Genomic DNA, 922,746 nt, shown 5'->3' with positions numbered 1-922,746 from the left:
ACAGTCGTTTCAGCACTAACAGTTATGCAGCTTTTTAAAAAGACCAGAAATATTGCTCAAAATTAATGATAACATTTGTAAATTAATTAATTAGCAGTATATTTGCACCCGCCTTCCAGTAGGCAGGCTCATTTTGAACAAATTAATTAATAAAAACGTTACGCTATGTACGCAGTTGTAGAGATAGCAGGGCATCAATTTAAAGTTGAAAAAGACCAAAAAGTTTTTGTTAACCGTTTACAAACAGAAGAAGGTAAGAAAGTGTCTTTCGACAACGTACTTCTTTTAGGTGATGGTGACAAAGTAACTGTAGGCGCCCCGGCTATAGACGGAGCACAAGTAAGTGCCAAAGTCTTAAAACACCTTAAAGGTGATAAAGTTATAGTTTTCAAGAAAAAAAGAAGAAAAGGTTACCGTGTAAAAAACGGACACAGACAATCTTTATCTGAAATTGTAATCGAAAGCATTGTAGCTTCGGGAGCTAAGCCAGCTAAAAAAGTTGAGCCTAATGCTGAAAAAGCTGCACCGAAAAAAGAAGCTACTCAAGATTTAAGCAAATTAACGGTTGCTGAATTAAAAGAGGTGGCTAAAGCTAAAGGTATTGAGGGTATTTCTTCAATGAAGAAAGCCGATTTAATAGCTGCTTTAAGTTAATATTAAAATATAAAATCGAAATAAAATGGCACATAAAAAAGGAGTCGGAAGTTCGAAAAACGGTAGAGAATCAGAATCGAAACGTTTAGGTGTTAAGATATTTGGTGGTCAAGCTGCTTTAGCTGGAAACATTATCGTAAGACAAAGAGGAAATACACATCACCCAGGTGAAAATGTATACTCTTCTAAAGATCATACATTACATGCCTACGTTGATGGTGTTGTGAAATTTACAAAGAAAAAAGATAATAAATCTTATGTTTCTATTGAGCCTTTTGAGGTTTAGGAAATAAGTTTTTCTTTTAAAACTATTAAAAACCCTTTCTGTTTACAGAAGGGGTTTTTTAATGCTTCAAAATATCATTCACAATTTTTAAATGATGTTTGGTGTGTATTTCTAAAAAACGAAGTGTTTGTTGTTTTGTTAACATACCAAAAACATGATGCTTAAAATGTGATTTTTGTGGTAGTGGTTTCACTTTTGTAATATGGTTACGTGCTTTTTGTAACTGGTTTAATAAGTCTTCTTCTAAAATAATATCTGGCGGCAACACCATTTTTGGAGCTCTAGCTTTCCCTCTAGGAATATAGCATAAAGGGAATAATACCGTTCGTATCATGTTAAAATCTTTTTTGTATTTATTAGGGTTGGTTTTTATCATGATGCCACAAACTCCATTTATAACTTTTAAAGTGTGGTCTAGCTGCCAACCTACATTGGTTTTAGAAATAGAAGGCTTTTTTTGCTCTTTATGAGGAATGTTTTCTTCAATTTGAGATAATAGATTATTTAAAATAGGGATGCGTTTATTGTCCATAAATAAAAATTTATTTTAAAAAGATATTAAATAAATGCTTAACTTTAGAGTATTGCATTCGCAATATATATTGTCTAACTTGAAATTTGTTGATTATGCTGCCGTTTAGATCCGAAATTAGAAACTCCCCAACGCAACCTACCATTAAGATTTTTTTGAGTGATGAATCTTTAGATGGAAGAATTAAAAAGCATTTAGAGCATTTTAATGAGATTGAAATGATTGAAATAAGAGAAAGTATTGGTCAAAATCGAGTGGGTGAAAATATTACAGTATTCTTAAAAGAAAATATAGATATTAATAAAATGAAGCAATCCATTGACTCTAGCCTTTGGTGGTATTTTGAGGAGGATATGGTGGATTAGTTTTTTATTTAAGGATTTTCTCCAGTAAAAAATATACATCACATCATTAATACATGTCTTGAGTTCTTTTTTTCCAATTACAAACATGCCAGAATTTACCATCAATAAAAATAGATAACTTGTATTTTTGAATAGAAATATCGGGTTTGCCAGGAAGTTTTTTGTTATTAACACGGTAGCGCGCACCCTTAGCCCATAACGCTTTTTTGTGGTATAAGACCACTTTCAGTTTAAAACAAAAAAAATCCCAAACATTACTGCTTGGGACTTGAAATTTATTTTTTTGAATTTTCTGCTATCTCTAAAACTCTTAGTATCTGTAATGTTCTGGTTTATATGGACCATCAACAGTCACACCAATATAACTAGCTTGCTCTTCACGAAGTTCAGTAAGTTCAACGCCAATTTTTTCTAAATGTAATTTTGCTACTTTTTCATCTAATGCTTTTGGTAACATGTATACATCGTTTTTATAAGCATCGGCATTATTCCAAAGTTCAATTTGCGCTAAAGTTTGGTTTGTAAACGAGTTACTCATTACAAAACTAGGGTGTCCTGTAGCACAACCTAAGTTTACTAAACGTCCTTCGGCAAGTATGATAATATCTTTTCCGTTAACAGTATATTTATCCACTTGAGGCTTGATCGTGTTTTTGGTATGACCATGGTTTTCGTTTAACCAAGCCATATCAATTTCGTTATCAAAATGTCCAATATTACAAACAATAGCTTTGTCTTTTAAAGCTTCAAAATGACGTGCTTGAACAATATCTTTATTTCCTGTAGTCGTAATAACAATATCGGTATTGCCTATAACAGTTTCTAATTTTTTAACTTCAAAACCGTCCATAGCAGCTTGTAATGCGCAAATAGGATCAATTTCAGTAACCGTTACAATACTTCCAGCACCTTTAAAAGAGGCAGCAGTACCTTTACCAACATCACCATAACCACAAACAGTTACACGCTTTCCGGCCAACATAATATCAGTTGCACGACGAATGGCATCAACAGCAGATTCTTTACAACCGTATTTATTATCGAATTTCGATTTAGTAACAGAATCGTTTACGTTAATAGCAGGCATTGGTAAGGTTCCGTTTTTTACGCGCTCGTAAAGTCTGTGAACTCCAGTGGTCGTTTCTTCAGATAAGCCATTAATTCCAGCGGCTAATTCAGGGTATTTATCTAAAACCATATTGGTTAAATCGCCACCATCATCAAGAATCATGTTTAGTGGTTGTCTGTCTTTACCAAAAAATAAGGTTTGCTCAATACACCAATCAAATTCTTCTTCAGTCATGTCTTTCCATGCGTAAACAGCAGTTCCAACGGCTGCAATAGCAGCTGCAGCTTGGTCTTGCGTTGAGAAAATGTTACAAGAACTCCAAGTTACTTCAGCACCTAAAGCTTGTAAAGTTTCAATTAAAACCGCCGTTTGAATGGTCATGTGTAAGCAGCCAGCAATACGTGCGCCTTTTAGAGGTTGTTCATTTTTGTATTCTTCACGAAGACTCATTAAACCAGGCATTTCAGCTTCGGCTAAGTCTATTTCTTTTCGTCCCCAATCTGCAAGAGCGATATCTTTTACTTTGTTAGCTACGTAAGGAATTGTTTTTGTACTCATAGTCTTTTTTTCTTTTGTTTAAAAACCTAAAACTTGATTGCGAATGGTCCTTAATTTGGTTAAATTCGCTAACCAAATAATTTAATCCGCCTTAGGCGGTGCAAAGATAACCATTAACTTTTAGAATATTAAATGCCTTTATATAAAACCATTACTCCAAATTCACAAACTACTGTTAAAATCTGGAAGATTACCGAGTCTTATGAACATTTAATGATGAAAGTGGACTTGAAACCAGCAGCTTTAAATCGTGTTTTAGGCATGAAAAGTGAATTGCACCAGCGTGGTTTTTTAAGTGTTCGCCACTTATTGCAAGAATTTGGGTATGTTGATGCTGATTTGTTTTATGATGATAACGGAAAACCACATTTAAAAGATGGAAAACATATATCGATAACACATTCTTTTAATTTTTCAGCCGTTATAGTTAGCGATTTAACAGTAGGTATAGATATTGAAAAACAGCGAGATAAAATAACTATTATAGCTCATAAATTTATTGATTATGAACAGGATTATTTAAATAAAGATGGAGCGGATTATATAAAAGAGTTAACAGCCATTTGGTGTGTAAAAGAGTCTTTGTATAAGCTGTTCAGTATGCCAGGATTGAGTTTTAAACAACATTGTTTGGTCATCCCGTTTACAATTAACGATACTGAAACAGTAGCTTGGATTGATTATAAAAGCAAAAAATATCGATATAACATTCACTTTTTAGAGTTTGAAGGTTTTACATGTGCCTATGCCATAGTTTAAATGAAAACCATTTATAAAAACATACAAAGTTCTATTTTAAAAGGTAAAAAACTATTAGCGGTTTTAATAGATCCCGATAAATTTTCAGTTAAAAATACTAAGCGTTTTATTGAAAAAGTTAACCAATCCATAGCAACATACGTTTTTGTTGGCGGAAGCACTGTTGATGACGATGCTACAGATAGATTGGTTTTAGAAATTAAAAAGCACACTGCTTTACCCGTTGTTCTATTTCCTGGTGATGTAACACAAATTACTGAGCATGCAGACGCCTTGTTGTTTTTATCACTAATTTCTGGAAGAAATCCAACGTATTTAATTGGTAAGCATGTTGAAGCAGTTTCAAAACTAAAAAACACAAATTTAGAAATCATACCTACAGGGTATATTTTAATTGAAAGCGGAAAAATTACAGCAGTAGAAAACGTAACAGAAACCAAACCTATATCTAGAAACGATATTGAAAATATAGTAGATACTTCAATTGCAGGCCAACTGTTAGGTATGAAACTAATATATTTGGAAGCAGGAAGCGGTGCTAAAGCACCCTTAACAAACACACTCATAAGTCAAGTTAAAAAAGAATTACAAATACCATTAATCGTAGGAGGTGGGATTAGAAATAAAAACCAATTAGAAAACGCATTCAATTCAGGAGCTGATTTAGTAGTTATTGGAACGGCTTTTGAAGATGATGAATCGTTTTTTGACAATTTAAAATAAAAATAAAAATAGAATAAGGATAAGTCATCTCTCTTTTCTTCGTTCTTTTTCTACTATCTAAAAAACATGAAAATATCCGTAGAATTAACGTTAACACCTTTGCATGATGATTTTGAACCAGCCATCATTCATTTTATTAAAAAGTTAAGAGCATCAAATTTAAAGGTCTTGGAAAACCCATTAAGCACCCAGGTTTATGGCGACTATGACAATGTTATGCATGTGCTTACTACCGAAATAAAAGAGGCTTTTGAACTGATAGAAAGAGGCTTATTATATATAAAAATTGTAAAATCCGATAGACACGATTATGAGCCCCATTTTTGATTTTTTTTTCGGGCAATATTCAGAATATGAAACTGTCGATATTGTTCTTGAAATTGTAGCAGTTGTTTTTGGGTTTCTTTCCGTATGGTATTCAAAACAAAATAAAATATGGGTGTTCCCAACAGGAATGATCAGCACCGTAATTTTTGTGTATTTGTTATTAAAATGGGAATTGTTGGGAGATATGATGATAAATGCTTATTATTTTATAATGAGCGTTTATGGCTGGTATATTTGGACTAGGAAAGTGGACGAAACACATGTCACGCCTATTTCTAAAACAACATTAAACGAAAAAAAAGTAAGCGTAGCTATATTTTTAGTAACCCTATTGTTTGTTTATATAGTTTATAAAACCTTTGGTAAATGGACAAACTGGGTAGCGTATATTGATACGGTTACAACAGCCATATTTTTTGTAGGCATGTGGTTAATGGCTCGACGAAAATTAGAAAATTGGATTTTTTGGATAGTTGGAGATATCATTTCAGTGCCTTTATATTTTTATAAGGGCTTTACATTTACAAGTTTACAATATCTAGGATTTACATTTATTGCCATTTTTGGTTATTTAGCATGGAAGAAAAATATAAGCAAAAACCATCAAACTGTGTAAAAGTAGTTTTATTTGGTCCAGAGTCAACAGGAAAAACAACCTTATCACGTCAATTAGCACGTCATTATAATTCGGTTTGGGTGCCAGAATATGCACGAGAGTATCTACAAAAGAAATGGAATAACGAACGAAAAACATGCGAACCCGACGATTTATTGCCTATTGCAAAAGGGCAAATAAAATTAGAAAATAAGTTGGCTAAAAAAACAGATTCAGTTTTAATATGCGATACCGATTTACTAGAAACTAAAGTGTATTCAGAAGCCTATTATTTAGGAAGCTGTGATCCTCTTCTTGAAAAATATGCATTAGAGAACACTTACAATTTATATTTTTTAACTTATATTGACACACCTTGGGAAGCGGATGATTTACGGGATAAGCCAGAGGATAGAGAAGCCATGTTTGAAGCTTTTCAAAATGAATTAATAAAAAACAAAAGACCTTACGTATTGCTTAAAGGCAATAAAAAAGAGCGACTTGAAACTGCAATTAAACATATAGATAGATTATTAAAAGAGAAAGAGTAATGTTTTCAGATAATGATATTCAGCACATAGAAAGTAAAGACATAACCATTGAGCAGGTTAATGCTCAGGTTTTACGTTTAAAAAATGGGATGTCTTATTCACATTTGGTTTCTGCTGCAACAGTAGGAAGAGGGATTGAATCTTATGAAGAACAGGAAATTCAAGATTTTATTGAATTATATGAAGAAAATCAAGAAGCCTTATCTATTGTAAAATTTGTGCCAGCTTCTGGTGCAGCTACAAGAATGTTTAAATTTTTATTTCAGTTTTTACAACACTTTAAACCTTCAAAAGAAAGCATTGAAGATTATGCTGAAAAACATAATGATAGATTAATAACACTTTTTTTTGGTAGCCTAAAAGTATTTCCGTTTTACAATGCTGTTATATCAAAAGCCAAGCTAGTAAATCCAGACTATGAGAACTTGTCAGAAGGCGAAAAGAATCTTGAATTTGTAAAAACAATGCTAGATGAAAAAGGACTTAACTATAGTTTTCTGCCAAAAGGTTTATTGCCATTTCATAAATATGAAGACACAGCAATCACTGCTTTTCAGGAACATTTGTTTGAATCGACGTTGTATGCATCATCAAATAATAATGCCAAGCTTCATTTTACGGTTTCAGAAAAACATCACAATTATTTTAATGAAGAACTTGCTAAAATAAAAGAAGAGTTAGAGCAGCAAACCAAAACAAAATTTGATATTACGTTTTCATATCAAAAAGAAGCTACAGAAACGATAGCCTTAACCCCAAAAGGGGATATATACAGAAATGAAGATGATTCTATTCTGTTTAGACCAGCTGGCCATGGAGCGCTTTTAGAAAATTTAAACGAATTAAATAACGATATAATCTTTATCAAAAACATAGACAATATCGTTGTTTTGGATAAAAATATTGAGGTTTCTAATTACAAGAAGTTATTGGCAGGCGTATTACTAGAGATTCAACAAAAAACATTTTCTTATTTACATAAATTGGATGAGGCTAATTTAACTGAAACAGATTTCAAAGTCATGGCTTTATTTTTGCGTTATAGATTAAATGTGTCTGTCAATGGTGATTTCGATGGATTTACACCTCAAGAAAAAACAACGTATTTAAGAGAAAAGTTAAATAAACCTATCCGTGTATGCGGCATGGTTAAAAATCAAGGTGAACCAGGAGGTGGCCCGTTTTGGGTTAAAGATAAAAACGGTAATATATCATTACAAATAGTAGAATTTGCTCAAATTGATTTTAGAAGAAAAAATCAACAAGGTATAGTATACAAAGCCACTCATTTTAATCCAACAGATTTAGTTTGCGGAGTTAGAAATTATAAAGGCCAAAAATTCGATCTTAAGGATTTTGTAGACCCAGAAGCGGCTTTTATAACCATGAAGACACAAAACGGTGTTGATATAAAAGCCTTAGAACTTCCTGGATTATGGAATGGTAGCATGGCTTATTGGAACTCTATTTTTGTTGAAGTCCCGCTAAAGACTTTTAATCCCGTTAAAAACGTAAACGATCTGTTAAAACCTGAGCATCAAGCTTAATTATGTTTAATGAAGAAGCACTAATAAAGGAGTTAAATTTTAAAGCCATAAGGAGTTCTGGTAGTGGTGGTCAACATGTAAATAAAGTATCATCAAAAATTGAGCTGAATTTTAATCTATCAGAATCATTTGCACTTAATGAAGAGCAAAAAGAACGGCTTAAAAGTAAACTTCAACATCGGTTAACCAAAGACAATCTTCTCATACTACAATGTGATGAGAGTCGCAGTCAGCATAAAAACAAAGAGCTTGTTATAAAACGGTTTTTAGTATTAATAACCACATCCTTAATTATTCCTAAAAGAAGAATTCCGACTAAAATTCCAAAAGCAGTTATTAGAAAACGATTGAAGAACAAACGGAATATATCTGATAAAAAGGCAAATAGAAGAAGGCCAGACATCGACTAAAAATAAGATGTTATTAAAAAGTTCCAGATTAAGCTTTTCGACTTTATAAAAGAAGAATTAAGCAGTGCAAAAAAATCGTAAATCGTAAATCAAAATTCATAAATCTAGTATATATTTGTAGCGTTCTCAAAAAAGGGGTGCTAACGGATTGACGATTCAGGATGTTTGATTGACGATTAATGATAAAAAAGCATAAATCTAAAATCATAAATCTAAAATCTAAAATTTCTACAGCTGAGATCATACCCATTGAACCTGAGCGGGTAATGCTGCTAAGGAATTTATAATGTTTTACTGAACGTGTTTCAGTGTAATCATTAATTAAAACCAATTAATAACAATAAAGAATAATTACCTCTTTTTATTCGATTATAAACATAATCGTAATGAAAAACATTTTTCTTTTTTTAACACTCTTGGTGTTATCAGTCAGTGCCAGTGCACAACAAAATCAAGTCCAACAAGATTCAACTAAAACAGAAAATCTAGATGAAGTTTTAGTAAAAGCAGTACGTGTAGACGGAGACTCTCCAATTACACACTCTAACGTTTCCAAGGAAGAATTGGCTAAGCGTAATTTAGGACAGGATATTCCTGTGCTTTTAAATTTTTTGCCCTCGGTAGTTACTACAAGTGATGCCGGTGCGGGTATTGGTTATACAGGGATTAGAGTTCGTGGAACGGATGCCACACGTGTAAATGTAACCATTAACGGAATTCCCTATAACGATCCAGAAAGTCAAGGTACATTTTGGGTGAATTTAGGGGATTTTGCATCATCAACAGAAAGCTTGCAATTACAACGCGGTGTAGGAACGTCTACTAATGGTTCGGGTGCATTTGGTGCTAGCTTAAACTTACTAACTGATGCCTTTTCTGAAGATGCTTCAGGTGAAATATCTAATAGTTTTGGAAGTTTTGGAACTAGAAAACACACTGTAAAATTAAGTACAGGATTGCTTAATGACCATTTTGAAATTTCTGGACGGTTTTCAAAAATAAATTCTGATGGTTATGTTGATCGTGCTTTTACAGATTTACGCTCGTATTTTATACAAGGTGTCTATAAAGATGATAATACCTTAATTAAAGCTTTGACTTTTGGAAACACAGAACAAACCTATCAATCTTGGTTTGGTTTAACAGCGGATCAATTACAAGAAAACCGTCGCCAAAACCCATACACTTATGAAAACGAAACCGATAATTATTGGCAAGACCACTATCAATTACATTGGAATGAGCGTTTTGATAATAATTGGTCTATGAATCTTGGATTAAACTATACCAAAGGAAAGGGGTATTTTGAGCAATTTGAAGATGATATTGATGATATAAGTCTATATAACGGTATCGTATTACCTACAGATATTAGAGTAGATGAAGATGAAGATGGAAACCCTGTTGATGTGCCAATTACTGATGTAATTAGAAGGCGATGGTTAGACAATAATTTTTATGTTTTGAATGCCAACCTAACTTATAAAAAGAATACTTTGGAAATTATTTCAGGTTTATCCTATAGCTCTTATGATGGTGATCATTTTGGAGAAGTGATTTGGGCAAAACAGTTTTCTGAGAATGGCAATATTAGAGATCGTTATTATGAAGGCGATGCCACTAAAAACGATTTCAGTATTTTTTCTAAAGCTACATTTAAACTATCTGAAAAGTTTACAGGATATATAGATTTACAAGGACGATTTGTAAGTTATAAAACAAATGGGTTAAATTCAGATAGAGATGTGTTTGTTACAGATGCAGATTTTAGCTTTTTCAACCCAAAAGTAGGATTAACGTTTAAAAATAATGACTTTAACAGTTTTTATGGCTCTTATGGAAGAGCAAATAGAGAGCCAAATCGTGATGATTTTGAAGCAGGAGTAACTGAAAACGAAACACTTAATGATATTGAATTAGGTTGGCGCTACAATAGAGAAAAAGTGAGTGTAAACACAAATTTATACTATATGTTTTACGAAAATCAGTTGGTGCTAACAGGGGAGTTAGATGATGTTGGGAGCCCTATAAGAGCAACAAGTGGTAAAAGTTTTAGGTTAGGTTTGGAAGTTGATGCTAACATTCAGTTCTGCAAAGCATTTAGTACATCTACTAATGTGGCTTTAAGTACTAATAAAAATAAAAACTTCAATACGACCATTAATGGTGAATTGGTAGATTTAGGCAATACTAATATATCATTTTCACCAGAATTAGTTATTGGTAATGCTCTTAATTTCTTTCCTGTAGAAAACATTCAGCTATCAATTTTAAGTAAATATGTTGGAGAGCAGTATATGGGAAATATTGATAACGAAAGTTCTAAATTAAGTAGTTATTTTGTGAATGATTTTAATATTAATTATGAAATCAAAACTAATAAACTGTTTAAAGCTATAGTTTTGTCTGGTTTAGTAAATAATATATTTAATAAAAAATATGTTTCTAATGGGTATTTTGGGTCTTTTGATTTTGATGATACAACAAGTCCAACAGGAACTACAACAGGTTATTTTTCAGGGTTTTATCCCCAAGCTACAACAAACTTTTTATTAGGAGCTACATTAAAGTTTTAAGCAATAAATTAGGGATTGCGAAGTGTAAGCGTGGTTGGTATTATATCGGTCACGCTTTTTTAGTTAAAAATAGAAAGGTCATCTCCATTTCTTTGAGCAATATAGCCTCTTAAGGCACATGTTGTACCCGTATTTCCTACAGGTATCCCATCCAATAAACTGTATTCATTTCCATCTTCACAATTGCATTTAGCAATAATACCATTGATACTTAAAAAAGAACAGTCAGTAGGTATATGGTTTGGGTCAGTAGCATCAAAGGCAACATAGCGCGATCCTGTGTTGTTTACAATAATACCATCCTTGCCACCTATGAGAGGTATGTGAACAGGAACATTTATAGATTTTAGCTGACTGAACTCTGGAAAATTGAGATTTATAGTTTCATTAACACTAATATCAAGTAAGAATCTACAATTTCTATCATCAACAGAATTACTGCTACAAGACATTAAAAAAAAGAAGCATATAATGGAAAAAATAGATTTCATAAATTTTATAAAAATTAAAATGCAATGTACAACAAAAAGTAAATTGACTTAAATATTTTGTATATTTGTTATACAATCTCGTGTAAGCGGGATTTTTTTATTTGCTGAACTCTAACACCAACTTTGTTGAGGTGAGTTTTCAGCATCTTTTATTTAAGTAAAACGATGAAGTTATGAGTAAAGTATCATACTATACACCTGAAGGGCTAAAAAAATTAAGAGACGAACTGAAGCAACTAAAAGATGTAGAGCGTGTAAAAGCATCTAAAGCTATTGCCGAAGCAAGAGATAAAGGCGATTTAAGTGAAAATGCAGAATATGATGCCGCAAAAGAAGCGCAAGGGATGTTAGAAATGCGAATTTCTAAATTAGAAGATGCCTTAGCTGGTGCTCGTGTTATTGATGAATCGCAATTAGATAATTCTAAAGTGTTGGTTTTATCTAAAGTGAAGATAAAAAACCAAACTAATGGTATAGAAATGAATTATACATTAGTTGCCGATGGCGAAGCAGATTTAGCTTCAGGAAAAATATCGGTAAACTCTCCAATTGGTAAAGGGTTATTAGGTAAGTCCGTTGGTGATGTGGCAGAAATTCAAGTGCCAAATGGTATTATGAAATTTGATATTATTGAAATTTCTAGATAAAAACAGGTTTTTTCATTTCCGTAAAAATGGAAATCTTTTAAATATAAAATTATGGCTTCAATTTTTACTAAAATAGTAAACGGAGAGCTTCCCTGCTATAAAATAGCAGAAACGGAAGATTTTTTAGCGTTTCTTGATGTTAATCCAAATGCTAAAGGGCATACACTTTGTATACCTAAAAAAGAAATTGATAAAATTTTTGATTTAGATGAAGTCACTTATAATGGATTAATGTCCTTTTCAAGAGAAGTAGCATTGGCCTTGAAAAAAGCAGTGCCCTGTAAGCGCATTGGTGTAAGTGTTATTGGATTGGAAGTGCCACATGCACATGTTCATTTAATTCCATTGCAATCTATGGAAGATGCCAGATTTATCCAAAAAGTAAAATTATCTTCAGAAGCTTTTCAAGAATTAGCAGAAGCTATTAAGTCTAAGTTATAATTTTATATAAAATACTGCAAACAGAAGTGTTGCAATTAAAAGTAAAAATCCTATAATAACAACCCAAGATGCTTTTTTTAGAAAAGTTGATGATTTTTTAGGTACAAAAGCCCTTTTCTGATATTCAAAAACGCGATCAATATCATCTGTCCATTGTACAGGGTAAATAATAGAGTTACAGGTTTTGCATGTAATTTCATGATTAATTTCAGAAGTAATCGATTTGTAAAATTTAGTTTCTACTATTTTTTGTTTAAACATCAATCGCAAACCATTAGTGTTATAGCATTCAGGACAGTTATTTTTAAGAGTGACTTCTTTTATGTCAATTAGTTTTTCAGACATGACTAATGTGCGCGTTTTAAATTTATCTGTATCGTGCTACCTTTTTCTTTTTCAGATTCTAAAACCTTTATTTTACCATTATGAAAATCTTCAATAATCCGTTTGGTGAGCGATAACCCTAAGCCCCAACCTCGTTTTTTTGTTGTAAAACCAGGCTCAAAAATTTTATTAAAATTCTTTTTGGAAATGCCTTTTCCAGTATCGCTAATACTCACTTTTACATTATTTTCAAGTTGGGATATTTCAACACTGAGTTTACCCCTGCCTTTCATAGCATCAATAGCATTTTTTACTAAATTTTCAATAACCCAACTATAAAGCTGCTTATTAAGGTTTACGGGAATTTCACCTTCAGGGATTATAAGCTCAAAATCTATAAGTTTAGATGATCTGGCTTTTAAATAATCATAAGACTCAATGGTTTCTTTAATAATATCAGTTTCCTTTAAAGTTGGCAATGATCCTATTTTACTAAAACGTTCAGTAATGGTTTTTAAACGCTCAACATCCTTTTCAATTTCAACAATATAATCTGGATTTACGTTTTCGGTTTTTAATAGTTCAGTCCAACCAATTAAAGAGGATAAAGGTGTACCAATTTGGTGTGCAGTTTCCTTAGCCATGCCAGACCATAGTTTATTTTGAGTTGCATTTTTGTTACTACTATAAAAAAAGAAGATAACGGCACCAAAGAGGAAAACAATGAGCAATAATGCCAAAGGATAATACTTTAATTTGTTTAATAATGGTGAGTTACCATAGTAAATAGTGCTTACAATGATATTCCCTAGTTTTACAGGTATGGGTTTGTTTTCTTCTTTAAACTTTAAAATTAATTTTTTAACATAAAGTGAATCTTTAATTTTTGTGTCATCAACATTATTATGACTACCCAAGCTTCCATCTTCATTAATAACAAGCATGGGCGTTGTTTTGTTACTATTTAATATTTGTAAAGTAAGCCCTAGATTAGCGGTATTATCAGAATTAATAAATTCATTTTGAGCCAACGACCAATTTTCCATTTTGGTGCGTTCCTCGTCTTTAAAATGCTGGAAGAATTCGTAGGTTTTCCATAAAATAAGTGAAACAATAGCGAAAGATGCTATAATAATTATCCAACGGAATGCATTGCTATGTTTAGTGAAAATCATTAACAATTAAATTTGATTTGTAATATAATGCAAATCTGTTAATATTATTGCGCAAGTTGTTAGTAAATCGGTTTTTAGATGAGTTATAGTTTAGTTACATTTGTTGAAATTAAAAAAATTAATGCCGTCAATAGATCCAAAAACATTATCAACCAGTAAATTACATGGTTATTTATTGAGTGCTGTTGCACCAAGGCCAATTGCTTTTGCTAGTACGATTGATGCTCATGGAAATTCTAATTTATCGCCATTTAGTTTTTTTAATGTGTTTAGTGCCAATCCGCCCATTATGATTTTTTCGCCTGCAAGACGTGTTAGGGATAATACAGTTAAGCATACGTTAAAAAATGCTGAAGCAACAAAGGAGGTGGTTATTAATGTAGTGAATTATGATATGGTACATCAAATGTCATTAAGCAGTACGGAATATCCTGAAAACGTTAATGAGTTTGAAAAATCGGGATTAACCATGTTAAAATCAGATGTTGTAAAACCATTTCGCGTGGCCGAAGCACCAGTACAGTTTGAGTGCAAAGTGAATGATATTATTAAACTGGGGACCGAAGGTGGCGCAGGGAATTTAATTATTTGCGAAGTTGTTAGACTGCATATAGATGACGAAGTTCTTGATGAAAACGAAGCTATAGATCAAAAGAAATTAGATTTGGTTGCTCGAGCAGGAGGAAGTTATTATAGCCGTGCTAAAAAGGGTTTTTTTGAAATACCAAAACCATTAACAACCTTAGGTATTGGAGTTGATAGTTTTCCAGACCATATAAAAAACAGTATGGTGCTAACAGGAAACGATTTAGGAATGTTGGGAAATATAGAACATTTACCATCTGAAGAAAGTATTAAAAATTTTGTTGAGGAGGTTGGAGAACGTTACCCTAATATAAAAACAGCTACACATAGAGAAAAGCATAAACTAGCTCGAAATTATTTAAGTTTTGGAGATGTAGAAAGTGCTTGGAAAATATTATTAAGTTGAAAAACAGTTCTCTATGCTTTGCAGAGAGAAGTCAATAAAAGTAGTATAAATTAATATAGATTAAATAAGTAAAATAAATGGAAGTTCAAGGAAGAATTAAAATGGTTGGAGAAACTCAAACTTTTGGAAGTAATGGGTTTAGAAAAAGAGAAATTGTAGTAACAACAGAAGAGCAATACCCACAACATATTATGGTGGAATTTGTTCAAGATAAAACAGATTTATTGAATAGCTACCAAGTAGGGCAGCAAGTAAAAATCAACATTAATTTACGTGGTAGAGAATGGGTTAATCCACAAGGAGAAACCAAATATTTCAACTCTATTCAAGGTTGGAGAATTGAGGCATTACAAGCTGAAACCCCAGAAGCAAACATGCCACCAGTACCACCAGCAGATGCTTTTGAGCCAGCTGGCGATTTAAAAGAAGAAGATCACGACGATTTACCTTTTTAAATTCTCAAAAGGAAATAATCGTTACCCTGAACTTGTTTCAAGGTTTAATAAAATTAACCTCAGTGTTTATTCAAACGTTGAGGTTTTTTATATTTACCTATATGCAATACCTAAACGAAAATATTTGGTTCCCTAACGTAAATGAAGCCTCATTAGAAGGGGTATTAGCTATTGGTGGCGATTTATCAGTTAAGCGTTTGTTACTTGCCTATAAGTCGGGTATTTTCCCTTGGTTTGAATCCGATGCCCCTATTATATGGTGGTCGCCAGATCCGCGTTTTGTCTTATTTCCAGAAAAGTTAAAAGTTTCAAAGAGTATGAAACAGGTTATGAGAAATAAAGATTATACCGTAACCATTAACAAAGACTTTAAATCAGTTATTACAGAATGTTCAAAAATAAAACGAAACGGACAGACCGATACATGGATTACAAATAGTATGATAGCGGCTTATGTAAAACTATACGAGATGGGCTATGCTAAATCTGTTGAGGTATGGTGTGGTGATGTTTTAGTAGGTGGTCTTTATGGTATTGATTTAGGCAATAATGTGTTTTGTGGCGAAAGTATGTTTACTAAGGAAAGTAATGCTAGTAAAGTTGGATTTATAACATTTATTCAGAATACTAATTATAAGCTTATAGATTGTCAGGTCTATACTAACCATTTAGAAAGTTTGGGTGCTGAAGACATTTCTAGGAACACTTTTATGGAGTATTTATAATACTAAACTTCCGAACCTAAATTTTCAAAACAGCAGTAGTTAAAATAAATAAATTATTTTTCGTTTTTAAGTTAAAGGCTTCAAAACGATGCTCAAGACCTGTTTGAAGTTTTAAAACTTCTGTAACTTGCCATCCTATTTGGGATGAGATTCTTATATCGGCTTCAGGTCTATCCTTTTTGCTTACACTTAATAAACCTTCAACGGTATTTACTAAATAGGATTCTCCTATATTGAGTTTTTCTCCATTTAAAGGAAAATCTATAGCAAATCTATAACGCTGTCTAAAAATAGTCTTGGTATTTAAAATCCGTTGTTCAGCTCTAAAACGATGGCCGTACCTAATCCCAATTTTTTGTTTTTTATAGTTGAATTGTTCGGTTATTCTTAGCTCATTTGAACTATTATTGAAAAGATCTCTATTACGATATTGTAATCCAACACTTAAATCATGATTATAATTTAGTTTAAAAGTCGAAAAGTGCACAATATCTATTTGGCGTTGCTCAAAAGTAAAATCAACAGTTTTATATAAGCAATAACGGTTTTTTAACGCAAAATTTAAGCTGTAATTTTTTGACACCTTGTGGTTTACTGCAAAAGCAGATTCGCCTAAAGTTTCAAAATTGTTTTGAGCACCGTTTTTAAAACAAACAAAGAGCAGAACAGCACATATTAGGTTTTTAGTATAATGCATGTTCGTAAGAAGAAAAGGTTACTAATCTGGAATTTATAAATTCCCCATTTCGGTTAAACGTAAATTCCCTTAGTTCATGTTTTTTTTTGGTTTTTATTTCTGCTATAATTTCAAAATGGGTGTTTTTTTCATCTGGATTATCAACAATATATTTAATAAATTCCTCATCTGTTTTATGAGTCTTATTTATAAACTGCTTTTGGATTTTTATGATTCTAGTTTTTTTGAAATTAGAATTGAAATACTCAAAAATTTGTTTAGGCCCATTTTTAGAAATGTATTTCTTCTTGATAAGAATTTCAATATCCTCCAGTTTTCCTTGAGTATCAAATTCTACACTATAATGTAGCTTTTTAAACTTAAATTTAGCTTCGAAACTTTGTTTTCTCCCGTCAGTTTCTTTGAAAAACTTTAAAGACTGAAGTTTATGGGAAATAGAATTAAAATAATTTTGTGTAACTTCAGGAAACTCAGAAAGCGATATGCGTTCTTCCTTTTCGTTTTTGGTTTGAGAAAAACAGCACGAACAACACCATATAAAAAGTAGAAAACTAAACGGCTTCATATCTAAAGCAATGTTTTACATGATCATTTACCATGCCCGTAGCTTGCATATGCGCATAAACTACAGTGGTGCCTACAAACTTAAACCCTCGTTTTTTTAGATCTTTACTAATAACATCACTTAAAGGCGTGTTAGCAGGAATATCGCTTAAACTTTCAAACCTGTTTTTAATTGGCTTATTGTCAACAAATCCCCAAATGTACTTACTGAAACTACCAAATTCCTCTTGAATTTTCATAAAAGCTTGTGCATTGTTAACGGTAGCATTCACTTTAAGTTTATTTCTAATAATACCAGCATCTAAGAGTAAGGCATCAATTTTATCTTGATTATAACGCGCTATTTTTTTATAGTCAAAATTATCAAAAGCAGTTCTGAAATTCTCACGTTTTCGTAATACGGTTATCCAACTTAAACCCGCTTGAAAGGTTTCTAAAATTAAAAATTCAAAAAGGGTAGCATCATCATAAACAGGAACACCCCATTCGTTATCGTGATAGGCTTCATATAGCACATCGCCTTTACACCAAGCACACCTATGTTTTTCCATCTATATATTTTTTTGAAACTAAAATTAATAATTAATAACCAATTGTGGATTGTAAGGTATAGGATTAAAATATGACAAAAGTCATTATTAATAGCACAGCAAGATACTAATTTTGCTTTTATCAATTTTTAAAACAGTTTTATGAACCCCATTATACAATCTAGTTTAGAGAACAGCATGTCTTATGATGCTTATCGTAATTTAGTGAAACAATTAGCAGAAGAAAATTCTAATTCAGGATTGGAAAAAACAGAAGCTTTAGCCAATTACACTAAACTCAATGACAGACGGATGAAACGTTGGGATAAAACCATAATAATACCCGAAATTGCCCAACAAAAAATATCAGAATTTAACCAAAAAGCAACCTGGTTAATTATTACTGAAAGTTGGTGTGGCGATGCGGCACATGTTATACCTGTTCTTAATAAAATAGCAGAATTAAATCCAAACATTGATATTAAAATTGTGCTTCGTGATGATAACCTTGAGCTTATGGATATGTTTTTAACTAATGGAGGCAGAGCTATAGCTAAAGTTATTATGATTGATAATGAAACTAAATCAGTTATAGATACTTACGGACCTAGACCAAGTGAAGCAACAAGCTATGTAAATAGATTTAAAGGAAAACATGGTAAGCTTACTCCTGAGTTTAAAGAAGATTTACAGCATTGGTATAATAAAGATAAAGGACAAAATGTGATTGAAGATATTACTGAAAAACTTTGCCAATTACAGCCTATTCTTTGCCAATAAAATAGAACGTAATAGAGCCCAATTGATTTTCTTTTGCGGCATCAGAACTAAACTGTGCCTGTTTAGCATACTCAATAGCATGTTCAATTAAACATTCGTTGCTTGATGTTGAAGAGGTGTTTATATATGTGTCAACAACATTGCCATTAGAATTGACTGTTATGTTTACTACTATTTTACCATTAACTTCACAAAGGTAAACAGGAATAGGAATGTAAATTTTTGTTCTGTTAGCTAATGAAAATCTGATGGAACTTTTAGAATTATTTCCCTCAGATTGCTGCTGTTTAAGTAAATGGTTTACTTTACTAAATTTTGAAAGTGCATCTTCATCTAACTTAGAGTTTTCAGGAACCTCATAAACTTTATGGGCTGTGTTTATGTTTTGGGGGGTATTGCTTAATTTTGGCACATAATCTTCAGGAGGCGCTATAGTTTTAAAAGCTTGAGCAAAGTGTTTGTTTTCTTGAGCTTCGTTAAAAGCTTTATTAGTTTCCGCTTTAGAACTATTAAGCTTATCTAAGGCATCAAGAATTTTGATTTCTTCTTCGGTAAGCACTTTTTCCGGTTCAATTTCATAGTAACTTTCAGATATAAGTTCGCTCTGTTTTTTCAAGCTTAAATTAAAAATAGACAGGATTACCGTTCCAGAAATTAGAAGTGTTATCAGTAGGGCTTTATGTTGATTTGTTAGGTTCAAATCGCTATAACTAAGAGTTAAGGTTTAATAAAGATACGTAAAAAGAACATAAAAGGTTTAAACAACATACATTCTATAAAACAGAAATGCTGCATAAGTTTTAATAAACTAAAGATTTTTTTGCTTATTTTGAATCTAAGCTTTTAATAAAGTCTTCAATGGAAGAGGCCTTTTTAACATCAAAATCTCCAATTTTAGTTCTTCGTAAAGCAGACAAATATGCGCCAGATTTTAAGGCTTTTCCAAAATCGTTAGCCAAAGAACGAATGTAAGTGCCTTTGCTGCAAACGACTCTGAAATCTATATATATTGAGCCCGTACTCAGCTTAGACGAGGTATTAATCTTAGTGATTTTAAATTCTTGAATACTAACAGTTCTTGATTTAATTTTCACATTTTCACCAGCTCTAGCATATTCGTATAAGCGTTTTCCATCTTTTTTTAAAGCTGAAAAAATAGGTGGAAATTGCTGAATTTCACCAATAAATTGTTCGGTAGTTTTATATATTAAATCTTCAGTGATATGCCCGATAGGAAAAGTTTCATTGATTTCAGTTTCTAAATCAAAGGACGGTGTTGTACTTCCTAAAACTATTGTACCAGTGTATTCTTTTATCTGACCCTGAAAAGTGTCAATTTGCTTGGTCATTTTTCCTGTGCAAATAACTAATAGTCCAGTAGCAAGAGGGTCTAAGGTGCCCGCATGCCCCACTTTTATTTTTTTAATATTGAAAGCTTGACGGATTTCCCAACGCAATTTATTAACGACCTGAAAAGAGGTCCAATTAAGCGGTTTATCAATTAATAGTACTTGACCAGAAAGAAAATCGTCTTTAGTGCACATATTAATTGTTGAAAAAAGCAAATCCAATAGCAATCAAGCCAACAATAACACAGTAAATAGCAAAGTAGGTCAGTTTACTTTTCTTTACTAAGGCGATCATCCATGTGCAAGCAAATAATCCAGCTATAAAAGCTGCTACAAAGCCAATGGATAATGCTGTGAAATTGCCACTATCATAAGTTAAATCACCACTTAAAATATCTTTAGCAATCTTTCCAAAGATTAATGGTACAACCATTAAAAATGAAAAACGAGCTGCTTTGGTTTTATCATTCCCTAATAACACAGACGTTGAAATTGTTGCGCCAGAACGTGAAATTCCAGGAAGCATAGCTATGGCTTGAGCAAAACCTATTACTATAGCATTAGTAAATGACACCTTTTTTTCAGTACTTTTTGCCTTATCAGCTAGAAAAAGTAATAGTGCTGTGATAATAAGCATAAAACCAACAAGTTTTATATTGTTTCCAAATAATTCTGCAAATTCAGATTCAAAAGTATAACCAATAAAAGCTGCAGGAATCATGGAAATAGCAATTTTAGAAATGAATTGTAAATCATCATTCCATTTAAATTTTAAGGCCCCTTTAATAAGGTCAAAAATATCTTTTCTAAAAACAACAATGGTACTTAAAGCTGTAGCGAAATGAAGTACTACAGTAAACAATAAGCTTTCTTCAGGTATAGAGTTATCGCCAAGAATGGCTTTTCCTAGTTCTAAATGACCACTTGATGATACAGGTAAAAATTCGGTAAGTCCTTGGATAATACCTAAAATAATTGCGTCTATAATTTCCATGGCGCAAAAGTATTAAAATTGAGTAATTTAAAAATAAAACGAAGTTTTAATTTAGAATTATTTTTTATCAGGATTTAAAAGAATAGCATAAATCTCAAAACCAAAACCAATAAGTACTAGCATTGGTGCCAAGCGAATACGACGGAAACTAAAAATTTCAGGGTTAAAAACATTTGGGTCATCACTACCACCACCAGACATTAAAATAAAACCTAATGCAATACATGCTAAACCGATAAACATAAATTTATAGTTTTTCTTTCCAAATATAAAAACTGGTTTTAATGCTTCTTTTCGCTTTTTTTCTCCCATAATCAAATGTTGCAGTATAATTAAGTGCAAATTAAGTGATTTATTTAAAACTATTGTGTTAATGGTTTTTTAATTCAAGTTTCTAACAACTAATAATATAAATCGTCAGTCTTTAAATTCAAGAAACGTTGTGTAGCAAAATGTGTGCTTATCCAAGTAATAATAATACCTAAAGTAAAAACAAAAACAAATAATAGTACCATTAAAATAGGGTTGCTTAGTAATTCTAATTCCGTAAAAGTTTTATTAAGATAATACAATACAATGGCCATACCAATAAGTGCCAAAAAAGCACCAACCATACCTAAACGAACACTTTTCCAAACAAAAGGGCGTCTAATAAACTGTTTTGTAGCACCAACCATTTGCATAGTTTTTATGGTAAATCGTTTAGAATAAACAGCTAATCGTATAGAACTATTAATAAGTAAAACCGCAATTAAAGTAAAAATGGCACTAATGACCAATACCCAAAAACTGATTTTCTTAACATTATCATTCATCAAATTAACCAAATCATTATCATAAGTTACTTCTTCAACAAAGTTTTTATTTAAGGCTTCGGCAGAAATTTTTTCAAGATGCTCTGAAGTCACAAAATCAGCTTTTAAATGGACATCAATCGAGTTTTGCAGTGGATTATAGCCCACAAAATCCATGAAATCCTCGCCATTTTCAACTTTCATAAATTCAGCGGCCTGTTCTTTCGAAACATATTCGGTAGATTTTACATAATCAGCCATAGCTAAACTTTTTTCAAGTTGTTTGGTCTCAACGTCTTTAGCATTGTCTTTTAAGTAAATAGTTACAACCACTTGTTCCTTAAAATGGTCAGAAACTTTTTTTGCGTTTAAAATCAACATGCCCAATAACCCTAATAAAAACAGCACTAAAGCAATACTTAAAACTACCGAGAAGTAGGATGAAATAAGTCTGCGTTTCTGGTGTTTTTCAAATGATGAACTCATGAAATTATGGATTAATGCTGTAAAAATAATAAAGTAAAAGCAATCTGTATTTATTTAAACTAAAACATATCAACATTGTTGTGTTTAAGATAATTTCTTTGATGGCTTACTAATAATATATACGCCAATAACAACCATTAAACAACTTAATATCTTTATAAGATTAATGTCTTGAGCATATTCATCTTTCATTAAAACATAAGCATAGATACTTACCATTAAAAAACTAATTACAGGTTGTAAATAAATATAGCTGCTCGTTACCGATGGCGATACATAATTAAGTGCATAAATATTAAATAAATAAGCAAAAAAGGTTGTAAACAGAACAACGTAGCCAATAACCAGATAAGTGTTTATTGTAAAGGTTTCGAAATTTGTACTAGCAAAATCATTTAGGGTAAAAGGAGAAATAAATAATAACCCAAATAAAAACATCCAACTAATAACAGTTATGGCATTGTATTTTTTCATTAAGGTTTTTACAATAACAAGGTAAAACCCATAACAAGTAGCGTTTAAAAACACAAACAAATTACCAAGAAGCGAACTGGTTCCAGCTGCTTTATTTCCATACAGAATAAGGAATATGGCGCCAATTCCGGCAATGGTTATACCAATTAGCTTCTTTTTGGTAATACGTTCTTTTAAGATGAAAAAACTAAAAACAAGGACCAGAACTGGTGTGACGGTCATAATTATTGAAGCATCAACGGGCGATGTTAAATTAATACCATGGAAAAAAAACAGCATATTAGCGGCAGCCCCAAGCAAACCACAAAGTGCTAATCTTAATATATCTTTTCGTTCAACACTTTCTTTAACAAATAAAAATTTAATACCCCAAAAAAGCAGGACACAGCAAGCTAAACGAATAAAAACAAAAGCATTCGGATTAATTTTTTCGGGCATAATACCTTTTGCAATAATGTAGTTTGCACCATAAATAAGATTAGCTCCTAATAATGCTAAATGTGCTTTGTAAATGTGTTTAATCAAATCGTTGTTTTCAAAATAAAACCAAAAGTAAATCTATTATATCATTTTAATTCAAAATAGCACGAGTATTTAATAAAAGTAAAGGCTTTTAAGTTGATTTTTAAAAACGTAAATTTGCCGCTTGAAATTCGTCATTCCAAACGAGGTATGTGGATTTATTCAATTTTTAGTTTCAATTATTAAAAATTGCCATACTTTAATTATACTTAGTAAACGCACGTAATGACGTTAACAGTTTAGAAATAGAAATGAAATACAATTTCAACGACATAGAAGCCAAATGGCAAAAGTATTGGGCAGAAAACCAAACCTTTAAAGCGATAAATAACAGCGAAAAACCAAAATATTATGTTTTGGATATGTTTCCTTATCCAAGCGGTGCGGGTTTACATGTGGGTCATCCCTTAGGTTACATTGCATCGGATATTTATGCACGTTATAAACGTCATCAAGGATTTAATGTATTGCATCCGCAAGGTTATGATAGTTTTGGATTACCAGCAGAACAGTATGCTATTCAAACTGGTCAGCACCCAGCCATTACCACTGCAGAAAATATAAAAACCTACCGTCGTCAATTAGATCAGATTGGGTTTTCATTTGATTGGTCTCGAGAAGTTCGTACGTCAGATCCCAATTATTATAAATGGACGCAGTGGATTTTTATTCAATTGTTTAATTCGTGGTATTGTAAAAACCATGAAAAGGCATATGATATTAAAGATTTGGTGGAGTTGTTTAAAGAAGAAGGCAATATTAATATTAATGCCGAATGTCAGAATGTTGGTGATATTTTTACAGCAGAAGAATGGAATGCCATGTCTTCAGAAGCACAACAAAGCATATTGTTGCAATATAGATTAACCTATTTGGCTGAAACCGAAGTAAACTGGTGTCCAGCTTTAGGAACAGTTTTAGCAAATGATGAAATTGTTAATGGCGTGTCTGAACGCGGAGGACATCCCGTAATTAGAAAGAAGATGACGCAATGGAGTATGCGTATTTCAGCATATGCAGAGCGCTTGCTTCAGGGATTAGAAACTATTGATTGGACAGATTCATTAAAAGAAAGTCAACGTAACTGGATTGGAAAATCTGTTGGTGCACAGGTGAAATTTAAAGTAGTTTCAAATGAGGTGAAAGAAGCGCCAGAATTTGAGGTTTTTACCACCAGACCAGATACTATTTTTGGTGTCAGTTTTATGACATTAGCACCAGAACACGAATTGGTTTCTCAGATTACAACCCCAGAACAGAAAGAAGATGTAGACGCCTATGTACTGGCAACCGCTAAGCGTAGCGAACGCGATAGAATGGCCGATGTAAAAACCATATCCGGTGTATTTACAGGAGCTTATGCTATACACCCATTTACTAAAAAATTAATCCCAATTTGGATTGGCGATTATGTTCTGGCAGGTTACGGAACAGGAGCCGTTATGTCGGTACCATGTGGCGATGAACGTGATTATGCATTTGCTAAGCATTTTGATATACCAATTCCTAATATTTTTGAAGGTGTTGATATTTCAGAAGAAGCCTTTTCAGATAAAGAAAAAACCGTTATAGCTAATAGTGATTTCCTTAACGGTATGACTTATAAAAAAGCCACCAAACGCGCCATTTACGCGTTGGAACAAATGGGACAAGGCGAAGGTAAAACCAATTATAGATTACGAGATGCCGTATTTTCACGTCAGCGTTATTGGGGAGAGCCTTTTCCTGTTTATTATGTAAATGGCATGCCACAAATGATAGATGCCAAACATTTACCAATAAAGCTTCCAGAAGTAGAAAAATATTTACCAACCGAAACTGGCGAACCACCATTAGGAAATGCTACAGTTTGGGCTTGGGATACTGAAAAGAATGACTTGGTTTCAAACGACTTGATCGATAATGAAACGATTCATCCTTTAGAATTGAATACCATGCCAGGTTGGGCAGGAAGTTCCTTCTATTTTAACCGTTATATGGATCCAGAAAACCAAAACGAGATAGCTTCAAAAGAAGCTATGGACTATTGGCAAGATGTCGATTTATACATAGGCGGTAGCGAACATGCCACTGGACATTTATTATATTCGCGTTTTTGGCAAAAATTTTTGTTTGATAAAGGTGTTGTCCCCGTTGATGAATATGCTAAAAAACTGATTAACCAAGGCATGATTTTGGGTACTAGTGCTTTTGTTTATAGAGTTGAAGGAGAGAATAAATTTTTATCTAAAGGATTAGTTCTAGATAAAAAAGTACAAGAAATTCACGCAGATGTTTCGTTTGTTAATTCATCAGATGAATTAGATATAGAGGCTTTTAAAAATTGGAGACCTGAATTTAAAGATGCCGAATTCATTTTAGAAGATGGTGCTTACAAAGTAGGTCGCGATGTCGAAAAAATGTCTAAATCCAAATACAATGTCGTTAATCCAGATGATATTGTTTCAGATTATGGAGCAGACAGTCTACGTTTATACGAAATGTTTTTAGGGCCATTAGAGCAATACAAACCATGGAATACGGCTGGTATTACAGGTGTACATTCGTTCCTTAAAAAACTTTGGAAGTTGTATGTAGATAATAACGGACTAAAAGTTACCGATGCTACGCCAACAAAAGACAATTTAAAAACACTACATAAAACTATTAAAAAGGTTCAAGACGATATTGAAAATTTTTCGTTTAATACATCAGTATCTACGTTTATGATTTCGGTTAATGAGTTAACGGCACAAAAATGTACAAGCAAAGATATTTTAGAACCTTTATTGGTTTTAATTTCGCCATATGCTCCACATATTGCTGAGGAATTATGGAGTCAGTTAGGACATAACGCGTCTATTTCAACAGCGCCATTTCCAGAATTTGATGCCAGTCATTTGGTAGAAAGCAGCAAGAATTATCCAATCTCATTTAATGGTAAAATGCGATTTACGATGGAATTGCCATTGGATATGAGCAAAGATGCTATTGAAAAGGCTGTTTTAGAAAACGAAAAAACACAAGAACAATTAGCGGGTAGAACGCCTAAAAAGGTGATTGTTGTTCCTGGTAAAATTGTAAATATTGTAGGCTAAAGTATCTGACTGTTAAATCTTGTTGTCATGTCCAAATAAGGAACGATTGAGACATTGCATAATGGATAACAATATAAAACGTAAGGTAAGGTACTAGCTAAAAGATTGCAAGTCTAGATAATAGCATTTTTTCAATAGTAAACATATGGATTATATAGAACTTATAGGTTTTACAGCAGCATTTTTAACAACAGCTGCATTTCTACCTCAAGTTTATAAAACTTGGAAAACAAAGGATGTTACTGCTTTGTCTTTACCCATGTTACTTCTTTTTTTTATAGGTATTGTAGGGTGGTTGGTTTATGGATTTCTTAAAAATAGCCCATCCATGATTTTTGCTAATAGTATTACGGTAGTGTCTTCATTTTTCTTAGTATATTTTAAAATAAAATACACTAAGAAATAATTAAATTGATAATTTCAAGGGGTGTTTTTTGGTCCAGATTTTCAATTTGGTAAAATATCATTTTCATTTTTTTTAAATTCATAAAAATATCTTGGTCTTACCTATATGAAGTAATTTTTGCGTTTTTCGTTGTAATTTGTACAAACAAATTAACCTAAAATTTAATCTATGAAAATTGGTGTTCCAAAAGAAATTAAGAATAACGAAAACAGAGTAGGAATGACTCCTGCTGGAGTTTTTGAGCTCACAAAAAGAAATCATACCGTTTATATACAATCAAGTGCTGGTTTTGGCAGTGGCTTTTTTGATGAAGACTATCAGGAAGTAGGTGCTATTATTTTAAATTCCATTGAAGACGTTTACGCATCTAGCGATATGATTGTAAAGGTGAAAGAACCGATACAAGAGGAATATCAATTAATCAAACCAAATCAAGTTATTTTCACCTATTTTCACTTTGCCTCTAGCGAAGAATTAACTAAAGCTATGATAAAAAGTAATGCTATTTGTATTGCTTATGAAACGGTTGAAGATGCTGATGGATCGCTACCATTGTTAATCCCTATGTCTGAGGTTGCTGGTAGAATGTCTATACAACAAGGTGCTAAATATTTAGAAAAACCGATTAAAGGACGTGGTGTTTTATTAGGTGGAGTTCCTGGAGTCCCACCCGGAAAAGTTTTGGTCTTAGGAGCTGGGGTTGTAGGAATTCAAGCGGCTAAAATGGCTGCAGGATTAGGAGCGCACGTTACTATAATGGATATAAACATGAAACAGTTGCGCTATGTAAATGATGTCATGCCAAATCATGTGGTAACAGAGTTTTCGAGCGAATACAATATTAGAAAACGAATTAAAGAATCTGATTTAATTATTGGAGGTGTTTTAATAAAAGGCGCAAAAGCCCCTAAGCTAATTACTAAAGATATGCTTAAAGAAATGACACCAGGAACTGTAATTGTAGATGTGGCAGTCGATCAAGGTGGATGTTTTGAAACTACAAAAGCAACCACGCACGAAACCCCAACTTATATAATAGATGATGTGGTACACTATTGTGTAGCGAATATGCCAGGAGCAGTACCTTATACATCTACAGTAGCGTTGACTAACGTAACTTTACCTTATGTTATTAAATTAGCAAATGAAGGTTGGGAAAAAGCATGCGAAAGTAATAAGACATTGGAAAAAGGCTTAAATGTTGTAAAAGGTAAGATTGTTTATAAAGAAATTGCTGAGGCTTTTAATTTTGAGCTAGAAACGGTTTAACGGTATTTTAACTGACAAAGTTTCATACTTAAAGATTGGTGCAATTATTGTTATCTTTATTACATAAATAAAAAATGAAACCATGTTAGGATATTATATATTAATAGGAGCCATAGCGCTTGTAAGTTGGTTAGTCAGCAGTACACTTAAACGTAAGTTCGAAAAATACTCTAAAGTACAATTGCGTAATGGTATGAGTGGTGCGGAAATTGCCGAAAAAATGTTGGCAGACCATGGCATTAGGGATGTTGAAGTTATTTCAACACCAGGTCGATTAACAGATCATTATAACCCAAAAAACAAAACGGTTAATTTAAGTGAAGCTGTGTATAATCAACGTAACGCTGCAGCGGCAGCAGTTGCAGCACATGAATGTGGTCATGCCGTACAGCATGCTCAAGCATACGAATGGCTAAAAATGCGCTCTGCTTTAGTACCAGTAGTTAGTGTAACCTCAGGGATGTCTCAATGGGTAGTCATTGGCGGATTAATGTTAGGTGCTGCAGCAGGTCTTGGGTTTGGTTATTGGGTAGCCGTTGCAGGTTTAGTTATGATGGGTTTTGCAACCTTGTTTAGCTTTATCACTTTACCAGTAGAATATGATGCCAGTAATCGGGCACTAGTTTGGTTAAAAAATAAAAATATGGTCTCTCAAGAAGAATATGGAGGTTCAGAAGATGCCCTTAAATGGGCAGCTAGAACATATTTAGTTGCAGCTATAGGAGCTTTAGCCTCTTTGGTATATTGGGGGCTTCAAGTATTTGGAGGTAGAGACTAAGAAGAAACTCTATAAAAGACTAAAACCGAAATTCGTTTTTTAAGCGTTTTTTCGGTTTTTTTATGATTTTTATATAATTAAGTGTACGATTATCTGTAAAAAAATCGGATTAAATTTCTTTGTAAAATTAATTTTTAAAGGAAAATTTACGTTAAACGAACATACTGTTCAATATAACGAAAAATGACCAAGAGCTAAGTTATTATTGATAACTTAACTTTAGCTTGAAAGCATTAAAAACAACAAATCAATTAAACTTTGCAGCATGAAAAAAAATTACACTTCTTTAAAAAAAGCCCAATTTAACACTATGGTGTTTTGTGTTTTTCAATATTATTAGATTTCAGTACAACTACTTAAAATGTTAATTTTATTATTAATAAAGGTATTATGACTATAGAAACATAGCCCTTTTGATAATCGCTTTAAATTAAAATTGTATGTCCCGTAAATTCAGATAAATATCAGAAAGGGACCTAATTAAAAGTTAAAATGAAACATCCACTAGAATACTATAAAAATCATTTAATTAAATATAAATCTGAAACTAAAAAGCTATATAAACAAATGACTGTGCTTAGCACATTACGTTTATTAATCTTTTTAGCAACAGGTTTTGGCATTTATTTCTTTTTTCAACAATGGCAAACAGCTTTGTCCGTAGGTGTTTTTGGCGTTATAATATTCATTTATTTGCTATCAAAACATACCGATGTTAAAAGACAACGAGATTTCAATAAAGCCCTGGTTGATATTAATGAAGACGAAATTAAAATAGCATCCGGTTATTTTCATAAAAGAGATGAAGGACTCGAATTTCAGGATTCAAACCATTTTTACAGTTTGGATATTGATTTATTCGGGCGCGGATCATTTTTTCAATTCATCAATAGAACCACTATAAAAGAAGGGACTCAAGAATTAGCCAATGCTTTAAAAGCAAATCATATAGATCATATTGAATCTAGGCAACAAGCTATAAAAGAATTAAGCTCTAAGCCACAATGGCGACAGTATTATTCAGCTACATCTACTTTAGTTGATGTTGAAACACCTGCAAAACAAATTATAGAGTGGTTACAAAACCACAAATCGTTTTTGCCAAAAGCCATGTCATGGCTGCCTCATGTCATTAGTTTAGTGTCCGTTGCCTTATTTGTACTTATAGTTTTAGGTGTTGTAACACATCAAGTTTTGATAGGCTATTGGTTATTTTTAGGTTTAGTTATTACAGGACGATATCTCAAAAAAGTAAATATACTGGCATCAAACGCAGATAAAGTTAGAAGCACCTTTCGGCAATACTCGTCATTATTGGATTTGATTGAAAATGAATCTTTTTCTTCTGAATTATTACAGAAAAAACAAAAACAGATTCAATTAGGAGATAAAAAAGCTTCTGAAATTTTTAAAGTATTTTCAAAGCCTTTAGACGCTTTAGATAATCGGAATAATATTATAGGAGCCATTTTTGGTAACGGCTATTTTCTAACAGATATAAAAAACAGTTATCAAATACAGCAATGGATTGAACAATATACAAACAAAGTATCCGATTGGTTTGAAGTAGTGTCCTTTTTTGATGCCTATAATTCATTAGGGAACTATGCGTATAATCATCCTGAGTTTGTTTTTCCAGAAATAGTAAATAATGGTCCGGTTATAAAAGCAGCAGATTTAGGCCATCCGTTACTAAATAAAGAAAAGCGAGTTGATAGTCATTTAACTATTGAAAATGAGCAGTTTTTTATAGTAACCGGAGCCAATATGGCTGGAAAAAGTACCTTTTTAAGAACAGTGTCTTTGCATATCGTTATGGCAAATGTGGGCTTGCCCGTTTGTGCAAAATCTAGTCAGTATTCGCCCGTAAAACTAATTACCAGTATGCGAACATCGGATTCTTTAGCCGATGATAGTTCCTATTTCTTTTCAGAATTAACAAGACTAAAATACATTGTTGAGGCCATTCAAAAAGAACCTTATTTTATTGTTTTAGATGAAATTTTAAAAGGTACTAACAGTACCGATAAAGCCATTGGATCTAGAAAGTTTGTTGAAAAACTAGTGGCTTCAAATGCCACAGGGATTATTGCAACGCACGATTTAAGTTTATGTGAAATTGAGAACGAATTAGAGGATGTGAAAAATTATTATTTTGATGCCGAAATTATAAATGACGAACTTCATTTTGATTATACTTTAAAAGTAGGTATTTGCCAAAATATGAATGCCTCTTTTTTATTGAAAAAAATGGAAATCGTATAGAGTAGATTTACTTTTTTATAGATGCCTTATCTTATTCTGAAACTTGGATATGTTAAATGCGCCATTGCCTATTTCTACAGTATGTTTAGCAATTTAGTAAAATTTGTAATATGGCCACAAAGTACTTTGATTTTTGATTTCTTAATTGATACGTTGGTAACTAGAAACCTGACTTTCATACATATTCTTTGATGGTTTTAGCTTTTCTAAGTATTTTTAAAATTGAAATGACCATTATCAATAAACATATTTCGCAAGTTTTAGTACATATCCTTTTTTGGATGCTGTTTACGTTTGTATCCCTGTTCTTATTTTCAGATTTTTATTGGACAGAAAATCCATTTTTACAGTATGTATCGCTTCTAGTTGCTATCGTATATTTAAATAATTTTTTTTTGCTGCCCTTTTTTGTAAAAAAGAAGTTATATGTGCTATATGTTTTTGTGTTTGCTGCCATTTCGTTTTTGGCAACCCAATTGTACTGTTACGCCTTTGCACAATGCGGATGTACCATAATTAAGTGTTTAAGCGATTATTTATGGCAAAGTTTGGTGCCACTTATTTTCTTTTCATTTATCTGGATATTATATCGGTTTATTGATAAGCAAGAAGAAGTAGAAACCATAAAAAAAGAGCATATAGAAATGGAACTGAAGTTTTTAAAATCGCAAATAAACCCACATGTTCTGTTCAATAATTTAAACACGATTTATTCCTATTCACTAGAAAAACCTAATGAAACCCCAGAGCTTATTTTAATGCTTTCAGATAATTTAAAACACGTGTTATATGAAAGTAATGAGAAAACCATTTCTTTAGAAAAGGAAATTCATTTTATAGATAATTATATAAAATTCCAAACTATAAGAACGGAAGGCGCAAAGCAAATTATTTATAAGAAAAGTGTGGATTCATTAGTGTATCAAATAGCACCTTTATTGTTAATAACCATTATAGAAAATGCCTTTAAACATAGCACGTTAAATAGCGACATTGTTGTAAACATTAAAGTTGAAAATGGTATTTTGAATTTTACATGTGAAAATGATTTTGATACTCAAAAAGTTACCACAACCGAATTAAAAATTGGATTGCAAAACCTTGAAAAAAGACTGGAACTTATTTATAAAGATGATTACGATTTTAATATAAGCAATACAAATACCTTTACGGTGTCTCTAAAACTAAATTTACAATGACCTGTGTTATCATAGAAGATGAAATTCCAGCGCAAAAAATTCTGAAAAGTTTTATTGCAAAAATCCCTGGTTTAAAATTGCTTGGAACATTTAAAGCGGCTATTGAAGCAAATTCATTTTTAAATACAACATCAGCCAATATTGTTTTTTTAGATATAAATTTACCGGATATGTCCGGATTAGATTTTATAAAAACCATTAAAAACCCACCAGAAATAATCATGACAACCGCTTATCCTGATTATGCAGTAAGCAGTTTTGAACTCGATACCATTGTGGATTATCTGGTTAAACCATTTTCATTTGATAGATTTTTGAAGGCTGTAAATAAGGCAAAAGAAAGGCTGAGCGTTCCAGAGATAACTTCTGAAGATAATGAAGAAACACTTTTTTTAAACGTGGATAAAACACTGCATAAAATTGTTTTAAATAGCATCCTTTACATTGAATCGGACAGAAATTATATAACCGTAGTTACAGAAACCCAAAAACTATCATACATAGATGCTTTAAAAAATTGGAATGCAAAGCTTCCCGAAAGTCAGTTTATTCAAGTGCATAAATCTTTTATTATAAACAGTAAGTTTGTAGATAAAATTTCAGGGAATACACTTTTTGTAAAGGCTAATAAAATTCCTATCGGTAGAACGTTTAAACAGGAATTATTAAGTAGATTAGGCGTTTAGACTTTTAAAAAAGAAGTCAGTATCTTTACTTTTATGCAGCACATCTCTAAACTTCCAAATGTAGGAACCACTATTTTTTCTATTATGAGTGGATTGGCTAAAAAATACAATGCCATTAATTTGTCCCAGGGTTTTCCAGATTTTGGTAGTGACCAGAAATTGATTGACTTGGTTAGTAGCGCCATGAATTCTGGCTATAATCAGTATGCACCTATGGCTGGCAATTTAGAATTAAGAACAGCCATTGCCAAAAAGATGAATGCCTTGTATAACGCTGTTTATAACCCAGAACATGAAATTACAATTACTGCTGGAGCAACTCAAGCCATATCAACAATAATTTCAACATTTATAAAAGAAAATGATGAGGTTATTATATTTAAACCCGCTTATGATAGTTACGAACCAAGCATAAGGCTCAATGGAGGTAAAGTCATTCCCGTTCAGCTTCAAGCTCCGAATTTTAGTGTAGACTGGCATGCGGTAAAGCAAAAGATTAATAGTCAAACTAAAATGATTATTATCAATACGCCCCATAATCCATCAGGCACTATATTTTCAAAAGAAGATATGTTGCAATTACAAGAAATAACTAGAAATACAGATATCATTGTTTTAAGTGATGAGGTATATGAACATATGGTTTATGATGGCGAAAAACACCAAAGTGCCTGCTTGTTTTTAGACTTAAAATTAAGAAGTTTTGTTGTGGCGTCCTTTTGTAAAACCTTTCATAATACCGGATGGCGGATAGGGTACTGCTGTGCGCCCAAAGCTCTTATGGACTTATTTAGGCAAGTGCATCAGTTTAGTGTGTTTTGTGTGCACCATCCAACCCAAAAAGGCATTGCAGATTATATGCAAGAGCCGAAGCATTATTTGGAATTGCCTGCATTTTATCAAAGAAAACGCGACTTGTTTTTAAACCTTATAAAAGATTCTAGATTTACTTTTAAACCATCAAAAGGGACGTATTTTCAAGTGCTGGACTATTCAAAAATCACTGAAGAATATGATGTTGATTTTGCAAAACGATTAACCAAAAAATTAGGGATTGCATCCATTCCATTATCAGTTTTTAATGAAAACAATTTAGATAATCATGTCTTGCGCTTTTGTTTTGCAAAAACTGACGATACCTTAAAAAGAGCAGCAGATATTTTAAACCGAATTTAATTATGGATAGTAAACTAAACATAGCATTGATTCAATCCGATTTAGTTTGGGAAGACCCAAAACAGAATCGCGCTAATTTCACTAAAAAAATTGAAAATATTAATGACGATGTAGACCTTGTTATCCTTCCTGAAATGTTTACTACAGGTTTTACTATGAATGCCAGTTTGGTTGCTGAAACCATGCAAGGAGAAACCGTTACTTGGATGCAAGATTTAGCCTCGAAAAAGAATAGTGCTATTGTAGGTAGTCTTGTTGTTTTAGAAGATAAAAGCTTTTATAATAGACTCTTGTTTGTTGAACCATCAGGGCATATCATGTTTTATGACAAACGACACACATTTACTTTGGTTGGAGAAGATAAAATCTATACAGCAGGAACAGAAAAAATTATTCTGGAATATAAAGGTTGGAAAATATGTCCATTAATTTGCTATGATTTACGCTTTCCTGTTTGGGCTAGAAATACAGAAGATTATGATATTTTAATATATGTTGCCAACTGGCCAAAACCTAGGGTTTCTGCCTGGGATTTGTTGTTAAAAGCACGTGCTATTGAAAACATGTGCTATTGTATTGGTGTAAATCGAGTGGGTGTCGATGGTGTAAATAGTGTGTATTCTGGTCATTCAGCTGTGTATGATGTGTTAGGAAATACCATTACTTCTTTTGAATCTGAAAAAGAACAAATCCAAACCGTTACTTTAGAAAAAAGACATATTGAAGCTTACAGAAATAAACTTAAATTTTTGAACGATAGAGATTCGTTTACTATTACTTAAACTGAAGTGTTTCTTGAATGCCCCAATCTGCTCTAATTTCAATATTTTGAAAATGGCTTACTTTTTCTGGCTGTATCTTTTTTAAGTAATTACCCGTATCGTATTTTTTGTTACCATTAGCATCATGAATAATTCTAATAGAATAGATAGCAGGAATTAAGTTTAAAAAATCCAGAAAGCCTTCTTCAGAAATGGATTCTTCGGCTTTTACCTCACCCTTATTGTCGGTTAATTGAACAATAAGTGGATATTTTGCATTAACTAAAGTAAACCTTGCATAACCAAAATCAGACGCCTTTCTGGTGTTAATTGAATAATTCAATGTGTCATTTGTGTCATCAAAAAAATCAACAAAAGCTTCAGGCAGTATTTGGATATTATATTTATTCTCTTCTGTTTTTTTAAAGTTTAAAGCATACGTATTTGTAATGGTATCAAAACTTGAAGTAAAATCGACTACAGTAGAATCTTTATCCATTAAAGAAATTTTTGAATCATCAAAACGCACCAAAGGCGTATTGCTGGAAATATTAAAAGTTTCGTCGTAATCTATAGTGCCAGATGGCGATGTTTCGATTAAAATCGAATCTCTTTTTTGTTCACTAATTCTAACAGTAAAATCTTTTTCAAAGTCATTTTTTGAAACTTTAAAAATCAAAGAATCAACTTCTAATCTTGGTTTGTACCAGTAATTAAGACTATCGGTTTTTGAATCTTTAGTAATACGATATTCAAATTCAGAAGGTATTTCAGATAGCATTTTAATAGCCATATTTTCATAACTTCCTTCATAACCAAAGGCTATTTTTTCACCAGATAATAATCGAGGTCTAGTGGCTTTAAAATTAAGATTTTCAGAAAATAATCTAAGCGTATAGCTTGAATCTGTAGGCACTTCAATAAAGCTTTTATAAAATGCAATTTGGTCTGTTTTCTGTTGAAATTTATTATCGCCATTACCGTCCTTTAATGCCATTAACATATAAGTTCCAGCCTTAAGATTTTCAATGGAAAAAGTTGTTAAACTATCCAAAGTATTGGTAATGTATTTAGGAGTTTCTTTATAAATAATAGAATCAGTAAATGTTGAGTCAACTTCATAAAGTGCAACATTCACAAAGGTTTCAGGTTGTTTTTTAAGGGCATCAACAATATTACCATTAACGCTGAGCGAATCTATATAATCTCCTGTAGAAAGGACATATCGGTAATAAGGATAAGGATTAGATTCATTATTATCAGTAATACTATTCCCAAAATTAAAGGCGTAGGTTGTATTAGGTTGGAGCGTGTCGTTAATTTTAATGGTAATATACTTACTAGCGCCCCCAAGTGGTTTAATGTCTGGTTGCGTTTTCATAGGTGGTGAAATGATAAGCTGCTTCTGTATGTCCCTAATCTTTATATACTCATCAAAATAAACCTTGATTTCGCTTCCAGTAAAATTTGTGGAATAATTCTCGGGCTCAGACTTAATAATACTAGGAGGGGTAACGTCTTTTGGTCCACCATCTGGGGTGCCTCGGTTAGCACAATTAATAAAAATTAGACCTATAACAGCTGATAAAATAAAATTTGAAAGGGTCTTGTTCATTGACTAATTTTAAATTTTTATCAAAAGTACATGATTTTAGAGATATAACGATAATCTATTTAAGCTATTGCCATAGTTGCAATACTAATTTTTATATGTTTGGCTTCATTTAAAACAGAAATACAAGCTTCTAAAGTAGCGCCAGTTGTAATAATATCGTCTACCAAAAGAATGTGTTTGTTTTCAATGGATGATGTGTTTTGAATGGTAAATAATTCTTCGCTGTTAACCCATCGTGCTATACGACCTTTTTTGGATTGCGATTTCGTGTTTGTTACCTTTAAAAGTACATCGTCTATATAATCGGCATGTATGGCTTTGGCTATTTGTTGCCCAAACAGAGCAACTTGGTTATAACCTCTAGTTTTTAGTTTCTTTTTATGAAGCGGAACAGGAATAACTATATCAATGGTGTTGTATTTTTCAACAGACTTTAACTCACCACCTAGCCAATTTCCTAAAAGAAACCCTATATTTTCATGACCTCTATATTTAAGATTATGAATAAGTTGTTGTACGTTCCCTTTTTTTTCAAACCTAAAAAGTGCGGTACCGTTTTCAATTTTAGCACGTCCATAAAGTGCTTTTGCTATAGAATCCGTATCATCAAAATGAAAATTGGTTACCGGTAAATCATGTCTACAGTCCATACAAATAGTATCCTCATTGTCATTTAGTAAATTATGGCAGGCATGACATACTTTTGGGAAGAATAGGTTTTTGATTGATTTAAGCATAAATCATTATATGAAGTTCTTGTACATTTAGTAAAAATAAATAATCTGAGGGTTTAAGTTAAAATATGCATATAATATTACTTATTTTAATTCATTGCAATCCAAAATTTGTACGAAATTTTAAAAAACTAATCCTCTACGTAAAATGGTATGTTGGCATGAGCAGTATGAAGATAATCATCTTCTACATATATAAATAAGCGGTAAGCACCTGGTTTAGAGGGGGCCAAGAACGAAGTCGAACTGTCTGTTTGCTCGGGGAATAAACCACTAATAGTTTCTGGAATATATTCCGCATCTCCTCCTGTTTTCTGTGACTCGCTTTCTCTCATAATTTCCCAACGAAAAATCAATTTATCGTTGTCGGGGTCGGTTGCTTCAACTTGGGCATTGTAAGTATCGCCCGCTTTTAGTTTAATATTGTTGATAGCTCTCTGTCCTTCCAAAGTAAAATCATGTAATCTAGGAGTACGGTTTTTAGGCCATTCTCCATTCCAGGCATAATGCATGACATCAACCGATTCAGTCTCATTTCCATCTGGCATATACATCCCAAACCATGTTGGTGTCCGTTCTTGCTTTTGACCCCAAAGGAATGCAAAAGAACCCATCACTTGTTGGGATTGGGATACAATTGAGTTTTGATATCGACTGAGATATAAATCTGCTTTAACAGAGCTATTGTTCTCCAATGGTGCTCCCCATTCCGTTTTATCCACTTCCCAATAACCGGTAGCTCCCCATTCCGTAACCAATAAGGGTCCCTTGTAATTAGACTTTGTGATAAGCTCTGGAAGTATATCAATTGGTGCGTATAACTGAACACTCAAGAAATCTAAATCAGGAGCTCTATTGCCAATCAAATCAACATACTTTTTGTTGATTCCTGCTAAAGATGTGGTAGTTAAATGATGTGGATCTAATTCATGAATCATTTCAGATATATCATTTACTGCATCCCAAACTTTTGGGTTTTCCGAATGGTGGTTCAGTTCATTTCCAATCCCCCATATCATCAATGCTGGATGATTCTTCAATTCTATTACGCGTTTGCGAATATTTTCTAATTGCTCTCGTACAGCCTCTTCATCATTATAATCGAATCCGTTACGTTCTAAACCAACCCAAATTCCTATCATCACCTTCAAACCAAGTTCTTGAGCTTGGTCTAAGAACTCCATACCATAATAAGTACTCCAAGTTCTCAAGGCATTGGCGCCATGCTTGGCTAAAGTTCCAATCTTACTTTTATCTATAGCACCAGCGCCTTTAATGTAAAAAGGCTCTTCATTCACAAAAATACGATAACCTTCACTAGTAAGACGGATTTCAGAATTGGTTATCTTAGTGTTGGATATCTTTTTACTCTGTGCATTACAGATATAAAATAAGGTAAAAAGAAAAAAAAACAAAAAAGAACGTTTTTGGTAAATTAAATATTTCATTATTCTGATTTTAGCTGGTTGCAAATCTATTGTGTCGTTTGTGTTTGAAATTTAGTTTTTAAATACGGATTAAAAGTTTCTATAAATATACTATTAAATAGTCCAAATTGTATATTGCTTTTTTTCGAAAAACAGTAGTCTCTAAATAAAAAATAATGATTTTATATGAATACAATTTTAGTGCTTAGAAAATAAATACTTACTCAGTGTTTTTTTTAAGAAACAACAGCCATTGTTTCTCGCGGTTTTTTATTTTTGCACCTATGGCAAATCAAGACGATAAATTTAAGAAGGTAATATCGCATGCAAAGGAATACGGATATGTATTCCAGAGCAGCGAAATATATGATGGTTTAAGCGCAGTTTATGACTACGCGCAAAACGGTGCAGAATTAAAGAAAAACATACGCGACTATTGGTGGAAAGCCATGGTGCAAATGAATGAAAATATTGTAGGGATTGATGCTGCAATTTTTATGCACCCAACCACATGGAAAGCCTCAGGGCACGTAGATGCGTTTAACGATCCTTTAATTGATAATAAAGACTCAAAAAAGCGCTATAGAGCCGATGTTTTAATTGAAGATTATTGTGCTAAAATTGAAACCAAAATTGAAAAAGAAGTAAAAAAAGCGGCAAAACGTTTTGGTGATGCCTTTAATAAAGAAGAATTTTTATCTACAAACGGACGTGTTGTTGGCTATCAAGAAAAGATAAATACCATTCTTGCCAGAATGGGAAAATCTCTTGAAAATGAAGATTTAGCCGATGTAAAAGCGCTTATTGAAGAATTAGAAATTGCTGACCCACTAACAGGAAGTAAAAACTGGACCGATGTTAAGCAGTTTAACCTTATGTTTGGTACTAAGTTGGGGGCTTCTGCCGAATCTGCAATGGATTTATATTTACGCCCAGAAACAGCCCAAGGTATTTTTGTTAATTTTTTGAATGTACAAAAAACGGGACGTATGAAGATTCCGTTTGGTATTGCTCAAACAGGAAAAGCCTTTAGAAATGAAATTGTTGCTAGACAGTTTATTTTTAGAATGCGAGAGTTTGAGCAAATGGAAATGCAATTTTTTATAAAGCCAGGAACACAAGGCAAATGGTATAAACATTGGAAGGAAACTAGAATGAAATGGCATTTATCCTTAGGAATGGGTGCAGAAAATTATCGTTTTCATGACCACGAAAAATTAGCTCATTATGCTGATGCAGCTGCTGATATTGAATTTAAATTTCCATTTGGCTTTAAGGAATTAGAAGGTATACATTCAAGAACCGATTTTGATTTAAAAGCACATGAAGAATTTTCTGGAAAGAAATTACAATATTTTGACCACGAAGAAAATAAAAGTTATGTGCCGTATGTTTTAGAAACATCTATTGGTTTAGATCGCATGTTTTTAGCTGTATTCTCTAATGCTTTACAAGAAGAAGCTCTTGAAAATGGAACAACAAGAACAGTTTTAAAATTACCAAGTGTTTTAGCACCAGTAAAAGCAGCTATTTTACCATTGGTTAAAAAAGATGGATTGCCAGAAATAGCAAAACAAATTGTGGAGGAATTGAAATGGGATTTTAATGTGATTTATGACGAAAAGGATGCTGTTGGTAGACGTTATAGAAGACAAGATGCTAATGGGACACCATTTTGTATTACCGTAGATCATGACACTAAAGAAGATAATACCGTTACTATACGCCATAGAGATTCTATGGAACAACAACGTGTTAAAATAGAAGACTTGCGTAATATGATTAAGCAAGAAGTAGATGTGCGTTCTTGGTTGATGAAGATGTAACCAATTCCTGTAGAAGCAGGAATTTCATAAAGAAAAACCCAAGCAACTATATCTTTGCTTGGGTTTTGTATTTCAACTAAATTTTAATTTGTCTATTAATTTGTTGTTCTAAAGAAATAAGAGATTCAGTTCTTAAAACTCCTGAAATAGTTTGAATATTATGACTTAGTAAATGCATTAAATGTACATTATCTTTACTAAGAAGTTTAATAAAAACACTATAAACTCCCGTAGTGTAATGGCATTCTAAAACTTCAGGGAGTTTTTTTAAGGCTCGAATAACATCATCAGTGTTTGCTGCTTTATCAAGGTATATGCCAACAAAAGCCATTGTAGAATACCCTAAAACTTTAGGGTTTATAATAAATTGAGAGCCAGAAATGAGTTTAGATTTTTCAAGTTTACGTAAACGTTGATGTATGGCTGCTCCAGAAATACCAACATTACGAGCAATTTCTAAAATGGGTGTTCTGGCATCGGTTGTTAAGGCCCGTAGTATTTTTTTATCGATGCCGTCTATGGTTATGGTTTTCTGGTTTAGTTTCATTATCTATGTTTTAATCTAAAACATAAAAATAATCATTTGCTTTTAAATTGAAACTAAACTTACCCGCCAACTGGCGCCCAAAAACTAATTATTTAAAGGATTATAGCCTAAATAAGGCACTTCTTTTTCGTTGAAAATAATACCAAAGGTTTCGAGTTCTTGTAAAATAGGTTGATACACTTCTTTCGTAATAGGAATTTGTACACCAGGAGTTTTTATTTTTCCATTTAATATGGCAAGTGTAGCTATAGCAACTGGTAATCCTACTGTTTTTGCCATAGCTGTATAGGTGTGGTCATCGCCAAGCACAACCATATTCGCATCTATCTGGTACTGTTTTCCATCTTTTTCGTAACCAAATTTGTGGTACATGACAATCATGTCTTTGTCATCTTTAGTAAGTGTCCAGCTGTCCATCAATATTTTTTGAAGAATTTGTGCAGGTGTTGCTTTTTTGAGTTCAACACGTTTTTTTCCATTAAAAATATCGAGTTCAACAAGCTTGTCCCAAACAATGTCATCTTGATCAATTTTTAGAGCATGTCTTAACTTCAATTCTACAGAATCTGAAGGACTGTAAGGTAAAAAAGCATTAACAAAATCGCGATAACTCATGTTTTCGCTATCATCTATGGTATAGCTGTCGTCGGTCATGCCCAAGATTACAAATATATTCCAAGCTCTACTGAAACCTACACGACGCATGGTACCTCGGTATAGTGTTTTAATATTATCTAAACCATAAACACTTTGATACTTTAAAGAATCTCGATTGGCATAGGCTTCAAAATGTCCAAAACCATCAATGTCCAAAAACTCAGTGCGCCTAAATAAACGGTTATAAGGGATGTATTTATAGGCCCCTTCTTGTAAAAATTTGGCAGCACTACCTTGACCAGCAACAACAACATTTCTGGGGTTCCAAGTAAACTTATAGTTCCATAAGTTATTGTCGCTTTCGGGAGCAACCAAACCTCCTGTAAAGGATTCAAATAAAATAATAGTGCCACCTTGATCTCTTATGCGATCTAAAACTTGCATAGCACTCATGTGGTCTATGCCTGGATCTACCCCAATTTCATTCATGAGTATGAGTCCATTTGCTTTAGCGTCTTCATCTAAGGCTTGCATTTCTGGACTGACGTACGATGCAGTAACCATGTGCTTTTTTAATGAAATACAATTTTTTGCGACTTCTATGTGAAAACGGGCAGGAAGCATCGACACGACTATATCTGCACTTTTAATGGCTTCAACACGAGAATGGTCATCAAAAACATCCAAAGTCATGGCTTTTGCGTTCTGATGGTTACCAATTAATCTTTGTGCATTTTCAATATTTAAATCGGCAACAGTAATAAATAGACTTTCTGTTATAGATTTATCTAACAAGTATTTAAGAAGGTAAGATGCTGATTTTCCAGAACCAATGATTAAAATCTTTCGCATATTGGGTTTTGTTGAGTAATTTTGTTTTATACTTTCAAAGTGCTAAATAGCATTTGATTTTACGAAATTAATAAATATTAAAAGTATTTGTTACGAATAATTTAAAAAATATGACTAAAAAGATTTTAATTACAGCATCGATCTTAGGGATAGTAAGTATCATTTTAGGTGCTTTTGGGGCACATGGCTTAAAACAACTGATTACGCTAGAGAACCAACAGGCTTTTGAAACCGGTGTTCGTTACCAAATGTACCATGCTATTTTATTGCTGTTTCTTGGCACAACATCTTTAATTCAACCAAAAACAAAAAAAGTGATGTATTACTTAGTGATATTAGGTGTATTGTTTTTTTCCGGCTCTATTTACGGATTGGCAACAAATACCTTAACAACTTTCGATTTCAAGTCGATTGGTTTTGTAACACCAATTGGCGGTTTATCGTTTATATTGGCATGGAGTTTTATGTTTGTCGATTTTTTGAATATTTCATCTAAAAAAGGAAATTAAATTAAGGATACTTGAAATAATTGTCTTTATTTTGCATTATAAATAATTTTATATCAAATTATGGAAAACTATAGTCAGGTTACGAAAACGATTTCGTTAGAGCGGTATGGCATAAAAAATGCCAAAGTTAATTATCAATTATCACCAGAGGCATTACATGATATTTCCATTGAAAAAGGATTGGGCATTGAAGCTTCTTCTGGTGCTCTGGCTGTTAATACAGGTGAGTTTACAGGCCGTTCTCCTAAGGATAGATTTATAGTTAAAGATGCCATTACCAAAGATAAAATATGGTGGGGTAATATCAATATTCCTTTTGAAGTTGATCAATTTGATAAACTCTATAACAAGGTTGTCGATTATTTATCAGACAAAGAAATTTTTGTTAGAGATAGTTATGCCTGCGCAGATGATGATTACAAACTGAGTATTCGCGTTATTAATGAATATCCTTGGAGTAATCAGTTTGCCTATAATATGTTTTTACGTCCTACAGATGAAGAACTGGAAAGTTTTTCTCCAGAATGGACCGTTGTTAATGCGCCAGGTTTTATGGCTATTCCAGATGCAGATGGTACGCGTCAGCATAATTTTGCCATTTTAAATTTCACAAAAAAAATAGCGTTGATTGGAGGTACTGGTTATACAGGTGAAATTAAAAAAGGGATTTTTTCCGCTTTAAACTTCATCCTTCCAGTATTTAAGGACACTTTACCCATGCACTGTAGTGCCAATGTTGGAAAAGAAGGTGATACCGCTGTGTTTTTTGGTCTTTCAGGTACTGGCAAAACAACACTTTCTACAGATCCAAACAGAAGTTTAATTGGTGATGATGAACATGGTTGGACCAAAGAAAATACCATTTTTAATTTTGAAGGAGGTTGTTATGCCAAAGTGATAAATTTATCAAGAGACAATGAACCTGAAATATTTGATGCCATTAAAAAAGGCGCTATTCTTGAAAATGTGATTTTAGATGCATCTGGTCATGTAGATTTTGAAGATATATCTATTACCCAAAATACACGTGTTAGTTATCCAATTCATCATATTGAAAATATACAAGTCCCATCTATGGGGAAAAACCCAAAAAACATATTCTTTTTAACAGCCGATGCTTTTGGAGTAATACCTCCAATATCTAAGTTAACTCCAAGTCAAGCAGCCTACCATTTTATTTCTGGTTATACCGCTAAAGTGGCAGGGACTGAAGCAGGAGTAAAAGAACCACAACCATCGTTTTCGGCATGTTTTGGAGCGCCGTTTATGCCATTACACCCTTCTAAATATGCTGAAATGCTAAGTAAAAAGATGACTGAGGCTGGTGTTAATGTTTGGTTGATAAATACGGGTTGGACAGGCGGTCCTTACGGTGTTGGTACTAGAATGAAATTAAAATATACTCGCGCCATGATTAATGCAGTTTTAGATGGTCATTTAGGATTGTATAATTATGATGACTACCATATACATTCGGTTTTTGGAGTGGCACAACCTAGAACATGCCCTGGCGTCCCAACTAGCGTTTTAAGTCCTAGAGCAACATGGAATGATGATGAAGCTTATTATACCATGGCCTTTAAATTAACCAATGCATTTCGTGAAAACTTTAAAAAGTTTGAAGACCATTGTAGTGAAGAAATTAGACGTGGCGGTCCTCAGCGTTATGCGTTTTAAAAACAAAAAAAGGGATGATTTTAAAATCATCCCTTTTTAATTTTATTTCAAAAAACTTATTTTCCTTTATTGGCCTTTTCAATATATTTTTGCAACGCCATAGTCATTGATGGTGTTTCAGGAGTTGGAGCAGCAATATCTACACGTAAGCCTTTTTCCTCAACAGCTTTAATAGTTGTATTTCCAAAAACAGCAATGCGTGTTTCGTTTTGCTTAAAATCTGGAAAGTTTTTAAATAATGATTCTATCCCAGAAGGGCTAAAAAACACTAATACATCATAGTATACATTAGCTAAATCCGATAAATCGCTAACTACAGTTTTATAAAATGTAGCCTGTTTCCAATCTACACCTAAAGCGTTTAAAGTATTAGGAACTGCAGACTTTACTTTATCTGTATTGGGTAACAGGAATTTTTCGTCCTTATATTTCTTTATTAATGGCGAAAGTTCCGCAAACGTACGTTTTCCAACATAGATTTTACGCTTTCTATACACCACATATTTTTGAAGATAGTAGGCAACAGCTTCAGACTGACAAAAATATTTCATAGAGTCTGGAACTTTAAAACGCATTTCTTCTGCAATTCTAAAAAAATGGTCTACCGCATTTCTACTGGTTAAAATAATAGCTGTATAATTATTTAAATCAATTTTTTGATGTCTAATCTCTTTAGCAGATACACCTTCTACATGAATAAAAGGTCTAAAATCTATTTTTACGCGTTGTTTCTCCTGTAAATCGAAGTAAGGCGAGTTCTCTATTTTAGGTTCTGGCTGAGATACTAAAATGGTTTTCACTTTCATAAGCGCAAGTAGTATTTTTCGTTATTTGGTAACAAACACCTTATACAAAATGACATAGGGTGCGATTTCAAGAGCGCAAAGATACAAAATAAAATAAAACAAGTTGGTTTTTATTAAACTTTGATGTGTTTTAAATGAACTAATTAGGCCAATTATATTTACAATTAACAATAAAATAATCATGAGGTAGATTATAGGCAATGTTGGCTGAAAACTAAACAGTAATAAAGCGTTTATTGGCAGTAGTAAAATTCCTAAAAAGTTTTTGTAGCTTATTTTCTGAAAGAGGTATTGGTCTATGAGACTATCAATTTCAAAAAGACTTCCAATTAAACGTTCAATAAGTACTTTTATAAGTATGAAAACACCAATTCCAAAGGCTAACTTAAACATGGTGTTAATTGAAACTTGATTAGATTCCGTTAAGTATTGATAAATAATAAAACAGAATACAGATAAAGAAAGGATTAAATTACTAAATAGCAAACCATCAAACTTATCGAAAAATTTTTGGTCTTTAGAATAAATCTTAAGGTATTTAGTGTTTCCTAAAACAATTATAAAATCATCAAAACGCTTAGGGTCTGTTAATTTGGCAATAGCTACAATGACTAAGCCTATGACAATTAAAACAGTAAATAATTCGTTTGAAATAATATTACGAAGCATGGGATAAAATTATTATAATTTTTAATATAGTGGTGTATTATTAAGAAATATTTAAAATAAATAAACACTTATTAATGTACATTTGCTAAAAACTAATTGAAGGTTTATTTAAAGGCAATATGCAGGAAACGGTTGTAATTATTCCAACATATAACGAAATAGAAAACATTGAAGCTATTATTAGAGCCGTGTTTTCTGAATCTGATACCATTCATATTCTTGTTGTAGATGATAACTCACCAGATTTAACGGCATTAAAAGTAAAAGAACTTCAAGACGATTTCCCAAATCGATTATTTTTAGAAATCCGAAAAGAAAAATCGGGTTTAGGAACAGCATATATTCATGGATTTAAATGGAGCATAGAAAAAAAATACAGTTATATTTTTGAAATGGACGCCGATTTTTCGCATAACCCAAAAGATTTGATTAAACTTTACAATGCATGTCATATTGATGGGGCAGATATGGCCATAGGCTCTAGATATAAAACAGGGGTTAATGTGGTTAATTGGCCAATGGCTCGGGTGCTCATGTCTTATGGCGCATCAAAATACGTGCGTTTAATTACAGGGATGAAAATTCATGATACCACTGCCGGATTTGTATGTTATAAAAAGAAAGTGCTAGAATCCATAGATTTAAATGCTGTTAAATTTATAGGTTATGCCTTTCAAATAGAAATGAAGTTTAAGGCCTATTTAAAAAAGTTTAAAATTATAGAAGTTCCAGTTATATTTACGGATAGAACACGAGGAGAATCTAAATTAAATACAGGAATTATTTCTGAAGCTATTTTTGGAGTTATTTCAATGAAGCTGAAGAGTTTATTTAAAAAGTAGAACGGTAAATGAAGAAGACAACACTTATAAAAAATGCAAAAATAGTAAATGAAGGAACTGTTTTTAGCAGCGATATATTAATTGAAGGCGAATATATAAAACAAATAGGAGCGTCCATAAGTGCAAAATCTGCTGATGTGTTGGTTTTTGATGCCGAAGGCAAATACATTTTGCCAGGAGCTATAGACGATCAAGTACATTTTAGAGAACCTGGATTAACACATAAGGCAAATATTGAAACCGAATCTAAAGCGGCTATTGCTGGTGGAATAACATCGTTTATTGAAATGCCAAATACCAATCCGCAAACCACCACAATAGAAAAGCTAGAAGAAAAATTTGAAATTGCAGCTAAAACATCTTCAGCTAATTATTCTTTTATGTTTGGTGGAACAAATGATAATTTAGAAGAAATTTTAAAACTGGATGTTAACCAAGTTGCAGGCTTAAAATTGTTTTTAGGCTCATCAACAGGTAATATGTTGGTAGACGACCCAAAGGTTTTAGAAAATATTTTTAAAAGCACCAATATGCTTATTTCGGTGCATTGTGAAGATGAAGGCACTATAAAAAAGAACTATAAAAAACATTTTGATAAATTTGGAGATGATATCCCTATTAAATATCATCCAATTATAAGAAGTGAAGAAGCGTGTTATTTGTCGTCTTCAAAAGCCATTGAATTAGCAAAAAAAACAGGAGCAAGATTACATGTCTTCCATTTGTCAACAGGAAAGGAAACAAATTTGTTTACCAATAAAATACCTTTAAAAGATAAAAAAATTACTGCTGAAGTTTGCATCCATCATTTGTGGTTTTCCGATGAAGACTATGATAAAAAAGGAACCTTTATAAAATGGAACCCAGCAGTGAAAACCAAAGCCGATAGAGACCAGTTGTGGAAAGCCCTTTTAGATGATAGAATAGATGTTATTGCAACAGACCATGCACCGCATACTAAAGAAGAAAAAGAAAATGTTTATACCAGTGCGCCTTCTGGAGGGCCGTTGGTGCAACACGCTTTGCCGGCTATGTTGGAAATGTACCATAAAGGAAAAATATCTTTAGAGAAAGTGGTAGAAAAAATGTGCCATAATCCCGCTATTTTATTTCAAGTGTCAAGACGAGGGTTTATCAAAGAAGGCTATTTTGCCGATTTGGTTTTAGTAGATTTAAATAACCCTTGGACCGTAACAAAAGATAATATTTTATATAAATGTGGATGGTCACCTTTTGAAGGTGCTACTTTTAAATCCAGAGTTACCCATACATTTTTAAATGGTGACTTGGTGTATCAAAATGCTAAGTTTAGCAATGTAAAATCTGCCAAGCGATTAACTTTTAACAGATGATTATAAAACACCTCATAATTTGTTTAGGTTTTATGGTAATGCTTTCAGCCTGTAATGGAGCGAAAGGACCAAAAAAACCTAAAAATTTAATTTCAAAGGAAAAAATGGTAGATATATTAATTGACTCTAAACTAATAGCGTCTGCAAGTTCTGCCAATAAAAAAATAATGAGGGATAGTGGTGTTGATTTAAATACTTATGTATTTACAAAGCACAATATTGATAGTTTGCAGTTTGCTTTAAGTAATAATTATTATGCGTTCCATATAAAAAAATATCAAGAAATCTATGAAAAGGTTGGAGATAGTTTAGAAGCACTTAAAGTTAAGTTTAAGGATTTAGAAGCTAAAGAATGGAAAGAACAAACAAAACGAGAAGAAGACTCACTAAAATTACTTTCAACAGAAACCAAGAAAGATTCCATAGTTTTAATTGAAATTGAAGATTCTTTAAAAGGGGTTTTAAAAAAGAAATCAAAACAAAAAAATAGTCTGATTAAACCTGTTTCAGATAAAGACTTCCAATAGAAAAAATAGCTTTATCAATAGCTTTAAATTTATAGTTTAAAGCTGTTTTTATTTTATTACTATCATAATCTGTCTCAGAATCTAACGACTTTGCTATATGTTTAGTCAATTGGCGTCTTTTACCAGTTAGTTTGTGTTTTAACCAATCTAGTTTCCAAGCTATATTCAAAAGCCTAGCAGTTGCTAAGCGTTTAGGAACCTTGGTATTAACAGATTTTGCTAAAGTCTGTAAAAAATCTTTATACTTCCAATTTTCTGCTACCAATACAAACCTTTCATTGGTAATAGGACTATTCATAAGTGCTATCATAATGGAAACAACATCATTAACAGTTACAAGAGCAACTGTTCCAGAGGTATAATGCTTTAATCCTTTATGTGCTTTTGTAAATAAACTTCCTGAGCCATAGCGCCAAATACCAGCACCCAAAATCACACCAGGATTTACAATTACAGCATCTAGACCTTCTTGGGTTGCACGCCAAACTTCCATTTCGGCGCCATACTTTGTTATAGCATAAACATTATTGTCATCTTCAGGGTTCCAAATGGTGTGCTCAGTAATAGGTTTATTGTTTGATTCATGACCTAATGTAGCAATGGAGCTTACATAACAAATTTTTTCAATAGCATTAGATATACATAAGTTTACAATATTAGCGGTGCCCTCTATATTTGTTTGTCTTAAAAGTTGATACTTGTCAGGTTCAAATGATACAAAAGCCGCACAATGGTAAACATGACTAACACCTTTAAAAGCTTCAGAAAGTCCTGGGATATCTAAAATATCGACCTGAACCCATTCTACAGTATTAAAAAGAGATTCATAATCATCAGTATAGCAAGAAAACACACTCTTAACGTTGCTAAGTTTATGTTCGCTTCTGTAAATAGCCCTTACTTTTTCATCACTATTAATAAGTTTGTAAAGCAAATGTGCTCCTACTAAACCTGTTCCTCCTGTTACTAAAATCATGTAACGAAAGTAATGATTATTTAAAATAACTAAAGAGAAAAAATTAGTTTTCAGCCCCAAGCGCAGTATTTGGTTAAAACTTTACGTACTCACGACTTTGTGCTAAAAGATTAGTTTGTTTCTGCATTTTTATCCATTATTAGTCATCGGTCTTTTGTCTTTTTAACCCAAAGAATTACATATAATACATGCCTAATTATACACGTATTTTTATATTTGCCATAGTTTTGTAAAATATAAGAAGAATGATAAAGAATTTTGTTGAAGAATTAACATGGCGGGGAATGATACATACCGTGATGCCAGGAGCAGAAGAACATTTAATGGAAAGCATGCGCAGTGCTTATGTAGGGTTTGATCCTACGGCAGATTCTTTACATATTGGTAATTTGGTGCCAATTATGCTATTGGCCCATTACCAACGTTGTGGGCATAAACCAGTGGCTTTAGTTGGTGGAGCAACAGGTATGATTGGGGATCCTTCAGGAAAATCTAATGAGCGTAATTTATTAGATGAAAAAACATTACGCCATAATCAAGATGCCATAAAAGGACAATTAGCACATTTTTTAGATTTTGAAAGTGATGCTGAAAATGCAGCGGTTTTAGTGAATAATTATGATTGGATGAAAGACTTTTCGTTTCTTGAGTTTATTCGCGATGTTGGTAAACATATTACCGTAAACTATATGATGGCAAAAGATTCTGTTAAAAATAGAATTTCATCAGATGCTTCTGAAGGGATGAGTTTTACAGAATTTACCTATCAACTTGTACAAGGTTATGATTTTCTTCATTTATATAAAGCAAGCCATTGTTCTATACAAATGGGAGGGAGCGACCAATGGGGTAATATTACTACAGGAACAGAATTAATCAGAAGAATAGCTGGAGGTAAAGGGTATGCCATAACCTGTCCGTTAATCACAAAATCTGATGGTTCAAAATTCGGAAAATCCGAAGGGGGTAACGTGTGGTTAGATGCTAACAGGACATCCCCTTACAAATTCTATCAATATTGGTTGAATTCTAGCGATGCTGATGCTGAAAAATATATTAAGATTTTTACTTTTTTAAAGGAAAGCGACATAAATGCCTTAATTAAGGAACACCAAGAAGCACCACATTTAAGATTGTTGCAAAAACGTTTAGCCGAGGAAATTACAGCTATGGTACACTCTAAAGAAGATTTAGATAATGCCATAAAAGCAAGTCATATTCTTTTTGGAAAATCTACCAGTGATGATTTAAAGCAACTTAATGAGCAAACCTTTTTAGATGTTTTTGATGGTGTACCACAAACCCAAATAGCAAAATCTGAAATTGAAAACGGATTGGATATCATTGGAGCATTAGCAGAAAAAGGTGGCTTTTTGAAATCTAACGGCGAGGCTAGACGTGCTTTAAAAGAAAATTCAATTTCTGTAAATAAGGAGAAAGTAAAAGATGATTATAAGATTACTTCTAAAGACTTAATTAATAATAAATTTGTCTTGTTACAACGTGGTAAAAAGAATTACTTTGTATTGCAAATAGTATAGAAAATAATAAAGCCTGAGTGAGAGCTCAGGCTTTATACATTTAACCAACCAACTAAAAACTAAACTTTTCTTTTTCTTAGTTTTACATTTTGTCGTTAGTCTTTAAAATATCTTACATAAAGAATACATTATTTTTTAAATTTAATCGCTTCCCAGTTATTATCTGCTTTTTTTTGAAGACTAAGTGCGTCTTGCTCATTCCATAATTCTAATGTATTAGTTCCCCAAGCATTATAAAACAAATAAAGTTTACCATCTTTAATTTGAAACGTTTTTGGATTAACAGATACTTTAGTATTTTTTATGGCTAACGCATACGCACAATAACCGCCATACTGAGGGATGTATTTTTTAGGGTTTTTGTTAAATAGACTAAGGTTTTCTTCAGAAGAAAATTTATAATTTATACTATCAAATTTGGCAATAAATGCTTTGTCTCCTTCAATAGCTTCACCATTAAAATAAGCAACAAGATCATACCCATTTATAGCAAACCCTTTTTTTGTATTATAATCCAAGGTTTGAGCATAAGTTGATGAAACGATAAGCGTAAATAATAATATAAGACTTTTCATGTGCTAATTTTTGTTTAACAATAAGTCTAAAATGTATCAAGACCTTACAGTTTAAAACACCATAAGGTTACACCCGCGAATATCAGAATTATCAAAACGCCCAATCACTTCAAATGACCCATCCTTATTTACACGTCCCAAATCTTGAGTAGCTATAAATGCACAAGAATTAATATTGGCTAAATCAATAACATTAATTCCTCCAGTTTTATTATAATTTTGAATACTAAGAGCATCTTCAGTATTGCGGGTTAAAACTTTCATCCATGGCGGGCAGTTAAAAACACCTTGTCCTTTGGAATATCCTTGACTTAAAAGTTCGGTCATGCCATATTCACTATGAATATTTTCAACGCCAAACCCGTCTTTCAATATGTTGTGAAGTTGGGTTCTAATCAATTCTTTCCTTCTACCTTTCATACCACCAGTTTCCATGATTATGGTATGTTTTAGGTTAAATGTATACGTTTCAATTAAATCCAATAAGGCAAAAGAGACCCCAATTAACAATACTTTTTTTTCTTCAGCATCAGCTTTAATTAAAGTGTCCTTCAATTCAGAAATATTATTTAAATAAAAACCACTTTCAGCATGTTTAGATGCTTTAATCATAGTGTCTACCATATAAATTAAGGATGAACCTTCGCGTTCTAAATAAGAAGGAAGCAACCCTAAAACTACATAATCTTCAATATTGCCATAAAACTGTTCAAACCCTTTTGTAAAGCTTTGAATATAAACGCCTAAATCTGTGACATGATGTTTGCTAGTTGTGCTTCCAGTAGTTCCAGAACTGGTAAAAGTTGTTTCAACAGACGATTTAGAACTTAAAATAGTTCGTGTTTTAAAGAACTGAATGGGTAAAAAAGGGATGTCCTGTATGGTTTTTACATCGCTGGGATGTTTGTATAGTAAATCGCAAAAAGACCGATACACACTGTTGTTTTCAAATTGAAACTTGAAAACTTGTAGTGCTAAATCTTCAAATTCAGTTTGATTTTTAATATTGAAAATGGCGTTGGTATCAATCATGCTTTTATAAAAAAACAAAAGTATAGAAAATAAAAAAGCGTTGCTACTAGCAACGCTTTAAATATAATAGTATAAGTAATTTATTGAATAACTAATTTTTTAGTTACAAATGCATTGTCTTGTTCTACTTTCATAATATAAACACCAGTATTTAAATTAGAAACATCCAGTTTATTATTAGTTATGGTTTTGCCAATAATACGTTTTCCTAAAATACTATAAACAGAGACATCCATTTTAGAATTGCTTCTGCTTGAAATGTTTATATACCCTAAATTTGTTGGGTTAGGGTACATCTCAAAACCATCAATAAGGTTATCTTCTACAGAAAGAGGTGGACAGTTAGAAGTTGGTCTAGAACCTAATATAGCACAATTTCCTACTGCTTCTAAGGCTACGTTTGATAAATCCCAATCTGAATAACCATCAACACCATCATCTAGATATTGAATACCTATAAAAACATTAGATATTGCACCTGTTTCAGCAAATATATCTACTTCGTATGAACCAGCATTAACAATTATATCAATCGAGTTCCAAGTAGCTAATGAAGGACATGTCGTGTAATCTGTTGCGTATTGAATATCTAAATCAGTAGTTCCAAAACTTTCAGTAGCATCAAAAGCTAATATTAAATCAGAAGCAGAGCTTAAGTCAAGAGGGCCAAAAACTAACCAAGTATTAACTGTTTCTTCACAACCACCACCGCAAAAACCATTCATAGAATAAGTTCCAGAGGATTCCGTCCACTCATCTAAATCAGTATTAGTTTGTACTGTTACCATTTCAAATAGTTCTGAACCTCCACCACTTAAATCAAAACAAGTAGAAGTTGTCAATATTGAAAAGAATACACCATTACTATCTAATTCATCAGTTCCGTTCATTAGACGAACTTGACAATCAAAATCGCCACCACCAGAAGTATCAACTGTAAATGGACTAGTTACATCCGAATTAACATTTCCGTTTACAACAACATCTATTCTATCCCCAGCTTGCTGGTTTTCAGTCGTCCATGTAATGTCAACACTGTTTGTTCCAACTGGGAATTCGGAAAAATCTGCAGGAGAAGTTACATTTATTTCTGGAAATAAGTCTAAGTCTTCAGCTATACCAATAAAATCTAGTGCAATATCTTCGTCACCATCATTTAAATTATTGAATGTAATTCTTATATCAGCCACGGTTCCTGTCCCTATGGGTAAATCAAATTCGGTCCAATCTGAAGTAATTTCGGTTCCATCACCAAAACCATCAGCGTTGGTATCTACTGCTGGAGCTTTATTAAAATCATTTGAAGAGCCATCAGGCCTTAATGCTTTTGCTTCTATGCGCAGTAATTCAATAAAACTACCGGAATTATCATAATCAATTTCAACTACAAAACTTGAGTCATTATCCCAGTCTTCATTAGTCCCATCGTCATCTTCAGCGATGTCTAGAACAAGTGTCATGTTGGTAAAACCTGCAATATCAATATCATCAAATTCTAAAGTACAAACATCAGCATTTGGAGGTTCAGCATCAGTATCCATAGCGGCAAAATAAAACCCTCCAGCTTCACTACTAGTAATAGTATATGACGATGCTATATCTGAACCATCTGTTCTAGTAAAAAAATCTGTAGCCCCATCATTAAATTCTGCAGGTGTTGTTGTGTACCTTGTGCCATTTCCATCAGATTCAAATTCTTCTATCCAAACTATTTCTTGCCCAAAAGAGAGGCATGAAATTAAAAAAGTAAAAAGTAAAATGTAAAGTTTTTTCATAAAAAAGTTGATTAATTAATTAAGAAACTAATTTATGAATTTTTTTGAAAAAAATTTAACTAAATAGATTATTTGTAGAATTATTTACTAAAAAATAACAATTTATTTACTTTATTACTAATTTTCGTGTTTCGCTAACGTTATTTTCTGTAATCTTTAAAATATACACCCCTTTGTCCAAGTTTGAAATATTTAATTCTTTACCAGTTAAACGAGTTGTGAATATTTGTTTTCCCAATACATTATAAAATTCAACGTACTTGTTTGAGTTAAGTTTTGAAGTAATGTATATATAGGTTTTTAAACTATTAACAGGGTTTGGATATATAGATAGCCCTTCTATAGTTTGTTGTATAGACTTACTGTTAGCAACATTTTGAGCTATACCATATTGGGTTGTAAAAAATGCTAAAGTTATAAATAAAGATAAAAAGTAGTTTCTTTTCATACGCTACATTCAGTTAAGTAAAGGTAATAAATTGCTACAAAAGTGATGCCAAAAAAGTGTTAAGGATTATAGTAATTGGTCGAAATATTAAATTCCCGTTTGCCAATTGTTACCTTAACGTTATTAATCTTAGAATTTCAATAAAATTATGTTATAAGTTTTATCTTTACTTCAATAAACAAGTACATCAAGAATGAAAAAGAAGGATATCAAAATATTATTAGTTGATGATGAGCCAGATATTTTAGAAATAGTTGGATATAATCTATCAAGTGAAGGCTATCAGGTAATTACTGCTGAAAATGGACAAGAAGGTGTTAATAAAGCAAAAAAGGAACTACCGCATTTAATTATTTTGGATGTTATGATGCCCGAAATGGATGGTATTGAGGCTTGTGAAATTATTAGAAAAAACCCAGATTTAAAAAACACAATAGTTACTTTTTTAACAGCAAGAGGCGAAGACTATTCCCAAGTTGCAGGTTTTGATGCTGGAGCGGATGATTATATAACGAAACCCATAAAGCCAAAAGTATTAGTAAGCAAAGTAAAAGCTTTGTTAAGACGTTTTAAAGAGGAAGATATTGCCGATACTCTAAAAGTTGGAAGTTTGGTAATAAATAGGGACGAATACAAGATTATTTCAAAAGGTAAAGAACTTGTTTTGCCTAGAAAAGAATTTGAATTGTTATCTTTACTAGCGTCTAAACCAGGAAAAGTTTTTAAAAGAGATGAAATTCTTGATACGGTTTGGGGTAACGAAGTCGTTGTGGGCGGTAGAACAATAGATGTTCATATTCGTAAATTACGCGAAAAATTAGGAGATAAAAGCTTTAAAACCATAAAAGGAGTTGGCTACAAGTTTGTAGATTAATGCAAGCAAAATTTAAAAAATCATATCGATTTGCGATTAAAACATCGCTATATGTTACTGTATATATAACGCTCTTAATGAGTGTTTTTTTATATTATTTCTATGTGCCTAAATGGTTTCTCATATTAGGTTTTTCGGTTAGTGTATTTGTATTTTCATTTCTTATTGTTCAATTTAGTGTAGAACGTTTTATATACAAACGTGTTAAAAAGATTTATGATGATTTAACACTTTTAGAATCGGCAAGTATAAGAAAAGGATCGATTACTACAGATATGCGCACATTGACTCAGGAAATAGATAAATTTGCGCGAGATAAAAAAATTGAAATTGAAACCCTTAAAGTTAGAGAGGAATATAGAAAAGAGTTTTTGGGTAATGTGTCACATGAACTAAAAACACCATTGTTTACCGTTCAAGGTTATATATTAACCCTGTTAGACGGTGCTATGGATGATAAAAATATTAGGGAAAAGTATTTGCAAAGAGCGAGTAAAGGTATAGAAAGACTCGGCTATATCATTAAAGATTTGGATATGATAACCAAGTTGGAAGTTGGAGATCTAAGATTGAACATAGACGTATTTGACATCGTAGAATTGGTGGAAAATGTATTTGATATGTTAGAAATGAAAGCGGCTAAAAAAAGAATAACACTAACATTTGATACGGACTATAATAGCCCAATATTGGTTAGAGCCGATAAAGAGCGGATACAACAAGTGCTAGCAAATTTAATAGTAAATTCTATAAAATACGGAAACGAAAAAGGTACGACCGAAGTTAGTGTGGAAAACTTAATAAAGAATAAAGTTATTGTACGCGTAACCGATAATGGCGAAGGTATTATGAAAAGGCACTTACCGCGTTTATTTGAGCGTTTTTATAGAGTAGATAAAAGTGGCTCAAGAAAAGAAGGTGGTTCAGGTTTGGGCTTATCTATAGTGAAGCATATTATTGAAGCACATGATGAAAGAATATATGTGGAAAGTGAATATAATGTAGGTAGTGAGTTTTCATTTACCTTAGAAAAGGCTGAATAAATCGGTATAGTCTACTTTAAAATCAAACGATTTTAACCCTTTATAAGCTGGAATTTCATCTAATTTTTTTATTCTGAAATTATTTTGGGCACAACTTGGAACTAAACTCATTTCAGACAATTGTTTAGCTAAATATTCTTGTTCAAATTGTCCAGGAGTAGGTATAAAAAATGCTTTTTTGTTAAGTTTAGCTAAGTCCATAATAGTCGTATAACCCGATCGAGATATTACTACAGCACTTTCGTTTATTGTTTTTTCTAATAAACCAGATGTCATAAAATTATAAATAGTTATATGCCCATGAACTTCTATAGTTTGCTCTTTTTCCATGATACCTTTTACAAAAACCACTTTTCCTGTATAGTCTTTTAATTCTCGTAAAAGGGTGTCTTCTAAGAAGGTGCGTTGCGGTTCAGGGCCCGAAATTAAAATCATTAAATTATTTTTAATCTCAGAATCAGTTTTAGTAAATCGGCTTAACGGACCAATATACTTGGTAGGAATTTCAAAAGATTCAACATGACCTAATTTTCCGCTTAGATTGACATCACTTTCAACATCAGGAATCCAACATGCATTAAATTTTTTAATGATTTTTTGATGTATCTTAGTACTTAACCAAGTAGTATTGCCACTTAAAACATTTAACTGGTGCGTAATGAAAACGGAAGGCACTTTTTTATTACGTACTCCCAATCGGTTATCCGAAATAATACCCGCAATATCATTATGCTTTAGAATAGAAGAAATAGCTTTTTTTTCAGCTTTAAGCGCCTTTAAAAATTTAGGCGAATCTTTTAGAAGCTTTAATTTAAAAAGCTTTCCGTTTTTAGCATAAGTTATATTATAAGAAGGTAATTCAATAGTTGAAAGATTAGGAAATTCTTTTCGCAGCAATGTTAAAGCTGCGCCGTCGCTAGCAATAATAGGAACAAAGCCTTCGTCTATTAAGGCATTGATAATAGGTATGCATCTAGTAGCATGTCCAAGACCCCAATTTAGTGGTGCGACTAAAATTCTTTTTTTCATTTAAGTAATTATCTATGTGCTAAGGATCGAGCTTTGGCTATGGATTTGTCATGATCGCAGTCGAAGAGCCTCAATTCCGTTGATGGGTTTTTATTAAAATTCAAAGATAAGGATATTAAGTCTCGAGTATATTTCCTTAATTTTACCAAAATTAAAGTAATAACAAGAAATAGTTAATAAACTTTGGGAAGCAAAAACAAACTCAGAAGATTCAAAGAAAACGAAACCTTTGCAAATGTATTTCAACCCACTAGGGATGAATTGGTTAATTCAAATTTCAATTTAAAGGGGCATTGGAGAACACAAGTTTTTAAAAATGAGAACCCGTTGGTGTTAGAATTAGGTTGTGGCAAAGGTGAGTATTCCGTTGCTTTAGCAGAAAAATACCCCAATAAAAATTTTATAGGAATAGATATAAAAGGTGCCCGTTTTTGGCGAGGGGCAAAAACAGCTGTTGAGGAAGGTATTCCAAATGTGGCATTTCTTCGTACCCAAATAGAGTTAATAGATCATGCCTTTGCCGAAAATGAGGTAGATGAAATCTGGATAACTTTTCCAGACCCACAAATAAAATATAAACGTACCAAGCATCGTATGACCAATGCAGAGTTTTTAAAACGCTACAAGCTCATTTTAAAACCAGAAGGTGTTGTAAACTTAAAAACCGATAGTGAATTTATGCATGGGTACACCCTTGGCTTACTTCATGGTGCAGGACATGAAGTCCTTTACGCTAACCATAATGTTTATAAACAAGAAGGTAGCCCCGATGAAGTTACCAGTATTCAAACTTTTTATGAGTCCCAATATCTAGAACAAAACAAACCAATTACGTATATTAGGTTCAAAATTAAATAATAGTGGATATTACCATAGTCTTTATTTTAGGATTGTTTTTAGCACTTATTGGGGTTGTTCCGCCAGGATTATTAAATATGACAGCTGCTAAAATAAGTTTAAAAGAAGGCCACGTAAGAGGTATTATGTTTTCAATAGGCGTTTGCGTTGTTGTTTTAGTACAAACATATGCAGCAGCTATTTTTGCGCGTTATTTAAGTATGCACCCAGAGGTTATTGATGTGCTTCGTCGTGTAGCTTTAGTTATTTTTATTTTAATTACAATCTATTTTTTATTCATTGCTAAATCAAAACCAAAACAGCAAATAGAGCCAAAAATAAAGAGTAAGCATAGTCGGTTTTTTCAAGGCGTACTTATGTCTGCAATTAATGTATTTCCTATTCCTTACCAAGCATATATGACAATTACTTTGGCATCGTACGGTTGGATGTCGTTTGAACAAATAAGTATTATGTCCTATATATTTGGAGCAGCAACAGGAACCTTTGTCATGCTCTACATGTATATTTTCTTTTTTGATAAAATAAAAAGTAAAGCATTTACCTCCCAAAAAAACATGAATCGCATTATTGGTGGAATAACTGGTATTATATCTATTGTAACTTTAATTAATATAATTCGCGAGTTTTAATAATGAAACAGCCATAAGGTAAAGTAGTATTTTATTGATTCAAATAATATGTATGTTACATGTGTCATTTAAGAAATAATAAACACTATCACATGAAACCAGAAACTCTTAATTTTTTTGATAAAGTTTACAAAGTCGCAAAACTCATTCCTTACGGCCGAGTTACAAGTTATGGTGCCATAGCAAAATATTTAGGAGCCGCTAGAAGTTCACGTATGGTGGGTTATGCTATGAATGGGTCAGGAGGTAAAGATGTGCCAGCGCACCGAGTGGTTAACAGAAAAGGGTTGCTTACAGGAAAACATCATTTTGATGGTACTAACCTTATGCAGCAACTTTTAGAAAATGAAGGTGTTAAGGTTGTTGAAAATCAAATTCAGGATTTTGAATCTGTATTTTGGGACCCATCAAAAGCATTGTAAATATGTCCTAATTATTCAAAAATTCACAAATAATCACATATTACTTAACCACTAAAAAACAACACCAACACCCAAACTAAAGGTTGAAAACCCAATATCACCAATTTTTAAATGCTCATAGCCCCCAGAAAACTTATACTGTTTTCTATGATAATTTAAAAGTGCATTAAACTTGTTAATAGAATTACTATTAATGAGCGTTTGATTGAAGTTAGATTCCAAACTAAAAGGTTTAACAAAAAACAGTTCAACCCCTAACCCATAAGTAAAACCCAGCTCATCAACATTTCCGTCAATGTAAGAAGCGCCTAATCCCCACCACGCATTAAAACGTTCGGTTCTTACACGATGATATTTAACTAAAGCCGTATAAATGGCTAATGCGTTATTCCCAAAATTCGGGTTTACTTCCCATAACTGTAAATAATCTATTTCGAGACCAACTCTTTGAAGAAACCTCGTGTTTATATTTAAATGATTGCCGTATAATCTATTAGTTTCAAATATAAGTCGATTAGAAATCGATGTTGTAAACACTTCGCTATCCGCATTCCATTCATAAGTATAATTACCCGTATTGCCACTTTTATAAGGGTGTTTAGTTAAAACAGCATGACTCCCTCTGTGTTTCATTTCAAATGGACTTTCTATAGCTACAGAATACGCTGAATATAGAAAAGCTTTAACAAAAAACTCTCCAATAACTTCAGTTAAAAAATTATTTTTAGAATCATCATTACTACCACTATTATTATATCTAGATTTATAAGAACGGCTTTTGCTTTTTTTGCTTTCTTTTAAACTATCTTCGGCCTTATCGATTTTACTTTGACTATAGCTTTCCGAGTTAAATATAATTACGACTAAGAAAAAAAGAAAGAAGTGCTTCATGGTTTCGTGAATGAAAATTGAAAGACTAACATATCACACAAACTATGCCGTTTTTAGATTTAATTACTAATCCAAAATTCAATAACAAATCATAATAACTATATAAACAAAACTTCTAACAACGCGCTTCTGTCTTCAATCTTTATTGTCTATATTTGCCTTTAGAATGATTCTTAATTAGTGAAAACTATGGTTTAAAAACGCACTGAGTTAAATCATGATAATTGAACTAATCTCGATTTTATATCGAGGTCTTTTGAAACAGATATCAAATAGAATATGAAATTAAATAAACAAGATATATTAAAAGCACTCGAAAATATAACCGTTCCTGGTGAAGGGCAAAATATGGTAGAAAGCGGTGCTATAAAAAACGTCATGACTTTTGGTGATGAGGTTATAGTCGATATCACAATTAAAAACCCAAGCTTACAAGCCAAAAAGCGTACAGAAGTTGATATTCTAAAAACCATTCATGAGCAGGTTTACGAAAAAGCTAAAATTACGGTTAATGTTAAAGTAGAAGCACCAGCTAAACCCAAAGCAAATGTTATAAAAGGGAATCCAATTCCGGGTATTAAAAATATAGTAGCAGTAGCATCAGGTAAAGGCGGCGTAGGTAAATCTACAGTTACGGCAAACTTAGCAGTAACTTTAGCTAAAATGGGCTTTAAAGTGGGTGTTTTAGATGCTGATATTTACGGGCCATCAATTCCCATTATGTTTGATGTTGAAGCTGAAAAACCTTTAGCGGTTAACATTGACGGGAAATCTAAAATGAAACCGATAGAAAATTATGGAGTTAAAATATTATCCATTGGGTTTTTTACACAACCCAATCAAGCTGTGGTTTGGCGAGGACCTATGGCAGCCAAAGCATTAAATCAAATGATTTTTGATGCACATTGGGGAGAGATAGATTTTTTACTTATAGATTTACCTCCAGGAACTGGCGATATTCATCTAAGTATTATGCAATCTTTGCCTATTACTGGGGCTGTTGTGGTAAGCACACCTCAAAATATAGCTTTGGCAGATGCTAAAAAGGGCGTTGCTATGTTTCAGCAAGAAAGTATAAATGTTCCCGTTTTAGGAATTATAGAAAATATGGCGTATTTTACTCCTGCTGAGCTACCTGATAATAAATATTTTATCTTTGGAAAAGGAGGTGCAAAAAATCTAGCTGAAGATTTAGAAGTGCCATTTTTAGGTGAAATTCCATTAGTGCAAAGTATAAGAGAGGCTGGCGATGTTGGGCGGCCAGCTGCATTACAAACAGCAACACCTTTAGAACAGGCTTTTGAGAAATTAACCCAAAATGTAGTTCAAGAAGTGGTAAGACGAAATGATGATTTGCCGCCAACCGAAGCGATTAAAATTACAACGATGGCAGGTTGCGCAGCAGTAAAAAAATAATAGATGACTTCAGAAGAAATTAAATTAAATGTTGAAAAAGCGCTAGATGAAATCCGTCCGTTTCTGCAAAGTGATGGTGGTGATATTTCATTATTGTCTATTGAAAACGATAATCTTGTAAAAGTTCAATTGCAAGGGGCTTGCGTAGGTTGCAGTGTTAATCAAATGACACTAAAATCTGGTGTGGAAATGACTATAAAAAAGTATGCACCTCAAATAGAACAAGTTATTAATATTGATGCGTAGTTAAAAGTCAACTATAAAAGTGTCAATTAAAATATCATAACAATGAAAAAGGGAATCTAAAAATTGTAAAATTTTGAAGATTCCTTATTTTTTTCCTATCCTTTCAAATTAGCTAATAAATTGTATTAAAATAAAGACACAAACCTTAAATTTGTGGCACGAATTATGACATGCTTTTAATAAAAGTATAAAAATCAAGTAATGGAAGACATCAATATAAAAATAACAGATAGAGATGGTGTAACGCATGAAATTGTAGCACCAACAGATATGGCTATGAACCTTATGGAAGTTGTAAGGTCTTATGAGCTTGCTCCAGAAGGTACTATAGGTGTTTGTGGTGGTATGGCTATGTGTGCCTCTTGCCAGTGTTATGTTAATAGTGAAACAGAATTGCCAGAAATGAGTGATGATGAAGAAGCTATGTTGTCAGAAGCTTTTGATGTAAAGGATAATAGCCGTTTAGGTTGTCAAATACAAATAACGCCAGAAATGGAAGGTCTTGAAGTCGAGTTAGCGCCAGAGAGTTAATGCATTTACCACCAAACCAAAAACATTTTCTTTAGTTCACCGTTATTAAACTTTATCCAACATAAAGCAGAAAATTGCTGTTCAAAATAATTTTCCGTAAGCACTTTAAATGCCTTAAAGTTTAACCAACTTACATTAGTGTGTGGAAGGATTAACCAGTCTTTTTTATTTGGAATGTAAAATTTACAATCTTTGAATTGGTCTAGCTCATTTAGATTGATGTAAAACCCAACAATACAATCTGTGTTTAAAGTTTTAAGTTGGATATCTCGATGATGATAAGGCACAAACAATTGTGCTTTAAAATATACGTGTTGCGAAATATCTTCAGAATTTAAATGGAACTCATTTAAATAGGATTTACAAGCATCAGTGTAGAGCAGAGGCAACTGTTTTTCTGTTAGTTTAGTAAGTTTTTCTTTTAAAGAATCCTTTCTGTTTGGACCAATAAAATGATCGATTTCAGTTTTACCAACAGAGGCGTCATATAGGTAAAATTTATAAATAACCTCTAAATGAATCGGTTTGTTGTTCCTCAGAAGCAGACAATCCAATTCGCCTAAAGTAATCTTGTCATTTTGAATTTGAATATTTTCAGATAAAATAGAAATATCTTTTTGTTGTTGTAGTTCAAAAGACACCAAACGTTCAACATATTTACCTAAACGTAGTTTTTCATCTAAAACAATCTCTATTGTATTAGATTTTGAAGTGATTTTAAATTGAGGCAGATTAAAAATAACATTACTTTTCCATAAACATGGCGTATTTAAAAAGCCTTCATATCTTTTTTGAATCATTCAGTTTTGTAATTTACTAACTTTTTGGGACCTTCAAGTAAAACCCTTACAATTTGTAAAGTCCCATCTTCTTTGGTGGCAATTTGCCATTTAATTAATGATATTTGACCGTTTTCAATTTCAATCCCCGTAATACTTCTAGGGTGGACACAACTACCGTCATTAAAAAAAGCAATATCTCCAGGTTCAGGAAAACGTGGTCTGTGGGTATGTCCAACAACGGTTATTAAATTCTTATTTTCGGTAATCCATTTTTTGGTTCTGCGTTCAACTTTAATGAGTTCTTTATAATTTTTTGCAGGGCTTGTAGGATCAGCAATGCCCATAACATTTAGAGGCTTCCATAGAACGCGAACCATAAATCGACTCCATTTCCAAAATAAAAAATTCCACCAATCAGCTTGATGCCCATGCGTTAAAAACACCTCTTGTCCTGTTGCGCAGTGTTTTAAAACAATACCTTCATGGTAAGTAATATTACTAAAAAGTTCAACATTTGCACCTGTTTTAGCATCAAAGTACGTAGATAAATGCTTTTTTACATAATCAGGATTTCGGTAAACCATATCGTGGTTTCCCCAAATCATGTGTAGTCTATTAGCATTATGAAATTGTTTCATAAGCATATACACATTTTTATGTGCATTCAATAAAGATTTAAAAGACAAGTTTTCCCAAAGTTCGTCGCCATCCCCTAATTCGCAATACTGAAAACCTTCAATGTAATAATGCTTTAAGGCATGAAAATAAATATTTCGGTTATTGGCAAAATCATCAGCAAAACTATTATCGCCTCGGTGGCAATCGCTAAAGAGTATAAACTTGCTATCATCATCAAAATCGATGATTTTTGCAGTTGCATAGGCGTTATCTAACCTTTTCTTGGATGAAAACATATAGTAAATGTAAACAAAAAGAGACGGTCTAAAAAGTGTCATTCTGAATGAAATGAAGAATCTCTTAATAATTTAACACATTGATTATTAATTTGACAAGATTCTTTGCTTTGCTATGAATGACAAAGCTAATCACTTTTTAGATCGTCTCTTTTAAGTTTTAGAACAAAAGAGCTGTTAATGAAAAGCGTACTGCAATCCAAAAGTTAAATTATAATTCTGTTTTAATTGAATACCGTTTAAATCTTGATAAAGCGGTGTTGTGATTTCAGTTGCAAAACGCAACCCCTTTAATCCGCCATTTAAAATTAAATAGTTTAAACCAAAACCAGAATTAAGATATGTACCACCTGAGTTTGCTGTATCGGCAGTAGTCACCATCATAGGGTTTAACAAAGTACTTGCTCCATCGATTTTATCAATAAGCACACCTTCTAATCTTACGGAAACACTTAAATTATTTCCCGCTTTAGCGGCAATCCAGTTATTAAATTTATAGCGGTTTCCAAATTTATAATCTTGATCGTTATCATTTATATTTAGCATTCCCGTTAATTGATGACCCCAAGAAAATTTGTTGCACTGCCCTAGATAAGTCAGCCCTAAATTAGCACCAAAAGACCCCGTTCCTAATTGCATAGGGTAAGGTAATTGTACTTCATTGCCCATAGAGACAGGGAGTACATTTTTTTCTTCAATGCTACCTGTTGGAATAGAAACACCAACTTGAGCATGCAATGCTTTTCTATTTTTATTAAAAATGCTGTATAATGCATTAACAGAAACATCGCCTAAGCCATTTGTATTGGTAGAAAATACATTGCCATTGCGCATTTGTAAATTCATGTCGTTTTCCAAATAATTAGCCATAACCATTACTGTTATTTTGCTGGATGGTGCATACATAATACCTAGCATATGCATATTCATGGTCATATCAAGAGGAGCGACCATGTAGTTAGCGTGTCCATTAACTGTTGTAGCATCATCGGTGCCTTGTCTAAGTGTTCTCATATCCATAGTCATGTATCGGTAAGAGAACATAAATTCACCTTTATGGTGTACATGGTCTGCCATTACAGAAATAGGCGCATGACCGTCTGGCCTACCAGAGGTCCAAAAATTTGTTTTTTCTTTATCTTGAGCAAAAGTTATTGTAGATGCAACACATAGTATTGCAATGAGTAAATATTTCATTGTATAATTTTAAAATAATGTAAAATAAATTGTGTTTCTAAACGGAAATGTTCCGAAGAAATTAAAAAAATAAATAGAAGTATTACACGAAATCTGGTGGTTGAAAGGCACTATAATTATAATCGAAATGATATAATTTTTGATATGAAAAGACAGCCCCTTTTTTAAAGGCTATAAACGATTGAAATGGATTTATTTTGAAAATATTCACAAATCCAATAGGATAGTTTTCTAGTGAAACCCGTAAAGAATTAGGTTCGTTTTCTTGTTGCTTTTTTAATTCCTTAACTAAATAACATTTACCATTACATTGCAGCTTAGGTTTGTCTTTATTGACACATAAAAACTCAGCAATATAATCTTGATTAAGGACATATTCAACATAAGGTTGTACGGGTCTTAGCATGGCTACCATGTACAAGAAAACAAAAAATATTGTTATAAGTTTATGCAAAAGCTAAGTTTTTGGCAAATATATAATTAGATGCGAAATTATACTAAAGCTTGTATCATTTTAGTTAAATTTTTAGTCCTTTAGTTTTTCAATAGCAAATGCAAGTAAGCGTTCAACAAATTTGGTATAGGCCAATTCGGAAGGGTGTAAACCATCCGAAGCTACTAAATCTGGATTGTCTAATCCCATTCTGGTAATGTCTGTTATATTTACAAATACAATATCATTATTAGCGCAATAGTTTTCGGCAAAGGCGTTGTATTTGGCTATATCCATAGAGATATTTGAATTTCCATTTCCAAAGGGGGTAAAAGCATAATCTGGTATAGAAATAACGATTAGGTTATTTTTATCTCCTTTTGCTTTAGTGATAGCTGTATTTACAAGGTTCGGAAATTCAGTTTGATAAACTGAAAAAGAGATATTTTGAAACTGATTATTTACACCAACTAAAAGCGTTGCTAAATCATAGGTATTCGACAAATTTTCTGCTATAATAGCATCGATTAAGTTTGTTGTCGTCCAACCTGTTCTGGCAATTACTTTTAAATCGATACTTATATCAGATTCAAAATTGTTAATGATACTATCTTTTAATTGTTCAGGAAATCTGCATGTTTCACAAACATTTTGTCCAATAGTGTAACTGTCGCCAAGAGATAATAAATTAAAAGTTGTGCTATTGGCTTCTTCTTCTTCTTCTTCTTCTTCTTCTTCTTCTTCTTCTTCTTGGTTCTCCGCTTCTAAATCTTCATTTTGAATAGTGATTGTTTCATCATTGTTAGAACAAGACATCAGAACAAAAGAAAATATAAGACATATAAAAATATTCTTTTTCATTTTTTAAATAAAGATACAAATACTTTATTTAAATGCATTTAACCCAGTAATATCCAGACCAGTTATTAGTAAATGAATATCATGAGTCCCTTCATAAGTAATAACACTCTCTAAGTTCATGGAATGTCGCATAATGCTATACTCTCCAGTTATACCCATGCCGCCTAACATTTGTCGAGCTTCTCGGGCAATATTAATGGCTATATCCACATTGTTACGTTTAGCCATTGATATTTGTGCTGAGGTGGCTTTGCCATCATTACGTAAAACACCTAAACGCCATGTTAGAAGCTGTGCTTTGGTAATTTCGGTAATCATTTCAGCAAGTTTTTTCTGTTGTAATTGAAATTGGCCAATAGGTTTCCCAAACTGAATACGTTCTTTGCTATAACGTAAAGCGGTATCATAACAATCCATAGCAGCGCCAATAGCGCCCCAAGCAATACCATAACGAGCAGAATCTAAGCAACCTAATGGAGCGCCTAAGCCAGATTTGTTAGGTAAGAGGTTTTCTTTGGGTACTTTTACATTGTCAAAAATAAGTTCGCCAGTTGCTGAGGCTCGTAGCGACCATTTATTGTGTGTTTCTGGTGTAGAAAACCCTTCCATGCCACGCTCAACAATAAGGCCATGTATACGTCCACTTTCATCTTTAGCCCACACGACAGCTACTTGTGCAAAAGGAGCATTAGATATCCACATTTTAGCGCCATTTAGTAAATAGTGATCACCTTTATCTTTAAAGTGAGTGACCATACCCCCTGGATTGCTACCATGATCAGGCTCGGTTAAACCAAAACATCCAATCCACTCACCACTTGCTAATTTAGGCAAGTATTTTTGACGTTGTTCTTCATTGCCATATTTCCAAATAGGGTACATGACTAATGACGATTGTACAGATGCTGTAGAGCGCACACCAGAATCACCACGTTCAATTTCTTGCATAATTAGACCATAGCTAATTTGATCTAATCCAGCACCGCCATATTCCATAGGAATGTAAGGTCCAAAAGCGCCAATTTCTGCTAAACCACTAATAATTTGTTTTGGAAATTCTGCTTTTTGAGCATACTCCTCAATAATAGGAGAGACATCGCGTTTTACCCATTCGCGGGCTGCATCTCTTACTAATTTATGTTCGTCGGTAAGTAGCTCATCTAAGTTGTAATAATCTGGAGCTTCAAATAGGTCTGGTTTCATAAAGACTAGTTTTTGATGTTTTTTAGAATAGAATTATTAATAAAAACAGTGTTTTTTTAACAATTCAATACTTTGGTGGGTCAAATTTAACTAAAGCAACTGAATCATTCAGCATTTTAAAGGAGAAATTTATAGATTTAGAAACTGAGCAAGCAAACTATGAAAGTGATGAACACCTTGTTCTCTTGTTGGAGAATATCGACCAGATTTATAGAATGACGAATTAACCCCTTTTTGAACATTTTCTACAATGGCCTCATCTTCTTTTTCTACCTTTTCCAAACCACTGCCTGCACCTTGTTCTAACTTAGATGCATCAAGAACATACGATATAAATGAGACTTTAGTTTTATTAAGTGTTATTGGCTGAATAATATTAAGAGATAATCCCCACGGATAAAAATTAAACATCATGTTGGGAAATACCCAGTAATAGTAGGCTGCAACATGTTTGCCATAATCTATATGATCTTTTGGTAAATCAAAAGTATTGGTAGATTCATCTGAATATCCAATTTGAAGGTTACAATATTGGTAGGTTTCTGTTTTGTAGCTACCATAATCCAAAACAGCATCTAAATCGTTATGTACAAAAGGGACATGGAATCCTTCTAAATAATTATCGCAATATAAAGCCCAATGCGCATTAACAATAAAATCTTTATTTAAAGTTTCTGATGGTATAAATTTATCAATAGGAAGGAACCCAATACGCTCATTCATTTTATCAATGACTTGTTGAAAATTAAACAATGGTTTTAATCCAACAAATAATAAACTTCCCCATTTTACTAAAGGGAATTCATGTAAGTTGTCACATGGTTTAGGAAAGTTAGTAACTTCCTTAAACTCTGGCATAAATTCGAATTCGCCCTTAAGGTTAAATTTTCTACCATGATAACCACAAGTTAGTTTTTTTAGTTTCCCAGGTTTTAAGACTACTAAGTTTCCACGATGCGTACAAACATTAGATAAACAATTTATTTTTTGATTATCATCTTTGGATAATAATAAAGGTTCTGAAATGTAGTTGTCTAATAATGTAAAAGGATACACGGATTGAGTTTTACTTAATAGGTTTTCATCACCTATAAATTGCCAGGATTTAAGAAATACATGGTCTTTTAAAGCTTCAAAAGTACTTGGATCTTTATAAAAAAAAGCTGGAAGTGTTTCTGCTTTTCTAATATCTGAATCAATAATGTATGTCTTTGTCATAACTAATTTAATTGTACATTCGCTTTTCGTCCCTAATTTACTCATTTTAAAATTTACTGCTTTTTAAACCAACCAAATGAATCAAAAGAATGAAAAGTCACAAAAAATTGGATTACTAACAACAACGTCATTAGTTGTTGGAAATATGATAGGTGTCGGTATTTTTGTGCTTCCAGCTGCTTTAGCTAAGTATGGAACTATTAGTCTTTTAGGATGGGTGTTTACAGCCATTGGAGCTATAATACTTGCTAAAATATTTAGTAATTTTAGTAAAATAATTGTTAGTAAAAGTGGTGGGCCATATACCTATTCTAGAGCAGGATTTGGTGATTTTATTGGATTTTTAATGGCCTGGGGATATTGGGTGTCATGTTGGGTTGGTAATGGAGGAATTGCCATAGCCATTGTTGGCGCTTTAAGTTTCTTTTATCCAGTCTTAGAAACCCATTCGCTCTACCAAGTTAGTATTGGGTTGTTGTTAATATGGCTTTTTACTTGGATAAATTCAAGAGGCGTAAAGGAATCTGGTAGAGTTCAAGTTGTAACAACAGTACTAAAACTATTGCCTTTAGCATTTGTAATTATAGTAGGGTTGTTTTTCTTTAGATTTGAAAATTTTCCAGCTTTCAACTTAACCGGTGAAAGTAATTTTGCTACAATTCCAGTAGTGGCGGCTTTAACTTTATATGCTTTTTTAGGAATTGAATGCGCTACTATTCCAGCAAGTAATGTAGAGAACCCAGAGGTAACAGTTCCTAGGGCAACTATGATAGGCACAATCTTAACGACTATAGTTTATATATTAAGTACCGTAGTTTTGTTTGGTATATTACCCATGGATGTATTGCAAAACTCTGCAGCTCCATTTGCTGAAGCTGCTCAGTTAATAGCTGGTGATTTTGGAGGGTATTTTGTTGCTGTTGGTGTTATAATTTCTGGTTTAGGTGTTTTAAACGGGTGGGTTTTAGTCACTGGGCAGTTACCAATGGCAACAGCTAAAGATAATTTGTTCCCAAGGATTTTTAAAAAGGAAAATAAAAAGGGAGCACCTGTAATAAGTTTAGTTATTGGAAGTGTGTTATCTTCTTTAGTTATGCTTATGAATTTTACTGAAGGATTGGTGGATCAGTTTCAAATTATTGTAGAGATTGTTGTATTTGTGGCTCTAATGCCGTATTTGTTTACATCTGCTGCTTATATTTTAGTCATTATAGAGAAAAAGCTTCATGCAAATAACTGGGTAAAAACATTAGTTTTAGGCGGGTTAGGTATAGCGTTTTCTATTTGGGCTATTTATGGTACAGGTTCAGAAACTGTATTTTACGGGTTTCTATTATTAATGTCCGGAATGCCATTTTATATTTTAATGCAATGGAATAAAAGAGAATAACTACATTTTTAAATAAAACTCTTTGGTTAAATTTATATAATCCTGAGTGTATTGATGCCTTTTGGTTTCAATAATTAAGGTGTTTGTTCTTATAGCCCTTGGAAATTTCGAATGGTTAGGTTTTCCGAAAGAAAATTCAATCAAGCTTCTTTTTATTTCAGATGTTGGGTTGCCTTTTACATGCAAAATTTCATTAGGGTAAAGATTGAATTTAGCAGCTAATGTTATAAAGTTGATTTCCTCTTTAAAAGGAATAACCACTGAAAATGTACCACGTTCAGAAAGTAATATGGAGACACTTTTAAGTAAATGTTCAAATGGCATAGCGTCTTGAAAACGTGCTAAATCGCGTTGCGTATTATCCGTTTTATAGTCTTCAGCATAGAAAGGTGGATTACAAATAATTAAATCATATTGATCCTCAATTTCATCGGCAAACGTTTCTAAAGAAGTGTGGTAACAAAATAATCTATCGCCCCAAAGTGATTGTTCAAAGTTGTCTACACATTGTTCGTAGGCGGTATCATCAATTTCAATAGCATCAATCACCTCAATCTCTATAGGTATTAAAGAGCTTCGTTGTGCCATCATCAATGATAAAATACCAGTTCCTGCCCCGATATCTAGAATAGAATATGGATTGCTTTTTAATGAAACCCAAGCACCTAGTAATACACTATCTGTTCCAATTTTCATAGCGCATTGATCTTGGTTAATCTTGAAATTTTTAAATATAAAGGGCTTTTTGGACATATTACGAATATGGATTTTAAAGTAGGCAAATATAGTTCTAAATTATAGTTTGAATCTTAAACGTTTAATAAAAAATATTAAAATAATTCAGACAAAATGCATATTATATCGATAAAATACATATATTAGCAACCTTAGCCTACAAAATAATTAAATATGTGCTATTATTTAAACCCCAAAAACGATGAAAAAACCAAATCAAATTATCCTAAAGTTAAACGAACTTTTAGCTATTAATAGTGATGCTGAAAAAATTTATTTAGATGCCTTAAATCAAGTTGAAGATGAGGCTTTAAAAAATTTCTTTAGAGCAATGGCTTTTGAACGCAATGAATTCTGTAGGTTTTTAGGTGCAGAAATCCTTCAAGAAGGAGGCGAGCCTAAATATCCAGAACATAAAAAACATATATCTGTTGATCTTTGGTCGAACAATCTAACCTATATAGCAACTATTAAGGATGAATATGCACTTTTAGATGAAGTTTGTAATATTAAGTCTTGGAGTATTAAAAAATACCATGAGATTATTGATAAAATGAAATTTCCAGAAAACACCCTTCAATTACTAATAAAACAGCGTAACACTATTGAAAATAGTTTAAACAATCTTAAGATTAGCGAAAGCCTAAATTTAGCTTAAGTAGTATGGGGTAGAATTGTAATTAATTTGGTTAAAGATATAAATCAATTAAACCTTCAGGCGTTTCAACAAGAATGGTTTTGTTGGTTCTGTCTACTTTAACAATAAACTCATCATTCATTGGGATAAGAATTTCAATGCCATTTCTGTCTATTTCAAAAAGGGATTGAGCAGTTGAGTCATTTATAGCTTTAATAGTACCGACATTTCCAAAATTTTTGTCTGTTATCGTAAAGCCAATTACTTCATGAAAGTAAAATTTGTTACCTTCTAATTTTGGTAATACATCTAGAGGTAAGTATAAACCACTTTTCATAATAGCATCAGCATCGGCTTCAGCATCAACATCTTCAAATTTTATACGGAGTAATTCAGATTTGTGTAATTGCGAACGTTCAACAAAAAACGGCACAAGGTTATTTCTAAGCTCTAAAAAAATAGCATCTAAATGTTCGTAAAGTTCAGGTTGGTCGGTATCCAATTTAGCTAAAACCTCGCCTTTAAAACTGTATTTTTTAACAATTTTTCCTAAGTAAAAACAATCTTCTTTTTTCATAGAAAGCTAATTTTTTTCATTTCCGCGAAGGCGGAAATCTTTATAATCTAATTTTCGTTATTACCATTTTTTGACTATCACTCAACATCAATTTTAGCAAGAATCTATTTAAAAATTCATGAGATTCCTATCTTCATGGGAATTATTTAATCAAACTCCTAAAAGTTTGATTAAATAAAAAACTCCGATATTTCTATCGGAGTTTAAAAGTATAAAAAAAATAATTTTTATTCTTCTTCGTTTGAAGCTTCTGCGTCAGGAGCAGTTTCTTCAACTACTTCTTCTTCAACAGGAGCAGGAGCTGCCGCAGCAATTCTTGCTTCGTTAACAGCTTTTTCAGCTGCTAATGCATCTGCTTTAGCTTTAGCTTCAGCTTCTGATAAACCATCTGCTTTAGCCTGAACTTTACTTTCTTTTTCTTCTAACCAAGCTGCAAATTTAGCTTCTGCTTGCTCTTCAGTTAAAGCCCCTTTTCTAACACCACCTACAAGATGATTTTTTAGTAAAGCGCCTTTGTAAGATAATAAGTTTTTAGCAGTATCAGTTGGTTGCGCACCATTCTGTAACCATGTTACTGTACCATCAACGTTTAACTCTACTGTTGCTGGGTTTGTGTTTGGGTTGTAGATACCTAATTTTTCTAAGTATTTACCGTCTCTTTTTGAACGTGCATCTGCTGCAACGATCCAATAGAAAGGTTTTCCTTTTTTACCGTGTCTTTGTAATCTAATCTTTACTGGCATAATAATTAATTATTTGAGGTTCTCGACCTCGGTTATTAATGAGGGCGCAAAGATATTATTATTTTTTAATATTACAGCACTTTATTTGTGTAGATTTTTTTAGCTATAAAATTGATTTTTAGAACAATAAGCAAACGGGCTCAGAAATTTTAGTGTCATGCATAAATTTTAATAGTCCTGTGGAAGCATTAACACTAAAAACAGAAATATTATGACTCCATCTATTGGCTACAAGTAAAAATTGTCCAGTTGGGTCTAAAGTGAAATTTCTGGGCCAATTACCATGAACAGATATAGTTTGTATTTTGTTTATGGTACCACTATTAGTTTCTCTTTTAAAAACAGCTATCGTATTTTCCCCCCGGTTTGAGGCGTATAAAAAACGCTCATCTTTGGATAAGTGAATGTCGGCACATGAGTTTTTTCCATTGTAGTCGGCTTCTAAAGTGGAGTCTTCGTCAATTTTAGTAAACCCTTTTTCAGTTTTCTGTCCTACAGTAATAGAACTGCTATATTCATTAATAATATAAATAAATTTGCCGTTATTAGTTAAAGCAAAATGCCTTGGGCCTGCATGATTTGCTAAGTCAACAATTGATGAATCTATGAGTTTAAATTTGTCATTTTCTAATTGGTAGTTATAAACAGCGTTCTTCCCTAAATCAGAAACGTATAATTGATTTTTATAAAATTCTGCTGAATGTACATGGGACACTATGCTATCAACATTATGTTCTAAAACCTGAAAAGCTTCTGTTAAAGTCCCGTCATTTGCTATCGTATGTATTGAGGCATTTCCGCCTGTATAATTTGAAACAATAGCTTTGTTTCCTGATTTGTTTATAGCCACATGACAAGGGTGTGCCCCATGGGTACTGACTTTACTTAATAAAGTCAGGTGCTTATTATCGGTAATCTTAAATGAAGAAACCATCCCTTTTTCATGTTCAACTACAGCATAAATATGTTTTTTGTCTGGAGAATAGCTAAGATAAGAAGGGTTTTCTGCCTTAGCAACCAATTCCTTGTTTGTTAACGCTCCTGTTTCTGTATTAAATGTTAGCTTATATATACCTTCACTATCCCCACCAGTATAGGTTCCAACATAAAGTGTGGTGTCTTGAGCAGTGCAATTTAAAATACTTAATGTTAATAATAGAGTATATAGTTTAAGTTTCATAAAGGTGAATGTTTTTCAGTTCTTAAAAATAGAATAATTTCAAAGAACTTCGATAGAAAATGTTTTTGTTTTTGTTTACAACTGTTTATAACTTCACTTTAAAAATCTATCAATTCTATGTATTTTTATAAGCTCGTTATTTCCGACTGAACAAATACACAAATCAACGAATAAACAGAAAAATGTACTTAATTTTCGATACCGAAACTACAGGATTGCCAAAACGTTGGGATGCACCTATTACCGATACGGATAACTGGCCAAGATGTATTCAAATTGCATGGCAGTTGCATGACGATATGGGAAACTGTATCGAGCATCAAGATTATTTGGTACAGCCAGAGGGTTTTAATATTCCGTATGATGCTGAAAAAATTCATGGTATTTCAACTGAATTAGCGCAAGAACAAGGCGTTCCATTAGCAGAGGTTTTAGAAAAATTTAATGTAGCACTAGGTAAAACTAAATTTGTAGTCGGGCAAAACGTAAAGTTTGATTTAAACATTATGGGAGCCGAATTTGTACGTGGCCATGTTGAAAATCCACTACAAGAACTTCCTGTTTTAGATACCTGTACCGAGCACACAGCCAATTTATGTCAAATTCCAGGTGGACGTTACGGAAAGTTTAAATTACCAACACTGTCCGAGTTGCACGAACATTTATTTAACGTAGGTTTTGCAGAGGCACATAATGCGACTGCCGATGTTGAGGCAACCACACGCTGCTTTTTTGAATTATTACGTTTAGGTGAATACACGAAGGAACAATTAGATGTACAGGCTGAGTATTTTCAGAATTTTAAAGAGGAAAATCCGAGTGCAATTCAGCTTATAGGTTTAAAGCACATTAACCTTAAACGGGAAAGTGCAAAAATTCTTGAGCGGATCAAAAAAAGCGAATCTAGTGATTTATCATCTGAAGACATTGAACAAAATGTTTCAGATTTAGCCGGTGTCGATTTTGTGCATTTACATAACCATTCGCAATTTTCAGTATTACAATCAACTATGGGCGTTGCTGATATTGTATCTGCTGCAGCCGAAAATCACATGCCAGCTGTTGCCATTACGGACCATGCCAATATGATGGGGGCATTCCATTTTGTAAATGCCGTAAATAAACACAATAGTGTCGTAAACGCTAAGATAAAAGCTGCTGAAGAAACAGGTGAAACCGTTACCGTAAAAGAAATAAAACCTATTATAGGTTGTGAGTTTTTTGTTTGCGAAAATCACTTGGATAAATCTAGAAAAGATAATGGTTACCAAATCGTATTGCTGGCTAAGAATAAAAATGGTTATCATAATCTGGCTAAACTATCATCACATGCCTTTGTAAATGGGTTTTATTACTTACCGCGAATTGATAAAAAGCTTATTCAAGACTATAAAGAAGATTTAATTGTACTTACGGGGAATTTATATGGCGAAGTGCCCAGTAAAATCCTGAATGTTGGTGAGAATCAAGCGGAAGAAGCATTACTTTGGTGGAAAGCGGAGTTTGGCGATGATTTGTATGTCGAGTTGATGCGCCATAACCAAGAAGATGAAAATCGTGTTAACCCAACTTTAATTTCGCTGGCAAGAAAACATAATGTTAAGTTAGTCGCTTCCAATAATACCTATTACAAAGCCAAAGATGATGCTAATGCACATGATATTCTATTGTGTGTAAAAGATGGTGAAAAACAAGCCACACCCATTGGTCGTGGTCGTGGTTATCGATACGGATTACCAAATCAGGAGTACTATTTTAAGTCATCAGAGGCGATGAAGCAACTGTTTAAAGATGTGCCCGAAGCTATTTCAAATGTGCAAGAGGTGGTTGATAAAGTGGAAGGGTATCAATTAGCGCGAGATGTATTATTACCTGCGTTTGATATTCCAGATAAATTTAAACATGATGAAGATTTAGTAGATGGCGGTAAGCGTGGAGAAAATGCCTATTTAAAACATTTGGTGTATGAAGGGGCTAAAAAACGTTATGGCGAAACACTATCTGAAGACGTTATAGAGCGCCTCGATTTTGAGTTAAGCGTTATTGAAAATACAGGCTACCCAGGATATTTTTTAATTGTAGAAGATTTTATTCGCGAAGCCCGAAATATGGATGTTTCGGTAGGTCCAGGGCGAGGCTCTGCAGCGGGTTCCGTAGCAGCATATTGTTTGTGGATTACCAATATAGACCCGCTTAAGTATGATTTGCTTTTTGAGCGTTTTTTAAATCCGGACCGTATTAGTATGCCAGATATTGATATTGATTTTGATGATGAAGGTCGAAGTCGCGTTATGGACTACGTTATCGAAAAGTACGGAAGCAATCAAGTCGCACAAATTATTACTTACGGCACCATGGCCGCCAAGTCGTCTATACGAGATACGGCTCGTGTATTAGATTTACCGTTATTTGATGCCGATAGAATTGCAAAATTGATTCCGACCATGTCTAAACTCGGAAAGATTTTTGGCTTGGATGAGAAGGCATTAGGTAAAAAGTTTAGAGCAGAAGATTTAGAAAAGGTCAACGAGCTTTTAAATATAGCAGATGGAAGTGATTTACAAGCCGAAACGGTTAATCTAGCCAGAACGCTAGAAGGATCGGTTAGAAATACCGGAATTCATGCCTGTGGTGTGATTATTACACCAGATGATATTACCAAATTCGTCCCCGTATCGGTAGCCAAAGATTCCGATTTGTATGTCACTCAGTTTGATAACTCGGTGGTGGAAGATGCGGGGTTGCTTAAAATGGATTTTTTAGGGTTAAAAACGCTGACTTTAATTAAAGACACCGTTAAAATTGTAAAAGCAAAACATGGTATTTTGCTTGACCCTGAGAATTTCCCTTTAGATGATGAAGAGACCTATGCGTTATTTCAACGTGGTGAAACGGTTGGTGTATTCCAATACGAATCTCCCGGAATGCAAAAACACCTTCGCGATTTAAAACCCACCGTTTTTGAAGATTTAATTGCCATGAATGCTTTGTATCGTCCAGGACCTATGGAATACATTCCAAGTTTTGTGCGTAGAAAGCATGGCGATGAAGATATAGAGTACGATTTACCCGCCATGGAAGAATACCTTAAGGAAACTTATGGTATTACGGTCTATCAAGAACAGGTTATGTTATTGTCTCAAAGCCTTGCCGGGTTTACCAAAGGTGAAGCCGATGTATTACGTAAAGCCATGGGAAAAAAGCAAATTGCGGTTCTCGATAAAATGAAACCTAAATTTATTGAACAAGCCAGTGAAAAAGGACACGATGCTAAAATTCTAGAAAAAGTTTGGAAAGACTGGGAAGCCTTTGCAAGTTACGCCTTTAACAAATCGCACTCAACCTGTTATGCCTGGATTGCTTACCAAACAGCGTATCTGAAAGCACATTATCCTGCGGAATATATGGCGGCGGTACTGTCCAATAATATGAACGATATTAAGCAAGTAACCTTCTTCATGGAAGAATGTAAACGCATGAAATTAGACGTTCTTGGTCCCGATGTCAATGAATCGTTTTATAAGTTTTCAGTAAATAAAGACTACGCAGTACGTTTTGGTATGGGTGCTATAAAAGGTGTTGGGCACGGTGCTGTAATGACCATTGTTGAAAATAGAAAAAAAGACGGTCATTATAAATCTATTTTCGATTTTGCGAAGCGTATCGATTTACGTGCAGCAAACAAAAAAGCCTTTGAAAATTTAGCTTTAGCTGGAGGTTTTGATGGTTTGGGCCATACCCATCGCGCACAGTATTTTCATGATGATGGTGATGGTATTACCTTTTTGGAAAAAGCCATTAAATATGCACATAAACACCAAGAAAATGAAAACTCCGCACAAGTTAGTTTGTTTGGAGAATCAAGCGATGTTCAAATAGCCGAACCTGAAGTGCCACCATGTGAAGAGTGGGGCACCATGGAAAAACTGAGTAAAGAGCGTGAAGTTGTTGGGGTTTATATTTCTGGGCATCCGTTGGATGATTTTAAAACCGAAATGAAAACCTTTTGTAATGCAACAGTTGGGATGTTTAATAATTTAGAACCTTATGTAAATCGCGAATTAGTGTTTGGAGGTGTGGTTACCGATGTGCAACATCGCGTAAGCAAACAAGGTAAAGGCTGGGCCTTATTTACCATTGAAGATTATACCGATAGTTTTGAGTTTAGAATTTTTGGCGAAGAGTATTTAAAGTTCAGACATTTTTTGATGAAAAACAATTTTGTATTTGTGAAAAGCTTTGTACGCGAAGGTTGGATAAATAAAGATACAGGAAAACGTAGTGACCCTAGGTTACAGTTTAATAGTTTTCAGTTGCTACATGATGTCATGGAGAATTATGCTAAAAAGTTATCCATTCAAGTAGATATTAAAGACTTGGACGAACAGAAAATTATTAATTTAAAAGATTTACTGCATATGCATCCTGGAAATCAAGCATTGAATTTTTTAGTTTATGATATGAAGGAAAAGATAAAACTGAACATGTCTAGTAGAAGACAAAAGGTTAAAGTTTGTCAAGAGTTGTTGAATGAGTTAGAAGCACAGGATATTAAGTTTAAGTTGAATTAAAAGGAATAAAAAAATAAAATGAATAAAATTAGAATTAATTATTGCAGTGCTAGAATAAATTCTCAAGTATTTGGAAGCAACAATGAACATATGATTTCAATTGTATATTTTACAATAGATGGCGTTAGTTATGAGTCGGTTTTAAGGCAACCATTTGGAGGTAAAGATTTTTCATTTGAAAAAGACCCAATTGAAGTTGAAGTGCCTGAAGAGTTGAAAAAGAATCTGAATTATGAACAATTTCGCGAAGTAACGGAACAATATTTTAGAAAATTAGTTGGTGCCAATGCTCTCCTTTTTAGAATAAGTGGTGGAAGCAATATTCAAGTAACTAATAGTTTTTTAGAATTAAATCATTCTACAGAAATTGATAAATCTGGGTTGCCTGGTGCATGGTAATAAATTTTAAGTTAATATTATTCTTAACTTTTTCATTAGAAAAAAGCGCAAGAATCTGCCAGATAAATAAATCAAATGCAAGATATTATCTGAAAATTAGCAAAACTCATAACAATAAGAGTTTTGCTAATTTTTTGGAATTTTAATACATCGTAAGCTTACCTCGGTGTAATTTATTAAACTTTACCATCCAAGTAATCCCCTAAACGATCCAATTTATCATTCCAAAATTGCGCATAGAATTGAACCCATTTATTAACGTCTTTAAGTTGTTTTGGATTGGCATTACAATAACGCTCACGACCTTGCGATTCGATATGGACTAAACCAGCATCTTCTAGCGTTTTAATATGTTTGGTGACCCCCTGTCTGGTCATTTCAAACTGGTTTGATATTTGTGTGATCGATAAGGCTGAGGTTGCAATAACCAAAGCGTGAAAAATGTCACGCCTTGTTGGGTCTGCAATAGCTTTAAAAAGTTTGGTTATTTTATCCTGCATTAACTAAATTTTTTAAATAATTTGTTAAACCAGAAATACAATTATCCCATCCACCATTAAAGCTTTCAAACATGGCTATGGCGGTTTCACCTTTATAATTTGAAATGCCTGAATGTTCCAAGTTTAGTTTCGTGCCATTTTCGGTAGATGTTAACTCCCATTTTACAGTAGTTTCTGTTTTTGTATCTGCAACTATCCAGGTGTATATTAATACGTATGGATTAGCATGTTGCACTTCACCACAAATAACAGTACAACCTTTATCGTTTGGAGGCGAAGTAAAGGTGTATTTATATCCTTTTTCTGCTTTAAAATTGGCTGGAATAAACCAAGTTGAGATTTCTTCGGCTTTTGATATGGCATTCCATACTTTGTCTATGCCGTGATTAAATAGCACTTCTTTTTTAATTGAATCTGTCATAATTATTCTGTTATTTGATTATTATGCAACTATGTGGTTGCTAATATAAAACAAATGATTTTAATATGCAACTTTTTAGTTGCTTAGTTGGAATTTTCTTGAAAGTTTTACACTTGCGCAAGGGATAGAAGCGGAAAGCCCACAGCCCGATCCCGATAGCTATCGGGAGAGGTGCGAGGACTTGTAACGGATAGCCCGACCCTTGTGGTTGCGCCCAAAAGATTAAAATAAAACGAACTGATGCCATTATAGGGAAAACAAATTGTTGCTATGTAAGCTTTCGAGTTTTTTTTGACTAAATTTGTGTTATTAAAACGAATTAAGAACATATTAAAATATAAATATTATGGCATTAGAGATAACAGATGCAACGTTTGAAGAAACGGTTTTAAAAAGTGAGAAGCCTGTATTGGTGGATTTTTGGGCAGCTTGGTGTGGACCATGTAGAATGGTTGGACCAATTATAGAGCAAATTAGTGATGAATATGATGGTAAAGCCGTTGTAGGTAAGGTTGATGTTGATGCTAACCAAGAGTTTGCTGCCAAATATGGTGTGCGTAACATCCCTACGGTTTTGGTTTTTCAGAACGGTGAGGTTGTTGGACGTCAAGTTGGTGTAGCACCTAAAAATGCTTACACAGATGCTATTGATGGGCTTTTGTAATAGATAAGAAAAAAAGAAAGTAGAAAAGGTTTGCCGGAATGGTGAACCTTTTTTTATTTTAGACTAAAATTAAAACTTATGAGTGATACAATAAAAGTGCAGGATATTATTGATAGTAAATTGATAGAACAACGCAAAGTGTTTTTGTGGGGACAAGTAGATGATGATTCTGCAAAGCATGTTATTGATAGGTTAATGTATTTAGATGCTTTGGAAACCAAGGATATTCATTTATATATTAATAGTCCTGGCGGTTATGTAACGTCTGGTTTTGCAATTTATGATTGCATGAAATCTTTAAAAAGCAATGTGTCTACTATTTGTACTGGTTTTGCAGCATCAATGGGCTCAATTATATTATCTGCAGGAACTAAAGGTAAACGTTTTATTCAGCCACATGCCCGTGTTATGATTCATCAGCCAAGTGGCGGAGCTCGTGGTCAGGCTAGTGATATTGAAATTACGGCTAAAGAAATCTTGCTAACAAAAGAGTTAAGCGCAAAAATTTTAGCTAAAAACTGTGGGCAAAAGTTTGATAAAGTCATGAAAGATTTTAATCGTGACCATTGGATGGGCGCAGAGGAGTCTGTGGCTTATGGGATTGTTGATAAAATGATATAATTGAATTTACGAAGCGAATTAAATAAAGCAGAAGGGTTTAAAAATCTAGAACTACTTGCCAAACAAGTGGTAGAGGGTTTTATTGCTGGAATGCATAAGAGCCCGTTTCATGGATTTTCTGCTGAATTTGCGGAACATAAAATTTATAATCAAGGCGAAAGTACACGTCATATAGATTGGAAATTGTTTGCTAAAACAGATAAACTCTACACCAAGCGTTATGATGATGAAACGAATTTGCGCTGTCATATTATTTTAGACAACAGTAGTTCAATGCATTACCCGAAGTTAGATTCGTTTTCTATTGACAGTTTAAATAAAATAGGGTTTTCGGCACTAGCAGCAGCCTCTTTAATGCATATTTTAAAAAAGCAGCGTGATGCTGTTGGTTTAAGTATTTACAGTGATGCGTATGATTATTATGCGCCTGAAAAAGGGAGTGAGCGCCATCATCAAATGTTATTGAATCATTTAAGTAGTGCGGTCGTATCGAAGTCCTTAAATAAACAAACAGAAACGTATAAGTATTTGCATGAAATAGCTGAAAAAGTTCATAAACGCTCTATGATTTTTTTGTTTACGGACATGTTTCAAACCTCAGAAGATGACGTAAAATTATTTGAAGCATTAAGGCACCTAAAATATAATAAACACGAAGTGATTTTATTTCATGTATTCGATAAAGAAAAGGAATTGCAGTTTGATTTTGATAACAAACCAAAACGTTTTATTGATGTTGAAACGGGTGAATATATAAATCTGTATGCAGATTCCATAAAAGACAATTATAGTAAAGCTGTAGATGATTATTTTACAGCATTACGTCTAAAATGCGCCCAGTACAAAATAAAATATGTGGAGGCTGATATTAATAAAAATTTTAATAACATCCTCACTACCTATATGATAGAACGCCAAAAGTTTGCTTGAGATTCCTGCGTCTACGAGGATGACTATTTAATGGCAAATCTTTTTTAAAAATTTCTATAAAAAAGAGGAGAAAACATTTGAGATATAAAAAAAGGCGTGTATATTTGCAACCGCAATAATGCAACGGTCTGGTAGTTCAGTTGGTTAGAATGTCGCCCTGTCACGGCGAAGGTCGCGGGTTCGAGTCCCGTCCAGACCGCAAAAAATTGCAAAAAGAAAGCTCTGAGAAATTAGGGCTTTTTTTAGTAATTGTAAAATGTTGTGTTGTTCATGCCTTGTGCATGACGTAGTTATGTTGAATTTTATTCAGCATTTCCAATGAGAAGCTTTCCTTTTTTCTTTACCGAAAATCGGGATGCTTTTTTGTTTTAAACATTGTCTAAAACATAGCAAAATTAAAAAAATGTGACTTTTCAATAACCCCTGTGTCCTATAAGTGCTATTAATCAATAAAAGGGGCTTACGAGAAATTGTGGCTCTTTTTTGTTTTGTAAAACTATTGGATTAGAAATGCCATACATTTAATTCCAATGTAACAGGCTACGTTCCTTCCAATACGCTTCAGTTTTAACATTCACAGCCTTGAGCGCTTCGAGTTCTTGTTCTGTAAATACAAAATGTAACGCTTTTAAATTTTCTTGAAGTTGTTTTGTGTTTGAGGCACCACTTAATACATACGTTGGATTTAAACTATCTATTACAAAACGCAGAGCAATAGCATCTATTCCTACTTGATATTTTTCAGATAAGTGTTGCATTTTTTTGTAAGAGGCCTGATAATGCTGAAATTTTTCATTTGGAAAAACACGTCCGTTGGCTAATGCCTCTTTAATGATGACATTTTTACCTTGTTGAAGGGTGTTTTTTAATATTGAAAAAGTAGATTGCTCAAATATATTATAGGTTACTTGAAAACTATCAAAAAGGGCTTCTCCATTAATTTGAAGGTTTAAAGCCGCTTCAATAACCGCTTTTTGATTGGCCCCACTTGTTGTAATTCCAATGTTAAGCCCAGTTTCTTTTTTTATATCGGAAAGCTGATTGAGTACAGGGTTATTTTCTAAAATGCCACTTTCAAAAGTGGCAGAATGAACCTGGTAGTATTTTAATTTTGGAAGCATGCGTTTAGAAACCTGCCATTGCTCTTGCAATTTGCCTAGAGCATGTTCTTTAATTTCATGTTTACCACTAAAACCCAGTTTCCAATTGGCCACATAAGTATAGCCCCATTTTGTGCCTAAAACAACATCTGGATAATTATTTTTAACATGCCATGCCTCCAGAAATGCTTCGCCTTTGCCATAGGATGGTGCTGTATCAAAGTACCGAACTCCTAAAGTATATGCTTCATCCAAAACCAAAAACGCATTGTTTTTAAAAGCGTCTACAGATTTATCTATAGACTTGTTATCTCTTATATTTATGTATTCTGGTCTGCCTAGAGCTGCTAAACCTAAACCTATTTTTGTTGATGCCATATTAATGCTTGTTGTTGTATTTTGCTTGACAGGTTTCGCAAGTATATGTACTATTATGTATGCTTATCTTATCTAATTTTCTAGCAACATCTTGTATAAAGGTATTGTAGGTTGCTGTACTTGGATTTCCATTTTCACCTTTCATAAATGTATAGTGTTCCCCCTCCCATTCTTGTCTTCCCCAACAATTTGGACATATGCCTTCAGGTGCGTTTCCAGTTTCTTTGTGTTCTGATTTTCTTTTAAAATAGGTCTTTAAATTATCTATTATAGTCATGGTGTTTATTTTATGAGTTCGGTTTCAATAATAACATCACTTTGCAATGTTTTATGCACAGGACATTTGGATGCAATGTCTTTTAAACGTTGTTTTTGTTTTTCATCTAAATCACCAATAAACTTCAATCGTTTTTGCAAATGATCAATTCGTTTAGATTGTTCTATATCCAACATTAAATCATCACTGTGTTTTTTGGAATAGGTAATATAGACAAAGACATCTTGTAAATCCCATTTTTTTCGTTCGGCATAAAGTTTTAATGTCATAACGGTACAAGCTGCTAACCCCGCACTTAAATAATCGTAGGGCGAAGGCCCAAAATCATCGCCACCTACAGATATTGGCTCATCGGCAATCATAGTGTGTTTTTTTGTCTGGATATTTGTTGTAAAGTTGTCTTCTATGAGATTAAGATGACCAACTAATTGTTCGCCTTTAGTGTCCAGCATACTATTTGTCATTTCTGGGAAATAACGCAGTGCCCAAGTGCCAATCATATGACCAACATAAACGCTGTCTTTTGAGTTTGACAATAAATGGTCAGCATCATCCAAACTCACAAAACTTTTAGGGTGATGGGCGTCATGATACAATTTATGGGCATTTTCAATACCAACCACATTATCAAAAGGGGCATGCATAATCAACAAGGGTTTACGTAAATTTTTAGTGATTTCTGGTAAATCAATTTTACCAAAATCATCCACAAAGGCTTCATTGATTTTAAAAGGTCTTCCGCCAATATTGACCTCTACCTCTCCTTTTTCTTTTATCTCATCTATACCATGCGAAAACAAGTGCTTAACATGTGTTACTGTGGCTGGAGCACCAACAGTTGCAACGGCTTTTATGTTTTCTAATTTTGAAGCGGCAACAATTACAGCGGCACCGCCCAATGAGTGTCCTACCAATAAGCTAGGTGCTTTGTAATGGGTTTTTAAATAATCGCTAACTGCCAACAAATCATCAACATTTGCAGAAAAGTAGCTTTCTGAAAATTCGCCTTCACTTCTTCCTAAGCCTGTAAAATCAAAACGTACAACACCAAACCCATGATTGGTAAGTGACCTACTGATGTTTTTAACAGCAGACAGGGAACTATTGCATGTAAAGCAATGTGCAAATATGGCGTAGTGGTTTGGTTTCTGGTTTGCAGGCAACTCTAAATACGCTTGTAATTTGTGTCCCTTATTATTTTGAATATTCAGTTTGGTACTTGGCATGTTGTATATGTTTTAATTTATTTTGATCGGTGTATATTGAGAATTGGTCTAATAGTATTTTAAGCTTTGGATTTATAAAGCTTTCACAAAAGGGTTTCTTCGGGTTTTTATAATAGTAATTCGTGATGTCTTGTCTGGATGCTCTAAAAGTTTTAAAAGGCAATACACTAGTAATCAATTTATGATTAAACACTTTTTGAAATGTTTCTATAAGCTCTTCGGCTTCCCTTTTTTGGATGTCTGAAAAGGTGTAAATTGCAGAACGGTACTTGTCTCGCATGCTATGCTTACTCATACTTTTATGGGTGTGCAAATGAACTTCAATCAACGTTTTAAGCGATATATCTTTGGAATTATAATGAACAATTACAGCTTCAGAAAATGTGCTATTCTCATTGGTTGAAGCCACATAACCTTGTTCTACTTTGGTAACACCCATTAAAGATTGAAACACGGCTTCTGTACACCAATGGCATCCACCTCCCAATGCTATTTTTTGTAACCCATTCATTTATGAACTGCATGATAACATGGAACATCCTACTTTATGTCGTGCCCAATCCGGACGTTTAGCAAACCACTTTTGATGCTCGGGCTGCTCGCTATACGGCTGTTTTAATAATTGAAACAATTCATCTATTAGCTTATAATTACTATCATTAGCCGCATCAATAGCCAATTGTGCCATATAATTGCGCAATACGTATTTGGGATTGACGGCATTCATTTTTTCTTTTCTTTCTTCATCTGAAATAGACTCTTGTTTTAAGCGTACAGAATAGCGTTCAAACCATGTTTCCCATTTTTGTATGATTACACCCGAAACTTCAGCTGCCTTATAAAATGCATCATTTACCACTTTTAATCCATTTGAAGGGGTGTCTTTTTTGAAATCACTTAAATTTCTAAAGAATATGGTCATATCGGTTTCTGTAAGATGCAAATTTTCCTCTAAATCTTGAATGAGCACTTTATCTTCAGCAATTTCTGTTTGCATACCTAATTTTGAACGCATCATCTGTAATGACGCGATATCAAAATTGGTTTTATAAGCTTCTAAAACACCTTCTAAAGCCGGAATATCTTTAATTAATGGGTATAAGGCATTGGCCAATTGCATTAAATTCCATAAGCCTATATTGGGCTGGTTGCCATAACGGTAACGCTTGTGTTGGCTGTCGGTCGTGTTTGGAGTCCAGCCAAAATCAAAATCTTCTAGCCAGCCATAAGGCCCATAATCTATGGTTAAACCCAGGATAGACATGTTATCAGTGTTCATCACACCGTGCACAAAACCAACACGTTGCCAATGTATAATCATATCTAAGGTGCGTTGAGATACCATCTTAAAAAATTCGAGGTAGGTGTCTGGAGTTCTCGCTGGTCCTAAATCGGGAAAATGTTCTTTTATGGTATAATCAACTAGGGTTTTTAACGTTGTATCATCTTGTTTGGCTGCGAAAATCTGGTAACTCCCAAATCTTAAAAAACTTGGAGATACACGTGTTACTACAGCCCCTTTTTCATAAGCCGCATTGCCATTATACATAACATCCCGTAATACTTGATCGCCAGTTAAGGCTAAGGATAAAGCGCGTGTTGTTGGCACACCTAAATGATACATGGCTTCGCTACATAAATACTCACGGATTGACGAACGCAATACCGCCAAGCCATCGGCTGTTCGCGAATATGGTGTTTCTCCAGCACCTTTTAACTGTAAGGTCCAACGTTTTGAATGGTGCTCAACTTCAAATAAATTAATCGCTCGACCATCGCCTAATTGTCCGGCCCAATTTCCAAACTGATGACCACCATAACACATGGCATAGGGTTTTGTGTTTGGTAATATACGGTTTCCTGTAAAGGTCTTTAAAAACGTTTCACTTTTGCTATCGGCTTCATTTAAGGCTAAATTGTTAAGCATTTCAGGAGATACATGTAATAGCTCTGGATTTGATGTGCTTTTAGGGCTAACAAAAGAAAAGCATGCTTTAGAAACTTGTCTTCTTCTATTTTCTAAAATGGGATCTGCTGGTAATTCGTTATTGAATTTGTCTTTTATATTTAGTTTCATGTGTTCATGTTTATTTTTTTCAATAGTCACATGTAGCTTCCATTTAACCATTCTTATTTTTATTAACTATACAGGTATGGAAGTTTCATACTAATTTTTCAATCCATTTTTTTAAATCGTTATCCGACGGATTCCTTAATTTCTTTTCTCCGATGGTAATCGTTGGGAAATTAAGTTTACTGTTTTCGTAAAGGTGTCTTAATGCTTTAGCATGCTCATGATCCAATTCAACATCAAGAAACACATACTCCAAATTCAAATCGTCTAAATACGTTTTGTAGTATTGTGTTTTATGGCATCTTTTGGCACCGTAAAGTTTTATGTCTATTTTCAAAACTCACATGGTTTTTAACAGTTCAATAGCCGCATCTGGATTTAAATGAAAATCTGAAAACACCACATTATCATGTTTATCAATAAACAAAAACCAAGGTGTACCACCTGTTTGGTAGTTAGTCATGATATTAGAAATGGATTGTCCGTCATGACCAGCATCATGCCCAAAAGGTATTTTTAAATCGTATTCCTTTTGGGTTTCAACCATCTTTTCATAAGTATTTGAGTCATGACCTTCAAAAACGGTTTGCACAGCCAAAAACACTATATTATTATTGCTTTTTAAAGCCTCAGCCATTTTTTTTAAATCCGGTAAACCTTTACTGTGGCAACCTGAACACCAACTTTGGAAACAATACACCACTTTAAACTGTCCTTTAAAATGGGATAGTTTTATAGGCTCAATTTTGTATCCATTGGCATCAATCCAATGATGAACCTCAAATTCTGGAGCCTTAAATATATTGGGGTGCTCTAATGCATTAGACATATAATTATCCCTTTCTTTAAATTTAATTTTCATTAATTCTAATTCAATTTATCCGCATGAAGTTTTCTGAGTTTGGCTAACTTTGGTGTTATTACAAAACTACAATAGCCCTGGGTTTGATTATTTCTATAATAATCTTGATGTTCCTTTTCGGCTTCGTAAAAAACATCTAAAGGGCTTATTTCGGTCACTATAGTGTTTTCATAATATGGGGCCACTTCTTTAACCACAAGTTCAGCAATCTCTTTTTGAGCATCATCATGATAATAAATAACCGAACGGTATTGGGTGCCTTTATCGGCACCTTGTCTATTCAAGGTTGTTGGGTCATGGGTTGTCATAAAAATGACTAAAATATCTTCATAAGAAATCACATTCGTATCAAAAGTTATTTGCACCACTTCGGCGTGCCCGGTTAAACCAGAGCATATTTCCCTATAGGTTGGATGTCCTGGAACATGCCCTCCAGAATATCCAGAAACTACGTTTGCTACACCTTTTACTTCTTGAAATACTGCTTCTGTACACCAAAAACAGCCACCACCAAATGTGGCTACTTGTATGTTTTTATCGTTCATGTATTTGCCCTTCTGCCTTTAATTCTCATAAGAATTAAACTCACCTTCCCTTTAAAAAATAGGGAAGGTGTTTATAAATTAATAATTGTTTACTTTGTTTCTAATTGCATGGATTCTGAATTAATGCAATACCGTAATCCGCTAGGTTCTGGGCCATCCGGAAAAACATGACCTAAATGGGCATCGCAGGTATTACACATGACCTCTACACGGACCATACCAAAGGCTGTGTCTCTTTCGTACTTAATAGCGTTATCTTTAATAGGTTGTGTAAAACTTGGCCAACCTGTACCGGAACTGAATTTAATAGTAGAATCAAATAAAGGCGTATTGCAGCATATGCAATTGTATTGGCCTTCATCATAAATACTACAAAGTGCTCCGCTATGTGGGCGTTCTGTACCTTTTTGTCTTGTAATTCTAAATTGCTCTGGAGTTAATTGTGCCTGCCATTCCGTTTCAGTTTTGTCGACACGTTTGTCTGGAGTTGGGTTTCCTTTTACGGAAAAGTTGATAACTTCTTTCCAAGTTAGCATAATATGGGTTCCTTTCTTTTTTTAATTAATTTATAATATGCTTTCAACTCAAAATTGGTCGAAACGTTTATTAAAAACTTACAGGTCTTGATGTCTTAATAAACAATTGAAAGTATTCATGTAATTTACGACAAATATTTACGTTTTAATGCCTATAGTTTTATGTTAAATAAAGTTTAGTATTTTTACTAAATAAATGACACTGTTTTATGGACAAGCTTATTGTTGAAGTCGAAAAGTTTACCACGACCTTATTAAACGAAAAGTTAGATACTTCTTTTTTATATCATAATTTAACGCACACACAGCGTGTTGTTGAAAAAGCAAATTGGTTGGGAGAAGAAGCTGGCTTGAACGATTCTGAAAAACATATCCTTACACTAGCATCGTGGTTACATGATACGGGATATACGGTAAGCATTAAAAACCATGAAGACGAGAGTGTGTCTATTGCCAAGGATTTTCTTAACTCACAGAATTGTCCAGAGGAAGCTATTGCTGCTGTTTGCGATTTGATTTTGGCTACTAAAATGGATTATGTTCCTAAAAACTATTTAGAAAAAATAATACGGGATGCCGATTGTGCCCATATTGGTAGTAAAAGTTATCTTGAAACCTCTGAATTACTCAGAAAAGAATGGGAACTAAACTTCAATAAAACCTTAACGGAATCCGAATGGCTGGATGAAAACATAAATTTTTTATCAACGAAGCATCGCTTTTATACGAATGAAGCCTCTGCAAATTGGGATAAAAGAAAAGGTAAAAACATTTCGGAATTATTGAAAGCCAAAAAAAAGCTAGATGCCGAAAACAAAAAGATTAAGCAGAGAAAAGAGGCCTTAAGCTTTAAAAAAGAAAAGGTGGAGTTACCAGAACGTGGTATTGAAACCATGTTTAGGGTGACTTTAAAAAACCACATGCACCTTAGTAATATTGCAGATACTAAAGCCAATATATTACTGTCGGTTAATGCTATTATTGTGTCTTTGGTTTTATCTAATCTAGTTTCTAAACTGGATAATGCTTCTAATGCGTATCTTATTGTCCCAACTATTATTTTCGTTTTGTTTACCGTGGTTTCCATCATACTTTCAATATTGGCAACTAGGCCAAATATTACCAGTGGGAAGTTTACAAAAGATGATGTGGCCAATAAAAAAGTGAACCTATTGTTCTTTGGAAATTTTCATAAAATGAGTCTTAACGATTTTGAATGGGCTATGGGCGAAATGATGCAAGACCGAGATTACTTGTATTCTTCTATGAAAAAGGATTTATATTTTTTAGGATTGGTTTTAGATAAAAAATATAAAATCCTTCGTCTTACTTATAGCGTTTTTATGGTAGGTATTATTATCAGTGTTGCTGCTTTTGCAATTGCCTTTAAATACTTTGGAGGAATTAATTAAGCTTTAATTTCCTTCATTAAATCATTGTAGGTGTAAAATGCTTTATCTTCTTCGTTTTTATGATATAACACACTTACCCGTATGGCTTTTAAGCCTGTTACAGCTTGTAAATCTTGTAATTCAACAATCTCTACATCTGTGTCCAGATAATTTTTAGACTGTAAAAACTTAATATATCTTAAATATTCGCGCTCGTCTTGTTTTTGAGAATAGACAATTGTTATTTTCCCTTTATCAGTAACTCGGGTGTTTGTCCCTTTTATAAAGGCTTTATCAACTCGCTTTTTTACAATTTCATATCTGGCATTGTAAGTGCCGTCTACATCAAATTGTTTTTCATCCATTCTGAAACTTATGGATAATGGTTGATTGAACACTAAAATCATTGATGCCACATCTAAAGCTACAGGGAATCCAGATTGCATTTGGTAGTAAGTGTTTTCCATTTCGCACATCACCTGCAATTGCCATAATCTTAAATTATAAAGATATATAGGGTTGAACGAATCTTCTTTGGTAATGGATTCACCTATATACATATTATGCTCAACACCATCAGTTTTAAAACGTTCAAAATAATGCGGGTACATCTGTTGGGCTTCTACTTGTTTTTTATCTAAAAGTGCTGCCATTTCTTTATTGATCAGGGCAATGGTGTTGTCGTAATCTTTTCTATGGTTATAAAGTACATCCACCTTTTCATCAATACTATCAAAATAAGCATCAATATCACCTTTTACATTATCTATAGTATAAATATGCTTTAAAACGGGTTCAACCTCGTCTTTAAAAAATTCTGAAATTTGCTGTTCGCTATCTACTTGAAAGTGTGTATTTAACCCTTCTAGATAATCGTTAATTTGATAAATAAACTGCTCGTATATGGGTAAATATTCAATTTTTGAAACTTTTTCAAAAATACTTTTAACAGCATTTAACTGAAGTGTTAAATCCAATCGGGTTGCATTATTTCTAGCTTCGGAAGAACCTTTGATATCTATTTGTCCATAAAGTGGATAAATATTTTCAAACGCTATTTTACTAAACGTAGCCCGCTCACCATTTAGTTCCGATTTAATAAAGTTTTTAGCTTCTTTTTCAAATCGCCAATGGACACTTGGATGGATAGAGGTGCATTCTTTTTGTATAATAGCTTCTATTAAATTTTCTTCATCATTTTTGGATTGCTCTACTGCTGATACTATAAACGGCATAACATCTATGAGTTTATTGGCGTTTATACTGTTTAATACTTGAGGTTTATTTGAAACGATTTCTAGTATGCCCATTAACCCCTTATCATTAGCAATAGGCGCAAAAATGGCGCTTTTTATACCTTGTTTATGTAGGTTTGTTATATGTGGTGCACGTCCTTTAGCTTTGTCAAGCATACTGTCTACATCTGAAACCGTAAAGTATTTGTTGTTTTTTAACAATCTATTATAGGACCATTTGCATAAGGAATCGCCACATTTGGCGCTTTCAGAATTGTTTATAAGAAAGCTATTCATCCCGACGCCATATACACGTTCAAAAGTATCTTCTTCTTTATTATAAATTGAAAAGCCAACTTTAATATCGTTTATTCCCAGAAGTGATCTGAAAATTTCATAAAAACCTTCCATGAAATTTTCATCTTTACGCTTATCTTCTCCAATTAAACTCGATTTAATATTAGAGATGGATTGATCATCTGTAACATCAAAAATATTAGATATTACAAAGCCTTTAAAGATGTAACTGTTTGGAGGGAATTTTTCTTTCCACAAGTCTATATTTTCAAAATTATCTAATAATTGATCATAATCTTCTTTAGTGATCTTTGGTGCGTTATCTGTTGGGATTATTTCTGTAAAATCTGCATTATATAAGATCTTATAAAAATGCAATATGCCATTAGCATCTGGTATTTCGTAATAAAAAGGTCTTTTAAAGTTTAAATTATAACCATAGCAGAAATTTAAAATGATCGTACATGCAATAATGTACTTATCATCTTTTGGCATATTTTTTATGTTAAGCTCAAAATCATTACCTGCAGTTTTGATGATATTTTTAAAACGTTCTGACGAATTAAAAATTAAATCATGAAAAGGAACGGAAGCTGTTTTAATTTCATTCTTGGTCAGTACTGGACTGAATGAATCTTGAAGAATAACACTAATTTCTTTTTTTCTTTCTTCTAATATCGACATATCACTAAACCCTTCTCGTAATTCCGGAAAAGCTTTAGCCGTTTTTAGAATTCTATTGGCTTTGGCAGCAACAAACTCATCATCACTAGTAGCCAAAGTCTCATAAAGATTCAGTAGCTTATTAAAACTAACTTTTAGTTCTAAAGGTGATTCTATATTATCATTAATATCCATGATATTAGATTTTATATGATGCAAAGTTACAAATTATTGTGTTAGTCGTTATTAAATAGACTTCATAACACTAAAAATGTTACAAGTTTTTATGTTAAATTTTGTATTTTTTCACCTTTCAAAATCCTTATAAAACGTGTTGTTTTAAGAGTTATTAACGTATTTGTAATTAAATTGTTCGTAATTTTTTAACCATAAATTTATGAATTTCATAATTTTAAATACCTTTAAAGAAATATTCATTAACTAAAACGTATTATTATGTTTTCAAAAACAAATTTAATTTCTGCTTTTGTTACGGCTTTATGGGGATTTTTTGGCGGTTGGATACTTTGGGGAATGATAGGAGATCCTATTTTAAAAGATCATGCTATTACAGATGGTCTTATGAAAGATATGCCTGATATGGCTATTCTTGCCTTGGGTTGTTTGATTGTTGGGTTTGCTTTTTCAACCATGTATTCCAAATGGGCTAGAGGCACTCATGGGGTTTCTCATGGGGCTCAATTTGGTATTTGGCTTGGTGTACTAATAGGCTTAGGTAGTGGTTTGATAGACCATTCTACAGCCAATTTATTGGACCTTCCTGGAACAATTATAAATGCTGTTATTTACATTGTGCATTTTGTAATCATGGGTATTTTAGCAAGTTTAATTTATGGGAAATTTGCATCAGAAAATTAGTATAAATTGAAGAGTGACTAATTCATAATAATTAAAAGCTTCCTAATTCCAAAATTAATAATAGAAAACAGGAAGCTTTTTTCTTTTCCTCGCCCAAGTTGCTAAGGCGCAAAGCTGTATATGTCGCTAATACTGAATATTAGCTATTCCCTTTTTTGTAATCAGCTAAAAACTTAGCTAAACCAATATCGGTTAATGGGTGCTTTAATAAGCCTTTTATTGCAGATAATGGCCCTGTCATGACGTCACTTCCTAGTTTGGCGCAATCGATAATGTGCATGGTGTGACGTACGGATGCTGCTAAAATTTGAGTTTTAAAACCGTAGTTGTCATAAATCTGTCTAATTTCAGCTATTAAGTTTAAACCATCTGTAGAGATATCGTCCAAACGTCCAATAAATGGCGATACATAGGTGGCTCCTGCTTTAGCTGCTAAAAGGGCTTGTCCGGCAGAAAATACTAATGTAACATTGGTTTTTATACCTTTATCTGAAAAATATTTACAGGCTTTTATACCATCGGCAATAAGTGGTAATTTTACAACGATTTGGGGGTTTAAAGCAGCCAATGCTTCCCCTTCTTTAACCATGCCTTCAAAATCTGTTGAGATGACCTCGGCACTAACGTCGCCTTCAACTAAATCGCAAATACTCTTGTAGTGACCAATAATATTAGCTTCGCCAGTAATGCCTTCTTTGGCCATTAATGAGGGATTTGTCGTTACACCATCTAAAACGCCTAAAGCTTGAGCTTCTGCTATATCATCAAGATTTGCTGTATCTATAAAAAATTTCATATTCTATTTTATTAAAACGTTAGCATTTAAATATTCCATTATATTCTGACTGACTTGCTCTCCGGTGAAACCAAATTTTTCATCTAGTACACTCGCTGGTGCAGAGTAACCAAAATGATCTACGCCAAAAACGTTTCCGTTCTCGCCAACAAGACCTTCTAAATTAACGGGCAATCCTGCTGTTAAACCATATAATGGTTTGTTTTTTGGAATGATACTCTCTTGGTACTCTTTAGACTGTAATCTGAATACGCCTTCTGATATTATGGATGCGATATTGACTTTTAAGCCTTCTTTTTGTTCAAGAATTTGAGCGGCTTCTATTAAGGTTGAAACTTCAGAACCATTTGCAATTAAAACCACATCTGGATTTTCTATTTCTTTTACTAAATAACCTCCTTTTTCTGCTGCTAATGCCTCCTGATATCTTGAGTTGCCTTGAGCTGGAACATCTTTAATACCTTGTCTGGATAGGATTAATCCTGATGGTGTATTGGTATTCTCTAAAGCCATTTTCCATGCGACACTTGTTTCGGCTGAATCTGCAGGACGCATGGCTAAGAAACTATTCTTGCCACTGTGGTTTTTAAGCTTTTCCAATAAACGAATTTGGGCTTCTTGTTCAATAGGTTGGTGTGTTGGTCCATCTTCACCGACTCTAAAGGCATCATGTGTCCAAACATATTTTACACCTAACTCTTGAATGCCACTTAATCGAATAGCGGGTTTCATATAATCTGAAAACACAAAGAATGTGGCTACAACAGGAATACATCCACCATGTAAAGCAATACCGTTTGCAATACATGCCATGGTTAATTCTGCAACACCGGCTTGTAAAAACGATCCGCTAAAGTCCCCTTTTTGTAAGGCAGATGATTTCTTTAAGAAACCATCTGTTTTATCACTATTAGATAAATCGGCTGAAGACACAATCATGTTCTCAACATGTTCCGCTAAATACCCTAATACATTTGATGATGCTACACGTGTTGCTAACCCCGCTTTATGTTCTACGGATTCAAAATCCAGTTCTGGAAGTTGTCCGGATAAGAAGAAATCCAATTTATTAGCTAAGGCTTCATTGGCTTTTCTCCAAGTATTGATTACGGCTTTCTTTTCAGCTGCTTTTACTGTCTTTTCTGCAATTAGGCTTTTATAAAAAGCACTTACGTCGTCATAAATATCAAATGGGTGTTCTATGCTAGCCCCCAGGTTCAATAAGGTCTTTTCGTAATCTGCTCCTGTTGCGCCTATGGGCTGACCGTGCAATTCGCAATAGCCTTCAAACATGCTGCCGTCTGCCGTTACACAACCTTTACCCATGATTGTTTTTCCAATAATTAGCGTTGGTTTTTCTGTTTCGTTATTGGCATCGGTTAATGCTTGTCTGATTTCATCATGATTGTGACCATCTATAGTCACGACCTTCCATCCCCAGGCTTCATATTTTGCTGCGGTATCTTCACTAGTTACTTCATCAGTAGAGGTTGATAATTGAATATCGTTAGAATCAAAGAACATGATAAAATTACTTAAGCCTAAATGCCCTGCAATACGACCGGCGCCTTGTGAGATTTCTTCTTGTATACCACCATCGGAAATAAATCCATAAACTTTATGGTTCATCCAATCGCCAAATCGCGCTTGTAAAAATTTAGCAGCAATGGCTGCTCCAACACCCATAGTATGTCCTTGCCCTAATGGTCCTGATGTGTTTTCTATACCTCTAGCAACATCGACTTCCGGGTGGCCTGGTGTAATAGATCCCCATTGTCTGAAATTGGCAATATCGTCTTTAGCATAGTTTCCTAAAAGATAATATTGCGCGTACATTAAGGTCGATAAATGACCAGCATCCATAAAGAAACGGTCTCTAAATGCCCAGGTCATATCTGACGGGTCATAATTAAAAAATTCTGAATATAGAATGTGCATAAAGTCTGCACCTCCCATTGGGCCACCGGGATGACCTGATTTTGCTTTTTCTACCATAGCCACAGCTAATGCTCTGATATTATCTGCTGCTTGTAAATTAATGTCTTTGTTCATTTTTTTAATTATGATTTTAATATTTAATGGCTTAAAACACATGGTTTGAAAGGCAAAATTTCTTTCAAAAACACATATTTTGCAAATATATAATCTTTAAGTTGTTAGGGGTTACTAAATGATAAAATAATTTAATAACAGGTGTTAACATCTTCTTTATCGAAATGTTATCAAAATAAAAAAGCCAACTTATTTCTAAGTCAGCTTTTCCTTTACAGTGCGGGCGGGGAGACTCGAACTCCCACACCTCGCGGCACTAGATCCTAAGTCTAGCGTGTCTACCAATTCCACCACGCCCGCTGAAGGACTGCAAATATAAACAAGATTTTTAAATTGCAAAGTTTATAGTATCAAAAAACATTCTTTTTTATACTTTTGAATACATCCTTAAAAAACGTTTATGAATAATATTCAATCCTATATTTTAGAACATAAAAACCGATTTTTAAATGAGTTAATAGAACTCCTTAAAATCCCATCTATAAGTGCCGATTCGGCATATAGCCCTGATGTTTTAAAAACAGCAAAAGCTATAAAAACGAGCTTGGAAAAAGCAGGTTGTGATGCTGTAGAAATTTGCAAAACGGATGGCTACCCTATAGTTTATGGTGAAAAAATAATTGACAAAACCCTACCTACGGTTTTAGTTTACGGACATTATGATGTGCAACCGCCAGACCCTATAGATTTATGGGATTCACCACCATTTGAGCCTGTAATTAAGAAAACAGATAAACACCCAGAAGGCGCTATTTATGCACGAGGCGCTTGCGATGATAAAGGGCAAATGTATATGCACGTTAAGGCTATGGAATTTATGACGTCTACAAACCAGTTGCCCTGTAATGTCAAATTTATGATTGAGGGTGAAGAAGAAGTAGGAAGTGCAAATTTGGCAACCTTTGTGAAAAATAATCAAGAGAAGTTAAAGAATGATGTTATTCTTATTTCCGATACGGGTATGATTGCAAATGATGTACCATCAATAACCACAGGATTACGCGGATTAAGTTATGTAGAAGTTGAGGTTACCGGGCCAAACCGCGATTTGCACTCGGGTTTGTACGGTGGGGCTGTGGCTAACCCTATTAATATTTTAACAAAAATGATTGCCTCACTTCATGATGAAAACAATCATATAACTATTCCTGGGTTTTATGATAACGTTGAAGAACTATCAAAAGAAGAACGTGCAGAAATGGCAAAAGCACCTTTCAGTTTAGAACACTACAAAAAAGCTTTAGATATCGGAGCTGTTTACGGAGAAAAGGGGTATTTAACCAATGAGAGAAATTCTATAAGACCAACCTTAGATGTTAATGGTATTTGGGGAGGTTACACAGGCGAAGGTGCAAAAACCGTTATAGCTAGTAAAGCTTATGCTAAAATATCCATGCGGTTAGTGCCAAACCAAGATTGGGAAAATATTACCAAACTTTTTAAAGATCATTTTGAGAGTATAGCTCCCGAGGCTGTTAAAGTTAAAGTTTTGCCACATCATGGTGGACAAGGTTATGTAACACCTATAGATAGTTTGGGTTACAAAGCCGCAAGTAAAGCCTATCAAGATACTTTTGGAAAAACACCAATACCACAACGAAGCGGTGGTAGTATTCCAATCGTATCGCTTTTTGAACAAGAATTAAAAAGTAAAACCATTTTAATGGGTTTTGGATTGGATAGTGATGCCATTCATTCACCAAACGAGCATTTCGGAATATGGAACTACTTGAAAGGTATTGAAACCATTCCGTTGTTTTATAAATATTTCACAGCCTTGTCTCAATAGATTTTAGTGTTAAAAATAAATCAAATTCAATTTTAGAATTTGATTTATTTTTTAATATTGTATTTTTATCACATTATTTAACCCCCTATGAATCCTCTTTAGCAAGAGACTCTCTTTTGTATTTCTCTAATGATTAATAAAAGCAAAGCTGAACTATTGCATTTTACAAACTTCAAAAAGGGTAATGAAAAAGCTTTTGAATATTTTTTTAATAAATACCACGACAATATTTTAGGGTTTTGTATACAATTCATTTATGATAAACCAGAAGCAAAAGGAATAACACAAGAAGCTTTTTTAAACCTATGGATTAAAAAAGAAACCATAAATAAAGTTGAGGGTATAGAATCTTTTCTTTACACATTTGCAAAATCAAAATGTTTAAATGTCATACGGCACAAAAAAGTAAAAGATCGATATAAAAGCAAAACACTAAATGAAAAGGAGCGTGAATTAGATTATCAAATATTAAAATCTATAAAATTTGATTCCTTAGCATTAATAGAATTAGAAGAACTTATATCAAAATCTATCGAAAACCTTCCAGAGAAAACAAGAGCTATTTTTATAAAAAAACGCTTTGAGAACAAAAGAAATTATGAAATAGCCGAAGAATTAAACATAAGTTTAAAAACCGTAGAAGCACACATGACCAAAGCTCTAAAGATTTTAAAAACGAATTTATCTCCTTATTTACCTCTGGTTTTAATACATATGTTTCTACAATAATTATTTTTTTTATAGGGTATTCTTGTTTTTAGGTGTACTTATTTAAAAGCAACAAAAAAAAACACCTTTAAGTCAAGAATACACCAAATATGACAAACCCTAAAGTTTCAGTATTTAAAAATTTAAAATTCAGTAACTTAACAGCTATTTGTATAGGTATTGTATATCTTTGGTTTGGTCTATTAAAGTTTTTCCCCGATTTAAGCCCAGCCGAAGATATAGCTAAACGTACTATTAATGTATTATCATTTGGTTTTATTCCATCTTATATAGCTATAATTCTACTCGCAATTTGGGAAACGGGTCTTGGAATACTGCTTATCATTAATAAGTATAGCCGACTAGCAATACGATTAGCTTTAATTCATATGCTATTCACATTTACGCCATTAATTCTTTTCCCAGAACTAACGTTTAGCGATTCCCCTTTTTCATTTACGCTACTTGGGCAATACATTGTTAAGAATATTATAATAATAAGTGTTTTATTAACTTTATTGAACAAAAACTATAATACGCAAACCTTAAAAGTTAAGTAAACCCAACTGATACTATGATTTTTGAATTGATATATAAATACTTAGATAACCAAGCATCAGAAGAAGAAATTGCTACAATTTTTGAATGGATTGAAGCTTCTGAAACTAATAAAACAACCTTTTTTGATCTAAAAAAATCTTGGGCTTTTACATCAAAAGATGACGAATCTAAACGTGCCGCTTGGAAAAAGATTAGTAAAGAAATATCGCAAAATAAAAAGCGCTATAAATATTGGCGATACGCTGCCGTTATACTCGTTTTAATTGGGTTAGGAAGCGTTTTAAACATAAGTAAATCTTCTAAAAATACAATTACTACGGATCATATAGTTTTAGAATCAGACAATGGAACTGTTAGTTATATTGATTTGGATGAAGAAAAGAAACTTTTAAATATAGAAGGTGCTATTATAGTAGAACAGGAAAGCAATGAAATTGTTTACAAGCCCAATAGAACAAAAACACCTACAGAATACCATACACTGAAAATTCCTAATGGGAAAAATTTAAAAGTTACACTCTCTGATGGCAGTATAGTTCATCTAAATTCTGGAACCATTTTTAAATACCCAAATCAGTTTGCGAATGATAGTAATAGGGAAGTGTATTTAACAGGAGAAGCTTTTTTTGAAGTCGCTAAAGATAAAACACGTCCTTTTTTAGTATATTCTAACCAAGTAGCTGTAGAGGTTTTAGGAACCAAGTTTAACATAAATGCCTATCCAGATAATAAATTTACGGAAACTGTACTTGTTGAAGGTTTGGTTAGTATTTATGAAAGATCAAATAAAGAAGCAAATACCTTACTAGCCCCAAACTATAAAGCAACCTGGAATCAAGTAACCAAAATATTTGATATTGAGAACGTTGATGTTAACATGTATACAGCTTGGACAAAAGGTGAAATTGTCTTTAGGGATGCATCATTTGCTAAAATAACAAAAACGTTAGAACGATCATACAATGTTAAAATTATTAATAATGACGGGTTCTTAGCAGATCAAAAATTCACAGGAACTATTAATATAAGAGAATTTGATATAGATAATATATTGGAATTATTACAAATTGATACACCTTTTGAATATACAAGGCAGGAAAATATGGTTAGAATAAATGCGTCTAGCAAATAGCTTAAGCAAATGGTAAAAAATAGTAATAACTATTATGGATGAATTATTTACAGATTTTTCTTATAAGCTTTTTGTTTGGCAATTATTAATACTTGTGTCAATAGGGCTTTATATGTATTGCTTGGTCGATATCATAAAAAGTGCATTTAGCCAAAAAACTAAAGTTTTTTGGTTTTTTGTAGTGTTACTAGTCCCTTTTTTAGGATCAGTATTGTATTTATTAAAAGGAACAAAACAAAAGAAATTAAACAAAAAAAGCCTCAGTTAGAATAACATTTTCATTATATGAAGTTAAATATTCAATTAAAAATTAAAACAACTGTACTAACACTAAGTGTTATTTTATTTAGTTTATTGAGCTATGCACAAACCGAAACCATTAGCTTAAATTTTAATAACCAATCCTTAGCTACAATTATAAAGTCTATAGAGCAACAATCTTCATATAGAGTTATATTTAATACCGCAAAAATTGATGCCAACAAAAAGTACAGTATCAATATTAAAGATAGTTCATTAGAAAAAGTATTAGGAGACCTTCTTAATGACACTGATGTTTCTTATATAATAAAGGACAACCAAATTCTACTAACACCAAGAGGTATTAGTAGCAATACATCCCTTCAAATACAAGAACGGGTCATTACAGGCACCGTTTTAAGCAAAGTCGATAATTTTCCGCTTCCAGGAGCCACCGTTTTGGTAAAAGGTACGGCCAAAGGCGTTATTACTAACTTAGATGGTAAGTTTGTATACGCATTAAAAGGGCAAACGTTACAAGATAAAATTTTGGTAATATCCTATTTAGGGCATAAAACAATAGAAATTCCTGTAGGTTCTAAATCTAATTTTAATATCTTTTTAGAAGAAGACGTATCCAGTTTAGAAGAAGTCGTTATAACCTCATCCTATGGAACCAAAAAACTTAAAGAAGAAGTTGTTGGTAGTATAACAACAGTAAACCCAAAAGATATTGCAATAGAGCAAGCCGTATCAACCTTTGATGAATTGTTAGAAGGGCAAATAGCAGGTGTTTTAATAGAAACCAATCCACAATTAGGAGAACCTGCGTCAATAAACATTAGAGGTCAAGGCTCGTTAACTCCTTTAACAGGGATAGGCACTTCTACACAACCTTTAATTATTGTTGATGGTATTATTTTATCAGAAGAAACAGGATTGGACGGTAACGCTTTCTTTGATGGTGGTGAAGGTAATTTAGAAGAAAACTTGTTGAATCCGCTAGCACGTGTAGGTGTAGAAGATATTGAAAGTTTCAATGTTTTAAAAGATGCCGCAGCAGTTGGTTTATATGGTGCCGATGCGGCAAATGGAGTCATTATAATAACTACAAAATCGGGAAAAAAAGGGAGCTTACGCTATACCGCTTCAATTACATCTGGTGTAACAACATCTTTTAATGGTCTTAAATACTTAAACGGAGAACAATATCAAGCAGTGATAAATGAATATAGAATTAATAATGGGGAGTTAAGCAGTGTACAACCTTGGAATGGTGTTAATACCGATTGGTTTGATTTATTAAATGAAACGGGACGCTTTAATAGGTATAATTTTGGTGCCTCTGGTGGTGCTGGTAATTGGGGGTATCGCTTTAATATTGGATATCAATCTACAGACGAAGCTCAAAAAGAAAATACCTATGAAAGATTAAATTCATCCCTTTCTTTAGATTTTAGAAACGATAAGTTCAAAGCCAGTTTACGTGTTTCGCCTTCTCTGGCAGAAAAAAATGATCCCAATAAATTGTATTCCTTTGCGTTACCTCCAAATATTGCGCCTTATGATGAAAATGGAGGTTTCACACCGTTTAATACTTTTGGGAACCCATTGGCAGTTGCATCTCAAAATATATCGGAATCTAAAACTTTTGCTGTTTTAGGAAGCCTTAATTTAGAATACCATATTTTAGAAAACCTAAGATTCTCAACACTTTTTGGAATGGATTTTTCCAAAAAGGATGAAGACAAATTCTTTTCGGGTTTAAATGGTTCTGGACAATTTAATGATGGAACTTTTGGCAGACGCTTTTTAAGAGATAGAGACACACAACGTTGGAATTGGAATGCCTCATTATATTATGATACCGTATTTAATAAAAATCATTCATTTGATGCCCTTATTGGTTTAGAAACACGCCAAGAAAAAGTAGAGTTCGCTTATGCTCGTGGAAATGGATTTGATGATTTTACTACGCCTCAACCAGTTGAAATAGCTGAAAAACAAGATTATGAAAGCGACAGTTCTGAAACCACAGGACGATCATTTTTTTCGCAATTGAATTACAATTTCGATAAAAAGTATTTTTTATTGGTAAACTTTAGAATTGACCAAAGTTCGGCTTTTGGAACTGATAACGATACCGCGTTTAATGGAGGTATAGGAGCAAGCTGGAATATTAGTAATGAGTCTTTTTTAGAAACTAGCGAATTTGTAGACTTTTTAAGTCTTAGAGCAAGTTATGGTACTACCGGAAATTCTAGAATTGGTTCTTATCGTGCTTTAGGGTTGTATACTGTTAGAGAAAATGGGTATAATGGTTCAGAAAATTATGCTAACCTAACTTCTGCCCCAAACCCAAACTTAGGCTGGGAAACCAATAAGAAATTTAATGTCGGTATTGATTTTAACTTTCTAAACAAATTTAAATTCACAACAGATTTCTTTAAAGATGTTATAATCGATCAAATTGTATCAAGAAATGTTATCGTAGAAACAGGGTTTAGTTCTGCACAAATTAATGGAGCAGAAATGTATAATCAAGGAATTGAGTTTAGTTTAAGCTCACAATGGTTTAAAAATGATGATTTTTCCTGGAGTACTAATTTTAATTTCACTAAAATAAAGAACAAAGTAACCTCGCTTACTGGTTTAGGTTCAGACTTTTCTGCTGCAGAAAGAGGAAGATCTCAAACTATAGGTTTTCCTACTTCCGCCATTTGGGGTTATGAGTTTGTTGGAATAGACCCAGCAACAGGACGTGAATTAATTAATGTTGATGGCCAAATATATGATAGTGCTACTGTAGATAGTGAATTTGATTCTTCAAATTGGAAGCCAATTGGAGACTCACAACCCGAATTTTTTGGAGGTCTTAGAAATAGCATTACTTATAAAGACTTTAATTTAAACATTATTATGTCTTACACCTATGGTGCTGATTTTTTAGTAGACCGAGAACTCTTTGATCAGTATAGGGTTATTACAAATAGAAATATTAGTGTAAACGTTATTGAAGATGCTTGGTTTAATCCAGGTGATGATGCCATCCACCCAGTAATTGTAAACAACAATAGACTTATTTCTAATACTACAAAATCTATTTTTGATAGTTCGCATATAAAACTTAAGTCAGTTAGTCTGAGTTACAATATGCCAGTTAAAAAATATAATCTGCCGTTAAGATCTTTAAGTTTTATCCTAAATGGATCAAACCTACATTATTGGTTTAAAGACAAAAGCCCAAAAGGAAAAAATGGAGTGGCCGAATTTAGAAATAGTTATCCTGAAATGCGAACATTTACTTTAGGTATTAAAACTACATTTTAAGCTATGAAAAAAGAACAATTATACATCATCATATTTACAAGTATCTGTTTGTTTTCTTGTAGCGATTTTTTAGTTCAAGAACCCGATGTACAAATTTCAATTAATGAACAATTAAGCACAAAAGAAGGTGTTTTTCAAGCTCTTAATGGGGTTTACAGAGACATCGAAGCTTTATTGTCTTCAAGAGAAATTGTTTATGCAGACGTACAAGGGGGGAATATCACATTTACACCAGGATCAAACGATAATCTAATAGATATTCCTGATGTTATTGAAAACAGTTATGAGTTTTCAGATCAAGAAGCAGAATCGGATTATGCTGGATATTATCAAGATTTATATGATATTATAAACCAAGCAAATATTATTTTAGAACGGTTTGAAGACTATACGTTTCTAAATTCAGATGAAAAAAACCAACTGCAAGCAGAACTCTTAACCATTAGAGCTTTTGCACACTACCAAGTCGCAATTCATTATGCGCAACAGTATGGCTTTACAACAGATGGTGCTCATTTGGGAGTGGTTTATAATACAGTCCCTTTAATTGCTGGAGTAGATTTTCCATCAAGGACTAATTTAAATGAAACTTATAACCTTATAAAAACAGATTTAGATGCTGCCTTAAGCTTATATACAAATTCTCAAGTGCTTTCTGGACCAAATTATTCTTATTTCAATAGCATTACTACACAAGCCTTATATGCTAGAATTGCTTTGCAAATGAATGATTGGGAACAAGCCTTCGATTTTTCTAATGCGGTAATAATGACCTCTGGAATTTCTTTAACATCAAAAGACAACTATATTTTAGAATGGGAATTTGATGAAGAACCCATTAATGAAATTATTTTAGAGTTTTCCGCTCCAAGAACATCGGAAGGTGATGTGTCTTCAAGTATTTCATCGCATTTTATATATAATTCGAGTGATAATTATGCAGACTATGTGGCATCAAACGATTTATTAAATCTTTATAGTGATGACGACATTAGATCCAATATGTTTTTAGAAATAAACTTACCGACCATTATAAATGGATTTGAATCAGATTTACCATATTATTTCACCAAAAAATTTCAAGGTGATGCGGGTACAACTTTAATACGACTTTCAGAAATATATTTAATTAGATCTGAAGCTAATTTTATGCTAACAAGGCCTGCTGATGCATTAACCGATTTAAACACTATAAGGGAACGCTCTAATTTATTGCCATTGGATAATACGTCAGATATTTTAGAAAATATCTTTTTAGAACGTAGAAGAGAGCTTGCCTTTGAAGGGCATCTGTTATTTGATATTGCACGCTATAAAAAAGATGTCACTAGAAATTTAGATTGTATAGCAAATACTTGTAACCTTAGTTATCCGTCAAACTTTTTTGTTCTGCCAATACCAGCAAGCAGTACAGATTTAAACGAAAAAATAGAACAAAATGAAGGCTATTAAATTATTTACCCTTTTAGGTTTGCTAATAATATTGTCTTGTAGCAATAATGATGATAACAAACTATTTAGTGCAAATGGCGAGCCATTTATTCGCTTTTTTCTTGTCGTAGACTCCAATAATAATGTTTTAGAATTCCCCGAAGTAGATGGTCGTTTTGTAGCCATTTCAAATTATGAAAAAAGTAATTTAAGGACATTAAAAATTCCTGTGGTAATGTCATCTTCAAAATTGGTTAAAAATACAACAGCTACTTTTGAAACCAATATAACTGGAGACATAGGTTTAGAGATATCGCCTCAAGAAACACTCAATTTTACACCAGAAAAATTAGTGGATACTATTTATGTTAATGTTAACAGTGACTATGATATTACACAAACCCAGAAACTTAAATTAAAGCTTACTAATGTTAGCGATCCATCAATAAACATTGGCATTCAAAATAGTTTAGAGCCAAATAACGAATTGACTGTTGATTTTGTTGAACTTGATTTTCTAGAATATACATTTGAAGAAAATAGGATTGAGGTTTCAGGAGAGCAGGGTGAGGTTGTTGAATTTAATGTTAATTTTCCTTTTGGAGTCATTCCAGAAGAAATTGATGACAATGCTATTTTTGAATTCCTCAATGGGTTTGATTATACAATTACAAGAATAGGCGTTAATGACAATCGTACTTCGATAGCATATGCCTTAACTTTAAATGAAAACATTCAAAATGATGAAATTCTTTACCAATCCATTATTACTTTAATAGATACCGAGAATTACAGTGCGACTGGCAATAACATATTACAAATCGTAAAACCCATTAAAATAGAAAGAGACATTAATGCCAATCCTGCTACCAATTTTTATAACCTTGCCGATTCATTCCATAGAACTTATGGAGAACATTGGAATGATTTCAATAATGATGGTATTTGTGTTTGGCAATTCTTTTTTGCCTTTTCGTATCCAGTTGTAGTAGATGCCGATAATCCAAATGCCATACTTTATGATGACTTGGGAACGGAGGATACAACAGATGATATTTATCATCATGCCTTTCAAGTAGGGTTTAGGAGTACACGATCTACCACCACAACAAATTCATTTAATTTAAAACGCTATTTTACCAACGAATCTACATCCTTTGCAAATTCCCCAGGATTTGATGTCTTTCCAGCAATAGAATTTTTTCCTGAAAACGGAACGAGTACAACCAATGGCACTGTGCTTATAATACCACAGTTCCTGAAAATTACTGGCTCCAATGATAACAGTTATAATATTGCCATTGCCGGCGCAGGAACCTATCAAGAAATAAGCCCTGGTTTATTTGAAATTACCATGGAATTAAAACTAACAAACGATGCTCTTTTTGGGGGAACCATTACTTCTGAATATAGGTTGTATAACAACAATTCTTACACCGAGCCAGATCCATTAACTACAAACACGTGCGTTACTGAAACCGACTTATAAGCTTATGAAGATTAAATACAACATATTCATATTAGTAGTACTTCTCTTTTTGTCATGTAAAGAAAGTAAAGAAGAAACCTATACAAACATTGAAAATCTCAGAGTACTTTATTCTAGCGGTGATGCCACAGCATGGCCCAAACCAACTTTAGATTCTTTAATAGACAAAAGAACATTTATAGATATAGGTGTATTGCCAGAAATAACCTTTCCAAAAGACAATACATACTCCAAGGAAAAAGTAGCATTAGGGAAAACCTTGTTCTTCGATCCTAGACTTTCGGTAAGCGGACAAATAGCTTGTGCCTCCTGCCATAATCCAGAACTTGCTTGGACAGATAATACCACACGTAGTTTTGGGCATGATAGGCAAACAGGAGGCCGTAATTCTATGACCATACTAAACTCAGGCTATGCACACACATTATTTTGGGATGGTCGTGCTTCAAGTTTAGAAGATCAAGCTAGGTTTCCTATTGGAGATCCATTAGAAATGAATGAGCAGTTAAATATAGCTGTGGATAAAATTTCTGAAATAGAAGGGTATAAACCGCTATTTGAAGGTGCATTTGGAAATGATTCCGTATCTTTAAAACGCATACAATATGCCATAGCTACTTTTGAGCGTACCATAAAAAGTCCAAAAAGTAAATTTGATAAATTTATTAGTGGCAAATCCGATAAATTCACTGATGAAGAAGTGTTAGGGTTGCATTTATTTAGAACCAAAGCGCAATGTATTAATTGCCATAACACACCCTATTTTAGCGACAATAAATTTCATAATGATGGTCAAACGTTGTTTGGAACTAAAAATGAGGATTTTGGCAGATATAATGTCACAAAAAATATAGATGATATTGGCAAGTTTAGAACGCCTACCATTCGAGAAGTATCAAGAACAGGGCCATGGATGCATAATGGACATTTTCCTAGCCTACTGGATATTGTAGAGTTTTATAATCTAGGAAACCCAGCAGTAATACAAAAAAAATATCTTGGTACAGCAAGAGATTCTTTAATACCAAAACCATCACCCTTTTCTAGAAAATTACATCTAGATAAAACAGAATTAAATGCTTTAATAGCATTTATGGAAACATTAAGTACACCTACCAGACGGATATTATTACCAGAATTACCAAAATAAATTAATAACATTTTAAAACCAAAATTATGAAAACACGATTACTTACATGCTTAGCGATGACATTAGCCTTAACAATGAATGCTCAAGTTACTATTGTTAAAGAAATTAATGATAGCGGATCATCTAGTTCATCACCAAATAATTTGACCGTTTATAACGGTAAAATATATTTCGGCGCAGATGATTCTAGTGGATCAAACACTCCAGGGGGTATGGATTTAGGAAGAGAGCTATGGGTTACTGACGGAACTGAAGTAGGTACTGCCTTTGTAAAAGATTTAAGAACAGGATCAGGTTCTTCTTCACCTGGCAACTTTTTTGAGTTGGGTGGCACCTTATATTTCTCTGCTAATTCCGGGTCTGGTAATGTATTATTTAGCTCAGATGGAACAGAACCTAATACAAGTGCTACCGGAGGAGATTTTATATTTAATGCATTAGATGTAAGTGGCCTAATTTATTATATAAATACAGTAGATAGTAATGCCTTATATACGTTTGATGGTACTACACAAACTAAAGTAGCTAATGTAGGAGCAGAAGATGTTCAGTTTGCCGGTGGAGCATTTACATTTTTTAACAATAAAATACTAGGATATGGGTTTACTGCTACCGATGACCCAACTATTGGTAGAGAGCTTTATGAGTATGACCCAGCTACTGATACATATACCTTAGTTAAAGATATAACTGGAGATGATGCAAACTCTGGAATTAGTAATTTTACAATTGTTGGAAGTGAATTATATTTTGAGGCAACAGGTCAATTATGGAAAACTGACGGAACTGGTGTAGGTACAATTGCAGTTTCTATGGCTTCTGGGGCTAGTGGTGTCAATAATTTATTTGCATGGAATGGCGATGTATACTTTGAAGGAGACACAGGTAGTGGTGATCAATTGTGGAAATATGATCCAACTGGAGACACACTAACAAATTTAAGTAACTTAACAGGAACTAACACAAATCATGACCCTTCAGATTATGCAGTATATGATGGGTTTTTATATTACAGAGGTGAAGATGCTAATGATACAGACGGGCATTTATTTAGAACAGACGGGACTACTATTGCGCAATTAGATTCTTCTATAAAGGATGTTGATGAAATTACTGTTTTAAATGATGTACTTTATTTTGAAGGAGATAATGGTACAACAGGTAATGAACTATATAGTTTTAATCCAGCAACGCTTTCAATCAACGACAATAAGGCAGAACTAGTAAAAGTTTTTCCTAATCCAGCAAATGACCATATTATGGTATCTAAGCAACTAATAAATGCAAAATATAGTATTCATGATGTTACTGGAAAAACTATAAAAGAAGGTGTAATTAACTCTGAAAAAGTAAATTTAAACCTAGGAAGTGGCTTATACTTATTTAAAGTTAAAACTGAGTTAAGTACCATAACAAAAAAGATTATTATTAAATAATGTTTTTTGCAATAACCTAATAGAAAAGCCCCGATTTTCGGGGCTTAATTTCTCGAATTTAGTTAACTTGTTCTATTGTATAATTTTTTAAGCTAACCATTATGAAAAATCGATTACTACTTTTATTGACTTTAATCCCTTTTTTAGCCATGGGCCAAATTACCGAACTTGTCGATATTAATTCAGGAGTTGAGGATTCCTCTCCGAGTGATTTCTTCGTAGATGCTTCCAGTAGGTTGTTTTTTCAAGCCGATAATGGTACCGATGGTAATGAGTTATATGTTTATGATGGTTCTAATGCAACTCTTATTGATATAAATACAGCTGGGTCTTCAAATTCAAACCCAAGATATTTTATAGAATTCAACAACAAAATCTATTTCAGAGCTTCTGATGATGCTAATAAAACAGAATTATGGGTAACAGACGGAACAAGTGGAAATACTTATCTAATAGCAGATATAAATACCAGTGGGCCGAGTAGTCCAAATCATTTATTTGTTTTTAATGGTGAACTGTATTTTACGGTATTAGATGGTCCTAGTCTTCAAATATGGGCTTTAAATGGCGAAACACCTGTTAAATTTACAACTAATAATTCTGGAGGGTTTGCATCACACTCCTATCCGCATGTTACAGCTACGGGTGTTTACATGAGAGTAAATGATGGTAACGGAAATGAGCTGTCCTTTTTTAATGGTACTGGAAATTCTACTGAAATTTTAGATATTAGACCTGGGGGCGATGCTGGAATGTTAGTTTCCTCAGACCGAGAAAATATAGAATTATTGGGTAATAAGTTATTTTTTGAAGCAGACTCTTCAGGAAGTGATGATGAATTGTGGGTTTCTGATGGCACAGCTATTGGAACGTTCCAAGTTGGTTTTACCAATCCTTCTGGATCTGGAGATCCTGATTATTTTGAAGTTCATCAAGGTGACATGTTTTTTGCAAGTGAAGATGCCAATGGTTATCAATTATGGAAATCTGATGGAACTGTTATTGGAACCGTATTAGTTTCTGATATGAATTCTGGAGGAAATGGTGCTGTTAAAAATTTATTTTCAGACGGTACAAATTTATATTTTAGTGCAACCAATGGAACAGATGGAGAAGAGTTATGGAAATATGACGGTACAACAACATCAATGTTAAAAGATATCAATGTATCAGGAGACTCATCACCTAGCAATTTCATGTCGTTAAATGGACTGGTCTATTTTTCGGCTAACGACGGAACAGGTGTAAAATTATGGATGACTGATGGAACAAATGGAGGAACAGTGTCAGTAGCGTCCCTATTTGGTTCCGGAGAAGACCCAACAGATGTTGATGAACTTATAATCCGTGATAGTAAATTGATATTTTCTGGAACTGGAGCTAATGGTAATGAGCTTTTTAGTTTTAATCCAGCAACACTATCCACTAAAGCTAATGTAGCGAGTATTGTATCTGTATTTCCAAATCCAACTTCAGACTATATTCAAGTATCAAAAGAGGTGCTAAATTTTCCATATACAATTTATAATATGACTGGTAAAACAGTAAAAGAAGGCACTATTACTTCAGAAAGAATAGATTTAAAACTAACTAGTGGGTTGTACGTATTTAAAGTTAAAACTGAATTAAGTACCGTAACAAAAAAGATTATAATTAAATAACCAACCCCTTTTTTACAATTTAAAAGTCTCGTCATTCGAGGCTTTTTTTATGCTTTTTTGTAACAAATTACCAACTTTGACGTTCTAATATACAATCTGTCCTCAGTACAGATAAAGAATCAATCAAAATCAATCATATTATGTTAAAGCGTTTTTTTATAATCTGCTCAGGCGCAGATACAGATATTCTAGAAAACTGTTCAATTGGAGAACAAAATAAATATGCAGGTATAGGAGCCACTGTTTTCTTTACCGCTGTTATGGCTTTTATTGCCGCCAGTTATGCCCTTTATAAAGTTTTTGATAATCTTTATACAGCCATTTTATTTGGCCTTATATGGGGATTGCTCATCTTTAATTTAGACCGTTATATTGTATCCACCATTAAAAAAACGGGCCATGTTATAGATGAATTGATTCAAGCTTCACCACGAATTATGTTAGCTATAATTATTGCTGTTGTTATTTCAAAACCTCTGGAACTGAAGATTTTTGAAAAAGAAATCAACCAAGTCTTATTAGAACAAAAAAATGAATTAACACTAGCTAATAAAAATCAAATTGCAGAACAATTTACGCCAGATATAGAAGGTTTAAATAATGATATTATAGCTTTCCAACAACAAATAGATACTAAAGAAGCTGAGGTTAACCAACTTTATGACACATACATTGCTGAAGCCGAGGGCACTGCGGGAACTAAGCTTTTAGGAAAAGGACCAGTTTATAAAGAAAAACGAGAAAAACATGATGCTTTATTAGCAGAATTGCAGCAGTTAAAAGCCGAAAACAAAGCTAAAATAGCAATTCATGAAACCCAGATAGCACAACTTAAAGGCGATTATGAAACTCAAATAGTAAATACCCAACCCATTATTAATAATTTTGATGGTTTAATGGCTCGTATTAATGCTTTGGGCAAATTACCTTGGTTACCTTCGTTTTTTATATTCCTTTTATTTCTAGCTATTGAAACTTCGCCAATTTTTGCAAAGTTGTTATCACCAAAAGGGGCTTATGATTTTAAGTTAGATGACCAAGAAACGGCCGTAAAAACAAATGTGCTTCAAAATAAAAATCAGCAAGAAGCCCTATTAAAAACAGATTATGCTATTAATGACCGGATATATGCTGATATAGAAAATGAGAGTGAATTATACACCTACAAACGCAAAAAAGCGAGGGAACTTATGCAATTGCAGGCAGATGCCTTTTATGAAAAACAAAAAAAGGTTTTGTGATAATAGAATTATTTAAAAATTAAGCCGCTGTACTGGTTTTAAAATGGTCGTATAAATCTTTACAACCAAATCCAATAATAGATAATTTTTTATTTTTATTTAAAGCTTCTTGATGAAGTTTAGCAATGGCATCAACACCATGTCTATCCATACTTTGAATATCTTGAATGCTTATAGTAAGATTATTAACTCTTTCAAAAATGTTGTTAAATTCATTTTGAAATACATTTAGGCTATTTTTATTCAGAATACCTACAATTTTAAAAAAGTTATTACAATTAGTGATTTTTAAATCCATGATAAGTGTTTTTAATTGGTTAAATGATAAACTTGAGGGAGAGCAATCAATTGATTACTAGATAAAAGTAAAAAAGTAAAATGGTTATCATATCATTTTTTCGACCAACAGATTTTAACTTTAGATGAAAAAATAGTTGATGTCAATTTCATCGATGAGCGACCTTTTTTAATACAAGATTTTGTTACTTTTACGTTTACTAAACTAAAAAATGGTATAGGTTTTGCTTTTTGATTACTATATAGTAGAACTATAATTATAAAACTATAAATACTAACACATGAAAAAACTAATTGTATTACTTTGTATGGTATGCTTTTTTAATAGCTATTCTCAAACCAATGTAGAAGCAGATGTTAAAGCCATCAATAAAGTTTTAAAAAAACAACGAATGGCTTGGTCTAATAATAACTTAGAAGAATTCATGGAAGGTTACTGGAAAAGCGATTCGCTTAAATTTTATGGTAGCAATGGTGTAACCTATGGTTGGGATAATACTTTAGAACGTTATCAAAAAGCATATCCTACTGAAAATCATACGGGAAAGCTAAGTTTTAAAATAAATGATATTTCTAATATATGTGAAGGTTCATATTTTGTTTTAGGTGAGTATCATATAAAACGTGAGGTTGGTAATGCCGATGGGTTTTTTATGCTTGTTTTCAAGAAGATTAATGATAAGTGGAAGATTATTGCTGATACGTCTTCGTAAACTATGACTACTATTATAAGGAAAGCAAACTTAAACGATATTGATATTTTGTTAGAATTTGAACAAGGTGTTATTGCTTCAGAACGTCCTTTTGATATTACAATACAAGATGGAGCTATTAATTATTACGATATTTCTGATTTAATTGAAAACAAAAACTCTGAAGTTTATGTTGCCGAAATTAATGGTACTATTGTAGCCTCTGGATATGCAAAGATAAAGGGAGATAGACATTACTTAAAACATAAGCAACAAGGCTATTTGGGTTTTATGTTTGTTGACAAACACCACAGAGGAAAGCAATTAAATAAAGATATTGTTAATGCGTTACTTAAATGGTGCAAAGCAAGGCAAGTATATGAAATACGATTAGATGTTTATGAAGATAACTTATCCGCTATTAAAGCATATGAAAAAGTAGGTTTTAAAAAACATATGGTTAATATGCGCTTAGATATTAAAAATTTTGATTGATGTTTAAGGCTCCTATTGTGGATTTACAGGCTTATAAACAACCTTTTTTGAAACGGAATATTTAGCTAACAAATGCTCTGGGCGTATGGGGCGTTTTTCAAAACCACCACCGCAGTTAGGACAAATATGTTTTAAAACAGTTTACACACAATCTTTACAAAAAGTACACTCAAAAGTACAAATCATAGCGTCCTGAGAATTAAAAGGGAGTGTTTTGTTACAGTTTCCCATGTTGGTCTTATTATCTAGCATAAGGTTTACGTTTAGTTTTGGTTAAACACTAAAACTTAAGATGAGTTCATTATAATTTCTTTACATATTCTGTAATGATTACAATTTGTGTCGGGCCAACTTTACCTTCAATATATTGTTCGTTTTCATGATCTAAACGAATATTCCGAACAGCAGTACCTTGCTTGGCAACCATACTAGAACCTTTTACTTTTAAGTCTTTAATTAGTACTACAGAATCACCTGCTTGCAGAACAACACCATTTACATCTCTGTGAATTAATTTTTCAGGATCTGCTTCTCCTTCGTCTGTCGCTTTGGCAAACTCTAAAGCAGTATCTTCTATATACATCATATCCAGTAAATCTTGTGGCCAGCCTTCGTTTCTTAAACGCGAAAGCATTCTCCAAGCGGCTACTTTTACAGCATCATGTTCACTCCACATACTGTCATTTAAACAGCGCCAATGATTTGCATCCGTAATTTCTGGATCTTCTATTTGGTCAACACAGGTTTTACAGGTGACTAAAGACGTTTTTAAAGAGACCTCTTTTTGTGGCGCCAAAGTATGTATTTGTAAAAACTCATCGTTTGTACACAGTTCGCATATGTTATTAGCGCGCTTAAATAATACACTTTCTAAACTCATTTTCTAGATTTTATTATTACAATAATACAGTTAAATAATAGGCGTTCCAAGTTTTGATTTATACACTATCTTTTTTAAATAAAAAAAGGACACTAAAAGTGCCCTTTTTAAACTAAATACTAATATTTTTATTTGGAAAGATCGTGAATAAATGTGTACAGATAATCGCCATGAACACCAGTAAAATAACTTCTCCAAGCTTTTCCTTCTGCTCTGCTTTCTTCAGTGTCAGGGAATGCTTCTGCCATTAATTCATCACTTCTATCAAACATTTTGTCTAGATCAGCCACGGAATCAATAAAAAAGGCTTCTACATACTCTGTTTTATCTGAGCCCCAAGCATGAACATTAGGATAGTATGCTTTTATGTGCTCATTTTTTTGAATAATAGCGGCATTGCCTTTCATTCTTAATTTATCAAACTCCTCATTTGATCCATTTTCAGGAAAAGCAAAATGGCTTCTTCTAATATAGCATATCATATCTTTTGTTGGTTTTTCAGGCATAAATTTCATGCCAGATAGAGGTGCATAAATTTCATCGGAATGCTCGTTAGAGAAATATGAATTTAGATTATTTAAGAATGCTTTTCTTTCAGCTTCATCTGGCCAAGCTTCTTTTTCTAATTCTGAACTTCTTTTTGCAAACTTGTTTATATCTTCCCAATTAGCAAAAGCTTGCACTGCAAGAAACTCTGAGTTATCAGCTGTCATATTATGCATGTACATGGAAGATGCCATGATATATTCATTCTTCATGGTTACTTTTTCATGGTACTCTTTTTGAGCGGCTTTCCACTCGCTCATTTTAAAATCCTCCTTGTCCATATTCCAATGATTGGTGGTTACGGTAATAAATTGTGCTGGTTTAGGAGCGTCATCTTGAGCTGAAATGATTGTGGGAGTAAATAACAATAGAGCTAAAACTATTGCAGTAAAAAATTGGTTGATTGTTTTCATAATCTGTAAAAAATTAAAGTTAATATATTGGTTAAATTGAATACTACTTTAAGATTTCGGGCTATTTGATTATGCTATTAATACAATTAGGAAATAAGGAGAAGATAAATGTACAATAAAAAAATCTGATTATTAGATTATTTAGCCATCTTAATTACAATAAAGTTTCTTTTAGCTTTTTAGGCATGCCTTTAACAACCATATCATATGAATGGTCTATTAAAGCTTTTATGTACTGCGGTTGTAATTCGCCTTCATGAATATAGAGGGTATTCCAATGTTTTTTACTCATATGATATCCAGGACGGATACTATGGTATTCAGCACGAAGCTCTTCAGAATATTCTGGGTCTGCTTTTAGATTTATTGCGGCTTCTCCGCGTTCCCACCATTTTAATGAAGCTAGTACAAACATTTTTCCAAGAACTTTAAATACTAAAGTATCTTGATCAAAAGGAAAATCTTCAGTAGTGCCCTTTTTACTTAAACAGTATGCGCGAATTTGTTCTATGTTCATTTTAAAAGTTCCACCGTTTTATCTTCAATTTTTAAAGCTGAATAATCGAGTGACCAGCCAATAGTTTCAACAATGGTTTCAATAAGTAAAATGGTTTCTAAAGCTTCTTTTTGAGCAATTTGAATCAATCCGCTTTCTGGAATTTTATCCTGAATATGTAATTTAGCTTCGTTATGCAAACCGGTTAAATCTGCCGCTTCAAATTTATTGAACAGGCCCTCAGATTTATCATAATAATTCAAATTGGTTTCAATAGATAGTATTTCGGGTTGCGGAAAATGTTCCAGTAAAATCTTCTTTTTATGAGTATCAGCTTTCAATAGGATCTTAGATAAATCATACCCAATATGCGCCTTTGCATTTATTACAACAAGGGCTTTCTTTTTACTGGAAACGAGCTTTAAAAAGCGTTCTTTAACATCTTCATAGTGATATATTTCTGCAAAATCACCTTCAACAGTAATAAATTTACATACTTTTTTAATCTTGTCTAGAAGTATACTAGATTGGGTGTTTACCAATTGCTTTTTTCTTAAAGATTTAATATAAGTAACGATGCCTAGGGTCGCTAAAACGCCGATTATGATTCCTAAAAAGGCTTCCATGCTATGTTATTATTTTATATAAAATGGGTTTGCTTGGTGTGGCATCATTTTCAAAAGGAGCGATTTGCAAATTTAAAAAATACATACCATCTTCTATTTTGTTCGATACATAAATAAACTCCGTAATGGTCGCATCTAAACGTAATTTTTCTTTAGTATTCCAGAAGGCATGGTGAGCCAAAAGCTGACATTCATCTTTTTCTTTATCTACGCTTGGTAAATCTATCAATAAATGTTTTACACCTTTTTCTCTTAAATAAACTGCAGCATCTTCTAGTAAATATGGTGGATTGGTGTGCGAATATTGTTTAGACCATTTTTCTTTTCTGGTATTAGGAAGTGTTCTTATAACTACGGCATCACGCTTTTTATTTCCTAATATAAATTGTATTTGTTTTTTAGAAATTACAGAATCCCCATTTAACCGTTCTGGAGCTACTGTTATAACCTCGGCAAGAAAGAAAAACTGTTTTAAGTTTTGATTTATAGAGTGTACTTTTTCGGTAATATGTCCTGCACATTCTGTATGTGTACCATGAGCATGTGGATTAAAGTGTATATTATTGAAATTCACACAGGCTCCATTTTTTACACTGGCTGTCCATTCGCCATCCTTTACAGGTTCTATTTTGGGTTCATCTATATACCATGCATTTACGTTATTTTTTGACGCACGAATTGGTATAGAGATATCTATGGGTTTTGTTAAATCTATTTGAAGTTTTCTGGAGTTGTATTGAACTGTTGTTATCAAGATAAATCAATTTTAAATAGGTCTGAAGCGATACCATCGCATAGAAATTTTCCTTTTTTTGTGGTTAAAAGTTTGTCTTCATCAATATACAATAAATGTTCGTTAATGTATTTTTCTGATTGCTTTAAAAGGTATTTTTTATACGTTTTTCCAAAATCATCTTCTATTCTTTTAAGGGAAATACCCCAAATGGTTCGTAAACCTGTCATTAAATATTCGTTGAATTTATCAGTTCTTGAGAGTATTTCTGATTCTGAAGGCAATTCATTTTTTTGAATGGTTTTAATGTACTTTATATTATTAGACACATTCCAACTTCGTAAGTCACCATTAAAGGAATGTGCCGAAGGCCCAATACCTATATAAGGTTTTCCATACCAATAACTCGTGTTATGCTTTGAAAAATAATTTGGCTTACCAAAATTTGAAATTTCATAATGCACAAAACCTTGTTGTTGTGTTTTTTCAATTAAATGATTGAAATGTTGCAAGGCTAAATGTTCATCTATTGGAGGATATGTTCCCTTTTTAATAAAGGTGTCTAAAGCTGTTTTAGGTTCAACGGTTAAGGCATAACTAGATATATGATTAACGCCAAAACTAAAAGCCATATTTAAATTTTCATTCCATTTTTCTAGACTCATATTAGGAATGCCATAAATGAGGTCGATTGTAATATTGCTGAAATGCTTGCTCGCCACTGACAAACACGTTTTAGCTTCAGTAGCATTATGGGCTCGATTCATACGTTTTAAATCGTCTTCAAAAAAGGATTGAATGCCTATGCTCAAGCGGTTTATTCCAGTTTTAAGATAATTTTCAAAAATAGTTCTCGATTGTGCTCGAACGGACAGTAAGTCGTCTGGATTGGCTTCTAGCGTGATTTCTGGGCTTTTGGCAACACTATAATTTTTATAAACGGTATCAATCAACAATCGTAATTCATCAATCGTCAATAGACTAGGCGTTCCTCCTCCAAAATAAATGGTTTCAATGGTTTGATTTTTGAGTTCTACTTTTCGTAATTCTAGTTCTTTAACTAAAGCTACAATCAATTCTTCTTTCTTTTTTAATGAAGTTGAAAAATGAAAGTCGCAGTAAAAACAGGCTTGTTTACAGAATGGTATGTGGATATAGATGCCTGCCATTAGTATTCAGTATTTAGTAATAGTTTACAGTCAATTAGAAATTCGATAGATATTTTACAACATAAACTTTTCATGCAAAATGTAAGCTTTGCTCTTTTTTAAAATTAGGATTGAATTTTATTTTTACAACTAATCGCCTTCTAAACGCTAGATAAAGTGCGTAACCAAAATAGCTAAAAACTAACACTATAAAAAACCAAATATATGTATTCTTCCTAATGTATAAACTTGGTTTGATATAGTTTAAAACAAAAGAGCGTCAAAAAAATGATTATCATATAAATCAACCTATTTTATCTTGATTCTGTTTGACAAACGCATCCCATCCCGAATAGCTTTTACCTACATTAATTTTTCCGGAGTTGTAAAAATGACAAACTGCAGCTGCTAAACCATCGGTAGCATCTAAATTTTTTGGAAGTGATTTTAATTCTAATAAACTTTGCAGCATTTTAGCCACTTGTTCTTTACTGGCATTACCATTACCAGTAATCGCCATTTTTATTTTTTTAGGCAAATATTCTGTAATAGGGATTTCTCTACTTAATCCAGCGGCCATAGCCACACCTTGGGCTCTACCCAACTTAAGCATACTTTGTACGTTTTTACCAAAAAAAGGCGCTTCAATAGCAATTTCATCTGGGTTGTGGGTGTCAATCAATTCTATGGTGCGTTCAAAAATGAGTTTTAGTTTTAAGTAATGGTCGCTGTACTTTTTTAAATCCAACTCATTAAGTTGCATAAATTGCATGTTCTTTCCAACGATTTTTATGAGTCCAAAACCCATAATAGTTGTTCCAGGGTCAATCCCTAATATAATTCTTTCTTTAGTCATTTTGCTCACAATAATAACAACCACTAAGCGATATAGATGCGCCAATAGTTATGGTTAATAGGTTTCCATTAAACGACCCAAAACCGTCTGATATGGGATTAAAGTCTTTTGCAAAACCTAAAATATAAGAGGTGTCCATATATATGGAAAGCTTATCCGAAATACCATAATGAATTTCGATACCTGCCATAGCATTTAAAAACGCCGTTTTATTTTGGCTATAATTCCCTAAAGGTTTTATCATTGAAAACCCCGGTCCGGCATGGACAAATGTTCCTATTTTATTTGAAAAACTAATAATCTGAGAGGCGTTGTAAACCAATTGTGCATTTATACGCGAATAATTCACTTTAAACTCTGGTGTATTGTTCACGTTTGAAAACCTGTTAAATCCAAAATCCAGTTTCCCTCCCAACTGAGGTTTAAACATGTATTGTACGCCTAAATTAATACTAGGAAAATTAATAGAATTGGCTTCAAATCCAGTTATAAATCCACCCGAAGACGGACTGTTTATACCTAATGCAAACTGTGCTTTTATGGAACTCGTGTCACCTTGTGAAATTCCTGAAAAGCAATAAAAAACCAATACTAAAGTCAGCCATGATATCTTATTCAATTTAAAATTTGAGCTCATTCAGTAATATTGATTTAATTTGCAGGGATTATGTACAACCTACCATACAAAACTAAACAATTCTTTTTTGTGCTTATTAAATTAAGTATAGTAGGGGGTGCATTTTATTTTATATACCATAAAATAGCAAGTAATAGTGTGTTAAGTTTTTCTGATTTTATTGATTTTTTGACAAAAAAGCACATTTTTTCATTAAAAAACGTCTCTTTTTTAGTGTTTTTAAGCATTTTTAATTGGTTTTTTGAAATTTTAAAATGGAAAAACTTAGTGAGTTTTGTTAAAACAATCCGTTTTAAAAATGCACTCGAACAAAGTTTAGGAGCATTAACTGCTTCTTTATTTACACCTAACAGAATTGGAGAATATGGAGCAAAAGCAATTTATTATACTATAAACCTGAGAAAACGCATTATGCTTATTAATTTACTAAGCAATGTGTTGCAAATGAGTGTTACGACTATTTTGGGTGGTCTTGGTTTTTACTTTTTTATATTGGAATATAACCCTGATGTTAATTATTATAAGCTTGCCAGATTTTTGGTTATACTACTAATGGCCTTTATTTTAATAGGTTTTGGAATGATAAAAAATACATTTTCCATTAAAGGGTTTTCTTTGGTTAAAATAAAATATTTTATTGCTGACTACCCCAAAAACCAACTAGTTTTAGGGTTCCTGTTTTCTTTGGTGCGCTACGCTGTTTTTTCTTTTCAGTTTTATTTTTTATTGCATCTTTTTGAAGTAAATATAACTTATTTTAATGCCATGGTAATTATTGCATCTATGTATTTAATAGTATCTGTAGTGCCTTCTGTTTTTATTTTTGATGTTGTTATTAAAGGAAGTGTTGCTGTTTATTTGTTTTCATTTATTCAGGTTAGTGAACTTACCGTTCTGAGCATCATTACCCTTATGTGGCTATTTAATTTTGTATTGCCGAGTGTATTTGGAAGTTATTATGTGCTTAACTTTAACTTCCCCCAAAATGACGACCAAATATGATTTTGATTAGCATTCTCTTAACCAGTACATATCTACTTTTAATAGGTAGTTTTGTTTATGGCTTCGATAAAATAAAGCGTTTTAAACGCCATGATATTCCTGCTAAAACTAAGTTTTCAATCGTTATTCCTTTTAGAAATGAAGCTAAAAATTTACCTAAACTATTAACGTCCATTGCAGCATTAAAATACCCAAAACAGCTTTTTGAAATTATTTTTGTTGACGATGCCTCGGAAGATACTTCTGTTGAATTGATTATGGAATTTATGAACGCGGGTCGAAACGACATCCAGTTTCAGTTAATTTCAAATAAAAGGAAAACAAACGCTCCTAAAAAAGATGCAATTACTACCGCAATAAGTATTGCAAAATATGAATGGATAATAACGACTGATGCAGATTGTATTTTACCAAAATATTGGCTTGATAGTTTTGATACATACATTCAAAACAGTAACACCGTTTCCATTGCTGCACCGGTTACTTACTTTTATGAAAATACATTTTTAAACCAGTTTCAATTACTGGATATGCTTAGTTTGCAGGGTGCTACTATTGGCGGTTTTGGTATTAAAACCCCATTTTTATGTAATGGTGCTAATTTTGCTTACAATAAGCAGGTGTTTATTGAATTAAATGGGTTTGAAGGGAATACGGATATGGCGAGTGGGGATGATGTTTTTCTACTAGAAAAAATAGTAAAGGCATATCCAAAACAAATTCATTATTTAAAATGCAAGGAGGCTATTGTAGTAACACGCTCTCAGCCTTTTTGGCATGAGTTGATATCGCAGCGTGTTCGTTGGGCGGCAAAAACAAGTGCCTATAATAATATGTTTGGCAAATTTACAGGACTTGTTGTTTTAATGATGAATGGGTTAATCATTGCAACGTTAGTGTTAGCGCTTTTTGGCGTTTTTAATTTTAAGATTTGGTTTTATATTTTGATTATCAAGTTTAATATCGATTTTTATTTGATTTATAAAACAGCAGTATTTTTTAATCAAGCAAATGTTCTTAGAACATTTGCTTTCGGGTTTATTATCTATCCTTTTTTTAGTATTTATGTCGCTTTTATTTCTGTTTTCAGCAGTTATAAATGGAAAGGGCGGAATTTTGAAAAATAACATCCAACTATTTTTATTAGATTTACGTTCCATGAACATATTAAAAAAGACATCAAACCCAGCCTTTACCAATTATTTTTTTGGTGGCGGAAACACCAATATTAAAACCATGACGGTTTCAGGTGTTTTTATAAAATCGATGTTATCTATTGCCATTATCATAATTATTTCAATTGGTATTTGGAAATTACATAGTAATGGCGCAAATATTAAATGGTACTCCATAGGTGGTATGCTATCGGCTATTGTTATTAGTGTTGTTATTTCTGTTCGCAAGCATTGGGCTCATATTTTAGTGCCGCTTTACGCTATAGCTAAAGGGTTCTTCTTAGGAAGTATTTCTGCTTATGCACATGATAGGTTTCCGAATTTCCCATATCAAGCCATAGGCATTACATGTGTAACATTTGTAGTGATGCTTTTGTTATATCAAACGCGAGTTATTGTTGTTACAAAAAAAATACGAAGTGTTATTATAACTGCAGCAGCTAGTATTTTTATGATTTATATAATATCATGGATTTTAGGCTTTTTTGGCATTAAAGTTTTTATTTGGGGTACATCATGGCCAGCTATCATATTTAATGTTCTAGCAACTATTTTTGCTTCGCTATCCTTGCTTCTTGACTTTGACTATATTGAACGCTATAAAAACAAAGCGCCAAAATATAAGGAATGGCTTGCGACTTGGGGGCTTTTAGTAACGCTTGTTTGGTTGTATGTTGAAGTTTTACGATTAATGAGAAAGCTGGCTATCCGCTTTTAATCCACATGAATTATTATTGGTAAATTAAATGCTGTAGTGACTTGTTGTCCGCGTTTTAAAGCTGGATATATTTTAGGCAATGAGTCTAAGCTTTTATTAAGTAAGTTCTGAATATTTGGAATTTCATTTATGGTAAGCGAATCGATTTTTGATTTTAATAAAGATAGTGTGCCAGTTTTAGAAACTTTAAATTCTAGCATTAGGGTGTCATTAATATCCTGAGAAACAACAATAATTTCCTTTTGCAAATAATCATTAATATGAGTTGTTAAGGTGTGCTGAAAACAAACTTGTCTTTCTTGTTTAGTAATGGAATAATCACATAATGAAAAACTGGGATACACATCTACGTCATTCCAATTAAAAGTTTGTAACTCTTCTTTTAATATAGCTTCAGAAGATGTTTTTTTTACATTAAAATACTCGCATGATGTGAGCATTAAAAAAAACAGAAAAAAAGAAAAATATCTCATGGATTAAAACTGAAACCGAAAAGTACAATTTTATTCTAAAATTTTAATTGTAACGGTCTATCTATTTGTAACATTTGGCATGATTTTTAGTCTAAACTAGTATATAACTCAAATGCATTTATGGATATTATTTTAATCATCATAGCCGTTCTAATGATGCTTTTAGGCATTATTGGTAGCTTTTTACCTATTTTGCCCGGACCGCTTACAAGTTGGGTTGGGCTTTTAATTGTTCATTTTACAGATGCTATACCTATGGACAAATCATTTCTAATTATAACATTACTCATTGCTCTATTTATATGGGTGCTAGATTATATTATTCCAGCTATAGGCACAAAACGCTTTGGAGGGACTAAATATGGGATGATAGGCACCACAATTGGTCTTATAGTCGGATTAGTTGCACCTATTCCTGGAGGTATCATTATTGGTCCTTTTGTTGGAGCATTAATTGGAGAGCTTTTAAATAAAAACGATACTAAAGCGGCTACTAAAGCGGCATTTGGGTCGTTTATAGGTTTCTTGGCTTCAACGTTTATAAAGTTTGTGGTTGCAGTAATTTATTTAGGGCTTTTTATTGGAACACTATGGGATTATAGAGTTGCATTATTTTAAACTTCTGCTTTGCTCAGTAGTTACGTGAGCATGACTATCTAAACAGAAATTCCTTAGGATATTGAGAAAATTTTTCAGTTTAAAAAGAAGAAACCCTGTGGGTCTCTCACCTCCACAGGGTTTTGTAAATTGCTATTATCAACAAAAAAATTGAGGGATTAATTAATTTTTTGAAGTGTTGATGTTCAAATATAGTTATAATGTTCGTCTTTAAACTGCGGGAAACCCGTAACTATTTTATGGGTTAATGGTACTATTGAGCTATAGTAGTAGTTTTCACGATAAAAAAAGTGAACTTTCTTTAAAAAAAATCAATTTGTCATGGAAGCTATTATTTTTTGTATGCTAGACAAAGCCTTCTTTTCTGGCTTTATTTAGTAGTGTTTCATCCTGGCCGTCATCGACTTCAAAGATTTCTCTAAGCTGTTTTTTTCGTTTTTCTATAGCACTTAAAGAGATATCTAAATGTGATGCTAGATTTTTAGTTTTTACACCTTGAGATAACAGATGGAGTATTTTCCTGTTCTTATCATCAATAACAATATCGCTTGTTATGGCTTTTCTTATATGGTTGTTAACGGTGCCGCTATAAAATGGGGGACTATTAAGTACTTTTTGAAATGCACTGGCTAATTCACTAGATGTTAAATCACTTTTAATTAAAAAGCCTTCAGGGTTTATGGTTTTAATAATATTATGAATTCTAAAGGATTCATTAAACATGGTTAAAATAATAATCTTGGCACCTGGTAAATTTTTACGAGCATATTCTGCTAAATCTTCACCAGAACTCATTAGGCCATCTGTTGATGGTGGTAAACTAATATCTACAAACAAGACATCGTAGGGCCTAGCTATTTGAATAGACTTATTCATATATACTAAGGCTTCATCGCAATTGTTTGCAATATCTATTTCTAATTCTTGAGTGTCTTTTTTTGTAAAAAGCAATGTGTTTTGATAACCCTCAATAATCATTGGGTGGTCATCAATCATGAGTATTTTTATTTTTTCATTCATATGGCGTTAGGGTATTGGCGCTTCTATGGTTACTGTTGTTCCTACATCTTTTTTAGACTTTATATCTATAGTTCCGTTTATTTCTTTAATTCTTGAATACATGTTTTTTAAACCAATACCGGACTTGGCTTTGTTAACATCAAATCCAGAGCCATCATCGGTCATGGTTAAGCAAATTACGCTATTTTTCAGTTTAAAACTAATATTTACTTGGGTTGCGTTAGCATGCTTATATATATTATGAAGCGATTCTTGAATCATTCTATAAATATGGATTTTCTTTTTATTAGATACACTGTCCCAGTTTATAGCATCATCATGTTTAAAATCATATTTTAGACTGTAGGCTAATGTTTGTGTTTCAACCAGTGTTTTTATAATATCTATAAATCCAGAGCCTGAAACAAAATCGGTATTTAATTCATGCGATACTTTTCTAATATCATCTTCAATGGTTTTTAATTCAACTAGATACTCACCTCTGCTTTTTACAGCATCTGCGGAAGTTGACATATTAAGGCTGTCCAAGCTTAATCGGGTTCCAAACAAACGTCCTAAAACGCCATCATGTAACTCTTCAGAAATACGTTTTTTCTCTTGGGTTCTGGCTTCTTCAATACTTTCATTTTGAGATAACATGAGGTTGTAAATCTCCTCGTTAGTTTCTTGTTGTTGTTGTATAAATCGTAATTCTTTGTTTTTATTACGTTGCATTATAATCAAATAGATTAAAAAAGAAGCTATAACCACCACGACTGAAATAATAAAAAGCCACATACGCTCTTTAGATATTTTTATATTTTCTTGTTCTATTTGTTTGGTTTCAAAACGGATTCTGGCAAATTTATTCCGTATAGCTCGTTCATTTTTTTGTAAGCTGTCATTAAGTTTTACATAACCTTTTAAATGCTTTGCAGCCATATGACCTTCTTCAATTTCTGAAAGCAACAATAAGGATTTTAATAAATCATCATTATGATAATTCATTGAAATTTCTTTGGCTTTATAGGCATAATATTTGGCTGAATCTTTATCGCCTTTGTCATTATAATATTCAGCTAAATGTTGATTTATTATAATTGAATTATATCCTTTAGGATTGACGCTGTCAGTAATCTTTAAAGCTTTAAAGTATAGGTTCGGTAATTGGTCAAATTCATTAGACAAATACAAGGTGTGCGCATAATTATCAAGTACCAAGGCATAAAAATCAGGACGTTCATTAATTAGGTTTTCGTTAAGTAAGATTTCATTATAATAATTAAGTGCTAATTCATATTCTTTTAAATTTTTATAAACAAACCCTATATTATTTATAGAGTTATCTATTTTAGACTTATCTATCCCTTTTAAGTTTCTTTTTAATTCTAGAGATTTCTTATGATATTTTATAGATTCATCAAACTGTTCTAATTCATTAAATACTATCCCAAGAGTATTATATATAAATGATTTTCTTTCTTTAACTTTATAAGTTTGCTCTAATAATTCAAGTAATTGAATTGCTTCAATTGAATTAACTTCACTTGCTGTATAATCTTTTTCATTTCTTTGTATTTCAGCAATTCCATAAAGAGTAGATGCAACCCCATAGTTGTTTTTTAAAGATTTATAAATTCTTTCTGCTTGATAGTAATAATAGTATGCACTATCGGTTAAGGAGGTTGTCTTTCTATATAGTTCTCCAATATTATAATTAGCATTAGCCTTTGAAAGCGAATCAGGAGTTTTTAAATTCAAAACATTTCTTCGAATTGAATCTATTTTATACATACTTGAATTTTCTTGAGTATAAGAATAGCTAAAACACAAAAAACAAATTATATAAGTGAATATGTACTTCAAAAAAAACGATTTTTTCAAATGTATTTATAATTTTTCATTTAAGTAAATTAAAAAGCCCTTTGTATTAATACAAAGGGCTCTTATAATCATTTTTTAGACAAAATTAATCTCCAACTTGTCCTCCAGTAATAGGAGCCACAATATCAGGATTAAGTAATACATCATCCTCATTTAAATCTTGTTTAGTACAAGATGTTAATGATCCAAGAAATAAGACTAAGATTAAGGTAATTTTTAGGGCTTTCATAATATTCGATTTTAAGGTTATACTATTTTCTCTGTTTTTTTTAAATAAAACTGTTAACTAAGACTTTGAAAACAAAATCTCGGTTGAGGGAAAATGGATAATTAACTTTAAACCGAATACATACAATTATGTAGAGCGATTTTATAAAAATATTTTTTTGAGGGAATATGACTTGATAAAGTCAAAATGGATTAAGGTTCTTAAATGAACTTAGGGAAATACTTGTTCGCTCGTTTAAGGACTGCTAATGTATGTTAAACGGCAATAGGTTTTATAATATATTCGATGAAGTGTTCATTTTTATCGATTAAGTGCAAAATAGTCACAAAATAGGAGTTGAAAAAATCAAAGGGTTGATTTGTTTTTCACCAAGCTGGTTTTAACTATTTTAGTCTTTACGTCTTCATCTTCTAAAGTATTCTGCATTCTATTTATCAGCAGTTGGGCAGCATGGGCGCCAATAACTTTAGCATGTTGGCGTATGGTGGTAAGCTTAGGCATGGTATGGTTTGACTCTGATTTACTGGAAAAACCTATTACAGATATATCTTTTGGAACCTTTAAACCAAAACCAACAGCTACATTAATGGCTATGATTCCAGAGGAACTATCGGCAGCAATTACACCATCGATACCTTTAGTTTTCTTAAAAAAAGATTTAATCCTTTTAGGATGGTCATCCTTTTTCTTAACCTTTAAGACTAAAGGTTCTAGGTTAGTTGTTTCTAAAATAGCTTTATTATAACCACGCTCTCTTAATTTACCAACACTAATATCATTTATATTACTAATAAAAGCAATTTGTTTTCGGCCTTCTTCTATTAAGCTTTTGGTTGCATTATAGGTGGCATCAAAATCGTCAACAATGACTTTATCGCATAACACATCATGAGCAACCCTATCAAACATAACTATTGGTAAGCCTTGGCTTATTGTTTTTTTAAAATGTTCAATTTCGTTATTCATCTGTGTTTCTTCAGCAACCGATAAAATAAATCCATCCACACTGCCATTTGCTAGTAGCTGTAAACCCTCTTTTTCTTTTTCTAAAGATTCGTTGGATATACAAGTAATAATATTATAACCATGTTTAGTTGCTTCCCTTTCAATACCAAAAAGGACTTTTGCTAAAAAGCGATTAAGAATATTAGGAATTATAACGCCTATGGTTTTTGTTTTGTTGTTTTTTAAGCTTAAAGCGACCTTGTTAGGCTTGTAGTTATACAATTCTGCAAGTTCCTTAACACGCCTAACGGTTTCTTCTCCAATTTCCTCACTATTGTTTAAAGCTTTAGAAACTGTTGATATCGAGACGTTTAATTCTTTTGCTAATTGTTTTAAAGTAACCATGTATTAAATACCTAAATTTTATATGCTACGCAATTTACAAAATTACTATTAGCATTTCAGAATTATTTAGTCCATGCATTCTATTTATTTTTTCTTAAAACCAGCTAAACTTTATTGAAAGAATTATGGATGACCTACTTTTTGTAAATAATCGCTTTTATATTAGAACATCTTAAAAAAGGAATTTTGAAAATTGCTTTATCCAATGAATGCTCTATAAATGTAGTAAATTCATATCTTTAGCCTTATTATAATTTAAGACTTTTGTTAGAGGCATAATTAAGAATAATCAAAACTGTAATGATTACTTTAAAAAAAAGACAGATTTAAATAAAATACTTATAAATGCAAAGAATGTTGTATAGATTAGTATAGTTAATAATAGAATGCTGCAAAGCATGGAAAATCATTGCATATTAATTAATTTAGGCCGTAAAAAAACTATAGAATGAAGAAATCGACCAAGATACTATATTCAGTAATCACCCTTTTAATATTTAACGCTTGTGCAACATATAAGACTCAGTATAAAGAAGAAAATGCAAACAGCACGTTTCCGGATAAGGATATTGCGCATTCATTTTATTTAATTGGCGATGGGGGGAATTCTCCAATGGGTTCGACTTCAGAAGCATTACAGGCTTTTAAATTAGAATTAAACAAAGCACCAAAACATAGTACGGCTGTTTTTTTGGGCGATAATATTTACCCAAAAGGGATGCCCCAAAAAAATGATGAAAGTCGAGCTTTGGCCGAACACCAATTAAAGGTTCAAACCGATGCCGTAAAAGATTTTAAAGGCGACGCTATTTTTATTCCAGGAAACCATGATTGGTATAGCGATGGGTTGAAAGGGTTAAAACGCCAAGAAAAATATATAGAAGATAAACTTGGGAAAAATACATTCCTACCAGAAAATGGATGCCCTATTGAAAAGGTGGAGATCTCTGATGATATTGTTATGATCGTTATTGATTCAGAATGGTATATCACAAATTGGGATAAACACCCAACCATAAATGATGATTGCGAAATTAAAACACGATCTAAGTTTTTTGAAGAACTGGAAGGCTTAATAAAAAAAGCACGCGGTAAAACCACTATTATTGCTATGCATCATCCTATGTTTACCAATGGGCCACATGGCGGGCAATATGATCTTAGTTCACACTTAAAACCCATTCCAGTTTTGGGAACCTTAAAAAATATTTTAAGAAAAACGAGTGGCGTATCGCCAGCCGATTTGCAAAACCAAAAGTATAATACCTTTAAAAAACGAGTTGTAACCATAGCTCAAGAAAATGATAAAGCTCTTTTTGTTTCAGGACACGAACATAGCTTACAGTATTTAGTTCAAGATAATTTACCGCAAATTGTTAGTGGGTCTGGGTCAAAGTCAACAGCAACACGTAATGTTAGCGGTATATTTTCATCAAGCAATTCTGGTTTTGCTAGATTGGATGTGTTCACAGATGGGGCATCCGCTGTCCGGTTTTATTCAGCAAAAGACCATAAGGTTATTTTTCAAACCAAAGTGTTTTCAGAAGACAAAAAAGAAAATACATCCCATGATAAGGATGTGTTTCCAGATCAAAAAACAGCAGCAGTGTATTCTGAAGAAGAAATCACAAAAAGCGGCTTTTATAAATATGTTTGGGGCGAACGTTACCGGTCATATTATGGAACAAAAGTAAACGCTCCCACAGTTAGTTTAGATACCTTGTTTGGTGGATTAACACCAACAAGAAAAGGAGGTGGACACCAATCAAAATCACTTCAATTGATGGATAAAAGCGGAAAGCGTTATGTAATGCGCGCCATTAGAAAAAGTGCAACCGTGTATTTACAAGCAATGGCTTTTAAAGACCAATATATAGAAGGGCAATTTGACGGTACAACTACTGAAAAATTATTACAGGATTTCTATACAGGATCACATCCATATGCACCATTTGTAACAGGAGGTTTATCCGATGCCGTTAATTTATACCACACCAACCCAGTATTGTATTTTGTGCCAAAGCAAAAAACTTTAGCAGCTTTTAATACAGATTTTGGTGATGAATTATATATGATAGAAGAGCATGTATCCGATGGTCATGGAAATCTTAAAAGCTTTGGAAATTCAAACAAAATTGAAAGTACCGATGATTTAATGAAAAAGCTTCGTAAAGACGAAAAATATGTAGTTGATGATGAGATGTTTTTGAGAGCACGATTATTCGATATGGCCATTGGCGATTGGGATAGGCATGTAGACCAATGGCGTTGGGCTGAGTTTAAAGAATCTGATAAGGTTGTTTATAGACCAATTCCGAGAGATAGAGATCAAGCCTTTTCAAATATGGGCGATGGTGCTTTAATGAATTTAGCAACCCGAATTATACCACCGTTAAAATTAATGGAAGGTTTTAATGACGATATTAGAAATGTAAAAGGGTTTAATTTTAGTCCATTTTCATTAGATATGATGTTGCTAAACGAAACCACAAAAAAACAGTGGGAAGCACAGGTGGCGTTTATTCAAAAAAACCTCACGGATACAGTTATAGATAATGCATTTAAAGCCTTTCCAAAAGAAGTTCAAGGCGAAACGATTGCAGAGATAAAACGTGTGCTTAAAGCACGACTTAAAAACCTTCCGGACATAGCAAACAGGTATTACAAAGCGTTAAACAGAACGCCATTGGTTAAAGGTACCGATAAAGACGATTTGTTTGAAATTGAACGTATGCCCAATGGAAATACAAAACTAACCGTATACCGAATAAAAAACGGAAAAAAAGGGACACTTATCCATCAAAAAACATACAATAGCCATGATACTAAAGAAATTTGGATGTATGGATTAGATGACGAAGATGTGTTTAAAGTTACAGGAGAAGGCGATAACCTTATTAAATTAAGATTAGTAGGAGGGCAAAATAATGATACCTATACCATTGAAAATGGCAAGAAAGTAAAGATCTATGATTACAAGTCTAAGAAAAATGAATTTACTACCAAAAAAGGTCGCAAAAACTTAACGGATAATTATGAAACCAATATTTATGATTATGCCAAACCTAAAAATAGTGCCAACCAATTTATACCTTTATTAGGCGCAAATCCAGACGATGGGTTTAAACTAGGGTTTTTAAATACCCTAACCAATTATGGATTTGAACGTAATCCGTTTAGCTCCCAACACACTATTTCAGGCGCCTATTATTTTGCTACAAGCGGATTCGATTTTGAATATAACGGCGAGTTTGCTAACGTGGTAGGAACATGGAATTTGGCCTTAAATGCTAAGTATACAAGTCCAAACTATGCCGTTAATTTCTTTGGATTTGGAAATAGCACACCTAATGAAGAAGCTGATGAAGATGATGGCATAGATAGAGATTTAGACTATAACCGTGTAAAATTGAGCACATTAAAATTTGCACCATCTATAAACTGGAGAGGTGAGTTAGGCGCGCATTTTAAATTAGGTTTAAGCTATGAGTCTATTGAGGTTGAAGAAACCAATAATCGCTTTATAAATACATTTTATGTAGCAAATGGCTTAGAAAACCAAAAAGAATTTGTTGGAGCAGAAGCGATGTATAGTTATAAGAATAAAGATAATGAAGCATTTCCTACTCTAGGTATGCAAACAAGGTTGCAATTAGGATATAAGTCTAATGTAAACGAATCAAAAGGCTTTACCTATTTTATTCCAGAGCTAGGGTTTGATTACAAGTTGGTATCTAGCGGACAATTGGTTTTTGCCACAAATGCCAAAGCACATTTTATATTTGGTGATGATTTTGAGTTTTACCAAGCAGCAAACCTAGGTGCTAATAATGGCCTGCGTGGTTATAGGAATGAACGCTTTTCAGGTAAAAATTCATTTTATCAAAGTACCGATTTACGTTTAAATCTTCGTAAAGTTAAAACCGGACTACTGCCTTTACACATAGGTGTTTATGCAGGGTTTGATTACGGACGTATTTGGATTGATGATGAATTGGTTTTAAATAATAATTTAGCCTACAACTCAAACGCTTGGAATACATCAGTAGGAGGAGGTGTTTTTGCAAATGCGGCCGATATATTAACCTTAAATGTATCAGCATTTAATAGTGATGATGGTTTACGTTTTGCTTTCAAAGTAGGTTTTGGGTTTTAACCTCCAAAACCCTAAACTTTTTTTAGGGTCTTAATTATGATATTATTCTAATGTAAAAGCATACAAATTGCCGCCATTACCATGTGCTTTTTCATCAGTAATATATAAGGTTTGGGCGTCTTTAAAACACACCCCTTCTTTTTGTGATTCAAAAGAAAAATCATATTGCTCAACTGTACCATTAAAAAAATCATCAGAAGTAAAATTTGAAAAAACCATAACAGATTTTTGGGAAAGGAGTGCTACTTGCTTTCCATCAGAACTAATGTCTGCGGAAGTTATCCAACACAATAAATCATTGCAAGCGCTAAACGAACTAATAAATTCAGCAACAAAATGGCCTTGCTTAGCAGGTATCTTATACAAATTTGTTTTTCCAAAATCATTTTTAACACGACTTTTAGTAAATAAGTATAAACTATCGTTGAAGTGGAAAAAAGCTTCGCAATCAAAATACATGCTTTTCTTTTTTGGAGGAAATTTGTTTTGGTCTGGATAATGAAATGAAATACGTTCAATATCAATTTTGTCGGAACTATTCAGGGCATCATGATTTACTTTTAAAATGGCTAAGTTTTTTCTTTTATTCAGGTTGTTTCCAAAGTCGCCAATGTATAAATTGCCATTTTCATCGGATGCTAAATCTTCCCAATCCTTATTTTTTGCATTAATTTTGATTTCTTTTTTGATTTCACCTTTTTTGTTTAAACCATAAATTCTGGCTTTATTACCACTATCATTCAACATCCAAATTAAATTGGAGTTATTTATGGTTTCGGTTCCAGAAACCTCATTTAAAGTTTTAGGAAGATCAATTATAACAGTCAGGTTCCCAGTATCACAGCTCGAAACCATTAAAAAAAAAGAAATAAGTAATTTATTCATTTAGGCAATCAAGATTTATAATGTTAAATTTACAAGATATTTTTGGTATAAGAGCGTATTAATGAATAAAGCACATTTAAAATATCTATGACTACAGCTAATGACTTATTAGACCTTTTAGTTTTAACGCAAATAGACGATACTGAATTTAATGGTGTTAGTGAAACTGTTGGTAGCCCAGTTGTTTTTGGAGGCCAAGTTTTGGCTCAAGCTATAAATGCAGCAAGCAGAACCATTACCAATAAAAGGGTATTGCATTCTATGCACTCCTATTTTTTAGAGGCAGGAGATTTGAAATGGCCAATTACATATAATGTGAATTTGGTTAGAGATGGTGGTAGTTTTTCCGTACGAAGAGTTACGGCGCATCAAAAGAATAAAACCATATTTATATTATCGGCATCATTTCATAAACCAGAAATAGGATATAATCATCAAATAGTCATGAAATCTGGTTTAAACCAACCAGAAACATTATTAAGTTGGACAGACATACTTAAACAATATGGCGATTTTTTACCAAAAAGCCTTAAAGCCTTTTTTGAAATAGAACGCCCCATTGAGTTTAAACCAACTACGTTTGTAAGCCCTGCTGAAAAGAAAGACTTACCACCTTTTTATGATGTGTGGTTTAAATTAAAAGGTGATGTAGGCGATTTAGATTTAGCAACAAAACAACAAATCTTAACCTATGTTTCAGATTATAATATTTTAGTTTCAGCACTTAATCCACATGCAAGTGTAGCCCATTGGGGAAATACACAAACAGCAAGTTTGGACCATTCTATGTGGTATTTTAGAGATTTTGATTTTAGCGATTGGTTATTGTTTTCTATAGAATCACCTAATACGTCTGGTGCCAGAGGATTTGCAAGAGGAAACATTTTTACAAGAGATGGGAAATTAATAGCATCAGTCGCCCAAGAAGGCTTAATGCGACCAAAAAATATAAAAAATGAGTAATAATATTTTAAAAATAGGACACAGAGGAGCTAAAGGGCATTTAGCAGAAAACACCTTAGAATCTATAAGAAAGGCATTAGATTTAGGTGTGGACGGTATTGAGATTGATGTACATCGGTGTGCTTCTGGGCAGTTGGTAGTCTTTCATGACTTTACTTTAGATAGAATGACAAATGGTTCTGGCGAGGTTTCAAAACACACGCTTAAACAATTAAAACAAGTTGTAGTTAAAGGCTATTGCCAAATCCCTACCTTAGCGGAAGTTTTGGCATTTGTAAATAACAAGTGCCTTTTAAATATTGAGTTAAAAGGACAAGATACCGCAAAAGAGGCCAGTAGATTAATAGCCTTTTATGTAGAAAAAAAAGGTTGGGAATATAACAACATTCTTGTTTCAAGTTTTCAAAAGGATTTGTTGGAAACAGTTTATAAAATTAACGATAAAATCCCTTTAGCTGTACTTACCGATACAAATATACATGAGGCTGTTAATTTCGCTAAAACCATAAAAGCGGTGGCAATACATCCAAATTACACCATGTTAACCCAAGAAATAGTTGATACTTTAAAAGAAGACTATAAAGTATTTACATATACGGTAAACAATTTAAATCCCATAGAGCGCATAAAATCTTATGGTGTAGATGGTATAATTTCTGATTTCCCCGATAGGCTATAATGCAAAAAGATGTTATTATAATTGGTGGTGGGGCGGCAGGCTTTTTTGCAGCCATAAATATAGCTGAACAAAATCCAGAACTAAAAGTAACCATTTTAGAACGTGCTAAAGAAGGATTGGCTAAAGTTAAAGTGTCTGGCGGTGGACGTTGTAATGTAACCCATGCCGAGTTTGTACCACAGGAATTAGTACAAAATTATCCACGTGGCGAAAAAGAATTATTAGGGCCTTTTCATCAATTTATGACGGGCGATACTATAGAATGGTTTGAAAAACGAGGCGTAGCGTTAAAGATTGAGGAAGATGGTAGAATGTTTCCAGTTTCTAATTCATCACAAACTATTATTGATTGTTTTTTGAATGAAGCAGAAAAACATCATGTAGAAGTATTGTATAATCATCCAGTAAAATCAATTAAAAAAGCGTCGGAGTTATTTCATATTGAAACACCGGATGGCGAGTTTGTATCTAAAAAAATAGTAGTTGCAACAGGAAGCAATCCTAAAATTTGGAATCTTTTACAAGATTTAGGGCATACCATTTTACAACCAGTTCCATCACTTTTTACATTTAATATAAAAGATGAGCGTATACAGGATATTCCTGGTGTTGTAGCTTTAGATGTTGAAGTAAACGTTTTGGGTACAGATTTGTGGAGCGAAGGGCCATTGCTTATAACCCATTGGGGCATGAGCGCTCCATCCATATTAAAGCTCTCTGCTTTTGGAGCGTTAGAGTTAGCCAAACGCCATTATAAATTTCAAATAGAAGTTAATTTTATAAAGCAAACAGTTAAAGATTGTTTAGATGTTTTAAAGACATTAAAGCAAGATTTAGCAAAAAAAACAATATATAAATCTACGCAATTTGATTTGCCAAAGCGTTTATGGCACAAATTGGTATTGGCATCAAATATGAATGTTGAAACACGTTGGGCCGATTTAAATAAATTACAATTAGAAGATTTGGCAAATCAACTGACAAGAGCCGTTTTTAATGTAGATGGAAAAAGTACATTTAAAGAAGAATTTGTAACCGCAGGAGGGGTTAATCTTAAAGAAATTAATTTTAAAACATTTGAAAGCAAACGCTGTGAAAACTTATATTTTGCTGGAGAAGTTTTAAATATTGATGCCGTTACAGGAGGTTTTAATTTTCAAAATGCTTGGACTGGGGCTTATATAGTGGCAAAATCAATTTCAAAATAAATGAAAACATACATCGCACTTTTAAGAGGTGTAAACGTAAGCGGGCAAAAGAAAATACCAATGGTTGAATTACGTGAATTGCTCTCTAAATCAGGATTGGAACATGTGTTGACATACATTCAAAGTGGTAATGTTGTTTTTCAATCTTTAGAGAAAGATATTCAAAAGCTAGAATTAAAGATTCATGAAGCCATTAAAAACTATTTTGGTTTTGAAGTTCCCATACTAGTTAAAACACCAAAAGAATTACAGCAAATTTTTGATGATTGTCCATTTCCGGAAGAGGAAAAAATGAATAGTTATTTCACGTTCCCATATACAATTCCTGATAAAAGCCTAGTTGAAGAAGCTTCAAAAATGTTATATCCAAATGAGCAGTTTGTTATAACAAATAATTGTATATACTCTTACTGTTTAACAGGTTATGGAAAAGCCAAATACAATAATAATTTTTTTGAACGAAAATTGAAAACAACAGCAACGGCAAGGAACTATAAAACTATGCTAAAGTTGTTATCTTTGTCAACTGAAATATGATATATGACAGCAGAAGATTTTATTCCTAGTTCCGATAGTTATCTCAATAATTCAAAAACGATACAAAGCGGTAGCTTTACATGGTCCTCACCAAGTAATATTGCATTAGTTAAATACTGGGGCAAAAGGCAAAATCAAATTCCAGAAAACCCATCAATTAGTTTTACCCTTGATCATTGTAAAACAACGACGACATTAAGTTTTTTCAAAAAAGAAGATTCAAACGATTTTTCTTTTGAAGTGTTTTTGGATGGTGAAAAGAAAGCCGATTTTAAACCAAAAATAGAGACGTTCTTTAATCGAGTTGAAAACTATTTACCTTTTTTAAAAGACTATCATTTTAAAATAGAAACCTCAAATACCTTTCCGCATAGTTCAGGAATTGCATCTTCAGCATCAGGAATGAGTGCGTTAGCCTTGTGTTTAATGAGTTTAGAAAAGACTTTAAGTCAAGCCGTTTCTGAAGTATATTTTACCAAAAAAGCTTCGTTTTTAGCACGATTAGGTTCAGGAAGTGCATGCCGAAGCCTTGAAGGCGATTTGGTAGTTTGGGGAAAACATGAAGATATTGAAGGAAGCTCAGATTTATATGGCGTAAAATACCCCTATGAGGTTCACGATAATTTCAAAAATTATTATGATACCATTTTGTTGGTTGATAAGGGTGAAAAGCAAGTGAGTAGTACCATAGGCCATAATTTAATGTATGGACACCCATTTGCACAAGAGCGTTTTAAGCAAGCCCATAAAAACCTCTCAGATATAACTAGTATTTTAAAAGAAGGTGATTTAGACAAGTTTATTGCACTAGTAGAAAGTGAAGCATTAACACTTCATGCCATGATGATGACAAGCCTGCCATATTTCATTTTAATGAAACCCAATACACTAGAAATTATAAATAAAATTTGGGAGTTTAGAAAAACAACAGGCTCAAAAGTGTGTTTTACTTTAGATGCTGGAGCCAATGTACATGTTTTATATCCTGAAAATGAAGTAGATTTCATTACGAAATTCATTAATACTGAATTAGTTGCGTTTTGCCAAAAAGGTGAGTATATTAACGATAAAATTGGTTTTGGCGCTAAACTGTTGTAATTTTGCTAAACCAAATCAAAAATTGTTTATGAAAGGACCGCTCTTTTATTCAAAAATTCTACTCTTTGGAGAGTATGGAATCATTAAAGATTCTAAAGGCTTGTCTATTCCATATAACTTCTATAATGGAGCATTAAAGACAGATGAAAACCCTTCGGATGATGCTATAGCGTCTAATCAAAGCTTGAAGCGTTTTGCAGAATATCTACAAAATATTGATGATACATTAGTCACTTTTGATATAACATCTTTAAAGAATCATATACAATCAGGAATGTATTTTGATTCGTCTATCCCTCAAGGTTATGGTGTTGGTAGTAGCGGAGCACTAGTAGCCGCTATATATGATAAGTATGCAAAAGATAAAATAACCGTTTTAGAGAATTTAACACGCGATAAACTTTTAAGATTAAAGGCTGTCTTTTCTGAAATGGAATCTTTTTTTCATGGGAAGTCTTCTGGTTTAGATCCCTTAAATAGTTATTTAAGCATTCCAATACTCATAAACTCTAAAGATAATATTGAAGCTACAGGTATCCCATCTCAAAAAAGCGAAGGGAAAAATGCAGTATTTTTATTAGATAGTGGTATTATTGGCGAAACAGCACCAATGGTAAGCTTGTTTATGGAAAACATGAAACAAGAAGGTTTTCGAAGCATGCTTAAAAATCAATTTATCAAGCATACAGATGCCTGTGTAGACGATTTTTTAAAGGGCGATGTTAAGTCTTTATTTAGAAACACAAAACGCCTTTCAAAAGTGGTTTTAAACCATTTTAAACCTATGATTCCTCAACAATTTCATGAGCTTTGGAAAAAAGGTATTGAAACCAATGAATATTACTTGAAATTATGTGGCTCAGGTGGCGGTGGTTATATTCTTGGATTTACTGAAGATATTGATAAAGCAAAACAATCCCTTGCAGATTATAAGTTAGAAGTCGTTTACAACTTCTAAATTTCTATTATTGCCATACAACCCTGATAGCTGCAGGAGTGGTTTCATCAAAATTTATATGTCATGCTATCTAGAAAACAAAAGCACATTCTACTTAAGTTTTTCAGCATGTTTTCTGTGGTTAGAGGCTACAACATCCTCATTATAGTTATTGCACAATACTTAGCGTCAATTTATATTATGGCGCACAATAAACCTTTAAAACAAGTTGTATTAGACCTTAATTTGTTTATGTTGGTTCTGGCATCGGCAGCCACTATTGCAGGCGGGTATATCATTAATAATTTTTATGATTCCGAAAAAGATTTAATAAACAGACCTATAAAATCCAGATTAGATAAATTGGTGAGTCAAAATACAAAGCTATCATTCTATTTTGTACTGAATTTCATGGCCGTTGTTATGGCAAGTTACGTGTCTTTTAAAGCGGTGATTTTCTTTTCAGTTTACATTTTCGGGATATGGTTTTATTCGCATAAACTAAAAAAATTGCCTTTTATTGGCAATTTAGTATCGGCTGTGTTAACCATTACACCATTTTTTGCCATTTTTATGTATTATAAAAATTTTGAAACAGTCATTTTTGTACATGCAGTTTTCTTGTTTTTAATGATAGCTATGAGAGAGTTGACAAAAGATTTAGAGAACATAAAAGGTGATTTGACTCAAGGTTATAAAACCATTCCAATTATTTATGGTGAAAAAGCATCTAAAATCATGCTTACCGTATTATCTTTTCTAACACTGATTCCAACCTATTTACTTTTATATCGTTTTGAAATAGGTTACATGTATTTATATTTTTACCTCAGTATCATTTTATTACTTATGTTCTTATTAATACTTTGGAAATCCAAAACAAAAACCCACTATTTGATACTTCATAATATTTTGAAATTCATGATTGTTGCTGGTGTTTCTTGTATTGTTTTAATTAATGTTGGTGTTGTTTTAAATCGTATTTAAATAATTAGGATTCATTACAAGGGTTGGTTTGTTTATTAGTTCAAAAATGAATATCCACAAGTAATACTTGATACAGAAGCAACAAAACAACAATCTTAAATCAAGAATCATAATTTTAAGTATATCTTTGCACAAAATTACAAGTCATGAACAGACATCAAGGGAGTAAAGGAAAAGGAAAGCCGTCAGGACGAGGAAGTGGAAACATACGTCCTAAGAGTTATGCAAGAGTAAATACACCTGTAAAAAAGAATAACCCAACACCTAAAAAACCTGGGAATCCTGATGAAATCAGATTAAATAAATATGTGGCCAACTCAGGGATGTGTTCCCGTCGTGAAGCCGATGTATATATCGCTACAGGATTGGTTTCTGTAAACGGAAAAGTAATTACAGAAATGGGCTTTAAAGTTAAATTGGGCGATGAAGTTCGTTATGATGGCGCACGTATAAACCCAGAGAAAAAGGCTTATGTGTTGCTTAACAAGCCTAAAGGGTTTGCTACAACAACTAGCGAAGGAAAAGGCAGAACGGTTATGGATTTAGTAGCCAATGCAACACCGTCTCGTGTAAAACCCATTGGGCGCTTAGGTAGAAACTCAAAAGGCTTATTATTGTTTACAAATGATGATGCCATTACAGCTAAATTTACGAACTCTAAAAATGGTGTAGCACGTCTATTTCATATCGAGTTAGATAAAAATTTAAAGCTTGAAGATTTAAAAAAGGTTCAAGCTGGTTTTAAGGTACACGACAAACTTATAAGTGTTGAAGAAATTAGTTATATAGACGGCGCTTCAAAAAGAGAAATAGGACTTAAAATTAAGAATACAGGAAATACCTTAATCCGAACTATTTTTGATTATTTAAAGTATGATATTGTCAGTTTAGATTGCGTAGCTATTGGTCACCTTACCAAAAAGGATATACCACGTGGCAGTTGGAAACATTTAACAGAACAAGAGTTAAATACTTTAAAGATGCTTTAGGGATTAATAATTCAATCAAGAAAACCATTATATTCCAGAATAAGTTTACAATAAGAAAAAGGTTAATTAATTCATAGATCAACTAGTTTAATATTTAAACTCTAATAGATTGCTGAGCACTTTTCAGCATCTAAGAAACATGCTTTTCTAAATAAATAAAGTTTATTTTTTACACGCTTAACACATAGTTAATCTACAAATTATATCTTTAAGGCTTCAAGATATAATTTGAATATTAAGTATATTGTTTTTACATTTTTTATTTTTTTACGTACCTTTTGGGTGCTAAATCCTGCTCAAGTCACCAAATTTTAAAAAGAAAACCTAAGCATGAGAAACAAGAAGGATAATTTAAAACGTGTTATTGTAGACTTTAAAAAGTTAACCCCAGAAATATTAGCTTTATTAGTTGAAAGGTATCCAGATGGCTATGGAGAAAGCCAAATAATATCTTTCAAAAATCAACATAATGAAATTATTGAAGCTATAGAGGTAACCACTCATGATACTAAATATTTAGTAAAAGTGAGTACAAAACTTGTTACGACTATGGCAAATTATGATGAAGATGATTATGAGGATTTTGCTGAAGATGATCCCGAAGCCATACAGGATCCAGATTTAATTGATAATAATTAATAATATATTTGTAATTATGAGAATAGCTGTTTTTAAGTCTTACAAAGAGGGGTATTATACCTTTTGGTTTGAAAATGGAGAAGAATTAGTGTTTGAAGATGTACATCCACGTGTTTTAAAACAATACGATTTAAAAAACAATGAAGATCTAATCGATCAAGAATTTAGATTAACATTTGTTGAAGATGCAGATGGTGACGATGTTTATTATAGAATAGAAAGTTTAAAACCTATAGAGGCTTAAACGGCATCATTTTTGTTTTTATAAATGTCCGTGTTCAATAAGCTATCGGATAAGGACATATATCAAAACGTACTCTATAATTAATTTGGAATTTTGTTAGCTGAATTTCCAAAATGGTTTTTAATTAAATTTAAAATATTGTAAAAATGAAAGTAAAAAATTTAATTGTGTTAAGTACTTTAATGGTCTCATTATTAACATTCACAAGTTTTAAAACACCAACAATTTCAAATGCGCCTATTAGCGAGTCATTAATCCAAGACGGATTAATAGTTTACGCTACATATTCTGGACATTCAGATTCAGGGTATAATTTTGTAGTTAAAGATAGAAAAGGAAATGAGCAGACATTAACGTTTCAAAAAGTAGATGACGGGGTGTTAAAAACCTTCGATTTAAATTCTGAAGCTTTGGTAGGAACTAAATTTAAAGTCATCTTTAATAGGAATGCCAGCTCGACTGATGATAATTTAGTTGATACCATTACTAGTTTAGAAAAAATGGAAACCGCCTATTAGTAAAGATTCCTATGCGTATATGATGCAGGCTTCCTCTTTGGAAGCCTTTTTTATATAACTTCTCAAAGCATTAAAAATATATTTTAATCTACTTTTATATTAAACGCTTTGAAAGGTTAAGTGAATTTTGAAAAATCAATTTATAATAGTTTTATTTTTTTTAAAAATTTCGAACAAAAATACGCTATAAACAATAACATACTCTAAAGCAATCACCCATAGTTTTTCAGATTTATCGGCATTGTCAATATGCATATAAGCTAAATAACTAAGTATAATAACAAAGCTCCACACTAATGGGAATTTATATCTTGTAAACACCGATAATATTAAAAGCGTAGCCACATACCAAGGATGTACGGTAGTGGTGGTAAAATAGTAAAAAGATAATGCCAATAACATAGCAGTAATAAGTTCTACCGTAGTTTTGTTTTTCCTAAAAAAGGTAATAATAAGAATAAACAAAACAACAATAATAGGTGTTGTTTTTCCAATAATGGCAATTTCATTGTAGCCTCTAAAAGTATAGCCTATTTCTCTGGCTATGTAATAAATACTACCATTAAACTCGAAATTTTGAAACCATAGTGCTACCGTTTGAGAATAGTTATTTATAAATTCAGCGGAATAAAAAGGCGCAAAAAGTAGGAGTGTGGTTATGCCTACAAGAATATAGAATCCAATCAATCTCGTCAGGTTGAGCGCAGTCGAAACCTCTTTTTTTTTGTCATTACGTTTCATAAACCATTGAAAAAACAACGGCAAAAATATTAAAGGAATCAATTTAACCGAAATAGATAAGGCTAAAACCACTGCAGCAAATTGCCATTTACCAACATGTAGTAAATACAAACTCCAAACCAAAAAGAAAATCATGACACCTTCAAAATGGAGGTTACCAGTCAATTCAATAATAATAAATGGATTTAAAATATACCAGAATATATGATGAACAGGGATATTAAGCTTTTCTAACAGTTTTTTGCCAAAATACAAAGTTCCAAAATCGGCAGCAATAATGAGTAAGCGCATTACAATTGCAGACCCCAAAATACTTTTACCAGCAAAAAGGGCAGCAATTGTAAAACAGAGTTGATTTATGGGCGGATAATTAGTAAAATGACTGGCGTTTAAGTCACCCATACCAGTTCGTAATTCTTGAGCTTGAGCTACAGGAAACTCCCCTTGGCTTATAAAAGACTCCACAGTAAACAAATAAGGGTTTATACCTTCTAAAATCATGCGTCCATCCCAAATAAAACGATAGAAATCTTGTGATAAGTTGGGTATGGCCAATATGAAAATGACTCTAAATCCAAACGCCAAATAGGTTAAGACTTTGATATTATGCTTTAAAACCTGTAATAGTTTATAAAATAAAAAGAATAGCACCACATATAACCCTATTAATTTCACATAATCTGTACGCATTAAATCGTAAGCAAATGATGCGTAAAACAACACACTGCTTAATACTAAAATCAGAGGTATTCTATTTAGTCTTAAAAAAGTGGGGTTTAAAAGCATATGGTAAATATAATATTATTTGTTTGTCTTGATAAATGGGAGTTATTTACTTCTAAAAGAAAAATAACATATTCATTTTGCTATTGATATAAAACATTAAAACGATATCATATCATCATAGAAAATTGCTTTCCGAGTTAGAGATTGAATGGATGTTTGAACTTGTAAACACAGAAGGAAACTTATGTTTCTAATCTAAACCTTTGACGCCAAAGACTTAAAAAACACATAACCAAAACCTACAAATAACATAAGATGAAATGGAAAGAGCCCAAAATCACCACCTTGGTTACCTACAATAAAGGCGCTGTACATACCAAAACCGAAATAGAGCATAAGTAACCCTTCAAAAATAACGTGTACTGACACAGTCTTTTTCATGTACTTGTTATTTTTCCAATTGTCTTTATACTTTTTGATATTGAATTTTGGTGTCCGTACAAATTCAGATTTTTTGCCCAAATGTCCTTCTAGAACGGCAATGGAATTATGTAATGAAAAGCCCATGGCTATTGAGAAAAACACAAAAAACATACCTATGTAATTTATAAAGTTTTTAAAGCCACCACCATAAATATTTTTGTACATAAACCAATAACACACAAAAAAGATAACGGTGCTTAACACAAAGAAACTCATCACATAAAAGTATGGTCTTAAATGTGCGTATTCATTTTTTATATATAGCATAGGAATGCTTAAAACACCTACAATTAGGACGTTTAAAAACATGGTACTGTTTAATAAATGCAGTAAACCGTGTACTTTAGTTTTTGCTGAAATATTTTTGCTTTTAAAAACACGCCCAAGCATTTTTTGGAAGTTTTCTGCACCACCTTTATTCCATCTAAATTGTTGCGAACGGGCCGCACTGATAACGATTGGGAGTTCAGCAGGGGTTTCTACATGTTCTAAATATTTAAACTTCCAGTTTTTTAACTGAGCACGGTAACTTAGGTCAAGGTCTTCGGTTAGGGTATCGCCTTCCCAATTCCCTGCGTCTATAATACAAGCCTTGCGCCAAAGTCCAGCAGTACCATTAAAGTTTATAAAATGTCCTTTACTGTTTCTGCCAACTTGTTCTAAAGTAAAGTGAGCATCGAGTGCAAAAGCCTGAATTTTTGTGAGTATAGAAAAATTTCTGTTAATATGTCCCCAACGAGTTTGAACTACACCAATGTTTTCATCTTTAAAATAGGGTACGGTACGCTTTAACCAGTCTTTTTTAGGTAGAAAATCAGAATCGAAAATAGCAATAATATCGCCTTTGGCAACCTTAAGGCCTTCCTTAAGCGCGCCAGCTTTAAACCCAGAACGGTCAGTTCTGGTAATGTGTTTAATGTCTAACCCAGTGGTTTTTAAGCGTTCTATTTGTTTGAATGTTGTTGCTATAGTTTCATCAGTAGAATCATCTAATACCTGAATTTCTAATTTGTCTTTAGGGTAATCTATAAGTGCAATATTATCTAACAGACGCTCCATAACATACATTTCATTGTAAACAGGAAGTTGTATGGTAATATATGGGATTTCGTCTGGGTTTGTTAAATCGAATTTAGAACAATCGTCTTTTATACGTTTGGAAGATAAGTAATTGAATAATAAATTAAGTTGCGCTAATGCATATAGGAATATAAGCAATAGTGCTATGGTATAGATTACAATAACTGTAGTTTCTAAAATCATTTTTTGAGACTGTATTTAAAAATCCAACCTAATATTTTTACGCCTGCAAATATAGCACCTTTTATTGTACCAGACACTTTTGAAACTCCAATTCTATTTCTGTAATTTACTGGTATTTCGATATATGTCAATTTTTGTTTTAGTACTTTTAACTGCATTTCTACGGTCCAACCATAGGTTTTGTCTTCCATATTAAGGGCTAATAGCTTTTGGTATTTAATGGCTCTAAAAGGGCCAAGGTCAGTAAACTTAGCTCTAAAAAAAAGTTTCATTAAGTTCGTTGCCAGCCAATTACCAAAAACTTGTGGAAATGTCATAGACCCCTGTTCTCTAAGTCGTTTAACACGAGCACCAATTACAAAATCTATGTTATCATTAAGTATTGGGGTTACTATTTTTGTCAATTCTTCTGGGTAATCGCTGTAATCGCCATCAAGAAATACAACTATATCTGGTTTTTCCGTTTGGCTTGCAATGTGTTGCATACCTTTTAAACAGGCATAACCATAACCTTTATTTATTTCTGTTAGAACGGTGGCTCCAGCTTTTTTAGCGTTGATTTCCGTATCATCAGTGGAATTATTGCTTACTACAATAATCTCGTCAACAGTTTTTGGAATATCACTTATAACATGTGTTATAGAATCTGCTTCGTTAAAAGCTGGAATGATGACTTTTATTTTGGTCATTTAAGGTCGCTGAGTTTATTTTCTCTTTTAAAGGATGCAAAGGTACTCCATTCTTTTAATTTTTTACCTGCTTTATATTTTGAAGCTGAAACTAGTTTTTCATTGTTGTATATAAGACAATACCCGTTTTTTATATTGTTTTTTAGTTGGCATTTATGATTTACTTTTTCCATATCGTCATAAAATAACCACCAATTATTTTTTTTGCCATTTTGAAAATGCCCTTCTTTTTCTAGATGCCCATTAATCGTGTAAAACTTCCAGTATTTAGTTTCCTTATTGGCTAAAAAATGCCCTTCTTTTTTAAGTGTTCCGTTGTTGTAATAGAATTTCCAAAATTTAATTTTTTGATTATTTTCGATCCAACCCTGGGATATGATGTTTTGATTTCCATCATAATTTCTTTGATAGGTTTTTTGAGCAAAAACTGCTGTTGAAAATAGTAGTAGCACGATGAGTTTGTTCATTTAATATAGTGTCGAAGACTATTTTTTGTTCACCAAATCCATTAAGTCAACATCGTTTCCTAATAAAATTTCTGTTGGGTTGATACGTCCTTGCATACTGTCGTTTTCTAACTTTAAAACACCTCTTGGGCAAACTGCAGAGCAAATGCCACAGCCAACACAACTGGAACGCACAATATTTTCGCCTTTTTGAGCATAGTGTCGAACATCAATCCCCATTTCGCAACTGTTGGAGCAATTCCCACAAGAAATACATTGCCCGCCATTGGTCGTAATCCTAAATTTTGAAAACAAACGTTGTTGAAACCCTAGAATAGCCGCCATAGGGCATCCAAACCTACACCAAGAACGACTTCCTAGAATAGGATAAAACCCAGTGCCGATAACCCCTGAAAAAATAGAACCAATATAAATACCATAAGCAGATCTTAACGCACCACCTTTAACATAAAAAACATGTTGTGTAGTTCCTGTAAAATGCATGATTAATAATAGGGCGATAACCACAAAGAAACCAATAGCGCCAAATTTGGCATCTTTACCAAGTTCTTTACCTTTAAAGAACATAACGCCTGCAAAAATTAAAGTTAAGAAACCGATAACTAAAGCTATAAAAACACCTCTGGTTAGCCAAAAATCATTTTTATCATAACCTAAATACGTGTATATCATGGCTGTTGTCATAACTACAGAGAATACTAAAACGGTATGGATTAGCCAACGCTCTAATTTCCAAGCAGACATTTTTTTAGATGATAATTGTCTAAAAGAATCTCCTGCAGTTTCTGCTAATCCACCACAACCACATACCCAAGAACAATACCAACGTTTTCCATACTTATAGGTTAGAATTGGAGAAATCACGAAAATTGTGATAATCCCAAAAAGAATTAAGCCTAAGCCAATATTTCCGTTAGAAAGAAAGGCCTTTACGGACCATTCATCAAAAATATAATAGTTGAGTGGCCACATAGATTTTAAATCGTAGTAAGGCAAGTCACTATTCATAACATACATAAATTCAGGAATCAAAAAGGCAAAACCCAATTGAAAAAACATGACTGAAACGGTACGTACTTGTTGGTAGCGGTTGTGTCTGTATTTGAGTATGAATTTATATCCAAAAGCTAAAATAGCAACGGTGTAAAGCGTTCCGTAAACAAACCATTGGCTAGCATTTCTACCACTTAATAACTGACTTAAAGGGTCAAATAAACGAATTAAACCTGTGTTTTCTGCGCCATTGCTTCCTAAGCCTAAATACTTTGGATAAAAATAAAGCACAATATAAAATGTGGTTAGTATAACGCCAACTATCCAACCCCAAACACCTCGTGATGAAATGGATTTAAACCAAACACCATCATTTTTTATACCTTCTAGTTTTGTTAAGTAAGCATCTCTAGAGTAGACAATTATTCCAACAGATATTAATCCTAAGGCAAGTGTAAGGAACAATCCTTTATTTGGAAAATTGGTATTGAAAAGGGCCAATGTTAGGATGAATAATCCAATAACACCAATTGCTAATGCTATTTTTTGTTTGTTTGAAATGTCTACGGCATCTGGTTTTGCCAATGACATACTATGGCTTATTTTATTGCTCATGGATTATGCGATTTTTAGTTGTTTGTTATAAGCTGAAAGTATTTCGGCTTCATAATGGCTATAGAATTCTGGGTCAAAATTTGCTTCAGATAAATGATTCATTACAAAATCAACATCCTGTTTTTTAGTAAGCCAAGTGTCGAATGTTTCATGGCGCATTCTAATTCCAAAAGTATTAATACCTAAAAATTCATTTGTGTTTTTATCATAGCATACTGTAATGCATTTCGTGTCGTCTTCATGTTTCCAATGGAAATGTGTTTCGTTTTCTTTTGGTTTTGCAAATACCCATCCATAGGTTTGATATTCTATATCTAAAAATTTAGCGGAGTTAAACCAATGTCCGGGTTTGTATTGAATTCTGTTTCCGCAAATGGTTTGTGCTACAGTTTCACCCATCATACGTCCAGTATACCAAACGGCTTCAATAGGTCTGCGGCCATTTATACCTTCATGTTGTTCAGCGCAATCGCCAATAGCATATATGTCAGGAATATTGGTTTCTAAAAACCTATTTACTTTTACACCTCTACCTGTTTCAAGGTCAGAATCTTTTATAAAATCAATATTAGGCGACACCCCAGCGGTCAGTCCAACCACATTGCAAGCAATTTCTTCGCCTGTTTCCTGAATAATTATGGATTTTACTTTACCATTTTCATCAGAAACAATTTCTTTTAAATTCGTACCAAGACGTAAATCTATATGATGGTTTTTTATATGTCTGTTAATCATTTCGCTTTCACCTTCTGGTAAAACACCATTCCAAAAACTATTTTCCCTAACCAAAAATGTTACAGGAATTTGTCTCGAATTTAGCATTTCAGCAAGTTCAATACCTATTAAGCCACCACCAACAATTACGGCACGTTTACATGCTTTATTATTAGGTGCATGCTTTTCAAGGTTTTCTAAATCTTGCTTATGGTACATACCCATAACGCCTTCTAAATCTTGTCCTGGCCAACCAAATTTGTTGGGTTTACTTCCTGTTGCGATAATTAATTTATCATATTCTAAAGTATCACCTTCAGCAAAATGAAGTGTTTTTGTTTTATCGTCTATCGTTTTTACATAGCCTTTTTTAAGATTAATTCTGTTTTTCTTCCAAAACCAATCTTCATAAGGTTGCGTATGTTCAAATTTCATATGACCCATATATATATACATAAGTGCTGTACGCGAGAAAAAATAATCGGTTTCAGCTGAAACGATAGTAATTTTTTTATCAGAAAGCTTTCTAATGTGCCTAGCGGCAGTAACACCAGAAATTCCGTTTCCTATAATAACAATATGTTCTTTCATCTGTTAAAGGTTATTTGTCTTTTAAGATTATATGCAATTCGTTTGTATGCTTTTTTATGGTTAAGACACATATCAGGTATATTACATATTTTGGTTGTTATGTTGAAGTCTGTCGAAGCTAAAGATAATAACTTATATTCAAGCAGGTAATTTAGAATGGGTTTAAATTGAATAGGTTATGTAAGGATTTTGAATTCCAACAGACGGCAAAAATCTTTTTTTAGTTGTGTAAGTTACTTAACATTTAGTGCGACATAAGAGCAGTTACTTTGCAAAGTATAAAATATAAAACATGTCTGTAAAGATTATAAAAAAGCATAAATAATAAATATAAAAACATGAAAAAACAATTGATCATAGGACTTATGGCTTTAGTAGCTGTTGAAGGTTTTTCGCAAGATGTGACTACCTTTTTCAACAAAGCCGATGCTTTTTTTAAAGCCAATGTATCTAACGGACTTGTAGCTTACTCAAAAATCCATGGCAATCAAGATGAACTTACAAGTATTTTAAAGATAGCTAAAGGTATTTTAGTTTCAAAGGACGATGCTGATGTTTACCAAGCTTTTTGGATTAATGCTTATAATTTATCGGTTATAAGAGGAATTGTTGATAATTATCCAACAAATTCGCCGCTAGATAATGCTGGTTTTTTTGATAAAACGACATATAGTTTAGCAGGTAAACAAATAACCTTAAATGATATTGAACATAAATTATTAAGAGGGCAGTTTAAAGACGCACGTTTTCATTTTGTATTGGTTTGTGGAGCTATAGGGTGTCCGCCATTAATAAATAAAGCTTACTTGCCTAAAACATTAAACGCGCAATTAGAAACACAAACAAAAATAGCCTTAAACGGTTCTTTTTTAAGAGTGAATACTAAAAAGAAACGTGTTCAAGTTTCACAAATCATGGAATGGTATAAAGAAGATTTTACCATGAACGGCACAAAAGAAATTGATTTTATAAACACCTACAGAACCGAAAAATTAGAAGGTAAATACAAATTAAGCTACTTTCCTTATGATTGGAAAGTTAACAAGCAATAATAACCAAAAACGAATAATAACAAATCAAAATAGGAATAATGAAAAAAATAATCGCAATATTAGTACTAACAATAATATCATATTCTGGGTATTCTCAGGAAGATTTAGAAGAAAACCAAGGAAGTGTTATACAAACCTACACACCTTCAAAACTATTAAAGAAAGGCCAATGGGATATTAAGTTTTTTAATAGTATTTATACACAAACAGAACAGACAAATTCAAGAAGTGAATCTCAAAAAATAGCAAGACAAAACTTTTTCACCAATACTACCGAAATTTTTACAGGTGTAAGTGATAATGCTAGAGTAAATGTTGGTTTAATTTTTCAAATACGTTCTAACACATTAGGCGGACAATCTGTTTTTGATGTTTTTAGTTTTGAAGATAATGGTAATGATAGAAGGTCTGGTTTAACAACTTTAGCGCCTTCTATTAGAGTGCAACCATTTAAAAATATTAGTAATTTTTCATTTACAAGTTCATTTTATATTCCAATTTTTAAAGATGAAGTAGACTCAAACCAAAGTGATAATATATTCTCGTATTTAGATTTAAGAAGCTATGCTTGGGAGACTAAATTTTTCTATGATAAAACTTTTGGAGCTAATAAATGGCAGTTGTTTACAGAGGCTGATTTTAAATTTAATTTTGGCGAAAAAGGATCAGATGCTAGTGCAGATGAAAATACAAGCGAGCGATTTGCTAATAACAGCTTAGGGCTCCCTTTAAGTGTTTTTTTAAGTTATTTCCCGTCAACAAAATCTACAGTATTTATAAATACGCAACAGGCTTTTTTACTTGATTTAGGAAATGACTTTGCACAAAACTCTACAGCATTTGGTTTTGGAGGTAAATACCAGTTAACCGATGTGTTAAATGTGGAAGCGTCTTTTAATAAGATTGTAAGAGGAAACAATTTTCAAGGATTAGGACAAACCTTTAGCTTAGGTTTAAGAGCGTTATTTTAATGAATAATAGTAAATTAGGAGTTTAAAATATGTTATGAAAAAGTTTAAGCTCCTCATTGTTATATTAACTCTAAGTATTCAGTCTTGTAGTACGCAAACCAATAAGATTAATGGCGTGAGTTTTGTCGCTTCCAATGAGGTGGTTAATGAGAGTCATACCAATCCCGTAGTGAGTGTTAATGCTAATTATGCTGCAGTTATGCCTTTTGGGTTTGTGAAAAATTTAGATGCCCCAGAACTGGTTTTTAATACAACTAGACAATGGTTTGGAGAAACCAAAGCTGGTGCAAAACAATATATTCAAGAGCTTAAAAAAAAGGGTATTAAAATTATGCTAAAACCACAAATTTGGGTTTGGCGTGGTGAGTTTACAGGATTTATAGACATGCAAAATGAAGCCGATTGGAAAACCTTTGAAGATTCATATTCAAAATTTATTTTGGAATATGCTCAATTAGCTCAAGATTTAAAAGTAGATATATTTTGTATTGGAACAGAATTGGAGAAATTTATAGATAACAGACCAGCATATTGGTTTACATTAATAAAAAATATAAAAGTTAGCTACAAAGGCAAACTAACCTATGCCGCAAATTGGGATGAGTTTAAAAGAACACCCTTTTGGGATAAACTAGATTTTATAGGCGTAGATGCTTATTTTCCAGTAAGCCATAGTAAAACACCAACAGTTCAAGAATGTTTAGAAGCATGGAAGGCTCATAAACAAGTCGTTAATTCAATCTCGGAAAAGCATGATAAACCTATTTTATTTACAGAGTATGGTTATAGAAGTGTTGATTACTCCGGAAAAGAACCTTGGAAAAGTGATAGAAGCATGAATCAAATAAACATGGAGGCCCAAACCAATACAACCCAAGCCTTATTTGAAACGTTTTGGAAAGAGGATTGGTTTGCTGGTGGTTTTATTTGGAAATGGTTTCATAATCATGAAAACGTAGGAGGTGAAAACAATTCCAGATTTACACCACAAAACAAACCCGTAGAAGCTTTAGTAAGAAAGCAATATCGTTTGAAATGAAAAAGATAAGATACATCATTATGTATTTTTTTGTCCTCATGTCTTGTTCGGAAGACAACGATGATATGTTACAAACTTTAGCAACTTATATAGAAGGAAACACTTTTGAAACAGGTGCTGTTATTGCTTGTGCTGCTAGTGATAAAAATTCTGGAGATATCCTGACTTTTTATTATCTAGAAGAAGGTGCAACAGACATTCGATATTACGAAACAAATAATGACCAAGTTGATAGTAACATTTTTTTAAATTACACAAGGGTTTTACAGAATAGCACCCCTTTTTTTAATGGATATTTAGGAATGTTTACGCAAAGTAGTGCTAATGAGAAGTGGATTATTATCACTTTTAAGTTAGATGGCGAAATTAAAATATCAAACCCAATTCGGACCAAACAATTCTATAAACCTACTGTTTGGAATGATGAGGTTGCAATTAATCAACAAGCACCTGGAATGCCAAATTTTGTATGGATAGACAATCCCGTTGGCGATAATGCGATATACTTTCAAGTCGTTTCAGATGAAAATAATAATCTATTGTCAGGAACCTATACTTTTGAAAATCAATTTCAATATTACAACACCAATAACGTTGTATTAAATATAACTACTGAGGCTCCTCCAAACTTGATTTTGAACGAAAATTATAATTTTACATTAATGGATGTAAGTAAAGATAATTGGGTAAATTGGGTGATTCAAAAACTATTTATTTCCGAATGAAAAAGTTAGTACCCTTTCTTGTATTGTTTAGTTTTATGGTCTCAAGTATTTGTGCTCAAGAGTATACCGTACATGATTTGAAAATTCAAGGAAATAAAAAAATAAAAGCGTCCTTTATAAAAAGTATCTCTACCATTGCTTCAGGAAGTGTTTTGGATTCAACAGTTATCGAACAAGATATTATACGCTTAAAACGTTTGCCATCGGTATCGCATGTATATTATCAAGTGTTTCACTCAGAAGGGAATCAATATAATGTGTTTTATAATGTAGAAGAAAATTTTACGCTCATTCCATCCGCAAATATTTATACCACTAACGATGATGAATTTGCATACCGTTTAGGACTTTATGAGTTTAACCTGTTAGGAAGAAATATAACGTTTGGTGGTTTTTACCAAAAAGATATTTATAGCAGTTATGCGCTGAATTTTAGAGCCCCTTATTTGTTTTCCAAAAAATTTGGGCTTGCCGTTAACCATCAAGATTTAACTACACAAGAACCTGTTTTTTTTGATAATACTTCATCAGATTATAAGTATAATAATAAATCGTTTGAGGTCTTAGGTTTGTATGAGTTTAATTTTAAAAATAGACTTGAATTAGGTTTGAATTATTTTGTTGAAGATTATGAATATAAATTCGGTGCTACAAACCCAAACGTTCCACAAGAATTAAATGTTCATAAATGGTTATTAAAAGGGATTTATGAATATAATAACTTAGACTATTATTATCAGTATATTTCAGGGTTTAGAAGTCAATTTAATTTTCAGTATGTAACATCTACAGATGCTATGTTGCCTAGTTTTTTTATAGGGTGGAACGATTTTTTTCTGTTTAAGCGTGTGGGCGATAAAGGGAATTGGGCAAATAGATTGCGCTTAGGTTTGTCTACAAATGATAATACACCATTCGCACCTTTTTCAGTCGATAATAATTTAAATGTTCGTGGGGTAGGTAATACCATAGATAGGGGCACTGGTGTGGTTGTTTTGAATACAGAATACAGACATACACTTTATGAAAAAGGATGGTTTGCTTTACAAGGTAATGCCTTTGTAGATGCGGGTACTTGGCGAAATCCAGGAGGCGATTTTAGCGATTTCGGGAAAATGGATAACGTTAAAATACATCCAGGCTTAGGACTTCGCTTTATACATAAAAAAATATACAATGCCATTTTTAGAATCGATTATGGCTATGGAGTCACAAAAGACACAACCAATGGTTTTGTATTTGGAATTGGACAATATTTTTAAAATAGTCCTATTCCAATATTATAATTAAATCTTCTGAGTTTACCATGCCTCCGGTTTTTAATACAATTTTCTTGACTGTAGCATCTGTATTTGCTGTAATGGTTGTTTCCATTTTCATAGCTTCAATAATAAATAAAGGTTGGTTTTTAACCACTTTATCGCCTCGTTTCACTAAAATGGTAGATAGCATGCCTTGTAAAGGCGCACCTATTTGATTATCATGCGCTTTATCAGCCTTTACATTTTCAACCTTATCAATTTTAATAGACGTATCCTTGATTTCCACACTTCTTCCTTGCCCATTTACTTTAAAATATACGGTAACCATACCATCTCTATTGGCTTTACCAATGGAATCTAATGTTACAAGAAGTGTTTTTCCTTTGTCTAAGTTTATTATAATCTCTTCACCTATTTCCATACCATAAAAGAAATTCTTGGTCGGCAAATTCATGAGGTTATCATACTTTAAATGCAGGTTAAAAGCATCGGTAAATACTTTAGGATAGAGCTGATAAGACAGAAAGTCCGTATAATCTATTTTTCTACTTAAATCGTGCTCAAAGATTTTTTTAAAAGCGTCATATTCTTTATCAATGTCTATGGGCTGCATATGTGCATTTGGTCGATCCGTATATGGTTTCTGATCCTTTAAAACCAGCTTTTGAAGCTTTTTAGGGAAACCACCAACAGGTTGTCCTAATTCCCCTTTAAACAGGTCCATTACAGATTGCGGGAAAGAAATGGTTTCTCCGTGCTCAATAACATCTTGTATGCTTAAGTTGTTACTTACTAAATATTGTGCCATATCTCCAACCACTTTAGAGCTTGGGGTTACTTTAACAATATCTCCAAAAAGTGTATTTACCTCGCCGTACATTTTTGTGATTTCATGAAAACGGTCTTCCAATCCTAAGGCTTGCGCTTGTGGTTTTAAATTGGAATACTGTCCTCCAGGAATTTCATGCTTAAAGACCTCGCCAGAACCTGCTTTTAAACCAGATTCAAAAGGATAATAATATTCGCGAACAGCTTCCCAGTAATTTGAATAGTCATTTAAGGAATCAATATTAATTGTACTGGCCCTATCTTGAAATTTTAACATTTCTACAACCGAGTTAAAATTAGGTTGCGAAGTCAATCCGGATAATCCACCAAGTGCTACATCGACCACATCAACACCAGCTTCAATAGCTTTTATGTAAGTTGCCGATTGGATGGATGAGGTGTCATGGGTATGTAAATGTATTGGAATGTTTAATTCAGATTTTAATGCCGAAATAAGTTCATAAGCGGCATAGGGTTTTAGTAAACCAGCCATGTCTTTTACGCCTAAAATATGAGCGCCAGCACCTTCAATTTCTTTTGCAAGGTTTATGTAATATTTTAAATTGTATTTTGTGTTTTCAGGATTTAAAATATCATTAGTGTAACATATAGAGCCTTCTGCTAAACCTCCAGTTCGTGTACGCACATGTTCAATACATGGACCTAAAGATTTCATCCAGTTAAGTGAATCGAAAATCCTAAAGATATCAACGCCGTTTTCCCAAGACTGTTCAACAAACTCACCAATTACATTGTCTGAATACGCTTTGTAGCCCACACCATTTGAGCCTCTTATAAGCATTTGTAAGAGTAGATTGGGCATGGCTTTACGCAACAATCTTAATCTTTCCCATGGGTTTTCTTGAAGGAAGCGTAAGCAAACATCAAAGGTGGCGCCGCCCCAAACTTCCATGCTGAAAATATCAGGATGGTTTTTTGCATAGCCTTCAGCTACTTTTAGCATATCGTAAGTACGCATGCGTGTTGCTAATAAACTTTGGTGAGCATCGCGCATGGTGGTATCTGTAAAATGAACTTTTTTTTCATTGATTAGCCATTGCGAAAATTTTTCTGGACCTAATTTAGTCAGTAAATCTTTAGTGCCCTCCTCATATTCAGCATTGGCATCAAACTTTGGTACTTTAGGCAAAACAAATGTTTTGGAAGGGTCTACCTTTTTTACGTCAGGATTCCCGTTTACAATAACATCACCTAAATAAGTAATCAGCTTTGTAGCTCGATTTCTAGGAGCTTTAAAAACGAATAAACTGGGATTAGCTTTAATGAAATTAACAGTTGCTTTACCTTGTCTAAAAGTGTCATGCTGCAAAATATTATCAAGAAAACGCATATTAGTTTTCACACCTCGAATTCTAAATTCTGCTAATGCTCGGCGTATTTTTCTGCTGGCACCATCAAGTGTTCGGCTATTAGCCGTTACTTTTACTAACATGGAATCAAAAAATGGTGAAATTTTTGCTCCTTGATATATACTACCAGCATCTAAACGAATTCCAAAACCAGAAGCACTTCTGTAAGCTGAAACCGTTCCGTAATCGGGTTTAAAATCATTCTGAGGATCTTCTGTTGTTATTCTACATTGTAGTGCATAACCGTTTATTTTTATAGAATCTTGACTGCCAATTTTAATCTGTTCATCTGAAAGTTTGTAGCCACCAGCAATAAACAATTGGGCTTTTATTAAATCTATATTAGTAATAACTTCGGTAACGGTATGTTCCACTTGAACTCTCGGGTTTACCTCGATGAAATAGATAGAATTATCATCATCCACTAAAAATTCAACCGTACCAATATTATTATAATTTACAGCTTTACATATTTTAATAGCATAATCATATAAAGCTTGTTTTGTATCTTCTTTTAAGCCAAAAGACGGTGCAAATTCAATTACTTTTTGGTAGCGCCTTTGTACAGAACAGTCCCTTTCAAATAAATGAACAGTATTACCATAGCTATCGGCAACAATTTGAATTTCTATATGTTTTGGGTTTTCTACAAACTTTTCAAGAAATACCGTATCATCACCAAAGGCATTTAATGCCTCGCGTTTACTCTCATTAAAAGCTTTCTTTAACTCGTCTTCTTTTCTAATAACGCGCATGCCTCTGCCACCACCACCAGAAGCAGCTTTAAGCATAATGGGATACCCGATTTTTTTAGCTTCGTCAATAGCTACATCAATAGTTTTTAGAGGTTTTTCGTTACTTCTAATAATAGGGATAGTATTAGCCATAGCCACTTGTTTAGCAGTAATTTTATCGCCTAAAGCTTTTAAAACGGACACTTTTGGACCAATAAAAATAATGCCATTATCTTCACATGCTTGAGCAAAATTGGCATTTTCGGATAAGAATCCATAGCCTGGATGAATAGCATTCACACCATTTTCAATAGCTACTTTTATAATGGCATTAATATTCAAATAAGGTTTTAAAGGCTCATGGTCTTCACCTATTTGATAAGATTCATCTGCTTTGTATCTGTGTAATGAGTAGCGGTCTTCAAAAGTATAAACACCAACGGTTTTTACGTTAATCTCTGTGCAAGCTCTAAATATTCTAATAGCAATTTCACCTCGATTAGCGATAAGTACTTTTTTGATTTTCAATGTGATGGTTTTTAGTGGCTTAAAATAAAATTTCAACTAAATATACTTAAAGTCTGCTTATATCTAGTTGCTCTAATAGTGAAAAATGCTAAAAACAAAAATCTTTTAATCTAAATTTAATGTGTTATGTATATTAATCTTAAAATGAATCTGTTAGTTTTGTCAAAATTTTTGATATGAGAACTTTAGCAATAGGTGATATACATGGCGGTTTAAAAGCATTAATCCAGCTATTAAATAAAATGGAAGTAAAAGATGAAGATACCTTGATTTTTGTAGGCGATTATGTGGATGGTTGGAGTGAATCTGCTCAAGTTATTCAGTTTTTAATTGAACTTTCAGAAAACATTCATTGTGTTTTTATTAAAGGAAATCATGATGTTTGGTGTGAAGCATGGCTAAAGAGCGGTGATGTAAATCCAACATGGTATATGCATGGTGGAAAGGAAACCATAGAAAGTTATGAGGGGTTTTCTGAAGCCGATAAAAAGCGACATTTAGAATGTCTTGAAAATATGCCTTTGTATTATTTAGATGATGAAAATCGATTGTTTCTTCATGCAGGATTTACATCAATGCACGGTGTCAATAAAGAGGTTTTTGAAACCACATTTTATTTTGATAGAACACTTTGGGAAATGGCTTTAACTATGGATAAACGTATTGAGAAAGATTCAGCAATATACCCAAATAGATTAAAGCATTATAAAGAAATTTATATCGGGCATACACCAACCACCAATTTTAATTCTGATGTACCCATGCATGCTGTAAACGTTTGGAATATTGATACTGGTGCGGCGTTTAAAGGAAGATTGTCAGGTCTAGATGTAAATACAAAGCAAGTGTTTCAAAGTGATAATTTGCCTGTTTTATATCCAAATGAAAAGGGTAGGAATAAGGATTAATCTGCTAAGAAATCTTCTTTTTATAATAGCTATAAAGTTCATCGGCATCAGCCCCAAACCATCTTTTTATATAGATTATCCAATAATGGTATTGTAATTTCCAAATACCATGTTTTTTATATAATCTAGCTGACGTATGGATTTTTTTATTGATGACTACAAATTGTTTTCTAGCGAATAATTCATTTATTAAAATGTTGTCTTCATAAATCGTATAGCGTTCATCATAACCACCAATATCGTTAAATAATTTTCTGGTTATAAACTGACTTTGATCCCCGCCTCTGCAAGCACGCCAACTGAATTTGGTGAGCCAGCTTGCTAAGCGCAACCACCAATGGGTACTGTTAAATTGCATTCTAAAACAACCAGCTGTATTTCCTTTTTTAACTTCGTTTATAATATATTGGTCAAAATTTTTAGGCGGTAAAGAATCCGTGTGCAGAAAATATAGGATATTGCCATTGCTGGCTTTTTCAGCTAAATTCATTTGTTTAGCCCGCCCTTTTTTTGAGTTTATAAGTTTTATTTGAGTTTTAAGTGTTTGCTTAGGTGCGGGTTTAAAATCTAAAAACGTATGGTCTATATAATGATACGCTTCTTTACGCATTTTACTATTAAAATTAACAAATGCTTGAACAATATCTTGGCTTTCATCTTTGCTGCCACCATCAACAACAATAATTTCAGATACATTTTTTGATGAAGCATTTGCTAGTAAATGCTCGAGCAATTTACCAATATAGGCTTCTTCATTTAAAATAGGAATTATGATTGATATTTGATGTTTCATAATGTATTGGGGCCTAAAAGATTTGATGGTGTTACTCATTCAAATCCCAATTATAGTCTCTGAAACGCTTTTTTGCGCTATCTGAAATTTTTATATCTGAATACTGATTTAAAAAGTCGATTAAAGAGCCTTCTTGTATAAAATCTTTGGCAAACCATTGAAATATTTTGGACAATTCTAAACTATTTTCAGAAATAGAGTTTCTTTCAGAATCACTTAAAAAACCTTTAGTGGCATGAGTAAGTTGTGTTTCGATATTTGAAGCTGTAAAGGCTTCGTTTTGCAGTTTAGGACAAGAAAAAGAGGCGCAAACAATAGCGAAATGAATACGAGGTTCATCCATTTGTCGTAAAATATCGTGTTCAATTTCATTTAAATTATACCATTTGTTACCTAATTTCCAAAAGCGTTGATCCCAAGGTTTTTTAATATCCTTGATGCTTTTTATGGGGTAATGGCGTGTGATTAAATCTACGGTCATAGCATTATAAGCATTTATCCAATACGCTAGCTTGTCTTCTTTTGACCAGATTTTATTTGGTAAGTTTTCGCTTAACAATAAGATGTATTTTTGTAAGTCGTTCCTATTCGCTTTGAATGCTTTGTAATTTACATGGCCTTTATTTGATACGTGTTTTTGAAGTAATTCATGCCATAAAATATGGTTAAATGCTTCTGTTTCTACAGTTTCAGAGGCAATAGAAGGTACTTGGACTTCTGGCTTATTGTTTTCTGCAGTTATAATTTCAGGATTATCCTTAACCGTTTTAGTTTGTATAATTACAGAATCATTAGTTTTACCTTTAGAAGTTTCTTTTGGAGCTGTTTGGGTAATATGTTTAGTGCCAGAACAAGATACTGTTAAAATAAGGAGTACAAGTAATTGTAGGTGTTTCATTTATAGCTTAAATTTCTATTTGCTAGATTTTCGTTTTCTTGAAAATGTTGGATACAGTTCTTGGGTTATAAAATCTTTAGGAAAAGATTCATCATCAGTAAAGCCAAGTTCAATATCTCTTCCACTATGCGGGATATAATTTGTTTTAAAAATATAATCCCAAAAGCTTAACGTTAGTCCATAATTAACACCAAACCTTACATGACTTGGTAATGCTTTGGCATGATGCCAAATATGCATCTTTGGATTATTAAAAATGTATTTTAAAATGCCATAGTCCCAACCTAGATTGGCATGGTTTAAATGACCGATGGCAATGGTGAAAAAATAAACAATAGCTACATCTTTAGCATTGTAATTTCCTATAATAGCTATTGGGATATATAGTAATGACTTGTATATTACAGGCTCCATCCAATGATAGCGCAAATGGGCTGCAAACCCCATTTCTTTTACAGAATGGTGTACTTTGTGGAAGTTCCAAAGAAAAGGAACGCGATGCAATAATCTATGGGTGTTCCATTGAACAAAATCTGAAACGATAAAAAATACAAACAGCCCAAGCCATTTTGGTAAATCATCGACATCAAAAATTTGAAAGCTAGTTAAGGACAGCCCAATGGATTCAAGTATGTCATTGAAAAACTGTGCTGCTGTGTTTGATAACGCTATTAAAATAATAAGGTTAAGCAAGAAGAAATTGAAGAACATATAAAACGTATCCAGCCAAAAATCTTTTCTAAAAATGGATTGGTTTTTTCGCCACGGAAATAGGACCTCAAGTATCCAAACAGCAAGGGAAATTACAATTAAACCATAAAAATAATTATCCCAATGGTTTTGGAAAAGAACCTCGTTTTTAAGATAATTCCAATATCCAGAATAGGAGTTTTTTATGATCTCTAAATATTTTTCCAAGTTTTAATTGTGTTTACAATAGTCGTACTATCTTTTATTTAAGTTATACATTATACCAGTAAAAATATACTGAAAATCCTAAAACTTATAAGCTCGCAATTAACTGTTTAAATAAAACAATCATATCGGGTTCTGCTTTTACAGCACTAGCTATAATATCTGCAATATCTACTGGTTTTAAGTTGTCAGGGTCGCATTCATCAGTTAAAACAGATATTGCAGCTACTTTTAAACTTAAATGATTTGCGACAATAATTTCCGGTACGGTACTCATACCAACGGCATCTGCGCCTATTGTTTTGAGCATACGGTATTCGGCTCGAGTTTCTAATTGCGGCCCAACAACACTAGCATAAACACCTTCATGCAATATGATATTGTTTGCCTTTGCGATTTTTTTGAATGTTGAATTTATTTCAGAATTATATGGAGCGCTCATATCTGTAAAACGTTCTCCTAAAAGCTCTACACCTTTAAAAGCTAATGGTGAACTGCCTTGAAGATTTATATGGTCATCAATGAGCATAAGCTCGCCTTTTTTGAAGTTTAAATTTATAGCACCAGCTGCATTGGAAACGAGTAAGGTTTTAATTCCTAACTTTTCCATAATGCGTACAGGGTAAGTTACATCTTGGAGCGTGTAACCTTCATATAAATGGAATCGACCTTGCATAACCACTACTTTTTTCCCAGCCAGTAAACCATAAATGAGTTTGCCTTTGTGAAATTCAACAGTTGCCGTTGGGAAATTGGGAATGTGGTTGTAACTAACTTCTTTTATGACATCAATTTCATTGATAAGTTGCCCTAATCCTGTACCAAGTATAATTCCTATTTCAGGAGTTTCAAAACCTTTATTTTGTAAATAGGAAACAGTTTCTTCTATATGTTTAATCATGTAATTGTTTGATTTTTTCTTGCAGTTTTATATTAGATTTATAAAATTCTGAAGTTACTAAATCTTCAAAAGTGTCTATGTCGTTTAAAGTTTTTAAGGTAGTAAATGTTATTTTGTTTTCCTGTAACTCATTTATGGTTTTTTCTAACAAACTCGTTTCACTCCAAGGCTTGTTATTAAAAATGAACTCATGCATTTTTGAAAGACCAATTAAATAATAACCACCATCTTCAGCAGGGCCAAAAACGGCTTCATTCTTTTTTAGTTTTTTTAAGCCTAAGTCAATATGGTCTGCAGTTATGTCCGGTAAATCTGAACCAATTAAAACAATACGTTCATAGCCATCTTCAAACCCTTTTTTGAAAGCGTTTTTCATACGCTCACCTAAGTCTATGCCTTTTTGTACTGTTTTATAGTCGTTTTGCCATTTTGTATTAACTATGGCATCAGAAAAGTAAATACGTTTATTTGCAGTTAGATTACTTGTAGCTTTTTCAGTAACCTGGACCAATTCACTATAAACATCAAATGCGCCTTGGTTTCCTATGGTTTTTGCAAGCCGAGTTTTTACTTTTCCTAGCTTTATGTTTTTTACAAAAACAATAACAAGTTCTTTATTCATATACTTTTATACCTTTTTTTAACCATTTGCTCCATTCTTTAGAAAACGTATGAATACTATCTGTTTCTATTTCTTTGGAATTGTAAACGGAAAAATTGTTGTTTTTCCATTCAAAAATACCACCAAATAAATTTTCAACATTCGTGTATCCTACTTTTTTTAGCTTGTTGGCAATCGTTTCCGAACGAATTCCTACTGAGCAATATACTACTATTTTTGAGCCTTTATTGGGTATTTTTTTTTGAATACTATCTATTTTAAAATAATCATAACCCACATGAATAGCATTTTTTAAGTGGCTGGTTTGGTATTCTTTTAGTTCTCTTGAATCTAAAATAAACACATCGTTTTTGGGTATTGCTAATTCTTGAACTGTTATATAAGGCACATTATTGTTATTGTGTTTTTTTAATAGCTTATCAATAGATTTTTGTGCCTGAATTGAAAGTGAAATAAAAGCACAAGTGAAAATTAATAGTTTTTTCATTTTTTGACATATTAAAACTTGAACGTGACCCCTAACAGCAACCGCCACCATCATAATGAAACGTAGATTCACTAAAATAGATGTCATCTCTGCCTAAACTTTGAAGTGCTGCTGCAGTCTTATCACAGATGGCTAACGGCTGATTTTTTAATAAAACATGACCTGCTTTATCATCAAAATAATCGGCGTCTCCATAATAAATGGCCGCTTTTCCGGTAAAAATACAAGGGCCGTCATCAGGCATTGGGTCTTTAATGGCAGCAACTTCAATAGACTCTATATAGATTAATTCATCCGTTGGATAATTTTTAGGGTCCAAAACTCGGTAAGGTTTACGCGCCCTAATTTCAATAGTACCAAAACCAGCATCGGTTAAGGCTTTTATGTACTCAGCTATAGGAAGGCTACCGCTCAAACATAATGCTCTTAAACGCTCATCGTTTCGCAATTCATTATTCATGGGCTGTTCGCAAGTTGGGTCGCTCATAACCAAGCGGCCATGTGGTTTTAAAACACGATACATTTCTTTAATGGCTTTCTTTAAATCGTCAGCCTTAAAAATATTAAACAAACAATTTTGTGCTGCTACATCTATACTGTTATCTTCAACAGGAAGATGCATAGCATCACCTTTTTTAAGATCTACAAATTCACTTTTAAACCAACTGTTTTGTTCTTCAGCAATTTTAAAGTTTTGTCTAGAAGCTTCAAGCATTTCATCAACAACATCCACACCAATAACACCGCCTTTTTGACGATTGAAATAAGAAAATTGCAATAGTTCCATACCGCCTCCAACACCAACATATAGCATTTTTGGGTTATTGGATAAATCTCTTGCATGTACGGTGCTTCCACAGCCATAATTCATTTCTTGCATTATTTTAGGAATTTTTAACCCTGGTAATTCCCAAATCGGATTTGTTGTACAGCATAGACCTACATCTGGTGTTAAGGCCGCTTCTTTATATACATCGTGTGTTGTTTCTAAATAACTCATAGTTTACTTGTGTTTTATATTGGGTACAAAAACCCGAAAATCTTTATTAATAATGGTTTTCATTTCTTTATTTGATTAAAGAAATGCTATTTTAAAGCGTAAGTGTTTGAAATTTTAAAAAGTGACAGGTGACCCTTTGTTGAAATGCGAATCTTGAATTGAAATAGTAATAAGAGACGGTGAAGTGCAAATAACATTTTTTTCTACTGAAATAAAACGATGTAGAACTTGCTTTATATGATTTGAAATATTTCGGAAACTATCAATAACGATATTAATATCTGAAAGCTGATCAATATCTGAAAGTAATTCTAAGTACGATAAATTAATATCTTGTGATATCACTAATCTTGAAATACTCCGATATAATCTGGATGTTTGCCAAGGGAATTTTAGAAAAGTTTCAATATTGAAGTAGGATTGCTTTAATCCCATTAAATAAAATCCACCATCCTTTGATGGCCCTAAAACAATATCATTTTGCTGTAATTGGTAAACGGCTTTTAAAATATGTTTGCTTTGTAAATGTGGAGTGTCATTTCCAATAGTGATCACATTTTTAAACCCTTTATTGTAAACCCATTGTATGGCATTGGTAAATCGTTCGCCAAATGTTGCACCTATTTGGTTTTTTTCCGAAGATAAAAAGTAGGGTAGGCCTGTTTGCTCTACAATTTTTAAGGTTTTAGTGTTAAGCGCCTCAAACAATAACTCAGAAGATTGAAACGGTTTTTGAACAGCATCAAATTCTGCTGAATTGGCAAATATTAATATGGCAGTTTCGTTATTCATATAAACATTCCACGAAAATGAAAATTTCATTCTTTCTTTTTACTCAAAAATCCCTGTTTACAAAGGAATTATGCAACAACACCTTGGCAGCTACTTCCTGCGCCAGCAGTACAACCATAACAATGCTGTGAAATGACAATGTTTCGTCCTTCTAATAATGCTTCGTTGTATTCTGAAATATGCTTGACTTTACTATTTACAGGTAATTCTAGCATTTGATTAAAATCGCAGTCAAATAAATAACCATCCCAGCTTATGGATAAGGTATTGGTACACATTACATTTTTTACAGCAGCAGGGTTATAAGCTTCAACAAGCGCATACATATAATCTTCGTAATTTTCTGAAGCAATTAAATAATCTAAGAATCTTGAAATAGGTAAATTTGTAATGGCAAATAGGTTATGAAACTGAATATCAAAATCTTCTTTTAAAGCTTTTTTGAAATCTTTTTCCATGGACGCTTGGTCGCCAGGCAAAAAGGCTCCCGATGGATTATAAACTAAATCTAAACGTAAACTGCTATCGGGCATACCGTAACCCACAGCATTTAATTCTTGTAAGGCTTTTATCGATTTATCAAAAACACCATCACCACGTTGTTTATCTGTTTTTCCACGGGTCCAATGTGGCATAGAGCTCACCACATGCACATTATGCTTTTTAAAAAATTCTGGTAAGTCGTAATATTTTTTATTGGCTCTAATGATGGTTAAGTTTGAGCGCACTATAAAATCTTTGATACCTACTTTAGCAGCTTCTTCTACAAACCATCTAAAGTCAGGGTTCATTTCCGGAGCGCCGCCTGTTAAGTCTAATGTGTGGGCACCTGAGTTTTTAATGACTTCTAAACATTGTTGCATGGTATCTCTCGTCATGATTTCCTTTCGGTCAGGACCGGCATCTACATGGCAATGTTCACAAACTTGATTACACATATAGCCCACATTAATTTGTAAGATTTCAAGTTTTTTTGCTTTAAGTGGAAATTGATTGGTTTCGGAGATTTTATTTTTAAAGGTTGGCAATTCTCCATTTTGAAAAATACCGTTCGATAAAATTTCTAATTGTCTGTTGCTATTTGCTAAATCGCTTTCGCGTTTATGTAGGGACTTTGTGGCCATAAATTTATTTAAGAAATACAAATTTTCGATTTACGAATAGCTCTAAAATCTAAATTCGTAAAACGTTTTACATCTCTAATTTATTTACTTTATTCATCATTTGTACACCATGTACCAAAGTTGCACCACTTTTTATAGCTGCTCCAACATGTATGGCTTCCATCATCTCTTCTTTAGTAACACCTCGTTGCAAACCATCTTTAGTGTAAGCATCAATACAATAAGGGCATTGTTCTGTATGCGCGACAGCTAAAGCAATTAAAGATTTTTCTCTTGCGGTAAGGGCGCCTTCTTCAAAAACTTTTCCGTAGTACTCGAAAAATTTATCGCCTAATTCTTGGTTCCATTCACTTATTTTTCCAAACTTTCTTAAATCAGCTGGATCATAATATGTTTTTTGCATAAAATTATTTTTTTCTAAAGATAGAAATCTAATTTGTTAAGTCGATAGATTTAAGATAACTTAACAAAAATCGCCAAATAATATTTTAAAATATTATTTGGCGATTTTTTAAAAATATAATAATCCTTTATAGTAAAAATTATATTATTCCTTAATCAAACTTCTAGAAATCACTATTTTTTGTATTTCTGAAGTGCCTTCGTATATCTGTGTGATTTTAGCATCACGCATAAGGCGTTCCACATGATATTCTTTAACAAAACCATTACCACCATGTATTTGAACGGCTTCAACAGTATGTTCCATGGCTACCTTACTGGCGTATAATTTTGCCATGGCACTGGATTTGTCGTAGTTATTGCCTTGATCTTTATCCCAAGCAGCTTTCATAACCAGCATTCTGGCAGCTTCAATGTCTGTGTACATATCTGCTAATTTAAAAGCAATAGCTTGATGGTTGCAAATTTCGGTGCCGAAAGCTTTACGTTCTTTAGAATATTTTAAAGCCAACTCATAAGCTCCAGAAGCTATGCCCAAAGCTTGTGATGCAATGCCAATACGACCACCCGATAGTGTTTTCATGGCAAATCTAAATCCAGAACCGTTAACGCCAATTCTATTTTCTTTAGGAACTTTTACATCATTGAATTGAAGGGTATGCGTATCGCTTCCACGAATTCCGAGCTTGTCTTCTTTAGGTCCAATATCAAACCCTTTTGTGCCTTTTTCGACAATAAAAGCGTTGATGCCATGCGAACCTTTATCTCTGTCTGTTTGTGCAATAACAATATAGACATCGGCACGTCCACCGCTAGTAATCCAGTTTTTTGTACCGTTAATAATATAATGATCACCTTTATCAATAGCGGTTGTTCTTTGCGATGTTGCATCACTGCCAGCCTCAGGTTCACTTAGGCAAAAGGCACCAATAAATTCGCCAGTAGCCAATTTGGTTAAATACTTTTGTTTTTGGTCTTCATTTCCATAAGCTTCTAGTCCATAGCAAACCAGAGAATTGTTTACAGAAACAATTACAGATGCCGAAGCATCAATTTTTGATAACTCTTCCATGATAAGAACATAAGAAACTGCATCCATGCCACTTCCGCCGTATTTGGGGTCTACCATAATACCTAAAAAACCTAAATCCCCCATTTTTTTTACAAGTTCTTGGGGAAATTCCTGTTTGTTATCACGTTCAATAACACCCGGAAGTAATTCGGTTTGAGCAAAATCACGAGCTGCATCTCGTATCATAATATGTTCTTCTGAAAGGCTGAAATTCATAATTCGTAATTAAAATGTTGTTTTAATAAAAAATATTTACAAATATAGCTTTTTAGTGTGAATTCTTAAAAATTAAGTCTTAATTTTGCTCATACTTTTCTTTTATTTATTTGCTTAAGATTGTTATTTTTACTTTTTATGGCAAAATCGAAGTACAGTGTTATTGGGGTCATGTCCGGAACATCTTTAGATGGTATAGATTTGGTATACGCTACGTTTTTGTTTAAGAAAGTGTGGCATTTTGAAATTATTGTAGCTGAAACTATTGAATATAACTACCAATGGCGTCAAATTCTTAAAGATTTAATTCTGTCTTCTTCTGAAGAATTAGTTCAAATAGATGAAAAATACTCCATTTACTTATCTAATATCATTAATAATTTTATTCAAAAAAATAACATTCAGCGTATTGATGCTATTTGTTCTCATGGGCACACAGCATTACACCAACCAGAACATAAGTTAACCTATCAAATAGGGAATCTGCAAGAAATGTCAAGTTTGCTAAAAAGAAAAGTGGTTTGCGATTTTAGAGTTCAAGATGTTGAACTCGGGGGGCAAGGAGCGCCTCTTGTTCCGATAGGCGATAAATTATTGTTTCCACAATACGATTTTTGTTTGAATTTAGGCGGGTTTGCTAATATTTCTACAGAAGAAAAGAATAGCCGAATTGCCTATGATGTTTGTCCAGTAAACATTGTGTTAAATCATTATATAAAAAAATTGGGTTTTGATTATGATGACGGTGGACGTATGGCTTCAAAAGGGAATTTAAATAATGAATTGTTACAGGAGCTAAATGCCTTAGGTTTTTATCAAAAAAAGTATCCTAAATCATTGGGTTTAGAATGGGTTAACAGAAATATTTTCCCTTTAATTGATGGGTTTCAATTAGAAATAAAAGATATTTTAACAACTTTTGTTGAGCATATTGCCATTCAAATTGCTTCAGAAATTAATAAAAAAAGTAAGGCTACAGTTTTAATTACAGGCGGAGGTGTTTATAATAAGTTTCTTGTAAATAAACTAAAAACACATTCAAAACATACCATTGTAATTCCCTTAGATGCTATTGTTGAGTTTAAAGAAGCACTAATTTTTGGGTTTTTAGGTGTGTTGAAATTACGTAACGAGGTTAACTGTCTGAAAAGTGTTACGGGAGCTTCAAAAGACCACAGTTCGGGTAGAATATTTCTTCCTTAAAAATATTGAAAAATTAATCTTAAAGGATTTATAGTTTTTTATATTTGTTATATTAATAATTTAATTTCTTTTTTATGAATCAGTTATAGCTATACCTAAATCTAACTCCGGAAAGTTTAAGTAAAAGTTACATATGAATCAATTTAAAAGAATAAATGAAAGAATTATTAAAAAAATACGAAAACAAAGAACCCGAAATTGTTTTTAATTGGAAAGATTCTGAATCAGAGGCAGAAGGTTGGGTTGTTATAAACTCATTACGTGGCGGTGCTGCAGGGGGAGGAACGAGAATGCGTAAAGGACTTGATATGAATGAAGTTTTATCTTTAGCAAAAACCATGGAGATTAAATTTACAGTCTCTGGTCCTGCCATTGGCGGCGCTAAATCTGGAATTAATTTTGACCCTAAAGATTCTCGAAAAAAAGGTGTATTAGAACGTTGGTATGCGGCCGTTTCTCCATTGCTTAAAAGTTATTATGGCACTGGTGGTGATATGAATGTAGATGAAATACATGAGGTAATTCCCATTACCGAAGCGAGTGGTGTTTGGCATCCACAAGAAGGTGTTTTTAACGGTCATTTTAAGCCAACAGAAGCTGATAAAATAAATAGAATTGGTCAATTACGACATGGCGTTATTAAGGTTATTGAAAACCCAAAGTACACACCTAGTGTTTCAAAAAAGTATACCGTTGCAGATATGATTACAGGTTTTGGTGTTGCCGAAGCTGTAAAACAGTATTATAATACTTATGGTGGTTCCGTTAAAGGAAAACGAGCTATCGTACAAGGATTTGGTAATGTAGGCGGAGCTGCAGCGTTTTACTTATCGCAGATGGGTGCTAAAGTGGTTGGTATTATTGATATTGCAGGTGGATTGATTAATGAAGATGGTTTTACTTTTGATGAGATAACCGCATTATTCTTAGCAAAAACTGGAAACACATTAGAGGCCGATAATTTAATTCCCTTTGAAGAAATAAATAAAAAAATATGGTCGTTAGAAACGGAAATTTTTGCGCCCTGTGCAGCATCACGTTTAATTACTATTCATCAAATAGATGAAATGATAGATAGTGGCTTAGAAGTTATATCTTGTGGCGCTAATGTGCCTTTTGCAGATAAAGAGATTTTCTTTGGACCTATTATGGAACATACCGATTATCGTGTAAGCCTAATACCAGATTTTATTTCAAATTGTGGAATGGCAAGAGTTTTTGCGTATTTTATGGAACGTAAAGTCCAAATGACCGACGAAGCTATTTTTAACGATACATCAGATAGAATTAGAGAAGCTATAGAAAAAGTTTACAATAAAAATAAATCAAAAACGGGAATTAGTGCTACCGCATTCGAAATTGCACTAAATCAACTAATCTAACTAATAAAACTTATGGAAGCAGCAATTATCTTAGTGTTTGTAATGGGCTATTTGGCCATTACTTTAGAACATAGTATAAAAATTGATAAATTAATACCCGCACTGGTCATGATGGCTATCTGTTGGGCATTAATAGCACTAGGTATTGAAACCTTCCCACAATGGTTTGATTCAGCAAACCATTCACTAATGGAAGGTTTTGGAAGTTTAGCTTCCGAAGAAAAGATGCATTTAATGGAAGAAACATTATTGCATCATTTAGGTAAAACTTCAGAAATTTTAGTGTTCCTTTTAGGGGCTATGACTATTGTTGAAATTATTGATTATTTTGATGGATTTGCAACGATTAAAGGGTTTATCAAAACAAAAAAGAAAAGTAAAATATTATGGATATTCGCCATATTGGCATTTATTTTATCGGCTATAATTGATAATCTTACTGCCACTATTGTACTTGTATCCATACTTCAGAAAATAGTAAAAGATAGAAATGTACGTATATGGTATGCGGGTTTAATTATTATAGCTGCAAATGCCGGTGGTGCTTGGTCTCCGATAGGTGATGTAACGACGACTATGCTTTGGATTGGCAAAAAAGTAACTACTGGACATTTAATGGGTTATTTACTGTTGCCTTCATTTTTATGTATGGCAGTACCAACATTTATCGCATCGTTTTTACCTGCATTTCAAGGTGATTTAGATGTTGAAGATGTTCAAGAAAAAAGTAAATCGAAATTTGGTAGCACAATGCTTTACTTAGGATTAGGAGCTATTGTGTTTGTTCCAATATTTAAGGTGATAACCCATTTGCCACCTTATGTTGGTATGATGTTGTCTTTAGGTGTTGTAGCTATTTTTGCTGAAATTTATAGTAGCTCAAAGTTTAGTATGACCGAACATGGTTCGGAAGAAAGTGATGCTCATGCCATGCATAGTCCAGTACATTATTCATTATCTAAAATAGAGCTGCCAAGTATTTTGTTTTTCTTAGGAATTTTAATGGCGGTTGCGGCATTAGAATCTTTAGGTATCTTATTTAATTTTGCAGGTTCGCTTCAAGACACTATGCCTATGTTAGGAACAGAACTACATCAAGGTTCTCATGAAGGTGTCTCAGATTTAGTTGTATTATTGTTAGGTGTAGGCTCTGCAGTTATTGATAATGTACCTTTAGTAGCAGCTAGTTTAGGGATGTTCCATGAGCCTATAGACAATGAACTTTGGCATTTTATAGCGTATTCTGCCGGAACAGGTGGTAGTATGTTAATTATTGGTTCTGCAGCAGGTGTTGTTGCTATGGGAATGGAAAAAATTGATTTCTTTTGGTATTTAAAAAAGATAGCTTGGTTGGCTTTAGTTGGTTTCTTAGTAGGTGCAGTAGCATTTATGTTTACTAGAACTTGGTTTTAGGAAATAAAATAAATATGCGGCATGCAAATTGATTAGTACTATACTTTAATAGAAAAACAGGCGTTATACAGTTGCAATAAATTTAATATTATATGCTTAATATATTAATACAAAACACTCAGGATGGTACAGAAGTACTTACCGATGGTGAATCTGTTGAAAAAACAATTTCAATAATAGAATTAATAAGTAGTGGAGGTGCAGCGGGTCAAGTTATTATAGCGGTTCTGTTTTTATTGTTAGTAGGGGCCATTTATATTTATTTTGAACGCATATTTGCAATAAAAGCGGCATCGCAAGTAGATGCTAATTTTATGAATCAAATTAAAGACCATGTTAGTCATGGTAAAATTGATTCGGCACAAATGCTTTGTGCTCAGGTTAATTCCCCAGTATCAAGGTTGATAGGTAAAGGGATTTCCAGAATAGGAAAACCGCTAGCAGATATTAATACGGCTATTGAAAATGCTGGACGTTTAGAGATTTACGGATTAGAAAAAAACGTGAGTATTCTTGCAACCATTTCTGGAGCAGCTCCAATGATCGGATTTCTAGGTACAGTAATAGGAATGATTTTAGCCATATTTGAACTAGCTAATGCAGGTGGTACTATAGAAATGGACGTTTTAGCTGGAGGCCTATATACAGCAATGACAACAACCGTAGCTGGTTTAATAGTTGGTATTGTGGCTTATATGGCGTACAATCACTTAGTTGTTAAAACAGATAAAGTTGTGTATCAAATGGAAGCCAATTCATTAGAGTTTTTAGATCATTTAAACGAACCTACTTAATTATGAACTTCAGAGGAAGAAATAAGGTTACACCAGAATTCAATATGTCGTCCATGACAGATATTGTATTTCTACTCCTTATCTTTTTTATGATTGCTTCTACATTGGTTACCACCAATGCTATTGATATCCTATTACCAAAAGCAAGTGGGAAAACAGAAAATAAAAAATCGGTAGCGGTTAGTATTAAAAAAGATTTGACTTATTATATAGACCAAAAACGAGTAGGTGTAAGTGTTTTGGAAAACGAACTATTAGCAGCGTTGGCTTCACAAGAAAAACCAACTATTGTTTTAAGAGCCGAAAAATCTGTACCCGTTGAAAATGTTGTAAAGGTCATGGATATAGCTAATAGAAATAAGTTCAAGGTTATTTTAGCAGTAAAGCCTAAATAGGATTAATGAAGTACTTTAAAACCAAACATGAAAAGAATTCAGCAAAATTAACAGCCTTAATAGCTGTAATCTTATTGTTGTTGTTATTCGTGGTTGGTACTACTTATATGGATCCACCAGAAGAGTATGGCGTTGCTGTAAATTTTGGTAATTCAGATTTTGGAAAAGGCCGTGTACAGCCTTTAAATCCAGTAAAGTCAGAGCCTAGAAAGATTGAAGAACCACCACAACCAGATGTTTCAAAATCTGAACCCATAAAAGCTTCTGAAACTAAAGAGGAAGTCTTAACGCAGGAAGATTTAGAGTCTATAGCTATTAAAAAAGAAAAAGAGGCTGAAGCGAAAGCAAAAGCCATAGCAGAAGCCAAAGCAAAAGCAGAAGCCGATAGAATAGCTAAAGAAAAACGCGAACAAGAAGAAAAAAAGAAAAAACTAGATGCTTTAATAGGCGGTGTAAGCAAATCTGAAGGTAGCGAAACTGGTAGTGAAGGCAACGATAATAGGTCGGGTGACAAAGGGCAATTAGATGGAAACCCATATGCGCCAAGCTATTTTGGTGGACAAGGCACAGGTAGTGGAGGTGTAGGTTATGGCTTGAATGGTAGAGGAAAAGCTTCTTTTAAAAGGCTGAAACAAGACTGTAATGAGTCAGGAATGGTTATCGTTAAGATTATTGTAAATCAAAGCGGGAATGTTATTTCAGCAGAACCAGGTCAAAGAGGTACAACAAATACAGCGGGGTGTTTATCAGAGCCAGCAAAGAAAATAGCCATGTCTCATAAATGGCCATCAGACCCTAAGGCGCCATCTCGCCAAATAGGTTTTGTTAGTGTTAATTTCAAATTAAGTCAATAACATAATGACGTATCAAGATACGCTCAATTGGATGTTTTCTCAACTCCCAATGTATCAAAGGCAAGGTAATTCTGCTTACAAAGTCGATTTAAGTAATACCTGTTTACTTATAAAACATTTAAAAAACCCGCATCATCATTTTAAATCCATTCATGTTGCTGGAACAAATGGAAAAGGATCTACGAGTCATATGCTAGCATCGATTCTTCAGGAAACGGGATATAAAGTAGGTTTATATACATCGCCACATTTAAAAGACTTTAGAGAGCGTATTAAAATCAACGGAAAAGAAGTTAGTAAACAATTTGTTATTGGTTTTATAAAACGAAATAAAGCTTTTTTTGAAGCCAACCAATTATCCTTTTTTGAGATGACAGTAGGCATGGCATTTGAATATTTTTCAAAACAAAATATAGATATAGCTGTGGTTGAGGTTGGCTTAGGCGGGCGATTAGATTCAACAAATATTATTACTCCAGAAGTTTCAGTAATTACTAATATAGGATTAGATCATACACAGTTTTTAGGTCATACTTTAAAAGCTATTGCTTTTGAAAAAGGTGGTATAATCAAACCAAATATTCCGGTGGTTATTGGCGAAACTCAAAAAGAAACAGTACCAGTTTTTAAAGCCTTAGCAAAAACAAATAAGTCTAAGTTGGTTTTTGCAGATAAAGAAATAACTGAAATAAATTATACATCTGATTTACAAGGAAGTTATCAAACTAAAAATATTAAAACAGCTATTCAGACGGTTAAAGAGCTTCAGCAAAAAGGCTATAAAATATCAGAGAAAAACATAAAACAAGGGTTGTTGAACGTTGTGAAAAATACAGGTTTATTAGGGCGTTGGCAAGTTTTGAATATAAATCCTAAAATAGTTTGCGATACAGGTCATAACAAGGAGGGTCTGACCTACGTCATTAATCAACTTTCCAATGAAACTTATAAAGCGTTGCATATTGTTTTTGGTGTTGTAAATGATAAAGATTTAGATGTTCTTGTAGATTTAATGCCAAAGCAAGCCACATATTACTTTTGTAAACCTAATATTCCAAGAGGCTTAGAAGCTTTGAAATTGAAAGAAAAGTTTATTCAACATAATTTTGAAGGAGAAGCTTACAGGTCAGTAAATGAAGCCTATAAATCAGCCATAAATAATGCAAATACAAATGATTTAATATTCATTGGAGGGAGTACATTTGTAGTAGCTGAAATAATTTAAATTTTTATTGAAAAAGTTTTTGCAATATTAAAAACTAGGTTATATTTGCAGTCCAATTTAGAGGGCGACTAGCTCAGTTGGTTCAGAGCACTTGGTTTACACCCAAGGGGTCAGGGGTTCGAATCCCTTGTCGCCCACATCAAGGACAATTCCGATTTGATTTTTCAAATCGGAATTTTTGTTTTTGGAAAATATTGAGTTTACTCAGAATGATTTCTAAAAACAAAAATTTTAAGTTGTGCTATAGCACAACGGAATTGTATTTGCAGTAGCAGTTTCGTTAAGGGATATATAATCCCTTGTCGCCCAAATCATAATAAATCCTGATAAATTTATCAGGATTTATTATTTTGAACAATTTGTTATGGAATTCTACACTTACATTCTGTATTCAGAAACTTTATTTTTTGTTGGAGTATAGCGATTTGCATAGCTGCAGTTGGTCCGTTTAGGGCAATTGACAGCTGCTATGCTTGTGTTCTTTCTTATTAGTTCTTTTAAATCTTTCAAGAATTTTTCATTTCTTCGTTCTTCAGCCCATTCAATTGGACTGTTCTATCTATTATCTTCCTTCAAGTGATTTGCACCATTTTTTAGTAAAATTCTGATTATATCCATTCTTGGTTGAATAAATTTATTCTCAGTATCGAAGACATAAATTGCTTCTTCAAATGCTGTATCAATAGCCAGATGTAATGGAGTTTGTACAAATTCATCAGTTATATTTAGATCTATCCGACTTTTAATTAAACTTTCAAGAAGTGGTTTGTCGCTATGTTCAATTGTATTAAATATACCTATTTTTGAATTTATATTTTTCTAATTCGATTGCTTCTTCAAAGTAGTCTTTAAACTTATTTGAGAGCTTTTCTTCTTTGAATTTAACAATTGTTAATACACTATCCCATGCAATTATTTCAATTTCTGATTCTTCAACTTGTAAGTTTCCGTCTTTCCAAATTTCAGCAACGCCTTCTGCAAATGGTAATATTTCTTCTGCTGATATTAAAAACCAATCTTTTTCGTGGTTGATTGGTAATTTCCCCATTTCAGAAGTATTTATCTCTAAATCAGAAATCAACCATTTGAATTTTTGAATATCATTTTTTATTGGCTCTAAAAGAACATTCAAATTTGTATGAAATTTTAATTTGCTCGTATTTCTAATTATCCAATTCAATTTCTTCAGGTGTTTCTTGGTTTTGTTTTTCTTCATAGCACACAACGCTCTAAGCTAAAAAGCGTGACCAGTCCGTCAGGCTGGACATGATTTTTTAGCTGATGTTATCTGCTTTTTTCTTTTTGTTTTACTTTATAAATATTTAAATTCTCTTGGACCACCATCAAATTTCCATTCAGATGTTGGTTTAGGATTATTATTTTCAAATTTGTCAAAATCTGCAATCCACTCAAATTTATGATCTCCTACTAATTCAGTCTCTAAATGGAGAGTTACACTAAACCAATATAATTGTTTTAATATGGATTCAAACTTTTCAAGCCACTCGTTCCAGTCAGATTCTAATTGTTTATATGAAGCACCAAAATGTATAATTTGGTTCCGATAAATGTGTTGGGTGTCATAAGGTATAGTACTAAACATCCATTTTGTAATCCAAGGATAGTCATCTTTTTTAGTTAAATTATCAATTATTTTTTCATTTAGTTTATAAAGCTTTTCTCCATGAGGAGGCTGGTTTCCAATTGCACAAATATGCCCATAAATTATAGATTCATGTCCCATTATATTAAGTTTTTGGATTCTATTTTTATCATGAATTATTATTCTCTGTATAGAAATTTCCGATTTCATTATGAGGAGTGTTCTTATCCAGAATTATAGTAATCCGTGATGTCGGCTCGCCCTTATATCTTTTTTTTTGTACTTAAATCAATTTGCTGAGTATTAACTGAATTTGGTCTGAAAAAAATTTCAAGCCATTTGGTTTCAGTTTTGTCTTTAATTGTAACTCCTGAGTCTTTCGGGTTCAGAAAGTATGCTGTTGAGCAAAGTTTAAAGGTTGTGCAAAATTTCAAAAAAATTATAACTTTTTTATTTTCAATTTCATTTCCTGAAACATAAAGATATAATTGGCCTGAATGTCATCCAGTTTATACATCTCCAGTTTTTCATTCAGATATTCATAAGTTTTAGATTTGGTTTGTCCAAGACAATTGAGATAAAACCCTAAAACAAACATCCCCAAAAATATTTTTTTCATAGTCATTGTTTTTAGCTTGCAGGTAACAATTATATCAATAGCATTGCAATGGCTATTTATATTTTACTTATTCAACAATTTCAATAAAAATACTATGATAAAAAACTTACTTTGTTATGTTTTTAGATGCTTTTTTAAGTAATTACTAGGAGTCATACCACAATTTTTTTTAAAAGCATTATAAAACGCAGACATGCTTTTAAAACCCGAACCTTTTGCAATAGCTTCAATAGTGTAATTCAAATCGTAAATATTAATAAGTTGGTGTTTTGCATGTTCAATTCTGTAATGGTTAATAAAATCAATAAATGTTTTTTTAGAGACACTATTGATGGCTAGTGATAAATATTTGGAATTGGTGCCTAGAGCATCCGAAAGTTCTTTAAGACAAATATTGGAATTCAAAAATACCTGTTGATCTTCAACATAAGTCGTTAATTTCTGAAATAACTTTTTCTTCTTCTTAAAAGAAAAGGAATTCGAATATGAATGATTGCGTTTAAAATAGGAAGATGAAGGCAATAAAGAGGTTTGACGAGAATCTTTAAGAAGTTTTCTCGATGTGAAATATGCAACCAATATCATTAATACAGAAGAAATAATAGCAATAATTTCAATAAGTAAAAATGCATCTAAGACCACTAGACTTTGAAAATTCATATACATGATGTTGTGGTTTTATTTAATATTAGGCTTTTGAGTTTATATATATATAACAAAACACAAACATAAAACCCTTACTTTTTAAGATATTTTTTTTACAAAATGTTATCATTGTGTAAATGAAACTCCTAGCCAGAAATGCCTTTAAGCTCTATTATTGCTTATCTAACGATTATAAACAGTGCACAAAGGCATAGAACAATGATGTGTTAAGAATTCATGTTGTTATCCGAAATCATGAAGAAGAATGAATGGTCTTTAAATACTCAGAAGGACGCATCCCACAGAACTTATTAAAAGCAACATAAAAGGACGATTTTGAGTTAAACCCAGATTCATATGCTATAGACTCAATAGTATAGTTTGTAATAAGTTTAGGCTGGCTTAGCAATAGTTTAGCATGCTCAACACGATATTTATTTATATAATCAAAAAAAGACTTTTCAGATATCCCATTGATGGATTGCGATAAGTAATTTGCATTTGTTTTTAATGCTTCAGCCAAGTCTCTCAAGGTTAATTTTGGGTTTAAATAGGGGCTTTTAGCAACAATATGCTGTTCTAGCTTTTTAAAAAGATCTCTTTTATGAATATCGCTAAGAGCTTGAGATTTTGCTTTCCTTTTAGATAGTTGTATAGGAGCAATGACACCTAGACCCCTATAAATTTCTGGTCTAAGAAGCACAGTAAGCATAATAACAAAAGCTATAACAATGAATATTATGGAGATAAAAACAATCTCATTTTTGTTAATCATCATGATCACAACTGTTAAAGAAAAGGGAAGTATGCATAAGGAAGAAATAAAAAAGTAAAACCATCTTTTGGTATTTCTATTTAAATAGGAGTATTCCTCTAAAGCGTGTATATGATAATTTCTTATGTCTTTAATCATAAAAAAAGTATATACTATAATCATTAAAAATACAGCGATGTTTCTTTGGAGCATATAAAACCCAGAATGAAGTCGTCCTGAAGCCATAAAGTTTTCTTTTTCAGAAGGCTCCAATTTAAAAATAAAGATATACCACAAAATTAGTTGAATAATAAATAGTGTTAAATGCCAAATATGTATCCTATTATATTGATATTTATTTCTTAAATAGGTGTGTACATAAAAATAAAGCAATGGAAATCCAATAAAACCTATTACAGACCCTAACATATAGATAGAAGGAAAAAGACGATATTCTGATATGCCAAACTCTAGTATTACTAACGATATTGAAATAATTACCATCCCTAGAAATTTGTTTGCTGGGATATTATAACGCTTCTTATTTAAAATTAAAAAGATGGAAAATGTTATAAGGACAATGGCATTGTAAATAATTATGGCAGCTAAATTTTGCATAAACGCTTCTTTAGGATTAAAAGTAGTTAAACTTTAAGGATATCAAAAATGGTCTGTAGCTAATACAAACCTAAATATAATTATATATACTTACGCTATTGTTTGGTTTTTTCTTCTAAATAATTATTATTTTTCTTAAGCCTATAGGTTTATTCATGAATCAAACTATCTTTTGAAATGATTATTTCAGCACTAACATAGGGAGGTTTAGGGGATTAATGCCATATGTATTAAGTTTTAAGTTGAATGAAACCACCTAAACAAAATAATTAAAATAAAGAACCATTTTAATGTTTTGATATGTGAATCCGTACAATTCAGTTAGTAATAAAAATGCTACGAGCTTATTTTTTAAATAGTGACATATATAAAACTATTATCATAAACAATACACACTAGTAATCTTACATTTTTTAGCAATTCTTTAAAGTAAAAAAGTAATGTTTCTTACTACCTATATAGCTGGTGTTTACAGACTCATAGTCTTCATTTTATTCATGAAATACAGCTAGTCTAAGCGCAACATAGTATAAGTGTATTTCTTACATCTTTCAAGTTTTGATATATGAATCGAGACGGTACGGGTCCGTAATGAGTTATTTTAATTTATACTTTTATCAAAGTAATTAAGAATTAAATCGTTTACTATTACCCAACAATTTATAGTGATTATCTAGAATTTTTATGATTATAATTTAAAGCGTATTAAACCACTAACTAAAACCAATATAGACATTAACATTTATGAGAAAAATAAAGCAATTATGGTTTGTAGCACTGATTGGACTCGTTCTAATGGCTGCTATAACTAAAGAAACGGCTCCTACAACCTATTTAGGAGTTATAATGGACGACTTCATTTCGCAGTTACTAGAAATACAAGAGGCTCCGTTTATTCTTGATACTTTAAAGGAAAACTTACAGGGTAAAGAAGCTGTTTATAATACAAAACGAGATGTCTTAATTTTTAAACAGCAGCTATTTACAAATTTGGCTCATAAAGCCAACCTTAATGACATAAGATATACCGGGATTTTCATACATAAATTTGAAATACTGCTCAAGAACCTTGTAGAAAAAAACTCTTTAAACCCATACGAGTGCCATTTAACTAAGCGATTAGAGAAGTGGCGCTTCAGTAGTGGTGTCATTTGATTAACCACCACCTGATCTAAATACTTATGTATACTAGTGATGGGGTTACAACAAACCAGTAAATGCTGTCAAAACTATCTATTCTTAAAATGCAAAAACAACCAAAAACAATTACTAACAATTAAATCCAAACAATATGAAAGCAATGATTAAAGTACACAATAGCATTAGTGAGATCAAGAACATAAAATATTTTTTAGTGGCACTTGGCTTTTTTATGTCTAATTGGGCAATTGGGCAACAAACATGGAATAACAATTCATACAAATTCAATAACGATCAGTCTGATAGAAAATTACATTTGGATGTCAATAAAAATGGGAATAGGCAAGTGGACTTTACCGTTGGAAGCCAAATTAATAGAATCCAATTTAATGCACCTAGCCTATTACTGACAGGTAGATTGGATTTTTCAACTACTACAAGACAGATGATTAACTTATGGGGTAATGCTTATGGCATAGGTATACAAAACGCTACTCAATATTTTAGAACAAATACTCATTTTGCTTGGTACAAGGGCGGAGTGCATAGTGATGCGATTCTTGATCCAGGTTCAGGTGGTACTGCGCAAATGGTACTTAATAATGGTTACTTAGGAGTAGGCACCATAAGCCCGTCAGAAAAGCTGGATGTGAACGGGAATATAAGAACAGATTGGTTGAAGGTTGGGGATTTTGGGGGTTATTGGGGTGGAATTCATTCTTATGGGGAAAAATTATATATAGGATCAGAAACTGGTCAAGAAGTCGCTTTTATTACTCATTCAGGTGGAGGGGAAGTGAGAATGACATTAACACCAAACGGTGACTTAGGAGTAGGCACCACAAACCCGTCAGAAAAGCTGGATGTGAACGGGAATATTTATATTAATAATGAAAACTCTGGGCTAATAGTAGATGCAGGTAATTTAAAACGAGTTGGTTTTATGAAATATAGACATAGAGAAGCAGGTATTTGGAGAGCAAAGAACCAGGATTTTGAGATAGGCCGTGTAGATCAAACTTCAGATATTAGTTTAGGAGCAGGAATGAATCCAGTAGTAGATATGTATTTTCGGGGCGATGGTAAGGTAGGTATCGGTACTAATAACCCAACTGAAAAACTAGATGTAAACGGTAATACTAGGGCGAAAGGTGTTATATTAACTGGCGATGGCGCCAATACCAATACCATAGATAGCAATATAGATGGTACTGTGGTCTTTGGAGGTGAAGATGGCTCTACACTTACCAATAGTGATATTGCAGCCTCTTATTACCCTGATTTTGCGGTATGGGTAGAAGAGGGCATCGTGACCGAAGATATTGTTATTGCCACGACCAATCAATGGGCAGATTATGTCTTTGAGAACGGGTATGCACTAACCCCGTTAAAAGGTGTTGAAGCGTTTATTAAGCAACATGGCCATTTAGAAGGCATCCCATCCAAAACCGAGGTAGCAGAAAAAGGCTGGTCTTTAGCAGACATGGATCGTAAGCTTCTCGGAAAAGTAGAAGAACTTACATTATATGCCATAGCGCAACATAAGCAAATAGAACGTCTTGAAGAACAAATAAATCGGTATGAAGCTTTAGAGAAAGAACTAGCACTAATAAAGCATGCAGTGGAAAAATATAGCCATAAGCAGGATTGATTTAAGAGAAAATAAAAACTATTATCATGAAATCAAGATTATATATATACAACAAAAAAATAATGTTTACCAGCTATTGCCTGCTTTGGTTTACCTTCGTCCTTGGGCAAACGGTAACCTGGCACGATGATGGATCCCTAGAAGTTTCTGGAGACCTGTATACAAATACTACCACCGACCCAAATTACATTTTTGACTGGCGTACTATCAATTACTACTGGTCAGATTATTGGTGGGATAATCCAAAATATCTGGAAGAATATTACGGGGGAATTAAGGCTAGAGTGAGAATCTATTCTGTAATTCCTTACACTCCCTTGAGGATGGACCCTATAGAGAATAATCTAACAAATGGGGTGAGCGTGCAGGTATTTCACTGGGATGAAGCCCAACCCGGTAACAAGGGAAATTTAATCTATGGGGTTTACAGTACGGGGGAAAGTGAAGACTATGTCTACACAGATTGGATAACAGGATATCTAGGGTTATTGGCAATCGAAAACCATACTTCAGATATTTTCAGAAGGGGTAAAAATACCGGCGTGGCTTATATTAAGAATGTGGGCGGTGAAGGTATGCAAACCCATATTCCGGAATACCCTGTAATTATTGAATTTAATGTGAGAAATGCCACTTTTAAAGAAGTAAAGATTCCGGGTGTAGGCACCTTTACTCCCAAAGAGCTTCTGGAAAAAAATAGCCTAAGGCTTAATGTCAAGGTGTTTAAAAAGGATGCTTCAATAGAAGAATATGCTTTTAGCTCTGATGGAGGCGATAATGAAGATGGCATTTACGGCCTGGCAGATAAAATTTCAGCCAAAATTGGAGACAGCGTGGTGTTTTCCATTGCGGATAGAGGGAAACGTCCCATTTTTAAGGGCTTACCCAAAATATGGCTGAGTGCGGCCATGGCGCAGCGTAGGTTTATGTGCACACCCGATTATGAGCCTAATCAAGTAGAGCCTTGGGATCCCTTTATAGCCCAAACACATTACCGGATGATTAATAGTTACCCAGACAATTTCCAGTCTAAATCAAATGACTTTTTAGACGAAGACGAACCTCAATATAAATGGAGCTGGATAGCACAACGACGAACAGATCCAACTAAAACAGTATATAAACAAGATGTCTATTACCCTAAAACAAAGACGTTTCAAAAAGGGAGTAATACTTGGATACAGCGGGAGAGCCAATCCATAGGGTGGGCAAAAGAGATGCTCAACTATTGGGAACAAAATAATAACGATTTTAATTATTCAGGGAGTGCCTCTTATTTGTCGGCATTTGATAATGATGAATATCTCTATATAGGTTCTAAAGAAAAAAACAGCAAAAATGAAGATTGGTCTGGAGAAGGCATTACAAGTATAAAAACGTTCACAGACAATAATAAAAAAGATAATTGGCAACACATGTGGCCAAGTGAAACAGATGATTGGGGTAATACCTATCCAATAGAATGGGACAGTAGGGGCTACCCGTCAAGAGGCGTTATACTGAATGATCTAGTTACCGCTTATCAAAAGGTAAAGGCCCCGGAAACATACGATGAAGATTATTATTATAATGGTTATGAAATTGAAGACTACAACACTTTTTTTACTGTGAGCGATGGACTAGAAATGCCCGTATCCAGAGCTCCGGATGATACCATGCCATTAGCTTATGAAAACGGCATGTGGTTTAATGCGAAAAACAGTGAAGGAAATAATACACACCCAGGAGAGGTAACAATTTCAGCTGGAGACCAAACCATATCATTTAGACTGGAAACAACAAGTCCACAGGATACGGATAGTGGATTTTATGGCTCTTTAAAAGGAACACAATACCCTTTAGGTTTTGGTAATGAATCTACCTATATATTAACAGGAGTAAAAGATGAAGATAAATTTAATTATATCATCAAATTATTAGAAGGTCAGGATGGTAAAGGAACTCCCATTGTAACCAAATCCTTTAAATTTGGTGGAGGCGAAGGATATGAACCACTCGAGTATAATAGTGTAAATAAAACCTTGTCTGCTACTTTTAAGGTGTATTCAGGAGCCTCATTTTTTGTGGCGTATTATGATGCGGGTTATGGCGAAGTCCCCATAGCAGGTAGAGCGCCTATGATTATGGACCCTGTAACTTCACTAACTATTCCAGGGGGTAATCCATATCCTTATAGCGATGAATCATTATTACCTACAGGGATAGTAGCCCCTTGTGAAGACAAATCATGGTATTCTACTTTTAATCCAAATTGTTATTCTGCTTTTGGTTATGATAAATTTGTGGACGATTTGGTTGAATTAAACGAGGGACAGGGCGAACGGCCCTTAGAAACACAAAATGAATTGCGTAGGAATCAAGATACAGGTCGTGGTTTTACCGAACAATACGGCTCGGCTTATATAAAACCATATATAAGAGAATATGTATTACGGCAAGGCGAAAAAGCAAAGTTTTCGTGTATGGATGCAGGGCGTAAAATGGAATCCTTTTGGGATATTGGGCAAGATCCCTATTTAAGTTGGCGCGAATTGGCAAGGCGTATGCCAGTTGATACCATTGCAAAGAACCTAACATATAAACTGTATAAAATAGAAAATGGTAACATAGCATTTATAGAAGAACAAACTACAAGACATTACGAATACCAATTTGATGATATAGGTGATTACGAACTAAGGGCTAATTTTACTGATTTTTTTAATCTTGAAACAGTTAGTCCAGCTACACTTAAGATAAAGGTAACCGATTTGCCAGCTAATGCTAATGATGCCACAAAGTTTAATGAGCATATAAAGCGTGGGAGCTTTAAAATTAGAAAACTTGATCCTGATGAAAAAGCCATCTTGGAAACTTTTAATATTGGTGAAGATGATTTAGATAATTTTTTGGTAGCAGATGTAGACTATATTTTAAGTGAATATGCTTATGGCTCTGGGCCTCGTGCAACCAATTATCAACACCGTTTTGGGGATCAAAACGATTTTAATGATCAATATGCATGGTATACAGTAGATAATGAAGGTGTAGAAACCTTTATTGACAATCCAGAATTTGTAAACAATTTTATAAATGCATTTATACCAGAAGATCATTGGCCAACAAACTGGGGAAACAGTTGGTTACGACATACATCGAGCAACTATTTTCCAAAGGAAGATATAGACAAAGACAGTGTTGAAAATGATAATACCAGTGTAGCTTATTACACATTAATGAATAAATTATTTATATCTACGGAAGAAACACAGTCAGAGCTTGGATTTTTACGCTGGCATCCTTGGATTGCTCCCACGCCAACACATGGCGATAAGTTTAACAGATGGATTAAAACCTCTATGGATCTCCATGATTTCTTTAATAACGGCAAAGGGGTGTTTTCGGGGAATGCTTATGTAGATATAGAAAATGTAACCAATGCATCCGATTATCTTGTAAGTTCTGCAGGGTATGGATCTTATGCTTCAACTCCCGAAGAAAATGAAATGAACAGTCATTTAACAGACGATATAAAAAACAAAATAAAGATGTACCATGACCTTAAAAACGGACGTATGGTACTATTTAATAAAGCTGACCACGAAAAAATTGTTTTGTACAACAAAAATCCGGGGTATCAAAGTGATAAATATGGTTTCGACAATTCGGTATACCCTGAGGATATATATATAGATGCTCAAACTATTGAATATTTGGATACAAATGTAAATCGGCTTTCAGGCATACCCATATTAACATTTGATTCGGCTGAATACGGCACCACCGAGTTCAATACCGAGTACCTAATAAGTCATAATAATAATGTGCACGTATCCAGTAATATAGTCCATAATGGGTTTGACAGGTATTTAAAAATCCTTGCGAAAAATAATAATCCGGGAGGAAATGAAGTTATAAATATAAAAATTAGTCTTTATGGAACCTTAAATGATGGAGAAAATATCCCTAATGAAATTAGTTCAACCATAACAGGTATAAGACTTAATCGTATTTATAAAGAATCACCAGTTATTAAATATTTGGCCAAGAATAAGGATGATATTAATATACCAAGCACCAAAATTTCGCCTCCAAATGATGATGATGATAATTGGCAAACACGTATTTTTAAACCTGCAGAAGGCTACACTTATGATGATCTCAAATATTTTGTAATTCAAATAAAATTAAGCCCGGGGGCTACAGCAGAGTTCTATTTGGATGATGTTTATCTGGAAAACGGTAGCAGCACCGCCTGGACATTAGCGGATTATGATAGTGATAGAAATGGTGTTACCGCTGAGACCGACGATGAGGAATTTTTAGATTGGTTACAACGAACAGCTATTCGCTATTTTCTTTGGAACTACAGAGAAGTAAATGTTAAAGGTAATATAGGAGCTGTTGTATTAGAATCTGCTACAGATGTTGATAAAGTAACACCCAGTGGTATTGGCTTTGGTATCGCGGCCACCATTTTGGCAGCAGAAAAAGGTATGATTACAGATTTCGTTGCTCAAGATAGAGTACAGAAAATGACCACATGGTTGGCCAACCTAAATCCTAATGACGGAGAAGATGGATGGCATGGAGTACCATGGCACTACTTGAATAAAGATTATAACGGCGGTTCTGTTTTTGGTGAAGGTTATGGTGAGGTGAGTACCATTGACTGGGCTATTTGTACAGCAGCATTACGCGTGGCTCGCCAAAAATATAAAACAGTAAATACAACTATAAAAAATAATGTTGATGCATTACTTGGTGATACCAAGTGGGGAAAGTTTATGGTTTTTAGTTACTCTGACCCAACAAAGCACCATATTACTGATTATAGATTGAGTATGGATTGCGATCCTAAAACTGGAGACCCAAATAACGGTAATTTTTGGGGACTAGCCTTCTCCGAGGAAACCGAACTGGTTTATGGAGAAGCCTTGGCCGCCATGTATGAGTTTTATGAAGAGGGAAGTAATGTATCTGATTATGTTTTTGAGGACGACTTACAATTTATAGAACGAACAAAAAAGGACTGCTTTTTCCCAAGTTGGTTTGGAGCTGGTTTTACCTACAATTGGTATCAATTGTGGGCCGGTAATGATGATGATGATGCTTTTAATGGAAAATCGATTTACAATGATAATAGCATAAAGGCTTATACACATGATTATAATACAGCTATGACACTATTTGGTAAACCATATATGGGCTTTACTGCAGTAAGTTGTGTTAATGAGATCTATGATGATGGTTGGATTGACCATAACCGCTATGTAAGTAATCAGGGATCTAATAAACATCTTACAGATGACGATGAAGAGGTTATTCAGGTGGCTCCTGCACCCTATGGAGCAGCCTTGGCTTTACCATTTACCAAAAACAATGCCGTTGAAGCCCTTCGTGAATATGTTAATTTAGGCTTTTATAACCAATACTTGGGCTTACCAGATAATGTTCAGTTAACAAACCTTAAGGGGCTTGCACCTATACCTAGCTGGAAACAGATTGAATTGAATATAGGGCCTATGGCTTTGGCCATTGATCAGCTAAATGATGAAACGATTAGTAGTTTGTACTTAGGTGATTACAATGCTAGTGAATCTGTTTTTGAAATGCTCAATAATTTTGCAGATGAAGTTTGTTCTGATAGTGGTAAATCTATAAAACCTAAAAAGGAGGACTTAGAAACAACAGAGAATGATAATGCCTTAGTTAATAGTGCTGTAAAATTATACCCTAATCCGGTATCAGATGAACTTAATTTATGGTTTTCAGTTAATAAATCTGGCAGTTATCAAGTTATGATTGTTAATTTATTAGGAGAGGTTGTTTTAGATAAGAAGTTGAATTTAAATGAAGGGATAAACGAAGTACAATTAACAAACAACATCAGGTCCGTTTGTAAAAGTAGTGGGCTATACCTTATAGGAGTTAAAGGATTAGAGTTGCAAAAAATTATGAAACTGGTAGTAGAATAGATAGGTGGTTAATAGCAAAAGCAGGCGGTCATAATATTTCAGACCGTCTGTTTTTAATGTGGAATCTGAGATATAGGAGATGTCATAATGTACATTTAAAAGAGGTATTAATTTGATTTTATTCTATTCGTGTGTCCAAATATCAAAAACAAAACATTATTTATTTTATCTTTTGCTGTTTTGCGTAAAATAGAAAAAGCTTTTGTAATATGACCTTCAACAGTTTTGATTGAAATGTTCAAATATTCAGCAATCTCAATATTGGTTAAGCCTTCTTTTTTACTTAGCAAAAAAGTTTCTCTACATTTATTTGGTAAGTTGGTGATGCCCTCTTCTATAATAGATGCTTTACGTTCCAATAGCTCTTTGTTGTCGTCATCTATTGTTTCATTAAGAGCTTCTATATAAGCGCGTTCAAGTGTTGAAACGGCTCTTTTTTTATGATACTGATTAATGAATTTATTATAAGTAATTTTATATAAATAGTTTTTTAGGGATAGATTTTTGTTAAGGTTTTTTCTGTTTTTCCAAACATATAAAAATACCTCTTGAACAATGTCTTGAGCCATGGCAGTATCGTTGGTTAAGCTCAATGCATAATTAAAAAGAAGTCTATAGTTTGAGTTTACCAAATAGGTATAAGCGCTTTCATTACCTTTTTTTAGGTGTTCAACAAGGTCGGTATTATCAATGTATGAAAAAGACATAATGAAAAACTAGAAATTCTTATTATTCAGACTGTAAATATCATAAAATAATAATAGAAAGCTATAAAAAATATTAAAAAAGCAAGGGTGTTGGATTTTTGTTTTGTTATATATAATAAAGATTGCATATAAAAATGGCTAAAAAAATAGAAAAATTAATAATAAAATATTTAACCAATTCGGCAACAGTAACTGATTTAGATGTACTTTCTAAATGGATTGAAGACCCTTCTAATAAGAAAGTCTTTAAAGATTTTGTTCAAACGCAATACGTAATAAACTATAGCATGAATGATCCAGAGGCCAAAGTAGTTGTTGAAAATTTATTGAAAACTATAAGAAAAGAAAAGTCTTTAGTGTTTCAATTGAAAAGGCAACCGATATATAAGTATGTTGTAGCGGCCTCAGTAATTCTGTTTTTAACAATTACATTTTTTTGGAAAAAAACAAATAAGCTTGAACCTAATGAACCTACTATAGTTAATGTAAATATTATTGAACCAGGAACAGATAAAGCTACACTTACACTTGAAGATGGGTCTCAGGTAGTTTTAGAAAAAGGGGCTTTTTTCAAAACGCAAAATGCTAATAGCAACGGTGAAGAAATAATTTACGAAGCTAATACACAAAAAACTAAATCAGCTTATAACTTTTTAACCATACCAAGAGGCGGGCAATTCTATGTTAAACTTTCAGATGGAACACAGGTTTGGTTAAATTCAGATTCGCAGTTAAAATATCCAACATACTTTATTGAAGGTGAGCTACGACAAGTAGAATTGGTGTATGGTGAAGCATATTTTGATGTATCTCCGAGCTCAGAACATAATGGCGCAAAATTTAAAGTCGTTAACAGGTCCCAAGAGGTTGAAGTATTAGGTACAGAGTTTAATATTAAAGCTTATAAAGATGAAGTTAATATTTATACAACCTTAGTGGAAGGTAAAGTCTCAATTGGATATAATAACAAGAAACAATATTTAAACCCTAGTCAACAATCTAATTTAAATATAGAAGAAAATCAGATTTCTGTGGCATCCGTAAATGTTTATAATGAAATCTCATGGAAGGAAGGGGTTTTTAGTTTCCGTAAAAAATCTTTGGAAGATATCATGAAGGTGTTATCTAGATGGTACGATATAGATGTAAGTTTTGAAAATCCAGAACTAAAAAAAGCAGGGTTTAATGGTGTGTTAGGAAAAGATCAAAGTATAGAAGATATTCTTGAAATTATTAAAAGTTTTGGTGTGATAAAAGAATATGAATTGAAAAATAGAAAAGTAGTAGTCAAATAAAAACAATAAAGGGATCGAAGTTAAACATTTAGCGGTGCATCAACTTCGTCCCTCTAGAAGGTAATAACTAAACTAAAGTCTAATTAATACAAAGTAAATTTATGAAAATTAAATTAATTGAGATTTGTTCTCCTACTAGAAAACAAATACTATTAACAATTATGAAAACGTTTATATTCTTGTTATGTACAGTTGTGTTTAGTCTTTCTCCAGAAAACTCTTTTTCACAGGAAAAAGTAATGATAGAGGCTGATAAAGAGGTGTCGGTTGATGAGGTTTTTAATATTATTCAGCAACAAACAAAGTATCGTTTTTTGTACCCGCAAGATTTGTTTTTAAATACGCCAAAAGTTCAATTAAAAAAGGGAGAGATTAAAATTGCAGATTTACTTAGGAAGAGTCTTTATAGTAATAAGCTAAATTTTAAATTATCTGACAATAACACTATAGTAATAGTAGAGAAAAAAGGTATTAAAGGAAATCCAAAAGATAAAGACAACCAAGGGGTTCAAATATCAGGTATTGTAACTGATGAAAATTTAGAGCCATTACCAGGAGCTAACATAATTGAAAAAGGAACGAGTAATGGTACGCAGTCAGATTTTGATGGAAATTTTTCTCTAAAAATAGAGAACCAAAGAACAATTCTAGTTATATCTTATTTAGGGTATCAAACTAAAGAGGTTTCAATAAGCGGTCAAACTACAGTAAATATTCAATTGAAAGAAGATGCAGCTACACTTGATGAAATTGTTGTAATAGGTTATGGAGCTCAGAAAAAAGTGACTGTAACCGGGGCAGTAGCGGTTATTAAAACTGAAGAAATACAAGAATCTAAAACTGCAAATTTAGCAAATAACCTCATTGGAAGAATTCCAGGGCTTGTCATTAATTCTAGAGGAGGTGAGCCAGGAAGAGATAACGTTAGTATACGAATAAGAGGTATTGGTACAACAGGAAATACAGATCCCTTATATGTAATTGATGGAATTCCAAATAGAGGAAGTTTTGAAAGACTTAATCCAGAAGATATTGAAAGTATTTCTGTACTTAAAGATGCCTCAGCAGCTATATATGGTGCACAAGCTGCTAATGGTGTAATACTGGTTACGACAAAACGTGGAAAAAAAGGAAAAACCAGATTTAATTATAATCAAAACTATTCGGTTGCTCAACCCACAAGACGCCCTTTTCTAATGAACGCACAACAATATTTAACATGGATTGATGAGGTTAACACAAGAAATGGAAGGCCTAATGAGTTTCAGGATATCATTAGGCAATACAGAGATGGCTCAATTGACAGTTCAGTTTGGGGAGATACAGATTGGTGGGACGTTGTAACTGATAAATGGGTGCCACAGCTGCAACATTCTTTGAGTGTTAGTGGAGGTGGAGACAAAACACAGTTTCATCTATCTGCTCAGTATCTTGATCAGGATGCCATATACAAAGGTGATGCTTATGGGTACAAGCAATACAATATACGCTCCAATATTGATACGCAGTTATCTGAAAACTTAAAATTAGAATTTGATTTGGCTGGCCGTATAGGAGATAATAATAGTCCAACCTTAGATACAGATGGTTTAATAAGACAAATATTTGTACAGGCACCTTATGAGTTTCCTTATTTCGAAAATGGACTTATTAGAAAAACATCTACAGGTAACCCAATAAGTTTGGTTAACGGTGACAGTGGAAGTAAGGAAACTAAAACTAAAAAATTTGATTCTAGATTTGCCTTACGTTGGGATTTACCCTTTATTACTGAAGGACTATATGCTCATGGCTATGCTGCGATAGATTTTTATACAACAACCAGAAAAGACTTGTCGAAACCCTTTGATCAATATGAATTTGATGAAAGTACAGGAGAATTTATCAATTTAAAGTTTCAAACAGGAAACATTTCTTTGTTTCAACAGTATAGTGAAGAACTCAATAAAACATTTCATTTTAAAATTGGATACGACAGAACTTTTGATAAACATACTATAAGCACATTTGCAGCCTATGAACAATACGAACAAGAAGGTGAGTTTTTTAGTGCACAACGTCAAAATTTAATATCAGAAGAGATTCCGTTTTTATTTAGTGGTTCCGATGACAACCAACAAATTGATGGAAGAGGTTATCAATCAGCTAGGCAAAATTACTTTGGTAGAATTAATTATGGATACGATGAAAAATATCTTATAGATATAACTATGAGATATGATGGTTCAGCAAATTTTCCAAAAGAAAAACGTTTCGGTTTTTTTCCTGCCCTATCTCTTGGTTGGAGAATTTCAAAGGAGAATTTCTTTAAAAGTGACCTGGTAAAAGAATTAAAATTAAGAGGTTCTTGGGGCTTATTGGGAAATGATAGGGTTGATAATTTTCAGTACCTTCAAATATATAACATTGGAAATTCCTATGTGTTTGGTGAGAACCCTTTAAGAACAAACGGATTAACTCCTAATACAACCCCTAATCCAAATATAACATGGGAAACTTCTGAAAAAATTAATTTAGGACTTGATATTAGGTTGAAAAAAGGATTGTTAGAAGGAAGTATAGATGCCTTTTATGAAAAGCGTTCAGACATTTTAGCCCCAAGAAATGCATCTATACCGGTATATTCTGGATTAACATTGCCTGATGAAAATATTGGTAGAGTAACGAATAGAGGAATTGAAGCTCAGTTTACTCATAGAAACCAAATAAACAATGTTAACTACTCTATAGGGGGGCAGTTTACTTTTGCTAAGAGTGAAGTTGATTTTATAGATGAACCACCTAATGTGCCTGTATGGCAGCGTAGGACAGGTAGACCAGTAGATTTTATTTTGCTATATGAAGCCGATGGCATTTATCAAAACCAAGAAGAAGTTGATAATTCTGTTAGTTTTCCTGATGCTCAAATAGGAGATGTTAGAATTGTTGACCAGAATGGAGATGGTGTATTAAATGAACAAGATCAAATAATTTTAGAAAACTCACCTACTCCAAAAATAACTTATGGGATTACTATGGGCTTAGAATGGAATGGATTTGCTTTAAGTACATTATTTCAAGGGCAAGGACAGGCTCAAACAATCTATAGACCTTTCGATATAAATCAACAAGCTGCTTTCTATGAAGATAGATGGCGATCTGAATCAAGAACACCTAATGCGATTTATCCTGCTGCTTTTGATACCGCAAGTAGTAGTTTTAGAGAAGTGTCTACTGTTTGGGTAAGAAATAATGCTTTTTTAAGATTAAAAAATGTTGAATTATCATATTCATTTAATAAAGACATTTTAGGTAAACTTGGCTTACAAAGTTTAAGACTTTTTGTTACCGGACATAATCTTTTAATTATAGACGATAACGTTAAAATAAATGACCCTGAAAGTAATTCCTCAACAGGATGGTTTTATCCTCAGCAAAGGTTATTGACTACTGGACTCAATGTAACATTTTAATATAGACTAAATGAAAAAGATAACACAAATACTAATTGTAACTATAACTGTATTCTCTATTTCTGGTTGCAATGATGATTTTTTAGATTTAAAACCACAAGATGCTGTTTCTGAAGCAGACGTATGGCAAGATTTAAATTTGATAGAGCTTTATGTGAACGATAGATATAATGAATTACCTCACGGTTTTCCTCAATGGGCAGGGGGTTTGCGCATGACAGGTATTACTGATGAAAGTTACCATATGCATGAAGCAAGATTTTTAGACAAGTATACCCAAGGCGGTCTTACATCTGGATCTTTAAATATGTATTATTTTAATGGGTTTTGGTTGGATGCATATAGAGCAATTAGAAATAATAATATTTTTCTAGAGAATATTTCAAACTTTTCAGAAGAAGGAACTGAAGACCGGATAAAACAACTTACAGCCGAAATAAGATTTCTGAGAGCTTACTTTTATACAGAACTTATTGCTAGATATGGAGGTGTTCCATTGGTAAAAAGCACATTTGAGTTAGGCTCTAGTTTTGATATTCAAAGATCTTCATTTGAAGAATGTGTACAATTCATTGTTGAAGAATTGAACATGGCAATTGAGGGTTTGTCAAATAAAGATGAAGCCGTAGAATTGGAATTTGGAAGAATTACCAAAGGAGCTGCTATGGGTTTAAAAATAAGAGCTTTGCTATTTAATGCAAGTCCACTTTTTAATGAAACTAATGATCAAACAAAATGGCAACATGTTTCAGACGCATGCGAAGAATTATTTGATTTAGGTCAGTATAATTTATCTGCAGACTATCAGGGATTGTTTTTAAGTGCTATGAATCCTGAAGTTATATTCTTCAAGCAGTTTATTAATCAGTTTGGGTTTGAGCTTGTCGATGAAGTATCTGATTTCTATTTCCATTATAGAGGTGGGCATAGCATTGATGAATGGCGTTTTCCGAATGGTGATGGTGGTTGGATAAGTGAAAATCCAAGGCAAGAATTTATAGACCAATATGAGATGACTTTTTCGGGAGTGATTCCTGTATTAGGTTATTCAGGTAACTCAAGCAACTTGACCCCAATTATTAATCCAGAAGCTTTTGATTATAATCCAAATCAACCTTATGCCAACAGAGACCCTAGACTAGGATATTCTGTCTTACATGATGGTAACCAATTTAAAGGAAGAGAACTTGAGTTTTGGGATGGTGGTAAAGATAGTAGGAATACAGATGTGGATTTTTGGTGGAATGGTAGCCGTTTAGGATATGGTATCAGAAAGTCATTAGACGAAAGCTGGTCATTAGATTCTGGTACAGGGAGTAATCAACCATGGATATATATGAGATTAGCTGAATTTTATCTAACCTATGCTGAAGCACAATATCATTTAAATAATCTCCCTGTAGCTGTAGAATATGTTAATAAGGTTAGAAGTAGACAGGACGTAAATATGCCACCAATTGATGCCTCAGGAGATTTATTACGAAAAATTAAACATGAAAGAAAAATTGAACTCGCATTCGAGAGTAATAGATGGTACGATGCACGAAGATGGCTGGATGCCGAAGTTGATTTTGCTAAAGATATTGTAGGAGTCGAAATAATTAGAAACCCGTTGGATGCTTCAAAGTCCTATAGATATTTTTATTTCGAAGATGGGATAGGTAATAGAAGTTTTCCTCAAAACCATTATTTATGGCCAATCCCTATAGAAGAGATTCAAAAAAGTAACCTTGAACAAAACCCTGATTATTAGGCAGATGTGAATTGTAGATAGTAGTACTAATAACTTTAGCTCACTTGAACTTGCTATTGCTTTGAATTTAGAAAAACAATCCAATCATTTTCAAAAATGAAAACAAAAAATATAAAAATGAAAACAAAAATTTTAACAATAACCCTTGTATTGACAGTTTTATTGGGGTGTGAAGAAACACATACTTACCCTGATGAAATTGTCTTTGATTCCGATGTGAGTAGTGAACAGGTTAATATAGAAGAATCTGCTGTTTTTACAGATTACTCTACCGGAGTAGTTTCAAGGTTATGGACGTTTCCTGGAGGAATACCATCAACTTCTTCAGAACAAGAAGTTGAAGTTAGTTTTTCTGATCTGGGATTTGTTACTTGTACAATTGAGAATACATTTTCGGATGGTATCACAGAAACTAAAGAGATTCTTGTAGAGGTCATTACTGATGTGGTTGTTATTGGAGACCAAACTTATGTGTACAATGAAACAATATCTTCGGGGCTTTTTTTAGCGGATGGTTCTGAATTGGCTAACCCTAATCCAGATAGCGTTAACAATAGTGAAAATTGTGTTGCCTCAGGTCCATCAAATTGGAGTCAAATACAATATTTCCCTACCTATATTCCTGAAAGTTGCGACAAGATTTTCTTTTCTATATATAATCCTGATAATGTTGGTCCAGGTCAAATACAATTTGAATATACAAGTGATCCTGGAGTTTGGCAATGGGGTGGTAATTTAGAATATAACATCGATGCGGTTACTGGCTGGGTCGAGTATAGTCTGGACATGTCAAGCCATTTAGATAATGAGATAAACAAGATTATTTTCATGCCTGCAGGGAGCAGTTCATCAATAATCTATGCAGATAATATTTATTTTGGTAAGGAATCTGTGATTCCATCACCTGAACCATCATTAGCAGTATATGATGAAGAAATAGCTTCAAGTATCTTTTTTGGAGACGGTTCTGAAGTAGCTAATCCCAATTCAGATTGTATTAATAATAGTGAAAAATGCGCAGCATCGGGTCCCTCGACTTGGAGTCAAATACAATTTTTCCCAATATATACTCCTGTGAATGAAGATAAGATTTTCTTTTCTATAAATAATCCTGATAATGTTGGTCCAGGTCAAATACAATTTGAGTATACAAGTGATCCTGGAGTTTGGCAATGGGGTGGTAATTTAGAATATGATGTCGATGCGCTTACTAGCTGGGTAGAATATAGTCTAGATATGTCAAGCCATCTAGGTAATGAGATAAACAAAATTATTTTTATACCAGCTGGTAATAGTTCATCAATAGTTTATGTTGACAATATTTATTTTGGTCCTCGGTCTGTGTTGCCGTAAAGCCATATTCTTAACTAACGTTTTAAGGTTGAGTATAAATAATTATATAAAAATTAAAAAAATCAATTAATAATGCAGAATTCTCAGGATTTTAAATAATCAATAACTTTTAAAAACAAGCCTTTTAATAAGGTAAAATTATAATAATCATAATGGGTATCCATTAAATGACAAGGGGTTTATTTTTTAAAATAAAACAACAAATATTTTGTAATATACTGTAAATCAGTAAAATAAAATAGGTTTTGTGGTATATATGATAAATAAAAAACAATATACTATACATTCATTTTAGCCCCGATGCTTTATGTGTTAGGCTAAAGAAAATTTTAAAAAGGAGAATAGGTGGTTAATTTAAACTTAAACTTTTGATTGCCTTTCCTAATTACTAATCTTTAAATTAATTAATTATGAAAACAAAAACTACATTTAGAAACGCATTAATTACAGCGGCAATAGCTTTATTGCTTTTATTTAGCTTTAACGCAAAAGCCCAAACCTATGTATATGATGATGTAACAGATTCAGGTATATTTTTTGATGGCAATGGTTCGGAAGTTTCAAATCCAGTTTCTGATGCTATAAATTCAAGTACAACTTGTGCTAATTCTGGTAATGCTGGTTCTTGGCAAAAAATGCAGTTCTTCCCTACTTATACCCCAGTTGCTGGAGATTTACTCTTTATTTCTGTTTATAATCCTAATGGTGCAGGACCAGGTCAGGTACAATTTGAGTATACTAGTAACCCAGGTGCTTGGCAATGGGGTGGCAATCTTGAATATGGATCTGATTCACTTACTGGGTGGGTAGAATATACTATAGATCTTACTTCTCATGCAGGTAATGAAATAAATAAAGTTATTGTAATGCCAGCTGGAGCTAGTGCATCAGCCGCTTATGTCGATAACATTTATTTTGGTACTGTATCTGTGATTCCTGTTCCTGAATCACCAATAGTATATAATGATGCAGTAGCTTCAGGTATATTTTTTGACGGCAATGGTTCGGAAGTTTCAAATCCAGTTTCTGATGCTGTGAATTCAAGTGCAACCTGTGCTAATAATGGTGATGCCGGTTCTTGGCAAAAGTTGCAATTTTTCCCTACTTATACACCAGTTGCTGGAGATAAGCTTTATTTTTCTGTTTACAACCCTAATGGAGCAGGACCAGGTCAGATACAATTTGAGTATACTAGTAATCCAGGTGCTTGGCAATGGGGAGACAATGTTACTTACGAATCTGGTTCACTTACAGGCTGGGTAGAGTATAGTATAGATCTAACGTCTCATGTGGGTAATCAAATAAATAAAGTCATCTTAATGCCAGCTGGAGGTAGTTCATCGGTAGCTTATGTTGATAATATTTATTTTAGTGAATCTTCAACATTGAGCACAAATTCTGTTGAAATATTTTCTGAGACCGTATTTTTCGATAAAACAGGTCGAGTTAATTTTACAAAGGATCAAATCAATACTTCTTTGAGGGTTTTTGATTTAATGGGCAGGTTAATTTTAAATGAAAGGATTAATGGCAAAATATCTGAAAAATCAATTAGTAAAAGTGGCGTGTACATTTTACAAATAGAAAATGAAAACACAGCAAGTATTAAAAAATTGTTCTTTCAGTAATCCTTAGTTTTAGTTTAAGAAAAGCTCATTAAGAATAATGAGCTTTTCTTTTGATTCTCAACATTCCTTAACTAGACAAATACGCTAACGTCAAATTAACCTCTATAAAAATAGCTTTAAGCCATAACAATGAAACTATATAATGTTAATATGAAATTAATTACCGTAACACTTTCTTCGGTAATATGCTTTATTGTATGTTGTAAGAATCAGGAGTTTTTAAAAGAAACAGGTACATTGTTTAATCATGATTTTTTAGAAAATAAAGCATACCTAAACATAAATATTAAGCAGTTAAATAGATTGTCAGATGATCAGTTTTTAGAACGTATACAGTATGATTACACTAAAAATTGCTTATTAAATAAGGACTCAATTGCTGTTGTTGAAAATGATGGATACCGCATTAATCTTTATTGTGTTGCCATTAAAAATAAGTGGGTTTCAAGAGAAAAAGGCGCAGAAGACGTATTACAATATTTAAAAGAATACCAAAATGCTAAAACAGTACGTGGTATTTTTCCGCGCTCTTTTGGGAGAATATCAGGAGAAAAAATAAAAGGGAGAATATATGGCAATTTTGGTCAACCCTATGACGTAGTTGGCACAGCATTCTTTGCGACATCCATACAGTTTATTGTTAGACAGTTTTTTGACAAAAAAAATCCTACTGAAAATAAAATAAGAAAGTTATGTGATGATATTTGTAATCGTATAGATTGGAATTTTGCATACAAAGAAGACCGTAAATGTTTTACATGGTTTAAAAATGGAGAAGATGGTGAATTGTTTGATGGAAAAGAGCTTATTGGTGAAATGGATGAAACCTTTTTTATCCAATTATTGGTGCTTAGTTCTAAGCATTGGAAGCATAACAAGGACGCTTACAATAATTATGTTTCAAAGCTATTTATTGATCAACAATATGGATATCGATATTTTTCCACTAAAGAATATAACTATAAAACGTCAAAACAGTTTACAGGTATTCAAGTAAATAATCCGGAGGTTTTAAAATTAAAAGATTATCCCACAGCAAAATTAGGCTATTTGGTACAATCACATATATGGTTTGATTTAAAAGGCTATAGAGACTCTATCTGTAATGCCAATAATATGGACTACTTTGAAGGGACTCAAAATGTTATTAAAGCACAAATTAAATACGCACAACTCAATCCGGGAAACAATTATTTATATGGAGATGTTTGGGGTTTTTATGACACCTATTCTCCAATTTCAGAAAAATGGATGGTCACAGGGTTACCAGCAGAAAACGATGTAGACGAAGGAACCATTTCCATAGCTTCAGTAATTAGTGCCATTCCTTTTGCGCCAAAAGAATCCATAACGTGTTTGCGTACCCTTTATAATGAGTTTAAAAACGAAGGTATTTATAATGAATATGGTTTTGTAATGAGTGTTAATACAAATAATCGAAAAATAGCCAATAAACCAGATGCTTTTTTTCAACCTATTAATGTCTTGTCTATAGAAAATTACCGTTCAGGGATGTTATGGGAGTTGTCAAAAAAAGCGCCAGAATATAAAGTGTCTTTTGAAAAAGCAGGATTAGAATACTATAATAAATTACACTAATTTAAAATAATTAAAATGAAGCAAGTATCAATCTTATTATTTTCGGTTTTGATTTTAACCTTAAGTAAAGTTAACGCTCAAAACAATATACCACATCTTAATAAAAATGGAACTGCAACCCAATTAATGGTTGATAATAAACCATTTTTAATGATAGCAGGCGAAGTGCATAACTCATCAGCGTCTACTATAGAATATATGGAGCCGTTATTTCCAAAGTTAAAAGCTATGAATCTTAATTCTGTATTTGTAACCCTAGCTTGGGAACAATTTGAACCAGAAGAAGGTGTTTATGATTATAGCTTGGTAGATGCGATTATAGATAATGCGAAAAAGAATGATTTAAAAGTATGTCTATTATGGTTTGCCAGTTGGAAAAATGGAGAATCAAGTTATGCCCCACTTTGGGTAAAAAAAGATACCAAACGTTTTTTTAGAGTAAAAACTAAAGCAGGCAAAGAAATAGAAACCTTATCGCCGTTTTGTGAGGCAACAAAACAAGCAGATGCTAAAGCATTTGGACAATTAATGGCGCATATAAAATCATATGACAAAGACCAAACCGTTATTTTAATGCAGCCTCAAAATGAAGTAGGGATGTTTCAACAAATTGACTATAATCCTATATCCTTAGAATTATATGAACAAGCTGTTCCTAATCAATTGATGGCATATTTAAAGAAAAACAAAAGCCATTTAAAGCCTTACCTAAGAGATGCTTGGGTAGCATCAAATTTTAAAACCAAAGGGACTTGGAAAGAGGTGTTTGGAGATACACCAGAGTCCAGAGCCTTTTTTACAACTTGGCAATACGCAACGTATATAAACTTTGTAGCAAAGTCAGGTAGAGAAAAATACAATTTACCTATGATGGTCAATGCTTGGATAGTACAAAAGCCAGAAGATTTACCAGGCGTATACCCAAACGGAGGACCCGTTTCTAGAGTGATGGACATTTGGAAAGCTGCAGCACCAGATATTGATATTCAATCACCAGATATCTATTTGACAAACTTCAAAAAAATAGTGGCCATGTACCACAGAGATGATAATCCGCTTTTAGTACCAGAATCGAGTGCTAAAGTAGGTCGGGCCTATTATGCTTTTGGTCAGCATGATGCTATATGTTTTTCGCCCTTTGGAATTGAAGATGCAGCAGATAATTTTGTGTTTACCAAATCATATGAAGTGTTACATGAAGTTGAGCATTTAATAAAGAAATACCAAGGTACAGGTAAAATGAAAGCCGTTTTACAAGAAGGTAATGAAGAATACAACGATGTTTATTTAGGTAACTACAAATTAAAAGTTGTGTATGAGAAACCCAATCAACCTTCTTTTGGCATCATTATACAAGAATCTAAACATGAGTTTATTGTAATAGGAATGAACCTTACTGTTTTCTTTTCTTCAGAAAAGAAGGACACGGTTGGTTACATCGGTCAAGTCTATGAAGGACGCTATGAAAACAAAAAATGGGTAGCAACACGTTTGATGAATGGTGATGAAACGTATCATCATTCAAGATTAAGAGTATTCGGAAGGACTTTTGAAACAACTGAAGACATTATTAAAGAAACCAAAAAAGAAGGCGAGCCTGATGCGTATTCACCAGCAACAAAACAAAAAATAATAACACCCGGTGTTTATAGGGTGATTACTTATGAGAGATAAAAACACTAGAAGAAAATGAAGCTTTTCTAGCTGATATTATTGAGTCAAACCTGATTTATAAAAAAAATAAAATTATGAAAAATTTACATTTAATTGTTAGTCTTTTTGCTTGTTGTATATTTAATCTGAATGCACAAGTTATACTATTTGACGATGCAGCACAGTCAGGAACTTTTGATGTTGGACAAAATTCATGGAGCTCTCTTGTTACGAATCCGTTGAGTAATGAAACAAATTCTTCAGCAACCGTAATTTCTAATAATTCTAGTGCTTCTTGGCAAGGGATAACTGGTAATTGTTCTGTTGAAATAACTGATAATACTAGAATTTTTCACATTCAATTTTTGAATCCTGCTCAGTCAGGAATTTATCAAATTCAATTTTCATTTGATGGGAGTCCTGATAAATTTTTCTTTACAGGAAACTATGATGCTTCGGAATGGGCAAGCCATGTTATTGATTTATCTGAACATATAGGAAAAACGTTGAGTTGGTTTATAATATACCCAAGTACTGGTCAGATTACGCAATCATATATTGATAATTTGTATGTAGATGGAAGCTTATCTGAACCTATTTCAGAAGACGCGATTACACAAAACCACTCTTTTGATAACTTAGAAATAGGAATTCCACTTTTAACCAATGACCAAGCCAGGTTAGGGTTTACAGAAATGATGTCTAGATATGAGTTAGAAACAAACTCATATGATGCTAATTTGTCAATGGATAGAACGGAATGGGAACAAGCACTTCGGATAGATTTTAATAATTTTGAAACGGCCAGTGGATTAGAAGTATTTACAGATGAAGCTGCAACAGGTGTTAGTTTAGATTTTGCAAGTAATTCTTGGGCAAGTATCGTGTCAAACCCGCTTAATGATGTTTTAAATACATCTTCTCATGCCATTGAAAATAACCCAACTAGTTCATGGAAGGGACTTAGTGGAACAATGAGTGCTTTAGTTACGGATTCAAGTATTCTTAATATTAAATTTTACAACCCTAATGGTGCTGGAAATTATCAAGTACAACTCTATTTTGAGGGTTCTACAAGTGGTAATGTGTCTTTTAATGGGGCATATAGTGGAGGGCAATGGGAAGACGCTCAGATTGATTTGTCAGCACATGCGGGGAAAATAATTACTTGGTTTTGGATAGCGCCTACATCTGGAGTGGCAGAGACCTGTTATTTTGACGAAATTTCTATTTCATCATCAAATGAAGGTACATCAAATAAAGAAGTTTCTCTTGTGGTTTCTACATTTTCAGGATTAGATTCAGCAACCCGATTAGAATTGCCTACAGAGCTAAGTGATTTAAACGGGATTCGTTTTAAAGCAAAATCAGTTGGAGGGCCTATATCATTAGATGTTGAGGTTAGAGATGATACCGACATAGTAATACATACTCAAACCATTGCTGTTGGTACGGAATGGTCAAGTTACATACTTCCATTTGCAGCAGTAAATATGCGCCAGATTAAATATACTGTAAATTTAGACAATCAATTGTTAGATGAAAATAATGTTTTTACCTCAGATCTTTTGTTAGATGATATTTATTTGTTAGATGATACCGTAACACCATTTTCAATCCCTACAGCAGATGAGGATGTATTGCAATGGTTGAAAGAATCAGCACTTCGATATTTTATATGGCATTATATCCAGTTAGATGAAGACAGAGGCATCGTACAAGAAATTTCAAGTAGGGAAGACCACGTTCAGCTTTCTGGATTAGGCATGGCAATGGCTGCATTTGTATTAGCTGAAAAAGAAGGCATGTTATCTCCTGCTGAAGCAAAAACAAAAATAAGTTCTATACTCAATTGGTTGAATGCACTTAATGTAAATAATGGGGTGAGTGGTGTTTTAGGGTTTCCTCAACATTGGATGGATAATAATGGCTTTCCAATATGGCAAAACATAAGTATAATTGACTGGGCCATGTGTGCCGCAGGAATAAGAGTTGTAAAACAAAAATATAGTGATGATGCTTCACTTGTTGCTATTGCTGATGGGCTTTTAGATAAACCGCAATGGGATCAAATACTAACAGGAAGTGGTAGAATACCAAAAGCATTGGATACATCAGGAAACCCTATAGATGGAGAATGGGGAGATGCATTTTCTGAGGAAACAGAATTGATATATGCTGAAGCGATTGCAAGCGGTAAATTAGAGGCTTCTATTTTAGATAAGATTATTAGGATAGAAAAAAACGGTTTTTACCCGAGTTGGTTTGGTTCTGGATTTACTTATAATTGGTTACAGCTTTGGACGGGGACTATAGATCCTTTTATTGCCAATAGTACAAAAGCATATGAATTTGATGCAAAAACATCTTTAGATGTTATAGGACTTCCCTTAATTGGGCTAACAGCATGTGGAACACTATCAAATGTGGATGTAAATGGTTTTGCGTCGTATAACACCTATATCTCTCACCAGGGGTCTGAGGCTCATGGTACAGCAAATGCAGGTGAAGTAATTCATATTTCACCAGCGCCTTACGGCGCTGTTTTAGCATATCCTTTTTTACCAGATGCTTCCTTGACTGCATTAAGAGAGTATGCAAAAACAGGTTACTTTCATCCATTACTAGGTTTTCCAGATAATGTGAGAATGAAGGTATTGCCTGATGGTTTAAATGAAAAATGGGCACCCAATTGGGAACGATTTGATATAAATACAGCAGCTATTGCAATGGCGATAGAGCAGGTTCAAGATAATACAATATCAAATTTAATACTTTCAGATTTAGATTTTAAAGCTGCAATTGATGTCTTAACACTTGAAAATCAGTTGAATACTTTGTCGATTGATGATGAAGAAATTGAGGGTAGTAGTTTAGTAAAAGTGTCTGTTTACCCCAATCCATCAGAGGGAATATTCACAATTGAATTTCCACCTTCCTTTCTTGATAAAGAGGTTAATCTTAAAATTATGAATTTTTCAGGAAATGTTGTGTCTTCTGAAAAAAGAATAGTTAAAAATACTCAAATGAAAATTGATTTGGCAAAGTATGCTTCAGGAGTCTATATTTTGAAATTAATGTCTGTTCATAAAGTTCAAACAGTTCTTCTGGTTAAAAAATAGATTTTACTTTAATAAACACTTTATTGCATTCAAATTTGTATTTTACTATAGTGTTTCAATTAAATTTTTAAAAGATTAAATATTTGGTTTGAAGTTAGGTTAATGTGGTTCGCAAAAAACTTCCAGAAATGGAAGTTTTTTTTATTAAGATATTTTAAACAATTTGGAAGACATTGTGAAGTTTATCAATTCTCCTATAGTTTTAAAATCTAGTTTCTTTTTTATATTTTTTTTGTGTTGCTCTACCGTATTAGTGGAAATATTAAGCACATTAGCGGTTTCTTTACTAGTTTTTCCTGTAGATAAAGTAATAAGGATTTCTTTTTCTCTAGCTGTTAAGAGGCTTAATTTAATAGTGTTTTCTGAGTTTTCTTCAATTGAAGAATCATACTTATTAAAATTTAGTAGTGCTAAATTAATTGTAGTAAGAAGTTGATAGTTATTATAAGGTTTTAATATATATGCAAAAGGCATGGTCTTCTCAGCTCGATTTATGATGTCTAAATCGGAATAAGCTGTTAAGTAAACTACAGGCACGCTTTTTATTTCACTAAATTCGGAAATAATCTCTATGCCATCTTTTTCACTGTTTAAATTAATATCACTAATAATTAAATCGTAATCGTTTTCAGAAAAAAGCTTTGTTGCTGAAATATCGTTTTTTGCAATATCAATTAATCCATAGTTATTTTTTTTTAATAAAGTTTTAATGTCTTTTGCTATAATGAATTCATCTTCAATTAGTAGTATTTTTAGCATGTATTGAGAGCGTGTTAAGAGTGGTTTATCAATTTACTTTTTTATAGTGGAATATCTATTACATTTCTTGTGCCATTTGTCGAGTTAATACGTATTGTGCCGTTTAATTGTTCAACCATTTCTGAAACTAACTCAATTCCTAACGATTTATCATGTTTAACTTTTGTTTTTGAATATCCTTTTCCGTTGTCTGAAATAACGATACGGAGTTTCTTTTTATGTATGCTACTGGTTATATTCAGTTCATTTTCAGGTTTAAAATCATCAAATGCATATTTGGTTGTATTGGTTATGAGTTCATTTAAAATAAGACCTATCATGGTAATATTTAAATTCTTAATAGCCGTTTTTGTTAAATCGTAATTAATCTTAAACTTTAAATGCTCATCATCAGATAATGCTTTTATGACATTATCACATAGGCTTTTTATAAATATATCTAATTCAACGCTATCTTTCTTTATTGAGATTTTGTCTTCTAAATGCGAAATTGTTAAGATTCTGTTTTTTGCCATTTTAATAGCATCAATAGCAGATTCATTTTTTAAACTGTTGGCTTGAATGTTTAATAGGCTAGAAATAATTTGAAGATTATTTTTTACACGATGGGTTAATTCTCGCATTAAGAATTGTATGTTGTTACTTTGCTTCTCTGCTTGATTAAAAGCATCTTTAAGCGCCTTGTTTTTATCTCGTATTTCAATGGTTCTTTCCTTTATAATTTTCTCTAGCTTGAGTTTGTCGGTTTTTAGTTTTTTAGTTTTGTATATGTTATAAAGAAAAGGGATTATAATAATTAAAAAAACCGCAAAAAACCTAAATGCATTAGTTTGATACCATGGCGGGATAATAATGATGCTCAAAGTATCTGGAATATTATTCCAAACGCCAACATCGTTACTTGCTTTCACTTTAAAAATATAATTGCCAGGATCTAAATTGGTGTATGTTGTTCTTCGGTTTTTTGTTGCAGGTCTCCAATCTGTATCAAAACCTTCCATTTTATATGAGTAATCACACTTTTCAGGATTTAGATAATTTAGCGATGCAAAATTAAATGTTATGACATTTTCATTACTATTAAAAGTAAGTGTGTCTTTAAATAATTCATTTTTTAATATAGGTTTATTAAAAAGCTCAACAGATTCTATATAGGTATTAGGAACATGAGGATTTTCAACGATATCCTCTGGTTTAAAAATATTTATGCCGCTAATACCACCAAAATAGAAGTTGCCATCTAGGTCTTTATAAGCTGCTTTACCATTAAACTCAATATTTTGCAAACCATCATTGGTTGTGTAGTTTTTAAAGCTATTGGTTTTAGTATTAAGCATGGAAAGACCATAGTTGCTACTTACCCAAACATTATTATTATTATTATTATTATTATTGGATATTAGCATTCCATAAATAAAATCATTAGGTAAGCCTTCTTGTTTACGGTATATGGTCGTTTGGTTGTTTTCTAGATTTAACTTTGTTAGTCCAACATTTGTTCCAAACCATATATCACCATTTAAGTCTTCTATTATACTAAATATTCTATTCCCGCTTAGTTTTTTGTTATCAATATCTTCAGCATGGTATCTTGTTAAGCTATGGTCTTTAGATACTTTGTAAGCCCCTTCATCTGTGCCTAGCCAAATATGTCCTTTAGAATCTTTTAATGATATCCTTGCACGATTAATGATTTGCTTGTTAAAAGTTAGTGGTTTAAATGTTTCTTTTTTTATGTTGAACGTATACATGCCACCAGACCAAGTGGATATCCAAAGTGTGTTGGAATCGATAGGGATTATTTCAATAACATCTTCGTCTGGAAGATTGTTTTTAGAATTGGATATTTTATTAAAGACATCTCGTTTTTCGTCATACTTTAGTAAGCCAGATGTAAAGCCACCTGTCCAGATCGTGTTGTTTTGATCTTTAGCTATAGTGTATATTAATGCTGGCTCTGCTTTGTGATATAATTTAAAAGCATTGGTATTGTGATTATATTTTAGAATACCATATTTGCTGCCAATCCATAATGTAGAATCCTTTCCTTTTAGAAACCGAAAAGAACTAATATTGGATATTGATGGATATTCTTTTAGTTTTATTTTTAGCGTGTTAAACTTTTTTTGAAAGCTATTATGGTAAAACAACCCACTACCATCAGTGCCAAACCATAAATTTCCTTTTTTGTCCCCAATAATTTCATTGATGTCAATAATTTGATTTAGCTTATTTGTTTTTAAGACCAAAGAGGTTATGCTAAATTCTGCTTTATCATATAGGTATAAACCAGTATTGGTGCCAATATAAAAGGTGCTGTTATTTATTTTAAAAAAACAATTTATAGGAGTAGTTAGTGTGGTTTTTGTAATTGATTTCTTTTTAGAATCATATAAAAATAAGCCATTGTTTGTACCTATGTATAAATGTTCGTTATCATAAAAAAAACATTTTATATTTTCATTATTTAAGATAGTTGTGCTACTTATTTTAAATGAATTTATATTCAATTCTAATATTCCAGAAGCAGTCGTAGCAAGCCAATATGTGTTGTCCTCTTTTTGATAAACATCGGTAACATAGCTTTCTTTTTTTGATATAGGCAGTTCAATAAGTTTTGTTTTTTTAGTATGCCTATCATAAATGATGATATTATTTTTTACGGAAAAAAGTAAATGTTGTTTGCCAAGTTTTAAAACTTTATAACTTGTATTAACGTCTTTAGAATTTAAACTAAGATTTGAAAATGTGTTTTTTGATGGAATAAAGTTAGTAATACCATTGGTATTAGTAGCGGCCCAAAGGGTGTCCTTTGTAAAAAGCAAACTTCTTATATGGTCATCTTTTATAGAGGTAGTATCATTAGGATTATGTAAATAGGCTTTGAATTCATAACCATTGAATTTATGTAGACCATCTTCAGTACCAACCCATAAATAACCCAAATCATCAAGTGCCATGCCTTTTATGTTAAGTTGTAAAAGGCCTTGTTTTTGTCCAAAATAGTTGCTGTTAAGCGTGTCTACTGGTTTTATTGTTTGGGCATTTAAACCATTTGTAATAAGAAAAAAAAACAAAAAATAGAAATATCTCATTAAATGGTTTACTAGTTAGGTTAGTTATATACAGGTTTTATGTCATGTAAGTTACCAAAATAATACTTAAATAGAATATGTTTTTTTTAATCCTAATTTAAGGTTTGTAATTTGAAATAAAAGAGACTTTGATTTAACAAGAAATAAAATCAATACACCTCAAATTCTTTTAAAGTGCTCAATATTATGATAAAGTGTTTAAATATACCCAAAAATGGGTATTGTATAACTTATGTCTAATAATTAGATTTACAGTGCTATTAATCTAGTTCTTAGGGAGAATTATATTGAATCTAGTGCCTGCTTAATTATAAGAAAACTTATAAAAAGGTAGGCGCTTTTTTTTTAAATAACCCTAGCTAAATTATTTTGAATAGATCAAAAGCAACTGTTTTTATAAACATTTTCACAATCCTATTAATTAATACGATACTAATTATGAAAAAAGATTACTTTATTATTTTTATTATACTGTGTTGTGCTTTTCCTTTAAATGCTCAGTTAGAAGGCACATGGCGGATAGCTCCAGAGGAAGAATCCTTGAAAGTAGGACCAGAACCAGGGTCTAGCCTATGGTGGTTGAATAGCAATCAAACACTTATTGAGAGAGCTTGTTTTTTTGATGATACCTATGTTTTTAATGCTGATGGTTCATTTAATAATGATTTAGGCTCAGAAACTTGGTTAGACGATTGGCAAGTTACTAGTGAACAATGTGGAGTGCCTTTGGCACCACATGATGGGAATACATCTGCAACTTTTAGCTATGATGATGTAGCTGGCACAATTACAATTAATGGTATAGGAGCTTATTTAGGACTTCCTTTAGCTAATAATCAGGGACAGTTGCCCGACGTTACTGTGCCTTCCTCAATAACCTATGATGTAGTTTTATCAGATAACAACAATGTTATGAAACTTACTATTGAAGCTGGTTCTGGCATATTTTGGACCTTCAAATTAATTAGTAATCAGGTCGTACATATTCCCGATAGTTTCTTTGAGGATTATTTAGAAACCCATAATGCCAATGGAGAGGTTGTAGCATTAGGAGATGCAACAAGTATGGGCGATGGATTTATAAACAATTTAACTTTAATAAGTAAAGTAGAGAATGTTACTGATCTAAATGTTAATGATAGTTTCATTACCAATCTGCAAGGTATAGAGGCATTTACCAATTTAGAAGTTTTATTTTGTCAAAGAAACCAATTAAAGACTTTAGACCTTTCTCAAAATTTGGCACTAGTGGAATTGGAGTGCGAAACTAATCAATTTTCAACTTTAGATGTAAGTAACAATACAGCATTAAAAGTTTTAGGCTGTGCCAATAATAATTTAACAAGTTTGGATGTAAGTAACAATTTGATGTTAGAGGCCATTTGGTTTACAGAAAATAATATTAAAAGTTTAAACTTGGATGCAAATACCGCACTTCAAGTTTATGGACTGTCAAGTAATCCATTAATTAATATGTCCATTAAGAATGGAAACAATGCAAATGTGACATATATAGAGGCTCAGAATTTGCCTAGTTTAACCTGTATTCAAGTTGATGATGCAAGTGCTGCTTCTTATTTAAGTACAATTTCAGGTTTTGTTGATGAAAGTATTACGTTTAGTGAAGATTGCGGTACCGTTTTAATACCTGATAGTAATTTTGAAAATTATTTAGAAACTCATAACGCTAATGGAGATGTAGTAACTATAGGAGATGCTTCAAGTATGGGTGATGGAGTTCTAAACAATTTAACTTTAATAAGCAAAGTAGAGGGTGTTACCAATCTAAATGTTAATGACAGTAATATTAGTAGCCTGCAAGGTATAGAGGCATTTGCCAATTTAGAAATTTTATTTTGCCAAAGAAACCAATTAGAAAGCCTAGATGTTTCCCAAAACTTGGCTTTGGAAGAATTAGAGTGCGAATCTAATCTATTTACAAGTTTAGATTTAAGTAGTAATACAGCATTAAAAGTTTTAGGTTGTGCTCTAAATAATCTATCGAGTTTAGATGTGAGTAACAATTTGTTGTTAGAATCTATCTGGTTTTCAGATAATAATATTCAAAGTTTAAATTTAGATGTAAATACAGCACTGAATGTCTATGGTTTATCAAATAACCCATTAGTTTATATGTCCATTAAGAATGGGAATAATGCAAATGTGGCATATATGGAGGCTTTAAATTTACCCACTTTAAGCTGTATTGAAGTAGATGATGCAAATGCTGCCTCTTACTTAAGTACAACTTTCAGTTTTATTGATGAAAGTATTGTGTTTAGCGAAGATTGTGGTGCAGTTTATATACCTGATAACAATTTTGAAAATTATTTAGAAACTCATAACGCTAATGGAGATGTAGTAACTATAGGAGATGCTTCAAGTATGGGTGATGGAGTTCTAAACAATTTAACTTTAATAAGCAAAGTAGAGGGTGTTACCAATCTAAATGTTAATGACAGTAATATTAGTAGCCTGCAAGGTATAGAGGCATTTGCCAATTTAGAAATTTTATTTTGCCAAAGAAACCAATTAGAAAGCCTAGATGTTTCCCAAAACTTGGCTTTGGAAGAATTAGAGTGCGAATCTAATCTATTTACAAGTTTAGATTTAAGTAGTAATACAGCATTAAAAGTTTTAGGTTGTGCTCTAAATAATCTATCGAGTTTAGATGTGAGTAACAATTTGTTGTTAGAAGCTATCTGGTTTTCAGATAATAATATTCAAAGTTTAAATTTAGATGTAAATACAGCACTGAATGTCTATGGTTTATCAAATAACCCATTAGTTTATATGTCCATTAAGAATGGGAATAATGCAAATGTGGTATATATGGAGGCTTTAAATTTACCCACTTTAAGCTGTATTGAAGTAGATGATGCAAATGCAGCCTCTTACTTAAGTACAACTTTCAGTTTTATTGATGAAAGTATTTCGTTTAGTGAAAATTGTGGAGATACTTGGACTGTTTACACGTCTGATACAAATGTAGCTGCTGCTTTGTCCAGTTATGGTAATGCAATAGATACTAATGGCGATGGTGAAATTACTCTGAATGAGGCTACTGCTTATACAGGTATTTTAGATTTAAGTGGTCAAGGTATTATAAATATTCAAGGACTTCAGGCTTTTACTGGTGCTACAGAAATTAATCTTTCTGGAAATAATATTTCAGATTTAAGTGTGTTGTTTGAAAGCAATACTGTTATTGTAACAAACAAACAAGCAAAATTCAAAACAGTAGCTAGAACTAGTTTTTCATCGCTATCGGTTTTAGATGTAAGCAATAACGTTCTTGAAAATTTAGATATCAGCGAAATTACAACCTTGGAAGAATTAAATTGTTCAAATAATTTATTAACGAACCTTAATGCTAAGAATGGTAATAATGATATCCTAACAATTTTTGATGCAACAAATAATAGTTCATTAACTTGTATAAATGTTGACAATGCAACAAATGCTAATTCAGAAACGGGTTCGTATGCTACTTGGAATGAAGATACATTTGTAACATATTCTGAGGATTGTACAATGTTTGGTGGTTTAAGTATTGATGAAGAAAATTCAATCTATTCAATTGTAATATTTCCAAATCCTGTTAAAAACATTATTAATTTAAAAACGAATATTGGTATAAATAAAGTTGAAATATATAATATTTTAGGGCAAAGAAAAGGCGTGTTTAAAAAGGAAGCGTTGACAAATAATCAAATAGATGTGTCAACTTACCCTTCAGGGTTCTATATTATGAACGCTGAAATTGATGGAAAGATAATACCTACCAAATTTTTAAAAGAATAATCCACTATAACAGATAATAGTACTCATAACAACAAGGTTTTATTAACTATATAACAATCATGTATCTCGCCTAAGCTGCTTAATTTGCAGCTTAGGTTTGATAACTCAACACTAGCAATCCAGAGAGATCACGATATTAATCCCCCGATGATTGCAATAAAACTCTTAGGGTTTTTATTTTTTGTTATAAATATTAAACTAAATATTTATGGCTTTCCAAAACTCAATTAATATTCCATTTTTAGAAGGTTTAAGAGTTAGGTTAAAAGGTACTTCTTCACAAAGTTTTGCTAACTGAATAATTTGATGTTTAACAATAGGTTCTTTAACTATTATTGCCAAATCATCAAAACCTAAATGTTTGTGATTTTTATTGTTTTTATCTATTTCAGTTTTAAAGATGTTTTTAAAACCCTCTTCAATTTTTCTTCGATATTTTTTTTTGAACATGGTTAGATTTAGTTTTGTAGATTACTTTTTAATTTATTAGAAGCATCTTTATATGTTTTTGCAACTTCTATTATGGCATTAAAGACTATAATATTCTTGCCAATGCCTGCTTTAGTGTTTCGAACGGTTTGTGAATCTGTTCTAATATTATTACCAGCCAGTTTTTTTATGACTTTTAAAGTGTACTCCTTTGGAAGGTGATTGGTAAGGAGGTCTTTCAAAACTTCTTGTTCTTTCTGTAAGCAGACATCATATAATGTATATAATTTGTTTAAATTTGTCATAACTTAGGTTTGCGCTTGAGTGAAATTACACACAAATATATATAAATAATTAAATAAAATGAAAATAATTTAATTATTTATAAAATTTATAATGGTTCTAAATTATGAAATTCGAGGACAAGCTAAGACAATTAGTAAAGACTAAGTATGATAAGTTAAGTGATTTAGCTGAAAAGTTTGACATGAATTATTCTCAGCTTTCTCAATATATGAATGGTAAAAAAATATCTATAGAGTTTTTAACAAAAATCATACAAGAATTTCCAAATGCAGATCTTAATTGGCTGTTAAGAGATGTGGATGATTTACACGATAGTGTTAAGGAGAATTCAGAGTCTTATAAAGCCATATTGAATAACGAACAGATTATTAATAAAATTGAAATACTACTTGATGATTTAAAAAGTCAATTAGCAAAAGAGGAGTAATTGATTTTTAGTAAAATTAGTCTAAAATCCGTTCTAAAGCCATGCCTCTTGAGCCTTTTATTAAAAGAGAGGCGTGTTCTATATTGGAAAGTTTAAAATCTTTTTTAAAATGATTAAAAGTATTGAATTGACTTGTTTTTTTTGAATTCACTTCTGATTGATAAAAATTTTTACCAATAAAAATAACCTTATTAATATTAAGCGAAATTGCTAAATCCGCAATGTTTTGATGTTCTTTTTTAGCGTCTTTTCCAAGTTCAAACATATCACCTAAAATAGCGACTTTGTATCCATCTTGTTTTTCGAAATTTAATAATGCAGCACGCATACTCGTTGGGTTGGCGTTATAGGCATCTAAAATAATTTTATTGCTACCTTTTTGTATAATTTGAGAACGATTGTTTGTTGGAAGGTAACTTTCTATGGCAATTTTAATTTTAGAATCATCGACTTTAAAATAATTGCCCATAGCTATAGCAACTGCAATATTATTAAAGTTATAATCGCCAATAAGTTGGCTTTTAATTTCTAAGTCATTATATGAACAGAAAACAAAAGGCTTTGCTTCTAGAAAATCAATTAGAACATCAGTGTTCTTTATTTTATTACCGAATGTAAACGTACTGGCCTGTTTTGTTTTTTCAACCTGAATAGTATCATTGGCATTAACAAAAATAGTTTTATCATGAGCAATCAAAAAATCATACATTTCACTTTTGCCTTTAATGACGCCTTCTATACCACCAAAACCTTCTAAATGGGCTTTTCCAAAGTTTGTAATATATCCATAATTTGGTTTTGCTAGGCTACATAAAAACGCAATCTCTTTTTGATGATTAGCACCCATTTCCACAATACCAATTTCGGTATCTTTTGTCATGGAAAGTAGTGTTAAGGGTACACCAATATGGTTATTAAGATTTCCAACAGTAGCTGTGGTATTAAATTTTTGTGATAGTACAGCATTAATAAGCTCTTTAGTTGTTGTTTTACCATTACTACCTGTAAGCGCTACAATAGGTGTCTTTAAATAAACTCTATGGAATGTGGCTAATTTTTGTAGCGTTTCAAGAACATTATCTACTAATATGGTTTTGGAAGATGTATTAAATTCAATATCATCTACAATAGCATAATTGGCACCATTTTTAAGTGCATTTTCAGTATAGGTGTTACCATTAAAATTATCGCCTTTAAGAGCAAAAAACATATCGTTTTTTTGAAGTTTTCTTGTGTCGGTACATGCCGAATGACTTTCTAGGAAAAGACGATGTATTTGTTCTATTTTCAAAAGATGATGCAGATTTTATTTAGATTACCGTTTACCGAATCTAGTTCGGTATAGGGTCACGATTTTAAATATAAGCTTAATATTGTGTATTAAGATACTTTTCATTAAATAAATGTATAAAAAAAGTCCTAACAAATGCTAGGACTTTTAATTTATTATTTTAAAACTAAAATTAGTTTTTAGATTTATTTTTGTTTTTACTTTTAGATCCTACACGAGACATAGCGCATCTAAAACCAATGTAATCTGTAGCCATATCTTGCGGGAAATAACGTCTTTGTGCTGGGTCTAACCAGTACTCTCTATCTTTCCATGATCCACCTTTGTAAACTCTAACTTCATCATTAATTAAAGATGTTCTGTTATTTGATGTATCGTATTCTTTAATAATATTTCCTAAAGAATCTCTAGCAATTCTAGGTTTTGGCGAGTTATACATTTTACTGGTGTTGGAATTTTCGTTTTCAACATCATCTTCGTCATCGCCAAAGCTTTCATAATAACGAGAAGAACGTTTATCACCATCTCTAAAGTTTATAACATTACTTTTGTCAAAATTGGTTCTTTGAAATGTTTCATTCTCATCAACAGGAACCTGTAATATTTCGCCAGGTAAATTTCTAGCAACTACTTTTCCGTTTGATAATGTATCATAAACAATATCATCTGAAGTTACAATTTTTACTGTGCCATCTTCGTTTAATGCATTTTTAGTATATACATTACCACGGTAGTAGTTAAAATCGTTAAATTCATCATCAATAATAGGTCTGTAAACATCAGCAACCCATTCGGCAACATTACCCGCCATATCATATAAACCAAAGTCGTTAGGGTCGTATGATTTTACAGCGTTTGTAATATCTGCTCCATCATCGGACCAGCCTGCAATACCACCATAATCTCCTTTTCCTTGCTTAAAATTAGCCAATTGATCTCCACGAATCTTACGTTTTCCAGAGCGAGTGTATTGGCCATCCCAAGGATATTTTTTACGTCCACGATATAGATTAAAGCTTCTAATTTCACTTAATCCTAGAGCAGCATATTCCCACTCCGTTTCAGTTGGTAGCCTGTATTTTGGGGAAATAATTCCACTAGAACGTGTAGCATAAAGACCAGTTTCATTGCCATCGGCATCAACCTGTACATTTCTTCTTCCTCGACCATCAGGATTTATAATTTCTTCGTTGCCTCCATAAGTTAACGTAGGCGAATTAATATAAGTATCGGTATTAAACGTTTGATCGGCACTTACATCTATAATTTTTGCATCACGCTTTAAGTAACCTGCTTTTTCTAAGTTAAACTCATTCACACGATCCGAACGCCAATTAGCAAATTCTACTGCTTGAATCCAACTGACACCAACTACAGGATATTCTCCATAAGCAGGATGGCGTAAATAGTTTTCAGTCATCACTTCGTTAAAACCTAATCGGTTTCTCCAAACTAAAGTGTCTGGCAAAGCACCATGGTAAATAGCTCTAAAATTTTCATCAGATGGCGGATAAACCCTCTTAATCCAATCTAAGTATTCCATATACATAACATTGGTTACCTCAGTTTCATCCATGTAGAAAGACTGAACGTGTTGTTGGTTTGGACTGTTATTCCAATCATGCATCACATCATCTTGAACGCGACCTTTGGTAAATGTACCACCTTCTATAAAAACTAATCCAGGAGATGTTTCTTGTTCTTTATTCTCTGTACTGTACTGGAATCCACCCTCTCTTGAGTTGACGTTCCATCCAGTAGCTCTAGAGCTGTTTTTTGAACTCGAAGATTTTTTACAACTAGTTGATACCACGGTTAGTGCTAAAACTAATAAAACCTTGAATGCTACTACTTTTTTCATATCCATACTTTTAAGTAAGCTAATAATATTTTGGTGCTGCAATATAAGAATTAAACCTAATAACACAAGCAATTTTTTGCATTTTAACCAAAAAAAGATGCATTTCATCTTGATTTTTAGTCGTTACAACGATGTTTTGCTTGTTTTTCACCATTGTTTTGTGTTATGTTAACGCATGTTTTAATAATTTATTATTGTATTTTTGATGCAGTTTTTAAAATTGCTATTATTTTTTAATAATAACAGCGTGTTAATGACGTTATTTTAGTAATGAAAAAGAAAATTTTATTTTTACTGTTGATGGTCTCGACAGTTGTTTTAGCCCAACAAAAAAAGTATACGGTTATCTGGGAAGGATCCAAAACACTTTCTGGTGGAAGTTACTCAGTTGAAGTGCCATCTTTTAATAAAGATCATTTTACATATAACTTTGAGGACGGTGTATTATTTATTGACCAATGGGAAACAAAAAGCTCTGTTAACGAGCCCTCAATTACCCTAAGCAATGTATCTTATCAAACCATATCCAAAGCAAACTTAAAAGATTTAGAGGCCGATAAAATTCCTAATACATTAGAGTATAGCCTAAAAAATTCAGTATCAAGAAACAAAAGGTATGTGCTTTTTCAACTTTCTCCCATTGTAAAGGATGTCAATGGCGGTTATAAGAAAGTAGTTTCATTTCAAATAAACTATAAAAATGGCGTTACTGTAAGTAGGCAATCTTCTTTAAGTAAAAATTTTGGAGGTTCAAGGGTTGTTTCTAATTCAGTATTAAATTCCGGAGAATGGTATCGGTTTTATGTAGATACAACAGGCGTTTTTAAACTATCTAAAAGTTTTTTACAACGACTTGGAGTTAACGTAAATAATGTAGATCCCAGGACTATTAAGCTATATGGTCATGGTGGGAGTATGATACCTTATTCTAATGCTATTCCTTATCCTTTTGACGTTCCAGAAAATGCCATAAAATTTGTTGGTGAAGAAGATGGCGTATTTAATAACGAAGATTTCATTTTATTTTATGCACAAGGTCCAAAAGGTTATAATGCGGAAAGTAGAACCAACATAAACTGTTATACAGATAAAACCTATTATTACATACATGTAGGTTCGGCTAATGGAAAGCGGATTCAGCCATTTTCGCAACCTAGTGGGGCAATAGATATGACAATCAATACATTTCAAGATTATCAATATCATGAAGTTGATACTTATAATTTGATATCTTTAGGAAGACGTTGGTTTGGTGATAAATTTGATGTGGATAGTAATAAAAAATTTGAATTTGATTTTCCAGATTTAGTAACTACCAAGCCTATAAATTTAAATGTTCTTGTAGCAGCAGCATCTCAATCAAGTAGCTCAATGAATGTTAAGGTAAACGATGCTAATGTAGCGTCATTATCACTGAATGGCGTAAGAAGCCCGACTTTAGGAAGTGGAGAATCATATAATAATAATAATATCAATGTAAATACATCAAAAATTACTGTAGAACTTGATTTTGATAATCAAGGAAACCCAAGCACAATAGGATATTTAGACTATATATCTATAGAAGCTACGCGTGCATTGAATTTTGATAATAAACAATTTCAGTTTAAAAATAATGCTGTGGCCTCTGTGTCAGGAATTGGTCAATATAACATAGCAAATGCATCGCAACTTTCAGAAGTATGGGATGTAACAGATCGGTATAATGTTACCAATTATATAAATGCAGAACAAAACGCAAATTTAAGTTTTACAGCTACATTAGGAAGTTTAAAAACATATGTGGCGCTTTCTCCATCAGATTATTTTAATCCTAAATTTGATTCAAAAACAGTTGTAAATAATCAAAATATTAAAGGCACTATATTTCAAAATAATCAAGGCCAATTTCAAGATATCGATTATATTATTGTAACTCCAAATAATATGATAAATCATGCCGAGCGACTAGCGCAAATTAATAGAACCCAATATGGTTTAAATGTTAAGGTCCTAGGATTAGATGAAATATATAATGAGTTTAGTTCAGGTAATCAAGATATAGGCGCCATTAGAAATATGGTTAAATATGTTTATGATAATGCAAGTGAGCCAGAAAATAGAATAAGATACTTGTGTTTATTTGGAGATGGATCGTTTGACTATAAAGATAGAGTTCCAAACAATACCAATATAGTCCCTTCATGGCATACATACAATAGTTTTAGTTTAGCCAATTCTATTGTTTCTGATGATTTTTATGGCATGATGGATAGCAATGAAGGTACTATGGCTACTAGCGATAAGTTAGATATAGCAGTAGGTCGGATACTAGCAGATACGCCACAACGCGCTAAAGAAATGGTGGATAAGGTTGAATCATACTATGTTAAAGAAGCTTTTGGAAGTTGGCGAAATAACTTTGTTGTTATATCTGATGATGTTGATCAAGAATGGGAAGGTTTACTACAAGGAACCACAGATGATGTTGGGAATTTAGTAACACAAGAAAAACCATTTATAAATGTTGTAAAAATTCATTCAGATGCTTTTCAGCAAGAAACTTCAGCTGGTGGAGATAGATATCCTGCAGTAACAACCGAGATTGTTAATGCTGTAGATAATGGTGCATTGGTAGTAAATTATTTTGGTCATGGAGGTGAAGACGGTTTGGCGCAGGAGCGTATCCTATTAAAACCAGATGTGAATGGATTTCGTAATTTTTGTAAACTTAATTGTTTTGTAACGGTTACTTGTGAGTATACTAGATTTGATAATCCATTTAGAGAAACCGCTGGCGAATTTACATATTGGAATAAGCAAGCAGGAGCCATTGGCTTGATTACTACAACGCGACAGATTTTTGTGCAAGATGCAGTAGATTTTAATAGCATACTAGGCCAGTATTTATTTTCGTATAGCGATACTGATACTTTTGGCGATAATGAATACCCAACAATGGCAGAAGCGTTGAGGTTGGCAAAAGGCGATCCTACAATTACAAATGCAGAACAGAGACGTTTAATATTTTTTATTGGAGACCCCGCCATGAAATTGGCGTTCGCTAGGCCAAATATTAAGTTAACAAAAATTAATGATGTCCCTATTGGTCAAGCTACAGACACTTTAAAAGCTTTAAGTTATGTAAAGTTGGCAGGCGAAATCACAGATGTTTCGGGGGACTTATTAAATACCTATAACGGAACACTTTCAACAACCATATATGACAAATCTATAGATAGACAAACATTAGCCAACGATAAAACAGAGTTAAACGGAGAGCTTGTAAAATTAGATTTTAAAACATTAGGAGAGGTTATATTTAGGAGCCAGTCATCAGTAAAAAACGGACAATTTGAAGTTGATTTTGTAGTTCCTAAAGATATTGGTATACCAGTTGGGTTTGGTAAAGTTAGTTTCTATGCCAAAAATCAAGAATTGTCACAAGATAAAGCCGGAGCAAGTGTTAATACCATTAGGATAGGTGGACTGAATGAAAATGCAGCAGAAGATAATACAGGTCCAATAGTATCCCTATTTATGAATGATGAAAATTTTGTAACCGGAGGGATAACCAATGAATCACCTACCTTATTAGCTAAATTAGAAGATGCAAACGGTATAAATACCGCTAGTGGTATCGGACATGATATTGTAGCCATTATTGATGGTGATGAAACAAATCCAGTAATTTTAAATGATTATTATCAAACAGAAGTTGATGATTACACCAAAGGAACAGTAAGTTTTCCATTTAGAGATTTAGAACCAGGTCTACATACATTAACCCTTAAAGCTTGGGATGTGTATAATAATTCGTCAATATCTGAAATTCAGTTTATTGTATTTGATAAAGACCAAAGTTTAGTTATAAATAATGTGCTTAATTACCCAAATCCATTTGTAAATTACACAGAATTTTGGTTTAATCACAATAGTTCGGAACCTTTAGACGTTTCTATACAGATATTCACGGTTTCTGGGAAATTAGTAAGGACATTAAATGGACAAACCTCAGGAGGATTTAAAACAACAAGTTCCTTGTCAAGAGACATGGTTTGGGATGGGAGAGACGATTTTGGAGATAAAATAGGTAAAGGTGTGTATGTTTACAAACTAAAAGCACATTCAGCACTTTTAAATAAGACTGTAGAAAAAATAGAGAAACTTGTTATACTATAATAAAAAATTATATTTGCTAAATAAAAATCGATTCATGAAGAATAGAATACTACTATTAATAGCGTTTGCGTTTATACTAAAAATTAATGCACAGGAAACCATTACATTTCCTAATCAAGACAGAAGGGTTGTTACCACAGGAGTCCCATTTTTGTTAATAGCCTCTGATGCTCGTGCCGCTGGTATGGGCGATATGGGTGTAGCGACTTCTGTAGATGCCTTTTCACAACAATGGAACTCATCAAAATATGCGTTTTCAGAAACTAAATCAGGAATAGCTGTAAGTTATACACCTTACCTTAGTAAATTGGTTAATGATATTTTTTTAGGAAATGTATCGTATTTCAATCGTATAGATGAGCGTAGTGCCTTTGCTGTAAGTTTAAGATATTTTTCTTTAGGAGATATTGAGTTTGTTGATAATGAGTTTGATGAACCTAGAATACAAAAACCGAGTGAGCTTTCTCTTGATGCTTCATACGCATTACGTTTATCAGATCAATTTGCCATGTCTGTGGCAATGCGTTATTTAAGATCAGATTTACGAATACAAGGTGTCGATGGAGATGTATCGGCTGCCAGTACTTTTGGGGTAGATATCTCAGGATATTATCAAAGCGAAGAAGAGGCTTATAATGATTTCAACGGACGTTGGAGAGCTGGATTTGCCATACAGAATATTGGACCAAAGTTTAAATATGATGATGGGGGACTTGATAATTTCCAACCCACAAACCTACGTTTAGGAGCAGGCTTCGATTTTATATTTGATGATTATAATAAAATAGCAGTAACTGCTGAGGTTACTAAATTACTTGTGCCAACACCACCAGTTTACGGTTTTGTAGATGCTGATGGAGATGGCGATCAAGCTAATGATGGTAGTGAGCCAAGAATTATCGTTGCAGGTGAAGATCCAGACGTTAGCTTTCTATCAGGAATATTTCAATCCTTTGGAGATGCTCCAGATGGTTTTAGTGAAGAATTAAAAGAATTTACTTGGGCATTAGGTGCAGAGTATGTATATCAAGACTCATTTGCGTTTAGAGCAGGTTACTTTAACGAAAGTGAAGATAAAGGTGCAAGAAAATTTTTAGCCCTAGGCGCTGGATTTAAGGCTAATGTGGTTAATATAGATTTATCATACCTGTTTTCTGCATCAAAAGTGCAGAGCCCTTTAGAAAACACCTTACGTTTTTCCTTAACGTTTAATATAGGCGCAGGAGAATATGTTGAATACTAGGAGCAATTAATAAAACAATATTAAAAAACTATTGCTATTAGCAATAGTTTTTTAGTTTAGAATAGTTTTATAAATTTACTGAATACAATTGCTTATGAAGGAAATAAAAATAGAATCTACATTGTATGTTTTTGAAAATTTAGAAGAACTTCCAAAAGAAGCCTTTTCTTTAATGCAAAAAGCTATCGAAGCAAGAGAAAAAGCGTATGCACCATATTCTAATTTTAATGTAGGAGCAGCTATTCTTTTAGATAACGATGAAATTATTACAGGCAGTAACCAAGAAAACGCATCCTATCCGTCTGGCTTATGCGCAGAGCGAACAGCTATTTACTATGCAGGGTCTCAATACCCAAACGCTAAAATTGTAAGAATGGCAATAATAGCGGGTTCAAAACTAAAAAAAACAGAACAGCCCATTCCGCCATGTGGTGCCTGTAGGCAGGCTATAGCAGAGTATGAGATAAAACAAGAAACACCAATTGAAATATATTTTATGGGTGAAACAGGAAAAGTGGCTAAATCCAATTCACTTTCAAATTTATTACCACTAGGATTTGATAAATCAGTATTATAGCACCACATTCAAATTATCAGATATAAGACTATTGCAGACTCATTATGAAAAATTATTAATCTATTCCATTTAGAGTATTTTTTTAATATTTTTTGAACATTATGCAACATTGCGTTTTTGCAATAACTCTCAATGTATTACTTTTGTATTCCGCATAATAAAAACACAATAGGAGTAGATGCAAAAAATCACAAAAGAGGTTTACCTCAAATGGTACGAAGATATGTTATTCTGGAGAAAGTTTGAAGACAAACTAGCTGCCGTATATATCCAACAAAAAGTAAGAGGGTTTCTTCATTTATATAATGGTCAAGAAGCTGTATTAGCAGGGGCTTTACATGCCATGGACTTAACTAAAGATAAAATGATTACAGCTTACCGTAATCACGTCCAGCCAATAGGTATGGGTGTAGATCCAAAACGTGTTATGGCAGAGTTATATGGAAAAGTAACAGGAACCTCTCAAGGAATGGGTGGTTCAATGCATATTTTTTCTAAAGAATTTCGTTTTTACGGAGGTCATGGGATAGTAGGAGGTCAAATTCCTTTAGGAGCAGGTATTGCATTTGGCGATAAATATCATGGAAGTGATGCCGTAACAATCTGTTGTTTTGGGGATGGGGCTGCAAGACAAGGTTCGCTTCATGAAGCCTTCAATTTAGCCATGCTTTGGAATTTGCCAGTTGTTTTTGTTTGCGAAAATAACGGATATGCTATGGGAACTTCGGTTGAACGAACTGCTAACCATACTGAAATATGGAAATTAGGCTTAGGATATGATATGCCATGTGGGCCAGTTGATGGAATGAATCCAATAAAAGTTGCTGAAGCTTTTGATGAAGCTATCCAAAGAGGACGACGAGGCGAAGGACCAACATTTTTGGAACTAAAAACATACCGTTACAGAGGACATTCTATGAGTGATGCACAACATTATAGAACCAAAGATGAAGTTGAAGAATACAAGAAAATAGACCCAATTACACAAGTAAAAGATATTATTCTTGAAAAGAAGTATGCAACTGCAGACGATTTAAAAACCATTGACAAACGTGTAAAAGCACATGTAGCTGAATGTGAAAAATTTGCAGACGAATCGCCATACCCAGAAAAGCAACAACTTTATGATATGGTTTACGAACAAGAAGATTATCCATTTATACAACACAAAATATAACCTATGGCAATAGTAGTAAATATGCCGCGTTTGAGTGATACCATGGAAGAAGGTACGGTAGCGGCTTGGTTAAAAAAAGTAGGAGATAAGATTGAGGAAGGTGATATTTTGGCAGAAATAGAAACCGATAAAGCCACCATGGAATTCGAATCTTTTAACGAAGGAACATTGCTTCATATAGGTGTTCAAGAAGGAGAAACAACAAAAGTAGATGAGCTTTTAGCCATAATTGGTGATGAAGGCGAAGATATTTCTGGAATTTTAACTGGAGGCGGTGCCGCTTCTGCAGAAGTGAAAGAAGAAAAAGAAAATACAACTTCAGATGACGCTTCGAGCACTGTCGAGGAAGTGTCAAGTGAAGCTTCAAATAACTCAGTAAGTACAACTGAACTACCAGAAGGTGTTATAGTTGTTACCATGCCGCGTTTAAGTGATACTATGGAAGAAGGAACTGTAGCAACATGGTTAAAACAAGTTGGCGATACAGTTGAAGAAGGCGATATTTTAGCAGAAATAGAAACCGATAAAGCAACTATGGAATTTGAATCATTCCAATCAGGAACTTTATTGGAAATTGGATTACAAGAAGGAGAATCTGCAAAAGTAGATTCGCTTTTGGCTATAATTGGCCCAGCAGGAACTGATGTTTCTGGAGTTGCAGCTAATTTTTCAATAGCAGCACCCTCTGAAAAGAAAGAAGAAGCACCAAAGGTTGAAGCTAAAAAAGAAGCACCTAAAAGCGTCCCTGTTACATCGGCAGCAAAAACGAGTGCGCCAGCACCAACACCAGTAACAGCAAATGGACGGGTATACGTTTCTCCATTAGCTAAAAAATTAGCTGAAGAAAAAGGGATAAACTTAACAAAAATACAAGGCACTGGAGAAAATGGACGTATAGTTAAGCGCGATATAGAAAACTATGAGCCTGCTGCTTCTGCCGCATCCGTTGGTAAGTTTGTGCCATCAGGACAAGAAGATTTTGATGATGTAGATAACTCGCAAATGCGAAAAGCTATTGCAAAAGCATTAACAAATTCTAAGTTTTCAGCACCACATTATTACCTAAGTGTTGAGTTTGATATGGAAAATGCTATGGCATTCCGTACACAATTCAATTCCATTCCAGATACCAAGATTTCTTATAACGATATTGTTGTTAAAGCCTGTGCTTTGGCATTAAAACAACATCCACAAGTAAACTCACAATGGTTTGCAGATAAAATGCGATTAAACAACCATGTGCATATTGGGGTAGCCGTAGCAGTTCCAGATGGATTAGTTGTGCCAGTAGTAAGATTTGCAAACGAACAAACCTTACCGCAAATTGGAGCAGAAGTAAAAGAACTAGCTGGAAAAGCAAGAAACAAAAAGCTAACACCAGACGAAATGCAAGGAAGCACATTTACAGTGTCTAACTTGGGAATGTTTGGTATAGATACCTTTACATCAATTATCAATCAACCAAATTCAGCCATACTTTCTGTTGGAAATATAGTTGAAAAACCAGTAGTTAAAAATGGACAAATTGTGGTAGGTCATACTATGAAATTATCATTGGCATGTGACCACAGAACGGTTGATGGCGCTACAGGAGCTCAATTCCTTCAAACCTTAAAAGGATACATAGAAAACCCTGTAACTATGTTAGTATAAAGGTATTCATAAAACATCTTATTTATAAACAAAAAACCTGTTTCTAATTAATGAAACAGGTTTTTTGTTTTAGTTGCTTGGTTTGATATTTTGGTTGACCCTAAATAAATTATTCGGATCATATTTGGTCTTTATTTCAGTTAATCTTTTAAAGTTTTGTCTATAGCTTGCTTGAACCCGTTCTTGACCTTCGTCCATCATAAAATTTGAATAAGCACCACCAGAAGAATAAGGGTGTAATGCACTCCAGTAATCTTTGCACCAATTAGTAATTTCATCAGCATCGTTTGGATTAGGAGATACACCTACAATAACACCAGCATAATTTGAATCGCGGTAAGCCCAGGGTGTATCTTCTGCTCCAATTCTGCTTGCAGCACCACTTATAGGGTATAAATGCATTTGAGAAAGCGGTGTTGGAATACAAGAACCAAATTTTAAATGTTTCGCAGTAGCTTCCGGGCCTAAATCTTTAAAGAAATCAGCGCGCCAATACCATTGTAAACCATGTGGCATTAAGCCATCAAATAATGTTTGTATGGATGGATAAGGCATTTCTTCTACATGAGCAAAAACTGGTTCTAAATCCATAGCTGGTTTTATTAATTTGTCAAAATCTTCTTGAGTCCCTGTATAACACCATACAATACCACAATATTGATTTCCATGTAAGAAGTCAGGAAATGGAGCTCCTGGTATAATCATAGTGGCAATAAAACCATTAAGCTCATCTGGAGCATTGTGAATAAAGTTATGATACCATGCCATAACCTCTTGAGTTCGTTCAATAGGCCATAACGTAGGGCCTCCAATAACCGTCTTTACAGGATGTGCTTGAAATTTAAAAGAAGTTACTATTCCAAAATTTCCACCACCACCGCGTATTGCCCAAAATAAATCTTGGTTTTGATCTTTGTTAACAGTTACAAAAGAACCATTAGCTAAAACCATATCCGCTTCTAAAAGGTTATCAATAGTTAAGCCATATTTACGGGATAAATGTCCAACACCGCCACCAAGAGTAAGTCCTCCAACACCTGTTGTAGAAATAATTCCAGCTGGAACAGCCAACCCAAAAGGATGTGTAGCATGGTCGACTTCTCCCCAAAGGTTTCCGCCACCAACCCTAACGGTATTATCAGATGTGTCTACTCTAACAAATTTAATTCCAGACAAGTCAATGACAAGTCCATCATTACAAATTCCAAGTCCGCCACCATTATGCCCTCCACCTCTTATGGCAATTAATAGATTGTTTGCTCTACCAAAATTGACAGAAGCTATTACATCGGCTACATCTACACACATAACAAACATGCCTGGATGTTTGTCTATCATGCCATTGTATACTTTTCTTGTTTCATTATAGGTATGATCTGTGGGTAATATAATGTCACCTCTTAACTTTGAGGAAAGTGTTTCAATTAATTTGGGATCTAAATCTTTAACTGGATTTTTCATGTTAATTGGTTTATGCTTGTTTATTGTTATAACTATTATATTTTTTTCTTTTCAAATTGAGAAAAGTGTTCATGTGTAATTTTCCATGTATTATCAATTTTTATAAATACAAGTGTGACATTGGCCCAAATTTGAGGAACTTGATCGCCCATGGTAGGTCTGAAATCTGCCTCAAAAGTAACAATGGCTGTATCATCAAAAACATCAATTTTTAAATCTCCTAGATTATAATTAAAATCGGAAATAGCATCCACAAAGCCCCTTTCATAGGCTTCATTCTCTTTTGAACCGAAACGAGGCGCATCATTTCTAAATTCTGTAAACTTCGGACCATACACATGATGGGCAATTAATTTATCAGCATTGTTGTCTTGAAAACATTTAAAGATATCATCGAGTACTTTCTTTATTTCTGCTTTAGATTCTGGGAATTCATCCTTTAAAATGTTTATTCCTACTTCATCCAATTTTGCCAGTGATTCTTTTTTATTGCAGTTTGTAAATAAAACTCCAAAGGTTAGAATAACGATTACTATTAGTTTTGCTTTCATAATATTTAAATTTAGTTATATTCAAAACTAAATATTCAAATATGTGCACACCTCTACATTTAATTCAAAAAAGGATAATTTTGAATCATAGGTGTTTTTAATAAGGAAAAAGGGGCTAGACTATGTGCTGCTGAATATACTTAGAAGGGAGAATACCGTATTTATTATAAAAACATTTTGAAAAGTAGGCAGGACTATTAAAACCCGTTTCAAATGCTACTTCAGAAATATTTCCATTTTGATTATGTAAAAGTTTTAAAGCTTTATGGAGTTTAAATTCTCTTAAAAAATTATTAGGAGATTGTCCCGTTAAGTTTGTTAGTTTTCTATAAAGTTGAGATTTACTTAACCCTAAAGCTTTACTAAAATCATTTACATTAAAGTTTGGTTTGCTCCAAACTTGTTCTATAAAATCAATGAGTTGGGTCAAAAACTTTTCTTCATTAGGTCTTAAGGTCTTAATTAATTTGTTGTCTATAGTAGCATTTCTGTTTTCACTTTCATATAGCAGCTTTACCTCGTTGGTAATTACTAATTGTTCTTTAACGATATCGCACATGCGCGATGCAAGTGTAATGGTGTCTTCAAATATGTTGTCCTTATTAGTTATTGGAATACCTGAACTTAAAGCAATATTTAATATACGAGAGGCTGGGTCAAATTTTGGTGTTACGTATTTAAATTGAAATTGAATTTTTAGAGCACATAAAATGGCATCAGTAACAGATTTAAAAGAAACTAAGTAACTATTGTTGTCTTTTTTAACGACCCGTCCATTAAACTTTTTTAAGGTTTTAGAAACATTATTATGGAATTTTTGTGTGAATAATGTAAATTGGTTAGCCTCTAAACGATTTAAATAGTTGCTAGTTTCAATAACCATTAAAACCCTAAAAGCAGGATCGTTTATGATATTAAGTTTAGTGTTTTTTGATTTTTCAGGGTCTTCAATTCTCCCTAAAAAGGATTCTACTATGGTGCCATCTACCTCAATAATACGTAAAGGTATATCGCCATGAGCTTCAGCATGTAAATTTTCCAAAGCTTTTTTGTTAGGAGCTTCTATCAAACAAAATGCTGTTTGTCTTTTTTCGTCACACCAATATGTTAGTCCACGACAATTATATTTATGTTCAACATGTAAATCGGCTTGATGCATTTCTGCTACATGCTCTGCTGTAACACCATCTGGCATTTCGTGAAGATCTAAATATATTGGCATGGCATTAAATTTTATACAAATTAATGATTTTTAATGGGTTATGCAAGGCAAGTAGGTTCTTTGGAAGATGATTGAATAAATACTATAAAAAATAAACTTGTTGCTCTGAGTTTTTTATCTTTAGCTTTCATTACAATTCAATTAAAAAATGAAAAAATTAGTACAAGCGCTTTTAATTTTAGCAATATTGTTTTCTTGCTCAGCCACAAAAAACAACACAGGAGGTAAATCTTCAAAAATAAATAATGATACGGCCGTTGAACAAGTAAAGTCTATTGTAGTCCCATATACCTTAGAAAATGTAAAACAAATTATAACCAAAGAAAGTATTAAAAAGAATTTGGAGTATTTAGCCTCTGATGCTTTAGAAGGAAGAAATACAGGAACAAAAGGTATTGAAAAAGCTGCTGTTTATATTGAGGAATTTTTTGAAAAGCATAATATAAAGCCTTATTTTGAGACGTATAGAGATACTTTTAATATGGAAAAAATAATTGGTTATAATGTGGTTGGTTATATTGAAGGAAGCGATGAGAAGTTAAAAAATGAGTTTGTTGTCCTTGGTGCACATTATGATCATATTGGAACTACAAAAGAATTTAATAGTGATACTATAGCAAACGGAGCTAATGATAATGCTGCAGGCACCAGTGCAGTGTTAGAAATTGCTAAATATCTTGCAAATAAAAAGGACAATAAAAGAAGTATAATGTTTGCCTTGTTTTCAGCAGAAGAAAAGGGGCTATTGGGGTCAAAACATTTATCAAAACGATTAAAAGGGGAAAACTTAAATCTGTACACTATGGTTAATTTTGAGATGGTAGGCGTTCCATTTAAAGATAGAAACTATGAAGCATTTGTTACAGGTTTTGATTTATCTAATATGGCAGAAAAAATAAATAGTTATACTGCCTCAGGCCTGATAGGAAAGTCAGAAGTAGCCATAAAATATAATTTGTTTGAACGCTCAGATAATTATCCTTTTTATCAAGAATTTAATGTGCCTTGTCAATCTATTTCTTCATGCGATATGTCTAATTTTGATTATTATCATCATGTTGATGATGAGGTGGACAAACTGGATTTTGAGTTCATGACTAGTTTGATTATTAAAGTTATTCCAGCAATTGAAAAAATGAGTAATACTGAAACTAAGGAAATTAAAATGTACAATGAGTAGAAATGTAATTATTACAGGCACAAGTAGAGGTATTGGTTTTGAATTGGTACAATTATTTGCAAAAACAGGGCATAACGTTTTAGCGCTTTCGCGCAATGATAAGCCAATCCAAAATTTAGAATTAGAAAATGTGATGTGTTTTTCTTTTGATTTAAGTCATGAAAATGCATATGTAGAAGTTGAAAATTTTATAAAAGAAAACTGGCAACAAGTTGATATTTTAATAAATAATGCAGGCGCTTTGTTAAATAAACCATTTTCAGAAACAACAATAAACGATTTTGAAACTGTTTATAAGACCAATGTATTTGGTGTTTCAGAATTAACTCGAACCGTTTTGCCTTTTATGAAAAAAGATAGTCATGTGGTAACCATAAGTTCTATGGGAGGTGTACAAGGAAGTTTGAAATTCCCGGGTTTAGCAGCCTATAGTTCAAGTAAAGCAGCAGTTATTACTTTAACAGAATTATGGGCCGAAGAATATAAAGAATTAGGAACCTCATTTAATGTATTAGCATTAGGTGCCGTTCAGACCGAAATGCTAGAAGAAGCTTTTCCAGGTTACCAAGCACCAATCACAGCTTTAGAAATGGCAGAATATATTTTAGATTTTTCACTCAACGGGAATACATATTATAACGGGAAACTGCTACAAGTTTCTAATTCTACACCATAGTAAATAGTGAATTTGTAACGAGTCTATTTAACAGTACTCAAATTAGTATCTTTATAAAAAAAAATAAATGAAAAGTAAAAGGTGTTTACTGCGCTTACTATGTAGTTTGCTAACTGTTTTAGCTTTTAACAATTTAACCATAGCACAATCTTTTAATCGTATAGAAAATGTTTCAGGATTAGGAGCAGTTGAAGAAAACAATGGCGCATCAGTTGCCGATTATGATGGCGATAATGACTTAGATATTTTTGTTGTTGCAAAAAGTGTTGATATTGAAGGGGTTGAAAAGTCGCATAATAAACTTTTTCGGAATAATAACGATGGCACATTTACAGATGTAACAGAAGTATCAGGGCTTATAGGTCTTCTGGGTGCTGAGGAAACCCAGCCAACGGGTGCTTTAAATGGGGATAAATTTGGTGCTTCATGGGGCGATTTTAACAACGATGGCTTTCCTGACATGCTATTAAGTACTTCAAATAAAGTACAATTATTCCTAAATAATGGCGATGGCACATTTCAGAATGTAACAACAAGTTCTGGGATTCAAGAATTTAATAATTGTGTTAACCCCAGCACCACTTGGTTTGACTATAATAATGATGGGTTTTTAGATCTGCACATAACAACTTGGGGGCCATGCGAAAGTGCTAGGCTTTATGAGAATAATAAAGATGGGACGTTTACCAATGTTTCAGAAAAAATACCAGTTGCAGAAAAGCAAAATCTATTTACAGCATTTCCATACGATTTTAATGATGATGGATGGATGGACTTGTATATTTCAGACGACTTAAAAAATCCTAATCCGCTATTAATCAATCAAGCTGGAAATCAATTTATTGAAGACGCCGAATCCTATGGTTTAGGAAATACTGGTGATGATATGGCTATAACCATTGGAGATTATAATGGCGATGGTTATTTTGATTTCTATGTTACCAACATAAATGAAAATATTCTATTAAAGAATAATGGGGACAATACTTATACAGATATAGCTTTAGAAAAAAATGTAAGAGACGTTGATTGGTCTTGGGATGCTAAATTTGCAGATTTTGACCTAGATGGTGATGATGATTTATTTGTAGTCAATGGTTTTGATTTTTCTTCTAACGGTGCCGAATATAATGCCTATTTTAAAAATTTATTAGTCGAAGGTCAAGATGGTTTTGAAGAGATTTCAGAAAATATAAATTTACGAGATTTAACCATTAGTGTAAGCGCTGTAGATTTTGATTATGATAATGACGGCGATATAGATATTTATGTCACTAACAGTGATAGACCTTCTTATTTTTATGAAAACAAAACCCTAAACTTCAATGAAACCAGTAGTCTAAACTGGTTTAAAGTTATGTTACAGGGCACACAGTCTAATAGAGATGCTATCGGGACACAATTAACCTTAACGACTACAAATAGAACAGTAAAAAGGCACTATACAGGAATCGGGTTTTTAGGTCAGAGTTTAACACCAGTGCATTTTGGATTAAATGACGCTACTGATATATTAGAGTTAGTAATTAAATGGCCCTCTGGATTAATTGAAACATATCAAAATTTAAATTCCAATACCACTATAAAAGCCATCGAAGGCCAGGGCTATGAGGTTTTGAATATTCAACCCAGTGTCAAAATTTCTGGATGCACCGATCCATTTTCATGTACATTTAACCCAAATGCCTATGTAGACGACGGATCCTGTACTTATCTAGAATTAAAAGCTATTGCAGGTAGTACAACCTCTGGTTTTTTAAAAGAAGAAACATATAATTACCCAATATCGGAAGGTGTAATAACACGTTGGAGTATAACAGGAGGAGAAATACTCGAAGGTCAGGACACAAATAGTGTTAAAGTAAAATGGGGCATAGATGCAGTAGGTGTAATTTCAGTTATAGAAATAACTCCAAATTGCTCTAGTATACCAGTTAGTTTAGAAGTTGCGTTAAACATAAATGACATTGAACTCGATAAATCAATTGCAAGACTTTGGAATGAAGCTCTTTTAGAAGCCATTAGGCGCGATTTTGCACGTCCAACCGTTCATGCTAGAAATTTGTTTCATACAAGTATAGCGTTTTATGATGCTTGGGCTATTTATGACGATACAGCAAGACCTTATTTAATTGGTAATACATTGCATGATTTTAGTAGTGAACTTTTAGGTTTTGTCCCAGCAGAAAGTCTAGAAATATCCATAAATAAAGCCATAAGTTATGCGGCCTATAGATTGCTTAATTATCGTTTTTCGAGCTCACCTGGATATGTAGTGTCAAAGGAACGCTTCGATTTAATTATGAACCAATTAGGATATGATATAAATTATACTGCTATAGATTATGAGACAGGTAATGCAGCGGCATTAGGAAATTATATAGCCCAAGAAATTATTAATTATGGAAAAAATGATGGATCAAGAGAACAATCTAATTATGATAATGCCTATTACGAGCCCGTAAATAATCCTTTAGCTCCAGATTTTTCTGGCAATGATTTTATGGAAGACCCCAATAGGTGGCAACCTTTAGCCTTAACCTCATTTATAGATCAAAGTGGTAACCCTATTGAAGATGATGTACTAGACTTTTTAAACCCAGAATGGGGCAACGTATGGCCATTTTCATCAACAAATCAAGATGTAATCAGTTATCAACGAGACGGGAATGACTATTTGGTATATAATGACCCATCAGCACCACCATATTTAGATACAACCAATAATTCTATGTCTAGCGAAGCCTATAAATGGGGATTTTCATTAGTATCGGTATGGGGTTCACATTTAGATTCTAACGATGGTGTATTATGGGATATTTCACCAAAATCTATTGGGAATATTGATTTTGAATCTTTTCCGGATAATTTTGAAGACTATCCTCAGTTCTATAATCTTTTAGAAGGTGGGGATATTGGTATAGGAAGAACTGTTAATCCAATAACAAACACATCTTATGAAGAACAAATGGTTCCAAGAGGAGACTATGCCAGAGTACTTGCAGAGTTTTGGGCAGACGGTCCTGATTCCGAAACTCCACCAGGACATTGGTTTGCATTACTTAATTATGTAAGTGATCATCCATTATCAACTAAAAAATTTAAAGGCGAAGGCGAATCCCTTTCCCCAATTGAATGGGATGTAAAGTCCTATTTTATTTTAGGTGGAGCTATGCATGATTCAGCAATTTCTGCTTGGAGTATAAAAGGATGGTATGATTATATCCGGCCAATATCCGCAATTCGTTATATGGCAGATAAAGGACAAAGTTCCGATCCGTCAGCATCTAATTTTCACCCAGAAGGCATTAAATTATTTGATGGTTATATTGAAACCGTAGAGGAAAATGATCCGTTAATAGGATTTAATTCACAAAACTTAGGAAAAATAAAAGTGTTTTCTTGGAAAGGGCATGATTACATAGGTAACGTAGAAACGGACCAAGCTGGGGTGGGTTGGATATTGGCAGAAGACTGGTGGCCATATCAACGACCATCGTTTGTAACTCCACCGTTTGCAGGATATGTGTCTGGGCATTCAACCTATTCAAGAGCGGCAGCAGAAGTGTTAACACTACTAACAGGAAGCGCCTATTTTCCTGGTGGTATGGGCGAATTTGTAGCCAGAAAAAATGAATTTTTAGTATTTGAAGAAGGCCCTTCGACAGATGTTGTTTTACAATGGGCAACCTATAGAGATGCCTCCGACCAATGTAGTTTATCCAGAATTTGGGGAGGGATCCATCCGCCTGCAGATGATATTCCAGGAAGAAAAATTGGTAAAAAAGTTGGTATAGATGCTTTTAATTTTGCAGTGCCATATTTCCATGGAAAAACACCTAATTCTACTAATGAATTTTCAAGTATTATATACCCAAACCCAATATTAAGTGAAGAGGTATATATAACAAATACAGACTTTGGTGATTCCTTTAATGTTTTTGACATAAGTGGAAGGGAAATAAATATAATCGAGATTAACTATAACGAAGACACCAAACAAACCCGCATAAAATTACCTGCATTTTTGGCCTCAGGAGTTTATGTTTTAAGAACGAATAAGACTTCAAAAATTCTTGTAATTCAGGAATAATTAATTTTTCATAAAAAGCAAGTTTTATGAGTAAATACAAATGTGTAATTTTTGATTGCGATGGCGTTTTAGTCGATAGTGAAGCCATAGGAAATAAGGTGTTTGTAGATATGGCTAATGAATTAGGAGCAAACATCGATTTAAACTATGCTATAAAACACTATAAAGGTGGTTTTTTAAAGGATAGTATAAATCAACTTTCAAAATTATTAGAAGGCCATGTGCCTGATACTTTTGAAACTGAATACCGTACCCGAAGTTTTGAAGCTTTTAAAAAAGAAATGAAACCAATAAGCGGTATTAAACCGGTGTTGGATAATTTAAAAATTCCATTTTGCGTCGCCTCAAGTGGTCCCGAAAATAAGATTCGACTCAATTTAGAACTTGCAGGGTTGCTTCCTTATTTTAAGAACAATATTTTTAGTTGCTATACCATTCAAAAATGGAAACCAGAACCCGATATATTTTTATGGTCAGCCCAAACTATGGGGTATAACCCCAGCGAATGTTTAGTTGTTGAAGATAGTATAACAGGGGTAAGAGCAGCAAAAAGAGGTGGTTTTGATGTTTTTGGCTATGCCGAGCATGATTATAATAATGAGTTACAGCATGAGGCTACCAAGACTTTTGGTAGCATGGGAGAGCTTTTAGGAATGATATAATTTTTATTCTTTTTTTTGGTAAACCCTTACCCAATCAATATGCATGTGTTGAGGAAACTGACTGCTAGCATCTGGGCGACCAGCATGCGTACCACCTACAGCAATATTTAGAAGAATAAAAAAATCCTTGTGGAATTCAGATAGTTCATCAGATGAAATTGACATTGATGCAAATTGATTTCCATCAACAAACCATGTAATTTTACTAGCATTCCATTCCAATTCAAATATGTGGAATGCATCGGCAAACTTGCCTTTCTCTAATTTATAGGAAGCAGCACCTGCCATAGCATGCGAATCTTTAGCATCAGCATAGTGTGCATTTGCTTCTATAACACCATCGTCTTTAGATCCATATAGTTCCAAAATATCAATTTCACCACATTGCGGCCAAGGCGTGTCACCTCCATTTTCATTAATATTTGTTCCTAACATCCAAAAAGCAGGCCAAATACCTTTGCCTTTTGGAAGTTTTATTTTAGCAGCTATCTTTCCATATTTCCAAAATTGCTTATTAGCCGTGTGTAATCTAGCAGAAGTGTATTGGTCCATTCCGTGAGTGTGACTTTCATGGATAGCCCTGATAACAAGACAATTATTTTCTATATAAGCATTATTATTGCTATTCGTATAGCGTTGCCATTCCTCATTAAAGCGTCCAGCTTTCTCCACCTGAAAATTCCAATCGTTTAAATTAATGCTATCCGAGTTAAATTCATCAGACCAAACCAATTTCCAATCTAAGTTAGATTGGTTTTCAATTTCATGAGTATTAGGTATATCATTCTCGACCTTTTTCTGGTCATCAACCTTATCTTTTTCTCTTTTGTCCTTGCAGGAAAATAAAACTATTGATATAATAATTAATCCAGAAAATATTTTTTTCATTTAAGCTAATATATTTGAGAAACTTCGTTTTTTTAGGAACTAGACGAAGTTATCCTTTTTTTCTGATAAAGTCAAGCGGGTTTTTTCAATAAATCTACTATTTTAGCAGTAATGCATGAACACCTTCAAGATTATATTCCAGCAAATGGACTTTCGCAAGTTTTAAAACTTTTAGAATATGATAATCTGACGGTTAAAATTAAAAGCGAACGTAAAACACGTCATGGTGATTATAGACGTTTGCCAAATGGTAAGCATCAAATAACTATAAACTCAAATTTAAACACATATCGATTTTTAATCACTTTAATTCATGAAATTGCACATTTTGAAGCTTATAAAGTTTACGGAAAGTTAATTAAGCCTCATGGTATAGAGTGGAAAAGAACATTTCAGCATCTAATGTTACCCTTTTTAAATCCAAAAATATTTCCGGTTAGTCTATTGCCACTTTTAGCAAAGCATTTTAAAAGTCCTAAGGCTTCCAGCGATACAGATATACATTTGGCCTTGGCTTTAAAGCAATTTGACGAACCAAATAATAAGACTTATGTTTTCGAAGTACCTTTGGGGCATGCTTTTAAACTATATAATGGGAAAGTATTTGAAATGGGAAAAAAACGTGTAAAACGTTTTGAATGTGTTGAGCTTAAAACAGGAAGGTTATATTTGTTTAATCCAAATGCAGAAGTGGAATTGTTGGAGTTATAATTCCATCCCTTCAAAAGATGGAATCTTTTAAATAATAAAAAGTAATATAATGAATAAAAATAATTACGCCATATTAATGGCAGGAGGAGTAGGGTCTAGATTTTGGCCGGTAAGCACTCAAGATTTCCCAAAGCAGTTTCATGATATGCTAGGAACTGGTGATACGCTAATACAAAAAACCTTCAATCGTTTAGCACATTTAATTCCAAAGGAAAATATTTTCATTTTAACGAACGAACGTTATAACGATTTGGTTTTCGAACAATTACCAGAAGTCACAAAACGACAGGTCGTTTTAGAACCCGCCATGCGCAATACAGCACCCTGTATTCTATATGCGTCATTAAAAATCCAAAAAGAAAATCCAGATGCCGTTATGATTGTCGCACCTAGTGACCACTGGATTGAGGATGAACAAACTTTTACAGAAAATGTTCAACAAGCTTTTAATTTTTGTTCAGATAATGATGCCTTAATGACATTAGGCATTCAACCCGCTTTCCCAAATACAGGATATGGTTATATTGAATTTGATAAATCAAATTCTTCAAGCATTAAGACAGTAAATCAATTTAGAGAAAAACCAGATTATGACACCGCCAAAGAATTCATTGCACAAGGAAATTTCCTGTGGAATGCGGGTATTTTTATGTGGAGTGTAAAAAGTGTGGTTAAGGCGTTTCAAAATAATCAACCAGAATTGTTTGAATTATTTAAAACAGGAATATCATCGTATAATACGGAATTAGAAGACGATTTTATCAGAGAGAATTATCCAAAAGCAGAAAACATATCTGTGGATTATGCTATTATGGAAAAGTCCACGAATGTACATGTTATAGCAGCCGAATTCGATTGGAACGATTTAGGGACTTGGGGGAGTTTATACGATAAATTAGATAAGGATGAATCGGGTAATGCTGTAGTTAATTCTAGAACCCTTGCAGAAGACGCATCTGGGAACATGATTCGAACCAAAAGTGATAAAATTGTTGTTGTTGATGGTCTGCAAGATTATATTATTGTTGATAAAGAAGAAGTTTTGCTTATCTTTCCTAAGTCAAAAGAACAAGATATAAAGAAAACACTCCAACAGGTTAAAGACAAATTTGGAGAACAATACGGATAGATTTTTGTTTCAAAGCTGTTAACTAGATACTGTTAGGTGTTTAATTTTGGATTTTTTTAAGTTATGAGTGAAGAAAACAAGTTTAATTTTTCAGAGGAAGACGCTAAAAAAGAAGAAACTGTAGAGCAATCTAAAAAAGCGGTACAAAAAGATGCCAAGGGATTGTTTAAAAGCATAAAGGTTTTTTTTAGTGAACTTCTAGATTTTCGAGACGATACCGATAGAGACGCTACAATTGAAGCCATTAAAGGCGATATACCTTTTAAAGGTGCTACGGCATGGATTTTAATTTGCTCCATATTTGTCGCCTCCGTTGGTTTAAATGCTAACTCAACTGCAGTTGTTATTGGTGCCATGTTAATTTCTCCATTAATGGGGCCTATTTTGGGTATAGGGATGTCTATTGCTATTAATGATATTGATACACTCAAAAAATCATTAATAAACTTAGCAACAATGATCGTTTTAAGTTTATTAACAGCATTTTTATTTTTTTGGTTGTTTCCTTTAAGTGAAGATACTTCAGAGCTTTTGGGTCGGGTTCAACCAGATATTCGAGATGTTTTAATTGCTTTTTTTGGCGGACTAGCTCTAATTATTGCACGAACTAAACGAGGTACCATAGCCTCAGTGATTTTTGGAGTTGCTATTGCCACAGCTTTAATGCCACCATTGTGTACAGCAGGTTATGGGTTGGCCAAAGGTAATTGGGAATATTTTTTAGGGGCGATGTACCTGTTTACAATAAATACTATTTTTATAGCTATGGCAACTTTTATCGTGCTAAAAGTGTTGCGATTCCCTATGCTTAAATACGCTAATTCTGCAAAAAGGAAACGTATAGCCAGATTTGCATCATTGTTGGCTATAGTGGTTATGGTTCCAGCCGTATGGACCTTTATTAATGTGTTGAATGAGAGTAACTTTAATAGAGACGCTAAAAGTTTTGTTGAAAATGAATTAAAAACATTACCTCATTTTGAATATCTAAAAAAGAACGCGGCATATAAATACAAAAGAAAAGGAACATCATTAATTGAAATAAGTACATTTGGTTTAGATGAAATACCAGAAACAACCATTGAACTTTTAAAATCAAGAATGAATGGGTATAGTTCTTTAACTAACTCAGATTTAAAAGTCAATCAAAATACATCCAAAAACTTAGATAATTTTAAGTATATGGAAGAACTGCGAACGCGAGACTCTTTAGATCTGTTATCTCAAACTCAAAAAATAGCTTATTTGGAAAATAAAGTTAGTCAACTATCAAAACTTGAAAAGAATTACATCGCTTTTGATGAGCTAATTAAAGAAGTAAGGATTAATTATGAAACAATTGAGCAGTTTTCTTATGCCAATGTTATAAATTCAAATTTCACTAAAATGGATACGATTTCCGTTTTCTCTGTAAAATGGGTAGATTCTTTGGCTAAAGAAGATGTTAAAATCAAGGATAAAGAAAAATTGGAAAAGTGGTTAAAGCTAAAACTTGGTTTAGATACATTGGTCGTTAAAAGGATGAATTAACTGTTTTCTTCCAAGTACATTTTACGTACTTTTTTAAATAGATTTGAAGAGTAAACAAAATCCGTAACCACCTCGTTATCGGTTTTGAAAATGGTTTCCTTAGAGCCTTCCCAAGCTTTTAAGCCATCTTTTAAAAACACGATTTTTTCACCAATTTCCATAACGGAGTTCATATCATGAGAATTAATAACAGTAATTATTTGATACTCATCTGTAATTTCTTGAATTAAATTGTCAATAACAATGGCTGTTTTGGGATCTAAGCCAGAATTTGGTTCGTCGCAAAATAGATATTTAGGATTGTTTACAATAGCGCGGGCTATAGCAACACGCTTTTGCATACCACCAGAGGCTTCACTTGGCATTTTTTTATGTGCACCCTCAAGGTTTACACGTTTCAAAACAAAATCTACACGATCCTGCATTTCACTTTTACTTTGTTTTGTAAACATTTGTAATGGGAACATCACATTTTCGGCAATTGTCATAGAATCAAATAAAGCACTACCCTGAAAGACCATACCCATTTCAGCACGTAAATTTCGTTTATCATCTTCTGGTAATTGCGAAAATATTTGTCCATCATAAGAAATACTACCCTCTTCATAATCAAATAAACCCAATAAACATTTCAAGAATACTGTTTTTCCAGATCCACTTTGCCCAATAATAAGATTAGTTTTTCCTTTTTCAAAAGTTGTACTTATCCCCTTTAAAATATGAGCATCCCCAAACGATTTGTGTAAATTTTTAACTTCAATCATTAGCTTAATAACATTTGGGTTAATAAATAGTTTAAAAGAATAATGACAACACTGGTCCAAACAAACGAAGTAGTACTAGCTTTACCAACTTCAAGAGCGCCACCTTTCATATAATAGCCATGAAAAGATGGAATGGTTGCTAAAATAAAAGCAAAAACAAAGGTTTTTATAAAAGCATAAGTAATATGAAATGGTATAAAATCGGTTTGAATACCGACTATATAATCTTCAAGCGAGCTAAAACCGCCATAAACACAGGCAGCCATACCACCGAGTATACCTAAAAACATAGCAATAGAAATAACAAAAGGATAAAGCATGAGCGCAATAAACTTAGGGAAAACAAGGTAGTTTAATGAGTTTATGCCCATCACTTCTAAAGCATCAATTTGCTCGGTAACACGCATGGTACCTATACTAGAGGTTATAAAAGACCCTACTTTACCGGCCATGATTATCGATATAAATGTTGGTGCAAACTCTAAAACAATAGATTGTCTTGTAGCAAATCCTACTAAGTATTTAGGGATTAATGGATTGTCTATATTTAAAGCCGTTTGAATAGTAACAACACCACCAACAAAAAAAGCAATAAAAGCCACAATACCAAGAGAACCAATAACTAAGTCATCAATATCTTTAAGGATGAGTTGCTTCATTACGCTCCACTTAGTGGGCTTGCGAAACATTTCAGCAATCATCATAAAATAAGCACCAATATTATGCAGGTAAGTCATATTCAAATTTATACCCGCTAAAGTAAAAAAAAGTTATGCCAATTTAACTTTAAATTCAAATTATGATGCTTTAAAATGTTTATTTTTGAAGGCTCAATAAAATCAAATTATGATAAAAAATATACTGATTATAGTGTTGGTTGTTATTTCTGCCTTTTCTTGTAAAGCTCAGGACAATTCTTATGAACTAAAGCAAGCTAATAATAACATAGCTAAGCCTAAGTTGATCGTTGGAATTGTTATCGATCAAATGCGTTACGATTATTTAACACGATTTTACTCTAAATATGGAGAAGGAGGATTTAAGCGGATGGTTAATGAAGGTTATAATTGCAGGAACACCCATTTTAATTATATCCCAACTAAAACGGGGCCTGGTCATGCGTCTATTTTTACCGGAACAACACCAAAGTATCATGGTATTATAGGAAACGATTGGTTTGATAAAGGTATAAAACGTAAGGTGAATTGTGTTGAAGATAATACAGTTGCCCCTATTGGCACAGACAGTAAAGATGGAAAAAAATCACCCCATCGCTTATTGACTACAACATTTGCAGATGAAAACAGACTATTTACTCAAATGAAAGGCAAAACAATAGGTATTTCTTTAAAGCATCGTGGCGCTATTTTACCAGCTGGTCATACAGCAAACGGTGCCTATTGGTTGGATTATGAACATGGGGGAAATGGAAATTGGATTTCGAGCTCTTTTTATATGAATAATTTACCTAAATGGGTTAAGAGTTTTAATAATTCAGATATTGCAGAATCTTATTTTAAGCCTTGGAACACCTTATATAATATAGATTCTTATACTGAAAGTGGCCCAGATTTAAATGCGTTTGAAGGTGGATTTAAAGGGAAAGATACACCAACCTTTCCTTATGATTTGGAGGTGTTGAAAGATGAAAACGATAATTATAATATTATTGCCGAATCACCTTATGGAAATAGTTTAATAACTGATTTTGCTTTAGCAGCTATTGAAGGTGAGCAATTGGGAATGGACGATTTTACAGATGTACTTACATTAAGTTTTTCCAGTACAGATAAAGTAGGTCATAATTTTGGTGTTAATGCCATTGAAACCCAAGATACTTATTTGAGATTAGATTTAGATTTAAAAAGGATTTTTGATGCTTTAGATGAAAAAGTTGGACATGGCGAATATACTGTCTTTTTAACGGCAGATCATGGTGCTCCTTATACACCAGGATATTTGCAATCTAAAAAAATACCAGCGGGCTTCTTTGATCTTTCAGTGATGAAAACGGAATTAAATGAGTTTCTTTTTAAAAAATATGGAGTGTTGAATTTAGTTCTAAGTAGAATAAATAATCAAATATTTCTAGATCATGATAAAGTTAATAAGAACCAAATAGACCTTAAAATGATAAAAGAAGCTATTGCACTTCAATTACTTCAGTATAAATTAATAGATAAGGTTTATGTGACTTCTGAAATAAATCAATTTGTAAATCCATCAGGTAGTGGTTATTTGGAAATACTATTGGCCAATGGGCATAATCAAAAACGATCAGGCGATATTTTGTTTGTTTTTAATCCATCTGTATTTAAAGACACCCCTTGGAACAGAACAGGTACTGACCATCATTCTGGATTAAGCTATGATACCCATGTGCCACTTTTGTTTTTTGGTAAAGGCATCAAACACGGGCAAACATATAATAAAACTGATATAACAGATATTGCACCAACCATGTCTGCACTTTTAGGAATTAGTTTTCCTAACGGTGCCATTGGGGAGCCTTTAGAATTTGTTTTTAAGGAATGAATAAACGTACATTATATTCAGTTATTGCTATAATTATTGTTTTAGGTGTTTATGCTTATGAACATTTTTTAAGCGAAGAAGAAAAAGCTGAAATTGTCACTAAAGGACGTGTTGCTAAAACAAACACTAATGAATATTTTTTGCCAACAAGTACAACAGGGCAAATTATACATCATGAAGGTTATTCATTATCTTATAATGAAACGCACGAACAAGCCGAGTGGGTGGCTTACGAATTAAAGATATCACATCTATCAAGCACCAATCATAAACGTCCTTATTTTGATATTGATAAGACAGTAAAAACCGGTGCAGCCCATTGGCGTAATTATAAAAAATCGGGTTATGATCGAGGACACCTTTGTCCAGCAGGCGACAGACGCTATAGTAAATCTGCTCATGATGAAACATTTTTGACTAGCAATATAAGTCCACAAGAGCATCAATTTAATTCTGGTATTTGGAATACCTTAGAGCAAAAAGTGCGTTATTGGGCAAGAAAATACGATGGTGTTTTTGTAGTAACAGGAGGTGTTTTAAAAGGGAGTATGAAAGCCATTGGTGATGAAGATGTGTCAGTGCCCAATCAGTTTTATAAAGTCCTGATTGATAATAATACTGGAAAAACAAAAGTGATTGCGTTTTTAATCCCTCATCAAAATTCTAATAAGCCATTATATGAGTTTGTGGTTTCTGTAGATAAAATAGAAGCATTAACAGGAATTGATTTTTTTCCGGAATTGGATGATACTATCGAAAATAAATTAGAGGCATCAAGCAGTTATAAAGGCTGGAGTTTTAATTGATGATTTTGAGTTATTCTGAATTTTAATATTATTTACCGCATTTTGGAATTTGGGATCTTTCATTTTTGGAATTTATTCATGATGCCTTTCCAACGTAAATTTCTAATAAACTCACCTTCATCTTCAGAAACTAGAAATTCGATTTTTTCTTTCTTTGCTTTAAAATAACCCACTAAATAATCTTTAAACAACAAAAAACTTCGTTTTTTATAAGCCAGTTTTAATGCCGAAATAAGAGTGATAAAAAAACCATAGCGCATTTTATACATGGCTTCTCCTTGTAAGTATTTAGAAGCTTTATTATAACTAATACCTGTTGGTTTTAAATGTTTAACGTGTAAAGACTTGTCAGTTAACAACTCCCAGCCATAGTATTTGGCGAGTAATTCATCAACGGTGTCCCATCCCATAGATGGTTTTAGTTTTCCAATTTCAAGAAAGCATTCTTTTTTGTATGCTTTTAAAGCACCTCGAATATGGTCTTTTCGTGTTAGGCTTTCTAATGCCCAAGTCTTGTTTTTTTCAATGTAACAAAACCCAGATGCTATACCCAGTTTTTCATTACTTTTAAAATGAGCAGCTAATTGTTCCAAGTAATTATAAGGGAAAATTAAATCGGCATCAAACTTACAAATCACATCATAATTATTGTCTAAAGTTTCGTAGCCTTTATAAAATGCATTAATGATTTTTGAACCTGGTAAATGCTCATTTGAAGATTTTGAATTTATTAAGGTTATAAATGAATGTTTTTCGGCATAACCTTCAACAATATCTTGTGTGTTGTCTGTGGAATTATCATTAACTACTACGACACGTTTTGGTAAAAGTGTTTGATTTGCCAAAGAACTTAAAGTGAGTCCAATGGAAGATGTTTCGTTATGAGCCGGAATAATGATGTAGAAGTTCAACGTATTTAAGTTTAAAACGTAAAGTTAAACTCTTTCGGCATAAACAATGTAATATCTAGGTGTAAACCATCTTAAAATTGGTCGGATACCAATTTTTTTTGTTGGGTTAGTCCATTTTTGTCTATCAATAATTTTCCATCCCGCTTTTTCTAATAGCCAATCAAACTGCCAATCTTCAAATTCGTGATAATGCCTATCTAACATATCAGTTTTACTTCTGTAAGCTGAAGAAAACCATAGTTTTAGAGGGACACTTGCTACTAATTTATTTGATTTTATAGATTGAAGAATGGTAAAAGGAGAGAGTAAATGTTCGAAAATTTCAAAGGCTGTGATTACATCTGCTTTAGAGTTTTCAATAAATGATGTGTCTAAATCTAAATCTTCACCTTTAGTGTTCTCTACTCTATAACCATGTTCTTGCATGATTTTAGTAAATGGATTTACCACACCTAAATCTAAAATAGTTTTAGAACTAGGAATATGCTTTTGTAAAAATTGAATGGTATGCTTAAAGCGCTTATTTGGAAACGTTTTTTCGTACATTAAATAATTTTGTTTTATTATTTCCGTGAAAACGGAAATCTCAAATAATCATTAGATATATTACTGCTTATAAACAATAGCATTAATATTCATACCAGCACCAACGCTAGCAAAAATAATAACATCGCCTTTATTGATTTCTTGATTTTCCAGAGAACCGTTTAAAATAGAATCATATAAAGTTGGAACAGTTGCTACACTAGAATTACCTAGTTTACCTATAGTCATGGGCATGATGCCTTCTGGCATGTCCATATCATAAAGCTCATAAAAACGCTTTATGATAGCTTCGTCCATTTTTTCGTTGGCTTGATGAATGAGTATTTTCTTAACTTCATTTATAGAAATACCACTTTTGTCTAGACATGATTTCATGGCTAGAGGAACATTGGTTAGAGCAAATTCATAAATTTTTCGTCCATACATTTTTATGTATCGGCGGTCGTCTTTAGAATCTTGGTTATTAGTTTCTCCAAAATATATAAAGTGGGCTTCATCTAGCGCAAAAGTTGCTGAGTTATGTGTTATAATACCGCCCTCATCAGTTGTGGCTTCTAAAATCACTGCTCCAGCACCATCACTGTAAATCATGGAATCTCTATCATAAGGGTCAAGCAAACGAGACAAGGTTTCTGCTCCAATGACCAAACATTTTTTTGCAATACCTGCTTTTATAAATGCATTGGCTTGTATAACTCCTTCGACCCAACCAGGGCAACCAAAAAGTAAATCATAAGCTACACATTTTGGGTTTTCAATCCTAAGCAGATGTTTGACTCTTGATGCTATACTGGGTACGGTATCACTTTGAATACTATCATGTCTAATGTCACCGTAATTATGAGCAACAATAATATAATCTAAATCTTCACGGTTAATTTTAGCATTATCAATAGCTTTTTCAGCAGCAAAAGAACCAATATCAGAGGTGTTTAAATGATTTTTTGCATAACGACGTTCATCAATACCAGTAATGGCCTTAAATTTTTTAACAATAACTTCGTTAGGTGCATTTATAGCTGAACCATCACTGTTTAAAAACTCATGATTATGAAAGTCTTCGTTTTTTTCAATATTAGCTGGAATATAACTTCCTGTACCAGTAATTTTAATATTCATAAACAAAAATGACTTTAATTAATTAAGCTTTTAGCAATATAAATACTTTCAATTAAAGGCATCTGTTGTTTTTGTTTTAATTTACGATGTTCAAAGTACTATTTATGCTTCTACATAGGCTTCAATAGGTATGCAAGAACAAATTAAGTTTCTGTCGCCATAAGCATCATCAACACGTCTAACACTTGGCCAAAACTTATTATCCCTTATGTAGTTTAATGGAAAAGCAGCTTCTTCACGAGTGTATGGAAAATACCATTCATCAGTAGTAATCATGTTTAAAGTATGTGGTGCATTCTTTAAAACGTTGTTATTATCCTCTTTTGTAACACTATCAATTTCTTTTTTAATGGAAATCATGGCATCGCAAAACCTGTCAATTTCAGCTTTACTTTCACTTTCTGTAGGCTCAATCATTAAGGTTCCTGCAACTGGAAAAGATACAGTTGGTGCATGAAAACCATAGTCCATCAATCTTTTCGCAATATCAGTAACTTCTATACCATTTGCTTTAAATGGTCTGCAATCTACAATCATTTCATGAGCTGCTCTACCGCGTTCACCAGAATATAAGGTGTCAAAACTACCCTGTAAACGGTGTTTTATATAATTTGCATTTAAAATAGCGATTTTGGTAGATGCTGTTAAACCTTCAGCACCTAGCATTTTTATATAACCATAAGATATTAAACAGGCTAAGGCAGAACCAAAAGGTGCTGCAGAAATTGCTGTAATTGCCTTTTTCCCGCCAGTTTTAATGATTGGGTTTCCGGGTAAAAACGGCACGAGTTGTTTTGCTACGCAAATAGGGCCAACGCCAGGGCCACCACCACCGTGAGGAATAGCAAAGGTTTTGTGTAAGTTTAGGTGACATACATCTGCACCAATATTTCCTGGATTGGTTAATCCAACTTGTGCATTCATGTTCGCACCATCCATGTAGACTTGTCCGCCATTATCATGGATATGTTGTGTAATTTCTTTAATAGCAGATTCATAAACACCGTGGGTTGATGGGTATGTAACCATTAATGCGGCTAGGTTGTCCTTATGTAATTCTGCTTTTTCGCGTAAATCATCTACATCAATATTCCCTTCTGCAGTAGACTTTGTAACAACCACTTTCATGCCTGCCATAACGGCACTTGCTGGATTGGTACCATGTGCTGAAGATGGTATTAAACAAATATTCCTATGATGGTCACCACGGGATTCGTGGTAGGCTTTTATAACCATCAATCCTGCAAACTCGCCTTGGGCTCCAGAATTTGGTTGTAAAGATGTGGCAGCAAATCCAGTTATTTCAGTTAATTGGTCTTCCAATTCTTTTAAAACAGTTATATATCCTTTGGCTTGTTTTAAAGGTGCAAAAGGATGGATATTACCCCATTTAAACCAACTTAAGGGCAGCATTTCAGCTGCTGCATTTAGTTTCATGGTACAAGACCCTAAAGAAATCATGGAATGGTTTAATGCTAAATCTTTGTGTTCTAAAGATTTTATGTAACGCATTAATTCGGTTTCAGAATGATAGGTGTTAAACACAGGTTCTGTTAAGAATTCTGAATGCCGCTGCACAGTTTCTGAAATATTATTTGCTTTTTCAATTGATGAGATAACAATCGTTTCTTTCTTAGCGGCTTCTGCAAAAACAGAAATCAAATAATTAATATCTCGAATAGCAGTAGTTTCGTTTATTGAAATTATTACGGTTTCAGAATCTGGATAAAACAAATTCACCTTTTTTTCAGTTGCTATTTTCTTTATTTTTTTAGCTTTTGTTTTAATTTGAATGGTATCAAAATAAGAGGTGTTTACTTGTTTGTAGCCTAATTTTCCTAAAGTAAAAGCTAGACTTGATGTTTTGTTGTGGACTTTATCGGCAATAAATTTTAAACCTTTAGGGCCATGGTAAACACCGTACATACTAGCCATAACAGCTAAAAGCACCTGTGCTGTACATATATTGGAAGTGGCTTTATCTCGTTTTATATGTTGCTCACGGGTTTGTAATGCCATGCGTAATGCTCTGTTACCATTTGCATCTTTTGTAACTCCAATAATACGACCTGGTAAATCGCGTTTATACGCTTTTTTTGTGGCAAAAAATGCAGCATGTGGACCACCATAACCCATAGGGATTCCAAAACGTTGTGTGGTGCCTACAACTACATCTGCTCCAAATTTTCCAGGAGCTTCCAGCTTTATTAAACTAAGGATATCTGCAGCAACAGCAACCTTAATTTGTGCCTCGTTTGCTTTTGCTATAAACGTTTTAATATCTGTTATCTGACCATCTTTTCCTGGGTATTGTAATATGGCTCCGAAAAATTCTGAAGAGACGTCGAAAGTTTCTTCATTACCAATAACCAACTCAATACCTATAGGAGTAGCTCTTGTTTGTAACAACGATAGGGTTTGGGGTAAGATATTTTCGGAAACAAAAAATTTATTGATTCCTGCTTTTTTCTGAGCACGCTCTCTAACTGCAAATAATAAGCTCATAGCTTCGGCAGCAGCTGTACTTTCATCAAGTAAGGAGGCATTTGCAATTTCCATACCCGTTAGGTCTATAACCATGGTTTGAAAATTTAAAAGGGCTTCTAATCTTCCTTGAGCAATTTCGGCTTGATATGGTGTGTAAGCTGTATACCAACCTGGATTTTCTAAAATATTACGCTGAATAACTGCTGGTAAAATAGTTGGGTGGTATCCTAGTCCTATGTATGTTTTATATGCTTTGTTTTTTTTAGACAACTCATGAATATGAAGTAAATATTCATGTTCTGTCATGGGGTCATCTAAATTTAAACCGTTTTTTAAACGAATATCATCCGGTATAGTCTCGTAAATTAATTGGTCTAAAGAATCAGCTCCAATAGTTTTTAACATGAGTTTTTGATCGTCTTCTCTAGGGCCAATATGACGCAATGCAAAAGCGTTTGTGTTCATTAACAATAAAATTGATTAAATAATTCGCAAAAATAAGCAATATTTGATGCATTTTATTGTGTAAAACGGAAAGTTCTTAACTATTCCAATACGTTATCAACACTAATACAATTGGTATGGTTATTTTTGTTTTATGAAGTTTATAAAACAGCTTTTAAATTTTTATATAAACAGTAGCATTCATGTTGCTTTAGCTGTGTATTCATTAACATGGATTACTTTGTTGGAATTCGGTTTGGAGTATAATGAAAGCATTTTATATTTTGTGTTTTATGCGTCTATTACGGGCTATAATTTTGTGAAGTATTTTGGAATTGCAAAATTTCATCATAGAAGCTTGGCAAATTGGTTAAAGGCTATCCAAGTATTTTCGTTTATTAGTTTTGTTTTAATGTGTTATTATGCATTTCAATTAAATAAAACTACCTTATTTTACATTGCAGGTTTTGGAGTTATTACCTTTTTATATGCTATTCCTTTTTTGCCTAAAAGTTTGTTTTTAGATAAGCAGCATAATTTAAGAAGTATTGGCGGACTTAAAATCTATTTAATTGCTTTGGTTTGGGCTGGTGTTACTGTTTTTATCCCATTGATAAACAATAATCATTTAATAGACATAAATGTTATTATAACGGGTATACAACGCTATGTTTTTATATTAGTTTTGATGCTTCCATTTGAAATCAGGGATTTGCAATATGATAGTTTAAAACTTTCTACAATTCCACAAAATATAGGGGTAAGGTTAACAAAAATGATAGGCGTGTTATTATTGGCTATATTTTTATTTTTAGAATGCTTTAAAGACGATATTTATTTTGAAAACATTCTTGTGTTAGGTTCTGTAGCAGTAGTTACGCTTTTATTCTTGGTATTTTCAAAAATCAAACAAGGACATTACTACAGTTCGTTATGGGTAGAGGGATTGCCAATTTTATGGCTAATTTTATTACTGATATTCGCTTAAAACTTTATCAAAATCTTTTTTCATCGATTCTTTACAGTCTTTATCTAAACATTCAACTTTAGAGTCCTTTATCTTTTTAGTTAAAATGGTATTGTTTTTAGTATATTTTCTACAGGCTCTACAATAAATTAAATGTATATTGAGTTTTATCATGTCCCATAAAGAGGCTTCTTTATATTGTGTTTTATCACAAACATGATTTGCTTCATCGCAAGGCATTGTAACCTTTATTTTTGTACTCATAATTAAAACCAATTTTCTTTTAGGCAATCTGCCATAGCTGTACGTGCTCTATGAATGATTACCCAAAGGTTAGACGCTGTAATATTTAGTTCATTACAAATTACTTCAGTTTCATGGCCAAGTATGGTTTTCATTTTAAAAACATCAGCCTGTTTTTGTGGTAATTTCTCTAAGCAGTTATGTATGGCGTCGGCAAGTTCATTATTCTGTAAGGTATCCTCTGCATTCTTATCAAAAGGATCGGCAACGCGTTCTTCAAGCCAATCGCCTTCGCTTTCAGAGTCATTGTAGTTTATTCTAACTTCAGCTTTTCCTTTTTTTGAATTTATTTTTCGGTAGTGGTCTATGATTTTTCGCTTTAAAATAGAAATTAGCCATGTGCGTTCGCTGGCTTCTCCTTTAAAGTTTTTCATTGATTTTAAACCAGCCAAAAAGGTATCTTGAACCAAATCTTGTGCAATCTCTCTATCGCTTACACGCGAAATGGTGTAATTAAATAAATAATCTGAATATAAATCGATCCACTTATTGGGATTAATTTGATGGTTTGGCATTATTGAGCAATAATTTTTTTGAATTCCAAAAATAAGCTAAAAAAATGAATTTTATATAGTTTAATAAATCATATGTTTAGGCTTTATGATCTAGTATACAATAATTTAAATATTCCATGTTTATTTCAATAACCCCGCCCGTTTCAACAAAGCTTCAGGTTTAGGTTCATGACCTCTAAAGCGTTTATAAAGGGTCATTGGGTTTTCTGTACCACCTTGAGATAATACATGGTCTTTAAATTTATTAGCAACTGTTTTGTTGAAAATGCCAGCTTCTTTAAAATACTCAAAAGCATCAGCATCTAAAACTTCAGCCCATTTGTAACTGTAATAACCTGATGAATATCCGCCTTGGAAAATATGCGAAAACGCCGTACTCATACAAGTTTCTTTGGTTTCAGGATATAATACTGTGTTTTTGAAAATTTCAGATTCAAAAGCTTTTACATCTTTTATGTTGGTTGGATCTTGTCCATGCCAGCTCATATCCAATAACCCAAAACTTAATTGGCGTAAGGTCTGCATACCTTCATGAAATGTAGCTGATTCTTTTATTTTTTTGACTAAATCCATCGGAATTACTTCGTCAGTTTCATAATGTGTTGCAAATAATTCTAAAGCTTCTTTTTCGTAGCACCAGTTTTCTAAAATCTGACTTGGTAACTCTACAAAATCCCAATACACGCTTGTGCCAGATAAACTCGGGTAGGTGGTATTGGCTAACATGCCATGAAGCGCATGGCCAAATTCATGAAATAAAGTCGTTACCTCGTTAAATGTTAATAGTGATGGTTTGCTTTTTGTAGGTTTAGTAAAGTTGCAAACAATGGAAATGTGTGGTCTGCTATTTTCTCCATCTTTTATGTACTGAGGTTTAAAAGAAGTCATCCACGCACCATTACGCTTCCCTGATCTAGGAAAAAAGTCTGTATAGAATATCGAAACCAAATCACCATTAGTATCTGTGACTTTGTATGTTAAAACATCTTCATGATAGGTATCAATATCATTAATCTCTTCAAAGTTTAAATCGAATAATTTATTAGCTACTGTAAAGGCTCCATTAATAACGTTTTCTAATTTGAAATATGGTTTTAAAAGTTCATCATTCAAATTAAACAATTTTTGCTTTAGTTTTTCTGAATAATAGGAGCCATCCCATTTTTCTAGTCTATCAATACTGTCTAGCGTTTTAGCGAAATTTTCTAGGTTTTTGAATTCACGTTCTGCTGCGGGTTTGGCTTTTTCTAACAATTCGTTTGAAAACTTTAGAACAGTTTCTGGTGTTTCAGCCATGCGTTCTTCTAAAACAAAATGGGCATGTGTTTTATAACCTAAAAGATTGGCGCGTTTATGCCTTAATTTAGTAATTTGCAATACATGGTCTTGGTTATCTAAATCATCATTTTTAAAGGCTTTACTTCCTGCTGCTAATGTTATTTTTTTTCGCAGTTCTCTATTATCAGCGTATGTTACAAATGGTATATAGCTTGGGTAATCCAAAGTAAATAACCAACCTTTTTTATCTTTTGATTCCGCTAATTGTTTTGCAGCTTCTTTTGCACCATCGGGAAGACCTGATAAATCATTTTCATCTGTAATTAGCATTTCAAATTTGTTGGTTTCTGCTAATACGTTTTCACCAAATTTTAATTTTAACTGGCTTAACTGTTTATCAATTTCTCGAAGTTTAAGTTTTTTGTCTTCAGATAAGTTTGCGCCATTTCTTGAAAAGCTTTTATATTTTTTATCTAAAAGGGTTTGTTGTTCTGTTGTTAAGTCGAGTTGAATTTTAGAATTGTAAACCGTTTTTATACGTTTAAATAAGGCTTCATTTAAGGTAATATCATTACTGAATTCTGATAATAAAGGCGATATATCTTGGGCTATTTTCTGTATTGTTTCGTTGGTCTCAGCAGAATTTAAATTAAAGAAAATACTTGAAATTCTATCTAATTGTTCACCAGAAAAATCTAATGATTCAATAGTGTTTTCAAAAGTAGGTTCATCAGGATTATCTGTAATGGAATCAATCTCAGTTTTTGCTTCTTCTATGGCTTGCTTAAAAGTTGGAAGAAAATCTTTGTTTTCAATTTTTGAGAAAGGAGCGGTATTATACTTCGTGCTAAATGGAGTAATTAATGATTTTTTTATCATTTTATTAAATAATATGTTAAAATTTCACTTTACTATGCATGCATAGTAAAGTTTTTATATTTTTGCTGCAAATAATATTAAGAGTGACTAACTCATAAGAATTATTTGTTAATAGCTAAAAGCCCTGAATATTCTTCGGGGCTTTTTTATTTTTACTGTAAATCTTTAGCGGATTCGTTTACTTTAATTTTCAGGCCTTCTTTATAAGTAACTATTTTGTCAAGCACACATTTGTCGTTAGAGCCGATAATTTGTGCCGCTAAAATACCAGCATTTTTTGCTCCATTTAGAGCAACAGTTGCTACAGGGACACCTCCTGGCATCTGTAAAATAGATAATACAGAATCCCAACCATCAATAGAGTTACTACTTTTTACAGGGACGCCTATGACTGGAAGTGGTGACAAAGAAGCTATCATGCCTGGTAAATGTGCAGCACCACCAGCACCAGCAATTACAACTGAAAAACCTCTTTTATGTGCGTTTTTACCATAATCAAACAATTTTTCTGGTGTTCTGTGAGCCGAAACAATGTCAACTTCAACTTGAATATCAAATCCTTTTAAGATGTCTATAGCATCTTGCATAACTGGCAGGTCGCTTTTGCTTCCCATAATGATTCCTACTTTATTCATAAAATTCCAAATTTAAAATTCCAATAACCAAATAAAACTAACAATCATTCTCTTTAGAAGATGGAATTTGGTACTTATTTTTTTTGATTCATTCACTTATGACCTTAATCGTCTTTTTTACTTGTTCGGCAACTTTTCTGGCTTCGTTTAAATCTTCATTCACAATAGTTACATGCCCCATTTTACGAAACGGTCTCGTTTGCTTTTTACCATAAATATGTGGTGTTACACCATCCATTTTCATTATGGCTTCAATATTTTTATAAACGACATGACCCGTATGTCCTTCAGCCCCAACCAAATTTACCATCACACCACCAACTTTGCTATCCGTTCTTCCTAAAGGTAAATCTAAAATGGCTCTAATGTGTTGTTCAAATTGCGAAGTATAACTGGCTTCAATAGTTTGGTGACCTGAGTTATGAGGTCTTGGGGCAACTTCATTTATTAGAATGGTATCGTCTTGTGTTTGAAACATTTCAACAGCCAATAGACCTACGTGATTAAAAGCTTTAGATGTTCTTAAAGCTATATCTTTTGCTTTTTCTGCAATAGTATCATTAATTCTAGCCGGGCAGATTACATATTCCACTTGGTTGGCTTCAGGATGAAACTCCATTTCTACAACAGGATAGGTTTTGGTTTCGCCAGATGGATTCCTAGCTACTATAACAGCTAATTCATTTTTAAAAGGAACCAAATTTTCCGTTATACATTCTACATTTGGAAGTCCCTCTAAATCTGTAATAGATTTTACAATTTTCACGCCTGTGCCATCGTAGCCAAATTGTGCACATTTCCAAACAAAAGGCAATGTTATACCACCGTGATTTATGGCATCTTTAATTTCAGAGGTATATGCAAAACGTGAAAAGGGTGCTGTTGGTAAACCTTTGTCAACATAAAACAATTTTTGTTTCGCTTTATTTTGAATAGTACGTAATGTTTTCGAACTAGGATACACTTTGATACCTTCTTTTTCGAGAGTTTCCAGAGCATCAACATTTACATTTTCAATTTCAATGGTAAGTATATCGACTTGTTTTCCAAAATTGTAAACAGCATCATAATTCATTAAATCTCCCAAATGAAACTCATCACTGGCAATTTTACAAGGCGCATCGTTACTTATTTCTAATACGCAAGTATAGATATCAAATTTTCTGGTGTTGTAAAGCAACATTTTGCCCAGTTGTCCACCACCAAGGATACCGAGTTTAAATTTTGAAGAAAAGTAATTTGCCATGTTTTTTTACTGAAACGGATTTTAAGATATGCAAAAATACATTTAAATCTTAAATTAGTTCTTAAATCGTAAATCAAAAAATCGTCCAGATAGCTATCGGGACGTTAATCTATTGATTATCTTTGCAACTTTAAAAATTATAACCCGTGATAAAGCTACACGACAAATATTTTAAACCATTTATTTCTGCAAAGCAGATAGATGAAGCCATGCAGCGTTTGGCTATTGAAATTGCTGAAGATGTAGGGGATGAAATCCCAGTTTTTATAGGTATTTTGAATGGCTCATTTATGGTAGTGAGTGATTTTGTTAAGAAATATCCAAACCCTTGCGAGGTCACATTTATAAAATTAGCATCTTATGAAGGTGTTAAATCTACCGAAGATATCCAAAGGTTAATTGGGTTGACTCAAGATTTAACCGGGCGTACGGTAATCATTTTAGAAGATATTATTGATACTGGAAATACCTTGCATGAGGTACACAGGATTTTTAAAAACGAAAACGTAAAATCGTTAAAAATAGCTACCCTATTTCACAAACCTGAAGCCTATAAAAAAGATTTTAAATTACATTATGTTGGTATAGAAATTCCTAATAAATTTATTGTGGGCTACGGCTTAGATTATGATGGTTTGGGGAGGAATTTGCCAGAAGTATATCAAATAAAAGAAACGCAACACATGACAAACTTAGTATTATTTGGACCTCCAGGAGCGGGAAAAGGAACGCAAGCAAACTTTTTAAAAGAGAAATATAATTTAGTGCATATTTCTACAGGTGATGTTTTTAGGTTTAACATTAAAAATGAAACTGCTTTAGGAATGCTGGCTAAATCATATATGGATAAAGGCGAGTTAGTTCCAGACCAAGTAACTATTGATATGTTAAATGCTGAAGTTGAAAAAAACACCGATGCTAACGGGTTTATTTTTGATGGCTTTCCTAGAACAAATGCACAAGCAGATGCTTTAGACAAGTTAATGGATAGTAAAGATTCACAAATAAATGCCATGATTGCTCTTGAAGTAGACGATGAAATTTTAGTACAACGTTTACTTGAACGCGGAAAAACCAGTGGAAGAGCTGATGATGCTGACGAATCGATTATCCGAAACAGAATAACAGAATATTACAGTAAAACGGCTATACTAAAAGATTACTATTCGGCACAAAACAAATATTTTGGAGTTAATGGTGTTGGTAGTATTGAAGATATTACGGTACGCTTAAGTGCCGTTATAGACGGTCTTTAAAATTCCTGCGAAAGAAGGAATCTCATAAATAAAACTATAGTTTTATAATTGAAGCTATAGTTTTAATATTCTAAAATATTTTCGCTTCCGCGGAAAAATTAAAAGTTAAGAGTGAAAACTTTTAACTTTTAACTCTTAACTTTTAACTTGACTTATGACTGAAGGAAATTTTGTTGACTACGTAAAAATGTATGTTAGCTCTGGAAACGGGGGTAAAGGATCTGTGCATTTACATCGTGAAAAGTATATTACAAAAGGCGGTCCAGATGGTGGCGATGGTGGTCGTGGTGGTCATGTTATTTTAAGAGGGAATTCAAACCTATGGACACTACTGCATTTAAAATTTAAAAAGCATATTAGAGCAGGTCATGGAGGTCACGGCAGTAAAAGTAGAAGTTTTGGGGCTGATGGAGAAGATGTTTATATAGAGGTGCCACTAGGAACCGTTGTTCGAGATACGGAAACTAACGCTATTATTTTAGAAATTACCGAACATGGTGAGGAACAAATTATTGCCGAAGGCGGAAAAGGTGGCTTGGGGAATTGGCATTTTAAATCGTCTACCAACCAAACACCGCGTTATGCACAACCTGGTCTTCCTTTAGAAGAAAAGTACATTACCTTAGAATTAAAAGTGCTTGCCGATGTTGGGTTAGTTGGTTTTCCGAATGCAGGAAAATCTACATTGCTATCGGTAGTTACATCAGCAAAACCAAAAATTGCTGATTATGAATTTACCACGCTAAAGCCTAATTTGGGTATAGTTGAGTATCGCGATTTTCAGACTTTTGTTATGGCCGATATTCCAGGAATTATAGAAGGCGCTGCCGAAGGAAAAGGTCTCGGACATTACTTTTTAAGACATATAGAGCGTAATTCTATTTTATTGTTTTTGATTCCAGCCGATGCTGAAGATATTAGAAAACAATATGATATTCTGTTAGATGAATTGCGTCGCTACAATCCAGAAATGCTTGACAAAGAGCGTATCATAGCTATTTCAAAAAGCGATATGCTTGATGATGAGTTGAAAGCTGAAATGAAAGTCGAGTTGGATAATGAACTTCCTATTCCGTATCTATTTATTTCATCGGTGGCACAACAAGGTATTACAGAGCTTAAAGATATTTTGTGGAAGATGTTGAATGATTAGCGTTCAAATGTATAGCCAAATAGGTCTATTTCTTCTTTGTAGGTATTCAAAATGATATTATTAGTTTCTTTATCATAGTAATCTCTAAAATCTTTTTGTTCGCTTTTTACTTTGTGAGGTAGCGTAGTGTCTTCCATGTTTAATGCCTTGAACACTTTATGCACATCTTCGTCTAAATTTTCAAAGTGCCCAATAAAATCTAATGGAATATTGCCATTAAAGTTTTTAAGCCAATATAGTTGAGGACTTATCATTCCTTTTCCTGCAAACTTTAATAAAAAACCTTTAAAGGAGATATCTTTATCAATACCATGAATTTTCATATGCATCTCATCTCTCATAACATTATTGTACCAAGAAAAGGCTCTTGCCCAAGGATTTCGAACAATAGTAAATTTATAATATGATTTATATTGTTGTTTGGTAACCTTATATTTATTTCTAAAATTATAGGTCTTATCAAAATGGTGTTGCTTATTTCTGCGTAATAATTCCATAATATTTTCTTTAGAAGAAAATGTTTTTGGAATCAAATAGGGTTGTTCTATCATTCTTATGGTTCTATGGTCTTGTCCACCACGTCCATTATAATTTTCAAGATGACCTAATGCAGATTCAATACTTGTACCTGCACATTTAGGAATATGAATAAAGATACATTTGTATTTATGTGATATCATTTCTTCTCTTTTATCTTTCTGATTATTTATCTAAGTTAGCAAAAGATAAATTTGTGTTTGTTTAATGATTATGTATAAGAAATGTTGCGTGTTAGTAATTTTACCAACTCACTCTTGTTATTATTACTGACTCCTTATCATCTAAAAACCCAATGGAATAATACTTGCCTACAATTGTGTGAATTACGTATTGTTTTGAGTAGTTTTTTCTGCCTTTTTTTGTTCAATATATTCGAGTTCGTTAGAGTGTATTTTATTTTACTTTTCCTTAAATCCACTTATTTTTAGTTGACTTTCGATTTTTTTTATGTCCGCTTGTTCAAACACAGCTAAAAATGAAGAGGTATAATCTCCGAAATGGTCAGGATAAGAGGCGGTTTTATATTTTATTATTCCGCTATTTGGAAATTCCATATTCGTAACTTCGTTAAAATCCGTTTTATAAAAGTTAGATGAAGGATAAATTGCTCCATACACAAAATATCCAACGATTAAAATTGGTGTTAGAGCAAATATTCTTAATATTTTGTCAAATCCTTTTTTCTTGATCCACTTGTAAATCAAATATGAAATTACAATTGGAATTCCGACACCCAAAACTATTATGATAAAAAAAAAACGATTATTAATTCCATTCAGTTTTTCAGTATGACACACAATGTCAAGATAAAGTCTCGTTTGAATAACCTTCATCGATTGTTAAACGAAATTAGATAATTTTTCTGACAAAGTCAAGAAATTCCCAATTTGTGATTTTATAACGAACTAAAACTAACATTGGAATAATTTTTGTTTAATTTAGTGAAACTTCAATTTTTTAAATTGATTAGTTGATTCATTCTGATGACAATCAGAATACCATTAAAAAATTAAATCATGCGATTTTTAAAAATAGCCATCTTAGCAGTGCTCATTGTATCTTGCGCGCCAATCAGAGTAAATTACGACTTCGATAAACAAACTAATTTCCAGCAATACAAAACCTATAACTATTACGATGATATGGAAACAGGTTTGAGCGAATTGGATACAAAAAGACTTTTAGACGCTTTGGATGCTAAAATGACAACAAAAGGTTTTAGTCTGTCTAATACTCCAGACTTTTTTATTGATATTAAAACAAGGCAATATCAAGAAGCACAACGCCAGACAGTTGGTGTTGGCGTAGGCGGTGGTGGAGGAAACGTTGGTGGTGGTATTTCCATAGGCATACCGATTGGTCAATCTAAGATAAACCGTCAAATTACCATAGACTTTGTAGATGAAAACAAAAAACAACTCTTTTGGCAAGCTATTTGTGAATCAAATTATAACCCGAATGCAATACCAGGAGAGCGAGAGGAGCGCTTAATTGCAATAGTAGAAAAAGTACTAATGGCATACCCGCCAGCAAATTAGCTTAGTTTTTTACCAGTTTTTTACTAGCAATTAATGTATTGCTGGTATAGAAATTTGTAATGTAAATCCCTGGGCTTAAATGACTAATATCAATATTTTGGTTTTCGTAATTAGAAATAGATAGTGTTTTTACTTTTTTACCGTCAAGACTAACAATATCAACTTTTAGGTTTTGGTTGTTGTTGCTTTCAAACTTTAAATTTACAGACGTGTTTGCAGGGTTTGGGTATAATGAAATATTGAAATTGTTAACAGCACTTTCAATATCTTCAATACCTAAGGTTGAGTAATTTATTGTCCACGTAACAGTATATATATGAAAACTATTATGGTTGTCCACTTTAAGTAATGCAGTTGCATCATTCACCACCGTGGTTAAGGTGTTGGTGCCTTCAACCAAATCGGTTTCTAAAAGTGATACACCATCTACATTATTGGCTAAATTAGCGGCATTGAGTGTCCATTCGCTTTCTAAAGTATTCGGTATGGGCTTAATTAAATTAAGTTCAAAATTTAAAGGAAATGTAGGACTGTTAACGGTATTGGTATTTGGTGTATAAGAATCGATAGGCGACAATAAATCATGTATTTTTTCTATAATACCTTCTTGACATACCGCACAAAAAGGTTTGCCCAATACTTCCATTAAACATTCTTGGTGTCTGGGCTTATACCAGTCTTTTGGGTTACCACTAAAATCGAAATGTTGGTAGATATCAATATCGTTTGTTCCTACCCAATTTTTCCATTTTACTGCATTTGGGTTAGATTCTTGAGTCATATTAATACCCTCGGCAGCAAAAGTATCCCCTGGATAGTATTCGTCGTATAAATCAAATAGTGAATGCCCCATTTCATGTATGGTCACATCTGCTCCCCAATAGCCATTGTAAGCCATTGGGAATTCTCCGCCGCTACCACCATAATCGCTAGAATTCACAATGATAATAGCTTGGTCGTATTCGGGAAAATTAGAAGCTAATACAGCATTAATTTTTAATTCGGTGTTGTTGGCGTAATTACCATCAACTTCATAAAACAACCTTCTGTGAGCTCCATAAGAGTCATAAGTCGCATTAAAATAAGTGTCTACAAAGTCAGGAGTTAATCCAGATTCATCAACATCAGTAGCAGTGGCAGGATGGTCTGCACCACTTTCATTAGACGGTATTTTTATAGCGTATATATTAAAATAATTTTCATATGCTGTAAAAGGTGATAGTAGCAACATTTTATCTACAAAACTATTTGCATCAACCATAAACTGATCTAATTCTGAAGATAGATAGCCTTCACTAAGAATGACCAGATTAATCCGCTTGTCGTTTTCTCCAGAGTTTTTAATGGTTTCAACTGGAAAAACTTGAGCGCTTAAAATGGTACTGGCAAAAAGAATTGCAAAAAGTGTAATGTGCCTCATATTATTCTAGTTTGGTTTTTATGAGTTGTTTTACCGTATTTAAACTATCAACGATTTCGCTAATTTCTATAAACTTTGTGTCGGGGTGTAATTGTAGTTTCAAAGAAAGGTTTGCTCTGTTTTGTTCAATTTTTCGTTTTTCGAAACTAAGAGAATCATTAAGAATTTCAATAACCTTATTTAAAGGGTTTTTAATGTAGATGGTACTAAGCTCTGATAAACGATTACTTAGTTGGGTACATTTTAAGTCCCCCACAGAAGGTGTTTTTGTATATTTATTGTTAGAGTTTTTGAGTTTTCCCTCTGCAATTGTTTTGCTATGAAAATTGATGTTTTTTGTTCCTGATGCTATTTTTGTAATAGTGTAATTTAAAAATAGAAGTTTGGGGTTTTCACTTAAAATAATGTCTTTATTAACTGTGGGTTTTTTTGAAGCACAAGAAGCCATACTAAAAACAAACGTTAGTAAGAAAAGCTTTTTTATGTAATTACCACTTCTGGGGCAACAGTAATACATGTCTCTTTAAAGTTAGAACAATGCAAAGTTAAGAAAATAAAAAAAGAGGCTTATTAAAACCTCTTTTTGTTTAAGATAAATTAGCTAAGCAAGTCTTTATACTTGTCTTTATAACCATAAAGGACTAGAACATTTAAAACAAGTAATACTAAAGCTCCGGCAATACTTCCTGGTTCTAGTGTAGCATGAAATAATACGGCGTTTACAGAAATACTCATTAAAATTAAAGCTAATAAGGCTCCAAATTTGTTGAATATTAAAGCTAGACCCGCAACAATTTCAACAATAGCGACTAGCGTTAATGTTTTGGTGTTTACCAATGCTCCAAAATAAGCACCAGCATCAGCAGACATCTCTTCCATAGGAATAAAGTGTAAAAATTTGTTAAGTCCGAAAACTAAAACGAATAGTCCAAGAAGTATTCTTAGAATCATAAAAACTTTTGAATTCATAATGCTATATTTATTAGTTAGTGAATTGAAAGATAGTAAATTATAAATAAATCTTACAAAAACTTTGTCGAAACACAGTGGATTAACTAACCTGCTTTTTTATTCAATACTAATTCTAGTGCCTTTGCTATGGCTACTAAATTCTGGGGCATACATACTTTGTATTGTGGTAATACCATTGCTCATATTGCCTGCATTATTTACACGTAAATCATATTCAAAGACGTAGATACCTTTAGGTAAATAATCAAAAAAGAAGTTGGTGCTAGCATCTTTAGTGCTTTCGTAATACCCTAAGCTATCTTGCCATTTGTGTTTTGAAATTACATTTATAGGTTCTAAACCTGAAGCACGCATATCTTTCATATGAATGAACTCCATGTTTCTATCGCTTCGTAATTCTATGCGAACCCGAACTAAATCACCTACTTTTAAATTTGATTCTGAAGTTATTTCTGAAATTTCCTCACCAGTATCTGTATTGGTTTTAAGGAATAGTTTTTTCTTTAATTTTAGAGGTGTTTCGGCCGAAGTGATTTTATCTAAATCTTCAAAATACTGCCAGTATAAACTTCCCCAAGCTATACCATTTCCTTTTTTGGTAATTTTTATTTCTCCCATTTCTGGTTTAATTTCTGATGAAGTCCACGATGTTTTGTAATAGCCAGTTCCAGCTTCAACTTTTACATCTTTTAGTTTTGTAGAATCAAGTTGTTGATCACCTATAATCACATCAACCATATCGGTTACACTTAACCAATCACTACCTTGAAGCAATAAAGCGTATACAGCTTCGGTTGTAGCTTTGGTGGTTTTCCAGCGGTTTGTTTGCTTGTTTTTAAGTAACCATATTTTTAAATTGTCTATGGTTTCTACATCATTCTCAATTTCAGAAAATGCCTCAATTAAAAGGGCTTGGGTTTCAATTGGTGCTTGATACCAATACCATGAATTGGTATTTGCTTTCCAATACATGCCCAATTCTTTTGAGGTAATACTTGTTTCTTTTAAAGATTTTAAGATTGCGGAAGCTGTTTTAGCATCATCATTTCTATGGGAGACTAAAGCTATTAATCCTTTTGAATATAATGAGCGATTTAACCAATATTTCTGAATTTGCGATTGATAGTATGTTATAATAGTCTCAACTTCTTTTGACTTTTTAATGTTTGGATAAAAACTACGCATGTATAAATAATGTAATTGCGTATAGCTTAAATGATCTTTGTTTAAATCTACTTTAGCATCATATTTTCTAATATCGTTATATTCTTTTACAAATTGCATATCGAGGTATTTGATAGCTTTTTGAATCATAGATTCTTCGCTATCGCTCTGAATGACATTAAGTTGTTTAAGGTGTCCAAAACCAGTAATAATATGTTGTGTGATGTACCTGTTTTCTTGTCCACCATTAAACCAAGCCCAGGCTCCAGAATGCATTTGGTTAGATTTAAGCTTGTATATTGCCGAATGCAATTCATTATTCATTTTATTTAAATTGAATAATAAGGCAATGCGTTTTTTCTGTTCCGTTTCGCTTTGCGCATCACGTACCCATGGTGTTTCTTGAATTAAGATAGATTTAAGGTCTTGGTTTTTTTCTAAGTTAGAAAGTAAGGCGTCTGTATTTCTCCATTGATTGAATACCTCTTGAATTCTAGAATTAGAGTTGGTAATATGGCTCGCCAAAGCATTTCCATAATAGCGCGAAAATGTTTGCTCATTACATTCATAAGGATATTCTATTAAATAAGGTAATGCTTGCACAGCATACCACGCTGGATTGGAAGTCATTTCCAAAGTCAGTTTATGATTTTTAAGTGTTGTTGATATATTGCTTTTCAACTTATCTAAAGTGAATGTTTTGGTTTGGTTAGAACGAATCCACATCGGTAGGGTTTCAGTAACCAACATGCGGTTTGTTAAAACAGGTAGTGCATTTTGTTCGCCATCGCTATAATTTTTAGCTTTAGCAATGATTTTATACTGCACGGCCTGCACGTTATCTGGAATTGATAAATACCATGACACTTGGGTGTTTCCTTTAGCATCAACACTAAAGGTTTTATTGTTTTGAGAATTGTGAAGATTACTATTGATATCTTTTCCAGAAATAGCATCTGTCAATAATAAAACAGCTTCTCCTGATAATGCTTTGTCAGTTAAATTTGCAATTTTAGTACTTATGGTTATGTTGTCGCCTTCGCGTAAAAAACGTGGTACATTTGGTATGACCATCAATTCTTTTTGAGTTACTGTTGTTAAGGTTTTGGTGGCGTTTTCTAAAGTTTTGGTATGTGCTAATAATTGGAGCTTCCATTGGGTTAAAGCTTCTGGTGTTGTAAAGCTGAAACTAATATTTCCCGCTTCATCAGTTTTTAACTGTGGAAAGAAAAATGCGGTTTCTTGCAGGTTTTTGCGGATTTGGATGTTATCGAAATTTGAAATGTCCTCCTTTATTTCAGTTTTAGATTTATCATCCATTTCTACGGCAGCGCCTGTTATAATAACTTCTTCGAGATTAGAGCTATCACTTGATTTCATAAAAGGAATAGATTCTTCATCTTCCATTTCATCAGAAACAATTTGGACACCATCAGCTCTGCTACTAAAAGATTTTGAAAAATATATATTACTATATCCAAAATGAAACCCAAACCAATTTAACTGATCGTAATATTGTTGTGGGTAATTAACTCGTAATCTAGTATTATAAACTCTAAAATTACGTGTTCCAAAACTTGAATTTGCTTTGTTATGGCTAAATGCGGAATACGTTGGGTTTTGTATTGGGTTAAAATTCCAGTGATGTGTTTTGAATTGGTCTAAAGAAGCATCATACATGCCTGCTAATAATTCGGCACTTACTTTTTCACCGTAAGCTCCTTTAATTTTAAATTGCCAAGTTTCATCGGTTCCTGGTTGTAATTTATCTCTAAAGGTTACCGTTTCTATTTCTAAATTGGTTTTAGGGTAGGGTACACTAATTACCTGAGAACCTGATTGAAAACTATTAAACGCAGCAAAACTATAATGGATTACCAGTCCACCTAAATCGTTTTGCGTAACTGGAATGCTAATTGTTTTCTTGTTTGAGTTTAAGGTAATGATTTCTGTTTTTATGATGTTTTTATCTTTTTCTACAGATACTGTAACTGCTAAGTTAACAGCTGCCGACCCCATTGTTATATAGGCCGTATCTCCAATGTTGTACGACGATTTATCGGTTGTTATGTTAAATAGTTGTTTGTCTGCAACCGTTTTATCATTCTTGCTATATAGCGTTGTTTTAATTTCGTCTTTTACCAACTGACCAAATTTATCTTTGCTTTCTAAAGTGATTAGATATTGACCGGATTGCCATTTTTTAATTTTACCAAGATTGAGTTTTGTTGTATTTGCTGTGTTAAACGATGCTATAAATGCTAGTTTGCCCTTTTTCCAATGATTTGGATTTTGCGCATTATTATACATGTCATGTGGAAATAGATTTTTAAAATCTTCCTCAAAAAAATCTTGATAATCGGGTGCAGACCAAGGACGCGGTCTTAATACCGAATTTGGTGTTTGTAATTTGTAAATTTTAATTGTGCCTTTAGCAGGAACAAATTCGCCATTTAAGTTTTTGGTGTCAATAGTTATAGCATGGGTTTTTTTGCTTTTATCTAAAATGCCATCGATGCTCATGTTAGCGATTAATGCATGATAGCCAACATATACAATAGTAGTTGTACTTCTGGTTTCACCATTTAAATCGGTAACATCGGCTATTATTTCATAATTAAAAATAGGTGAATTTGTTTTATCTACGCTATTGTCAGGAATGGCCTTAAAGGTTATTTCAAATTCACCTTTATCATTGGTCATTGTTTCGCCATGAGTTATTTCTTGAGGGGCGCTATTTATCCAAGGTCTGTGCCAAAAAGACCATCTTGGATACTGCACTTTGCGGTGTACACGATATACTACTTTGGCATCGGTAATGTTGCTCCCAGCATAAGCTAAAGCCTTTCCTTTAACGGTTACGGAATCATTAATTTTAAACGTTTCTGCAACGGGTATGAATTTTGCTTCAAATTTTGGACGTTTGTATTCTTCTACCGAAATATTAGCATTGCCATCCAACCAAACTTTTTTGCAAGAAATATTTAAATTATAATTTCCAGTTAAACCATTATTTGGAAGTATAAATTTACCTTGAAATGAGCCAAATTCATTAGTGACAAAATCAATTATTTTGATTTCTTGACGGTTTACGTCTCTTAACATTACATTTAGTTTCATATTAGGCAAAACCTCAGATTTGCCTCTTTTAGTTTGCATTGCAATACCTTTAAAATAAATGGTTTGCCCAGGCCTGTATATGCTTCTGTCTGTAAATAAGAACCCTTTATAGCTTATTTTTTCTTGCTGCTGTTTGTATTGTTGGTTAATGTATAAATCTTCAAAATAAGCAACATCGTTTATGTGTTTTACTTTCAGTTTTACATTTCTGTACCAACTGTTATTTTTTTCAATTTTAATCTCACCTAAATTATTGGTCGTATAATTTTTTGTTGATATTTTATCACTATTCTTTTTATAATAGGATAATTCTACTTTAGCATTTGTGATTGCTGCACCATTATTTCTATTAATAATTTGAAATATTTTATGTTGAGGTGTTTCGGTTTCCACTAAAGCCATATTGGTAACTTGTATAGTGGCAAAAGCAAAAGTATTTGTGTCGCTTTTTAAAGTGCTAACAATTAAATATCTACCATTATTTAGTTTGGGAATTAAAATTTCGGTACTGTGCGTTTGATAATCTTGCTCATTTCTTAGCTTGCTATTCCATTGTTTTATAGCATTTAAGTTACTTATAAAGGCAAGTTGTTCATCTTTTCTATAGGTTTTGTTGAACTTTTGTAACTGACTCTCCGATAGCTTATATATATTGAATTTTAGTGAATCCAGATTTTTATAGCGTACGAGTAGGCGAGCATACTTTTTAATAGGAAGAAAATCTTCGGTAGTAATTTGAAGGGTTTGTTGTTCGATTTGAGATTTTAGGAGAGCACATTTTTCGGCACCTTTGCTTTTTTGGAATTTAGAAATAACGGCATTACAAATATCAATAGCTTCTTTCGCTCTCCAACGGTATTCATTTTTGGTCTCGACAGCTACCGGCATAGGCTGATATTTTTGACTTTGTTGGTTGTATATGGATGCTATTTCAAAATCATACAAACTAGAAACCTCATGTGCTTTTAATTGGTCGCTTTGGGTTTTATAAGCATCTAATAAAATAGTTTGTTTGTTACTAAAAGTGGCATGCTGTTTTACAAATTTTAGACGTTCTATATTTACATCTGCTAGGGCAAATGGTGATTTGTCCTTTAAATGAAATCGAATTAAATCTTTATAGATTTTTAAAGCATTTAATTGTAATGACGTTGAATCTCTAGACTCTATTTTTAAGGTTGAAAATGTTTCTGCATGACTTAAAAACTTTGGATTATCAATTTTAAATTTATAAGCAGGGTTGGTAATATGGGTTTCATTTGTTTTGTAAAATGTTAAAGCTGTATGGTTTAAAAAATCAAATAGAGTAGGTCTGTAAATTTTAGAACCATTATGTTCATTTAATAAAACACTAAAGCGTTCTAGAGGTTCCTGCTGGAGCATTAACCCATTTTGCAACGCGTTTTGGTAATGTATATGAATCTCATTAAAAAGGGTTTGTAAGTCCCAAGTTCTAAAGTCTTCAACATCTATTTTTTTAGAAGTTTTTGTTCTGTTGTAAAATCGCCATCTGTTTTGGTTAAAGTATTGCCAATACAAATTAGCAAGGATGCTTTCTAAAATGTTTTTAGTTGGAAAGTTACTAAGCGCAATTTGCTTTTTAAAATCATTAATAATGTTCAGTTGGGCATCTTTCTCTAAAATTAAAGCAAACTTGCTTTTAAAAAGCATGATTTTTATAAGTTGTGGATGGTTTTTGTCTTTTATGGCTTGCTTTTCAATAGCATCAACAATGTTTAAAGCAGATTTAGGCAAACCTTTAGTTTCAAATTGATTGACTTTTTCCCAAAACGATTCGTAGTTTGGTTGTTGTGCAATAGAAAAATTTGCAAAAAGTATAATCATTAGTATGGATAGTCTATGTTTCATTATATGCTGAATTTATTTCAGTAGTTCTGAATCTGTTTTTTAAAATACTTTCAAAAGCTGTACCAAAAAAAAACACAAATGAGAGAATTGTATTTTTGGTTGAGGGAAGGTAAGATTTTTATTAGTAAAATAGAAACAGTATTTTTGCGTTATCTACTTAATTGCTATGAATAAATTTTTGCTCCTGTTTTTATTTCCAATTATGGCAATCTGTCAATCTAATCTTGATGGGGTAGAATCACTTTTTCAAAAAAAACAATTTAAAAAAGCTGAGAATTTATTAGTTAAATTTTTAGAAGCAAATCCTAATGATCAACAAGCTATTGAGTTGTTAGGTGATGCTTATGGATATCAAGAAAGGTGGGATTATGCTATTGATACTTACGAAAAGCTAGTGATAGCTAACGAAAACAATGCCAATTATCATTACAAGTATGGCGGTGCTTTGGGTATGAAAGCTTTGGAAAACAAGTTTAAGGCTTTAGGTTTTATTGGCGATTTAAAATCATCGTTTTTAAAGGCTGCAGAATTAGATGAAAATCACATTGGTACGCGCTGGGCTTTGGTGGAACTATATATGCAACTGCCAAGCATTCTTGGAGGAAGCAAAAGCAAATCTTTAAAGTATGCGTATGAGTTAGAAAACATCTCTAAGGTTGATGGATATTTAGCAATAGGGTATGTTTACGAATATGATGACGAACCTGAATTGGCTGAAAAATATTATAAAATGGCAATAAAAGAAGGTGGATCATTAACCTGTTTTGATAAGTTGACAAAGCTTTATGAAAACGAAAATGAACCTCAAAAAGCCATAGGTACTATTGAAAAAGCTAAAGATAAGCACAAGCGCAACGCTCTGCATTACCAAATAGGTAAAGTGGCAGCAGAGTACAATGTAGAACTCCAAAAAGGCGAAGCGTGTTTGCATACCTATCTTAAAAACTATTCTGCCGAAGATGGTGTTCCTAAAGCATGGGCAAATTATCGTTTATCCCAAATTCACATGCATAAACGAAATAAAACTGAAGCCTTAAGATATATTGATATGGCTATTGCCGAACTTCCAAAAATAAAACCATTTAGAAGACAAAAGGAGGAGATTTTAAATCTCTAATATTTAGGTATTACTACACACTTCATCTACAACATTGCAAGTGGGCGAGCTTTCCTCTTCAATCCACAATGTAGGTTAATTAGTAGTTATGACTTTTAGTCTTTTCAAAAACATTCAATTTCAAGAAGAATCATTCGAGAATTCGTAACGAAAAAACTATATTTGAAAATCTTCAAAACAACATAAATGAACGTACATTTTATAGCTATTGGAGGTGCAGCCATGCACAATTTAGCTCTAGCATTGCATAATAAAGGCTATCATGTAACAGGAAGTGATGATACTATTTTTGAACCTTCAAGATCCAGATTAGAAGCCAAAGGCTTATTGCCCGAAACTTTTGGTTGGTATCCAGAAAAAATCACATCAAATTTAGATGCTATTGTTTTAGGAATGCATGCGAAAGAAGATAATCCTGAGTTGCTAAAGGCTCAAGAGTTAGGCTTGAAAATTTATAGTTATCCTGAGTTTTTGTACGAACAGTCCAAGCATAAAACCCGAGTAGTTATTGGAGGTAGTCATGGTAAAACCACCATAACATCTATGATTTTGCATGTGATGCATTACCATGATAGAGAGGTGGATTACATGGTAGGTGCCCAGTTAGAAGGCTTTGATGTGATGGTGAAACTCACTGAAAATAATGATTTTATAGTTCTTGAAGGTGATGAATATTTAAGCTCGCCGATAGACAGGCGACCAAAATTTCATTTATATAAACCCAATATTGCTTTATTAAGCGGTATAGCTTGGGACCATATAAACGTGTTTCCAACCTATGAAAATTATGTAGAGCAGTTTAGCATTTTTGTAGATTCTATTGTTAGCGGTGGAAGTATCAACTACAATCAAGAGGATTCCGAGGTTAAGCGTGTTGTGGAAGCTAGTGAAAACACGATTAGGAAACTAGCATACCAAACTCCAGATTATAGTATAGATAATGGGCAAACCTTATTAGTAACATCTGAGGGTGATTTACCGATAGAAGTTTTTGGTAAACACAATTTGAACAACCTTGCTGGGGCAAAATGGATTTGCCAACATATGGGAATTGATGAAGATGATTTCTATGAAGCTATTTCAACTTTTAAAGGTGCAAGTAAACGCCTGGAAAAGATTGCAGAAGGTAAAACCAGCGTAGCTTACAAAGATTTTGCACACTCGCCAAGTAAAGTTGAAGCCACGACACAAGCCGTTAAAGAACAATATAAAAACAGGACTTTAGTGGCCTGTTTGGAGTTACATACCTACAGTAGCTTAAATGCTGAATTTTTAAAAGAATATAAAGGTGCACTTGATGCAGCCGATGTTGCTGTGGTATTCTATTCGCCACATGCCGTAGAAATTAAAAAGCTGGAAGAAGTAACCCATAATCAAATAGCTAATGCTTTTGAGCGTGATGACTTAATTATCTATACCAATCCAGACGATTTTATAGAATTTTTATTTTCTCAAAACTTTGATGATAAAGCGTTATTGCTCATGAGTTCTGGTAATTATGGTGGATTGGATTTTGATGCGGTTAAGGGATTGATTGTATAAATTGTTTATCGTTTTAAGCAATCTCTGCTAATAAAGTTTCAGTCAAATAACCACTATCTGATAATAACCTTCCATGATTTTTTATTTGATTTTAGAATGTATAAGCCAGTCGATAAGTTATTTATTTCAATTTTTGTGGTGCTGTTTTCCTCAAAATAATTTGGACTTACGGGTATTAAATTCCCGTATAAATCAAATAATATGAATTCTTCATTTCCAAAAGTATTAGTAATCGTTATTTCATTTGATATAATTAAAGGGTTAGGATACAAAGTCATGCCAGATTCTTGGTTAACTTCATTAGGTGTTGTTGGTTTGATAAAATAAGATTCAGCTAAATTAAAGGCATCAATACCAATTTGCTCACCAATTATTCGTCCAGGAATGTCGTCCATTGGCGGGTGAATACCTCCCCAAATTCTAGATAAACTACATTGATCTGAAGCATCTCTATATGTTGCCCATTGCAATGTTATATCTTGGCTAGGTCCTTCTTCAAAAACAAGAAACTCATTTTGTTTCGCTATAAACTCACCCATGCCACCAGGAAAAAACTCAGTTCCTGTTAGTAGGGTCATAATTTCGGCTGCTGCTCTGGAATAGGTTGAATGTCCAGAAACATATCCAGCAAATGGTGGTGTTACAAATGAAGGTCTTTGATATGGCCACCAATTTTCGGCTAAAATCCAACCAACTCCAGCAACATCGGTCTCTACATCATTGATATAATCATGACCTCGCCAAGTGTTGAGTTTTATTTTGCCTAAGTGTTCATTACTTGTTCCAGCTAGGTCATCAGATTCATTGACTATTTCAATAAAACCATCCATTAAAGGAATACCATCTTCATGATAATTGTCCAATGTGTTATCGGTGCTCTGCCCTTTATCTGCCATGTATCGTATTGCAGAAATAGGTCTGGTATAGTCATACCAGCCTTTAATGCTCCAAGCCGATATGGCGGCATCATGCATAGCTCCTGCTAGCATAAAATATGATTTAACATCCCATTCTAAATTGTTTAAAATATCACCTTCACCTTTCATCCGTTTTTCAAATAATGGGTGATCGCTAACATAATTTAATAGAACAAACCAATGACCTGGAGGCGTTTCGGAATCTGGGCCATCTGCCCAAAATTCAGCCAAAACCCTAGCGTAATCACCTCTTGGGACCATTTGCGGCTGGTATGGCGCATTTGTAATGGGGTTTGATGAATGCCCAGTGCCTATATCTCCACCATCCATTAGATTATAAAAATCATCATAATCAGCAAAATCATTTGGAAATAAAGAAATCGGGATGTTACCTATAGACTTTGGAGAGATGTCCCATAAAACACCATCATCTGGGGATAAATGTGCTCCCCAAACGGAAACTAAAGAAAACCCCCATTTATAAATATCATTTGATTGCGCGTCTCCTGTTCCTATTGTTGGTGGTTGTCCGGGGTCATGAAAAACACGATAGGTATTTGAGTCGCGTTCAAAGTTGGTTAACATATTATTATTTAAAGCAAAAGGCGAAGCATTTCCCCATTCTGGACTTAAAAAACCGGGTGTTGTTTCTCTGATTACATTTCCGCTTTGATCAATAAATACTTCCAAAGAAAGCGGTTGCCATCTGTTTGGGTCACTAATGGTTTCATTTCCACTAACTGCCGGAACTAAAGGGTCATTTACGGGTTCATAATATTCATTATCATAAGCATTAGACTCATTTGTGCCATCTTGAAAGCCAAATTCAATAATCTTGGCAGCAATGTAATTACCTAAAGCTGCAGGGTTACTATTGGAATAATCAACCGAAGTCTCATTAGTATCATAGCCTAATAATGCCATCAAATCATCAAGATTAGCCGAAGTTATCTGAGCATTTGGCGATTTGCTAAAACGATGCTTTAAAATTCTATAAGCTGCATAACTTAAGGTTTCATTAATACTAGCTATTGTATCTTGAGGTGAAATAAATTCATCTAACTCACTACTAAAACCTTGGACTTCTTTTCCTATAAAATAAGTTTGAGCGTCATCATTATATATGGCCCAAGCATCATACATGGCAATGCTGGTATGAAATAAATTGCGAGCATGAACTGTTGGTCTGGCAAAATCATTTCTAATAGCATCAAGTAAAACTTCATTCCATAGTCTTGCTACGGAATAATCATTTTCTTCTACATCGGGACTTGTTAAAGTTATATTTAAGCTAATAACGTCTGTAGAACAAATATCATTTCTGCTTATTATTGAAATACGACCTTGAGAAGCCACATGCCATCTAACGCTAATGCTATTTGTACCTTGACCATCTAAAATTTCACCGTTTGTAACCGTCCATTCAAATTGGTCTTCTGTATTTGAAGAATATGTATAATTTTCAACACTTAAAGTATTCGTAGTCGTATTTCCAGTTATTGACCCTGCTTCTAAAAAAAGACAAGAACCATTGTCTATAGTGGCGTTAGGGTCATAGTTGCATGAATTGGTATCCGTACAGCCTTCTATTTTTACAGCGGTATTATCTGGTACTATTGAATAACCACTTCCTTCTGTAATTTTAATGGTATTATTAACAGGCACATCAAAGAAGGTTTCTTTTGAGCCCAAAGGCCATGTTACAACAATGCTGTTTATTACTGAGGCGGTCGATAACCCAAAGTGAACTGGTAAAATGGATTGGGAAAGGTAAGCAGATCCATGGTGATATCTAAATTGATCGGGACCCGTATTAGGATATAGTTCAACTTTTGTACCTATAGCGTTTGTGTTGGAAGCTGTACCTTCAAGTTCTATCTTAATGTAATTGCCACTTGTTTCGTTAGTAAAAAAAGTATCGATACTTGTGTTTTCGTATAAATAAAGTTTACCAGAAAAATTTGTAACAATTAAATCTAAATCACCATCATTATCATAATCAAATGAAATGGTACTCCTACTTTTTGATTCTTCAATTGGTGAATCCGTTAGAAGTGTATCCTCAAACGCCCTACCATTTGGGCCTGGAACATTTTTAAAATACTTGTTAGGGATTTTTTGTATCATGCCATTGGCTATATACAAATCTTCATAACCATCATGATTAAAATCTGAAAAGTTGATACCCCAAGACCAACCCGTATTGAAAATCCCTAAATCTTGGGCTAGATTTTCATAAGTGTTCTCACCGTTTTTAACATAAAAACCATTGGTGTCAATATTTGTGACTAATAACTCAAAAACGCCGTTGTTATCAAAATCGCATGTAGCTAAGCCCATACCGCAAAAAGGATCTTCAATGCCAAATTCTATAGCAGCTTCGGTAAAACCAGTTCCATTTTGATTTACTAAAAAAAAGTTATTTTGAGCAAAATCATTTGCGACATATAAATCTATGTAAGCATCGTCGTTTGCAATAATAGGAATGGCAGATAGACTATTAGATTGACCTCCAACATTTGTATCTGAAATAAGTGTAAAAGTCCCATTACCATTATTTTGAAAAAGTTTGTTATCTGTAGTTGATTTATAATCAGTAAGATATAAGTCTAAAAAACCATCATTATTATTGTCAAACCATAAAGCACCGGAATAGTAGCAGTTTTCACAGAAAGTATTAATTCCTAAAAGAATAGTTACATCGGAAAAGGTCCCATTGCCGTTGTTATGATAAAGTTGACTTTGTCCAGCATTTGCTAAAAAGATGTCTGGATAGCCGTCATCGTCGTAATCTCCCCAAGACACTGCCATTTTATCTCCAAGCTCAAGCCCATTATCTAAATTAATATCATGATTAAACCCTTCTGCAAAACCGGCTTCAATAGTTACATCTTCAAAGCTTCCATTATTATTGTTTTTTAATAACCTGCTCCAGGTAGTAGGGTTGTTTTCATCAAAAGTTTTTTCGCCAACAATAAATATGTCTAAATCATTATCTAAATCATAATCTGCAACGGCAACACCATTATTATTGAAGATTTCACCAAGTCCAGCTTGTATGTCTACTCTTCGAAATTGTTGTGCATTTAAGTCTAAATGAAGGAATAAACTACAAATTAAGATAAACAAATAACGACTATATATAGTGTTCTTTTTCATGTTAAATAGAGAGAGAAATTGTTTTTTAGTAAATATAAAATTTAAAAACCAAAAGATAAAAAAATTGCGTGCATTTTCGATATTTATTCAAAGAAAGTCAAGATTGAAAAACTTTCGCTAAAAAGGCCTCAACACTTGATTTATTAGCCCGAATCAATTCATTTTTAGCAAGTTCTACATCCTTTGGTTTTTTGTCTTGTGAGAGTTTAAACTTGCCTTCCCAACTATTAATAGTAATTTCAAACATCTTTATATAATCTAAATAAGCCTTCATGCTTCTGTTATCAGGTGCTAAAATATATTTATGTTCTGGCGCTTCCAAAAACTCGGTCATAGTTATTAATGATTGCTTTAGAGCGTCTTTACTTTCAATAGCTTTAACCGTGCCTTTTAGATGTACTTTAATATAATTCCATGTTGGTAATTGCTTAGAAGCGTAAACACTAGGGGAAATATAACATTGCGGACCAGAAAAAATAATGGTAATGTCTTGGTCGTCTTTCATACGTTCAGCCTGAGGATTGTAAATATCAATATGCCCTATGAGTTTCCCAGCTTCATTATAAATTAAAGGTAAATGCGTGATTAATGGTGCATTATCTTTTGTTGAGATTACTGTAGCCAAAGGATACGTTTTAATCACTTCTATCATGTGATCAATATTGTTGTCTTGATGATGTTTTGGTGGATAATTCAATGTGTGTTTTTTATGCCATTCAAGAATGGAGACTCTTATTTTTTAATTTATGATTGTAATGACATTTGAAATTTACGATAAAAGAATATCATTTAAAAACTTATTTTTTATTCTATTTTCTTACATAATTTAGTTTTTTTTCCGATAAAATGTTGTAAATGTTCGATAAAATGTTTAGATTCGTCATCTAATTACCCCAACTATGAAAGTTCAACAAATTTCACTTACAGAAAATAATTGGTCAAATACTATAGATTCTATACATATAGAAGCTAATTTATTCTTACTATTTATATCTCCAGAGTTTAACTTAAAGCATGAAGTTTTAGGTGCTTTAAATAAAAAGTATCCAGGATCTACAATAATAGGATGCTCTACTGCAGGTGAGATATCTGATGTAACAGTAAAAGACAAAACCGTATCGTTAACAGCAATTCAGCTAGAAAAAACAACCTTAAAAAAAGTTTCTTTTGAAATAAAGGATATGAACTGTAGCTTTAAAGCGGGCAAAAATATTGCTAATAGTCTAGATAAAAATGGTTTAAAGCATGTTATTGTTTTAAGTGATGGATTAAACGTTAATGGTGCCGATTTAGTTTCTGGTTTAAAATCAAAGTTACCTCATGTGAGTATTACAGGTGGATTGGCAGCAGATGGAGCAGATTTTAATAAAACGTTTGTAATTAATGATGATCAAATAGTTGATAAAACAATAATTGGACTTGGTTTTTATGGTAATGATTTAAAAGTTGGATATAGCTCTAAAGGCGGTTGGGACAGTTTTGGAATTGAAAGATTAGTTACAAAATCCGATAAAAATGTACTATATGAGTTGGATGGAATGCCAGCTTTAGAAATTTATAAATCGTTTTTAGGCGAACATGCAAATGATTTACCTAGCTCAGGATTGCTTTTTCCATTGAGTATGAGGAATAGTGAAAATGCAATACCTTTAGTAAGAACAATTTTAGCAATAAATGAAGAAGAGCAAAGTTTGACTTTTGCAGGGAATATACCCCAAGATTCCTATGTTCGATTAATGAAAGCCAATATAGATAGATTAATTAGTGGTGCTGAAGACTCAGCAATTTCAGCTAATAAAGACTTAAAAGAAACATCAGAACTAGCAATTCTTATTAGTTGTGTTGGCCGAAGATTGGTTTTAAAACAATTAGTAGAAGAAGAAGTGGAAGCGGTACGCGATGTTATAGGGGGTAAACCAGGTATTACAGGGTTTTATTCCTATGGTGAAATTGCACCATTTGGTGAGTTTTCGCCTTGCGAATTGCATAATCAAACCATGACAATAACAACACTTTCAGAATGTTAAATAATGATTTACATAGGCTTTTAAGGCGACAGCTAAGAAAAGCAAATTTAAATGATTTTGATAATCCTCAATTAGCAGATTTTTTAAGTACAATTAATGATGCTTATAAGAGTTTTGATAAAGATATTTCTCATATAGAAAATATTCTGGAGCTAAGTTCAAAAGAACTTTTTGCTGCCAATCAAAAATTAATTAACGAACGAGATACTACTAAAACAAAATTAAAAAATTTAGTAGATAATATTGGAGGCGTTATTTTTGAAACCGACATGGATGGGAATTTTACGTTCCTAAACAACGCTTGGGAAAAATATTCAGGGTATAATATTGAAAAAACTTTGGGTAAAAATTTTAAGGATTTTTTAATTGGTAAAAATATTGAAGGGGATAGGGATTTCCACGAGTTATTTTCTAAAAAGCAGAAACGTATTGAGTTTATTTTTAAGCACAAAAAGAATAATAAATCAATGTGGTTTGAGTTAAAGTCAAAACTAATTAAAGATAATAATGGTTTGCCAGTTGGTTTTATTGGTACAATTATAGAAGTGACAGATTTAAAAGAAACAGAAATTCAGCTGCAAAAAGCAAGTAAATCTAAAGATGAGTTCTTATCAACCATGTCTCATGAAATTAGAACACCATTAAATGCTGTTACAGGATTAACAAATATTCTGTTAATGGAAGATTATTTGCCAGAACAAGTTGAAAACCTCAAAGCCTTAAAATACTCGGGAGAACATTTATTAGGTTTAATAAATGACTTGTTAGATTTTAATAAAATTAAATCTGGAAAATTAAAACTTGTAGAAAAAGATTTTAGCCTAAATTATTTTTTAGAAAATATAAAATCTCATTTTGTATTAAGGGCAGAAAAGAAAGGAGTCGTTTTTAATGTTACAAAAGAAAATGATATTCCAGATAACATTATTGGAGATAAATTAAAACTCACGCAAATAGTAAAAAACTTGCTAAGTAACTCTTTAAAATTTACAGAAAAAGGAAGTATTGTGCTTAGTGTTAAAAATTTAGGTATAAATAAAAACAAAATAAGCCTTAAGTTTAAGGTTGTAGATACAGGTATAGGTATATCTAAAAGTAGACAAGACTCTATTTTTGAAAGTTTTATGCAAGCTAATTCCGAAACTTCAATAAAATATGGAGGTACTGGTCTTGGTTTATCAATTAGCAAGAAATTATTAAACCTGCAGAAAAGTGATTTAAAGGTTGAAAGTCAATTAGGATATGGAGCAACTTTTTCTTTTATTATTACATACAAGGTAAGTAATAGGCTTAACCTATACGAGCCGAACATGATAAAAATGCAACCAAATTATGAGCCTTTAAATATAAATGTATTAATTGCAGAAGATAATAAAATGAACGTTCTTATTTTAAAACGGTTCTTTTTAAAATGGAAAGTAAATTATAAAGTAGCAGAAAATGGTCAAGAGGTTCTAGAGCTTTTAAAAGATTCTGATTTAGATTTTGATTTGGTTTTAATGGATTTGCAAATGCCAATTTTAGATGGTTATGAAACCTCTAAAATTATTAGAAATATGTCAGATATATCTAAATCAAATATTCCAATAATAGCCTTAACCGCATTTGCTCAAACTGATATTAAAGAAAAAGCAAAACGTTATAAGATGAATGGATTTATGGGTAAACCATTTAGCCCTGAAAAACTTTATGTATTATTGAAATCTTACTCCAATAATACTCTAAATGAGCAAGTTATTTAGTTGTTTGAAAAAAGATAAATACTTTACAAATAATTTAATTGTTTGTAAAGTATTGAATATTTATCTTTAACCAATGCAAGAAAAATCACCCTCATTACCCATAAAAAACTGGAGTCAAGACGATCAGCCACGCGAAAAATTACTCTATAAAGGTAAGTCTGCTTTAAGCGATGCAGAATTAATAGCCATATTAATAGGTTCTGGTAATAAAGATGAAAGTGCTGTAGCCTTGTGCAAACGTATTCTATCCAATGTCGATAATAATTTAAGTGAGTTAGGTAAGTTGTCTATCATGCAACTTACTGAATTTAAAGGCATAGGTGAGGCAAAAGCAATATCTATAATAGCAGCTTTAGAATTAGGACGACGACGACGAAGTGAGGAAGCTCTGCAAAAGAAAAGAATAACATCTAGTATATCTGTTTTTGAGCTCATGCAACCTATTATTGGCGAACTACAACACGAGGAGTTCTGGATTATTTACACAAATAACTCTAATAAAGTCATTCAAAAAAATCAATTAAGTAAAGGCGGAATAACAGGAACATTAGTAGATGTTCGTTTAGTGCTTAAAAAGGCACTAGAAGTTGGTGCCATAGGATTAATTTTGGTACACAACCATCCATCTGGAACTTTAAAACCAAGTAACGCTGACAAACAAATCACCCAAAAATTAAAAGTTGCAGCACAAAATTTAGATATAAAGGTTTTAGATCACTTAATTATAACAGAAAAAGCATACTTTAGTTTTGCAGATGAATCATTATTGTGAAAGTGCTAAAAAAAATCAAATATAAAATCCCAAAATCCTAAATAATAAAACAATGGAATTTGTAATTTTTTAAAATTGAAATTTTTCAAAAAATGCTTTTAGTTTATACCCATAAAATATCTCCTAGATTAAAATATGTTTTCAAGCATATCTGCACAAGAGTTTTGGGTGTAAAAGTAAGTTTTACTACTAAAATAGAAGTGTTTATTGCACACGACAGCATGAAAATGTCGTACACCAAACAACAACTAGGAAACGAGTTTTTTATTAAAAGTCATGATATTTTATTTGAGCAAGGTTTGAGTGATGTCGATATTAATATACATGATTGGGGGCGGACAAAATGCTTTTTTTATAATGGAGATAAAAGCGCTATGCCTTTTGATATTTTTTCGGCTTCCTTTTATTTATTGTCACGTTATGAGGAATATTTGCCTCATGTAAAAGATGAGTTTGGGCGCTTTACCGCAACGGAGAGTTTAGCCTACAAAGAAGGGTTTTTACATCAACCCGTTGTGGACATTTGGGCCTATAAATTTAAAGCTGCTTTACAAAAACAATTCCCAGAATTTAAATTTCCAACAAAAACCTATAGTATAAAGCCTATTATTGATGTGCCTAGTGCATATAGTTATAAATTAAAAGGTATTATGCGGACTTTAGGAGGTGTTATTAAAGATTTTTCAAGACTTAGATTTAGAAGTTTGTATTATAGGTTTGCTGTTTTACTTGGTTTTAAACATGATCCGTTTGACACCTTTAAATATTTAATAAATAGACAAAAAATATCCAATTTTAAATTTCTTTTCTTTTTTTTAATAGGAGATTATTCGACTTACGATAAGGGTATTAATCCAAATAAAAAAAGATTTGTATCTCTTATAAAACATGTAGCAGATTATTGTAACGTTGGTCTCAAAATATCTTTTTTAGCTATAGAAGATGAATCTATTTTAAAAAAAGAAAAATCACGAATGGAAGATATCCTGAATACCAATTTAAAAGCATCAAGGCAATCTTTTTCAAAACTTAATTTGCCTGAATCATATAGGAACTTGATAACATTGGAAATTCAAGAAGATTATACTATGGGTTATGTAAATCAGGCTGGATTTAGAGCAGGTTCTTGCACGCCTTTTTTATTTTATGATTTAGATTATGAAGTGCAAACGCCTTTAAAAATTAACTCGTATCAGGTTATGGATTATGCATTATTAAAAAACCAGTCTTTACTGGATAAAAAGAAGCTTTTAAATGAAATCATTTACGAAATAAAACAAGTAAATGGGGAATTTGTTCCAATATTTCATAATTATACATTTAGCGATAGTCATAGATGGAAGGGGTTTAAGGAATTGTTTAATATAATTTTAGATTCAGCAAATGAAGCTTAATGGTATTACAGATGTTTTTTTTGATTTAGATCATACCTTATGGGATTTTGATAAAAACTCGGCGTTGACTTTTGAAAAAATTTTCAAAATAAATGATGTTAGTTTAAGTATAGATGATTTTCTGTTACATTATGTGCCTATAAATTTTAAATATTGGAAGCTTTATAGAGAAGAAAAAATAGAAAAAGAAGCCTTGCGTTATGGAAGATTAAATGATGCTTTTGAGGCTGTTGGTTTTCAGGCCGAAGAGTGGTTAATTTATAAACTATCAAAAGATTATATAACGCACCTTTCTACATTTAACCATTTATTTGAAAACACATTTGAAATCTTAGACTATTTAAGTGTTAACTACAATTTGCACATTATAACCAATGGATTTGATGAAGTACAACATAAAAAGTTAACGCAATCTAAAATTATTAAATATTTTAAAACAGTAACCAATTCAGAAATGGTTGGTGTTAAGAAACCCAATCCTGAAATTTTTAATTTTGCGCTTGAATTGGCAAATACTAAAGTAAGCCAAAGTATTATGATTGGGGATAGTTATGAAGCCGATATACTTGGAGCGAAAAACATTGGAATGGATGTTGTTTTTTTTGATTTGAATAATATGACTCTAGATAATAACATAAAGCAAATTGATAATTTAATGCAACTAAAAAAGTATTTGTAAATAGGCACATCTTATTTTATGTTAAAATTTTTTACAAAAGTGTATCTTTACAAAAAGTGTTTAATCATAATGTTTAAAAAAAAATGAAGGCTAATTTTTTTCCAATATTAATAGCTTGTTTTATAGCTACATCGGTATTTTCTCAAGCAAATTTAAATAAGTATAAATACGTTATTGTACCTAATAGATTTGATTTTTTAAAGGAAAAGGATCAGTATCAATTAAATTCATTATCTCAATTTTTATTTAATAAATATGGGTTTGAAGCTTTAATGGAAGGAACTGTTTATCCCGAAGACTTAATAAGAAATAGATGTTTAGCATTAAAATCTGATGTTATAAAAGATTCGGGGATGTTTAAAACAAAACTTTCTGTAGAACTTAAAGATTGTAACGATCAGGTGGTTTATACATCTGGTGTAGGGGAAAGTAGAGAAAAAGAGTTTAAAATAGCTTATAATAAAGCCTTAAGGGCTGCTTTTAAACATCTAGAAGTATTAAACTATAAATATGAGCCTAGTGAGAATGTAACTGCTGTAGCAATATCAAAAACTTCAGAAACAATTGAAGTATCAAAAGAAATTCAGCAATTAAAACAACAAATTAAAAACTTAAAACAAGAAAAAGAAGCAGAGTTAGCTCTAGTTGAAGCTCCAAAGGTTGAAATACCACAACCAAAAGCAGTTGAAAAGAAGGAAGTGAATAAAACTGATGTAATTAAAGGTGTTTCAAATATATTTTATGCGCAAGAAATCGATAATGGATTTCAGTTGGTCGACAATTCTCCTAAAGTAATTTACAAAATAAAAAACACAGGATTAAACAATACCTTTTTGGTTGAAGACCAAAGTGCTATAATATATAAAAAAGGTGATGATTGGGTTTTAGAATACTATATAGATAATGTTTTAAAACAAGATGTTTTAAATATTAAATTCTAAAGTTTTTTTTGAAATGTGAAGTTACCTGCTAGTCGCTTAATACTTAAATAATACTAATAATCATACTTACCTTTCCAACGCAGTTTTAAAAATTCGCGATGTGCATGTTCTCTAGCATTGTTCCCAGGATCATAAAGCTTTGTGTTTTTTAGTTCTTCTGGTAAAAACTCTTGATTGGCAAAGTTATCATCGTAATTATGCGCATACTTATAGTTACTACCATAACCAAGTTCTTTCATGAGTTTGGTAGGTGCGTTTCTAATTTCTAAAGGAACACTTAAATCGCCAGTTTCTTTAACCAATTGTTGAGCCTTACCAATAGCAATATATGCGGTATTACTTTTAGGAGAGCAGGCTAAATAAGTAGCACACTGGCTCAAAATAATTCTAGATTCAGGGTGACCAATCGTTAATACGGCTTGAAAAGTGTTATTGGCAATAACCAAAGCTGTTGGGTTGGCATTTCCAATGTCCTCGCTGGCCGAAATCAATAAACGACGCGCAATAAATTTTACGTCCTCACCACCTTCAATCATACGTGCCAACCAATATACAGCACCGTTAGGATCGCTACCACGTATAGACTTTATAAAGGCCGAAATAATATCATAATGCTGTTCACCTGTTTTGTCATAACGCACCGTATTATTTTGAATTTTTTCTAAAACAGCTTCATCTGTAATAGTTATAGTATCTGTGTTATATGAGTTTACTAAGAGTTCAAAAATATTAAGCAATTTTCTGGCATCTCCGCCAGATAACCTCAAAAGAGCATTGGTTTCTTTTAGTTTTATATTTTTTTTAGAGATATATTCATCTTTTTCAATAGCTCGTTTTAATAGCGTTTCTAAATCGTTTTTATTAAAAGCATTTAAAATATAAACCTGACAACGTGATAGTAATGCAGAAATAACTTCAAAACTAGGATTTTCTGTAGTAGCGCCAATAAGCGTAATCCAACCCTTTTCAACAGCTTGTAATAAAGAGTCTTGTTGCGATTTACTAAACCTGTGAATCTCATCAATAAACAAAATAGGGTTTTTAGTCGTAAATAACCCACCACTTTGTTTTGCTTTATTAATAACATCACGAATGTCTTTAACCCCAGAATTTATAGCACTTAAGGTATAAAAAGGTCTGCCAGATTCTGTGGCAATAATATTTGCAAGTGTTGTTTTTCCAGTTCCAGGAGGCCCCCAAAAAATCATTGACGGGATTAAACCTTGTTTTATGTGTAGCGTTAAAGCACCTTGTTTTCCTACTAAGTGTGTTTGGCTTACATAGTCCTCTAAATTTTTGGGTCGTAAACGTTCTGCTAATGGCTCATTCGCGTTCATAACTGTAAAATTAAGTAATTTTTTTGCTTTTTTAGAGAAAACAAAAAGGGTTTCAAGTATGTCGTTTAATCCCTACTGGTAACAGGGCTTTACACTGGTATATCTGCCAATTTAGCATTAAACTTAAAATTGGGTAACTATTTGCTATCTTTAATTCAATGAACAATAAAGACCATTTCAAATTTTCTACGGGCGTAGTGGCTTATCCAGTATTTTTTGTATTAACCATTTGGTTAGTGTTTTGGTTTGAAGTGCGTTTTGGTTTTAATTTTAGTAAGTATGGTATATATCCACAAACGCTAAAAGGGTTAAGAGGTGTTTTGTTAAGCCCATTTATTCATGGCGATATTCAGCATATTTACCATAATACCATTCCTTTTTTTGTATTATCTATGGCGTTGTTTTATTTCTATAGACCTATTGCTTGGAAAGTGGTATTATTTGGAATTCTGTTTTCTGGGTTTTTAACATGGTGCATTGGTAGACCATCGTACCATATTGGAGCTAGTGGATTGATTTATGTATTAGTGAGTTTTACATTTTTTAAAGGTGTTTTTGCAAAACATTATAGACTTATTGCGTTATCCCTTTTAGTTGTTTTTCTTTATGGGAGCATGATTTGGTATACATTGCCTATTGAAAAGGGTATTTCTTGGGAAGGGCATATGGCTGGATTAATTACAGGTGTATTCTTTGCTTTGTTCTTTAGAAAAGAAATTGCAAAACCTAAAAAATATGTTTGGGAACAAGATGATTATAACGAGGATAACGATCCATTCTTAAAACATTTTGATGAAGATGGAAACTTTATCGAAAATTTAGAAATAGAGGAGAAGCTACCTAAAATAAACTATACTTATAAAGAGAATAAGGACTAGTTTTTCTATTTAGATAATAGTAAAAATTTGTTTTTTAAGATTGAAATTTTATACTTGTCTTTTGGGATTTATTATTGACGTTGTCTTACCACTTCATATAAAAATGCACCACATGCTACAGAAACATTTAAAGATTCAATATCGCCCAGTAAAGGTAGTTTAGCTTTAGCGTCGACAACTTTTAAAGTAGATGGGTTTATTCCACGTCCTTCTGAACCCATAATAATAGCACAGGGTTCAGTAAAAGAAACATCATATAGCGTATGATCTGTTTTCTCGGTAGCGGCAATTACTTTTATGTCAGAAGCCTGCATAAAGAATACGGCATCTTTAATATGGTCTACTTTACAAATAGGAATTTTAAAAACAGCACCAGCACTTGTTTTAATAGTATCACCATTTACAGGTGCTCCACCTTTTTTCTGGATAATAATACCATTAACCCCAGTACATTCTGCAGTACGAATAATAGCCCCAAAATTTCTAACATCACTTAATTGGTCAAGTAATAGAAAAAGAGGTGTTTTTCCAGATTCGATAACATTTGTAACTAATGCTTCCATATCATGAAACTCGATAGGCGATATTTGAGCCACAGCGCCTTGATGGTTCTTATTTGTTAACCGGTTAAGTTTTTCAACTGGTACATACGAAGAATTGATTGATTTTTTTCTTAAAAGAGATTCTAGTTCACTAAAAAGTTCGCCTCTTTCCCCTTTTTGTAGAAATACTTTGTCAATAGTTTCACCAGCATTAATGGCTTCAATAATAGCTCTAATACCAAATATTTGTGTTTGATTTTCCATTAGGGTAAAGGTATAAAAAAACCACCTCAATAGAGATGGTTCTTTATTAAGAAAATATGTGTTAGTCTTTAATAATTTTTTGCGTTATAGAAGCATGGTCAGCGTAAATTTTCATAATATACATTCCTTTAGTTAAATGGCTTAAACTAATTTTTTTAGAATTGGATTTGGTAGTTATTAATTGGCCTAATGTACTATATATTTCAATGGTATTGATAGTGTTTGTTGTTGCTATAGTTATAACATCTTTAGTAGGGTTAGGAAATACTTTTAAATTTGCAAGTTTAAATGTCTTAGTATTTAATACTTCGCAATTACTCAAATCTTCACCTTTCTCTATAGTATCCCGTGGTGTTAAATCTCTGCCATTAAAAGCTGGATAATCTAAAGGATATTTTAATACTCTAAAAATACTACCAAATGCTGAAGGTAATTCGCCCTGTGTTTGAATGAGTTGATCACCAAACGCTATGGTGTCTGGATTTATATATTCCCAAACAATATTGTTACTTGAGTCTATTTCGAAAAGACGACCAAAAGCACCTGAACAAATTAATGTGTTACCATTAGGTAAGCGTTGTGCACTTGATAAAATTTGAGAATAAAATTCTTCTTTTATTGGCTTGGTATAGCTCCATTCTGCCATTGTAGGGCCATAGCCATTTATAGGGTCATAAATATAAAACCCTGCTGAAGATTCTAAAGGATCTATAATATCTACAGAGGAAAAGAATTCATCTCCAGCAACACCACGCTCAAAACCATTGTTAAATATTATTATTTTTCCCGCATCAGTCAATCCATCAGCTATCCAATGAGGGTAATGCTGTCCGAATAATTGCTTATCTGTACTGTTTCCATGATTGTAAGCTTCTGGATTACCCCAACGGTATAAAAAATCGCCACCTTTACCATATGTGCCACCAGAATGTTCTGAGGCCTCTAGAGTACTAGTAGAATGGTCTATTATATATACTTCATTCATATGCCTTGAACTCAATATAATTTGGTCTAAGTTGGCATTATACTGAATAGAATTTACATGAAGCCAATTGGCTTGGCCAGGGTTTCCACTACTTAAGTAGTTAATGTTTAACAACTGAGGGCTGTCAGCAACGACTCCAAAATTAGATTTGGTGTTATCGAAGTCCTGAATTAAATGGTCATTAATATTCCATTCCCAAACAATGTTGGCTTGATTGGAGCCTACCGGTTCTAATTCAAGTATTTGTTCATTATATAGTTTGCCTTCGATTAGCTTAGAAGGGTCCCTTCCAGCCTGTATGGCTTCAGCTTGGGACATTGTAGTAGCTACCAGCATAAGAATATTGCCATTTGGTAGAGGAAATACATCATGATGTTGAGAAAAAGTACTTGAGGAATATGTATATTCCCAAAGTAAGTTATTGTCCCAATCATATAATTCTATTTTGCCACCAACACCCCCAAAGGTTATGTCCGTATTCTCTATTTTTGCTGTTCTTAATAGATTGCCATTTTCTAATAAATAAATAGCTACACCTGGTCTATTTGTAGTATTCCATTGGTTTATAATTTCTCCACAATTATTGATTAAATAAGTATCACCAGAGTGGTTGGGTGTAAATAAGGTGTATCCGTTATATACTCCTAATTCATTTGTAATCGTACCAACAGTATTTTGACTATATGAATGTAAAGCACCTAAAAATGCAAATATTATGTATAAACGTTTCATAGTAATTTATAATTTGATGATATTGTTTAATATATCCAGCATAGGAATGTATAGATATTTAATTCTACACTAATTGATATATTATTTTTATTTCTTAACGATTTTTCTACTTGTTACGGCTTCTCCTGAATAAATTTTAACAATATATAATCCACTTTTCAATTGGCTGATGTCAATTTGATTTGAATTTTGATCTGTAGCCACAAGTTTTCCTATAACACTATAGACCTCAATGTTGTTTATCGTTTCAGTTGTTTTAATATTAAGAATATCTATAGCAGGATTAGGTACTATCTTTAAATCTGCAAGCTTAAAATCTATAGTATTTAAAACCGAACAATTGCTTGTATCTGACATCAATTCAATAGGGCCTCTAGGTGTTAAATCTTTTCTTATAAAAGCCGGATAGTCCAATGGATATTTTAATGCTCTAAAAACAGAATTAGATGACGGGGTATCACCTTGCGTTACGATTCCAAAAGACGTATCTGGGTTAATATATTCCCATACAATATTTTTGTTAGAATCAATTTCAAAAAAATAACCCTGCGCACCACTACAAATAAGGGTATTGCCATTAGGTAAGCGTTGTCCACTAGATAAAATAGAGGAATAAAAGTTTGTTGCTTCTATAGGGTCTGTATACGTCCATTCTACATCGGTTGGGCCATAACCATTAACAGCATCATACGTATAAACTCCAGGAGAAGTTTCAGGAGGTGTTATAATATCTACTGAAGAATAATTTATAGGGAGTCCTTCTCCATCCAAGCTTCTTTCAGCTCCATTATTAAAAACTATGATTTTTCCGGCATCTGTTAAGCCATCGGCTATCCAATGTGGATAATGTTGCCCGAATAATTTCTGATCGGTACCATCTCCATGTCCATAAGCTTCTGGGTTCCCCCATCTATAAAGAAAATCGCCTCCTTTGCCATATGTGCCACCTGTATGCGATGCTGCTTCGGCTGTGGTAGTTGAATGATCGATAATATATATTTCACTTAAAAATCTGGAACTTAATACAATTTGATCTAAAGTGGCATTGTATTGAATAGAGTTAGCATGAATCCAATTGGCTACGCCAGGACTATTTTCATTGTTGAAAAAGTTTATATCCAATAATTGTTCATTATCAGCAACTACACCAAAGTTATCCTTTGTATTATCAATATCCTGAATTAAATGATCTTTAAGATACCATTCCCATACAATATTAGCTTGATTAGTACCTAGTATTGGTTCTAACTCAAGAATGTGTTCACCATAAAGTTGATTTTGACCAATTTTAAAAGGGTCTCTCCCTGCTTGAATAGCATCAGCTTCAGATATAATTGATAAAGCCAACATTAGTATATTGCCATTTGGTAATGGGTATATATCATGATGCTGGGAAACATTTGTTGATGAATAAGTATACTCCCATAATAAGGTGTTATCCCAATCAAAAAGTTCTATTTTACCACCAATGCCCCCAATACTTATAAAAGAATTGTCTATTTTTCCTGTTCTTAATAAGTTTCCGTTCTCTAGTACATACACGGCGTTACCAGGCGTAAAAGTACTAGACCATTGGTGTACAACTTCACCACAATTATTGATAAGGTAGGTTTCTGTAGATGGATTTGGGGTAAATAGAGTAAATCCATTATAGGAACCTGATACATTTGATATGGTTCCTACTGTATTTTGGCTATATAAATTCGTGCAAATGCAAAGCACAAACATAATGAGTAAGTAATTTTTTTTCATAGTAATTTTAAAAATAAACAAAAAGCCACCTTTTTTAATTAAAAAAGGTGGCTTTTATATATTTTAATGTAAATATTAATTACATGTACTGGTACCGCTAGTAATAACACCAGCTGTAGGGATTTCAGGACCAGATCCATCTGCAAAAACAGTGCCGTCTGGTGCTGTTAATACATATGAGTTTTCCTCTTCCCATCCAGGAGCTTGACCTGTACCACCACCAGAAACATAAGTGATTGTATAATCTGAACCTTTAGTAATAGGAATATCAAAAGTATCTGTAGGATGAGTAGCAGCATATGTAGATGTTGTTCCATCAAATTCAACAGATATGAAACCACCGTTCCAACCATCACCATACGAATCATTAGCTACCAAATTCCAAAGACAAAATTCATAGTCTTCAATAGTTAAGGTAATATTAGCTGTACCAATAACCTCATAAAGGTCTGGTATTGCAGCTGCACCAACTTCAAATTGAGCTGTTTCGTCACCTTCAACATCTAAATCACTGTTTACAGAAATCACGATTTCTCCTTCAGTTTGATAAGCAGGTACTACACCTCCACTAACTTCATAGTCTTCGTGTAATACTGCATCACCACCAATTTGAGTGGCAGCAAACGTTGTTGTTGTTTTGATAGGTTTGTCCATCTTTATTGAAATAATAATTTCTGGAGTATCTATCTCAGGAGCATTTGATGAACTTACAGTGAAAGTTACTCTTGGTTTTGCACTTTCATCAATAGTGTCAGCTAAATCATCATCACATCCAAAAAAGGCTGTAGACAATACAATAGCGCTTAGTATATATTTAATTTTTTTCATTTTTGTATATTTTTAAGTTAAACTATTGTCTTGTATAAGTCGAAACCCAATCCGCTGGAAAATTAGCAGTCCATGTATTAATGTTATTAAGAGTTACAATACCATTTTCGGCATCCCAAGTTCCTCCTGTAATTGTACCAATACCTAAACTACCATAAGCTAAATTACCTGTTGGTAAAATATCACCACAAAGTTCTACAATGTCTCCACCGTTAAGGAACCCTGCATTTGTTGTACAACTATCAAGGAAGAACCCATCAGCTGTACCAAAACGCCATGAACCATCAGCATTTTTTGTAATAGTTGTTGTTTTATTAATCCCACAACCTAATGAATTAGTTACTAAATAAGTTCCAGCCATATCAGCAAAACATTGATAAATAATTGTTAACTCAGTAGATTTACTACTGGTAATTACATTTGTTCCATTAGCACTAGAGAATTCTAATGTTAGAATTGGTGCTTCGTCAAGAGGAGGCACTATACCAGCTGTTATTATACTAATTGGAATAGAACCAATATAATTATTATCTGCTGTAAGCGTAATGGATGTTGCATTTAATGTATAATGCACACCTTCTATGGCAGTTGTGTTTGCCGCATCTACTGCAACGCTAAGCATTACATCTTCAGTAAAACCAACCATATTTGGTCCTTGAAGTTCCATATTAACAATGGCTGTTACTATATTACCAGTTGCAACAGCACTTACGGTTTGATTTAAATTCGAAAAGCTCGTAAAGTTTGGCCCATCACTAAAAGTGTCCGCTAAGTTGTCATCATCAAGGATACATGATGTAACGGATAATCCCACTACTAATAAGAGTGAAATGGATTTTATAATATTTTTCATATCTATATATTTTTAAAATTATTAATTTATTGCATCCAGAATGTATGTCTGTCAAAAGCAGCATTATTAGGCTGATCAGGAACATTATCTGGATTAGTTGCTAATTCAGATTCAGGATACAGTAAATTTGATGGGAATACTGTAGATCTTGCATCTACTGGAATAGGAATTCCTGAAGGGAAACCAGTTCTAACACGGTCCATCCATACTTCAAATCCAGAAATAAAACCACCTGCTACCCATTTTTGAGTAATAATAGCTTCAATTTCGTTTCCAGCACCTACAGCTAAATCCCAATTAATCTTATTACTAAATGCACCAGATTCATAATCTGCCGCCGCTGTAGCAGCATCTGGCACTCCTAATTCTGCAAATGAAGCTGCTATTCCAGATCTATATAATGCACCTGCATCTCCAGAAATTAACCCACGTTGAACAGCTTCTGCTTGTAGAAATAATGCTTCTGATCCTAGCATAACTTGTAAAGGTTGGGTGCTACCAATTAAAAGGCCAGGGCCTAAAGCAGATGTTGCATTTGTTCTAAACTCATTTGTATAAACGTTTTGAGGAATACCTCTAAATTCACTATCAGAATCTGCAGGCAAGAAAAGTCTCGAAAGTCTATCATCAAAATTATCCTTTAAAAAGTCTACGAAAAATTCATTTCCACGTGTTGCTTCGTTATTTCTAGCTGGTGTAGTACTACCTGGAACAAAACCAAAAACAGTATAGAACGGGTTTTGTTGACTTGTTTGATCTGCATAACCAGGGTCAATAGCAGCCGTACTAGTTATAAAACCTATACCATTATTTACTATTTCATTATATTTTGCAGATAAGTCTTCACCAGTATTTACTTGACGTAATAACATTCTTAGTTTTAATGTGTTAGCAAATTGTTGCCAATCACTCATATCGCCACCAAACATGGCATCAGTTGATACGGGTAATGTTCCATCAGGAGCATTATCAATCATACTTATTGCAGCATTTAATTCATCATAGATAATGTCATATACAGCTTTATCATCATCGTAAGCTGGTTGAGTATTCGACCCTCTTGCAAAAGCTTCAGTATAAGGAACATCACCATAAGTATCCACTAGCATAGCAAAATGGAATGCTTTCATTATTTTAGCTATAGCCTTAAAATTATCAAAACCTTCACCTTCAAAGTTCTCAATAAACACATAATTGCTTAAAGTAAGTGTATATGTGTTATTCCATATTCTTTGGTACGTTGTATTGATAATTAAGTACTGTTGTTCAGGTTGGTACCATACACGGTCACCAGAATCTGCCATAACACCAGCATGAATACTACCAATTAAGTTAAAAGAATCTCCTGATCCATTAAGGATATCTGCATTATATAACATATCGGCAGAATTTTTTTGAGCCGCAGGGAGTAGTAGAGCAGGCGATGCAGAGGAAGGACTTGCCGAACTTCCATTAACATCTAAATAATTGTCGCTACACGAAAATGACAATGTCAATATCGTAAGTAGAATTACATTTTTTATGTTTTTCATTTTCAAGTTTTTTTAAAATTTCAAATTAAGTTTAAACCCGTAAGTTCCTGAAGGTGGCGCTTGCGCTGAGGATCCAATACCTGTTGTTCCGTTTGTTACCGTTGAATTATTACTTGCACCAATACCTATATTTTGTCCAGCGCCAGAGTTAATTGAAAATTCTGGATCCGTATAGATATTTTCAGCAGCTCTCCACATGATTAAGTTATTAGCAACAAAGCCAATAGTAACAGCGTCAAAAGGTGTTCTTTCTAAAAATTTAGAAGGTAGTGTGTAATCTAAAGCAATTTCTCTAATTTTAATTGCAGAAGCATCCACTACATAGTTTTCTTTGATCTCATTGTATGATGTTTGCCAGAAGTTTCTAGTCCCATCTGTTGTTGGCCTATCTGTATTTTCAACATAAACAGGGTTTTCAGCTGTACCAGTATTGTATACTGAATTAGGGAATATAAAAGGTTGTCTGTTTGTAGACACACTGTTTAGTGTTAATCCTGCAAATTCTAAAGCTTCAACTACAGTACTGTAGAATACATGCCCTGTTTTATAATCAGCAACAGCTCTTAATGAAAGCCCTTTATATGTGAATTTTGTAGTTGCACCTATAATAACATCTGGTACAGTGCTACCTAAATTAACAAGTTCTGTAGTAGGTGCTGGGTTACCATTATCTTCAACAATGATTCTGCCTTGAGGATCTCTTTGATACCCGGGAGCAAATAAAGAAGGATAAGCATCACCAACTTTTGCAAATATGGTAGCTGTGTTTTGGAAACCAGTACCAATCTGAATTCTTTCTGGTCCACCTAAGTCAATTACTTCAGAATTATTTTTTGTAAAAGTAGCTCCTACTTCCCATTTAAAATCTTCAGTTTGTATAGGCACTAGGTTTAAGTCAAGTTCTATACCTTTATTTTCAATTTCTCCAATATTAGTTAAAAATGAAGATGCTCCTGAAGCTCTTGAGGCTCCAATACTATTAATTTGATCTTCGGTAGTAACCGAATAGTAATTGGCGTCTAATGTAATTCTGCTTTTAAAGAATTCTGCTCTAAATCCAGCTTCCGTAGAATAAGAAAACTCAGGACTTAATCCAGGATCTACTGCTCGTGTTGTTTGTCTTAATCCAGGATTTCCTAGAGGAAAACCAGTAGGAACCAAGAAATTCTCATTTATTAAACCTATAGCAGCATCGTTACCCACTTTGGCGTAACTAACATTAAGTTTTAAGAAATTTAAAACATCACCTTTTAAACCTTCAATGGCATCAGTAGCAATAAAAGATAAACCACCACTATAGTATGAATAGGTGTTATTTGCTACTGGTAGTGTAGACGATGTATCTTGTCTCCAAGAACCTGTTAAGAACAAGTAATCTTGATAACCAAGAGTCATATCACCAAAATAAGAATATAATCTTTTTCTATTATTAGTTTGTGGTGATGCAAAGTTTGTGGTGTTAGAGCCCAACTGTCCCGTTCTAACATTTACATTATAAAGCTCATTCGTAAATAAGTTATTACCTACTATATTTATTTGGTTACTTCTAAACTCTTCTAAGTGTGTACCTAAAATAAGTCTTAAGTTAAAGTCATCCGATAATTGGCCTTCAATGTTAACTAAAAAATCTGAGTTTAATCTAAAGTTACTAGCAACACCGTTTAATACCGCAGCAACTTCGTCACTTGGTCTTGAGTATCCTATAGCTGGATTCGTATCATATGCAAAAGCTTCTTGCGTATTTGTAGTCTCTCTGTTAAACCAAGTACCACCAAGAGAATAAGATGCAGATACCCAATCACTAAATGTGTATTTAAAGTTGGCAATAGCTTGTAATCTATTGGTCTTGTTGATATCTCTATTAGAATCTACAATTTGGTATGGATTCTTAAAGAATGCATTAAAATAAGTATCTGGCGTAGAGAATTGATCTGTTCTCCAGTTTCTGTATTTCTGTAAATCTATGTGAGCAGGTGTGTTTAGTAAAATTCTATAAAAACTACCATCTGTTGGACTAGGTCCAGCTACATTTGCGTAATCTTGAAAGAAAGCTACCGATGTACCAGTCTCTAAATTGCCATATTTTTTTGTAGCGTTAAATCTAAAGTTGTCTCTATTATATCTGTCACCAGGTGTAATACCTGTTTTATCAACACGTTGTGCTGAAAAGAAATACGTTGAAGTATCATCACCACCACTTAAAGATATCGAGTTTTGAGTGGTTATACCCGTTTCGAAGAAATTTTCTCTACCATTTCTAATAGGAGCATATTTACCCGTTTGAAAAGAACCATCAACTAAAAGTGGTCCGATTTGGCGAATTGTGCCATCATATCGTGGTCCCCAACTTTCATTTTCATCTGGCGTATAATTAAAAACATTACTTGAACCACTACCAAATTCAGATTGTGTTTCAGGGAAAAATTTTAATTCTTCAAAAGTAACAGCAGAATTTATAGAAATACTAAGTTTTCCATCGTTTTTTCCTCTTTTTGTAGTAACAATTAAAGCACCATTTGCTCCAGCAGAACCATATAGTGTTACTGAAGACGCACCTTTAAGGATATTTACAGACTCAATATCATTTGGGTTAATGTCACTAAGCGCAGTACTCGCTTGTGGCACACCATCTATAACAATTAACGCGTTGTTACTTTGAGTTAAAGATGTACTAGCTCTTAATCTAATACTTGAGTTAGGTTTTACACCATTATCACTAAAGTTAATGTTAAGACCAGAAGCTTTACCTACTAAGGCTGTAACTGGATCTACTGGTGCAGCTTGTATAATAGCCGCTTGATCAACAACCGTGGTAGCATAAGCTAACTCTTTAGGCTTACGCTTAATTCCCAATGCTGTAACAATTACCTCATCAAGTGCTTCAGCATCTTCTTCCATAGTCACATTAATGGTGCTTGAAGCACCAACTGCAATTTCTTGAGTAGTATACCCAACAAAACTAAATACAAGTGTTGCTCCTTGATTAGCTGTTATTGAATAGTTACCATCAAAATCTGAAGATGTACCTGATGATGTACCTTTAACTAAGACAGTTGCTCCAGGAAGGGGTAAACCAGAACCATCTGATATTGTACCTGAAATTGTCTTTTCTTGTGCAAACGTTAGTTGCACAACAAACGCTAGTAATAGCGTTAGAATTCCACTAAACTTTGTTTTCATTTTATAATTATTTGAATTAGTCAATGCCAAAAATCATAAAATAAAGTTAATAAAACAATAAATAATGGTTAAAATTTGACAAAAAGGATAAAATTTTAAGAAAATGATAATTTAAGACTAGAAATTTGCCGTTAAACTGAGATGTATTTTGGAATTAGAGAGTTTAAATTGGGTATTCTCAGTTTTTCCATTGGCATAGTTAAACCTAAACAATCCTGCTTTAGTTAGGATCCCAAATCCAAACCCATAACCAAATAGCTTTTCTTCGGTATTTAATGTTTTATTTTCAAAATAAGCAGCATCTATTATAGTGTGTATATATATGGAGTTGTTAAGCTGAAACCTATATTCGGTATTAATTAGTCCGTATAATGTTGAAAACAGACTATTTTCTTCAAAACCTCTTATGGAGTTAATGCCGCCAAATCTAAGCAACTCATTTTCAAAATAAGTGTCTGAAATCAGATTGGAACCGTTTAATCTTAAATAGATGCTGTTTTTTTGGTTTAAGTTGAAGATTTTGAAAGCATCGATGGAAAATTGAGATTGCTTTTCCAAATTATTAGAATTCTTTCTATTTCCAAAACCTGTTTCTAAGTAAAATTTAGATCTAATAGGAAAAAGCAGATTATAGGATTGTGAATTTAAAAATTGATAAGCAAGAGTATAGTATTGTGTTTTATAATCAGTTATTGAAGGTGTTGCGTTTTCTGTTAAAAGATTATTTGATTCAGTTGAAACAATACCCGCGTATATTTTGTGTTTAGCATGTATTTGATAGTGTAGTTTAGCAGATTGGTTAATTGTTGTGAACGAGGAATCTCTTTTAAAAATACGCAAAAGTAGATCAACACCTATCGGAGATTTAAATAAATAGGGTAAAGAAGCATCAACTTCAAAAGTTTTTTGATCATTTTCATCACTTTTATACAGGAGTCTAAATGATTCTCCAAAATTCAAATTATTAGTCAGGTTTAAATTTAAATACCCATCAAACTCTAATTTACTGGTTTGTTCATTAGTGCCAAATCCTAGAAAGCCATCAAAAGAATTGCTTTTTGCTTTTTCAAGATATAGAAATAATGTAGTGGAATCTTTAGAAAATAAGACTTCGGGAGACTTTATCTCATTGGCAAAGCTTAAACTATTAAGTTGTTCTGTTTTGTTTTGAATTTTATTTAAATCAAAAAGCTGTGATGGCTTTATCTTTAAATAGTGTTTTAGGTAAGAGCGAGGGAATTTTTCATAACCCTTAATTATAATATCATTGATGATTCTTTTTTGCTCTGAAGATTCTACTATTAAGTGTGCTTCTAAGTTCGATTTATCTCTTATTTTAATGTTCGATAAGTATAGTCTTGAAAATGGTAAACCATTTCCTGAAATTTTAGAATTAATATAATTTAAAGCGTTTTCAGCTTTCGAGAATTCCAATTCAAAATAATCATCAGAAACATTATCTGAAATAGCATTTAAAACTGAGCCATCAACATCTTTTTTATTGTAGTATATATATATGGTTTTGAATTTCTTTTTTAAATGAATTTGAGAATAAAAAGATGTGTCATTTAATCGCTTAATATTTTTTATTTCATTTTCTATATATCCAATTTTAAAAAGGGTCTTTTGAAGTGAGTCTAATTCAAATTTGATAGAAGCATAATCCGTATGTTTTTTTAAATAGTTTAAAGAATCAATAACTTGAGTTTCAAATTCAGAGTAACCATCAATTTTTAGCTGCAAGCTTTGGCAAAATACTCCCGAAGAAAAAAGTATACATATAATAAGGAGTAAAGGATGTTTATTTTGCACGCTGTAAATTAAAATTTCAAAAGTTTTTTATTTGAGACTGTTTACTGAAACTGTCAACTTAATTTTAGTGTAAATCTAACGGAAAATATACGCTTATAATATAGGAGGAGATATAATTTTTGAAAACTCTTAAAAATTAATGAATTAGGATTTGAATTTTGAATTTTAATTTCTACATTTGCACCCCTCTTAGAAGAGGATAATAAAATTTATATATATTATATATGCCAACAATTTCGCAATTAGTAAGAAAAGGAAGAGCCAAAATAACCAAGAAGAGTAAATCGGCTGCTTTAGATTCTTGTCCGCAAAGACGTGGTGTGTGTACTCGTGTTTACACAACAACTCCTAAAAAACCAAACTCAGCAATGCGTAAGGTAGCAAGGGTTCGTTTAACAAACGGTAACGAGGTTAATGCATACATCGGTGGAGAAGGACATAATCTACAAGAGCACTCGATAGTATTGGTTAGAGGTGGAAGGGTAAAAGATTTACCAGGAGTTAGATATCACATCGTACGTGGTGCTTTAGACACAGCAGGTGTTTCAGGTAGAACGCAACGTAGATCTAAGTATGGTGCAAAACGCCCTAAGAAGTAATTAAAACTTTAAGAAGAAGACATGAGAAAAAGAGCAGCAAAAAAGAGACCGCTTTTACCGGATCCACGTTTTAACGACCAGTTAGTAACTCGTTTCGTTAACATGATGATGTGGGATGGGAAAAAATCGGTAGCTTTTAAAGTATTCTATGATGCAATTGACATTGTAGACTCAAAAAAAACTGACGAAGAAAAAACAGCATTAGAAATCTGGAAAGACGGATTATCAAATGTGATGCCTCACGTAGAAGTACGTAGTCGTCGTGTTGGTGGAGCAACATTCCAAATTCCAATGCAAATTCGTCCAGACCGTAAAGTTTCAACAGCAATGAAATGGCTAATTAGCTATGCGCGTAAGAGAAACGAAAAATCTATGGCATTACGTTTAGCTTCAGAAATTTTAGCAGCAGCTAAAGAAGAAGGAGCAGCCGTTAAGAAAAGAGTTGATACTCACAAAATGGCAGAAGCAAACAAAGCATTCTCTCACTTTAGATTTTAATACGACATGGCAAGAAATTTAAAATTCACTAGAAATATAGGTATTGCTGCGCATATTGATGCAGGAAAAACTACTACTACAGAGCGTATTCTTTATTATACAGGTGTTTCACATAAAATTGGAGAAGTACATGATGGTGCTGCTACAATGGACTGGATGGAGCAAGAGCAAGAAAGAGGTATCACAATTACTTCTGCTGCAACTACTTGTGAGTGGAAATTCCCAATTGAAAATGGGGAGCCAACTTCTGAAACTAAAGGATATCACTTTAATATCATTGACACACCGGGCCACGTAGATTTTACAGTTGAAGTAAATCGTTCATTACGTGTACTTGATGGTTTAGTATTTTTATTTAGTGCAGTTGATGGTGTTGAGCCTCAATCTGAAACGAACTGGAGACTAGCCGATAACTATAAAGTGCCTAGAATTGGTTTCGTTAATAAAATGGACCGTCAAGGATCTGACTTTTTAGGTGTTTGTCAACAAGTAAAAGATATGTTGAAATCTAACGCGGTGCCAATCGTTTTAAACATTGGTGACGAGGATGATTTTAAAGGCATTATAGATTTAGTAAAAAACAGAGCAATTGTATGGCATGATGAAACTCAAGGGGCAACTTTTGATGTTATTGAAATTCCAGAAGAATTAAAAGAAGAAGCTCGTAAATATCGTGCATTACTTATTGAAGAAGTAGCAGGTTACGACGAGGATCTTTTAGAAAAATTCATGGAAGATGAAGATTCTATTACAGAAGATGAAGTGCACGCTGCACTTAGAGCTGCTGTAATGGATATGGCTATCATTCCAATGATTTGTGGTTCTGCTTTTAAAAATAAAGGAGTTCAGTTTTTATTAGATGCTGTATGTCGTTATTTACCTTCTCCAACAGATAAAGAAGGTATTATAGGAGTTAATCCTGATACTGAAAAGGAAGAATTACGTAAACCAGATGTAAAGGAGCCTTTTGCTGCTTTAGCTTTTAAAATTGCTACGGATCCTTTCGTAGGGCGTTTAGCTTTCTTTAGAGCGTATTCTGGTCGTTTGGATGCAGGTTCTTACGTGCTAAATAACCGTTCTGGTAAAAAAGAACGTATTTCTCGTATTTACCAAATGCATGCAAACAAGCAAAATGCAATTGATTTTATAGAAGCTGGAGATATTGGAGCTGCTGTTGGATTTAAATCTATCAAAACAGGGGATACATTGTCATCTGAAAAGCATCCTATTGTTTTAGAATCTATGGACTTCCCTGACCCAGTAATTGGTATTGCGGTTGAACCTAAAACTAAAGCAGATGTTGATAAATTAGGTATGGGCTTAGCTAAATTAGCTGAAGAAGATCCTACATTTACAGTACGTTCAGATGAAGCTTCAGGACAGACCATTATTTCTGGAATGGGTGAGCTTCACTTAGATGTAATTGTTGATCGTTTAAAACGTGAATTCAAAGTTGAGGTTAACCAAGGTCAGCCACAAGTTGAATATAAAGAAGCTATTACGGCTTCAGCAGACCATAGAGAAGTTTATAAAAAGCAATCTGGTGGTCGTGGTAAATTCGCAGATATCGTATTTACTATTGAGCCTGCAGATGAAGGTCAAGTAGGACTTCAGTTTGAATCTATAATTAAAGGTGGTAATGTTCCTAAAGAATTTATACCTTCAATTGAAAAAGGATTTAAGCAAGCCATGGTAAATGGGCCATTAGCAGGTTTTGAAGTAGATGCTATGAAAATTACGTTGAAAGATGGATCTTACCACGATGTGGATTCTGATCAATTATCTTTCGAATTAGCAGCTAAATTAGGTTTTAAAAACGTTGCAAAAGCTGCTAAAGCTGTAATAATGGAGCCTATAATGAAGCTAGAAGTTATTACTCCAGAAGAAAACATGGGTGATATTGTAGGTGATTTAAATAGAAGAAGAGGTCAAGTAAGTGATATGGGCGATAGAGCTGGTGCAAAAACGGTAAAAGCTACTGTCCCATTATCTGAAATGTTTGGATATGTAACCACATTAAGAACATTGTCTTCAGGTCGTGCAACATCAACAATGGAATTCTCACACTATGCTCAAACGCCTTCAAATATATCTGAAGAAGTTATTAAAGCAGCTAAAGGAGAACAATCTTAAAAGTTAAGAAAATGAGTCAAAAAATCAGAATAAAATTAAAGTCTTACGATCATAACTTAGTAGATAAGTCTGCTGATAAGATTGTGAAAACAGTAAAAAGTACTGGAGCTGTAGTAACTGGACCAATTCCATTACCAACACACAAGAAAATTTTCACTGTATTACGTTCTCCACACGTAAACAAGAAATCAAGAGAACAATTTCAATTAAGCTCTTATAAGCGTTTACTTGATATCTACTCGTCGTCATCAAAAACAATTGATGCGTTAATGAAGCTTGAGTTACCAAGTGGTGTAGAGGTAGAGATTAAGGTGTAAGTTAAGAGTGAGGAGTTCATAGTTTAGAGCATTTACTCATAACTTAAAAACTCCTAACTCGAATAAAATGTCCCACCGATGCGGTCGCGGGAAAAACGGAAAAATACATTTCAGGGACGAAACGTATTTTGTCCCTGAATTTTTTTAAATAAGTAAATAATTAATAATTGATTGAAGGTTTTTATTCAGAATAGTTCTGAAATTATAAATCAACAATCGTAAATCTAAAATTAAAATGTCTGGGTTAATTGGAAAAAAAATCGGTATGACCAGCATCTTTGATGACAACGGAAAGAATATTCCTTGTACAGTTATCGAAGCTGGACCATGTATCGTTACCCAAGTCAGAACCGAAGAAGTTGATGGCTATGAAGCTATTCAACTTGGTTTCGATGACGCGACAGAAAAAAGCGCTACTAAAGCAGACTTAGGTCATGCTAAAAAAGCGGGTACTTCTGTAAAACGCAAAGTTGTTGAATTCAAAGGTTTTGATGAGGAGTACAAATTAGGAGATGCTATCACTGTAGAACACTTCAACGAAGGAGAATTTGTTGATGTAGCAGGTACATCTAAAGGAAAAGGATTTCAAGGTGTTGTAAAACGTCATGGTTTCGGTGGTGTAGGTCAAGCTACTCACGGTCAGCATAACCGTTTAAGAGCGCCAGGATCTATTGGAGCTGCATCTTATCCTGCAAGAGTCTTTAAAGGCATGAAAATGGCTGGAAGAATGGGTGGAGACACAGTTAAAGTTCAAAATTTAAGAGTTTTAAAAGTAGTTGCTGATAAGAATCTACTTGTGGTTAAAGGATGTGTTCCTGGCCATAAAAACGCTTATGTAACAATTCAGAAATAATGAAAGTAGCAGTTTTAGATATAAACGGAAAAGACACAGGCAGAAAGGCAGACCTTTCTAAAGATGTGTTTGCTATTGAACCTAATAATCACGCTGTATATTTGGATGTTAAACAATATTTGGCAAACCAAAGACAAGGAACTCATAAATCGAAAGAAAGAGCTGAGATTTCTGGAAGTACACGTAAGATTAAAAAGCAAAAAGGAACAGGTACAGCAAGAGCAGGTAGTATTAAGTCTGGTGTGTTTAAAGGAGGAGGACGTATGTTCGGGCCAAGACCTAGAAATTACAGTTTCAAACTTAATAAAAACTTAAAGCGTTTAGCACGTAAATCGGCCTTAAGTATTAAAGCAGGAGAAAAGTCAATTACAGTTTTAGAAGACTTTAATTTTGATGCTCCAAAAACGAAAAACTTTACAGCGGTTTTAAAGGCTTTAGAGCTTGAAAACAAAAAAACACTCTTTGTGTTGGGTAGCTCAAATAATAACGTATATTTGTCATCGCGTAATTTAAAAGGCTCTGAAGTTGTAACTTCATCAGAATTAAGTACTTATAAGATTTTGAATGCAAATCAAGTCGTGCTTTTAGAAGGCGCTTTAGAAGGAATTGAAACAAACTTAAGTAAATAGAAACAATGAATATCTTAATTAAACCTATAATCACAGAAAAAGCGACAGCAGCTAGCGAGTTAAGAAACTGCTATACTTTCGCAGTGAATACAAAGGCGAACAAGGTAGAAATCAAAAAAGCGGTGGAAGCTGCTTATGGTGTTTCTGTTGAAAAAGTTCGTACTATAAATGTCCGTCCAGATCGTAGCACCAAGTTTACAAAAACTGGTATACAACATGGTAAAACAAATGCCGTTAAAAAGGCAATTGTACAACTGGCGGAAGGTGAAATGATTGATTTATACAGTAACATGTAATTAAAGACTAATGTCAGTAAGAAAATTAAAACCAATCACACCAGGACAGCGATTTAGAGTAGTAAACGGTTACGATGCCATTACTACTGATAAGCCGGAAAAGAGCTTGCTCGTTCCGAACAAAAGGTCTGGTGGTAGAAACAATCGAGGAAAAATGACTATGCGCTATATTGGTGGAGGTCATAAGAAAAAGTATCGTATTATCGATTTTAAAAGAGACAAAGCTGGAATCCCAGGTGAAGTTACTTCAATCCAATACGATCCAAACAGAACTGCTTTTATCGCATTATTGAATTATCAAGATGGCGAAAAAAGATACATTATTGCTCAAAATGGACTTCAGGTTGGGAAGAATGTAGTATCAGGTGCAACAGGTGTAGCTCCAGAAATTGGAAATGCTATGCCATTAAGTGAAATTCCATTAGGAACTATCATTTCTTGTTTAGAGTTACGCCCAGGACAAGGTGCTGTTATGGCGCGTAGTGCTGGTGCTTTTGCTCAGTTAATGGCAAGAGATGGTAAGTTTGCCACGGTTAAATTGCCTTCAGGTGAAACAAGATTAATTCTTGCTAACTGTATGGCTACTATAGGTGTTGTATCTAACTCAGATCACCAATTATTAGTTGGTGGTAAAGCAGGTAGAACAAGATGGTTAGGAAGAAGACCACGTACTAGACCAGTTGTGATGAATCCAGTCGATCACCCAATGGGTGGTGGTGAAGGTAAATCTTCAGGAGGACATCCACGTTCTAGAAACGGTATACCAGCTAAAGGTTACAGAACCCGTTCTAAGACTAAAGCAAGTAATAAATATATTGTAGAACGTAGAAAGAAATAAGACATGGCAAGATCATTAAAAAAAGGACCTTACGTTCATTATAAATTAGAAAAGAAAGTAGCTGTTAATGTTGAATCAAACAAAAAAACGGTAATTAAAACGTGGTCTAGAGCCTCTATGATTACTCCAGATTTTGTTGGACAAACTATAGCAGTACACAATGGCCGTCAATTTGTACCAGTTTATGTTACAGAAAACATGGTAGGTCATAAGTTAGGAGAATTTTCACCGACACGTTCATTTCGTGGACATGCAGGTGCTAAAAATAAAGGTAAAAAGTAGTAAGCTATGGGAAGTCGTAAAAAACAAATGGCAGACGCTATTAAGGAAGCAAAAAAACATGTTGCTTTTGCAAAACTTAATAACTGTCCTACATCACCGAGAAAAATGCGTTTAGTAGCCGATTTAGTAAGAGGCGAAAAAGTAGAACATGCACTAAATATCTTAAAATTCAGCCAAAAAGAAGCATCTGGTCGTTTAGAGAAATTGTTATTGTCTGCAATTGCAAACTGGCAATCTAAAAACGAAGAAGCTAATATTGAAGAAGCTGAATTGGTAGTAAAAGAGATTAAAGTTGATAGCGGATCTATGTTAAAAAGATTGCGCCCAGCACCTCAAGGTCGTGCACACAGAATTAGAAAACGTTCAAACCACGTAACAATCGTAGTTGGAGCTAACAATAACACACAAGCTTAATAAGTATGGGACAAAAGACAAATCCAGTCGGGAATCGCTTAGGAATTATCAGAGGATGGGAATCTAACTGGTACGGAGGAAACGATTATGGTGATAAACTTGCCGAAGACGATAAGATTAGAAAATACGTTCACGCGCGTTTATCTAAAGCTAGTGTAAGTAGAGTAATAATCGAAAGAACTTTAAAACTTGTAACCGTTACTATCACTACGGCTCGTCCAGGTATCATTATCGGAAAAGGCGGTCAAGAGGTAGACAAGTTAAAAGAAGAACTTAAGAAAATTACTGGAAAGGAAGTTCAGATTAACATCTTTGAAATTAAAAGACCTGAACTTGATGCATTTTTAGTAGGATCAAGCATCGCTCGTCAAATTGAAAATAGAATTTCATACAGACGTGCAATTAAGATGGCTATCGCCGCTACAATGCGTATGAATGCTGAAGGAATTAAAATCCAGATTAGTGGACGTTTAAATGGTGCAGAAATGGCACGTTCTGAACACTACAAAGAAGGACGTATTCCTTTATCAACTTTTAGAGCCGATATTGATTATGCTTTAGTTGAGGCACACACTACTTATGGTAGATTGGGTGTTAAAGTATGGATCATGAAAGGTGAAGTATATGGTAAAAGAGAACTTTCTCCGCTTGTTGGATTATCCAAAAAGCAAGGAAAAGGTGGAGCCGGAGGACGCGGTGGAAACAAAGGACCTCGTCGTAGAAAGTAATTTTTTATAAAGTAAAGAAAAATGTTACAGCCTAAAAGAACAAAATTTCGTAAACAGCAAAAAGGACGTATGAAAGGACTTTCTCAAAGAGGAAATCAACTTTCAAACGGTACTTTTGGAATAAAAGTGTTAGATGCAACTTTTTTGACATCACGTCAAATTGAAGCAGCTCGTATTGCCGCAACACGTTACATGAAAAGAGAAGGTCAACTTTGGATTAAAGTATTTCCAGACAAGCCTATTACAAAAAAGCCTCTTGAAGTACGTATGGGTAAAGGTAAGGGTGCTGTTGAGTACTGGGTTGCTGTGTGTAAACCAGGTAGAGTGGTTTTTGAAATTGGAGGTGTACCTCTAGATGTTGCTAAAGAAGCATTACGCTTAGCAGCACAAAAACTACCAGTAAAAACTAAGTTTTTAATTGCTCGCGATTACGAAGCATAATAATTTAAGATGATGAAACAATCAGAAATTAAAGAATTATCTGTAGCTGAGTTACAAGATAAACTTGGTGAAACAAAAAAGAGTTATTCAGATCTAAAATTAGCTCATGCAATATCTCCTTTAGAAAATCCAATCCAGTTGCGTACAATAAGACGTACCGTAGCTAGAATTGCGACTGAATTAACTAAAAGAGAATTACAATAATTCTGCTGAAAGATGGAAACAAGAAATTTAAGAAAAGAACGTATAGGAGTTGTTACAAGTAACAAAATGCAGAAATCAATTGTGGTTGCTGAAGTGAAAAAAGTAAAACATCCTATGTATGGAAAATTCGTTTTAAAAACGAAAAAGTACGTAGCACACGACGAACAAAATGACTGCAACGAAGGAGATACTGTAAGAATCATGGAAACACGACCTTTAAGTAAATCTAAATGTTGGAGATTAGTTGAAATTTTAGAAAGAGCGAAATAATTATGGTACAGCAAGAATCAAGATTAAAAGTAGCAGACAACACTGGAGCAAAGGAAGTTTTAACTATCCGTGTTCTTGGTGGTACTAAAAGAAGATATGCTTCTGTGGGAGACAAAATAGTTGTTTCTGTTAAAGATGCAACTCCTAATGGAAATATTAAAAAAGGAGCGGTTTCAACTGCAGTTGTTGTTCGTACTAAGAAAGAAGTAAGAAGACCAGATGGATCTTATATAAGATTTGATGATAATGCATGTGTTTTATTAAACCCAACGGGTGAAATGAGAGGAACACGTGTATTTGGTCCTGTTGCTAGAGAACTTCGTGATAAACAATTCATGAAGATTGTATCATTAGCACCAGAAGTGCTTTAATACATTAATGTAAGATGACAAAGCTTAAAATAAAAACTGGAGATACTGTAAAAGTAATTGCTGGAGACCATAAAGGATCTGAAGGTAAAGTACAAAAGGTATTAATAGCTAAGAACAAGGCGATTGTTGAGGGTGTAAACATGGTTAAGAAACACACGAAGCCAAGTGCACAAAATCCTCAAGGCGGAATCGTAGAAAAAGAAGCCGCTATTCATATTTCTAATTTATCGTTGTTAACTTCAAAAGGAGAAACAACAAGAATTGGCTATAGAATAGAAGGCGATAAGAAAGTAAGATTTTCAGTAAAATCTAATGAAGTAATATAGTTATGGCATATTCACCTAGACTTAAAGAAGAGTATAAAAGCAGAGTAATTGCAGCTCTTACAGACGAATTTGGTTATAAAAATGTAATGCAAGTACCAAAACTTACCAAGATAGTAGTATCTAAAGGTGTTGGTGCGGCAGTAGCAGATAAAAAACTTATCGACTATGCAGTTGAGGAGTTAGCAACTATAACAGGACAAAAAGCTATAGCTACATTATCGAAAAAGGATGTTGCAACTTTTAAATTACGTAAAGGTATGCCAATTGGGGCAAAAGTAACCTTACGTGGCGAAAAAATGTATGAGTTTTTAGATCGTTTAGTAACTTCTGCCTTGCCACGCGTAAGAGATTTTAACGGAATTAAAGCAACAGGATTTGACGGACGTGGTAACTATAATTTAGGTGTTACTGAACAAATTATATTCCCAGAAATAAACATTGATAAAGTGAACAAAATTTCTGGTATGGATATTACATTTGTAACAACCGCAGATACTGATAAAGAAGCAAAATCATTATTAACCGAATTAGGATTACCTTTTCAAAAGAACTAAGATATGGCTAAAGAATCAATGAAAGCCCGTGAGGTAAAAAGAGCTAAAACAGTAGCAAAGTATGCCGAAAAACGTAAAGCTTTAAAAGAAGCTGGCGATTATGAAGCATTACAAAAGTTACCAAAAAATGCATCTCCTATTCGTATGCATAATAGATGTAAATTAACAGGAAGACCAAAAGGTTACATGCGTACTTTTGGGATTTCTCGTGTAACATTCAGAGAAATGGCCAATCAAGGTCTTATCCCCGGAGTAAGAAAAGCTAGTTGGTAATATTATTTAAATAATCGGGTTTAAGGTTCAAAATAATTTGAAAACCAAAACCACAAAATCAATTCATTATGTACTCAGATCCAATTGCGGATTATTTGACAAGAATTAGAAACGCAGTGCGAGCCAACCATAGAGTGGTTGAGATTCCTGCATCTAATCTAAAAAAAGACATCACTAAAATATTATTCGAACAAGGATATATTTTAAGTTACAAGTTTGATGATTCGTCTGTACAAGGCACTATTAAAATAGCGCTTAAGTATAACAAAGAAACAAAAGAATCAGTAATTAAGAAACTTCAAAGAATTAGTACACCAGGTTTACGTCAGTATGCAGGTGCTAATGAGTTACCTAGAATCCTTAACGGTCTTGGTATTGCCATTGTCTCAACATCTCACGGTGTTATGACAGGCAAGCAAGCTAAAAGAGATAATGTAGGTGGCGAAGTTTTATGTTACGTATACTAATTTAAAGCCAGAAAGAAATGTCAAGAATAGGAAATAATCCAGTAGCCATTCCAGAAGGTGTAACAGTAGATGTTAAAGATAACGTTGTAACTGTTAAAGGAAAATTAGGAGAGTTAACACAAAGTTTCGACGCTGTTGAAATTAAAGTAGAAGAAGGAAATGTTTTAGTAACACGTTCTTCAGATTCTAAAGATCAAAAAGCTAAACATGGTTTGTACAGATCTTTAATGAATAATATGATTGAAGGTGTATCTAAAGGATGGACTAAAGAATTAGAATTGGTTGGTGTAGGTTATAGAGCATCAAACCAAGGACAAAAATTAGATCTAGCTTTAGGGTTTTCTCATAACATTATTTTGAATATTGCTCCAGAGGTAAAAGTGGAAACAATTTCAGAAAAAGGAAAAAATCCATTAGTTAAACTAACATCATTCGATAAACAACTTGTTGGTCAAGTAGCTGCGAAGATCCGCGGATTTAGAAAACCTGAGCCTTACAAAGGAAAAGGAATCAAGTTTGTTGGTGAAGAAATAAGAAGAAAAGCAGGTAAATCAGCTTAATAATTAAGTTATGGCATTGACAAAGAACGAAAGAAGACTAAGAATAAAAAACAGAATCCGTAAGGTTGTTTCTGGTACAGAAACAAGACCTAGATTAGCTGTTTATAGAAGTAATAAAGAAATTTATGCTCAAATAGTTGATGATGTAACTGGTAAAACTATCAGTGCAGCATCTTCAAGAGATAAAGGTGTAAGTACTGCGAAAGCAACTAAATCAGAAGTAGCTAAGTTAGTAGGTAAATCACTTGCTGAAAAAGCTTTAAAAGCAGGTATAGAAACAATCTCTTTTGATAGAGGCGGGTATTTATATCATGGTAGAGTAAAATCATTAGCTGAAGGTGCTAGAGAAGCAGGACTTAAATTCTAAGAAATTATGTTTAAAAAATATAAAAGTGCAGAATTAGTAAAACCAGGTGGATTAGATCTAAAAGATCGTTTAGTTGGGGTACAAAGAGTTACAAAAGTAACTAAAGGTGGTAGAGCATTTGGTTTTTCAGCAATCGTTGTGGTTGGTGATGAAGCTGGTGTTGTAGGACAAGGTTTAGGAAAATCTAAAGACGTTGCTAGTGCAATTGCAAAAGCTGTTGAAGATGCTAAGAAAAACCTTGTTAGAATTCCTATTATAAAAGGAACGTTGCCACATGAGCAGAAAGGTAAATACGGTGGGGCCAGAGTAAATATTATTCCTGCAGCTCCTGGTACAGGTGTAATTGCTGGTGGTGCTGTAAGAACAGTACTTGAAGCAGTTGGGGTACACGATGTGTTATCAAAATCTCAGGGCTCTTCAAACCCTCATAATGTCGTAAAAGCAACTTTTGATGCTTTATTACAATTAAGAGATGCGAACGCCATTGCTAGAGATAGAGGTATTTCACTTGAACAAGTTTTTAACGCTTAATATAGACAGAGATGGCAAAGATTAAAGTAAAAAAAGTTAAAAGCGCAATCAATCGTACGCAAAGACAAAAAAGAACTTTAGAAGCTCTAGGTCTTAAAAAGATTGGTCAAGTAATAGAGCATGAGGCTACACCAAATATTCTTGGTATGGTTGCTAAAGTTTCACATTTAGTTTCTGTAGAGGAAGCTTAAAAATATAAACTGAAAATGGATTTAAGTAATTTAAAACCTGCAGAAGGTTCAGTAAAAAACCAAGGAAAAAGAATAGGTAGAGGACAAGGTTCTGGTAAAGGTGGCACGGCAACTCGTGGTCACAAAGGAGCTAAATCGCGTTCTGGTTATTCTAAGAAACTAGGATTTGAAGGTGGTCAAATGCCACTTCAAAGACGTGTTCCTAAGTTTGGTTTTACTAACATTAACCGCGTAGAGTATCAAGGAATCAATTTAGATACCTTACAACAATTGGTTGATGATAAGAAAATAAAAGATACAGTAGATTTTGAAACATTATTCACAAACCGTTTAGCTGGAAAAAATGATTTAGTTAAAATTATGGGACGTGGCGAGTTAAAAACAAAATTAAAAGTATCTGCTCATAAGTTTACTGCTTCAGCAAAAGCTGCTATTGAAGCTGCTGGAGGAGAAGCTGTAACAATATAAGACGTTTTATAAGTATGAAATTTATAGAATCAATAAAAAATGTTTGGAAAATAGAAGAACTAAGAAACAGAATCATTGTTACTTTGAGTCTGTTATTAGTTTATCGTTTCGGTGCTCAAGTGGTTTTACCTGGTATTGATGCAGCCCAATTAGGAGGTTTAGCAGAAAAAACAGACGGAGGTTTGTTGGGTTTGCTTAACGCTTTTACAGGTGGTGCTTTTGCTAATGCTTCGGTTTTCGCACTTGGTATTATGCCTTACATTTCTGCTTCTATTGTTGTACAGTTAATGGGTATTGCTATTCCTTACTTGCAGAAATTGCAAAAAGAAGGAGCAAGTGGTCAAAAGAAAATCAATCAGATTACACGTTGGTTAACCATCGCTATCTGTTTATTACAAGCGCCAGGGTATTTAGCAAGTTTGCCAGCATTAGGAATTCCTTCAACGGCATTCTTGTTAGGAACAGGACCTTTATTTTATTTCTCTTCAGTTACAATATTGGTAACAGGTTGTATTTTCGCCATGTGGTTAGGAGAGAAAATTACAGATAAAGGTATTGGTAATGGTATTTCATTATTAATTATGGTTGGAATTATTGCTACATTACCACAAGCATTTTTGCAAAATGCAGCGACTAGATTAGAAGGTGGTGGAAATGGTGGTTTAATGATGGTATTAATAGAGTTTGTTATCTGGTTTGTTATCATTTTAGCGTCTATTATGTTAGTAATGGGTGTTAGAAAAATAGCTGTACAATACGCAAGAAGAACTGCTACTGGTGGTTATGAAAAAAGTGCTATGGCAGGTTCAAGACAATATATTCCATTAAAACTTAATGCTTCAGGGGTTATGCCAATTATATTTGCTCAAGCTATTATGTTTGTGCCTAGTTTAATAGGAGGATCTTCTTTCTTAAAAGAAACGTCTGCGGGACTTTGGATGCAAACAAACTATTCCGATATTTTTGGATTCTGGTACAATGTAACTTTTGCTCTGTTAATTATAGTATTTACATACTTTTATACAGCAATTACAGTACCTACCAATAAAATGGCAGATGATTTAAAACGTAGTGGTGGTTTTATTCCTGGTATTCGACCAGGTTCTGAAACCTCTGAGTACTTAGATAAAATAATGTCTCAAATAACCTTGCCAGGTTCTATTTTTTTAGCACTTATTGCTGTGTTCCCTGCATTTATTGTTAAGCTTATGGGAGTAGGTCAAGGATGGGCTTTGTTTTTCGGAGGCACCTCATTATTAATTATGGTTGGAGTTGCAATTGATACTATGCAACAAATAAATTCTTATTTGTTAAATAGACACTATGATGGTTTGATGAAAACTGGTAAAAATAGAAAGGCAGTAGCTTAATTATTATACTATGGCAAAACAAGCAGCAATAGAGCAAGATGGAACGATAATAGAAGCATTATCAAATGCTATGTTTCGTGTTGAATTAGAAAATGGTCACATTGTGACGGCACATATCTCTGGTAAGATGCGTATGCATTACATTAAATTATTACCAGGAGATAAAGTGAAATTAGAAATGAGTCCTTATGATTTAACAAAGGCTCGAATAACTTATAGATACTAACAAGATGAAAGTAAGAGCATCCGTTAAAAAAAGAAGCGCAGATTGTAAAATCGTGCGTAGAAAAGGTAGACTTTACGTGATAAACAAAAAGAATCCTAGATTTAAACAAAGACAAGGGTAAATTATGGCAAGAATTGCAGGTGTAGACATACCAAAAAACAAAAGAGGAGTTATTTCTTTAACCTATATCTATGGAATAGGTAGAAGTAGAGCAAAAGAAATTTTAGCAGTAGCTAAAGTAGATGAAAGTACAAAAGTTCAAGATTGGACCGATGACCAAATTAGTGGTATTCGTGAAGCTGTTGGGTCTTTTACTATCGAAGGTGAATTACGTTCTGAAACGCAATTGAACATTAAGCGATTAATGGATATTGGATGTTATAGAGGTATTCGTCATAGATCAGGTCTTCCGTTAAGAGGACAACGTACTAAGAACAACTCTAGAACCAGAAAAGGTAGAAGAAAGACAGTTGCTAACAAGAAAAAGGCAACTAAGTAATAATTAGAAATATTTAGTCTTTAGTCTTTAGACGTTGGAAGGAATCTGTTTGAAATCACGGTTTAGGATTCTAGCGACTATCAACTAATACTAAGCACTAGAAAATATGGCAAAGACAAGCACAAAAAAACGGAAAGTTATAGTTGATGCAGTTGGAGAAGCACACGTAACAGCTTCATTTAACAACATCATTATTTCACTTACCAACAAAAAAGGAGACGTAATTTCATGGTCATCTGCTGGTAAAATGGGATTTAGAGGTTCAAAGAAAAACACACCTTATGCTGCTCAATTAGCTGCTGAAGATGCTGCAGGAGTAGCAACAGAAGCTGGATTAAAAAAAGTAAAGGTTTATGTTAAAGGACCTGGAAATGGTAGAGAATCAGCTATACGTTCTATCCATAATGCAGGAATTGAAGTAACAGAAATTATTGATGTTACACCATTACCTCATAATGGATGTCGTCCACCAAAAAGAAGAAGAGTCTAACGAATTATGATTTTAGGTTTACGATATTTAATTGTTTTGAATCGTATATCAGAAATAAAAAATCGTAAATAAAATTAATATCATCTGTTTAGCAGATGATATTAATTTTTTGCATAAATTTGCAGACCAAAAAAAATAAATAATTAACAAGTATTAACGAGAGATCAACGATTATCGAAGGATAAGATTAAGACCTTAATTCATAATCACTCTCAAAACAAATTTAAAATGGCAAGATATACTGGTCCTAAAACTAAAATAGCTCGTAAATTTGGCGAAGCTATATTCGGAGATGATAAGTCTTTCGAAAAAAGAAATTACCCTCCTGGGCAACACGGAAACGCAAGACGTCGTGGAAAAAAATCTGAATATGCAATCCAATTAATGGAAAAGCAGAAAGCTAAATATACCTATGGTATTTTAGAAAGACAATTTAGAGGATTGTTTAAAAAAGCTAGAGCTGCTCAAGGTATTACAGGTGAAGTTTTATTACAACTTTGCGAGTCTAGATTAGACAATGTTGTTTTCAGAATGGGAATTGCTCCTACAAGAAGTGGTGCTAGACAATTAGTATCTCACAGACATATTACTGTAAATGGGGAATTAGTAAATATTCCTTCTTATTCATTAAAAGCAGGAGATGTTGTTGCTGTAAGAGAAAAATCAAAATCACTAGAAGCTATAGAAAGATCACTTTCTAACTCAAGTCATGTTTATGAGTGGATTACATGGAATGATGACACGAAACAAGGAACTTATGTTTCTGTTCCTGCCAGAATTCAAATTCCAGAAAACATAAACGAACAATTCATCGTCGAATTATACTCAAAATAATAAATTAATCATATTGGTATTTAGCCAAAGGGTTTATTAGTCTTCTTCAAACTTATAGACCGCGCAACTAAATAACAATTAAAACGAAGAAACATATGGCAGTATTTAATTTTCAAAAGCCCGACAAAGTAATCATGATTGATTCTACTGATTTCGAAGGTAAATTCGAATTCAGACCTTTAGAACCTGGTTACGGACTAACAGTAGGTAATGCGCTAAGGAGAGTTTTATTATCTTCTTTAGAAGGATTTGCAATAACATCGGTTAGAATTGAAGGTGTAGACCACGAGTTTTCCGCAATAGCAGGTGTGGTTGAAGATGTAACAGAAATCATCTTAAACTTAAAGCAAGTTCGTTTTAAAAGACAAATTGAAGATATTGATAACGAATCAATTTCAATTTCAATTTCTGGTCAAGATAGAATCACAGCTGGAGATTTTCAAAAATTTATTTCAGGATTCCAAGTTTTAAATACAGAATTAGTAATCTGTAACTTAGATCCAAAAGTAAATTTCAATATGGAAATTACAATTGAAAAAGGTAGAGGGTATGTGCCTGCAGAAGAAAATAAGAAAGCTTCAGCACCAATAGGCACTATCTTTACAGATTCAATTTATACACCAATAAAAAATGTTAAGTATAGTATTGAAAACTATCGTGTTGAGCAAAAAACAGATTATGAAAAATTAGTTTTTGAAATCATTACTGACGGTTCAATTACACCACAAGATGCTTTAACAGAAGGCGCAAAAACCTTAATTCACCACTTCATGTTATTCTCTGATGAGCGTATCACTTTAGAAGCTGATGAAATTGCACAAACTGAAACTTATGATGAAGAATCACTTCACATGCGTCAGTTGCTTAAAACAAAGTTAATCGATATGGATTTATCTGTACGTGCACTTAACTGTTTAAAAGCTGCAGAAGTTGATACTTTAGGAGACTTAGTGTCATTCAATAAAAATGATTTAATGAAATTCAGAAACTTCGGTAAGAAGTCTTTAACTGAACTAGAAGAGCTTGTAAATGTTAAAGGTTTAAACTTTGGAATGGATTTAAGTAAATATAAATTAGATAAAGATTAATTAATCATATTTTGCTCCTCGAATTACGAGTTTGGTAGCAAGATGATAAAACAAATGTCATGAGACACGGAAAAAAAATAAACCATTTAGGAAGACAAACCGCTCACAGAAAAGCCATGCTGGCAAATATGGCTTGTTCATTAATAGAACATAAGCGTATTAATACTACAGTAGCTAAGGCAAAAGCTTTAAAGCAATTTGTTGAACCTATGATTACTAAGTCTAAAGAAGATACAACACACAACAGACGTATTGTAATGTCTCGTCTTAGACAAAAAGATGCAGTAACTGAATTGTTTAGAGAAGTTGCCACAAAAGTAGCTGACAGACCTGGAGGTTATACTAGAATTATTAAACTAGGAAATCGTTTGGGAGATAATGCAGATATGGCTATGATTGAGCTTGTAGATTACAATGAAATCTATAATGCAGAGAAAAAAGCTAAGAAAACAACTAGAAGAAGTAGAAGAGGCGGTTCAAAACCAGCTGTAGCTACTCCAGTTGAAACTAAAGCATCAAACGAAGAAGAATAATGTTAATAAGCATTTAATATAAAAAGGATAAACTATTTTAGTTTATCCTTTTTTTTATGCAATTTTGTAAAACTTTTCAAAAAAAATATGAAATATCAAAAAAGACAAAAAGCCATCGTACTTCTAGCTGATGGTACTATTTTTTACGGTAAAGCAGTTGGTAATAAACAAGGAACTTCATTTGGAGAAGTATGTTTTAACACAGGAATGACTGGTTATCAAGAAATTTTTACAGACCCATCGTATTATGGTCAGTTAATGGTTGCAACCAATGCGCATATTGGAAACTATGGCGTCAATAATGATGAAGTAGAATCAGATTCAATCAAAATTGCTGGACTTATCGTTAAAAACTTTAGCTACGAATATTCTAGAGATGATGCCGACGGTTCGTTAGAAGATTTTCTTCAAGACAATGATTTGTTAGCCATATCAGATGTAGATACTAGAGCTTTAGTAAGCTATATTAGAGATCATGGGGCCATGAATGCTGTTATTTCTACAGAAGTAGATAATATTGAAGGCTTAAAGCAACAATTAGCTAAAGTGCCAAATATGGAAGGTTTAGAATTGGCTTCACAAGTGTCAACTAAAGAACCTTATTATTTTGGGGACGAAAATGCAACTTATAAAGTAGCAGCTTTAGATATAGGTATTAAAAAGAACATTCTGCGTAATATAGCAAGCAGAGATGCATATATTAAAGTGTTTCCATATAATGCCAAATTTGAAGACTTAGAAGCATTTAAACCAGACGGATATTTTTTATCAAACGGACCAGGAGATCCTGAACCTTTAGTTGAAGCTCAAGAAGTTGCTAAAGAAATTATAAAGCGAGATTTGCCATTATTTGGTATTTGTTTAGGGCATCAAGTTATTGCGCTTGCCAATGGTGTTTCAACTTATAAAATGCATAATGGGCACAGAGGTATAAATCACCCCGTAAAAAACATGGTTACAGGAAAAGGTGAAATCACTTCTCAAAATCATGGTTTTGCCGTAAATAGAGAAGAAGCAGAAGCGAATTTAGAGTTAGAGGTAACACATGTGCATTTAAATGACCATACTGTTGCAGGTTTAGCTATGAAAAATAAAAACTGTTTTTCAGTACAATATCATCCAGAAGCTAGTCCTGGACCACATGATTCAGTATACCTTTTCGACCAGTTTATTGAAAATATCAAGAAATAAAATCAACTAAAACCTCAAATGTAATCGACTATTTTTGAGGTTTTATTTTACTAAAACGTTATAGATGTAATTTTTTGAATTTCTTAAAAAACATCCCAAAAAAAACAAGATTTAGCCGTAAATTTGAAGTAATTAAAAGTTTAAAAACAAACAAATTATGAGTATTATAATTAATGTCCACGCGAGACAAATTCTAGATTCAAGAGGAAATCCAACAGTTGAAGTAGATGTAGTAACTGAAAATAATATATTAGGTAGAGCTGCTGTACCATCAGGAGCATCAACTGGAGAGCATGAAGCTGTTGAGTTGCGTGATGGAGGAAATACTTATATGGGAAAAGGTGTTTTAAAAGCTGTTGAAAATGTAAACTCTATAATTGCAGAAGAGCTATTAGGAGTTTCAGTATTCGAACAGAATTTAATCGATAAAATGATGATTGATTTAGATGGTACTCCAAATAAATCAAAATTAGGCGCTAATGCTATTTTAGGAGTGTCTTTAGCTGTTGCAAAAGCTGCTGCTAACGAATTAAACATGCCATTATATAGATATGTAGGTGGTGTTTCTGCTAACACTTTACCATTACCAATGATGAATATCATCAATGGAGGTTCTCATAGTGATGCACCAATTGCATTCCAAGAATTTATGGTTATGCCTGTAAAAGCAAAAAACTTTACACATGCCATGCAAATGGGAACAGAGATTTTCCATAACCTTAAAAAGGTATTACACGACAGAAACTTAAGCACTGCTGTAGGTGATGAAGGTGGTTTTGCTCCAAACTTAGAAGGAGGTACTGAAGATGCTTTAGAGACTATAGCAAAAGCCGTTGAAAATGCGGGTTATAAATTTGGTGACGAAGTAAAAATAGCTTTAGATTGTGCTTCTGCTGAATTTTATGAAAATGGGAAATATGATTATACATTATTTGAAGGTGATTCAGGTAAAGTAAGGTCTAGTAAAGAACAAGCCGATTATTTAGCAGAACTTGTTGAAAAATATCCAATTATTTCTATAGAAGATGGTATGGATGAAAATGACTGGGATGGTTGGAAATACTTAACGGAATTAGTAGGTGATAAAGTACAATTAGTTGGAGATGATTTATTTGTAACCAATGTAGAGCGTTTATCAAGAGGTATTGAAAATGGTATAGCAAATTCAATTCTTATAAAAGTAAACCAAATAGGTACCTTAACAGAAACTATTGCTGCCGTAAATATGGCACATAATGCTGGGTATACATCGGTAATGTCTCACCGTTCTGGTGAAACAGAAGATAATACCATTGCAGATTTAGCAGTAGCATTAAACACAGGTCAAATTAAAACAGGCTCGGCTTCACGTAGTGACCGTATGGCAAAATACAATCAATTATTACGTATTGAAGAAGAGCTTGGAGAAGTTGCTTACTTCCCACAAGAGAAAGCATTTAAGATTAAGTAACCCTTAATCAAATATTTTATAAAAAGCGATTATTTTTTTAATAATCGCTTTTTTTTATGATCAATTTTAATAATATATCAATTGGTTAAATCATTCATAATAATCTTTAAAAATAGAGGGATATTTCGTAATTTAGCATTCCGCATAACTTAATAAATTTACTAGAGCATATGGCTAATACAGCTACCATAGAAATAGATGGTAAAAAACATGAATTACCTTTAATTGAAGGAACAGAAAACGAAGTTGCAATAGATATAAAAAACCTTAGAGGCGCTACTGGAGGCTTTATAACCTTAGATCCAGGATATAAAAATACAGGTTCCTGCGAAAGTGCTATTACATTTTTAGATGGAGAAAAAGGTATTTTGAGATATTGTGGTTATTCTATAGAGGAATTAGCAGAAAAAGCAGATTTCTTGGAAGTGGCTTTTCTTTTGATTTTTGGAGAACTTCCTACTAAAGAAGAACTTGATAAATTTCATGAAGACATTAAGAAAAACTCTATCGTAGACGAAGATGTTAAAAAGATATTAGATGCTTTTCCAAAAGCCGCACATCCAATGGGTGTCCTATCTTCTTTGACAAGTGCATTAACAGCATTTAACCCTACATCTGTTAATGTAGATTCAGAAGAAGAAATGTACAATTCTGTAGTGCGTATTTTAGGTAAGTTTCCCGTTTTAGTTGCTTGGACTATGCGTAAGAAAAGTGGTTTACCACTTGACTATGGAGATAAAAATTTAGGTTATGTTGAAAACATCTTAAAAATGATGTTTAAAAGCCCAAATGAAGAGTATTCACAAAATCCAATTTTAGTTAATGCTTTAGATAAACTTTTAATTCTACATGCCGATCATGAACAGAACTGTTCTACTTCAACAGTTAGAATTGTAGGCTCATCGCATGCAGGATTATTTGCTTCGCTTTCAGCAGGAATTTCAGCACTTTGGGGTCCACTACATGGTGGTGCTAACCAAGCCGTTTTAGAAATGTTAGAAGCTATCAAAGAAGACGGAGGAGATACTAAGAAATATATGGCTAAAGCCAAAGATAAATCAGATCCATTCCGTTTAATGGGTTTTGGACATCGTGTGTATAAAAACTTTGATCCTAGAGCAAGAATCATTAAAGTAGCCGCAGATGAGGTTTTAGGAGATTTAGGAATAGAAGATCCTATTCTAGATATAGCAAAAAGTCTTGAACAAGAAGCCTTGAACGATGAATACTTTGTGAAACGTAAACTATACCCCAATGTAGATTTCTACTCAGGAATTATTTATAGAGGTATGGGTATACCAACAGATATGTTTACAGTCATGTTTGCTTTAGGTCGTTTACCTGGTTGGATTTCGCAATGGCGAGAAATGCGATTACGTAAAGAGCCTATTGGTCGACCAAGACAACTTTATATTGGTGAAAGAGAAAGAAAATTTGTGCCTATTAACAAAAGGTAAGTTTTAAAATATTTTAGAGTATTGTTGAGTTTCATGATTTTTTCATGAAACTTTTCTTTTTTAAAGCAAAATTTTTAAGAATAATTCAAAAAGTCTTTAATTATTGTTAGTTTTGACTCCATTGATTGTTATGCTAAATAAACCTCTTTTTTCTATATATGTTAGAATTAAATATCCAAAATGAAACTTCTAGATTGCGTGCTGTGATTTTAGGTACAGCAGAAAGTAATGGGCCAACTCCAAAAGTTGAAGACTGCTATGACCCTAAAAGTATTGAACATGTTTTAGCTGGAGACTACCCTAAAGAAGCAGACATGATTATAGAAATGGAGGCCGTTGCTAAAGTTTTTGAAAAATATGATGTTACCGTTTTTAGACCAAAAGTTATTAAAGATTGTAACCAAATATTCTCAAGAGATATAGCTTTTGTTATTGAAGATAAAATTATAAGAGCAAATATTCTTCCCAATAGAGAAGAAGAAGTAGAAGCCATAAGACATATATGGAATAAAATAGACCGAAAAAACAGAATTATATTACCAGAAGCATGTCATGTTGAAGGCGGTGATGTCATGCCTTGGAATGATTACATTTTTATAGGTACGTATACAGGAGAAGATTATCCAGAGTTAATAACTGCAAGGACTAACATAGATGCTGTAATTGCTATTCAGGAATTATTTCCAGATAAAATAGTCAAGTCTTTTGAACTCAGAAAATCAAATACTAATGCTAAAGAAAATGCTTTGCATTTAGATTGCTGTTTTCAACCCATAGGACAAGGTAAAGCCATTATACATAAAAACGGATTTTTAGTTGAAAGCGAATACCAATGGTTGGTAGATTTCTTTGGAAAAGAAAACATTTTTGAAATAACAAAAGATGAAATGTATCAGATGAATAGTAATATTTTTTCAATTTCTGAAGAGGTTATTATTTCCGAAAAGAACTTTACACGTTTAAATAATTGGTTAAGAGAACAAGGTTTTACAGTAGAAGAAGTGCCTTATGCAGAAATTGGAAAACAAGAAGGTTTACTACGTTGTACGACAATGCCATTAATTAGAGATTAAATAGAAATGGAACAAATCACAAATACCATATTAATGATTCGTCCTGTAAATTTTAGGATGAATGAGCAAACGGCTCTAAACAACTATTATCAAAAAAATTTAGATGATACGTTGCCAGAAACCATTAATACCAAAGCGCAGAAAGAGTTTGATGCTTATGTTGACAAACTTAGACAGATTGGTGTAGATGTTATTGTGGTTGATGATAAGTATGAAACAGATACACCAGACTCTATTTTTCCTAATAATTGGGTGTCATTTCATGAAAATGGAGATGTGGGACTGTATCCTATGTTTGCAGAGAACAGACGTTTAGAACGCCGAGAAGATATTTTAGATATATTAGAAGCCCAAGGTTTTATAATCAATAATATTGTCGATTATACCAGTGCTGAAGATGACCATGTTTTTCTTGAAGGTACGGGAAGTATAATTTTAGATCGAGTTAACCGAAAAGCCTATTGTGCGTTATCTCCTCGTGCTGATGAAGATTTATTCATAGAATTTTGTGAAGATTTTGAATTTACACCAATAATTTTTACATCCAATCAAACCGTTAATGGGGAGCGAAAAGCTATTTATCATACTAATGTTATGATGTGTATAGGGGAAACGTTTGCTGTGATTTGTTTAAGCAGTATTGATGATAAAAAAGAACGTAAAAATGTCATCAAGCATTTAAAAGAAAATGGAAAGGAAATAATAGATATTACAGAAGCCCAAGTCAACAATTTTGCTGGTAATATGCTACAAGTAAAAGGCGCTAATAATACACGTTATTTAATAATGAGTCAAGCGGCATATAACACCTTAACATTAGGTCAAATAAAAGCTTTAGAGAAACATACTAAAATCTTATCAAGTTCATTAGATACTATTGAAGCTTGTGGTGGTGGAAGCGCTCGTTGTATGATGGCTGAGGTGTTTTTGCCTAAAAATTAATTTGGCCTAGTACACTTTCTAAGAAGAAGATTTAGATTTTGGTAATTGCACATAAAACGTTGTTCCCACACCTTGTGTACTTTCTACCCAAATTTTACCATTATTAAGTTCAACTAATTCTTTACATATAGAAAGACCTAATCCAGTACCTTTTTCATTATCGGTACCCATGGTGGTAAAAGAGTTGTTTTTAAATAGTTTTTCAATATTTTGTTTAGAAATACCTACGCCGGTATCTGCAATGCTAATAATACAGCTTCCGTTGCTAATGTGGTTAGAAACGGTAATAGTATCGCCGTTTTCTGAAAATTTCAAAGCGTTTGCAAGTAGATTTTGGACAACAATTTCAAACATGCTTCTATCTGCATATGCAAAATCACGCAAAGAATGGTCAACTAAAGTAATACCTTTGTTTTCAATACGCTGTTCAACAAGTTTAATTTTGTCTTCAAAAACTTCTTGAATATCAAATAAGCTTGGCTTTGGTTCTAAAGATTGCATTTGCGACTTAGACCAGTTCAATAAATTAAACAATAATAACGAGGCGTTATTAGCATTTTCACTTAACTCAGGAATTAAATTGTCAAACTCTTCTCTAGATAACGAACCATCTTTTAATAAATCTATAAAACCATTAATTGAGGAAAGCGAATCTTTTAAATCATGAGAAACAATAGAAAATAATTTATCTTTTACATTATTTACATTTTCAAGATGTTTGGTTTGTTCTGAAAAGGCTTCGTTTTGTAATTCTATCTTAATATTCTTTTCTTCTAACTCTTGCATGTATTTAATATTGTTATTACGTTTTAAATAAATTAATACTAAAAAGGTAGAAACAATAATAAGTGCGGCTAATAAGGCATAAAAAATTAATTTATACTTGACTAATTTTTCATTATTAGAAACACTATCAGAAGTTATTTGAGGTTTTTCATTAGTAGTACCTGCTAAAGATGTAGAATTATCAATATCGGTTTTTAACTCTAATTCTGTAGGTTGTTCGTAGGTGTTTGCATTTAAATTAACCTCTTTTCTTTTGAGGCTATTACTTAAATCGTAATATTCTCTCTGCCATACAAAAGCTCTGTCGAACCTTCTTTTTGTAGAATCAAGAGTTTTCATTAATTTATAATACCTAAGTAATTCAGTTTTATTATCAATATCCTTAGCAATACTGCCAGCCTCAAAAAGTTGTTTTTCGGCAGTGTTAAAACGGTTTTGACGTAAGTTTAAATCGCCCAAATTATTTAAAGCAATTAATAAGCCTGCTTTGTCATTAGTACGCCTATTTATATTAAAACCCTGTATTAAGTATTTAGTAGCTTTATCATAATCGTTGAATTTTAAATATTCGCCACCTAATTTTGGTAATATGCGCCCACGAATAGAATCATTCTTGGATTCATCGCTATCCAAAACTTTTTCATAGAACTCTATAGCTTTTCTATGTTCCTTCTTTTCTGAGTAAAGTTCTGCTAATTTATTGTTGGATTCGTTTAAACCCTTAGTGTCATTTAGTTTTTCTTGAACATCGGTTGCTTTTAAATAAAACTCAATAGCCTTATCATAAGCATTAATGTTATAATAGGCTTTAGCCAAGTTGCTATAGGCTAAATTAAGGTCGTTAACAAGGTGTCTTTTTTCAAGCTCCTTAATAGCAGCTAAAGAAAACTGTAGGCCTTTAGCGTAATTACCTCGTTTTATTTCTATTAAACCAATACTATTGTTAACCTTGGCAACCGCAATGGTGTCTTTTAGAATATGAAACAGTGCTTTGGACTTTTGGTAACCACTAACCGCATTAATGTAATCATCTTTTTTAGCATAAATTAAGGCCTTATAATACGTGATTTCAGCAATACCCTTTTCGTAATTTAGACTGTTTGAAAGTTTTTCGCTTTGAATAATATACTTTATGGCTCTATCGTAATCTTCAATCTCATAGAGTGACTTAATAAGTTTTAGTGAAGTATCTACTTTAACTGAGTCTTGATTTTGAAAAGCCAGTTCTAAAGCAAGACTATCTATATCATTAGTTTGTGAAAAACCAATGGTAATAGATAAAGATAGAATTAAAGTAGTTAGTCTCCTCATACAACGTTTAAATTACGACTCGTAATAAAGCAATTTAAAGGTCTTAAATTTGAGGGAAAGTAAGATAGCTTTATTAAGCTGTAATTATTTGTTAGTGTCAAATTTTTCCAAATAAATGGATTGTTAATAGCGTTACTACGCAAAAGTTGGAAAAAGCCTTATTAAAATCTAATTTCTGCGTTTTAATACCAATAAATTAGATGAAAGGACAGAGGGCAAATTGGTGTAAAAATCGACGAATAGACGAACGGCAGAAATCATAGAAAAAGAACACTTTTATCGATGAAATGCATAGTGCTTCGTTTTTTTAGAGAGATTTTTAAAAATGTGCTATTTTGATAACAGATACATATTTATTAAATATTTAGTAGTTTAAGAAAACATAAAAAACTTACTATCTTTGCGAGCTTATAATATAATAAAATGAATCTTCAAGAAGCTTTATCAAATTACGTAAAACAAGCTGTAAAATCAAGTTTTAATGTCGTGTTAGAAACTGTAGAATTTCAAGCTACAAGAAAAGAATTTGCAGGAGATATTACCATTGTTATTTTTCCAATGCTGCGATTTATTAAAGGTAACCCTTTGCAAATCGGAGAAACTATAGGTGAATTTTTAGTTGAAAAAGTAGCAGATGTTAAAGCGTATAATGTTGTAAAAGGCTTTTTGAATGTTGAAATAAGCGATTCTTATTACCTTAATTTTTTTAATGGAATAAAAGATGATAAATCTTATGGTTTCATTACACCAAAGGCAGAAGAAAAAGCCATTATGGTTGAGTATTCTTCTCCAAATACAAACAAGCCTCTGCATTTAGGGCACGTAAGGAATAATCTTTTAGGGTATAGTGTTTCAGAAATTTTAAAAGCATCAGGTAAAAGAGTTTATAAAACCCAAATTATAAATGATAGAGGCATACATATCTGTAAAAGTATGTTGGCTTGGAAAAAATTTGGAAATGAGGAAACTCCAGAAACTACAGGTTTAAAAGGCGACAAGTTAGTTGGAAACTATTATGTGAAGTTTGATCAAGAATATAAAAAGGAAATTCAAGATTTAGTTTCTAAAGGAAGTTCGGAAGTAGATGCAAAAAAGAACGCGCCATTATTATTAGAAGCCCAAGATATGCTCTTAAAATGGGAAGCCGGAGATGAAGCTGTTGTTGCATTATGGGAAAAAATGAATGGTTGGGTATATGAAGGTTTTGCTGAAACTTATAAAAATTTAGGTGTAAATTTTGATACTTTATACTATGAAAGTAAGACCTATTTATTAGGAAAAGAGTTTGTAGCCGAAGGCTTAAAATCAGGTGTTTTTGAAGAAGAAACAGATGGTTCGGTTTGGTGCGATTTAACCAACGAAGGCTTGGACAAAAAAATCGTGCAGCGTGCTGATGGTACTGCGGTTTACATAACCCAAGATATTGGTACGGCCATACAGCGTTTAAAAGATTTCCCAGATGTAGGCGGTATGGTTTATACCGTTGGAAATGAGCAAGATTATCATTTTCAAGTGCTGTTTTTAATTCTAAAAAAATTAGGGTTTGAATGGGCCGAAAACCTATCTCATTTAAGTTACGGTATGGTAGATTTACCTAGCGGAAAAATGAAAAGTAGAGAAGGTACTGTTGTTGATGCCGATGATTTAATTGACGATATGGCAAAAACAGCTGGCGATATTTCGGAAGAATTAGGTAAGCTTGATGGGTATTCTGATGAAGAAAAACAAGAACTTTATAAAAGTATAGGTTTAGGGGCTTTAAAATATTTTATATTAAAGGTTGATCCTAAAAAGCGTATTTTATTTAACCCAAAAGAATCTATAGATTTTCAAGGTAATACAGGTCCTTTTATACAATATACTTATGCTCGAATTCAAGCTATTTTAAGAAAAGCAAATCTCGATTTATCAACTAAAGTAGATGTGCCGCTTCATGCTAAGGAAAAAGAACTTTTAAAGCAGTTAGAGCTTTTTCCAGAAGTCATTCAAAATGCAGCAGCCCAACATAGTCCAGCGTTAATTGCTAATTATACATACGATTTGGTAAAGGAATTTAATTCCTTTTATCAAAATGTATCTATTTTAGGAGCTAATAACGACAACGAAAAAACATTTAGAGTACAACTTTCCAATACGGTTGCCAATACCATAAAAAATGGATTTGGGTTGCTTGGGATTCAAGTTCCTGAACGGATGTAGGTTGCTGTTTTGTTTAATGCAAAGATATAGTTCCATTTCAATGAACGTTATCGGTTGTTAAACGAAGATGGCTGAATTTTTTTTGCAAAGTCGATTTTCAAGAAATGACTTTGATGTTCTCTTTATTGTTATCTTCTTGTTTTTTATCAATTTGCTCAATTTTAAATTTTGGTATATTATCCTTTCTGTAAAAAGGAATAGGTACAGGTAAAATGGATGCTAAGGTTATCATAAGAATCAAAGCTAAAAGCCTGAATCCTTTTTGTAATGTCTTCATAATAATATAGAGTATATAACATCAATATAAATTGATGCATAAAGATTAAATGTGTTACGTGGTTTTTGCTAAAAAAGGCAAGTGCATTACTCTATGAAGACACCTTGATAATGAATGGAATGTGTTTGAGCAATAAGATTTTGCTCTAAATTAAAGTGATTTAAAAACTGTAAAACAGTTTTTTTTTGATGTTTTAAAGTTACCACAAAATTAAAATAGTGCAGATTTAATAATCCCTTAAAATTAAAAATAAGATATGGGTTATAGCTTATGTATTTTAAAACTTTAGTTGAATATTGGAATGCCTCAACACTTGAGTTGTAATCCTCATGACTAAAAACAACAAGTTCGGTTTGCGTTTTTTCAAAATTAGAAGACGTATAAGTAAATCCAGAAAACGTTATTAACGTAATAAGGAGTAATAGATAAGAAATGATATGTTGTTTTCTTTTAAAAGACAGCATAATACAAAGATAACAAAATCAAGAGCATTCAATTTTTTAAAAATGGACTCGAAAACTTACATTAGGCGTAATGCCAAGGGATTCATTCTCAATTTTATTGACTTCATTTTCGGCATCTAACGTATAGTACGTATTTATAACGTTTTTATTATTCAACACATTCCAAACAGAAGCACCAATGGTAGCACGTGCGCCATCAGAAATATTAAACCCATAAGTAGCGGAACAGTCTGCACGTAAATAATCTTTCAATGATTTGCTGTTAGGACTTGAGTATGTTATTTGATTATCATCTGGATTATCATCTGGATTATCATTTATACTCGGTTCCGTAGTCGGTTTTCCTGAATGCCAATTTAAACCTAATGCTAGTTTTATGTTTTTATTTGTATATGTTCCTGCAAAAGCTATGGCATGCCTAATATCCAGATTGTTAGGGAATTTTTCACCATCATTCAGTTCGCTAAATATGTAATTGTTAGTATTATATGAATACGAAATCCAACTACTAACCATGTTGCTAAACTGTTTGTTTAGTAAAACATCAACACCTTTTATTTCATAGCTGCCAATACTGTTTACAAATTGATATTGATTTTGGAAACCTTGACTTCTAGTCGTGATACCATCAACTTTTTTAATATAAGCTTCGGCACTTACCAGTAATTTATTTTTGTTATAGTGAATGCCTAAGGATGTCTGTTTGCTTTTTATGACTGGAATATTATCATAGTTTGAAAGTACCCAACGACGTTTTTCAATACCTAAAAAATCGTTTTGTAAATCGATAATTTGAGAAGTGGTTTGGCTTTTAAGTTCACCTAAAACTTCAAACCTGAAATGATTTAAAAACCGCTGGCTAAAACTCAATCTGGGTTCAGCTAAAAATAAATCAAACTTGGTCATGTAATTTAATCGTCCACCTAAGGTCAGTCTTGTTTTAGCATTATTTGATAAGAACCCCGTTTCAGCATAAACAGAGTGAGTCCTTAGAACCTCTCTTATAAAACTTCTAAATTCAGGATTATTAACATCTTCTAAATTACTAATACCGACTTCGGTAAATTGATAGCCACCATTAATTTTAAATAGACTATTTGCCGAATAGTTAATATCTAATTTAGCAGAGCCATCATAAACTTCATTTTCTTGAATTAAACGTTGGTTATTAATAATATCAAAATTTGTGGCATCTAAATCATAATTAGATACATAAAACTGTGCAGTTGTTAAAAGTCTACTGTTCCAATGTCTAGTATAAGTTAGGCCTATGGCTGAATTACGTTGTGATAACTTACTATTCAAGGATTCGTTTCGATCATTAATGGTAGATTGCTCATCGTATTTTAAATTATTGTCTACGTGCAAAAAATGAAATCGGAGTTTGTCTTTGTTGGATATATTATATAAGAATTTAGCGGTTATATCATAAAAATTAAACGTCTCATTTTGAGAAATAGAATTCCTGTTATCTTTAGATTTTTCAAAATCTGAATCTTGAAATATACGTTTGGAATACTGTTCGAACGTTGAGGTATTTATAAAATCTGTTATAGAACGGCGTGTGGAGAGTTGTAATTCTGTTTTTTTTGATAGCGGGATTTTAGCATACGCATCGGTATTAATTAAGTTAAAACCTAAACCGGCATCGAATTCTTGATCAATATGATCTGGCAGGCGCATATCTATAATGCTAGAAATACCATCACCATATTTAGCACGTGTGCCATTTTTGTAGACATTAACACGTTTAGTGGTATAAGGGTTAAAAGCAGAAATAAGCCCAAAAAAATGTCCAGATTGATACATTTTAATGCCATCCCAAAGGAGTAGGTTTTGATCATGAGTGCCACCACGAACATTAATATTGGATACAGTTTCGTCAGCACTTAAAATACCAGGAATGGCTTGGATGGTTTGTAGAATGTCAGGTTCAATTAAACCCGGTAAGATTCCAAAAGTCTGTGGTTTAATAGTAATTGAGCCATCATTTAACTTGGTAATACCTGTGGTTAAATAATTGGTAACAACAACTTCTTCTAGATGTTGCGTTTTGTGATTGGTTTTGTCTTTTTTAGGGATTTTAATAACTACAAACCGATTGTCCAACAACTGAAAGTCTAATAGAGTTTCCATTTTAAGGAATTCTAATGCCTCATCTAAAGATAAACTTACATCAGGAATGATGCTTGCTTTGTTATCAATAGCGATATCAACATAAGAAAAGCTAATATTAAATTTTTCCGATAGATGTTTTAAGATAGCAATAAGCGGTTGCTTTTCTTTTTGAACAGTTTGAGAACTTAAGGTCGCAATATTCAAAAAAAACAATAGTATAAAAATAGAACGTGTAACTTTTCTACTCACGCTTTAATATAATAGTATGGTTAGATTTACTATAAGTTACATGTAAAGGTAAGGTAATAGATTTTATGGCTACATCTATATTATCGTGTGCAAAACCACCTGTAAATAACTGATCTGAATCTATATTTATTAAAGTGATATCAACATTATATTGTCTTTCAAATTCAGCAATAACAGTTTTGTAAGGCAAACTTTTAAATGTGCTCGTGTTATTTAACCACGAAGGATTTGTGCGGTTTTCTTTTTCTTTAGCAATTGTTTTCCCATCAATAATTAAAAAACTGTCGCCAGGTTTTAATTTTGTTTCATGAGCGTTGTGCGTTACCCCAACTAGTCCTTCGTAGCAAATAACCTCAAAATAATTGTCCCGTTGTTTTACATTAAATTGAGTACCATAAACCGTTACGGTTCCTGATTTTGTTATAACTTTAAATGATGATCCTTTAGCAACTTTAAAAAAGGCTTCGCCATTAAGTTCTACTTCGCGTTCTTGTTTCCAATCTTTTTTGTTGAAAGTCAAAAACGATTTAGCGTTAAGGGAAACACTAGAAGCATCTGGTAATTCTATGGTTGTTTTCTGAGCAAACTCAGTAGTAATAGTCGTATCTATAGTAGTTGTGTAATAATATAAACTAAAACAAACGGCAAGTATAGCAGCCACGCGCATTAATGGTTTTAACCAATGCCTAGGGTGTTGCTTTTTGTCTTCGACACCAATTGGAGTAAGTTTAGATAATACATTTTCCAATTCCTTGGAGGTATTGTAATCATCTGCTTTAAAAGCCTGTACGCTTTCAGATAACGTTATTAAATCATCATAATCTTCAAGGTTTTTAAACGCTTCAAGTTCCTGATCATTTAGATTGTTATCTAACCATTTCGATATTAAATTTTCTCTATTCATGATTTCTATACAACTATATAACAGTTATCTTTTATTTTTCCCTACCCACTTTTGAAAAAAATCAAAAACTAAATTCCAAAAAGTATATTTTCCAACAACCAACAACCAACAACTACAACTCCTTAATATCCTTCCTTAACTTCTCCAAAGCCCCATAAATACGTTTTTCAACAGCTTTTGTCGAAATACCTAAAATTTCGGCAATTTCTTTAAATCGTTTGCCTTCAACCCGATTCATCATAAACGCTTCACGTTGCGCATCAGTTAAATTAGATAATGCTTTTTGCAATTTGTCATGATATTCGGTTTCCTGCATTAAAAACTCAGGATCCTCGTTGGTATATGATTTAGGTTTGGTTTGTTGATGTTTTAAAACCACCTTTTGGTGAGCCGCTTCATTAAGCATTAAGTTATTGGCAGTAGTAAATACAAAACTCTTAGCTTTGTCTGGAGAAATTTTAGAGCAATTTTGCCATAACTTAATAAAAGCGTCCTGTACTTTATCTTTTGGGTTTAATAAATCACCAAACTTATAGTATAAAAAATTATGCAAATCTTTGGCATGTTTGTTAAATATGGAAGAGAAAATATGCTCTTCGCAAATATTTTCATGTAATTGTTTCCCCATTATTATTGACAGTTAATGCTACTAAAATAGTTTTTTTGGAATTTAGTTTTTGATTTTTTTTGATTTTTTTGATTGTGGAGGGTAGGAGTTTTTAAAGTTATCCTGTTTTATAATCAAAATGCTATGTTTAACCCAAAATCATTTACCATGAAAACTACTATGAAAACAGTATTATTAATTCCTTTTTTTGCCCTCCTATTATTTACTTCATGTCAGGATGAGGTCACTGAAATTACTCAACCTGATGAAAGTGAAGCCCTAACTGCCGAATCTGAGTTAACAGGCTTAATGTTCTCCGCATCTACCATGGACGGATCTGCTGACAATATTATTGATAACGCAAGTTGTACGTCTATTAAATTACCAGTAACTGTTATCGTTAATGGTCTTGAAATTAGAATTGATTCTAGAGAAGATTTTGAAGTCATTGAAGCCATTTTTGATGAGTTTGAAGATGATGAAGATAATTTAGATATCATTTTCCCGATTACACTTATTTTATCTAATCATGATGAAGTAGTTATTGAAAACCGTGATGCTTTAGAAGAATTAATTGAAGAGTGTAGAGGAGAGAATGAAGAGGATGATGATATTGAATGTATCGATTTTAAATACCCAATATCTTTTTCATTATTTAATACAGATTTTCAACTTATTGATGTTATAACTATTGAAAATGATAGAGAATTATACCGTTTTATAAAGCGTATTAAAGATAAAGAAGTTATTGCTAGTCTTAATTTTCCAATAACGCTTGAGTATGCTGATGGTACAACTGTTGAAGTTGATAACAATGAGCAATTAGCAAGAACTATTAGAGAAGCTAAAGATGCTTGTGATGAAGATGATGATAATGATTATGGCGATGACGATTTTACAAAAGAACGTTTAGATGAGTATTTAAAAACTTGTCCATGGGTAGTTCATGAGTTTAAGAGAAATAATCAAGATAACACTGAAGCGTATAAAGAATATGCCTTAAACTTTAAAGAAGAAGATGTTGTGGTTATGCGTGCAAAAAATGGTGATATACTTACTGGTACTTGGAGTACTCGTGTTACAGATAGAGGTGCACTTTTAAAATTAGAATTTGACACGTTAGCAGATTTTACTTTAGAATGGGTAGTATATGATATTGAATACGGTAAAATTAAACTTTACGAAGAAGGTGGTAACAGAATCATTATGAAGAAAAACTGTGATGTTGTTATAGATATTACTAAAGAGCGTATTGAAAACTATTTACAAGAATGTTTATGGAGAGTAGCACGTTTAAGTGTTGATGGTGCAGATAATGAAAAAGATTATATCGGTACACCACTTAAGTTCTATGGAGACAATGTTGTGAAAATTAGAGTAAATGGCGAATTAGTAGAAGGCACTTATGAGATTGGTGTTAGAAATATTGGTTTCATTTTACAAATCACTTTAGAAGGAAGTCCAGATTTAAAACTAGAATGGTTAATTACGTTCATAGAAGAAGGTTTAATAAAATTAGAAAACGTAAACAATCAAATGATTTTAATGCGAGATTGCCCAGATGGCGATGAGGATATAAATTATGTTGGTGATGTGTTAACTAACGGAGAATGGGAAGTTGCATCATATATAGATCAAGATGTTGATGAAACTGAAAATTATATAAACTACGTTATAGGGTTCAATGAAAATGGAAGGTTATTTGCAGAAGGTGACGGGAACAATTTTATAGGTTCTTGGTTAGCTTACAGAAACGATGGATTATTCTTAGGGTTAAATTTTGGAACTCAAGATGAACCTTTTAGTGAATTGAGACACAGATGGCGAATCAAAGAAATAACTCCAAATAGAGTAGAATTAAAAGATTATAATGCTAATGGAGAAATAGAACGCATATTAGTCCTTGAAAAGATAGAATAATATGTTTGCTTAAAAGAGAAACTTTCCTTTTTCGGTTGGTTAGGTTAATTAATAAGTAAAGTTTCCTTTATAAAGGCTGTCAAATTAAATTTGATAGCCTTTTTTTTATTCAGTTTGTGCCTTCTCACTTCTATAATATACTTCAAATCATTAACTTTGCATTTCTTAAAATTTCAATAAAAATTATGTTTAATAATTTAAGCGATAAATTAGATAAAGCCTTACACGTTCTTAAAGGCCACGGAAGTATTACAGAAGTTAATGTAGCAGAAACTTTAAAGGAAGTTAGACGTGCATTGTTAGATGCCGATGTTAATTTTAGAATAGCAAAAGAGTTTACTAATAGAGTTAAAGAAAAAGCATTAGGCCAAAATGTATTAACAACTTTGCAGCCAGGACAATTAATGGTTAAAATTGTTAAAGATGAGCTTACCCAACTTATGGGTGGTGATGCCGAAGGTATTAATCTATCAGGAACTCCAAGTGTTATTCTAATGTCTGGTTTACAAGGTTCAGGTAAAACAACATTTTCTGGTAAACTAGCCAATTATCTAAAAAACAAAAAAACAAAAAAACCTTTATTAGTTGCCTGTGATGTTTATCGTCCAGCAGCAATAGACCAATTGCATGTTGTAGGAGAGCAAATAGGTGTTGAGGTTTTTAGTGATAGAGGGAACAATGATCCAGTTGCTATTTCGCAAGCAGCTATAGCACATGCCAAAGCCAATGGGTTTAATGTTGTCATTATAGATACCGCTGGTCGTTTAGCAGTAGATGAAGCTATGATGACCGAAATATCAAATATTCATAAAGCCATACAGCCTCAAGAAACCTTGTTTGTTGTGGATTCTATGACGGGTCAAGATGCCGTTAATACAGCAAAAGCATTTAACGATATCTTGAATTTTGATGGTGTTATCTTAACCAAATTAGATGGCGACACACGTGGTGGAGCAGCTATTTCTATTAAATCTGTAGTCGATAAACCTATTAAATTTATTGGTACAGGAGAAAAAATGGAAGCTATTGATGTCTTTTATCCATCCCGTATGGCCGACCGTATTCTTGGTATGGGTGATGTGGTGTCTTTAGTAGAACGTGCACAAGAACAGTTTGATGAGGAAGAAGCTAGAAAGCTTCAAAAGAAAATAGCCAAAAACCAATTTGGGTTTGATGATTTCTTGAAACAGATTCAGCAAATCAAGAAAATGGGGAACATGAAAGACCTTATGGGTATGATTCCTGGTGCGGGTAAAATGATGAAAGATGTTGATATAGATGATGATGCTTTTAAAGGTATAGAAGCCATTATACATTCCATGACACCAAAAGAACGTACTAACCCTGGTATTATTAATGCAAGTAGAAAAAAACGTGTAGCAAAAGGGTCAGGGACTTCTGTACAACAAGTAAATCAGCTTTTAAAGCAATTTAACCAAATGAGTAAAATGATGAAGATGATGCAAGGCGGTGGTGGCAAAAAGATGATGCAGATGATGAAAAATATGCGTTAAACCTTGTTAAAGTTAAAAGTGTAGTTTTTACAAACAACCAACAACCATTATGACAATTTTAGACGGAAAGAAAGTAAGTAATGACATTAAGGATGAAATCGCTGAACATGTAAAATCAATGGTGACCAAAGGCGAAAAAGTGCCTCATTTAGCGGCTATTTTAGTCGGAACTGATGGTGCTAGTATGACTTATGTTAATGCCAAAGTAAAAGCGTGCCAACGTATTGGTTTTAAATCCACCTTAATTGATTTACCTGAATATACTTCTGAAGAGGAATTATTGGAAAAAATCCATGGTTTAAATACCAATAATGATATTGATGGATTTATCGTTCAATTGCCATTGCCTGAGCACATTGATGAGCAGAAGGTTTTAATGGCCGTGCATCCAGATAAAGATGTCGATGGCTTTCATCCAACAAATGTTGGGAAAATGGCTTTGGATTTGCCAACTTTTTTACCAGCAACACCTTATGGAATACTCGAACTGTTAGAAAGGTATCAAGTTGAGACTTCAGGTAAAAATGTAGTGGTTATGGGAAGAAGCCATATAGTTGGTCGCCCTATGAGTATTTTGATGAGTCAAAAACGAAAAGCTGGCGATGCTACAGTAACCGTAGTTCACAGCCGTTCTAAAAACTTAACTGACATTACGCGAAATGCGGATATTATTGTTGCCGCCATTGGAATTTCGGAATTTTTAACTGGAGATATGGTTAAAGAAGATGTGGTAATTATAGATGTTGGAATTACCCGTGTTCCAGATGCTACAAAAAAAACAGGTTATAGGCTTGCAGGCGATGTACACTTTGAAAGTGTAAGTAAAAAGGCTAGCTATATAACTCCAGTGCCTGGAGGAGTAGGCCCAATGACTATTGCTATGTTGCTTAAAAATACATTATTGGCAAGGGAAAGACATCAGCAATAAAATATTTTAAAAGTACTACCCTTTTTTTCTTTTATCAGTAACAGCTTTGTGTTCTTTAGCAGAATCACGAATAAGGGTATTTAATTCCTTAAACTCCTCTTTAGTCAATTCACGATATTGACCAACAGGCATATCCAATTTAATATTTATAATCCTAACACGTTTTAGTGTTTGTACCTCGTAATTTAAATAGTCGCACATGCGTCTAATTTGTCTATTTAGTCCTTGAGTTAAAATGATTTTGAACTTATAAGTTCCGAGTTTTTTTACTTTACACTTTTTTGTGTGCTTTCCTAAATCTTCTAAATAGATGCCACCAGCCATACGCTCAACAAACGTTTGGGAAATAGGTTTGTCAACCGTAACAACATACTCTTTCTCGTGATTGTTACTGGCGCGAAGAATTTTGTTTACAATATCCCCATCATCAGTTAAAAGAATTAAACCTTCACTTGGTTTATCTAGCCTTCCAATAGGGAAAATACGTTTTGGGTAATTAATAAAATCTATAATATTATCTTTTTCGACAGAGGTGTCTGTAGTACAAACTATACCAACGGGTTTGTTAAAGGCTAAATAAACAAAAGAGGTTTTTGTGTTGGTAATTTCTTTTCCATCTACATGGACTACATCATTAGGCGCAATTTTAGTCCCCATTTCTGGAACACTACCATTTATTGTTACTCGACCTGCGTTTATAAGTTTATCAGCTTCTCGACGTGAGCAATAACCAACTTCGCTTAAAAATTTATTGATGCGTTTTAATTGTATTTCCATGGTGTAAAAATACGATAAATCTATACGTTTATAAAGTCTAAAATATATTGGTAAACTTTATCTGATTTAAGACCATGACCTAGCCCAATTGTTTTTATTAGTTTAGCGTCTTTGTAGTATTTCGAAATTTCTAAAGCATCTCTATAAGAGATGATTCTATCTTTTTTGTCGTGAATAATAAGTCCTTGTAAAGGGATGTTTTTAAACAAATTTTCTGTAGCAAAATATTCTGATAAATGGTTGTAACGGTTTAAGTAATATTGATTAACCGCCTCGAAAACCTTTTTGTTGTAACTCATCATGTCAATATAGTTATCTAAAAGTCTAACTAAACTAGATGGAGCACCTAATAATATGAGTTTATTAACAGATGGCAGGTTATATTTTTTTGTAGAAATAGCACATGAAGTACCACCTATTGAGTGACCTATAATGATGTTGGCCTGATTTTTTTTGATGATTACATGTAGGCATTCCGAATATAATAAAGCATTAAATACTTTGCTCCCAGAATTACCGTGCGCTGGTGCATCTAGAGCAATTACGTTATAATCTAATGCTTGAAGTTGATTAATTAAATCTTTCCATCTATAGGCATTACTTTCCCAGCCGTGAGCTAATAAGATAGTGTCTTTTTTCCCACTCCAATGATATGTTTTTAATGAAAAATCTTTATAGGTTACGTCTTCTTGGATTGAGGTGTTAAGGTAACTGACTTCCTCTTGGCTTGGTTTTTCTCTTTTGGGTGTTGAAAATAATTTAACAGCGAGTTTGGTTGCAGATTGAATTGAAAAATGGCTTATAAAATTTATTGTAGAGCCAGCAATTTTAGGAAGGTATTCGCTCATTTAATCTTCTCTATTTACTAAATTCATAGAAAATGCTGGGGTGCATATAGCAATATATTCACAGACTTCGGTAAACGGATTGGAGTATTGGACTCTAGTATTCTTTTCTATTTTTATAGATTGACCTGCTTCTAAAACAACAGTTTCTCCATCAATAATAAATTGTTTTTTACCGCTAATAATAAATGTAAATTCATCAAATTTTGGAGTTTGAAAAGGCTCACTCCAACCAGCTGGCGCTTTCATGTGAGCAATGCTTAATTGAGAATTCCTGTCGGTTGCATTTCCGAAATGTTCTTTTATAATCTTGCCATCTGTTGTTGGTACAATGAATGGGTTGTTTTGAATGATGTATTTTTTTTGAGACATAATTTTGTAAATGCTTAATGATTTTCTTTTAATGGCTTTTTCTTAATCATGCCACCTTTTAAATCTTTTACTACGCCCATAATCACAAAGGCCTTTCCGTCAATTTTATCAATTTCGGTTTGTAGTTTTGCTAGTTCTAGTCTTGTAACAACGGTGTAAATAATATCTTTGTCATAACTATAACCTGTTGAACCATAACCGCCTTTACCGGCATAAATAGTACATGCTCTTCGGAGTTTTTTAGTTAACATTAAACGTAATTCTTCATGTTTGTTGGATATGATCGTTACACCAACATACTCTTCAACACCATCAACTACAAAATCAACAGTCCTGGCTGCTGCTAAATAGGTGAGCATAGCATATAAAGAGGTTTCAATGGATAAAACATAAGCACCAGCAGAAAATATTAAAATATTAATTAAGAATAACACGTCACCAATGGTAAGTGAAAATTTTCTACTTAAAAAAATAGCTAAAACCTCTGTGCCGTCTATAACACTTCCACCTCTCATGGATAAACCAATACCTGATCCTAGAAAGAACCCACCAAAAACTGCTATTAATAGTTTGTCTTCGGTTATGGTTGGGTAGTTTACAAAATGAACAACAAAGGCCAAAAGTGTAATAGCTATAATACTTTTAATAGCAAATTTTTTACCTATTATTTTTGAAGCTAGAATAATAAAAGGAAGGTTTACGACCACTAAAAGAAGCCCAAGGTTTAATGATGTTATATTTTCTAAAAGCAGTGAAATTCCAGTTGCTCCACCATCAATAAAGTGGTTTGGTAATAAAAAGCCCTTTAAACCAAAACCTGCAGAAAACACACCAATTATAATAAAAATGTATTCTTTAATAGCATGCGATAGCTCAACTTGAAAATTTCTTACCAAAGGTACTATTTGCTTTTTGCTAATAGGTTGATTGTTAGCTTGTTTTTTTTCAAGCTTTTTTCGAGCGACATCAACTAATAATTTTGATAAGAATGGGTTCATTCAGTTTTTTTAATTAATCCAGTTTATAAAAAAATATTTAATTTTTGCGTTATCTGGAATATGGGTAGGTTCAAATTTTAAATCCATATCAAACCTTAAGTTTGCTGGAAGTTCTTTTTTGTCTATTGTAAAACTAGCATTTATGCCATCAAGAGATATAACAATGGAATTAATTAAATTGCTAATTCTTGATATTTTATAATGCTCTTGAATATCTTTAAAAGTACTTATAGTTGAAATATTTTTTTCTGTCTTATAACGCTTATCAAGAAGTCTTATACTACCAATTGTAGAAGTAGAATCTAATGCTTGCTTAGGTGTTAAGATTAACAATTTTTTACCGCCTTTTTCAAAAATTTCAATAGCATTAATATTTCCTGTAAACTCATCGCCGCTAATAAATTTAACGATAGAATCGTTTGCATAGATGTTTTTTAAATCTTTAACTTGTGTTGAATCTGTTAGTAAACCGATATGTTGCTTGCCTATTTCAAAAGGGTTTTGTTTTTTGTTGCAACTGGCAAGAAGAAAGATAATGGTAATTAGGCTTAAAAATGATTTATACATAAATGGTATGGGGTTTTATTGTTTTTATCTAGGATAAAGCTGATGTTTCTAACGTTTATGGTTTGCAAATACAGATTACCGCTATTTTTTCATCACTTTGGTTAAAATACCAAAGACACTTCTTATAAATGTGGCACTGGTTAATACTTTAACAATCGGATTCATTCTAGTGCTTTTTGCTCTAGACCTAGAGGTTCGTTTTTTAGACTCAGCTTTTTTAAGTGCTTCTTTCTCTTTCCTTACTTTTTCCTTGGCTTCTTCTGCTTCAGCTTGCTCTATTTTTTCATTGAGCATTTCGTAAGTGCTTTCTCTATCTATGGTTTCATTGTATTTTTTTACCATTTTAGATCTCGAAAGTAATGCGTTTAATTCAACATCAGTTAAAACATCCATCCTACTCATGGGTGCTCGCATCATGGTTGCGGCTAGGGGAGTAGGGCGACCTTTTTCATCTAAGGCCGATACTAAAGCCTCTCCAATCCCTAATGATGTTAATACCTCTGTTGTATCATAATACTCAGAATCTGGATAGTTTTGAGCGGTTAATTTTATAGCCTTTCTATCTTTTGCTGTAAACGCTCTTAAAGCGTGTTGGATTTTTAAACCAAGTTGTCCTAAAACGGCTTCGGGAACATCTGTTGGGTTTTGTGTTACAAAATATAAACCAACCCCTTTACTACGTATTAGTTTTACAATACTTTCTATTTGATTTAAAAGTGCTTTTGAGGCTTCATTGAAAATTAAATGGGCTTCATCAATAAACATAATAAGTTCAGGTCTATCGCTATCGCCTTGTTCTGGAAATGTGGAATATATTTCAGCCAATAAACTTAGCATGAACGTTGAAAATAATTTTGGTCTATCTTGAATGTCGGTTAGTCTAAGAATATTAATATACCCTCGACCATCATTATCTACACGCAATAAATCATCAACATCAAAAGAAGTTTCTCCAAAAAATAACTCAGCACCTTGTTGCTCTAGCTCGATAACTTTGCGCAAAATAGCTCCAGTTGATGCAGTTGAGATTCTACCATAGGCTTCTGTAAATTCTGCTTTCCCTTCTTGGGTGGCGTATTGTAATATTTTTTTAAAATCTTTTAAATCTAAAACGGGCATTTTATTATCGTCGCAATATTGAAATATAACAGCAACAACACCAGATTGTGTTTCTGATAGATCTAAAATTCGCGATAGTAGTACAGGGCCAAATTCACTAACCGTAGCACGCAGTCTCACACCGTTTTGTTCGGAAAGTGTTAAGATTTCAACAGGAAAAGGTTTGGCTTCAAAAGGGAGTCCGATTTTCTCATGGCGTTCGTCTATTTTTGGGTGTCCTGGACTTGGTTGTGCCAAACCACTTAAATCGCCTTTAATATCCATAAGTAATACAGGAATGCCCTTGTCGCTCAAATTTTCAGCTAAAACTTGTAACGATTTTGTTTTTCCAGTACCAGTAGCTCCAGCAATTAAACCATGACGATTCATGGTTTTTAAGGGTATTTTTACATGTGCACCAGTAACAGTTTCGCCATCTAACATGGCAGCGCCTATTGGGATATAGTCACCTTTTGTTTTGTTGCCTTCCGTAATGTAATTGAAAAAAGTCTCTGTATTACTCATCCCTTATATTTTTCATAAAAATACAGGAAAAATAAAGAAGAAAAAAATGAAGATTTATCGAAAAAGGTTATTTAATTTTTTCAATGTATATGTTAGATGTTCCAGCACTTCTTAAATATGCAGGCGCGGTATTTCCACCTCTTATGGTTTGCACACTTATGGTCTGCCCTGCAGTAATATTAAAAACTTCGGTAATATGTAATGACGCCTCATTTTGTCCATTGGCACGTCTTACATAGCCTGTATTTCCAATAGCGCCAGTTGGACTTCCGTTAATAGCTAATTGTGCTTCGACCGATACACGCTGTTCGGAATTATTACCTGCTACTGCTGGAACTGTATAGGCAATGTTAACAGAAATTCTATATCTGCCCGTAGTGTTTACCGTGATGGTATTACCAGATTGATTGTATAAAGTTGTATCGTCATTCCAATCTAAAGACCCAAAAATAGGCATATTCGTATAGTTCGTAGGGTTTATATTAGTCGTTGTATTGGTATTGCTATACTTAACAGAACTCGTATGTGAGATTTTGCTCCAGTCTGGCATAGCTGGATCGCTACAGTTAAACTGAAATTCATTCATATCCGTATTGTAAACAATTAAACCAGTAGCTGGGTCATCAATAGCATTAATTTGAATCGTTGTAAGGCGAGGTACAAGAATACCCTGGCTATCCGATTCGATATCTAATATAGACGATGGGTCAGGATCTGTTGTGCCAATACCAACTTGAGAGAAGCTACAATAACTAAATAATAGTAGTATTAAAAGACATGATTTTTTTTTCATTTTATGAGAGAATTAAATGATTCAATAGTGTTAATTGTACTAACATCACTAATATTATTTAAACGTACTATAGGAAGTAAAAACCCTTTGTTTGAAGACTCAATATATAAAATAGACGAAGCATCTGGTGCAGTAGTACCAATACTAACTTGAGAAAAACCGTAATAACTGCATAGTAGCAATATTACAGGATAAGCTATTTTTTTCATTCTTGTGAGAGATTGAAGGCAGCAATTTACTTTAAAATAGGGTTGTGCGAATATATAAAAATGAAATTTCATAACAAAATGTTTAATAATTTTAATTAAAAATTAAACAAAATAAAAAGCTGTATTTTATTCTTTTCTTTAAATATATGTACATTTGCATCCTAAATTATTTTAGATGAATGACGATGTGTTAATGTTGGTTAATAAAGGTGAGATGTTACCTTTAATGGAGGAGTTTTATACAATACAGGGCGAAGGTTTTTATAAAGGTACTGCGGCCTATTTTGTGCGTATTGGTGGTTGCGATGTGGGATGCCATTGGTGTGATGTTAAAGAAAGTTGGAATGCGAATTTGCACCCGCCTACAGCAACTAAAAAGATTGTAGAAAACGCCAAAACCTATAGTGATACCATTGTTGTAACAGGTGGAGAACCTTTAACTTGGGATATGACAGCTTTAACAACCCAATTAAAAGCAGAAGGTCTACAAACACATATTGAAACTTCTGGAGCATATAAGTTAACAGGTACTTGGGATTGGATTTGCTTATCGCCTAAAAAAATGAAGTTGCCTACTAAAGAAGTTTACGATAAAGCAGATGAATTAAAAATGATTATTTATAATAAAGATGATTTTCGCTTTGCTGAAGAACAAGCTTCTAAGGTGAATAAAGATTGTATTTTATATTTACAACCAGAATGGAGCAAGCGTGATAAGGTGATGCCAGAAATTGTAGATTATGTTATGAAAAACCCTAAATGGAAAGTGTCCTTGCAGACCCATAAATATTTGAATATTCCATAAAAAAACACCTTGATCTATCAAGGCGTTTTTTTATTCAAAAATAAGTGTAATTTACTTTGTAAAAGGAACAGCAACTCTAACGGTTCCCCACCCTAAATGCATGTGTACGCCATTGTCAGCTTCTTCAAAAGCAATTGAAAAAGTTTCTAAAGCATCTCCCGAACTTACAGGAACAGATAATCTAGCTACATCATTTTCTTTATTATAAAAGTAAGAACCCCAAACATTCAGGTCTTTACTGATTATAGCTGTCCATTCTTTTTCACCCGGAATGACATAAAAAGTATAGGTTCCGGTTTTAATGGTCGTGTTGCCTAACTTCATGTCGGTGTAAAGCGTTAACTCAGCAGCTTCATTAGCTCCAGTTCTCCATACTTCTCCATTTTTAGCCAAAGTAGATACTGCTCTTCCTTTTAATTGAGGTCTGCTATAAACTATTTTAATGAGTTTGTTAGCGTCTTTATAGCTCGTAGGAAATGCAGCGGCATCCATAGGGCTTTTGTCCATTTTCGCAAATTTTTGGGCATTCAGATTAACAGATAATAGCATGATAAATGCAAATGCAACAGTAGTAATACATGATAATTTTTTCATAATAAGTATTTATTTAAATATGCTGAAAGGTAAACCGAAATTGTCTTAAAGTTTTTATAAAAGTCAGTATGGAATGTTAAAGTTTATATGACACCATATAAAACAAAAAAACTCCAGAATAAACTGAAGTTTTAATGTTAATTGATAATACTAAGGAAAGCTATTTCTTCATCACCTTTACATTCATTTCCTCAACTTTTTTGTCAGATAATTGTGAAGGTGCTCCAAATAATAAATCTTCACTAGTGCCCGTTTTTGGGAATGCCATGACTTCTCTAATAGATGCTTTTTTCTCTAAAATCATCATAAGGCGGTCAACGCCCCAAGCAATACCGCCATGTGGTGGCGCACCATAATGGAATGCTTTGTACATGGTGCCAACACTCTTCATCATCTCGTCTTTGTTATACCCCATATTTTTATAAGTGGCTTCCAAAATTTCAGGTTTATGAGCACGTACAGAACCGCCACCAATTTCGTAACCATTCAATATTAAATCGTATTGTTGAGCGATGATGTTTCCGATTTCTTCTTCTTTACCATTCATGTGTTTTTCAATATCATAAATAGCTGGCATTGAGAACGGATTATGCGTAAAAGTCCACCTGTCTTCATCTGTTTTTTCAAACATCGGGAAGTCAATAACCCATGCTGGTCTTAGTTCCTTAGGATTGATTAAACGCAACATATTACCTAATTCTTGACGAACGGCATCTAAGGCTTTGTTAGCTGTGGCGTAATCAGCAGCTGAAAAGAATACAATATCGCCTACTTGCGCATTGGTAGCTTCAATAATTCTGCTAGCAATGTCTTCGCCTAAAAATTTAATGATTGGCGATTGCAGATCGGTTTCATTAACAATAATATAGGCCAAACCACCTAAACCGTGACCCTGCGCTAAAGCGGTTAGCTTTTCAATCTGTCCTTTAGACAAACGCTTGTTGCCCTGTTCTTGAGCAGAGACTCTAATACATTTTACAATACCACCTTCATCAATAGGTTTGCTAAACACTTGGAAAGTAGTGTCTTTTACAATATTGGTAATGTCTTGCAGTTTTAAACCGAAACGTAAATCTGGTCGGTCACAACCATAATTGTCCATGGCTTGTTTATAGGTTAAAACTTCAAACGGACGTAAAATCCATTTTTTACCGTATATTTTCTGAACAACACTATTGAACATTTGCGTATTTAAATCAATGATTTGTTGCATGCTAGCATAGGCCATTTCAATATCTAGTTGCGTGAATTCTGGTTGACGGTCGCCACGAGAATCTTCATCCCTAAAACAACGTGCAATCTGGAAATACTTCTCGTAGCCGCTTACCATCAACATTTGTTTGAATTGCTGAGGTGCTTGTGGTAAGGTATAGAATGCCCCCGCTTGTTTCCTTGTGGGTACAATAAACTCTCGAGCCCCTTCATCGGTTCCAGCACTTAAAATAGGGGTTTCAATTTCAAGGAAATCTTGGTCGTCTAAAATATCACGTATCAGTTTGATAACTTTATGACGGTTAACAATCACACGACGGACATCATTATTTCTGTGGTCTAAATATTTGTACTGAAAACGTACATTTTCATTGGTTTTAGTCGCTCGTTTTATTTCAAAAGGCAAGGTTTTAGAAAGGTTTAGAATTTCTAATTCAGTAGCTTCTAATTCAATTTTACCTGTTCTTAAAGCGGCATTGTAATCATCTTCTTTACGTTGTACAATAGCTCCAGAAACGGTAATGACTGTTTCGGGCTTTAGTTTTACTAGCTCATCTAAATTAGCAAATGATTCTCTGCTTAAACGCACTTGAAAGACCTGCGTACTCGAATCTCGTAAATCGATAAAAATTAATTCGCCATGGTCGCGCACACTGGATACCCATCCGGAAAGTGTAACATTTTCGTTGATGTTTTCATCTGAAATTTCAGAAATCACATGGGTTCTATATTCGTCTTTTATAACGATAGGAATTTCTGGTAGTGTTTCTTCTTCCTTTTTGGTTGTTTGCTGCTGGTTACTGGTTGTTGGTTGTTTGGTTACAGCAGTAGGACTCTGAACTCCAGATTCTGAACTCTGAATTTGTTTTAAAACCCCTTCACGGATGACTTTTCCTGAAGCACCTTTTCCAATAATACTAATGACTTTTCCAACCAGAATACCTGCTTTTCCTTGGTTGCCAGAGCGAATATCATTAGCAATAGCTTCGTTATCTGAAATGACTTTGGCTATAGCGTCTTCAATTTGAGCTTTCGAAATGGTGTTTTCTTCAAAGTACTGGTTGTAGTTAAAACTACGGTCTTTTAAATAAGATGTAATCGCATTTTGTACCAATACGGATGTGATTTTTTCATCTTTAAACAATTGAAAAATTTCAATTAAATGGGTTATACTATGAATATCGCCATAATCATCTGCGCTGATATTATTTACCAATGTTTTTGCAACAAACGCTGCGTCTTTAATGACATTATTTATAGCAACAAAAGTTTCAGAACGTAAGGCGTTGGCTGTAAAAAATTTAGCATCTTGAGGTAAAACACCACCTTTAATTAAGATGGACTCTACAGCAAACGGTAGCGTGCTTAAATCAACATCAATAGATTCAACCACATTTTTTATGCTAACAAAAGGTAAATCCGGTTCAGAAATAAAACGATAATCTGCTTCGAATTCCTTTTTACGCATGGTTTTGGTTTGCTTTAATTCGGCATCCCATAAAACCGTGGTTTGGTCTGGTCTAAATTCTTTGTGTTCTAAAAAGTAGTTGAGTTGTTTTTCAACTTCTTCTTTTAAGGCATCTACCATAAACTTAAACGAATTCAAGTTTTTTATTTCAGTACGTGGATTTAAATTATAATCCTGTTTTTTACGGAGCGAAACAGAAACATCCGATTTAAACTCGCCTTTTTCAAGGTTAGCTTCTGAAATTTCTAAATTTTGAACGATACGCTGAATGTATTGTGCGTAAGTCGAAGCATCTTCAATATGACGAATACAAGGTTCAGTAACAATTTCAATTAATGGTACGCCTGCTTTGTTGAAATCGACTAACGAAGTTTTTTTCTCATGCATCAATTTAGCAGCATCTTCTTCAATATGAACTTGAGTTAAGTTTACGGTAAATTGTGACCCATCATTACGGAAACAAGATACTTGCCCATCAGGAATCACGGGATTATGAAATTGTGTAATCTGGATGTTTTTTGGGTTATCTGGATACTCATAATGTTTTCTATCCCATGAGATGACATCGTTTTCAAATGTCGATTTTACCGCTTTACCAAAGTAAATGGCTTTATTAATGGCCTCTTTGTTAATGGCAGGTAAAACGCCCATTTGCCCAGTACAAACCGAACAAATATTGTGGTTTGGGGTGTCGATATCACCAGCATTAGCGCAAGAACAAAATAACTTGGTTTTGGTATTTAATCGCACGTGGGTTTCCAGTCCGATGACTAATTCTAATTCGTGTTGCTTTAGTAGCTCGTTTAATTGTTCTAAATCCATTATATTTTGTCTTTTAAGAAGTTAGCAAACTTCAAAACGAGTTCGTCATTATGTTTTGCGGCTGTAATTTGTAAACCTGTTTCGGTGCCTTGCGGTACTGTTAAGGTTGGTAGTTGTCCTAAGCTAAAACCAACCGTATACGCATCAGATAAATACATGGCATGCGGGTCTTTTAAGCTATCACCTATTTTTGGAGGTGTGTTTGGTGTTACTGGTGATAGGATGATGTCTACGGCTTCAAAATCACGTTCAAAGTTTTCAGAAATACTATCTCTTAAGGCTAATCCTTTTAAATAGATTTCATCTGAAAATCCTTGTGATAACACTTGGTTGCCACCTACAATCCTACGTTTTGTTTCTTCCGAAAAATTTTCAGAACGCGTTACTGCATAGGTTTCTTTTAAATTATCAGCTTCAATACGGTTACCGTAATTAGTGCCATCTAATCGTGATAGGTTAGAAGCTGTTTCAGCCATAGCCAACGTGTAATAGGTAGAGACTAAAGTTTCAGATTCAAAGAAGTCTAAAGCTTTTATTTCTATGCCTTTGGCTTTTATTTTTTCGATAGCTTTTAGGAAATCAGTTTTTATATTGGCATCAATAGCATCAGTTTCTATAAAATTTTTAAAGTAGCCTACCGTTTTTATCTGTTCAGAAGTAGAAATAGTGTCTTGGGTTATTTCCGCTGAAGCATAAGAGGTTTGGTCTTTAACATCCTTTCCGCTCATCACATTTAAAACAATTCGGATATCTTCAATAGACTTTGCAATAGGGCCAACACAATCTGTTGAAGATGCGTAAGCCATTAAACCGAAGCGTGATATACGACCATAAGTGGGTTTTAAGCCATACACCTTATTATAGCCTGCTGGTTGACGCACAGAACCACCAGTATCACCACCAATAGAAAACACAGTATAATCCTTAGCCACATTAACGGCAGAACCGCCACTAGAACCCCCGCCAACTAAATCTGGATTTATAGCATTTTTAACAGCACCAAAAATGGTGTTTTCACTTGAAGAACCATGACCAAAACTATCACAGTTTTCTTTTACTATAGGAATAGCGCCAGCATCCAATAATTTTTGAATTGCTGTTGCCGTGTATGCCGATTTGTAGTTTTTAAGCAAATCTGAACTTGCTGTTGTTTTAGTGCCCTGAACCATATACACATCTTTAATACCAAATGGAATACCTTCTAATAAACCAATAGTTTCGCCATTGGCAATTTTGGTGTCAACTTTATCAGCTAAATCAAGGGCTAAATTATCTAATAGCGCATTAACAGTGTTATGGGTATTCTGTTTTAATACCTCTAATTTTTCTTGAACCAGAGCAGTACAAGTGATGTCTTTATTCATCAATTGTTGATGGATTTTATGTATTTGAGAGTCCATAACTATTCTTCTATAACTTTAGAAACTACTAAATATCCGTTTTTTTCTTTCGGAAAGTTTTCAATAATGATTTGTTTTTCTGTGGCAGAACTATCAATAACCATATCATCTCTCAAATCATTTAAAGAGACTGCATTATTATGATTATTATTAAAAGTACTGGTATTTGTAGTGTTAGCATTCTTAATAACTTCAAATAGCTTGCTCACAGCCTCAGAAGCTTGTGCGCCTTTAATACTCGATAATACATCGACGGTCATAATTTTACTCATGTCTCAATTTTTAGATTAAAAAAAGCCTTCCATATTTGGAAGGCTTCATATATTTTTAAACAATAACCTTCCTATCCTAAAAATTAGGATTATTGAAATTATTATTGTTATTATTGTTTTTCATAACTGGTTTATTGAGGCCAAATATATATAGAATAAATAGACTATGCACTATTTTTACTAATATCCTATACTATATTGTCAAATTATTAAAAAAGCTAAAGTTAATTTAAAACTTTCTTAGGTTAATTATGGTAATCACTTATTTATGTTTAAAAATTAATGAAACAAAATCGTGTTTTTAATGAAGACTATTTGGTTTTTTTAAGTAATAGTCTTTAAAATGGAATCTAAAAAAAGCGATTTAAGCCATGTTGTGGTTTTTCTATTTTGAAAACCTGATTAAAAATCGAATAATCGATTTTAAGGTGCTTTTTAGGTCGTTTAAGAAGGTTTTTAGTAATTAACAAATGTTGATAATTATCTGAATGTTGCTGTAAAATGCTTTTTAAAGGGCATAGAATTTCGTATATTTGTTTGTATTCAAAATGATGCTTTACGGCATCTTTTTTTGTGATACAAAACTAAACTCAAATTAAGATAAAATATAGAATATGAGCGAAGCAAAAGAAGAATTTAATAAGCATAATTATTCAGCAGATAGTATTCAAGCTTTAGAAGGAATGGAGCACGTACGTATGCGCCCGTCAATGTATATTGGAGATGTTGGTACTCGTGGTTTGCACCATTTAGTTTATGAGGTTGTAGATAACTCTATTGATGAGGCTTTAGCGGGGCACTGTAACAATATTACTGTTATTATAAATGAGGATAATTCGATTACTACTGAAGATGATGGTCGTGGTATTCCTGTAGATTTACACAAGAAAGAAGGCGTGTCTGCACTTGAGGTAGTAATGACCAAAATTGGTGCTGGTGGTAAATTCGATAAAGATTCTTATAAGGTTTCTGGAGGATTGCACGGTGTTGGTGTAAGTTGTGTGAATGCATTATCTGCACACTTAAAAGCTACGGTTTATAGAAATGGTAATGTTTATGAACAAGAATATGAACGTGGTAAATCCTTGTATCCTGTAAAGCAAATAGGTGAAACGGAAAAAAGAGGGACTACGGTTACATTTAGACCTGATCCTACTATTTTTACTCAAACCTTAGAGTATAGCTATGATACTTTGGCAAGTCGTTTACGTGAATTGGCTTATTTAAATAAAGGAATTACAGTTCATTTAGTTGATAAAAGGAATAAAAAAGAAGACGGCGAATTTGAAGGCGAAACATTTCATTCAAAAGAAGGATTAAGCGAATTTATAAAATATTTGGATGCAACTCGCGAGCCTTTAATGAAGGATGTTATTGCATTTGAAGGAGAAAAGAATGGTGTGCCGGTTGAAGTTGCTATGATTTACAATACCTCTTATGCTGAAAATCTACATTCCTATGTAAATAACATTAACACGCATGAAGGTGGAACACATTTATCAGGTTTTCGTCGTGGATTAACACATACCCTAAAAAAGTTTGCAGATAATTCCGGAATGTTAGATAAATTAAAGTTTGACATTGCAGGCGATGATTTCCGAGAAGGATTAACAGCTATTATTTCAGTAAAGGTTCAAGAACCACAATTTGAGGGCCAAACGAAAACGAAGTTGGGCAATCGTGAAGTGTCTGCTTCAGTAAGTCAAGCTGTTTCCGAAATGTTGACAGATTATTTAGAAGAACATCCAGATGATGCAAAGACCATAGTTCAGAAAGTAATTCTTGCGGCACAGGCACGTCATGCAGCCCAAAAAGCTCGTGAAATGGTGCAACGTAAAACGGTAATGAGTATTGGCGGATTACCAGGGAAATTATCAGACTGTTCAGAACAAGACCCTGCAAAATGTGAAGTATTCCTTGTTGAGGGAGATTCGGCGGGTGGAACTGCAAAACAAGGTCGTGATAGGGCATTTCAAGCCATTTTGCCACTTCGTGGAAAAATCTTAAATGTTGAAAAAGCCATGACGCACAAGGTTTTTGAAAACGAAGAAATTAAAAATATTTTTACAGCATTAGGTGTTACTATAGGAACAGAGGAAGATAGTAAAGCTTTAAACCTTTCAAAGCTACGTTATCATAAAGTAGTAATAATGTGTGATGCCGATATTGATGGTAGCCACATTGCGACGTTAATTTTAACGTTTTTCTTTAGGTATATGAAAGAGTTGATTGAAAATGGACACATATATATTGCAACGCCACCATTGTATTTAGTAAAACGTGGTGCTAAAAAACAATATGCTTGGTCTGATGAAGAACGTGACGATATTGTTGCTCAGTTTGGAGATGGATCTAAAATACAGCGTTATAAAGGTCTCGGTGAAATGAATGCAGAACAGCTTTGGGATACTACTATGAATCCTGAGTTTAGAACGATGCGTTTAGTTCAAATAGATAATGGTACAGAAGCGGATAGAATTTTCTCTATGCTAATGGGAGATGAAGTGCCACCACGTAGAGATTTTATTGAAAAGAATGCCATTTATGCGAATATTGATGCATAAATAAAAGAGTTATAACCAATTCTGATGGCTTTAGCATGTATTTGTTAAAGCCATTTTTTTTATAAAACACTTTAAAAATATCGTTTAAAAGCATTTTTTTACGATAAAATGTTATTTAATGTAATTTTTTCCTATATTTGTAAAATCAAAATTTATTATAGTAATGAAAAAGTTAACCATCCTAGTGTTGCTTTGTTTAGTAACAATAACTTTAAAAGCACAGAACGATATTGATGCACTTCTTGCCGCTGGTGTAGAAGATGCAGAACGATTTACTAATGATTATTTAGCACCTGGTACAAATGGTTTAATGCACAGTATGAATGCCAATTGGTTTAATACTGCAGATGCTAAACCATTAGGAGGTTTTGAAATTTCAGTTATCGTTAATGCTTCATCTGTTAAAAATGAAAACAAAATATTTAATTTAAACACTGCCAATTATAATAATATTTCATTCCCAGATAATTCACCTTCAAAAACAGTTTCATCTGTTCTAGGAGAAAATGATCCCGCTATTTTTATAGAAATAGAGTATGAAGACCCCATTTTTGGAAATCTAACAGAAACCATAGAACTGCCAAACGGTATTGGTAACAGTAGTGCTAATTTACTGCCTACAGCTTTTATACAAGGTGCTTTAGGTCTTGTAAAAGGCATAGAATTAAAAGCTCGTTTTGTACCAAAAATTGATACAGATGATGTTAGTTTAAGCATGTATGGAGCAGGTGTGCAATTTGAAGTTACAAAGTGGTTGCCTGCAGATAAATTGTTGCCAGTTGCTATTTCTGGTTTAGTAGCTTATACACACTTAAATGGCGAATATGATTTGACAGAATCATCAGGAATACAAGGCGAAAACCAGCGTATTGATAATGATACAAATACTTGGTTGTTACAATTAATTGCTTCAACTAAATTGCCAGTAATTAACTTTTATGGTGGTTTAGGGTATATTAAAGGTAAATCGGAATCTAATTTATTAGGAACATACCGTGTAACAAATGGAGGAATAACAGCTCAACCAATCATCGACCCTTTTTCAGTATCAAGCGAAGTGTCCTCATTAAGAGGAACCTTAGGAACAAAATTAAAGTTAGGTTTTTTTAGACTTAATGCAGAATATCATCTATCAGAATTTAATGCCTTTTCATTAGGTATCCATTTTGGTTTTAGATAATAAAATATTTTTAAGAATTAATTGTTTAGTTTTAGTTAGTTATATTTAATTTTTGTTTAAAAAAGTACAGGATTTTGTCTTGTACTTTTTTTATTTACAGTGTTTTAATTTGTAATTTAGCGGGAGTTAATTTATATGATTTTTTTGATAAAAATTAATAAAAGTTCATGACATAAATCATATAAATTATTTGATTTTATAATGAATTTTGCCTAGTGAATTAGAATAAATTAAATACTAATAAAAATAATTAAAAAATGAAAGTAACCGTAGTAGGAGCAGGGGCAGTAGGTGCAAGTTGCGCAGAATACATTGCCATTAAAGATTTTGCCTCAGAAGTTGTATTGTTAGATATCAAAGAAGGCTATGCAGAAGGAAAAGCCATGGATTTAATGCAATGTGCATCATTAAATGGTTTTGATACTAAAATAACTGGAATTACAAACGATTATAGCAAAACAGCAAACAGCGATATTTGTGTTATTACTTCTGGTATTCCTCGTAAACCAGGAATGACCCGTGAGGAATTAATAGGTATAAATGCAGGAATTGTAAAATCGGTATCTTCAAGTTTGCTTGAGCATTCCCCAAATATGGTTCTTATTGTTGTTAGTAATCCAATGGATACGATGACCTATTTAGCACATAAAACTCTTGATTTGCCTAAGCATAGAATTATTGGTATGGGCGGTGCTTTAGATTCAGCACGTTTTAAATACAGATTAGCAGAAGCTATGGAAGCTCCTATTAGCGATATTGATGGTATGGTAATTGGCGGACATAGTGATACTGGTATGGTGCCATTAACAAGTCATGCGACTAGAAATAGTATAAAAGCTTCTGAATTTTTAAGTGAAGACCGATTAGAGCAAGTTGCAGCAGACACCAAAGTTGGAGGTGCAACACTTACAAAACTCTTAGGAACTTCAGCATGGTATGCTCCAGGAGCCGCTGTTAGTGGTTTAGTCCAGGCTATTGCCTGCGACCAAAAGAAAATGTTCCCATGTTCTACCTTCTTAGAAGGTGAATATGGATTAAATGATATTTGTATTGGTGTTCCTGTTATTTTAGGTAAAAATGGTATTGAAAAAATAGTTGATGTTCCTTTAAGCGACGCTGAAAAAGCACATATGCAAACCAGTGCTGAAGGGGTTAGAAAAACTAATGGATTATTAGACGTATAGGGCTAAATACCTTAAAAATGATATTTATATAAAGACTGTAGCAATACAGTCTTTATTTTTTTATATTTGGCGCATGATTGCAAGATGGAGCATTAGCATTTTAATTTTTAGTCTTACTTTATTTGGTGTTGTTTTACAGCAGAAAATATCGGAGCCTAATCAAGAAATTGTATTGCAGTTTGAAGATGTTGACTTAACATCTAAAGATGCTGAAAATACAGTAACTCTTGTTAAGCGTCAGTTGCAAAGTATAGGAGCCCAAAACATCCAAGTACTTTCACTGGAAAATGGTACATTAAAAATAACGTATTATAGTGATGCTGGTATTGCAAGTATAAAAAGAATATTTTCAAAAGAAAATAGTTTAACGCTTCATATTAAGTCTCAAACACAAGACGAGGAATCATCAGATTTTCCCAAAAAAAAAGGGAGCATTGGTTATAATCTTGATGTTTACGAAATACAAAAGGGACAAGATTCTGGTTGGGACTTAGATGGTACATTTACCTTAGAGTTTGAACCAAAAAGTGATCGGTTTTTAGATCCCAATTATCACGCTATAGATCATGTAGGTTATGGCTATGAAGATAATCTAGTGCAGGTTGCTTATAAAATCCGTAGAAATATTACGCTACAAATAGCAGCCCCATTACATAGTATACCCGAAGTTAGAGCAGGACCTATTTGCTAAAGGTATGTATGCCTTTTTTTTGATGTAAAATATGGTGACTTCAACAAAAAACTAGGCTATTCAAACATTCCAAAATACTTTTTACATTTTAATTATAGATTTCATGATTAATGAAAATCCTATAAAATCATATTCAAAAAATAAAAATTGTCAAATCATACGGTAAATTTTATATTTGCTCGCCTGAAATTTCAGGATAAAATAATTTGACTACAAAAAAATACAACAATGCAAAACAAAGGATTAGTAAAACTATTTGCCATATTATTTGGACTAGTAAGTATTTACCAACTGTCTTTCTCATTTAAATCAAGCCAAATTGAAAAAGAAGCTGAGGAAATAGCAATTAGTAAAATTCCAGAAACAGAAGATAATTATCGTGCTCTACGAAGTCAAGAAGAAGCTAACTATCTTCAAGAAAAAGCAACCGATACCGTTTATAATATTGGTGTTGCAAAATTCACTTATAACGAAGTGAAACAAAAAGCCATGAATCTTGGTTTAGATTTAAAAGGGGGTATTAACGTTATTCTTCAAGTCTCTGTAAAAGACATTTTAAAAGGATTAGCTAATAATACAAATGAACCTGTATTTAATAAAGCTTTAGATGATGCTACAGAACTTCAAAAAAACAGTCAAAATACATATCTAGAAGATTTCTTCGTCGCGTTTGATGCAATTAAAGGCGATACAAAATTAGCATCGCCAGATATATTTTATACTAAAGCCCTTGACGGCGAGATTGACGGAAGCATGTCTGATGAAGATGTTAAAGAAGTTATCGAAACCAAGATTGATGAGTCTATTGTTTCTGCTTTTGAAGTATTGCGTAAGCGTATTGATGAGTTTGGAGTAACATCGCCTAACATACAACGTTTAGGGACATCTGGTCGTATTTTAGTTGAATTACCGGGTGTTAAAGATGTAGAACGTGCTACAGGATTATTACAAAGTACAGCGCAATTAGAATTTTGGGATGCATATAAAGGCGAACAGTTTTCTACGTTTTTATCACAAGCTAATACCATTTTAAAAGATATTGTTGAAGCAAAAACAGCTACAGAAGAAGAGCCTCAAGATGAAGAAGATGCTCAAGATTCTCAAATAGATGATTTATTAGGTGATGCAGAAACAGATTCTACAGCAGTTGCAACAGTAAATCCAATTTTTGAGTTGTTCCGAGGACCAGGTTACCCTGGAGGGCCAGTAATTGCAAGATTTGAAATTAAAGATAAAGAAACCGTACTGGACTATTTAAACAAACCAGAAGTAAGAGCTTTACTTTCTGCAGAACAACGTTATGCAAAGTTTGTTTTTGGTAAGCCAGAAAAGGATAGCGAACTAGTGGATCTATATGCGTTAGTTGGTAATAGAGAAAACGTACCACAGTTAAGTGGTGCGGTAGTAACAGATGCCCGTAACCAATTTGGACCAACAGGAAAGTCTGAAGTATCCATGCAAATGAATGCAAAAGGCGCCAAGATTTGGGAAGAAATGACTGGTAAAGCGTATTCGCAAGGAAGTCAAATTGCTATTGTTTTAGATAACATTGTGTATTCTGCGCCTGGAGTTACAACAGGTCCTATTGCGGGAGGAAGTTCTTCTATTTCTGGAGATTTTACTTTAAATGAAGCTATCGATTTAGCAAACGTATTACGTGCTGGTAAATTGCCAGCTTCAGCAGATATTATATCTAGTGAAGTTGTTGGACCATCATTAGGTAAAGAAGCTATTGAAAGTGGAACCATGTCATTCTTAATTGCTTTAGCTTTAGTATTGCTATGGATGATTTTTTACTACGGAAAAGTAGGTGGCTTTGCAGATATTGCTATGCTATTAAACCTATTATTGATCTTTGGTATTTTGTCAGGTTTAGGAGCCGTGTTAACGTTACCTGGTATTGCAGGTATAGTATTAACCATTGGTATGTCGGTGGATGCAAACGTGCTTATTTTTGAGCGTATTCGAGAAGAATTAGCTAAAGGAAAAGGCCAAGTAGATGCTATAAAAGATGGATTTAGTAACGCCTTATCGTCTATTTTAGATGCAAATATTACAACAGGTTTAACCGCTTTAATTTTATTCATATTTGGTACAGGGCCAATTAAAGGATTTGCAACGACTTTATTAATTGGTATTGCAACATCCTTATTTACTGCTATTTTTATTACTAGATTATTAATAGACTGGTATACAAACAGAGGCGGTAAATTAGACTTCTCTACAGGAATTACTAAAAATCTTTTCAGAAATATAAATATCGAGTTCTTAAAGAAACGTAAAGTGGCTTATATAATTTCTGGTGCTTTTATTCTGTTAAGTTTAGGGTCTTTATTTACAAACAGCTTAGATCAAGGTGTCGATTTTGTTGGAGGTAGAACATATCAAGTGCGTTTTGCGCAAGATATTAGTGCTTCTGAAATTACAAATGTATTGTCTAAGCCAGAGATTTTTGGTAGCGCAGATGCTAAAACATTTGGCGATGCCAATCAATTAAAAATTACTACCAAATATAAAGTAAATGAAACAGGTGCTGAAGTAGATGAAGAAATTAGAAGAGCGTTATATGATGGACTTGTGCCGTATTTAGAAGGTGTGTCTTATGAAGCTTTTTTAGATTTAAACGACGAAAATAAACAAGTTGGTTTATTAGAATCCTATAAGGTATCTCCAACCATTGCTGATGATATTAAGCAAGCATCAGTTTGGGCGGTATTAGGATCTTTAATTGTGGTATTCTTATATATCTTGATTCGTTTTAAGAAATGGCAATATTCATTAGGAGCCGTTGCAGCGGTATTCCATGATGTGCTAATTGTATTAGGCGTGTTCTCTTTAACATACAAGCTTATGCCATTTAATATGGAAATAAACCAAGCATTTATAGCAGCAATATTAACCGTAATTGGTTACTCGTTAAATGATACAGTGGTTGTTTTCGATAGAATTCGTGAGTTCTTTAACGAGCATACCTCTTGGAAGTTCGATAAAGTTGTAAACTCATCATTAAGCAGTACATTAAGTAGAACATTAAATACATCATTAACAACATTAGTGGTATTATTGGCCATCTTTATTTTTGGAGGTGATTCTATTAGAGGGTTTATGTTTGCTTTAATAGTAGGTGTTATTGTTGGTACATATTCATCGTTGTTTATTGCAACACCAGTAATGTATGATACCGTAAATAAATTAGAAGAAAAGAAGAAGAAGTAAGACTAACTCAAAATTTTTTCTTTTAGGAAGCCTATCGACTTTATGTTGATAGGCTTTTTTTATAATTTTGAGTGCCCTGAATTTAGATAAGGACACAAATTAGGCTTTTGTAAGACACTCTCTATTGAGAACTCAGGACTTAAGCCTTAAAGTAAATACTTGTTAGTTATGGTCTAACCAATAAAAGCGCTGTATGATATTACTTTAAAATTAAAATTAAAATATTTTGAGCTTTCGTTTAAAGGTTTTGTGTATGATTCCGTTGCGTGTTTCAGCAACTAAATCAGCAAATACAAACCGAATAGAAAATCCGCGAGGATTTTCATAAGTAGGCGAGAACTAGCCATTACTTATACACGTCTTAAGTTTGTTTTTTTATTTATTCTTCGTTCAAATTTTATTTTTCTAATTCCGTGGTCAGTGTTCCATTGTTTAACTTCTATGAAATCAAATTTTTTATACAATTCAGTAGCAGGCCCATTCTCCAGTCCGGTTTCTACAATAAAAAGATTGGAATCAAATGTATTAAAAACGAATTCCATTAACTTTTTCGCAATTCCTTGTCTAAAAAAAGTTGGATTAACTACCAAGCTATGAATATCTGTAAAACTATTGTTATGTTCTATTTCAATTATTCCAGCAAGTTCTCTGTCTTTTAAGTATCCGAAAAACTCTGTGTTACTATTTACATAACTTTTAAGAGGTCTTTTTAATGGAGGAAAATCAGTAGCATTCAATAATTTTGCTTCTATCTTATATGATAATTGAAAAACGGTACGTATTCTTATAGATACTTCAATATCATTATTTTCAAGTCTTTCAATCATCTTTTGGAAAGGTTCGTTTTAATTAAGCACAATGCTAAGATAAAGTTCCGTTTTAATGAACTTTATCGATTGTTAAACGAATTTAGGTATTTTTTCTTACAAAATCAAATGTGCTTCAAGAAAACTTAAAGTTTTAAAAGGTTTTATAAAATCAGTTTCTGCGCGTAATGAAATGAGAAAAAGGATGTATTAATACCTAATAGAATCTCCAACAGAAAGCCCCCAAGTATCTACCAAGCTCGCATTAATTTCTAAAACATATTGCGCAGGTGCATTTGATGGTAATGATGATTCATTGAAAGGTTTAGCGTTTTTCTGAAAACTAACAATCTTTTTATTGCTATCAATAAAAATCAAGTCTAAAGGAATTTTTGTGTTTTTCATATAGAAATAACGTTCCCTTTCATCATCAAAAATAAAAAGCATCCCTTGGTTGGTTTCCATGGAATTTCTATACATTAAACCTGTTTGGATATCAAAATCGGTATCAGCAATCTCGATATCTAACTTTACTTCAGTAGAATCAGCAGATTTGAAAATAGTAAGTTCAGCTTCTTTTTTAAAACTAACCTCGGTTTGCTGAATAACTTTTTTGTCTTTTTTACATGCAGAAAGACTTAAAAAGACAGATAGAAAAAGAAATAAAGCAAAGCGTTTTAACATACTATTTTACTGTAGTTTTTGGTTTGTAAACAAACATAAAGTACAAGCCTAATAATACAAAAGGTATGCTTAACCATTGTCCGGTGTTAAGCTCAAACCAATTGATGTATTCTTCCCCTTGTGGCTCTTTAGTGAATTCAACAAAGAATCGAATGGTCCAAAGTAGGATTAAAAACAAACCAAATAGGAATCCTGACTGATTTTTTTTGTCCGTTTTAGTATAGAAATACAATAGGATTAAAAACACAAAAATATAACAAAACGACTCGTATAATTGTGAAGGATGCCTGTATGGGACAGCGTCTAATAAATTTTGAAATTGAGGATTATCGGTTACAGCATTATAAGCGTCTTGAACATCTTTAATGCCTGTACGTTGTATAATTTCCCTCTTGTAATATTGGTCTTGAATAAAACGAACCCCTAAACTAGAGTCCGTTATTTTTCCAATAATTTCAGAATTGATAAAGTTTCCAATTCTAATAAAAACGGCTCCTGAAGCGACGGTTATAACAACACGGTCTAAAATCCAAAGTAATGATTTATAGTTGTATTTTTTTCTATATAAATACATACCTATAATAATACCAATGGCTGCACCATGACTGGCTAGTCCTTGAAAACCTGTAAATTCAAAACCACCTTTAAACTTGAAAGGGAGGAAGATGCTAAAAAAATCTTCTGATATTAATTCCGATTGGTAAAACAAAACATGACCTAGCCTAGCACCGAGCATGGTTGCTAAAACTGTGTATATAAAAAGAGGGTCTAAATAATCTAACGATACTTTTTCTTTAGTGAAAATACGTTTCATGATATACCAACCTAATATAAATGCAATCACCCACATAAGGCTGTAAAAATGGAGTTTGAAATTTCCAACAATATCAATTCCTGTTATAGGGTTCCAATCAAATTTTAATAGTTGCATAGGTTTTGTTTTTCCACGTAAATATAAACGTTCAAGATTTTATTTGTGTTAAAGTTTATTTAAGAAGCTCTAAAATTTCAACTTCAAAAATAATATTGGATTTCCCTGGAATACCTCTTGTTCCAGCTTCTCCGTAAGCTAAATGATACGGAATAAATAAAGTCGCTTTGTCGCCTACGCTAAGCTGTTGTAATCCTTCTTTAAACCCAGGAATCATGCGCGCATCTGGACCAATATCAGCGGTTATTGGTTCGTATTTGTTAGCGGCTTTACGTTTTTCATTAACTGCATCTAACGCTTCTGCGATTTCTAATTTACTGGTTTCTAAAAGTTTTCCGCTTTCAAAATACACGGCATAATGCGTTGATACGTGTGCTTCATTAGATAGTTTTTCACCTGTGCCGCTTTCAGAAATAAAATATTTTAAGCCAGAATCTAATGTTGTTGCTTTTTCGCGTTGCGTTTCAAACTTGTCTTTAGTGGCTTTTAAAATAGCTTCAGCTTTAGCCTTTTTTTCTTTTTTAAGTCGTTCATCTTCTGCAAAATGGTTATTAAAAACTTCAGGCGCATCAAACGATTTGGCTGATTTCCCTTTTCTAATAATGTTTAATTCTTCTATAACCACATCTTCAATAGGTTTGCTTTTTGAATTTGTTTTTACATTTGAAATAGAATCCTGAATATCTAATCCTAATACCAATTCTCCAAACACATTATAGCCGTTATCCAGACGTGCTTTTGGGATTTCTGTGATAAAAAATTGACTTCCATTGGTATTTGGTCCAGAATTGGCCATAGATAAAATACCTGGCTTGTCGTGTTTTAAATCTGGATGAAATTCACCTCTAAACTTGTAACCAGGGTTGCCTTGCCCAGAGCCTAATGGGTCGCCACCTTGAATCATAAAGTTATCTATAACACGATGGAAAATAGTGCCATTATAAAATTTCTTGCCCTTATATTTACTATCAACCATAGTATTGGTTCCTTCAGCCAACGACACAAAATTAGCAACCGTTATAGGCGCTTTGTCTTCTGCCAGTTTAGCAAGCATAACACCTTTATTGGTTATAAACTCGGCATAAATGCCATCTTCTAAGTCTGGATATTGCGCCTTGCAAGATGCTAAACTTATAAATAGTACAAGTAATAAAACTTTAGTAGCGTTTTTAAATAGATACATTTCTAATTCTTTTGATTTTGGGTAATTGAATTAACGGTGACTTCACAAATTAAGGGTGTATTACGTCCTATTTTGTTTTCGTCGCCATAATAGCCATATGCTTTTTGAGATGGAAATAAAAAGGTTATGGTCTCACCGGTTTTCATAAGTTTTAAACCTTCACGCAAACCCGTGAATAATTCTTGTTTATCCATAGCATAAACCTGTGTTTTAATAACTTCGGTAGAATATATAACACTACCATTAAGGTTTTTAACATTGTAATTGTAATTTACAATATCCCCGAATTTAGGTGTGCTTAACGTGTCTATTTCAATTTTATTGTTATAATAATACCAAAACCCACTTTCTGAAGCCAAATAGTTTTTGTTTTGTTGCTTCATAAGTTGTTCTATGGCAAATTGTTCTTTGGCATTTAGTTTTTTATTACGTTCTACAGAAGCATCAATAAAAGAGCCAGTTTTTACAGAAACAGGTTGCCTTGCTTCGGGTGTTTTGCAGTTAAATACTATTAAAACGAATACCAATATTAATAGTTTATTCATTATTTAGGGCTTTATTATAACTAGGCAATATACTAATAAATTTTTCAACAGTTTTGTTTAACGATAGGTAGCTTTTACCTCCAGCGGCATTGGTATGGCCGCCACCTTGAAAATGAGCTCTAGACATTTCATTAACTGAAAAGTCACCTTTTGAACGTAATGAAATTTTAATAATGCCTTCTTTTTTATCCTCTATGAATATGGCAGCTAGCACAATACCATCCAGTGATAAAGCATAGTTTACAATACCTTCAGTATCGCCTTTTTTGTAGTTATGCTTTTGAAGTTCTGCTTGTGAAAGTGTTATATAAGCTGCTCGAGATTCAGGAAGAGCTCTTAAATTGGTTAATGCACAACCTAAAAGTTGTAAACGTTCATAACTATTGGTGTCATATATGTTATTATGAATTTCAGTATTGTCAGCACCTTTTTCTATAAGCTTAGCTATAATTTGATGTGTGGTGCTTGTTGTGGAACGAAATCTGAAAGAGCCTGTATCGGTCATGATTCCTACATATAAACAAGTGGCTACATCGGTATCAATTAAGTTTGAGTCTCCTAACATATCTATAAAATGATAAACCATTTCGCAGGTAGAACTCATACTAACATCACTAAACATGTAAGTTGCATAGTCGTCAGGTGCTTGGTGATGGTCAATCATGATTTTTAAGGCGCTACTTTCTGTTAGAACCGTCTCCATATTACCAGTTCTATGAAAAGCGTTAAAATCTAATGTAAAAATAACATCGGCATCTTTAACTAAAGTATTACACGCCTTGGTTTGAGAGTCGTGTTTTAAAATAGTGTCATTTCCAGGGATCCATTTTAAAAACGCAGGATAGTCATTAGGTACTAAAACATGAACTTGATGATTTCCTTTTAAAAGATAATGGTATAAGCCAAGGCTTGAGCCAATAGCATCGCCATCTGGGTTTTTATGAGGGACAATAACTATCTTTTTTTTAGTAGATAATAATTGTTTAATGCTAGTTATGTCTTCTTTTTTCATAGTTGACGAAGATACAATTTTTTTAAAATTGATTGTCTTGTTTTAATTAGAAATACATTACTTTTGCACGCACATAAAATAATAAAAATGGCAACAAATAGAACATTTACAATGCTTAAGCCAGATGCTGTTGAAAAAGGACACATTGGTGCAATATTAGAAAAAATTTCAGCTTCAGGGTTTAAAATTGTAGCTATGAAATTAACACAAATGACAACATCGGATGCTCAAGCATTTTATGCAATACATAACGAACGTCCGTTTTTTACAGATTTAGTTGAATATATGACTCGTGGACCTATAGTTGCAGCTATTTTGGAAAAAGACAATGCTGTTGAAGACTTTAGGACTTTAATTGGTGCTACAAATCCTGCTGATGCAGCTGAAGGAACTATCCGTAAATTATATGCAGCTTCAATTGGTGAAAACGCGGTACACGGAAGTGATAGTGATGATAACGCAGCTATTGAAGGTGCTTTTCATTTTTCAGGAAGAGAGATGTTTTAGTCGAAAATAATGCTCAGAAGGCGTTGCCTAATGAGTTTTAACCATAAAAAATCCCGCAACTAAGTTGCGGGATTTTTGTTTTAAAAAAGTACTGTATGTTTTAACTAAACTACTTTTACGTTTACGGCGTTTAAACCTTTTCTGCCTTCCTGTAAATCAAATTCAACGATGTCGCCTTCACGAATGTCGTCGATTAATCCAGAAATGTGAACAAAATGTTCTGTGTTTGAACCTTCTTCAGTGATGAATCCAAATCCTTTAGAATCGTTGAAGAATTTTACTGTTCCTTTACTCATTGTATTTAAATATTAAATTATTATAAATAGTATAAAGCAAAGTTTATGCCACAAAAAAAACCTATCAAATAAATGATAGGCTTTTAGTTGTAATTGTTAAAGTATATATCTTAGATTACTTTTACGTTTACGGCGTTTAATCCTTTTCTACCTTCTTGTAGATCGAATTCAACTGCATCACCTTCACGAATTTCATCGATAAGTCCTGAAATGTGTACGAAATGTTCTTTGTTGTTGTCATCTTCAGTGATGAATCCAAAACCTTTAGAATCATTGAAGAATTTTACGGTACCTTTACTCATTGTATTTGTATTAAAATAATTAAGTGGCAAAGGTAATACAAAAAACAATAGATTGGTAATTTTTATTAAAAAAAAACTATTAAATTAGTATTGGTAATTATCTTAGAACCAGTTTTTTAATGATTTCTTTTCCTAATTCTTCATTAAGCATATTAATTATTTTTTGTTTACCATAGCTTAGTTCTTCCCTAAGTACGCTAGAATTTAATTGCACATACAAGGTGTCGCGTTCCAAATTTACTGATGTCGTATAATTATTAACACCATTACCCATAAGCTTGGCCCAGGCATCAGCAACATTAACTTTATTTAAACCTTTTTCTAGTTTATTGGTTTCTACAAACTCTTTTAAGGCGTCCGAGATACTGATATGTTCGTTGTTGCGTTTTGGCATTGGTTATATAGTTAATAGTTGTTGGTTTTAGTTTTTAGTCTTGTTTTTTTACAATTTAAAAACTTCATAAGACTGGTGTACTTGTTTTACAGCGTGCTCAGTGCGTTCTGCATGTGTATCACTAATAAAAAGTTGCCCAAAATTTTCATCATCAACCAATTTAATGATTTGTGCGACACGCTGTTCATCTAATTTATCAAATATATCATCAAGAAGCAAAATAGGATTTACGCCACTTTGTTCTTTTATAAAATCGAACTGCGCTAATTTTAAAGCAATTAAAAACGATTTTTGTTGCCCTTGGCTTCCAAATTTTTTGATAGGATGTCCTTCAATATTAAAATGTAAGTCGTCTTTATGAATTCCTACACTTGTATATTGCAAAGCCTTATCTTTATTAATTGTGGTTTTTAAAAGGGTATCAAGATGGTCTTCAAATAAATGACTATGGTAGACTAAATCTACCGTTTCATTACCATTACTAATAGCTTCGTAACGTGACTTAAAAATGGGGATAAACATCTTTAGAAAAGCATCTCGCTTTTCAAAAATTTGGGTTCCATAATCTGTAAGTTGAGTATTGTAAACTTCTAAAGTATCGTTGTTAAACGTGTGGTTTAAAGCAAAATATTTTAGCAAAGCATTACGTTGTGCTAATATTTTATTGTAATTTATTAAGTGGCTTAGGTAGTTTTTGTCGCTTTGCGAAATAACACTATCAATAAATTTTCGGCGTGTGGTACTGCCTTCAATAATCAAATCTCTATCAGCTGGCGAAATAATAACTAAAGGTAAAAAGCCAATATGTTCACTAAATTTTTCGTAAGCTTTGGTATTTCGTTTTATCACTTTTTTTTGACCGCGTTTTAAGCTGATGGCTATTTTTTCAGTTTTATCATCTTTATTATAATCGCCATTAATTACAAAAAAATCTTCATTGTGTTTAATGTTTTGGGTGGCTACCGGATTAAAATAGCTTTTCCCAAATGACAAATGATAAATAGCATCAAGTACATTTGTTTTTCCAATACCGTTATTGCCGACAATACAATTTATCTTATCATTGAAAATGAACGATTTACTATCGAAATTTTTATAGTTAAGTAAAGAAAGTGATTTTAAAATCATATAAATAGCAACTTAAAGTACATTTAGAGGCTAAACTCCTAAAAAGAAGTGCAAATTATTGAAAAATATCAAATAAATACCCTTTTAGTTATGAAGAAAAATTATATTTTTGCGCCACATTAATAAAATATGTTCAAACGTTTTATTTTGAACCAAATTATATAGAGAATCAGATGGCAACTTATAATAAAAGAGGTTACAAACCAAAAACAAAAGTAGAAAAGCAACAGAATATAGAAGAAGGTTCTACAACAGCAGAGGTTTTTAATACACTTGATGAAACAGCTTCGAAAACAGAAGCATTTGTTGAAAAGAATCAAAAATATATTTTCATTATCATAGGCGTTGTTGCTTTAGTTGTTTTAGGCTCTTTAGGGTATAAAGAATATATAGCAAAACCAAAACAAATTGCTGCTATGAACGATATGTTTCAAGCACAAAAATACTTTGATGAAGCGGTTACCGGGACAGCAAAAGACTCACTATACAATTTAGCCTTAAATGGTGGTGAAGGTAAGTTTGGTATGCTGGATATTATCGAAGAATACAGTGGAACACCATCTGCTAATTTAGCTAGTTATTATGCTGGGACAGCATATTTAAGATTAAAAGATTATAAAAATGCAGTCGAGCATTTGGGGAACTTTAAAAGTGATGATGAAGTATTAGCGCCTTTAGCTAAAGGGAATATAGGTGATGCATTTGTGCAATTAAACCAACCAGAAGATGCTTTAGGATATTATGAGCAAGCGGCAGACATGCGTGATAATGAATACACAACACCAATGTATTTGTTTAAAGCGGGAGCAATCGCATTAGATTTAGGAAAAGCAGATAAAGCTTTAGATTATTTTAAAAGAATAAAAAACGATTATTCCAATTCTACTGAAGCCACTAAAGTAGATGTGTTTATAGGAAAAGCACAAGTATTGGCAAATAAATAAATTGCTGCATTATGGCTACGGTAAATAAAAATTTATCCGATTACGATAAAACAACAATCCCAAACGCGAATAAATTTCGGTTTGGGATTGTTGTTTCTGAATGGAATGATACGGTTACCGAAGGCTTATACCAAGGCGCTTACGATACGCTTATTGAAAATGGAGTATTGCCAAATAATATAGTGCGTTGGGATGTTCCTGGAAGTTTTGAGTTAATCTATGGTTGCAAAAAAATGCAAGAGCAAATGGTTAATGCAGTTATTGCTATTGGTAGTGTTATTCAAGGCGAAACTAAGCATTTCGATTTTGTTTGTGATGGGGTAACTCAAGGGATAAAAGACTTAAATGTAATGCGTGAAACCCCAGTAATTTTTTGTGTGCTTACAGATAATACCATGCAACAAGCTATAGATCGTTCCGGTGGCAAACATGGTAACAAGGGTACGGAAGCTGCAGTTGCCGCCATTAAAATGGCAGAGCTACGGAAAAATAGTTAATTAGTCTCAGTCTCAGTCTCAGTCTTAGTCTTAGTCTTAGTCTTAGTCTTTTGTCAACAGTCATCCATCAATTTTATTAATATTTTTTGGCATTTCAATCCTTATTTTCTGAGCAATTTTAAGTATTTTTGAAAGATAAGCAGTGCTAGATTTTGTTTAAACAACGAAAAAATAAAACCTTCAATTACCAATCTCGGCTTTCTAAAGAAAGTCAAACAGATTCTAGTTTAGATAATGATTCATATACCAAGGATTTTGTTTCTAAATGGCAACGAAAAAACGTTAATAAAACTGGAAGCCCTGGCGCCATGCCTATACGGACTTTAATTTTAATTTTGGTATTATTATTGATTTGTATGTATGTATTAGAAAAAAAATACATGTAACCAAAAAATTAGAAATCATGGGACTTTTAAAAACGCGTAAAAACAAAAAATTTAGTTACACACCTCGTTATTTCGATGATAAAGGTCAAGGAAATCCGTTTGAAATTAAGCATAAGTTTGATGAGCACAGAAAAACAGTTGGAGCCAATAAAGGTCTTAAGACAAAGTTTAATGATGCCTTAGATGATTTTAAAAACAATCCTGACAACCAAGTGAATAAGCGTGTTTTAATTATTGTTGCAGTGCTTATTTTAATATTTTTGTTCATTATCGATTTTGATTTATCTATATTCTTTTCTAAATAATATATGGCAGATATTATACAGCTTTTACCCGATCATGTGGCCAATCAAATAGCTGCTGGAGAAGTTGTGCAACGTCCAGCATCTGTTGTAAAAGAGCTTCTTGAAAATGCTATTGATGCTGGAGCAGATACTATAAAACTTATTATAAAAGACGCTGGCAAAATACTAGTACAAGTTATTGATAATGGCAAGGGCATGAGTACTACCGATGCCCGATTAAGTTTTGAACGTCATGCCACATCAAAAATCAGAAATGCAGAAGATTTATTTCAGCTCCATACCAAAGGCTTTCGTGGTGAAGCATTAGCAAGTATAGCGGCTATAGCACATGTAGAATTGAAAACCAAGCAAGAGCATGATGATATAGGTCATGTAATCGTTATCGAAGGGAGTAAGGTAGCTTCGCAAGAAGTGGTTGTAACACCTACAGGAACTTCTGTGTCTGTAAAAAACCTATTTTTTAATATACCGGCAAGGCGTAATTTTTTAAAATCAGATACCGTAGAGCTTCGCCATGTTATTGATGAGTTTCATCGGGTAGCATTAGCGCATCCTAATATTAGTTTTGCAATGTATAATAACGGAAGCGAATCATTCAATCTTCCTATTAGTAATTATAGACAACGTATTGTAAATATTTTTGGAAATAAAACCAATGAAAAATTGGTGCCTGTTGAAGAAGATACTGAAGTGCTTAAGGTTTCAGGATTTGTTGGTAAACCGGAATTTGCTAAAAAAACGAGAGGCGAGCAGTATTTTTTTGTAAATAATCGCTTTATTAAAAGTGCCTATTTAAATCATGCTATAGCGTCGGCTTTTGAAGGCTTATTAAAAAATGGTACACACGCCAGTTATTTTTTAAACTTGACAGTCGATCCCCAAACCATTGATATTAATATTCATCCAACAAAAACAGAAATAAAGTTTGATGATGAACATACACTTTATGCATTATTACGTTCGGCAGTAAAACATAGTTTAGGGCAATTTAATATAGCACCAGTGCTTGATTTTGAACGTGATCCTAATCTAGATACACCTTACAGTTATAAAGGTGATGCTTCTAATACCCCTAAAGTAGAAATAGACAGAAGTTTTAACCCATTTCAAGAAGAAACCCATTCTCGTGCAAAAGCAGTTTCTTATAAAAAAGAGGCTACTGAAAATTGGGAAGGTTTATATGTGGGCTTAGAGTCTAAAGGCAACACATCTGAGCAAGATTTTGAAGAAGTACATTTTGAAAGCGAAGAATGTACAGCTTCAATTTTTGATGATAATCAAGTCGAACAAAAAAATACAACCTATCAACTTCATAATAAATATATTGTTAATACAATTAAGTCGGGTATGTTGGTTATCGATCAGCATCGAGCACACCAGCGTATTTTGTATGAAGATTTTCTCAAGAATATAACTATTAAAAAAGCAGCAAGCCAACAATTATTATTTCCGCTACAGCTTCATTTTTCAAAACAAGATATTGAAATTATTAATCAGTTAAAAGATGATTTAGAACATACAGGTTTTGTGTTTTCTGACGTTAAAGAAGAGTCTTCTGTTGCTATTACAGGTGTGCCGGTAAGTGTTCCAGAAAGCGAAGTGTCTATTATTTTAGAACAGTTGATAAGCGATGTTGAAAATGAAGTGCCCGATAGTAATTTTAGTGCTACTGATTTATTGGCAAAATCTATGGCTAAAAGTTTAGCTATAAAAACTGGGCAGTCTTTACAGAAAGACGAACAAGAACATTTAGTAAATAAGCTTTTTGCTTGTAAAGAACCGAATGTATCGCCTACTAACAGAACAACATTTATAACCATGAGTGTTGATGAGTTAGATAAAAAATTTATTTAGAATATGATGCGAATTTCAGAAACCGTTAAACATTTAATAATCATTAATGCGATTATGTTTATTGGTACTTTGGCTATTGGGAATGGTAATTTGTTTTACGAATGGTTTGCCATGTATTTTCCAAAAAACGATGCCTTTCAGCCATGGCAAATTTTCACCCACATGTTTATGCATGGTGGTGCCATGCACATTTTTTTTAACATGTTTGCATTATGGATGTTTGGAACACCAGTAGAACACACTTTGGGTTCAAAACGGTTTTTGTTCCTTTATATTTCCGCTGGCTTAGGTGCCGTTCTATTACAAGTTGGGTTTTACTATTTTCAATATGTTCCAAATTATAATATGTTGTTAGAGTCCGGACTATCGTCAGAAAGTATCAAACAAATGCTTACTAATAATGAAACAATTGCTGGAGTAACTCAATCGCAAGTTTCTATGTTGAAACACATATATCCAGCCTATAATGCCTCTATGGTAGGAGCATCTGGTTGCATTATGGGAATTATGGCTGCTTTTGGTATGATGAACCCTGAAGCTAAGTTGATGATGATTTTTCTACCAATCCCTATAAAAGCAAAATATTTCATTCCAGGAATTATAATTTTAGATTTAATTTCTGGTTTAACAGGGCAATCCTTTTTTAGCCCAAGTAATACGGCGTATATGGCTCACGTTGGTGGAGCGGTAACAGGCTTTTTTATTATGTGGTATTGGAAAAAAACACAGTTTAATAGAAAACGTTGGAATTAATGAGTTCACTCAATCAAGACATAAAAGGCAAGCTGAATAGACTTAATGTTTTAGAAAAAATAATAGCCATTAATGTTGTGGTTTTTCTTTTAGGATTTATTTTAAAGCCCTATTTAATGTGGTTTAAGTTGCCAAGTGATTTTTCTGATTTTATATTTAAACCTTGGTCAATTATAAGTTATGCCTTTTTGCATTACGATTTTTTACATCTCTTTTTTAATATGCTATGGTTATATTTTTTAGGGAGGATGTTTTTAAATTTATTCAATCCAAAAATGGCATTGAATATCTATTTTCTTGGGGCCATTTCTGGAGGTTTGTTATTTATGTTGGGCTATAGCTTGTTTCCTGATTTTTTTGGGGTAAGTTCTACATTGTTAGGTGCTTCGGCAGCGGTAAGAGCTTTATTGATTTTTCTTTGTGCTTACATGCCCAATCAAGACATGCGTTTTTTTACTTTTAATTTAAAGCTCTGGTATATTGGTGCTGCTATTGTTGTTATTGATCTTATAGGTTTATTTGGAGTTAATGCAGGTGGGAATTTAGCACACTTAGGTGGTGCTTTATTGGGGTATGCTTATGCAAAGCAATTGCTGAAAGGGCAAGATATAGGTAAGGGTTTTGAACGATTTATGGACAGTATAGTTAATATGTTTAAACCTTCTAAAAAAGGACCTTTAAAAACGGTGCATAAAAAGAAAAGCAAAGTTGGTGGTTATGCTAAAGGCGAATTTGATCAGTTTAGCAATCAAAAGAAAATAGATGTTATTTTAGATAAAATCAGTAAAAGTGGTTATGATAGTTTAACCGCTGAAGAAAAAGAATTTTTATTTAAAGCAGGAAAGTAGCGGGCCATGAGAAATTTGGGATTTATAAATAAAATTGTTTATTTCATCAATGTTATTGTGGCTATATTGCTTCTGCTTTCATTTACACTACCATTTTTACCTCCCAAAACATTTTCTTTTTTATCCGTTATTAATTTAGGTGTTTCGTTTTTAATTTTAATTAATTGCCTATTCTTTTTGTATTGGTTAATCAAGCTGAAAAAGCAATTTATGCTATCACTTGTTGTACTTGTCATTGGGTATATTTCTTTCGGCTCACTGTATAAGTTTTCATCTTCAAAAAAGATTAAAAATCCTGAGAATTTTAAAGTCATGAATTACAATGTAAGGCTTTTTAATCTTTATGAATGGATTCCTGAAAAGGGCATTGAAACTAAAATTATTGATTTCATTAAAACCGAGGGGCCAGAGGTTTTAAGTATACAAGAATATCATCCGCATAAAAACATCGATTTATCTTTTTTTAAGTATAAATATGAACATTTATCGGGTAAAAAAACAAAATATGGACAAGCTATTTTTTCACAATTTCCTATAGTGAATTCAGGTTCTATTGAATTTCCAGATACCGCTAACAATGCTATTTTTGCTGATGTTGTAAAAGGAACAGATACGATAAGAGTTTATAATATTCACTTAGAATCTTTACGAATTGATACTAAAGTTGAAAACCTCAAAAAAGAAAATTCCGAAAGACTTTTTAAAAGAATAGGAGCAACCTTTAAAATGCAACAGTTTCAAACCGAATTATTCTTGAAGCACAAGAACGAATGCCCATACAAAATGGTGATTTGTGGCGATTTTAATAACACAGCCTTTTCCTATGTGTACAGAAATATTAAAGGCCGTTTAAACGATACGTTTAAAGAAGCTGGTAATGGTTTTGGACGTACTTATGATTTTAAGTTTTTACCAGTCCGTATCGATTTTATTTTTGCTGATGACACCTTTGCTGTAAACGGGTTTAAAGCGTATAACGCCCATTATTCAGATCATTATCCAATTATGGTAACTTTAGGTTTTTAGTCTCAGTTGCAGTTTTAGGCGCAGTCACAGTTGTAGTTTATAGAAGGTTTAGAAAAGCTTTAAAATTTAAGCTTTTTTGACGTTTTAAACTTTGCATCCTAGTGCCTTTGCGTGATAAATCTTTACATAAATGAGCAATCCACCACATCTGCAATAATATGAATTAACAAACCCAATCCAACCAATCGTGATTTTTTAGGGATACATAGAAATATGTAAAATAAAATTGCAAAACTGGAGTGTAAAGGATGAAAACCAATACTACATCTATTGGAATCGAAAATAGGAGTTGCTAATAAGTGATCTATATCAATTAACATTCCAGCAATCATAATAAGAAATGCATATTTCCAATTCGATTTAAAAAATACTAAAGCAAAAATAAGTGGTAATAAAACATGACAGCCATAATGAGCAAAAGTTTGTAGCATTACAATTACGATATAGTTTGAGATTCTAAATAATTTAAAGCATTTGGGCCTTCATTAAAAAGTAAATCTAAAATACTTAAATTAGGGATAAAGCCGTGCTTACTGCTGAAAACTTGTGTGTAGGTTTCAAATTCATATATAGCTTCTTTTTTAGCATTTACTAAGTGTCTAAAATCTGTTTTGTCTTCAGCTATTTTTTGGTAAGTTTTAGTTGTCGAAGTGTTCAACTCTAATTGTAAACAATCACACACCAATTCAAAACACTTTAAATTAAAATCTAAAATATAATCTACTTGTTCTGTGAATAAGGGCTGTAGTTCATCTTCATAATATTCAAAAAAAGGTGATGTTCTATATGCTGAGAGTAATGATTTCCAATGAAGACTCTGCCAGTTTTCTTCATTAAAAATTTTAACGTCTCTATATTTTTGACGATTCTTTTGCGAGTGAATCACAGGAATGTTTAAGCCTAGTTTTCCATTAGCTCCATAAATATAGGTACGGTTTCTGTAGGTTTGTTTTAAGAAATTATCATCTGTCTCAAATATTACATAACCAGCATTTACAATGGCTACAAAATGCGCAATGTTTGGGAAGTATGTAGGGTGTAGTATGATGTTCATTTGTTGATACGCTTATTTGTTAAGTTGTAAACTGCTAAATGGCAAACAACAACTCAACAAATCAGCTATTTTTCTTTCGAGCTCTCCATTTGTTAAACCCAATCCATCCAAATAATAAAACTAAAAATGGAATAAAGAAAGAGGTTGCTTTTCCATTACCACTAACAGTAGTAAAGAAGCGTTCCCAACGTGGGTTTTTAAGACCATCCCAACTCATCCATATAAATACAGGTTTACCAACAACATGGTCAAAAGGGACAAAGCCCCAGGCTCTAGCATCAATGGAGTTATGACGGTTGTCTCCCATCATCCAATAGTAGTTTTGTTTAAAGGTGTAGGTGTTGGTAACTTCTCCATTAATTAAAATTTGATTGCCTTTTACTTTTAGCGTGTTGCCTTCGTATTCTGTAATAACACGTTTGTATAGTGGTAATACGTCTAAATTGATGTCTATAGTTTTTCCTTCCTCTGGAATGTATAGTGGGCCGAAGAAATCTACGTTCCAATTATAAGCTGGGTCATGTGGGAAGATATTTGAATCTCTAACGCCCTTTTCTTTTACGTTACGCGAAATACTTCCAACATTAGGGTGGTTCTTAAACTTATCTCTAGCTTCATCTGATATTGCTGAAAAATAATAGGTGTTTTGGCTGTTTATTATTCCAAAACCATCAGTAATATCATAACGGTCTTTAACAAATTTAGGATTGAACTGATTCGTTTTTGGTTGCACATGATAGCTAAACTGCAAATGGGCTCTATCTGGTAGCTCATTTTTCTTACCATTTATATAAACATAGCCGTCACGAACTTCTAAAGAATCACCAGCAACACCAACACAGCGTTTTACTAAGTTGGTTTTTTTGTCGATTGGTTTATAATAGTTTCTATTGGGCCTAAAATCATTCATGTCCAGAAGTGTATCCGCGGGTTGGTTAAACACAACAATATCGTTTCTTTCTATTTTCTCAAAACTAGGAAACCTTAAATAAGGGAGTTGTAATTTGTTTTTCCAAGATGTTTTTCTTTTAGTGAAATCATCATCAAATAAATAAGATTTTGCTCCTAATACTGGTATGGTATCATGAACCATCGGTGCAGCAACGCTGGTCATTGGAATTCTTGCACCATAATGGAATTTGCTAACAAAAAGAAAATCGCCTACTAATAAAGATTTTTCTAAAGATGACGACGGGATGGTAAAGGGTTGTATGAAGTAGGTATGTACAATAGTGGCGGCAACAATAGCAAATAAAATAGAACTTGTCCATTCGCCAGATCCAGATTTTGGATGCACGCTTCTATCATTTATATACACAACATCTTCAATATAATTTAAATAGAAATTATAAAAGCCTAAAGTTAAGACTGCTAGAAGGGTATCTAAAGTTTTGTTTTTGCCAAAACTCCTAGCAGTTTCAACCCAAATAACAGGGAACATGATAAGGTTTACAATAGGTAAAAATAATAAGATAGTCCACCACCATGGTCTATTTGTAATCTTCATTAAAACGACCGCATTATAAATGGGAATAAATGCTTCCCAAGCTTGTCTACCAGCTTTTATATACAACTTCCATGTGCCTAAACCATGAATGACTTGAATAATCAAAATGAATATAAACCATTGCATTAATGTCATAATCTTAAAATTTTTAATTTTTTGTTAGTAGCAATATCAGACTATATTGTTACATGTTTATTGGGTGTTAACCAATATTTAACACATCATTCATTGTAAATACTCCTGTCTTTCCTGCAATCCATTCGGCAGCAATAACAGCACCCAAAGCAAAACCCTGTCTGGTATGTGCCACATGCTCTATGGTAATGGAGTCTACTTCGCTTTCATAATTTACGGTATGTGTACCAGGAACATCTTCAATACGTTTGGCAGTTATTGGAATAATAGTGTCACCACTTCCATCTAATTTCCAGTTATCATAATTTATATGTTGCGAAATAATATCATTTGCTAAAGAAATAGCTGTACCACTTGGCGCATCTAACTTTTGTGTATGATGTGTTTCTTCCATCGAAACATTGTACTGTTTAAGTGTACTCATCATTTTAGCAAGTGTTTTATTCAACTCGAAAAAAATATTTACACCCAAACTATAGTTTGATGCATAAATAAAAGCACCCTTTTTTTCTTTGCAAAGGGCAACAGCCTTATCGTAATTATCTAGCCAACCTGTGGTGCCAGAAATAACAGGTACCTTATTATTTATGCAATTCGAGATATTGTTAAAGGCTACTGTTGGAATACTAAAATCTATAGCAACATCGGCTTTTGTAATATCGTAGTTGCTATCACCTTTGTCAATAGTCAAAACAACATTATGTCCACGTTTAATGGCAATCTGTTCAATAGTTTTGCCCATTTTGCCGTATCCAAGTAATGCTATGTTCATGTATTTAAAGTTTTATTATTTGGCAAATGCCCGTTATGGGTTAAAATTTAAAATTTAAAGTTAATACAATATTGCTTGACGCGTCCAATTCGTTAAATTGATACTTGGGAGCTAAAGATAAATTTTCATCTACATTATATTGCAATAAATGCGCATCTACATTAGCGTCAATAATATTTAAAGCGTATAAACCAAGTGTTACTAAAAGTGAGATTTCTTTATTTCTTCTGAAAAATTCTTGGGCATCTTGTAGCCTTTCTGTAGAGATTCTAGGCGTTGTTAGTTGATTGCCTTGAGAGTCAAAATAAAATTCATCATTTGTAAAACCAGCTAACCTACTTTTAAAGGCGTCTCTGTATCTGTTGTATTCTTTATTGTTATCGATATAAAAGTAAATTCCAGTTCCAATTGCTGCATATACAATAGGGATTTTCCAATATTTTTTATTGTAAGCTTGTCCCAACCCAGGTAAAACTGCTGAATAAAAAGCAGCTTTTGCTGGAGAAAGTGGATTAATAGGTTCTCTAGTTTTAACAATGGAATCAGTAAGTACCTCCTTAGGAAGCTGCTGTTTTTTTTTGCGCTTATCTTGAGCTATCAGAGAAAAGCAACATAAAAAAGCGAGGATACTTGCTATTAGAAATTTATTTAGAGTCACCTTGAACTAATTTTTTAATACGATTAAAGTCTTCTTCTGAATGAAAAGGAATTGTGATTTTTCCTTTCCCATTTTTAGAGACTTTAACGTCAATTTTATGTCCAAAGTATTCTGAAAATGCAGTTATGCCTTTTTTAACAAATTTTGGCATTTCATCATTTACTCCAGTTTTTGAAGGTATTTTAATGTCTTCTGAAGTATTGAAATTACGAACTAAAGTTTCAGTTTCTCTAACCGATAATTTGTCGGATAGTATGTTTTCGTAAATATCCAATTGAATGGTTTGGTCTTCAATAGCTATTAAAGCGCGACCATGCCCCATAGAAATAAAACCATCTCGCATTCCAGTTTGGATAATAGGATCTAGTTTTAACAACCGCAAATAATTGGCAATTGTGGAACGTTTTTTTCCAACACGTTCGCTCATTTGCTCTTGCGTTAAATTGATTTCGTCAATTAAACGCTGGTATGACAAGGCAATTTCAATAGGGTCTAAGTCTTGGCGTTGAATGTTTTCAACTAATGCCATTTCTAAAGATTCCTGGTCATTTGCAATTCTTACGTATGCAGGAATGGCTTCAAGGCCTAAAAATTTTGAGGCTCTAAAACGACGTTCGCCAGAAACGAGTTGGTACTTGTTTAATCCTAATTTTCTAACGGTTATAGGCTGAATAATGCCTAACTCTTTTATGGAAGATGCTAATTCCCTAAGTGATTCCTCGCTAAAATTGGTACGCGGTTGAAAGGGGTTAACTTCAATAAAATCAAGATCTAATTCAACAATATTTCCAATAACTTTATCGGCATTTTTATCTTGTACCGATTGAATGTCGTTGCTAGGGTCTTTTAATAGTGCTGATAAACCTCTACCTAAAGCTTGTTTTTTAGTTGCCTTAGCCATAATTTAGGAGTTTTTATTGATGATTTCTTTTGCCAAACTTAAGTAATTGTTGGCACCTTTACTACTAGCATCGTAATTAATTATACTTTCGCCATAACTTGGTGCTTCACTGAGTCTTACATTTCTTTGGATAATGGTTTGAAATACCATATCATTGAAATGTTTTTGTACTTCTTCAACCACTTGGTTTGATAATCTTAATCTAGAATCATACATGGTTAGTAATAAACCTTCGATGTCTAATTCTGGATTGTGGATTTTTTGAACACTTTTTATGGTGTTTAAAAGTTTTCCTAGTCCTTCCAAAGCAAAATACTCGCATTGAATTGGAATGATTACGGCATCAGCAGCAGTTAAAGCATTTAGGGTTAATAGGCCTAATGATGGGGCGCAATCAATCAAAATATAATCGTAATCGTTTTTAATATCGGTCAATGCCTTTTTTAACATGTATTCACGGGCATCTTTATCAACAAGTTCTATTTCAATAGCTACTAAGTCGATATGGGCAGGAATAATGTCTAGGTTTGGTGTTTCGGTACTTATAATGGCTTCTTCAGCGGTATTAGAATGCTCTAAAAGTTGATATGTTCCTATTTCTACAGATTCTATATCGATTCCTATTCCAGACGTTGCATTTGCTTGTGGGTCAGCATCTATAAGTAACACTTTTTTTTCTAGAACGCCTAGTGAAGCTGCTAAGTTTATTGAGGTTGTGGTTTTTCCAACACCGCCTTTTTGATTAGCAATTGCAATGATTTTACCCATTAGTTGATTTGGTTTTATTAACCGCAAAAATACAATTATTTATGTGGAATGAAAGTGGAACTTGTTAACAAGTTCTGAAAACAAATGGATTGCTATTAAATACTTTTTAGTTAGCTCTTCTCGTTTCTTCTTCATTACCAAAGTTTCTTCTGTTTTCTTTGATTTTTTTATTCCCAAAGCTGTATTTAGCAGAAAGTCTAATAAATCGATTGTTATCATTTTGTCCATAAGTTTGTTTTATGCCGTTTACGGTAGATTCTAAGTTATTTAGACTTGATGTATTGAAAATATCTTTTACTAATACAGCAACTTGCAAGTCTTTATTTAAAAACTGTTTACTAATGCCTAAATCTATGCTATAAGTTTTGCCCATGCTGAATAATCCAGCTTTAAAAGGCGAATCATAAGACGCGTCTATTTGCAATTTTGTTGAGCTATTTAAAGTTATTGTATTGCTAGAGTTGGCACTAAACATTATACCATTTTGTGGCTGTGCTCCAATATTTTCTGTAAACTCAGTTTTTGAGCCAATAAGATTCATGCTATTTTGACTTTGCCACCAAGTAATTTTATTTAAAATAAAGCTTTCACCAAAACCATATATGTATTGTTTAAAAAAGTTAGACCGTGTTACTATTTGTGTGCTATTTTCAACATCCGAAGTAAAAATAATACTTGACCCATCGTTTCTAATACTTAAAAAAGCATGGGTTGTAAATTTGTTTTTATACGTGTGTTTAAACTCAAAATTATCTACAAATGAAGGTCTTAAAAATGGGTTCCCAATGCTAAACGTATTACTGCTGATAACAACTCTAAAAGGGTTTAAATCTCTAAAACGAGGTCTTTCAATACGTTTGCCGTAACTTATTGAAAAGTTGTTGTTTTCATTTTTCTTATAACTTGCATAAAAAGAAGGGAATAGTTTTGTGTAGGTATTCGTGTTAGTTTCATTTAGTTCTACCGAATAGCCTTTAGTTTTTGTGTTTTCAAACCTTAAACCTAGTTGTACATCCCATTTTTCATTTATTTTTTTTAATCCACTAACATAAATAGCTTGGTTGGTTTCCTCATATTTAAAGGTGTTGGATATATTTGTGTCTAAAACTAGAGAATCTGTTATGGCATTGAAAAATTGAATATCACTACTGTTTTTAATAGTGCTAATTTTTGCGCCATAGGAAAGGTTAATGAATTTTATGGGATGCTCTATATCGGTTTTTGCACTAAAATTTTCTATGTTTTGATTTGAAAAAGTATTTGCTGCTGCATTTATTCCCAGTAGATCATTATTTGGGGAAAAACTATTTGTTATAAAATTTCTGTTCTGATCAGAATTGTATATGAAATAATCAAAATCTAAAGAGACGCTTTTTCCTAAGCTATCCAATTTGGTATAGGTATGTAAGTTAATGGAATGGCTATTTACTTTTACATGATTATTCCCATTATTAATAAGCAAAGAATCTAATTGGTTTGACTGATTAAAAATTTTTGATATACTTTCATCCACTAGATTTGGTGTTTTTGTATTTCCTAAATATTGAATACCAATAGTGGTATGTTTACTAATATCATAATCTAATAGTAGTTGAGTAGACAGATGATCTTCCTTATCCTTAGAGTTTATATTAATATCCCATATGCTATTTGGATAATACACTTGAAAATCTTCAATGTTTCTTGAGTTTCCTTTTGTGCCATTTGCATTAAAGGTAAGGCTTAACCTGCCTTTATTGTATAACAAGCTATTTCTTAAGGTTAAAAAATTAAAAGTATTGATGTTGTTAGCTATGGATATCGTGTTTTTCCAAGAGTTTAGTTGCCCTTTTTTTAGAATAATATTAATAAGCCCACCATTTCCTGCAGCTTCATATTTTGCTGGAGGCGAAGTAATAACTTCTATTTTTTTAATATCATTGGCTGATATGGTATTTAAATAGCTCGTTAAATCTTCTCCAGAAAGTTGTAACAAACGTCCGTTTATCATAACTCTAGATTCGCCTTTGCCAAGCAGATTAATACTGTTGTTTTGGATTCTTAAACCTGGAGCTATACGTAATGCATCCAAAGCGTCACCACCAATAGTGTTTATATTATTTTCAACATTAAAAATGATGCGATCTGGTTTTTGTTCAATGAGTTTCTTTTGATGTGTTATAACGATTGCATCAAGGGTGTTATCTGCTTTTAATTCTATGGAGCCTAAATCCAAATCACCTTTTAAGATTATTTCTTTTTCGAAAGCGGTATAGCCTATAAAGCTAATCGTTAATCTGTAAGTTCCGGATTCTGTTTTCAGGTTGAACTTTCCGTTATCATCAGTAATACCACCAGTAACAATGTGTTCATTTGAATCTGTTAAAACCACATTTGCCCAAGCTATAGCTTGTGATTTATCCGTAACGTTCCCTTTAATGCTAACTTGCGAGATTAATAAAATGGGAAGTAATAAGAAGATTAGAAGGGTAAAACGTTTCATAATAGTTTTCATTTTTAGATTGATATTCGATTTTATTTGAAACAAATATCATCTGGAATGAAATCTTATACGACCGATTGTTAAAAGTCGAACGCATTTTTACAACAAAAATGCGTTCGACTTTGTCGGTTTAAACGTTCGGCTTTTTACGAAGCCTTATGTTTAATGGGATTTGCGGTAGGCGGTAGGTGTTTGTCCTGTATGTTTTTTAAAGGCAGTATTAAATGAAGATTTAGAATTAAAACCAACTTCATATAATATTTCAAGTATTGTGAATTTAATTTTGGAGTTGTCTTTTAAAATGGCCATGGCTTTTTGAATGCGATAACCATTAACAAAATCAAAAAAATGTTGGCCAAGTTCCTGATTAATTAAAACAGACAATTCGCGATGGGGTATATTTATTTGTTCTGATAAACTTTTTACGGTTAATGAAGGATTTAAAAAAGGTTCTTCTTCGTCCATATAATTTTTTATAAGTTTAATTTGATTACCGTGTTTTGTTTCATCATCAGTAGTCATTTCTTTGGATAGTTGAAGATTAACTGCAATACCTCTAAATAATTTAGGGGATAAAAGGGCTTTAAACACCAGCCAAAAACTAAAGAATAATCCGAATGCCAATAAAACGATTCTAAAAATATTAACGAATTCTAAATCAAAATCTCCTGAGTCTCTTATAAAGCCTTTTATAAAAGTTAATAGTTGGCCAATTAATATGAATATAATGAGTTGCTTAACCCAATAATAATTGTAAAAAGCCTCTTTGTTTGTGTAATTTTCCAAAAGTAATTTCCGGTATCTAAAGAGGTAATATATTTCAGCAATGATATAAACAACTTCAATAACCTTACCTAATACATTTATCCATTTGAATTCTTGAGTTTCAGTATAACTTAATAGAAATTCAATTTGAATGTTTTCAGAAGCAATAAAGAAATTAGGGATTAAAATTATAATATTTATTAGCCACGGTAGTAAATGAACTGTATGTTTTGTTTTTAGTTTAAAATCTGAATAGATAACCGAGAGAATGTATAGAAATAGTAAAGGGTCTTTAAAGCTAGAAACTTGAATCCTTAACATTTCTATATAGGGGGGAAGCTCGATAAAGTTGTGGTAGAAAAATACGCTAATATCTATAGCAGTAATAATTAGAAAACTGGCTAATAGCTGATTGCTAAGCTTTTTTGTGGTTTTTACGGTTAATAAGAATGTAGAAAAAAGTAAGAATAGCGCAACTATTACAAAGCTTACTATACCAATTATTGATGCGTTATCCATTTGATTGAAGGTGGTTAGAGGGTCTATTCGTCATCAATCAAAATATCTAAAATTTTTATAGCGGCCTCGCTAATTTTTGTCCCAGGGCCAAAAACTGCTACGGCACCTGCATCAAATAAATACTGATAATCTTGTTTAGGAATCACGCCGCCAACAATAACCATAATATCATCTCGCCCGTATGCTTTTAGGGCATCAATTACTTTAGGGACTAAGGTTTTATGTCCTGCTGCCAATGAGGATACACCTAATATATGCACATCATTTTCAACAGCTTGCTTTGCGGCTTCTTGAGGCGTTTGAAATAAGGGGCCAATATCAACATCAAAACCCACATCAGCATAACCTGTAGCTACGACCTTAGCACCACGATCGTGACCATCTTGCCCCATTTTTGCAATCATAATACGAGGACGTCTACCATCTTGTTCTGCAAAAACATCAGCGAGTTCTTGAGCCTTTTTAAAGGATTTATCGTCTTTTATTTCTTTACTATACACGCCTGAAAATGATTTTATTTGTGCTTTGTATCGCCCGTATTCTACTTCTAATGCATCACTAATTTCTCCAAGAGTGGCGCGTTCGCGGGCAGCTTCAACAGCTAAAGCTAGTAAATTCATATTCTGACGAAGGTCAGAATCTTTTAAATTTATTTTGTTAATAGCATTAGAGTTAATCGAATTTAAGGAAATTTTTGCAGCTTCGGTTAATTTTGCTAAAGTCGCTTTAACTTTTGTTGAATTTCGTTTTGATTTAATCGTGTTTAATCGCTCTATCTGAGAATTTCTAACAGTTTGGTTATCGACTTCAAGGGTTGAAATAGGGTCTTCTTCTTTAAGCTTATATTTATTGACCCCAACTATAATATCTTGTCCTGAATCTATTCGAGCCTGTTTCCTTGCTGCGGCTTCTTCAATTCTTATTTTAGGGATTCCAGCTTCAATGGCTTTTGTCATTCCTCCAAGTTCTTCAACTTCTTCAATCAGTGACCATGCTTTTTGGGTAATATCATGGGTCAATCTTTCAACATAATAACTGCCAGCCCATGGGTCAACGGTTTTTGTAATCTTGGTTTCTTCTTGTAAAAATATTTGTGTATTTCTGGCTATTCGTGCTGAGAAATCGGTAGGTAAAGCAATGGCCTCGTCTAAAGCATTAGTATGTAAACTTTGTGTGCCTCCAAAAGCTGCCGCAGCTGCTTCTATAGTTGTTCTTGCGACATTGTTAAATGGATCTTGTTCAGTTAAACTCCAACCTGATGTTTGACAATGGGTACGTAATGCTAATGATTTTTCATTTTTAGGATTGAATTGTTTTACTAATTTAGCCCATAACATTCTTGCAGCTCGCATTTTTGCAATTTCCATAAAATGGTTCATGCCAATAGCCCAAAAGAAAGAAAGACGTGGCGCAAAGGTGTCTATGTCCATGCCTGCTGCTAATCCTTTTCTAATATATTCTAAACCATCTGCTAGGGTGTAAGCCAATTCAATATCACAAGTTGCACCAGCTTCTTGCATGTGGTATCCTGATATACTAATGCTATTGAATTTAGGCATGTTTTTACTCGTATATTCAAAAATATCAGAAATGATTTTCATGGATGGTGTAGGCGGATAGATATAAGTATTACGTACCATAAACTCCTTTAAAATATCATTTTGAATGGTACCTGCTAATGCTTCAGGTTTAACACCTTGTTCTTCGGCAGCAACAATGTAAAAGGCCATAATGGGCAAAACGGCACCGTTCATGGTCATTGAAACCGACATTTTATCTAAAGGGATTTGGTTGAAGAGGATTTTCATATCTTCTACCGAATCAATGGCGACTCCTGCTTTACCAACATCGCCAACAACACGTTCATGGTCGGAATCATAACCGCGATGGGTAGCTAAATCAAAAGCAACGGATAGTCCTTTTTGTCCAGCCTTAAGGTTACGCCTATAAAAGGCATTGCTATCCTCTGCTGTAGAAAATCCGGCATACTGTCGAATGGTCCATGGTCTTCTAACATACATGGTGCTGTATGGACCACGTAAATTTGGAGATATTCCAGCAACAAAATTGAGATGTTCTAAATCTTCAACATCATTTTTTGAATACATTGACTTAACCGTAATACCTTCAGATGTTAAAAAACACTTATTAACCAGTGGTTTTTTATCTTCAGTTTCCATTTTAAGACTTATATGTTGCAGGTTCTTTCTCAAATCTATTCGTGATTAATGGTTATGACCTGCGTGTGGATCGGCTTCAGGCTTTTTTAAAATCACATCAAAATCTTCAAGAGGCTCTTTTTTATCGAAATTGATTTTAGATAAATCCACGTCAAAAAGTTTGGCATAAAATAAATCTAAAGCGATATATGTGGCTAAATATTTGTCATTTGATGTTCGTGTGAACTTAGACATTAAGGGGCTTCCAAATAATTTTGGACTCATACTGTTCGTTGATATTAGTGCATTAAATGTCGTATTTAAAGCTTTGTCCATAATATTTTTCGAGATGCAATTTACTATAATACTATTGTAATTTAAACGACTTTTTGGATTACCTTCAACCCATAAATCGTTTTCGTTTTTTAAAGCTTTAAAAACTTTTACGGTATGGGCAGAAATAATCTCTTCAAGTTTTAATTGTCCATAAATAGAGGCTCTCATTACTCTGGAATATGCCTGAACTAATGTGGTGCTGGTATTTATTTTTTTATGATAAGTTAAAATGTCATTTTCAAAAGCGTAAAGGGCTTCTTGGTATAATTTTGAGTTTAGGCCTTCACAAGTTATCACTGCTGGTCCATCTGCATATTTGTAATCTGTAAATGTGTTTTCTTTTTTACAACTGACTATACTAAAGGCTAAAGTGATGATTAAAAGTTTAAAAAATACTGTTCTCATTGGTATTAAAATTTAAATATTACTCGGTTTCTAATCGTTTTTGTTCTAATAGTTCTGCTAACCGCTTTTCTATTATAGGTTCTATTAGTGTTTTTCTTTGATTTGTTTTTACAAAGGGGTAGAGTTCCAATTCATTTTTCATTTTATCATGGGTGTTTGGGTGTTTGTTTGTCCCCAATAAAATGTCCTCTCCCGCATTAAATTGTTCCTGTTCTTTATTCGCGTTTTCTTTTATTTTGCGTTGGATGGTGCCGTCTTTTAGCTGTTTTAAAAAACCACCGTTGGCTTCAATATCTTTAAATACATTTAAAGCTTTTTCGGCTAGTTGATGGGTAAGATTTTCTATGTAATAGGACCCGTCTGATGGGTTGTCAACTTTATCAAAATAACTTTCGTGCTTTAAAACTAATAATTGATTTCTGGCAATACGTTCCCCAAACTCATTGCTTTTATGATAAATGGCATCATATGGTAAATTGCATATTGTATTTGCACCACCAAGAATAGCACTCATACACTCCGTAGTCGTACGTAACATATTAGTATTATAGTCGTAGAGTGTTTTATTGCGTTTAGTTGGTAAGGCAAAAATATGGCAAGTTGTATTGGTGTTGTATTCTAGGGCAAGTGTATGCCAAAGGGTACGTAAAGCTCTAAGTTTTGCTATTTCGAAAAAATAATTGGTACTAACGGAAACTTTAAAATCAATATTGAAAAATGGTGTTGCTTCTTTCTTAATAGCCCTGTAATTTAAGTACTCATTGGCATGGGCTAAGGCATACGCCAGTTGTTGTACCATGTTTGCCCCAGCGTTTTGATATAAAGAAACATCAATACAAAACTGTGATGTGTGTTCCGTAATAGATTCAAATTTTTTAAAGTCATCGTTTAAATTATTGAACCAATTCCCAGTTTTAGTCAGATTCCCTATAATGTCTGTTTGAATCTGTATGCCTGCTTTTGATGTCATGGCAGAAAGCTTTTTAACAAATTTTTCAGAAAGAAATTGCAATTCAAAATAAAGAGGAGTGGTATCTAAATCTAAGTTTTTTAATAAGTCTTCAATTGAAATGTCTTCTGATGGTAAAATAAAATGAATACTTTCTGCTCCACGTTGAATAACATCAAGAGCTTTTAGGTTAGATTTTTTAACATCAGCGACAAAAATAGACTGACAGATGTTCCATTGGGTAGCTTGTGTATTTGAAACACTTGGAAGTATTTCAAAATCATCGGCATGATAAAATGGCTTTACATTTATAGCTTCGTTAGTTTTCCAAATAAGGGTGTCATTATAATCAGCGCCTTTTAAATCGAACTGTATTTTTTGCTTCCACTGTTTGGAAGAGACAGTATCAAATTCACCGAAAAACTCTTTATTCATTCTGTTTTGTTTTTAAACTATCTTCATATTCAATAATGTAAATGTCTTCATTGTCACGTTTCATATAATATGCTTCGCGAGCAAATTTCTCTAAACCTTCTTCTGTGCTCAATTCTTTTAAGGCTTTGTTATCTTTTTCTATTTCTTTTCTATAATAGTCTTTTTCGTTTTCTAAATCTTTAATATCGGTGTTTAATTCATGATGAATAAGCCAAGAATTGGCATCAAAAAATAACATCCAAACAGCAAATACCACTAAAATAAGTATAAATATATTTTTGAAGGGGTTAAGGTATTTATTATTAGGAATGCCCATATTAAAGTTTTTCTGTTATTATGGTTCTAACAATATCAACAGCAACAGTATTGTACTTGTTATTAGGAATGATAATATCTGCGTATTCCTTCATAGGTTCAATGAACTGATTATGCATTGGTTTTAATGTTGTTTTATAGCGTTGCAAAACTTCGTTTAAGTCCCTTCCGCGTTCAGAAATATCCCGTTTTAAGCGTCTGATTAAACGCTCATCACTATCAGCATGCACGAAAATTTTAATATCAAACATTGCTCTTAACTCAGGATTTGTGAGTATTAAAATACCTTCAACAATCATTACCTTTCTAGGGTTCGTAATAATAGTGTCACCGGTTCTATTGTGTTTAACGAACGAATATATGGGTTGGTGTATGGCTTTGTTGTTTTTTAAGTCTTTTAAGTGGGTTGCTAATAAATCGAAATCAATAGATCGTGGGTGGTCAAAATTTATTTTAACACGCTCATCATAAGTTAAATGGGAGGTGTCTTTATAATAGGAGTCTTGAGATATTATACCAACTTCGCCTTCTGGAAGTTCATTTAATATCTGATTCACAACGGTTGTTTTACCACATCCAGTACCACCAGCAATTCCTATTATAAGCACAATTATAAATTTAATATTTAACTTAACAAATTTAAGATTATTTCTTTGTAAAAAATTTAAAGCCCTTTATATTTTTAAAAAGTAAAAAAGAAATGCTCAAATGATTTTAATTATAAAAGAAAACTATATATTTGCAGTCCTTAAAAAAGGATAACTAATTCGGGGTGTAGCGTAGCCCGGTTATCGCGCCACGTTTGGGACGTGGAGGCCGCAGGTTCGAATCCTGCCACCCCGACAAAATAGTATATCAATCTACATCAAAAACCTGTTAATCGTATGATTTACAGGTTTTTCGCATTTTAACAATATCATATGGATGTAAAAAATACTGTTAAAAAAGGCAACAAATCGGATAACAAATCCATTTTGATCAAAGTGTTGACCGAATTGTTAAAATTCAATGATTAGTTGGTAGAATAAATGTATCTTTAAAGTGATTTGACTTTCGTCTGGTAATAAACTAAGTATTAACAAAAAGACGAAATCATGAAAACAACAACAACTTTCAGTATTTTGTTCTGGGCAGATTTTTCCAGAGCAAAAAACAACCAAGCCTCCATTTACGTTAGAATCACAGTTAATGGTAAACGGGCAACCATTAGTTTAAAACGAAAAGTTTCCGTATCCGATTGGGATGCGCATAAGGGAAGATCCCGAGGCACTAACCAAAACGCTAGAATACTTAACAACTATTTAGAAGAAGTAAATAGTGGTATTTTTAAATGTTATCAAGAATTAAAGCTAGAACATAAGCTTATAACCTCCCAAGCAATAAAAGCAAGGTATTTAGGAGAAGATGAGCAGAATCATTCCGTTATTGATATTATTAAGTATCATAATGAAGATATGCAGGGTAAATTAAAATGGGGCACTCAAAAGAATTACTATACCACCCAAAAGTATGTATCAAAATTTCTATTAAAAACCTATAAGACCACTGATATCTATTTACAAGAACTTGATTATAACTTCATAATTAAGTTTGAAAAATATTTAAAAGGACATACTCCTGATGAGCATCAAAAACCAATGGGTAATAATACGGTGATGAAACATATAGAGCGTTTCAGAAAATTGATAAACTTGGCATTTAAACTGGGATGGATTGACAAAGCCCCCTTTGTAAACTTCAAAGCCAAATTTATAAAAATAGAGCGAGGTTTTTTAAGTTTACAGGAACTGAAAGCAGTAGAGGAGAAGCAATTTACGATTGAGCGGTTGCAATTGGTCAAAGACCTGTTCGTGTTCAGTTGCTATACCAGTTTAAGTTATATAGATGTCATTAATTTAACGGAAGATAATATTAGTATAGGAATTGACGGCGAATTATGGATTTACTATAAACGAGAGAAAACAACCAAGTTCATAAGAATCCCAATACTTCCACAGGCATTGGAAATTATAGAAAAGTATAAAAGGACTAGAAAGTCAAAGATTCAAGAAAATTTATTTCCAAAAATTTCAAACCAAAAACTAAATGCTTACCTAAAGGAAATAGCTGATTTATGTGGTATCAAAAAGAATTTAACATTCCATATTGCTAGACACACCTTTGCCACCACGGTAACATTAAGTAATGGTATGCCCATTGAAACAGTCTCAAAATTATTAGGACATTCTAGAATATCAACTACCCAAGTTTATGCTAAGGTTATTGAGCGAAAAGTTAGTGATGATATGAAAAAACTAAGAGAACAGTTTTTGAAGGCAAAAAACGATTCAGATAATGTGTATCAAAGTTTATAGACCTTTTAAGAGTAGTTTAAAAGTAAAAAGGGAATCGTTTTTTAAATGATTCCCTTTTTCAATAGTATATTTTTTTTGTATCAAGTAATTTTATTTTTCTTTCATTAGCTTTTCCAAATACTCAATTTTATCTTTTTCAGCTTGCAAAAGGCGTTCGTAAAGTTCAACAACTTTATCTAATGGGTTGAAGGTCGCAAATGAACCTTGGTTAAAACTATTTCCTTGACTAGAACTATTATCGTAAAAGTTATTAAAATAGTTTATTGCCAGTTCTTCAGAAAAATTTCTAATAGTTTCAGATGACACATTTAAAGCTTTAGCAACTTTATCTAGTTTATCATCTTCAACCTCTGGGGACTGTTCAATTTTCGAGACTGCCTGCTGGCTAATTCCTAAAGCGTCTGCAAGGGTTTCCTGCTTCATGCCTCTAAGTTCACGAATCCGACTAATTTTCCGTCCTATGTGATTTGGTTTTGTGGCTGTTTCCATACTTCAAATATAGTGATTAATCCCATAAATATACAAGTAAAAAACAAGTTGCGCCGAGTAAATTACAACTTGCTGTGGTTCGGTACTCAAGGTGCAAATCGTTACTTTATATAAAAGCTAAAATTATGGAAGCAACAATCAACAATCAAAGCATTCTAAACGACCCAAAGGAGCTTGAAGGCATAGTTTTAAAAATCAATACCTTGTTAGATGTAGAGCGCATTTATTTAAGCCAAGGCACAGAAAGAAATCCTTTTAAGTATAGAATGACTATTATAACAAGCCTGTTACCCAGAGGAATTGCGACCCAAATACAACCCGTTATCACAAGTATATTTGAGGACTATCCAGATTATAAATATTCGTTTTTCTCATTGCAATATGTCAATCAAGAATTGCATCAGGGCAACCTGTATTTCCATAATCATTGCCTAGATAAATATTTAGTTTATAAAGATACAAGCTTGAATGCCCCATGGGTTTTAAAAACCTTGGATTTAGAAAAGGTTTATGAAAAAGCAAAAACCAGATTTAAACGCGATATATCTAAAGTTAAATCATTTAAAAAAGGTGTAAAATTTTACCTAAACCGAAAAGACCATCCACAAGCCGCGTTTATGGTTCACCAAACCTATGAACTGACCTATCGCATGTTAGAAAGCTTTATAACAGGATCCGTGAAAATATGCCATAGTATCAGCAATCATGAAAGTTATGTTGAAGGCTATATTACCCCATTAAAAGGAGTGTTTTCAAAACACTCAGAAGCAGATAAAACTTTATTAAAGCTGTTGGATGACGCATATGGGTCGTCGAGATACACCCATCATTATACCATTACAGAACAAGAAATGCAAGCCCTAAACCTTAGAGTATCACTTTTCATAAAAGAAGTTATTAGACTATTCAATCAAGAATTATTAAAGTTTCAAAACGAAGTGTATTACAATGCCACGAACATAACAGAAGCCAACTGTCCGATTAAAAAAACAAAAAAGAACTCCAACAAAAACTATAAAAAGCTTAAAAGGATTAAAGAATTAAGTAAAGAAAATTTTAAGCTATTAACCCCAATAGGAGGTAAGCACAATGGCTATTATTTGAATTATGTTCGAGTTTATGATTATGTGGAACTGTTCAGCACATTAAAATCCATGCTCAATGTTAGTATCCTAGCCTTGGAAGGACAACAAGACTTAACACTACATATAAAGAATATAGAATCCGATGTAAAAACTGTTTTAGAATTCGCTAAGAAATTAATCCCCTTTGAGGAAGCTATTTATTTGGATAAAATGCGAGAACTCATGCTATCAAAAAAAGAAAGAAAATAATCAGACCATTATGAAAAAGAAAACAAAAAAAATAAAAGCCATTAAAAAACTGGTTAAAAATTTCTCTGGAATGCAAAAAGAACCTTATGGGAATCGAACACGAAAAACCATCAGTATTGAAGTGTCCAGTAATGAGGATATCACCAGTTATATTTCTGAACTTTTGAAAGTGTGTTATTATTGTTTAGATGGGAATGGGATGTTCGCATCCCCTGCATATAGAAGCACTATTGCAGAGCATAGTGTCACAAAGGTTATTAATTTGATTTTGGAACTCTTACCACACGATCAGATGCATTGTATGGATCGTATTGCAGAACTTCTTGAGACAGCAGATAATAAAGATGAAAAATAAGGATAACACCATTAGATCGGACAAAGAAAAACTGGAAGCTACTGTTAAGCTTTTAAGCCCTAGAAAACGAAAGTGCTATCAGATTGATGATGAGGAACTATCATCACAAGAGGTTACTTTTATGGTTGAAAATAATGGCGAATTGCGCTATATCATTTCTTGCCTTTTAAGGGTTAGTATTTTAGCTTTAGAGGGCGATGGAATTTTATGTCCTCCAAGATTACCTTTTTGTTCAAACGAATCCGCAGTTATAACCATACTTGAATTAATAGATAATATATTACCTGATGACCAACTAAACAGTTATGACGATATAGAAAAACTATTATTGTCAAAAGAGTAGTAAATGGAAAATAAGCAAGAAACCAAATAAATTCATTCGAGTCCCGTCCAGACCGCTTATTGGGAAATTAAAATCCCTCAAAACCTTGTAAATCGTATGATTTACAAGGTTTTATAATTTTAAGGCAATCATACAAATTGATATGATTTACTTTTAAAAGGTCACAAATCGTCAACATATCTTTTTTTATAAAAAAATGTTGACAGAATAACTTAACTTACTGATATGCATGTAGTTGATTTGACTTTCGTCCAACGATGTTTAACCATTAAAAGACGACGACTATGCGCACTTCATCAACATTTTCAATCCTAATTCTGGATATACGCCTCACGTGCAGTAAATAACCAGACAAACATCTATATACGCCTTACCCTAAATGGCCAACGGGTCAATATTAGTTTAAAGCGAAAAGTGGATACTACTACTTGGAATGCAAAGACTCAACGAGCAGATGGCTCCAGTAAAGTTTCAAAGGCGCTCAACCTTTATCCGAATGATGTTCAATCAAAAATCTATCGGATTTATGAGCAAATGAAATCAGATGAAATTCTCTCTACTTCCCAATCTATAAAAGATAGATTTCTTGGCGAATCAAGAAAAAGTCATTCATTCCAGAATCTTATTGAGTATCATAATGAGAAAATGCAACATAAATTGCATAAGAACACGATAGGTCAATATAAAACAAGCCAACGGTATATGCTCTCTTATATTCTAGAGGAATACAAGAAGCCAGATATTTTACTTCTTGAAATGGACTACAGCTTTGTTGTAGGATTTGAAAATTACCTCAGAAGCTTTGTGCCGAAATCTGGTCAACTAAAAATTGGTCATAATACGGCAATGAAGCACATTAAACGTTTAAGAAGAATGATTACTTTGGCTTATCGAATGGAATGGCTGGTCAGAGACCCGTTTGATAATTATACCATTAGAATCGAAAAAAAGGCACGTGAGTTTTTGACTGCTCACGAACTGAGAAGTATTGAGGATATGACATCATCAATAGAACGACTTATTATCGTAAGAGATATTTTCATTTTCAGCTGTTATACCGGAATTTCGTATGTTGATATTGTTGAATTGACCGATTGTAATATTGTAATTGGTTTGGACGACAAACCTTGGATAATGGCTGAAAGAGTCAAAACAGGAACACCTTTTAAAATTCCATTACTAGCTCAAGCCAAAAAATTAATAGATAAATATAAAGAACACCCGAGAACTTACGGTAGTGATGCTATTCCACCTCGACTTTCCAATCAGAAACTAAACAGTTACCTCAAGGAAATAGCAGATTTATGTAGAATTAAAAAGAACCTGACTTTTCATATGGCGCGACATACTTTTGCGACTACTGTGACCTTGTCAAATGGGGTTCCCATAGAAACTGTTTCCAAGCTACTAGGTCATACGAAAATTGCTACCACACAAATTTATGCAAGAGTTGTTGAAAGAAAGATGAGTGAGGATATGCAATCATTAAGTAATTTATTGACTTAATTCAATAAATAATTACCGAACGTTTGGTAGGTAATTATTTTTTATTATATTTGTACTATGAGACCACAAAAAGTAGAGGATAAAGAATTATTAATGAGTATGATGTCCGTTCTTAGAGATAAGGGATATGATGGCACGAGTTTAAATGATTTATCTAATGCAGCTGGCTTAAAAAAAGCAAGCCTCTATCATAGGTTTCCCGGTGGTAAGAAAGAAATTGGACAGGCATTACTATCTTTCATTGATGACTGGCTTGAAAAAAGTATTCTTCAGGTTATAGCGGATAATGGACTATTACCGAAAGAACGATTGAACCTAGTATTAAGTAATATTAAAGATATATATGAAGACGGGAATAAGGCTTGTCTAATGAAAGCCGTTTCTGCACAAATTGGTTTAAATCTTTTCGGTGACGAACTTAATGATAGTATGGGTAAATGGATTGATGGCTTTAAAAACCTTGCACTCGCTTTTGAATTTGATAAAGATGAAGCTTACAAAATTGGTCAAGAAGTACTAATAAAAATTCAAGGCAGTCTCATAGTTTCCAAGGGAATGAAATCCAACAAATATTTTTTGAATACTCTAGAAGAAATTCAAAATATATATATTAATAAATAAAAAATTTGATTACTAATTTTACCGTACGTTCGGTAAACAACTAAAATTTGAATTATGAAAATTAAAAATTTGAAATCTTTTATAGTCCTTGCCTTGTTGGCTGGGCTGTTCGCCACAGCAACATCATTTAGTAATAATGAGTCTAGAGCGGCGGAACAAATTGAGAGTATTATTAGTGAACCTACTTATCACAAGACAATTAGCATTAATGGAGTAGATGTTTTCTACAGAGAAGCGGGAACTGGGGACAAGCCTACCATCTTATTATTGCACGGTTATCCAACATCGTCCCATATGTTCCGAAATCTTATTAAGAACTTGTCGCACAAATACCACGTATTGGCACCCGATTATCCTGGATATGGAAGAAGCGAACAGCCGTCAATCAACGATTTCGAATACACCTTTGATAATATGGCCGAAATAGTTGAAGATTTTCTTGACGAATTAAAAGTAGATAAATATAGCATATATCTTATGGACTATGGCGCGCCAATTGGGTTTCGAATAGCATCGAAATATCCTAAGCGTGTTGAGTCTCTTATTATTCAGAATGGTAATGCATACGAGGAGGGGCTACGAGACTTTTGGATACCTATAAAAAAATATTGGAACAACAAAACTCTTGAAAACGGAAAGGCGCTGGAAGGATTCCATTCACACGATGGATTGATTTGGCAATATACCCACGGCGTGCAGGATTCTACTAAAATTAGCCCAGATAATTGGCAAATCGATGAGAGACATATTCTAAAAGAAGGGAACAATGAGATTCAGTTAGCGATGTTCTACGACTACAGAACAAATGTTCCCTTATATCCCAAATGGCAGAAATATTTTAGAGAACATCAACCGCCCACGCTAATAGTTTGGGGCAAAAATGACTACATATTCCCTTCGGACGGAGCACACCCATACAAAAAAGACTTAAAGAATTTAGAATTCCATTTGCTGGATACAGGGCACTTCGCTATTGAAGAAAAAGGCGATGAGATTGCAAATTACATCTTGAACTTTTTGGATAAGTATAATATAAAGTAGTATACAGTAAACCCCACTCTTAGGAGTTAGCGTTGCATACGATATAACTGAAAAATTAACCAAACGATACATCAAAGTATTGTTATGGTCAAGAAAAAAGTTACAACCATAATGGTGTAGCTGTAGTTTAATTTTAAATCTATAATTATGAGTAAAACAGCGATTGTGGTTCTTTCAGAACCAAAGGCAGGGTCCGATGAAGCATTGGGCCGAGTATTCAATGCATTGGCAGCCGCCTATGATTTCAAAACTGCGGGCGAGGATGTTCAAATCCAATTCCAAGGTGCCGGCACAAGATGGCCTGAGGAACTTCAGAAAGAAGACCATCCAGGACACAAATTGTATCAAGCCGTCGAGGACAAAATTGCAGGTATTTCCTGCGGCTGTGCCGACGTATTTGGTGCAGACGCATCTGGACTTGACCTGATTACTGACAATCAAGTACCAGGAACGACTGGCTTGCCAAGTCTGGTAAAATTACAGAAGGATGGCTATAACATCCTAACATTTTAAAGTAAGGGTTCGCCCAGATAAAGATGGTCTGGGCGAACTTTTTATTATTAACGAAAATTAAAGAGTTATGTACCACGAAGGGGAACGAAAAATTCAAGAATTGACAGAAGAAGTCAATATTGCCGACGCAAATGGACGAGTAATCAATAATTCCATTGTACTGGGTGCCATTAAATTTATCGAAAACCAGTCGATGGTCATCATTAGTAGTGTGGATTCACAACAGAATGTTTGGATTTCAATAGTTACAGGAAATAATGGCTTCATCGAAGTAGAGGAGCACAACAAATTATCGATTGACCTAAACAGAGTTACCAGTAGCAAACTTGATATTCTATTTAAGAACCTAATCGAAAATAATAGTGTTGGAACACTTTTTATCGAGTTGGCAAGTCGGAGAAGATATCGAATCAATGGTGATATTTCAATCACCGATGATAAAATAAGACTGACCGTTGTGGAAGCATATCCTAACTGTCCAAAATATATTCAACAACGAAAAATAGTTTCACCGACCGCCACCGAAACATTGGGTTCTAAGCAAAAGATGGGCAGCATACTGTCTGAACAATTGAAAGATTGGATTTCATCATCGGATACACTATTCGTCGGTAGTCAAAGTAGCCACGGTCTAATGGATGCTTCGCACAGGGGCGGAAATCCGGGCTTTGTTCAAATTCCTGACGAACATATTATAAAGATTCCTGATTATTCTGGTAACAGCCTTTATAACACCTTGGGCAATTTTGTTCAAAATGCTAATGCAGGTCTTCTTTTTATTGACTTTGTTGAGAACAAAACACTACAGCTAACAGGCAAAGCTTCCATACTTTTCGACCAAAACAGCGAAAAGGATATGGAATTGACGGGCGGAACTGGCCGCTACTGGATTTTCAAAATTTCCAGTTGGATAATTACCCATAATCACAATAACACCAATTGGGAATTCAATAGTTTTTCCCCATTCAATCCTTAAAGATGTTCAGCAATTTTTACATAAATAAAATAATTCGTGAAAGTACTACCATTAAATCATTCTACCTCAAACCAAAAGAGGAGTGCGAGCTTGAAGATTATCAACCCGGTCAGTTCGTTACGGTTCGGGTAAAAACCAGAAGTGGTGAAGTGGTTACACGAAATTATACGTTGTCTGATGCACCAAATGGAGATAATCTAAGGCTTACGATAAAAAGAGAAACGAAAGGGCAAATGTCCAGATACTTTCACGACGTGTTGCAAGTGGGTGACGAAATAGAGGTAAGCGCTCCGATGGGGGATTTTCATTTGAATACTAAGAGCACTTCTCCCATTGTTCTAATTTCAGGTGGTGTGGGCATAACGCCAATGATAAGTATGCTTGAATATGTTTCTGCAAATCAGAGGGACAGAGAAATACATTTTCTCCACTCAAGCCTTGATAAAAATGTGCAACCGTTCATCAAAAGGCTCAATGACCTTAAAACAGCAAACCCCAATCTTAAACTTTCTATATATCATTCTACGCCATTGAAAACTGAAAAATCTGGATTGGATTACGACTTTGAAGGATTTATCGACAAGGATGGATTAAGCAGAACCGTAAGTCAGGACAGCAACTATTTCCTTTGTGGGCCATCAGGCTTTATGAACGCTATGTACGACCACTTGGTCGATTTAAATGTTCCTGAAGAGGACATTTTATATGAATTTTTCGGTCAAGGGAAAAAGCTGGGAACCGAAAGAAGCAATGACAATTCGGAAAGTCAAATAACCGTACTGTTTTCTGGTTCGGGGATAGAAACCCTATGGAATTCTGATATGAGCAGTATTCTCGACTTGGCAGAATCAGAGGGACTCGCACCACCCAGCAGTTGCAGAATGGGTACGTGTTCGACTTGTGAATCGCAATTGCTGGGCGGTACTATTTTATATGACCCCGAACCCTTTATGATGCCATCGGCAGATGACAAAATATTTATATGCTGTGCCAGACCTACCTCAGACATAAACCTGAATATTTAAGAATGATGATTAAAAATTTTACCGATATAGCATTTACTGAGAGCGTGAAAGAAGAGCAGCGTGCCAGGGGTTCCCGAAACAATTATTTGCAAATGGAACAAATGGAAATGGTCCAACTACATCAGAGGGAGATAGCTTTTATTCAAAGTCGCGATATGTTCTATATGTCAAGTGTTGCTGAAAACGGATGGCCCTACGTACAGTTTCGAGGTGGCCCGAAGGGATTTCTCAAAGTGCTCTCTCCCACCCAAATCAGCTTTGCGAATTTTCGTGGCAATATGCAGTATATAAGCTATGGTAACCTGACCGATTCGAATAAAGTTGCTTTAATCCTGATGGATTACCCTTCAAGGACCAGATTGAAAATCTGGGCCGAGGCAGAAATAATCAAGCCTAACGATAATGAACTTTTCAATGATTTGGTTTCTGATGATTACGAGGCTGTTGTAGAACACCTTTTTGTTTTGAACGTAAAGGCATTTGACTGGAACTGTCCGCAACATATAATTCCTCGATATACCGAAGAAGAGTTTAGGGCAATCTTGAATATTACTGATAGAACTACCGATGATGACGATTAAAACCCATAGCGACTATATGGAATACTGTCTTGTGTTGGCAGAGAAGGCTTTGTCCAATGGCAATCCACCAGTAGGTGCGATTCTGGTCTATCGGAACGAAGTTATTGGGGAAGGCATCGAAAGCGGTAAATCAACGAGTGACATTACAAATCACGCTGAAATTAATGCCATTCGCAATGCCATACAAAAAGGAAAAGTAGATTTCCTTTCAGACTCGATTATGTACACTACGCACGAACCTTGCATTATGTGTTCTTATGTCATCAGACATCATAAGATTTCAAAAATAGTGTTTGGGACTGAGGTACAATTTGTAGGGGGATGCACCTCTAAACTCAATGTATTAACTACTGATGCTGTCCCCAAATGGGGTACGGGACCTGAAATCATTAAGGGTGTATTGAAAGACCGTTGTGACATATTATCGAAAAAATTTGAAAACTCTTTAAAATGATTTCAGTAGAAGAAGCAATACATATCATCGATAAAGAAATTGAACCAAACAAGGGCATCATAAAACCATTGAATGACTCATTGAGCTATGTTCTGGCAAAGGATGTATACTTTTGCATCAGACGAAAACAAGTTGAACTATCAATCATTGTAAATAGGTCACAAATCGTCAACATATCTTCTTTATTATTAATATGTTGACAGAATAACCTAACTTGCTTATATAATTATAGTTGATTTGACTTTCGTCTCAAAAATGTTTAACCATTAAAAGACGACAACTATGAGAACTTCAACAACATTTTCAGTACTGTTTTGGGTATACGGTAAACGTGTAATCAAAGATCAAGTAAATATCTACTTACGAGATTACCTTAAATGGTAAGCGCGTTAATATTAGCCTTAAAAAGAAAATTAATATTACCACTTGGGATGAAAAAATCCAGAGAGCAAATGGGACAGATAAAGAATCACGTATTCTAAATCTTTATTTGAACGAGGTACAATCAAAAGTTTATCGAGTTTACGAAGATTTTAAAAAGGAAGAAAAGCCATTAACTTCCCAAATGGTAAAAGCTAGATATTTAGGTGAAGACAGAAGGCACTTTTCTTTTCAAAACCTTATTGACTATCATAATGAAAAGAGACAACACAAACTGCATAAGAACACGATGGGCCAAAACAAGACTAGCCAACGCTATATGACAGAATTATTTTCTGAAGAATTCAAGGTGAGTGATATCCCTTTGGCAAAGCTTGATTATAGTTTCGTTATCGGTTTTGAGAATTTTCTTCGTTCTCACGTCCCAAAAAGCGGTCAGCCTAAAATAGGGAACAATGCAGCTATGAAACATATTAAGAGGCTACGTAGAATGGTTACTTTAGCTTATCGAATGGAATGAATTGACAAAGACCCATTCATAAATTTTAAGATGAAGATTGAACAAAAAGAGCGCGGTTTCTTAACTAAGGAAGAATTAAAAAGTATTGAGGATTTATCATCTTCAATTGAGCGTTTAGTGGTGGTAAAGGATTTGTTCCTTTTCAGCTGCTACACCGGTATATCGCACAGCGATATTATTGAATTGACAAGTGATAATATTGTTACAGGAATAGATGTACATCCTTGGATAATGGCAGATAGAATAAAGACAGGTACGCCATTTAAAATTCCTTTATTGTCAAAGGCTGCTATTTTGATAGATAAATACAAAGAGCATATTAGAACCTATGATACTGATAGCCTTCTACCCAAACTTTCTAATCAGAAATTGAATAACTTCTTAAAGGAAATTTCTGATTTATGTGGCATCAAAAAGAATCTTCCTTTCATATGGCCAGACATACGTTTGCCACTACCGTTACCGTAAGTAATGGTGTCCCAATAGAAACTGTCTCTAAATTATTAGGCTATACAAAATTGGCCACAACTCAAATTTATGCTAAGGAAGTCGAGAGAAAGGTCAGCGAATATATGGAAAAGCTAAAACTAATATTAAATTGAGTTGCACTTTAATTTAGGCATATTTGAGCCTAAATGAAACAATGATTTCTAAAAAAAAGACGCATCGGTCTCTTTTGATTTATTTTGTTATCTTTGGACTTGTAGAACAATGATTATGTACACAGAAAAAGGCGAGCGAACTAGACAGCATTTTATAGAAGTTAGTGCCGACTTATTCAATAAGAAGGGATATGCCGGTACTGCTGTATCTGAAATATTGGAAGCTGCTGGATATTCAAAAGGTGCGCTATACAGAACTTTCACGGATAAGGATGAACTTTCTTTAGAGGCCTTTAAGTACAACCTAGGTAAATTACAACGTGGACTGGTTAAGAATATACAATCTGAAAAATCAGCTATCAACAAGCTATTGGCTATCCCTAACTTTTACCTTAATGTTAGTTTAGAACGGTTCGTTCCTGGTGGTTGTCCTATTCTTAATACCGCAATCGAGGTGGATGACACAAATCCTAAAATGAACGATGTGGTAAAAAAAGCTTTTTCAAATTGGAAGAATTTAATCTTGGAAATCATTGTAGAAGGCCAATCAAATAAAGAGTTCAACCAAGAATTGAATGCAACCGAAATGGCATTTTACATCATCGCCACCATTGAAGGTAGCATAGCCTTAGCCAAATCATTTAAGGACAAAAGCGTTTTAAATTCCAATATGGAACAATTGAAAAAACACATCAGAACCAATACTTAAAAAAATTTACTTAAAAAAAGACCGTACGGTCTTTAATATTATAAATTAGAATTAAATGAATTTAAAATTTCCCATAGTTACTTTAATACTATCAGTATCGACTTCCGTGACTGGACAACAGGTACTTGAAGATTATGTGGAGACTGGCCTAGCATCCAACCAACAATATCTAAAGGAAAGACTGAATACAGATATTGCGAAAGAAGAAAGTAATATTTCAAAAAGCGGATTTCTTCCGGATGTAAGTTTCAATACCAGTTACATTATAGCAGATGGTGGCAGAGCTATCGGATTTCCAGTCGGCGACCTATTCAATCCTGCATACTCTGCATTGAACCAATTAACAAATTCTAACCAATTCCCTACCAATTTACAAAACATCAACGAGCAACTATTGCCAAACGACTTTCACGAGACCAAGATTAGGGTTGTGCAACCCATCCTGAACACTAACATCTACTACGGATACAAGGCCAAGAAATCCATGGTATCAGTTAACGAAGCCAAAGCTGATGCTTATAAGAATCAGTTAGGGTTTGAAATTAGAAAAGCATACTACAATTATTTAAAACTATTAGAACAGAAAGTTATTCTGGATAGTACACGTGTTATCGTCAAAGAGCTCGTTCGGGTAAACGGTAAGTTTGTAAAATACGACGTTGAGACCAAGGACGTACTTTATAATGCCGAAGCACAACTATACCAAGTTGATGCCCAACTTGCAACCGCTGAAAAAAATATTAGTAAGTCCCGAAATTTCTTCAATTTTTTATTGAATCGTGACTTGGAAACATCAATTATAACTGATGAGCCTTTAGTTTTTAAGCGCGAAATATATTCCATGGTGAAATTGCAGGAAAAAGCACTTTCAAATCGTACGGAAGTAAACCAGATACAAAGCGGTATTGAAGCGAGCGACTATGAAATAAAGCGTAGTAGAGGATTCTTGATTCCGCATATTTCCACAGCTGCGGAATTTGGGTATCAAGGTTTTGGGTATGAGTTCGATAAAAATCAGGGTTACTACCTCATAAGTTTCAATCTGTCTTGGTCTATTTTTCAAGGTGGCAGAAATAATGCTCAAGTAAGAAAGGCGAAACTGGGAAAACAGCAACTCGAAGCGGACTTTAGTGATATCAAAAAAAGAATCCAGTTAGAGGTTTCAACAGCGGTGTATGAATACGAGGAAACTCTGAAAATCTATGATGCACAAGTGGCACAGCTCAAAAGTTCCCAAGAAAATTTCAAGATTATCCAATCGAAGTACAAACAGAGCCAAGTGCTTTTGGTAGAATTTAACCAAGCCCGTACCCAGTTGACAACTGCACAGCTTATGGAATCTATCGCGCGATTTAATATCAAGATAGCAAAAGCCAATCTCAACAGAGCCGTTCAAATGAATTAACACCTATTATGAAACATACATATCCAATTATTCTATTCGTAACATTATTCAGCACCATCAGCTGCAAACAAGAATATGTTACCCAAACCCAATCTGTAACATCGACGGCAAAGAACGTACGTGCGGTCAAACTTCAGAGTATGGTACAAATCGAACCAGTTACCGCCACGGGAACCTTATTATCCAAAGAAGAGGTGGTGTTATCATTTAAAATAGGAGGCATCGTCAATAGTTTAAACGTGAACGTAGGCGAATCCATCATCAGAAACCAACAGCTAGGCAGCCTTAACCTCTCTGAAATAAACGCGCAAGTCGTTGGTGCCACTAATGCCTATGACAAATCGGTTCGTGATTTGGAACGTGCTACAAACCTCTATCGCGACACGGTAGGTACGTTAGAACAGCAACAAAATGCTAAGACCGCTAAAGAAATTGCAAATTCCAATCTTGATATCGCTCGTTTTAATAGGCGTTTTTCAGTCATAAATACGCCCGTAAAAGGTAAGGTTCTGCAACGTTATGTAGATGTTGGTCAACTGGTCTCACCTGGTCAACCCATTTACAGAGTAGGAAGTGCTGGCACAAGAGGTTCCCAGACCATACGCTTAGGGATAGCCGATAAAGATATCGTAAAGATTATCCTTAAGGATTCTGCAACTATACGTTTTGACGCTTTTGCTAAAGCGGAATATAACGCCATCGTAACAGAAATTTCACAGGCAGCAAATCCTAAAACAGGACTCTTTGAAGTCGAACTTACAATTGATGAATATAGACAAGAACTGAAGAACGGGTTCATAGGTGCTGTTAGTATCAAACCATCACTATCACTATCAACCTATAAGATTCCAATGAACGCACTTGTTGAGGGAAAACAGAACAAGGCTTCGATTTTCTATACGGAAGACGATAGCACGGTAAAGTATTTAGAAGTAGAAGTATTGAATTTTGTGGAAGACTTTTTCACTGTAGCTGCCGATGCACTTCCGAAGCAGATAAAGGTAATAACTGAAGGCGCACCGTATTTAGCAAAAAATGACTCTATAAATATCGCACAATGAAGTTACCTGAAATAGCGCTTAAAAACCATCTTTTTGTACTTACGACAATTGCCCTTTTGATTTTCATAGGCATACGCACGTTCAATAGTATGCCACGGTCGGAAGACCCTTTTTTATCCGTCCCAAAGTACACAGCGGTTATCGTGTATCCTGGGGCGAGCCCTGAAGATATGGAAAAACTGATTGTTGACCCTATCGAAGAGGTGGTAAAGGAAGTGGACGATATTACCGAAATACGGACTGAAATCGCGAATGGACTCGCCATCCTTGTAATTGAATCTGAATACGGAATCGATTATGACAATATCTACAACGATATCGTTGATGCCATTAACAAAATAAGAGGTGATTTACCCAATGGTATTGCAGAACTGGACATATCACAGTATAAAGCGGAAGACCGCATCGTAGTTCATCAATTCGCTCTGGTTTCGGAAATCGTTCCCTATAAACTTCTTAATGATTTTGCTGAAGATTTGGAACAAAATCTTGAAGTTTCAAAATATATCAAGAAAATCGAAATCGAGGCAAGTCCGCAAGAAGAAATTCGTATCAGTCTGGATTTTCAGAAAATGGCAAATCTGGGCATTCCGCTTCGTCAAGTGATAGCAACATTGCAAAGTAACAACGTTAACATTCCCGGTGGTAGTATAAAATCCGGTAATCTGAGTTTTAATTTAAAGACTACGGGAAGCTACGGGTCTTTAGAAGATTTACGCAATACCGCAATTACTTCGGACAACGGTCAAATAGTCTACCTCCGAAATATTGCTGATATCAATTACGATTATGAGGATATGCGGTGGATAGGACGCTTCAATGGTAAAAAAGCCATCTATATTGTGGTAACACAGATAAAGGGTGGGAATATTATTAAACTTTCAGAAGAACTTGAAACCATTTCTTCTTTGTTTAAGGAACAATTGCCGAGCACGATACAATTGGAAACCGCCTTTGAACAGGCACCTGCGGTAAAATTACGTATCAATGATTTCATTTCCAATCTGTTCCAAGGCATCATACTAGTCGGGATTATCATCTTGATTTTTTTAGGCTGGCGACCTGCCTTGATTATTATAACCGTTATTCCGCTGTCTATTTTGATAGCGATTACTTTTCTGGACTTTTCAGATTATGCCCTACAACAAATAAGTATCGCTGCATTGGTGGTAGCCTTGGGTTTATTGGTGGATAATGGTATCGTGGTAATTGAAAATATCGTCCGTTTTAAAAGAGACGGTTTTTCTCTAATGGAAGCTGCCGCGAAAGGTACTAGCGAAGTAGGGTATGCCATAATTAGCTCAACACTTACTACAGTATTAGCCTTTGCCCCATTATCCTTGCTCAATAGTGGTCCTGGGGAATTTCTTAGAAGCTTGCCCATTACGGTTATCTATGTTTTGGTAGTTTCCCTGATACTTGCTCTGACCTTTACGCCGATTATGGCAAGTCGATTACTCGAAAAACGAAAAGAGAAAAAGACGTCCATTGTCCTTAAGAAATTGGATGGTTTTATTGAAAAACGATATGTCCCATTACTTCGCTTTTCTTTAAGAAAGGGCTGGATAATCCTTGTGGTGGGTGTTGTGATACTGTTGGGGTCATTAACATTATTCCCCAGGATAGGAATAAGCTTTTTCCCAACTGCTGACAAACCGATGCTTTTGATAGATGTCGACCACCCCTATTCCAGTAATATAGACCATACCGATAATACTCTAAAATTTGTAGAATCTGTGCTGGATACGACCGATTACATTGCCAATTATACCGTAAATGCCGGTCACGGTAATCCGCAGGTGTATTACAATCGTGTTCCCGAAAATTACAAGTCCTATCACGGTGAGGTACTGGTCAATTTTGAGGAATGGGAACCTGAAAGATTCTACATTGCCTTAGAACAATTGAGAAAGGTTTTCTCTGGTTATCCGGATGCGCGGATATCGTTTCGGGAACTGAAAAACGGTGCGCCATTCAAAGCACCGATTGAAATATTATTGATTGGTGAGGAACTTGATACGCTAAAGCGCATTTCCTCTGATGTTGAAAAAATGTTGAGAAGTGCCGATGGGATTTTGGATGTGGACAATCCTTTGGCAATTGCTAAGACCGATATTAAAATTATAATCAATCGCGACAAGGCCTCATTGTACAATGTATCGCTTTTGGAACTCGACCAGACCATTAGGGCGAGTCTAAACGGATTACAGATAGACAACCTTAAAATGGATGCCGATGGTGAGGACTATCCGTTGGTATTGCGACTTCCATTTATGGACAGACCATCGTTGGACGATTTTGATAAGGTCTATGTTGCCAACCAAAACGGAGAGCAAATCCCAATTAATCAATTGACTTCCCTAGCGTTTGAGCAGGATTACGCCAAAATCAACCATTTTAATACCGAACGTACTGCAGCGATTACAGCCAATGTACTAGACCCTGATAAAACGAAAGCGTATACCGAAGCCATCATACCTAAACTGGATGCCTACAAATGGCCGAAAGACTACCGCTATTATTTAGGAGGTGAGTATGAGACCCAAAGTAAAAGTTTTGGGGATTTAGGAATTCTGCTCATTACATCGCTAATTTTAATCTTTGCGGTGTTAGTACTTCAATTCAAATCCATCACACAGCCCTTAATCATTTTTTCCGCGATTCCGTTAGGTATAAGTGGTTCTTTTATAGCCTTATTTCTATCGGGATGGTCATTTTCCTTTTTTGCATTTGTAGGCTTTATAAGCCTTATCGGCATCGTTATCAACAATTCCATAATACTGGTAGACTATACGAACCAACTTATTATAGAAGGAAATGAAAAAGTATTAGCCATCGAGATTGCTGCAAAAAGAAGATTTACCCCAATCGTACTCACATCATTGACGACTATTTTAGGGTTGATGCCCCTTACATTTTCAGGAACCTCTTTATGGTCCCCTTTGGGATGGACTTTAATTGGCGGAATGATTTCATCCACATTATTAACGCTACTTATAGTTCCAATTTTATATAAATGGCTGACTGAAATAACTAAAAACAAATAACTATGATTTGCAAAATTTTGAAATATACGTTTTTCGGAAGCTATATGCTCAAATAGAAAAATCAACGAACACAAAACCACAACTTTTCAAGATGCATACCATTAGGCAACAATTAAAAAAATAATTTGTAACATTTTAACATTCATTGTATCTAAATGAAAAATAAAGGAAACAAAATGAAAAAAATTATCACCATATTCGTTTTTATCTTAGCTACAATAGCTGTTAATTCGCAAACAATTTATTCAAAAGCATTTGGTAACTCAAATAATGAACCAGTAATTTACCTACACGGCGGTCCTGGATACAACTCAATAGCTTTTGAAGTGACAACGGTTAAAAAACTTAGCGAAAATGGGTTTTTTGTAATAGTGTATGATAGACGTGGTGAGGGTCGATCCTTAGATGAAAATGCGAAATTTACATTTCAAGAAACGTTTGATGATCTGGACTCTATTTATAAAAAATTTAACTTGAAAAATGCTACCTTAATTGGGCATAGTTTTGGAGGAGTGGTTGGGACTCTTTATGCAGAGAAGTACCCAAAGAAAACAAAATCTTTAGTATTGATAGCCTCCCCATTATCTATACAAGAAACTTTGAGCACCATTATAAAAACTTCCAAAAGCATTTACGAAAGTAATAATGACAACAACAACTTAAGGTACATTGGAATGCTTGAGACCATGGATAAAAATTCATTGGAATATAGTTCTTACAGTTTTGGACATGCCATGCAAAATGGTTTTTATATGCCAAAAGCCCCAACTGAAGAAGCTCTAGCCATTTACACAGAATTGAAATCAAATACTTCATTCGAAAGTAAGGAAGCTAAAATGACCATGGAAGCACCAAAAGGGTTTTGGGAAAATGAAAATTATACTTTAATAGATCTGACACAAAACTTAAAAAATGTTCTAAAACATAAAGTTCCAATTTTTGGACTCTACGGTACTGAAGATGGTTTATATTCAAAAGAACATGTTATGAAACTCAATAAAATAATATCTAAAAATAATTTTAAATATATAGATAATTGTTCTCACAATGTATTTATTGATCAACAAAATCAGTTTATAGCCTATTTAAAAGCTTGGATACTATAATGACTTTTGAAGAAATTTACAAGGTGTATTGGCCAAAAGTTTATCGGCAATGTATGGGTTATATGAACGACCCTGACACTGCTAAGGATATTGCTCAAGACACCTTTATAAAAGTTTGGCAACATTTACCGAAATTCAGGAATGAATCTTCTATAGGTACTTGGATATTTAGAATTTCAGTAAACTCTTGCTTAAGGCAAATTGGGAAAGATAATAAGATGCCAAAATCTGAATTACCTAATGAAATATTTGAAGAAATTCTTGTTAACGATGAACCTAAAGTGGAATTTTTGTATAGATGCATTTCAGAACTTCCTGAAGTTGAGCGTATCATTATATCATTGGAACTTGAGGAATTGAAACAGAAAGAAATTGCAAAAATTGTCGGTCTTTCTGAAAGTAATGTCAGAGTGAGAATTCACCGAATTAAAGAAAAATTAACCAAAAAATTCCAGCAACATGGCAGATAACATAAACTTTAAGCAATACTGGAAAAAGCAAATAATTGAAACTCCAACACCAGAGGAACTAATAAAAAAAGCCAACAAGTTTAAAAGAAAAATACGCTTTAGGCTAATTGTAGCCAATATTGTTTTACTCATATCTTGCATGGGTATTAGTTTTGTTTGGTTCTATTATCAACCCGAGTATTTGACAACAAAAATTGGAATTATCGTTATTATTATAGCAATTCTAATATACTTAGCCTTCCAAGTCACCTTAACTTCGCTTCTATTCAAGAGGAATTATGAGGTAAACGCCAAAGATCAGTTGCTACAGTTGTTAAAACTTAAAGAAAAACAGCGTTTTCAGCGAACAACGCTATTAAATGGTTACTTCTTTTTACTTTCTTTAGGCCTTGGTCTTTATATGTATGAGTATGCTGTTAGAATGACCTTGACTTGGGCTATAGTAACTTACGGGATAGTGCTTTTTATGATCGCTCTAAATGCGTTTTATTTTAGACCAAAAACCATAAAGAAACAACAAGCCCAACTGAATAAATTGATAGCTCAATTAAAAGATTTGAAAGACCAATTAAATCATTAAAAATTACAAATATGAACACAAAAATAGTAATGACCTCAAGCGCCATACTCTTAGCCGGAATTGGAATCCTTTTTTCTTTTTTGCCAAATGAAGTAATGGAATATTTAAATATAGAATCAAATACTATTACAGTACTCTTTTTGAATTTATTGAGTGCATTATATTTAGGTTTTGGGCTTTTAAATTGGATGGCAAAAAGAACGCTAATTGGAGGAATATATAATAAGCCAATCGCAATTGGAAATCTAATGCATTTTGGAGTTGGGGCAATTGCATTAGTTAAAGTTGCTTTCAATATCCAAACACATTCAGAGATTATTATTTCGCTCACAGTAATATATATGATTTTTACAATACTCTTTTTGTATGTGTTTAGAAATAATCCGACTAAAATAGAAAAGTAGAAAAGCTATAGGTGGTACTTGAATAGCTATTTTTCGCAAACATTTAATATACGAATAGCATACTTTAAAGAAGATTCAATAGACAATGAACGCTGGATTATTAATTATAAAAACGCTACAAAAGAAATAAACCTACTAGTAAGTTTTTACAATTAGTGTAAGTAATTTTCTTCTATTACGTTTAATGCTATATGGGAAAATTAAATAAAGCAGACAGCGCACCTGATTTTACATCTGAAGATTATTTGGGTAAAGTAATAAATTTGAAAGATTACCAAAATGATAAGATTCTTTTGAGTTTCTTTAGAGGAGCAACATGTCCATTTTGTAACCTAAGATTAAACCAATTAATAAAAAAGTATCCTGAATTTAAAAGGCTGGGAATTAAAGTAATCACCATTTTTGCATCATCTAAAGAAGAAATTTCGACTTATTCTGGACAACAGAAAGCACCTTTTACTATAATAGTTGACCCAACAAAAGAAATTTACAAGAATTATGGTATAGAAGAATCTTACTTTGGCATGTTTAGAACCATGATAAACCCTTTGAAAATGTTGAAAGTCATGTTTAGTAGTTATTTTAATATGAAATCTATTAAAGATAGACCTATTCTACCTGCTGATTTTCTTATTGATCAGGATAATAAAATTTATGTAGCTTATTATGGTAAAAACTTTGGAGATCATATGCCTATTCAAGACATATTAGAATGGAAAAAATAACTGCAATTAACCTTATGCTCTATCTATTAGTAGTGGTAATACTTTTTCATTTATGTATTATGCTAAAAATAGTTCCTTATGAAATTTCTTGGGGAGGAAGATTAAAAAATGATACTGAGATGTATGTTTTTGAAACCATTTCAATCATAATCAATCTACTTCTATTTTCAATCCTATTAATCAAAGGAAAGTATTTAGGACGATTTATATCAATGAAAATAGTGAATGCTGCTTTATGGGTTTTCTTAGTAGTATTTGGATTGAATACTATTGGAAATATTTTAGCTAAAACCTATTTCGAGAAATTTTTTGCTCTATTGACCTTGTTTTTTTCAATTTTAATTTGGATCATTCTACGTAAAGATAAAAAACGAAAGCACAACATCGTGTAAGATGCATTTTAATGCATCTTGCACTTAACGTTGTATGTCTCATAAATTGGCACAAACTTAAAGTACAGAACATGAACTACTACCAACAAGCACCTAATGAAGTTTTAAAAAAGTACGTCAGATGTTTCTGGTGGTTAGATAACGATTCATCAAAAAATCTTAATTACACCATTTTACCTGACGGTTTTTTTGATATTATCGTTCGCTTTGATAATTACAAATACCAAAGTACCATGCTGACTGGACTATATACAAAAGAGGTTGAAGTGGTTATTCCTCCAAATCATCAACTTTTCGGAATACAATTCAAATTACCAGCTGTAGAATATGTATTCCGCGAAAGTGTTGCTCCCTTATTAAACTCTGAAAAAAAGTTGACCGATGCTTTCTGGAATCTAAATTCATTTGACTTTTCCGAAAACGCAGAAACAATTGATAGGTTAAGCTCAATAATAAGTCAAGAAATTAATAAAGAAAAAAATCTAGACGATCGAAAACTTCATCTATTCAGGTTATTGAACCAAACTAAGGGCAATGAGAGTGTGAGTTATTTTACCAATAAATTATTTTGGTCTAGCAGGCAAATCAACAGATATTTTAAAAAAATGTTTGGGCTTTCACTAAAAAGCTATTGTAATATATTACGATGTTCGGCATCATTTAAAGACATCAAAAAAGGAAATTTATTGTCTAATCAAAATTATTACGACAGATCTCATTTTAATAAAGAAATAAAAAAGCATACCAGCCACACTCCAAAAAGCCTGTCAAATAACGAAAACGACCGATTTTTACAAATTTCTATCATACCTAATAAGTAACTTTGTGATATTCCTAACCATAATAAACAGGGATGGACAAATAAGTGGTTGCATGGAAGAACAAAGGTCGAACATTAGAAATAAACGGTCATCAAGTATTTTACATAAAGGAAGGAAGCGGCCCTAACCTTTTAATACTTCACGGGTATCCTTTCAATACCTTCGAGTGGAAATCTGTTTGGGAAAATCTAGTAAATGATTACACCGTTTTTACATTTGATTATTTGGGCATGGGATTTTCAGATAAACCCAAAGATCATGACTATAGCTTTCATGAACATTGTGAAATGGTTAATTTTCTAATTGAGTTTTGGGGTATTAAACATACCCATATCCTGTCACATGACTTAGGAGTCAGTATTGTTCAAGAATTATTAGCTAGGGACTTAGCTTCACAGAACTGCTTTAAAATACAATCGGTAGCATTTATGAACGGTGGTTTGTTTATGGATAGTTACAAACCTAGAATGATACAACGGTTGCTTTCTCAGTCTCCAAAGCCTATTGGAAAGTTGTTGAGTAAACTTCTCACTAAAAAGAAGTTGAAAAAATCGATACAATCAGTTTTTGGTCCCTATACACAACCCACGGACAAACTCATAAATCAATTCTGGGATATTTTAAATTATAACGACGGCAAGTCAATCGCCTATTTGATAGGGAGGCTGGTTTTTGATAAATTAAACCATCAAGAAAGATGGATAAGTGCCATGCAAAACACGAAGATCCCAATGTGCTTTATGAATGGGCCGTTCGATCCTAATTCTGGTATTCATATGGCCAATCGATATAAAGAACTGATTCCCAACCCGAATGTAAAGCTACTTTGGCAAGACATTGGACATTGGCCACAAATTGAGGACCCAGGCAGTGTTTTATTATATTATGAAGAATTTAGGCGTGAAATTAATAATACATCTAATAGGAATTATCTTGACTAAAAGATTTTCTCAAATTTGAGAATACTTGAAGTGAAATACATCATATAAAATTAATTGTATAAATCTAAGAACAAATAGTAATGATAAAAAAATTAGCAATAACATTAAGTGTAATTCTATATGCCATTGTTGTTCCTTTTTTGGATATCAATGAAACGCATGTTTGGAATCCTGATTGGACGCCTCATGCTCGAATCCATGAAGTTTGGCAATTGATTACCAACTCAAGTATTGGACTATTCTGCTTGTGGTTAGTTTGGTATAAAAAAGAAGTCCAACTAAGCGCTTTATTAAGCCTCATAGTTATGGGAGGGTTTTTATTAGCATTTTTATTAAAAGATGGATATGGCGGCTCTATGAAATATTTAGATGGAAGTGAAAAGACTGTATTAGGAATTAATATTGGAATTTTAGGCTTTGGAATAGCATTCTTGTTTCTAGTATTATCGCAAATATTGACAAAAATAAAAAAGACTACAGACAGCGACGTATAAAATTAATTACTAGTACAAGCCTACTTACGAAAATCTTCACGGATTTTATATTCGGTTTGTATTTGCTAAATTAGTTGCTTAACCACACAAACGCAATACTAAAATAGAACAGCTCAATAATGAAAATTCAAATTGTTTATTGTCATCCGAGCCAAAAATCTTATACTCATGAAATACTTGAACAATTAAAATCAAGTCTCATAAAAGAAAATTTAAAATTCGAAGTTTCAGATTTATATATGATGAATTTTCAAACTGATATGAGCAAAGAAGAATATGATCGAGAAGGTTTTGTTAATTCGTATTTACCAATTCCAAACGATGAAAAGGAAGAGCATCGTAAAATAGAACAATCAGACTGTTTGATTTTTGTTTATCCAGTTTGGTGGAGTGATTGCCCAGCCAAATTGAAGGGTTGGTTTGATAGAGTCTATTCTGTTGGATATGCTTATGGTTATGATGAATCTAGAACTAATATTCAAAAAATGAAAACAATATTATACGGAATTGCACTTTGTACGACAGGACATCCAAATGAGTTTTTGGATGAAATCGGAATAGCAGAAAGTATGAGAAATGTAATGATCGATGACAGGCTTGGACAACGGTTTGACAAAAAGGAAATGATAATATTGGGAGGGACATCAGACAGAAAAAAAGTCGAGAATGAACATTTTGTAATAGTTAAAGATATTGCTAAACGGATAAAAAAGTACTGTGCCTTACGTGTATAGTTAATTGCTAGTTCTGCAGTGTGTGTGTACTCGGAAAATCCTGCGAATTTTCCTCTGGTTCGTTTTCTATTATTAACTTAGACCTAGCTAACACAACTAACCATACACGAACACGATAGATGTAAGATAATAAAAAAGCGCAAACCAAATGGCTTGCACTAGAATTGCTATTTTTTATATAATTTGTTGGAAACTGGGTTTTATTTCAAATTAAACACTTTTTTAATTTCTCCCAGCCATTACGCCTCCATCAGTATCCCAAATCGCACCAGTAACCCAAGATGCTTTTTCTGAAAGTAGGAACAGAATGCTGTTGGAAATATCAGTAGGCTCACCATTTCTACCAATTGGATGGAATTCATTAAAACCTTCTAATGCCTTTTCTGCTTCTTCTTTTCCTCCGAAAACTCCGTGATAAACAGGTGTGTTTACTACTGCTGGAGATACTGCATTAACTCTGATATTATCATCTGCTAATTCCATAGCTAAGTGTTGAGTCAAAGAATGTAAACCTGCTTTTTGCATGGAATAAGCAGAAGATGGTGTAGCTTTTACCGCTTGTTTTGCCCACATGGAGCCTACGTTAACGATAGACCCTCCATTTGTGTTTTTCATTTTTTTTGCTACACTTTGAGTGATGAAAAAGAAACCTCTGTTTAAGTCTAAATAGGAATTGTAATCATCAACTGTGTGTTCTAGAAATGGTTTTGGACCAAAAATACCAGACGCATTTACTAAATAATCTAAGTTATCTAATGATTCAATTATTGAAATCAATGATGCTACTTCATCTGTATTAGAGATATTTACTGAGTGCTTAATTAGATTATTAGTGTCGGCTACTTTGTCAACATTTCTACCTACAATATGTACTATTGCTCCATTTTGCAATAAAGCATTTGTAGTTGCGTTTCCAATACCACTTGTACCACCAATTACTAAAGCTACTTTTTTTTCGAATTCTTTCATATTAATTTTAATTGCTATATTATTTATAGTTGCAAAACTAAGTATAGTATTTTACCTTTGCAATAACGGCCGAAAAGGATAGTATAATTATGTATAAATATAAAGGAAAAGAATACCCGTGTTGTACAAGTTTAACAATGGGAATAATAGGAGGGAAATGGAAGACAGTAATCTTGTTTCATTTGTTAGAAGGAAAATTGCGGTACAACGAGTTAAGAAAAAAAATGCCAACTGTTACAGAAAGAACTTTAAGCCTACAGTTAAAAACATTAGAAAAGGATGGTATCATTAAAAGAAAGGTTTACACGTCTAAACCGCCTTTAAAAGTAGAATACTCTTTGACTGATTCTGGAAAAACGTTAATTCCTTTGATACAATCTATTGCAGATTGGGGTAATTATGTGGTTGAAAATTAGTCGAAGTAGTTTTTTAGCTTTAATTACTTGTTCTTGCTTACTCGGAAAATCAACCGATTTACCTAAGATTCGATTTACTTTTGTTACTTTAGTTGTCAAATAGCAACTAACAATACACAAACCGTTGCAAAAATTGAAATGACACATCATCCTCTAAAAAAACATATAGAAGAAATAATTAAACTTACAGACGAAGAGTTTGAATTCATCTTGAGCCATTTTGAAACTACAAATAAACGTAAACATCAATACTTGCTTCAAGATGGTGAAATTGCCGATAAAGAATATTGGATAGTGAAAGGTTGTCTAAAAAGCTATTTTTTTGACGAGAGTGGAAAAGAACATATTTTACAGTTCGGAATGGAAAATTGGTGGATAACTGACTATGAGTCTTTCGTAAAACAATCAAAATCTAAAATCAATATAGATTGCATTGAAGATTGCGAACTTCTTTACATAACATTTGAAAACAGAGAAAAGCTTACCAAGGAAATGCACAAAATGGAACGTTTTTGGGCAAAGAAAAGTAAATTTGGTAGAATAGCCCTTCAAAACAGAATTTTATCGTTATTAAAAAACTCTACAAAAGAGCGGTATGAATTGCTTCTAGAACAATATCCAAAACTTTTTCATAGAGTACCAAAAAAATTAATTGCGTCCTATTTAGGTGTCAGCAGAGAAACCTTAAGCCGATTATATTCGTAATACAAATTACTTCAGAACGTGATATTTATCACAAATTTTTAGTGACAATAGTCCTTTGGTCTATCTTATCATTTATTGACTTTTGTGTCAAAATTTTAAAAAATTAAATGATATGAACAAATTAGAAAAACTTGACAATAGAGAGACAGGATTACTTTTACAAAGATTAAGTATTGGTATACTTATTCTATTCCATGGAATTGCAAACATGAATTCCAATTACTCATTTATCAAAAGTTTGCTAAATGGTATGGGAGTACCAGAATTTATTGCATACTTGGGTTTTATAGGCGAAATAATTGCACCGATATTAATAATCATAGGCTTTAAAGCAAGATTGGCAAGTTTAGTTCTAGCTTTTTTTATGTTAACGGCAATTTTAATGGCGCATACTGCCGATATTTTTACATTAAATCAATTTGGTGGTTGGGGAATTGAGCTAGCAGGCTTATATCTATTTGGAGCGATTGTTATATTTTTATTAGGTGCAGGAAAGTATGCGGTATCTACTTCTTCAAAATGGGATTAAAAATCCATTGAGTAGTTTTTCATATTTTCTCAATAATGATTAATCGCATATTTGTTATTAGCTCGTTATTCATTTCTATAAATTGTAATGCACAAATTACTGATATAAAATTGTCTGATGATGTAAAGTTAGATAGAGTATATTTAGGTTTAGTTTCAAATACTAGTGTAAATACAACCGATTTTGAACGTGAAAATAATGTTTCGTTACAGGCAGGTTTAATGCTAACATATTCATTAAGCAAAAGGCTGAAATTACGTTCTTTTGGAGTTATAAAATATGAAAATGATGAACAGGCGCAAGCCTTTACTTCTTATGAAGTTATTTATGATATTTCCGATAACATTAATTGGCATTTTGGCGCAGTGTCAACCCCAACAACAGAATTAAGACCAAATCCAACCACTTGGAAAAGTCAAACAGAGACGAACGCACAATCCAAAATAATTGGAGGAAGAATAGGAACAAAAGTCAATTTTGAATTAAGTCCAAATCTTAAAATCTTATATGGCTTTTTTAATCATAATGGTATTTGGGCAAATCATCTAAAACTTAATTATAAATTTATCAAAATAGCCGGATTTATAGAAAAGAATACAACCTTTTTAGTATTAGACATAAATACTAAAAGAATTAATTCTACAATAACTTTTGAACCGAATTATCAATTTTCAAAATCCATTTTCATTAATTTTAATCGAGGATTTAGTTTTCTATTAGAATCTGAATACTCTATGATTAAAGAAAAAATAAACTACGGAAATATTGGATTGAGAAAATATTTTTTAAGTTCAAATAAAAGATTAAAAGGTTTTTTATCTATTGGTTATAATCCTATTGGTACTAATCAAGTAACTGGCAGTTTTGCCATCCATATTTAATTATTCATTACAACAAACAATAAACATGCCTTACATTAACATAAGAGTTGCAAACACGAATTTAACAAATGAACATAAAAAACTATTAATTGATGGAGCTACGCAATTACTAGTTAGTGTTTTAAATAGAAAACCTGAAACAACCCACACAGTAATAGATGAAATACCAATTGAAAATTGGGAATTTAATAGGAAACAGTCTTTGGGGAATAAAAATAAGCTTATTTATATTCAACATTAAAGAAATGTATAACATTTCATCAGAAAGTAAATGAATATGTATTGAACCGAAATAAGGTAATTAAGGAACGCTAAATGAGTAACTGTTGGAAACAATGTTTATAAAACATAGCTGTTTTGGAATTTCACAAAGGTTTTTCTTGTCTATAAAGCCAGCTAAATTTTAATCCAAAAAGTAGTACCTTTTTAAACGCTACGTTTCATGCACCAGACTTAGCCAATTTGAAAAAAAAAGAATATGGAATCAATAAAAATAAAAGACAAACTTGAGTTAATAAATGACTTGTGGAAACCAAAAGTTATAGCCGAACTAAATGGACAACAGGTCAAAATTTCCAAAGTTAAAGGAGAATTTGTTTGGCATGATCATAAAGATGAAGACGAACTTTTCTATATCTTAAAAGGAAAAATGATAATGGAATTCAGGGATAGAAAGGTGGAAGTAAATGAAGGAGAAATGATAGTTGTTCCCAAAGGTGTTGAACATAGACCTATTGCAGAAGAAGAAGTCTGGATGATGCTTTTTGAGCCTCAAAACATAAAACACACAGGAGATGTGAAATCTGAATTAACAATGGACAATTACGAAAAAATATAAACTGGCTACAACAGAGTGTATAATTAATCATCTAATTTGCTACAACTGAAAATCCTGCGGATTCTAAGTCGCACAAATCATACACAACACGTTACCTGCAAGCTGAAAAAAATCTTACTACGATTAAAAATGAAAATACACTATAAACTTGATATAACGCCAACAGCAGAACAAATTATTGAACTTTACGAAAATTCAGGATTGCCAAGACCTACAAATGATAAAGAAAGAATAGAAAAAATGTTTCAGAGCTCTAATCTAATTATTACAGCTTGGGATGACAAAGTTTTGGTAGGTGTTTCACGAAATATTACTGATTGGGTTTGGAGTTGCTATCTTGCTGACCTTGCCGTAAGACATGATTACAAAAAGTTCGGAATAGGAAGAAAATTAATTGAATTAACCAAAGAAAAAGTTGGTGAACAATCTATGGTTCTTTTACTTTCAGTACCCACAGCAATGGAATACTATCCAAAAGTAGGTTTCACGAAACAGGAAAGTAGTTTTATCATTAACCGAAAAAAATAAAATGGAACCAATAGAAATTTTTAAGAGGTGGTTTAATGAAGAATTGAAACTGTCAAAAGCACGAATTCCGACAGCAGTTTGTTTATCTACTGTTGGTATAGATAATTTTCCAAACGCAAGATTCGTTTCATTTAAAGAAATATTTGACAATTCTTTTATTATTACTGGTCCGCTAAATTCAAGAAAGGGAATTGAAATTGAAAACAATGATAAAGTTGCACTGACTTTTTGGTGGACAGAAACAGAAAGACAAATCAGAATTCAAGGAGTAGCAACTAAAATTTCTGAAGGACTTGCGGAGAAATATTTTAAAGAACGTAACGTGAATTCCCAAGCAGTATCTTCAATTTGTGAACAAGGAAATGAAATTGACAATGTCGAACAACTGGAAAAGAGAGTTTTGGAAAAAGTTTTGGAAAAGTCTAAAATCACAAGACCCCAAAACTGGAGTGGATTTTCAATAAAGCCCACACGAATTGAATTTATGGAATTCAAAAAGACAAGGTTTCACGATAGAAAACTGTACGAAATTGTAAAAGGGGAGTGGAACATTAAACAAATACAACCATAAAAGCCAGCAAGTAACAACATATATAATTCATTGATAGTACAAGCTTACTTACAAAAATCCTCGCGAATTTTCTATTTGGTTTGTATTAGCTAAATTAGGTGCTTAAAACACGCAACAAACAATATACAAACACGTTGGCAACAAGCTAAAAAAACTACACCAATTGAAATTAGAACATACATCAAAATCCGATTTGACCAAAATTCTTGAAATGGAAAGGAATTTTGAAAATGTTGAATTCATTGCACCATACGATTTGGACAGACACAAAAAAGTTATCCAAAAAAAAGACGAAGAACATTTATCGATTTTTGATGAAAACTCTAGATTAATCGGTTTTGTCATTTTAGCTGGACTGACCAACATAAACAAATCGATTGAATTCAAACGGATTGTGGTATCGGAAAAAAGTAAAGGATTTGGAAGCAAAGCAATAGAGTTAATAAAGGAAAAGTGTTTTCAGGACTATTATTGTAATAGATTATGGCTAGATGTCTTTGACTTTAACCAAAGGGCAATCTATGTTTATGAAAAACTGGGATTTCACAAAGAAGGTGTTTTGCGAGAATGTATAAAAAAGAGTAATGGTTATAAAAACCTCGTGGTAATGTCAATTCTAAAAAGGGAATACGATGAACGGACAGCGGACTAAAATAATACATTAAAAAAAATATAAATATGTGTCAGGAAGTAAATTGAGTACAAAAGACAGTTGCCAACATTGTATAAAAATAATGCTTAAATTTAATCCTAAATCAAAAGGTTAGGGCGCATTTGGTCACTCTGATTTTCCTACTGAAAATCCTCGGGCACAAAACTGCACTATTCTTATACTTAACCATTGGCAACAATAAGTCACATGAAAATTTAATGAAAGAGCAAATCAAAAAATATTTCTGTCGATATGTTGATTTTAGTGACATCGAAATAGATGAGATTTACTCTAAATTAATATCAAAGACAATTCAAAAGAAAGATTACATTCTTCGTGAAGGTCAAATATGTAAAAGCAATTATTTCATAATAAATGGGTTAGTTCGCTCTTTTTATATCGACGACAAAGGGAATGAAAAAATAACTCAATTTGCTCTAGAAAATTGGTGGGTAACAAATATGGAAAGTTTTATTAAAAAAAACCCTTCTCTTTCATCTATTCAAGCGCTTGAAAAAACTGAAATATTAATAATTAGCAAAGAGGAATTAGAAAAACTCTACATTTCTATTCCTAAACTAGAAAGACTGTTCAGAATTGTCACTGAAAATATGCTCATCGCTAATCAACGAAAAAATGACGTCTATTTTCAGATGAACAGTAAAGATAGGTATACTAGTCTAATTAATCACTTTCCGAATTTTATCCAACGCGTTCCTCAATACATGATAGCCTCATATTTAGAAATCACACCTGAATATTTAAGTGAATTGAAGAAAAACTAAATGTATTTCACTTCTTAAGATATCTTAATTTTTATAAGACAGACACATAGTAATTTTGCTTCATAAATTAATTAAAGCATAATAATCATGGAACGAATTACATATCAAGAGATCCCAAACGGAATGTTTGAAAACTTAAGAACTATTGAAGACTCAATTATCAATTCAACATTAGATAGAAAATTGATAGAAATGATAAGATTAAGAACAGCTCAAAGGAATAGCTGTGCCTATTGTGTGGATATGCATCATAAAGAACTAAAGAATTTGGGCGAATCTGATCTACGACTATCATCTTTATGTGTTTGGGAAGAAACACCTTACTTTTCAGATAGAGAAAGGGCAACACTATATTTTACAGATGCGGTTACCAAATTGGAACGCAAACGAATACCAGATAATATATATAATCCATTATTAAGTTTCTTTTCCAAAGAAGAAATATGTTTTTTAACATTGGCAATATCTCAAAGTAATACTTGGAATCGATTAATGAAAGTTTTCGAATTTACACCAGGGAATTATAAAGTAAGTGATTAATTACGGTAGCCAAAACTTGTATAATTAATAGCAGTTCTAGCGCAAGCCAATTGGTTTGCGCTTTTTTATTATCTTTCATCCATCGTAAAAGTATAGTTGTTAAACCTCTTACTTTTATAGATACGCGACCGTTGGCAATAATTAAAAAAGTTACGCTTGAAAAAATTCCTATCAGATATATATAAAGTAAATGATAAAATTCTAGATGAATATATATCATATTGGGCTGAATACTCAATACCAAAAAAAACTATAATGACTGAATCTGGAAAAACTGAACGTTATATATATTTTGTAGAAGAAGGCATTCAAAAATCATACTATTTAAATGAAGGAAAAGAACATATAATGTTTTTTGCTTATAACCCATCATTTAGTGGTGTTATGGAATCTTTTCTAACTCAAACACCTTCAAGATATTACTTAGAAACAATTACTGATAGTAAATTATTACGGATATCTTATAAAAAACATAGTGAACTAATACAAAAAAATAGAGAACTCGAAACTCTTTTTAGAAAAATTACAGAACAATTTTTGTTGGGTATTATAGAGAGACATCATCACTTAATGGCTTTCAATACTGAAACTCGTTTCAAAGAATTCACAAAGAGAAGTCCACACTTACTAAATATGATTCTTCAGAAAGATATTGCTTCATATTTACGAATTGACCCAACTAATTTCAGCAAGTTAATCAACACAATCAAGCTTTGAAATTCTTGGTTTTTACCAAGAATTAAAACGTTTATAATTCTGAATTTTGTCTCATCATCAATTTAAAATAAAATTATGAGATTAATTAAACGCGCACTTTTAATAGGAATCATAATATTCTCTATTAACACCTATGCGCAAAAAAAGGAAAGAAATAATATGACAAATCAAGAAATTGTAACAAAGTTTTTAAACGGGTTTAATGACTCAACACAAATTAAAAAATCTTTGGATTTATTAGCTGACGATTACAAATTTAAGAACCCTATGGTTGCGTTAAATTCTAAAGCAGAATTTATAAAATTGGCTCAAGAAATTGGAGCCGTAATAACTAGAATAAATATTATTAACATATCTGAAAATGGCAATTGGGTAGCTACATTCTATGAATTCAAATCATCTATTCCTGGGTTAAAATCAAACATAGCTTCTGAATGGTTTAAGGTTGAAAATGGAATTATAAAAGAATCTCATTTGATTTACGATACTTCTGAATGGAGAAAATTTTATGCACAAATGAAAGAATAAAAACTATTGCCTATGAGCTATAAAAGCAACATCGAAACAACAGAAAATATATTCACCCATTTTGAAAAATTCATAAGTCTTTCAGAAAATTTGAAGTTTGAACTTTCAAAACGAATAAAGCCTGTAGTATTTCAAAAAGGAGAACTCGTTTTAAACGCAAACAATATCTCTAAAAAAAGCTATTTCATTAACAAGGGTATTCTACGAACCTATTTTATTAAAAATGGAAAAGAAATCAGCGAATATTTTTCAGAAACAGGTGAATGGGTCAACTCACCCAAAAGCTTTATGCAAGGAGAAAAAGATAATTACTACATTGATGCGATTGAATATACAGAAGCATATTTCATAAACGTAAACGACCTTGTATATCTTTTTGACAATTTTCCTGAAATGGAGCGTTACGCTCGTTTATCAATGGGAACTGTTTTTGGACATTTTATGGAACGTATAACCTCTATAAGATTTACATCTGCCAAAGAAAGATATAATCATTTTCAAAAAAACTATTCTAATATTTATCATCGAATTCCTTTGGGTATGGTTGCTTCATATTTAGGAATAACTCAAGAGACGTTAAGTAGAATAAGGGCTGAAAAGTAATTATTTGATATATGTCAAATTTTTTCTTATTCGAACTTGTTACTTTTGCTAAATCACGTAATCTATTATGAAAAAAAGAGCAAAAAGAATTTTACTAATAATTTCCATGATTTTTATAGCAGGAATTATCTACATTTTTACTTATGTACCATCACTTCCAAAAGAAAGCGGAGTTGTTGAAACCTTATTATATTTAGGTGATTCTGACAATCAACCATTGATTGTAGCTTTTGGTGGTGCAGAGGGTGCAATTGATTGGCACCGGAATCATATGAAAGGTAAAAGAGATAGTCTTATTCAAAAAGGCTATGCGATTTTAGCAATCGGGTATTTCAATGCAGACGGAACACCGAGAAGTCTCGACAGAATTTCATTAGATGCAATTTCTGATACTATAATGAATATCGCTAAAAAAAATAAAATTGATGAATCAAAAATAGCTCTAATAGGAGGTTCTAAAGGTGGCGAATTAATTCTAAATTTAGCAAGCAGATACAATCAATACAAAGCAGTTATTGCCTTATCTACATCAAATGTAAGCTTCCCAGCAATTACCTGGTCTTCAAACACATCTTCTTGGACTTACAAAGGCAATGAAGTACCTTATGTACCCGCGCCATTAAAAACAATATCACCAGCACTAAAAGGAGATATATACACTGCATTTAGTATGATGCTTGAAGATAAAGAAGCAGTCAAAAAAGCAGAAATTCATGTAGAAAACATAAATGGACCTATTTTGATTCTGTCAGGTAAAAATGATGACCAATGGCCTGCAACATCTATGTCAAACCAAATAATCGAAAGGTTGAAAAATAAAAAATTCAAACACTTTAACGAACATATAATATTGGACGGAGGACATATAGAACCAATGATACATTTTGATTTAGTATATGACTTTTTAGAAAGACATTTACCTGTGGAGTAAAAGCTGAATAGTTACCTTCTTTGAATAGGAAAAGGCTTTTTCAACACTAGAGACAAATAAAAAACTTAGCAATTTAAAAGGTTGTCATAAAACAATAATGGGTTGAATAACACTTCTTATCTTCGTGCTATGAATTCAACAAGTTAAGAAATTAAAAGTGTATCAAGAATTAGAGCAATATATCAAAAGTCACGGAAAGATAGGGCAAAAAGAACTTCAAGAAATAACTGCTTGTTTTAAACCTTTAAAAACAACCCGAAATGAAATGTTATGTAATATTGGTCAAGTATGTAAACATTTCTATTTTATCAAAAAAGGGTGTTTAAGACTCTATGAAATAGATAATAAAGGCAATGAAATTACCGGATACTTTGCTTTAGAGAATTTCATCATGTCTGCAAACACCAGTTTTATTCTTCAAAAGCCATCAAGAGATTGTCTGGTCTCGTTTGAACCTTCAGAATTACTGATTATTTATAGAGATGATTTTTACAAATTAGTTGATACTGTGCCGCAATTTGCAAATGTATATCATCAATTTATGGAATTTGCTTTTATTCATTCACAAATGAGAATTTATAGTTTTTTAGGAATGGAAGGGATGGATAAACTCAAATGGGTTATGGAACATGAACCAAAATTACTATCTCGTATATCAAGTAAAGCGGTGGCATCGTATTTAGGAATGACTAATTCTACGTTGAGTAAATTACGAGCAAAATTGTAGTCTGTTGTTTATGAAGGCGACATTCTATTTAATCATTGCCACTGTATTTTTAGGATTAAACTTCCATTTAGCCAAGATAATATTAAAAGAAGTTAATTTTATTGAAGCTGGATTCTGGCGTTTTTTATTTGGAGTTGTGACATTGATGATTTTGGGTGCCAAAAAACTCCCCACATTTAATATAATTCGAAAAAACCTAAAAGGTATTTCGCTTACAGGATTTATTGGTCTTTTCGGGTTTAATTTATTTTTCTTTCTAGGATTACTAAATACCTCAGCAGTAAACGCAGCACTTATCGTGAGTTTAAATCCCGCACTTACACTACTTTTCTCTTTTAAAATATTAAAGACCCCAATCAATAAAATTCAAATAACAGGTATTATCATTGCGTTCTTTGGAGTATGTTATTTAATCTTAAAAGGAAATGTAACCAACTTTAGTAACATCCAATTTAATTATGGGGATATTCTCATATTAATAGCCAATGTATTTTTTGCGCTGCATCATGTTTGGGTAAAAAAATATAACACAGCAATATCGAGTTTAAATTTTACACTTTTAACAAGTTTATGCTGTCTAATAGGTTTCTTCATCTTATTACCCTTTAGCGGAATGGAAATCATTACAACACATACAAGTGATTTTTGGATGGCTGTGTTTGGTATTGGATGTTTAGGTACAGCACTAGCTTATTTTTTATGGCAAAAAGGAGTTCAAATTGCAGGTGCCGATAAAGCAGGGATTTATATGAATATTGTCCCATTATCTGCAGCACTATTTGCTATTCTTTTCAGCGAACAGCTACACAGCTATCATTTAATAGGTGGTTTGTGTATTGTTATTGGGGTGTTGATTAGTAAAAGTAGTTCTTCAAAATTTTTCAAGACATTGTCATAAGACAACTTTTAAGCTTTCTATTCATGCAACATTTGCAGCGTTGTTGAACAACTAAGTTCTCTACGTAAAATAAAAATTATGAGTAAGTCAAAAACAATTTTATTAATCCATGGTGCATGGGAAGGTGCATGGTCTTGGAAGCAAACTGCGGAATACATAGAACAGAAAAGGCATACGGTGAAAGCCATCGATTTACCAGGACACGGTGATGACAAAACACCAACTTCTGAAATTACTCTGTCTGTATATGTGAATCGAGTAAAAAAAGAACTGGCAAAAATGGATGGTCAAGTGATTTTAGTTGGACATAGTTTTGCCGGATTCGTAATCAGTAAAGTGGCAGAAGACCTACCGGAAAAAATTGAAAAACTAGTGTTTGTTGCATCAGCTGCCCCTTACGAAGGTAAAACTGCTTATGAGGTTTTTGAAGCCGACAAAGGAAGTGAATTTCTAGACAATTTAATTTTCTCTAAAGACAAAAGTACTGCTACCATGAGCAGAGAAACAATAAAAGAGATTATATTTACAGGTGCAACAGATGCTCAAATTGATGCATTATTGCCAAAGTTAGTGGCACAAGCAACGAAACCATTCTTTGAACAGGTTATTACAACTCCTGAAAATTTTGGCAGAGTACCCAAAGCTTATATTGAAGCTACATTGGATAGAGCTATTACAATTGAAGAACAAAGACACGGTCAAAAGATGCTGGGAATTGAAGAGGTGGTTACTCTTGAACAAGGACATGTTCCATTAGAAACCGCGCCTAAAGAATTAGCTGAAGCGATCGTTAAAATTGCCATAACTTAACGTTAAAACAACAACTAAATATGATTGATTAAAGGGGACACTAAAGTGATCCCTTTTTTTTTATACTTATTTAGAAAAGGCAACCAGACGGTTAAATGCTAAAGGTAAAAAATGAAGGATGATAGACTTAAAAGCTTCAAAACATTGTCATAAGACAACTTTTAATTTTCAAGCACTACTCATCTTTGTATTGTTGTTTGGCAGATTAGCCAAATAATTTAAAACATAAAATTATGAGTAAATTAAAAAAAGTATTTGTGTACACAGAGTTGCAAATTTCAGTACCATTTGAAGAAGTTCCTTGGAAAAAAATAAATGATGGAATCAAAAAACAAGAAGGCTTTGTTAGAAAAACATGGTTGTCCGGGATAGGTACTCAAACCGTTGGCGGTTTATATGAGTTCAACTCTTTGGAAAACGCACAAAAGTTTGCTTGGGACTATTTTCCAAATGAGCCAAGAACATTTGGTGTAAGCTTTCAAACCAAGATATTTGATGGGGAAATAGTTGAAGATGCAAGTAGAGATATGAAGTCACCACACTACAATTATTAATTGTAATCATTTTTTACAACAGGAACCTTAATTTGAAACTAAGGTTCTTGTTGTAATTATTAAAAAAGTAAATGAAACACATACTATTCATAGTAACAAGTACTAACAAAACAGGTACAGGACAACACAACGCAGGCTACGAATTTTCCGAAATAGCAGACCCATATTTTGAATTTATTAATAAAGGATATACGGTAGATTTCGCAAGTATTCTTGGTGGTAAACCACCATTTGTTGGATACGATTCATCACAAAACCTTAGTAAAAAATTTAAAGAAGGAAATGGATTTAAAAGGCTTAATTTTAGTCATAAATTAAGTGATATTGATACTACATCTTATGATGCTATTTTCTTCCCAGGAGGTTTAGGTTTAATGACAGATATGGTAGACAACCCATTAGTAAAAGAAACAATTAAACAAGTTTATGAGAGTGGACGAATCGTTGGAGCTGTTTGCCATGGACCCACAGCCATGCTAAATGTGACATTATCTGATGGAAGCAATCTATTGGAGGGGAAAAATATCAATTCTTTTACCAAAGCGGAGGAAGAAGAAGATAATCACACACTTAGAGACGTAATACCGTTTATGCTTGATGAAGAATTGAAAAAGCAAGGAGCAATATTTTCGCATACCAAACCTTTTGAATCCTATGTTAAGATTGACGGAAATATCGTGACAGGACAGAACCCTGCATCTGCTGGCGGAGTTGCAGTTGAAATGATAAAATTGTTATAATGAAATTATAAAAAAGCATAAAAAGAGTACTATTTATTACAACATCACATAATGATCTGGGTGAGTTTGGTATGTAAACTGGAGTTTGGTTAGAAGAAGTTGCGACGCCCTTCTATAGACTAAGAGAAGAAAACATACATGTTGAAATTACTTCTGTCGAGGGAGGATATATTGCCATAGACCCAGTGAGCGAAACAAAGAATTAGATAGCGGAAGACACTATTAGACTTAAAAGAGATAAAACAGCTATGTTTCTAATGAATGCTAGTTTGAGGTTAGATAAAGTAAATCCATCGGAGTATGATTTAGTATACTTTCTTCCAGGAGGCCACGATCCAATGTGGGATTTTGTAAGTAATCCATTATTAAACAATACTCAGCAACATTTTGTACAAGAAGAGAAGGTGATTGCGGCATTGTGTCACGGAGTCTCGGTTCTTGTTGATGCTTTTGATACTGATGGCAATGTATTTGTTAAGGGAAAGAAAATCACATCCTTTGCTGATTCGGAAGAAATTGGTGTAGGAGCTGAGAAATTAGTTCCATTTATTTTGGAATCCAAATTAACAGAGCTAGGAGGAATATATAGTAAAGGAAATGATTTTTCTTCTTATACCGTTGTGTATGAATAGAATAGTCCTTCAAAACAGAATTTATCGTTATTGAAAAACTCTTCAAAAGAGCGGTATGAATTGCTTTTAGAACAATATCCAAAACTTTTTCAAAGAGTACCAAAAAAATTAATAACGTCCTATTTAGGTGTCATTAGAGAAACCTTAAGCCGATTAAATTTGTAAAATAAATTACTTCTATTCATCACTTAAAGTGATCTACATCACTCCAAACAAGTGACAAATATCCTTTTATAAAAATGAGGTTCTTATCAACTTTGTATGACAAATAATTTAACAAAAAAAGTTATGCCATACATTAACATTAAGGTCACTGATGAGCAAGTGACAAAAGAGCAAAAGCAAAAATTGATAGCAGGAGCTACTCAGTTGGTAGTCGATATTCTTGGCAAAAACCCAGAAACCACTCATGTTGTAATAGACGAAGTACCGGTTGATAACTGGGGCGTGAGTGGAAAGCAATATTCAGAACTTAAAAATTAAATAATTAAAATAATGGAAAACAAAACAGTAATAGTGACAGGAGCTTCAACAGGTATTGGTAAGGCCATAGCCAAGTTGTTCATCGAAAAAGGGAGCAATGTAGTGATGAATTCTTCCAATGAAGTAAATTTAAAGAAAACCTATGAGGAGTTTAACTCTCCTGCAAATGCTGTCTATTTCGCAGGTGATATTAGCAATCGAGAAACTGGACAAAAACTAAGGGATTTGGCCATGGAAATATTCAACTCAGTCGATGTTTTAATTAATAATGCTGGTGTATTTGCTCCAAAACCCTTTTTAGATGTTGAAGAAAAGGATTTAGACCTTTATTGGAACGTAAACTTAAAAGGCACATATTTCACAACTCAAGCAGCTATTCCTCAAATGATAATACAAGGAGAAGGTTCTATAATTAACATTGGGACAGTTTTAGTGGATCATGCCATTGATGGATTTCCTGCAACAGCACCATTAACAAGTAAAGGTGCAATACATGCATTAACAAGACAATTAGCGGCTGAATTTGGTAAAAATAATATCAAGGTTAATACAATCGCACCAGGAACTATTAGAAGTCCACTACAAGGCAAAATTGGAATTGAAGATGCCGACAGTTTAGCTGGATTACACTTGCTAAATAGAATAGGAGAAGCAAATGAAATTGCAGAAGCAGCTTATTACTTGGCTACATCAAATTTTGTAACAGGAGAAACTATTAATGTGGCTGGTGGACATACTGCAGGGCATGCCATTTAATTAAATTAAAAATTATATCATTAAATCGTTAATTAAATCAAAATGAAAAATATATCAAGAATTATATTAATAGGAATGTTAAGTATGCTAAGCATCAGTTCATATTCCCAAAATTCAAAAAAGACAAAAATTCTATTTGTCGTTACGTCACATGACCAACTAGGAGATACAGGTGAAAAGACAGGACTCTGGATTGAAGAGTTTGCAACACCGTATTATTATTTAATTGATCAGGGGGTAGAGGTTGTTATTGCTTCGCCTAAAGGAGGTCAACCTCCTATAGATCCTAAAAGTGAGCTTACTGACTATCAAACAGAATCAACTAAACGGTTTTATGCCGATTCGAAAGCGCAATTGGTTTTTAGTAAAACTCAAAAATTAGCTAAGGTTAAACAAAAGGACTTTGATGCTGTCTTTTACCCTGGAGGTCATGGTCCTTTATGGGATTTATCTACAGATAAAAAGTCCATCAGATTGATAGAATCCTTTTATAACAACAATAAACCAATTGCTTTTGTATGTCATGCCCCTGCAGCACTTAAAAATGTAAAGGAAAAAAGTGGTCAACCACTTGTTAAAGGCAAAAAAGTGACTGGATTTACTAATGGAGAGGAAGCTGCTGTAAAGCTAACGAATATAGTACCGTTCTTAATTGAGGACATGTTGAAGGAAAATGGAGCCATTTATCAAAAAGGAGCAGACTGGTCTTCTTTTGCAGTCGAAGATGGCTTGTTGATATCAGGACAAAATCCTCAATCGGCAAAACTAGTAGGGGAATTATTAATGGCAAAATTGAAAAAACAATAGCTATGTATGATAAAATCTCAAACGAAATTAAAAATGTAGTATCCGTTTATTTTCAAGGCATTTATAATGGAGAAAGTGATAAGTTAGAAAATGTTTTCCATCCACAAGCTTTGCTATTTGGAGATATTAAAGGGGAACCATATTTCAAAACTGTTACGGATTATATAGATGGAGTAAAAAGTAGAAGTAGCCCAAAGGATTTACAAGAAGACTTTAAAATGGAAATTCTTTCAATAGAGATTATGGGCAATATAGCTACTGTTAAAGCACACGTGCCAATGTTGGGATTTAACTACTATGATTTTTTGTCTTTAAACTTGGTGCAAGGAGAATGGAAAATTGTAAATAAGTTATTTACTCATGTGGAATAAAACACGTGCAGCCGAGTTACTCAAGATTAAATACCCTATTATTCAGGGACCATTTGGCGGAAATTTTTCTTCCGCCAAATTGGTTTCCACTGTATCGAACTTGGGAGGAATGGGTTCATTTGGACTTAACTCATGCACTCCAGAAGATATATTAAGAATTGATAAAGAGATTAATAATCTGACTAAAAACCCCTATGTGCTAAATCTTTGGGTTCCACTAAAGAATGATCCTGTAGATAATTATAAAAAGGAAGATTTTGAAGTGTTAAAAAAAGCATTCAAATCTTACTTTGAACAATTGCAAGTTCCTCTTCCTGAAATGTCGAACCCAACAATTCAAAATTTTGAATTACAGGTAGAGGCTATTTTTAAAAGCAAGCCTCCTGTAGCAAGCTTTATATTTGGAATACCATCGAAAGAAGTAATTGTTGAATTGAAAAAAAGAGGAATTGTCGCTATGGCTACTGCAACTACACTGGAAGAAGCAATGATTATTGAGGAGGCAGGAATAGACATAGTAATTGCCTCAGGATCAGAAGCTGGAGGACATCGAGCCTCTTTTGTAAAACCTGCTGAGGAATCGTTAACTTGTAAGCGTCTTTTGGTTAATCAGATAGTTAATAAAATTAGTATCCCTGTGATTGCAGCTGGAGGGATATCTAATGGCAAAGATATCATTGATATATTAAAATTAGGTGCATCAGCTGTTCAAATGGGGACCGCTTTTTTAGCAACAAATGAATCCAATGCATCTGCTATTCATAAATCTAAATTACTTACTAGCAAACCGATACGGACTGAGCTCACTAAAGTTTTTACGGGAAGATTAGCTAGGGCAATTTCAAATAATTTATCTAAGGATTTCAAAAACTCAGACCAAGAACTTGTGGCTCCTTATCCCATCCAAAGTACTTTTTTGAGCTCTTTGAGAAAGGTTTCATTAGAGCAAAATAACTCAGATTTTGTGGCGTATTGGTGTGGTCAACCTTCTACGTTGCTGAAGCATACATCTGCAGAAAAATTATTCGGCTCGTTGATAGAAGAGGCTTCAAAAGAGGCTTCTAAATATTAAAGTGGGGGGATCATGTATATTACTAGTGGGGCCATTAGACTAAAAAAATGAAGGTTTATATGGAATTTATGTATTAAGAAAAGTGTCAAGGTATTTTAGTAATAATTTTGAAATTGATTCTTTATCTAAATATAAAATGTGAATATATTAAAAACCAACTTATTAAATTTAATCAGGTAGATTAATAGCAAATAGTAGTTTTGATTAATTGATAGGTTGGTTTATTAAAGAGATTGTATCAATAAATATTTACCAAGATAAGATGCCGTCTTACAAATTGGTGCTTAAATAACAGAATACTTGAGGAAAAACAAAATCCCAGCCGCGTGATTAAAATTGTTAGTGTTATTGGTTAATGTTTAATTTTTGACGGGTTGGGTTTCCTTTCGATTAATTAGTAGTGTAACAAGCACAACTAACCATTGTCCATAAATAAATATAGATTTAATATGAAAATAGCCTCTTTTAATATAGACGTAGAATACAATGATAGAAGACCTTTGACAAAGGTGATTTTAGAAACCTCCTTTTCAAAAGAGATTCGTATACTATTTAAGAAAGGACAGGTTATGAAAGAGCATAAAACACCTTTCCCAATAATAGTTCATATTTTGGAAGGAGAGCTAGATTTCGGAATACTAGGAATATCCAATCGTCTCAAAGCAGGTTTTATTATTACGTTAGAAGGCAAAGTTCTTCATGATTTAACCGCTCGTGAAGATAGCATTGTTCGATTGACTTTATTGAAAATGGACAATCCAGAAAGAGTAGAGAAAATTGCTAAAAATTAACTTATGAATACTATAAATAACAGAAATGACTTAAACTTATTAGTAAATAGATTCTATGCTAAAATTAGACGAGATGAACTTTTGGGTCCTATTTTCAATGGTCATATTTCAGAAGAGCAATGGAATGAACACTTGATAAAACTTACTGATTTTTGGGAAACAAATTTATTCGGAGTATCAAAATTTAAAGGTAATCCTTCTTCAAAACACATTAAGGTTGATACTAATCTAGGTTATAAGATTGAACAAAATCATTTTAGAAGATGGTTGAACCTTTGGTTTGAGACAGTTGATGAACTTTACAATGGAGAACTCGCAACTAAGGCAAAAGAGTCTGCTCGAAAGATGGCAACAGGTCAGTTTTTAACCATTATGAAAAACCGACCTGAAAATTAAAATCCAATTGCTGAATGATATCATAAAATTAAAAGATGATTTAATCGAATGAAAAGCAATAATAAAAGGAAAACTGACATATGCAGCTAATTGATATAATGAAATTCAATTTTAAACTGTAGTCATTTTCATGACTAGATAAATTCAAAGTGTGATGTTTGTCACAAATTTTTAGTGACAATAGTCCTTTGTTCTATCTTATCATTTAGTGATTTTTGATCATATTAATTTAGAAAATAAAATGACACAGACATTTAATTAAAAACACTAAAAGCCAGAGAACTTTCAGGTAAAAAAACATGAAGTTTTAAAATTAGTTACATCACAAGTAAGGATAATTAAACCTCTAAATATATTTTGAAATTCTTAAAGAAAAATAACATTAAATAATTAGTGGTGGTTAGTAGCTGTCAGTTCGAGTTTCTTAGATTAATAACAAGGCAAAAAGAAAACTTTCTTCTCGAACTGACTTTCACTTTAAAAACAAGAAATTATGAAAACAATTAATTGGAAAAATGCAGTCATTGCAGGAATTTTAGGAACAATCCTTTTTGATTTACTTGGATTATTATTCACAGGTAAATGGTGGGACATCCCGGGTATTTTGGGCGCTAAAACAGGATTGGGTTTAGCGTACGGGGTTATAGGTCATTACAGTAATGGTATTCTATTATCTATATTGTACGCAGGTATAGCACCATCGCTTTGGGGGCCAAAATGGGCAAGAGCAATTACGTTTATAATTGGAGAGACCATAGCATTAGTTTGGTTATTTATGTTACCATTATTGGGTGCAGGTGTTGCAGGAGTAGACATGGATCCAATGATGCCAGTAATCACTTTATTGCGCCATTTAGTTTATGCTATCCCGTTAATTTTCTTAATTAATTATGATATCATTCCGAATGCGAAATCGGTTAAAAATTAAATTAATACAATTAACAAAAAAAAATGTCATGATAAAACGATTTGAAGCAAATGTCACTGAACCTGTACTGGACGATCTTCGTATGAGACTTTCTCAAGTACGTTGGCCAGATGAAATAAACAATTCAGGGTGGAATTACGGAACCAGTCTGGACTATATGAAAGAATTATGTGATTACTGGCTTAACGAATTTTCATGGAGAAAAACTGAAAACACAATAAATTCGTACCCAAATTATATTGCAGAAATCGATGGTAGTAAAATCCATTTTTTACATATTAAAGGTGAAGGTAAAAAATCAATACCATTAATTATAACGCACGGTTGGCCGGGGTCATTTCTTGAAATCATGAAACTTATTCCCCTATTAACTAAAAGTAAAGACGTTTCTTTCGATCTAGTAATACCTTCAGTAATTGGATTTGGATTTTCAAGTAAATATTTACAACCCGGATGTGATAATTCCTTTGTTGCAGATTTGTGGCATAAGTTGATGTTACATCTAGGGTATGAAAAATATGGGGCTCAGGGCGGTGATATTGGATCAGGCATAAGCACGTGGCTTGCCATGAAATACCCTAATCATGTCATAGGTTTACATCTCAATTATATTTCTGATTCTTTTCGCCCTTATTGTTCAAATGAAGAAGAAAATTCTAACGATGTAAAAGAATATAAAAAAGACCTTGAAAAATGGGCTTCCAAAGAGGCAGGGTATGCATATATTCAAAGCACCAAGCCAATCACTTTAGCCTACGGTTTAAATGATTCACCTATTGGATTATGTGCTTGGATTGTCGAAAAATTAAATAGCTGGAGTGATAACAAAGACGGACTTGAAAATGTATTTACCAAAGATGAAATACTTTCAAACGTTACTTTATATTGGGCTACGCAATCGATTCATTCTTCCATAAGGATTTATAACGAAAACAGTAAACGTCCAATGATTTTCCAGTCATCAGATTTTGTGCAAGTACCCGTGGCGTACGCTAATTTCCCTAAAGAAATTTCAAGCCCTCCTCGCTCATATGCTGCCATGGGTTATAATATTACGAGATGGACATATATGCCATCAGGTGGTCACTTTGCAGCTATGGAGAAGCCAGAACTGTTATCATCAGACATTAAAGATTTTTTCAATTCATTATAATTAAATAAGCAGGATGGAGTTTAAAAACAAAAATGTATTAATTACGGGTGGATCTAGAGGTATTGGTAGAGCTACAGCTATTGCTTTTGCAAAGAAAGGAGCAAACGTTGCTATTAATTACAGGTCAGATGATCTTGCGGCTAAAGAGACTCTTTCTTTGTTAAAAGGGCGAAATCATACTTTATACAAGGGTGATATCTCGGAAAAACATGTTTCTGCAGAACTTATAAATGACTTTATAAAAAAATATAATACACTTGATATTTTAGTGAATAATGCAGGTATAGCAATTCAACATGAAATTGATAAGGTAGATTTTAACGATTGGACTGATGCATGGCTCAAAACAATCAATGTAAATCTATTGGCCGTTGCTAACATATGTTATTGGGCATCCAAACAAATGATTAAAAATGAAGGAGGGCGAATAATCAATGTATCATCGAGAGGAGCCTTTAGAGGAGAACCCAATATGCCAGCATATGGTTCTAGTAAAGCAGGGCTGAACTCATTGAGTCAGTCTTTGGCGAAATCTCTAGCAAAACACAAAATTGGAGTGGGTGTAGTTGCCCCTGGATTTACAAACACAGACATGGCAGTAAGTACACTTACTAGCAAAGAAAAAGAAAGTCTCTTAGATGAATCCCCCTTTAAAAGAATGGCAGAACCCGATGAGGTAGCACATGCAATATTATTTCTTGCATCAGAAAAATCTCTTTACTCTTCAGGAACTATCATAGATGTTAATGGAGCTTCTTATTTAAGAACTTAGATTGGAACTAGAAGAAGCTATACTTACCTCATTAAGTTAATCATATATTATTATGCAAATCCAACTATCAAGTATAAAATCCAAAGAAATTATTCCAGGCTGTCACGCTAAACTTATTCATACGCAAAATATGAGTTTTGCATTTTGGAATATTGAAAAAGGAGCGGTAATTCCCGTACACCATCATATGAATGAGCAAGTAATGCAAGTAATAGAAGGTGAATTTGAGCTAACCCTAAAAAAAGTCACGAAAATATATAAATCGGGTTCGCTTGTGATTATCCCTCCTCACGCACCCCATTGTGGAAAGGCAATAACTCAGTACATTACTAGACGTCTTTAGCCCGGTAAGAGAGGAGTACAAATAAACGCCGGGGAAAAGCATTTCCTGTAGGTTAGACATTGATACATTAAGAAGAAGAAAAAAATAATGAAAACGACCGTTTTTTACAAATTTCTATCATACCCAATAAGTAACTTTGTGATATTACTGATCCTAATAAAATAGGAATGGATGATGGAGAGGTTGCTTGCTAGAATCAATATAAAACAATAAATATAAATGATTATCTAGTAATGATAATTCAGGATTAATTGCAAATCCGAACAAATTAAAGAATATAAATTTCATGTAAAATTTAATTTTAACATTTAGACATCCTTCAGAACTAGACGATTTAGGAGTGTGATATTTATCACAAATTTTTAGTGACAATAGTCCTTTGTTCTATCCTATTATTTAGTGATTTTGGCCATTTTAATTTAGAAAATCAAATGATATAATTACCTAACTAGCCTTATAGACACCTTGTGTAATATTCGAACAAAAATTGTAGCATAAAACAAATCTAACTAAATGAAAAAAATCACATTGACACTTATATTTTGCGGACTTACTATAATTGCAAAATCACAAAATGCAAGCGTCGAAAAATCAACCTACGGGATCCAAACTGGATTTTTAGGAATTTGGGTGAATAATGAAATCAAGCTTTCAAACCAAATTGCTCTAAGGAGCGAAATAGGATTTGACAGCGGAATTTGGGGCGGTGATTTCTATGAAAGAACGGGATTTTTATTGACACCTGTAATTACACTTGAACCTAGACTATATTACAATCTGAATAAAAGAGTCAGTAAATCACGAAGAATTGATGGAAACAACGGAAATTTCATTTCACTTAAAACAAGTTACCATCCAGATTGGTTTGTTATTTCAAATAAGGATAATGTTAGTGTAATTAGTGACATTTCTATAATTCCAACTTGGGGAATAAGAAGAAACATTGGTAAACATTTCACCTATGAAACTGGAATTGGAATTGGATATAGATACGTTTTTGCAAAACAAGCTGGATTTCTTGAAAACGAAAGTGAAGTTGCTGTGAATTTACATTTACGAATTGGATATAAATTTTAAACTGAATAAATTCTTCATTAAATTAATATAAATATTTAAACTATGGAACAAAAACATCCTCTTCCACCATTTACATTGGAAACTGCAAAACAAAAAATTCAAAAGGCAGAAGATGCCTGGAACTCTCAAAATCCAGAAAAAGTAAGTTTAGCATATACAATTAATAGTGAATGGCGAAATCGAAATACATTCATTAAAGGGCGAGATGAAATTGTACTTTTTTTGACGAAAAAATGGGAAAATGAGATAGACTATAAATTAAAGAAAGAATATTGGGCGCATTCAGAAAATAGAATAGCTGTTAGATTTGAATATGAATATAAAAACAAAAATGGAAAGTGGTTTAGAGCTTATGGTAATGAGAACTGGGAATTTGACCAAAATGGTCTAATGGATAAAAGATACGCAAGTATTAATGATCTTGAAATAGAAGAAAAAGATAGGCATTTGTAAAAACTGCCGCCAATAACGTATAGAATAAACACAGGTTTTAGTACTTAATCGAAAGTTCATAAAAGCCTTTCATTCAATAGTTTTTTAACTTTATTTCAATTATTCAATTAATTAAAAATTTGTAAACATGAAACATATTACCTCAGTTCTCTTTATCATAATTCTTTTTCAGTCATGTGCAAAAGAATCAAAGATTGATACTACCAATGATTTAATTAAAAAGGTAGAAACTGGTATCCCAAATCGGTCATACATAGCAGGTGATTCAACATGGACTATAGAAGAACGTATGGAACACTATGGAGTTCCAGGTGTTAGTATTGCTGTAATACATAATGGCAAAATTGCGTGGACTAAGGGTTACGGTGTCATGAATAAAGAAGATAACTCTCCAGTGACCGAGCAAACACTTTTCCAAGCATCATTACTTAGCATGCCTGTAACTGCGTATGGTACATTACGTCTTGTAGAACAGCAAAAAGTAAGCTTAGATGAAAATATTAACAGCTATTTAAAAACCTGGCAATTACCAGACAATAAATTTACAAAAGAAAGGAAAGCCACCATAAAAAATCTTTTGAACGGTACTTCCGGAATAAACCTTCACGCAATTCCAGGATATAGTTCAGATGAATCTGTACCTACACTTGTAGAGGTCTTAAACGGAATTTCTCCGGCAAAAAATGAGCCAGTTACCGTAAATAAAGAGCCTGAACTTGATATTTTGGCAGGGGCTTATACCGTCATTCAACAAATGATGATAGATATTGAAGGTGAAAAATTCCCAGAGACCATGAATGAGTTGGTTTTTCAACCTTTAGAAATGAACAATAGTACGTTTAATCAAACGCTTTCTTCAGAACAACTAACGATGGCAGCAACGGGTTATTTGACAGATGGTTCTATGGTAAAAGGCAAAAGACATACCCATCCAACAATGGCTGCAAATGGATTATGGACAACTTCAGCCGATATTGCAAAATTTATAATCAACATACAGCAAACCCTAAAAGATAAAAGTAATAAAGGCTTGTCAAAAGACATGACGGCGCAGATGCTTATACCATCCGGATATAAGAGTCGTTATTGGCCAAATTTTAAATACGGACTAGGACTTAGTATTGAGAATAAGGAAAAAGACATCTACTTTGGCCATCATGGATGGAATAGAGGCTTTTTTGCCTATATGCAGGCCCATAGAGACAAAGGATATGGTGTGGTTGTGTTAACCAATTCCACTATCCCAGCTTTTAATCATGAAGTAATTCGCTCTGTTGCTCTAGCATATGAATGGGATAATTATGTTACTATTCATAAAAAAATGCAAATTGAACAATCTTTAGCCAATAAAATTGCGGGTAGATATATGGAAAATGGTAAGATTGTTGAAGTTTTTCAAAAAGACAATCTTCTATTCACCAAAAATATACTTGATATGGAAGCAGAAGAACTAGTCAAAGTCTCAGATAGTAATTTTGTGAGAAGAAATTCCGGCCGATTTATCCAATTCAAACCAAACTCTGAGAATGGAACACTCAACTTACTTTTCATAAATAGTAACGATGGAACGATAGCTTCAACTCTTGTGAAGATGGATACTGATAAAAAGGAACCAGTAGAATTTCTTCTTGAAGGTGATATTGAAAAAGCGCTTAATGCATATAAAACCAAAAAAGAACATGACCCCACTTACCATACAGTAACTGAAGACTACTTAAACAATCTTGGCAATAGTTTTTTAAACGAGGATAGAATGAAATTATCACAAAACACTTTTAAGGTGAATATGATGCTCTATCCAGATAGTTTTAAAGTGTACGAGAGTTATGCAAAATCTTGTGCAAAATTAGGAGAAATTGATCTGGCCATTTTAAATTACTCGAAATCACTCGAAATAAACCCTCAAAATAACAATGCCAAGGATATTCTTAAGGAATTACAAAAAAGTGAATGAAACTAACTTTCATCTATTGGACCGATTTCATTACAAAGCATCCTAAAATAAACTTACTTATTTTATCAGCAGTTAACAAACATTTTTAAACTATGAAAACATAAAAAACATTGAGAAATAACAACTTTACATTTTTAATACTTGTATTGGTGCTATCTGTTAATGCCTGCAATACTAAAAATCAGATAGCAAACGATAAGAATTCAACCGCTGAAGACGGTCTCTATTTTGGACAAAAGCCACCGGGCTTAAAGCCAGAACCGATAGAACGAGGTATCCTCACCAAAGAGGGCTGGGAGCTAGGAGGGGTGTTTACTCCAGGCATGAAAGAGTTTTACTTCACCACCACCTCTGGTGACGCGCCACTTGACCCTAGCGTTAGTGTCTTCCGAAATGAAAGCCGCGGTTGGAAGAAATATGATTTTTATGCTACAGGAAATGATACGATGTACTCGAAAGATAAGTATATAGAACGAACCAACTCTGGTTGGTCCGAAATAAAAAGCCTGGGAGGACCGTTTGATACTATTCCCATTATGCGACTTACGGCTTCCTCCCAAGGCACTTTAGTTTTTGATGAATTCACCAGAGATGGAAGTGGTCTTCTTCGATATTCACGACTGGTAAACGGCAAGCGTGAATCACCGAAACCCTTTGATAAAGAGATAAACACGGGTAAATGGAAGGCTCACCCATTCATTGCTTCAGATGAGTCTTACATTATTTGGGATAGTGAAAGAGAGGGCGGATATGGCGATGGTGATATGTATATCAGCTTTAAACAGGCAGATGGAACATGGGGTGCTGCCATCAACTTTGGGGATAAGATAAACACAGATGGCGAAGACGGTGGAGGATATGTAACGCCAGACGGAAAATACCTTTCCTATTGCCCCCGTTGTAAACCCCCGTATGATAGAATGTGGGTGGACGCGAAGATCATCGAGACACTCAGACCACAATAACAGTTGATTTAAAAAAGAAATAAAACATGAAAACTATGAAATTACTACTCTTGGCAAGTATGATGACCTTCAATACGGTATTTGCTCAAGAAAAATTTGAAAACGACCCTGATTTTCCAGCCTTAGAAAACCGCTATTTTGGACAAAAACCGCCGGGTTTAACGCCTAAAGTTTTTGCCCCTGGCATTGTCTCGACAAAAGAGTCTCTTGAAACTGTTGTAACGTTTTTACCAGATATGAAGGAGTTTCAATTCACTAGATCTGGTGGAAAATATAAAAAACCCACCTTGTTTGTTATGCAATACAAAAATCATAAATGGAGCAGGAAGTATATCTTGTCAACCGATGAAAAGAAATATAAGGAACGATTCAATCCTGCTTTATCTGAGATGAAAAGCTTTGAAATTTTCAAAGACATTCCCATCACGGGTTTCGACGCCTCCGCTAAGGGCACTTACTATTTTTATTTTATAGATTTTAAAAGAGGAGGTGCTGGTCATATGAGTTATTCACGCCTTATAAATGGAAAATATGAAGCACCTCAAAAAATGAACAAGTATATTAATTCAGGAAAATATATTGCCCATCCCTTTGTTGCTCCAGATGAATCCTATTTAATGTGGGATGCAGAGAAAGATGGCGCTAACACACCTGATATCTATATTAGTTTTAGAAGGCAAGATGGTACATGGGACGTAGCAATTAACATGGGAGATAAGATAAATACAGCTGCCTATGAACAACGCCCAAGGGTGACACCAGACGGAAAATATTTGTTTTTTTGGAGAGGTGATCAAAAGACAAGAGAAGATGGAAGTACATATTGGGTAGGAAATCCTCATTGGGTTGATGCTCAAATAATTGATAACCTCAGACCTAGACAGTAAAGAATCCTAAAATAAACATACTTGTTTCATCAGCAGTTACCAAACATTTTTAAAATTTGAACAATGAAAAAACTACATTTTATTTTGACACTTGTATTTTTACTACTATTAAATGCGTGCAATACTAAAAAACAGAATGTAAACGATTCTGATTTTCCACGTTTAGATAGCCCCTTTTTTGCGTAAAAACCACCAGGCTCGGTTCCTGAAATTTTTGCTCCCCGTATTGTTTCGACACAGCAAAGTGAACTAGAAACTCCCTTTTCACCCAATTTAAAAGAGATCTATTTCCGCAGATCTGATGAAGAATTAAAAAATCATTTGTTGGTTGCCATTCAATACAAAGATAATCTATGGGCCGAGTCTTCTGTGGTACCCCATGAGGGCGAGATTTCTCCTGACGGTAAGATTATGCACAAAGGAAACGAATATATAGAGAGAGAGAGAGAACCGGTTCTGGCTGGTCAGAGGTAAAAAGTCTTGGCGCACTGTTTGATTCTTTTCCCATTATGCGCCTTACGGCTTCATCTAAAGGGACTTACTATTTTGATGATGTGTCGCTCTTTAATGATAAGCCACCTATAGTACATATTCGTTATTCCCGATTAATAGACGGCATACATGAAAAACCGATAACATTAGACATTGATACGGGAACAACATTGAAATTCCATCCATTCATCGCTCCGGATGATTCCTACCTTATATTTGATAGTAAGCGAGAAAACGGTAATGCTGATATATATATTAGTTTTCGTCAGAAAGATGGTTCATGGGGCACTGCAATTAATTTAGGCGATAAGATAAATACAGAACTCTCAGATGTTTATGGCAGTGTGACATCAGATGGAAAATACTTTTTCTTTACACGGACTCTTAGCAATGGTAAGAAAAATACAATGTGGGTAGATGCTGGGTTTATTGAGGCACTTAGACCCCATTAACTACTCATTTAAAAAATTCAATCTATGAAATTAAATATTATCAGATAGATGCTTTTACTGATAAAATATTCAGTGGAAATCCAGCAAAAGTCGTACAACTAAATGAATGGTTAGAGGATGGATTACTTCAGAATATTGCACGAGAAAACTCAGTTGATGCAACTGCTTTTTTTATTGATAAAGGAGACAATTTTGAATTAAGATGGTTTACGCCTGACTTAGAACTTGATTTATGTGGACATGCCACCCTTGCAACGGCTCATGCACTAACAACAATTTTAGGTTATGGCAAAGACAGAATAATTTTCAATACCAAATGTGGACAATTGTTTGTTTATGTCAAAAATAACTTATATGAAATGGATTTACCTGAAAGGAATCCTATTAAAGCTGAATTGCCAAATTTCATAAAAGAATCTCTTAACAAACAACCTACAGAAGTTTTAAAATCAAGAGATTATATTTTAGTGTATGAAAACGAAGAAGATATAAGAAACATTAGAATAGATAAAAACAAGTTTGACAAGGGAAATATTGACCCAGGAGGTGTTGCAATTACAGCTAAAGGGAATGATTCTGATTTTGTGTCAAGATTCTTCATTCCTCAAGCAACAATATTTGAAGACCCTGTTACAGGTTCTGCTCATGCTTCATTAATTCCCTATTGGAGAAATGTATTAAATAAAAAAGAAATGTCAGCAATTCAGTTATCGACTAGAAAAGGAAAGTTGTTTTGTACCAGTAAAGAAGACAGAGTCTTAATAGCTGGAAAAGCTAAAACGTTTTCGGAAGGAACATTATGGATAGAATAACTGGCTACAACAATTTGTATATAGCATGGTGCACCCTTTGGGATGTAAACGCATCATACAAGAGACATTGTGGGTAATTAAAAACAACCTCAAAAGTCAAAAAAATAGAAAATGACAATTGGTAAAAACACAGAAAAGAATAAATGCGACTTTGAGAGAGTTTGGGTTAATTGGCTAACAAACTCAATGGGACTGAAACCACAAGAAAAAGATGTTGAGTAAGTGCAAAATCCTGTGTTAAATTACATTAATGATGTAGGAATGGCATTTCATGCCAATAAGAACAGAGTGTGTATTGGAGTGGTCGCTATTAAGAAATTAAATTTAATCGATTACGAATTTTGTAAACTAGTGGTAGAAGAAAAAGCTCGTGGATTTGGATTAGGTAAACACCTAGTTCGGAAATGTATCGATTTTGTCAAAGAAGAAAAAGGGACAAATCTGTACCTACAAAGTTTCCATAAACTTGAAATTGCGGTTAAAATGTACAAAGGAATGGGTTTTACTGATGCTCCGGCACCTGTAGGTATGCTAGTTGTTAAGAGGACTGAAATTATAATGAAAAAGGAAATTAAATAAAAACTACCCACAACAAAGAACTGTCTGATTATGAAAAAGGACTCTTAAAAAATCTAAGACTATGGATTTATGATAAGAGAAGCTCTAAAGGTTATTTTCAAAAAGAACAAAATCTCCAAAAACGATGGCATTCTAGATATTCAAGAGAAGCTGTTTTAAAATAAAAATTCAAATAATAGGAAAATTATCTTACCATTCCATTCAGCACATTTCCTTCCATTCCGTAAAAACTACATTCCAGAAAAAGAGCTTCATTAACAAAGGTCATGGACCTAATCCACACTTTTGACTTTCCATTCCGTTAACCCTTTCCGTCCCGAAATTTCGGGACTGGAAAGGAACACTTCATCCTAAGTAAAAAGCGTGAATCAAGTCCGCCAAATAAGGAAAAATGTATTTGCATTTTGTTCCACTTCCTGTGATTTTGTATTTCACAAAGAATTTAGAATTACTTCCGTAATCCAACACCGTCATACCTTTTTTTGACAGCAAAATAACAACATTCAGCTTTGAACGACAGCATAATCAGGCTCATACTTCGCACTTTTTATATGTCTATACAAAGCTGAATATTGAACAGCACCAAGCAACAAAAAGAGGGTAACAGCGGTGGCTCTATGGGAAGTAAATCTAAAATGAATCTTATGAAATCTTACAAAATCAATAAAAAGGAAGCGGAACAAAAGTTAAAAAAACAAAAAAAGGAAAACGCTCTGGATATAATAAGTAAATCAATAACAAAGCCTTTCTGAATAGTTCAGATAGGTCAATATTAATCTTTAAATTTTTTAATTATGAGTACTCTAAGAAACAAAGTACAGTTAATTGGCAACGTAGGAAACGAGCCAGAAATCACAAACCTTGAAAGCGGAAAGAAAGTTGCAAAATTTTCAATCGCAACCAATGAATCTTATAAAGATTCTAAGGGAGAAAAAGTGACAAACACCCAATGGCACAATATTGTAGCATGGGGAAAAATTGCCGAAATCGTAGAAAAATATGTAGGCAAAGGAAAAGAAGTAGCACTAGAGGGAAAATTAACCTCACGCTCTTATGAAACCAAAGAGGGAGAAAAAAGATATGTTACCGAAGTGGTCGTAGATGAAATCTTGCTTTTAGGAATTAAAGGCGAAAACGCTACTGAATAATTGAAAATTAAAAAGAGAGCGTTCCTATCCAAAAGATGCGCTCTCTTTTTCATTATTAACTTATAAAAAGAAAAAACAATGAAAGATAAAGTTAACAAAATAAAAGCCGATTTGCAACATTTTTGTGGCACAGAAATGTTCTTTAAAATTCCATTAATTGGAACCCGTTTTACTGACGGATTAAAATATTTAGCCAATGAAGCGGAATGCTTTTGGCTGATTACAGATGCGTCCGTAATTGCAAAAAGTTTATCAAATAGAAGTTCTTTTATTACCATTGATTTTAAGCGACTTTCTGAAAAAGAACAGTTTGAAAAGCAATGCGAAGCCATTATTAATTATAGTGATGGAAATGATAAAATTTTTGAAACGCATAGGTATAATGTAACCGATTTTCCTTTGGATGAATTGCGATTATTTTTTGTAGATAATACGCTAATGCTTCCGAGCGAATATTAAAATAGTGTTATGGTATATCTCAATTATACAAACCTCGATAACGAAACCCAACAACGTTTGGTTTCGGTTTCCAAAAAAGATGTTGAGCATAAATTTGGAAATGATTTAAAACGCTACGCCGAAGAACATCATATTGAATATGATACACTTTTGGAAGAAGAAGCTCTAAGAAATTTGTATTCTTATGACTATGTTTTTAATATTTAAAATCGAATTATTAACCCAGGATCTTTAAGTTTTTAAAGGTCTTTTTTTAGTCTTCTATTTTATATTCTGCAACAAAAATATCGGTTTACTAAAGATACTTTTAAACTTCAATCCAAGTACTCTTAAAAAATCTAATTTCAATTCATATTACAGAAAAAGCCATTACATTTTTGGATGTAATGGTATTTTTTTTGTCCCGATAAATCGGGACGAAAAGGAATAGCAAGAGGGTAACACGGCAAGCCGATGTTACAATTTTCAGTTTTTACAAAACACTAGTAAAATCAATGCTTAACAGCGATTGGTTGTTTTTCTTTTTGAATTGTAAGCATTGTTTTTTCAGAAAAACCCCTCGCAGCCCAATAAAAACAACAAATATTTTCAGAAAAAATGGATAAAGGATATGAAAAAGAGCGGTTTGAGAAGCTTGGAATTAAAGCTTCAGTAGCACAACGTTTTCGAGAGTTTTGCAAAGAATTATCCAAATCGCAATCGATGACCTTGCTTTTAATGATTGATTTTTTTGAGGACAATGGCATTTCGCCAAATGAAACTTTAGGGCCAAATATGCAAACCTTGGAGAGCAAAATTAAGAAGCGAATCAATGCAGTAATCGCAATCATAAAAGACATTGAAAAGAACCATGACAAACCCACAACTGCGATGTTGCAATCTTTGTTTATGGAGTTTGAACCAAAGGAACAAAAGCTGATTTTGGAGAAAGACCCCAAAGAAAAGAAAGTACAGTTTGTAGAAAAAAAAGATTCAAATAATCAATTATAAAATCATGTAAAGCGGAGTTTCGGAAAAAATTATTTAAAATTGGAGCTTACAGCGGGTGAACTTGTGAAATTTAGAAAAAACATAAATAATTCTTAAATGAGAAATATACCCATTCTAAAATATGTGTTAAGCGGCAACCTTTGCCTTCTCCTTTAAAGCTCCAAGATGTTTTTACCATATTACTTTCATACCATTTTTCTCGAACTAATTTTGGTGCGTGACCTATAGCTATAGATAATTGTTCTTCATAATCTGTTCAGATAAATTTAAATACTCTGCTGTTATATTAAAACATTGTCAATTAACATATTTAATTGTTTTTTTATAAAATTTACAGGCGTTTACCTTGTTTTGGTTCTTAATAAGCTATATATTTATAAAACCAGTAAGTAAAGTAATTTATTTTGAGGTCATTTATAGTTTTGTCAACAAATCGGCTAACAGCTTGTTTTTTAAGTTTATAAATGATTGATATATAGTATATTGAAAAGGGTGATAGGCTTCCTGCCACCCCGACAAATTAAGCTCAACTTAAATGTTTGAGCTTTTTTTATGTCTAATTATAAAGCCATTTCTTTATAAGGTACAACAGTTTTAAACCCTTTTTCTTTAAAGTATTCAGTAGGGTTTTCTTTTGAAGCCACTAAAACAAAATCGCCACCCCAAGCTCCTAAACTTTTTATAGCACCTTTAAAATCATTAAATAAAAGGTTTTTGACAGGTGTTTGCTTTGTTAGTTTTGATATAATGGTTTCATGTTGGAACATTAAAGTTTTAAAATGGTTTAGAGTATCACAAGTTGTCATTTGAGCTGTAATAGCATTAATCTCACGAATTGCCGATTTTGAATTTTCTTTATGGTCATGATAATGTTTAATACCATCACGACTATTTTGCTTTTTGTTTAAATGGACAAAATATAAGTTTTCAATAAAGGGCGGGTTAAAAACAACTTGTTTTATAATAGGATTGCTATTTTCTAACTGATATGTAATAGGAGTATTATATTGTGCACAAGCAATATCATAACCACTTCCTCCAAAAGTTTGTTTTAAAAGCTGAAAAGCGTCAATAAGAGCCCATTGCGCTATGTTATTGAGTAGTGTGGATGAGGTGCCTAGCCCCCAATGTCGCGGAAAATCTAATGTTGTAGTCACTTTAAATCCGCTATCCGTATTTAAAAAATTAGGACTAAGTTTTTTTGAAGCATTTAATATTTGAAGCAATCTATCTGAAATGTCATTTTTAGGAGTCAACGAGGTAACCATTTGTTTGATTATAAATTCATCTTGAAACCAAACTTGTCCACTTTCATCAAAACTCGTCCAGATAAGTTTAGGCGCTTCTATAGGTTCAATAGATAATGATTGTCCATACTTGGTTGGAATTGCAAGTGATAATGCGCCATCTAGTACAACATACTCTCCTGTTAATAGTAATTTCCCGTTGCTATAACTTCGACTACGCTCAGTTGCCGCTTTGTTATTAGAATTTAAATTTTTTGAGTTCACGGTAGTTAAATGATTTATGTTTTCAGTAGTTGAACTTAGTTGTTCTTCTTTTGATAAACGTAGTCGATTATCGGTTCTGATCATATTTATTTTTCGGTGGCTGAGCGCAGTCGAAGCCACGTTTATCTATTGTCTTAACTTATTAATGGCATCGGTAACAGCACCATGGGTAACAGGGTTATTTTTGAAATATTCGGTTAAGGTTTGTTTTTCAGCATCATTAGCTTCAAACTGATTTAAAATATTCATCAAATGCATTTTCATGTGTCCTTGTTGAATCCCCGTTGTTGTTAAAGAACGAAGCGCAGCAAAGTTTTGAGCCAATCCGGCTACAGCCACAATTTGCATGAGTTCTTTTGCAGATGGTTTGTGTAACAATTCCAAACCTAGTTTTACTAAAGGGTGTAAACCAGTAAGTCCGCCAACGGTTCCTAAGGCTAGAGGGATTTCTATCCAAAATGTAAAAATTCCATGCTCAACTTTGGCATGTGTTAAACTGCTATAGCTTCCGTTTCTAGACGCGTAGGCATGTACGCCAGCTTCAACCGCTCTAAAGTCGTTGCCAGTGGCTAAAACTACAGCATCAATACCGTTCATAATACCTTTATTATGAGTAACGGCGCGGTAAGGTTCAATTTCAGCAATCTTAACAGCTTGAATAAATTTATTGGCGAAGGCTTCGCCAGAAATAGATGCATTTTCGCTTAAATTTTCAACCTTACAGCTTACTTCAGCTCGGACTAAGCAATCTGGAACATAGTTGGACAAAATACTCATGACGATAGTTATCTGTTTTTCTTCTTCAGAAAACAAATCGTATAATGACGCTTCATTTTTAAACGTTTTGGCAAATTGTTCTAAACATGAATTTATGAAATTGGCGCCCATAGCATCTAGTGTTTCAAACGATGCATGAAGCTGGTAATAATTAGGAATATCTGCTGTTTTATTGCGCAACTCAATATCAATTATCCCACCACCACGTTTTTTCATATTATTGGTGATACCATCAGTTTGTTTGATAAGTGTTGCTTTGACATCATTAAAAAACTGTTTTAATTTTTTGAAGTCACCTTTGTAAATAAAATGAACTTGACCAATCTTAGTCGTTGAAATAACAGTAGTTTTAAATCCACCTCTATCTAACCAAAACTTAGCGGCCTTACTTGCAGCAGCTACCACTGAACTTTCTTCAATTGCCATAGGGATGGTATATAACCTATCGTTAATTAAAAAATTAGGCGCTACTCCGAGTGGTAAATAATAATTGGTTATTGTGTTTTCAATAAACTCATCATGAAGTTGTTGTAGCTTTTCGTTATCATTCCAATATTGTTTTAAAACACCTTTGGCATCCTCAGCATTTGAAAAATAAGTATCAACAATCCAATCAATTTTCTTTGATTTAGAGAGTTTGGAAAAGCCGGCAACAGATTTACTCATAATATTATAATTTGCGTTGCAAAGATACTACTCTTGCTATGAATATTGAATAGCTAGGAGAACAAGGCGTTATTTAAGTGTTAATAATGGAGGTTTTTTGCATAATTTTTAGTAAACTTGACAACATTTTGTGAAATAAATAGTTTTTTTGATAAAACATCCTTTTTTAAATAATTTAATTAGTCATTACAATGATTAAGTGAATGTTAGACATCATCACTTTTGAAAAGAAATAAAATAATACATGAAACACTTAAAGTTTTCCCTATTCGTTTGCCTTTTTATTACTACAATTTTATCGGCCCAAACCAAAGACATTACCCTTGAAGATATATGGAAAAATGGAACGTTTAGAACAGAAAGTATGGATGTTTTGCATTCCATGGCTAACGGTCAGCAGTATTCTGTTTTTAATTTTGATAGAGCTACAAGAAGCACATCTATAGATATATATGATTATAAAACCCTTAAAAAGGTAAAAACGTTAGTAAGTTCTGCAAACCTTGATGCCATTCCTTATTTTACAGATTATACGTTTAGTGATGATGAACGTCAAGTCATTTTAGCCACTAACGAAGTGCCTATATACCGTCGCTCATCATTAGGAAATTATTATATATATCATGTTGATGACGAATCTTTATCCTTAATTTCAGAAGACAAAATTCAAGAATCAACGTTTTCACCAGATGGGAAAAAAATTGCTTTTGCTAGAGATAATAACTTGTTTGTAAAAGATTTGAGTTCTAATGAAACTGTTCAAATAACATTTGATGGCAAAAAAAATGAAATCATTAATGGAATTACCGATTGGGTTTATGAAGAAGAATTTGCTTTTGTTAGAGCTTTTGATTGGAATGCTGATAGTAACAAAATAGCATTTATTCGATTTAATGAAGCTAAGGTGCCTGAATTCTCTATGGATATTTACGGCTCAGAACTTTATCAAACACAGCAAGTCTTTAAATATCCTAAGGCAGGAGAAGCGAACTCTGTTGTATCCCTTCACCTTTATGACTTAGAAACCAAAATAACTAAAGCGGTTAAAGTTGATAAAGCTTATAATGATTTTTATATTCCACGCATAAAGTGGACCAATAACCCAGATGTGTTAAGTGCACAATATATTAACAGACATCAAAATGAATTGGATTTATGGATGGTAAACGCCAAAACCAATACTTCTAAATTAGTTGTAGCCGAAAAAGATGAAGCTTATGTTGATGTCACAGATAATTTAACGTTTTTAAAGGACCATAGTTTTATTTGGACGAGCGAAAAAGATGGTTATAATCACATATACCATTATGATAAAAATGGAAAGCTGATTAATCAAGTCACTAAAGGGAATTGGGAAGTAACCAATTATTATGGGTACGACGAAAAAAACAACACTATTTTCTATCAATCCGTAGAAAATGGTTCCATAAATAGAGATGTATACTCTATTAAGTTAAACGGCAGAAATAAAACGAGACTTACTAAAAGTGAAGGCACAAATAGTGCAGCGTTTAGTGCCGACTTTTCTTTTTTTATAAATACATTTTCAAGTGCAACTACACCGCCAGAATATAGTTTGAATAGTGCAGCCTCAGGAAATTTAATTAAAAGCATTAAGGATAATGATGTGTTATCCCAAAACCTTTCAGATTATAAAACATCAAAAAAAGAGTTTAGTACCATTCAGGTTAATAGTAACGATTTAAACATGTGGATGATTAAGCCAGCAGATTTTGATGCCTCTAAACAATATCCTTTATTAATGTATCAATATTCTGGTCCTGGGTCTCAGCAAGTTGCTAACCAATGGAACAGTGCTAATGATTATTGGTATCAACATTTAGCGCAACAAGGTTATGTTGTAGTGTGTGTTGATGGACGTGGAACGGGGTTTAAGGGCGCCGCTTTTAAAAAGGTTACACAAAACGAATTAGGAAAGTATGAAGTTGAAGACCAAATAGCCGCAGCAAAACAGTTAGGTGCTTTGCCTTATATTGATGCCAGCAGAATAGGGATTTGGGGTTGGAGTTACGGAGGCTTTATGAGTAGTAATTGCTTGTTTAAAGGTCATGATGTGTTTAAAATGGCAATAGCTGTTGCACCCGTAAGTAGTTGGCGTTTTTATGATACAATCTATACAGAACGTTATATGACTACGCCTCAGGAAAATGCGAGTGGTTATGATGATAATTCGCCAATAAATCATGTCGGTAAATTAAAAGGCGATTTCCTTCTGGTTCATGGGTCTGCCGATGATAATGTGCATTTACAAAATACAATGCGTTTAGCTGAAGCTTTAATTCAAGCTGATAAACAGTTTGATTGGGCGGTATATCCCGACAAAAATCATGGTGTTTATGGAGGAAATACAAGGCTTCATTTGTATAAAAAAATGACAAACTTTATTAACGAAACACTTGGAGATAAAATTGAAAAGCAAGAAGAAGATAAAGTTAAAGAAGTAAAGATTAAAGGATAACTAACTAATCAACATAATTATATATGGCAACTACGGTATTACAACCACATCAAAAAGAACTTTTTGGACAACCAATAGGTTTGTATGTTTTATTTTTAACAGAAATGTGGGAACGTTTTTCTTATTACGGCATGCGAGCATTATTGGTTTTATACATGACATCGTCTACATTAGGTGATGACGCCAGAGGTGCTGGTTTAGGTTGGACAAGTCAAGAAGCTTTAGCGCTTTATGGATGGTATACCATGCTGGTTTATGTGATGTCTATACCTGGAGGAATGATAGCAGATAAACTGATTGGACAAAAAAAAGCCGTTCTAGTTGGGGCTATAGTACTATGTTTGGGTCATGGTGTTTTGGTACTCACAGACATTTGGGCATTTTATACAGGGCTAGGCTTGGTTATTCTTGGTGTAGGCTTATTAAAACCAAATATATCCACAATGGTTGGAGGACTTTACAAAGAAGGCGATATAAGACGAGACAAAGGCTTTAGTATATTTTATATCGGTATTAATTTAGGGTCACTTTTAGCAACAATGACTGTTGGATTGGTTGTTGCTAAATGGGGTTGGCATGCTGGTTTTGGATTGGCTGGGGTTGTTATGGTTTTAGGTTTGATTAATTATGTGGGCGGTCAAAAGTATTTAAAGGAAGTTGGTAATTTTATTTCAACTAAAAATGATGAAAATGAGGTGTCATACGGTGCGCTGTATTCAAAACTTTTTAGTTCACCTAAACAATTAACTATAGTAGGGATTTTGTTTTTACTTTCTATTTATGGTTGGTTTACTTTAGAATGGGGGTTTGGCTTGTTGTTTATATTCTTAACAGCAATTTCAGCATTATTAATTATGATTTATAAAGAATTAGATTCTCAAGTATACAAAGACCGTTTTTTGGTGTTGTTATTGTCATTTATTATGGTTATCATATTTTGGGGAGCATTCGAACAAGCAGGTGGATTAATGAATTTGTATACGGATACAAAAACAGACCGAATGTTATTTGGATGGGAAATCCCTACAGTAATGTTTCAAAGTTTAAATGCAGGGTTTATTATACTTTTTGCCACACTAATTGCTAGTATTTGGGCAAAACGAAAGCTTAAAGGACGAGAAGCCTCCTCATTATTTAAAATGGCCCTTGGTATAATTATTATGGGCTTTGGGTTCCTGTTTATGGTGTTTGCAGCCATGGAATTTGATAAATCAGGTACATCAAGTATGGTTTGGTTAGTGTTGGCGTATTTGTTTCATACTATAGGGGAGTTATGTATCTCGCCAGTGGCACTATCTTTTATCACTAAATTAGCACCGGTTAAGTATGCTTCTTTAATGATGGGAGTTTATTTTGCGGCTACAGGTTTAGGTAACAAAGTTGCTGGACTAGTAGGAGAGTCTGCTAGTGAATTTGGAGAACTTACCATTTTTTCTGGAATAGTCGTTTTTACAGTCGTTTTTGGCCTTTTATTTATAGTGATTTTAAAACCACTTAAGCGTTTAACACATGGAGCCGAAGAAAGTGAACGTATTTTAAAGAATGAAGAAGCTGAAGGCTTCGAGTTAGCAGACAATTAAAAAAATATTCAAAACCCTTAATTTAGAGGGTTTTTCTACACTAACCATTAAAGTTTTTTATGAACACAGATATTGAAAATCTTTTTAAAGATAAAGTTATAGGGCACCCAGCAGGTTTATTTGTTATCTTTTTTACAGAAATGTGGGAACGTTTTTCATTTTATGGAATGAAAATTCTTTTAGTTTTATTTTTAACAGCACCATATTTAAGTGATAATCCAGGTTGGGAATGGTCACGCGAAAATGCTTTAGCTTTAATAGGTACGTATTCTTCGCTTTTGTATTTAACCCCAATAGTTGGGGGCTACATTGCTGATAAAATAACGGGTTATAAATGGGCTGTAATTATAGGCTGTTTTATTATGATGCTTGGTCATTTAGCCATGGTTTTTGAAACCACATGGTCATTATATCTAGGTTTGGCATTATTGGTAATTGGAACTGGGTTTTTTAAGCCTAATATGACTTCTATGATTTCAGAAATGTATAAAGGAAAAGAAGCTAAAAAGGATGGTGCTTACACCATATATTACATGGGTGTAAATGCTGGTGCTTTTTTCGGAATGATGCTTTGCGGGTATTTAGCGGAAAATATTGGATGGAGTTACGGGTTTGGATTGGCCGGGATATTTATGCTTGGTGGATTAATCCAATTTTGGTTGGCTAAAGATTTATTTGGTCAAATTGGGGAGCGCCCTTCAAAAGTTCATGAAGTTGAATTGCCTCAAAATATTACTGAAGAAGCTCCAAAAGATCATAACACATCGGCTACAAAAAAACTAAACCCGTTTACAACATTGGATAAAATACTAATAGTCTTATCTGCGTTAGGAGGGTTGTTGTACCTGTTTAACGACCCCATGTCAAAAATTGGTAATATAAATATGCTGCCTTTTAACTTAGGTGGTTTGGATGGTTCCAGTGCAACTGTTTTAATAGCTTTAATATTGTTTTTGTATCTAATTATCTCTAGAATGTCTAGATATGATGCCATAATTAGAGATAAAATAATAGCAGTATCTATTTTTGGAATTTTTACTGTTTTTTTCTTTGGAGCTTTTGAGCAATCTTTAGGGTCTATGACCCTTTTTGCAAGAGATTACACAGCAAGAGCATTAACAGGAAATTCAGCATTAATATTTAAAATTATAGATACTATACTAACCATAGTGCCTTTAGCAATTATAACATGGGTATTGTATTTACTTTTTAAGAAAACATATTCAAAAATACCCTATTCGAATATCGTGCTAGGAGCAACATTTGTTTTTTTATGGTATGTGGTGTTTTATAAAATAAATAATGAGTTTAGCAAGGAAACCACCGAGGTTGGTGCATCGTGGTTTGGGATTTTAAATTCATTTTTTATAATCACATTAGCACCTCTGTTTTCCAAATGGTGGGAAAGTAAATATAACCCTAGTGTAGCTATGAAATATGGTATAGGTCTTATTTTGTTAGGCCTAGGGTTTGGTATATTGGTATTTGGAACAATAGGCATTCCACAAGGTGCCAAAACAGCTTCTGTAAGTATGATTTTTTTAATTCTAGCTTATTTGTTTCATACCATGGGCGAGTTGTGTATTTCACCAGTAGGTTTATCGTATTTAAGTAAACTGGTGCCTGGGCGAATGATTGGATTTATGTTTGGAATTTGGTATTTAGCAATTGCTATTGGTCAAAAGGCAGCAGGAACCATGGGGGGTATGATCGATAAAATTACCGAACAATACTCGTTAAGTACTTTCTTTTTAATATTTACTTTAGTGCCCATGGGGGTTGGTTTAGTGTCCATGGTACTAAATCCAGTTCTTAAAAAGCTGATGCATGGTGTCCGTTAATCGAAAAAAACGTTAAAAAATATTCAAATAAGCCTTGGTTTAGCTCATTTTTTGTAAGTTCGGAACAACTTTTGCAACTTAAACTGTTATGAAAAAAGTATTATTTACATTGTTTTTGGCTGTTTTGATATCTGCCAGCAGTATTGCCCAAGAGAGATTGACTTGGCATACGGACATGGAAAAAGCATTTGATATTGCTACTAAAGAAAATAAAAAACTCTTCTTGTTCTTTACAGGGTCAGATTGGTGTGGTTGGTGTATCAAATTACAAAATGAGGTTTTTAAAACTTCAGATTTTGAAAAATGGGCGAATGATAATGTGGTTTTAGTAGAACTGGATTTTCCTAGAAGAACACCACAAGAAGAAACGCTTAAGGCCCAAAACAGACAATTACAAGGCATGTTTCAAGTAAGAGGTTACCCAACAGTACATATTGTCCAACCCGAAAAAAATCCAGAAGGCAGGAAGAATTTAAAAAGCCTAGGTAAAACTGGTTTTGTTCGTGGTGGGGCTCAAAAATGGTTGGCTGTTGCAAACAATATTATTAAAGGAAGTAGTTAAATAGTTTAATAATCTATAATGAAAGCTCCCTTTTTACCTGTTTGGTGAAAAGGGAGCTTTCTTTTTTTGCAAATAGTTTCCCATCGTGCAACGTACGATTTGTAATTGCTGCCATCTGCAATAATCTGTTGAGGTTTAATGGAGTCTATTAGCCGATTTAAATTTACTTTTGGCGATTGCCTAAGTAAAATATAATCAGGTTTAAACAATTTTACATTATAAACGCCTAAGCTATCAACAATCAAAAGTGTTTTATTTTTAAGTTGATAAATAGGTTGCATCGGCACTTCTTTATTGTTTTTAAAATGGTTCCCAACAGCATAATCTTTAATCGTGTTATTTTTTAATTTTGTTAAGCTATCCAAATCATGCGATACTAAAATTGTATTGTTTTGTAGGTTTCCTAAAAGGCTATGTTTGCTTTTATGAAATACTATAAATGCATTTGAGGGTTTATTGTAGTTGGTGTAAATAACACTAATTTGAGCAACTAATACAACAACCAAAAAGACTCTTAAAGTTGAATAGTTCTTTTTAATTAAGAACCTAATAAACGAAATAATCAGAAAATATGAAACTAAAACATATAAGAAGCTAAATGGAATATCTTTAAATAAAAATGATTCTTGAGTAGAAATCCATTTTACAAAATTATTCATGAAGCTAATAATACTTCCGTAGATATTTGAAACTAATTGAGGAAGTAGATTTAAAACCGCGAGAACAAGAACAAGTATACCAAATCCTAAAATGACACCTAAAAAAGGAATAATGACCAAATTTGAAATAAAAAACAAACTTGGGAATTGATGAAAATAAAATAAACTTAACGGAATAATTCCAATCTGTGCAGACATGGTTACTGTAAACGTGTGCCAGTAAAAATCAATAATTTTGTTTTTAGGAACCCATAATTTGTATAAAATTGGGTCAAGGCTAACAATAGAGAAAACTGCCAAATAACTTAACTGAAACCCAACATCAAATATAAACAAGGGTTTAAAAAGCAAAATAATAAACACACTAATGGCTAATGTGTTGTATATGTTGGTTGGCCTTTTTAGGTTTAGAGCAATGGCGACAATACTAAACATAGTTACCGCACGCGTTATAGAAGGCGAAAGTCCAGCTATTAAGGCAAAGCTCCATAGCATACTTACTAGAAGTATTGTTTTTATAAGTTTTCCATGTTTAAAACGTTCTAAAGGTTTTAAAACAAAACTTAAGATTAATAAAATAATCCCCACATGTAAGCCTGAAACTGCTAATATATGGATGACGCCAGCATTGGTATAACTGTTGTATATGTCCTTGCTAAGCTCTTGTCGTTGTCCTAATAAAAGGGCGTTAATTATGGAACGCTCATTTGGTTTGAAGTTGTAAGGTTTTAGCTTTTTATTGATGTATTGACGGGTGTTATCAGCTAAACCCAGTAAAGTTTGTGTGTCGGATTCGACATATAAAAGCGATTCATTTGTTGCATAGAGTTGATGGTAAATATATTTTTTATCTAAAAAATTTTTGTAATCAAATTGATGAGGATTCAAAGGGTGCGTTAAATCGTTAAACGCTGTTTTGCTTATAAAAATTGCATCAACCTTTAAAGGTGTTTGAAGTGAATCTTTCGCAATGTTTAAAAGCGATTTTCCACTGACTTCTTTAGTATTAACTTTTAGAATATCAATAATATATTTGTTATAATAAGTATTGGATTTTAAGACTTCTTTAATTCTAAAAGTAATGGTTTTTAAAGTATCTTTTTCAGTTAAAAGTTCCTGAGTATAATGGTTAGAAAAGTTTTTTTGATTATGGATATTAGTAGTTAGTATTCCAATTGAAATCATTAAACCAAAAGCAAAAAGGCCAAACCAAATAGTTTTTATAAATTGCTTTTTTGCAACCAAATAAAAGATAAACAAAATAGTTAATAACGAAGTGGATAGAAGTAAAGATGTCTTAAGAGGTATATCAATTAAATAACCAATAACAACGCCTATAATAAGGCAAATTGTTAACTTAATTATTGTGAAATTGAGTAGTTGCATACACTTGTAAGAATAAATACCTTATAAAATCCGTCTAGCTTCGTGGAATGCTTTTAGCCAGTAAGTTTCGTTTAGACCAGACACAATAACACCTTTGCTAGTCGTTGCATGTATGAATTTTATGTTGTTATCTTTAATGTCAACAACTAAACCCACATGGTTAATAGCGTTTCTTCGGTTTCCAGTTTTGAAAAACAACAAATCACCTTTAAGTATTTTTTTTAATGAAATCTTATAGCCTTTTTTAGCCATATCCCTAGATATCCTTGGCAGAAAAACATCATAGGATTTAAAAGATTCATAAACTAAACCAGAGCAATCCATACCAGTTTTTGTCGTGCCACCCCATTTGTAGCGAACACCCTTAAACTGTTGTGCGTAGCCTATAATATTATCTGTCCTGGATGTAGGCAGTTTTAATACTTTTGAATTGATTTCTGAGGTTTTACTTTTATGCTTTTTGGCGATATTTTTTGTGGAAACAGCTTTTTTGTTTGTTGTGAGTTTTGATGATTTACAACTGCTAAAACTTAAGATTAATATAAATATTAAAGCTATTTTTTTCATCTAAAGCATTAAGATTTAATAGACTTGTAGATTAATTTAGCTGTTTTTTTACTAGCACCTTTTCCACCCAAAGCTTTTTCCAATTCATAATAATCTAAAAATAGTTTTTTACGTGATTCGGGATTCAAGATTTTATCCAATTCCGCCTTGAGTCTTTTTTTGTTGAAATCATTCTGTATGAGTTCAGTAACAACTTCTCTGTCCATAACTAAATTTACTAATGAAATAAATTTTAAAGTGATGATACGTTTGGCAATATAGTACGAAACAGTACTACCTTTGTAGCAAACCACTTGCGGAATTTTAAACAAAGCAGTTTCTAAAGTAGCCGTTCCCGAAGTGACTAAAGCAGCAGTGGAAATACTCAGTAAATCATAGGTTTTGTTTGAAATAAATCTAACGTCATAAGATTTTATAAAAGTTTCATAAAAACTGTAATCTTGACTAGGTGCACCAGCAATAACAAATTGATAGTTAGGATAGTCGTTAACCAAACTCAGCATCACAGCAAGCATTTTTGTTATTTCCTGTTTTCTGCTTCCAGGGAGTAACGCTATTATGGGTTTATCTCCTAATTTGTGCTGTTCTTTAAATTGAATGTCATTAACTTGTTTTCTATTGGCTATGGCGTCAATTAGAGGATGTCCAACAAATGTAACCTCATAGCCATGTTTTTTATAAAAAGGTTCAACAAAAGGTAAAATGACGTACATAGCATCAATATCGCGTTTTATGGCTTTAACTCTGCTGGCTCTAGAGGCCCAAACCTGTGGCGAAATATAATAATTGGTTCTAAAACCTTCCTGTTTTGCCCATTTGGCTATACGCAAATTGAATCCTGAATTATCAATAAAAACAATAACATCGGGGTTGAATTGTTTTATATCGTTTTTACAAATAGAAAAGTCCTTAAAGATTTTTGAGAGGTTCATGATAACTTCAATAAACCCCATAAATGCCCGTTCTTTATAATGCTTTACTAATGTACCGCCAACAGATTGCATAAGGTCGCCACCCCAAAATCTAATATCTGCATTTACATCTTGATTTTGCAATGCTTTCATTAGGTTTGAGCCATGTAAATCACCCGACGCTTCTCCAGCAATAATATAATATTTCATTATTTAGAAGAGTTTAAAAACAAAAGTGAAAACAGCAATAAAAACGGTTATTAATAACACACCTCTTGCACGGTAATCTTGTTTCTTTTTTATAAAAATAAAAAAAGCCACTAAATTTAAAATAGCACCTAAACTAATTAGTTTTCCTAAAAAGCCTTCATCGGCCGCCGCTTGAATAACTGTTGTAAAATCATCACCTTTTCCTAATAAGCTAGCAGTAAAATATAAACCAATAGCATTGGCTATTAGACCAACAAACATACCAATGAAAATATCTTTTTTAATCATTTAAATTCCAAGTGTTTAAATCTTTTATAAAACGGTGAGCTGTTAAATCAAACTGAGAAGGAACAACCGATACATAGTTGTTTTCAAGTGCCCATTCATCAGTATCCTCTCCATTATCTAAATTAACAAATTTACCAGTAAGCCAGTAATAATCTTTTCCTTGTGGTGTTTGGCGTTTGTCAAATTCTTCAACCCAATTCGCTTTGGCTTGTCTACACACTTTAATGCCTTTAATGTGGCCTTCGGAACTATTGGGGATATTTACATTGAGAACAATACCATTGGGCAACCCGTGTTTTAGAACATTTTCGGTAACGGATTTAACAAATGGTTTAGATGCTTCAAAATTAGCATTCCAAGTATAATCCAATAAAGAAAAACCAACAGCGGGAATACCTTCAATACCCGCTTCAATAGCAGCACTCATTGTGCCAGAATAAATAACATTTATAGATGAATTTGAACCATGATTAATCCCAGAAACACAAAGGTCTGGTGTTCGGTCTAAAATTTCTCTAATAGCTAGTTTTACGCAATCCGCAGGAGTGCCAGAGCAACTATATTCTTTTTGAGGTCCATCATCTATAAAAACTTGCTCAGCATATAACGTGGAATTTAATGTAATAGCATGTCCCATGCCGCTTTGTGGACTATCTGGAGCGACCACAACAACATCGCCAAGCGTGTTCATAATATGAATTAAAGCTCTAACACCAGGTGCACTAATGCCATCGTCATTTGTAACTAGAATAAGTGGTCTTTTTGTCATTAATAGCTTTGTATAACACCGCTAAAATACATAATTTCGTCAGTAAATGCCTAATTTCTTCGGTTTAACAAAAAATTAGTAGCGATTGCCTGTATTGGCATGGTTTTTTCTTTATTTTAGTAAAAAATATGTTGTACTTTCCATAAGCTACCAAATACTAATAGATGAAGAATATTATGAAAAGGAATTATAAAATACTATCGTTATTGCTACTTCTTGCATTTGCATCTTGTAGTTTTACCTCAAAAAAATTTAGTAATCCTGATAAAGATAAATTATTAATTCAGATCATAACCTTTGTGCTAGAGCAAGGTCATTTCGACCCTATAGCATTGGATGATGATTTTTCTGCGGAATTATTTGACGATTATATAGAAATCTTAGACCCTGTTAAAAGGTATTTCTACGAATCTGATTATAAAGATTTTGAAAAGTTCAAATTAACTATTGATGATCAACTAAAGACGACTGATATCACGTTTTTTAATGTCGTTAACGAGCGCATGTTAAAGCGTATTGAAGAAGCCAAGGATATTTATAAAGAAGTCCTTTCGCAACCTTTTGATTATAATATAGATGAGACTTTTGATACCAATTACGAAAATAGTGCCTTTGTAAAAAATAGAAAACAAATGAAAGAGCGTTGGAGGCAACAGCTTAAGTTTTCTACACTATCTAATTTAGACGATTTATATAAACAAGAAAAATTAGCTAAAGAAAACGATGCGTCTTATGTAATGAAGACTAATGAACAAATTGAAAAAGAAGCTCGTGAGGCGACATTAAATTCCATAAACATCTTTTTTGAAGATTATATTGATGATCAAAGACGTGAAGATTGGTTTGCGGTTTATGTGAATACCATTGTTGAAGAATTTGATCCGCATACTTACTATTTAGCGCCCAGAAATAAAGAGGATTTTGATCAGCGTATGTCTGGAAAATTGGAAGGTATAGGGGCTAGGTTGCAAAAGCGTATGGATTACATAAAAATAGTGGAATTGATTTCTGGTGGACCAGCTTGGAGAAGTAAAGAGCTAGAGGTTGAGGATATTATTCTGAAGGTGAAGCAAGAAGATGAAGAGTTTCCAGTAAATATTGTAGGAATGCGTATAAACGACGCTATAAAATATATTAAAGGTCCTAAAGGAACAAAAGTGACATTAACCGTTAAAAAAGTGGACGGTACACTTAAAGATATTGTTATTACCAGAGATATTGTAGAATTGAATGAAACCTATGCAAAATCATCGATAGTAGATAAAGATGATAAAAAGTTTGGAGTAATTAATTTGCCCGCTTTTTATGTCGATTTTCAAGATTATAAAAATGTGAATGCTGCTAAAGACGTGAAAAAAGAAATCGAGCGTTTAAAGCAAGAAGGTGTGGAAGGTTTGGTTTTGGATTTGCGTAATAATGGAGGTGGTTCATTGCCGGCCGTAGTAGATATGGCAGGTTTGTTTATACAAGATGGCCCTATAGTTCAAGTGCGCTCAACCGGCGAGGCAAAAGAGGTTTTAAAAGACAGGGATAAGTCTATTGCTTGGGATGGGCCCTTTGTGATTTTGGTAAATGAAATTTCAGCATCAGCTTCCGAAATTATGGCAGCTGCTATGCAGGATTATAAACGTGCTATTATTATTGGTAGTAAACAAACCTATGGAAAGGGTACAGTTCAAAATGTGATTAATTTGAACAACATGCTTAGAAATAATACAAGTGGCGATTTAGGGGCTTTGGCATTAACGACCCAAAAATATTATAGAATTAATGGTGGTTCTGTGCAATTAGAAGGTGTTAAGAGTGACGTAAAAGTTCCTGGGCGTTTTAGTTTTATTGATGTAGGTGAAAAGGATAAAGAGAATCCATTGCCTTGGGATGAAATTTCTGCAGCAACTTATACAACATGGGAAAACTACTTTGATTACAATGCAACTATTAAAAAGAGTGAGGAACGTATGAGTAATAATGAGCAATTAAAGCTTATTGAAGATAATGCCAAATGGGTTAAAAGTAAAATTGACGAAACAGTTTACTCACTAAACTACAAAACTTATAAATCTAAAATAGAGGCTAATGAGTTAGAATCTAAAAAGTTTGATGCTATTTCAAAGTATAAAACGAATTTGACTTTTGATTCGCATAGTTATGAAAAGAACCTTTTTAAACAAGATACAACCGATTTAAAAGAAAAGCGTCAGCGTTGGCACGAAAGCTTAAGTAAAGATGTTTATATAGAAGAAGCGCTTAATGTATTAGAGGATTTAAAAACATCATATCCTATTAAAAAGGTGGCTTCCGCTGTCAAGGTAAAGAACTAATTATTTTATGGGTAAATTAAACTCACTAAGACAACTGGCGCTCCAAAAGTTTAAAAAAAACTTCTGGGGCGTTTTTAGTTTCTGTTTTATTGTTTTTGTTGGTTTGGTATCTGTATTTGCTTATGTATTTGCACCGGATAACTCGCGATATGCCAATCAAATGCATTTGGCAATTCACTCTAAAAAGCCAGGTTTTAAAGTAACCATGCTCACAATTCCATCAAAAATAGAAGCCAATCAAAGTGCTTTTGATAAAATGTTCTTTGGAAAAAAAAACACAGAAACTGAAATTCCTATTTCAGAATATAGTTTTAAAGACGATGTTTTAATATATAAAGAATATGCCTCTGATGGGTTAGAAGGCGCAGAGAAAACAATCCATATTAGTAAATTTCCAAACCATTCCGTAACCCAATTTATAAAAGAAAAAAACTTTCTGTTTGGTACAGATAAATATGGACGCGATTTATTAAGTCGGGTTTTAGTAGGGGCAAGAATCTCCTTTTTTATAGGCTTTGTAGCAGTTTTTATATCACTAGTTATCGGTGTTTTCATGGGGAGTCTAGCAGGCTATTTTGGTGGAAAGGTAGATACTGTTATCATGTGGATTATTAATGTTACTTGGTCCATACCAACCTTGTTATTGGTTATCGCCATAACCCTAGCTTTAGGAAAAGGGTTTTGGCAGGTGTTTATAGCCGTAGGGCTTACGATGTGGGTAGAAGTAGCTAGGGTTGTACGTGGACAAATAATTAGCGCTAAAGAAATGCAGTATGTAACCGCGGCTAGAGCTTTAGGTTTTAAGGATTACAGAATTATTACCAAACATATTTTGCCAAATATAATGGCCCCCGTTATTGTAATTTCTGCAGCTAATTTTGCAGCAGCTATTTTAATTGAAAGCGGACTTAGTTTCTTGGGTATTGGAGCACAACCACCCATGGCAAGCTGGGGTGCTATGATTAAAGATCACTATAATTATATTATTCTTGGTAAACCCTATTTAGCTATGATTCCTGGATTTTGTATTATGAGTTTGGTTATGGCATTTATGCTGATTGGGAATGCGTTACGGGATGCTTTAGATGTGAAGAATTAGTTTGAGATAATTAACTTTATTTTGTTTTTTAAATTAGTTTTTTGTTGCTCAAACAAATATAAAAAACACTAAAAAAGAAGGAGTGTTGGTTATTATAACTCCATGTTCTCATTTAATTTATCAATATATGCTAAAACGTCATCTTTTCCAATAGCTTTAGACGAAGAGGTGATAAAATAATTAGGCATATCCTCCCAAGTTTCTAAAAGTACTTTTTTGTAGTCCTCTACATGATTTTCAATAGCCTTAGGTTTTAGCTTATCAGCTTTAGTAAAGATGATTGAAAACGGAATACCGTGTTCCCCTAGCCATTGCATAAATTCTAGGTCTATGGCTTGTGGCTTGTGTCTAATATCAATTAAAACAAATGCCGTAACCAATTGTTCGCGCAACGCAAAATATTGAGTTATAAATTTCTGAAAGGTCTTTTTTGAGCTTTTAGATACACGTGCATAACCATAACCAGGTAAATCAACAAGGTGCCAGTTTTTATTAATTAAAAAATGATTAATAAGCTGAGTTTTTCCAGGTCTTCCAGAAGTTTTAGCCAAACTTTTTCGGCTAGTCAACATATTTATTAATGAAGATTTGCCAACATTACTTCTGCCAATAAAAGCGTATTCAGGAAGCCTGCTTTTTGGGCACTTAGCAACATCAGAGTTGCTCATAACGAATTCGGCAGACTTAATTTTCAAATTAGGCTTTTTAAATATTAAAATGCTCTTTTCTCCAACCAAGCATCCATAATACCATTAAACTCATCAGGGTGTTCCATCATAGCCGCATGTCCACATTTGTCTATCCAAAACAATTCAGAATCTGGTAAAAGTTCATTAAATTCCTCGGCAACTTCAGGAGGGGTTACATTATCATTTTTTCCCCAAATTATACACGTTGGTGTTTGCATTTTTGGCAAGTCTTTAGCCATATTGTGCCTAATAGCACTTTTGGCAATAGCTAAGGTTTTTATTAATTTATTACGATCGTTTACAGTTTCGTAAACTTCATCAACAATCTCTTTTGTAGCTACAGCAGGATCGTAAAACACATCTTGGGCTTTCTTTTTTATGACCTCGTAATCGCCACGTTTGGTATAGCCACCACCCATAGCACTTTCGTAAAGTCCAGAGCTTCCGGTAATAATAAGTGCTTTTACCGTTTCAGGATACATTTTTGTGTGATACAGGCCAATATGTCCGCCTAAAGAATTTCCTAGAACAATAACGTCTTTATAGCCTTTAAAAACAATAAAGTCGTGCAAGTATTTAGCGAAACTTTTTACGGTGGTTTTTAGCAAGGGCATCGTATATATTGGCAATTCTGGAATAAGGACTTTGTAGCCTTTTTCGCTAAAATAATCTGTCACAGAACTAAAGTTGCTCAAGCCGCCCATAAGGCCGTGTAGCACAATTATAGGTGTGCCTTCGCCTGCTTCAATATAGCTGAATTTTTTTTCTTTTTTTAAATGATGCGTCATTAATCAGTCAGTCAATAAAAACAAATATAGTTATTTCATTGATATTTCCACTATAATAATTTTTTTCAAGTAAAATTGAAATTTCATCAAAAACAAAACCACCATAAATTTTTTAACAGAGATGTTAACAAATCAATTATTTAAAAATGGAAGGCTTTAATCTAGTGTAAGATAGCGCCAGTATTGCTTTTGGTTTTCTTATTTGGGTTTTAAGATTACTTTAATCGAAAATTTATCAACAAAGTGGTAGGAAGTGGTAAAATATGGTAAATTTTGAATATATTTGAAACTTAAACTTTAAAACTTTCATAAAAACCGCTTTGGACTTAATTACAGGAACATACGATTGTAAAGTTGATGCAAAAGGCAGGTTAATGATGCCTATTGCTATCAAAAAGCAGTTGTCTTCTATTTTACAAGAAGGATTTGTAATGCGTCGTTCGGTATTTCAAAAGTGCATTGAGCTTTACCCTATAGCAGAGTGGCAAGTGTTGATGCAGAAAATGAATAAGTTAAATAAGTTTAAAAAGAAGAATAACGATTTTATCCGAAGGTTTACTGCAGGGGCTAAAATGGTTGAGGTTGATGTGAATGGAAGATTGTTGATTCCAAAGGATTTAACGGTTTTTGCAAAGATTTCAAAAAATATAGTGGTGGCTTCTGCTATCAATATTATTGAAATTTGGGATAAAGATTTATACGAACAAGCCATTGACGATGCAGCTGATGATTTTGCGGATCTGGCTGAAGAAGTTATGGGACAAGATGACGATGACCATGGAATATCATAACCCTGTACTACTGAAGGAAACTGTAGATGGTTTGAATATTCGTCCTGATGGTGTTTATGTGGATGTGACATTTGGCGGCGGCGGACACAGTAAGGAAATACTAAAACGACTTGGTGATAAAGGTAGATTGTTTGCTTTTGATCAGGATCTAGACGCTCTTAAAAATACAATTAACGATAGTAGGTTTGTGCTTATTCATGAGAATTTCAGATACGTAAAACGCTTTTTAAGATTTCATGGTGTAAAGCAGGTCGATGGTATTTTGGCAGATTTTGGTGTGTCTTCACATCAGTTTGATGTAGCCGAACGTGGGTTTTCTACACGTTTTGAAGCGGATTTAGATATGCGAATGAATCAGCAAAACGAGTTGTCTGCTTTTCATGTGGTTAATGAATACGAAGAAGAAAAATTGAAACAGGTGTTTTTGGAATATGGTGAATTGCGTGCAGCACCAGCAATGGCAAGATTAATTGTCGCCTATAGAAAAACGAAACCTATCATAACGAGTGAGCAGTTAAAAACTGTTTTAAAAAAGTTTTTACCACCACGTCATGAGAATAAAGTTTTGGCTCAAATTTACCAAGCGATTAGAATAGAAGTGAATCAGGAAATTGAGGCTTTAAAAGAGTTTTTGCAACAAACACCAGAGGTTTTATATAAAGGTGGACGGTTAAGTTTTATATCCTATCACTCTTTAGAAGATAGATTAGTTAAGCGTTTTATTAGAAACGGTATGTTTGAAGGAGAGCCAGAGCGTGACATGTTTGGGAATTTTGAAGTGCCGTTAAAAAAAGTAAATGGATTGATTGTGCCTACAGCGGAAGAAATAAAAATTAATAACCGAGCAAGAAGTGCAAAACTTCGAATAGCAGAGAAATTATAAATGAAAAAAAACATTTATAACATATTAAAAGGAACTTTTTTAGTAAGTGATGATTCCTTTAGAAATTGGAGATTTATCCTGTTTATTTCCGGACTGGCTATTATCATGATTGCAAGTTCGCATAGTGCAGACAAAAAAGTATATGAAATAGCGCGATTAAAAAATGAAGTTAAAGAAATGCGTTCCGCTTTTGTTGATGGTCGTTCCAAACTTATGCGGCTTAAAATGGAATCACATGTTATAAAAGCCATGAAAGAAAAGGGGTTAGCTATATCGGAAAACCCACCACAAAAAATAAAAGTAAAAAAACAAAATTAAATTAGGTTTTGGCAGTAAACGAAAAAGGCATATTAAACCGATTATATTTTATAGCAGGATGTATGTTCATCTTCGGAATTGCTGTGGTGTTTAAATTGCTAAGTATTCAGTTCTTACAAGGCGATAAATATAAGGCCTTAGCTACTGAACGTGTGGTCAAAGATGTTATCATTCCTGCAAATAGAGGAAATGTGTATTCCGTTAATGGAAATTTATTAGCGACTTCAATTCCTAAATATGATATTCGTTTAGATGCTTTAACATCTTCAAATAAAACATTCGAAAAGTATGTAAAGCCGTTTTGCGATTCACTATCAGAATACACAGGAAAATCTTCAGCCAAGCTTGAAAAAGCTATTAGGCGTGCACGTGTCAATAAGAATAGGTATTATCTATTGGCAAGAAATATCGGTTATTCAGATTATATACGAATAAGGAATTTTCCATTATTAAAGTTAGGGGCTTTTAAAGGCGGGTTAATTGTTGAGCAAACTACAAAACGAGAACACCCCATGGGAGGTATTGCGCAAAGAACGATTGGTTATGAGCGTGTAGATGATAAAGGAAATGTAACACGGCCAGGAATTGACGGTGCATTTGGGGTAAAGTATTTACGAGGTGTTGATGGTCAAAGAAAAAAACAACAAATAGGAAAAGGGCAATGGAAACCTTTAAGCGATGCTAACGAAATTGAGCCAAAAGACGGATATGATGTGTATACAACAATTGATGTAAATATACAGGATATAGCACATCATGCGCTTTTGAAGCAATTAGAACTGTATGAAGCTGAGCATGGTTGTGTGGTTGTTATGGAAGTAGAAACAGGTGAAATTAGAGCAATCTCAAATCTAGGAAGAACAAGTAGTGGTAAATATTACGAAAAGTTAAACTATGCTGTTGGCGAAAGTCATGAGCCAGGTTCTACATTTAAAGTTATGGCTCTAATGGCAGCTTTAGAAGATAAAGTTATTGATACGGCTACAGTTGTAGATACTAAAAAGGGAAGAAAACGATTTTATGGAAGATATATACATGATTCGAAACGAGGTGGTTATGGAGAAATTTCTGTAGCTCGAGCATTGGAAGTATCATCAAATATAGGATTGGCTACCATTATAGATGAACACTATTCTGAAAAACCAGAAAGATTTCTTAATCGAATTAAAGCATGGAAATTGAATAAGCCATTAGGAGTTTCCATTATAGGTGAAGGTGAGCCAGATATTCCAGAGCCAGGAGATAAAAAATGGAGTAAAAATGCATTGCCGTCTATGGCTTATGGGTATAATTTAGAGTTAACGCCGCTTCAGACTTTAGCATTCTATAATGCTATAGCGAATGATGGAGAACTTATAAAGCCAAGGTTTTTAAAAGCAATAAAAGAGTTTGATAAGGAAATTGAAACTTTTAATAAAGAAGTTATTGTTAAAAAAATCTCTTCAGATGAAACTTTAAATAAAACGAAAGAAATATTAAAGCATGTAGTCGTTAGAGGGACCGGGAAGAAGTTATACTCAAAAACTTTTTCTATGGCAGGAAAAACAGGTACAGCCAGAACAGAATATTGGATGAAAGATTGGGAAGATAACCCAAGATACATTTCATCTTTCTCTGGATATTTTCCTGTTGAAAACCCAAAGTATTCTTGCATTGTAGTCATTCATAAGCCAAGTACAGAAGTTGGGTTTTACGGCGCAGATGTTTCAGGACCCGTATTTAAAAGAGTAGCTCAAAAAATATACACAGACACGCCTTTGATAGATGAAGTTAACTCGCTTGAAGTTAAAATGGGAACAGTTGAAGACGAGTATGAAAGCTTTTATAAAACAGCTCAAACTTATAAAACCATTATGCCAAATGTTGTAGGTATGCCAGCTATGGATGCTATAGTGCTTCTGGAAAATATGCAGGTAGATCTTAAAGTGAAATTGAATGGCAATGGTATTGTAAAGGCGCAATCAATCAAAAAAAGCACAAAGTTAAAAGATAAACAAACCATAGTTTTAAAAGCATCATGATAGCATTAAAAGACATATTATATAAGGTAACTATCAACGCGGTTGTTGGAAGTACAAATATAGATGTGTTAGATGTTGATTTTGATTCTCGTAAAATTACAGATGGTAATTTGTTTGTAGCCACTCGAGGTACAATTGCAGATGGTCATGATTTTATTGATACAGCTATAGAGAAAGGCGCAAAAAGTATTGTTTGCGAAGCCTTGCCAAAAAAAATAATCGATGGTGTTACCTATATAGAGGTGGAAAACTCCAGTAAAGCTCTAGCAATTATAGCTTCAAATTTTTATCAAATACCATCAGAAAACTTAAGATTAGTTGGAGTTACCGGGACTAATGGAAAAACTACAGTAGCAAGCTTATTGTATCAATTGTTTAAAAAAGCAGGATATAAGGTAGGCCTGTTGTCAACTGTAAAAATTATGGTTGATAACACCGAGTATAAAGCGACACATACCACACCAGATTCATTAACCATCAATAAGTATTTAAGTGAGATGAATGCGGTTGGAGTAGAATTTTGCTTTATGGAAGTAAGCTCTCACGGGATTCATCAACATAGAACAGAAGGTTTATGCTTTGAAGGTGGTATTTTTACAAACCTGTCCCATGATCATTTAGATTACCATAAAACTTTTGCAGAATACAGAGATGTAAAAAAGAAGTTCTTCGATCAGCTTTCAGACAAAGCGTTTGCACTCGTTAATGTTGATGATAAAAACGGCTTGGTTATGTTGCAAAACACTCAGGCTAGAAAGTATACCTATGCCTTGAAAAGTTATGCTGATTATAAATCCCAAATATTGGAAAATCAATTTGGAGGCTTATTACTTAAAGTTAATGATAGTGAGGTTTGGACAAGACTTATTGGGAATTTTAACGCCTATAATGTTTTGGCAATTTACGCGGCTGCAGAATTGTTAGGACTTGAAAAAGTTGAGATTTTAAGATTGATAAGTGATTTAGAAAATGTAAGTGGACGTTTTCAGTATGTGGTTTCAGGTGAAAAAATTACAGCTATTGTTGATTATGCACATACACCCGATGCTTTAAAGAATGTATTAGAAACCATTAATAGCATTCGTACTAAAAATGAAGAGCTAATAACGGTTGTAGGTTGTGGAGGCGATAGAGATAAAACCAAACGCCCTAAAATGGGACATATCGCCACGGCATTAAGTACCAAAGTGATTTTTACTAGCGATAATCCGCGAAGCGAAAAACCAGAAGATATTTTAAGTGAGATTGAAAAAGGTGTTGAGCCTCAAAATTATAAAAAGGCACTAACCATTGAAGATAGAAAGCAAGCCATTAAAGCAGCTTGCCAAATAGCACAGCCTAACGATATTATTTTAATAGCAGGAAAAGGACATGAGACCTATCAAGAAATTAAAGGAGAACGCTTTGACTTTGATGATCTTAAAATAGTGCAGGAATTTCTGAAACAATTACAAAAGTAGCTAGAAATGAAGCTTAAAGCAAAAGATTATAGTAACCAGAAACTAATAAACAGTAACCAGAAACCAACAAATAACCAATAACACAATGCTGTATTACCTATTCGAATATTTAGAAAAACAGTTTCAATTTCCGGGCGCAACACTTTTTGGTTTTTTAACCTTTAGAGCAGCTTTGGCAATGATTTTATCACTGTTAATTTCTACAATTTATGGTAAAAGAATTATTCGGTTTTTATTAAAACAACAAGTAGGAGAAACTATTAGAGATTTAGGTCTTGATGGTCAAAAAGAAAAAGCAGGCACGCCAACTATGGGTGGAATCATTATCATTCTTGCTACTTTAATTCCAGTATTATTATTAGCAAAACTGGAAAATATATACATCATGCTTTTAATAGTAACGACTCTTTGGATGGGGACTATTGGGTTTATAGATGATTACATTAAAAAGTTTAAAAATGACAAAGAAGGTTTAAAAGGGCGTTTTAAAGTTTTAGGGCAAGTTGGATTAGGTATTATAGTTGGAGCTACTTTGTTTTTTCATCAAGATGTAACGATGAAAGAAAAGCTTCCCGTTGCAGAACAGCAAATATTATTAGCTGAAAACCCAGATATAGAAGCTTCAAAATTATTTAAAGACGAAGTTAAGTCAACAAAAACAACCATTCCGTTTGTAAAAGGTAATGAGTTCGATTATGCCGATTTAATTACTTGGATAAGTCCAGATTTACAAAAATACGCATGGATAATTTTTGTTTTGGTGTCCATATTTATTATTACGGCGGTTTCAAATGGCGCTAACTTAACCGATGGAATAGATGGTTTAGCGGCTGGAACATCAGCAATAATAGTATTAACATTAGGGATTTTTGCCTGGGTATCGGGTAATATCATTTTTTCGGAATACCTCAATATCATGTATATCCCAAGAGTTGAGGAAATTACAATTTATATAGCAGCCTTTGTTGGAGCATTAATTGGGTTTTTGTGGTACAATACCTACCCAGCACAAGTATTTATGGGCGATACAGGGAGTTTGACTATTGGAGGCATAATAGCGGTAATAGCCATTGCAGTTCGTAAAGAGTGGTTAATTCCAGTATTGTGTGGCATCTTTTTAGCAGAAAATTTATCGGTGGTCATGCAAGTCAGTTGGTTTAAATATACCAAAAAGAAGTATGGCGAAGGACGACGCATCTTTAAGATGTCGCCATTGCATCATCATTACCAAAAATCAGGATATCACGAAAGTAAAATAGTAACACGGTTTTGGATAGTAGGCATATTGTTGGCTATCATTTCAATTGTGACTTTGAAAATTAGATAACAAATTCCTGCGAAAGCAGGAATCCTATAATTGTAAGTAAAGAAACGAAGAGTTAGAGAAGTGATAAAAGAGATTTACATAGAAACAACTAATAAAAGCAAAGTGGTAAGTCCTTACCCTTTGGGGAAGGATTTAGTATGGGGCGTTTAGTAATTCTTGGAGGAGGAGAAAGCGGTATAGGCACAGCGCTTTTAGGAAAAGAAAAAGGCTATGAGGTTTTTGTTTCCGATAAAGGAAAAATAAAAGAAAAGTACAAACACGTTCTTATACATAATGAGATTGAATGGGAAGATGAAGGCCATACAGAAGCTAAAATTCTAAATGCTGATATCGTTATGAAAAGCCCAGGGATTTCTGATAAAGTGGCTTTGGTTAAGCAAATTCATGAACGCGGAATTACTGTGGTTTCTGAAATAGAATTTGCTTCAAAATTTACAGAGGCTACTATTATTGGAATAACAGGAAGTAACGGTAAAACAACAACAGCCACTTTAATACATCACATTTTAAAACAAGAGTTGAATGTGGGGCTAGCGGGAAATATTGGCGACAGTTTTGCAAAACAGATTTTAGAAGAAAACTTTAAAAATTATGTATTAGAGATCAGTAGTTTTCAGTTAGATGATATCATTGATTTTAAACCGAAAATAGCCATAATTACAAATATAACACCCGATCATTTAGATAGATATGATTACAAGTTTGAAAACTATATCGATTCTAAATTTAGAATAGCCATGAATCAAACCAAAGACGATTATTTGATTTATGATGCCGATGATGAAGTCATTACAAAACATCTTAAAAACAACCCAGTTCAATCTACATTATTGCCATTTTCATTAGAAAAAAATATTGAAAATGGTGCGTATTTAGACAAAGACACTATTAAAATAACAATAAATAACAATCAAATTATTATGCCAACATCAAATCTTACATTAGAAGGAAAGCACAACATTAAAAATGCGATGGCAGCTTCTACTGTAGCGCACTTACTTAAAATCAGAAAACAAACCATTAGAGAAAGTTTTGAGAATTTTCAAGGAGTTGAGCATCGTTTAGAACAAGTGCTAAAAATAAACAAGGTGCAATATATAAACGACTCCAAAGCTACTAATGTAAATGCAACATATTATGCCTTAGAAAGTATGGATGCGCCAACCGTTTGGATAGTTGGAGGCGTAGATAAGGGTAATAATTATGAAGCTTTGTTTCCTTTTATAAACGAAAAAGTAAAAGCTATTATTTGTTTGGGCGTTGATAATGAAAAATTAATGAACACGTTTGGCAATATGGTTGATGTTATTATAGAAACACAGTTTATGAGCGAAGCTGTAAAAATAGCTTATAAAGTAGCTAATGCTGGGGATAACGTATTGCTTTCTCCAGCCTGTGCAAGTTTTGATTTATTTGAAAACTATGAAGATAGAGGGCGTCAGTTTAAAAATGCAGTAAGAAACTTATAAAAGGACGTGCAAAAACTATTTAAAAATATAAAAGGCGATAGGTTAATTTGGGCAATAGTAGCCCTGTTGGCAATACTATCATTTTTGCCTGTTTATAGTGCTGCAAGTAATTTAGCTTATAAGACAGTAGGAGGTAATACATTTACGTTTTTTGTTAAGCATTTTGTGCATTTAGTTTTAGGATTTGGTATTATGTATGGTGTTCATAAAATTCCATATAGATATTTCAAGGGGTTATCTTTAATTATGATTCCCATCGTACTGGTTTTGTTAGGTGTAACCATGTTGCAAGGTACAACCATTGAAGGAGCAAATGCCAGTAGGTGGATTCAAATACCTATAGTTGGTATGTCTTTTCAAACGTCAACTTTAGCGGCTGTTGTTCTTATGGTATATGTGGCTCGATATATGTCTAAAATAAAAGATAAAGCTATTACGTTTAAAGCATCTGTCTTGCCGCTTTGGGTTCCTGTTTTTTTTGTGTTGATACTCATATTGCCTGCTAATTTTTCAACAGCGGCCATCATGTTTTTAATGGTGCTCATGTTAGTCTTTTTAGGAGGCTACCCGATACGTTATTTGGCTGTTATTATAGGTTCTGGAATTTTAACTTTAACCTTATTTATACTAATAGCTAAGGCTTTTCCTGATGCTATGCCAAATAGGGTGGATACATGGATGGGTAGGATTGAAAGTTTTTCAAATCCAGAAGATACCGAAGCCGATTATCAAATAGAAAAAGCAAAAATAGCCATAGCAACAGGAGGTATTAAAGGTGTGGGACCAGGAAAAAGCATGCAAAAGAATTTTTTGCCCCAATCATCATCCGATTTCATCTTTGCTATTATCATTGAAGAATACGGACTAATAGGCGGGTTTGTTATTATGATATTATATCTGTGGTTACTTTTTAGAATTGTTATAGTAGCACAAAAGTGCGATACCATATTTGGAAAACTTTTAGTGCTTGGAGTTGGTTTGCCAATTGTGTTTCAAGCATTAATTAATATGGCCGTGGCTGTAGAGTTGTTTCCAGTAACAGGTCAAACCCTGCCCTTGATAAGTAGTGGAGGAACATCCATATGGATGACCTGTTTAGCTATAGGAATTATATTAAGTGTAAGCGCAAAACGAGAAGAAATAAAAGAACAAGAAATAAATGAAGATAATCCATTGGAAATCCTAAGCGAAGCTTTGTAGTAAAGTAGCTCCTTTGGAATTTGGGTTTTAAATATTGGAATTTTAAGAATATATATTCGTGCATTAGTGGAAAAAAAAGAGACATATAAAATTATTCTTTCAGGAGGAGGAACAGGAGGGCACATTTACCCAGCCATTGCCATAGCAAACGAGCTAAAATCCCGTTTTCCAGATGCTGAATTTTTATTTGTAGGTGCTAATGATAGAATGGAAATGGAAAAAGTGCCTCAAGCTGGATATGATATTAAAGGCCTTTGGATTTCTGGTATTCAGCGTAGATTAACATTAAAAAATTTAAGTTTTCCTTTTAAAGTGATTAGTAGCCTTTGGAAAGCTCGTAAAATCATAAAGTCGTTTAAGCCAAATGTGGCTATAGGAACAGGCGGTTTTGCGAGCGGTCCATTATTGCAAATGGCTGCATATTATAATATACCCAGTTTAATACAGGAGCAAAATTCATATCCTGGAATTACAAATAAGTTACTATCAAAAAAAGCGAAAAAAATATGTGTGGCTTATGATGGTTTAGAGCGGTTTTTTCCAAAAGAAAAAATTATAAAAACAGGTAATCCAGTGCGTCAAGGACTGTTGGATATTGATAATAAAACCGTTGAAGCTAAAGATTTTTTCAATTTAAAACACGGTAAGCATACCTTATTGGTCATAGGGGGTAGTTTAGGCTCACGACGAATTAATGAATTGATAGAAAAAGAATTGGATTTTTTTGATACACAAAATGTTCAAATTCTATGGCAATGCGGTAAACTCTATTATCAACAATATAAAATTTATAACAACACAAATAATGTGCAAGTATTTGAGTTTTTAAATAACATGGATTATGCCTATGCGGCGGCAGATATGGTGATTTCTAGAGCTGGTGCTAGTTCGGTTTCAGAATTATGTATAGTGGGTAAGCCGGTCATTTTTATCCCATCGCCAAATGTTGCAGAAGACCATCAAACAAAAAATGCTATGGCAATTGTTGAAAACCATGCTGCTTTATTAATTAAAGAAGAAGATTTAGAAGCTGACTTTGAGAACAATTTTTTACAACTCGTTGCGTCACCAGAAAAACAAAAAGAATTAGGACAGAATATTAAAAAAATAGCATTAATAAATGCAACAAAGGATATAGTGGATGAGGTAGAAAAGCTTCTTGAAAGTAAATGAATTTAAATAATATACATAACGTTTATTTTATTGGTATTGGCGGCATAGGCATGAGTGCTCTAGCGCGTTATTTCCATGCCAATAAAAAACAAGTAGCTGGATACGATAAAACACAAACCGAAATAACAGATGGTTTGGAAGGATTAGGTATTCAAATTCATTTCGAGGAAGCTGTTGAAAGTATAGATACTGATTTTTTAAACAAAAACAAGACGTTAATTGTTTATACACCAGCAATTCCAATTGCGCATAAAGAATTAAACTATTTTAAAAATAACGGTTATCAAGTCATAAAACGCTCTCAAGCTTTAGGTCTAATAACAGAAAACACATATTGTTTGGCAATAGCTGGAACACATGGTAAAACAACTACCACAAGTATTTTAGGACATTTAATGAACGAATGTCATGTGCCTGTAACAGCATTTTTAGGGGGTGTTAGTGAAAATTATAATTCCAATTTGATTCTAAATGGAACAGAAGTTTCAGTTGTTGAAGCCGATGAGTTTGATCGTTCGTTTTTAACCTTATCTCCAGATTTAGCTTGTATTACTTCTATGGATGCCGACCATTTGGATATTTACGGAGACGCTTCAGAATTAAAAAAATCATTTGAAGATTTTTCAAAAAAAATAAAGCCCAATGGAACGTTATTCGTTAAAAATGGATTGCCGTTACATGGTATTACTTATGGTATAGAAGATGATTCAGATTATACCATTCAAAATATAAAAATAGAAAATGGCACATATGTTTTTGATGTAAAGACACCAAAAACAATATTCAAAAAATTACAATTTAACCTACCTGGTAGACATAATTTGTCGAATGCATTAATAGCTTTGGCGATGGCTGTAGAGTATGGTTGCCCTATCGAGGAGCTCGGCAAAGCTTTAGCATCATATAAGGGAGTTAAACGCAGATTTACCTATCATATCAAAACAGAAAATTTAGTGTTCATTGATGATTATGCACATCATCCAGAAGAAATTAACGCTGTGCATCAAGCTGTACGCGAAATGTACCCGAATAAAAAAGTATTAGCAGTTTTTCAACCGCACTTATATAGTAGAACCCGAGATTTTATTGATGATTTTGCAAAAAGTTTATCGCAATTTGATGAGCTGTTACTACTAGATATTTATCCTGCAAGAGAATTACCTATAGAAGGTGTGACTTCAAAGTGGTTGTTAGGTAAAATAAATAACAAAAACAAAAAGTTAGTTAGTAAAAAAGAACTACTGTCTCAAATACACAGAAGTAATTCCCAAATTATTTTAACAATAGGAGCAGGGGATATAGGAGAAGAAGTCAAACACATAAAAAAAGAGTTTAGCATTGAAAATTAATTGGAACTATATAAAAATGTTGGTTTTACTAGGATTAGTAAGTTTTTTGTTCGCATTTGCGTCTAGTAGAAATGCGTCTAGAGAAGTATCTAGCCCCAATATAAAATTCATTGGAAAAAACAACCTTTTCATAACAAACGAAACTGTTAGTAAATTGTTAATACAAAATTACGGAGGTGTTAAAAACGTGCCTAAAGAAACTTTAGTTTTGAATGAATTAGAAAAAAACCTCAAATCTAATCCGATGATAAAAGCTGCAGAAGTGTATGTTGCTGTAAATGGTACACTTAATGCTGAAATAGAACAAAAAACACCTATAGCAAGAGTTAGCACTAATGCATCTTATTATGTTGATGACGAAGGTCATTTTATGCCATTATCATCAAATTATTCAGCTAGAGTGCCATTGGTTACTGGTTATGTTGAAAAAAACAATTTAAAAAACGTCTATAAAATAGCACGTAAAATAAAAAATGATAAATTTTTAAATAAGCATGTTATCGAGATTCATCAAGACATTGACAAAAGACTTCATTTAAGACTGAGACAATGTAATTTTATAGTACAGTTGGGAGATATGAAATTTTTAGATAAAAAAATAAACAATTTAAAAGCATTTTATCAAAAGAACCAAAAAGAAAATATGCTTAAGCGTTATAGTAAAGTTAATTTACAGTTTGAAAACCAAGTAATATGTACCAAAATTTAAGCCATGGAGCATAATTTAGCAGTAGGATTAGACATAGGAACCACAAAAATTGTGGCTATGATTGGTCGTAAAAACGAATACGGTAAAGTTGAAATTTTAGGTATAGGTAAATCTAAAAGTTTAGGGGTACATCGAGGTGTTGTAAATAATATTACACAAACTATCCAGTCTATACAACAAGCTGTTCAAGAAGCTGAAGTTGAAGCTGACATGAAAATAGAAGACGTAACGGTAGGTATTGCAGGTCAGCATATCAGAAGTTTACAACACAGTGATTATATAACACGATCAAATTCAGAAACGGTTATAGATGATGATGATATCGATAGGCTTATCAATCAAGTTCATAAGCTAGTGATGCTTCCTGGAGAAGAAATTATTCATGTATTGCCACAAGAATATAAAGTTGACGGTCAAGCCGAAATAAAAGAACCCATAGGAATGTACGGAGGTCGTTTAGAAGCGAACTTCCATGTAGTAGTTGGTCAAGTGTCCTCAATTAGAAATATCGGACGCTGCGTTCAAAGTGCTGGATTAAACTTAGAAGGCATTACTTTAGAGCCATTAGCTTCAGCTAATGCCGTGTTAAGTCAAGAAGAAAAAGAAGCAGGTGTTGCCTTAATCGATATAGGAGGAGGAACAACAGATTTAGCTATTTTTAGAGATGGTATTATCCGCCATACCGCAGTTATCCCTTTCGGTGGAAATGTGATCACAGAAGATATTAAAGAAGGTTGTTCCATCATAGAAAAGCAAGCTGAACTATTAAAAATTAAGTTTGGATCCGCATGGCCAGGAGAAAACAAAGACAATGAAATCGTCTCCATTCCAGGCTTAAGAGGAAGAGAACCCAAAGAAATCACCTTAAAAAACCTGTCTAAAATCATTCATGCACGTGTTGTTGAAATTATAGAGCAAGTGTATGTTGAAATTAAAAATTACGGACACGAAGAGCAAAAGAAAAAACTAATAGCAGGTATAGTTTTAACAGGTGGTGGGAGCCAATTAAAACATTTAAAGCAGTTAGTAGAATACATAACAGGAATGGATACTAGAATTGGGTATCCAAATGAACATTTGGCTGGCGATAGTGATGATGATATCACAAGTCCCTTATTCGCAACAGCCGTTGGTTTGGTTTTAGACGGTTTAAAACGTCAAGAAAGAAAGAAGGTCGAGCAACAAGAAGAGCAGGTTGTAAATGAGCTAAAAACACCAACAGAAGAAGATATTATAGAAAAACCTATTAAAGAAAGACGCTCATTTCTTGATAAGTTAACAGAGCGTGTTAAAGATTTTTTAGATAACGCAGAGTAATTAAAACCATTGAATTAATAATATTAAGTATAAAACCCCAGTAAAACAGAATTTATGAGCAGCAAAAAAGAATTCGAAAGCATCGCATTTGATTTACCTAAAAATCAATCAAATGTTATTAAAGTTATTGGCGTCGGTGGAGGCGGTAGCAATGCTATTAACCACATGTTCCAACAAGGCATTAAAGGTGTTGATTTTTACGTTTGTAATACAGACGCACAAGCCCTTCAAAATAGTGGTGTTCCAAATAAAATACAACTAGGCCTTAATCTAACAGAAGGATTAGGGGCAGGTGCAAACCCAGATATAGGGGAGCAGTCTGCAGTTGAAAGTTTTGATGACATCTCTCAAATGCTCGATACCAATACCAAAATGGTTTTTATTACTGCAGGAATGGGCGGAGGAACTGGAACAGGTGCTGCTCCAATTATTGCTAAAATGGCTAAAGATTTAGACATTTTAACCGTAGGTATTGTTACCATGCCATTTCAGTTTGAAGGTAGAATGCGTATTGAACAATCCCAAAAAGGAATTGAAAAATTAAGAAATGTAGTAGATTCATTAATTGTTATAAATAATAACAAACTTCGAGAAGTTTATGGCAATCTTGGTTTTAAAGCAGGGTTCTCAAAAGCTGACGAAGTACTATCCACAGCTGCTCGTGGTATTGCCGAAGTTATTACGCACCATTACACACAAAACATCGATTTACGCGATGCTAAAACGGTACTAAGTAATAGTGGAACTGCTATTATGGGGTCTGCTTTGGCATCAGGTCAAAATCGCGCACAAGATGCTATCCGAAAAGCACTGGATTCTCCATTATTAAACGATAATAAAATAACTGGAGCTAAAAACGTATTACTGCTTATAGTTTCAGGTGCTCAAGAAATAACAATTGACGAAATAGGCGAAATTAATGACCATATTCAAAATGAAGCAGGTCATGGTGCAAATATAATCATGGGTGTTGGCGAAGATGAAGCTTTAGAAGAATCAATAGCCGTAACTATTATAGCAACAGGGTTTAACATTGAGCAACAAGATGAAATTTCTAATACAGAAACCAAAAAAGTAGTGCATTCACTTAGTGAAGAACAAGATTTAGATGCTAAGGAAAAAGAGCCAGTAATTATTGCTCCTATTATTGAATTAGAAGAAAAAAAGGAAACTCCTGTAGTGCGACATACATTAGATGTAGATACTGAAGAAGATGAAGCTCCCAGTTTTTCCAATAATGATAAAACTGTTACCCCATCAGAAAATATAGATTTAATACCAACTTCAGAAATCATTAAAAATATTAATGTTGTTTATGATGAAGTAAGCGCAAATATTGAAGAAAACGATGAAGATTTTATCATCAAGCCAGTCACAAGAATGTCTAGTGATGTAGAAAATGTTACAGATGTAGAAGTCATTTCAGATTATATAGAAGAAGAGCAACAAATTACATTAACATTTGATTTGCCATTGTCTAATAATGATGATGTAGAAGAGGTTGAAAAAGAAGATATTATCTCTTATGATTTAACCGATGATGATGTTAAAGATATTGCTGTAAACGATTATGTTGAGTTAATTACAGTAACAGAAACCAATGAAGAAGGTGATGTTCGTTATGCACTTGATGATTATGTTGAAGTAGAATCTTCAATAAATAAAAAGCAACCAGTATCAAACGAGGTTTTGGAAGAGGTAGATGCAGATATTGTTTTTGAAAAAAAGACTCTAAAAGAGCCTGCATTAGAAGAAGATGTAGAAGAAGAAATTGATCCAATGAATACGCCAATTTCAGAATTGCTTAAAGAACGTGCAGATGAGCGCAGACGAAAGATGAAAGATTTCAATCATAAATTCAATAGTTCAAAAATTGATGATATAGAAAAAACGCCTGCTTACAAACGTCAAGGTATTGATTTAAGTGAAAATAAACATTCTTCTGAAACCGATTTATCTAGAACAAGTATTGGATTAGATGATAATGATGACATACAACTTAGAACTAATAATTCATTCTTACACGATAACGTAGACTAGCTTAAGCAATTTGACCTAAAGTGTTATTTAAATACCCGAAAAGTCCCTCAGCTTTTCGGGTTTATTGTTTATTCTTGTAACTCAATTTTGAGATGTCTGCAAGACGAACTCAAAGATGTAAGTTGAACTTTTGCCTGCTAGTAATCAGGAATCCCGCTTCCAATAGCTATCGGGATTTAGTTGGGGTCTAGGTTTAATACCTTTTTATTCCAATTTTTGTCATGTCCTTAAAGGCATGAATCTTTTTTTCTTATTATATTCGCATTCAGTAAATATTATAAAATTATGGGTTTACAACAAGATATAATGTCAGCTTTAAAGGAAGCGATGAAAGCTAAAGACCAATTAGCTTTAACAGCATTGCGTGCTGTAAAATCAGCCATATTACTTGCGCAAACTGAAAGTGGAGCAAAAGAAGACTTGACAGAAGAACAAGAGCTTAAAATACTTCAAAAACTAGTTAAACAACGTAAGGATAGTGCGGCTATTTATTTAGAACAGGATAGAAAAGATTTAGCACAACCAGAAATAGATGAAGCAGAGGTTATCAGCCAGTTTTTACCAGAAGCTCTAACCGACGAAGAAATTGAAAAAGTTGTTGTAGCAGTTATAGAACAAACAGGAGCTGAGGGCATGAAAGATATGGGGCGAGTTATGGGTATGGTGAGTAAAGAATTAGCTGGACAAGCTGATGGAAAAACCATTTCTAATATTGTAAAGTCAAAATTAGTATAATACAAAATAGATTCCTGATAAAGTAGGGATGAATGGCCCCGTGGCGCAACTGAATAGCGCATCAGATTTCGGCTCTGAGGGTTACAGGTTTGAATCCTGTCGGGGTCACTATTAAATAAAGCCTGAGCATACAAATTCAAGCAAACTTGATTTGACGCTTAGGTTTTTTTTATTTTCAATCCCCCCATCCCGATAGTTATTGAAAACTATCAGTAAGAGCTTTTATGACGTACTTAGCGAATCCTTTGTGAAACTTTAATAGTAAGATTTAATATTGATTTGTAAGATTTGAATTCTGCTCGCTAGAGATTAAAACTAAAACTTAATAATCCATGCTATTATCAATCCAAAATGATAATTACTACTTAGGAACGATAATTCTTATTATTTTAATAGGTCTTTTAGTAGTTCTTATATTTTTATTTATTAGAAGGGTTATTACTAGTATAATAGATGGATTGGAGATAATTTACACCTTATTTTCTAAACGACCAGCTTTTGTTCATTTTTACCCTTTTATTAAAAAATTAAATAGTAATCAAACTAATATTTTAAAGCAGCAGTTTACGTTTTATAATAGGTTAGATGCTAAACATCAAAGATATTTTAGACATCGCTTGGCTTCATTTATTGATGATAAATCATTTGTCGGTAGAGATGGTTTTTTAATAACTGAAGAAGTGAAAGTTTTAGTTTCTGCAACAGCCTTGATGCTAACTTTTGGTTTTAGGGATTTTATTATTCATTCTGTGAAAAGCATTATTATATACCCAACAGAATATTATTCAGAGTTAAATAAAGTTAACCATAAGGGGGAATTTAATGCAAGCCTTAAAGCCATAGTGCTTTCATGGAATAACTTTATAGAGGGTTATAGAATTGAAAATGATAAATTAAATTTAGGAATTCATGAGTTTGCACATGCCATTCATTTTAATAGTATTTATCAAGATGATATTAACTCTGTTATTTTTATAGATACTTTTACACAACTTAGAAACATGTTTTCTTCTAATAAAAATTTTAAAGAAAAATTAATTACTTCCGAATATTTAAGGAGCTATGCCTTTACTAATGATTTTGAATTATTAGCAGTTATTTTGGAAACATTTATTGAAACTCCACAAGAATTTAAAAGACAATTTCCAGAGGTTTACAGTAAAGTAAAACAAATGCTCAATTTTAACTTTTCAGGGTATTAGTCATGACTTTTATCATACTTTTTAAAGTTTTAGTTTAATAATTTTATTGGTAGCTAAACTTAAAGATTAAAAGTTATGATACGAAAAGCACCGATTTCAATGATAATGACAGAAAATGTCATTACATTAAAAAAAAATGATAGTTTAGAAAAAGCAGAACACCTTTTTAAAAAACATCGTATAAGACATATTCCAGTAGTTTCTGATAATGTTGTTGTTGGTATGTTGAGTTATAGTGATTTACTAAGACTTAGTTTTGCAGATTTAACTGATAATATTGATGAAGATGCTGATGCCCTTGTATATAATATGTTTACTATTAAACAAGTCATGAAAAAAAATATTGTTACGGTGTCCTCATCTTTCTCTATAAAAGACGTTGCAAAAATTTTAGCGACTAAAGAATTTCATGCGTTACCCGTAGTTGATAATAATACATTGATAGGGATAGTTACTACTACAGATCTTATAAAATATTTATTAAAGCAATTTTAACACATTGTATATACTTAAAAACAAGTATTTGAATAGTTGCTAATAAGTGATATATATCATAAAATAGTTTCTCTTTCTGAATTAATTTTACTTTAGAATTTAAATTGAAAATCATGAAACAACGTACGCCAGTTTCTACTATAATGACTAAAAATATTATAGGATTAACACGATCAGATGATTTAGAAAGAGCAGAAATGCTTTTCAATAGACACAAAATAAAACATATACCCGTAGTTTCAGGAGAAACTATTATTGGCATGTTGAGTTACACAGATTTAATGCGAATTAGTTTTGCGGAAACAGCACCAGAAAGGGATGATTCTGTTGATTCCGTAGTGTACAATATGTTTACAATAGAACAAGTTATGGTTAAAGATGTGGTTACTGTAAATAGCGAAACTACTATAAAAGAAGTTGCTCAAATTTTAGCAGACCGTGAATTTCATGCTTTGCCAATTGTAGATGATGGAACTTTAGTAGGTATTGTTACTACAACAGACTTACTAAATTATTTTGTAAAACAATTTTAAGAATTAGCTAGCGCTTTTAAATCTTTTATTGTTTTTAGTTGGTTGGTACTTTTAAAAACATAACTTCCAGCTACTAATATATCTGCGCCAGCTTCAACTAATTGTTTTACGTTTTTATTGGTTACACCACCGTCAATTTCAATTTGAGTAGAAACGCCTTTTCGTTTAATTAAATCTTTTAGTTGTTTTACTTTGCTGTAAGTGTTTTCAATAAAACTTTGACCTCCAAAACCTGGGTTAACGCTCATTAAACAAACTAAATCGATATCATTAATAGTATCTTCTAAAAGATTAACATTTGTATGTGGGTTTAAGGCAACACCAGCTTTCATACCTTCAGCCTTTATAGCTTGGAGTGTTCTGTGTAAATGTGTACAGGCTTCATAATGTACGGTAAGCACATGGCTACCTAAATCCGCAAAAGTTTTTATATATCTATCAGGGTCCACAATCATTAAATGGACATCAATAGTCTTTTTTGCATGTTTGTTAATAGCTTGTAAAACGGGCATTCCAAACGAAATGTTAGGAACAAAAACGCCGTCCATGATATCAATATGAAACCAATCTGCTTCACTTTGGTTTACCATGTCTATATCACGTTGAAGATTAGCAAAATCGGCTGCTAGAATTGAAGGGGCTATTAATTTAGTACTCATGCGTTGTAGCGGTTTTTTAACATTGCAAATATATGAAAGAAAGTTATAAGCAAGAAGTACGAAGAAAAAGTTTCTTTACTTAAAGAAACTGAAAGTTAGAAGAAAAAACAAACCCTCGGTAATCAGCCGAGGGTTCTTTCATCAATCAAAAAACGAACAGTTATGTGTAACTGTTTGTTACTGTAATTTAGTCGTTAAACGCGCTCAAACATAACACATGATTTGTGGTGTTTGAGTATAGTCGAAACTAACCTAAATAAGTCTTTAATATTTTACTTCTAGATGTATGTTTTAATCTACGAATAGCTTTTTCTTTAATTTGTCTTACACGCTCACGAGTTAAATCGAAAGTCTCACCAATTTCTTCTAAGGTCATTGGGTGTTGGTTTCCTAAACCAAAATATAAACGAATAACATCAGCCTCACGAGGTGTTAATGTTTCTAAAGCACGCTCGATTTCAGTACGTAAAGATTCGTGTAGTAATTCTTTATCTGGGTTTGGAGATTCCCCGGAATTTAATACATCATATAAGTTAGAATCTTCACCTTCAACTAAAGGTGCATCCATACTTACATGACGTCCAGAGTTTTTCATAGACTCCTTAACATCGTTAATGGTCATGTCCAATTCTTTTGCAATTTCTTCAGCAGAAGGCGGGCGTTCATGACTTTGCTCTAAAAAAGCAAATGTTTTATTAATCTTGTTAATAGAACCAATTTTGTTTAATGGTAATCGTACAATACGCGATTGTTCCGCTAATGCTTGTAGAATCGATTGACGAATCCACCAAACCGCATATGATATAAATTTAAAACCACGTGTTTCATCAAAACGTTGAGCTGCTTTAATTAAACCTAAATTACCTTCATTAATTAAATCAGGTAATGTTAGTCCTTGGTTTTGATATTGCTTAGCTACCGATACAACGAAACGTAAATTAGCCTTGGTCAACTTTTCTAAAGCTATTTGATCACCAGCTTTAATACGTTGTGCTAATTCAACTTCTTCATCGGCTGTAATTAAATCAACCTTACCAATTTCCTGTAGATATTTATCTAACGATGCAGTTTCTCTATTAGTAACCTGCTTCGTAATTTTAAGTTGTCTCATCTAATGTTCTCCTGAATTTAATTGTGAATAAATAGGTTGTTCAATGGTTATACGTAAAAATGATACATTTTGTTACAAAAAATATGAAATATTTTTCTGAAACCTATTTTTTAGACTCTAAGTCTATTTAAAAGTCACAATATTAGTAATCAATGATTTTTCATAAATTTTGATATAATACAGTAAACTAAAAGAAATCAACCTTTTGCGTTCTCTAAACCTTTTAACGTTACAACCTTTAACGCTTATAGATGCTTTTAACTTAAATAGACATATTTAATCTTCAACTCGAATAGTAACAATACTTTCTATTTTTAATTTTTTTCCTTTTAGTCGTGCGTCATTAAAATATGATTTGGCATCATGTTTAGCATCAATTAGCTCTAAGATTCGACTATTATCATATTCGCAAATGTCATTAGCATTTCCTTCTGTTTTAGATAGTCTTTGTATTTTATGAAAGTTTATTTTAACATCTAAAATGGAGTTTATAATATCACTTGCTTCTGCAGGAGTAAAGCAGCCATCAATAAGTTTAATTTCTTGATCTGTAATAATTTCTTTTGTTGTAATTGAAAATGTTTCCATAATGTTATTTATTTAAATTAATGTTTATAAGGTATTTTGAATTATACATAAGTAAAGTGGCATTCCAAGTGTTATGTTAAATGGGAATGTAATTGCTAAAGCCATAGGAATATATAAACTAGGACTTGCTTTTGGCACTGCTATTTTCATAGCAGCAGGCACAGCAATGTATGAAGCACTGGCAGCAAGAATAGCAAAGAGTAATCTATTGCCAACTTCGGTGACAAACATACCGCTTACCACTGCGACTATAGTTCCGTTTATAATTGGAATAATAATAGCAAACGTTATAGCAAACCAGCCTTTTTTGATAAAGTCGTTTAATTTTTTTCCGCTGGTTATCCCCATATCCAGTAGGAAAACGGCAAGAAACCCTTTAAATATATCTGTAGTAAATGGTTTTATGCCTTCGGCTTGCGCATCACTGGCCAAGAAACCAATCACTAAACTTCCTATGATTAATAACACACTACCATTAAATAGAGCGTGTTGTAAAACGCTTTTAAGTGGAACATCAGATTTCTTTTTGCTACCATTAAAAATCATAATTAGCAATAGACCAATCATTATAGAAGGGGCTTCCATTAGTGCCATGACTGCTACCATATGCCCGCTAAATGCAATCTGTTCTATTTCTAAAAAAGAAATTGCCGTAACAAAAGTTACTGCACTTACTGAACCGTATGCTGCGGCAATTGCACCAGCATTTTCCACACTAAATTTTCTTCTCAATATAAAATAAGCATAAATAGGAACTACAACTGCTAAAAAAACACCGAAAAGCAATGACCAAAGAATCTCTAAATCGAATTTGCTGTGTGCTAATTCTTGTCCCCCTTTAAACCCTATGGCTAGTAATAGATAAAGTGAAATAAACTTTGAAGAGTTCTCGGGAATCTTTAAATCACTTTTTAATTGAACTGCAATAATCCCTAAAAAGAAAAACAATAGTGCAGGGTTGGTTAGGTTGTCTATTAATAAATGTAAATCCATAAAGTTTAGTTATCTTTTTATAACCGGTGCAAAGTTTATACATATATTTCATATATTTTTATTTATATTTATTATGAAAAACATAAGATAAATTTATGAATTATACATTACACCAATTAGAAGTCTTTTTAAAAATTGTTGAATTACAAAGTGTCACTAAAGCTTCAGAGGCTTTATATCTCACACAACCAGCTGTATCTATTCAGCTTAAAAAATTTCAGGAACAATTTAAAATACCCTTATTTGAAATAGTAGGTAGGCAAATTTATATTACAGAATTTGGACAAGAGGTTGCAGATGCTGCCTTAAAAATTCTTGAAGAAGTTAAAGCAATAAATTATAAAGCACTTTCGTATCAAGGACAACTCGCTGGTAAATTAAAAATAGCTATTGTGTCTACAGCTAAGTACGTGATGCCTTATTTTATTTCAGATTTTATAAATGAACACCGAGGCGTTGACCTAGTAATGGATGTTACAAATAAAGCCTCGGTTATAAAAGCTTTAGAAAACAATGAAGTTGATTTTGCCATGGTTTCAACCATACCTAAAAAACTTAAAATTAATAGAATTGAACTGATGAAAAATCAATTGTTCATGGTTGGAGGAAAGGATTATAAATTTAAGGGTGATTATTTGTCTAAATCTGAATTTCAAAAACTGCCATTAATTTATCGTGAACAAGGTTCGGCTACACGACTGGCCATGGAAAAGTTTATTGAATCGAAAAAAGTATCTACTTATAAGAAAATGGAATTAACGTCTAACGAAGCTCTAAAACAGGCCGTTATTTCAGGATTAGGTTTTTCAATAATGCCCTTAATAGGTATAAAAAATGCCGTAGCTATTGGCGATTTACAAGTTATACCTGTTAAAGGCCTTCCTATGATAACGAATTGGAATTTGATTTGGTTGAGTTCTAAAAACATGTCTACCATTTCAAAATCGCTAATAGAATACGTTAATGAAAATAAGGAAGTTGTAATCAAGAAGCATTTTGGCTGGTTGAAGAGGTATTAAATATTTGCAACATTAATAGATAAAGAAAAGGCCTATCAATTAAAATTGATAGGCCTAGTTATTATTTTAAGATTAGAGGTTTAATCTTCTTTCTTGTCTCCTCTTGGTCTTCTATCGTCACGACGGTTATCACGCCCACGATTATCTCTACCTCGGTTATCACGTCCACGGTTGTTATTATCTCTTGGTGGTCTTGCTACATAACCTTCTGGTTTTGGTAAAATAGCTTTACGAGATACTTTTTCTTTACGTGTTCTTGGATCTTGTCCAAAATACTTCACATCAAAAACATCACCCATATTTACAACATCCGAAACATTTTCCGTACGTTCCCAAGCTAATTCGCTTACGTGTAATAAAACTTCATTTCCTGGAGCGTCCATATATTCTACAACAGCGCCAAAATCAAGCATTTTAATAACTTTTACTTCGTAAACGTTACCAATAGTTGGTTTAAATAATAAAGAATCTATTTTTGCTTGTACAGCATCAATACCTTCATTACCAACACCTAATATTTCAACAATACCTTCTTCAGTTACTGGATCTTCATTAATTACAATAGTAGTTCCAGTTTCTTTTTGCATTTCTTGAATGACTTTTCCACCTGGACCAATTAAAGCTCCAATAAATTCATTAGGAATTCTTCTGGTAATCATTTTTGGAGAATGTGGCTTCACATCTTCTGCAGGAGTAGCGATTGTGTCTGTTAATTTTTCTAAAATATGTAAACGACCATCACGAGCTTGTTTTAATGCATTTACTAAAATCTCATATGATAAACCTTTTACTTTAATATCCATTTGGCAAGCCGTAATACCATCTGCAGTACCTGTTACTTTAAAATCCATATCTCCTAAATGATCTTCATCACCTAAAATATCAGATAAAACAGCATACTTTCCAGAATCTGCATCAGAAATTAATCCCATAGCAATACCAGAAACAGGTTTTTTCATTTTTACACCAGCATCCATCATAGCCATTGTGCCAGCACAAACAGTAGCCATAGAGGACGAACCGTTAGATTCCAATACTTCAGAAACTATCCTTACTGTATACGGGCAATCTTCAGGCACCATACCTTTTAAAGCACGTTGTGCTAGGTTACCATGTCCAACCTCACGACGTGAAGTTCCACGGATAGGTCTTGCTTCTCCAGTACAAAAAGGAGGGAAGTTATAGTGTAAGTAGAAACGCTCTTCACCTTCAAAAGATGGCATATCTATTTGGTTTGCTTCTCTAGAAGTCCCTAAGGTTACCGTTGCTAATGCTTGAGTTTCCCCACGAGTAAATATAGAAGAACCGTGTGTTGATGGTAAATAATCTACCTCACACCAAATAGGTCTAATATCTGTAGTTTTTCTACCATCTAAACGTAAACCTTCGTTTAGTGTTAAATCTCTAACAGCAGCTTTTTCAGCTTTACTATAATATTTAGAAATTAATCCACCAAAATCTTCTTGCTCTTCTTCAGAAAAAGATGCTTTTATTTCTTCTTTAATTTCACCAAATGCAGCACTACGTTCATGTTTTGCAGAACCTGCTTTTGCAATAGCATATACTTTATCGTATGCCATATCGTGAATTTTTTGTGCTAAATCGGCTTCTTCTCTCTCGCCTTCATACTCACGTATTTCTTTTTTACCGAAAGCTTCTGCTAAAGCTACTTGAGCAGCACATTGTATTTTTATGGCTTCGTGTGCAAACTTAATCGCTTCAGTCATTTCTTCTTCAGAAATCTCATCCATTTCGCCTTCAACCATCATTACTGAATCAGCCGAGGCGCCAATCATCATATCGATGTCTGATTCCTCTAATTGAGAACGTGTTGGGTTGATAACAAACTCACCATTTACACGACCAACTCTAGCTTCAGAGATTGGACATTCAAAAGGGAAATCAGACAATTGAATTGCTGCCGAAGCTGCTAAACCTGCCATAGCATCTGGCATAACATCATCATCGTGAGACATTAATTGAATCATAACCTGAGTTTCAGAATGATAATCTTTTGGGAATAATGGACGTAAAACACGGTCTACTAAACGCATTGTTAAAACTTCACCATCACTTGGTCTTGCTTCTCTTTTAAAGAAACCTCCAGGGTAACGTCCAGCAGCTGCAAATTTTTCGCGATAGTCTACTGTTAATGGTAAAAAGTCAACATCTGCTTGTCTGTAATTGGAAACTACTGTACATAACAACATACATTTTCCAGATTGAACAACAACAGAACCATGTGCCTGCTTTGCCAATTTTCCGGTTTCGATAGAAATTTGTCTACCGTCACCTAGGTCTATGACCTCTTTAAAAACTTGTGGAATCATAAATTTTTTTAATTCTAATTAAACAATGGTCTCCGTCTTACTGGACGGACAGGGTTGTGTTGTGTGTAGTTGTTGTGTATTTGACCAATGAAAAACTGTAATTAGCTTCTTCAATACGTGTTTATACTCAACGCAGAGTAATATAAAAACTAAAAAGAGGCGTAAAGCCTCTTTTTAAAATTATTTTCTTAATCCTAATTCTTTTACTATGGCACGATATCTTAAGATATCTTTCTTAGTTAAGTAATCTAGTAAAGCACGACGCTTTCCTACTAGTTTTACTAAAGAACGCTCTGTATTAAAATCTTTACGATTGTTTTTTAAGTGCTCTGTTAAGTGGTTAATTCTTTGCGTAAATAACGCGATTTGTCCTTCTGCAGAACCGGTATCGTTTTTTCCTTTACCGTGTTTTGCAAACATTTTTTCTTTTGCTTCTTTTGATAAATACATGCTAATATTATTGTAAATAATTGTTATGTACACGAAAGCCTTTCTTTCGAGCGGCAAATATAGTAATTTTAAATGGTTTACAAATAAAACTAATAAAAAGAAAAGAGCAATTAAACAACCGCTCTTTTTTGTTATAAGAAAGTTTAGTAAAACTGACTAAATAACATCAATAGTTATTGTAACATCTAAAGTTGCAATAATATCAAAGTCTACAGGTGTAGCACTCAACTGTCCAGATATAGTCACCGTTATAGAAGGTTTTATTTTTAAATAATTTGCAAGTGCATTTAGTTGAGTTGGATCGCTAATACTGATTATGACATCATTGTCATCCGATTCTTTAAGGTTAATGTCGGAAATATCAAAAGTAAAATTATCAATACTAATGGAGGCGTCAGTTAATACAGCGTCTTCAGCTCCAGAAAAATTAGAAATCTCGAAGTTTAAAGCATTAATCTCAATATCTTGTATTAGTTCTAAATTATCTTGAATTTGTTGATTTGATGCGATATCTAAGGTTATAGATTCTGACCATGCTTGTGGGCCTCCGTTTGTAGCTTCAGGTACAGATACATTTATTGTTTCATCAAAACTATCTGTAACGTCTATTTCTGTTAATTTATCGATTTCATCGCAAGAAAAAAAAGCAACTAAAGTAAGTATTAGTAATACCGTGATTTTTTTAATAGTCATGATTTTGGGAGTATAAGTTTATTAAATGAGCTCAATATTAATAATTTGTTTTTAAGCTCTCAATGGCTGGTTTAATATTAAATCAAGGTATTGATTTACCTTATTTTTTAGGTCCCTTCTTAGCGTAATAAAATCTAAAAAACCATGTTCTAATAAAAACTCAGCGGTTTGAAAACCTTCAGGTAATTCTTTTCCTGTGGTATCTCTAACAATACGTGGTCCTGCAAAGCCAATTAAAGCTCCAGGTTCACTAATATTTATATCGCCTAACATAGCAAATGACGCTGTAGTTCCGCCAGTTGTTGGGTCTGTACATAACGAAATATAAGGAATGCCTGCATCGGCTAATTGGGCTAATTTTACGGATGTTTTAGCGAGTTGCATTAAAGATAATGCTGCTTCCATCATACGCGCACCTCCTGATTTTGAAATGACCATTAGCGGAATTTTTTTATCTAAAGCATAGTCTGCAGCGCGTGCTATTTTTTCGCCTACAACACTTCCCATAGAACCACCTATAAAGCTAAAATCCATACAAGCTACAACTAAATTTTTGCCTTTGGATTTACCAACGGCAGTTCTAACGGCATCTTTTAAATTGGTTTTATCTTGTGCGGCTTTTAAACGTTCTGGATATTTTTTTGTATCTACAAATTTTAAAGGGTCTTTAGATTCTAAATTAGCATCTAACTCTTTAAATTTATTATCATCAAAAAGGATTTCGAAATACTCTCTACTACCAATTCTAACATGATAGCCATCTTCAGGACTTACATAAAAGTTTTTTTCTAATTCTTCTGCATCAACAATTTTACCAGTCGGAGATTTATACCACAAGCCTTTAGGGGTGTCTTTTTTCTCTTCGGTAGTTGTTGTTATTCCTTTTGTTTTTCTTTTAAACCAAGACATATGATTTACGATTTTAGTTTTACGATTTTTAGATTCATGCACTTAGCTATTGTCCAGCATTTAAGTATGTGTTGAAGGTTTTCCGATTTTAATCGGTAATCAACCGTCTAAATAGTATTGAGACAAAATTAAGCTTTTTTTAATTTTGTAGTAATACCAAAGTGTTTTTATTAGTAAGTTTTATTCTGTTTTATATCTAACTAGTTGTTTTTTAGTATTGTAAGTAACTAAAAAAGACTCTGTAAAAACAGAGTCTTTTTTGTTTCTAGTAAATGAAACCTATTATTATAGTGTATTTACATTGTTTAAGTCTTCAAACGCCTTTTTTAAACGTTCTACAAAAGTTACTTCTCCAGCACGTAACCAAACTCTTGGGTCATAGTATTTTTTGTTAGGAGAATCATCACCTTCAGGGTTGCCTATTTGTGTTTTTAAATATTCAGATTTACTGCCCATATAATCTCTAATGCCCGTCATAAAGGCATATTGCAAATCGGTATCAATATTCATTTTAATAACACCATAACTAATACCTTCTCTTATTTCTTCAACTGTAGAACCAGAACCACCATGGAATACAAAATCGATATGGTTTTCTTCAACACCATATTTTTTTGTAATGTATTCTTGAGAGTTTTTTAAGATTTTTGGCGTTAGTTTTACGTTTCCTGGTTTGTAAACGCCGTGTACATTTCCAAAAGCAGCTGCAATTGTAAATTGTGGGCTTACTTTGCTTAATTCTTCATAGGCATAAGCAACTTCTTCTGGCTGTGTGTATAATTTAGAAACATCGACATCGCTATTATCAACACCATCTTCTTCACCTCCTGTAATACCGAGTTCAATCTCTAAAGTCATTCCCATTTTGCTCATGCGCTCTAAATAGGTTTTACAGATTTCAATGTTTTCTTCAATAGGCTCTTCAGAAAGGTCAATCATATGAGAACTGAACAATGATTTTCCTGTTTCAGCAAAATGTGTTTCACTGGCATCCAATAAACCGTCTATCCAAGGCAACAATTTTTTTGCACAGTGATCGGTATGTAAAATAACAGGAACACCGTAAGCTTCTGACAACGTATGAACATGTTTTGCACCTGCAACTGCACCAGCGATAGCTGCTTTTTGGCCATCATTACTTAAGCCTTTACCAGCATTAAATTGTGCTCCACCATTAGAAAATTGAATGATAACTGGAGCATTTAAATCTCTAGCTGTTTCTAAAACGCCATTTATCGTATCTGATCCTATAACGTTAACCGCTGGAAGCGCATAATTATTAGCTTTTGCATGGTTGAATATTGCTTGTACTTCTTGCCCTGTAGCAACACCTGGTTTTATATTGTGTCCCATTTTTTTAAATTAATATGATTTGTAATTAATAAGTACCAAAAGTAATCAATTTTTGAATAACTAGTTGTTGTTTTGTAGTTTGAAAAGAAGAAATCGATACTAAAACGTTATAGTATCTTTAAGGTTTAGAATGGATAGTTTATACCTATATTGTATACGGCATTAGCAAAATTATAATCATTAAACCATCTGTTTTCATCTCTATATGAAGGGTCATAGGTTTTAAAACCAACATCAAAACGGAATATAAAAAAACTAAAATCATAGCGCAATCCAAACCCAGAGCCTACAGCAATATCTTTTAAAGCATCAAAATCTGTAAAGGTTGCTCGTTCTTCTTCTACATTGTCCAAGACATTCCAGATATTCCCGGCATCAACAAATAAAGCACCATTTAAATTTCCAAATATGTTAAAACGTTGCTCTGCACTTAGTGTTAGTTTTAAATTAGCTTCATTAAACTCGTTTGTGGTTTCAGAACTTCCGGGGCCTAAACTATACGGGTTCCATGCCCGATTATCATTGGGGCCTCCTGCAAAAAAACTTTTAGAAAACGGAATACTGTTAGAGTTACCATAAGGAATAGCAATGCCTAAAAAACTTCTTATGGCCAGTACGTTTTTATTTCCCAAATCCCAGTGTTTTACATAATCAAATTCTGTTTTTATATATTGCGAAAAAGCAACATTGAACAGCTCATAACGGTCATTACTGTCTTTTTTAAGTCCTAACAGATTTGAAGCACTTGATAGTATATTGCCAGCAAGTTCCAGTTTAAAACGAAATATAGAAAAATCTTCGTCAAACAAATTTGTGCGTTCATCATTTATAAAATTAAAACTTGATGATAGAATTAGATTGTTTTCTGTTAACCTTTCTTTTCTTTCATCAATACCGTTTACGGTTTTATATTCTGTGGGGTTTGTTGATTCAAAACCGCGATCGTTCAATACTAAATTGATAAACTCATCTGCTTTTTCTTCAATTAAAATGGGATTCCCATTAGGGTCTGTTCCTATGAATTCAGAAGGTGTATTATAAGTGTCGAGTGCTACATCTTCTAAACTTTGAAAAGAATTTTCATAAATTCTAAAGTAATTATCAATATTAAGGTTTCTAACATATTGTATATTGAACAGATCTAATCTATTGGTTACTTTTTTATTTGGACGCCAATTGTAATTAAAAACACCACTAAAGGTTTGTTTGTCTAAACCAATGTTTGTTTGACTTGTTGTGGATAGACTAATTCGGGTATTGGGCAACATGTATTTAGGGATAATACCTTCGGTGTAAAAAGGCGAAAATAATCTTGGAATGGTTAATTTAAAATCGACACCATATTCGTTAATATCAAAAAATGGATCGTCTTCTTCTTTTCCGTCTTTTGAGGCACCAATAGATCCAATAGCAGATATTTCCAGTGTTTCTGCGCCATTAAAAATATTTCTTATCAGCAAACTTGGGTTTAGTGAAAACCCAACAGATTGAATATTACTTTGCGATACATCGGCACTAAACCCCAAATTGAATTTTTTTAATGGGGTTAGCCTAATGGTATCTGTAAGGGTCTTGTCTGCATTTTCAATATATTCAATGTTTGGATATTTAAACGTCCGTAATTCGTTTAAATGCCTGTAGGTTCTGGTTCTGTCTATATCTTTAAAAATACCTCCAGGGTTTATAAACACTGCGTCGGTTAAGGCTTTTGGTTTAAAGCGCATTTTATTGTAACTGTATAGCTTGTAACCATTATAGGATATAGAGTCTTGAAATGGTTTTCCTCTATTCTCGAATGTGTAATCTGTTATAATATTGACATCTCTAATTTTATAAATTTCAAAAGGTTTATTTATAACTGAATCTTCTGTTCTTATGGCTCGATCTTGAATTTTTATATCAATGTTAATTTTTTTGTTGGTACCAATAGTATCCATTTCAAAAGTAATGTAGTCTTGTTTAAAATGATAGATCCCAGAGTTGCGTAATTCGCTTGAAATTCTATCACGTTCTTGGTCAATATTTGCCGTTCTATATTGTTGGTTAGGCTTTATTAAAGCATTTTTTTGAATGTTACTATATAGTTTATCAACAATGGGTGATTTTATAGTTTCGGAAATGGAATCAATGATAAACGCCTTGCCGGTTTCAACCTTATATTCAACCTCTGCTCGTTTGTTGTCATTTTCAGAAATGTCATATTCTGTTTTAACATCAAACCAACCATTGTTTATGTGGTAATCTTGGATGCGCTTTACTGTTTTTTTAGTTTTTTCATCACTAACAATAACAGGGGCTTCTCCCGTTTTTTTTAACCACTGATTAAAACCTAAAGTAGATTCCTTTATTTTATCAACTTGTTTTTTTGAATACCTTTTTCTTAAGCGTTCTATGCGTTTTGGGTTTTTGTTTAACCAAACTTCATACAGGGAATCTCTATTGGGTCGCGCAGAATTATATATATGTAACCGAAGCGGAATACCTAAAAGTGGAATTTTACCATTAGGCTTTTGATATAAAAGATCGTTTATGGTTTCTGATTTATCTTTTTCGCCATTAATCATTACAGTATTATCTGTAAGCAAATGTTCATCTTCAGCAACGCGCTTAACAGCATCACAAGAGGTGAAACATTTTAAAAAGCATATTAAAATCAGTATTTTCTGGAGTTTTTGTTGCAAATGAAAATTATAGTTAATTCTGGTTATAAAAATTTTAATAATAAAATGCCTTTACGGAATCAAAAATACATTAAAAAATATTTAAATAATTTATGTCTACACTAATCTTGATAATAATTTCTTTTCTTTGAAAAAGTTTAACAATTTCTTTATAAAATAAATAAGGATTACATGCTTTCAAAAAGCCAAATAAAATTAATAACGTCTTTAAAGCAAAAAAAATATAGACAGCAACATGGTCTTTTTGTTGTTGAAGGTCTAAAAACAATAAAAGAACTGTTGCAATCCAATTTAATGCTTCATGCATTATATACGACAGAACCGTTCAATATTGATGCCAAAGAAGAATTTTTACTTTCTGAAGTAGATTTAAAACGCATTAGTTTTTTGAGTACTCCTAATAAAGCATTAGCCGTTTTTAAGATTCCTGATGTTAAATCTATAGATACCAATCAATTAATGGTTGCTCTTGACGATGTTAGGGATCCAGGAAATTTAGGAACTATTATCAGACTTTGTGATTGGTTTGGAATTAAAGATTTGGTTTGTAGCAAAGCAACGGTTGATTGCTACAACCCTAAGGTCATCCAGGCAACCATGGGTTCCATAACCAGAGTTAATATTAGTTATGTGGATTTGGTTACGTTTTTAAAAGCTACTGAAACACCTATTTACGGAGCTTTTATGGATGGCGAGACGGTATACACTAAAAGCCTACCAGAACAAGGTGTTTTGATTATGGGGAATGAAGCCCGTGGTATTTCTAAAACTATTGAAGCTATTGTGGATACAAAAATTTCTATTCCACGGTTTGGAGCGTTGCAGGCTACAGAAAGTTTGAATGTTGCCACAGCTACAGCCATTTTATTGAGTGAATTTAAGAGAGATTACTGAGAATTGATTACTGAAAGGTAAAATTAATAAAAACGCCACGTGTTTTCATACTGGCAATATTACTGGTCCAAGGGCTATTGGGGTCTTCATCTCTAACCAGTTCGTCATTCAAACCAAAAAGCCCACGAATAGATGGTGTGAATTTGAAGTTGTATAAATAAAAATCTATCCCAAAACCTAGTTCGTAAAATATAGGGTTTTTGATAGTTCTGAATTGCCCATTTTTGTTGTCTTCTGGGTTGTCTTGATTACTTGAAAGGTTTAATGCTGTTGAGAATCCACCAACTATAAACGGCTTAAAATTATTAATACGCTTGGTAGAAATTTTAACGAGCAACGGAATATGTATGTAAGTTGATTTTACCTCCCTAATCAAATCAGAACTTTTTACATCAGGAACGCCATTAAAATAAGATTGACTATAATTTAACGTTCTGGTTGTAATGAGCAAACCAGGTTCTAAACGTAAATCAATAAAGCTGTTAACACGTAAGTTTCCTATTAAACCGACATTAAAACCAGGACTTCTTTGAACATAAATATCACGCAAGTCATCATTATAATCAAAATTGAAGTCATAACTGCTAAACCCTAAAAAATAACCCCAACGCAATAGTTTGTTATCTGTTGAACCTCGTCCTTGATTGGCATCGTAGGTTACTTTTTCTTTTTTAAAAAGCTGAGCATTAGAAGTTTTAATGATGAATAGAAATGATATTAATGCAAAAAAGTACTTCATATTATGACTTAGATGATTTATAAATTGTTGCCACACCAAAAGTTTGTGGAAAATCTTCAACATTAATAAACCCAGTTTTACGCAAAATATTGTTTAACGCCTCGCCATAAGGGAAAACCGATGCCGATTCGCATAAATATTTGTAAGCACTTCTGTCTTTTGAAAACACTCTACCTATAAGTGGTAATATGTTCTTTGTATAAAAATTGTACCCTTGTTTATAAGGTGTTTTGTCGGGCATTGATGTTTCTAAAATAACAAAAGTACCGTTTGGTTTTAATACCCTGTAAATTTCTTTTAGCCCATTTTCCAAGGTTTCAAAGTTACGAATACCAAAGGCTACGGTAATAGCATCAAAGGCATTGTCCTGAAAAGGCATGTTTTCACTATCCCCCAGAACCATTTCTATTTTTGATTCTAAACGTTTCTTTTTAATTTTTTCTTTACCAATATCTAGCATGCCACTACTAATATCTAAACCAACAATTTTAGAGGCATTGGTTTTAGCCAAATTAATGGCCAAATCCCCAGTTCCTGTGGCAATATCTAAAATATTATCTGGAGTAGTTTCTTTTACTAATTCAACTACTTTTTTTCGCCATTTAATGTCTATTCCAAAAGAAATTATACGGTTTAATCCATCATAATCTCCTGAAATGGTATCAAACATTTTGGTAACCTGCTCTTTTTTACCTAAATCGCTATTTTTGTAAGGCTTTACTTTTGACAAATCTTAAGAATTTTGATGCAAAAATACTCAATTCAAAAATATAAAATAAACGTTTTAGGTAAAATGATAAACTTTTAAAAAAGCTTCACAAAATTGGATTCTAAATAATTATCAAGAACTCATATAAACTTTTTCAATTTGCTAAAAAATACTTTTTTTAGCCATTTTTTTGTCTTTTTTTTCTTCCTTGCCTGATATGCAACTCAAAAAAGCCTTCAACAGAACTAAAAACATCTAATCTTCACTTAAATCCAAAAAGTTTAACCGAGTTCTGAATCAATTTCATGATGAGATATGTATTTTGTATTATATTTGTTATACTTTTTATGATAATTAAACAATGAAGATAATTATTGCTGGAGCTGGTGAAGTAGGTTTTCATTTATCCAAACTGCTCTCTTACGAATCTCAAGAAATAACCTTAATAGATCCAAATAAAAAAAGCCTATCCTATGCCAATACGCATTTAGATATTAAAGTTGTTAGGGGAGATGCTACGTCTATTGCTATTTTAAAAGAAGCGCGTGTTGATACCATTGATTTATTTATAGCGGTAACATCAAGCGAAACCACTAATATTACAGTGTGTGTTTTAGCAAAACAACTAGGAGCTAATAAAACTATTGCTAGAATTTCAAATACCGAATTTATTCATTATAAAGATGAGGTTGGATTTACAAAATTTGGTATTGATGAATTAATATCCCCTGAAGCATTAGCTGCATCAGAAATTGAATTATCGTTAAAACAATCATCCTTTAACGAAAATTATGAGTTTGAAGATGGTGCACTTACTATGGCAGGATTAACGCTTTCTAGGTCAGCATCATTTGTTGGAAAAACGGTTAAAGAGGCTGCAGAAATTTTTCCAGAAATACATTTTGTTCCTATTGCAATTCAACGATTTGGGACTCAATATACTATTATTCCTAGGGGTGACACGAAGTTTATGCGTGGTGATAACGTGGTATTTGTAACCTCTGAAGGGGGCGCTGATGAACTTTGTAAGCTTACTGGTAAAGTTAATAGAGATATTAAAAATGTTATGATTTTAGGCGGTAGTCAAATAGCTTATAAAACTGCTAGGGATTTAAGTGAGAAAGGATTAAATGTAAAGTTACTGGAAGGAAATCGAGATAGAGCATTTGAAATTGCTGATGCGTTAACAAGCGTTTTGGTTATTAATAGCGATGGACGTAATGTTGATTTGCTTGATGAAGAAAATATAGGCGAAATGGATGCTTTTATTTCAGTTGGACCCAATTCAGAAACAAACATTATGTCTTGTTTAGTCGCTAAATCTAAAGGTGTTAAGAAAACTATTGCTTTGGTCGAGAATATGGACTATTTTGATTTATCGCATACTATTGGAATTGATACCTTAATAAATAAGAAATTGTTAGCAGCTAACAATATTTTCAGATACATACGTAGAGGTGAAGTCGTTGCTATGACCAAGCTTAGTAATTTAAATGCGGAGTTGTTAGAATTTGAGGTAAAAGCAACATCTGCTGTTTGTAATAAAACCATTAAATCTATAGATTTTCCTAGAACAGCAATTATTGGAGGGGTTATTAGAAATGGTGTTGGAATGATAGCTCTTGGTAGTTTTAAAATCCAAAAGGACGATCGTGTTGTCGTATGCTGTTTACTGAAATCGATAAAACGTGTTGAAAAATTATTTCTTTAAAAAGTTAAGCCATGAAAAGGTGCTTTGCTACTAGTTATAAAAAATTAGACGACTTCAATTAAAACATATTAAAAAGTGAAACTCAATTATAAAATTATTCTTCATTTTTTGGGATTACTCCTATTGTTTAATGGGGGGTTTATGCTATTATCAGCTTTAGTAAGTTTGATTTGTAAAGATGGTGTAACATTTCAAATATTTATAGCAGGTATTTTAACATTTTTAGTAGGTGTTGTAATGATGTTGTTTACTCGAAAACACAGAAAGGAAATGAATAAACGCGAAGGTTATGTTGTTGTAGCTTTTGGTTGGATTATAATGTCGTTATCCGGAACCTTGCCTTATGTGTTGACGGAGAGTATTCCTAGCTTTACAAATGCTTTTTTTGAAACCATGTCTGGCTATACAACAACAGGAGCCTCAATTTTAAATGATATTGAAGCCATACCAAAAGGCGTGTTATTTTGGCGTAGTACCACACATTGGATTGGTGGGATGGGTATTATTGTACTAGCCATAGCTATTTTGCCATTATTGGGAATTGGCGGTATGCAACTTTTTGCAGCAGAAGCCCCAGGGCCTAGTGCCGATAAATTGCATCCTAGAATTACAGATACAGCTAAACGTTTATGGCTGATTTATTTTGGCTATACCGCAGCCGAAACCCTTTTGCTTAACCTTGCAGGTATGTCTTTTTTTGATGCCATAAACCATTCTATGGCCACTTTGTCAACAGGTGGTTTTTCTACAAAAAATGCCAGCATAGCGTATTGGAACAATGAACCGCTTATTCAATATATTATTATCATATTTATGTTTTTGGCTGGAACAAACTTTGTTTTAAGCTATTTTGCATTTAAAGGGAAAGTTCAAAAAATAATTAAGGACGAAGAGTTTAAACTATACTTTAAATTTATAATAGCTTCTACAATTATTGCAGCGTTCATTATTTATTTTAAAGCTGATTTATCTATCTCGTCAATAGCGCATCCAATGGTTTTTGGAGCTGGTGAAAGTGCTTTTAGGCATGGACTGTTTCAGGTATTAACGGTTATTACTACTACAGGTTTTATATCTGCAGATTATACTATGTGGTCTCCTTTTTTAATTGTTTTCTTTTTTGGGCTTATGTTTTTAGGTGGGTCAGCAGGCAGTACATCAGGAGGTGTAAAAGTAGTAAGACATTTGATATTGATTAAAAATAGTTTTTTAGAGTTTAAGCGTACCCTTCACCCAAATGCCATTGTACCAGTTAGGTATAATAATAAAGCCATCAATAGGTATATAGTATTTAATGTATTGGCATTCTTTATTCTATATATGTTGTCATTTATAATAGGTGCTTTGGTGTTTTCTATGTTTCAAATTGATTTTATATCTGCAATTGGGTTATCAGCATCCAGTTTAGGTAATGTGGGACCAGCATTGGGGGATTTTGGACCTGTAAATAATTATGCAGCATTACCACCTTTAGCACAATGGTGGGCCTCTTTTTTAATGCTTATTGGACGTTTAGAGCTTTTTACGGTACTCATTTTATTTACACCTTTCTTTTGGAGAAATAGGTGATTTTTATATTAGCCCCATCTTTTTGGCACCTTTTACTAAATTAAAGTTAGCATCGTTATCGGTATCTAAAAGCATTTTTAATTTCGTTTTTCTTACTTCTATGGCTCTGGTTGATAATGCTATATGCTTTGTTAAGTTTTTGGTCTTTTCACCCATAGATAGGTGGTACAAAATTTGTCTATCAAAATCATCTATTGTTATACCATTTATACTTGTGTTCTTAGTATAGTTTTTAATAGTTTTACTGTAATATTTTTGATCGTTTAAAATTTGCTTTATAGCCGTTTTTAAGTCCGTTGATTCAATGTCCGATTTTATCATAAAACCCTCAGGTTTAATTTCATTAATAATGCTTAGAACCCTGGCTTGGTTTGTAATGGAAGTTAAAATTAATATTTTAGTAATAGGAGATTTTTTTCTAATTAAAAAACCTAAGTCTTCACCACAAATAAAGCGTTCGTTTTCTGAAATTGGAAGCTGTAAATCGAGTAGTACTATTTGGGCTTTTAAGCGTTGTATTTTTGTGACGGCCTCATCGCAGTTTTCGGCAAATTCTATATTAAAATTAATATTAGGTATTTCATTTAAAATGCGTTCATAAGCTTGTGCTATTATCTTATGATCTTCAATAATTAGTAGTTTAATACCATTTGTGTTCATTAATAACTTGTTTTTATAGATTAGGTTATTAAACTTTCAACGGTTGGGTATTCAAAAATATAGATTGTTTTTATATATAAAGATTATGTAATAAAAATATGTGGAAAAACCACATCTCAATAGTCTTAAAAACCTGTTAATTTGTAGTGTGGTTAATAGTTATTTTTATTTAGCTATTATTATAGTAATAAAAATTGAGGAAAAAGTCGCTTTTTAATAAAGCGACTTTTTTATGATTTACACATAAAAAAACTAATTATAAATATCAGTAAATTATAAGAGCAAGAACAAAAAAAATGAAGAAAGTGTTTATGATATATTTAAAACTAAAGTATTAACAGATACTGAGATTAATCATTATGTGGGGATGAATGGTATAGTTACCATTGTAGATGAACCATTAGTTAGACAACAAATTCTTCAATTAGCAAAACTTTGTGAAGAAGTTTTAGTTAGGGTAATCCTTAAAGCTATAAGGAATAAGATGTTTATTGAGTTTTGGTAGGCATAACTTATCGAGCTTAAGAAACAAAAAATTTCATTTATGAGAAAGTAAGTATGTTGCTTTTTTTATAAATGTTACAACCCCGATTTTTATGCTTTTCAGCTTAAAATAAAAAATCTGTTAGGCTATAAAACCTAACAGATTTGTATAAATATAATTTAATAAAATCAATTATTTAACTCACGACTTCTTTAATTCGCTTTATAGCTTCAATAATTTGTTCTTGAGAAGCAGCATATGATATACGAATACAATCTGGGTTTCCAAAAGCTTCACCAGTAACAGTTGCAACCAGTGCTTCTTCTAATAAATACAAAGAAAAATCGGTAGCATTGTTTATTTTTTTCCCTCTTAATGTTTTTCCGAAGTAATGTGTCACATTTGGGAATACATAAAAAGCACCTTCTGGAGTGTTTGTTTTAAATCCTTCAACATCATTTAATAAATCTAAAATTAAATCACGACGGACTTTAAATTCATCAATCATAAATTGAACACGTGTAGGCGATTCATTTAAAGCAGTAATAACGGCACGTTGTGCAATACAGTTAGCACCACTGGTAATTTGACCTTGCATCTTGTTGCAGGCACGTGCTATTTTTTCTGGAGCACCAATGTATCCGATACGCCACCCAGTCATAGCAAAGGCTTTTGAAACGCCATTTACTGTAATGGTATTGTTGTACATGTCGTCAAATTCAGCCATGCTGGCATGACCTTCACCATAGTTTATATGTTCATAGATTTCATCAGAAACCACATAAATATTAGGATATTTTACTAATACATCTGCTAAGGCTCTTAATTCTGCTTTTGTATAAACAGAACCACTTGGGTTACATGGCGAACTAAACCAAATCATTTTAGTATTTGGAGTAATTGCGGCTTCAAGTTGAGCAGGAGTCATTTTAAAGTCAGTATCAATAGACGTTTTTACCTCTACAGGAACGCCATCATTTAGCTTAACAATATCTGAATAGCTTACCCAGTACGGACAAGGTAAAAGAACTTCATCGCCTTTATTTAATAAAACGCCAGCAATGTTTGCCAAGGCTTGTTTAGCACCAGTTGATACAACAATTTGAGATAATGTGTATGTTAAATTGTTATCACGTTTAAATTTAGTAATAATAGCTTCTTTTAACTCAGCATAACCATCAACCGGAGTGTATGAGTTATAGTTGTCATTAATAGCTTGAATAGCTGCTTCTTTAATAAAGTCTGGTGTGTTAAAGTCAGGTTCGCCTAAGCTTAAACCGATAATATCTTTTCCTTCTCCTCTAAGTTCTCTCGCTTTTGCAGCCATTGCTAACGTTGCAGACGTAGCCATGTTTAAAATTCTATCAGATAATAATTGCATGTAGTTTATTTATATGGTAAATATGAAGTTTAGGCTAAACTAGGTTTTTTTCCCAGTGCCTTTAATTGGTTATAATGTTCTAAAACCGCTTTCGAAAATGTTTTGTATTCATTATAGGGTAAACTAAATTCGTTAGCCGTTTCCTTAACTATTTTTGCTATTTTACGATAATGTACATGACTAACATTGGAAAATAAATGGTGTTCTACTTGTCTGTTTAATCCACCGGTATAAAACTCTGCCAACCAACTTTTTGGTGAAAAATTTGAAGTCGTAAATAATTGATGAATAGCCCAAGTATTTTTTATGTTGCCATCTTTATCTGGTAATGGCATTTCAGTATTAGGCATAACATGAGCTAATTGAAAAATAACACTCAAAATTATTCCTGCAGTATAGTGCATGACTAAGAATCCTATTAAAACTTGCCACCATGCAAAGCCTAGCAACAAAGGTAAGGCCACCCAAATGGCATAATAAACAATTTTTCCAATAATTAACTTGGTCCATTGTGTAGCTGGAGATGGAAGTTTGCCATAAGCCAACTTTCGTTTAAGATACCTGTATGTTTGTGTGAAATCGGTAGTAATTGCCCAGTTTGCAGTTAACAAGCCATATAAAAAGAAGGCGTAATATTTTTGATATTTATGGATTTTAAGCCATTTTGTATGCTTGGAGAAACGAATAATTCTACCAGCATCAATATCTTCATCATGACCCTGAATATTGGTATAAGTATGATGTAATACATTGTGCTGTACTTTCCAGTTATAATCATTTCCAGCTAAAATATAAATACTGCTGCCCATTAATTTATTAACCCATTTTTTGCTTGAAAAAGAGCCATGATTAGCATCGTGCATAACATTCATGCCCACGCCAGCCATACCAATTCCAACAACGACCATTAATAATAGTTGCGCCCAACCAGGTAAATCTACGGTTAAGATAAAAACAACTGGTACTATTAACAAAGCAAACATTACGATGGCTTTGGTATACAATTTCCAGTTTCCAGTACGTTTAATATTATTGTCTTTGAAGTAATCATTAACGCGCTTGTTTAGCGTTTTAAAAAACTTAGCGGAGTCTTTTCTTGAAAATGAAAGTGCTTGTTTAGTCATGCTATTAACTTTAAATATGATTAATAATAAAAATTGCTGATCATACCAGAAGCAAAGATAGGGATAAACCAATTTAAGTAATACTATTTTTTTGTAAAAAAATGTACTTAAAAAGTATATTTTTGTTGAAAATTTAACAGTAATGAAACTTGTTTTTAAGTATTTTCCTAACCTTACGGAAGACCAAATATATAAATTTGAACAATTAGAATCGCTATATCAAGATTGGAATCTAAAGATTAATGTAGTATCTCGAAAGGATATAGACGAACTTTATTTACGTCATGTATTACATGCATTGGGTATTGCAAAAGTAATATCGTTTAACGATGGAAGCAAAATACTTGATGTTGGTACAGGTGGTGGATTTCCTGGAATACCCTTGGCTATTTTATTTCCGGAATGTTCATTTCATTTAGTGGATAGTATTGCTAAAAAATTAAAAGTAGTCGATGAGGTTGTACAAGGTTTAGGATTAGCTAATGTAAAAACAACCCATAGTCGTGTAGAAGACATTGATGGTAAATATGATTTTATAGTGAGTCGTGCTGTAGCTGCAATGCCTACTTTTGTTCATTGGGTTAAGGGTAAAATTGCTAAACAGCAAAATAATGACCTGAAAAATGGAATATTATACTTAAAAGGAGGTGATTTGTCGGAAGAGCTCAAGGATTATAGAACGACAACAATTTATAATTTAAGCGATTATTTTTCCGAAGATTTTTATGAAACCAAAAAAGTTGTGCATTTACCATTAAAATATAGAGGCTAATTACTTCAACTTCACTAATTCATTAACATTATTGTTAAAGTAGAAATACTGATTTTGATACCAATACGTATTCTTGTATTGCTCAATGCTTGTTATTTTTTTTCCAATAGAAAGAATGCCATTGGCTCTTTCAAAACTCAATTTAGCATTAACAGTATTATTTGCTTTAAATTGCGCTATTGCTAGACCTAAGTAAGCGTCAAAATCTGTAGCATCAAATTCAACAGCTTTATGGAAATCTGAAATAGCGTTGTTAAATTTACCCAATAATAGGTTTGAAGCACCTCTATAAAAATAAGCATAAGCATTATTTCTATTCAGTCTTAAAGATTTGGTTAAATCAGCATTCGCTTCTTTATAATAGTTTATCTCCATTAAAAAAACACCACGATTATAATAATTGTCGGCACTAGGTTCAATTAAAATAGCCGTTGAATAATCTTCTAGTGCATTTTGATATCGTTCTAAAACCTTATAAGCAGAGGCTCTTAGTGTATAGGTTTTTGGCTGATTAGGTACTGCTTTAATAACACTGCTAAAATCTTTTATAGCATTTTCATAATCTTCTAAATCATATTTTACACAAGCTAAGCTATACAAAGCGTCTATAAAGTTTTTATCAAGCATAAACGCTTTGGCATAATCGGCTTTTGCACCTGTAAAATCTTTTATGCTGTATTTAGAATTACCTCTGTTGTAATAAGTGTCTGCATCGGGTTCATCAACAATTATTTTAGAATAATCTGCAATCGCTCCATGATAATCGCCTAAATCATTTTTAGCAATCGCCCGATAAAAATAAGCATCGAGATTTTTGGGTTCTAATTCGATAACTTTAGAAAAAAGCTCTATTTTTTGATTCAAATCTGCCGACCTAATTGCTTTTCTGTATAATTTATTGGCTTGCCCAAAAGAAAGTAAAGGAATAACAGTTAATAAAGTGAGTAATAGTCTTTTCATTAGCAAAATTTAAACAACAAAAAACATGCCGTTTTAAAAAAGATTAAAGTTAGTAATATTTATTACATATTTTAAGTTGAAAATATTTTTTGTGCTAATTAATAACTGTCTTGACATATACAAATTTATATAAGTAGTATATATCTTTCATTATAGTTTTTAAGAAAGTATAAACTTACTTATTGTTTGATAAAAATGCATTTCATCGATGTTAAATTGCATTATGTCGATATTTTTTTTATCATTGCATAGCGATTTTAATAAAATTGTTAGTCTCTCAACTTAAATTAACGCCCTAAATTAAATTTAGATGAGAAATTCTATACCTATTAATTTTTTGCAAATTAAAATTTGCTTGTTTTTTTTATTAATAAGTTTTTTTGCTAATTCACAAGTCATACAAGTAGAAATAATTGGTGGAGCTATTGTTACTGATGGATCAACCGTAACAATTAATGCCGGTAGTGCTTTGGATTTTAGTATAACAAATACCTCAAGTGGGTGTACTAGACTTAGAGTTGATGGTGTAAGTATTAGTAATACTACAGACTTTTCATTGAACGGTTATAACAATCTTGGGAGAGATGTACGATCTCAAGGCTGTCAAAATTGGAAAAAATACTCAGAGTTTGAAGTGTCAAACATTAGCGGAAGTTGTACTACAGCAAGTACTACGGTAACTATTGAACTAAGAAATCAAGCCGATTTTACGTTTACACTACAGGTTAATGCCTCCCCAGAAATATATGTTTTTGGTGCAAGTTTTCCTAATGGCGATATTTTTCATGGTGATACAACAACATCTGATGACAATAACACCTATTTTGGAGTTGTCGATGAAGGAGCTTCAGTTACAAGAACTTATGTCGTCGCCAATATTGGTAGTTGCGATTTAGATATCACGGCCTTAGCAAGTACAAATTCTGATTTTGCAGTATCATCGCCATACCCCATTCCTTGGTTAGGATTAGATCCATATTTTTATATTGTAATAGATGTAACATTTACAGCACCTGTAGCAGGTACAGGAACGCAATCTTCAGTCATTAGCATTAGTAATACTGATAATACAACATTTACTTTTACGGTTGAAGCAGAAATGTTTAACGAAAACATTCCAGGCCCTGGAGGTATTACAGCCGATTTTAGATTGTGGTTAAAATCCACAAGAGGTATTGTAGAAAGCGGCGGTAAGGTTTCTGAATGGCAAGATTTAGGGTCTAATGATAAAGATGCTACCCAAGCGATTTCAGCAAAACAACCAACATATAGCAATGTTGATGAAGATAATATTAATTTCAATCCAGTTATCAAGTTTGAAAATGATGGTGCAACTGTAGAACAATATTTAGAGAATACTTCAAATGGTTTTTATAGTCAAGATATTTTTATAGTTATGGTACCCGATGCCACTATGACGAGTGCATCTGCTAGAAACACCATTTTTGCAGGAATAGATTCAGGAAGTGCTGGTGATATGACAGGCGTCGGTTTTGGTAATTATTCATCAGAATTTACTAATGAAACGTTATCATATAACCAAGATATTCCTGGAGGTGGAAGTTATAATGGTGAAGCAGAAATTAGTTCCACCTATTCTACAGCAGGTATTATAAATGTTCGTAATAATACAGCTTCATCACCAACAGGTCAGGATATTTTATATAATTCATCTGTATTAACAACATCTAATGTTAGTGATGTTTCGTTTGCTAATGTTGGATCTCCTGGTCCACCTACCGTATTAGGTACAGAATATTGGATTGGTAGAAACTTTGATGTACAAGGAAGTTTAAATGGACGTGTAGCTGAAATATTTACATTTGCCGAACGTGTACCAGATGCAGATCGTCAAAAAATTGAATCGTATTTAGCTATAAAATATGGTATCACTTTAGGGACTTCAACTGAGGCTCAGAAAAATTATATCAATTCATTTGATGATATCGTTTGGGATATTACTGCAAATTCTGGATATAATTATCATGTTGCTGGAATAGGAAGAGACTCCATTTCAGATTTAAATCAAAAACAATCAAAAACATTAAATTTAGTTAATGAGGTTTCTATAGGACTAGGCGGTGTGTATACAACTAATAGCTCTAATACAAATGAGTTTGAAAAAGACGGCGATTTTTTGGTATGGGGAAACAATAATGCTGCTTTTTCCGGCACAAGTACAAATACGGTTACAGTAGCAACTGGTGTCACAACATCATTGACACGTATTGATAGAAAATGGAAAATAGTAGAAACAAATGACCATGTAAATGGCGATGTAGAAACGGTTTATATTACCATTCCATCCGCTGCATTTAGTGGTTTTTCAAAGCTGTCTACTGAAGAGTATGCCTTAATAGTTGCAGATAATGCAAATTTTGCTAATGCCGATATCATTGATGTTATTCCATTAAGGTCATTAGATGCTGGAGTAACATTACAAACATGGTATGATTTTGACGGCACTAAATTTTTTACCTTTGGAAAGGTTTCTAATCTAGCTGAAAGCCATTCCGTTAGTTTTGCCTCTGGAGATTATATGGTTGGTGAATACAGCTTGAATTTAAATACAGATAATTTTTCAATTTCAGCATGGATTAAATGTGCAGCAAATGCCAGTGACAGAACCGTTATGGCAAAAGGAGAAAAATTACAAATTCGATTAAATAGTTCAGGAAACGTTGAAGTTTATATTGATGATGATACAACGCCCAAGTTTACTTCTAATATAGATTTAGATGATGGTTTGTGGCACCATACAGCTTATATATATGATAGCGGAACGCTGTTGATGTATGTGGATGGCGTTTTAGATAAATCTGTACAAGATGTTGTACATCCATCACCTAATTCTAATAATTACTCAGTAGGAGCACTTTATATTGATAAAGGGAATGTTACAAACCCCATATTAGGAGAACTTGATGAGATTTATGTTTGGGATATTGAACTTACACAAGATCAGGTCCGTTATGTTATGAATCAAGAATTAGAACGATTTGATGTTAGTGGTACAGATTATACAAGTGGTAAAATATTACCACAAGCAGCATCAAGCAATGAAATTTCAAGTATACCCTGGAGCAATTTAAGGGTGTATTATGATTTTAATTCTTTTTATGGTTCAACGACAGAAGGTTTAACTGATGAACGCTTCTTTTTAAGATTAAATTATTTAGATAAAGATAAAGAACTACTCGATTCTCAAACAGCACCATTGCCTTATATTTCAGCCAATAGTGGCGCGTGGGACACTGCTTCAACTTGGAGTAATAATGCCGATCAAGTTATACCAAATTCGTTAAGCTTAGATGGTTCAACTATAGTGGATTGGAATATTGTACAAGTTGAACATGATATTTCTTCTGGTGATAGAAATCTCGCTCTTTTAGGACTCATACAAACAACAGGAACATTAACTATTGCAGATCCACTTGATGCGCAAGACGAAACAAATTCTGGACAAGGCCTAACCATATCACATTATTTAGAATTAGATGGTGTTATAGATTTAGTAGGAGAATCACAATTGTTACAGTATGAAGGCAGTATTATTGATGCCGATAGTGGTGGTTATATTGAAAGAGATCAACAAGGTACCGCTAACGGATTTAATTATAATTACTGGTCATCATCAGTGGGACCTATGGGCGGCAATACAGCAACAAGAGGTACAGGTGTTTCCAATACAAATTCAAATTATGCTATTGAGGACGTTTTGAATGATGGAACGGTCTCTGGATTGTATCAAAGTCTTTTATACAGTACTTCTCCAGATGGAAGTGGTATAGCACCTCCTCCAGGTTTTGCAAGAACCATCAGTACAGCTTGGTTGTATAAATTTTATGGTGCAGCTGATGATTATAATGCTTGGGGTAAGATAGATGAAACATCATCTTTACTCCCAGGTGAAGGATATACTATGAAAGGAACATCGGGAGCGGTGTCAATTTCAGCAGATCAAAATTATGTATTTGTAGGCTTACCAAATAACGGTGATATTACTTTAGAATTGGACAAAACTTCTGGTGAGGTTGAAAGGCTTATTGGAAATCCGTATCCATCAGCTATGGATGCTACGGAGTTTATACTAGATAATATGAGTATTGCAGACGGAGGAAACAATGCTACCGGAACTATTTTTAATGGCGCCTTATATTTTTGGGATCATTTTGGTGAAGAAAACTCACATGCTCTTGTGAATTATGTTGGAGGCTATGCTACACGTAACTTAACAGGTGGTGCAGTAGCCATATCAAACGATGCTAGAATTAATGATGATTTATCTTCAGGAACCAAAGTTCCGGGGCAATATATTCCAGTTAATCAAGGTTTCTTTGTGTCAACAGCTTTAGATGGTTTTGATAATGATAATGCTACACTATTATTAACAGTTGATGGTGGAGATATTGTATTTAAAAATAGCCAACGTGTTATTGCTAGCGAAGATGGATCCTCATCAATGTTTCTAAAATCTGGCGGCGGTAAAGAAAGTAAGACATCAGCAGCAAATAATAATGATACTATGCAAAGGATTAAACTTATGTACGATTCTCCGTTAGGTTACCATAGGCAAATAGTTATTGGCGCAGATGTAAATGCATCTACCGATTTTGATATGGGGTATGATGCTTTTATGGCCGATATCGGTGAGGAAGATATGTATTGGACTTTTAATGATAATAAATTTGTAATTCAAGGGGTTGATAAATTTGATGAAAATCAAGAATTCTCTTTAGGATTAATTGTTAAAGAAGCTGGAATAGCTAGTATTAAAGTTGATGAATTGGAAAATATTGATGATAGTATGTTGTTGTTTATTAATGATAAAACTACAAATGAAACCTTTGAAATTAATAATAAATCCTTTGATATATTTTTAGAACCTGGAGAGTATAATGATAGATTTCAACTCGTTTTTAGTAGCACATTATTAGAAGTTGATGAAATCGATAATATTATTAATGGTATTAGGGTTTATTATGATACAAAATCCTCTGAATTGAAGGTGCTTAACAAGAACAACGTATTTATCTCTAATATTAGTATTTATAATATTTTAGGGCAAAATATAAATGAATTTAAGTTAAAATCGTCAAAAGATGAATCCATTAAACTCAATTTAAAAACTGGTATTTATATTTTAGATATTAATACAGAAAACGGAGAGTTAAGCAAAAAAATAATTATCGAATAGTTGTGTTAATTTAGTTTGAAGTTACTTTTAATACTTTAAAAAGAGGCAAAAAAAACTTTTCTTTGGTGGTTGGAATTTAACAATTAGTTTTCGGTCTTTTTTGAAAATTTTATGTAGTTTATTTTCGATTATTATTATAATAAAGTATAAAGAGACCATCTTTTTTTAAGATGGTCTCTTTATAGTAATATGATTTGGCTTCCCGATTACGAGACTCCTGTTTTTACAGGAAATTGTTTTACTCTCCTAAAAAAGGATATCTATAATCCGTAGGTGTTACAAACGTTTCTTTAATCATTCTAGGAGATACCCAACGTAATAAGTTTTGAGCACTACCAGCTTTATCGTTAGTTCCTGATGCTCTAGCGCCACCAAATGGTTGTTGACCTACCACAGCGCCAGTTGGTTTATCGTTAATATAAAAGTTTCCAGCTGCGTTTTGTAATGCTTCTGTTGCTTGCGTTACCGCATATCTGTCTTTAGATAGTATAGCACCTGTTAGTCCATATTCGCTAGTATCATCCACCAATTTTAAAGTTTCAGCGTAAGCGTCATCCTCATAAACATAAATAGTGATTACTGGACCAAAAAGTTCAGTACACATCGTTGTATATTTTGGGTCTTGAGCTACAATAACTGTAGGTTCTATAAAGTAACCTTTACTTTTATCGTAGTTACCACCAACTATAATGTTTGCATCAGCATCATTTTTAGCACCGTCAATATATTTTGCTAGTTTATCAAAAGAACCTTCATGGATTACCGCTGTAATAAAATTGCTCATATCTTCTGGCGAACCCATTTTAAATGACTTCACATCCTCAATAACGTATTTTTTTACATCAGCCCAAAGGCTTTTTGGAATATAAGCTCTGGATGCTGCACTACATTTTTGACCTTGAAACTCAAAAGCACCTCGAACAATAGCTGTTGCGACTTGCTTTGCGTTAGCCGATTTATGGGCTACAATGAAATCTTTACCGCCAGTTTCTCCCACAATTCTTGGGTAGGTTTTATAGTTATGGATGTTGTTTCCTATTTGTTTCCAAAGTTCTTTAAAGATAAAAGTTGAACCTGTAAAGTGTAGTCCTGAAAAATCAGGACTTGCCATTACGGTATTGGTAATCATAACCGGGTCGCCAAAAACAACGTTAATAACTCCAGGAGGAACACCAGCTTCTTCAAAGACATCCATAATGACTTTAGCAGAATAGACTTGGCTATCACTAGGTTTCCAAACCACAACATTACCCATTAAAGCCATACATGCTGGTAGATTTCCAGCAATAGCCGTAAAATTAAACGGTGTTACGGCATAGGTAAAGCCTTCTAATGGACGGTATTCAATACGGTTCCATGCATCGCTTGTGCTTTCTGGTTGCTCTGTATAAATATCTGTCATAAACTGCACATTAAAACGCAAGAAATCTATAAACTCACAAGCTGCATCAATTTCAGCTTGATGAATGGTTTTAGATTGCGCAATCATGGTTGCAGCATTAATCTTGGCACGATAAGGACCAGCAATGAGTTCTGCAGCTTTTAAAAAGATTCCTGCGCGTTGTTCCCAAGGTATTTGAGACCAGGTTTTTCTAGCTTCTAAAGCTGTAGAAATAGCATCATCAATATGAGATTGTTCTGCTAAGTGATACGAACCAACAATATGTTGATGGTCATGTGGTGGCGACATGGTTCTGGTGTTTCCAGTTTTAACATCTTCACCGTTGATATATAAAGGCACATCAATTTTACTATTAAACATATCCTTATAAGTCTTAAGTACTGCATGACGTTCTGGTGATCCAGGTGCATAAGATTTTACAGGTTCGTTAACAGCGATTGGTACACTAAAAAAGCCTTTTCCCATGATTTTTGATTTTTCGTTATTGAATTTTCAGTAAATGTGGTACAAATTTACGAATTATTAAATGATAATTTGAATTAAGAGGGTCTTAAAAGTGTATTAAATTTTATTTATTTTTTGTAAGTTGTCAATCCGTTTATAGACTACATTTTTTATGTGTACAGTAACCCTTATTCTTAAAAAGAATCGTGATTTTGTGTTAACCTCAAATAGAGATGAAGCACCAGAAAGAGTGTCGCTAGAGCCCGATTTTTATACTATTAACAATACTAAATTATTGTTTCCCAAAGATAAAAAGGGAGGTACCTGGATTGGTGTTAGTGAAAAAAATCGAGTTGTTTGTGTGTTAAACGGCGGATTTTTAAAACATGAACGAAAGTCAAGTTATAGCAAGAGTCGAGGCATTGTGGCTAAAGATTTTATGGTAGCTAAAAATGTTTTAAATACTGTTGAGAGTTATAAACTCGAAGGTGTTGAACCATTTACTATGGTTATTGTAGACTGGAACGCTACTTTAAGATTTTATGAATTGGTATGGGATGGTAGAGAGAAACATTTTAGACAATTGCCTTTAAAACCTAAAATTTGGTCATCTACAACCTTGTATGATGAGAATATGAAACAGGAACGATTGCTTTGGTTTGCTGTTTTTAGAATTGATAATGAATTAAATGCAGAGACACTATTGCATTTTCATAAAGTAGCAGGTCATGATAATGATGACTATGGTGTTGTGATGGATCGTGGTTTTGTAAAGACCACTAGTATTACTCAAGTTGAAAAACGCTCTGGAGTTGTAAATATGCGTTATGAAAATCTTGAAAACAACACCGTTATAGATCAAGTGTTTAATCTTCAGAAATAGTCAATGGATAATACAGGTATTATTTTAACATTGGCGTATCCAGATACTATAGTCATGGTTTCTGAAGAATGGTTTTCTCCGTATTTACGATTTATTGGTGTTGGTAAAAAGGATTATTTGCGTGCTGGTCATGCCGCTTTGGTGTTGATTGATAAAGACACTGGTGTTTTAGAATATCATGATTTTGGACGCTATATTACTTCAGAACCTAACGGACGGGTTCGTGGTAGCGACACCGATAACGAATTGCATTTTCCATTAAAAGCTGAAATACAAAATAATACAATAACCAATTTAGATGCTATTTTAGAGTTTTTGGCAACGCATCCTAAATTAACACATGGCGATGGTAAATTAGTGGCTTCGGTGTGCCATGCGGTTAATTACAAAAAAGCACGAACACACATTACCAACATGCAGAATAAGCATTTTATAAGGTATGCAGCTTTTATAAAAGAAGCTTGTAATTGTGCACGATTTGTAACGGACACTTTAATTGCTTCGGTAACCGATTCTAAAATAAAGAAGTGTCTTAAAAGCTCTAAATGGTTTACACCAAGTACAGTTGGAAATGTGTTGCTTGCAGATACTGAAAATTATCCTTATGAGGTTTCAGAAACAGGTATGATTTCAGAATTTAAGGGATCTCAAAAAAGTGAAAATATTCGTTGTTTTTTAGATAGATTGAAAGACCACAACGTGAATTTGATTGGTACTCAAAAACCAAAACCTGTTGAAGGTTTGCATGAACAAGCTCAATGGTTGTCTGGTATTGCTGCTGGAGCTTGGTTTGAGTTACATAAAACTGGGCATGATGTGGTATATTATTTTAAGCGTATTTCACCTTATGGTCATATTGATATACATGATAAGTTTGTTGTTGAAGACGATACGTTCGATTATGATTTAGAATTTGAATTTATACATTATTCAAACTGTAAATTTTTTCATCTGAAGCAGCATGGAAAGATTTTTAGGTTTGAACGGGTTGAGTGATAGTATTTTAAAAGCGTTTTTATTTTCTTCTTTTGTTTGCAAGTAACGTGCACTGTTTATGGCTTAGTCAGGTGCGCCTCACGAGTAGACATAATTGCACCTTATTTGCTATACAGGGTTTCGTGTGGAGTTATTTTAGACTCGAGTAAATATAGTATAAATTGGCGAGGTGCAATTAACAATGGGCATTGAAATATAATTAGTAGAAAAGGAGCGTTTGCAAAACGCAATTTTACTTGCCGTAGGCAATTACATAGCATCACGCATATATGTGCAGTTAATGAGAAGATATAAAAAATGATTAAACTATATTAATTTGTTTATATGGAAGGGGTTATAAAGGTTTTAGACTTGCGTATTTTGTGTATAAAAATTATGAATACTTACGATTTGATATATAAAATACATAACAAATAAAAAGGTTCAATGATATCTTTTGAGTAAGATAATTATAGGGGGGGAAGTTAGTTTGAAAATTTGTAGTTTTTAGGCTATGTTTAGCTTAACATAGAGAATAAACTAGTTTATAGCAAAAGGCGCACTCAATTTAAAGGTAGGAATGGTAACTTTAAACTTTTTGGTTGTGGTAAAATTTACCATGTTATAATGCCCTTGCATAGCACCAAATGGCGAGGTAAGTAAACAGCCCGATGTATAAGTATGAGATTCACCTGGTTTTAAAACAGGTTTTTTACCAATAACACCTTCGCCAGTTACGGTTTCAATATTATTTAAAGCATCTAAAATTTCCCAGTGGCGTGCATTAAGTTGTACAGAATCTTTACTTTGGTTTTCTATGGTAACCGTATAACCAAAGGCGTACTGTATTTTATAATTTTTATAAAACGAGCCCTCGAAAGTAGTTTCTACCGAAATTTTTATGCCTTTTGTTACTTGTTGAACCATGTTAAGTATTGATACACCATGTGTTTACGCGTGCTAAAATAATAAATATTAAGTGGTTAACGAAAATATTAACACGATTGATATAAAAATTAGATGAAATGCATTTTTAGCCTATGTTATTTATTAAATATACATTATAGCTAGGTATTGTGGTGTTCTTTTTTGTATGTAAGTCGGTTTTAATTCGAGATGTTAACGGAATTGCCTTCGCCAATGCCAATAATTTTATCGAATCGAGCACCTAAATCTCTGTAATATACCAGAACTTTATAGTTGTTTTCGGTTTGGTAGTAGTTTCCGCCAATAAAACCTTCATCTATAAGACCATCCTTATTGAGTACAACAAATTTATAATTATAAAACCCTTGCTTAAGCAACATGGCGTTTTGGAAAATATTGTATTGGGAGTTGTATTGCAATTTGGTGCTATCATCAATAGCATAGTTATTAAAATTGCCGTAAACGTGAATAGACTTGTCTTTTAATGCTTCGCTAGCTTTTAAAGAAAAGTGGATCCAAACATAGTCAGCTTCAATACTTGGGTTTTCAGCATCAAGATTTAAAATAACATAGTTACCGTTTATATCGGGGTTGTAGGTATAGGGATTATTGGCCCTTTCAATATTGGTAAATAAATAATTATGGTACAAATCTTTTAAATCTATGGATTGAATACCTGTATTTGCTGCACGAACATCTTTGTTTTCAAAATAGAAATATTCGTTTCCACCCCAAAAACTGGTTTCGGTATCATATTTATAGATGAGTTGATTGCCTATAGTATATTGCGGTTTTAAGTTTGAAATAGCTGTATTTAAATTGTTGTTCTGAACAATAACGACTTTTACTGTTTGTAAAGGGTTGTTAAACTGCATATTTTTTGATGAAATAACAATATCAACACGTTGTTTTTCTTCAATAAATTGAACATCGCGTGAGCGTTTTATATTAACTCCAACATCCGTTTTATCCTCGTAAATCATAAATTTTCTTGAAAAAACAAGTTCACCATCGTTATCGTAAACGGAAAGCATGTAATTTCCAGAAACACGAAGTCCTTTTGTAAATTGATTTGGAATGGTAAGTCTATAATGTGAGTAAATCTGATAGGTGTTAAATGAGTTTTCATAATCACGGATGCGCTGGTTGTCAAAGCCCTCCATATATTCCGATTTAATTAAAACGGAAGGTGACCAATCATAATTAAAATGTTCAATTTTATAGTAAAAATCTTCTTCATCGCCATTTAAAGCATCAAATTCTAAAACCACATATTCACCAAGCTTTAAAATGGGTAATTGTGTTTCTGGAGTGTCTCCTCTAAAATTAATGGTTTTTATGTAATCAGGCGGATTAACTTCATCTATTTGAGAAAAAAGCACCGTGGGAATTAAAACAAATGCAAATAATAAAAAGGGCTTAAATGTCATCAAAAAATAAGGTTTTTTTGTAAATATAAACAAATATAGTGCCTAAAACTGAACTTCTTTCAATCCAAATAAATTTCTACAGAATTTATTATGAAAACTGTTTATTTAATTTGTATTTTTGCACCGATTTTTAGACAACTAATTTCAATAAAATAAATATGTCAAACGACATTCGTATTAAAAAAGGTCTGGACATTAAACTTATCGGTGAAGCTGAAAAAACCGTTGAACAAGCGGCAATCAGCAACTACTATACCGTAAGGCCAGAAGATTTTCACGGCGTTATTCCTAAACTTGTAGCAAAAGCAGAGACTTCAGTAAAAGCTGGAGAGACTTTGTTTTACGACAAATCTCATGAAGCCATTAAATTTGCATCACCAGTTTCTGGTAAAATAGTTGGGGTTATTAGAGGACCAAAAAGACGCATTGATGCCATTAAAATTGAAGCTGATAAAACACAATCTTTTCAAGATTTTGGAACGTTTAATGTAGATGCTGCCAAAGCAGAAGGTATTAAAGCACATTTGCTAGCTTCAGGGTGTTGGCCATTTGTAAAACAACGTCCGTATGATGTCATAGCAAATCCAGAAACATCCCCAAAGGCTATATTCGTTTCAGGTTATGCCAGTGCACCATTAGCAGCCGATTTAGATTTTACATTACAAGGTAAAGACGCTGAATTACAAGCGGCAGTAAGTGCTTTAGGGAAACTAACAGAAGGCTCCGTACACGTATCTTTTGGTAGCTCTAGTTCGCCTCTTGCTGGTTTGTCTGGTGTTACAACACATAAGGTTTCAGGACCGCATCCATCAGGCAATGTAGGAACACTTATAAACAAAGTAGATCCCGTTAACAAAGGCGAAGTGGTTTGGACAGTAAACGCTCAAGACCTCGTAGTTATTGGTGAATTGCTCTTAACAGGTAAATTCAATGCGGAACGTGTTGTTGCTTTAGTAGGCTCTTCAGTTGAAAAACCAAGATATTATAAAGCACTAGCAGGAAGCGAAATTTCGACTATAATTAACGATAAAGCTGTTTTAGAAAACAGAAAGAACCGTATTATATCAGGAAACGTTTTAAGCGGAAAGCAAATAAAGCGTGATGGTAGTTTAGATTATTACAGTAATGTGGTATCTGTTATACCAGAAGGCGATGATTATGAGTTGTTTGGGTGGAATAAACCGGTATTTGATAAAGTGTCTACATCAAGAGCTTTAACATTTTCATGGTTAAACCCAAAGAAAAAATACGATTTGAACACCAATACAAATGGTGAGCACAGAGCTTTTGTAACTACAGGAACTTACGAAGAGGTTTTTCCTTTAGATATCTATCCAATGCAAATACTAAAAGCGTGTATGTACCAAGACTTGGATGAAATGGAAGCTTTAGGGATGTACGAAGTGGCTCCTGAAGATTTTGCATTAACAGAGTTTGTATGTGTATCTAAACAACCACATCAAAAAATTATAAGAGCAGGATTAGACTTAATGCTAAAAGAAATAGGATAATGAGTTTAAAGAATAAATTACACATTTTAAAGAGAAAGTATAGAAATAAAAAAATAGCGCCAGCTTTTAATGCGCTACATACATTTTTATACCTGCCAGATGAGACCACACATAATGGAACGCATATCAAAGCAGCCGACGATTTAAAACGTACCATGAACACCGTAATTATGGCCATGGTACCATGCTTATTATTTGGTATGTTTAATGCGGGTTATCAACATCATATAGCTTTAGGTGAAATTCAAGCCGTTACAGGAAGTTTCTTTAGTGCAGAGTTTTGGACATTAGATAACTTTTTGGTTGGTTTTTGGAAAATCTTACCACTAGTTATTGTATCCTATGGTGTAGGATTAGGAATCGAATTCATATTTGCCATTATTAATAAGCACGAAGTAGAAGAAGGATATCTAGTAACAGGAATGTTAGTGCCATTAATTGTACCAGTAGATATTCCATTATGGATGCTTGCTGTAGCAGTTGTTTTTGGAGTTGTTATTGGTAAAGAGGTTTTTGGAGGAACTGGAATGAATATTCTAAATCCTGCATTGACCATTAGAGCCTTTTTATTCTTCGCTTATCCAACTTGGATGTCTGGAGATAAAGTATGGGTTCATGGAGCTGTTGAAAGAGATCAGGCCATTGCTGCAGAACAAAATTTAGATGCCATTTCTGGTGAAACGATTTTAGGTGTTATGGCACAAGGTAAAGAGGTTGCTTATTCTACAGCCGATATGTTCTTAGGATTTATACCAGGTTCCGTTGGCGAAACATCTACAATATTGATTCTTTTAGGAGGTTTGTTTTTAATCTTCTCAAAAATTGGTAGCTGGAGAATTATGCTATCATCTGTTATAGGAGCTATTATAATGGGATTAATCTTCAATCAAGTTGTAGCCGCAGGATGGATAACAGATAGTAGTAAATTTTATGGATTAATGAGTGCACCATTCTGGGAGCATTTAATTATTGGAGGCTTTGCATTTGGTACAGTCTTTATGGCAACCGATCCAGTTACAGCATCTCAAACGAATAAGGGAAAATGGATTTATGGGTTCTTAGTTGGTTTCATTTCAATAATGATCCGTGTATTTAATCCAGCATATCCAGAAGGTGTTATGCTAGCCATTCTATTAATGAATGTATTTGCACCAACCATTGACCACTACGTAGTACAAGGTAATGTGAAGAAAAGAATGAAACGTTTAAAAGTTAAAACAGCATAATTATGTCAGTTAACACAGATAAAAACTCATATACTATAATCTTTGCAGTAGCAATGGTATTAGTTGTAGGTTCGCTATTGGCGTTTACAGCGTCGTCTTTAAGACCTAATATTGATGAGAATAAACGTATGGAAAAGCAACAGAATATTCTGTATGCTATGGGCGTAAATGGAAATGAAGGCACTGGTGACATCACTTTTGTTGGAACCGATAAAGTAGCTAATGAGTTTTCAAAATATATCAAAAAGCAATTAGTTATAGAAGATGGCGTTGCTAAAGAAGATGATACAGCATATTTAATTGATATTAAAAAAGAACAAGCCAAAGCTAAGAATGGGGGAACAAGACGTTTGCCTTTATTTTTAGGAGAAAAAGACGGTGAAACGTTTTACATAGCTCCCATACGAGGAAAAGGGCTTTGGGATGCTATTTGGGGTTATGTAGCTCTAGATGAAAATATGGTTGTACAAGGTGCTTTTTTTGATCATGCTGGTGAAACACCTGGATTAGGAGCTAATATCAAGCAGCGTTATTTTATGGATGATTTTAATGGAGAACGTTTATTAACAGACGCTGGTGTATTTAAAGGTATTACAGTAGCTAAAGGTAATGCAGATCCTAAAAATCAAATAAAAGATGATTATGAAGTTGATGCCTTAGCAGGAGCAACTATTACTGGTGATGGCGTTTCTGCAATGATCAAGAAAGATTTAAAATTATATTTACCTTACTTTAAAACGTTAAAATAATATGGGACTACTTTCAAAAAAAGATGCAAAGTTAATCACAGACCCGTTAGCGGATAATAACCCAATTACTATTCAAGTATTAGGTATCTGTTCTGCTTTAGCAATTACAGCTGAGCTAAAAGCTTCATTAGTAATGGGTATTGCTGTACTTTTTGTTTTAGGTATTGGTAATGTTGTTATTTCTCTAATGCGAAATATCATTCCTTCAAAAATTAGAATTATTGTACAACTAATTGTCGTTGCTGCATTAGTAATTATAGTCGATCAAGTATTAAAAGCTTTTGCTTATGAATTAAGTAAAACCTTATCGGTTTTTGTTGGATTAATTATTACCAACTGTATCATTATGGGGCGTTTTGAAGCTTTTGCTTTAGGTAATGGTCCATGGAAATCATTTTTGGATGGTATTGGAAATGCTTTAGGATATGCTGTTATTCTTTTAATCGTAGGTTTTTTTAGAGAACTATTAGGCTCAGGAACTCTTTTTGGTATTCCAGTACTTGGAGACCCTATTGAGAAAACAGGTGTATATGCTATTGGCTACGAAAATAATGGATTCATGTTAATGCCGCCAATGGCATTAATTGTTGTAGGGTTAATCATTTGGGTACAACGTGGTAGAAATAAAGCATTAATTGAAGATTAATACAAGAGTTATTCTGAATGTATTTTCAGAATCTTAAAAAAATAACGAAATCATTAATGAAATCTTGAAACAAGTTCAAGATTTAAAATAACAAAAACAATGATAGAACACATCGAATTATTTTTCAAGTCAATTTTTATTGATAATATGGTGTTTGCGGTTTTCTTAGGTATGTGTTCATACTTAGCCGTTTCTAAAAAAGTAGCAACAGCTGTTGGTCTTGGTGCAGCAGTAATATTTGTATTGGCCATTACAGTACCTTTAAACTGGTTACTGGACCAATATTTATTGCAACCTGGAGCATTATCTTGGTTAGGCGAAGAATATGTTGATTACGATTTAAGTTTTCTTTCTTTTATCATGTTCATAGCAACCATTGCTACCATGGTACAATTAGTAGAAATAGTTGTTGAGAAATTCTCACCATCATTATATAACTCACTTGGTATATTTTTACCGCTTATTGCAGTAAACTGTGCTATTTTAGGAGGCTCCTTATTCATGCAATCTCGTGAAATTGAATCTCTTGGATTGGCTTTCAATTATGGAGTTTCGTCTGGTATAGGTTGGTTTTTAGCTATTTTAGCTATTGCAGCTATCCGCGAGAAAATAAGATATAGTAATGTTCCTGCACCTTTAAGAGGTTTAGGGATTACATTTATTATTACAGGATTAATGGGAATAGGTTTCTTAAGTTTTGGTGGTATGTTAACGGGAGGTGATGAAGAAGAAAAACCTGCTACAGAAACAGTATTAGAAGTTGAGAAAATAGAAACTGAAAAAGCTAAAGAATTAGCAGAAAACACTAAAACTATAGAGTAGTATGATTTTAGCAGCAGGAACAACAGGAATAGTAATAGCAACAGTCGTAGCGTTTTTATTAATTACGTTAGTACTCGTTAGTTTGTTACTTTTTGTAAAACAAAAATTATCACCATCAGGTCCAGTAAAAATTACTATTAATGGTGAACGTGAAATAGAAGTGGCTTCAGGAGGTAGTTTATTATCTACTCTAGGTGCTCAAAAAATATTCTTACCGTCAGCTTGTGGTGGTGGTGGAACATGTATTCAGTGTGAATGTCATGTATTATCTGGAGGCGGAGAAGCTTTACCAACAGAAACACCTCACTTTTCAAGAAAAGAATTGCAACACGGAGCACGTTTATCATGCCAAGTTAAAGTAAAGCAAGACATGGATATTACCATTCCAGAAGAAGTGTTTGGTATTAAAAAATGGGAAGCTACTGTTGTGCGTAATTATAATGTAGCATCATTTATTAAGGAGTTTGTTGTTGAAATCCCTGAAGATATGGGTTACAAAGCAGGCGGGTATATTCAAATTGAAATTCCACCATGTGAAGTTAAATATTCGGATATGGATATTACAGCACACCCTGAAGAGCATGATACTCCAGACAAGTTTCAAGATGAATGGGATAAATTTAAGTTATGGCCATTAGTAATGAAAAATACAGAAACTATTGAGCGTGCATACTCAATGGCTTCATTTCCAGCTGAAGGACGTGAAATTATGTTAAATGTACGTGTGGCATGTCCACCGTTTGATAGAGCCAAAGGTGGTTGGATGGATGTAAATCCAGGTATTGCATCATCTTATATCTTTAACCAAAAACCAGGTGATAAAGTAACCATTTCTGGGCCTTACGGCGAATTTTTTATCAATGAGTCAGAAAGCGAAATGCTTTATGTTGGTGGTGGAGCAGGTATGGCACCAATGCGTTCACATTTATACCACTTATTCAAAACCTTAAAAACAGGTCGTAAAGTAACTTATTGGTATGGCGGACGTTCTAAACGTGAGCTATTTTATTTAGATCATTTTTATGAGCTAGAAAAAGAGTTTCCTAACTTTAAGTTCTATTTAGCATTATCAGAACCTATGGAAGAAGATAATTGGAAAGTAAAAGAAGATATTGATGCTCCAGGTGATGGATTTGTAGGGTTCATTCACAACTGTGTTATTGATAATTACTTGAGTAAACATGAATCGCCAGAAGATATTGAATTGTATTTCTGTGGACCACCATTAATGAACAAAGCTGTTCAGAAAATGGGAGAAGATTTTGGTATCCCAGATGAGCATATTAGATTTGATGACTTTGGAGGGTAATAAAATAAAGAGTTCTGTTTTTACGGGAATGTAAAAAAACCGACACGAAAGTGTCGGTTTTTTTATGCTAATATATCTGCTATTTTGTAACGTGGTTTTTCATTTTCAAACTCAAATAACTTAGTGTAGTCCATAACATTCGAAACATGATCCATTTTACATAAAAGTTTAACCACTTCAGATAAGCCATTAAATAAAATATCTTTGTCGGTTGGGTTTTTGGGTTTGTCATTTTTAAAATGAAGAGGAAGTTTGTATCCACAAGCTTCTAAAAAAGTAGCTTCTATTTGTAGTAATTCAATAGGCGAATACCCGTTAAATTTTCTACCAAGGTTTTGATGCACTTTACCCACATAATTAAGCTTTAAAGCCCCATGGTAGTCAGAAAGGTTTTTCCAACTATCTGTATGGTCTAAAATGTTTCCAACAGCACATTGCATGCAACATTCGGGGTTTAGCATGTTGTTATGAAAAGCAATATAAAGCTTTCTTAAGGCAGAGACTAAGCGTGTAGACATTTGCATAAATGCAGTAATTTTGACATTAAGTTACTAAAAAAATGTTTTTTTAATGTAAAATAAATCTTAAATTTTCTTTTTGTTGTGGAAATAATCTAATCATTTAGTTAATATATTAGTCTGCTTAATCTAAAATATTTTTAATAAACTTCATCTGATAATAGGTTAATAATATGTTTATATTTTTATAACGAAACAGTTTAAAAATGTAATCAACACATCAACTTTTATATTAAATTTGTATCATGAGTAAGCCACTAACGGAACAAGAATTACATAATCTAGCCATGAATCATGTTGGTAAAGATTTAGAACAGCGCGGTTTTGAGTTTATAGCTGTGAATAGTAAGCTTAAAAAGCACCCTCAATTTGTTTGTATGGATAAAACCAAACAATACTTTTTTGTAATTGTTAGGGCGGTTGTATTACCAGAAAATCCAAATAATTATGATGTAGTTTGGATGGAAAGTTTTAAAAACCATGCTAGAGAAAATGATGCTAAAGTATTATATGCAGGTGTTGGAATTGGTAGTTTAAATGGTGAAAAACAACCTATTTATTTAGATGAGGAATACTTATTGGAATATAATGGTATTCAGGTTTTAGAAACTAATTTGAACTAGAGTTTCATGCTAAAGCAAACATTTATGTTATTTCGAACAAAGCGAGGCACTCCATTACTTATAATGAAGAATTTTGTATTATCGTTATGTGTTTTAACCATTTTTGTTTCATGTAAAAAAGAAAAATTTAAAAACAACAAATTTTCAGGAACTGTTTTTGGAACTAGTTATTCCATTATTTATGATGCTGAAGTCAATTATCAAAATCAATTTGATAGTTTGTTTTATACAATTAATAAATCTTTATCTACCTATCAAACAAATTCAGATATTTCTAAATTAAATAGAAATGAAACCGTTTTTGTAGATGACCATTTTATTAAAGTTTACGATGCTTCAAAAGAAATTTTTAATCTAACGAATGGGGCTTTTGATCCCACCATAGGCAATGTTGTAAATGCCTGGCGATTTGGAGCTGAAAATACTATTAAAAAATTAGATAGTCTTAAAATTGATAGCCTAATGTTTTATGTTGGTTTTGATAAAACATTCAGAATAGCCAATAGTATAACTAAAGCATACCCAAATATGTATTTTGAATTTAATGGCATTGCAAAAGGTTATGGTGTTGATGTTATTGGTAACTATTTAGAGTCTCAAAATGTTAATAATTATTTAGTTGAAATAGGAGGTGAAATTAGAGTAAAAGGTAGAAATGTAGAGAAGCAAACGCCTTGGAAAGTAGGGGTTGAGAATCCAAACTTTGATGGAGAACAGACCATTTTAAAAGCCATTACATTACATGATGAAGCTCTAGCAACTTCAGGAACATACAGAAAGTTTAAAATAGATGAAAATGGAAATCGTTATTCCCATATAATCGATCCTAAAACTGGGTATCCGAGTAAGACAAATTTATTAAGTATTTCCGTTATTGCTAAAAACTGTATGACTGCGGATGCTTACGCCACGGCTTTTAAAGCCATGGGCGTTGAAAAAGTAAAGTCGTTTTTAAAAAGGCATCCAGAACTTAAAGTGTTTTTAATTTTTGAAAACGATGAAAAAGAATTAGAAACCTTATCCTTTAATAACTTTCCTGAACGTTAAACTATTTATAAACCACAGGAATAATTTCACCTTTTGCCAAACAATATTTTGTAATATCAGTCTCGGAAAGATTTGCTGTATAATCAACTTCCTCAACCTTAAAACCAAAGGCGCGTAATTTATCAAAGTAATCTAGACCATAAACGCGAACATGATCATATTGCCCAAATATTTTAGCACGTTCTTTCTTATCTGTAATTGTATGGTCTTCAAAAGTTGTTTCCCTATTTAAATCTTGTGGGATTTGAAATATACCCATACCACCAATCTTCAAAACACGATAAAGTTCTTGTATAGCTTTTGTGTCGTCTGGAATATGTTCTAAAACATGGTTGCACAATATGATATCATAACTGTTGTCTTCAAAAGGGAGGTTGCAAATATCAGCTTTTACATCTGCAATTGGCGATTCTAAATCGGTAGTTATATAATCTAAATGTTTTAAATTTTTAAAACGTTTTAAAAAACATTGTTCTGGAGCAAAATGTAAAACTTTATATGATTTTGAAAAGAAATCAGTTTCATTTTTTAAATACAACCAAAGTAGTCTATGACGTTCTAAGCTTAATGTTGATGGCGATAACACATTGTTACGTTGTGCTCCATATCCATAAGGTAAAAAATACCTAAAAGACTTTCCATCAATTGGATCTGTAAATGTTTTTCCTTTTAAAATGAAGGCTAAAATAGGACGAATCATGTAACTCAGTCTTATAAGCAAAGGCCTTGGAAGAATATTCAGTATAACTTTGAAGAGTTTTTTCAAAAGTGATTATTTATAGTCTTCACGTACTGGAAAAAAGGTATCAATTACAACACAATTTGTTAAAGCATTTGCACTATGAATAGCGTTAGAAGGTATTACTGTTATAGAACCTACTTCAAGAACTTGGGTAATGCCATCAATGGTCATTTCTAATTTACCAGAAATTACTTGCGTAATTTGCTCATGTATATGAGAATGTGCAGGTAAAACAGCTCCTTCTTCAATATTAATAAGTCCTACAGTATTATTATCGGTATGAACATACTTTCCTTTTATACCTGCAACAAGGTCCTTTTCTGCGATGTCTGAAAATTGGTGAGTCATAATTATAAAACAAGTTGTTTTTGTCTAAATTCTTCTTCTTCATTACTTTCAATACCTAAAGCGTCATATATATAAGCAAACGTTGAAAGTAATTCCGGTTTTCCATCAATTAAAGCAACATCATGTTCAAAATGAGCGCTTGGTTTATTATCTTGGGTGGTAATAGTCCAACCATCTCTATGTTGCTTAATACGTTGTGTGCCCATATTAATCATAGGTTCAATAGCGACTACCATACCTTCAACAAACTTTTTTCCTCTACCACGCTTTCCGTAGTTTGGCATTTCGGGATCTTCATGCATTTTGCGACCTAAACCATGTCCAACTAATTCCCTTACCACACCATATCCATGGTTTTCGCAATATTTTTGGATAGCATAACCCACATCTCCAACACGATTGTTAGCCTTAAATTCTCTTATACCAATATACAAAGATTCTTTTGTTACTCGAAGCAGTTTTTCGGTTTCTGGAGCAATTTCTCCAACAGCAAAGGTGTAGGCATGATCGCCATAAAAATCATTTTTTAGCGCACCACAATCAATAGAGATAATATCGCCTTCAACTAAAGGATCGCCATTTGGGATACCATGAACAACTTGCGTATTTGGGCTCATACATAGTGTGTTTGGGAAGTCATATAACCCTAGAAAACCTGGAATAGCGCCATGGTCTCTTATATGTTCTTCGGCAATTTTATCTAATTGAAGTGTAGTAACTCCTGGTTTTATTGCCTTTGCAACTTCTCCCAGTGTTTTAGATACAATTAATGCACTTTCTCGCATCAACTCAATTTCTTCTTTGGTTTTTACTATAATCATACTTGAAAAATATAGGCAAAGATACTCAAATTAGTATTTATTTTTTTAGTCGCTTATATGACTTTTGACATTTTTTTTCATTATTACAATTAATAATTTTGTAAAACTAAATTAGTTAAGATGTATAAGGTTGTAAGTATAGAAGATGCTGTTAAAGCTATAAAAAGTAATGATAGAGTTTATATTCAAGCTGCTGCTGCTGCTCCCCAATTATTAATGAAAGCTATGGCAGATAGGTTTGAGGAACTTCGAAATGTAGAAGTTTGTCATTTACATGTTGAAGGAGAAGCGCCTTATGCTAACCCTGAACTGCGTGATAGCTTTCACGTTAATTCTTTTTTTATTGGTAATAATGTTCGTCATACCCTAACTGAGGGCAATGGGTCTTATACTCCCGTTTTTTTAAGTGAGCTTCCTTTGTTGTTCAAAAGGAATATTTTACCATTGGATGTAGCCTTAATTCATGTTTCTGTTCCAGATAAGCATGGATATTGCTCATTAGGTGTTTCAATAGAAGCAACTTTAGCTGCTATTGATAATGCTAAAATTGTAATTGCCCAAGTAAATGAACAAATGCCACGAACTCATGGAGATGGAATTATCCATTACACTGAAATTGATTTGTTTGTAGAATGTAATGAGCCTATACCAACACATATTTATGGCAAACCTAGTCTTGTAGAAGGTAAAATAGGTGATTTTATTGCTAATTTAATTGAAGATAAAAGCACGTTACAAATGGGAGTTGGAAATATACCAAACGCTGTTTTATCGCGACTTACAAATCATAAAGATTTAGGGTTGCATACTGAAATGTTTTCTGATGGCGTTATTGATTTAATTCTAAGTGATGTAATAAACGGAAATTATAAAAGTATTAATCCAGGGCGTGCTTTAACAACATTTGTAGTAGGGACCAAGCGTTTATATGATTATATAGATGATAATCCATTTATAGAAATGCGTGCTTCCGATTATGTAAATGATGTTTCAATTATAAAACAAAATCCAAGAATGGTGGCTATAAATTCTGCTATTGAAGTGGATGTTACGGGACAGGTTTGTGCAGATTCTTTAGGTGCAAAAATGTATTCAGGTGTTGGTGGTCAGATGGATTATATAAGAGGAGCATCTTTAAGTGAGGGCGGTAAGGCTATTATAGCATTGCCTTCTATTACTAAAAAAGGTATTAGTAGAATTGTACCATCTTTAAAGTCAGGTGCAGGTGTGGTTACAACAAGGTCGCATGTGCATTATGTGGTTACCGAATATGGAGTTGCTAATTTATATGGAAAAACAATTAAAGACCGCGTTAAGGCATTAGTTGATATTGCACATCCTAATCACAGGGAATCAATAGATAAAGCTTACTTTGATTTAATATAAGGTTAACTTATTTAAATAAATTAAAAAAACCTTTTTTCTTTTCAGGTATTGGTGGTGCTGAGTTTGTAAGTAATTGATATATTTCGCCCCAGCCATAAAAGCCCCCAATATTTCTATCGTCAATAAATAAATCCGCATTAATTTTTCTACTCACTTCACTTGTGTATTCTTCTTCGGGGAAACTACTGTTTACAGCATAAAAGTGAATATCATTTTCTTTACAGAATTTTACAGCTTCATCAAGTTTGTCATTGCATCTGTATGTCCATAAAATAAGCCGATGCCCTTCAGCTTGAAGTTTTTTTAAAGTTTCAAACGCAAATAACATAGGCTTGCCTATTTTTGGATAGGCATCTTCCACAATGGTACCATCAAAATCGACTGCAATTATAAGCGTATCACTAAAATTCATTTAAATCAAAGACTTGAGTTGATGCAAAATTAAACAATTTATTTTTAGATAATTACACTAAGGGGTGTTGTGTCATGGCTTCTGGTTGTTCCAAGCCTATTAACTTTAAAATAGTTGGAGCTATATCTCCTAAAATACCATCTTTAATTTGAGTTAATTCATTATCAATTAAAATAACAGGAACTGGGTTTGTGGTATGTGCTGTATTTGGAGAACCATCAGGGTTTATCATGGTTTCACAGTTTCCATGGTCGGCAATAAGCAATGTTGAATAACCATTTTCTAGGGCTGTGGTTACTACATCTTTTACACAATCGTCCACAGCTTCACAAGCTTTTATAGCTGCTTCCATAACACCAGTATGCCCAACCATATCGCCATTTGCAAAATTTAAACAAACAAAATCTACATCACCTTTCTGTAATTCAGGAACTAAAGCATCACGTAATTCGTAAGCACTCATTTCAGGTTTTAAATCATATGTAGCTACTTTAGGTGAGTTTCTTAAAATTCGTTGTTCACCTTCAAAAGCGGCTTCTCTTCCTCCAGAAAAGAAAAAAGTAACATGAGGATATTTTTCGGTTTCGGCAATTCTGATTTGTTTCTTGTTATTTTTTTCTAAAACTTCACCTAAGGTTTCGGTCAAATTATCTTTATTAAAAATAACATTGATGTTCTTGTAAGTATCGTTGTAATTTGTAAGCGTTACATAATGCAAATTAAGTTTATGCATGTTTTGCTCATGAAAATCAGTTTGTGATAATGCTTCGGTTAATTCACGGCCACGATCTGTTCTAAAATTAAAAAAGATAACAACATCATCGTCTTTAATATTTGCAACTGGGTTGCCAGAATCATCAACCATAATTATTGGTTTAATAAATTCATCTGTAATGTCATTATTATAACTTTTTTGAATGGTATCGGTAATATTGGTGGATTTCTCGCCAACACTGTTAACCATACCATCATAAGCTAGTTTTATACGTTCCCAACGTTTATCCCTGTCCATGGCATAATATCTACCAGTTACAGTTGCTAGTTTGCTATTTGTTTTTTCTAAATGACTTTCTAATTCTGTTAAGAAACCATATCCAGATTTAGGGTCTACATCACGTCCATCTGTAAAGGCATGAACATAAGTATTCGTTAGTCCAAAATCGTTGGCAGCATCTAATAAACCATATAAGTGGTTAATGTGTGAGTGAACACCACCATCACTTAACAAACCTAAAAAATGAACATTTTTATTATTCGTTTTGGCATAATTAAAGGCATCTACTAAAACCTTCTCGTTATTAAGTGTTTTGTTTTCAACAGCTAAATTAACTTTCACTAAATCTTGATAAACAATTCTACCTGCACCTAAATTCATGTGTCCAACTTCGCTATTGCCCATCTGTCCTTCTGGAAGACCTACATGTAATCCGTCTGTTCGTAAAGTAGCGAATGGGTATTTTTTGTATAACGAATCTATAAAAGGGGTATTTGCATAATCAATAGCAGAAACTTTTGGGTCTGGAGAATTACCCCATCCATCAAGTATCATTAAGATAACTTTTTTGTTCATTTTGTTAAAAATTAGTATTTCACAAAGATAACGAAGTTTGATTAAAAAAGCTTTGAAATATATTTCAAATGCCACGCTATTCAAGGCTTTTAATGATTTTTTAAAAAAGCAATCATTTTGTTAATTATATGTGAACAAAAGTTAAAAATCTGTTATAAATGAATTTTTATGTAACAGATTAAAAATATTATCGTCTCTTTAGTATATCAAAAAACGTAAATCAATAAATCACACTAAAATCTTTCATCATGAAAAAAACAATCATCATTTCCGCAATCGCATTATGCTTTTCATTAGTATCAGTAAATGCTACTCCCTTAAATTCAACTGTTAAAAATTACGATGTAGAAGCGTATTTTAAAGTAAATTCATTTTGCGTTTCAATAGCAAAAGGGGATTTAGAGACTGTTAAGAAACTAATTGACAGAGGTGCAGATGTTAATGCTAAATCTAATGGTATGACTCCTGTAATGTATGCTGCTAAATATAACAGAGTTGAAATTTTAAAACTGTTAATTTCAAAAGGAGCTAATTTAAAAGCGAGGTCTGATAATAAAATGACAGCGGTTAAATATGCAGAATTACATGGAGCTAATGATGCTGCTTTAGTTATAAAAGATGCATTAGCAATATCTAAAAAGAAAAAATAATTATAAACATATTCATAATTATTTTGAGTTATTCACTCTTAAAAGTCTTGTTTTACAAGGCTTTTTGTTTTACTGAGTTTTGTATTTCTCGATAGCTTCCTCTATTTTTTCTATTCGATTATCAGGATCTGGGTGTGTGCTTTTAAATTCTGGAATTCGATTTGGTCCTGCGGCAGCTTTTAAAATTTCCATAACACCAATCATAGCTTTTGGATTATAACCTGCTTTAAGCATAAAACGAACACCTAAGTCATCACTTTCTAATTCATCATCTCGCCCATTAGTTAGCAAGGTGTTTTGCCCAATTCCACTAATTAAACCGCCCATATCTGCACCTACAGAACCAGCTGTAGTTAATCCTTGCCAGTATTCGCTTTCTGCAATACGTTCTGCACTATGTCGCCCTAAAACATGGCCTACTTCATGACCTAAAACACCTGCTAATTGATCTTCATTTTCTAATTTAGAAAATAAGGCATAAGTTATAAATATTTGTCCGCCAGGTAATGCAAAGGCGTTAATAGTATTAGAGTCAGCTAATAGATGAAACTCGTATTTATAAGGAGTCTCTCTTGCTATACTATTGTTTATCAGTTTGTTACCAACGTTATCAACTAAAGCCTGATATTGGTTGTTAGGGTGTAAGCCACCATGTTGTTGTGCCATTTGTGGAGCACTTTGTAAACCAATAGCAATTTCTTTATCTGGAGACATTGATATGGTTTGAGTTCTGCCGGTATATGGATTTACTTCTTGTTGGCTACATCTTTTTAAAACAAAAAACAAAGCTATAGCTACTCCAATTAGTAATCTGACTTTTAGATTTTTTCCTCTCATTAAAAAAAAAATTAGATTTGAGTAATTAAAATTACAAAAAATTTAAGTTTATGATTATCAGACCCATTTTTTTGTGTAAAGTCACTCATAAATAAGGTGTTACTTCAATATTTTTTTCTGCATAATATAGTGCATACCTATGTATTTAATATTGAATGGTTGGCCTATAATGCTATAACCACATTTTTGATAAAAATAAACGGCAACTTCTCGCGCATTACACCAAATTATTTGTGAATCTTTCTTTTTTAGTAAGTTTTCTCCATAGTCTAGAATACTGTTTCCTAATCCTTTACCCTGATACTTTTCTAAAACAGCCATACCTCTAAGCTGATATTGAGCTGTTTCAGAAATAGCATCATGATTATTTTTTAAAAAGGAACAAACACCTACTAATTTTGTTTTATAATACAAGCCTAAATGTATGGTGGTTTCAAAGTCATCACCATCAAAAACACAAGACTCAATAGGCTTTCCTTCTCTTAGAACAGGATGCCTTACCTTATAGGCTTCTTCAGAATTAATTGGTTTTATATTATAATTTGAAGTTTTAATAAAAAGTATATTATACGGGTTATAGTTCAAACTTAAACAATATTTTTAAGGAAATTAATTATCTTCACATAAAACTTATTTATGACTTTTGTATTTAAAATTTTAGAAAAAAAGAATATAGATTTGGTAGTGCCTTTAGTTCAAAAATTAAATGGAAATCAAGTTTCTGATGCTGTTTTAAAACAGCGATTTTCTGAAATGATTACACAAAATTACGAATGTGCTGTCATTTATGATGGTGATCGCTTAATAGGTGTCTGTGGTTTATGGTTTTGTACAAGGCATTATTCTGGAAAAAGCGTAGAGCCAGATCATGTATTTATAGATGATAATTACAGAGGAAAAGGCTTGGGGAAACAGTTTTTTAAATGGATTTATAATTATTCACAAAGTAAAGGTTGCGAAGCGGTAGAGTTAAATACCTATGTTAGTAATGCGCCATCGCACAAATTTTATTTTAATGAAGACTTTAAAATCTTAGGTTATCATTTTTTGAAAAAATTATGATTTTCCTTGCAAGTGAATAAACAGTTTATATATTTGCAGCCGATTATTGCGAGAGTAGCTCAGTTGGTAGAGCGTCAGCCTTCCAAGCTGAATGTCGCCGGTTCGAACCCGGTCTCTCGCTCAAAAGGGTTTCATGTAAAATGAGACCTTTTTTTGTGCGCTATTTTTATTTTAAATGCTTTAATTCTGTTGCTGATTCCACTTCGTATGGTGTTTTGTTGTATTCAAAAATCCGAGCAGTTAAGTCTCCTCTTAAAACAATGGAATCACCTTTTACATGAAGCCAACTGCCTTCTCTTAAGCCAATAACGGGCTGATTATTAAAATTATGGAACTCTTTTATTCTAGTTTCTCGAGTTTCACCTTTATGTTTACTTTTAGTATCGGGATCTAAATAATGTGGATTAATATTAAACGGCACTAAGGCTAAAGCACTAAAACTTGATGGATAAACAATAGGCATGTCATTTGTGGTTTTTATATTTAAACCACAGATGTTACTACCTGCACTTGTTCCTAAATAAGGTGTTCCATTTAAAACGGTCTCTTTTAATGGTACAATTAAATGGTGTTTGTGCAATTGGTTGATTAATACAAAAGTGTTGCCACCACCAACAAAAATAGCTTCAGCTTCTTCTATGGCTTTAATTGGGTTTTCAAATGTATGAAGCCCAATTACTTTTTTGTTGATTTTCGAAAAAGCCAAACGCGCTATTTCGGTATAATCATCATGCGAAATTCCACTTGGCCTAGCATAAGGAATAAAAAGAATGGTGCTAACCTTTTCAAAAAAAACTTCTAAGTCAGCTTTTATATAATCTAAATAACCACTTCCATGAATGGTTGATGTACTTGCAATAATAATATTTCGCATAACATTTTTGTTTTCAGTGTAAAACTAATAAAATTTTTATCTGTTTTATACCATTTCCTGTCTTGAATTTGTTGTAAGAGAAAAAGGAAATTTTATGACATTAAATTAAAAATAGGAATGATATTGTTTTACAAATAGAAATTAAAGTAGTAATTTGAAAATAAAAACAACTATGAATAAAATCGTCTTCTTTTTAGCTTTTTTAACGTCTTTCAGCACACTTTCACAAAATGTTACTAGAACAGAAGTGTCTGGAAAAATTATTGTTGAAGGCAATGATATTTCTGGAATAACCATTTTTAATACCTCGTCAAATAAAGGAACAATTTCAGATGAAAAAGGAGAATTTATATTACACGTTGCTCTGAATGATGTTATTGAAGTTAGTGCATTACAATATCAAAATATTAATTTTAAAGTTAATGAAGCCATTATTAAATCAAAAAAAATGAAACTTTTTTTAATTGAAGAAATTAATAAGTTAGATGAGGTTATCGTGTTAAATAATAGCTTGTCAGGAAACTTAAATAAGGATTTAGAGGATACTAAACCATTCAAACCAAAATTAGATGCTTTGTATTTTGGTATTAAACATAGTGACGAATATGGTTTTGAAAAAGATTATAAAACAAAAACGACAAATATTACTATGAATACTCAGCAGCAACCTATGATAAATGGACTTAACATAGTAAATGTGGTAGATCAATTGTTACTTCCTTTGTTTAGATCTGAAGTTAAAGATAAAAAGAAGGCAGGTATTCCTGAAGTCCCCATAGAGTCAATTAAATATTATTTTGGATCAGAATTTTTAGTTGATAATTTCAATATCCCAGAGCATAGAGTAGAGGAGTTTATTCGATTTGTTGAAAGCGGTGATTTTGATTTTTCATTACTTAATTATGGAAAAGAACTGGAGTTTTTAGAACTTCTAAATAAAAAGAGTATTGAATTTTTAAGCTTTTAAAAACACAAAAAGCTTATCATCATATTTGTCAATTTCTTTAAAGGTTTAACAAAATATTAAAAACCATTTACATTTTCTTTAAGATTAAGTATACGTTCTTTATACTCTAATTTTAATAATTTGAGTCGCATATTAATCTTTTTTCTATTTGTTATATTTTCTTTTCAGACAATTGCTTCTCAAACTATTGAAATATCTGGGAAAGTTGAAAGTAAAGCTAATGCTGAAAACATACACGTTATCAATAAAACGCGACAATTATTTACAATAACTGATAGAAATGGGGTATTTGCCATTAGTGTGAGGTTGTATGATACATTAAGTTTTTCATCCATACAGCACCTGTCAAAAAACATAATAATTTCGAAGCAAATGGTTTTAGATAAGGTCATTTATGTAGAAATGGAAGAGCAAATCAATGAATTGGATGAGGTTATAGTAGGGAAAGTGCTAACAGGCAATTTAAAGTCAGATATTAAGAATACTGAAGGCGACCCACCAATTAATTTTTTTGATGTGGGTATCCCTGGTTATCAAGGAAAACCAGCAACACAAAGTGAAAGAAGACTCCATGAAGCGGGTGAGTTTAAACCAAAAATGCTTTTAGGACTTTTAACAGGAAGTATACCATTAAACCCCATACTAAATGGAATTAGTGGGCGGACCAAAACACTTAAAAAACGAGTAGAAATTGAAACAAAAGAAACATTGATTCTAAGTATAAAATCAAGATTATCAAAAGATTTTTTAGCCTCAAATCCATTAGAAGATTATTTAGTAGCAGATTTTTTTTATTTCTGTGCAGACGACGAAAATTTTATGAAGCACTGTAAAAATCAAAGTGATTTTAAAATATTAATTTTTTTAAGAATGAAATATAGACAGTATAAAGACAATTTGAATCAAGAGTGATAGCTATCAGTAACATGTAAAATAAAGATTGATTTTTTGGAATGCTTTTTGAAACATGGTTTACAAAATAATTACTTTAGCAAAATAAATTTTTACAGATGAAACCATTACAGGTGTTTTTTATTTTAATTCTGTTACCACTTTTTGCATTTACAGGGATGCACAAATATTATATAAGCGTTACTCAAATTGATTATATAAAAGAGAATCAATCTGTTCAAATTACATCAAGAATTTTTATAGATGATTTTGAGAGGTTACTAAGAGAACGTTATGATGAAAGTATCACGTTAGCAGAAAAGGATGAACCTGCAATTGTAGATTTATATATTGAACAGTATTTGAGCGAGAAAATAAAGATTAAGATTAATAATGAAGATGTGAATTTTGTTTTTATTGGAAAAGAATATGATGCTGATATTGTACGTTGTTACATGGAAATAGAAGATGTGACGTATATAAAAACCTTTGAAATTAGCAATCAAGTGTTGTTCGATATATTTGAAGAACAGCAAAATATTGTTAAAACAAAAATTAACTCCAAACAAAAAAGCTTTATTCTTATCCCTCAAAATGCTAATGCTGTGTTAAATTTTAATTAAAAAAAAGCCAATTGACTGTGTAATTTATTATTTTCGATAACTTTTTGTAACAATTTTCTAATAAAAGGTATTAAAAAACACAATTTTTTAAATAAAATATAAAAAAACCATGAAAAAAATCACTTACATCTGCCTTTCCTTAATTTTTATTTCTTCGGCAACATTTGCCCAAGATCAAGAAAATGCAGAGCGTAAAACAGGACATACGAATACTAATAAATTTAAACAGTTGTTCGATGAGTTTTCAACCCCAAATATGTATAGAGCTGCATCTGGAGCTCCAGGCTCAGCCTATTATCAGCAACAGGCTGATTACAAAATGGATATTGTTCTAGATGATAAAAATGCTAAGCTATCTGGTTTTGAAACCATAACTTATACTAATAATTCACCAGACCCACTAAAGTATTTATGGGTTCAGTTAGAACAAAATAAAAGAGCAAAGGATTCTAAATCACCTTTAATAGAAAAAAGCGGTATTGCGCCAGTTTTTCAACCTAATGAATTTACTAATCAATACTTAATGGCGCCTTTAGAAAGAGGTTTTAATATTGAATCTGTTACAGATACTAATAAAAAGCCATTGGCGCACATGATTAATAGAACCATGATGCGTGTAGAGTTACCAAAAACATTAAAGACTGGTGAAAAATTCTCGTTTTCAATAAAGTGGTGGTACAATATCAATGACCATGTAGTAGAAGATGGACGTTCTGGTTATGAGTTTTTTCCAAAAGATGGTAACAGAGCTTATGTTATTGCTCAGTTTTTTCCAAGAATGGCCGTGTATAGCGATGTAGAAGGTTGGCAGAATTCTCAATTTTGGGGGCGTGATGAATTTGCCTTGCCATTTGGTGATTATGAGGTTAATATTACCGTGCCAGCTGATCATATTTTAGATGGAACAGGTGTTTTAACCAATAGAAAAGATGTGTATTCTAAAACAATGATACAACGCTATGAGCAAGCAAAAAAATCTTATACTGAGCCTGTTGTAATAGTAACACAAGCTGAAGCTGAAATAGCAGAAAAAAGTTTTTCTGACAAAACAAAAACATGGAAACTAAAAGCTGAAAATGTACGCGATTTTGGTTTTGCAACTTCAAGAAAATTTATCTTGGATATGATGTCCGTTAAAATTGGAGGTAAAGATATTATGGCTGTGTCGCTTTATCCTAAAGAAGGCAACCCGCTTTGGGAGGATTGGTCTACTAAGGCTGTTGCTAGTACTTTGGAATCTTATTCAAGAATGACGTTTGATTACCCATATCATAAAGCAATTTCAGTTCACGCCAAGCAACAAGGTATGGAGTACCCAATGATTTGTTGGAATTATGGACGTCCCAAAGAAGATGGAACTTATAGTGACCGCGTAAAATATGGTATGATGGGCGTGATTATCCATGAAGTAGGTCATAACTTTTTTCCAATGATTGTGAATAGTGATGAACGTCAATGGACTTGGATGGACGAAGGTTTAAATACATTTGTTCAGTATGTTGCAGAACAAGATTTTGGTAAAAAATACCCAGCAGCATTATCGCCTCAAGACAAACATTTTCCTTCAGATAGAGGGCCAGCTCGTATGATAGTCCCTTATATGGGTGGTAATCAAGATTTTATTGCTCCAATAATGACAAAAGGGCTCAATACTTATCAATTTGGTAATAATGCTTACGGAAAACCAGCAACAGCATTAAACATTTTGAGAGAAACAGTAATGGGGCATGAGTTGTTCGATTATGCCTTTAAAGAATATTCACGTCGCTGGATGTTTAAACATCCGACTCCAGAAGACTTTTTTAGAACTATGGAAGATGCTTCTGCATTTGATCTAGATTGGTATTGGAGAGGATGGTTTTATACCACAGATTGGGTAGATATTGGGTTAAAAGATGTTAAGAAATATTATGTGTCATCAGAACCAAATACTTTCGTTAAGGATATTATGAAGGAAAAAGGGATTAGTAAAGATCAATTAAGACCTCTAGTATATATGGTGGAAGAAGGAAGTGAAGATTATAATGAAGGCATGGAAAAAAGAACGCTTTTAGAAAGTTCAATACCACTTAAAGCTTACCTTATGGATAATTTTACACCAGAAGAGCGTAAAAGTATAAAAACACCAAAGTATTTTTATAATATTACATTTGAAAAACCAGGAGGGTTGGTTATGCCAATAATTGTTGAATATACCTATGCTGACGGGACTTCAAAAATGGAAACCTTGCCAGCCCAAATTTGGAGGTTTAATGATAATGAAGTTAGTAAAGCCATTGCTTCTGAAAAAGAAATTGTATCAATAATCATTGATCCAAAACTTGAAACAGCAGATGTTGATACGTCTAATAACTCATGGCCAAAAGAAGTTCAGGAAAGTAACTTTGATCAATTTAAAGAGAAGATAAAAGGATAATAAAATATATTTTAATGTTAAAGCCGATTTTTACAATCGGCTTTTTTTTATTCTAACAAAACAACTCACTATATTTGTGTTGTGATACAACAAGCTACATTTTTATTTATCAGTGGTGCCGAAATAGCCTTTATTCTATTTATTGCTATTATGGTTTTTGGTGCCGATAAATTGCCAGAAATTGCCCGTGGTTTAGGTAAAGGCATGCGAACACTTAAAGATGCCACTAACGATATAAAGTACGAAATTACCAAAACAGCAGATAAACACGGTATAGATACTGATATTACCAAAGATGTTAAAAAAGAACTAGATAAGGTAAAGGACGATATAGAGGGTTTTACAGGTTCAGTAAAGCGTAAATTCTAAAGTTTCCTGCTAATAGTCAGCCCATCTCGAATTGGTAAAACAACGGTTTCAACACGTTTATCATTTTTTAAAAGTGCATTATATGCTATTAGGGCAGGCGTAGAGGTGTCGTCCTTTTTAAAAGTAGTTTCCAATACCTTTCCACTCCACAGAACATTGTCAGATAAAATAATACCTCCTGGATTTAGTTTATCAATGATTACATTAAAATAATTGGAGTAATTTTCTTTGTCAGCATCAATAAAAACTAAATCGAAAGTATCATCAAGCTTTGGTATAATATCTAAAGCATTTCCTAGATGTTGATGAATTTGGTTTCCGTATCCAGATTTATCAAAATATTTTCGTTGAAAATCAACCAGTTCTTCATTTATATCAATGGTATGCAATACGCCATCAGCTTGTATGCTTTCAACTAAGCACAAAGCAGAATAGCCTGTGTAAGTACCAATTTCTAAAATGTTTTTAGGGCTAACAAGTTTAGAAATCATATTTAAGATTCTACCTTGATAATGGCCGCTAAGCATTCTAGGTTGTAAAATCTTTTGGTATGTTTCTCTATTTAGTTGTTGTAGTAATTCTGGCTCATTTTCAGAGTGAGAAACCACATAATTATCTAAGTCTTCAGGTATAAAATGCATGTTTTGTATAATTGGTCGCAGTGGTGACCTATTTAATATTGTTCTTATTTAACAGTCTCTCGATTGCGCCCGAGGTAGACTTTTAGTTAATTTAAAATTCTATTTAATAATTTTTGTTTAGCAGTTTCATCATCGCCACACAACCATTGAATCACATTATTCTCCCATATATCATGATATTCATCTTGGTTAATAATTTTTCTGCTCATGGCTAAGTCCAATATTTTTCCTGGGTAAGAAGATTGTCTGTCGCTTTCCATTTCACCAAGCGGGTAAGGGTCATCAAGTCCCATAATCACTTGCTTAGAGCCATGATTTCTAATCAATAATTCTAAGCCACCTGTATCGTGTACTAAAGTGTCAAAGAAAATATTTTTATGTCCAACTGCTTTTCTTGGGTGGTGTTTACCTTCAAATAAATCTGGTCTACCATCAAACCCTTGTATACGTCTCCCTAAATTAATTTGTGCTAATTGTCCACCATGAGCAAAACAGGTTCGCATGTTTGGGAACTTTTCTTGATAGCCATTTAAAGTTAAAAAATGATAAGCATCTGCGCATTGAGCCAACATCCAAATTAAATGAAAACGCCATGAGGTGTTTTCTAATTTTATAAATTTTTCGCCATCATAGGGATGAATTTCAACAGCTAAATTGTATTTATCGGCTAATTCAAAAATGGGCTCATTTTCCTCATCAAAAATACAACGCCATGTACCAATAGTATCCATGTAATGTGTTGGTAAACACAACAATTGCATACCATGATTTTCTACACAACGTTCTATTTCCCAGCATGCACTTCTAACAAAACCAGGATGTACCACAAATCCACAAGTAAATTTGCTTGGGTTTTCATGTTGAACTTTGGCATTAAAATCATTCTGAAAACGTAGTGCTTTCTTCATTTCCTCAACGCGCAAGCCATTACCGTAAAGCTGTGATAAATTTAAAACCACAGCATGGTCTAATTTATTACGTTCCATCCATTCTAGTTTTTCATGCAAGAAAAAACTAGAATCTGTAACAGGTCTGCTCCAATCTTTTTGAAGCATAAATTTCCGGTCTTTGTCTACCCAAAAAATACCTTTTTCTTGCATGAACTCTGGAATATCTTCAGGATAAGGCAATAAATGTGAATGACCGTTAATTCTAAGTCTACGTTTCATATTTAGGTCCTGAGAGGTCAGGAATCTTTATGTTAAGTTTAATCAAATTTTAACTTTCTGAGGAGGCTGCATAATTTCGCCACAATTCGGACAGCTTCGTTTGTCTTTATCGCCATAATATTTATCAAATATTTTTGGCATATCTGTTTCAATATTTTCAACTGTGAAATCTTCTTCATAAAGTTTTGTTACACAATTTTCACAAAACCAAAGGAGTGCATCTTTCATGCCTTCAGGACGTTTATATTCTATAACTAATCCCACAGTGTTAGCTCCTCGTTGTGGAGAATGTGGTACTTTAGGAGGTAATAAGTAAATATCACCTTCTTTGATATGGACATCTTTTGGTGTGCCTTTATCAATTATTTTTAGAATAATATCACCTTCAACCTGATAGAAAAATTCTGGGGTTTCGTTATAATGGTAATCTTTTCTATTATTTGGCCCACCAACAACCATCACAATAAAATCAGCATCTTTCCAAACCACTTTGTTTCCTACGGGTGGTTTTAGAAGATGTCTGTTTTCTTCAATCCAAGCTTTAAAATTTAAAGGAGATGTTAAATGACTCATAGAAAAAGTCCCTTTTAATCTCCCCAAAGGGGAGAAACTCAAAATGGGAGTTTGAGTTGGTGTTAAACACAAATTCTTAATTATAGTTTAAAGATAAAAAAGATATATCGATTAAGCTAATTTCTACTTCTCTTTGGATTTGTAGGATTAGGTGAGCTATAAACTTTTTGTACGCCCACCATCAACTGGAACATTAATTCCGTTTACATAGCTAGCGTTTTCACTGGCTAAAAATGTAATGACATTAGCGGTTTCTTCGGGTTGGGCAAAGCGTTTTACTGGAGTGTAATTTTTCATGATTTCTGCCATGTCTTCTATAGACCTTTCTTCAATATTCGCTTTGATTTTAATAATTTCATTCAAACGTTCGGTATTTGTAAAACCAGGAAGTACATTGTTAACTGTTATGCCAAATTCTGCAACTTCAATAGATAACGTTTTACTCCAATTACCAACGGCACCTCTAATTGTATTGCTAACACCTAATCCAGGAATTGGCTCTTTTACAGAAGTGGAAATAATGTTAATTATTCTCCCAAAACCTTCTTCTTTCATAAATGGAATTGTAGCTTGAGCTAAAAGGTGATTACATTTTAGGTGCATAGTAAATGCATTTTCAAAAGCTTCCAAACTAGCAGTCAAAATACCTCCGCTTCTTGGGCCACCTGTGTTATTTACTACAATATGAAACCCATGTTCTTTTTCAATAAATTTAATGACTTGCTCTTGTAGTTCTCTTGGGTTAGAAAAATCGGCCACAATATAACTATGGTTTCTGTGCTCCGGTAGTTGAGCTAAAACTTCTTTTAGTTTTTCTCTATTTCTAGCAACAAGTGTTACGTTTACACCTTCTGCAGCCAATGCAAAAGCTGTGGCTTTTCCTATCCCTTGTGTACTTCCACAAACTAATGCGTTTTTATTATTTAATTTTAAATCCATATTATTCGTATATTATTTTAGCTCTTGGGCTTAGTTTTTCCATTAATTTCTCAGGACTTTTTATTGCGACAAAATCAAATTTTTTGTAAAGTTCATGGGCGTCTTTGGTTGCTAGCATCCATTTGTCAATATTTTTCAGTTCTGGAAAGTTTAATATATTATCAATTAATAATTTTGAATAGCCTTTACCTTGATAGGCTTCAATTACAAAAACATCTAGAAGGTAAGCAAAGAAGACTTTGTCTGTCATAACTCTAGCATAAGCCATTTGTTTTTTGTTATGAAATAAACCAAAATTGATGGTGTTCTTAGATGCTGTTTTTTGTTCTTCAAAGGTTCTAGATTCGCCCCAATATGAGTTTTTAACAAACTTGTAAATGAGTGCTAAATCCATATCATCAAAATCTGATGAAAAATAAATATTGTCATCTAATGCAATCATAAATCAATATTTTATACACACATTTTTAGCTTCAGTAAAAAAGCGTAATGCTTCAAATCCACCTTCACGACCAACACCAGAGGCTTTTGTGCCACCAAAGGGAGTTCTTAAATCTCTTAACATCCATGTGTTTACCCAAACTATACCTGTTTGTAATTGGTTGCTCATGCGCATAGTACGTTTAAGGTTGTTGGTCCATAGTGTTGCTGATAAACCATACTTAACGTTATTGGCCATATGTAAAACATCTTCCTCGGTGTTAAATGGCATTATGGTAACAACGGGGCCAAATATTTCTTCTTGATTTATACGACAGTCATTGGTTTTAACTTCAATAACCGTAGGCTCTAAATAATAACCATTTTCATAATTTTTTATGGTTACGCGGTTTCCACCACACAGTATTTTTCCATTGCCTTCTTTAGCTAAATTTATATAGCTTATAACTTTTTCTAAATGCGATTTTGAAACTAAAGCACCAATATTTGTTGTTTTTTCAGATGGGTGTCCAACTTTAAGCTGTTTTATTTTTTTAACAAAATCAGTTTTGAATGTATCATAAATGGAAGCTTCCACAAAAATTCTGCTTCCGCATAAACAAATCTGCCCTTGATTAGCAAATGAGGAGCGTACTGTGGTTTCCAACATATCTTTATAATCGCAATCAGCAAAAATAATATTTGGGTTTTTCCCACCTAACTCTAGCGATAATTTTTTAAACATAGGCGCTACTACTTTGGCAATATGAGCTCCTGTTGTAGTACCGCCTGTAAAACTAATAGCTTTAATGTTAGGGTGTTCGATAATAGCTTGTCCTGTAGTCGTTCCCAGGCCATGGACAATATTTAAAACACCTTTTGGTAGTCCAGCTTCATTACAGATTTTTCCCAGCAAATAAGCTGTCATAGGAGTCACTTCACTGGGTTTAGCAACCACACAATTTCCTGTTGCAATGGCAGGAGCAATTTTCCATGTAAATAAGTATAGAGGTAGGTTCCAAGGCGAAATACAACCTACAACGCCTATAGGCTGTCGTAAGGTATAATTAATAGCATTTTGACCGATACTTTCATGACTTTCGCTAGCAAATTGTGTAATGGCATGTCCAAAAAACCTAAAGTTACTGGCTGCTCTAGGAATATCCACCACTTTTGCTAAACTAACAGGTTTACCATTGTCTTTGCTTTCTGCTTCTGCGAAGCGTTGTAAATTAGCTTCCAGTAATTCTGAAATCTTAATTAATATACGACTGCGTTCTTCTAAGGTTGTTTGTGACCACTGCTTAAAAGCAGATTTTGCACTTTGGTATGCTTTGTTTACATCATCTTTGGAGGCGTTTGGTATTTGACCATAGACTTCACCATTGGCAGGACAATAATTGTCTATCCAATTATTTGAGATTGGATTTTCAAATTGACCGTTTATGTAGTTTTGGATAGTCACTTATTCTTTTTTATAAGCCATTACCTTAATCTCTACCACTAAATCAGGATGAGGTAATTGGTGTACGGCAACAGTGGTTCGTGTTGGTCCGGTTTCCTTGTCGAAAAACTCACCGTACGCTTTGTTATAACCAGCAAAATCATTCATATTAACTAGAAAAGTGGTGACATCTACCACATCATTTAGAGTGGCGCCTTCTTTAGCTAAATTCTTTTCTATGTTTTTTATAACCTCTCGTGTTTGTACTTCTATATTTAAACATTTAGTTCCCATTTCATCAATAATATCAACTCCAGCAATGGTGTTATCAGGTCTTCGAGAACTGGTGCCAGATACAAAAATAAAATCGCCAACACATTTGGTATGTGGATAGGCACCTCTGGGTGTTACTTTATCACTCATAACTAAAAGCCCTTCATAACCTTCCTAAGCGGAAGGGATTCTTACTCGGGCGAATAAGAATATTTTTGTTATACTTTTTTAAAGCGCTTTTATTTCCTTCTTTTGAAAGAGGTTAGGGAAGGCTTTTTGTTATTTTAACCCTGCAATTTTATCGTCTTCTAAAATATTTTGAGTTTCTTTTTTTACTTTTTCTAAAACGGTTGCTAAATCGTCATTGGCATTAAGTTCACCATCAGCAAGCATATTCAAAATAGCTTTGTCTTGAGCACGTCCTTTTAGCATAGCTTCTCTATAGCCAATATGTTCGTTAAAGGTTACCAATGAATATTTTGATGAATAGTCATCTGGAAAACTTTTCTCTAAAGCCATTTCTAATTTACGTTTTTCTTGGAAAATAGGGTTGGCCGTATGCGCTTTCATTTCATGAAAATTATCGATAGCTAAATCTGCTATAGCATCCGTGTCTTTTTTTCTTGTTTTTTCATAGGTGCTAAAAACGGTATCCCAATGACCTTCATGCGTATCTAATACTGCATCAAATTCAACAACATCTTCAAAGGATGCATTCATACCTTGTCCATAAAATGGCACTATGGCATGTGCAGAATCTCCCATTAGTAAGGTATTGTCTTTATAATGCCAAGGGGAACATTTTACAGTCCCTAACGGTGCTGTTGGGTTTTCAAAAAAATCATTAACTAGATTTGGCATTAAAGCCAATGCATCAGGGAATTCTTTTTGGAAGAATTCTAAAACCATTTTTTCAGTAGTTAAATTATTAAAGTTGTATGGACCTTCATCGTAACTTAAAAAAAGCGTAACTGTAAAACTACCATCTAAGTTTGGTAAGGCTATGAGCATAAAATCGCCACGAGGCCAAATATGCAGCGCATTTTTATAGGTTTTATAGTCACCATTTTCTTTTGGTAGAATACTTAATTCTTTATAGCCATGTGTTAAATAGTCTTGTGAAAAACTAAACAGGAATTTCTTGCCTAAATAATAACTTTTACGTAGTGCAGAACCTGCCCCATCGGTAGCTATAATAATATCGGCATCTTCAATAAATTCATCTTTGGTGTTGAAGTCTATAAATCGTGCTGTCGTTTTTTCAAAATCAACTGATTTACATTTTTTGTTGAAATAGATGTTAACGTTTTTATGTTTTTCAGCTTCATCTAACAGTAGTGCGTTTAACTCACCACGTGAAATGGAATTGATATACTCATGGTCTCGACCACTATAATTTGATTGAAAGGTGTTACCGTGATTATCATGGATCATACGGCCATACATAGGAATACAAAGTGCTTTAACTTTGTGCTCTAAACCCACCAACTTTATAGCTTTGTTTCCACGATTTGAAAATGCTAAGTTTATTGAACGACCTGCACTTATATCAACTTTACGTATATCTTGACGCATTTCGTAAACAGATACATTATATCCTCTTTGTCCTAGACGTAAAGCGAGAAGAGAACCGCAAAGTCCTGCTCCTATAATAAGTACGTTTTGTTGTTTATTCATTCAAAATAGCTTTTAAATTTTCAACCAATCGATACACATCTTCAAAAGAATTATAAAGTGGAACAGGAGCACATCTAATAACATCGGGTTCTCGCCAATCGCTAATCACTCCAGCTTCTGTTAATTTATTATGTAATGTTTTATCGGCATTTTTTACTTGAATGGATAGTTGACATCCACGTTCGTTAGGATTTTTTGGTGTGATAATATGAATAGTATCTTCTTTTAATTGATTTATTAAAAACTCAAAATACCCAGTAAGTTTTTTTGTTTTTTTAAATAGCTTTTCAATACTGATTTTCTGAAACATATCTAATGATGCTTTTATAGCACCCATAGATAAAATTGGTGGGTTACTAAGCTGCCATCCCTCTGCTCCTGGAAGCTGGTCAAATTCTTCACGCATATTAAAACGCGTTTCTTTATTATGGCTCCACCATCCAGTAAACCGATTTAAATCGTTACGATTTGCATAGCGTTCATGAACAAAACAACCTGCTAAACTGCCTGGTCCGGAATTTAAATATTTATAGGTACACCAAACCGCAAAGTCTGCACCGGAATCATGTAAATTAAGAATGACATTTCCAGCACCATGAGCACAATCAAATCCTACTTTGCATCCATAGTTATGTCCAAGTTTAGTAATACGTTTTAGGTCGAAAAATTGCCCTGTGTAATAATTAACACCACCAATCATAATAAGTGCGATTTCATCGCCTATGTCTTCTAAAATATGCTCTAAATCCTCATATTTTAATAACTTTTCATTTTTACGGGGTTTCCATAAAACCAATCCTTCCTTATCATCAAATCCATGATGACGTAATTGCGATTCTACCGCATATTTATCAGAAGGAAAAATATCACTTTCAACTAATATTTTATAACGGCTTTTAGTTGGTTTATAAAACGATACCATCATAAAATGAAGGTTTGCTGTTAATGTATTCATGACAACAACCTCAATAGGTTTTGCTCCAACTACTTTTGCCATACTTTCAGTTAAAGATTCATGGTAAGGCAACCATGGAGTTTTACCTTCTGTATGTCCTTCAACGCCTAAGTTTGCCCAATCTTCAAGTTCTTGATTAATGTAGGTTTTTGTTTGTTTTGGTTGAAGTCCCAAGGAGTTTCCGGTCATATAAACCCATTCGTTTCCATATTTGTCTTTAGGGATATGAAACTGATTTCGGTATGATTTTAATTCATCATTTTGGTCTTGTTCTAAAGCGTATTCAAGACCTAATTTATAGTCAGACAAGATGTTTTAGTTTTCGGTTTCTAACAAAAATAAGAATTATAAAGTTAGAAACAGACTCTATGAAGAGAAGTTTAAAAGGCATCAATTTTTTTGTATATTTAATAAAAAATAAAGGTTATGGGGAAAATAAAAGAATATTCAAATGGTGAAACAACTGTAGTTTGGGAAGCTGATAAGTGTATACACTCAGCAATTTGTGCTAAAGGCTTGCCTAAAGTATTTAGACCTAGATTAAGGCCTTGGATTAAAATGGATGAAGAAAAAACCGAAGCTATTATAAACCAAGTCAAGCAATGTCCGTCTGGTGCATTACGCTATTATATGAATGATGAAGGCGATAAAACATCAGAAACTTTAGAAACTAAAATTGAAGTTCTTGAAAATGGACCTTTGTTGGTTTATGGGACACTTAAAGTTGTAGCTAAAGATGGTTCTTCTGAAACGAAAAATAAAACCACAGCATTTTGTAGGTGTGGCGAATCCAATAATAAACCGTATTGCGATGGCGCTCATGTAAAAGCAGAATTTCAGGGATAATTTATTTAAAAAAGGAAAAGCGCTTCAATTTAATATTGAAGCGCTTTAATATATATAGGCGCATAATGCGGAAAAAACTTGTATACTTCTTATACGTTTTTTAGTCGTTATTTAAAAGTTTAACTTACAGAAATGGATTCAAATAAATTTTATTTTAATACAAACAAAACGACTTGGAATGATAAAGTCAAAGTTCATGCCAGAAGTGATATGTATCGTTTAGATGCTTTTAAAAAAGGGAAATCGTCTTTAATGCCTTATGAATTAGAGGCTTTAGGTGATGTTTCAGGGAAGACCTTGTTACATTTGCAATGTCATTTTGGTCAAGATACATTGAGTTGGAGTAGGATGGGGGTAACTTGTACAGGTGTAGATTTAAGTGACGAAGGTATTAAACTTGCCCAAAGTTTAAATGATGAATTACAGCTTGATGCTAAATTTTTGTGTTGCAATGTTTTAGATACTTCGGAATTTGTAAAAGATGAATTTGATATTGTTTTTACAAGTTATGGTGTGATTGGGTGGTTGCCCGATTTAAAGCCTTGGGGAAAAATGATAGCTGAGCGTTTAAAAAAAGGAGGTACGTTTTTTATAGCTGAATTCCACCCCATTGTATGGATGTTTGATTATTTAGATGGTAAGCCTGTTATGAAATACGGTTACATGCAAGATGAGGTGATTTATGAAGAATACGAAGGGACGTATGCCAATAACAATTCAAAAATGATAAGTAAGGAATACGGCTGGAATCATGGTTTGAGCGAAGTGGTTAATGCTTTAACTGAAGCAGGATTACGTATTGAGTATTTAAATGAATTTGATGAAAGCCCTTATGATGTATTGCCCGATTTGATAAAAACAGATTCTGGAATGTTTGTTACTAAAGATAAATTATACCCTTTGATTTTTACTTTGAAAGCTACTAAAATTTAAAGAACAATAACTTTTTGAAGTTCGTTTAACGATTTTCTTACTTTAAATTATACTTTTTTAAGTAAATGGATATTGTTAACTTAAAAGAGCCTGTTTTAGACTACTTGTCATTTTAATTTTTTAGATATTTCTTTCACATATTCTTTGGCAGCACCACTAGCAGTTTGTGGATTATCAATTTTTGATGTTATCACAGCAACTAATTGGTTTTCCCCAGATTCATCAAGATTATAAATAGTAGTTTCTAGTATATATAATTTTGAGGTACTTGTTGAGTAACTCTCTTCTACGTAATTACCTAGAGTATGATAAGACAAAGGGTTATAAAAATATGGGTAAAAACCACCATAATACCTTGGGTAATATCCATAGTAGTTTCCTCCAGCATAATAACCACCCTCTTTTTCTAGTCTTGTTTCTTCTTGATAATCTTTCATTACAGTAAGAATAACGGCATTAAAGCCTTCAAGTTTCAGAATCTCTTGAAGTTTTTCTTTATTGGTTTCAGATTTTGGTTCGTTGGGTTTCATATTGCCAAATTTGGAAAAACTTGCTGTTGCCTGATATCCATTGGATTCCATCTGACTAACAATTTCATTTTCAAAAGCAATACGAGCTTGAGGATTGTTAGCTCTAGCTACAACTAAAAAATTGTTATCTTTTATATTTGTAATTCTATCATTCTTCCATGAGTCTAAAACTTTAACTGAGGAACAGCTTGAGAATGAAAGAAAGATGCTAATACAGATTAAACTAAGTGTGGTTTTATTCATTTTTTTGTATCAAAATTATATCCCAAAATAAGAAAAAGAAGTTATTAAAGTTTAAAAATCAGAATTTATTTAAGGTTTGGGTTTTTATATTTCTGCATAGCAAATAAGTATTTAATGTGTTTCTTCTTTTAAAAACTCCTTAGGAAACTTAGCTTTAAAACTATTCAGTCTAGGAATGGACACCGCTCTTATATAGCTATTATTTGGGTGTAGTTTTTCGTAATCTTGATGATAATCTTCGGCAACCCAAAACTTTTGAAATGGATATACTTCTGCTGCTATTTTAGCATCTAACTTTTTAGCCAAGGCTGTTTTCTTCTTTAAGATGATTTGTTTTTGTTCTTCATTTTGGTAAAAAATAATAGAACGGTATTGTGGGCCTCTATCATTACCTTGTCCGTTTACCTGGGTTACATTTTGCGATGCAAAATACACATCCACCAAAGTTTCAAAACTCACCACTTTTGGGTCGTAAATAATTTCTACAGCTTCAGCATGGCCAGTTCTTCCCGTGTTGCTAGATCCGTAAGTTGGATTTTTTGTATGTCCTCCTGAATACCCCGATATAGATTCATCTACGCCTTTTACACTTTCATAAATAGCTTCAACACACCAAAAACAACCACTTGCAAAATAGGCTCTGGCTTTTCTGTTTTTAATTGGGACTTCAATGGGGTCAGCTTGCATAACAGCATCTTGTTCTTTTTTTGATTGTGCAGTGTTTTGACAACTAAAAAATAATGCTAGGGCTAATAAAGGGATGATACGTTTCATGGTTTAATATTTTCTTTTTTTAATAGACGTATAAAAATACAAAACCTTAAAAGTTACTTCGCGAAAGTTTTCATAATAAAAAAGCCTTCAGAAAACTGAAGGCTTTAAATATTTTATTTGGAATGGATTATAGTTTAGAAAACATTTTTTCCATTTTTGCTTTTTGTTCTTCTGCTAAAGCAGCATCCACTAGAATACGTCCACTATGCTCATCTGTAATCACTTTTTTACGAGAAGCAATTTCTACTTGTACTTGTGGTGGAATTGTAAAGAAAGATCCTCCAGAAGCACCTCTTTCAATCGGTACAACGGCTAAACCATTTTTTACATTGGTTCTAATTCTGGTGTAAGCAGCAACTAAACGCTCTTCAATCTGTGTTTTATAATCTTCAGATTTACCAATTAAAGCTTGTTCTTCTTTTTCAGTTTCTGCTAAAATAGCATCTAACTCACTTTTCTTGTGTTTTAAGTGATTTTCACGCTCTTTTAAACGATCTTTAGTTTCAGAAATCACTTCTTTTTTCTGCTCTATTTGTACTTTGAATTCTTTAATATGCTTTTCAGCTAATTCAATTTCTAATTCTTGAAACTCAACTTCTTTGGTAAGCGAATTAAATTCTCTGTTATTTCTAACATTTTTTTGTTGCTCGCTATACTTTTTTATTAAAGCTTTAGATTCTTCAATTAAATTCTTTTTTCCAGTAATATCATTGTCTATTACTTCTAGGTTAGAAACAAGTTTTTCTAATCTAATGTTTAATCCAGCAACTTCATCTTCTAAGTCACGAACTTCTAAAGGAAGTTCTCCACGAACATTTCTTATTTCATCTATACGAGAATCGATGAGTTGTAAATCGTATAAAGCTCTTAAGCGCTCTTCAACAGTTACTTCTTTCTTTTTAGCCATACTTTAAAAATACTTAACAGGATTGGTGTTTATCTTTGATAAAATGATTGCAAAATTAGTAATTTTTTTTGTAAGATGTGCTACTAAACCATTTTTTGTGAACTGCTCGCTTTCATAATGCCCAATATCAGCTAAAAGAATGCTGTTTTCGGCTGTAAAAAAGTCATGATATTTTAAGTCGGCAGTTATAAAAGCATCAGCACCAGACTGTTTAGCGGCTTGTATAGCAAAACTACCTGAACCTCCTAGAACTGCTACTTTTTTAATTTTTTTGTTTAAAAATGCTGAATGCCTGATGCATTTTGTGTGCATTGTAGCTTTTATATGGGTTAGGAAATTAGATTCATCCATAGGGGCTTCTAATTCACCAACCATGCCCATACCGATATTCTGATTTTTATTTTCCAAAGTTGTTATTTCATAAGCAACTTCTTCGTAAGAATGTGTTTTGAAAAGAGTTTGAAGTAATTGTGACTCTAAATGTTTTACATAAGTAACTGTTATTTTAGTTTCTTCTTCGGTATGAATATTGCCTTTTTGACCTTTTGTTGGATTGGATGCATCATTGCCTTTAAAGGTTCCATAACCTTCTACATTAAAACTGCAATCTGAATAATTTCCAATATGTCCAGCACCAATTTCAAACAACGCTGTTCTTAATTGTTCTGCTTCATTTTTAGGAACATAGGTGCTTAGTTTTTTTATGGTTTCGCTTTGTGGAATTAAAATGCGTTTGTTTTTTAGATTCAGCTGATTGCAAATCATATCATTTACACCTTGTATGGCATTATCTAAAGCGGTGTGCATGCTGTAAATAGCAATATCATGTTTTATGGCTTTCATGACAACACGTTCTACATAATTTTTGCCAGTTAGCTTTTTTAAGCCTTTAAAAATAATGGGATGGAAGCTTACTATAAGGTTGCATTTTTCTGAAATAGCTTCATCTACAACAGCTTCTAGGGTATCTAAAGTGACTAATACACCTGTTAATTTTGTGTTTTTATTACCGACTAAAAGGCCAACATTGTCAAAATCCTCAGCGTAAGCTAAAGGCGCAAGTTCTTCTAAATGGTTTATGACGTCTTGAACGACCATATTATTTTTTGCTATAGGTTATAAAACAAATATAAATATTATATTTTCGTTGTGATGAAACATACATAATTAAAAATTTAATCGTTCATTTTAAAGTTTAAATGTATGTTGGATATGACTGTTAAGAAACAATCAACATGACCAGATGAAAATTTTACGATACATATTGTTTCCAATTGTTCCTATATATTATTTAGTAACTTGGTTACGGAATAAATTATATGATTTAGGTATTAAAAAGTCTGTTTCTTATAATTTCCCAGTGATTTGTGTTGGGAATTTAAGTGTTGGTGGAACGGGAAAAACCCCTATGATAGAGTATTTGATTAATTTTTTAAAGGAGGATTTTAAGGTTGCAACATTAAGTAGAGGGTATAAAAGAAAGACTAAAGGTTTTCAGTGGGCTAATGAAAAGTCTACTGCTGAATCTATTGGTGATGAACCGTTTCAGTTTTATAATAAATATGAAAGAGATATTCTTGTGGCTGTTGATGTTGATAGGCAAAATGGTATTAAGCGTATAAGAGGTATTGAAAACCCTCCGCAAGTCATTTTACTTGATGATGCCTTTCAGCATAGAAAAGTAAAGGCGGGTTTTAATATAGTATTGACAACTTATGCTAATCCGTATTTTAAGGATATGGTTTTACCAACTGGAAATTTAAGAGAGCCTAGAAGTGGTATAAAACGCGCCGATATTATTATAGTTACTAAATGCCCTGAAGTATTAAGCGAATCTAATAAAGCAACTATTTTGAATAGCATGGCTCCTAAGCCTTATCAGCATGTTTTTTTTAGTTCGATAGCTTATGCCAACACCTTGATTTCAGTACATTCTACTTTGAAGATTGAAGATTTAAAAACGTTTACTTTAGTTACGGGTATTGCAAATGCAAAACCTTTGGTTGATTTTTTAGAAGCTAAGCAGTTGGATTTTGAACATTTGAATTTTAAGGATCATCATGAGTTTTCTCAACAAGACTTTGATGGGTTAAATAAAAAGGAACTTATAGTTACTACTGAAAAAGATTTTATGCGATTAAAACAGTTTGAATCGTTACAACATAAGTTGTTTTATTTGCCTATAACGGTTAAGATTAATGACAAATCAAAAATCAATAAACTTATTAAGAAGTTTGTTAAGCACTCGTAGATGTATCACTTTTACTTGCTAAAGCATTGTAAAGTTTTTTCTCAAACTCTTCTTGTTTAAATGGTTTTGGTATAATATCGGTAAAACCAGCTTCTTCAAACTCATGCATTTTATCTTCGATGGTTACTGCTGTTAATGCAAATATGGTTAATTCTTTATCAAATGACCTAACACGTTTAGTAGCTTCCATACCACTTATTCCTGGCATATGAATATCCATAAGAATAATGTTATAGTCATTGGCTTTAATCATTTCAACGGCTTCTTCTCCATTATCAACAATATCACATTTAAGCTCCATTTTAGTTAAAATCTTTTTGGTAATCATTTGGTTGATTTTATTATCCTCTACCACTAAAATTTTAACTTTTGTTAAATCTAGGTCGCTAGCATTGCCATCAAAATAAGTAACTTTATTTTCTTTGGCTTCTTTAACTGTAGTATGTTCAAGTGGAATTTCAAAATAGAACGTTGTTCCTTTTTCTAATTCACTTTTTACATAAATTTGACCTTTTAAAATATCTATTAATCCTTTTACAATAGATAACCCTAAGCCTGTACCACCATATTTGCGATTAATTTGAATTGAGCCTTGAGAAAAACTTTCAAACATATTGTCTTGTTTTTCTTGGCTAATACCAATACCGTTATCTTCTACTTCAAAACGAAGGGTGTATATTTTATCTTTTTCTTCAATTTTATATACTCGAATCCAAATATCACCGTCTTTAGTAAACTTAATAGAGTTTCCAATTAAGTTAATTAAGATTTGAGAAATTTTTAATTGATCGGCAATAAAGTTTTCAGATAAATCTTTATCGTATTCGAAATGAATTTTTATGTTGTTGTCTTGAGCTGAGTTGTTTAAGGCTAAAACAATATTATTTATTTTCTTTTTTAGGTTGAAAGATTCTGGTTCGATATCAACTTTATTGGCTTCAATTTTATTTATTTGAAGAATATCATTGATAAAAGTTAATAAATAATCACCAGAAAACTTTAATGATTTTAAGTGCTGAATTTGCTCTGGTTTTGGGTTTTCATCTAACAGCATATTGCTTAAACCAGTAACAGCATACAAAGGTGTTCGTAATTCGTGGGTAACAGTAGACAGGAAATTAGCTTTGGTTTTTGAAGCTAATTCTGCTTTTTCTTTTGCAATAATAAGTTCTCCATTTTTTTTATGGAGCATATTGTTTGTTTTTAATCTAATATTATTGTTTTTGTAAAGCGATAAGGTTAAAAGTGATAAAATGGTTATTAAAGCAACACTTAATATAGATATTAATGTATTTAGGTTTTTATCGTCTTTAGCTTTTTCTAATTCTTGTACAACTTCTTTATTTTTCTCAATTTCTTCGCTTAGTAAGTACTGTGTTTCTTGGTCCTTAGTTGAATTTATTCGAGTTAAGTTTCTAATAGAATCCGAAAGGTTAAGGTGTAAATCCAAATAATCTCTGGAAGATTTAAAGTTTTCGGCATCTTTATATAATCCGCTAATAACAAAATAGCCTTGATTAAGAATGCTTGTAAATTTATTATTTTTGGCTATTTGTATACCTTCATTAGCAATAACCAAAGCTTTTTCATTATTGCCTAATTGGCTATATATAATGGCTTGATTGATTAATGCTTCACTTTGTATTATAAGGTAATCTTCTTTTTTTGCTATGGCTAAAGATTGTTCAACGATATCTCTGGCTTTTCTATAATTTTTTAGCTCTTCGTAAGTTTTAGCTTCACATAATAATGTTTCTGCTAATTCTTTGTTTAGTCCTTCTTCTTCAAATTTAGATTTTGCTGCAGTATAAGAGTCTAAGGCAGAATAATAATCTTTTTTTGCCAAATAGACATCTCCAAATGTTTTATATGAAGCTCCTAAATTTGTATTATCATTAATAATACGTTGGACTTCGATAGCTTTGTTTAAAGATTTTATAGCTTTATCTTCTTCTTCAATTATAAGTTGTAATCTGCCTTTTATGGTATAAATAAGACCTATGCTTTTTTTGTTGCCTGATTTTTCAGCTAACTCTAAGGCTTCATCCAGATTTTTTTGAGCTTTATAATAGTTATAGTTCTCTAACTCGGTTTGCGATTGTGCAATACGGTAGTTAATATTATTTTGCACTATTTCAGGGTCATCATCGATAGATTTCTGCGATGATACACTGAGGCTAAATAGTATAGCTATAATATATATGTAGTATTTAATTTGGGACATTATAATTAATATTATCGACAAATATAATTATTTTATCGACAAAAGACACTTTTTTTCCGATAAATTACATAATAAGTCAATGATTCTTTTAGAATATCCAGTTTCATTGTCATACCAGCCTATTATTTTTACCATATTTCCTATTACTGACGTCATTTTTGAGTCAAAAATACACGAATGGTAATTTCCAACGATGTCAATAGAGACTATTGGATCTTCAGTATATTCTAAAATACCAGCATAATGGTTTTCAGAAGCTTCTTTAAAAGCTTTGTTTATATCTTCTATAGAAACGGTTTGTTTGACATTAAACGTAATATCGGTTAGGGATCCGTTAATTACTGGTACTCTAATCCCGCAACCACCAATAACTTCTGCTAGTTCTGGAAATATTTTAGTTAGTGCTTTAGCGGCTCCTGTTGTTGTTGGAACTATAGATTGGCTTGCTGCTCTAGATCGACGTAAATCTCGGTGTGGTTGATCGTGTAAACTTTGGTCAGTAGTATAAGAATGCACGGTTGTAATATAAGCTTGATTGATACCACATAGTTTATTTATGATGTCTATCATTGGTGCTGCATTATTCGTTGTACATGAAGCATTGGATATTATGGTTTCAGTACCATCAACAGTATTATCATTTACACCTAAAACAATGGTTTTAATATCGTCTTCAATAGGAGGGACACTTAAAATAACTTGTTTTGCACCATTTTTTATATGATACTCTAAATCTGAACTTATTTTAAACTTTCCAGAAGCTTCAATAACAAAATCAATATTAAAAGGGTTCCAATTAATGTCTTTAGGGTGTTTTTTATTTAATAATGGAATTTTATTGTCATTAACCATAATATGATGGTTGTCATCATTTGATATTTGTCCATTAAATAAACCGTGAACACTATCGTATTTTAATAAATGACTGAGGGTCTTTGCATCTGCCAAGTCGTTGATTGCAACTACATGTATATTTTTATACTCTTGAAGTAATCTAAAAACACGTCGGCCTATTCTTCCAAAACCGTTGATAGCAACATTAATCATCACTAATTTATATGCTTTTGTGCTTTGTAAGAGGATCTTACTAATGCACTGCTTTCAACATGACGGAACCCTAATTCTAAACCAATACCTTCATATTCTTTAAACTGGTCTGGCGTTATAAATTGTTTAACGGGTAAGTGTTTTTTACTTGGTTGAAGGTATTGACCAATGGTAACGACATCAACATCATTGGCTTTTAAGTCATGAAGCGTAGCAATAACCTCGTCTCTGGTTTCGCCTAAACCTAGCATAATTCCAGATTTTGTGCGACGTTGCCCTTGCTGTTTTAAATATTTTAAAACGCCCATACTTCTATCGTACTGCGCTTGTATTCTAACTTCGCGTGTTAAACGACGAACGGTTTCAATATTGTGTGATACGACTTCTGGTGCAACATCAATAATTCTGTCTATATGTTTTTCAATACCCTGAAAGTCAGGAATAAGTGTTTCAAGTGTGGTTTCCGGATTCATTCTTCTAACTGCTTTAACCGTTTCGGACCACATAATGCTACCCATGTCTTTTAAATCATCTCGATCTACACTTGTTAAAACGGCATGCTTAATTTGCATGATTTTAATAGAACGCGCTACTTTTTCTGGTTCATCCCAATCTACGGTTTCTGGGCGTCCCGTTTTTACACCACAAAAGCCACATGAGCGTGTGCAAATATTACCTAAAATCATAAATGTAGCGGTGCCTTCACCCCAACATTCACCCATATTAGGACAACTTCCCGAAGTGCATATGGTATTAAGTTTGTATTTGTCAACTAAACCTCTAAGTTCTGTGTATTTTTTTCCTGTTGGAAGTTTAACTCGAAGCCATTTTGGTTTTGCTTGACGTTCTGGTAATATATTTGAAGCAGTTTTAGTGTTCATGTCTCTAAAAAATAGATTACAAAGATACAAAGTATTCTTTTAAATTATCTTAAAATGTAGTGAGATACCAGATGCTAAACCCTATTAAAAATATAATTCCCAAAAGACTTAGAATGTGTAATGATTTAGAGGGGTGCCATGCTTTTGGTGTGTGTTTGCTGGAAATTAATTTATAGTTTATAATAGCATAAAAAGGTGCGGTAATAAACGATAAAATAGTGGCTATTTTAATAAGTAAACCCATTTCAGAAGCAAATAGAAAGAAAATACAAATGGTTCCAAAAACTAGAAATAACATCCATAATAAATAACCGCGTTTGTTCGCTTTATCAAATATTAATATTGTAGCTCTGTCCATTGCCCTAGGTAGCGCATCTAAGGTTGTTAGTGTTGTACTAAACATAGTTGTGAATGCTGCTATACCAATAATAATATAAGCCCAATGACCTAAACTATTGGTGTACATATCAATCAATTGATTGGCAAAAACACTAGCTTTATTACTAAATGTATTACCTGTTGGGTGCATTACAAGAGCACCTAAAAGTAGAAAACCAATACCTATAATGATTGTACTTAAATAACCAATATTGAAATCGAATAATGTCGTTTTAGGCGTTAAACCTTTTGTGTCTTTTTTCTTTTCTAAAGTCCAAAGCGAATGAATTATCGAAATATCTAAAGGTGCTGGCATCCAACCCATAAAGGCAATTAAAAATGTGATTTCTATTGCGTTTTTTGGCAATATTTGGATAAAAGATAATGGCTCTGAAGAATTAAATAGTGCAACGCTAACAGCGGCAATTGTGCTAATGGTTAAGGTTATAATAATAACCTTCATTAAACGATCTAATAGTTTGTATTTCCCAATCATAAGGAGGCAAAAACATATAGTAAGTATGATAATTGTCCAAAATTCTATACTAATAAAGTTGCCAAATAGAGAAGAAGCTATACCTGCAGTTACAATGGTTACTGCGGTTTGAATAGTAAACATGGAGGCGAAATTCAAAATATAATACACCAATAAAACGCCTTTTCCTAATTTTTTATAGCCATCTAGTAAACTCTCTCCCGTAGCCGCCGCATACCTTGGACCAAATTGGAAAAATGGATATTTAAATAGGTTCACCAAAAGCAATGCCCAAAGCAAGCCCAAACCAAAATCGGCACCGGCTCTTGTAGATTGTACTAAATGTGATACACCAATTGCTGCTCCGGCAAATAATAATCCTGGACCTAGGTTTTTAAGTTTAGCAATCATTTATTTTCCTTGAATAATTTCAGTCAATAGTTTTTTTGCACGCAAAAGTTTAACCTTTACATTATTCATAGGTTCTTTAAGCTCTTTTGAAATTTCTTTATAACTCAATTCTTGAAAATAGCGTAAATTTATAACTTCCTGATAATGAGGTTTTAGTTTTTTAATGTCGCGAAGTAATTTTGCTAAATGCTGTTCGGTAATGAGTTTGTCTTCTGGTGAAGGCGATTCATCTAAGACTTGAAAAACTTCATGATCATTTTTTGAAATCACTTGGTAAATAGAATTTTTTTCTTTTCTCAATAAATCAATATGAATATTTTTAGAAATGGCAATTAACCAGGTTTTAAAATTATATTGATTATCAAAACTTTCAATTTTATCAAATGCTTTGGAGAAGGTTTGAATCGTAATATCTTCCGCATCATTTTCATTTTGAGTGCGTTTTAACTGAAACCCATAAACATCATCCCAGAAGATATTTAATAAATAATTAAATGCCTTCTGGTCATTCATTTTTGCGCGCTTAATAGCTTCCTCTATTTCCAATGGTTAGGTTTTGAAATAAGATTGTTTATAAATATAGTTAATTGTGCAATAACTAGAAAAATTTCTAAAAAAGGAAGGTATATTAATAAGTCAGATTCATTTAGTTTCTTTGATGAAAGTCCTAATATGATATATTGTAAAATAATTCGAAATAAAAATAAACTTAAGATTATTTGCCAATTATAATTTGATATGAGAAGAACTATAGCTAAAAACCAAAAAAGAATATTGGAAATAAATAATAGTGCTAATAGCGATTTATGTTTTAATTTATAATGCTTAGCTGTTGAAACATGGCGTCTTTTTTGTTTAAACCAATCCTTAAAAGTTGTTTTTGAAATGGACTCGGTAAAACTTTTCTTTGAAAAGCATATGGTGGTATTTTGATGCGTTGCTACCTGGTTAACAAATAAATCATCATCACCAGAGCGTACCTTTATGTGGTTTATATAGCCATTGGCATTGAAAAACTCTTTTTTTGTGTATGCTAAATTACGACCGACACCCATATAAGGAATCCCTGATTTTGCAAACGAAAAATAATGGACAGCTGTTATTAAGGTTTCAAAGCGAATGAGTTTATTTAAAAAGGATTTTTCAATTTTTGAATAACCACCATAACCCAAAACAATAGAATTTTTATTGGAAAAATGTGAACTCATTTCCTTTATCCAATATTTTGAAACAGGTTTGCAATCGGCATCTGTGAATAACAGAAAGGCGTTTTTTGTAGCTTTTATGCCTAAAGTCAAAGCGTATTTTTTATTTCCCCAAAAAGCCTCAATACCTTTAACATTAACTATTTTTATGTTTTTATGTTGTTTTTCAAAATGGTGCATGACTTCTAAGGTATTATCATGCGAAGCATCATTAATTAAAACGATTTCAAAATCAGGATAATCTTGACTAATAATTGATGGTAAAAATGTTTTTAGGTTTTCAGATTCATTTTTGGCACAAACAATAACAGATATGGCAATATTTTTTGAAGCTGGTTTTTTGGGTTTAAGAAAAGCAAAACTTCCGAATAAAAAAATATAAAAAAAAGCTTGAATAATAACTACAACAATAAATGCGCAGAAAACAAAATCAAGAAACACCATAAAGTATTATGAATGTTGAGGTTCGTTACAATCGCTAAATTGGTCGGGTGTTTTACCACAAAAGCCACAAGACTCACCATCTTGATTTAACATGGGGTTCTGACTTGCACAAGTACCAGCAAATTTTCCATCTTTTTTTGCCCAAATTTTAATGGCAATACCTGCAATTCCTAATCCTAATAAAATGATGGTTATTAATAGAAGTTTCATTCGTATTCGAAATAATTTTTAACAAAGATAATGCTTTTGGATAAGAAATTTTATAAGAAATCAAACTGAAATGAATGTGACTATTTTGTCTTTTAGTGTCTTATTATTAATTATTTGTACATTTAAATTACTAACCAATTAAAATTATTTAATTATGAAAAAATTATTCGCAGAATTTTTTGGAACTTTTTGGCTTGTTTTTGGAGGCTGTGGTAGCGCTGTGTTTGCAGCAGGTTATCCAGATTTAGGGATTGGCTTTGTAGGTGTTGCTTTAGCTTTTGGTCTTACGGTGTTAACTATGGCATATGCTGTTGGTCATATTTCTGGAGGTCATTTTAATCCAGCGGTATCATTAGGTTTATGGGCTGGTGGAAAGTTTGAAGCTAAAGACTTAGTAGGTTATATTGTTGCTCAACTAATAGGTGCTATTGCTGCTGCAGGAGCATTATATTTGATATTGACTAATAAATCTGATTTTGTTACTATAGGTGGTTTTGCTGCTAATGGGTATGGTGATTTATCTCCAGACGGTTATTCTATGACTGCGGCTTTAATTACAGAATTTTTATTAACTATGTTTTTCTTATTAATTATTTTAGGAAGTATTAATTCTAGAGCACCCAAAGGATTTGCACCTATTGCCATTGGTTTAGGCTTAACTTTAATTCACCTAATAAGTATTCCAATAACCAATACCTCCGTTAATCCTGCACGTTCTACAAGTCAGGCATTATTTGCTGGGGGAGAATTTACTGGGCAGCTCTGGTTGTTCTGGGTTGCTCCAATTGCTGGTGCTATTCTTGCTGGTTTTATCCACAAAGCTTTATTTGATAAAGAATAATAATTTTATAAAAATCTATTATAACTAAAGACGCCTCATTTTATTAATAAAATGAGGCGCTTTTTATGATGTATTAATTTTATTGTAAATTAATTTGCGCTACAGAGTTTTCTACTGAGGCAATAGTATTGCCACCTTTAGGTTCTATGGTGATTTTAAGGGCTAATGCATTTTCTGCATAAGGCATAGACATGAGTTTTCTATCAGCCTCGTTTAATATACCCAGGTTAACCATTTTATCCTGTAACTCTGCCCATATTTGGTAGCATTGTTCTTCTGGTAACTCAGGTAAAGACACAACATCAATCATAGATGTTTTTTCTTTAGGGTTAATGTAGGCAACCGTTTTTAGATCTTTCGCTCTATCATTTCCTGTAATGATATATTTTTCAGTTTCAGGGTTATTAAGCTTTAAAAGTTGCCTCATTACTTTATCAAGCATTTTATTGTTTTGCTCAATATCACCTCGTAAATCAAAAAGCTCATCAACTACAATTTGATTTTCATTAGAGAGCTGTTGGTTTTGATTATAGAATAAATAGGCTGTTCCTGCAAAAATTAAGGCAGCCACACTTGCAGCTACACTAAATTTATACCATTTTTTATATTTGTACGATGTATTTAAATTAACAACAGGTTTGTCGTCAAGTTCATCCAAAATATTATTTAAAATATTTTCGGGAGCTTCAACAGCATTATGCTTCGCAACCACCTCTAAATTAAATTGTAAAGTATTGTAAGCGTTTTGTACTTCTGGGTATTTTGAAACATAAGACTCTACCATTTCTGTTTCACTAGAAGTGGTTTCACCTAACAGATATTTTTCTAATAGGCCAGAATTTAAAAAAGTAGTTATTTTATCATTCATGACGTTGTTTAATTATGGATTGTAAATTTTTTTCAATTCGCGCAATCCAATTTTTAATCTCGATTTTATTGTTCCTAACGGAATATCAAGCTCATCACTGGCTTCTTGTTGGGTCATGCCTTCAAAAAAGAGTGCGTTTATAACGATTTGATATTTGTGCTCCAAAGTGCTTAGATGTTTTTTTATATCTAATACATCCTGGTTTAATTCGTTGGAACTTACTTTATATACGGTAGAAGTTTCCATTTGGACTTCATTGTTGTTTTTGCTTTTTTGCGATCTAACTTTATCTATGGCAGTGTTGTAAGCAATTCTGTATAACCATGTGAATAATTTTGCTTTGTTAGAATCGTACTTTTTTGAGTATCTCCAAATTTTAACAAAGGTTTCTTGAAGTACGTCTTGGGCGGTATCTTCATCAGAAATTACTTTTTTTATGACACCAAATAATGAATCAGCATAGTTTTCATAGAGTAAACTAATGGCCTTTTTGTCACCATGTTGTAATAAGGAAACTATTTCTTTTTCTATAGCTGAAATCAAGATAGGTTAATTTTAGTCTGTTTTATAACGCCAAAGTTAGAAATTTCTTTTAGAACTCATTTCAACTTTTTATTTTTAACCGAAAATGAGTTCTAATCTATAAGATATTGACTTCGGCTTCAATAGAAATTCCAAAAAGGCGTTGAATTGTTTTTTGGATTAATTTTGAAAGTTTTAGGATGTCGGAGCCTTTGGCGTTTCCATAATTTACAAGTACCAATGCTTGGTTTTTATGGACACCATAATCGCCAAATCGTTTGCCTTTAAATCCAGCTTTTTCAATGAGCCAACCTGCGGGTACTTTTACATCATTATCAGAAACGGGATAGCTAGGTATGTCTTTAAAGTTTTTTGTTAACTTATTGAAATGTGTTTTAGAAATCACGGGATTTTTAAAAAAACTACCACTATTACCTATCTCTTTTGGATTTGGTAATTTGCTTTCTCGAATAGCTATAACAGCTTTGGATATATCTTGAATGGTTGCATTAGTAATTTGCATGAACTCTAATTGTGAAGCAATAGTACCATAATTAATGTTTAATTTATGGTTTCGCTTCGTGAGTTTAAAAACCACACTAGTAATTATAAATTGACCTTTAGCGTATTGCTTAAAAATAGAATTTCTATAACCAAAATTACAATCCGTTTTGGTGAAAGATTGTAATATGTTTGTTTTTAATGAAATGGCTTCGCAAGATTCAAAAGTATCTTTAAGTTCAACACCATAAGCGCCAATATTCTGAATAGGTGCAGTACCTACATTTCCAGGGATTAAGGATAAGTTTTCAACACCACCAAAATCATTATCAATACACCAAAGCACGAAGTCATGCCAGTTTTCACCAGCATGGGCTTTTACAAAAACAAAGTCTTCATTTTCTAAAAGAAGGTCAATACCTTTTAGGTTAATGTGAATAACCAAACCATCAAAATCTTTGGTAAGCAACATATTGCTACCGCCACCTAATATTAATTTGTCAGGATAATCTTGTAATGATAAAACTTGTTTTAAACAATCAATACTTTCTACCGAAACAAAGAATTTCGCTTTCGCATCAATACCAAAAGTATTAAAAGGTTTTAAGGATATGTTCTTTTTAATCTGCACTAGTCTTTATAAACTTTTAAGGCTTCTTTTAAAATATTTACTGCCTTTATTAGGCTCTCTTTTTTAAGTACGTATGCAATTCTAATTTGGTTTAAACCAACGCCCGGTGTTGAATAGAACCCGGCAGCTGGAGCTACCATAATAGTTTTACCATCAATATCGAAATTTTCTAGAAGCCATTTTGCAAAATTATCAGAATTTTTAATAGGTAATTCGGCAATACAATAAAACGCACCTTTTGGCTTTGCAACCTTTATACCTTCTATTTTTTGTAATTCTGTAACTAAGGTGTTTCTGCGTTCTACATATTCTTTAACGACATCATCAAAATAACTTTGTGGTGTTTCTAAAGCGGCTTCACTAGCTATTTGTGCTAGGGTAGGTGGACTTAAACGTGCTTGGGCAAATTTTAAGACGGTATCAATAACAGTTTTGTTTTTTGAAACTAAACACCCAACTCTTGCGCCACACATGCTGTAACGTTTCGATACAGAGTCAACAACGATGGCGTGGTTTTCCAATCCGTTTTCCTGCATTATAGAATAATGTGTGTGGTTATCGTAAACAAATTCACGATAAACTTCATCAGAAATTAAAAATAAATCATACTTTTTTACAATAGCAGCAAGTTTTTGTATTTCTTCTTTTGAGTATAAATATCCTGTTGGGTTTCCTGGGTTACAAATCAAAATCGCCTTGGTTTTTGGTGTAATTAGTTTTTCAAATTCCTCGATAGGCGGTAAAGCAAAATTATCTTCTATTTTAGAAATTACTGGAACCACTTTTACTCCAGATGCTATTGAAAATCCATTATAGTTTGCATAAAACGGTTCAGGAATAATAATTTCATCATCAACATCCATAACACTTCCAAAGGCAAAAAGAAGCGCTTCACTGCCTCCTGTTGTCACAACAATATCGTTATGTGTAACATTAATATAGTGTTTGGAATAATATTTACAGATTTTTTGTCTGTAAGTTTCAGAGCCTTCAGATCTTGAATATGCTAAAACATCAATATCACTATTCTTAACAGCATCAATAGCTGTTTTTGGTGTTTTAATATCTGGTTGTCCAATATTTAAGTAGTAAATAGATTTACCATCTTTCACAGCTTGTTCTGCAAACGGTACTAATTTACGTATGGGCGATTGAGGCATTAATTGGCCCTTTTTTGATATTGATGGCATTTTTAGTTATTTATCTACAAAGTTGAGAAAATTATCTTAAAGTTTTTTTAAAAAACAACTATTAAAAATTATACTACTCTAAAGATTTGTAAATTGATGATGGTAAAAATTATCTGCGTTTAAATGAAAAACTGTTTAGTCTTTATAGTGTTATTGTTTTGTTTAAATAATTTGGGTTTCTCTCAAAACAAATTTGTAATTCAAAATAAGAAACAGTCAGATAAAATTAAGTTTAAGCTCATAAACAATTTGGTAGTCATTCCTGTCGAAATAAATGGAGTTACTTTATCTTTTATATTAGACACAGGTGTTAGTAAACCTATTATTTTTAATTTTTTAAATGTTTCTGACACTTTAAAAATAAAGGACACAGAAACGATTTTTTTAAGAGGTTTGGGTGAAGGCGAATCTGTTGAAGCTTTAAAATCTAGTAATAATATTTTTAGAATTGGAGACGCTTTAAAGTTAAATCAAGATTTGTATGCCGTTTTTAATAACAAATTAAATTTTGCTTCTAAATTGGGAATTCCTGTTCATGGTATTATTGGCTTTGATTTGTTTAGGGATTTCATTGTAGAAATAAATTACTCAACGGGGTATTTAAAATTAACAAACCCAGAGAGATTTAAATATAAAGTATGTAAAAAATGTGAGCGTTTTAATTTAGAGTTTTACAATGGAAAACCATACATTAATGCAGAAGTTAAGATAGAAGACAAAATAATTCCTGTTAAATTATTGATTGATTCTGGTGGTAGCGATGCCTTGTGGTTATTTGAAAATAAGTCCTTAGGCATAACATCCAGTAATGCTTATTTTGTTGATTTCCTTGGTCATGGGCTTAATGGAAGTGTTTATGGTAAACGCTCTAAAGTGAATTCATTTTTTTTGAAAAGTTTTACGCTTAAGAATGCTAATGTTGCATTTCCAGATTCAACTTCTATATCATTAGCTAAACAGATTAAAAATCGTAATGGCAGCTTATCAGGTAATATTTTAAAACGATTCGATGTTATTTTTGATTATCAAAAGGCATTGGTGACTTTCAAAAAAAACAGACACTTTAAAGAAAAATTTAGTCATAACAAAAGTGGTATTGAATTAGAGCACGATGGTGTAAGGCTGGTAAAAGAAGTAGATAAAAATACTTTAAAAGGAAATACTGTTTTTGAAGAAGATGATGCTCAGAATAACAACAATAGAATTGTTATTAATACACAATATAAAATATCATTAAAACCAGCTTATGCCATTGTTGAATTACGTGAAGATTCTCCAGCACAAAAAGCAGGTTTACTTATAGGAGATATTGTTATTAGCGTAAACAATAAACAAGTCCATGAGTATTCATTACAACAAATCATGCAAATGTTTTACGATGATGCGGGTAAGAGAATTAGATTAAAAGTCGATAGAAATGGCAAGCTTTTAACATTTCAATTTTTTCTACAAAAGTTATTTTAAAAAAAAAGGCTTAAACATGATGTTATGTTTAAGCCTGAAAATTGTTTAGTAATGCCTTTTATTGTTGTACGATACTTTTATTTTTTTTTTCAAGTACACTTATTTTACTAGGGTCGATAACTTCACCTTTAATTTTTAAAGCAACAGTTGGTGTTTCAGCATTAGAAATTACAGTAATTGTTTTTCTAATTGGATTTACTCTATTGGTGTCATATTTCACTTCAATTTCTCCAGTCTTTCCGGGTAAAATTGGAGCTTCTGGTTTTTTAGGAATAGTACATCCACAACTAGAAGATACTTTGGAGATTATAAGAGGCTCATCACCAGTATTCGTGAATTCAAAAACTCGAACACCGTCAGACCCTTTATCTATAGTTCCATAATCGATAGTATCAGATTTAAACTCAATTTTAGCTTGAGCGTTAATAGAAAAACTGATTAATCCGATAAATAAAATTGTAATTAATTGTTTCATGGGTTTATTTTTTATTGTTTTTATCCGTTTTTTAACATCCTTAACAATACAGGATATTCATGTTAATTTGATTCAAATCTTAGTCAAACATACTTACTTTTCCTATAATCTGCAAAAATAATAGACGTAATGCAGGCATGTTAACATATTTAACTGGGTTAAAGGTATGTACAACCTTTCGGTAATTTTGTTTAAAAACTGTTAAATAAGTGATAATCATTATTTGACTAGCTTTTACCTGATTATGTTTGTTTTTTCAATTGTTACATTTAGTTTGCATAAATAACAAAATTTTTAGTTATGCTCATTTCACAGCAAAAGAAATATAAGTACTTTTGCCTATCATTATTCAAAAACTATTCCAAAGTATGCAAATCCCATCAAAATACGATGCAAGCCAGGTAGAAAGTAAGTGGTATGAGTACTGGATGAAAAATAATTATTTTCATTCAGAACCTGATGAAAGAGAACCTTACACAATAGTGATTCCTCCGCCAAATGTTACAGGAGTATTGCACATGGGGCATATGCTTAACAATACCATTCAAGATGTTCTTATTCGTCGTGCACGGTTATTGGGAAAAAATGCATGTTGGGTGCCCGGTACAGATCATGCATCTATTGCTACCGAAGCCAAAGTAGTTGCTAAATTAAAGGAACAAGGCATTGATAAAAATGATTTATCTCGTGAGGAATTTTTAACACATGCCTGGGATTGGACGCATGAATATGGTGGAGTAATTCTAGAGCAACTCAAAAAACTAGGTTGTTCATGTGATTGGGAAAGAACCAAATTCACAATGGATGATGATATGAGTGAAGCGGTTATTAAAGTTTTTGTCGATTTATATGAAAAGGGCATGATTTATCGAGGGTACCGTATGGTAAATTGGGATCCTGAGGCTAAAACAACATTGTCTGATGAAGAAGTTATATATGAAGAACGCCAAGGGAGTCTGTATTATTTACAATATAAAATAGAAGGTAGTGATGATACGCTAACAATAGCCACGACACGACCTGAAACTATTTTTGGAGATACTGCCATTTGTATTAATCCTAATGATGAACGATTTGCACATTTACGTGGTAAAAAAGCCATTGTGCCTATTTGTAATCGTATTATTCCTATTATAGAAGATGATTATGTCGATATGGAATTTGGTACGGGGTGTTTAAAAGTAACACCTGCACATGATGAAAATGATAAAAATCTAGGAGACAAGCATAAATTAGAAGTTATTGATATCTTTCATGAAGATGCGTCTTTAAATAGTTTTGGGTTACATTATGAAGGTAAAGACCGTTTTGTAGTTAGAAAGGAGATTACCAAAGAATTGGAGCAAAATGGCCTTTTAATTAAAACCGAAACCCATATTAATAAAGTAGGAACTTCAGAACGTACAAAAGCCGTTATAGAACCACGTTTAAGTGATCAGTGGTTTTTAAAAATGGAAGATTTGGTAAAACCAGCCATTACCTCAGTGTTAGAAGATAAGGATATTAAATTGTTCCCTAAAAAGTTTGAAAACACTTATAGGCACTGGATGGAGAATATTCGTGATTGGAATATTTCACGTCAATTAATGTGGGGACAGCAAATTCCTGCCTATTTTTATGGAGATGGAAAAGAAGATTTTGTAGTTGCTGAAAATATTGAAAAAGCTTTAGAAAAAGCAAAACAAAAAACAAACAACCAGCAACTAACGACCAATAATCTAACACAAGACAAAGATGCGCTTGATACTTGGTTTTCCTCATGGTTATGGCCAATGAGTGTATTTGATGGTATTAGAAACCCAGAAAATAAAGACATTAAATATTATTACCCAACTAATGATTTAGTTACGGGTCCGGATATTTTATTCTTTTGGGTAGCTCGTATGATTATAGCAGGTTACGAGTATAAAGACGAGAAACCGTTTAATAATGTCTACTTCACAGGTTTGGTGCGCGATAAGCAACGTCGAAAGATGAGTAAATCCTTAGGGAACTCACCAGATGCTTTAAAACTTATTGATGACTACAGTGCCGATGGTGTTCGTGTTGGATTATTGTTAAGTTCAGCAGCTGGAAACGATTTAATGTTTGATGAAGCCCTTTGTCAACAAGGAAAAGGCTTTGGAAACAAAATTTGGAATGCCTTCCGTTTGGTTAAAGGTTGGGATATAGATGAAAGCATACCGCAACCAGAGACTGCAAAAGTTGGCTTAGAGTGGTACGAAGCTAAGTTTCAAAAAGTATTAGTAGAAATCGAAGATCATTTTAGTAAATACAGATTAAGCGATGCATTAATGACTATCTATAAGTTAATTATGGACGATTTCTCATCATGGTTATTGGAAATTATAAAACCAGCATATCAAAAACCAATAGATGCAAAAACCTATAAAGCAGTTATTGAAGCTTTTGAGAATAATTTAAAAATTCTGCATCCATTTATGCCTTTTTTGTCTGAAGACATTTGGCAGTATATTTCCGAAAGAACCCCAGAAGACGCTTTAATTATAGCTAAATGGCCAGAAACAAAACCAATAAATGAAACTTTAATTTCAGAATTTGAATTTGCCACAGAAGTAATTTCTGGAATTAGAAATATAAGAAAACAAAAGAATATTGCATTTAAAAATACCATAGGTTTTTCAGTAATAAACAATGAAAATACTAACACAACTTTTGATGGTGTTATTGCTAAATTGGGCAACCTTGAAAGTATAGGAAACACAACTGAAGCTATTGAAGGCGCATTGACTTTTAGAGTAAAATCCAATGAGTATTTTATCCCAATGGCAGGTAGTATTGATGTGGAAGCAGAAATTAAAAAACTAACCGAAGAGTTACGTTATACAGAAGGTTTCTTGAAATCGGTACAAAAAAAATTATCAAATGAGCGTTTTGTTGCTGGAGCTCCAGAAATGGTTGTGGCAAGCGAAAAGAAAAAAGAAGCTGACGCTTTGGCTAAGATTGAAACTTTAAAAACAAGTTTAGCAAATCTGAATTAGTTTTTCTGAGCAAGTCACGGATTTTAATTATAAATTAGGTGTACATTAGCACTTTTAATTAGAAGGAGATATAATACATTATGTTTTGTTATCTCAAACGCCCAATTTTGGGTCTTCATAAACACAATATATGTCATTTCAAACTTTAGGCTTATCAGAAGCCTTGCTAAAAGCAATTAGCAAAAAAGGATATACAACACCATCACCTATACAACAAAAAGCAATACCTCCAGTTTTACAAGGAAAAGATGTGTTAGCATCGGCACAAACAGGAACAGGAAAAACAGCAGGTTTTACCTTGCCACTTTTACATCTGCTTTCTGAAAATTCAAAAACTAAGTATAGACCTATTCGTGCGTTAATTTTAACACCAACAAGAGAGTTAGCAGCCCAAGTCTATGCTAACGTCAGAGAATATAGCGAGTTTTTAAACTTACGTAGTGCAGTGATTTTTGGCGGTGTAAATCAAAAACCACAAGTAGCAACCATTCGACAAGGTATTGATATTTTAGTAGCGACCCCTGGGCGTTTATTGGACTTACAGAATCAAGGTTTGTTATCATTAAAACGCATTGAGATTTTTGTTTTAGATGAAGCCGATAGAATGCTTGATATGGGGTTTTTACGGGATATCCAAAAGGTTATTAATTCGATGCCAGAAAAACGTCAGAATTTAATGTTTTCGGCAACCTTTTCAAAAGATATAAAAAAGTTGGCACATGGTATTTTAGACCATCCAGTACAAGTAGAAGCAACACCTGAAAACACAACTGTTGAAGCCATTACCCAGAAAGTATATCGTGTTGCAAAAGGGAAAAAAACGAATTTGATTATTAAACTAATTTCTGATGGGGATTGGAAACAAGTTTTAGTATTCACAAGAACAAAACATGGAGCCAATAGACTTTGTGAAAAAATGGTAAAAGCCGATATTACAGCTGCAGCTATTCATGGCAATAAAAGCCAAGGTGCGAGGACTAAAGCATTAGCTGGATTTAAAAGCGGGCGTGTTCGTGTTTTGGTAGCCACAGATATTGCTGCAAGAGGTTTAGATATTCCTTTATTACCCCATGTTATTAATTTTGAACTGCCTAATATTTCTGAAGATTATGTCCATAGAATTGGAAGGACTGGTAGAGCTGGAGCAAGTGGTGAAGCTCTATCTTTAGTTAGTGCTGATGAAACCTCTTTTTTGAGAGGTATTGAAAAATTGATTGAAATGAAGATTCCTGTTCAAATTATAGAAGGTTTTGAGCCTGACCCTAATGCATCCACGGAACCAATAAAACAAGGGCAAGGTAGAGATAGACGAAATCCAAGAAATTCTAATAGAAATTCAAAAGGAAATAATAAGTCAAGGAGACCTAATCGAAATAGTGGTAGGCGCAATTAATCTTCATGCAAAAGATTTTAAAAGATAAAATAATAGAAGTCTGTAATCATAAAATTGCTGTAAAAGGTGAAAATGTAGGCGTATCATTCTATGCATTTTTTAAAAATAAAAATGATAATCCAGAATTATTAATGGAAGCTGCCACCTGGTGGATAAAAACCAATAGACTAAATCATTTTGAAAAGGCCATTAAAATTAAAAGTCTAGTAGAAAATTTATAATGGAATATCAACCAAATAATCCATTACATGGTATAAAGCTGGAGCAAATCATTAATGATTTGGTAGTGCATTATGGATGGGAATATATGGGATATAACATAAATATTAAGTGTTTTACTAGTAATCCATCGGTAAAATCTAGTTTAAAATTTTTACGTAGAACGCCATGGGCTAGAACCAAAGTAGAAAAGATGTATTTAAATATGTTAAAGAATAAAAAATGATATTTTAATATATTTTTCATGTAAATGAGTTTATAACCTGATTTTAGGGCAAATAATGGGTTGTTGTGTTTGTTTTAGTTAAAAAATAATAGCAAATAACGGCGTTAAAAACTATACATAAGCACAACGTTAACGTTTTAGTAAAAATATATTTTTTCAATAAAACACAATAAAAATTACGTTTGCACACCTTGCTATTACTGGTAAGGCCAGTATTTTAGATGGGTTTTGTTCTTGGTCGTACTCATATTATTTATTTAAAGACTTTGTATGGTTTTTGTATGGTTTTTAATTCCAGTTTTTCTTTATAGATAAATATTTAGACATAAATTTGCCACTTATTTCATCATAATATTTAAAAAGAAGTAAGCAGTAATCAAACCAAAAAAATCCAAAAATTATGTCAGTTAGAGCAGGTAAAATAATGGCATTAGCAGGAAAAGACCAAGCTAATAAAACTACAAAAGAATTAAAGTCAACATTTAGTACCGTATTAGAAAATGGTATGCATGGGCTATGTTTCAGTACTTATGAAGATGGTCAAGGACCAGGTACTCAAATAACAGAAGCGCAAATAAGAAGAAGAATGGAGATTATAAAGCCATATACTAAATGGGTTCGTTCGTTCTCTTGTACAGATGGTAATGAGTTAATACCAAGAATAGCTAAAGAATACGGAATTAAAACTTTAGTAGGTGCTTGGTTAGGTGACGATGCAGAAATTAATGAAAAAGAAATAGAAGGACTTATTGCTCTTGCAAAAGAAGGATTAGTTGATATTGCTGCTGTTGGAAATGAAGTGATGTATCGTGGTGATTTAACAGAAGAGGAACTTTTAGATTTCATGCACCGTGTTAAAAAAGAAATTCCTGAAATTCCTATGGGTTATGTAGATGCCTATTACGAATTTGCTCACCGTCCAAAAATAACCGACGCTTGCGATGTTATATTAGCAAACTGTTATCCTTACTGGGAAGGTTGTAGCATAGAATATTCATTATTATATATGAAAGATATGTTTAACCAAGCAGTTAGAGCCGGTAATGGTAAAAAAGTTATCATAACAGAAACAGGGTGGCCTAGTGAAGGTGAATTGTTTCATGGTGCACAACCAGGATATGAAAATGCTATAAAGTATTTTATTAACTCTCAAGTATGGTCTGAAGAAGATGATATTGAAATGTTCTATTTTTCTTCTTTTGATGAATCTTGGAAAGTAGGTTCTGAAGGTGATGTTGGAGCTTATTGGGGATTATGGGATAAGAATGAAAAATTAAAGTTTTAGATTAAATAATATATTTATTTTTTTAAAAGAGTCCTTAAATTATTTTTAAGAAATAATTTAAGGACTCTTTTTGTATTAAGCTAAAGTGAGGTTTGTAAAGACAAGAACAATCTAATGAATGTGTTTTAAACCCTCATAGACTATAACGCTTACAGCATTAGCTAGATTTAGACTTCTTATATGCTCACTGTAAAGTGGGATTTTAAAAAGTTGATTCTCATACTTTTTAATTAGAGGTTTTGGCAATCCAACAGATTCTTTTCCAAAGATTAAAAATAGCTCATCTTCAAAAGGAATATCCCAATGGTTTTTAGTTCCGTGGCTTGAAAGAAACACCATGTTTTTAGTTTTATTGATATTGAAAAATTCATCAATATTTTCATAATAAGTAACTGATAAATGTTGCCAATAATCTAAACCTGCTCGTTTTAGTCTGGTGTCATTAATTTCAAAACCCAAAGGTTTTACAAGATGTAAATGTGAACCAGACGCTAAAGCTAACCGTCCTATATTTCCTGTGTTATTAGGGATTTCGGGTTCTATTAAAACAATGTTAAAAGGCATTAATTTAGTATAGTGTCTACAAAAGTATCTATTGTTTTAGTACCCTCATTCGTTACATGTTTCACAAAAGCACTACCAATAATAGCACCTTTTGCATATTGTGTCGCTTGAGTAAACGTTTCATTATTACTTATCCCAAAACCAATAACCTGTGGGTTTTTTAAGTTCATTTTTGCAATACGCTCAAAATATTGAGTTTGCTCATCTCCAAAACCAGATTGGGTTCCAGTAGTGCTAGCACTACTTACCATGTAAATAAATCCGTTAGAAATAGAATCAATATACCTGATACGCTCATCACTTGTTTGTGGTGTAATCAGGAATACGTTTGTTAGCCCATATTTCTCAAAAATGATCTGATATTCTTCATGATAAACATCTACGGGCAAATCAGGTATAATTAAGCCATCAATGCCAATATCTTGACATTTTTTGCAAAAGGCTTCAACACCATATTGAAACATAGGGTTGAAATATCCCATAATGATTAATGGAATGTTAACCGTTTTTCGAATGTTTTTTAATTGTTCGAAAAGCAATTCAGTAGTCATGCCGTTTTTTAAAGCTTGAGTAGAACTATCTTGAATGGTTGGGCCATCGGCTAAGGGGTCGCTAAATGGTAAGCCTATTTCAATCATATCGACGCCATTTTTTTCCAAATCTTGAATAATAGAAACGGTATCATCAATGTTTGGATAACCGGCTGTAAAATATATGGAAAGAAGCTTTTTGTTTTCTTTTAATTTTTGATTTATTCTGTTCATCATAAATAAAAAAATTATATTTTAAAATAATCTATATAGTTCTCTAAATCCTTATCGCCACGACCAGATAAACTCATCACCACAACGTCATCTGGTTTGAATGTCTTTTTACCAAAAATAGCTAATGCATGAGACGTTTCTATAGCTGGGATAATGCCTTCTAATTTTGATAATTCTAGGCCAGCATTCATAGCATCATCATCTGTAATGGACATAAAATCAGCTCGTCCAGTTTTTGATAAATGCGCATGCATAGGACCAACTCCAGGGTAGTCTAAACCAGCAGAAATAGAGTAAGGCTCAGTTATTTGACCATCATTGGTTTGCATCAATAAAGTTTTACAACCATGAATAATCCCTTCTTTACCTAATACTGATGTTGCAGCACTTTCGCCAGAATTAATACCTAATCCTGCTGCCTCAACAGCAATAATACCAACATTAGGTTCGTGTAAATAATGATAGTATGTGCCTGCGGCATTACTACCACCACCAATGCAGGCCACAACATAATCTGGATTTTCTCGACCTTCTTGTTCTTTTAATTGCCATTTGATTTCTTCTGAGATTACAGCCTGAAATCTAGTTACCATATCTGGATATGGGTGAGGTCCAATTGCAGAACCTATGATATAATGTGTATTAACTGGATGGTTAATCCAATCGCGGATAGCCTCATTTGTAGCATCTTTTAAAGTGCGACTACCTGATAAAGCAGGAACGACTGTAGCACCCAACATTTTCATTCTAGCTACGTTTGGCGCTTGTCTTGCAATATCTATTTCTCCCATATAAACAATACACTCAAGCCCCATTAATGCACATACGGTAGCCGTTGCAACACCGTGTTGTCCTGCCCCAGTTTCTGCAATAATTCGGGTTTTGCCTAAACGTTTTGCCATTAAAATCTGACCAATGGTATTATTGATTTTATGGGCTCCAGTATGGTTTAAATCTTCACGTTTCAGATAAATCTTAGTATTATATTTTTCCGAAAGGCGTTTGGCAAAATATAGTGGGGAAGGACGACCTACATAGTCTTTAAGTAGTTGATTGAACTCTTTTTGAAAGTCGGGTTCAGCCATAATTTTTAGGTAATTTTGGCGTAACTCTTCTACATTAGGGTAGAGCATTTCTGGAATGAATGCCCCTCCAAATTCACCATAGTAGCCTTTTTCATCTACATTATAATTCATAATTGTTTTTTTTTAGGGTCTAGAATCATGTTTAGATTCTTTTTAAATTTTTTTAGAATTGAAATATTTTTTAATCCTGGTTCTATTTCAAATTTGCTATTTAGATCTAAAGCATAACAATATTTTGATGCTTTGCTATTTGAAAACTGTTTAATGTTTTCAATTTCATTTATGCCTAAACCACCACTTAAAAAGAAGGGTTTGGTTGATGGATAGTTGTTTAACACATTCCAATTAAAAGTATAACCGTTTCCTCCAAGGAGTTTTCCTTTGGTGTCAAACAAAAAGTAGTCGCAAACACTTTCATAGGGTTTTAAAACTTCAAAATTAAACTCGTCTTTGATTGAAAATACTTTGATGACTTCAATAGTATGTGATGCTAAAACAAGTTTAGCAAGACAATTTTTTATATCGTTACAATATCCTTGTGACTCATTACCATGTAATTGAATGGCCTGCAAATTATATTTTTCAACCTTTTCTAAAACAAAATCAATAGAAGCATCAACAAAAACACCTGTTTTTTTTATAGAATTATCTATATCAGGAATAGTTTCAGAATCAAAATTTCGTGCGGATTTGTCGTAAAATATAAACCCAAGATAATCAGGTTGCAATGTTGCAACTTGTTTAATATTATCTTGATATTTCATACCGCAAACCTTTAGTTTCATCGTTCTAAATTTTTGATGAATTTTGTAGCACTTTCTCCAGGATTATCTGTTTTCATAAAGTTTTCACCTATTAAAAAACCTTGATAGCCATAAGGTTGTAGTTCTTTGATGGCTTCAATGTTGCTTATGCCACTTTCCGATACTTTTACAAAGTCATTAGGAATAAGTTCACTCAAACTTTTGCTCGTTTCTAAACTGACTTCAAAGGTTTTTAGATTTCTGTTATTTACACCTAACATATCTAAACTTGGCATCACAGATTTATGTAACTCTTCTTCGTTATGCACTTCTAAAAGTACATCTAAATTTAAAAGCTTCGCAAATTCTGAAAATTGTTTGATTTCGTCTCTTGATAGAATGGCTGCAATCAATAGGATAACATCCGCGCCATAAGCTTTAGCTTCTATAAGTTGGTATTCGTCAATGATGAATTCTTTTCTTAATAATGGTAAATAACAACTTGCACGAGCAGTTAATAAATCATCTAATGAACCTCCAAAGTATTTACCGTCTGTTAGTACCGACATCCCACAAACACCAGCACTCTCATAGCCTTTTGCTACATCTTGAACATTAAGTGTATTATTAATTACAGATTTTGATGGCGAACGTCTTTTATGCTCTGCAATAATGCCTGATTTGCTATTACGCAACTTCTTAGCTAGTGAAATGGTTTGTCTTTCAAATAAAACGGATTGTTCTAATTGAGAAACCGGTATTAAGTGCTTACGAAGCTCAACTTCTTTTCGTTTATCTAATGTTATTTTATCTAAAATATTCATGTTTTAGTTTTCAGTTTTTGGTTTAAGCAGTGTAACTGCATACTGCAAACTTATTTTTTACTTAACTCAATCAATTTATCTAAACTTGTTTTTGCTTTTCCAGAAACTAAAGATTCTTTTGCTATTTCAAATCCTTTTTGATGTGATATATCATTGGTTGTTGCAATAGCTAAACCTGCATTGGCACAAACGACATTATTTTGTGCTTCTGTACCTTTACCACTTATAATATTAACAAATATTTTTGCAGCATCGTCAACAGTATTACCACCAAAAATAGCCTCTTGCTTTATTTGTGGTAGGCCTAAATCTTCTGGTGAAAAAATCTTTTCAGTAAAATTGGAAACAATTTTTGCTTTTCCAGTTAATGAAATTTCATCATAACCATCTAATGCATAAATAATATTGTAGTTTTTGTCGGTGTTTTGATATATAAAACTGTATAAGCGTAAAAGCTCTAAACTAAAAACACCCAGCATTTGATTTTTCGGAAATGAAGGATTAACCATAGGTCCCAACATATTAAAAAATGTTTTTACTCCTAATGCTTTTCTAATTGGCGCAACATTTTTCATTGCTGGATGAAATAATGGTGCATGCAATATACATATGCCAGCTTTATCTATACACCGTTTTAAAAAGTCTTCATCGTTAGAGAATTTTACACCTAATTGTTCCATAACATTTGATGAACCAGACGTTGATGATACACCATAGTTCCCATGTTTGGATACCTTAACGCCTGCTCCAGCTGTAATAAAAGACGATAGGGTAGATATATTAAAAGTATTTTTACCGTCACCTCCAGTTCCTACGATATCTATGGCATTAAAGTCTTTGAGGTTTATTGGCACACAGAGTTCTAAAAGGGCGTCTCTAAAACCTTTTAGTTCTTCTATGGTAATACTTCGCATCATAAAAACAGAAAGGAAGCATGTAATTTGACTTGTGTTATACATATCATTCGATATATTGACTATAACTTGTTTTGCCTCTTCAGATGAAATGGTTTCGTGATTTATTAATCTGTTAAGTATATCTTTCATTTTTCTTTCATTCCCGCGAAGGCAGGAAACTTATTTTAATTATTTTTTCAGTTGAGTAAGTACAGTTTACTACAACTGAATATTGTAACTAATTTTTTATCCAGTTTTCTAAAATTTTCTTTCCATCAGGCGTTAAAACCGATTCTGGATGGTATTGTACACCTCTTACGTCATATATTTTATGTCTTAAAGACATTACCTGTCCGTTAGCATCAAAAGACGTTGCTTCTAAGCTTTCGGGTAATTCTGGGTTTACTACCCATGAATGGTAACGCCCTACTTCAATGTTTTTATCTAAATCATTAAAAATGTATTCATCATCTACACTTATAGTCACCAGGGTTGCAACACCATGATAGACATCTTCTAAATTGATTAATGAACCTCCAAAAACTTCACCTATAGCTTGTTGTCCTAAACAGACTCCTAAAATACTTTTAGTAGCCGCATATTTTTCAATGATAGGCTTTAATAAGCCAGCTTCATCTGGAATTCCTGGACCCGGAGATAATACAATTTTATCAAAAGGTTCAATATCTTCTAAAGCTAATTTATCGTTTCTTACTACGGTGACATCACAGTTTAAATCTTCTAAATAATGCACAAGATTGTATGTAAAACTATCGTAATTGTCTATAACTAATACTTTTTTCATCTTTTTTCATTTCCACGAAGGTGGAAATATGTTTTTAGTTAATTTTTATTTTAATGTTTATTTTACTTTGATGCAAAACGAACTAAAAAATCATATATCTTCAGCTAATTTAATAGCTTTTGTTAATGCGCCTAACTTATTATATACCTCTTGCAATTCATTTTCGGAATTAGATTTTGAAACTAATCCTGCACCAGCTTGCCAATTCAATTTATAATCTTTACTTAAAAAGGTTCGAATCATTATGGCGTGATTAAAGTTGCCGTCAAAGTCCATAAATCCAATGGCTCCACCATAATACCCACGACTTGTTTTTTCGTATTGCTCAATTAATTGCATGGCTCTGTGTTTTGGAGCACCGCTTAATGTTCCAGCTGGAAAAGTATCAGCAACAACTTGCATGGTTGAGGTGTTTTTATGTTTTTGCCCTATAACTTTACTAACTAAGTGAATAACATGGGAAAAAAATTGAACCTCTCTATAAGTTTCAACTTTTACTTGGTTTCCATGGCGACTTAAATCATTTCTTGCCAAATCTACGAGCATGACATGTTCTGCATTTTCCTTGTCATCGTTTTTGAGTTCTTCGGCTAAAATTTCATCTTTTTGCTCATCACCTGTTCTTTTGAAAGTTCCAGCAATGGGGTGAATTTCAGCTAAACCATCATCAACAATAAGTTGTGCTTCTGGCGAACTTCCAAATATTTTAAAATCACCATAATCAAAATAGAATAGGTAAGGGGATGGATTAATGCTTCGTAATGCCCGGTAGATATTAAAGTCATCGCCAGTATATTCCTGTGAAAAACGTCTAGACAATACCAATTGAAAGACATCTCCCCTTTGGCAATGTTTTCTTGCTAACTCTACGTGCTCTTTAAACTCATTATCAGTTAAATTAGATTTTATATGGCCTTTTGCATTGAAATTAAATGATGCAAAATTTTGAACATTAATTAATTTATCAATATCATCAATATTGTTTTTAGTGTCTTCATAACAATGAGCAAAAATATAAGCCTCATTTTTAAAGTGGTTTATAGCTATAATGTTTTGATAAACTGCATAATACATGTCAGGAATGACGACAGAATCCTCTTTTTTGCCAATTTCAACATCTTCAAAATACCTAACAGCATCATAAGCAGTGTATCCAAAGATGCCATTGTTTATGAACTTGAAATTTTCTTCAGATTTAGCATCAAAGCGTTTGGTGAAGTTATTAATAGCTTCAGGAATATTTAATGCTTCAGTTATTTCTTGAATAGATTCGCTACCGTCTGGGAAAGTTTGAGAAATCATCTCATTTTCAACCTTAATCGATGCAATAGGATTAAAACAGATATATGAAAAGTTTTTATGGTTTCTATGATAATCACCACTCTCTAATAAAATACTATTAGGGTACTTGTCTCGTATTTTATAATATACGGTAACAGGTGTAATTGTATCTGTTAAGATGCGTTTGTAATGTGTGTAAAGACTAAATTTTTTCATAAAGTAAATTAATGTCTTTTCCGCGACGGCGGAAATTCTAGTTAAATAAAGAAATAGGATAAATCATTCCAATCTAGATTAAAATCATTATTAAGATTAATTTTCCACAATCTATTCCACTTTTTTATTTGTTTTTTTCTTGTTATTGTGTCTTCGGGAGATTCAAATTTTTCATAGTAAACTACTATATCCAGTCCATGTTTATTTGCAAATCCTTTTGTATATTTCTTTTTGTATTGTGTAATTCTAAACTTTATGTTTTCTATCATTCCAATATAAATCACCATTTTTTTTATTAGATAAAATTTAAATATAATAAGCTTCATCATTTAACATTGTTGATTTTTTTGTTTCCGCCTTCGCGGAAATGACAATGACTTAAATGTAAAAAAGGCTTGTCGTGAATGACAAGCCTTTTGAATATTTTAAGTTTAAATATACTAGGGTTTTACTTCACGAAGATTAGTTTCGAAAGCACCACCACCAAGTATTATTTAAAATTACGTTCATTTTTTAGTTTTTATCCCGATAACTGTTGGGAGGTCAAATATAGAAATGAAAATAGTCATACACAAAACTTTAAAACATTTTTTGTATAAAAGTTTGTTAAACTATAGGAAATGCAAAGAAGTATTAATTAATTTTATGACTATGAAACTAAATGTATTAATTATTGGTATTATTTTAATGACAAGTGGTTGTCAGAAAAACAAGAAAACCGTTGAAGTATTACAAGAGATGACTACTGAAGTCGTTAAAAAAGAAATGAATGTAAGCAATATTGAACTTGAAATTTATGATTACGAAGGTTTTTCAACCTATTTAGATAAGACTGATGATAAAGTTTATGTTATAAACTTTTGGGCAACTTGGTGTGCACCGTGTGTTAAGGAACTGCCATATTTTGAAAAATTGAATGAAAATTATAAAAATCAAAATGTTGAAGTTATTTTGGTGAGTTTAGATTTTCCGCATGTATATGACAAAAATTTAAAACCATTTATAGCAAAAAAAGCCTTGAAGAGTAAAGTTATAGCTTTAAATGATACAAACGAAAACGAATGGATTAGCAAAATTGACAAATCATGGTCTGGTGCTATACCAGCTACTATAATTTATAATAAAAACCAACGTAAGTTTTTTGAAAGGTCTTTTACTTATGAAGAACTTGAAAAAGAAGTTAAACAATTTAAATAAATAGATATGAAAAAGTTAGTTAAAATATGTGCAGTTATAGTTTTAGTAGGATTATCTAGTGCTTTTATAAGCTTTAAAAATATGCATGATCATGGTTATAAAATTGGTGATGTTGTTAAAGATTTTTCGCTTAAAAACATTGATGGGAAAATGGTGTCTTTAGCAGATTATAAAGATGCTAAAGGTTTTATAGTTACTTTTACTTGTAATACTTGCCCTTTTTCTATCGCATACGAAGACAGGATAATTGCACTTAATAAAAAATATGCTTCCAAAGGATATCCCGTTATTGCTATAAATCCAAATAACCCTAATACAAAACCTGGTGATAGTTTTGATGCCATGCAAAAAAGAGCAATAGAAAAGGGATTTACTTTCCCATATTTAGTAGATGAAGGTCAGAAGGTTTACCCAAAGTTTGGAGCTAAAAAAACGCCTCATAATTATGTGTTACAAAAAACAAAAAAGGGATTAGTGGTCGAATACATAGGAGCTATTGATGATAGTTCTAGAAATCCTGACGGTGTTAAAGAAAAATATTTAGAGTTTGCTGTTGATGCTTTATTGAGTGGTAATGAAATTAAAGTAAAGAAAACAAAAGCCATAGGTTGCTCTATAAAGGTTTAATAGAAAAAGTTAAGATGGGTTCAAAGCAATTAAAAACTGAAGTGTAATAACTTCGGTTTTTTTTCGTCTATAAGTTTAGTTATATTAATTTTGTAGAACACTAATATTTAAAATATATATGGAAGATTTAACACAAGAAGAATGGACAGAACAATTGGCTAAGAATGACAATGCTGTTATATTGGATGTACGGACGGATGCTGAGGTTGCAGATGGTATAATTCCTAACGCTGTTCATATAGACATATATAAAGGTCAAGAGTTTATAAATGAGATTGAAGACTTAGATAAAAATAAAAACTATTATGTGTACTGTCGTTCTGGCAACAGAAGTGGACAAGCATGTCAAATCATGGAACAACTAGGTTTTGAAAACGCCTATAATCTAGAAGGTGGTATGTTGGAATGGACTGGAGATGTTGTTGATATTAAGTAAGCTTTTTATGAAACGTTTTTTAATACTTGTGTGCTTCTTGCTAAATGTATTCATTTTTAATTGTCAAACTACGATTAATAAAAGCATTACTCACCATACACCAGAAGAATTTCAATCATTTTTAACTAATGATTCCATACAACTTATTGATGTAAGAAAACCAAGTGAGTATAGTGTTGGACATATTTCAAATGCTGTAAATATTAATTTTTTATCAGAAAATTTTATTAGCAATATAAATAAGTTAAACAAAGAAAAACCTGTTTATATTTATTGCCATTCAGGTATGCGCAGTGCTAAAAGTGCTATTCAATTTAAAAAAGCTGGTTTTGTTAAAATTTACGAATTAGAAGGCGGGATCGTAAATTGGGAAGCTCGAGGGCTAAAAACAACAACAGAATGACGAACTTAAAGGCCTAAACATTAAAAAATTACCGTTTATCCTCGTTTTGCACATTCAACTTCTTTTTTAGTACTTCATCTTTTTTATTTTTTGTTAAGAAAGCCTTTTACATATCTTTACTGAAAGTTTGCTTTTTTATTAATAAATATTTAATTTAAAGGCTTGATTTTGATAACATTATGTTTATTGGAATTTTAACCCCTTATTTTTTAAAAACATGGAAAACGGTTACGTAATATTAGGAATTATTACATTGTTATTTTTAAGTATATACGGATATTCTTATTTATCTGTAGCTATGCAAAAAATGAAACATAAAAAAGAAGAAAAGAAAGAATTAGAACGATTAGCGATAAGACGTCAAGAACGTATTAAGCATCAGGAAATGATTGATGAAAAGGTTAGAAATTTTAATAAAAGAAAAGAAGAAATACAACATGAATTAATGTTGTTAGAAAAAATGAAAGAAAAACAAAAGGTAGGTTAAGTCTTTTGTTTTCTTTAAAAATAAACCCATATGAATTATAATTTATATGGGTTTTTTAGTTTTATGATTGTCTGTATCAAAAAGCAATCGGTCTTAATATTTATATGGATGAAGATAGAAATAACTTTAATAATAACACCTAGAAAATCAATTAATTTTCTAGGTGTTATAGTGGAGTCGGAGAGAATCGAACTCTCGTCCAAACAAGTAACTAAAGAGTTTTCTACACGTTTATTCTTTTCTTGGGTTTTCGATTATAAGCTGGTTAAAGACAACCCACTCATAACTTATCTTCTTTAGTTTCAAAAAGGTATCAAAGTGCTACCCAATCTATGTTAACATTTACGATGCCTCGTATGGAACGCCGTTAACCAAGGCTTTCCGGAGACATAAAGCTTTCCCGCCTTGCGGGACTAGGCCAATCTTACTATAATTCAGATTATGCAGCTAAAGCGTAGTTATTCTCGCCGTTTAAAATTTGGTCTAGCCTTTAACGTGTTTCAATGCCATTACACGACGTGCTTACCGTTCAATTAATCTCGCTGTCAAAACCAGTCGACCCCGTTTTTAAATGAAATAGTTCATTTTAATTTACATTATAGAATTAAACCTAAATTGTTACTTTTCTATAAAAAACAGGAAAAGCTTCAATTCGGATAGTCATCAGGACTCAATCCTTAACGTGGGCAGCAAAGTTATCAAAAAAGTTTGTATAAGCTTCCAAATCCCGTTACATTAGTTCAAAATTTATACCAAAGTATTTGGTGTCAGTAAACCATTATCAAATGAATATCAAATTTGCCATTATAAAAGAACGTAAAAACCCGCCAGACCGCCGTGTGGTATTTTCACCGTCAAAATTATCAGAAGCACAAAAACAATTTCCTGAAGCTACTTTTAAAGTCGAAACCTCAGATATTCGAGTATTTTCAGATGAACAATATAAAAATGCTGGGTTGGAAGTCACAGAAAATATTTCAGATTGCGATGTTATGATAGGTGTAAAGGAAGTCCCAATAAAAGCCCTCATTCCAAACAAAAAATACTTTTTCTTTTCGCATACCATTAAAAAACAACCCTATAATCGAAAACTACTAAAAGCTATTTTAGAAAAAAACATAGCGCTTTATGACCATGAAACTATAGTTAGTAACAAAGGGTTTAGATTAATAGGTTTTGGTCGTTACGCTGGTATCGTAGGAGCTTATAATGGGTTTAGAGCATGGGGGTTAAAATACAATGTGTGGAATTTACCAAAAGCAGGGCCTTTACCAAATCAAGTAGCACTTATAAATGAGTTAAATAACATAAAATTACCTAACATAAAAATACTACTTACAGGAAGTGGAAAAGTATCTAATGGTGCTCAGGAAATGTTGGATGCTATGGCTATTAAAAGTGTTTCAGTTCAGGATTATTTAAATAACACGTTTAACGAACCCGTATATTGTAAAATAGATGTACTGGATTACAATAAACGCAAAGACGAAAAAATTATCGATAATCTAGATTTTTTCAATAATCCACAAGATTATGAATCTAATTTCATGCGGTTTGCTAAGGTAACCGATTATTATATTGCAGGTCATTTTTATGGGGATGGCGCTCCTTATTTGTATACCAGAGATGATGTGAAATCATCAGACTTCAACATAAAAGTGGTGGCGGATGTAAGTTGTGATGTTGATGGACCTGTAGCAACGACACTTCGAGCTTCAACTATAGCAGCCCCTATTTATGGTTATGACCCAAATACAGAATCTGAAATAGACTTTAAGGACGACAATGCCATAGTTGTTATGGCAGTTGATAATTTACCATGTGAACTCCCACAAGATGCCAGTGAAGGCTTTGGTGAGCAGTTTTTAAAACATGTTATTCCTGCATTTTTTAATAATGATGCTGATGGGGTTTTACAGCGTGCCAAAATTACAGAAAATGGAAAGTTGACAGAAAGATTCTCGTATTTGCAAGATTATGTAGATGGAAACTAATATTTTTGTAATAATTTTAAATCATATTAATTATTAAAACGGCCTTAGTAACAGGAGCAGCATCAGGATTAGGTTATGAGTTAACACTTTTATTGGCTAAAGATGCTTATAAGTTAATACTGGTAGATGTTGACGCTGAAAATTTAGAAAAAACTAAAATAGATGTAGAACATGATTTTAATGTTGAGGTTATTACTTTAACCAAAGATTTAAGTCTTCCAAATGTAGCCAAAGAACTTATAGATGATATCAATAATACACCAATAGATGTATTAATAAACAATGCAGGTTTTGGTTTATTTGGTTCGTTTGCAAAAACAGATTGGGAGCGCGAATCTGCTATGTTACATGTACACATCATAACAACAACTCATTTAACTAAATTGGTGTTAGATGGTATGATTAAACGTGGTTCAGGTCAAATTTTAAATATGTCATCCTTGGCAGCTTTTCAGCCAGGACCTTTAATGTCTATTTATTATGCTTCAAAAAGTTTTATGTTATCATTTTCCGAAGCTATTGCTAATGAACTTAAAGGTACTGGAGTTACAGTAACCGCTTTGTGTCCAGGACCAACAAAAACGTCGTTTCAAGAAACCGTTTCAGAAAACATATGCGATAACAAAATAAAATTCAATATGGCCTGTGCCAAAGAAGTTGCACTTTATGGTTATAAGGCTATGCTTAAAGGAAAAACATATGCCATTCCTGGCGGATTTAATAAGTTTTTAGCAGCATTACCACGATTTATTCCCAGAAATACTGCGACATATATTGTTCGAAAAATTCAAATAAAAAACAGAGCAGATTAGTGCTTGTTATTTAGCTTTTGAAAGATATTAACTTTTATAATCAAATCTATTTTGAATAGTGAAACCCGTTGACGAATATTTTATAAACCAAAAGGAGCCATTCCAATCTATAATGCTTTATGTTCGAAGTATTATTTTAAATACATTACCAGAATTAGAGGAGCGTTATAGTTACAGAATCCCATTTTATAATATTGGAAAGAAACCTATGATTTATCTAAACATTTTAAAAGGTAAAGATTATGTCGATGTTGCGTTTGTGCAAGGTGTTCTTCTTGAAAAAGACTTTCCAATTTTAAAAAATGATAATAAACGTAAACAAGTGCGGTCAATTCAATTAAAGTCTTTAGAGGATTTGGACCATGAGAATTTTGTAGCCTTATTGCAAGCAGCAAATACGTTGCTAAGTAAAAGCAAAAAAGCCTGGTTTCTCGATAAATAGTTTTTTGAACTCGGAACTTATAATCCGTTAACTATTTTTCTAATCGCTACTAAATTGGTAAGCAATTTTTCTAAATTATCTAAATGAAGCATATTGGCACCGTCACTTTTGGCATTTGCAGGGTCAAAATGGGTTTCAATAAATAAACCATCTACATTGTTTACTATACCAGCTCGAGCTATGGTTTCAATCATATCGGGACGCCCACCAGTAACTCCAGCAGATTGATTAGGTTGTTGTAAAGAGTGAGTGACGTCTAAGACCGTGGGCGCATATTGGCGCATGGTGGGGATACCACGAAAATCTACAACCATATCTTGATAGCCAAACATAGTACCTCTGTCTGTTATCCAAGCTTTATTACTACCCGTATCTTTTACCTTCTGTACAGCATGTTTCATGGCTTCCGGACTCATAAATTGTCCTTTTTTTAAGTTTACCACTTTGCCCGTTTTTGCAGCGGCAACAACTAAATCTGTTTGGCGTACTAAAAATGCTGGGATTTGTAAAACATCAACATATTGAGCAGCTAAATGGGCATCACTAATTTCATGAATATCGGTAACTGTAGGAATATCAAAAGTATCAGAAACCTTTTTAAGAATTTTTAAAGCTTTTTCATCACCAATTCCTGTAAAACTGTCAATTCTACTTCTATTAGCCTTTTTAAAACTACCTTTAAAAACATAAGGAATCTCTAATTTATTGGTAATTCTTACTACTTTTTCAGCAATACGTAATGCCATGTCTTCACTTTCAATGGCACATGGCCCACATAATAAAAAGAAATTATTAGAATTTGTATGCTTTAACTTCGGAACGTCATTAAGGTTCATTTGCTTCAAAATTTAGACCACAAAGTTACGTATTAAATATGTTCTTTTAAACTATTTCTTATTATCCATAAAGCCATTACAAAATTTCCAAAAACAAACAAGCCTCCATAAATCATTAGCTGTTTAATGGGATAAGAAAGCACTATAATTTTAAGAATATCACAAATAAACGCTAAAATTAAATAAGAAGATATACAAACAAAAGTTATTCCGAGTGTAAAATTTAACCTATGATTGGGTTTGATGATTTGCCATAAAAAAGGAATTCCAAACAGTAAAATCGGGTAGGCGCTAATACCTTCACTTCTGTTTACTATGGTAAACCAATAAGCGGTAATGGCAATAAAATAAAGATAAGGTATAAATTTGGTGTGTTTACTGATTAGGGACATAATTATGCTATTTAACTGTTCTAGGGGTATAGAAGTTACTAAAATTAACGAAATCCTTATTCAAAAAGTATAAAACCCTTTAATTATAACATATAATTAACTAAATAACACGTACCTTTGCACGCTTAAAATAAGGCACTATTATGGCTAATATTAAAAACATTGCAATTATTGCACACGTAGATCATGGTAAAACTACTTTGGTTGATAAGATTATGTATCACTGTCAGTTATTCCGTGAAAATGAGAATACAGGAGATTTAATTCTTGATAATAACGATTTAGAACGTGAAAGGGGAATAACGATAACCTCGAAAAACGTTTCTGTTATTTATAAAGATACTAAAATCAATATTATAGATACTCCTGGTCACGCCGATTTTGGAGGTGAAGTAGAACGTGTTTTAAACATGGCTGATGGTGTTTTATTATTAGTTGATGCTTTTGAGGGCCCAATGCCTCAAACGCGTTTTGTGCTTCAAAAAGCCATTGACTTAGGGTTGAAACCATGTGTGGTAGTCAACAAAGTTGATAAAGAAAATTGCACACCAGATGAGGTACATGAAAAAGTATTTGATTTAATGTTTGAATTAGGTGCAGAAGAATGGCAATTAGATTTCCCAACAGTGTATGGTTCCGCCAAAAACAACTGGATGAGTGATGATTGGCAAAATGAAACAGAAAATATTGAACCTTTATTGGATATGGTAATTGAGCATATTCCAGCTCCAAAAATTGAAGAAGGTTCAACACAAATGTTAATAACCTCTTTAGATTTCTCATCATTTACCGGACGAATTGCAATCGGGCGTTTAACCCGTGGCGATTTAAAAGTAGGACAGAACATATCATTGGTAAAACGAGATAAAAGCATAGTAAAATCTAAAATAAAAGAACTTCATGTTTTTGAAGGTTTAGGACGTAAAAAAGTTGACCAAGTTCAAACAGGCGATATTTGTGCTATTGTTGGCTTAGAAGGTTTTGAAATTGGAGATACTGTTGCTGATTGGGAAACCCCAGAAGGTTTAAAAACGATTGCTATTGATGAGCCTACAATGAGTATGTTATTTACCATTAACGATTCACCTTTCTTTGGAAAAGATGGAAAGTTTGTAACATCCAGACATATTAAAGACCGTTTAACAAAAGAGTTAGAAAAGAATTTAGCCCTTAGAGTTGAAGAAACCGATAGTGCAGATAAATTTATGGTTTTTGGTCGTGGTGTATTACACTTATCAGTTTTAATTGAAACCATGCGTCGTGAAGGATACGAACTTCAAATCGGTCAACCACAAGTTATTATAAAAGAAATTGATGGTGTAAAATGTGAGCCCGTAGAAGAAATGACGATTGATTTACCTGAAACCGTTTCTGGTAAAGCTATTGAAATGGTAACCATGCGGAAAGGTGAAATGCTAAGTATGGAAGCCAAAGGCGAGCGTATGGTATGTGAGTTTATTATCCCGTCTAGAGGTATTATAGGTTTAAGAAACCAATTACTTACTGCTACGGCTGGAGAAGCAATTATGGCACATCGTTTTAAAGAATATCAACCATTAAAAGGAGGTATCCCAGAACGTCAAAATGGAAGTTTAGTATCTATGGAAAAAGGACAAGCCATTCCTTATTCAATTGATAAATTACAAGATAGAGGAAAGTTTTTTGTTGATCCTGGTGAGGATATTTACGAAGGTCAAGTTATTGGCGAAAACTCTCGTGGTGATGATATGACAGTTAATGTAACAAAAACTAAAAAATTAAGTAATGTACGCTCTTCAGGAGCCGATGATAAAGCTAAAATTGTACCAGCAATTAAATTTTCTCTAGAAGAAGCTTTAGAATATATTCAAAAAGATGAATATGTTGAGGTTACGCCAAATTTTTTACGCTTACGTAAAATCTATTTAACAGAAGTAGAAAGAAAACGTAACAAGTCTATATAAATGGAATTCATAGGGGTTTCATTGGTAGAGTGGGTTGGTTATGCAGCCATGGCAACCGTTTTAATTTCATTTTTAATGAAATCTGTCAATAAATTACGAATAGTAAACTCCTTAGGATGTTTACTATTTGTGCTTTATGGGGTTATGCTTCAGCCTGAATCAAAACCTATAATCATCACTAATGTTGCTATTTTTAGCATTAATTTGTACTACCTACTCCAAAAAAAAGGGTAATTGTAATAAGTGTTTTGTTCGGTAAATTAATCGATAATTTCTTACATACTTTTAAAAGAACACTTAGAAACGATAAATCATTTTGTATATTTGAACCCTTTATAAAAATCACAAAAGAATATTGTGTCATTTTCAGCGTTTATAGTATATGTGCGCCATTTTAAAATTGAAAAAGTTTAAACAAGTTTAATATTAGTTGAGTAAAGAAAACCTATATTAATTGAAAAAATTAATAGATTATATAAATAGTAAAGTTTTAGTTAAAACAGCTTCATTACAAAGTGCATCAGTAATAACCAGAATAATTGCTGGATTATTAACATCAAAAGCCATAGCCATTTTTGTTGGCCCTGTAGGATTAGCGTTAATAGGTAACTTACGTAGTTTTGTTGGTGCTTTTCAAACCGTAGCAATATTGGGTTTTTACAAAGGTGCTGTAAAATATATTTCAGAGTTTAAAGACAATACTATAGAGTTAAGTAAAACACTTTCAACAGTATATTATGTTGGTTTTATTTCTACTATTATTGTGTCTTTTTTTTGTTATTTTAGAGCAGAATGGATTAATAATATCATTTTCCCAACCTATAACGATTATGCTTACGTTATTCAGGTTTTTGCTATAGTGCTTCCTTTTTATGCTTTAAACATGTTTTCATTTTCTATAATGAATGGTTTTTCAAAGTATAAAATCCTTATTATTATTAATATCATTGGTCAGGCTTTAAGTGTTTCAATAGCATTGCTTTTAATTTATCAAAATAAAATAGATGGTGCTTTAATATCAGTAGCTATTGCTGAGTCAATAATATTTTTAATTACACTTGTTGGAATCATTAACAGACGTAGTTTAGTGCCACTTATAAAGTTAAGCCATGTAAGCTTTAATGTGTTTAAAAAAATGAGTCCTTATTCTATAATGGCTCTTTTTACTGCTGTTTTGCTACCGCTTATAGCCATTGCAATCCGATCATATATTATAGAAAATATTGGGTATAAAGATGCTGGATTTTGGGAGGCCATGACTCGAATATCCAAATATTATTTAATAATTGTAAGTTCTTTTGTAGCTCTATATCTTTTGCCAAGATTTTCTGAATTAGATGATACTAAGGCCTTTAAAAAGGAAGTGTTCAGTTTTTATAAAACCATTGTCCCTATTTTAGCAATCGGTTTATTAATTATATATGTATTAAGACATTATATAACCATAGCAGTATTCTCTGAAGAATTCTTGCCCGTAAAAGATTTGTTCTTATGGCAACTATTAGGCGATTTTGTTAAGGTGCTAGCCATAGTGATAGCATATCAATTTTTGGCAAAAAAAATGTTTTGGCATTATATATTAACCGAAGCTTTTCTGATTATTATTTTATATGCGACCAGTGTTTATTTTATAAATTTATATGATGATGTTAAGGGTGCCGTTATTGCACATTTTGTGAGTTATGTTATGTATTATGGTATAATATTGCTTATTTTCGGAAGTTCACTTTTTGGTTTAGATAGCGAAAAGAAATAGTTTTTTGTAATTATAAAAAAATCTAGATGAGTTTAATATCAAATAAGTGATATTTTTACATTAAATGATAAAAAAAATAAAACAAGGTCTTAACAAGAATATGCTACTTAAGGTAGCATCTTTTAATTCTTTAAGCATTTTTTTTAGATTAATTTCAGGTTTTATTTTATCAAAAGCCATTGCTTATTTTTTATTTCCGCAGGGTATGGCTCTAACAGGTAACTTAAGAAGCTTTTTGTTAAGTTGTCAGGGAATTTCAATGAGCGGGTCGCAAAACGGAGTAGTTAAATATACTGCCGAAAATAAAAATGATAACCTAGCACTTAAAAAAATAATTTCCACTTCTTTTTTTTTAGTAGCAGTATTTACCTTTTTAGTATCCTTAACTTTAGTTGTTTTCTCTAAATATTTTAGTGTTTTGATTTTTGGAATTAATAGTTATAGCTACGCGATTAACATATTGGCTTATGTACTTCCTTTATTTACTTTAAACACATTTATTTTGTCAATAATTAATGGTTTGGGTCGTTATAAAAGTATTATAATTATTAATACCATTGGTTATATTGTAAATGTTGTAGTCGTTGTAATTTTACTTTATTTTTATAATTTAGAAGGTGCAATTATAGCTATTGTATCTGTTCCGTCTATTTTATTTTTTATAACGCTTTTTTGGGTTAAGGATATTAAAATGATTTTTAGTAATATTTCTGTTTCAAGTATTTCTAAAGTATATTTTACCGGGTTATCATCATTTGTTATTATGGCTATTTTTACAGCTTTAACAATACCTATAGTACATGTTATAGTCAAGAATTACATTATTGATAATATTGGACTTAAAGAGGCTGGCTATTGGGAAGCTATGATTAAGATATCGCAATACTATCTTGTGTTTGTAATGAGTCTTTTTTCATTGTATTTATTGCCTAAATTATCGCAAAATCAAACGGACGAAGGGTTTAAAAGCTTGATAGTTCAATTTTACAAAACTATTTTACCCTTAGTAGTTTTGGGTTTTATTGTTATCTATATATTTAGGTATTGGATTGTCAGGATTACTTTAACTCAAGAATTTCTTCCAACACAAGAGTTGTTTTTTTGGCAGCTAATTGGAGATTTTTTTAAAATAGCATCATTTGCAATTGCCTATCAAATGCAAGCTAAAAAGATGTTGTTTTGGTATTTATTTGGAGAATTATTCTATGTTACCGCTGTTTATTTTTTCAGTACTTATTTTATTGATAGATTTGAAATTAAAGGTGCCGTAATTGGTCATGCCATAAGTTATGTTTTATATTTTATGTTGATGTTATTTATATTTAGAAAGTCATTATTAACCAAAGCGAATATTAAAGTTGAAAAATAAAATTTATTTATTGGTTTTTGTCTATTGGTCAATTTTAGAATTTTTACTAGAAGGATCTTTTCATTTTTTTTCTTTATATAGATTCTTAAATATCATTGAAAACTTATTTTTTACTGTATTAATAGCTTTTATAGTTAGCCTTATAAATAATAATGCTTTAAAACGAGTGTTTTATGGACTTCTTGTAATCTTTACTTGCTTTATGTTCTGGTTTGAAACAATAATGTATTTGAATTTTAAAATACATTTTGGGCCATCTTCTTTTTTTGTTTTTTTAAATACTAACCCTGATGAGATAACAGAGTTTGTAAAAGAATATACGAATGCACACTTTGTGATTGCTACGATATTGTTTTTTATTCCTTTATTAAAATTAAAATCGATTACAAATAGCCTTGTAAATTTTATACCAAAATATCAATTTAGACGATATAATTTATTTAAGTTGGGAACTATCGTCTTTCTTTTTTTATTGGGATTTAAGCTAACTAAATTAGTAGATCATAACTTACCTTATTTGGTTTCCCGTTCATTGATATTAAATTATAAAGACACACAGTATATTGATGATTTTAATGCTGAAATTGACTCAAACACGAATCTATCTAAAAATATAAATAGCAATTTAAATAATACATTTATTGTACTTATTGGAGAATCGGTTACGTCGGCTCATATGCAATTATATGGTTATTATAGGGAAACAACACCACTTTTGTATAAGAATAAGGATAGTTTAAGCGTATACAAAAATGTAATAAGTCCGAGTACATCTACATTTCATTCTTTAAGTAAAGCATTAACTCTTGGTAATTATGAAAACCCAAAAAAAGTTTTGGCCTTACCAATTACTACTTTTTTTAATAAATCAGGATTTAAAACTTTTTGGATATCTAATCACAGTCCAGCATTTAATCCAAGTAGTGCTTTAGCAAGAGTAGCAGATCAAGCACAGTCAAAATTCTTCAATTCTAAGGAAGCCGTAATGAATAATTTAAAGCATGACGGAGAATTGTTAAATAAAGTTGATGAAGCATTAAATGATAAAGCGCCTCATAAAATTATTTTTTTGCACCTAATAGGAGCTCATTTTTCATATGAAAACAGGTATCCAAATGCGTTTAATATTTTTAATGATAAACCACAAACACAATTTAATGATGACACGGCTTTTAAAAAAATTAATAGCTACGATAATGCTATAAGGTATTCAGATTTTATTGTTAATGATGTATTGCAAAAGATAAAAAAGAAAAATACAAATAGTTATCTCATGTATTTTTCAGATCATGGTGAGGAAGTATTTCAAGATGAAAATTTTTATGGCCACTTAGAAGATAGACCAACTAAAAATACTTTTAAAATACCATTGGTTATGTGGTACAGCAATCAGTTTGCATATCCAAAAGATTACTTTTATGATGAAAACAGAAAGTATATGACAGACGATTTATGGCATAGTATAGCTCATATTTCAGGACTTAAAAGTACATTTATAGATAGCACAAGAAGTGTTTTTAGTTCTTATTTTGTAAAAAGAAAACGCCTTATTTTAGAAGGTAAAAATTATGAAACATTCTTTAAATGAGTCAAAAAAAACATATTTGTATCATAGTTGATTGTTTTTGCGGTGGTGGAGCAGAAAAAGTGGCTGCATCATTTTCATTTCTATTAGAGAAAAACAATTATAAGGTATCAATTATATCGCTCAGAAATGATATTACCTATAAGTTTACTGGAAAATTATATAATTTAGGCTTAAACGAGCCGCGAATAAAGTGGGTAAAGCAAATAAAAAAAGTAGTGCTATTTAGAAAGTATTATAAAACGGTTAATGCCGATCTTTATGTGGATTTTAGGATGCGAGATAGGTTTGTTATGGAAGCACTACTTCATCTTTTTATATTTGAATCTAAGAAGATGATAATGAGTATTCAACATTATAATATTGCTTATCATATACCCAAAGGAACAATTTTTAAAAAGGTCTATAGCAACGTTAAGGCCATTGTAGCCGTATCTAAAGATATTGTATCTGAGCTTAAATCATATCATCCATTTTGTAATGTGAAGTATATTCCAAATTTTGTGAATAAGGATTTGCTTATGACATCTAAGCTTCCACCAGAAAATATTTCAAGCAATGCTGTACTAGCCATAGGTAGATTGAATAATCCTGTTAAACAATTTGATAAACTTATATTAAGTTATAAAAACACAAAAACATTCAAAAAAGGAATTCCTTTAATTATTTTGGGTGATGGTCCAGATCGGTTAAAACTCGAAAAATTGATTGAGGCCAATAATTTGCAATCTTATGTCAAATTATTAGGTTTTGTACCTAACCCTTACGATTATATTAAGCAGTGTAAATTTTTAGTGCTTTGTAGCAAGTATGAAGGTATGCCCTTAGTTATTCTTGAAGCTATTGCATTAGGAAAACCAGTAGTTTCATTTAACTGTAAATCAGGTCCATCAGAATTGATAATCCATAAAGAAAATGGACTTTTGGTAAAAGACCAAGATTTTAAAGAATTGGAGAAGAGCATTGATTTACTGCAAGAAGACCAGACGTTGTATAGTTTACTTATAAAAAATACAACTAGTGATACTACAGGGAAGTTTACTGGAAAAGAAATGATGACCTATTGGGAATCTGTTTTATAAGATTCGAACTACTATTAATAAAGGTATACGTATTTAAAAAGAGGTGTATTGAATATTATATTTTAGTAGTTGTTTTTTTAACCATTTAACAAGTTTTAAAATAATTACGGGACATTTTATTAAAAATTTCTGCTTAAAGGTTAAATTATTTATATCTATTTTTTCAAGAATTGATTTATAGTTTTTAGAGTCGTTACAAAGCTTATATTGAATTAAAAAAGTGTATCTGTAGAAGTCGAGATACTTTTTTAATGATACATTGTTTATACAGTATTTTTCATATTTATTGAGGTCAGGAATTGTTTTGCCCTTAATTCCAGAACGGGTTATTTGATCTGGAATGTTCAATAATATGGTTACCAATGGACTATTAAAGTAGGCAAATTTATAATTAAGATTACTTTTAATATAAAAGTCAATATCTTCAGAATAATTAATACTTTCATCAAATATTATATCTTCAAAAACTAACTTTTTAATGGCAATACTACTTTGACAAGCAATGGGGTGATATAAATTTGATTCAAAAAAGTCTGTTATTAACAATGATTTGTTATTTAATTTTGCATCAATGTTTTTTGTAATTTCTAAGACTACTTTATCACTATATTTTAAAAAGTAGCTTGTCCCGAAAAGCGAAGCTTCAGGAAATTCCAAATATAAATTATAGATACGCTTTAAAAAATCAGTATGCCAAAAATCATCAGCATCTAAAAAAGCTATAACGTCTCCTTTGGCATTTGAAACTCCAATATTCCTAGTAGCCGATAGTCCTTTGTTCTTTTGAATTATTATTTTATAATTTTCAAAGGCTTTAAGGTTTTGTTTTGCGATCTCTAAGCTCTTATCAGTAGATCCATCATCAATCACAACAATTTCAAAGTTTCGAAAAGTTTGATTGAAAACACTTTTTAAAGTGTTTTCAATATATTTTTCTTTATTATATAAAGGGATAACTACGGAAAAAAAGGGCATTTATTTTCTTTTATTAATAAGGCAAAGATAAGACAAACGATACAAGTCAAATACTAATAAGGAAGGTCTTGATGAAAGTAAGTTTTTTTCGAAGAAGGAATTATGCTTTACGTATATATATATGAGAAAACTGTTTAGAAATGTTTTTTTTAAAAAATCATAAACCTTCATTATTTTAATATGCTTTTTTGGTATAAGGTTGTTGTTGGTTAGGTGTACTATAGAATCAACAGACTCTAAAGATTTTTTAATAAACAGTTTACTTGTTTCAATACCCATATGGTAAACAGGATTGTTTATATGTAGAATATTTATTTCTGACCTTTTTAAATCATAAGCAAATAAAGTGTCTTCATGTCTTGAATTTGGTATGCTTTCATTAAATTTAACCTGATCAAAAACGGACTTTTTAATTAAGAAATTTAAAGTTAAAAAGCGTAAATATTTATCTTTATTTCTTTGGGTTACGTTTAAAGCTTCTCTCTTATTTCCATAAACCCAACGAAGCATTTGGTTTTTTTTCGGTTTGTTTTTTTGATAACAAATCCCACCATATACTATTTGATTTGATGGCTTTATTTCATCAATATAATTTTCAATAAATTTTTTGTTGCTTATTTGAGTGTCAGCATCTAAAAATAATAACCATTCATGTTTTGCTTTTTTTGCTAAAAGATTTCTAATAGCACTTCTGCCAATATTTGTTTTGTTTTCAATGAATAAAGAATTTTTTAATGCATTTATTTTTTGATTTTCTTTATTCAAATCGGAAAGGGAACCATCATCAATACATAAAATTTCAAAAACAATATTAGCTTTTCGTAATTGAGATTCCAGCTCTACAACAAGAGGATAGATGTCATAATTGTATGTGGGAATTAAAGCTGTTAGCATAGATTATTAAGGAATTGGTATTTACTTTTTAATTTTCATAAACCCCAAAAACAAAATCACTGTCATTGGTTTTTAGATACGAATCTTCAAAATCAAACAATTTATTTAAAAGGTCTTCTTTTTCAGTATCCATTTGAACAAAATGATGTGATAAATCTTTAAGAGCGGTCATCAAAATATTGCCACCGTAGGGTGCTTCATAAATAGTCTTATAATGCTTTTTTATAACTGGCATTATACTTTCAGATTCAATGCATTCAGAAGGATCAGCAATTTTCATTCTTAACAAACCAGAGCCATATGCTTTATTTTTATGCAGGTTTAGTTTATACCTTTTTCTATAATGCTTTGGAATTATTTTTAATGCTGAGTTTATAGCTTTTAATTGATGTTTTGGAAACTGTAACCTATTAGCACCAACAAACTCATCAATTATTAATTTACCATCCTTCTTTAAAGTTCTTTTTACTTTAGTCCCTATTAATTCCTGAATGTTTTTAAAATGGTGGAGAGATGCATGAAAAAAAACGATATCATAATGATCTTCAGGAAAGTCATAATCATAAATATTTTGGACTTTGAATGCTATATTTTTTAAGTTTTGTTCAGTAGCTAAATCCTTAGCATTATTTAAAAGCGTATCTGAAATATCTAAGCATAAAATGGTGTCAAAATTTTTATATGTCGCAAATTTTAATTCATGGTTGCAAATACCACTTCCAATAGAAAGCATTTTTAGATTTTTCTTTTTTTTAAAAAACCTGTTAACTATAAAATCCTCATAGTTAGTAACTTCGTTTCCTGTAATTAATTTGTTCCATCTCTTTTGCATTTTTGGTATTATCCACCAATTAGCAGATTGGATGTTTACTTCGTTAAAAGCACTTTTAGTTCTTTCTATAGCATTAAAATTGAATTTTGAAGAGATAAATGGAAGGCCTCTTTGTCTAATTTTTGAATAGGTATCAATAATATCATCTAAAGTTATGATTCTTTTCATGTATTTTTAATTGTATTATTTTCCTATAACAAAGTTACATTAGTTTTTAGAGTAAAAAAGTCAAGATAGAATAATAATTTATTTGCAAAACTTAATTAAAATTATAAAATCTAATTTTTCCGTTGCACCACCTCATAAACCGCATTCTCATCACACTTTAAAGTCTTACTTGGGTATTTAAGTAATAAAGCATAATCGTGAGTAGCCATTAAAATGGTATTGCCATTTTTGTTAATATCTTGTAAGACTTCCATAACTTCAACGCTGGTTTGTGGATCTAAGTTACCAGTAGGTTCATCGGCTAATATAAGCTCTGGATTATTAAGTAGTGCTCTAGCAATAGCGACACGTTGTTGTTCTCCACCAGAAAGTTCATGCGGATATTTAAAACCTTTGGTTTTCATATCTACTTTAGTAAGAACTTCTTCAACACGTGTATTCATTTTGGTTTTATCTTTCCAGCCTGTGGCTTTTAAAACAAAAAGTAAGTTGTCGTTTATAGTTCTATCGTTAAGTAATTTAAAATCTTGAAAAACCACTCCCAATTTTCGTCTTAAAAATGGAATGTCTTTTTCTTTAAGGTTTTTTAAATCAAAATCTACAATATGGCCTTCGCCTTCAGTTAAAGGTAAATCGCCATAAAGCGTTTTCATAAAACTACTCTTTCCGGTTCCTGTTTTTCCAATTAAGTATACAAAATCCCCTTTGTTAATTTCTACATTAACGTCAGAGAGCACCAGGCTATCCCCTTGAAAAATAGAAGCATCTTTTAATTTTAGAATGGCATTTGACATAAGATGAATAAGAGTTTTTTTGACAGTTGTAAAAGTATTATTTAAAACTTGAAAGTAAAAACTAAACGTAAAAAGAATAATTTCAGTATATATTAGTCATTGGTTTTTTTCAATATTCAATTTTGATACATAAAGACCAAAAACTTTAATATAGTAGCAATAAAAACTTTTAGTCTTCAGTCTTTTTTAGACATTTAATAACTCAGTTTATAATTATGGCACGATTATTACGTTATAAGATTCGTATTGATTTATCTTTGATCTTAAATTAAAAAACGAATCGTTAATGACTAAAAAAAATATTGTTTCACTAGTTGTGGCTATAAGTTTTAGTTTTCAAGTTATAGCACAACAATCTGCTAATTATACCAGTAACCTTGTTGATTATCAAAAAGCACTTTCGCTTTATAATAATCAACAATATCGAGCGGCTCAGTCGCTATTCAGTACTGTTAAAAAAACGGCTAAAGAAACCATTTTACTATCAGATTGTACATATTATATCGCCAATTGTGCAGTACGATTAAATCAACAAAATGCCGATCAGTTAGTTGAAGACTTTGTGAAAGTGTACCCAACAAGTACCAAGCGCAATACAGCATTTGTAGATGTTGCCGATTATTACTTTGAAAATTCCAAATACGCATACGCCAGAAAATGGTATGATAAAGTAGATGAAGATGCTTTAGGTAAAAAAGAAAAAGATAAATTCTACTTTAATAATGGCTATACGGCCTTTTCAACCAGACAATATAAAGATGCTAAGAAGTATTTGAGTCGCGTAGAAAATTCACCAGAATTTGGTTCTCAGGCTAAATATTATATAGGTTTTATGGCGTACGAAGGTGATGATTACGATAAAGCCAACGAATATTTTGATCAGGTCAATGACCAAGAACGTTACAAAGAAAAGTTATCATATTACCAGGCAGATTTAAACTTCAAACTAGGGAAGTTTGAAGAAGCTATTAAACTGGCAAAAGCCCGTTTGGAATCTGCTGATGAAAATGAAGTGTCCGAACTTTCTAAAGTTATAGGCGAAAGCTATTTTAACTTAGAAAAATATGCAGAAGCCATTCCATTTTTAACCGCATACAAAGGCAAAAAAGAAAAAAGGCAAAAAACAGCCAAATGGAACAATACCGATTATTATCAATTGGGCTATGCGCATTACAAACAAAAGGATTATGAAAATGCTATTTCAGAATTCAATAAAATAGTAAGCGGCAATAATTCCATTGCCCAAAATGCCTATTATCATTTAGGGGAAAGTTATATTAATTTAGATAAAAAACAAGAAGCGTTGAATGCGTTTCGAAATGCATCGCAAATGAATTTCGACTTAAAAATTCAAGAAGATGCTTGGTTAAACTATGCTAAGATTAGTTATGAAATTGGAAACCCGTATCAATCGGCACCTCAAGTTTTAGCGGATTATTTAGAAAAATATCCAGACACAGGCTATAAAGAAGAGATAGAAACACTTTTAATCGATTCATACATTACTTCCAAAAACTATAAAGAAGCGCTTAATTTATTAAAAGGCAAAAAGGGTTTTGAAAACAAAGTTGCTTACCAAAAAGTAGCGTTTTACAGAGGTTTAGAGCTTTACAACGAAGGCAATTATCAAGAAGCAGCAACGCTTTTTGATGCATCCTTAAAAGAATCACAAGACCAAAAATATACAGCTAGGGCAACCTTTTGGAAAGCAGAAACGGATTATAATTTAACCAATTATGATGATGCACTGATTGGTTTCAAACAATTTGAACAACAAACAGAAGGTGCATCAACACCAGAAATTGAAAACATAGATTATAATTTAGCCTACACCTATTTTAAATTGAAGAATTATGGAAAAGCAACAGAATACTTCAATCAATTCATTTCAAATAAAACAAAAGATAAGGTACGATTGAATGATGCATATTTGCGTTTAGGCGATGGTCATTTCGTATCTAGCCAATACCAGAATGCGATTTCAGCTTACGAAAAAGCTATTAAGCTAAATAAAATTGAGTCGGATTACCCAGCTTTTCAAAAAGCAGTTAGTATGGGTTATACGGGACAGTCTTCAAAAAAAACAAAAGCATTAGAGCAGTTTATTTCAGAATACACAAAATCAAAATTACGTGATGATGCCTTGTATGAACTTGGTAATTCCTATGTAAAAGCCAATGAAACCGATAAGGCTATGAAAGCTTACAATCAGTTAAGTAACGAATATAAAATGAGTTCGTTTGTTCCAAAGGCCTTATTGCGTCAAGGGTTGGTTTATTATAATAGTAGTGAAAATGAGCGTGCTTTAACCAAGTTTAAAACCGTAGCAGGTAATTATCCTAGAACACCAGAAGCCGTTCAAGCTGTTGCAACAGCCCGTTTAATTTATATTGATTTAGGTCGTGTAAATGAATATGCCAGTTGGGTGAAAACTTTGGATTATGTAGAGGTTACTGATACCGATTTAGATAATATAACTTATGAGGCCGCTGAAAAACAATATTTAGATAACAACACCGATAAGGCCATAAAGCAGTTTAATGGGTACTTAAATCAGTTTGTAAATGGATTGCATACCCTACAAGCACATTTCTATGTAGCACAATTATATTATAAGAAAGATTTATTTGAAAATGCTCAACCACATTATAAATATGTTGTTGAAGCCTCTCAAAATGAATTTACCGAAGAAGCATTATCCCGTTTATCCCAATATTACTTAGAAAGTAAAAGTTGGAATAAAGCCATCCCTATTTTACAGCGTTTAGAGGAAGAAGCAAACTATCCACAAAATGTTGTATTTGCACAGTCCAATTTAATGAAAGCAAATTATCAATTAGAATATTATGATAATGCAGTTACTTATGCGGAAAAGGTATTGGAAAGTTCAAAAATTGATAATAAAATTAAAAGTGATGCTCATATTATCATTGCCCGTTCTGCTATAAAAACTGGTGATGAAGCCAAAGCCAAAATAGCCTTTGCTAAAGTTGAAAAAGTTGCAACAGGAGAAGCTGCAGCAGAAGCATTATATTATAACGCCTATTTTAAAAATAAAGACGATAAGCATGAAGCATCAAATGCATCGGTACAAAAATTAGCTAAAGATTTTTCTGGATATAAATACTATAGCGCCAAAGGTTTAGTACTAATGGCAAAGAATTATTATGCTTTAAATGATGCTTTTCAAGCCACTTATATTTTAGAAAGTGTCATTCAGAATTTCCCAGAATTTGATGATGTGGTTTCAGAAGCAAAAACAGAGCTTAGTAAAATAAAAAGAGAAGAAGCTAAAACCAATTCATCTATTCAGCCAGAAAATTAGTTTTGTTAGAAGTTAGAAGTTAGAAGTTAGAAGTTAGAAGTTAGAAGTTAGAAGTTAGAAGTTAGAAGTTAGAAGTTAGAAGTTAGAATTGTCATGCTGAGCGCAGTCGAAGCATCTCATCAATCAACATTTACAAATCGCAAATCAAAAATCTATTAGTATGCGTAAGCAAATCAAATTAATATTTATCGTCATTCTTTTATTAAGTGTCAGTTTAGGTTTTTCCCAACGAAAAGAAAATGATACCATAAATACAGGTGTTATCGATGTTGTTAAGCCTTATGTGCCAACTATTTCTGATGCCTTTAAGGTTAAGGAAGTTCCAGCTTTAGGTGATGAAACTACAGAAACTAAAAAGGAAATTAACTATAATATTTTTTCATTTCCAGTAGCTTCAACCTTTACACCGGCAAAAGGAAAAGCTGCCGTTGTAGAAAAACGAGCACCAGTAAAATTATTTGATAATTATGCTACTTTAGGCGTTGGGACATATACTACTATTTTAGGAGAAGTATATTTAAATCATGCTATTAATAGAAACGAAAGTATTGGTGGCTATGTAAGTCATCATTCATCGGCAGGAGGTATAGAAAATCTATCGTTTGATGATGATTTTTCTAACTCAAAAGTCAATTTGAACTATTCCAGTAAGTTAAGAGATTTAGCTTGGGATGTAGAAGCTGGTTTTCAGCACCAAATGTATAATTGGTATGGTGTTCCTCAATCTCAAATAGCTCAAGCGCAAGCCAACAACATTCAAGTAGATCACTCTTTTTTTGATGCGCATTTTGGAGGCGATATTACTTTTGAAGAGACTTATATTAATTCTGGAAGCTTCTTTTTTAGACGCTTTGGAGATAATCAAGGTTCTGGCGAAAATAGGTTTATTGTAAAGGCTAAAGTCGATGTGCCTATTAGCGATGTAGAAATATCAACCGATTTTAAAATCGATTATTTAGGAGGTACTTTTGATAGAAGTTATTTTATAAACCAAGAACTTAATTATGGTAATATACTAATAGGTATTTCCCCAACGTATGAATTAAAACAGGATGATTTAACCATTAATTTAGGGGCATCATTATATTATTTAAATGATAAAGAATCAGGAGATAATAAATTGTATGTATATCCAAACATTACGGCAACTTATAGATTGGTTAATGATGTGTTGATTGCTTATGGTGGTATTCAAGGTGATTTAATTCAGAATTCGTATTATGGATTTGCAAATGAAAACCCATTTGTATCACCAACATTATTTATAGTACCAACAGACCAGTTATACAATGCTTACATTGGTTTAAAAGGAAAGTTGTCAAGCAATATGAGTTATAACATTAGTGGACGTTATTTAGCCGATAGAAATAAAGCACTTTATAAAACAAACATCATTAAGAATATGTCGCCCGAAAATCAGTATGATTACGGAAATTCTTTTGGAATTGTTTATGATGATGTCGATACATTTGGAGTTGCAGGAGAAATAAATGTTGATGTTAATAGAAACTTTAAATTAGGTTTAAAAGCCGAGTATTTTAGTTATTCTACAGATAGTGAATCTGAAGCTTGGAATTTACCAGACGTTAAAGGCTCCTTGTTTTTAGATTATCAAATTAACGAACATTGGTTTGCTGGAGCTAATCTGTTTTATATAGGCGAACGCCAAGATCAATTGGTCATAGATGGTTCACTTATTCCAGGAGAAGCTTTGTCAACTAATGTTAATTTAGATAGTTATTTTGATGCGAATGCTCATGTAGGGTACCATATAAATGACCAATTTTCGGTATTTGCAAAAGCGAATAATATAGCAGATGAAGGGTATCAAAAATGGCAAAGTTTTCCAGTGCAAAGTATTCAGTTTCTAGCTGGAGCTACTTATAAGTTTGATTTTTGATACTCACGAGAGTGGAGATTTTATGAAACATATCATAAACCAGTTTCAGTAAGACAGAAATCTTATTATGAAAGCTCTAACGTGCTTCAGACTTGGCATTATCCTTTTGCAAGTTAGAATTTATTTTAAAGCAGGTCTTTTAATTTAAGAGATTCCTGTCTATAGAGGGATTAACTTTGCCAAATAATCAAAATGTTCACCTTCCATAACCAATTCACATTTTAAGCCAACAGTTTCGCTGACCAATTTTAAGGTTTTAAAATCTAAATACAGCCATTTTATAGGGGTTTCTTTTTTACCTTTATAAGATAAAAAATAGTCCAGTTCGCCATAATATGTAGAGTTGGTGTCCCTCCAAACACCACCATCATCATCATCGTACATGTATTTAATATCCGACGAATCCATTAAAATTTGTCCGTTAGGTATAAGCAAGTTTTTTAAATGTGTTAAGTGTTTAGAAACATGAACTAATTCTTGAAAAATACCTGTACCATTCATCAATAATAGAATAGTATCAAATTTTTCGGTTTCATCTAAAATATTTTTGACTTGAGTATTTAAAACACCGCGTTGTTTGGCAACATCAATAGCCCCTTTTGAAATGTCAATTGCCTTAACGGTAAACCCTTTTTTTTGCAAATATAAACTATGGCTTCCTGAGCCACAGCCTACATCTAGAACTGTGCCTTTGCATAATTTTAAGGCATGTTGTTCCAATTTTGGCATGTCTTTGTAATCCCGAAACAAATAAGGAAGAGGAAGCACATCATCATCAGAGATACTGGTTGAGGTTATAATGTCCTCAGAATAGTTTCCGTTTTGGTAATCCAATAAAGCGTTTCCGAAAAGGTCTTTCATTAATTACTTTTTAACATTCCCTCGAAGGAGAGAGTCTATTTGTGATTCCGAATTAGTTTTTAGTATCCTATTAAAAATACTATTTTTGCAGCATGCAAGACTTCATTAAAAATCTCCCAAAGCTCGCCAAAGATAAGCATAACGAGAATAAAAAATTCTTTGCAAAGCTTAAAAAGAAACCACCTAAGAATTTAGATTACCTTATGGAAGATTTACATGAGGCTGAGTTTAAACGTACCGATTGTTTAGATTGTGCTAATTGCTGTAAAACTACAGGGCCTTTATTTACTGATAAAGACGTGGATAGAATAGCTAAACATTTCAGAATGAAAACACAGCAATTCATAAACCAATATTTACGAGTTGATGAAGATAATGATTATGTATTGCAAAGCGTGCCATGTACCTTTTTAGGTTCAGATAATTATTGTTCTATTTATGATGTGCGACCAAAAGCCTGCCGCGAATTTCCGCATACCGACAGAAAAAAGTTTCAACAAATTTCAAATTTAACATTAAAGAATGTTGCTATTTGCCCTGCTGCGTTTAACATTATTGAGGAGATGAAAAAAAGAATAAAATAAGTACCTTTAAAAAGCAAAAACAGTTCTATTGGAAATACTTTTAAACTACTTCGAAAACATTCCGTCACATCACCGCGTTATCATAATAATTAGTGGATTAACCTTTTTTTGGATTATAGAAGGGTTGATTCCTTTGTATAAGTTTAGTTATAAAAAATGGCGTCATGCCATTCCTAATTTATTTTTTAACCTTACCCTTATGCTGGTTAATTTGCCGTTAGCATTTATGCTATTAAAAACTGCAGACTGGGTTATAGAAAATAATTTTGGTCTTATAAACTGGTTGCCAGAAATGCCTCTTTGGTTTTATGGAATTTTAGGATTGATATGCTTAGACTTTTTTGGAGCATATTTGCCTCATTTGATTGAACATAAAGTAAAGCCACTATGGATGATACATTTGGTGCATCATACCGATCATAAGGTAGATACAACAACAGCAAACAGACATCACCCCATAGAAAGTGTCATTCGATTTTTCTTTACACTTTTTGGTGTTTTTGTAGTTGGGGCTCCAATTGGTTTGGTCATGCTGTATCAGTCACTATCGGTGGTTGCAACACAATTTAACCATGCGAATATTCAGTTGCCAAAAAAGCTTGATAAATTATTAAGTTATATTATCGTTTCTCCAGATATGCATAAGGTACACCACCATTATGTTATGCCATATACAGATTCTAACTATGGCAATATATTTTCGATTTGGGACAGATTGTTAGGTACTTATAAAGAATTAGATACCGATAAAATTGTGTACGGCGTAGACGTATTTCCTGATGAAAAGAAAAATGGAAATATTATAGAATTATTAAAACAACCCTTTCAGAAATATCAAAAGTAAAAGACAAAGGTTTAGTCGTAGAGTAAATATTTAAGGCGTGTTTTTTTAAAACCTTCTAATCCATCTTTCCAAGTGGCTTTAATCTCCTTTTCAGATAAACCAGATTCAATCTGTTGCTGTAATGTTTTAGTTCCAGCATGTTTTGTAAAATTATTTGTATTGAAAAACAAAGATTTGTCGGTGGAATTTTGATAGGCTTTAATAATCCATTTCAGTGTCATCACACCGTTTATGTTTTCACTTTTTAAATCTTCACCATAGCAAACAACATTTTTATGTTTTGGATATTTAGCTCCGAAATTAGCAATAGGAGTGTAACTAAAGCTAAGAACTGTTTTGTCTAAAAAAGGCGCCCCATAACGCTGAAATTGAAACTCGGTACCACGACCAGCATTGACATTTGTGCCTTCAAAAAGCCCTAAGCTAGGGTATAGTTTTATAGATTGGTCGTTGGGCAAGTTTGGTGAAGGCCTAATAGGTAAACTATAAAAAGTATTATGTGTATAATTTTCAACTTTAATCACGGTAATTGTGCATTTTTGTTCATTTGCTAACCATTGCTCTCCATTTATCATATGGGCATATTCCCCAATAGTCATACCATGCACAAGCGGTATAGGGTGCATACCCAAAAAACTTTTATTTTCAATTTTTAAAGTAGGACCGTCAATATAATACCCATTGGGGTTTGGCCTATCTAAAATTAAAACAGGAATTCTTGCTTCAGCACAAGCTTCCATAACATTATGAAGTGTTGATATATAGGTGTAGAAACGAACGCCAACATCTTGAATGTCAAAAAGAACAATATCTAAGTTTTCTAATTGTTTTGGGATGGGTTTCCTATACTTTCCGTGTAGGGAAACTAAAGGTAGTTTCGTTTTGGTATCAATACCATCCTCAACATGTTCACCCGCATCCGCATTGCCTCTAAACCCATGTTCAGGAGCAAATACTTTTCTTATGTCTACCTTCAATGATAATAATGAATCTACTAAATGCGTGAATCTCTTGTCTTCTGTATTCTCTCTTCCGTCTTTTCTAAAAATAACAGAAGTTTGATTAGCAACAATACCAACACGTTTTCCTTTCAATAAGGGTAAATAATTTTCAGTTTGGTTAGCACCGACAATAATTGCTTTATCTTTCTTAATAGCATGGACCTTTATATCTTTACTGTAAGCGCTTCGGTCTTTCGTTATCTGTCTTTTGTCTTTTTCTCTAGACTGACTTCCACAAGAAATCATTACCAAAACAAATAATAAAACTGTATTTTTGAAAACATTAAACCCCATGATATAATTTGAATTACGAGTATTTTATAGCTAAACGCATTATTGGTAGTAAAGCGTATAAAAGTAGCATATCGGCACCAATAATAAAAATTGGTATTGCAGCAATTGCCATTGGTATTGTTGTTATGATGATTGCCATTGCAACCGGTATAGGCTTACAACAAAAAATACGCGACAAAGTGGTGGCTTTTAATGGGCATGTTACCATTGCAAATTACGATAGTAATAACTCGCAAGAAAGCGGTTTTCCCATTTCAAAGAATCAAGAATTTTATCCAGAGTTTAAGTCGGTTGAAGGAATTAGTCATATTCAAGCAGTAGCCTCTAAGTTTGGAGTTATCCGTACCAAAACAGATTTTGAAGGCGTTAATTTAAAAGGTGTAGGCGCAGATTATAATTGGAATTATTTTAAAGAATTTTTAATAGAAGGTCGCCTTCCAGACTATACAAAAAAAAGAAATGAGGATGTTTTAATTTCATCATATTTGGCTAATCGTTTGAATTTTAAGGTGAATGATAAATTTCAGATGGTATTTGCTAAAGATGATCCAGAAAAACTGCCTAACATTATTACCTACAACATTGTTGGTATTTACAATTCAGGGTTTCAGGATTTTGATGCTAGTTATTTGATTGGTGATATTCGTCATTTACAACGTATAAATAGATGGGAAAGTGATCAAGTAGGAAGCTTTGAAGTGTTTATAGATGATTATAATGACCTCGATAAAAAAGGAGTAGAAATTTATCAGAATACACCATCAACGCTTAACTCTCAAACCATTACCGATAAGTTTAGTTCTATTTTTGAATGGATTAAGATATTCGACAAAAATATATATGGAATCATTGGCATCATGATAATCGTAGCAGGTATAAACATGATAACCGCATTATTGGTTCTTATTCTGGAGCGTACCCAAATGATAGGTATACTCAAAGCTTTAGGAAGCAACAATTGGAGTATCCGTAAAATCTTTTTATACAACGCCTCATACCTTGTTGTTTTAGGTCTGATTTGGGGAAACGTTTTAGGTTTAGGGCTTTTATTTACTCAGAAATATTTTAAACTATTTCCGTTAAATCCCAGTGTGTATTATGTTACCGAAGCCCCTGTTTACATTAGTTTAGGATATGTTATAGCGCTAAACGTTGGAACATTAATTCTATGTCTGCTTATGCTCCTTGTCCCTTCATACATCATTACAAAAATATCACCTGTTAAAGCGATTAGGTTTCAGTAAACATTAGCATGAAGAGCGTGCTTTAATCAATCACTTTTTTGTGTTACAACCAAATTACTTTTTACTATTTTTGAAGTTGATAATAAAACTATGGAATACGCTAAAAATATACTAGAAACAATAGGTGACACACCGTTGGTGAAACTTAATAAATTAACCGAAGCATTGCCATGTTTAGTATTAGCAAAGTACGAAACCTTTAACCCTGGCAATTCCACAAAAGACAGAATGGCGCTTAAAATGATTGAGGATGCCGAAGCAGACGGACGCCTAAAACCAGGAGGAACTATCATAGAAGGAACTTCAGGAAACACAGGTATGGGTTTAGCCTTAGCAGCTATTGTAAAAGGATACAAATGTATTTTCGTGATTAGCGATAAACAATCCAAAGAAAAAATGGATATACTTAGAGCAGTTGGTGCTGAAGTGGTCGTATGTCCAACAGATGTTGATCCTACAGATCCACGGTCCTATTATTCTGTATCAAAACGATTAGGTGCAGAAACACCAAATTCTTGGTATGTTAATCAGTATGATAACCCAAGCAATGCCAAGGCACATTACGAAAGTACTGGTCCAGAAATTTGGAAACAAACCGATGGTAAAATTACTCATTTTGTAGTAGGAGTAGGAACAGGAGGAACTATTTCAGGGATTGGGAAATACTTAAAAGAACAAAATCCCAACATTAAAATTTGGGGAATAGACACTTATGGAAGTGTATTTAAAAAATATCACGAAACGGGTATTTTTGATGAAAACGAAATCTATCCTTATGTTACAGAAGGTATAGGCGAAGATATTTTGCCAGAAAACGTGGATTTTTCAATTATTGATGGGTTTACTAAAGTAACTGATAAAGATGCTGCTATTTACACACAACGTTTAGCAAAAGAAGAAGGTATGTTTTTAGGCAATTCGGCAGGAGCAGCTGTAAAAGGTCTATTGCAATTAAAAGCGCATTTCAAAAAAGAAGATGTCGTTGTCGTTTTGTTTCATGATCATGGTAGCCGCTACGTAGCCAAAATGTTTAATGATGACTGGATGAAGAAAATGGGCTACTATGATTAATAAATTATAGTACATCATCTCTATTTTCTAAAACCTACATAGCCGGTAAATATGGTATACCCATTTTTTAAACTATTTTTACTGTTTGTTTAATCAATTATAAACAAATCAGGGACCTAAATCCTAACAAGCTACTCGTAATAATCCAAATACTCTTATAAAATTTCTTAATGTTGTGTGTTATGGAATATGAACACGAATCAGAATTTCAGTCTGCCAAATTTGTCTTTGGAGAGGAACATTAGTGCTATTTGTGTATTCCTGTCCATTTTTTTAAAATTTTTTTAATAGTTGGGGTATATGATAGCTAGCAGGAATGGCTTAAATTTTCAAAATACATAAATATTATTTATGTATTTCATAAAAAATATAAATAAAAATATATGGGTTATATGAATTATCTTTGAGGTAAGAAAAAATAGTTAGTTTAGTTTAGTTAAATAGTTAGTTTGTTTTAGTCAAAATAAAATCCATGAAAAATATCATGGATTTTATTTATTAATAACAATACTATTGTTCTTTAAACTTATCAAATTCAGATTTCGATTCTAATTTTGGGAAACTATTATTTTTCATGTCTGTATCAGCAAATTCAAAATTAGGATCTAAATTTACCTTACTAACTTCTTTATCTTTAATAAATGTTTTTTTAACTTCATATTCATTTCTTCTCCAGATTTGAGCAGGTAAGATGTCTATTTCTGTAGAGCCATCTGTAAAAATCCATTCAATAGTAACTGGCATAATAAGACCACCAATATTTTTTATAGTAACCTCATAAATATTTTTACCGGATAACTGTTTGCGTATTTCAAGTTCATTTAATCGCGATAAAAACTGACCATATGCTGCAGCTGGAGTAGATGTCATAGTAATGGTTTCTGGGCCATTTGAAAAATCCTTTTCTTTAGCTTTTCCAATTCCTTCATTGGCTTTTATTTTTGTTTTGGAGGATTTGCTTTGGTCTTCAATATTGGAATTCTCTTCAAAAACGGTAAACCATTTTACATTGCTTAATTCCATGTCTACATGATCAGTAGTAAAAAACCAACCTCTATAAAACCAATCTAAATCAGTAGCACTAGCATCTTCTAAGGTTCTAAATAAATCAGCAGGATTAGGATGTTTATATTTCCATCGGTTGGCATATTCTTTAAAAGCTTCATCGAACAACTCTTTACCAATAATGGAATTTCTCAACATTTGTAATCCTACAGTAGGTTTAATATAAAAATTAGCCCCAAACTGAGAAAACAATTCAGTGTCAGAAGTAGTCATTACTGGGCGTAAAATACTCTTATCGCCACTCATAAAAGGGACTATGCTTTTTGGTGTTACGCTATTAAACTCAGGATAACGCTCTGCCACTGTTCTTTGATGTATAAAGGTGTTTAAACCTTCGTCCATCCACATCCATTTGCGTTCATCCGAACTCACAATCATTGGAAACCAATTGTGACCAACTTCATGAATAATAGTTCCAATCATACTTTGCTTTGCAGCATCACTTATTTTTCCATTAATAGGTCTTCCTCCATTAAAACTTATCATTGGAAATTCCATACCAATATTTGAAGTATTTACAGAAATACAAACAGGATAGGGATAATCAAAAGTGGCTTCCGAATACACTTCAAGTGCATGCATTATAGACTTCGTAGACTCTTCTTGCCATACAGGTAAGCCTTCTTTAGGGTATAATGACATGGCCATAACCGTATTGGTTGGCAGTTTAACGGCTTGTGCATCCCACATGAATTTTCTGGATGAAGCAAAAGCAAAATCCCTAACATTCTTAGCATGAAATTTCCACGTTTTTTGTTTTGTGGATTTTTGCTTTTCATTGGCTTCAGCTTCCTCTTTTGTAATAATCATTACAGGCTTATCAAAAGATTCTTTGGCAACCTCCATTCTTTTACGTTGTGTTTTGGTTAAAACAGCTTCGCTATTTTGAAGTTCACCTGTAGATGCCACAATATGATCTTCAGGTACCGTAATTTCAACTTCATAATTGCCAAACTCTAAAGCAAACTCTCCTAATTTTTGAAATTGCTGATTTTGCCAACCTTCCGTATCATTATAAACGGCCATTCTTGGAAACCAATGTGCAATAAGATAAACTGTATTGTCATCTTCAGGGAAATATTCATAACCTTCTCTTGACAATAAAAATAAACTTCGGTCTGTAATAGGATAAGACCAAGCTATGGATAGGGTAGTAGATTCACCAGATTTTAGAATGGTATTTAATTTCACCTTCATCATGGTGTTATTAACCATTGTTTTTATGTTGTTTCCGCTGGCATCTTTTACATATTTAATAGAATAACCAGCTGGAAAATCTATAGTTCTGGTAAGAAACTGCATTTGCCGAGTCGTCATGGAATCTTTCATGCTGTTTTTAATAGATCCAAAATCTTCATTGCCCTTTCTATTAACATTTTGCTCCAGTTGTATCCAGATATAGCTTAAATCGTCAGGGGAATTATTAAAATAGGTAATGGTTTCTTCTCCAGAAATGGTATTGTTAACTTCATTTAAAACCACTTTTATTTTATAATCTGCGCGCTGTTGCCAATATGCTTTTCCAGGGGCGCCGCTAGCGGAACGGTAAATGTTTGGTGGAGAAATCATGTTATCAATAGGTTCAAATTTACCTTGCCAGGGTTGGTTTTGTGAATAAGTGGTAGAAAACGAAAAAAGAACAAGGAATACTAAAGGGAGAAGTCGCATTGTTTTGAATTATTATTTGAATTAGTCACGCACAAGATAGCGAAACATTCGCACATTTTTTTAATAAATTCATCTTCAAGATTAAGTAAAGTTTATCATTATATGAAAAGAGAGAAAACAGAATAATTTTGTTGCTTTAGGAAGAAGGGTTCAGTACATTTGCATGCTTGAATATGAATACAATGTCCACGATTACGGATAAATATAAAATAAGTAACAATGAGTAAAAAGAAAATTGACCTAACATTTGATGTTTTAATAGAGATACCAAAAGGGAGTAGAAATAAATATGAGTACGATTTTACATTACATAAAATTCGTTTTGATAGAACATTGTTTTCATCTATGATGTATCCTGGTGATTATGGTTTTATCCCAGAGACTTTGGCTTTGGATCAAGATCCTTTAGATATCTTAGTTTTAGGTACGGAACCATCATATCCTATGGTAGTTATGGAAGTTAAACCAATTGGTGTTTTTCATATGGCTGATGAAAAAGGTCCTGATGAAAAAATTATTTGTGTACCAGTTTCGGATCCTGTGTGGAGTAAACGTAAAGATATTTTTGATTTAAACCCACATAGATTGAAGGAAATAGAACATTTTTTTCAAGTATATAAGGATTTGGAAGAAAAGAAAGTTGATGTTGGAGGATGGGGAGATGCTCAAGAAGCTGTAGATATTTACCATAAATGTGTAGCCCGTTATGATGCTAGCGAGCACAAGAAAAAGCGCACTTTTACTATCTAATTAGCATATTAATAATATATCGTCAAAAAATTGAACCATCTTTAAATTAAAGGTGGTTTTTTTTATCACTTATATTTTCCTATTTTAGGCTCCGTTAAAAAAAATAATTAATTTAAACTAACTAACTGAATATGGAATTAATAGTAAAGTTTTTACCGCTTTTTGGTGTCTTAGCCTTAGCGTTTGTATTTATTAAAAATGTATGGGTCTCTAAGCAAGATGTTGGAGATTCTAAAATGGCTAGAATTGCTAAAAATATATCCGATGGGGCCATGGCCTTTTTAAAAGCAGAATACAAAGTTTTAGCAATTTTTGTTGTTGCAGTAGCCGTTTTACTATATTTTAAAGGTAATGCAGAAGAAGGATCTAATGGAATGGTGGCTGTATCATTTATTGTTGGCGCTATCTGTTCTGCTTTAGCTGGATTTATTGGAATGAAGGTAGCAACCAAAGCTAATGTTAGAACAACACAAGCTGCTCGTAAATCTTTAGGAAGCGCATTAGAAGTTGCATTTGCAGGTGGAGCTGTTATGGGCTTGGGTGTTGTTGGCTTAGGTGTTTTAGGCCTTAGTGGTTTATTCATGATATATAGTGGACAAGGATGGGAAATAGGAGAAATTCTTAATGTGCTTTCTGGTTTTTCTTTAGGAGCATCATCTATTGCTTTGTTTGCACGTGTTGGTGGTGGTATTTATACCAAAGCTGCTGATGTTGGAGCAGATTTAGTTGGTAAAGTTGAAGCAGGTATTCCAGAAGATCATCCATTAAACCCAGCAACTATTGCAGATAATGTTGGTGATAATGTTGGTGATGTAGCTGGTATGGGCGCCGATTTATTTGAATCTTATGTTGGTTCTATTATAGGAACCATGGTTTTAGGTGCTATTTATGCAACATTACCAGAATTTCAAGATGCTTTTGATGGATTAGGAGCAGTGTATTTACCGTTAGTTCTTGCAGCAGTAGGCATTGTGATGTCCATTTTAGGAACATTTTTTGTACGAGTTAAAGATGGTGGAAACCCACAAACAGCATTGAACATTGGAGAATTTGGTTCAGCTGGTTTAATGTTAATCGCATCTTATTTTATAATTAATGAAATGTTGCCAGAATCTTGGGTTGATGCTGGAACAACTTATACAGCTATGGGTGTGTTTTGGGCAACCATTGCAGGTTTAGTAGCTGGTTTAGCAGTCGGTAAAATAACTGAATATTATACGGCAACGGGTAAGAAACCTGTAATGTCAATTGTAAAGCAATCAGAAACAGGAGCTGCAACAAATATTATTGCCGGCTTAGGTGTTGGTATGATGAGTACAGCTATTCCAATTTTGTTAATAGCTGCAGCAATAATGGTGTCTCATCATTTTGCAGGTTTATATGGTATCGCAATTGCTGCAGTTGGCATGTTAGCCAATACTGGTATACAATTAGCAGTTGATGCTTATGGTCCAATTTGTGATAATGCAGGAGGTATTGCTGAAATGGCAGAATTACCAAGTGAAGTTCGTGAGCGGACGGATAAATTAGATGCTGTTGGAAATACAACGGCTGCTATTGGTAAAGGATTCGCTATTGCTTCTGCAGCTTTAACAGCATTAGCATTATTTGCAGCGTTTATGAAAACAGCTAATGTAACGTCTATTGATGTTTCTAGACCAGATATTATGGCTGGATTATTAATAGGAGGTATGCTGCCGTTTGTGTTTTCAGCCTTATCGATGAATGCTGTAGGTCGTGCAGCAATGGCAATGATTGAAGAAGTACGGCGCCAATTTAGAGATATTCCTGAGCTTAAAGCTGCTCTAGGTATTATGAGAAAATATGATTCAGACATGTCGAAAGCAACTGAAGCAGATAGAGCTATTTTTGATGCTGCTGATGGAGTAGCAGATTACGGAAAATGTATTGATATTTCAACCAAAGCGTCTATAAAAGAGATGGTGTTTCCAGGCTTATTAGCTATTGTTGTTCCTGTATTAGTTGGTTTTGGAGGTCAATGGTTTGGTGTTGGTGGAGCAGAAATGTTAGGAGGCTTACTTGCTGGTGTAACAACTTGTGGAGTACTTATGGCTATTTTCCAGTCTAATGCTGGTGGTGCTTGGGATAATGCAAAGAAAACTATTGAAGAAGATGGTAGAAAAGGAACTGATACACATAAAGCTGCTGTTGTTGGTGATACCGTAGGTGACCCTTTTAAAGATACATCAGGGCCTTCATTAAATATATTATTGAAATTAATGTCTGTAGTCGCTTTAGTTATTGCACCTAGTATTGCATTGTCATCAGATGCTGTTACGGCTTATGTTTCAGAAGATGATAAAATTGAAGTAGTGAATAATATTTCAAAAGAAGTTAAAGTAGAAATGAATGATAATGAAGATGAAACTTTTAATGGAACAGAGGACGAAGTTAAAACTAATATTAACTCTTTAGAAAATATAACTAAAAACATTAAAGTAAGTATTTTAAAAAACGAAGACGACTGCTAATATGATTTTATAAAATGATTTAAAAAACCACGCCAAGGCGTGGTTTTTTTGTTTTAATAAATCTTAGACTTTTCATTTAGTATAGAAATATCTTCTATATTAATCTTAAGAATATACCAATCTTCCATGTTTTCAACAATTCCCTTTAATTCAGAAGGTTTACCTATATAGGATAGAATGTCATTATTAATGGCATTGCCTTTTAAATCGGTTAATAAAAAGTATTGCGACATGTTATTATTGTCTGTAGTTGCTAAAACTGGTGGAATACCACCTGAAATACAACGTACCGCACAACTTCTATGTATTTTTCCTTTTCCAGGTTTCATAACACCAAAGTAACATTTGGGGTCTATAATTTCTCCTTGTAAAGTTATTTGACTAATAATTTCTTTCGAAGGTATTTTTGTTTTTGAATCATTATCTAAAGTCACTTTTTCATCATCAGTTATTTGAATGAGTGTCTTTCCGTTATAATAAATCAAGTTACCTTCAATACTTAATGTTTTTCCGTTTAAATCCTTAATCTCATTTCGTAATTTTTTTAAAAACGGATTAGCACTTGATTTTCCAAAGCCTAAAAGCAAAATGTTTTTATAGCTATTTTTAGCTATTTTCACTTTTAGCATAGGGTATGGGTTTTCATGAAATACTCCGGTAATTTTAGTTGTACTGGTTAGTTCGAATGCACTATTCTTAAAAGGTTTTTGAGAAAAACTAAAAATAAAACCACTTACAATGATTAATAAAATGGCACCTATTACAAACCGTTTTAGCGTTTTTTTTGTTTTTTTTCCTAAACTACCTTCTATATAAGGGACATAAAATTCATCATTATTCTTCATGATTTAGTAATTACAAGGTTTAACTTCAGTGCCTTCTTCAAAAGCCTTAGGGTTTATGTAGACTGTTTTATCTATTAATTTTAATTCATAAGTAGCAACTTTTTCAGTAAAGGGAGGTGGTGATTGTCCATTTGCTGGTAAATATTGATATCCGTGCCAAGGACATGTAATGCAGCCATCAATAATTTTGCCCTCACCTAATGGACCCCCTTGATGTTTACAGACATTATGAATAGCGGATAGTTTTCCATCGTATTTAAAAATCGCAACACGTTCATTTTCAATAGTAAATATTTTAGCTCTGTCTTCTTCAATTTCAGAAATACCACAGACTTTTAACCAGTTGTTTTTACTTTTTGCTTTAGCGTTATCAATCTTACTTTCTTTAAATGCAGTGATTACATGAAAGCTTGCAACTATTACAAAGCCTACTATCATAATACCAATAGTAAACGGTGAGGTTTCTTGCTGAAAGGCGCCCAAAAACACATGTGCAATAATTAAAATATAGGCAATATAAACCATCATGTGCAAGCGTTTCCAGGTCTTTGCAGATAGGTTAGCTAGAAAAAAATCATGACTAGTAGATGCCATTATAAATAGGATTAATAATGCCAAAAAACCTAAAACTTGAAATGGAAAATTAGTTAAAGAAGTATAATCCATATTTGATGTAAAAATAGAATATATTGGGTTTGTATCGCCCAAGGCATGAAATTGAAATATTGAGAATCCGCCATGAATAAAAGCCGCAATAAACATGCTTACTCCTAAATGTCTTCGATTATATAATATGGGTAAAAAACCTGTGTTTAACCTTGCTAATGGACCAATAACTAAAATAATATGTAACATAATAATAGCTAATGAACCAAATGCTCTAATGACAAGGGTTTCAATACTCGTTTCTGAATTGAATATAAGGGTTACAACGGCAAACAAAATAATATATAATAGCATAGTTAATGCTATTATTTTGTCATACCTTTTCTTGTGTTTGTTCCAAAGAACTAATTGATAATCTAATCCCATTAAAATTGAAGTTTAGTTATTTCTACATGTTTTAAATCATCATAAAGAATAATGCCTTTCGGTAGATTATTAATATTGAATTTATATATCCCAGCCGTTGTTAATTGCCCTATAGCGTTTCCTTTACTTCCGTCATTATTTAATTCATAAACTATAGACGTTGGGTGTTTTAAGGTTTTTTTCAATATAGCGTCTATCGAGTTTTTGTAAAGTGCTATTTTTAGGATATCATTTTCTATGGTCTTTAGATGATTTTTTTTAGACGGTTCAATACTAGAAACAGTATTGTTATCTGAAGAAAAAACATTTAAATCTTTAATAGATAAAAAGATAATCACAGGTACTATGATTATTAATAGCAACCAAATATATTTATGGGCTTTTCGTAATCCTGAAGTCATAATTAAGCCGTTTTAGATTTAAACAATTTCACAATTAAAAAAGGCCAAGTAACTATTACTCCTGGTAGTAATAAAAATCGAACTCTCTTTTTTGTATCCTGCATCAAGGGGTCTATTTTTGTTGCACCTTTAATGATGAAATACAATGCGAATAGTAAACCTATAATGAAATAGATTCCTAAGATTCCTAAAAAAATATTAATAATTAATTCCATTAAAAGTTATTTTAAACCTGCAAAATTTACTCCAGATAAGTGGTGCATGTCTCTATCGAATGTAGATAAATCGTCGTGATTAAATTTTGATATATTATCATAACCACAAGAACGGGCTACAACTTTTATTAAATCATTAGTTGCACTAAAATAATTATGCAATTGTTTTGCAGATTCTTGGATAATTATGCGACTACGCAACGATTCCTTTTGAGTTGCAATACCTACAGGGCAGTTATTGCTACCACAAGCTCGCATGCCTAAACAGCCTATGGCTTGTAATGCCGAATTGGATACGGCAATGGCATCTGCTCCTAGCATTAAGGCTTTAGCAAAATCTTCTGCAATACGTAGGCCTCCAGTAATTATCAAGGTAACGTGGGTTGCGCCAACTTTATCTAAATAGGTTCTGGCTCTTGCTAAAGCAGGAATGGTAGGGACATTAATATTATCTCTTAAAATGGTCGGCGCAGAACCTGTTCCGCCACCACGGCCATCTAAAATAATGTAATCTACTCCAGCATCTAATGCAAATTGAATATCTTTTTCAATATGACTAGCTGCAATTTTAAACCCTATGGGAATACCTCCAGTACGTGCTCTTACTTTATCCCCAAAATCTTTAAAATCTTGTGCTGTATGAAAGTTGGGGTTTGCGGCTGGCGAAATGGCTGTTTCTCCTTCATTTAGCCCTCTGACTTCAGCAATTTCCTTACTGACTTTATTGCCCGGTAAATGTCCGCCTGTTCCTGTTTTAGCACCTTGTCCACCTTTAAAATGAAAAGCTTGAACATTATCTAATTTATCCCATGAAAACCCAAACTGTGCAGATGCTAATTCATAAAAATATTTTGAATTATTAGCTTGTTCTTCTGGTAGTACACCACCCTCACCAGAACAAATACCTGTGCCAGACAGTTCGGCTCCTTTGGATAAAGCTATTTTTGCTTCACGAGATAGCGCGCCAAAACTCATATCACTTACAAAGATCGGCATATCTAGTGTTAACGGTTTTTTAGCTTTTGGACCTATGACGACTTTAGTCGTTACATCTTCATGGTCTAGTAAAGGTCTAGATGCTAATTGTGCTGGTAAAAATTGAATATCATTCCATTTGGGTAAGGCGTTTCTATCCACGCCCATAGAGGCAGAAAAGCCGTGGTGACCAAGGTTTTTTAATCCATTTTTTGCGAGTTCCTTTATGTAAAGGGTGTATGGTTCTGTGTCTTCGGGGTGTGTATCGGCGTAGGCACCTAAATAGTCTTCACGATTAAAAGGTTGTGGACTATTTTCTAAATAGGCGTCGATTTCAAATTCATCGACCATTAAATCATCACCTTCAATTTTGGTAGAGAATTTATGTAGTACTTCTTTGTTATTATATTCAGAAACACCAGAATCTACTCTGTAATCCCACCCATGAACACCACAAATAAGATTGTGACCATCAATGTGACCGTCTGACATTAGGGCCCCTCGATGTAAACATCTTCCATAAAGTACAGAGATGTCTTCATTAAATTTTACAATCACTAAATCTAATCCGTTTACAAGCGCATGAATGGGTTGTTTATTTTCTAATGTGCTTACTTGAGCTATTACTACTGGTTTCTTCATGTTTTTATGTATGTTGTTTTTGTTAGTTGATATTAGAATTGTGTTAAACCCCTAATAGTTACTTTGTAATCCAGAACACTCTTTTTTAATAAACGAGAATCTATATAAATAAAAAAAATAGGGATTGTTGATTGTTTTTTAGCTAGTCTCTACGCTACTAAAGTTACAACCTTTGGACGAAAAAAAATAGAACTCATTACAAATGTCCCGTTTTGTATTGAAAATGTATGGTTTGTTAGGAATCGGAATATATATTGAAAACGCTTTCAAATAAAACATTGAAGTGCTACTAAAGTTATTTTACTTCAGTTAAAATACTTTAAAATAATCCATTAATTTCAGCATCAATGGTGTTAATGATGCTTCCTAAATCTTCAGGGTTGTCTACAAAGTCTAGATTATCAACATCTACGATAACCAATTTCCCTTTGTTATATCCGTGAATCCAGGCTTCGTAACGTTCATTTAATCGACTTAAATAGTCAATACTAATAGAATTTTCGTAATCACGACCACGCTTATGTATTTGTGACACCAGGTTTGGAATGGAGCTTCTTAGATAAATTAGTAAATCTGGACCTTGAACTAAAGATTCCATTAAATCAAAGAGTGATTTGTAATTCTCAAAATCACGATTTGTCATTAAGCCCATAGCATGCAAATTGGGTGCGAAAATATGGGCGTCTTCATAAATAGTCCGATCTTGAATAATCTCTTTTCCACTTTGGCGAATTTGCAAAACTTGGCGAAACCTACTATTTAAAAAGTATACTTGTAGATTAAAACTCCAACGTTCCATCTGATTGTAAAAATCATCCAAATATGGGTTGTCTACAACGTCTTCTAGTTGTGCCTCCCATTTATAATGTTTTGCTAATAATTTGGTAAGCGTTGTTTTTCCAGCGCCAATATTTCCGGCAATAGCAATGTGCATGATTTTTAGTTAGTTTTTAGTTGGAATTGGTATAAGGTTTCATTGTCGTAAATATACAAGGTTTCATTGGTTACAAAAAACTGATTTATCAACAAATTTGATGTTTTGATTGGACGTGGTGAATCACTGTTTTTATTCAAATAAAGAAGTGTGTTTTCTTTTTTTAGAATAATGTTTTCATTGTTTTCAATCAACGATGTATAACCTTCGTTTTTTGTTTTTTTGACAAGACTACCAAAGTAATTATATGTATAGATATAGTTTTTAGTCAGTAACCAACAGTAGTTGTAATTACTTTTTAAGTCTAAAACAGTACTTTGAACGGGAACAGTTTGTGCTCGAGTTGTTCTTGTTTTGTAATCAAAAAGTTCTAATTTCTGTAGATCTTGGTTAAATATCCATAAGGTATTGTCATGACCTGTAGACACATGTGAGATGTTTTTATAGGTGTCAAGCGTATTAAAATCAATTTTAAATATTTCTGCTAACCTATTATCAAGAATAACAATGGTATTGAAATCTTTATAAAAAAGATTAATTTTTAAAGGGTTAAAGGCATTGGCAGAATAGAGGTTTCCTAATTGTAAATTGTTATAGGTTATGGTTGTATTTACGTCTTGTTTGTTGAAAACATTGTTATTTATATAGTAGGTTGTCCCAAAATTATCAACGGAAACAAGTGTTTCAACATCTAAGTTTAACTTTTTTACTAAGGAAGCTTCAACTGATTCTTGAGCAAGTATTGAGTAGGAAAAAAGAAATAAAATAAAAATTACGTATTTCATATTGGATTGAAAAGTACAAAAATCAAACCACATTTCAGCAAATTAACTTGTAACCAAAACCTCGAACGTTTATTATTTGAATAGTATCATCTAAATTTAGTTTTTTTCTGAGTTTGGTAATAAATACATCCATACTCCGTGCACTAAAGAAATCATCATTTCCCCAAAGTTTATTCAAAATTAATGACCTGTCTAAAACTTGATTCTTATTTTTTATAAGGTGAAATAATAAATGTGCTTCGCGATGGGTTAGCTGAATTTTTTCTTCGTTTTTATATTGAAGTGTTTGTTTTGGAAAATTAAAGGTATAGTGGCTAATGTGTGTTATTTCTGAATGTTTTTGTTCTTTTGTTCTGTTAAGAAGATTATTGATTCTTACAATTAATTCCTCCATACTAAAGGGCTTTTTTAAATAATCATTTCCGCCAATGGTAAAGCCTTCAACCACATCTTGGGTTTGCGATTTTGCTGTTAAAAAAATAATAGGGATAGTGTCATCTACTTCACGAATTTCTTTAGCTAATGTAAATCCATCTTTTTTTGGCATCATAACATCTAAAACCAATAATTCTGGAGATTTATTTTTATAAACTTCAAAAGCTTTTTCCCCGTTCTCACATAGCAATACTTTAAAATTTCGGGTTTCTAAACTTTCTTTTATGATTACTCCTAAGGCAGGTTCATCTTCAGCTAAAAGTATGGTTATATGCTTATTCATTTGGCAATGTTATTTTAAAAGTTGTAAGCTTATTATTTAAACTTAAATGAATAGTGCCTCCGTGTTTTTCAGCAATTTTTTTGGTGTAATAAAGTCCTATTCCAAATCCTTTAATGTCATGTGTATTTCCTTTTGGAATCCGATAAAACTTCTCGAAAATTTTATCTTTATTGACTTTTGTAAGCGTATTTCCGTTATCAGAAATAGATACAGTAAATGCAGACGGATTTTGCGATAAGTTTACGCTAATAGTATCGCCACCATATTTAATAGCATTATCCAGAATGTTATTGATAGCATTTTCAAAATGAAAGACATCAATATTGGCCATAATATGCTTGGAAGGTGTGTTAAAAGTAATGGTTCTATTTTCAGTGTGCATGCTATGTTTTTCAACAATAGCATGAAATATATCTACGATGTTATATGGTTCTTTAACCAATTCTAAATTTTCACTATCTAAAGTGGCTGTTTCTAATAATTTTTCAACCATTATATTAAGTTTAGACAATTGATTGTTAGATATGTCTAAATAAGTTTTGGTTTTTTCCTTATTATCAATAGCATTAAAACTTTTAATACTTTCAATAGCAACACCAATAGTAGCAATTGGCGTTTTAAATTCATGAGTTATATTACTGATTAAATCATTCTTTATTTCTGCTAATTGCTTCTGTTCTCTTATAATTTTTAAAAGGTAAAAGAGACAACTTATTACAGCTAAAACTAGTAGCGTAGAAATAAGAATACTAAATAAAATACGCTTTAATATAATTTTGGTTTCGTTAGTAAAATGTATTACTAGATAACTATGTTTAGGAAGATAATTAGATTTTGAAGTCAGTATTAATCCATCATCACCTAAAGGAGTGTAGCTAGTATTTATAATGTTGTCCAAATCATTTTTATATGATAAATTAAAATCTATATCTAATTGTTTTCTTTTTAAATCTCGTTTTACAAGGCTATCTATCTTGCTTAATTTTAAGGAGTCGCTTGTCATTGAAATTAACACCTTAGAAGTTAGCGTTTTCAAATCAAATAAATGGGAACTATCTAAAACAGAATCAAAATGTTTTTTTAAAACAATCTTATTAGAATGCCATTCGCTTTCCGAATTATCAATTATAATACGTTTAATTATAGTATTTGTGTTTGATTTTTTTAATGCGATATCTTCATTGATCTCAATGTCTAACGAGTCACCTTTTAAAGTTCTATTACTAAAAACGGTTACATTATTAATGATACTATCTAACTTACTTTCTTTAGAAAACAAGTTCTTCTCATCCCCATTAAAGGCAAATGCCAATGTGTTTGTTTCAGCTAAATCTGCAAAGTAAGTTTCTACGGCATTATCCAAACTTAATTGGACATCGTTTATTAATTGCTGTTTATTAGAAAGGTAGTTTTTATAATTCCAATACACTTGAACGCATATGGTAGCAAGTATAACAATGGTTATAAGGTAAAATATCCATCTATATTTTATGGCTTTCATATGTCAAAAGTAAAAGTAAAAATGGTATAAAACCAATTGCTTAACACTCGTTAACACTCATTAACTATAATATTTTAAAAGGATTGTCATTTTTGTACTGTTAAACATTAAATCAGTTAAAAAATGAAACAGACAATTATAGTATTATTTGCTTTCTTATTTATAAACGGATTAGCAGCACAAAATTTCCAAGGCATTGCCACATATAAAACAAAACGCAAAGTGGATTTGAAGTTAGATAGTACACAAGTAAATTCTGAAATGTATCAGCGTATGCTCAAAATGTTAGAAAAAAGGTTTGAAAGGACTTTTCTTTTAACCTTTAATAAAGAAGCATCTGTTTATAAAGAAGAAGAGCAGTTGGAAGCTCCACAACCAAGCGGTATGCGTATGATGGTTGTAAATGCAGGTGGTTCTGATATTTTGTATAAAAACATTAAGGAAAATAGATTCGCTTCTCAAAATGAAGTTTTTGGTAAAATATTTTTGGTTAAGGACGCCCTTGAGAAGTTGGATTGGACACTTGAAAATGAAACAAAAAATATTGGAGATTATACATGTTATAAAGCTACTAGAAAACGTATGGTAGAAGTTGTTGAAAGCGGAATTAGCTTTAATGGCGATAAAGATATAAACGCTAAAGCTGACAAAGAACCTGAATTTGAAGAGGTTACAATAACTGCTTGGTATACGCCCCAAATTCCTGTAAACAGCGGTCCAGCAAGATATTATGGATTACCTGGTTTAATTCTAGAAGTTAATGACGGTCAAGAAACCATTATTTGCAGTAAAATTATATTAAACCCTAAGCAGGCGATAAGTATAAATGAACCTAGTAAAGGAAAAGAAGTTTCTCAAGAAAGTTTTGAAGCTATTGTAGAAAAGAAAGTTAAGGAAGAGCAAGAACGTTATGAACATAATCGTGAAGGTGATGGAGAAAGAATTGAAATTAGGGTAGGCGGTTAATCAATCAAAAAACATATTTAATGAATAAATTAGTTTTTATAATGCTACTGTTTGTTGCTAATTTAACGATTGCTCAAGTAAAATTAGAAGGTGTTGTTAAAGACAGTATAGGAACACCACTCGAGTTGGCAAACGTTATTGCTATAAACCAAGACACTCAAAAATTAGATTCTTATGGTATTACAAACTCAGATGGACGTTATACGTTATCCATAGAAAAAAACACCAATTATAAAATACAAGTAAGTTATATCGGTACTAAAACAGCCCAAGCAGATGTAAAAGTTTCTGATTTAGATATTACAAAAGATTTTACTCTTGAATATGACAATACTTTAGATGAAGTAGAATTAGTTTACGAAATGCCAGTAACCATAAAAGGCGATACTATTGTTTATAATGCCGATTCATTTACATCTGGAACAGAACGAAAATTAGGCGATATACTAAACAAATTACCAGGTGTTGAGGTTAATGATGATGGTGAAATAGAAGTTGAAGGAAAAACTGTAGGTAAGGTTATGGTAGAAGGAAAAGATTTTTTTGATGGCGATTCAAAATTAGCAACCCAAAACATACCAGCTAATGCTGTTGATAAAGTTGAAGTGCTTAAAAATTATGCAGAAGTTGGGCAGTTAAGAGGTGTTACTAATAATCAAGATAATATTGCAATAAATATAAAACTCAAAGAAGGTAAAAAGAATTTTTGGTTTGGGAATGTAACTATAGGAGCAGGAGTTTCTGAAGAAAACACCTTGTATTTGGTACAACCTAAATTATTTTATTATAGTCCCGAATATAGTATCAACGCTATTGGCGATTTAAATAATATAGGCGAAATAGCGTTTACACGTCGTGATTATTTTAATTTTACTGGCGGTTTTAGAAGCCCAAGTAGGCGTAGTGGTACTAATATTGATTTAGGAAGTAATAATTTAGGTTTTTTAACCCTTCAAAATGACAGAGCAAAAGGTATAAATACTAAGTTTGGAGCTGTAAACTTTAGTTATGCACCCAAAAAAATTTTAGACTTAAGTGGTTTTGCTATTTTTTTAAGCAACAGAACCGATTTGCAAGAAATTAGCGATGTACAGTTTTTAAATGATTCATCAAGAGATGAAAACAAAGCAAGCAATACAAAACAATATAGCGATTTAGCCATGATGAAATTTAGTGCTAAGTACAAACCAAATAGTAATAATCAATTGGATTATGATGTGTTGGCAAGAATTTCTAAAGAATCGCAGAATCAACATGTATTGTCATCCCAAGTTGGTGAGATAAACGAATTAGAAAGTGCTACACCTTATAGTTTTAATCAAAATTTAAATTATTATTACACACTAAACGATACTAATATTTTTGCTTTAGAAGTGCAACATTTGTTGCAGGATGAAGACCCTTTTTACACCGCTATTTTAGAAAATAATCCTTTAAATAATGATAATGCATTAGATGACCCCAATAACCCAAGAGATGCCTATGATGATACCGCAGCTAATTTGGGGTTAAACCGAGAACAATTAACATATTATATTAATCAAGATAAACGTGTAAAATCAAACCAAATAGATGCTAAATTCGATTATTGGAATATTCTTAATAAAAAAAGTGATATCAATTTTACATTAGGAACCATTTATAGCCGACAAGATTTTGATTCCAACATTTTTCAATTTTTAGATGATAATTCAAAATTTGAACCTAAGCCAACAATAAATGATGGTATAGGTACCAATACTATTGGTTATACATTTAACGATTTGTACTTAGGCCTACACTATAGATTAAAATCAGGGATTTTTACATTTACACCTGGGGTTTCAGGACATATGTATAGTGCAAAAAACAAACAGTTTAATGTACACTATAAGGACAATTTTTTCAGACTCTTGCCAGATTTTAACATGCGTATGCAATTAAAAAAGAACGAACAAATTATTTTCGATTACAGTATGCAAACGCGTTTTACAGATGTAAATCAATTGGCTAGAGGTTTGATTTTGAATAATTACGGAGCAGTTTTCTCTGGGAATCAAGAATTGGAGAGTGCGTTGTCTCACAACTTAAACCTATCGTATTTTAGTTTTAATATGTTTAATTATACTAATGTAACAGCTATACTTAATTATAGTAAAACGGTAAATAGAATTAGAACCAGTTCTGAACTTCCTGAAGGTAGTGTTATTAGAGTTAGTTCGTCTATCAATTCTACTTTAGCAGATGAAAGCGCCAGTGCCAATGGCCGTTTTCAAAAAACAATTGGAAAGTTTAGAGGCACATTAAATACCCGTTTAAATTATACTAAGTTTAATCAGGTGGTTAATGGGCAAACCTTAGTAAATAAAAATTACTCACAAACTTACGGCACCCAATTACGAACCAATTTTAGAAATGCGCCAAATTTTGAAATTGGATACCAATATACCATTCAAGATAATGACCAAGGCGAGCGTAGAACAAAATTTTTTACCAAGGCTCCTTCAGTAGCGTTTGATGTGCTTATTTTTAAATCATTTACATTTAAAACAGACTATTCATATACTAATTTTAGCGATAATAATCGGACCATTAACTCTTATGACTTTTGGGATGCCTCATTATCTTATAAAAAACGTAAAGGTAGTAAGTGGGAGTATGAAATAAAAGCAACTAACTTGTTAGATACAAAATCGCAAAACAGTAGTAATATAGGTGACATTTCAGTAAGTGCTACAGCGTACTTTATTCAACCCCGTTTTTTAACATTCAGATTACGGTATGAGTTGTGATATCTTTGATGTCACTCTGAACACATGTCGAGATTTAATAATGAAAGGTCTAGTCATTTCGACATTAGGAGAAATTACATAAATTATTAAGAATTAAATGATATGTGATGCTTCAATTGCACCCATTCGACATGACAAGCTTGTTAAAATTTTTATTTTTTCAAAATCAAATTCCTTGAAATCAATTCTTTAATAATATCCTTTACGTTTATAGTTCTTTTCTTTTGATAAATTAAGAAACAATAATATATTTACGGTCAGTTTAGGGGAGATACTCAAGCGGCCAACGAGGGCAGACTGTAAATCTGCTGACTACGTCTTCGCAGGTTCGAATCCTGCTCTCCCCACTTAACTCGAAAAGTCTGCTTTAGCAGGCTTTTTTGTTTTAAAGGAAAGCCCAAAATCTTTTTTAGGGCTTTCCTTTAAAACAAAAATGTTAAGCAGTGATAACAGCGTTACTTTTCATTTTCACGAGTGGGGAACTAGGATATTCAATCCTACTTTTTATTCTTAACCGTGTCCTTTATTATTCTCACATTTTGAGCCTAAATGGCAAAAATATTTAATTTACTTGCAGTTAGTACTTCGTAAATAATTATATTTCGGATTTTTTACAAAAGTGTAAATTTTAAAGCAACATACCATGAAGAAGATTTTGTGCTATTTTTTGTTTTACCCCATTTTTCTGTCGGCTCAAATCAATGAAAGCGATTCACTTAAATTAAAGGCAAATCTGTCTGTAACTGGATTTTGGCAAAGTGGCAATGTAGAAACCTTGATTTTTAGAGCAAAATCGGATGTGGCTGTTAAACCTTGGAAAAAGTGGGTTTTTAAAACCAAAAACTCATACGTTTATCAAGCATTTGATAAGGATAAAGCTGATGAGGATATATTAAGTCTTAACTTTTTATATTTTAATCCTGATCGCAAATTATATCCGTTTGTATTGGGTTTTGTAAGTACTAATTTTAGAAGGGAAATTGATGTGCGTTATCTGTTTGGTACAGGTATAACTTATCAACTTTTGAATCATAAAAAACGCTGGCTTAAATTTTCGATTTCTGGTGAATATGAAGAAACAGACTATTTTAAAACAACCTTTAACCGTTCAGAATATAATGGAAACCGGTCTATCAATACCTTTCGTGGTACGTTGTGGATAAATGGTAAATATCATTTATTCAAAGATAAAATGATTTTAAGTCATGAGAGTTATTATCAACCTTCTCTGGAAAAAGGGGATAATTACCGTTGGCAGGCTGATATTGGTTTAGAGCTGCCCGTTTGGAAGTTTTTAAATTTTAAAATAAACTACCTTCATACTATCGAAAGTTTAGTAGTCGTAGACCAAAAACAAGAGGATCAATTTTTAACTTTTGGGCTTACTCTTAAAAGTTATTGATTAGATAGAGGAGCCAAATTTCAATCAACCCTCCAAAAAAAGATAAATCTTCATCTAAAACAAAACCTTCCCGTTGATATAAATGCTGAGCAGGATTTGTTTTTTCAGTTTGAATAATTAAGCCTTTATAACCTTTTTCTTTACAAAGGGCTTTAGCTTTATTAATTAAAGCAGCACCAATATTTTTATTGCGGAAATGAGCATTTAAATATAAATCATTTAGTACATACATAGGTTACATGCTTACTGAAGAAAACAAAAAGTAGAGTTGTATAAAACCCACAGAAATAGCATTGATATAGGCTATATAGATTACAGAATCTTGTTTTGTAAGATGTTCTTTTAAAAAATCATGGACAGATTGCTGGTCAGATGCTTGTCTGTAAAAAACACGATAACCATCAAAAAGTGGAACGAAATCATTTAAGTGTTTTGTGGTGGCTTGTATTATGTTCATAAAAAAAACCTATAATGGGAAATTACAGATTTTTTTTATGAATTTATAGTTGTAAACTAAAATTTAAGCCTTTTTCTGCTTATTAATTTCGTCTTGTAATTGGCGTCTCACTTTTTGTTCGCGTTCTAAAGCGGTTCTTCTGTGTTCATCAAACTCTTCTTCAATTTCAGCTAAGTTATGTTTAGCTTCTCTAGTAATGGCATTACTGTTTTTAAACTTGTAAATAAATAAAATAAGAAGCGCTAATAAACCACCAATAATAGACCACATAAGCACATTGTAGTTTGTTTTACTCATTTGCATGCCAAACAAAGCCATGTTGTTTTTCTCTTCGTTGGTTTTATCTAAATTGGTTTGCGTATTAGATAAATTGGCTTTTAAATCCAAAATTTCTTTAGCTTGTGTTTTAACAACAGCTTGCGTTTCGGCAAGATTTCTATGAACTGTTTTTAAAGAATCAATGGTATGCGCTCTTAAAGTTAAAAACATGCTGCGTTTTACGGCTTCATACGGTTGTCCGTTGGTTCCTTTAAAATTACCGGATTTTTTAAGAATATATTCAAATTGATTATCAATAGTGCCTTTATATAGAGACAATTGGTTATCCTCTTGTTTTTTTTGAGAAAATGATGAAAAACTAATTAAGCAGGTAAATACTATTAAAAATAAAGATTTGATAGGATTCATTTTTTAATGGATTTTAATTGGTTGTATTTGGTATGCGAATTTATAAAATATTGTTTATTAATTGATTATAAATCATTAAAAAGCCTCATAATAATGAGGCTAGTGTATATACGTTTGTATTTTTAATTTAGATTACGGTATTTTAATAATACGTGTAACGTCTAACTTTAGCAATGTATTTTGCAAGTCTGATAACTTGGTGGCTGTAACCATACTCATTATCATACCAAATGTAAAGCAATACATTTTTACCATCTTTGCGTACAATAGTGGCCTTACTATCATAAATGGATGGGGCAGAACTACCAACAATATCGCTAGAAACGAGTTCATCGCTCAGCTCGTATTTAATTTGTTCTACCAAATCGCCCTCTAAAGCATATTTCTTTAAAATAGTATTAATGCCATCTATGGACGTTTTGTTTTTTAACTCTAAGTTAAGAATAGCCAAGGAACCGTTTGGCACCGGAACACGAATGGCATTTGATGTTAATTTACCTTCTAAACTAGGTAAGGCCTTTGCAACAGCACTTCCTGCACCAGTTTCGGTGATGACCATATTTAATCCAGCTGCTCTACCACGACGGTATTTTTTATGAAAATTATCAACCAAATTTTGGTCGTTTGTATAAGCATGAATAGTTTCTAAGTGACCACTTTTTACACCAAAAGAATCTTCCATAGCTTTTAAAACAGGTGTTATAGCATTGGTGGTACAAGAAGCGGCAGAAAATATATCAACTTTATCTGGATTATGTTCTTTATGATTAACACCATGAACAATATTAGGAACTTCTTTTCCGGGAGCTGTTAATAAAACTTTATCGATGCCTTTAGATTTTAAATGTCTGCTTAAGGCTTTTTTATCTCTAAAAGCACCTGTATTATCTATAACTAAAGCATTGTTTATGTTGAATTTTGTATAATCAATATCTTCAGGTGCATTGGCTGAAATTATATTTACTGTAGTACCATTAATAATTAAAGCCTTGTTTTTTACATCGACAGATACTGTGCCTGGAAAATCACCATGAACGGAATCATTACGTAAAAGCGATGCTCTTTTTTCAAGTATTTGAGCATCTATGGCACCACGAGTAACAATGGCTCTTAAACGCAATTGGCTACCTTTTCCAGTGCGTACCATGAGTTCACGTGCTACTAATCTACCAATTCTACCAAATCCATAAAGGATAACATCTTTAGGAGCAATATCTCCATTTTTACTAGCATCACTTAATCTACTTGCAACAAAAGCAGTAGCATTATTGTACTTGTTGTCTTCTAATTGATATTCGTAGGTTAATTTTCCAATATCTAATTTTGCAGGTGGTATGTCAAGCGCTTTAATTGCTTGAGCAATTTCTACAGAATCGAAAATAGAAATTGGTTTTTGTACAAATTTACCAGCATACTCATGCAAGTTTAAAATCTGACTAACATTTCTATCAATTAGCTGATTTCTGAAAATTACCAACTCGATAGATTTGTCATACCATAAGTCACTTATAATTTTAATAAATTCGACAGTCGCTTTTCGACGGTCTGCTTGAAAGGCTAATTCTTTTTCATAAGTTTTGTTAGAACCCATAGCGTAAATAATTTAGTTTGATTTTGAAAATTTTGGCAAAATTACCATATTTCAAACGTTTTCGTAGCGTAATTTAACAAAAAAATAACCCTTCAAAATTTAAAACTTTAAAGGGTTTAAAAACTCGGTTTAAATACTGTTTTTATCTAAAAATGACCTCTTTTTTCTCTTTTCTATTATTTATATATTCTAACTTTTTAATGTTTTCTAGAGTATCATCACCATACTGTTCTTTTAATTTTGAAATATCCTCAATAGATTCAACTTTAATATCATTAATTCCAGTAATAATATAACCTTCAGAAATTCCCAGATTTGAATACAGCCATTTGTTTTCTGTTTTTTTGACCATCACGCCATAATTAATATCATATTTTTCTTTAAAAGATTCTGTTAAATCCTGTAATTCCATTTTCATGAAGTTAACAGAGAAAATATCCGTTTTGCTAAGTTTTACAGCAAATGATTTTAATTTATTATCTCTAAATATTTCAACATTAACAATATCATTAGGACGTTTAGCCTTTATGTAACCGCTTAAATCTTCGAATTTGGAAATCTCAATGTTATCTAATTTTTTAATAACGTCACCGCTTTTAATCCCCGCTTTTTCAGCACCTGAGTTTTTAGTAACTTCATTCACAAATACACCTTCCGTATAAGTAACACCAATTTCTTCTGCTACATCACTAGTTAAAGTGCCGCCACGAATGCCCAACACACCATTTTGCACATTGCCATACTCCATAATATCTTCGATTACTTTTCTAGCAATATTACTTGGAACTGCAAAAGAATAACCAATATATGATCCCGTTTGCGAGGTTATTGCAGTGTTTATGCCAATTAACTCACCATTCGTATTCACTAAGGCACCACCAGAGTTACCAGGGTTTACAGCGGCATCAGTTTGAATGAATGATTGTGAACTTCGTCCTGTTAAATCTCTTGATTTGGCACTAATAATCCCAGCAGTTACCGTTGAGGTTAAATTAAACGGATTGCCAACGGCTAAAACCCATTCGCCAATTTGTACAGTATCGGAATCGCCAAAGGTTACGTATGGTAAAGCTTCGTCAGACTCAATTTTTAAAAGGGCAATGTCAGTTTTTGGGTCTGTTCCAATAATTTCAGCGGTATACGTTTTATTGTTGTTTAAGGTTACCGATAGTTCATGTGCATTTTTGATGACATGGTTATTTGTAATAATATATCCATCGGCATTAATAATGACCCCAGAGCCAGTTCCCATTTGTGCCCGTTGCGAACTTCTACCAGAAAACAAATCTTGTAAGGTCATTTGCCCAGAGCTCAAGGTGACATTTTTTACGTGCACTACGGCATGAACTGTGTTTTCTGCTGCCGCAGTAAAATCTGTGTTTTCTGCAGCGTTTAATAAAGTGGTTACATTACTAGTTGGCAAAAAGGTAGGGTTTTCCTTGTTTTGTAGAATTACAGTGTTGTCTTCTTTTTCTAAAAAGAGTTTGTATGTACCTAAAGTAATTATACCACCTAACACAGAAACGAATACTAATGTTAAAATCTTCTTCATATTATTGTTTTTGTTTGAAAAATTATTTTCAATCTGTTTAACGTTTAAAATTAATTATTTATTGAAAGGTGTATTCGGTTTTAACGATTTTTAACGTCTATTTTAACGATGATTTAACAATCCTAAAATTAAAACAACCTCGACTTTTTTGAGTCGATGTTTCCATTGAAATTTGTCATTCTCTTGACAACGGGAAACTAATAAAGAATCTTATTTTTTAATCAAAATTTAAAGATAAAATATATAAATATTCATATAAATGTGTTTGGAATATTTTACCTTCAAGAAATTCTTTATTTATATATTTGTGCTTTACTATGCAACAAACTTTTTACAAATATCAAGGAACAGGAAACGATTTTGTGATGATTGATAATCGTCAGCAAACATTTAACAAAAAAGACATCAAACATATTGCTTTTTTATGCGATAGACGTTTTGGGGTAGGGGCCGATGGTCTTATTTTATTAGAAAACCATCCCGATTTTGATTTTAAAATGGTGTACTATAATGCTGACGGAAATGAAAGCTCAATGTGCGGAAATGGTGGGCGTTGCTTAGTTGCTTTTGCAAAACAATTGGGTGTTATAAAGAATAAAGCTGTTTTTGAAGCTATTGATGGTTTACATCATGCCACTATTAATGACGATATTGTTAAGTTACAAATGCTAGATGTTGATACTGTTGAAAACTATGACAATCATGTATTTTTAAATACAGGTTCACCGCATCATGTGCAATTTGAAAATGATATTGAGAATTTTGATATTAAAAACAAAGGCGCCAGCATTAGATATGGTGCGCCATATCATGAAGCAGGCAGTAATGTTAATTTTGTAAAAAAAGAATCTGATAGTGTTTTTAGGGTGAGAACCTATGAGCGGGGTGTGGAAGATGAAACCTTATCTTGCGGAACTGGTGTAACAGCCGTAGCCTTAGCGATGAATTATATAGGTGAAACAGAAAAAAACCATATCAATTTAAAAGCAGAAGGTGGCGATTTGCAAGTGTGCTTTGATGTTAAAAACGGCATATATAAAAACGTATGGCTTATAGGTCCTGCAACCTTTGTTTATAAAGGAATTATATGATTACACTAAAAGGCGAAAATATATATTTGCGTGCTTTGGAATCTGAGGATTTGGAGTTTGTCCATGCTGTTGAAAACGATGAGTCTATTTGGGAAATTAGTAATACACAAACACCATATTCTAAGTTTTTAATAAAGCAATATTTAGAAAAAGCCCACAAAGATATTTTTGAAGTGAAGCAATTGCGGTTGGTTATTTCAAGTTATGAAGAAGTCGCTTTAGGCATGATAGATTTATTCGATTTCGATTTTAGAAATAGTAGAGCAGGTGTTGGTATTTTAGTTAAAGAACCTAGTGATAGACAAAAAGGCTATGGTCATGAAGCTCTAAAATTGTTGATTGATTACAGTTTTACTCACTTAGGCTTGCATCAATTATATTGTAATATTTCTGAAGAAAACAAAGCCAGTGTAAAATTGTTTACTAATCAAGGGTTTAAAGAAATTGGACTCAAAAAAGACTGGAACATCGTAAATGGGACTTATAAAAATGAATATTTATTTCAGCTTATTAATAATTAAATGTATATAAAAAAAATCCTTCTGGCTATTGTCGTTATTGGGCTTATTGTAGCTGCGTTTTTTGCTAATTTTGTTTATAAAGCCATGCTAAAGCCTAATACGGCCTTTAATAATGAAATGGCTTACATTTTTATTCCTTCAAATGCTAGTTATAACGATGTGCGTGGTCAATTAGAACCGTTATTGGATGATATCGATTCGTTTGATGACTTAGCAGAGCAAAAAAAATATACCATCAATATAAAAGCTGGAAAATATGCCATAAAAAAGGGTATGACTAATAATGATATTATTAATTCCATCCGAATTGGAAATTTACCAATTAGAGTATCTTTTAATAATCAAAGTACCTTAGAAAAATTAGCTGGACGTATCTCTAAAGATATTGAAGCCGATAGCATTTCGCTTTTAAAGGCCATGAAAGACCAAACTTTTTTGACTGAAAATAAATTTAATGAAGCAACCGCTTTGGGGATGTATTTACCAAATAGTTATGAGTTTTTCTGGAATACTTCAGCCGAAGCTTTTAGAAGCAGAATGCTTAAAGAGTATAAACGTTTTTGGAATGATGCCAGAGTCAAAAAGGCACATGATAATGGTTTGTCCCAAAACCAAGTAACGGCATTGGCCTCTATTGTTTATGAGGAATCGAAACAAGCTAGCGAGCAGCCAAGAATAGCAGGTGTATATATGAATAGGTTAAGAATAGGCATGCCACTTCAAGCAGACCCTACATTAAAATTTGCAGCTTATCAACTTCCTAAATATAAAAACACAGTTATAAAACGGGTTTTAAATGTCCATAAAGACATTGAATCACCCTATAATACCTATAAAAATAGAGGTTTGCCTCCAGGGCTTATTGCTATGCCTGATATTTCAGCTATTGATGCGGTTTTAAATTATGAAAAACATAAATACCTGTATTTTGCTGCCGATGCTAAACGATTTGGATTTCATAAGTTTGCAAAAACACTATCTCAGCATAATGTCAATGCTAGAGCGTATCAACGTTATTTATCATCTCAAGGGATTAATAAATAGTGAAGTGTTTTGTGGTGAAACATATGGTGCTTTTGGTGTTATGCCCTATGCTTTCCTTTTCGCAGTCTAAACTCGATGCGTTTTTAACTCCAAGTGATACACTCAATAAACCAAGACGGAATGCTATTATTGTTACTGAAGCTTCTATAGCAGGCATGGCACTTATTGGATTGAATCAGCTTTGGTACTCAGATTTTGAACGTTCGAAATTCCAGATTATAAATGATAATAACGAGTGGTTACAAATGGATAAACTCGGTCATGTTTTTACATCTTATCAAATGGGAAAGCTTGGCGCGCAATTATTAAATTGGAGTGGTGATAGTAAAAAGAATCAATTAATTTATGGGGCTACTTTAGGGTTTACTTTTTTAACAGCTGTAGAAATCCTCGATGGGTATTCATCAGAATGGGGTTTTTCATGGGGCGATATTTTGGCAAATGGCACAGGGACAGGTTTGTATGTTGGACAAGAATTACTTTGGAAAGAACAACGAATTGCCTTAAAATATGGGTTTCATCAAACGCAATATGCCGAACAGCGACCAGATAAGCTTGGAGAATCGTTTTTAGAACAGGTATTAAAAGATTATAACGGACAAACCTATTGGTTGAGTGCAAATCTGCATGACTTTTTTAAAGAAAGCAAAATTCCTAAGTGGTTAAATATCGCCGTAGGCTATGGTGCGGAGGGGATGCTAACAGCTGTGAATGATGTTGACAGCCAAGTGTTAACAAGTAATGAGCGTTATCGTCAATATTTTTTAAGTTTTGATGTAAATTTGAATAATATTAATACAAATTCAAAATTATTGAAGTCTATTTTTAGCGTTTTTAATATGATAAAAATACCGTTTCCGACCGTTGAATTCAATAAAAAAGGGGCTGTATTTCATCTATTCTACATCTAAAAAGAACATATAATCGATTAATTTTGAAGTTATTTAAAAAAAGTATAATTTTGCACGCTCAAATTTCAAGGTGTATTTTTTATTAAAATGTGCTGAAAAAATTTAAAAATTATGGTAAGAAATATTGCAAGTTATTCGATACTGACGCTTACAATATGTGTACTATTACATGTTTCATTACAAACTAATGAAACTATTGATTTAAGTATGTATTCTACAAAGGGTTTAAGCTTAAATTATACGGTAAGCGATGATGTAAATGGGTCTAATGATCTTATAGCGTTGAATACTTCAGATGATTTGTTTTCACCTTATTTAGGGAAATCATTTGTAGGTTTCAAAGAAGCTTTAGCTTTTAAAGAGTCTGGCGGCAACTATTTTTCAGTAAACACTTATGGGTATTTAGGTAAATATCAATTTGGAACTGAAACTTTAAAAATGATTGGGATTAATAATCCAACAAAGTTTTTAAAGAGCCCAAGTTTACAAGAAAAGGCCTTTATTGCCAATACAGCACGAAACAAATGGATTTTAAGACGTGATATTAAAAACTTTGTTGGAAAACGTATTAATGGCCTTATTATTACTGAATCTGGTATTTTAGCGGCAGCGCATTTAGCCGGTCCAGGAAGTGTAAAGAATTACTTAAGAAGTTACGGGCTAGATAATTTTGCTGATGGTTATGGTACTACGGTACGTTATTATATGAAGCGTTTTTCTGGATATGATACCTCTTTTGTAAAACCAAATAAAAAAGCAAAAGCTATATAGTCATTCTAGCTTTTATGAATAATAAATATGGTAGGTCGCTTATGTAGGTCTACCATATTTTTTTTCCATTGATTGGCCGTTTGTGTCTTTATAAACTCAGTAGATAAAGTAATGTCACAAGCCACACAGATATCTGTGTTGTTTTCAAGGCTAAGTGATAAATCTTCAAGCATTTTGTTGTTTCTATAAGGTGTTTCTATAAATAGTTGGGATTGGTTGTGTTCAAATGATAAGCGCTCCAATCGTTTAATTTCAAGTCTTCGCTCACTTTTATCAATAGGAAGGTAGCCGTTAAAGGCAAAACTCTGTCCGTTCATTCCAGAGCTCATAATCGCCATTAATATGGATGAGGGACCAACCAGAGGAACAACTTTTATGTTTTTTTGATGTGCTATTTTTACAACATCAGCACCAGGATCGGCAACACCGGGACATCCAGCTTCAGATAAAAGTCCAACATTTGCGGCGTTTAAACACGGTTCTAAAAAACTTGGTAAATCAGAGGCTTCTGTATATTTATTTAAAATAAAGAGTTGTAAAGCAGGTTGCGATTTTTGTGGGCTAATCTTTTTGATAAAACGCCGTGCTGTTTTTTCGTTTTCAACAATAAAGATGTTAATATTATCAATTGTATTTTTTACCGTAATAGGTAAAACTTCAAGGGGGTCGTTATCGCCTAGAGTAGTAGGTATTAAAACAAGGTTCCCTTTAGAGTTGGTCATTTCCCAGAAATTAAGGTGTTAGCAATAATCAAACAAGCTTCATCCAGCATTTTATAAATATTTTCAAACCCTTGGTCACCTCCGTAATAAGGGTCAGGAACATCATAATTTTGATTTGGATAAACTTCATTTAAAATGAATTTCACTTTAGATATATCTTTATCGTTTCGGGCTAGTTTAACAACGTTATTGTAGTTAGACTCATCCATAACATAAATCAATTCAAACACATCAAAATCGGAAACCTTAAACTGGCGCCCTTTTAAGTTGGATATATCTAATCCATATTTTCTTCCAACGGCAATAGAACGTTTGTCAGGCTGGTTACCAGTATGATAATTGGCGGTCCCAGCGGAATCAACAGTAAAAGAATCGGGTAGTTTAGATTTTAAAATACCTTCGGCTAGTGGAGAACGACAAATGTTACCCAAGCATACCATAAGAATTTTAGTCATTTTAAATGTATTTATACAGAAAGTTTTTTGGTAATGTCTTCAACATATTTCCTGAATTGCTTATCCGTTGAAGATAAATTATCTACCGTTTTACAAGCGTGAAGAACAGTAGCGTGGTCACGTTTACCTATTTGAGAACCAATGCTAGCTAAAGAAGCTTTTGTGAATTTTTTAGCAAAAAACATGGCTAATTGACGTGCTTGAACAATATGCCGTTTTCTAGTTTTGGATTGTAAGGTATCAACATCCATTTGAAAGTAATCTGATACTATTTTTTGGATATAGTCTATAGAAACTTCACGTTTTGTGTTTTTCACAAACTTTTCAACTATAACTCTGGCTAAATCTATATTAATCTCTTTTTTGTTGAAAGATGATTGTGCGATTAACGAAATTATAGCGCCTTCTAATTCCCTAACATTTGTTTTAATGTTTTTTGCGACATATTCAATAATATCCTCAGGCATTTCAACACCATCACGATACAATTTGTTTTTCAAGATAGAAACACGGGTTTCAAAATCTGGATTTTGTAATTCTGCAGATAATCCCCATTTAAAACGCGATAACAAGCGTTGTTCAATGTCTTGCATATCAACAGGAGCTTTGTCACTTGTTAAAATAACCTGTTTTCCGTTTTGGTGTAAATGATTGAATATGTGGAAGAATACATCCTGTGTTCCTGATTTTCCTGAAAGGAATTGCACATCATCAATAATCAGTACATCTATAATTTGATAAAAATGAATAAAATCATTTCTATTATTTTTCTTGACAGCATCAATATATTGTTGCGTGAATTTTTCAGCAGAAATATATAAAACTGTTTTTTCTGGGTATTTATCTTTAATATCAACACCTATAGCATGTGCTAAATGCGTTTTTCCTAAGCCAACACCTCCAAAAATTAATAAAGGGTTAAAAGATGTTCCGCCAGGTTTTGCCGCTACCGCTAATCCGGCACTACGTGCTAATCTATTAGAATCGCCCTCTAAGAAATTTTCAAAACTATAATTAGGATTAAGTTGAGATTCAATCTTTACGTTTCTAATGCCAGGAATAACAAACGGATTGCGTAATTCTGGACTTTTATTGTTGAAAGGCACATCAACATCTTGAGATTTTACCGCAGATCTATTTGAACTTGGAATTTTTTCAGTAAAAGGTTGTTTGTTGCCATAGGTGTTTTCCATTTTAATAATGTAAACAAGTTTGGCTGTTTCTCCTAACTCTTTTGTAAGTGATACTTTAAGGATTTTTACATAGTGTTCTTCAAGCCATTCGTAAAAAAATTTACTAGGTACCTGAATGCTTAATGCTGTATCGGTAAGTTTAACTGCTTTAATGGGTTCAAACCAAGTTTTGTAGGCTTGCGGTTGGATGTTATCCTTTATGAATTCCAAACAATTGTTCCATACCGATTGCGCAGTTACACTCATGTTTTGTTGTTAATTGGTTTTAGTTAGAATTTATATGAAAAATAACTTTCTCATATCTCCCTTTTATGGTGAGGCAAATATGTGAACAAAATTCTTAAAAAAAAAATGATTTACTATTGAATTTTTAAATTTTTTTCCTCATGTTTAACCTCTTGCCGAAACTACAAAAAATTATTCAATAAAACTTATGAAAATCGATGAAATACAAATAAGAGTGAGATATGGTGAAACTGACCAAATGGGCGTTGTATATCACGGTAACTATGCGTTATATCTTGAAATGGGGCGGATTGAGTGGTTAAGAAAATTAGGAATTTCTTATAAGTCTATGGAAGAAAATGGCATTATGTTACCTGTGGTTTCTTTGAATATAAACTATAAAAAATCAGCAGGTTATGATGATGTAATTAATGTAAAAACTCAACTAAAAAACAAGCCAGCAGCTAAGATTGAATTTGAGTATGAAATTACTAATCAAGAAGGCGAAATTTTAACTATAGCTAATACAACTTTGGTTTTTATAGATATGAAAACCAATCGGCCAATAAGAGCGCCTCAATATATTTTGGATGCCCTCGAGGATTAATTTAAAGTTCAGTTATTTTTATTTCAAAAAGATAATTGAAGGTTTTGAAAACGGCTTCAGCTTCACTTTTCCTGACAGAAATGGTTATTTGACAGTCCATTTCTAATTTTTGATTGATGATATTCAGGTGTTTTTCTTTGATAATACGCATAACAGTATTCATGTTCTTGTATTCAAAAGAAATTAGGTAGTCTATATTGATGGTCTTTCTAACAATAGTGGATGCTTCAAGAATCATTTGGGCAGCAGTTTTGTATGCGTGTATTAAACCGCCAACACCTAGTTTAACACCACCAAAATAACGAACCACTACAATTAAAATATTGGTAATATTAAAAGATTGTATTTGCCCATAAATTGGCATGCCTGCAGAGTTATTGGGTTCGCCATCATCATTAACACGATATGTTATGGTTTCTGTGCCTAATTGGTAAGCGTAGCACCAATGTCTAGCAGCATGGTGTTCTTTTTTTAAACGCTCTAAATGTAATTTAATATCGCTTTCATTTAAAGCAGGAAATGCATAGCCAAAAAACTTACTGTTTTTGTCTTTAAACAAAACAGGTTTGGGCGTTGTTTCAATTGTGTTGTATGTGTCTTTTTCAATCAAATGTTTTAAAACAGTTTTTTATGAGTTTTAAATAGATCGATAACGTCTTCATCTTTTGGGGTAATATGCCAGGTTTTAATCTTTAAAGTCTTTGCGGTATCAATGTTGCCTTTGTTGTCATCAACAAAAAAACATTCGTTAGCTTCAAGATTGTTTTCTTTCAATACAAATTCAAAAATATCCTGATTCGGTTTTACTAAATTAATTTCGTGAGAAAGATAGAATGCATCAAAACAGTTTTTAAATTCCTCATAAAAAGGGACATGTTCTTTTATATAATTAATATGAAGGGCATTGGTGTTGCTCAATAAAATTAATTTATATTTTGAAGATTGTTGAAGTTCTTTTAAAAACTCCAGACGATACTTTGGGAAATCTTTCAGCATAAAATTCCAAGTAGTAATGAGGTTGTCTTTAGATAATTTCTTAAAGTTTTTAGTATAAAACTCAAGAAACTCATTAGTAGAAATCAAGCCTTGCTCATAAAAACTATTAAATCCTAGCATTTCTTCTGAAAGATATTCTATTTGAAATTTTTCTAAGGCATATTTATGAGCGCCATCAATATCCAAATTAATGAATACATTGCCAAAATCGAATATGATGGTTTTAATCATTTCTATATATTTTAAGGCTATCTGTAATTAAGTTTTTCTTAAAAATCAGTTTTCCGGAAAACTTAGGGGCTTTAATACCTTTTTTAAATTCAATTTGCCCAGTAAATATTCTGGCTTCATCCCAAAGGTTTTCATCTATAAAGGTTTGAAGTGTTTTTGTACCACCTTCAATAATAATAGAGTTTATATTTTGCTGAAATAATAAATAAGAAATTTGTTTTGCACTATTTTTTGAAAAATCGATGTTGTTTTTTGAAATCAAAATGGTTTCGGCATCATTATTAAAAACGTTGAGTTCTTTTGAGAGTTTTTCATTTTTATCAATAACAACTCTAATGGGGTTTTTCCCGTTCCAATTTCTTGTGGTTAGGCTGGGGTTATCTTCTAATGCGGTATTTGTTCCAATCAGAATAGCTTGTTCTTCCGCTCGCCATCTGTGTACTAATTGTCTAGAAAAAACATTAGTGATCCAAACGGGCTTTTGTTCTTTTTTAGTTTCAGGAGCAATAAATCCATCATTGGTTTCTGCCCATTTCAAAATAATGTATGGACGCTTTTTGTTATGAAATGTAAAAAACCGTTTATGATGGTTTTTGCATTCGTTTTCTAAAACACCAACAGTTACTTTACAGCCAGCATCTCTAAGTTTTTTGATGCCTTTGCCAGCTACTTTCTCATTATCATCAACACAACCAACAACAACGTTAGGTATGTTGTGTTTAATGATAAGGTTGCTGCAAGGTGGGGTTTTTCCAAAGTGTGAACAGGGCTCTAAAGTGACATAAAGTGTAGCTTCTTTTAACAGGTCTTTATTAGAAACAGTGTTTATGGCGTTTACTTCTGCGTGGTGGCCTCCGTATTCACTCGTAAAACCTTCTCCAATAATTTTATTGTTATGAACGATAACGCTACCAACCATTGGATTTGGTCTAGTAATGCCTAAGCCATTTTTTGCAATTTCAATACAGCGTTTTATGTAAGTTTCGTGATTGGTCAATGTTAAAGTTTAATTTTTATATTTTCAGTTTTATCAATATTATAGGTGTATGAAAACCCTAAAACGTTGTATTTTATATTTCCTATATATTGCACTTTAACTTTTTTGCTGAATAAGCTTCCAATTAATCCACCAATACTTTTATTACTAAAAAGTCTATCGGTAGGAATATTGGTTTTTAAAGGAATGGTAAACTCTTTTTTTGCAGGGACTTTAAAGCTTTCTGTTGAAACCGATGCCATTTCATTGTCGTTTACAAGTACTTTTATTTCATCGGTTTGTAATTCACCACCAATATCATTCGGATTTAAGAACAAAGCATCCGCAGTAAAAGTAACATACTTTGATGTCGATTCTAAAACCTTAATATTCTCTAAACCTATAAACTCAGGTTTTTCGTTTACAGAACAATTCATAAAAGCTATGCAAATTGTTAATAAGATAATGTGTTTTTTCATTTCGGCTTTTTTTGATTTACCGTATCTTCACTACTTTGAAAATTCCGATTAAAGTGAGTAAAGATACTATAGTTATCCGAGAAATTGAACCTCAAGATAATGTGCAATTAGAGCAGGTTATTAGAGCTTGCTTTCATGAGTTTAAAATTCCTTTAGAAGGAACCGCATATTCTGATTCTGAAACACCTAGAATGTTTGAGTCTTATCAAAATGATAATGATATCTATTATGTTATTGAAGTTCATGGTGAAATTTTAGGTGGTGGCGGTGTAAAACCTTTAAAGGATTTTGAGAAAGAAGTATGTGAAATTCAAAAAATGTATTTTTCTCCTAAAGTAAGAGGTAAAGGTTATGGAAGGGCACTGTTTAAAAAGTGTATACAAGCTGCTAAAGATTTGGGGTACAAACAATGTTATTTAGAATCTGCATCACAACTTAAAGCTGCCATTCATATTTATGAGAGTTATGGCTTTGAGCATTTAGAAAATGCACTAGGAAATACGGGACATTATTCGTGTGGTGTTTGGATGATTAAAGATTTATGAAGTTAAAAGATATTCAAAATACGTTTCATAATGAATTGGATACAATTTATAATGAAGAAGAAGTTAATAGCTTTTTTTTTATGTTGATAGGGTATTATTATAATATGACCAGAATCCAATTAACAATGAATTCTGAGTATACCATTAAAGATGTCAAAGAAATTTTAAATGCTTTAGAGTTATTAAAACAACAAAAGCCCATTCAATATATAATTGGAGAAACTGAGTTTTTTGGATTGCCTTTTAAAGTAAATGAAAATACTTTAATACCAAGACCAGAAACTGAAGAGTTGGTGGAATGGATTATTTCCCAACAACAAATAGCAAATAACCAACAGCTAAAAATTCTGGATATAGGGACTGGAAGTGGTTGTATTGCTATTTCGTTAGCTAAAAATTTACCAAATGCAAAAGTCTATGCTTTGGATGTTAGCAAAAAAGCTTTAGTCGTAGCAAAACAAAATGCAGATTTAAATCATGTTGGTATTGAATTTATTGAAGCAGATATTTTGGATTCTGCTATTAAGATTGTTTCAGCTTCTAACAAGTTTGATATTATTGTTTCCAATCCGCCCTATGTCCGAGAAAAAGAAAAGCAACTTATGAAGCCCAATGTTTTAGAAAACGAACCACATTTGGCATTGTTTGTAAAAGATGAAAACCCTTTGCTTTTTTATGAAACGATAAGTCGTTTTGCTTCTCAGAATTTAAGAAAAAAAGGATGGTTGTTTTTTGAAATTAATGAATATCTTGGGGATGACATGATAGATTTGTTAAATGAGAATAGCTTCAGAAATATAGAATTAAAACAAGATATTTATAAAAAGGACAGGATGATAAAAGGAATTAAAGGGTAATGAATACAGTAGAACAACACATACAAGACCTTCGTAATGAACTAAGAGAACACAATTATAATTATTATATACTTGATAATGCAACCATTTCAGATTATGATTTTGATATTAAACTAAAACAACTTCAAGAATTAGAGGCAAAACATCCCGAGTTCTTTGATGCTAATTCTCCAACACAACGCGTTGGAGGGGAGGTAACCAAGAATTTTGAAACCATTCCGCATGAACATCGTATGTATTCCTTAGATAATTCTTATTCAAAAGAAGACTTACAAGATTGGGAAATGCGAATTAAGAAATTGGTTGATGGCGATGTTCAATATACTTGTGAGTTAAAATATGATGGTGCTTCTATTAGTTTAACCTATAAAGATGGCAAATTAGTGAAAGCAGTTACAAGAGGCGATGGATTTCAAGGTGATAATGTTACTGCTAATATAAAAACAATTAAATCGGTACCATTACAATTAAAAGGTGATTATCCGCCAAAGTTTGATATACGGGGTGAGATTGTACTTCCTTTTGATGGGTTCAATAAAATGAACGAAGAACGTATTGAAATTGGAGAAGAACCCTATAGAAACCCTAGAAACACAGCTTCTGGAAGTTTAAAATTACAAGATAGTGCGGAGGTTGCCAAGCGTCCTCTAGAATGCTTGCTTTACAATTTAAAAGGTGCTAATTTAGAAATCCAAACGCAATTTGAAAGCTTAGATAAAGCTAGGCAATGGGGTTTTAAAGTGCCTAAAGCTGCTAAATTGGCAAATTCTATTCATGAGGTTTTGGAGTTTGTAGCGTATTGGGACGTGCACCGACATGATTTGCCTTATGAAACTGATGGTGTGGTAATAAAAGTTAATAATTTACAGCAACAGGAAGAATTAGGTTATACTGCTAAAGCGCCACGTTGGGCGATGGCGTATAAATTTAAAGCCGAACAAGTTTCTACACGATTAAATACTATTACCTATCAAGTTGGACGAACTGGGGCTATTACACCAGTTGCAAACTTAGAACCAGTAGAATTAGCAGGAACCACAGTTAAGAGAGCTTCTTTGCATAATGCCGACCAGATAAAAAAACTGGATATTAGAGAAGGCGATGAGGTTTATGTTGAAAAAGGTGGAGAAATCATTCCTAAAGTTTTAGGGGTAGATTTAAGTAAACGCCCTATAGATTCTGAGCCTACATGTTATATAACCCAATGTCCAGAATGTAAAACAGAATTAGTCCGACAAGAAGGCGAAGCACAGCACTATTGCCCTAACTATAATGGATGCAATCCTCAAATAATAGGAAGAATTCAGCATTTTATATCCAGAAAAGCTATGGATATTGATGGATTAGGAGGCGAAACAGTGGCGCTATTGGTAAATGAAACTTTGATTACTAACTATTCAGATTTATACGAATTAACTAAAGAACAAGTTATACCGTTAGAGCGAATGGCTGAAAAAAGTGCTGATAATTTAATTCAAGGTATAGAACAGTCAAAAAACATTCCTTTTGAACGTGTTCTATATGCTTTAGGAATTCGGTATGTTGGAGAAACAGTGGCAAAAAAGTTAGCAAAGCATTATAAAAGTATAGATGCTATAGCTGTTGCTTCTAAAGAAGACTTAGTAAATGTTGATGAAATAGGTATAAAAATAGCTGAAAGTGTTACGGCGTTTTTTACTTCAGAAGACAACATAAATATTATTAATAGGTTAAAAGGTTTTGGAGTTCAGTTAGAAATGTCGGCAGAACAACTTATTGGGCAAACAGATAAACTAAAAGGAGATATTATTGTGGTTACTGGTGTTTTTGAATCCATATCTAGAAATGAGCTCAAAAAGCTCATTGAAGACAATGGTGGAAAGGTCAGTAGTTCTATTTCATCAAAAACAAGTTATATTGTAGCTGGTAATAATATGGGACCCAGTAAAAAAGAAAAGGCAGAAAAGCTAAATATTTTATTAATAAACGAAAATGAATTCTTACAAAAAATAAAATAATTTCATTTTTTATCGATAAAAAGCATTTTTTATACGTTTAATTGCAAAATATTATTATATTTGTCATCTAATCGTAAATTACTATTATGTACAAGTCGAAAGTCTTGGTAAGTTTTGTTTTAGTGTTATATATATTATTTGCCATTTTAGAATTTAGTGGTAATAGTGGTGTAGCTTATTACTTAAATGCTCTCATTATACCAGTAATAGCATTAATTTATATGCTATTTGTTAAAAACAAAAACATATTCTTTTCATTGTTTTTATTCTGTTACTCATTATCAGATTTAATGGGTATAGCAATTTATAGTATATCATTCAATGAAGATTCTATTATATATGATTTTGATTATTATGTTGGAAACTCATTATACATATTGGCTTATCTATTTTTGTTTATAAGAATTAGCAGTTCTATGTCCTTTTTGCATGTTTTAAGAAATTTCAAAATTCATATCGTAGTTTTAACCATCTTGAATATATATTTGGTTTATGTTTTACAGATGATTCTAAACCCTTATAACGGTCTGTATAATAACTATTATCTAGAATTAACATATAATATAGTAATGCTATTAGTGCTTTCTGCAGCTTTGTTGAATTATTTCTTTAGAGATAATAAAAAGTCTTTGTACTTATTTTTAGGGTCCTTATGTATTGTTTTTTCTGAAGTAATAGATGTAGCTTATATCTATATTGCACAACGAAGCTTATTAAATGTTTTAGCTACTTCACTTGCTCTTGGTGCTTTTTATTTCTTTTATCAACAATCAAAACTATCAAACGAAGTTAATCAAGAAGATAAGTATATGATTATGGAATAAGTGATTTTAGTTTTTTTTAATAAAAGGAATATCCTTTCTATAAAAAAACAGCGTAATTGTAGAAAGTATAAATGTAATTACCGCGGTTATAAATAAAACGCCTCCATCATTTTTTACTTCAATCCCTATTTGGGTTAAGTGCATTAGTATTGCACCACCAATAATTCCCAATGTTAAAGTAGCTCCAACCCAAACGGTTTTTGGTACAAGGAGTAAAATACCTGCAAGGAGCTCTAATATACCGATAGTAATTCTTCCAACAGGTTCTAATCCTACTTTTTCAAATATATATAAACTGTCTGGGTGAGCTGTGAATTTAAAACGTAAAGTTTGTATTAAAATAATGGTAATTAATATTCGTAAAGCTAAAGGAATGTATTTTTTCATCCTATGGATTGTAAATTTTTTATTCAGACGTTTTCTTTTGAAAAAACTATCATGAATTGTTAAAATTTATACGATTATTGAAGTTCCATGAGCAGATTTGTTTTTGTCTGCATCAAAATAAAAATCAATTCTACCAAGATTAATACCATTGCAGCCTACTTGGTTAACAAGCATATTTTTGTCTTCGTTATTTTTTACAATAGTTGGTTTTGAAAGAAAGGTATGGGTATGTCCTCCAATTATTAAATCAATATCTTTAGTTGCTTTTGCTAACTTCAAGTCACTTATTCTATTGGAGTCATTCCCATAATGGTATCCTAAATGGGATAAGCAAATAATTAAATCGCATTGCTCTTTATCTTTTAAAATACGAGTCATTTCTTGAGACATCTCAATTGGGTCTAAATATTTGGTCTCTTTATACATCGTTGAGGCTACCAAACCATTTAATTCAATACCTAAACCAAAAACTCCAATTCTAACCCTATCTTTTTTAAATATTTTATAAGGTTTGGTGTGCGTGTCCATTATGGTATTAGAAAAGTCATAATTGGCAGAGACAAACTGAAATTCGGCATGAGGCAATTGAGCATATAAGCCATCAATACCATTATCAAAATCATGGTTCCCAATAGTGGCTACATCATATTTTAGTTTGCTCATGAGTTTAAATTCTAATTCGCCACCATAATAATTAAAGTAGGGGGTGCCCTGAAAAATATCGCCTGCATCTAATAATAACGTATTCGGGTTTTCTTTTCTAATAGAATCTATTAAAGTAGCACGCCTTGCAACACCACCTTTATTGGCATTTTCTTCATCTTCCGGTCCAAAAGCATCAATATGACTGTGCACATCATTAGTATGTAAAATGGTGATTTTTGAAGTTTTGCCAATTGTTGTAAACGATTGTAGGCCTAAACCTCCAAGAGTTGCCAAAGCAGTTCCTGCTGATGCTTGTTGAATAAAATCTCTACGTTTCATAGTCTGTTTTAATGCGTTTGGGTAAATCTATCATCTCTTGATGGATTGATAGTGTCGGCTTTTACAAAATTATCAATTAAGGCATTTCTAATTTTATAGTTTAAAGTATAAAGGCTATCATTAGGTTTAAAAAAGTTCATATTATCGCCACCATTATAAAGGTAATCATTGGTAGCTATGTAATAAGTCCTGTTTTGCTCTATAGGTTTTTTGTTTATTAAAGCTTCAACAACTTCAAAATCTTTGTTTAAAGTGAGTTTAAGTCTAGATACAGGATGAGCTGTTTTTTCTTTGCGTAAATATTCTATTAATTGATGCATCTGAGGGCTTTTTAAAGCTACAACAACGATACTGTTTTCAAAAGGCATTAACCGAAAAGCTGTTCTTTTAGAAACAGGTCCTTTGGGCAAAATAGATCTAATACCACCATGGTTAAGTAGTACCATATCAATGTTTTTTCCTGTCCTACTTTTAAAAACAGGGTTAGCTTCATCATAAATAACATCAGCCATAAAGTTTCCAATAGCAGTATTAAATTCTCCATCAGTTTTAGAATGCGTATTAGTCGAATATGCTAAAACACTATCTAAATCTTTTTGGATATTATCTCTGTAAGGCTTAATGAAAGCATCAATATCTGGATTGGAATTTATAGCATCTGTAATTTGGATTTGTTTTCCTTCAATTTTTGAAAGCTTCAATTTTTGTTCCTTACAACTCGAAAAAACAAAAAAATATAACAAAATAAATAAATGTGTGAACCTCATATATAAAAAAGAAAATTTGAATGTACTTTTGCTACCTTTGCGGAAAGTATAAAGATAAATGATTTTAAAGGGTTTTAAAGAAAAATCTAATAAAAAGTACTTGAACAAATTGTTGTTAGATAGACATGTAAATGTTACTGATAGCAAGGTTGTAAGTTTAGGTGTTATCCTGAATATTAATGAAGTTGAAGATTTTGAATTATTCCGAAAGCTAGCGGATTATATTAAAGTTCGTCCTAATAAGTTAAAAATTATAGCATTTTCTGAAGAAAAGAAAGATAATATTAATGCTTGGGAAGAATGCTATAACCCCAAAGATTTTGGTTGGAGAGGAGCAATTAAAAACCTAGAATTGCAAGAGTTTTTAGATACAAATTTTGATGCTTTAATTAGCTATTATAAAAAAGATGTTTTAGAATTGAAATTAATGACAGCCAAATCGAAGGCAAAATTCAAAATAGGCATTTTACAAACCGATGAACGTTTAAATGATTTGATTATTAAAACACCTTTAAAACAGTTTGAGTTATTTAAAAAAGAAGTTTATAAGTACCTAAGAATATTAAATAAAATAGATTGAAAATGAATGAAAAGTTTCTAGGAACTGGAGTGGCGTTGGTTACACCATTTAAATCAGATTTAAGCATAGATCATGAGGCCTTAACCAATATTGTGAATTTTAATATTGAAGGCGGCACAGAATATCTTGTGATTTGTGGTACAACAGGAGAGAGTGTAACACTAACAAAACAAGAAAAAAAGGAAGTTGTAGTAACTATTGCTAAAGCTAATAATGGCCGAGTTCCTATGGTTTTGGGTATTGGAGGAAATAATACGGCACAAGTTATTGAGGAGATTGAATCCACAGATTTAAGCCAAATAGATGCTATTTTGTCAGTGTCACCATATTATAGTAAGCCAACACAAGAGGGTGTTTATCAGCACTTTAAAACGATATCAGAAGCATCACCAGTAGATGTTATTTTATACAATGTGCCTGGGCGGACATCAAAGAATATGGAGGTGGAAACAACCTTAAGATTAGCAAATGATTTTAAAAATATTATAGCGATTAAAGAGGCGGGTAATAATATGTCTCAATATTTAGAGTTAATAAAGCATAAGCCAGAAGGATTTTTAATAATTTCCGGTGATGATGATTTAGCATTGGGTGTTGTTTTAGCAGGTGGTTCAGGTGTTATTTCCGTAATAGGTCAGGGGTTCCCTGAAGCATTTTCTAATATGATTCGTTTAGGATTAAAAGGAGATGCTAAAGAAGCCTATAAACTACATTTTAAGTTAATGGATGTTATTGGTTATATATTTGAAGAAAATAACCCAGCTGGAATAAAAGCAGTTTTTAAAACTTTGACATTGTGTCAGGATACAGTTCGATTACCGCTAGTTCCAGCATCAAATCAACTAAAACAAAAAATAACAGATTTTATAAAAGGCTTTTAACTCTGTTAAAAATTACTTAAACCTTATGATTACTGACTTTAAGCCATTATTTTAGCACTAAAATTATATTTTTAAAATTCATATTAATACCTTAATTTTGCATCCTGTTTAAAATCTATGAACAAACTTTTTTACATACTAATAACATTTGCCGTTTTAAGTAGTTGTAGCGAATATCAAAAAGCTTTAAAAGCTGATGGAGAAGGTGCTATTGCTGAAAAATTTAAAATGGGGGAAGCCTTATATAAAGAAGGTAAATTTGCAAAAGCAAATAGACTTTTTGCTCAAATTGTTCCAGATTATAGAGGGAAACCACAAGCAGAAAAACTTATGTACTTGTATTCCAATTCATTTTATCAAATGAAAGATTACTATGTTTCTGGATATCAATTTGAGCGTTTTGCATCAAGTTACCCTAAAAGTGAAAAGCTTGAAGAAGCAACATTTTTAAGTGCAAAAAGTGCTTATATGTTGTCACCTGTTTATACAAAAGATCAAACAGAAACAAAAGAGGCTATTGAAAAACTACAAGAGTATATTAATGTTTATCCAGATTCTGAATATGCTTCAGAAGCTAGTAAATTAGTTCAAGAACTAGATTTTAAACTTGAAAAAAAGGCATACAGCATAGCAAAACAATATAATCATATTTCAGATTATCCAGCTTCGGTAAGATCATTTGATAATTTTGTTTTTGAATTTCCAGGTTCTGTACTGCGTGAAGATGCTTTGTTTTACAGATTAGATTCTGCATATAAGCTAGCCATGAATAGTATAGAGTATAAAAATAGTTTAAACGGCATAATTCCTTTAAAAAGAAACCGTCTTAAAGAAGCAAAAGAGTATTCTGAATCATTTGTAAAATCATATATCAATTCTAAGTATTTAGAAGATGTTAATGCTATGGTAGCAGATATAGATGAAGAATTAAAAGGGTATAGCACAAAAAGTTAAATAATAATGACAATGGATTTAAAAAAAACCAATGCTCCAGTTAATACGGTAACGTACGACAGAAATCAAATAGATGAGCCAACAGAGAACATCTACGAATCAATTTCTATTATCTCAAGACGTGCAGAGCAAATTAACACAGAGATTAAAAAAGAGCTTATTGATAAGTTAGAAGAATTTGCAACTTACAATGATAGTCTTGAAGAAATCTTTGAAAACAAAGAGCAAATTGAGGTTTCTAAATTTTACGAAAAGTTACCAAAACCTCATGCGTTAGCTGTTCAAGAATGGTTAACTGATAAAATTTATTTTAGAAATACTGAGGAAGATAATCAGGACTAATTTCTAAAACTTCAATGCTATTAATTAAACTCCAAATCGACATATTTATGTTGTTTTGGAGTTTAATTCGTATTAATCATAAGAATTCTGAAAACTGTTTTTTATGAGTATTTTAAGCGGAAAAAATATATTATTAGGCATAACAGCAGGTATTGCCGCTTATAAAACAGCTTCATTAGTAAGGTTATTTGTTAAATCAGGTGCACATGTAAAAGTGGTTATGACACCTTCTGCTAAAGATTTTGTAACGCCTTTAACCTTATCAACGCTTTCAAAACATCCCGTATATTCCTCTTTTGTAAATGAGGAAGATGATAACGCCGTTTGGAATAACCATGTGGATTTAGGCTTGTGGGCAGATATCTTTGTTATAGCTCCAGCTACAGCAAATACGTTATCTAAAATGGCTAATGGAACTAGTGATAATTTATTATTGGCCACTTATCTATCCGCTAAATGTCCTGTGTATTTTGCACCAGCTATGGATTTGGATATGTATAAGCACCCATCATCCTTACAATCTTTTAAAACACTTGAATCTTTTGGGAATGTTATGATTCCAGCTACTAGTGGTGAATTGGCAAGCGGATTAGTAGGTGAAGGTAGAATGGCAGAACCTAAAGATATTGTCAGCTTTATAGAACATGATATTTTAGGAAAGCTTCCGCTTCGCAATAAAAAAGTATTAATTACAGCTGGGCCTACTCATGAGGCTATTGATCCCGTTCGTTTTATAGGGAATCATTCCAGTGGAAAAATGGGGTTTGAAATTGCCAAATCTGCAGCAAACCTTGGTGCTGAGGTTATTTTAATTACTGGGCCAACACATGAAAAAGTAGTGCATAGCCAGATTAATATTATTCCAGTTACTAGTGCACAAGAAATGTATGATGAAGTTCATAATTATTTTAAAACTGTAGATATAGCAGTACTTTCTGCAGCAGTTGCAGATTTTAAGCCAAAAGAAGTTGCTACTCAGAAAATAAAAAAGAAGGCTCCAACGTTAACTTTAGAGTTAGAAAAAACAAAAGATATTTTAGCATCTTTAGGCGACATTAAAAAACAACAGTATTTAGTTGGATTTGCTTTGGAAACCAATAATGAACTTGAAAACGCAAAAGGAAAATTAAAAAGAAAGAATTTAAATTTAATTGTATTAAATTCGTTAAAAGATAAAGGAGCTGGTTTTAAAAGTAATACTAATAAAGTTACTTTTATTGATGATAAAGGCGATATTACCGAATTTCAATTAAAATCTAAAGCAAAAGTAGCCGAAGATTTATTAAATAAAATTATATCACAAATTAATGCGTAACATTCTAGTTGTTCTTATATTTTGTCTTGCAATTAAAGGGGTTTCTCAAGAGTTGAATTGTAGCGTTGTTGTCAATGCACAACAAACAGGTAATGAAAACTTTCCTATTTTTAAAACTCTGGAAAAACAACTTAATGAGTTTGTTAATAATACAAAATGGACTACAAAGACATTTAAAAACCAAGAGCGTATTGATTGTAGTATGGTTATAATTGTGACTAGTTATAGTGGTGAAGCTTTTCAAACATCCTTGCAAGTACAATCATCTCGACCTGTTTTTGGTTCATCGTTTAGTACGCCAATTTATAATTTTAACGACAAAGATTTTAATTTTAGATATCTAGAATTTCAAAATTTAATTTACAATCCAACACAGTTTGAGTCCAATTTAATTTCCGTTTTAGCATTTCATATTAATATGATTTTGGCTTTGGATGCAGATTCTTTTTCTGAAAAAGGAGGCGATGAATATTATAAGCAGGCTCAAATAATTACAAATTATTCGCAACAAGGTAACTTTAAAGGTTGGAAATTAGAGGACGGTTTACAAAGCAGATTTGCGCTTATAGATAATGTGCTGTCACCTACTTTTAAAGAATATAGAGAAGTCATGTATAGTTACCATAGAAACGGTTTAGATGTTATGAATGATAATGTTAAGACAGGAAAAGAAAGTATAGCAGCATCTTTACAAAAGCTTAAAGTCATGAATAGCCGCAGACCAAACTCATTTTTATTGCGTACTTTTTTTGATGCTAAAGCTGACGAAATAGAGCAAATATTTACTGATGGTCCCAAAGTTAATATAGCAAGTGTTAAAGAAACGCTTCAAAAAGTAGCACCTTTGCACAGTAGTAAATGGCAAAATATTAAATTCTAAAAGGTTTATAGCTCAAGGCATAGGCTCAATAATGGAAAAATGTGACTGAAAACTGAATACCGAATACCAAAACATGCTAACCTCACTTTCCATAAAAAACTACGCTCTAATTGATAACCTTCATATGGATTTTAATGATGGCTTTTCAATAATTACAGGAGAAACAGGAGCAGGAAAATCAATATTATTAGGAGGCTTATCTTTAATTTTAGGAAAGCGCGCAGATTTAAATAGTTTAAAAGATTCATCTCAAAAATGTATAATAGAAGCTGTTTTTAATATTTCCAGTTATAATTTAAAAACGCTTTATAAAGATGAGGATTTTGATTATGAAGCTCAAACTATAATTAGAAGAGAAATATTACCCTCAGGAAAATCTAGAGCCTTTGTAAATGATTCGCCAGTTAATCTAAACAGTTTGCAATTACTTGGAGAACGTTTAATTGATATCCATTCTCAACATCAAACGTTACAACTTACTAGTAATACCTTTCAGTTTCAAGTTATTGATGCCTTAGCAAATAATGAAGATGAGCTACAAAATTACAAGAAAGAATTAAAAAGTTACAAAAATCTTCAAAAGGAACTTGAAGACCTTTTGGATTTTAAAACCCAAGCCATTAAAGAGCATGATTACAATTCGTATTTATTAAATGAATTGATAGAAGCTAATTTAGTTCAAGGGGAATTAGAAACTTTAGAAGAAGAATATGAAACTTTAAATAACATAGAAGGTATTCAAGAAAAACTTGCTGAAGGATATCAACTATTAAATGAAGATGAATTTGGAATATTATCAAAGCTTACAGCGTTAAAAAATGGACTCCAAAAACTATCTGGGTTTTCATCAAAATATGAAGATGTATTTAACAGGGCCAATAGTAGTTTAATTGAAATGGATGATTTGTTTAACGAGATTAATGAATTGCAAGATGGTTTGGATGCAGATCCAAATAGACTTGAAATAGTTGATACTAAGTTGAAGATGATTCATAATTTAATGCAAAAACATGTTTCAGCTGATATTTCAGAATTAATAACAATTAAGAGTCAACTTGAAGAAAAAGTAGCAATCACTGAAAATTTAGACGATACGATTCAAAAAAAACAAGACGAAATAGCCTCAAAAGAAAGCCATTTAAATAGTATTTCAAAGGATATTCACAAAAAGCGTAATGTAGTTATTCCAGAATTAAAACAACAGTTAGAAACTATTTTGATTAGTTTAGGGATTCCAAATGCGCAATTTAAAATAGAAACTCTTTATTCTGATGCGTTTTTTACTAATGGAAAAGATGTATTGTCATTTTTGTTTTCAGCTAACAAAGGAGGCAGTTTTAATGAACTTAAAAAAGCAGCTTCAGGAGGCGAGTTATCAAGAATTATGTTGGCTATTAAATCCGTTTTAGCAAAATATATTCAAATGCCAACCATTATGTTTGATGAAATTGATACCGGAGTTTCAGGAGAAATATCAAATAAAATGGGTGATATCATGTTGGAAATGAGTAAAACAATGCAAGTATTTTCCATAACACATTTACCCCAAATTGCAGCAAAAGGGCATTCACATTTTAAAGTGTACAAGGAAGATATTAATGAAGTTACACAAACTAATTTGATAAAATTAAATCACGATGAACGTATTGTGGAGATAGCACAAATGCTTGGTGGTGTAGAAATGTCAACATCTGCAATAGCTCATGCAAAAGAATTACTGAATTAAAATTTTAAAAGTTTAATGATTAACGTTTAAAGTTTTTTAAATTTGATGTCAGAACGTATAAAATAACTATCTTAACAACATACAACTAAATAAAAATCCATATGTCATTTAATTTACTAAAAGGGAAAAGAGGAATTATTTTTGGAGCATTAGATTCAAATTCTATTGCTTGGAAAACAGCAGAACGTGTTCATGAAGAAGGAGGGCAATTTGTTTTAACCAACGCTCCAGTAGCCATGCGTATGGGGCAAATTAATGAGTTAGCAGAAAAAACAGGTTCTCAAATTATTCCTGCTGATGCAACATCTGTAGAAGATTTACAAAAATTAGTTGAGCAATCTATGGAGATTTTAGGAGGTAAAATTGATTTTGTATTGCACTCTATAGGAATGTCAATAAACGTTAGAAAAGGTAATCATTATACAGATCAAAATTATGCATGGACACAAAAAGGGACAGATGTTTCTGCGATGTCTTTTCATAAAGTTATGCAAACTTTGTACAAAGCAGATGCAATGAACGAGTGGGGAAGTATTGTGGCTTTAACTTATATGGCAGCGCAACGTGTATTTCCTGATTATAATGATATGGCAGATAATAAAGCCTATTTAGAAAGTATAGCACGTAGTTTTGGATACTTTTTTGGAAGAGATAAAAATGTACGTGTTAACACCATTTCGCAATCTCCAACACCAACAACTGCTGGTAGTGGCGTAAAAGGATTTGATGGTTTTATAGCCTATGCAGATAAAATGTCGCCTTTAGGTAATGCAACAGCTTTAGATTGTGCTAATTATACAGTATCTCTGTTTAGTGATTTAACTAAACGTGTTACCTTGCAGAATTTATTCCATGATGGTGGTTTTAGTAATATGGGCGTTAGTGATGCCGTTATGAGTACCTTCATGAACGAAGACTAAAAAATAAAATTAATATTGAGATAAAGCCACCCTTAAAACGGTGGCTTTTTTGTTAGCGAAACTCAGATTTATAAAGTTGTTTACAACGCATATGACTTTATAGGTTTCACTAACCCCGCTTAAGAACAGAATCTGAATTTTACTGAATAACTAAATAGCCAAAATCTTAATTTTTGTTATCCGTTTATTTACTTTTGTGTTATGCAGTTAGCGTTTTCATTTATTATTCCCGTATATAATCGTCCAGATGAGATTGAAGAACTTTTACAAAGTTTTGAGACTTTAGGAGACGTTATACCTTTTGAAATTGTAATTGTAGAAGATGGCTCAACAATACCCTCAAAAGGCATTGTTGATACTTATAAAAACAAACTAAACATATCGTATTTCTTTAAAGAAAACTCAGGCCCAGGAGATTCAAGAAATTATGGTATGAAACACGCCCAAGGCAATTATTTTATTATTTTAGATTCCGATTGTATTTTGCCTAAGCAGTATTTAAAAATAGTAAGCCAAAGCCTTAAAGAACATTATGTAGATTGTTTTGGAGGTCCAGATGCGGCCCATAAATCGTTTACAAATCTTCAAAAAGCTATTAATTTTTCAATGACTTCTTTTATGACCACAGGAGGCATTAGAGGAAATAAGAGTAGCGTTAATAAATTTCAGCCACGAAGTTTTAATATGGGATTGTCAAAAAAAGCTTTTTTAGATTCAAAAGGTTTTGGACGTATTCACCCTGGCGAAGATCCAGATTTATCTATTAGATTATGGAATTTAGGCTATAAAACCATGTTAATATCAGAAGCTTATGTATATCACAAACGGCGTATTTCTTGGCGTAAGTTTTATAAACAAGTTAATAAGTTTGGGCTAGTTCGACCAATTTTAAATAAATGGCATCCACCAACAAAAAAAGTAACCTATTGGTTTCCAATACTTTTTAGTTTAGGCTTAATTGTTTCCGTATTGTTGTGGTTTCTTGATTTTAAATGGCCATTAATGGGCTATATATTGTACTTTGTCGTAGCATTTATATTGGCTTTGTCGAATACTAAAAGTTTAGTTGTTTCATTTTTGGTAATACCAGCAATTTTAGTGCAGTTTTTTGGATATGGATATGGCTTTTTAAAGTCTACATTTGCTGTTTCAATTTTAAACAAAGAACCAGAAATACATTTCCCTGAGCTATTTTTTAAATCGAAATGATAAAAAAGTTAAAATCAGAAATATTAACCTCAATTAAAAATAAAAGAATCAATGTGTTTCTTCTATTTTTACTATTTGCATTTATTATTTTATTATTTACGAAGTTATCTAAAACGTATACCAATACTTTAGCTTTTGATATTGAAAAACTAAATGTTCCTCAAGAAAATATTATTATAAATGATTCGGTAAAACTAAATATTACATTAAAAACACATGGTTTTAAATGGCTTAACTATTATATATCAAAGCCAAAAATCAAAATAGATTTCAGTAAAGATGTTTACAAGAAAGAAGATGTTTTTGTTTGGAATAAATCTAAAGCATATTTAAATAATACACAATTTGATAAACAAGTCGAGTTACTGAATTTATCACCAGACACACTAATGTTTAGATATGGAGTTAATTTGGTTAAAAAAGTTCCCATTAAGCTAAATGCTAGTCTAAGTTTTATCCAAGGTTATGATATGTCTAATACATTAACTTCTGTACCAGATTCTGTTAATGTTATTGGCCCTAACATCATAGTATCAAAAATTGATTTTATAGAAACAGAGCCCGTTGTTTTAAGCGATATTAGGGCACATGTATCAGAAACAGTAAAACTAAAATTACCTGAAAATAATTCAGATTTAAAATTGTCTAGCAGTGAAGTTATTTTAGAAGCTACAGTTGAAAAGTTTACTGAAGGTACTTTAAAGGTTCCTATAAACATAGTCAATACACCAAAGGAGATAACACTAAAATACTTTCCAAAAGAAGTTAGCGTTTCATATTATGTAAGCTTAAGTAATTTTAAAAGTATTACAAGTAAAGATTTTAAAGTAATTTGTGATTACGCTAAGACTAATGAAAATCAATCTTTTTTAGCTCCAGAATTGGCTAAAACCCCAGATATAGTGAAAAATGCAAAAATTAGCCAACAGCGCATCGAATTTATAATTACAAAATGATTATAGTAGGACTTACAGGAGGTATAGGAAGTGGTAAAACAACCGTAGCAAAAGCATTTAAGGCTTTAGGCGTTCCAGTTTATATAGCAGATGAAGAAGCTAAAAAACTCATGAATAAGTCAAAAATCATCAAACGAAAACTCAATCAACTATTTGGAGAAAAGGCTTATGTTGATGGTAAACTGAACAAACCATTTATTGCTAATATTATATTTAATGATAAAACCTTTTTGCAAAAAATGAATGCCATTATCCATCCAAGAGTAGCAAAACATTTTAAAAAATGGGTGTTAAAACAAGAAGCACCCTATGTTATTAAAGAAGTTGCTATTCTGTTTGAAAATAATGGTCATCACGCATGCGATTATGTGATTACAGTAACTGCTCCTAAAGCATTAAAAATTGAGCGTTTACTTGAGCGTGATGATACATCTAAAGAAAAGATAGAAGCTATTATGAAAAATCAATGGACAGATGCCGAAAAGGTTAAACTTTCAGATTTTGTGATTGATAATACCTCTCTCCATGAAACTAAATCACAAGTGCTTGAAATTCATCAAGAAATAAGCAATAGATTTTAAAATTTAACATTTTTGTTAATGTAAGGTTAAAAGGTAAGTGTGCTAAATGTTAAAATGTTAATTTTGAATGATGAGCAAAAGAATATTCATCCTATTAATAATACTAATGAGCTTATCACTTATAGGTATTATTTCTATTCAAGCTTATTATATTAATGATTCGGTTAATAACGAAAAGGAACGATTTAAATTTAATGTCAAAACAGCATTAAGTTATGTTTCTAATACGATTGAAGATAACGAATCAGAAAAGTACTTTGCAAAGTATTTAAGCTTAGATAGTGATGAAAAAACAGATGAAGATGCTATTTCACAATTGCTAATTTATCAGAAAAACAATAGTACCAAAGAAACGCTCATTTATAGAAGTAATGTTTTAGAAGAAAACTATAAGTTATCTTCTTCGCTCTTTGACATTGGTTTAGATAGCCTTGATATAAAGAATATAATAGGGAGTTCAACCGCTGAGATTTATAGTAATACAGAGTTTTCTGAAAAAGATATAAAAAGCCCTATTTCAAAGATTATTAGAAGTGGTAGTTTAGATGAAGCACAACGCCTAAGTTTTGAAAGGAGTTTTAAGGAAATTTCAAAACGAACACCAGTACATAAACGTGTTTCAGAAAGTGAAATTAGAGAACTATTATCTAATAGGCTTAAAAAGGATGGTATAGATATCGATTTTGAGTTTGCTATTTATAGTAGTGATTTAGCAACAAAAGTGCGAAGTTATAATTTTGAAAATGACATAAAATCAACGTTTAGTGTGCCTATTTTTTATGATGAAAATAATCAAAGTCTTTATAAGCTGTTAGTGAATTTTCCAGATGACAGAAAGTTTATTCTATCTGGTGTTATTGGTATGATTTTATTGTCCATTGTTTTTACATCTATTATTATACTTGCTTATACAAGTGCTTTGTTTCAATTGGTTAAGCAACGTAAGATTTCCGAAATAAAAACAGATTTTATAAATAACATGACGCATGAATTTAAAACGCCTATAGCCACTATTAATTTGGCTTTAGATGCAATTAGAAATCCGAAAGTTATTGACGATAAGAGTAAAGTATTGCGTTACCTTACCATGATAAAGGAAGAAAACAAACGGATGCATGCACAGGTTGAAAACGTATTAAGAATATCTAAATTAGAAAAGAACGAATTAAATATTAGTAAGGATAGAGTGGAGTTACACGACTTAGTCGAAGACGCTATAACACATGTTGAACTTATAGTAGAAAATAGACAAGGTTATATTAAAACTTTTTTTGATGCTGAACAATCATCGGTTTTAGCTAATGAAACACACTTTACTAATGTTATTGTTAATATCCTGGATAATGCCATTAAGTATTCTCCAAATGCACCTAAAATTGAAGTGTATACAGAAAATGTAGGCACCAATATTTTGTTGAAATTTAAAGATTACGGCAGTGGTATGAGTAAAGCGGCTGTCAAAAAAGTGTTCGAAAAATTTTATAGAGAGCACACGGGAAATATTCATAACGTAAAGGGTCATGGCTTAGGTTTGGCTTATGTTAAACGAATTGTAGAGGACCATCAAGGTCATGTATCAGTAGAATCAGAAAAAGACAAAGGAAGCACTTTTATTATAAAGCTTCCGTTAATATCATAATTATGGAAGAGCACAAAAAACGAATATTATTAGTAGAAGACGATCCTAATTTTGGAACCGTTCTTAAGGATTATTTAATGATGAATGATTACGAAGTTACTCATGCCAAAAATGGTATGGAAGGTTTTGAAAAATTTAAGAAAGACGATTTCGATTTATGTATTCTAGATGTTATGATGCCTTATAAAGATGGGTTTACATTAGCCAAAGAGATTAGAGAAAAAAACACAGATGTACCTATTGTTTTTTTAACTGCCAAAACCATGAAAGAGGATGTGTTAAAAGGTTATAAAGTAGGAGCAGACGATTATTTAAATAAGCCTTTTGATAGCGAAGTGCTATTAATGAAAATAAAAGCAATAATGCAACGTAAAGCTACAGAAACTATATCTGATAGTAAGCAGTTTGAATTTAAAATAGGAGGTTTTGATTTGAATTCAAAATTACGTTTCTTAAAATATAATGGTGGAGAGCCTGTAAAATTATCACCTAAAGAAAATGAATTGTTACGTTTATTAGCATTACATGAAAATGATTTAATGCCTCGTGAATTAGCTTTAACTAAAATATGGCGAGATGATAATTATTTTACCTCGCGTAGTATGGATGTATACATAGCCAAATTACGAAAGTACTTAAAACTAGATGAAAAAGTAGAAATACTTAATATCCATGGAGAAGGGTTTAGGTTAGTTGTAAATACCTAAAAAAAACTTCAGTTGGCAATAATTTGATAAAACTAGCTAAATAACTATCATGGAATTATTCAACTATATCTCGATTGCCTTTTTTCATTCGTTTAAACGGCTGCAGTGCTTAGACTTCTGGACGGATTGTCCTCAGCAACCAATAAGGAACGTAGATATATAGTTTACTTATTATTTAAAGTAATTCAGTTAATAAGTATTATTACTAGCTTTTTGGCAGTATGGGCACATAGAGATCTGGAAGGTTGGAAATCATATACGTTTACTTAACCAATCTTTAAACTCATAAAAGTTTTGAGGAGCGACACCATGTCCTACAGGAAACTCAGAGTATTTGTGCTTAATACTTAGACTATTTAAAAAAGGTGCATTTTGCCTAGCCCAATCCACAGGAATGACTTGGTCCACACTTCCGTGGGAACAATAAAAATCTAAATTTGAATAGTTTCGACTTTCAATATCTTCGGGAAAAATAGCTTTGTTTACATAACCACTTAAAGCCACAATATTTTTGACTTTTTCTGGATAGGTTAAAGCCACGGCATAACTTAAAATAGCACCTTGACTAAACCCTAAAAGCGATACATTATTCTTATTAATAGGATAAACTTCAGTAGCTTCATCAATAAATTTTGATATTAAATCGCGAGATGCTTTAGCTTGTTCATTATCACTCCATTTACCTTTTTCAGCATCAAAATTAATAGCATACCAAGCATTCCCATAAGGTTGCATTTGGTAAGGTGCTCTAACCGAAACGATATATAACTCTTCAGGCAATTCATTAGCAAATGAAAATAAATCGTTTTCGTCACTACCATAGCCATGTAGCATGATTAGTAACGGTGCATTTTCTGTTAAACTAGATTCGCGAATAACGTGATGTAAAGAAAGTGACATGTCTACCATTTATTTTCCCATATTAGCAAATATTTTTTGATAGAAAGCTCCAACAAGCGGTACAGTTTGAGCTTTTCTTCCAATAGCATTTGTAAACCCATAAATAAAAAGTACAGCAAAAAACAAATAAAAACTAGAGGTTACTAACCAACTATCAAAGCTTCCTACGATATAACCCAATGCCCAGAATGTAAGCCATAAGCCTAAAGATTGTCTAATATGGAAACTAGCAAAAGTGCTTTTGTTTTTATCTTCATTGTTCAAGTAATAAGCAATTATAACGCCTATGATAGTTATATAACTTATAATGGCATTTTTTCGCCCACGTTCAATATCTTGTTTAGTCATTATTATGAGTTTAGAGCTATTTTATTATTTGATATAATACCGTAAACCTGCCCTTTTAAATATTCATTCTCAAAAATGGCATTCTTGGATTTTGAAACGATATTACTTTTTGAAAATGTATATTTTGTATCTGGATTAAAAAGTGTAATATTTAATGTGTTTCCAATGTTTATAGGAGTATTTTCTAAACCAAATCTTGATTTCCCTTTAGTTAAAAGGTCAATGGTTTTCTTTATTGTAAATAAAGATTGAAGTGCGCCAAAAGCACTTTCTAAACCAATAACACCATAGTTGGCATGGTCAAATTCTACTTTCTTTTCCTCTATATCTATAGGGTTGTGGTCAGTTGTTATCATATCGATGGTACCATCTTTTAGTCCTTCAATTAGAGCTTCCACATCATGTTGTGTACGTAATGGCGGTAGTACTTTATAGTTGGTATTAAAGTCTGTTAGTACCTCATCAGTAAAATATATGTTATGTATTGCAACACTACAAGTGACATTCAGTTTTTTCTTTTTAGCTTCTCTAATCAGTTTTACAGAAGTAGCAGTTGATATGGTTGGAATATGTAATTTACCATTAGTATACTCAAGTAAAAACAAATCGCGAGCTACTTGTAATTCTTCTGCTAAGGCGGGATTGCCTTTTAAACCAAGGGTTGTACTTGTTATGTTTTCATTCATAACCCCAAGTCCTGAAATTTTGTTTTCTTGTGGAAAGGAGCAAACCAGCCCGTTAAAATTACTTGCATATTGCAAAGCAATTTTCATAAGATTTGGATTGGAAATGGGTTTCTTATAATCGTAAAAGGCTACCGCACCTGCAGTATTCATATCGTAAAGTTCTGCCAAACCTTCACCTTTACTTCCAACGGTTAGAGCGCCAATTGGTAACAAAGTGACTGCATTATGGTTTGCTTTAGAATTGATAAATGTAATATCTGAATTGGAATCTATTACAGGATGGGTATTTGCATTTAAAGCAACCGCTGTAAAGCCAGAGGCCGCAGCTGTTTTAAGTCCATTTTTAATGGTTTCTCGTTCTTCAAAACCAGGTTCACCAAAACTTACACTACTATCAAACCAACCTTGCGAAATATGTAGATTGTTTAATGTTATTACTTGACAGTTTTTAGGAGTTTTAATTTTGCTGGCTATTTTAGCAATCACACCATTTTCAATTAATAAATCTTGAGTTGTATTATGAAACTCGCTTTTTGAATCTATTATGGTGGCCGATTTTATAAGTATGTTCATTTAAAGAGTTTTAAGATGAGCATTTCAATAATCAATAACGCTAACGCAAAAATAACAAACCATTTCCACAGCGCATTAACTTTTGTATCACTTTTTATGGTATTAAATATTTCTGTAATGGAATTGCTAAGGTTTATATTGTATGAATTAGCAAGATTTCTATAAGTCAAATCACTTTCATTTCTATTATAATTATAACTCACATTTTTAACGGTTTCATTTTTGTTGGTTATGATATATGTTGCTGCAATAGAAGGGCTTTCAGAAGTGTTTATTATAACTTTATTGTTAAAATACTGTTGCTTTGGTATAATATTTACGGCATCACTTACTAGGGATAAAATAGCATCTTGCTGTAATTGTGTTTCTACATCATAACTATTTTCTTCACCAATGGTATAATACAATTCAGGGATCCTAAAACTTTGTTTTGCAATATTATAAAGTGTTGGAACAATTAATGGCGAATTTTTAAAACTAGAATTTTTAGTATTTAGGGCAGAAGTAAAGACAAAACTATTTTTGCTTTGTCCCAAGAATAGTTTGCCATCTTCAAATTGTAAAACGGAGGTTATTCTATTTGAAGAGATATTATAAAAATTGTTCACTTTTGGGTATTGAAAATTTTTAACTTGTTTCTCAAAAACACCGTTGTTATAAATGGGATGTGAATAGTTAATTGTAGTTATGTGTTTTTCAGATGAAACTAAATCACTAAAATTAGTATTGTAATTATTTAATAACTGATTGTATGATGTTTTATTAATAGCTCTTGAAGGGATAATAATTAACGAGCCACCTTGATTGGTAAATTGTTTTAAAGCTGAAGTTAATGCTATGGGAATAGTTTTTAATTCGTTTAAAACAATAAGATGCTGCGCGTCTATTAAGTTATAATTTAATTGATTGTCTTGAACTGAAGTATAATTAAATTCTCCTTTGGTATAAATACGTTTTAAAAAGGAATCATCAGTGGCATTAATGGTTAAAACTTTAATTTTGGAGGCATTATTAAAATTGAAAAATAAACTATTATCAAACTGTAAGTTTGTATCGCTTATAGTTATCTTTCCATTTATAACTTCGTTTACTGGAAGTGTAAAAGTAGTTTCTGCGTCTTTGCTAATGGCTACAGATGTTTTTGCAATAAGGACATCATCATTATAAAGTGAAACGGGTAAATTTTCAACAGTATCACCATTGTTTTTTAAGTGTACTTTTAATTCGATTGAAGTCGCGGTAGTTTTCGAAATAAAAGCACTATCAATTGAAATATTGTTTGTGTTTATTGGTTTTAGTTTTACAAAATATAAGTTAGTTAACGAATCCGTTATCGGGTAAAAATTAGATTCATCTTGCTGAAAATCAGAGATAAAAACCAAGTTTTTTAAGGCGTTTTTTTCATTGCTAAAAAATGTTTGACTCTTTAATAAAGCTGCTTCTGTAGTTAGTTGGTTTGATGAATAGCCTAACTGTAATAAATCATTTTTGAGAGCTTTTATACTAGTTTTTTTATAGACGTTATTATTCGTAATTACGGATATTTCATCGCTATTTGGCACATGACTAATAATATCTTGAACGGCACGTTTTAAAAGTTCGCCTTCATTGCCTTTAGCTTGCATACTAAACGAATTATCTAAATAAATAACAGTTTCTTTTTTTGCTTTAAAAGTATTGACTTTAGAGATAAATGGCTCTGCAAAAGCAAAAACAAGGGCAGCTAAAAGCAATAACCTGGTACAAAGAATTAACCATTTTTTTATTACCGAACTTTTACGGGTTTGCATGGTGGCTTCTTTTAAAAAAGCGACATTGGTAAAATCTATTTTTTGGAATTTACGTAATTGAAATAAGTGAACAATAATGGGGATGAGCAGTAAAAATAATGCGTAAAGAAGTTCTGGGTGTTTAAACTGCATATCTTTTTTAGATTGAACAAATATAGAAAATGCAAATGAATTTATAAACCTACTTTTAAGCAATTAACAAAAGAATACATAATCGTCAATAGCTTTCATTTCTAATTTGTTAACATAACTTTTAATTTCTTTTTGAGAATTTTTATTGGCAACGGTAATAATACTTTGTGGGTTTTTAAGAGTTTTTAAATAACTAAAAGGTTTCAATATATTGCCATAAATATCTCTGCCAATTTTATTTGGATTATCACAAATCCACTCAAAAGGAATATCTCTTTTAATCAGCGCTTTAGCTATAGATTTTCCTTTGTTTCCTGCACCCCAAACCACAAGGGTTTTATTTGGATTATAATCCAATTCTAAAAAGTAATGTAGTTTTAAGTCTATAAAATGATTTTTAGCATAATTCACATGCGTTCTAGAAGTACGATAGCTATAATCCCTCCAATCATGTAAAACGGTATCACATGGAATACACTTAAATTGGTGTTTGTAAAATCGAAATGCCAAATCATAATCCTCAGGATATCTGTCGGGATTAAACGCATTACAAGTCATTAAATCTTCTCGATGAATCATCCAACACGGTGATGGAATGACACATTCTTTATAAATTTCAGAATAATTATTTCCAGATTTAGTTAATTCGTTTAACCAAATTTCATAACTTTTATAACCTTCTTTTATACCTTCCTCAGAAAAATAATTGACCAAACCAATAGCAATATGTTGTTTTCCGAATTTTAATAAATTAGTTGATAACACCTCTAATTTTTTTGGATACATAATATCATCGCTATCCATTCTCGTTATAAACTCCCCTTTACTTTTAGAAAAAGCTAATTGCAAAGCATCAATAATCCCGTTACCAGAATTTTTTATGAGTTTTATTCTGTTGTCATGTTCAGCAAATTGTTTTACAATAGTATAGCTATTATCTGTTGAAGCATCATCGATAATGAGTAATTCCCAGTTGGTATAGGTTTGATTTTGTATAGATAGCAAACAGTTACTTATAAAAGCTGTTGTATTCTTAAAAGGAATTAATATGCTTATTAAAGGTTTTTGCATCTTGCGAATTTAACAAAACCTTAAGAAGAAAGCATGTAACATAATAGTAATTTCGGCGTCAATTAATGATATATCATATAAAAAAGACTTAAATGAACACAAAAATTCTTTCCGCATCATTGATGGTTGGCATTTTGCTGGCCAGTTGTAATTCAACAAAGCGTACGACTAATGATTTAGCAACAAGTTTACCTATTGAAACGTCAATAAATTTAACAAACATTAGTAATGATAAAGCACCAGTAACTATTAATCCTGGTCGTTTTACACTAGAAACCGTAACATATAGGTTACCAAGAGTTATTCCAGGAACCTATTCTGTGAGTGATTTCGGAAAATATATAGACGATTTTAAAGCTATTGATTATAGTGGCAATGAAATGCAAGTTAATAAAGTGGACTCAAATACATGGTCTATTGCTAATGCAAAGCAATTAGATAAAATCACCTATTCAGTTAATGATACTTACGATATTGAAGTTGCTGGAGGTATAGGTAAAGATACGCCATTCTCGCCAGCAGGAACCAATATTGAACCTAATAATTATGTATTAAATCTACATGGCCTTATTGGATATTTTGATACTTTAAAAAATAATCAATACAAATTGGATGTAACAGCACCTGCTGATTTTGTTCGCACATCTGCATTACAAAATATAAGCTCTAAAACAAGCGAAGATGGTAAAAGTGTAACTTCTAGTTATTTTGCTCCAAGATATTTTGATATAACGGATAACCCAATGATGTATGGTAACTTAGATGTTGAAGAATTTCAAGTGGGTGCTATTAAAATTGTTTTAAGTGTATATTCGCCAAATAAAGTGCATACCGCAGCATCACTTAAGGAAACGGTTTTTAACATGATGCAAGCTCAAAAAACATATTTGGGTGATATAAATTCTACCTCTCGTTATGATATTTATTTATATCTATCTGATGGTAAAGACGATTCTCCAAAAGGGTTTGGTGCTTTAGAGCACCATACATCTACAGTTGTGGTATTATTAGAATCTATGGATAAAGCAGCTTTGGCATCTAGTATGATTGATGTGGTTTCCCATGAGTTTTTCCATATTGTAACCCCTTTAAGTGTACATTCTGAAGATGTACATTACTTTGATTATAACGATCCAACATTCTCAAAACATTTATGGATGTATGAGGGCGTTACGGAATATTTTGCAACCTTATTCCAAGTTAACCAAGGGCTGGTTGAAGAATCGGATTTTTTCAATAAGGTTATGACTAAAATTCAACGTTCAAAGCGTTTAAATGATACTATGAGTTTTACCATAATGAGTGAAAATGTTTTAAAAGCTCCTTATAAGGATCAGTATTTAAATGTTTATCAAAAAGGAGCCTTAATAGGCATGTGTATAGATATTTTAATGCGAGAAGAAAGTAATGGAAACAGAGGTATTTTATCTTTAATGAAAGAGCTATCTAATAAATATGGAAAAAATAAGCCTTTTGAAGACGATAAGCTTATAGATGAAATTGTAGCAATGACTTACCCCTCTCTAGGAGAGTTTTTCAATACTCATGTTATAGGCGATACACCAATAAACTATAATGAGTTTTTTGAAAAAGTAGGATTAGAGATAGGAGAAGGTAAAGTAGAAACTAACTATATATTAATGAATGGAGCACCTATTATTAGTGGTGATCCACAAAAAGGCACCATCTTTTTTACTGATGCTGTATTAGCAAATAGTTTTTGGGCTGAACAAGGTGCGCAAGCTAACGATGTTATTAAAACAATTGATGGGACTAATGTAACATTACAAAACGCAAACCAAGTTCTACAGAAAGTATTTGGTTGGAAACCGGGGAAAGATGTTGAGGTTAAACTAGATAGAAATGGCGAGGAGATTCTTATAAAAACTACTGTAACTAAAACCTATACTACAGGAAAAGGTATCATGGAAAAAGCAGATGCTACCGATGCTCAAAAAGCATTACGTAAAGCTTGGATAAAAGGCTAATTCTGTTTTGAGTTACAATTTAGGATTAACGATTGATAGGCTATTAGTTTATCAATCGTTTTTTTTTAGGCTTAACAAACTTAAAACCCTTCAAAAACACCAAGACCAAATAAAGCAAAATCGTATTTAACAGGGTCGTTTTTGTCTAGTTTTCTTAAACTTGTGTCTAATTCAAATAGAGCTTTGCCGTCATTTTGTTTTCGTTTTAACAAGTTTAATTTTCTAGCAACATTACCTGAATGGACATCTAAAGGACAGGAAAGTTGGCTAGGTGATAGACTTTCCCAAATACCAAAATCTACACCAGTTTTATCGTTTCGTATCATCCAACGCAGAAACATGTTAATGCGTTTTGCTGCTGAATTTTTTAGAGGATCACTCACGTGTTTTTGAGTCCTTGGCAAATGTTTAATTTCAAAAAAAGCAGTTTTAAATTTTGAAATGGATTTTTGAAGGGAGTCTTTCTCGGCGTGTTTGGTAAAAACAGATTCTAAACCATTATAATTCTTATAAATATACTGAAGCGATTTAATAAACTGTATGCAATCATGTCCATTAAATGTTCTGTGTACAAAGGGTTGTAGCTTTTCTAAATCGTTTTTTTGATGATTTATAACAAAATCAAAAGGCGCATTATCTAGTAAATGCATAAGTTTATTGGCATTATTAATAATACTTTTTCTATTACCCCAAGCAATGGTTGCTGTTAAAAAGGCAGATATTTCAATATCTTCTTTTTTAGTAAATAGATGTGGAATTTGAATAGGGTCACTTTCAATAAACTTTGGATTATTGTACTGTTCGACTTTACGGTCTAGAAAATCTTTTAATTCTAGGGTATTCAGTTTATTAGTCACTTACTAATTGTTTTCATAGCAAAAGTAATAACTGTTTTGTAATTTAAGGAACGTAAAAGAAAATATAAACTTATTCTATTCTAATATAATTTTCTGCCAGAATGCGATCACCATTTTCATCAAGTTCAATTTGATTAAAAGTATTTTCATTTAAAATAAGTTCAAAGTGGAACTCATTACTTTTCTCAATAGCTTTGTTCATGGAGTTTGAACCATAAACTATGGTTTCAACAAGTGTGCTATCAGTGGTTTTGTAGTTTCCATATCCAAACCAATCGGTTGAATCTTGTTTGTTTAATCTGCTCCACATAACTTTATTAGGAGAATAGATTTTAATTTGTTTATATGTATCACTACTCATAAACGAATCGGATACTTTATTATCCAAATAATTATAATAACCAACCATTTGCCATACACCAACAAGACTATGTTTATCATTATTTTCTATGGTCACTTTATTATCAAGCATTTTATCATTTTTACATGATATTAGAATTAGCGCAACTATAAAATAGGTAAAAAAATATCTCATAATAGTCAAATTTAGTAGTTAGAAAAGATCTTCTCTAAGTTACAAAAAAATATAACACCCTCATTATTAGATGTGTGCTTTTTTTGAAATAGAAAAGGAGGATTTATGTTTGAACTTTAGGAGATATAAATTAATTTACAATATTTCCATCAACCATGGTTAGCTTTCTATCAGCTAAATTGGCCAATTCTTCATTGTGGGTTACAATGACAAAGGTTTGACCAAACTCATCACGTAGCTTAAAAAATAAACTGTGTAAATTTTCAGCAGATTCACTATCTAAATTACCAGAAGGTTCATCAGCAAAAATTAAATCAGGATTATTTATTAGTGCTCTTGCAACGGCAACACGCTGTTGTTCACCCCCAGAAAGCTCATTGGGTTTGTGGTTGTAACGATTTGATAGGCCTAAAAAATCCAAAAGCTCTTTAGCATGTTTTTCAGCTTCAGTTTTTTTTACTCCTTTTATAAAAGCTGGTAAGCATACATTTTCAATAGCAGTAAATTCTGGTAATAATTGGTGAAACTGAAATATAAAGCCAATATGTTCATTTCTAAATTTGGCTAAAGCTTTATCGTTAAGGACATTTATTTTTGTATTATTTATATTTAACTCAAAATTTTCATTCGAAGTTGCTTTGTCCAATGTTCCTAATATTTGTAGCAAAGTTGTTTTTCCAGCCCCCGAAGCACCAACAATAGAAACGATTTCGCCTTTTTTAATATGGATATTCACACCTTTTAAAACCTGTAAATCACCGTAGTATTTATGTATGTTTTTTGCTTGAATCATTTGTAATAAATAATAGCTGTGAATTTACTACTTTAAGCCGTTATGTACAATTAAGATTGCTTTTTATTGTAAAGTCCATTTTAAGCTTTATATTTATTTAAAAAAAATCTATGCCTTATAAAAGTTTTGAAGAATATAGTCTGCAAGTTACTGATGATGTAAAACAACGTTATAAAAATATAATTAAAGATTTAGGAGAAGACACCAAACGCGAGGGGCTTTTAAAAACACCAGAGCGTGCTGCCAAAGCTATGCAGTTTTTAACTCAAGGTTACGACCAAGATCCTGTTGAAATTCTTAAGGCAGCCATGTTTAAAGAGTCTTATAATGAAATGGTTATTGTAAAGGATATAGAACTTTATTCGCTTTGCGAACATCATATTTTACCATTTTTTGGTAAAGCCCATATTGCTTACATACCCAATGGTTATATTGTAGGCTTAAGTAAATTACCTAGAATTGTTGATGTTTTTGCTAGGCGATTACAGGTTCAGGAGCGTTTAACGGAACAAATTTTAGATTGTATTAATGATACTTTGAAACCTCAAGGTGTAGCTGTGGTTATTGAAGCCTCTCATATGTGTATGATGATGCGTGGTGTACAAAAACAAAATTCTATTACTACAACATCTGGATTTAGAGGACAGTTTGAAAAAATTGAAACTAGAAATGAATTTTTGAAGTTGATAGGAAAGTAGATTTGGTATGTTTCTTGTTTGTAGTTAGGTGTTAAAAATGACTTAATGAATAAATACAAAAAATTAGTACTTGGCATTGTTCTAGATGCCGTAGGATATGTGTCTTTTGTTATTCCTGGTATTGGTGAGTTTACAGATATTGTTTGGGCACCGGTTTCGGGTTGGTTAATGACTAAACTTTATAAAGGGAAACCTGGAAAAATAGCTGGTGTAGTTACCTTTATAGAAGAGGCTTTACCTGGATTTGATGTCATACCTACATTTACATTAATGTGGTTATATACTTATGTTTTTAAAAAGAAATAAATTAATCTTCTTCTGGAAATGTAATATGCTGATAAGCTCCTAAATCTGGAGAAACTGTTCTATTTACATTTAGAATGTCAAAAGGAATCTGAGTTGCAAAAGATCCTAAACCTTGATTTATGGCTGCAGAATCATCACCTATAATGAATTCATTCAAATCGGCGTCTTTAAAATTAGGGTCTTCATTAAATATATTGCCTTCATATTTTGAGGTATCACTTAAATTATAATTAGGCCCTGTAAAATTATTATTCGAGTCTCGAAAACGAATTAAAGAATTGGAAAACTTAAAATTGAAAACCACAGACTCATCTTCAATTTCATCTAATAAAATTTCTGGATTGTCATTTCCATAGATAATACAATTATTAAAATTAGCTTCAGTTAAATCTGCTATTGTTGCGTTATTGTCTTCATCCAAAACAAAATTGTTCAATAAAACAGCAGGAAATTGTCTAAAACCATTATTCCAATAATTTGCAATTGTAGAATGTGTAAAATTATACTTCCCACCTAAGGTTCCTGCAAATGATGATAAACCAGAATTATTAATAACTACATTTCCCCCAGCAATGGATGTGTTTCTTCCTAAAACCCCAAAACTTGCAGAATTATAGACTTGTGTATTTGTAATGGTGAGTTTATTGGATGCTTCATCTGGATTTCCATCGCATAAAATACCAATGTTAGCATTTTTTATAGTAGCATAATTTATAGTGTTATTAACGCTACCATCTAAAAGCCAAATAGTTCCCCATTGTCCCGGGACATCTGAGAAGTTAGGTTCTAAACGATCACCTTCAAAGATGACTTCGTTTTCAAGTAAGTTACGGTCATTACTAAATGTACCATTTACATGAATTGATGCTGCATTAGAAACTATAATACCTGAATTTTCATGAAAATGTAAACGTGAACCGGCCTGGATAGTTAAGGTTTCGTTAGGTGGTACGGCAGCGAATCCGTAAATAACATAAGGCTTTTCGTTTGTAAAAGAGAGTTCTGTAGATAATAATTCACGTCCTTGTAGTTCAGTTTCAATTAATTCACCACCAATATTAAGTGTTAATGTTTCTATAATTTTTGTAGTATTATCTCTGTCTGGGTAAATAAATATGGCATCTTGGACGAGGGTTACTAATTCTACTTTTTGTTGATTTGACCCGCTATCAAATTCGATTTGATCAGTATATAAATAAGTACCATCTGGATTTGGAAAATTATTTATATCTATGGTGGATTCAACAAAAATAAATAAGCTGTCTTCTGCTAATATTTCTATATTTTCAAAAGTCTTTCCAGAAATTCCGTCAACATTCAATCTATAATTTGAAGTTTCTCCTAAAGCTAACCTTACGGAAGGAATAGAAATATCATCATCACTTCTATTATATACTTTTAAATTATAAGTACTGGATCCAATATTGGTAAAAACCGTATCTAAATAAACCGTATCTTTTGAAAACTGAAGACTTCCGGTACTTGGTGAAAATTCAAAATCTTTACGGCAAGAACTCCAAAGCATTAAAAATCCTAGTGTGATTATAAAGTATAAATAACGTTTCATTAAAATGATGGGTTTTGAACGATAAAAATATAACTTTTGAAATTATGATTTAGTATGTTATGGGTGAATTAATAAAATAAATCAACTATTTCTTTTGTAATTCTTGTTGGACGTCCGCTTTTAGCATTCATAAAGCACCATTTAGTTTCGGATTTTGCTAGCAATTTGTTTGTGTTTTCATTATACATTTCAACAATCCGAGTACTGGTTAAGCCCTCGGACTTTTCAACATAGGTTTTAATTTTTATAAGGTCGTTTAAAAATGCAGCACTTTTATATTCAATAAAATGTGACATTAAAAACCAACTGTATTGGGTTTGTATATCTTCAGAAGCTTTTGATTGCCAATGTGCTTTTGCTATATTTTGAACCCATTGGACATAATGCACATTATTTACATGGTTTAAATCGTCTATGTATTCTTTAGTTACTACTAAAGTTATTTCGTATGTATTCATTCTAAAATAAATGAGACTATGTTATACCAATTTAATTATGAAATGTAGCATAACCAAATTGGTATAAAAAATGCAAAAGTAAGGCATTCTTATTACTTAACCCTAAAATATTACTTTTAGAAAGCCTCAAATCTTTCTATTCAGGCTACAATAATTCTCGAAGCATTTTTACAGCAGTTTCTGCAGTAATATCTCTTTGAGGAGAACCGAACATTTCATAACCTACCATAAATTTCTTAACGGTTGCACTTCTTAATAACGGGGGATAAAAGCTCATATGCCAGTGCCAATGTTTGTTTTCATTGCTATCTGTTGGTGCTTGATGGATACCACTAGAATAAGGGAACGACGTATTAAATAATTTATCATAGGCTTTAGTGATAACCGAAATGGCTTCGCCATATTGTAAAGTATCATTATCATTCATCTCTAATATGTTTGCTTGTTGTTTTTTAGGAACAATCATAGCTTCAAAAGGCCATATTGCCCAAAATGGAACTAAAACTACAAATTCATCATTTTCAAGAATAATACGTTCTTGTTTTTCTAATTCTTGTGCTAGATAGTCACCTAATAGACTGCTGTTGTTTTTATTATAGTAGTTTAGTTGTTGTGTGTTTTTCTTATCAACTTCATTAGGTAGTGTTGATTGACTCCAAATTTGTCCATGTGGATGTGGATTGCTACAGCCCATAACAGCACCTTTGTTTTCAAATATTTGAATGTAATTAATATTTGGGTTTTTAGCTAATACTGCATATTCTTTTTGCCATGCGAATACAACTTTTTGAATTTCACTAGGGGACATATGAGCTAAACTTTTTGAGTGGTCTGGGCTAAAACATATCACCTTACATATACCAGTTTCACTTTGTGCTAATAGAAGTCTATCATTAACATTAAATGATTTTGAATCACTTTGAAGTGCGGCGAAATCGTTAGTAAAAACAAATACATCTTTATATTTTGGATTTATTTCACCGTTAATTCTTGTGTTTCCTGCGCATAAATAACATGTTTTATCATATGTTGGTCTCGCTTCATTTGAAATAGCTTCATTTTGTCCTTGCCATGGTCTTTTTGCTCTGTGTGGTGATACTAAAACCCATTCGCCAGTTAATATATTAAAACGTTTATGCGAATAATCTTGTAAATCGGTATTCATTTCTAAATTATATTATTGTTAATTATTTTACTAAGCGTGTACCTTCCGAAAGTTCTATAAAGTAAACAGAACATAATTTATTAAAGGTGTTATTATAAGCATTACAGGCAAATTCAGTAAATGCTTTTGCTTCACTTTTGGCTACTAAATTAATTGTGCAACCGCCAAAACCACCACCCATCATTCTTGCACCTAATACATTGTCATTAGATTTGGCTAGGCCTACTAAAAAATCTAATTCGTCACAACTTACTTTATATTGATGCTGTAATCCATTATGTGATTGAAAAATTAAAGCCCCTAAGGTTTCCAAATCGTTATCTTCAATAGCTTTTGAAGCCATAACAGCTCTATTGTTTTCTTGTATGACATAAAGAGCCTTTTGAAAATTTTCTGGAGTTACTTTATCTTTTATGGTTTCCAAATCTATTACTGTTGCATCTCTTAGTGCTTTTACACCCAACATTTCAGCAATACTTTCGCAAGCAGAACGTCTATCATTATAAGCGCTATCAGATAAACTATGTTTAACATTGGTGTTAATTAGCATTAATTGATGATCTTTAAAATCTATTTCATACGATTTAGATTGAATGGTTCTACAGTCTAAGAGTAATGCGTTGTTTTTTATACCAAACATACTGGCATATTGATCCATAATACCACATTTAACACCAACATAATTATGTTCGGCTTTTTGTGATATTAATATCATTTCGTGTTTTGTAAGCTCTAAATTAAAAAGTGTATTTAAACCAAAAACCACACTGTTTTCTAATGCAGCTGATGATGACATACCGGCACCACCAGGGATATTACCTTTAAAAACAATATTAAAGTTATCTACTACTTTGTTTCGATTTTGAATTTCGGCGACAACTCCAAATACATAGTTTTCCCAACTTCCTTCAGCTGAAGGTTTTAATTTATCTAAAACAAATTCAATTTTACTATCCATATCTAAAGCATAAGCAGTAGAAATGCCTGCGTTTGTTTTTTGAATAGCTGCTGCTATACCTTTATCTACTGCAGCTGGAAATACAAATCCATCATTATAATCGGTGTGTTCGCCAATAATATTAATTCTTCCAGGCGAAAAAATTAAAAGCGGTTCTGTTTTAAATGTTTTTATAAATGTTTCTTTTACATCATTAATTAATTTAACACTCATATTAACTCTTTGCTTTAGTTGTTATTTAATTTTTAGGTTCCACGTAAGATTATAGATGTCATTAGCATTTAAAACTTTTAAACCTATTTTATTATTAAAACTATCAGAAACGCCAGTTGTGGGTTCAATAGCTATAGTATTAGATTTAGGAGGTGTATAGAGTTGTAAAAAATTATTTTTTACAGAAGAAGAAATCAATAATTGATATTTTGGTGTAATAAATGTTATGTTATTTGAGTCTAATATCCAGCAATCATCTAATTGCTTATCCTTAATTTCGAATGTGTTTATTAACTCTATATTTTCAATACCAGTTGTAATGTTTCTGTCTCCAATAATTATTTTTTGTGAGCTAATAAAATTTAGAGAACTATTGTATAAATTGTCACTTAAAAAATAGGGATGCCATCCAATTGTAAACGGAAATGCTTTAGAGCTCGTATTTTTTACTGAGACATTCAGACTAAAATCAATATCTGAAAAAATATACTCTAATTGAATTTTATACGTGTAAGGAAAACCAATTGAATTACTAGTTTCGTTATATTCTAACTTAATTGAAGCGAAATCTTTATAAATAACTTTTTCAATGACTTGGAAGGTTTTATTGTAAACTAAGCCATGTATAGCATTGTTTTCTTCTTCTTGATTTTTCTCTAACTGATATACTTTATCTTCAAAGGGATATGTTCCATCCTTTATTCTGTTTGCAAAAGGAAATAGAATAGAAGAAGCATAAGAACTATTATATTTTAAAGGGGTTAAATCTTCAATTAATGTATGTCCCTTTAAAGTTAAACTCTGTAAACTAGCACCATCATTTAGGGAAATTTTAGCGTACAGTTTTTTTTTAGGATTTTCTATTGCTAAAAAGTTTAAATCTTTGTTTTGTGTAATGCTAAACATTCATATAGATTATAATGAGTTTCTAACTATTAAATCATTTGGGTTTTCTATTTGTAGTGTATCTTTATTCAATATCATTTCAGCTAAGCGTTTCCCCATACTTTTAAAATCTGTGGAAATAGTGGTAATACCTCCTTCTACTATCTCTTTAAGTAGTGTGTCGTTATATGATATGACTCCAATATCTTTTGATAGAGTTAATTTGTCTTGTTTCATTTTTTTAATAACTCTTAGTAATATTTTATCATCGGGTATTATATATAATTCGCCTTTTTCTAAATTTTTATTTTGAAATGAGTTAATAACTTCAAATGGAAACTTGTGTTCTTTACAGAATAAAGTAAACCCTTTAAGAATACCTTGTGGTTGTTTGTCTTCTGGAAAAATTAAAACTAGTTTTTTATATTCTTCTATTAAATCAAGGGCTTTGTTGAGATTGTTATAAAGCGCTTTTTCAAAATTTTGATATACTGCGGGATAATGAGACAAGTCTTCATGAATTTGATCTAAAATGTAAACTTTACCATTGGGAAGCTTTTGTATGTCTTCATTTGTATTACTCAAATTAGCAGGCATTATTACATAGTAATTATATACTCCTAAATTGTCATTAATGAGTTTGCTGAAAATATTTTTGTTAAAATGATGAAAATAAATATCAACTTGAATATTGCTCCCCATACTTTCTAAAAACGAGTTGTATAAATCTTCTTTAAATGAGTTAAGTTCATCAAAAAGCAGAAATATTTTTTGGGTGACGTTTACATTTTCACTTGATATATAATAACCTTTACCCACGACAGATTGTATAATACCTCTGTTTTTCAACTCGTTAAAAGCCATCAATACGGTATCTCTAGAAAGCTTATGGTCGTTTTTAATTTTATTAATTGAGGGTATTTGGTCTCCTTTTTTTAAAACACCAGAAATTATTAATTCTTCTATTGAATTAATAATTTGTTTGTATTTAGGAACTCCTATTTTTTTTTTAATTTTTATCATAATAATTGATTACAAATATATAAAAAAAATATTAAAACATACTAGACCCTACTAGTTTGGTTTTTTTGTTCAAAATGCATAGTTTTTTAAAATTTAATTTCTATATTGGGCTCTTATTTACTAATCAAACTAATTATTTTTATTATGACAGCAGGATTTGAAATGTGGGACTATGTAGTCTTTATTGCTTATGCTATTTTAATTTTAGGAGTGGGGTTGTGGGTATCTCGAGATAAAGAGGGGCACCAAAAAAATGCCGAAGATTACTTTTTAGCAAGTAAATCTTTACCATGGTGGGCTATAGGTACATCATTAATTGCAGCTAATATATCGGCAGAACAATTTATTGGTATGTCAGGATCTGGATTTGCTCTGGGTATAGCAATAGCATCTTATGAATGGATGGCAGCTTTAACATTGATAATTGTTGGTAAGTATTTCTTGCCCATTTTTATAGAAAAAGGTCTTTACACAATTCCAGAGTTTGTTGAAAAACGCTTTTCAACAAATCTTAAAACAATTTTGGCTGTATTTTGGTTGGCACTTTACATATTTGTTAATCTAGCGTCGGTATTATATTTAGGTGGTTTAGCTATTGAAACTATCATGGGCGTAGATATGATGTATGCTATTGTAGGTTTGGCACTATTTGCTGCGGCATATTCATTATACGGTGGGTTATCTGCAGTGGCATGGACAGATGTTATTCAGGTAGTGTTTTTAGTTTTAGGTGGTTTGGTAACTACATACTTAGCTTTAAATACTGTATCTGGAGGAGAAGGTGTTTTAGTTGGATTTTCTAAAGTATGGGAAGCAGCTCCAGAAAAATTTCATATGATATTAGAAGAGACTAATGATAACTATATAAACCTTCCAGGCATATGGGTCTTGGTAGGTGGTTTATGGGTTGCTAATTTATACTATTGGGGTTTTAACCAGTATATTATTCAAAGAACATTAGCTGCCAAATCATTAAAGGAATCACAAAAAGGTATCTTATTAGCAGCATTTTTAAAGCTTATTATCCCTTTAATTGTTGTTATTCCTGGTATTGCTGCTTATGTAATGGTAAACGACCCTTCAATTATGGCTAATTTAGGAGAAGTAGGTATGCTAAACATGCCATCTACTGAACAAGCAGATAAAGCTTATCCATGGTTATTACAGTTTTTACCGACAGGGCTTAAGGGCGTGGCTTTTGCTGCTTTAGCTGCTGCCGTTGTATCCTCTTTAGCATCCATGCTAAATTCTACGTCTACTATATTCACAATGGATATTTACAAGCAATACATAAACAAAAAGGCTGATGATAAAACAACAGTAAATGTTGGACGAATTTCTGCAGCCATTGCATTAATCATTGCAGTAATTGTTGCACCACTTTTAGGAGGAATTGATCAAGCATTTCAATTTATACAAGAGTATACAGGTATTGTAAGTCCAGGTATTTTAGCAGTATTTATATTAGGGCTATTTTGGAAGAAAACAACAAACAATGCCGCTATTTGGGGGGCTGTTTTATCTATTCCAATTGCATTAGCTCTTAAGTTTATACCAATTCCTGTATTTGAACCTTGGATGCATCAAATGGGAATTACAGCGATATTGACTATGATTATAATCGTTATAATGAGTAATGTGCAAAATAAAGGAGCGGATGATCCAAAAGGTATTAAAATTACTAAAGATTTATTTAAAACATCACCTTTGTTTAATATAGGTTCTATTGCGGTTTGTATTTTATTAACCGTTTTATACTGTTTGTTCTGGTAGAATAGCATGGTTTAAAATAAAAAACATTTCTTTTGGTTAGATATATAGTTAATTTTATATTTGCAAACCAAGAAAACAAAAATGTTTTCTATGAGGGCTCTTAGCTCAGCTGGATAGAGCACCTCCCTTCTAAGGAGGCGGTCGAAGGTTCGAATCCTTCAGGGCTCACAAAAAGCTTTAACATGAAAATGTTAAGGCTTTTTTGTTTAGTATATTTTTGAAGTTAATACTATAATTTTATTATCATCAATATCAGTAGTAAAAAACAAATAACTATCCCCGCCATCACTTATTTTAAGTTTTTTTCTTATTTGTTGGACTGTTTCAGGAAAGTTTCGAGTTGTAATGTTAGCTTTTGTAATGGATGATTTTTTAAGTTCTTTTCTATTGTAGGAAATGACCTTATTAATTTTAAAAACCCTTCCTGGAAAATCAATGCGTTTATTGCTAGTGTATAGGTGCGAATGTTTGTGAAGTTTATAAATTCCCAATTGTTCAGAAATTTGATTAAAAGCTCCAGCTTTTAAAACGGCAGCATTTGGCTCGTATAAATAGGTAAGTGGCAAACTGTACTTGGATTCGGTTTGTTTTTTGTATTCTAAATAAAACTTAAAAAGTTGATTAGCTTCTTTTTTTATATTTATGGTTTCTATAGAAATTGGTTTGTTAAAATTAGCTTCTAAAATCCATAGTAGCTCTTTCACTTCATTATTTATGGCAACAATATGAATGCTTTTTACATACTTTAATTCGCTAATACCAACAGATAAATCCAATAAAGGCGATGTTTTAATCATTATGTTTTTAGAATGCTCAAAAAGTATATCTAAATGTTTTGGGATATCAGGTAAACAATCCTTCAAAAAGAACACTTTTCCTTTAGTATTATGACGCCTTGAAGGGTCAATGTATATCCAATCGTATGTTTTTTTTAAAGTGGATACATGATGGATACCATCAGTCTGGATTGTTTTTATGTTTTGAGCGTCTAGTTGATTATAATTGTGACCTACAATACTTGAAAGTGTTTTGTTTATTTCACAATGTTCAACGGTTTTAAATCGTTTTGAGAAGTAAAAACAATCTACGCCAAAACCTCCAGTTAAGTCTATTATTGAATGCCCTTTAATTAATTCTGATTTGTATTTAGCTGTTATTTCAGAAGAGGTTTGTTCAATATTTAGTTTGTTTGGATAATATATGTTTTCGCAATTAAACCATGTTGGTAATTTTATTTTGCAGCGCTTTTTTGCTTCAATTTGTTCTATAACTTCTTTGGTTTCTATATTGTAAAATGAAGTCCCTTTTAAAAGAAGTGTAGGGATATTAGACAGTAAATTGTTATTTATAAATTTTTGAACATCTGTATTTAAAATGGATATATTCAAAATGAATTTTATAAGTCTTTGGTCAGTTTTTTGACAATTTTATTTTCAGATAAAAAGGCTTTTAAAATGACTTTTATAGCCGTATAAGCTGGTACGGCTATAATTAAACCAATAACACCGAAAAGGATACCAGTAATTAATATAACTAAAAAGATTTCTAATGGATGTGATTTTACACTTTTTGAAAAGATGATGGGTTGGCTTCCAAAGTTATCGACCAATTGACCAATCATAAATACAATAAAGACCCAAAATGTTTTTGGTAAAATAATAGCACTAAATGATTCGCCAAGGTTACTGGTCATGGTTAATGTAAGCATTAAAAAGGCTCCAACTAATGGGCCAACATAAGGAATGAGGTTTAACAATGCACACAAAAAAGCGATGACTATTGCATTTTCAACTCCAATTATGAGTAATCCAATGGTGTAAATTATAAAAAGTATTGATATTTGAAATATAAGTCCAACAAAGTACCTAGATAGTAAATCTTTAATTTTTGTTGATGAAGTTTTCCAACGAGATTCTTTGTTTTCTGGTATAAAAGTTAAGATGCCATTTTCAAATAATCGGCTGTCTTTTAAGAAAAAAAAGGATATGAATAACACCGAAAATAATCCAATACTAAAGCTCCCTAATCCACTAATTATTGAGTTTAAAAAATTCGGTATTAATGCGAAGTCTATTTTTGAAAGTAAATCAGATTCTTTTAAAGATTGCTCAACATCTATTTGATGCAAATCAAAATAAGTTATAATTTCACTATATAAATTTTCAATATTTTCTTGAAGTTCTTCAATGTTTAACAATGATAAATTTTGACCTTGTTTTATGACTAATGGAATAAACAGACCAACTAAGCCAATAAAAAGACCTAGTAAGAGTACCATGGTAACTATAACTGCTATAGTATTTTTAAATTTTAATTTTCGTTCTAAAAACAAAACAATTGGTCTGCCAATTAACGATATTACTGCTGCAATAGCTATGTAACCGATAACGGATTGAATTTGATATAAAAAGTATACTATTAAAGTTATACCTAAAATAATGCCTACAGCTCTTAAAATACCGCTAGATATGGTTTTTGAATTCATGTAGTAAATATATAAAACTGTTTACAAAAGTTGTCTAGTCATTTCATATAATGCAATATTAGTAGCTTGTACGACATTCATACTGCTATTTTGTCCAAACATATCAATATGAATTACGGTATTGGATTGATTAAGAATGCCTTCTGAAACCCCAAAATTTTCATCACCTATAATAAGTGCAATTGGTTTTTCTTTTGAAAAGTTAAAGTTGTGAAGTGGTTTACTTGAATCTGTAATTTCTAATGAAATGATTTTATAGCCTTTCAATATTAGATTTTCAACAACTCCTGAAGCGGAATTGTGAATCTCAAAATTCACTGTTTTTTCTGTAGCTCTGGACGTTTTTGTTATTTTTCGTCCTAACTGAATGTTTTCACCACACAGAATTAGCTTCTCAATTCCAAACGTATCAGCAATTCTAAATAAACTACCAATATTTGGTGCATTAGTAACGTTATCGCAAACTAATGTGATAGGGAAGGTGTGTTTTTTAAAGTCGGTATTGTAGTGGGTTAGTTGCAAAAGGGTATGTATTTAAAAGCTTGTCTGTTTTCCTAATTAGCCCTTATTACTTTGGTTTTAGTAATATCTATATGGTAAAATAAATGATTAAAATTTGTATTGATGATTATTTACTCAAATTTAATTAATTTAAGATTAAATAAAAATCTAAGAGGGTAAAGACATATAAAAAAAAGATATTTATGATTAAATAAATATGTAATTATTTTATGACTTTTTGAAAAAGACTTGTCTTCAGTGAAATTTAAGATAGGGTAGGCATTAATATTCTTTAGTTCTTTTAATATATCATTGATAAATTTTATTGAAACATTTATTTTTATTAACTTTTTAATCATGAAATAAACATTCACATCTTTCCAAAATTTGATACTATCGATTACTCCCGATAAATTAGAGTCTTTTTTTTTAGTAATTTCTCCTAAAATGTCGGTTAATTTATAAATTAAAGCTTTATGATAACCAACCATTTTCTTTAGATGTATTGGGTCTTCACTATGTGAAATAGATGTAGGAACTTGTAAATACCTATGAACATCCATAGGTACAAAAGCAACTTTTTTTGATAATAAAAATAATTGAAACGTAAATGGAGTGTCTGCCATTGGATTGTTTTCAAGTTCAAAAGTAAGACCATTTTTAGTGATAAAATCACGTTTTATTAAATACCAATTTACGCCTAATTGAGGATTTTTGGCTTTTGACCAAAAATCAACACCAGTACAAATATCAATATTTGCAAATGTTTTTTCTGATTCAATACGGTATAAATCCATTCGTATTGTTTTGCGACTTTCAAAACCTAAAACATCAAGATTGTTTTCAACAGCAAGTTTTAGGAGTGTTCCAAGAGAGTTATATGATATATAGTCATCACTATCTATTTTATAGATATAATCACCAGTTGCCATTTGCATAAGTCTTTTTCTCGTATTTGTCCAGCCAGTGTTGCTTTGTTTATGAAGTTTAATGTTTTTAGCTTTTTTTGTATAGGCCTCTACAATATTAGCACTGCCATCAGTCGAACCATCATCTATAACTATAATTTCAAAGTCTTCGCTTGGTATATCTTGATTAATGAAGCTATCTAGACAATTTCCTATATATTTCTGAGCATTATACATAGGTATTAAAACGCTAAGCCTCATAATTTTCGAATTAAAAGTTTTAGCTAAGTTATTGTTATTATAAGCCGTAGATGAATTTTTTCGCTATTATACTTTTAAGACAGACCCATTGAAAGTTTAACTATAATTTATAATATTTTTAACATAATTATGTAGTATTATGTTTTAAGATATGTAGAAAAGACAACCAAATATTTTTTTTAACGTTTATTAAACTATTAATAGTTTAATTCTCAAAGGCATATTTTACAATATTTGCTCCCATTTTGAGGGCTTTATCTCTTACTTCTGCGGGGTCGTTATGTATTTCGGGGTCTTCCCAGCCATCGCCTAAATCGCTTTCATAGGTAAATAATAACATCAATCTATCCTCATGAAAAAGACCAAAAGCTTGGGGGCGTTTACCATCATGTTCATGTATTTTAGGTAAGCCATTTGGAAATTTGTATTCTAGATTGAAAATAGCGTGACTTGTTGGTAATTCAACCAAATCTTTATCTGGAAATACTTTTTTAAGTGCCTCGGTTATATAAGGTTTCATTCCATAATTATCATCAATATGTAAAAATCCACCAGATATTAAATAGGCTTTTAAGTTTTCAGCATCTGTTTCACTAAAAAAAACATTACCATGACCTGTCATGTATAATATCGGAAACTGGAAAATATCAGGACTTCCAACTTCTACAGTTTGAGGTTTTGGGTTTATTTTGGTGCTAATGTTTTTATTACAAAAAGAAATAAGATTTGGTAAAGCAGTAGGATTGCCATACCAATCGCCGCCACCTTTATATTTTAAAATAGCTAGATCTTGAGCAAATAAGCTAAAAACTAAAAGTGAAAAGCTAAAAGTTAAAAATAATTTCATGATAAGTTTACTCATTTATAAAGGCAACAGAATGACTAGCTACAATTGCAGCGGTTTCTGTTCGTAATCTAGTTTTTCCCAAAGTTACAGGAATAAAATTATTCTCTAAGGCTTGTTTGATTTCTTTAACAGAAAAATCGCCTTCGGGGCCAATTAAAATGGTAACCTCGGTTTTTGGTTTCAATTCTTGTTTTAAAGATTTTCTATCCGATGCTTCACAATGTGCAATAAATATATCCCCTTTAAAATCTTTTTTTATAAAGTCTTTAAAATTTATAGCTTCATTTAACTTTGGTAAATAGCAATTTAAAGATTGCTTCATAGCCGATTGTAAAATGCGCTCAAAACGTTCTGGCTTAATGAATTTACGTTCACTATGATGACATATTAAAGGTGTAATATAGTCAACACCAATTTCGGTGGCTTTTTCTAAAAACCATTCGTAACGATCATTCATTTTTGTTGGCGCTACTGCTAAATGTAAATCATAATTATGCTTGGTTTTAAGCGCTTTAGAAATAATTTTGACAGTACATTTATTAATATTTGGTATAGAAACTTTGGCTTTAAAAAGCCAACCTTTACCATTTGTAATGTTTATGGTATCACCAATATTTTTACGCAAAACTTTTATAATATGCTTACTCTCATCTTTTTGAAAAGAAAATTGTGTCGTGTTTTCGGAAATATCTGGGTTATAAAAAAGTTGCATTAGTCAATAGTTTCTACAATTTTTAAAACTTTAATTTCAGTAATGTTTTTAGGGTTGTGGGTTTTTAAAAACACATAATACTTTTTTGTTTCAGATATATCAACAGTAAAAATATCATTTAACTTATGTGTGTCGTCAATAATAGTTTTTTCAAATTCATAAGTATTGTCGCCATTAGTAAACCATCCTGTATCACCTCCTCTAGTCGCATTAGAGTCTTTGGAATAGTTTTTTGCCAAAAAATCAAAAGGGACGCCATAATTATACTTAGTTATTATTCTTTTTCTTATAGTATTAATGTTGTTAATATCCATTTGGTTTTCGTCTAAAACAATATAGCCTACCCTGTAATATCGTTTTTCAGTTTTCTCTACTATTTTATAAAATATTTTTTCAAAGTCTTTTTTTATGGTTTTAGTAGTTCCTTTTGAAAGTTTGAAAAGTTTTTTAGCTAAAACAGTTTTATGTTTTTCTTCATTAAACGTAATAAGTTTGTTCTTTTTGGAATGTTTTGATTCTAAGTAACTTTCAATTTGCTCGAGTGTTTCAAGGGTTTTTAATTCGCTTTCTGTTGAATTTTGAGCAGTTAAAATCGTGGTTATTGGAATAAATAATAAAATGAGTAAAGATTTGTGCATCGTGCTTGTTTTAATTCAAACTCAAATTTAAAAGTATTAGTGTGCAATATGTATGAAGCTAGAATAAGTTTTTAAGAAGGTATTGTTTATAACTTTGCTTTAACAAATATCATTCATAAAATAATTCATGCATTAATAACTAAATTATATTTTCAATCTAGCCGAAGCCACAATATCCTGTTCTGCAAAATCGCCTTCTAAATATTTTAAATACCCAACGACAGCAATCATAGCAGCATTATCTGTGGTGAATTCAAATTTAGGAATGTAGGTTGTCCAGCCAAATTTTTGTTCTCCATCTTTAAGTACTTGTCGTATTCCAGAATTAGCCGAAACACCGCCGCCAATGGCTATATGGGTAATATTGGTTTGTTTGGTCGCCAATTTTAATTTATCTACCAAAATACCAATAATGGTGTATTGGATAGAGGCACAAATATCATTTAGGTTTTCTGTTATAAAATTTGGATTTGCTTTTACTTCTCGTTGAATAAAATACAGTACAGCTGTCTTAAATCCTGAAAAACTAAAGTTTAAACCATCTACTTTAGGTTTGGTAAATCGAAATGCTTTAGGGTTTCCTAATTTGGCAAGTTTATCTATTTCTGGTCCCGCAGGATATCCTAAACCTAATATTTTACCACTTTTATCGAAAGCCTCACCAACAGCATCATCAATGGTTTCGCCAATAACAGTCATATTAAAATAATTATCCACTCTAACAATTTGGGTGTGGCCGCCAGAAATGGTCATTGCTAAAAATGGAAAAGGTGGTTTTTTAAAACCTTCTTCATCTATAAAATGTGCCAAGATATGTGCTTGCATGTGGTTCACATCTATTAAAGGAATGTTTAAACCATAAGCCAACGATTTCGCAAAAGACGTTCCAACCAATAGACTGCCCATTAACCCTGGACCTCTGGTAAATGCAATAGCGTTAAGTTGTTCTTTAGTAATATTTGCTTTTTTTAAAGCTTGATGAACAACAGGCACTATGTTTTGTTGATGGGCTCTTGAAGCTAGCTCGGGTACTACACCACCGTATTCCTCATGTATTTTTTGAGTTGCTACAACATTGCTTAAAATACAACCGTTGTATATTACGGAAGCCGCAGTATCATCGCATGAAGACTCAATTCCTAGTATATAAATATTTTGTGAAGACATTAATAAAAATTAGGCACAATAATTGTTAATTTTGAAAGCGAATAAACATCTCATATGTTATTTTTACTCGTAATTACAAAAGTAGTTTATTCTTAATTAAGTTGTAACTTTAAGGACATCAAAAAATTTCTAAAAATACTATCAAAAATAGTAGGTATTCTACTATTGTTATTCATCATTTTGGTGTTGGTATTGTCTATCCCTTTTGTTCAAACTGGACTTGGAAAATATGCGACTAAACGATTAAATGAAGATTTTAAAACTAATATTAATATCGATAAGGTTAGTTTGCAATTTAATGGCGATGTAGAGATTAAAAATATATACGTTGAAGATTACCAAAAAGACACCCTTATTAGTATTACTGAGCTAAACACCTCTATTTTAAGTTTTAAAAATTTATATAACGGCAATCTGGTTTTTGGTGATATTGATATTGAAAACCTCATATTTAATATTAAAACTTATAGAGGTGAAACGAATACAAACCTTGATGTTTTTGTAGACCGATTTGAAGATGATAATCCTAGAACTGGGAAGAGTAACTTTTTACTATCCTCTAGTGATGTGTCTGTTTATAATAGCGTTTTCAGGTTGTCTGACGAAAATAAAGAAACGATAAAAGTTCTTCATTTTGAAGATTTAAATATTAATGCTACCAATTTTTTAATTAATGGAAGTGATGTCAGTGCTAGGATAAACACCTTAGCTTTTAAGGATAGTAGGGGAGTATTGGTAAAGAATTTGATGACCGATTTTAGTTATACCCTAACCGATATGACTTTTGGAAACCTTCAAATAAAAACACCAAACTCAATTTTAAATGGCGATTTAAAGTTTTCATACAATAGAGCCGATTTACAATATTTTGTAGATAAAGTTTTGGTAACAGCAAATTTTAAGGATTCCAATGTTCAATTGGATGAACTTAATGCATTTTATAATGAATTTGGTGTAAATCAATCCGCTCGATTTAGCGTAAATCTCTCTGGAACGTTAAACGATTTACAAGCCAATAATTTAAGATTGAACACAAGTACCAATACAAAGGTTTATGGCGATATTAATTTTATAAACCTATTCAATAAAGAAGCAAATAACTTCTACATGAACGGCGATTTTAGAGATTTATCATCGACTTATAAAGATTTAAAAGCATTGTTGCCAAACGTTTTGGGAGATGCCATACCTACATCTTTTGATAGGTTGGGCCAGTTTACCATTGTTGGTAACTCACAAGTAACATCATCCAAAGTTATAGCAAATATTGAAATTCATACAGATTTAGGACTTGTAGATTCCAACTTAGAAATAAGTAAGATAAATGATATAGATAATGCTGATTATAAAGGTAATATTGTTTTTGAGGCGTTTGATTTTGGAACGTTTTTAAACGCACCAAATGTTGGTAATGCATCATTGAATTTTGATGTTAATGGTAATGGATTTACCAATGAAAATATAGATACCCAAGTAAAAGGCGATATTTTTGAAATTGAATACAATAATTATAATTATAAAAATTTAAAGGTAGCGGGTAATGTTAAAAACAGAATTTTTGATGGTAATCTGATTGTAAACGATAAAAATTTAAATCTGAATTTTACGGGATTAGTAGACTTTTCAGAAGATGTTAAGAAATATGATTTTGAGGCTGTTGTTGATTATGCTAATTTAAATACATTGAACTTTGTAAAAAAGGATAGTCTTTCTATTTTCAAGAGCAGTGTTAAAATGAACATGAACAGTAGTAATTTTGATGATGCTTATGGAAAAATAGCCTTTAGAAATACAATTTATAAAAATGAAAATGACACCTACTATTTTGATCAATTTGATGTGTCTTCTAGGTTTGAAAAAGATATTCGGTTTATAGAATTTAATTCACCAGATATTATTGAAGGTAATTTAAAGGGGCGTTTTTTATTCAAAGATTTAAAGAAATTATTTGAAAATTCAATAGGTCATATTTATACGAACTACAAACCGCATAAGGTAGATACCAACCAAAGTATCGATTTTAATTTTAAGATTTATAATAAAATTGTAGAAGTGGTTTATCCTGAGGTTGAGGTAGGAGCAAATACCTTTATCCGTGGTAGAGTAGAAAGCGAAGAAGAAAAATTCAAGCTAACCTTCAAATCTCCAAAAATAAAATTGTTAGACTATTTTGCTAATAATATTGAGTTGCAAGTCGATAATAGCAACCCGGTATTTAATACATATGTTGAGATAGATAGTTTAAATACAAAATATTATAATGTTTCTAAATTCAATTTAATTAATGTTACAGTAAACGACACCTTGTTTATGCGTTCAGAATTTAAAGGCGGTAAGCAAAATAACGATATCTATAATTTAAGTTTTTATCATACAATAAATACAGAAAATGAATCTGTTATTGGTTTCAAACAGTCTGATGTCACTATAAAAGATAGCAAATGGAATATTAATGAACACCAAGATAAATTCCATAAAATATCTTTTGATAAAAAGCTGACCAACTTTAATATTGATAAGTTTAGGGTTAATCATAATAATGAAGAAATTAAACTTTCTGGTTTTGTAAAAGACTCTACGCAAAAAGATATAAAACTAAATTTCACTAATGTTGATTTAGCTAAAATAACACCAGATATAGATAGTTTGTCATTATCAGGAAATGTAAACGGAAAATTGGACTTGCTTCAGAAAAATGGAACTTATTTGCCTAATTCGACTATCGTTATTGATGGTTTTAAAGTAAATGATTTCTTGTTAGGTTCTTTTGATGCTACGATAACTGGGAACGAATCACTTACTAATTACAATGTAGATGCTGTAATTAAGGACGATACCTCGAAATCTTTTAGTGCAAAAGGCGATATAGATGTTTCAAAAAAGCAATCCAAAATAAACGTAGTATTAGATTTTAATAAGTTTAATTTATTCCCTCTAAATCCTTTATTAGATGGTGTTTTAAGTAATATTCGTGGCGATGTAACAGGCGATGTTAAAGTTGTTGGTGATCTAACACGCCCAGATATTAATGGAAATCTAAATATTGATAAAGGCGGTTTGGGCATTCCTTATCTTAATGTAGATTACGATTTTAATGATAGAGCATCTGTAACATTAAAAAAACAAAGTTTTATTTTCAATAATATAAAGTTAACAGATACAAAACACAAGTCTACAGGACAATTAAACGGTGCTTTAAGCCATGTTAATTTTTCAAATTGGAGTTTAGATTTAGGTTTGTCTACAAATCGTTTATTGGTTTTAGATACCAAAGAATCCGAAGAATCGTTGTATTACGGCACAGGTTTTATTGGGGGACGAGCTAGAATATCAGGACCAACCGAACAATTGGTTATTAGCGTGGTTGGAGAAACAAAACGTGGTACAGTATTTAAAATTCCGCTGAGTGATGCTGAATCTTTTGGCGATAATTCATTTATTCATTTTATAACTAAAGAAGAAAAAGAAGCTAAGAAGAAAGGAGTTGAAGTTATTTTTGAAGAAATTAAAGGTTTAGAATTAGATTTTGATTTAGATGTTACTGAAGATGCTGAAGTTGAAATAATTATAGATAAAAACACAGGACATTCATTAAAAGGTCGAGGTCGAGGTGGACTATTAGTAGAAATTAACACTAATGGTAAGTTTAATATGTGGGGAGATTTCGCGGTGTTTGAAGGTGTTTATAATTTTGCTTACAGAGGCGTTATTCAAAAAGAATTCATCGTACAACCTGGAGGAACTATCGCTTGGGAAGGCGATCCCTTAGAGGCTGAAATAGACATGTTAGCTATATATAAAACTCAAGCAAATCCATCACCATTACTAGATAATCCTATAAACAGAAGTATACCAGTAGAATTAAATATTGCGATAACTGGCGATTTAGAACAGCCTAAACCTGATTTTAGTTTTGAATTTCCTAATGTGAGTTCAACCATAAAATCTGAGCTTCAATATAGGCTGGAATCAGATGAAGACAAACAAAATCAAGCCTTGTATTTAATATCAACAGGCTCATTTTCTAGAGGATTAAACGAAATTAATTTTTCGGGAACCATTGCGGAACGGCTTAATGGTATTCTTAATGGTATTTTTACGAGCGATGATAGTAAACTTAATATTGGTTTAAATTATGAAGCTGGGCAAAACAGACCAGATTTTCAAACCGATGATAGGTTTGGTGTAACCCTGCAAACTCAAATTAGCGACCGTGTGTTAATTAATGGGAAAGTAGGTGTTCCAGTAGGTGGTGCAACAGAAACTGTAATAGCAGGAGATGTAGAAATAGATTTTCTTTTAAATGAAGAAGGCACGCTTACTGCCAAGGTGTTTAATAGAGAAAACAGTATCCGAAATTTTGGTGAAGACATAGGGTATACTCAAGGGGTAGGACTTTCATATAATGTCGATTTTGATACTTTTAAAGAGCTGCTTCAAAAGTTGTTTAAAAAAACCAAAGCGCAGGAAGAATCCATCATAGAAAACACAAAAAAAGAAGAAGAAAATGCTTTACCAGATTATATTTCTATAAAGTCATCTTCAGAAAAATAACCCCCTTTTTCTTTCAATTTTTAACCGCAAAAGATTTTTTTTATCAACTAAAACGTTATAGTTCTAAAAGTCAAAGTAATTTACTGTAAATGCTATAGATATGTGCTATTTGTTTAGTAATTTTACCTAGAAAATTAAAATATTTAATGCCAAAAACAATAAAAAAACTAGCTGTTTTAACTTCAGGAGGAGATTCTCCAGGAATGAATGCAGCTATTCGTTCTGTAGTTAGAGCTTGTGCGTATCATAATATAGAATGCATAGGTGTTTATAGAGGTTATGAAGGCTTAATTGAAGGCGATTTTAAACAAATGGATGCCAGAAGTGTAAGAGGAATAATCAATAAAGGAGGAACCATATTAAAATCTGCTCGATCTAAAGAATTTAGAACTGTTGAAGGAAGACAAAAAGCTTTTGATAGCCTAGTAAAGGCTAGCATAGATGGGTTAGTTGTCGTAGGAGGTGATGGCTCATTTACTGGGGCACTTATCTTTAATCAAGAGTTTGATTTTCCAGTAATGGGTATTCCTGGTACTATTGATAATGATATTGTTGGGACTTCCCATACTTTAGGATTTGATACAGCGCTTAACACAGTAGTTGATGCTATTGATAAAATTAGGGATACTGCAAGTTCACATAACAGATTGTTTTTTATTGAAGTTATGGGGCGAGATGTTGGTCATATAGCTTTAAATGTTGGTATAGCTGGTGGAGCAGAAGAGATATTAATTCCCGAAGAAGACTTAGGTTTAGATAGATTAGTAGAATCGTTAAACAAAAGTAGAAAATCAGGTAAATCCTCAAGTATTGTAGTTGTAGCTGAAGGCGATAAAATAGGTAAAAATATTTTTGAGCTTAAAGACTATGTTGATGAAAATATGGAAGGTTATGATGTTAGGGTTTCTGTATTAGGCCATATGCAACGTGGTGGTGCACCTTCGTGTTTTGATAGGGTACTAGCTAGTAGAATGGGTGTAAAAGCTGTTGAGTCCATGTTAAATGGTCAAACCAATTACATGGTAGGGTTATTAAACGGAAAAATGGAACTAACACCTTTAGATAATGCCATAAAAGGAAAAACAAAAATAAATTTAGAATTATTGCGTGTCTCAGATATCATGAGCACTTAACATTTATAAACACGATTATGTCAAAATTAAAAATTGGAATTAACGGATTTGGTAGAATAGGTAGGATTGCTTTTAGAGTAGCAGCATCAAGACCTGATATTGAAGTAGTGGGAATTAATGATTTGTTAGATGTAGAGCATTTAGCTTATTTGTTAAAATATGATTCTGTTCATGGACAGTTTGATGGAACTATAGATACTAATAACGGTAATTTAGTAGTTAACGGTAATGAAATTAGAATTACTGCTGAGCGTAACCCAGAAGATTTAAAATGGGATGCAGTAGGAGCAGAAGTTGTTTTGGATTGTACTGGTATCTTCACAAACCTAGAAGGTGCTCAAAAACATATTACAGCAGGAGCTAAGAAAGTAGCTATTTCTGCACCATCTGCAGATGCACCAATGTTTGTAATGGGTGTAAACCATAATGAGATTACTGCTGCAGATACTATTGTATCCAATGCTTCTTGTACTACAAACTGTTTAGCACCTCTTGCTAAAGTAATTAACGATAAATTTGGAATTGCAGAAGGTTTAATGACTACAGTTCACGCAGCTACCGCAACTCAGTTTACTGTTGATGGACCATCAAGAAAAGATTACAGATTAGGACGTGCATCTTTAAATAACATCGTTCCTGCATCTACTGGAGCTGCTAAGGCAGTAGGGAAAGTTATTCCTGAATTAAACGGAAAATTAACAGGCATGGCTTTTAGAGTACCTACTGTTGATGTATCTGTGGTAGATTTAACTTGTCGTATTGAAAAACCAGCTTCATGGGATGAAATCAAAGCAGCTTTAAAAGATGCTTCTGAAAATGAATTAGAAGGTGTTTTAGGATATACCGAAGAAGGTGTTGTATCTCAAGATTTCGTATCTGAGCCTAAAACAAGTACATTTGATGCTAATGCAAGTATGGCGTTAAATGACGGATTTATCAAATTAGTATCTTGGTATGATAATGAGTTTGGTTATTCAACTAAATTAGTTGATTTAGCGCAACATATTGCATCTGTTTAATATATATTAATTAATAATAATAACTCCATAGAGTTATTGTGTTATAAGCACAGTAGTCTGTGGAGTTTTTTTATATCGTATAGTTATGATTTTAATTGTTGATAGTGGTTCTACAAAATCAGATTGGATTGCAGTCGATTCTAATGGTGATCAATTGTTAGAAAAGATTAGAACAAAGGGTCTTAATCCTGCAATTTTAACAGAAAAGAAATTGCGTAAAATAATTAAAAAGGATAAAGTTTTAAAAACTAATAGAGCTGTTGTTACACATGTCTTCTTTTATGGTGCAGGTTGTGGTACTGAAAAACCAAAAGAACTTTTAAAAGAAGTTTTACAAGATATTTTTTTAAATGCTCATATAGAAGTTAATGAAGATACCTTGGCAGCAGTATATGCAACATTGAATCATCCTAAAGAGGCTGCTGTAGTTTGTATTTTGGGTACGGGTTCTAACTGTAGTTATTATGATGGCGAAGTATTACATCAACGGGTAAATTCTTTAGGTTATTCACTTATGGATGATGCATCAGGAAACTATTATGGTAAACAGCTTATTAGAGATTATTACTTCAATCATATGCCAGAAGACGTTAAAATTGCTTTTGGTAGTAAGTTTAATATGGAGGCAGATTATATAAAGTATAATGTATATAAGCAACCCAATCCTAATGCATATTTAGCAAATTTTGCTGAATTTATGTTCTTACATAAAGATTCAGAATATACCATAAACCTTATTAAAAAAGGTATTCGTTTATTCGCTACAAATATGATTATGCAATATAAAGAAGAACTTAAGACTGTTCCCGTACATTTTGCAGGTTCTATAGCTTATTTTGCCCAAGAGGAAATTAAAGCAGTAGCTAATGAAATGGGTTTTAAGGTTGGTAATTTTGAGCGTAGACCTATAGAAGGTTTAGTAGGTTTTCATACTAAAGATTTATAGTAAAAAAAACAATATTTATTAATTATAAGAGGTCTACGGATCTCTTTTTTTTGTACTATAAATCTATTAAATTATTCAATTTTGTGAAGATTAAATCTGTTTTTAAAACCTGATGTTACTAGCCTAAATCTATAAGTATTTAATTTTTTATATAGCCTTACTAACTCGTTAAAGTTAAAAATATTACTATGATCGTTTAGGCTTTTAACCTTAGCTGTAGACATATAGTGGTTTTCTCCATTACCCATACTATATATGGCAGCAGCAAAAGGAAAAGGAATAAACTTTATATTATTTGGTAGTTTTTTTAGTGCATGGTCAAAATATAGATAAGGTTCTTTTCTAAACATGTCTTTTATAAACTCTGGCTTAATTATAACAGATGTGCCACAAAGCATATTGAAATAAGATCGGTTTAAACAAATATAATGGTCGCCTTCTCTATATACATAACCTTTTTCCATATACCATCCAGGAATAGTTTTGTCACTTTTTTTAATAAATCCAGCTATTTTATTGCTTATACAATCATCTGAATCTACAACCATAATATGGCTGGGATTAAACTGTTTAGAATGTTCAACTCCAAGTAAAATTTTTTTGCCCTTATCAATTTCTCTTTTTCCAATTTTTTCAGCTTCTTCATTGCCTGCGAGTAGAGGTGGAGGAAAGTTTGCAGTTACATAATGAATTTTAGGGTGCTTAAAATGTATTGATGGAATTTCATGGCACACTACAACAACCTCAAATTCTGAATCTTTTTGTTGGCAAATAGATTTAATAGACCTTTCAAAAAGTTTACAAAATGTATTCCAATCTGCAGAAACTTTTTCACTTTTTACTGGAACAATAAATACAAGCATGATTAGAGATTAGAAGTTCTTTTCAACAAAAAAACATATAATATAGTGGTTTTCATTTAAATTTCGATAAACTGTTGTTTAATTAAGATAACATTTGACTATTAAATATTTAGGTAAATAAACGATTAGAGACCAAACCTATTAATAAGCATGATATGCTGTAATTAAAACTATATGTGTATTAGGAGTTGTAAATTCTATTTTCTTGTTCATTAACTCTAATAAATGTAGTGCGTTTGGTTAGTTCTTTTAATCGGGATGCTCCTACATATGTACAGGAGCTTCGTAAACCACCTAAGATATCTTTTAAAGTGTTTTCAACAGATCCTTTAAAAGGCACTTCAACAGTCTTACCTTCGCTGGCTCTATAATCTGCAACTTGTCCAATATGTTTTTCCATGGCTGTAGATGAACTCATACCATAAAATTTTCTATAAGGTTTCCCGTTTTTTTCGATGATTTTACCACCGCTTTCATCATGTCCAGCAAGCATACCGCCAAGCATAACAAAATCTGCTCCAGCGCCAAAAGCTTTAGCAATATCTCCAGGTGTTGTGCAGCCACCATCACTAATAATTTGTCCACCTAAACCATGAGCAGCATCGGCACATTCAATAATTGCAGAAAGTTGCGGGTAACCAACACCAGTTTTAATTCGTGTTGTACATACTGAGCCTGGACCAATGCCAACTTTAACAATATCAGCTCCAGAGAGTAACAATTCTTCCACCATTTCGCCAGTAACCACATTACCAGCAATAATTACCTTATCTGGATATTGACTTCTAGTTTGTTTTACAAAGTCTGCAAAATGTTCAGAATACCCATTAGCTACATCAATACATATAAATTTCAGAAACGGATTATATTTAAAAATAGTGGCAAGTTTTTCAGAATCGTTTTTTCCAATACCAGTGCTTACAGCAATATTATTTTCTATACCTTTTGGAGTATTGGTGGATAACATATTCCAATCTTCCATCTTATAGTGTTTATGAATAGCGGTAAATAATTTCTTATCAGACAGCGCTTTAGCCATTTCAAAAGTGCCGACAGTATCCATATTTGCAGCCATAATAGGTATGCCAGTCCACGTAAAATCACTATGTAAAAATTTAAAATTACGCTCTAAATTTACTTCAGCCCTGCTTTTTAAGGTGGAACGCTTTGGACGAATCATAACATCCTTGAACCCTAATTTTATATCGTATTCTATTCTCATATATTAGTTTATAATATGCGGATTTTTTCAATTCTAAATTTAATCAATTCAAAGGAATTATAAAATTTTAATAAGCTATAATTGTTTTGTTAATTCGTATAATTATGGATAAGTTTGTTAAAACGAACTTAATAAATGCCACTTATCCCAAAATCTTTTAAAGTTAAAAAGAAGTTATCTATTTTCATTTTCATATCAATTGTGGCTATTCTTAGTATTGGATATTTATTTGTTGAGAAAAGAATTTATCTAGAGACTGCAGCTATATTTTTGTTTGTTCTTGCCATAATACAAGTTTTTGCATTACAGTTTTTTTTGAAAAATCAATTAAAAAATGAAGTTATAAAAAATAATTATAGGCAAAGAATTGATCAGGTAAAACATGAGCTGGAAACTTCGGAAACACTAGCTGAGCATAAGTCTATTTATCTTTCGAATATGAGTTATGAAGTTAGAACACCTTTAAGTACGGTTTTAGGTATGCTGAATATGCTAAAGCAAACAGAATTAACCAGTGATCAAATTGCACAAGTTGAAATAGCCGAGTATTCTTCAAAGCATTTACTACAATTAGTTAATATGGTAACGGATAATGCTGAAGCTGATGCTGGAAATTTAAAACTCAATGTATTAACAATAGATTTAAAAACCGATTTATCTAGACTGTTTAAGGTTTTTGAATACCAAGCTTGGGAAAAAGGTTTGGAGTTTGAGTATAAATTTATGTCTGAAGAAAACGATAAATTTTTGGTGCTAGGTGATATAGGACGAATACAGCAAGTACTAACAAATTTAATTAATAATGCCATAAAGTTTACCAACTCAGGAAAAATATCGGTTATAGTAGATCAGACTATTGGTATTGATGATGATCAAATTGTAACGTTTTACATTAAGGATACTGGAGTTGGGATGAAGCCAGAAGAAGTTAAACGAATTTTTAGCGATTCCGAAGAGTCGTACAATACAAGTATGATGCGAGATTACAGAGGGTGGGGTATTGGACTATCTATTTCACACCAACTGGTGAAGTTAATGGGGAGCGAGTTAAAATTAGAGAGCAAAGAAAATGAAGGATCAACATTCTATTTTAGTTTGCAGCTAAAAAAAACATTGAATATTAAAACTGAAGAAGAAGCATTTAATCCCATTTTATTAAATGAGTTTAATGTTTTGGTTGCTGAGGATAATAGGATGAATCAGAAAGTAATCAAATTTCTATTAGAACGCCAAGGCGCTGATTGTACGTTTGCCAAAAATGGATTGGAAGCTGTTGAATTGTATAAGATTTTAGATTTCGATATGGTTTTTATGGATATTTATATGCCAGATATGGATGGATATCAAGCAACAAAGTTTATAAAAGAAACCCAAAAATATTCAGATAATAATACGCCTATTATTGCTGTTTCTGCCAGTGCATTTGAAGAAGATATTGAAAATGCGAAACGAGCCGGGATTGACGATTTTTTAGCTAAACCTATAGAAGTTGTTAGGTTGAAAGAACTTCTTATTAAATATTCGAAAACAGATACTTCAGCTTAATTTCTCTACCCATTATTTAACAGCAATCATACTAATTTCAACATTTACATCTTTGGGTAACCTTGCTACCTGAATGGTTTCACGAGCAGGAGCATTACTGTCATCAAAATAACTACCGTAAATTTCATTTATTTTAGTAAAATCATCCATGTTGCTTATAAAAATTGAAGACTTTACTACATTTTCAAAAGTCATGTTTGCAGTTTCTAAAACAGCTTTTAGATTTTTCATAACCTGAGCAGTTTCCATTTTTATATCATCCAAAATAAGCTGTCCAGTTTTTGGATCAAAAGCAATTTGACCAGAAGTATACAATGTGTTTCCCGCTAAAACAGCTTGATTGTATGGGCCAATAGGAGCGGGAGCATTTCTAGTTGTAATTATTGTTTTCATATTAAATATGTTTTATTTCCTTGAATCTCAATAGCTCCTATTAGTTATCAGGACGGGAGAGAATCTGTTGGTTTTCCTTTTTAGAAGAAGTAAAAACTAATACCGTAATATTTTATAATGTAATATCCGGTTGTCTACGCTTTTCGTATTTTAGGTCTTTTAATATACTGGATTTTATGCCAATAAAAAAATTCCAAGAACTTCTTGCGCTAAAAGGGATCCAACTAAAATTCATTCGCCAACTAAGTAAGTCGCGCTCAAAACGTAGTTGGGTATAAGTAAATCCGGCATTTTTTAGATCATAACCAGAAGAGGCTCCAAAAGTCCATTTTTCGGATAATTCAATATCCCCAGAAAACATAAGCGAATGCGATGATATTTCATTTTGCCGCCTCGAGTTTGAATAGTTAAGAGCATAAGCTATTCTTAAACTCCAAGGGACCTTATAATTGTATAATTCACCAGGCGTATTTTCTTCATCTTCATCTCTTTTTATTTGCTGATTGGCAAAATCTTCAGAAACACCAAATAAATCATCTGCACGACCTCCACTACGGAGGTTTTCCTGTATGCCATCATTTTTATTTTTACCCTTTTTGTCACCTGATTTACTAGACAAAGACCAACTTGTTGTTAGGTTAGCACTTGTCAACCTAAAAAGACTCCCACCATTATCAATATTAAATTGATCAATTCTATTATTATTGTTATCTAGGGCATAAGGATCTAAAGTAGCACCAAAATTCACGCTCATTTTATTTTTAAATAATTGCGTGCCACCAGTTACTCTAACAGGACTCCATTGTAGAGAATCGCCTGCAAAATTATAAGAGGTCGAAAAGTTTAAGTTGTTTAGTAAAATGATTTTTTTAGGCTCTGTAGCGGTGCTATCTCTATCTCGTACTTTGGCTTCAAGATTATTAGATACTGAAATCCCCATTGAGCTAGAAAAGTTTTTATTTGGAGATCCAAAAACGCCGTCTTCAAATCGACTGTATTCAACATCGGTAGAAGTTAATCCATCTGCACTAACAACCTCATACGAATCATAATATTTATCAAAAGAAGGATTTATATTATAACTTATTGAAGGCCTTATAACATGGCGAATAGCTTTTATTTTACGGTCTTTGCCTTCTTTTTCAAAATTAAACATACCATATATAGTGGTTCCTAAACTGGTACTGAAATTATAGGTTCTGTAAGAATCAAATCCGTTTATGTCCTCGTTAATAGTTTCACGTGTTATAGGGTCAAAGCTCCTGTTAATTGTATTAAAAGTCCATACTTCGTTAAAGTTAGTACTCGCACTTATAGCAAAATGCTTGAATACTTTAAAATTTGTAGTTAACGGAATCGTATGCTGAAAACCTGCTATGGCATCATCAAACATTTCTTTTTTAAAGAACAAAGAATCTGTGGTTTGAATTCTATTTTCGGCGCGAAGGTTATACTGTAAATTAATATTTTGAATTAACCCTTTTTTTGAACCGGTTTTTGAAGCAAACGGATACATTCTACCAATACTACCCTGAAACGTAGGGAGTGTCATGTTTATGGTTTCGGTATTTGTATTTTGGGCATGCGTTGCGGTTACGCTATAATTGACTTGTGGTTCGCCTTGAAATGATTTTGAGTAGGATATTGAAGATGATAAGGTGTTGTTTAGAAAAGATCCGGCATTTGTTTGATTAAGTGAATTACGGTAATAACTACTACTACCTAAGTTAACCGAAGCAGAAAAACGCGAACTAGGGTTGGCTTTTGAATCTTGACTATGTGACCAGCGCAAATTGTAAATAGTATTTATGGCATAATCAGGAAAACCACGTTCGCTAGTAATTAGGTTTTCATATCTAAAACCAACATTACCTCTGTATCTATAACGTTTTGCATAAGTGTTATCCAAACGAATACCATAGCTGCCATTTGTATAATAATCGCCTAAAACTGCTAAGTCTAAATAATCACTAATAGCAAAATAATAACCACCATTTTGTAAAAAATAGCCTCGATTATTTTGTTCACCAAAAACAGGAATAATAACTCCAGAAGTTTGTTTTTCGCTCTGAGGGAAAAAACCAAAAGGTAATCCTAAAGGCGTAGGTACATCATAAATAAAGAGATTAGCTAAGCCCGTAACAATTTTTTTTCCAGGTACGATTTTTGCTTTTCGGAGTTTTATGTAATACTCAGGGTCCTCTAGGTCTTTTGCAGTTGTATATTTAGCATTCCTTAAAAAGTAAACAGAATCGTTTTCTTTTTTAGTTGTTTCAGCAATTACAGTGCCTTCACCTTGTTCGGTTTTAGAATTATAAATAAGCGCCTTTTGAGTTTCTGTATTAAAAATAATAGAATCTGGCTCAACCACATTAGTACCTTGAGTAAAAACGGGCTTTTGAGTATAACCTTCAATAGAATCCGTAATACCTTTTGCGTAAACGGTATTTTTAATGTAGTCAATGGTAATATCCCCTGCGGTTATTTTCATGTCACCGTAATCGATCTTAGCTTCGTTATATAAATAAAGCTGTTGCTTTTTTTGACTAAACCTAGTGTAATCCGTAGCGTGGTACTTAACGATATGCTCTAAAAGTTCCTTTTTTGGTTTAATAGAATCTGTTAAGGTTGAATCTTGTTGCTTTTCTGATAGTTCAGGAATAGGAATACTATCGGTTTTGGTTATTAAGCTATCTTTTACACTTCGGTCTATGGTTCTTCCCTCTTTAGGAATATCTTGAGCGAAGCTTAACGTGTTAATAAACACTGTAAAACTTAATGCAAAAAGTATTTTAAAGTTGTTTGTGTGCAACGCTTTTAAATGTATTTTTGTAAAAGTATGGCTCGGTTTTTGAAAAGCCAAAATTACATATATTTTTCTGTGATTGATTTAATATTCAATTAAAAATTTAAAATTAAAATAAACCGAGTTTTTTAGTCGTTAAAATTCTTTATGAAACATTGATGTTGAAACTGTGTATCAAAAATGGTGCCTATAGTAAGCATAGTATAGAATCGATTAAAAAAATATAATATATCAGATGAAAACGTACAAAATATTACTTTTCGTATCATTTATAATAGTATTAACATTTTCTTCTTTTGTAAATATTAAGAAACAAGATTCAGCAAAAAAATTTGTTGTTGTTTTAGATGCTGGTCATGGCGGAAAAGACCCAGGGAATTTAGGAAATGGATATAGAGAAAAGAATATTGCATTAAAAATTGTTTTGGCAGTTGGTGCTGCTTTAGAGAAGAACCCAAACATTAAAGTGGTCTATACCCGTAAAACAGATGTGTTTGTTGATTTGTTTGTAAGAGGAAAAATTGCCAACAAAGCCAATGCAGATTTGTTTGTTTCAATTCATTGCGATTCTCATACGAGTCAAGCCTATGGCGCTGGAACTTTTGTTTTAGGAACACATAGAAATAAAACCAACTTTGAGGTTGCTAAAAAAGAGAATTCTGTAATTTTTATGGAGGAAGATTATGAGAAGAACTATGCAGGATTCGATCCAAATTCACCAGAATCTGTAATGAGCATTCTTTTAAGCCAAGAAGAATATTTAGACCAAAGTATACAATTGGCTGGTTTAATTCAGAATAATTTTGCCAATAAATTAAAACGTAAAAACAGAAAAGTTAAACAGGCCGGATTCATCGTTTTACATCAAACTGTAATGCCAAGTGTTTTGGTAGAACTTGGATTTTTAACGAATAAAAAAGAAGGCGCTTATTTGAATTCTAAAAAAGGACAAAATCAAATGTCTATGGCAATTAAGGATGCCATTCTAGAATATAAAAGGCATATAGATAAAAATGTTGGAAGCTATACTGTTGTTGATGAAGTTGAAGAAAACACCCAAACAGCAACAAGCGATGTCGTATTTAAAATCCAAATAGCAGCAAGTTCCAAAGTCTTGGAAATAAAACCTTATAATTTTAAAGGATTAAAAACGATTTCTCGATTAAAAGAAGGTAGCCTTTATAAATACTTTTATGGTTCTACAACAAATTATAACGATACGAAAGCCCTTGAGCAAGAAGCAAGAAAAAAAGGCTATTCATCTAGTTTTGTTGTTGCTTTTAAAGCAGGGAAAAAAATAGCATTAACAGATGCTTTAAAATCGATAGCTAATTAGAGGTGTTCTTTTTAAATTTATATTAAATTTGTGTTTCAAACATAATTATCTTGAATATATCAAAAGAAATTAAAATAGGCGTTCTTGTGTTATCAGGCATACTTCTATTCATTTTTGGGTTTAATTACCTAAAGGGTCAAAATTTATTAGATTCCTCGCGAACATTTTACGCTGTTTATGATAATGTAGAAGGACTTGTGCCATCCACACCTGTTACTATTAGTGGAAAAGCTGTTGGTAAAGTAAAAGATATTTCATTTAAAGATGATGGCTCTGGAAAATTGTTAGTTACATTGTTGGTTGATAATAGTTTTCAATTTTCTAAAAATAGTAAAGCAGAACTGTATGAAACAGGACTTATTGGTGGTAAAGCCATTGCTATTGTCCCAGCGTTTGATGGAGCACCAAATGCTGAAAATCAAGATATTTTATCAGGAGGCATAAAAGCGGGCTTAACAGATTTAGTTAACCAACGACTCACACCGCTCCAAGAAAAGATTGAAAAAATGATGGTGAGTGCAGATGCTTTACTTGTTAATTTAAATGATGTTTTTGATGAAAAAGCTAAAACAGATCTTAAAAAAGCCATCTCAGGTTTGAGTGCTACAATGAACTCTTTCGAGGATACATCAAATTCATTAAATAAAGTCATTGCAGACAATCAAGAAAAGATCAATAATGTTTTAATAAACGCAGATAAATCATTAGCTGATTTTTCAGAAATAACAAATTCATTATCAGAAGCAAACTTAGGAAATACTGTAAAAGAATTAGAAGGTGCTCTTAAAAATTTCAATACGATACTTGCGAATTTGGATAGCGGTAAAGGCTCCATAGGTAAACTTCTTAAAGATGAAAGTGTATATAATAATTTAGAAGGCGCAACAGCAGAGCTTGAAGCCCTCTTAAAAGATATTAAATTACACCCAAAACGCTATTTCAGAATATTATCAAAAAAGGAGATTCCTTATACCGAAGCAGAATCTAATTAATAACCTATGGAATACTTACCAAACATACTTTTTGCTATAATACTTATTGTAGGGATTGGTTTTTTTGCTAAAAACGTAAAAAAGCTTGTTCGTAATATTAAATTAGGACAAGATGTAGATGTTAGCGATAATAAATCGCAACGTTGGAAAAATATGGCTTTAATAGCTCTTGGACAAAGTAAAATGGTACGTCGTCCAATTGCCGGATTTTTGCATGTTATTGTGTATTTAGGATTCATAATAATTAATATTGAAGTTTTAGAAATCATTATAGATGGATTGTTAGGTACCCATCGTATATTTTCATTTATAGGGCAGCCTTATTATATTCTCATAAATCTTTTTGAAATTTTAGCGGTATTAGTATTTATATCAGTTATCATATTTTGGGTTCGTAGAAATATTATAAAATTGGCACGTTTCTGGAAAAGTGAAATGACCAGTTGGCCAAAAAATGATGGAAATTTCATCCTATACTTTGAAATGGTTTTAATGACCCTGTTTTTGGTTATGAATGCTACCGATCTTCATTTTCAAGACATGAACTCAGGAAATGTTATAAGCCAATTTATAGCACCGTGGTTTTCTGGGGTATCAGAAAACACGTTGCATGTTATAGAAAGAGGTGCTTGGTGGATTCATATAGTTGGTATTTTAGTCTTTTTAAATTATCTATATTTCTCAAAGCATTTACATATTTTATTGGCATTCCCAAACACATATTATGGTAATTTAAAACCAAAAGGACAATTCAATAACCTTGAGGCGGTAACTAAAGAAGTCAAAATGATGATGGATCCAGATGCCGATCCATATGCAATTCCTGAAGATGATGGCGAAGTGCCTGCAAAATTTGGAGCTAGCGATGTGCAAGATTTAAATTGGGTACAATTATTAAACGCATATACCTGTACCGAATGTGGGCGTTGCACTAGTGAATGTCCAGCAAATCAAACAGGTAAAAAGTTGTCTCCAAGAAAAATCATGATGGATACCAGAGATCGCCTAGAGGAAGTTGGTAACAATATAGATGTCAATAAAGGCGAATTTAAAGATGATGGAAAACAACTTCTTAACGACTATATAACAAAAGAAGAACTTTGGGCCTGTACCTCATGTAACGCATGTGTAGAGGCTTGTCCAGTAAGTATCGACCCGTTATCAATAATTTTAGAAATGCGTCGCTATTTGGTTATGGAACAGTCTGCTGCACCATTGGAGCTCAATAATATGATGACAAATATCGAGAACAACGGTGCGCCATGGCCATACAACCAAATGGATAGGTTAAATTGGAAAAACGAATAAATAAACAATGAGTGAATTACTAAAAGTACCTACAATGGCCGAATTTATGGCTCAAGGAAAACAACCCGAAGTATTATTTTGGGTAGGTTGTGCTGGAAGTTTTGATGATAGAGCCAAAAAAATAACGAAAGCATTTGTAAAACTTTTAAATAAAGCAAATGTTGGATTTGCAGTACTTGGTGCAGAAGAAAGTTGTACAGGCGATCCTGCAAAACGCGCAGGAAATGAGTTTTTATTCCAAATGCAAGCCGTAACCAATATAGAAGTGCTAAATGCATATGAGGTAAAAAAAATAGTAACCGCTTGCCCACATTGTTTTAATACTATAAAAAATGAATATCCAGAATTAGGTGGTAATTATGAGGTTATGCATCATACACAATTCTTAAAAACATTACTAGATGATGGGCGTTTAACTATAGAAGGCGGAAAGTTTAAAGGAAAACGTATAACATTTCACGATCCCTGTTATTTAGGGCGTGCAAACAATGTTTATGAAGCACCACGCGAACTCATTCAAAAATTAGAAGCCGAATTAGTTGAAATGAAAAACTGCCGTCGCAACGGGCTATGTTGTGGAGCAGGAGGTGCGCAAATGTTTAAAGAGCCTGAACAAGGGGATAAAGATGTAAATGTTGAACGTACCGAACAGGCTCTAAATGTAAAACCAGAAATTATAGCAGCAGGATGCCCATTTTGTAATACTATGATGACAGATGGTGTTAAATCCAAAGAAAAGGAAAATGATGTTCAAGTTATGGATGTTGCCGAACTTATTGCAAACGCTCAGGATTTATAATATCAGCAATCAAAAATCGTTAATCATAATTCGTAAATCAAGATGCTAGTAGATTTCAATAGATTACCTGAAGAATCACGTGTTTGGATATATCAAGCCAATCGTTCATTTTCAGAAGACGAACTTTTAGAAATTCACTCTAAACTCAATATTTTTATAGAAAATTGGACGGCCCATGGCAGTGATTTACAATCTGGTTATACCATCAAGTATAAGCGATTTATAATTATTGGTTTAAATCAAGATTTAAATAAAGCAACAGGTTGTTCCATTGATGCTTCAGTACATTTTATTCAACAATTAGAAAAAGACTATAACGTCGATTTAATGGATAAAATGAATGTATCCTATAAACAAGGCGAATACATAGCTTATAAAACACTTGCCGATTTCAGAAAAATGGCAAAAGACAAGGCTGTTTCTAAAAACACGATAGTCTTTAATAATTTAGTAGCGAATATTGCTGAGTTTAAAGAAAATTGGGAAGTTCCTGCAAGTGAGAGTTGGCATAGTCGGTTTATTAAATAAGCTCTCGTTATTATCTCTAAAAAAAACTTTTATATATCAAATAGAATAAAGATTTTTACATTCCGAAAATTATCGGGCTTAAAAAGCGTAAGTATAAAATTATGGCTAACGACATTATCTTATTAAATATTTCAGGACAAGACAAACCAGGTTTAACCTCTAATTTAACTTCTGTTTTAGCAGAATATGGAGCCAAAGTATTGGATATCGGTCAAGCAAATATTCATGATACACTATCCTTAGGAATATTGTTTGAAATCCAATCTGGAAAAAAATCGGCAGCAGTCTTAAAAGATTTACTCTTTAAGGCCTATGAATTGGGTATTAGTGCAAAATTTACGCCAATTACTCTTGATGATTATGAACATTGGGTAACGCTTCAAGGTAAAGACCGGTACATCGTTACCATTTTAGGAGAAAAACTAGCTGCAGAGCAAATATCAGAAGTTACAAAAGTAATTTCAGAAAAGAATTTGAATATAGATGCTATAAAAAGACTTACAGGACGTTTATCACTGGTTAGGAAAGAGGAATACCCTAGAGCATCAATACAATTATCTATTAGAGGAAAAATTGGTGACAAGACTGACTTTACTAAAAAAATGATGCAAATTTCACACGAATTAGATGTCGATATTGCGTTTCAAGAAGATAATATTTATAGAAGAAACAGGCGTTTAGTTTGTTTTGATATGGATTCTACATTAATACAAACTGAAGTTATAGATGAATTAGCTGAACTAGCAGGTGTTGGAGAAAAAGTAAAAGCTATTACAGAATCTGCAATGCAAGGCGAAATAGATTTTAAGGAGAGTTTTAAAAGGCGCATGAAACTCTTAAAAGGTTTAAATGAAGAGGTGCTTCATGATGTTGCTATCAATTTACCAATAACTAAAGGAGCTAAAAGACTAATAGATACCTTAAAAAGTTATGGGTTTAAAACAGCTATTTTATCAGGAGGCTTTACATATTTTGGGCACTATTTACAAAAAGAATTGGGTATGGATTATGTATACGCCAACCAATTGGAAATTAAAGATGGTGTTTTAACTGGTGGTTATCTCGGTGATATTGTTGATGGAAATAAAAAAGCCGATTACCTAGAAGAAATAGCAAAAATGGAAGGTATAGATATTAGCCAAACCATAGCAGTAGGCGATGGTGCAAATGATCTTGCAATGTTAGATCTTGCAGGCTTAGGTATTGCTTTTCATGCCAAACCAACTGTAAAAGATAATGCACAGAATTCTATATCTAGTATAGGTTTAGACGGTGTGTTGTATTTGTTAGGGTATCATGATAGACATATTGATTTAATTGAATAGTTTTTGTTTGTAATCTTATTATAAATCTATCTTAAAGTTTTTCTATCTTCTTTTTAAAAGTATTATTTTGGCATGATTATTAGTGTTAACTTACTAAGCAACTAATATCCCCAAAAATTAATCTTTTTATGCGTCAAATCGTTTTAACATTAATTACTTTTTTTTCTATACTCTCTTTGTTTGGTCAGGTAACTAAAAATCCATTAGTTACAGCTGATACAGAATCTCAAAGAAAGTGGGTTGATAGCGTTTACTCATCCTTGACTTTAGCTGAAAAGGTAGGGCAATTGTATATGATACAAGTGATGTCTAATCAAGATAAAACCACCAAAAACAAGATTGTAAATTTGATAAAAGATCATCATATAGGTGGTGTTATCTATTCTAATGGCGGTCCAAATAGACAAGCTAGATTAAATAATGAATTACAATCCATTTCTAAAATACCTTTATTAATTGGTATGGATGCCGAATGGGGACTAAGCATGCGTTTAGATTCTACATACGCTTTTCCTTGGAACATGACCTTAGGAGCCATAAAAGACAACAAACTAGTTGAACAAACTGGTAGACAAATAGGGGAGCATTGTAAGCGTTTAGGGGTGCATTTTAATTTTGCACCTGTTGTGGATATTAATACCAATCCCCAAAACCCAATTATTGGTAATCGATCTTTTGGAGAAGCTAGAAATAATGTAACCGAAAAAGCTTTGGCATTTATGAAAGGAATGCAAAGTGTAGGTGTTTTAGCCAATGCTAAGCATTTTCCAGGACATGGCGATACGGACCAAGATTCGCATAAAACCTTACCAACTATTAATTTTAATGAAAAACGTATAGATTCCGTAGAACTTTATCCATATAAAAAACTCATTAAAGAGGGGCTTTCTAGTGTTATGGTTGCCCATTTGAATGTGCCTAGCTTAGAGTCACGCCAGGGGTACCCTTCTTCTTTATCAAAGCATATTGTTACAGATATTTTGAAAGAACGCTTGGGTTTTAAAGGATTAATATTTACAGATGCATTAACTATGAAAGGTGCAGCTGATTTTAGCGAAACAGGTGATATAGATTTAGCTGCTTTTATGGCTGGTAATGATGTTATGTTGATGTCTGAAGATGTTGGTATAGGTCTATCTAAAATTATTGAAGCTTATAATAAAGGATATATAACAGAAGAGCGTTTAGAGCATTCAGTTAAAAAAATCCTTCAAGCAAAATATAAAGTTGGATTACATAATTACGAGCCTATAGGTTTATATAATCTGTCTAAAGACCTAAATAGACTTAAAGATGATATTTTATATGAAAAGCTCCTTGAAAACGCCATAACTATTGTGAAAAACGATAACGATTTATTACCACTTAGGCGACTGGAAACTAAAACAATAGCCTACGTTAACCTAGGTGATGATAAAGGAAATACATTTTTAAAAGAACTAAGGAAGTATGCAAAAATTCATGAAATAACATCAGATAATCTGTATGGCTTGATAGGTAAATTAAAAGCCTATAATACTGTAATAATTGGGTTTCATAGGTCAAATGATAATCCTTGGAAAGCACATAAATTTACTAATAAAGATTTAATTTGGTTAAAAGAAATAGCAAGTAATCATACGGTTATTTTAGATGTTTTTGTGAAGCCGTATGCACTTTCTGATTTAGAAACTATTGAAAATATAGAAAGTATAGTCGTCAGTTATCAAAATAGTGCCATTGCACAACAAAAATCAGCACAACTTATTTTTGGAGCTATAGAATCTAAAGGTAATTTACCTGTTTCGATAGGAGGCTATTTTAAAGTAGGAGATGGTATTCAGAATAATGCCATTAAACGACTAGGATATACCGTGCCAGAGCGTGTCGGGATGAGTTCAGAAAAACTAAGTAAAATAGATTCAGTGGCGCAACATGCTGTAAATGGTAAGATGACCCCTGGTATTCAGTTGTTGGTTGCAAGAAAGGGAAAAGTTATTTATAATAAGAATTTTGGAAAGCATACTTATGAGGGGAAAGAAAAAGTAGGTTTTGATGATATTTATGATGTGGCCTCACTTACCAAAATATTAGCAACCTTACCACTTTTAATGGAATTAGAAGAACAAGGTATCGTATCTTTAAATACTAAACTATCTGAAATACTACCAGAGTACAAAGGTTCAAACAAAGAAAATATTACCTTGAAAAGCATGCTGTCTCATTATGCACGATTACGTCCATGGGAACCTTTTTATTATCATACTTTAGATACTATAACCAAACGCCCTAGTCAAAAATATTATAGAAAAGAACGCAGTACTAAATTTAATATAGAAGTCACTAAGAATTTATTTTTGCGTACTGATTATCAAGACTCTATACCTAAAATTATAAAAAATTCAGAGTTACTGGAACGTCTTAGGTATCGATATAGCGATTTTCCGTATTATATTTTAAAGAAATTTATTGAATATCATTACGACAGAACATTAGAGCAATTAACACAATCTCATTTATATGAGCCCTTAGGGGCAAATTATACCATGTATAATCCGTATCATAAAATTAGCAGCAAAAAAATTGTACCTACAGAAATTGATGATTATTACAGATACCAAAAGGTACACGGCTATGTGCATGATATGGGAGCTGCAATGCAGAATGGTATAGGCGGGCATGCAGGTATTTTTAGTAATGCTAACGATGTAGCTAAGATTATGCAAATGTATTTGCAAAAAGGGTTTTATGGAGGGAAACGTTATTTAAAACCTGAAACAATTGAGAAGTTTAACACCTGCTATTACTGTGATAATGATAATAGAAGAGGTATAGGTTTTGATAAGCCGCAATTAGGCGATGTGGGACCAACATGTGGTTGTATATCCATGACTAGTTTTGGGCATTCAGGTTTTACAGGAACCTACGCTTGGGCCGATCCAGAAGAAGAAATTGTGTATATATTTTTAGCGAATAGAACATATCCCCATGCGGGTAAGAATTTGTTATTAAAAGAAAATATTAGAACAGAAATACAACGCTTAATTTACGAAGCGATAATTGATTAAAAGTATTTAAAGTTAAAAACTCATCTTTAAGCACTTAAAACTTAAAATATGAAAATAGGTATTGTTTGTTATCCAACATTTGGAGGAAGTGGAGTAGTCGCTACAGAATTAGGCTTAGAACTATCTAAACGCGGTCATGAAATCCATTTTATCACATATAACCAACCCGTAAGGTTAGAGTTGTTGAGTAATAATGTACATTATCATGAAGTGAATGTTCCAGAATATCCACTGTTTCATTATCAACCTTATGAGCTAGCTTTGTCAAGTAAACTGGTAGATATGGTTAAGCTTCATGGTATCGAAATATTGCATGTACATTATGCAATTCCACATGCCTATGCGGCTTATATGGCAAAAAAAATGTTGCAAGAAGAGGGTATTTATGTGCCAATTGTAACAACTCTTCATGGTACAGATATTACATTAGTAGGTAGTCATGCATTTTATAAACCAGCGGTAACGTTTAGTATCAATAAATCAGATGCGGTTACGGCAGTATCAAAAAGTTTAAAAGATGACACCTTACGTTTATTTGATATTAAAAACGAGATTAATGTCGTTCCAAATTTTATAGATTTAGAGAAGTATCAACATCATGGATTTACGGATTGTCAACGAGGTATGATGGCAAGTGATGATGAAAAAATCATTACCCATATCAGTAATTTACGCCCTGTAAAACGTGTACAAGACGTCATTAGCATATTCTATAAAATCCAAAAAGAAATGCCTGCAAAATTGATGTTTATAGGCGAAGGTCCTGAAAAAGAAAAAGTTGAAAGACGATGTACCGAACTCGGTATTTTAGATAAAGTTGTGTTTTTTGGAAAGAGTAATGAAATAGATAAAATATTATGTTTTAGCGATTTGTTTTTACTACCATCATTAACAGAAAGTTTTGGTTTAGCAGCATTAGAAGCTATGGCATCTGGAGTTCCTGTTATTTCTAGTAATACAGGTGGTATTCCAGAAGTTAATGTACATGGTGTTTCTGGGTTTTTGAGTGAAGTAGGTGATGTAGAGGATATGACTAAGAACGCTATATATATTTTAAGTGACGATTCGCGGTTAAATACATTCAAACAAAATGCCAGAAAAGAAGCTTTAAGATTCGATTTGCATGCTATTGTACCTCAATACGAAGCTATTTATGAGGACACATTGGCTAAATGCTTGGTATAATAGTTTTTTTACTCCTTGTTACTGTAAGTGGTTAAAAAACACCTCTGCAGTTATCTTTTAGTGACACAACAATTCTTTCAACTTCATGAGCACCGTTTGGAAGCTCTTCAGGTTTAAGACCAGGATATGAAAGCGCTGCTTTCCAATTTTCTATGGTTGAACTAAAATATTGAGAAGCTAATGAATCGGTTTCATAAACAACAATGTCAAACGATTCACCCATATCTCCACCAAATCTAGTTATAACTTGCCATTTCCCATCCTTTTTATAAGAGGTGTTCGTATGGTCAGATTGAGGATAATATTTATTATCAGAAGGCTTTAATAATACCCAAATATCCTTATCATGGGAATCAGGATAAACTCCCATTGTTAAAATCCGACAATTTACAGAGTCACCTTCAATTGGCGATAGTACCTGAATATTTTTTATAGGGAAGTCTATTTGTCCTTTTTTTTCTACCTCTACCTGTTCAATTTGTCCTTTTGGGTTAATAGATTCATAGAAGTACCCTCCATAAATTATTAATAAAACACCTAATATTCCCAATGCACTTCTAAATAACGAATCTTTAATCTTTAAGATGTTTACAAAAGCAAAGAAAACAAATACTACTCCAATAATTATAATTACTATTTCTGTAGACATTATTTTAAATTTTAGAATTAGTATAAATAAAGGCTAATTTCATATGTGTGAAAACACAATTAGCACATGATGTTCAGAAAGTTATGAAAATTTATTGATAAAATCAAGCTGACCGTATTTAAAAGTAATCCATAAAAAAAGCACCTTTAGGTGCTTTTTCTATATAAAATTTATATAATACTAGAACTGATAGCGTATACTAAAGGCTATATCAAAGTCTAAATCATCAGTAAAATCCCCAAAACCCAATTCAGGTCTAAAATCTAAAGATAATAATAAAGGGATGTCAAAACTGTATTCTATACCAATATCACCAGCTGCAAAAAATGCTGTTTCGTTTTGATTATCAAGCAGCTTTTTTCCAGAAAAAGAAGCTAAACCTCCACCAGCACCAACATACCAGTTAAAATCACCATCTAAATGAAATACCCATTGGTATAAACCAGTAAGTTTAACGGCATCATAATTATTACTATTTCTCCAACCTAAGTCTACTTCTAAGCGGTTGTTGTCGCCCAAAGCACGCTGGTAAGATACTTCTGCACCTAAACCATCACTGTCGCCTAATCGTAAACCAATAGCGTTGTCTGCTATTTCTTGTGCATTAGATGCAAATGTAAAACCTAGTACTGTAATTGATAATAAAAAAAATTTCTTCATAATTTAAAGTTTTGTTATTTTAATCATATACGACCTTTTCTATTTAAAAGACCATTATTTAAAAATGGTTCGCAAAAATAACGCCAAAAAAGTATTTATATTTAATATATTACTAATTTTTGGTGTCTGTTTTTCTTAAGTGTTTAGTTTATGACTTAAAAAAATGATTTGGAATTACTTTAGTGTATGATTTTTTAAAGCTTTTGTACTATTTATTTCTGCTTTTTTTTTCAACCTGTTCAACAATTGTAATTGCTGCTATTAAATCTTGTACTTCCATATCTACAACGTCCTCATCAATAGCAAAAGGCGCCAATTTGTCTTTATTAAAATTATAGATTTTCCAACGTTTAAATTGATATTCTAAAGCAGTAAAGTTTTCAACCCAATCTCCAGAATTTAAATAAGTAGTTTTGCCATGTTTAGTTTCAATAGTCTTTATTTTAGGTTGATGTATATGTCCGCAAACCACATAATCATAACCATTTTCAATAGCAATTTCGGAAATCACGTTTTCAAAATCATTGATATATTTAATAGCACCTTTAACACCATTTTTCACTTTCTTAGAAAGGGAATAGCGCTCCTTTCCGCATTTTTCTAAATACCAATTAACAAGCCTGTTAAGAAGCGTTAAAAAATCATAACCATAACCACCAAGTTTGGCAAGCCATTTGGTGTTTTGTATAGATACATCAAACACATCGCCATGAAAAAACCAGGCTTTTTTGCCATCGATTTCTAAAATTTTTTTGTCTACAATTGATATTTTTCCAATCGTAGTACCACTAAATTTGCGTAGCATTTCATCATGATTTCCAGTAATGTAAATAACCTCTGTGCCTTCGGCGGCTATATCCATAATTTTCTTGATGACTTTTAAGTGAGACTTAGGGAAGTATCGTTTGCTAAACTGCCAAATATCAATAATATCGCCATTTAAAATAAGTTTCTTTGGCTCAATACTATTTAAATAAGTTAGTAAATGTTTGGCATGGCAGCCGTAAGTTCCTAAATGGACATCAGATATTACGGCAATTTCTACTTTTCTTTTAATTTTCAATTTGGAGAACTTATTATAGATGCAAAGAACACGTTTTAGTATTATATAATTATTACGTAATAATTATGTGTGCATCAGTATATTGTTAATTAAACGTTATGGGTATATAAACATGAATTTATAAAGCTATATACGATTTCATTTCCTTATTTCTAGGATTAGCTTTATTTTAGCCAAAAATTGTAATTATGGCTGGTAATTCCTTCGGAAAACTATTTAATCTAACAACTTATGGTGAATCTCATGGTCCTGCATTAGGTGGTATTATTGATGGTTGTCCATCAGGAATTAAGTTAGATTTAGATGAAATTCAAAATGAACTTGATAGAAGAAAACCAGGGCAATCAGCTATTGTTACTCAACGTAAAGAACCAGATACAGTTAAGTTTCATTCAGGTATTTTTGAGAGTGTAACCACAGGAACATCTATTGGTTTTGTTATAGAAAACACGAACCAAAAATCTCATGATTATTCGCATATAAAAGATAGTTATAGACCAAGTCATGCAGACTATACTTATGATAAAAAATACGGAATAAGAGATTACCGTGGTGGCGGACGTAGCTCTGCACGAGAAACAGCATGTCGTGTTGTAGCTGGAGCTATAGCAAAACAAATGCTAAAAGGTATAGAGATTACCGCTTATGTTTCAAGTGTAGGTGCCATGAAGTTAGATACTCCTTATAGCGAGTTAGATCTTACAAAAATAGAATCCAATATAGTGCGTTGTCCCGATCAAGTTATGGCAGCAAACATGGAAACCTATATTAAAGAGGTAAGAAGTAAAGGCGATACTGTTGGCGGTGTTGTAAGCTGTGTTATAAAAAATGTGCCTGTAGGTTTGGGAGAGCCTGTTTTTGATAAGTTACATGCCGAACTTGGTAAAGCTATGCTTTCTATAAATGCCGTAAAAGGTTTTGAGTATGGTAGTGGATTTCATGGAAGCACTATGTATGGTAGTGATCATAATGATTCCTTTAATAACGATGGTAGTACAAAAACCAATTTTTCTGGAGGAATTCAAGGCGGCATAAGTAACGGTATGGATATTTATTTTAACGTAGCTTTTAAGCCTGTGGCCACTCTTATCCAAAAATACGAAACCATTGATAAAGCTGGTAACACAGTAGAAATGCAGGGAAAGGGACGTCATGATCCATGTGTGGTGCCAAGAGCCGTGCCTATTGTAGAAGCTATGGCTGCATTGGTTTTAGCCGACTTTCATTTGATAAATAAGCTTTATAATTAAAAAGCAGAAACCTATGAATAGTTTCGTTTTTTAATGTTATCATTAAACTTCAAAAGTACTTGGACTTCGTAATTCTACAATTTATAAAATAAACAAATCCAAATACAACTCTACTTTCGTTCCATGCAAACAACAAAACAGTTTTGGTATGGAATAGTTATAGGTGTTTTAGGAATAATTCTTTTTTCTTCAAAAGCAGTTATGGTAAAACTTGCCTATAACTATAAGGTAGATGCTATAAGTATCTTGTTGTTAAGAATGCTATTTTCATTCCCTTTTTATGCAATTATTGCCTATAGCTATCGCAATCAGAATAAAGACGTGGAAATTAAGAATAGAGATTATGCATGGGTTGTGTTTTTTGGACTTATGGGTTATTATTTAGCTAGTTATTTTGACTTTGTTGGACTTACTTATATTAAGGCAAGCTTAGAACGTATTATTTTGTTTTTGTATCCAACTGTTGTCATTTTACTAAACAGATTCTTTTTAAAACAGCCTATTACTAATATTCAAGCAAGAGCTATTGGTTTAACCTATTTAGGTATTGTTGTTGCGTTTTATGACGAAGTTGCAATATCGGGTTCTGAAGCTTATTTAGGAGGTTTTTTTATACTACTAAGTGCTATAACGTATGCCTCTTATTTAGTTGGTAGTGGTTGGTTAATACCAAAATTTGGAGTCATGAAATTCACGGCATATGCTATGATCGTTTCTTGCGTTTGTGTATTTATTCATTATAGTATTATTTATGATACGGATTTATTTGATTTTACAAGGGAAGTTTATGTGTTAGGTTTTTTAATTGCAGTTTTTGCTACGGTAATACCATCCTTTTTAGTATCAGCATCTATTAAAATGATTAGCTCATCAAATTTTGCTATTGTTGCTGGAATTGGACCAATTTCTACTATTGTCCTGGCTGCTATTTTTTTGAATGAAAGATTAACTTTATTACAACTTTTTGGTGCTCTGGTAGTGGTATTTGGTATTTTGTTAGTATCTAAAAATAAAGGCAAAACTGATAAATAAAAGCTTAGTAATTTATAAATCTAGAGTATCACTACTTAAGCTAAAAACAGAGACTGAAACTTATTAATAAACATTGTTAATTACTTTGTTTGTCTACTATTTCATTTTTTACTAGGTTGTGTTATATTAGCGTTCTATCTTAAGAAAGTACTGCAAATTTAATGGCTGAAAAATCAAATTATACCGAAGATAATATACGCTCACTAGACTGGAAAGAGCATATCAGAATGCGTCCAGGAATGTATATTGGAAAACTTGGTGATGGCTCGTCTCCCGATGATGGTATTTATATCCTTCTTAAAGAAGTTTTGGATAACTCAATTGATGAGTATGTCATGGGGGCTGGGAAAACCATAGAAATTTCCATTCAAGGTACAAAAGTAACAGTACGTGATTATGGTCGTGGTATTCCTTTAGGTAAAGTAGTAGATGTCGTTTCCAAAATGAATACTGGCGGAAAGTACGATTCTAAAGCCTTTAAAAAGTCGGTAGGGTTAAATGGTGTAGGTACAAAAGCAGTGAATGCATTATCATCGTTTTTTAGAGTAGAATCCACGCGCGATAGTAAAAGCGCTTCTGCGGAATTTGAGCAAGGTAATTTAACCAATAAAGAGTTATTAGAAGAAACGTCACGACGAAAAGGAACCAAAGTATCTTTTGTTCCTGATGATAGTATTTTTAAAAACTATAAATACAGAAGTGAGTATGTCGTAAAAATGTTAAAAAACTATGTGTATTTAAACCCAGGTTTAACCATAGTCTTTAACGGTGAAAAATATTTTAGCGAAAATGGATTAAAGGATTTACTGGCTGAAAAGATAAGCGAAACAGATTTATTATATCCAATTATTCATTTAAGAGGTGATGATATTGAAGTTGCATTAACCCACAGTAAAACCCAGTATAGCGAAGAATATAATAGTTTTGTAAATGGGCAAAACACAACTCAAGGTGGCACGCACTTAAATGCGTTTAGAGAAGCGTTAGTAAAAACCATTCGAGAGTTTTATGGCAAAAATTATGACGCTTCCGATATTAGAAAATCTGTGGTCAGCGCTATTGCTATAAAAGTGATGGAACCCGTTTTTGAGAGTCAAACCAAAACCAAGTTAGGATCTACAGATATGGGTGGCGATTTACCAACAGTAAGAACCTACATTAATGACTTTCTTAAAACAAAACTCGATAATTATTTACATAAAAACCAAGAAACTGCAGAAAAAATTCAAAGGAAGATTTTACAAGCAGAACGCGAGCGTAAAGAATTATCAGGTATTAGAAAGTTAGCAAAAGATAGAGCAAAGAAAGCAAGTCTTCACAATAAGAAACTAAGGGATTGTCGGGTGCATTTTGGTGACACCAAAAACGAAAGAAATTTAGAAACAACATTGTTTATAACAGAGGGCGATTCGGCTTCTGGTAGTATAACAAAATCTCGTGATGTTAATACCCAAGCCGTATTCAGTTTAAAAGGAAAACCTTTAAATTGCTATGGGCTTACAAAGAAAATAGTATACGAAAACGAAGAGTTTAATTTACTTCAAGCCGCTTTAAATATAGAAGAATCCTTAGAAGATTTACGTTATAACAATGTCGTAATAGCAACAGATGCCGATGTAGATGGTATGCACATTCGTTTGTTGTTAATTACTTTTTTTCTACAGTTTTTTCCAGAAGTAATCAAAGAAGGTCATTTGTATATCTTGCAAACGCCATTATTTCGTGTAAGAAACAAAAAGGAAACTATTTATTGCTATTCTGAAAAAGAAAGACGACAAGCCATTGAAAAATTAAAACCAAAGCCAGAAATAACTCGATTTAAAGGACTTGGAGAAATTTCGCCAGATGAATTTAAATATTTTATAGGCGATGATATTCGCTTAGATCCAATCATGTTGGATGATAATATGTCTATTGAGGAATTATTATCGTTTTATATGGGAAAAAACACGCCAACGCGACAGGGGTTCATAATAGATAACCTTAAAGTGGAAGTAGATTTAATTGAAGAATAAAGAAAATCAGTCACTAATTCACAAAATTTTTGTAAATTAAAGAGATGCATTTTATGCATTATTAGTGAAAAAATTAAAAACTCAAACTAAACTCATATGTTGTATAATAAGAAAAAAGAACACAAAAAAAAGCGGTCTTATGATTATTTACATGTTCATGCAAGTAGCGAACAAGTGCATAGACTACAAAAAAAAGGAAGAACAATGCTTAGTGGAAAGCCTAAAAAATAACCACTTTTAATGATAGAAGAAGAAAACGACGATTTAAATAACAACCCAGACGAACCCCAAGAAACCATAACCCGAGTTACGGGTATGTATAAAGATTGGTTTTTAGATTATGCATCGTATGTTATATTAGAGCGTGCTGTACCAGCTATTGAAGATGGTTTTAAGCCTGTGCAACGTCGTATCATGCATTCCATGAAGGATTTGGATGATGGACGATATAACAAAGTAGCCAATATTGTGGGACATACTATGCAGTATCACCCACATGGTGATGCGAGTATTTCTGATGCTATGGTGCAAATAGGCCAAAAAGACCTGCTAATTGACACTCAAGGAAACTGGGGTAATATTTTAACAGGAGATCGTGCTGCGGCATCTCGTTATATTGAAGCACGTATTTCTAAATTTGGATTGGATGTTGTTTTCAATCCTAAAATTACAGAATGGCAAGCTAGTTATGATGGTCGTAGAAAAGAACCAGTAAACTTACCTGTTATGTTTCCGTTATTGTTGGCACAAGGCGGAGAAGGAATTGCTGTTGGACTATCAACCAAAATATTACCACATAATTTTATAGAACTTATTGATGCTTCCATTAAACACTTGCAAGGAAAGCGTTTTACTATCCTACCAGATTTCCCAACAGCAGGAATAGCCGATTTTTCTAATTATAATGATGGAAATAGAGGAGGAAAAGTTCGTGTGCGAGCTAAAATTTCACAACTTAATAAAAATACATTAATCATTACAGAGTTGCCTTTTGGAACAACCACATCATCATTAATAGATTCTATATTAAAGGCCAATGACAAAGGCAAGATTAAAGTCAAAAAAATAGAAGACAACACTGCAGCTGAGGTTGAAATTTTAGTGCATTTACCATCGGGATTATCACCAGATAAAACTATTGATGCGCTTTATGCATTTACCAGTTGCGAATCATCTATTTCGCCATTAGGCTGTGTTATTGAAGATAATAAGCCCTTGTTTATAGGTGTTACTGAAATGTTACGTCGCTCTACAGATAATACTGTTCAGTTATTAAAACAAGAATTAGAAATAAAGTTAAGAGAGTTTGAAGAGCAATGGCATTTTGCTTCCTTAGAACGCATTTTTATTGAAAACAGAATATACCGGGATATTGAAGAAGAAGAAACCTGGGAAGGTGTAATAAATGCTATTGATAAAGGGCTTAAACCACACGTAAAACATTTAAAACGTGCTATAACAACAGAAGATATTACACGTTTAACAGAAATACGGATTAAACGTATTTCGAAATTTGATATTGATAAGGCGCAGCAAAAAATCGATGCTTTAGAAGATCAAATAGCTGAGGTAAAACACCATTTGGAACATCTTATTGATTATGCAATTGCATACTTTACAAGACTTAAAAAAGATTATGGAGCAGGAAAAGAGCGCAAAACAGAAATAAGAACCTTTAATGATGTAGATGCTACAAAGGTTATTATTCGCAACACCAAGCTTTATGTAAATAGAGAAGAAGGTTTTATCGGTACATCGTTACGAAGAAATGAGTATGTTGCTGATTGTAGTGATATAGATGATATTATTGTTTTTACCAAAGAAGGCAAAATGATGATTACCAAAGTAGATTCTAAAACCTTTATTGGTAAAGATATTATTCATGTTGCGGTCTTTAAAAAGAAGGACAAACGTACCATATATAATGTGATTTATCGTGATGGTAGAAAAGGGCCATCATACATTAAACGGTTTGCAGTAACCAGTATTACCAGAGATAGAGCATATGATTTAACCAATGGAAACAAAGGTTCAGTTATGTTGTATTTCTCTGCAAATCCAAATGGAGAAGCAGAGGTTGTAACCATCAATTTAAGGCAAGCTGGAAGCATTAAAAAGTTAAAATGGGATATAGACTTTGCAGATATCTTAATTAAAGGCCGTGTGTCAAAAGGAAATTTGGTGACAAAATATCCAGTAAAACGTGTTGAACTTAAAGAAAAAGGGGTGTCTACCTTAAAGCCACGGAAAATTTGGTTTGATGATACCGTACAGCGTTTAAATGTAGATGGAAGAGGCGAGTTAGTTGGCGAATTTAGAGGAGAAGATAAATTGTTGATTATTAATCAATCTGGTAAAGTAAAAACAGTTACACCAGAAGTGACTATGCATTTTGATGACGATATGATTGCGATGGAAAAATGGATTCCTAAAAAGCCAATATCTGCTGTCTATTTTAATGGCGAAAAAGACATGTATTATGTTAAACGCTTTTTAATTGAACAAGAAGGTAAAGAGGAGTCTTTTATTTCAGAGAACCCAAAATCACAATTAGAAATTGTTTCAACAGATTGGAAACCTATGGCAGAAATTGTTTTTGCTAAAGAGCGTGGTAAAGACCGAAAAGATAATTTAGAAATAAACCTTGAAGAATTTATATCCATAAAAGGAATAAGTGCATTAGGCAATCAATTAACAAAAGATAAAGTCAATCAGGTTAATTTGTTAACACCATTGCCTTATGATGCTCCTAAAGAAGTGCATGCTGACGATTTAGAGGTTGTTGGTGAAACGGAAGTTATGGCTGGAAACCCTGAAGAAGCTGATATTGATCTTTCAAAATCTAAAAGTGACTCTAAGAACGATTTAGAAATTGATGATGAAGGGCAAATTACTTTGTTTTAAAAACACATAAACTATTGCGTTTTTTTTATTTCCAGAAAGTTAAATTAAAGTTTAGGTTCATTTTAACCTTATTATTATCTATTCTTTTAGTAAGTGGATGTGCTATAGTTTTATTTTTTGAAAATATTTTTTCATTTATTTTTTCAATTATTATTCCACTTTTAGTGGTTTTGAATTTTCTTTTTCTTTTGTACTGGTTACTAAAAAAAAGTAAATACTTTATTTATGCGCTACTGAGTTTAACTGTTTTTTTCTTTTCGTTTGACTCCTTTGTTCAGTGTAATTTTAAGAATGAGAATACTTCAAAAAAACCGTTGTCCATTTTAACGTATAATGTTAAAGGTAATAGTATAAAGAAAGATGAATATTTTGGTACTAGAAACCATAAAATTCTTCAGTTTGTAAAAAAACAAGATCCAGACATTGTAGTTTTTCAAGAGTTTTGGAATTATGGATTCGTAAAATATTATATGTATCCTTATCGTTTTGTAGGATATAGATCAGAAATATCTAAGTCATTACAGTTTATATTGTCAAAGTATCCAATAATAAAACAAGGTTATATTGATTTTCCCAACACACTTAATAATGCAATGTTTGTTGATATTGATTATGAAGGAGAAGTTTTTCGTTTATATAATATTCATCTTCAGTCTTTTAATATTAAAATAGCTTCAGAATTATCAGATTCAAAAAAAGCAAAATCTATTTTTTATAAAATTAGTAATGCACAAAATTTGCGTAGAAATCAAGTAAAACTGATACAAAGTCATGAGAAAGAATTTGAAGGTAAAACCATTTTTTGTGGCGATTTTAATAGCACGCCATTTTCATCGACATATCAAATTTTAAAAGGTTCTAGAAAAGATACCTATATTGAAGCCGGCTCTGGTTTGGGTACAACTTATTCTTTAATAAAGTACCCTTTAAGATTAGATTATATTTTAGCGGATAAAGATTTTGAAGTTATATCACATCAAAATTTTAATATAAACCTTTCTGATCATGAGCCTATACTTGCTCGTTTAGATATAAATTAATGATATTGTGTTTACGTTCGTTTTAGTTGCTTTTGTATTTTTTTAATAGCAGATTCAATGGATTTTTCAGGTTCAATGATATTGTATGCACCCCAAAACCTGGGGTCAGAAAAGCCAGAAGCTTTATCGCTTAAAATAGTTGTAGGACGAATTAATTGACTTCTTACTTTAGTGAGTTTAGTATCATAAACCTTCCAATCAGTTATTGCCATTTCACTATTAAGTGTATAAACGTTATTAAAGAGTTTTCCTTTCCAATTTACTTTAAAGGTTAACGAAATATTACTGTATGCATAGTGCCATTTTCCGTCTTTAATTCTATAATTTACTCTATAAGTGGCTTCAGTAGGATATACATCAACTTTTCTAGGCTTTTTACGAACGTACATTCGGCTTGAAAGCTCTTTATTAGATACATTTAGGCTATATACAGCATTTATAAGGGCTAGTGTTTCAGCATCAATGTATAGTTTCCCATAGTATAAAGGGGTTTCAATATTTTGGTTCTGTTTAAAATTCACCACATACACTAATTTTTTATTTATTTGGGTTGAAGGATTAAAATTGAAACTGTATAAAGGCATATCTTCTTCAGTAAAAATAAATTCAGGATACTTAATAACATCTGTATATAGATTACTAAAAGGGCCGCCTTGGAGTTTCAAGGCCAAGGTATCTAATTTTGAGTAATCGGTATTTTTACGAGCCTTAACAAGTTCAATATGGTCTTTTTTAAAATTGTTATAAGGTTGTTTGTGTATCTTAACAACGGCCTCAGATAGAGATGCATTTTTTCTTCTTTTTTTTATAGTCTCTCTGTAAAAAGCAGTCATTAAGGTATTGTTATTGTTGTAAATGGTGCTTTTCTTTTTTAAGGTTTCAATAACCAGAGCTTTAGCATCCATTGTGTTTGCTGTTATTTTGACTTCATTCAACTCTGTATATGCAGATGTTAAAGCTATTTTTACATGATTTTTTATTGAAGCTATTTTAACTTCCTTTTTTTCATAACCTAAATGGGAAAATGTTAAGATGCCATGTAAAAAACTTTTAGGTATTTTGATGAGAAACTCGCCATCGCTATTCGTTACTGTACTAATATTAGAATCCTTTATAACAATATCGGTAAAGATTAAAGGGGTATTTGTATTGGAGTCAACTACTTTTCCCTCAAGTTCTTTAAATAATTCATAAGTCTGAGCTATCGTAGAAATAGAGCAAAACAAAAAAAGTATACTTGTATAAATTAAAGTAAGATGATTTATTCTTTTCATGGCTTTATGTTTAATAACGTAAACAGGACCATTAAGATACAAAATATTCGATTAATTATCTAGAAATCAGATGGTTTTATATTGTTGTTTTTTAGGGATCTACTGATGAATTATTTAATTGTTACAGGTAATTTGTTTAATAGTTGTTTAGAAATTTGGGTACTATCATTGATATTATAGAAAAAACACTTCGTTTTTTAATGGACAAAAGGTGGACATTATCAGATTTATTTTTTTTATAGACGATATATTAATACATTGGTTTGACCTTAACTAATAAAATGATAATCAACCAATCCATTATTTTGATAGGCATGTTATGCCTATTTCTGTTTGGAAATCACAAAAACAGAAAAATAAAACCTACACAAACCAACAACCCTTCATATTTTATATTAGATAATTTCACAATTTATTTAGTACAAGTAAATTGCAATCAAGCTAATATTGATAGGTTATAAAGCATTTTTAAAACAAAAAATATTTCATATTAATATGAAGAGAAAATTACTTATAAATCTTATTTTTTTAATCAGTATCTCAAACTATGGCCAACAGCTATACATGGAGTATGGTTCAACAATTTCATCTTTTGATTATGAAAATTCACGAGGCCAACCTTTAGATAATTTGTTGTCTAAATCTAAATCTTACTTCGGTATGGGATATAGACATGTCATTAATAGTCAAAAAACTTTATTTCTGACTGGAGGTATATCATATAATAATTATGGAGCTATAGGTAGTGAAAGTAGTGTAGATAATTATTTCGAATGGGATGTGAGTTACTTAGGCATTAAAGCAGGCTTGGATTTCCGTTTGTTTCAATTAAGAGACCTTTCTTTTTTTGCAAAAGGATCTATTGCTTCTGAGTTTATGGTAAGAGGTAATCAAACCATAAACAATGATGTATTTAATTTGGTAGGCGAAGAAGAATTTAACAACAATATTATATTCCTAAGAGCTGGTGTTGGTTTACAATATCCAATTTCAAGCAGTACAGCAATTTACGCAGGGTATTCATATGGTAAATCTGTCTTGATTAGTAGTGGGGAAAATTCAGAAAAGTTAACATTAGGTACGCATCAATTTGGAATAGGGTTTATAATAAATTTACCAAATTGTTATTGCGACTTTTAAAGAGTAACAAACAGGAACTTTAATAAAGGAATTTAAAGGTGGACAAATTATGGACACCCTATTTTATGGCTAATTATTGTTATAAATTAGTTTTTAGATAAAAGTCAAGTTGAAAAAAATAAAACTATAGAAGATAAAATAAATGAAAATTAATTTACACATCATATTTTTATTCTGTTTTGTTCTATCCGTTCAAGCGCAAGATACTACCATCAAGTTAAGGAGTTCAGAATCTTATTCTATAATGCGATCTAATTTAGGTATAGGAGGCTCTTCTAATACTGTTACAACCAAAAACGGAGCATATTCTGTAAGTCACAGTATTGGACAATCTAGTGTAATAGGCACTCATTATAATAATGGGTATTATTTAAGACAAGGCTATCAGCAACCATTAAATAAAATAAAAGTAGTTGAAGAATTTAGTAATAATGATTTATTAGCTAAGATTCATCCAAATCCTTTTGAACAATTTGTGTCTATTTCGTTTAATGAAGCCATGGAAAATGATATTTCCGTTTTAGTTTTTGATGTAAGCGGAAAGTTGGTGTATTCTCGAAAATTTCAACCATCTCAAAAAATCAAATTAAATCTTGAAAGTATTCCCAACGGAAACTATATTTTGAAAGCATTATCTAATAGCAAATCATTTAATGCCAAATTGATAAAAATGTAGAATAACTTAAAACCAAGATTAATAATAATTAGTATTTATCAAATTTAACCCAGCATGAAACATTTACTAACCCTAGGACTGTTACTTCTTTTAACCATAAAATCATTTGCCCAAACCGATGGTATTACCTATCAAGCAGTAATTATTGGACCAGATGTATTGGAATTACCTGGTGTAGATTCAGAAGGAAATATTCTTCCGGTAACAACAGTGGCCATAAGGTTTACGATTTTTGATTCAGGCAACCAAGTTGAGTTTCAGGAAGTCCAGATAACCGATACCGATGAGTTTGGTAGGATTAACCTAATAATCGGAGCCGTAGAGCATGATGCATTTGAAAAAATTAGTTGGGACGGTACGGCCAAGGATTTAAAGGTTGACATAGATTTTGAAGGCGGTTCTAGTTTTGTGGACATGAGCAGGGAAGTGCTAACGTTCGTGCCTTACGCATATCACAGGAACATAACGGCAACGGGAACCTTGGATGTAGATGGCAATACTTTGCTAAATGGCGAATTGCTAGTGGAAAGCCCCACAACGCTAAACAGCACGTTGGAGGTTGCAGGAGGGAATGAAACAAATTTAACGGGGCCTTTGACAGTTGACGGTGAAACGAACCTTAACCAAGCATTGAATGTCAATGGGCAAAGTGCAACAAGCCTGTCCGGAGCGTTGAGTGTAGGAGAGGACATTGTAGCTGTAGAAGGTGGTACCTGGGACGATAAGGCACCGACCAAGTTAAACGGGACCCTAGACGTGGTAGGGCTTACCAATACAAATGGACTGTCCAATAAAGGCAGCTTCCGTTCAGATGTCCTGGAAGGTCTCGTCCTGAACATAACAAGCACAACAGACGAAGACAGGTTTTTGGATAACGGGACAGGTATAGGGCAGACATCAATTTTAAAGGGCAATACCACAATAGGCTCCGATATATCGGGAACATATCCCGATAAGATAACCGTTAATGGGAATGTTGGGATTTCGACCCAAGATGATTTGAACATTACCACCAGCCAACAAGTAAAGATAATCTCAACGGTCCATACCGATGCTATTAGTTATGGAACAAGCACAGATCCAGAAGGGTTGGCAATAACTACAACAGAAGATAACCCAGGGTTAGTACGGGAGAATTATCCATTGTCAATAGAAGGGAGTACCCAAGGTATAGCCATAAAAGTTATAGGAGAGAGAAGGAACGGTAATAATTTTATTGGTTTTTGGGATAATGACGGAATGTGGGGACGCATAGAAGGGGAAATAGCGGTAGAGAATAACAACGATACGGATTATACCTTTGATATTAGAGCTATGGCCTATGATGTTTATGATGCAGAACTAGATTTAGGCTTTGCTATAGCCAGTGAAGTTTTGGCTCTTGCACAATTAGCAGCATCAATTGCCGATTTTAGAGGCTGTGTAGGTTTTGGAGCCTGTCTTGCTGCTCCTGGACCAGCAGATATTGCATTTTCACTAGCTCAAGTTGTTTTTGAAGGTTTTCAAATAGGTTTTTCGGCAGATGCCCTTATTAGAGCCAATGATAATGAGGACATCTATGCTAAAAATAAAACTAGTATACAAGGTGTAACCTATGCTTCAGGCTCAGGTGATTATGCTGAATATTTATTAAGAGCAGATGTAAACGAAAACATCACTTATGGCGATGTGGTCGGGGTTAAAGGGGGCAAGGTGTCCAAGACAACAGCAGGCGCAGAGCGCATGATGGTTGTATCTTTTAAGCCCATAGTATTGGGTAATATGCCACAGCCAAATCGAGAAAACGAATATGAAAAGGTCGCTTTTATGGGGCAGGTTCCTGTAAAGGTCTTTGGGAAGGTCAATATTGGCGATTATATAGTGCCAAGCGGTAATAACGATGGTTTAGGAATAGGAATAAGCCCATCCCAAATAACCTCAGAACATATTGAAAATATAGTTGGTATTGCTTGGGAAAAAAGTGATGTTGTTCTTGGTTTTAGAATGATAAATGTAGCAGTGGGATTAAATAAAAATGATAGTAACCCTATTGTTAAAAAATTGGAAGAACGCATGGAGGAGCAGAATATTGAGATTAATAATATAAAGCAACAAATAGCAGAGTCGCTTGTTAGAATTTCAAATTTAGAACAAGGTATAACGGAACCAATAACCAAATTAAATTCAGAAAAGAGTTCTGAACAAAATAAAGAAGCAGAAAAGCATGATGAAAGAAAATATGAGATTATAGAAACAGATAAAGGTGAAATTGTTTATTGGCAAATAACCAGAGAAGATTTTGATAAAGCATTGGAAATGGTTGAAACTAAAATATTATCTAGTAAAGCCGGTTTTGGTAAAAATAAATTATGGCAAAAAATTAAAACAGATTCTAATTATAGAAACAAAACCTTTGAGGATCTAAAATCTAAACTTGACAAACAAGTACATTATCATAAATAATGATATTTAAAATTTAACCTAATTATATCATTTTTCAAATAGCAGATTAGATTAGTTATGAAACATATATTAACCGTAGGCTTGTTCCTATTTATAGCAATAAAGACATTTGCCCAAACCGATGGTATAAGTTATCAGGCAGTAATTATTGGCCCTGATGTATTGGAATTGCCAGGAGTGGATTCAGAGGGAAACATTTTGCCAGTTACCACGGTGGCCATAAGGTTTACGATTTTTGATTCAGGCAACCAAGTTGAGTTTCAGGAAGTCCAGATAACCGATACCGATGAGTTTGGTAGGATTAACCTAATAATCGGAGCCGTAGAGCATGATGCATTTGAAAAAATTAGTTGGGACGGTACGGCCAAGGATTTAAAGGTTGATATAGATTTTGAAGGCGGTTCTAGTTTTGTGGACATGAGCAGGGAAGTGCTAACGTTCGTGCCTTACGCATATCACAGGAACATAACGGCAACGGGAACCTTGGATGTAGATGGCAATACTTTGCTAAATGGCGAATTGCTAGTGGAAAGCCCCACAACGCTAAACAGCACGTTGGAGGTTGCAGGAGGGAATGAAACAAATTTAACGGGGCCTTTGACAGTTGACGGTGAAACGAACCTTAACCAAGCATTGAATGTCAATGGGCAAAGTGCAACAAGCCTGTCCGGAGCGTTGAGTGTAGGAGAGGACATTGTAGCTGTAGAAGGTGGTACCTGGGACGATAAGGCACCGACCAAGTTAAATGGGACCCTAGACGTGGTAGGGCTTACCAATACAAATGGACTGTCCAATAAAGGCAGCTTCCGTTCAGATGTCCTGGAAGGGCTCGTCCTGAACATAACAAGCACAACAGACGAAGACAGGTTTTTGGATAACGGGACAGGTATAGGGCAGACATCAATTTTAAAGGGCAATACCACAATAGGCTCCGATATATCGGGAACATATCCCGATAAGATAACCGTTAATGGGAATGTTGGGATTTCGACCCAAGATGATTTGAACATTACCACCAGCCAACAAGTAAAGATAATCTCAACGGTCCATACCGATGCTATTAGTTATGGAACAAGCACAGATCCAGAAGGGTTGGCAATAACTACAACAGAAGATAACCCAGGGTTAGTACGGGAAAATTACCCATTGTCAATAGAAGGGAGTACCCAAGGTATAGCCATAAAAGTTATAGGAGAGAGAAGGAACGGTAATAATTTTATTGGTTTTTGGGATAATGACGGAATGTGGGGACGCATAGAAGGGGAAATAGCGGTAGAGAATAACAACGATACGGATTATACCTTTGATATTAGAGCTATGGCCTATGATGTTTATGATGCAGAACTTCGTTTAGGCTTTGCAATTGCCAGTGAAGTCTTATCTGTTGTGCAACTCGCCACAACATATGCTGATTATAGACCTTGCGTTGGTTTTGGAGCATGTAGTTTAGCCCCTGGACCAGCAGATATTGGCTTTGCAATTTATCAGGTAGTTTCTGATGGTCTTCAAATAGCTTTTGCAGCAGATGCGCTTATTAGGACCAATGATAATGAAGATATCTATGCCGCCAATAAGGCTAATACGCAAGGTGTAACCTATGCTTCAGGCTCAGGTGATTATGCTGAATATTTATTAAGAGCAGATGTGAACGAAAACATCACTTATGGCGATGTGGTCGGGGTTAAAGGGGGCAAGGTATCCAAGACAACAGCAGGCGCAGAGCGTATGATGGTTGTATCTTTTAAGCCCATAGTATTGGGTAATATGCCACAGCCAAATCGAGAAAACGAATATGAAAAGGTCGCTTTTATGGGGCAGGTTCCTGTAAAGGTCTTTGGGAAGGTCAATATTGGCGATTATATAGTGCCAAGCGGTAATAACGATGGTTTAGGAATAGGAATAAGCCCATCCCAAATAACCTCAAAGCATATTGAAAATATAGTTGGTATTGCTTGGGAACAAAGTGATATTGTACTCGGTGTTAATATGATAAATGTAGCGGTGGGATTAAATGAAAATGATAACACACCTCTTGTAAAAAAACTAAAAAATCAAGTAGAGCAACGCGATTTAGAGATTAATAATTTAAAAAAGCAGGTAAACGAAATTTATAAAATACTTTCTAAAATTGAAGATAGTAAAAACACTATATCAACAGATGTCGCTTTTGGTCATCCAGATGATGAAAAGTATGATGACAGGAGATTTGAGGTTATAGAAACTGCTAAAGGGGAAGTGATTTATTGGGAGATGACTAAAGAAGATTTTGAAGAAGGATTACAAATGGCTGAGCGTCTAATGCTTACTAATGGTGTAGATTTAGAGAGTAACGTATTATGGAAAAAGATTAAGAGTGAACCGGATTTTAAAAGCAAAACTTTTGAAGCACTAAAAATTAAGCTTGAAAATGAAATCCATTATCATCACAATTAAAAGAATTTAAAAATAAATGACTCACCTAATTAAAATTGCTGTGTTTTAAAAAATTAAAAATGAATAAACAACATCTAATTTCTTTAATAACAATTCTCTTTGCATTGTCTTTTGTAAATGCCCAAAAAACAGCTATTCCTGATGCTAACTTTGAAAATTATCTAGAAACGCATTCTGCAAATGGAGCTTTAGTCCCTTTAGGTGATGAGACAAGTATGGGTGATGGGATTGAAAATAACAAACTCGTTTTAACGGATAGAATTAAAGATGTTGTTACACTAAGTGTTAGTAATTTAAATATAGCTAATCTTAAGGGTATTGAAGGTTTTGAAAGTTTAAGTTCATTAATATGCAACAATAATAAATTAACGACACTTAATGTTTCTTCAAACCTCAATTTAAAATCGTTGTTATGCAGTTTAAATTTATTGTCAGATTTAGATATAAGATCTAATGATGTACTAGAAATTCTTGATTGTTCAGGAAACCAATTAACAGATTTAATTTTACAAGAAAATGATATAGCAACAAATCCTTTATTAGAAAGGCTTACATGTTCTAATAATCAATTAAAAGACTTGGACGTTAGTAAAAATCAGGATTTAAGGGCTGTTACAGTTACTGAAAACCAGCTTAGCGGATTATTTGATGTAAGTAATAACACAAAACTAGAATCTTTATTTTGTGCATCAAATCAAATATCTGCTTTAGATTTGAATTCAAACACGGCATTAAAAAATATTGATGTATCTAATAATTTGCTAACAGTTTTAGACCTTAGCTCTATAAATACTTTGTTGTGTCCAGATCCACAATCAGATCCACCAGTGGCTTGCCAAGGAGATGCATCAATCAACGTATCTCGGAATAAATTGGAAGATTTAAATATAGCTAATGGATTTAATTCATTAATTACAGCCTTTAATTCCGAGGATAATCCAAGCTTAGTCTGTATTCAAATAGATGCTGGTTTTGAACCAGTAACAATAGGAGATTCAGCTTGGATAAAGGACGATTGGGCATATTATGGCCAGGGTGCTTGCTCAGATATATATACTTATGTTCCAGATGATGAATTTGAGAAAGCTTTAATAGGTCTTACTTATGATTCTGGTGCATTAGATAATTTTGTACTAACAGCAACTATAAAGGCTATAACAGATTTAGATGTTAGTGGAAAAATGATTTCAGACTTAACTGGTATTGAGGATTTTTCAGCTTTAATTAACTTAAATTGTAGTAATAATGATTTAAAATCCATTGATTTAACCAGTAATATGGAACTAATAAGTGTAGACTGTTCAAGTAATATTTTACCTTCATTGGATTTGAGTGACAATGTTAAGCTAAAATCTCTAATTTGTTCCTCACAAACACCTTATGTAGATGACGATGAGGCATCCAATAATTATACGTTTAATCGTTTAAAAGTAAGTGCTAATACAGCGTTAATTACACTTAATTGTTCTAATAACGACTTAGCGGAATTAGATATTAGTAACAACCTGTTTTTGGAAACGTTAGATTGCTCATTTAATAAAATAGAAGCTTTAAATATGAGTAATAATAATGTGTTAGGAAGCTTTTTATGTCATAATAATTCCTTACTAACATTGAATTTAAACAATGGAAATAATGTGGGGTTAAATCCATTTGATGCAGATAGTAACCCTAGCCTAACTTGTATTGAAGTTGATAATTTACCAGTTCCGGTAAATGGATGGAATAAAGATGCAAACTCTAATTATAGTTTAGATTGTGGAACCTATGTACCCGACGATAATTTTGAAGCATATCTTGAAACCCACGATGTCAATGGCAATATGGTTGATATTACAGATGGGACAAACATGGGCGATGGTGTTATGAACAATTTTGTGCCCACAAATAAAATAGTCACAGTTATAGGGCTTGATATTTCAATGAAAAACATTAAAGAACTTACTGGAATTCAGGACTTTAGAGATTTAACAAATTTGAATTGTAGTACCAATGCTTTAACGCGTTTAGATTTGTCTAATAATATAAATTTAACAACTATTGATTGTTCTTCAAATCAAATTGAGGCTTTAGATTTTAGTTCAAATACCGCTTTAATATCACTATTATGTGATGACAATAATTTATTTACGTTAAGTATTCAGAATGGAAGTAATACTAACTTAATGGTATTTGATGCTTTTAAAAATAATAATTTGTATTGTATTCAAGTAGATGATGATGCAAGTATCGGAGCTGACTGGGAAAAAGACGAGATAGCAGATTACAGTCAAGATTGCGAACTCGGACGATTTACAACCATACTAGATGATAATTTTGAGCAAGCATTAATTGATTTAGGCTTAGATTTTGGAGGTCTTGACGATAGGGTTTTAACATCAAATATCGAACACTTATTAATTCTTGATATAAGTGATAAAAATATAGCTGACCTTTCTGGAATACAAGGGTTTTCATCACTTAAAGAATTGGATTGTAGTGGTAATAATTTGAATGAGCTTGATGTTAGCAGTATGATTAACTTAGAGTTTCTTAATTGTAATTCAAATAATTTATCAACCGATTTAAATGGATTATTCAATATAACAGGAACAGATAATTTAATTAAATTGCTTTGCGCAAGTAATAGTATAAGTAATCTAGACATAACACCCAATAAGAAATTAGAGACATTAGATTGTGCAGATAATAACCTGAATGGTTTAGACATTTCATTAAATGATAAATTAAAAATACTTAATTGCTCTAATAATAATTTAACAGGACTAAATATTAGTAATAATATTATTCTAAAAGAATTGAATTGTAATAGTAATCAAATATCTAATTTAACAAGCTACAATACAAATAATACCACGTTGAAAATAATGAGTTGTAACAATAACGCGTTATCAGATTTAGAAGTCGATACATGTTTGGGATTAACAACTTTAAATTGTCGTTCCAACTCATTAGAAGGATTAGATTTGGGCTTTAATACAGCTTTAGAAATTTTAGATATTAGTAATAATGCAATTAGAGATATAGATTTAGTTAATAATGACAAATTAATTTTACTATTAGGCTCTCAAAATCAATTAACTAAATTAGACTTAAATACAAATATTCTTTTAGAGCAGTTAAACTTTGATAACAATCAAATTACCGAATTACTAGTTGATTCCACCCTGTTAATAAAATACCTATCATGTAATAATAACCAATTAGAAGATTTAGATTTAATTGGGAATAATAATTTAATTGAGATTAGTCTAAGTTCAAACAAATTGACTACTATAACATTACCTAATGATATTAGTTTGTTAAAAACGTTCAATTGTAATAATAACCAATTGATAGGAGATATAGATTTAAGCACCATGGGGACAGCAGTTTGTCCAGAAGAAAACCCAAAAAATCCACAAGATTTTTGTCCAGATACAATTTCAATTAATTTATCGAGTAATCAATTGGATTTTGTAAATATCCAAAATGGAATAAATACCGAAATATCTAATTTTAATACTAGCAACAACCCTAAATTAAGTTGTATTCAGGTAGATGATGTTAGTAGTATAGGAGTAAGTTGGTTAAAAGATGTTGTTGCAGAATATAGTTTAGATTGTCGTTTCGGAGAAACGTATGTTCCAGATAATAATTTTGAACAGGCTTTAATTGGTTTAATGCTAGATTCTGGACCAATAGATAATTATGTTGAAACAGCAGTAATAGAGGTCTTAACTGATTTGGATATTAGTGGAAAAGCTATTTCAGATTTAACAGGAATTGAAGATTTTGCAGCATTACAGAACTTAAATTGCTCAAATAATACATTAAATTCAGTTGATATAAGTAATAATATTAATTTAATAGAATTTAATGTCTCAAATAATACCTTTTCAGAATTAGATTTCAGTAATAATTCTGCATTAACAACGATTGATTGCTCCAGTAATAATTTAAGCAATTTAGATTTAGTTGCTAATAAGAATCTTACTAATCTTAATATTGCAAATAATATGTTTTCGGAATTTACGCCTAGCCTAATTCCATCACTAGAAGTTTTTATTTGTGACTCTAATCAGTTATTAGAGTTAGATATTCAATCTAATATGGCATTAACTAGTTTGAGTTGTCAGTCTAATCTGTTAGAGAAATTAAATCTTAAAAATGGTCAAAACTCAAATTTAACGAACTTCAATTCGCAAAATAATACAAGCTTAACCTGCATAGAAACTGATACAGGATCTGTTCCAGTTGGTGTTACATGGTTAAAAGATGTTACTGCTGAATATGTAATAGACTGTTATTATGGTCAAACCTATGTTCCAGATGATAATTTTGAACAAGCCTTAATAACATTAGGTTATGATAATTTAATAGATGATTATGTAGTTACTGCAAATATTGAGAATATTTCATTTTTAGATATAAGCAATAAAGAAATTTTAGATTTAACAGGAATTGAGGCTTTTATTAGTTTAAAAAATTTGAATTTTGAAAGTAATATGTTAAGTAACATAGATTTAAGTGGTAACGTGCTTTTAGAAAATATAAATGCGTCAAATAATATACTCGATACTATAGATTTATCTTTTGCTAAAAATTTAGCAGTAATAAACATATCTAATAATAATCTATCTCTATTAGATTTAGATTCAAATTTAAACATTACAGATTTGAATGTTTCGATTAATAATCTAACAGCTATAAATGTAGATCCATTGACTAATTTAGAAAAATTAGATTGCTCTCTAAATCAATTAGATAATTTAAGTGTTACTTTAAATTCTAATTTAAAAGAATTGGATTGTCAATTTAACCTTTTTATTCAAGATAAATTAAATATACAGAACGGAGTAAATCAAAACCTAGAGAAGTTTAATGCTAAAAACAATCCAGATTTGATTTGTATTTTGGTTGATGACCCTTTTAAGGTAATATCAAACGAAGATGGAAATTATAGTAATTGGTTAAAGGATACCTCTGCAAACTATCAAACTATTTGCGATGATGCCGATAACGATGGCGTTCCTAATGCCGATGATACATGCCCTGGAACACCATTCGGTCAGACCGTTAATTTATTTGGATGTCCATTTTTAAGCTTGCCAAATAACAACTTTACAATTTTAATAACAGGAGAAACATGTTTGAATAATAACAATGGTAAAATCAACATTACAACAGTAGCATATTTTAATTATACAGCAACATTAACAGGAGATGATTTTAATAAATCTTACAATTTCACAAACGATATTGATATCCTGAACCTATTAGCAGGAACCTACCAAATGTGCATAACTGTTGAAGAGTGGCCAGACTATAAAAGTTGTTATAATATTGTTATAAGTCAGCCAGAACCCCTTATGGTATCAACAGGTAAAAGTGATGATGGTAAAAAAGTATCCATTGAAATGTTTGGAAGTACAAGCTATAATATAGACTTTAATGGCTTAGCATTTACAACAAGCGATTCAAACATTACACTAAATTTACAACAAGGAATTAATACTATAAAGGTTGGTACAGATGCAGACTGTCAAGGTATTCATCAAGAAAAGATATTGCTGTCCGATAAAATGTTTGTTTACCCGAATCCATTTCAAGATAAAATCAATATGTATATAGGTGTTAATGATACTGAAAAAGTTATAGTAAACATGTATTCGTATTTGGGACAATTAGTATATTCTAAAATCGTATCCGACCAAAAAACAAATGCGCTAAGTATAGATACCAGTAAATTAGCATTAGGTATGTATACAATTTCAGTTCAAACAAATGCATCCTTATCAACATTCAAAATCGTAAAAAAATGAAACAGGCTTTCTATATTATTTGTTTAGTTCTTTTGGTTTTAGGTTGTAGTACATCTACAGATAGTAATGTAACAGAAGGATCAAAACCTCCCGATGAAGAAAATGAAGTAACCGATTTAGAAGTAAAATTATATTTTCCTCAAGAAAATATGTTGTGTAATGAAGGTACAAACTTAACACCAACAGAAAGCACGGTGTTTTTTGAATGGCGAGCTAATGGTGCAGATAATTACAAAATAGTCATTGAAAATTTATCATCAGGAACCATTATAGAGCGCGAAACTACAGAAGACATCATACCAATAGTTATACAACGCGCCACAGCATATTCGTGGTATGTTGAAGCAAAATCTGAAGGAGAAACAGAGCAAAGCGAAACTTGGCAATTTTATAATGCGGGCCCAGGCGTACAATCCTATGCACCATTTCCAGCGACAATTGTTGCGCCTAACATGGCGCAATCTATTGCAGCGACAACTACTGTTGCCTTACAATGGACAGGTAGTGATGTTGATGACGATATTGTTGGCTACGATGTTTATTTTGGTACAAATGCAACACCTAAACTTTTTGCAAGCGACATAAGTACCACTGAATCTAATGTTTCAGTAACATCAGGAACTATTTATTATTGGAAAGTTATAACCAAAGATAGTTTAGGTAATACTTCAGATTCAGGCATATTTCAGTTTAGGGTATTGTAACACGATTTATTTTAACGGCACTCTTAACGTAATTTTTAGATTCCTAAAAATAGAATAGCTGTATATTTACATGATTTTTTAAATGAAGTATGCAGAAAAACACAATCCCTTTTCATAAAACAGGTTACTTTTCACCATTAATTTGTGATTATTTAGATAAAAAATCAGAATTAACCGCGTTTTACAATCGTTTTCCAGAATTAGAAAATTTTAAAGCTCAAATTGAGGAGAAGCATAATACGTTTAGTAAAGAATCAAGAGCATTATTATCTACCGTTCTTTTAAATCAAAATCAAGGCTTAGATATATCAGAATCAACAAAAAAGCATATAATTGATTTAAGGAATGCCAATACATTTACAATAACAACCGGGCATCAGCTTAATTTATTCACAGGCCCTTTATATTTCTTATATAAAATCATTTCGGCAATAAACCTTTCAAAAGCATTAAAAGGAGCATACCCAGATTATAATTTTGTTCCTGTTTATTGGATGGCAACCGAGGATCATGATTTTGAAGAGATAAACTATTTCAACTATAAAGGTAAAAAAATACAATGGAATAGAGATTCCAAAGGCGCGGTGGGAGAGTTAAATACGGATGGTTTAGAAGCCGTTTTTAAGGTTTTTTCAGAAGAACTTGGGCCAAGTAAACATGCTGAGGTTTTAAAGATGCTTTTTAAGAAAGCTTATTTAGAGCATAATAATTTAGCCGATGCCACACGATTTTTAGCAAATGAATTATTTAAAAATTATGGATTGGTTATAATTGATGCTAATGATGCAGATTTAAAAAAGCAATTCATTCCGTTTATAGAGCAAGACCTATTAAATCAAACGTCATTTTCAGAAGTCACTAAAACAAATGATAAGCTTTCTAAAAACTACGGAATACAAGTAAACCCAAGGGAAATAAACCTTTTCTATTTAAAAGAAAATTTAAGAGAGCGCATTGTTTTTGAAGATGATGCTTACAAAGTCTTAAACACCAAAATAACTTGGAGTAAGTCTGATATTCTTAAAGAAGTGTCAGAACACCCCGAACGGTTTTCTCCTAATGTTATTATGCGCCCGTTGTATCAAGAAGTTATTTTACCTAACCTGTGTTATATTGGTGGTGGTGGAGAGTTGGCTTATTGGTTTCAATTAAAATCGTATTTTCAAAAAGTTGAAGTACCTTTTCCAATATTGTTATTACGTAATTCGGTTTTAATCCAAACAAGCAGTCTACATAAAAAACTTAAAAACCTTAATATTACTACAGAAGACATTTTTTTAAAGCGAGATGTATTCATCAATAAAAAAGTTAGGCAAATATCTAATATTGATATTGATTTTTCCAAACAAAAGAATCATCTAAAGCAACAATTTAATGATTTATATAAACTAGCAGAACAAACGGATAAATCATTTATTGGTGCAGTAAAAGCACAAGAAATAAAACAATTAAAAGGGTTAATGAGTTTAGAAAAAAGACTCCTAAAAGCACAAAAAAGAAAATTATCTGATCAGGTGTTGAGGATGACGGATATTCAAAATGAATTGTTCCCAAGTCAAAGTTTACAAGAACGAAATACAAATTTTTCGGAACTCTATTTAGAATATGGAGAACAGCTTATTCCAAAACTTATAGAAAGCTTAGAACCTTTAAAAGGTGAGTTTACTATTTTAACTTTATAAAAGAATAAATTAATGTTAGTTATTAATATTTACGGACATTTATAAAATAGTTTAAAATTGAAATAAATGCATAAAATAGATATTGATTTAGTAGAAATGACCATGGATGTCATGAAATACGTAATTGATAGATTGTCATCTACTCAAAATAAAATTGGAAAACCAAAAAAAGAAGCAGAACTCAAAGCTTTAGTAGGCGAAACCATTACAAATAAAGGTATAGGAGGAGAACAAGCATTTAAACTTTGGAAAAAACACTTGACCGAATCCAATGTGCCCATAGACCACCCCAGGCATTTGGCATTTGTGCCAGCATCGCCAACTAGGGCAGCAGTAATGTTCGATTTGGTAACATCGGCTTCTAGTATTCATGGTGCCTATTGGATGGAAGGCGCTGGTGGTATTTTTTGCGAAAATGAGGCTATGAAATGGATTGTATCTTTAACAGGATTACCAAAAGGCGCTTTTGGAGTATTTACGAGTGGTGGTACAGCGGCAAATCTTTCAGCAATTGTAACAGCTAGAGAATATTGGAGAAGCTTAAATGACCAAAATAAAGTAGAAAAAGGTCTTGTAATTACGTCCATTGGTGCGCATTCATCTATAAAAGCAATGGCAAAAGTAGCCGATGTTGATATACTTTTAGTGGATACAGAAGATGTTATGCATGCTAATGCATTACAAGAAACAATTGATGGCTTAACAGCTCACCAAAGGCAACGCCTATTTGCTATAGTTGGAACAGGTGGAACAACCAATGCTGGCATTATTGATGATTTAGAGGGTATTGCTTCTATTTGTGAAAAAGAAAACCTGTGGTTTCATGTCGATGCAGCTTATGGCGGAGGTGCTTTAGCAGCAGATTCCGTAAGGCATTTATTTAAAGGTATTGAAAAAGCTGATAGTATTACTATAGATCCACATAAATGGATGTTTTCGCCTTATGATTGCGGAGCCGTAATTTATAAAGACCCAGAATTGGCAAAAAACGCCCATTCGCAACAAGGTTCTTATTTAGATATTTTTAAGGATGAAGGCGCACATGGCTTTAATCCAACCGATTATCAAATACAATTAACCCGTCGTGTTAGAGGATTGCCATTATGGTTTTCATTAGCCACTCACGGAACAGATAGGTATAAAGAAGCTGTTGAAAGAGGTATTGAATTAGCACAAATAGCAGGAAGATTAATTGAAGAACACCCAAAAGTTGAATTGGTAAGAGCACCTAGTTTATCTTGTGTATTATATAGAAGAGTAGGTTGGGAACCAGAAGATTACACTCATTGGACTTATGAAAATCATAAAAAAGGTTTTGCCTTGGTAACACCAACAAAATGGAAAAACGGCGATGTTTTTGAAACCGTTTCGCGTTTCTGCTTTATAAACCCAGATACAACCCAAGGGGATATAGAAGCTATTTTAGATTCTATGGTTTAAAAATTAATAAAAAAAGTAGTATTCCAAATTCGTCAATATAAAATCAATTCCTATTTTTGCGCATGCAACATGACAAGGTATTAATTTTAGACTTCGGATCGCAATACACTCAACTTATTGCTCGTAGAGTTAGAGAACTCAACATTTATTCCGAAATACATCCATTTAACAAAATTCCATCAAATATAGAAGAATACAAAGCTGTAATTCTTTCTGGTAGCCCATTTTCGGTAAGAGGCGAAGAGGCTTTACATCCAGATTTATCTCATATACGAGGAAAAAAACCAATGCTTGCCGTTTGTTATGGCGCACAGTATTTGGCACATTTTTCTGGAGGCGAAGTAGCACCATCTAATACACGTGAGTATGGTCGGGCTAATTTATCCTTTATAAAAAATAACGAACCATTTTTATCGCATATCCACACAGGAAGCCAAGTTTGGATGAGCCATAGTGATACGATTAAAGAATTACCAACAAATGGGGTTTTAATTGCAAGTACGCACGATGTTACCAATGCAGCATATAGAATTGATGGGGAAGAAACCTATGCCATTCAATTTCATCCAGAAGTATACCATTCAACAGATGGAAAACAATTATTAGAAAACTTTTTAGTTGATATAGCTGGATTGCATCAAGATTGGACTCCAGATTCTTTTGTTGAAGAAACTGTAGAAGCCATTCAAAACAAAGTAGGAAACGATAAAGTGGTCCTTGGACTTTCTGGAGGCGTAGATTCCACAGTAGCAGCAGTGCTATTGAATAAAGCCATTGGCAAAAACCTGTATTGTATTTTTGTAAATAATGGCTTGCTTCGTAAGAATGAATTTGAAAGTGTATTAAATCAGTACGAGGGCATGGGGCTTAATGTAAAGGGCGTTGATGCTTCCAAACGTTTTTTAGATGCACTAGCAGGAATTAAAGACCCTGAGAAAAAACGAAAAGCCATAGGAAATGCATTTATCGAGGTTTTTGATGATGAAGCACACAAGTTAGAAGATGTAAAGTGGTTAGCGCAAGGAACAATTTATCCTGATGTTATTGAAAGTGTTTCGGCTACAGGTGGCCCTTCAGCAACTATAAAAAGTCATCATAATGTAGGTGGGTTACCTGATTTTATGAAACTAAAAATTGTTGAACCACTTCGTGCTATTTTTAAAGATGAAGTAAGACGTGTAGGAGCTACTTTAGGAATTGATCCAGAATTATTAGGGCGTCACCCGTTCCCTGGTCCAGGATTAGGTATTCGTATTTTGGGTGATATTACTGCCGAAAAAGTACGTATCCTTCAAGAAGTCGATGCTATTTTTATTAACGGTTTAAAAGAGTGGGGACTTTATGATAAGGTTTGGCAAGCAGGAGCTATGTTATTACCAGTTAATAGTGTAGGAGTAATGGGCGACGAACGTACTTACGAAAAATGTGTGGCACTTAGAGCCGTAGAAAGTACCGATGGTATGACTGCAGATTGGGTAAACCTACCCTATGAGTTCTTACAAAAAACATCAAACGATATAATAAACAAGGTAAAAGGCGTTAATAGAGTAGTGTACGATATAAGTTCAAAACCGCCAGCAACCATTGAGTGGGAGTGATTTAGAGTAATGGCAAAAGCAATAGGCATCAGTGAAAAGTTAAGATGTAAATTAACTGTTTTTGGCATGCTATATGCTATTATCTAAGAAAAATATTTCGTTTTAATCCCTAACGGAAAATAAAACGTATATAATTAAGTTAATAACGTTTTATTATATTTATATCGGCAGATAACAACAACATGAATAGATTTTTATTAGTACTGGTTCTGGTTTTAGCATTTAATTTATATTCGGTTAATGCACAAAATTTCAGTACACATCAGGTTAAAAAAGGCGAAACCATTGAAAGCATTTCCAAACGCTATTTTGTAACACCTTTCGATATTTATAGTTTAAATCCAGATGCTAAAAAAGGATTAACCCCAAATACGGTGTTAATTATCCCAATTTCCAAATCAAAAAAGCCAAAAGTAACTGTAGTTAAAGAACTGGAAGGCTTCAAGTCACATAAAACTAAGCGTAAAGAAACCTTATATAGTCTATCAAAAAAATATAACGTTTCAGAAGATGATATAAAAAAATATAATAAGTTTTTATATGCTAACCCTTTGCGTAAAGGTGATAGATTACAAATACCAAAATTTAAGATTTCTGAGGTTGTAGAAGACATAAACCCAACAAAAGAGTATACCGTAAAACCTAAAGAAGGCAAATGGCGTATTGCTTATAAATTTGGAATTACCGTAAAAGAATTAGAGGCGTTGAATCCAGAAATGACTGAGGTACTAAAAGCAGGTGAAATCATTAAAGTGCCAAACCTTGAAGAAGAAGATGTAAAGGAGGTTGACGAAAAATATAGTTATTATAAAGTATTACCCAAAGAAGGATTTTACCGTTTAAAACTGAAATTAGGATTAGAACAATCTCAACTAGAAGATTTAAATCCAGGGTTAAAGGAAAGTGGTTTAAAAGATGGGATGATTTTAAAAATACCATTTTCAAATTTAACCAATGGTGTTATTCAAGCAGATTCCGAGTATATTAATTTAGTAGATAGTATATCAGATTTCAAAACGAAGCATATTGCCATAATGTTACCTTTTAGAATTAATCGTGTAGATTTTGATTCTATTGCCGATACTAAAAGAAGTATTAAAAAAGACCCTTATTTAAGTGCCTCATTAGATTTTTATTCAGGTGTATTAATGGCCTTAGATTCTTTAAAAACTTTAGGTGTTTCTTTAAAAGTTGATGTTTACGATACGAAATATGAAGTGAGCGAGGTATCAAGAATAATTAAAGAAAATAATTTTGAACAAGTAGATGCCGTTATTGGTCCGCTAACACCAGCAAGTTTTCAAAAAGTAGCATCAGAATTAAGAGTTTATAATACACCAGTTATTTCGCCTATTGGAACCAATTTAAAATTGTATGATAATGTATTTCAGTCTAGACCATCAGATGATTTATTAAAAAGCAAAATACTAAGTTTTGTACGAGCGGATACTTTAAAGACTAACATCATTATTATATCCGATACAAAAACAGTAGCTGTTGCCAATGATATTAAGCAGGAATTTAATCAAGCAAAGCAAATATTCTCTAGGAAAAGTAAAAAAACTGGGGAAGATGAGTTTTTTGTTACAAAAGAAGACATTGAGGCAGCCTTAAAACCAGGAAGAAACATAGTGTTTTTAGAAACGAAAAATGAAGGGTTCGCATCTAATGTTACTAGTGTTTTAGCATCATTAATTCAAAAGGAAGATAAGGAATTAAAGGAAGAAGAAATCGAAATTGTATTGGTTACAACAAAGATGAATTCTGCATTTGAAGGCGACCAAATAAACAATACACATTTATCAAAATTGCAATTTCATTTTGCAACGACATCTAAAGAGTATAGCGAAAGCGACAATAATGCCTTTGTGAAAAAATATGATAAACTGTATAACATTACGCCAAACAAAAGAGCTGTTAGAGGTTTTGATTTAACTATGGATGTGGCATTACGTTTAGTATCATCCGAAGATTTGTATATGTCTGTTAAAAATGCGCCATTAACAGCATATGTTGAAAATAAATTTGCTTACAAGAAGAAGCTCTTTGGTGGATATTTTAATGATACTGCATATCTCGTTAAATTTGATGATTTAACTATTGTTGAAGTAAAACAATAAGCGTAAAAGCTAACCGTTTAATAAAAAAGAATGCTTTCCGTGTTTTGTGTTGGGGTTTCCATGAACCTATTGACAGACAGGTATAGTTAGGTCCAAGACATCCATTGTTTACAATAGTTTTTTAATTTCGTGATTAGAATTGTTCTAGTATTATGTTGTTTTTTAAGTGTTCAAAAAGATGAGCCTGTTTTACCTTGGAATGCATCTTATAAATTAGCTTGGACAGATTTTAAAGCCAAACCAAATGATAAAGTAAGTGCTGTGGCTATAACAGCTTCTGGAATTACTTTTGGGTATTCTATAACGAAAAAGGATAATGGTCAGGTAACCCGTTTTAAATCAGAAGTACATGCGCATTTCTATCCAGAACAATCCTGGTATAAAAAAGAACGTGCCAATAATCATATTTTAGGGCATGAACAATTACATTTTCATATTACCGAATTATATGCTCGTAAGTTTAGACAACGTGTAAGTCATTTAAAAGTATCAAATAACATCAGAAAGGAATTAAAAACAATTCATAATTCCATTAATAAAGAACTAGCCCAAATGCAAGATAATTATGATGATGAAACTAATTATTCAATACATGTTGAGTCTCAATTACAATGGAAAACTTATATAACTGGTGAACTTCAAAAATTATCAAAATTTAAATCGGTTGATTAATAATATGTTACCAGACAAACAATTCCTAATAGATTTAGCACATACTAAAATGCCATATGGTAAGTATAAAGACCGTTATTTAATTGATTTACCTGAATATTATATCGTTTGGTACAATAATAAAGGTTTTCCAAAAGGGAAATTAGGTAATATGCTTAAACAAGTTTACGAACTAAAGTTAAATGGTTTAGACAATATCATAAGGAATATTAAAAAACAGTATCCCAAAAAATAGAGTTACTATTTACTGAATAATACCAGCACAACTTACTCTAGCACCAGCAGCACCAGATGGTTGAGATGTTAAGTCATCTGCACCAGCATGCACAATAACACCTTTGCCAAGAATATCTTTGGTGTTGTCGCCACAGCCAATACACCATTCATCTGTAGTGAAAGAAATAGTGCCATTACCATTTTCATCAGCGGTAAAATTACCAATATCTCCTTTATGATAACCCGTTTCGGCACCCCATTTTCCATGAGGCGTGTTAGTAGGGTTCCAATGCCCACCAGCTGATTTCCCGTCAGGAGAAGAACAGTCAGATGATGCATGAATATGTATAGCGTGTTCGCCAGGTTCTAGACCACTAATAATGGCGGTCATACTAACTTCCCCATTTTCTTCTTTAAATATTACATTACCACTCACGTTACTATCACTTTTGGCTGTTAGCGGAACTTTAATCTTTTTAGGAGTAAGAACTGCAGTTTCTATGGTTTCAGTCTCTATAACTTTAACTTCTTTCTTTTCTTTTTTGCAAGATGTTATACTTAGGACTATGGCGAATATTAGAAAGCTTATTTTTTTCATTTTCGATTTTTTTTATTTATCCGAAAGTTAAGAGTTTAATAAATGAATTGCAAGAGTTAGCATGACATATATCATATTTTAAAAAGCAGCATTCCTCTAATTTTGAAATATAAAAGTTAGGTATGTCAAGTTTATTAGTAAATAAGTATAATATTTCTGGGCCTCGTTATACGAGTTACCCAACAGTTCCGTATTGGAATAATGAGACGTTTTCTTTAAAAAAATGGAAGGCTTCTTTAGTACAATCATTTAAAGAAAGCAATTCTAAAGAAGGTATTAGCCTGTATATCCATCTGCCTTTTTGTGAAAGTTTATGTACCTTTTGTGGATGCAATAAGCGTATTACAAAACAACACAGTGTAGAGCATCCATATATAAATGCAGTTTTAAAAGAATGGGACTTATATTTAGAATTGTTTGATGAAAAGCCCATTATTAAAGAATTACATCTTGGCGGGGGAACACCAACCTTTTTCAGTCCAGAAAATTTAAAACGGTTGATCAATGGGATTTTTAGGCATGCAAAACGTGCAGAAGATTACGAGTTTAGTTTTGAGGGGCATCCAAATAATACAACAAGAGCGCATTTACAAGCACTTTATGATGTCGGTTTTAGACGAGTGAGTTATGGTGTACAAGATTATAATGAAACCGTGCAAAAAGCCATTCATAGAATTCAACCTTTTGAGCATGTAAAACGTGCTACCGAGTTAGCAAGATCCATTGGATATACTTCGGTAGGTCACGATATTATTTTTGGTTTACCATTTCAAACTATAGACCATGTTAAAGAAACCATTTTAAAAACTAAAGCATTATTGCCTGACAGATTGGCTTTTTATAGTTATGCGCACGTACCTTGGATAAAAGGAAACGGGCAACGAGGATTCAATGATTCCGATTTACCATCAGCTGAACTAAAAAGAGCACAGTATGAGTTAGGAAAGGAATTATTAGCACAAGTTGGATACCATGAAATAGGAATGGACCATTTTGCACTTGCAACAGATTCACTTTACCAGTCTATGAAAAATGGTAATTTACATAGAAATTTTATGGGGTATACCGCTTCAAAAACCCAAGCAATGATTGGTCTAGGTGTGTCATCAATCAGTGATAGCTGGTATGCATTTGCTCAAAATGTAAAAGGTATTGAGAGTTACTATAATTTATTAAAAGATAACATATTACCAGTTTATAGAGGGCATGTTTTAAATGAAGAAGATTTAGTTATACGTAGACATATTTTAAATGTAATGTGTAGATTTAAAACATCATGGAACAGCAGTAGTTTGTGGTTCAATGAATTGCCAGATACTTTAATCCGATTGAAGGAAATGGAAAAAGATGGATTGCTTCAAATCGATTCTAATACCATTAAAGTGACCAAAAAAGGCCAACCATTTGTTAGGAATATATGTATGGCGTTTGATTTATTATTACAACGAAAAAGCCCAAATACGCAACTATTTTCTATGACCATTTAATGAAATAGACATTGTTATTCTAGTACAAACAGGAACTAAAATTTAGAATCATGAAAAAAATTATTGTACCCATAGATTTTTCTGAATATTCAGGATATGCCTTAAAAACAGCAGCAAAACTTGCTAAAAAGTACAATGCCGAGTTGTTGGTATTACACATGTTAGAAATGTCTGAAATTATGTTGTCAGCATCAGACGGACTTCAGAATCAAAAAGCTGCATTTTTTCTGCAATTGGCTGAGCAAAAATTTGAAAATTTTCTGAAGAAGGATTACCTGAATGGTGTAACCGTAACTCCCATTATTAAGCATTTTAAAGTGTTTAGCGAGGTTAATGATGTCGCATTAAAACACCAAGCAGATTTAATTGTCATGGGCTCTCATGGCACAAATGGCATTGCTGAATTTTTTGTTGGATCTAACACCGAACGTGTAGTTCGTCATTCAAACATTCCAGTGTTAGTGATAAAGAATGATATGCCAGATGTGAATTTTGATGTGGTTGCTTTTGCTTGCGATTTCTCAGAAGAAGCTATAACACCTTATCTGAATGCGGTAAAAATGTTCAATAAAATAGGCGCCAAGCTTTATTTAGTTCATGTAAATTTACCAAATGAAAAGTTTAAGAGTACTTTAGAAATAGAAAAAGGTGTTGTTAATTTTTTCTCAAAAGCGGAGCGTAATTTAGACAAAATGGAAGATGTACAGTACGTTTGTGATTATACTGTTGAGGATGGTGTTTTAAACTGTGCTAACAAAATTGGTGCAGACCTTATTATTGTGCCGACTCATGGTAGAAAAGGCTTATCGCATTTCTTTGTAGGTAGTATAGGCGAAGATGTGGCTAATCATTCTACATTGCCGGTAATGACTTTTAAGATTTAAAAATTCCTGTAAAAACAGGAATCCTTTAAATTTTATTAGCTTTAAAATAGATACACTCCAATTTCTTACGGGCTTGTTTACAAGTTGGATCTTTTAAATTGAAAGTTGCTTTTTTTTGAAGGTTGGTTTACGGTCTCGGCTATGGTTTCGTTGCGTGAAAATCCGCAAGGATTTTCCTATTAAGAAATCAAGATAGCAAAAGTGCGAGGATTTTCGAAAGAAAATCCGAAGCAATGAATTATAGCCATTGTTGTGGTTAGTGTTTATTTATTTACTCAATTTTAAAATTCTAAATGCTCCTTGAATTACCAAAGCAAAAACGATTGTTCCGATAATCAAATCAGGTTTGTTTGAACTTAACCAATTTACCAAAATTCCTGCGATTATTACTCCCAAATTGATAATCACGTCATTTGAAGTGAAAATCATGCTCGCTCTCATATGAGCCTCTTCTTTGCTTTTTGACTGTTGTAAAATGTAAAGGCAAATTCCGTTTGCAATAAGTGCAAAAATCGAAACGATAATCATTGTTGAAAAATCGGGAAGTTTCTCGTCTCCGAAAAATCTCCTTAAGACTTCCACAAATCCAATAATAGCAAGTGTTATTTGAAAATATCCAGCAAGTTTAGCAATCCGTTTTTTTCTTGTCAGAGTTGCGCCAACCGCAAAAAGACTGATTCCATAAACGAAACTGTCGGCAAGCATATCCAAACTGTCAGCAACCAATCCCATTGATTTTGAAATGAGTCCAGTAGTCATTTCAATGAGGAAAAATGCAAAGTTAATTCCAAGTACAGTCCAAAGTAGTTTTTTCTGGTTTGCGTTTTCAATAAATTCTGTTTGGTCGGTTTGTTCGGTCGAGATTTTCCTTCCGCCTAAATTCAGTTCTAGAACGGACTTTTCAATTTGGTCGATTTGTCCGCTGTGAAAAACAGTCAGTTTTCGGTTCGGAATGTCAAAGTCCAAATTCGCAATATTTGAGATTCCGTCCAATTTCATTCGGATTAGATTTTCCTCGGAAGGACAATCCATTTTGGTAATCTCAAATATCGTTTTGTTCATTCACTTTCTCGGTTTTGGGACATTAACCACAACGTTCTAGTATAAGAATAGTAGCGGATTTCACACACTAACTTTTCGGTTAAACACAGACCTTTTTTATATTTACTTACTTTTATTTTAGCGATAAAACCGCTATTATTTTTATACATTGTTGGGCACAGTACTTTTTTAGGAAGCCCATTTTAGAATGCTCTTATCAATATTTTCACTCCAAACATTTTCGTCTTCCATTTTTTGATTATTCAACCATTGTCTTTCTAACCAATTTTTGAGCTTTTCAGGGTTATTAAATTTGTTTTCAATTCCAGACTTGATAAATTCTATGAACTGGTCAATACTCAAAGGAATAATTTTAGTTTTTCCTCCATATAATTTAGTGTTAAATCTATTTAGGTTGAAATAATGTGCTAAAGTTCCTTCACTAATTTTCGGAGCGACAAATAAGCAGTACATTTCCTTATTTAAAAGTTCTTTTGCTTTTCCAAAATGTCTTGGTACAGATTCACTTTCCATTTTATATTGAGTGTTTCCACCTGACATTGTAACTTCTGTTATGATACCAAAATCTGTATATTCAGATTCAATATCAGGTTTTTGACCTGGAGCATAATTAAGTGGCATTCCATCAATATCCATAATAAAGTTACCATCAACTCTTTTCGCATAATTAAGCATAACTAATGCTCTCCAAACGTTCCATTCTAGGAATAAAGGAGCGTCAGGTACTTCTTTTTTCTTGATTTGTTCAAATACATCAAGAATATCTGGAAGTTCTTTATAGTCTTTTAATTCCTTTTTCTTTTCCTCTATGTTTTTAGACTTCACAGAAATTCTCAATCTGTCTAAAATATCTTTAAGTTCTTCGATTGAAATAGTTCTGTCAAATTCATAAAGTCCTAAATTCTCAATTTGTTTAATTAACAGTTCTTTGTTGTCTGATAGTAATTTAATTGAAAAGGGATTGAATAAATAATTTTTGAATTCAGAAGTATTTTTGAAAACCGAAGGTTTTCTATCTACTCCTTTTAAAATGTAGTTTACTTCTTCTACTTTTTGAGGAGAAATAATTAATCTAAAAGTTCTTTTTTGAAATGTAACTAATTCAGTAGCTCTAATATATCTGACAAATGCATCTGCATAGTCTTTCATATTTGCACGTTTCGTTTTTATAAATTTTTGCAATGAAGTATCTGAACTTTCTCTAGTTTTTAATTTTTTGTCCTGTACTTCTTGATGAAAAATTTCAAGTATTTCATTTTCAAAACATTCAGCTACATACATTTTACGACTGCCTTTATATGGTTTTGAATTTTTTTGAAAATCTTTAATTTTTGAAACTATCTTTTCAAAATCATTATAATTTGTCAATTGTGAAAAGAATAAAGCAATTTCTGTTTTTGAAATACTCCCAAGTACCTTGACTAATCTTAATAATTCAAGATAAGGCTTTACACTAAAATCTACAGTTTTAGATTTTGTGTGATATGGAGAAGGAAGTTGAAATTTTAGAAGTTGCCTTGTGAATGTTTCATCTAATCTTTTTTCGGCTAATAAAAGTTTACCAGCTTCTGTAAGTTTTACTGTTGGTTTTAAATCAACAAAACCTAAAGCCTTTGGAGCCCTTGTAATTCTATCTCTAGCTGCTAGAGCAGGATTTGAAGGAAAAGTGTCTCCTTCATAGTATTCTGAATCAAACAAAGTTTGGAAAAAATCAATCTGAACTTGGTCATTACCTGACCATTTTTGACCTTCAAAATTTTCGGATAAAATTTTAATTTCTGGAATTATTTTTTCAATTGTCCTTGGAGATGTGAATGCAAATAATGCTTTTGTTTTACTCAAATTTGCCATAACTACTCCCAGAAAATTTTGTCATCAACTGCCATTGATTTTGTTTGTATATTATCCTTTCCTGTTTCTAAAAATTCAGATATTCTTGAATTAGAAATTTCTATTGACTTGTCTGAAATATCACACCCAATATAATTGCAATTGTTTTTTATTGCAGCAATTGCAGAAGATGCACTCCCTAAAAAAGGGTCACAGACAGTAAAATTTTCTTCAGTACTAGCGTATAGCATAGCTTGAAAAACTTCTACTGGTTTTTGCGTTGGATATTTTGAACTGTGTATTCTTTTAAAACGCCAAACATCTGGAAATTTTCTATTTCTAATTTTTCGAGTATTTCCGTTTGTTGCAAAAACTATATACTCGTGTCGTCTTCTGAAATAATGTCCCATTCCAATATTGACTTTATCCCAAGTGATTAGATTTTTTACGTCAAAATGACTACGAACTACATTTCCTAAACTCAAAAGCGAATAGGAGTCAAACATAATATAAATATGTCCTGTTGATTTTTTTAAAACTCTGCTACATTCAGATAAAAACTCATTGTAGTTTTCTTCGCTATCTTCAAACTCTCCAAACCATTTTCCGTTTTCTTTTCCTTTATCTGCGTATTTACCAACTATTCGACCTTTTCCCAATTTTAGTTTGTCATTCATTCCTGAATATGCTGGGTCAGTAGCAATAACATCAACACTATTTGAAGGTAATTTTTTTAAAAAGGAAATTGCATCATCCTGATAAATTGATACTTTATTTTTATCTGAATTGAATTTAAAAGTAGCTTCTGATTTTTTTAATTTTTTTTCAATTCTATCTTCTGTATTCTCAATAAATGATAGGATTGTTTGAAAGTATTTTTTTGAAATTTCTTCATTAACAACAGGAATGTTTTGTTCAATTATATACTCTTTTAATCGGCTTTCTGTAATTCCGTATTGTTCTACTATTTCAGATGTTCTATACATTCAATATTCTTTTTCACAAATCTACAAAATTTGATTGGTTTATGGTGTTCGTTCGTATTGTGCCCAACAATTGTATAACAACACTTTCTATCCATAAAGTTGCTGTTATATCGCTTATAAATGCAATGTATTACTTTTCAACAAAGAATCCAAGGGGCTTATGACCGTTTTATTGTTCATTTATATAACTTTAGTGTATACCATGCGGTTAAATACCTAATGTATTTTGTTAGCAGACTTGATTTCTAAATTGAAAAGTTGTTTTGTTTATGGAGAGTTAGGTTTAATGTGGTTGTATATGGTTAGTTGTGTTGGTTAGCAACTAAATTATTAAAAGAAAACGAGCCAGAGGAGGATCGATAGGGTTTTCAGACTATACACAGAACAAGTAATTGACTATTCCCGTTTTTAGTTGTTAGCTTTTCAATTTTCAACGAATAAATAATAGAAAAAGAGTTACAATACCAATAAATAAAATTAAGTATAAAGATGTTTTTCGAAATACAGATTGAGGAATAAAAGCAAGTATTTTTTTACCTAAGAATGATCCTACTAATCCAATTATTATTAAAAAAGGAATATATTTTAGGTCATGTTTATGAATGTAACCGTTGTTATAGTAGACAAAAGTTCTAGAAAAATCTATGATAAAGTCTATAAAAGCAGAAGTTGCAATGAATACGCTTTTTTCTAAATTAAATGCAGACATAGTTAAGCCGCGAATCGCGCCTCCAGTACCAAGTAAGCCAGCTGAAAATCCTGATAGCGAACCACCAATTATCGCATTTTTGTTATGGGCAGAAAACACTATTTTACTTCTAATCAGAAAAAATAAACTCAATCCAACTAGAAATAGCCCTAAGCATATTTCTAAAAAATAAGTATCAAGTAATTTGGACGCGATACCTCCTATAATAACAAAAAGTATTGAAGGAATTCCAATGTAGATTAATAGTCTTTTATCTAGCCCTTTTTTAAATAAAAATATTTTACTCAAGTTGCTAGATAAATGAAAAATTGCTGTTAAACCAAGTACAGAGTAAAAGTCAAAGTAAAAATTACCTAAGGGGACAAAAAATACAGAGGAGCCAAAACCACCTATTGTGCCAATTATTTCTGCTACCAAAGCTAAGAGTAAAAACACATAATTGATATCTCTCATTTAGTTTATGGATTCAAGTTACAGCTTGCAACTAATGCAAAGATAAGTTCCATTTTAATGAACTTTATCGGTAGTTAAACAAAAGTAGCTGAAATTTTTTACAAAGTCAAGTTACAAACTAAATCGATTTTAAAATTTGTAGCCGAGTAACTCCAATGGTTATAAGTGATAATTGTTGTAATCCCGAGGATTTTTAAAAACTAGCAGGTAAAAATTTTCTAGTTGGCCTGAACTTCCGAAAGTGCTAAAACATTAAACAAATTGGCTTTAGTTTTAAAGAAACTGTTTTCTATTTCAATGGCCTTTAATTTAGCATCAATTAATTTTGATTCGCGCGAGTTTACTAAAAACAAAGAGCTTTCGCCTAAAAAGAATTTACGCTCTTCTGCGGATAGCATTTTAGAATAATCATCAACAATAGTATCCGTATAATCGTTTTGCAAAATGTATGAATCCAATTCTTGATTAATAGCATCAATCTTATTCTTAAGGCTCACTTTTGTATTTTGAATGTCGAATTTAGTGTCTTGTAACTTCAATTTTGCTAGTTTTAAGTCGCCACGTTCTTTTCTTAAAAACAAAGGAAAGCTTATGTTTACACCACTTTTATATGCCGACGTACTAAATGAGCGCGCCACTTCTGGAGTTTGCGACAAAAAATTGTATTGCAAATCGATTTGAGGTAATAAATTATTTAGTTTTAGTCGCTTTTCAATACTTAGACTTTTAAACTTATAATCTAAAGATTGTAGTTTTGGATGATTTTCAATACTGAAGGTTTCAATATCCATACCTGATGTATTTAAGGTTAAATCAATAGTATCAAAGGTATTCACATCTGGAATGATGCCTTCTTGAATTTCAATAGGTGTATTATCATTTAACCATAAATAATTGGATAATTCTAAAGACGATTTCACAAATTTGATTCTAGATTTTTCTAAATTTAAGCGCCTGTTATTTAATGCTATTCTGGCTTCTAAAGTATCAATGGCTGGTTTGTCGCCAACTTCATAACTCTTTTTTATACCATTAAAACGCACTTCTACATTGGTTAAGAAATCTTCGTAAACTCGCTTTTCGTTATAGGTTTTAAGCCACTTAAAATAAGTTACTGTGGCATCATACAAAATAGTGTTGATTAGCAACTGCCTATCAACTTGGGCTTGTTTTACATATAACCTTGCTTGTCTTAACATGGCCATACGCTTATTGGTCAATAACCCACGAGCAATAGGAACAGAAACGCCAGCGCTATACAAACCATCTTCAGGAAGAAAGGCTTGCGGATTTAAAAAATCACCTGTATTTTCTTCAAAGTTTCCTTTTAATTCAACACCAAACCAAGTTGGGATTTTAAAAGTAGCGTTAAGCCTGTCGTAATATTCCGTGTTCTTAAATTTCTTTCTGTCGTAATCTACTTCTATTTTTGGGTCAAAAGCACCACGCGCTTTCATGAGTTTCGCTTCACTATTATTGATAACCAAATTGGCTTGTTTTACGATGGGATGAAAGGACTTAACATAGCCTAAATATTCAGATAAGGACATTACCGAAGTACGGTCTTGTGCCGAAATTAAACTACTAAAACACAATATGATACTTAATAGGGTTACTCTCATTTTTTATCCTTTTTTTGAGGCTTTATTAGTGCCTTCAGGTTGATAATAGTTAGGAGGGAAACTGTTAATTTGTCGCCACAATTCAAACCAGATTGGCACATCTTCTAATAAAGCAATGGTCTTTGCACCAGAACCAACGCGTATAGCTTCTGGCCATTCGTGATCAGTCTCATCTGGTGCTAGCAATACTCTATATTTACCATTACTACTTATAAAACGTTCAATAGCTACAACTTCTGCACCGTAGGTTCCGTAGGACACATTTGGCCACCCACTAAATACTATGGCGGGCCAACCATCAAATTGTACACGTACTTTTTCGCCTTTATGTAGAAGCGGTAAATCTATAGGTCTTACAAATGTTTCAACGGCTAAATCATATTGTGCTGGCATAATACCAACCAATTCAGCTCCTTCCTTAAATGTAATACCTATTCCTCCGGTTAAAACCTTATTAATAAAGCCACTTTGAGGCGCAGTAACATACAATAGGCTATTACGTTTTTTATAATTACTATAAGCGTTTTCAAGTTTGGTAACTTGTGCTTGGGTATCAAACCCACTAGATTGAGCAGTATACATATCGCTTTGCGCTTTAGAAATTTTGTCAGCAAAGGCTGCATTGGTTCTCGACAATTCCAATCTAGCATTAATAACTTCATTCTGACTTGCTAAATATTTGTTTTCTTGAGAAATGAATTTTGCTTGGGTTTCTTGAAGCTTCAATCGTTTTTCTTCAACATCCTTTACGGCTTTTAAACCTTCTTCTTGCAAGGTTTTAATACGGTTAAATTGTGTTTCTGCAATTTTTAAATTCGTTTTAGAAGCTTCTAAATCAATACTATCGCTTTTTACTTTTAATTGCGATTGTATAAGTTTGTTTTTAGTTTGTTCTAGCTTTAATTTTTGTTCATTCTGCAATGCAGAAACTTGCCTGTTTAAGGCGTTAACTTTACCTTTATATGAGTTTACTGAAGATGATTTTGCTTGAATTTGAGCATTGGTTCTTTCTACTAACTGATCATCAAAATAGTCACTTTTCACCTCAGAAATTCTTAAAATGGTATCACCAGCCTTTACATAATTGCCTTCTTGTACAAACCATTCTTCTATGCGTCCGGGAATTTGAGACTGAATAGTTTGTGGTCTTTGATTTGGCTTTAAAGTTGTTACAATACCTTGCCCTGTTATATTTTGAGTCCATGGTAAAAATAACATGATAAACATAATGATAGCAGCGGCTAATAAAAATCGGTTAAAGTATTTGTAATACTTTACATTCATAATATTTTTTCCGGACTTGTAATTGGACAAGTCTATTTTTTTATTCAATTGGTTATGGGATATATTGAGCATAACTTAATTGTTTTTAGATTTGATTTGACCTTTTTCTAAAGTGATAATTTCTGTACATTTATCTGCCCAGACACTACTAAAACTAACTACAATGAGTGACCAAGGCCTGTCTTTGTGAGATAGATAATCTACAATAGCTTTCGTTTCCTTTCTATTAAAACGATCTAAAGCATCTTCAAGAATAAGTACTTTTGGAGATTTTAAAATAGCGCGTGCTAAAACAATTTTTTTAGATAATGAGTATGACATTTGCCTGCCATCTGGATAAAGCACGGTGTTTAAGCCTTCAGGTTGCTCTTTAATAAAAAATTTAAGCCCAACAATATCTAATACTTCATGAATTTTTTCATCTGAAATATTTGAATTACCAAAGGTTAAGTTATCTTTTATAGTACCTTCAAATGGGTTTTCGTCCGATAATGAAAGCCCTAATTGCGATCTGTAAAAGTTTAAGTGCAAGCTATGGATAGACATGTCGTTAACGTAAACATGACCGCTACTTGGTTGAATGACTCCAGCTATTAACCGAAGTAAAGTCGATTTTCCAGAACCACTTTCACCTTTAATCAATATTCTACTTTTTGGATTTACTTTTAATGAGATATCTCTTAAAATATGTTTATCTCTATTATCAACTTCATAAGCCACATTTTCTAATTCAATTTGAATGCCCTTACTAAACTGAGGTGTTTCTCCATTTTGATTTTCTAAATCTTTATCTACAATTTGCCCAATTTTTTCTAGTGAAGTTAAGGTGTCGTAAAACGATTCTAAACCTAAGATTAGTTTTTCAACTGAAGCAATTACCAAGATTATAATAATTTCTGCAGCAACAAACTGACCAATGTTCATTTCTTGATTTAAAACTAAAGCACCACCAATTAATAATAAACTTGCGGTTACAACAACCTTAAAACTTATCATTTGGATAAATTGTAACATTAAAATTTTAAAATGACTTTCTCTGGCTTTGAGATAGTCATTTACCAAATCGTCATTTTTATTCACACCTAAATTTGTACTTCCTGAGAGTTTGAAACTTATAACAGAGCGTGCTATTTCTTGAATCCAATGTGCGACTTTGTACTTGTTTTTAGATTCTTTTAAACTCGTTTCTAGCCCTTTAACTGCTGTAAATTTAAAAACTACAAAAATGAGTATTAATAGTAATAGTCCAAAAATAATGAAGAACGGATGGTAAAACGATAGTAGAATTAAAGCAAATAAAATCTGCAAGACTGCCGTTGGGACATCAATTAAAATTTTAGATAGACTTTTTTGAATGGTCAAGGTATCAAAAAAGCGATTTGCTAATTCTGGTGGATAATAATTACGTAACTCAGACATTTTTATTTTAGGAAAGCGATATGCTAACTCAAAAGATGACCTTGTGAATATACGTTGTTGTATAGTTTCTATAATTCTTAGTTGCATCAGTTGTAATGCTCCAGAAAAAGCAACACCTAATGTTACTATAACGACTAAGACAACCCAAGAGGTTGAAATTTGTGCGCCTTGAATTAAATTAATGATGGCCTGAATACCTAGTGGTAATGATAATGCTACAATACCAGCAAAAATGGCATAGTAAAAAATTTGTAGAATATCTCTTTTTTCCAATTGAAGTAAGCCTACTAAGCGTTGCCAAGGGGTCATTTGTTTGTCGTTCATAACTAAGATTTCAAAGTGTTTAGGGCTAAGTTTTTCATAAAATTAGTTGGAGTTATACCATCTGTGCAATCTGTAATAGATGTAAAGTGGTCTTTTAAAAAATGTTGGTGTAAACTCCCCTCTAGAATTGTGCTTGCTAGACTCGAAGGAAAGTTGTAATCTGGTTTTAATGCAATAATCATATCTCGTAAACGATGTACAATCCGCTTGTATATAACAAAATAACCATCTTTATTTTCTTGATCTACTTCTTTGGTAAGGAATGATTTTGAATTTTCATTGACCATAATTTTATTTAAAACAATCTCGTTAATATGTGAGAATTTTGAATCTTTTTGTATGGATCTAGTAACAATTTCGATAGCCTTTTCAAGTTTATCGGATGGGTTTAAACTATGGGTTTCAAACACCAATTGATACTCTATCCATGCCCAATACCAAGACGATAAATAAAGAAGTAATTTATGCTTGCTTTCAAAATAGCGATAAATAGAACTTTCATTGGAGCCAATTAGAGTTCCTAGTTTTTTAAATGTAAAGCTATCAAAACCAATCTCGTCTATTAAGATGATGCTATGTTCAATAATACGTTTTCCTAAATCAGAAGATTCTGGGTCTTTTACATATATTTTCTCTGGTACCGCAATCTTTAAGTTTGAAAGTAACGACTCCATGATTAATAATTTTAATTGCAAATATAATAGTAATACTATTATATTTGAAAATAAAGCTATTATTTTTATTGATATACAATCAATAAATACTATGATAACAAGTAAGAGGTTGCGTAACTATTTGAATTTGAATGAATAATCTAGTGGCAATCCACACTGTTTGAAATCAAATCATAAACAGGAGCAGGAGAGATATAAGGAATTCCTAAGCCTAAACCTCGAAGAATAAACAATGCGCCAATTATAATAATAAAAATAGGAATGGCTTTTTGAATTTTTTGTCTAGCGGTGCCTTTTAAAAAGTGACTGAAATAAATAGTAGTGGTCATCAGTGGAATCGTTCCAATGCCAAAAGCTACCATATATAAACTCCCATTTATAGCATTTCCACTAGCAATAGCAGCAAACAAAGCCATATAAACCAGACCACAAGGTAAAAAGCCATTTAAGAAGCCAATGGTTATAAAGGTGTCCAATGTTTTTTTCTTCATAGCAATGCCTAAAGTCGATTTTACTTTTGAAATAATTTTATAAAGAGGTTTTGAAAGGTTGTATTTGTTAAATGTTTTTTGAGGAATTAGAACCACCAAAATCATTAAAACCCCAATAATAATTGAAAGTTGCTGCTGAATTCCAAAGATGTAAAGGCTCTTTCCTAACAGGCCAAATACAAGTCCAATAATACTATAAGCTAGTAATCTGCCAAAATGATAAATAGCAATTTGCGATACTTTTTTAACAGAATTTGTTTGGTCTACAGGCAACATAAAAGCTATGGGTCCACACATGCCTATACAGTGAAAACTTCCTAATAGCCCTAATATAAATACCGAGAATAGCATGCTAATACGTTATAGATTCTTTAAATAAATAATTATTTCCGTTATATTGCCAATCAACAGAAATGTTCCAACGACCATCTACCAAACGATTGTCAGGTATGAGCAAATTATGATTAGACAATGAAATAGCAGTTTCAAAGTCTAGTTGTTTGTTAGATGGTCTATATAGGAACACTTTTCCTGTAATTTTTTTGTAATCTATAGTTTTAGGAAACGTAATTTTTAAGCCCTTACTTGTTCTTAAATATGAAATGTTTTCCTCTAGCTCTTTGGCTTTTTCAAGCTTATCAATATCGTTTTGATATTGTAGCTCGGCACCATAATAATTTTCAGTAACCAATTCGTGTTCAAACCTATCGTCCACACACATGGTGATAATAAAATACATTATAAAGCTTATAAAGCCTATAAAGGCTAATACAATTCCAGTTCCCCAACTAATTTTCATAATTCAATAATTTTAATTTCCAACTTTAAACGGCTATTAACCAACAGTTATTTAAAACTTCTAGGCCCTAAAAAATTAGCTGTTGTTGTTTCAACTAATTTATCGTCTGAAAAAACACCAATCTTAATTTTATTTCTATCACCAGTTAATGCTGAATTATTTATCTCAATAAATAACGTCCCTTCAGCAATCCCTTGATTGGGAACTACAAAATAATCATGCGTAGCTACCAATTTAAGTTCACCTTTGTGCGACATCAATTTAAAACTCACGTTCTCAATATCTTTTGATGTTTTATTAATCAATTTATAGGTAAATACATTACTAATAATGTTATTTTCTTTATGCTCATAAAGCTGACCTGGAAGTCTTAAAACATTAGCTTCTATATCGTTCCTTAAAAAAAGCATGCCTATTAACAATCCAACCAAAATGGTTAAAACGGCTATATAGCCTTTCATTCTAGCTGTTATTTTAAAAGGTGCTTTTTTTTCAATATTTTCTTCGCTCGCATATCTAATTAACCCTTTTGGGAGGTTAATGCTTTCCATAATGTGGTCGCATTCATCAATACAAGCCGTGCAGTTTACACATTCTAATTGTGTACCATTTCTAATATCGATTCCTGTTGGACATACATTCACACATTGCATGCAATCAATACAATCACCATGGCCTAAAGCGTTTCGGTCTTCATTTTTTCTGAATTTCTTTCTGCCATTTTCAGCTTCACCGCGTTTATGGTCGTAAGCCACAACAATCGATTTGGTGTCCAATAAAACACCTTGTAGTCTTCCGTAGGGGCAAGCAATAATGCATACCTGTTCTCTAAACCAAGCAAACACAAAATAAAATACTGCCGTAAAAATAAGTAGCGAAATAAGCGTGTTTAAATGGCTAAATGGCCCATCAGTTATATATTGGATAAGTGCATCACCTCCTATTAAATAGGCTAAAAACACATTGGCGATTACAAAAGAAATAATCAGAAAAATAATTAGTTTTAGCCCTTTTTTTTTGATTTTTTCTGCATTCCATGGTTGTTTTGATAAGCGTATTTGTTTGCCTCTATCGCCTTCTATCCAATATTCAATACGTCTAAAAACCATTTCCATAAAAATGGTTTGCGGGCAAATCCATCCACAGAAAATGCGCCCAAAAGAGACTGTAAATAAAGCAATAAACACCACACCAATTAGCATTGAAATAACAAACAAATGAAAATCTTGTGGCCAAAACGGAAATCCGAAAATATTAAAACGACGTTCTAATATATTGAACATTAAAAATTGATTCCCATTAATTTTTACAAATGGTGAAAGTAATAAAAAAGCCAATAACCCATAACTAACTAGCTTTCGGTTTCTGTAAAATCTACCACTAGGTTTTTTAGGAAATATCCAAGCACGTTTACCTTCCTCAGTAATCGTTCCAATGGAATCTCTAAATGTTTCGTTTTCTGGGGTTTCCAAAGTGCTTAATTTTTGACCTGTCAGATCTATACTGAAACAAGTTTAGTATATGAAACTTGACAGGTCTGTGTAATATATACTTAGCTTAGTTAATTACTGTTTCTAATGAATCTGATGCGATTTCTGGAGGTGTTTCAATTTCCACATTCTCATCAATCCAAATATCGCCTTCAGCTGCTTTTGGGTTGGCAGGTGTCGTTCCTTGAAACGTTAATACGTAACTAGAAACTTGAGCCATTTCCAAAGGCTTAAGCTGAGTTTTCCATGCGATCATACCTTTTCCTGAACGTCCACCTTCAGATACAGTTGTAAACACGCTCTTAATATTGCCGCCTAAAATCCAGTGCTTATCTGTTAAATTTGGACCGATGCCACCACCACCATCTGCCATGTGACATGCCACACAATTGGTTTGGAATATGGTTTTCCCAGCTGCTAAATCCGCTGCTTCCGTAAGTTGCGTTACGGTATTAGCATCGACTAAATTTTTTGCTGTTTTTTTGTATTGTTCTATAGCTACTCTAGCTTCTGCTAATTCAGTTTCTAATTCATCAATTTGATTATCGCCATTAAATACATGGTATTTAGCTAAGTAAACAAATGCGAAAATTATTGAAATATAAAAGGCATACAACCACCATGGTGGTAAATTGTTATCTAACTCCTTAATACCATCGTAATTATGGTCTAAAATAATCTCGCCTTCTTCTTCAATGGGTTTTGAACCTAAAAGTTTCTTGTAAGTTTCTTTTAACCAAGTGAACTTATAAGCGGATTCTTTTTCAGCTAAAAAGCGTGCTTTGGCGTCGCCATCTAATTTATGAAGCATAACATTTTCTAGCGCACCAATAATAGCTTCAATAGCTATAAGAATTAAAAGCACTAAAAGAAGAAATAGCATAACTGCTGGGTATTCTATAAATGCAGGCTTTTCTCCAGAATCTATAAAAAATTCTACGGCTCCGAAAATGATAAAGAATACTACTGGAACTCGAATCCAAGATGGAATTAATTTTCGCATGATATATCGTTGTTTTGGTTGTCTAAAGGCAGGTTGCTTACGGTTTTTATATAGTCTTTTTTAGCGGTAATAACCCACCAAAATAATAGCACAAAAAAAGTAAAGAAGATAAGTAGAGAAATCATAGGGTAAACCTCGATTCCTGTAATACTCTCCATATGGTTTTTTACAAATTTCAACATGGTTTTAAATAGTTTTGATGGTTATTGTTGTTGTTCAGGTTTTACCTTAATATCAGTTCCTAATCGTTGTAAATAGGCTATAAGTGCAACAATTTCCCTATTTTTCATTTCTATAAATGCTTCGCCGTTATCAGAAGCATATTTTTTATCCGCTTCATAGGTTTTAGCAAAGTCTGGGTCGTTATGTAGGTTTTCTTCAATTTGTGCACCTTGTTCTAACATGCTTTGTTGCGCATTGGCAATGTCTTCATCAGTATAAGGAACACCTAATGTAACCATAGCTTCCATTTTTGCTTCGGTCATCGACTTGTCTAACTCACTGCTTTTTCCTGTAATTAGCCAGGGATAACGCGGCATAATAGAACCAGATGAGGTACTTTGGGGGTCATACATATGGTTAAAGTGCCAGTTATCTGAATATTTTTGCCCTAGTCTATGTAAATCAGGCCCTGTACGTTTACTTCCCCAAAGGAATGGGTGATCGTAAACAAACTCTCCAGCTTTTGAGTATTCGCCATAGCGTTCCACTTCATGTCTAAAGGGTCTTATCATTTGCGAATGACAACCCACACAACCTTCACGAATATAAATATCTCGACCTTCTAATTCTAAAGGTGTATATGGCTTTACACTAGATATAGTTGGAATATTAGATTTAACCATGATTGTTGGTACAATTTGAATGATACCACCAATTAAAATAGCAACTGTAGCTAATAAGGTTAATTGAATTGGTCTACGCTCTAACCAGGTGTGCCAACCCTCACTAGATGTTCGCTTTTTAGTAACACGTTCTAAAGCAGGTGCTTCAGCTAATTCATCAGTAACGCTACTACCTTGTTTAACTGTCATTATAACATTATAAACTAAGATGAACATACCAACAATGTAAAGTGTACCACCAATAGCACGCATCCAGTACATCGGGATAATTTCAGTAACAGTTTCTAAAAAGTTACCATAAACTAAAGTGCCATCTGGATTAAATTGTTGCCACATAGAATATTGTGTAAATCCAGCAACATACATAGGTAAGGCATAGATAATAATACCTAAAGTGCCTAACCAAAAATGTAGATTGGATAAGGCTAGCGAGTACATTTTTGTTTTAAACAAACGCGGAATGAGGTAATAAATAATACCAAAAGCCATAAAGCCGTTCCATGCCAAAGCACCAACGTGCACATGTGCAATAATCCAATCGGTAAAGTGAGCTACAGCATTTACACTTTTTAATGATAGTGTTGGACCTTCAAACGTAGCCATACCATAACCAGTAATAGCTACGACCATGAATTTTAAAACAGGATCGGTTCGTACTTTATCCCAAGCGCCACGTAAGGTTAACAATCCGTTTATCATACCACCCCAAGATGGCATCAATAGCATTACTGAGAATGCAACCCCTAAGTTTTGTGCCCATTCTGGTAAAGCGGTATATAATAAGTGATGCGGTCCAGCCCAAATATAAATGAATATCAACGACCAGAAATGCACAATAGATAATCTATAGGAATACACAGGTCTGTTAGCAGCTTTCGGAACAAAATAATACATCAACCCTAAAAAAGGTGTTGTTAAAAAGAAGGCCACGGCATTGTGTCCATACCACCATTGCACCAAAGCATCTTGCACGCCTGCATACACGGAGTAACTTTTTAAAGCACTAACAGGTAATTCTAAACTATTAAAAATATGAAGTACAGCAACGGTAACGAATGTGGCAATGTAAAACCAAATAGCAACATATAAATGGCGTTGTCTACGTTTTAAAATGGTCCAAATCATATTCACCCCAAAAACCACCCAAATAAGTGCAATGGCAATGTCAATGGGCCATTCTAATTCAGCGTACTCTTTAGATGTCGTATAGCCTAATGGGAGTGAAATTGCCGCAGATACAATAATAAGTTGCCAACCCCAAAAGTTAATATTACTTAAAAGGTCGCTTGCCATACGGGCTTTTAATAAGCGCTGAAGCGAATAATAAATACCGGCAAACATAGCATTCCCCACAAATGCAAAAATAACGGCATTGGTGTGTAAAGGTCTTAAACGACCAAAACTTAACCACGAAATACCGTCGGTAAGATTTGGGAATAGAAACATAAAAGCAAGAAGTAGACCTACTGCCATTCCTACAACGCCAAAAATTATTGTAGCATAGAGGAATTTTGTAACGATTTTGTTATCGTAATGAAACTGTTGCATCTCCATAATTAAAATATTAATCTTTTTTGGTTAGTATTGTTTTTTTTGGTTTTTCTTTAATCAGTTCGTCTTCAAATAACATACGTACAGAAGGGGTATAACTATCGTCAAACTGTCCTTTTTTTACAGCAATAATAAAGGCTATAAAAAAACCAACAGCAACAATAATACTTATAGTTAATAAAATATATATAACACTCATACCTACTTGAAGTTATGGTTCAAAAGTACTTTTATACTTATTTTTAAAAGATGACATTTGTCATATTTCATTGTTTTATTTTATTTTTTGGGCGTTACCACAAGGGTCGGGCTTTCCGTTCCAAGTCCTCGTTCGTCCCGATAGCTATCAGGACTCGCTGTGGGCTTTCCTCTGCAATCCCTAACGCATCCATCCGTCAAATTTAGTTTTCATTTTACTTCAATTTCTTACCCAAAACATTCGTGCAAATCGTAGTAAATACAACAATGCTAATCGAACTCAAAGGCATTAAAATCGCTGCAATTACTGGAGCTAACTGTCCAGTAACGGCAAAGTAAAGTCCAATGCTATTGTAAATAAAAGACAGTACGAAACTCCATTTTATAATGTTGATAGCCGATTTTGAAGCCTTTATAAAATGGTGTAATTTATTAAATTTAGTAGCATCTAAAATAGCATCACAGGCAGGTGAAAACACATTCACATTCTCCGAAACAGCAATGCCAACTTGGCTTTGTGCTAAAGCGCCAGCGTCATTCAGTCCATCACCAATCATCAATACTTTGGCGCCAGAGTTTTGGTGGTGTTTTATGTACTCCAATTTGTCTTCAGGTTTCTGATTAAAAAACAGTTTTGTTTTAGCAGGTAGTAGTTTTGATAAATTTTCTTGTTCACCAGCATTATCACCAGAAAGGATTACTAAATCATAATTCTTTTTTAATGCATTAAAAAGCTTAGAAAGCCCTTTTCTATATTTATTGTAAAACGTAAATTTCCCTTTGTATTGATTATTAGTGCTTACGTGAACAGCTGTATTTAAGGTTAGAGTTTTAGATGAAAACCCAACAAAAGGGGCAGACCCAATTTTTATAGAATCTCGATGATGCTGTGCTTCAATACCTTTTCCAATGTGCTCTTGGTAGCTATCTAACACTACAATATTATGCGCATTTAAAAGTGAATATAAAGAGCGGCTAAGTGGGTGATTGGAGTTTCGTAATGTACTTTTTAACAAGGATTCCTCATCATTAGAAAGTATTAAACCCTCATAATCTATTGCGGTTTCTTTATTTGCGGTTATAGTGCCAGTCTTATCAAAAATAATAGTGTCAATAGCAGCTAATTGTTCAATAACCGATGCGTTTTTTGCATAGAATTTTAGTTTTCCAAAGATGCGCAACAAATTCCCAAAGGTAAAAGGTGCTGCCAAAGCAATGGCACAGGGGCATGCAATAATAAGAACTGCAGTAAAAACATTCCATGCTTTTGAAGCATCAACAAAAAACCAAAACAAGGTTGCTATTACTGCTATACTAAGTACTGTAATGGTAAACTGTTTACTTATTTTGTTTGTCAGTGTAGTAAAGCTATCTTCTTTATTTTTGTTGAAAACATCGTTGCTCCAAAGTTGAGTTAAATAACTTTGCTCAACTGTTTTTATAACATCAACTTCAATACTACTATGTAACTGTTTGCCACCGGCAAATAATTTATCGCCAGATTGTTTTGAAACGGCTTCCGATTCACCAGTCACAAAACTATAGTCAATACGTGCATTTCCATTTATAAGAATACAATCTACAGGAATGAGTTCTTCATTTCTAATGAGTAATCTATCGCCTTTTTTAATATCGTAAACTTGAATAGATTCCTCTTTGTTATCCGAAGTAATTTTAGTTATTCCAATGGGGAAATAGGATTTGTAGTCTCTTTCAAAAGATAAGAAATTGTATGTTTTTTGCTGAAAAAATTTGCCCAGAAGCAAAAAGAAAATAAGCCCAGATAAGCTATCAAAAAAGCCTGTACCCCAATTAAAAATGATTTCTGCTGTACTTCTTAAAAATAAAACACTAACTCCTAAAGCAATAGGAACATCAATATTTAAGATATTAGATCGTAATCCTTTATAGGCTGAGATAAAATAATCTTGAGCCGAATAAAAAACAACAGGTAATGAAAAAGTAAACATCAACCATCTAAAAAGTGGTGCGTAGGTTTCAATCCAAAACCCAGAAACCTGAAAATACTCTGGAAATGATAAAAACATAATATTCCCAAAAGCAAAACCGGCAAAGCCCAATTTATAGATAAGCGACCTATCCGTATTTTTTTTACCAACACTGTAATCATCTAAACATATAAAGGGTTCGTAACCAATACTGCTTAATAATTTAACAACTTCTTTTAGAGAGACACTTTCGTTATTGTAAGTAATACGAACCGTTTTTTTGCCAAAATTCACTATAGATGATTGTATAGTAGGATTTAACTTATTAAGGTTTTCAAGAATCCAAATACAAGAACTACAATGGATATGTGGAATATAAAGTGTAGCAATCTGTGTTTTTTCGTCATTAAACTCTAGTAAGCTTTCTACAATTTTTTTGTTATCTAAAAAGTTGTATTTACCTTCTATATCACTTGGTTTAGCACCAGCAGCTTCTTGTAAATCATAATAGCATGTTAAGTCGTTTACAGAAAAAATTTCGTAAACCGTTTTACATCCATGACAACAAAATGACTTTTTATCATAAGTTATTTCGGAAGAAGTTGCATCCAATCCACAGTGGAAACACGTTTTATGTCCCATATATTTGCTCATTTATACCTGCGGCAAAAGTCATAAAACAAGTGCTTTTTAAATATGATATTTGTCATGTTTTCTGTATTTTTACAACACTTTAATTATTTACTATGAGCAAGTGCGAACAATGTATTATTAAACAATTTAACTCCTTGAAGTCTTTAACTAAAGATGAATTAGTAAGGATATCATCATGTAAAACTTCTAAAATCATTAAAAAAGGCGAGGTTATTTTTGAAGAAGGTGAAAATTTAAATGGCGTATATTGTGTAAAGGATGGTATCTGTAAACTGTCCAAGTTAAGCGAAAACGGAAAAGACCAAATCGTAAAAATGGTAGTAAAAGGCCAGTTATTAGGTCAGCGTTCATTAATTAGTGAAGAAAGCTCTAATTTACAAGCTATAGCTTTAAATGATATGGAAGTTTGTTTTATTCCTAAAAGTGAAATCATTGCAGATTTACAAAAAAACCCAAAATTCTCTTTTGATGTTTTAAAGGATATGGCCCACGATTTAAAAGAAGCTGATGATATTATTGTTAATATGGCTCAAAAGTCAGTAAAACAACGTCTTGCTGAAACCTTAGTGTATATTCACGATAGTTTTGGAGTGAATCCTGATGGCACATTAAGTGTTTTACTTTCTAGAGAAGATTATGCTAATATTGTTGGTACAGCTACCGAGTCTGCTATACGTGTTTTGTCTCAATTAAAAAAAGAAGGATTAATTTCAACAGTAGGTAAGTATATAAAAATAGAAAACTTACAAGGGTTAAAACGTGTTGAATAACTTACAAACTCATTTAAACTTTTTAAACAGGCTAAAAAATTACCTTTTTGCATCCAATTTCGTCTTTTTTTGTTCCGTAGCAATACTACCTAACCTAAAAAAGTCTTTAAGTGGTTAAAAATGACTGATTTCTACTCAATTCAAAAAGTTTAAATGAGCTCATTATTTAAAAATCTTGTTAAAGTATAGATAAATCTAATTACTAGATTCATTTTTTTGTATAAAAATATAGTATTTTTATACAGCTATGAAAAACAGTAAAATGTCCAGAAAAGGTTTTGTGTTTAAGAAATATGAAACACCTTATCAATCCCCTTTCGATAAAATTTTTGAAGTTTTTAAAGAATTAATTACATATACTTCTGGTGATTTTGATGAAGCTATAGATTGGTTGAAGGAATTAGATAAAGAATACAAACTCACAACTTCAGAATATACTATAGATGACTTTATCGAAGATTTAAAAAAGAAAGGGTATATAAGAGAAGAAATTGACAATGATGGTCAAGGAGGAAGTATGGCCATTACTGCGAAAACGGAACGTGCCATTCGACAGCAAGCTTTAGATCATATTTTCGGAAAAATTAAGCGTAGTGGACAGGGCAATCATAAAAGTAAAAGCCCAGGAATAGGTGATGAGCACACGGGTGATTTCAGAGGCTATCAATTTGGAGATGCTTTGGATAAAGTGTCTATGACCGAAAGCTTAAAAAATGCACAAATTAGTCATGGTATTGACAATTTCACCTTATCTGAAGACGATTTGGTGGTAGAAGAAACACTCCATAAATCGCAAATGAGTACAGTGTTGATGATTGATATTAGTCATAGCATGATTCTTTATGGAGAAGACCGAATTACCCCAGCAAAAAAGGTAGCTATGGCATTAGCTGAATTAATTACTACAAGATACCCAAAAGATACTTTAGATATCTTGGTTTTTGGTAATGATGCTTGGCAAATTGACATTAAAGATTTACCTTATTTAAAAGTAGGCCCTTACCATACCAACACGGTTTCAGGTTTACAATTAGCAATGGATTTATTACGCAGAAAACGAAATACTAATAAACAAATTTTTATGATTACCGATGGAAAGCCAAGTTGCTTACGTTTGCCAGACGGGCAGTATTATAAAAACAGTAATGGTTTAGATAAACATATCGTAAATAAGTGTTATGCAATGGCACAACAAGCCAGGCGTTTACATATACCAATTACAACATTTATGATAGCAAAAGACAGCTATTTAATGCAATTTGTAAGAGAGTTTACCTATGCTAATCAAGGAAAGGCTTTTTATACAGGTATAAAAGGTTTAGGCGAAATGATTTTTGAAGATTACGAAACAAATAGAAAGAAAAGAATAAGAGGATAATAATTAGCTGTTAGGTATAAGCTTTTAGCTTAAAATAAGCTTGCTAATAGCCAAAAGTAAACAGCCAAAAGCTATAGAATGAAAAGTATAAAAACATTAGGAGAATTAATAAAATCTGGATACAAAAATAAATCCATAAAAGATGAATTAAGAGACAATTTAATTCAGAAAATAAAAAGTAAAGAGACCACATTTGTAGGTGTTCATGGTTATGAAAACACAGTAATTCCAGAGTTAGAACGTGCCATATTATCAAGGCATAATATTAACTTATTGGGTTTGCGGGGGCAGGCCAAAACCCGTTTAGCACGTTTAATGCTGAATTTATTAGATGAATACATTCCATATGTTGAAGGTTCTGAAATTAATGATGATCCATTGCAACCAATTTCAAGGTATGCCATAGAATTAATAAAAGAAAAAGGTGATAGTACACCTATTTCATGGCTACATAGAAGTGCCCGTTTTGCAGAAAAATTAGCAACACCAGATGTAACCGTTGCTGATATTATAGGTGATGTTGACCCTATAAAAGCTGCAAATTTAAAATTAAGTTATGCAGATGATCGTGTGATTCATTATGGAATGATTCCAAGAGCAAATCGCTGTATTTTTGTAATTAACGAATTACCAGACTTGCAGGCTAGAATTCAAGTCGCATTGTTTAATATTTTACAAGAAGGCGATATTCAAATTAGAGGTTTTAAGTTACGTTTGCCACTGGATATTCAATTTTTATTTACAGCAAACCCTGAAGACTATACCAATAGAGGTAGTATTGTAACACCTTTAAAAGATAGAATAGGCTCTCAAATTTTAACACATTATCCAGCAGATATCGAAACGGCTAGATTAATAACCGAGCAAGAAGCTAAAGTCGTTGAAGCTCAAAATACATTAGTTATAGTTCCCGATTTAGCAAGAGATTTACTAGAACAAGTTGTATTTGAAGCCAGAGAAAGCGAGTTTATTGATGCCAAGAGTGGCGTAAGTGCACGTTTAAGTATTACAGCTTTAGAAAATTTACTCAGCACAGCAGAACGACGGACTTTAATGGTTGGCGATGGACAGACTATGTTGCGATTATCGGATTTTGTAGGTGTTATTCCTTCTATTACTGGAAAAGTTGAATTGGTTTATGAAGGTGAACAAGAAGGCGCTGCAGTAGTTGCTTATAATTTAATAGGCGAAGCTGTAAAAAGTTTATTTCCTGAGTTTTTTCCTAAGATAGAAAAATTACAAAAGCAAGAAGAAGAGAGTCCTTATGATGATATTATATCTTGGTTTTTTAATCAAAAGGATGGTTTTGAATTGTTAGATGATTTAAGAGATAAAGAGTATAAGGCTTTATTGGATGCTATTTCGCCTTTAGATGATTTGTTAGCTGAATATCAACCTAACTTATTAAAACAAGACAGCTATTTTGTAAAAGAATTTGTGCTTTGGGCTTTAGTGGAATTTAAACAGTTAAGTAAACACAGGTTTACTGAAGGTGTTCAATTTAAAGATCCTTACGGTAGTTTTATAAACGATTTATAAAATTCGAAATTTTAACTTGAAATTTTTAACCGAAAAAATGTTTTTTTCGGTTTTTTTATTTTTTGCAGTTATTAATTATTCAAAAATGTAATGGTCATTTTTTCGAATTGATAATCTGTGGCGTTCTATTTATTACATATTGAATAGTTTTAAGAATAGTTCTTATTTAATAGGTTTTTAGCTGTTTAACTTCTAATTTCTTCAAAATTAAAATTAGAATTAAACAAAAACAACATATTTTTTATGGATAAAATCGAAGCCCAGATAAGTCTGCTTTCATTTGATATAGATAATACTTTAATAGATTTTCATACGTATAAAAGTAACTTTGGGAAAATATGGAAAAAGTACAAACCAAAAGATGTTCTTTTAACTTATAATACAGGGCGATTAATTGATGATGTTCTTTATTTAATAGATAAAGGTGTTCTTCCCCAACCCGATTATATAATTTCTGGTGTCGGAACACATATTTATAATTATAACGATAAAAGTCTAGTAAAAGAGTTTAATCATGTTCTTGATGATGGATGGGACTTAAAATCTGTTGAAAATGTAATTCAAAACATTGATCATCCAATAAGTGATCAACCTACTAAATTTCAACATGCCTATAAAAGAAGTTATTTTTTTCACAACGCAACTCCCGAACTAATAACTAGCGTAGAACAAGATTTTGCTGATGCGAATATGCATATTAACGTTGTGTATTCAGGAGGTAAGTTTTTAGATATTCTTCCAAAATTTGCTAATAAAGCTAATGCATTACAATGGTTGTTAGAGAAACTAAACATAAAGACTAACCAGGTTATGGTTGCCGGCGATAGTGGTAATGACTCGGCTATGTTTGATATTAAGGATGTAAAAGGTATTGTAGTAGCCAATGCCCATGAAGAACTTTACCAATACACAAAGCATAGGCAAGTTTATCATACCGAAAATGAAAAAGGTGATGGGATTATTGAAGGATTAGTCTATTACAAAGTATTACCACAGGAAGCTAAAGTAGATACTAATGTTGACCATACCGATGATTTTTTTATAAAACAAGAACTAAGTCATATTGCCACAGAAGATGAAGACGAGAAAATTGCACTGATTCGTGAAGGCTATGAAAAGGCCATTGAAGCTCTAAAAAAGAATATCACACCACTTGGTTTTTCGGCATGTTCTATAAAGGATAATGTAGCTCATGGAACAGATGAAAATTATTATAGTGTTTGGGCAAGAGATGGTGCTATTACTGTTATTGGTGCCTTACCGCTTATTCATAAAGATAAAGAGATTCATAAATGTGTCCGACAAACACTTATCACTTTATTTGAACACATCTCCAGAAATGGGCAAATACCATCAAATGTTAGAATAAAAGACAATATTCCAGATTATTCAGGTGTTGGAGGTATTTGTTCCATAGATAGTGGGATATGGGTCGTTATTGCTTTTTATGAATATGTAAATGTGACCAAGGATATAAAATTCCTAAGAGATTATATTTCGGATATTAAAGAAACCATGAGATGGTTAGGTGCTCACGATAGTAATAATGATGCACTATTGGAAATACCCGAAGCAGGGGATTGGACCGATTTATTTGGCAGAAGTTATAATATACTTTATGATGAAATTCTTTGGTATCGTTCTAATGTATGTTTTGGAAGACTCTTGGAGATGTTGGGTGATCATGAACAAGCAGGTGAATATATTCGTTGGTCACAAGTCATAAAAAAAGAAATATTACAAAATTTTTGGCCTTCAACACAACAGCAGCTATTTCAAACAGTATCATTTGCAGAAAAGCAATTTACGCTTGGAGATACATCATATTTAATAGCACAAACAACACCATTTGATTTTAGTTGGAGATGCGATACACTTGGTAATATTCTAGCCTTTTTACATGGAACCATTGACTCCGAAAAAGCCCACCAAACCTTTAAATTTATGTTAGGTGTAGGCGTTAATGACCCTTTTCCTGTTGCTAATGTATATCCCGTGGTAAGCCCAGGAGATCCTGATTGGAGACCTTATTACACCGTTAATTTATTGAATTTACCAAATCACTACCATAATGGTGGAATATGGCCATTTGTTGGTGGTTTTTGGGTTAAGTTTATTAATAAATTAGGTTTAAAAGATATTGCAATAGCCGAATTACACAAGTTAGCACTTATAAATAAAGAAGGCATAAATGAAGAGTGGGAGTTTAACGAATGGGCACACGGAACAACTGGAAAACCCATGGGTAAAGCCTATCAAGCATGGTCTGCAGCACAATACATTTCTGCTTGCCATGATTTAAAAATAATTAATAAATAACTAAAAAATAATACTATGAAATCGATTTTAATGATCTCTTTACACGGATATGTAGCTGCAAATCCAGAACTAGGAAAACCAGATACAGGAGGACAGGTAGTGTATGTACTTGAGCTTGCAGATCGTTTCAGTAGGCTAGGTAAAAATGTAGATTTATTAACACGACAGTTTGAGAACCAACCTGAATACGACCATGTTAATGAAAATTTTAATGTATGGCGAATCCCTTTTGGAGGAAAAGAATTTATCCGAAAGGAAGATATGCATGATCATTTAAAGAAGTTTGTTACCAATACTTTGGCTGCAATAAAAAAAGAACGTAAAAAGTACGATGTTATTTATTCCCATTATTGGGATGCTGGTTGGGCAGGTCAAAAAATTGCTGAAGAGTTAGGTATATCACATGTACACACACCACATTCATTAGGCTGGTGGAAACAACATACCATGGGTAGCGATATGAACGAAAAAGAAATGGAAACCTATCGTTTTAAAGAACGTATAAGAAAGGAGTACTTTGTATTTCAAATGTGTAATCATGTTATAGCAACAACTTTACCTCAAGTAGATTTATTAACGCAACAATATGATGTATTACCTAGAAATTGCTCAATGATTCCCCCAGGAATTGATGAAAATCGTTTTTATCCCGTGCCAACAAAAGAAAACGATAAAATACGGGCAAAATATGATATTCATCCAACCGATATTTTAGCTTTAGGAAGAATGGCACATAATAAAGGCTATGACTTACTTATAAAAGCTTTGCCCACAGTTTTTGAATTGTGCCCAGAAGCACGTTTAGTTGCGGCAGTTGGAGGAGATTCTGCACAAGATAAACAAGGGATAAAAAAATTAAAAGCACTAGCCAATGATCTTGGTGTTAACGATAAGATTAAGTGGAAGAATTATATAGCAGATGAAGATTTAGCAAACGTATATCGTTCAGCAAACATTTTTGCTATGCCCTCGAGATATGAACCGTTTGGAATGGTAGCCATTGAGGCTATGGCATGCGGAACTCCAAGTGTAATTACGGTACATGGCGGTTTAAATGATTTGATTGATTTTGGTAATCAGGCTTTATTTGCAGACCCACATCGTCCAATAGAGTTTGGAGCAATGATGTCTATGCCTCTGTTATATCCAAATTTAAGAAATGAATTATCTGTTGAAGGCGCTCGCTTTGCAAGAAGAAACTTTGGATGGACAGGTATTGCTAAACGTATGCTTCAGGAGTTTAGAAACTCTATAAATCAGCGGACTATGGAATCCAATATTTATTAATAGTTTAATACAAGGCAAATGTCAAACATAGTTTGTTTTGGAGAGGTACTTTGGGATATGTTTCCAACGCATAAAAAAATTGGTGGTGCACCACTTAATGTCGCATTGCGACTAAATTCTTTTGGACACAATGTTAAAATGATTAGTGCTATTGGTAATGATGAAAATGGTAAAGCACTAATTCAGCATATACATGAAACAGGTTTGGATACCGTAACCTATATCCAAAGGCTTATCGATTATAAAACAGGCGATGTTAAGGTAACGCTTAACAATAAAGGATCTGCAACTTACGATATTATGTATCCCAGAGCATGGGACAAAATAGAACTTAATGAAATGAGCAAAGATATAGTTAGTAAGTCTAACGCTTTTGTTTTTGGAAGTTTGATAACTAGAGATGAGGTTTCAAAAAGTACGCTTTACAGCCTTATAGATAATGCAAGCTATAATATATTCGACCTTAATTTACGAGCACCTTACTATACTAAATCTATTTTAACACATCTGATGGAAAAGGCGGACTTTATAAAGTTTAATGATGACGAATTATATGAGGTAGCCAGTTTCTTAAATTCAAAATATGATAGCTTAGAAGACAACTTAGAATACATTTCAGAACAAACCAATACAGATCATATTTGTGTGACAAGAGGTGAGCATGGAGCAGTATTGCTTTATAATAATGCGCTATATTATAATAACGGTTATCAAATAAAAGTAAAAGATACAGTAGGTGCAGGCGATTCTTTTTTAGGAGCTTTAATAAGTCAATTGTTAAGTAATGTAGAGCCACAAAAAGCTATCAATTTTGCTTGTGGTGTTGGTGCTTTGGTAGCACAAAGTGAAGGTGCAAACCCCAAACTTTCGTTATCTGAGATTAATACTTTTATAAACCCTTAAGCAGCTTACCAAGTATCTCTACTTTTAATATTATTAGCACATAACTCAATAATCTGATTTATACGTTTTTTTCTTGTGTCTTCGCGTTTGGCGCTGTGTAACCAAGACAGGTAGCTTTTTCTATAACCTCTTGCGAAATTTTGATAGTTTTCAAATGCCAATTTGTTTTTATCGAATGCAACTTGAAGTTCTTTAGGAATAATGCCATTTTCAACATCGTCCATGGCTGTCCATGTCCCTGTTTTTTTTGCAAGCTCAATCATTTTATGCCCAGAAGGATGAATTAATCCTGCTTTGGTTAATTCTTTTACATATTTTTTATTGAGAGCGCTCCAAGTACTTTTTGGATTTCTAGGGCAGAAGTACTGTCGCCTTTTTCCATTTCCTAAACTTTTTACAGTAGAATCAATCCAACCAAAACAAATAGCCACTTTAACAGCCTCTTCCCATCGCATTGTGGGGACTTTCATTTCTAGTTTGTAAAAAATAAGATATACTGCTTTTTCTTTGCTATGGTTGTTAAGTAGCCAATCATACCAATCGGTGTGGCGTTCAAAATGGAGTTCAGGAAGGTTCAAAACAATTATAGTTGTTTAAATTCCGCATAAAAATCTTTGTCAAAAACTACTGGTATTTTACTGGAAGGGGTTTCTAAAGTCTGCCATTCAACTTTTGGATAAATCCAATGTTCATCATCCGCGATTTTTACTTGAATAGGCATATCAAAACCTTCAACAATATTAGTCCAACGGTATTTTAAAGTTTTCTTTTTTATTGAATATTCTAGTGTAGGAACCATAGTGGTTCTTAAATACTGATTAAAAAATTCAGTTAAATCTATACCAGTTTCTTTAGATAAAAAATCTTCAATTTGCTGTGTGGTTACGGTTTGATGGTAAAAAGTAACATTCATTTTTCGTAAAATTTTTCGCCATTTTTCATCGTCTTCAACAAGTTGTCTTAAGGTATGGAGCATATTGGCTCCTTTGTAATACATGTCTGCAGAACCTTCGCTATTAACATTGTAATTCCCTATTAAAGGTCTATCGTTTGCAATGTTTCTACGGGTACCAATAACATATTCTGCAGCTGCTTCTTTACCGTAGTAATAATCTAAAAAGAGGTTTTCTGAATACGAGGTAAATCCTTCGTGAATCCACATATCAGCAACATCTTTATTGGTAATATTATTAGCAAACCATTCATGTCCAGCTTCATGAACGATAATAAAATCAAATTTTAAACCCCAACCTGTACCAGACAAGTCGTTTCCTAAATATCCATTTTTATATTGGTTTCCATAAGTCACAGAACTTTGATGTTCCATACCTAAATAGGGCACTTCAACAAGTTTAAAACTATCTGAGTAAAAAGGGTACTGCCCAAACCAATGCTCAAAAGCTTTCATCATTTTTGGAGCTTGTTTAAAGTGCTCTTTGGCTTTTTCTAAATTATCTCTAAGTACATAATAATTCATGTCTAGGTTGCCACCTTGCCCGTCATAAACCTCTGAAAAATTCACATAATCACCAATATTAATATTAACACCATAATTATTAATAGGGTTACGAACATACCAATGGTAGGTTTTGGTATCTCCAATTTGTTCAACAAGCTGTAATCTACCATTTGAAACATTCATTAATTTATCAGGAACATTAACGCTAATTTTCATGCTGTCTACTTCATCATACATATGGTCTTTACAAGGCCACCATGCACTTGCTCCCAAACCCTGACAAGCCGATGCTATAAAATGATTACCATTTTTGTCTTTTTTCCAAGAAATACCGCCATCCCAAGGTGCTTTTATAGCTACCCTTGGGTGCCCTTGATAATAGACATCTAAGCTTTTTATTTCGCCTATATTCTGCTGTTCGTAAAATGAAACAAAATGGACATTGCCATCATGTTTTACCTGCAATGCTTTACCATTTTGAATGATTTTTAATATAGTCATTGGCGATTGCAAATCAATTTGCATCACAGAATCGCTTTTTAAAACTTTGTATTGAATGGTATTCTTACCTGAAATGAATTTATTGTCAGGATCTACTTTAATATCTAAGTGATAGTAGGTTAAATCCCACCATTCACGTTCTGGAGTTATACTTCCTCTTAAAGTATCTTGTCTTGTGAAGTTTGTTTTTTTTGTTAATAAACCTTGTGCATTTAATAAACCAAAAGGTATTATTAAAAAAAATACGAGTAGGCAGATATAGTTTTTCATTAATTTAAAATTTTCACTAAAATTAAATAAAAAGGTTCTTAAGAGTTTGTTAATATTTTCTATTTGGTATAATTGAATTTTACGGTTTCTGTAGAACCATCTTTTTGATAAATATCTACATAAACATTCATTTCGTTATCACTTATTTTTTCAAATATTATACCTTCAAAAATAGCTTTGGTAGAAGTGATTTCTTTTAAAGGGAAATCAACAGTTTCTTCTTTAGTTTCCCAGCCTTTCAAATCATTATTAAAATGTTTTAATTGGAGGATTAGCGTATTTTCTACCTCTCTAATGATTTCTATTTCATAAAAAGAAACTTTTCCATTGTTGATTAATTTAAAAGTAGCCATCATGGATCCACCAGATGGTTCACTCCAGTTTTCTTCTGTCAGTCCACCAAAAGCCTCACCTTTCCAGTTACCAGAAATCCAAGCTATATTTTTTAGTTTGTGCTCTAGTTTTTTTTCGGTTTGTGCTTTACAAGATAAACTGAATAATGGAGTAATCATGATTAATATAACCATAATATATGTTTTCATAATCTTAAGTTTTTATAGTTTGTATCTTATTAGGTGTCCATCGTGTAGTGATTCATCTTCTAAAGATAATGAAATATAAAAGCGCTTCGAAAATTAATTCAGAAGCGCTTTTAAGATTTGAGTTAGTCACTCTATATATATGCTGTTTTTATTTTAAAAACAATATTTATTTTCTTTGATTACTTTATCGGCAATAATATGCCTTAGTTCTATAATGTTAGGCATGTTTACATATTTAATATAACGTTTTAATCCTATAAGCATCATACGTTGTTCATCACCAGTCGAGAATGAAATTATTGAATGTTTTCCAGCAGTTTCAATAACATCAATAGCATGGAACAAGTTTAGTTTTGCCATAGCTATTTGCTCTTTTACATTAGCTTCACCTTCTTTTTTCGCCATTTTTTCAGCACGAAGAATGGCGGATTCGGCGAGATAGATTTGAATTAAAATATCTGAAGATGCCAACATAAGTTGTTGTTGTCCTTCAATTTTTTCTCCATATTTCTGAAAAGCGGCACCTGTAACCATTAAAAATAATTTTTTAAGGTTTTTAACAATGCTTTTTTCTTCTGAAAATAACTCTGAAAAGTCTGGAACATCAAAAGACGGAATACTTGTCAGTTCTTTAGCTACAGCTTGTGCAGGTTCCAATAAATCTAAATGCCCTTTCATAGCCTTTTTAATTAGCATACCAATGCATAGCATTCTGTTAATTTCATTGGTGCCTTCGTATATTCTGGCTATTCTGGCATCTCTCCAAGCAGATTCTATAGGCGTTTCTTCAGAAAATCCCATACCTCCATAAATCTGGATGCCTTCGTCAGAACATTTTTGAATAAATTCCGATACGGCTACTTTAAGTATTGAACATTCAATGGCATATTCTTCAACGCCTTTTAATTCGGCTTCTTGATGGGTGTCTTTACCGTTATTTTGACGAATGGTAATGCGGTCTTCAATATTTTTTGACGCACGATAGGTTGCAGCTTCACCAACCCAACAATTTGTAGCCATTTCTGCTATTTTTTGACGAATGGCTCCAAAGCTAGAAATTGGTGTTTTAAATTGAATACGTTCGTTAGCATAGTTTACGGATTCTGAAATAACACGGCGTTGTGCGTCTAAACAAGCTGCTGCTAATTTTATTCTACCAACGTTTAATGCATTCATGGCAATTTTAAAACCATTACCTCGTGTTGATAACATATTCTCAGCAGGTACAACCGTTTCGTTAAAGAAAACTTGTCGGGTAGAGGATGCGCGAATACCGAGTTTGTGCTCTTCTTCACCCATAGTAATTCCGTTTGGTTTTTCTGGATCGTATTCAATAATAAAACCTGTAATGTTTTTATCATCTTCAATACGTGCAAAAACAATCATTAAACTACAAAACCCAGCATTTGAAATCCACATTTTCTGACCTGTAATTTTGTATGTTTTGCCATCTTCGGAAAGCACAGCTTTGGTTTTTCCAGAATTGGCGTCACTTCCTGCACTTGGTTCTGTTAAGCAATATGATCCGAACCATTCTCCAGAGGCTAATTTAGGGACGTATTTTTGTTTTTGTTCCTCATTACCATATAATGTAATTGGCATAGTGCCAATACCTGTATGCGCTCCAAATGCTGTACTAAAAGAGCCAGTAGCACCAGAAATAAAATCGCAAACCAAAACAGTATCAACAAAGCCCATACCCATGCCACCATATTCTTCAGGAACTGAAACACTTAAAAAACCAAGTTCTCCAGCTTGTCGCATACAAGATTCTGTTAAGGCGTAGTCTTTCTTTTCAAATTGCGCCTTTTTGGCCCAAATTTCTCTGTCAACAAATTCGGTTACAGCTTCTTTCATCATAAGCTGGTCTTCGTTGAAATCTTCAGGAGTGAAAATGTCATCACTAGTTATTTCTTTAACTAAGAATTGACCGCCACGTAAAATGTCTTTTTCCATAATAAGCCCCCTCTAACTCCCCAAATAGGGGGAGAACTGTTACGGGGTGTTTTTTTAATTATACTTTTTTTAAACTCTCTTTTGAAGGAGAGGAATTTATTGTGTTCTAACTCATAAATTTTTATAGGTTATGAGTTTTCCTCCCCTTTGGGGAGGTTAGGTGGGTCTAGTTTAAAAACTCAAATATCCCGCAGGCACCTTGCCCAGTACCTACACACATCGTTACGGCTCCATATTTACCTTTCATATCACGTTTGCGCATTTCATCAAATAATTGCACGGACAATTTTGCCCCAGTACAACCTAATGGATGCCCTAATGCAATAGCACCTCCATTAACGTTTATGATATCTGGATTTAAATCTAATTCTCTAATTACCGCTAAGGATTGCGATGCAAAGGCTTCATTTAATTCTATCAATGATAAATCTTCCTGTTTTAACCCTGCTTGCTGTAATGCTTTCGGAATAGCTTTTACAGGACCAATACCCATGATTCGAGGTTCAACACCAGCTGCTGCATAATTAACCATTCTAGCTATGGGTTCGAGGTTTAACTCTTTGACCATATCTTCACTCATTACCATAACAAAGGCTGCCCCATCACTCATTTGCGAAGAGTTACCAGCAGTTACACTTCCACCAACAGCAAATACGGCTCTTAATTTAGCTAAGGCTTCTTTACTAGTGCCCGCTCTAGGCCCTTCGTCTTTAGTTACAGTATATTTTTTTGTTGCTTTTTTTCCGTTAGCATCAATATAGGTTTGTTCGACGTCGATGGGAACAATTTGTTCTTGAAAACGATTCTCTGCTTGTGCTTTTAAGGCTTTCATATGCGAGTTAAAAGCAAATTCATCTTGATCTTCTCTAGATACTTTAAATTGTTTTGCAACGGCTTCAGCAGTATTTCCCATGCCCCAGTAATAATCTTCATGACCAGCACTAACAGTATCATAGTTTAATTCGGGTTTAAAACCTGTCATAGGTACAGAACTCATACTTTCTGAACCTCCAGCAATGATACAGTCAGCCATTCCTGCTTGAATTTTAGCTGTAGCAATGCCTATGGTCTCAATTCCTGAAGAACAAAAACGATTAACTGTTACACCAGGAACATCAACACTATTTAAGCCAATTAATGAAATGAATCGTGCCATATTTAATCCTTGAGAACCTTCTGGCATAGCATTTCCAACTATAACGTCGTCAATTCTTGAAACATCAAGGTTTGGTAATTCTTTCATCATGTGCTGAATGGTTTCAGCTCCTAACTCATCAGCTCTTTTAAAACGGAACACACCTTTTGGTGCTTTGCCAACTGCGGTTCTATATGCTTTTACTATATATGCTGTTTTCATTTTTTATGCTTTTGGCTATTAGCTTTTGGCTTCTAGCGTCTATAAATTTTAATTACGTAATGGTTTTCCTTTGGTTAACATGTGTTGGATGCGTTCTAATGTTTTACGTTCCGTACACAATGAAAGAAAGGCTTCACGTTCTAAATCTAATAAGTATTGTTCACTAACCAATGTGGGTTCAGATAAATCGCCACCAGCCATAACATAGGCCAATTTATTTGCAATTTTCTTATCATGTTCACTAATATAGTTGCTGTCTTCCATAGCGTCAGTTCCTACTAAAAACATACCTAAGGCTTGTTTTCCAAGGACTTTAACATCGTTTCGTTTTACGGGTTGTGTATAGCCCATATCTGCCATGATTTTAGCATGTTGCTTAGCTACGGCAATTTGACGATCTTTATTTACAACAACAACATCTTTTCCTTTTTGAAGAACACCTAAATCAAAAGCCTCATAAGCAGAGGTTGATACTTTTGCCATACCTATGGTTAAAAAATATTCCTGTAAGGTATTCAACTGAACATCTCCTTTTTTAAAGGTATCTGAAGCTCTTAAAGCCATTTCTTTAGAACCTGCTCCACCAGGAATAACGCCCACTCCAAATTCTACAAGTCCCATATACGTTTCTGCGGCAGCAACAACTTTGTCGGCGTGCATGGATAATTCGCAAGCACCACCTAAGGACATACCATGTGGGGCAGAAACAGTTGGAATGGAGGAGTAACGCATACGCATCATGGTATCTTGGAAGTATTTGATAGCACCATTGAGCTCATCATATTCTTGTTCTGCAGCCATCATAAAAATCATACCAATATTGGCGCCAACTGAGAAATTGGCGCCTTGATTGCCGATTATCAATCCCTCAAAATCCTTTTCTGCTAAATCGACTGCTTTGTTAAGTCCAGCTAAAACGTCACCTCCAATGGTGTTCATTTTAGATTGGAATTCACAATTAAGAATGCCATCTCCTAAATCTTCTATAACAACACCAGAGTTTTTAAATATTTCGTTGGACTTCCTGATGTTGTCTAATATGATGAAACTATCTTGACCTGGAATTTTTTCTTGTGTTTTGTTTGGAATATCATAAGCATATGTTGCGCCATCTTTTACTGTATAGAAAGACTTGCTTCCTGAAGCTAACATATCGTTTACCCAAGCATTAGGTTCTAATCCTTCGGCTTTCATAATTTCTATTCCAGTTTCTATGCCAATAGCATCCCAGATTTGGAAAGGGCCATGTTCCCAACCAAACCCTGCTTTCATGGCATCATCAATTTTATATAAATCGTCTGTGATTTCTGGAATTCTATTTGAAACATATGCGAATAATGCCGCAAAACTTTTTCTATAAAATTCACCTGCTTTATCTTTTCCGTTTACTAATATTTTAAAACGGTCAACAACTTTATCAATAGATTTTGTTAATTCTAGAGTGGCAAATTTTGCACGTTTTGCAGAACGATATTCTAAGGTATTTAAGTCGAGAGATAATATTTCTTTTTTACCTTCAGGTGAAACAGTTTTTTTGTAAAACCCTTGTCCTGTCTTACTTCCTAACCATTTGTTTGTCATCATGGTATTGATGAAATCTGGTAATTTAAAAAGTTCTAAACGTTCATCATTCGGACAGTTTTCTCTAATCCCGTTTGCAACATGTACTAAAGTATCTAAACCTACAACATCAACAGTTCTGAAGGTTGCCGATTTTGGACGACCAATAACGGGTCCAGTTAGTTTATCGACTTCTTCAATAGTTAAATCTAAATCTTTAACTGTGTGGAATAAACTTTGAATACTGAATATGCCGATTCGGTTTCCAATAAAAGCTGGGGTGTCTTTGGCAACAACTGATGTTTTTCCTAGGAATTGTTCGCCATAACCATTCAAGAATTCTAAAACTGAAGCATCTGTTTTTGGTCCAGGAATGATCTCGAATAATTTTAAGTAACGTGCTGGATTAAAAAAGTGAGTTCCACAGAAGTGTTTTTGAAAATCTTCTGAACGACCTTCACTCATAAATTTTATAGGAATACCAGATGTATTTGATGTAATTAGGGTTCCTGGCGTTCTATATTGTTCTAGGGTCTCAAAAACCTGTTGTTTAATGTCAAGTCTTTCAACTACAACTTCCATGATCCAATCTACATTAGCTACTTTAGCAATATCATCTTCTAAGTTTCCAGTAGTGATGCGGTTTGCAATAGACGCATGATAAAGTGGTGCAGGTTTAGATTTTACCGAAGTCATTAATGCGTCATTAACTAATCTGTTTCTAACCGCTTTATCTTCTAAGGTTAAACCTTTTGCTTTTTCTTTATCATTAAGTTCTCTAGGGACGATGTCCAATAATAGAACCTCTACACCAATATTAGCAAAATGGCAAGCAATACCACTTCCCATGATACCAGAACCAATAATGGCTATTTTTTTTATTCTACGTTTGCTCATTTTATTTTTTAACTATCAGATTGATTGTATATTTTTTTATTACAAACCATATCGTTAATGGTTTCAGCAACTTCATAAAAGTGTATTATTTTTTCCTCTGAAATATTACTTTTAACACTATCGTTGAATGTAAACACTTTTTCTCTTGATAATTCTCTTTTTTCTTTTCCAAATTCAGTTAAATGAATAATGACACCACGTCCATCATCAGGGTTTGGTTTACGTTCAATTAACCCTTTGCTTTCCATTGTTTTTAAAATTCTGGATAGGCTCGTGGCTTCCATTCCCATTTTAGGTCCTAATGCTGTTGATGGTGTTCCTTTTTCAGGGTCTATGCTAAGCAATGTAAAGCCTGTTGCCATGGTACTTTCAAATTTGGCAGCTTCTTCATTATACATTTTTTGAACCGAAAGCCATGTAGTTCGCAATATATAATCAATGGTTTTGTCTTTCATGTGGGAGTATTATTGATTCCAAATATATAAAATTTTATTATGCATGCATAATAAAATTAAAAAAAATCACATAAGATTAACTATATAAAGAAATAGGCAGGAATTATAACTAAGATTATGTTTATGGCCTATATATTTTTTCGATCAAGTCCAGATATTTGTTTTTAATAACATCTCGTTTTATTTTCATAGTAGGTGTGAGGTGTCCTGCATCAATAGACCAAACTTCGGGTGTGAGTTTAAACACTTTTATTTGCTCCCATTTACCAAATTTTTCATTACAGATATCCATTTCTTTTTGAATGCGCTCTTTAACGATCTCTGAGTTAGCGATTTCGGTTTCAGATTTTCCAACAGCGACTTCTTTTTTGTCAATCCAATCTTTTATAAATTCAAAATTAGGTTGGATTAGTGCTGAGGCCATTTTTTCTCCTTCACCAATAACCATGACTTGTTCAATAAACTGGGATTGTTTTAATTCGTTTTCAAGAAGAGTCGGAACAATATATTTTCCCCCAGAGGTTTTAAACATTTCTTTTTTTCTTCCTGTAATTTTCAAAAAACCATCAGCATCAATTTCACCTTTATCACCTGTATGAAAATAATCACCAGTCATGACTTCAGCAGTCTTTTCTGGGTCTTTGTAATAGCCCATCATGATATTTGGACCCTTGCAGAGTATTTCACCATCTTCGGCTATTTTAATTTCGACATCATCTATAGCTTTACCAACATATCCTATTTTCCATCCATTATTACGTCTATCACTTACAGACACTCCAGGTGATGTTTCTGTTAGCCCATAACATTCCATAATAGGCATATTAGCAGCACCAAATATATGACCTAACCTAGGTTGCAATGCAGCACTTCCAGAGCCCATAAATACAATATTGCCACCTAAAGCTTCCTGCCATTTACTGAAAATGAGTTTTCGCGCCAATGCTAGTTTTAATTCATACCACCAACCATTTTGACCATAAGGCTCAAATTTAGTTCCGAGTTCAACGGCCCAAAAAAACAATTTCTTTTTTATTCCGGTTAAATCGTGACCTTTAGCTATAATTTTATCAAAAACCTTTTCTATTAACCGAGGAACAACCGTAATCATACTAGGTTTAACTTCTTTTAAATTATCGCCTATTTTTTCAATACTTTCTGCAAAATGAATGGAGAGACAACAATATTGACATACATATAAAAATGTACGTTCAAAGATGTGGCATATAGGAAGAAAACTGAGTATTTTATGATTCTTTTCAAGAGGGAACTTCTTTTCTACAGCAAATACATTTGAAACTATATTTGAATGAGAAAGCATAACACCTTTAGGCTTTCCAGTAGTACCAGATGTGTAAATAATAGTGGCTAAATCGGAAGGGTTAACAATCCTTTTTCTAGCTTCGACATCATTCTGATTAGATTTATCTTTTCCGAGTTCAAATAATTCAGAATAATTTTTGCATCCTTTAATACTATCAAATGAATAAACGTCCTTTAAGTTTGTTTTGGCCTTAATCTTATTTATTTTTTCTAAAACAACTTCATCCGAAACAAAGCAATAGATGGATTCGCTGTGGTTTAATATATACTCATAGTCTTCAGAAGAAATGGTTGGGTAAATAGGAATGGTCTGCGCTCCAGTTTGAAGCACGCCAATATCTACAATATGCCATTCGGTTCTATTTGTAGAAGAAATAATAGCTATTTTATCATCTTTGTTAACTCCTAATTTCAGTAAGGCTCTACTTAAAGCATTAGCTTTATCAAGATATTCCTGAGTGGATGTATTAACCCATTTGTCATTATACTTTGTAACCAAAGCATTATCTAAAGGGTTGTTTTCTAATTGGTAATAAGGGAAATCAAAAAGTCTAGTTATTTCTGTCATTGGTAATTTTTAAAAATGCCATGATGCAAAGTATGAAATTAAAAAGGATTTTCAAATATGTTAAAAATTTCTTTGGAACAAGTTGCTTTGGCTATTAAGAATTACATAATACAAAACAGATAAGAATTTCTAATAATTGAGTAATGTCGATTATATGATTTATGTCATGGAAATAAACCCTCTTTGTCTATAATTTTAACCTCGAATTTTATCAAAGTTGATTATTATGGAAATATTACAAGAAGTTAAACCCCGAGTGTATAGATTTGGAGATAAATCTGCAGATGGAAACAGTAAAATGAAAAACTTATTGGGCGGTAAAGGTGCTAATTTAGCAGAAATGAGTTCAATAGGAATTCCAGTTCCACCTGGTTTTACAATTACAACTGAAGTTTGTACAGAATATAATTTATTAGGACAGGACGCGGTTGTAGAAATGATTAAGGAAGAGGTTGAAGCCTCTATAGCTAATATAGAATCATTGATGGGAACAACCTTTGGAGACAAAGAGAACCCTCTATTGGTGTCTGTTCGTTCTGGAGCTAGAGTATCTATGCCCGGTATGATGGATACAGTTCTAAATTTAGGGATGAATGATGAAGTGGTTTTGGGCTTAGCCAAAAAAACAAATAATGAGCAGTTTGCCTGGGATTCTTATCGTCGTTTTATTCAAATGTATGGTGGAGTGGTTTTAGGTATGAAACCAGCTTCAAAAGATGATATTGATCCTTTTGAAGAAATCATGGAGCATCTTAAGGAAAAAAGAGGTATTCAATTAGATACTGAATTTACTATTCAAGATTTAAAAGATTTAGTTTACGATTTTAAAGATGCAGTTAAGAAAAGAACAGGACATGATTTTCCAACAAACCCATGGGATCAACTTTGGGGAGCTATTATAGCCGTATTTAATAGTTGGAATGGAGACCGAGCTGTGTATTATAGAAATATGAATGGATATCCTGCAGATTGGGGAACCGCTGTAAATGTACAAGCCATGGTTTATGGTAATATGGGTGACAATTCAGGTACTGGCGTATGTTTTACCCGTGATGCAGGTACAGGTGAAAATGTGTTTAATGGTGAGTATTTAATAAATGCACAAGGCGAAGATGTTGTTGCAGGCGTTAGAACACCACAGCAAATAACAAAATTAGGGTCAGAACGTTGGGCAGAATTAGCAAAAATTGACGACGACGATAGAACCGAAAATTATCCTTCATTAGAAGAGTTAATGCCAAAAATTTTTAATGAACTTAATGATTATCAAGATACTTTAGAGAAGCATTACCGTGATATGCAAGATATGGAGTTTACCATCCAAGATGGTAAGTTATGGATACTACAAACTAGAAATGGTAAGCGAACAGGAGCAGCTATGGTAAAAATAGCTATGGATTTATTAAAAGAAAAAATGATTGATGAAAAAGAAGCTTTACTTTTAATTGAAGCTAATAAACTCGATGAACTTTTACATCCTGTTTTTGATCTGTCAGCCTTAAAAAAAGCTCATGTAATAGCACAAGGTTTACCAGCATCTCCTGGTGCTGCAACTGGTAAAATAGTGTTTTTTGCTGATGAAGCCAGTAAATATAAAAACAGTATTCTTGTAAGAATTGAAACTTCTCCTGAAGACTTAGAAGGCATGAACATTGCTAAAGGTATTTTAACAGCCCGCGGAGGGATGACCTCCCATGCAGCTGTAGTGGCACGTGGTATGGGTAAATGTTGTATCTCTGGTGCTGGAGCATTAAAAATAAATTATAAAACCAGAACACTTACTGTTGGTGAACATGAGTACCATGAAGGCGATTGGATATCTCTAAATGGTTCTACAGGTAATATTATAGAAGGTAAAGTAGCAACGGCAGAACCTGAGCTAAGTGGCGAATTTGCAGAAGTAATGGCACTTTCAGATAAATACGGTGTTATGAAAGTGAGAACAAATGCCGATAGTCCAAAAGATGCTAAAGTGGCACGTGGTTTTGGGGCTGAAGGTATTGGTTTAACTAGAACCGAACACATGTTTTTTGAGGTTGATAGAATTAAAGCCATGAGAGAAATGATTTTAGCCGATACTGTAAAAGGTAGAAAACAGGCTTTAGAAGATCTATTACCAATGCAACGTGCAGATTTTGAAGGTATTTTTGAAGCTATGGAAGGCTTATCGGTTACAATTCGTTTATTAGATCCACCATTACATGAATTTGTACCTCATCAATTGGCAACTCAAAAGGAACTTGCAGAAGACATGCATATTTCATTACAAGCAGTTAAAATTAAAGTATCTGAACTGGAGGAGTTTAACCCAATGTTAGGGCATAGAGGTTGTAGATTAGGTAACACATATCCAGAAATTACCGAAATGCAAACCCGAGCTATTATTGAAGCCGCTCTTAATTTAAAGGAGAAGGGCATTATTTGTAAACCAGAAATCATGGTACCTTTAATTGGTACAGTTAAAGAATTTGAATTCCAAGAGGAGCTTATAAGACGAACAGCAAAAAAAATATTTGAAGAGCGGCATGATACTGTAGAGTATTTGGTAGGTACGATGATTGAAATTCCAAGAGCCGCTTTAATGGCAGATTTAATTGCAGAAAAAGCTGACTTCTTCTCTTTCGGAACTAACGATTTAACACAAATGACTTTTGGGTATTCTCGTGATGATGCGGGTAAATTTTTACCAATATATATTGAAAAAGGAATTTTAAAAGTAGACCCTTTTGAAGTTTTAGATCAAGAAGGTGTTGGACAGTTAGTTAAAATTGGAACCGAAAGAGGTAGAAGTACAAAACCTAATTTAAAAGTGGGTCTTTGTGGTGAACATGGCGGCGAACCAAGCTCTGTAGAGTTTTGTTATAACTCAGGAATGAATTATGTAAGTTGCTCGCCTTATAGAGTACCAATTGCTAGATTGGTTTCAGCACAAGCAGCTATAAAGGCAACCTTATAGTATTATATTTTTTTAGTTAAGCCCCCAAAATAAATAAATCTATTTTGGGGGTTTATAATTCAGTTTATTATTAAATATATATAAAATATTTTAGGGTTATCAATTTTTATGAAAGTTGTATCTTATAATGAAAATGTGTGTAATAACCATCTTAAAAAAATGCTATTTATTAAGGTTTATACAGTAAAAAAGTTAAAAGAATAAACATTTCATTTTAAGGTTTTTATATTTCAAACGTTTTCGTTAAACAAGCTTCATGAATATGTATTTTTATTAGGTTTACTGACATTTGTCAGTTTTATAGTTGGTCTTGGTATTTACCTTTGAGTATATAAAAATAGACATGTTTTTTCAAAATATAAATACAATAAAACAATGGAAGTAAAACAATTTAACTACGGAATTTGGACAAAGAAAGTCAATGTAAGGGATTTTGTTATTAATAACATAACACCTTACCATGGAACACACGAATTTTTAGCTGGACCTAGTGCCAAAACTCAAAAATTATGGGAGATTTGTAAAGAAGCAGCCCTAGAAGAGAGACAAAATAATGGCGTACGTTCTGTAGATACAGAAACCATTTCAACGATTAGCGCTTTTGCTGCTGGTTATATTGATAAAGACAATGAAGTTATAGTTGGTTTGCAAACCGATGAGTTATTGAAAAGAGCTATGAAACCTTTTGGTGGTTTTAAAGTGGTTCAAAAAGCATTAGAAGAGCAAGGTTTAAAACCAAATGATGCTTTAACTGAGTTGTTTTCTAAGTATGTAAAAACGCATAATGATGGGGTTTTTGATGCTTATAATGCTGAAATTAGAAAGTTTCGTTCTTTAGGGTTTTTAACTGGATTGCCAGATAATTATGCTAGAGGTAGAATTATTGGTGATTACCGTCGTGTAGCACTTTATGGAGTTGATTTTTTAATTGAAGAGAAGAAAAAGGATTTGGCAAATATTACAGGACCAATGACAGAATCTGTAATCCGTTTGCGCGAAGAAGTTTCTGAGCAAATTAGGGCTTTACAAGATATCATTACTTTAGGTAATACCTATGATTTAGAATTAGGGCGTCCAGCAGTTACAGCTCAAGAAGCGGTGCAATGGACATACATGGGGTACTTAGCTGCGGTTAAAGAGCAAGATGGTGCTGCCATGTCTTTAGGGAATACTTCTACCTTCTTAGATATTTATATTGAAAATGATTTACAAGCAGGTCTTATTACAGAAGAAGAAGCTCAAGAGTTTATAGACCAGTTCGTAATGAAATTAAGAATGGTACGTCATTTAAGAATGGAGGCTTATGATGAAATATTTGCAGGAGATCCTACTTGGGTAACAGAAGCCATAGGGGGTATGTTTGATAATGGAAGAACTAAAGTAACTAAAACATCATTCCGTTTCTTAAATACGTTGTATAATTTAGGTGCTTCTCCAGAACCAAATATGACTGTACTTTGGTCTGAGCAGTTACCAGAAAACTTTAAAAACTACTGTTCTAAAGTTGCTATTGATACGTCTTCAATTCAATTTGAAAATGATAACTTAATGAGAGCGCAGCGTGGGTCTGATGATTACGGTATTGCATGTTGTGTATCTTATCAAGAGTTAGGAAAGTCTATTCAATTTTTTGGAGCACGTACTAACTTAGCAAAAACACTATTGTTAGCTATTAATGGTGGACGTTGTGAAAACACAGGTAAGCAAATGGTAGAAGGTATAGAACCTTATAATTGCGAATATCTAGATTTCGATAAAGTTATGGTTAATTTTAAAATTGCCATGAAAGAGGTTGCAAGAGTTTATAATGATTCTATGAATATTATTCACTACATGCACGATAAATACTATTATGAGAAAGCTCAAATGGCATTAATTGATACCAACCCAAGTATTAATATTGCTTATGGTATTGCTGGTTTATCTATTGTTGCAGATTCATTGTCAGCTATCAAATATGCAAGCGTAAAGCCAATTAGAAATGAAGAAGGTTTAACTGTAGATTTTAAAGTTGAAGGTGAGTTTCCAAAGTATGGAAATGATGAGGATGCCGTTGATGAATTAGCAGCAAAAGCTGTTGCTGACTTCAACAATGAGTTAAAAAAATTATCTGTGTATAAAGATGCAGAACCAACAATGTCTGTATTAACGATTACCTCTAATGTATCGTACGGTAAAAAAACCGGTGCTACTCCAGATGGTAGAGCAAGTGGAATACCTTTTGCTCCTGGTGCTAATCCAATGCACGGTCGCGATTGTAATGGTGCTATAGCCTCATTAAACTCTGTAGCTAAAATTGATTATAAAGATTCATTAGATGGTATTTCAAATACCTTTTCAATAGTACCAAAATCATTAGGTGCGGATGCTGATGAAAGAATTGAGAATTTAGCAACGATTATAGATGGGTATTTCATAAAAAATGCACAACATTTAAATGTAAATGTTCTGGATAAAGAAATGCTACTTGATGCTATGGAGTATCCTGAAGAATATCCACAACTAACAATACGTGTGTCTGGTTACGCTGTAAACTTTGTTAGATTAACAAAAGAACAGCAAATGGAAGTGATTACACGTTCTTTCCACGAATCCATGTAGTTTTATTAATATTTTGAAAGCATCTGAAAAAGGAGTGCAAAGCCTTCTTTTTTGGATGCTTATTTAAAAAAAAATTGACCTATCAAAACTCAAGATAACATACTAAACGTGCACTCAATCGAATCATTTGGAACCCATGATGGACCAGGTGTGAGAATGGTGCTTTTTCTCCAAGGTTGCAAACTAAAATGTTTGTATTGCCATAACCCAGATACTATTGATACGACTGGAGGAATATCATATCCTATTGAAGAGCTTGTAGAAATGGCTGTAAAAATGAAACCTTACTTTGGTAAAAAAGGAGGGGTAACAGTTTCAGGAGGAGAACCTTTGCTACAGTCAAAAGCATTAATTCCCTTTTTTAAAAGACTAAAACAAGAAAGTATTCATACCAATATAGATACAAACGGTAGATTGTTAAATCATTTTACAGAAGAATTATTAGATGAGTATACTGATTTGGTAATGTTGGATATTAAACACATGACTGAGGAAGGTTATAAGTATATAACTGGGCAAAAGAACAAAGAAACGACATTCAATTTTGCAAAATATAGAGAAGCTTCAGGAAAAAAAATGTGGTTGCGCTACGTATTGATACCAGGACTTACAAATACACCAGAATTGCTGCATGCCATGGGTGAGTATTTCAAAGATTATAAAACCATTGAAAAAATTGAACTTCAGCCTTATCACAAACTAGGTATTCATAAATGGGAATCTTTAGGTTGGGAGTATCAATTGAAAGATGCTCGCGAAAATACTGCCGAGGAAATAAAATCTGCAGTAATTATATTAGAAAAGTACTTTAAAGAAGTAAAAACAAATTAAGATGTGTTGCTGAAAAGCACACTCAAATTTTATAAATAATGAAAACACAGAAACTTAAAAACCGATGGCTAATCGCTGCTTCAGCAGTAGGAATCCATATTTCAATAGGATCAGTATATGCTTATTCGGTAATGACCAATCCTGTTAAAGATATTTTTGATGTTGATGGAAGTGTCATAAAATGGGCATTTAAAATTGCCATTTTACTTTTAGGTTTATCAGCAGCATTTTTAGGGCGCTGGGTTGAAAAAGTAGGACCAAAAATTAGTGGGACAACCGCCGGGCTATTTTATGGCGTTGGTATTTTAGGCTCAGGATTAGCTGTTCAATTGGAATCGTTACAACTGTTTTATTTATGCTACGGCGTTATTGGAGGAATCGGTCTAGGACTTGGTTATATTACGCCTGTAAGTACATTGGTGAAATGGTTTCCAGACAGACGTGGATTGGCAACAGGAATGGCGATAATGGGCTTTGGTTTTGCAGCTTTAATTTTTGGACCTGTAATGCAATCGCTATTTGATGCAGTAGGCGTTTCAAATGCCTTTTATATTCTAGGTATTATTTATATGATCCTCATATTATCTTCTGCAAGATATATTGAAAGACCGCCCGAAGGCTATATGCCAGAAGGATATAAACCAGGAGAAGGAAAAACAATCAAGACCGATATGGCAAATATTGATGCCAACGCCTCCTTAAAAACATCACGTTTTTATTACATCTGGATTATGATGTTTATAAATATAGCCTGCGGTATTGCTATAATATCTGCAGCAAGCCCCATGATGCAAGAAAAGCTTAATTATACACCTATGGAAGCTGCAGGTATAGTAGGTCTAATAGGCGTATTTAATGGATTAGGTAGAATTATGTGGTCCAGTCTTTCTGATTATCTCGGAAGAGCCAATACATACATTATCTTTTTTGGATTTCAAATTTTAGCATTCTTCTTCCTTCCGCAAATTACAATGGAATTGGCATTCTTAATCGTGTTGTTTACGGTTATAACAATGTATGGCGGTGGTTTTGCAACCCTACCAGCGTTTTTAGGAGATTTATTCGGAACAAAGCAGTTAGGCGCTATACATGGTATGGTATTGGCAGCTTGGGGATTAGCAGGAGTTGTTGGTCCTACAATTTATGATGTAGTCAAGAATAGTACAGGGTCTTTAGATACAACATTAAAAGTCTTTGCAGGCTTGTTTGTAGTAGCGTTTATAGTTTCATTATTAATGAAAAGAACGGTGACAAAGGCATACAAGAAAATGGATGAAAAAGCAGGTAAAAAGTTGAAATTTGCTTAAAATAGAAAACTAAAATTTAGTTCATTTTTATTTGAATCAGTTGGAAAGCCTAGAAATGCATTAATGCATTTCTAGGCTTTTATTTTACTTGTTCTCTAACCAAAGTCTAGCATTCACAAAAGCTTCTAACCAAGGCGACACTTCATCTTTACGTCCTTCTGGATAGTTTGCCCAATTCCATTGGAATGTAGAACGCTCAATATGTGGCATGGTTACCAAATGGCGTCCTGTTTTGTCAGACATCATAGCGGTGTTGAAATCCGAACCGTTAGGGTTATGCGGATAGCCTTCGTAACCATATTTAGCAACAATTTGGTATTTGTCTTCAGAGTAAGGTAAATTAAATTTTCCTTCACCATGCGAAATCCAAACTCCTAAAGTGCTTCCTGCAAGTGTTGATAGCATAACCGAATTGTTCTCTTGAATTTTTACTGAAGTAAAAGAGCTTTCGTGTTTATGAGAATCGTTATGATGCATTTTACCATGAATTTCATGGTCAGGATTTATAAGGTCCAATTCCATCCATAGTTGACAGCCATTGCATATTCCAACGGATAAGGTGTCTTCTCTAGCAAAGAAATCTTTAATAACTTTATTAGCCTTTTCATTATATTTAATGGCACCTGCCCAACCTTTGGCAGAGCCTAAAACATCCGAATTACTAAAGCCACCAACAGCTCCTAAAAATTGAATGTCTTCTAAAGTTTCACGACCAGAAATTAAATCGGTCATGTGTACGTCTTTAACATCAAAGCCAGCTAAATACATGGCGTTTGCCATTTCGCGTTCAGAATTAGATCCCTTTTCACGTAGTATGGCTGCTTTAGGTCTTGTTTTTCCAATGACCGGTAATTTTCCTGTAAAATGTTTAGGGAACGTATATTGTAGCGGTTGGTTTTTATAATTATCAAAACGATCTTGAGCTAAATTATTAGCGGTTTGTTTTTGATCTAAAAGGAAAGACGTTTTATACCAAACATCGCGTAATCGTGAAACGGTCATGGTAAATACTTCAGCATTATTAATAATGTTTAGTGTATCACTTTCATTTACTTTACCAATGTTGAAGAATTCAATATTGGCACCAGATAAAACCTTTTCAATTGAAACATCTTTAGCTTGAATAACGATACCTGCATTTTCAGCAAATAAGATTTTGAATGCATCTTTTTCATTTAAAGCCGAAAGATCCAATTCAGCACCTAAATTCGTATCTGCAAAACATAATTCTAAAAGCGTGGTAATTAACCCACCTGAAGCCACATCATGTCCGGCAACAATTTGCTCATTTCTAATTAAATCTTGAATGGTGTTAAAAACTGTTTTAACGTAAGCGGCATCTTTTACATTAGGTGCATCATTTCCTATTTTATTCAGTATTTGAGCAAATGAGCTTCCACCTAATTTAAAATCATCTTGGGATATATTGATATAATAAATATCGCCAGCATTTTTATTAAAAACAGGTTCAACAATTTTTGAAATATTATTACAGTTTGCACCAGCTGAAATAATAACTGTTCCCGGAGAAATCACATCTTCGTTAGGATATTTTTGCTTCATGGAAAGTGAATCTTTCCCTGTTGGCACATTAATACCTAAATCAATAGCAAATTCTGAAATGGCTTGAACGGCTTCATACAAGCGCGCATCTTCACCTTCGTTTTTACAAGGCCACATCCAGTTGGCAGATAATGAAATAGATGTTAAGCCATTTTTTAATGGTGCCCAAATAATATTGGTCAATGCTTCGGTAATGGAATTTCTACTCCCAGCAACGGGATTGATTAATCCAGAAATAGGAGAGTGTCCAATCGATGTCGCGACACCTTCTTTTCCTTTATAATCTAGTGCCATAACACCTACGTTGTTAAGCGGTATTTGTAAAGGGCCAACACATTGCTGTTTAGCCACTTTACCGCCAACACAGCGGTCTACTTTATTTGTTAGCCAGTCTTTACATGCTACAGCTTCAAGTTGTAAAACTTGGTCTAGATAGGTGTAAAAATCATTAGTGTTATAAGAAATATGACTATAATTTCTTTTAACTGTTTTGTCTGTCATTATCGTTTTTGGTGAACTGCCAAACATATCTTCCATAGCTAAATCCATAGGCTTACTGCCATTGGTTTTAGATTCAAATGTAAAACGGTCATCACCAGTAACATCACCAACGGTATACATTGGTGAACGCTCACGGTCTGCAATGTTATGGAGTGTTTCTAAATGTTCTTCACCAATAACCAATCCCATACGCTCTTGAGATTCATTACCAATTATTTCTTTATCAGATAGGGTTGGGTCACCAACAGGTAAAGCATCTAAATCAATTTTACCACCAGTATCTTCAACTAATTCTGATAGACAATTTAAGTGTCCGCCAGCACCATGGTCATGTATGGAAACAATAAAATTTTCATCACTTTCAACCATGCCACGTACAGCATTGGCCGCTCGTTTTTGCATTTCTGGGTTAGAACGTTGTACGGCGTTTAATTCGATTCCAGAAGCAAACGCACCAGTATCTGCAGATGATACCGCAGCACCACCCATTCCAATACGGTAATTTTCCCCACCAAGAATAACGATTTTATCACCAGTTTTTGGTGTGTCTTTTAAGGCTTGATCTTGTTTTCCATAACCAATGCCTCCTGCTTGCATAATGACTTTGTCGAAGCCTAACTTTCTTGCTTCTTCTTCATGTTCAAACGTTAATACTGAACCACTAATTAGTGGTTGCCCAAACTTGTTCCCAAAGTCCGAAGCTCCGTTGGATGCTTTTATTAAAATATCCATAGGGGTTTGGTATAACCAATTGCGTTCTTCAACACCGTTTTCCCAAGGACGGCTTTTTTCCAATCTAGAATATGAGGTCATATACACGGCGGTTCCTGCTAATGGTAATGAACCTTTTCCTCCAGCCAGTCTATCTCTAATTTCTCCACCAGCACCTGTTGCTGCACCATTAAATGGTTCAACTGTTGTTGGGAAATTATGTGTTTCTGCTTTAAGTGAAATCACAGAATCAAAATCTTCAATAGTATAATAATCTGGAACATCTGCACGCTTGGGGGCGAATTGTTCTACTTTTGGGCCTTTAATAAAAGCCACATTATCTTTATATGCTGAAACAATATCGTTAGGGTGTTGTTTGGAGGTTTCTTTAATTAATTTGAAAAGCGATGTTGGTTTCTCCTCGCCATCAATAACAAATGTACCGTTAAAAATTTTATGGCGACAGTGCTCAGAATTCACCTGAGAAAATCCAAAAACTTCAGAGTCGGTTAATGGTCTTCCGATTTTCTTTGAAACACCTTCCAAGTATTCAACTTCTTCATCACTTAATGATAAACCTTCCTGTTGGTTATATGCCGAAATATCTTCAATATTAAGGATAGGTTCTGGTTGGATATCAATGGTAAATGAGTCTTGATTTAAACCGCTAAATTTTTCAGAAATCATGGGGTCAAAATCATTAAAATCTTCTGAAACAGTTTGGAATTCCTCAATTCTAATAATATCAGAAATACCCATATTTTGAGTAATTTCAACGGCATTGGTACTCCAAGGGGTAATCATTGCAGCACGAGGTCCAACAAAAAAAGCATCTAAAGATGCTTGTTCTATTTTAGGCTGGTTGCCAAATAACCATACTAGTTTTGAAATGGTTTCAGTTGATAATTCTTTTGTGGTTTGAACAGCAAAAACTTTGCTATTTACGTTTCCAAAGAAATGAATCATTATGTCTTGATTTGTGTTTGTTTAAAGAAAGTGCAAATTTACTGCTTTTTAATGAAATTTTAAGGAAATGTAAAGTGGAAAATTGTGAGTTATCCACGGGTTTTAAACAAGTGTTTTTAGTTTTGGTCGTTATCTTCTCTATAGTTATCAGGATTCAAACTCTAAAACACTAATTAGTTTAAACTTCTCATTACAACCATTGGTCTACACTTAATTTTCATCCATCGAAAATTAAAATTTAAAGCTCAATAGTAATATAGTTTTGTGGTATAAATATAATATATCATGAAAAAATTATTACTACTAATACTTCTTATTACATTTCAAATTAATGCCCAAGTAGGTGTTGATACACAGGGCGTACCGTTTAATTGCGATTATAATGCCTACTTATTTCAATATAATGATGTGTATGCCATCGATTTAGCATCTGGAAATTCATATAATGTAGCAACTGATGTTACACCAGGTAATATTAACGCAGCAGCTTATAATCCAGCCGACGGTTTTATTTGGGGGTCTTTAAGTTCTCCAGAAAAATCAATCGTTCGGATTGGAAAAAACTTTGAAACAACAACGTTTTATGTTGATGAATTACCAACAAGTGGACGTTACATAGGTGATGTAAGTGCAACAGGTGTTTATTTTTTAAAAGGTGGTGGAACAACCTATTATACTATAGATTTAGATCCGGATTCTGCTAATTATGGTGAGCATATAGCTACCTTAGAACTGCCTTTAAATGTTAGTATTCACGATTGGGCATTTAATGCTGTGGATAACAAACTTTATACGGTTGAAAAGAAAACAAATATTTTATATAGAATAGATGCCGAAACTGGCGCCATGGAAAGTTTAGGTGTAGTACCTATTCTATCTGGCTTAAATTACACCTATGGTGCTGTTTATTTTGATGCTTCTGGTCGCTTTTATGTGTCGGCTAATCAAACAGGAACCATTTATGTTATTCGAAGTGTTCAAGATTTAGATGGTACTAATACCATGGATTCTAATCTGTTTGCTTATGGACCTTCTAGTGCTCAAAATGATGGTGCCCGTTGTCCAACGGCTCCTGTGCCACAAGAAGATTGTACCAATGGTATAGATGATGATGGCGATGGATTAATAGATTGCGAAGATCCTTCATGTTCTGGTTATGCAGCTTGTCCAGTAATAGAAGCACCAACATCTGGTGGAAATCAAGGTGGTTTAGAAAGTAATAACAGACTTTCTGAACAGATTAGTAAACGAAACTTTAACCGTGCTAAGAGCAGTTATAAATTTGATAAGTTGACTGCAAAACGTTTTTCAAAATCAGATAGGTATGGAAAAATATCAACAAGTAAAGGTGGTGATTTTCAATTGTCAGATTTTATTCCTCTTGAGGTTATAAATGAAAATGAAGCTATAGAATCTTCTCCAAAAGATTTAATAAATATTACCAATGCTACCGATGTATATTCAGTAGATTATATGAGAAATAATGAAGCTGTAGCATCTATTTTATTACTAAAAACAGATAAAGGTGTTTATGAGCATACCAAATACATTTGTGATCGATTATTGGGGGCTCAACTAATTTCGGTATCTACCATAGAAATCAATGAACAAAAATTCATTAAATCATTAATCAGAAATGTTGATGGCAATATAGAATTTGTATTAAGTCTTTCTGCTAAACCCATAAATAGCAATACTAACTTCGGTATAGAAAGCCATTGGAATTTGGATAAATATGAAAGTAATGTTGGGTTTTACAATTTTCAAATCTGGTCTAATTCATTAGATGATTTATATCGCCTTGGTGAAGAAGTGGTTCGATTATTAGACGTTCAAAAACCAATAACAAGTTATAATAATTCCACACCACCTACCGTATTTGTTAGAAAAGGAACTTACCATAACGGTATGTTGGATTTACAAATAGTAAATACCAATAGGAGTAAAGCGGTTACTTTTGATGGCGGATTAAGAATTACAGAAACTAACGATGTAGAATATGTAGCGTCTACCATAGACTTAAACGGCGACTATATTACCAATGTTGAGGTTGATGCTGGAAATCTTTTTGATATCGGTTTTAGAATTGGCGATGGTGTAGAAACTCCAGATGATTTATTCATGTCTGACGGCCCATGGGGTTATGATGCTGCTGCACCAAGTACAAACGTTATAAATTATACAGTACAAACAAATGAAGCAGAATTTAATGATGATGAATATGCCGTTGAGCGTAACATTAATTTAAAAGCAACAACTAGCGAATATATTGCTGCTTACAGAGCCTTAACACCAAAGTTTAATCCTATAGATTTAACTGTCTACAACAGCTTTAAATTACAAGCTAAAGGTACAGGAACATTAATTGTAAGGTTGGTAAAAGAAGGTATCACCGACTGGGAAACACAATACAAAACCAGTATTGAATTAACAGATGATTATAATGATTATAGTTTGTTGTTTTCAGAATTCCAATCAAGTAATGGAATAGCTTTAGAGGCAAACGATATTACATCAATCGTGTTTACCATGTTAGCTGAAAACGGCACTGAAGTGACTAAAGAAATGACCTTAGAGCAATTGCGTTTCACAACAAGTAGTACTTTATCTGTGGATCCCTTAACGGAAGTTAACGGCATGAATGCTGTAGCGATACCAAACCCAATGACATCACGCACAAGTGTTCATTTTATAGCACAAAGTTCAGAAACTGTAGAACTTCTGGTTTATAACCAAGTAGGACGCTTAGTAAAACAAATACCATTTACTGCATTGCAAGGTAAAAATGAAATTGAGTTAAAACGTGGCAACTTAAGCTCAGGACTGTATTTCTGTACTATAAAAAGTAGTCATACTAATTACAAAACAACAAAACTGCTCATGGATTAATTAATAGCAAGTTACCCTAGTAGCGAGGCAAAAGACGAAAGTTTTTTGCCTTTTTTTGTTAAGATGCTTGCAATAAATCAAAATAAAGATCTTACTATATTTAGTGGTGTATATAATTATTAGTAAATATATATCTACCTTGTATACCATAATGTTCTCCATGAATTTTAAAACAAGATCTATGAAAATTAATCTTTTTTTACTTGTAATAATAGCATTAATTAGCTGTCAAAATCATAATGAATCAAAACCTTCTTGTGAGTTGATTGATATTTCAGTTATTGGATATCAATGCGATTCCCTTCGCGCTGTTGAGCAACATGGTAAAGCCGCACAATTATATTTCAAAACAGGTGAAAAGAATCTTTCCTCAGAGTTATTTGTTTATTCTGCATGGCAGTTTGGGGAAGCTGGTAAAATAGACTCAGCACTAATAGCTGTAAAACAAGCCATGAAGTATGGAATGAATAATCCATATATATTGGATAAACTTGGAATTAAGAATGAAAGTAAAAATAGTGAGCTTAGAAAAGAAGTCGATTTACTCTTAGAAAAGATTAAACTTAAAAATTCTTCAGTGAACAATTTTGAAATAGTAACAAGACCTATCAGTAGTTTTTGGAACTACTTTGATAAAGCTATGAAGGATGAGGCTAATGCTAAAAAGTATTTGTCTGAATTTATTTGTGAAGGTTCTTATGCAATTAAAGATTATTATCATATCAGATATGAAAATGTAGATAAAATGCACCGAATATGGATTGATGAAAATGCTGATTATTTTAGTTATGTTAAAAATTATATTACATCTGAAAAATTAGAGAAAGTATCAAAAGAGGCGAAACAAATGATGGTCAGATTTTCTAAAATTTACCCTAATGCTGTTTTTCCTAAAACATACATTGTACCCGATTTAATTAACGGAAGTGGAACACTTACAGAATTAGGGCTTTACATTGGAATTGAAATGTTTGCTAAATCTGACAATATGCCCCTAGACAATCTGAGTGATTGGGAAATATTAACAATTACTGAATTTGAAAATATGAAATTTGATTTAGTACATGAGCTTATGCATTTTCAACAATCTTATTCAGACACCGAAAACAAAGACTTATTAGTTGGTAAATTAATTGAAGAAGGAGTTTGTGATTTTTTAGTTTCACTACTTACAGACAATAATCAAGTAAGTCCTGGGGTACAAAGAAATCTTGATTACCTTGAAAAACCTGGAAACTTTGAATTTTTAATGAATGGACTCAAAAGGGATATTTATAGCGGAGATTTATCAAAATGGATGTATAACGGAGGAGGTATTACAGATAGACCTAGTAATTTAGGTTATACCATGGGTTACCTGATATGCAAATCATACTATAAAAAAAGTGTCGATAAAGAAATGGCAATATTTGAGCTATTAAATACTAATGACTTTAAAAAGATTATTATGGAAAGTGAATTCAAAGAAATTTTATAAATATGACATACAATAAAGTGCTGTGGTAAAAAGCTATTCAAAAAGACATTACTGTCTAAAAACAGGCTTCCCACTTAAATACCATTTAAAACGTAACCCAATTTCACTAAAAGTAAACCCAGCAGCAGTAGCCGAGGCAATATTACTTTGGGTACCGTAAAGGTTTAATAGGGAGCGTTTAGAAAACTTATAGCCTAACTTTCCTTGTATACGGTAGGTACTTTGGCTGCTGTCATCTTCAATATATTGCAAACCTGTAGCGGCTGTTAATTCGTAAAACCACGTGTTGGGTTTGGTAATGGCTTCATCTTTAATGAGGTTTATAAATACCTCACCAGCATTAAATTGTTTAGGGCTAAAATAAATAGTGGGTACTTGGTTTTTAAACGTAATGTATTGGTAATTTAAACCAGCTTTTAAAGCAGGCTTGCTTAGTATGTTATAGTATAGCGAGGTAAACAAAAGGTTTCTGGTATTATCATCGTTTTGCCAGGTGTAAAAGTACTGTGTAAACCAACCCAAATTAAAATTGGTACTTAGGTTATAATTGGCGTATAGGTTATTCATCACGATTTCTCGGTCTAATAATTCGGCATTAAAACTTTGTATTTCACTTTTGTAACCAATATCTAAAACCTGCAGTTTAAAAGGTTTGATATTAAAGCTAATATCGGTGACTAACTGCGTGTAATCGTTTGTACTGGCTTTTGCTGAGGTTACACCTGCAGTGCCTTTAAAAGTAATGTTAGGCAAAATTTGGTAGGCTAAACCTAATGAAAAATCATTTGATGTAGCATCGTTATCTGTTACTTTATTGTTCGTTGTTCTATATCCGTAATGTGCTAACCATTTAAAGCGGGTAGAGGTTGGGAACTCAATCTTGGTTTGTAAAGCATAAGCTTTGTTATTGCCATTATCAAAAGAATGCGAAGCCTTGGTTTCCCAAAACGGTGTAAAGGTGGTATTTAGAGTTTTAATGAAATTGGTGGCATCTTTTTGATTGTCATAAAAGGTCAATGTGTTTTCTGCAGATTGGTAGGCATCATCATATTTGCCTAACGCTTTTAGTGTATTTGCTTTCCCAAGGTTGCCATCAAACGAACTGCTGTCATTTTCTAAAATACGATTGTAATCGGCAACACTTTTCTTAAAATCACTTTTGTAAATATTTAGAGTGGCGCGTAAAGCTAAAATCCAGTTTTCATTAGGTTGTGCTTCAGTAAGTTCATCAATTAAACCTTTGGCATCTTTATATTTTTTATTCCAAATAAGCGCTTGAATATAACGTTCTTTGGTTTGTTGTATAAGTTTAATATCGTTTAATGTTGGGATAGTCTTATAAGCTTGTTCACTGATCTTTAAAGCGGCTTTTTCTTTGCCTTTTAAATGCTTAACTAAAGCGAGTCCGTTTAATGCCGTCGTTTTATGATTTGGGTTATTAGCTATAGTGTTATATGTGGTTTCAGCGTTATCGAATTCGCCAGCAATTAAATATAGGTTTGCTAGATTTAATAAGGTGTCTTTATCATCTTCAAAAAGTGATAGGTTTTCTTTTAAAAGCCTTTCCGCTTGCGTGTAATTTTGAGCTTGTTGATTTTGATAGGCGTAGCCTAAATAGATATACTTCTTGGAGGTTAAGGCGTTTTGGTTACCTGGAGAAACATCCAAAGCTTTATTCACATAAATTAAAGCATCATCATATATTTTAAGATTAGATAGCGTATTGGCATAGCCTAAAAGCGCAGGGAAACTTTGGTCGTTTTCTTTAATCAGACTTTCGTAAAAGGTTTTAGCATCGGTGTAGTTTGTATTCCAAAGTAAAGCTTCAGCATAGTTCAGTTTAATTTCAAAATCGTTGGGGTAAACTTTTAGTAAGTCTGTAAAAATAGTTACTGCTTTTTCCGATTCACCTTGTAAACCAACCGCACGGCCATAACATAGTTTGGCGGTTTTATTATCAGGATAATCTATTAAAACTGTTTCAAAAAACGACTCTGCTTTAGCGTATTTACCAGTTTCTAAATAGGTAAACCCTGTTTGCATGTCTTGTGCGCACACCAAAGATGTTATAAGAAATACGAGTGATATAATGTAATTTTTAATCGTCATGATTCGGGTTGTTTGTCTTATTGCAAGTTAAGGATAAGAAGTGATTCATTCATCTACAGCAACACGTCACTCAACGAAATTTAAAAGCCTTCTGTTGATTCTTGGATGATATTTGTATCAGAAATCAAAACAATATTAATTAAAAAATAGAAATTATGGCACTTACAATTAAAGAAAACAACGGAATATTTTTAGTAGAAGGCACTATTAATTCTACAACAGTTAAACAATTTAAAAACCATTTAGAGTTCTTGTTGCTTTATAGTAAAGCATTAACTATAAATATTGATGGTGTAAAAGCCATTGATGAAAATGGGATGAAAACTTTAAGAGCACTTCATACATCGGCATTAGTTTATAATAAAACTTTTGAAGTTGTAGGATATGGATGTAAAGCTATTTATGATGATTTTCAATACCATCACGCAGCATAATTAAACAATAAACCATAAAACACCCAAGATCATGCAAATCATAGCCAATTTAAAATCTAAAAGCATTACCCCAGAACAGTGGTTTATGATAAGTGTTTTAGCAGTAAACGGCGGGAATTATTTATATAACTTAATTCTTGGACGTTTGTTAGGGCCAGCACAATTTGCAGATGCCGCAGTACTTATAACCTTTTTATTAGTATTGAGTTTTGCAGCTATGACCTTTCAATTGGTAACAGCTAAATTCTCGGTGCTTTTTGAAAACGAGGTCTTTAAAAGCTTCATTTCTATTGTTTATAAAAATGCTTTAGTGGTTGGTATTGTTATGGGCTTATTGATTATTGGATTTGCGAGTGAATTGCAACTACTATTCAACACATCATCATCAAGCATGTTTATGGTTTTTGGTTGTGGTGTACCGCTTTACTTTTTTATGAGTGTAAACCGTGGTGTGTTTCAAGGTAAAAAAGCATTTAAAGCCTTGTCGATTACCTACCAATCAGAAATGTTGAGCCGTTTATTAATAACACTCGGACTTATTATATTTTTTAATATACAGTCATCAGTAGTTATAGCTGTTGGTATTTTAGCATCGTTTATATTTGGATTGTTGCCTTTTAAGTTTGGTAATCTGCTTCCAAAGAAAACCATAGTATTAAGTAAAATACATTCAAAAAACATAAAACGATTTTTTATAATCACAGCTTTTTATGAACTGACACAAATCATTATAAACAACAGCGATATTCTTTTGGTAAAGCATTATTTTGAATCGTATGAAGCTGGTTTGTATGCATCTTTAGCTTTAATAGGTAGAATCGTTTACTTTATTGCCTGGATGTTTGTTATGTTGTTATTGCCAACAGTAGTACAACTAAAAAAAGAAGGAAAAAATACAGCACCCATATTATTTAAATATGTGGGTTATATCGCCACAATTTCTATAATTATTATGATGGTTTGCCTAAGCTTTCCAGAAACGATTATAACGCTTTTGTTCGGAGATCGTTATACGGCTATGGCACCATTATTATGGAAATATGCTCTAGCAACGTCTATGTTTGCCCTATCTAATATTTTTGCATACTACTATTTGTCTTTGGATAAGTATGTGCCTGTTATCATTTCAGGGGTGTTTGGTATGCTACAAATGGGATTAGTTATCTTTTACCATGATAGTTTAGAACAGGTCGTACACATGCAAATTATAGCTATGGTTTTACTATTGGTTATACAGGTGTCTTTCTTCTTTTTTACCTCAAAAATCAACAAAAAACCATTGTCGTTGAATAACTAAATCTATAGCGATATTCCATTCGTCTACAGTAATAAGTCACCCATCTAAAGAAGCCCTTTTTATTCCTTTTTATACTGCAAATTTGTAGTGTAAATAATAAATAACATTTAAAATATATATTATGAAACTAGCAATCGTAACAGCATATCCACCAAGTAAAGTCACTTTAAATGAGTATGCATACCACTTGGTAAAGCATTTTAGACAAAAAGACGATATTACTGAATTAGTTTTATTAACGGATACAACTGAAGGAGAAAAAGATATAGAATTCAAAGAATCAGGTTGTGAAATAACCATTAAAGCATGTTGGACATTTAATAGTTATGCAAATATTTTGAATGTAACAAAAGCCATAAATCAAGTTAAACCAGATGCGGTATTATTCAATTTACAATTTATGAAGTTTGGGGATAAGAAAGTAGCTGCCGCTCTAGGTTTAATGTTACCCTTGGTTTGTAAGCTAAAAAAGATTCCAAATATTGTGTTATTACATAATATCTTAGAAGAAGTAGATTTAGGAAGCGCAGGATTTACAAGTAATAAAATCATGCAAAAGGTTTATGGATTTATTGGGTCTAGTTTAACGCGATTAATTCTTCAAGCAGATGTAGTTGCAGTTACCATGCAAAAATATGTTGCTGTTTTAGAAGCAAAATATAAGGCTCAAAATGTAAAATTAATTCCACATGGAACTTTTGAAATTCTTGAAGAGCCCAGTTATAATATTCCTTTACAACCTTTTAAAATTATGACTTTTGGAAAGTTTGGAACATACAAAAAGGTTGAGGGTATGATTGAAGCTGTAGAGAAAATTAGAAACCGTTCTAATTTAAACATGGAAGTAGTTATTGCAGGAACGGATAACCCGAATACACCAGGGTATTTAGAATCTGTAAAAGCACAATATAGTCATGTTGAAGGCATTACATTTACAGGTTATGTAGAAGAACATGAGGTGCCAACTCTATTTAAAGAAAGTGCTTTAGTTGTTTTTCCATACACATCAACTACAGGAAGCTCTGGTGTATTGCACCAAGCAGGAAGTTATGGTAAAGCTGTAGTAATGCCAGATTTAGGAGATTTAGCCCTATTAGTTAAAGATGAAGGTTATAAAGGTGAGTTTTTTGAACCAACGTCTGTTGCAAGTTTAGCAAACGCTATTGAAAAAATTCTTAAAAACAATGCTTATAGAGTTGCATTAGAAAAAGCAAATTATAAAGCGGCAACAGCCCACCCTATGTCTAAAATAGCAGATATGTATTTAAATGCGTTCGAAACAATAATTCAGCGTAAGAAAGGCGTGGAACTACAAGAACAGGTTATTATTTAGAAATGTTATGGTGTTTTGTCCCAAGTGTCTCTAAAGAAAAATCTTGTCTAAAGATATTATTCTATAGGATCTATTTTTTAGAGATATGTTTAAATGCGGGTTTAGTCTCTCCGTTTTGGTTAATAAACCCAAAACGCTCTTGAGCTCGTTTTCTCCAAGGAAGTCGTCCAACGACTTCCTTTGGTATTTCTGCAAAGTCGTAAAGTGTCCATGACATAAAACTGATGTTGTTAGTACTAAAAATAGTTTGCGCCTTTTTATGATAATTGCTTTGATCATTTTCATTATTCCCAAAAGGATTCCAAAGACCTTTATAGGACGACATACCAAATTCGGTAATAGCCAACGGTTTGTTTGGTATTTCTATTTTTAAATCTTGATAGGTTTTTTCTAAAGTATCTAAATTTTCATAATAATGAAAGGTAATGATATCTAATTTGTCTTTAAGAAGCGTAGCACTTTCAGCATCAGACCATCCGATAGTTACTGGATGTTTTTGGTCAATAGATTTTACTAAATCAATCATATGGTTCAACCAAGACACCACATTTATTTTTCCTCTCGATTTAAAATCTAAATTAGGTTCGTTTTTAATATCCCAAGCCAATAAAGCACTGTGGTTTTTTAAAGCTGAAACAATTATGGAAGCATGATGCTGATTAAGCGTCCAGTTTAAAACAGAATAATCCCCATAAAAATCAAAAAGCGTTACAACAACTTTTAATCTTTCAGCTTCAGCTAAATCTAATACTTGGGTTAACTTATTTAGTTTTTCTGGTTTCACATTTGCCTTTCCAAAATCATCATAAGGCACAAATATTCTAATACTATTCAACCCAGAATCTTTAATGATTTTAAAATCTTTTGAAATCGTATCAGTATCAAACTTATTCCCAAACATATCCCAAGGAGATGCCTGCGGATAGTAGTTAATACCTTTTATGGTAGAAATGCTATTTGATGCTGGAGCAAATTCATTTTTATAATCCGTACTTTCTTCTTTTATGAGATGTCTAATACGCCAAAATCCATCTTCTAACAACATTATAATTTTATAGGTTGATACCTCAGTAGTTTCTAAAATAACGGCTTCATTTTCATAGATGCGTTTATATTCAATAACGTTGTTATCGGTTAAAACAATAAGTTGCCCATCTTCACTAAAAAACTGGAGTGTAGGATGGTGTTTTAGAGTTGTTCCTTCAATCGAAATATTTTCGGAACTGTTATGTTCAATAGTATTAAAAATGTTTTTACGGGCATTTTCAGTATAATAGTCATCAATACCATTTGTAGTGTTTGTTTTGTAGGCCACATGTTTTACGTACCAGGCATCTAAATAATCATGTTCAATATTATTTAGTGTTTGGGCATCCATAGAACGACCTTCATTTTTCAAAGGTGCCCATTTCAGTTTTGGGAGATATTGGTCTATTTTTTTAATTTCTGTATGTAGCATGCTACTTCGGTCTGCACCAGTGTTTAGGTAGCTAAATAAATTACTAATACCAAAAATAACAAAGGCAATAATGGCAATGTAAGACCCTACTAAAACAATACGTAATATGTTTTTGTTAATACCTGTCATAGTTTTTTATTACTGTATGTTTTTTCAAGTCCAGCTGTTTTAATTTTAATTGTATAAGTGTTGCTTGGGACATTGTTAGTATTTAATTTGAAAGCTGCATACCCCTCAAAGGAACTTTTAGAGAGGGTTTCGAGTTTTATATCATTTTTATAAATTGAAAGCGCAACTTCTAAACCATCGGGAATCATTTGATCCATAAAACTTTTTAAGGGACCAACGCTTATAGTTCGATTGTTTTTAGAAAAATGTACTTCAAAATCTAAAATCACTGGCTTAAAAGCTAACTCAATTAGGTTGCTTTCGGCCATACCTTCAATAAAGGCTTTAATTGTCCAATGATCTTTATGGTCCGGATGAATCATTTTTGCGGAGGCTATACCTTTTATAGTGGTACCTGAGGTTTTTAATATAGTGTTTGAGGTATTGGTAATAAAGAATTCTACAAAAGTGCCATCACTGACTATATTATTATGTTGGTCTTTTATAATAGATGTTGAAAAGGATGTAATTTGATTCCCATCGGCATAGTCATGATTTTGTTGATATGAAATCTCAAAATTTGTTGGAATAGCTGGTAGTACATTTATTGTGAATTCTTTTGAATTTCTGTTTATAGATGTTGAAGATACAAGTATGCGTCCTTTTTTTGTTTCAGAAAATATATTTTTATAGCTAATGCTATTTTTCATATAAATGGTAGTTTCAGTTTCATTTTGTAAAAATTGATGTTTGGTCGTAACTGCTGTGCTATCTTTTAAAGGGTTATCATAAACATCGGTAGGAATAACAACGAGCATGCTATAATCTGTTCCACCAGCTTCTATACTTGGTGGGCCTAAATAGGTTTCCATAGTAGTAACTTCTTGTTTTGGATGTATTTTCAATTCACCAGATAAATTTGAAAGTTCGCTTAATAACGTCCATGTAATAATTCCTTTTTTTTTGCTTACAAATTCTGGTAGTTGGTATTTTAAAATATCAGATTCAGTCGTTGGTTTTATGATAGAGGAACCATACCCATAACTTAAATAAAGATTTGGTTTTGAATTGCCGCTGTTAGAGAATTTTAGTATGATGCTAATACCAGCTTCAAATTCGGTTTCTGTAGTTAATAATTTGAAATTATCATTCGCAGCAACATTTTTAATAGATATTGGTGTCGATAATAAAGCTATCAATCCTGAAATAAGCAGATATGTAAATTTTATTTTCATTAATTAGGGTTTCCTATATAGGTGTTCATTTCAATTTTAACAAAGCTATAATTTGTATGGTTTATAGGTTGTAAAACGGAGTGTGTTTGATTATGAATTCTATTTGGAACAATTTTATTTGAAATGGATGTGTTCGGCAAACCATTTACAAAACAATTTTCCATATCGTTATTTATTAATTGTATCGTGTCATTTTGTAAAATGGGGTATTCAAAAGATTGTTGACGCTGTTGTCTAATACCTTTAGCAATAAATAGGTGATCGACCCACAACATGGTTTTGTTTGCGTCATAATATGTAATTAACAATTGAGGAATGGTAACTTCTTCAATGCCTGAATTGAAGAGTTTTCCAGTAATATGATTTTTTGAAATGTTTAAATCACTTAAGGTTATTCCTTTATATAAATCTGAACCTGAAACATTGCCAGCGACTTGTAAATTGAATTTTGTAGGTTGTTCTTCAAATTCAACAGGTGTAAATTCATCTGGATTAAAAGTTTTAGGAATAGAGTCTTTAGTTTTGGACCAGGCAATGCCTTCAAAATTAATTTTAAAAGTACTCACTTCTTTTGGCATGAGTTTGTGCTTTACATGATATTTTGCGTTGTAGGTGGCTAGTTCTTTGTTGTCATCATTATATAAGGTACCTTTTAAAACGACATCGGCAGGAACATTATCTATGTTTTGAACTTCACCGATTAAGGCATAACTCGAATTATGTTTTACCAATTTAGCCGAAAGCACTTCTAAAACAGGTTGTTTTAAAATGTCTTCATGGTGGGTTTGTTCGGTTGTAATTCGACGTCTCCCTTGATTAAAATATGTAGTAACATTATCCAAATAAAGTTGGTCTGGAGGTAAGTCCAAATCTACATCATCAGGGTTTATGTACCATTTTCCATTTAGTTTCGTCAATGATTTATAATCCGTTTTACTTATTTTTTCTAGAGGCGTAATCCATTTGGTATTCACTTTTACTGTTGCTAAACTATCCGTTTGCGAAGTTATAGTTGTTTCAATAGCATCTAATTTGGCGTAAGAACTTAATAAGCCATCAGTAACCGAAATTTCTAACATATACTGAGCTATAGGCAGATTGCTTTTTGGATTAACTAATTGGTGGGCTTTTTCAAATGCTTTAAAATCTAAAGCATCATAATAAGCTAATAAAACATTTTCTGGAGAATGATGCGAATCATTTTTAATATAGAATCTATATAAGCCAAAACACACGGTTATTGCTAAAATGATAGACCAGATGTGGGTAATTTTAAGTAAGCCTTTTGAAAAATGAGTATAGTTATTCTGAAATTTTAAATAATCAGGAATCGTTTTTAATGTCCTTTTTAAAGTTCGAATCCATAACATTTGAATATTTAATACAAATGCTATAATAACAGTTAGAAAGGGGGTGATACCCCAAAGTATTTTTTGCCATGTAGCAACATCATCTTTAGGTAAGATAGAAGAAATAGGTGGCACGTTTAGTTTTTCCCAAACTTGAATGCCGTTTTCTAATTGCCGTAAGCGTTGCCATCCACAGAAGTATAAAATAGGGTCGTAAAACTTGTCATTGGAAAATATATATTTAAAATTATATTTTTCTGGGGTGGTTAAAAATTGTTGTAATGAGCCAATACCTTCAACACCTTTAAATTTTGAATTTTCCAAACGCTCAATGGGTCGGGTTGTTAATTCCGGTAAACGTCTTGCAGAATGGTAATTGCCATCAACACTCATGGCATTGGTTTGGGCTGATAGCCATGCCATTTGGTCACCAAAGCCTAAAGTCATATATCGCCATTGGTCATGTTGATCTTGATTTAGGAAATTTACAATGGGCAACATTTTTATTTGCTGAGGCTGTGATGGTCTAAAATATCCTAAACTCATTGTAAAAATGGTCATGAACAAAAACAATCCAGCAAGTAACCCACCAATTAATCTGTGGTAAATAGCTCCAAATTTGTTCTGAATGCGTTGTTTTAAATCGCCTTCAACAAATCGATATACAAACTCCCCAAAAAATGGCAAGGACATTATAGAGGCCCAAAGGGTAAAGCGGTCTAAGGTTAGAATGTTAAATGCTGTTTCTCCTAAAAATAGCCTTGGAATAAAAGTTGTACCTCCAGTACCTAAAACGGCAAGGATAGTTATAGAAAACCCAAAAAACAAATAGCGTTTACTGTAATATCTGTAAAATATATAAGGTAGAAAAATTAACAAAACACCCCAAGGAATTAAAAAGAACACCAGACCAGAAGATGTGATTTCTAAAAAATTATCGCGAGATCCATGAGGTATTGGCACCTGTGTAATAGGGTTGTTTTTGGAGTTTATCCAATAGGGTAAAATACAGCCAATTATAATAACAAGTGAGAGCATTCCAAAACTTATAATACGTTTAAAGAGTTTGAAAAAACTATTTAAGAATACTTTGAATGTAACGGCTTTTATGGAATTAACTTGCTCACTAGAAACATCCATGATAACCATACCTATTAATGGAAAAATAAAAAATACCATTCCAAATATTGGGGTTACATGATGTGATGTTACGGTAACTGCTATTAATGATAAAGCTGTTAGTAAATATCGGTACTTGCCTGTTTTTAACCAAAGATAGATTTCAGGTAAGGCATGCATTAAAACTGAAATACCAATAATACTGGGTAATTGCCCAAAAACATGTAAGGTTTCAACAAAAGAGGATGATAGAACTGCAAGTATGGACGCATAACCGGCTACTTTTTTATTGGATGTAATCAGTAATGAAAATCGGTAAACCCCAGTAATAAATAGTATAATACTAATTAAGGCTACCGTAAACAATCCAAATTTTAACCCACCAATAAAAGATAAAGCGGCAATAGCTTGATGGACTAAAGGTGGGTAGCTCATTACAGTAAAACCTGTATACCACTTGTAATTCCATGGCTCAAACCAACTATTGGCGTAATGATCTGCAAAAAATAAATGGATTAACGCATCATAAGTCGTTTCCAAAGTAAAAAATATAGAGGTGCCATGAAACACTATTCCTATTAGTAGGGCAATAATTAGGTGTTTATTTGAGGTTTCTTTCATTAAATATGTAGTACCAATCTTATTATTGTAAATATAAATAATTTAAATGATGGTTCCATTTTTAATTATCGACACAAAATTACCATTCGTCTACACATGGTTTGTGGTTTAACTAAATATTAATTTTAGTAAGCCTTGGTCTCATACATTTGTACTGTAAATAATCACAAAAACTTTAATTATGAAAGTATTAGCGATAGATGATCAACAATTAGTATTGTTACCCTTACAAAAAAGATTAAATGAGTTAGGCTACGATGTAAAAATAGAAACAGATGCCAATGCAGGTATTTCACTTTACAATTCTTTTAAACCAGATTTGGTAATTGTGGATATTAATATGCCAGGCGTTTCTGGATTGGAAATTGTTAAATATGTAAGAGCATCAAAAAACTCAGCCACTCCAATAATGGTGCTGTCTGGGAATACAAATGATGATGTTATTACTAAAGGTTTCGATTTAGGAATTAATGATTATATGAAAAAGCCATTGAGTTTAAATGAGATTTGTGCACGTGTTAAGCGATTAATAGGGATTCCAGAAGTTCAAAACAAGGTTGTTAAAAGTGAGGTCATGATTCAACAACGTTGTGTGGGTGTGGTTATACCTTGTTATAATGAAGAAGCACGTCTTTTAAGTAAAGAGTTTATAGCTTTTATAGATAAAAATACAGGATATCATTTATGTTTTGTTAATGATGGCAGTAAAGATGATACATTAAAAGTTTTAAATAATTTAAGACAAGGTAGAGAAGACTTCATTACAGTTTATGATTGCAAACAAAATGGAGGGAAAGCAGAAGCCGTAAGGTTAGGGATGCTATATATGGCAAAAAAATCAGATTTAGATTATATCGGGTTTTTGGATGCAGATTTATCTACAGACTTAGCTGATTTTGATGATTTAGTGAAAACTATTGAAAATTCAGATTTTAAAATTGTTAGTGGTTCTAGAATTAGTAGAATGGGTGCCAATATTACCAAGGAATCGGCAAGAAAAATTATTAGTATGACTATTAATTTTATTATCAGAAAGATTTTAGGAATGAATTTTAAAGACACACAATGTGGTGCAAAGATTTTTCATAAAGATGTTATTGAAGTATTGTTTAGTGAAAAGTTTGTTACAAAGTGGATTTTTGATGTTGAGATTTTTAAAAGAATGACAGCTTATTTCGGCACAGAAAAAGCTAAAGATTATATATGCGAACAACCCTTAAAGCGATGGATACATGCTGATGGGTCTAAATTATCAATGAAAGATTCTATAAAAATTGTGGGACAGTTAGCTCAAATAGCATGGGTATACAGAGAAAGAAAAACAAAAACACAATACACTTCGGCAAGAGAATTTAAAGTAGTTCAATAATTAATTAAATTGATAATGAAAATAGGAATCATCATAGTATTTTACAATAATGAAAGGGATATAGACAGCAACTTGTTTAATGGTTTGTCTAGTATTAAGAATCATCTACAATTATGCCTTGTTAATAATGGAAGTGAAGATGCTACTTTGGAAAATTTAGAAGCATTAAAAGATACGTCTGGATTACATAGTGCCATTATAGATATAAAGCAAAACAAAGGTGAAGATGCAGCTATTAAAGCTGGAGCGAGGTATCTTTTTAATCAAAACAAACTGAAACATATCGCTTATGTTAATGTTGATAAACTTAAAGCTATTCATGATTTACATACATTATTGAATCTTATTGAAATGAATAAGGAGTCCATTATCCAGCATAACTTAAATGCAATGCAAACACGTCAAATTAAAAGATTAATTTTTAAGAATGTGTTTTGTATACTTGAGTATTTAAATAAACTAGAAATTAAATTAAGTTATGCGGAGCTAAACGTGATTCACAATTAGTTTTAACCGGATAAAGTTTTTTTGCATAATATTTTGAGCCTGTATACCAACCAAAACCTATAGGTAAAAAGAGTTGGTCTGTCCTTAATTTGGTGTTTACTTTCATCTGTTTAAATTTTATTTTTCCATTTTGGAAAAGGAATAAGCATCCGTGTTTTAGATTGATAATCTTGATAAGCTCTTCCGAATTCTTTTTTCAGGTCGCGTTCTTCAAATATGGTTCCTATTATAAAGTATGCTGTTAAACCAATGGCAAAAACCAAATGTGTCACAGTCATATTTGGAGTTGCCCAAATGCCTAGAATACCACCAAAATATAAAGGATGGCGTACGTGTTTATAAAATGAAACCACCTTGAAATTTAGTTGTGTGTAAGGCTTGTTTCTAAGTTCTAAATAGGTTTGGCGCAATCCGAATAAATCAAAATGATTGATTAAGAACGTGCTAATAAATAGAATCACCCATCCAGAAAAGAACAATACATAAGTAACATAATAGGGGATACTTCCAGCCTGTAATTTCCAAATCTGTCCGCCCATAGGCGCCCATTCTAAAACCAAAAGCACTAGTAGGAGTCCAGATATTAATACAAATGTGCTACGCTCTATAGGTTTTGGGAAATATTTTGCAAAAGCTGTTTTAAAGGCTTGCCTTGCCATTACACTGTGCTGCACGCCAAAAAGCGCCACTAAACCAAAATTTTTAAGTAAAGCTAAATAAAAAGGTAATGTTGGGGTTTGGTCGATAGATAGTTCAGGAACCAAATCACTTACAGAAATTATCCATAAAAGTAAGGATGCAAACCCGATAAGGTAGGCGATAATGGAATACAAGAACATTGATGCTTTTTTCATGACATATTGATTTTAAATGATATGCCAAAAGTATTCTGAAACGTAAGCTTAGGATGTTCTTAAAAGTTCAACTTTCTTTCTTAAAAGTTCAAACAAAAAAAACTGGATTAGGTTGTTAAATGAAGATTTCTGTACTGATTAGGAGGGTGTTGAAACTTTTGCTTAAAACTACTATTAAAATGGGATGTATTTTTAAAACCACTCTCATAACATACCTCATTAATATTCAATTCTGAATTCTGTAATAAGGTTTTAGCGTAATCTAATCGCATATTAGTTAACCATTTACCAGGTGTTTCGTTAAAGTGTGCTTTAAAATCTCTTTTAAAAGTTGATAAACTTCTTCCGCATAAGCGTGCATATTCTTCAAGTTGTAAATCATAATGAAAGTTCTGCATCATAATATCTTGAATACTTGTTTTTTCAACTTGTTTCAGCGTTTTAAAAAAACTTACTAAGTCTTGGTTGGCCGGATTAAGTGTAATGTTAAAAAGAAGCTCATTAAATTTTATCTCTACCAATTCTTTTGGAATTTCACCACCCATATCAAAATAATTGAAAACGGATAGGAATAACGCGTTTAACGAATTGGTTACATTAATTGGGAAAATTTGATTGTAATTTTCTTTTGGTTTCGTCGATGTTATAATCGAGGTATTGTTAGTTATAAAACGTCTTATAAAATCTTCGGTAATAAAAAATAGAATGGTGCAGTAGTCTTCTTCAAAATATTGCTTTGTATTATAAATACCTTTTCTAATAAAAAGTGCATCACCAGAATGTAAAGGGTAGGTTTTATTGACTGACGTCCAATCTTTTTTACCACTAATCACATAAGTGATAAAAGGTGTGTCGGTCCATAATTTAAATTGCTCTACATCTATAGGACACTTATATTCCACAAATAAATAATCGTCGCCAATTAATTTGTTATGCTTTGGGTCGTTTTTAAAGTATTGGAAAACATCAAGAGTCATATCCAAATTTACTAAATAATTTAATACTACCCGCCAATAGTAATCATACTCCTGTTTTTAGAATGTAGTTTAGGTTCTTGTAATTTTTTAATAGTATCCATACCTCCACGAATTTTAAATTTAGCTTGAACGGCTTTTTTAATAACAGGCTCAATAGATTTTCCAGAACGAAGTGTTGTCAATAAATCTGATTCAGTAGAAGAGAATAAGCAGTTTTTTAATTGCCCATTAGCCGTTAAACGCAGCCTATTACAAGAGTCACAAAAGGGGTTTGTTACAGAGCTTATAATAGCAAAACTCCCTTTATAGCCTTTTATTTTATAGTTTTTAGACGTATCGTTTGGAGCATCTTGTAAACGTTCTACTTCATCTTCTGTAAATGTTTTATTTACATGGTTCATGACTTCAGCATAAGACACCATTTTGCTCATATCCCATTTATTGCCATCAAAAGGCATGAACTCTATAAAGCGAACGGAAATAGGTAAGTCTTTAGTAAAGTTGATAAAATCTATAATTTCATTATCATTAAAGCCTTTCATTAAAACGGCATTCACTTTTACTTGAAAACCTTCTTTTACCAATAAAAAAATATTGTTGTAAACCTTTTTAAACTCATGTCTTCTAGTAATGTGCTTGAACTTCCCTTCATCTAAAGAATCTAGACTTACATTTATTTTGTTTACGCCATTAGCTTTCAAAACATCAATAAACTTATCAATAATAACAGCGTTTGATGTTATAGATAATTCAACAGGTAGTGTGGCTAGTTTTTCTAAAATAACAGGAATATCTTTTCTTATTAATGGTTCGCCTCCTGTTAATCTAATTTTAGTAACGCCATTATCTACAAAGGTTTTAGCTATTTTATAGATTTCTTCGTAAGTCATTAAATGGCTTTTTGGAGATAACTTCACACCTTCTTCGGGCATACAATAGGTACAGCGTAAATTACAACGTTCTATTAGTGAAATCCGAAGGTAGGCATGGTCTCTACCGTGGCTATCTTGTAATATGTTTTTGTTCTGAATCATTTTTTTAATTGTCCAGACCTGTCAGGTTTTTAAAACCTTACAGGTCTTAATTTTAGTCATGTCGAGCACCCTTTAATATTCTAAAAACATGTAGTACTGCTGGGAAAATTGCATCCATGGATTCCTTGGCACCATTGGTTGAACCAGGTAACGCCAACACGAGTGTGTTACCAAGTGTGCCAGCAATACTTCGGGATAGCATGGCAAATGGCATGCGTTCCTGTCCGTAGCTTCTAATCGCTTCTTCAATACCTGGAATACGTCTGTCTAAGATTGGAAGCAACGCTTCGGGAGTAACATCACGACCAGAAAGTCCTGTGCCTCCTGTATAAATTATCATATCAAATCCTTGTTCTTGATAAGCTCTTGCCTTTTGCTGAATAACATCTTTTTCATCTGGAATAATAACATATTCCGCAACTTTAACATCACTTGCTTCGAGCTTTGTTATAATCGCTTTTCCTGCTTTATCTTCTTTATGTCCTGCTGAAATCGTATCAGAACACACTACAACAGCAGCTGTTAAATCTTTTCTAAAACGGTCTGTAAAATCAGATTTCCCGCCTTTTTTATTTAATAGTTTTATAGCATGAATTTCAATGCCTTTGTCAATAGGCTTTAGCATGTCGTACATATTTAGAGCTACAACACTTGCGCCATGCATGGCTTCAACTTCAACACCTGTTTTGTAAATGGTTTTAACTGTGAATAGCACGGTAATTTCTAAACCATCAACTTTGTATTCAACGCCTGTAAACTCAATAGGCAAGGGGTGGCAATCCGGTAAAATATCTGGTGTGCGCTTTACGCCTAATAATCCTGCGGCTTTACTCATAGCGAATACGTTGCCTTTTGGAACGGTGTCGTTTTGAATAGCAGTAATTGTTTCGGGTTTACTAACTTTTACAACTGCCTGTGCAACTGCGGTTCTTAGTGTGGTACTCTTATTTGTAATATCGACCATAATATGTTGATTCGTTGAATCGTTTATTTATTTAACTGTGTTTTACGTAAAGCATTTAGCTTGTTAGAAATTTTTTCAATTTCAGTTCTTATTGCTTAGTAATCTTTCTCTTTTATAAAACCTAACTCTTTAGCTATAATGATTTGATTCAAAACCTCCATTAAATAGCTAAAAGCCATAGTTGAAAAATGTGCTTTGTCTTTATTTGTGTTTCTAGATGTTCCTTCAGTTAAATTTGAAGCAACAGATACGGAAGCTCTTCTTAACTGATTTTTTAAGCCAAATTTCTCCTCGCTAGGAAATTCTTTAGTAATCAAATAAATGAGCTTAACCAATTCTTTAGAGTCTATCCAAACATTTAATTTTTCAAATGAGAACATATATGCCATTCTTTTCTTTTTTTAACGATTAAACAATTCAACAACTAAACGAAAAAACAAAAACACTTACGTGTTTTTCTTCCACTGATGGCTTTCATCCTCAAAAATTTCTTTCCCAAAAACGGGAACATCAGCTTTAATAGCTTCAACAATAAATTCTAAAGCTTCAAAAACGACTTTACGCCTTGGTGAAGACACAAATACAAATAGGCAAATTTCACCAGCTTTCACGGTTCCTAAACTGTGATAGATATGCATACAGGTTAAATCAAATTTCTCAAAAGCAGATTCTCTAATGTCATGAAATTTTTGGTTTGCCATGTCTTCATAAGCCGTGTATTCAATAGCAGATACTATTTTGCCATCAATATCATCAGCTCTTACTTGTCCTAGGAAAATGTTATGAGCACCAATACTGGTTTTAGTTTGGTGTTTATAAATCGAGTTTCCTATAAAGTGTGAACTTATTGGGCCTTCCTTGAATACGTTTTTAGCTTTTTTATCTTTCATGTAATGATACTTTTAAATAGTTATTTAATTCTGATGCGCCTTCTTTTAAGCTGAAACAGTTATTGATTTTAAGTTCTTGTAATAGTTTAGTAGCCTGTTTGCTTCGGATTCCTGATTGACAAAAAAGGACCGTTTTTTTAGTGGAATCTAAGTCGTCTAAATGCTGTTCGAAGGTACTTAGAGGCATATTAATAATTGGTAAATTTTCAATTTTTGGTTGCTCATGAGGTTCTCTAACATCTATCAATTGAATATTTTCATTTATAGTTATGTGGTGGATTGAAACTTCAAGTGGATTGATATCACAATCTATAGTGATTGTTTTATTCTGAAAATTAACCTTCTCATTTAAAACAGATTGAAAAATGGCTTCATTTTTCTTTAACGCTAAAGTTGATGTTTGAGAAGTCAGAGCATTATAACAAAGTAGTTTCCCAGAAAGTGGGCTGCCTAAACCTAATATAACTTTAAGAACTTCATTAGCCTGCATACTTCCAATAATTCCTGGAAGCACACCTATTACGCCAATTTCAGAGCAATTAGGGACAGTATCTTTTTTTGGAGGATTAGGAAACAGGCATCTATAACTTGGTCCATTTTTATAGTTAAATACGGATACTTGCCCTTCAAACTTATAAATAGCTCCAAAAACCAAAGGTTTGTTTGCGATGACACTAGCATCGTTTACCAAATAACGGGTTTCAAAATTATCAGAACCATCGACAATGATATCGTATTGATAAAATAAGTCGATTGCATTTTGATAGTTTAATTGTTCTGGGTATGCAATTATTGAAATGCTGTCATTTAAATCTTCTAGTCTTTCCTTTGCGGCAATCGCTTTGTTTATGCCTAATGATGCTATTCCAAAAAGCACCTGACGTTGCAAATTCGACAGTTCCACAACATCAAAATCGATAATGCCAATAGTCCCAACACCAGCAGCAGTAAGGTATTGTAAAACAGGACACCCTAAGCCGCCAGCGCCGATTACTAGAACTTTGGCATTGGAGATTTTATCTTGACCATCTTGCCCGATTTCTGATAAAATGATATGTCTGTTGTATCTACTCACTTGTTGTTTAATTGTTTATTCGTTGAGTTGTATAAACGGTTTAACGATTCAACACATCAACATTTTTAAAATCATCCTCCAGAAAAAGGTGGTAATAATGCAATTTCTTTTCCTGATAATTCAGTTTCAATGGAGACCAATTCTTGATTTTGTGCCACTTGAAAATCTTTTGATTGTAATGGGCTATATTTTAAATAAAGTGTTTCTAGTAACTCTGAAATTAGTGTTCCTGAAAACTCTAAAGATTCTTCTTCTAATTGAGTGACTTCTGCTATTTGACCAAAATATTTAATGGTTATATTCATCTTCAACTATTTTTAGTTCATTTTGAGTATTTACATTCATGGTTAATACTTCATTTTCTTCTTCCAAAACCACATTTTTAAATTGACATGCATTAACGGCTATGCGCAACCGTCTTTCATCTGCTTGTATCAATTTATTAAATGTGTTTTTTGTTTGCTTTTTATATAACGCTATAAGCGGCATGGTTTTTCCATTACTTTCAATTTGAATGATTTCGTAAGTATCATCGACGTTATCAATCAATTTTTGTAATATTTTAGATGTAATCAAAGGAACATCACAACTTAAAACCAAATTATAAGCTGTTGATGAAGCTTCCAATCCAGAACATATTCCAGCAACTGGGCCAGCATCTTTTATTGAATCATTAATGCGTTTTAATCCAAACGTATCATAATTTGAATTATCTGAAACAATAATGATTTCAGAAACTAAGGGTTTTAAGGCATCAATGCTATATTGAACAAATGGCTTTTTGTTTAACAAAAGAAACCCTTTGTCTGTTCCCATTCGAGTGCTTTTTCCACCTGCTAGAATAATGCCTGTTATATCTTTTTTTTCTATCATTTTAAAAACCTATTTAAAGATTTTATCAATTATTTTTTATGCTCTTTTTTGAGCATTACTTCGTTAAAATTTTGGACCGTAGCTAGGGCTATCCTTAAAAATGTTGCCTCGTACTTCAAAAAAAATATCTATAAAAATTCTAATCATAAATTCTTAAATAGGTTTATGTGAAAAATAATTTAGCACAGGCTATGATTAACACAAAGGCTAGTATGTATCGTAAACATTGATTATTAATAATTTTACTCCCGTAATAGCCTCCTAAAACACCACCGATTAATGCAAAGGCAACTAATAAAAAAGCACCTTTTTCTAAAGTTACTCCATTACTTAGTTGACCAACCAAACCAGCTGAGGAATTCACCCAAATAAATAAAGCGGAAACAGCTGCAGCTTCTTTCATTTTACCCCAATGGAGCAATAGAATTACTGGTGTTAGGATGATACCGCCGCCAATACCAATAAGTCCAGAAAAGAAACCAATAGTGCCGCCAACGATAAGTCCTTGCCAAAGTTTAACTTCTTTAATAGCATCACTTTCTTTTCCAAATACATTCAACATTTTTAGAATAGCAAAGATTAATAAAACAGCTAGTATTTTTTTATATAGGGATGCATCAACTTCTAAAGTGCCACCTATATAGGCTAGGGGTACTGAAGCGATAGCGAATGACAAAAAGAGCTCTTTGTTAAAATGGCCTTCTCTAAAATAATAGTAAAACGAAATACCAGCCACAAAAATATTAAGTAGTAGAGCGGTAGGTTTCATACTTTCTGGAGCAAAAGAAAATAAAGCCATAAGAGCCAAATACCCACTAGCACCACCATGACCCACACTAGAGTATAGGAAGGACACTATCGGAAGGATAGCTAGGAATAGATATATGTTTTCGTTTTGTAACACTTTTGATAAATTATTTGTGCTTTGTCATGTTATAATGAGGCACGATTAAGACATTACATTATAGTTTTTGTTAATTATGTGATTTCTCCTAGCGTCGAAATGACTCATCGCTCATATTTATATCTTTAATTTTATATGTTATAATAGTTCAATTTTCTCCAATTGCTTATCCAAAAATGCCCAACAATTCCTGTTAATCTCATCAAAAGCCTTAACTAAAGATTTTCCATATTCAGTCAATTCAGCACCGCCGCCACCTTTACCTCCAATAGTATTTATAGTCACAGGTTTTTTTGCTGATTTATTTACAGAATCTAAAAGCTGCCATGCTTTTTTATAAGATATATTTAATGACTTGGCCGCTTTAGAAAGCGAACCCATTTTATCAATAGCCTTTAGCAAAGTCACACGTCCTTCTCCTAGAAGCACATTGTCATCTGATTCAATCCATATGCGACTTTTTATTTTATATCCCATAGCTTTTGATTTAATTTGGAAGTAAAATGATTTCTAACGTATCACCTGTTTCAATAGTATTAAGATCCTCTGGTGCAAAAACCAAAGCATTAGATAAAGCAAAGGTTTGTAACATGGAGGAGTTCTGCCCTTCTAATATTTCAACCTGTCCATTATTGTAAATACCTTTTAAAAATTGAGGTCTATCACCTTTCTTATAGAAACTATTAATTGTTTTTGCTTGTACTCTAGGTAATTCCAAAACATCACGATTCATGAGTTTTTGCAAAGCGATATACACATAAACATAAAAACAGGATAATGCAGCAGCAGGATTACCTGGTAATGCAAAAACTTGGGTGTGATTCTTTTTTCCAAAAAATAAAGGTTTGCCTGGTTTCTGTTTCACCTTATAAAACAACTGTTTCACTTGCAATTCATTTAAAGCTTTTCCAACATAATCATAATCACCAACAGAAATACCTCCTGTGATTAAAACTAAATCGTTATCCTCTAAAGCAGTGCCAAGCGTTTCAACTGTTTTATTGTAATCGTCTTCAACTTTATATAGCGTTATGTCATAAAACTTCAGGTTGTAAAGTGCACTCAATAACATTTTCGAATTACTCTCATAAATTTTTCCATGGGAAAGTTCTTGAGCAGGTTCTATAAGTTCATTTCCAGTCGTAACAATGGCAATATTAGGTTTTTTAAAAACGGAAACTTCTGTAATGCCTAAAGACAATAAATATCCGATGGCGGCAGGCGTTAGTTTTGTGCCTTTATTCAAAGCAATGTCTCCTGACTTAACTTGTTCTCCTAAAGGGCGAATATTGAGTTCTGGTTGAATGTCGTGTTCAATGGTAATTATATTTCCATTTACTTGGACCTTTTCCTGCATCATAACTGCATTAGCAGAATTAGGAACTGGAGCGCCTGTAAATATCCTAACAGCTTCCCCTTTTTTAAACTCAGGCTCATGTCCATCACCAGCTTTAACTTCACCTACTAATACATACGTTAAATTTTCGTGCAAATTTAAAGCATAGCCATCCATAGCAGATTGTCTGAAAGGTGGCATGTTTATAGGGGATAATATATCTTCAAATAGCCAATATCCTCCAGCTTTTTCAACAGACTTAATAGTGGGTTTTAATAAAGGTTTACTGTTTTGCTTTACACTAGAAATCGCTTCGGAAATAGAAATCATAAATCATTTTCGTTATATCCTAACAAATATAGCGATTTTGTTTTTTATGATAACATGATAAAAGTTAGTTTTTTTTTTAATTTAAAAAGATATTTACATCCGAAATAAAAAAGAAGCGTATGCCTATTAAAAGTTATTTAACTCCATCCTTATGATGGTAAAAAAAATGAACTTATAAAAGTACTTTCACAATTTACTTCCTGCGACGTTATCCCCGCCGGAAACAAAAATTTACTCATTATAGTAACCGATACCGCTATTAAAATAGAAACAGGGAAATTCCGTTATAAAAACAGCATCAGTTTTATGTATTTAACATTTATTAATTGAAAAAATTTCAATTAAATAATAATCATTGTTGTTTTTTGAGAAGCTCTTAAAAATAAGTATTTCAAATATAAAAATAAGTATTATTACGTATTTTTGTAGCAGATATTCGTTTTTATGCTACCAACGACATCACATTCTAAATTTAAACATACTTCTGTTAATGATGTTTCTTGTGGAGTTTGCACAAATACCAACTGCCTAATAAATAAAAACTTAAATACACTTTCAAATTCTAAATTTGTAGAAAACAAAAAAACAATTAAGTGCAAAAAAAGTCAGCAATTTATTATTGAAGGCGCTCCTGTTAATGGCTTGTTTTTTATTTTGAAGGGTACGGTAAAAGTGTTTAGAACAGGTATAAATGGGCGCGAACAAATTGTGCGTTTTGCAAAAGAAGGTGAAATTATTGGGCATCGAGGTTTTGGTACCGAAGAGTATTATTCTATAGGTGCTATAGCTTTACAAGATACCGTATTGTGTTATTTTTCTAAGGATAGTTTACAAGATGCTTTATTGGAAAGCCCTAAGTTTACTTATGATATGATGCTTTTTTATGCCAATGAGCTTAATAGAAGTGAGAATAAAGTAAAGTCTATTTCGCAAATGACAGTTCGTGAACGTGTTATTGATACCTTATTATATATACACCGAAAATTTGGCGATTTAAGAGGTTTTATAAATCTGCCACTTAGTAGAAAAGAATATGCAGATTATGCTGGCACTACTGAAGAGCAAGTTATTCGCGTGTTTTCTGCTCTTAAAAAGGAAAAACTTATTATTGCTCAAGGGAAAAAAATTGGTATAAATAATCTTCAATTGCTTAAAAGAGAGATTAGCGAACATAACTACTTTTTAGATAGTTGATTACCTTTTTGATTTCTCTAAACCTCTTGTACGCTTTTCTTCTTGATTAAATATTTCCTGTGTTTTGATAGCTTTTTATATGGCATAAAAGATCCTTTTATACTGTAATATTTCATAATTATTTAAATAGTTAGCTTTTATTTTTGCCTTAAATAAGTATTAATACTTAATTTTTTTACAAATTTAAATTATACACATTAAGATTATGGAATCAAAGACTATTACCCTAGTTCAAGAATCATTTGAAAAAGTAAAACCTATAGCTCCAACTGCAGCAAAAATATTCTATTCTAAATTATTTGAATTGGACCCAGCATTAGAACCATTATTCCCAACAGATAAAGAAGGAGCAATGGTAGAACAAGGCAATAAACTAATGACAATGCTTGCCGCCGCAGTTGCTGGCTTGAGTAATTTAGATGCCTTATTGCCAGTTTTAAAAGATTTAGGGAAACGCCATGTGGAATATAAGGTAGAACCATCTCATTATAATACAGTAGGAGCAGCATTAATAGGAACACTAGAAGCTGGACTTGGTAATGATTTTACCCCAGATGTTAAAGAAGCTTGGACATCTGTTTACGGAACCATGTCTACTGTTATGATCGAAGCCGCTTATTAATAACTTAAAAATCAATAAAATATGAAAACTATATTTAAAATCTCAATAATATTAGTAAGTATCGTTTTAACCTCATGTGGTGGGGTTCCAGAAGGAAAAACTGATGCAGCCAGTTCTGATAATGCTTTTTCAGTAGAAGAAGTTTTAGAAATGGTAGCAGCAGAAAACGATATTACAAGAACCTTATACACCAAAGCTATTGTTGGAAAAGGGAAAGCTCAAGGAATGAAATTTGATGAAGATTGGCGTAAAGATGATGTTGAAGCTGGTCCACTTCCCGCATTGTTTCTAAGAGGTGTTGCTACAAGTATTCAAAAAGGTCCTGTGCCATTAGGGCTTTATTTAGGGTCTGATTTTCCAATTAATGCTGCAAATAAGTTTGTAGGTAAACAAGCAGATTTGTTTGAGGAAATTAAAAAAGACCAAGAACCAAAATTTTTCTATGATGAAGAACAAAAGTTACATACAGCCATGTTTGCAGATTTAGCGAGCGCAGGTGCTTGCGTAACATGTCATAACGATCATAAGCAAACATCAAAAAGCGATTGGAAACTAGGAGATGTTATGGGAGCCACAACATGGCAATACCCTAAAGATTCTTTATCTTATAAAGAAACAGTAGCGGTATTAAACTCCTATGCCAAAGGAACAGTGGATATTTATGTAGAATACTTAAATGAAATAGAAGCTTTTGAAAATAGTGAAAAACCAGAAATTGGTGAAAAATGGCCAGCAGAAGGAAAGTATTTACCAACTGCTGAGGTATTCTTAGATAGTGTTAAAAAGTTGACATCCTATAAAACAATGAAACATTTAGTCGCGGCAAAATAGTTTATTATTAGATCTAATCTTGCTCATAGATTTCTAAAAAAATATGAGCAAGATTTTTAGGTTGTTTTTCTATTCAAATCATTTGTAGTTTATGGTAATTAAAAGCAAATCCACTTTATTGGGTTTAGTGCTGTTAAGCGCTTTCTTTTTACAGTTTTTTTTGAAATTAGAATGGAGTTGGCTATCGGTACTTCAGCAACAAGAAATGTATAAACGTTGGTCCGGATTGGTTTTGGCTTTATTTATAATGTTTCAATGGGTTTTGACAGGCACACGAGTAATCAAAAAATTTAGAAAGTATGCTATGTCAATGCAAACTATTCATAAATGGTTAGGTGCTGTAAGCCCCTTGTTTTTTTATGTCCATAGTATAGGATTGGGTTATGGCTATTTGCTTTTGTTATCCTATGTGTTTTTCTCAAATACACTGCTTGGATATTTAAATCTAGATGTTATCAAAAATAATAGTGATGCATTATTTAAAGGGTGGATGATTACGCATGTGGCATTATCATTAATAGTTACAATATTGGTCCTGTTTCATATTACAATGGTGTTTTATTATAAATAGATTAAGATAGTATATGAAGTTACTAGTTAAAAATATAGTTAAAGAAACTAATGATGCCGTAAGTATCTGTTTTAAAAACGGAAACCTCTTCAAAAAGCTAAAATATAAACCAGGGCAATTTTTAACAGTTCATGTGCCCATAGATAAAATGGTTCAAAAGAGAGCATATTCCTTTAGCAGTAATCCTTATACAGATAAAGATTTAAAAATCACTGTAAAACGTGTTGAAAAGGGTTTGGTTTCAAACTATGTGCACGATCATCTTAAAATAGGGGATAAATTAGAAGTTAGTGATCCTGCAGGGTCCTTTTTTGTAGAACCTACAAATAAATCTAAAAAACAATATGTGTTGTTTGCCGGAGGAAGCGGCGTAACACCAATATTTTCAATTATAAAATCTGTTTTAACTGAAGAAAAAGATTCTAAGGTTTTGTTGATTTATGCAAATCAAAATATGGATTCCATAATTTTTCATGATGAAATTAAAGCACTGGAAAAGAGTTATTCAGAAAAGTTTTCAGTTGAACATATTGTTTCTTCAAACAAGATTGATAACAATAATTATCACTCAGGATTAGCTACTAAAGCATTGATAGATAATATATTATTAAAGCATAATTTAACTTATGCAGATCATGTCTATATGATATGTGGCCCATTTGGTTACATGGAAAAGATAAAAGATGTGTTAAAAGAAAACGGTATAACAAGGGACAAAATCAAGCTAGAAGTTTTTAAAAGTCCCGATGTTAAGTCTACGGGCAAAAACCTTATAAGCGATGTTACTTTAAAGTTTGAAGGGAAAGCACATGGATTGAAAGTAAGAGGAGATAAATCCATATTGCAACAGGCCATGTCTGAAAATATAGTAATACCCTATTCTTGTCGATCAGGGATGTGTTCTACTTGTAAAGCTAAATGTATAGAAGGAGAGGTTAAAATGATTGATGGTCATTTCCTTCCAGAAAATGATGTTCAAAATGGTGATATTCTAACTTGTATTAGCTATCCAGTTACAAAAAAGGTAGTTATAGAAATATAGTTTAAAAATTTTAATTTGATGTTTAAGGTAAGTCCGTTACGTAAAAGACAATTTTTAGGAGGTGTTATAGGCTTAGTTCTAGGGGTTTCAATATTTTATATTTTGACTTTAGATGCTACCGAAACATATATCTCCATTGGGCCAATGAATACTGGTCACCAAGATTTATCTTGTTTTGCATGTCATGCAGATGCTAAAGGAAATTTAATGCAGCAACTGCAATCTAATATTTCACATGCAGCTGGTGCTAGAGAAGAAGGTGTGGATTTTGGTACTCAAGATGTAAGTGCAGATAATTGTATGCAATGCCATGATAGGCCTAATGATAGACACCCTATATATCGCTTTTCAGAGCCAAGATTTAAAGAAGCAACAAAACATATTGATGCGACTACCTGTATAACTTGCCATACCGAGCATCAAGAAGAACGTGTATCAGTAGCTTCTATTAATTATTGTATGAACTGTCATCAAGAATTAGAAGTTGAAAACGACCCGTTGGATATATCCCATAAGGATTTGATAGCTAAAGAAGAATGGTTTACATGTATTCAATGTCATGATTTTCATGGAAACCATAAATATGATGTGCCTGAGAAATTGGCTGATACTATTCCTATGAAACTTATTCAAAACTATTTTGAAGGTGGGGAAGATCCTTATGGAACAAGTAAAAAATATATTGCTTTATCTCAAGAAGCATGGTTAAAAACCTTAGAGGAATAAGCTTTACTTTATCTGTTTATAAAAACAACGTATTCTTTCTTATAATCCCAATACTTCACTATACAAAATCAAGTATTGTAAAAATACGTAGTGTTTTTTAATTTTCACTTCAAATACTTAGGGTTTTAAGTAGTTAAATATTTTATGTTTATAGATTTTAAAAATCTTAAAACCAGGTATATAGTTAAAAAACATGGTTTTATACAGGTATTGTTATGTGAAAAAAGATGATTGGATATGTGTATTAACATAATCTAAGACTAACTCTACTTATATATTTGCATAAAATAAGTATTAATACTTAGATTAATTAAAACTAAAAAATATGAAATCTCTATTTAAAACATCAATTTGGATTCTACCAATAGCAGTACTACTATTTTCTTGTGGTGGAAAAGACAAAAAGAAAACTGAAACCGCAGAAGTTATTACAGAAACTTCAAAAACAAAAACATTAGATATTGAAAAACCACAATTAACTTTTGGTTTCATCAAATTAACAGATATGGCACCTTTAGCCATTGCCAAAGAAAAAGGATTTTTTGAAGATGAAGGTTTATTTGTTTCAGTTGAAGCACAATCTAACTGGAAAAATGTATTAGACCGCGTTATTGATGGTCAATTAGATGGTTCGCATATGTTAGCAGGTCAACCAATTGCTGCAGGAGCAGGTTTTGGACGTCAAGCCGAATTGGTAACACCATTTTCAATGGATTTAAACGGAAATGGTATTACTGTTTCCAATGATGTTTGGTCTAAAATGAAACCAAATGTACCAAAAGGTGCAGACGGAAAACCCATCCATCCTATTAAAGCAGAAGCTTTAAAACCAGTAATTGATGAATACAAAACAAACGGAAAAGCCTTTAAAATGGGTATGGTATTTCCAGTGTCTACACATAACTACGAAATAAGATATTGGTTAGCAGCTGCAGGCATTCACCCAGGTATGTATACTGCGGAAAACGTTCAAGGACAAATTGATGCAGAAGTTTTGCTATCAGTAACGCCACCGCCACAAATGCCAGCAACTTTAGAAGCAGGTACCATTTATGGATACTGTGTAGGTGAGCCTTGGAACCAACAAGCCGTTTTTAAAGGTATTGGAGTGCCAGTAACTACAAATTATGATATCTGGAAAAACAATCCAGAAAAAGTGTTTGTAATGACCAAGAAATTTGTTGACGAAAACCCTAACACGGCAATTGCAGTTACAAAAGCCTTAATTAGAGCTGGTAAATGGTTAGATGAACCAGGCAACAGAGCAGAAGCAGTAAAAATATTATCAATGTCTCAATATGTTGGCGCACCAGAAGCCGTATTAGCAAATTCTATGACAGGTACGTTTGAATTCGAAAAAGGTGATAAACGTGATATGCCTGATTTTAATGTGTTCTATAAATACAATGCAACATACCCGTTCTATTCTGATGGTATTTGGTTCTTAACACAAATGAGAAGATGGGGGCAAATCCCAGAAGCTAAACCAGCAGATTGGTATGCTAGTACCATTAAAGATATTTACAGACCAGATATATGGACAAAAGCAGCTAAACTTTTAGTGGAAGAAGGAAATATTCCAGCTGGAGATATTCCAACAACCGATGGTTATAAGCCAATAACTACTGATTTTATTGATGGGACATCTTATGATGCTAAAGACCCAATTGCATATATCAACAGTTTTAAAATTGGAAATAAAGATAACGCTGTAAAGTAAAACAAAATATTGTTTGTCATTTCGACAGAGTGAGCAACGAGCGACGAGAAATCTCAAAAGTGATGAAATTCCTCACTGCGTTCGAAATGACAAATATCAATATTAAGTAAGAGTAACACTAAAACAAAGCACTGATGAAGCAAAGTATAACATTAGGAAAAGTAACCAAGTTTATGAAATTAGGTTTTTTAAGTACTTTAAAAGACTTATTTACTGGGAAGCTGGAAAAGGAAGATTTTAAAGGTTTCCTACGCAAAGTAGTCGTGCCACTTGCTTCTGTTCTATTATTTATTGGACTATGGCACATGGGCTCAAAGTCTTTGTACAATATAGAAGCAGAATTTAAAATAGAAAAAGCCCTTACAGATCAAGGAGCAGAAGCTGCCGAAGCCATGCGCGCATGTATAGCATCAGGAGATTCAAGTTGTCAACCAAATACTTTGCCATCGCCTAGTCAAGTTTGGGACTCTTATAAATCCTTATTAAGAGATCATAATAGCATTAGTGCAGATAAAGCAGCTTTTATAGAAAAAACGGCAGTATTAAATGAAAAGCGAATTGCCGAAGGCAAAAACCCTATTACATATACAGGAAGACCATCATTTGTAGATCAAATATTTAGAAGTTTAAAAACAGTATTTGCTGGGTTTTTATTAGCCCTATTAATTGCTGTGCCACTAGGTATTTTTATAGGCTTGAGCTCTACTTTAAAAAGTGCATTTAATTGGTTTATTCAAATTTTTAAACCCGTATCTCCAGTAGTTTGGTACTTGCTCGTATTTATGATTGTTAAAACTTTATTGATTGATTCTAGTGAGGATAGCTCATTTACCATTTCGTTTATAAGTGTGGGTCTATGTTCTATGTGGGCAACATTAGTAAATACCGCAATGGGTGTATCTAGCGTAGATAAAGATTATATAAATGTGGCTAAAGTGTTAAAGCTAGGACCTTTTCAAAAAGTATTTAAAGTCGTATTGCCATCGTCTTTACCATTAATATTTACAGGTTTAAAAATTACACTATCAGTAGCATGGATGGTACTAATTGCTATTGAATTATTGGCTCAAAGTCCAGGTTTAGGACTATTCGTTTGGGAAGAATTCCAGAATGGAGCTAACGATTCCAACGCTAAAATTATTGTAGCCATGTTTGTTATTGGTATTATCGGTTTTTTATTAGACCGATTAATGTTAATCATACAGAACTGGGTGTCTTTTAATAAAACTGAAGCGATATAAATTATGTGGATTTGTTTAAATGTTTAATCGTGCAATCGAATAAACACATCAACAAATAAACAATTAAACATAGAGAAAATGGCATACTTAGAATTAAATAATATATATAAAACCTACGGTCAAGGTGAAAACGAAACCGAAGTGCTTTCGAATATTAATTTATCAATAGAAGAAGGTGAGTTTGTTGCCATTGTAGGATTTACAGGAAGCGGAAAAACAACATTAGTTAATTTAATCAATGGATTGTTAGAGCCTACACAAGGTGAGGTATTGTTTAAAGGTATACCCGTTTCTGGAACAAGTCATGAACGAGGTGTTATTTTTCAAAATTATTCCTTATTGCCTTGGCTAACAGTCGAGCAGAATGTATATATGGCTGTAAAAGAAGCCTTTCCTAAAAAGTCTAAATCAGAGCTAAAAACTATAGTAGCAGAGTATGTGGAAATGGTGAGTTTAACGCCCGCAATTAATAAACGTCCAAAAGAATTATCAGGTGGTATGCGTCAACGTGTAGCCGTGGCCAGAGCATTGGCTATGAAACCAGAAATGATTATTATGGATGAACCCCTTGGAGCTCTAGATGCATTAACGCGTGGTAACCTTCAAGATGAAATATTAAATATTTGGGGAAAAGATAAACGTACGGCATTATTGATTACCAACGATGTTGATGAAGGTATTTATATGGCAGACCGTATTATCCCATTACGACCGGGACCCAATGCTACTTTAGGTCCTGAGTTTAAAATTGATATTGAACGTCCGCGTGATAAAACAGAATTGAATGATAACCCGAATTTCAAAAAAACAAGAAACGCCATTATTGAGTATTTAATGGATATAGGAAATGAGCGAAAATCGGAAGCACAAGTCTTAATTGAATTACCGGAATTGGAACCAAAAAGTTTTGTTGGACGCTTTAAATAAATAAACATATGACTACAGATACTATAGAAACTAAGACCAATGAAGTGATAAAAGAGAATGGACTCTTTAAACCTTCCAGAGTCATGTTGGATTTAAAAAACCTTAAGAAAGTATACCCAACGCCCAAAGGTGATTACACCGTTTTGGAAGATTTAAATCTTCAGATAATGAAGGAGGAATTTGTGACCATTATTGGGCACTCTGGTTGTGGTAAAACAACTATGCTATCTATGATTGCAGGGCTTAATGAAATTTCTGGTGGAAATATTTCTGTATTAGGAAAACATATTAAAGGACCAGGGCCAGATAGAGGCGTAATTTTTCAGTCGCCAAGTTTAATGCCTTGGATGACAGCACTTCAAAATGTGTTATTAGGCGTTAATCAGGTATTTCCGCATGCTACAAAAGCACAACGTAACGATATTGCCAAATACTATTTACAAAAAGTAGGTTTAGAAGATGCATTTAACAAAAAAGCATCAGAACTATCTCAAGGGATGCAACAGCGTGTCGGTATTGCTAGAGCCTTTGCAATAAAACCAAAAGTACTGTTGCTGGATGAACCATTTGGAATGCTGGATTCTTTAACTAGAGGCGAGTTGCAAGATATACTAATTGAAATCTGGAATAAAGAAAAAATTACCGCAGTTATGATTACCCATGATGTTGATGAAGCTATTTTTTTAGCGGACAGAGTGGTCATGATGACCAGTGGACCAAAAGCTAAAATTGGAGATATTTTAGATATAGATTTTAAAAGACCAAGAACACGGAAATCTGTTTTAGAACATAACGATTATTACAAATACAGAAAGCATTTAATAGATTTTTTAGAACATTAACTTTAAATAAAATAAAAAAGACAATTATATCTTTTATAAGTATGAAACATGCGAAAAGTCATAAATTCAAGATATATGCGAACATATATTTGCAGAGATAAAAAGCAAATAATTAATTAAAAACAATAACTTAAATACACAATCAAATTTTAAAAACAGAGAACTATGAGAAAACAATATGTTTTACTAAGCTTGATAGCATTGATGATTCAATTTGCACAAGCGCAATTTACGTTAGAAGGAGAGTTTAGACCACGTACTGAATACTTTGGTAATGGTGGTAATTTTACAGGAGGAACTTTTCCTGCACAAACAGCAACAGATGCAGATGAAGGTTTTTTAAGAACATCAGTAAGAGTAGCTCTAAAGGCAAAATATAAAGCAGAAACTTACACTGTATTTACTAGTTTTCAAGAAGTATTCGCTTATGGAGACAGACCTCAAATTTCTACTGCTGGAAATGGAAATTTTAGAGTTCAAGAGGCTTGGGCTGATTTGAAACTGGGAGCATCTTCAAGTTTAAAAATAGGTCGTCAGCCATTATCCTATGATGATCAAAGAATTCTAGGAGGACTAGGATGGGCACAACAGGCAAGAACTCATGATGCTGCAGTTTATAAATACAGTAAAGATGGGTACAGCTTAGATATAGGTGGTGCTTTAAACACCACAATAGATGAAGTGTACAATACTTCTGCGTTATTTTCTTATCGAGATATGGTATTTGTAAGGGCAAATAAAAAGAGTGGTAATTTAAACATCTCTTTTTTAGGGTTAGTAAATACTTTTCAAGATTCCAATGTCGATGGTATGAATAAGTCTAGCTTAATAACAGCTGGTTTACACGCAGATTATAAGCTAAAAGCTTTGACTTTAACTTCAAATCTTTTCATTCAAGACGGCGAAAGAATTGGTGGAGTAGATGTTAAAGGCGCATTTTTAGCAAGCTTAGGTGCAAAATATAAACTGAATGATACTAACTCTATCGGTTTAACTTATGAAATTATTTCAGGAAGAAATAGTGAGTCTGCAGCATTCTTCCCTCTATACGGAACTAACCATGCGTTTAATGGTTTAATTGATAGATTCTATGTGGGTAATCACGGAAATGCAGGAGGTTTAAAAGATTTAAAGTTAGCCTATAAGACTAAAATTTCTGGAGTTGCTGTAACGTTGGCAGGACATTACTTTAGTGAGCATTCTGATGCTAATGCTTTTGAAAGTAAAGATTTAGGAACAGAAATAGACTTGGTATTAGCTAAGAAATTCAAAGAATTTAAGTTGGTAGGAGGTTATTCTCACTTTTTTGAGCCAAGTGATATCTCTGATATACCTGGTGTAAAAGATACACAGAACTGGGCATGGGCTATGTTAATTATAAAACCTAAATTTTTAAACGGTACTAAATAACCAACCAGAATATGAGTTATAAAATTGGAAAAATAATTTTCTTTTAGTGTTAATTAGTTTGATGATCCAATTTATATGGAATCCCGCCTTGGCGGGATTTTTTTGTTATTCTATTCAATTTTTGTCAGTATTATTTTTGATGGAATAGCTTAAATTTTACGATATGTAAAATACATTTCTTACATTTAAGCATTAAAAAAAATTTATGCTTAAAAAAGTTTTTGGAAGCGCCGTTTTCGGTGTAGAAGCTACAACAGTTACAGTTGAGGTTAATATAGATAAAGGCATTGGTTATCACCTAGTTGGTTTGCCAGATAATGCTATTAAGGAAAGTAATTACCGTATTGCGGCGGCACTTCAAAATAACGGTTATAGAATCCCGGGAAAAAAGATTATCATCAATATGTCTCCCGCCGATTTACGAAAAGAAGGTTCAGCTTACGATTTAACTTTAGCCATTGGTATTTTAGCCTCTTCAAAACAAATTCAAGCGGAAGATTTAGAGCAGTATTTAATTATGGGCGAATTATCTTTAGATGGTAGTTTGCAACCCATTAAAGGCGCATTACCTATTGCGGTTAAAGCAATAGAAGAAGGTTTTAAAGGTTTTATTCTGCCTAAGCAGAATGCGAAAGAAGCCGCCATTGTTGATGGATTGGAAGTTTATGGCATTGATAACATTGAGCAAGTTATCAATTATTTTGATAAAGGCGACCCCTTAGAGCAAACCATTATAGATACACGCAAGGAGTTTTATAAAAACTTAGAATTTCCAGAATTTGATTTTTCGGATGTAAAAGGACAAGAAGGCATAAAACGTTGTATGGAAATTGCGGCAGCAGGTGGGCATAATATTATTTTAATAGGACCACCAGGTGCGGGTAAAACTATGTTGGCAAAACGTTTGCCGAGTATTTTACCACCCATGACTTTATATGAAGCATTGGAAACTACTAAAATTCATTCCGTAGTAGGTCGTGTAAAAGATACAGGTTTGATGGCGCAACGTCCTTTTAGGAGTCCACATCACACTATTTCAGATGTTGCTCTTGTTGGAGGTGGTGCCTTTCCGCAACCTGGAGAGATTTCTTTATCGCATAATGGCGTTTTGTTTTTAGATGAGTTACCAGAATTTAAGCGTGGCGTTTTAGAAGTATTGCGTCAGCCGCTGGAAGATAGAGAAGTAACCATTTCGCGTGCTAAATTTACAGTTACCTATCCGTCATCCTTTATGTTGGTGGCGAGTATGAATCCAAGTCCAGGTGGTTATTTTAACGACCCCAATGCACCAGTAACATCCAGTCCTGCTGAAATGCAACGCTATTTAAGTAAAATTTCAGGTCCCTTGTTAGATAGAATAGATATTCATATAGAAGTAACTCCTGTGCCTTTTGAAAAACTATCAGATGACAGAAAAGGGGAAACCTCTGTTGATATTAGAAAACGCGTTACCAAAGCTAGAGAAATCCAAACCAATCGTTTTGCAGAGTCAGATGTCGTACATTATAATGCACAAATGAATACCAAGCAAATACGTAAACATTGTTTGTTAGATGAAGTCTCTAAACACTTATTAAAAACCGCTATGGAACGCTTAAATCTATCAGCTCGAGCCTATGATAGAATTCTGAAAGTCGCTAGAACTATTGCTGACTTAGAAGGTGTTGGTGAAGTAAATGGTTCTCATATCAGTGAAGCCATTCAATATAGAAGTTTAGATAGAGAAGGGTGGTTGGGGTAAAAAGCTATCATTTTGATAACATTAAGTTCATAACGCATTTTTTTACAATAAAAAAACCATTTTTCTTATAAAAACGTTATTTGACGAAAAGAAAAGGATTGATGCATATAAATATGTATTTTTATTAAAAATTAACAGACAGTTAGTGCATTTAGACCTTTAATGGGTTATTTATATTTAAACAATTATTAGGTTTATTAAATGATTAAACATTCCCTAATCAAGTTTTATAGTTCACTTTTTTTTATACTTTTTTTCTTTATTTCAAAAGCGAATAGCACAATACTTTTAGGAACGATTCCTTTTGTTACCACATGGAAAACAGATAACCCAGGGACTTCAAACGATAACCAAATTTTAATACCAATAGTTGGAGAAGGTGTTACTGTAGACTGGGGAGATGGCACACCATCAACTTTTGAAACAGGTTTTGCTACTCATACATATGTTACTCCTGGGATTTACACGGTCAGTATTGTAGGTCCTTTGTCCATGTTTGCTTCGGATAATTATGGAGATGAAAAGAAACTGCTTACTATTGAGCAATGGGGTGATGCTCAATGGTTAGCTTTGAATTTTGATGGATGTAGTAATCTGCAAGGTAATTTTATAGATAAACCTGATTTATCGATTGCTGTTAGCTTAGGTTCGATGTTTAGTAATGTACCTTTATTTAATTCAGATATAAGCGATTGGGATGTAAGTAATGTTCAAAATATGTCATTCATGTTTAGGGGAGCTACTTCTTTTAATCAAGATATTAGTAATTGGAACACGGGGAATGTTCAACGAATAGATGGAATGTTTTGGGATACAAGTTTATTTAATCAAGATATAAGTAATTGGGATGTAAGTAATGTGACAAGTATGGTTTGGGTGTTCAAAGATGCTTTAAGTTTTAATCAAGATATTGGAGGTTGGAATGTAAGTAATGTGACAAGTATGGGAAGTATGTTTGATGGTGCTACTTCATTTAATCAAGATTTAAGTAATTGGAATATAGGGAGCGTTACAGATGCTAGTAATATGTTCAGGGATATAACACTTTCAATTACCAATTATGATGCCCTACTTATAGGTTGGAATGCGCAAAATTTAAATCTAAATGTTCCTTTCCATGGAGGAAATAGTAAATATTGTGCAGGGGAAATAGCTAGGTTAAATATAATTACTAGTGATAATTGGACTATTACGGATGGAGGTATTGCTGCTCCTGCGATTGATGATTTAGTAAATCAAAATGCATCAGGAAGCTTCACTTTACCAGCTATTACTGGGGTAGATCTTTCAGGAAATGAAAAATATTATACAGGAACCAATGCAACAGGAGTGTCTTATAATGGTGGAGACATCATAAATTTTTCTGATTTCGCAACATACCCTATAACACTATATATTTATGATGAAGGGACTTCTGGTTGTAGTATAGAGCAAAATTTCCAATTGGTAATCAATAACGGAGTAAGCCCTTTTATAACCACCTGGAAAACAGATAACCTTGGAGTATCAAATAACAATCAAATTACCATTCCAACAACGGGAGGGGGTTATAATTATACTGTTGACTGGGGAGATGGTACTATGCCAACAACCGAAACAGGAAATGCTACACATACCTATGCTACACCAGGAACTTATACGGTTAGCATTACAGGAACTTTTCCCCATATTTATTTTAGAAATCAAGGTGATAAAGAGAAAATATTAAGCATTGATCAATGGGGAGATAATCAATGGACATCCATGTATGCTGCTTTTTGGGGTTGTACCAATCTGCAAGGAAATTTTACTGATAGCCCAGATTTATCTAATGTTACAAGCACTATATATATGTTTGGTGATGCTTTGTTATTTAATTCTGATATAAGTAATTGGGATGTTAGTAGCGTAACAGATATGGTAGGTATGTTTGCTGGAGCAATAGCATTCAATCAAAATATAGGAAGTTGGGATGTAAGTCATGTAAGAGATATGAGGAGCGTGTTTAGTGGTGCTATTTCTTTTAATCAAGATATAGGAAACTGGAATACAAGTTTAGTAAATAGTATGAGTAATATGTTCCGAGATGCTTCTTCCTTTAACCAGAATATTGGTAATTGGAATACAAGTTCAGTGAATGATATGAGTGGTATGTTTTATAATGCTATTTCATTTAATCAAGATATTGGAAATTGGAATGTTAGTAATGTATGGGAAATGGATTCAATGTTTCGAGGAGCTTCTTCCTTCAATCAGGATATTGGTAATTGGAATACAGGTTTAGTGGATTACATGAGCAATATGTTTAAGAATGCAACGTCTTTTAATCAGGATATAGGTAATTGGGACTTAGGTAGTGTTATTTTTATGAATTCTATGTTTGAAAATGCAACGTTTTTTAATCAAGACATAGGTGATTGGGATATAAGTAATGTTACTTCAATAGAGTATATGTTTAAAAATGCAACGTCTTTTAATCAAGATATTGGGAATTGGGACTTAAGTAAGGTTGTTTTTATGGCAGGTATGTTTTCCAATGCAACATCTTTTAATCAAGACATAGGTAATTGGGATCTAAGTAATGTTGTTTTTATAGAGTATCTGTTTTCCAATGCAACATCTTTTAATCAGGATATTGGGAATTGGGATATAAGTAATATTACATCTTTGATTTTTGTGTTTGAAAATGCTACTTCATTTGATCAAGATATAAGCAATTGGAATGTTAGTAATGTTGGTCATATGTCGTCGATGTTTATGGGGGCAAAATTGTCTGTTGCTAATTATGATGCTTTACTTATAGGTTGGAATATTCAAACTTTGCAATCAAATGTTGATTTTCATGGTGGAAACAGTAAATATTGTGCAGGGGAAACAGCTAGGTCAACTATGATTGCTAGTGATAATTGGACTATTGTTGACGGAGGTATTGCAGCGCCTTCCATTAATGATTTAGCAAATCAAAATGCATCGGGAAGTTTTACTTTACCAATAATTACTGGTATAGACCTTTCAGGCAATGAAAAATACTATACAGAAACTAATGGAATGGGTACGGTTTATAATGCTGGAGATGTTATAAGTTTTTCTGATTTTGCAACATATCCAATAACACTTTACATTTATGATGAAGGGACTTCTGGTTGTAGTATAGAGCAAGATTTCCAATTGGTAATCAATAAAGTAGAAAATCCTTTTATAACCACCTGGAAAACAGATAACCCTGGAGTGTCAAATAACAATCAAATTACCATTCCAACAACAGGAGGGGGTTATAATTATACAGTAGATTGGGGAGATGGTACCCTGCCAACAACAGAAACAGGAAGTGCTACGCATACTTATGCTACACCAGGAACTTATACGGTTAGCGTTACAGGAACTTTTCCGAGAATATTTTTTAATGGTTTAGGTGATAAGGATAAGCTATTAACTATTGAACAATGGGGAGATAATCAATGGTTATCCATGCAATCTGCTTTTTTCGGTTGTGGTAATTTACAAGGGAATTTTACAGATAGTCCAGATTTGTCCAATGTTACTAGTTTATATAATATGTTTTATGGAGCTACTATTTTTAACTATGATATAAGTAATTGGGATGTAAGTAGCATTACTGATATGAGTTTTATGTTTGGTGAAGCTAGTGCATTTAATCAAGATATAGGTAATTGGGATATCAGTAATGTTACTAATGCGAGCTTTATGTTTTATAGAGCTAGTTCATTTGATCAAGATATAGGTGATTGGGATGTAAGTAATGTCATAAACATGCAGACCATGTTTAATGAAGCTATTGTGTTTAATGCAGATATAGGTGATTGGGATGTAAGTAGCGTTACCAATATGGTAGACATGTTTGGTGGAGCTAGTTCGTTTAATCAAGATATTGGTGGATGGGATGTTGGTAATGTCATCAATATGGCATCTACATTTTCTGGTGCAACTTCATTTAATCAAGATATCGGAAATTGGAATGTTAGTAATGTTACTAATATGCAAGCTATGTTTAGTGGAGCTAGCTTGTTCGATGAGTATATAGGAGATTGGTCTGTTGATAACGTTACCAATATGCTTGGAATGTTTATGAGAGCCAGTTCCTTCAATCAAAATATAGGAAATTGGAATGTTGGTAATGTTACTAATATGCAGTGGATGTTTTTAAATGCCATTTCATTTAACCAAGATATAGGAAATTGGAACGTAAGTAATATTTTAAATGCTACAGGTATGTTTGAAGGAGCAACGCTTTCTGTAGTAAATTATGACGCTCTACTTATTGGTTGGGACGCACAGAATTTGAATCCTAATGTTACCTTTGATGGAGGTAATAGTAAATACTGTGCTGGTGAGTCAGCTCGAATAAATATGGTTGCTAATGATAACTGGACCATAACAGATGGCGGGTTAGTTACTAGACCTATTATTGATGATATTGTAGACCAAACCGTTTCAACAAGTTATACGTTACCAATAATTACCGGAGCAAACCTTACAGGGAATCAAAGATATTATACTGGTCCGAATGGTACGGGAACTGTCTATAATGCTGGCGATGTTATTGATTTTAATGATTTTTCTTCTTATCCAGTTACAATTTATATTTACGATAGTTTTAGCTTAGGCTGTAGTTCAGAACAAGATTTTGAATTAACAATAACTTCAGTTCCATTATGTACAACCTTATCACTACCATTAGCAGGAGCTATTGATGTGCCAATTGGAACAGATTTCACATGGAATGCTGTTTCAAATGCTACAGGTTATAGGTTTAATATTGGATCAAACGATAACTTTTTTGGTGAATTTGATTTGGGCAATGTTTTAACTTATGATTTGTCTTTTGATTTACCTGAAAACACTCAAATATTTGTTAGAATAATACCCTATAATGCAGATGGTGATGCTATTGGAGGCTGTTCTTCTGAAAGTTTTACTACCGGATTCTCAATATCCTTACCAATGTGTACCACTTTATCTTTACCATTAGCAGGTGCCACAGATGTATCAATCGGAACAGATTTGACATGGAATCCCGTTTCAAATGCAACAGGTTATAAGTTGACTGTAGGAACCAGTTCTGGAGGGATTGATATCTTGAATGTGTTTGATGTTGGTAATGTGTCTAGTTATAATTTATCGGCAGATTTACCAGAAAACACCCTTATTTATGTCAATGTAATACCTTATAATTTAGATGGGGATGCCGTAGCCTGTGCGGAAGAAATTTTTACTACAGAAACTTCAATAACATTACCTGAGTGTACCACTTTATCTTTGCCATTAGCAGGTGCCACAGATGTATCAATCGGAACAGATTTGACATGGAATCCCGTTTCAAATGCAACAGGTTATAAGTTGACTGTAGGAACCAGTTCTGGAGGGATTGATATCTTGAATGTGTTTGATGTTGGTAATGTGTCTAGTTATAATTTATCGACAGATTTACCAGAAAACACCCTTATTTATGTCAATGTAATACCTTATAATTTAGATGGGGATGCCGTAGCCTGTGCGGAAGAAATTTTTACTACAGAAACTTCAATAACATTACCTGAGTGTACCACTTTATCTTTGCCATTAGCAGGTGCTACAGATGTATCAATCGGAACAGATTTGGCATGGAACCCTGTTTCAAATGCAACAGGTTATAAGTTGACTGTAGGTACAAGTTCAGGAGGGATTGATATCTTGAATATGTTTGATGTTGGTAATGTGTCTAGTTATAATTTATCAGCAGATTTACCAGAAAACACACTTATTTATGTCAATGTAATACCTTATAATTCAGATGGGGATCCCGTAGCCTGTTCGGAAGAAATTTTTACCACAGAAATAGTTGCTGTTAATAGACATTTGCCACCAAAGTTTTTCACACCAAATAATGATATGAGAAATGATTATTGGATAGTACCAAACACATCAAATCAAGTTTTACATATTTCTATTTACAATCGCTACGGAAAGCTATTAAAACAGATTGGAAATATTTCTGCAGGTTGGGATGGTACATTCAATGGGAGCCTTATGCCAAATGATGAATATTGGTATCTAATAACCTATAGAAACGGGAAAATATTAAAAGGGCATTTTAGTTTAATTCGGTAATATTACTTGACATATAAACTCTAACTGGATATAAAAAAAGCCTAGACTGAATCTAGGCTTTTTCATTTCAGCTAATAGTGAAATTCTATTTTATTTCAACAAGTTCTAAATCAAAAGTTAAATCATGTCCAGCTAATGGGTGGTTAGCATCAACAACAATATGATCTTCTTTAACTTCAGCAATACGAAATTGTACCTCTCTACCATCTTCACCTTTAGACGCTAGTCCCATACCAACCTCAGGAGCCATATCTTGCGGAAGTTGTTCTTTCTTTACATCGTAAAACAATTCTTGTTGCACTTCACCATAAGCTTCAGCAACAGGAATATTAATTGTTTTTTTCTCGTTTAATGCCATAGCCATAATGCCTTTTTCAAAACCAGGAATAAGCATACCTTGCCCTAAAGTTACCTCAAGAGGTTCTCTTTCCAACGAGCTATCAAAAACCTGCCCGTTGCTTAATTTTCCTGTGTAATGCACTTTTACCGTATCATTCTCTTTTACTTGACTCATAAATATTATTTTTTTTAATGGCTGCAAATTTACAATTAATCATAGGATTGCCCCAGTTTTAAAAATGAAATATTCTTAAAATATACTTTTATATGAGATTTTATGGATGCCTAACAGGAAATTCAATAACCTCCAAATTATCAATTTTTTTACCATCAATAGTAAAACGAAGCATGGTTCTAGCCTTATGAAACCCATGTTTACCAACAGCACCAGGATTCATATGGATGAGGTTTAGTTTTTTATCAGGCATGACTTTTAAAATATGCGAATGCCCACAAATGAATAATTTTGGTGGGTTTTCCTTGATTTCTTCAGTAACTCTTACATTGTATTTTGGCGGATAACCGCCAATATGCGTTATCCAAACATCAACACCTTCACACATAAATCGGTTATGTTCGGGAAATTCTAAACGCACTTGGGCATCATCAATATTGCCATAAACACCGCGTAAGGGTTTAAAAGCTTTAATGGCGTCGGTAACTTTTAAATCACCAATATCACCGGCATGCCAGACTTCATCAGCTTGTTTAACGTACTTTAAAATATCATTGTTAATAAAGCTATGCGTGTCCGAAAGGAGCAATATTTTGGTCATGGATTATTATGGTCATCTATGTTGGTAAAGTTATAATAATACCAAATAAACTTCAAAAGAATCAGTTAAATTTCTTTATATTTCAGCATAAAATTATGGAAGACAATAACATGTTAGATTATATTAAAGACGTATTAGAAAATATGCCAACCGATTGGCTAAATTTAACCACGCATAGACTAGATGTTTATGATGAAAAATTGGCTAAAATTCAATTTTTAGAACAGTTTGAAACTTTATATAATACCAATAATTCGGCATCATCAGCACTCCATGCATTGCCTACAGCTTATGACTATATTCGATTAGGGCATCCATTATCTTCAATACTTGAATGGGCCATAGCGAAGTTAAATCATCAAGAACCAAATCATGTCATTAGTTTTTCATCAAAGACAGTTCCCCTTTTAGCCATTTTAAGAAAAAACCTAATAGATAATAAAAACACTCAAATTTTTTATACAGGTCAATTGCCTGATACTTTTGATGTCGACATACTGCAACGCGTTTATGGTTATGTATTTGATTTAAAATATATTGAAGACATAAAAGACATCCACGTTCCCGATAGCTATCGGAGTAACAGTAGTATCATTTTTATTTCGCAATCAGATGATATTTGTAATTTCAATAACACTTCTAATATTGACTTTTTTATTAATGTCCATCCCCAACTCGGAAGCGTTTTATTGGTAAATGGCGAAGGTAATACACCTTATATTTCAGAAATTCAGCATGTCCGAAGAAGAGAAACCATTGCCATGACACCAGGCAATTGTCTAATGGCCTTAAAGTTTCTAATCAATAAGGAAGCTTTTGATGTTGAAATAGATAACCTTAATGCAAATAAAGTACAAGTTTTAGGTTCCATTACTAGCATTACGGGTACACGTACAAAAGCATTGGTGGGTTCTAGTGGATTATCTATCCAGTACGCGATTATGATGGGCTTGGTCCATGATGCAATAGACAGGCACAAAGGAAAAGCGATTAAATTTATTGTGCCTCCAAATTGTTATGGCGGAACAAACGACCAAGCAAGACGTGTAGCTGCGTGTATTGAACATGTTGAAGTGGTAGATTTACCAGTAGATGGTGATAATGATATGGTTGAGAGTATCGATATGGTTTTAACTAAGATTGCTAATCACGATGCTGTACCATACATAATTGCTGAAATTCCAACCAATCCTAGAGTAGAAGTTCCAGATCTTATAAAATTAAAAGCCGTTTTAAGCGCAACCCGTAAAACAGCAACAGGTAAAACAGCTATCGATCCTGTTTTTATTTTAGACCAAACCTTTTGCCCGAATGTGCAATTTTTAGGTGATGATGACATGCTTTCAACTGTTAGAACCATTTCATATATCAGTGGATCTAAATTTCCAAGTGGCGGGTTATGTACAGCGGGTTACTGTGTAGCCAATAAAAAAGCAGAAGGGTTGATGGACAACATAGAAACCCATCTCAAGCTTTGCGATAACGAAGCTACTGAGCTCCAAATGGAACTATTGGCAAAACAATTACCATCAATGAATCAAAGGATTCATGACGCCTATACCAATACACGCGAGTTTGTAAGCTTCATTAATGCTAATTTGCCAGATGCGAAAATCAATTTTGTTTCAGAAGTATTGGCGCAACAAGGCTTTACGCCATCTGTATTTTCATTAGATTTACCCACTAAAGGCCATACAGATGAAGAAAAAGAAGCCTATAAAAGAACCTTAAATCTAAAATTGATCAATTTAATGATTACAGAACTCCCCAATGAAAGTAAGTTCTGTGTGAGCTATGGGCAGTTAAAAGGTTGTTATTGGACCATACCAGCAACATCTACACAAGGTACCACTAAAGAAGGCGATAAAGATTATATTGTTCGTGTGGCATTGTCTCCAAATATGGATCTAAAAGCTCATAAAAACGTGTTTTTAGAGTTTGTAGGGAATATTTAAGAGTTTTGATTTTAGTTTTAATCTGCAACAAATTGATGAAGAATTATCTTTGACTTTGTCAAAAAAAACAACTAACTTCGAATACCATATTGAAATTATGATTCTATCTATTTTATTAAGCTTTGTTTTTATATTACTAGGGTTGATTCATTTTAATTGGGTAATTGGTGGGAAATTTGGTTTTATAGAATCTCTACCAACCAAAAGAAATGGAGAAAGAGTATTAAACCCAAAAAGAATTGATAGTGCAATAGTTGGAATTGTATTAATAGTGTTTGGTCTTTTTTACATCTTTAAATCTGGATTAATTGCATATCATTTGCCTAAATGGATAATGAAATATGGAAGTTGGTTGATACCCCTAATATTTATTTTAAGGGCAGTAGGAGAATTTAAATATATCGGATTTTTCAAAAGCGTTAAAAAAACGAAATTTGGAAAACTTGACACCAAACTATTATCGCCATTGTGCTTAATAATAGGTGTTATGGGTATAATAATTCAATTAATAAAATAAAAAATGTTGCTAACACTATATCTAGGATTCCTTTAGGTTTAATTATTACCCCTTGCTTTCATAAAAACTAAAATATGCTATATTTATATGGAAATTGACGACTGCACAATATAGAAAGTAATAACACAATCTAACTTTAAGGTAATATCAAAAATCTAATAAACCATATTTCAAACTTTATTTTAGTTTCAAATGAGTTGAAATTAAGACTTGAAAAAATTTGCCAAGAAAATATATTGCCTCAAAAACACTTTCTCCACGAACCAAATAGAGCTTGTTTAAATACATTTTTTATAAAAAAAGGACTTGTACGAATTTATTATTTAAAAAATGGAAAAGAAATTACAGACAACTTTTCAGCAGAAAATGAATGGATAACTTCTATTTATAGTTTTCTGCAAAACATTCCTGATCATTTTTATATTCAAACTTTAGAAGAAACAGAAGTAATAAAAATATCAATAGATGATCTTGAAGATTGCTTTATAGACTTTCCTGAAATGGAACGTTTTGGGAGAATGTTGATTTCAAAATATTTTTTAGAGCAGTCAGAGCGTATTATATCTCTTCAATTCAACTCTGCAAAAGAACGTTATAAATTCTTTGAGAGAGCTTCAAAAAATAAATTAACCCGAGTCCCACTAGGAATGTTGGCTTCATATTTAGGGATGACACAAGAGACATTAAGCAGAATACGGTCTTTATAAATATTTTTTGATTTAGATCAAAAGTTAGGATTAGTGATTTCATTACATTTATACTCAAAAAAGAGAAATGAACAACAAATCGTATGCATTAATAGGTATAGCAATACCAGTAGTGTTTTGGACAGCATATATAACTCTATCGGCAATTCGTCCAGAATATTCTTTGCTAACAAAAGCTATTAGTGAACTTGGTTCTGTAGACGCACCCAATAAATGGTTGTGGAATTTTTGCGGCTATATACTTACAGGAACTTTAATCTCTATCTATGCCTTTGGGTTATATAAAAATATGGCAGTCAAAAATTCAAGTAAATTACCACTTTATGGTATTTTATTTAGCGGTTTATTCATGATTATATCTGGTATATTTCCTGGCGATTTTGATAACAAACAATCAGTAACAATGCTTTTACATACAATAGGTAGTTTTGGTAGTTATATTTTCTTTTTGCTTGGTGCTTTGTCCTATGTTAAACTAATGAATAAAACTAAATTTTGGAAAAATGCAAAAACGCCAACTTTAATTTTTACTTATTTAACTATTGTATTTGGAGCCTGGGCATTCGTTTTTCCTGAAATTCCGGCACTTGGACAAAGAATTGTCTTCTTCTTTTACTTTAGTTGGATTTTCTATACTGCAGTTAAGCTGCACAACTTAAATAAAAACATTTTAAATAGCGACTCCATAAAAGGAAAAACCATCTGTCAAATAAAAAAAACTAAATGAAAAAAGAAAAAATAATTGAAATCCAGACACTTTGTCTACATGAATTTGACCTTCATGATTCTGTATTCATTTTAAATTTATTGAACTCACCTAACAGGTTAGAATTCATTATATTTTAATTCTCAAAACATCATATTTTTAAACCTTAGTTAAAAACAATACCCCACGAATGAAAGATAAAGAATACTTGTTTCACCTTTATGAAATAGTAAGACATCTAAACAAGGAATTTTCCTTGAGTTCAGCTTTGCGTAAATCCTTAGAAAAGACAGTAGAGGTACTTGATTTAGAAACGGGCTGGATATGGATGGCGGAAAAAGATTTGAAGTCAGTTTACCTTGCAGCTTCATTCAATTTACCTCCTGCACTTAGAGATTATCCTGAACGTCTCTCAGGTTGGTGTTATTGTATAGATCGATATTTCTCTGGCAATATTGAAGAGGCTGTTAACATAAGCGAGATTAGCTGCTCAAGATTAAATGATCTTACCTCTGGTACTAGAGACTTGAAGTTTCATGCGACCATCCCCATAATTACCAATGGCCAGAAAGTTGGTCTAATAAACCTTTTAAGTAAAGAGAAACGACAGTTAGATGCTAAGCAGCTTTCTATCTTAAATACTATTAGTGAACTTATTGGTATAGCAATACATCGAACCCGTTTGCAAGAGACATATGCTAAAGAGGAGATAGGATCTAATGATGCTATTCGTGATGTATTAAAGCGTTTAGTTGAGGTGCGAATTGAAGAATTGTTAGTGATGCTTTATGAATCAAAATCCTATGCTAAAGCTGACAAAGCTCTGGATAGTATTATCGGAGCGCTGAAAAAGGCAGAAGAATTAAAAGAACAGGTTGCACTAATGCTAAGCGAAACTCTTTTGGAGGTAGACTATAAAACAAATGGAAAAGAATTCAGATATCCCACTTCTCCACTAACACAAAGAGAACTTGAGGTATTGACTCTTGTTAAAAAGGGACATACCAATGGACAGATAGCTGAACAACTGTATATTTCTCTGAGCACAGTAAAGTTCCATATTACTTCTATTTTGTCTAAACTTAATGCTAAAACCAGAACCCAAGCAGTAGATATTGCTTTGAAAAGGGGTATTGTAACCGGATAATTCTTAAATCAATAATAGCTTACCTGTCCCTTAGAACAGGTCAACTTCTATACTAAGGTACGTTTTCTGTTTCTGATCGTTTTCTGACATTTGTATTTATAAACAAGAAATTATAAATCAACCATGGGGTCATAAGAGTTTTTATGTACAAGAGCCAAATGGCTTAGTACTGGATTTCTATGAAGAACAATTTAAAACAAAATAAAAATGTTAAATAATAAAACAATTAAACTCTTTTTGAGACTTGCAATAGCATTTGGGTTTCTATCTGCCGTAGCAGACAGATTTGGGATTTGGAATAAAGATATTTCTGCTTGGGGAAATTGGACTAATTTCTTGAATTATACTCAAGTAATAAACCCATGGATTCCAGATTCTTTAATTCCTATAATTGGAGTATTAGCAACTGTTCTCGAAATTGTTTTTGGGGTTTTATTAATACTCGGATTTAAAACAGAACAAGTTGCAAAACTAAGTGGTTTTTTATTGTTGATTTTTGCTTTATCTATGACTTTTTCAACTGGAATAAAGGGAGCTCTTGACTTTTCTGTTTTTAGTGCTTCAGGCGGAGCATTTGCATTGAGCCTTATGAAAGAGAAGAATTTAGAATTGGACAACCTGATTTCTAAACCGTAAACTGAAAAATCAATTAAAAAACCTAAATCAAAACTCCAATAAATTAAATGAAAAGATTTATCATTTTTTCGACCATTTTATTTTTCATTACTAACGCTATAGCCCTTGATTGTATGACTAACAATACTGGTACAATATCAGGTGAAATTTTAGATGCAACTTCAAAACAACCTTTGCCATATGTTAATATTATTGTTATAGACACTTTTGGTAAAACTATAAATGGAGGTATTACTTTAGATGATGGTTCTTTTACTATTGACAAAATAACAGAAGGCAAAGTCGTTGTTAGTGTCCAATATATTGGCTATAGGACAATAAATAAAAACATTAACATTAGCAAAGGCAATCACAAAGTTAATTTGGGTGTAATATTTCTAGAAGAAGAAATTGAAAGCTTAGACTTAGTCACAATTGTAGCAGAAGTATCAACTATTCGACAAAAGGCAGATAAAAAGATTATTATCGTAGGTAAAGACCTGACAACAGCGGGCACTAGTGCTAGTGATATCCTGAATAACATTCCATCTGTTAGTGTTGATCAACAGACTGGAAATATTAGGCTTCGTGGAAACGAAAATGTTCGTGTTATGATCGATGGTAAATTAAGTAATATACCTATCCCACAACTTTTAAAACAAATCCCGTCTACATCCATTAAGCAAATAGAGTTAATTACAAATCCTTCCGCAAAATTTAACCCTGAAGGGATGAGCGGCATCATAAACATTAAATTAATTAAAAATACTAATATTGGTTTTAATGGAAATATCAATGTTGGTGTTACCAAAGGAGTTTTTGCTAAGTTTAACAGTTCTATTGACATGAATTATAGAAATGGGAAATTTAATTTTCATAGTAGTTATAGCAATAATATTGGCAAATACAATAACTATGGGGAGACTAAGCGTTTAGATGACAATTCATTACAAAATTTCAATTTTGGAAATGACAGCAAATCTCATTTATATAAAGTAGGAGTTGATTTTTATTTAAATAAAAAACACACCATTTCATTTTTTACCAACCAAAATATTTTTGATGGTAAAGGTTTTGGTAATACCATTTTAACTTTTGACAATCTGCAGCAATCTCAAGCATTGGAAAACATAACAGAGAATTCATCCGCACAATATAATCTTGCTTACAAACTTAAATTTGAAGATAAAGATGAGTTATTAGACATTGTAATTGACTACAATGATTTTGAACACAATGAAATTGCAAATTTTGATTTCTTAAATTTTAGTTTCCCTCCAAATTATGTAGATCAAGTTAACACAAAACGTGACCAAGCAACCATTAATATAGATTATATCAAGCCTTTAAATGAAAACACTGAAATTGAAGTAGGTCTAGAAGCTCGGTTATTTAATTCTGATATTCATTATAAGTCAACAGGGCAGACGTTTTCTAGTGAAGGAGATATCATTTCAACACCGAATACAGATTTTAAATATAATAGAGGTATTTATTCCGCCTACTTTACTTATGGTAAAACGCTTGAAAAATGGAATTACCAATTTGGAATTAGAGCTGAACAAGTAAATGTAACGGCTGATGCCATAAGAGTTTTTGACAATAGTAACTCCCAATTAATACCCTTTGCAAATTCATATTTCCAAGTATATCCTTCAGCATTTATAATATTTAAACCATCAGATGAAAACTCTTATCAATTAAGCTTTGCCAGAAGAATTGATCGCCCAGGTTTACAACAAGTAAATCCAATTCGAGAATGGAGTTCACCTCGTATATCGTCTTTTGGAAACTCACAACTACAACCACAATTTACAAATTCTATTGAAATAAATTACACTAAGCAACTTAAAAAAGGAAGTATAACTGCTGGAATGTTTTACAGGATAATTAAAGACAATATCAATAGAGTTGTTTTCGTAGATAGAACGGATATTACTGCAGGAAACACTATATTATCTTATGACAATTTTGATAATACTACGGCATTTGGAGCTGAAATATCTACTAATTATAAACTAATAAAATGGTGGAGCATAAATGCTAGTTTTGATATATACTCACAATTACAACGCGGTAAAACTGAAATTATTGATAATCCAGATACTGCTAATGCCACTATTGATAATATTATTAAACTAGATATTACAGTAGATAACGTTATTTGGAATTTAAAAGCACTTAACAATTTTAAAGTTTCCAAAAAATTGAATCTTTCTTTCTTTGGGTTGTATAGTGGTGAAGAAAAGGGAATCCAGTCTACCAGAAAACCTATTTTTACAATAAATACAGGTGTTCGCTACAAATTCTTAGAAAAAAATAGAGCTACATTTAGTTTTAATTATAATGATGTATTAAATACAATGAAATATGAATATGATGGTTTCACACCTTTTCCTTCTGTGAGTGACTTAAATTGGGAAAGCAACTCATGGAGTATTGCTTTAATTTATAAGTTTGGTGGGGGGTAAATATCATACACCAAACTAAATTTAAAGTTTGACATTTCTATTTTTAGATGGCAACATGAAATGTTCTAAAAACAGCTTGTTTTCAATTAAAAAAGCTAACCTATTGAATACCTGTAGGTCTCAAGTCCAAACATCTTTTAATATATAATTAAGATTAGGAGTTTCTTAAGAAGCACAAAACTATCTATCTTTGTGTTTTTACAAAAATAAGTAGAGCCTTTGCGATATTTTATAGAATTGTCTTATAATGGAAGTGCATATCACGGTTGGCAAAATCAGCCGAATGCCTTGTCGGTTCAAGAGGTCACAGAAAAAGCATTATCGACTTTGTTAGGTAAGCAAATGTCTATAATGGCCGCAGGGCGTACCGATGCAGGTGTGCATGCTAAGCAGATGTTCGCTCATTTTGATACCGATGTGGATTTTGAGATAAAAGATTTAATTTTTAAACTGAATTCTTTCTTACCCATTGATGTTGCCATACATAACATTTTTAAAGTAAAAGCAGAAGCGCATTCGCGTTTTGATGCCCTAAGTAGAACCTATTTATACCGAGTAACACTTAAAAAAAATGTGTTTACCAACGATCAGGTGTATTATGTAAAGCAAGGTTTGGATTTTGATAAGATGAAGGAGGCTTCAAAAATTTTATTTGAGTATAAAGATTTTCAATGCTTTTCAAAAAGTAAAACCGAAGTAAAAACGTATCATTGTGATATCATGAAAGCAGAGTGGCATTTTAAAGATGACGAACTTCATTTTGTAATACAAGCCAACCGGTTTTTACGAAACATGGTCAGGGCTATTGTAGGCACATTAATTAATGTCGGTTTAGGGAGGTTAAGTGTTGATGATTTACATACCATAATACAATCTAAAAACAGGAGTAAAGCTGGTTTTTCTGTTCCTGCACATGGCCTGTATTTAAAAAATATTACATATCCAGACGATATAAAATTATAGATGAGTAAACCAAAAGAAAATATTTTTGACTTTAAGCTTTTTAAGCGTCTTTTTGAATACATAAAACCCTATAAAGGTGTGTTTTTTGGGCTTATTTTATTGGTTGTATTATTGGCTGCTTTTAGTGCTGCAACACCATATATAACAAAATATGCCATAGATGATAGTATTGCGGTTAAAGCCGAAAAGGGCTTTTTGTTTTACATCATGATCATGCTTGCTATTTTAATGTTGCAAACGGTATTTCAGCTATTGTTTATTTACTATGCCTCATGGTTAGGACAGAATTTAGTCATGGATGTTCGTGTTAAGTTATTCGATCATTTATTACGTTTTAAAATGAAGTATTACGATAACTCTTCGGTTGGCGTGCTTATAACACGTGCCGTAACCGATATGGAACGTATAGCCGATATTTTTGGACAAGGCTTATTCATGATATTTAGAGATTTATTGACTATGTCGGTGGTTTTTGGAGTCATGCTTTTTCTTAATTTAAAATTGAGCGGTATTGTTTTTGTAATGCTTCCGTTATTACTCTATGCGACTCGGATATTTCAAAAGTATATGAAAAAGGCTTTTGAAGAAGTTCGGAATGAAGTGTCTAATCTTAACTCCTTTGTGCAAGAGCGATTAACAGGCATGAAAATTTTACAATTATTTACACGTGAAGACATAGAATACAAAAATTTTAAAGCCATTAACGAACGCCATAAAAAAGGATGGGTAAAAACCGTTTGGTACAACTCTATTTTCTTTCCCTTAGCCGATTTAGTATCATCCATATGTATTGGTTTAGTGGCTTGGTATGGTGGTTTAAATGTGGCATTAGAAGGGAGTTCTGTATCGCAAGGTGATTTAATTGCATTTGTCATGTTTATTCCCATGTTGTTCAGACCATTACGTCAAATAGCTGATAAATTTAATACCCTACAAATGGGTATGGTTGCAGCAACAAGAGTATTTAAAGTCATTGATACCACATCGCAAATAGACGATACAGGAACACATGTTGCAGATACTTATAAAGGGTATATTACATTCGATAATGTACATTTTAGTTATGTTGAAGATGAAGATGTTTTAAAAGGTGTTTCGTTTGAAGTAAAAGCAGGCGAAACAGTTGCTATTGTTGGTGCAACAGGAGCTGGAAAATCTACGATTATCAACTTGTTGAATCGTTTTTATGAAATTAAAGAAGGTGTTATTTCTGTTGATAATATCAATATAAAAGATGTAACCTTGACCTCTTTAAGAACCCAAATAGCTGTGGTATTGCAAGACGTGTTTTTATTTGCTGATACCATTTTAAATAACATTACGCTAAACGCTCCCGAAATTACAGAAGCACGAGTTCAACAAGCTGCAAAGGACATTGGTATTCATGATTTTATTATGACTCTGCCTAATGGGTACCATTATAATGTAAAAGAACGTGGCGTTATGCTTTCCTCAGGTCAGCGTCAATTGATTTCTTTTTTAAGAGCTTATGTAACCAATCCGAGTATTTTAGTTTTAGATGAAGCGACCTCTTCTGTTGATTCCTATTCAGAACAATTGATTCAAAACGCTACGGATAAAATAACTAAAGGTAGAACATCTATTGTTATTGCCCACCGCTTGGCTACTGTTAAAAAAGCCGATAAAATTATTGTTATGGATGCCGGTAAAATTGTAGAACAAGGCTCGCATCAAGAATTGCTTAAAAAGAAAAACGGATACTATAAGAACTTGTACGAAGTCCAGTTTTTACAAGAGGAAGTCGCTTAGCCTATTTAAGAATTTGTAATTAATTTTTATTTAGGAGGCGCTAAATCTTGAATAGAGAGTTCTCCAGTAATAAATAAAACCGCTACAGTTGCTAATGATATACCAATGTAACCTATTAAGAATATCAGTAAAAACATCGGGATTCTCCAAAATAAAGATTTTTTGCTGTTTTTAGAATTTTTATAAGCTACATAAATACAAAACAACACCATTATAAAAGAGTACACAAGGGCTGAGTCTAAATAGAATTGGGGATTTATTAATATTGTTATTATGGCATAAACTGAACTTATAATACTAAAACTGGTTAATGCATATATGGAAGTAACGGTATGTTCTGCAAGATTATATTTCTTTTTGTTAAAAAACAAATAACTCGCAAAGGCTAATATTGGGATGTAAAATAAAAAAAGTAATGAGCCATATTCCATGGTTGATGACATGATTTTTTCAGTCCCGGGTCCTCCCGCGCTCGTTTTCGCATAACTGATTTTTGAAAAATCAATATCGGTCCAGGCTATTTTTTTTATTAAAAAAATAATAAAACCAGACAATGTTAACGAAATTGCCAGCATGCTTACTGGGTTTAAATATTTTTTTCGAATGCCAGATATATAACCACCACAAACGTTTTCGGGCTTCACAAGCATGTGCCAGATGGTCTTTAATAAGGTGTTGTCTAGATTAAAATAGCGCTCTAAAAAATCATAAGTCAAACTTTTAGTCGTTAACCTGTTTTTAATTATTTTAGATCCGCAATCTGGACAGAAGCTAAAATCAGTTCTTAGCGTATTGTTGCAATTTCTACATGTCATTTAAGCTAAATCTGTTTTAATCATTGAATTAAGCGCATTGGTATCTTCAAAAACCACAAATTCACCATCTTTAAAATAGGAAATATGACCTGTTTCTTCACTAACCACAAGTGCTAAAGCATCCGTTTTTTCAGTAACACCTATAGCTGCTCTATGACGTAAACCAAAACGTAAAGGAATATTTTTTTCGTTATTTACCGGAAGAATTACACGTGTTGCTTTTACTATGTTGTTGCTAACTACAATAGCCCCATCATGCAACGGGCTGTTTTTAAAAAAGATACTTTCAATAATAGGTTGTGTGACTTTTATATTCATTTCATCACCAGAGGACGACAAAAAATCTAGATTGTTATTCCGCTCAAAAACAATTAAAGCTCCTGTTTTAGACATTGACATTTTGCTACAAGCAGATACTATAGCATCAACATCGGTTTCATTGGTCGTTTCGGTCTTTAAAAAACTAAATTGTTTTATAAACTTACGTCTTCTATTAAAATTGGTAGAACCAACCATGAGCAAAAATTTCCTAATTTCAGGTTGAAAAACAACAATTAAAGCAATAATCCCCACTTTCATAAAACCACCAAAAATGCCCGTAAGCAATTCCATGTTTAAAAAAGCGGTAAGTCGCCAAGCGCCATAAATAATAATAATACCAATAAAAATATTGATAGCAACAGTACCTTTAACCAGTTTGTATAAATAGTAGAGTAGAAGTGCTACTAGAAAAACATCAATAATGTCTACAACTGTAAATTTTAAAAGGTCATTAAAGATTTCCAATAGTGATGGGTTTTGGTAAATTTAGTAAAATATGATTAATTATAAAGAAACTCTTGATTTGATATTTTGATATGTTTCCAATCTAATTTAGACAATTCAGATTTTATCGAGATATAATCTTGAAAATTAATATTTGAATTAAAATAAATATATGTGTATAATTCAAATTCATTATTTAATTCTCGTAATTTTTTATTTAAACTGGAAAGACTAAAGGGGGAGGCGTTTTGGTCATGACCTTCCTCAACTAAATTAAGATGTATTTCATCTAAAGCAACTATATCAATAACGCTTATCAATGATGGCCTGTTTTTTTCTTTGAAATATTTGTATTCGCTTTCAAAGTGATAAACCACATCTGTAAACTCAACAAATCCTAAATTCTTTTTGCTTGTGTCATTACAAGTAAAATAATTTTTAGCCTTTTCATTCTTATGGCTAGAATTAACCTTTTTATCTTGTAGATACTTAATATGAGGAATAGCTTGTTTCAGCGTTAAGCGTCTATCAACATTAATTAACCAATTGGTCGTGCTAATTAGGTTTTTTCTATTGAGTTCAACACGATCCGTTTTAGTTTCATCATAAAATAAATAGGCATGTGAAACATCTTTTATGTCGGTAATTTCAGAATGACTTATTTCAGGTAATAGAAGCACTTTCTCATTTCCACAGGAAAAGAAAAACAAAGTAAGAACAACAAATAATATATTTTTCATAGCTTCTAACAACTTAACAACTCAGTTAGCTTAATACATTCTATAGCTTCTTTAACATCATGAACTCGTAAAATAGAAGCACCTTTTTGCAAGGCTACGGTATTTAAAACTGATGTTCCGTTTAAAGCTTTATTAGCTGAAGTTTCCAATATTTTATAAATCATGGATTTTCTAGAAACACCTACAAGTAAAGGTTTTTCAATGATTTTAAATAATTCTAGTTTGCTTAACAATTCATAATTCTGCTCTAAAGTTTTAGCAAAACCAAAGCCAGGATCAATAATAACATCTATAATCCCTAGGGCTTTAGCAGCTGCAATACGCTCAGAAAAATAAAATAGAACATCTTTAACTAAATTATCATAATTGGTTTGTTGCTGCATGGTTTGGGGCGTTCCACGCATATGCATCATAATATATGGTACGTGTAAATCTGCAATGGTTTTCAGCATGGTATCATCGAGTTGTCCTGCCGAAATATCATTAATTAAAGCAGCGCCAGCTTCAATACATTGTTTGGCAACATGACTTCTAAAGGTATCGATAGATAATAATGTGCTTGGAAACGCCTTCAAAATTAAATTAACAATAGGAAGTATACGCCTTAATTCATCAGTTTCGCTAACATGGTCTGCGTTTGGCCGCGAACTGTAAGCACCAACATCAATAAATGTAGCACCTTCATTAAGCATATGCTCAACATGGTGTAGTATGCTTTTTTCATCCTTATGCTTACCGCCATCGTAAAATGAATCGGGCGTAATGTTTAAAATCCCCATCACTTTAGGCGATGATAAATTAATAAGCTGTCCTTTGCAATTAATGGTCATAATCTTAAAATTTCAATATTTTAAATATCAAATTTCAAACCTAAAACTTTAAATTTGAAACATCAAAAGTAGTCTTCAAAACTTTAAACCTTAAACTTTTGAACTTTAAACAATTTAAGCGAAATTTACACAAAATTGAATTTATAGATGCAAGATACTTCAAAACAATATGATGCCGTAATAGATACCTGCAAAAGTTTATTTATTAAGAAGATGAGTGATTATGGCAGTGCTTGGAGAATACTAAGATTACCATCACTAACAGATCAGATTTTTATAAAAGCACAACGTATTAGAGGCTTACAGAAAAATGATGTTAGAAAAGTGGATGAGGGCGAAGTCAGTGAGTTTATAGGTATTATTAATTATTGCATTATGGCATTAATTCAGTTAGAAAAAGGGGTTGTAGAGCAACCTGATTTATCGACTGAAGAAGCCACAGCATTATACACCGAAAAAGCGGCGATTACAAAACAACTCATGGAAGATAAAAACCATGATTATGGCGAAGCTTGGCGGGATATGCGAGTAAGTAGTTTAACCGATTTGATTTTGCAAAAGCTTTTAAGAGTAAAGCAAATTGAAGATAATAAAGGGAAAACTATAGTTAGTGAAGGGATTGATGCTAATTATCAAGACATGATTAATTATGCCGTTTTTGCAATGATTCATCTAAACGAAGAAAAGGCATGAAAGTATTAGTAAACATATCAAGACTATTAGTAGGTGCATTATTCATCTTCTCAGGTTTTATTAAGTTGAACGACCCTTTAGGTTTTTCATATAAACTACAAGAATATTTTAGTGCAGATGTATTAAACATTCCATTCCTCGAGCCTTATGCATTAATGATTTCTGTTTTGGTTGTTGTTTTTGAAGTGGTACTTGGGGTATTTTTGCTCATTGGTTATAAACCAAAATTTACAGTTTGGAGTTTATTGGGAATGATTGTATTCTTTACATTTTTAACCTTTTATGCAGCATATTTTGAAAAAGTAAAAGATTGTGGGTGCTTTGGCGATTTTTTAAAACTAGATCCATGGGAGTCTTTTGGTAAAGATGTTGTGCTTTTAGTGTTAATTGTTATTCTTTTTATTGGTGTAAAGGATATAAAACCAGTCTTTGGTAAATTACCAACAACCGTTTTAGCCTTGTTAGGTTTTGTTTTGAGTTTGTGGTTTGGCTATCATGTTTTAATGCATTTGCCTACCATAGATTTTAGAGCCTATAAGATTGGAAATAATATTCAAGAAGGGATGAGTATACCAGAAGATGCTCCAAAACCTATTGTCGAATATTATTGGAAATTTAAATCTAAAGGTGAAGAAAAAGTAATTACAACAAATGGCGCATACCCGGAGGTTGAAGGTGATTTTATAAGTGTAGACACTAAAGTTATTCAAGAAGGCTATCAGCCACCAGTAGTAGATTTTTCTATAGAATCGGAAGATGAAAATTTAACAGCACAATTTTTAGCAGAAGATGATCTTATTGTTGTCATATCCTATGGTTTAGAAAAAATAGAACAAGGCGGTGCTTTAAAGTTAAAAGCTTTGCAAGATGAAGCCACTAAAAAAGGTTATAAAATTATTGGTTTAACAGCATCAGGACAAGATGCTAAACAACGTATAAACGAAGCCTACAATATCAGTTTTGATTGGTATTTATGTGATGAAAAAGCACTAAAAACAGTAGTGCGTTCAAACCCCGGAGTTTTAGAATTAGACAGCGGAACCGTAAAACAAAAAGTACATTGGAATGATATTGATGATTTAAAATTTTAATTTTCAACCAAAAACCAAAAACCAAAAACTGATAACCTATCTCTTAAATAAAGTCTTTTACGCTATACTCACATTATTTGGGGTAATAACGGTTATTTTTTTATTGTTTAGTGTACTTCCTGGAGATCCTGCTCAAATGATGATGGGGCAAAATGAAGATAGTGAACAACTAGCCCGCGTTAAGCAAAAATATGGATTTGATAAACCTATTAGTACACAATATTTGTATTATTTAAATGATTTGTCTCCAATTTCATTTCATTCCAATAGTCCGAAAGATTATACATTTTTAAGTCAAAATAAATACACAGCAACTAGATTGTTATCCATAGGTCAAATCAATACTGTTTTAAAGTTTCCGTATTTAAGAGAGTCCTTTGCAAAACAAGGGAAAAAAGTAAGTCAAGTTTTAGTAGAAACACTTCCAAATACATTTGTACTAGCCGTTACGGCTATCATAATAGCCATGATTTTAGGTGTACTATTAGGTATTGTTTCAGCATTATATAAAGATAGATGGTTAGATAAAACCATTCAGATTTTCAGTACGTTTGGGATGAGTGTGCCATCGTTTTTCAGTGCCATTTTATTTGCTTGGTTTTTTGGATATATACTACATGAATATACCCATTTGGAGATGACAGGCAGTCTTTATGAACTTGACGATTTCGGGGAAGCTATGCATATAAAATGGAAAAACTTAATATTACCAGCCATTGTTTTGGGTATTCGTCCGTTGGCCGTTGTCATTCAACTGATGCGCAATAGCTTATTAGAAGTTTTTAATCAAGATTATATAAGAACTGCGAGAGCAAAAGGATTGAGTGAATTTCAAATCATTAAAAAGCATGCCGTTAAAAATGCACTTAATCCTGTTGTTACAGCTATTTCTGGTTGGTTTGCATCCATGTTGGCAGGAGCCGTTTTTGTAGAGTATATTTTTGGGTGGAATGGATTGGGAAAAGAAATTGTAAATGCTTTAAATACTCTAGATTTACCAGTTATAATGGGTGCTGTTTTAATAATTGCAACACTTTTTGTAATAATTAATATTTTTGTCGACTTAATTTATGTTTGGTTAGATCCAAAAGTTAAGCTAGAGTAGTTAGCTAAAAATTAAAATTATAAATAAATGAAATATTTAATAGTACTATTGATTAGTTTTCTAAGTTGTAAAACTGAACCAAAGACATTTTCTGATGAAGCATTGCAAGATACATTTCTAAATCTAGGAGGAAACTCAGTCACTTTTAAAAGTATTCTAGAAGCACATAAAGGTAAAACCGTTGTAATAGATATTTGGGCATCGTGGTGTGGCGACTGTATTAAAGGCATGCCAAAAGTAAAGACATTGCAAGCTGCGTTTAAAGATGTTTCGTATGTATTTCTATCTTTGGATAGAGGCGAAGACGCTTGGAAACGTGGTATAAAAAAGTACAATGTTGTAGGCGATCATTATTATATGCCAAACGGAAAGAAATGCGATTTTGCAGATTTTGTAAATATTAGCTGGATTCCTAGATATATGGTTGTAAATAAAGCTGGCGAAATCGTTGTATTTAATGTTATTGAAGCTAATGACAATAAGTTAATAGAAGCATTGAAAAAATAACTATTTTAGCGTTTTAAAAGAAAATCAATTAACTAGAAGTAAAAAATAATCCTTCTGTAAGCAGGAGGTTGTCAAACGATTATGAGAAAAAACATCGTAGCAGGGAACTGGAAAATGAATAATGATTTAGTACAAACAGAATCATTAATAAGCAATTTAAAGAATCAAACAACCACATCTAATGCCGAAGTTATGGTGGCTCCAGCGTTTACTAACTTATATCAAGCTAAACAAGCGTTAGAAAGCTCGAATGTTGAGGTTATAGCACAAAATATGCATTTTGCTGAAAATGGAGCTTACACAGGTGAAATTAGCGCAAGCATGCTAAAAAGTGTAGGTATTAAAACTGTTATTTTAGGACACAGCGAACGTCGTGAGTATTTTAATGAAACTGACGAAACTTTAGCTAAAAAAGTAGATGCAGCCTTAGCGAATAATTTACGTGTTATTTTCTGTTTTGGTGAGGTATTAGCCGATAGAAAATCAAACAATCAAGAAGCTGTTGTAGAAAGTCAAATAAGCAATGCCTTATTTCATTTAAAAGCCGATGCTTTTAAAAACATAGTATTGGCCTATGAGCCAGTATGGGCTATTGGTACAGGGGAAACGGCAAGCCCAGAGCAAGCCCAAGATATGCATGCATTTATTAGAAAAACATTAGCTGCTAAGTATGGTAGCGATGTCGCTGATAACATGTCTATTTTATACGGTGGAAGTTGTAAGCCAGGCAATGCCAAAGAGATTTTTTCTAAGCCTGATGTAGATGGTGGTTTAATTGGTGGTGCTGCACTTAATGCAGATGATTTTTTCGCGATTGTAAACGCGTTTTAAATATAATATTAAAAGTATAGTTATAAAAATAGGACCTGTCTAGTTTAAATAACTTGACAGGTCTATTTAATTAAAAATAATACCGTAATCAAAATGTCAAACACGATTTACATAGGATATCACTTCAAAGTATCGCCAATGCAACCTGGAGTTGAAATTCTTATAGCTGAATTGGGTTATGCAGGCTTTGAAAGTTTTGTAGAAAATGAAGATGGTGTAACTGCGTATATCCAAAAAGAAGATTGGCAAGACAATATTTTAGAGAACATTCAAATCCTTAATTCTGGTGAGTTCAAAATAACATTCAATTTTTCAGAAATAGAACAGACCAACTGGAATGAAGCATGGGAAAAAAACTTTAATCCAATTGTAGTTGATAATGTTTGTGCGGTACGTGCACCATTTCATGATAAGTTTGATACTAAATACGATATAATTATCGAACCCAAAATGAGTTTCGGGACAGGGCATCATGAAACTACACATATGATGATTCAGCATATTCTAAAAAACGATCTTAATGGTAAATCTGTTTTAGATATGGGTTGTGGTACAGGTGTTTTGGCTATTCTGGCTGAATTAAAAGGTGCAAGACCAATAGACGCTGTAGATTATGATAATTGGTGTTATCTAAACAGTTTAGAAAATGTAACACGAAACAATTGCGCGCATATTACTGTTATTGAAGGCGATGCCAATGTTTTAAAAGATAAAAAATATGATGTTATTATAGCAAACATTAACCGTAATATTCTGTTACAAGATATGGCAAGCTACATCTCATGTTTGAATGAAAATGGGATGTTGTTTTTAAGTGGATTTTATAATGATGATATCTCGTTAATTCAAACTGAATGTGAAAAACATTTGTTAAAGTTTGAAGAAAAATTAGAAAGAAACAATTGGGTATCGTTAAAATTTTTAAATTAGCTTTAGTTTTCGAGCACAACTTAATTTTTTGCTGAAAATGGTATAACAGAAAAATTTACTGAATACTGCCCCTGTAAACTGAATACTAAAAAAAATGAGTACAAAAGAAAAAACATCCGAAGAATTACTGCTTGAAGAAGAAGTTTTAACTCAAAACGAAATCGTTTTGCACAATGATGATGTTAATACTTTCGACCATGTTATAGAAACCCTTATTTACGCTTGTGACCATACAGCAGAACAAGCTGAGCAATGCGCTATGTTAGTTCATTATAAAGGTAAATGTACTGTAAAAACAGGTCTTTATGACGATTTGAAACCACGTTGTTCTATACTGCTTGAAGCAGGTTTAAGTGCTGAAATTGTTTAAATACTAGCTTTTATTCTACCTATAGCACAACCTACATAGGATTTAGCCTTTGTAGTTAGTGCATTATGTTCTTCAACAATAGGGTATCCTAGATTAAATAACATTGTTTTAGTTTCTAATAATATATCGTCATTTTTATAAAAAAAAGCGACGGTATTATTTTCATTGTTAAGTTCTATATAACTGAGACTTTTTATGTTATATAACTTACTAATTATCGTGTTGGAGCATCAACTACATTTTAAATTCTGAATTTTTAATGTAGCTTTCATGATATACTATTTTGTCAACCTTATAACAGTTACTTATAAAGTCGATGGACAAACATAATCTGTAGTTGGCAAATCGGATTTTTTTATAGCACCAAATCCACCAGCAATATCAACTATATTATTAAAGCCGCGTGCTTTTAAAATAGAGGCTGCTATAACAGAGCGATAACCCCCAGCACAGTGGATATAGTATCTTTTATTTTGATTAACAGTATTCATATTATCGTTAATAAAGTCTAAGGCAAAATGTTGTATATGCTTACCTTTTAAATGTTCCGATTTGTATTCGCCATCTTTTCTAACATCCAAAACATGTAAATCTTCATTTTTAAAGTGTTTAGAAAATTCATCTACAGAAATGGATTCTATAGTTTCAATATCTTTTCCTGCTGATTTCCATGCTTCTATACCGCCTTCTAAATACCCTAAAGTATTATCATAGCCAACACGCGATAATCGTGTAACAGTTTCTTGCTCTTTACCTTTTGGAGCAACTAGCAAGATAGGTTGTTTTAAATCTGTAATTAATGCGCCTACCCACGGTGCAAAACCACCGTGAATACCAATAAATATAGAATTTGGAATATGTTCTTTTACAAAATCTTTTTCGTGCCTAACATCTAATACTAAAGCACCTTCTTGATTTGCTAAATTCTCAAAATCTTCTGGGCTTAGAGCATTGTCGCCTTTCTTTAAAACAGTTTCAAAAGTGTCATACCCCGATTTATTCATCATGGCATTTTTTGCAAAATATTGAGGCGGCGGCGGAATGCCATCTAAAACTTCTTCAATAAACTTCTCACGGGACATATCTGCCCGTAATGCATAATTTGTTTGTTTTTGATCGCCTAAAACACCAACAGTTTCTTTACTTAGGTTTTTTCCACAAGCAGAGCCAGCGCCATGAGCTGGATATACAATAATACTATCTGGTAATGGCATGATTTTATTGCGTAAAGAATCGAAAAGCATACCTGCTAAATCTTCTTTTGTTAAGTCCGATTTAATAGCCAAATCTGGACGGCCTACATCACCTAAAAAGAGCGTGTCTCCTGAAAAAATAGCATGTTCATTACCATTTTCATCCATTAAAAGGAATGTTGAGGATTCTAAGGTATGACCAGGCGTGTGCAATACTTTTATAGTAACATCGCCTAGTTTGAATGTTTCGTTATCTTTTGCAGAATGAATATCGTAAGTGGTCTCAGCACCAGGGCCAAAAATAATTTTAGCACCAGTTTTTTTTGCTAAGTCGATATGACCAGAAACAAAATCTGCATGAAAATGGGTTTCAAAAATATACTTAATTTTAGCATTTTCACTGTTAGCTTTATCAACATATTGTTGTGTTTCACGTAAAGGATCAATAATGGCAACTTCGCCGTTAGATTCTATGTAATATGCTCCTTGAGCTAAACAACCTGTGTAAATTTGTTCAATTTTCATAAACCATTTCTTTTAATTCGTTACGTAAAGGAATATATATTTAATAAAACCATTCAAAATTAATAAATCTGAATGATTCTTTTTGTGATATTTATCACATAAGTTATTTCAATTCTTTATATATGATGTATACAGCCATGATTAGTACAAAAAAGCCAAAGCTTTTTTTTAATTTTTCACCACTTATAAACTTAGATAGAAACACTCCTAAAATAATTCCTACTATGGATATTAGCGTAAAAGTTAATAGAAAGCCCCATTCTATTTCCAATGTTTGTATGTCTCCTATAAAGCCAATTAATGAATTTATAGTCACAATAATTAGTGAGGTGCCAACTGCTTTTTTCATGGGAATATTTGCCCAAACTACTAAAGCAGGAACATATAAAAAACCACCACCAGCACCAATAATACCTGTAATAGTCCCTATAATAATACCTTGAGTAAAGGTTTTGTAGTAAGGTTGTTTTTTTTGTACAATATGCTCTTCATTTTTTCCTTTTTTAATCATAGAGAATGAAGCTATAAGCATAATGATTGCAAAAAAGATCATGATACCCATGCCTTTTGTGAGTTGAAATTCACCAAAATTTAAAAGTATATCTGGAATTCCAGGAACTAGATATCTACGTGATAAATAAACAGCTATAAATGATGGAAATGAAAACGCTAAGCCAGTTTTGAAATCTACAAGCCCTTTTCTATGTTTTTGATAGGTGCCAACCATAGATGATGTACCCACAACGAATAATGAATAAGCTGTTGCAACAACAGGATTATATGCTAAAAGGTATACTAATAATGGTACTGTAAGTATGGAACCACCACCACCAATTAGTCCTAAAACCAAACCAACTATTAGAGCACCAACATATCCTAAAATTTGGGTTGTATCCATTTAATGAGGTAGTTTATTTTTTATAATACCGTAAATGAGTGTGCCGATTATGGCCGCTACTATAACTATAAACATACTCCAAACACCAGTTCCTAATAAAATATACATGGGACCAGGGCATGCGCCTATAAGAGCCCAGCCAAAACCAAAAATAATACCGCCAACAATATACCTAATAAGTCCTTTCTCTTTCTTTGGAACAAAAATATTGGCTCCTTTTATACTTTTTATATGTCCCTTTTTAGAAATCTGTAAGAACACTATACCAGAAGCAATTGCAGTTCCTATAATACCATACATATGAAAGGATTGAAACCTGAACATTTCATAGATACGATACCATGATACGGCTTCAGATTTTACTAATACAATCCCAAAAAATATGCCTACTAATAAGAATTTTAAAATCTTCATATCTAAAAAATTAATGGTAAAATAAAATTAGTCATGAGTAAGCCTCCAATAAAAAAACCAATTACGGCAATTAGAGATGGTTTTTGTAAACTGCTAAGTCCTGTAATGGCATGACCTGATGTACAGCCGCCCGCATAACGTGTACCAAAGCCAACAAGAAGGCCTCCAATAATCAAAAGCATTAAACCTTTCGGGGTTTTCAATACATCTACATGATACATTTCATCAGGAACTAAGGTTTCACCAGGATTTTTAAACCCCATGATTTGAAGTTCTGTAATGGTTTTTTTGTTTAATTCTGTTATGCTGTCGTTAGATAGATATTGTGTGGCTATGTATCCACCAATAATGGCCCCAGCCACAACAGTTAAGTTCCAAATCTGGTTTTTCCATTTGAATTTAAAAAAGTCTGCATATTTTCCAGCTCCACCAATAGCACATAGTGTCCTTAAGTTAGAAGACATACCAAAGGTTTTACCAAAGTAGAGTAGGAGTGCCATGACTAAGGCAATCAGTGGGCCAGAGATATACCAAGGCCAAGGGTTTAAAATAGAGTCCATTTAAGATGGTTTTTGTACAAAAATATATGGTGTTAGTTTAAGTTTTGTAATAAATGTTACTTACCGCTATAACACTTCGATTTTATTTCTACTAAGCTTGATTTTATTTTCGTTTTCTAATTGTTTTAAAAGCCTAGAAATTACAACCCTTGAGGTATGTAAGTCTTCGGCAATATCTTGGTGCTTAATAATAAGAATCTTAGAGGTGTTTAAGTGTGCTTTGTTGGTTAAATATTTAAATAAACGTTGGTCCATTTTCATAAAAGCAATATTATCAATAGTTTCTAGTATTTCATCAAAACGCGTTTGATAAGTTTCTAGAATAAAATTTCGCCAGCTTTCATTATCGTTAAACCATTTTTGCATATTTTGAACGGGAATCAGTATAAGGCTAGAGTCTTTTTCTGCAACGGCCCTAATTTTACTTTTGGTTGTACCCATACAACACGAGAGCGACATGGTGCATGTTTCGCCTGCTTCTAGAAAGTAAATGAGTAACTCGTTGCCATTACCATCTTCACGAAGTATTTTAATATTACCGTTTAATAATAAAGGAATATGCTGTAGTTGTTGATTGATGTCTATAATAATATCATCTTTTTGAAACAACTTTAATACACCAACGGTTTGGATTTCATTGATAAGGTCTTGATCAAAAATATGATTGAATTTGTCTTGTAATAATGTTGAATTCATATTCAAAAGTAATAATTACAAATTTGAAATAAATAATTGGTTAGGTTTTAATAAAAATACTATATTTGCACCCACAAAAATGGCCTCGTGGCGCAACTGAATAGCGCACTTGATTACGGCTCAAGAGGTTACTGGTTTGAATCCAGTCGAGGTCACTGAACGGGACCAATTCTTAATATTAGGATTGTCCCGTTTTTTTTGTCTCAAAAATCTTGTTGATACTAGAAATTTTAAAAAGCAGCTGATTTATATAATCGGTTCGAACTTTTTTATTTTGAAATCCAAATTTATTTGGAAATATTAAACCGGTAAGCAGCCTTTTATAAACAATATCTGCTTCAATGTATTGCCTGTCAAAATTTTGAAAGTTTGAAAGCCCTTTTTATTGGTGTCAAAAATGTCCTTTTGTTTATTTTGACTATGTCCTAAACTCTTAAATTATTTGATAATATCTATGTATTTTTTTTAGCTTGTGAGTACTCATTTTTGTTCAATACACAATCAATAAAAAGATCTTGAAGCTTGATGAGTTTATTATTAATGAGTTTTACTTTTTTATAATTTGTTTGAGATATTCTGGAAGGCATAATTATGCGATAAAAATTGCGTTACTTTTTTTAGGTTATGGTTTTAATATTCAGGATTTTTCCAATTAGTGATTAACTTTGTTGCGGAACAACCCATTAATAGCATGGCTAAAAATTGCATATATAATGCTCTTAGTTTTAAATTACAACTGCTATTAGGTTTCTTCAAATTTGTTGTCTTTTAACACAATTGGATTAATGAGTTGTAGCTCTTCTAAAATAACTACTACGAGTCTTACATAATCATTTACAGTTTCGGTTATAGATTGTGGGTCCATAATATCTATATAACCCTTCCAAATAAGTTCTCTATCCTTTGTGGGGCAAATACAATACATGGAGGTTTCAGTATGGTAAACGGTATATTCTTTATAATAATCTGGGTTATAAAATGCATCCTGATACTTCAAATAATCTTCTCTAAACTTTCTATGGGTACTTTCATAACCATTATAGTTTTCTTTGTATGAAATGATATCTTCTACACCAATTACTTTTGTGAATATAATGGTGTCAAAACCGTCTTTTATAAAGTTGCTTTCCAAGGTTTTAAGATCTTCATCGGTTTGCTTTTCGTTTGTAAATGAAGGCTTAAAAAATTCTAGACTACTCACAGATTCGATACCTCTTGAGGCATATTCCAATTGTAATTGCTTTTCAAACTGCCGTCTCGCTTTAAGGTTTGCTGTCATTCCTACGATTAAGACTTTTTTTGGACTATAGGAATCTATATCTGGGTTTTTCCAGTTATCGACTAATTCTGTGGTAGAGCAACTTATTACGAGCAGGCAGATTGTTATTATTCTTAAAAACTTCATAGCATTGAAATAAGTTGGTTTGACAGATAATAGTTTTAAATACTGAGCAGACTATTACAAAGTATTAAATAAATCATTTCTTGGTTTTTTGTGAAAGCAGCCTTTTTTGTTTACGTTCTTTAATAATGTTTTTTATAAGTACAAATAATTGCGACTTTAAGGTTCTATATTTTTTTAAAAATTCACTAATGGTAATTATTAATTTTCCGTGTTCGTCTTTATAGGCATTTTCTTCTGGAATTTGATTGATACCATCAACCATAATTTTCAAACCTTTTTCATGATTAATAACTGTGTTTATGAGTGCTTTGGTTTCTTTCTGTAAGGCATTTAACTTGTTGATAATTTCTGTACTTTCATTAAAATGTTTTGAATCTATAAGTTGCAGGGTATAGGTATCTATTAAATCATTAAAAAATAGTTGCTCATCTTCTGCAAATTCTAATTCAGATAACCATTTTAGATAATGCCCATGCATGGTTTCTGCACTTAACCAAGCTTCATATTTTTTGACTTCAATTTTTTTCGATTTCATTTTAATTGATTTAAAAAACAGAAAGTAAGATGTTAAATTCTTACTTTCTGCGAGGGTGAATTAATTAACCTCAATAACCTTTTTTGGAGGTTCTTGTTCAATAACATCTTCCTTTTTCAATAATTTTATTTTTAAGATGCCATTTTTGTATGATGCTTTTACGTCTTGATCTAAGTCAACACTTGTTGGAAGTGCCATTGATCTTTTAAACGATTTGTAGCTAAATTCTTTTCGAGAATAATCATCTTCTTCTTGCTCTTCTTCTAATTCTTTTTTACCAGAAACATGAAGTACATCTTCTTCAATGGTAACTTCAAAATCTTTTTTGTTAAAACCCGGAACTGCAAACTCAATTTCAAAATCCTCTTTGTTTTCTTTTACATTTACTGCAGGCATTAAACTATCATCTTCAAAAAAATCATCACTGAAAATATCATCAAATCTTACTAGGTTGTTTAAATTTGATGGGAATAATCTATTGCTCCAAGGTCTTAAAAGGTTATTTCTCCAAGGGGTTAATAGTTGGCTTTCAAATGGCGATAATCCATTTCTTTTTCTTCTACGTTTCATTAATGTTGTCATAATATTATATATTTAGGTTAAACTTATAATGTTCCCTAATATATATGCATAAACAAGTTTTTACAATGATATATATCAGTTTGTTATGGCTAAAAATGTGGGTTTTTTATGAACTTTTTAGCTAGCAATTACGTTTTGTAAATATTCAAACATGGAAGATTTTAAACGGGAAATGTCTGTATTAAAATTATGGATTTTAGCCTCAATTTTCTCCAACTTAGTAATAATCAAATCAATATTTTTCAATGAAGCATTTGACCTTTTAAAGGTTATTGCGTTTATTTCGCTCAATAGTAGGGCACGATTTTTATTTGAGGTAGCTATATCAATTTTAAATTGAGTCAGTCTTTCAAATAAATTCATAATAGGAGATTTAAATTTACATGAATCCAACAAAAATTCATAAAAATTCAATTCCTTTTCCAAACTTTTGAGATAAATTTGATGTTGCTTTATAGCATACTGTAATTCTTCAGCATATTTGCTTCGTATAAAATTTTTATGTACTTGTTTTTGTATTTCCATGGTTTATAACTTTAAATTTATAACAATATTTTTTCAACATCCGTAAGTTTTGGTATTGTAACATTCCAACCATAAACGTCCTTTATTTTAACACGAAATGTATCTAGGGCAGTAGGTTCGCCATGAATTAAAAATACGGTTTCAGGAACATTTTTAATATGACTCATCCAATGCAACAAATCGCTTTGGTCAGCATGAGCAGATAAGCTTTCAATATGCTTGATTTTAGCTTTTACTGGATAATATTTTCCAAAAAAACGTATTTCATGCGCACCATTTTGTAATTGTCTGCCACGTGTGCCTTCAGCTTGGTAGCCTACTAATAGAACGGTTGTGACGGTTTCGTCTATAAGTTGTTGCAAATAGGTTAGTACGCGTCCGCCTGTTACCATGCCACTACCAGCTATAATTATTTTTGAACGTTTATCGTCAATAGTTTCCCAGGTTTCTTTATAAGATTGAACAATAGTTACATGATTGCACATAGCGTTATAATCTGATATGGATAATTTATGCCATTTAGGAAATTGTTGAAAAACTTCTAAAACATTAATTCCCATTGGGCTATCTATAAAAATGGGGATATTTGGTATTTTATTTGTTTTATAGAGTTTCCAAAGTAAATACATGAGGGATTGCAATCGTTCTACCGCGAAGCTTGGGATAATTAAAGTTCCTTTTTTATGAATGACTTCTTTTATTAACTTTGATAGGGTGTCTTCAATATTTTCTTTTGGATGTAACCTATTACCATAGGTGCTTTCAATAAATAAAAAATCGGCCCATTCAGGTTTTTTAGGGTTTTCTAATAAATAGTCATTGGGTCTACCAATATCACCAGAAAACACAAATCGTTTTCCATTAATATCTAATTCAATATAAGTTGCTCCAATTATATGTCCATTGTACTTAAAGTGGTATGATATGTTTTCAGATAGTTTTATCCATTTGTCGGCTATTTCTGCATGAAATAAAGCTATTGTTTTTTCTGCTTCAAGTTTGGTGTAAAAAGGCAAAGCGGGGTTATACTTTGTATATTTTTCCTTGTTAGCTTTTTTTGCGTCTTCTTCGTGAATCTTAGCACTGTCTTTTAAAATAATTTCTGTAATAGCCAAGGTAGGTGCTGTTCCTATAATTTTACCAGTAAAACCCTGCTTTAGCAGTCTTGGTAAATAACCAACATGGTCTAAATGGCCATGAGTTAGCAATACCACATCAATAGTTTCAACATTTATAGGTAAATTACTCCAGTTAAGTTCCCTTAAAGCTTTTAAACCTTGAAACATACCGCAGTCTATCAATATATTTTTCTCTGAGGTTTCAATAAGAAATTTAGAACCTGTAACAACTCCAGCTGCCCCTAAAAAATTGATTTTAGCAAAATTCTCCATAGTCTCTAATGATTACACAGCATTTTTATTTCATTCAATATTTTATGCTTTCTTGTTTCTAAAATGCCTAAGTGGTCTAAGTAAAACACATCGCCAATTAATTGTCTGCACAATACAATATCTCTACTTAACAAAAACTGTTTTTCTCTATTGGTTAGTAATGTAGATACCGTAACGGGGTATAATCCTAAACGGTCTATACGGTCTTTTAATCCATCATTTTTAGGATAATCCCAACTTAATAAATAGAGGTTAACGCATTTGCCATATTGTATGGCATCTTCAGTAAAACGTGTATTAGTTACCACCCATCCTTCGGTTAGAGTGGTTTTGTTTTTAGAATTAGCATTCCAATGTGTTTTTACATCATTATAGCGTGAATTAATATAAAGAGGAATCTTTACATTACAATTAAGACCTTTTTCGTTATGAAATTTACATTCTATTATTGTAGTTTTATTGTGTTTATGGGCTATAATATCTATTTCGTGAGTAACACATTGCCCATGTAAAATTTTATTAACTTCAGTTTTAAAGCCAGAATACTGTAAAATACTACTTATAAAACGCTCAAAAGGGTAACCTGTTGGGCCTAACTCATAAATGGCTTTTTTTAGTTTGTATTTGGAAGCTAAATAACTTTTCTTTTTTTTAAGTAATCCAAATGCCCTGTTATAGATTTCCTTAGTGGAAATACCTTGATATAATTCATCTCTTACTGTATTAATAATCTGATTAACAGTTTTCTGGTCTGCTCCAATGCGTTTTAATGAATTCTTTAATTTATCTAACGAAAATTTTACTTTTTTACCGGATGATTTAATGATATCAATAGTATTCGTTTCCATTTTTATGTTTCTATTAAAACTGCCAAAATCTAGTTGATTTTGGCAGTTACTAACTAACCAACTAAAACCGACTAAGATGCCGGTTTAAAGAAGTCCTTAACCCAAGCGATTATTTGCCTTTTAGTCATACTGTCTGCTTTTGTAACGTCCTTAATTTTGGCACTTAAATCTTTATAATGTGTAGTTAATTCTTTATAAAATTTTTCGCCAGTCTCGGCTGGACCAAAAAGCACTATAGCATTGGCATTATTAATTTCTGATACTAATTTTTTAAAGTATGTTCTGAATTGATGTTTTTCGCGTTCTAAATACCGGCTATCCTGTACAACATCTTGAGGACCACCCTTAAATTTTGTGCCAGAACCACCATGAATCCTGAAGTTTTCTATATTAGATAGTATGGTGTTAAAACTCATCTTGCCATCATTTAAGGTCACAATATGGGCTTTTTCTTTATCTAACCAAATACCTGTTTTCATTTGTAATGTTTTTAATGTTTTTTTAATTTCTTAAATCGTGCATCACCAGTATGGGGACTTTTGATTTTTGTCCAATATCTTTAACTAGTGGATGTGTTAACATACTTCCAAAAAAGATGTGCTTTTTATTTATAAAAGCTACCATGTCGCTACCTCTACTTTCTACAAAGCAATTGATGGCCACTGGTATTTCCATATAGCTAAGCGTATGAAATGTGTATGGCACACCTTCAAAATATTCTTTTAAAAGCTTTTTATTATTGAGTTGCACATCGCTTAATTTATTTTTTAATGATATATGTAAAACTCTGATTGAAGCTTCACATTTTTTAGCCAATTCAATAAGATGATTAAGTTCTCGTTTTTTAAAAGGTGTTTTAAAGCCCGTAGGAAAAACAATTTCCTTTGGTAAGTGATGCTTAGCCATTTTTGGCACTACTATTACGGGGCAATTGCGTACTTTTTCCATGACATTTATAGCTGTACTCCCATAAACAGTTTTTCTGTAGTTTGTTTTTCCTTTAGTACCCATAATAATCATTTCAATATCTTTTTCTTCAACTACATTCTTAATAGCTTCAACGGTATTGTTAAATGTAGAAATGGGTTTAAAATGATGTTTTGGAGTATTATTATCCTTAAAAGCCAGCATATCTAAAATTTTGGCTAATCCGTTTTCAGATTCTAATTTTGCTGTTTCATACAGTTCACTCCCGGGCTCCATATTTATTAAACTCTCAATAATATTACCCGTAGCGGTATACACGTTGAGAATATAAAAATCACATTGGTCGTTTTTGTATAATTCGATGGCATAGTTTATAGCATGCCACGCATTTTTCGAAAAATCGGTAGGTAACAAAATTTTACGTTTCATGATTATATATTTACTTCAATATAATTTGAAAGGCATAATATGGCAATGATATATATCAGCTTATGTTAAGCTATTCCTGTGCTTACCCAGGTATTACTAAAAAAGGCACGGTAGGTTGAAATCCTAGTTTTTTTATAACGGGCTCTTTTATAATCTTTTCAATAAAACTATGTTTGTAGTTTACCATAGCCAGAATATTAATATCTAATTCTTCAATGAAATCATTAATTTCCTTAGCTTTTTTTCCATAATCTGGCATCCAATGGAACGAATGTTCGTGATTAGATAAAAACTTTTTTAGCATCTTTAAATTGTTTTCTTGGGTGTCATCTAAATCTTCTCTAACTTCAATATGAAGAATTCTGATTTTTGAGTTATATAAATCAACCAGATGCTTTAAGGGGTCTAATTCTTTGCCACTATAAAAACGATTAAAATCTGTTGGAAAGGCTATTTGCTTGGGTTTAACAAAATCGAATTCTTCTGGTATTATTAAAACTGGGCAAGATTTAGTGCTTTTTATAACATGGGTAGTATTACTTCCGAAGAAAATCTCTTTTGCCCCAGTAGCACCTTTTGTTCCCATAATAATGATATCGATTTCAAATTCTATAACGCTTTTTTTGATAGCGGTTATTAAATCTTCGGTGCTTAATATTGTTTGAAATTCATGATTTGCATTAGCATCAGCTGTTATAGCAAGTTTTTTTAACTCCAATAACTCTTTTCTGGCATTAGCTTTCATGGTCTCTAGCAGTTTGTTAGAAAGGTTTGACAGCGTGGATACTTTTATTATTTGAGAGTTTAAAAAATAAAATGTACATTCCTCATCAGCATAAAGCTTTAAGGCATATACGATTGCACTCCAGGAGTTGTCTGAGAAATCTGTTGGTAATAAAATTTTTCGTCGCATAGCTTTAGGTTTTATTGGTTTTTGATGGAATTACCAAAAAGGGAATATTCAAATGAAACCCTATTTGATTTATAGTCGATTTGAAAAATAAATTCTCAAAAAAGGAATGTTTATTATTAATCATAACCAACAAGTTTACCCGAGCCTTTAATTGAAAATTTGTAATAGCTTCTGGTACATTTTGGTTACTTACACTATGAAATAAGTAAGCTGTTTTCTTGAAATAATTTTCTAGATTTTGCTTGTTTTCCTCTTGTTTTTCAGACAAATCATAGCCATAGGATACATTTAGAATATTTACTCTAGTATTAAAATGAGAGGTAATATTAATTATAGGTTTTATATGATGGTCTTTATAATCAATCTCGTAATCTGTTGGAAATAAAACTTCATGAGGTGTTTCAAAGCTAAATCCATCAGGAATAGCTATTATTGGGCATTTTACATTTTTAAAAACATGTACGGTATTCGAACCAAATAATACTTCTTTGGCTCCAGTAGCACCTTTTGTTCCCATTACTACATAATCTATTGATTTTTTTTCAACAATCTCCTTGATTTCTGTAATTAAAGTATTGAAACTCGATATGATTTCAAAACTATGATTAGAGTTCTTATAGCTTTTTTTTATTTTGTCTTTTAATTCATTTAGTTGTCTTAAAGATTCATTTTTTACAGCATCTACCATACCAAATTGAGCGGGTTCAACCAATACATATTCCACGTGGTAAATTACTGGTGTATATGTATTTAGTAAATAAAATTCACAGGTTTCTTTTTTAAACAATTGCAATGCGTAGCTTATAGCATTCCAAGAATTTTCGGAAAAATCGGTAGGAAGAAGTATTTTTTTCATGACTTTGAATTTTTATTATTCGTTAATTACGTCTCATGTTTTGCAATGCTAAAAATGGAATGTCAAGATGCAAGCTCAATTCATCTATAGTAGATTGATATAAGATGTTTTCTAAAAATGAATGTCTTGTATTTACCATAACAAGCATATCTATATGATTTTCTTTAATATTTTTATATATTATATTAATAATATGCTTGCCGTTTTCTATTTTAAAATTGATAGTATTTTTACATAGTTCTTCTTTAATAAAACTCTTGTTATCTTCTTGCCTTATTGAAAGTTTACTGCTTTTAGAGACATAAAGCATATCAATTACTGCTCTATACGGTGATACCATTTCACACAATAATTTTAGCTCACGCCTTTTATAGGGTATCATGTAATCCGTTGGAAAAAGAATGTGTTTGGGTTGGGTATATTTATAATTTTCTGGTATGGCCAGCACAGGGCATTGCACATATTTTAGAACCTGTAAAGTATGACTGCCAAAAGTTAGGTTTTTATCGTTGGTTTTACCACGGGTTCCCATAACTATAATATCTATATTTTGTTCGTCTACAATTTTATCTGCCTCATCTAGAAGTAAATTATTTGCTGAAATGATATGATAAGTATGTCTTGGGTTTGGAGAGATGTTCTTAATTTTCTTTAAAATTGCTTTTAATTTTTCTGATGATTTTTGGCTTACAAGTTTAGTAATGTTATCAATTGATTCTTTTTCCAATAAAGTTTCATCTGCGTAAATATCATCTTGATAAGCATGCATTATATAATACTCACTTTTTTCATATTTAAAGAGATCTATAGCATATTCAGTTGCATTCAAGGCATTCTCAGAAAAATCGGTAGGAATAAGTATCTTTCTCATAATCGTAGTTAGTTATTATAACTAAGTTAAATACAAAACCGCCCTAATGCAATGATATATATCAGATTATAAGGACTGTAAAAAAACACAATTTTATTTTAGTATAAGTTTAGTGTTATCGTAAGGGTAGAATTTTTTAAAAAGAAAAAAGGGAATTACTAATAAAAGCATTCCCTTTTTTCTTCACATATATTAGTATGCGAACTGATTAATAGCCATTCTACAAAATAAGAAACAGGAAGTCTAAACTTCCTGTTTCCTTTTTGAAATATTTGATTTTACGAACTAACCTTTTCTAATCATTAATATTCCTTATATAAGTTATATTAAATCTTCAGTTAACCAATAGCTTCAAATATTTCTAAAACAGGACTAAACACCTAGTGTAAAATCCTGATTTTTTAAGAAACAGGAGGTTTTAACCTCCTGTTTCTCCAAAGTATTCAATGTTATTATTTACTGTCGGTTTTCTGCAATATGCTTTCATTACTAAAGGCTATATCTGGGTTTTCCTACTAAATAATAGCTTCAAACACCTTGTTTTGGTAATATTGTTTTACAACAACAATACCTAGATTTTTAATTTAGAAGTATTTAAAAGAACGTTTTATAATATGAAGCTAATTTATAGTATAAAATACTTGTGTGAAATGATATATATCAGTTCAAAGAACAATTATATTAAAACTAAACCGTAAGCCATATTTAATAAAAAGAGGCCAACAAAAAATAACATCATATAAATAAACTGAACTAATTTAACATTGATAAATGTTAGAAGGGAGATAGTACGTTTTGGAAATATAAATAACGATAACCCAATAAACAAGGAAACCCAACCAATACCTGTAATAATAAACTTCCAGTTCGGTTCCCAAATATTATGAAACAAGATATTTAATAGCCCAACTATGATAGCTATAAATGATGTAGTTAAAAGAAACTTTTCATCATTCAAATCATTAAAAATTTGTTTGATTCTTATAGGGTTAAGGCTTAATATAAAAAAGAAAATGATAAGATACCATCCCCAAAATTTTGCTAAAAAAAATGAACAGTCCATAATGTGTTATGTTTTTTCGTGTAATACTAAAAATGGTATTTCTGTATAATAACTTATTTCTTCAACTTTTGAATGAAATAAGATTTGCTGAAAGTAATTTAGGTTTTTCGCTACCATGCAAATCATGTTTATATTTCTGCTCTCAACAAAACATTGTATAGCTTCCTCTACCTTTTTATTCGTTAAATAATGAAAACTATGTTTTAAATGATTAAAATAGTCGTGTAACAATTCTCTATTATTATTTTGACTCCTGTTTAAATCTGTCTTCTTCTTATTAATATGAAGGATTCTTAATGTAGATTTAAAATTTTCTAAAATTTCAGAAAGTGGTTCGAGTATTTGTATCTCATAGGTTAATGAAAAGTCTGTGGGAAACGCTATCTCATTCAATTTAATAAACTGAGCATTTTCAGGAACGGCCAATGTGGTGCATTTAACTTTTGTAATAACATCACCAGTATTACTGCCCACAATAATTTTTTTTAAACCAGAAGCACCTTTAGTGCCCATTACAATGCAATCAATTTTTTTATCATTTACATGTTTTCTAATGGATTCTATAAAAAAATTATAATCTGTAAGTGTATAAAATTTATGGCTTTTATTAGATGTGAAATTTTCTGCTATACGCTTTAAAACTTTTCGAAGTTTCAGTTTTATGGGTTTGAAATAAAAGTCTTCTATAACGTCTTCAGTTGCAATATAAGGAGAGTCGTTAAATAAGATTGTACTCAATCTGTTAACATGTAGTAAATAAAAGTTACAGGATTCTTTTTCAAAAAAATTAATAGCATATTTTATAGCATTCCATGAATTTTCAGAAAAATCTGTGGGTAATAATATATTTTTCATTTAACAACACTTTACTATTACAAATTTATATAGTAGATGTTTGAGTAGAAATGATATTTGTCATTTTTGAAATTGGATTGGCATGACTAGCTAATCGTTTTTAATTTTTCAATATCAATCACTTTAATGTTTCGTCCATCTGCTTTAATAATGCCATCTTTTTTAAACTGGGCTAAAGTCCTTATAAACGTTTCTGGTGCAATACCTGCAACACTTGCTAGGTCGTTTCTAGAAATTTTTATTGGATCGTCAAGTTTACGATTCATTTTTTCAGCAAACCTTAAAATAGTAGCCGCTGTTTTTTTATTAACTGAGCTATAAGCCATTTGTAGAAGTTCTTCCTTTACAGTAGATAGATTTTTAGCTAACAGCTCTATAAGTTCTATAACTACTTTATGATTTTGATTAAGTATTTTCTTAAATTCTATAATTGAAATACCAGCTAATTTAGTATGAGCAATGGCAGTTGCGGTTTCTTTATGTGGTGTGTTTAGTGTAAAGGAATTATATCCAAATAAATCGTCTTCTTTATATAAAGCAGTTACAAGTTCTTTACCAAGTTCGTTTATTTGATAACATTTTACGGCCCCTTTGTTTACTAAATAAATGTAATTTGAATGGTCACCTTCTCGGTAAATAATATCTTCTTTATTAAATGTAAACTCATCGCCATAATCGTCAAAAAAGTTTTTTAAATCGTTAAGGGTTTTTATTTGATTTTCACTAGGCTGAATTATTTGGTCAACTATATTGCTCTTAAGCTCTTGTAAAATGGAAACTTTTGCTAAGCGGCTTTCAATAGCGCTAATAAGATCATCTTCAGTAAAAGGTTTTGTTATATAATCGTCAGCGCCCAAATTCATGCCTTTTCTAATATCCTGACGCTCTGTTTTAGCAGATAAAAACACAAAAGGAATATACTTTGTTAATTTACTTTTTGACAGGATTTTAAGGGCACTATAGCCATCTAGTTCGGGCATCATAATGTCGCATATAATTATATCTGGCCGATGTCTTTTAGCCAACGTCACACCTGTTTTTCCATTTGAAGCTGTTATTACTTTGTATTTAGACAGTTCTAAAAGTTCTGCAGTGTTTTCTCTTAGAGCAACATCATCTTCAATAAGTAAAACCGTTTTCATTATTTAGCAGTATTAGGAATTGTTATAATAAATGTGGTGCCTATGTTTTCTTTACTCTTAAATTGAATAGAGCCTCCTAAGTTTTCCAAATGGTTTTTAGCAATATTTAATCCTATTCCAGTGCCTTGGGTATTAATTACGTTTTCCGCTCTAAAATACCGTTTAAAAATATTCTTTTGATCTTTTTCGGGAATGCCTATACCATTATCTTTAATTGTTAATGATGTAAATTTACGGTCTTGTTTAATGTGTAAATCTATCACAGCGCCTTCAGGAGAATATTTAATAGCATTATGTAGTAAATTAGAGAATATTAATTGAATAATTTTTTCATCTTGGTACAAAGATAAATCATCAATATTTTCAGGGTAATTTATATGCTGATTTTCTTTTAATAGCATGTTTGAATTATAAACTACCTCGTTAACCACTTTGCTTAGTTTAAAATGATTAAACGTATAATTAACTTTTCCTGTTTCTAATTTTTCGATTGATAAAAAGTCATTTAGTATGTTGTTTAAAAAGTGAACCTTATCTGTTATCGTTTTTATATGCTTATTCCTTTTTTCTTGATGCTCTGTTAATTGGTATTTACTTAGTAGTTGGCTAGAGGTTAAAATGCCGCTCAAGGGGGTTTTGAATTCGTGAGATACTAAGGATAAGAATTTTGTTTTTAATTCATTTAGCTCTTTTTCTTTGCCAAGAGCAGTTTTTAGTTGTTGTGTTCTTTCTTCTACCTTATTTTCAAGCTTTTTAGTATAATCCTTCCGTTCAGTAATATCTAAAATAATGGCAACAAAAACATTTTTTTCGGCCAACTTGGATAATTGTAAATGCACTTCTACTGGGTACTTTGTGCCGTCTTTTCGTTGGTGTATGGTTTCAAACTCTACTTTTTCAACATTCTTTTTCAACAAAACATCAATAGTGTTTTTAAACTCAACTTTATTATCATTGGGTTTTATATCTAAAGGTGTCATCTTTTTTAATTCTTTAAGACTATAGCCAATATTTTTTTGCGCACCGTAGTTTACATTTATGAATTTTAGTGTTTCAATATCAAAAACATATATTTCATTTAATGATTCATCAAAAATAGTTGATAAGTGATGGCGCTCATCTTCAACTTTTTTTCGTAACGTCACGTCATTTTGTATGCCAATAAAATTTGTGACCATACCATTAGAATTGGTTATTGGGAAAACATATAGATCGTTCCAAAACATGGTGCCATCTTTTTTGTAGTTGCGTAGTGTTGCTTGACAACTTTCTCCATTCTTTATGGCTTCCCTAAGTTTTTTAAGAGGTTTTTGATCTCTGTCTTTACCTTGTAAAAATCGGCAATTATGGTTAAGTATTTCAGAATCAGAATACCCAGTAAGATTTTGAAATGCTGAATTAAAATAGATGACAGGATTATCATATTTTGAGGCATCAGTAATAAGAATTCCGTTCCTTGCCGATTCTAAAGCTTTAGTACGTAACATCAAGTTTTTTTCAATCTCTTTTTTTTCTGAAACATCTTTGATCAGAGCTATAACATAAGTTTTGTTATAGATGGAAAAGGGATTTAATTCAACTTCAACAGGGAAAATAGTACCGTCTTTTTTTAAACCATAAATATCTATGGCCTCTCCCATTTTTCTGCGTTTACCTCTTTTTACAAATTTTTCAAAATATTTTGTATGGATATTATGGTAATCAGATGGGATAAGTAAGTTTAAATCCTTTCCTGTAAACTCTTCTTTTGCATAGCCAAAAATATCTTTAGTAGCAGTATTAACCTCCATTATTTTTTGATGATTATCAACAATAATCACACCTTCAGAAACGGTTTCTAAAAGAATATTGAATATTTCTTGGTCTTGCTGAAACATAAAAAATTATGTTTATAAATAATATTTAAAAGTACGAAAAAATTGCTTTAACTAGGACTGATTTATATCATATATAATTAATTAATAAGTACTTAACTTTAGTACATGAAATTTGGTAAAAATGAAAACTAAAAAGAAAATGACGCTTAAGTTTTACCAAAACCTTGGTAAGCTATTTTATGCTATAGCACTCGCAGATAAACATGTGCATGATATCGAGTTTGACAAATTAAAGGCATTGATAAAACAACAGTGGTTGGATGTTGACGTTCTTGAAGATGATTTCAGTACAGATGCTGCATACCAAATAGAATTTGTTTTTGATTGGTTAAACAAGGGTGGGGATTTAAATGCAAAAACATGTTATGATGCTTTTGTAAATTATAAAAATGAGCAACCACATTTGTTTACCGAAAGTATAAAAAAATTAATTTTAAGAACAGCAAGAGCCATTGCAGCTTCCTTTTCTGGCTTAAACAAATCAGAATTGATTATGCTTGCTAAGTTAGATATAGAGTTAAAAAAATAGTTTGATGTGAAAAGTAACTTTAATACCATTATAAATTCTGCTACACCTGTTTTAATCGATTTTTATGCAGATTGGTGTGGACCTTGTAAAATGCTGGCTCCAATTTTAATAGAAGTAAAAAAGGAACTTGAAGATTCTATAAAAATTATAAAAATTGATGTGGATAAAAATCAGCCTTTAGCTGCAAAATATCAGGTTAGAGGTGTGCCTACTATGATACTTTATAAAAATGGAAAACAAGTTTGGAGACAATCTGGTGTGCTTCAAAAAAACGAAATTTTAAATGTTATAAAACCATATTTCTAACATTCTTTCCTCATGATGGATATCATTTTACAATAGCATAAAAGGCAATATTTTTAAGGTGCTAACATAAAATATTTCATCATGAGAAAAGCATTAATTATACTATTGTTAATACCAGTTGTTGCTTTAACGCAAACTAAAGAAGAACTCGATTTTGTGGCACCAATGTCTGAAGGTGTTGCCGCTATTAAAAAAGGAAATGCATGGGGCTTTATTGATGCTGAAGGCAATATTTTTGTAGACTTTAGAGAAGATTTGGTTTTAACTAAAACAGATTTTGGTCACTATCCTATATTTAGGAATAACCGATGTTTAATTTCAGTAAAAAAAGAGGGTGTTTTATTTTTTGGATACATTGATAAAACAGGAAAAACTGTTATTGAACCAGAGTTTTTAAATGCACAAAACTTTAATAGTAAACAAGCCTTAGTATTAAAATTAATGAAGGAGGAACTTGGAAGAAACGAAATACTGGGGAAAAATATAATCTACCACCGATATTTTGAGGTGATTATTGATGAAAATGGCAATGTAAAAACCTATTTAAACCCCAAAGGTGTTAATGTTGTTTTAGATAAGAAATCAATTAAGAAACCACCTAAAATAACTTCAAAAGAAATATCTAAAAAATTGTATGCTGTATTGAATAAAAATAAGAAATGGACAATTATTAAAATTGAAAATTAAAACCATTTCATATGAAAGCGAATCTAAATTTGGGAAGTATATCTGGAATTAAAATTAAGATGCATTGGACGTTCTTTTTTTTAATTGCATGGGTAGTATTTAGTGAGCTTAAGCGAGGAGGAACTACAGAAAGTACACTATTTAACGTAGCATTGATTTTAGCCGTTTTTTTCTGTGTGGTTTTGCACGAGTTAGGGCATGCTTTAACAGCCAAACGTTTTGGAATAGATACTAAAAAGATAACCTTATTACCAATTGGTGGTGTGGCTAGTTTAGAGCGTATTCCAGAATCGCCAAAGCAAGAACTTTTAGTAACCTTAGCAGGGCCTTTGGTTAATCTTATCATTGCACTATTTTTATATTACTTGGTGCCAGTAGAAGAATTTATGCACCTAAATTTCACCGAGAGTTTTGAGATGTTAATGAGTTTTTCTCTACAAAATTTCCTATTCTTTTTGTTTGTAGTTAATGTGGGCTTAGTTATTTTTAATATTATTCCAGCATTCCCAATGGATGGTGGCCGTATTTTAAGAGCTTTATTAGCAATGAAAATGAGTAGGGTAAAAGCAACCCAAATAGCAGCTAATATAGGTCAGACTATTGCAGTTTTATTTTTATTAGTAGGGCTTTTGTATAATCCGTTTTTGATTTTAATTGCGCTTATTGTTTTTTTGGGAGCCTATGCCGAAAACCAAATGGTACAGCATTTGTCCATACTTAAAGGACATAGTGTAGAAGAAGCAATGCTTTTAAATATTACAACATTTAACCCTAAGGATTCTCTGGATATTGTAGTTAATAAATTAATATCCAGTACAGAAAATAGTTTTGTTGTTATGGAAAATGGCAAAATTAAAGGCGTATTACATCATCAGGATATTATAGATAATTCCAATAAAAATATATTGGTCGAAAACATCATGGACACCACTTTTAAGTCAGTTTGTAGTGAAGATAGTCTTGATAAAGTATATCGATTAACACACAGCGAAAAACACGCGTTTTTTCCTGTTTTAAAAAATGAAAAACTAGTGGGAGTTATTGATAGTATCAATTTAAATGAATACCTCCTATTACAAGAAAAATTAGCTTACTGATCATGAAATTATATACTACTACAATCCTTTTTTTAATAGTGTTGTTTTCTTGTTCAGATCACAAGGGGAAAATTCTTCCTATAGAAAGAAGTTTAACCGAATCTGTTTATTCTTCAGTGACGATTCAACCCGACAGCCTTTATCAATCTTATGCTATAGTTTCAGGTATTTTAGAAAGAAATTTAGTTGAAGAAGGTGATACGATATCCAAAGCAAAAGCAATCTTACAAATAATAAATAGCACACCTAAAATAAATGCTGAAAATGCAAAATTAGCATTGCATCTAGCTCAAGAAAATTTCAATGGAAACGCCACAATATTAGAAGGCATTAGAAATGAAATTGAAGCAGCTTCTTTAAAATATAAAAACGATTCTATAAACTATTTTAGGCAGAAAAACCTTTGGGAACAGAAAATAGGGTCTAAAATGCAGTATGATACCCAAAAATTAAATTATAAACTTTCCTCGAGCAATTTAAGGCTTTTACAAAGCAAATATAGCAGTACAAAAAATGAGCTTGAAACAAACGCTAAACAAGCCCTAAACAATTACCAAAGAGCATTAATTAATACCAAAGATTTTGTAGTAAAAAGCAAGATTAATGGCAAAGTATATGCTTTGTATAAAGAACCTGGAGAAATTGTAAATACCCAAGAACCTTTAGCTTCTATTGGGAGCGCCACACACTTTGTTATAGAAATGCTGGTTGATGAGGTTGATATAGTGCGTATTTCAGAACATCAAGAAGTCATCATTCAATTAGATGCTTATAATAGTGATGTTTTTATGGGAAAAGTGTCAAAAATCTATCCTAAAAAGGATGAACGCAATCAAACGTTTAAGGTAGAAGCTATTTTTAATGAAGCACCAAAAGTATTGTATCCTGGGCTTTCAGGTGAGGCTAATATCATAATTGATAAAAAGGAAAATGTGCTTACCATTCCTAAAACGTACCTAATTAATGATACAATGGTAAAAACAGAAGATGGGTTGGTTACTATAACGACTGGATTACAAAACCTAGAGTATATACAAGTACTATCCGGAATTACAAAAGATACATATCTCTATAAACCTGAGTGATGGTAAACTGGAGCGTCATACTACATATTGCCAAAACACATTTGCTAACAAAAATTAAGCAAACGGCTACAGCAGCACTTGGGGTTACTTTTGGTATTGGTGCCTATATTACATTGGTTTGTTTTATGACGGGCTTAAATAGTATGCTTGACGATTTAATTCTTAACCAAACACCTCATATTCATATTTATAATGAAATTGAACCATCCAAAAACCAACCTATAGCCCTTTATGATGATTTAAAACATAGTTTTAATGTGGTGCATTCTATTAAACCTAAGCTAAGCCAAAAGAAAATACATAATGCCTTACCAATTATAGATTATCTAAATGAAAATAGTAATGTAAAAGGCGCAATTCCACAGATAAAAACACAAATATTTTATATAGCAGGCTCCATAGAAATTGGTGGTAACTTAACAGGAATACATGTTCTGGACGAAGCCAGATTATTTAATCTTCAAAATTATATTGTGAAAGGTTCTCCAGAAGCATTGTATAATACCGATAATGGTATTTTACTAGGTGCTGGGGTTGCAAAAAAAATGTCCTTAGACATAGGAGATCGTGTACAAATAAGTACTATCAATGGCGATGTGTTTCCGCTTAAAATTGTCGGGTTGTACCAAAGTGGTATTGCGGATATTGATGCTATTCATAGTTTTGCAAATCTTAAAACAATACAACGCATTTTAGGAGAAGCTGAAAATTATATTACAGATATCAATGTGAAATTACATGACATAGATCAGGCCATACCGCTATCAAAAAAAATTGAGCAACAATTCAATTTAACCGCTATTGATATTAAAACAGCTAATGCACAATTTGAAACGGGCACCACCATTCGTAACCTTATTACTTACGCGGTTTCAATAACCTTGCTTATAGTTGCAGGCTTTGGTATATACAATATCTTAAATATGCTTATTTATGAAAAAATGAATGATATTGCCATTTTAAAAGCTACTGGATTTTCAGGTAAAGATGTGCAACTTATTTTTATGAGTCAAGCTATGATTATTGGATTTGTTGGCGGTGTTTTAGGTTTACTCATTGGCTTAGGTTTAGCAAACCTAATTAATACTATTCCATTTCAAACGGAAGCATTACCAACCGTAGAAACGTATCCTGTAAATATAAATCCATTGTTTTTTATCATAGGGTTTTCTTTTGCAATGTTTTCAACTTTTTTAGCAGGATATCTACCATCAAAAAAAGCAAAAAAAATAGATCCAGTAAGAATTATAAGAGGACAATAACATGAGTGTTGTATTAGAAGCAAAACATATTAACAAATACTTTAAAAAGCCAGTGCTATTTCATGTTTTAAGGGATATTAGTTTTCAAATTAAGAAGGGTGAATTTGCTTCCATTATGGGAAAATCTGGCTGCGGAAAATCCACCTTACTCTACATCCTTTCAACAATGGATACGGATTACGAAGGTCAACTTTTTTTAAATGATAAACTTATATCTAGACAAAACAGAGACCATCTTTCTTATATTAGAAATAAACATATTGGCTTTGTGTTTCAGTTTCATTATTTGCTATCCGAATTTTCAGTTTTAGAAAACGTGATGCTTCCAGCCAAAAAACTTGCTGAAAAAACAGTTCAAGAAATAGAACATGATGCCATTGAAAAATTAAAGATGTTAAACATTGAACATTTAGTAAAAAAACGAGCTTCTCAGGTTTCTGGTGGTGAAAAACAACGTATTGCTATTGCCAGAGCATTAATTAATAACCCTGATATTATAATGGGAGATGAGCCTACAGGCAACTTAGATAGCTACAACTCGGAAAATGTTTTTAATATCTTTAAGCAGTTGAGTTATGAAAAAGGTTTATCCCTTCTAGTTGTAACTCATGATAAAGACTTTGCCAATAAAACAGACCGCATTATACAAATGGCAGATGGTGAGATTATTACATAAACACATACGCTTGGGTAATCATAAGCTTAAATGATTTATATCATTTCGTATAGTCTTTCATGATATTAAATTGTGATTTAAAATGGGCTAAATGGCATTTATAGATTATTATAAAATATTAGGTGTTTCAAAAACTGTAAGCGAAGCCGAAATAAAAAAGGCTTACAGGAAATTGGCCCGTAAATACCATCCAGATTTAAATCCAAATGACAAAGTTGCCGAAAAGAAATTCAAGGAAATAAATGAAGCTAATGAAGTATTAAGCAATCCTGAAAATCGAAAAAAATATGATGCGTATGGCGAACATTGGCAACATGCAGAAGAGTTTGAAAAAGCGAAACAACAGAAAGGTTATCAACAAACTACAAGTGAACCGTTTGGAAGCTACTCAGAACAGGAGTTTTCAGATTTTTTTAGTAATATGTTTGGTGGTGCATCAACAAGAGGAAGTGGTAGACAAGTGAAATTTAGAGGACAAGATTTTAATGCAGAATTACAGCTTGACTTAAAAGAGGTTTATACCACGCATAAACGTAAACTTACCGTAAATAATAAGAACATTCGTATTACCATTCCAGCTGGTATTGAAAATGGGCAAATTATAAAAATTAAAGGTCATGGGGGAAAAGGACTTAACGGAGGCCCTAATGGCGATTTATATATTCAATTTTCAATTGTAAACCATTCAAAATTTAAAAGAGACAAAGATAATCTTCATGCAACTGTAGATTTAGATTTATATACAGCGCTTTTAGGCGGAGAACTTATGGTAGATACGTTTAACGGAAAGGTTAAACTTAATGTAAAACCAGAAACTCAAAATGGAACTAAGGTTAAACTTAAAGACAAAGGATTTCCTAAGTATAAAAAAGAAGGGCAATTTGGAGACTTGTATATCACATATCAAGTAAAAATTCCAACCAAGCTATCTAACAAAGAGAAAACAATGATTAAAGAATTACAAAAACTGCGTTAATAATGGAAGCACAAGATTTAATACCTGTAAAAGTAATTTGTAAACGTTATAACGTACCCAGTTCCTTTATAATCAATCTACAAGAATATCAGCTCATAGAAGTTTTAGTAGAAAAAGATAATTACTTTGTGCATATAACTCAAATAAAAAAAATCGAAAAATTAATACGCTTGCATTATGACTTAAATATAAATTTCGAAGGTGTAGATGCTATTAATAATTTATTGCAACAAGTAGAATATCTACAGCAAGAAATTATTTTTCTGCAAAATAAATTAAATCGTTATGAGTAAAAAAGTAATTTAAGGATGCTTACATTTAAAAACTTCAATATTGCTGATTGGTTTTCATTTTATCGCATATTAGCTGCCCCAATGTTAATTGCCTTAATCTGTTTAGACCAACGACTGGTTTTTTCGTGGTTTTTACTTATTAGTTACTCTACAGATGCTATTGATGGTTTTTTAGCAAGAAAACTAAAGATTACAAGCCCAAGAGGTTCCCAACTTGATTCTATAGGCGATCAAATTACATTTGCCATCGGATTAGTTGGGCTATTTTATTTTGAAAAAACATTTATACTAAAACATCTTATAATTATTGTCATTGCCTTTATGCCATACCTCGTCCAAATGATAATTGCATACTTAAAATATGGAAAGACTACTGCGTTTCATACTTATTTAGCTAAATTTTCTGCTGTTGTGCAAAGTGCATTTATTCTTTGGTCACTTTTCTTTAATCCAGAACAGGTTCTTTTTTACATAATGATTACAGTTGGCATATTAGAAACTGTAGAAGAAATAATACTTATTTTTCTATACGATAATTGGGTTTCTGATGTAAAGAGTATTTTTTTCGTGTATAGAGACAAAAGGCGACTAAAAAAGAAAGGATGAGACCGTTTTCATTATTTTCAATCGTTTTGCTTTGTGTAGCCATCCTTCTTGTAGATTTTCTAGCATTTTATTGGTTGAAGTCCATTACATCACTGCTTGATTTTTCAGTTTTAATAATTATTATTCATACACTGTTCTGGGTATTTACATTTGGTCTAATAGTATCCATTTTAATATTAAAAATCACTTTAGATGATATCCTTCCATCAAGAAAATATTTGCTTATTTCAAGGTTTTATGGACTTGCCATATTATCATTTATTCCTAAGCTTATTTTTGTAATTATAATTTCTGTTTGCTATTTCTCAAATTATTTATTCTCTGAAACACAATCTCTCATTATGGTTCCTGTTGTTGGCTTACTTTCAGGGTTCTTCCCTTTTTTTATTATTTTATATGGTGTTTTCATTGCTGCTCACAGATTTAAAATACATCATCATAGTATTAAGTTTTATAATTTACCTTATGCATTTAATAGTTTAAAAATTGTACAACTTTCAGATCTTCATCTAGGAAGCTTTAATTTTCGCTATGCTATAGTCGAGAAAGCAATAGAGAAAATTAATCTTCTAAAGCCTGACTATATTGTAATTACAGGAGATTTGGTAAACAATTACGCTTGGGAACTACGAGGTTGGGAAAACGTATTCAACAAATTAAAAGCTAAGGAAGGGAAGTTTGCTGTTTTAGGAAATCATGATTATGGCGATTATAGCAAATGGAATTCTCCTAAAGAAAAACAAGAAAATTTTGAAAAAATAAAGACTTTTTATAAAGAAATTGGTTTTCAATTGCTACTTAATACATCTAAACGTATTGCAAAAAAAAATGATAAAATTGCTATTATTGGTGTTGAAAATTGGAGCAAACAGCGTTTTAAACAATATGGAAATCTAAAAAAAGCCATAGAAAATGTAGAAGATATTTCATTTAAAATTTTGCTCTCACATGACCCAACACATTGGACAGAAGAAGTAATTGATAAAACCAATATAGCTTTAACACTTTCTGGACATACACATGGTATGCAAATGGCATTTCAATATAAAAATTTAAAATGGAGCCCTATACAATATAAGTTTAAACATTGGGCTGGTTTATACAAGCATAATCAGCAGTATCTATACGTTAATAGAGGATTGGGATGGTTAGGTTTTCCAGCAAGAATTGGGATGCGACCAGAGATAACATATATAGAATTACAATATAAAAATAAAAATTAATATGCTATTACTGACCAATATCATTTAAACTTAGCTAATAATAAAATACATTGAAAACACAATTAAATGTGTTTAATCATGTCTCTAAAAAAGAAAATAACAGCTATAATATTAATAATTGGTGTTTTACTTTTTTTTCTTGCATTATGGTACAAACATGAATATTCTATGAATAAAGTACAAGGCTATGATTTAAATGCACCTAGTTTAAGCACGAAACTTATAATAGCTACACAGGGCAGTGAATTCAAGGATAAGATAACTAATGATATTTTAGAAAAATATAGATCAGACTCAATATTTATTAAAATAATTGATGTTTCAATGTTGCAAAAAATTAATCCTAAAGATTATAACGCTGTTGTAGTTATGCACACCTGGGAGAATTGGAAACCACCAATTGAAGTAAAAGAGTTTATTAAGAGGACTAGAGACCATAAAGAAAAGATAATTGTTTTAACAACCTCAGGGGAGGGAAGTTATAAAATGGATGATGTTGATGCCATTACGGGCGAGTCAAAATTGGAAAGCACTACATCATATTCCAATAAAATTATTGAAAGGTTAAAGCCTTTACTGAAACATTAAAATTACAAATCATGATATCTAATATAGATAAAGACGAATGTCTTAAAATACTTAGCAACAATTATATAGGTCATTTAGCGTATGTATATAAAAATTCACCTTTTGTAATTCCTATTACGTATTATTTTAATAAAAATAAAATAACGGTTATAGGTTACACAGGTGAAGGTCATAAAACAAAAGCTTTACGATTAAATAAATCTGTTGCACTTGAAATAGCTGAGATAACAGCTGTAAATAATTGGCAATCTGTATTAGTACAAGGTACTTTTGAAGAACTAGAAGGTCCGGATGCAAAATATTTATTACATGAGTTTTCATTGGGGATCAAAAAACTTATCAAAGAAAAAGTGAATATGCAACTTCAGTTTATTCCTCAATTTTCTGGTAAAACTAATCCTCAATCTATACCAATAGTTTATCGCATAAACATTCAAGAAATAACTGGAAAGAGAAGAAAACCAAATACCACTTAAGTTTCATATACATAAACAGAAAGTATAGCTATTTGTTTTTTCGAGTTAATTTTTATCCAAGGATAAAAAGGTCAAGAATTCGTGTTAACTATAAAAAGAAAAAAACGACTAATTTTCCCATAACTGATGGTAATCATTGTATGGTTAAATTAATGTAGATAGTTTTAGTTTATATTAATCTTAAACATTTCAATCATGAAAAAATTAATGCTTAGTTTATTTTTATTGGGATTAACTACCCAAATTTTTGCTCAGGATCCTAAAATACTTCCTGAGGTTTTTATTGTTCATAATTACAAATATTTAAGTAGCGCAAACACAGGCGAAATTGCTATTCCTGTTAAAGAGTTACAAATAAAAGTAAGTGATTTTGATGTAAAAGAGCTGGATGTGTACGCTGATGAGCATGATTTGTATGATGTTTATTTCTTTATTCCAGAAGGAAAAGTATTAGCATCGTATGATAAAGATAGTAATTTATTAAGAACAGCAGAACGGTATAAAAATATTAATCTACCATCAACAGTATTGACTGCTGTTAAAAGACGTTTTCCTAATTGGTCCATATCAAAAAATTTATACTTGGTAAATTTTCATGAATCTGGTAATATGAAAAAACTTTATAAGCTTGTTCTTGAGAATGGTGAGCAACGAATCCGAGTAAAAGTTGATGAATATGGAGATTTTCTATAATATTTTATTTTAAAACTTACATATTTTGGCATAAAGTATTAGAACAATATTTTTAGACCTATTAATTGAAAAGCATTTTCAAATTTCTTGGAGATGCTTTTCTATTCTTCAAAATTCAGAAAAGTTTTAACTTGTTAACTACAAACGATTAACTATATAAACTTTTGCAATTCATACCCTAAACACTTAAATTATAAAAGGTAATCTGAAACTTAAATTATATCTCTGAATTATCTTGTTAATCACTTTTCTGGTTATTCTAAAATTTTACTATCCTAAAGAGGGTGAGTAACTTATGGCGATAAGTGCTATTAATAAACCTTCGTTTTTTTCAAAATCATAGTATTATTGTAGTTAAAAACCCCATAACAATTGAAAAATATTTTCAGTTTTTAGATTCCATTGTTAAAAAAATATGACAATGTAATATCCTATAAACTATACGAGCATTTATCAGTAAGAACTAATCCGTGGATTGTTGATATATTAAAAATACGGGTTATTATTTTATGAGGAAACGTTATTCCTTTATTTAATCGAAAAGAATTTCTTTATAACATTTGATTGAAACTATTCAAGATTCTGGTGTTGCAAAAAAATAGCGAAGTTGTACCCGTGTAGATGTCAAAGGCTAATGGCCAACAATGACTTAAGCTTTTTTTACTTTTTGGTAAAGTGCCGTATTCAAAACTATGAACCATAGAATAAAAAATAGAAAAGTGATCTTTTGAATTCTAGGTAAGGATTCAATATAAAGTTCTGTTTCATAAATATAATAGTTCAAGCAAAATATGATAAGGCAAAATAAACCAAGCCCTGAAACTTTATAGCGTTTGGCCTTGTAGAGTTCAATACATGCTGTAATAATGGCTACAATACCAAAAACACCTGCAATTCTTAAGATAATATCATGGATTCCAGATGCTAGAAATACTGTAATACCTATTGATAGAAATCCAGAAAACTTCATGGTTTTAAGATTAAAACTTTTTTTAACACACAAATAAGGTAAGAAATACCAAATCATTAAAATACTTGAGCAGAGTACACCAAGAGAAAAACGCGCATAATGCTTCGCCGTATTTGGCATACCGTTTATAGCATTATCGTCCAGAAGATCACATAGATAATTATGGCGAATACTAAAACCAGCATAATCGGTAAAATTCCAAGATCCTCCAGGGTAATGTATTGCCGCTAAAATATATAATAACACAAATAATCCCATACCTATAAAAGGCAAAAGCATTATATAAGATTTTAGAAAACCAGTTTTTGCTTTCATAATATACTGAGAATATAGAAAATACTTTCTTGATAACTATCGTCTATGAGTTAGAACAATTATTATGAATTGGCCAATACTTCAATAATTGATTTACATCCCCCTCTTTTCAAATAATTGGTATGGTCTTTCAAATTCCCAAAATGCTGTCCACAAATATCACGACATAGTATTTTATTTTCTGTTAACTTATTAAAAGCCTTCAGCATTCCTTTAGCAGTTATATTATTAAAATAAGGTGGGTTTTTATCAGGGTTTTCTCTACACCAATCCAACATCTTCTTCCAAATAGCAGCACTTAAAGCACCACAAGCACCACCACTTAAACCTAGTCCACCTGCATAACCCGCCACCATAACTATTTCTTCCTTGCTACCTTCCATGAACCTTAAAACTTCTGAAGCACAACTTAAGGGCTTTTCTTTAACTTTTGTACTTTCCGATAAACTTTCATAAGCTACGTCAATAGCTTCAGGAGCCCATTGTTCAGCTAGATTAAAACAATGACTGTTGTTCATACCTTGGAGTGTAATTTTTAACATAAATTTGGTCATTCCTATAATACTAGTTAGATCATAACCAATTATTTCTTTACAATTTTTTGCCCCAGATTGCTTTACAAAAGATTTTAAAATATTTTGAGTAGCAGAAATGGCAACAGTAATAGCTTGGTCTTGATTCTTATATTTTCTAAACGATTCTGCTCCTACAGCTAAAGCTGCACCCCAAAGCATGCCACATTGATGACCTTGATTTAAAATACCTCCAGCCAGAGGGTTTAAGGCACGTTCTTCATGTTCCTTGATGTGTCCAAATTCCCTATCTAAAATATGAGCAAAGGTTCTAGAACAAGTACCACAATTTCTAAAAATAGCTTTTGCATCATTATTTTGTTTTATAGAAGTGATCATTATATCTATAATTAAGTTTTTAAGCCTAAAACGATTAATTAGTTAATATTATCAAGGTATTTAATTCGATTTTATGACCAAATGATATATATCATAATACAAAACCTCCACATCTAAAACTCATAGACTGGACCAAACAACAACAAAAACACAAAGGCTGGCATCTACTCTATGCAGATCAGTGCCCTTGGCACGAAAAATCGGTTGAAGCCATGCTAAATGTTGCTATGAATGCTGGTGTAGATTTAAAAGTAACCAAAATAGAAACAGCAGAAGAGGCTAAAAATGCACCATCTGGGTTTGGGGTTTTTAACCTTTTACATGATGGTAAGTTATTGGAAGATTATTATTTAAGTGCTACACGATTTAAAAATATTATAAAGGCAGAACTTAATTTATAAGTTTTAATTTAGGTTAAAATGTATTAATTAAAAAATAATTGCACTGACCAATATCATTGTACCATTACAATATTTCTAGTTCCTTTAAACAAAGATTATATAATGATTTTATGGATTGTTTTATTAATCCTGTTTGGGTTACTGACTTATCTTTTGTTAACACCAGTATCATTGTTTATAGATACTAGGGCAGATAAGTATTTTATTCAACAAAAGGGTATTGTAAAGGCATCCGTTTTAGGAGACAAAAAGAAGGTGTTAAAAGTTAATATAAAAGTACTTTTTCTAAAATTTCACTTTTACCCATTACATAGTAAACGAGATAAATCAATACCTAAAATCAAAACAAAAACCAAGCATAAAAAAAGAAAGTTTTTGTCTTTTAAAACAGGCCTAAAGCTGATAAAGTCATTTAAGGTTAAAAGATTTTGGATAGATATTGATACTGGAGATTGTATAGCAAATGCAAAGCTATATCCCGTATTCGCTTTTTTAAATTATAGCATAGGAGGCTTTAATATTAATTTTCAAGACAGAAATCAATTGGTCTTGCACATAGAAGGTAAACCAATTCATATAATTAAATCATTTATTAACTTTTAAAAACAAAACGTTATGGAATTACATTTTGAAGAATTATTAGGAAAAATAACAGATTTTATAAAATCTGAAGCAAAAACAGAAACCGTTATTGGTGAGCAGTTCGAACTTGGAGAATTTAAATGTGTACCTGTTATTAAAGTAGGTATGGGTTTTGGTTCTGGAGGAGGCGAAGGAACAGAAGCTAAAGGCAAACATGGCGAAGGTATGGGAGCTGGAGCAGGAGTAGGTATAGAACCCATTGGTTTCTTGGTAACTAAAGAAGATGAAATATCTTTTTTACAAGCAGGGAAAACCAAAGGTTTAGCCGCTGTCTTTGAAAAAATACCCGACCTTATCGAAACCATTGCCAAAAGTAGAAAAGAACCAGAAGTAACGGCTTAAATTAAAGCATAAACCTGCAAGGTTTTTTATTCTTGCAGGTTTTGTTTTTATATGGCATTATTAACATAAAATGATATTCAATAAAGTAAATGATGAGCACCTATTTTAAGTGCCACAGAAATGATGAAACGACTTATGACAAGCTATATATTAAAAGCTCTAGTAGCATTTCAAGGCTTCAGTGCTATTCCTTTTGGTTTTCTACTAATTGTCGATCCATCGGGTGAAAATTTAGGTTTTACGATGAATATGCTAAAGGGGTCTCCTTTTACCAGTTTTTTAATTCCTGGGTTGTTTTTGTTTCTGATGCTTGGATTGTTTCCTCTGTTTGTTTTTTACGGATTAATAACAAAAAAGAATTTTGGATTGTTAGAAAAGTTTAATTGTTATAAAAACTATCATTGGTCATGGACGTTTTCGCATTTTTTCGGGCTACTCCTAGTTTTATGGATTAATATGCAATTAGTGTTTGGTATTGGTTTTCATATCTTTCATTTCGTTTATTCAATATTAGGCCTATTAATTGTTTTTCTTGTTCATTTACCTTTGGTAAAAGAAAACTACAGAATATATCAAAAAACTTAATTTTAACCTTATTAAATGATTAAGAATATAAATGACATTATAGCGCTATTATGATTAGGATTTTAAATGAAACGAAAAGTAAACATGTACTTACCAATAATTATATTGGTTATTTGGGTTATATCTATAAAAACGAACCTTTTATAGCTCCGATTACCTATTACTATAATCCAGAGAAAAATATCATTATTGGATATTCCGACGAAGGCCACAAAACTATAGCTATGCGAAAACACAATAAAGTGTGTTTAGAAGTAGCCGAAATCGATTCTATTAACCATTGGGAATCGGCTCAAGCGCATGGCACCATTAAAGAAGTATTTGGTAGTGCATCAAAAGCTTATCTTCATGAATTTTCTTTAGGCATTAAGCACCTTATTACCAGAAAAGAGAAGAGAAATTTAAGCTTCATCAGTGAATTTTCAAGTAAAATATCTAAAGGTGAAACTCCTATTGTATTTATTATTGATGTGTTAAGTATCACTGGACGAATGAGACGTCACTAAAAGGTTCTATCATTTTCTTTTTTAGCTTCTTTTTTTTCTAATTTTCTAAAATACCTACGTGTTAAAAAGTTATGCTTTAGGGCTTCCATATTTTGATTGAATTTATCTGTACCTTCATTTATATTTTTGAGTGTAGATTTTAAACTATTTACTAAGGAGGTATCTTTTACCAAATAGTTAAAAGTACCATCGCTTGAATTAAAATCATTGACCACAGTATCTATATTACTAACAATACTTTCAATTTTTATGCCAGATGATTCTAAACTGTATACAATATTTTTAAGTTTTTTTCCTGATATGCTATCATTTATTAGCATGCCTAAAACCGTATTATCATCTGTCTTTAAATCTGTAATAATTTGATTTAATTCATCTATAGATTTTGAAGCACCCCTTATGGTTGTTTTTAAATGGGTTATAGATTGTCTCAAATCTTTTGCCATAACAGTATCATTTAATAATACGCCCAAAGTGCCTTTGCCTTCTGTCATGGCGTGTGTAATTTTAAGTAGGTCTGAAGTTAAAATAGCCGCATTTTCAGAGCTAACACTTAGGGTGCTTAAAATATCATCGGCACCAATTTTACTAAATGATTCTATAACATTTCCATCTGTAATTGGTAATTTTCCATTTTTACCAGGAACAATATTTACAATCATATTGCCCACCAAACCATCAGAACCTATGGTGGCTATCGCATCTTTTTTTATATGCTTTATTATTTTTTCATCAATATTCATATTCACTTTTATGGTGGAATCATTAACCATAATAATGTCTCTAACCGTTCCAATGTTTATTCCAGAATAACGTACATTATTTCCTTTTTGTAAGCCATTTACATTTTGAAAAAAGGAACTTATAGTGAATGTTTTTTTAAACATGTCTTGCCGTTGACCAATAAGATAGACACCTGCTACAAATAGAATGGTTCCTATGATAACAAAACTGCCTAATCGTAATTTCTGTGAGTTTGTATTTTTCATCTTTTCAAAATTTCTATTTAAATAGTTCCTATTGTTTAAAAAAGGCTTTAATTTTTGGGTCTTTTGAAGTGGATAATTCTTTAAATGTACCAACGGTATAATCAATACCACCAATAAGCAATATCATTCTATCTGAAATAACACGTGCGCAATCCACATCATGAGTTATAATTAATGATGAGGTGTTATATTTTCTTTGTATCTCCTGCATTAAGATGATTATTTCTTTTGCAGTTATCGGATCTAAACCACTAGTAGGTTCATCATATAATATAATTTTAGGTTGTAAAATAAGTGTTCTAGCCAAAGCAATTCGCCGTTTCATACCCCCAGATAATTCTGCAGGCATTAAGTCGATAGCACTTACAAGCCCAACATTTTCTAAGGCTTCAATAACCAAGTTTTCTGTATCCATATTGTTGCCAAATTTCTTAGTATGTCGCCTTAGCGGAAATTCTAAATTCTCTCTAACGGTCATAGAATCGTACAAAGCACTACCTTGAAATAAAAACCCAATATCTGCTCGTAAAATATCTAATGCTTCCTGATTTAATTTTGTTATATCGTTACCCATTACAGTAATAGAACCGCTATCAGCTTCCATTAAACCCACCAAACATTTTATCATTACCGATTTTCCAGAACCCGATTTCCCCATGATTACTAGGTTTTCTCCTTGATGAAGCTGCATATTAAATCCGTTAAGCACATGGTTATCGCCAAAGCCTTTGTATAGGTCTTTGATTTCTAGAACTATGTTCTGATTTGCTATGTTTTTTTTGTTCATCATAAGTCGTAAAAAATATCTGTTACAAAAACCGCAATAAAATCTATAATAAACAATAGTAATGAGGTGAATACCACCGCAGAATTTGCGGCTTTACCAACGCCAGCAGTACCTTTCTTGCAGTAGTAGCCTTTAAAACAGCCAACAAGACCAATAGCTAAACCAAAAAAGAAGGATTTGATAGTTGCGGGTATAATATCTCCAAACTCTAAAGCATTAAAAACCTGATTAAAATACAACGTAAAGGAGACATTGCCTTTTACATTTTCAACAAGAAAAGAACCAAATAATGCAACGGCATCACCAATAATTACCAATAGAGGTAACATTAAGGTAACCGCCAAAACACGTGTTACAACCAAGTATTTAAATGGGTTTGTTCCAGAAACTTCCATAGCATCAATTTGTTCTGTTACACGCATGGAACCTAATTCTGCTCCAATACCAGAGCCTATTCTTCCTGCACAAACCAAAGCCGTTATAATTGGGCCAATTTCCCTTACAATGGATATGCCAACCATAGAGGGCATCCAAGATACCGCGCCAAACTCCATTAAGGTAGGGCGTGTTTGTAAGGTTAATACCAAGCCAATAATAAAACCTGTAATGCCTACCAATAATAGTGACCGGTTTCCCATATTATAGCATTGCCGTAAGAACTCCTTAAATTCAAAAGGACGTTTAAAGGCATCTTTGAAAAATCGTGAAGTGAAGTATGAAAGCGCTCCAATTTCAGTTAAAAACGAATGCAATTTGCTTTTTATGTTGTTTAAAATGAACATAATCAACTAGCAAGGTATAGGAATATGACTTATTGTGAAATGATATAAATCATCTGGTTAGACTGATATAAATCATTTCAATTACGCTTATTGATACATAATTTTAAGCTTAATTAGCCTTTAATAATTTATGAAAATTGGTTTAGTATTATCTGGAGGAGGTATACGAGGTGTTGCTCATATAGGCGTTATAAAAGCTTTAGAAGAACATCAAATTTTCCCTACTCATATTTCAGGTTCTAGTGCAGGTGCGATAGTAGGAGCACTATATGCTTATGGTTATAATTGGAAAGCTATTATGCGGTTTTTTGAAAACATTCAAATACTAAACATTAAAAAGTATGCGATTGGTAAACCAGGTTTTATAGATGCCGAAAAGTTTTATCCAGAGTTTAAAAACTATTTAAAAGAAGATAGTTTTGGTATACTTCAAAAGGCATTAACCATCACAGCAACAGATATTTTAAGAGGTAACCTTAAAACGTTTAGCTCTGGTAAATTAATAAAGCCTTTATTGGCTTCTGCAGCAATTCCAGGTGTATTTGCTCCCGTTGAAATTGAAGGTTCTTACTATGTAGATGGTGGTACTTTAAATAATTTTCCCATTGAGCCTTTACAATCTCATTGCGATGCCATAATTGGAAGTTATGCCAATTGGGTAGATACTATTTCAATAGAAGATTTAAAACACTCACACTATGTCATTGAAAGGGCTTTTAAATTAAGGTCTCTTAGAGATGATTATATTAAATTTAAGACTTGTGATTTGATAATTGCACCTAAAGCGTTAAGCAAGTTTAGCACGTTTGACAAAAAACATCTTATTGAGATATTTAACATTGGTTATAGTGCCACTAAAGAAGCACTTACCAAAAGTACTCTACTTAAATTAAAACATCCTCTTAAAGAAACTAGCTGAAAATGATGAATATCATTAATAAAACTTTAAAAAATTAGAATCATAAAAATAGAACAAATCTTAAATAAATTATGAAAAATAAAAGAACAAGTAAATTTTGTCAAAGTTGTGGTATGCCCATGAAGAAGGACCCACAACAAGGTGGGTTTAATAAAAACGGAACCAAAAGTGCTGATTATTGCAGTTATTGTTATGTAGATGGCGAATTCACATTTAAAGGTACTACAAAAGAAATGCAAGCTTTTTGTAAACAGAAAATGATTGAACAAGGTTCTCCTAAATTTTTAGCTTGGTTATTTACCAGAAGTATACCAAGATTATCACGCTGGAGAATGAAACCTCGCTAAGAGTATTGGAGCTTTATTGAGCCAATATAAGTTCCCTGATCTTTATTTACCTTTATTTGATACTAGAAGTTTCTATGAAATCAACGCTCTATATCCAAAATTTAAAGTGTAAAGGTTGCGGAATAACCATTAAAGAAAAGCTCTCGAAGTTTAATAAAATCTGTAATGTTTCTGTTGATACTCAACACACTTTAGTAAAATTTGAATGCGCCTCTAAAAACGATGTTGAGTACGTGAAAAAGTGCCTTTCAAAAATTGGGTATCCACCGTATGGTGAAAAAAATGATTTTCTTAAAAAAGCAAACTCTTTCGTGAGTTGTGCTATTGGAAAAACTCATAAACAAATCTAAAAACATAAAAATGGAACCTATACAATAACGCATCTTACCCATGCTATGTATAGGTAATAAAGCTCTAGGTTTTAAAAGGAAGTTTAAAAAAACTAATATTTTAAATTAGAAAGAATGATAAAACTAAGTCAGATAATTTCTTTGTTCATTATATTTTTAATTGTATTGAAGCTTTACTGCCCTAAAGATGATGATTTTAAAGGGCTATCGTTTAATGTCATCAATAGTAAAGATTCTTGTAATAGTAACACAATACACACTATTAAATTAAAAAAGGATATTACAATTGCCGAATATTTCCCGTTTTTAGACTCTATTGTTGAAAAGTACGATTCTTTAACGTCCTATCCTTTAAACGAACATCTTTTGGTAAGAGCCAACTCTTGGATAATCGACACGCTTAAAAACACCGATTATTACAAAATGAAAGCGAGGGACTCCTTTGTATATAATCAAAAGAAATTGATTGCACTACAAAAAGACGCCTTTTTAATTTTACCCGATTCTATTTTAGCCAATAACATTCTAGAATCTTTTAAAAAAACAAGTATTGATGTAAATATTCCAGAGTTTAAACTTAGGGTTTTTGAGGATTCTATTTTACATTATGAGTTTGCTGTTCGTGTTGGAAGAAACGAAAAGAAATATCTTAAAATGGCGGACAGGATAATGGATTTAAAAACCAAAACGGGTAACGGCATTATTGTTAACCATGTGAAGGATCCAGATTATTACAACCCCGTAAATGGGAAGCAATATTTTGTAACCAAAAGGGACGATGAAAAAATCACCAAATTACCACAAATCCCTTTTATTGAAACTAAAATAAATGGTGTTAGAAATGGTCAACTTATACATCCTACCACAAACCCAGAAACATTAAGCAAACCGTATTCCAACGGCTGTATTGGCACAAAAGAAGGTGATGCTTGGGTAATTTATTACTATGCGCCAATAGGCACTAAAATTAATATAAAGTATGATTTAAATAGTTTTGATAATCAAGGTAATACCGTTATTTTAAAAGATATTTACAACTATAAATAAGAAAATTTATTGTTTTTTAAAGAGAAGTTAATTCGTTTTCTGTTTCGCTATTTTTGCTCCAACAATCTAAATTATAAATAGTAGTTTCTGCAATATTTGTAAGTGCTTCTTCTGTTAAAAAGGCATGATGTCCAGTAATTAACACATTAGGCAAAGCATTTAATTTTATAAGGATATCGTCCTTAGGAATATTTAATGATAAATCCCTAAAAAACAAAGACTTTTCATGTTCATAAACATCCATTCCTAAAGCTGCAATTGATTTATTTTCTAATGCTTTTATTATATCAATGGTTTTAATAACGGCGCCTCTAGCTGTATTTATTATCACAACGTGCACTTTCATTAAATCTAATAATTCTTTATTTATTAAATGATATGTTTCAGTATTTAGAGGCACGTGTAACGACAGAATATCAGATGTTTTACAAAGTGTTTTTAAGGAAACATATTCAACATTAAAATCGTCTATCAAATTTTGATTTTTTTCTATATCAAATGCCAATAATTTACACCCAAAACCATGCATAATTTTTGTAAAAACAGAGCCTATTTTACCCGTACCCATAATGCCCACAGTTTTGTTATTCAAATCAAAACCAATCAAATTATTTATATCAAAGTTAAACTGTTTTACTCTTGAATTGGATACTATCAATTTTCGGTTAAGAGCTAACAATAAGCTTACTGCATGTTCTGCAATGGCATAAGGGGAATATTCAGGAACATTGGCAACTTTTAGCTTTAGCCTTTTGGCTGTATTTAAATTAACATTGTCGTAACCTACTGATCGTAATGTAATGTATTTAACTCCAAACGCTTCTAGTTTTTCTATAACGATATCTGAAGCATTGTCTGAAGACATTATAGAAATAGCAGCAAAACCAACTGCCTTTATTGCTGTTTCAGAAGACAAGGCGTCTTCAGTAAATATTAGTTTATGCCTTTTTTTATTTGCGGTTTCTAAATAAGAAACATCAAATTCCCTAGCACTATAAACAAGAACTTTCATATTAATGCATTATGTTATTTAACCAGAGTAAGTTATTTGAACGGTAAGAGCTTTACCATGATATATATCAGTTCAAAATAATACATCTGTTATCACTATATAGAAAAGCTAATCTGATATATATCATTGTCAAAAACCTGAGTATGGGATAGTTTTATAAATAACCACTTCAATCACTATAAAACTTTAAAAACATGAAAGGATTAGAAAAATATGGTATTCTATTAAGCCCCACAGAACATACTTTTGAAAATAATGGCACCTTCAATCCAGGGATATACCAAGAAGGTGATACTGTACATATACTTTATAGAGCTGTACAAGATGGTAATTTTTCTACAATAGGCTATGCAAAAACTAATGGCGGTCCTTGTAAAATAGAAGAAAGGTATAACTACCCTATTATAACACGTGAATTGGAATGTGAAAAACATGGTGTTGAAGATGCCCGAATAGCCAAAATTGATGATACGTATTACGTGTTATATACCGCTTACGATGGGGTAAACACGTTGGGAGCAATGGCAACATCAAAAGATTTAATTCATTTTGAAAAGCACGGTATTGTAACACCTGAGCTTAATTATCAAGAATATGAAAAACTAGTAAAGTGCTGTGACAAAAAAGGACTGAATCCAAAATACCACCATTATTACAGATTATTTGCAGAAATAGGATTGGTAGATGAAAAATCACGGCTTTTAAGAGATAAAGATATTGTGCTTTTTCCAAGAAAGATAAACGGAAAATTTGCTATGCTACACCGTATATGGCCAGGGATACAAATTGTTTATTTTGATGATTGGAAAGACCTAACAAAAAGTTTTTGGGAAGAATATGTCAAGAATTTAACAGATTATATTGTTCTGGATCCAAAAGGAATTTTCGAAGTCAATTACATTGGTGCTGGCGGTCCACCTATAGAAACTGAAGATGGCTGGTTATTAATATATCATGGTGTTCAGGAGACAACAAGAGGTCGGACATATCACGCTAAAGCAGCACTATTACAGATAGATAGACCAGAAATAGAGATTTCAAGGTTGCCATATCCGCTATTTTCCCCAACAAAAAAATGGGAAAAGCATGGTATTGTAGATAATGTGGTTTTTCCAACAGGACATGCCTTGTTTGGTGATGACTTATATGTCTATTATGGAGCTGCCGATATGTATACTGGTGTCATTAAGATGAGTTTAAAAAAACTATTGATGGAATTAAGAAAACAACCCTAAATAAGAACTCTTATGAAATTTCTAGAACGCGGAATAAAAATGCTATTAGTAGGGACATACCCACCTAGAAAATGTGGTATAGCTACATTTTCTAATGATACGGTTAATGCCATACAACATATGTTTGGTGAAACCATTCCTATTGAAGTTTGTGCCCTGCAGAATGATGAAAAACATCTTGCTTATGGAGAAGAGGTGTCTTATATACTACAAACGGATCGTTTAGAAAATTACCGATTGATGGCCGATGTTATAAATGAAAGAGATGATATTGGTATGGTATGTATTCAGCATGAGTTTGGCTTGTTTGGTGGTCTCTATGGCGATTATTTATTAGCTTTTTTATTGGCTTTGAATAAGCCCGTGGTTACCGTATTTCATACCGTATTGCCAAATCCGGATGTAAAACGATTAAAGATTATAAAAAGCATAGAAACACTTTCCGATCGTTTAATTGTACTCACAAAAAAATCTAAAAACATACTTATAGAAGATTACAAGTGTTCACAAAACAAAATTGAAGTGATTCCTCACGGAACACATATTGTGCTTTGGGAACAAAAAAAAGTTCTAAAACAAAAGTATTCGTATTCAGATACCATCGTATTGTCAAATTTTGGATTATTAAGTGAAAATAAAAATATAGAAATAGCCTTATACGCACTAAAGGACGTTGTGAAAAAACATCCCAATGTTGTGTATTTAATTATTGGTAAAACACATCCAGAAGTAATTAAAAATGAAGGTGAAACCTACCGGGAACATCTCACGAAATTAACGAGCGATTTAGGATTGCTAAACCATGTAAAATTCATAAATAAATATTTACCGTTAAACAAGTTACTAGAATATTTAACCCTGTCCGATATCTATTTATTTACATCCAAAGATCCTAATCAAGCGGTAAGTGGAACATTAGCTTATGCTTTAAGTTGCGGTTGTGCGGTTATTTCAAACCCTATCCCACATGCTATTGAAACTCTAAAGAATGATAATGGAGTATTGTTAAACACTTTTGGAGACCATAAAGCATTTAGTAAAAACATTATAGAACTTATAGAAGATGGCAACAAGCGCCAGACCATTGCAAAGAATGCTTTTTCAGCGATTCGTTCAACTACATGGGAAAACGCCGCTATAAAATATGGACTGCTTTTTGGTAAGTTGACAGAGCGTATTGAAGATCTACGTTTTAAACTGCCGCCAATACAACTCAATCATATTAAAAAACTAACAACTAATCATGGCATACTGCAGTTTTCAAACTTTAGTCAACCCGATCCCAATTCCGGATATACATTAGATGATAATGCAAGAGCCTTGATTAATATGGTCATGTATTACAGTCTATACCGAAAAAGATCGGTGCTTAAATATGTACATATTTATTTAAGTTTTATGGAACGCATCCAACGTAAAAGTGGTTGGTTTGATAATTATATGGATTATGAACTTCAGTTAACAAAAAAAAATAAAACCATCAATTTAGAAGACGCAAACGGTAGGGCTGTTTGGAGTTTAGGTTATGTTATTTCCCATAAAGATATTTTACCACCTGCACTTATTACCCGTGCTAAAAGGTGCTGGGACAACATACAAGATAAAATAGAAGGTATTAGCTCTCCTAGAGCTATGGCATATACTATTAAAGGTTTGTACCATTACTTTTCGGAGTATTCCGATAATCATATAAAAATACAAATAATAAATTTTGCTAATAAATTATTGGAACATTATAAGGTGAATTCTGAAGACGAGTGGCAGTGGTACGAGAATTATATGACCTATGCCAATAATATATTACCAGAAGCCATGATGTATAGCTATTTGGTAACCAATAACAAAGATTATAAAAAAATAGCTTTAATTACTTTCGATTTCTTGTTATCTCAGTATTTTATGAAACGACAAATTAAAGTGATTTCAAATCGAGGATGGTTTAAAAAGAAAAATGAACGAGAGTTTTATGGAGAGCAGCCTATTGAAGTAGTAACGACAATAATAGCTTTGGATTTATTTTATGATGTCACTAAAAAAAGGGCGTATAAAAATCAATTAGAATTGGCGTTTAGTTGGTTTTTGGGAAATAATCACCTTCATCAAATTATGTACAATCCTGAAAATGGTGCATCTTATGATGGTTTAGAAGATGTACATGTAAACATAAATCAAGGTGCAGAATCTACGTTGTGCTTCTTTAAAGCACAAATGATTATGGATAAATACGCCAGAAAAATGACAACATTTAGAGCCAATAAAATAAAATCTGATAGACAGCTAAATACAATTTTTTCCACGAATGAATAATTATATAAGTCAACTCTCATTTTGTGGAAAAGCAAAGCCTACGTGATAACTATAGGAAGACGTATGAGCCATTAAGAATAGATTATTTCTGGTATTTAGTCAGAATAATATTTTTTAAAATTTAAACAACAATATAACTGGTCATGAATCACTCCAAACATTTCAACTTGTCAATAAAAAATTCTTTATAATCGATGTTTGTAATTTCTTGCGAATATTTTGTGCCTCTTAGAACTATAGATTTGATAGGTGATTTTTTTAAACTTACAATTTGCGAATTGGATAAATTACCTTTAAACCTAAACATATTACAGTCGATATCCCAGGAATGAAAAAACGAAATAGTTTGATTGTTTTCTAGGGTAACTTTTACAGAAGACCTATTGCCAGGAAGATAAGTAGCACAGCCTAAATCTCCAGTGAAATTGAAAAAAATATTTGCTTTTCGACCTTGTTTATATAATTCTACAGTTAAATTTTTATTAAGTGAATACGGTTCAGTTCTGATGGTCGTAATGTTGTAAAACTTATCATATTCATTGATTTGATAATGGCATGTCGAACGAAATACTAGTCTTTCTTCTTCTTTAGTTTTAGCGATATTATCGTTATTTTTAGCGTCATTTAAAAGTGTGGCTTTTGCAATAGAATCTTTTCTTTTCAATTCGTTTAACTCTTTTCTTTCTTTTTCTACAAGCTTTGCAATGGAATCACTTTTTCGTCTTAACTCCAGTAATTCTTTTCGTTCACGTGCTCTAACGTCAACAATAGAATCATATTTTCTTTTTTCAATGAGTCGCTTTTGTTCTAAATCTTCTGTTTGGCTTATGGCATGATTCTTTTTTGTTTTTGTTGCTTTTTTGTCTTGTATTTTAACTTTAGCAACAGAATCGTTTCTTTTTTTAAGTAATTCTAGTGTCTTTTTTTGTTCCGTTTCCATTTTGGTAATGGAATCCTTCTTTCTTCGTTCTGCTAATACGTTTTCTTGCGCGTTAACTTTAGCAACAGAATCGTTTCTTTTTCTTAGTAATTCTAGTGCCTTTTTTTGTTTCATTTCCATTTTGGTAATGGAATCTTTCTTTCTTTGCTCAGCTAATACGTTTTCTTGCGCGTTAACTTTAGCAACAGAATCGTTTCTTTTTCTTAGTAATTCTAGTGCCTTTTTTTGTTTCATTTCCATTTTGGCAATAGAATCCTTCTTTCTTTGTTCTGCTAATACGTTTTCTTGCACGTTAACTTTAGCAACAGAATCGTTTCTTTTCCTTAGTAATTCTAGTGCCTTTTTTTGTTCCATTTCCATTTTGGTAATGGAATCCTTCTTTCTTTGTTGCGCTAACATTTTTTCTTGCACCTTGACTTTAGCAACAGAATCGTTTCTTTTCCTTAGTAATTCTAGTGCCTTTTTTTGTGATTCTTTTATAGAATTAATAGAGTCAATACTTCTTTTTTCTATTAATGCTATGCGCTCCGTTTCTTTTGCTTTAGCGATACGTACTATAGCTTTTTCTTTTTCGATTTTTATAACTTTATTGATAGAGTCTTTTTTTCGTTTTTCGTTTAATTCCTTTAGTTTAGCATCTCTTAGTTTAGCTATAGAATCGTTTATTTTTTTTGTAGCCATCTCTTTAAGTTTTGCTGCTTTGGCCTTAACAATAGAGTCAACTCTTCTTTTCTCAATTAAAGCTAAGCGCTCTAGGGTTTTAGCTTTGGCAATGGAATCATTTCTTTTTCGTTCCGCTATGGTTTTGAGCTCCGCTGCTTTAACCTTAGTAATGGCATCTTCTTTGGCTTGAGCAATACGTTGTATACGTTCTTTTTCTTTGACTTTCGTTATGGAATCGTTTCGCTTTTTTGCTAATAAGTTTCTTTTAGTGTCTGCTTCAATGTTAGCTATAGAATCCAAACGTTTTTGCTCAATTAAGTCAAATTTTTCTTGAGATTGATTCGCTATGGCTTCTGCTTTTTCCTTTTTTTGTAACCGTTCTTGAATAGCTTTTTCGCGTTGCTTTTCTTCATGATCAAAATAGAGATCCATCATTTGTTCATTCACAAATAAATACTGATCCTTAACAAAGCCAACTAAATTGTTGTATTTGACCTTATATGTATAATGACCAACAAAGGCTGTTACAATACATTTTTGATTTTCTTTAAATTCAGCAAGGGTTTCTGATGACTTCGCTTCTGTTTGGTATAAATTACCATCTTGAGAAAACTTAGTGGAAATATTGACTTCTTGTGCAAAGCCAAATATAGTAAAGCTCAGAAGTAGTAATAATGGATAAATATGTTTAACCATAGGTATTCGATTTGTTGGGCTTTTGTAATAATTACTATAAATGTAATGCACAGATAATTCAAAACACAAAAATTCAGCCGAAATGCTAATTTTAGTCTATTAACCTAACGTGTTTTTAGTTACAAACCACCTCCAGGCAATAATGGCCATCTGAAATTTAGTGGCTTTGGCTAAATCTAATTGTTTTTTAGAATAACTAGGTAAGATGGTTTTATTAACCTTAGCTAAAAATTTAAATACTTGCTTTTTCATCTGTGTAATTAACTCTATTAAAGCAAAAATAATAAAACTTATTCTAGACTAAGTTTTATTTTGTTTTTGATTTTAGATATATGATATAATAAATAATATTAAATCAATTACAAGTTTGGCAAGTGTTATCATATTTTTAAGTTTTAAAGGTTAATAAACAGGTTAATTATATCAATGTTTTTTGAAGATATGGTTTTACGGATATGCCAACCAAACGTTTTTATAAAAATCGATGAATTTGAATATGGATTTGTAAGTATAAAAACAAAAATGGTTTTAATATTTATGTGACGATCTTGATATAGGTTATTAATTTAAATTTAAATAGATAAATTAGTTATGAATTGATATATTTATAGGGCTTTTTTTAATGGTTTTTTATAAACCAAGGGCTATATCATTATAAAAATGATGTTTTTTTATATTTCATCTTGATTTTTATTTTTTCACTAAGAACTAAGAACTAAGAACTAAGAACTAAGAACTAAGAACTAAAAACTAAATCAATAATCGCAATTCATTAATTGTTATATTATCTTCGCAAAAAATAGTTTCTATGAGTTTACTTTGGGTTGTCCTTGGCTTTATATTATTAGTTGTGGGCGGGGAGTTTTTAGTCCGTTCGTCTGTTGCCTTGTCATTTAAGTTTAGTATATCTAAAATGGTTATTGGTATGACGGTGGTATCCTTTGCGACTTCTGCTCCCGAATTGCTTGTAAGTCTTCAAGCTGCCCTTTCGGGGTCTCCAGCTATAGCTATAAATAATGTGGTAGGTTCAAACATTGCTAATATTGGCTTAGTGTTAGGGATTACTGCCCTAGTGGGGTCTATTGCGGTAGATAGATCCTTTTATAAGCTCAATTGGCCGGTTATGATGGTGTTTTCAATAGCACTGTATTATTTTCTTAAAAACGATAATGTGCTTACTGCTCTTGAAGGTGGCATATTGTTTACTGGACTTATTACCTTTTTAGTAATACTTATTGGAAAAGCAAAAAAGGATACATTAGTAGAAGATGTAGATGATGCTTTGGCTGTCGTTTCAAACTTTAAAATTATGTTGTGGTTACTTATAGGTGCGGCTTCTCTTTATTTTGGAAGTGAATGGCTTGTAGAAGGTTCAAAAGAAATAGCGTTTTCAATAGGTGTTAGTGAAGCTGTAATAGGGGTGTCTTTAATTGCTATCGGGACTAGTGTACCAGAATTGGCTGCTTCGGTGATTGCGGCCGCAAAACAAGAAAAGGCCATTTCTTTAGGAAATTTAATAGGGTCAAATATTTTTAATATAGCTTCTGTTTTAGGGTTAACGGCTTTAGTAAAGCCCATCCCGGTTACTGAGTCACAAATATTATCGAACGATATTTTTTGGATGCTTGGGTTTTCGGCTATTTTAATCCCGCTGATTTTTCTCCCAAAACGTTTGCAGATAAGTAGAATTAAAGGTTTTGTTTTGGTCATTGCTTATGGAGCCTTTATGTTTTTTGTGTTTACACAAGGGAAGCTTTAAAGTTTAAATACGTTCAGTAATACCCATGTTATAAAGCAATAAGTTATTATAGATGATTTCTTGTAAGTCATAAAACAACATGATGAAAAAATCATATTTTTTCATCATGTATAGTTCATGTATTGGTTTGTTTTTGCTCTTTATTAATCATCTGTAATTATCTTCGAACCAAAATTATATACACTTATGAAAAAGTTTTATCTACTACTTGTTTTACTAATTACTTATACGGGATTTTCGCAAAGTTTACCGATTAATTTTGAAGGCGATGTTACTACCTCGGATTTTGTTGATTTTGATGGAGGAACGGCAACAGTAACGGCTAACCCTATGCCATCTGGAATAAATATGAGTGGCTCTGTTGGTCGTATTGTAAGAGATGGTGGGGCTATTTATGCGGGTAGTAAAATTCTATTGACTGACAATTTGGATTTTTCTGTATTAACAAAAATCACGATGAAAGTCTATACTACGGCACCAATAGGAACCATTGTTAAATTTAAATTAGAAGGATCTGGGGCATCAGTAGACGTCGATGCGATGACTACCGTTTCTGGTGCTTGGGAAACTCTAGAATGGATTTTTGTAGGTACTGCTAATAACCTTAACGAAGTTGTGTTTATGTTCGATTACGGGAATGAAGGAGATGGTACAGCTAATTCAACATTTTATCTTGATGATGTTGAGCAAGTCGTGGGACCAACCGCTCCAATACCAACGACGTTGCCTATTGATTTTGAATCAGGAATTGTTGATACTGATTTTCTTAATTATAGTGGAGCAACCGCTAGTATAGTTTCAAATCCTCAAATTGATGGTGTTAATGCTAGTGCTACAGTTTGCCAAATTGTTCGCGATGGTGGTGAGTTTTGGGCTGGAAGTAAAATATTTCTTGAAAATACAATCGATTTATCTACCATGTGGCATATATCTATGAAGGTGTATACAACCGCACCAGTTGGTACAAGAATTAAACTAGAACTAGAAAATGCATCAGGAAGCACCAATCTAGATTACCTCACTACTGTATCTGGAGCATGGGAAACGGCAAGCTGGAATTTTGACAGGCAAGCCAATGATTATGATAGATTACGGTTTATTTTTGATTTTGGTAATGTAGGCGATGGTACAGCTGCTTCTATCTTTTTATTTGACGATGTACAGCAAGTTGTAGGACCTGCTATACCAGATCCTATACCAAGTACACTACCAATTGACTTTGAAAACACTGTTGTTACTACGGACTTTACCAATTTTTTCGGTTCAATAGCATCAGTTATACCAAATCCGCAGATAGACGCAAACAACCCTAGTGCTACGGTTGGGCAATTTGTTAGAAGTGGTGGTGCGGGATATGCGCGAAGTAAGTTGGCATTAACAGGCTTTATTGAGAATATGTCTGCTTTAGGAACTATCTCTATGAAAGTATATACAGATGCACCTGTAGGTACCTTATTGAAATTTAAGGTAGAAAGTAACGTAGCAGATTTCGGAAAAGAACAAGATGTCTTCACGACTGTATCGGGCGAATGGGCAACGTATACTTGGGACCTTTCAAACAATGATAATCCGATTTATAATGTATTAACATTGATGCTAGGTTATGCGACACCAAACGATGCATCAGCTACTGCAACGTTTCTATTTGATGATATAGAACAGGTAGCGACCTTAAGTAATGGTAATGATCAAGTTTTTAAGCTAGATGATATAAGTAGTTACCCTAATCCAGCAAATGACTTCTTAACTATTAAATCTGCTAAACAACAGATTAAAACAGTGACACTTTTTGATATTCTTGGTAATCAGATTACAGTTCTGCGTCCAAACAATAAAAAGGCGACTATTAATGTGGCTAATTATGCCAGTGGTATTTATATTGCAAAAATTACAACGCTTTCAGGGACTGGGAGTATTAAGTTAGTCGTTGAATAAGATATAGTACTGATAGGACATTACTATTTATACATCACCTTAAGTTTAGGGTCTTTTTTATTGGTTAGATTTAAAAAGAGATATGCTTAAGGTGTTTTTGTATTGTAAACTTTGGTGTTGGAAACTCGATAGAGTTTCTTGATAGGATCTTTTGCTATTGAAGTTTATACTATTACTTAGGTAAGTAAATACAATACATTATCATAAGTGTTTAAAAGTCATGAACGTTTTAGGGCTTTTTATTTGACAGATGGTTTAAGTCTTTTTGTTTTATTCATATTTTTTTATTTCCTCGACAAGGTACAAGTACGCAAAGCTTTATGTAAGACATTCTGTGATTAGTGTTATTTTACAAGTATAATATAGCAATACAGAATAGAATAACTAAATAATAGTCCAAAGAAACATGTGTAAAAATAAAAACGCCAACAATTTAATGTTGGCGTTTTTATCATGAACAAAATGTTAGTCTAAAATAATTATATTTTAGCCGATTTAACAGTTTTTATAATTCTACCTGCAATTTTATATGGGTCACCATTTGAAGCAGGTCTTCTATCTTCTAACCAACCTTTCCAGCCTTTCTCAACAGCAATAATTGGAATACGAATTGATGCACCTCTATCAGAAACTCCCCAAGAGAAATCTGTAATAGCAGCAGTCTCGTGTAAACCTGTTAGACGCTGGTCGTTAAACTCACCGTAAACAGCAATATGCTCATCAACAACATCACGGAAAGACTCACAAATAGCAGCATAAACATCTTTGTCACCACATGTTCTTAAAACATTGTTGGAGAAGTTGGCGTGCATACCAGAACCATTCCAGTCCATGTCCTTACCTAATGGTTTTGGATGGTAATCAATATAGTAACCATACTTTTCTGTTAAACGATCTAGTAAGTATCTAGCAATCCAGATTTCGTCTCCAGCTTTTTTAGCGCCTTTTGCAAACAATTGGAATTCCCATTGTCCAGAAGCAACTTCTTGGTTAATACCTTCAAAGTTTAATCCTGCATCAATACATAAATCTGCATGTTCTTCTACTAAATCTCTACCATGTGTGTTTTTTCCACCAACAGAACAGTAATACATGCCTTGTGGAGCAGGGTAACCACCAACAGGGAATCCTAAAGGTAATTGTGTTTTAGTATCCATAATGAAATACTCTTGCTCAAAACCAAACCAGAAATCATTATCATCATCATCAATAGTCGCTCTACCGTTAGATTCGTGTGGCGTACCATCGGCATTCATAACTTCTGTCATTACCAAGTAACCATTAATACGATCAGGATCTGGGTAAATTGCTACAGGAACTAATAAACAGTCAGACGATCCGCCTTCCGCTTGTCTAGTAGATGATCCGTCAAAGGACCAGTTTCCTATTTCCTCTAATGTACCTTGAAAGTTTTCATGCTCTTCTACCTTAGTTTTACTTCTTAAGTTTTGAGTTGGCTTGTAACCATCTAACCAAAGGTATTCTAATTTAATTTTTGCCATAATGAATATTTTATAATTGAAATATTGATAATTATACCACAAATATATATTTTTATACTTTTACTTTAAATTTATAGGGGTGTTTTAGTAAAAACATGAGTTATTTTTATTTATACCCTATTTTTTTAAGGTTTATTTTAAAAAAAGACTATTATTTCATAAAAAAACTGAAAAAATCTTAAAAGAATTTTTCAGTTATAAGTATTTATTGCCAAAGCTGTTTATTTTTGCTTAATAATTCATAATCAAACGTTTTAATATTTAAAAGAATGTCAACATTAAGATTTCACGCTATAAAAGAATCGTTAGCTTATAAAGCTATTTTAGTTGAGGAAAAGGAACGTCGTTCTGATTTATTTGGGAAAAACGTGTTTAACGAAAATACGATGCGTCAGTATTTAACCAAAAACGCTTTTATAGGGGTTGCAAATGCTATTCAATTTGGAAAAAAGATAGATCGGAATATTGCAGATCAAGTGGCGTCTTCTATGAAAGATTGGGCACTATCAAAAGGTGTGACGCATTATACACATTGGTTCCAACCGTTAACAGGCGCTACAGCAGAAAAGCATGATGCGTTTTTTGAAACGATAGGACATGGTATGGCTATCGAGAAATTTGGTGGCAGCCAATTGGTACAACAAGAACCAGATGCATCTAGTTTCCCTAGTGGCGGTATTAGAAATACATTTGAAGCTAGAGGATATACGGCTTGGGATCCTACATCGCCAGCATTTATTTATGAAACAACCTTATGTATTCCAACTATATTTGTAGCTTATACAGGAGCTGCTTTAGATTATAAAACCCCTTTGTTAAGAGCCTTACATGCTGTAGATAATGCAGCAACTGCGGTTTGTAAATATTTCGATAAAAACGTAAAAAAAGTAACCTCGTCTTTAGGCTGGGAGCAGGAATACTTTCTAATAGATAAAATGTTGGCCACTAGTCGCCCAGATATTATTTTAACAGGCCGTACTTTATTAGGTCATTCTTCAGCCAAAGGACAGCAGTTGGATGATCATTATTTTGGTTCAATTCCTAACCGAGCCTTAAATTTTATGCGTGATTTGGAAACCGAATGTATGCTTTTAGGAATTCCAGTAAAAACAAGACATAATGAGGTGGCTCCCAATCAGTTTGAATTAGCACCTATCTTTGAAGAAGCCAATTTGGCGGTAGACCATAATTCGTTATTAATGGATATTATGGGTAAGGTAGCAGCTCGTCATAATTTTAAGGTTTTATTTCATGAAAAACCTTTTGCAGGTGTAAATGGTTCCGGAAAGCATAATAACTGGTCTCTTTCAACAGATACAGGTATTAATTTATTGGCACCTGGTAAAACGCCTATGAGTAATCTGCAGTTTTTAACATTTTTTATAAATTCTATAAAGGCAGTTCATACACACGAAGCACTTTTAAGAGCGGTTATTGCTTCTGCGAGCAATGATCATAGATTAGGAGCTAATGAGGCACCGCCTGCCATTATTTCTGTGTTTATTGGCGAGCAGTTAACTAAGGTTTTAGAAGAATTGGAGGGTGTAACCAAAGGAAAACTATCGCCTAAAGAAAAAACAGAATTAAAATTAAATGTGGTTGGGAAAATCCCTGATGTTTTATTAGATAATACAGATAGAAACAGAACATCACCCTTTGCCTTTACGGGTAATAAATTTGAGTTTAGAGCGGTTGGGTCTACAGCAAATTGTGGTAACCCTATGACGGTTTTAAATACTATTGTTGCAAAACAGTTAAAAGATTTTAAAGTTGAAGTAGATACTTTAATTAATAAAAAAGACTTAAAAAAGGACGAAGCCATTTTTAATGTATTAAGAGAATATATTAAGTCTACTAAAGATATTTTATTTGAAGGTAATGGCTATGGTGCTGATTGGGAAACTGAAGCAAAAAAACGTGGATTGAGCCATAACAAAACAACACCAGAAGCCTTAAAAGCTAGAGTTTCAAAAGAAAGTGTTGCATTGTTTGAAGAAATGAAAGTCATGAGTAAAATTGAAACTGAAGCACGTTATGAAATCGAGATAGAAGCGTATATTAAACACATTCAAATAGAGAGTAGGGTGTTAGGGGATATTGCACGTAACCATATTGTGCCTACGGCCGTTAAGTATCAAAATATATTAATTGAAAACGTAAAAGGGTTAAAAGAGATTTTTGAAGAGAAATTTAAAGGGGTTTCTAAAGAACAAACCAATTTAATTGAACAGATTTCCAGTCATATTGAAGGCATTAATGCCAATGTGACCTCAATGATTGATGAACGTAAAAAAGCAAATAACATGGAGGATATCGAGAAAAAAGCCTATGCTTATTGCTATAAGGTTAAATCATTGTTTGATGATATTCGTTACCATTGCGATAAGTTGGAACTTCTAGTTGATGATGAAATCTGGCCATTAACAAAGTACAGAGAATTGTTGTTTACTAGATAATTTTACTAGTATATTATATACGTAAGACGTTTTTAATCCGTCCAATTATCGACTAGTTTTTCGTTCATTTGGCTGTTTTCTATTTCATATGTTTTCATTAATTCATATTTATGTCTGGGAACATGGTCAATATGCAGGGCCTTCATAATTTCGGATGTAGGGATGGTTTTTCTGCCTTTTTTAATGGTGTTTTTTACGAGGCATGCGGCTATGATTTTTCCTTTTCTTTGAATTTTCTGCTCAACATAAATCCACTTTTCGTCAACGTACGAAATTCTAGTATGGATTTCTGCTTTTTGAAATACTTTAAGGGGTCTGTAAAACTGGATACTAATGGCTTGACTTGGAAAAAACCATTTGTGTTTTGAGGCTACTTTAAAAAAGTTTGATCTTACCATTAAGTCTAATCGTCCAGTTTCTAATACTGTCATTATTGCAGCATGATTCATAACAGAAACATCAATATCTGTTATCCAAACCCGAAAAGATTTACGGACCGTTTCAGTTCCAATAAGCTTTTTTTTGAGCTTTGCGCTTATCAAAGCCATTAATAGTCTAATCCATCTCATTTATTTATATAATATAATCAAAGATACTAACATGGGTTAAGCACAAAACATTATTTTTTATATACTATAGTATGTGCTGGCTTTTATTCTATTCTTTTGTGATAACAAAAAATCTCTCCTTTTTCTTCATCAAGGCTAACAGTAACTAATTCATTACGTGTTATTTATAATATTACTCCTTCACTTCTAAATAATTTGTGAGGTCCTAGTTCTTACCTCTAGTTTTCATTGTTAATACCTCAATGAATTATAGCTTTTTAACTCATCTTTAATCCAATTTTAGCAGAGGCAAATACTGTTCCATTTCCACTCTCTTTTGGTGAAAGAATTAATCCATTCCCATTAGGAAAAGTAGCTACCACCTTATCATTGGAATGTCCATAAGGAGATTTTCCATATTTCATGTACGGTTCTGTTGTTGTAAATACTTTATTGAAGAATTCTTCTTCAAAAAGTAACTCACTGGAAATTTCTTCTTTACCTTTAATGATAGCTTTGAAATGAATATGTGGCATTCTTGGGTCATACCAACCTAGGAGAATAGTTTTAAAGTTAACATATCCGTCTTTATCAGTTATTTGAGCACCTCTTAAAAATATGTTTTCATTTTTAGGTTCTATATGTGCTTTCTTTCCAAATTCGGCATGATTGAGAAACTCCCAAATGTTATGACCAAGCTTTGGATAACCACTATACGTGCCATCAGCATTACAATACCAAATTTCAACAATCGCTCCTTCAATTGGAGTACAGTTTGGATATAATAAAAACTGTAATTTCAAATCTAGGTTTTTACCTTCTTTATCCTCTCTTATATCACTTCTCTTTGGAGATTTAATATAAAATGGTCCTTCTGTAACCA

The 922,746-nt window shown here is 32.6% G+C and carries 866 protein-coding genes, 9 tRNA genes, 1 other RNA gene and 4 pseudogenes (2 of these 880 only partly in view); 489 read left to right on the top strand and 391 right to left on the bottom strand.

Translation table 11 applies throughout. The annotated features are described in order from the left end of the window. The 3 genes from ABD941_RS05950 to rpmA form a co-directional block, all read left to right on the top strand. Positions 1-66, top strand: partial view of a DUF4199 domain-containing protein gene (locus ABD941_RS05950; protein ID WP_345273121.1) — the end only. Its footprint begins 384 nt before the window's first position; only the last 66 of its 450 coding nucleotides appear in the window; its start codon lies beyond the left edge, outside the window; it ends in the stop codon at positions 64-66. Between the two features lie 99 nt (positions 67-165). Further along, entirely contained in the window at positions 166-654 is a 489-nt protein-coding gene (gene rplU / locus ABD941_RS05945) for a 50S ribosomal protein L21 (RefSeq protein ID WP_345273120.1), read from the top strand. Positions 655-679: 25 nt separating this feature from the next. Beyond that, the gene (rpmA, locus tag ABD941_RS05940) at positions 680-940 is read left to right on the top strand and encodes a 50S ribosomal protein L27 (RefSeq protein WP_054728409.1); all 261 of its coding nucleotides are present in this window, start codon (positions 680-682) and stop codon (positions 938-940) included. Positions 941-998: 58 nt separating this feature from the next. On the opposite strand, the gene ABD941_RS05935 is transcribed toward rpmA, so the two are convergent. Further along, positions 999-1,472 (bottom strand): DUF1569 domain-containing protein, encoded by a 474-nt coding sequence (locus ABD941_RS05935; RefSeq protein WP_345273119.1) that lies wholly within the window; start codon positions 1,470-1,472, stop codon positions 999-1,001. A 95-nt stretch (positions 1,473-1,567) separates the two neighbouring features. Between ABD941_RS05935 and ABD941_RS05930 the strand changes: the two genes are divergently transcribed. Then, positions 1,568-1,837, top strand: coding sequence for a hypothetical protein (locus ABD941_RS05930; RefSeq protein WP_345273118.1), 270 nt, complete (start codon positions 1,568-1,570; stop codon positions 1,835-1,837). 46 nt (positions 1,838-1,883) lie between these two features. Here the strand turns inward: ABD941_RS05930 and ABD941_RS05925 are convergent, their stop codons facing one another. Next, positions 1,884-2,060, bottom strand: a complete 177-nt coding sequence (locus ABD941_RS05925) for a hypothetical protein (RefSeq protein ID WP_345273117.1) — start codon at positions 2,058-2,060, stop codon at positions 1,884-1,886. A gap of 87 nt (positions 2,061-2,147) precedes the next feature. After that, positions 2,148-3,464 carry an adenosylhomocysteinase gene (gene ahcY / locus ABD941_RS05920; protein ID WP_345273116.1) on the bottom strand — a complete coding sequence of 439 codons (1,317 nt, stop codon included), beginning with the start codon at positions 3,462-3,464 and terminating at the stop codon, positions 2,148-2,150. A gap of 132 nt (positions 3,465-3,596) precedes the next feature. Between ahcY and ABD941_RS05915 the strand changes: the two genes are divergently transcribed. The 8 genes from ABD941_RS05915 to ABD941_RS05880 all read left to right on the top strand — a co-directional run bounded on the left by ABD941_RS05915 (position 3,597) and on the right by ABD941_RS05880 (position 10,952). Then, on the top strand, positions 3,597-4,223 hold the full coding sequence (locus tag ABD941_RS05915) for a 4'-phosphopantetheinyl transferase family protein (protein ID WP_345273114.1): 627 nt from the start codon (positions 3,597-3,599) through the stop codon (positions 4,221-4,223). Then, entirely contained in the window at positions 4,224-4,946 is a 723-nt protein-coding gene (locus tag ABD941_RS05910) for a phosphoglycerol geranylgeranyltransferase (RefSeq protein ID WP_345273113.1), read from the top strand. It abuts the gene before it with no gap. 66 nt (positions 4,947-5,012) lie between these two features. Continuing rightward, the gene (locus ABD941_RS05905; RefSeq protein WP_345273112.1) at positions 5,013-5,273 is read left to right on the top strand and encodes a thiamine-binding protein; all 261 of its coding nucleotides are present in this window, start codon (positions 5,013-5,015) and stop codon (positions 5,271-5,273) included. Next, complete coding sequence (pnuC, locus tag ABD941_RS05900; protein WP_345273111.1) at positions 5,257-5,889, top strand: nicotinamide riboside transporter PnuC; 633 nt, start codon at positions 5,257-5,259, stop codon at positions 5,887-5,889. The genes ABD941_RS05905 and pnuC overlap by 17 nt, the downstream gene beginning before the upstream one ends. Further along, complete coding sequence (locus ABD941_RS05895) at positions 5,850-6,419, top strand: AAA family ATPase (protein ID WP_345273110.1); 570 nt, start codon at positions 5,850-5,852, stop codon at positions 6,417-6,419. Before pnuC ends, ABD941_RS05895 begins: the two co-directional genes overlap by 40 nt. Continuing rightward, a complete protein-coding gene (locus tag ABD941_RS05890; RefSeq protein WP_345273109.1) occupies positions 6,419-7,966 on the top strand; it encodes a DUF4301 family protein in 1,548 nt (515 codons plus the stop codon). Before ABD941_RS05895 ends, ABD941_RS05890 begins: the two co-directional genes overlap by 1 nt. Before the next feature lie 2 nt (positions 7,967-7,968). After that, positions 7,969-8,376, top strand: coding sequence for an alternative ribosome rescue aminoacyl-tRNA hydrolase ArfB (arfB, locus tag ABD941_RS05885; RefSeq protein WP_345273108.1), 408 nt, complete (start codon positions 7,969-7,971; stop codon positions 8,374-8,376). 386 nt (positions 8,377-8,762) lie between these two features. After that, a complete protein-coding gene (locus ABD941_RS05880; RefSeq protein ID WP_345273107.1) occupies positions 8,763-10,952 on the top strand; it encodes a TonB-dependent receptor in 2,190 nt (729 codons plus the stop codon). Between the two features lie 59 nt (positions 10,953-11,011). Here the strand turns inward: ABD941_RS05880 and ABD941_RS05875 are convergent, their stop codons facing one another. Then, the gene (locus ABD941_RS05875) at positions 11,012-11,443 is read right to left on the bottom strand and encodes a hypothetical protein (protein ID WP_345273106.1); all 432 of its coding nucleotides are present in this window, start codon (positions 11,441-11,443) and stop codon (positions 11,012-11,014) included. A 173-nt stretch (positions 11,444-11,616) separates the two neighbouring features. Here ABD941_RS05875 and greA point away from each other — a divergent pair, with 173 nt between their 5' ends. Beyond that, on the top strand, positions 11,617-12,090 hold the full coding sequence (greA, locus tag ABD941_RS05870) for a transcription elongation factor GreA (protein WP_345273105.1): 474 nt from the start codon (positions 11,617-11,619) through the stop codon (positions 12,088-12,090). 51 nt (positions 12,091-12,141) lie between these two features. Then, positions 12,142-12,531 (top strand): HIT family protein, encoded by a 390-nt coding sequence (locus ABD941_RS05865; RefSeq protein ID WP_345273104.1) that lies wholly within the window; start codon positions 12,142-12,144, stop codon positions 12,529-12,531. On the opposite strand, the gene ABD941_RS05860 is transcribed toward ABD941_RS05865, so the two are convergent. Both ABD941_RS05860 and ABD941_RS05855 read right to left on the bottom strand, forming a co-directional pair. Further along, positions 12,526-12,876 carry a hypothetical protein gene (locus ABD941_RS05860; RefSeq protein WP_345273103.1) on the bottom strand — a complete coding sequence of 117 codons (351 nt, stop codon included), beginning with the start codon at positions 12,874-12,876 and terminating at the stop codon, positions 12,526-12,528. The genes ABD941_RS05865 and ABD941_RS05860 overlap by 6 nt on opposite strands. A gap of 2 nt (positions 12,877-12,878) precedes the next feature. Beyond that, complete coding sequence (locus tag ABD941_RS05855) at positions 12,879-14,030, bottom strand: sensor histidine kinase (RefSeq protein ID WP_345273102.1); 1,152 nt, start codon at positions 14,028-14,030, stop codon at positions 12,879-12,881. A 121-nt stretch (positions 14,031-14,151) separates the two neighbouring features. Here ABD941_RS05855 and ABD941_RS05850 point away from each other — a divergent pair, with 121 nt between their 5' ends. From ABD941_RS05850 to aat, 3 genes are all read left to right on the top strand, one after another. Then, complete coding sequence (locus ABD941_RS05850) at positions 14,152-15,021, top strand: flavin reductase family protein (RefSeq protein WP_345273101.1); 870 nt, start codon at positions 14,152-14,154, stop codon at positions 15,019-15,021. A gap of 77 nt (positions 15,022-15,098) precedes the next feature. Then, positions 15,099-15,476, top strand: coding sequence for a DUF3127 domain-containing protein (locus ABD941_RS05845; RefSeq protein WP_345273100.1), 378 nt, complete (start codon positions 15,099-15,101; stop codon positions 15,474-15,476). 101 nt (positions 15,477-15,577) lie between these two features. Then, on the top strand, positions 15,578-16,201 hold the full coding sequence (aat, locus tag ABD941_RS05840) for a leucyl/phenylalanyl-tRNA--protein transferase (protein ID WP_345273099.1): 624 nt from the start codon (positions 15,578-15,580) through the stop codon (positions 16,199-16,201). Between the two features lie 16 nt (positions 16,202-16,217). Here aat and ABD941_RS05835 read toward each other — a convergent pair whose 3' ends face one another. From ABD941_RS05835 to ABD941_RS05825, 3 genes are read right to left on the bottom strand one after another with little or no spacing between them, the layout of a single operon-like run. Next, the gene (locus ABD941_RS05835) at positions 16,218-16,898 is read right to left on the bottom strand and encodes a DUF2490 domain-containing protein (protein ID WP_345273098.1); all 681 of its coding nucleotides are present in this window, start codon (positions 16,896-16,898) and stop codon (positions 16,218-16,220) included. Beyond that, a complete protein-coding gene (locus ABD941_RS05830) occupies positions 16,885-17,463 on the bottom strand; it encodes a hypothetical protein (protein WP_345273097.1) in 579 nt (192 codons plus the stop codon). The genes ABD941_RS05835 and ABD941_RS05830 overlap by 14 nt, the downstream gene beginning before the upstream one ends. Then, positions 17,450-18,013, bottom strand: a complete 564-nt coding sequence (locus ABD941_RS05825; RefSeq protein WP_345273096.1) for a DNA-3-methyladenine glycosylase I — start codon at positions 18,011-18,013, stop codon at positions 17,450-17,452. Before ABD941_RS05825 ends, ABD941_RS05830 begins: the two co-directional genes overlap by 14 nt. A gap of 141 nt (positions 18,014-18,154) precedes the next feature. On the opposite strand from ABD941_RS05825, the gene ABD941_RS05820 reads away from it, so the two are divergent. Next, on the top strand, positions 18,155-18,772 hold the full coding sequence (locus ABD941_RS05820; RefSeq protein WP_345273095.1) for a thioredoxin family protein: 618 nt from the start codon (positions 18,155-18,157) through the stop codon (positions 18,770-18,772). Here the strand turns inward: ABD941_RS05820 and ABD941_RS05815 are convergent. The 6 genes from ABD941_RS05815 to ABD941_RS05790 all read right to left on the bottom strand — a co-directional run bounded on the left by ABD941_RS05815 (position 18,756) and on the right by ABD941_RS05790 (position 23,394). Further along, a complete protein-coding gene (locus ABD941_RS05815; protein WP_345273094.1) occupies positions 18,756-19,388 on the bottom strand; it encodes a hypothetical protein in 633 nt (210 codons plus the stop codon). The two genes, ABD941_RS05820 and ABD941_RS05815, sit on opposite strands and share 17 nt — an antisense overlap. A gap of 208 nt (positions 19,389-19,596) precedes the next feature. After that, on the bottom strand, positions 19,597-20,316 hold the full coding sequence (truB, locus tag ABD941_RS05810; protein ID WP_345273093.1) for a tRNA pseudouridine(55) synthase TruB: 720 nt from the start codon (positions 20,314-20,316) through the stop codon (positions 19,597-19,599). Position 20,317: 1 nt separating this feature from the next. Beyond that, positions 20,318-21,115, bottom strand: a complete 798-nt coding sequence (locus ABD941_RS05805) for an undecaprenyl-diphosphate phosphatase (protein WP_345273092.1) — start codon at positions 21,113-21,115, stop codon at positions 20,318-20,320. A gap of 57 nt (positions 21,116-21,172) precedes the next feature. Further along, the gene (locus tag ABD941_RS05800; RefSeq protein WP_345273091.1) at positions 21,173-21,427 is read right to left on the bottom strand and encodes a DUF3098 domain-containing protein; all 255 of its coding nucleotides are present in this window, start codon (positions 21,425-21,427) and stop codon (positions 21,173-21,175) included. A gap of 89 nt (positions 21,428-21,516) precedes the next feature. Further along, positions 21,517-22,395 (bottom strand): cell division protein FtsX, encoded by an 879-nt coding sequence (locus ABD941_RS05795; protein WP_345273090.1) that lies wholly within the window; start codon positions 22,393-22,395, stop codon positions 21,517-21,519. Between the two features lie 84 nt (positions 22,396-22,479). Continuing rightward, entirely contained in the window at positions 22,480-23,394 is a 915-nt protein-coding gene (locus tag ABD941_RS05790) for a DMT family transporter (protein WP_345273089.1), read from the bottom strand. 248 nt (positions 23,395-23,642) lie between these two features. Between ABD941_RS05790 and leuS the strand changes: the two genes are divergently transcribed. From leuS to ABD941_RS05745, 9 genes are all read left to right on the top strand, one after another. Further along, positions 23,643-26,468 carry a leucine--tRNA ligase gene (gene leuS / locus ABD941_RS05785; RefSeq protein WP_345273088.1) on the top strand — a complete coding sequence of 942 codons (2,826 nt, stop codon included), beginning with the start codon at positions 23,643-23,645 and terminating at the stop codon, positions 26,466-26,468. 145 nt (positions 26,469-26,613) lie between these two features. After that, positions 26,614-26,874, top strand: a complete 261-nt coding sequence (locus ABD941_RS05780) for a SemiSWEET family sugar transporter (RefSeq protein ID WP_345273086.1) — start codon at positions 26,614-26,616, stop codon at positions 26,872-26,874. 168 nt (positions 26,875-27,042) lie between these two features. Further along, positions 27,043-28,143, top strand: coding sequence for an alanine dehydrogenase (gene ald / locus ABD941_RS05775; RefSeq protein ID WP_345273085.1), 1,101 nt, complete (start codon positions 27,043-27,045; stop codon positions 28,141-28,143). 82 nt (positions 28,144-28,225) lie between these two features. Further along, positions 28,226-28,921, top strand: coding sequence for a zinc metallopeptidase (locus tag ABD941_RS05770; RefSeq protein ID WP_345273084.1), 696 nt, complete (start codon positions 28,226-28,228; stop codon positions 28,919-28,921). Between the two features lie 492 nt (positions 28,922-29,413). Beyond that, positions 29,414-31,186: a MutS-related protein gene (locus tag ABD941_RS05765; protein ID WP_345273083.1), complete on the top strand. Its 1,773-nt coding sequence runs from the start codon at positions 29,414-29,416 to the stop codon at positions 31,184-31,186. Between the two features lie 191 nt (positions 31,187-31,377). Continuing rightward, positions 31,378-32,385 carry a sensor histidine kinase gene (locus ABD941_RS05760; RefSeq protein ID WP_345273082.1) on the top strand — a complete coding sequence of 336 codons (1,008 nt, stop codon included), beginning with the start codon at positions 31,378-31,380 and terminating at the stop codon, positions 32,383-32,385. Next, positions 32,382-33,071 (top strand): LytR/AlgR family response regulator transcription factor, encoded by a 690-nt coding sequence (locus ABD941_RS05755; RefSeq protein ID WP_345273081.1) that lies wholly within the window; start codon positions 32,382-32,384, stop codon positions 33,069-33,071. The genes ABD941_RS05760 and ABD941_RS05755 overlap by 4 nt, the downstream gene beginning before the upstream one ends. Positions 33,072-33,104: 33 nt before the next feature. Continuing rightward, positions 33,105-34,247 (top strand): methionine aminotransferase, encoded by a 1,143-nt coding sequence (locus ABD941_RS05750; protein ID WP_345273080.1) that lies wholly within the window; start codon positions 33,105-33,107, stop codon positions 34,245-34,247. A gap of 2 nt (positions 34,248-34,249) precedes the next feature. After that, entirely contained in the window at positions 34,250-35,029 is a 780-nt protein-coding gene (locus tag ABD941_RS05745) for an amidohydrolase (protein WP_345273078.1), read from the top strand. Here the strand turns inward: ABD941_RS05745 and ABD941_RS05740 are convergent. The 3 genes from ABD941_RS05740 to ABD941_RS05730 form a co-directional block, all read right to left on the bottom strand. Then, positions 35,022-36,623: an Ig-like domain-containing protein gene (locus ABD941_RS05740; protein WP_345273077.1), complete on the bottom strand. Its 1,602-nt coding sequence runs from the start codon at positions 36,621-36,623 to the stop codon at positions 35,022-35,024. The genes ABD941_RS05745 and ABD941_RS05740 overlap by 8 nt on opposite strands. 59 nt (positions 36,624-36,682) lie before the next feature. Further along, a complete protein-coding gene (locus ABD941_RS05735) occupies positions 36,683-37,360 on the bottom strand; it encodes a ComF family protein (protein ID WP_345273075.1) in 678 nt (225 codons plus the stop codon). Between the two features lie 128 nt (positions 37,361-37,488). Next, positions 37,489-38,655: a glycoside hydrolase family 2 TIM barrel-domain containing protein gene (locus ABD941_RS05730; protein ID WP_345273074.1), complete on the bottom strand. Its 1,167-nt coding sequence runs from the start codon at positions 38,653-38,655 to the stop codon at positions 37,489-37,491. A gap of 413 nt (positions 38,656-39,068) precedes the next feature. Here ABD941_RS05730 and ABD941_RS05725 point away from each other — a divergent pair, with 413 nt between their 5' ends. Then, positions 39,069-40,610 carry a glycine--tRNA ligase gene (locus ABD941_RS05725; RefSeq protein WP_345273073.1) on the top strand — a complete coding sequence of 514 codons (1,542 nt, stop codon included), beginning with the start codon at positions 39,069-39,071 and terminating at the stop codon, positions 40,608-40,610. Positions 40,611-40,686: 76 nt separating this feature from the next. Here the strand turns inward: ABD941_RS05725 and ABD941_RS05720 are convergent, their stop codons facing one another. Both ABD941_RS05720 and ABD941_RS05715 read right to left on the bottom strand, forming a co-directional pair. Next, positions 40,687-41,157 (bottom strand): Lrp/AsnC ligand binding domain-containing protein, encoded by a 471-nt coding sequence (locus ABD941_RS05720; protein WP_345273072.1) that lies wholly within the window; start codon positions 41,155-41,157, stop codon positions 40,687-40,689. Between the two features lie 84 nt (positions 41,158-41,241). Continuing rightward, the gene (locus tag ABD941_RS05715) at positions 41,242-42,606 is read right to left on the bottom strand and encodes a saccharopine dehydrogenase family protein (protein WP_345273071.1); all 1,365 of its coding nucleotides are present in this window, start codon (positions 42,604-42,606) and stop codon (positions 41,242-41,244) included. A 110-nt stretch (positions 42,607-42,716) separates the two neighbouring features. On the opposite strand from ABD941_RS05715, the gene ABD941_RS05710 reads away from it, so the two are divergent. After that, positions 42,717-43,115: a DUF423 domain-containing protein gene (locus tag ABD941_RS05710; protein WP_345273070.1), complete on the top strand. Its 399-nt coding sequence runs from the start codon at positions 42,717-42,719 to the stop codon at positions 43,113-43,115. Positions 43,116-43,175: 60 nt separating this feature from the next. Continuing rightward, a complete protein-coding gene (gene pckA, locus ABD941_RS05705) occupies positions 43,176-44,792 on the top strand; it encodes a phosphoenolpyruvate carboxykinase (ATP) (RefSeq protein WP_345273069.1) in 1,617 nt (538 codons plus the stop codon). A gap of 56 nt (positions 44,793-44,848) precedes the next feature. Here pckA and ABD941_RS05700 read toward each other — a convergent pair whose 3' ends face one another. Next, complete coding sequence (locus ABD941_RS05700) at positions 44,849-45,598, bottom strand: uroporphyrinogen-III synthase (protein WP_345273068.1); 750 nt, start codon at positions 45,596-45,598, stop codon at positions 44,849-44,851. Positions 45,599-45,619: 21 nt separating this feature from the next. Continuing rightward, positions 45,620-46,267 (bottom strand): DUF4271 domain-containing protein, encoded by a 648-nt coding sequence (locus ABD941_RS05695; RefSeq protein ID WP_345273067.1) that lies wholly within the window; start codon positions 46,265-46,267, stop codon positions 45,620-45,622. 119 nt (positions 46,268-46,386) lie between these two features. Here ABD941_RS05695 and ABD941_RS05690 point away from each other — a divergent pair, with 119 nt between their 5' ends. From ABD941_RS05690 to ABD941_RS05680, 3 genes are read left to right on the top strand one after another with little or no spacing between them, the layout of a single operon-like run. Beyond that, entirely contained in the window at positions 46,387-47,109 is a 723-nt protein-coding gene (locus ABD941_RS05690; RefSeq protein ID WP_345273066.1) for a polyprenol monophosphomannose synthase, read from the top strand. Positions 47,110-47,117: 8 nt separating this feature from the next. Then, positions 47,118-48,461: a dihydroorotase gene (locus ABD941_RS05685; protein ID WP_345273065.1), complete on the top strand. Its 1,344-nt coding sequence runs from the start codon at positions 47,118-47,120 to the stop codon at positions 48,459-48,461. Further along, positions 48,458-48,988 carry a DUF4296 domain-containing protein gene (locus ABD941_RS05680; protein WP_345273064.1) on the top strand — a complete coding sequence of 177 codons (531 nt, stop codon included), beginning with the start codon at positions 48,458-48,460 and terminating at the stop codon, positions 48,986-48,988. Before ABD941_RS05685 ends, ABD941_RS05680 begins: the two co-directional genes overlap by 4 nt. Here ABD941_RS05680 and ABD941_RS05675 read toward each other — a convergent pair. Further along, positions 48,957-49,964, bottom strand: a complete 1,008-nt coding sequence (locus ABD941_RS05675; protein ID WP_345273063.1) for an NAD-dependent epimerase/dehydratase family protein — start codon at positions 49,962-49,964, stop codon at positions 48,957-48,959. The two genes, ABD941_RS05680 and ABD941_RS05675, sit on opposite strands and share 32 nt — an antisense overlap. Before the next feature lie 245 nt (positions 49,965-50,209). Here ABD941_RS05675 and tyrS point away from each other — a divergent pair, with 245 nt between their 5' ends. Continuing rightward, positions 50,210-51,505 carry a tyrosine--tRNA ligase gene (gene tyrS, locus ABD941_RS05670; protein WP_345273062.1) on the top strand — a complete coding sequence of 432 codons (1,296 nt, stop codon included), beginning with the start codon at positions 50,210-50,212 and terminating at the stop codon, positions 51,503-51,505. 128 nt (positions 51,506-51,633) lie between these two features. Here tyrS and ABD941_RS05665 read toward each other — a convergent pair whose 3' ends face one another. The 4 genes from ABD941_RS05665 to ABD941_RS05650 all read right to left on the bottom strand — a co-directional run bounded on the left by ABD941_RS05665 (position 51,634) and on the right by ABD941_RS05650 (position 55,335). Next, positions 51,634-52,080 (bottom strand): YHS domain-containing (seleno)protein, encoded by a 447-nt coding sequence (locus ABD941_RS05665; RefSeq protein ID WP_345273061.1) that lies wholly within the window; start codon positions 52,078-52,080, stop codon positions 51,634-51,636. A gap of 51 nt (positions 52,081-52,131) precedes the next feature. Beyond that, positions 52,132-53,112 (bottom strand): LuxE/PaaK family acyltransferase, encoded by a 981-nt coding sequence (locus ABD941_RS05660; RefSeq protein ID WP_345273060.1) that lies wholly within the window; start codon positions 53,110-53,112, stop codon positions 52,132-52,134. Positions 53,113-53,192: 80 nt separating this feature from the next. After that, entirely contained in the window at positions 53,193-54,887 is a 1,695-nt protein-coding gene (locus tag ABD941_RS05655; RefSeq protein ID WP_345273059.1) for a T9SS type A sorting domain-containing protein, read from the bottom strand. Between the two features lie 106 nt (positions 54,888-54,993). Next, the gene (locus ABD941_RS05650) at positions 54,994-55,335 is read right to left on the bottom strand and encodes a T9SS type A sorting domain-containing protein (protein ID WP_345273058.1); all 342 of its coding nucleotides are present in this window, start codon (positions 55,333-55,335) and stop codon (positions 54,994-54,996) included. A gap of 193 nt (positions 55,336-55,528) precedes the next feature. Here ABD941_RS05650 and ABD941_RS05645 point away from each other — a divergent pair, with 193 nt between their 5' ends. Both ABD941_RS05645 and ABD941_RS05640 read left to right on the top strand, forming a co-directional pair. After that, positions 55,529-56,209, top strand: coding sequence for a response regulator transcription factor (locus tag ABD941_RS05645; protein WP_345273057.1), 681 nt, complete (start codon positions 55,529-55,531; stop codon positions 56,207-56,209). After that, the gene (locus tag ABD941_RS05640) at positions 56,209-57,252 is read left to right on the top strand and encodes a sensor histidine kinase (protein ID WP_345273056.1); all 1,044 of its coding nucleotides are present in this window, start codon (positions 56,209-56,211) and stop codon (positions 57,250-57,252) included. The genes ABD941_RS05645 and ABD941_RS05640 overlap by 1 nt, the downstream gene beginning before the upstream one ends. Here ABD941_RS05640 and ABD941_RS05635 read toward each other — a convergent pair. Further along, the gene (locus tag ABD941_RS05635) at positions 57,235-58,281 is read right to left on the bottom strand and encodes a glycosyltransferase (RefSeq protein ID WP_345273055.1); all 1,047 of its coding nucleotides are present in this window, start codon (positions 58,279-58,281) and stop codon (positions 57,235-57,237) included. The two genes, ABD941_RS05640 and ABD941_RS05635, sit on opposite strands and share 18 nt — an antisense overlap. Before the next feature lie 183 nt (positions 58,282-58,464). Here ABD941_RS05635 and trmB point away from each other — a divergent pair, with 183 nt between their 5' ends. The 3 genes from trmB to ABD941_RS05620 all read left to right on the top strand — a co-directional run bounded on the left by trmB (position 58,465) and on the right by ABD941_RS05620 (position 60,193). Next, positions 58,465-59,139, top strand: a complete 675-nt coding sequence (gene trmB, locus ABD941_RS05630; protein WP_345273054.1) for a tRNA (guanosine(46)-N7)-methyltransferase TrmB — start codon at positions 58,465-58,467, stop codon at positions 59,137-59,139. A gap of 2 nt (positions 59,140-59,141) precedes the next feature. After that, a complete protein-coding gene (locus ABD941_RS05625) occupies positions 59,142-59,771 on the top strand; it encodes a LysE family transporter (protein ID WP_345273053.1) in 630 nt (209 codons plus the stop codon). Between the two features lie 92 nt (positions 59,772-59,863). After that, complete coding sequence (locus ABD941_RS05620; RefSeq protein WP_345273052.1) at positions 59,864-60,193, top strand: MGMT family protein; 330 nt, start codon at positions 59,864-59,866, stop codon at positions 60,191-60,193. A 51-nt stretch (positions 60,194-60,244) separates the two neighbouring features. Here the strand turns inward: ABD941_RS05620 and ABD941_RS05615 are convergent, their stop codons facing one another. Then, a complete protein-coding gene (locus tag ABD941_RS05615; protein ID WP_345273051.1) occupies positions 60,245-61,084 on the bottom strand; it encodes a hypothetical protein in 840 nt (279 codons plus the stop codon). A gap of 279 nt (positions 61,085-61,363) precedes the next feature. Between ABD941_RS05615 and ABD941_RS05610 the strand changes: the two genes are divergently transcribed. The 3 genes from ABD941_RS05610 to ABD941_RS05600 all read left to right on the top strand — a co-directional run bounded on the left by ABD941_RS05610 (position 61,364) and on the right by ABD941_RS05600 (position 63,277). Beyond that, positions 61,364-62,500, top strand: coding sequence for an Mrp/NBP35 family ATP-binding protein (locus ABD941_RS05610; protein ID WP_345273050.1), 1,137 nt, complete (start codon positions 61,364-61,366; stop codon positions 62,498-62,500). Positions 62,501-62,503: 3 nt separating this feature from the next. Beyond that, the gene (locus ABD941_RS05605; RefSeq protein ID WP_345273049.1) at positions 62,504-62,746 is read left to right on the top strand and encodes a NifU family protein; all 243 of its coding nucleotides are present in this window, start codon (positions 62,504-62,506) and stop codon (positions 62,744-62,746) included. Positions 62,747-62,947: 201 nt separating this feature from the next. Next, on the top strand, positions 62,948-63,277 hold the full coding sequence (locus ABD941_RS05600; RefSeq protein ID WP_345273048.1) for a 2Fe-2S iron-sulfur cluster-binding family protein: 330 nt from the start codon (positions 62,948-62,950) through the stop codon (positions 63,275-63,277). 5 nt (positions 63,278-63,282) lie between these two features. Here the strand turns inward: ABD941_RS05600 and ABD941_RS05595 are convergent, their stop codons facing one another. From ABD941_RS05595 to ABD941_RS05565, 7 genes are all read right to left on the bottom strand, one after another. Next, on the bottom strand, positions 63,283-64,077 hold the full coding sequence (locus ABD941_RS05595; protein ID WP_345273047.1) for a DUF1853 family protein: 795 nt from the start codon (positions 64,075-64,077) through the stop codon (positions 63,283-63,285). Further along, on the bottom strand, positions 64,074-64,973 hold the full coding sequence (locus ABD941_RS05590) for a metallophosphoesterase family protein (RefSeq protein ID WP_345273046.1): 900 nt from the start codon (positions 64,971-64,973) through the stop codon (positions 64,074-64,076). The genes ABD941_RS05595 and ABD941_RS05590 overlap by 4 nt, the downstream gene beginning before the upstream one ends. Before the next feature lie 177 nt (positions 64,974-65,150). Continuing rightward, entirely contained in the window at positions 65,151-66,170 is a 1,020-nt protein-coding gene (locus ABD941_RS05585) for a transporter (RefSeq protein WP_345273045.1), read from the bottom strand. An 82-nt stretch (positions 66,171-66,252) separates the two neighbouring features. Next, positions 66,253-66,624 (bottom strand): hypothetical protein, encoded by a 372-nt coding sequence (locus tag ABD941_RS05580; protein WP_345273044.1) that lies wholly within the window; start codon positions 66,622-66,624, stop codon positions 66,253-66,255. A gap of 72 nt (positions 66,625-66,696) precedes the next feature. Then, positions 66,697-67,464: an SGNH/GDSL hydrolase family protein gene (locus ABD941_RS05575; protein ID WP_345273043.1), complete on the bottom strand. Its 768-nt coding sequence runs from the start codon at positions 67,462-67,464 to the stop codon at positions 66,697-66,699. A 24-nt stretch (positions 67,465-67,488) separates the two neighbouring features. Beyond that, on the bottom strand, positions 67,489-68,667 hold the full coding sequence (locus ABD941_RS05570) for an acyl-CoA dehydrogenase family protein (protein ID WP_345273042.1): 1,179 nt from the start codon (positions 68,665-68,667) through the stop codon (positions 67,489-67,491). Between the two features lie 129 nt (positions 68,668-68,796). Next, positions 68,797-69,885, bottom strand: a complete 1,089-nt coding sequence (locus tag ABD941_RS05565) for an SRPBCC family protein (RefSeq protein WP_345273041.1) — start codon at positions 69,883-69,885, stop codon at positions 68,797-68,799. 76 nt (positions 69,886-69,961) lie between these two features. On the opposite strand from ABD941_RS05565, the gene ABD941_RS05560 reads away from it, so the two are divergent. Then, positions 69,962-71,275 carry an amino acid permease gene (locus tag ABD941_RS05560; RefSeq protein ID WP_345273040.1) on the top strand — a complete coding sequence of 438 codons (1,314 nt, stop codon included), beginning with the start codon at positions 69,962-69,964 and terminating at the stop codon, positions 71,273-71,275. On the opposite strand, the gene ABD941_RS05555 is transcribed toward ABD941_RS05560, so the two are convergent. Continuing rightward, complete coding sequence (locus tag ABD941_RS05555; protein WP_345273039.1) at positions 71,276-72,028, bottom strand: tRNA1(Val) (adenine(37)-N6)-methyltransferase; 753 nt, start codon at positions 72,026-72,028, stop codon at positions 71,276-71,278. A gap of 184 nt (positions 72,029-72,212) precedes the next feature. Here ABD941_RS05555 and ABD941_RS05550 point away from each other — a divergent pair, with 184 nt between their 5' ends. Beyond that, entirely contained in the window at positions 72,213-72,668 is a 456-nt protein-coding gene (locus tag ABD941_RS05550; protein ID WP_345273038.1) for a DUF2383 domain-containing protein, read from the top strand. A gap of 31 nt (positions 72,669-72,699) precedes the next feature. Here ABD941_RS05550 and rimM read toward each other — a convergent pair whose 3' ends face one another. The 3 genes from rimM to ABD941_RS05535 all read right to left on the bottom strand — a co-directional run bounded on the left by rimM (position 72,700) and on the right by ABD941_RS05535 (position 75,147). Next, the gene (gene rimM, locus ABD941_RS05545; RefSeq protein ID WP_345273037.1) at positions 72,700-73,224 is read right to left on the bottom strand and encodes a ribosome maturation factor RimM; all 525 of its coding nucleotides are present in this window, start codon (positions 73,222-73,224) and stop codon (positions 72,700-72,702) included. 227 nt (positions 73,225-73,451) lie between these two features. Further along, a complete protein-coding gene (locus ABD941_RS05540; RefSeq protein ID WP_345273036.1) occupies positions 73,452-73,967 on the bottom strand; it encodes a 30S ribosomal protein S16 in 516 nt (171 codons plus the stop codon). Positions 73,968-74,085: 118 nt separating this feature from the next. Beyond that, positions 74,086-75,147, bottom strand: a complete 1,062-nt coding sequence (locus ABD941_RS05535) for a lactonase family protein (protein ID WP_345273035.1) — start codon at positions 75,145-75,147, stop codon at positions 74,086-74,088. Between the two features lie 182 nt (positions 75,148-75,329). On the opposite strand from ABD941_RS05535, the gene dnaE reads away from it, so the two are divergent. Continuing rightward, a complete protein-coding gene (gene dnaE / locus ABD941_RS05530) occupies positions 75,330-79,718 on the top strand; it encodes a DNA polymerase III subunit alpha (RefSeq protein ID WP_345273034.1) in 4,389 nt (1,462 codons plus the stop codon). A gap of 18 nt (positions 79,719-79,736) precedes the next feature. Next, entirely contained in the window at positions 79,737-80,117 is a 381-nt protein-coding gene (locus ABD941_RS05525) for a hypothetical protein (protein WP_345273033.1), read from the top strand. Between the two features lie 176 nt (positions 80,118-80,293). Here the strand turns inward: ABD941_RS05525 and ABD941_RS05520 are convergent, their stop codons facing one another. After that, positions 80,294-80,617 carry an ArsR/SmtB family transcription factor gene (locus ABD941_RS05520; RefSeq protein WP_345273032.1) on the bottom strand — a complete coding sequence of 108 codons (324 nt, stop codon included), beginning with the start codon at positions 80,615-80,617 and terminating at the stop codon, positions 80,294-80,296. Continuing rightward, positions 80,607-81,038, bottom strand: coding sequence for an SRPBCC family protein (locus ABD941_RS05515; RefSeq protein ID WP_345273031.1), 432 nt, complete (start codon positions 81,036-81,038; stop codon positions 80,607-80,609). The genes ABD941_RS05520 and ABD941_RS05515 overlap by 11 nt, the downstream gene beginning before the upstream one ends. A 346-nt stretch (positions 81,039-81,384) precedes the next feature. Here ABD941_RS05515 and trxA (ABD941_RS05510) point away from each other — a divergent pair, with 346 nt between their 5' ends. From trxA (ABD941_RS05510) to ABD941_RS05495, 4 genes are all read left to right on the top strand, one after another. Then, positions 81,385-81,702, top strand: a complete 318-nt coding sequence (gene trxA, locus ABD941_RS05510) for a thioredoxin (protein ID WP_345273030.1) — start codon at positions 81,385-81,387, stop codon at positions 81,700-81,702. Positions 81,703-81,780: 78 nt separating this feature from the next. Beyond that, entirely contained in the window at positions 81,781-82,323 is a 543-nt protein-coding gene (locus tag ABD941_RS05505; protein WP_345273029.1) for a ClpP family protease, read from the top strand. After that, the gene (locus ABD941_RS05500) at positions 82,324-83,253 is read left to right on the top strand and encodes a DUF58 domain-containing protein (protein WP_345273028.1); all 930 of its coding nucleotides are present in this window, start codon (positions 82,324-82,326) and stop codon (positions 83,251-83,253) included. It abuts the gene before it with no gap. Between the two features lie 125 nt (positions 83,254-83,378). Beyond that, positions 83,379-83,452 (top strand) — tRNA-Asp (locus ABD941_RS05495). Positions 83,453-83,774: 322 nt separating this feature from the next. Here the strand turns inward: ABD941_RS05495 and ABD941_RS05490 are convergent. The 9 genes from ABD941_RS05490 to msrB form a co-directional block, all read right to left on the bottom strand. Continuing rightward, positions 83,775-84,731 (bottom strand): aldo/keto reductase, encoded by a 957-nt coding sequence (locus ABD941_RS05490; protein WP_345273027.1) that lies wholly within the window; start codon positions 84,729-84,731, stop codon positions 83,775-83,777. Position 84,732: 1 nt separating this feature from the next. Next, entirely contained in the window at positions 84,733-85,008 is a 276-nt protein-coding gene (locus ABD941_RS05485; protein ID WP_345273026.1) for a hypothetical protein, read from the bottom strand. A gap of 5 nt (positions 85,009-85,013) precedes the next feature. Then, on the bottom strand, positions 85,014-86,234 hold the full coding sequence (locus tag ABD941_RS05480) for a bifunctional alpha/beta hydrolase/OsmC family protein (protein ID WP_345273025.1): 1,221 nt from the start codon (positions 86,232-86,234) through the stop codon (positions 85,014-85,016). Further along, the gene (locus tag ABD941_RS05475; protein ID WP_345273024.1) at positions 86,203-86,745 is read right to left on the bottom strand and encodes a peptide-methionine (S)-S-oxide reductase; all 543 of its coding nucleotides are present in this window, start codon (positions 86,743-86,745) and stop codon (positions 86,203-86,205) included. Before ABD941_RS05475 ends, ABD941_RS05480 begins: the two co-directional genes overlap by 32 nt. Beyond that, entirely contained in the window at positions 86,746-88,311 is a 1,566-nt protein-coding gene (locus ABD941_RS05470) for a protein adenylyltransferase SelO (RefSeq protein WP_345273023.1), read from the bottom strand. It abuts the gene before it with no gap. An 85-nt stretch (positions 88,312-88,396) separates the two neighbouring features. After that, complete coding sequence (locus ABD941_RS05465) at positions 88,397-88,645, bottom strand: glutaredoxin family protein (protein WP_345273022.1); 249 nt, start codon at positions 88,643-88,645, stop codon at positions 88,397-88,399. Between the two features lie 3 nt (positions 88,646-88,648). Further along, positions 88,649-89,170: a peroxiredoxin family protein gene (locus ABD941_RS05460; protein ID WP_345273021.1), complete on the bottom strand. Its 522-nt coding sequence runs from the start codon at positions 89,168-89,170 to the stop codon at positions 88,649-88,651. 5 nt (positions 89,171-89,175) lie between these two features. After that, positions 89,176-89,715, bottom strand: coding sequence for a peptide-methionine (S)-S-oxide reductase MsrA (gene msrA / locus ABD941_RS05455; RefSeq protein ID WP_345273020.1), 540 nt, complete (start codon positions 89,713-89,715; stop codon positions 89,176-89,178). An 89-nt stretch (positions 89,716-89,804) separates the two neighbouring features. Beyond that, on the bottom strand, positions 89,805-90,251 hold the full coding sequence (gene msrB, locus ABD941_RS05450; RefSeq protein ID WP_345273019.1) for a peptide-methionine (R)-S-oxide reductase MsrB: 447 nt from the start codon (positions 90,249-90,251) through the stop codon (positions 89,805-89,807). A gap of 209 nt (positions 90,252-90,460) precedes the next feature. Here msrB and ABD941_RS05445 point away from each other — a divergent pair, with 209 nt between their 5' ends. Then, the gene (locus ABD941_RS05445; RefSeq protein ID WP_345273018.1) at positions 90,461-91,663 is read left to right on the top strand and encodes a Pycsar system effector family protein; all 1,203 of its coding nucleotides are present in this window, start codon (positions 90,461-90,463) and stop codon (positions 91,661-91,663) included. Here ABD941_RS05445 and ABD941_RS05440 read toward each other — a convergent pair. Continuing rightward, positions 91,660-94,032: a GAF domain-containing protein gene (locus ABD941_RS05440; RefSeq protein WP_345273017.1), complete on the bottom strand. Its 2,373-nt coding sequence runs from the start codon at positions 94,030-94,032 to the stop codon at positions 91,660-91,662. The genes ABD941_RS05445 and ABD941_RS05440 overlap by 4 nt on opposite strands. 261 nt (positions 94,033-94,293) lie before the next feature. Here ABD941_RS05440 and ABD941_RS05435 point away from each other — a divergent pair, with 261 nt between their 5' ends. Continuing rightward, a complete protein-coding gene (locus ABD941_RS05435; protein WP_345273016.1) occupies positions 94,294-94,716 on the top strand; it encodes a hypothetical protein in 423 nt (140 codons plus the stop codon). Positions 94,717-94,855: 139 nt separating this feature from the next. Here the strand turns inward: ABD941_RS05435 and fsa are convergent, their stop codons facing one another. The 3 genes from fsa to ABD941_RS05420 all read right to left on the bottom strand — a co-directional run bounded on the left by fsa (position 94,856) and on the right by ABD941_RS05420 (position 97,864). After that, positions 94,856-95,512 (bottom strand): fructose-6-phosphate aldolase, encoded by a 657-nt coding sequence (fsa, locus tag ABD941_RS05430; protein WP_345273015.1) that lies wholly within the window; start codon positions 95,510-95,512, stop codon positions 94,856-94,858. Between the two features lie 3 nt (positions 95,513-95,515). Beyond that, positions 95,516-97,564, bottom strand: a complete 2,049-nt coding sequence (locus ABD941_RS05425) for a transketolase family protein (RefSeq protein WP_345273014.1) — start codon at positions 97,562-97,564, stop codon at positions 95,516-95,518. 218 nt (positions 97,565-97,782) lie between these two features. Continuing rightward, positions 97,783-97,864 (bottom strand) — tRNA-Leu (locus ABD941_RS05420). Positions 97,865-97,964: 100 nt separating this feature from the next. On the opposite strand from ABD941_RS05420, the gene ABD941_RS05415 reads away from it, so the two are divergent. The 12 genes from ABD941_RS05415 (at position 97,965) to ABD941_RS05360 (ending at position 113,732) form a co-directional block, all read left to right on the top strand. Then, positions 97,965-99,353 carry a dipeptidase gene (locus tag ABD941_RS05415; protein ID WP_345273013.1) on the top strand — a complete coding sequence of 463 codons (1,389 nt, stop codon included), beginning with the start codon at positions 97,965-97,967 and terminating at the stop codon, positions 99,351-99,353. A gap of 129 nt (positions 99,354-99,482) precedes the next feature. Then, complete coding sequence (locus ABD941_RS05410) at positions 99,483-100,082, top strand: RNA polymerase sigma-70 factor (protein ID WP_345273012.1); 600 nt, start codon at positions 99,483-99,485, stop codon at positions 100,080-100,082. A gap of 89 nt (positions 100,083-100,171) precedes the next feature. Beyond that, entirely contained in the window at positions 100,172-100,621 is a 450-nt protein-coding gene (locus tag ABD941_RS05405) for a DoxX family membrane protein (protein ID WP_345273011.1), read from the top strand. A gap of 14 nt (positions 100,622-100,635) precedes the next feature. Further along, entirely contained in the window at positions 100,636-101,754 is a 1,119-nt protein-coding gene (locus ABD941_RS05400; RefSeq protein WP_345273010.1) for a FecR family protein, read from the top strand. A 34-nt stretch (positions 101,755-101,788) separates the two neighbouring features. Next, positions 101,789-102,022 (top strand): PLDc N-terminal domain-containing protein, encoded by a 234-nt coding sequence (locus ABD941_RS05395; protein ID WP_345273009.1) that lies wholly within the window; start codon positions 101,789-101,791, stop codon positions 102,020-102,022. A gap of 17 nt (positions 102,023-102,039) precedes the next feature. Beyond that, the gene (locus tag ABD941_RS05390) at positions 102,040-105,324 is read left to right on the top strand and encodes a SusC/RagA family TonB-linked outer membrane protein (protein WP_345273008.1); all 3,285 of its coding nucleotides are present in this window, start codon (positions 102,040-102,042) and stop codon (positions 105,322-105,324) included. Positions 105,325-105,327: 3 nt separating this feature from the next. Continuing rightward, positions 105,328-106,776 (top strand): RagB/SusD family nutrient uptake outer membrane protein, encoded by a 1,449-nt coding sequence (locus ABD941_RS05385; RefSeq protein ID WP_345273007.1) that lies wholly within the window; start codon positions 105,328-105,330, stop codon positions 106,774-106,776. Next, entirely contained in the window at positions 106,763-108,244 is a 1,482-nt protein-coding gene (locus ABD941_RS05380; RefSeq protein ID WP_345273006.1) for a hypothetical protein, read from the top strand. The genes ABD941_RS05385 and ABD941_RS05380 overlap by 14 nt, the downstream gene beginning before the upstream one ends. 4 nt (positions 108,245-108,248) lie before the next feature. Continuing rightward, a complete protein-coding gene (locus tag ABD941_RS05375) occupies positions 108,249-109,394 on the top strand; it encodes a cytochrome-c peroxidase (protein WP_345273005.1) in 1,146 nt (381 codons plus the stop codon). A 26-nt stretch (positions 109,395-109,420) separates the two neighbouring features. After that, entirely contained in the window at positions 109,421-110,830 is a 1,410-nt protein-coding gene (locus tag ABD941_RS05370; protein ID WP_345273004.1) for a DUF5050 domain-containing protein, read from the top strand. Between the two features lie 101 nt (positions 110,831-110,931). Then, positions 110,932-112,491, top strand: coding sequence for a T9SS type A sorting domain-containing protein (locus tag ABD941_RS05365; protein WP_345273003.1), 1,560 nt, complete (start codon positions 110,932-110,934; stop codon positions 112,489-112,491). 140 nt (positions 112,492-112,631) lie between these two features. After that, on the top strand, positions 112,632-113,732 hold the full coding sequence (locus ABD941_RS05360) for a DUF4407 domain-containing protein (protein ID WP_345273002.1): 1,101 nt from the start codon (positions 112,632-112,634) through the stop codon (positions 113,730-113,732). A 19-nt stretch (positions 113,733-113,751) separates the two neighbouring features. On the opposite strand, the gene ABD941_RS05355 is transcribed toward ABD941_RS05360, so the two are convergent. Further along, positions 113,752-114,030, bottom strand: a complete 279-nt coding sequence (locus tag ABD941_RS05355; RefSeq protein ID WP_345273001.1) for a hypothetical protein — start codon at positions 114,028-114,030, stop codon at positions 113,752-113,754. A gap of 280 nt (positions 114,031-114,310) precedes the next feature. Between ABD941_RS05355 and ABD941_RS05350 the strand changes: the two genes are divergently transcribed. Together ABD941_RS05350 and ABD941_RS05345 are read left to right on the top strand one after the other, a co-directional pair. After that, entirely contained in the window at positions 114,311-114,742 is a 432-nt protein-coding gene (locus ABD941_RS05350) for a YybH family protein (RefSeq protein WP_345273000.1), read from the top strand. 3 nt (positions 114,743-114,745) lie between these two features. Then, positions 114,746-115,216, top strand: a complete 471-nt coding sequence (locus ABD941_RS05345) for a GNAT family N-acetyltransferase (RefSeq protein WP_345272999.1) — start codon at positions 114,746-114,748, stop codon at positions 115,214-115,216. A gap of 141 nt (positions 115,217-115,357) precedes the next feature. Here ABD941_RS05345 and ABD941_RS05340 read toward each other — a convergent pair whose 3' ends face one another. The 9 genes from ABD941_RS05340 to ABD941_RS05300 form a co-directional block, all read right to left on the bottom strand. Next, positions 115,358-115,447, bottom strand: coding sequence for a DUF1272 domain-containing protein (locus ABD941_RS05340; RefSeq protein WP_345273668.1), 90 nt, complete (start codon positions 115,445-115,447; stop codon positions 115,358-115,360). Between the two features lie 70 nt (positions 115,448-115,517). Continuing rightward, complete coding sequence (locus ABD941_RS05335; RefSeq protein ID WP_345272998.1) at positions 115,518-116,096, bottom strand: PhnA domain-containing protein; 579 nt, start codon at positions 116,094-116,096, stop codon at positions 115,518-115,520. Between the two features lie 128 nt (positions 116,097-116,224). Next, positions 116,225-117,055 (bottom strand): hypothetical protein, encoded by an 831-nt coding sequence (locus ABD941_RS05330; protein WP_345272997.1) that lies wholly within the window; start codon positions 117,053-117,055, stop codon positions 116,225-116,227. Between the two features lie 154 nt (positions 117,056-117,209). After that, entirely contained in the window at positions 117,210-117,572 is a 363-nt protein-coding gene (locus ABD941_RS05325) for an MmcQ/YjbR family DNA-binding protein (protein ID WP_345272996.1), read from the bottom strand. Further along, positions 117,569-118,177 (bottom strand): DUF4230 domain-containing protein, encoded by a 609-nt coding sequence (locus ABD941_RS05320; RefSeq protein WP_345272995.1) that lies wholly within the window; start codon positions 118,175-118,177, stop codon positions 117,569-117,571. The genes ABD941_RS05325 and ABD941_RS05320 overlap by 4 nt, the downstream gene beginning before the upstream one ends. A 1-nt stretch (position 118,178) precedes the next feature. Next, the gene (locus ABD941_RS05315; RefSeq protein ID WP_345272994.1) at positions 118,179-118,931 is read right to left on the bottom strand and encodes a cyclase family protein; all 753 of its coding nucleotides are present in this window, start codon (positions 118,929-118,931) and stop codon (positions 118,179-118,181) included. Beyond that, positions 118,928-120,079 carry a radical SAM family heme chaperone HemW gene (gene hemW / locus ABD941_RS05310; RefSeq protein ID WP_345272993.1) on the bottom strand — a complete coding sequence of 384 codons (1,152 nt, stop codon included), beginning with the start codon at positions 120,077-120,079 and terminating at the stop codon, positions 118,928-118,930. The genes ABD941_RS05315 and hemW overlap by 4 nt, the downstream gene beginning before the upstream one ends. Positions 120,080-120,362: 283 nt before the next feature. Further along, positions 120,363-120,914, bottom strand: a complete 552-nt coding sequence (gene ruvC / locus ABD941_RS05305; protein WP_345272992.1) for a crossover junction endodeoxyribonuclease RuvC — start codon at positions 120,912-120,914, stop codon at positions 120,363-120,365. Next, the gene (locus ABD941_RS05300) at positions 120,907-121,551 is read right to left on the bottom strand and encodes a cell envelope biogenesis protein OmpA (RefSeq protein WP_345272991.1); all 645 of its coding nucleotides are present in this window, start codon (positions 121,549-121,551) and stop codon (positions 120,907-120,909) included. The genes ruvC and ABD941_RS05300 overlap by 8 nt, the downstream gene beginning before the upstream one ends. A 267-nt stretch (positions 121,552-121,818) precedes the next feature. Here ABD941_RS05300 and ABD941_RS05295 point away from each other — a divergent pair, with 267 nt between their 5' ends. Genes ABD941_RS05295 through ABD941_RS05285 form a run of 3 tightly spaced genes read left to right on the top strand, consistent with a single transcriptional unit; the run spans position 121,819 to position 124,446 of the window. Continuing rightward, positions 121,819-122,553, top strand: a complete 735-nt coding sequence (locus ABD941_RS05295; protein ID WP_345272990.1) for a hypothetical protein — start codon at positions 121,819-121,821, stop codon at positions 122,551-122,553. After that, the gene (locus tag ABD941_RS05290) at positions 122,550-123,680 is read left to right on the top strand and encodes a glycosyltransferase family 2 protein (protein WP_345272989.1); all 1,131 of its coding nucleotides are present in this window, start codon (positions 122,550-122,552) and stop codon (positions 123,678-123,680) included. The genes ABD941_RS05295 and ABD941_RS05290 overlap by 4 nt, the downstream gene beginning before the upstream one ends. A 31-nt stretch (positions 123,681-123,711) precedes the next feature. Next, entirely contained in the window at positions 123,712-124,446 is a 735-nt protein-coding gene (locus ABD941_RS05285; RefSeq protein ID WP_345272988.1) for a Bax inhibitor-1/YccA family protein, read from the top strand. Here ABD941_RS05285 and ABD941_RS05280 read toward each other — a convergent pair. Further along, complete coding sequence (locus ABD941_RS05280) at positions 124,443-124,919, bottom strand: hypothetical protein (protein WP_345272987.1); 477 nt, start codon at positions 124,917-124,919, stop codon at positions 124,443-124,445. The two genes, ABD941_RS05285 and ABD941_RS05280, sit on opposite strands and share 4 nt — an antisense overlap. A gap of 120 nt (positions 124,920-125,039) precedes the next feature. Between ABD941_RS05280 and ABD941_RS05275 the strand changes: the two genes are divergently transcribed. Then, positions 125,040-125,537, top strand: a complete 498-nt coding sequence (locus tag ABD941_RS05275) for a DUF456 domain-containing protein (protein WP_345272986.1) — start codon at positions 125,040-125,042, stop codon at positions 125,535-125,537. 345 nt (positions 125,538-125,882) lie between these two features. On the opposite strand, the gene ABD941_RS05270 is transcribed toward ABD941_RS05275, so the two are convergent. The 4 genes from ABD941_RS05270 to ABD941_RS05255 form a co-directional block, all read right to left on the bottom strand. Continuing rightward, on the bottom strand, positions 125,883-126,557 hold the full coding sequence (locus ABD941_RS05270) for a response regulator (RefSeq protein ID WP_345272985.1): 675 nt from the start codon (positions 126,555-126,557) through the stop codon (positions 125,883-125,885). A gap of 6 nt (positions 126,558-126,563) precedes the next feature. After that, positions 126,564-128,330 carry a tetratricopeptide repeat-containing sensor histidine kinase gene (locus tag ABD941_RS05265; RefSeq protein WP_345272984.1) on the bottom strand — a complete coding sequence of 589 codons (1,767 nt, stop codon included), beginning with the start codon at positions 128,328-128,330 and terminating at the stop codon, positions 126,564-126,566. A gap of 175 nt (positions 128,331-128,505) precedes the next feature. After that, on the bottom strand, positions 128,506-128,649 hold the full coding sequence (locus ABD941_RS05260; protein WP_345272983.1) for a hypothetical protein: 144 nt from the start codon (positions 128,647-128,649) through the stop codon (positions 128,506-128,508). A 345-nt stretch (positions 128,650-128,994) separates the two neighbouring features. After that, on the bottom strand, positions 128,995-129,999 hold the full coding sequence (locus ABD941_RS05255; protein WP_345272982.1) for a LacI family DNA-binding transcriptional regulator: 1,005 nt from the start codon (positions 129,997-129,999) through the stop codon (positions 128,995-128,997). A gap of 448 nt (positions 130,000-130,447) precedes the next feature. On the opposite strand from ABD941_RS05255, the gene ABD941_RS05250 reads away from it, so the two are divergent. Next, positions 130,448-134,155 (top strand): metallophosphoesterase, encoded by a 3,708-nt coding sequence (locus ABD941_RS05250; RefSeq protein ID WP_345272981.1) that lies wholly within the window; start codon positions 130,448-130,450, stop codon positions 134,153-134,155. A 42-nt stretch (positions 134,156-134,197) separates the two neighbouring features. Here ABD941_RS05250 and ABD941_RS05245 read toward each other — a convergent pair whose 3' ends face one another. After that, on the bottom strand, positions 134,198-135,040 hold the full coding sequence (locus ABD941_RS05245; protein ID WP_345272980.1) for a hypothetical protein: 843 nt from the start codon (positions 135,038-135,040) through the stop codon (positions 134,198-134,200). Positions 135,041-135,127: 87 nt separating this feature from the next. Between ABD941_RS05245 and ABD941_RS05240 the strand changes: the two genes are divergently transcribed. The 11 genes from ABD941_RS05240 (at position 135,128) to ABD941_RS05190 (ending at position 143,839) form a co-directional block, all read left to right on the top strand. Continuing rightward, positions 135,128-136,003 (top strand): acyl-CoA thioesterase, encoded by an 876-nt coding sequence (locus tag ABD941_RS05240; protein ID WP_345272979.1) that lies wholly within the window; start codon positions 135,128-135,130, stop codon positions 136,001-136,003. Further along, positions 135,996-136,682, top strand: coding sequence for a glycerophosphodiester phosphodiesterase (locus ABD941_RS05235; RefSeq protein WP_345272978.1), 687 nt, complete (start codon positions 135,996-135,998; stop codon positions 136,680-136,682). Before ABD941_RS05240 ends, ABD941_RS05235 begins: the two co-directional genes overlap by 8 nt. Continuing rightward, the gene (locus ABD941_RS05230) at positions 136,682-137,890 is read left to right on the top strand and encodes a BaiN/RdsA family NAD(P)/FAD-dependent oxidoreductase (RefSeq protein ID WP_345272977.1); all 1,209 of its coding nucleotides are present in this window, start codon (positions 136,682-136,684) and stop codon (positions 137,888-137,890) included. Before ABD941_RS05235 ends, ABD941_RS05230 begins: the two co-directional genes overlap by 1 nt. Continuing rightward, the gene (locus tag ABD941_RS05225) at positions 137,891-138,427 is read left to right on the top strand and encodes a DUF1697 domain-containing protein (RefSeq protein WP_345272976.1); all 537 of its coding nucleotides are present in this window, start codon (positions 137,891-137,893) and stop codon (positions 138,425-138,427) included. A 3-nt stretch (positions 138,428-138,430) separates the two neighbouring features. Continuing rightward, entirely contained in the window at positions 138,431-139,525 is a 1,095-nt protein-coding gene (locus ABD941_RS05220; protein WP_345272975.1) for a diphosphomevalonate decarboxylase, read from the top strand. 28 nt (positions 139,526-139,553) lie between these two features. Further along, positions 139,554-140,483, top strand: coding sequence for a mevalonate kinase family protein (locus tag ABD941_RS05215; protein ID WP_345272974.1), 930 nt, complete (start codon positions 139,554-139,556; stop codon positions 140,481-140,483). A 63-nt stretch (positions 140,484-140,546) separates the two neighbouring features. After that, entirely contained in the window at positions 140,547-141,449 is a 903-nt protein-coding gene (locus ABD941_RS05210; RefSeq protein WP_345272973.1) for a geranylgeranylglycerol-phosphate geranylgeranyltransferase, read from the top strand. 146 nt (positions 141,450-141,595) lie between these two features. Then, positions 141,596-142,438, top strand: a complete 843-nt coding sequence (locus tag ABD941_RS05205; protein ID WP_345272972.1) for a pseudouridine synthase — start codon at positions 141,596-141,598, stop codon at positions 142,436-142,438. Between the two features lie 330 nt (positions 142,439-142,768). Next, the gene (locus tag ABD941_RS05200; RefSeq protein WP_345272971.1) at positions 142,769-143,077 is read left to right on the top strand and encodes a hypothetical protein; all 309 of its coding nucleotides are present in this window, start codon (positions 142,769-142,771) and stop codon (positions 143,075-143,077) included. 16 nt (positions 143,078-143,093) lie between these two features. Beyond that, a complete protein-coding gene (locus ABD941_RS05195) occupies positions 143,094-143,321 on the top strand; it encodes a hypothetical protein (RefSeq protein ID WP_345272970.1) in 228 nt (75 codons plus the stop codon). A 146-nt stretch (positions 143,322-143,467) separates the two neighbouring features. Further along, a complete protein-coding gene (locus ABD941_RS05190; RefSeq protein ID WP_345272969.1) occupies positions 143,468-143,839 on the top strand; it encodes a hypothetical protein in 372 nt (123 codons plus the stop codon). Positions 143,840-143,974: 135 nt separating this feature from the next. On the opposite strand, the gene ABD941_RS05185 is transcribed toward ABD941_RS05190, so the two are convergent. From ABD941_RS05185 to ABD941_RS05160, 6 genes are all read right to left on the bottom strand, one after another. Then, complete coding sequence (locus ABD941_RS05185; RefSeq protein ID WP_345272968.1) at positions 143,975-145,366, bottom strand: MptA/MptB family glycosyltransferase; 1,392 nt, start codon at positions 145,364-145,366, stop codon at positions 143,975-143,977. Positions 145,367-145,561: 195 nt separating this feature from the next. After that, positions 145,562-147,052, bottom strand: a complete 1,491-nt coding sequence (locus tag ABD941_RS05180) for a cellulose synthase family protein (RefSeq protein ID WP_345272967.1) — start codon at positions 147,050-147,052, stop codon at positions 145,562-145,564. After that, the gene (locus ABD941_RS05175) at positions 147,049-147,741 is read right to left on the bottom strand and encodes a glycosyltransferase family 2 protein (RefSeq protein ID WP_345272966.1); all 693 of its coding nucleotides are present in this window, start codon (positions 147,739-147,741) and stop codon (positions 147,049-147,051) included. Before ABD941_RS05175 ends, ABD941_RS05180 begins: the two co-directional genes overlap by 4 nt. Then, positions 147,738-148,208 (bottom strand): toxin-antitoxin system YwqK family antitoxin, encoded by a 471-nt coding sequence (locus tag ABD941_RS05170; RefSeq protein WP_345272965.1) that lies wholly within the window; start codon positions 148,206-148,208, stop codon positions 147,738-147,740. Before ABD941_RS05170 ends, ABD941_RS05175 begins: the two co-directional genes overlap by 4 nt. An 18-nt stretch (positions 148,209-148,226) precedes the next feature. Next, positions 148,227-149,816, bottom strand: a complete 1,590-nt coding sequence (locus tag ABD941_RS05165; RefSeq protein WP_345272964.1) for a 4Fe-4S binding protein — start codon at positions 149,814-149,816, stop codon at positions 148,227-148,229. Between the two features lie 3 nt (positions 149,817-149,819). Further along, complete coding sequence (locus ABD941_RS05160) at positions 149,820-151,121, bottom strand: NAD(P)/FAD-dependent oxidoreductase (RefSeq protein WP_345272963.1); 1,302 nt, start codon at positions 151,119-151,121, stop codon at positions 149,820-149,822. Positions 151,122-151,459: 338 nt separating this feature from the next. On the opposite strand from ABD941_RS05160, the gene ABD941_RS05155 reads away from it, so the two are divergent. Genes ABD941_RS05155 through ABD941_RS05135 form a run of 5 tightly spaced genes read left to right on the top strand, consistent with a single transcriptional unit; the run spans position 151,460 to position 156,170 of the window. Further along, positions 151,460-152,173 (top strand): DUF547 domain-containing protein, encoded by a 714-nt coding sequence (locus ABD941_RS05155; protein ID WP_345272962.1) that lies wholly within the window; start codon positions 151,460-151,462, stop codon positions 152,171-152,173. A gap of 38 nt (positions 152,174-152,211) precedes the next feature. Further along, entirely contained in the window at positions 152,212-153,144 is a 933-nt protein-coding gene (locus ABD941_RS05150; protein WP_345272961.1) for a hypothetical protein, read from the top strand. A 34-nt stretch (positions 153,145-153,178) separates the two neighbouring features. Continuing rightward, positions 153,179-154,183 carry a glycoside hydrolase family 113 gene (locus tag ABD941_RS05145; protein ID WP_345272960.1) on the top strand — a complete coding sequence of 335 codons (1,005 nt, stop codon included), beginning with the start codon at positions 153,179-153,181 and terminating at the stop codon, positions 154,181-154,183. Further along, positions 154,180-154,908 carry a hypothetical protein gene (locus tag ABD941_RS05140; RefSeq protein WP_345272959.1) on the top strand — a complete coding sequence of 243 codons (729 nt, stop codon included), beginning with the start codon at positions 154,180-154,182 and terminating at the stop codon, positions 154,906-154,908. Before ABD941_RS05145 ends, ABD941_RS05140 begins: the two co-directional genes overlap by 4 nt. Then, positions 154,905-156,170, top strand: a complete 1,266-nt coding sequence (locus tag ABD941_RS05135) for a POTRA domain-containing protein (protein WP_345272958.1) — start codon at positions 154,905-154,907, stop codon at positions 156,168-156,170. The genes ABD941_RS05140 and ABD941_RS05135 overlap by 4 nt, the downstream gene beginning before the upstream one ends. Positions 156,171-156,177: 7 nt before the next feature. Here the strand turns inward: ABD941_RS05135 and ABD941_RS05130 are convergent, their stop codons facing one another. Further along, positions 156,178-159,630 carry a pyruvate carboxylase gene (locus ABD941_RS05130; protein WP_345272957.1) on the bottom strand — a complete coding sequence of 1,151 codons (3,453 nt, stop codon included), beginning with the start codon at positions 159,628-159,630 and terminating at the stop codon, positions 156,178-156,180. A 176-nt stretch (positions 159,631-159,806) separates the two neighbouring features. Between ABD941_RS05130 and ABD941_RS05125 the strand changes: the two genes are divergently transcribed. Beyond that, entirely contained in the window at positions 159,807-160,538 is a 732-nt protein-coding gene (locus ABD941_RS05125; RefSeq protein ID WP_345272956.1) for a metallophosphoesterase family protein, read from the top strand. 4 nt (positions 160,539-160,542) lie between these two features. On the opposite strand, the gene ABD941_RS05120 is transcribed toward ABD941_RS05125, so the two are convergent. From ABD941_RS05120 to ABD941_RS05070, 11 genes are all read right to left on the bottom strand, one after another. After that, the gene (locus tag ABD941_RS05120; RefSeq protein ID WP_345272955.1) at positions 160,543-161,370 is read right to left on the bottom strand and encodes a TIGR04283 family arsenosugar biosynthesis glycosyltransferase; all 828 of its coding nucleotides are present in this window, start codon (positions 161,368-161,370) and stop codon (positions 160,543-160,545) included. Further along, positions 161,363-162,229: a DUF547 domain-containing protein gene (locus ABD941_RS05115; RefSeq protein ID WP_345272954.1), complete on the bottom strand. Its 867-nt coding sequence runs from the start codon at positions 162,227-162,229 to the stop codon at positions 161,363-161,365. Before ABD941_RS05115 ends, ABD941_RS05120 begins: the two co-directional genes overlap by 8 nt. Before the next feature lie 15 nt (positions 162,230-162,244). Continuing rightward, positions 162,245-163,147, bottom strand: a complete 903-nt coding sequence (locus ABD941_RS05110) for a sterol desaturase family protein (protein WP_345272953.1) — start codon at positions 163,145-163,147, stop codon at positions 162,245-162,247. 85 nt (positions 163,148-163,232) lie between these two features. Next, complete coding sequence (locus tag ABD941_RS05105; protein WP_345272952.1) at positions 163,233-164,045, bottom strand: purine-nucleoside phosphorylase; 813 nt, start codon at positions 164,043-164,045, stop codon at positions 163,233-163,235. Beyond that, entirely contained in the window at positions 164,038-164,667 is a 630-nt protein-coding gene (locus ABD941_RS05100; protein WP_345272951.1) for a TIGR04282 family arsenosugar biosynthesis glycosyltransferase, read from the bottom strand. Before ABD941_RS05100 ends, ABD941_RS05105 begins: the two co-directional genes overlap by 8 nt. Then, positions 164,660-165,154 (bottom strand): rhodanese-like domain-containing protein, encoded by a 495-nt coding sequence (locus tag ABD941_RS05095; RefSeq protein ID WP_345272950.1) that lies wholly within the window; start codon positions 165,152-165,154, stop codon positions 164,660-164,662. The genes ABD941_RS05100 and ABD941_RS05095 overlap by 8 nt, the downstream gene beginning before the upstream one ends. 31 nt (positions 165,155-165,185) lie before the next feature. Beyond that, positions 165,186-166,154, bottom strand: a complete 969-nt coding sequence (arsM, locus tag ABD941_RS05090; protein ID WP_345272949.1) for an arsenosugar biosynthesis arsenite methyltransferase ArsM — start codon at positions 166,152-166,154, stop codon at positions 165,186-165,188. A gap of 114 nt (positions 166,155-166,268) precedes the next feature. Further along, entirely contained in the window at positions 166,269-166,976 is a 708-nt protein-coding gene (locus tag ABD941_RS05085; protein WP_345272948.1) for a DUF2064 domain-containing protein, read from the bottom strand. Between the two features lie 38 nt (positions 166,977-167,014). Continuing rightward, on the bottom strand, positions 167,015-168,070 hold the full coding sequence (arsS, locus tag ABD941_RS05080; protein WP_345272947.1) for an arsenosugar biosynthesis radical SAM (seleno)protein ArsS: 1,056 nt from the start codon (positions 168,068-168,070) through the stop codon (positions 167,015-167,017). 67 nt (positions 168,071-168,137) lie between these two features. Then, positions 168,138-168,473 carry an arsenosugar biosynthesis-associated peroxidase-like protein gene (locus ABD941_RS05075; RefSeq protein ID WP_345272946.1) on the bottom strand — a complete coding sequence of 112 codons (336 nt, stop codon included), beginning with the start codon at positions 168,471-168,473 and terminating at the stop codon, positions 168,138-168,140. 144 nt (positions 168,474-168,617) lie between these two features. Further along, positions 168,618-169,760, bottom strand: a complete 1,143-nt coding sequence (locus ABD941_RS05070) for an acyl-CoA dehydrogenase (RefSeq protein ID WP_345272945.1) — start codon at positions 169,758-169,760, stop codon at positions 168,618-168,620. 138 nt (positions 169,761-169,898) lie between these two features. On the opposite strand from ABD941_RS05070, the gene ABD941_RS05065 reads away from it, so the two are divergent. From ABD941_RS05065 to ABD941_RS05030, 8 genes are all read left to right on the top strand, one after another. After that, entirely contained in the window at positions 169,899-170,963 is a 1,065-nt protein-coding gene (locus ABD941_RS05065; RefSeq protein ID WP_345272944.1) for an anhydro-N-acetylmuramic acid kinase, read from the top strand. Positions 170,964-171,118: 155 nt separating this feature from the next. Then, positions 171,119-172,345 (top strand): Glu/Leu/Phe/Val dehydrogenase dimerization domain-containing protein, encoded by a 1,227-nt coding sequence (locus ABD941_RS05060; protein WP_345272943.1) that lies wholly within the window; start codon positions 171,119-171,121, stop codon positions 172,343-172,345. Between the two features lie 12 nt (positions 172,346-172,357). After that, positions 172,358-173,758 (top strand): sodium:proton antiporter NhaD, encoded by a 1,401-nt coding sequence (nhaD, locus tag ABD941_RS05055; protein WP_345272942.1) that lies wholly within the window; start codon positions 172,358-172,360, stop codon positions 173,756-173,758. A 92-nt stretch (positions 173,759-173,850) separates the two neighbouring features. Further along, a complete protein-coding gene (locus tag ABD941_RS05050) occupies positions 173,851-174,552 on the top strand; it encodes a MotA/TolQ/ExbB proton channel family protein (RefSeq protein ID WP_345272941.1) in 702 nt (233 codons plus the stop codon). A gap of 2 nt (positions 174,553-174,554) precedes the next feature. Beyond that, positions 174,555-174,947 (top strand): ExbD/TolR family protein, encoded by a 393-nt coding sequence (locus ABD941_RS05045; RefSeq protein ID WP_345272940.1) that lies wholly within the window; start codon positions 174,555-174,557, stop codon positions 174,945-174,947. A gap of 5 nt (positions 174,948-174,952) precedes the next feature. Beyond that, complete coding sequence (locus ABD941_RS05040) at positions 174,953-175,801, top strand: energy transducer TonB (RefSeq protein WP_345272939.1); 849 nt, start codon at positions 174,953-174,955, stop codon at positions 175,799-175,801. 4 nt (positions 175,802-175,805) lie between these two features. Beyond that, positions 175,806-177,026 carry a bifunctional folylpolyglutamate synthase/dihydrofolate synthase gene (locus tag ABD941_RS05035; RefSeq protein WP_345272938.1) on the top strand — a complete coding sequence of 407 codons (1,221 nt, stop codon included), beginning with the start codon at positions 175,806-175,808 and terminating at the stop codon, positions 177,024-177,026. A gap of 62 nt (positions 177,027-177,088) precedes the next feature. After that, a tRNA-Val gene (locus tag ABD941_RS05030) sits at positions 177,089-177,163 on the top strand. Positions 177,164-177,581: 418 nt separating this feature from the next. On the opposite strand, the gene ABD941_RS14640 is transcribed toward ABD941_RS05030, so the two are convergent. The 5 genes from ABD941_RS14640 to ABD941_RS05010 form a co-directional block, all read right to left on the bottom strand. After that, positions 177,582-177,809: an ankyrin repeat domain-containing protein gene (locus ABD941_RS14640; RefSeq protein ID WP_425557098.1), complete on the bottom strand. Its 228-nt coding sequence runs from the start codon at positions 177,807-177,809 to the stop codon at positions 177,582-177,584. Between the two features lie 4 nt (positions 177,810-177,813). Beyond that, positions 177,814-178,242, bottom strand: a complete 429-nt coding sequence (locus ABD941_RS05025; RefSeq protein WP_345272937.1) for a hypothetical protein — start codon at positions 178,240-178,242, stop codon at positions 177,814-177,816. A 96-nt stretch (positions 178,243-178,338) separates the two neighbouring features. Beyond that, complete coding sequence (locus tag ABD941_RS05020; protein WP_345272936.1) at positions 178,339-178,770, bottom strand: hypothetical protein; 432 nt, start codon at positions 178,768-178,770, stop codon at positions 178,339-178,341. Between the two features lie 592 nt (positions 178,771-179,362). After that, positions 179,363-179,908, bottom strand: coding sequence for a helix-turn-helix domain-containing protein (locus tag ABD941_RS05015; protein ID WP_345272935.1), 546 nt, complete (start codon positions 179,906-179,908; stop codon positions 179,363-179,365). Positions 179,909-180,146: 238 nt separating this feature from the next. Then, positions 180,147-181,265, bottom strand: a complete 1,119-nt coding sequence (locus tag ABD941_RS05010; protein WP_345272934.1) for a helix-turn-helix domain-containing protein — start codon at positions 181,263-181,265, stop codon at positions 180,147-180,149. Between the two features lie 795 nt (positions 181,266-182,060). On the opposite strand from ABD941_RS05010, the gene ABD941_RS05005 reads away from it, so the two are divergent. The 3 genes from ABD941_RS05005 to ABD941_RS04995 all read left to right on the top strand — a co-directional run bounded on the left by ABD941_RS05005 (position 182,061) and on the right by ABD941_RS04995 (position 190,013). Beyond that, positions 182,061-182,420: a hypothetical protein gene (locus ABD941_RS05005; RefSeq protein ID WP_345272933.1), complete on the top strand. Its 360-nt coding sequence runs from the start codon at positions 182,061-182,063 to the stop codon at positions 182,418-182,420. Between the two features lie 145 nt (positions 182,421-182,565). Continuing rightward, positions 182,566-184,056 carry a hypothetical protein gene (locus ABD941_RS05000; RefSeq protein WP_345272932.1) on the top strand — a complete coding sequence of 497 codons (1,491 nt, stop codon included), beginning with the start codon at positions 182,566-182,568 and terminating at the stop codon, positions 184,054-184,056. A 26-nt stretch (positions 184,057-184,082) separates the two neighbouring features. Next, positions 184,083-190,013 (top strand): T9SS type A sorting domain-containing protein, encoded by a 5,931-nt coding sequence (locus tag ABD941_RS04995; protein ID WP_345272931.1) that lies wholly within the window; start codon positions 184,083-184,085, stop codon positions 190,011-190,013. Between the two features lie 107 nt (positions 190,014-190,120). Here ABD941_RS04995 and ABD941_RS04990 read toward each other — a convergent pair whose 3' ends face one another. Continuing rightward, entirely contained in the window at positions 190,121-190,720 is a 600-nt protein-coding gene (locus ABD941_RS04990; protein ID WP_345272930.1) for an RNA polymerase sigma factor, read from the bottom strand. A gap of 134 nt (positions 190,721-190,854) precedes the next feature. Here ABD941_RS04990 and ABD941_RS04985 point away from each other — a divergent pair, with 134 nt between their 5' ends. From ABD941_RS04985 to ABD941_RS04950, 8 genes are all read left to right on the top strand, one after another. Beyond that, positions 190,855-192,015, top strand: a complete 1,161-nt coding sequence (locus ABD941_RS04985; RefSeq protein ID WP_345272929.1) for a FecR family protein — start codon at positions 190,855-190,857, stop codon at positions 192,013-192,015. A gap of 101 nt (positions 192,016-192,116) precedes the next feature. Continuing rightward, positions 192,117-195,467: a SusC/RagA family TonB-linked outer membrane protein gene (locus ABD941_RS04980; RefSeq protein ID WP_345272928.1), complete on the top strand. Its 3,351-nt coding sequence runs from the start codon at positions 192,117-192,119 to the stop codon at positions 195,465-195,467. A 10-nt stretch (positions 195,468-195,477) separates the two neighbouring features. Beyond that, positions 195,478-197,220 (top strand): RagB/SusD family nutrient uptake outer membrane protein, encoded by a 1,743-nt coding sequence (locus ABD941_RS04975; protein ID WP_345272927.1) that lies wholly within the window; start codon positions 195,478-195,480, stop codon positions 197,218-197,220. A gap of 117 nt (positions 197,221-197,337) precedes the next feature. Next, positions 197,338-198,573: a hypothetical protein gene (locus ABD941_RS04970; RefSeq protein WP_345272926.1), complete on the top strand. Its 1,236-nt coding sequence runs from the start codon at positions 197,338-197,340 to the stop codon at positions 198,571-198,573. A gap of 410 nt (positions 198,574-198,983) precedes the next feature. After that, on the top strand, positions 198,984-200,201 hold the full coding sequence (locus ABD941_RS04965) for a T9SS type A sorting domain-containing protein (RefSeq protein WP_345272925.1): 1,218 nt from the start codon (positions 198,984-198,986) through the stop codon (positions 200,199-200,201). Positions 200,202-200,330: 129 nt separating this feature from the next. After that, a complete protein-coding gene (locus ABD941_RS04960) occupies positions 200,331-201,800 on the top strand; it encodes a glucoamylase family protein (protein WP_345272924.1) in 1,470 nt (489 codons plus the stop codon). Positions 201,801-201,815: 15 nt separating this feature from the next. After that, a complete protein-coding gene (locus ABD941_RS04955; RefSeq protein WP_345272923.1) occupies positions 201,816-203,474 on the top strand; it encodes a GH35 family beta-galactosidase in 1,659 nt (552 codons plus the stop codon). A gap of 74 nt (positions 203,475-203,548) precedes the next feature. Then, on the top strand, positions 203,549-206,575 hold the full coding sequence (locus ABD941_RS04950) for a T9SS type A sorting domain-containing protein (protein WP_345272922.1): 3,027 nt from the start codon (positions 203,549-203,551) through the stop codon (positions 206,573-206,575). 144 nt (positions 206,576-206,719) lie between these two features. Here ABD941_RS04950 and ABD941_RS04945 read toward each other — a convergent pair whose 3' ends face one another. Continuing rightward, the gene (locus ABD941_RS04945) at positions 206,720-207,334 is read right to left on the bottom strand and encodes a response regulator (RefSeq protein ID WP_345272921.1); all 615 of its coding nucleotides are present in this window, start codon (positions 207,332-207,334) and stop codon (positions 206,720-206,722) included. A 41-nt stretch (positions 207,335-207,375) separates the two neighbouring features. After that, complete coding sequence (locus ABD941_RS04940; protein WP_345272920.1) at positions 207,376-210,429, bottom strand: ligand-binding sensor domain-containing protein; 3,054 nt, start codon at positions 210,427-210,429, stop codon at positions 207,376-207,378. A 438-nt stretch (positions 210,430-210,867) separates the two neighbouring features. Here ABD941_RS04940 and ABD941_RS04935 point away from each other — a divergent pair, with 438 nt between their 5' ends. After that, entirely contained in the window at positions 210,868-214,233 is a 3,366-nt protein-coding gene (locus ABD941_RS04935; RefSeq protein ID WP_345272919.1) for a T9SS type A sorting domain-containing protein, read from the top strand. Between the two features lie 198 nt (positions 214,234-214,431). Here the strand turns inward: ABD941_RS04935 and ABD941_RS04930 are convergent, their stop codons facing one another. Together ABD941_RS04930 and ABD941_RS04925 are read right to left on the bottom strand one after the other, a co-directional pair. Beyond that, a complete protein-coding gene (locus ABD941_RS04930) occupies positions 214,432-214,683 on the bottom strand; it encodes a hypothetical protein (protein ID WP_345272918.1) in 252 nt (83 codons plus the stop codon). An 8-nt stretch (positions 214,684-214,691) separates the two neighbouring features. After that, on the bottom strand, positions 214,692-214,967 hold the full coding sequence (locus tag ABD941_RS04925; RefSeq protein WP_345272917.1) for a hypothetical protein: 276 nt from the start codon (positions 214,965-214,967) through the stop codon (positions 214,692-214,694). Positions 214,968-215,071: 104 nt separating this feature from the next. Between ABD941_RS04925 and ABD941_RS04920 the strand changes: the two genes are divergently transcribed. Then, entirely contained in the window at positions 215,072-215,395 is a 324-nt protein-coding gene (locus ABD941_RS04920; protein WP_345272916.1) for a helix-turn-helix domain-containing protein, read from the top strand. 16 nt (positions 215,396-215,411) lie between these two features. Here ABD941_RS04920 and ABD941_RS04915 read toward each other — a convergent pair whose 3' ends face one another. Together ABD941_RS04915 and gldJ are read right to left on the bottom strand one after the other, a co-directional pair. After that, entirely contained in the window at positions 215,412-216,686 is a 1,275-nt protein-coding gene (locus tag ABD941_RS04915; protein WP_345272915.1) for a UDP-N-acetylmuramoyl-tripeptide--D-alanyl-D-alanine ligase, read from the bottom strand. Positions 216,687-216,858: 172 nt separating this feature from the next. Then, positions 216,859-218,553, bottom strand: coding sequence for a gliding motility lipoprotein GldJ (gldJ, locus tag ABD941_RS04910; RefSeq protein WP_345272914.1), 1,695 nt, complete (start codon positions 218,551-218,553; stop codon positions 216,859-216,861). Positions 218,554-218,817: 264 nt separating this feature from the next. On the opposite strand from gldJ, the gene porU reads away from it, so the two are divergent. The 5 genes from porU to ABD941_RS04885 all read left to right on the top strand — a co-directional run bounded on the left by porU (position 218,818) and on the right by ABD941_RS04885 (position 227,358). Further along, a complete protein-coding gene (gene porU, locus ABD941_RS04905; RefSeq protein WP_486321415.1) occupies positions 218,818-222,708 on the top strand; it encodes a type IX secretion system sortase PorU in 3,891 nt (1,296 codons plus the stop codon). A gap of 34 nt (positions 222,709-222,742) precedes the next feature. Beyond that, entirely contained in the window at positions 222,743-223,951 is a 1,209-nt protein-coding gene (porV, locus tag ABD941_RS04900; protein WP_345272912.1) for a type IX secretion system outer membrane channel protein PorV, read from the top strand. Between the two features lie 94 nt (positions 223,952-224,045). Beyond that, the gene (gene cdd, locus ABD941_RS04895) at positions 224,046-224,528 is read left to right on the top strand and encodes a cytidine deaminase (protein WP_345272911.1); all 483 of its coding nucleotides are present in this window, start codon (positions 224,046-224,048) and stop codon (positions 224,526-224,528) included. A 178-nt stretch (positions 224,529-224,706) separates the two neighbouring features. Then, entirely contained in the window at positions 224,707-225,705 is a 999-nt protein-coding gene (gene pdhA, locus ABD941_RS04890) for a pyruvate dehydrogenase (acetyl-transferring) E1 component subunit alpha (RefSeq protein WP_345272910.1), read from the top strand. Between the two features lie 3 nt (positions 225,706-225,708). After that, positions 225,709-227,358: a pyruvate dehydrogenase complex dihydrolipoamide acetyltransferase gene (locus ABD941_RS04885; protein ID WP_345272909.1), complete on the top strand. Its 1,650-nt coding sequence runs from the start codon at positions 225,709-225,711 to the stop codon at positions 227,356-227,358. A 69-nt stretch (positions 227,359-227,427) separates the two neighbouring features. Here ABD941_RS04885 and ABD941_RS04880 read toward each other — a convergent pair whose 3' ends face one another. The 3 genes from ABD941_RS04880 to ABD941_RS04870 form a co-directional block, all read right to left on the bottom strand. Continuing rightward, complete coding sequence (locus ABD941_RS04880) at positions 227,428-228,819, bottom strand: FAD-binding oxidoreductase (protein WP_345272908.1); 1,392 nt, start codon at positions 228,817-228,819, stop codon at positions 227,428-227,430. A 35-nt stretch (positions 228,820-228,854) separates the two neighbouring features. Beyond that, the gene (locus ABD941_RS04875; protein WP_345272907.1) at positions 228,855-229,370 is read right to left on the bottom strand and encodes a YybH family protein; all 516 of its coding nucleotides are present in this window, start codon (positions 229,368-229,370) and stop codon (positions 228,855-228,857) included. A gap of 115 nt (positions 229,371-229,485) precedes the next feature. Beyond that, positions 229,486-230,592 (bottom strand): nickel-binding protein, encoded by a 1,107-nt coding sequence (locus tag ABD941_RS04870; protein ID WP_345272906.1) that lies wholly within the window; start codon positions 230,590-230,592, stop codon positions 229,486-229,488. A 148-nt stretch (positions 230,593-230,740) separates the two neighbouring features. On the opposite strand from ABD941_RS04870, the gene ABD941_RS04865 reads away from it, so the two are divergent. The 4 genes from ABD941_RS04865 (at position 230,741) to ABD941_RS04850 (ending at position 237,203) form a co-directional block, all read left to right on the top strand. Beyond that, positions 230,741-231,772 (top strand): M28 family metallopeptidase, encoded by a 1,032-nt coding sequence (locus ABD941_RS04865; protein ID WP_345272905.1) that lies wholly within the window; start codon positions 230,741-230,743, stop codon positions 231,770-231,772. Beyond that, positions 231,765-232,448 carry an SDR family NAD(P)-dependent oxidoreductase gene (locus tag ABD941_RS04860; protein WP_345272904.1) on the top strand — a complete coding sequence of 228 codons (684 nt, stop codon included), beginning with the start codon at positions 231,765-231,767 and terminating at the stop codon, positions 232,446-232,448. Before ABD941_RS04865 ends, ABD941_RS04860 begins: the two co-directional genes overlap by 8 nt. Positions 232,449-232,515: 67 nt before the next feature. Then, on the top strand, positions 232,516-236,541 hold the full coding sequence (locus tag ABD941_RS04855) for an FG-GAP-like repeat-containing protein (RefSeq protein WP_345272903.1): 4,026 nt from the start codon (positions 232,516-232,518) through the stop codon (positions 236,539-236,541). A gap of 26 nt (positions 236,542-236,567) precedes the next feature. Next, positions 236,568-237,203: an HAD family hydrolase gene (locus ABD941_RS04850; protein WP_345272902.1), complete on the top strand. Its 636-nt coding sequence runs from the start codon at positions 236,568-236,570 to the stop codon at positions 237,201-237,203. A 3-nt stretch (positions 237,204-237,206) separates the two neighbouring features. Here the strand turns inward: ABD941_RS04850 and ABD941_RS04845 are convergent, their stop codons facing one another. Then, complete coding sequence (locus ABD941_RS04845) at positions 237,207-238,091, bottom strand: glycoside hydrolase family 16 protein (RefSeq protein WP_345272901.1); 885 nt, start codon at positions 238,089-238,091, stop codon at positions 237,207-237,209. Positions 238,092-238,202: 111 nt separating this feature from the next. On the opposite strand from ABD941_RS04845, the gene ABD941_RS04840 reads away from it, so the two are divergent. The 3 genes from ABD941_RS04840 to ABD941_RS04830 all read left to right on the top strand — a co-directional run bounded on the left by ABD941_RS04840 (position 238,203) and on the right by ABD941_RS04830 (position 241,461). Beyond that, positions 238,203-238,802 (top strand): SprT-like domain-containing protein, encoded by a 600-nt coding sequence (locus ABD941_RS04840; RefSeq protein WP_345272900.1) that lies wholly within the window; start codon positions 238,203-238,205, stop codon positions 238,800-238,802. A 49-nt stretch (positions 238,803-238,851) separates the two neighbouring features. Continuing rightward, positions 238,852-239,931: a mannose-1-phosphate guanylyltransferase gene (locus ABD941_RS04835; protein ID WP_345272899.1), complete on the top strand. Its 1,080-nt coding sequence runs from the start codon at positions 238,852-238,854 to the stop codon at positions 239,929-239,931. Positions 239,932-239,994: 63 nt separating this feature from the next. After that, positions 239,995-241,461 carry a DUF389 domain-containing protein gene (locus ABD941_RS04830; RefSeq protein ID WP_345272898.1) on the top strand — a complete coding sequence of 489 codons (1,467 nt, stop codon included), beginning with the start codon at positions 239,995-239,997 and terminating at the stop codon, positions 241,459-241,461. On the opposite strand, the gene ABD941_RS04825 is transcribed toward ABD941_RS04830, so the two are convergent. Together ABD941_RS04825 and ABD941_RS04820 are read right to left on the bottom strand one after the other, a co-directional pair. Further along, positions 241,458-242,225 carry an ABC transporter ATP-binding protein gene (locus ABD941_RS04825; protein WP_345272897.1) on the bottom strand — a complete coding sequence of 256 codons (768 nt, stop codon included), beginning with the start codon at positions 242,223-242,225 and terminating at the stop codon, positions 241,458-241,460. The two genes, ABD941_RS04830 and ABD941_RS04825, sit on opposite strands and share 4 nt — an antisense overlap. Next, the gene (locus ABD941_RS04820; RefSeq protein WP_345272896.1) at positions 242,225-242,962 is read right to left on the bottom strand and encodes an MlaE family ABC transporter permease; all 738 of its coding nucleotides are present in this window, start codon (positions 242,960-242,962) and stop codon (positions 242,225-242,227) included. Before ABD941_RS04820 ends, ABD941_RS04825 begins: the two co-directional genes overlap by 1 nt. 109 nt (positions 242,963-243,071) lie before the next feature. Between ABD941_RS04820 and pafA the strand changes: the two genes are divergently transcribed. Both pafA and ABD941_RS04810 read left to right on the top strand, forming a co-directional pair. Continuing rightward, on the top strand, positions 243,072-244,760 hold the full coding sequence (gene pafA, locus ABD941_RS04815) for an alkaline phosphatase PafA (RefSeq protein WP_345272895.1): 1,689 nt from the start codon (positions 243,072-243,074) through the stop codon (positions 244,758-244,760). Next, positions 244,757-245,566 carry a DNA/RNA non-specific endonuclease gene (locus ABD941_RS04810; protein WP_345272894.1) on the top strand — a complete coding sequence of 270 codons (810 nt, stop codon included), beginning with the start codon at positions 244,757-244,759 and terminating at the stop codon, positions 245,564-245,566. The genes pafA and ABD941_RS04810 overlap by 4 nt, the downstream gene beginning before the upstream one ends. A gap of 59 nt (positions 245,567-245,625) precedes the next feature. Here the strand turns inward: ABD941_RS04810 and ABD941_RS04805 are convergent, their stop codons facing one another. From ABD941_RS04805 to gcvP, 4 genes are all read right to left on the bottom strand, one after another. Beyond that, positions 245,626-246,477, bottom strand: a complete 852-nt coding sequence (locus tag ABD941_RS04805) for a glycosyltransferase family 2 protein (protein WP_345272893.1) — start codon at positions 246,475-246,477, stop codon at positions 245,626-245,628. A gap of 24 nt (positions 246,478-246,501) precedes the next feature. Continuing rightward, positions 246,502-247,023 (bottom strand): methyltransferase domain-containing protein, encoded by a 522-nt coding sequence (locus ABD941_RS04800; RefSeq protein WP_345272892.1) that lies wholly within the window; start codon positions 247,021-247,023, stop codon positions 246,502-246,504. Positions 247,024-247,083: 60 nt separating this feature from the next. Beyond that, the gene (locus ABD941_RS04795) at positions 247,084-248,142 is read right to left on the bottom strand and encodes a 3-oxoacyl-ACP synthase III family protein (protein WP_345272891.1); all 1,059 of its coding nucleotides are present in this window, start codon (positions 248,140-248,142) and stop codon (positions 247,084-247,086) included. Between the two features lie 102 nt (positions 248,143-248,244). After that, a complete protein-coding gene (gene gcvP / locus ABD941_RS04790) occupies positions 248,245-251,094 on the bottom strand; it encodes an aminomethyl-transferring glycine dehydrogenase (RefSeq protein WP_345272890.1) in 2,850 nt (949 codons plus the stop codon). Between the two features lie 133 nt (positions 251,095-251,227). On the opposite strand from gcvP, the gene ABD941_RS04785 reads away from it, so the two are divergent. Beyond that, positions 251,228-252,061, top strand: a complete 834-nt coding sequence (locus ABD941_RS04785) for a UbiA prenyltransferase family protein (protein WP_345272889.1) — start codon at positions 251,228-251,230, stop codon at positions 252,059-252,061. On the opposite strand, the gene ABD941_RS04780 is transcribed toward ABD941_RS04785, so the two are convergent. The 5 genes from ABD941_RS04780 to ABD941_RS04760 form a co-directional block, all read right to left on the bottom strand. Continuing rightward, entirely contained in the window at positions 252,044-252,304 is a 261-nt protein-coding gene (locus ABD941_RS04780) for a hypothetical protein (RefSeq protein WP_345272888.1), read from the bottom strand. The two genes, ABD941_RS04785 and ABD941_RS04780, sit on opposite strands and share 18 nt — an antisense overlap. A gap of 2 nt (positions 252,305-252,306) precedes the next feature. Continuing rightward, complete coding sequence (locus tag ABD941_RS04775; protein ID WP_345272887.1) at positions 252,307-252,858, bottom strand: sigma-70 family RNA polymerase sigma factor; 552 nt, start codon at positions 252,856-252,858, stop codon at positions 252,307-252,309. A 120-nt stretch (positions 252,859-252,978) separates the two neighbouring features. Next, positions 252,979-255,015, bottom strand: coding sequence for a M3 family metallopeptidase (locus ABD941_RS04770; protein ID WP_345272886.1), 2,037 nt, complete (start codon positions 255,013-255,015; stop codon positions 252,979-252,981). A 152-nt stretch (positions 255,016-255,167) separates the two neighbouring features. Beyond that, on the bottom strand, positions 255,168-255,650 hold the full coding sequence (purE, locus tag ABD941_RS04765; protein ID WP_345272885.1) for a 5-(carboxyamino)imidazole ribonucleotide mutase: 483 nt from the start codon (positions 255,648-255,650) through the stop codon (positions 255,168-255,170). A gap of 88 nt (positions 255,651-255,738) precedes the next feature. Continuing rightward, a complete protein-coding gene (locus ABD941_RS04760; protein WP_345272884.1) occupies positions 255,739-256,896 on the bottom strand; it encodes a 5-(carboxyamino)imidazole ribonucleotide synthase in 1,158 nt (385 codons plus the stop codon). Between the two features lie 146 nt (positions 256,897-257,042). On the opposite strand from ABD941_RS04760, the gene ABD941_RS04755 reads away from it, so the two are divergent. Both ABD941_RS04755 and obgE read left to right on the top strand, forming a co-directional pair. After that, positions 257,043-258,152, top strand: a complete 1,110-nt coding sequence (locus ABD941_RS04755) for an adenylate kinase (RefSeq protein WP_345272883.1) — start codon at positions 257,043-257,045, stop codon at positions 258,150-258,152. Between the two features lie 154 nt (positions 258,153-258,306). Next, positions 258,307-259,305: a GTPase ObgE gene (obgE, locus tag ABD941_RS04750; RefSeq protein WP_345272882.1), complete on the top strand. Its 999-nt coding sequence runs from the start codon at positions 258,307-258,309 to the stop codon at positions 259,303-259,305. On the opposite strand, the gene ABD941_RS04745 is transcribed toward obgE, so the two are convergent. After that, positions 259,302-259,985: a sulfotransferase family 2 domain-containing protein gene (locus ABD941_RS04745; protein ID WP_345272881.1), complete on the bottom strand. Its 684-nt coding sequence runs from the start codon at positions 259,983-259,985 to the stop codon at positions 259,302-259,304. The genes obgE and ABD941_RS04745 overlap by 4 nt on opposite strands. Positions 259,986-260,243: 258 nt before the next feature. Next, a complete protein-coding gene (locus ABD941_RS04740; RefSeq protein ID WP_345272880.1) occupies positions 260,244-260,678 on the bottom strand; it encodes a hypothetical protein in 435 nt (144 codons plus the stop codon). A 183-nt stretch (positions 260,679-260,861) separates the two neighbouring features. Between ABD941_RS04740 and ABD941_RS04735 the strand changes: the two genes are divergently transcribed. Further along, a complete protein-coding gene (locus ABD941_RS04735) occupies positions 260,862-261,383 on the top strand; it encodes a DUF4136 domain-containing protein (RefSeq protein WP_345272879.1) in 522 nt (173 codons plus the stop codon). Between the two features lies 1 nt (position 261,384). Here the strand turns inward: ABD941_RS04735 and ABD941_RS04730 are convergent, their stop codons facing one another. The 4 genes from ABD941_RS04730 to ABD941_RS04715 form a co-directional block, all read right to left on the bottom strand. Continuing rightward, positions 261,385-262,803 carry a T9SS type A sorting domain-containing protein gene (locus tag ABD941_RS04730; protein WP_345272878.1) on the bottom strand — a complete coding sequence of 473 codons (1,419 nt, stop codon included), beginning with the start codon at positions 262,801-262,803 and terminating at the stop codon, positions 261,385-261,387. A 1-nt stretch (position 262,804) separates the two neighbouring features. Further along, positions 262,805-263,320 carry a hypothetical protein gene (locus tag ABD941_RS04725; protein WP_345272877.1) on the bottom strand — a complete coding sequence of 172 codons (516 nt, stop codon included), beginning with the start codon at positions 263,318-263,320 and terminating at the stop codon, positions 262,805-262,807. Positions 263,321-263,400: 80 nt separating this feature from the next. Next, positions 263,401-263,772 carry a DoxX family membrane protein gene (locus ABD941_RS04720; RefSeq protein ID WP_345272876.1) on the bottom strand — a complete coding sequence of 124 codons (372 nt, stop codon included), beginning with the start codon at positions 263,770-263,772 and terminating at the stop codon, positions 263,401-263,403. Positions 263,773-263,871: 99 nt separating this feature from the next. After that, positions 263,872-269,928, bottom strand: a complete 6,057-nt coding sequence (locus ABD941_RS04715) for an alpha-2-macroglobulin family protein (protein ID WP_345272875.1) — start codon at positions 269,926-269,928, stop codon at positions 263,872-263,874. A 202-nt stretch (positions 269,929-270,130) separates the two neighbouring features. Between ABD941_RS04715 and ABD941_RS04710 the strand changes: the two genes are divergently transcribed. Further along, positions 270,131-271,045: a tetratricopeptide repeat protein gene (locus ABD941_RS04710; RefSeq protein WP_345272874.1), complete on the top strand. Its 915-nt coding sequence runs from the start codon at positions 270,131-270,133 to the stop codon at positions 271,043-271,045. Positions 271,046-271,231: 186 nt separating this feature from the next. Beyond that, complete coding sequence (locus ABD941_RS04705; RefSeq protein WP_345272873.1) at positions 271,232-272,587, top strand: UDP-N-acetylmuramate--L-alanine ligase; 1,356 nt, start codon at positions 271,232-271,234, stop codon at positions 272,585-272,587. Between the two features lie 53 nt (positions 272,588-272,640). On the opposite strand, the gene ABD941_RS04700 is transcribed toward ABD941_RS04705, so the two are convergent. Further along, the gene (locus tag ABD941_RS04700; RefSeq protein WP_345272872.1) at positions 272,641-276,663 is read right to left on the bottom strand and encodes an FG-GAP-like repeat-containing protein; all 4,023 of its coding nucleotides are present in this window, start codon (positions 276,661-276,663) and stop codon (positions 272,641-272,643) included. 97 nt (positions 276,664-276,760) lie between these two features. Continuing rightward, positions 276,761-277,360 (bottom strand): FMN-binding negative transcriptional regulator, encoded by a 600-nt coding sequence (locus ABD941_RS04695; RefSeq protein WP_345272871.1) that lies wholly within the window; start codon positions 277,358-277,360, stop codon positions 276,761-276,763. A 202-nt stretch (positions 277,361-277,562) separates the two neighbouring features. Between ABD941_RS04695 and ABD941_RS04690 the strand changes: the two genes are divergently transcribed. From ABD941_RS04690 to ABD941_RS04665, 6 genes are all read left to right on the top strand, one after another. Continuing rightward, positions 277,563-278,690, top strand: a complete 1,128-nt coding sequence (locus tag ABD941_RS04690; protein ID WP_345272870.1) for an FIST signal transduction protein — start codon at positions 277,563-277,565, stop codon at positions 278,688-278,690. Further along, complete coding sequence (locus ABD941_RS04685; protein WP_345272869.1) at positions 278,684-280,432, top strand: PAS domain-containing hybrid sensor histidine kinase/response regulator; 1,749 nt, start codon at positions 278,684-278,686, stop codon at positions 280,430-280,432. The genes ABD941_RS04690 and ABD941_RS04685 overlap by 7 nt, the downstream gene beginning before the upstream one ends. Before the next feature lie 73 nt (positions 280,433-280,505). Continuing rightward, positions 280,506-281,204, top strand: coding sequence for a RadC family protein (gene radC / locus ABD941_RS04680; RefSeq protein ID WP_345272868.1), 699 nt, complete (start codon positions 280,506-280,508; stop codon positions 281,202-281,204). A gap of 92 nt (positions 281,205-281,296) precedes the next feature. Then, positions 281,297-282,598, top strand: a complete 1,302-nt coding sequence (locus ABD941_RS04675; RefSeq protein ID WP_345272867.1) for a polysaccharide deacetylase family protein — start codon at positions 281,297-281,299, stop codon at positions 282,596-282,598. Then, complete coding sequence (locus ABD941_RS04670) at positions 282,588-283,277, top strand: YjjG family noncanonical pyrimidine nucleotidase (protein ID WP_345272866.1); 690 nt, start codon at positions 282,588-282,590, stop codon at positions 283,275-283,277. Before ABD941_RS04675 ends, ABD941_RS04670 begins: the two co-directional genes overlap by 11 nt. 83 nt (positions 283,278-283,360) lie before the next feature. Further along, complete coding sequence (locus ABD941_RS04665; protein WP_345272865.1) at positions 283,361-284,218, top strand: hypothetical protein; 858 nt, start codon at positions 283,361-283,363, stop codon at positions 284,216-284,218. Between the two features lie 53 nt (positions 284,219-284,271). Here the strand turns inward: ABD941_RS04665 and ABD941_RS04660 are convergent, their stop codons facing one another. Then, complete coding sequence (locus tag ABD941_RS04660; RefSeq protein WP_345272864.1) at positions 284,272-285,555, bottom strand: replication-associated recombination protein A; 1,284 nt, start codon at positions 285,553-285,555, stop codon at positions 284,272-284,274. Between the two features lie 158 nt (positions 285,556-285,713). Between ABD941_RS04660 and ABD941_RS04655 the strand changes: the two genes are divergently transcribed. Next, on the top strand, positions 285,714-286,433 hold the full coding sequence (locus ABD941_RS04655; RefSeq protein WP_345272863.1) for a rhomboid family intramembrane serine protease: 720 nt from the start codon (positions 285,714-285,716) through the stop codon (positions 286,431-286,433). A 71-nt stretch (positions 286,434-286,504) separates the two neighbouring features. Here ABD941_RS04655 and rlmB read toward each other — a convergent pair whose 3' ends face one another. From rlmB to ABD941_RS04615, 8 genes are all read right to left on the bottom strand, one after another. Beyond that, positions 286,505-287,239: a 23S rRNA (guanosine(2251)-2'-O)-methyltransferase RlmB gene (gene rlmB / locus ABD941_RS04650; protein WP_345272862.1), complete on the bottom strand. Its 735-nt coding sequence runs from the start codon at positions 287,237-287,239 to the stop codon at positions 286,505-286,507. A gap of 61 nt (positions 287,240-287,300) precedes the next feature. Then, positions 287,301-288,956 carry an aryl-sulfate sulfotransferase gene (locus tag ABD941_RS04645; RefSeq protein WP_345272861.1) on the bottom strand — a complete coding sequence of 552 codons (1,656 nt, stop codon included), beginning with the start codon at positions 288,954-288,956 and terminating at the stop codon, positions 287,301-287,303. Positions 288,957-289,043: 87 nt separating this feature from the next. Continuing rightward, positions 289,044-290,708, bottom strand: a complete 1,665-nt coding sequence (locus tag ABD941_RS04640; protein ID WP_345272860.1) for an aryl-sulfate sulfotransferase — start codon at positions 290,706-290,708, stop codon at positions 289,044-289,046. A 75-nt stretch (positions 290,709-290,783) separates the two neighbouring features. Then, entirely contained in the window at positions 290,784-291,536 is a 753-nt protein-coding gene (locus ABD941_RS04635; protein ID WP_345272859.1) for a hypothetical protein, read from the bottom strand. A gap of 22 nt (positions 291,537-291,558) precedes the next feature. Beyond that, the gene (locus ABD941_RS04630) at positions 291,559-292,389 is read right to left on the bottom strand and encodes a hypothetical protein (RefSeq protein ID WP_345272858.1); all 831 of its coding nucleotides are present in this window, start codon (positions 292,387-292,389) and stop codon (positions 291,559-291,561) included. Positions 292,390-292,415: 26 nt separating this feature from the next. Further along, positions 292,416-293,921 (bottom strand): SusD/RagB family nutrient-binding outer membrane lipoprotein, encoded by a 1,506-nt coding sequence (locus tag ABD941_RS04625; protein ID WP_345272857.1) that lies wholly within the window; start codon positions 293,919-293,921, stop codon positions 292,416-292,418. Between the two features lie 12 nt (positions 293,922-293,933). Continuing rightward, positions 293,934-297,101: a SusC/RagA family TonB-linked outer membrane protein gene (locus tag ABD941_RS04620; RefSeq protein WP_345272856.1), complete on the bottom strand. Its 3,168-nt coding sequence runs from the start codon at positions 297,099-297,101 to the stop codon at positions 293,934-293,936. Between the two features lie 117 nt (positions 297,102-297,218). Further along, complete coding sequence (locus tag ABD941_RS04615) at positions 297,219-298,844, bottom strand: POTRA domain-containing protein (RefSeq protein ID WP_345272855.1); 1,626 nt, start codon at positions 298,842-298,844, stop codon at positions 297,219-297,221. 293 nt (positions 298,845-299,137) lie between these two features. Between ABD941_RS04615 and rpsL the strand changes: the two genes are divergently transcribed. From rpsL to ctlX, 37 genes are all read left to right on the top strand, one after another. Next, positions 299,138-299,512 carry a 30S ribosomal protein S12 gene (gene rpsL, locus ABD941_RS04610; RefSeq protein WP_019386263.1) on the top strand — a complete coding sequence of 125 codons (375 nt, stop codon included), beginning with the start codon at positions 299,138-299,140 and terminating at the stop codon, positions 299,510-299,512. 21 nt (positions 299,513-299,533) lie between these two features. After that, positions 299,534-300,010 (top strand): 30S ribosomal protein S7, encoded by a 477-nt coding sequence (gene rpsG, locus ABD941_RS04605; protein WP_345192180.1) that lies wholly within the window; start codon positions 299,534-299,536, stop codon positions 300,008-300,010. A gap of 6 nt (positions 300,011-300,016) precedes the next feature. Continuing rightward, on the top strand, positions 300,017-302,143 hold the full coding sequence (gene fusA / locus ABD941_RS04600; protein WP_345272854.1) for an elongation factor G: 2,127 nt from the start codon (positions 300,017-300,019) through the stop codon (positions 302,141-302,143). An 11-nt stretch (positions 302,144-302,154) separates the two neighbouring features. Then, a complete protein-coding gene (rpsJ, locus tag ABD941_RS04595; protein WP_007650482.1) occupies positions 302,155-302,460 on the top strand; it encodes a 30S ribosomal protein S10 in 306 nt (101 codons plus the stop codon). 235 nt (positions 302,461-302,695) lie between these two features. Continuing rightward, entirely contained in the window at positions 302,696-303,313 is a 618-nt protein-coding gene (gene rplC, locus ABD941_RS04590) for a 50S ribosomal protein L3 (protein WP_345272853.1), read from the top strand. Next, complete coding sequence (gene rplD, locus ABD941_RS04585) at positions 303,313-303,942, top strand: 50S ribosomal protein L4 (protein ID WP_345272852.1); 630 nt, start codon at positions 303,313-303,315, stop codon at positions 303,940-303,942. Before rplC ends, rplD begins: the two co-directional genes overlap by 1 nt. A gap of 5 nt (positions 303,943-303,947) precedes the next feature. After that, positions 303,948-304,238 carry a 50S ribosomal protein L23 gene (gene rplW / locus ABD941_RS04580; RefSeq protein WP_345272851.1) on the top strand — a complete coding sequence of 97 codons (291 nt, stop codon included), beginning with the start codon at positions 303,948-303,950 and terminating at the stop codon, positions 304,236-304,238. A gap of 10 nt (positions 304,239-304,248) precedes the next feature. Then, positions 304,249-305,076, top strand: coding sequence for a 50S ribosomal protein L2 (gene rplB, locus ABD941_RS04575; protein WP_345272850.1), 828 nt, complete (start codon positions 304,249-304,251; stop codon positions 305,074-305,076). Between the two features lie 3 nt (positions 305,077-305,079). Next, the gene (rpsS, locus tag ABD941_RS04570; protein WP_042499126.1) at positions 305,080-305,358 is read left to right on the top strand and encodes a 30S ribosomal protein S19; all 279 of its coding nucleotides are present in this window, start codon (positions 305,080-305,082) and stop codon (positions 305,356-305,358) included. A gap of 6 nt (positions 305,359-305,364) precedes the next feature. Continuing rightward, positions 305,365-305,772 (top strand): 50S ribosomal protein L22, encoded by a 408-nt coding sequence (rplV, locus tag ABD941_RS04565; RefSeq protein WP_345272849.1) that lies wholly within the window; start codon positions 305,365-305,367, stop codon positions 305,770-305,772. A gap of 5 nt (positions 305,773-305,777) precedes the next feature. Then, positions 305,778-306,500, top strand: coding sequence for a 30S ribosomal protein S3 (gene rpsC, locus ABD941_RS04560; protein ID WP_345272848.1), 723 nt, complete (start codon positions 305,778-305,780; stop codon positions 306,498-306,500). Between the two features lie 21 nt (positions 306,501-306,521). Continuing rightward, a complete protein-coding gene (gene rplP / locus ABD941_RS04555; protein ID WP_054729560.1) occupies positions 306,522-306,941 on the top strand; it encodes a 50S ribosomal protein L16 in 420 nt (139 codons plus the stop codon). Positions 306,942-306,953: 12 nt separating this feature from the next. Further along, positions 306,954-307,145 carry a 50S ribosomal protein L29 gene (gene rpmC / locus ABD941_RS04550; protein ID WP_345273667.1) on the top strand — a complete coding sequence of 64 codons (192 nt, stop codon included), beginning with the start codon at positions 306,954-306,956 and terminating at the stop codon, positions 307,143-307,145. Positions 307,146-307,157: 12 nt separating this feature from the next. Further along, positions 307,158-307,415: a 30S ribosomal protein S17 gene (gene rpsQ / locus ABD941_RS04545; RefSeq protein WP_345272847.1), complete on the top strand. Its 258-nt coding sequence runs from the start codon at positions 307,158-307,160 to the stop codon at positions 307,413-307,415. 2 nt (positions 307,416-307,417) lie between these two features. Further along, entirely contained in the window at positions 307,418-307,786 is a 369-nt protein-coding gene (rplN, locus tag ABD941_RS04540; protein WP_019386277.1) for a 50S ribosomal protein L14, read from the top strand. 14 nt (positions 307,787-307,800) lie between these two features. Continuing rightward, entirely contained in the window at positions 307,801-308,112 is a 312-nt protein-coding gene (rplX, locus tag ABD941_RS04535) for a 50S ribosomal protein L24 (RefSeq protein WP_345272846.1), read from the top strand. Between the two features lie 2 nt (positions 308,113-308,114). After that, entirely contained in the window at positions 308,115-308,666 is a 552-nt protein-coding gene (rplE, locus tag ABD941_RS04530) for a 50S ribosomal protein L5 (protein WP_345272845.1), read from the top strand. Between the two features lie 3 nt (positions 308,667-308,669). Then, entirely contained in the window at positions 308,670-308,939 is a 270-nt protein-coding gene (gene rpsN / locus ABD941_RS04525; RefSeq protein ID WP_298239217.1) for a 30S ribosomal protein S14, read from the top strand. 68 nt (positions 308,940-309,007) lie between these two features. Beyond that, positions 309,008-309,406: a 30S ribosomal protein S8 gene (gene rpsH, locus ABD941_RS04520; protein ID WP_345272844.1), complete on the top strand. Its 399-nt coding sequence runs from the start codon at positions 309,008-309,010 to the stop codon at positions 309,404-309,406. Between the two features lie 17 nt (positions 309,407-309,423). Then, positions 309,424-309,966, top strand: a complete 543-nt coding sequence (gene rplF / locus ABD941_RS04515; RefSeq protein WP_345272843.1) for a 50S ribosomal protein L6 — start codon at positions 309,424-309,426, stop codon at positions 309,964-309,966. Positions 309,967-309,976: 10 nt separating this feature from the next. Further along, positions 309,977-310,333, top strand: coding sequence for a 50S ribosomal protein L18 (rplR, locus tag ABD941_RS04510; RefSeq protein ID WP_345272842.1), 357 nt, complete (start codon positions 309,977-309,979; stop codon positions 310,331-310,333). Between the two features lie 6 nt (positions 310,334-310,339). Beyond that, on the top strand, positions 310,340-310,864 hold the full coding sequence (gene rpsE / locus ABD941_RS04505) for a 30S ribosomal protein S5 (protein WP_109351401.1): 525 nt from the start codon (positions 310,340-310,342) through the stop codon (positions 310,862-310,864). 11 nt (positions 310,865-310,875) lie between these two features. Continuing rightward, complete coding sequence (gene rpmD, locus ABD941_RS04500) at positions 310,876-311,055, top strand: 50S ribosomal protein L30 (RefSeq protein ID WP_345192160.1); 180 nt, start codon at positions 310,876-310,878, stop codon at positions 311,053-311,055. A 15-nt stretch (positions 311,056-311,070) separates the two neighbouring features. Then, complete coding sequence (gene rplO, locus ABD941_RS04495; protein WP_345272841.1) at positions 311,071-311,523, top strand: 50S ribosomal protein L15; 453 nt, start codon at positions 311,071-311,073, stop codon at positions 311,521-311,523. Between the two features lie 14 nt (positions 311,524-311,537). Beyond that, complete coding sequence (gene secY, locus ABD941_RS04490) at positions 311,538-312,893, top strand: preprotein translocase subunit SecY (protein WP_345272840.1); 1,356 nt, start codon at positions 311,538-311,540, stop codon at positions 312,891-312,893. A 10-nt stretch (positions 312,894-312,903) separates the two neighbouring features. Then, on the top strand, positions 312,904-313,119 hold the full coding sequence (infA, locus tag ABD941_RS04485) for a translation initiation factor IF-1 (RefSeq protein WP_007094967.1): 216 nt from the start codon (positions 312,904-312,906) through the stop codon (positions 313,117-313,119). A gap of 4 nt (positions 313,120-313,123) precedes the next feature. Then, complete coding sequence (gene ykgO, locus ABD941_RS04480; protein ID WP_013305171.1) at positions 313,124-313,240, top strand: type B 50S ribosomal protein L36; 117 nt, start codon at positions 313,124-313,126, stop codon at positions 313,238-313,240. 3 nt (positions 313,241-313,243) lie between these two features. Then, on the top strand, positions 313,244-313,618 hold the full coding sequence (rpsM, locus tag ABD941_RS04475) for a 30S ribosomal protein S13 (protein ID WP_345272839.1): 375 nt from the start codon (positions 313,244-313,246) through the stop codon (positions 313,616-313,618). Positions 313,619-313,724: 106 nt separating this feature from the next. After that, the gene (gene rpsK / locus ABD941_RS04470) at positions 313,725-314,108 is read left to right on the top strand and encodes a 30S ribosomal protein S11 (protein WP_042499157.1); all 384 of its coding nucleotides are present in this window, start codon (positions 313,725-313,727) and stop codon (positions 314,106-314,108) included. A gap of 228 nt (positions 314,109-314,336) precedes the next feature. Continuing rightward, complete coding sequence (gene rpsD / locus ABD941_RS04465) at positions 314,337-314,942, top strand: 30S ribosomal protein S4 (protein WP_345272838.1); 606 nt, start codon at positions 314,337-314,339, stop codon at positions 314,940-314,942. A gap of 95 nt (positions 314,943-315,037) precedes the next feature. Further along, a complete protein-coding gene (locus ABD941_RS04460) occupies positions 315,038-316,030 on the top strand; it encodes a DNA-directed RNA polymerase subunit alpha (protein WP_298555360.1) in 993 nt (330 codons plus the stop codon). 59 nt (positions 316,031-316,089) lie between these two features. Further along, positions 316,090-316,563 (top strand): 50S ribosomal protein L17, encoded by a 474-nt coding sequence (gene rplQ / locus ABD941_RS04455; RefSeq protein ID WP_345272837.1) that lies wholly within the window; start codon positions 316,090-316,092, stop codon positions 316,561-316,563. Positions 316,564-316,650: 87 nt separating this feature from the next. Next, positions 316,651-317,754 (top strand): glutamine-hydrolyzing carbamoyl-phosphate synthase small subunit, encoded by a 1,104-nt coding sequence (carA, locus tag ABD941_RS04450; RefSeq protein ID WP_345272836.1) that lies wholly within the window; start codon positions 316,651-316,653, stop codon positions 317,752-317,754. Positions 317,755-317,911: 157 nt separating this feature from the next. Beyond that, positions 317,912-319,204, top strand: coding sequence for a phosphopyruvate hydratase (gene eno, locus ABD941_RS04445; RefSeq protein ID WP_345272835.1), 1,293 nt, complete (start codon positions 317,912-317,914; stop codon positions 319,202-319,204). Between the two features lie 170 nt (positions 319,205-319,374). Next, the gene (locus tag ABD941_RS04440; protein ID WP_345272834.1) at positions 319,375-320,661 is read left to right on the top strand and encodes a citrate synthase; all 1,287 of its coding nucleotides are present in this window, start codon (positions 319,375-319,377) and stop codon (positions 320,659-320,661) included. Between the two features lie 158 nt (positions 320,662-320,819). Continuing rightward, positions 320,820-321,734: a dimethylarginine dimethylaminohydrolase family protein gene (locus ABD941_RS04435; RefSeq protein WP_345272833.1), complete on the top strand. Its 915-nt coding sequence runs from the start codon at positions 320,820-320,822 to the stop codon at positions 321,732-321,734. A gap of 6 nt (positions 321,735-321,740) precedes the next feature. Further along, positions 321,741-322,676 carry a citrulline utilization hydrolase CtlX gene (gene ctlX / locus ABD941_RS04430; protein ID WP_345272832.1) on the top strand — a complete coding sequence of 312 codons (936 nt, stop codon included), beginning with the start codon at positions 321,741-321,743 and terminating at the stop codon, positions 322,674-322,676. Positions 322,677-322,694: 18 nt separating this feature from the next. On the opposite strand, the gene ABD941_RS04425 is transcribed toward ctlX, so the two are convergent. Further along, complete coding sequence (locus tag ABD941_RS04425) at positions 322,695-324,773, bottom strand: tetratricopeptide repeat-containing sensor histidine kinase (RefSeq protein WP_345272831.1); 2,079 nt, start codon at positions 324,771-324,773, stop codon at positions 322,695-322,697. A 423-nt stretch (positions 324,774-325,196) separates the two neighbouring features. Here ABD941_RS04425 and argS point away from each other — a divergent pair, with 423 nt between their 5' ends. Continuing rightward, positions 325,197-326,972, top strand: a complete 1,776-nt coding sequence (gene argS / locus ABD941_RS04420) for an arginine--tRNA ligase (RefSeq protein ID WP_345272830.1) — start codon at positions 325,197-325,199, stop codon at positions 326,970-326,972. Between the two features lie 97 nt (positions 326,973-327,069). Here argS and ABD941_RS04415 read toward each other — a convergent pair whose 3' ends face one another. The 5 genes from ABD941_RS04415 to ABD941_RS04395 form a co-directional block, all read right to left on the bottom strand. After that, on the bottom strand, positions 327,070-327,249 hold the full coding sequence (locus ABD941_RS04415; protein WP_345272829.1) for a hypothetical protein: 180 nt from the start codon (positions 327,247-327,249) through the stop codon (positions 327,070-327,072). An 86-nt stretch (positions 327,250-327,335) separates the two neighbouring features. Beyond that, positions 327,336-327,713, bottom strand: a complete 378-nt coding sequence (locus ABD941_RS04410) for a hypothetical protein (RefSeq protein WP_345272828.1) — start codon at positions 327,711-327,713, stop codon at positions 327,336-327,338. 36 nt (positions 327,714-327,749) lie between these two features. Further along, positions 327,750-330,080, bottom strand: coding sequence for a TonB-dependent receptor plug domain-containing protein (locus ABD941_RS04405; protein ID WP_345272827.1), 2,331 nt, complete (start codon positions 330,078-330,080; stop codon positions 327,750-327,752). Then, positions 330,073-330,984, bottom strand: coding sequence for a FecR family protein (locus ABD941_RS04400; protein WP_345272826.1), 912 nt, complete (start codon positions 330,982-330,984; stop codon positions 330,073-330,075). Before ABD941_RS04400 ends, ABD941_RS04405 begins: the two co-directional genes overlap by 8 nt. 112 nt (positions 330,985-331,096) lie before the next feature. Next, positions 331,097-331,612 carry an RNA polymerase sigma factor gene (locus tag ABD941_RS04395; protein WP_345272825.1) on the bottom strand — a complete coding sequence of 172 codons (516 nt, stop codon included), beginning with the start codon at positions 331,610-331,612 and terminating at the stop codon, positions 331,097-331,099. A gap of 147 nt (positions 331,613-331,759) precedes the next feature. Between ABD941_RS04395 and ABD941_RS04390 the strand changes: the two genes are divergently transcribed. The 3 genes from ABD941_RS04390 (at position 331,760) to ABD941_RS04380 (ending at position 335,953) form a co-directional block, all read left to right on the top strand. Continuing rightward, positions 331,760-333,511 (top strand): hypothetical protein, encoded by a 1,752-nt coding sequence (locus ABD941_RS04390; RefSeq protein ID WP_345272824.1) that lies wholly within the window; start codon positions 331,760-331,762, stop codon positions 333,509-333,511. Between the two features lie 185 nt (positions 333,512-333,696). Continuing rightward, positions 333,697-335,025, top strand: coding sequence for a signal recognition particle protein (gene ffh, locus ABD941_RS04385; RefSeq protein ID WP_345272823.1), 1,329 nt, complete (start codon positions 333,697-333,699; stop codon positions 335,023-335,025). 49 nt (positions 335,026-335,074) lie between these two features. Next, entirely contained in the window at positions 335,075-335,953 is an 879-nt protein-coding gene (locus tag ABD941_RS04380; RefSeq protein ID WP_345272822.1) for a bifunctional 5,10-methylenetetrahydrofolate dehydrogenase/5,10-methenyltetrahydrofolate cyclohydrolase, read from the top strand. Between the two features lie 15 nt (positions 335,954-335,968). Here ABD941_RS04380 and rluF read toward each other — a convergent pair whose 3' ends face one another. From rluF to ABD941_RS04345, 7 genes are all read right to left on the bottom strand, one after another. Then, on the bottom strand, positions 335,969-336,730 hold the full coding sequence (gene rluF, locus ABD941_RS04375; RefSeq protein ID WP_345272821.1) for a 23S rRNA pseudouridine(2604) synthase RluF: 762 nt from the start codon (positions 336,728-336,730) through the stop codon (positions 335,969-335,971). 20 nt (positions 336,731-336,750) lie between these two features. Then, positions 336,751-337,578, bottom strand: coding sequence for an alpha/beta hydrolase (locus ABD941_RS04370; RefSeq protein ID WP_345272820.1), 828 nt, complete (start codon positions 337,576-337,578; stop codon positions 336,751-336,753). Continuing rightward, positions 337,579-337,947 (bottom strand): cupin domain-containing protein, encoded by a 369-nt coding sequence (locus ABD941_RS04365; RefSeq protein ID WP_345272819.1) that lies wholly within the window; start codon positions 337,945-337,947, stop codon positions 337,579-337,581. Positions 337,948-337,961: 14 nt separating this feature from the next. Continuing rightward, a complete protein-coding gene (locus ABD941_RS04360) occupies positions 337,962-338,945 on the bottom strand; it encodes a YitT family protein (RefSeq protein WP_345272818.1) in 984 nt (327 codons plus the stop codon). 9 nt (positions 338,946-338,954) lie between these two features. Further along, a complete protein-coding gene (locus tag ABD941_RS04355) occupies positions 338,955-339,512 on the bottom strand; it encodes a hypothetical protein (RefSeq protein WP_345272817.1) in 558 nt (185 codons plus the stop codon). 81 nt (positions 339,513-339,593) lie between these two features. Next, entirely contained in the window at positions 339,594-341,135 is a 1,542-nt protein-coding gene (locus ABD941_RS04350) for a helicase HerA-like domain-containing protein (protein ID WP_345272816.1), read from the bottom strand. Positions 341,136-341,202: 67 nt separating this feature from the next. Next, entirely contained in the window at positions 341,203-341,928 is a 726-nt protein-coding gene (locus ABD941_RS04345; RefSeq protein WP_345272815.1) for a hypothetical protein, read from the bottom strand. A 384-nt stretch (positions 341,929-342,312) separates the two neighbouring features. Between ABD941_RS04345 and ABD941_RS04340 the strand changes: the two genes are divergently transcribed. After that, positions 342,313-342,942: a 7-carboxy-7-deazaguanine synthase QueE gene (locus ABD941_RS04340; RefSeq protein ID WP_345272814.1), complete on the top strand. Its 630-nt coding sequence runs from the start codon at positions 342,313-342,315 to the stop codon at positions 342,940-342,942. A 51-nt stretch (positions 342,943-342,993) separates the two neighbouring features. Here the strand turns inward: ABD941_RS04340 and ABD941_RS04335 are convergent, their stop codons facing one another. From ABD941_RS04335 to ABD941_RS04320, 5 genes and pseudogenes are all read right to left on the bottom strand, one after another. Continuing rightward, entirely contained in the window at positions 342,994-343,536 is a 543-nt protein-coding gene (locus ABD941_RS04335; RefSeq protein ID WP_345272813.1) for a DUF2911 domain-containing protein, read from the bottom strand. Positions 343,537-343,696: 160 nt separating this feature from the next. Further along, positions 343,697-345,520, bottom strand: a pseudogene (gene aspS, locus ABD941_RS14635) (aspartate--tRNA ligase); the annotation flags it as partial. 144 nt (positions 345,521-345,664) lie between these two features. Then, a pseudogene (gatB, locus tag ABD941_RS14630) lies at positions 345,665-347,038 on the bottom strand (Asp-tRNA(Asn)/Glu-tRNA(Gln) amidotransferase subunit GatB); the annotation flags it as partial. Continuing rightward, positions 347,038-348,438 carry an amidase family protein gene (locus tag ABD941_RS04325; protein WP_345272811.1) on the bottom strand — a complete coding sequence of 467 codons (1,401 nt, stop codon included), beginning with the start codon at positions 348,436-348,438 and terminating at the stop codon, positions 347,038-347,040. The gene ABD941_RS04325 and the pseudogene gatB, both read right to left, overlap by 1 nt. 2 nt (positions 348,439-348,440) lie before the next feature. Continuing rightward, positions 348,441-348,710, bottom strand: coding sequence for an Asp-tRNA(Asn)/Glu-tRNA(Gln) amidotransferase subunit GatC (locus ABD941_RS04320; RefSeq protein ID WP_345272810.1), 270 nt, complete (start codon positions 348,708-348,710; stop codon positions 348,441-348,443). A gap of 614 nt (positions 348,711-349,324) precedes the next feature. On the opposite strand from ABD941_RS04320, the gene gyrB reads away from it, so the two are divergent. The 5 genes from gyrB (at position 349,325) to secDF (ending at position 357,545) form a co-directional block, all read left to right on the top strand. Further along, positions 349,325-351,274 carry a DNA topoisomerase (ATP-hydrolyzing) subunit B gene (gene gyrB, locus ABD941_RS04315; RefSeq protein WP_345272809.1) on the top strand — a complete coding sequence of 650 codons (1,950 nt, stop codon included), beginning with the start codon at positions 349,325-349,327 and terminating at the stop codon, positions 351,272-351,274. A gap of 163 nt (positions 351,275-351,437) precedes the next feature. Continuing rightward, positions 351,438-352,454, top strand: coding sequence for a DUF6588 family protein (locus tag ABD941_RS04310; protein WP_345272808.1), 1,017 nt, complete (start codon positions 351,438-351,440; stop codon positions 352,452-352,454). Positions 352,455-352,711: 257 nt separating this feature from the next. Next, positions 352,712-353,638 (top strand): malate dehydrogenase, encoded by a 927-nt coding sequence (locus ABD941_RS04305; RefSeq protein ID WP_345272807.1) that lies wholly within the window; start codon positions 352,712-352,714, stop codon positions 353,636-353,638. Positions 353,639-353,711: 73 nt separating this feature from the next. Then, positions 353,712-354,329 carry a hypothetical protein gene (locus ABD941_RS04300; RefSeq protein WP_345272806.1) on the top strand — a complete coding sequence of 206 codons (618 nt, stop codon included), beginning with the start codon at positions 353,712-353,714 and terminating at the stop codon, positions 354,327-354,329. Between the two features lie 228 nt (positions 354,330-354,557). After that, positions 354,558-357,545 (top strand): protein translocase subunit SecDF, encoded by a 2,988-nt coding sequence (secDF, locus tag ABD941_RS04295; protein WP_345272805.1) that lies wholly within the window; start codon positions 354,558-354,560, stop codon positions 357,543-357,545. Between the two features lie 350 nt (positions 357,546-357,895). On the opposite strand, the gene ABD941_RS04290 is transcribed toward secDF, so the two are convergent. From ABD941_RS04290 to ABD941_RS04265, 6 genes are all read right to left on the bottom strand, one after another. Beyond that, positions 357,896-358,372 carry a GNAT family N-acetyltransferase gene (locus tag ABD941_RS04290; protein ID WP_345272804.1) on the bottom strand — a complete coding sequence of 159 codons (477 nt, stop codon included), beginning with the start codon at positions 358,370-358,372 and terminating at the stop codon, positions 357,896-357,898. A gap of 189 nt (positions 358,373-358,561) precedes the next feature. After that, complete coding sequence (locus tag ABD941_RS04285; RefSeq protein WP_345272803.1) at positions 358,562-359,035, bottom strand: DUF192 domain-containing protein; 474 nt, start codon at positions 359,033-359,035, stop codon at positions 358,562-358,564. A 1-nt stretch (position 359,036) separates the two neighbouring features. Further along, complete coding sequence (gene lgt / locus ABD941_RS04280) at positions 359,037-359,966, bottom strand: prolipoprotein diacylglyceryl transferase (RefSeq protein ID WP_345272802.1); 930 nt, start codon at positions 359,964-359,966, stop codon at positions 359,037-359,039. A 55-nt stretch (positions 359,967-360,021) separates the two neighbouring features. Then, positions 360,022-361,149 carry a peptidylprolyl isomerase gene (locus ABD941_RS04275; RefSeq protein WP_345272801.1) on the bottom strand — a complete coding sequence of 376 codons (1,128 nt, stop codon included), beginning with the start codon at positions 361,147-361,149 and terminating at the stop codon, positions 360,022-360,024. Positions 361,150-361,151: 2 nt separating this feature from the next. Further along, positions 361,152-361,694, bottom strand: coding sequence for a gliding motility-associated peptidyl-prolyl isomerase GldI (gene gldI, locus ABD941_RS04270; protein WP_345272800.1), 543 nt, complete (start codon positions 361,692-361,694; stop codon positions 361,152-361,154). After that, positions 361,687-362,706, bottom strand: a complete 1,020-nt coding sequence (locus ABD941_RS04265; RefSeq protein WP_345272799.1) for a DHH family phosphoesterase — start codon at positions 362,704-362,706, stop codon at positions 361,687-361,689. Before ABD941_RS04265 ends, gldI begins: the two co-directional genes overlap by 8 nt. An 87-nt stretch (positions 362,707-362,793) precedes the next feature. Here ABD941_RS04265 and ABD941_RS04260 point away from each other — a divergent pair, with 87 nt between their 5' ends. Further along, positions 362,794-363,213, top strand: coding sequence for a nucleoside-diphosphate kinase (locus tag ABD941_RS04260; protein WP_345272798.1), 420 nt, complete (start codon positions 362,794-362,796; stop codon positions 363,211-363,213). 104 nt (positions 363,214-363,317) lie between these two features. Here the strand turns inward: ABD941_RS04260 and ABD941_RS04255 are convergent, their stop codons facing one another. The 4 genes from ABD941_RS04255 to recF all read right to left on the bottom strand — a co-directional run bounded on the left by ABD941_RS04255 (position 363,318) and on the right by recF (position 365,333). After that, positions 363,318-363,509: a cold-shock protein gene (locus tag ABD941_RS04255; RefSeq protein ID WP_345272797.1), complete on the bottom strand. Its 192-nt coding sequence runs from the start codon at positions 363,507-363,509 to the stop codon at positions 363,318-363,320. Between the two features lie 110 nt (positions 363,510-363,619). After that, positions 363,620-363,811, bottom strand: coding sequence for a cold-shock protein (locus ABD941_RS04250; protein ID WP_034044451.1), 192 nt, complete (start codon positions 363,809-363,811; stop codon positions 363,620-363,622). 97 nt (positions 363,812-363,908) lie between these two features. Beyond that, positions 363,909-364,205 (bottom strand): DciA family protein, encoded by a 297-nt coding sequence (locus ABD941_RS04245; protein ID WP_345272796.1) that lies wholly within the window; start codon positions 364,203-364,205, stop codon positions 363,909-363,911. A gap of 48 nt (positions 364,206-364,253) precedes the next feature. Then, on the bottom strand, positions 364,254-365,333 hold the full coding sequence (recF, locus tag ABD941_RS04240; protein WP_345272795.1) for a DNA replication/repair protein RecF: 1,080 nt from the start codon (positions 365,331-365,333) through the stop codon (positions 364,254-364,256). Between the two features lie 173 nt (positions 365,334-365,506). On the opposite strand from recF, the gene ABD941_RS04235 reads away from it, so the two are divergent. The 7 genes from ABD941_RS04235 to ABD941_RS04205 all read left to right on the top strand — a co-directional run bounded on the left by ABD941_RS04235 (position 365,507) and on the right by ABD941_RS04205 (position 370,920). Next, a complete protein-coding gene (locus ABD941_RS04235) occupies positions 365,507-366,277 on the top strand; it encodes a tetratricopeptide repeat protein (RefSeq protein ID WP_345272794.1) in 771 nt (256 codons plus the stop codon). Positions 366,278-366,288: 11 nt separating this feature from the next. Continuing rightward, positions 366,289-366,774 (top strand): 6,7-dimethyl-8-ribityllumazine synthase, encoded by a 486-nt coding sequence (ribH, locus tag ABD941_RS04230; protein WP_345272793.1) that lies wholly within the window; start codon positions 366,289-366,291, stop codon positions 366,772-366,774. A 152-nt stretch (positions 366,775-366,926) separates the two neighbouring features. Further along, complete coding sequence (locus ABD941_RS04225) at positions 366,927-367,160, top strand: hypothetical protein (RefSeq protein WP_345272792.1); 234 nt, start codon at positions 366,927-366,929, stop codon at positions 367,158-367,160. A 17-nt stretch (positions 367,161-367,177) separates the two neighbouring features. Beyond that, on the top strand, positions 367,178-367,465 hold the full coding sequence (locus ABD941_RS04220) for a riboflavin synthase subunit beta (protein WP_345272791.1): 288 nt from the start codon (positions 367,178-367,180) through the stop codon (positions 367,463-367,465). A gap of 3 nt (positions 367,466-367,468) precedes the next feature. Next, on the top strand, positions 367,469-369,319 hold the full coding sequence (gene mutL / locus ABD941_RS04215) for a DNA mismatch repair endonuclease MutL (RefSeq protein ID WP_345272790.1): 1,851 nt from the start codon (positions 367,469-367,471) through the stop codon (positions 369,317-369,319). Between the two features lie 3 nt (positions 369,320-369,322). After that, on the top strand, positions 369,323-370,072 hold the full coding sequence (locus ABD941_RS04210) for a rhomboid family intramembrane serine protease (RefSeq protein WP_345272789.1): 750 nt from the start codon (positions 369,323-369,325) through the stop codon (positions 370,070-370,072). After that, complete coding sequence (locus tag ABD941_RS04205; protein ID WP_345272788.1) at positions 370,072-370,920, top strand: rhomboid family intramembrane serine protease; 849 nt, start codon at positions 370,072-370,074, stop codon at positions 370,918-370,920. The genes ABD941_RS04210 and ABD941_RS04205 overlap by 1 nt, the downstream gene beginning before the upstream one ends. A gap of 38 nt (positions 370,921-370,958) precedes the next feature. Here the strand turns inward: ABD941_RS04205 and ABD941_RS04200 are convergent, their stop codons facing one another. Beyond that, the gene (locus tag ABD941_RS04200; protein ID WP_345272787.1) at positions 370,959-371,234 is read right to left on the bottom strand and encodes a hypothetical protein; all 276 of its coding nucleotides are present in this window, start codon (positions 371,232-371,234) and stop codon (positions 370,959-370,961) included. On the opposite strand from ABD941_RS04200, the gene ABD941_RS04195 reads away from it, so the two are divergent. Then, entirely contained in the window at positions 371,233-371,946 is a 714-nt protein-coding gene (locus ABD941_RS04195) for an endonuclease/exonuclease/phosphatase family protein (protein ID WP_345272786.1), read from the top strand. The two genes, ABD941_RS04200 and ABD941_RS04195, sit on opposite strands and share 2 nt — an antisense overlap. 122 nt (positions 371,947-372,068) lie before the next feature. Here ABD941_RS04195 and ABD941_RS04190 read toward each other — a convergent pair whose 3' ends face one another. The 14 genes from ABD941_RS04190 to udk all read right to left on the bottom strand — a co-directional run bounded on the left by ABD941_RS04190 (position 372,069) and on the right by udk (position 386,714). Then, complete coding sequence (locus ABD941_RS04190; protein WP_345272785.1) at positions 372,069-372,377, bottom strand: DUF6122 family protein; 309 nt, start codon at positions 372,375-372,377, stop codon at positions 372,069-372,071. A 5-nt stretch (positions 372,378-372,382) separates the two neighbouring features. Further along, a complete protein-coding gene (locus ABD941_RS04185) occupies positions 372,383-373,000 on the bottom strand; it encodes a WbqC family protein (protein ID WP_345272784.1) in 618 nt (205 codons plus the stop codon). Between the two features lie 61 nt (positions 373,001-373,061). Continuing rightward, positions 373,062-374,642 (bottom strand): signal peptidase I, encoded by a 1,581-nt coding sequence (gene lepB, locus ABD941_RS04180; protein ID WP_345272783.1) that lies wholly within the window; start codon positions 374,640-374,642, stop codon positions 373,062-373,064. 67 nt (positions 374,643-374,709) lie between these two features. Beyond that, positions 374,710-375,414, bottom strand: coding sequence for a 4-hydroxy-tetrahydrodipicolinate reductase (gene dapB / locus ABD941_RS04175; RefSeq protein WP_345272782.1), 705 nt, complete (start codon positions 375,412-375,414; stop codon positions 374,710-374,712). A 40-nt stretch (positions 375,415-375,454) separates the two neighbouring features. Then, a complete protein-coding gene (locus ABD941_RS04170) occupies positions 375,455-376,072 on the bottom strand; it encodes a DUF5683 domain-containing protein (RefSeq protein WP_345272781.1) in 618 nt (205 codons plus the stop codon). Beyond that, a complete protein-coding gene (locus tag ABD941_RS04165; protein WP_345272780.1) occupies positions 376,059-376,973 on the bottom strand; it encodes a ParB/RepB/Spo0J family partition protein in 915 nt (304 codons plus the stop codon). Before ABD941_RS04165 ends, ABD941_RS04170 begins: the two co-directional genes overlap by 14 nt. Before the next feature lie 3 nt (positions 376,974-376,976). Continuing rightward, a complete protein-coding gene (locus ABD941_RS04160; RefSeq protein WP_345272779.1) occupies positions 376,977-377,741 on the bottom strand; it encodes a ParA family protein in 765 nt (254 codons plus the stop codon). A gap of 106 nt (positions 377,742-377,847) precedes the next feature. Next, positions 377,848-380,223: a TonB-dependent receptor gene (locus tag ABD941_RS04155; RefSeq protein ID WP_345272778.1), complete on the bottom strand. Its 2,376-nt coding sequence runs from the start codon at positions 380,221-380,223 to the stop codon at positions 377,848-377,850. 162 nt (positions 380,224-380,385) lie between these two features. Continuing rightward, complete coding sequence (locus tag ABD941_RS04150; protein WP_345272777.1) at positions 380,386-381,507, bottom strand: helix-turn-helix domain-containing protein; 1,122 nt, start codon at positions 381,505-381,507, stop codon at positions 380,386-380,388. 23 nt (positions 381,508-381,530) lie between these two features. After that, entirely contained in the window at positions 381,531-383,687 is a 2,157-nt protein-coding gene (gene scpA / locus ABD941_RS04145) for a methylmalonyl-CoA mutase (protein ID WP_345272776.1), read from the bottom strand. 45 nt (positions 383,688-383,732) lie between these two features. Then, entirely contained in the window at positions 383,733-384,407 is a 675-nt protein-coding gene (locus tag ABD941_RS04140) for a hypothetical protein (protein ID WP_345272775.1), read from the bottom strand. A gap of 19 nt (positions 384,408-384,426) precedes the next feature. Beyond that, positions 384,427-385,791: a methylmalonyl-CoA mutase subunit beta gene (locus ABD941_RS04135; protein WP_345272774.1), complete on the bottom strand. Its 1,365-nt coding sequence runs from the start codon at positions 385,789-385,791 to the stop codon at positions 384,427-384,429. Beyond that, on the bottom strand, positions 385,784-386,107 hold the full coding sequence (locus ABD941_RS04130) for an FtsB family cell division protein (RefSeq protein ID WP_345272773.1): 324 nt from the start codon (positions 386,105-386,107) through the stop codon (positions 385,784-385,786). Before ABD941_RS04130 ends, ABD941_RS04135 begins: the two co-directional genes overlap by 8 nt. A gap of 1 nt (position 386,108) precedes the next feature. Then, complete coding sequence (gene udk / locus ABD941_RS04125) at positions 386,109-386,714, bottom strand: uridine kinase (RefSeq protein WP_345272772.1); 606 nt, start codon at positions 386,712-386,714, stop codon at positions 386,109-386,111. Positions 386,715-386,874: 160 nt separating this feature from the next. Here udk and ABD941_RS04120 point away from each other — a divergent pair. Further along, positions 386,875-386,949 (top strand) — tRNA-Pro (locus tag ABD941_RS04120). Between the two features lie 251 nt (positions 386,950-387,200). Continuing rightward, positions 387,201-388,460, top strand: coding sequence for a site-specific integrase (locus tag ABD941_RS04115; protein WP_345272771.1), 1,260 nt, complete (start codon positions 387,201-387,203; stop codon positions 388,458-388,460). 90 nt (positions 388,461-388,550) lie between these two features. On the opposite strand, the gene ABD941_RS04110 is transcribed toward ABD941_RS04115, so the two are convergent. Next, complete coding sequence (locus ABD941_RS04110) at positions 388,551-388,949, bottom strand: helix-turn-helix domain-containing protein (RefSeq protein ID WP_345272770.1); 399 nt, start codon at positions 388,947-388,949, stop codon at positions 388,551-388,553. Positions 388,950-389,074: 125 nt separating this feature from the next. On the opposite strand from ABD941_RS04110, the gene ABD941_RS04105 reads away from it, so the two are divergent. The 29 genes and pseudogenes from ABD941_RS04105 to ABD941_RS03965 all read left to right on the top strand — a co-directional run bounded on the left by ABD941_RS04105 (position 389,075) and on the right by ABD941_RS03965 (position 412,090). Continuing rightward, entirely contained in the window at positions 389,075-390,283 is a 1,209-nt protein-coding gene (locus ABD941_RS04105) for a HEPN domain-containing protein (RefSeq protein WP_345272769.1), read from the top strand. A 10-nt stretch (positions 390,284-390,293) separates the two neighbouring features. After that, entirely contained in the window at positions 390,294-390,638 is a 345-nt protein-coding gene (locus ABD941_RS04100; RefSeq protein ID WP_345272768.1) for a hypothetical protein, read from the top strand. After that, complete coding sequence (locus tag ABD941_RS04095; protein ID WP_345272767.1) at positions 390,628-390,981, top strand: hypothetical protein; 354 nt, start codon at positions 390,628-390,630, stop codon at positions 390,979-390,981. Before ABD941_RS04100 ends, ABD941_RS04095 begins: the two co-directional genes overlap by 11 nt. A 321-nt stretch (positions 390,982-391,302) precedes the next feature. Beyond that, a pseudogene (locus tag ABD941_RS04090) lies at positions 391,303-391,497 on the top strand (Arm DNA-binding domain-containing protein); the annotation flags it as partial. Between the two features lie 141 nt (positions 391,498-391,638). After that, positions 391,639-392,487: a site-specific integrase gene (locus ABD941_RS04085; RefSeq protein ID WP_345272766.1), complete on the top strand. Its 849-nt coding sequence runs from the start codon at positions 391,639-391,641 to the stop codon at positions 392,485-392,487. Positions 392,488-392,544: 57 nt separating this feature from the next. Then, positions 392,545-393,108 (top strand): TetR/AcrR family transcriptional regulator, encoded by a 564-nt coding sequence (locus tag ABD941_RS04080; protein WP_345272765.1) that lies wholly within the window; start codon positions 392,545-392,547, stop codon positions 393,106-393,108. Between the two features lie 54 nt (positions 393,109-393,162). After that, positions 393,163-394,149, top strand: coding sequence for an alpha/beta fold hydrolase (locus ABD941_RS04075; protein WP_345272764.1), 987 nt, complete (start codon positions 393,163-393,165; stop codon positions 394,147-394,149). Positions 394,150-394,296: 147 nt separating this feature from the next. Beyond that, positions 394,297-394,662, top strand: coding sequence for a DsrE family protein (locus ABD941_RS04070; protein WP_345272763.1), 366 nt, complete (start codon positions 394,297-394,299; stop codon positions 394,660-394,662). 67 nt (positions 394,663-394,729) lie between these two features. Beyond that, positions 394,730-395,638 carry a pyridoxamine 5'-phosphate oxidase family protein gene (locus ABD941_RS04065; RefSeq protein ID WP_345272762.1) on the top strand — a complete coding sequence of 303 codons (909 nt, stop codon included), beginning with the start codon at positions 394,730-394,732 and terminating at the stop codon, positions 395,636-395,638. Between the two features lie 2 nt (positions 395,639-395,640). Beyond that, positions 395,641-396,663, top strand: coding sequence for an FAD-binding oxidoreductase (locus tag ABD941_RS04060; protein WP_345272761.1), 1,023 nt, complete (start codon positions 395,641-395,643; stop codon positions 396,661-396,663). Beyond that, positions 396,621-397,244, top strand: coding sequence for a pyridoxamine 5'-phosphate oxidase family protein (locus tag ABD941_RS04055; protein WP_345272760.1), 624 nt, complete (start codon positions 396,621-396,623; stop codon positions 397,242-397,244). The genes ABD941_RS04060 and ABD941_RS04055 overlap by 43 nt, the downstream gene beginning before the upstream one ends. Further along, the gene (locus tag ABD941_RS04050; RefSeq protein WP_345272759.1) at positions 397,231-397,698 is read left to right on the top strand and encodes a nucleoside deaminase; all 468 of its coding nucleotides are present in this window, start codon (positions 397,231-397,233) and stop codon (positions 397,696-397,698) included. The genes ABD941_RS04055 and ABD941_RS04050 overlap by 14 nt, the downstream gene beginning before the upstream one ends. A 352-nt stretch (positions 397,699-398,050) precedes the next feature. Continuing rightward, positions 398,051-398,599 carry a phage integrase SAM-like domain-containing protein gene (locus tag ABD941_RS04045; protein ID WP_345273666.1) on the top strand — a complete coding sequence of 183 codons (549 nt, stop codon included), beginning with the start codon at positions 398,051-398,053 and terminating at the stop codon, positions 398,597-398,599. A 30-nt stretch (positions 398,600-398,629) separates the two neighbouring features. Next, on the top strand, positions 398,630-399,067 hold the full coding sequence (locus ABD941_RS04040) for a site-specific integrase (protein WP_345272758.1): 438 nt from the start codon (positions 398,630-398,632) through the stop codon (positions 399,065-399,067). Next, positions 399,001-399,201 (top strand): tyrosine-type recombinase/integrase, encoded by a 201-nt coding sequence (locus ABD941_RS04035; RefSeq protein ID WP_345272757.1) that lies wholly within the window; start codon positions 399,001-399,003, stop codon positions 399,199-399,201. Before ABD941_RS04040 ends, ABD941_RS04035 begins: the two co-directional genes overlap by 67 nt. Before the next feature lie 115 nt (positions 399,202-399,316). Beyond that, positions 399,317-399,910 carry a TetR/AcrR family transcriptional regulator gene (locus ABD941_RS04030; RefSeq protein ID WP_345272756.1) on the top strand — a complete coding sequence of 198 codons (594 nt, stop codon included), beginning with the start codon at positions 399,317-399,319 and terminating at the stop codon, positions 399,908-399,910. A gap of 55 nt (positions 399,911-399,965) precedes the next feature. Further along, a complete protein-coding gene (locus ABD941_RS04025; protein WP_345272755.1) occupies positions 399,966-401,315 on the top strand; it encodes a TolC family protein in 1,350 nt (449 codons plus the stop codon). A gap of 8 nt (positions 401,316-401,323) precedes the next feature. After that, positions 401,324-402,376 (top strand): efflux RND transporter periplasmic adaptor subunit, encoded by a 1,053-nt coding sequence (locus tag ABD941_RS04020; protein WP_345272754.1) that lies wholly within the window; start codon positions 401,324-401,326, stop codon positions 402,374-402,376. Further along, complete coding sequence (locus ABD941_RS04015; RefSeq protein ID WP_345272753.1) at positions 402,373-405,423, top strand: efflux RND transporter permease subunit; 3,051 nt, start codon at positions 402,373-402,375, stop codon at positions 405,421-405,423. Before ABD941_RS04020 ends, ABD941_RS04015 begins: the two co-directional genes overlap by 4 nt. 176 nt (positions 405,424-405,599) lie before the next feature. Next, positions 405,600-406,529 (top strand): alpha/beta fold hydrolase, encoded by a 930-nt coding sequence (locus tag ABD941_RS04010; RefSeq protein WP_345272752.1) that lies wholly within the window; start codon positions 405,600-405,602, stop codon positions 406,527-406,529. Beyond that, the gene (locus ABD941_RS04005; protein WP_345273665.1) at positions 406,529-406,999 is read left to right on the top strand and encodes an RNA polymerase sigma factor; all 471 of its coding nucleotides are present in this window, start codon (positions 406,529-406,531) and stop codon (positions 406,997-406,999) included. Before ABD941_RS04010 ends, ABD941_RS04005 begins: the two co-directional genes overlap by 1 nt. Then, a complete protein-coding gene (locus ABD941_RS04000) occupies positions 406,989-407,579 on the top strand; it encodes a hypothetical protein (RefSeq protein WP_345272751.1) in 591 nt (196 codons plus the stop codon). The genes ABD941_RS04005 and ABD941_RS04000 overlap by 11 nt, the downstream gene beginning before the upstream one ends. Positions 407,580-407,590: 11 nt before the next feature. After that, a complete protein-coding gene (locus tag ABD941_RS03995; RefSeq protein WP_345272750.1) occupies positions 407,591-407,983 on the top strand; it encodes a hypothetical protein in 393 nt (130 codons plus the stop codon). A 191-nt stretch (positions 407,984-408,174) separates the two neighbouring features. Next, entirely contained in the window at positions 408,175-408,708 is a 534-nt protein-coding gene (locus ABD941_RS03990) for a peroxiredoxin-like family protein (RefSeq protein ID WP_345272749.1), read from the top strand. Then, positions 408,696-409,100, top strand: a complete 405-nt coding sequence (locus tag ABD941_RS03985) for a hypothetical protein (RefSeq protein ID WP_345272748.1) — start codon at positions 408,696-408,698, stop codon at positions 409,098-409,100. Before ABD941_RS03990 ends, ABD941_RS03985 begins: the two co-directional genes overlap by 13 nt. A gap of 71 nt (positions 409,101-409,171) precedes the next feature. After that, entirely contained in the window at positions 409,172-409,921 is a 750-nt protein-coding gene (locus ABD941_RS03980; protein ID WP_345272747.1) for a DUF6597 domain-containing transcriptional factor, read from the top strand. Positions 409,922-409,965: 44 nt separating this feature from the next. Then, the gene (locus ABD941_RS03975) at positions 409,966-410,862 is read left to right on the top strand and encodes an alpha/beta fold hydrolase (protein WP_345272746.1); all 897 of its coding nucleotides are present in this window, start codon (positions 409,966-409,968) and stop codon (positions 410,860-410,862) included. Between the two features lie 80 nt (positions 410,863-410,942). After that, positions 410,943-411,356: a hypothetical protein gene (locus ABD941_RS03970; RefSeq protein ID WP_345272745.1), complete on the top strand. Its 414-nt coding sequence runs from the start codon at positions 410,943-410,945 to the stop codon at positions 411,354-411,356. A gap of 119 nt (positions 411,357-411,475) precedes the next feature. Continuing rightward, entirely contained in the window at positions 411,476-412,090 is a 615-nt protein-coding gene (locus ABD941_RS03965) for an NAD(P)H-dependent oxidoreductase (protein ID WP_345272744.1), read from the top strand. A 222-nt stretch (positions 412,091-412,312) separates the two neighbouring features. On the opposite strand, the gene ABD941_RS03960 is transcribed toward ABD941_RS03965, so the two are convergent. Next, positions 412,313-413,059, bottom strand: a complete 747-nt coding sequence (locus ABD941_RS03960) for an SDR family NAD(P)-dependent oxidoreductase (protein ID WP_345272743.1) — start codon at positions 413,057-413,059, stop codon at positions 412,313-412,315. 89 nt (positions 413,060-413,148) lie between these two features. Here ABD941_RS03960 and ABD941_RS03955 point away from each other — a divergent pair, with 89 nt between their 5' ends. From ABD941_RS03955 to ABD941_RS03735, 46 genes and pseudogenes are all read left to right on the top strand, one after another. After that, positions 413,149-413,475, top strand: coding sequence for a winged helix-turn-helix transcriptional regulator (locus ABD941_RS03955; RefSeq protein ID WP_345272742.1), 327 nt, complete (start codon positions 413,149-413,151; stop codon positions 413,473-413,475). Between the two features lie 138 nt (positions 413,476-413,613). Further along, entirely contained in the window at positions 413,614-414,180 is a 567-nt protein-coding gene (locus tag ABD941_RS03950; RefSeq protein ID WP_345272741.1) for a Crp/Fnr family transcriptional regulator, read from the top strand. 112 nt (positions 414,181-414,292) lie between these two features. Next, positions 414,293-414,709 carry a DoxX family protein gene (locus ABD941_RS03945; protein ID WP_345272740.1) on the top strand — a complete coding sequence of 139 codons (417 nt, stop codon included), beginning with the start codon at positions 414,293-414,295 and terminating at the stop codon, positions 414,707-414,709. Between the two features lie 35 nt (positions 414,710-414,744). Continuing rightward, entirely contained in the window at positions 414,745-415,590 is an 846-nt protein-coding gene (locus ABD941_RS03940) for a hypothetical protein (protein ID WP_345272739.1), read from the top strand. Between the two features lie 25 nt (positions 415,591-415,615). Further along, entirely contained in the window at positions 415,616-415,831 is a 216-nt protein-coding gene (locus ABD941_RS03935; protein ID WP_345272738.1) for a tautomerase family protein, read from the top strand. Positions 415,832-416,068: 237 nt separating this feature from the next. Then, positions 416,069-416,428, top strand: a complete 360-nt coding sequence (locus tag ABD941_RS03930) for a cupin domain-containing protein (protein ID WP_345272737.1) — start codon at positions 416,069-416,071, stop codon at positions 416,426-416,428. 129 nt (positions 416,429-416,557) lie between these two features. Further along, positions 416,558-416,956 carry a GNAT family N-acetyltransferase gene (locus ABD941_RS03925; RefSeq protein ID WP_345272736.1) on the top strand — a complete coding sequence of 133 codons (399 nt, stop codon included), beginning with the start codon at positions 416,558-416,560 and terminating at the stop codon, positions 416,954-416,956. 1 nt (position 416,957) lies between these two features. Beyond that, positions 416,958-417,527 carry a pyridoxine/pyridoxamine 5'-phosphate oxidase gene (locus ABD941_RS03920; protein WP_345272735.1) on the top strand — a complete coding sequence of 190 codons (570 nt, stop codon included), beginning with the start codon at positions 416,958-416,960 and terminating at the stop codon, positions 417,525-417,527. Positions 417,528-417,690: 163 nt separating this feature from the next. Next, positions 417,691-418,179, top strand: coding sequence for a GNAT family N-acetyltransferase (locus ABD941_RS03915; protein ID WP_345272734.1), 489 nt, complete (start codon positions 417,691-417,693; stop codon positions 418,177-418,179). Between the two features lie 218 nt (positions 418,180-418,397). After that, positions 418,398-418,964 carry a Crp/Fnr family transcriptional regulator gene (locus tag ABD941_RS03910; protein WP_345272733.1) on the top strand — a complete coding sequence of 189 codons (567 nt, stop codon included), beginning with the start codon at positions 418,398-418,400 and terminating at the stop codon, positions 418,962-418,964. 87 nt (positions 418,965-419,051) lie between these two features. Next, positions 419,052-419,504, top strand: coding sequence for a carboxymuconolactone decarboxylase family protein (locus ABD941_RS03905; protein ID WP_345272732.1), 453 nt, complete (start codon positions 419,052-419,054; stop codon positions 419,502-419,504). 156 nt (positions 419,505-419,660) lie between these two features. Continuing rightward, positions 419,661-420,221 (top strand): Crp/Fnr family transcriptional regulator, encoded by a 561-nt coding sequence (locus tag ABD941_RS03900; RefSeq protein ID WP_345272731.1) that lies wholly within the window; start codon positions 419,661-419,663, stop codon positions 420,219-420,221. A 75-nt stretch (positions 420,222-420,296) separates the two neighbouring features. Continuing rightward, positions 420,297-420,749: a nuclear transport factor 2 family protein gene (locus ABD941_RS03895; RefSeq protein WP_345272730.1), complete on the top strand. Its 453-nt coding sequence runs from the start codon at positions 420,297-420,299 to the stop codon at positions 420,747-420,749. A gap of 12 nt (positions 420,750-420,761) precedes the next feature. Further along, a complete protein-coding gene (locus tag ABD941_RS03890) occupies positions 420,762-421,352 on the top strand; it encodes a Crp/Fnr family transcriptional regulator (RefSeq protein WP_345272729.1) in 591 nt (196 codons plus the stop codon). A gap of 67 nt (positions 421,353-421,419) precedes the next feature. Beyond that, positions 421,420-422,283 (top strand): acyl-CoA thioester hydrolase/BAAT C-terminal domain-containing protein, encoded by an 864-nt coding sequence (locus tag ABD941_RS03885; protein WP_345272728.1) that lies wholly within the window; start codon positions 421,420-421,422, stop codon positions 422,281-422,283. A gap of 157 nt (positions 422,284-422,440) precedes the next feature. Next, positions 422,441-423,010 carry a Crp/Fnr family transcriptional regulator gene (locus ABD941_RS03880; RefSeq protein WP_345272727.1) on the top strand — a complete coding sequence of 190 codons (570 nt, stop codon included), beginning with the start codon at positions 422,441-422,443 and terminating at the stop codon, positions 423,008-423,010. Positions 423,011-423,020: 10 nt separating this feature from the next. After that, a complete protein-coding gene (locus tag ABD941_RS03875) occupies positions 423,021-423,908 on the top strand; it encodes a DMT family transporter (protein WP_345272726.1) in 888 nt (295 codons plus the stop codon). A 78-nt stretch (positions 423,909-423,986) separates the two neighbouring features. Beyond that, positions 423,987-424,718: an alpha/beta fold hydrolase gene (locus ABD941_RS03870; RefSeq protein WP_345272725.1), complete on the top strand. Its 732-nt coding sequence runs from the start codon at positions 423,987-423,989 to the stop codon at positions 424,716-424,718. 233 nt (positions 424,719-424,951) lie between these two features. Then, complete coding sequence (locus ABD941_RS03865) at positions 424,952-425,272, top strand: hypothetical protein (protein ID WP_345272724.1); 321 nt, start codon at positions 424,952-424,954, stop codon at positions 425,270-425,272. Between the two features lie 71 nt (positions 425,273-425,343). Next, positions 425,344-426,012, top strand: a complete 669-nt coding sequence (locus ABD941_RS03860) for a type 1 glutamine amidotransferase domain-containing protein (RefSeq protein ID WP_345272723.1) — start codon at positions 425,344-425,346, stop codon at positions 426,010-426,012. A 257-nt stretch (positions 426,013-426,269) separates the two neighbouring features. Further along, positions 426,270-426,644 (top strand): DJ-1/PfpI family protein, encoded by a 375-nt coding sequence (locus ABD941_RS03855; RefSeq protein ID WP_345272722.1) that lies wholly within the window; start codon positions 426,270-426,272, stop codon positions 426,642-426,644. Between the two features lie 21 nt (positions 426,645-426,665). Then, positions 426,666-426,809 (top strand): annotated as a pseudogene (locus tag ABD941_RS14625) (Crp/Fnr family transcriptional regulator); the annotation flags it as partial. Positions 426,810-426,932: 123 nt separating this feature from the next. Further along, positions 426,933-427,127, top strand: a complete 195-nt coding sequence (locus ABD941_RS03850; RefSeq protein ID WP_345272721.1) for a tautomerase family protein — start codon at positions 426,933-426,935, stop codon at positions 427,125-427,127. A 12-nt stretch (positions 427,128-427,139) separates the two neighbouring features. After that, on the top strand, positions 427,140-427,883 hold the full coding sequence (locus tag ABD941_RS03845) for an SDR family NAD(P)-dependent oxidoreductase (protein WP_345272720.1): 744 nt from the start codon (positions 427,140-427,142) through the stop codon (positions 427,881-427,883). Between the two features lie 84 nt (positions 427,884-427,967). Next, complete coding sequence (locus ABD941_RS03840) at positions 427,968-428,690, top strand: type 1 glutamine amidotransferase domain-containing protein (protein WP_345272719.1); 723 nt, start codon at positions 427,968-427,970, stop codon at positions 428,688-428,690. A gap of 2 nt (positions 428,691-428,692) precedes the next feature. Next, the gene (locus tag ABD941_RS03835; protein WP_345272718.1) at positions 428,693-429,061 is read left to right on the top strand and encodes a nuclear transport factor 2 family protein; all 369 of its coding nucleotides are present in this window, start codon (positions 428,693-428,695) and stop codon (positions 429,059-429,061) included. Beyond that, positions 429,051-430,133 (top strand): NAD(P)H-dependent flavin oxidoreductase, encoded by a 1,083-nt coding sequence (locus ABD941_RS03830; protein WP_345272717.1) that lies wholly within the window; start codon positions 429,051-429,053, stop codon positions 430,131-430,133. The genes ABD941_RS03835 and ABD941_RS03830 overlap by 11 nt, the downstream gene beginning before the upstream one ends. A 449-nt stretch (positions 430,134-430,582) precedes the next feature. Beyond that, positions 430,583-430,924: a cupin domain-containing protein gene (locus ABD941_RS03825; RefSeq protein WP_345272716.1), complete on the top strand. Its 342-nt coding sequence runs from the start codon at positions 430,583-430,585 to the stop codon at positions 430,922-430,924. 3 nt (positions 430,925-430,927) lie between these two features. Then, positions 430,928-431,320, top strand: a complete 393-nt coding sequence (locus ABD941_RS03820) for a group III truncated hemoglobin (protein ID WP_345272715.1) — start codon at positions 430,928-430,930, stop codon at positions 431,318-431,320. A 493-nt stretch (positions 431,321-431,813) separates the two neighbouring features. Continuing rightward, entirely contained in the window at positions 431,814-432,248 is a 435-nt protein-coding gene (locus ABD941_RS03815; protein WP_345272714.1) for a hypothetical protein, read from the top strand. A gap of 28 nt (positions 432,249-432,276) precedes the next feature. Next, positions 432,277-433,401 carry an epoxide hydrolase family protein gene (locus tag ABD941_RS03810; protein ID WP_345272713.1) on the top strand — a complete coding sequence of 375 codons (1,125 nt, stop codon included), beginning with the start codon at positions 432,277-432,279 and terminating at the stop codon, positions 433,399-433,401. Between the two features lie 13 nt (positions 433,402-433,414). Next, positions 433,415-434,173, top strand: a complete 759-nt coding sequence (locus ABD941_RS03805; RefSeq protein ID WP_345272712.1) for an SDR family NAD(P)-dependent oxidoreductase — start codon at positions 433,415-433,417, stop codon at positions 434,171-434,173. Positions 434,174-434,225: 52 nt separating this feature from the next. Next, positions 434,226-434,516: a cupin domain-containing protein gene (locus ABD941_RS03800; protein WP_345272711.1), complete on the top strand. Its 291-nt coding sequence runs from the start codon at positions 434,226-434,228 to the stop codon at positions 434,514-434,516. 513 nt (positions 434,517-435,029) lie between these two features. Next, on the top strand, positions 435,030-435,593 hold the full coding sequence (locus ABD941_RS03795) for a hypothetical protein (protein WP_345272710.1): 564 nt from the start codon (positions 435,030-435,032) through the stop codon (positions 435,591-435,593). 42 nt (positions 435,594-435,635) lie between these two features. After that, a complete protein-coding gene (locus tag ABD941_RS03790; protein WP_345272709.1) occupies positions 435,636-436,046 on the top strand; it encodes a DUF1348 family protein in 411 nt (136 codons plus the stop codon). Between the two features lie 127 nt (positions 436,047-436,173). After that, the gene (locus ABD941_RS03785; protein ID WP_345272708.1) at positions 436,174-438,000 is read left to right on the top strand and encodes a serine hydrolase domain-containing protein; all 1,827 of its coding nucleotides are present in this window, start codon (positions 436,174-436,176) and stop codon (positions 437,998-438,000) included. Between the two features lie 110 nt (positions 438,001-438,110). Continuing rightward, the gene (locus ABD941_RS03780; protein ID WP_345272707.1) at positions 438,111-438,965 is read left to right on the top strand and encodes a hypothetical protein; all 855 of its coding nucleotides are present in this window, start codon (positions 438,111-438,113) and stop codon (positions 438,963-438,965) included. 35 nt (positions 438,966-439,000) lie between these two features. Beyond that, on the top strand, positions 439,001-439,852 hold the full coding sequence (locus tag ABD941_RS03775; RefSeq protein ID WP_345272706.1) for a TolB-like translocation protein: 852 nt from the start codon (positions 439,001-439,003) through the stop codon (positions 439,850-439,852). Positions 439,853-440,361: 509 nt separating this feature from the next. Further along, positions 440,362-440,796, top strand: coding sequence for a TolB-like translocation protein (locus tag ABD941_RS03770; RefSeq protein ID WP_345272705.1), 435 nt, complete (start codon positions 440,362-440,364; stop codon positions 440,794-440,796). A 20-nt stretch (positions 440,797-440,816) separates the two neighbouring features. Further along, on the top strand, positions 440,817-441,608 hold the full coding sequence (locus ABD941_RS03765; RefSeq protein ID WP_345273664.1) for a PhzF family phenazine biosynthesis protein: 792 nt from the start codon (positions 440,817-440,819) through the stop codon (positions 441,606-441,608). A 222-nt stretch (positions 441,609-441,830) separates the two neighbouring features. Then, the gene (locus ABD941_RS03760; protein ID WP_345272704.1) at positions 441,831-442,187 is read left to right on the top strand and encodes a GNAT family N-acetyltransferase; all 357 of its coding nucleotides are present in this window, start codon (positions 441,831-441,833) and stop codon (positions 442,185-442,187) included. A gap of 572 nt (positions 442,188-442,759) precedes the next feature. Then, the gene (locus tag ABD941_RS03755; RefSeq protein WP_345272703.1) at positions 442,760-442,939 is read left to right on the top strand and encodes a hypothetical protein; all 180 of its coding nucleotides are present in this window, start codon (positions 442,760-442,762) and stop codon (positions 442,937-442,939) included. Positions 442,940-442,981: 42 nt separating this feature from the next. Beyond that, entirely contained in the window at positions 442,982-443,335 is a 354-nt protein-coding gene (locus tag ABD941_RS03750; protein ID WP_282030750.1) for a single-stranded DNA-binding protein, read from the top strand. Between the two features lie 78 nt (positions 443,336-443,413). Next, positions 443,414-443,794 (top strand): DUF6876 family protein, encoded by a 381-nt coding sequence (locus ABD941_RS03745; RefSeq protein WP_028283566.1) that lies wholly within the window; start codon positions 443,414-443,416, stop codon positions 443,792-443,794. A gap of 9 nt (positions 443,795-443,803) precedes the next feature. Next, positions 443,804-444,001, top strand: coding sequence for a hypothetical protein (locus tag ABD941_RS03740; RefSeq protein WP_345272702.1), 198 nt, complete (start codon positions 443,804-443,806; stop codon positions 443,999-444,001). A gap of 390 nt (positions 444,002-444,391) precedes the next feature. Then, positions 444,392-444,784, top strand: coding sequence for a BfmA/BtgA family mobilization protein (locus ABD941_RS03735; RefSeq protein ID WP_345272701.1), 393 nt, complete (start codon positions 444,392-444,394; stop codon positions 444,782-444,784). A 560-nt stretch (positions 444,785-445,344) separates the two neighbouring features. Here the strand turns inward: ABD941_RS03735 and ABD941_RS03730 are convergent. Beyond that, positions 445,345-446,379 carry a GYDIA family GHMP kinase gene (locus ABD941_RS03730; RefSeq protein WP_345272700.1) on the bottom strand — a complete coding sequence of 345 codons (1,035 nt, stop codon included), beginning with the start codon at positions 446,377-446,379 and terminating at the stop codon, positions 445,345-445,347. A 42-nt stretch (positions 446,380-446,421) separates the two neighbouring features. Then, a complete protein-coding gene (locus ABD941_RS03725) occupies positions 446,422-447,738 on the bottom strand; it encodes a hydroxymethylglutaryl-CoA reductase, degradative (protein WP_345272699.1) in 1,317 nt (438 codons plus the stop codon). A gap of 244 nt (positions 447,739-447,982) precedes the next feature. Here ABD941_RS03725 and ABD941_RS03720 point away from each other — a divergent pair, with 244 nt between their 5' ends. From ABD941_RS03720 to ABD941_RS03705, 4 genes are all read left to right on the top strand, one after another. After that, complete coding sequence (locus tag ABD941_RS03720; protein WP_345272698.1) at positions 447,983-450,217, top strand: S9 family peptidase; 2,235 nt, start codon at positions 447,983-447,985, stop codon at positions 450,215-450,217. Positions 450,218-450,240: 23 nt separating this feature from the next. Then, entirely contained in the window at positions 450,241-451,797 is a 1,557-nt protein-coding gene (locus tag ABD941_RS03715; protein ID WP_345272697.1) for a peptide MFS transporter, read from the top strand. Positions 451,798-451,856: 59 nt separating this feature from the next. Then, on the top strand, positions 451,857-453,638 hold the full coding sequence (locus ABD941_RS03710; protein ID WP_345272696.1) for a peptide MFS transporter: 1,782 nt from the start codon (positions 451,857-451,859) through the stop codon (positions 453,636-453,638). Between the two features lie 88 nt (positions 453,639-453,726). Next, positions 453,727-454,200: a thioredoxin family protein gene (locus ABD941_RS03705; RefSeq protein ID WP_345272695.1), complete on the top strand. Its 474-nt coding sequence runs from the start codon at positions 453,727-453,729 to the stop codon at positions 454,198-454,200. A 5-nt stretch (positions 454,201-454,205) separates the two neighbouring features. Here the strand turns inward: ABD941_RS03705 and ABD941_RS03700 are convergent, their stop codons facing one another. Genes ABD941_RS03700 through surE form a run of 5 tightly spaced genes read right to left on the bottom strand, consistent with a single transcriptional unit; the run spans position 454,206 to position 458,990 of the window. After that, on the bottom strand, positions 454,206-456,245 hold the full coding sequence (locus ABD941_RS03700) for a ComEC/Rec2 family competence protein (protein WP_345272694.1): 2,040 nt from the start codon (positions 456,243-456,245) through the stop codon (positions 454,206-454,208). Positions 456,246-456,266: 21 nt separating this feature from the next. Next, positions 456,267-456,812: a C40 family peptidase gene (locus tag ABD941_RS03695; protein WP_345272693.1), complete on the bottom strand. Its 546-nt coding sequence runs from the start codon at positions 456,810-456,812 to the stop codon at positions 456,267-456,269. An 8-nt stretch (positions 456,813-456,820) separates the two neighbouring features. Next, positions 456,821-457,933, bottom strand: coding sequence for a lipid-A-disaccharide synthase (lpxB, locus tag ABD941_RS03690; protein ID WP_345272692.1), 1,113 nt, complete (start codon positions 457,931-457,933; stop codon positions 456,821-456,823). Between the two features lie 3 nt (positions 457,934-457,936). Then, complete coding sequence (locus ABD941_RS03685) at positions 457,937-458,221, bottom strand: hypothetical protein (RefSeq protein WP_345272691.1); 285 nt, start codon at positions 458,219-458,221, stop codon at positions 457,937-457,939. Then, positions 458,214-458,990: a 5'/3'-nucleotidase SurE gene (gene surE / locus ABD941_RS03680; protein WP_345272690.1), complete on the bottom strand. Its 777-nt coding sequence runs from the start codon at positions 458,988-458,990 to the stop codon at positions 458,214-458,216. Before surE ends, ABD941_RS03685 begins: the two co-directional genes overlap by 8 nt. A gap of 176 nt (positions 458,991-459,166) precedes the next feature. Here surE and ABD941_RS03675 point away from each other — a divergent pair, with 176 nt between their 5' ends. Beyond that, positions 459,167-461,311, top strand: a complete 2,145-nt coding sequence (locus tag ABD941_RS03675) for a carboxy terminal-processing peptidase (RefSeq protein ID WP_345273663.1) — start codon at positions 459,167-459,169, stop codon at positions 461,309-461,311. Between the two features lie 7 nt (positions 461,312-461,318). After that, positions 461,319-462,410 carry an ABC transporter permease gene (locus tag ABD941_RS03670; RefSeq protein ID WP_345272689.1) on the top strand — a complete coding sequence of 364 codons (1,092 nt, stop codon included), beginning with the start codon at positions 461,319-461,321 and terminating at the stop codon, positions 462,408-462,410. Between the two features lie 92 nt (positions 462,411-462,502). On the opposite strand, the gene yihA is transcribed toward ABD941_RS03670, so the two are convergent. Together yihA and ABD941_RS03660 are read right to left on the bottom strand one after the other, a co-directional pair. Continuing rightward, positions 462,503-463,105, bottom strand: coding sequence for a ribosome biogenesis GTP-binding protein YihA/YsxC (yihA, locus tag ABD941_RS03665; protein WP_345272688.1), 603 nt, complete (start codon positions 463,103-463,105; stop codon positions 462,503-462,505). Between the two features lie 17 nt (positions 463,106-463,122). Further along, positions 463,123-463,887, bottom strand: coding sequence for an alpha/beta fold hydrolase (locus ABD941_RS03660; RefSeq protein ID WP_345272687.1), 765 nt, complete (start codon positions 463,885-463,887; stop codon positions 463,123-463,125). Between the two features lie 320 nt (positions 463,888-464,207). Here ABD941_RS03660 and mraZ point away from each other — a divergent pair, with 320 nt between their 5' ends. The 18 genes from mraZ (at position 464,208) to ABD941_RS03570 (ending at position 482,909) form a co-directional block, all read left to right on the top strand. After that, positions 464,208-464,678, top strand: coding sequence for a division/cell wall cluster transcriptional repressor MraZ (gene mraZ / locus ABD941_RS03655; protein WP_345272686.1), 471 nt, complete (start codon positions 464,208-464,210; stop codon positions 464,676-464,678). Next, entirely contained in the window at positions 464,665-465,561 is an 897-nt protein-coding gene (gene rsmH, locus ABD941_RS03650; RefSeq protein WP_345272685.1) for a 16S rRNA (cytosine(1402)-N(4))-methyltransferase RsmH, read from the top strand. The genes mraZ and rsmH overlap by 14 nt, the downstream gene beginning before the upstream one ends. Next, positions 465,562-465,879 carry an FtsL-like putative cell division protein gene (locus tag ABD941_RS03645; protein ID WP_345272684.1) on the top strand — a complete coding sequence of 106 codons (318 nt, stop codon included), beginning with the start codon at positions 465,562-465,564 and terminating at the stop codon, positions 465,877-465,879. 62 nt (positions 465,880-465,941) lie between these two features. Then, complete coding sequence (locus tag ABD941_RS03640; RefSeq protein ID WP_345273662.1) at positions 465,942-467,900, top strand: penicillin-binding protein; 1,959 nt, start codon at positions 465,942-465,944, stop codon at positions 467,898-467,900. Beyond that, positions 467,897-469,360: a UDP-N-acetylmuramoyl-L-alanyl-D-glutamate--2,6-diaminopimelate ligase gene (locus tag ABD941_RS03635; RefSeq protein ID WP_345272683.1), complete on the top strand. Its 1,464-nt coding sequence runs from the start codon at positions 467,897-467,899 to the stop codon at positions 469,358-469,360. The genes ABD941_RS03640 and ABD941_RS03635 overlap by 4 nt, the downstream gene beginning before the upstream one ends. 85 nt (positions 469,361-469,445) lie before the next feature. Next, entirely contained in the window at positions 469,446-470,687 is a 1,242-nt protein-coding gene (gene mraY, locus ABD941_RS03630; RefSeq protein WP_345272682.1) for a phospho-N-acetylmuramoyl-pentapeptide-transferase, read from the top strand. Positions 470,688-470,824: 137 nt separating this feature from the next. Continuing rightward, positions 470,825-472,156: a UDP-N-acetylmuramoyl-L-alanine--D-glutamate ligase gene (murD, locus tag ABD941_RS03625; protein WP_345272681.1), complete on the top strand. Its 1,332-nt coding sequence runs from the start codon at positions 470,825-470,827 to the stop codon at positions 472,154-472,156. A gap of 6 nt (positions 472,157-472,162) precedes the next feature. Beyond that, complete coding sequence (locus ABD941_RS03620; RefSeq protein ID WP_345272680.1) at positions 472,163-473,356, top strand: FtsW/RodA/SpoVE family cell cycle protein; 1,194 nt, start codon at positions 472,163-472,165, stop codon at positions 473,354-473,356. 66 nt (positions 473,357-473,422) lie between these two features. Beyond that, positions 473,423-474,529: an undecaprenyldiphospho-muramoylpentapeptide beta-N-acetylglucosaminyltransferase gene (gene murG, locus ABD941_RS03615; RefSeq protein WP_345272679.1), complete on the top strand. Its 1,107-nt coding sequence runs from the start codon at positions 473,423-473,425 to the stop codon at positions 474,527-474,529. Continuing rightward, positions 474,526-475,878 (top strand): UDP-N-acetylmuramate--L-alanine ligase, encoded by a 1,353-nt coding sequence (gene murC, locus ABD941_RS03610; RefSeq protein ID WP_345272678.1) that lies wholly within the window; start codon positions 474,526-474,528, stop codon positions 475,876-475,878. The genes murG and murC overlap by 4 nt, the downstream gene beginning before the upstream one ends. A 16-nt stretch (positions 475,879-475,894) precedes the next feature. Next, positions 475,895-476,587 carry a cell division protein FtsQ/DivIB gene (locus ABD941_RS03605; RefSeq protein ID WP_345272677.1) on the top strand — a complete coding sequence of 231 codons (693 nt, stop codon included), beginning with the start codon at positions 475,895-475,897 and terminating at the stop codon, positions 476,585-476,587. Between the two features lie 3 nt (positions 476,588-476,590). Continuing rightward, on the top strand, positions 476,591-477,904 hold the full coding sequence (gene ftsA, locus ABD941_RS03600; protein WP_345272676.1) for a cell division protein FtsA: 1,314 nt from the start codon (positions 476,591-476,593) through the stop codon (positions 477,902-477,904). A 54-nt stretch (positions 477,905-477,958) separates the two neighbouring features. Further along, positions 477,959-479,944 (top strand): cell division protein FtsZ, encoded by a 1,986-nt coding sequence (gene ftsZ / locus ABD941_RS03595; RefSeq protein ID WP_345272675.1) that lies wholly within the window; start codon positions 477,959-477,961, stop codon positions 479,942-479,944. 285 nt (positions 479,945-480,229) lie between these two features. After that, positions 480,230-480,679 (top strand): GatB/YqeY domain-containing protein, encoded by a 450-nt coding sequence (locus tag ABD941_RS03590; protein WP_345272674.1) that lies wholly within the window; start codon positions 480,230-480,232, stop codon positions 480,677-480,679. A 34-nt stretch (positions 480,680-480,713) separates the two neighbouring features. Beyond that, positions 480,714-480,787, top strand: a tRNA-Arg gene (locus ABD941_RS03585). A 224-nt stretch (positions 480,788-481,011) separates the two neighbouring features. Continuing rightward, positions 481,012-481,881 carry a zinc-dependent peptidase gene (locus ABD941_RS03580; protein WP_345272673.1) on the top strand — a complete coding sequence of 290 codons (870 nt, stop codon included), beginning with the start codon at positions 481,012-481,014 and terminating at the stop codon, positions 481,879-481,881. Between the two features lie 75 nt (positions 481,882-481,956). Next, the gene (locus ABD941_RS03575) at positions 481,957-482,376 is read left to right on the top strand and encodes a CBS domain-containing protein (protein ID WP_345272672.1); all 420 of its coding nucleotides are present in this window, start codon (positions 481,957-481,959) and stop codon (positions 482,374-482,376) included. 113 nt (positions 482,377-482,489) lie between these two features. Then, positions 482,490-482,909 (top strand): CBS domain-containing protein, encoded by a 420-nt coding sequence (locus ABD941_RS03570; protein WP_345272671.1) that lies wholly within the window; start codon positions 482,490-482,492, stop codon positions 482,907-482,909. On the opposite strand, the gene rpe is transcribed toward ABD941_RS03570, so the two are convergent. The 4 genes from rpe to ABD941_RS03550 form a co-directional block, all read right to left on the bottom strand. Further along, positions 482,906-483,568 carry a ribulose-phosphate 3-epimerase gene (gene rpe / locus ABD941_RS03565; RefSeq protein ID WP_345272670.1) on the bottom strand — a complete coding sequence of 221 codons (663 nt, stop codon included), beginning with the start codon at positions 483,566-483,568 and terminating at the stop codon, positions 482,906-482,908. The genes ABD941_RS03570 and rpe overlap by 4 nt on opposite strands. A gap of 247 nt (positions 483,569-483,815) precedes the next feature. Further along, entirely contained in the window at positions 483,816-484,679 is an 864-nt protein-coding gene (locus ABD941_RS03560; protein WP_019387909.1) for a sigma-70 family RNA polymerase sigma factor, read from the bottom strand. A 276-nt stretch (positions 484,680-484,955) separates the two neighbouring features. After that, positions 484,956-485,267 (bottom strand): hypothetical protein, encoded by a 312-nt coding sequence (locus tag ABD941_RS03555; RefSeq protein ID WP_345272669.1) that lies wholly within the window; start codon positions 485,265-485,267, stop codon positions 484,956-484,958. Between the two features lie 24 nt (positions 485,268-485,291). Further along, on the bottom strand, positions 485,292-486,260 hold the full coding sequence (locus tag ABD941_RS03550; protein WP_345272668.1) for a sodium-dependent bicarbonate transport family permease: 969 nt from the start codon (positions 486,258-486,260) through the stop codon (positions 485,292-485,294). 95 nt (positions 486,261-486,355) lie between these two features. On the opposite strand from ABD941_RS03550, the gene ABD941_RS03545 reads away from it, so the two are divergent. Then, on the top strand, positions 486,356-487,279 hold the full coding sequence (locus tag ABD941_RS03545; protein WP_345272667.1) for a LysR family transcriptional regulator: 924 nt from the start codon (positions 486,356-486,358) through the stop codon (positions 487,277-487,279). An 80-nt stretch (positions 487,280-487,359) separates the two neighbouring features. On the opposite strand, the gene ABD941_RS03540 is transcribed toward ABD941_RS03545, so the two are convergent. From ABD941_RS03540 to tamL, 6 genes are all read right to left on the bottom strand, one after another. Then, positions 487,360-489,609, bottom strand: coding sequence for a polyribonucleotide nucleotidyltransferase (locus tag ABD941_RS03540; RefSeq protein ID WP_345272666.1), 2,250 nt, complete (start codon positions 489,607-489,609; stop codon positions 487,360-487,362). Positions 489,610-489,789: 180 nt separating this feature from the next. After that, complete coding sequence (rpsO, locus tag ABD941_RS03535) at positions 489,790-490,059, bottom strand: 30S ribosomal protein S15 (protein ID WP_345273661.1); 270 nt, start codon at positions 490,057-490,059, stop codon at positions 489,790-489,792. Between the two features lie 156 nt (positions 490,060-490,215). Continuing rightward, the gene (locus tag ABD941_RS03530; RefSeq protein WP_345272665.1) at positions 490,216-490,752 is read right to left on the bottom strand and encodes a hypothetical protein; all 537 of its coding nucleotides are present in this window, start codon (positions 490,750-490,752) and stop codon (positions 490,216-490,218) included. A gap of 51 nt (positions 490,753-490,803) precedes the next feature. Continuing rightward, entirely contained in the window at positions 490,804-491,661 is an 858-nt protein-coding gene (accD, locus tag ABD941_RS03525; RefSeq protein WP_345272664.1) for an acetyl-CoA carboxylase, carboxyltransferase subunit beta, read from the bottom strand. A 285-nt stretch (positions 491,662-491,946) separates the two neighbouring features. Further along, entirely contained in the window at positions 491,947-493,014 is a 1,068-nt protein-coding gene (gene fbaA, locus ABD941_RS03520) for a class II fructose-bisphosphate aldolase (protein ID WP_345272663.1), read from the bottom strand. Positions 493,015-493,139: 125 nt separating this feature from the next. Then, positions 493,140-495,695, bottom strand: a complete 2,556-nt coding sequence (tamL, locus tag ABD941_RS03515; RefSeq protein ID WP_345272662.1) for a translocation and assembly module lipoprotein TamL — start codon at positions 495,693-495,695, stop codon at positions 493,140-493,142. Between the two features lie 171 nt (positions 495,696-495,866). Between tamL and ABD941_RS03510 the strand changes: the two genes are divergently transcribed. Then, positions 495,867-496,589: a TrmH family RNA methyltransferase gene (locus tag ABD941_RS03510; RefSeq protein ID WP_345272661.1), complete on the top strand. Its 723-nt coding sequence runs from the start codon at positions 495,867-495,869 to the stop codon at positions 496,587-496,589. Positions 496,590-496,596: 7 nt separating this feature from the next. On the opposite strand, the gene porT is transcribed toward ABD941_RS03510, so the two are convergent. Together porT and ubiE are read right to left on the bottom strand one after the other, a co-directional pair. Continuing rightward, positions 496,597-497,328 carry a type IX secretion/gliding motility protein PorT/SprT gene (porT, locus tag ABD941_RS03505; protein ID WP_345272660.1) on the bottom strand — a complete coding sequence of 244 codons (732 nt, stop codon included), beginning with the start codon at positions 497,326-497,328 and terminating at the stop codon, positions 496,597-496,599. Position 497,329: 1 nt separating this feature from the next. Continuing rightward, positions 497,330-498,058: a bifunctional demethylmenaquinone methyltransferase/2-methoxy-6-polyprenyl-1,4-benzoquinol methylase UbiE gene (ubiE, locus tag ABD941_RS03500; protein WP_345272659.1), complete on the bottom strand. Its 729-nt coding sequence runs from the start codon at positions 498,056-498,058 to the stop codon at positions 497,330-497,332. 340 nt (positions 498,059-498,398) lie between these two features. Between ubiE and trkA the strand changes: the two genes are divergently transcribed. Continuing rightward, complete coding sequence (gene trkA, locus ABD941_RS03495) at positions 498,399-499,748, top strand: Trk system potassium transporter TrkA (RefSeq protein ID WP_345272658.1); 1,350 nt, start codon at positions 498,399-498,401, stop codon at positions 499,746-499,748. 141 nt (positions 499,749-499,889) lie between these two features. Further along, positions 499,890-501,317, top strand: coding sequence for a TrkH family potassium uptake protein (locus ABD941_RS03490; RefSeq protein ID WP_345272657.1), 1,428 nt, complete (start codon positions 499,890-499,892; stop codon positions 501,315-501,317). 3 nt (positions 501,318-501,320) lie between these two features. Here the strand turns inward: ABD941_RS03490 and ABD941_RS03485 are convergent, their stop codons facing one another. The 3 genes from ABD941_RS03485 to ABD941_RS03475 form a co-directional block, all read right to left on the bottom strand. Next, entirely contained in the window at positions 501,321-501,977 is a 657-nt protein-coding gene (locus ABD941_RS03485) for a response regulator (RefSeq protein ID WP_345272656.1), read from the bottom strand. Positions 501,978-502,657: 680 nt separating this feature from the next. Then, on the bottom strand, positions 502,658-503,842 hold the full coding sequence (locus tag ABD941_RS03480) for a pyridoxal phosphate-dependent aminotransferase (RefSeq protein ID WP_345272655.1): 1,185 nt from the start codon (positions 503,840-503,842) through the stop codon (positions 502,658-502,660). A gap of 29 nt (positions 503,843-503,871) precedes the next feature. Continuing rightward, a complete protein-coding gene (locus tag ABD941_RS03475) occupies positions 503,872-504,966 on the bottom strand; it encodes a fatty acid desaturase family protein (RefSeq protein WP_345272654.1) in 1,095 nt (364 codons plus the stop codon). Positions 504,967-505,108: 142 nt separating this feature from the next. On the opposite strand from ABD941_RS03475, the gene rsmG reads away from it, so the two are divergent. After that, a complete protein-coding gene (rsmG, locus tag ABD941_RS03470) occupies positions 505,109-505,738 on the top strand; it encodes a 16S rRNA (guanine(527)-N(7))-methyltransferase RsmG (RefSeq protein ID WP_345272653.1) in 630 nt (209 codons plus the stop codon). Here rsmG and ABD941_RS03465 read toward each other — a convergent pair whose 3' ends face one another. After that, entirely contained in the window at positions 505,739-506,698 is a 960-nt protein-coding gene (locus ABD941_RS03465) for a tetratricopeptide repeat protein (RefSeq protein WP_345272652.1), read from the bottom strand. It lies immediately after the preceding gene. Positions 506,699-507,053: 355 nt separating this feature from the next. Here ABD941_RS03465 and ABD941_RS03460 point away from each other — a divergent pair, with 355 nt between their 5' ends. Continuing rightward, complete coding sequence (locus ABD941_RS03460; protein ID WP_345272651.1) at positions 507,054-511,895, top strand: DUF8202 domain-containing protein; 4,842 nt, start codon at positions 507,054-507,056, stop codon at positions 511,893-511,895. Between the two features lie 238 nt (positions 511,896-512,133). Here the strand turns inward: ABD941_RS03460 and pruA are convergent, their stop codons facing one another. Further along, positions 512,134-513,762 carry an L-glutamate gamma-semialdehyde dehydrogenase gene (pruA, locus tag ABD941_RS03455; protein ID WP_345272650.1) on the bottom strand — a complete coding sequence of 543 codons (1,629 nt, stop codon included), beginning with the start codon at positions 513,760-513,762 and terminating at the stop codon, positions 512,134-512,136. Between the two features lie 151 nt (positions 513,763-513,913). On the opposite strand from pruA, the gene ABD941_RS03450 reads away from it, so the two are divergent. Continuing rightward, complete coding sequence (locus tag ABD941_RS03450; protein WP_345272649.1) at positions 513,914-514,624, top strand: NRDE family protein; 711 nt, start codon at positions 513,914-513,916, stop codon at positions 514,622-514,624. 3 nt (positions 514,625-514,627) lie between these two features. Then, positions 514,628-515,620, top strand: a complete 993-nt coding sequence (locus ABD941_RS03445; protein WP_345272648.1) for a DUF6695 family protein — start codon at positions 514,628-514,630, stop codon at positions 515,618-515,620. 519 nt (positions 515,621-516,139) lie between these two features. Here the strand turns inward: ABD941_RS03445 and apaG are convergent. Together apaG and ABD941_RS03435 are read right to left on the bottom strand one after the other, a co-directional pair. Beyond that, complete coding sequence (apaG, locus tag ABD941_RS03440) at positions 516,140-516,526, bottom strand: Co2+/Mg2+ efflux protein ApaG (protein ID WP_345272647.1); 387 nt, start codon at positions 516,524-516,526, stop codon at positions 516,140-516,142. A gap of 179 nt (positions 516,527-516,705) precedes the next feature. Further along, a complete protein-coding gene (locus tag ABD941_RS03435; protein WP_345272646.1) occupies positions 516,706-517,956 on the bottom strand; it encodes a type IX secretion system plug protein in 1,251 nt (416 codons plus the stop codon). Positions 517,957-518,114: 158 nt separating this feature from the next. Between ABD941_RS03435 and ABD941_RS03430 the strand changes: the two genes are divergently transcribed. The 6 genes from ABD941_RS03430 (at position 518,115) to nqrF (ending at position 524,219) form a co-directional block, all read left to right on the top strand. After that, the gene (locus tag ABD941_RS03430; protein ID WP_345272645.1) at positions 518,115-519,467 is read left to right on the top strand and encodes a Na(+)-translocating NADH-quinone reductase subunit A; all 1,353 of its coding nucleotides are present in this window, start codon (positions 518,115-518,117) and stop codon (positions 519,465-519,467) included. Beyond that, entirely contained in the window at positions 519,467-520,693 is a 1,227-nt protein-coding gene (locus tag ABD941_RS03425) for an NADH:ubiquinone reductase (Na(+)-transporting) subunit B (protein ID WP_345272644.1), read from the top strand. Before ABD941_RS03430 ends, ABD941_RS03425 begins: the two co-directional genes overlap by 1 nt. Positions 520,694-520,695: 2 nt before the next feature. Then, positions 520,696-521,442, top strand: a complete 747-nt coding sequence (locus ABD941_RS03420) for a Na(+)-translocating NADH-quinone reductase subunit C (protein ID WP_345272643.1) — start codon at positions 520,696-520,698, stop codon at positions 521,440-521,442. Position 521,443: 1 nt separating this feature from the next. After that, positions 521,444-522,088, top strand: coding sequence for an NADH:ubiquinone reductase (Na(+)-transporting) subunit D (locus ABD941_RS03415; RefSeq protein ID WP_345272642.1), 645 nt, complete (start codon positions 521,444-521,446; stop codon positions 522,086-522,088). A gap of 99 nt (positions 522,089-522,187) precedes the next feature. Further along, a complete protein-coding gene (gene nqrE, locus ABD941_RS03410) occupies positions 522,188-522,910 on the top strand; it encodes an NADH:ubiquinone reductase (Na(+)-transporting) subunit E (protein WP_345272641.1) in 723 nt (240 codons plus the stop codon). Between the two features lies 1 nt (position 522,911). Continuing rightward, entirely contained in the window at positions 522,912-524,219 is a 1,308-nt protein-coding gene (gene nqrF, locus ABD941_RS03405; RefSeq protein ID WP_345272640.1) for an NADH:ubiquinone reductase (Na(+)-transporting) subunit F, read from the top strand. A gap of 62 nt (positions 524,220-524,281) precedes the next feature. Here nqrF and ABD941_RS03400 read toward each other — a convergent pair whose 3' ends face one another. Further along, a complete protein-coding gene (locus ABD941_RS03400; protein WP_345272639.1) occupies positions 524,282-524,743 on the bottom strand; it encodes a Na(+)-translocating NADH-quinone reductase subunit F in 462 nt (153 codons plus the stop codon). Positions 524,744-524,982: 239 nt separating this feature from the next. Between ABD941_RS03400 and ABD941_RS03395 the strand changes: the two genes are divergently transcribed. Together ABD941_RS03395 and ABD941_RS03390 are read left to right on the top strand one after the other, a co-directional pair. After that, positions 524,983-525,360: a Na(+)-translocating NADH-quinone reductase subunit F gene (locus ABD941_RS03395; RefSeq protein ID WP_345272638.1), complete on the top strand. Its 378-nt coding sequence runs from the start codon at positions 524,983-524,985 to the stop codon at positions 525,358-525,360. 24 nt (positions 525,361-525,384) lie between these two features. Beyond that, a complete protein-coding gene (locus ABD941_RS03390) occupies positions 525,385-526,407 on the top strand; it encodes an FAD:protein FMN transferase (protein WP_345272637.1) in 1,023 nt (340 codons plus the stop codon). Between the two features lies 1 nt (position 526,408). Here ABD941_RS03390 and ABD941_RS03385 read toward each other — a convergent pair whose 3' ends face one another. From ABD941_RS03385 to map, 3 genes are read right to left on the bottom strand one after another with little or no spacing between them, the layout of a single operon-like run. After that, positions 526,409-527,173 (bottom strand): class I SAM-dependent methyltransferase, encoded by a 765-nt coding sequence (locus tag ABD941_RS03385; RefSeq protein ID WP_345272636.1) that lies wholly within the window; start codon positions 527,171-527,173, stop codon positions 526,409-526,411. A 6-nt stretch (positions 527,174-527,179) separates the two neighbouring features. Beyond that, a complete protein-coding gene (locus ABD941_RS03380; RefSeq protein WP_345272635.1) occupies positions 527,180-527,497 on the bottom strand; it encodes a cupin domain-containing protein in 318 nt (105 codons plus the stop codon). A gap of 2 nt (positions 527,498-527,499) precedes the next feature. Further along, the gene (gene map / locus ABD941_RS03375; protein WP_345272634.1) at positions 527,500-528,318 is read right to left on the bottom strand and encodes a type I methionyl aminopeptidase; all 819 of its coding nucleotides are present in this window, start codon (positions 528,316-528,318) and stop codon (positions 527,500-527,502) included. 120 nt (positions 528,319-528,438) lie between these two features. Between map and ABD941_RS03370 the strand changes: the two genes are divergently transcribed. Continuing rightward, positions 528,439-529,704 (top strand): acetyl-CoA hydrolase/transferase family protein, encoded by a 1,266-nt coding sequence (locus ABD941_RS03370; RefSeq protein ID WP_345272633.1) that lies wholly within the window; start codon positions 528,439-528,441, stop codon positions 529,702-529,704. 7 nt (positions 529,705-529,711) lie between these two features. On the opposite strand, the gene ABD941_RS03365 is transcribed toward ABD941_RS03370, so the two are convergent. Together ABD941_RS03365 and gpmI are read right to left on the bottom strand one after the other, a co-directional pair. Next, positions 529,712-530,116, bottom strand: coding sequence for a BT0820 family HAD-type phosphatase (locus tag ABD941_RS03365; protein WP_345272632.1), 405 nt, complete (start codon positions 530,114-530,116; stop codon positions 529,712-529,714). A gap of 52 nt (positions 530,117-530,168) precedes the next feature. After that, positions 530,169-531,686, bottom strand: a complete 1,518-nt coding sequence (gene gpmI / locus ABD941_RS03360) for a 2,3-bisphosphoglycerate-independent phosphoglycerate mutase (protein ID WP_345272631.1) — start codon at positions 531,684-531,686, stop codon at positions 530,169-530,171. A 248-nt stretch (positions 531,687-531,934) separates the two neighbouring features. Here gpmI and ABD941_RS03355 point away from each other — a divergent pair, with 248 nt between their 5' ends. Beyond that, entirely contained in the window at positions 531,935-532,336 is a 402-nt protein-coding gene (locus ABD941_RS03355; RefSeq protein WP_345272630.1) for an ankyrin repeat domain-containing protein, read from the top strand. A gap of 69 nt (positions 532,337-532,405) precedes the next feature. On the opposite strand, the gene ABD941_RS03350 is transcribed toward ABD941_RS03355, so the two are convergent. Next, a complete protein-coding gene (locus ABD941_RS03350; protein ID WP_345272629.1) occupies positions 532,406-533,173 on the bottom strand; it encodes a M48 family metalloprotease in 768 nt (255 codons plus the stop codon). A 99-nt stretch (positions 533,174-533,272) separates the two neighbouring features. Further along, positions 533,273-533,758, bottom strand: a complete 486-nt coding sequence (locus tag ABD941_RS03345; RefSeq protein WP_345272628.1) for a GNAT family N-acetyltransferase — start codon at positions 533,756-533,758, stop codon at positions 533,273-533,275. A 51-nt stretch (positions 533,759-533,809) separates the two neighbouring features. On the opposite strand from ABD941_RS03345, the gene ABD941_RS03340 reads away from it, so the two are divergent. Together ABD941_RS03340 and ABD941_RS03335 are read left to right on the top strand one after the other, a co-directional pair. Beyond that, positions 533,810-534,235: a GNAT family N-acetyltransferase gene (locus ABD941_RS03340; RefSeq protein ID WP_345272627.1), complete on the top strand. Its 426-nt coding sequence runs from the start codon at positions 533,810-533,812 to the stop codon at positions 534,233-534,235. Between the two features lie 48 nt (positions 534,236-534,283). Further along, positions 534,284-534,356 (top strand) — tRNA-Gly (locus ABD941_RS03335). A 45-nt stretch (positions 534,357-534,401) separates the two neighbouring features. Here the strand turns inward: ABD941_RS03335 and pepE are convergent. Then, entirely contained in the window at positions 534,402-535,109 is a 708-nt protein-coding gene (gene pepE / locus ABD941_RS03330) for a dipeptidase PepE (RefSeq protein WP_345272626.1), read from the bottom strand. 172 nt (positions 535,110-535,281) lie between these two features. Between pepE and ABD941_RS03325 the strand changes: the two genes are divergently transcribed. From ABD941_RS03325 to ABD941_RS03305, 5 genes are all read left to right on the top strand, one after another. Further along, positions 535,282-536,076, top strand: a complete 795-nt coding sequence (locus ABD941_RS03325) for a carboxypeptidase-like regulatory domain-containing protein (protein ID WP_345272625.1) — start codon at positions 535,282-535,284, stop codon at positions 536,074-536,076. Positions 536,077-536,196: 120 nt separating this feature from the next. Continuing rightward, a complete protein-coding gene (locus tag ABD941_RS03320; protein WP_345272624.1) occupies positions 536,197-536,988 on the top strand; it encodes a peptidase associated/transthyretin-like domain-containing protein in 792 nt (263 codons plus the stop codon). 98 nt (positions 536,989-537,086) lie between these two features. Beyond that, positions 537,087-537,590 (top strand): DUF6702 family protein, encoded by a 504-nt coding sequence (locus ABD941_RS03315; protein ID WP_345272623.1) that lies wholly within the window; start codon positions 537,087-537,089, stop codon positions 537,588-537,590. 109 nt (positions 537,591-537,699) lie between these two features. Continuing rightward, positions 537,700-540,006: a M1 family metallopeptidase gene (locus ABD941_RS03310; protein WP_345272621.1), complete on the top strand. Its 2,307-nt coding sequence runs from the start codon at positions 537,700-537,702 to the stop codon at positions 540,004-540,006. A gap of 81 nt (positions 540,007-540,087) precedes the next feature. Beyond that, entirely contained in the window at positions 540,088-540,375 is a 288-nt protein-coding gene (locus ABD941_RS03305; protein WP_345272620.1) for a Sec-independent protein translocase subunit TatA/TatB, read from the top strand. On the opposite strand, the gene ABD941_RS03300 is transcribed toward ABD941_RS03305, so the two are convergent. The 9 genes from ABD941_RS03300 to kynU all read right to left on the bottom strand — a co-directional run bounded on the left by ABD941_RS03300 (position 540,372) and on the right by kynU (position 548,775). Continuing rightward, complete coding sequence (locus tag ABD941_RS03300) at positions 540,372-541,016, bottom strand: O-methyltransferase (RefSeq protein WP_345272619.1); 645 nt, start codon at positions 541,014-541,016, stop codon at positions 540,372-540,374. The two genes, ABD941_RS03305 and ABD941_RS03300, sit on opposite strands and share 4 nt — an antisense overlap. An 86-nt stretch (positions 541,017-541,102) precedes the next feature. Then, a complete protein-coding gene (locus ABD941_RS03295; RefSeq protein ID WP_345272617.1) occupies positions 541,103-542,185 on the bottom strand; it encodes an amidohydrolase family protein in 1,083 nt (360 codons plus the stop codon). Between the two features lie 42 nt (positions 542,186-542,227). Then, positions 542,228-542,758, bottom strand: a complete 531-nt coding sequence (locus ABD941_RS03290) for a 3-hydroxyanthranilate 3,4-dioxygenase (RefSeq protein WP_345272616.1) — start codon at positions 542,756-542,758, stop codon at positions 542,228-542,230. A gap of 156 nt (positions 542,759-542,914) precedes the next feature. Beyond that, positions 542,915-543,697, bottom strand: a complete 783-nt coding sequence (locus tag ABD941_RS03285; protein WP_345272615.1) for an SDR family oxidoreductase — start codon at positions 543,695-543,697, stop codon at positions 542,915-542,917. Between the two features lies 1 nt (position 543,698). Continuing rightward, entirely contained in the window at positions 543,699-544,139 is a 441-nt protein-coding gene (locus ABD941_RS03280) for a GNAT family N-acetyltransferase (RefSeq protein WP_345272614.1), read from the bottom strand. Positions 544,140-544,142: 3 nt separating this feature from the next. Continuing rightward, positions 544,143-545,582, bottom strand: a complete 1,440-nt coding sequence (locus ABD941_RS03275; RefSeq protein WP_345272613.1) for an aldehyde dehydrogenase — start codon at positions 545,580-545,582, stop codon at positions 544,143-544,145. Next, a complete protein-coding gene (locus ABD941_RS03270) occupies positions 545,583-545,984 on the bottom strand; it encodes a RidA family protein (RefSeq protein ID WP_345272612.1) in 402 nt (133 codons plus the stop codon). Positions 545,985-546,113: 129 nt separating this feature from the next. Beyond that, complete coding sequence (locus tag ABD941_RS03265) at positions 546,114-547,511, bottom strand: FAD-dependent oxidoreductase (RefSeq protein WP_345272611.1); 1,398 nt, start codon at positions 547,509-547,511, stop codon at positions 546,114-546,116. Continuing rightward, a complete protein-coding gene (gene kynU, locus ABD941_RS03260; protein WP_345272609.1) occupies positions 547,504-548,775 on the bottom strand; it encodes a kynureninase in 1,272 nt (423 codons plus the stop codon). Before kynU ends, ABD941_RS03265 begins: the two co-directional genes overlap by 8 nt. 117 nt (positions 548,776-548,892) lie before the next feature. Between kynU and ABD941_RS03255 the strand changes: the two genes are divergently transcribed. Next, entirely contained in the window at positions 548,893-549,312 is a 420-nt protein-coding gene (locus ABD941_RS03255) for a (4Fe-4S)-binding protein (protein ID WP_345272608.1), read from the top strand. Between the two features lie 132 nt (positions 549,313-549,444). Next, positions 549,445-550,245, top strand: coding sequence for a class I SAM-dependent methyltransferase (locus tag ABD941_RS03250; protein ID WP_345272607.1), 801 nt, complete (start codon positions 549,445-549,447; stop codon positions 550,243-550,245). Between the two features lie 107 nt (positions 550,246-550,352). Here ABD941_RS03250 and ABD941_RS03245 read toward each other — a convergent pair whose 3' ends face one another. The 4 genes from ABD941_RS03245 to ABD941_RS03230 form a co-directional block, all read right to left on the bottom strand. Then, complete coding sequence (locus ABD941_RS03245) at positions 550,353-551,018, bottom strand: hypothetical protein (RefSeq protein WP_345272606.1); 666 nt, start codon at positions 551,016-551,018, stop codon at positions 550,353-550,355. A 111-nt stretch (positions 551,019-551,129) separates the two neighbouring features. After that, positions 551,130-551,792, bottom strand: a complete 663-nt coding sequence (gene msrA, locus ABD941_RS03240; protein ID WP_345272605.1) for a peptide-methionine (S)-S-oxide reductase MsrA — start codon at positions 551,790-551,792, stop codon at positions 551,130-551,132. A gap of 127 nt (positions 551,793-551,919) precedes the next feature. Then, positions 551,920-552,699, bottom strand: a complete 780-nt coding sequence (locus ABD941_RS03235; protein WP_345272604.1) for a zinc ribbon domain-containing protein — start codon at positions 552,697-552,699, stop codon at positions 551,920-551,922. Between the two features lie 3 nt (positions 552,700-552,702). Next, a complete protein-coding gene (locus ABD941_RS03230; protein ID WP_345272602.1) occupies positions 552,703-553,797 on the bottom strand; it encodes a Nif3-like dinuclear metal center hexameric protein in 1,095 nt (364 codons plus the stop codon). Positions 553,798-553,942: 145 nt separating this feature from the next. On the opposite strand from ABD941_RS03230, the gene lpxK reads away from it, so the two are divergent. Then, complete coding sequence (gene lpxK, locus ABD941_RS03225) at positions 553,943-554,950, top strand: tetraacyldisaccharide 4'-kinase (protein ID WP_345272601.1); 1,008 nt, start codon at positions 553,943-553,945, stop codon at positions 554,948-554,950. On the opposite strand, the gene ABD941_RS03220 is transcribed toward lpxK, so the two are convergent. The 7 genes from ABD941_RS03220 to ABD941_RS03190 are packed head-to-tail and all read right to left on the bottom strand — an operon-like array spanning position 554,937 to position 562,225. Next, a complete protein-coding gene (locus tag ABD941_RS03220; protein WP_345272600.1) occupies positions 554,937-557,174 on the bottom strand; it encodes an ATP-binding protein in 2,238 nt (745 codons plus the stop codon). The two genes, lpxK and ABD941_RS03220, sit on opposite strands and share 14 nt — an antisense overlap. Before the next feature lie 27 nt (positions 557,175-557,201). Further along, positions 557,202-558,221 carry a type I glyceraldehyde-3-phosphate dehydrogenase gene (gap, locus tag ABD941_RS03215; RefSeq protein WP_345273660.1) on the bottom strand — a complete coding sequence of 340 codons (1,020 nt, stop codon included), beginning with the start codon at positions 558,219-558,221 and terminating at the stop codon, positions 557,202-557,204. Positions 558,222-558,223: 2 nt separating this feature from the next. Then, on the bottom strand, positions 558,224-559,102 hold the full coding sequence (gene lipA, locus ABD941_RS03210) for a lipoyl synthase (RefSeq protein ID WP_345272598.1): 879 nt from the start codon (positions 559,100-559,102) through the stop codon (positions 558,224-558,226). Between the two features lie 49 nt (positions 559,103-559,151). Beyond that, positions 559,152-560,366, bottom strand: a complete 1,215-nt coding sequence (locus ABD941_RS03205; RefSeq protein ID WP_345272597.1) for an Nramp family divalent metal transporter — start codon at positions 560,364-560,366, stop codon at positions 559,152-559,154. After that, positions 560,367-560,912, bottom strand: a complete 546-nt coding sequence (locus ABD941_RS03200; protein ID WP_345272596.1) for an RNA polymerase sigma factor — start codon at positions 560,910-560,912, stop codon at positions 560,367-560,369. Then, positions 560,903-562,015 (bottom strand): glycosyltransferase, encoded by a 1,113-nt coding sequence (locus ABD941_RS03195; RefSeq protein WP_345272595.1) that lies wholly within the window; start codon positions 562,013-562,015, stop codon positions 560,903-560,905. Before ABD941_RS03195 ends, ABD941_RS03200 begins: the two co-directional genes overlap by 10 nt. Positions 562,016-562,021: 6 nt before the next feature. Then, complete coding sequence (locus ABD941_RS03190) at positions 562,022-562,225, bottom strand: membrane or secreted protein (RefSeq protein ID WP_345272594.1); 204 nt, start codon at positions 562,223-562,225, stop codon at positions 562,022-562,024. Positions 562,226-562,379: 154 nt separating this feature from the next. Between ABD941_RS03190 and aqpZ the strand changes: the two genes are divergently transcribed. Then, positions 562,380-563,066: an aquaporin Z gene (gene aqpZ, locus ABD941_RS03185; protein ID WP_345272593.1), complete on the top strand. Its 687-nt coding sequence runs from the start codon at positions 562,380-562,382 to the stop codon at positions 563,064-563,066. 79 nt (positions 563,067-563,145) lie between these two features. Here the strand turns inward: aqpZ and ABD941_RS03180 are convergent, their stop codons facing one another. From ABD941_RS03180 to ABD941_RS03165, 4 genes are all read right to left on the bottom strand, one after another. Further along, positions 563,146-563,934: an anti-sigma factor domain-containing protein gene (locus tag ABD941_RS03180; RefSeq protein WP_345272592.1), complete on the bottom strand. Its 789-nt coding sequence runs from the start codon at positions 563,932-563,934 to the stop codon at positions 563,146-563,148. 12 nt (positions 563,935-563,946) lie between these two features. Continuing rightward, positions 563,947-564,477, bottom strand: coding sequence for an RNA polymerase sigma factor (locus tag ABD941_RS03175; RefSeq protein WP_345272590.1), 531 nt, complete (start codon positions 564,475-564,477; stop codon positions 563,947-563,949). Positions 564,478-564,574: 97 nt separating this feature from the next. Further along, positions 564,575-565,588, bottom strand: coding sequence for a UDP-N-acetylmuramate dehydrogenase (murB, locus tag ABD941_RS03170; protein WP_345272589.1), 1,014 nt, complete (start codon positions 565,586-565,588; stop codon positions 564,575-564,577). Beyond that, a complete protein-coding gene (locus tag ABD941_RS03165) occupies positions 565,588-566,778 on the bottom strand; it encodes a pyridoxal phosphate-dependent aminotransferase (RefSeq protein ID WP_345272588.1) in 1,191 nt (396 codons plus the stop codon). Before ABD941_RS03165 ends, murB begins: the two co-directional genes overlap by 1 nt. A gap of 123 nt (positions 566,779-566,901) precedes the next feature. Between ABD941_RS03165 and ABD941_RS03160 the strand changes: the two genes are divergently transcribed. Next, the gene (locus ABD941_RS03160) at positions 566,902-568,242 is read left to right on the top strand and encodes an aspartyl protease family protein (protein WP_345272587.1); all 1,341 of its coding nucleotides are present in this window, start codon (positions 566,902-566,904) and stop codon (positions 568,240-568,242) included. 58 nt (positions 568,243-568,300) lie between these two features. Here ABD941_RS03160 and ABD941_RS03155 read toward each other — a convergent pair whose 3' ends face one another. Then, complete coding sequence (locus tag ABD941_RS03155; protein ID WP_345272586.1) at positions 568,301-568,717, bottom strand: DUF1573 domain-containing protein; 417 nt, start codon at positions 568,715-568,717, stop codon at positions 568,301-568,303. 368 nt (positions 568,718-569,085) lie between these two features. Here ABD941_RS03155 and ABD941_RS03150 point away from each other — a divergent pair, with 368 nt between their 5' ends. From ABD941_RS03150 to ABD941_RS03130, 5 genes are all read left to right on the top strand, one after another. Continuing rightward, positions 569,086-571,719 (top strand): valine--tRNA ligase, encoded by a 2,634-nt coding sequence (locus ABD941_RS03150; RefSeq protein WP_345272585.1) that lies wholly within the window; start codon positions 569,086-569,088, stop codon positions 571,717-571,719. Positions 571,720-571,849: 130 nt separating this feature from the next. Next, positions 571,850-573,112, top strand: a complete 1,263-nt coding sequence (locus ABD941_RS03145; protein WP_345272584.1) for a DEAD/DEAH box helicase — start codon at positions 571,850-571,852, stop codon at positions 573,110-573,112. Positions 573,113-573,117: 5 nt separating this feature from the next. Further along, complete coding sequence (locus ABD941_RS03140) at positions 573,118-573,333, top strand: DUF6500 family protein (protein ID WP_345272582.1); 216 nt, start codon at positions 573,118-573,120, stop codon at positions 573,331-573,333. After that, a complete protein-coding gene (locus ABD941_RS03135; RefSeq protein ID WP_345272581.1) occupies positions 573,333-573,557 on the top strand; it encodes a VF530 family protein in 225 nt (74 codons plus the stop codon). Before ABD941_RS03140 ends, ABD941_RS03135 begins: the two co-directional genes overlap by 1 nt. A 400-nt stretch (positions 573,558-573,957) precedes the next feature. Then, positions 573,958-574,842, top strand: coding sequence for a glycoside hydrolase family 17 protein (locus ABD941_RS03130; RefSeq protein ID WP_345272580.1), 885 nt, complete (start codon positions 573,958-573,960; stop codon positions 574,840-574,842). Positions 574,843-574,953: 111 nt separating this feature from the next. Here the strand turns inward: ABD941_RS03130 and ABD941_RS03125 are convergent, their stop codons facing one another. The 9 genes from ABD941_RS03125 to ABD941_RS03085 all read right to left on the bottom strand — a co-directional run bounded on the left by ABD941_RS03125 (position 574,954) and on the right by ABD941_RS03085 (position 582,307). Further along, positions 574,954-575,406: a tRNA (cytidine(34)-2'-O)-methyltransferase gene (locus tag ABD941_RS03125; RefSeq protein WP_345272579.1), complete on the bottom strand. Its 453-nt coding sequence runs from the start codon at positions 575,404-575,406 to the stop codon at positions 574,954-574,956. Further along, complete coding sequence (gene trpA, locus ABD941_RS03120) at positions 575,406-576,170, bottom strand: tryptophan synthase subunit alpha (RefSeq protein ID WP_345273659.1); 765 nt, start codon at positions 576,168-576,170, stop codon at positions 575,406-575,408. Before trpA ends, ABD941_RS03125 begins: the two co-directional genes overlap by 1 nt. A 14-nt stretch (positions 576,171-576,184) precedes the next feature. Continuing rightward, positions 576,185-577,366 (bottom strand): tryptophan synthase subunit beta, encoded by a 1,182-nt coding sequence (gene trpB, locus ABD941_RS03115; RefSeq protein WP_345272578.1) that lies wholly within the window; start codon positions 577,364-577,366, stop codon positions 576,185-576,187. Next, positions 577,363-578,040 carry a phosphoribosylanthranilate isomerase gene (locus ABD941_RS03110; protein ID WP_345272577.1) on the bottom strand — a complete coding sequence of 226 codons (678 nt, stop codon included), beginning with the start codon at positions 578,038-578,040 and terminating at the stop codon, positions 577,363-577,365. The genes trpB and ABD941_RS03110 overlap by 4 nt, the downstream gene beginning before the upstream one ends. After that, positions 578,037-578,822: an indole-3-glycerol phosphate synthase TrpC gene (trpC, locus tag ABD941_RS03105; RefSeq protein WP_345272576.1), complete on the bottom strand. Its 786-nt coding sequence runs from the start codon at positions 578,820-578,822 to the stop codon at positions 578,037-578,039. The genes ABD941_RS03110 and trpC overlap by 4 nt, the downstream gene beginning before the upstream one ends. A gap of 50 nt (positions 578,823-578,872) precedes the next feature. Next, a complete protein-coding gene (gene trpD, locus ABD941_RS03100; RefSeq protein WP_345272574.1) occupies positions 578,873-579,868 on the bottom strand; it encodes an anthranilate phosphoribosyltransferase in 996 nt (331 codons plus the stop codon). Positions 579,869-579,956: 88 nt separating this feature from the next. After that, positions 579,957-580,523 carry an anthranilate synthase component II gene (locus ABD941_RS03095; RefSeq protein WP_345272573.1) on the bottom strand — a complete coding sequence of 189 codons (567 nt, stop codon included), beginning with the start codon at positions 580,521-580,523 and terminating at the stop codon, positions 579,957-579,959. 90 nt (positions 580,524-580,613) lie between these two features. Then, on the bottom strand, positions 580,614-582,020 hold the full coding sequence (locus ABD941_RS03090; RefSeq protein ID WP_345272572.1) for an anthranilate synthase component I family protein: 1,407 nt from the start codon (positions 582,018-582,020) through the stop codon (positions 580,614-580,616). 41 nt (positions 582,021-582,061) lie between these two features. Continuing rightward, on the bottom strand, positions 582,062-582,307 hold the full coding sequence (locus ABD941_RS03085; protein ID WP_345272570.1) for a GIY-YIG nuclease family protein: 246 nt from the start codon (positions 582,305-582,307) through the stop codon (positions 582,062-582,064). 364 nt (positions 582,308-582,671) lie between these two features. On the opposite strand from ABD941_RS03085, the gene ABD941_RS03080 reads away from it, so the two are divergent. The 5 genes from ABD941_RS03080 (at position 582,672) to ABD941_RS03060 (ending at position 585,170) form a co-directional block, all read left to right on the top strand. After that, a complete protein-coding gene (locus ABD941_RS03080) occupies positions 582,672-583,217 on the top strand; it encodes a TlpA disulfide reductase family protein (RefSeq protein WP_345272569.1) in 546 nt (181 codons plus the stop codon). Between the two features lie 6 nt (positions 583,218-583,223). Next, on the top strand, positions 583,224-583,844 hold the full coding sequence (locus tag ABD941_RS03075; RefSeq protein ID WP_345272568.1) for a thioredoxin family protein: 621 nt from the start codon (positions 583,224-583,226) through the stop codon (positions 583,842-583,844). A 118-nt stretch (positions 583,845-583,962) separates the two neighbouring features. Then, positions 583,963-584,280, top strand: a complete 318-nt coding sequence (locus tag ABD941_RS03070) for a rhodanese-like domain-containing protein (protein ID WP_345272567.1) — start codon at positions 583,963-583,965, stop codon at positions 584,278-584,280. 7 nt (positions 584,281-584,287) lie between these two features. Beyond that, positions 584,288-584,683 carry a rhodanese-like domain-containing protein gene (locus ABD941_RS03065; RefSeq protein WP_345272565.1) on the top strand — a complete coding sequence of 132 codons (396 nt, stop codon included), beginning with the start codon at positions 584,288-584,290 and terminating at the stop codon, positions 584,681-584,683. Between the two features lie 217 nt (positions 584,684-584,900). Beyond that, a complete protein-coding gene (locus tag ABD941_RS03060) occupies positions 584,901-585,170 on the top strand; it encodes a hypothetical protein (protein ID WP_345272564.1) in 270 nt (89 codons plus the stop codon). A 169-nt stretch (positions 585,171-585,339) separates the two neighbouring features. Here ABD941_RS03060 and ssrA read toward each other — a convergent pair. Next, positions 585,340-585,733, bottom strand: a transfer-messenger RNA (tmRNA) gene (ssrA, locus tag ABD941_RS03055). A 228-nt stretch (positions 585,734-585,961) separates the two neighbouring features. Here ssrA and ABD941_RS03050 point away from each other — a divergent pair. From ABD941_RS03050 to ABD941_RS03040, 3 genes are read left to right on the top strand one after another with little or no spacing between them, the layout of a single operon-like run. Next, entirely contained in the window at positions 585,962-587,164 is a 1,203-nt protein-coding gene (locus ABD941_RS03050; RefSeq protein ID WP_345273658.1) for an NAD(P)-dependent oxidoreductase, read from the top strand. Between the two features lie 20 nt (positions 587,165-587,184). Next, on the top strand, positions 587,185-587,976 hold the full coding sequence (locus ABD941_RS03045; protein ID WP_345273657.1) for an SDR family NAD(P)-dependent oxidoreductase: 792 nt from the start codon (positions 587,185-587,187) through the stop codon (positions 587,974-587,976). 58 nt (positions 587,977-588,034) lie between these two features. Beyond that, complete coding sequence (locus ABD941_RS03040) at positions 588,035-588,418, top strand: DUF1801 domain-containing protein (RefSeq protein WP_345272563.1); 384 nt, start codon at positions 588,035-588,037, stop codon at positions 588,416-588,418. A 17-nt stretch (positions 588,419-588,435) separates the two neighbouring features. Here the strand turns inward: ABD941_RS03040 and kdsA are convergent, their stop codons facing one another. After that, positions 588,436-589,254: a 3-deoxy-8-phosphooctulonate synthase gene (gene kdsA, locus ABD941_RS03035; RefSeq protein WP_345272562.1), complete on the bottom strand. Its 819-nt coding sequence runs from the start codon at positions 589,252-589,254 to the stop codon at positions 588,436-588,438. 32 nt (positions 589,255-589,286) lie between these two features. Continuing rightward, on the bottom strand, positions 589,287-589,646 hold the full coding sequence (locus ABD941_RS03030; RefSeq protein WP_345272560.1) for a hypothetical protein: 360 nt from the start codon (positions 589,644-589,646) through the stop codon (positions 589,287-589,289). A 143-nt stretch (positions 589,647-589,789) separates the two neighbouring features. Between ABD941_RS03030 and typA the strand changes: the two genes are divergently transcribed. The 6 genes from typA to ABD941_RS03000 all read left to right on the top strand — a co-directional run bounded on the left by typA (position 589,790) and on the right by ABD941_RS03000 (position 597,381). Continuing rightward, positions 589,790-591,589 carry a translational GTPase TypA gene (typA, locus tag ABD941_RS03025; protein ID WP_345272559.1) on the top strand — a complete coding sequence of 600 codons (1,800 nt, stop codon included), beginning with the start codon at positions 589,790-589,792 and terminating at the stop codon, positions 591,587-591,589. Next, positions 591,590-591,823, top strand: a complete 234-nt coding sequence (locus ABD941_RS03020) for a uroporphyrinogen decarboxylase (RefSeq protein ID WP_345272558.1) — start codon at positions 591,590-591,592, stop codon at positions 591,821-591,823. It begins immediately after the preceding gene. 220 nt (positions 591,824-592,043) lie between these two features. Then, a complete protein-coding gene (locus ABD941_RS03015) occupies positions 592,044-593,345 on the top strand; it encodes an O-antigen translocase (protein ID WP_345272556.1) in 1,302 nt (433 codons plus the stop codon). Between the two features lie 64 nt (positions 593,346-593,409). Beyond that, entirely contained in the window at positions 593,410-594,714 is a 1,305-nt protein-coding gene (locus ABD941_RS03010; protein ID WP_345272555.1) for an O-antigen translocase, read from the top strand. Between the two features lie 229 nt (positions 594,715-594,943). Then, positions 594,944-596,302 carry a phosphoethanolamine transferase gene (locus tag ABD941_RS03005; RefSeq protein ID WP_345272554.1) on the top strand — a complete coding sequence of 453 codons (1,359 nt, stop codon included), beginning with the start codon at positions 594,944-594,946 and terminating at the stop codon, positions 596,300-596,302. Beyond that, positions 596,299-597,381, top strand: a complete 1,083-nt coding sequence (locus tag ABD941_RS03000; protein ID WP_345272552.1) for a glycosyltransferase — start codon at positions 596,299-596,301, stop codon at positions 597,379-597,381. The genes ABD941_RS03005 and ABD941_RS03000 overlap by 4 nt, the downstream gene beginning before the upstream one ends. A 33-nt stretch (positions 597,382-597,414) precedes the next feature. Here ABD941_RS03000 and ABD941_RS02995 read toward each other — a convergent pair whose 3' ends face one another. From ABD941_RS02995 to ABD941_RS02980, 4 genes are all read right to left on the bottom strand, one after another. Next, entirely contained in the window at positions 597,415-598,356 is a 942-nt protein-coding gene (locus tag ABD941_RS02995; RefSeq protein WP_345272551.1) for a glycosyltransferase family 2 protein, read from the bottom strand. Beyond that, on the bottom strand, positions 598,357-599,250 hold the full coding sequence (locus ABD941_RS02990; RefSeq protein WP_345272549.1) for a glycosyltransferase family 2 protein: 894 nt from the start codon (positions 599,248-599,250) through the stop codon (positions 598,357-598,359). 28 nt (positions 599,251-599,278) lie between these two features. After that, positions 599,279-600,250, bottom strand: coding sequence for a class I SAM-dependent methyltransferase (locus ABD941_RS02985; protein WP_345272548.1), 972 nt, complete (start codon positions 600,248-600,250; stop codon positions 599,279-599,281). A gap of 110 nt (positions 600,251-600,360) precedes the next feature. Further along, complete coding sequence (locus ABD941_RS02980) at positions 600,361-601,044, bottom strand: cell division ATP-binding protein FtsE (protein ID WP_345272547.1); 684 nt, start codon at positions 601,042-601,044, stop codon at positions 600,361-600,363. 286 nt (positions 601,045-601,330) lie between these two features. Between ABD941_RS02980 and ABD941_RS02975 the strand changes: the two genes are divergently transcribed. Together ABD941_RS02975 and ABD941_RS02970 are read left to right on the top strand one after the other, a co-directional pair. Then, complete coding sequence (locus ABD941_RS02975) at positions 601,331-604,369, top strand: tetratricopeptide repeat protein (RefSeq protein WP_345272545.1); 3,039 nt, start codon at positions 601,331-601,333, stop codon at positions 604,367-604,369. A 160-nt stretch (positions 604,370-604,529) separates the two neighbouring features. Further along, entirely contained in the window at positions 604,530-606,269 is a 1,740-nt protein-coding gene (locus tag ABD941_RS02970) for a porin family protein (protein WP_345272544.1), read from the top strand. A 159-nt stretch (positions 606,270-606,428) separates the two neighbouring features. Here ABD941_RS02970 and ABD941_RS02965 read toward each other — a convergent pair whose 3' ends face one another. Continuing rightward, positions 606,429-607,130: a class I SAM-dependent methyltransferase gene (locus ABD941_RS02965; protein ID WP_345272543.1), complete on the bottom strand. Its 702-nt coding sequence runs from the start codon at positions 607,128-607,130 to the stop codon at positions 606,429-606,431. A 92-nt stretch (positions 607,131-607,222) separates the two neighbouring features. Here ABD941_RS02965 and ABD941_RS02960 point away from each other — a divergent pair, with 92 nt between their 5' ends. Beyond that, positions 607,223-607,714: a YkgJ family cysteine cluster protein gene (locus ABD941_RS02960; RefSeq protein WP_345272542.1), complete on the top strand. Its 492-nt coding sequence runs from the start codon at positions 607,223-607,225 to the stop codon at positions 607,712-607,714. A gap of 28 nt (positions 607,715-607,742) precedes the next feature. Continuing rightward, positions 607,743-608,558, top strand: coding sequence for a sterol desaturase family protein (locus ABD941_RS02955; RefSeq protein ID WP_345272540.1), 816 nt, complete (start codon positions 607,743-607,745; stop codon positions 608,556-608,558). 11 nt (positions 608,559-608,569) lie between these two features. Here the strand turns inward: ABD941_RS02955 and ABD941_RS02950 are convergent, their stop codons facing one another. Continuing rightward, entirely contained in the window at positions 608,570-609,853 is a 1,284-nt protein-coding gene (locus tag ABD941_RS02950) for an exo-beta-N-acetylmuramidase NamZ family protein (RefSeq protein WP_345272539.1), read from the bottom strand. 8 nt (positions 609,854-609,861) lie between these two features. Here ABD941_RS02950 and ABD941_RS02945 point away from each other — a divergent pair, with 8 nt between their 5' ends. Both ABD941_RS02945 and ABD941_RS02940 read left to right on the top strand, forming a co-directional pair. Then, positions 609,862-611,097: an ABC transporter permease gene (locus ABD941_RS02945; RefSeq protein WP_345272538.1), complete on the top strand. Its 1,236-nt coding sequence runs from the start codon at positions 609,862-609,864 to the stop codon at positions 611,095-611,097. 90 nt (positions 611,098-611,187) lie between these two features. Beyond that, positions 611,188-612,168 carry a PLP-dependent cysteine synthase family protein gene (locus ABD941_RS02940; RefSeq protein ID WP_345272537.1) on the top strand — a complete coding sequence of 327 codons (981 nt, stop codon included), beginning with the start codon at positions 611,188-611,190 and terminating at the stop codon, positions 612,166-612,168. 510 nt (positions 612,169-612,678) lie between these two features. Here the strand turns inward: ABD941_RS02940 and ABD941_RS02935 are convergent. Next, complete coding sequence (locus ABD941_RS02935; RefSeq protein ID WP_345272535.1) at positions 612,679-614,901, bottom strand: M1 family metallopeptidase; 2,223 nt, start codon at positions 614,899-614,901, stop codon at positions 612,679-612,681. A 219-nt stretch (positions 614,902-615,120) separates the two neighbouring features. Here ABD941_RS02935 and ABD941_RS02930 point away from each other — a divergent pair, with 219 nt between their 5' ends. Both ABD941_RS02930 and ABD941_RS02925 read left to right on the top strand, forming a co-directional pair. Continuing rightward, a complete protein-coding gene (locus ABD941_RS02930) occupies positions 615,121-615,651 on the top strand; it encodes an inorganic diphosphatase (RefSeq protein ID WP_345272534.1) in 531 nt (176 codons plus the stop codon). A gap of 131 nt (positions 615,652-615,782) precedes the next feature. Beyond that, a complete protein-coding gene (locus ABD941_RS02925) occupies positions 615,783-618,143 on the top strand; it encodes a sodium-translocating pyrophosphatase (RefSeq protein ID WP_345272533.1) in 2,361 nt (786 codons plus the stop codon). A 53-nt stretch (positions 618,144-618,196) separates the two neighbouring features. On the opposite strand, the gene ABD941_RS02920 is transcribed toward ABD941_RS02925, so the two are convergent. From ABD941_RS02920 to ABD941_RS02885, 8 genes are all read right to left on the bottom strand, one after another. Next, complete coding sequence (locus ABD941_RS02920) at positions 618,197-618,988, bottom strand: hypothetical protein (RefSeq protein ID WP_345272532.1); 792 nt, start codon at positions 618,986-618,988, stop codon at positions 618,197-618,199. A gap of 3 nt (positions 618,989-618,991) precedes the next feature. Then, entirely contained in the window at positions 618,992-620,020 is a 1,029-nt protein-coding gene (locus ABD941_RS02915; protein WP_345272531.1) for a Rieske 2Fe-2S domain-containing protein, read from the bottom strand. Beyond that, positions 620,020-620,421, bottom strand: coding sequence for a hypothetical protein (locus ABD941_RS02910; RefSeq protein ID WP_345272529.1), 402 nt, complete (start codon positions 620,419-620,421; stop codon positions 620,020-620,022). Before ABD941_RS02910 ends, ABD941_RS02915 begins: the two co-directional genes overlap by 1 nt. Before the next feature lie 221 nt (positions 620,422-620,642). Next, on the bottom strand, positions 620,643-622,253 hold the full coding sequence (locus ABD941_RS02905; RefSeq protein ID WP_345272528.1) for a glutamate synthase-related protein: 1,611 nt from the start codon (positions 622,251-622,253) through the stop codon (positions 620,643-620,645). Positions 622,254-622,572: 319 nt separating this feature from the next. Further along, positions 622,573-623,187 (bottom strand): deoxynucleoside kinase, encoded by a 615-nt coding sequence (locus tag ABD941_RS02900; RefSeq protein ID WP_345272527.1) that lies wholly within the window; start codon positions 623,185-623,187, stop codon positions 622,573-622,575. 5 nt (positions 623,188-623,192) lie between these two features. Beyond that, the gene (locus ABD941_RS02895; RefSeq protein ID WP_345272526.1) at positions 623,193-623,972 is read right to left on the bottom strand and encodes a hypothetical protein; all 780 of its coding nucleotides are present in this window, start codon (positions 623,970-623,972) and stop codon (positions 623,193-623,195) included. Positions 623,973-624,006: 34 nt separating this feature from the next. Further along, positions 624,007-624,690, bottom strand: coding sequence for a response regulator transcription factor (locus ABD941_RS02890; RefSeq protein WP_345272524.1), 684 nt, complete (start codon positions 624,688-624,690; stop codon positions 624,007-624,009). Next, on the bottom strand, positions 624,683-626,191 hold the full coding sequence (locus ABD941_RS02885; RefSeq protein ID WP_345272523.1) for a sensor histidine kinase: 1,509 nt from the start codon (positions 626,189-626,191) through the stop codon (positions 624,683-624,685). The genes ABD941_RS02890 and ABD941_RS02885 overlap by 8 nt, the downstream gene beginning before the upstream one ends. Before the next feature lie 123 nt (positions 626,192-626,314). Between ABD941_RS02885 and ABD941_RS02880 the strand changes: the two genes are divergently transcribed. The 4 genes from ABD941_RS02880 (at position 626,315) to ABD941_RS02865 (ending at position 631,330) form a co-directional block, all read left to right on the top strand. Then, on the top strand, positions 626,315-627,157 hold the full coding sequence (locus tag ABD941_RS02880) for a GLPGLI family protein (protein WP_345272522.1): 843 nt from the start codon (positions 626,315-626,317) through the stop codon (positions 627,155-627,157). 20 nt (positions 627,158-627,177) lie between these two features. Next, a complete protein-coding gene (locus ABD941_RS02875; protein WP_345272521.1) occupies positions 627,178-629,928 on the top strand; it encodes a carboxypeptidase regulatory-like domain-containing protein in 2,751 nt (916 codons plus the stop codon). Positions 629,929-630,193: 265 nt separating this feature from the next. Then, positions 630,194-630,275, top strand: a tRNA-Tyr gene (locus ABD941_RS02870). Positions 630,276-630,571: 296 nt separating this feature from the next. Next, a complete protein-coding gene (locus tag ABD941_RS02865) occupies positions 630,572-631,330 on the top strand; it encodes a DUF481 domain-containing protein (RefSeq protein WP_345272519.1) in 759 nt (252 codons plus the stop codon). Here the strand turns inward: ABD941_RS02865 and ABD941_RS02860 are convergent. The 5 genes from ABD941_RS02860 to ABD941_RS02840 form a co-directional block, all read right to left on the bottom strand. Then, positions 631,317-631,562 (bottom strand): GNAT family N-acetyltransferase, encoded by a 246-nt coding sequence (locus ABD941_RS02860; protein ID WP_345272518.1) that lies wholly within the window; start codon positions 631,560-631,562, stop codon positions 631,317-631,319. The two genes, ABD941_RS02865 and ABD941_RS02860, sit on opposite strands and share 14 nt — an antisense overlap. 3 nt (positions 631,563-631,565) lie before the next feature. Further along, positions 631,566-631,787, bottom strand: coding sequence for a hypothetical protein (locus ABD941_RS02855; protein ID WP_345272517.1), 222 nt, complete (start codon positions 631,785-631,787; stop codon positions 631,566-631,568). 63 nt (positions 631,788-631,850) lie between these two features. After that, the gene (locus ABD941_RS02850; protein WP_345272516.1) at positions 631,851-632,474 is read right to left on the bottom strand and encodes a tRNA (guanine-N1)-methyltransferase; all 624 of its coding nucleotides are present in this window, start codon (positions 632,472-632,474) and stop codon (positions 631,851-631,853) included. A gap of 142 nt (positions 632,475-632,616) precedes the next feature. Continuing rightward, positions 632,617-634,065 carry a glyceraldehyde-3-phosphate dehydrogenase gene (locus ABD941_RS02845; protein WP_345272514.1) on the bottom strand — a complete coding sequence of 483 codons (1,449 nt, stop codon included), beginning with the start codon at positions 634,063-634,065 and terminating at the stop codon, positions 632,617-632,619. A 142-nt stretch (positions 634,066-634,207) separates the two neighbouring features. Next, positions 634,208-635,617, bottom strand: coding sequence for a trypsin-like peptidase domain-containing protein (locus tag ABD941_RS02840; RefSeq protein WP_345272513.1), 1,410 nt, complete (start codon positions 635,615-635,617; stop codon positions 634,208-634,210). A gap of 317 nt (positions 635,618-635,934) precedes the next feature. On the opposite strand from ABD941_RS02840, the gene dapF reads away from it, so the two are divergent. The 5 genes from dapF to ABD941_RS02815 all read left to right on the top strand — a co-directional run bounded on the left by dapF (position 635,935) and on the right by ABD941_RS02815 (position 639,955). Next, on the top strand, positions 635,935-636,708 hold the full coding sequence (dapF, locus tag ABD941_RS02835) for a diaminopimelate epimerase (RefSeq protein ID WP_345272511.1): 774 nt from the start codon (positions 635,935-635,937) through the stop codon (positions 636,706-636,708). Further along, complete coding sequence (locus ABD941_RS02830; RefSeq protein WP_345272510.1) at positions 636,705-637,229, top strand: GNAT family N-acetyltransferase; 525 nt, start codon at positions 636,705-636,707, stop codon at positions 637,227-637,229. The genes dapF and ABD941_RS02830 overlap by 4 nt, the downstream gene beginning before the upstream one ends. Beyond that, a complete protein-coding gene (gene mltG / locus ABD941_RS02825; protein ID WP_345272508.1) occupies positions 637,230-638,273 on the top strand; it encodes an endolytic transglycosylase MltG in 1,044 nt (347 codons plus the stop codon). A 47-nt stretch (positions 638,274-638,320) separates the two neighbouring features. After that, a complete protein-coding gene (locus ABD941_RS02820) occupies positions 638,321-639,184 on the top strand; it encodes a DUF2279 domain-containing protein (RefSeq protein WP_345273656.1) in 864 nt (287 codons plus the stop codon). Positions 639,185-639,295: 111 nt separating this feature from the next. Then, positions 639,296-639,955: a peptidoglycan-binding protein LysM gene (locus tag ABD941_RS02815; RefSeq protein ID WP_345272507.1), complete on the top strand. Its 660-nt coding sequence runs from the start codon at positions 639,296-639,298 to the stop codon at positions 639,953-639,955. Positions 639,956-639,960: 5 nt separating this feature from the next. Here the strand turns inward: ABD941_RS02815 and ABD941_RS02810 are convergent, their stop codons facing one another. From ABD941_RS02810 to dnaA, 3 genes are read right to left on the bottom strand one after another with little or no spacing between them, the layout of a single operon-like run. After that, positions 639,961-640,677, bottom strand: a complete 717-nt coding sequence (locus ABD941_RS02810; protein WP_345272506.1) for an SAM-dependent methyltransferase — start codon at positions 640,675-640,677, stop codon at positions 639,961-639,963. Continuing rightward, a complete protein-coding gene (locus tag ABD941_RS02805) occupies positions 640,674-641,132 on the bottom strand; it encodes a low molecular weight protein-tyrosine-phosphatase (protein ID WP_345272504.1) in 459 nt (152 codons plus the stop codon). Before ABD941_RS02805 ends, ABD941_RS02810 begins: the two co-directional genes overlap by 4 nt. Positions 641,133-641,143: 11 nt before the next feature. Then, entirely contained in the window at positions 641,144-642,571 is a 1,428-nt protein-coding gene (gene dnaA, locus ABD941_RS02800) for a chromosomal replication initiator protein DnaA (RefSeq protein WP_345272503.1), read from the bottom strand. A gap of 187 nt (positions 642,572-642,758) precedes the next feature. On the opposite strand from dnaA, the gene ABD941_RS02795 reads away from it, so the two are divergent. After that, the gene (locus ABD941_RS02795; protein WP_345272502.1) at positions 642,759-643,157 is read left to right on the top strand and encodes an acyl-CoA thioesterase; all 399 of its coding nucleotides are present in this window, start codon (positions 642,759-642,761) and stop codon (positions 643,155-643,157) included. A gap of 1 nt (position 643,158) precedes the next feature. Here the strand turns inward: ABD941_RS02795 and ABD941_RS02790 are convergent, their stop codons facing one another. Genes ABD941_RS02790 through ABD941_RS02775 form a run of 4 tightly spaced genes read right to left on the bottom strand, consistent with a single transcriptional unit; the run spans position 643,159 to position 645,839 of the window. Continuing rightward, entirely contained in the window at positions 643,159-643,767 is a 609-nt protein-coding gene (locus ABD941_RS02790) for an IMPACT family protein (RefSeq protein ID WP_345272501.1), read from the bottom strand. 5 nt (positions 643,768-643,772) lie between these two features. Continuing rightward, a complete protein-coding gene (locus ABD941_RS02785) occupies positions 643,773-644,384 on the bottom strand; it encodes an HAD family hydrolase (protein WP_345272500.1) in 612 nt (203 codons plus the stop codon). After that, on the bottom strand, positions 644,377-645,381 hold the full coding sequence (gene ribD, locus ABD941_RS02780) for a bifunctional diaminohydroxyphosphoribosylaminopyrimidine deaminase/5-amino-6-(5-phosphoribosylamino)uracil reductase RibD (RefSeq protein WP_345272498.1): 1,005 nt from the start codon (positions 645,379-645,381) through the stop codon (positions 644,377-644,379). Before ribD ends, ABD941_RS02785 begins: the two co-directional genes overlap by 8 nt. 2 nt (positions 645,382-645,383) lie before the next feature. Continuing rightward, positions 645,384-645,839: a hypothetical protein gene (locus tag ABD941_RS02775; RefSeq protein ID WP_345272497.1), complete on the bottom strand. Its 456-nt coding sequence runs from the start codon at positions 645,837-645,839 to the stop codon at positions 645,384-645,386. 53 nt (positions 645,840-645,892) lie between these two features. Between ABD941_RS02775 and ABD941_RS02770 the strand changes: the two genes are divergently transcribed. The 4 genes from ABD941_RS02770 (at position 645,893) to ABD941_RS02755 (ending at position 650,062) form a co-directional block, all read left to right on the top strand. Next, a complete protein-coding gene (locus ABD941_RS02770) occupies positions 645,893-646,384 on the top strand; it encodes a GNAT family N-acetyltransferase (protein WP_345272496.1) in 492 nt (163 codons plus the stop codon). Continuing rightward, on the top strand, positions 646,381-647,241 hold the full coding sequence (prmC, locus tag ABD941_RS02765) for a peptide chain release factor N(5)-glutamine methyltransferase (protein ID WP_345272494.1): 861 nt from the start codon (positions 646,381-646,383) through the stop codon (positions 647,239-647,241). The genes ABD941_RS02770 and prmC overlap by 4 nt, the downstream gene beginning before the upstream one ends. Beyond that, positions 647,241-649,238, top strand: coding sequence for an NAD-dependent DNA ligase LigA (gene ligA, locus ABD941_RS02760; protein ID WP_345272493.1), 1,998 nt, complete (start codon positions 647,241-647,243; stop codon positions 649,236-649,238). The genes prmC and ligA overlap by 1 nt, the downstream gene beginning before the upstream one ends. An 86-nt stretch (positions 649,239-649,324) precedes the next feature. Beyond that, positions 649,325-650,062, top strand: a complete 738-nt coding sequence (locus ABD941_RS02755; RefSeq protein WP_345272491.1) for a hypothetical protein — start codon at positions 649,325-649,327, stop codon at positions 650,060-650,062. 6 nt (positions 650,063-650,068) lie between these two features. Here ABD941_RS02755 and ABD941_RS02750 read toward each other — a convergent pair whose 3' ends face one another. The 3 genes from ABD941_RS02750 to ABD941_RS02740 all read right to left on the bottom strand — a co-directional run bounded on the left by ABD941_RS02750 (position 650,069) and on the right by ABD941_RS02740 (position 652,134). Then, positions 650,069-650,449 carry a DoxX family protein gene (locus ABD941_RS02750; protein ID WP_345272490.1) on the bottom strand — a complete coding sequence of 127 codons (381 nt, stop codon included), beginning with the start codon at positions 650,447-650,449 and terminating at the stop codon, positions 650,069-650,071. Between the two features lie 66 nt (positions 650,450-650,515). Then, the gene (locus ABD941_RS02745; RefSeq protein ID WP_345272489.1) at positions 650,516-651,433 is read right to left on the bottom strand and encodes a bifunctional metallophosphatase/5'-nucleotidase; all 918 of its coding nucleotides are present in this window, start codon (positions 651,431-651,433) and stop codon (positions 650,516-650,518) included. Positions 651,434-651,441: 8 nt separating this feature from the next. Further along, entirely contained in the window at positions 651,442-652,134 is a 693-nt protein-coding gene (locus tag ABD941_RS02740) for a 5'-nucleotidase C-terminal domain-containing protein (RefSeq protein WP_345272487.1), read from the bottom strand. Between the two features lie 124 nt (positions 652,135-652,258). Here ABD941_RS02740 and ABD941_RS02735 point away from each other — a divergent pair, with 124 nt between their 5' ends. From ABD941_RS02735 to ABD941_RS02675, 13 genes are all read left to right on the top strand, one after another. Beyond that, positions 652,259-652,780: a DUF6913 domain-containing protein gene (locus tag ABD941_RS02735; RefSeq protein WP_345272486.1), complete on the top strand. Its 522-nt coding sequence runs from the start codon at positions 652,259-652,261 to the stop codon at positions 652,778-652,780. Positions 652,781-652,782: 2 nt separating this feature from the next. Beyond that, on the top strand, positions 652,783-653,661 hold the full coding sequence (gene dapA, locus ABD941_RS02730; RefSeq protein WP_345272485.1) for a 4-hydroxy-tetrahydrodipicolinate synthase: 879 nt from the start codon (positions 652,783-652,785) through the stop codon (positions 653,659-653,661). Between the two features lie 117 nt (positions 653,662-653,778). Then, the gene (locus ABD941_RS02725; RefSeq protein ID WP_345272483.1) at positions 653,779-654,615 is read left to right on the top strand and encodes an outer membrane protein assembly factor BamD; all 837 of its coding nucleotides are present in this window, start codon (positions 653,779-653,781) and stop codon (positions 654,613-654,615) included. A 12-nt stretch (positions 654,616-654,627) separates the two neighbouring features. Continuing rightward, a complete protein-coding gene (locus ABD941_RS02720; RefSeq protein WP_345273655.1) occupies positions 654,628-654,957 on the top strand; it encodes a DNA-directed RNA polymerase subunit omega in 330 nt (109 codons plus the stop codon). A 103-nt stretch (positions 654,958-655,060) separates the two neighbouring features. Continuing rightward, positions 655,061-656,272: a bifunctional phosphopantothenoylcysteine decarboxylase/phosphopantothenate--cysteine ligase CoaBC gene (coaBC, locus tag ABD941_RS02715; RefSeq protein ID WP_345272482.1), complete on the top strand. Its 1,212-nt coding sequence runs from the start codon at positions 655,061-655,063 to the stop codon at positions 656,270-656,272. Next, complete coding sequence (gene porD, locus ABD941_RS02710; RefSeq protein WP_345272481.1) at positions 656,265-657,152, top strand: type IX secretion system protein PorD; 888 nt, start codon at positions 656,265-656,267, stop codon at positions 657,150-657,152. The genes coaBC and porD overlap by 8 nt, the downstream gene beginning before the upstream one ends. Before the next feature lie 73 nt (positions 657,153-657,225). Further along, entirely contained in the window at positions 657,226-658,878 is a 1,653-nt protein-coding gene (gene recN / locus ABD941_RS02705; protein WP_345272480.1) for a DNA repair protein RecN, read from the top strand. 101 nt (positions 658,879-658,979) lie between these two features. Continuing rightward, positions 658,980-659,798 carry an enoyl-ACP reductase FabI gene (locus tag ABD941_RS02700; RefSeq protein WP_345272478.1) on the top strand — a complete coding sequence of 273 codons (819 nt, stop codon included), beginning with the start codon at positions 658,980-658,982 and terminating at the stop codon, positions 659,796-659,798. A gap of 201 nt (positions 659,799-659,999) precedes the next feature. Then, complete coding sequence (locus ABD941_RS02695; RefSeq protein ID WP_345272477.1) at positions 660,000-661,007, top strand: glycosyltransferase family 2 protein; 1,008 nt, start codon at positions 660,000-660,002, stop codon at positions 661,005-661,007. Next, a complete protein-coding gene (locus ABD941_RS02690; RefSeq protein ID WP_345272476.1) occupies positions 661,004-661,963 on the top strand; it encodes a CdaR family protein in 960 nt (319 codons plus the stop codon). Before ABD941_RS02695 ends, ABD941_RS02690 begins: the two co-directional genes overlap by 4 nt. Next, complete coding sequence (gene coaE, locus ABD941_RS02685) at positions 661,960-662,544, top strand: dephospho-CoA kinase (RefSeq protein ID WP_345272475.1); 585 nt, start codon at positions 661,960-661,962, stop codon at positions 662,542-662,544. The genes ABD941_RS02690 and coaE overlap by 4 nt, the downstream gene beginning before the upstream one ends. Before the next feature lie 106 nt (positions 662,545-662,650). Continuing rightward, positions 662,651-664,183 carry a sensor histidine kinase gene (locus ABD941_RS02680; protein WP_345272473.1) on the top strand — a complete coding sequence of 511 codons (1,533 nt, stop codon included), beginning with the start codon at positions 662,651-662,653 and terminating at the stop codon, positions 664,181-664,183. A 2-nt stretch (positions 664,184-664,185) separates the two neighbouring features. Further along, positions 664,186-664,890, top strand: a complete 705-nt coding sequence (locus tag ABD941_RS02675) for a response regulator transcription factor (RefSeq protein WP_345272472.1) — start codon at positions 664,186-664,188, stop codon at positions 664,888-664,890. Between the two features lie 252 nt (positions 664,891-665,142). On the opposite strand, the gene ABD941_RS02670 is transcribed toward ABD941_RS02675, so the two are convergent. The 5 genes from ABD941_RS02670 to ABD941_RS02650 all read right to left on the bottom strand — a co-directional run bounded on the left by ABD941_RS02670 (position 665,143) and on the right by ABD941_RS02650 (position 670,390). Further along, on the bottom strand, positions 665,143-665,799 hold the full coding sequence (locus ABD941_RS02670) for an alpha/beta hydrolase (RefSeq protein ID WP_345272471.1): 657 nt from the start codon (positions 665,797-665,799) through the stop codon (positions 665,143-665,145). After that, a complete protein-coding gene (locus ABD941_RS02665; protein WP_345272470.1) occupies positions 665,800-666,138 on the bottom strand; it encodes a hypothetical protein in 339 nt (112 codons plus the stop codon). It lies immediately after the preceding gene. A 2-nt stretch (positions 666,139-666,140) separates the two neighbouring features. Continuing rightward, a complete protein-coding gene (locus tag ABD941_RS02660; protein WP_345272468.1) occupies positions 666,141-667,397 on the bottom strand; it encodes a dihydroorotase in 1,257 nt (418 codons plus the stop codon). Further along, the gene (locus ABD941_RS02655; RefSeq protein WP_345272467.1) at positions 667,394-669,319 is read right to left on the bottom strand and encodes a vWA domain-containing protein; all 1,926 of its coding nucleotides are present in this window, start codon (positions 669,317-669,319) and stop codon (positions 667,394-667,396) included. Before ABD941_RS02655 ends, ABD941_RS02660 begins: the two co-directional genes overlap by 4 nt. Before the next feature lie 63 nt (positions 669,320-669,382). Further along, positions 669,383-670,390 carry a glycosyltransferase family 2 protein gene (locus ABD941_RS02650; RefSeq protein WP_345272466.1) on the bottom strand — a complete coding sequence of 336 codons (1,008 nt, stop codon included), beginning with the start codon at positions 670,388-670,390 and terminating at the stop codon, positions 669,383-669,385. A 92-nt stretch (positions 670,391-670,482) separates the two neighbouring features. Here ABD941_RS02650 and ABD941_RS02645 point away from each other — a divergent pair, with 92 nt between their 5' ends. Continuing rightward, positions 670,483-672,378, top strand: a complete 1,896-nt coding sequence (locus tag ABD941_RS02645) for a M61 family metallopeptidase (RefSeq protein ID WP_345272464.1) — start codon at positions 670,483-670,485, stop codon at positions 672,376-672,378. Between the two features lie 80 nt (positions 672,379-672,458). Here ABD941_RS02645 and ABD941_RS02640 read toward each other — a convergent pair whose 3' ends face one another. From ABD941_RS02640 to ABD941_RS02630, 3 genes are all read right to left on the bottom strand, one after another. Further along, positions 672,459-673,223 (bottom strand): TIGR02757 family protein, encoded by a 765-nt coding sequence (locus ABD941_RS02640; protein ID WP_345273654.1) that lies wholly within the window; start codon positions 673,221-673,223, stop codon positions 672,459-672,461. A gap of 82 nt (positions 673,224-673,305) precedes the next feature. Beyond that, positions 673,306-673,770 (bottom strand): hypothetical protein, encoded by a 465-nt coding sequence (locus tag ABD941_RS02635; protein WP_345272463.1) that lies wholly within the window; start codon positions 673,768-673,770, stop codon positions 673,306-673,308. Between the two features lie 130 nt (positions 673,771-673,900). Then, positions 673,901-674,563 (bottom strand): ABC transporter ATP-binding protein, encoded by a 663-nt coding sequence (locus tag ABD941_RS02630; protein ID WP_345272461.1) that lies wholly within the window; start codon positions 674,561-674,563, stop codon positions 673,901-673,903. A gap of 110 nt (positions 674,564-674,673) precedes the next feature. Between ABD941_RS02630 and folE the strand changes: the two genes are divergently transcribed. Next, positions 674,674-675,261: a GTP cyclohydrolase I FolE gene (gene folE / locus ABD941_RS02625; RefSeq protein ID WP_345272460.1), complete on the top strand. Its 588-nt coding sequence runs from the start codon at positions 674,674-674,676 to the stop codon at positions 675,259-675,261. Between the two features lie 45 nt (positions 675,262-675,306). Further along, positions 675,307-675,567, top strand: coding sequence for a hypothetical protein (locus ABD941_RS02620; protein ID WP_345272459.1), 261 nt, complete (start codon positions 675,307-675,309; stop codon positions 675,565-675,567). Position 675,568: 1 nt separating this feature from the next. Here the strand turns inward: ABD941_RS02620 and ABD941_RS02615 are convergent, their stop codons facing one another. The 6 genes from ABD941_RS02615 to ABD941_RS02590 all read right to left on the bottom strand — a co-directional run bounded on the left by ABD941_RS02615 (position 675,569) and on the right by ABD941_RS02590 (position 681,836). After that, positions 675,569-677,134 (bottom strand): hypothetical protein, encoded by a 1,566-nt coding sequence (locus tag ABD941_RS02615; RefSeq protein WP_345272458.1) that lies wholly within the window; start codon positions 677,132-677,134, stop codon positions 675,569-675,571. A 68-nt stretch (positions 677,135-677,202) separates the two neighbouring features. Next, on the bottom strand, positions 677,203-677,592 hold the full coding sequence (locus tag ABD941_RS02610) for an acyl-CoA thioesterase (protein WP_345272456.1): 390 nt from the start codon (positions 677,590-677,592) through the stop codon (positions 677,203-677,205). 145 nt (positions 677,593-677,737) lie between these two features. Beyond that, the gene (locus ABD941_RS02605) at positions 677,738-678,757 is read right to left on the bottom strand and encodes a UDP-glucose--hexose-1-phosphate uridylyltransferase (RefSeq protein WP_345272455.1); all 1,020 of its coding nucleotides are present in this window, start codon (positions 678,755-678,757) and stop codon (positions 677,738-677,740) included. 22 nt (positions 678,758-678,779) lie between these two features. After that, entirely contained in the window at positions 678,780-679,928 is a 1,149-nt protein-coding gene (gene galK / locus ABD941_RS02600; protein WP_345272453.1) for a galactokinase, read from the bottom strand. 21 nt (positions 679,929-679,949) lie between these two features. Next, positions 679,950-680,834: an aldose 1-epimerase gene (locus tag ABD941_RS02595; RefSeq protein WP_345272451.1), complete on the bottom strand. Its 885-nt coding sequence runs from the start codon at positions 680,832-680,834 to the stop codon at positions 679,950-679,952. Between the two features lie 9 nt (positions 680,835-680,843). Next, a complete protein-coding gene (locus ABD941_RS02590) occupies positions 680,844-681,836 on the bottom strand; it encodes a GntR family transcriptional regulator (RefSeq protein ID WP_345272449.1) in 993 nt (330 codons plus the stop codon). Positions 681,837-681,980: 144 nt separating this feature from the next. Here ABD941_RS02590 and ABD941_RS02585 point away from each other — a divergent pair, with 144 nt between their 5' ends. Both ABD941_RS02585 and ABD941_RS02580 read left to right on the top strand, forming a co-directional pair. Further along, positions 681,981-683,609, top strand: a complete 1,629-nt coding sequence (locus ABD941_RS02585) for a sodium/sugar symporter (RefSeq protein ID WP_345272448.1) — start codon at positions 681,981-681,983, stop codon at positions 683,607-683,609. A gap of 94 nt (positions 683,610-683,703) precedes the next feature. After that, a tRNA-Arg gene (locus ABD941_RS02580) sits at positions 683,704-683,777 on the top strand. Positions 683,778-683,815: 38 nt separating this feature from the next. Here the strand turns inward: ABD941_RS02580 and ABD941_RS02575 are convergent. The 8 genes from ABD941_RS02575 to tsaD form a co-directional block, all read right to left on the bottom strand. Beyond that, positions 683,816-684,997 (bottom strand): THUMP-like domain-containing protein, encoded by a 1,182-nt coding sequence (locus ABD941_RS02575; RefSeq protein ID WP_345272446.1) that lies wholly within the window; start codon positions 684,995-684,997, stop codon positions 683,816-683,818. 8 nt (positions 684,998-685,005) lie between these two features. Further along, entirely contained in the window at positions 685,006-686,094 is a 1,089-nt protein-coding gene (locus ABD941_RS02570; protein WP_345272445.1) for an AI-2E family transporter, read from the bottom strand. Between the two features lie 21 nt (positions 686,095-686,115). Further along, positions 686,116-686,616 (bottom strand): TrmH family RNA methyltransferase, encoded by a 501-nt coding sequence (locus ABD941_RS02565; RefSeq protein ID WP_345272443.1) that lies wholly within the window; start codon positions 686,614-686,616, stop codon positions 686,116-686,118. A gap of 110 nt (positions 686,617-686,726) precedes the next feature. After that, positions 686,727-687,764 (bottom strand): glycosyltransferase, encoded by a 1,038-nt coding sequence (locus ABD941_RS02560; RefSeq protein ID WP_345272442.1) that lies wholly within the window; start codon positions 687,762-687,764, stop codon positions 686,727-686,729. A gap of 205 nt (positions 687,765-687,969) precedes the next feature. Further along, entirely contained in the window at positions 687,970-688,611 is a 642-nt protein-coding gene (locus tag ABD941_RS02555) for a DUF4159 domain-containing protein (RefSeq protein ID WP_345272441.1), read from the bottom strand. Between the two features lie 7 nt (positions 688,612-688,618). Next, on the bottom strand, positions 688,619-689,323 hold the full coding sequence (locus ABD941_RS02550; protein WP_345272439.1) for a 16S rRNA (uracil(1498)-N(3))-methyltransferase: 705 nt from the start codon (positions 689,321-689,323) through the stop codon (positions 688,619-688,621). Then, the gene (locus ABD941_RS02545; RefSeq protein ID WP_345272438.1) at positions 689,323-689,961 is read right to left on the bottom strand and encodes a peptidylprolyl isomerase; all 639 of its coding nucleotides are present in this window, start codon (positions 689,959-689,961) and stop codon (positions 689,323-689,325) included. Before ABD941_RS02545 ends, ABD941_RS02550 begins: the two co-directional genes overlap by 1 nt. A 144-nt stretch (positions 689,962-690,105) precedes the next feature. Then, complete coding sequence (gene tsaD, locus ABD941_RS02540) at positions 690,106-691,128, bottom strand: tRNA (adenosine(37)-N6)-threonylcarbamoyltransferase complex transferase subunit TsaD (RefSeq protein WP_345272437.1); 1,023 nt, start codon at positions 691,126-691,128, stop codon at positions 690,106-690,108. A 165-nt stretch (positions 691,129-691,293) separates the two neighbouring features. On the opposite strand from tsaD, the gene ABD941_RS02535 reads away from it, so the two are divergent. From ABD941_RS02535 to ABD941_RS02520, 4 genes are all read left to right on the top strand, one after another. Further along, entirely contained in the window at positions 691,294-695,682 is a 4,389-nt protein-coding gene (locus ABD941_RS02535) for a translocation/assembly module TamB domain-containing protein (RefSeq protein ID WP_345272436.1), read from the top strand. A gap of 146 nt (positions 695,683-695,828) precedes the next feature. Beyond that, complete coding sequence (gene pfkA / locus ABD941_RS02530) at positions 695,829-696,815, top strand: 6-phosphofructokinase (protein ID WP_345272434.1); 987 nt, start codon at positions 695,829-695,831, stop codon at positions 696,813-696,815. A gap of 17 nt (positions 696,816-696,832) precedes the next feature. Next, positions 696,833-697,834, top strand: a complete 1,002-nt coding sequence (gap, locus tag ABD941_RS02525; protein WP_345272433.1) for a type I glyceraldehyde-3-phosphate dehydrogenase — start codon at positions 696,833-696,835, stop codon at positions 697,832-697,834. An 85-nt stretch (positions 697,835-697,919) separates the two neighbouring features. Next, a complete protein-coding gene (locus ABD941_RS02520; RefSeq protein ID WP_345272432.1) occupies positions 697,920-698,780 on the top strand; it encodes an N-acetylglucosamine kinase in 861 nt (286 codons plus the stop codon). Between the two features lie 71 nt (positions 698,781-698,851). Here ABD941_RS02520 and ABD941_RS02515 read toward each other — a convergent pair whose 3' ends face one another. Both ABD941_RS02515 and ABD941_RS02510 read right to left on the bottom strand, forming a co-directional pair. Next, on the bottom strand, positions 698,852-699,643 hold the full coding sequence (locus ABD941_RS02515; RefSeq protein WP_345272431.1) for a hypothetical protein: 792 nt from the start codon (positions 699,641-699,643) through the stop codon (positions 698,852-698,854). Between the two features lie 181 nt (positions 699,644-699,824). Further along, entirely contained in the window at positions 699,825-700,865 is a 1,041-nt protein-coding gene (locus ABD941_RS02510; protein WP_345272429.1) for a GMP reductase, read from the bottom strand. Between the two features lie 135 nt (positions 700,866-701,000). Here ABD941_RS02510 and ABD941_RS02505 point away from each other — a divergent pair, with 135 nt between their 5' ends. Beyond that, the gene (locus ABD941_RS02505) at positions 701,001-702,410 is read left to right on the top strand and encodes a response regulator (RefSeq protein WP_345272428.1); all 1,410 of its coding nucleotides are present in this window, start codon (positions 701,001-701,003) and stop codon (positions 702,408-702,410) included. Positions 702,411-702,422: 12 nt separating this feature from the next. Here ABD941_RS02505 and ABD941_RS02500 read toward each other — a convergent pair whose 3' ends face one another. Together ABD941_RS02500 and ABD941_RS02495 are read right to left on the bottom strand one after the other, a co-directional pair. Beyond that, positions 702,423-702,803, bottom strand: coding sequence for a RidA family protein (locus ABD941_RS02500; protein ID WP_345272426.1), 381 nt, complete (start codon positions 702,801-702,803; stop codon positions 702,423-702,425). Between the two features lie 112 nt (positions 702,804-702,915). After that, positions 702,916-705,666, bottom strand: a complete 2,751-nt coding sequence (locus ABD941_RS02495; protein ID WP_345272425.1) for a putative LPS assembly protein LptD — start codon at positions 705,664-705,666, stop codon at positions 702,916-702,918. Between the two features lie 178 nt (positions 705,667-705,844). Here ABD941_RS02495 and ABD941_RS02490 point away from each other — a divergent pair, with 178 nt between their 5' ends. From ABD941_RS02490 to bshA, 8 genes are all read left to right on the top strand, one after another. Further along, the gene (locus ABD941_RS02490) at positions 705,845-706,945 is read left to right on the top strand and encodes an N-acetylmuramoyl-L-alanine amidase family protein (RefSeq protein WP_345272424.1); all 1,101 of its coding nucleotides are present in this window, start codon (positions 705,845-705,847) and stop codon (positions 706,943-706,945) included. A gap of 50 nt (positions 706,946-706,995) precedes the next feature. Next, the gene (locus ABD941_RS02485; RefSeq protein WP_345272423.1) at positions 706,996-707,937 is read left to right on the top strand and encodes an MlaD family protein; all 942 of its coding nucleotides are present in this window, start codon (positions 706,996-706,998) and stop codon (positions 707,935-707,937) included. Between the two features lie 6 nt (positions 707,938-707,943). Continuing rightward, positions 707,944-709,245, top strand: a complete 1,302-nt coding sequence (locus ABD941_RS02480) for a 4Fe-4S dicluster domain-containing protein (protein WP_345272421.1) — start codon at positions 707,944-707,946, stop codon at positions 709,243-709,245. 7 nt (positions 709,246-709,252) lie between these two features. Beyond that, positions 709,253-710,044 (top strand): (Fe-S)-binding protein, encoded by a 792-nt coding sequence (locus ABD941_RS02475; RefSeq protein WP_345272420.1) that lies wholly within the window; start codon positions 709,253-709,255, stop codon positions 710,042-710,044. A gap of 42 nt (positions 710,045-710,086) precedes the next feature. Further along, the gene (locus ABD941_RS02470) at positions 710,087-710,572 is read left to right on the top strand and encodes an ABC transporter ATPase (RefSeq protein WP_345272418.1); all 486 of its coding nucleotides are present in this window, start codon (positions 710,087-710,089) and stop codon (positions 710,570-710,572) included. A 101-nt stretch (positions 710,573-710,673) separates the two neighbouring features. Continuing rightward, entirely contained in the window at positions 710,674-711,897 is a 1,224-nt protein-coding gene (gene serB, locus ABD941_RS02465) for a phosphoserine phosphatase SerB (RefSeq protein WP_345272417.1), read from the top strand. Positions 711,898-712,025: 128 nt separating this feature from the next. Further along, entirely contained in the window at positions 712,026-714,944 is a 2,919-nt protein-coding gene (locus ABD941_RS02460) for a serine hydrolase domain-containing protein (protein WP_345272415.1), read from the top strand. 48 nt (positions 714,945-714,992) lie between these two features. Next, complete coding sequence (gene bshA, locus ABD941_RS02455; protein ID WP_345272414.1) at positions 714,993-716,129, top strand: N-acetyl-alpha-D-glucosaminyl L-malate synthase BshA; 1,137 nt, start codon at positions 714,993-714,995, stop codon at positions 716,127-716,129. A 31-nt stretch (positions 716,130-716,160) separates the two neighbouring features. On the opposite strand, the gene ABD941_RS02450 is transcribed toward bshA, so the two are convergent. From ABD941_RS02450 to ABD941_RS02440, 3 genes are all read right to left on the bottom strand, one after another. Continuing rightward, positions 716,161-716,778: a hypothetical protein gene (locus tag ABD941_RS02450; protein ID WP_345272413.1), complete on the bottom strand. Its 618-nt coding sequence runs from the start codon at positions 716,776-716,778 to the stop codon at positions 716,161-716,163. 180 nt (positions 716,779-716,958) lie between these two features. Continuing rightward, entirely contained in the window at positions 716,959-717,438 is a 480-nt protein-coding gene (locus tag ABD941_RS02445) for a hypothetical protein (protein WP_345272412.1), read from the bottom strand. A 208-nt stretch (positions 717,439-717,646) separates the two neighbouring features. Further along, positions 717,647-718,501, bottom strand: a complete 855-nt coding sequence (locus ABD941_RS02440) for a UDP-2,3-diacylglucosamine diphosphatase (protein ID WP_345272410.1) — start codon at positions 718,499-718,501, stop codon at positions 717,647-717,649. Between the two features lie 188 nt (positions 718,502-718,689). On the opposite strand from ABD941_RS02440, the gene aroC reads away from it, so the two are divergent. The 5 genes from aroC (at position 718,690) to ABD941_RS02415 (ending at position 726,742) form a co-directional block, all read left to right on the top strand. Continuing rightward, complete coding sequence (gene aroC, locus ABD941_RS02435) at positions 718,690-719,751, top strand: chorismate synthase (protein ID WP_345272409.1); 1,062 nt, start codon at positions 718,690-718,692, stop codon at positions 719,749-719,751. A gap of 123 nt (positions 719,752-719,874) precedes the next feature. Next, a complete protein-coding gene (locus ABD941_RS02430; RefSeq protein ID WP_345272408.1) occupies positions 719,875-720,783 on the top strand; it encodes a DMT family transporter in 909 nt (302 codons plus the stop codon). A 161-nt stretch (positions 720,784-720,944) separates the two neighbouring features. After that, positions 720,945-722,798 carry a DNA topoisomerase IV subunit B gene (locus ABD941_RS02425; RefSeq protein ID WP_345272407.1) on the top strand — a complete coding sequence of 618 codons (1,854 nt, stop codon included), beginning with the start codon at positions 720,945-720,947 and terminating at the stop codon, positions 722,796-722,798. 240 nt (positions 722,799-723,038) lie between these two features. Then, complete coding sequence (locus ABD941_RS02420; RefSeq protein ID WP_345272406.1) at positions 723,039-725,702, top strand: DNA gyrase/topoisomerase IV subunit A; 2,664 nt, start codon at positions 723,039-723,041, stop codon at positions 725,700-725,702. A gap of 314 nt (positions 725,703-726,016) precedes the next feature. Further along, the gene (locus tag ABD941_RS02415) at positions 726,017-726,742 is read left to right on the top strand and encodes an endonuclease/exonuclease/phosphatase family protein (protein ID WP_345272404.1); all 726 of its coding nucleotides are present in this window, start codon (positions 726,017-726,019) and stop codon (positions 726,740-726,742) included. An 11-nt stretch (positions 726,743-726,753) separates the two neighbouring features. Here ABD941_RS02415 and ABD941_RS02410 read toward each other — a convergent pair whose 3' ends face one another. After that, on the bottom strand, positions 726,754-728,016 hold the full coding sequence (locus tag ABD941_RS02410) for a carboxypeptidase-like regulatory domain-containing protein (RefSeq protein WP_345272403.1): 1,263 nt from the start codon (positions 728,014-728,016) through the stop codon (positions 726,754-726,756). A 495-nt stretch (positions 728,017-728,511) separates the two neighbouring features. Between ABD941_RS02410 and ABD941_RS02405 the strand changes: the two genes are divergently transcribed. The 12 genes from ABD941_RS02405 to ABD941_RS02350 all read left to right on the top strand — a co-directional run bounded on the left by ABD941_RS02405 (position 728,512) and on the right by ABD941_RS02350 (position 748,962). Then, the gene (locus ABD941_RS02405; protein ID WP_345272402.1) at positions 728,512-729,156 is read left to right on the top strand and encodes a hypothetical protein; all 645 of its coding nucleotides are present in this window, start codon (positions 728,512-728,514) and stop codon (positions 729,154-729,156) included. 142 nt (positions 729,157-729,298) lie between these two features. Further along, entirely contained in the window at positions 729,299-729,832 is a 534-nt protein-coding gene (locus tag ABD941_RS02400) for a T9SS type A sorting domain-containing protein (protein WP_345272400.1), read from the top strand. 54 nt (positions 729,833-729,886) lie between these two features. After that, on the top strand, positions 729,887-732,274 hold the full coding sequence (locus tag ABD941_RS02395; protein ID WP_345272399.1) for a hypothetical protein: 2,388 nt from the start codon (positions 729,887-729,889) through the stop codon (positions 732,272-732,274). A gap of 57 nt (positions 732,275-732,331) precedes the next feature. Beyond that, complete coding sequence (locus tag ABD941_RS02390; RefSeq protein WP_345272398.1) at positions 732,332-734,707, top strand: hypothetical protein; 2,376 nt, start codon at positions 732,332-732,334, stop codon at positions 734,705-734,707. A gap of 59 nt (positions 734,708-734,766) precedes the next feature. Next, positions 734,767-740,511, top strand: coding sequence for a T9SS type A sorting domain-containing protein (locus tag ABD941_RS02385; RefSeq protein WP_345272397.1), 5,745 nt, complete (start codon positions 734,767-734,769; stop codon positions 740,509-740,511). After that, positions 740,508-741,215, top strand: coding sequence for a hypothetical protein (locus ABD941_RS02380; RefSeq protein ID WP_345272395.1), 708 nt, complete (start codon positions 740,508-740,510; stop codon positions 741,213-741,215). Before ABD941_RS02385 ends, ABD941_RS02380 begins: the two co-directional genes overlap by 4 nt. A gap of 89 nt (positions 741,216-741,304) precedes the next feature. Then, complete coding sequence (bshC, locus tag ABD941_RS02375) at positions 741,305-742,897, top strand: bacillithiol biosynthesis cysteine-adding enzyme BshC (RefSeq protein WP_345272394.1); 1,593 nt, start codon at positions 741,305-741,307, stop codon at positions 742,895-742,897. Between the two features lie 66 nt (positions 742,898-742,963). Continuing rightward, entirely contained in the window at positions 742,964-744,337 is a 1,374-nt protein-coding gene (locus ABD941_RS02370) for a pyridoxal phosphate-dependent decarboxylase family protein (RefSeq protein WP_345272392.1), read from the top strand. Positions 744,338-744,399: 62 nt separating this feature from the next. Then, positions 744,400-745,935 (top strand): glutamine-hydrolyzing GMP synthase, encoded by a 1,536-nt coding sequence (gene guaA, locus ABD941_RS02365; RefSeq protein WP_345272391.1) that lies wholly within the window; start codon positions 744,400-744,402, stop codon positions 745,933-745,935. Positions 745,936-746,117: 182 nt separating this feature from the next. Beyond that, positions 746,118-748,055: a PBP1 and LysM peptidoglycan-binding domain-containing protein gene (locus tag ABD941_RS02360; protein ID WP_345272390.1), complete on the top strand. Its 1,938-nt coding sequence runs from the start codon at positions 746,118-746,120 to the stop codon at positions 748,053-748,055. Positions 748,056-748,184: 129 nt separating this feature from the next. Next, positions 748,185-748,727 (top strand): DUF922 domain-containing protein, encoded by a 543-nt coding sequence (locus ABD941_RS02355; protein WP_345272389.1) that lies wholly within the window; start codon positions 748,185-748,187, stop codon positions 748,725-748,727. 4 nt (positions 748,728-748,731) lie between these two features. After that, positions 748,732-748,962, top strand: coding sequence for a DUF3820 family protein (locus ABD941_RS02350; RefSeq protein WP_345272387.1), 231 nt, complete (start codon positions 748,732-748,734; stop codon positions 748,960-748,962). A 9-nt stretch (positions 748,963-748,971) separates the two neighbouring features. Here ABD941_RS02350 and ABD941_RS02345 read toward each other — a convergent pair whose 3' ends face one another. Next, positions 748,972-749,541 carry a superoxide dismutase family protein gene (locus ABD941_RS02345; protein ID WP_345272386.1) on the bottom strand — a complete coding sequence of 190 codons (570 nt, stop codon included), beginning with the start codon at positions 749,539-749,541 and terminating at the stop codon, positions 748,972-748,974. Between the two features lie 122 nt (positions 749,542-749,663). Here ABD941_RS02345 and hemN point away from each other — a divergent pair, with 122 nt between their 5' ends. Both hemN and ABD941_RS02335 read left to right on the top strand, forming a co-directional pair. Continuing rightward, entirely contained in the window at positions 749,664-751,028 is a 1,365-nt protein-coding gene (gene hemN / locus ABD941_RS02340; protein WP_345272385.1) for an oxygen-independent coproporphyrinogen III oxidase, read from the top strand. A gap of 50 nt (positions 751,029-751,078) precedes the next feature. Continuing rightward, positions 751,079-751,912, top strand: coding sequence for a universal stress protein (locus ABD941_RS02335; protein ID WP_345272383.1), 834 nt, complete (start codon positions 751,079-751,081; stop codon positions 751,910-751,912). A 267-nt stretch (positions 751,913-752,179) separates the two neighbouring features. Here ABD941_RS02335 and ABD941_RS02330 read toward each other — a convergent pair whose 3' ends face one another. From ABD941_RS02330 to ABD941_RS02255, 16 genes are all read right to left on the bottom strand, one after another. Next, positions 752,180-752,974 (bottom strand): cation efflux transmembrane domain-containing protein, encoded by a 795-nt coding sequence (locus tag ABD941_RS02330; protein ID WP_345272382.1) that lies wholly within the window; start codon positions 752,972-752,974, stop codon positions 752,180-752,182. Positions 752,975-753,142: 168 nt separating this feature from the next. Continuing rightward, on the bottom strand, positions 753,143-754,816 hold the full coding sequence (locus tag ABD941_RS02325; protein ID WP_345272381.1) for an AlwI family type II restriction endonuclease: 1,674 nt from the start codon (positions 754,814-754,816) through the stop codon (positions 753,143-753,145). Positions 754,817-754,827: 11 nt separating this feature from the next. Next, positions 754,828-755,790 (bottom strand): DNA-methyltransferase, encoded by a 963-nt coding sequence (locus tag ABD941_RS02320; RefSeq protein ID WP_345272379.1) that lies wholly within the window; start codon positions 755,788-755,790, stop codon positions 754,828-754,830. A 430-nt stretch (positions 755,791-756,220) separates the two neighbouring features. After that, a complete protein-coding gene (locus ABD941_RS02315; RefSeq protein ID WP_345272378.1) occupies positions 756,221-756,952 on the bottom strand; it encodes a sulfite exporter TauE/SafE family protein in 732 nt (243 codons plus the stop codon). A 218-nt stretch (positions 756,953-757,170) separates the two neighbouring features. Continuing rightward, on the bottom strand, positions 757,171-758,574 hold the full coding sequence (locus tag ABD941_RS02310) for a TolC family protein (RefSeq protein WP_345272376.1): 1,404 nt from the start codon (positions 758,572-758,574) through the stop codon (positions 757,171-757,173). Positions 758,575-758,577: 3 nt separating this feature from the next. Then, a complete protein-coding gene (locus ABD941_RS02305) occupies positions 758,578-759,930 on the bottom strand; it encodes an HlyD family secretion protein (protein ID WP_345272375.1) in 1,353 nt (450 codons plus the stop codon). Positions 759,931-759,933: 3 nt separating this feature from the next. Further along, positions 759,934-761,601 carry a peptidase domain-containing ABC transporter gene (locus tag ABD941_RS02300; protein ID WP_345272374.1) on the bottom strand — a complete coding sequence of 556 codons (1,668 nt, stop codon included), beginning with the start codon at positions 761,599-761,601 and terminating at the stop codon, positions 759,934-759,936. Positions 761,602-761,603: 2 nt separating this feature from the next. Then, entirely contained in the window at positions 761,604-762,275 is a 672-nt protein-coding gene (locus ABD941_RS02295) for a TetR/AcrR family transcriptional regulator (protein WP_345272373.1), read from the bottom strand. A gap of 140 nt (positions 762,276-762,415) precedes the next feature. Further along, positions 762,416-763,117 (bottom strand): sulfite exporter TauE/SafE family protein, encoded by a 702-nt coding sequence (locus ABD941_RS02290; RefSeq protein ID WP_345272372.1) that lies wholly within the window; start codon positions 763,115-763,117, stop codon positions 762,416-762,418. 1 nt (position 763,118) lies between these two features. Beyond that, positions 763,119-763,565: a FixH family protein gene (locus ABD941_RS02285; RefSeq protein WP_345272371.1), complete on the bottom strand. Its 447-nt coding sequence runs from the start codon at positions 763,563-763,565 to the stop codon at positions 763,119-763,121. Positions 763,566-763,612: 47 nt separating this feature from the next. Continuing rightward, positions 763,613-765,037, bottom strand: coding sequence for a cytochrome c oxidase accessory protein CcoG (gene ccoG / locus ABD941_RS02280; protein WP_345272369.1), 1,425 nt, complete (start codon positions 765,035-765,037; stop codon positions 763,613-763,615). An 85-nt stretch (positions 765,038-765,122) separates the two neighbouring features. After that, the gene (locus tag ABD941_RS02275; RefSeq protein WP_345272368.1) at positions 765,123-766,058 is read right to left on the bottom strand and encodes a cbb3-type cytochrome c oxidase N-terminal domain-containing protein; all 936 of its coding nucleotides are present in this window, start codon (positions 766,056-766,058) and stop codon (positions 765,123-765,125) included. Further along, positions 766,046-766,240 (bottom strand): CcoQ/FixQ family Cbb3-type cytochrome c oxidase assembly chaperone, encoded by a 195-nt coding sequence (locus ABD941_RS02270; protein WP_345272367.1) that lies wholly within the window; start codon positions 766,238-766,240, stop codon positions 766,046-766,048. Before ABD941_RS02270 ends, ABD941_RS02275 begins: the two co-directional genes overlap by 13 nt. A 21-nt stretch (positions 766,241-766,261) precedes the next feature. Then, positions 766,262-768,457, bottom strand: coding sequence for a cytochrome-c oxidase, cbb3-type subunit I (gene ccoN, locus ABD941_RS02265; RefSeq protein ID WP_345272365.1), 2,196 nt, complete (start codon positions 768,455-768,457; stop codon positions 766,262-766,264). Positions 768,458-768,467: 10 nt separating this feature from the next. Then, positions 768,468-768,653 (bottom strand): cbb3-type cytochrome oxidase assembly protein CcoS, encoded by a 186-nt coding sequence (gene ccoS / locus ABD941_RS02260; RefSeq protein WP_345272364.1) that lies wholly within the window; start codon positions 768,651-768,653, stop codon positions 768,468-768,470. Between the two features lie 214 nt (positions 768,654-768,867). Further along, on the bottom strand, positions 768,868-771,243 hold the full coding sequence (locus tag ABD941_RS02255) for a heavy metal translocating P-type ATPase (RefSeq protein WP_345272363.1): 2,376 nt from the start codon (positions 771,241-771,243) through the stop codon (positions 768,868-768,870). 104 nt (positions 771,244-771,347) lie between these two features. On the opposite strand from ABD941_RS02255, the gene ABD941_RS02250 reads away from it, so the two are divergent. The 6 genes from ABD941_RS02250 (at position 771,348) to ABD941_RS02225 (ending at position 779,451) form a co-directional block, all read left to right on the top strand. Further along, positions 771,348-772,025 (top strand): Crp/Fnr family transcriptional regulator, encoded by a 678-nt coding sequence (locus ABD941_RS02250; protein WP_345272362.1) that lies wholly within the window; start codon positions 771,348-771,350, stop codon positions 772,023-772,025. A gap of 247 nt (positions 772,026-772,272) precedes the next feature. Next, positions 772,273-773,403: a vWA domain-containing protein gene (locus ABD941_RS02245; protein ID WP_345272360.1), complete on the top strand. Its 1,131-nt coding sequence runs from the start codon at positions 772,273-772,275 to the stop codon at positions 773,401-773,403. A 78-nt stretch (positions 773,404-773,481) separates the two neighbouring features. After that, positions 773,482-774,942: a magnesium chelatase gene (locus tag ABD941_RS02240; RefSeq protein ID WP_345272359.1), complete on the top strand. Its 1,461-nt coding sequence runs from the start codon at positions 773,482-773,484 to the stop codon at positions 774,940-774,942. Positions 774,943-775,185: 243 nt separating this feature from the next. Further along, positions 775,186-777,261 carry an HAD-IIB family hydrolase gene (locus ABD941_RS02235; protein ID WP_345272357.1) on the top strand — a complete coding sequence of 692 codons (2,076 nt, stop codon included), beginning with the start codon at positions 775,186-775,188 and terminating at the stop codon, positions 777,259-777,261. 15 nt (positions 777,262-777,276) lie between these two features. Then, positions 777,277-778,548, top strand: a complete 1,272-nt coding sequence (locus tag ABD941_RS02230) for a glycosyltransferase (protein ID WP_345192527.1) — start codon at positions 777,277-777,279, stop codon at positions 778,546-778,548. A gap of 18 nt (positions 778,549-778,566) precedes the next feature. Beyond that, positions 778,567-779,451: a carbohydrate kinase family protein gene (locus ABD941_RS02225; protein ID WP_345272356.1), complete on the top strand. Its 885-nt coding sequence runs from the start codon at positions 778,567-778,569 to the stop codon at positions 779,449-779,451. A 5-nt stretch (positions 779,452-779,456) separates the two neighbouring features. On the opposite strand, the gene ABD941_RS02220 is transcribed toward ABD941_RS02225, so the two are convergent. The 8 genes from ABD941_RS02220 to ABD941_RS02185 form a co-directional block, all read right to left on the bottom strand. After that, on the bottom strand, positions 779,457-780,029 hold the full coding sequence (locus tag ABD941_RS02220) for a YdeI/OmpD-associated family protein (RefSeq protein ID WP_345272355.1): 573 nt from the start codon (positions 780,027-780,029) through the stop codon (positions 779,457-779,459). 5 nt (positions 780,030-780,034) lie between these two features. Continuing rightward, the gene (locus ABD941_RS02215; RefSeq protein ID WP_345272354.1) at positions 780,035-781,681 is read right to left on the bottom strand and encodes a M1 family metallopeptidase; all 1,647 of its coding nucleotides are present in this window, start codon (positions 781,679-781,681) and stop codon (positions 780,035-780,037) included. 59 nt (positions 781,682-781,740) lie between these two features. Continuing rightward, entirely contained in the window at positions 781,741-782,223 is a 483-nt protein-coding gene (locus ABD941_RS02210) for a DUF6265 family protein (protein ID WP_345272352.1), read from the bottom strand. A 153-nt stretch (positions 782,224-782,376) separates the two neighbouring features. Continuing rightward, positions 782,377-784,179 (bottom strand): acyl-CoA dehydrogenase family protein, encoded by a 1,803-nt coding sequence (locus tag ABD941_RS02205; protein ID WP_345272351.1) that lies wholly within the window; start codon positions 784,177-784,179, stop codon positions 782,377-782,379. Between the two features lie 166 nt (positions 784,180-784,345). Next, positions 784,346-785,536 (bottom strand): acetyl-CoA C-acyltransferase, encoded by a 1,191-nt coding sequence (locus tag ABD941_RS02200; RefSeq protein WP_345272350.1) that lies wholly within the window; start codon positions 785,534-785,536, stop codon positions 784,346-784,348. Between the two features lie 48 nt (positions 785,537-785,584). Further along, a complete protein-coding gene (locus ABD941_RS02195) occupies positions 785,585-787,993 on the bottom strand; it encodes a 3-hydroxyacyl-CoA dehydrogenase/enoyl-CoA hydratase family protein (protein WP_345272349.1) in 2,409 nt (802 codons plus the stop codon). A gap of 8 nt (positions 787,994-788,001) precedes the next feature. Next, the gene (locus ABD941_RS02190) at positions 788,002-788,448 is read right to left on the bottom strand and encodes a MarR family winged helix-turn-helix transcriptional regulator (RefSeq protein ID WP_345272347.1); all 447 of its coding nucleotides are present in this window, start codon (positions 788,446-788,448) and stop codon (positions 788,002-788,004) included. A gap of 121 nt (positions 788,449-788,569) precedes the next feature. Then, complete coding sequence (locus tag ABD941_RS02185; RefSeq protein WP_345272346.1) at positions 788,570-790,339, bottom strand: AMP-dependent synthetase/ligase; 1,770 nt, start codon at positions 790,337-790,339, stop codon at positions 788,570-788,572. Between the two features lie 226 nt (positions 790,340-790,565). On the opposite strand from ABD941_RS02185, the gene ppdK reads away from it, so the two are divergent. The 4 genes from ppdK to ABD941_RS02165 all read left to right on the top strand — a co-directional run bounded on the left by ppdK (position 790,566) and on the right by ABD941_RS02165 (position 798,034). Then, a complete protein-coding gene (gene ppdK, locus ABD941_RS02180; RefSeq protein WP_345272345.1) occupies positions 790,566-793,295 on the top strand; it encodes a pyruvate, phosphate dikinase in 2,730 nt (909 codons plus the stop codon). A 375-nt stretch (positions 793,296-793,670) separates the two neighbouring features. Next, positions 793,671-795,896, top strand: coding sequence for a formate C-acetyltransferase (gene pflB / locus ABD941_RS02175; protein ID WP_345272344.1), 2,226 nt, complete (start codon positions 793,671-793,673; stop codon positions 795,894-795,896). Positions 795,897-796,004: 108 nt separating this feature from the next. Further along, on the top strand, positions 796,005-796,727 hold the full coding sequence (gene pflA / locus ABD941_RS02170; RefSeq protein WP_345272343.1) for a pyruvate formate-lyase-activating protein: 723 nt from the start codon (positions 796,005-796,007) through the stop codon (positions 796,725-796,727). Positions 796,728-796,765: 38 nt separating this feature from the next. Continuing rightward, complete coding sequence (locus tag ABD941_RS02165) at positions 796,766-798,034, top strand: L-lactate MFS transporter (protein ID WP_345272341.1); 1,269 nt, start codon at positions 796,766-796,768, stop codon at positions 798,032-798,034. An 84-nt stretch (positions 798,035-798,118) separates the two neighbouring features. On the opposite strand, the gene purL is transcribed toward ABD941_RS02165, so the two are convergent. After that, positions 798,119-801,775 carry a phosphoribosylformylglycinamidine synthase gene (gene purL, locus ABD941_RS02160; RefSeq protein WP_345272340.1) on the bottom strand — a complete coding sequence of 1,219 codons (3,657 nt, stop codon included), beginning with the start codon at positions 801,773-801,775 and terminating at the stop codon, positions 798,119-798,121. 285 nt (positions 801,776-802,060) lie between these two features. Here purL and ABD941_RS02155 point away from each other — a divergent pair, with 285 nt between their 5' ends. Continuing rightward, positions 802,061-804,664: a DUF6923 family protein gene (locus tag ABD941_RS02155; RefSeq protein ID WP_345272339.1), complete on the top strand. Its 2,604-nt coding sequence runs from the start codon at positions 802,061-802,063 to the stop codon at positions 804,662-804,664. A gap of 181 nt (positions 804,665-804,845) precedes the next feature. Next, entirely contained in the window at positions 804,846-806,141 is a 1,296-nt protein-coding gene (locus tag ABD941_RS02150; protein WP_345272338.1) for a hypothetical protein, read from the top strand. A gap of 48 nt (positions 806,142-806,189) precedes the next feature. On the opposite strand, the gene ABD941_RS02145 is transcribed toward ABD941_RS02150, so the two are convergent. Further along, positions 806,190-808,250 (bottom strand): tetratricopeptide repeat protein, encoded by a 2,061-nt coding sequence (locus ABD941_RS02145; protein WP_345272337.1) that lies wholly within the window; start codon positions 808,248-808,250, stop codon positions 806,190-806,192. 155 nt (positions 808,251-808,405) lie between these two features. On the opposite strand from ABD941_RS02145, the gene ABD941_RS02140 reads away from it, so the two are divergent. From ABD941_RS02140 to ABD941_RS02130, 3 genes are all read left to right on the top strand, one after another. Continuing rightward, complete coding sequence (locus ABD941_RS02140; protein ID WP_345272335.1) at positions 808,406-808,684, top strand: STAS domain-containing protein; 279 nt, start codon at positions 808,406-808,408, stop codon at positions 808,682-808,684. A gap of 31 nt (positions 808,685-808,715) precedes the next feature. Further along, positions 808,716-809,981, top strand: coding sequence for an oligosaccharide flippase family protein (locus ABD941_RS02135; RefSeq protein WP_345272334.1), 1,266 nt, complete (start codon positions 808,716-808,718; stop codon positions 809,979-809,981). Positions 809,982-810,102: 121 nt separating this feature from the next. After that, positions 810,103-811,314, top strand: coding sequence for a glycosyltransferase (locus ABD941_RS02130; RefSeq protein WP_345272332.1), 1,212 nt, complete (start codon positions 810,103-810,105; stop codon positions 811,312-811,314). 70 nt (positions 811,315-811,384) lie between these two features. Here ABD941_RS02130 and ABD941_RS02125 read toward each other — a convergent pair whose 3' ends face one another. The 3 genes from ABD941_RS02125 to ABD941_RS02115 are packed head-to-tail and all read right to left on the bottom strand — an operon-like array spanning position 811,385 to position 817,205. Continuing rightward, positions 811,385-812,902 (bottom strand): glycoside hydrolase family 2 TIM barrel-domain containing protein, encoded by a 1,518-nt coding sequence (locus tag ABD941_RS02125; protein ID WP_345272331.1) that lies wholly within the window; start codon positions 812,900-812,902, stop codon positions 811,385-811,387. Beyond that, entirely contained in the window at positions 812,899-814,116 is a 1,218-nt protein-coding gene (locus tag ABD941_RS02120) for a hypothetical protein (RefSeq protein ID WP_345272329.1), read from the bottom strand. The genes ABD941_RS02125 and ABD941_RS02120 overlap by 4 nt, the downstream gene beginning before the upstream one ends. Next, positions 814,116-817,205 carry a hypothetical protein gene (locus ABD941_RS02115; protein ID WP_345272328.1) on the bottom strand — a complete coding sequence of 1,030 codons (3,090 nt, stop codon included), beginning with the start codon at positions 817,203-817,205 and terminating at the stop codon, positions 814,116-814,118. Before ABD941_RS02115 ends, ABD941_RS02120 begins: the two co-directional genes overlap by 1 nt. A gap of 181 nt (positions 817,206-817,386) precedes the next feature. On the opposite strand from ABD941_RS02115, the gene ABD941_RS02110 reads away from it, so the two are divergent. Then, the gene (locus ABD941_RS02110) at positions 817,387-818,574 is read left to right on the top strand and encodes a response regulator (protein ID WP_345272327.1); all 1,188 of its coding nucleotides are present in this window, start codon (positions 817,387-817,389) and stop codon (positions 818,572-818,574) included. A 15-nt stretch (positions 818,575-818,589) separates the two neighbouring features. Further along, the gene (locus ABD941_RS02105) at positions 818,590-819,081 is read left to right on the top strand and encodes a glycosyltransferase (RefSeq protein ID WP_345272326.1); all 492 of its coding nucleotides are present in this window, start codon (positions 818,590-818,592) and stop codon (positions 819,079-819,081) included. Positions 819,082-819,191: 110 nt separating this feature from the next. Here ABD941_RS02105 and ABD941_RS02100 read toward each other — a convergent pair whose 3' ends face one another. The 12 genes from ABD941_RS02100 to ABD941_RS02045 form a co-directional block, all read right to left on the bottom strand. Continuing rightward, entirely contained in the window at positions 819,192-819,935 is a 744-nt protein-coding gene (locus ABD941_RS02100) for a methyltransferase family protein (RefSeq protein WP_345272325.1), read from the bottom strand. 107 nt (positions 819,936-820,042) lie between these two features. Then, positions 820,043-820,912: a helix-turn-helix domain-containing protein gene (locus tag ABD941_RS02095; RefSeq protein ID WP_345272324.1), complete on the bottom strand. Its 870-nt coding sequence runs from the start codon at positions 820,910-820,912 to the stop codon at positions 820,043-820,045. 26 nt (positions 820,913-820,938) lie between these two features. Next, positions 820,939-821,946 (bottom strand): GTP 3',8-cyclase MoaA, encoded by a 1,008-nt coding sequence (gene moaA / locus ABD941_RS02090; RefSeq protein ID WP_345272323.1) that lies wholly within the window; start codon positions 821,944-821,946, stop codon positions 820,939-820,941. 52 nt (positions 821,947-821,998) lie between these two features. Next, positions 821,999-822,910 (bottom strand): bifunctional molybdenum cofactor biosynthesis protein MoaC/MoaB, encoded by a 912-nt coding sequence (gene moaCB / locus ABD941_RS02085; RefSeq protein WP_345272321.1) that lies wholly within the window; start codon positions 822,908-822,910, stop codon positions 821,999-822,001. Between the two features lie 95 nt (positions 822,911-823,005). Continuing rightward, positions 823,006-823,299 carry a four helix bundle protein gene (locus ABD941_RS02080; protein WP_345272320.1) on the bottom strand — a complete coding sequence of 98 codons (294 nt, stop codon included), beginning with the start codon at positions 823,297-823,299 and terminating at the stop codon, positions 823,006-823,008. Positions 823,300-823,356: 57 nt separating this feature from the next. Then, positions 823,357-823,800 (bottom strand): molybdenum cofactor biosynthesis protein MoaE, encoded by a 444-nt coding sequence (locus ABD941_RS02075; RefSeq protein ID WP_345272319.1) that lies wholly within the window; start codon positions 823,798-823,800, stop codon positions 823,357-823,359. Then, positions 823,790-824,875 carry a molybdopterin-synthase adenylyltransferase MoeB gene (moeB, locus tag ABD941_RS02070; protein WP_345272318.1) on the bottom strand — a complete coding sequence of 362 codons (1,086 nt, stop codon included), beginning with the start codon at positions 824,873-824,875 and terminating at the stop codon, positions 823,790-823,792. The genes ABD941_RS02075 and moeB overlap by 11 nt, the downstream gene beginning before the upstream one ends. Positions 824,876-824,946: 71 nt before the next feature. Next, positions 824,947-825,180: a MoaD/ThiS family protein gene (locus ABD941_RS02065; protein ID WP_345272317.1), complete on the bottom strand. Its 234-nt coding sequence runs from the start codon at positions 825,178-825,180 to the stop codon at positions 824,947-824,949. Further along, complete coding sequence (mobA, locus tag ABD941_RS02060; protein WP_345272316.1) at positions 825,164-825,748, bottom strand: molybdenum cofactor guanylyltransferase; 585 nt, start codon at positions 825,746-825,748, stop codon at positions 825,164-825,166. The genes ABD941_RS02065 and mobA overlap by 17 nt, the downstream gene beginning before the upstream one ends. 163 nt (positions 825,749-825,911) lie before the next feature. Continuing rightward, a complete protein-coding gene (locus ABD941_RS02055; protein ID WP_345272315.1) occupies positions 825,912-826,652 on the bottom strand; it encodes a sulfite exporter TauE/SafE family protein in 741 nt (246 codons plus the stop codon). A 138-nt stretch (positions 826,653-826,790) separates the two neighbouring features. Next, positions 826,791-827,129, bottom strand: a complete 339-nt coding sequence (locus ABD941_RS02050) for a winged helix-turn-helix domain-containing protein (protein ID WP_345272314.1) — start codon at positions 827,127-827,129, stop codon at positions 826,791-826,793. 10 nt (positions 827,130-827,139) lie between these two features. After that, positions 827,140-828,318 carry a molybdopterin molybdotransferase MoeA gene (locus tag ABD941_RS02045; RefSeq protein ID WP_345272313.1) on the bottom strand — a complete coding sequence of 393 codons (1,179 nt, stop codon included), beginning with the start codon at positions 828,316-828,318 and terminating at the stop codon, positions 827,140-827,142. Positions 828,319-828,762: 444 nt separating this feature from the next. Here ABD941_RS02045 and ABD941_RS02040 point away from each other — a divergent pair, with 444 nt between their 5' ends. From ABD941_RS02040 to ABD941_RS01980, 13 genes are all read left to right on the top strand, one after another. Further along, positions 828,763-829,512, top strand: coding sequence for a Crp/Fnr family transcriptional regulator (locus ABD941_RS02040; RefSeq protein WP_345272312.1), 750 nt, complete (start codon positions 828,763-828,765; stop codon positions 829,510-829,512). 205 nt (positions 829,513-829,717) lie between these two features. Next, positions 829,718-830,134 carry a globin family protein gene (locus ABD941_RS02035; RefSeq protein ID WP_345272311.1) on the top strand — a complete coding sequence of 139 codons (417 nt, stop codon included), beginning with the start codon at positions 829,718-829,720 and terminating at the stop codon, positions 830,132-830,134. 21 nt (positions 830,135-830,155) lie between these two features. Continuing rightward, positions 830,156-830,965 (top strand): c-type heme family protein, encoded by an 810-nt coding sequence (locus tag ABD941_RS02030; RefSeq protein ID WP_345272310.1) that lies wholly within the window; start codon positions 830,156-830,158, stop codon positions 830,963-830,965. 91 nt (positions 830,966-831,056) lie between these two features. Next, positions 831,057-831,536 (top strand): hypothetical protein, encoded by a 480-nt coding sequence (locus tag ABD941_RS02025; protein ID WP_345272309.1) that lies wholly within the window; start codon positions 831,057-831,059, stop codon positions 831,534-831,536. A 13-nt stretch (positions 831,537-831,549) separates the two neighbouring features. Further along, positions 831,550-832,578 carry a 2Fe-2S iron-sulfur cluster-binding protein gene (locus tag ABD941_RS02020; protein WP_345272307.1) on the top strand — a complete coding sequence of 343 codons (1,029 nt, stop codon included), beginning with the start codon at positions 831,550-831,552 and terminating at the stop codon, positions 832,576-832,578. Positions 832,579-832,596: 18 nt separating this feature from the next. Beyond that, a complete protein-coding gene (locus ABD941_RS02015; protein WP_345272306.1) occupies positions 832,597-833,304 on the top strand; it encodes a cytochrome c3 family protein in 708 nt (235 codons plus the stop codon). A gap of 325 nt (positions 833,305-833,629) precedes the next feature. Next, positions 833,630-835,024, top strand: a complete 1,395-nt coding sequence (locus ABD941_RS02010) for a CmpA/NrtA family ABC transporter substrate-binding protein (protein WP_345272305.1) — start codon at positions 833,630-833,632, stop codon at positions 835,022-835,024. Positions 835,025-835,158: 134 nt separating this feature from the next. Beyond that, positions 835,159-836,265: an ABC transporter permease gene (locus tag ABD941_RS02005; protein WP_345272304.1), complete on the top strand. Its 1,107-nt coding sequence runs from the start codon at positions 835,159-835,161 to the stop codon at positions 836,263-836,265. 78 nt (positions 836,266-836,343) lie between these two features. Further along, positions 836,344-837,192 carry an ABC transporter ATP-binding protein gene (locus ABD941_RS02000; protein WP_345272303.1) on the top strand — a complete coding sequence of 283 codons (849 nt, stop codon included), beginning with the start codon at positions 836,344-836,346 and terminating at the stop codon, positions 837,190-837,192. A gap of 8 nt (positions 837,193-837,200) precedes the next feature. Then, positions 837,201-838,034, top strand: coding sequence for an ABC transporter ATP-binding protein (locus ABD941_RS01995; protein WP_345272302.1), 834 nt, complete (start codon positions 837,201-837,203; stop codon positions 838,032-838,034). 165 nt (positions 838,035-838,199) lie between these two features. Next, a complete protein-coding gene (locus ABD941_RS01990) occupies positions 838,200-839,444 on the top strand; it encodes an alginate export family protein (RefSeq protein WP_345272301.1) in 1,245 nt (414 codons plus the stop codon). A 205-nt stretch (positions 839,445-839,649) separates the two neighbouring features. Next, the gene (locus ABD941_RS01985; RefSeq protein WP_345272300.1) at positions 839,650-841,185 is read left to right on the top strand and encodes a YifB family Mg chelatase-like AAA ATPase; all 1,536 of its coding nucleotides are present in this window, start codon (positions 839,650-839,652) and stop codon (positions 841,183-841,185) included. Positions 841,186-841,386: 201 nt separating this feature from the next. Further along, positions 841,387-847,272 (top strand): BspA family leucine-rich repeat surface protein, encoded by a 5,886-nt coding sequence (locus ABD941_RS01980; protein WP_345272299.1) that lies wholly within the window; start codon positions 841,387-841,389, stop codon positions 847,270-847,272. Positions 847,273-847,357: 85 nt separating this feature from the next. Here the strand turns inward: ABD941_RS01980 and ABD941_RS01975 are convergent, their stop codons facing one another. Further along, complete coding sequence (locus ABD941_RS01975; protein WP_345272297.1) at positions 847,358-847,786, bottom strand: FKBP-type peptidyl-prolyl cis-trans isomerase; 429 nt, start codon at positions 847,784-847,786, stop codon at positions 847,358-847,360. A 100-nt stretch (positions 847,787-847,886) separates the two neighbouring features. Continuing rightward, entirely contained in the window at positions 847,887-848,387 is a 501-nt protein-coding gene (locus ABD941_RS01970) for a metallophosphoesterase family protein (protein ID WP_345272296.1), read from the bottom strand. Positions 848,388-848,482: 95 nt separating this feature from the next. Here ABD941_RS01970 and ABD941_RS01965 point away from each other — a divergent pair, with 95 nt between their 5' ends. From ABD941_RS01965 to ABD941_RS01925, 9 genes are all read left to right on the top strand, one after another. Further along, entirely contained in the window at positions 848,483-850,342 is a 1,860-nt protein-coding gene (locus ABD941_RS01965; protein WP_345272294.1) for a PLP-dependent aminotransferase family protein, read from the top strand. Positions 850,343-850,439: 97 nt separating this feature from the next. Continuing rightward, positions 850,440-850,859, top strand: coding sequence for a DUF3995 domain-containing protein (locus ABD941_RS01960; RefSeq protein ID WP_345272293.1), 420 nt, complete (start codon positions 850,440-850,442; stop codon positions 850,857-850,859). 197 nt (positions 850,860-851,056) lie between these two features. After that, entirely contained in the window at positions 851,057-851,566 is a 510-nt protein-coding gene (locus ABD941_RS01955; RefSeq protein WP_345272292.1) for a Crp/Fnr family transcriptional regulator, read from the top strand. A gap of 67 nt (positions 851,567-851,633) precedes the next feature. Beyond that, complete coding sequence (locus ABD941_RS01950; protein ID WP_345272291.1) at positions 851,634-852,293, top strand: DUF998 domain-containing protein; 660 nt, start codon at positions 851,634-851,636, stop codon at positions 852,291-852,293. Between the two features lie 169 nt (positions 852,294-852,462). Further along, positions 852,463-853,419 (top strand): LuxR C-terminal-related transcriptional regulator, encoded by a 957-nt coding sequence (locus tag ABD941_RS01945; RefSeq protein WP_345272289.1) that lies wholly within the window; start codon positions 852,463-852,465, stop codon positions 853,417-853,419. Positions 853,420-853,626: 207 nt separating this feature from the next. Continuing rightward, positions 853,627-854,055 (top strand): DoxX family protein, encoded by a 429-nt coding sequence (locus ABD941_RS01940; RefSeq protein ID WP_345272288.1) that lies wholly within the window; start codon positions 853,627-853,629, stop codon positions 854,053-854,055. Between the two features lie 47 nt (positions 854,056-854,102). Next, positions 854,103-856,505 (top strand): TonB-dependent receptor, encoded by a 2,403-nt coding sequence (locus ABD941_RS01935; protein WP_345272287.1) that lies wholly within the window; start codon positions 854,103-854,105, stop codon positions 856,503-856,505. A 219-nt stretch (positions 856,506-856,724) separates the two neighbouring features. Next, positions 856,725-857,468, top strand: coding sequence for a tRNA pseudouridine(38-40) synthase TruA (gene truA, locus ABD941_RS01930; RefSeq protein WP_345272286.1), 744 nt, complete (start codon positions 856,725-856,727; stop codon positions 857,466-857,468). Then, positions 857,469-859,238 (top strand): ABC transporter ATP-binding protein, encoded by a 1,770-nt coding sequence (locus ABD941_RS01925; protein WP_345272284.1) that lies wholly within the window; start codon positions 857,469-857,471, stop codon positions 859,236-859,238. It begins immediately after the preceding gene. Between the two features lie 26 nt (positions 859,239-859,264). Here the strand turns inward: ABD941_RS01925 and ABD941_RS01920 are convergent, their stop codons facing one another. The 4 genes from ABD941_RS01920 to folP are packed head-to-tail and all read right to left on the bottom strand — an operon-like array spanning position 859,265 to position 862,388. After that, on the bottom strand, positions 859,265-860,053 hold the full coding sequence (locus ABD941_RS01920) for a DUF3667 domain-containing protein (protein WP_345272283.1): 789 nt from the start codon (positions 860,051-860,053) through the stop codon (positions 859,265-859,267). Further along, positions 860,054-860,839, bottom strand: a complete 786-nt coding sequence (locus tag ABD941_RS01915; protein WP_345272282.1) for a diadenylate cyclase — start codon at positions 860,837-860,839, stop codon at positions 860,054-860,056. Positions 860,840-860,874: 35 nt separating this feature from the next. Next, entirely contained in the window at positions 860,875-861,558 is a 684-nt protein-coding gene (locus ABD941_RS01910; RefSeq protein WP_345272281.1) for a hypothetical protein, read from the bottom strand. Positions 861,559-861,563: 5 nt separating this feature from the next. Then, on the bottom strand, positions 861,564-862,388 hold the full coding sequence (folP, locus tag ABD941_RS01905) for a dihydropteroate synthase (RefSeq protein ID WP_345272279.1): 825 nt from the start codon (positions 862,386-862,388) through the stop codon (positions 861,564-861,566). A gap of 147 nt (positions 862,389-862,535) precedes the next feature. On the opposite strand from folP, the gene ABD941_RS01900 reads away from it, so the two are divergent. From ABD941_RS01900 to ABD941_RS01870, 7 genes are all read left to right on the top strand, one after another. Continuing rightward, positions 862,536-863,081, top strand: a complete 546-nt coding sequence (locus ABD941_RS01900; protein ID WP_345272278.1) for a DUF1599 domain-containing protein — start codon at positions 862,536-862,538, stop codon at positions 863,079-863,081. Continuing rightward, a complete protein-coding gene (locus tag ABD941_RS01895) occupies positions 863,078-864,172 on the top strand; it encodes a BT_3928 family protein (RefSeq protein ID WP_345272276.1) in 1,095 nt (364 codons plus the stop codon). The genes ABD941_RS01900 and ABD941_RS01895 overlap by 4 nt, the downstream gene beginning before the upstream one ends. Before the next feature lie 28 nt (positions 864,173-864,200). Then, the gene (locus ABD941_RS01890) at positions 864,201-865,277 is read left to right on the top strand and encodes an ABC transporter permease (protein WP_345273653.1); all 1,077 of its coding nucleotides are present in this window, start codon (positions 864,201-864,203) and stop codon (positions 865,275-865,277) included. A 27-nt stretch (positions 865,278-865,304) separates the two neighbouring features. Continuing rightward, positions 865,305-865,784 carry a TlpA family protein disulfide reductase gene (locus tag ABD941_RS01885; protein ID WP_345272275.1) on the top strand — a complete coding sequence of 160 codons (480 nt, stop codon included), beginning with the start codon at positions 865,305-865,307 and terminating at the stop codon, positions 865,782-865,784. Positions 865,785-865,865: 81 nt separating this feature from the next. Then, positions 865,866-866,615 carry a triose-phosphate isomerase gene (gene tpiA / locus ABD941_RS01880; RefSeq protein WP_345272274.1) on the top strand — a complete coding sequence of 250 codons (750 nt, stop codon included), beginning with the start codon at positions 865,866-865,868 and terminating at the stop codon, positions 866,613-866,615. 93 nt (positions 866,616-866,708) lie between these two features. After that, positions 866,709-867,545 (top strand): 50S ribosomal protein L11 methyltransferase, encoded by an 837-nt coding sequence (gene prmA, locus ABD941_RS01875; protein ID WP_345272272.1) that lies wholly within the window; start codon positions 866,709-866,711, stop codon positions 867,543-867,545. 94 nt (positions 867,546-867,639) lie between these two features. Beyond that, positions 867,640-867,915 carry an ATP-dependent Clp protease adaptor ClpS gene (locus tag ABD941_RS01870; RefSeq protein WP_345272271.1) on the top strand — a complete coding sequence of 92 codons (276 nt, stop codon included), beginning with the start codon at positions 867,640-867,642 and terminating at the stop codon, positions 867,913-867,915. A 305-nt stretch (positions 867,916-868,220) separates the two neighbouring features. On the opposite strand, the gene ABD941_RS01865 is transcribed toward ABD941_RS01870, so the two are convergent. The 5 genes from ABD941_RS01865 to ABD941_RS01845 form a co-directional block, all read right to left on the bottom strand. After that, the gene (locus ABD941_RS01865) at positions 868,221-869,633 is read right to left on the bottom strand and encodes an MBL fold metallo-hydrolase (RefSeq protein ID WP_345272270.1); all 1,413 of its coding nucleotides are present in this window, start codon (positions 869,631-869,633) and stop codon (positions 868,221-868,223) included. Between the two features lie 103 nt (positions 869,634-869,736). Further along, a complete protein-coding gene (locus ABD941_RS01860) occupies positions 869,737-870,531 on the bottom strand; it encodes a sulfite exporter TauE/SafE family protein (protein WP_345272269.1) in 795 nt (264 codons plus the stop codon). Then, positions 870,532-870,945 carry a DUF6691 family protein gene (locus ABD941_RS01855; RefSeq protein ID WP_345272268.1) on the bottom strand — a complete coding sequence of 138 codons (414 nt, stop codon included), beginning with the start codon at positions 870,943-870,945 and terminating at the stop codon, positions 870,532-870,534. It lies immediately after the preceding gene. Positions 870,946-870,947: 2 nt separating this feature from the next. Beyond that, the gene (locus ABD941_RS01850; RefSeq protein WP_345272267.1) at positions 870,948-871,505 is read right to left on the bottom strand and encodes a YeeE/YedE family protein; all 558 of its coding nucleotides are present in this window, start codon (positions 871,503-871,505) and stop codon (positions 870,948-870,950) included. A gap of 66 nt (positions 871,506-871,571) precedes the next feature. Further along, positions 871,572-872,201, bottom strand: coding sequence for a Crp/Fnr family transcriptional regulator (locus tag ABD941_RS01845; RefSeq protein ID WP_345272266.1), 630 nt, complete (start codon positions 872,199-872,201; stop codon positions 871,572-871,574). Positions 872,202-872,282: 81 nt separating this feature from the next. On the opposite strand from ABD941_RS01845, the gene ABD941_RS01840 reads away from it, so the two are divergent. Further along, positions 872,283-872,356, top strand: a tRNA-Arg gene (locus ABD941_RS01840). 587 nt (positions 872,357-872,943) lie between these two features. Here ABD941_RS01840 and ABD941_RS01835 read toward each other — a convergent pair. The 15 genes from ABD941_RS01835 to ABD941_RS01765 form a co-directional block, all read right to left on the bottom strand. After that, complete coding sequence (locus tag ABD941_RS01835; RefSeq protein ID WP_345272265.1) at positions 872,944-873,606, bottom strand: hypothetical protein; 663 nt, start codon at positions 873,604-873,606, stop codon at positions 872,944-872,946. Between the two features lie 73 nt (positions 873,607-873,679). After that, on the bottom strand, positions 873,680-874,141 hold the full coding sequence (locus ABD941_RS01830; RefSeq protein WP_345272264.1) for a hypothetical protein: 462 nt from the start codon (positions 874,139-874,141) through the stop codon (positions 873,680-873,682). A gap of 60 nt (positions 874,142-874,201) precedes the next feature. Further along, entirely contained in the window at positions 874,202-874,723 is a 522-nt protein-coding gene (locus tag ABD941_RS01825) for an Hsp20/alpha crystallin family protein (protein ID WP_345272263.1), read from the bottom strand. Between the two features lie 117 nt (positions 874,724-874,840). Next, complete coding sequence (locus ABD941_RS01820) at positions 874,841-875,248, bottom strand: hypothetical protein (protein ID WP_345272262.1); 408 nt, start codon at positions 875,246-875,248, stop codon at positions 874,841-874,843. Between the two features lie 17 nt (positions 875,249-875,265). Then, a complete protein-coding gene (locus ABD941_RS01815; protein ID WP_345272261.1) occupies positions 875,266-876,639 on the bottom strand; it encodes an MBL fold metallo-hydrolase RNA specificity domain-containing protein in 1,374 nt (457 codons plus the stop codon). Between the two features lie 5 nt (positions 876,640-876,644). After that, positions 876,645-877,487 (bottom strand): ATP cone domain-containing protein, encoded by an 843-nt coding sequence (locus ABD941_RS01810; protein ID WP_345272259.1) that lies wholly within the window; start codon positions 877,485-877,487, stop codon positions 876,645-876,647. A 71-nt stretch (positions 877,488-877,558) separates the two neighbouring features. After that, positions 877,559-877,966, bottom strand: a complete 408-nt coding sequence (locus ABD941_RS01805) for a hypothetical protein (RefSeq protein ID WP_345272258.1) — start codon at positions 877,964-877,966, stop codon at positions 877,559-877,561. 22 nt (positions 877,967-877,988) lie between these two features. Next, complete coding sequence (locus ABD941_RS01800; protein ID WP_345272257.1) at positions 877,989-878,843, bottom strand: universal stress protein; 855 nt, start codon at positions 878,841-878,843, stop codon at positions 877,989-877,991. Between the two features lie 82 nt (positions 878,844-878,925). After that, complete coding sequence (locus ABD941_RS01795) at positions 878,926-879,756, bottom strand: universal stress protein (protein WP_345272256.1); 831 nt, start codon at positions 879,754-879,756, stop codon at positions 878,926-878,928. A gap of 4 nt (positions 879,757-879,760) precedes the next feature. Beyond that, the gene (locus ABD941_RS01790) at positions 879,761-880,612 is read right to left on the bottom strand and encodes a universal stress protein (RefSeq protein WP_345272255.1); all 852 of its coding nucleotides are present in this window, start codon (positions 880,610-880,612) and stop codon (positions 879,761-879,763) included. A gap of 22 nt (positions 880,613-880,634) precedes the next feature. Continuing rightward, complete coding sequence (locus ABD941_RS01785) at positions 880,635-881,483, bottom strand: universal stress protein (RefSeq protein ID WP_345272254.1); 849 nt, start codon at positions 881,481-881,483, stop codon at positions 880,635-880,637. 676 nt (positions 881,484-882,159) lie between these two features. Beyond that, positions 882,160-882,546, bottom strand: a complete 387-nt coding sequence (locus ABD941_RS01780) for a hypothetical protein (RefSeq protein WP_345272253.1) — start codon at positions 882,544-882,546, stop codon at positions 882,160-882,162. A 6-nt stretch (positions 882,547-882,552) separates the two neighbouring features. Beyond that, positions 882,553-883,401: a universal stress protein gene (locus tag ABD941_RS01775; protein WP_345272251.1), complete on the bottom strand. Its 849-nt coding sequence runs from the start codon at positions 883,399-883,401 to the stop codon at positions 882,553-882,555. An 86-nt stretch (positions 883,402-883,487) separates the two neighbouring features. Further along, a complete protein-coding gene (locus ABD941_RS01770; protein ID WP_345272250.1) occupies positions 883,488-884,543 on the bottom strand; it encodes a response regulator in 1,056 nt (351 codons plus the stop codon). Beyond that, positions 884,543-886,420, bottom strand: coding sequence for a PAS domain-containing sensor histidine kinase (locus ABD941_RS01765; RefSeq protein ID WP_345272249.1), 1,878 nt, complete (start codon positions 886,418-886,420; stop codon positions 884,543-884,545). The genes ABD941_RS01770 and ABD941_RS01765 overlap by 1 nt, the downstream gene beginning before the upstream one ends. A gap of 121 nt (positions 886,421-886,541) precedes the next feature. Between ABD941_RS01765 and ABD941_RS01760 the strand changes: the two genes are divergently transcribed. From ABD941_RS01760 to ABD941_RS01695, 14 genes are all read left to right on the top strand, one after another. Next, positions 886,542-886,949, top strand: a complete 408-nt coding sequence (locus tag ABD941_RS01760; RefSeq protein ID WP_345272247.1) for a hypothetical protein — start codon at positions 886,542-886,544, stop codon at positions 886,947-886,949. 6 nt (positions 886,950-886,955) lie between these two features. Beyond that, positions 886,956-887,255, top strand: coding sequence for a thioredoxin (gene trxA / locus ABD941_RS01755; RefSeq protein WP_345272246.1), 300 nt, complete (start codon positions 886,956-886,958; stop codon positions 887,253-887,255). 81 nt (positions 887,256-887,336) lie between these two features. Next, a complete protein-coding gene (locus ABD941_RS01750) occupies positions 887,337-887,942 on the top strand; it encodes a WG repeat-containing protein (RefSeq protein ID WP_345272245.1) in 606 nt (201 codons plus the stop codon). Between the two features lie 11 nt (positions 887,943-887,953). Beyond that, positions 887,954-889,039, top strand: coding sequence for a site-2 protease family protein (locus ABD941_RS01745; protein ID WP_345272244.1), 1,086 nt, complete (start codon positions 887,954-887,956; stop codon positions 889,037-889,039). A gap of 2 nt (positions 889,040-889,041) precedes the next feature. Further along, the gene (locus tag ABD941_RS01740) at positions 889,042-890,124 is read left to right on the top strand and encodes an efflux RND transporter periplasmic adaptor subunit (RefSeq protein ID WP_345272242.1); all 1,083 of its coding nucleotides are present in this window, start codon (positions 889,042-889,044) and stop codon (positions 890,122-890,124) included. Next, complete coding sequence (locus ABD941_RS01735) at positions 890,124-891,386, top strand: ABC transporter permease (RefSeq protein WP_345272241.1); 1,263 nt, start codon at positions 890,124-890,126, stop codon at positions 891,384-891,386. The genes ABD941_RS01740 and ABD941_RS01735 overlap by 1 nt, the downstream gene beginning before the upstream one ends. A gap of 1 nt (position 891,387) precedes the next feature. Further along, positions 891,388-892,062, top strand: a complete 675-nt coding sequence (locus ABD941_RS01730; protein WP_345272240.1) for an ABC transporter ATP-binding protein — start codon at positions 891,388-891,390, stop codon at positions 892,060-892,062. Between the two features lie 91 nt (positions 892,063-892,153). Further along, positions 892,154-893,038 (top strand): DnaJ C-terminal domain-containing protein, encoded by an 885-nt coding sequence (locus ABD941_RS01725; RefSeq protein ID WP_345272238.1) that lies wholly within the window; start codon positions 892,154-892,156, stop codon positions 893,036-893,038. 2 nt (positions 893,039-893,040) lie between these two features. Next, complete coding sequence (locus ABD941_RS01720; protein WP_345272237.1) at positions 893,041-893,331, top strand: chaperone modulator CbpM; 291 nt, start codon at positions 893,041-893,043, stop codon at positions 893,329-893,331. Between the two features lie 15 nt (positions 893,332-893,346). Beyond that, positions 893,347-893,937 (top strand): CDP-alcohol phosphatidyltransferase family protein, encoded by a 591-nt coding sequence (locus tag ABD941_RS01715; protein WP_345272236.1) that lies wholly within the window; start codon positions 893,347-893,349, stop codon positions 893,935-893,937. Continuing rightward, a complete protein-coding gene (locus ABD941_RS01710) occupies positions 893,934-895,160 on the top strand; it encodes a metallophosphoesterase (protein ID WP_345272234.1) in 1,227 nt (408 codons plus the stop codon). The genes ABD941_RS01715 and ABD941_RS01710 overlap by 4 nt, the downstream gene beginning before the upstream one ends. Positions 895,161-895,328: 168 nt before the next feature. Further along, positions 895,329-895,748 carry a hypothetical protein gene (locus ABD941_RS01705; protein ID WP_345272233.1) on the top strand — a complete coding sequence of 140 codons (420 nt, stop codon included), beginning with the start codon at positions 895,329-895,331 and terminating at the stop codon, positions 895,746-895,748. An 11-nt stretch (positions 895,749-895,759) separates the two neighbouring features. Next, the gene (locus ABD941_RS01700) at positions 895,760-896,224 is read left to right on the top strand and encodes a pyridoxamine 5'-phosphate oxidase family protein (protein WP_345272232.1); all 465 of its coding nucleotides are present in this window, start codon (positions 895,760-895,762) and stop codon (positions 896,222-896,224) included. A gap of 195 nt (positions 896,225-896,419) precedes the next feature. Beyond that, positions 896,420-896,917, top strand: a complete 498-nt coding sequence (locus ABD941_RS01695; protein WP_345272230.1) for a nicotinate-nucleotide adenylyltransferase — start codon at positions 896,420-896,422, stop codon at positions 896,915-896,917. A gap of 649 nt (positions 896,918-897,566) precedes the next feature. Here ABD941_RS01695 and ABD941_RS01690 read toward each other — a convergent pair. Continuing rightward, positions 897,567-898,202 carry a hypothetical protein gene (locus ABD941_RS01690; RefSeq protein WP_345272229.1) on the bottom strand — a complete coding sequence of 212 codons (636 nt, stop codon included), beginning with the start codon at positions 898,200-898,202 and terminating at the stop codon, positions 897,567-897,569. A gap of 62 nt (positions 898,203-898,264) precedes the next feature. After that, positions 898,265-899,113, bottom strand: a complete 849-nt coding sequence (locus tag ABD941_RS01685; protein WP_345272228.1) for a C-GCAxxG-C-C family (seleno)protein — start codon at positions 899,111-899,113, stop codon at positions 898,265-898,267. A 212-nt stretch (positions 899,114-899,325) separates the two neighbouring features. On the opposite strand from ABD941_RS01685, the gene ABD941_RS01680 reads away from it, so the two are divergent. The 5 genes from ABD941_RS01680 to ABD941_RS01660 all read left to right on the top strand — a co-directional run bounded on the left by ABD941_RS01680 (position 899,326) and on the right by ABD941_RS01660 (position 901,589). Further along, positions 899,326-899,514 carry a YoaP domain-containing protein gene (locus tag ABD941_RS01680; RefSeq protein ID WP_345272226.1) on the top strand — a complete coding sequence of 63 codons (189 nt, stop codon included), beginning with the start codon at positions 899,326-899,328 and terminating at the stop codon, positions 899,512-899,514. Positions 899,515-899,616: 102 nt separating this feature from the next. Next, a complete protein-coding gene (locus tag ABD941_RS01675) occupies positions 899,617-900,117 on the top strand; it encodes a hypothetical protein (RefSeq protein ID WP_345272225.1) in 501 nt (166 codons plus the stop codon). Positions 900,118-900,129: 12 nt separating this feature from the next. Then, positions 900,130-900,498, top strand: a complete 369-nt coding sequence (locus ABD941_RS01670) for a GerW family sporulation protein (protein WP_345272223.1) — start codon at positions 900,130-900,132, stop codon at positions 900,496-900,498. Between the two features lie 120 nt (positions 900,499-900,618). Further along, the gene (locus ABD941_RS01665; protein WP_345272222.1) at positions 900,619-901,083 is read left to right on the top strand and encodes a hypothetical protein; all 465 of its coding nucleotides are present in this window, start codon (positions 900,619-900,621) and stop codon (positions 901,081-901,083) included. Between the two features lie 50 nt (positions 901,084-901,133). Beyond that, the gene (locus ABD941_RS01660; protein ID WP_345272220.1) at positions 901,134-901,589 is read left to right on the top strand and encodes a pyridoxamine 5'-phosphate oxidase family protein; all 456 of its coding nucleotides are present in this window, start codon (positions 901,134-901,136) and stop codon (positions 901,587-901,589) included. On the opposite strand, the gene ABD941_RS01655 is transcribed toward ABD941_RS01660, so the two are convergent. The 3 genes from ABD941_RS01655 to ABD941_RS01645 are packed head-to-tail and all read right to left on the bottom strand — an operon-like array spanning position 901,586 to position 904,147. Further along, positions 901,586-902,578, bottom strand: a complete 993-nt coding sequence (locus ABD941_RS01655) for an MlaD family protein (RefSeq protein ID WP_345272219.1) — start codon at positions 902,576-902,578, stop codon at positions 901,586-901,588. The two genes, ABD941_RS01660 and ABD941_RS01655, sit on opposite strands and share 4 nt — an antisense overlap. 28 nt (positions 902,579-902,606) lie before the next feature. Further along, a complete protein-coding gene (locus ABD941_RS01650; protein WP_345272217.1) occupies positions 902,607-903,368 on the bottom strand; it encodes an ABC transporter ATP-binding protein in 762 nt (253 codons plus the stop codon). After that, entirely contained in the window at positions 903,365-904,147 is a 783-nt protein-coding gene (locus tag ABD941_RS01645; protein WP_345272216.1) for an MlaE family ABC transporter permease, read from the bottom strand. The genes ABD941_RS01650 and ABD941_RS01645 overlap by 4 nt, the downstream gene beginning before the upstream one ends. A 130-nt stretch (positions 904,148-904,277) precedes the next feature. On the opposite strand from ABD941_RS01645, the gene ABD941_RS01640 reads away from it, so the two are divergent. The 4 genes from ABD941_RS01640 (at position 904,278) to ABD941_RS01625 (ending at position 906,810) form a co-directional block, all read left to right on the top strand. Next, on the top strand, positions 904,278-905,066 hold the full coding sequence (locus tag ABD941_RS01640) for a patatin-like phospholipase family protein (RefSeq protein ID WP_345272215.1): 789 nt from the start codon (positions 904,278-904,280) through the stop codon (positions 905,064-905,066). 71 nt (positions 905,067-905,137) lie between these two features. Beyond that, positions 905,138-905,413, top strand: a complete 276-nt coding sequence (locus ABD941_RS01635; protein WP_345272213.1) for a zinc ribbon domain-containing protein — start codon at positions 905,138-905,140, stop codon at positions 905,411-905,413. Between the two features lie 74 nt (positions 905,414-905,487). Further along, positions 905,488-905,763, top strand: coding sequence for a heavy-metal-associated domain-containing protein (locus tag ABD941_RS01630; RefSeq protein ID WP_345272212.1), 276 nt, complete (start codon positions 905,488-905,490; stop codon positions 905,761-905,763). 114 nt (positions 905,764-905,877) lie between these two features. After that, positions 905,878-906,810, top strand: a complete 933-nt coding sequence (locus ABD941_RS01625) for a L,D-transpeptidase (RefSeq protein WP_345272211.1) — start codon at positions 905,878-905,880, stop codon at positions 906,808-906,810. Positions 906,811-906,826: 16 nt separating this feature from the next. Here the strand turns inward: ABD941_RS01625 and ABD941_RS01620 are convergent, their stop codons facing one another. Further along, entirely contained in the window at positions 906,827-907,822 is a 996-nt protein-coding gene (locus tag ABD941_RS01620; RefSeq protein WP_345272210.1) for a 2-hydroxyacid dehydrogenase, read from the bottom strand. Positions 907,823-908,016: 194 nt separating this feature from the next. Between ABD941_RS01620 and ABD941_RS01615 the strand changes: the two genes are divergently transcribed. After that, entirely contained in the window at positions 908,017-909,057 is a 1,041-nt protein-coding gene (locus tag ABD941_RS01615; protein ID WP_345272208.1) for a glycoside hydrolase family 130 protein, read from the top strand. A gap of 12 nt (positions 909,058-909,069) precedes the next feature. Then, the gene (locus ABD941_RS01610) at positions 909,070-911,364 is read left to right on the top strand and encodes a glycosyltransferase (protein ID WP_345272206.1); all 2,295 of its coding nucleotides are present in this window, start codon (positions 909,070-909,072) and stop codon (positions 911,362-911,364) included. A 148-nt stretch (positions 911,365-911,512) separates the two neighbouring features. Here ABD941_RS01610 and ABD941_RS01605 read toward each other — a convergent pair whose 3' ends face one another. Both ABD941_RS01605 and ABD941_RS01600 read right to left on the bottom strand, forming a co-directional pair. Continuing rightward, a complete protein-coding gene (locus ABD941_RS01605; protein ID WP_345272205.1) occupies positions 911,513-913,663 on the bottom strand; it encodes a hypothetical protein in 2,151 nt (716 codons plus the stop codon). Between the two features lie 99 nt (positions 913,664-913,762). Next, positions 913,763-913,915: an SsrA-binding protein gene (locus ABD941_RS01600; protein ID WP_345272204.1), complete on the bottom strand. Its 153-nt coding sequence runs from the start codon at positions 913,913-913,915 to the stop codon at positions 913,763-913,765. 556 nt (positions 913,916-914,471) lie between these two features. Between ABD941_RS01600 and ABD941_RS01595 the strand changes: the two genes are divergently transcribed. Then, positions 914,472-915,422 (top strand): calcium/sodium antiporter, encoded by a 951-nt coding sequence (locus ABD941_RS01595; RefSeq protein ID WP_345272203.1) that lies wholly within the window; start codon positions 914,472-914,474, stop codon positions 915,420-915,422. Positions 915,423-915,608: 186 nt separating this feature from the next. Beyond that, positions 915,609-917,357 (top strand): T9SS type A sorting domain-containing protein, encoded by a 1,749-nt coding sequence (locus ABD941_RS01590; RefSeq protein WP_345272202.1) that lies wholly within the window; start codon positions 915,609-915,611, stop codon positions 917,355-917,357. A gap of 479 nt (positions 917,358-917,836) precedes the next feature. Here the strand turns inward: ABD941_RS01590 and ABD941_RS01585 are convergent, their stop codons facing one another. Further along, on the bottom strand, positions 917,837-918,859 hold the full coding sequence (locus ABD941_RS01585) for a glutamine synthetase beta-grasp domain-containing protein (protein WP_345272201.1): 1,023 nt from the start codon (positions 918,857-918,859) through the stop codon (positions 917,837-917,839). A 269-nt stretch (positions 918,860-919,128) separates the two neighbouring features. Between ABD941_RS01585 and ABD941_RS01580 the strand changes: the two genes are divergently transcribed. Further along, entirely contained in the window at positions 919,129-921,315 is a 2,187-nt protein-coding gene (locus tag ABD941_RS01580; RefSeq protein ID WP_345272199.1) for a glutamine synthetase III family protein, read from the top strand. A 32-nt stretch (positions 921,316-921,347) separates the two neighbouring features. Here ABD941_RS01580 and ABD941_RS01575 read toward each other — a convergent pair whose 3' ends face one another. Continuing rightward, complete coding sequence (locus tag ABD941_RS01575; protein ID WP_345272198.1) at positions 921,348-921,884, bottom strand: acyl-CoA thioesterase; 537 nt, start codon at positions 921,882-921,884, stop codon at positions 921,348-921,350. Positions 921,885-922,141: 257 nt separating this feature from the next. After that, a protein-coding gene (locus ABD941_RS01570; protein WP_345272197.1) for a peptidase associated/transthyretin-like domain-containing protein crosses the window boundary here: on the bottom strand, positions 922,142-922,746 show its 3' portion. The gene runs 79 nt beyond the window's last position; the window shows 605 of its 684 coding nt (coding positions 80-684); the start codon falls outside the window, past its right edge — the gene reads right to left on this strand; its stop codon occupies positions 922,142-922,144.

The organism is Flaviramulus aquimarinus, from assembly GCF_039543205.1.
Classification (GTDB): Bacteria; Bacteroidota; Bacteroidia; order Flavobacteriales; family Flavobacteriaceae; genus Flaviramulus_B; species Flaviramulus_B aquimarinus.
Note: the sequence above shows the minus strand (reverse complement) of the source record. Positions and strands in the feature narration are given on the sequence as shown.

Coding starts and splice junctions, on each gene's coding strand:
- rplU (WP_345273120.1), top strand. CDS start 166: ATGTACGCAGTTGTAGAGATAGCAGGGCATCAATTTAAAGTTGAAAAA.
- rpmA (WP_054728409.1), top strand. CDS start 680: ATGGCACATAAAAAAGGAGTCGGAAGTTCGAAAAACGGTAGAGAATCA.
- ABD941_RS05935 (WP_345273119.1), bottom strand. CDS start 1,472: ATGGACAATAAACGCATCCCTATTTTAAATAATCTATTATCTCAAATT.
- ABD941_RS05930 (WP_345273118.1), top strand. CDS start 1,568: ATGCTGCCGTTTAGATCCGAAATTAGAAACTCCCCAACGCAACCTACC.
- ahcY (WP_345273116.1), bottom strand. CDS start 3,464: ATGAGTACAAAAACAATTCCTTACGTAGCTAACAAAGTAAAAGATATC.
- ABD941_RS05915 (WP_345273114.1), top strand. CDS start 3,597: ATGCCTTTATATAAAACCATTACTCCAAATTCACAAACTACTGTTAAA.
- ABD941_RS05910 (WP_345273113.1), top strand. CDS start 4,224: ATGAAAACCATTTATAAAAACATACAAAGTTCTATTTTAAAAGGTAAA.
- ABD941_RS05905 (WP_345273112.1), top strand. CDS start 5,013: ATGAAAATATCCGTAGAATTAACGTTAACACCTTTGCATGATGATTTT.
- pnuC (WP_345273111.1), top strand. CDS start 5,257: ATGAGCCCCATTTTTGATTTTTTTTTCGGGCAATATTCAGAATATGAA.
- ABD941_RS05895 (WP_345273110.1), top strand. CDS start 5,850: ATGGAAGAAAAATATAAGCAAAAACCATCAAACTGTGTAAAAGTAGTT.
- ABD941_RS05890 (WP_345273109.1), top strand. CDS start 6,419: ATGTTTTCAGATAATGATATTCAGCACATAGAAAGTAAAGACATAACC.
- arfB (WP_345273108.1), top strand. CDS start 7,969: ATGTTTAATGAAGAAGCACTAATAAAGGAGTTAAATTTTAAAGCCATA.
- ABD941_RS05880 (WP_345273107.1), top strand. CDS start 8,763: ATGAAAAACATTTTTCTTTTTTTAACACTCTTGGTGTTATCAGTCAGT.
- ABD941_RS05875 (WP_345273106.1), bottom strand. CDS start 11,443: ATGAAATCTATTTTTTCCATTATATGCTTCTTTTTTTTAATGTCTTGT.
- greA (WP_345273105.1), top strand. CDS start 11,617: ATGAGTAAAGTATCATACTATACACCTGAAGGGCTAAAAAAATTAAGA.
- ABD941_RS05865 (WP_345273104.1), top strand. CDS start 12,142: ATGGCTTCAATTTTTACTAAAATAGTAAACGGAGAGCTTCCCTGCTAT.
- ABD941_RS05860 (WP_345273103.1), bottom strand. CDS start 12,876: ATGTCTGAAAAACTAATTGACATAAAAGAAGTCACTCTTAAAAATAAC.
- ABD941_RS05855 (WP_345273102.1), bottom strand. CDS start 14,030: ATGATTTTCACTAAACATAGCAATGCATTCCGTTGGATAATTATTATA.
- ABD941_RS05850 (WP_345273101.1), top strand. CDS start 14,152: ATGCCGTCAATAGATCCAAAAACATTATCAACCAGTAAATTACATGGT.
- ABD941_RS05845 (WP_345273100.1), top strand. CDS start 15,099: ATGGAAGTTCAAGGAAGAATTAAAATGGTTGGAGAAACTCAAACTTTT.
- aat (WP_345273099.1), top strand. CDS start 15,578: ATGCAATACCTAAACGAAAATATTTGGTTCCCTAACGTAAATGAAGCC.
- ABD941_RS05835 (WP_345273098.1), bottom strand. CDS start 16,898: ATGCATTATACTAAAAACCTAATATGTGCTGTTCTGCTCTTTGTTTGT.
- ABD941_RS05830 (WP_345273097.1), bottom strand. CDS start 17,463: ATGAAGCCGTTTAGTTTTCTACTTTTTATATGGTGTTGTTCGTGCTGT.
- ABD941_RS05825 (WP_345273096.1), bottom strand. CDS start 18,013: ATGGAAAAACATAGGTGTGCTTGGTGTAAAGGCGATGTGCTATATGAA.
- ABD941_RS05820 (WP_345273095.1), top strand. CDS start 18,155: ATGAACCCCATTATACAATCTAGTTTAGAGAACAGCATGTCTTATGAT.
- truB (WP_345273093.1), bottom strand. CDS start 20,316: ATGTGCACTAAAGACGATTTTCTTTCTGGTCAAGTACTATTAATTGAT.
- ABD941_RS05805 (WP_345273092.1), bottom strand. CDS start 21,115: ATGGAAATTATAGACGCAATTATTTTAGGTATTATCCAAGGACTTACC.
- ABD941_RS05800 (WP_345273091.1), bottom strand. CDS start 21,427: ATGGGAGAAAAAAAGCGAAAAGAAGCATTAAAACCAGTTTTTATATTT.
- ABD941_RS05795 (WP_345273090.1), bottom strand. CDS start 22,395: ATGAGTTCATCATTTGAAAAACACCAGAAACGCAGACTTATTTCATCC.
- leuS (WP_345273088.1), top strand. CDS start 23,643: ATGAAATACAATTTCAACGACATAGAAGCCAAATGGCAAAAGTATTGG.
- ABD941_RS05780 (WP_345273086.1), top strand. CDS start 26,614: ATGGATTATATAGAACTTATAGGTTTTACAGCAGCATTTTTAACAACA.
- ald (WP_345273085.1), top strand. CDS start 27,043: ATGAAAATTGGTGTTCCAAAAGAAATTAAGAATAACGAAAACAGAGTA.
- ABD941_RS05770 (WP_345273084.1), top strand. CDS start 28,226: ATGTTAGGATATTATATATTAATAGGAGCCATAGCGCTTGTAAGTTGG.
- ABD941_RS05765 (WP_345273083.1), top strand. CDS start 29,414: ATGAAACATCCACTAGAATACTATAAAAATCATTTAATTAAATATAAA.
- ABD941_RS05760 (WP_345273082.1), top strand. CDS start 31,378: ATGGTTTTAGCTTTTCTAAGTATTTTTAAAATTGAAATGACCATTATC.
- ABD941_RS05755 (WP_345273081.1), top strand. CDS start 32,382: ATGACCTGTGTTATCATAGAAGATGAAATTCCAGCGCAAAAAATTCTG.
- ABD941_RS05750 (WP_345273080.1), top strand. CDS start 33,105: ATGCAGCACATCTCTAAACTTCCAAATGTAGGAACCACTATTTTTTCT.
- ABD941_RS05745 (WP_345273078.1), top strand. CDS start 34,250: ATGGATAGTAAACTAAACATAGCATTGATTCAATCCGATTTAGTTTGG.
- ABD941_RS05740 (WP_345273077.1), bottom strand. CDS start 36,623: ATGAACAAGACCCTTTCAAATTTTATTTTATCAGCTGTTATAGGTCTA.
- ABD941_RS05735 (WP_345273075.1), bottom strand. CDS start 37,360: ATGCTTAAATCAATCAAAAACCTATTCTTCCCAAAAGTATGTCATGCC.
- ABD941_RS05725 (WP_345273073.1), top strand. CDS start 39,069: ATGGCAAATCAAGACGATAAATTTAAGAAGGTAATATCGCATGCAAAG.
- ABD941_RS05720 (WP_345273072.1), bottom strand. CDS start 41,157: ATGAAACTAAACCAGAAAACCATAACCATAGACGGCATCGATAAAAAA.
- ABD941_RS05715 (WP_345273071.1), bottom strand. CDS start 42,606: ATGCGAAAGATTTTAATCATTGGTTCTGGAAAATCAGCATCTTACCTT.
- ABD941_RS05710 (WP_345273070.1), top strand. CDS start 42,717: ATGACTAAAAAGATTTTAATTACAGCATCGATCTTAGGGATAGTAAGT.
- pckA (WP_345273069.1), top strand. CDS start 43,176: ATGGAAAACTATAGTCAGGTTACGAAAACGATTTCGTTAGAGCGGTAT.
- ABD941_RS05700 (WP_345273068.1), bottom strand. CDS start 45,598: ATGAAAGTGAAAACCATTTTAGTATCTCAGCCAGAACCTAAAATAGAG.
- ABD941_RS05695 (WP_345273067.1), bottom strand. CDS start 46,267: ATGCTTCGTAATATTATTTCAAACGAATTATTTACTGTTTTAATTGTC.
- ABD941_RS05690 (WP_345273066.1), top strand. CDS start 46,387: ATGCAGGAAACGGTTGTAATTATTCCAACATATAACGAAATAGAAAAC.
- ABD941_RS05685 (WP_345273065.1), top strand. CDS start 47,118: ATGAAGAAGACAACACTTATAAAAAATGCAAAAATAGTAAATGAAGGA.
- ABD941_RS05680 (WP_345273064.1), top strand. CDS start 48,458: ATGATTATAAAACACCTCATAATTTGTTTAGGTTTTATGGTAATGCTT.
- ABD941_RS05675 (WP_345273063.1), bottom strand. CDS start 49,964: ATGATTTTAGTAACAGGAGGAACAGGTTTAGTAGGAGCACATTTGCTT.
- tyrS (WP_345273062.1), top strand. CDS start 50,210: ATGATAAAGAATTTTGTTGAAGAATTAACATGGCGGGGAATGATACAT.
- ABD941_RS05665 (WP_345273061.1), bottom strand. CDS start 52,080: ATGAAAAGTCTTATATTATTATTTACGCTTATCGTTTCATCAACTTAT.
- ABD941_RS05660 (WP_345273060.1), bottom strand. CDS start 53,112: ATGATTGATACCAACGCCATTTTCAATATTAAAAATCAAACTGAATTT.
- ABD941_RS05655 (WP_345273059.1), bottom strand. CDS start 54,887: ATGAAAAAACTTTACATTTTACTTTTTACTTTTTTAATTTCATGCCTC.
- ABD941_RS05650 (WP_345273058.1), bottom strand. CDS start 55,335: ATGAAAAGAAACTACTTTTTATCTTTATTTATAACTTTAGCATTTTTT.
- ABD941_RS05645 (WP_345273057.1), top strand. CDS start 55,529: ATGAAAAAGAAGGATATCAAAATATTATTAGTTGATGATGAGCCAGAT.
- ABD941_RS05640 (WP_345273056.1), top strand. CDS start 56,209: ATGCAAGCAAAATTTAAAAAATCATATCGATTTGCGATTAAAACATCG.
- ABD941_RS05635 (WP_345273055.1), bottom strand. CDS start 58,281: ATGAAAAAAAGAATTTTAGTCGCACCACTAAATTGGGGTCTTGGACAT.
- ABD941_RS05620 (WP_345273052.1), top strand. CDS start 59,864: ATGAAACCAGAAACTCTTAATTTTTTTGATAAAGTTTACAAAGTCGCA.
- ABD941_RS05615 (WP_345273051.1), bottom strand. CDS start 61,084: ATGAAGCACTTCTTTCTTTTTTTCTTAGTCGTAATTATATTTAACTCG.
- ABD941_RS05610 (WP_345273050.1), top strand. CDS start 61,364: ATGAAATTAAATAAACAAGATATATTAAAAGCACTCGAAAATATAACC.
- ABD941_RS05605 (WP_345273049.1), top strand. CDS start 62,504: ATGACTTCAGAAGAAATTAAATTAAATGTTGAAAAAGCGCTAGATGAA.
- ABD941_RS05600 (WP_345273048.1), top strand. CDS start 62,948: ATGGAAGACATCAATATAAAAATAACAGATAGAGATGGTGTAACGCAT.
- ABD941_RS05595 (WP_345273047.1), bottom strand. CDS start 64,077: ATGATTCAAAAAAGATATGAAGGCTTTTTAAATACGCCATGTTTATGG.
- ABD941_RS05590 (WP_345273046.1), bottom strand. CDS start 64,973: ATGTTTTCATCCAAGAAAAGGTTAGATAACGCCTATGCAACTGCAAAA.
- ABD941_RS05585 (WP_345273045.1), bottom strand. CDS start 66,170: ATGAAATATTTACTCATTGCAATACTATGTGTTGCATCTACAATAACT.
- ABD941_RS05575 (WP_345273043.1), bottom strand. CDS start 67,464: ATGAAAAAGAATATTTTTATATGTCTTATATTTTCTTTTGTTCTGATG.
- ABD941_RS05570 (WP_345273042.1), bottom strand. CDS start 68,667: ATGAAACCAGACCTATTTGAAGCTCCAGATTATTACAACTTAGATGAG.
- ABD941_RS05565 (WP_345273041.1), bottom strand. CDS start 69,885: ATGACAAAGACATACATTATTGATTCAGATATTAGAAAAGCAGAAACA.
- ABD941_RS05560 (WP_345273040.1), top strand. CDS start 69,962: ATGAATCAAAAGAATGAAAAGTCACAAAAAATTGGATTACTAACAACA.
- ABD941_RS05555 (WP_345273039.1), bottom strand. CDS start 72,028: ATGTCCAAAAAGCCCTTTATATTTAAAAATTTCAAGATTAACCAAGAT.
- ABD941_RS05550 (WP_345273038.1), top strand. CDS start 72,213: ATGAAAAAACCAAATCAAATTATCCTAAAGTTAAACGAACTTTTAGCT.
- rimM (WP_345273037.1), bottom strand. CDS start 73,224: ATGAAAAAAGAAGATTGTTTTTACTTAGGAAAAATTGTTAAAAAATAC.
- ABD941_RS05540 (WP_345273036.1), bottom strand. CDS start 73,967: ATGCCAGTAAAGATTAGATTACAAAGACACGGTAAAAAAGGAAAACCT.
- ABD941_RS05535 (WP_345273035.1), bottom strand. CDS start 75,147: ATGAAACTTAAACTATATACTCTATTATTAACATTAAGTATTTTAAAT.
- dnaE (WP_345273034.1), top strand. CDS start 75,330: ATGTACTTAATTTTCGATACCGAAACTACAGGATTGCCAAAACGTTGG.
- ABD941_RS05525 (WP_345273033.1), top strand. CDS start 79,737: ATGAATAAAATTAGAATTAATTATTGCAGTGCTAGAATAAATTCTCAA.
- ABD941_RS05520 (WP_345273032.1), bottom strand. CDS start 80,617: ATGCAGGATAAAATAACCAAACTTTTTAAAGCTATTGCAGACCCAACA.
- ABD941_RS05515 (WP_345273031.1), bottom strand. CDS start 81,038: ATGACAGATTCAATTAAAAAAGAAGTGCTATTTAATCACGGCATAGAC.
- trxA (WP_345273030.1), top strand. CDS start 81,385: ATGGCATTAGAGATAACAGATGCAACGTTTGAAGAAACGGTTTTAAAA.
- ABD941_RS05505 (WP_345273029.1), top strand. CDS start 81,781: ATGAGTGATACAATAAAAGTGCAGGATATTATTGATAGTAAATTGATA.
- ABD941_RS05490 (WP_345273027.1), bottom strand. CDS start 84,731: ATGGCATCAACAAAAATAGGTTTAGGTTTAGCAGCTCTAGGCAGACCA.
- ABD941_RS05485 (WP_345273026.1), bottom strand. CDS start 85,008: ATGACTATAATAGATAATTTAAAGACCTATTTTAAAAGAAAATCAGAA.
- ABD941_RS05480 (WP_345273025.1), bottom strand. CDS start 86,234: ATGCCAAGTACCAAACTGAATATTCAAAATAATAAGGGACACAAATTA.
- ABD941_RS05475 (WP_345273024.1), bottom strand. CDS start 86,745: ATGAATGGGTTACAAAAAATAGCATTGGGAGGTGGATGCCATTGGTGT.
- ABD941_RS05470 (WP_345273023.1), bottom strand. CDS start 88,311: ATGAAACTAAATATAAAAGACAAATTCAATAACGAATTACCAGCAGAT.
- ABD941_RS05460 (WP_345273021.1), bottom strand. CDS start 89,170: ATGAAAATTAAATTTAAAGAAAGGGATAATTATATGTCTAATGCATTA.
- msrA (WP_345273020.1), bottom strand. CDS start 89,715: ATGAACGATAAAAACATACAAGTAGCCACATTTGGTGGTGGCTGTTTT.
- msrB (WP_345273019.1), bottom strand. CDS start 90,251: ATGCTAACTTGGAAAGAAGTTATCAACTTTTCCGTAAAAGGAAACCCA.
- ABD941_RS05445 (WP_345273018.1), top strand. CDS start 90,461: ATGGACAAGCTTATTGTTGAAGTCGAAAAGTTTACCACGACCTTATTA.
- ABD941_RS05440 (WP_345273017.1), bottom strand. CDS start 94,032: ATGGATATTAATGATAATATAGAATCACCTTTAGAACTAAAAGTTAGT.
- ABD941_RS05435 (WP_345273016.1), top strand. CDS start 94,294: ATGTTTTCAAAAACAAATTTAATTTCTGCTTTTGTTACGGCTTTATGG.
- fsa (WP_345273015.1), bottom strand. CDS start 95,512: ATGAAATTTTTTATAGATACAGCAAATCTTGATGATATAGCAGAAGCT.
- ABD941_RS05425 (WP_345273014.1), bottom strand. CDS start 97,564: ATGAACAAAGACATTAATTTACAAGCAGCAGATAATATCAGAGCATTA.
- ABD941_RS05415 (WP_345273013.1), top strand. CDS start 97,965: ATGAATAATATTCAATCCTATATTTTAGAACATAAAAACCGATTTTTA.
- ABD941_RS05410 (WP_345273012.1), top strand. CDS start 99,483: ATGATTAATAAAAGCAAAGCTGAACTATTGCATTTTACAAACTTCAAA.
- ABD941_RS05405 (WP_345273011.1), top strand. CDS start 100,172: ATGACAAACCCTAAAGTTTCAGTATTTAAAAATTTAAAATTCAGTAAC.
- ABD941_RS05400 (WP_345273010.1), top strand. CDS start 100,636: ATGATTTTTGAATTGATATATAAATACTTAGATAACCAAGCATCAGAA.
- ABD941_RS05395 (WP_345273009.1), top strand. CDS start 101,789: ATGGATGAATTATTTACAGATTTTTCTTATAAGCTTTTTGTTTGGCAA.
- ABD941_RS05390 (WP_345273008.1), top strand. CDS start 102,040: ATGAAGTTAAATATTCAATTAAAAATTAAAACAACTGTACTAACACTA.
- ABD941_RS05385 (WP_345273007.1), top strand. CDS start 105,328: ATGAAAAAAGAACAATTATACATCATCATATTTACAAGTATCTGTTTG.
- ABD941_RS05380 (WP_345273006.1), top strand. CDS start 106,763: ATGAAGGCTATTAAATTATTTACCCTTTTAGGTTTGCTAATAATATTG.
- ABD941_RS05375 (WP_345273005.1), top strand. CDS start 108,249: ATGAAGATTAAATACAACATATTCATATTAGTAGTACTTCTCTTTTTG.
- ABD941_RS05370 (WP_345273004.1), top strand. CDS start 109,421: ATGAAAACACGATTACTTACATGCTTAGCGATGACATTAGCCTTAACA.
- ABD941_RS05365 (WP_345273003.1), top strand. CDS start 110,932: ATGAAAAATCGATTACTACTTTTATTGACTTTAATCCCTTTTTTAGCC.
- ABD941_RS05360 (WP_345273002.1), top strand. CDS start 112,632: ATGTTAAAGCGTTTTTTTATAATCTGCTCAGGCGCAGATACAGATATT.
- ABD941_RS05355 (WP_345273001.1), bottom strand. CDS start 114,030: ATGGATTTAAAAATCACTAATTGTAATAACTTTTTTAAAATTGTAGGT.
- ABD941_RS05350 (WP_345273000.1), top strand. CDS start 114,311: ATGAAAAAACTAATTGTATTACTTTGTATGGTATGCTTTTTTAATAGC.
- ABD941_RS05345 (WP_345272999.1), top strand. CDS start 114,746: ATGACTACTATTATAAGGAAAGCAAACTTAAACGATATTGATATTTTG.
- ABD941_RS05340 (WP_345273668.1), bottom strand. CDS start 115,447: ATGGGAAACTGTAACAAAACACTCCCTTTTAATTCTCAGGACGCTATG.
- ABD941_RS05335 (WP_345272998.1), bottom strand. CDS start 116,096: ATGAGTTTAGAAAGTGTATTATTTAAGCGCGCTAATAACATATGCGAA.
- ABD941_RS05330 (WP_345272997.1), bottom strand. CDS start 117,055: ATGAAAACAATCAACCAATTTTTTACTGCAATAGTTTTAGCTCTATTG.
- ABD941_RS05325 (WP_345272996.1), bottom strand. CDS start 117,572: ATGAACATAGAACAAATTCGCGCATACTGTTTAAGTAAAAAGGGCACT.
- ABD941_RS05320 (WP_345272995.1), bottom strand. CDS start 118,177: ATGGAAGCCTTTTTAGGAATCATAATCGGCGTTTTAGCGACCCTAGGC.
- hemW (WP_345272993.1), bottom strand. CDS start 120,079: ATGGCAGGCATCTATATCCACATACCATTCTGTAAACAAGCCTGTTTT.
- ruvC (WP_345272992.1), bottom strand. CDS start 120,914: ATGACTAAAGAAAGAATTATATTAGGGATTGACCCTGGAACAACTATT.
- ABD941_RS05300 (WP_345272991.1), bottom strand. CDS start 121,551: ATGAGCTCAAATTTTAAATTGAATAAGATATCATGGCTGACTTTAGTA.
- ABD941_RS05290 (WP_345272989.1), top strand. CDS start 122,550: ATGATTTTGATTAGCATTCTCTTAACCAGTACATATCTACTTTTAATA.
- ABD941_RS05285 (WP_345272988.1), top strand. CDS start 123,712: ATGAACATATTAAAAAAGACATCAAACCCAGCCTTTACCAATTATTTT.
- ABD941_RS05280 (WP_345272987.1), bottom strand. CDS start 124,919: ATGAGATATTTTTCTTTTTTTCTGTTTTTTTTAATGCTCACATCATGC.
- ABD941_RS05275 (WP_345272986.1), top strand. CDS start 125,040: ATGGATATTATTTTAATCATCATAGCCGTTCTAATGATGCTTTTAGGC.
- ABD941_RS05270 (WP_345272985.1), bottom strand. CDS start 126,557: ATGAATGAAAAAATAAAAATACTCATGATTGATGACCACCCAATGATT.
- ABD941_RS05265 (WP_345272984.1), bottom strand. CDS start 128,330: ATGTATAAAATAGATTCAATTCGAAGAAATGTTTTGAATTTAAAAACT.
- ABD941_RS05260 (WP_345272983.1), bottom strand. CDS start 128,649: ATGAAAGCCCTAAAAATTACCTTAATCTTAGTCTTATTTCTTGGATCA.
- ABD941_RS05255 (WP_345272982.1), bottom strand. CDS start 129,999: ATGGTTACTTTAAAACAATTAGCAAAAGAATTAAACGTCTCGATATCA.
- ABD941_RS05250 (WP_345272981.1), top strand. CDS start 130,448: ATGAAGAAATCGACCAAGATACTATATTCAGTAATCACCCTTTTAATA.
- ABD941_RS05245 (WP_345272980.1), bottom strand. CDS start 135,040: ATGAATAAATTACTTATTTCTTTTTTTTTAATGGTTTCGAGCTGTGAT.
- ABD941_RS05240 (WP_345272979.1), top strand. CDS start 135,128: ATGACTACAGCTAATGACTTATTAGACCTTTTAGTTTTAACGCAAATA.
- ABD941_RS05235 (WP_345272978.1), top strand. CDS start 135,996: ATGAGTAATAATATTTTAAAAATAGGACACAGAGGAGCTAAAGGGCAT.
- ABD941_RS05230 (WP_345272977.1), top strand. CDS start 136,682: ATGCAAAAAGATGTTATTATAATTGGTGGTGGGGCGGCAGGCTTTTTT.
- ABD941_RS05225 (WP_345272976.1), top strand. CDS start 137,891: ATGAAAACATACATCGCACTTTTAAGAGGTGTAAACGTAAGCGGGCAA.
- ABD941_RS05220 (WP_345272975.1), top strand. CDS start 138,431: ATGACAGCAGAAGATTTTATTCCTAGTTCCGATAGTTATCTCAATAAT.
- ABD941_RS05215 (WP_345272974.1), top strand. CDS start 139,554: ATGAAAGGACCGCTCTTTTATTCAAAAATTCTACTCTTTGGAGAGTAT.
- ABD941_RS05210 (WP_345272973.1), top strand. CDS start 140,547: ATGCTATCTAGAAAACAAAAGCACATTCTACTTAAGTTTTTCAGCATG.
- ABD941_RS05205 (WP_345272972.1), top strand. CDS start 141,596: ATGAACAGACATCAAGGGAGTAAAGGAAAAGGAAAGCCGTCAGGACGA.
- ABD941_RS05200 (WP_345272971.1), top strand. CDS start 142,769: ATGAGAAACAAGAAGGATAATTTAAAACGTGTTATTGTAGACTTTAAA.
- ABD941_RS05195 (WP_345272970.1), top strand. CDS start 143,094: ATGAGAATAGCTGTTTTTAAGTCTTACAAAGAGGGGTATTATACCTTT.
- ABD941_RS05190 (WP_345272969.1), top strand. CDS start 143,468: ATGAAAGTAAAAAATTTAATTGTGTTAAGTACTTTAATGGTCTCATTA.
- ABD941_RS05185 (WP_345272968.1), bottom strand. CDS start 145,366: ATGCTTTTAAACCCCACTTTTTTAAGACTAAATAGAATACCTCTGATT.
- ABD941_RS05180 (WP_345272967.1), bottom strand. CDS start 147,052: ATGATTTTAGAAACTACAGTTATTGTAATCTATACCATAGCACTATTG.
- ABD941_RS05175 (WP_345272966.1), bottom strand. CDS start 147,741: ATGACCAAAATAAAAGTCATCATTCCAGCTTTTAACGAAGCAGATTCT.
- ABD941_RS05170 (WP_345272965.1), bottom strand. CDS start 148,208: ATGAACAAACTCATCGTGCTACTACTATTTTCAACAGCAGTTTTTGCT.
- ABD941_RS05165 (WP_345272964.1), bottom strand. CDS start 149,816: ATGAGCAATAAAATAAGCCATAGTATGTCATTGGCAAAACCAGATGCC.
- ABD941_RS05160 (WP_345272963.1), bottom strand. CDS start 151,121: ATGAAAGAACATATTGTTATTATAGGAAACGGAATTTCTGGTGTTACT.
- ABD941_RS05155 (WP_345272962.1), top strand. CDS start 151,460: ATGAAAAAACAATTGATCATAGGACTTATGGCTTTAGTAGCTGTTGAA.
- ABD941_RS05150 (WP_345272961.1), top strand. CDS start 152,212: ATGAAAAAAATAATCGCAATATTAGTACTAACAATAATATCATATTCT.
- ABD941_RS05145 (WP_345272960.1), top strand. CDS start 153,179: ATGAAAAAGTTTAAGCTCCTCATTGTTATATTAACTCTAAGTATTCAG.
- ABD941_RS05140 (WP_345272959.1), top strand. CDS start 154,180: ATGAAAAAGATAAGATACATCATTATGTATTTTTTTGTCCTCATGTCT.
- ABD941_RS05135 (WP_345272958.1), top strand. CDS start 154,905: ATGAAAAAGTTAGTACCCTTTCTTGTATTGTTTAGTTTTATGGTCTCA.
- ABD941_RS05125 (WP_345272956.1), top strand. CDS start 159,807: ATGAGAACTTTAGCAATAGGTGATATACATGGCGGTTTAAAAGCATTA.
- ABD941_RS05120 (WP_345272955.1), bottom strand. CDS start 161,370: ATGAGTAACACCATCAAATCTTTTAGGCCCCAATACATTATGAAACAT.
- ABD941_RS05115 (WP_345272954.1), bottom strand. CDS start 162,229: ATGAAACACCTACAATTACTTGTACTCCTTATTTTAACAGTATCTTGT.
- ABD941_RS05105 (WP_345272952.1), bottom strand. CDS start 164,045: ATGATTAAACATATAGAAGAAACTGTTTCCTATTTACAAAATAAAGGT.
- ABD941_RS05100 (WP_345272951.1), bottom strand. CDS start 164,667: ATGAATAAAGAACTTGTTATTGTTTTTGTAAAAAACATAAAGCTAGGA.
- ABD941_RS05095 (WP_345272950.1), bottom strand. CDS start 165,154: ATGAAAAAACTATTAATTTTCACTTGTGCTTTTATTTCACTTTCAATT.
- arsM (WP_345272949.1), bottom strand. CDS start 166,154: ATGAGTTATTTAGAAACAACACACGATGTATATAAAGAAGCGGCCTTA.
- ABD941_RS05085 (WP_345272948.1), bottom strand. CDS start 166,976: ATGAAATTTTCATTTTCGTGGAATGTTTATATGAATAACGAAACTGCC.
- arsS (WP_345272947.1), bottom strand. CDS start 168,070: ATGGCCACAAAGTCCCTACATAAACGCGAAAGCGATTTAGCAAATAGC.
- ABD941_RS05075 (WP_345272946.1), bottom strand. CDS start 168,473: ATGCAAAAAACATATTATGATCCAGCTGATTTAAGAAAGTTTGGAAAA.
- ABD941_RS05070 (WP_345272945.1), bottom strand. CDS start 169,760: ATGAATTTCAGCCTTTCAGAAGAACATATTATGATACGAGATGCAGCT.
- ABD941_RS05065 (WP_345272944.1), top strand. CDS start 169,899: ATGGCAAAATCGAAGTACAGTGTTATTGGGGTCATGTCCGGAACATCT.
- ABD941_RS05060 (WP_345272943.1), top strand. CDS start 171,119: ATGAAAGAATTATTAAAAAAATACGAAAACAAAGAACCCGAAATTGTT.
- nhaD (WP_345272942.1), top strand. CDS start 172,358: ATGGAAGCAGCAATTATCTTAGTGTTTGTAATGGGCTATTTGGCCATT.
- ABD941_RS05050 (WP_345272941.1), top strand. CDS start 173,851: ATGCTTAATATATTAATACAAAACACTCAGGATGGTACAGAAGTACTT.
- ABD941_RS05045 (WP_345272940.1), top strand. CDS start 174,555: ATGAACTTCAGAGGAAGAAATAAGGTTACACCAGAATTCAATATGTCG.
- ABD941_RS05040 (WP_345272939.1), top strand. CDS start 174,953: ATGAAGTACTTTAAAACCAAACATGAAAAGAATTCAGCAAAATTAACA.
- ABD941_RS05035 (WP_345272938.1), top strand. CDS start 175,806: ATGACGTATCAAGATACGCTCAATTGGATGTTTTCTCAACTCCCAATG.
- ABD941_RS05025 (WP_345272937.1), bottom strand. CDS start 178,242: ATGAAGAAAAACAAAACCAAGAAACACCTGAAGAAATTGAATTGGATA.
- ABD941_RS05020 (WP_345272936.1), bottom strand. CDS start 178,770: ATGGGACATGAATCTATAATTTATGGGCATATTTGTGCAATTGGAAAC.
- ABD941_RS05015 (WP_345272935.1), bottom strand. CDS start 179,908: ATGAATTTTCAAAGTCTAGTGGTCTTAGATGCATTTTTACTTATTGAA.
- ABD941_RS05010 (WP_345272934.1), bottom strand. CDS start 181,265: ATGCAAAATTTAGCTGCCATAATTATTTACAATGCCATTGTCCTTATA.
- ABD941_RS05005 (WP_345272933.1), top strand. CDS start 182,061: ATGGCTGCTATAACTAAAGAAACGGCTCCTACAACCTATTTAGGAGTT.
- ABD941_RS05000 (WP_345272932.1), top strand. CDS start 182,566: ATGATTAAAGTACACAATAGCATTAGTGAGATCAAGAACATAAAATAT.
- ABD941_RS04995 (WP_345272931.1), top strand. CDS start 184,083: ATGAAATCAAGATTATATATATACAACAAAAAAATAATGTTTACCAGC.
- ABD941_RS04990 (WP_345272930.1), bottom strand. CDS start 190,720: ATGTCTTTTTCATACATTGATAATACCGACCTTGTTGAACACCTAAAA.
- ABD941_RS04985 (WP_345272929.1), top strand. CDS start 190,855: ATGGCTAAAAAAATAGAAAAATTAATAATAAAATATTTAACCAATTCG.
- ABD941_RS04980 (WP_345272928.1), top strand. CDS start 192,117: ATGAAAATTAAATTAATTGAGATTTGTTCTCCTACTAGAAAACAAATA.
- ABD941_RS04975 (WP_345272927.1), top strand. CDS start 195,478: ATGAAAAAGATAACACAAATACTAATTGTAACTATAACTGTATTCTCT.
- ABD941_RS04970 (WP_345272926.1), top strand. CDS start 197,338: ATGAAAACAAAAATTTTAACAATAACCCTTGTATTGACAGTTTTATTG.
- ABD941_RS04965 (WP_345272925.1), top strand. CDS start 198,984: ATGAAAACAAAAACTACATTTAGAAACGCATTAATTACAGCGGCAATA.
- ABD941_RS04960 (WP_345272924.1), top strand. CDS start 200,331: ATGAAACTATATAATGTTAATATGAAATTAATTACCGTAACACTTTCT.
- ABD941_RS04955 (WP_345272923.1), top strand. CDS start 201,816: ATGAAGCAAGTATCAATCTTATTATTTTCGGTTTTGATTTTAACCTTA.
- ABD941_RS04950 (WP_345272922.1), top strand. CDS start 203,549: ATGAAAAATTTACATTTAATTGTTAGTCTTTTTGCTTGTTGTATATTT.
- ABD941_RS04945 (WP_345272921.1), bottom strand. CDS start 207,334: ATGCTAAAAATACTACTAATTGAAGATGAATTCATTATAGCAAAAGAC.
- ABD941_RS04940 (WP_345272920.1), bottom strand. CDS start 210,429: ATGAGATATTTCTATTTTTTGTTTTTTTTTCTTATTACAAATGGTTTA.
- ABD941_RS04935 (WP_345272919.1), top strand. CDS start 210,868: ATGAAAAAAGATTACTTTATTATTTTTATTATACTGTGTTGTGCTTTT.
- ABD941_RS04930 (WP_345272918.1), bottom strand. CDS start 214,683: ATGTTCAAAAAAAAATATCGAAGAAAAATTGAAGAGGGTTTTAAAAAC.
- ABD941_RS04925 (WP_345272917.1), bottom strand. CDS start 214,967: ATGACAAATTTAAACAAATTATATACATTATATGATGTCTGCTTACAG.
- ABD941_RS04920 (WP_345272916.1), top strand. CDS start 215,072: ATGAAATTCGAGGACAAGCTAAGACAATTAGTAAAGACTAAGTATGAT.
- gldJ (WP_345272914.1), bottom strand. CDS start 218,553: ATGGATATGAAAAAAGTAGTAGCATTCAAGGTTTTATTAGTTTTAGCA.
- porU (WP_486321415.1), top strand. CDS start 218,818: ATGAAAAAGAAAATTTTATTTTTACTGTTGATGGTCTCGACAGTTGTT.
- porV (WP_345272912.1), top strand. CDS start 222,743: ATGAAGAATAGAATACTACTATTAATAGCGTTTGCGTTTATACTAAAA.
- cdd (WP_345272911.1), top strand. CDS start 224,046: ATGAAGGAAATAAAAATAGAATCTACATTGTATGTTTTTGAAAATTTA.
- pdhA (WP_345272910.1), top strand. CDS start 224,707: ATGCAAAAAATCACAAAAGAGGTTTACCTCAAATGGTACGAAGATATG.
- ABD941_RS04885 (WP_345272909.1), top strand. CDS start 225,709: ATGGCAATAGTAGTAAATATGCCGCGTTTGAGTGATACCATGGAAGAA.
- ABD941_RS04880 (WP_345272908.1), bottom strand. CDS start 228,819: ATGAAAAATCCAGTTAAAGATTTAGATCCCAAATTAATTGAAACACTT.
- ABD941_RS04875 (WP_345272907.1), bottom strand. CDS start 229,370: ATGAAAGCAAAACTAATAGTAATCGTTATTCTAACCTTTGGAGTTTTA.
- ABD941_RS04870 (WP_345272906.1), bottom strand. CDS start 230,592: ATGCCAATATATTTAGATCTTCACGAAATGCCAGATGGTGTTACAGCA.
- ABD941_RS04865 (WP_345272905.1), top strand. CDS start 230,741: ATGAAAAAATTAGTACAAGCGCTTTTAATTTTAGCAATATTGTTTTCT.
- ABD941_RS04860 (WP_345272904.1), top strand. CDS start 231,765: ATGAGTAGAAATGTAATTATTACAGGCACAAGTAGAGGTATTGGTTTT.
- ABD941_RS04855 (WP_345272903.1), top strand. CDS start 232,516: ATGAAAAGTAAAAGGTGTTTACTGCGCTTACTATGTAGTTTGCTAACT.
- ABD941_RS04850 (WP_345272902.1), top strand. CDS start 236,568: ATGAGTAAATACAAATGTGTAATTTTTGATTGCGATGGCGTTTTAGTC.
- ABD941_RS04845 (WP_345272901.1), bottom strand. CDS start 238,091: ATGAAAAAAATATTTTCTGGATTAATTATTATATCAATAGTTTTATTT.
- ABD941_RS04840 (WP_345272900.1), top strand. CDS start 238,203: ATGCATGAACACCTTCAAGATTATATTCCAGCAAATGGACTTTCGCAA.
- ABD941_RS04835 (WP_345272899.1), top strand. CDS start 238,852: ATGAATAAAAATAATTACGCCATATTAATGGCAGGAGGAGTAGGGTCT.
- ABD941_RS04830 (WP_345272898.1), top strand. CDS start 239,995: ATGAGTGAAGAAAACAAGTTTAATTTTTCAGAGGAAGACGCTAAAAAA.
- ABD941_RS04825 (WP_345272897.1), bottom strand. CDS start 242,225: ATGATTGAAGTTAAAAATTTACACAAATCGTTTGGGGATGCTCATATT.
- ABD941_RS04820 (WP_345272896.1), bottom strand. CDS start 242,962: ATGACTTACCTGCATAATATTGGTGCTTATTTTATGATGATTGCTGAA.
- pafA (WP_345272895.1), top strand. CDS start 243,072: ATGATAAAAAATATACTGATTATAGTGTTGGTTGTTATTTCTGCCTTT.
- ABD941_RS04810 (WP_345272894.1), top strand. CDS start 244,757: ATGAATAAACGTACATTATATTCAGTTATTGCTATAATTATTGTTTTA.
- ABD941_RS04800 (WP_345272892.1), bottom strand. CDS start 247,023: ATGTACGAAAAAACGTTTCCAAATAAGCGCTTTAAGCATACCATTCAA.
- ABD941_RS04795 (WP_345272891.1), bottom strand. CDS start 248,142: ATGAATATTAAAATTACTGGTACAGGAAGTTATATTCCAGCTAATATT.
- gcvP (WP_345272890.1), bottom strand. CDS start 251,094: ATGAACACAAACGCTTTTGCATTGCGTCATATTGGCCCTAGAGAAGAC.
- ABD941_RS04785 (WP_345272889.1), top strand. CDS start 251,228: ATGAAGTTTATAAAACAGCTTTTAAATTTTTATATAAACAGTAGCATT.
- ABD941_RS04780 (WP_345272888.1), bottom strand. CDS start 252,304: ATGAGTACAAAAATAAAGGTTACAATGCCTTGCGATGAAGCAAATCAT.
- ABD941_RS04775 (WP_345272887.1), bottom strand. CDS start 252,858: ATGCCAAACCATCAAATTAATCCCAATAAGTGGATCGATTTATATTCA.
- ABD941_RS04770 (WP_345272886.1), bottom strand. CDS start 255,015: ATGATAAAAAAATCATTAATTACTCCATTTAGCACGAAGTATAATACC.
- purE (WP_345272885.1), bottom strand. CDS start 255,650: ATGAATAAAGTAGGAATCATTATGGGAAGCAAAAGCGACCTGCCAGTT.
- ABD941_RS04760 (WP_345272884.1), bottom strand. CDS start 256,896: ATGGCAAATTACTTTTCTTCAAAATTTAAACTCGGTATCCTTGGTGGT.
- obgE (WP_345272882.1), top strand. CDS start 258,307: ATGACTGAAGGAAATTTTGTTGACTACGTAAAAATGTATGTTAGCTCT.
- ABD941_RS04745 (WP_345272881.1), bottom strand. CDS start 259,985: ATGATATCACATAAATACAAATGTATCTTTATTCATATTCCTAAATGT.
- ABD941_RS04740 (WP_345272880.1), bottom strand. CDS start 260,678: ATGAAGGTTATTCAAACGAGACTTTATCTTGACATTGTGTGTCATACT.
- ABD941_RS04735 (WP_345272879.1), top strand. CDS start 260,862: ATGCGATTTTTAAAAATAGCCATCTTAGCAGTGCTCATTGTATCTTGC.
- ABD941_RS04730 (WP_345272878.1), bottom strand. CDS start 262,803: ATGAGGCACATTACACTTTTTGCAATTCTTTTTGCCAGTACCATTTTA.
- ABD941_RS04725 (WP_345272877.1), bottom strand. CDS start 263,320: ATGTATTACTGTTGCCCCAGAAGTGGTAATTACATAAAAAAGCTTTTC.
- ABD941_RS04720 (WP_345272876.1), bottom strand. CDS start 263,772: ATGAATTCAAAAGTTTTTATGATTCTAAGAATACTTCTTGGACTATTC.
- ABD941_RS04715 (WP_345272875.1), bottom strand. CDS start 269,928: ATGAAACATAGACTATCCATACTAATGATTATACTTTTTGCAAATTTT.
- ABD941_RS04710 (WP_345272874.1), top strand. CDS start 270,131: ATGGCAATCTGTCAATCTAATCTTGATGGGGTAGAATCACTTTTTCAA.
- ABD941_RS04705 (WP_345272873.1), top strand. CDS start 271,232: ATGAACGTACATTTTATAGCTATTGGAGGTGCAGCCATGCACAATTTA.
- ABD941_RS04700 (WP_345272872.1), bottom strand. CDS start 276,663: ATGAAAAAGAACACTATATATAGTCGTTATTTGTTTATCTTAATTTGT.
- ABD941_RS04690 (WP_345272870.1), top strand. CDS start 277,563: ATGAAAGTTCAACAAATTTCACTTACAGAAAATAATTGGTCAAATACT.
- ABD941_RS04685 (WP_345272869.1), top strand. CDS start 278,684: ATGTTAAATAATGATTTACATAGGCTTTTAAGGCGACAGCTAAGAAAA.
- radC (WP_345272868.1), top strand. CDS start 280,506: ATGCAAGAAAAATCACCCTCATTACCCATAAAAAACTGGAGTCAAGAC.
- ABD941_RS04675 (WP_345272867.1), top strand. CDS start 281,297: ATGCTTTTAGTTTATACCCATAAAATATCTCCTAGATTAAAATATGTT.
- ABD941_RS04670 (WP_345272866.1), top strand. CDS start 282,588: ATGAAGCTTAATGGTATTACAGATGTTTTTTTTGATTTAGATCATACC.
- ABD941_RS04665 (WP_345272865.1), top strand. CDS start 283,361: ATGAAGGCTAATTTTTTTCCAATATTAATAGCTTGTTTTATAGCTACA.
- ABD941_RS04660 (WP_345272864.1), bottom strand. CDS start 285,555: ATGAACGCGAATGAGCCATTAGCAGAACGTTTACGACCCAAAAATTTA.
- ABD941_RS04655 (WP_345272863.1), top strand. CDS start 285,714: ATGAACAATAAAGACCATTTCAAATTTTCTACGGGCGTAGTGGCTTAT.
- rlmB (WP_345272862.1), bottom strand. CDS start 287,239: ATGGAAAATCAAACACAAATATTTGGTATTAGAGCTATTATTGAAGCC.
- ABD941_RS04645 (WP_345272861.1), bottom strand. CDS start 288,956: ATGAAACGTTTATACATAATATTTGCATTTTTAGGTGCTTTACATTCA.
- ABD941_RS04640 (WP_345272860.1), bottom strand. CDS start 290,708: ATGAAAAAAAATTACTTACTCATTATGTTTGTGCTTTGCATTTGCACG.
- ABD941_RS04635 (WP_345272859.1), bottom strand. CDS start 291,536: ATGAAAAAAATTAAATATATACTAAGCGCTATTGTATTGTCTACAGCC.
- ABD941_RS04630 (WP_345272858.1), bottom strand. CDS start 292,389: ATGAAAAATATTATAAAATCCATTTCACTCTTATTAGTAGTGGGATTA.
- ABD941_RS04625 (WP_345272857.1), bottom strand. CDS start 293,921: ATGAAAAACATAAAAAATGTAATTCTACTTACGATATTGACATTGTCA.
- ABD941_RS04620 (WP_345272856.1), bottom strand. CDS start 297,101: ATGAAAACAAAGTTTAGTGGAATTCTAACGCTATTACTAGCGTTTGTT.
- rpsL (WP_019386263.1), top strand. CDS start 299,138: ATGCCAACAATTTCGCAATTAGTAAGAAAAGGAAGAGCCAAAATAACC.
- rpsG (WP_345192180.1), top strand. CDS start 299,534: ATGAGAAAAAGAGCAGCAAAAAAGAGACCGCTTTTACCGGATCCACGT.
- fusA (WP_345272854.1), top strand. CDS start 300,017: ATGGCAAGAAATTTAAAATTCACTAGAAATATAGGTATTGCTGCGCAT.
- rpsJ (WP_007650482.1), top strand. CDS start 302,155: ATGAGTCAAAAAATCAGAATAAAATTAAAGTCTTACGATCATAACTTA.
- rplC (WP_345272853.1), top strand. CDS start 302,696: ATGTCTGGGTTAATTGGAAAAAAAATCGGTATGACCAGCATCTTTGAT.
- rplD (WP_345272852.1), top strand. CDS start 303,313: ATGAAAGTAGCAGTTTTAGATATAAACGGAAAAGACACAGGCAGAAAG.
- rplW (WP_345272851.1), top strand. CDS start 303,948: ATGAATATCTTAATTAAACCTATAATCACAGAAAAAGCGACAGCAGCT.
- rplB (WP_345272850.1), top strand. CDS start 304,249: ATGTCAGTAAGAAAATTAAAACCAATCACACCAGGACAGCGATTTAGA.
- rpsS (WP_042499126.1), top strand. CDS start 305,080: ATGGCAAGATCATTAAAAAAAGGACCTTACGTTCATTATAAATTAGAA.
- rplV (WP_345272849.1), top strand. CDS start 305,365: ATGGGAAGTCGTAAAAAACAAATGGCAGACGCTATTAAGGAAGCAAAA.
- rpsC (WP_345272848.1), top strand. CDS start 305,778: ATGGGACAAAAGACAAATCCAGTCGGGAATCGCTTAGGAATTATCAGA.
- rplP (WP_054729560.1), top strand. CDS start 306,522: ATGTTACAGCCTAAAAGAACAAAATTTCGTAAACAGCAAAAAGGACGT.
- rpmC (WP_345273667.1), top strand. CDS start 306,954: ATGAAACAATCAGAAATTAAAGAATTATCTGTAGCTGAGTTACAAGAT.
- rpsQ (WP_345272847.1), top strand. CDS start 307,158: ATGGAAACAAGAAATTTAAGAAAAGAACGTATAGGAGTTGTTACAAGT.
- rplN (WP_019386277.1), top strand. CDS start 307,418: ATGGTACAGCAAGAATCAAGATTAAAAGTAGCAGACAACACTGGAGCA.
- rplX (WP_345272846.1), top strand. CDS start 307,801: ATGACAAAGCTTAAAATAAAAACTGGAGATACTGTAAAAGTAATTGCT.
- rplE (WP_345272845.1), top strand. CDS start 308,115: ATGGCATATTCACCTAGACTTAAAGAAGAGTATAAAAGCAGAGTAATT.
- rpsN (WP_298239217.1), top strand. CDS start 308,670: ATGGCTAAAGAATCAATGAAAGCCCGTGAGGTAAAAAGAGCTAAAACA.
- rpsH (WP_345272844.1), top strand. CDS start 309,008: ATGTACTCAGATCCAATTGCGGATTATTTGACAAGAATTAGAAACGCA.
- rplF (WP_345272843.1), top strand. CDS start 309,424: ATGTCAAGAATAGGAAATAATCCAGTAGCCATTCCAGAAGGTGTAACA.
- rplR (WP_345272842.1), top strand. CDS start 309,977: ATGGCATTGACAAAGAACGAAAGAAGACTAAGAATAAAAAACAGAATC.
- rpsE (WP_109351401.1), top strand. CDS start 310,340: ATGTTTAAAAAATATAAAAGTGCAGAATTAGTAAAACCAGGTGGATTA.
- rpmD (WP_345192160.1), top strand. CDS start 310,876: ATGGCAAAGATTAAAGTAAAAAAAGTTAAAAGCGCAATCAATCGTACG.
- rplO (WP_345272841.1), top strand. CDS start 311,071: ATGGATTTAAGTAATTTAAAACCTGCAGAAGGTTCAGTAAAAAACCAA.
- secY (WP_345272840.1), top strand. CDS start 311,538: ATGAAATTTATAGAATCAATAAAAAATGTTTGGAAAATAGAAGAACTA.
- infA (WP_007094967.1), top strand. CDS start 312,904: ATGGCAAAACAAGCAGCAATAGAGCAAGATGGAACGATAATAGAAGCA.
- ykgO (WP_013305171.1), top strand. CDS start 313,124: ATGAAAGTAAGAGCATCCGTTAAAAAAAGAAGCGCAGATTGTAAAATC.
- rpsM (WP_345272839.1), top strand. CDS start 313,244: ATGGCAAGAATTGCAGGTGTAGACATACCAAAAAACAAAAGAGGAGTT.
- rpsK (WP_042499157.1), top strand. CDS start 313,725: ATGGCAAAGACAAGCACAAAAAAACGGAAAGTTATAGTTGATGCAGTT.
- rpsD (WP_345272838.1), top strand. CDS start 314,337: ATGGCAAGATATACTGGTCCTAAAACTAAAATAGCTCGTAAATTTGGC.
- ABD941_RS04460 (WP_298555360.1), top strand. CDS start 315,038: ATGGCAGTATTTAATTTTCAAAAGCCCGACAAAGTAATCATGATTGAT.
- rplQ (WP_345272837.1), top strand. CDS start 316,090: ATGAGACACGGAAAAAAAATAAACCATTTAGGAAGACAAACCGCTCAC.
- carA (WP_345272836.1), top strand. CDS start 316,651: ATGAAATATCAAAAAAGACAAAAAGCCATCGTACTTCTAGCTGATGGT.
- eno (WP_345272835.1), top strand. CDS start 317,912: ATGAGTATTATAATTAATGTCCACGCGAGACAAATTCTAGATTCAAGA.
- ABD941_RS04440 (WP_345272834.1), top strand. CDS start 319,375: ATGGCTAATACAGCTACCATAGAAATAGATGGTAAAAAACATGAATTA.
- ABD941_RS04435 (WP_345272833.1), top strand. CDS start 320,820: ATGTTAGAATTAAATATCCAAAATGAAACTTCTAGATTGCGTGCTGTG.
- ctlX (WP_345272832.1), top strand. CDS start 321,741: ATGGAACAAATCACAAATACCATATTAATGATTCGTCCTGTAAATTTT.
- ABD941_RS04425 (WP_345272831.1), bottom strand. CDS start 324,773: ATGAGGAGACTAACTACTTTAATTCTATCTTTATCTATTACCATTGGT.
- argS (WP_345272830.1), top strand. CDS start 325,197: ATGAATCTTCAAGAAGCTTTATCAAATTACGTAAAACAAGCTGTAAAA.
- ABD941_RS04415 (WP_345272829.1), bottom strand. CDS start 327,249: ATGAAGACATTACAAAAAGGATTCAGGCTTTTAGCTTTGATTCTTATG.
- ABD941_RS04410 (WP_345272828.1), bottom strand. CDS start 327,713: ATGCTGTCTTTTAAAAGAAAACAACATATCATTTCTTATCTATTACTC.
- ABD941_RS04400 (WP_345272826.1), bottom strand. CDS start 330,984: ATGAATAGAGAAAATTTAATATCGAAATGGTTAGATAACAATCTAAAT.
- ABD941_RS04395 (WP_345272825.1), bottom strand. CDS start 331,612: ATGGGGAAACAATTACATGAAAATATTTGCGAAGAGCATATTTTCTCT.
- ABD941_RS04390 (WP_345272824.1), top strand. CDS start 331,760: ATGAAAACTACTATGAAAACAGTATTATTAATTCCTTTTTTTGCCCTC.
- ffh (WP_345272823.1), top strand. CDS start 333,697: ATGTTTAATAATTTAAGCGATAAATTAGATAAAGCCTTACACGTTCTT.
- ABD941_RS04380 (WP_345272822.1), top strand. CDS start 335,075: ATGACAATTTTAGACGGAAAGAAAGTAAGTAATGACATTAAGGATGAA.
- rluF (WP_345272821.1), bottom strand. CDS start 336,730: ATGGAAATACAATTAAAACGCATCAATAAATTTTTAAGCGAAGTTGGT.
- ABD941_RS04370 (WP_345272820.1), bottom strand. CDS start 337,578: ATGAGCGAATACCTTCCTAAAATTGCTGGCTCTACAATAAATTTTATA.
- ABD941_RS04365 (WP_345272819.1), bottom strand. CDS start 337,947: ATGTCTCAAAAAAAATACATCATTCAAAACAACCCATTCATTGTACCA.
- ABD941_RS04360 (WP_345272818.1), bottom strand. CDS start 338,945: ATGAACCCATTCTTATCAAAATTATTAGTTGATGTCGCTCGAAAAAAG.
- ABD941_RS04355 (WP_345272817.1), bottom strand. CDS start 339,512: ATGTATAAATCATTTTTAAGCCTAATTACCATTATCTTTCTTCTTGCC.
- ABD941_RS04350 (WP_345272816.1), bottom strand. CDS start 341,135: ATGAGTAATACAGAGACTTTTTTCAATTACATTACGGAAGGCAACAAA.
- ABD941_RS04345 (WP_345272815.1), bottom strand. CDS start 341,928: ATGAAAAAAAAATCATGTCTTTTAATACTACTATTATTTAGTTATTGT.
- ABD941_RS04340 (WP_345272814.1), top strand. CDS start 342,313: ATGAATGACGATGTGTTAATGTTGGTTAATAAAGGTGAGATGTTACCT.
- ABD941_RS04335 (WP_345272813.1), bottom strand. CDS start 343,536: ATGAAAAAATTATCATGTATTACTACTGTTGCATTTGCATTTATCATG.
- ABD941_RS04325 (WP_345272811.1), bottom strand. CDS start 348,438: ATGGACTCTCAAATACATAAAATCCATCAACAATTGATGAATAAAGAC.
- ABD941_RS04320 (WP_345272810.1), bottom strand. CDS start 348,710: ATGAGTAAAATTATGACCGTCGATGTATTATCGAGTATTAAAGGCGCA.
- gyrB (WP_345272809.1), top strand. CDS start 349,325: ATGAGCGAAGCAAAAGAAGAATTTAATAAGCATAATTATTCAGCAGAT.
- ABD941_RS04310 (WP_345272808.1), top strand. CDS start 351,438: ATGAAAAAGTTAACCATCCTAGTGTTGCTTTGTTTAGTAACAATAACT.
- ABD941_RS04305 (WP_345272807.1), top strand. CDS start 352,712: ATGAAAGTAACCGTAGTAGGAGCAGGGGCAGTAGGTGCAAGTTGCGCA.
- ABD941_RS04300 (WP_345272806.1), top strand. CDS start 353,712: ATGATTGCAAGATGGAGCATTAGCATTTTAATTTTTAGTCTTACTTTA.
- secDF (WP_345272805.1), top strand. CDS start 354,558: ATGCAAAACAAAGGATTAGTAAAACTATTTGCCATATTATTTGGACTA.
- ABD941_RS04290 (WP_345272804.1), bottom strand. CDS start 358,372: ATGATTGAAAGACTTGAAAATAATGATATTGAAGTATCTATAAGAATA.
- ABD941_RS04285 (WP_345272803.1), bottom strand. CDS start 359,035: ATGTTAAAACGCTTTGCTTTATTTCTTTTTCTATCTGTCTTTTTAAGT.
- lgt (WP_345272802.1), bottom strand. CDS start 359,966: ATGCAACTATTAAAATTTGATTGGAACCCTATAACAGGAATTGATATT.
- ABD941_RS04275 (WP_345272801.1), bottom strand. CDS start 361,149: ATGTATCTATTTAAAAACGCTACTAAAGTTTTATTACTTGTACTATTT.
- gldI (WP_345272800.1), bottom strand. CDS start 361,694: ATGAATAAACTATTAATATTGGTATTCGTTTTAATAGTATTTAACTGC.
- ABD941_RS04265 (WP_345272799.1), bottom strand. CDS start 362,706: ATGAAAAAAGAAGACATAACTAGCATTAAACAATTATTATCTACTAAA.
- ABD941_RS04260 (WP_345272798.1), top strand. CDS start 362,794: ATGGCAACAAATAGAACATTTACAATGCTTAAGCCAGATGCTGTTGAA.
- ABD941_RS04255 (WP_345272797.1), bottom strand. CDS start 363,509: ATGAGTAAAGGAACAGTAAAATTCTTCAACGATTCTAAAGGATTTGGA.
- ABD941_RS04250 (WP_034044451.1), bottom strand. CDS start 363,811: ATGAGTAAAGGTACCGTAAAATTCTTCAATGATTCTAAAGGTTTTGGA.
- ABD941_RS04245 (WP_345272796.1), bottom strand. CDS start 364,205: ATGCCAAAACGCAACAACGAACATATCAGTATCTCGGACGCCTTAAAA.
- recF (WP_345272795.1), bottom strand. CDS start 365,333: ATGATTTTAAAATCACTTTCTTTACTTAACTATAAAAATTTCGATAGT.
- ABD941_RS04235 (WP_345272794.1), top strand. CDS start 365,507: ATGGCAACTTATAATAAAAGAGGTTACAAACCAAAAACAAAAGTAGAA.
- ribH (WP_345272793.1), top strand. CDS start 366,289: ATGGCTACGGTAAATAAAAATTTATCCGATTACGATAAAACAACAATC.
- ABD941_RS04220 (WP_345272791.1), top strand. CDS start 367,178: ATGGGACTTTTAAAAACGCGTAAAAACAAAAAATTTAGTTACACACCT.
- mutL (WP_345272790.1), top strand. CDS start 367,469: ATGGCAGATATTATACAGCTTTTACCCGATCATGTGGCCAATCAAATA.
- ABD941_RS04210 (WP_345272789.1), top strand. CDS start 369,323: ATGATGCGAATTTCAGAAACCGTTAAACATTTAATAATCATTAATGCG.
- ABD941_RS04205 (WP_345272788.1), top strand. CDS start 370,072: ATGAGTTCACTCAATCAAGACATAAAAGGCAAGCTGAATAGACTTAAT.
- ABD941_RS04195 (WP_345272786.1), top strand. CDS start 371,233: ATGAATTACAATGTAAGGCTTTTTAATCTTTATGAATGGATTCCTGAA.
- ABD941_RS04200 (WP_345272787.1), bottom strand. CDS start 371,234: ATGACTTTAAAATTCTCAGGATTTTTAATCTTTTTTGAAGATGAAAAC.
- ABD941_RS04190 (WP_345272785.1), bottom strand. CDS start 372,377: ATGCTACAAACTTTTGCTCATTATGGCTGTCATGTTTTATTACCACTT.
- ABD941_RS04185 (WP_345272784.1), bottom strand. CDS start 373,000: ATGAACATCATACTACACCCTACATACTTCCCAAACATTGCGCATTTT.
- lepB (WP_345272783.1), bottom strand. CDS start 374,642: ATGACATTAATGCAATGGTTTATATTCATTTTGATTATTCAAGTCATT.
- dapB (WP_345272782.1), bottom strand. CDS start 375,414: ATGAACATAGCATTACTTGGATACGGCAAAATGGGCAAAACTATTGAA.
- ABD941_RS04165 (WP_345272780.1), bottom strand. CDS start 376,973: ATGGCTAAGGCAACTAAAAAACAAGCTTTAGGTAGAGGTTTATCAGCA.
- ABD941_RS04160 (WP_345272779.1), bottom strand. CDS start 377,741: ATGGGTAAAATCATTGCAATTGCTAATCAAAAAGGCGGTGTTGGAAAA.
- ABD941_RS04155 (WP_345272778.1), bottom strand. CDS start 380,223: ATGAAACGTTTTACCCTTCTAATCTTCTTATTACTTCCCATTTTATTA.
- ABD941_RS04150 (WP_345272777.1), bottom strand. CDS start 381,507: ATGGATAACGCATCAATAATTGGTATAGTAAGCTTTGTAATAGTTGCG.
- scpA (WP_345272776.1), bottom strand. CDS start 383,687: ATGGAAACTGAAGATAAAAAACCACTGGTTAATAAGTGTTTTTTAACA.
- ABD941_RS04140 (WP_345272775.1), bottom strand. CDS start 384,407: ATGAGAACAGTATTTTTTAAACTTTTAATCATCACTTTAGCCTTTAGT.
- ABD941_RS04135 (WP_345272774.1), bottom strand. CDS start 385,791: ATGAATAAAGAGTTTTTCGGTGAATTTGATACTGTCTCTTCCAAACAG.
- ABD941_RS04130 (WP_345272773.1), bottom strand. CDS start 386,107: ATGGGCATTCCTAATAATAAATACCTTAACCCCTTCAAAAATATATTT.
- ABD941_RS04115 (WP_345272771.1), top strand. CDS start 387,201: ATGAAAACAACAACAACTTTCAGTATTTTGTTCTGGGCAGATTTTTCC.
- ABD941_RS04110 (WP_345272770.1), bottom strand. CDS start 388,949: ATGGAAACAGCCACAAAACCAAATCACATAGGACGGAAAATTAGTCGG.
- ABD941_RS04105 (WP_345272769.1), top strand. CDS start 389,075: ATGGAAGCAACAATCAACAATCAAAGCATTCTAAACGACCCAAAGGAG.
- ABD941_RS04100 (WP_345272768.1), top strand. CDS start 390,294: ATGAAAAAGAAAACAAAAAAAATAAAAGCCATTAAAAAACTGGTTAAA.
- ABD941_RS04095 (WP_345272767.1), top strand. CDS start 390,628: ATGAAAAATAAGGATAACACCATTAGATCGGACAAAGAAAAACTGGAA.
- ABD941_RS04080 (WP_345272765.1), top strand. CDS start 392,545: ATGAGACCACAAAAAGTAGAGGATAAAGAATTATTAATGAGTATGATG.
- ABD941_RS04075 (WP_345272764.1), top strand. CDS start 393,163: ATGAAAATTAAAAATTTGAAATCTTTTATAGTCCTTGCCTTGTTGGCT.
- ABD941_RS04070 (WP_345272763.1), top strand. CDS start 394,297: ATGAGTAAAACAGCGATTGTGGTTCTTTCAGAACCAAAGGCAGGGTCC.
- ABD941_RS04065 (WP_345272762.1), top strand. CDS start 394,730: ATGTACCACGAAGGGGAACGAAAAATTCAAGAATTGACAGAAGAAGTC.
- ABD941_RS04060 (WP_345272761.1), top strand. CDS start 395,641: ATGTTCAGCAATTTTTACATAAATAAAATAATTCGTGAAAGTACTACC.
- ABD941_RS04055 (WP_345272760.1), top strand. CDS start 396,621: ATGCTGTGCCAGACCTACCTCAGACATAAACCTGAATATTTAAGAATG.
- ABD941_RS04050 (WP_345272759.1), top strand. CDS start 397,231: ATGATGACGATTAAAACCCATAGCGACTATATGGAATACTGTCTTGTG.
- ABD941_RS04040 (WP_345272758.1), top strand. CDS start 398,630: ATGAAGATTGAACAAAAAGAGCGCGGTTTCTTAACTAAGGAAGAATTA.
- ABD941_RS04035 (WP_345272757.1), top strand. CDS start 399,001: ATGTGGCATCAAAAAGAATCTTCCTTTCATATGGCCAGACATACGTTT.
- ABD941_RS04030 (WP_345272756.1), top strand. CDS start 399,317: ATGTACACAGAAAAAGGCGAGCGAACTAGACAGCATTTTATAGAAGTT.
- ABD941_RS04025 (WP_345272755.1), top strand. CDS start 399,966: ATGAATTTAAAATTTCCCATAGTTACTTTAATACTATCAGTATCGACT.
- ABD941_RS04020 (WP_345272754.1), top strand. CDS start 401,324: ATGAAACATACATATCCAATTATTCTATTCGTAACATTATTCAGCACC.
- ABD941_RS04015 (WP_345272753.1), top strand. CDS start 402,373: ATGAAGTTACCTGAAATAGCGCTTAAAAACCATCTTTTTGTACTTACG.
- ABD941_RS04010 (WP_345272752.1), top strand. CDS start 405,600: ATGAAAAAAATTATCACCATATTCGTTTTTATCTTAGCTACAATAGCT.
- ABD941_RS04005 (WP_345273665.1), top strand. CDS start 406,529: ATGACTTTTGAAGAAATTTACAAGGTGTATTGGCCAAAAGTTTATCGG.
- ABD941_RS04000 (WP_345272751.1), top strand. CDS start 406,989: ATGGCAGATAACATAAACTTTAAGCAATACTGGAAAAAGCAAATAATT.
- ABD941_RS03995 (WP_345272750.1), top strand. CDS start 407,591: ATGAACACAAAAATAGTAATGACCTCAAGCGCCATACTCTTAGCCGGA.
- ABD941_RS03990 (WP_345272749.1), top strand. CDS start 408,175: ATGGGAAAATTAAATAAAGCAGACAGCGCACCTGATTTTACATCTGAA.
- ABD941_RS03985 (WP_345272748.1), top strand. CDS start 408,696: ATGGAAAAAATAACTGCAATTAACCTTATGCTCTATCTATTAGTAGTG.
- ABD941_RS03980 (WP_345272747.1), top strand. CDS start 409,172: ATGAACTACTACCAACAAGCACCTAATGAAGTTTTAAAAAAGTACGTC.
- ABD941_RS03970 (WP_345272745.1), top strand. CDS start 410,943: ATGATAAAAAAATTAGCAATAACATTAAGTGTAATTCTATATGCCATT.
- ABD941_RS03965 (WP_345272744.1), top strand. CDS start 411,476: ATGAAAATTCAAATTGTTTATTGTCATCCGAGCCAAAAATCTTATACT.
- ABD941_RS03960 (WP_345272743.1), bottom strand. CDS start 413,059: ATGAAAGAATTCGAAAAAAAAGTAGCTTTAGTAATTGGTGGTACAAGT.
- ABD941_RS03955 (WP_345272742.1), top strand. CDS start 413,149: ATGTATAAATATAAAGGAAAAGAATACCCGTGTTGTACAAGTTTAACA.
- ABD941_RS03950 (WP_345272741.1), top strand. CDS start 413,614: ATGACACATCATCCTCTAAAAAAACATATAGAAGAAATAATTAAACTT.
- ABD941_RS03945 (WP_345272740.1), top strand. CDS start 414,293: ATGAACAAATTAGAAAAACTTGACAATAGAGAGACAGGATTACTTTTA.
- ABD941_RS03940 (WP_345272739.1), top strand. CDS start 414,745: ATGATTAATCGCATATTTGTTATTAGCTCGTTATTCATTTCTATAAAT.
- ABD941_RS03935 (WP_345272738.1), top strand. CDS start 415,616: ATGCCTTACATTAACATAAGAGTTGCAAACACGAATTTAACAAATGAA.
- ABD941_RS03930 (WP_345272737.1), top strand. CDS start 416,069: ATGGAATCAATAAAAATAAAAGACAAACTTGAGTTAATAAATGACTTG.
- ABD941_RS03925 (WP_345272736.1), top strand. CDS start 416,558: ATGAAAATACACTATAAACTTGATATAACGCCAACAGCAGAACAAATT.
- ABD941_RS03920 (WP_345272735.1), top strand. CDS start 416,958: ATGGAACCAATAGAAATTTTTAAGAGGTGGTTTAATGAAGAATTGAAA.
- ABD941_RS03910 (WP_345272733.1), top strand. CDS start 418,398: ATGAAAGAGCAAATCAAAAAATATTTCTGTCGATATGTTGATTTTAGT.
- ABD941_RS03905 (WP_345272732.1), top strand. CDS start 419,052: ATGGAACGAATTACATATCAAGAGATCCCAAACGGAATGTTTGAAAAC.
- ABD941_RS03895 (WP_345272730.1), top strand. CDS start 420,297: ATGAGATTAATTAAACGCGCACTTTTAATAGGAATCATAATATTCTCT.
- ABD941_RS03890 (WP_345272729.1), top strand. CDS start 420,762: ATGAGCTATAAAAGCAACATCGAAACAACAGAAAATATATTCACCCAT.
- ABD941_RS03885 (WP_345272728.1), top strand. CDS start 421,420: ATGAAAAAAAGAGCAAAAAGAATTTTACTAATAATTTCCATGATTTTT.
- ABD941_RS03875 (WP_345272726.1), top strand. CDS start 423,021: ATGAAGGCGACATTCTATTTAATCATTGCCACTGTATTTTTAGGATTA.
- ABD941_RS03870 (WP_345272725.1), top strand. CDS start 423,987: ATGAGTAAGTCAAAAACAATTTTATTAATCCATGGTGCATGGGAAGGT.
- ABD941_RS03865 (WP_345272724.1), top strand. CDS start 424,952: ATGAGTAAATTAAAAAAAGTATTTGTGTACACAGAGTTGCAAATTTCA.
- ABD941_RS03860 (WP_345272723.1), top strand. CDS start 425,344: ATGAAACACATACTATTCATAGTAACAAGTACTAACAAAACAGGTACA.
- ABD941_RS03855 (WP_345272722.1), top strand. CDS start 426,270: ATGAATGCTAGTTTGAGGTTAGATAAAGTAAATCCATCGGAGTATGAT.
- ABD941_RS03850 (WP_345272721.1), top strand. CDS start 426,933: ATGCCATACATTAACATTAAGGTCACTGATGAGCAAGTGACAAAAGAG.
- ABD941_RS03845 (WP_345272720.1), top strand. CDS start 427,140: ATGGAAAACAAAACAGTAATAGTGACAGGAGCTTCAACAGGTATTGGT.
- ABD941_RS03840 (WP_345272719.1), top strand. CDS start 427,968: ATGCTAAGCATCAGTTCATATTCCCAAAATTCAAAAAAGACAAAAATT.
- ABD941_RS03835 (WP_345272718.1), top strand. CDS start 428,693: ATGTATGATAAAATCTCAAACGAAATTAAAAATGTAGTATCCGTTTAT.
- ABD941_RS03830 (WP_345272717.1), top strand. CDS start 429,051: ATGTGGAATAAAACACGTGCAGCCGAGTTACTCAAGATTAAATACCCT.
- ABD941_RS03825 (WP_345272716.1), top strand. CDS start 430,583: ATGAAAATAGCCTCTTTTAATATAGACGTAGAATACAATGATAGAAGA.
- ABD941_RS03820 (WP_345272715.1), top strand. CDS start 430,928: ATGAATACTATAAATAACAGAAATGACTTAAACTTATTAGTAAATAGA.
- ABD941_RS03815 (WP_345272714.1), top strand. CDS start 431,814: ATGAAAACAATTAATTGGAAAAATGCAGTCATTGCAGGAATTTTAGGA.
- ABD941_RS03810 (WP_345272713.1), top strand. CDS start 432,277: ATGATAAAACGATTTGAAGCAAATGTCACTGAACCTGTACTGGACGAT.
- ABD941_RS03805 (WP_345272712.1), top strand. CDS start 433,415: ATGGAGTTTAAAAACAAAAATGTATTAATTACGGGTGGATCTAGAGGT.
- ABD941_RS03800 (WP_345272711.1), top strand. CDS start 434,226: ATGCAAATCCAACTATCAAGTATAAAATCCAAAGAAATTATTCCAGGC.
- ABD941_RS03795 (WP_345272710.1), top strand. CDS start 435,030: ATGAAAAAAATCACATTGACACTTATATTTTGCGGACTTACTATAATT.
- ABD941_RS03790 (WP_345272709.1), top strand. CDS start 435,636: ATGGAACAAAAACATCCTCTTCCACCATTTACATTGGAAACTGCAAAA.
- ABD941_RS03785 (WP_345272708.1), top strand. CDS start 436,174: ATGAAACATATTACCTCAGTTCTCTTTATCATAATTCTTTTTCAGTCA.
- ABD941_RS03775 (WP_345272706.1), top strand. CDS start 439,001: ATGAAATTACTACTCTTGGCAAGTATGATGACCTTCAATACGGTATTT.
- ABD941_RS03770 (WP_345272705.1), top strand. CDS start 440,362: ATGCGCCTTACGGCTTCATCTAAAGGGACTTACTATTTTGATGATGTG.
- ABD941_RS03750 (WP_282030750.1), top strand. CDS start 442,982: ATGAGTACTCTAAGAAACAAAGTACAGTTAATTGGCAACGTAGGAAAC.
- ABD941_RS03745 (WP_028283566.1), top strand. CDS start 443,414: ATGAAAGATAAAGTTAACAAAATAAAAGCCGATTTGCAACATTTTTGT.
- ABD941_RS03740 (WP_345272702.1), top strand. CDS start 443,804: ATGGTATATCTCAATTATACAAACCTCGATAACGAAACCCAACAACGT.
- ABD941_RS03735 (WP_345272701.1), top strand. CDS start 444,392: ATGGATAAAGGATATGAAAAAGAGCGGTTTGAGAAGCTTGGAATTAAA.
- ABD941_RS03730 (WP_345272700.1), bottom strand. CDS start 446,379: ATGATCAGAACCGATAATCGACTACGTTTATCAAAAGAAGAACAACTA.
- ABD941_RS03725 (WP_345272699.1), bottom strand. CDS start 447,738: ATGAGTAAATCTGTTGCCGGCTTTTCCAAACTCTCTAAATCAAAGAAA.
- ABD941_RS03720 (WP_345272698.1), top strand. CDS start 447,983: ATGAAACACTTAAAGTTTTCCCTATTCGTTTGCCTTTTTATTACTACA.
- ABD941_RS03715 (WP_345272697.1), top strand. CDS start 450,241: ATGGCAACTACGGTATTACAACCACATCAAAAAGAACTTTTTGGACAA.
- ABD941_RS03710 (WP_345272696.1), top strand. CDS start 451,857: ATGAACACAGATATTGAAAATCTTTTTAAAGATAAAGTTATAGGGCAC.
- ABD941_RS03705 (WP_345272695.1), top strand. CDS start 453,727: ATGAAAAAAGTATTATTTACATTGTTTTTGGCTGTTTTGATATCTGCC.
- ABD941_RS03700 (WP_345272694.1), bottom strand. CDS start 456,245: ATGCAACTACTCAATTTCACAATAATTAAGTTAACAATTTGCCTTATT.
- ABD941_RS03695 (WP_345272693.1), bottom strand. CDS start 456,812: ATGAAAAAAATAGCTTTAATATTTATATTAATCTTAAGTTTTAGCAGT.
- lpxB (WP_345272692.1), bottom strand. CDS start 457,933: ATGAAATATTATATTATTGCTGGAGAAGCGTCGGGTGATTTACATGGC.
- ABD941_RS03685 (WP_345272691.1), bottom strand. CDS start 458,221: ATGATTAAAAAAGATATTTTCATTGGTATGTTTGTTGGTCTAATAGCC.
- surE (WP_345272690.1), bottom strand. CDS start 458,990: ATGACAAAAAGACCACTTATTCTAGTTACAAATGACGATGGCATTAGT.
- ABD941_RS03675 (WP_345273663.1), top strand. CDS start 459,167: ATGAAAAGGAATTATAAAATACTATCGTTATTGCTACTTCTTGCATTT.
- ABD941_RS03670 (WP_345272689.1), top strand. CDS start 461,319: ATGGGTAAATTAAACTCACTAAGACAACTGGCGCTCCAAAAGTTTAAA.
- ABD941_RS03660 (WP_345272687.1), bottom strand. CDS start 463,887: ATGACGCATCATTTAAAAAAAGAAAAAAAATTCAGCTATATTGAAGCA.
- rsmH (WP_345272685.1), top strand. CDS start 464,665: ATGGAATATCATAACCCTGTACTACTGAAGGAAACTGTAGATGGTTTG.
- ABD941_RS03645 (WP_345272684.1), top strand. CDS start 465,562: ATGAAAAAAAACATTTATAACATATTAAAAGGAACTTTTTTAGTAAGT.
- ABD941_RS03640 (WP_345273662.1), top strand. CDS start 465,942: ATGTTCATCTTCGGAATTGCTGTGGTGTTTAAATTGCTAAGTATTCAG.
- ABD941_RS03635 (WP_345272683.1), top strand. CDS start 467,897: ATGATAGCATTAAAAGACATATTATATAAGGTAACTATCAACGCGGTT.
- mraY (WP_345272682.1), top strand. CDS start 469,446: ATGCTGTATTACCTATTCGAATATTTAGAAAAACAGTTTCAATTTCCG.
- murD (WP_345272681.1), top strand. CDS start 470,825: ATGGGGCGTTTAGTAATTCTTGGAGGAGGAGAAAGCGGTATAGGCACA.
- murC (WP_345272678.1), top strand. CDS start 474,526: ATGAATTTAAATAATATACATAACGTTTATTTTATTGGTATTGGCGGC.
- ABD941_RS03605 (WP_345272677.1), top strand. CDS start 475,895: ATGTTGGTTTTACTAGGATTAGTAAGTTTTTTGTTCGCATTTGCGTCT.
- ftsA (WP_345272676.1), top strand. CDS start 476,591: ATGGAGCATAATTTAGCAGTAGGATTAGACATAGGAACCACAAAAATT.
- ftsZ (WP_345272675.1), top strand. CDS start 477,959: ATGAGCAGCAAAAAAGAATTCGAAAGCATCGCATTTGATTTACCTAAA.
- ABD941_RS03590 (WP_345272674.1), top strand. CDS start 480,230: ATGGGTTTACAACAAGATATAATGTCAGCTTTAAAGGAAGCGATGAAA.
- ABD941_RS03580 (WP_345272673.1), top strand. CDS start 481,012: ATGCTATTATCAATCCAAAATGATAATTACTACTTAGGAACGATAATT.
- ABD941_RS03575 (WP_345272672.1), top strand. CDS start 481,957: ATGATACGAAAAGCACCGATTTCAATGATAATGACAGAAAATGTCATT.
- ABD941_RS03570 (WP_345272671.1), top strand. CDS start 482,490: ATGAAACAACGTACGCCAGTTTCTACTATAATGACTAAAAATATTATA.
- rpe (WP_345272670.1), bottom strand. CDS start 483,568: ATGAGTACTAAATTAATAGCCCCTTCAATTCTAGCAGCCGATTTTGCT.
- ABD941_RS03560 (WP_019387909.1), bottom strand. CDS start 484,679: ATGAGACAACTTAAAATTACGAAGCAGGTTACTAATAGAGAAACTGCA.
- ABD941_RS03555 (WP_345272669.1), bottom strand. CDS start 485,267: ATGGAAACATTTTCAATTACAACAAAAGAAATTATTACAGATCAAGAA.
- ABD941_RS03550 (WP_345272668.1), bottom strand. CDS start 486,260: ATGGATTTACATTTATTAATAGACAACCTAACCAACCCTGCACTATTG.
- ABD941_RS03545 (WP_345272667.1), top strand. CDS start 486,356: ATGAATTATACATTACACCAATTAGAAGTCTTTTTAAAAATTGTTGAA.
- ABD941_RS03540 (WP_345272666.1), bottom strand. CDS start 489,609: ATGATTCCACAAGTTTTTAAAGAGGTCATAGACCTAGGTGACGGTAGA.
- rpsO (WP_345273661.1), bottom strand. CDS start 490,059: ATGTATTTATCAAAAGAAGCAAAAGAAAAAATGTTTGCAAAACACGGT.
- ABD941_RS03530 (WP_345272665.1), bottom strand. CDS start 490,752: ATGACTATTAAAAAAATCACGGTATTACTAATACTTACTTTAGTTGCT.
- accD (WP_345272664.1), bottom strand. CDS start 491,661: ATGTCTTGGTTTAAAAGAAAAACAAAAGGAATAACAACAACTACCGAA.
- fbaA (WP_345272663.1), bottom strand. CDS start 493,014: ATGGGACACAATATAAAACCAGGTGTTGCTACAGGGCAAGAAGTACAA.
- ABD941_RS03510 (WP_345272661.1), top strand. CDS start 495,867: ATGCTTTCAAAAAGCCAAATAAAATTAATAACGTCTTTAAAGCAAAAA.
- porT (WP_345272660.1), bottom strand. CDS start 497,328: ATGAAGTACTTTTTTGCATTAATATCATTTCTATTCATCATTAAAACT.
- trkA (WP_345272658.1), top strand. CDS start 498,399: ATGAAGATAATTATTGCTGGAGCTGGTGAAGTAGGTTTTCATTTATCC.
- ABD941_RS03490 (WP_345272657.1), top strand. CDS start 499,890: ATGCTATTATCAGCTTTAGTAAGTTTGATTTGTAAAGATGGTGTAACA.
- ABD941_RS03485 (WP_345272656.1), bottom strand. CDS start 501,977: ATGAACACAAATGGTATTAAACTACTAATTATTGAAGATCATAAGATA.
- ABD941_RS03480 (WP_345272655.1), bottom strand. CDS start 503,842: ATGCAATTATTATCTGATAGAATTTTAAACATGGCTACGTCTGCAACG.
- ABD941_RS03475 (WP_345272654.1), bottom strand. CDS start 504,966: ATGACTAAACAAGCACTTTCATTTTCAAGAAAAGACTCCGCTAAGTTT.
- rsmG (WP_345272653.1), top strand. CDS start 505,109: ATGAAACTTGTTTTTAAGTATTTTCCTAACCTTACGGAAGACCAAATA.
- ABD941_RS03465 (WP_345272652.1), bottom strand. CDS start 506,698: ATGAAAAGACTATTACTCACTTTATTAACTGTTATTCCTTTACTTTCT.
- pruA (WP_345272650.1), bottom strand. CDS start 513,762: ATGGGAAAAGGCTTTTTTAGTGTACCAATCGCTGTTAACGAACCTGTA.
- ABD941_RS03450 (WP_345272649.1), top strand. CDS start 513,914: ATGTGTACAGTAACCCTTATTCTTAAAAAGAATCGTGATTTTGTGTTA.
- ABD941_RS03445 (WP_345272648.1), top strand. CDS start 514,628: ATGGATAATACAGGTATTATTTTAACATTGGCGTATCCAGATACTATA.
- apaG (WP_345272647.1), bottom strand. CDS start 516,526: ATGGTTCAACAAGTAACAAAAGGCATAAAAATTTCGGTAGAAACTACT.
- ABD941_RS03435 (WP_345272646.1), bottom strand. CDS start 517,956: ATGACATTTAAGCCCTTTTTATTATTTGCATTTGTTTTAATTCCCACG.
- ABD941_RS03430 (WP_345272645.1), top strand. CDS start 518,115: ATGTCAAACGACATTCGTATTAAAAAAGGTCTGGACATTAAACTTATC.
- ABD941_RS03425 (WP_345272644.1), top strand. CDS start 519,467: ATGAGTTTAAAGAATAAATTACACATTTTAAAGAGAAAGTATAGAAAT.
- ABD941_RS03420 (WP_345272643.1), top strand. CDS start 520,696: ATGTCAGTTAACACAGATAAAAACTCATATACTATAATCTTTGCAGTA.
- ABD941_RS03415 (WP_345272642.1), top strand. CDS start 521,444: ATGGGACTACTTTCAAAAAAAGATGCAAAGTTAATCACAGACCCGTTA.
- nqrE (WP_345272641.1), top strand. CDS start 522,188: ATGATAGAACACATCGAATTATTTTTCAAGTCAATTTTTATTGATAAT.
- nqrF (WP_345272640.1), top strand. CDS start 522,912: ATGATTTTAGCAGCAGGAACAACAGGAATAGTAATAGCAACAGTCGTA.
- ABD941_RS03400 (WP_345272639.1), bottom strand. CDS start 524,743: ATGCAAATGTCTACACGCTTAGTCTCTGCCTTAAGAAAGCTTTATATT.
- ABD941_RS03395 (WP_345272638.1), top strand. CDS start 524,983: ATGAGTAAGCCACTAACGGAACAAGAATTACATAATCTAGCCATGAAT.
- ABD941_RS03390 (WP_345272637.1), top strand. CDS start 525,385: ATGTTATTTCGAACAAAGCGAGGCACTCCATTACTTATAATGAAGAAT.
- ABD941_RS03380 (WP_345272635.1), bottom strand. CDS start 527,497: ATGACTCACCAATTTTCAGACATCGCAGAAAAGGACCTTGTTGCAGGT.
- map (WP_345272634.1), bottom strand. CDS start 528,318: ATGATTATAGTAAAAACCAAAGAAGAAATTGAGTTGATGCGAGAAAGT.
- ABD941_RS03370 (WP_345272633.1), top strand. CDS start 528,439: ATGTATAAGGTTGTAAGTATAGAAGATGCTGTTAAAGCTATAAAAAGT.
- ABD941_RS03365 (WP_345272632.1), bottom strand. CDS start 530,116: ATGAATTTTAGTGATACGCTTATAATTGCAGTCGATTTTGATGGTACC.
- gpmI (WP_345272631.1), bottom strand. CDS start 531,686: ATGAACAAAAAAGTTATCTTAATGATACTTGATGGATGGGGTAATTCT.
- ABD941_RS03355 (WP_345272630.1), top strand. CDS start 531,935: ATGAAAAAAACAATCATCATTTCCGCAATCGCATTATGCTTTTCATTA.
- ABD941_RS03350 (WP_345272629.1), bottom strand. CDS start 533,173: ATGAGAGGAAAAAATCTAAAAGTCAGATTACTAATTGGAGTAGCTATA.
- ABD941_RS03340 (WP_345272627.1), top strand. CDS start 533,810: ATGACTTTTGTATTTAAAATTTTAGAAAAAAAGAATATAGATTTGGTA.
- pepE (WP_345272626.1), bottom strand. CDS start 535,109: ATGCGAAATATTATTATTGCAAGTACATCAACCATTCATGGAAGTGGT.
- ABD941_RS03325 (WP_345272625.1), top strand. CDS start 535,282: ATGAATAAAATCGTCTTCTTTTTAGCTTTTTTAACGTCTTTCAGCACA.
- ABD941_RS03315 (WP_345272623.1), top strand. CDS start 537,087: ATGAAACCATTACAGGTGTTTTTTATTTTAATTCTGTTACCACTTTTT.
- ABD941_RS03310 (WP_345272621.1), top strand. CDS start 537,700: ATGAAAAAAATCACTTACATCTGCCTTTCCTTAATTTTTATTTCTTCG.
- ABD941_RS03300 (WP_345272619.1), bottom strand. CDS start 541,016: ATGCATTTTATACCTGAAGACTTAGATAATTATGTGGTTTCTCACTCT.
- ABD941_RS03295 (WP_345272617.1), bottom strand. CDS start 542,185: ATGAAACGTAGACTTAGAATTAACGGTCATTCACATTTATTGCCTTAT.
- ABD941_RS03290 (WP_345272616.1), bottom strand. CDS start 542,758: ATGAGTCATTTAACATCTCCTTTAAATTTTAAAGCTTGGATTGAAGAA.
- ABD941_RS03285 (WP_345272615.1), bottom strand. CDS start 543,697: ATGGATTTAAAATTAAATAATAAAAACGCATTAGTTTGTGGAAGTACA.
- ABD941_RS03280 (WP_345272614.1), bottom strand. CDS start 544,139: ATGATTGCATTAGATGACAATATTTATTTTTCATCAGATTTTGATGAT.
- ABD941_RS03270 (WP_345272612.1), bottom strand. CDS start 545,984: ATGAGTGATAAAGTAACACCCAGAGGTGCCTATCCACATACCAAATGT.
- ABD941_RS03265 (WP_345272611.1), bottom strand. CDS start 547,511: ATGAATAAACAACAAAACGTACTTATTATAGGAGCAGGACTTTGCGGT.
- ABD941_RS03255 (WP_345272608.1), top strand. CDS start 548,893: ATGGGGAAAATAAAAGAATATTCAAATGGTGAAACAACTGTAGTTTGG.
- ABD941_RS03250 (WP_345272607.1), top strand. CDS start 549,445: ATGGATTCAAATAAATTTTATTTTAATACAAACAAAACGACTTGGAAT.
- ABD941_RS03245 (WP_345272606.1), bottom strand. CDS start 551,018: ATGAATAAAACCACACTTAGTTTAATCTGTATTAGCATCTTTCTTTCA.
- msrA (WP_345272605.1), bottom strand. CDS start 551,792: ATGAAACGTATCATCCCTTTATTAGCCCTAGCATTATTTTTTAGTTGT.
- ABD941_RS03235 (WP_345272604.1), bottom strand. CDS start 552,699: ATGGCTAAAAAGAAAGAAGTAACTGTTGAAGAGCGCTTAAGAGCTTTA.
- ABD941_RS03230 (WP_345272602.1), bottom strand. CDS start 553,797: ATGGTCGTTCAAGACGTCATAAACCATTTAGAAGAACTTGCGCCTTTA.
- lpxK (WP_345272601.1), top strand. CDS start 553,943: ATGAAAATTTTACGATACATATTGTTTCCAATTGTTCCTATATATTAT.
- ABD941_RS03220 (WP_345272600.1), bottom strand. CDS start 557,174: ATGTCCCAAATTAAATACTACATATATATTATAGCTATACTATTTAGC.
- gap (WP_345273660.1), bottom strand. CDS start 558,221: ATGATTAATGTTGCTATCAACGGTTTTGGAAGAATAGGCCGACGTGTT.
- lipA (WP_345272598.1), bottom strand. CDS start 559,102: ATGAACACTAAAACTGCTTCAAATATATTACCAGAACGTCAAGCAAAA.
- ABD941_RS03205 (WP_345272597.1), bottom strand. CDS start 560,366: ATGATTGCTAAACTTAAAAACCTAGGTCCAGGATTATTATTTGCCGGA.
- ABD941_RS03195 (WP_345272595.1), bottom strand. CDS start 562,015: ATGGTGTTTCTTGATTTTGTTTTCTGCGCATTTATTGTTGTAGTTATT.
- ABD941_RS03190 (WP_345272594.1), bottom strand. CDS start 562,225: ATGAAACTTCTATTAATAACCATCATTTTATTAGGATTAGGAATTGCA.
- aqpZ (WP_345272593.1), top strand. CDS start 562,380: ATGAAAAAATTATTCGCAGAATTTTTTGGAACTTTTTGGCTTGTTTTT.
- ABD941_RS03180 (WP_345272592.1), bottom strand. CDS start 563,934: ATGAATGATAAAATAACTACTTTTTTAAATTCTGGCCTATTAGAAAAA.
- ABD941_RS03165 (WP_345272588.1), bottom strand. CDS start 566,778: ATGCCATCAATATCAAAAAAGGGCCAATTAATGCCTCAATCGCCCATA.
- ABD941_RS03160 (WP_345272587.1), top strand. CDS start 566,902: ATGAAAAACTGTTTAGTCTTTATAGTGTTATTGTTTTGTTTAAATAAT.
- ABD941_RS03155 (WP_345272586.1), bottom strand. CDS start 568,717: ATGAAACAATTAATTACAATTTTATTTATCGGATTAATCAGTTTTTCT.
- ABD941_RS03150 (WP_345272585.1), top strand. CDS start 569,086: ATGCAAATCCCATCAAAATACGATGCAAGCCAGGTAGAAAGTAAGTGG.
- ABD941_RS03145 (WP_345272584.1), top strand. CDS start 571,850: ATGTCATTTCAAACTTTAGGCTTATCAGAAGCCTTGCTAAAAGCAATT.
- ABD941_RS03140 (WP_345272582.1), top strand. CDS start 573,118: ATGCAAAAGATTTTAAAAGATAAAATAATAGAAGTCTGTAATCATAAA.
- ABD941_RS03135 (WP_345272581.1), top strand. CDS start 573,333: ATGGAATATCAACCAAATAATCCATTACATGGTATAAAGCTGGAGCAA.
- ABD941_RS03130 (WP_345272580.1), top strand. CDS start 573,958: ATGTCAGTTAGAGCAGGTAAAATAATGGCATTAGCAGGAAAAGACCAA.
- ABD941_RS03125 (WP_345272579.1), bottom strand. CDS start 575,406: ATGCCTTTTAACATTGTTTTAATAGAACCCGAAATCCCTAATAACACA.
- trpA (WP_345273659.1), bottom strand. CDS start 576,170: ATGAACAGAATAAATCAAAAATTAAAAGAAAACAAAAAGCTTCTTTCC.
- trpB (WP_345272578.1), bottom strand. CDS start 577,366: ATGAATTATAATGTAGATGAAAAAGGCTACTATGGTGAATTTGGAGGG.
- ABD941_RS03110 (WP_345272577.1), bottom strand. CDS start 578,040: ATGAAACTAAAGGTTTGCGGTATGAAATATCAAGATAATATTAAACAA.
- trpC (WP_345272576.1), bottom strand. CDS start 578,822: ATGAATATTTTAGATAAAATAACATTAGATAAACGAAAAGAAGTTGAG.
- trpD (WP_345272574.1), bottom strand. CDS start 579,868: ATGAAAGATATACTTAACAGATTAATAAATCACGAAACCATTTCATCT.
- ABD941_RS03095 (WP_345272573.1), bottom strand. CDS start 580,523: ATGAAAAAAGTATTAGTTATAGACAATTACGATAGTTTTACATACAAT.
- ABD941_RS03090 (WP_345272572.1), bottom strand. CDS start 582,020: ATGAAAAAATTTAGTCTTTACACACATTACAAACGCATCTTAACAGAT.
- ABD941_RS03085 (WP_345272570.1), bottom strand. CDS start 582,307: ATGGTGATTTATATTGGAATGATAGAAAACATAAAGTTTAGAATTACA.
- ABD941_RS03080 (WP_345272569.1), top strand. CDS start 582,672: ATGAAACTAAATGTATTAATTATTGGTATTATTTTAATGACAAGTGGT.
- ABD941_RS03075 (WP_345272568.1), top strand. CDS start 583,224: ATGAAAAAGTTAGTTAAAATATGTGCAGTTATAGTTTTAGTAGGATTA.
- ABD941_RS03070 (WP_345272567.1), top strand. CDS start 583,963: ATGGAAGATTTAACACAAGAAGAATGGACAGAACAATTGGCTAAGAAT.
- ABD941_RS03065 (WP_345272565.1), top strand. CDS start 584,288: ATGAAACGTTTTTTAATACTTGTGTGCTTCTTGCTAAATGTATTCATT.
- ABD941_RS03060 (WP_345272564.1), top strand. CDS start 584,901: ATGGAAAACGGTTACGTAATATTAGGAATTATTACATTGTTATTTTTA.
- kdsA (WP_345272562.1), bottom strand. CDS start 589,254: ATGAACCTTAATGACGTTCCGAAGTTAAAGCATACAAATTCTAATAAT.
- ABD941_RS03030 (WP_345272560.1), bottom strand. CDS start 589,646: ATGTCCCTAATCAGTAAACACACCAAATTTATACCTTATCTTTATTTT.
- typA (WP_345272559.1), top strand. CDS start 589,790: ATGGCTAATATTAAAAACATTGCAATTATTGCACACGTAGATCATGGT.
- ABD941_RS03020 (WP_345272558.1), top strand. CDS start 591,590: ATGGAATTCATAGGGGTTTCATTGGTAGAGTGGGTTGGTTATGCAGCC.
- ABD941_RS03010 (WP_345272555.1), top strand. CDS start 593,410: ATGATAAAAAAAATAAAACAAGGTCTTAACAAGAATATGCTACTTAAG.
- ABD941_RS03000 (WP_345272552.1), top strand. CDS start 596,299: ATGAGTCAAAAAAAACATATTTGTATCATAGTTGATTGTTTTTGCGGT.
- ABD941_RS02995 (WP_345272551.1), bottom strand. CDS start 598,356: ATGCCCTTTTTTTCCGTAGTTATCCCTTTATATAATAAAGAAAAATAT.
- ABD941_RS02990 (WP_345272549.1), bottom strand. CDS start 599,250: ATGCTAACAGCTTTAATTCCCACATACAATTATGACATCTATCCTCTT.
- ABD941_RS02985 (WP_345272548.1), bottom strand. CDS start 600,250: ATGAAAAGAATCATAACTTTAGATGATATTATTGATACCTATTCAAAA.
- ABD941_RS02980 (WP_345272547.1), bottom strand. CDS start 601,044: ATGTCAAATGCCATTCTAAAATTAAAAGATGCTTCTATTTTTCAAGGG.
- ABD941_RS02975 (WP_345272545.1), top strand. CDS start 601,331: ATGACTAAAAAAAATATTGTTTCACTAGTTGTGGCTATAAGTTTTAGT.
- ABD941_RS02970 (WP_345272544.1), top strand. CDS start 604,530: ATGCGTAAGCAAATCAAATTAATATTTATCGTCATTCTTTTATTAAGT.
- ABD941_RS02965 (WP_345272543.1), bottom strand. CDS start 607,130: ATGAAAGACCTTTTCGGAAACGCTTTATTGGATTACCAAAACGGAAAC.
- ABD941_RS02960 (WP_345272542.1), top strand. CDS start 607,223: ATGCAAGACTTCATTAAAAATCTCCCAAAGCTCGCCAAAGATAAGCAT.
- ABD941_RS02950 (WP_345272539.1), bottom strand. CDS start 609,853: ATGGGGTTTAATGTTTTCAAAAATACAGTTTTATTATTTGTTTTGGTA.
- ABD941_RS02940 (WP_345272537.1), top strand. CDS start 611,188: ATGGAATACGCTAAAAATATACTAGAAACAATAGGTGACACACCGTTG.
- ABD941_RS02935 (WP_345272535.1), bottom strand. CDS start 614,901: ATGCGACTTCTCCCTTTAGTATTCCTTGTTCTTTTTTCGTTTTCTACC.
- ABD941_RS02930 (WP_345272534.1), top strand. CDS start 615,121: ATGAGTAAAAAGAAAATTGACCTAACATTTGATGTTTTAATAGAGATA.
- ABD941_RS02925 (WP_345272533.1), top strand. CDS start 615,783: ATGGAATTAATAGTAAAGTTTTTACCGCTTTTTGGTGTCTTAGCCTTA.
- ABD941_RS02920 (WP_345272532.1), bottom strand. CDS start 618,988: ATGAAGAATAATGATGAATTTTATGTCCCTTATATAGAAGGTAGTTTA.
- ABD941_RS02915 (WP_345272531.1), bottom strand. CDS start 620,020: ATGGGATTAGATTATCAATTAGTTCTTTGGAACAAACACAAGAAAAGG.
- ABD941_RS02910 (WP_345272529.1), bottom strand. CDS start 620,421: ATGACTTCAGGATTACGAAAAGCCCATAAATATATTTGGTTGCTATTA.
- ABD941_RS02905 (WP_345272528.1), bottom strand. CDS start 622,253: ATGAAGAAACCAGTAGTAATAGCTCAAGTAAGCACATTAGAAAATAAA.
- ABD941_RS02900 (WP_345272527.1), bottom strand. CDS start 623,187: ATGCACATTGCTATTGCCGGAAATATTGGCGCTGGAAAAACAACGCTT.
- ABD941_RS02895 (WP_345272526.1), bottom strand. CDS start 623,972: ATGAAATACGTAATTTTTATTTTATTTCTTTTTTCCTACTCAATACTT.
- ABD941_RS02890 (WP_345272524.1), bottom strand. CDS start 624,690: ATGAATAAGCATATAACCATACTTTTAGCTGAAGATGAACCTGCCTTA.
- ABD941_RS02885 (WP_345272523.1), bottom strand. CDS start 626,191: ATGAAAGCCATAAAATATAGATGGATATTTTACCTTATAACCATTGTT.
- ABD941_RS02880 (WP_345272522.1), top strand. CDS start 626,315: ATGAAACAGACAATTATAGTATTATTTGCTTTCTTATTTATAAACGGA.
- ABD941_RS02875 (WP_345272521.1), top strand. CDS start 627,178: ATGAATAAATTAGTTTTTATAATGCTACTGTTTGTTGCTAATTTAACG.
- ABD941_RS02865 (WP_345272519.1), top strand. CDS start 630,572: ATGAAGAAGATTTTGTGCTATTTTTTGTTTTACCCCATTTTTCTGTCG.
- ABD941_RS02860 (WP_345272518.1), bottom strand. CDS start 631,562: ATGTATGTACTAAATGATTTATATTTAAATGCTCATTTCCGCAATAAA.
- ABD941_RS02855 (WP_345272517.1), bottom strand. CDS start 631,787: ATGAACATAATACAAGCCACCACAAAACACTTAAATGATTTCGTTCCA.
- ABD941_RS02850 (WP_345272516.1), bottom strand. CDS start 632,474: ATGAATCCTATCAAATCTTTATTTTTAATAGTATTTACCTGCTTAATT.
- ABD941_RS02845 (WP_345272514.1), bottom strand. CDS start 634,065: ATGGGTTCTAACAAAACTTATGAAAAAGAATTAGCCTTTCAAGCAGAC.
- ABD941_RS02840 (WP_345272513.1), bottom strand. CDS start 635,617: ATGAAGAAGATTTTAACATTAGTATTCGTTTCTGTGTTAGGTGGTATA.
- dapF (WP_345272511.1), top strand. CDS start 635,935: ATGCAACAAACTTTTTACAAATATCAAGGAACAGGAAACGATTTTGTG.
- ABD941_RS02830 (WP_345272510.1), top strand. CDS start 636,705: ATGATTACACTAAAAGGCGAAAATATATATTTGCGTGCTTTGGAATCT.
- mltG (WP_345272508.1), top strand. CDS start 637,230: ATGTATATAAAAAAAATCCTTCTGGCTATTGTCGTTATTGGGCTTATT.
- ABD941_RS02820 (WP_345273656.1), top strand. CDS start 638,321: ATGCTTTCCTTTTCGCAGTCTAAACTCGATGCGTTTTTAACTCCAAGT.
- ABD941_RS02815 (WP_345272507.1), top strand. CDS start 639,296: ATGGTAAGAAATATTGCAAGTTATTCGATACTGACGCTTACAATATGT.
- ABD941_RS02810 (WP_345272506.1), bottom strand. CDS start 640,677: ATGACCAACTCTAAAGGGAACCTTGTTTTAATACCTACTACTCTAGGC.
- ABD941_RS02805 (WP_345272504.1), bottom strand. CDS start 641,132: ATGACTAAAATTCTTATGGTATGCTTGGGTAACATTTGTCGTTCTCCA.
- dnaA (WP_345272503.1), bottom strand. CDS start 642,571: ATGAGTGTAACTGCGCAATCGGTATGGAACAATTGTTTGGAATTCATA.
- ABD941_RS02795 (WP_345272502.1), top strand. CDS start 642,759: ATGAAAATCGATGAAATACAAATAAGAGTGAGATATGGTGAAACTGAC.
- ABD941_RS02785 (WP_345272500.1), bottom strand. CDS start 644,384: ATGATTAAAACCATCATATTCGATTTTGGCAATGTATTCATTAATTTG.
- ABD941_RS02775 (WP_345272497.1), bottom strand. CDS start 645,839: ATGAAAAAACACATTATCTTATTAACAATTTGCATAGCTTTTATGAAT.
- prmC (WP_345272494.1), top strand. CDS start 646,381: ATGAAGTTAAAAGATATTCAAAATACGTTTCATAATGAATTGGATACA.
- ligA (WP_345272493.1), top strand. CDS start 647,241: ATGAATACAGTAGAACAACACATACAAGACCTTCGTAATGAACTAAGA.
- ABD941_RS02755 (WP_345272491.1), top strand. CDS start 649,325: ATGTACAAGTCGAAAGTCTTGGTAAGTTTTGTTTTAGTGTTATATATA.
- ABD941_RS02750 (WP_345272490.1), bottom strand. CDS start 650,449: ATGAAAAAATACATTCCTTTAGCTTTACGAATATTAATTACCATTATT.
- ABD941_RS02745 (WP_345272489.1), bottom strand. CDS start 651,433: ATGAAACGTAGAGATTTTATTCAACAAGCATCAGCAGGAACTGCTTTG.
- ABD941_RS02735 (WP_345272486.1), top strand. CDS start 652,259: ATGATTTTAAAGGGTTTTAAAGAAAAATCTAATAAAAAGTACTTGAAC.
- dapA (WP_345272485.1), top strand. CDS start 652,783: ATGAATGAAAAGTTTCTAGGAACTGGAGTGGCGTTGGTTACACCATTT.
- ABD941_RS02725 (WP_345272483.1), top strand. CDS start 653,779: ATGAACAAACTTTTTTACATACTAATAACATTTGCCGTTTTAAGTAGT.
- ABD941_RS02720 (WP_345273655.1), top strand. CDS start 654,628: ATGGATTTAAAAAAAACCAATGCTCCAGTTAATACGGTAACGTACGAC.
- coaBC (WP_345272482.1), top strand. CDS start 655,061: ATGAGTATTTTAAGCGGAAAAAATATATTATTAGGCATAACAGCAGGT.
- porD (WP_345272481.1), top strand. CDS start 656,265: ATGCGTAACATTCTAGTTGTTCTTATATTTTGTCTTGCAATTAAAGGG.
- recN (WP_345272480.1), top strand. CDS start 657,226: ATGCTAACCTCACTTTCCATAAAAAACTACGCTCTAATTGATAACCTT.
- ABD941_RS02700 (WP_345272478.1), top strand. CDS start 658,980: ATGTCATTTAATTTACTAAAAGGGAAAAGAGGAATTATTTTTGGAGCA.
- ABD941_RS02695 (WP_345272477.1), top strand. CDS start 660,000: ATGCAGTTAGCGTTTTCATTTATTATTCCCGTATATAATCGTCCAGAT.
- ABD941_RS02690 (WP_345272476.1), top strand. CDS start 661,004: ATGATAAAAAAGTTAAAATCAGAAATATTAACCTCAATTAAAAATAAA.
- coaE (WP_345272475.1), top strand. CDS start 661,960: ATGATTATAGTAGGACTTACAGGAGGTATAGGAAGTGGTAAAACAACC.
- ABD941_RS02680 (WP_345272473.1), top strand. CDS start 662,651: ATGAGCTTATCACTTATAGGTATTATTTCTATTCAAGCTTATTATATT.
- ABD941_RS02675 (WP_345272472.1), top strand. CDS start 664,186: ATGGAAGAGCACAAAAAACGAATATTATTAGTAGAAGACGATCCTAAT.
- ABD941_RS02670 (WP_345272471.1), bottom strand. CDS start 665,799: ATGGTAGACATGTCACTTTCTTTACATCACGTTATTCGCGAATCTAGT.
- ABD941_RS02665 (WP_345272470.1), bottom strand. CDS start 666,138: ATGACTAAACAAGATATTGAACGTGGGCGAAAAAATGCCATTATAAGT.
- ABD941_RS02660 (WP_345272468.1), bottom strand. CDS start 667,397: ATGAACATACTTATAAAATCGGCCACCATAATAGATTCAAAAAGCGAG.
- ABD941_RS02655 (WP_345272467.1), bottom strand. CDS start 669,319: ATGCAGTTTAAACACCCAGAACTTCTTTACGCATTATTTTTACTGCTC.
- ABD941_RS02650 (WP_345272466.1), bottom strand. CDS start 670,390: ATGCAAAAACCTTTAATAAGCATATTAATTCCTTTTAAGAATACAACA.
- ABD941_RS02645 (WP_345272464.1), top strand. CDS start 670,483: ATGAACACAAAAATTCTTTCCGCATCATTGATGGTTGGCATTTTGCTG.
- ABD941_RS02635 (WP_345272463.1), bottom strand. CDS start 673,770: ATGAGATATTTTTTTACCTATTTTATAGTTGCGCTAATTCTAATATCA.
- ABD941_RS02630 (WP_345272461.1), bottom strand. CDS start 674,563: ATGATTCAAGCAAAAAACATACATAAATACTACGGTGATTTACAGGTT.
- folE (WP_345272460.1), top strand. CDS start 674,674: ATGCCTTATAAAAGTTTTGAAGAATATAGTCTGCAAGTTACTGATGAT.
- ABD941_RS02620 (WP_345272459.1), top strand. CDS start 675,307: ATGAATAAATACAAAAAATTAGTACTTGGCATTGTTCTAGATGCCGTA.
- ABD941_RS02615 (WP_345272458.1), bottom strand. CDS start 677,134: ATGAAACGTTATTTATACTTTATAATCACACTAGGATTTTTAATGCTT.
- ABD941_RS02610 (WP_345272456.1), bottom strand. CDS start 677,592: ATGAATACATACGAAATAACTTTAGTAGTAACTAAAGAATACATAGAC.
- ABD941_RS02605 (WP_345272455.1), bottom strand. CDS start 678,757: ATGAATACCGATTTACAAGATTATTCGCATAAACGTTTTAATATATTA.
- galK (WP_345272453.1), bottom strand. CDS start 679,928: ATGAGTGTTAAATTAATTAATGATGTAAAAGAAACATTTATAAAAACA.
- ABD941_RS02595 (WP_345272451.1), bottom strand. CDS start 680,834: ATGTTTAGCATTACACAAAACAAAGATTTAAACTTTTTAGCAATAGAA.
- ABD941_RS02590 (WP_345272449.1), bottom strand. CDS start 681,836: ATGATAAAAATTAAAAAAAAAATAGGAGTTCCTAAATACAAACAAATT.
- ABD941_RS02585 (WP_345272448.1), top strand. CDS start 681,981: ATGACAGCAGGATTTGAAATGTGGGACTATGTAGTCTTTATTGCTTAT.
- ABD941_RS02570 (WP_345272445.1), bottom strand. CDS start 686,094: ATGAATTCAAAAACCATATCTAGCGGTATTTTAAGAGCTGTAGGCATT.
- ABD941_RS02560 (WP_345272442.1), bottom strand. CDS start 687,764: ATGAGGCTTAGCGTTTTAATACCTATGTATAATGCTCAGAAATATATA.
- ABD941_RS02555 (WP_345272441.1), bottom strand. CDS start 688,611: ATGAAATTATTTTTAACTTTTAGCTTTTCACTTTTAGTTTTTAGCTTA.
- ABD941_RS02550 (WP_345272439.1), bottom strand. CDS start 689,323: ATGCAACTTTTTTATAACCCAGATATTTCCGAAAACACGACACAATTT.
- ABD941_RS02545 (WP_345272438.1), bottom strand. CDS start 689,961: ATGCACAAATCTTTACTCATTTTATTATTTATTCCAATAACCACGATT.
- tsaD (WP_345272437.1), bottom strand. CDS start 691,128: ATGTCTTCACAAAATATTTATATACTAGGAATTGAGTCTTCATGCGAT.
- pfkA (WP_345272434.1), top strand. CDS start 695,829: ATGCCAAAAACAATAAAAAAACTAGCTGTTTTAACTTCAGGAGGAGAT.
- gap (WP_345272433.1), top strand. CDS start 696,833: ATGTCAAAATTAAAAATTGGAATTAACGGATTTGGTAGAATAGGTAGG.
- ABD941_RS02520 (WP_345272432.1), top strand. CDS start 697,920: ATGATTTTAATTGTTGATAGTGGTTCTACAAAATCAGATTGGATTGCA.
- ABD941_RS02515 (WP_345272431.1), bottom strand. CDS start 699,643: ATGCTTGTATTTATTGTTCCAGTAAAAAGTGAAAAAGTTTCTGCAGAT.
- ABD941_RS02510 (WP_345272429.1), bottom strand. CDS start 700,865: ATGAGAATAGAATACGATATAAAATTAGGGTTCAAGGATGTTATGATT.
- ABD941_RS02505 (WP_345272428.1), top strand. CDS start 701,001: ATGCCACTTATCCCAAAATCTTTTAAAGTTAAAAAGAAGTTATCTATT.
- ABD941_RS02500 (WP_345272426.1), bottom strand. CDS start 702,803: ATGAAAACAATAATTACAACTAGAAATGCTCCCGCTCCTATTGGCCCA.
- ABD941_RS02490 (WP_345272424.1), top strand. CDS start 705,845: ATGAAAACGTACAAAATATTACTTTTCGTATCATTTATAATAGTATTA.
- ABD941_RS02480 (WP_345272421.1), top strand. CDS start 707,944: ATGGAATACTTACCAAACATACTTTTTGCTATAATACTTATTGTAGGG.
- ABD941_RS02475 (WP_345272420.1), top strand. CDS start 709,253: ATGAGTGAATTACTAAAAGTACCTACAATGGCCGAATTTATGGCTCAA.
- ABD941_RS02470 (WP_345272418.1), top strand. CDS start 710,087: ATGCTAGTAGATTTCAATAGATTACCTGAAGAATCACGTGTTTGGATA.
- serB (WP_345272417.1), top strand. CDS start 710,674: ATGGCTAACGACATTATCTTATTAAATATTTCAGGACAAGACAAACCA.
- ABD941_RS02460 (WP_345272415.1), top strand. CDS start 712,026: ATGCGTCAAATCGTTTTAACATTAATTACTTTTTTTTCTATACTCTCT.
- bshA (WP_345272414.1), top strand. CDS start 714,993: ATGAAAATAGGTATTGTTTGTTATCCAACATTTGGAGGAAGTGGAGTA.
- ABD941_RS02450 (WP_345272413.1), bottom strand. CDS start 716,778: ATGTCTACAGAAATAGTAATTATAATTATTGGAGTAGTATTTGTTTTC.
- ABD941_RS02445 (WP_345272412.1), bottom strand. CDS start 717,438: ATGAAGAAATTTTTTTTATTATCAATTACAGTACTAGGTTTTACATTT.
- aroC (WP_345272409.1), top strand. CDS start 718,690: ATGGCTGGTAATTCCTTCGGAAAACTATTTAATCTAACAACTTATGGT.
- ABD941_RS02430 (WP_345272408.1), top strand. CDS start 719,875: ATGCAAACAACAAAACAGTTTTGGTATGGAATAGTTATAGGTGTTTTA.
- ABD941_RS02425 (WP_345272407.1), top strand. CDS start 720,945: ATGGCTGAAAAATCAAATTATACCGAAGATAATATACGCTCACTAGAC.
- ABD941_RS02420 (WP_345272406.1), top strand. CDS start 723,039: ATGATAGAAGAAGAAAACGACGATTTAAATAACAACCCAGACGAACCC.
- ABD941_RS02410 (WP_345272403.1), bottom strand. CDS start 728,016: ATGAAAAGAATAAATCATCTTACTTTAATTTATACAAGTATACTTTTT.
- ABD941_RS02405 (WP_345272402.1), top strand. CDS start 728,512: ATGAAGAGAAAATTACTTATAAATCTTATTTTTTTAATCAGTATCTCA.
- ABD941_RS02400 (WP_345272400.1), top strand. CDS start 729,299: ATGAAAATTAATTTACACATCATATTTTTATTCTGTTTTGTTCTATCC.
- ABD941_RS02395 (WP_345272399.1), top strand. CDS start 729,887: ATGAAACATTTACTAACCCTAGGACTGTTACTTCTTTTAACCATAAAA.
- ABD941_RS02390 (WP_345272398.1), top strand. CDS start 732,332: ATGAAACATATATTAACCGTAGGCTTGTTCCTATTTATAGCAATAAAG.
- ABD941_RS02385 (WP_345272397.1), top strand. CDS start 734,767: ATGAATAAACAACATCTAATTTCTTTAATAACAATTCTCTTTGCATTG.
- ABD941_RS02380 (WP_345272395.1), top strand. CDS start 740,508: ATGAAACAGGCTTTCTATATTATTTGTTTAGTTCTTTTGGTTTTAGGT.
- bshC (WP_345272394.1), top strand. CDS start 741,305: ATGCAGAAAAACACAATCCCTTTTCATAAAACAGGTTACTTTTCACCA.
- ABD941_RS02370 (WP_345272392.1), top strand. CDS start 742,964: ATGCATAAAATAGATATTGATTTAGTAGAAATGACCATGGATGTCATG.
- guaA (WP_345272391.1), top strand. CDS start 744,400: ATGCAACATGACAAGGTATTAATTTTAGACTTCGGATCGCAATACACT.
- ABD941_RS02360 (WP_345272390.1), top strand. CDS start 746,118: ATGAATAGATTTTTATTAGTACTGGTTCTGGTTTTAGCATTTAATTTA.
- ABD941_RS02350 (WP_345272387.1), top strand. CDS start 748,732: ATGTTACCAGACAAACAATTCCTAATAGATTTAGCACATACTAAAATG.
- ABD941_RS02345 (WP_345272386.1), bottom strand. CDS start 749,541: ATGAAAAAAATAAGCTTTCTAATATTCGCCATAGTCCTAAGTATAACA.
- hemN (WP_345272385.1), top strand. CDS start 749,664: ATGTCAAGTTTATTAGTAAATAAGTATAATATTTCTGGGCCTCGTTAT.
- ABD941_RS02335 (WP_345272383.1), top strand. CDS start 751,079: ATGAAAAAAATTATTGTACCCATAGATTTTTCTGAATATTCAGGATAT.
- ABD941_RS02330 (WP_345272382.1), bottom strand. CDS start 752,974: ATGAACAAAACGATATTTGAGATTACCAAAATGGATTGTCCTTCCGAG.
- ABD941_RS02320 (WP_345272379.1), bottom strand. CDS start 755,790: ATGTATAGAACATCTGAAATAGTAGAACAATACGGAATTACAGAAAGC.
- ABD941_RS02315 (WP_345272378.1), bottom strand. CDS start 756,952: ATGAGAGATATCAATTATGTGTTTTTACTCTTAGCTTTGGTAGCAGAA.
- ABD941_RS02310 (WP_345272376.1), bottom strand. CDS start 758,574: ATGAGAGTAACCCTATTAAGTATCATATTGTGTTTTAGTAGTTTAATT.
- ABD941_RS02305 (WP_345272375.1), bottom strand. CDS start 759,930: ATGCTCAATATATCCCATAACCAATTGAATAAAAAAATAGACTTGTCC.
- ABD941_RS02300 (WP_345272374.1), bottom strand. CDS start 761,601: ATGAACGACAAACAAATGACCCCTTGGCAACGCTTAGTAGGCTTACTT.
- ABD941_RS02295 (WP_345272373.1), bottom strand. CDS start 762,275: ATGGAGTCGTTACTTTCAAACTTAAAGATTGCGGTACCAGAGAAAATA.
- ABD941_RS02290 (WP_345272372.1), bottom strand. CDS start 763,117: ATGCTATTCTCGGTATTTATATTAGGGCTATTAGGAAGTTTTCACTGT.
- ABD941_RS02285 (WP_345272371.1), bottom strand. CDS start 763,565: ATGAAAATTAGTTGGGGAACTGGAATTGTATTAGCCTTTATAGGCTTT.
- ABD941_RS02275 (WP_345272368.1), bottom strand. CDS start 766,058: ATGCGAAAATTAATTCCATCTTGGATTCGAGTTCCAGTAGTATTCTTT.
- ABD941_RS02270 (WP_345272367.1), bottom strand. CDS start 766,240: ATGTTGAAATTTGTAAAAAACCATATGGAGAGTATTACAGGAATCGAG.
- ccoN (WP_345272365.1), bottom strand. CDS start 768,457: ATGGAGATGCAACAGTTTCATTACGATAACAAAATCGTTACAAAATTC.
- ccoS (WP_345272364.1), bottom strand. CDS start 768,653: ATGAGTGTTATATATATTTTATTAACTATAAGTATTATTGTTGCTGTT.
- ABD941_RS02255 (WP_345272363.1), bottom strand. CDS start 771,243: ATGGGACATAAAACGTGTTTCCACTGTGGATTGGATGCAACTTCTTCC.
- ABD941_RS02250 (WP_345272362.1), top strand. CDS start 771,348: ATGAGCAAGTGCGAACAATGTATTATTAAACAATTTAACTCCTTGAAG.
- ABD941_RS02245 (WP_345272360.1), top strand. CDS start 772,273: ATGAAAAACAGTAAAATGTCCAGAAAAGGTTTTGTGTTTAAGAAATAT.
- ABD941_RS02240 (WP_345272359.1), top strand. CDS start 773,482: ATGAAAAGTATAAAAACATTAGGAGAATTAATAAAATCTGGATACAAA.
- ABD941_RS02235 (WP_345272357.1), top strand. CDS start 775,186: ATGGATAAAATCGAAGCCCAGATAAGTCTGCTTTCATTTGATATAGAT.
- ABD941_RS02230 (WP_345192527.1), top strand. CDS start 777,277: ATGAAATCGATTTTAATGATCTCTTTACACGGATATGTAGCTGCAAAT.
- ABD941_RS02225 (WP_345272356.1), top strand. CDS start 778,567: ATGTCAAACATAGTTTGTTTTGGAGAGGTACTTTGGGATATGTTTCCA.
- ABD941_RS02215 (WP_345272354.1), bottom strand. CDS start 781,681: ATGAAAAACTATATCTGCCTACTCGTATTTTTTTTAATAATACCTTTT.
- ABD941_RS02210 (WP_345272352.1), bottom strand. CDS start 782,223: ATGAAAACATATATTATGGTTATATTAATCATGATTACTCCATTATTC.
- ABD941_RS02205 (WP_345272351.1), bottom strand. CDS start 784,179: ATGGAAAAAGACATTTTACGTGGCGGTCAATTCTTAGTTAAAGAAATA.
- ABD941_RS02200 (WP_345272350.1), bottom strand. CDS start 785,536: ATGAAAACAGCATATATAGTAAAAGCATATAGAACCGCAGTTGGCAAA.
- ABD941_RS02195 (WP_345272349.1), bottom strand. CDS start 787,993: ATGAGCAAACGTAGAATAAAAAAAATAGCCATTATTGGTTCTGGTATC.
- ABD941_RS02190 (WP_345272347.1), bottom strand. CDS start 788,448: ATGAAAGACAAAACCATTGATTATATATTGCGAACTACATGGCTTTCG.
- ABD941_RS02185 (WP_345272346.1), bottom strand. CDS start 790,339: ATGACAGAAATAACTAGACTTTTTGATTTCCCTTATTACCAATTAGAA.
- ppdK (WP_345272345.1), top strand. CDS start 790,566: ATGGAAATATTACAAGAAGTTAAACCCCGAGTGTATAGATTTGGAGAT.
- pflB (WP_345272344.1), top strand. CDS start 793,671: ATGGAAGTAAAACAATTTAACTACGGAATTTGGACAAAGAAAGTCAAT.
- ABD941_RS02165 (WP_345272341.1), top strand. CDS start 796,766: ATGAAAACACAGAAACTTAAAAACCGATGGCTAATCGCTGCTTCAGCA.
- purL (WP_345272340.1), bottom strand. CDS start 801,775: ATGATTCATTTCTTTGGAAACGTAAATAGCAAAGTTTTTGCTGTTCAA.
- ABD941_RS02155 (WP_345272339.1), top strand. CDS start 802,061: ATGAAAAAATTATTACTACTAATACTTCTTATTACATTTCAAATTAAT.
- ABD941_RS02150 (WP_345272338.1), top strand. CDS start 804,846: ATGAAAATTAATCTTTTTTTACTTGTAATAATAGCATTAATTAGCTGT.
- ABD941_RS02145 (WP_345272337.1), bottom strand. CDS start 808,250: ATGACGATTAAAAATTACATTATATCACTCGTATTTCTTATAACATCT.
- ABD941_RS02140 (WP_345272335.1), top strand. CDS start 808,406: ATGGCACTTACAATTAAAGAAAACAACGGAATATTTTTAGTAGAAGGC.
- ABD941_RS02135 (WP_345272334.1), top strand. CDS start 808,716: ATGCAAATCATAGCCAATTTAAAATCTAAAAGCATTACCCCAGAACAG.
- ABD941_RS02130 (WP_345272332.1), top strand. CDS start 810,103: ATGAAACTAGCAATCGTAACAGCATATCCACCAAGTAAAGTCACTTTA.
- ABD941_RS02125 (WP_345272331.1), bottom strand. CDS start 812,902: ATGACAGGTATTAACAAAAACATATTACGTATTGTTTTAGTAGGGTCT.
- ABD941_RS02120 (WP_345272329.1), bottom strand. CDS start 814,116: ATGAAAATAAAATTTACATATCTGCTTATTTCAGGATTGATAGCTTTA.
- ABD941_RS02115 (WP_345272328.1), bottom strand. CDS start 817,205: ATGAAAGAAACCTCAAATAAACACCTAATTATTGCCCTACTAATAGGA.
- ABD941_RS02110 (WP_345272327.1), top strand. CDS start 817,387: ATGAAAGTATTAGCGATAGATGATCAACAATTAGTATTGTTACCCTTA.
- ABD941_RS02105 (WP_345272326.1), top strand. CDS start 818,590: ATGAAAATAGGAATCATCATAGTATTTTACAATAATGAAAGGGATATA.
- ABD941_RS02100 (WP_345272325.1), bottom strand. CDS start 819,935: ATGAAAAAAGCATCAATGTTCTTGTATTCCATTATCGCCTACCTTATC.
- ABD941_RS02095 (WP_345272324.1), bottom strand. CDS start 820,912: ATGACTCTTGATGTTTTCCAATACTTTAAAAACGACCCAAAGCATAAC.
- moaA (WP_345272323.1), bottom strand. CDS start 821,946: ATGATTCAGAACAAAAACATATTACAAGATAGCCACGGTAGAGACCAT.
- moaCB (WP_345272321.1), bottom strand. CDS start 822,910: ATGGTCGATATTACAAATAAGAGTACCACACTAAGAACCGCAGTTGCA.
- ABD941_RS02080 (WP_345272320.1), bottom strand. CDS start 823,299: ATGGCATATATGTTCTCATTTGAAAAATTAAATGTTTGGATAGACTCT.
- ABD941_RS02075 (WP_345272319.1), bottom strand. CDS start 823,800: ATGAAAGATAAAAAAGCTAAAAACGTATTCAAGGAAGGCCCAATAAGT.
- ABD941_RS02065 (WP_345272317.1), bottom strand. CDS start 825,180: ATGAATATAACCATTAAATATTTTGGTCAAATAGCAGAAGTCACTCAA.
- mobA (WP_345272316.1), bottom strand. CDS start 825,748: ATGATAGAAAAAAAAGATATAACAGGCATTATTCTAGCAGGTGGAAAA.
- ABD941_RS02050 (WP_345272314.1), bottom strand. CDS start 827,129: ATGGGATATAAAATAAAAAGTCGCATATGGATTGAATCAGATGACAAT.
- ABD941_RS02045 (WP_345272313.1), bottom strand. CDS start 828,318: ATGATTTCTATTTCCGAAGCGATTTCTAGTGTAAAGCAAAACAGTAAA.
- ABD941_RS02040 (WP_345272312.1), top strand. CDS start 828,763: ATGCTACCAACGACATCACATTCTAAATTTAAACATACTTCTGTTAAT.
- ABD941_RS02035 (WP_345272311.1), top strand. CDS start 829,718: ATGGAATCAAAGACTATTACCCTAGTTCAAGAATCATTTGAAAAAGTA.
- ABD941_RS02030 (WP_345272310.1), top strand. CDS start 830,156: ATGAAAACTATATTTAAAATCTCAATAATATTAGTAAGTATCGTTTTA.
- ABD941_RS02025 (WP_345272309.1), top strand. CDS start 831,057: ATGGTAATTAAAAGCAAATCCACTTTATTGGGTTTAGTGCTGTTAAGC.
- ABD941_RS02020 (WP_345272307.1), top strand. CDS start 831,550: ATGAAGTTACTAGTTAAAAATATAGTTAAAGAAACTAATGATGCCGTA.
- ABD941_RS02015 (WP_345272306.1), top strand. CDS start 832,597: ATGTTTAAGGTAAGTCCGTTACGTAAAAGACAATTTTTAGGAGGTGTT.
- ABD941_RS02010 (WP_345272305.1), top strand. CDS start 833,630: ATGAAATCTCTATTTAAAACATCAATTTGGATTCTACCAATAGCAGTA.
- ABD941_RS02005 (WP_345272304.1), top strand. CDS start 835,159: ATGAAGCAAAGTATAACATTAGGAAAAGTAACCAAGTTTATGAAATTA.
- ABD941_RS02000 (WP_345272303.1), top strand. CDS start 836,344: ATGGCATACTTAGAATTAAATAATATATATAAAACCTACGGTCAAGGT.
- ABD941_RS01995 (WP_345272302.1), top strand. CDS start 837,201: ATGACTACAGATACTATAGAAACTAAGACCAATGAAGTGATAAAAGAG.
- ABD941_RS01990 (WP_345272301.1), top strand. CDS start 838,200: ATGAGAAAACAATATGTTTTACTAAGCTTGATAGCATTGATGATTCAA.
- ABD941_RS01985 (WP_345272300.1), top strand. CDS start 839,650: ATGCTTAAAAAAGTTTTTGGAAGCGCCGTTTTCGGTGTAGAAGCTACA.
- ABD941_RS01980 (WP_345272299.1), top strand. CDS start 841,387: ATGATTAAACATTCCCTAATCAAGTTTTATAGTTCACTTTTTTTTATA.
- ABD941_RS01975 (WP_345272297.1), bottom strand. CDS start 847,786: ATGAGTCAAGTAAAAGAGAATGATACGGTAAAAGTGCATTACACAGGA.
- ABD941_RS01970 (WP_345272296.1), bottom strand. CDS start 848,387: ATGACCAAAATATTGCTCCTTTCGGACACGCATAGCTTTATTAACAAT.
- ABD941_RS01965 (WP_345272294.1), top strand. CDS start 848,483: ATGGAAGACAATAACATGTTAGATTATATTAAAGACGTATTAGAAAAT.
- ABD941_RS01960 (WP_345272293.1), top strand. CDS start 850,440: ATGATTCTATCTATTTTATTAAGCTTTGTTTTTATATTACTAGGGTTG.
- ABD941_RS01950 (WP_345272291.1), top strand. CDS start 851,634: ATGAACAACAAATCGTATGCATTAATAGGTATAGCAATACCAGTAGTG.
- ABD941_RS01945 (WP_345272289.1), top strand. CDS start 852,463: ATGAAAGATAAAGAATACTTGTTTCACCTTTATGAAATAGTAAGACAT.
- ABD941_RS01940 (WP_345272288.1), top strand. CDS start 853,627: ATGTTAAATAATAAAACAATTAAACTCTTTTTGAGACTTGCAATAGCA.
- ABD941_RS01935 (WP_345272287.1), top strand. CDS start 854,103: ATGAAAAGATTTATCATTTTTTCGACCATTTTATTTTTCATTACTAAC.
- ABD941_RS01925 (WP_345272284.1), top strand. CDS start 857,469: ATGAGTAAACCAAAAGAAAATATTTTTGACTTTAAGCTTTTTAAGCGT.
- ABD941_RS01920 (WP_345272283.1), bottom strand. CDS start 860,053: ATGACATGTAGAAATTGCAACAATACGCTAAGAACTGATTTTAGCTTC.
- ABD941_RS01910 (WP_345272281.1), bottom strand. CDS start 861,558: ATGAAAAATATATTATTTGTTGTTCTTACTTTGTTTTTCTTTTCCTGT.
- folP (WP_345272279.1), bottom strand. CDS start 862,388: ATGACCATTAATTGCAAAGGACAGCTTATTAATTTATCATCGCCTAAA.
- ABD941_RS01900 (WP_345272278.1), top strand. CDS start 862,536: ATGCAAGATACTTCAAAACAATATGATGCCGTAATAGATACCTGCAAA.
- ABD941_RS01895 (WP_345272276.1), top strand. CDS start 863,078: ATGAAAGTATTAGTAAACATATCAAGACTATTAGTAGGTGCATTATTC.
- ABD941_RS01885 (WP_345272275.1), top strand. CDS start 865,305: ATGAAATATTTAATAGTACTATTGATTAGTTTTCTAAGTTGTAAAACT.
- tpiA (WP_345272274.1), top strand. CDS start 865,866: ATGAGAAAAAACATCGTAGCAGGGAACTGGAAAATGAATAATGATTTA.
- prmA (WP_345272272.1), top strand. CDS start 866,709: ATGTCAAACACGATTTACATAGGATATCACTTCAAAGTATCGCCAATG.
- ABD941_RS01870 (WP_345272271.1), top strand. CDS start 867,640: ATGAGTACAAAAGAAAAAACATCCGAAGAATTACTGCTTGAAGAAGAA.
- ABD941_RS01865 (WP_345272270.1), bottom strand. CDS start 869,633: ATGAAAATTGAACAAATTTACACAGGTTGTTTAGCTCAAGGAGCATAT.
- ABD941_RS01860 (WP_345272269.1), bottom strand. CDS start 870,531: ATGGATACAACCCAAATTTTAGGATATGTTGGTGCTCTAATAGTTGGT.
- ABD941_RS01855 (WP_345272268.1), bottom strand. CDS start 870,945: ATGAAGATTTTAAAATTCTTATTAGTAGGCATATTTTTTGGGATTGTA.
- ABD941_RS01850 (WP_345272267.1), bottom strand. CDS start 871,505: ATGGACTCTATTTTAAACCCTTGGCCTTGGTATATCTCTGGCCCACTG.
- ABD941_RS01845 (WP_345272266.1), bottom strand. CDS start 872,201: ATGAATTCAACATTATTACAAGACAAATTCAATCATATTTTTGATCAA.
- ABD941_RS01835 (WP_345272265.1), bottom strand. CDS start 873,606: ATGAAGTTTTTAAGAATAATAACAATCTGCCTGCTCGTAATAAGTTGC.
- ABD941_RS01830 (WP_345272264.1), bottom strand. CDS start 874,141: ATGAAATCGAAAAAAATTGAAGTCAAAAAATATGAAGCTTGGTTAAGT.
- ABD941_RS01825 (WP_345272263.1), bottom strand. CDS start 874,723: ATGACAACATTAATGAAACGTAGAAGAAAAAGAAATGGATTATCGCCA.
- ABD941_RS01820 (WP_345272262.1), bottom strand. CDS start 875,248: ATGGAAATACAAAAACAAGTACATAAAAATTTTATACGAAGCAAATAT.
- ABD941_RS01815 (WP_345272261.1), bottom strand. CDS start 876,639: ATGGAGAATTTTGCTAAAATCAATTTTTTAGGGGCAGCTGGAGTTGTT.
- ABD941_RS01810 (WP_345272259.1), bottom strand. CDS start 877,487: ATGGAAACGAATACTATTGATATCATTAAATCATCCGGTAAAAAAGTA.
- ABD941_RS01805 (WP_345272258.1), bottom strand. CDS start 877,966: ATGAAAACAGGTATTTGGTTAGATAAAGAAAAAGCCCATATTGTGACC.
- ABD941_RS01800 (WP_345272257.1), bottom strand. CDS start 878,843: ATGAAACGTAAAATTTTGTTACCTACCGATTTTTCGAAAAATGCGTGG.
- ABD941_RS01795 (WP_345272256.1), bottom strand. CDS start 879,756: ATGCGACGAAAAATTTTATTACCAACAGATTTCTCAGACAACTCCTGG.
- ABD941_RS01790 (WP_345272255.1), bottom strand. CDS start 880,612: ATGAAAAAAATACTTCTTCCTACCGATTTTTCCGAAAATTCTTGGAAT.
- ABD941_RS01785 (WP_345272254.1), bottom strand. CDS start 881,483: ATGAGAAAGATACTTATTCCTACCGATTTTTCTGAGAATGCCTTGAAT.
- ABD941_RS01780 (WP_345272253.1), bottom strand. CDS start 882,546: ATGGACTGTTCATTTTTTTTAGCAAAATTTTGGGGATGGTATCTTATC.
- ABD941_RS01775 (WP_345272251.1), bottom strand. CDS start 883,401: ATGAAAAATATATTATTACCCACAGATTTTTCTGAAAATTCATGGAAT.
- ABD941_RS01770 (WP_345272250.1), bottom strand. CDS start 884,543: ATGAAAACGGTTTTACTTATTGAAGATGATGTTGCTCTAAGAGAAAAC.
- ABD941_RS01765 (WP_345272249.1), bottom strand. CDS start 886,420: ATGTTTCAGCAAGACCAAGAAATATTCAATATTCTTTTAGAAACCGTT.
- ABD941_RS01760 (WP_345272247.1), top strand. CDS start 886,542: ATGAAAACTAAAAAGAAAATGACGCTTAAGTTTTACCAAAACCTTGGT.
- ABD941_RS01750 (WP_345272245.1), top strand. CDS start 887,337: ATGAGAAAAGCATTAATTATACTATTGTTAATACCAGTTGTTGCTTTA.
- ABD941_RS01745 (WP_345272244.1), top strand. CDS start 887,954: ATGAAAGCGAATCTAAATTTGGGAAGTATATCTGGAATTAAAATTAAG.
- ABD941_RS01740 (WP_345272242.1), top strand. CDS start 889,042: ATGAAATTATATACTACTACAATCCTTTTTTTAATAGTGTTGTTTTCT.
- ABD941_RS01735 (WP_345272241.1), top strand. CDS start 890,124: ATGGTAAACTGGAGCGTCATACTACATATTGCCAAAACACATTTGCTA.
- ABD941_RS01730 (WP_345272240.1), top strand. CDS start 891,388: ATGAGTGTTGTATTAGAAGCAAAACATATTAACAAATACTTTAAAAAG.
- ABD941_RS01725 (WP_345272238.1), top strand. CDS start 892,154: ATGGCATTTATAGATTATTATAAAATATTAGGTGTTTCAAAAACTGTA.
- ABD941_RS01720 (WP_345272237.1), top strand. CDS start 893,041: ATGGAAGCACAAGATTTAATACCTGTAAAAGTAATTTGTAAACGTTAT.
- ABD941_RS01715 (WP_345272236.1), top strand. CDS start 893,347: ATGCTTACATTTAAAAACTTCAATATTGCTGATTGGTTTTCATTTTAT.
- ABD941_RS01710 (WP_345272234.1), top strand. CDS start 893,934: ATGAGACCGTTTTCATTATTTTCAATCGTTTTGCTTTGTGTAGCCATC.
- ABD941_RS01705 (WP_345272233.1), top strand. CDS start 895,329: ATGAATAAAGTACAAGGCTATGATTTAAATGCACCTAGTTTAAGCACG.
- ABD941_RS01700 (WP_345272232.1), top strand. CDS start 895,760: ATGATATCTAATATAGATAAAGACGAATGTCTTAAAATACTTAGCAAC.
- ABD941_RS01695 (WP_345272230.1), top strand. CDS start 896,420: ATGAAAAAATTAATGCTTAGTTTATTTTTATTGGGATTAACTACCCAA.
- ABD941_RS01690 (WP_345272229.1), bottom strand. CDS start 898,202: ATGAAAGCAAAAACTGGTTTTCTAAAATCTTATATAATGCTTTTGCCT.
- ABD941_RS01685 (WP_345272228.1), bottom strand. CDS start 899,113: ATGATCACTTCTATAAAACAAAATAATGATGCAAAAGCTATTTTTAGA.
- ABD941_RS01680 (WP_345272226.1), top strand. CDS start 899,326: ATGCTAAATGTTGCTATGAATGCTGGTGTAGATTTAAAAGTAACCAAA.
- ABD941_RS01675 (WP_345272225.1), top strand. CDS start 899,617: ATGATTTTATGGATTGTTTTATTAATCCTGTTTGGGTTACTGACTTAT.
- ABD941_RS01670 (WP_345272223.1), top strand. CDS start 900,130: ATGGAATTACATTTTGAAGAATTATTAGGAAAAATAACAGATTTTATA.
- ABD941_RS01665 (WP_345272222.1), top strand. CDS start 900,619: ATGATGAAACGACTTATGACAAGCTATATATTAAAAGCTCTAGTAGCA.
- ABD941_RS01660 (WP_345272220.1), top strand. CDS start 901,134: ATGATTAGGATTTTAAATGAAACGAAAAGTAAACATGTACTTACCAAT.
- ABD941_RS01655 (WP_345272219.1), bottom strand. CDS start 902,578: ATGAAAAATACAAACTCACAGAAATTACGATTAGGCAGTTTTGTTATC.
- ABD941_RS01650 (WP_345272217.1), bottom strand. CDS start 903,368: ATGATGAACAAAAAAAACATAGCAAATCAGAACATAGTTCTAGAAATC.
- ABD941_RS01645 (WP_345272216.1), bottom strand. CDS start 904,147: ATGTTCATTTTAAACAACATAAAAAGCAAATTGCATTCGTTTTTAACT.
- ABD941_RS01640 (WP_345272215.1), top strand. CDS start 904,278: ATGAAAATTGGTTTAGTATTATCTGGAGGAGGTATACGAGGTGTTGCT.
- ABD941_RS01635 (WP_345272213.1), top strand. CDS start 905,138: ATGAAAAATAAAAGAACAAGTAAATTTTGTCAAAGTTGTGGTATGCCC.
- ABD941_RS01630 (WP_345272212.1), top strand. CDS start 905,488: ATGAAATCAACGCTCTATATCCAAAATTTAAAGTGTAAAGGTTGCGGA.
- ABD941_RS01625 (WP_345272211.1), top strand. CDS start 905,878: ATGATAAAACTAAGTCAGATAATTTCTTTGTTCATTATATTTTTAATT.
- ABD941_RS01620 (WP_345272210.1), bottom strand. CDS start 907,822: ATGAAAGTTCTTGTTTATAGTGCTAGGGAATTTGATGTTTCTTATTTA.
- ABD941_RS01615 (WP_345272208.1), top strand. CDS start 908,017: ATGAAAGGATTAGAAAAATATGGTATTCTATTAAGCCCCACAGAACAT.
- ABD941_RS01610 (WP_345272206.1), top strand. CDS start 909,070: ATGAAATTTCTAGAACGCGGAATAAAAATGCTATTAGTAGGGACATAC.
- ABD941_RS01605 (WP_345272205.1), bottom strand. CDS start 913,663: ATGGTTAAACATATTTATCCATTATTACTACTTCTGAGCTTTACTATA.
- ABD941_RS01600 (WP_345272204.1), bottom strand. CDS start 913,915: ATGAAAAAGCAAGTATTTAAATTTTTAGCTAAGGTTAATAAAACCATC.
- ABD941_RS01595 (WP_345272203.1), top strand. CDS start 914,472: ATGAGTTTACTTTGGGTTGTCCTTGGCTTTATATTATTAGTTGTGGGC.
- ABD941_RS01590 (WP_345272202.1), top strand. CDS start 915,609: ATGAAAAAGTTTTATCTACTACTTGTTTTACTAATTACTTATACGGGA.
- ABD941_RS01585 (WP_345272201.1), bottom strand. CDS start 918,859: ATGGCAAAAATTAAATTAGAATACCTTTGGTTAGATGGTTACAAGCCA.
- ABD941_RS01580 (WP_345272199.1), top strand. CDS start 919,129: ATGTCAACATTAAGATTTCACGCTATAAAAGAATCGTTAGCTTATAAA.
- ABD941_RS01575 (WP_345272198.1), bottom strand. CDS start 921,884: ATGAGATGGATTAGACTATTAATGGCTTTGATAAGCGCAAAGCTCAAA.